We start from the raw sequence: 917,346 nt of genomic DNA on the forward strand, positions 1-917,346 counted from the left end.
CAGTGTGACAGTCAATCTTGGGGAATCGCCCATCGCATGGCTACATTCGCGCGGGCATCTCTCTGACCGACTTTTTCAGGCGGGCGAACAGCTCAGAAACGATTACGAACGCGCGCAGTTGTCGGCAAGCCTGACCATGCGATGGGATCCGGTGCGGGTGAAGAGCGGCAATCTCGGCAGCGGCGAAGGGAGGCTGACCCATAGCGAGAGACAGATTGCCGCCAAACAGCGGTTCGATGGCGCGATTGCCGAAGCGGGCAAGGGGCTCGAAGATGTATTGTGGCGCGTGGTGTGCGCGGGCGAAGGGCTGCCGCAAGCGGAAAAGGCGCTCGGATGGCCTGCGCGCAGCGGCAAGCTGGTGCTGCAATTGGCGCTTGAAAGGGTGGCGGATTTCTACCGCATCAGGTGAGACAAATTTTTCGGTCCTGAACAGTGTCTCAAGTGTCTCAAACCAGCGCGACGATGCGCGATTTATCCCTCGACCTGTTCGGCGAGCTCCAACCACCGCTCTTCGGCGGCGTCTTTTTCAGCGCGTGCATTTTCCAAGCCCTTGGAGATGTTTGCAAAACGCTTGGGGTCTTTCGTGAACAGGTCAGGGTCCGCAAGGATTGCCTCACCCTTGGCGATGGCCGCTTCGAGCTCTTCGATCCGTGCGGGAAGAAGCTCATAATCGCGTTGGTCTTTGTAAGAGAGCTTGGTCGATGCAGGCGCAGGTGCAGGCGATGGGGACGGGTTGCCGGTTGAATCGGAGGATGACGACTTGGATTTGCCTGCAACCGGCTTGCGGCGTTTAGCCTCCCAATCTTCATATCCGCCCGCGACGATATCGACGCGGCCTGTGCCATCAAGGCCGAGCGTCACAGTGACCGTTTTGTCGAGGAAATCACGGTCGTGGCTGACGATCAAAACAGTGCCATCGAAATCGGCAATCACCTCTTGCAGAAGGTCCAGCGTTTCGAGGTCAAGATCGTTGGTTGGCTCGTCCAGAACGAGAAGGTTTGCAGTACGGGCAAACTCGCGCGCCAAGAGGAGGCGGGAACGCTCACCGCCCGACAAGATGCCGACCTTGGTATCAACCAGCTTGGGATCGAAGAGGAAGTCTTTAAGATATGCCTGAACGTGCTTCCGATTTCCGCGAACATCGATCCAATCGCCGCCCTCCGCCAAAATGTCGCGCACGGTCGCATCGGGTTCCAAAAGCTTGCGCTGTTGGTCGATCATCACTCCGCTCAAAGTGCGGGCGTGCGAGATGGTGCCGCTATCGGGTTCAAGCTCTTTGGTGAGCATTTTGAGAAGCGTGGTTTTGCCTGCGCCATTCCCGCCAACGATGCCGATCCGGTCGCCGTTCTGGATGCGCAGGGTGAAGGGTTTGATGACAGCCCGCCCGTCATAGGATTTTGATATGTCTTCAGCGACAATGACCGACTTCGACTTGAACTCTTCATCATTTGCGAGCTTGAGCTTGGCAGAGCTGCTATCCGAGATCATCGCAGCGCGCGCGGCCCGCATTTGGTGAAGTTTTTCAAGCCTGCCTTGGTTGCGTTTACGCCGCGCAGTAACCCCGCGTTCGAGCCAGTGGGCCTCGATTTTGAGTTTGGCATCAAGGCGTTCAGCAGCGCGCGCTTCCTCGGCGTAAACCTGCTCTTCCCATGCTTCATATCCGCCAAAGCCGACTTCCTTGCGCCGCAAAGTCCCTCGATCGAGCCACAAAGTCGCGCGGGTCAGGCGTTTCAAGAACGTCCGGTCGTGGCTAATGGTAATAAACGCGCCGTTATAGCGGTTCAGCCAATCCTCAAGCCAATCAATCGCGGACAGGTCCAAGTGGTTCGTCGGCTCATCAAGCAGCAACAAATCAGGGTCTTGTGCCAATGCACGCGCAATCGCGGCGCGGCGTTTCTCGCCCCCGCTCGCGGTTGCTGCATCGGTCGCCATGTCGATGCCAAGCTGTCCTGCGATGGCCTCAACCTCATGCGCTGCGGGCACATCATCGCCGGCAAGCGCGAAATCCATCAGCGTGTCGGCCGCGCTGAAATCAGGTTCCTGCTCAAGAAAGACGATGCGCGTCCCCGGCTTTACCCGGCGCGTGCCACGGTCGGCTTCGATCCGGTCATCAATCAGTTTCAGCAGCGTCGTCTTACCCGCGCCGTTGCGACCAATCAGCGCAAGCCTGTCGCCGGGAAGAATGTGCAAATCAATCGGTTCGGCGCCAACGCCGGGTTGAGGCCCGCCAAAAAGCCAGCGCGCGCCTTGTTGCAGGGAAAGACCTTCCCATGAAAGAATTGGAGGTTGAGCCATGATGCGCGCGCTTAAGGACTTGCATCCTTGCTGCCAAGTTAGTTTTAGTGAGGTCGGTTCAGTGTGCGCTCAGGCTCAAAACAATAGAACGCCTGAAAATTCAGGAGGAAGTTTTATGATCCGCTATGCTCTCGCCCTTGGCCTTGTTTCAGGTGCCGCAGCTATGGTTGCTGCGCCCGCCAACGCTCAAGAAATTGAGATTGAAACGCACGGCCCCGTGATTGAACTTTCCGTCTCTGAAAGCGTGACCGCAGAGCCTGATCTTGTGACGATTGGCGCAGGCGTGACTAGCCAAGCAGCCACAGCGGTTGAAGCGATGCGTATCAATGCGCGCCAGATGCAGAGCGTCATCAATGAGATAAAGGCGCTTGGCGTTCAAGATAAGGATATTCAGACGACAGGTATCAATCTGAACGCGCAATATGACTACGACCGCACCAATCAGCGGCAGGTTTTTCGCGGTTATCAGGTATCAAACCGGGTTAGCGTGAAACTGCGCGATGTGGAGGGCACGGGCGCGGCGTTGGATGCGCTTGTAGCGGCAGGCGCAACCGATCTTTCAGGCCCTACATTTAGCATCGAGAATGATGAAGATGCCAAGGCCACCGCGCGCGAACGGGCCATTGAACGGGCGCAGGCTCGCGCGGAGGCTTACGCCAAGCTCTTCGGCTTTGACGGTGTGAAAGTCATGGCGGTGAGCGAAAGCCTGCGTGGCTCTTCGCCTGCACCTCAGATGGTGATGCGATCAGCCGTACTCGAAGCTGATGCGGCAGCACCCGTTCAACCGGGGCAAGTCAGCACCGGCGTGAACCTTTCAATCAAATATGAAATGGTGAATGACGGGGAGTAACATTGAGTTACGTAACTGAACGCACTGAAGACCGCGCATTCACAGCTTGTTCAATAGAGATCAGCTAGGCATGGCAATGTTATGACGACCCGCCGTTTTCTTTTAGCCGCAATGGCCGCTTCTGCTGCGACTGTGATGCTGGGCGCTGGCTCTGCCACATCGGCTGTTGCGGCTGGTGTTGCGGCGCAGGAGCAAACGCGCACGGATCAGGGCACTGCGAGGCGCGAGATGCGCGCTGGTAATCAGCTTTCCTTGCGTGAAATTGAACGGCGCGTTCTCCCGCAGATGCGGGGCGCGGAATACCTTGGGCCGTCCTATGACAGCACAGCGCGCGCCTATCGGCTTAAATTCATCCGCGATGGCCGCGTGACCTATGTCGACGTTGATGCGCGCTCTGGCCGCATCATCAATCGTTCACGGTAAAAGCCGATCACTTTATGAATTCATCGGGGACTAAGGCGCGTTTGCATGGAGTTGCTCGCTTGACGCAAGGCGCTCAAAAGCGCAGTCCTTCCCGACCAATTGCACGTGAAAATGGTGGAATATGCGCATCCTGATTGTCGAAGATGAACCAACACTTGGGCAACAGCTCAAATCAACGCTTGAGCAAAATGGCTATGCCGTGGACCTGTCCACCGATGGCGAAGATGGCCACTTTCTTGGGAGTACTGAGGATTACGATGCCTGTATTCTCGATCTGGGCTTGCCTGAGATTGACGGCCTTTCGGTGCTTGGAATGTGGCGCAAGGAAGGGCGGGACTTCCCCGTTTTGGTGCTGACTGCGCGTGATAGCTGGTCGGATAAGGTTGCCGGGCTTGATGCGGGCGCAGACGATTACCTTGCCAAGCCGTTCCAGACAGAAGAGCTGATCGCTCGTCTTCGCGCGCTTATCCGCCGCGCTTCTGGCAATACTTCTTCTGAACTTACCGCAGGCCCGGTGCGTTTGGATACCCGCTCTGGCCGCGTTACCCTTGATGGTGAACCGGTTAAGCTGACGGCACAGGAGTATAAACTCCTTTCTTACCTCATGCACCATAAGGGTAAGGTGGTGAGCCGCACGGAATTGATCGAACATATTTACGATCAGGACTTTGACCGCGATTCCAATACGATCGAGGTTTTCGTCACCCGCATTCGCAAGAAACTCGGAAGTGAGGTAATCACCACGATCCGTGGCCTCGGTTACAGCCTCGACGACCCCGCAGACGCACCCCGCGCCTAAGCGAGGTGACGCTTCAGTGAGCGATGTCGTTAGCGGTGAAAACGCCGCCGATGATGCGCAGCTGGCTCCCATTCCTGCCGCTGGCCCGCGAGCGAGCCTTGCGCGGCGCATGGGGCTTATCGCGGCCGGGTGGATCATTGTGCTTTTGCTGGGCGGCGGGATCGCGCTTGAGCGCACGTTGACACGCCAAGTGATCTCTAATTTTGACGAACAGCTCGAATATCAACTCACCTCGATGATCGCCTCTGCTGAAATCGACAGCTTTGGCGAAGTCTGGTTCTATCGCACACTTGGCGATCAACGCTTTTTAGAGCCGGGGAGCGGGCTGTATTGGCAGATCAGCGGGGAGGGGTTCGAACCCTATCCATCGCGCAGCCTGTGGGACCGCACGCTTGCCTTGCAAGCGCAAGATCGCGGCGTTGATGCGGGCGATGAGTTCAACAGCGATGTGAGCATTTATAACTCCAGCCAATTTGAAGGCGAGCCCCTACGAATTGCCGAACGGACGGTGATTTTGCCGGGGAGCGAAACCCGCTGGACCTTTGCTGTGGCGAGCGCGACCGAACAAATCGACAATCAAATCCAGCAGGTGCGCTTGATCCTGACCTGGAGTTTTGCGGTTCTTGGTTTGGGATTGATCGTCATGGCTTTGTTGCAGATTCGATACGGCCTGTCGCCTTTGCGCCGGGTGAGGGCGGCCATTCAAAAACTGCGCACGACCGGCGAAAATCGCATCACAGAACCGCTCCCCGCCGAGGTTGAGCCGTTGGTGGATGAGGTCAATGCACTCCTCGACCACACGGAGCGTCAAGCGGAAGAGGCGCGGATGCACGCTGGAAATTTGGCCCATGCTCTTAAGACACCGCTTACCGTGCTCACCAATGCAGCAACCGCGCGCGATCCGAATTTGAGCGAGGCGGTGTTCCGCGAAACGCGCACGATGCAGCGTCACGTCGATCACCATCTGGCGCGCGCAAGAGCAGTGGGCAGGCGCGCTGTCGGACAGGCGAGAAGCGATGTTCGGGCAAGTGCCGAAGCCGTGCGCCGCGCAGTCGAGCGGCTCTATCCAGAAGGAAGGCTCGATATTGCAGGCACCAAAAAGGCGCTGGTCGCTATCGAGCGTCAGGATCTGGACGAAATCCTCGGCAACCTCATCGAAAATGCGGCGAAGTACGGCGGAGGAAGCGTCTTTGTGACACTCGACCATGAACCGGACAGTGAACTTCTCAAAATCTGGGTGGAAGATGACGGTATGGGTATTCCCGAAGCGGAACGCTCACGCATTTTTGACCGCGGCGCGCGGCTCGACACAGGCAAGCCTGGAACTGGGCTTGGCCTTGCGATTGTTCGTGATGTCGCCGAGATTTACGGCGGCACAGTAACGCTTGGCGAAAGCGAAGATTTGGGCGGATTGCTGGTTGAGCTAAGCTTGCCCAGAGCTTGAAGCGAGTGGGCTTAGCCGCCTTGTGCTTTTTGATGGTGCCGGATCACTTCATCAATGATGAAACGCAGGAATTTCTCGCTGAATTCCGGGTCGAGATCGGCTTCTTCTGACAATTTGCGCAGCCGTGCGATTTGACGCTCTTCGCGCGCCGGATCAGCCGGGGGGAGGGTCACCTTCGCCTTATATTCGCCCACTGCCTGAGTGATGCGAAAGCGCTCTGCCAGCATATGAATAAGCGCTGCATCGATGTTGTCGATGCTCTTGCGGAACTTTGCCAATTGCGGATCGTCGGACATAAGTGACCAACTACGCATCAATTCAGCGCTTGCCAAGCCACTGGAGCACCCCCTAAGGCCGAAGTCTATGACAGCAGATGTTGTTCCTCTCCCGCGTAAAGAACCCACGATTGAACCGATGCTGTCTTTGACAGCGAGCGGCATGAACGCGGTTAACGCGGTGATTCTTGACCGGATGCAAAGCGAAATACCGCTGATTCCGCGTCTAGCAGGACACCTTATTTCAGGGGGCGGCAAGCGGCTTCGACCCATGTTGACGCTCGCTGGGGCAGAGCTCGTGGGATACAATGGCACGCGCCATCACAAGCTTGCCGCAGCGGTTGAGTTTATTCACACCGCGACGCTTTTGCATGATGATGTGGTCGATGGCAGCGAGCTTCGGCGCGGTAAAGCTGCGGCCAATATCATTTTCGGCAACCCGGCAACGGTTTTGGTTGGCGACTTCCTCTTCAGCCGTGCGTTCGAGTTGATGACCGAAGACGGAAGCCTGAAAGTTCTCAAAATTCTGAGCAACGCAAGCGCCGTCATCGCAGAAGGCGAGGTCGCGCAATTGACCTCTCAGCGCCAGATCGAAACCAGCGAAGAACGCTACCTTCACATTATTGGCGCGAAAACCGCTGCTTTGTTCGCCGCGGCGAGCCAGATCAGCGCGGTCGTCGCTGAATGCAGCGAAGACGAAGAACGCGCTCTTGAAGATTACGGACGCAATCTCGGCGTTGCATTCCAATTGGTCGATGATGCAATTGACTACGATTCCGATGCAAGTCAAATGGGTAAAGATCAGGGCGATGATTTCCGCGAGGGTAAAATGACCCTGCCCGTGATCCTCGCCCATGCGCGAGGGAACGCGGAAGAGCGTAAGTTCTGGAAAGATGCGATCCTTGGACATCGTTCGTCAGATGAGGATCTCGCACACGCGGTGTCTTTGATCGCAAAGCATAATGCGCTTGAAGATACGCGAGAAAAGGCGCGTCACTTTGCCCAACGCGCGATTGATGCGATTTCGATCTTCCCTGACAGCAAGGCCCGCGCTGCCATGGCGGAAGCTGCACAATTTGCAGTCGCGCGCGGATATTGATCGCGCTATCTGACAGGGCGTGAGCCCCGATTTGCCCATCTACGAAGTGCTGCCCCAATTGCGGGAAGCCCTGGCGCGTGAGGGCGCTGCGGTCCTGATCGCGCCTCCGGGGGCGGGTAAAACTACGGCAGTCGCGCCAGACCTGCTCGATCAGGATTGGTGTGCGGGTCAAATCATCCTCACGTCGCCTCGCCGTGTAGCTGCGCGCGCCGCAGCTGAGCGCATGGCGCAGATGCTGGGCGAGAAACCGGGGGAGACGGTGGGCTATCTGACTCGGCTTGATAGTAAGACCTCGGCGCGTACCCGTATTTTGGTGGTGACAGAGGCCATCCTTGTGAACCGGTTGGTCGAGGACCCTGAGCTTTCCGGTGTTTCGGCGCTGCTTTTTGATGAGGCACACGAGCGGCACCTCGACAGCGACCTTGGGCTAGCGCTCGCCTTGGAAACGCGTGAGGTTTTGCGCGACGATTTGCGGGTGCTGGTCATGTCCGCGACGATTGATGGCGAACGTTTTGCTGGCCTGCTTGGCGAAAGCGCCCCGGTGATCGAAAGTGAGGGGCGCAGCTTTCCGCTTGAGATCAGATGGCTTGGCAGTGATCCTTCCGCGAGGATCGAAGATCACGTCACCCACGGCGTGATGACCGCTTGGCGCGATGGAGCGGATGGTGAAGGTGGAGACATATTGGCCTTTCTCCCCGGCGTTGGAGAGATTGAGCGCACTCACGAACGGTTAGAGGCGAAGCTCCCCGGCACGCCCATCTTGCCCCTCCATGGCCAAGTCGAACCCGCCGCTCAGCGCGAAGCGATCCGCCGCGATCCACAGAGGCGCCGGCGCATTGTACTCGCCACAGCAATCGCCGAAACATCGCTCACCCTCGACGGGGTCAGCATGGTCGTCGACAGCGGATTGGCGCGCATGGCGCAGTTCGACCGCGCGGCTGGCACGACGCAGTTGGTGACGCATCGCGCAAGCCAGGCGGCAGCAGCCCAACGGGCAGGGCGCGCCGCGCGGCAGGGGCCGGGAGTGGCCTATCGCCTTTGGGAAGAGGGCGGGCATTTGGGTCGGCCCGAGTTTGCGCCGCCAGAAATTGAGACAGCGGACCTTACTGCGCTTGTGCTCAAGCTCGCAAAATGGGGGGCGGCGGACCCGGCAGAGCTTCGATGGATCGATCCGCCACCTTCCGCGTCGGTTACTGCGGCTAAAAAGTCTCTCACAGCAATGGGCGCGCTGGATGATACTGGCCGTATCACTCCATTGGGCGATGCAATTGCAGCAATGCCGATGGCACCCGATCATGCAGCTTGCGTACTCAACGGCGCGAAGGCCGGATGTGCGGAGGACGCGGCGCGGATCGTCATGCTCCTGCAAGAACGCGGGCTTGGTGGCCGCAGCGAAGATTTGGGGCAGCGCCTTTCACAATGGCGCAGCGACAAATCCAAGCGCGCAGAAAGCGCTCAGCGGATCGCGAAGGGCTGGGCGAAGACGGCTCAAAAGCTCGCCGATCAGAGCGAGTCAAAAGACCTCAGTGCCGCCGAATGCCTTGCTCTGGCGCGGCCGGATTTCGTGGCTCGCAGGCGCGATGGGACGGGAGAAAATTGGGTAAGTACATACGGTAGAGGGTTTTTGTTGAATCCCACCTCTCCGCTTGCCCGCGCCCAGTGGCTGGTGATCGGTGACGCTCAGGGGCAGGCCAAGGGTGCGCGCGTGACCGCAGCGGCGGAGCTTGCGCCTGAGCGGGTTGAGACGATCTTTGCGGGGCAAATCCAACAACGGACCGTAACCCACTGGAATAGCGATAAGAAACGCGTTGAAGCACGGCGTGAGCGGCGGCTGGGCGCGATTGTGCTTTCCAGTGGTCCCGACCCTGATCCGGACCCACAGGCGATTGTGGATATGCTTGTGGATAAAGCTCTGGATGATCTGGGGGCAATTCTCCCGTCAGGCTTTCTCGCGCGGGCGGAATTTACGGGTGTTGAGGCGCTTTTCGCGGACAACCTTAAAGCGCAGTCAGACCTGTGGCTCGCACCACTGCTGGAGGGGCGGCGCGATCTCGATCTGCCGCCCGCGCGGTTTGCTGATGCGGCGCTTGGGGTTCTCGATTGGAGTGAGCGGCAAAGGCTCGACGAGATTGCGCCCATCAAGTTTACCTCTCCCGCGGGCACCATGCACACAATCGATTACGCAGGCGATGATGCGCCAAGTGTCGAAGTGCGCGTGCAGGCGCTGTTCGGCCTCGACAAGCACCCCATGATCGGGACCACGCCTTTGCTCCTCAAGCTCACAAGCCCCGCTGGCCGCCCGATACAGTCCACCCGCGATCTGCCCGGCTTCTGGCGGGGGTCATGGGCTGATGTCGCAAAGGATATGAAGGGGCGCTATCCCAAACATCGCTGGCCTGACGAGCCATGGGGGGAAATCCCCGATCTTCGGACCAAAAATGCCTTCAATCGTCGGTGATATTGGATTATGGGCTCGCTGCGTAAAGGGACACCACAATGACTGCGATTATTTATCAGCACCCAAAAAGCACCATGCAATCCGGCAAGGCCAAGGTGGATACTTGGATTCTCGAGTTCGAGCAAAGCGAGAAACGCCGCGCGGACCCGCTGATGGGCTGGACCGGAAGCGGCGATACGCAGGCTCAGGTGAAGCTTAAATTCCCTTCAAAAGAGGCCGCGCAGGAATACGCACAGCGTCAGGGGATCGTAGCGCGCGTTCACGCAACACCGCGCAAGAGTTTGAAGATCCAGGCTTACGCTGACAATTTCAAATAGGCTGGAAAAAGCCCACCCCGCTGCGACTAGCGAGCAAGCTCGCAAGTCTCACTGCCCCTCCCGCAGGCGGGAGGGGTTAGGGGTGGGCCGACAACGCTTGAAATCCTCTCCAACCCTCGCCATATGACGCGTCGGGAGTCGGGTGGACGTTTGCGTTCGCTCACCGGGTCAGGACCGGAAGGTAGCAGCCCAGGTGGATTGCGGCGGGTCGCTCGGCTCCTTTTTCACACAATTTGCCCACACTTCGCGATGACAAGATGCTCCAGAGCGCCTAGCTTGTGTGGCAATGAGTGATTCCGATCCAAACCTGCCTGAGAACGAGGAAGAAGAGGCCCCCAGTGCTGCCGAATTAGAGGCGGCGGGGCAGAACTCGATGTTTGGCGGGGACGATATGGGTGGGCCAGCTCGAGCTCCAGCGCCTGCGCCAACGCCTGAACCAGCAGCACCGACACCTGCTCCTGCCGAAACCAATCAACCCTACCGCGTCCTTGCGCGCAAATATCGGCCACAGACCTTCTCCGAACTGATCGGGCAAGAGCCGATGGTGCGCACGCTCGCCAATGCGATTGAGCGTGACCGGCTGGCGCACGCCTTCCTGATGACCGGGGTGAGGGGGGTCGGGAAAACCTCGACCGCGCGCCTGATTGCCAAGGCATTGAACTGTGTTGGCCCCGATGGAAATGGCGGTCCCACGATCGACCCTTGCGGCGTGTGCGAATATTGCACCGCGATTGCCGAAGGCCGCCATATCGATGTAATCGAGATGGACGCGGCGTCCCACACTGGCGTCGACGATGTGCGCGAGATTATCGAGCAAGTGCGCTATGCGGCCGTCTCGGCGCGCTACAAGATCTACATCATCGACGAAGTGCATATGCTTTCACGCAATGCGTTTAATGCGCTGCTGAAAACGCTTGAAGAGCCGCCTGCACACGTCAAATTCCTGTTCGCGACCACCGAGGTTGAGAAGCTGCCCGTTACGGTATTGAGCCGGACCCAGCGGTTTGACCTTCGCCGCATTCCTGCGGAGCTTTTGGCTGAGCACTTTGGCAAAATCTGCGCGCTCGAAGGGGTGGAGGCCGAAGAAGAGGCTTTGCGCATTATCGCTGCCGCTGCCGAAGGGTCGGTGCGCGATGGCCTTTCGATCCTCGATCAGGCGATTGCCCATGCTGATATGGACGCATCTGGCGGCGTGAGTGCCGAGCGCGTGCGAGATATGCTGGGGCTTGCCGACAAGGGGGCGCAGCGCCGGATTCTTGGCGATCTGCTTCACGGCGATGCCAAGGCCTTGCTCGCAGGTATTGACGAGCAATATGCGCTGGGGGTCGAGCCGCTCGCCTTGATGCGCAACCTTATGGATTTGGTTCACCGGATCACGGTTGCGCAAGTCTCCGGCGGCGAAGCCGATGCGCCCAGCGAAGAGGAGCGCGCGGCGCTAAGTGAATTTGCGCAGAAATTGGGCGCAGGCGAGTTGCATCGTTTGTGGCAATTGCTGCTTAAAGGTCACGAAGAAGTGCGCCTTGCGCCTGATCCGCTGGTGGCGCTGCAAATGGCGCTGCTGCGTGTGCTTCACGCCGCCGAAATGCCTGATCCTGGCAAGCTCCTTAAACGGATTGAGGAAATCGCAGCCAACGGTCCAAGCTCTGCACCCGCAGGACCAAGTCAGGCGAGTGCTCCGGCGGGGGAGGGGGGACCTGCCTCTGTTGCAAGCGCGCCAGCCCAATCGCTCGATTGGGCCGAACTCGTCGAGCGTGTCGATGCAGGCGGGCATCTGCGCGTGGCACAGATCATGCGTGATCGGGTTCGGGTGATTGAAATTTCGGACGGGCGGCTCATATTTGAGCAGGCTGACGATTACCCCGAAGACCCTGTTCCCGACATTCGCGATTGCCTGTTCAAACTGACCGGTAAACGCTGGCAGATTGAGCGGGGCAGTGGTGGTGCTCAACCATCCCTTCGCGAGGCGGAAGAAGCCGAGGCCAAAGCGACCAAGGATCGCATCCGCGCTCATCCGCTGGTACAAGCGACGCTCGAAGCTTTCCCGGAAGGCGAATTGATTGACCCCGAAGACAATGTGGCCCGCGCAAGCAACGCTGGCCGCAATTGGAACTAGAAAGAAGGATACCCACCCATGAAAAGCATGGAAGAAATGATGCAGGCAGCGCAAAAGGCTGCTGAAACAATTCAAAAGCAAATGGGCGATATGCAGGTCAAACTCGACTCGATTGAGGTTGAGGGACAAGCAGGCGGCGGGCTCGTCAAAGTGCGCGCGTCAGCCAAGGGCCGTATCCTGAGCGTCTCCATCGACGAGAGCCTGATGAAGCCGGAAGAAAAGAATATCGTCGAAGACCTCGTGACTGCCGCCTTTAACGATGCGCGCGACAGGGCCGACCGCGTGTCCGAAGAGCAGATGAAAGAGATGAGCAGCGGAATGGGCCTGCCGCCGGGTTTCAACCTTCCCGGCATGGGCTAAGCGCAAGTCTCCCCATTGCAGGGCTGTGGGTGGCTACCCATATTTGAGTTCAGACATTGATAAAGATTGCGTCGCTCGTATCCGGGCAAAGGCGCCATGGACCACAGATTTATGACACAAAGCTACCCTCTCCTTCCGCTTCGCGACATTGTCGTCTTCCCCGGCATGGTCGTGCCCCTGTTCGTTGGCCGTGACAAATCCGTGGCCGCTCTTGAGGCGGCTATGGAAGCGTCCAAAGACATTTTCCTTCTCGCCCAGCTTGATCCCGCTTGCGATGATCCAGAAGGCGATGACCTTTATGATGTCGGCGTGGTGGCGCAGGTCTTGCAGATGCTCAAACTGCCCGATGGCACCGTGCGCGTGCTTGTCGAAGGGGCAGAGCGTGCCAAACTGACCGCGCTTCGTGAAGAGGGCGACTACGTCGTCTCAGACGTTGAACTGATTGAACCTGAAACCGTAGCCGGGACCGAAGTCACTGCCTTGATGCGTCAGGTGAGCGATCAGTTTGGCGAATATGCCAAACTCAACAAGAAAATGGGCGAGGACAACGCGGTTGATCTCTCCGAAATCGACGATGCAGGTCAGCTCGCCGACACCATCGCAGCGGCCATCAGCGCGAAGGTTTCGGACAAGCAATCCATCCTGACAGAGCAAAGCCCGTTGAAGCGCCTCGAACTCGTCATGGCATTCATGGAAGGCGAGCTTTCGGTGCTTCAGGTCGAGCGCAAGATCCGTGGCCGCGTGAAGCGCCAGATGGAGAAAACGCAGCGCGAATATTACCTCAACGAACAGTTGAAGGCGATCCAGTCGGAGCTTGGCGGTTCTGACGACGGCGAGGGCGGTGATGAAATCGCTGAGCTTGCCAAGAAGATCGACGAAACAAAGCTTTCCAAAGAGGCTGAGGCCAAGGCGAAAGCCGAACTCAAGAAACTGCGCGGGATGCAGCCGATGAGCGCTGAGGCGACCGTGGTGCGCAATTACCTCGACGTGTTGCTGGGCTTACCGTGGGGTAAGAAAAGCCGCATCAAGAAAGACATTCCAAAAGCGCAGGAAATCCTTGATGCCGATCACTATGGCCTTGAGAAGGTCAAGGATCGCATCATCGAATATCTCGCGGTTCAGGCGCGCACCAATAAATTGAAAGGTCCAATCCTGTGCCTCGTGGGCCCTCCCGGTGTGGGTAAGACCTCGCTCGGCAAGAGCATCGCCAAGGCGACGGGCCGCGAATTTGTGCGCCAGTCGCTTGGCGGGGTGCGCGATGAAGCGGAAATTCGCGGGCATAGGCGCACTTACATCGGCTCAATGCCGGGCAAGATCGTCAACAATCTCAAGAAAGCAGGGACCAGCAATCCGCTGTTCCTCCTCGATGAGATCGACAAGCTTGGCCAGGACTTCCGCGGCGATCCGGCTTCGGCTTTGCTCGAAGTTCTCGACCCTGAGCAAAACGACAAGTTCCAGGACCATTATCTTGAGCTTGACCTCAACCTGTCTGACATCATGTTCGTGACCACCGCGAACAGTCTCGACTTGCCTCAGCCGTTGCTCGACCGGATGGAGATCATCCGCCTTGAAGGCTACACCGAGGATGAAAAGGTCGAAATCGCCAAGCGTCACCTTATCGGCAAGCAGGTCAAGGATCACGGCCTCAAGAAAGGCGAGTTCGAGCTCACCGAAGAGGGGCTTCGCGACCTTATCCGCTATTACACCCGCGAAGCCGGCGTTCGCACGCTGGAGCGCGAAATTGCGCGGCTGGCTCGCAAGAGCTTGCGCAAAATCCTTGAAAAAGAAGTCACAAGCGTCACCATTACGCCCGAAAACCTCGGCGAGTTTGCTGGCGTGCGCAAATTCAAGCACGGCATGAGCGAAGACGAAGCGCAAGTCGGCGCGGTCACCGGCCTTGCATGGACCAGCGTTGGCGGCGAGCTTCTCACCATCGAAAGCGTGACGACGCCCGGCAAAGGCGAGATCAAAACCACCGGTAAGCTTGGCGATGTGATGAATGAAAGCGTTGCCGCCGCCTTCTCTTTTGTAAAATCTCGCGCGCCCCAGTACGGAATCAAGCCCTCACTTTTCAGTCGTAAGAACGTTCACATTCACCTGCCCGAAGGGGCGGTGCCAAAGGATGGGCCAAGCGCCGGGATCGGCATGGTGACGAGCATTGTGTCCACCCTCACAGGTGCCAAGGTAAACCCGGATGTCGCTATGACTGGTGAGGTCACTTTGCGGGGCCGAGTGCTGGCGATTGGCGGGCTTAAAGAGAAACTTCTGGCGGCCTTGAGGGGCGGGATCACCAAGGTTCTTATTCCTGAAGAGAATGTCAAAGACCTCGCGGAAATCCCTGAAAACGTGAAGGAAGGCCTTGAGATTGTGCCGGTTGCGCACGTCGATGAAGTGCTTGAACACGCGCTTATCGACAAGGCCGGACCTATCGAATGGACGGAAGCCGATGACCTCGCACTGCACAGCGGAAGTGGTGCTGCTTCGGGTGGCACTGTACCCACCGCGCATTGAACCACAACGCAACTGCGTAACTGCTCTGACCAGGGTATCGCTGCAAAATTGTTGCGGTACGAAAGCTGCGGGCTGACCACGCCTTATTTCATCCCATCTCACCGCGCAGGTGTGCGCCACCTGCGTTGCATCGCGCGCGCATTATGTTTTTTGCCATATTTGCCTTTGACACAGCCGCCGAAAACGGCTCAGTTCGGCGGCTTCCAAGGGGGGCGATTCACTTAGGACAAATCTCGTAAAGAGAAAGAGGGGTACGACGTAATGAATAAGAACGATCTGATAAGCGCGGTCGCTGAAACCAGCGGTCTTTCAAAAAGCGATGCCGCGAATGCAGTCGAGGGTGTGTTCGAAGCAATTCAAAAAGCGCTTGCAGATGGCGACGAAGTGCGTTTGGTCGGATTTGGCACCTTTGCGGTGGCAAAGCGCAAGGCTTCGATGGGCCGCAACCCACGCACTGGCGAACCGATGCCAATCAAGGCGTCGAACCAACCAAAGTTCAAAGCGGGCAAGGGTTTGAAAGACGCGGTGAACTAAATTCAATAGCGTCCCTTGCTTGGGCCGATCGCCTGATAAGAGCGAGCGGCAATAGCCAAATAAAAACCCCTCCAGCGGCGGCTGGCGGGGTTTTTCTTTTGGAGTGGCCAGAAAGCGGCAGTCGCGCCTATCTCGACAGGTCGATAAGGGCCGTAGGCGCCGCCTTGGTGCGCGGTGAAATATCCCACACCAGCATTTGACCCGTTGGCGTCGGGTTTGCCCCTTCATCGGTGTTGTTGGCTCTGATCTGACCATTGGTGACGATCGTGAACGTGCCTTCAAGCGTTGGAACGTCGGGCATATCAGGACCATTGGCTGATTGCCCTGCCATTGCGGCCATACCGCCAAGGCCAGCCATACTGCCCATCATCGAGCCCATGGGATTGCCTTCGTTCTGAGAGGAAAAGCCAGGCGCATTCACCCGCACAACGCCGCCTTCGCGAAGGATGATCTGGACAAAGGGATTGGTGGATGGAAAGCCTTCAATCACAGGGAACATGAAATCGTGGCTGAGCGTGCCGCTCACCGAATACCGCACGTCAAAGACGCCATCGCCTTTGTCGACCACGCTTTCCCAACCCTTTTGACGCGAAAGCAGCTCAACCAATTCAGCCGAAGCCTGTGGATCGCTGGGGTCAATGCCGCCCATCATCGCCGACATCTGCTGCGCTTGTTCCTGAGCTTTTGCAGCGCGGATTGGGGCGTTCATTTCCCACACTTCGCGTTGCTCTGCGATTTCCGCAGCGGTGCATTCGCGGCTTTCGTAGGTTTGCGCATCATAACAATCGTCGGCCTCAAATTCCTCGCTCGCCGCGCCCATTTCGGCAAGGTTTGCAAGGCCAAGGAAGAATATTTCGCCGTCATAAGTGAAGGTGAAGCGATCTTCGTCCATCAGAACAAGCTCAGAGGTAAACTTGCCAGGCGTCATAAAACACCCGGTCAAGAGCAGCGACAGGCTGGCGATCAGAGCGGCCGCTAGGCTACGCGTCCCGGTCAGTGTTCGTGTATTAGCAGTCATGATGTGTCCCCCGATACAGCGCGCAGCTATTGCGGCGTGCGTGTGGCTACAGCGTATAATGCAATAGCGGCTGCATTAGAAACGTTAAGACTTTCAATATCGGATGAGATCGGCAGCTTGGCGAGGGTGTCGCAATGCTGCTCGATATTGTGCCTCATGCCTTCGCCTTCGGCGCCAAGCACGATGGCAATCGGGCCGGTGGTAAGGCTCTCGGCTAGCGTCGCCTGTGCCTCTCCGGTCATGCCGATACGCCAATAGCCAGCCTCGGCAAGCTCATCCATTGCGCGAGCAAGATTGACGACGCGCACCCAGGGAACCGTCTCAAGCGCACCGCTGGCCGATTTTGCCAGTACGCCGCCTTCGGGCGGGGCGTGGCGATCCTGTGTGACGATGCAGGCTGCGCCAAATGCGGCTGCGGAACGGAGGATTGCGCCGACGTTGTGCGGATCGGTCACTTGATCGAGAATAACCACCGGGCGCGCCGGGTCGCCGTTTGCCACTTCGTCGAGGAATACATCGGCCAAAGGTTCACACTCAAGCACAAGCCCCTGATGAGGCGCATCCTTGGCAACAAGCCGTGCAAGATCGGTCACATCGGCGTATTCGACGGGAAAATCATGGGGAAGCTCGCCATCAAGGCTTTCGATCCCCTCGCGTGTTGCCCACAGCTTGCGGTGCTGGCGCGCAGGGTTTTTGAGGGCAGCCTCAACCGGGTGACGGCCCCAAAGGCGAACATAGCCCGCGGTCCCTTTGCCAGAGCCGCGCCCGCCTTTCATGCGGCCTGCACGGCCTCGTAAAGCCTTCTTGCGATCGCCTTTTGCCATAAAATCCCGAACTTATTGTGTGTCTGATAGGGCCCTTTGCCAGTACCCCCATTGACAGGCAAGCACAGCTTCGCCAAAGGGGCGCCTCTCGGCAACGAGGCTGCGTGCCTCGCTTCATTGAAAGAGCGCTTCCCAAGAGCTCAATTCAAGGCCCATGTGTGGACAGGTGGCCGAGTGGTTAAAGGCAGCAGACTGTAAATCTGCCCGCGCAAGCGTACGCTGGTTCGAATCCAGCCCTGTCCACCATCATGGCCTTCACCGTGCTTCACCCGATTTGGCTTGCGAACATCGCCTCGTGTTTCGGGATAATCCTGAATGCTTTTTGCCGTCTTCATCGATTGGGAAAAGGCTCTGCGACGCTTTTGTGACGCGAGCTGCCGAAAAGAAATGTTTCTGACTTCAAAGTGAAGCGAAGCGGACAAAAACCCGTCGTAGTTCGCGCTCACCTTAGGAGGGCGATTACGATGAAACTGAAGTCTGTACTTTTCGCAAGCGCTGCATTCGCGGCGGTATCGATGCCTGTAGCAGCTCTTGCCGGCGATGTTCGCGGTACGGTCGCTGATGCGGACAACACGGTCGCGGTTCGCGCTGCACAAGTGCGTATTGTCGAGCTTGACCGCTCAGTCACAACAGAGCGCGATGGCAGCTTCTATTTTGGAGGTGTTCCGGCTGGCGAATACACTCTGGAAGTGCGTTACATCGGCGCGGCGCCGCAGACGCAGACCGTCACCGTTTCACAAGACGGCACCGCCACAGTGAACATTGCTCTGATGCGCGAAGGCTCTGACAACATCCTTGTGATCGGGCAGATCGCAAACCAGGCTTCAGCCCTTTCTCGCAAGCGCGCTAACGATGGGGTGAGCGACATCCTGACCCGCGATGCGATCGGCCAGTTTCCTGACCAGAATGTTGCAGAATCGCTGCGCCGCCTTCCGGGTGTGAACGTCCTTAACGATCAGGGCGAGGGACGCTTTGTATCGGTTCGCGGACTTGACCCGACGCTTAATGCAACATCGATCAACGGTGTTCGTCTGCCGTCACCTGAAAGTGACATTCGCGCGGTTGCCCTTGATGTTGTGTCCTCTGACATTATCGAATCGATCGAAGTCAAAAAGTCGCTCACACCGGACATGGACGCTGACACTATCGGCGCATCCATCGAGATCGAGACGACCAGCGCGTTTGACCGGAAAGACGATCTCTATGTCGTCTCAATCGGTGGCAGCTACAACGACTACGCCAACGAACTCACCCCTGATCTAAGCGCGGATTTTTCGACTCGTTTGAGCGACAATTTCGGCGTGTCAGGCGGTATTTCTTTCTACAATCGCCAGTTTGAAACCGACAATATCGAAGCGGACGATTGGGAAGAGGATGGCCTTATTTACGCTGAAGAAATCCAATATCGCGATTATGATGTCGAGCGTGAACGCATCAGCGCGACACTCGGTTTTGATTACAAAGCAGGCGACAGCACCGAGCTTTACCTGAAAGGCATTTGGAGCCAGTTCGACGATCAGGAATTTCGTCGCCGCCTGACCTTTGACCTAGGCGATGCAGGTGTTGACGGGACAGGCGCTGCGCCTGTTTACAACGATGATGAGGCCATCACCGTTGAGCGCGATGTGAAAGACCGCTTTGAGCGTCAGCGCATCCGCTCTATCGTATTTGGCGGGGAAAGCGATTGGGGCGAATGGTTCGCTGACTATTCGGTGAGCTATGCCAAATCGACCGAATTTGAAAATGGCAGCGTCGATCCAACCCAATTCGAGCGCGAGTTTGAAGCTGAAGGTCTGCAAGTAGGCTTCGACTATTCCGATCCGCGCGTGCCGCTCTATTCGGTGCTTGCCGATCCGACTGGCGATTTCTTCAATGCTGCGGCTTACGAGTTGAACGACGTGGAACTGACCGTTCTTTCTGACAGCGAAGACGAAGAATACGCAGCACAATTCGACATTGGCCGCAGGATTTATGGCGATGCGGGCACTCTGACGCTTCAGGCCGGTTTTAAAGGACGCTGGCGTGAGAAAAGCTTCAATGGTGAGATCGAGTTCTACGAAAACGACAACTACACCCTTGCTGATGCTTTGGGCGTAGGTCCGACCTATCGCATCACCGATCTTGCCCCGCTTCCCGGTCTGACCGAGGCGACCGCTTTCTTCCGGTCGAACTTCAACGCGTTCGAGCTTCAGGAAATCGACAGCCAGTTTGATTCAGCCGTCTCCGACTTTGCCGTCGAAGAAGACATCCTTGCCGCCTATTTCATGGGGCGCTGGGAAAGCAGCGATGTGACTGTGATTGCGGGTGTGCGTTATGAAGACACCTCCAACACATTGGCGGGCAATGACGTTTTGCTGGTGGAAGAGGATGGCACCCTGCCGAGCGGCGCAATTGCCACCGATGACACGGTGATCGTCACGCCAACTGTGACGCAGCGCGACTACGATCACTGGCTGCCGAGCATCAACGTGCGCTATGAAGCGGCGGACGATCTGATCCTGCGCTTTGCCGGTTATCGCAGCCTCGTGCGTCCCGGTCCGTTCCAACAGGCGCCGCGTATCACTGTTGAGGAAGCCGATGATGGTGAGCGCGAAGGCGAGTTCGGCAACCCCGGTCTTTTGCCCACAGAGGCGTGGAACATTGATGCGGCGATCGAATATTATATGCCCAACAATGGCGCGATTTTCGCCTCGCTTTTCTACAAGAGCATTGATGATTTCATTGTTGAGCAAAACTTCGACAATGGCGGGACCTTCAACGGTGTCACCTTTGATGAAGCGACGATCTTCACCAATGGCGATGAAGGCGAGATTTTTGGCGCTGAGATTGGCTTTGCGCAAGCTTTGACCGGCCCGCTTGATGGGTTCGTTGTCCAAGCGAACTACACCTTCACTGATGCCAGCGGCACAATCACAACGGTCGAAAGCGACGGCCCGCGCGATATTGATCTGCCCGCAACGTCAAAGCACACTGCGAACTTCTCGCTCGGCTATGACAAAGGGCCATTCGATATTCGCCTGTCAGGCACGTATCGCGATGGCTATCTCGATGAGCTGTCAGACGAGGCTGATCTTGACCGTTATGTTGACAACCACTTCCAACTGGATCTCAGCGCAAAATACCGCGTTACCGACAAAATCCAGCTCTATTACGAGTGGGTGAACATCAACGATGCCAAATACTTCGCGTTTAACCGGTTGGGCGGTCAGGAGAATCTTCTGCAATATGAAGAGTATAATTGGACCATGAAGTTTGGCGCGCGGGTGACGTTCTGATGACCTCCAATTTCAAGCTTCTTTCCGCAACAGCCCTGGGAATGGTTGCCGCTTGTGCAACCGTTCCAATCTACGGTGATCCTGCAGTTTCGGTCAGCGCCACCGCGCAGACCGAGCCTGTCGGCACTGCGAATGAGGATGCAGCCGATGACCCGGCGATCTGGCGCAATAAGAGCGATCCAGCGGCCAGCCTGATCGTTGCGACCGACAAGAAGGCAGGACTTTACGTCTATGACCTTGAAGGCAATGTGCGCAGCTTCCTGCGCGCAGGGCTCCTCAACAATGTCGATCTCATCACTCTTGACGATGGCATGGTTCTGGTCGCGGCAAGTGACCGGGGCGATCCCGTCAACGCCAAGATTTTGCTCGCATCGCTTGATACGACCACTGGCACCTTGAGCGAAATCACGCGGGTCGATGCAGGGCAAGGCGAGGCATACGGTTTTTGCATGGGGGAAACCCTCGAAGATGGCTCTGTCACTATGTACAGCCCGATCAAGGACGGGCGCATCGCGCTTAACATTGTAAAGCGCGATGCTGATGGTTGGTCGAGCGAAACGAACACCTTTGCAAGCGTCCCAACCCAGCCCGAAGGATGCGTGTTCGACCCACGCACACGCTCGCTTTACGTGGGTGAGGAAGTGGCTGGCATTTGGCGGTTTGACGTCGATACAGGCGAGGGCGACCTTGTGGCGGCAGTCGATAACAAAACACTTGTCGCCGATGTTGAAGGGCTTGCCCTTGCACCTGAAGGCAAAGATGGCGGCTATCTGGTCGCATCAAGCCAAGGCGACAATGCTTACGCGGTTTACGCCCTGCCGGACATGAAGGCGGTCGGCCGTTTCCGCATTGGTGAAAGCGCGGTGGGATCAGCTGAAGAAACGGACGGAATTGAACTGGCGCTGGGTGATTTTGGCCCAGCCTATCCAAACGGCCTGTTCGTGGCGCAAGACGGCGATAATCGCCCCGAAGCGCAAAACTTCAAGATGGTATCCTGGCAGTCCATTCTCGAAGCTGTGAAGCGGGGCGAGTAAGGGGTCGCACGCAGGGCTTTCTTGCCAATCTTCGGCGCCTCACTCACAAGTGCGTTTGTAATGATGTCGAACGCGCAAACTTTGAAACCCGCTTCCTCGACCCTTGGCTGGGGCAGCGCCATAGTGTTGGGTTTCATTGTCCCTGCAATCGGGATTTCGTACCTTGCGCAATCCCCAGATAGCGCGAGCGTCCTTGTCGCTTTGCCAATGACGCTCGCTCTATCCGTGATGGGCGCTACCCTTATTGCGGCTGCGACAGATGGACGCTTATGGGTCGGCATAGTCGTAGGCTTGGGCGTGCTGATCGCTCTTGCTCTTTTGGCCAGCGCGCTCGGCCTGAGGGTTAGTCTCAGCCCCGTTCTCACGATCCTTGCCGCGGTGCTCGCAAGTCTCAGTTTCGCAGCGCGAGGAAGCCTGTTCGCCCGTTCAGCTGAGGGGAGGGGGTGGCTCATTGCTTTGGGTGTATTAGCAGGGGAGAGCGCTGTTGTCCTTTCGTCCCTCATCGACCCTGACCTTTGGCCTGGCTGGCTCCTTGCGCTTCTGCCCGCGCAATGGGCAAGCCTGGCGTTCAAAGCGGCGCTTACCGGAACCACAGCGCTTGCGCCGCTTTTGGCACTTGGCGGGACAGCCATGGCGACATTGTTCGTGGTGCAAATGTGGCCGCGTCGTTGGACCTATGGGATCATGTTTGGTGTATGGCTTGGCCTATCTGCTTTGGTTTATCACACGAACTTCTGATCAGCGTCATGATTTCTCGGTCTGGTCAAGCGCCCCAAACTCGTCCAATTCCTCCAGATCGTCCTGTCCCATGATCTGCGCCATTTGCTCACGCAAGAGCGGATCCCACTCATTGCGCAGCTTCTTGATGAGGGCGATCATTTCCTCGTTTTCCCATGGTGGCGTCCCGAATTCGAAAGCTTCGGCCATCGGGAGCATGGTGGAACGGTCCATTTCTTCGAATTTGGCGGTCATGGCGTTGGCTCGCTCGCTCGAAATGCCGAGCGCCTCGTAAGCAGAGCGGCCCATGCGAAGCGAGCTGTCATAGGTTTCGCGGATGATGTCGCGGCAGCCAAGCGACCACAGCTCAAACACATGGCTGCGATCATAAGCGCGCGCGACGATGTGCACGTCAGGATAGGTTTTCGCGACAAAGCGGACGAGGCGGTTGGTCGCCTCCTTATCGTCGATCGCGATGATGAGAAGGCGCGCTTTTTCAATCCCGGCCGATTTCAGAAGGTCAGGCCGCACAGCATCGCCGAAATAGGTGCGGATGCCGAATTTGCTAAGGCGGTCGATCTGAGCTGAGGAATAATCAATGACGGTCGTGCGATAGCCCGCTGTCTCCAGCATACGATCGACAATCCCACCTACGCGCCCGCGGCCGGCAAGGATGATGTCGGAAGGGTCTTCGATAGTATCAAAGGCGCGCTCGCGTTCCTTTTGATAGTGACGCAAGATCACCTTGTCGTAAAAGATGAACAGCAGCGGGGTGACCAGCATCGACATCGCCACGATCAGCAGCAATTGATCGGCGAGTGGCTTTGGCAGGACATAGGCGCCGACAGCGAAGTTTAAGAGAACAAAGCCAAACTCCCCCGCTTGCGCGAGGCCCAGTGAGAAGAGCCAGCGGTCCTGCCCCTTGATCTCGAAAAAAGTGCCGAGTGCATAAAGCACCGCGACTTTTGTAACGATTAGAACTGCGGTCCACGAAAGGACGCTGACATAATCTTGTGCGAGAAGCGCGAAGTTTATCCCTGCGCCAACCGTTATGAAAAACAGGCCGAGCAGGAGCCCCTTGAACGGCTCTATGTCGCTTTCAAGCTCGTGTCGGTACTCGCTATTGGCAAGCACCACGCCGGCAAGGAAGGTGCCAAGTGCAGGGGAGAGGCCAACCACTGTCATCAACAAGGCGATTCCGACTACTACAAGAAGCGCAGTCGCAGTGAACAGCTCGCGAAGGCCCGCCATGGCGATGAAACGGAAAAGGGGCCGGGTAAGATAATTGCCGGCCAGCGCGACCGCGGCAATCGCTGCGAGGGTCGCAAGGCCAGCTGCCCATGTGGGCAAGCCATCTAGAAGATTAAGACCGCTGTGCCCTGTATCGCCATGCTCCCCCGCAGCGCTTGCGGCGTCAGCGGCAAGGTCTGGCAGAGCAAGAAGCGGCAGCAGCGCCAGCATCGGGATGACCGCAATGTCCTGAAACAGCAGGACCGAGAAGGAGGATTGCCCGCCTTCTGTTTTCATCAGGCCTTTTTCATCGAGTGTTTGCAGGATGATCGCTGTCGATGACAACGCGAGAATCATCCCAACGGCAAGGGCAGTCTGCCACGCTTCGCCAATGACCAGCGCGTAAACCGCCATAACAGCCATGGTGACGAGCACCTGGCCCCCGCCAAGACCGAGCAGGCGCACGCGCAGCTCCCATAATTTTTTGGGCTCAAGCTCAAGTCCAATAAGGAAGAGCATCATCACGACGCCAAATTCGGCAAAGTGTTGAAGCGCAACGACATCAACCCCCAGCACATCCAATGCAGGGCTAATCGCCATGCCGGCGATCAAATAGCCCAGAACAGAACCAAGGCCGAGCCGCGCGGCAATCGGCACTGCGATAACGCCTACGGCAAGCAGGATCGTGGCGAGGAGCAGGAACTGTGTCATGCGTCAGTGGCTATGGCTAAAGCCGCGCAATCACAAGCCGTTTGCCGCAGCATGGCCGCAAGGGCTTCGAAGCACACGATAAGATTGCCTGTGACTTTGCGGCATAAGGTGACTTGCGGGGGCAGTGAGGCGGGCTTATTCGTGCGCCCCATCCAGGAACAATATCGCGAAGATAATAATGACAACGCAAACACAATCGCAAAACAGGGATGAGGAAATGGCCCTCACCGGGCGGCCCGTTATCTCTGCAACCGGGCTTTTTACGCCCGAAGAGACGATCACCAATGAAGAGCTGGTCGCCAGCTTCAACGAATATGTCGACCGCTATAACGCGACCAACGCCGACGCGATCGAGGCGGGCGAGGTGGAGGCGCTGACCTATTCCTCGGTTGAATTCATCGAGAAAGCGAGCGGGATCAAGGCGCGCCATGTGATGAGCAAGGAGCCGATCCTCGACCCTGATATTATGGCCCCGCGCTGGGAAGAGCGCGGAAACGATGAACGTTCCATGATGTGCGAGATTGGCGTCACCGCCGCGCTTCAGGCTCTGAAACGGGCAGGGCGCAAGCCTGAGGATGTGGACGCGGTGCTGTGCGCTGCGTCCAATATGGAACGGCCCTATCCTGCCATGGCGATTGAGATCCAGCAGGCGCTTGGCATCGACGGCTTTGGCTTTGACATGAATGTCGCGTGTTCGTCGGCGACCTTCGGTATTCAGACGGCGGCCGATTATGTGCGCGCTGGCAATGCGAAAAGCGTTCTGGTGGTGAGCCCTGAGATTACCTCAGGCCATCTCAACTGGCGCGACCGCGACAGCCACTTTATCTTTGGCGACGTGGCGACAGCCGTGCTGGTGGAAGACGCTGCGATTGCGCCCAAAGAGCACTGGGAGATTTTGAGCACTAAGCTCAAGACGGTGTTCTCCAACAACATCCGCAACAATTTCGGCTTTCTGAACCGCGCCGCGCCGGAAGGCGAGGGCAAGGCTGACAAGCTTTTTGTCCAGGAGGGGCGCAAGGTCTTCAAAGAGGTCGTGCCCATGGTCGCCGATATGATCATTGCGGAAGCCAAGAACCTCCAAATGGACCCGGCAACCCTTCGCCGCCTGTGGCTCCACCAGGCCAATGCGGGCATGAACCGCCTGATTTCTCAACGCGTGTTAGGTCACGAGGCAAGTCCTGATGAAAGTCCGACGGTGCTCGATACCTATGGCAACACCTCGTCGGCAGGCTCAATCATCGCCTTCCACTCACACAGTGAGGATCTGAAAGCCGGTGACACCGGGCTCATTTGCAGCTTTGGTGCTGGATATTCAGCAGGTACAGTGTTCGTTCGCAAAAACGCCTGAGGGCTTTGCATTTTAAGGATTAGCGCGCCTGGCTGAACCAAAGAGTTGTTTGGGAGCCGGGCAGTGCCTAAATGGATGACCTATGGCAGGTGAAATTCTCGATAATCAGGGCCGCGGCGAAGCAAGCTGGGGTTGGCCCTCGATCCATCCGGAGGGGCGCAAATATGGCGTGATCGCAATTGCCATTGCGCTCGTGCCGCTCCTGTTCGGCTGGCAGTTCATCGGCTGGCCTTTGCTTCTTTTGTCGCTAGGCGTTTTCGCGTTTTTCCGCGACCCTGAGCGCGTTGTGCCGCAAGACGATAAGTCCATTGTCGCACCTGCTGACGGGCTTGTGACGCTTATCCAAGAGGTTGAGCCGCCCGCTGAAATGCTGGGCAATGATGGCTCTGGCGTCCCCGGTCTGTCGCCGGGCCCGGTCACCCGCGTGTCGATTTTCATGAGCGTGTTCGACGTTCACATCAATCGTGCGCCCATCGCTGGAACGGTGCAGCGGGTTGTTTATATTCCGGGTAAATTCGTCAATGCCGACCTCGATAAGGCATCCGAAGAAAATGAGCGTCAGCTGGTTCTGATTGAACGCAATGACGGCCTGATGATCGGCTTCACGCAGATCGCAGGGCTGGTCGCGCGGCGCATCGTGCCTTTTGTAAAGCCCGGCGATACCGTGGCCAAGGGACAGCGCGTGGGGCTTATCCGCTTTGGCAGTCGCGTGGATGTGTATCTTCCCGCAGGCACTCAGCCAAAGGTTTTGATGGGGCAACGCATTGTCGCAGGTGAAACGATCCTGGCCGAAGTGGGCGCATCCGCCCTGCTCGAAGGCATTGCGCAATAATTGTGGCCAAGCGACCCTCATCTGGCGACGTGGAAAACCGAGTGGGCCCGAAAGCTGCGGAGGATGACGACATCTCGTCAGGCAAACCATTGGGCGTAGATGTTGTCAGCGCAGAAGAGAAAAGCGGGCTTTCCCTGCGCGCCATGCTCCCTAATGCAATCACGGCAGCAGCATTGTGTTCGGGGCTGACCGCTATCCGTTTTGCGATTGATGAAAACTGGGCCTTCGCAGTGCTCGCAATCTTTGTTGCTGGCATCCTTGATGGGCTAGATGGACGCATTGCGCGCCTGTTGAATGCGCAGTCTCGTTTCGGGGCAGAGCTTGATAGCCTTGCAGACGCGCTGTCATTTGGCATGGCCCCTGCGCTTATCCTGTTCCTGTGGTCACTAAATGACCTTACTCGCTTTGGGTGGTTTGCAGCATTGGCCTTTGCCATCTGCTGCGCATTGCGCCTCGCGCGGTTTAATGCGCGCCTCGATATGGAAGATCAGCCGCACAAATCGGCTGGTTTCCTGACCGGGGTGCCAGCGCCAGCAGGCGCGGGCCTTGCCCTCACGCCGATGTGCTTATGGATGGAAACGGGGCTCGACTTCTTCCGCGACCCACTTTTCAATTCGATCTGGGTCGCCGTGATCGGGGTGCTGTTTATCTCCAACATGGCAACGCTTAGCTGGACCGCGATCCGCCCTCAGCGTGATATTCGCATCTGGCTTATCGCCTTGGTCGCGCTTGCCTTTGCCGGACTTTTGTTGGAGCCGTGGTGGACGTTCAGCACGCTGAGCATCATTTACTTGGCTCTCATGCCCTATGCGCTCATCCGCTATGGCAGGATCAAACGAGCAAGGGCGCGGGCCAAGGCTGAGGCGAGCTCTTAATCAACCAAGCGATTGCACCGCGCCAAGCTGAGAGCGGGCAGAGCCACCAAACCCGCGTTGACGTTGACGACGCTGCTGCGGAGCACGGCGCGCAGTCTTGTGCAAAGGGCGACGAATGCGCAGCTCTTCAGCCTCGACTTGCGGCACAAAGCCAGCATCAAGCAGCTCACGCTCTTCAAACACGGCCCAGAACGCAGCGCGCGCCTTCAACCATGTGTCCGTCAGGCTTAGCACAGCAACAAGACCGGCAAACATAATGGCGAGAGTGATCAAAATTGCGAGCATGGCGTTCTATCCGTTCAGTCTTTGTTCTTCCGACTTGTTCCCCAAGTGTTCCCGCCAAGTCAAGCGTTTTGTTCCATTTGTGTTCTCATTGAATGAGAAGGCACTAGATTTTGTGCGAACGCGCCTCTATGTGCGCGCTTCTCAGATGTAACGGTTCGCGAATCAGTGCGTTCCAAATTTGTCTGAAATTCACATGGGCAGGCATACATACCGGTGCCAAGGCGGGATCTCCGCCAACGGTCACGAAAGCTTGCCCAGAGGACTAACCGGAAAGGAACTATCCTATGGCGACCACTACCGTCACCATGCAGCAATTGATCGAGGCCGGCGCACACTTCGGCCACCAGACCCACCGTTGGAACCCGCGCATGAAGCCGTATATCTTCGGCGCACGCAACGGCGTTCACATCCTTGATCTTTCACAAACCGTTCCGCTTTTTGCGCGCGCTCTCGATTTCGTTGAGCAAACCGTTCGCGCTGGCGGCAAGGTTCTGTTCGTTGGCACCAAGCGTCAGGCGCAAGAGCCTATCGCTGAAATGGCGCGCAGCTGCGGCCAGCACTTTGTGAACCACCGTTGGCTGGGCGGTATGCTCACCAACTGGAAAACCATCAGCGGTTCGATCAAGCGTCTCAAAACCCTTGAAGAGCAGCTTTCAGGCGACACCAGCGGCCTCACCAAGAAAGAGGTTCTCAACCTCACCCGTGAGCGTGACAAGCTTGAGCTGTCGCTTGGCGGTATCCGCGACATGGGCGGCGTTCCGGACGTGATGTTCGTCATCGACGCGAACAAAGAAGACCTCGCGATTAAAGAGGCGGCTGTTCTTGGCATTCCGGTGATCTGTGTGCTCGACACCAACACTGACCCAACCGGCATTGCGTTCCCGATCCCAGGCAATGACGATGCAAGCCGCGCTGTGCGTCTTTATTGTCAGGCAATTGCTGACGCTGCCAATGCTGGCCGTGGTCAGGCTGTTGAGCAATCTGGCGAAGACTTCGGCGCGATGGACACGCCTCCAGCTGAGGCGGCTGCTGAATAAGCGCTGAGTGCCCCTGATGAAACAGGGGCGTCACAATCTCAAATTAGCGGCGCCGGATAGACCCTCCCTAAAGGCTCCCCGGCGCCCCCAAACTTACAAAGGAAATCACCATGGCTGCTTTTACTGCCGCTGATGTGAAGAAACTGCGCGAACTTTCTGGCGCAGGCATGATGGATGCAAAGAAAGCCCTGACCGAAGCCGATGGCGACATCGATGCAGCGGTTGACGCTCTGCGCGCAAAAGGCCTTGCAACCGCACAAAAGAAATCGAGCCGTACGGCGGCAGAAGGCCTCGTTGGCGTTGCTGTTGAAGGCACACGCGGTGTCGCTGTTGAAGTCAACTCGGAAACCGACTTCGTTGCGAAGAACGACAAGTTTCAGGACTTCGTTCGCAAGACGACCGCTGTTGCGCTGACCGTTGACGGCGACGATGTCGAAGCCCTTAAAGCAGCCAGCTATCCCGATGGCGGAACGGTTGCTGACAAGCTCACCGATAACGTTGCAACCATCGGTGAAAACCAGCAGGTTCGCCGCATGAAAACCGTGACCGTGAACAGCGGCGCGATCGTTTCCTACGTTCACAATGCAGCGGCAGACGGCCTTGGCAAAATCGGCGTTCTGGTTGCTCTGGAAAGCGACCTTGGCGCTGACGTGCTTGAGCCGTTCGGCAAGCAACTTGCCATGCACATCGCCTCGATGTTCCCGCAAGCCCTGAACGCAGAGAGCCTCGATGCTGATGTGATCGAGCGCGAGCGTAAAATTGCACAGGAAAAGGCAGCCGAAAGCGGCAAGCCTGAAAACGTGCAGGAGAAGATGGTCGAAGGCGCGATCAAGAAGTTTGCCAAAGAGAACGCTCTGCTCAGCCAGATGTTCGTGATGGACAACAAAACCAGCGTTGAAGACACCGTCGCCAAGTTCGGCAAGGACAACGGCGGTTCGGTCGTCCTGAAAGACTACGTCCGCTTCCAACTCGGCGAAGGCATCGAGAAAGAAGAAAGCGACTTTGCAGCAGAGGTTGCAGCGGCAGTTGGTGGCTAAGCGCTAACCAACACTTTCATGCAGATCAAAAAGGCCGCTCGCGGGGGAAACCTGCGGGCGGCCTTTTGCTTGGAAGCTACGTCCAAATACCTGCACTCTCTCACCCCTTACGCAAACCTCTCTATGGCCCGCTTTGCTACGCCTTTATGCGGCTTGCTTAGACCGCTGCAATAAGAGAACCCTTGCAGTGAGAGGTCGAGCATTTTGGATACTCCAGCGCCGTTTCGAGCGCCCGGCGGCCGTGCGAATTTCACAGGCCGGGTGCGCAAAATATCAGTATTCGCAGTGGCTTGCCTGCTTTTTCCAATACCGGCGATGGCAGCCAACACTCAGCTTGCCGAACTCGCTGAGCAGGTCGCGCAGCAGCAGCGCACTGCTGATTTCGTCTGGACAGTCCTTGCGGCAACACTGGTCTTGATGATGCAGGTGGGGTTCCTCTTGCTTGAAGCAGGGGCAAGCCGTTCGAAAAACTCGATCAGCGTCGCGCAAAAGAACCTCGCCGACCTCTTTCTCGCCTTCCTCACATTCTACTTCATCGGCTTTGGCCTCATGTTTGATGGCGGCGGCTGGTTCATGGGAGAACTTGGCTGGGGCGCGCGGCTTGAAACCGATTGGTCGATGGCCTTCTTCGTGTTTCAGGTCGTGTTTGCCGGAACCGCCATCACGATTGTGTCGGGTGCGGTGGCGGAGCGGATGCGGTTTTCCGCCTACCTCATCAGCGCCGCGATCATCGCCGCCTTCGTTTATCCCGTTTTTGGGCATTGGGCATGGGGCAATCTGCTCGACCCCGATGCGCCCGCATGGCTTGCCGATATGGGCTTCATCGATTTTGCAGGGTCAACCGTGGTGCACTCAATGGGTGGATGGCTCGCTTTGGCAGCGGTGGTTTGTCTTGGCGCGCGGCGGGGCCGTTTTGATAGCGATGGTAGGCCCACCCCAATGTATGGACATTCACCGATCCTTTTCGGGGCAGGCTCGATCATTCTCTTCTTCGGCTGGATTGGTTTCAACGGCGGCTCAACCACCGCCGCATCGCCTGAATTTGCTGGCATCGTTCTAAACACGGTTCTTGCAGGCGCTGCGGGCGGGGCCGCTGGTATGTTTGCGGGCTACGCGCTTGAACGCAAATGGGTGGTCGGGCGCTCTGCGAACGGGATGCTGGCGGGGCTTGTGGGCATTACGGCAGGTTGTGCAGCGGTTGGTCCTGATGGCGCTTTGATGATCGGGGCAATTTGCGGCGTCGCAGTCCTTGCCTCTGAAGAGTTCATCTTGCGCGTGCTCAAACAAGACGATGTGGTCGGCGCGGTTTCAGTCCACGGAGTATGCGGTGCAATCGGCACTTTGCTGGTCGCCGCGTTCGCGCTTCCCGAAAATTTGATGACGCAAACGCGGTTGGAGCAATTTGTGGTGCAGTCCTACGGCGTTGGAGCCGCTGCTGCCTGGGCACTTGGGCTCGGCTTTGCGATATTTGGAGCCTTGCGCATGGCAGGCGTTTTGCGCGTCTCTGAGCAACACGAGATCGAAGGCCTCAACGCAAGCGAACATGGCGCGACACTGGGCACCGGCTTGCTGCTTCAGGAGTTGCATCAAAGCGTGGTGGCGAACAAGGATTTGACTCACCGCCTTGATGAGAACAGCGGCGATGAGGCGGCGGAGATTGCGACAGTCCTCAATCCCTTCCTTGCCACATTGCAAGAAACAGTGCGCGTGCTCGATAGTCAGGCAAGCGTGGTCAGCGAGCAGTCGAAATCCTTGCGACGAATGGCGCGAACCACGCTGGATGGTGCAGAGGTGATGGACAAATCCGTCGCGACCATCGCCCAACATTCGTCTGCGCTTGGCAAGGCGACCCAGGAGGCGGCAGGCACAAACCAGATCATGCATCAGGAAGTCGCCGATGTAGCGGCCTCAGCCCGCGATCTTCGCAGTGTGATTGCTCAGGCGGAAAAAACCATTGGCGAGCTTGGCGCATCCATTGCGAATGCTGCGCAAGCCTCGGATGAAACCGCGCAGGTGAGTGTAGAAGCAGAGGAGATCGCAGGTGTTGCAGGGGATCTGATGGCAGAGCTTGAGAGCGCCACTGGGCGGATTGGCAAGATGATCGGATTTATCGACGAGGTCGCTTTCCAGACCAATATGTTGTCGATCAATGCCAGTATTGAAGCTGCGCACGCAGGCGCTGCTGGTGATGGCTTTGCCGTTGTTGCCGCGGAGATCCGCGCACTTGCTAACCAGACCAAATCGGCGGCCGATGAGGTGCGCGGATTCATCGAGGAGATAACCGGAGGCGCGGACAATGTGCGCGGCTCTATCGACAGTATTCGCGAGACGGTTGCGACGATGAGAGGCAAGATGGCAGCTATCGCGCAGGAAGCGGCAAGCCATGAAATGAGTGCTCAGCAATCGCAACAGGCGCTCAATCATGCAGGACGCCAGGCGGACTCGCTTGAGGCGGCCACTGCGCGCGTGACAAGCCGGATTGAGGAAATTGCCAGTTTTAGCGAGAATGTTGCGCAAACGGCGCAAGTTGCAGGCAATCAGGCAAGCAGCCTTTCAGCGCGCGCCAAAGGCGGGTTGGAGGAAGCAGAGAGCCTCACAGACATTGCCAATGATCTGAACGAGCAGTCCGATCAACTCAAGCGCGCAGCCGGCGAATATCGCGCTTGATCTGGCTTGCTTGGACCTGAGGCTGCGTTGATAGCCATGCGCATAAGTTCATTGTTTCCCTGTGCCTAAACCGGTCTGTCGATGCACTCTGCCTCTTGGCAGGGCGCGCCCTCGCGGATAAGGCCACGGGCGAAGCCCAAACTGCGAAAAAAAGGCGCGCCGCAATCATGTCACTTCCCCCGATCAAACGCGTTCTCCTCAAATTGTCAGGCGAGGTGCTGATGGGGAGTCAGGAATATGGGATCGACCCTGAATATGTCGCGCGTCTTGCAGAAGAGGTGAAGGCAGCCAAAGACAGCGGCATCGAGGTTTGCCTTGTGATTGGCGGCGGCAATATATTCCGCGGTATCTCAGCTGCGGCGAAGGGACTTGACCGGACCACGGGCGACTACATGGGAATGCTCGCCACGGTAATGAACGCGCTCGCGATGCAGAACGCGCTGGAGCAGCTGGGCGTGCAAACCCGCGTGCAGTCGGCGATCCCCATGTCCAGCGTGTGCGAGCCCTATATCCGCCGCCGTGCAGAGCGACACCTTGAGAAGGGCCGGATCGTGATTTTCGCAGCGGGTACGGGCAATCCGTTCTTCACGACTGATACAGGTGCGGCGCTTCGTGCCGCAGAGATGAACTGCGATGCGCTGCTCAAAGGCACCAGCGTTGACGGCGTCTATGACAGCGATCCCAAGCACAACCCCGATGCCACCCGCTTCGACACGATTACTTACGACCAGGTGCTGGCTGATAATCTCAAGGTGATGGACGCAACCGCCGTTGCGCTTTGCCGTGAGAACGCCATTCCGCTAGTGGTCTTTTCAATCCGCGAAAAAGGCAATGTTGCCAAAGTGCTTTCAGGCGAGGGCACGCAGACAATTGTCCAGAAAGACTAAAGAGAAAAACCCATGCCGACATATGACAAATCTGACATCGAACGCCGCATGGCAGGCGCAGTGGAATCGCTGAAAGGTGATCTTTCAGGGCTTCGCACAGGGCGCGCCAACACCGCTCTGCTCGATCCGGTGGTGGCCGAGGTTTACGGGGCGATGATGCCGCTTTCCCAAGTTGCAACCGTGTCAGCGCCAGAACCCCGGATGCTGAGCGTGCAGGTGTGGGACAAAAGCAATGTGAGCGCGGTTGAGAAAGGGATTGCCAAAGCCAACCTTGGCTTGAACCCGATGACCGATGGCCAGACCATCCGCTTGCCAATGCCTGACCTCACAGAAGATCGCCGCAAGGATTTGGCGAAACTTGCTGGCGAATATGGTGAGAAGGCCAAGGTTGCAGCGCGCAATGTGCGCCGCGACGGGATGGAAAGCCTCAAAGCTGACGAAAAAGCCAAGGAAATCTCCGAGGATGATCGCAAGCGTTCCGAAGACGAGGTTCAAAAACTGACCGACAAATATGTGGCTGAAATCGACGCTGCGGTTGAGAAAAAGGTTCAGGAAATCCTCAGCCAATAGTGGGCAGGGGTCGCGGGGAGCTAAGGGCTACAGGTGGAAAACGGCGCAAAACACGTTGCCATCATTATGGATGGCAATGGCCGCTGGGCGAAAAAGCGGGCGCTTCCGCGTGCCGTGGGACACCAGCGCGGGGTTGAGGCGGTGCGCCGTCTGGTGCGAGCGCTTGAGCCGATGGGCCTCGATTGCTTAACGCTTTATGCCTTTAGCTCGGAAAACTGGAAGCGTTCTGAGGATGAGGTTGATGACCTCATGAACCTCATGCGCAAGTTCATTAAATCCGACTTGGCCGAATTCGTCGCCAATAATGTGAAATTGAAGATCATCGGCGATTGGCGCGGGCTTGCGCCAGATATTGTCGCCATGCTCGAAGACGCGCTGGCGCAGACAGCAAACGGTACGCAAACACTTGCTGTTGCACTCAATTACGGGTCGCAAAACGAAATTGCGCGCGCAGCATCCATGGCTGCACAGGCGGGCGAAATTACGGCTGACACTATCGCTGCGCATCTTGATACTGCCGACCTGCCGCCGCTTGACCTGCTGATCCGCACCAGCGGGGAAATACGCCTCAGCAATTTCCTGTTATGGCAATCAGCCTATGCGGAAATGCTGTTTGTCGATACGCTTTGGCCCGATTTTAAGCCTGAGCATCTACAGCAGGCGCTGAAAGACTTTGCGCAAAGGGAGAGGCGCTTTGGTGGAAGATAACGGTCCGTTTGAAGAAGCGCCAATGGAACACGAGCCTGTCAATCAGCGGTCCATTGATCAAGGCCCCATGAATAACGCGCCCATCAATCCTTCGCCCTCTGGAACATCGGACCTTTTGGTTCGCTTTGTCTCCGCTGTGGCAATGATCGGCCTTGTCGTCATTGCCTTGTGGCTCGCAGGATGGTTCTGGGTTGGCTTTGTGGTTTTGCTCGCGGGGCTTGTCCTGTGGGAATGGAACTTACTCACCCGCGCCTTTAACGTGTCGCCCGTTGCCGAAGTCGCCTGGCAGTTTGCAGGCGCGATCTACGTAGGGGCGGCTGCCCTTGCGATGGTGCAGGTGCGGGTCAATTACGACATGATGACCGTACTCATCGCCTTTCTCGCGCCGATTGTGGCGGTTGACGTGGGCGCCTATTTTGCAGGGCGTTTGATCGGAGGGCCTAAGCTTGCACCTCGCATCAGCCCGTCAAAAACCTGGGCAGGGCTGGCAGGGGGCGCCGTTGCGGCAAGTCTTGTCACCATTGGCGTTGAGGTCGCTGATTTTGGTCCTTCGACAGCTCCCGGATTTACCGCCTATGGTATCGCTATGGCCGCGCTGAGTGCGGTTTTGATTGCGGTGATTGCTCAAGGCGGAGACTTGTTCGAAAGCTGGATGAAACGCCGCGCTGGGGTAAAAGATTCAAGCAATCTTATCCCCGGTCACGGCGGCGTTTTTGATCGCCTCGACGGGTTTATCGCGGTGTTTTTCGTGCTGTTTCTCGTCGCTGTTATTCCAGCATATCTGGGGCTTTGATGGCGCGCACGATCACTCTTCTTGGCGCAACAGGCTCTATCGGGGCCTCCACGCTTGATCTTGTCCGGCGCAATCCGGATGACTGGCAGGTTGAGGCGCTGACCGCGAATTGTTCAGCCAATGAGCTTGCCGCATTGGCGCGTGAATTCGGCGCAAAATTGGCGGTTGTTGGCGATGAAAGCTGCCTTGCAGATTTGCGCGAGGCGCTCTCCGGCAGCGGGATTGAGGCAGCGGGCGGGGCGGATGCCCTGTGCGACGCGGCCAAGCGTCCGGTCGATATGACGGTTGCTGCAATCGTTGGCTGTGCGGGGCTTGCGCCAACCATGGCAGCGGTGGAGCGGGGCGGGACCATTGCTCTAGCCAATAAAGAAGCGCTCGTCTCGGCCGGCAGTGTCATGACCTCAGCCGTTGCAAAACACGGCGCAACCCTGCTCCCCACGGACAGCGAACATAATGCCATTTTCCAATGTCTTGCAGGCAGCAGGATTGAAGATGTCGCGCGCATTACCCTGACGGCAAGCGGTGGCCCTTTCCGCACATGGGACAAGGCTGCGATTGATGCTGCAACCCCGGAGCAGGCGGTCGCGCATCCCAATTGGTCAATGGGCGCCAAAATCAGCGTCGACAGCGCGACCATGATGAACAAGGGCCTCGAATATATCGAGGCGCACCATTTGTTCCCCGTGGGGCTCGACCGGTTGAAAATCGTTGTTCACCCGCAAAGCGTCATTCACTCCATGGTCGAATATCGCGACCGCTCGACACTGGCTCAGCTTGGCCCATCCGATATGCGCGTGCCGATTGCATCGTGCCTTGCTTACCCTGAGCGGATGGAAACTCCGTTGGAGCCGCTTGACCTGGCCGCAATCGGCGAGCTTACTTTTCAAGCGCCCAATGAAGAGCTTTTCCCAGCCACCCGCATCGCTCGCGAAGCGATAGAGGCGGGCGGGGCGGCGCCTGCTATCCTTAACGCGGCAAATGAGATCGCGGTGGAGGCGTTTCTGGCTGGTCAGATTGGGTTCAGCCGCATTACGGCAGTAGCGGAAACCACACTGGCGCGGTATGACGCGCCGCCGCCTAAGAATTTGGAAGACATTTTGGCGGTAGATAGCGAGGCGCGAAAACGCGCCCGTGACGCTTTGGAGATCGCGCCCCTTGTTTGATCAACCCCCGTTCTGGATGTACCTTATCGGCTTCCTCGCTTTGCTTGGACCGCTGGTGACAGTGCACGAGCTTGGCCACTACCTCGTTGGACGCTGGTTTGGCGTGAAGGCAGAAGCGTTCTCTATCGGTTTTGGTAAAGAGATTGCCGGATGGACCGACAAACAGGGCACGCGCTGGAAACTCTCATGGCTGCCTCTTGGCGGATATGTCCAGTTCAAGGGCGATATGAACCCGGCGAGTATTCCCGATCCTAATGCGCCCATTGATCGCAATGCCGACGACGGCAGCTTTCAGAACGCGGCATTGTGGAAGCGCGCTCTGATTGTGGCAGCGGGTCCGGTAACAAACCTTGTCGTCGCTGTAATGATCTTCGCCGCTTTCTTCGCCATTTACGGCAATCCGACGATTGTTGGCGCCGAGGATTCGCGCACGGTGGGCGAGTTCGGCGAACAATCCGTCGCGCAAGAAGCTGGCATCCAGATTGGCGATACGATTACCGCAATCGACGGCGAAGTGATGGCTGATTTCGAAGCCATCCGTAACGAAGTCATGCTTCACCCTGATCGCGATATGGTTATCACGGTCCTGCGCGATGGTGATGAGCTTGAAATCCCAGTGACGACTGCACGGGTTGAGCAGGCGGACAGCTTTGGCAATGTGAGCGCAATTGGCCAATTGGGTGTTCGCCCTGCTGGCGGCCGCTACGAATTTGAAGAGGTGAGCCTTCTTGGCGCTGTGCCCCTCGCTCTTGAGCGGTGCTGGGACATCACCGACATGATGATCACCGGTATCAAGCAAATCCTGACCGGAGAGCGCTCGATCAAGGAACTGGGCGGGCCGGTGAAGATTGCGAAATATTCCGGTGAGCAGATGAGCCTGGGCTTTCTTGCCTTCGTCAATTTCGCCGCGCTCATCTCGCTTAACTTGGCGTTCATCAACTTCTTGCCAATCCCTGCACTCGACGGCGGGCATCTGGCTTTCTACGCCGCCGAGGCGATCCGCCGCAAACCGGTGGGACCGCAGGCGACAGAGTGGGCTTACCGCGCTGGCATCGCAGTGGTTCTGGTCTTCATGGTCGTGGTGACCGTCAATGACGTAACCGGACTGTTGCCATTTGGCTGATATGCGGTCTTGCGTGTGCGTGAGGCTTGGTTAGAGGAGCGATCTACCGAAAAAAGGGAACGTACAGGCGCGGATTGTCCGGTCATAGCGCGCATAGTCGGCTTGACCCGCGTAAGGCGCATCGGGCAAAGGCGACTGACACGTTCTTGGGGGAGATGGCACGGCTTTACGGCTTTGCTGATACACACATCGGGGCGATGGTTTAGGTACGGATTGGACGGGATAGAACATCCATGAATCTTTGTGAGCAAGCAGGCGTCCGGTCTGTGACTTTGAGTAATGTGAAGGCCAAGAACGCTGTTGGCCGCTTTAGCCTTGCGCTGGGCAGTGCAACGATGCTGGCAGGGGTGCCGGTCGGCGCTCTTGCCCAAGAGCAGGGCGAGGCTACCACTACTTCGGCTCAGCCCGCGCCAACTGCTACACCTGCACCCGCACCATCTGCCAATACGATCCGTTCGATCAATGTTGTTGGTGCGGAGCGTTTGGAGCCTACGACTATCCTGTCCTACATTCGCCTTCGCGTCGGGCAGGAATACACATCGGCCGCCGCTGACGAAGCGCTTAAAGACCTTGGCGCGACAGAGCTTTTCGCCAATTTCTCGATCCGCAACGAGAATGGCAACGTCATTCTTAACGTGACGGAAAACCCCGTGATCAACCGCATCGTGCTTGAGGGCAACGACCGGATTGATAACGACAAGATCCTGCCTGAAATTCGCCTCGCGCCGCGCCAGATTTTTACCCGGTCAAAAGTGCGCGCAGACGTTGCCCGGATTATCGAGCTTTACAAGCGTCAGGGTCGTTTCGCGGCCACGGTTGAGCCGCAAATGGTCGAGCTGCCGCAAAACCGCGTCGACATCGTGTTCGAGATCGAAGAGGGTCCCAAGTCCAAGGTTCGCCAGATCAATATCATCGGGAACGAGATTTTCTCTGACGGCGAATTGCGCAGCGAGATGGTGACGAAGCAATCGCGCTTCTTCCGCCTGTTCAGCTCCAACACGAGCTACGACCCCGATCGCCTTGCTTTTGACCAGCAAAAACTGCGTCAGTTTTACCTGACCGAAGGCTATGCCGATTTCCGCGTGGTGTCTGCTGTGGCCGAGCTTACCCCCGATCAACGCGACTTCATCATCACCTATGTGGTCGAAGAAGGGGAGCGTTATAATTTCGGCGAGGTTGAGGTTGATAGCCAGCTGCGCGATTTTGACAGCGAAACGCTGCAAACCGGCCTCGCAATCCAGAGCGGTGATTTTTATAACGCGAAATTGGTTGAGGATACTGTTGAATCCCTGACCGAGCTCGCTGGCCGCTTTGGTTATGCTTTTGCTGACGTCCAACCCCGCTTTAATCGCAATCCTGATGACAAGACGATGGATATCACCTTCGTCCTGCGTCAAGCGCCGCGGGTTTATGTTGAGCGCGTTGACATTAACGGCAACACGCTGAGCCAGGACAAGGTGATCCGCCGCGAATTCCGTTTGTCGGAAGGCGATGCGTTCAACTCAATCGGTGTTCAACGCACGACCGCGCGGATCAATTCGCTTGGTTATTACCAAGAGAACTTCGAAGTCACCCAGGTTGAGGGATCGGCCCCTGACCGGATCGTCCTTGAAGCCAATGTCGAGGAGCAGCCCACCGGCGAGCTTCAATTCTCGGCAGGTTTCTCTTCCATTGAACGCTTCATCCTTGCTGGCTCGATCCGTCAACGCAACTTTCGTGGCCGCGGGCAAACAGTTGGCCTGTCGCTGAACCTTTCGCAATTCTCGCGTTCAGCACAGTTGAGTTTTACAGAACCCTATCTGTTCGATCGCAATATTTCGGCTGGCGCAGATATTTATCGCCGCGATTTCAACAGCTTCAACCGCTTTGATCGGACCCGCGAAAACACCTTTGAACAGTCGACCACCGGCGGTTCGGTGCGTGTTGGTGTGCCGCTGACCGAATTCATGTCGCTCGTGGGAAGCTACACGCTGAACTATGACGAAGTGAGCCTCGATGAGACGCAGTTCTTCACCGACACCAATGGTGATGGCATTCGCGGCAACAGTCCGGAAGACACGTGCGACACCTTCCGCTCGGGTCGCTTCTTGTGCGACCAGCTTGGCAACCGTTTGAGCTCGATTGTGGGGCTCAGCCTCAATTACAACACGCTCAACAACGGCTTTCGTCCCACACGCGGGCGGTTGATCTCCCTCAGCACCGAATTTGCAGGGCTGGGCGGCGACGTGCGCTATCTGCGATTCCGCGGGAAGGCGCAGCAATTCTGGAATGTTTTCGATTCCGGCTTCATCTTCTCGCTCTCGCTTGAAGGTGGCACGATCCATCCGCTGCGCGAGCGTACCGGCGTTGGGGTTGACGATGTCTTCCTGACTGACCGATTCTTCCTTGGTGAACCGCAATTCCGCGGCTTCGACATTCGCGGTGTTGGCCCTCGTGTGTTGAGGCAGGGCGCACTGCCTGACCCGCTCAACCCCAACTTTGCTCTGCTTGATGAAGACGGTAACATCGTCTTCAACGAAGAGCGTGACCGGGTGCGTGATGATGCGCTTGGCGGGCGGCACTATTATCTGGGCCGTGCCGAGATTGAAATTCCACTCGGCACTGGCGCGCGCGAATTGGGCCTTCGTCCGTCGATCTGGATGGATGTGGGCGCGCTCTGGAACATTGAGACACCTGTTCTCAACTCCACCAATTTCTTCTCGGAGCGGGTTGAGACGGTTGTCACCGACTCAGATGGCAACGAATCTACCGTTGTCTCGTTCGTGACCACCGAGAACCCGATTGCGGCTGATGGCGTGACCCCCAACACGCCAAGCTCCGCCAATATTCGCGAGATTTTCGTCGGCGATTCGTCGAGCCCTCGCATCACCGCCGGTATCGGCGTGAACTGGAACTCACCCTTCGGTCCGTTCCGCATCGACGTCGCTCAGACCATTCGTAAGGTCGAGGGCGATGATGACAAACAAATCACGTTTAACGTAGGAACCCAATTCTGATGAAACTTTTCAAGAAAACTCTCAGCGCAGCGGCTCTTGCTGCTGGCGCTCTTGTCGCGGCAACCCCCGCTGCTGCTCAGGTTCAAGGCCAGATGGCAACCGCTGACATCAGCCGCGCAATCCTTGGCACGACCGCTCTGCAAACTGCCTACAACCAAGTTGGCACCACATATGCAGCGCAGATCGAGCAACGCTCGACCAAGCAGCAACAGCTGACCCAATTGCTTCAGCCCTTCGATTCAAACGGCGATGGCCAGCTTGCCGAAAGCGAGCTTGCAGGTGTGCAGTCTTCGCCAAACTTCACGCAGATTCAGACACTTGAGCAAGAGATTGCCAATCTCAACGCGCAAGTGAACGCGGCGCGCGTTTACGCAGTGGAGCAGGTTTTCGCGCAATATCCAGCAGCGCTGACCGAAGTGGCCGAGGCCCAAAACATCGCGATCGTGTTCCAGCCGGATATGCTGCAATATGCAAAGCAGGGTACGGACATCACCAGCCTGATCACAACCTCTCTCAATGCGAAGGTGCCATCGGTACAAATCGTACCGCCAGCCAACTATCGCCCGAACCAAAACGCCGCGCAGATCTTCCAGGAGATCCAGCAAACCCTGCTTCGTGCACAAATCATCCAGCAGCAGCAGGCCGCACAGCAAGGCCAGCAGCAGTCCGCGCCAGCGGGTCGCTAAGGCTTAATCGGGCAAACAGGGGCAAGGTATGAGCGAGAGTGAAAAACCGTCGCAGCCGATCACCGACTACGACATTCACAAAATCCTGAAGGCCTTGCCTCACCGATACCCGTTGTTGCTGGTGGACCGGGTGCGCGAAATTCATTTGAACGAGCGCATCCATGCGGTGAAAGCCGTGAGCATGAATGAGGAGTTCTTTCAGGGGCACTTCCCCGGAGCTCCTATCATGCCGGGCGTTCTCCAGATTGAGGCGCTTGCTCAAGCTGCAGCGATCCTTGGGATTGAAACCCTGGAGTTGGCGGGCACTGGCAAGCTGGTGCTGTTCATGGGCATCGACAGCGCGAAATTCCGTGCGCCTGTGACACCGGGATGTCTGCTCGACCTCAAGGTTGAATTTCTGCAAGCGCGCCGCACGATCTACAAGTTCAAAGGTGAGGCGAGCGTCGAAGGCAAAGTCACCTGTCAGACGGAATTCACCGCGATGATCGCGGACCCGCCTGAAGGGTAATCACACGGTTCGGCTTGCAATTTTCTCTCGCGGCGTTATGTGCGCCCATCTCCAGTTTTATAGCACCCCCGGTCGGTACCGGGGAAAGCTCTCGAAGGACAAAGACGATGAAAGCCGAAGGGCACCCAGAATATCACACGATCACGGTCAAAATGACCGATGGCACCGAGTTTCAAACCCGCTCCACCTGGGGCAGCGAGGGCGACACGCTCGCGCTTGAGATTGACCCCACCAGCCACCCGGCATGGACCGGCGGCAACCGCCAGATCCAGGAAGGCGGCCGTGTGGCAGCGTTCAACAAGCGTTTCGGCGGTCTTACGCTCAAGAAATAAGCTTTCATCGCTCAGCGAATTTGAGAAGGCGGCCTGTAGCGGGCCGCCTTTTCTTTGTCTGCTATGCGACGTAGGCGATCACCAAGGCCACGGCCTTTCGCGGTACCACTTGGTGATCACATATTTCATGCCCTTGCGCACTTTCATGCCGTGGTGGAGCGTGTTGGGGTTAAGCTCGCCATCGGGGCGCTTGTTGTTCCAGCACACGAGCTTACCCACCTCAGGCTGGAACGTCTTGCCAACGGTCTTGAACCGCGTTGCACCGCCTGCCTCCACCTCGTTCAAATAGATCATGAAGGTCCAGGTGCGCTGACCCGATTCGCTGCAAAACTTTTCGAAATCGGCGGTGCCGGGGGTGAAATAGTCGGTGTGCGCCTTGAACTCTTGTCCTACGGCATAGCGTTGCCCCTGAACCGGTTCGCCAAGCGCGGGGTCAATACCATTGAGGCCATGAAGCATCGCGTCGAGTTTCTGCACGACCGGCTCTGCACGTGGCAGATCGCACGTCTCACTGGTGCGGAAGGTCGCATCGCCATCGGAATTGGCGAGCGTGCTGGGACGCAGGTCTTTCTCGATTAATGCGATAAGCTGCTGACAGTGGTGCGGTGTCAGGAATTCCTTGAGTTGAAACAGCTCAATCTTGGGGTGAGGCACGCGCTGAATGCGGTTGCTCGTTGCAAGCTTGAGAGAGACAGAATCACCAAGAACATCCATGATGGCCAACTGTAATTCCAAGCTTCGCTCAGGCAAGAGTGCTCGGCTACGCGAAATTTTATTGCGCGAAGGCAAAGTCGACGCAGTTTTCGCTTCCCATTCCTCGCACATTATGCAACAGGCTCCCGCCCGCCCTTGACGGTCTTGACCAGACAAGGGGCTTTGCGCAAAGGCGCTTTCGCAAGCGTCTTGTGCACCGGCCCTTGGTCGATCTTGAGAGGCGGAAAATTGATGTGTGGCGATCGTAGCTCAGTTGGTTAGAGCGCCGGTTTGTGGTACCGGAGGTCGGGGGTTCGAGACCCCTCGATCGCCCCATTTTTCTCCCCCCTCATAGGTAGCGGCTTCGGGTTCAAGGTGGACGCTGTTCCTCTTGCCTGTGGGGCCTTTTATGACTGCATTCTGGACCGAAGCCGATTTTGACGATCACGAGTTTGTGCACGTGGTGCGCGACCATGCATCGGGGCTGACGGCGATTATTGCGGTTCACTCGACCCATTTGGGGCCGGGGGCGGGGGGCACGCGCTTCTGGCATTATCCCAATCCCAAGGATGGCCTTCGCGATGCGCTGCGTTTGTCGCGGGGCATGAGCTATAAAAACGCCATGGCTGGATTGCCAGCAGGCGGGGGCAAGGCGGTGATCCTTGCCGATAGCGACCGCCGCAAAACGCCAGAAATGCTCGCCGCTTTTGCTAAAGCGATTGATCGGCTCGGCGGTAATTACATCACCGCGCAGGATGTCGGGATTTCCGAAGATGACATCGTCGCAGTCAGCCGTGGCACATCGCACGTGGCCGGGCTTCCCGGGCGGGGCGGTGATCCGGGGCCTTACACAGCGCGCGGTGTATATCTTGGCGTGAAGGCGGCGGCCCGCCGCGCGCTTGGCAGCGATGATATGCGCGGCGTGCGCGTTGCCATTCAAGGCGTGGGAAGCGTTGGCGGCGGGCTTGCCCGCTACCTTGCTGATGACGGCGCCGAGCTTATCCTTGCTGATATCAATCAAAGCTACGTTGAGAGCCTGGCAAAAGAACTGAGCGCTCAAGTTACCAGTGTCGACGAAATTCTCACCGCTGAATGCGATATTGTCAGCCCAAATGCCCTTGGCGCGATTTTGACCGAGGAATCTATCGCTGGCCTTAAGGCAAAGGCGGTTGCAGGCGGCGCGAACAATCAGCTTGCCAAAGGACATGAAGGCGCGCTGCTGCAAGATCGCGGCATCCTTTATGCACCCGATTATGTCATCAACGCAGGGGGCATTATCAACGTTCTTCGGGAGATTGACGGGTCGGATGATGACGCAATCCATGCCAAGATCGACAAGATCCCCGGCCGGCTCGAAGCCATCTGGCAAGAAGCCGAGGAAAGCGGCGCATCGCCCGATGTTGTTGCCGATCGCATGGCCCGCAGGCTCATCGGGCGTTAAAAAACCGGGTTTTCAACGACTGTTGCAGGTTTTGCGCTCTTGCAGGGGCTGGCAAGGACACTAATACAGTGGCTACGAGATTAGCACTGTGCACATTTACGCGAATCCCAAGAGATTTCTGGCGCTGGCCAGTTGGATGACGCCGCTTCTGTTTTGGGGCGGGGCTGCGCTTTCGCTTGGCGCGATTGCGTGGGGTCTTGTCATGGTGTCGCCTGACCGCTTGATGGGTGAGACGGTGCGTATCATTTTCCTCCATGTGCCCGCCGCCTGGCTGGGCATGGGAGGATGGACCGGGATCGCCATGTCAAGCGCTGCCTTGCTGATCTGGAAGCACCCCCTCGCAGGGCTTTCAGCGCGCGCCATTGCACTGCCCGGCATGGTGTTTACCGCGATTTGCCTTGTGACGGGTTCCATCTGGGGGCGTCCCACATGGGGCACGTGGTGGGAATGGGATGGACGGCTCACCAGTATGCTGGTGCTACTGTTCCTTTACGGCGGCTATATCGCGCTTTCTCAGGCGACGCAGCGTGAAGGCGGATCACCCAAAATTCCAGCGATCCTTGGAATTGTTGGCGCGATTATCGTTCCAATCATCAACCGCTCCGTCGTGTGGTGGAATTCGCTCCACCAACCACCCAGCCTGACCGCTGGTAAAAGCGCAATTGATGCAGAGTATCTGTGGCCTTTGCTTGTCTCTACGCTCGGCTTTTCGCTGTTGTTTGGTGCGATTGTTCTGATGCGGATGCGCGCACTGATCGCAGAGCAACAGGTCGAAGCGCGCCTGCGCCGCCGTGCGCTTGATGAAGACGCGCCTGCGCCGCCAAGCGCGGTCGCGGAGACAGCATAATGCGTGAGGCGCTTGATCATTGGCCCTTCGTCGTGGGCGCTTATGCCGTAGGCGGTGTGGCCATGGGATGGCTTATCGCGTGGAGTTACACCGCAATGCGTAAAGCTGAAAAGCGGCGCGAAGAGATGAGGCGTAAATAATGGCCCAGATGAAGGCAAAACATCAGCGTATGACCCTTGTGGTGCTGGCGTTGATTGCGGTGGTGGCAGCCGGACTGATTGCAGCCTGGGCGCTGCGATCCCAAGCCAATTATTTCTACCTGCCAGAACAAATGGCAGCAGAGCCGCCGGAGGTGGGACAAGCGGTGCGTTTGGGCGGCATGGTGGCCGCTGACAGCATCAAGACCGCTGAGGATGGCATTACGGTGAGCTTCCTAGTTACCGGCAACACCGACGACATGATCCCTGTGACTTACAGCGGGATCCTGCCCGATCTGTTTGTCGAGGGGTCAGGCGTTGTTGCAGAAGGGTCATTGCAGGCCGATGGCACCTTCCTTGCGACCAATCTGCTGGCAAAGCACGATGAGAATTATGTGCCCAAAGAGCTTGAAGGGCTCGAAGGGCATAAAGCGTCTGAGGAATACGCCGAAACCGTGGCGGGGATGAGTTAAACCGTCATGATCGCAGAACTCGGACACGCTGCCCTATGGCTCGCAACAGCGCTTGCAGTCTTGCAGATGGTGGGGGGCGCGCTTGGCCTTCGCAACGGTAATGAGGCGATAGTCGCTCTTACACGGCCCGCTGCTGTCGTGCAGGCGTTTTTGGCGACGCTCTCCTTCCTGTTGCTGCTCTACGCTTTTGCGATCACCGATCTGTCGATCAAGCTTGTTGCAACCAATTCCCACTCGATGAAGCCGTTTATCTACAAATTGACGGGCACTTGGGGGAACCATGAGGGCTCTATGCTCTTGTGGGTGGCGGTTCTGGCCCTTTCTGGTGGCCTTCTGGCTGGGCTTGAAAGGCGTCTGCCTGAAAAAACGATGTCAGCAACGCTCAGCGTGCAAGGCTTTGTTGCGCTTGGCTTTTACAGCTTCCTTTTGCTGTCATCGAACCCGTTTGAACGCCTTCCTGTGCCAGCGGGCGAGGGATCGGGATTGAACCCGCTCTTGCAGGATATTGGCCTCGCGATCCATCCGCCCACGCTATACATCGGCTATGTTGGTCTGTCTGTCGCGTTTAGCCTTTGCATGGGCGCATTGATCACGCGCCAGGTGACGCCTGATTTTGCGAAGGTCATGCGGCCGTGGGTGCTGGCTGCTTGGGTGTTTCTCACATTCGGCATCACCGCTGGCTCTTACTGGGCTTATTATGAGCTTGGCTGGGGCGGTTGGTGGTTCTGGGATCCGGTTGAAAACGCCTCCCTCATGCCGTGGCTTGCGGCGACGGCATTGCTCCATTCTGTAAGCGTTCTGGCTGCGCGCGATGCTTTACGAACGTGGACGATCATGCTGGGCGTTCTTGCCTTTTCCATGTCAATGCTCGGCACTTTCCTTGTTCGCTCTGGCGTTATCACCAGCGTGCACGCCTTCGCGGTCGATCCTGAGCGGGGGAGCTTCATCCTCGCGCTGCTTGGCCTTTATATCGGCGGGGCGCTTGTCATCTTTGCCATGCGGGCAGGGTATATCGCCGAAGGCAAACGCTTCACCGCGACAAGCCGCGAGGGAGCGCTTGTCTTCAACAATGTGATGCTGTCCGCGATCCTTGCGATTGTGCTGCTGGGCACGCTTTATCCGGTCTTCACTGAAGTTTTCGATGTGCGCGTTTCGGTCGGCCCGCCCTATTTCAACCCAGCAAGCGCCATTTTCGCAATCCCGATGTTCATGGTGATGGCGGTGGGGCCGCTTCTGCGGTGGAAAGACGATAAGCCTGCGCGCATCCAGTTCGAGGTGCTGCTGCTCGCAAGCATCGCCATCACCGTGATTGCGCTCGTTGCGTTCTTTGGCAGCTATGACATTCTCCCGCTGCTCGGTCTTGCATTTGCAGCAGCGCTGGGTGTTGCCTCGCTTCTGCCACTGCGCGGTCGAAAACTCTCCCGCGTTCCCACCGCCACCTGGGGTATGGTGATGGCCCATTTTGGCGTTGCGGTCGCATTGTTTGGCATGGCAAGCGAAAGCGCCTTTACCTCCGAAAGGCTCGCAGCGGTGTCTTCCGGCGGGCAAGAGCAGGTCGGCGAATGGACCATCGAGCTGCAAAGCGTCGATCCGATCGCAGGCCCGAACTGGACCGCAATCGAGGCGCGCATTATCGCCACGCGCGGTGATGGAGACGGCGTTCTTCTCACCCCGCAAGCGCGCAATTTCTGGGCACCGACACAAGCCACCAGCGAAAGCGCTCTGCTGACCACTTGGGATGGCCAGTTGTACGCTGTGATCGGTGATCAGGCGGGCGTTGATGCCAATGGCAACCCGCGTTGGCAATTACGGGTGTGGTGGAAGCCGTTTGTGACTTTCATCTGGTATGGCGGCCTCATGATTGCCTTTGGCGGTATTCTCTCGATTATCGGGCGGCTGCAGGTCGATCTTAAGCGGCGTTCCGTGACCAAACGCGGCAATCAACGCCGCGAGGATGCTGCCGCCCTCGCTGGTGGAACCGCGCCGGAGCCCGCTGAATAATGCGCCTTATCTACCTCATCCCATTAGCACTCTTCCTCTTTTTTGCAGGGGTGGCCGGCTATCAGCTGACCCAGCCAAAGGATGTAAACATCCCCTCGCAGATGATTGAACGCGAGCTTCCCGATTTTGCGCTTGAACCGGCGCTTGAAGGGATGCCCGGGGCGTCGCGCGCGGACTTTATCGGTGGCAAGCCCAAGCTTCTTAATATCTGGGCAAGCTGGTGTGTGCCTTGCATCGCAGAGGCGCCGCACCTTGAGCGCCTGCGCCAAGAAGGCGTGGAAATCATCGGCGTTGCGGTACGCGACCGACCAGAGGCGGTTGAGGGCTTCCTTGCTCGTTATGGCAATCCCTACACCCGCATCGGCGCAGATGACATTTCCGAGCTGATGCTGGAAATTGGCGCATCGGGTGTGCCGGAAACCTATGTAATCGATGCTGCTGGAAACATCCGATACCAACACATTGGCGACATTCGTGAAAACCACGTTGAAATGCTGCTTGAAAAACTGGAGGAAGCAGCGTGATGCGTTTTCTGTTGGCCTTGATCGCCCTCATCGCGGCCCCGATTTACGCGCAAAGCTCAATGCCGCCTGCGCCTTACGCCTATACTCAGCTGGATGATCCTGTGCTCGAAGCTGAGGCTGCGGCACTCATGGAAACGCTGCGATGCCTCAAATGCCAGTCTCAGAGTATTGCCGATAGCGATGCGCCTATGGCTGGCGATATGCGCCATCAGGTCCGTTCGCGCCTGCTCGCTGGCGAAAGCCCCGAAGAAGTGCGCGATTGGCTGACGCAGCGCTATGGCGATTATGTGAGCTATGAGCCCACGGTCAGTTCTACGACCTGGCCCCTTTTCGCCATCCCAGTGCTGTTACTCCTTATCGTTGGCGCAGTGCTCTTGCGCAGGCTTGGTAAGCGGTCTTCTGGCTCGGAAGGGAGCGCGTAATGGATCAATGGCTCGCGATCCTCGCGCTTGCGCTGGTAAGCTTTGCGATTGCCGCGTTTTACCTGCGGATGCCCCGCCAAGGTTTTGCCGTATTCGGGGCAGCGCTCCTGTTCGGGCTCGTTGGCTACAGCTGGGTGGGCTCTCCGGGTCAGTCTGGCAGTCCCAAACAACCACAAGTTCAGGCCGAACAGGAATCGGGCGAAGCGATGGTCGAGGCGCGCCGGGCGCTGTTCGATCCGACGACGGCCAAGCCTGATTACCTCACGCTGTCCGATGGCTTCGCCCGTCGCGGCAAGTTTGACGATGCCGCGGGCCTCTTGCGCCAGGGTCTTCGCGAAAACCCCGATCACCTCGAAGGTTGGCTTGCGCTTGGCATGGCTCTCACTGGCCATGCGGAGGGCTTCGTCACGCCAGCGGCCAATTATGCCTATGGAAAAGCGCGGGAAATTGACCCCAGCAATCCGGGTCCGGACTTCTTCCTCGGCACTTCGCTGGTGCAGACTGGACAGATCGTCGCCGGGCGCAAGGTGTGGGGGCGCCTGCTTGAAAATTCGCCCGACGATGCTCCGTGGAAGGCTGAAATTGAGCGCCGGGTCGAGCGGCTCGATGAAATGATCGCCAATGCGCCCATGCTGCAATAGGTGCAGACGATAGGCGCGATGTTGCAGGTGCGAAGCCGCAGTGGTAATGGCGGGCGCCTTACGCGGGTTCAGAGCGCTCTGAGTCCCACACACCGGGTCACCGAACGGGACAATCGCACACGATGAGCGAAACCTCAGCAACAGCGGAACATTCCTCATTGGATACGCATTCCAGCGGCCACGCGCATGGCGGTTCGAAAGCCGCTTTGGCGGTGGGCGCGATTGGCATTGTTTTCGGCGATATTGGTACAAGCCCGCTTTACGCCTTTCGCGAAACCTTCGCTGGCACGGCCAATGTCGCGATTGATCGGATGCACGTGCTCGGCGTGGTCAGCCTCATCTTCTGGTCGATGCTGCTTGTGGTGGCGATCCAATATGTGACGATCCTCATGCGCGCCGACAACAAGGGGCAGGGCGGGTCGCTCGCTCTCGTGGCGCTGCTTTCCCGGCATATGGGCAAGTCTTCCTATGGCTGGTTGGTGGTGCTTCTCGGCGTTTTTGCGACATCACTTTTCTACGGCGACTCGATGATTACGCCCGCAATTTCCGTGCTTTCTGCGGTTGAAGGGCTCACCGTCGTCGATCAGGGGTTACAACAATATGTGATCCCCATCGCGCTTGGCCTGCTCGTCTTTCTCTTCATGCTTCAGGCGCGCGGGACAGCAAAAGTTGGCGCGCTGTTTGCCCCGGTTATGATCGTCTGGTTCACTGTCTTGGCTGGCCTTGGCGGGTGGCAGATCATCCAGAACCCGGACATCTTGTGGGCGCTGAACCCCTATTACGCGGTCATGTTTTTCGTGACCGATGGCTTCGTCGCTTTCCTCGCCTTGGGTGCGGTTGTGCTTGCGGTGACAGGTTCAGAGGCGCTGTATTCGGACATGGGGCATTTTGGCCGGGGGCCAATGCGCCTTTCGTGGTTCGGCTTTGTCATGCCGTGCCTTCTTCTCAACTATTTCGGACAAGGCGCGCTTATCGCCGGGCTGCCTGCTGAAGAAGCCGCAGTGGTGGTGCAGAGCCCGTTCTTCCTGCTTGCCAGCGAAGAATGGCGCTTGCCGCTGGTATTCCTTGCAACCGTGGCGACCTTTATCGCGAGCCAGGCGGTGATTTCGGGCGCGTTCTCAATCACCCATCAGGCGGTGCAAATGGGCTTTATGCCGCGCCTCTCGATCCTTCACACCAGCGAGACCGAAGGCGGTCAGATTTACATTCCCGTCGTTAACTGGGCGCTGATGGTGGCGGTGATTCTGCTGGTGCTCACTTTCCAAAGCTCGTCCAACCTCGCCTCCGCCTACGGGATCGCAGTGACTGGGGCGGTGACGATTGATACGCTTTTGATGGGCCTTCTTTTCGTCAGCGTGTGGAAGTGGAAATGGTGGTACGCAGCGCCCGTGGTGCTCCTCTTCCTGATCGTGGATGGCGCTTATTTCGCAGCCAACCTTACCAAGATCCCCGACGGCGGTTGGTTCCCTCTGGTGGTGGGCTTTGTCGCATTTACTTTCCTGACGACCTGGGCGCGGGGCAGAAAGCTTATGCGCGCAAGGATGAGCGAGGGAAGCCTGCCGATTGAGATTTTCGCCAAATCGGCCAAGAATTCCGCGCTGCGCGTGCCCGGCACCGCGATCTTCATGGCCAGCAGTCAAGCCGGTGTCCCGTCTGCGCTGCTCCACAATATCAAGCACAATAAGGTGCTGCACGAGCGCGTCGTGATCTTGACGGTTGATATTCAGGACGAGCCCTATGTCGATCCGGACAAGCGGTGCGAATACACCGATATGGGCGATGGCTTTTACCGTGCGGTGCTGCGCTATGGCTTTATGGAAGAGACGGACGTGCCTGAGGGCCTTAAGGGCATGGGGCTTTATTGCGGTGGCCAGTTCGACATGATGCACACCAGCTTCTTCCTTTCGCGCCAGACCTTGCTGGCGAGCGACAAGCCGGGGATGCCAATCTGGCGCGAGAAGATCTTCGCTTGGATGCTGAGGAATTCGGCAAGCGCGATGGACTTCTTCAAACTGCCCACAAACCGCGTGGTGGAGCTTGGCAGTCAGGTTGAGATTTAGAGCTGCGCGTTGGCACAGGGGAGCCGCAATGCCCACCAAAGTCGATTTCAAACGCACCGTGCGCGATCACGCCAAGCTTGAGGGGGAGGCGACCATCAGCATTGGCACAACCACCTTCACCGGCGATGGTGACAGGCTGTTCTTGAACTTCAAGGACGTCGGTATTCTCTTCAGCCACGAAGACGCCGAGGACTTTCTGAAAGCCGCGATGAACGCCTATTTGCGGCTCGGTTACGGCGCAGAAGGTGGCGCTTAGTCGCTTGGGATCATCGTGATCGCCGTTTGCCGCCCATGCAGAAACCTCACGCTCTCCCCATCGAAAAACGCATCTTCCTCGGTGCGGAAATCCACGCGTTGTCCGCCCCATTCCGGCACCGCTGAATAGCTGGTCAGCTCAATCGCCCAGGCGGTGTTGGCGCGAAGTGTATCTTCCCCGCGCGGGTCCGCCTCCTGATTGTCCCAAAAGCCGATCGCGGTGCCTGCGCCGTGCCCGTGAAAGCCGATGGGGTGCGAATAGATCGACGGGTCGAGCCCTTCCGCAATCGCCTCTGCGCGGGCACGGGCGAGGATTTCATTACCCGAAAGTCCCGTTCTCATGTGACTTATGAGGATGTCCTGCACCCGGTTGGAATTGGTGAGGCCCTGCTGCAATCCCGCGGGCACTTCGGTTTCGCCGGGTTTCAGGACGTAGCCCAAATGCTGGTTATCGGTGTTGAGGCGAAGGTAGGTCAGCCCCAAGTCGGTCCACAAAAGATCACCCGGCATAATCACCGTATCGCCCGACAGGATGCCTTCCTCACCCTCGCGCTGGAGGCCGAAGCTGGGGTGGAACCATGGGGTGATCCCTAGGTCTTGAATACGCTTGCGATACCACCACTGCACCTCGCGCGTGGTTGTCACGCCCGGAGTGATCACTTTGCGCGACATCGCCTCTGAAATCAGCTGATGGGCAAGGGCGACCAGCGCCCGGTATTGCACGACCTCTTCGCTCGTGCGCGTCTCCAGCCAGCGCACCGCAAGCCGCTCGCCGGAGACAATCCGCTCGCGGTATTCGGGGGCGAGGGCCGTCATCATCGCATCATACTGGCTCTTGGTCATGCCATCGGCAAAGCGGGTCGTAGCAGAGACGTTGATCGCGATATTTGCCGGGTCGCGCGCCGCGATAATGTCGGCCAGTGCTGCCCATTGGTCCGGCTGTTCATCTGGTTCCCAAGCGGGCTCGAACAGTCCGGCAAGGCCATAACGGCTGACGGTAAGGCGTTCGATGTCCTCTCCTGCACCGGGGTCAAAGAACACCAGAATTGTCCGCCGCCTTGCGTTGAAGCTTTTGGCATCAAGCATGGTGGCGATCACTGGCTCTTCGAAATATTCGCGCGCCATGATGACCCACATGGCAATCCCCTCTTCGCGCATTAGCTTGGGAATGAGGGTGTTGAGCCGGTTGGCGAGCCTTGCGTCGATTATGTCGGCGCGGCTCTCAAGCGGCAATATCGCCGCAGGCTCTACGCGCGGGTCGCCTTCAGCAAAGGTGATCGGGCCATGGGTGTCGGCAAGCGCCGGAGCGCTCAAAATAGCGGCCAAACCGATGAGCAGTTGGGCAAATTTCATTGCTGGCTTAACTCTTGGCTTCATCCTCATCATCATCGCCTTCGTTCTGGCCCACATCAAGCCCGTGCTTCAAGAGCATGGGTAGCTGGGTGAAGGTGAAGAGGAAAGTGAGGGGGAGAAACACCCAGAGCTTTGCCCAAAGCCAGCCTTCAAAGTCGAGATAAGCACGCAGGGCTTCGTTGAATCCGGCAAGCAGGAGAAAGAAGACCCCCCAATTGCGCGACAGTTTAAGCCAGCCTTCCTCAGAGAGCCCCTCGAACGCTGCTTCGAGCAGGATTTTGAGGAGCGCGCGGCCTGTAAAGAACCCGGCGAGTAAGGCTATGCCGAAGCCTGCGTAGATGATCGTGGGTTTGAGTTGCACAAACACCGGATCGCCAAAAAAGATGGTGAGAGCGCCGAAGCCAACGATCAATGCAGTGGAGAGCCACAGCATAGGTGAGACTTTGCCAAGCTTGAACTTGGAGAAAAGGAGCGCGGCGACGGCTGCGACCATAAAGGCGCCCGTGCCGTAGATGATCGCGAGGAGCTCGCCCGCCGCATTGGGCTCTGCTGGCGCGTTAAAGCGGTAGACGCCGAGGAAAACGAGCAAGGGGCCATAATCGACCGCCACGTTGAGCCAGCCTGAGCCTTGGGGTTTTGTGTCTGTCTCGCTCATTTAACTCTCTTTTTCGTCATTGCGAGGAGCCGCAGGCGACGAAGCAATCCATGGACCTATTTCAAATCAGAGGGCGCGGGGTCATGGATTGCCGCGCGGCTCCGCCGCTCGCAATGACGAAGTTTAGGCAACTCCAGCAATTACCCTTGCAACAAGATCAGGGTCGAAGGGGCGCAGGTCTTCCATCTTCTCGCCAACGCCAATCGCGTGGATAGGAAGGCCGTATTGCTCGGCAGCAGCCACCAGAACGCCGCCGCGAGCGGTGCCGTCCAATTTCGTCATGATAAGCCCTGTGACCCCTGCGACCTCTTTGAACACGTCGATTTGTGAGAGCGCATTTTGCCCGTTGGTCGCATCGAGGACGAGCACCACGTCATGCGGGGCCTCTTCGTTCAGTTTGCCCAAAACCCGGCGGATCTTGGCAAGCTCTTCCATAAGCTCTTTCTTGTTCTGAAGGCGACCAGCGGTGTCCACGACGAGCGCATCAATCCCGGTGTCGGTTGCCTGCTTTACCGCATCGAACACAATGGAGGCCGGGTCGCCGCCCTCTGGCCCGCGCACGATGTCCACGCCGGCGCGCTCTGCCCAGGTCGCAAGTTGACCGATGGCGGCGGCGCGAAAAGTGTCTCCTGCGGCGAGAAGCACGCCGTAATCATCTTCGGTAAACAGGTGCGCGAGTTTGGCGATGGTCGTGGTTTTGCCTGAGCCATTGACCCCGATCACAAGGATGACTTGAGGGCGCGGGAATGCGGTGATTTCCAAAGGCTTTGCCACGGGGCGAAGGATTTCGGCGATCTCTTCGGCGACGCTTTCCTTGAGTTCGCGTTGAGTTATCTCAAGCCCAAAGCTTTTATCCGACAACCTCTTGCGGATACGCGCAGCCGCAGCAGGGCCAAGGTCAGAGACAATCAGCGCATCTTCAATATCATCCAGCGTCGCATCATCAAGGCGCGTCGCCACACCTGTCAGATTGCTCCCAATCCGCTCAGAGGTTTTGCGAAAGCCGCCGAGCAGCTTCTCGCTCCAGCTTTGCGTCATACGAGCATTCCTTCTTGCACAATCGCCGGGGTGAGCTTGAGTATCTCGCCCGGTGTCGCATCTGCCGGGCACTCTACCCGCGCGTAATTAGGGGCATAGCCTGTGCCGTCGCGTTCGACGAGGACTGGCATGGTTTCACCCACAAGCGTGTTGAGCCACCGGGAACGCTGGCGCTTTACCGCCTCACGCAATTCCGCAGCGCGCGCTTTGACCACACTGCGGTCCACTTGCGGCATACGCGCAGCAGGCGTGCCGGGGCGCGGGGAATAGGGGAAGACGTGGCCATGGACGATGTCAAGTTCCTCGATGATGGAGAGGTTGGCGGCATGGTGCTTTGCTTCTTCCGTGGGGAAGCCCGCGATAAGGTCCGCACCAATCGCCAACTCAGGGCGGCGCGCTTTGAGGCGGCTGACCAGATCGACCGCATCATCGCGCAAGTGACGCCGCTTCATGCGCTTCAGCATCAGGTCGTGGCCGTGCTGCATCGAGAGGTGGAGGTGGGGCATCAAGCGCTTTTCCGAAGCGAACAGCGCGAACAGCTCCTCGTCAATCTCAATCCCGTCGAGCGAGGACATCCTCAGGCGAGAAAGCGAGGCGAACTCGTTTAGAACAGAGCCCACCAGAGCGCCAAGCGGCGGAGCGCCAGGTAAATCATGCCCCCAGCTTGTGACGTCCACACCCGTCAGCACAACTTCTCTGGCCCCTTGCTCAAGGTGATGTTCCACCTCGCGCAGCACCTGTGCGATAGTCATCGAGCGGCTTTTGCCGCGCCCTTGCGGAATGACGCAGAAAGTGCAGGCGTGGTCGCAACCGTTCTGCACCGCGATAAAGGCACGGGTGCGTGTGGGGGGAGGGGGCGCTTGTGGAAGAGGCACGTTCCACACGCGCGGGTCCAGCTTCTTCTCATTGGCGATAATCCCGTTGACCTCGGGCATATCGGCCAATTGCTCGCGCTCAATATCAGCCGCGCATCCTGTCACCAGAAGGCGCGCATCAGGGCGTTCGCGGCGCGCCTTGCGGATCGCCTGGCGGGTCTGGCGCACGGCTTCGGATGTGACAGCGCAAGAGTTGATGACAACCACATCATCCGCGTCGTCCAGCATCGCTTTCATGCGCTCTGATTCCGCGATGTTAAGACGGCAGCCAAGCGAGATGATTTCGGCACCGCTCATGCGAAATCGTCCCAATCGAACTCTCCGCGAAAGCTCTCCGCTGCAGGGCCAGTCATGCGGATGCTCTCACCCTCGCGCCACTCAATGATGAGATCACCACCCGGGAGCGTCACGCGCACTTTTTCACCCGCCAGCTTGCATCGGATTGCTGCGACCGCAGTTGCACACGCACCCGTACCGCAAGCGCGCGTGAGGCCCGCGCCGCGTTCCCAGACGTGCAGCTTGAGATGATCGGGGCCCACAAGGCTCGCCACATTGACATTGACCCTTTGCGGGAAAACCGGATCGTGTTCGATTTGTGGCCCAAGCGTTGCCAGATCAATCGCGTCGGCATCATCGACGAAGAAAATCACATGGGGATTGCCGACATTGACCGCCGATGGATGTTGCAACGCGCCCCAGCCAACCGGCATTGTGAGAGTGTCCATCGGATAATCCAGCGGGATCTGATCCCAGTTGAACCGGGGCTTGCCCATATCAACCGTCGCACCGCCTTCAGAAGGCTCCAGCGCCAGCACACCGCCAGCGGTTTCAATCTGTGCCGGCTCGCCGTGCAGCAGCGCCACCGCGCGGGTTGCATTGCCGCAGGCTTCGACTTCGCCGCCGTCTGAATTGAAAATCCGCATTCTGAAGCTTTGCGTCTCGCTCGGCTCCAACACGATCATCTGATCACAGCCAATCCCTGTGTGTCGGTCAGCAATCGCGCTGGCGAAGGTCGCGGTGATCGCGGGCAGGGGCGCGAGGCGCGCGTCAAGCACGACGAAATCATTGCCAAGGCCATGCATCTTGATGAAGGGGACACGCATTATGGATGCGCATTTATGCACCCTTAAGCCCAGCGTCCAGTGCTAGTGCGCCGATTGCCTTAACCTGCTTGGCGTGAACGCGGCTCGATAGAGGGTTCCTGATTGCGCTTGGCCTGTTTTGCCTTGAGGTGCGCTGCCAATTGCCCGGACTTTGCCAGGCGCTTACGAACCTGCTCTGCGCTTTCCGGCCGTCCATAAAGATAGCCTTGCCCCTTGAGTTTGCCCATTGCCTTAAGCTGAGCAAGGATCGCCTCATCTTCGATGCCTTCTGCTGTCATCGGCAGATCAAGTCCGCGTGCCAGCGATACAATCGCATCAACGATGGTGGACTTTGCTTCAGGCGAGGAAAGCTCGCGCACGAAACTGCGGTCGATTTTGAGCCGGTCAAACGGCAGCGTGCGCAGTTGTTCAAGCGAGGAATAGCCTGTGCCAAAATCATCAAGGCTTACCTTGACGCCCTGATTGCGCAGGCTGGTTATGATGCCGCGCACCATATCGACATTGTCGTGCAGGCAACTTTCGGTGACCTCCACCTCAAGGCGCTGTGCAGGAAAATTATGTTTGACGAGGAGCTTTAAGAGCTTTTGCGCAAACCACGGATCGCGCAATTGCACGGGCGACACATTGATCGACAAGGTGAGGGCATCGTCCCAATCCTGCGCATCGACAAGCGCGCGCTCGATCAACTGGTCGGAAAGCTGGGAAATGACGCCGATTTCTTCTGCCACCGGAATGAAGACTTCTGGGCTGACCATGCCCATGTGGGCACTGTTCCATCGGGCCAGCATTTCAAAGCCGACAAGCTCGCCGCTCTCAAGGTCGACTTGCTGTTCGTAAAAAGGTTCAAACTCGCCCGCTTGAAGGCCTGCACGAATGCCGACCTCAAGCTCGTTGCGAAAGCGCAGTTCGCTTTCCATGCTGGGTTCAAACCAGAAATAGCGGTTCTTGCCCGATTTCTTGGCCTGATACATGGCAATATCAGCGCGGTGCATGAGGTCGTCTGGCCCAACCGGTAAGGGTCGCGAGCTTGAGATGTTCTCACCCAGATCATGATCGCTGGTAACACCAATGGAAACGGTTGCCTCAACCGTCACACTGTCAAGGTCAAACGGGATCGCCATCGCTTCAAAAAGACGGATGACGAGATCATCGACGCGCTCGGGTTGATGGGGGTCGAAGTCTGTGACGAAGGCAAATTCATCCCCGCCAATGCGCGCAAGCTGAGAGGTTTTGGGCAAGACCTGATTGATGCGTCTTGCAAGCTCGACCAAAGTTGCATCGCCGACTGCATGGCCGTGCATATCATTGATCTGCTTGAAGTTATCGAGATCAATCAAGCAATAGGCAACGGCTAACCCGCGCGCATTGGCACGCGTGCGAGTATCGTGTGTGACCTTTGCCATGCTGCGACGATTAAGGCAGCCGGTGAGCGGATCGGTTTCGGAAAGCTTGCGCGCGAGATCTTCTGCATCGCGCCGATCGCTGATCTCAATTTTAAGCTCGCGATAGCGTCGCCAACCAAAGATCACGAGAACCACATTGAGAAGAAGCGCATTGACCAGCAGCGCGTCGGGGACAGGGCCGCCTGAAACAATCGCTTCGATCGCACCGGGCAACACCTTGCCACCGGTTGCAACAAACAGAATGATCGCAGCAACAGCAATGCCAAGCGCGACCAGATCCCGCTCCGCGCTTCCTTTGAGGCGTTGGCTGTTCTTTGCTTGTGACATTCCCGCTTAGCCCTGTTAAATCAGTTCTTTAGGAGAACCATCTCCTCCCGAACATCTGCGGCGTTGTATCAGGCACCCACTAAAGATTGAGTTAACCGCACCAAGCTGCGAAAAAGCGCCGCGCGCTGCACCGCGGGCGAGATTTGAGTCTGGTGAGAGCGGGCTGTGTCAGCTAACTTTTTGCTGATCGGAGAAATTGCTTCATGCCTGATGACACAAAGACCCCAAAATCGCCGAGCTACTGGTTGATGAAGTCCGAGCCGTTTGAATACAGCTGGGATGATCTTGTCGAAGAAGGGGAGGGTGTTTGGAGCGGTGTTCGCAACCATTCGGCCAAGCTCAATCTCAAAGCGATGGAAGTGGGCGATGAATGTTTCTTCTACCACTCGCGCGAGGGTTTGGAGATTGTCGGCATTTGCGTGGTGAGCGTGGCTGGCATTGGCGATCCGACCGATGAGACGGGCAAATGGGCTGCGGTCAAGGTGAAGCCCAAGCGCAAGTTTGACAACCCTGTGAGCCTTAAACAGATCAAGAGCGAGCCACGTCTTGCCGATTGCGAACTGGTGCGAATGTCGCGCCTCTCAGTTGCCAAGATCACGCCTGAGGAATGGGACATTATTTGCCAGATGGCGCAAGAGTGATGGGTTTCAAGCGGTCCTTTTGATGGAACCATGGGTCAAGTGCTCTGTAGGCGGGATAAGAAAACCCCCAACCCCACGGAGACATTATGAACCGGTTCGAAAACAAGCGCATCCTTATCACTGGCGGCACAAGCGGCATGGGCCTCGAAGCTGCCAAGATGATCGTTGAAGAGGGCGGCGAAGTGGCCGTGACCGGGACTACACAGGACCATCTCGATGAGGCGGGTAAAGCGTTGCCGTCGGGCTCGCTCGTCCTTCGCAACGACGCCTCCGATCCCGAAGCTGCCAAAGAGCTTGGCGCGAAGGTGAAAGAGCAAATGGGTGCGATTGACGGTCTGTGGCTTAATGCAGGTTATGGCAAATTCGGCCCCACCGAAGAGGTCGAGGTCGATTTCTTCGACAATATGCACAATGTGAATGTGCGCGGACCAGTGCTTCAGATGGCTGAATTGATGCCTGCGCTAACCGATGGCGGAGCGGTGCTGCTCACCTCTTCGGTTGCGCCATATTTGGGACAGGCCGAAGGCGCTGTTTATGCGGCGACAAAAGGCGCTGTGAGCGCTCTCACACGCAGCTGGGCATCAGCGCTGGCTCCGCGCGACATTCGCGTAAATTCGGTTGCGCCCGGACCCATCGACACGAATTTCATGAACGGAATGGGCTTTTCCGATGACGAAAAGGAACAGTTTCTGGAGCAAATTCAGGAGCAAGTGCCGCTGGGCCGGCTTGGCACATCCAAGGAAGCAGCGCAGGTCGCTTTGTTCCTCTTGTCCGATCAGGCATCCTATGTGTCGGGCTCTGAATATATGGTCGATGGCGGGATGACGATGCGCTGATCAATCGGCGGGGCGGGCTTACGCTTTTGCGCGAAGCCCGCTTACCGTTGCCCCGCTGGCCGCGAGTTGTTCGACGTCAATCTTCATGTGGATGAGGCGCAGGCCATCGCGGGCCTTTGCTTCGGTCAGAGCGGCCTTGAACTCATCGGTCGTGCTGACGGCGGTGCTCCACGCACCATAGCTCGCGCCGAGCATGGCAAAATCAGGATTGATGAGTTGCGTGCCCGAAACGCGGGCTGGATACTCGCGTTCCTGATGCATCCGAATTGTGCCGTATGCGCTGTTATCGACTACAAGCACTAACAGGTTCACGCCATATTGCGCAGCGGTCGCAAGCTCCTGACCATTCATCATAAAATCGCCGTCGCCAGCGACCGCGACAACCATTGTATCCGGTTGACGAAGCGCCGCCGCTACGCTTGCAGGCACGCCATATCCCATCGCACCGCAGGTTGGGGCAAGTTGGCTTGGATAGCCGGCATAGCGCCAGTATCGGTGCCACCAACCCGAGAAATTGCCTGCGCCATTGCAGATGATCGTATCCGGCGGCAACGCCTCGCGCATGGCGGTGACGCAGGCTGCCATATCGAGGTCGGGCGCGTTATTTGACGCCGAATAAGTCGCCCATTCGCGCCATTCGCCGTTTGCCTCTTGACCTGCGTCAAAAGGGATAATGCTCGCATCTTCCCAAAGGCTCGCTGCCTCGGCAAATTCATCGACCGAGCAGGCGAGCGCCAAATCAGCGCGGTACACCCGGCCAAGCTCGTCAGGGTCGGGGTGGATATGCACCAATGTCTGATCCGGGTGATCGGGTGTGATGAGAGTGTAGCCATCGGTTGTCGCCTCGCCCAGGCGCGCGCCGACAGCGATGATGAGGTCTGCGTTTTTAACCCGCTCGACCAGTTTAAGATTGGGGCCATAGCCGAGATTGCCAGCATAGACTGGCGAAGACGGATCAATCGCGTCTTGCCGCCTGAAAGCGGTCGCGACCGGCAAGCCGATGCGTTCTGCGAATTGCTGAAAGGCAAGACGCGCCTTGGAGTTCCATCCTGCGCCACCGATAATTGCAATCGGGCTGGCCGCATCGGCAAGAAGGCCAAACATTGCCTGCATTGCATCGGGGCAAACAGCCTGCGCCGGGCGCGCGGCGTAGGGGCGCGGCTTGAGGTCAGTGGGCACAGCATCGCACAGCATATCTTCGGGCAGGGCGAGGACTACTGGGCCGGGCCGCCCGTTCACGGCAACCGAGTATGCGCGCGCGATATATTCGGGCACGCGCAAAGGGTCGTCAATTCGCGCGGCCCATTTGGCGATGGGGCCAAAGAAGGCTTCGAAATTCACTTCTTGAAAACCCTCGCGGTCGCGGCACGGGCGCGCGACATCTCCCACAAACAGGATCATGGGCTGTGCATCCTGATGCGCGACATGAACGCCGATGGAAGCATTGGTCGCGCCGGGCCCGCGCGTGACAAAGGCAACGCCGGGGCGCAAGGTGTCGCCGCCAGCGCTCATCGCACCATCTGCGCACGCCATGAAGGCCGCGCCCCCTTCCTGTCGGCACACGACCGTTTCAATCACGCTTTGATCGTGGAGCGCATCAAGCACCGCGAGGAAGCTTTCGCCCGGCACTGTAAAAATACGGCTGGTACCCTGTTCCTCAAGACACTCGACCAAAAGCTGAGCCGCTGTTTTCGTTTCTTGCGCCATCTTGAAACCTTCTTGTCTAAGGCTCCAGCGTTAGACGGGTCGAAAGGCGAGTGCAAATGGTCATGCCAACCTTGATCCAGTGGGTTAGGGTGCCTTGGGAATTAACCAACAATGTGGCTAACTGTCCCGCTTGGGGGCAGCGCCAACTCGCTTGTGGCCAAAGGTTAAGAAAGTCTTAAACCATGGCCCCATGACAACGAAAACAATGACTGTTGAAAGCTTCCTTGAAATGGAAGCCGGACCTGAAATTGAAAGCCGCCGTCTGGCGGGTCGCAGGCGTCGTTCGCTGGTTCTCACTAATGAAGCAGCACGCCATCCATTTCGCGCAAGCCTTCCGCCGCACGTAACGAGTGTTGATCATGATCAAGCTGCGACAAGCTTCTGGCGGCTGACGAGGGACGACATTCGCGGCTTTGCGACCACCTATTTCGCGGTTTTCGCAGCGGTGCTGGTCTTTATCCTCTAAAACAACTCGTTTCCGGCGTCCTTTTCGGCGCGGTAAAGCTTCCAGCCCAGCCATGCTGAAACAATCGTCATCCCGGCGGCGACCAGCAATTGCTCGACCACGGGAAGCCCAATTGCGGTAAGGCCAATCGCAAGCGCTGAGCCCAGCACCATACAAATGCAGTTGACGATATTGTTGACCGCAATCGTGCGGCTCGCCGCGTCTTTCGCGCAATGCGTGGTCAAAAACGCATAGAGCGGCACGACGAACATCCCGCCCGCTGTCGATACACCCAAAAGCATGAAGGACAAAGGCACGGCAAGCGGCTCGAAAATCCATTCTTCAATCGGCAAAAGCTCGCCCGCAGCATTGGGCGTCCAAGCCTTTGCCACCAGATAGGCGCCGATCAGAAATCCGCCCATAATCACAACCGCGACCGGGCCAAAGCGGGCAGACACCTTGCCTTTCAAAAGAGCGTTGATGCCCACCGAGCCAAGCGCAATTCCGAGCGAGAAGATCACCAGGAACAGGCTGGCGACTTCAGGGGTGGCGAGAAGCTGGTTTTTTGCCAGAGGCGGGAAGAGGATGAAGAGCACTGCCCCCATGGTCCAGAAAAAGCTGATTGCGACAATCGCGAGCCATATCTGGCGGTTTTGCTTCACCTCTTTGATCAGACGCGCACTCATCACCACCTGATCGGCGATGGCAACAAAGGGATAGCCAAGCCAGCGCTTCACCCGGCTTTTGGTGTTTGCCGCGAAAGGTTCGAGCAGCGGAAAGTGCATTTCATAATCGCTAAGCGGAGGGGCATCCGGCACAAAGCGGGCCGAATAATAGCCCATGAATGCGATGATAATGACCAGCACCAGGGACACTTGCACATCGACGAAACCGGCAAGAATGGTGCCACCAAGGATCGCGATATAGGTGCCTGCCTCGACCAGTCCGGTGCCCGACAAAACCTCTTCGGGTTTCAATTGCTGAGGCAGGATCGCATATTTGATGGGGCCCAGAAATGCGCTTTGCGTGGAGGCAAGGAAGAGCACGATCAGCAACAGCGGAATACCGGCCGTGTGCACCTCAACCCCTTGCCACACCATGAAAAGGCCAAGCGCGCCAAGGCTCGCCCAGCCAATTTCGCACAGCTTTACAATCCGGATGATTGCCGCTTTATCGCGCGTGTCCGCCAATTGCCCGGCGAGCGCAGAAAACAGGACGAAGGGCGCAACGAAGATAAGCGAGGCCGCGCCGCTGAAAATGGCTTCCTGACTTTCCGAATTGTAGATCGAATAGACCACGAACAAGACCATCGCAGTCTTGTAGAGATTGTCGTTGAAGGCGTTGAAGAACTGCGTGACCATCAGCGGCAAGAAGCGCTTCTGGCGCAAGAGATGCGTTGATGTGGTCATGCGTTTCTTAGCGTCCCGGCGTCCTCTTCGCTGCCGCTTATCTAAAGCTTTGGGCTGCACACACAAGGGCACAGGTGTACACCTGTCCATAAGTGAGGCTGTGAACACGCAAACTGTTTTGCTTGACGCATTTCCTCGCTAAAGGCGGTTTTTAGCCATGTTGACGCTGCCCAACATCTTGACCTTATCGCGCATTTTTGCGGTGCCTTTGTTGGGATTCTTCCTGTGGTGGCCGGATTGGAAGCTTGGCTATCTTATTGGTTTTGCGCTTTATTGTGTGATTGCGATCACCGATTTCTTCGATGGCTATCTGGCGCGGGCGCAAGGGACTGTGTCGAAACTGGGGGTTTTTCTTGATCCCATCGCCGACAAAATCATGGTAGCGGCTGTTATCCTGATCCTTACCGCGCAAGGGTATCTTCGCGGGCCTTACGTCGGCGACCTTCATGTGATCGCAGGCGGCATTATTCTGGTGCGCGAGATCACCGTATCGGGCCTGCGCGAATTTCTGGGCGGGATACAAGTGTCGGTTCCCGTAACCAAGCTCGCCAAATGGAAAACAACCTTTCAGTTGATTGCTTTGGGCGCATTGATCCTTGGCGGGGCGGTGCATGGGCAGCCATGCCAATCGCTTGATGCGCCCGATTGCGACACGATTGCCGAAAGCTGGGTGCACGTTGTTGGTTTGGCGAGCCTGTGGCTGGCCGCGGGGCTCACCTGCATCACGGGTTGGGATTACCTGCGCGTTGGCCTGAAACACATGGATTAAGCGCCCCAATCAAGCGCAGGGTTCAAGGCCCTGAGAAATCAGGAGCGGCTTGAACCCGTTGCTTTTTGGAGCCACCCCGGTTGGGGAACTGTTTTAGTCTATCGCCGAACGATCCGCGCGACATTTTGCGCGCCCGAAGTGACCCGTTCATCATCGCTTTTTGCAGTAGCGGACGCAGTACGGGTCGAACGTTTGGCGCTGGACAGCATGACCGGCACATCGTCCGCCATGCTGCTTCCGCGATAACGATCGAGGCGTTCCTGAAGACTGGCGACCTTTTCGTGAAGGTCAGTGTTTTCGCGAAGCAATTGATCAGACTTGCTTGCTTCTCGACGCAGGCTGATTGCGTCTTTCTTCGCATCATCAAGCGCGTTTTCGAGACGCTGAATATCGCCTTCGGCAGCGGCAAGTCGGAAATGCGCTTCTTTTAGCTTGTCGCCATATTCGCGCAGCTGGGTTCGCGCTGAGGCAAGCTCGCGCTGGGCTTTTTGCTGGTCCTGTGTGGAATTGAGCCCTTGCGCTTTGAGGGTCGCCACCTCATCGCTCAAAAGCTCATTGGAATCGCGCGCTTCTTCCAAAAGCTTGCGGGTCATCTGGTGGCTCTCGCGCTCTTGGTTCAATCCATCGTTAAGCGAATAGATGCGCGATTCCTGGCTGACTTTAAGATCGGAATATTTGTTGCCCAAAACGCGCAATTCTTCGCGCGCGGCCTCGTTGTCCGCTTCCAGATCGGCGATGCGATCCTTCTGGCTTTCAACTTGCGAAATTTTTTCAAGCACGCTGCGTTCTTTGCGCGCAAGGGCCTCTGTCACTTCGTCATATTGGGTCTGCAGCTTGGCAGCCTGCATCCGCAGCTCTGTTTCCTGCTGGAGAAGATTGCTCTGCGCCCGGTCGCGTTCGGCCAGATTGGCGCGCAGGCAAGCGGCATCGACCTCGGCCTTTTCCTTGGCCTCGCGTTGCATCTCAAGCTCGCGCTTGGTTTCATTCAATGAAGCGGTAGCGGCGCGAAGGCGGTCCTCGATCCGCTCAGCATCGAGCTTGTTGGCGCTCGCCTCGCGCTGGCTCTTTTCATAGTCAGCGCGGATGCGGGAGACTTCTTCTTTAAGGCGGTTGATTTCGCGCGATGCATTTTGCGCCTTGGCAGCTTCAGCCATGATTTCGCGCGCTGCATCATCAAGTTGATCGCGCAAGGCATCATTTTCGTGGCGGAGCGACTTGGCCATGCCAGCATCGATTTCGAGCGCGGACATTTCTTCCATCATCTGATCGGCATCGCGGCGGGCGTGCTCGACTTGGTTCATCAGCATTTCGAGATTGTCCCGAATGGCTTGCGAACGTTTGGCGCGCGAGGGCTCAGGGGGCGAATGCTCGCTTGCAGACGCACTGATGCGCGGCGCTGCGGTTTCGGCACCTTGGAGTGTTTCACTGCTCTTTGCTGGCGCTTTGCCAAGAAGAGATCGGAACTGGAAAGCGTTGGGCATGGGTGACCTCGCTGGATTTGCAACTTTTCAACGAGCGGTGCGCCTAGGGGATGTGGTTAACGCACCGCTCACAAAAAGGGTTACTCGAAAACTAACGAATGACTTTTAACTTGGGACCTGCGGGCAAGCCCTGAGGATGATTGCTGAGGGACTTTCCGGGGGTCGGTTTGCGGGCATAATCGCGCGCCTTGTATGGCGCGGGGTTTGACCTTGAGACATCGCCTTGCAAGACAAGGTGCAGGCCTCATCAGAATCGATCAAAGGATCCCTCATGACAGCTTGGCGCTTTGCGATTGATCGCGGGGGAACCTTTACCGATGTGGTCGCGCTGACGCCTGAGGGTGAGCTTGTGACAGACAAGCTCTTGTCGGAAAATCCGGATCATTACGCTGATGCGGCGAGCGAGGCGGTGCGCCGCTTGATGAAGGCTCATGGCGAAGGGCCGATTGCAGAGCTTCGTATCGGAACCACGGTTGCCACTAACGCCTTGCTTGAACGCAAGGGGGAGCGTCTGGCGCTCGCGATTACGCGCGGGTTTGGCGATGCCTTGCGAATTGGCACACAGGCGCGCCCTGACATCTTTGCCCGGCATATCGTCTTGCCAGAGCAATTGCCTGAAACGGTCATTGAGGTCGCAGAGCGCGTGAGCGTTGATGGCGAGATCCTTGAGCCGCTTGATGAAGAGGCGGCGCGCGCTGATTTGGTAAAGCTGCGCAAAGAGGGCTTCGATGCAATTGCTATCGTCCTCTTGCACGGCTGGAAATATCGCGAGCATGAGGCGCGCCTTGCCGCGATTGCGCGCGAGCTGGGTTTTTCGCAGGTGAGCGTAAGCCACGAGGTCGCCCCGCTGATCAAACTTGTCCCGCGCGGCGATACGACAGTGGTGGATGCCTATTTGTCGCCGGTGCTCAAACGCTACACTGACACGCTGCAAGCCGAGCTTCCCCACGCGGATGCTGTACGCTTTATGCAGTCCAATGGCGGTTTGGCACAGGTGGGCGCATTCCGTGGCAAGGATGCGATCCTCTCCGGGCCTGCAGGAGGCGTTGTTGGCATGGTCGCCGCCTCAGCGCCTCTTGGCCACACCAGGCTCATCGGTTTCGACATGGGCGGGACCAGCACCGATGTGGCCCATTTCGCAGGAGAATATGAACTCACCTCAGACAGCGTCGTCGCCGGGGTCCGCGTGGCAGCGCCGATGATGCAAATCCACACGGTTGCCGCTGGCGGGGGCTCAATCTGCGAATTTGACGGCGCGCGTTTTCGCGTGGGGCCGCATAGTGCTGGCGCTGATCCGGGCCCTGCTTGTTATCGCAAGGGCGGGCCGCTTACCGTTACTGATTGCAACCTGTTCTTGGGCCGCATTGATCCTGCCTTCTTCCCCAGCGTCTTTGGCGCGAATGGCGATGAACCGCTCGACCGCGACGCTGCGCGCATGGCATTGCAGAGGGTGGCAGACGCGCTTCCCGAACCCAAACCGCTCAACGAGATCGCTGAAGGCTTCCTCGCCATCGCGGTGGATAATATGGCCAATGCCATCCGCAAGATCTCTGTTGCGCGGGGCCATGACGTCACCGAATATGCGCTCGCCTGCTTTGGTGGGGCAGGGGGACAGCACGCTTGCAAGGTTGCCGATGAGCTTGGGATGGAGACGGTTCTGGTCCATCCGCTTGCTGGCATACTCTCGGCTTTCGGTATTGGCTTGGCCCCGGTCAAAGCCATTCGCGAGGTCAGCCTTGTCCAGCCTTTGGAGGAAAGCTTCGAAGGCCCGCTTACCAGGCTTGAAGAAGAGGCGCGCACGGCTTTGCTCGACCAGGGGATTGCGCAAAGCGCGATTACCATCACCCCGCGCGCCCGGCTGAGGTTTGAGGGAAGCGATTCCATGCTCACCGTGGATTGCGGTGAAGTGGCGCAAATGGACGCATCTTTCCGAAAGCTGCATCGCCACCAATTTGGTTACACCGACGAAAAGGCTGCGATCGTCCTTGAAGCTTTAAGCGTTGAAGCCAGCGGAACCGCGGGCGGCTTGGGAAAGACAAAGGCCGCGCCAGAGCCTGTCGACGCTGGACCTTCGGGTGATTGGCGCACGGTCGAGCGTGCAGCGCTTTGTGAAGGCGAGATCGTGGCAGGCCCTGCGCTTATCATTGATCCGGGTTCAACCACTGTGGTCGAAGAGGGATGGCAAGCGGTCATGGCGGCGGATGCGAGCCTTATCCTTACCCGCCACATCCCGCTTGAGCGTGAACAGGCGGTGGGGACGAAGGTCGATCCGGTGCGCCTTGAGATATTCAACAACCTGTTCATGGCCATCGCCGAAGAGATGGGCGTGGTGCTACAATCGACCGCGACTTCTGTGAACATCAAGGAACGGCTCGATTTCTCCTGCGCGCTGTTTGATGCGCAAGGCAGCCTCATTGCCAATGCGCCGCATATCCCGGTGCACCTTGGCAGCATGGGAGACAGCGTCGCGCGCGTGATTGAAGCGCGCAGTGACAAAAGGGACGGGCGCGGCTTCAGGCGCGGGGATGCCTATGTGCTGAACGATCCTTATCGTGGTGGCACGCATCTGCCCGACATCACCGTGATCGTGCCGGTGTTCTATGATGTGGCAAGCAAGGCTCCCGACGCCTTTGTCGCTGCGCGCGGCCACCATGCTGACATTGGCGGTATTGCGCCGGGTTCAATGCCTCCTGAAAGTCGCACGATCGAGGAAGAGGGCGTGCTCATCGACAACCTGTTGATGGTGGATGAGGGTGTGTTTCGCGAAGAGGCGGTGCGCGAGGTATTGGCCTGTGCCAAGTACCCGGCGCGCAGCCCGACACGCAATATCTCCGACCTTCGCGCAAAACTGGCGGCTTGCACGAGGGGAGCAGAATTGCTGACCGGGGCGGCGAGCGATCAAGGCGCAGACGTTGTTGCCGCTTACATGGGCCATGTCATCGCCAATGCAGAAGAAAGCGTGCGCCGCCTGCTTGACCGGCTGGAAGATGGCGCGTTTACAACTCATCTCGACAACGGTGCACAGGTTCAAGTCGCCATTCGCATCGACAAAGAGAGCCGCTCTGCAGTTTTCGACTTTACTGGTACATCGCAGCAATTGCCGGACAATTTCAACGCGCCCAAGTCCATCACAAGGGCGGCGGCATTGTACGTCCTGCGCACGCTGATCGACGATGCGATCCCGATGAATGACGGGTGCTTGCGGCCAGTCGAGTTGATTGTGCCCGAAGGCTCCATGCTGAACCCTCGTCCCGGTGCAGCCGTTGTCGCTGGCAATGTCGAAACGAGCCAGGCGGTCACCGACACGCTTTTTGCGGCAACTGGAAAGCTCGCTCCCTCGCAAGGGACGATGAACAATTTCACCTTCGGCAATGAACGCCATCAATATTACGAGACGATTTGCGGCGGGTCTGGCGCAGGGCCCGATCATGATGGGACGAGCGCAGTTCAGACGCATATGACCAATTCGCGTCTTACCGATCCTGAAATACTGGAGACGCGCCTTCCTGTGCGATTGGACGAGTTTTCGATCCGGCGCGGCTCTGGCGGGAAGGGCGCGCATAAGGGCGGCGACGGGACAGTGCGGCGCGTCACCTTCCTTGAGGAAATGCGCGCCAATATGCTCGCCAATCGCCGCGCAGTGCCACCGCGCGGGCTTGCCGGGGGAGGCGATGCTGAACCGGGGCGCAACTGGGTTGAGCGGGTTGATGGCTCTCGCGAAGAGCTTACCGCGACCGACAGCGCCGAGATGGCCGTAAGCGACACTTTCGTTATCTTGACGCCCGGTGGCGGGGGATACGGCGGCGGATTTGGAGAAGGGACAGCTGAATGAACTATTGGCCCCTTTTAGGTATCGCTCTGGTCATTTTAGGTTTCGCGCTAAAGTTCAACCCGCTTCTGGTGGTGGTGAGCGCGGCGCTTGCGACGGGGCTTCTTGCGGGGCTCGATATTGTCGCGGTGGTTGAAGCCTTGGGAAAGGCGTTTAACGACAACCGCTATATTTCGGTCACATGGATTATCCTGCCGCTGATTGGTCTGCTTGAACGATACGGCCTGCAACAGCGCGCAAGAGCCGTGATCGAAGGTGTTCGCGGCGCGACGATGGGCAAACTTTTGACGGTCTATTTGCTGTTCCGTCAGGCAACCGCTGCGCTTGGCCTCACCAGCATTGGCGGCCACCCGCAAACCGTGCGGCCACTGGTCGCTCCAATGGCAGAAGCGGCGGCTGTCAAATCGCATGGGGACTTGCCCGAAGAGGAACGCGAAAAGGTGAAAGCCATGTCGGCGGCGACTGACAATATCGGCCTGTTCTTTGGCGAAGACATTTTCTTAGCTATCGCCTCTATCCTTCTGATCCAAGGCGTTTTTGAAACTTACGGTTATCCGCTTACCCCGCTGCAATTATCGGTATGGGCGATCCCCACGGCAATCTGCGCCTTTGTCATTCATGGCTATCGCATCAATGCGTTTGACCGGCGATTGGCGCGGGTGAGAGCCGCGTCGATAGGGGAGGACGTGGCATGATTTCCTACGAATGGCTTTATATCCTACTCGGCGTGTTTTTCGCTGTGACATCCGCTCTTAGCTTGCGCTCACAAAACATTGGAAATGCGTGTTTTTGGGGTCTTCTCGCGGTCAGTTTTTTCTTCGGCTCTCACCTTAGCGATCTTGCCAATGGACTCATCGTCCTGGGGCTGGTCGCCATCGCAGCACTGGGCGGATTGAGGCGATCTGACCCTGAAACGACCGATCCGGATGCGCGAGAAAGTTTGTCAACATCCCTTGGTAACAATCTGTTTTTGCCTGCCTTAGTCGTCCCTGTAGTGGCGGTTGCGGGGACGCTGCTCTACAATTTTTCACCGCTAGGCGAGCTTGGCCTGTTTGCCGAGCGTCAAACCACGCTGATCCTCTTTTGTATTGGCAGTCTGCTCGCTTTGGGCGGCGCGATTGCGTGGCTTAGACCGTCCGTTCTGGCGCCTGCTGAAGAGGGGCGTAGACTCATCGATTCAATCGGTTGGGCAGCAATCTTACCGCAGATGCTGGCTGCCCTTGGCGCTGTATTCGCGCTTGCCGGAGTGGGGGAGATTATAGGCGGGATAGCGGGCGCGGCGATCCCTGAAGGCAGCGTGTTTCTCACCGTGGTCGTCTTTGCGTTGGGCATGGCGCTGTTCACGATGATCATGGGCAACGCCTTTGCCGCTTTCCCGGTGATGGCTGCGGCAATTGGTATCCCGCTACTGGTTGAAGGGTATGGCGGCAATCCGGCGGTGATCGGTGCGGTCGGGATGCTCGCGGGCTTCTGCGGAACCTTGCTCACCCCGATGGCGGCCAATTTCAACATCGTGCCAGCCGCGCTACTTGAACTCAAAGACCAGAACGCCGTCATTCGACAACAGGTGGGGACCGCTGTGCCGCTGTGGGTGTGCAATGTCGTGATCATCTATGTGGGAGCGTTCGTCCTATGGAAATGAAGCACACCCTGGACGATGCCACCGCGCGCAAATTCGCACAGATTGCTCTGGGCCATGTCGCCAAGGAATATCCCAATCAGCCGATGCACGCGATGGCAGGGGATGAGGATACGCTGACACCGCGGGCGCTGCATCCTGCGTTTTTCGGTAGCTTTGACTGGCATTCCTGCGTGCACTCCTGGTGGCTTTTGTTGACCTTACGGCGGCTTTTTCCCTCCATTCCTGAGGCGCAAGAAATCACGGCGCTCGCTGAAACGACCTTCACCGAGGAGAAACTCGCGGTCGAGCTAGCCTATTTGCAGCGCCCCACTTCGCGCGGGTGGGAGCGCCCTTATGGCTGGGCCTGGTTGCTTTATCTCCAGCTCGAAGCATCGCGCCATGATGATCAGGTATGGGACAAGCGGTTAGAACCCATGGCGCGCTTTCTCGCTGAGCGCCTTGACCAATACCTGCATATCCTCACCTATCCGATCACCGTTGGCACCCATTTCAACACCGCTTTTGCACTGGTGCTCGCAGGCGAATGGAGCAGGGAAAATGATCCTGATCTTCTTTCGAGGATTGAAAGCTGGGCGGTGGAAGCCTTTGGACACAAACAAAACTATTCCGGATGGGAGCCGGGGGGCGACGAATTTCTCTCACCTGTACTTACCGCTGCGCTTTTGGTGGCAGAGATCACGCCGAGCGAGCAGTTTTCACCTTGGTTCGACGCACTTGTCCTTTCAAATGGATGGCTTGAGCGTGAGTGCAAGCCCGTCACCGTCTCAGACCGCAGCGATGGCAAGATCGCTCACCTTGACGGCCTCAATCTCAGCCGCGCCTGGTGTCTCATTCGCATCGGGCGAAAGCTGAGCGAAGAGGGCGCAAAACAACTGCTGGCAGCGCGCGCCAAAACCCATCTTAGCGCTTCTCTCCCGCACATTGCCGGTGATTATATGGGTGAACACTGGCTGGCGAGTTTTGCTTTGCTGGCTCTGATTGAAAGCCGGTAAAGTCCCGCGCCGCCCATATTCTGCGTTCGCAATGGTGTGGTTAGCTGAAATTAACCGAAAATCTAAATCCCCGAAAAGCGCAGAAATCCTAGCGTTTTACGCCGTTTTACATTTGGTCATAACGAGTTGCTAACCATTACTGAGTAGTTGCCTCTAGGTATGGATACCAAGGCACTCACTCGCTCGCTCTTCGCCACATCTGTTTTGGCGACGTTTACCTTTGCAGCCCCGGCACTTGCCGAGGGCGTCACTGCAGGGTCACTCATCGAAAACACCGCTACAGCCACCTATGAGGATGGCGAAGGTGAAAAATCGGTCGATTCAAACACTGTCACACTGACAGTGGATGAGTTGCTCGATGTGACGGTGACCTCGCTTGATGGCGGCCCGGTTGCGGCCGAACCCGGCGAGGCCGTGCTCACATATGAAGTGACCAATCAGGGTAATGGCCCGGAAGCTTTCACACTTATTGCAGACCCGGCTGTTGCCGGAAATAACTTCGACACAACCGTCAACCTCATCGCAATCGATACCAACGGCAACGGCGTTTATGACGACGGGGTCGATGAAGTTCTCACCGGCCCTGAGACGACCTCTGAATTGGCAGCTGACGAAGCGGTCACCGTTTTTGTCGTGGTTACCGTGCCGGGCGGCACAACCGACGGCGACACCAGCCAGGTCGAGCTTCGCGCAGATGCGGCGACAGGGACAGGGGCACCGGGAACAACCTTTGCCGGCGCAGGTGTCAATGGCACCGATGCGATTGTCGGCACGACAGGCGCCTCAGCGATTGCCAATGGTTCGCTTGTGATCGGCCTGACCACGGTAGAACTCACCAAGGCGGTGAGCGTGGTTGACCCATTTGGCGGGACCAGCGTGGTTCCGGGCTCTGTCGCGACCTTTACGCTTAGCGCTGAAGTTTTAGGCGATGGGACGCTTGATGCGCTTGTCATCACTGACGCCATCCCTGCCGACACGACTTACGTCGATGGCAGCCTCGCGCTTGATGGCAACCCTCTCACTGATGCAGCCGACACCGATCAAGGCACCGCCTCTGATGCGAGCGGGATCAGCGTCGACATCGGCACGGTCGCTGGCGGCGATACTTACGAAGTCACTTTTGACGTCACGATCGACTGACGCACTCAACTTTAGGAACCAAGGACAAGGTCCATGAAATTGTTCACGAAAATTCTCGCAAGTTCACTGCTCTTCGCCTCTGTGTCTGTGGCTGTCCCAGCCACCGCGCAAGAGGCGAGCGCGGTTGTGGTGACGGGCGATGTGAAACAGGTTGAAGTGTCCACCGATGCCAATGGCGAAGAGGTCACGAAGCTTGTCGACCTTGGCGTCACTGTGCCCGGCACGCGTCTCGTCTTTCGCACCAATTACGAGAACACGACCCAAGAGGTCATCCGCAATTTCAAGCTGACCAATCCGATCCATCCATCGGTGCGCCTTGCACCTGATGCAGACGGAGATCTCACCGTATCGGTTGATGGCGGCAACACCTGGGGGCCGCTTTCTTCGCTTAGCGTTTCTGGCGAAGATGGCAGCGCTCGCAGCGCGACCCATGCTGATGTCACCCATGTTCGTTGGACCATCGCCGAAATCGCGCCGGGCGCCGGCGGACAAGTTCAAATCCCTGCGATCATTCGCTGACGCGCGGGAGAATTCACCAGCTTAGCTGTCCTCAACGGGGGGGAGCAAGCCGCCAAGCCTTGTGGGCGGTTAATTTGACACAAGGCGCACTCGCAAAGGACCACTTGCAATGAGACAATCCACCCAATTGCTGGGGGCAGTCAGCGCGGTCGCGCTTATTGCCATGTCCAGCACGCCGGCTTTCGCAGTCGGCACAACAGCCGGGGACACGATCACCAACACGGTGAGCGTGACCTATCAGGTTGGGGACAATCCCGACACTGAACAAGAAGTGACGGATACAGACACTTTTACCGTTGACCGCGTGGTCGATGTAAACGTTAATCTGACCAGCGCGACCCCAGTGACGGTTGCACCAGGTCAGGTTCAGGCTGTTCTTGCCTTCGACGTGACAAACCTGTCGAACGATACGGTTGACCTTGACCTTTCAACCGTTCTGACCGCCGGGACCGCTGCCAATATCGACAACATCACGATCTATCGCGATGCGAACGGTGACGGCGTGCTTCAACAGTCCGAAATCGACGCTGGAGCGATCACTTTCCTTGATGAAGTGGCTGCCGACGATGGCACGGGCGCTCAAACTCTCGAAGTTATCGTTGTTGCCGACATCACGACCGATGCGGTCAACGGTGATACATTCGACATCGTTCTGATAGCTGATGCACACGAAGCTGGCTCTGCTGGCACTCTGGGTGCAGAAATCACGGCGACAAGCGGCGCGAATACTGATGGCGTGGACACAGTCCTTGCCGATGGTTCGGGCACGGCCGAAGAAGCGGCAAATCAGGGCGACCACTCTGATCTTGGCCAATTCTCGGTGGCTGGCGCGCTGGTTTCGGTTGTGAAATCAAGCCGTATTGTCAGCGATCCTGTGAATGGCACGACCAACCCGAAGGCAATTCCGGGTGCCGTGATCGAATATTGTATTGCTGTCACAAACGCCAGCGGCGCTGCTGCTGCAACCGCCGTCACCGTGAGCGATGACCTTCCAGCGGACGTGACCTTCACGGCCGGCTCGGGCATCTTCGTTGATGGTACAGCCACCGTTGACACCTCTGGCCCAACGCCTGTCGCAACTTGCTCGGGTGGTTCAGACGGTGAAGGAACCACCGCAAGCTTTACAGCGGGCGGCGGCACTGGCGGTCTCGACCTGATTTCAGGCGATCTGTCAGACATTCCGGCGAGCACCACCCGCTCGCTCTATTTCGAAGTCACGATCAATTAAGGTCGCTCGGACTTAGAAATATGACTTTGCGTGTGTGCTCCTCTGTGAAGCGCCTGGCAGCAGCACTCGGTGTAGTGCTGCTGCCATTCGGCGTGTTCGCAGGGAGCGCAAACGCGCAAAACACCGATGATGCGCAAGTTGTTGGCACCATCACCAATACAGCGGAGGCCAGCTGGCTGTTTGAGGGGCGCGAGCGCGAAACGGTCTCCAATACGATTGAATTCGATGTCACATTGCCCCCACCAGAGATTCGGGCGCTTCGCTCGACCCCTCAGGGCAATGTTGACCTCAATTTTCGCGCACCTTTGTGCGTTGCAAGCGGGCAAGGCCCCGCTGCGATAGGCGGCGCGCCGCCCACATCAATCGCTCTTACCCCGGTAGAAGGCATGGCCGAGGTCACCTCGATCATTCGCCCTGGCCAAACCATGTTGTTCGAAATCACCGCGCTTGAGGCCAATCTCGATAAGACGGCGGTCGATAGCATGGATGTGACGATCACCACGTCGACCGGTGACGAAGAGAGCATGACAATTTTTGAAACCGGCGAAAACACGGGCGTTTTCGTCGGACAAATCGGCACAGCGCGCATTCCACCAACCCCTGCGGGCGGTGATTGCCAATTGAGCATCAATAACGGCTCGATGATTTCGATTGAGGGCTTTTTGCCCGGTGAAACGACGGTAATCGTCGAAACTGATGTCGAAGTTCTCGCCGATCCATTTGGCGTCGTGTTTGACAGTGAAACGGGCGAACCTGTTTCCGGCGCGCGTGTTTCGCTGGTCGATGCAGTCACCGGCGCGCCCGCTACCGTCTTTGCCGAAGATGGTGTAACCCCTTGGCCATCAACAGTTATTTCTGGTCAGCCGATCAGTTACGGCAATGGCCTTATCCACACGCAGGAAGCAGGCGAGTTCTGGTTCCCGCTCACCAATCTTGGCGAATATCGCCTTTTGATAGAGCCGCCAGAGCCTTACAGCGCGCCATCGGTAGTAAGCCGCACAAGCCTGGCACGGTTGACGCGACCTGATGGGCGCGCTTTCGTCATTCTTGACGCATCTTTCGGGCAAAGTTTTACTTTGACCGATCCGACCCCGGTGCAAGTTGATATTCCGCTCGACCGTCCAGGCGAGGACATTGGCCTTGTCAAAACCGCGTCGCGAGATCGTGTGCAGCCCGGTGATGTGGTGTTCTATTCGATCACGGCGAGGAACGATACTGCTCGTCCACGCCGCGACGTGGTGCTGACCGATACGCCATCGGCTTCGCTGAGGTTCCGCCCTGACAGTGTGCGAATAAACGGTGCCGAGGCACCGCAGCAGGTCGCATTTGCGCCTGATGGAAGCGCGCTTACGGTGGCTTTGGGCGACTTGGCTGCGGGCGAGGCGGCGCGGGTTACGTACGCCATGACGGTTCGTCCCGACGCATCTCCGGGCACAGCTTTGAACGATGTTGTCAGCACCGATTCCGTTGGCCGTCGCACGCGCACCAATGTCGCAATCGAGGTCGAGCGTGAGACAATCGCGGACCGTATGACAATCATTGGCCGCATTACCGCTGGTCCGTGCTCTGTGCGCGGAACCAAAGATGCCCCGCGTCCCGGCGTTCCCGGCGTGCGCGTAGTTATGGAAGATGGCTCATACGCGATAACCGACGCTGATGGCCGCTATCACTTTGAAGGCGTTGTACCGGGCACTCACGTAGTGGCGGTTGCACCCATGACGGTTCCTGAAGGCGGCGAGCTTGTGAATTGCTATCGCGACACGCGCAACGCAGGCAGCGCAAGCTCGCGCTTCGTCATCGGGCAGGGCGGCTCGCTCGTTGTGGCCGATTTCGACATCGCTTTTCCTGAAAGCACCGCTACCGCTGCTGAGCAGGCGCTTGCCGCTCTGTTTGGCGAAGCTCGCCCCGATGGCGAGGCTGCGCGTGCAGTCAACGCAATCGCTGGCGGCTCCGGCCGTCCTCAAGTCGAGCGCGCGGGTCCATCTGTGTCAGCGGACACTCTCACGCGAGCAGGCGTTCCTGCAAGTACAGCCGAGGCAGCTGAGCGCGCCGAGCCGAGCTATGCGGCGAATACCGACTGGCTGGCGCTTGGCGATGGCGAAGATGGTTTCCTCTTCCCCGGCACCACAGCCAACCCGCGCTCGCCCGCTATTCGCGTGGCCATCCGCCATCGCCGGGGGCAACAGATTGTCCTGCGTGTGAATGGCGAAGAGGTGAGCGGACTTGCCTTCGATGGTACTTTGACGCCTGCACATGGCCGGTTTGCGGTGAGCACATGGCGCGGCATCGTCCTTGATGGTGATCGTACCGTGCTCGAGGCCGATGTGATCAACTCCTTTGGCGGGGTCAGCAAAACCTTCACCCGCGAAGTTTTCTTCACCTCGACGCCAACCCGTGTCGAACTGGTGCCAGAGCTTTCCAACCTTGTCGCCGATGGCCGCACACGTCCGGTGATCGCGATCCGCGTGCTCGACCGCAACAACCGCCCGCTGCGCGAAGGTGTGTCGGGTAACTTCACCCTTAACGCGCCGTACGAAAGCGGCGAGCAGATTGACCGTCAACAGCTCAATCAGCTCACCGGTTTCAACCCCAGCCAGGCGCGCTGGGTGGTTGAGGGCACCGATGGTATCGCGAAAATCGAGCTTGCTCCGACCATGGTTTCCGGCTCGCTGCGCCTCGACTTCCAGTTCAACGACGGCGAACTTGTGCGCGAGCAGCAGTTGGAGACATGGATTGTTCCCGGCGACATCGAATGGACGATCGTTGGCCTTGCCGAAGGCACCGTTGGCGCCAAGTCGGTGGCTGAAAACATGGAGCGTGAGGGCCGCTTTGACAGCGACCTTGGCGATGATGCACGCGTTGCGCTTTATGCCAAGGGCCGCGTGCTCGGCAAATTCCTGACCACCATCGCCTACGACAGCGCCAAGCAGCGCGAAGACCAGCGCGTGCTGGGTACGCTTGACCCCAATGCCTATTACACCGTTTTCGCTGACGCATCATCGCGCCGTTTTGATGCTGCAAGCCGCGAGAAGCTTTACGTGCGCATCGAAACAGCGACCTTCTATGCTCTGTATGGCGACTTTGAGACAGCTTTCGATCAAACCCGCCTTGCCCGCTACAACCGAACCGCAACTGGCGTAAAAGCCGAAGCGCGCGTGGGACAGTTCAAAGCGAGCGGTTTTGCCGCTGAAATCTCCAGCCGCCTGCAGCGCGAAGAGATCCAAGGCCAAGGTATTACCGGCCCGTATCAGCTTGGCAGCCGCAGTGTTCTGCCAAACTCAGAGCGTGTGACGCTCGAAGTGCGCGACCGTTTCCGTCCGGAGCTGATCGTGAGCAGCCAGACGCTGACGCGCTTTATCGACTATGATCTCGACCTGCTGACAGGCACGATCACCTTCGCGCGCCCTGTGCTGAGCCGTGACGAGAACCTCAACCCGCAATTTATCGTTGTTGAGTATGAAACGGACGGACTTGGCAATGCTGAAATGAACGCAGGCGCACGCGTCGATTGGACCAGCGGCGATGGCCGCATCCGGATCGGCGCCAATGCGATCACCGATAAGGGTGAGGGCGCGCGCACCGATATGGGCACGCTCGACCTTCGCGCCGACCTTTCCGCCAGTACGCAGGTTCGCGGTGAAATCGCGATGAGCCGCAGCGAAGGCGAAACTGCAACTGGCTGGCTTGCTGAAGTGCAGCACCAGACTGGCAAGCTCGACATCCTCGCATACGCTCAGCAACTCGACCAGGATTACGGCGTGGGTCAGCAAAACGGTGTCGATCAAGGCCGCCGCAAGGTGGGTGTCGATGGGCGCGTGTTCCTGAATGATCACCTCAGCGTGCTGGGCAGCGTTTGGCAGGACGACAGTCTCACCGACAATTCGCGCCGCCGCGCTGCACAGGCTCAAGTCAATCTGACGCGCAAGAATACCGATTTGCGCCTTGGCCTTGCCCACTTCAATGACCGTCTCACCGATGGCACGACTAACACTTCGACCGTTCTCGAAGGCGGTGTGACCCAGCGCCTGTTCGACAATGCGCTTGAGCTTTCAGCGTCGAGTGCCATCGCGCTCGACAAGGTGCAAAGCATTGACCTTCCGGCCCGTCACCGCATTGGTGCACGCTATGCGATTGCCAATGGAGTGCGTCTTGTTGGCACATATGAGATTGCCGATGGCGAGAACATCGACGCGCGCACGCTTCGCGGCGGTGTGGAAGTGACCCCATGGCAGGGTGGTCAGATCATCACCTCCATTGGTCAGGACACAATCGGCGAGCTTGGCAACCGCACCTTCACTGCCTTCGGCCTTGCGCAAACGCTGCAACTTTCAAGCGAATTTTCAATCGACGCGACCATTGACGGCAACCGGACCTTGAACGGTTCGGCTGATGTCGCGGACCTTGTGAACCCGCTTCAACCTGCGGCCACTGGTGGTCAGCTCACCGGCGTACAGCAGTTTGAAGATTTCACCGCTGTCACCCTTGGCGGCGCATGGCGCAAGGATCGCTGGAGCATCACAGGCCGCGGCGAATATCGCGATGGCGAGCTTGCCGATCGCATGGGCGCGACCCTCGGTGCAATCCGCCAGCTGGGTGAGGGCAGCATCGTCGGCTCAGGGATTACCTGGACGAAGGCCGAAGACGAAAACGGCCCGCAGGTTGAAATCATGGACGCAGCCATCGCCTTTGCTCACCGTCCCGACGCTTCTGAAATCGCCATGCTCGGCAAGCTTGAATACCGCAGCGATAAAGTCACCGGCGGCGTTGCCGGGGTGGCTGGCGGCGCAGGCGCAAGCGCGCTTCTTGTGGATGGCGATGCAACCTCGCGCCGCGTAATCGCCAGCTGGTCGACCAATTGGACACCGCGTGATTTTGACGAGGATGAAAACGGCTTTGTCACTCAATCGCGCCGCAATGAATTCGGCCTCTTCGTGGGTGGCCGCTACAATTTCGACGAATTCGAAGGCACGGAATTCTCAGGCACGACCACCTTCATCGGGGCAGATGCGCGCATCGGCATTGGCGAGAAATTCGAAATCGGCGCAAGCGCAACCGTGCGTGCCAACCTTGAAGACGATGTGACCAGCTTCTCCTATGGCCCAACGATTGGTGTGACCCCGGTCGAAGGGATGCTCATCACGGTTGGTTACAACATCGAGGGTTTCCGCGACGGCGATTTCTCAGCGGCGCGCAACACCGATAAAGGCGTGTTCGCAAGTGTTCGCATGAAGTTCGACACCAGCAGCTTTGACTTTCTGGGGTTAGGGCGATGAACAGGATGTCGGGTGTCAACTGTTGTAACGATTTGAGTAAGGTAAACGCGCTGTTTACCAAAAACCCCTATGCCAGCGTCATGTTCGCTGGGATGGAGAATTTGGTGCGCAAGGGGTTGGCGCTCGCAGGCACTTTCTTGCTTGCCGCGCTCCTTCTGCCTGCCACCGCTTTTGCTCAGTCTGAAACAGTTGATTGGGCCAATGCAGGCATACCAAGCCAGGGATCACTGCCGTCCGGGACCACCGCGACAGGGTCCGATGGCACCGTCGCGACGGTAACCTATTCGGTTCAGACGCAAGGAGGGGGCAGTTTCGCTCCCGCTTTTGCGCCCACATTTGTCAGTTATTTCAACGGCACAATCGGGGGCGCTGCGTCCCCGTTGCTTTCCGGTTTTAACAACGCCCAGTTTGATCCCGGCGACAAAATCACCATCACCATTGACCTCAGTCGTTCGGTCAGCGGATTGCAATTCTCGCTCGGCGATATCGACCAAGGCAATTACACCGACGCGGTTGAAGTATATTATGATGACGGCGCGGGCAGCGGCTTTGTGAACGCTGCGACAAATACCGCTTTCTGGACCATCGGAAGTTCGGTTGCACGCACCAATGATGCGACGGTGAACGGCTGGAGAGGTACAGGCGGTGCTGCCACGGCATCGACTGATGGCAATGTGAATTTCAATTTCGCCGGCCAGTCTGTTCAGCGCGTCCGCATCGTCTATTTCAGCTACACCGGGTCAGGCGATCCGGGGAACCAGTTCCTTGGCATTTCGGACTTTGACTATTTTGCAAGGGGCGCTGATCTGTCTTTGACCAAGACGCTGGTGGGATCACCGCCAGTGCAAGGGGGCACGGCCGTCTGGCGCTTGACCGCCACCAATGCGAGCAATTCGGACTTTGCAGCCGATGGCGTGGTTGTTGAAGACGCTTTGCCCGCTGGGTTCAACTTCGGCAGTTCATCGGGCGATGGCTCTTTCAACTCTGCCAATGGGCAATGGACCATCGGCACACTTGCACCGGGTGAAAGCGCGACGCTGACGATTTCCGGATCAATCACCGCATCTGCAGGAACAAACATCACCAATACCGCTGAAATCATAGCAAGCAGTGTCGCGGACCCTGATTCCACCCCGAACAACGGCAATAATAGCGAGGATGATTTCGCCTCCTCGACCTTCACCGTTCAATCAGGACGAGCGCCGGGCGTTCCTCCTGTGCTCGCGTGCCCAGTGGGCGTGTCGGTGTTTGACTGGGACGCGGTTACTTCGTGGGCCAATGGGTCGACCAACAACACCTATTCCTTCGGCAGTTTTGGCGACGTGAATTTCTCGCTCACCAATGACGGCGCGTATGTTAGCAATGGTATCTGGGGTGGGGATGTGCCCAATCTTGGCACTTACTTTAACGGTGGGCTTAACCCTGTCGAGGACGTGCTCCAGATCGTGTCCGATCAAGCTGACCGCTCTGGCGAGGTTGTTTTGACGATCTCATTGCCGCGCAGTTTTACCGGCCTGCAATTCTCCATCTTCGACGTTGATTTTGGGACGAACCAATTTGCCGACCGCTTGATCGTTACCGGCAGCAATAATGGCGCGAGCGTTAATCCGACGCTGACCAATGGCAATGTGAACTTTGTCAGCGGTAATTCCGTCATCGGCGATGGTGCCGCAGCCAATGATCAGGCAACCGGCAACGTCGTTGTCACCTTTACACAAGCCGTCGATACTGTCGTTATCCGTTATGGCAATGCGAACACCGCGCCTGCCAACCCCGGACAGCAGGGCATCGGGGTGCACGATTTGTTCTTCTGTTCGCCGCAGGTTGACCTGACGGTGAGCAAGGTGAGCTCGATCATTGCCGATCCGGTCAACGGGACCAACAATCCCAAAGCTATTCCGGGCGCGACGGTCGAATATCTTATCACTGTCACCAACACCGGCGTCGATGCGACTTTTGCCGATACTGTCAGCGTGCTGGACACTGGGCCAGCTGATGCAAGAATGTGCCTGATAAGCCGCTCTGGCGGGCCAGTGATCTTTAATGATCCGGGCTCCAATACCGGGCTTGGTTACAGTTTTGCAGGACTTGGTTCAGGCGCGGATAACATTGAATTTTCAAGCGACAATGGCTCTAGCTTTACCTACACGCCGGTTGATGATGGGACAGGGTGCGATGCCAATATCACCGATTTCAGAGTGAACCCAAGCGGCCCGATGGCAGGGGGCAGCACCTTCACCCTCACCGTGCGGTATGAGATTGAATAGGCGCGTAAACTGATCGCATAGCAATTCGTATTGTTGCGGTGCAGCAAGTGCATTGACCACGCACTCGTTTGCTCTAGGGTTGAGCCCCATGCGATCGGCCCTTGATCTGAGCGCGCCTCCGGCGCTGGCGACCTTGTTAGCCAAGCGACGACACGCGCTATTCCTTGATTTCGATGGAACTTTGGTGGAGCTCGCACCCACCCCCGATACGATTGCGCCTGCACCAGAGCTGGCGGTGCGCCTTGAACATCTGGCGCATCGATTGGGCGGGGCTCTTGCTCTCGTCAGCGGGCGGGCAATTACCGATATCGAGAGCCATATCGGCCCGCTTCAGCTTGCCGCAGCAGGTTCGCACGGCTCCGATATCCGACGCGCCGATGGCTCACCTTTGGGCGATGGGGCGCAAGTTTTGCCCCCTGCGATGGAAGAGGCTTTGCGCCAATTTGCCGCGCAAGAGGGGCTCGATTTTGAACAAAAGCCCCATGGCGGCGCGCTGCATTACCGCGCAAAGCCGGATAAAGCCGAGGCCGCCGATGCTTTCGCCGAAAGCCTCGCCCACGACCACGGCTGGAGCGTTCAGCGCGGCAAGTGCGTGGTGGAGATTATCGCAGGCGGCGCAGATAAAGGCAGCGCGCTCGACGCTTTGATGCAGGAAGCTGATTTTACCGGGGCAAGGCCTGTCTTTATTGGCGATGATCTGACCGATGAAGCAGGCTTTGCCGCGGCCGCGCGTCATGGCGGATTTGGAGTGCTGGTGGGAGAGCGTGATGAAACCTGCGCCCACCACTCGCTTGCCACTGTCACACAGGTTCACACTTGGCTGGAGCTTTAAAAACAGATGCCACAATCGCCCCCCCAACAATCCAATCTGGAACTTTGGCCCATTGGCAATTGCCAAGTGTCTGCGCTTATTGATGAAAGCGGGGCTTTCGTGTGGGGGTGCGTGCCGCGCGTGGATGGCGATCCGATTTTCTCATCGCTTCTGAACGACAGCCAGCGCGATGGCGGCATCTGGCGTTTTGAACTTGAGGGGCAGGTGAGCGCCTCGCAAAGTTATATTCGCAACACGCCAATTCTTGTCACCACGCTTGAGGCTGAGGACGGAAGCGCGGTTGAGGTGCTCGACTTTGCACCGCGCTATGAACGCTCAGGGCGGATGTATCGCCCGGTCGCCTTTGCCCGTATCGTCAGGCCCATCAGCGGCCATCCTCGTATTAAAGTGGTGTTGAAACCGACCAAGAATTATGGCGCAGGTCTTGCCGATACGACGCATGGGACGAACCACATTTGCTATCTTGCAGGAGCAAACAGGCTGCGTCTCTCCACCGATGCGCCGGTCGGTTACATCGAGGAAGGTCGCACTTTTCGCGTAGAAGGCGATACCCATTTCTTTCTCGGTCCCGATGAACCCTTCGTTGGAAACTTGCGCGAAACGGTGCGTTCGATGGAACAGGCGACGCGCAAATATTGGCAGCGTTGGGTGCGCGGGCTGCACATTCCGTTGGAGTGGCAGGAAGAAGTGATCCGCTGCGCGATCACATTGAAACTGTGCCAACACGAAGAAACCGGCGCTATCGTCGCAGCGCTTACCACATCCATCCCTGAGGCCGCGCATTCAGAGCGCAATTGGGATTATCGCTACTGCTGGATCAGGGACAGCTATTACACCATTCAGGCGTTGAACCGATTGGGTGCGCTTGATGTGATGGAGAAATACCTCACCTATCTTCGCAACATTATCGACGATGCGCGCTCTGGCGGTCACGGCGGGCAGATCCAGCCGCTCTATTCGGTAATGGGCGAAGGGCGGCTAGACGAGACGACTGCCTCTTATCTTGCCGGCTATCGCGGAATGGGCCCTGTGCGGCGCGGAAATGCCGCTTACAAACAAGTGCAACACGATTGCTATGGTCAGATTGTCCTGCCCAGCGTTCAGGGGTTCTTCGACCAGCGCCTTCTTCGCCCTGCCGATGATGCTGATTTCGCCAGCCTTGAAGCGGTGGGCGAAATGGCCTGGAAAATGCATGACCAGCCCGATGCCGGCTTGTGGGAATTTCGCACGCGCGAGGAGGTGCACACTTATTCAGCGGTGATGAGCTGGGCCGCGTGCGACCGTCTGGGCAATGTCGCGGCGCATTTGGGGAAAGACGAGCGCGCATCCTTCTGGCGCGAGCGGGCCGAGGCGATTGCGTCGAAGATCGAAGAAAAGGCGTGGAAGCCCGACGGGAAGGGCGCAGGCCATTATGGCGCGAGCTTTGAAAGCGATTACCTTGACGCATCGCTTTTGCAGATGGTCGAGTTGCGGTTCCTGTCGCCTGACAACGAACGTTTCCAACAAACCTTTGCAGCGGTTGAAGAACATTTGCGCCGCGGTGATCATATGCTGCGCTATGCCGCCGAAGATGATTTTGGCGCGCCTGAAACGGCGTTCAATGTGTGCACCTTCTGGCTGATCGAGGCGCTGCATCTGGCGGAGCGTAGTGATGAGGCACGGGCGCTGTTTGAAACCATGTTGAGCCATACGACCAAGTCGGGATTGCTGAGCGAAGACCTCGACTACGAAACGGGCGAACTTTGGGGGAACTTCCCTCAGACTTATTCCTTAGTAGGGGTAATCAATTGCGCCGGACTGTTGTCCAAGCCGTGGAGTGAGATGCGATAAGCCGTCTAGTTGTCATATCAAACCGTGTCGCGGTGCCCAAGGCGCGCGGTGCGGCCGGCGCGCAAGGCGGATTGGCCGGCGCTCTTAACGCAGCGCTTAAAGATCGCGGCGGTGTATGGTTCGGATGGTCGGGCCAGGAAAGCGATGAGCGTTCAGGCAATCTCGACCTGCAACGCAATGACGGCGTGACCACTGCGACAATTGATTTGTCAACGCAGGAACTCGGCGAATACTACAACGGCTATGCCAATTCGACCCTGTGGCCGCTGTTCCATTATCGCATTGATTTAGCGCGATTTGAGAACAAAACCGGCGAAAGCTACGAGCGGGTGAATGACCGCTTTGCTGAAAATGTCCTGCCGCTGATTGAGGAAGATGATCTTGTCTGGGTCCATGATTATCACCTCATCCCCTTGGGCGAACGCTTGCGCTCGCGCGGGGTGAAAAACCGGATCGGCTTTTTCCTCCATACCCCGTGGCCGCCAACGCGCCTGCTTACATCGCTGCCGTTTCATGAGCGGTTGGTGAAGACGATGCTGTCCTATGACCTCATCGGTTTCCAGACCCCTGAATGGCTGTCGAGCTTCGTGCACTATTGTGAGAATGAACTGGGTGCGCAGGTCGATCACGAGACGGGGCACATAACCCACGAGGGGCGCACCACAATTGCGCGGGCTTATCCCATCGGGATCGATTGGGAGCATTTTCAGGCGGCCGGTGCCACAAGCGAAGCGAAGGATGCAGAGGAACGCTTTTTGGATTCGATCCGCGGGCGCACTGGTATGATCGGGGTTGATCGGCTCGATTATTCCAAGGGCCTGCCCGAGCGGATTGACGGCATCGGGCGCTTTTTTGATCAACATCCCGACAGAGTGCGCGATCTTGTCTTCGTTCAGATTGCGCCGCCCAGTCGTGAGGACGTTCAAAGCTATCAGGAAATCCGCGCGGAGCTTGAACAAAAGACCGGACAGATCAACGGCGCGCGTTCTGAGGTTGATCTGGTTCCTATCCGCTATGTCAACAAAGGCTATTCACACGCTGAGCTCTTCGGTTTTTTCAGGGCTGCCAAAATCGGACTGGTCACCCCGTTACGCGACGGGATGAACCTTGTCGCGAAGGAATATGTAGCGGCCCAAGATCCCGAAGATCCCGGCGTGCTGGTGCTGTCTGATTTTGCCGGGGCAGCGTACCAATTGGACTGTGATGGGAAGGGCGCGCTGCTGGTCAACCCGCACAGTCCCGATGCGGTGGCGATGGCGATTGCCAAGGCGCTCGATATGCCATTGGAAGAGCGCAAGAGCCGCTATCAGGCGATGATTGCGACCGTTCGCGATGACAATGTGCGCGAGTGGACGACCGATTTTTGCGACGACCTGGCGGCTGCCTAGACCATGCGACGTGCGGTTGGCACTGCTCCGTTGGTAAAGCCGGAACTTTCCTGAAGATATGTTTGCAAGTCCTTGTGGCGCGGTTGATCGCTGCGCTGTGCAAGGACGCGGCGAACCCGCAAAGTCAGCCCGCGCGGATCAAAGGGTTTGCGGATATAGCCTTGGGCGCCGGCAAAGGTGGCTTGCGCCTCATCTTGCGCGCCGCTCATTGCGGTGAACATAAGGACGGGCAGGTCATAGAATTTGGGCGATTGGCGCAGCCTTCGCAAAAGCGACATACCGCTCATCCCCGGCATATCCTGATCGAGCATAAGCAAGTGTGGGCGCCGCTTTTGCAAAAGCTCCCAGCAATCCTCCGCGCTTGTGACCCAGCCGCAAGCGTGGCCAGCGTCGATCAAGACCTGACTTGCCAGCTCTGCAATGAGTTCATCATCATCGGCGATAAGAATATAGGCCATAAACGTGTCTACCAATTGGGATGGGGCGCAATTCGCATGACTTGGAGCTAACACTTGTCGTGCAAATCCTGTGTGTTGCAGTCCCCTCGCACATTTACTTAAGTCAGCCGTTCATCGGCCCGGAGCCTTCAAGGGTGTATCGACCGACACAACGGCGGCTTGCCGTCTTTGGCGCGCGCTGTCACATGGTGTGCCTATGATTCGAGACAGCTCCAATAAGCCCTTTCCTGCTCCCTTTCTCACCACTGATGGCATCCACAATTTACGCGATTACGGCGGTTACGTGGGGGCAGACGGGGGAAGGGTGAAAACCGGCGTCCTGTTCCGCTCTGGCCAGCACCGAGACGCAAGTGAAACCGACCTCAATCTTATCCAAGACCTTGGTATTCAAACGATTGTCGATTTTCGCGGCGCCAGCGAACGCGCAAACTTCCCTTGCCAACGCCATGAGCATTTCGACGCTGATGTGATCGCCTATGACGGTGAGACATCGAGCTCTCCTCCCCATGAAGGGGGAGGGGGGAAGGTTGAGATGACCCCTCAAAAAGCGTTTGAACGCATGACTGCGGTTTACACTCGTATGCCGGTGAACGACGCGATGATCGAAATGTTCTCGCGCTACTTCAAGGCTTTGGAGACGCGCGAGGGCGCAAATCTGATCCACTGTTTTGCAGGCAAGGACCGCACAGGAGTGGGCGCAAGCCTTCTGCTGCACACACTGGGCGTTCATTACGACGATATTCTGGCTGAGTTTCTCCTTACCAATCACGCGCCAACGCAGCATATTCTGGAGGCCCAATCCCTGCCCCGGATGGAAGAGCACTATGGCAAAATCGATCCAGAAGCGATCCGCAATCTGATCGGTGTGCGCGAGGAATATCTTGCCACCTATTGGCAGGAGGTCACGCGCGACCACGGTTCAATCGACAATTACATTGAAACAACTTTAGGTGTGGATGAGGCAAGCAAAGCTCGCCTGCGTGAGCGTTTGCTGGCGTGACAATGCGCGATTGCCTCCCCATATCAGCACCAATCACAAGACAGATTTAAGAGACGACCTATGGCTACTCACCGCACAAAGATGCTGATCATCGGTTCTGGTCCCGCTGGCTATTCAGCGGCAATTTACGCAGCCCGCGCCATGCTTGAGCCGATTGTGGTTCAAGGCCTTCAGCCGGGCGGCCAGCTGACGATCACCACCGATGTCGAGAACTATCCCGGCTATCGCGATGTGGTTCAGGGTCCATGGATGATGGAAGAGATGAAAGCGCAAGCCGAAAACGTTGGCACGCGCATGATGTATGACATCATCACCGAGGTTGATCTTGAAAACGGCTCTCCTTTCCGTGCGGTTGCCGATAGCGGGGATGAATACATCGCTGATACCATTGTCATTGCAACTGGCGCACAGGCGAAATGGCTCGGCGTACCGGGTGAACAGGAGCTTGGCGGCAAGGGTGTTTCTGCCTGTGCAACCTGCGACGGCTTTTTCTATCGCGGCAAGAAGGTCGCGGTTATCGGCGGCGGCAACACCGCTGTGGAAGAGGCGCTTTACCTCACCAACCATTCCGACGACGTCACAATCATTCACCGCCGTGATGAATTTCGCGCTGAAAAAATCCTTCAGGATCGCGTGTTCAAATCGGACAAGATCAACGTTCTTTGGAACAAGACCGTAGAAAGCTTTGAGGCGGGCGAGGATGGCACGCTGGGCCATCTCGTCTTGAAAGATACTGTCACGGGCGAGAGCTCCACGCTCGAAGTAGACGGCGCGTTTGTTGCCATTGGTCACGCGCCCTCAACCGAATTGTTCGAAGGCAAGCTGCCGATGCATTCTGGCAAATACCTTCAGGTGGAGCCCGGCACGCCAAAGACCGCAATCCCCGGTGTGTTTGCAGCAGGCGATGTCACCGATGCTGTCTATCGTCAGGCGGTAACGGCTGCTGGCATGGGCTGTATGGCCGCGCTTGATGCAGAGCGGTTCCTTGCCACTCTCGAAGATGCGCGCGAGCCGCAGGCGGCTGAATAAAGGACAGGGGCAGCCTGCAAAGCTGCCCCACTACCTTCACGCAAAGACGATCAGCGCCGCTTTCGCGATAAGCGCGATCAGCACCACGCTCGATACAGCAAACAGTACGAAGCGCACCATGACCCGGTTAGCGGTCGCCTGCACAAGGCTGTGTGCAACGCGAAGCCCGGTGTAAATCCACGCCAGAAACGCATTCATCCCGTCGCCCTGACCAAGGATCGCGAGGATAATCGCCACCGCATAGAACACCGTGGGCGCTTCGTGGAGGTGGTTGTAATTATCTGCCTTCCAATTCACGCGTTCGGGCAATTTTTCACGCAAACTGGCAGGGGTGGTGCCCACCAGCTTGGAAGGTTCAGGGATTTCGGGACTTGCGCTCATCGCAGGGATGCGCGTTGCGTACATCCACACCCACATAATCATCGTCCAGATCATCAGCGCGACCGCTGGGGCGAGAATATCCATGCCAATCATAATTGGTCCTTTGGTTGAAAGTTATTGCGGCGCAATGCTTGGGTCAGCAAAGGCTGTTGCCATCACCGCGCGCACCGCCAGAACGATCAAAACAATCGAGCTGGCTAGAAACAGAATGAAGCGCAGGGGAATCTTGTTTACAAGGATCTGCCACAAGGAATGCACGATGCGCAAGGCAACGTAAATCCACGCCAAAGTGACATCAATCGCGCCTGCCCCTACAATCGCCAGGATCACGCTGACCGCGTAAAAAAGTGTCGGCTGTTCGTGCAAATGGGTGTGGTTATGCGCCGGCCAATTGGCTTTATCGGGGATCACCCCTTCCAAATCTTGCCCGCGGGCACCTTTTTTACCGGCAAGAGCGGATTTGTCTTCGACTTTGGCAAGAGCACCAAAGCGCGCCGGAATAATCCACAAGAGCACGATGAGCGTCCACACAACCAATACGGCTGCGGGCGCGAGCATTTGAGCTTGCATGATGGTGATCCCTCTCAATCATAATTGGGCCTTGGTCTGTATGCCGAGGCCTGAATTGTCAAACATCTATCGCGGCTTGAATGAGGCCGGCTCGCAGATAGTCCGCGCAAAAGCTGCAGGATCAGCGTTTCCTCCGGTGACCATGATTATGGTCCTCTCATCCAGAGGCACCTTACCGCTTAAAGCTGCAGCCAGGGCGGCGCTGCCGCCGGGCTCGACAACCAATTGCATCGTGGCAAATGCCCAACGCTGAGCGTCTCGCACCTCTTTATCGGTCACAGTGACACCGGGCTCTGCGCGCCCCTTTAGCACATCAAGATTGATCGGCTTGGTGGCTGTCGGTTGGAGCGCGTCGCAAATGGTTTTGGGAGCATCGGGGGCTGCGTGAACGATCTCACCAGAGGCAATCGCTCGACCCACCATATCCCAGCCTTTTGGTTCGACCACATGGATGGCGCTGTCCGGGCAACCCAGCGCCAAGCCTGCCGCAAGTCCGCCGCCACCGCAACACACGATAAAGCGCGACGGAGAGCGTCCCATTTGCTGACCCGCTTCGATCCCGGCAGAGCCTTGCCCCTCGATCACCCACGGATCGCCAAAGGCATGGACAAGAGTGCCGCCATTTTGCTCGATAAGTTTGGCAGCGACTTCATCGCGGTCTTCGCCGGGACGGTTGTAGAGCACCACCTCAGCGCCCAGTGCCTTGGTTCCGTCAAGCTTCACCTGCGGCGCATCGCGCGGCATGACGATGGTTGCCTTGATCCCCAGCCGCTTTGCCGCCCACGCAACCCCTTGCGCATGATTGCCAGAGGAGACGGCGACCACGCCGCGCGCGCGCTCTTCTTCTCCAACGTTTGAAAGCCGCCACCACGCGCCCCTGATTTTGAACGCGCCGATAGGCTGGAGATTTTCCGCTTTTACATGAACGCGAACGCCGCCGATTTCGACCGGCAAAAGCGGGGTTGGCGGCAGAAGTTCGGCGATACTGGCAGCCGCGGCCAATACCCCGTCATGGGTCGGTGCGCGCGTCATAGACTCACCCGTATGAGACACTTGAGACACTGTTCAGGAGCCAAAAAGCTGTCCGCCCGTTTTGGGGCGTGAATCCATAGCGCGAAAGGATGAAGATCAGTCATATTCCAACAGCATACCTCGCTTCATCACCGTAGGAAACACAAGCATCAATTGAGCGCTTAAAGGCATTAGACTAGAGAGCACGCGACAGCCTTGTACGAGTCTCCCCTTGAAAGCGGAGACGTCATGCAAATCTTGGAGGCAGCTACAAATTTATGGGCCCCCACCTTAGCTGGGGCTCGCTAGGAGTCAGACTATGTCGAAGGTACTGGTAATCGGGGCAGGGGGCGTAAGCTCGGTCTGCGTGCACAAGATGGCAATGAATTCGGAAATTTTTCCGGACATCCATCTGGCCAGCCGGACCAAATCGAAGTGCGACAAGATCGCGGCCTCAGTGAAAGAACGCACCGGCGTCGACGTGACAACCTATGAAATTGACGCCGAAGAAGTGCCGGCGATGGTCAATCTCATCAAGCGCATCGGCGCGACCCATGTGGTGAACCTTGCACTGCCCTATCAAGATTTGCCGATTATGGACGCGTGTCTGGAAGCAGGCGCGCATTACATGGACACCGCGAATTACGAGCCGAAGGACGAGGCCAAGTTCGAATACAAGTGGCAATGGGCCTATCACGACCGTTTCAAAGATGCGGGGTTGATGGCTCTGCTTGGCAGCGGGTTTGACCCCGGGGTGACGAGTGTTTTCACCATGTGGCTCAAAAAGCATAAGCTTAAAACCATTCGCACGCTCGACATTCTCGACTGCAATGGCGGTGACCACGGACAAGCGTTTGCAACCAACTTCAACCCGGAAATCAACATCCGTGAAGTGACTGCGCCCGCGCGTCACTGGGAAAATGGCGAATGGGTGGAAACCCCTGCGATGCAGGTGAAGACTGAGTTCGATTTCGAGGCGGTTGGCCCCAAAAACGCCTATCTCATGTATCACGAAGAGCTTGAAAGCCTCGCCAAGTTCAATCCAGAGATTGAGCGTGCGCGCTTTTGGATGACCTTTGGCGATGAGTACATCAAGCACCTCACCGTGCTCCAGAACGTTGGTATGACACGGATCGATCCGGTCAAATACAAGGGTAAGGAAATCATCCCGTTGCAATTCTTGGCCGCCGTTTTGCCCAAGCCTGAAACGCTGGGCGAGACGACCAAGGGGAATACCAATATCGGCTGCATCGCAACGGGCGAAGCGCTGGATGGATCGGGCGAGAAAACCTTCTACATCAACAATATCTGCTCTCACGAAGCCGCGTTTGAGGAAACGGGCAACCAGGCGGTTTCTTATACCACTGGCGTGCCAGCGATGATTGGCACAGCGATGATGGTGCAGGGCACTTGGGAAGGGCAGGGTGTCTTCAACATGGAAGAGATGGACCCTGATCCCTTTATGGAAATGCTCAACGAGCACGGTCTGCCGTGGCAGGTGAAGGAGCTTGATGGGCCAGTATCGTTTTAATGGAAACCAAAGCCGGAAATCCGGGCGCTTTCGCCCATTTCGACCTTAGCCGCGTGGAAAGTCCCGCCTTTGTCGTGGATGCGGCGAAGATCCGCGCCAATTGCCAAATCCTCGCCGATATTCGCGATGCGAGCGGGTGCAAGGTCTTCGCAGCGCTTAAGGCGTTCTCGATGCACTCGGTTGCGCATATCATGGGCGAATATCTCGACGGGGTTTCGACCAGTGGGTTGTGGGAAGCGCGTCTTGCGTCTGAATTCTACGACGGGGAAATCGCGACCTATTCTGCGGCGTTTAAGCCTGAGGAATTGGACGAGATTTGCAGGCTATCCGACCATGTGATTTTCAATTCACCAGCGCAGATGAAGCGCGCCGCCCTGATCCTTGATCAAGCATCGGTGACCGGCGGCGATGTCTCGGTGGGGCTCCGCCTCAACCCCATGGTCGCAACCGGCGAAGTGCCCAAATACGATCCCAGTGCCCCCGGCTCCCGCCTCGGCTTTCCCATCGATCAACTGACCGAAGAGCATATGGAAGGGGTCGAGGGTATCCACTTCCACAATCTGTGCGAGCAGACGTTCGAGCCGCTGCGCGCAACATGGGACCGCGTGTTTGACGCGATCGAGCCCTATTTCGGGCAGCTCAAATGGATCAATATGGGGGGCGGCCACCACATCACCCGCGCCGATTATGAGCGCGAAGAGCTGATCGAATTCCTGAAAGATGCGGCTGAGGATACGGGTGCTGAGATCATCCTCGAACCGGGCGAGGCGGTGGCTCTGGATGCGGGTATTCTGGTGGGCACGCTTCTTGATACAGGGTTCAATGAAGTGCCCATTGGCATCGCGGATATTTCAGCGACCTGCCATATGCCCGATGTGTTGGAGGCTCCCTATCGCCCGGCGATGCTGGGCGAACTTCAGGACGACAGCGTGCCCATTCGCCTCGGTGGCCCCTCGTGCCTCGCTGGGGACGTTATTGGAGACTATCGCCTGCCAGTGCCGGCAGAGCCGGGCGCACGCTTCGCTTTCCTCGATCAGGCGCATTATTCGATGGTCAAAACCAACACGTTCAACGGCGTGCAGCTTCCCTCGATCTACCTCTGGGATTCTGACACGGACGCGCTCGAATGTGTCAAACGCTTCGAATATGAGGACTTCCGCGACCGCCTCAGCTAGAGGCCCTTGCGGCCAAACCCGCCAGCGCGGCGAGGGGTTGCCTCACGCGCGTATTCGGTGATGCCGGGGTGCTGCGGTGCGTGGTTGATTGCCTCAACTCTTCCGCGCCCATTCTGATTGATCGCCAGCATTAGCCGTGCGAGCGCTGCGAATTGGTCGGCGGTTTCCTGCGCTTTTGCGTTGTCTTCCTCTGCCTTCATAGAACCGCTTTCAAACATATTATCGCTTTCCACCACGAGCACGAGGTGCTGATCGACGAAGAGTGCGCGGATGGATTTACCGTGGAAGGCTTTTTCCAGCGCGATCAGGTGCTCGATATAGGAAGGGTGAATAAGGACGCGCGCCTCAATCTGATCGTCGCTGAACACTTCGAAAGTGTTTTCAAATTGCGGGTGCACCTGATCGACATATTGCATCCGGTGGCCATCGATCGTGATCTCGTCCTTGACCCCGCCAAGGCCAAACCACTTCTTATGCTTGCCTTTGCGTTGCAAAAGGGTGGTGGAGCGAAATTCCCGGCCAAAGGGCAGGGAGATAATCGCGCCTCTGAACACTGTCACCCACCGACGGTTCTTGCCCGAACCCCGACGCTCTTCGAGATGCGCTTCGTAGAGGTTGAATGAATTGCCGCCAAGCTCGCCATACCAGCAGTCCTCAAACTCATCGCGGTCGTATTTGGGCACCAGGCCATATTTTTTCGCCTGATGAAATTCCACGCCGGGCTCAACCTCGGGATCATATTCAATCCCAAGATCACGCGCGATGGCGGTGTTAATGCCGACTTTGATGGTCTGTTTAGCCTCTTGAATGGGCTTATAGCCCCATGCGGCAACGCCAACGACAGCAGCGCCTGCGGCAAAAAGTTTGATGTCGAACAGACCAAAGGGCAAATACCACAGGAACGCGAACACTGGCAAAAGCGCAATTCCGCCGTAAAACCAGCGGTCAAACGCCTTTTTGCTCGCCTTATCGCGCATTTCGGATTGCTCGGACAGCCAACTGCCAAGCTCCCCGCGCATCAATCCCTGAACATCGGCCTGCATCGTACCAACCTCTTAACCTTTCGCCGCTATGCTTAATCGAAGAAAGTAAAAGAGGGCTTCACAATGGTTGATATTTTCGGATGGTTCTGGACTTCTGCGATCTTTGTGATCGTTGTTGTCGGCGTTTTCGCCATCATTTCCATTTACAATACGCTGGTTCGTTTGCGTCAGAATGTGAACCAGGGACGCGCAGATATTGATGCGCAGCTGCGCCAGCGCCACGACCTTATTCCCAACCTCGTTGAAGCGGTGAAGGGCTATGCTGGCCACGAGAAATCCACGCTCGAAGAAGTGATCAAGGCGCGCAATGTCGCTGCCAAGGGTCAGCCGGATAGCGCTTCGGAGCAGGGCCTTAAAATCGCGCTCGACAATCTTCTCGCGCTGGGTGAGGATTATCCTGATCTTCGCGCATCGGAAAACTTTCAGGAATTGCAAAGCGAGCTTGCCGAGATTGAGGACAAGCTTGCCGCTGCCCGCCGGGCATTGAACGCGGCAGCTGCACAGTTCAACACGGCGCGCGAGGCGTTTCCTGCGGTTCTTTTCGCGAGTATGCTTGGCTTCAAAGAGGCCGATTTCAACACGCTCGACGATTCAGAACGCGGCACTGTGGACCAAGCGCCCAAGGTCGCATTTTCCTGATATTAAACGCTTATCCGGGAACTTTCCGGAGGGCGAAAGATTTTGATTGCAGACGGCGGCATTTTATTGCAAATGCCGCCGCCTTGCTGCCCCAAGGGACGATTTCTACCGCAAGGCAGCCCTGTTGAAACGCTTACGGTCAAGGCTTAGCTGCCACAGTACCGTTTTAAGGGGGTCCCTTGAGTTGTACATCTATCCCGACGCCAAGGCTGTAGTTCAGGCCATCGAGCCTGATGAACCCATCATCCTGAACCGTCCGCACGCAGCGCGGCGTGCGGCGCGCTTTTTTGTCGAGAAGTTTCCCGGCAAAGTGCTGTACGCTGTCAAAGCGAACCCTGCGCCTGATCTCATTCAGGTGCTTTGGGAAGCGGGCGTCACCCATTTCGACGTCGCATCCATCGCCGAAGTGCGTCTGGTGCGCGAGGCGCTGCCAGATGCAAATCTGTGCTTTATGCACCCGATCAAGCGCCGCCGAGCAATCGCAGAAGCCTATCATCAGCATGGCGTCAAAACCTTCAGCCTTGATACGGTTGAAGAGTTGGAAAAGATCGTAGAGGCGTGCCGCAACCCAGAGACGGGTGAGCCAGCCAAAGATCTGCGCCTGTGCGTTCGCATCCGCGTGTCGAGTGAATATTCCGAACTTTCATTGGCAGCAAAATTTGGGTGTGACCTGACCGAAGCGCCTGCGCTTTTGCAGGAAGCGCGTCAGCACTGCGACTGGCTCGGCATCTGTTTCCATGTCGGCTCTCAGGCAATGACGCCCTTTGCCTTCGTGCAGGCTCTTGACCGCACCCGCGCGGCAATCGCCGAGGCAAGCGTCGTGATCGACATGATCGACGTTGGTGGAGGCTTTCCCAGCATCTATCCAGGGATGGAGCCGCCCCCGCTCGAAGATTATTTCGCGCTCATCTCCAAGCATTTCGAAGCGCTTCCCATCGCTTACAACGCAGAGTTGTGGTGCGAGCCGGGCAGGGCGCTGTGCGCTGAATATTCGAGCATGATCGTATCCGTCGACAAACGCCGGGGCGACGAGCTTTATATCAACGATGGCGCTTACGGCGCGCTTTATGATGCGGCGCACGTTGGCTGGCGTTTCCCGGTAAAGGCGCTTGAGGATGATCTGATCGAGCCGCTTGAGGATTTCTCCTTTTACGGCCCCACTTGCGACGATGCTGACTTCATGGCTGGCCCGTTTCCGCTTCCCGCCGACATTCAGGCGGGCGATTATATCGAAGTCGGGATGCTTGGCGCATATGGCGCAGCGATGAAGACGGGCTTCAACGGATTTGGCAATGCTCAGGTTGTGACCGTCGCGGATGAGCCGATGATGAGCCTGTTCGACGGCTCACGCACGCGGCCTGAAGCTGATAATGTGGTGAGCCTTCGCTAAGGCGTAGGCGGCAAATTATTTTTGCGATTGTTCTTCTTTTAAGGAACGGTTGGGGGCTTGCGTCTGTAGATCGGGTAAACCACCCCGATCCCCGCGCAGCCGCTACCTTTTCCCTGACAAGCTGGTGATTGCGCGGGCCCCTTAACGGAGGCCCTACATGGCGCAAATTACGACTAACAATCCCGCAACCCGCGAAGACCTTCAATCCTATGACCTTATGTCGAAGGATGAGGCTTTTGGACTAATCGATGCGGCTCATGAGGCGTTTTTGAGCTGGCGGATGCGCAGCCACGAAGAGCGCGCGCCGTTCCTTCGCGACATCGCTGAAAAGCTGCGCGAACATTCCGATGAGCTGGCCAAATTGATGACGCGGGAAATGGGCAAGCTGCTCAAGGATGGCAAAACCGAGGTTGAGCTGTGTGCCCGCCTGTTTGAATATTCTGCAGACAATGGCCCATCCGAACTGGCCGATGAAGAACGCACCCATTCAGGCGGCAAAAAGCGCGGTATTGTCACCTATTCGCCGATTGGCGTGATCTATTCGGTGCAACCCTGGAACTTCCCGCTTTACCAAGCGGTGCGCGTTCTTGCGGCCAATTTGATTGCGGGTAATGCCGTCATCCTCAAACACGCCTCGATCTGCACAGGCAGCGGCCTGATGCTGCGCGATGTGTGCCTTGAGGCAGGTCTGCCAAAAGGCCTGTTCGATGTCGTGGTTGTCGAACATGAAGTTTCCGACGACATCATCACCCATGACAAAATCCGCGCGGTGACAATGACCGGCAGCGACGGCGCGGGCGCGCATATTGGCGAAAAAGCCGCCAAGGCACTCAAGAAAACCGTCCTCGAGCTTGGTTCCAACGATGCTTATCTGATCCTCGAAGACGCTGACATTGATTTGGCGGTCAAAACCTGCGCCGTGGGCCGCCTATATAACAACGGCGAAACTTGCGTTTCGGCAAAGCGTTTTGTTGTGACCGATGCCGTTTATGATAAGTTCGTGGACGCTTTTGTTGAGCGGATGAAAGCCACGAAAATGGGCGACCCGATGGACGAAGAAACCCAGCTTGGGCCCCTGTCCAGCGAGCAGCAATTCAACGACGTGAAAGAGCAGACCGAAAAAAGCATCGCGGGCGGCGCGACCTTGCTTTGCGGTGGCGATCCAGAGGAAGATCCCAAGGGCTGGTATTATCCGGCGACCGTACTTGCCGACTGCCAGCCGGGGACGCCTGCTTACGATGATGAGATTTTCGGCCCCGTTGCGGCGGTCATTCGCGCAAAAGATGATGAAGATGCCATGCGCATCGCCAATGACAGCCGTTATGGCCTTGGCGGTGGTATCTTCACCAAGGATGAAGACAAAGCCATCCGTCTTGCACGCGATCACTTCGACACTGGCATGGTCCGCATCAATTCGTTCGGTGCAGCCGATCCCAATATGCCTTTCGGCGGGGTCAAGGACAGTGGCTATGGCCGTGAACACGGCGGCTTTGGCATGAAGGAATTCGTCAACGCAAAGGCGATTTTCCTGCCTTCGTAGGGCGCGCTTATACCCCGATACATATCACGAGAGAAACACGATGAAAATTCTAGTGGCCGGAGCAACCGGCAATACAGGCCTGCGCCTTACACAAGAGCTGAAGGACAGAGGCCATGATCCCGTCGCTTTGGTGCGTGAAAGCTCGGATACGAGCGCATTGCCTGATGGCGTGGAAACGCGGCTTGGCGATCTGGCTGACCTTGATCAAGGCGTGACGCACGGCTGCGAAGCCGTTGTCTTCGCTGCTGGATCAGGCGGTGACACGAGCGAAGAAATGACTGACAAAATCGACCGCGACGGGGCGATCCGTCTGATTGAGCTTTGCGAGCAAAGCGATGTGCGCCGCTTTGTCATGTTAAGCTCAGTTGGCGCTGACGATCCCGACCCTGAAGGCGAGCTTGCGCATTATCTGAAAGCAAAGCACGACGCGGATGAACGGTTGAAGCAAAGTCCATTGGATTATGCGATCCTTCGCCCGGTCAGCCTGACTGACGATGGTCCCACGGGCGAAGTCGTGCTGGGCGATGAAGTCGACCCACAAGCAAAGGCTGCGCGCGGTGATGTCGCTGTGCTTCTGGCTGATGCGACCTTGCAGGATGAATGGACGGGCCGGATTGCCCTTATGCAAAGCACGTAAACGGGATTTTGGCAGGGTAATGTGGTGATGGGAAGCCTCCCATATTACCCTGTCATAATAATCGAAGTCGGCCCTGCGCGCGTTTACGCCGCCCAGCCAAGCTCCTGCACCTGTCCGCCATGCGAGCCGGCAGAGCTTGTCCCATCACTTAGCTTGAATTGCGACACCTGCTCATTAAGCGATCTTGCGTGCTGTTTAAGGGTGCGGGTGGCCGCCGATGTTTCTTCGCACATAGCCGCATTTTGCTGCGTCATCTTTTCGATATTGGACAGCGTTTCGTTGACCTTCGAAAGGCCCCCTGCCTGACGCTGTGAGGACTGGCTGATCTCTGAAATCAGCTCGGTGACCTCAACGATATTTTTTGAGATTCGCTCCAGCGCCTTTCCAGTGTCGCCGACAAGCGAGACGCCTGTTTCGACCTCGCGCTGGGAGCCTGCGACTTTGTCTTTAACGTCATGAGACGCTTCTGAAGCACGTTGGGCGAGGGCGCGCACTTCGCCTGCGACAACGGCAAAACCTTTGCCCGATTCGCCTGCGCGCGCAGCCTCAACACCAGCATTGAGTGCAAGCAGGTTGGTCTGAAACGCGATCCCGTCGATCACCTCGATAAAGCTCGCGATTTCGCTGGACGCACGCTCAATCCGGGCCATCGCCTCGACCGTTTGTTTGACGATTTCGCCAGAGCTTTCCGCGTGTTGTTTCGCCTTTGCCATTGCCTCATTCACGTGCGCTGCATCAGAGGCGGTCTTGCTGATCTCGCTCGACAAGGCGTTCATCTCACCCAAGGTGCGCTCGACGCTCTCGGCCTGTGATTGCGTACGCATGGAGAGGTCTTCGCTGGCATTGGAGATTTCCGATGTGCCAACGTCGATGCTCTCCTTAGTGCTGGCAACGGCCAAAACGGTCTGGCGCAGCGCCGCAATGGCTTCGTTATAATTCGAACGCAATGTCTCATATTCAGGCGGCAAAGGCTCCTGAATGGTGCTCGAAAGATCGTTGCGCGCCAGTTGTTTGAGAGCCTCACTGAGGATCGCGACGATTTTTTCCTGCTGCTCGCTCGCCTTGCGCACGCTTTCCGCGTTGTCCTTGAAGGTCAACATCGCGCGCGCCATGCGGCCAACGCAGTCTTTGGTGTGATGACGATAGGCAATATCGCTTGTCGTATCGCCCTCGGCCAAGGCTTCCATGCGAACAACCGTGCTTACATAAGGATCACACACGAACCTTTTCGTAATCAGGCCAAAGGCCAAGGTGAGCGCGACGATCAAAGCCGCGCCAGCCAGAAAGATCGCGCCCAAACTCTCGGCGCTTCCCGCGAGATAGGCAAAGACTGCCGAGCTGGTGACAGCGGTCACATACACGCTGATCATAAAGTTAAATTTTGTTCTGATCGGTGCGTGTTCGATAAACCAGGTGAACATTTGCGATAGCTCCCGAGCGTCTTGTTTTGAGGTTTAAACGCGGATTTGGACCGTCACCCGTTAGGTTTGCGACCGGGAGCGACGATCGTCGGGATAGTCATCTTGTGTTGATCTAGTGTTTGAGGCGAATCCGCATCGCCACTCAGTTTATGCTTGTTTCACCATTAACCACGACGTCAGGATTACAGTCACAAGCGCGCGCACCGTTCATTCAAACCCGACAAACCGCGCTGCCTCTTCGACCGGGCGGCGGGTGATCTTCACTGGGTTTGCAGGGAAATCCGGGTCCGGCCAGCCAAGCGCAACCGCCTTCATGATCACCTGATCATCCGGAATATGCGCGTGTTCGCGCACGACCGGACTTTGCATGATACCTTGGGAATTGATCACGCAACCAAGCCCTTTGGACCATGCCGCATTGACCAAAGTGGTTGTCACGGCCCCGCAGTCAAAGACGGTGTCATCCGCATCGGAAAGCTCTTTGTCATAAGTGATGATGACGCATACAGGCGCATCGAACTGGCGGAAGCCGCGCAGCACCCAGTCCTGCCGCTTTTCCTTGTCGTCGCGTTCGATGCCCATCGCTTCAAACAGTTGGATTGCGCAGCCGACCTGACGTTCACGGTGGACGCCTTGAAAGGGATGGCCTTTGCGAAATTCGCGTGAATCGGGCTCGCCAGCGAGAATGCGCTCGGTGTTGCCCTTGCGAATGCGGTCGAGCGGTTCGCCCGTGATGACATGAAAGTGATAGGGCTGCGTATTCATCGAAGAAGGCGAACGCATCGCCATTTCGAGCACTTCTTCAATCAATTCTTTCGGCACAGGCTTGTCGAGATAACCGCGGATCGAACGCCGGCCGTTTACCACTTGCGCATAGGTTTGTGTCTCATCGCCGTATTCATTGGCCACGTAAGTCTCTCCCGAATTGTGTTTCGCAAGAACAGCTAGCGCAGCTTTGGCCAAGCGCAAAGGACGCTACGGCAGGGCAGATGATTTAGGGGGTAAAATAGGGCTTATCGCCCGCGATGGTCACCCGCTCCATCACCCGGCGTGCCGGGAAGTAGTCGGAGACAGCGAGATGCTGACACACGCGGTTGTCCCAAAAGGCGATTGAGCCTTTCTCCCAGCGGAAACGGCACTGTATCTCAACGTCTTTGGCGGTCGCGTAGAGGTGGTCGAGCAGCCATGCGCTCTCTTTATCCGAAAGCCCCTCGATATGGCTAGTGAAAGCAGTATTCACATAGATCGCCCGTTCGCCTGTTTCGGGGTGGGTGCGGATCACCGGATGGCGCATGGGGGGAAAGCGCTCGTGCAGGTCAGCGGGCGCTCTATCGAGGCGTTTGGCGAAGACCCGCGCGATGTCGTGCACGGCGGTGAGCCCCTCGCAAAAGCGCTGCATCTGTTCGCTGAGCCGCTCGTAAGCGAGGTGCATATTGGCAAACAGCGTATCTCCCCCGCATTCAGGCACTTCGCGAGCCAGCAGGATGGAGCCCAGCGAAGGTTTTTCGCGCCATGTCACATCGGAGTGCCAGTTGTTTTCCTGACCCCGGCTCTTGGGTCCGTGGGCGATGCGCAGGACTTCGGGGTTAGGTTGGTCTGTGGGAGTGGCGGGGTGGACCTCAAGGTCGCCAAAGTGGCGGGCAAAGGCGATGTGTTGTTCTTGCGTGAGGTCTTGGTCGCGGAAGAATATGACCCCGTATTTCAGCAACGCTGCGCGGATTTCCGGGATGCGCGAAGGGGTGTCCTCTGCGGCCAAGTCTATGCCGTGAATTTCCGCGCCAATCGCTGGTGTCAGCGGCTTGATATCCAAAGTGCCAGTGTCGAGTTTCGCTCGATCAAATGTGGTGGCCATGCGTCTCTCTCCCTCTCTCGAAGAAGAGTGTGCACACACAAGGCTCTGCGATCAAGCAAAGTCAGCCTGAGAGGTCGAATCCATACGCCGAACAAACTGTTGCTGGCTTGAGGCTGTAATCAAATTGCCTCCAGGCTCCCCTCAACCCTTCTGAATACAACAGCCGTCGCTCAGGGCCATCGTTGATATCTTCTTGCTCAAGTTTGCACTGCTTTTCGACTTCGGTGCTTGAGAAGGGGTAACCCACCTTTGCTAACATATCGCATCCGGTTTCCTCGGTCCAATTCTTGCAAAACACGGTCCACTCCTCGCTCGTTTCGGGGCGAAACTCTGGTAGCTCGTCTGAGGCGAATGCGTTCAGGCGATATTCCCGATAACTCTTAGCTAATCCTTCTTGAAGGTTTCTGGCTGCCTGTGCTTGGCGGTCACCAAGTCTGGGGGCTAAGATGACTGCTATGATCCCGCCCAAAATAATAATGGCAAGCCAAGCAGAGGCGCTGCCGCCTTCTGAGAATGGTCCGCGATACTTGTGGTCGCCCAAATCAAGCCGCCTCAGCGAGCTCCAAATCCAGCCGATCCCAGATTTCGACGAGAGCCTCGGTCAACTCGGTCATCATTTCCTCAGTGTGGTGAGGGCCGGGGGTGAAGCGCAGGCGCTCTGTACCGCGCGGGACGGTGGGGTAATTGATCGGCTGCACATAGACGCCGTATTCGGCGAGCAGGATGTCGCTGATCTTTTTCGCTTTCACCGGATCGCCCACCATCAGCGGCACGATGTGCGTGACGCTATCCATGACGGGAAGGCCCGCCTCGGCAAACTTCAGCTTGAGCGTCGCGGCGGCCTGTTGCTGCGCGTTGCGTTCAACGTTCGAGGACTTGAGGTGCTTCACCGATGCAAGCACGCCTGCGACCAGAACGGGCGACAAGGACGTCGTGAAGATAAAGCCCGGCGCATAAGAGCGGATGCAATCGACCACCTTGGTGCTCGCCGCGATATAGCCGCCCATGACACCAAACGCCTTGCCAAGCGTGCCTTCAATAATGTCGATGCGGTGCGCTGCATTGTCGCGCTCTGAGATGCCGCCGCCATGATCGCCATACATCCCAACCGCGTGCACTTCGTCGATATAGGTGAGGGCGTTGTATTTCTCAGCAAGATCGCAAATTGCATGGATCGGCGCCACATCGCCTTCCATTGAATAGACGCTTTCAAAGGCGATAAGCTTAGGCGTTTCAGGATCTTCTGCGGCGAGCAATTCTTCGAGGTGTTCAACATCGTTGTGACGAAACACCCGTTTCTCACAGCCGGAATTGCGGATGCCTGCGATCATGCTTGCGTGGTTCAATTCGTCGGAGAAAATGACGCAGCCGGGAAGCAGTTTTGCGAGCGTTGAAAGCGTCGCATCGTTAGAGACATAACCGCTGGTGAAGAGAAGCGCCTGTTCTTTGCCGTGAAGCTCAGCGAGTTCTTTCTCAAGCTCGACGTGAAGGTGCGTGTTGCCGCCGATATTGCGGGTGCCGCCCGACCCTGCGCCAACGTCATGCAGCGCCTCTTCCATCGCTCCGATCACGACATCGTGCTGACCCATGGCGAGATAGTCGTTCGAGCACCACACAGTGATAGGCTTTGGACCATTGTGGCCATGAAAACAGCGCGCATTGGGGTAGGCACCCTTATTGCGCATGATGTCGATGAAGACGCGGTAACGGCCTTCTTCGTGAAGACGGTCGATCGCGGAATCGAAAATCTGATCGTAGTTCATAACACCAGCTACTCTAAGGCTCGCGGATCGCCCTTGTTCTCAGGCCCAATATCAACCGCGCTCATTCACATCTTTAGGCCATACAACCCGCTCATGGCTCATCGGTTTCCGTGAGGGTATGTAGCAGTTCAACGGGCCAATAAAACCGCTATCTTTGCGAATGAGTAGCGATTGCCAGTGTTAAAACTGCTCAATGTGATCGATTCCGTAAACTTTTAGAACTTTGGTCAACTGGCGAAAATCGTCAGGGTCACCGGTCATAACGGCGCGCCTTCCGGCAGTGCGATCAAAGGTTTGGCCTTCGACGAGCCGCGCGATCTGGCGCGCAATTCCACCAGCTCCGTGGAGCAGATTGACCTCTTCGCCAAACACTTCGTGCAATTCGCGACCGAGCAGCGGGAAGTGGGTACAGGCAAGGACAAGCGTGTCGATTTCATCGCCGCCCGGCATGGCGCGCAGTTTTTCTGCCGCGTCTTCGATCACTTTCATGTCGACCGGACGCCCGCGCAACTTGCCCTCTGCCGCCTCCACGAGTTCAGGAGCTGCTAGCCGAAGCAGCTTCTTGTCACTCGCAAATTCGGCTTCGAGGTTGTCGACGTAATGCTGACGGATGGTGGCTTCTGTCCCAAGCAATCCGATCACGCCTGTTTTTGTGAGGCTTGCCGCTGGCTTGATAGCGGGGACCGTCCCCACAATCGGCACCTCCAGCACATCGCGCACCATCCCAAGGGCGATGGTCGAGGCGGTGTTGCAAGCGATACAGATAAGGCGCGGCTTATACCGCTCCGCCATCCGGCCAAGCAGCCCGGTGACGCGCGCAGCGATCTGAGCCTCAGTCTTGTTGCCATAGGGCAGACCCGCCAAGTCCGCAGCATAGATAACCGGCGCCTTGGGAAGCAGGCGGTTCAATTCCGCAAACACGGAAAGCCCGCCAACGCCGGAATCGAACAGCAGGATTGGGGAGGAGGCTGGGATATTCATCGAAACCGTTCGCGCTGACCTTGTCGAAGCATCACACTTCTTATAACTCTCACGTTCACTTAGAGAAAAACCGCTCGCGGACAAGTTCGCAGCGACACGGAGTTCTAAAAATTGGAACCGCTTTTAGCTGCTTTGCTGGGCTATTTGTCAGGATCAATCCCCTTTGGCCTTCTCCTCACCAGAGCCGCTGGCATGGGTGATGTGCGCAATATTGGCTCGGGCAATATTGGTGCGACCAATGTCTTGCGCACGGGAAATAAGGGGCTTGCGGCGGGCACTTTGCTGCTCGATTTGCTTAAAGGTTTTGCACCCGTTTTTGCCGCTGGAATGATCTGGGCAGGCGATATAGGCGACGTTGCCAAGGCTTTCGCCGCGGGCGGGGCGGTGATTGGGCATTGCTATCCCGTATGGCTCGACTTCAAAGGCGGTAAGGGGGTGGCCACCAATGCGGGCGTCTCCTTTGGGCTCGCATGGGTAGTTGGCGGGGCCTATGCTCTTATCTGGCTGTCCATGCTGGCGATTTTCCGCATCTCCAGTCTTGCCGGGATGAGCGCGGTTGTGGCGGCTGCGGCTGCGGCTCCGCTGTTTGGCTATCCGCAGTTCTTCCCCGTGCTCGCCGCGATTGCGGGGCTGATCATCTACCTTCATCGCGAAAATATCGGTCGGTTGATGAAAGGTGAAGAGCCAAGGGTGGGGGGCAGTAAGTGAGCAGGCTAAACTCTTCTTGTGTTCTCCTGCGAAAGCAGGAGCCTATCTTCGGCCTTGGGAGCTGGATCCCTGCGTTCGCAGGAAAGCACAAATAGATGGTAGATGTGGGGATCAGCCAAGCTGAAGCTTTCGCCCGCATTCGCTTGCTGCGTTCCCCAAACATTGGCCCGGTTTCTTACCGCCAACTCCTCGCCCGCTTCGGTACTGCGGTTGCGGCAATCGATGGCCTTCCAGAACTCGGCTCACGCGGCAAGAAAGCCTACGCCCCCGCGCCCAAAGACCGCATCGAACGCGAGATCGAGGGAGTGATCGCCTCAGGTGCACGTTACCTCTTCCACGATCAAGACCACTACCCAGCGCTTCTCGCCGAGATCGACAGTGCCCCTCCAATCATTACCTGCCGTGGAAATCAGGCGCTCGCAAGCGAACCTTGTGTCGCCATCGTGGGCGCGCGCAATGCGAGCGGAGCCGCAACCAAGCTGGCCCGCGATTGGGCAAGAGACTTGTCCGCAGCAGGCTTCACCGTGGTCAGCGGTCTAGCGCGCGGGATCGACGGCGCGGCGCATGAGGGTAGCTTTCCCAAGACCATCGGCGTGATCGCTAGCGGCATCGACATCGCCTATCCGCCCCAGCACAAAGGTCTTCAGGAAAAGATTGCCCAAGAGGGCCTGCTCATCGCAGAACAGCCCCCCGGCACGGAACCACGCGGTCGACACTTTCCCAGCCGCAATCGCATCATAGCCGGGCTCGCAAGCGGAACATTGGTGGTGGAGGCCGCTCCGCGCTCAGGCTCGCTCATCACAGCAAGGCTGGCGGGTGAAGCGGGCCGCGAAGTCATGGCGATCCCCGGCTCCCCGCTCGACCAAAGGTCAGCCGGCTGCAATCAATTGATCCGCGATGGAGCTGTGCTGGTATCCGAACCGCAGGATGTGATCGAGCTTCTCGAAACCTTCACCGGAGCCCCGCGCTCAACTTACCGCGTCGCTGAAGACCCGACGCGCTTCGATTACGAAGAGCTGAGTAAACTCGAATGGGGCGAGGCCAAAGCGTCTGGCGATGAGGCAGAAGCCATCGGAAGGTTGCTCACCAAAGCCCCCATTGGCGTCGATGAACTCATCCGCCAATCAGGGGCGGAGCCAGCGATGGTGCACATGGTGCTGCTTGATCTGGAGCTTGCAGGCGAACTCGAACGCCACGACGATGGCGGGGTCAGCCGGATGTAGTTCCTCGCGAATTGCACTTGCTCCAACCCGCTCACAAACCTACTTGACGCTTCCGCAAAACCCGTCCCACTCTCGCGCGTACGCGTAAGGTGCCTTGGCACGTGTAAGGAAATCGAACTCACACTCATGCAACTCGTCATTGTTGAATCGCCCGCGAAGGCGAAGACCATCGAGAAATATCTGGGCGGCGACTTTAAGGTCCTCGCTTCATACGGACACGTGCGCGATCTGCCGCCCAAGGATGGCAGCGTTCGCCCGGACGAAGACTTTGCGATGGATTGGGAAGTCTATAACGACAAGCGCAACCGCGATCAGGTCAAGGCGATCTCGGACGCGGCAAAAGATGCATCGCGCCTTATCCTCGCAACCGACCCTGACCGGGAAGGCGAAGCAATCAGCTGGCACGTGATGGACGTTTTGAAGAAACGCCGCGCGTTGCCGACCAAGGTCGATCGGGTGACGTTTAACTCGATCACCAAAAAGGCCGTGACCGAGGCGATGGAAAAGCCGCGCGAGCTCGATCAGCCGTTGATCGACGCCTATTTGGGCCGCCGCGCCCTCGATTATCTGTTCGGCTTTACCTTGTCGCCCGTCCTGTGGCGCAAGCTCCCCGGTGCGAAATCGGCGGGCCGTGTGCAATCGGTGGCGCTTCGCCTTATCGTGGAGCGCGAGCGCGAGATTGAAGCGTTCAAGCCTGATGAATATTGGTCAGTGCTCGCCAAGCTCGAACACGCCGGGACCGAATTTGATGCCAAGCTCGTGCGCTTTAAGGGCGATAAGCTTGAGAAGCTTAGTCTCGGCCAAGAGGGCATCGCAATGGAGGCAAAAGCCGCCGTTGAAGCGGGTCGTTTCACCGTCGAGGACGTTGAGAAAAAACCGCTCAAACGCAATCCCGCGCCTCCGTTCACCACCTCGACCATGCAACAGGAAGCTGCGCGCAAACTTGGTTTTTCGGCAAGCCAGACCATGAGCGCGGCGCAGCGTCTCTATGAGGCGGGCGCGATCACTTATATGCGGACCGACGGTGTGCAAATGGATGGGAGCGCGATTGCTGCGTGCCGCCATGAAATAGGCGACCGTTATGACGCGGCTTATTGCCCGGAAAAACCGCGTTTCTACTCGACCAAGGCGAAGAACGCTCAAGAGGCGCACGAGGCGATCCGCCCGACCAATTTTGCAAAAGACCGCGTGGGCAGCGGCGATGAGGGCAAGCTCTATTCGCTGATCTGGAAGCGGGCGATGGCAAGCCAGATGTCAACCGCGCAATTGGAGCGCACCACCGTCACCTTGCGCGATGCCACGGGTCAGCATGAGCTTCGCGCGACGGGTCAGGTCGTGGTCTTCCCCGGTTTCTTTGCCGTCTATCAAGAAGGCTTTGACGATAAGGAAGAGGATGAGGATGGCCTTCTTCCAGCGCTTAAAGCAGGCGATATGCCTGCGAAAAAGGACGTGGAGGCCACGCAACACTTCACCCAGCCACCGCCGCGTTTTTCCGAAGCTTCGCTGGTCAAGCGCCTCGAAGAGCTCGGCATTGGCCGCCCTTCGACCTATGCTTCGACCATTCAGACATTGCGCGACCGCGCCTATGTCCGGGTGGAGAGCAAACGCTTCTTCGCTGAGGAAAGCGGCCGTTTGCTAACCTCATTTCTGGAGCGTTTCTTCCCGACCTATGTCGCTTATGACTTTACGGCGGGGCTTGAAGACGAGCTCGACGTGGTTTCAGACGGGCGAGAGGATTACAAGACGCTCCTCGCCAAATTCTGGCAGGATTTCAAACCCAAGGCCGATGAGGTCATGGAGAAGTTGCCTTCAGAAGTCACCGAGGCGCTTGATGAATATCTTGCGGACTATCTCTTCCCGCCGCGCGAGGATGGGAAAGACCCGCGCCATTGCCCGTTATGTGAGCAAGAGGGCCGCGAAAACGGTCGCCTTTCGCTTCGTGGTGGCAAGTTTGGGGCGTTTATCGCGTGCCAGAATTATCCAGAATGCAAATACACCCGCCGTTTTGCGCAGCCGGGGGCCGATGGAGCTGATCCTGCCGAAGACGGCTTGATGGGAACGCACCCTGAAACGGGCGCGGAAATTCACCGCAAATCCGGGCGCTTTGGTCCTTATGTCGAGATGGAACACGAGGACACGAAGAAACGTGCCTCGATCCCCAAAGACCTCGACGATTTCAATCTTGAGTGGGCGGTCAAACTGCTCGACCTGCCTCGCATCATTGGCCCGCACCCGGAGACAGGCAAGGACATTGAAGCTGCGATTGGTCGTTATGGTCCGTATCTGCGCCACGATGGCAAATACGCCAATATGAAGAACACGGTTGATGTGTTCGAAACGGGTATGAACCAAGCGGTTGTGCTGCTCGCCGAAGCTGCCAACCGTAAAGGTGGCCGCGGGAAAGCTGAGCCGATCAAGACGCTTGGCGAGCACCCGACGAGCGGGGGCGAGATCAAGGTGATGCCGGGCCGCTATGGCCCCTATGTCACCGATGGGACGACCAATGCGACCATCCCCAAGGACATCAAGCCTGAGGATATTGAAGCGGCCAAGGCGATCGAGCTGATCGACGCGCGTGCTGCCAAAGGTCCGGCGAAGAAAAAAACGCGCAAGAAAGCGGCCCCTAAGAAAACTGCGGCCAAGAAGAAGGCTCCCGCTAAGAAGACAGCAGCCAAGAAGCCTGCGGCTAAGAAAAAGGCGCCCGCCAAAAAATAATCCCAAGGAATAGGCGGCGCTGCACCCGCAGATGCAGCGCCGATAAGATTTAGTAGCCAGTGACGACTGGGCCCGCCCAAGGCTGCTCTGGCACGCCGTTGGGATAGTAGCTGTTGCCGATCCACACGCCGCCGGGGTAGGCTTCTTCGATTTCGCGCACGATGTTACCGCCGCAAACGACGTCGATGTCGCCCATGTTCAGTTCGATGATATTGCTCATGTCAGTTCTCCTATGTGCTGATGAGGCGGTCAGCCTAGGAGAAGCCTGTAGGTGGTGACATTCTACAAGCGGGCTAATTTATTGACGCTAGACCACTGGAATTAGGGCATTTGTTCGAGGTCGGGTGACGGGTGCTGGCCCATCACTTCACCCAATCAAGCCCCATTTCCTCGAAGATTTCCTTGTCCTCAGACCACCCCTCGGAGTGCTTCACATGGAGGAAGAGGTGCACCTTTACCCCCAGCATTTCGGATAGCTCTTTGCGTGCCGCGGCTCCAATTTCCTTGATGCGCGCCCCCCCTTTGCCAAGCACGATGCCCTTCTGGCTTTCGCGTGCGACGACGATTTGCTGATGGATTTCGAGGCTTCCGTCGGGACGCTCCTGATAGCTTTCGGGCCGCACCGCGCTGTCATAGGGCAGCTCTTCGTGGAGTTGTTTGTAGAGCTGCTCGCGGGTGATTTCTGCAGCCAGCAGCCGTTCGGATGCGTCGGACACTTGGTCTTCTGGATACATCCACACGCCTTCAGGCATCAGTGCGGCCAGCGCCGATTTCATCTCCGGCACGCCATCTCCGGTTAGCGCTGAAACGAAGAACACCTCTTCAAACGGCACCCGCGCGTTCAACTCCTGCGCAAGCTCAAGCAGCGGTTCTTTCTTGGCCTTGTCGACCTTGTTCAGGACAAGTATTTTACGCTCCGGTCGCTTTTCCAATGCTTCGACCAAAGGCTCCAATTCGTGCCGCCGTTGCTTGATCGGGTCGACAATTAAGAGGATCGCATCGGCACTCTCCGCGCCTTCCCAAGCAGCGGACACCATCGCGCGATCAAGGCGGCGTTTGGGCGCAAAAATACCGGGCGTATCGACCAGGATCATCTGCACCTGATCCAGCAAAGCTATACCCAGCATCCGGGCACGTGTGGTCTGCGCTTTGGCAGAAGTGATTGCTACCTTCTGGCCCACCAATTGATTGACCAGCGTCGATTTACCCGCATTAGGCGCGCCGATCACGGCGACCACACCGCACTTTGTTTCAGTCATCGTTTCATTTCCTCGTCGCGTTTCCTCCGCTTCGCTGCGGAGCGGCTGCGGGCGGCCACTTGGCCTTCCAGAACCCTAAGGTTCTGGTCGGCGTGTTTCCAGAACGGGCTCAACCAAATTCTTTCAAAAAGGCTTGTGCTGCAAGCTTTTCCGCCTCGCCTTTGCTTGTGGCAGTCGCCTCTGCCGTGCCGACATTGTGAATACTCACCTCGACCGTAAAGCGCGAGGCATGGTCGGGGCCCTGACGCGATTTCACCGCATATTGCGGCATCGCGCGCTTGTTGTGCGCAGCCCACTCCTGAAGCGCGCTTTTGGGATGCTTTGCCTTGCCCGCATCACCCGACAGATCGCTTTGCCAAAGTTTGAGGATCACATCGCGCGTCGCGTCAAACCCATTGTCAAGAAAGCTTGCACCAATCAGCGCTTCCATCACATCGCCCAGGATATTGTCGCTATCCGCCCCGCCATCCTCGCGCGCCTGTTTGCCAAGTCGCAGGTGGTCGGGCATCCCGATAGAGCGGCCGATGCGCGCACAGGTCCGGCCGCTGACCAAAGCGTTCAATCGCTGCGAAAGCTTGCCCTCGTGGCTGTCACTTGCGGCATAAAGCCAGCCCGCAACCGCCAAGCCCAGCACGCGGTCGCCGAGAAATTCGAGCCGCTGATAATCGCGCGCATGGTTTTCCTGCTGCGGACTGCCCGAATTAAAGCTTCCGTGGGTAAGAGCCTCAAGCCAGATGGCTTCCTTGCGCACAGTAAAACCGGCTCGTTCAAGCCAGCTGCGCGTTTCAACGGGAAGATCGTTTGCCGATTGTTTCATAGAAGAGTTCCAATCCGGCTCCACCGTACGGTGGTGAACCAGCTGACCGGATTATACCATTGGGCAGAGCCCTTGCTCGACCACAGGATGATTGAAGCTTCGCCCACTAACAGGTCTTGAGAGATAATCCCAACCGCATCGCCTGCTCGCGCATCAAATCGGCTGTCGCGCGAATTGTCGCGGCTGTCTCCCATGACGAAGATATGGCCTTGCGGAATGGTTTGCGCAGCAAAGCTATCGGCGGGCGTCGGGCCAAAATCGAACGTGTCATAGCTTCTACCGTCGGGAAGCGTTTCGCGAAATCGGGTGTAGTGGCATTGAACCTCGCCAGAGCCCATGCGTATCTCACGTCCGCCCCAACCGCAGCCAGTATTGGGCGACAACTCAACGGAAAAATCGGGCATTTGCTTTTGCGGCACAGGCTCGCCGTTCAGCACCACCACGCCATCTTCGAGTGCGATAGTGTCCCCCGGCAGAGCGATCACCCGCTTGATATAGTCTGATTTATCAATGGGATGCTTGAAAATCACAATATCACCGCGCTCTGGCTCGCTGGCGAAAATGCGCTCGGGTATAAGAGGTACAGAAAAGGGCAGAGAGTGGCTTGAAAAGCCGTAAGGCCATTTCGCCGCGAGCAGAAGGTCGCCATTCATCAGGCGCGGCAGCATACTCTCTGACGGAATGGAAAAAGGCGCGAAGATAAAGCTGCGAAAGATCAGGACTGCAATGACGAGTTGCAAAAGAAAGATCGAAAAGCTCCCCAGAGACTCCGGCTTCTTCTCTTGTTTCGTTTGGCCCGCGCTCTTATTCGTTTCTGGCCCAGAACCCTTCACGGGCAAGGATTTAGCGTTCTCGTTTGTGGGGGTATCGCCAACCATGATTAGCCCCTTACTCGCCCCGTCCGCTCCAGCATAGAGGTTTTGCCCGATGAATTCACCCGCTGACCAAATGACCAAAGCCAACGCCGTGTGGGAGCGTTTGTCCGCATTGCCGAGCCCGACTTTGACTGAGCTTTTCAAAAGCGATGAACAGCGCGTCGCGAAAATGAGCCAGCGTTTGGAGTTCGACCTTGGGCAAATGGGTCCGATGGGGATGCTTCTCGATTGGTCGAAAACGCATTTGGCCGATGCTGAGCTTACAGCGTTTGAGGAGCTCGCCGAAATCATGGGCTTTGATGCAGCGCGTGAGTCCCTTTTTGGCGGCGGGATTGTGAACCCAACCGAAGGCCGCCCAGCAACCCACGCCGCCATGCGCGGCAGCGGGACCGAGGCGGATTGCGAAGAGGCCGATCAACTCCTCCGACGCATGGGAATGCTGGTCACCGCCATTCACGAAGGCGCTTTTGGCAAGGTCGAGCATCTCATCCACATCGGCATCGGCGGCTCGGCGCTTGGGCCTGATCTTGCCGTGGATGCGCTCACCCGCGATTTCGCCCGTGTCGATGTGCACGTCGTCTCCAACATCGACGGCCTTGCTTTGGAGCAGGCTTTTGCTGCGTGTGACCCGCACACAACGATGATCGCGGTGGCCTCCAAGACATTCACGACGATCGAGACGATGACCAATGCGGCCTCCGCTTTGAAGTGGCTTGCCGACAATAATGTCGATGATCCCAGCGGGCGTGTGGTGGCTTTGACCGCGAACCCTGAAAAGGCGGTGGAATGGGGCGTGGATGAAACGCGCATCCTGCCTTTCCCTGAGAGTGTCGGTGGCCGCTATTCACTTTGGTCGAGCATCGGTTTCCCATTGGCGCTCGCGATAGGCATGGAAGAGTTCACCGAGTTTCTCAGCGGCGCGCGAGCGATGGACACGCACTTCCGCGAGAGTGAGGGTAGGGCAAATGGTCCACTCGTGGCGGCGTTTGGCGACCTTTATTATTCGCGCGTCCGCGGGTGTCAGACCCGCGCGGTTTTTGCCTATGACGAACGTCTGGCACTGCTCCCCGACTACCTCCAACAGCTCGAGATGGAGAGCAATGGCAAGTCGGTGACCGCTTCCGGCGAGCCCGTTGATGCACCGACTGCCGCGATCACATGGGGCGGGGTAGGGACCGACGCGCAGCACGCCGTGTTCCAGCTCCTCCACCAAGGCACGCACCTCATCCCCGTCGACTTCATCGCCAGCATCGCGCCGGGAGACGAGCTCAACCCCGCTCACCACAAGGCATTGCTTGCCAACTGCTTTGCTCAAGGCGCAGCGTTGATGGCAGGCGGCAATATGAGCGCCGATGGCAAGGACCCCGCACGCGGATTTGCAGGAAACCGTCCGTCCGCGACGATCCTTGTGGATGATTTGGACGCAGCGACTTTGGGCGCTCTCATTGCCTTCCACGAACACCGCGTGTTTGCGGGAGCCGTCCTCATGGGCATCAATCCCTTCGACCAATTCGGCGTCGAGTTGGGCAAGAAGATGGCCAAAGAGGTTGAAAGTGGGGAAGGGGATTTTGACGCGAGTACGAAGGCGTTGATGGAAGCGGCGGGGTTGGGGTGAGCACCGCGAGCGCCGTTCGGAGTCGAAGACGGCCGTAGGCCACCGGCTCAGGACGAACGGGGTGGGTAGGGCGAATTGCTTTGACATTTTGCGCTGCAGCATCCATCTGCGCCTCCAACAATGAAACGCACCCTAAGCCAGCGTGAAGCGGCGGCTCTCGATTGAACCCGCCCCGGCTAGCGTTTCACCCAAACTTCTTACAGCTTCCCATTTCACGCGGGCGGTTCCGACGAGACGGAGCGCTCTTGCTTTCCACTCGTCATCGCGAGCCCGATAGGGCGCGGCGATCCATGACCCGACCGCGTAACTGCAAACTTCGGTGATTGGATTGCTTCGTCACCTGCGGTTCCTCGCAATGACGAGAGACACGAGCGCATCGCCTCACCACCCGCGACGCGCCTATAAGTGCGCCGCTAACCGTAAAGAATACACATGACACAATTCGACCAACTCGGGCTGTCTCAGCCCGTTCTGCAAGCTCTTGATCTCAAGGGCTATTCCACTCCCACACCTATTCAGGAACAGGCCATTCCGCCGGTTCTTGAAGGGCGCGATCTTCTTGGCATTGCGCAGACCGGCACCGGCAAAACGGCGGCCTTTATGCTGCCTGCCATCGACCGGCTGCGCGCAAGCGATAATCGTATTCCGTTCAAATCCTGCCGCCTGCTGGTTCTCGCCCCGACGCGGGAGCTGGTGCAGCAGATTGCTGTGTCGGCCAAGGATTACGGCGCGCTTGCCGGCCTTAAGGTGCAATCAATCGTTGGCGGTACTTCGGTCAATAAGGACCGCAACAAACTTCACCGCGGGACCGATATTCTGATCGCTACTCCGGGGCGTTTGCTCGATCTGATTGATCAGAAGGCGTTTAACTTGGGCAGCGTCGAAGTGCTCGTTCTCGACGAGGCGGATCAGATGCTCGACCTCGGATTCATCCATGCGCTGCGCCGCATCAATGAGCTTGTGCCTAAAGAGCGCCAGACGCTGTTCTTCTCTGCCACTATGCCTAAGGCGATCAAGGAGCTGGTTTCCAACTATTGCCGCAATCCGGTGCAGGTTTCTGTCACGCCGGAAAGCACGACGGCCGAGCGGATCGACCAGTACATCTTCATGGTGCAAAAGGATGAAAAGCAGTGGCTGCTCGACATGATCCTTGGCGGCCAACACCGCGTGCCCGGTGAATTTGAGCGCGTCCTGATCTTCACGCGTACGAAACACGGCGCAGACCGCGTGGTGAAGAAACTGCGCCAGCGCGGGATCGAATCAAATGCCATTCACGGCAACAAATCCCAGCCTCAGCGCCAGCGCGCTCTGGATGAGTTTCGTCGCGGTAAGACCAGCATCCTGATCGCAACGGACGTGGCAGCGCGCGGAATTGATATTCCGGGCGTTTCTCACGTCATCAATTATGAACTCCCCAATGTGCCTGAGCAATATGTGCACCGCATCGGTCGCACCGCGCGGGCGGGTAAGGATGGCATTGCGATTGCCTTTTGCGGTGAGGACGAACGTTCTTACCTTAAAGACATTCGCAAAGTGACAAAGGCGGAGCTTGAGCGGCTGGACCTGCCGGAAAATTTCCGCGCGGTGGTTGAAGGCGAGGGACCGACCAAGCCCGAACCACGCGGTGCAACGCGGGTTTCGAAGAAGAAGATCAAGCCAAAGCCCGCTGGCGCGTCTGCGAAAAAGAAACCCAAGGGCGATGCTCCCGCACCCGAAAAGCCAAAGAAGCCAAAGCATCAAGCGCGTAAGGGCAAGCCAAATGGGGGCAAGCGCTTTGGCAAGCCCGGCGGAGGTCGTCCGGGGGGAAAACCCGGCGGCTCACGTCCCGGCGGCAATCGCAATCGTCGAGGTAAAGGCGGCAGCGGTAGCGGAGGCGGCGGTGGTGGTGGTCAGGGCGCAGCGAGGCGGCGCTCTCCCCGCGGCTGACGTCGCGCGGGAATTCGCGAAAATTTGTCGCTGCCTGTGCGCTCGAATTTAAAGCCAAATTAAGTATGCGAAGGCTAACTGGCGCTTCTCACTAGAAGCATCCCAGAACAGGCCGAACAGCACGCTTATGATCCGCACCGATACAACTCTGATCATTGGCGCTGGCGCTAATCGTGAGATCGAGATGCCCGATGGGCCCGAGCTCCTGAACAAAATCGCCAGCGGTTATGAGTTCGAGCGGCTCAATTCAGAGGTCAAATCGCGCGATTTGATCAATCTGGCGCAACTGTTTGAGCAAGTCGCGCCGCAAATGGGCATGAGCTATGACGAGCTTGTGCGCGGGGCGACAGCGATCCGTGATGCGACATTGGTCAGCACCAATATCGATGCGATCCTTGAGCAATATGGCCATGATGCAGCGGTGCAGGCTGCGGGCAAGCTTGCGATTGTTTACTACACGCTTCAGGCGGAATCGAAGTCGACTCTCGCCGTAGAGCCGCGCTCGGCTGATGAATTGCCGCTAAGGGGCACGGAAAACTGGCTTTTCCAACTGGGTCAGCTGATCGTCAAAGGCGTGCCGCGCGCGCGGGCTGAGGAATGCTTTGAGAAGCTCTCCATCGTGTGTTTCAACTATGACCGCGCGATTGAACATTACCTTCCCTGGGTGGTGCAGCGCGCATTTGGGATGAGCATTGAAGAAGCGCAGGAACTGGTCGCAGGACGGCTTCGCATTGTGCACCCTTACGGCGTTGCAGGGCGCTTGCCATGGCAGGGCGATGAAGAGAATGGGGCAACGTGGGGCAATGTCGATGCGACCAATATGGTTGCCCTGTCCAAGCGCATCTTCACCGCAAGCCAACGCGCCAAATCGCGCCAGTTTCGCTCTTACCTGCGCGCCGAAATGTCGCGCGGCAAGCGCCTCGCCTTCCTTGGATTTGGCTTTGACCCGATGAATGTCGCCATGCTTTTTGACGAGCTGGAGCACGACAACCCAGATATGCTGATCACACTCCAAAACATTGGCGACGTTGAGCAGAAGGCAATTCTAAGGCTGATCCACCGCCTGACGGGGATTACCGATGATGGGCTTATCACCCTTGAAAAGATGAAAGCTTTTGAACTTCTTCGCGATTACGCAAGGTTCCTCGAAAGCTAGGGTTGGAAATCCATGCCGGTCCCTCCATATCGCTAGGCGCAATCAACAGGAGCGCTGCTAGCATGGCGGATAAAGACGCGGAATACGATTACGACCTCTTCACAATTGGCATTGGCTCAGGCGGAACGAGAGCGAGCCGTGTCGCAGCGGCGCATGGCGCGCGGGTTGCGGCGGCTGAAGAACACCGCGTCGGCGGCACCTGTGTTATTCGTGGATGTGTACCCAAAAAGATGCTCGTTTACGGCGCGCAATTTGCTGAGGACTTGGAAGACGCCACGCAATTTGGCTGGACCATTGAGGGCAAAAGCTTTGATTGGGTGAAGCTGCGCGACCATGTGATGAAAGATGTCGAACGCATTGAGGGTGTCTATACCGAGACGCTCGACAAGCATGATGTCACAATCTTCAAGCAGCGCGCTGAGATCACTGGCGAGCATGAGATCACTTTGGAAGACGGCAAAGTCGTCACCGCGAAGTACATTCTTATCGCTACCGGCGCGAGGCCGCATATCCCTGAGTTCGAAGGCAGTGAACATTGCATAACGTCGAATGAAGCTTTTCATCTCGATGAAATTCCAGACCGCATCCTGATTGCCGGCGGCGGTTATATTGCCAATGAATTTGCCGGTATTTTCAACGAGTTTGGTTGCAAGGTGGTGATTGCCAATCGCTCTGACGTAATCTTGCGCCAATATGATTTCTCCCTGCGCGACCGGCTCATGCAAATCTCAATGACCAAAGGCATTGAGTTCTGCTTCCACGCTGAATTTGAATATGTGAAGAAGAACAAGGATGGCAGCTTCGCGGTCAAAATGACCAATCAGGAAGAACGCGAGTTTGACCTTGTGATGATCGCTACCGGGCGGGTTCCCAATATTGAGGGGCTGGGCCTCGACAAGGTCGGGGTTAAGCTGGGCGAGAGGAACGAGGTTCTGGTCGATGAATTTTCAAAGACCAATGTCGATTACATTTACGCCGTGGGCGACGTCACCGACCGCGTGCAATTAACCCCTGTTGCCATACGCGAGGGGCAGGCATTTGCGGACAGCGTTTTTGGCGAGGGCGACCCGTACAGCGTCGATCACTCCTGCATCCCAAGCGCTGTATTCAGCCACCCACCGATCGCCTCTGTTGGCCTCAACGAACGCGAGGCAAAGGATCAATATGGCAAGGTTGCCGTCTATACCTCGGATTTCCGTCCGATGAAAAACGTGGTGGCGGGACGCAATGAGCGCAGCCTCATCAAAATGATCTGCGATGATGCCAATGGAAAGATCTTGGGCATTCACATGATCGGACCAGACGCGCCCGAAATCATGCAGGCAGCAGCCGTTGCTGTAAAAGCGGGCATGAACAAGGCAGATTTCGATGCCACGACCGCGATCCACCCGACCGTCGCAGAGGAACTTGTGCTGCTTAGGTAAGGTCAGAAAAATCGGTCAGGGGCGAAGAGGGCGGAATTTATCCCGCTCTCTTCAAACTTGGGCGATAAATCGCCGCGCATGGCCAGCGCCGCTCCGATTTGGGCAAGGGCGGGGGAGGTTTGAAAACCGTATCCCCCCTGTCCTGCAAACCAGAAAAAACCGGGCTTGTCAGGAGCATATCCCACGACGGGCAGTTCATCAGGAGCAAAACTCCTGAGGCCAGCCCATGAGTGCGCTATCCGGCCAACTGTAATCTCGGTCGCTACCTCAACCCGGTGTGCGATTGTCGCGATGTCAATTTCTTCTGGCGCCGCATCGCAAGGTTCGCTTGCGCCTTCATCCTGTGGTGAGGCGAGCAATTGTTGTGACCCTTCAGGAAGGACGTAAAAGCCTTCGCCCACGGTTTTTACGAAAGGCCAATCGGCTGTGCGCGTGTTCGGTGGTGAGGCAAAGGCGATCACGGTGCGGCGGCGTGGCTCAATACCGACGGGTTTCGCACCAGCCATGCGCGCCACTTCGTCAGCCCATGCTCCGGCGGCGTTGATGAGGGTGGGGGCACTAAATGCGCCAATACCCGTCTCCACTGTCCAAATGTCGTCTTGGCGGCTTATCGCGCTTACCCTTGCGCCGCAGACCAAAGTCCCGCCGTTCGCGCGCAAATCGCGCAGGTGGCCTTGGAGCATCGCATCGGTGTCGAGTTTGAGCGCGCTGCGATCAAGCAGGGCTTCGTGCACATAATCGGGTCCAATCTTTAGCGAGGGGATGATGGCCCGCACTTCGTCCCAGCTAAGGCGCACGCAATCGCACCCAAAGCTTTCGTGAACCACCTTCAGCGCATCCAGAGCCTCGCTTTGGTCCGCCCGCGCAATATGCAAGGCAGGGTGGGGGCGCGCGTAGGGCGCCCTGTCGTCTGTTGGGGGCGCAGCGAGCTCTGCAAGGCTCATCGCCGTGAGAGTGCGCACGATTTTCTCGCCAAGGCCAAAGTGGGCAAAGGCGACGCTACGGCCCGAGGCGTGGTAGCCCGGCGCGCTTTCAGCTTCGAGCACGATAACGCGGCCATGCTCCGCCAAGCGGGCAGCCAGAGAAAGACCGGCAATCCCTGCTCCGATCACAAGAAAATCACTGTGCGTTTGTGGTTTGCTGGCCATAATACATCCAATTTCTTGCGGCTGCGGCCCAGCTTATATCGCATGAGCAATCGTTTGCGAGGCTTGCTTCACTCGGTGAACGCAAGGGGCTGAACTTTTGATAAGTTGACGCTTGGCCTAGGCTGCGGCAACGAACGGTCAAATATTCAATCAGGGACAGGGATCACTTAATGTCTGCCAATATCGCTGAAATGGAACGCAAGCGCGAAGCTGCCAAGATGGGCGGCGGGCAAAAACGCATTGATGCACAGCACGCCAAGGGTAAGCTGACCGCGCGTGAACGGCTGGACGTGCTCCTTGACGAAGGGTCGTTTGAAGAGATCGACACTTACGTTGAACACGATTGCGTCGATTTCGGAATGCAGGACCAGAAGATCCCCGGCGACGGCGTGGTCACGGGTTCCGGCACGATCAATGGCCGCCTGGTATATGTCTTCTCTCAGGATTTCACCGTCTTCGGTGGTTCGCTGTCCAAACGTCATGCGGAGAAAATCTGTAAGGTGATGGACACCGCGATGAAGGTCGGTGCGCCTGTGATTGGCCTCAACGATTCTGGCGGCGCGCGTATTCAGGAAGGCGTTGCCTCGCTTGGCGGTTATGCGGACGTTTTTCAAAAGAACATCCTCGCCAGCGGTGTTATTCCTCAAATCAGCCTGATCATGGGCCCATGCGCGGGCGGCGCGGTGTACTCGCCCGCAATGACCGACTTCATCTTCATGGTGAAGGATTCGAGCTATATGTTCGTGACCGGCCCGGAGGTGGTAAAAACCGTTACCAATGAAGAAGTCACTCAGGAAGAGCTGGGCGGGGCAATCACCCACACGACCAAAACTTCTGTCGCCGACATCGCGTTCGAAAACGATATGGAGACGCTGCTCGCAACGCGTGAGTTCTTTAACTACCTACCGCTTTCCAACCGGGAAGAAGCGCCAGAGCTTCCCACCAATGACCCTTGGGACCGGCTGGAACATTCGCTCGACACCATCATCCCCGACAATCCCAATCACCCCTATGATATGCATGAGGTGATCCGTAAGACGCTGGACGAAGGCGAGTTTTTCGAAATTCAGCCTGCGCACGCAGCGAACATCATCTGCGGCTTTGGCCGGGTCGAAGGGCGCACAGTGGGCGTGGTGGCGAACCAGCCTATGGTGCTTGCCGGCGTGCTCGATATTGCTTCGTCCAAGAAAGCTGCGCGCTTTGTGCGTTTCTGCGATGCGTTTGATATTCCGATCGTGACCTTCGTCGACGTCCCCGGCTTCCTTCCCGGCACAGCGCAGGAAATGGGCGGCATTATCAAGCACGGCGCAAAGCTGCTGTTTGCCTATGGCGAGGCAACCGTGCCCAAGATCACGATTATCACCCGCAAAGCCTATGGCGGCGCCTATGATGTGATGGCCTCCAAGCACCTTCGCGGCGACCTCAACTACGCCTGGCCCACGGCAGAGATCGCGGTGATGGGCGCGAAAGGCGCGGTGGAGATCATCTTCCGCCAAGACCGAGGCGATGCCGAGAAGATCGCCGAGAAAACCAAGGAATATGAAGACCGCTTTGCGAACCCATTTGTGGCGGCATCGCGCGGCTATATCGATGAGGTGATCCACCCGCACTCAACGCGGCGCAGGGTTGCGCTGGGGCTAAGGAAGCTGCGGACGAAGCAGTTGGAGAACCCTTGGAAGAAGCATGATAATATTCCGCTTTAACGATGCCATCTCTCTTTTCCCTTGTTCTGTTGGTCGGTGCTGTTGCGTTCTCATGGTGTGCAGCGAACGGCGTTCGGAATGGTCAAACATATATCCCACTTCCCTTCATTCGTGACGATTCCTACGAACGCGACGACAAAGGTTTCGGCTTTGCACTCGCGATGAACTTCTTGGGCGCGGCCGTTTGCTTGAGTGTCGGGATCGTGATTTGGACCTTCGATAAATGAGCCGGGCGGCGTCGGAGCGTCATTGCGAGCGAAGCGAAGCAATCCAGGGCTGCTTGCGATACGCTCTGGATTGCCGCGTCGCCTTCGGCTCCTCGCAATGACGATGGGGAGGCTGCCTTGTGTCTACATCATGGCCAGTGGGACGAATGGCACACTCTACACTGGTGTAACTTCCGATCTGCCAAAGCGTATTTGGCAGCATCGCGAGGGTGTAGCTGAAGGGTTCACAAAGAAATACGGCTGCAAGACGCTCGTATGGTTTGAGGGCCACGACACGATGGATGCGGCAATCGCCCGTGAAAAGCAGATCAAAGCGAGCAATCGCAAAAGGAAACTGGCGCTGATCGAGGCCGAAAACCCGACTTGGCGTGATTTATTTGAGGACATTGCGCAATGACTCGTCACACGTCATTGCGAGCCGCGAAGCGGCGTGGCAATCCAGAGCGGTCGAGCGAGACGCTCTAGATTGCTTCGCTGCGCTCGCAATGACGAGAGGATAGAAATGAAACTAGGCCGCCTAAACCACATCGGGATCGCAACGCCCTCTATCGCTGATTCCATCGCGCATTACCGCGATACGATGGGCGCAACGCAAATCACCGAGCCATTTGACCTGCCCGAGCAAGGCGTCAAAGTCTGCTTTGTCGATACCCCCACCGATAGTGGAATGAACGGCACGCAGCTTGAGCTGATTGAGCCTTTTGACGAGAGCTCTCCGATCAACGGCTTCCTCGCTAAAAACCCGGCGGGGGGTCAGCACCATGTCTGCTTCGAAGTGCCCGACATCGACGAAGCGCGTAGCTATTTCGAAGGCATCGGCAAACGCATCCTTGGCCCGACCCGTATTGGGGCGCATGGCACACCGATCTTCTTCCTGCACCCCAAAGATATGCAGGGAATGCTGACGGAGATCATGGAAACGTCAAAAGAGGCTCACTGATCGTTCGGCACCTATCTAAAGTGACGTTGCGCGTCCCTGCGGACTTGTGTTGACGCTCACGTAAGGGCAAACCGTTTTCAAACGAAACGCGATTTAGAGATTCTGGGAGAGAGACTTGTCTTACGAAACTATCCGAGTGGAGCGCGAAGGACCGCTGCTCACCATTACCCTCAACCGGCCTGAACGCCTTAACGCCATGCCGCCGCAAATGGCGGATGAGATCGGGCAGGCGTTCTACGACCTTGGCGATGCTCGCGCAGTTCTGATCACGGGTGAGGGCAAGGGCTTTTGCTCCGGCGCGGACCTTGCTGCACGTGGTGAAGGCAGTGCATTGGGCGGCAAGGGCGGTAGTCACGAGGCGCTGCAAAAGCACTATAACCCCGCGATCAGTCAAATCGTGCGGGCCGAAGTTCCCGTAATCTGCGCGGTCAATGGCCCTGCGGCGGGCGTGGGCTGCTCGCTCGCGCTTGCGGCGGATTTCACGCTTGTCGCGAAAAGCGCTTATTTCCTTCAGGCTTTCGTCAACATCGGCCTTGTGCCCGATGGCGGTTCCACCTGGCTGCTGACCCGCGCGATTGGCCGCGCACGTGCCACGCGCATGATGATGCTGGGTGAGAAAATTGGCGGCGAACAAGCCGAAGAGTGGGGCCTTGCTTACAAATGCGTCGAGGACGCCGATTTGATGAGCGAAGCGCGCGCGCTCGCGGAAAAGCTCGCCAATGGCCCAACGGTTGCGATCAAAACCATGAAGCGCAACATTGCTCTCGCCGCAGATGGAACGCTTGAGCAAGTGCTCCTCGCCGAAGCCGAGGGTCAACGCACTGCTGGCGCAAGCCAGGATGCGATGGAAGGCGGCATGGCCTTCCTGCAAAAGCGCAAAGCTGAGTTCAAAGGGCAATAAGGCCCTCTCAAATGAAATAGGGATTGAAAGAAATTGGGGTAGCGCCTTTGCGCTGCCCCATTTTTGATTTTAGAGCGTTCGCATGACTGACACCAACGACTCCCGACCAACACCCGCCGATTGGAAAGCCCTCGCTGAAAAGGAAGTGAAGGGACGCGACCTTACTTGGGAAACGCCTGAGGGGTTTGAGATCAAGCCGCTTTACACTGCGGAGGACCACGAGGGATGGGATCCCGGGCTTCCCGGTTTTGCGCCTTTCACGCGCGGGGTGAAGGCGTCGATGTACGCCGGGCGTCCTTGGACGATCCGGCAATATGCGGGCTTCTCTACGGCTGAGGAATCAAACGCTTTCTATCGCCGAAACCTCGCCGCCGGGCAAAAAGGTCTGTCAGTGGCCTTCGACCTTGCGACCCACCGCGGATATGACAGCGATCACCCGCGCGTGGTTGGTGATGTGGGCAAAGCGGGCGTTGCGATTGATACGGTCGCCGACATGGAAATCCTGTTCGACCAGATCCCGCTTGATACCATGAGCGTTTCCATGACGATGAACGGCGCGGTGATCCCGGTTCTGGCGTTTTATATCGTCGCAGCAGAGCGGCAGGGGGTGTCGCAGGACAAGCTTTCTGGCACGATCCAGAACGATATTCTCAAAGAGTTCATGGTCCGCAATACCTATATCTATCCGCCCGAACCTTCGATGCGGATTATTTCAGACATCATCGGATATACCTCGGCTAATATGCCGAAATTCAACAGCATTTCGATCAGCGGCTATCATATGCACGAAGCCGGTGCGACGGCGGTGCAGGAGCTTGCCTTCACAATTGCCGACGGCAAGGAATATGCGACCCGCGCGATGGCGACGGGGCTCGACATCGATGCCTTCGCAGGCCGTTTGTCCTTCTTCTTTGGCATCGGCATGAACTTTTTCATGGAGATCGCGAAGCTCCGCGCGGCGCGTACACTTTGGTATGAGGTCATGGATGGGCTGGGCGCGAAATCCGAACGTTCCAAAATGTTGCGCACCCACTGCCAAACCTCTGGCGTGAGCTTGCAGGAGCAGGACCCTTACAACAACGTCATGCGCACCACGATTGAGGCAATGGCGGCGACCCTTGGCGGCACTCAGTCGCTCCACACCAATGCGCTCGACGAAGCCATCGCGCTTCCCACCGACTTCTCCGCTCGCATTGCGCGCAATACGCAGTTGGTGCTGCAAGAAGAAACCGGCATCACCAATGTCGTCGATCCGCTTGGCGGCTCGCACTATATCGAGGCGCTGACTTCGAAACTGGTTGAGGATGCACGGGCGCTGATGGCCGAGGTCGATGAGGCAGGCGGGATGACCGCATATGTTGACACCGGCGCGCCAAAGGCTGCGATTGAGAGGGCTGCGGCCGAAAAACAAACCATGGTCGATCAGGGCAAAACCGTGATCGTCGGGGTGAACAAATACCGCAAGGATAAAGAGGACCCGATCGAAACGCTCGACATCGACAATGCAGCGGTGCGCAAGGGCCAGATCAAGCGGCTTGCTGATGTTCGATCCAAGCGTGATGAAGCTGCGTGTCAGGCGGCGTTGAAGGCGCTTACCGAGGGCTGCAAAGCGCATCCCCGCGAAGGCGGGGACCCAGAGGCTCCTGGGCTCCCGCCTTCGCGGGAGAGCGGAAACGTGTTGGCTCTGGCTGTTGAAGCCGCTCGCCACGATGCGACCTTGGGCGAAATTTCCGCTGCGATGGAAGAAGTTTTTGGCCGCCACGACGCAACGCCCAAACCCGTTTCGGGCGTTTACAAGACCGCTTACGAATTCGACCAGCGCTGGGCGCAGGTGACTGATGGGGTAGAAGCCGTCAGCCGCCGTCTGGGGCGCAAGCCACGCATGATGGTCGCCAAGATGGGGCAAGACGGCCACGACCGCGGCGCGAATGTGATCGCCAGCGCTTTTGCAGATATGGGTTTCGAGATTGTCTCTGGCCCATTGTTCCAGACGCCTGAAGAAGCCTGCGAAATGGCGCTTGAGAACGACGTTGATGTGGTGGGCTGTTCATCGCTGGCCGCTGGCCACAAGACGCTGATTCCCGAACTCATCCGCCTGCTTCGCGAAGCCGGTCGCCCTGACATCAAAGTCACTGCGGGCGGCGTGATTCCGGCAAGCGATTATGACTTCCTGCGAGAAGCTGGCGTGCAGGGCATTTATGGCCCCGGCTCCAACGTGGTTGAGTGTGCAGCGGACATCCTCACCATGCTCGGTCACAATATGCCACCGCTTGATAGCCTCGACGAGGCGGCGGAGTAGCGCTAGGGCTGCGCAACTATTTTAGCGCGATCTGCAATAGCCCATCTGTGTGGCTGAAATGCGGATTGTATTAATGCGCGGCCCTTTTTGGCCTTCAAGCGAGCGGAGTTTTGAATACGTGACCACCATCCGCAACGACTGGACCCGCGAGGAAATCGCGGAACTCTTCGACCTGCCGTTCACCGAATTGCTGTTCCGGGCAGCCAGCGTTCACCGCGAGAACCATCCGCCTGAGCAAATCCAGCTGTGCACTCTGCTCAGCATCAAGACAGGCGGGTGCCCCGAAGACTGCGGCTATTGCTCGCAATCGGTGAAGGCGGATAGCGGTGTCGAAGCAACTAAGCTCATGGACGTGCAGGCTGTTCTTCAACGCGCGGCTCAAGCCAAGGATCAGGGCTCGCAGCGGTTCTGTATGGGCGCTGCATGGCGCAATCCCAAGGACCGCGATATGCCTGCGATTGTCGAAATCGTGAAAGGCGTGCGCGACATGGGGCTGGAGACCTGCATGACGCTTGGGATGCTTGAACCGCATCAGGCAGAACAGCTGGCTGAGGCGGGCCTTGATTATTACAATCACAATATCGACAGCAGCCCTGAGTATTACGAACGGGTGATCTCGACCCGCGATTTTCAATGCCGTCTCGATACGCTCGACCACGTGCGCAAGGCGGGCATCAACGTGTGTTCTGGCGGGATTGTCGGCATGGGCGAGACGCGAGAAGATCGGGTTGGCTTTGTCCACACGCTTGCGACGCTTGAAGAACACCCCGAAAGCGTTCCGGTGAATGCGCTGGTGCCAGTAAAAGGCACGGTTTTGGGCGATATGCTTGCTGACACGCCGATGGCCAAGATCGACGACATTGAATTTGTGCGCACGGTTGCGGTCGCGCGGATCACCATGCCGATGAGCATGGTGCGCCTGTCCGCTGGCCGCGAAAGCATGAGCGATGCGACACAAGCCTTGTGTTTCCTTGCTGGCGCGAACTCAATCTTCACCGGCGATAAACTGCTGACCGCGCCAAATGCGGGCGATGACAGTGACGGGGCTTTGTTCGCGAAGCTCGGCCTTACAGCTTTGCAAAGCGAAGAGCCTAAGCGTGCCTGTAAACAGGCGGAGCCAGCGGAGTGATCGCTGAGATCGCGGCCCTTTTTCTAGCCGCGCAATCAGCACCAGACTTTGCGCCGCTCGTCGTGGGTGAAAGCGCGATCGTCAGCGTTCTTGATGAAGAGCGTGAAATCAATGTCGTGCTCCCCGCGGGTTATGCAGACGAACCAGAGCGCCAATGGCCTGTTGTCATAATGTTGGACGGTGGTGGTCAGCAGGATTTAATGCTGGGTGTCGGCATCCACAATTGGAACCGTCTGTGGGGCCGCAGCAAAGAGGCCATTTGGGTCGGTATTGAAACGAAAGACAGGCAACGCGAATTGCTGCCGCCGACACGCGATGCAGCGGAGCAAGAGCGCTATCCCACTGCGGGTGAAAGCGCAGTTTTCCGCGACTGGCTGATCGATACGATCCTGCCTCTTATTGCTGCACGGTATCGCGGCAATGGTGAGGTATTCCTTGTCGGTGAAAGCGCAGCGGGGCACTTCGCAGTTGAAACCTGGGCTTCGGGTACTGACGCATTTTCCGGCTATGCAGCGATTTCGCCTAGCTTTCAGTGGGATGAGCAATCGCTTTCTCACGCGATCAGCGGGCAACCAGCCAATCGCGCCCCTCTTTATGTTTCGCTCGCTGATGAGGGCGGAGCAACTGAGGAAGGTATCTTGCGTTTGGTCGCCGCTTTGCCAGATGATCAGTCGTGGTGCTTCTCGGATCGCCGGGAGGATCTTGTCCATGCAAATAGCTTGCACGGCCTTTTGCCCGAAGCGCTCCAGTTCTTGATGCCGACGCCTGCTGATTGGCTCGAAGAATACGGGTTCGTGCTTCGGTGCGAGAAGCGGGGGCTGGCCGCTGAATAGTCCTACCCTTGGTTTCTGCGTCAATTCTCTCCTGCCCAAAGCGCGCGGGGGAGGGCAGCTTCGGATGGGGCTCACCCGGCTGAGCGAGGCGGATTGGCTTCAACCAGATCCCGATCTCGATGCCAGGACGATGGGTTTTGATGAGTGGCCAGACGGACTTCAACTCACCCGCGAAAGCGAAGATCCGGGCCGCGAATTGGCGCAAATGCTCGCGATTGACGGCGGTCTTCGCGAGGCAGCTTTAGCGCACCATGAGGATATGTGCCTTCTCACCAAAGCCGCTGGAGATGATCAGTATCGCCTTGTGGGGGCGGCAGTGGCATGGCCCTCTGACTGGCATCCAAAGGACAAGATCGGCCTGCCCCTGCGCGCTCTCCATGCGCCGATTGCGGGTTATGAGGAACAGCTCGCCACGGGCGTTGATCGGTTTATGGAAACGCTCAAACCGGGGGCGATTTTCGGGCGTTGCAACTGGTTTATCGCTGGCACGGGTGAGCGGCGATGGCTTGTCACTGGCGATCCGCACGCGCAATTTGCTCATGTCACGAACGAAAATGCGGGCGAGACACTGTTCGTACGCTCTGAACGGCAGACGTTGCGGCGATTGCCCGAAACTGGCGCAATTCTGTTCACCATTGGCATTTACGTCGAAGCTCTAGCGGATGTGAGCGACAAAAATCTCGCATTGCTAAGCGGCGCTGTCCAAAACCTGATTTCTGGAGAGGGTGACCGGCGCGGTGCACCAGCCTATGCTTCTGCCTTGATCGACTATTGTTCTCAAAGGAAATCGTAATGATCTCATTGCTTTTGATGCTGGTTCAGGCGTCCGATTTACCGCCATGCGATCAGGAAAAGGCGGATCAGGGTATCCAGCAAGAGATGAACATTTGCGCTCACCGCGAATATCTGATCGCCGATGAAAATCTCAACGCGCAATGGAAATTGACCCGCGCTGAGATGAAGCGCCGGGATAGTGAGGCAGACTTGCCAGAATGGGATGAGCGGCCCGGTTATTTTGACACTCTTTTGGAAGCCCAGCGTGCATGGCTTACTTACCGCGATGCCCATTGCAGAAGCGATGGTTATTTTGCGCGCGGAGGCAGCCTTGAACCATTGCTAGTATCGACCTGCAAAACGGCTTTAACCATAGAGCGTACCGCCCAATTGCGAGAGCTGGCGCGCACTTATTGAGCGATGAGAAAACACATCCTTTGCGATAGGTTGCAAGGGGGCTTTCAACTGGGCATAGCACTGCCGTTGAATGGGATTAGCGGAAGCGAGAGAGAATGTTTTCGAAGATTTTGGTGGCCAATCGTGGCGAAATTGCGTGCCGGGTGTTTCAAACAGCACGCAAAATGGGGATCGCAACTGTCGCGGTGTATTCGGACGCGGATCGCAATGCTCCTTTTGTTCGCATGGCAGATGAGGCCGTCCACATTGGCGCGTCGCCTGCGGCTGAAAGCTATCTGATCCCTGAAAAGATTATCGCTGCGTGTAAGGAAACGGGCGCAGAGGCGGTGCATCCGGGTTACGGCTTCCTTTCCGAACGCGCGAGTTTTGTCGAAGCGCTTGAGGCCGAAGGGATCGCGTTCATCGGCCCACCTGCTGGCGCAATCGCGGCAATGGGCGACAAGATTGAATCAAAGAAACTTGCCAAGGAAGCGGGCGTAAACGTCGTGCCCGGCTTCGTCGGTGAAATCCGCGACACCGATCACGCGGTCGAGATTTCGAATGACATCGGTTATCCGGTGATGATGAAAGCTTCCGCTGGCGGCGGGGGCAAGGGGATGCGGCTTGCCTGGTCCGAAAAGGACGTGCGCGAAGGTTTTGAGGCCACAAAACGCGAAGGTCTTAACTCCTTTGGCGATGACCGTGTTTTCATTGAGAAATTCATCGAAAACCCGCGCCACATCGAAATTCAAATTCTCGGTGATAAGCACGGCAATACGCTGTATTTGAACGAGCGCGAATGCTCGATCCAGCGCCGCCACCAAAAGGTCGTCGAAGAGGCGCCATCGCCTTTCGTCACCGAAAAAATGCGCAAAGCCATGGGAGAGCAATGCGTTGCTCTTGCCAAGGCCGTCGATTATCATTCTGCGGGCACAGTGGAGCTGATCGTTTCCGGCGCGGATAAGACGGGCGAGAGCTTCTACTTCCTCGAAATGAACACCCGCCTTCAGGTGGAACATCCCGTGACCGAGGCGATCACGGGCGTTGACCTTGTCGAACAGATGATCCGCGTTGCAGCTGGTGAGAAACTCGAACTCACCCAAGATGACATTGGTATCGATGGCTGGTCGATTGAAAACCGCGTCTATGCCGAAGATCCTTATCGCGGGTTCCTGCCTTCGACCGGTCGTTTGATCGAATATTCGCCAAGCGTTGAGGGCTGGAGCGATGATGGTGAAGTCGCTGGCAAAGCGCGCCGAGGTGTCGCGCGGGGCAATGGCTCCGTTCGCGTCGATGACGGCGTGTTTGAGGGCGGTGAGGTCTCCATGTTCTACGACCCGATGATCGCCAAGCTCATCACTTGGGCACCAACCCGCGAAGAAGCGGCAGACCTACAGATCGAAGCGCTCGATAGCTTCCGCATCAAAGGGCTTGGCCACAATGTCGATTTTCTCTCAGCGATCATGCAGCACGAGCGTTTCCGCTCGGGCGAACTCACCACAGGCTTTATCGCCGAGGAATATCCTGAAGGGTTCGAAGGCGCGCCAGCGAGCGAAGCGCATCTGCGGCAACTCGCGGCGCTTTTCGCCGGAGCCGAGTTCGACACACAGGTCCGCGCTGGAAAAATCACCGGCCAATTGAATGGCGGCGCTAATCCACCTTCGCATTGGATGGTCAAAATCGGCAGCCAAAGCTTTGACGTTATGCTCGAAGAGGGCGGCGCAACGGTCGATGGCCACCGGATCAACGGCACATGGGATTGGGCTGTGGGTAAGACTTTCGCCAATGTAACCGGCGATAGTGAAATGGTCGTTCAAGTCGAGCGTGCCGGCGTGCGCTGGCGTATCACCACACGAGGTGCGAGCCATGAGGCGCTTGTGCTGCCTGCAAGGCTGGCTGAGCACGAAGGACACATGATCGAGAAAGAGCCACCTGATCTTTCCAAAATGCTCATCTGTCCGATGCCGGGGATGCTGGTCAAACTGCACGTCAGCGAAGGCGAGACGGTTCAGCCCGGTCAGCCGCTCGCCACGGTTGAGGCGATGAAGATGGAAAACATCCTTCGTGCTGAAAAAGAAGGTGTGATTGCCAAAGTCAACGCAAACGAGGGCGAGAGCCTCGCGGTTGATGCCGTAATCCTTGAGCTGGAATAGATATACCGGGCGAAAGGGAGCGTTCGACACAACGGTTTCCCTTTCGCGACAGATTTTTCCAACCCTTCGAAATATTGCGCCCCTAAACATTTCCCAATTGGTCAAAACGCACAGTTTTGAACAGGGGCTCTAGCTAGAATCCTCCAATTGTAGGAGACTTGCCAAACCGACTCGGTGCATTGAGTGCAAGCTCAACCTCTAGGAGGATGGTTTCATGGCTAGAAAAGGAACGGGTTATTTCGACCGCAAGGGCCATTTTTTCAAAACGGCCCGTGATGCAACAGTTAGCGATATTGCTGGTTTACTTGGACAAATTGGCGAAGGTGAGAGCCTTGCGCCAGGGATCGCGCATATGATCCTCGAAAAACGGCAAGAGATAGAACAACTCTTTCGCGACCATGATGCAATGGTCGAGGACGAATTGGCAAATGATACGACCGGTAAGGTTGCCGTCTTGCCTCGCCCCGCAAGTTAAGCATTTGATTTAATATCAAAAGCTGTCTGTGAAATTTATGTTGGTAATGCTCCATCCGCGCGGCCCAACTCCTCATCCAAGAACGCGGCCACATCGCTGAGTTCGACATCGCGCGCCATATAAGCTTGACCGATGCCTTTAAGAAGGAGGAAGGGAAGGGTGCCTGAGCCCTCCATCTTCTTGTCGTGGCGCATATGATCAACGAGCGTCTCTCCGCTGCACATCAGGCCAAGCTCGTTCACTTGCGCAGGTAGCCCGCTCGCATAAATAGCGATGGCGGCGCGCTTTGCGTCCTCGCCGGAAAGCTCGCCCCGGCGGGCGGAATAGCGCGCAGCAAGGACCATGCCCAAAGCGACCGCCTCACCGTGCAGGAGCTTGTCTGAAAAGCCTGTCTCTGCCTCCAGTGCGTGGCCAAAGGTGTGGCCCAGGTTCAAAAGCGCGCGCACCCCTGAAGTCTCGCGTTCATCCTCGGCAACAATGCGCGCTTTGGCTCTGATGCTGGTCGCGATGGCGTATTTTAGTGGCTCGTCCTCGCGTGCCAGAACACTGTGCGAGTTTGCCTCAAGCCAAGCAAAGAACTCCGCATCTCCCAAAAGGCCGTATTTGATGACTTCAGCATAGCCTGCGCGCATTTCGCGAGGTGGCAGGGTTGCAAGGCTTGTCGTGTCAGCGAGGACCAATGATGGCTGATGAAACGCGCCAATCATGTTCTTGCCAGCGCTCGTATTGATCGCCGTTTTGCCTCCGACCGAGCTGTCGACTTGGGAAAGAAGGGTGGTCGGCAATTGTACAAAGCCGCATCCGCGCTTGAGGATGCTGCACGCAAAACCAACAAGGTCGCCCACAACCCCGCCGCCAAGGGCAAAGACATGGTCAGAGCGTGTGATGCCAAGTGACAAGAGCCAGTCGGTAAGCTTTTCAAGGCTCGTCCAGCTTTTCGACGCTTCGCCCGAAGCAACGTCGTACCACACAGTCTCATATCCCGCCGCGCCGAGCGACGCCTCAATCCTTCCCCCGTGATGTTCGCGCGCGTTTGTGTCAGCGACGATCGGGACAGGCCGCGAGCAATAGCTTTCCAAAAACGGCGCAGCGTGGTGCGCAATATCATCCAAAAGCCCGGCGCCCACAAGCACGTCATAGGAACGCCCACCCAGCTCAACCCGGATGGTTTCAGGCGGTTTTACAGCCATTTATCAATCGCCTCCAAGATCGCCCAGGCGGTTTGCGCATGGGGTGTGTTCGCGCTGGTGACTTTCACCTGCGCTTGAGAATAAAAGGGCTCTCGCGCCTCATACAATCTGGTGAGAATTTCCTTGGGATCGCCGTTTTTGAGCAAGGGGCGCGTATCCCTGCGCGAAGTGCGCTCGACCAGAATATCGATGTCTGAATGGATCCACACGGCAATCGCGTTTTCAAGGATCACCGAACGGGTTTCATCATCGACGAAGGCTCCGCCACCGGTTGCGATGACACCGCTGCGCTCCTCGATCAGCCTCGCAATGACCCGGCGTTCGCCGTCGCGAAAATACTCTTCCCCGAATTCGGCAAAAATTTCCGAGATCGACCGCTGCGCCGCGTCTTCGATCTCTTCATCGGCATCGACAAAATCGCGCTTCAGCATTTCAGCCAATTTGCGTCCAACGGTCGATTTGCCAACGCCCATCAAACCCACAAGGACGATTGGTCTGTCGATGCGGCCTGCTATCCGCGCGATTTCCTGTGTATCTAGAGGCGTTTCTTCGCTCATTCCTGTCCCGAATACCGATCAAATGTGCAGGTGTGCACTTCTCTGTTCCCTGAGGGCCTAGACTTGGGGTAGGGCTCGCGCAATATGTCTGACGATGCAAAAAAGATTGCCCAACCTTCTTCTCCCCGGTTCAAGCGCAGCCTTGCGCTCTACGCTGGCGCAGCGGTGCTTGTTGTGATGGCATTGGCTTATATTGACGGCGGTGAAGAGCCATTGCACCCGATAGTGCAAAGCGTGTCTCTTGCGCCAGTTGCGGAGACGCAGCGATGATGCGGACAATGATGATGCGTAAAAGATCGGGCGTTGCAGCGATAGGATTGCTTGGCGCGCTGAGCGGAACAGTTCTGGGCGGCTTAGCAGTAGCGCAAGATGCACCCGAATCGCTTTTGCCGCCCGGATTTGATGATCCCGCTCCTGCTCCAACGCCTGCGCCGCCGCCCAGCGTCGCGCCGCCTGCGGGCCCGGCACCTGTTGCACCTGCAACTGGCCCACGGCCAGGCCAGCAGCCAGGAGCAACGCTCCCCGCAGCGCCCGGTTCGGCACCTGTGGTACAAAGCATACCAGACGTTCCCCGAATATCGAGCGATGAGGCGGCGAGGCTCCCGAGCCTTGAGGAGTTGGAAGAGCTCACCACCGACGAGCTCGACGATCTGTTGGGGCTTAAGCCGAAATTCGACATCCCGCCCGCCGCTCGTCGTTCGCTAGCTCAGGTAGGGGTATTGGCCCCCGCTGAAGGAGGCTTTCCCATAGGCGCATTAGCGAAGCAGCCACGCGCTCTCGTGCGGGCGATCCTTCAAGGGACGAAGGCGCCTATGGTGTCGCGCTGGGGGCATATTCTGGTGCGCCGCGCTCTGGTTAGCCGTTATGAAAGCCCTGAGGGCATGAACCCGGTGGAATTCGCTGCCCTCAGGGCCAGTGTGCTCAATTCTCTCGGCGAATTCACGCTAGCGCGCGCCATGGTGCAAGATATTGACACTGGCAATTGGACCACCAACCTCGCTGATCAGGCCCTTATCGCTTACATTGGCGCTGGCGATGTTGTCGGCTCGTGCCCTGCTGTGCGTTTTCAGGGGTCTGATCGAGACGATCCGGAATGGGTCATGCTGCGAGCGATCTGCAACGCCTATGCGGGTGAAGGCGCCCTATCCGCGCGCCAGCTTAACACTGCACAAAATGATGAAATTGCCCCTGAAATCGACCTTCTTCTAGCGCAGCGCTATGCGGGCGCTGCAGGACCAGGCCGGGGCGGAACAACGGTGTCTTGGGATGACGTTGAAGGCATTACGCCATGGCGGTTCAGCCTTGCCAATGCGGTGGGAGAGACGATCCCCGATGCCCTTCTTTCAAGCGCACTCAACAGCCCTTCGGGTGGTTATTACCGCTTAGCGGGCGCAATCTCACCCGCGCTGCCTCTCGATCAGCGCATAGATTACGCCGAGTATGCGGCCTCTCGCGGGGTATTTTCATCAAAGGCTTTGATCGGGCTTTATAGCGAGCTTTACAATAACGAAGGGCTCGCAGGGCCAGCGGCTCAGCGCGCCGCGCGCTTGCGTGACGCTTATGTGGCGCTTGATCCTGCTGCGCGCATCACCGCCATGCGCGGGCTTTGGGGTGAAGCTGGTAGCGCGCAAGGGACAGGTTTTGCAGGTCATATCCTCACCGCCTACGCTGCTGCGCGCGTCCCGCCATCGGCTGAAGCGGTAAGCGATGCCGACCCATTGATCACCTCCATGCTCACCGCAGGACTTGACCGTGATGCGCTTGCCTGGAGCCCGTTCGTGGAGGAGGGTTCGCTCAGTTGGGCGATGCTTGCCTTGGTTGACCCAGATGGCGATACGGCCAGCATCGCTGGCATTGGCGACTTTGTGAGTGACGATGGGAGTGAAGGGCAACGCAAATCCGCCTTTTTGATCGCAGGGCTTGGCGGGCTTGGCCGGCTGCCCGCTGATGATATCATTGGCTATGGCGCACAAGTTGGTGTCGATTTTGCCCGGCAAACCCGCTGGACAAGGATGATTGACCGGGCAGCCGAGGTGAAGAACCCGGCCATGGTGGCGCTCCTTGTGGGGCTGGGGATGCAGGGCGATAGCTGGTCGCAGATGACCCCGCTGCATCTTTTTCACCTCGTCTCGGCGCTCAATCGCGTGGGACTTGAAGCCGAGGCAAGGATGATCGCCGCAGAGGCGGTCGCGCGAGGCTAAAGCGGTGTCGGCTGCGACGCGCGACTTTCTCGATATGCTCGCAGCCGAGCGCGGGGCGTCGGCCAACACGCTTGCTGCCTACACCCGTGATCTTGATGGGGCAGAGGAATTGGTGGGCGACCTTGCGGAAGCGCCGCGCGCCTCTGTAGCAAAGCTGGCTGGTGCGTGGAGCGACCTTGCTCCTTCAACCGTTGCACGCAAAGCGTCTGCGTTGCGTCAATTTTTTGGCTTTGCCTTGGACGAGGGGTGGCGCGAGGATGATCCATCTGGCGCGCTGCCCAAACCGCGTACCCGTCGCCCGCTTCCCAAAGTGCTCAGCCACGAGGCGGTAGATGCCCTGTTTGAGCGTGCTGAATTGGAAGCCTCTGCGGGAAAGACCACCGCGATCCGGCAGTTGGCCTTGCTTGAATTGCTTTATGGTTCGGGCTTGCGCGCGACCGAGTTGGTGAGCCTGCCGCTTACCTCAGTCCCGCGCGATGCGCCGCTTTTAACAGTGATGGGCAAGGGCGGTCAGGCGCGCATGGTTCCGATCAGCGAGCGCGCGAAAGATGCAATCACCTCATGGCTGGAGGTGCGCCCGAAGGAACCCGCCTCGCGCTTTCTCTTTCCGTCGCGTGGAGGCAAAGCCTTGACGCGGGTGCGTTTGTTTCAAATGCTCAAAGAGCTTGCTGCGCGGGCCGATCTCGATCCCGCCAGCATCAGCCCCCACGTGCTGCGCCATGCCTTTGCGACCCATTTGCTGGAAGGCGGGGCAGACCTGCGTGTGCTCCAAACCATGCTTGGCCATGCCGATATTGCGACAACGCAAATCTACACCCATGTGGATGCCGCGCGACTTGTCGAGCTGGTCAATACGCGCCACCCTCTTGCGAATAGGCCTGTCGCGAACAGGCCCCTTGCGGGCGCGCGCGCAAAGCCCTAGCGAAAATCCCATGATTTCTTACCTCGAATTTGAAAAGCCTATCGCCAGCCTTGAGCAGCGCATCAAGGAAATGCGGACGCTGGAAAGCGACGACGGCGTCGATGTAGCCTCTGAGATTGAGCGGCTTGAAACGAAGAGCGACGAATTGCTCGCCTCGACCTATGCCTCGCTCAGCCCGTGGCAAAAGACACAGGTTGCGCGCCATCCGCAGCGCCCGCACTTTCGCGACTACATCGAGCACGCCTTTACGGATTTCATGCCGCTTGGCGGGGACCGTGCCTATGGCGATGACGAGGCGATCATGGGCGGATTTGCCAAGCTTGGGGATCGGCGGGTCATGGTCATTGGCCATGAGAAGGGGAATGACACCCAAAGCCGGATCAAGCACAATTTCGGCATGGGCAAACCCGAAGGGTACCGCAAGGCAATCCGGCTGATGGAGCTTGCAGGCCGGTTTGGATTGCCTGTGGTAACACTGGTCGACACCTCCGGCGCGTTCCCCGGGATTGAGGCCGAAGAGCGTGGGCAAGCCGAAGCCATCGCGCGATCAACCGAAGCCTGCCTTGCGCTTCCGACACCCATGGTTTCGGTCATCGTGGGCGAGGGGGGGTCAGGCGGCGCGGTGGCCTTGGCGAGTGCTGAGCGAGTCTTGATGCTCGAACACGCGGTTTATTCGGTGATTTCCCCTGAAGGGTGCGCGTCGATTCTGTGGCGCACCTCGGAAAAGGCCGCCGATGCAGCACAAGCAATGAAAATCACCGCACAGCACCTCAAACGCCTTGGCGTGATTGACAGAATTGTAAAAGAACCTGTCGGCGGTGCGCATCGTGATGCACAAAGAACGGCAGTAACACTTGGCAAGGCCATCGGCGAAGAGCTTGATAAGCTTGGAAAAATGGACAGCGAGGCGATCCTTGCCTTGCGCGAAAAGCGCTTTTTGGAACTTGGCGGCTGATCAAGTGTCAGTGAGGTAAGGGCTGACACAGCCTCGAAGAGTGTGCTTACTCATCAAGCAGCACTCGTTCCCGGATTTCAGGAGAGCCTCATGACCAAATTTCTTCGCAAGACTAAGTTCGCAGGTGTTGCATCACTGACGCTTGCTTTAACCGCTTGTGCGACAACGCCAATTCCCGGCCAAACCGAGGCGATCACTCAGAGCGAAGCGCAGCAAGGGGCGCAGTATCACCCGCAACTTGTCGCCGAATTTGGGGGGGAGATGACGGGCCCTCTTGCGCAATATGTTGAGCAGGTCGGTTTGAATGTCGCCGTCGAATCAGGCCTTGGCGGTGCGCGCGATAGCTTTGAAGTCACTCTGCTTAATAGCCCTGTAAACAATGCCTTCGCAGTGCCGGGAGGTTATATCTACACGACGAGGCAACTTGTCGCCTTGATGGGAAGTGAGGCTGAACTTGCTGGAGTTCTTGCCCATGAGGTCGGGCACGTGACCGCTCGCCATGCTGAGCGACGCCAAAGAAGAGCACAGCGCAACCAAGGCATCGGGGTACTCGGCACGATCCTTTCTTCAGTGCTTTTGGGTGATAGCCAGTTGGGCAATCTCCTATCGCGCACAGCGGCAACCGCGCCGCAATTGCTCAACCTTGCCTATTCGCGCGAGCATGAAGAAGAATCGGACAGGCTTGGCATCGATTACATGAGCCGCGCTGGATATGACCCTAAGGCAATGGGCGACCTGCTCGAACGACTAGCGCGCCAAAATGCGCTCGATGCGCAGCTTCAAGGCAGGCAAAGCGCAAGCCCGCCGGTTTGGGCCAGCAGCCACCCAGAACCGGCGGCGCGGGTCCGTTTGGCCAATGCGTATGCAGAGGGGAAACCGGGCACGGTATCCAATCGCGATCGGTTTCTAGATCAGATCGACGGGATGATTTACGGGGACGACCCGGCACAAGGACTCGTTGAAGGCCGCGATTTTCTTCATCCCGACCTTCGCCTCGCATTCACCGCGCCCCAAGGGTTTTATATGCTCAACGGGACGAGAGCCGTCACGATCAACGGCGAGGGCGGGCAGGCGCAGTTCACCACGGCGAGCTATAATGGCGACTTGCAACAGTATATTTTACAAGCTTTTACAGCGGTCGGTGGCCAAAATAGCGGCCTTCGACCGCAACGAATCGAAAGAACGCGGGTGAACGGGCTCGACGCTGCTTATGGACAAGCGCGAGTCAACAATGGGCAGTCTCAGGTGGATGTGACCGTTTTCGCGTATGAGTTCGCGAACGATCGTGCCTATCATTTCGTAACAATTACACCAGCAGGCGGAGCAAATCCGTTTACCGCGATGTACCAGTCTGTTCGCAGGCTCTCAGCTGCGCAAGCGGCGCAGATTATTCCGCGCAGGCTACGTGTGGTGACAGTGCAGCGCGGCGATACGGTGGCGGGCCTTGCGCGGCAAATGGCTTATGACAATGCGCAAGTGGAGCGTTTCCGTGTCCTCAACGGCCTAGGCGATAACGAAGGGCTTCGCGCAGGGCAGCGAGTAAAACTGGTGGTTCGCGCGCGCTGATCGGGCGCATCGCTTACGTCCCAAATCTCACACGCACAAAAGAAAAGCGGCGGGGAAATCCCCGCCGCTCTCTTTTTCGCTGGTAAGCGAGGTCGGCTTAAGAAACCGTACCAGTGCGCATACCTTCTTCGACGTCGCCGAAGGTGTTCGAAATGGTGCCGCCAAGTGCGCCCATTGCGGTGATTGCAGCAACAGCGATAAGAGCAGCGATCAGGCCGTACTCAATTGCAGTTGCGCCTTCTTCGTTACGAGCGAGTTTGTTGATGAATTTCATTTTTAGTCTCCTGGTTTTGGTCTTCGGTACCCGTGTCAAACTGAGTGGTTCAGTCGGACAATCAGTGGAATTAAGTGTCAGCTCTTTACAAAACCCTAATTTGCCTTGGTCGAAATGAGCCTCAGCCCATCACGGCCACACTTTCCTCCACAACATAGTCCCACGTATTGCTGGTGATTTCCGCCACGCCATTCACCGCAGCGATCATTGCAATCACGATAAGACTACAGATCAGCCCGTACTCAACAGCTGTGGCCCCGGAATTGTCGTTCCCAATGTGCTTAAGGAAGCTTGTCAATTTCATGTGGTCACCCGTTAATACGTTCCTGACAGCGACCAAAATCGCGCCAAGGCGTTAAAAAAAGACTAAGGGGCCTGCTCAAAGTGGAAAAAAAACCGACATGACGATGGAAGTGATCTATGTAGTGGCGGGCGCTTTGAGGAGAGGCGATGAGCTCTGGCTTATGCATCGCAGACCTCAAGAAAAAGCGCATGGCGGACTATGGGAGTTTCCCGGCGGCAAGGTCGAACGTACTGAAATTCCAGTAGAAGCCCTGATACGTGAACTCCACGAGGAGCTTGGTATCGTGGTCGAAACAACAGCGTGCGAGCCCGCCGCTTTCGCCGAAGATCGCGGTCAATCGGGTGAACGCCCACTTGTCATATTGCTTTACACAATTGCCGATTGGGTGGGTGAGCCACTCGCATTGGAGGGCGGGGCAGTTGACTGGTTTTCGTCGCAAGAGATCGCGAAACTGGATAAACCGCCGCTTGATAACCGCCTATGCGAGCAATTGTTTGGCTTAGCATCGGGTCAAAAAGCCGGATGAGGCGGCATTTTGAAAAAATTTCACAAAATTGGGCCGATTTGCTGCTAGAGGGGATTGCCAATTGGAAAAGGCCCCCTTATGTGCCGCAACTCTCGCGCGCCAGTAGCTCAGCTGGATAGAGTACCTGACTACGAATCAGGCGGCCGGAGGTTCGAATCCTTCCTGGCGCGCCAAGAAAACCCACCCCCTCCAAGGGAGTGGGTTTTTTTGTGACTGGTGCTCGCGCCTCTTGGTCCAGAACTTGCCAATTCGGAACTTTCTGGAGCGGTGGCGGTAAGTGGGATGAAAACCAACGCAACCCCCACGGAGTTACCATGAGCGACCAAGCCCAAATCCTCACCCGCATCGAAGAAGACCACAATCGCCAACGCGAGTTGCTCGATAAGATTGCCGAGACATCGGGCGATAGTGAAGAGCGCCGGAAATTGTTTGAGGAGCTCAATGCAGAGCTCAAAAGCCACGCCGCCGCCGAAGAGCAATCGCTGTATTCGGAAATGATCGCGGAACCTGACGCTAATGACGAAACGCGTCACTCTGTCGCAGAGCACCAGGAAATCGACGAAATGCTCAATGATCTTGCTGCAACAGATATGAGCTCGCCGGGCTGGTTGCTGAAATTCAAGGAATTTGATCACCGCTATCGTCACCACATCAACGAAGAAGAGGAAGATCACTTTCCCGACTTTGAGAAGCTGATCGACGACAAGACCGATGCCAAGCTCACCGAGACTTTCGAAGAACGCAAAAAGATTGAAAAGCAGGAGGCTGAAATCACGCCTGTCGCAGCAGACGACGCGAAAGAATAAGCCCTTCGAAAATAGCGTTTATTGCATAAAGCCCTCCGCCAATGCGGGGGGCTTTTTTGTGGGTCGCGCAAGAGTCGCATGGGGGCACGCGCACAAGGTATGCACCAAATCGCGTGCAATTTTCGGGTGAGAGCCTATATCAGAAGCAGGGGCAGCCTATGGCGGTTGCAATCAATACATCGCTTCAGTCAATTCCGGCCGTATCATGCAAACTTTGCACGGAACCATCTGAGCGTGCAGCGATTTTTACCCTTGGGATCACGAAAGGAAGTATAACGGGCCGCACGCCGGGGCTCATTTGCTTGCCAGGAATATGCCGCATGGCGGCAACAGAAAGGTAATGCCATGAATTACATGAACGCGCATGACGCGGACGAGTTTGACCCGGATAACCCGTTGAACAAACCTGATGTACCTGAAGATGTTCAGGAAGCTGTGCGCACATTGCTGCGCTGGGCGGGCGATGATCCGACCCGCGAAGGCCTGATCGACACCCCCAAACGCGTTGGTCGTGCCTGGCTTGAATATTGCCGTGGCAATCAGGAAGACCCTGCGATCCACCTCTCGCGCATTTTCGAAGAGGTGGGCGGTTATGAAGAGATCGTGCTTCTCAAGGACATCCCGTTTCAATCACATTGCGAACACCACATGGCGCCGATCACGGGCAAAGCGCACATTGCTTATCTGCCTAACAATAAGGTGGTGGGCATCTCGAAGCTTGCGCGCGTGCTTCATGGATATGCCAACCGCTTGCAAGTGCAAGAACGCCTGACAGCTGAAGTCGCTGAGTGCATTTGGAACAATCTTGAGCCGCGCGGTGTCGCGGTTGTGATCGAGGCCGAGCACGGTTGCATGACAGGGCGCGGGGTCAAGGTGCATGAGGTTGAAATGCTCACGAGCCGTATGATGGGCTGTTTCCTAGACGACCCGGCAAGCCGCAAGGAAGTGCTTGGCCTTATGGGCTATTGAGCAGGCCGACTTATGCGATAAGGGAAGGGCATGACTGCAACTATGCCCGATCCCGTTCTCACAGCCGACCAGCTCGTTGACTTCTTCTGCGAGGCATTTCCTGATCAGGACCGGTCGGCGCATGATTTTGTCGAGATCAAATCGGGGTTCTTGAGACTTCGCCATTCGGCGGAACATTCAATGTTGCGGCCAGGTGGTATCATTTCTGGACCTACGCAAATGGCAGTCGTCGACCGCGCAGCATATGCTGTAATCCTCGCACATATCGGAATTGTGCCGATGGCGGTCACTTCCAATCTCAACATCAGCTTTCTTCGCGGTGTTGAGGCGCGTGATTTCTTTGCCGATGCCTCGCTCATCAAGCTTGGGCGCCGCCTTGCAACGGTCGACGTGCGCCTGTGGCAGGATGATCCGTCAAAAATCGCAGCGCAATCTACGGTCACATACGCGCTGCCGGAGCGTTAGGGCGCGCGCCAATAAATGAAGGGCGCCTCAAGCGAGACGCCCCTGTGTTCTTTTCGTTTGCGCTGAACGCCTACAATTGGCCAAGCATATGGTCCGCACTGGAGACTTTAAAATCGCCAGGTTCCTCGACGTTTAATTGCTCGACCACGCCGTCATTGATGACCATAGAAAAGCGTTGACCGCGTTTGCCCATGCCAAAGCCTGAGCCGTCCATGGTCAGCCCGAGTGCCTCGACAAATTCCGCATTGCCATCAGCGAGCATGGTGATGTCATTTGAACCGGCTGCCTCATTCCATGCACCCATCACGAACGCGTCATTGACCGCTGTGCCGACGATTTCATCGACACCCTTTGCTTTGAGGTCAGCGGCTTTCTCGACAAAACCGGGGAGGTGCTTGGCAGAACAGGTCGGGGTGAATGCGCCGGGGACCGAGAACAGTGCGACCTTCTTGCCCGCAAAATATTCGGATGCCTTGACCGGCTGAGGGCCATCTGCGGTGGCCTTCACCATGTTCACTTCTGGCACTTTATCGCCGACTGAAATTGTCATCGTTATCTCCTGCTTTAATCGGGAAAGGGTTGTAAGGACTCGTACCTAGCGGAGTGCACCGCTCAGCTTTACCGCATGATATAGCGCTTAGCCCCACTCTCACAACGTGCGATTTTCAAACGGAGAACTTGGTTGATTTCGCTTTACCTCAGATATTGAATTTGGAGTAAACTGAAAAAGTGATCCTCAAAGGCGTGGTGGAACACGCTATTGTTTGAGGGACACGAAAACCATGACGCGCCAGAAATGCTCGCTTGCAATCACCGCCTTTGCCTCGGTTGCGGTCACACTTTTTGCCACACCAGCCAGTGCAAACTCCGGATTTGAAGATGCCCACTCCCTGCGCAGTCTCGACATCATGCTTATGGTGACTTCGCTCAGATGCCGCACGAGTGCGCATGATTTTCAAAGCGATTACCACCGCTTTTCGGCGGCCAATCTCAAGCACTTGAATTCGGCAAGCGATAGGTTGAAGCGCAGTTTTCGGGCAAGTTACGGCGAAAGCAATCCCGCCCGGGCGCTTGATCGTATGGGTGTTAAAATCGCCAACAGCTATGGCGATGGTCACCCATGGCTTTCATGTGCACAACTAAAGGAAGTGACACAGACGCTTGCGCAAAACACAGATGCGCAAAGCCTTGTTGCCAATGCGCGCTATCTCCTGAGCGCTGAGCGTCCAACCCCAGCGACAAGCGCGCAGACCGCACCCCGGATCGCTCATGGCCAAGGTGACGTTCAGATAAGCTATAATCTCAACGCGGGTTGGTAAGCCGCCCACTGGTTGTGACGATCCAGTTCGGTTTGCCGGTGGGCTTTCGGTCTTCTCATATCAAGATATAAAGAAAACTTTATATTGTGATTGCCCATGGACAGCTAGGCGGCTATGTACGCCTCAGTTTTCGGCGCTTTCCCGTGTGTTGTCGCACAGCGCCTCCCATGAGTTAACAGGAGATGGCCCGTGGCCACCGCAGCACTTTCCCACGAATATGTGATCAAAGACATTGGCCTTGCTCAATTTGGCCGCGATGAAATCGCTATTGCTGAAACCGAAATGCCGGGCCTGATGGCCTTGCGCGAGGAATATGGCGATGCGCAGCCATTGAAGGGCGCGCGCATCACTGGCTCGCTCCACATGACCATTCAGACTGCGGTTCTGATTGAGACTTTGGTGGCTTTGGGTGCACAAGTGCGCTGGGCGACTTGCAACATCTTCTCGACACAAGATCACGCAGCAGCCGCGATTGCAGACCAAGGCATCCCCGTTTTCGCGATCAAGGGCGAGACGCTGGCGGATTACTGGGATTATGTCGGCCGCATCTTCGATTGGTCAACTGAGGCTTATCCGGACCAGACTGCTAATATGATCCTCGATGATGGTGGGGACGCAACCATGTTCGCTTTGTGGGGTGCGCGCCTTGAAGCTGGCGAAGAAATGCCTGCGCCAGCAAACGCTGAAGAAATCGAATTTCAGCGCGCGCTCAAAGCCTTTGTTGCCGCCAAACCCGGCTACCTCACCAAGTCGGTCAAGAACATCAAAGGCGTCTCGGAAGAGACTACCACGGGCGTTATGCGCCTTTACCAGATTGCCAAACAGGGCAAGCTTCCGTTCCCGGCGATTAACGTCAATGACAGCGTGACCAAGTCGAAGTTCGACAACCTTTATGGTTGTAAGGAAAGCCTCGTCGATGCGATCCGCCGTGCAACTGACGTGATGCTTGCAGGTAAAGTCGCTTGTGTTGCGGGCTATGGCGATGTCGGCAAAGGCTCTGCTGCTTCGCTTCGTGACGGTGGCGCGCGCGTCATGGTCACAGAGATTGACCCGATCTGCGCTCTTCAAGCGGCGATGGACGGCTTTGAAGTCGTTTCGATGGAAGAAGCGTGCAAGCGCGCTGACATCTTCGTGACTGCCACCGGCAATGAAGATGTCATCACCGGCGAGCACATGAAGAACATGAAAAATATGGCGATTGTGTGCAATATCGGCCACTTCGACAGCGAAATCCAAATCTCCGCACTCGACAATTATGATTGGAAAGAGATTAAAGAGGGCACCGATATGGTGACCATGCCCGATGGCAATTCCCTCCTGATCCTGGCCAAGGGGCGTCTTGTGAACCTTGGTTGTGCCACTGGCCACCCAAGCTTCGTGATGAGCGCAAGCTTCACCAATCAGACGCTCGCGCAGATCGAACTGTTCACCAAGGCGGATGAGTACAACAATGACGTCTATGTCCTGCCCAAGCACCTGGATGAAAAAGTGGCAGCATTGCACCTTGAGAAGCTCGGCGTGCAGCTCACACAATTGAGCCAGACACAGGCCGATTACATCGGTGTTCCAAAGGAAGGGCCGTTCAAGCCTGACCATTACCGTTACTAAGCAAAAGCTGGCCACTGGCCGCGAATTCAGAGCCTCCGGTCCCGCTCAGGTGCAAACCTTGTGGGTTTCCGGGGGCTTTTGCGTATCCGCCCCGTTGCACTTGTGCGCGTGCGCGCATAGCTGAGAGAGATGGAATTAACCCCGCCAGCCTTGGTCATAATCGTGCTTGTGCTTGCCGCGTGGACAGTGGCTGCTGCGGTGATGATGTTGCGGGCAAGCGCGAAGGTGAGCCGCGCAAAAGCGCTTAAGACTTCGCTTCGCCGGATGCAGCATTTGATCGAAGTGTCGCCTGCTATCCCTTTACTGGTGCGAACAGATGGCCGGATCGAAGCACCGGACAGATTGGCGCGATGGTTTGGCTTGAAGGCAATTCCGACCTATCTCTCAGAGCTTGCTGGCGAGGGAGAAGAAGGGCTTTCCAAGGCTCAAGCAGAGGAGTTGTGGGATAAGGCTCGCGCCACGCAAAAGAGTGCGGCCCCCTTTTCCATGACACTCACGCCTCCCGGTTCAAAACGCTGCCTTGCGCTTGAGGGCTCGCTCGCAGACCCTGCGGTTTCGCCCGGCGGCGCTGCAATTGTGTGGGTGTTCGATTTCACGGCGAGTGAAAGCGAACTGGCTGAGCTGCGATCACAAGCAGCGCACGCTAAGTCTGATTTTGCTGCGCTGAGCGGTCTTATCGCATCGGCCCCCACACCCATGTGGATCCGCGATCCTGATATGAAACTGCGCCTTGCTAATGAGGCTTACATCAAGGCAGTCGGTGCGGACAGTTTGGAAGCGGTTATCGAAGGGCAGATTGAGCTTTTGGAAGCCCGCGATGGGCGCTCTCCTTCTGAGCTTGCCCGCGATGCCTTCACCACCAAACGTCAGCTGGATCGCATTGACGGTGTGACAATTGACGGCGAGCGGCGCTCCATGCGGGTGACCGACTTGCCCTTGGGCGAAGATGGTGTCGCCGGCTATGCCATTGATGTCGAAGAACAACAGCAAGTCGCGCGTGATTTCCGGGCCTTCCGCGAGGCTCAACGTGCGATGCTCGATCAACTGTCGATTGGTGTTGCCCAGTTCGCACCTGATGAGACATTGAGCTTTGCCAACCGGCCTTTTCGCCGATTGTTCGGTCTGTTCTCCAGCGACTCATTAGAAGGCAAACTCGCGTTTGACCGCCTTTTGTCTGATGCAAGAGAACGCGGGCAAACTCCTGAGGTGCGCGATTTTCCTGAGTGGCGCGAGGAACACCGTGCGTGGTTTGACGCGCAAGAGACACTTGAGGAATACTGGCCACTTCCTGGAGGCACTCACCTTCGCATTGTAGCGCAGCCATTGCCCGATGGCGGGCTGGTGATGATTGCTGAGGATCGCACCGAACAACTTGAATTGTCCGCCACGAGGGACACGCTGCTACGCACCCGCACCGCCACATTGGACAGCCTCTTCGAAGCGCTTGCGATCTTCGCGCCCGATGGCTCTGTGCAGATATGGAACCGGACCTTTGCTCGTACCTGGGGAATTAGCTCCGACCTACTGGACACGCACCCAAGCGCGGAAGGTTTGTTTGAGGCCATCGGCGCTAATCTGGCCAACCCAGAAGAAGTCGAAACTCTTGGCGCGGTGGTGCGCGCGGCCACTCTCGACCGGCGCGAGAAGAAGGGACAAGTTGTGCTTGCCGACGGGCGCACGCTGCGCTTCGCAGGTGTGCCGTTGCCCGATGGCAACGGGCTTTTGACGGTTCTCGACATCACCGATTCGCAAAAGGCTGAAGCGGCGCTTCGTGAAAGAGCGATTGCGCTTGAAGAGGCGGATGCGGTGAAAGCGCGCTTCCTTGCCAATATGTCGTATGAATTCCGCACGCCGCTTACCACAATTGGCGGCTTTGCCGAGCTTCTGGCAAGCGGGGTGGCAGGGGACTTGAGCGAGCAAGCAGGCGAATATGTCGATGCCATTCTCACTTCGGTCGCGCGGCTCACAGAACAGGTTGAAAACGTCCTCGACCTGTCACAAACCGAAGCGGGCCTTATGCCGATTACTAAGGAGAGCGTGGACCTGCTGACGTTCCTCGCTGAACTTGTGAGAGAGCGCGAGACGGCGATTGTAAAGGCAGGCCTGGGGCTTGATCTGAAAGGTCGCCGAGGACGCGTCGTCGATGCAGACACGCGCCAACTGGGCCGCGCGATTGGGAACCTGATCGACAATGCGATTGCAGGCACGCCGCAAGGGGGGCAGATCACGATTGAACTGCCAAAGCCCGCGCGCGACGATGATTGGCGCGGCCGCGTGATTATCCGCGATGATGGCAATGGTATGACACCAGAGCAATTGGAGCGGGCGATGGGCGCATTGCCTGAAGGCGAGGAGCCTGGCGATAATGGGGGTGAGGGCACGGGTCTTGGGATCCGCCTTGCCCACCAATTGGTCGCAGCGCACGGCGGCACTCTTGAACTCGATAGCCAGCTGGGTGTCGGCACGATTGCGGTGATTACTCTGCCATGAGGGTGCAGGCATGAGTGAGGCGACGCGCGTCGATTTGCCCGACCTCAAAGCCATGTCGGACTTTGGCGCGCGTATCGCGGCAAATGCGCGCGCTGGCGATGTTGTCGCGCTCGAAGGAGGGCTGGGCGCAGGCAAGACCACTCTGGCGCGCGCGTTCCTTTCAGCGCTAGGTCATGAAGGCGAGGTGCCATCACCAACGTTCACCATCATTGAAACCTATGACGCACCGCCTTTGCGAGTGGCCGTGGCGCACGCCGATTTCTATCGCCTCGAAGACCCTTCAGAGGCGTTGGAAATCGGGCTTGATGATTACCGCGAAGGCGCGGTGCTGATCGCGGAATGGCCCGATCATGCAGGAGGCTTCGCCCATGAACCTTCGTGTTTGTCGATCCTGTTGGAAACACGTGGGCAAGGGCGCGTGGCGGTTGTGAAACCGGGAGCAGATTGGCTAGGACGAATGCCATGAACGAATTGCCGGACGGACTAGTCGATTTTGTATCCCATGCCGATTGGGGCGATGCTGTGATTGAGCCTATCCCCGGCGATGCTTCGTTTCGGCGCTATTTCCGGCTGCGAAAGCCATCGGGCGAAACCGCCATGCTGATGCACGCCCCCCCGCCTGAGGAAGATCCGCAACCCTTCATTCTGGTAGCGGGATGGCTTAGCCAGAATGGGATGCGCGCGCCAGAAATCCTTGCGCAAAACCCTCGCGAAGGCTGGCTGCTGACAGAGGATTTTGGCAACGACCGGATGCGCGAATGGGTAGATGCAAACCCTGCTGATGAGCTGCCCGCTTACGAGGCGGCGATTGACGCATTGGTGGCGCTCCACCAGCATCCAGCCGGTCCGTTTTCGCCATATGATATGGGCACTTATCTGCGTGAAGCTGCGCTTCTGACTGAGTGGTATGCCCCCGCGCAATCGCTTCAGGTTGATGATGCCGGTTACCTCGCTGCGTGGGAAGCGGCACTTGCGCCTTTGCTTGAGCGGCAGGCGTCTCGTGTGACGGTGCTGCGTGATTATCATGCTGAAAACATCATGCTTTTGGATGGCAAAGCGACGGCCCCCCAAGGGCTGATCGACTTTCAGGATGCGCTCGCCGGGCACCGGGCTTATGACCTTGTGTCGCTGCTTCAGGACGCACGGCGCGATGTCTCGCCTGAGCTGGAGGAAGCGATGCTATCCCGGTACATCGAGAAGGCGGGGGCAGATGAGCATTTCCGTGCCGATTACGCCCGTCTTGGCGCGCAGCGAAACGCGAAGATTGTCGGCATTTTTGTGCGCCTCTATAAACGCGATGGAAAACCCAAATACCTTTCGATGATCCCACGAGTATGGGCGGCGATGGAGCGGGATTTGCAGCACTCTGCGCTTGAGCCTGTTGCAAAGTGGTTCGATGCCAACATCCCTGATGAGCTTCGCGCTGCAAATGGGGGGACGATCGCGTGACTGTACTTGCGAGCGACACCGCCATGGTGATGGCCGCAGGCATGGGCAAAAGAATGCGCCCGCTCACCGCAACCATGCCAAAGCCGATGGTGCGTGTGGCGGGAAAACCATTGATCGATCATGCGCTCGACCGGCTCGCAGAAAGCGGCGTGACCAAGGCTGTTGTTAACGTCCATTATCTGGCCGATGCCCTCGAAGCGCACGTGCTTGAGCGCGAAGTGCCACAGATCACCATTTCAGATGAGCGCGGCGAATTGCTGGAAACAGGCGGAGGGTTGATCAAGGCGCAAGGCTTGCTCCCGGATACCTTCTTTTGTCTTAACGCTGACAACATCTGGCTCGATGGGCCAAAAAGCGCATTTCATGATCTTTCCGCGCGTTGGGATCCGGATAAGATGGACGCGCTGCTCTTGCTGGTTGGACACGCGCGGGCGGAGAATTTCAAAGGCAAAGGCGACTTTCACATGGACGCACAAGGGCGGCTGAAACGTCGCCAATCTGGCCGCATTGCGCCCTTTATTTATACCGGTATTCAACTGCTGTCGAAACGCCTCCTTCGCGATGCGCCTGAGGGTAAGTTCTCCACCAACATCTTGTGGAACCGCGCGATGGAGGAAGGGCGGCTTTACGGCGTGTCATTCACCGGATTGTGGTTTGAGGTGGGCACGCCCGACGCGATTGCCCCCACGGAAGACGCGTTAAAGCGTGGCTGAAACGGGCCACCCAAACATCTATTCCATAGCCGCACACCGCGGTTTTGCCGACGCGCTCGTTGCCGGAATAGTGCCCCGCTATTCGCAAGGCGAACAGGGCTTGGCGCGGCTTACCCTGCTTGTTCCCAGCTCACGGGCGGCGCGCACCATTTCCGAAGCTTTCATCCGCCATACGGGCGCGGAAGGGAAAGCGGGAATGTTGATGCCGCGCATGGTCACAATCGGCGATCTTGATCTGGATGAGGCTTTGGGCGCGCTGCTTGATCCCTTGGGGGCGTCAGATATTCCCCCTGCGGTCGAACCAACGAAGCGCGTTCTGGAACTGGCAAAGCTGATTGAGGAAGAGCGCGCTGAGCTCAAAGAGGCTCCCATGCCCGGCGCGGCTCGTCTCCGCATGGCGCGCGATATTGCACGCACGATGGATCGCTTGCTGGTGGAGGAAAAGACACCGGGCGATCTGCTGGGCGAACCCGTTCTCGATATGCTTGGTGATCTGTCCTGGCATTGGCAGCGCGCGCTGCACCTCTTTGCGAAGGTACAAAGACGATGGCTTACGCGTTTGGATGAGCTCGGGGCAGTCGATGCGGCAACCCGGCGCAATAGGTTGTTCGAAAGGGCTGCGACCAAGTGGCGCAGCGAGCCGCCCGGAGCGCCCATTGTCGCCGCGGGTGTCACCAGCGCCTCTCCTGCGCTTGCGCGGATGCTGCGGGTGGTGGCCAATTTGCCCAATGGCGCGGTTATCCTGCCCGATCTCGACCTGTCGCTTTCCGATGAAGCGTGGGACGAGCTTGGCCGAGCCGGCGCAGCGCCAGAGCCGGGCGGAGAGATATTCGCCAAGAAGGATGCGCTAACCCATCCGCAATATCACCTGAAACTGCTGTTGGAGCGTATGGGCATTGCTCGCGAAGAGGTCCGGCCTTGGCACCGCTCTGGCATGAGCGCCGCCGAACCATCGCGCTCTCGTGCGATCAGCTCGCTGTTCCTCCCGCCAAAGGCAAGCCAGACTTGGGTCGGTCTGGAACCAGAACAGCGTCGTTTGAAGGGCGTGCGCCTGATGACGAGCGCCTCAGTGGAAGATGAAGCGCAGGCCATTGCAATGCTTGTGCGTGAGGCATTGGAAGTACCGGAGAAGCGCGTCGCGGTAATCAGCGCGGATCGCAGCCTTGCGCGGCGCGTGGCGCAAAATCTCCAGCGCTGGAATATCCAAGCCGATGATACAGCGGGCCGCGCTTTGTCGCTAACTGCGGCGGGGCGGATGTTCGGTCTTTTGGCTGATCTCGCTACCCATGGTCCGACGCCTGCTCAATTGATCGGCGCGCTGGCGCATCCTCTGGTGCTGCGCGATGCGCCAGAGGAGCGTAAAATCTGGCTTGGAGCGCTGCGGAAATTTGACCGGGAGCTGCGTGGGCCGACGCCAGCTCCGGGACTGGGGCCTCTTCGTGAAATAGCCCACAAAGCGGGCGTGGCCCAATGGTGGGAGAAGGTCGAGACGATCATTTCGCCTTTGGTCGGACTGCCCGAAAACCTTAGTCTGGCTAATGCGCTCGATCTGATGAACGAGGCCGCTGAAACGCTTGCGGGCGATGCCATTTGGGCACGCGAAGATGGCCGCGCGCTCGCTCAAATGGTTGAGGATTTGCGGCTCCATGCCCGCGAGGTTGGCACCTGCGCTGCGCCAAGCGATCTTGCCGGGATCGTGCGTGACTGCATGGAAGAAATTGCAGTTCGCCCGCCTTATGGGGGCCATCCGCGTGTCGCCATCTACGGTCTTCTGGAATCGCGCCTGGCGAGAGCTGATCTGGTGATTTGCGCAGGGCTTAACGAAGGTAGCTGGCCGCAAGCACCGGGGGCCGAGGCACTGCTCGCGCCAGCGGTTTTGCGCGCGCTTGGCGTACCGGGCGCAGAGTTTCGCATTGGCCTTGCCGCGCACGATCTCGCAGGCGCGATGGGAGCGCCTGAGGTCGTGCTCAGCCGCTCCCAACGCGATAGCGAAGGGCCGACCTTGCCTTCGCGTTTCCTGTTGCGAGTTGAGGCATTGCTAGGGGAACTGGCCAAGGATACGCGCGAGACAAGGATGGAGGCGCTTGCCGCCCAGCTCGACCGCGCGCCAGAGCCAGCGCCACCCTATCCAAGACCGATGCCGCGCCCTTCGGCTGAGCAGCGTAAGGTGGATATAAAGGTCACCGCTTTGGACCGGCTTTTGGGTGATCCTTATCAGTTTTACGCCGCTGAGATTCTCGGCCTGAGAAAACTCGAACCACTTGCCGCCGATCCATTCGGTGACCCTGCCTTACGGGGAACCCTGGTGCATGACATCCTCGATGGTTGGCACAAGGCGAGGGTGAGCGATCCGACGGTTAGACTTGTGCCTTTTGCCATTCAGAAGTTTGAGGATGCCCAAGTCCACCCCCTGTTCAAGGGGCTGTGGCAACCCCGCCTTCTCGCTGCGATGGAGCGTTTTGAGCAATGGATTGATAAGGCCGCCAGAGAAGGCCGCCAAGTTTTAGCGACCGAAGCAAATGGCGCGATGATGGTGGAGGGCGTGAAGGTGCGCGGGCGTGCCGACCGGATTGACCGGCTGCCCGATGGCACCCTTGCTATCGTCGATTATAAAACAGGCGGTCCGCCGTCGGCTGTACAGGCCGAGGCAGGATATGCGCTTCAGATGGGTCTGCTTGGCCTGATTGCGCGCGATGGCAGCTTTGATGGTGATCAGATGATCACCGGTGATGCGAGCGCGTTTGAGTATTGGTCGCTTGCCCGTGACAAAAAAGACGGCGAATTTGGCTACACCGATCAGCCACTTAAAATAGGAAGAAAAACTAAAGGCCTCACCCCAGATGAATTTCTACCCAAGCATGAGAAATTCCTCTCGGAGGCTATCTCCCGCTTCATCCTCGGCAGTGATCCTTTCACTGCGAAAGAGAACCCGGACTATCCCGGCTATGCCGACTACGATCAGTTGATGCGGCTTGAGGAATGGATCGTGCAGCTTAGTGAAGCTGGCGGGGAGGGCACGTTATGAGCGGCAAGGTTTTCCCGCTTCAAGACAACCAACTCGGTGCAGCGAACCCGCGTGACAATGTGTGGCTTTCTGCATCCGCCGGGACGGGCAAGACACAGGTTCTCTCCGCCCGCGTACTGCGCTTGCTGCTCACTCCCGGCGTCGATCCGTCGCAAATCCTTTGCCTCACTTTTACCAAAGCGGGCGCAGCTGAAATGGCAACCCGCATCAACTCTGTGCTCGCGCGCTGGGTTCGGCTCGATGCAGGGGCGCTCGGCAAAGAACTGGGCTATCTTGGCGCGAAGGTCGATCCTGCGACACAGGCTCATGCGCGTACTTTGTTTGCAAGCGTTCTTGATTGCCCCGGAGGGGGCTTGCGGATTGATACGATCCACGCGTTTTCTCAATGGCTCCTTGCTAACTTTCCCGAAGAAGCAGAGCTTCCCCCCGGAGCCCGCCCGATGGAAGACCGCGAGCGCGAGCTCTTGGCGCGCGAGGTGCTGGCAGAGTTGCTGAGCGAGGGCGATCCGACTTTTACCGCCAATGTCGAAAACTTCGCGCGGGCGAAGGAGCCGGACGCGCTGCGCAGCTGGCTCATGCGCTGCGCCAGTGCTGCCGAGATGTGGTTGGGGAATGATGGCTGGCAATCACCCATGGGTGCGCGGGTCAAGCGGCTACTCGACATTCCAAGTGATGCGGATGAGACCTGGGCGTTTGAAGGCCTTGGACCTGACCGTTTTCCCGACGGTCACGTGCTCTCAATGATTGGGCCGCTTGAGGAATGGGGCACCAAGACCGCCGAAAAGTGCATTCCGTTCATGCGTGAATGGTTGGGCCTCGACCTTGAGGCACGGATCGAAGCGTTTTCAAATTTTCGCAAGACACTGTTGCGAGCCGATGGTGAACCAGCACTGACATTCAAAAAGCCTCGTGAAAAATACCCATACTTTGTTGAAGGACAGAATTTGATTTCTGGGGCGGTCAAAATGGTTGAGGAACGCCGCGCGCTTCTGGCCATGGCTGAATTTTTCACCAGTTCGCTCGAAATGGGGCGCAAGTTTTGGGAGCGCTGGGAGGCTGCCAAATTACGCGAAGGCTATCTCGACTTTGACGACCTTATCCGGCGCGCAGCTGAGCTTTTGGGCCAAAAAGATGCCTCCGCCTGGATCCGCTACAAGCTTGACCGAAGCTTTGACCACATCCTGATCGATGAGGCCCAGGACACTAATAAAAGCCAATGGGATATTATCGATGCGCTGATCGATGATTTCTTTTCGGGCGATGGTGCGAGCGGTGATAAAATCCGTACGATCTTTACGGTAGGCGATTATAAACAAGCGATTTTCGGCTTTCAGGGGACGAGCCCGGAAAACTTTGAGCGTGCCAAACTACGGGTAAAAAAGCGCATTGATGATGCGAGGGCGTCGGCCCATGAAATACGCGCTAATCGCCGTTTGCCGACATGGAATGAACTTGATCTTGGCCGTTCATTTCGCACCGCCATGCCCGTGCTCGACTTTGTCAACCGCGCGATGGATGTCATCGGTCACTACGCCTTTGGCCTTACCAAACCATCAGAGCCGCACGTCGGCGATGATCGTCCCGGACTGGTCACACTATGGAACCCGGTGAAGGCTGCCGAAAATGGCGAAACCGCGGATCACAATGAGGAAGATGAGCGCGAACAGGATTGGCTCCCTGCACACGACACGCAAATGGCGGAGAAGATCGCGCAGCAAGTGAGCCGCTGGGTCAATCCGCGTAATCCCAATTACGAACCCTTCGTGCTCGAAAAAGGCGTGCGCCGTCATGCAACGGCGGGTGATGTCATGGTGCTGGTGCGAAAACGCCGAGACATAGCTCGTCAGATTGTTGCCAAGCTTCACGCTAAAGGCGTGGCGGTTGCAGGTGTCGACAGGCTGAGGCTCGGCGATCCGCTAGCGGTCAAAGATCTTATGGCGGCGCTCCGGTTTGCGTCGCAGCCATTGGATGACTTATCGTTGGCCAATCTGCTTGCATCACCGCTGATCGGGTGGAGCCAGGACGACCTTCTGCAATATGTTCCACGCAAGGCGGGCAAGCGTTTGTGGGAACATCTTCGCAAACATGATGCGCCATTCGTAGAGGCGACCGCAGACAAGCTAAGAGAACTGCTCGCACGGGCGGATTATGATACGCCGCAGGACTTGCTTGCATGGCTCCTCACCGGACCGTGGGCCGCGCGCCGCAAATTGGTTGCTCGGCTAGGGCGCGAGGCGAACGATCCGATTGATGAGCTTCTCAACTCGGCCTTCGCTTATCAAAGCGCGCATACGCCAAGTTTGGCCGGTTTCATCGAATGGTTTGACGCAGGCACCGCCGACCTCAAACGCGATTCTGACGAAGCCGAGGGGCAGGTCCGGGTTATGACCGTACACGGGTCAAAGGGTCTGCAAGCGCCAATCGTGATTCTTGCCGATGCCACGGATGATGTGGGCAGGCCGGGTGATTTGACGCTGCCAGATAACCCTCTCAAAACCGATGATGAGAACGTACGCCAAGTTCCTGTTCCCTCTTTCAAGAAGGAAGAGCTGGTTGGTCTTGCTCAAGATGCGCAGGAAAAGGCCAAGACTGCGACCATGCAGGAGCACTGGCGGCTTCTTTACGTTGCAATGACACGCGCGGAGGAGGCGCTGTTCATTGGCGGTTCGCTTGGGCCAAAACAAGCGGACAAAGGGCCGCCGGAGGATTCATGGTATGCGCGTCTTGAGCCCGTATTCGAGACAGATGCGCTTGAAGACGAGATTTGGGGGGCGCGGCGCGAGTTTGGGGTTCGGGCTGATCCGATTGTAACTGTGGAGAAATCCGAAGGCGAAGAGGCGGGAGCAAAACCGCCTGCATGGCTTACGTCACCAATTGGTCCTGAGCCAAAGCCTCCACGTCCTCTTGCACCAAGTTCCGCAGGCGAAGAGCAGGGCAGCAATCCTCCTCTCGAGCCCGAATTTGCGAAAGTCGCCGCACGGCGGGGAACCTTGATCCACGCATTGCTGGAACGGTTACCCGATGTGAAGGCGCAAGAACGCCGCCAAGCTGCGAGCGCGTGGCTAGAACGCAGAGCGGGAGATTTGAGCGAAGAAACTCGCGCCGAAATGCTCGAAAGCGCGCTGAACGTTCTTGATAACCCTCAGTTTGCGAAGGTTTTTTCTGATAAAGCCCTTGCCGAAGTGCCGCTTGCCGCGACCGTTGATGGCGTTGTTATCGCAGGTACAGCAGACCGATTGCTTGTCGAAGACGAAGCCATCACTGTCGTGGATTTCAAGACAGCGAGACGCCCGCCTGAAAGTCTGGATGCGATCCCCAAGGCGACTATCAAGCAAATGGCGGCCTATGTGTCTGCGCTAGAAGTGATCTATCCCGGACGAACGATACACGCAGCGGTCCTTTACACGCAGACGCCGCAATTGTTTGAACTGTCGTCAACCCTGCTTGACGCGCACAAGCGCGAGTTTGGCGAGGCACAGGATAAGTTTGCGCCGCTTGATATTGAGTGAAGCGCGATAGCGACTAAATTGAACTCAACACGAAATTATGAGGAGTTGCCACCATGGCCACCGTCAATGTCACCGATGAAAGTTTTCAAGCCGATGTTCTGAGCAGCGACAAGCCCGTGCTGGTCGATTTTTGGGCCGATTGGTGCGGTCCGTGCAAAATGATCGCACCAGCGCTTGAAGAAATCAGCGAAGAGCTGGGCGAAAGCGTCACAATCGCCAAAATGGACATCATGGAAAACACCGGTGTGCCAGCGGAAATGGGTGTGCAATCGATCCCGCTTATGGTGCTGTTCAAGAACGGCGAGCCGGTTGCACGTAAAGTTGGCGCAGCTCCGAAAAGCCAGCTTAAAGAATGGCTTGAAAGCGAGATTTAAAAATTGCTTTAGCCCACCCCTAACCCCTCCCGCAGGCGGGAGGGGAACGAGACTTAACGAACCGCAGGTGAGTTTAGTCGCAGTGGGGTGGGCTGCTAGTCCAAGCGCCCTTCGAGACGCTTGGCAAACGCTTCCCATAAATCAGGGCTCGCCGCACCGATCATTCCGGTGCGGTCATGTTCGTCGACGCGGTATTCGCTGCCGTCGATGCGCGCGGCTTTCCCGCCCGCCTCGTTGAGCCATAACACTCCCGCTGCATGGTCCCACGCCAGCGTGCGCTTGAACACGGAAATATCGTTCTCACCCAGGGCAAGTCGCGGATATTGTTCAGCCGCGCAGCGCGGGATGTCGACAAGCGAATAGTGCGGGGTGATTTTCTCATCCATCTCCGCGCGCTGTTCATCATTGAGGAAGAGCGTGCTGATCCCTGCAACCGGCGGTGTCTGACCGGTGGTTTTAGCGGTAATCCGCTCCCCGTTGATGTAGGCGCCATCGCCTTTGCGGACATGGCAAAGGCGGTCCTTGATCGGATCGTAAAGCCAGCCTGCGACCGCTATCCCTGCGTCGGCCAAAGCGATAATAATCCCGAACGGCTCCTTGCCCTTGGTGAAGTTCGCTGTCCCATCCAGTGGGTCAATGATCCAGCAAGCATCTGAGAGCTTATCGAGCACATTTGGATCTGCTGCGACCGCTTCTTCTCCCACCACCGCCACGTCAGGCGCGAGCTTGGTAAGTGCTTCGGTGAGAAATTCTTCGATCTCGCGGTCAACCACTGTGACAGGATCGTCCTTCCCTTTCATCTCGATCTCGTCCTCTGCCAGCATCCGGAAACGCGGCATCATGGAGCGTTCAGCGGCAAAGCGAAGAAGATCGCGGATTTCAGCGTCGAGAGGGGAGAATTCGGTCATGATCGGTAGTCCGCATTGATCGAGATATAGCCATGGGTGAGATCGCAGGTCCAAACCGTGGCAGCACCGTCGCCCATGCCAAGTTCCACTGCGAGGTCGATCTCCTGACCTTTAAGGTGCTGTGCGACGGGCGTCTCGTCATAGTCTTCGACCGGTAAGCCATCGCGCGCCGTCCATATCCCGCCGAACGCAATGGAGAGCTTATCGCGATCTGCTGGCTCGCCCGCTTTGCCGACAGCCATGACCACACGGCCCCAATTGGCATCTTCGCCAGCAATCGCGGTTTTGACGAGCGGTGAGTTGGCAATTGCAAGGCCCACTTGGCGCGCGCTTTCATCGCTCACCGCGCCCGAAACGCGAACGGTGATAAATTTCGACGCTCCCTCGCCGTCACGCACCACAGCCTGCGCCAGCTTCCTGCATACATCGCCAAGCGCTGCTGCGAAGGCATCGGCGCCTGGACTGTCCCAACCGGTGATCGGCGCATTGCCTGCTTTGCCGGTCGCAAAGACCAGAACGGTGTCGCTTGTGGACGTGTCACCATCGACGGTGATGCAGGAAAATGTCTCAAGATTGGCGGCGCGCAAAAGTTCCTGAAGGAAGGCCGCTTCGACCTTTGCATCAGTAAAGATATACCCCAACATCGTCGCCATATCGGGCGCAATCATGCCCGAGCCTTTGATAATCCCGCATAATTCAACCCGCGTATCGCCAACCATGGCCGAGGCATGAGCGCCTTTGTTGAAGGTGTCGGTGGTGTTGATCGCGGCGGCGGCATCCTCCCAACCACAGGGCTGAGCGGCAAGCGCCTTCGCAATGCCTTCGCGCGCCCGGTCCTGAGGCAACGGTACGCCGATCACTCCGGTGGAAGACACGAGCACTTCGCTCGCGGCGCAGCCAAGACTGTTCGCGACCTGTGATTGAATAGCCTCCACCGCTTCGCGCCCTCGATAGCCAGTGAAGGCGTTCGAATTGCCCGCGTTGACGATCAAAGCGCGCGCGGTTCCCGATTTTACCTGTGCCCGGCCCAGTTCCACCTCAGATGATGCGCAGGCGCTCTGGGTGAAAACACCTGCAACGCTGGTCCCTTCGTCAAGTTCTACGAAAGTCAGGTCGCATCGGTCCCACTCCTTGTAACCCGCTCGCGCAACACGCAGGCGCGCGCCGTCTATCGAGGGCATTTCAGGAAAGGGCAGGGCAAGCGGTGATGTTTCAAGGTCCATGGGAAAAGCGCCCTAATCGTGTTTCGCACGGGCCGCAATCAAGCAGCGCAAGGCGAAAGTCACTAAATATTCACCATAAGCCGTGCAAAGCATCGTTTCACAATCTTATGGCGGTGGACGAACCGTCGCAAAGTGCCTATTTGAGCGATCACGATGATTAAACGCCACCTTTTGACGCTGTTCGTACTGTTAAGCGGTCTTGCCGCTCTACAGGCGCCCGTGCACGCGTCATGTGGGGAGACGGCGGCAACTCATGCTGGTGCTTTGCTCAGTGGTTGCGATGCGTCTGAGGCGGGCCATGGCGCCTGCGCCTTTGTGGCAGAAGCCAGAGCAAAAGCGCAAGAGACGGCGGTAGAGGGCGAGGGTGCCCTTGAGACTGCGCCCGCAGAAATAACGCTCGTTCCTTATATTTTTGGTGTTGATCGCGCGCTTGAATAGCGCCTTTTAAGCGATCCTGACCCACAAAAGTCCGCAGCGTATATTGCTGCGGCATTACACCCATGATTCCAGTTGTTTGCTTGAGGTTAGCCCGTGCGGCGGCCTTGCATAAAGGCAATATCTAACAAGGCTTTAGACGTCCAATGTTCAACACAATCGTAAAATCTGTCTTCGGTTCATCCAACGACCGCTACGTCAAGAAAATCCGCAAGGTGGTCGACCAGATCAACGCACTTGAACCCATGATCGAAGGGCTATCCGATGAAGCCCTGAAAGCGCAAACGAACAAGTTCCGCGAGCAGTTGGAATCAGGTTCGACCCTGAATGACATCCTGCCCGAAGCCTTTGCCACAGTGCGCGAAGCATCAAAGCGCGTGTTTGGTATGCGTCACTTCGATGTGCAGATGATCGGCGGTATTGTCCTGCAACGCGGCGAAATCGCCGAGATGCGCACGGGTGAGGGCAAGACGCTGATGGCGACGCTCGCGTGTTACCTCAATGCGCTTGACGGCAAGGGCGTGCACGTTGTGACCGTTAACGACTATCTGGCGCGCCGCGACGCGGAGTGGATGGGACAGCTTTACAACTGGCTGGGTCTGAGCGTTGGCGTGATTGTCCCCAATATGATGGAGGCGGACAAGCGCGAGGCGTACAACGCCGACATCACTTACGGTACGAACAACGAATTCGGCTTTGATTACCTGCGCGACAATATGAAGCACGAAAAGTCGCAAATGGTGCAGCGGCCTTTCAACTACGCGATTGTTGATGAGGTTGACTCGATCCTGATCGACGAGGCGCGTACGCCGCTCATCATTTCTGGCCCGACCGAGGACAAATCCGATCTTTACGTCAAGCTCGACGAGGTCGCCAAAGAGATACCCGAAGAGTGGTATGAGAAGGATGAGAAGACCAAGAATATCCAGCTGAACGAAGAGGGTTTGGATAAGGTTGAAGCGATTTTGATCGAAAAGGGGTTGCTCGAAACTGACAACCTTTATGACGTTGAGAACACGCAGATTGTCCACCATCTCGATCAGGCTTTGAAAGCCGTTCATATGTTCAAGCGCGATGATCACTACATCGTAAAGGACGACAAGGTTGTCATCATCGACGAGTTTACCGGACGGATGATGGAAGGGCGACGCTGGTCCAACGGCCTGCATCAGGCGGTTGAGGCCAAGGAAGGCGTGAAGATCGAGCCTGAGAACCAGACGCTCGCATCAATCACGTTCCAGAACTACTTCCGGATGTATCCAAAACTTGCAGGCATGACCGGTACGGCGGCCACGGAAGCTGCTGAATTCTGGGACATTTACAAAGTCAATGTGGTTGAAATCCCGACCAACCTTCCCGTCGCGCGGATTGATGAGGAAGACGAGTTCTATAAGAACACGATGGATAAATTCGCCGCGATTGCCAAAGCGATCAAGGAGAAGAACGAGATTGGACAGCCCATCCTTGTGGGTACGGTGTCGATTGAGAAATCCGAGTTGCTCAGCCAGTTCCTCGACAAAGAGGGGGTCGCTCACGAAGTCCTCAACGCACGCCAGCACGAGCGCGAGGCGCATATTGTGGCGCAGGCGGGCCGCATCGGCGCGGTGACTATCGCGACCAATATGGCAGGACGCGGCACCGATATTCAACTTGGCGGTAACGTCGACTTCCGCATCGAAGATGAGCTTGGCCATATGGAAGAGGGCCCTGAAAAGGACGCAGCCATCGCCAAAATCCGCGAGGAAGTGGCTGCGGAAAAAGCCCGCGTTTTGGAAGCTGGCGGGCTGTTCGTTCTCGGCACAGAACGCCACGAAAGTAGGCGGATCGACAATCAGCTTCGCGGGCGTTCAGGGCGTCAGGGTGATCCGGGCCTTTCGCGCTTCTACCTGTGTCTTGAAGACGACCTTTTGCGCATCTTTGGACCCGATACTCTGTTTGCCAAGATGATGAACTCCAACCTTGAAGATGGCGAGGCGATTGGTTCCAAGTGGCTCTCCAAAGCCATTGAAACCGCTCAGAAAAAGGTTGAGGGCCGCAATTACGATCAGCGTAAGAACGTCGTCCAATACGACGATGTCATGAACGACCAGCGTAAGGTCATCTATGAACAGCGCGGGGAAATTCAGGAATCCGAAACGGTCGATGATGTCGTTCTCGATATGCGTTACGACACGCTTTCTTCGATCATCTATTCAAACTGCCCTCGCGGCACTTACCCAGAGCAATGGAATGTCGAGGGGCTTAAAGAGAAGATCGAAGAAGTCTTCGGGCTTACTCCGCCAATCGACGAGTGGCTTGAGGAAGATGAGGTTGAGCAGGAAATCATCGAAGAGCGCATTAAGCTGCAAGCCGATGCTCTTATGGAAGAGAAGATCGCCAAGAACGATCCTGCCATTTGGCGTATGGTTGAAAAGCAAGTTCTGCTTGAGCGCCTGGACTACCACTGGAAAGAACACCTCGCGACTCTCGATGCCCTGCGTCAGGTGATCTGGATGCGCTCGGTCGCGCAGAAAAACCCGATCAACGAGTACAAGCAGGAGGCATTTGGCCTGTTTGAATCGATGCTCGATAACTTGCGCGAAGATGTGACCAAGCTGTTGATCAAGTCTGAAATCCGTATGGCTCCGCCGCCAGAGGCGCTGCCGGAACTGCCTGACTTCCTCACCAGCCACATCGACCCGCTGACGGGTGAGGATAACTCGAACGATGGTGATGGTTCTGAATTGCGCGGCGATATGATCGGCTCGCTCGCGCCGTCAACCACTGCGCACGCAGGGACCGGGGGAGCGATTAAAGAAAACCCCTATGCGCACCTGAACCTGTCGCGCAATGCGCTGTGCCCGTGTGGGTCGGGCAAGAAGTACAAGCACTGTCACGGTGCGGCAGGAATTCCGGCGGCGGCTGCAACCGTCTAAGGCGGAGCTGGCGCACCAGTGCCAATAATCGCTCTGCTGATTCTGGGATTTTTCCTCACCGCGCTGCTTTACGCGAGCGTGGGGTTTGGCGGGGGTTCGACCTATTCGGCGCTGCTGGCGTTAGCGGGGACAGACCACCGCATCCTTCCGCTGATCAGCCTCGCGTGCAATATCGTGGTGGTGGCGGGTTCTTCATGGAGGTTTGCGCGCGCCGGTGTGACCCCGTGGAAGGGCGCACTGGTCCTCACTGCTCTGGCGGCTCCTGCGGCGTTTGTTGGCGGGCTTATCCCGATAGACCGCGCAAGCTTCCTGCTGCTACTGGGCGCAAGCCTGGTGCTCACTGCGCTGACCATGCTGATCCCGGTGTCTGAGGTCAAAGGCGAGGGCGCACCCACTGGGTTTGCCAAAGCGATGCCCTTTGCCGCTGCCCCCATCGGTTTCCTCGCAGGGCTGGTGGGCATCGGCGGAGGGATATTCCTTGCACCCTTGCTGCACCTCACCCGCTGGCGCGGAGCCCGAGAAATCGCTGCAACTGCAAGCCTGTTTATCCTCGTAAACTCGGCCTTCGGTCTAGCGGGTCAGCTTGCAAAGAACGGTCCAGCGATGTTCGCAGGCGCGATGGCCGAGGCCTTGCCATTGCTCTTGGCTGTGGTGATAGGCGGTCAGATCGGCAGCCTGATGGCATTGCGCGTGTTGCCAGTGCGCTGGATCAGATGGCTGACGGCGGCGCTGGTGTTCATTGTGGGCGTGCGTTTGTTGGCTGGTTGAAACAGATCAAAAATTGAAAGTCATTCGACTCAAGACGGTTCTTTTGTTTTCGTGTGAAGAGCCTTGATCAAGGACTCTCCAACTTTCGTCAGGTGCAATATTCGTTTGGTTTCCATAGCTCTGTTGAGATCGGGGAAGGGTGGGGCGGTTCTCCGAATTGACCGACTCATCGAGTTGCTGATTCTTTGAGCAGAAAATCTGACCACTTGTTCCTCGCGGAGGATCCCTATTGCTATGACACTATCCACGGTCTCTGCTTCTGCTGTTTCTTCAGGAGGAGCTCTCCCGCTGACGAGCCTGTCATAATCTATCCTTATATCAGGGAAATGACGCGGGAACCTTGCCTGATTTTGAATATATGCCTTCGCAATCAGGTCCAATAGCAACGCATCCTTTGGCGACATTCTCGAGAGTAAATCAATGTTCCGCCTATTCAGAGCTTCGCCATTCCCAGCAGCTGCATTTGCGAGAAGTTTTGCAAATAACTCCTGAAGTTCGGGCTGATCTTCTTCAGTTGCTTTTTGGAACCAAGAATAAGCGAACCTCTCGGGGATGGCATCCGGATTAATTTCAAGTCCTAGATCGTCAAGATGCTTACTTACCTTCGGGCTTAGAGACGCGGCGTTCTTGAGGCGCCAATTTGCAACGCGATCCCCAACGATGCCATGCCACAAATCGCTCAGTACCCCGCCTTTCGAACTGTCCAGTTCCGGCGCACTTTTTATTATCGGGGTGAGGCCAGTAACATCGATCATCGCTGATCCAATGTAAGAAAAACCGTTCCACTCACAAGTGTAGTAGTGAACTAAAGCTGTCGAAAAGGAAAAATGGCTCCCCGAGTTGGATTCGAACCAACGACCAAGTGATTAACAGTCACCTACTCTACCGCTGAGCTATCGGGGAGCAGCTTCCCAAGCGGTATAAAGGGAAGCGAGGACGCGCCTATATGGGGAGCCGCGAAGCTTGGCAAGAGGGCGTTTTCGCTTTTTTGCGCATTCTGGCAAATTCTCTTGGAAATTGGAGCAAAACGCACTCGCGTCCGCCTTTAATCGACCGCAAATTGCTCTGACACTATCCTCTCGGCTAAGGACTGGCCGGGGTCGAACAAAAGCTCAAGTTCGTTCGCGTGATCGATTTCGACGATCACCTCTGCGATGTCGCGCAATTCCTTTTGGTCAGCGACCGCTGCAACGGGGCGCTTTTTAGGTTCAAGCACGCGCAAGGTGATGCGCATTTCATCGGGCAGGATCGCACCACGCCAACGCCGGGGGCGAAATGGGCTTATCGGGGTAAGGGCGAGCATCTGGCTATCCAAGGGCAGGATCGGACCATTGGCGGACAGGTTGTAAGCGGTGGAGCCTGCCGGGGTCGACACAAGGATGCCGTCGCCCACCAATTCTTCAATCCGGACGCGGCTTCCGACCGTGACTTCGATTTTTGCGGTTTGGCGCGTTTCACGAAGCAGCGAGAGCTCGTTAATGGCGCACAGCTTATGCATCTCTCCATCCTGAGTGACAGCGGTCACACGCAAGGGGGAGATGGTCTTGCCGCGCGCTTTATCGAGGCGGCGCATGACGTTTGCGCGGGCATCGTATCGGTTCATCAAGAAGCCAACCGTACCTCTGTTCATGCCGTAAGCAGGCACAATCCGGCGCATATCAATCATTCGATGAAGGGTGTGAAGCATATAGCCATCGCCGCCCAGAACAACGACGGCATCGGCTTGCTCCAATGGCACCCAGTCGCGTTGCTCTAAAAGGCGGGCAAGCGCCTCTTGCGCGCGCTCGGCCTCAGAGGCGACGAGAGCGATTTTCTCAAACCTGCCTGCCAATTCCTCGCCGTGCGACGCCTTCGCTGTGCCGTTAGTTTCATCCATCGAAAGTACCGCCTCGCTTTGCATTTGTGCACGAATTTCGTTTGCCGACTTGCCATCATGTGCGCCGCATAACAGACTATACAACAGCTTGTCGGCGCGCCCCCCAATTTGCGGCGCTAGGAACTTATCCTGATGTTCCATAATTGGTCGGATTGCAATTGGGGAGCGCAATCAAAGGTCTAAGGTATTAAGGAGCCTTTCATGGCAGATGCAAAGACCTCCAAAAATGCACACGGCAAAGGCGGACCTGCTGTGCCGTTCTCGCTGAGGGGGCCGGTAGCGGGCGAATTTCCAGGGGTGAAGCCCGGCGCGCTCGATGCTGATTTGCTGCGCGCGCTTGATCGGCGTGAGATTGAGGTCCTTTTCCAGCCTCAGTTTTCATGTGCGAGCGGTGCACTGGTCGGGGCAGAGGCTCTGGCGCGTTGGCAGCATCCAACCCTAGGCGAGATTGGCGCGCGGGATTTGTTTGCGATCGCCGAACGCGCGGCATTGGTCGCGCCTTTGTCGCGTCATGTCGTCGCGCGCGCTTTGGAGGATGCTGGGCGTTGGCCGAAAGAGTTGACCGTCTCGCTTAACATCACGCCTGAAGAATTGGGCGACCCGCGCTTTGCCGCCGATTTTGCAAGCGTGATCGCGAAAAGCACGATTGAGCCTGAGCGACTGATGCTTGAGATCACGGAGGACGTGCTGCTGCGCAATCTGGAGCAGGCGGCCTCGGCTTTGCGGGCTTTGAGGAAGCTCGGCTTCCGCACTGCACTTGATGATTTCGGCGCCGGGTTCTGCAATTTCCGGTATTTGCGCGAGCTTCCGCTGGACGCGCTTAAGCTCGATAAGAATATGGTCGATGATGTGCCGGGCGATGCGAAGGCGCTCGCCGTACTGCGCGCGATCATCCAGCTTGGTAAGGCTCTCGATCTTTCGATCTATGCGGAGGGGATTGAGGACGACGTCCAGCGTGCCGCAATCACTTCGGAGGGGTGTGATTATTGGCAGGGCTTCCTACGAGCACAGCCGATGAAGAGTGCCGAAGTGCTCACGCTCGCTGCGACTGCGCGGGGCCGGGGACACGGTTAAGAATTAGGCCGCTTTTTTCCGCTTGTGCTTGCGTACAATCCCGCTCAGCCCCTTCGTGAGTTGGAATAGGCCGTTGAGACGACTTTCAGGGCTGCCCCATGCCCGATTGATGACAAGCTTCATATCCGGGCGCAGCTTCGCGGTTTCAGCGTTGCCTTGATTGAGGCGGTCGACATAAGCGACAAGCCCAGGTCCATCGGGGAAATCGTCCTTGTGGAAGGTGACGAGTGTCCCGCGCACGCCAACATCAATCTTGGCGATATTCGCCTCAATCGCTTGGTGCTTGATCTCGATCAGCTTGACGAGGTTTTGCGTGGGCGCAGGCAGATCGCCAAAGCGGTCGATCATTTCAGCGGCAAGGCTTTCAATCTCGGCCTTATCCTGCGCCTGGTTGAGACGGCGGTAGAGCGCCATGCGGACCGCCAAGTCTGGCACGTAATCCTCCGGGATCATGATCGGCGCATCCACTGTGATCTGCGGTGAGAAGGCATCTTGAGCTTTCTCAAGGCCCATCTCGCCAGCTTTGGCCGCGAGAATCGCGTCTTCGAGCATCGATTGATAGAGTTCAAAGCCGACCTCGCGGATGTGGCCGGATTGCTCGTCTCCGAGGAGGTTGCCTGCCCCGCGAATGTCGAGGTCGTGAGAAGCAAGCTGGAAGCCTGCGCCAAGAGAATCGAGGTCGGAAAGAACCTTGAGCCGTTTCTCTGCAATCTCGGAAAGCTGCACATCCTTCTCATAGGTGAGATAGGCATAGGCGCGCAGCTTTGATCGGCCTACGCGGCCCCTCAATTGGTACAGCTGTGCGAGGCCAAATCTGTCCGCGCGGTGGATGATGATGGTGTTGGCCGATGGCAGGTCGAGTCCGCTTTCAACGATGGTCGTAGAGAGCAGCACCTCATATTTGCCTTCGTAAAACGCGCTCATCCGCTCTTCAATTTCGCCAGCGCCCATTTGGCCGTGGGCGGAAATTGATTTAACCTCTGGCACATTCTCACGAAGCCATTCTTCAACATCAGCCATGTCGGAAATGCGAGGCACCACGATAAAGCTTTGCCCGCCGCGATGGTGTTCACGAAGCAGTGCCTCGCGCATCACCATATCGTCCCACTCCATCACATAGGTCCGCACCGCAAGACGGTCGACCGGCGGGGTTTGAATGGTCGAAAGCTCGCGCAGTCCCGTCATCGCCATTTGGAGTGTGCGCGGGATAGGCGTCGCGGTCAGCGTCAGCATATGCACATCGGCGCGCAGTTGCTTCAGCTTCTCTTTGTGCGTTACGCCAAATCTCTGTTCCTCATCGACGATAACGAGGCCCAAATTCTTGAACTCGGTCGATTTGGAGAGGATCGCGTGCGTGCCAACGATAATATCAATGTCACCGCTCGCCAAACGCTCGCGCGTTTCGGTCATTTCCTTTGTCGAAACTAGGCGAGAAAGCCGTCCGACATTCAAAGGGAAGCCCGCAAAGCGTTCTTTGAAGTTCTGATAGTGCTGGCGCGCAAGAAGGGTGGTGGGCGCGACGACCGCAACTTGTTGCCCGTTCATCGCGGCAACGAAAGCTGCGCGCAAAGCGACTTCGGTTTTGCCAAAGCCAACGTCGCCGCACACGAGACGGTCCATCGGTTTGCCGCTTTCAAGGTCGCGCAACACATCCGCGATGGCTGCGTCCTGATCTTCGGTTTCTTCCCATGGGAAACGGTCGAGGAACTGGTTGTATGAAGCTTCTTCGACTTCGAAGACGGGCGCTTTTTTAAGCGCGCGTTCGGCGGCGACTTTCATCAATTCGCCGGCAATGGCGGTAATGCGTTCTTTGAGTTTTGCGCGGCGTTTCTGCCATGCTTCGCCACCAAGGCGATCGAGCATGACTGCGTCTTCGGAAGAGCCATAACGGCTGAGAACGTCGATGTTCTCAACCGGGATGAAGAGCTTGTCTCCACCCTTATATTCGAGCTGAACGCAGTCGTGCTGGCTTTTCCCAACCGGCACAGGCTCAAGGCCCATATATTTGCCGATGCCGTGTTCAACGTGAACGACAAGGTCGCCCTTTGTTAGCGCCTGAAGCTCAGCCAGAAACGCGTCAGAATCCTTGCGCTTCTTCTTGCGGCGGACAAGCCGGTCGCCGAGCACATCCTGCTCGGTCAAGAGTTCAAGATCGTCGCTCGAAAAGCCGGTGTCGAGCGGCAAAACCATTGCCGCGATCTTGCCTTTGGCGGCGAGGCCCTGCGCTTCCTGCCAGCTTTCTGCGACAACCGATGGAGCGCCCGCTTCTTCAAGGATGGAAGCAATCCGCGCACGGCTGCCGGTGGAATAGGCGGCGAAAAGAGCTTTCTTTCCTGCCTTCGTTACCGAAGTGAAATGCTTGGCCGCGGCTTCATAAATGTTGTCACCGCGTGCGCGTTCAGGGGTGAAATCGCGGGCTGCTTTAAAGCCGAAGTCGAGTGTGGATGACCCTTCTTCCTGCGTAAATACCGTGGCTCTATGCGCGTTGACAGAGGCGAGGGCGTCCTTGAATTCGTTCTCAGCCAGATAGAGCGCATCTTTACCCAGCGGGCGGTAACTGCCTGATGTCTCGCTTGCGATGCGTTGGCGTTGATCATGATAGTCGGCGATATCTTTGAGGCGCTCATCCGCTGCGCCCAATGCGCCTTGGTCGATCACCACCACGTCATCTTTGCCAAGATGGTCGAAGAGCGTGGCAAGCTTCTCTTCGAACAGCGGCAGCCAATGCTCCATCCCGGCCAGCCGCCGGCCGTCGCTTACCGCTTCATAAAGCGGGTCCTGCGTGGCGTTGGCCCCAAACAATTCGCGATAGCGCGACCGGAAGCGTTTGATGCTTTCATCATCAATCAGCGCCTCAGATGCGGGGAGCAGCAGGTGATCCTGCAAGCGCCCGGTCGAGCGCTGGGTCGACGGATCGAACAGGCGCAAGCTTTCCAACTCATCACCGAAGAAATCGAGCCGCAGACCTTCATCAAGAGAAGAGGGGAAAATATCGACAATCGAGCCGCGAACCGCAAATTCACCGTGGTCAATTACCGTGTCGGTGCGCGAATATCCCTGCCGTGTCAGGAGCGCGGCCAGACTGTCGTGGCCAATGGTTGTGCCGACTTTGAATTCGCGCACGCTTTCACGAATTCGGAATGGCGTGAGCACGCGTTGCAAAACCGCGTTAGCTGTCGTGACGACCAATTGCGATGAACTTGACGGACGCTGTATCCGGAACAATGCCGACAAACGTGCAGCGCTTACCGACAATGCTGGCGATGCTCTGTCGTATGGGAGGCAATCCCATGCAGGAAATTCTAGTACCTCGATCTCTGGCGCGAAAAAGCGCGCAGCCTCCGCCACCGAACGCATTGCTGCATCGTCGGGTGCAATGAAAACGGCGCGCTGCTTGGCGGCTCTGGCGAGGTCGGCCATCACCAAGGGCTGCGCGCCTCTGGGAAGCGAGGACAGGGTCAGCGAGCAATTGGCAGATAGGATGCGGGAGAGGTCAGGCATAAAGGTTCAGCTCAATAGCAATTGGGCCCCGCGAAAGTTCCGAGGGGCCTTACCAGATTTTTGATTGCGAGCCGCTTAGCTTGGAATGTCGACGTAGTCGAGGCGCTGCATCTTCTCGATCATCTCGCCTTGAAACCGTTCTGGCACGGCTTGCGTTTTGAGGCCCCACGCCATGACATCGACATCGTCTTCGGCAAGCAGATCCTCAAACCAGTCCATCTCTTCTTCGCCCCATTCTTCGTGGTAGCGATCAAAATAGCCGCCGATCATATAGTCAGCTTCGCGCGTGCCTCTGTGCCAGGCACGGAATTTGGCGCGAGCTTTGCGGGTTTTTAATGTGGGCATATCGGACATGGGATTCAGGTAAGGCACTCGAAAGCTCTAAGCAAGGTGCCTATAGTCAGAACGATGCGGCCCGATATTCTCAACCCTCTTTTCGCCGAAAGCCAGACGCTCGATGGCGTCGGGCCAAAGCTTACCAAGCCGTTGGAAAAGCTTGGTCTGACGCGGGTGAGGGACTTGCTCTATCACCTGCCAGAACGGTTTGTGACCAGGCGCGCCATCACCAATCTCGATGAAGCGAGCGAAGGTGAGCAGGTGATTGTAGCCCTGACGCCGACCGAACACCGTGCATCGCGCAATCCGGGGCGCGGGCCTTTCCGGGTGCTGGCGCAGGATGAGATCGGCAATATCTGCGCGATTACATATTTTGGACGCGCGTCTTACACGGGCAAGAAACAGCTCCCCTTAGGTGAGAAACGCTGGGTGGCGGGGCGGCTCGATCGCTATGGCGATATGCTCCAGATCGTGCATCCTGACCATGTCGAAGAAACGTCCGATGCCAATATGGGCCGGATGACAGAGCCGGTTTATCGCCTGTCGGAAGGTCTGACACAGCCGCGTATCATGTCGCTTGTTGAACAATCCTTGGCGAAAGCACCGCCGCTGCCAGAATGGATTGAGCCGGGACAGTTTTCAAAAGAAAGCTGGCCACATTGGCAAGAGGCCGTGCGTGAGGCGCATAAAGGCCCCAATGAAGCGGCGCGCAATCGTCTCGCCTATGATGAGCTTCTGGCGAATAGCCTCGCGCTTTTGTTAGTGAAAGCGGACAGTCGCCGCCGCAAAGGACAAGCGCTTTTGGGTGACGGCAGTCTTCGCGCAAAGCTTGATCTGCCGTTCGAGATGACAGGTGCGCAAAAGCGCTCGGTGGCAGAGATCGAAGGCGATTTGCAGCAAGAAGCGCCTATGCTGCGGCTGCTCCAAGGTGACGTGGGCGCAGGCAAAACCGTGGTGGCGCTTCAAGCCATGCTGATCGCGAATGAGGCAGGGAAGCAGGCAGCGCTGCTCGCACCGACCGAAATCCTCGCGCGCCAGCATTATGAAACCCTGCGCAAAATGGCGGCGCCCACGGGTGTCGAAGTTGCTCTTCTCACCGGCCGCGCCAAGGGGCGCGAGCGCGAGAGCCTTTTGATGAGCTTGATGCAAGGCGACATCGACATACTCGTTGGCACTCATGCGATTTTTCAGGACAGCGTTGCTTACAAAGACCTGGGGCTGGTGGTGATTGACGAGCAGCACCGTTTTGGCGTGGCACAACGCCTCGCTTTGGCGGGCAAGGGCAAGCGCAGTCCGCACACGCTGGCCATGACCGCAACGCCCATTCCGCGCAGCCTGACGCTTGCGCAATATGGCGAAATGGATGTGAGCCGGCTTGATGAATTGCCACCGGGCCGACAGGCGATTGAGACGCTGGTGTTCCCGCAAGGTCGCCTCGATGAAATGATCGCCGCAGTCGGGCGTCATCTTGCAACAGGGAGCCAAGCGTATTGGGTGTGCCCAATGGTGCGCGAGGCAAGCGGATCGTTTGAAACCGCCGATATCGCCGCAGCCGAGGCACGTTATGCGCAATTGGCCGAACATTTTGGCGATCAGGTGGTGATGGTCCACGGCCAACTTCACCCCGATGTCAAAGATGCAAATATGGAAAGCTTCGCGAGTGGGAAGGCAAAGCTGCTTATCGCAACAACCGTGATTGAGGTTGGTGTTGATGTGCCAAGTGCGACACTGATTGTGATTGAGCAGGCTGAACGCTTCGGCCTTGCGCAGCTGCACCAATTGCGCGGGCGAGTTGGGCGGGGTTCGGAAAAGAGCCGCTGCGTTCTTCTTCGCGGGGAGGAATTGTCGGAGACCGGTAAGAAGCGCCTCGCATTCGTGAAGGAATCGCAGGACGGCTTTTACCTCGCTGAAAAAGACCTCGAACTGCGGGGCGGGGGCGAACTGCTTGGCACGCGCCAATCGGGTGAAGCGGCGTTTCGTATTGCTGACCTTGACCAAGTGCAGAAACTTCTGCCCGCAGCTCACGCCGATGCCCGACTTTTGATGGAGCGCGACGGCGGATTAACGTCGGAGCGCGGCGAGGCAGCGCGCATCTTGCTATATCTGTTTGAACGCGACTGGGGCGTCCAACTGCTTAGAGGCGGTTGAAGCAGATCTCAGGCCATTTGACGTTTGAATCTTTCGACAAGGTGCTCGGTAGCCCGTGAAATCTGGCTCCAGCACTCCTCAAAATCGCTTTCATCCCCGTAATACGGGTCAGCAACAGATTGTCCGGCGCAGCCGTCGATTGCGTCGAGAAGCAGTGCAACTTTGGCTTGGCTATACCTTGGCGCACGCGCCTCGATCCCGGCCAGATTGGCGGTGTCCAGCGCGAAAATGTGAGTGAATTGCTCGAAGTCTTGCTCACACAATTGACGCCCGCGCCCTTGCGCGATGTCGACGCCATGCCTTCGCGCCACTTTAATCGCGCGTGGGTCTGGCGGTGTGCCAATGTGATAAGATGCGGTGCCAGCAGAATCGACCGCGACTTTAAGGCCTGCGTCCGTTGCCGCTTGCCGAAATGCCCCTTCCGCCATGGGTGAGCGGCAAATATTGCCAAGGCACACGAATAGAACCGCAGGTTCGGCGTTAGTTTCCCATTGCATAACAGGTGACTAGCAGAGCCTTCGCCAGTTGCAATAAATCTCTGCTTTCAAGGCCAATTTATTCCGGGCAGGGCCCGCCTTTTAAACTGTGTTCGAAACAAACGGCTTGGTTGCTCCGAGAATTTCTTCAGTCATGCGCCTGATGTTCACCTTGGCTTTTAGCCGCGCGCCCAAAAGAGCGGTTCCGGAGACTTTGCGCTGGACAAACAGGGTTTCGATCGGAGGGAAGGCCCATGTCGCCTTGTCCTGAGCAATCTGCCAGCCTTCTTCGCGAAGGAGGGGGACAAACCCTCGGTCGCCAAAATCAAACGGGGCATCCTCGCGCATTTCGTTGATCACAATATCGATCATGCGATTGACCCTTTCGGGATGACGCTCAGCCACGATTGGCATCATGAAGCCTGCTTCGATTGTGGCACGAAGGACCTCTTCGCGGTCCCCTTTGAGCCCAGCTTCCAGCATTCGGCGATAACCATTGGCGACATTTGGATCGACCGCGCGGCAAGCCCCAAAGTCGAGAAGGATGATCTCGTCAGTCTGAGCACGATAGCGGAAATTGGCAAAGTTCGGGTCGGTTTGCATCACGCCGAATTCGAACAGCTCGCGCGCGACCAGACGCATCAATCGCTCGGTCACTGCATTGATGCGCTCTTGGGATTGCTCTTCCAGCGCCTCAATCGGCGAACCATCTTCAAAGCTCATCGCAAGAATGGACCCGCGCGTCAGCTCTTTATGAAGGCGCGGGACGACAAGGCCTTTTTCGCCCTCCAATTGCTTGCGATAGAGCTCCATCTGCTCACCTTCGCGGGTGTAGTCTGCTTCTTCGTGCAATTGTTTCTTGGCAGCGGCGAGGAGTTTCTCGACCTCAATTTCAGGCGGAGCAAAGCCGGCGACCTTGAGCAGCGTCATCACATTGTCGACATCGCTATCAATGCTTTTGGCAACGCCGGGGTACTGCACCTTGATCGCAAGCTCTTGGCCCTCGCGGGTCATGGCCTTGTGGACCTGACCGATAGAGGCCGCCGCAATGGGACGCGGATTGAACCATTTGAACTGGCGCCGCCAATCATTGCCCCATTCTTTCTTAAGGACAGTATCAAGCTGCTTTGCCGGCATGAAATTCGCCTGATCGCGCAGCCGCGCCAGAATGTCGGAAAGCTCTTTAGGCAGGAAATCGCCCGCATCGAGGCTGATCATCTGGCCCATCTTCATCGCCGCGCCGCGCATATGTGAAAGGCGGTCGGTCATCCGGGTGACATTGCCAGGGGTCAGGATGAGGTCGCGCGGCGTAATCCCTTCGCCATTGGCCAAACGGCGCATACCTTCTGCTGCCATCCCGCCAGCGACACCGCCCACCAGTCGACCAAAAGAGCCGAAACGAGCAATGCGACTTGCAGGGACCGCGCGTTCGCGAGTTTTGTCTGCGGCGCTTGTGTCGGGGTCTTGATCGGCCACGCAGGGTCCTTTTGTTTGTTCGGTTGAGGCTATAACGCGTGATGTGGGAACAAGGTTTCCGCTTTCCAAGTTTGGTGTGTCATAGCCAAGCGGTAAACTGACGGAGAAGACCCACTCAATGACATCTCAAACTTCGCTTACACCTGCTTCCAGATGGCTTGGGCTTGCCGGGCTTCTGCCGCAGATAATTTGCCTTGCCCTGACTGTTTCAGGTCATGAATATGCCTACACCGCGATGGCGGGCGGATTTGCCTATGCTGCTGCAATTTTCAGCTTTCTTGGCGGAGTGTGGTGGGGGCAGGCCATCGAAAGCGGGAAGGCGGGGGCAGGGGCCTATGTGGTCGCAGTGATGCCTAGCCTTATTTCGGTCGCGTTGTTCTTACCGTGGAGCTTTGGTTGGGAATGGCCGGGGCCTGCGCTGCTCTTTATCGGGGTTTTGATAATCGGATCGCCGCTAGTCGATCGCGCTTTGGGCTTTGCGAAAGCCGATTTCATGCGCCTTCGCTGGCTATTGTCGTTGGGTCTTGGCGGTTTGACGGTGGCTTTGGCGTTCGCCTCGATGCAACTTATGCAGACAAGTCTCGCTGTTTGAGTTTGCGTGAGGGAGCACCTTGCGCTTTAAGACCAGCCCACCTGTTTCGATTAATTAGGAGCCTTCATGCTCGCTCGCTTGCTTGCCGCACTATCTGTCTTGCTATGTTCAACCGCTGCGCTCGCTGAACCGGTTGGCTATTTTCAGGTTGAAGGCGTGCAATATGACGAAAGCGTGCCAGCCTATGAAGATCACGCAGGATACGAAATTGGCGAGCGACCCGTGCGCATGGCTGAGATGGTTTCTTATCTTCGCCGTCTTGCAGCAAATTCTGACCGGATAGTGGTGGAGACGATCGGCTATTCGCATGAACGCCGCCCGATCCTCTCCCTCATCGTTACCAGTCCGGAAAATCACGCCAATTTGGAAAACATCCGGCAAACCCATCTGGCGCGTCTTGAAGGTCGCGCTGCGCCTGATGCAGCGCCAATGGTTTTGTGGCTGAACTTTGGTGTGCACGGGGCAGAAACCTCCGGCATGGAGGCGGCGGTTCCGGTGGTTTATCACTTTGCTGCGGCGCAGGGGGCAGCGGTTGAAAATCAGCTAAGCAACGCCGTTCTGATTTTGACCGTGCCATTCAACCCCGATGGCCACACACGCCGGATTGATCACGTGGATACTTTCTGGTCCTATGCTGATAATTCTGATCCTAATGATGCAGCGCACGATCTTTGGGTGGAGGCGCGGACCAATCATTATTGGTTCGACCTGAACCGCCAATGGCTCCTTTTGACGCAGCCTGAATCGCGAGCCTGGGTCAAGCAATGGCATAAGTGGAAGCCGATGCTCTCGGTCGACTATCACGAGATGGGGTCGCACTCGCCCTTCTATTTCCACCCCGGCGAAGAGAAGCGAAAGAACCCGCTGATTCCAGATCGCGCGCGCGATCTGACCTATGGTATTGCCGAGCGGCACGCAGCCTATCTGGATGGTGCGAAACATCTCTACACCTCCGAAGAGCGTTTCGACAATTACTACATCGGCAAGGGTTCAACCTATCCGCAAATCAATGGAGCGCTAGGCATCCTGTTCGAGATTGGCGCAGCGCGCGGCGGCGCTGTCCAGACAGAGCGCGGTCTTGTGAAGACGGCTGAGAATGTGCGCACACAGTTCCGCACGGCTTTGACAAGCATCCAGGGCGCGCTTGATCTGAGGCAGGAGATTACCGCTTATCAGCGCGATTTCTTTGCCGAGAATGCCCGGTCTGCGACCAGCGGCGGATGGGTATTCACCGCCGATGGCGACCCGGAAAGAGCGGCGCGTTTCGTGCGACTTTTGAATATGCACGACATCGAAGTCAGAACTCTCGCTTCGAATGTCACCGCGGGAGATCGCAACTTTGCAGCGGGCACGAGTTATTTCGTGCCTATGGCGCAAACCAACAACCGGATGATCAGAGGCATTTTCGACCGGGTGACGACATTTGAGGAAAGCATCTTTTACGATGTTTCCGGTTGGACCCTGCCGCTCGCCTATGATCTGGATTATGCCAAGATTAATCGCACGCCTGCCTCAGCCGGGCGCGCTCAAGGTGCGTTTCAATCCGCCTCTGCACCCGATGTGGCCCCGTATGGCTATGTGTTCGACTGGTCGCACACTTATGCGCCGCGGGCGCTGGGCCGCATTTTGTCGAAAGGCATTATGGCAAGATCAGCGATGGAAGGCGCCACCGTACGCACGACGGGGGGTGAGGTTAAGCTGGGACGCGGTTCGATTTTTGTACCGTTTGACCGGCAGGAGGTTTCCGCAGACGAAATCCATTCGGTGATGGAAACCATTGCGGCCGAGGATGGCGTTCCGGTCTTCGCCGCCACATCAGGGCTCACCCCTGAGGCGGGCAGGGACCTTGGGGCTGCGAATATTTTTCGGATAGTTGAAGCGCCTAAGGTGGTTCTCGCCTATGGCGACGGGCTTGCGTATTATGATGCGGGCGAGATGTGGTGGACCCTCGATTATGCCCACAGAATGCCGGTCACGCTGGTGCGCAAAGCTGATTTAGGACGGCTGAATTGGAGCGAATACACGCACCTCATTCTGGTGGGTGGCAATTCCAAGCTGCCAGAAGAACTCACCAAGGCGCTGCAAAGCTGGATCAAACAGGGTGGCACATTGGTCGCAACCCGCGATGCGGCGCTCTGGGCTGAAAAGGCGGTTCTGGGACGCGAGGCCGAGAAAAAAGACGCAGAGGGGGAGGAAGCGCGGCAAGAGCGTCTCGATTTCGCGGATATGGATGTTCGCGATGCGCAGGATGTCATTGGCGGGGCGATCTTTGCAACCGACCTGGACACCTCGCACCCGCTTGGCTTTGGCTATTCCGACCGCGATTTGCCGGTGCACCGTAACGTCGAATTCACGCTGCAACGCCCGAAAAAGAACCCATACGCCGTGCCGGTTGAGTATACGTCTGACCCGCTTCTTTCAGGCTATGCCTCTGAACGCCGCCAGCAGGAGATTGCGGGCACGCCTTCGGTCGTGGCAGAGCGCATGGGTCAAGGGACAGTCGTGCTGATGGCCGACAATCCGGTGTTTCGCGGCACCTTTGCGGGCACGGAAAAACTTCTGATGAATGCGCTCTACTTCTCAGGATTGATTGACGCCCCGCGTGGTGACTATTCAGAGGAATAACGGCATCCTCGCTGCGCAACGCCAATCGATACTGACAGTAAGTGTGGTCGGGGAGAGAGGATTCGAACCTCCGGCCCCTGCCTCCCGAAGACACTTCCCCTGCCCACAAATGGTGCAAAACCGTGCTTTCTGCTTGGGGGAGAGTGGGCTATATTGCCAAGCAATCGCACCGAATTGAGGTTCAAGGGTTCATTGGGAACCTAGGGGCACTGTCTTAATGGAGAATGGGAATGAGTGAAGAAGCGTATCCTCTGCAATGGCCTCAAGGTGAGCCTCGCACGCAGCGCCCAGAGCGTGCGCGGTTTGATGTTTCATTTGCAACCGCTCGCGACCACCTAATGGAACAACTGCGCATCATGGGTGCGCGCTATCCCGTCCTTTCAAGCAATCTCACGTTGAGGCGCGATGGTTTACCATATGCAAATCAGCCAGAGCCGGACGATAAGGGTGTCGCGGTTTACTTCCAATGGAAAGGCAAGCAGATGACGTTTGCTTGTGACCGATGGGATCGAACGCGAGATAATGTGCGCTCAATTGGCAAAACGATTGAGGCGATCCGTGGAATTGAGCGGTGGGGTGCGTCCAACATGATGGAACGGGCCTTTTCGGCGTTTGAAGCATTGCCAGTGCCGGAGCAATCTGTGACGCTCTCGTGTTGGGATGTGCTTGGGATCGAACCGACAACCGATCAGGCCGCGATCAAATCGGCATGGCGCAATCGAATGAAAACAGCCCATCCAGACCAAGGCGGGACAACTGAGGAATTTGCGGCTGTGCAGAAAGCCTATGACGAAGCAAGCATTGCAGCTTGAAGGAGCCCACTAATGAAAAAGACTAACTGTGATGGATGGTTGCCGATTGAGAGCGCGCCGAGGGATGGGACGCGCATATGGGCCTGCTTCCACCCTGAGCTTTATCCAGTAGTCAATTCTGAGCGCAAAGACCTTGAGCGCTGGAATGGCGTGCAGATTGCACTGCGTCACCCTGGCATAGCTGACGACGGCTTTGATATGGGCTGGAATGTTGCAGCGCCCGTTGGATGGGGGGGCTTTCCTGACGAATGGATTGCAGGCTGGATGCCCTTACCACAACCCCCAAGCATAAAGGAGAATGAGGATGGATGAGGCTAGGCAATTCCCTGCGCAATCTGAGCGTGTCGAAACTGGCGCTATTCAATTTGGCGGCGATTGGCCGGGTGTGTTTCTGCGGGGCGACAATGCTATCGCAGCGGCATACTATCTTGGCGAAGTCTTTGATGCAATCGAGCGCGGAGAAGACCCCCGAAGAATACCAGTTAGTTACGAGCAGGCCAAGGCGGTAAAGGACTTGCTGTCCTGCTGTGATACTGATCACCTTGACCCACCTCCAAATGAGGCTAATCAGAGGTTAGCTGCGGTGTACATCCGGCCAAGGTTCGCAACCTAGGCGCAGACCGGACCTGTGATGTCCCGGCCCGCAGCAACAGTTTAGTTCCCGCAAGGGGAGCCGCGCCAGCTAGTCAGTTGGCAGAAGCGAGGCGGGGGTGTGTACCGATCCTAGTCCGCTAGGGTTAGAAGCGTAACGTAACAGGCGCTCCAGCCCCGCTTCGTTTTAACAGTTTAGGAGTGAACGGCCCGAACTTCAGGGTAGGTAGCAAGAAGGCTTCATGGGCCTCTTGGGTGAGAGCAAGCCTCACCACTCCAACCAAACCCAAGGCCAATTCGAACGGGCCGTAGGTGAGGGTCAGTCTTAACGGGCTGGCCCTTTTACCTAGGCGCATCTAAAGAGCAACGCGACGCAATGACAACGCCTTGAGTGCTTTGCGTGTCGATCCGGTCAATCTCTCGGATTGCGCAATTGATGATGGGCTTGCGGCTGTCTAATACCCTCTGAAAAGCCTTGTCTTGCGCTTCAAGCTTCAAGACATCCTTCTCAAGCGCCTTAATATCACTTTCAAGGTCACTCTTGGCAATTGCAACCCCCCACGAGAGACTAGCGACTGTCGTTAGTATCGCTGTCATGATCTGCCACCCGTGGCTTGCTATCCAGCTTGTCGCGGTCTGAGCGCTCGTCACGAGCTATCACCCGATTGGCGATGTAAACCAAACACAGGAAAGCGGCTGCGCAAAATATCAGTGATCCAATCTCCAACATATTGCCAACCGCCCCAAGTGATATAAACAAGGGCTTGCACCAAACCCATAGTAGACAAGAACGCATATAGCGTAACTTGCTGTGGGCTGGCACTTATGTTTTCCTGTAGGTCAAGGCCCATTCCGACCATGAAGCCTAGGCAAACCATCCCCATTACGCCCGAAATTGACCCGATTACTGTCTGCCAGCCCGTCTTAGGTGAAAGCAGGATGATAACCGCCGCTGCCAGATCAAGCGCAATGAAAGACGAAATGGTATAAACACCAAAGAAGTGAAATAGTGCTTGTGAGCTAAGGGAAGCCCCCATGAGTGCAAGCCAAGTGCGAAGCTGCGGACTACCTAAAGCGCGCAACATATCACGGCTGAACAATTGCTCGCGCATCTGCCAGACGAATAGCGCCAAGCCTATCAGCATGAGGGACTTCCAGAGGGTCATGGATTAGCCCCAAGGTCCATGTTTGGGGGGAGGCGGTGGAGGAGGCGGCTCAGGTGGCATAAAGCTTGGGCGCGTTGCTAAAGCAGGTGCAACCCGTTCGACATTTAGGCCAGTGGCCTCGCGTAGTTTTTCCAAATTCATGCAGGATGCTCCCATTATTCGATCAGATCTGGCTTTTCGCCGCAATCCGTTGGTTCGCTGGCAAAATTGTTCCAAAGCTGGCACCAACGATAGGCTAATGCTACGCCCGTGTCACCATAGTCAAAGCGGTCGCTGACATAGCTTTCGTATGCAGCCTCGCTTGTGGCAATATCATCGGGCAGCGTCGGAGCTTTCAGGTTCGCCTGTTGCTCGCTCAAGCTTGGCGGCGCAGGAGGCAGGAAGTTCACGTCCGCGTCCCTCGATGCGCAGGAGTTGGCGCACACGAGCGCACTGGCGAGCGCTAAGCTCTTGGTCAGGAATGTTTGCCGTGTCATTGTCTAACTCCTCGCGTCTTGCGGTGATTGTTGCGGCGATCTGCTTGGCAAGTGCCTCATCGGCTTCCTCAGCCCGCTTAGCTTGCTCGTCACGCTCTTTGCGTATCTCTGCGACTTTATTTTCCCACTTGATGCGCTCCTCAGTGCGTCCGTGGCTTTCACCCGCGCAATAGGAGATGCCTAGTAAGAGAATGGCACCAATCCCGGCGTAAACCTGCCAAGGAAGCGATTTGAGCCAGTTTAGGCCACCTGTGAGCAGCCCTAGTAGCGTCGTGCCCATAGCGAGCCTCCAATCTCTTTAATCATGCGCCATATGGTGCGAGGGGTGAGCGTGTGCATTATTCTTCCCCTCGTGGCCTGTCGTCAAAGCTTGCCCCGTCGCGGGTGACGCTTGAAGTCATGCGCCGCCCCATAACCCAACCAAGCGCGCCTGTGCCGATAAAGACTTGAATATGCGCAGCCAGCGCCAACCAGAACATAAAGGCCGGGTGATTGCGCAGCGTCCAAAGCGAGGCCATGATAATAAGCGTGAATGCGATGCAGCCGCCCACCGTAGCGATAAACGCCCACGAGCGCCGCCCTTCGAGCGTGTGGATAGAGGGGAGCTTCATCACGAGTGCCTCGCAATCAGTTTCGCCAATTTCACATGATAAGCGTTCTTGCGATAACCGCCGCCATTGTACCGCTTCGCAAAGGCTTCACAGCTTCCCGGATTATTCGGCTTGCAAGCGCGCAATTCATCAGCGAGGCCATTTGCCTCGATAAAGCGCACAAGCGCCTGCAAATGATCTGCCTCGCTACGCACCATCGCCATGGCAAAGTCCCACGGGCTCTCATAGCCTAGGCGCTCCCAATGGAAGCCCATGATCTGAAACTTACCCCATGAGGCGCTTGAGATAGCTGCGTCCACATTCAGCTTTGCAGCGCGAGCAAGGCGCTTGTATCGTCCCGGCATATGGCGGGCGTAAAGCTTGCGGTTCCAACGCCGCGATGAAATAGACGGGTGACTTCGATCATAAACCCGCTTCGTGAGCCGCGAAAACCAATGTGCCTCAAATAGAATAACGGGTCTGCCATCGCGGGAGAATGACGAACGCCCACTTTCCTTTTCAGCAACGGCATATAGGTTTGCTATCGGCACACCCAAGCGCGAGGCCGCTGCTACCATATCGCTATGCTTGATTGCGGGTGCGTCAAGGTTTACAAACGCCTCAAGAAAAGCCGCCTGAGTCTTTGGACCAAATACACCATCACTTGCAACGCCAAGCCGCTTTTGAAGCTCGCGTGTCGTCATACTCATTTCCTCTCGCGCTCTTCGACGGCTGCGTCTGGCATAAATCGCAGCCAACCATTGCGCTTAAGCCACTGGATCACTTCATTCGCAGAAATGGCGAGAATGGCAGTCACAAGCGCGCGCATATCATTATCTGTAATGCCGATTTGCTTGGTTGATACCGACGCTACCAAGCCGATAAGGCCAAGTTGCATCGTGAAGCCAATGACCTGCCGCCAACCAATTGTGTCTTCGTCCGCAATGCGCTTACCAAAGTGCGCCACCGCTCCGATTGCCAGACCAAAAATGATAGCAAAATAACCGCGAAACCACGCAGCGAACTCTTCGATCAAAGCGCCCTCCCGGTGCCATAAAGGGCTGAAAGTGTCATAATAAGTAAACAGGCGAACCAATGCACCGGACGCTTGCCTGTCGCTATATCAAGGCCGTGATGTTTCAGTATGGCATAGATACAAGCGCCGATAGTTACGCCGCTCATCATTGCGAAATTCACATCTAGGCTAATCAAACCGTTCGCGAGCATGATATTGGCAGGGCTCGCAAGGCAACACATCACGAAGCACATCACGAGAATTGAAACGCGATGATACCGCCATGCACTATCCCGAACGTGTTTTGGCGCTTTTGTGAAGTCGAAGCTTTCAAACAATATGCGCCAAGCGAGCCAAGCAAAGATGGCAATGCCGCCAATCCGCAATCCGGTTAGAAGCCCTTCGATCATCAAAGCCGCTCCATAAACCGGATGCGATAGGCCAAGAATTGAAGCACACGAGCCGCATCAAGGCAAGACGGGTTTCATGGGCGGCGAGGGAGGGCGGTCATACAGTTAACGGCAGAATGCTAGGCGCGATGTGATACCCGCGCGCAATCAGCGCGTCAGCAACGATGCCGCCCAAAGCTGTGCAACCGGCTGCGTTCGGGTGAAAATCGCCCGCGCTGGTGCGCAGAGAAAGCGGCCACAGGTCGAGATTGTTGACGTAATTCTCGTCATCGGTGCCACCGTTTGACAGCGCCTGAATGGGTGCCAGCGTCTCGACCCAATGCGGGCCGCAGATGTTGCGCACATGCGCCTCGGTCGCGTTCCATTCGGTGCGCGCGGTCGTGCCGTCATTCGTGTTCGGAGCGGCCTCGGTGAGCACCCAGCGGTCATGCGGGAGCGTGTTCAGAACCGAATGAAGCCCCGCGTCGATATACGCATTGCGTCCTGCGACTGAACCGGGATCGACCTGATAATCGCGACCGCCATTCAGGAACACGAGCGTATGTTCGTGCCATTTGTCAAAATCGGTTGCGAAGCGGATTGCCTGCTGTTGCTCGTCGGTGCCACCAACACCGTCCTGTGAGATGGCGTAATACTGGTCAATCTCCGCTTCAAGGCCGAGCCGCACGGCGTCGAATACCTTGTAGAGATTGAGGAAGCTGTCTCCGAGTAGGTGAATGCGCGGCACATGCAGAGGCGCGTTGACCTCGTACATCTCGTCATCGGTGAGCGTTTCACTCCAGACCGTGCCGTTGAAAAACTCGCTGTTGGTCAGCGCAAAGCCCTGATCGAACGCCCGCGCGCCAAAGCCAAACCGGGTGGGCGCAGAAACGGCAAGACCGGCACCATCACCAAACAGCTTGGACTGCAATTCACCCGGCCCATTGCGCGTCTCAATCGCGCTGCCTTGGCTGAACCGCGCAGAGAAGCGTTGCCGTCCGCGACCGTCATACGTGCCGCCTTCGTTAGTTTTACTGAGCATATTCGGTTGTATGAAGTCGGCACCGCTGGTGTCTTTTGGCCCGTAAAAGTTCCAGTATTTACGGTCGGCACTGATGTTCAAGGCGCTGAATTCCCAGCGGACGCCGCCTGTCGACTTCCACCACGAAAGGATCGAGCCGGAAACGGTCTGCGAATGATCGTGGCGATATTCAAACCGCACCGTGATCTCATCGGTCACATTCAGACCGTCATTCAGGATGAAGCCGTTGCCGACTGCCGTGAGTTCCGAAACATCGCGAACCTGCCCGCCCCAATAATATCGGGCATTTTCGCGGTCGATGTGAGCCTCGCACCGAGCTGGTGCCCACCACGCCTCGATCTCGGTCCACGGCGAGACGGTCGTGTTCCACCATTTCGAGCCATCCGAATACACGCGCACAGCGGGCGATTGTTTCCAGATCATGTACCGCCCAGTCGCCAATTCAGGTGGCGGCAGAACCATCACTGTAGGCTCACCAAAGTCGCGCCGACGCTGATTGTCGCGGCGTTGAGGAAAGTCAGTGGCTACTCCTGCGTCATTGCGATATTCGCGATATTCGGCAGGGCCGGAATGTTTGACCGTGAAAAACCGGTCACTTGCACCGCTACCCGAAGTGATCGCCAGTCCGCTCGCAATGTCAGGTGCGGTGTTCTGGTTAGCTGCCGCTTGCGCCAAAGCCGCACTTTCCGCCGCAGACGTTGCACTCGCAGCCGCAGCCGCCGTGTTCTCGCCCACCTTAATTACAACGGGGCCATCCTGACGGATTACCGCAACCAGATCGCTCATACCGTAACCCCCGGATTGATGGTGAATTTGCCAGAGCAAAAAACGAATTTCGTCCCGCCGCTCGGTGTCAAGTGAATGTCGTAATAAAGGACAAGGGCGTTCGATGTGGGGGAGGCTGTATCCAACGCTTCAAGCGTGGCCTCGCTAACAATCATGCGAACTTTGGATGCGCCATCTACAAGCACACCTTCGGGATCGGGGTATGATGCGTCATAAGTGACGCTCAAGCCTTCGCTAGGTGGTGCGGCATTGCTCAAAGTGACCAGCGGCGTGCCCGTGTCCCCCGGCTCATTACGGATATGACACAGCATTGTCGCGCCAGAATAATCGACGCCCATTTTTGCAATCGTTTTGTCGAAAGGTACGCGCTTGTCTGCACTCAGATTGATTGTAGGTGTGGCCATGATTTCGGCATAACCGCCGCCTAAAGCGACTTTCCCGCCGCATCACCGATAGTCGCCAGAATCCCAACCTGGCGGAACGCTTCCACCTCCGCTCGTTCCGGTGCCTCCAATCACGTCAGTCACAATAGAGCCGACATAGTGACGGTTTGGATTGGTCGAACTGTTTTGTGCAACAGTGGATGTCTGCGTCGCTTTGAAAGTGACAGCACCGCCTGAACGCGATGAATCGTCATAATAGATGTGGTAGCGCGTTTCGTCCGCAATTGAGGTTGTTCCATCGTCCTCAGTTGTCAGAGTATCGCCTGTCACAGCCACCGACCTGTCGGCATATGTTCTAACGTGATCCTCGATTGTGATACTTGTATCGGTCGCTTGAATAAGCCCATCAAGAGGGTCCGCGTCGGTTGGATTGCTGATTGCAATCAGCGTTTGCTCACTGGTTTGCAGCGATTGCACCAGAGGATTGAGCGCTGGATTGTAAGGCGTTGTCGCGATTGGCTCTGGCGGTTCCACCAATGTCGGATCAGCATAAATCGCAGCGTTCTCTTCGCGCAAGGTCAAAGGCACGCGCCCATCCTGCCGGAACTCAATATCGGCAACACGGAATAGCTTTTGCGTGAAGCCCGTTTGCGCAAAGGTCAGTCGAATTACGCTGTTCTTTGTGATCTTCCACGCGGTTGCCTGGAACTCGGCAGAGAACACGCCAGCATAGGATTGGCGATTGAGACGCAGGGCGGCGAGACGTTGCGCTTGGTCTGCACTTTGCACCATCGGCAAGTTGAGATTGAAAATGCGATCAATGCCGTCCGGGCTAGCCTCGCGCAATTCGGGATATTCGGCTTGCTGATAGAGGCTCGTGTTGCTCGGATCGGTGTAGAGCCCGCGCACCACGTTGAAGCTCTGGTCAAGCGATGGGATGGGTTGCCAAGTGAACGCGTCGATAATGTCGTCGTCATCAAAATCGGCATCGGGCGTGGCAAGGTCGTTGTGGAAGATCGTGAGGCGTAGCTTACCGCCCACATCGTCAAGGTCTGCGTTCATGCACGCCTTGAGCATTTCGATCACGGTGGTCGGGCTATCCCCTTCGCTCCAAACACCGTCGCAGCGATAACGCGGCTCAGTGCCCCCGCCAAAGGTAGTGACGGATTCATCGCAGATATTGGCAGCGGTGATAAAGCTGTCGAGGTCGATACGCTCAGGCGGGATGCCTTTGCCAAGGGCCAGCTTGCCGTTGATCTTGTAGCCCAAGAGATAGAACAGGAGAGCCAGCGCAGGGTTTCGGCAAGCGTCGTCGTCCCACACCCAAGTGGACTGATCCGCCATATCCTGCGACACATCGCGCGGATCAGGCAAAGCAGCACCCTTGCCGCGAATGGTGATCCGCGTTGTGATGGACTGCGCATACGGGCTATCGGTTTTCTTATCGTTGCCCGTCAGCTTGTATTTTAGGTGGACGTAGGCAAGCCCGGTGTAACGGCGCGTTGATCCCATGCGGCTTGAAATGTTGATCGCATTGGCGGCCGAGCCTTCAAGCCGTGTAGCGACTTCGAGATAACCAACCCCATCGCCTTCAACGCCGCCGCCCGACGACCACACGCGCTGATCGTCGAAGAATATCTCGTCAATGCTTTCGACCTTGTGAGAGGCGCAAACAATGAAACGGTGAAAATATTCTTGGTTGTCGGTGAACTCTTCGTCGCGAATATCGGTGGCAAATGCGGTGTTGCCGATCACGGTTTTGCGCGGTGTCAGCGGGTCAACATTGGCGCGCAGGCGGTCGATGTTTTCGCGGCTCAACCCGGGCGTTTTTGGTTTGGGCGCGAGAAGAGAACTTGCAACCGAAAGGCCAGCCACCGCGAGGCCCGCCAAAAGCGTTCCGCCTGACAAGACCGTTCCGGCAACAAGCGCGCCAACCTTCAAGACTTTGCCGACAACCTTACCCATTAGACGGCCCACGCTTTCTGCCAGAAACGGCGTGGCAAGAGCAGAAAGTTGCCAAGGCGCGGCGCGCCGGCAATCTCAAGCAACTTATCGTCAGTCAAAAAAGCAGCGGTTGAGCCTAGGCAAATGCCTACGCAGCCGTCTCGCCAGACCAAATCACCGCGCTGTGCATTGCCGACCGGCTTGCGCACGAAATTTGCATCCACGGTGCGCAGAAGCGTTCCTTTGCCAATATCGCGCAAGGCTTGCCGCGCGCCCTTTTGGTCTGAATACCGCCCGCGATAATCCGCGCCGCGATCCTCGCCGGTGATAACCTTGGCCGCAGCGGTGGCGAACAAGATGCAATCCCATTCACCCCATTTGAACGTGCGCCATTGGTTTTCCTGCATGAAAGCAGAAAGCGCCATTTCCCAATTGGGCAAGCGCACAGCCTCACCAACCGCGCTCATTTCAGCACCTGATCGCCAAAGCCGAACACGCCGCGCTCACCACTTCCGCCAACACCACCGCTGGCACTGCCGGATGTTCGCGCGCCGCCATAATTGCCGTTTGCAATGGCTATGGATGCCCGCGCGCTTTCGTCGCCGGGGTCGTATTTAGATTGATCGAGATATGTTCGGTTGGATGCTTCCGAGAACACCGAAAGATAGCTTTCAATGGCAACGCGAATGGTCTGCCCCTCGCTATCCCCGCCATGCGTGAGGGCCACCATCTTCCCGGTGTAGTAAGAGTGGAACCCGCCTTGCTGTGTGTCGTTCTCGTCGCGGATAATACGCCACAAACGCGCATCACGCCCGCGCCAGTTCGCAGGGTTGGACAGGAGCGCAAGATCGTCGTCGTCAAGCCCTTGGATGCCGGACAGGCGCGCTGTGACCGTCTCTGAGCCGCCTTCTTTCACCTTGACCGGAGACACATCGACAAAGCGCGCGGAAATACCAAGGAATTCCAAGCCGTCGAGATCATCATCACCCGTTCCGGTAGGCGTGACGTTAACCCCGCTCGTGTTTGCGCGCACCGGATCGCCCACAATGTCGAGCCATGCGAACCAAACAGGATTGATAACCTCGGCATCAAGCGCCGCGCTGTGGGTTGCGTCGGGCAGAGACACTAAAGCGCCTCCTCAACTTCAAAGCCGGTCGCAGATACCCCTTGCGATGTCGCCAAGCCGACAACGGAATCGGTTGGTGCCATCGGGATATATGGAGCAACCGTCTCGACCTCGGCATTGTCAGCCGGGGTTTCGGTTAGGCCGGGCTTGAATTGAGCCGTTGCTTGACCTGTGCCGTTGGTGACAAGATCAGCGGTGAGACATACCGCGCGTGCGTGCCCACTTGGCAAGGGGATCGTGATAAACTGCCCCGCTTGCAGAATGCGTGTGTTCGCCGTCATGCCGTCAAGCGCAAGGCTTTTGCCTGTGCCCGATGCCGTGGCAACACGAGGCTTTGGCCCGATATGCGTATTGCGCGGAAGCGGCCAGCGGAACCAATTGGCCGGGCCTTCAAGGGCAAACAGAAACGCGCGCCATTGGCGTTCATCAACTTCGGTTGCGATGCCCGAAATGGAGACGTTGCCTTGCCAAATCGCCACACCGGGACCGCCGAGAACCTTGCGCCGTCCGGTCCATGTTGAGCGGTTGACCTGCGTGGGGCTGGACAAGTTGAGGTTATCAAGCAAAAGCTCGTCGGGGAGGGGAACGGTGATCTCGCTCATATTGACGGCCTTTGCGCGCGCCTAAGTGTCTCGTTTGCCGCCGCATCAATAATCGTCGGCGCGGTTTGGCGCTGCACTTCAACCGCAACACCTGTGGCCTCGGTGCGCACACGGGCAGCAAAGCCTGGAGCCTCTTCGATCATCACACGCACAACCCCGCCCGGCTGCACTCCACCGGATTGCAGGGCGTTCATGCGGCCAAGCGGTATAATCTGCCCGCTGCCCTGCGGAACAAAAGCCTCGACGCGCCCCGGTGCCGCGCCTTCATTGACGCGATACGGACGACCGCTTTGCACAAAGCCACCAGACGAGCGACCGAACAGCCCACCGATAGCGGACAGAACCCCGCCGAACCCGCCAGAACCAAAGCCCCCCTCTTGCCCTGCCAGCGCCTCGGCAAGCGGCCCAAACACGTTCTTATCGAGGAATATGCCGATCAGATCGCGCAGGAATGGATCTTCAATGCCAAGCGCGTTTGTCATTGCGTCGGTGATTGTCTCGTTCAGGCGTTCAATTCGGCGTACTGCCGCTTCTTCGACGCGCGTCTCGGTGTCTTTTGCATCAATTCCATAGCGCTCAAGTGGCGAGGCAAATTGGCGGTTGATCTGCTCCCGCCTATCTTCCGCCGTCGCATCCAGCGCGTCTCGCGCAACCCGCGCGCGCTCTTTGTCTGCTTCCAGTGCCGTGTTACTGGCAATGATGCTTTCAAGCCGCGAGCGCAGCAAATCATCCTCGGCGGAGAGCAGTCGTTGAGCAATATCCCGGCGTTCTCGTTCCGTATCCGCCAGATCAAACTCAAGTCGCAACGCATCCAATTGAGCGCGCCCACGTTCTTCAGCAAGATCGCGGTTGCGTTGCTCGATCTCGGCTTGCTCGCGAAAAGCAATCGCTTGACCAAGCAGTCCGCGATTGCCGGATGCAATGATATTGCCCTGCTCGTCAATCTGGGCTTCCACGCCATAAAGCGCGTCGATCTGGTCAAGCAGGGCCTTGCGCTGCTCTTCCGTCAAATCCTTGTTCGAATTGACCTCATCGCGCCGCGCGTTCGCTTGGCTTTCGAGAATGTCCCGTTCAAGGTCTGCACGCTCCTCAGCCGAAGTGGCAAGCGCCAACTTGGCCTGTAAGATTTCCTCATCCGCGCGACGCTGGTCCTCGTAGAAACGACGCAGGACTTCCGCCGGATCGGTGATGGTAGTGCGCGAACCGCCGCCGCTTGATGTGGTTGGAGATGTGCCAGTGGGGGAAGTTGGTGGCCCGCCTGCGTTAAAATCAACACCATTGATAACACCCGCAATGATAGCATTGCGCTTGCGTGTCAGTTGGCGAAATTCATTGTCTATAGCTTCGGCTTCGCGGTCCAATGATCCGCGCCGCGTGTCCCCATTGCGCTGCCTAGCCAAGCCCGACGCAGTTTGATTTAACTCCGGCGAATTGCGCGCGCGATTGTTCGCAACCCGACGGCGATTGTTTTCTGTAATGTCGAGATCGACCAATGCAACGGCGGTTCGGATAGCCTGTTGCTGCAAGGCGTAAAGTTCGCCCTTCGCCGTCTTGGCAGCGCCGGTAACACCGTCGATGCCATCTTTAGCAGTATCAGAGGCAATGCCGACCGAATCCATAGCCACACCAGCTTCGCGTAGCTTGGCCTCCATTTCATCAGCTTCTTTTGCAGCCGTGTCAGCGCTTCGATTAAGCTGGTCAATGCGCTGCTGCGCGCTGTTGGCCTCAGTCGCGACATAAGCCAACCCAACCGCAACCGCACTAATTGCCAACCCAACCGGCCCGCCAAATGCAGTGAGCAATGCGCGACCGGTCGCGGTCGCAGCTGCGCCAAGAGCAACGGTCGCGAGCCGAGCCCGAACAAGGTTCGAAACATAGCCCACGCCAAGGCCGGTCGCGACAATTGCGATCAGCGGAATCAGCACGTCCAAGTTATCGGCCAGGGCATTGATACCCGCAGCCAAAGCTTCCGAAGTTCCGGTCGCAGCGTCAGCTTCGCCAACATAAACGGTGAGAGCGCTTGTCAGGCCCTCGACTGCACCAGAAAGGGTGATCGTTGCCTTCGAAGCACGCTCGTCAAGCTGACTGGAGCCTGATAGGATCGAGTTGAAAAACTCCTCGCTTGTCACAGTGCCATCAAGCATTGCGGCGCGAAGCTTATTCACATCACCCCCGAAACGCTCAGAGGCAGCGGCGGCTTGCAGAAGCGGGCGAAGGCCACCTTCGTTAATCTGGCTGTATTCCTCGGCTCGCACAGTGCCGCTTGCAAGCGCTTGCGAGAGGCCAAGAATAGCGCCTTGCGCTTGTGTCGCGCTTGTGCCCGTAATGAGCAATGCTTGGGAAGTCGCCTCGGTAAGCCGCAACACTTGCTCTTCGCTGGCGTTGAAGCTGCGTCCCGCGTCAGTCGCTTTGCCGTAAAGCTCGGCAAGGCCATTGATCGAAACGCCGTATTTTTGCGCCAGTTCAAGCAAGCGACCCTGGACAACGGTTAGGCGCTCACCCTCAAGCCCTGCCACGCGCAATTGGTTTTGCAACCGCGTGAAATTGTCCGCTAAAGCAGCCAACTCGCGCCCCGTAAACGCCGTCGCCAGTGTTGCAGCAAGGCTCTTTACACCAATAGCAATCGAACTGCTCGACCGGCGAAACTCGCTTTCAAGCTTGCGCACACGGCTTTCTTGCCGCCCAAGTTGCTGATCGACCGTGCGTGTGGCGCTGCGAAGTTCCGCTTGGTAGCGGTCCACTTTCGCGCGCAATTCCAACGTGACTGGATCAATTTCAGGGATTGTCTTGCTCCTGCGCGTATGCGCGGGCAAGATAGGGCGGGAAATTGGAGCGGCTTACCGCCGTAAGGAGACAAGATGCTTCAAATTATAGGTTGGCTCGGTTGCGTAATGTTGGCGGTAAAGCTGCTAGAGATAAGTGCAAATCCGGCCTACATTGGAAAGAACGGAAAGCCCCTGCCTGCGATTTTCGCACCATTGATAATTGGGTGGGCCGCTGTTTTTGGTTTCGCGCTCTGGCTTTTTGTCCAAGGCTCTCAGTTTGAAGGAATGGCGGCGCGCTCGCCTGAAAGCTTAACCTCTTACACTCCACTCTCACCTCGCGAAGTGGAGTGTATCAACAATGCGAAGACGGATACGGAAATTCTTGCGTGCGGCAATTAGCCTAGCCGTTTGCTCAAAATGCGACGAATTGCCTCAGGGCGCGACGGCTTGTCGGACTGACATTCTCGCCATTCATCCAACGCGTTTAACATTGATCGCTCAATACGGACTGTGATCGCTTCGCTATCGACGCGAGGCCTACCCATCCTCTTTTTAATGTTATTTAGTGTTGACATGACGACTTTGTAACGCCATAAAGTTCGGACGGCAAGGGAAATCCTACCTTCCCCGCCGCCCTAACCGAAACCGAACCCAAGGAGTTCGATATGGCTACTAATGTGATACAGTTTCCGCGCCGCGCTGCCAATGACAATGAATTGGCACCATTCCCCGCAACGGACCAAGGTCTTGATCGGCCTGCGCGCCTTTACCGCGTTCTTGACGCACGGAGGGCCGCATGAACAGCATTAGCCAAGCTTCACCCGCTTTCATCTATCCTGAGCCAGACACCGGCAGTGCCAGTGTTGATCTTTCGCACGTCGCGACCCTGCTCGATGTCATTATCGACATCAATGACGAAATGACGGCAATGCAGGCTCCTGAGGCCATGCAGCGCCTGTCTGACCGCTCGATGAATCTGGGCCTGATCGCTCACGAGCTTGTGCAGCGCGCACAGGCTGACTTGAACCCCGCGCCAACCGCTATCATTGCCACATTCAACAGAAAGGCCGCTTGATGCCTACCGCAACCAAAATCGAACTCCCCGCGCTCCAGATCGAGCGCCTTTCCCTCAACCTCGTCGGTGACAGCCCGCTTATCGTTCACGCTTGGAGCGAGAAGGCGAAGAAGCAAATGCTCGACAAGCAAATGAAGAAGGCCAGTAAAGGCAAAGAGGCCAAAGACCCCGAAGCCGACTACGAGGCCTGCTTCTACCGCACCGAAAAGGGCGCATATGGCTTTCCCGCCATTGGCGTAAAATCCGCGATGGTTTCGGCTTGTCGGTTCGTTGATATGAAAATGACCGAAGCACGCGGCGCGTTCCACATCGACTGCGAAATGCTCGAAATCCACGGCGAGCCGCGACCACGCGAGGACATGGTGCGCGTCGGCATGGGAACGGCTGATATTCGCTATCGGCCGGAATTCCCCGAATGGACTATGCCTGTCGAAGTGAAGTTTAACGCCAACGCGGTCAGCGCAGAGCAGATTGCAAACCTGCTCAACACCGCTGGCTTTGCTATCGGGATTGGCGAGTGGCGCCCTGAAAAGAACGGCCAATATGGCCGGTTCCACGTCGAAGGAAGTCAGCCATGATCTACAAATGGAAAACAGGCTCCAAGGCGCTCGTCGATGCGCAAGTAGCAGGCGAGGAAATCGAGCGCCTCCGCGTCCACCAGAATGGGCGGCTTGAGGCCCGCGATTTGGTCGAAGCTTCGCGCGATGCCAATGCACCACTTCACCCCGCCTTCGAGTGGGACAACAACATAGCTGCTGAGAAATTCCGCGTCGAACAGGCCAAATACATGATCCGCTCGGTCGAGGTTGTTGTACAGAAGGGTGACGAGAAACAAGCGCCTATTCGCGCGTTTGTCTCGGTTGTCCGCGACAACGACCGCAGTTATACCTCAACCTTCCACGCCCTTAGTGACTCCGAGCTTCGCCAGCAGGTAGTCGCGCAGGCATGGAAAGAACTGGAAGCGTGGCAAAAACGCCATGCAGAGCTCGTCGAATTCGCCGGCATATTTGCCAAAATCGAAGAGGCTCGGATCGCCAGTGAATAGGATCCGAAACATGGCAGGCATGGCGGGGTTGGGCGAGGCGCGTCGAGGCCGGTTTAGGCTAGGCATGGCTTGTCGAGGCAGGCGAGGCAAGGCCTGGTGAGGCACGGTATGGTATGGCCCGGTATGGCAGGCTACCCACGAAGGGGGCGGTTTATCCGCCCCCTTTTACCATTGCACCATGTGCCGACATGAACCGCTTGAGCTCGTCGGATGCCTCTTTGGGCTTTGCGGAGTCGGGGTTTTGCGCCTCGTTGTGTGCTTCAAGGGCTTCGAGATAATCGGATAGGTCGGCGCTGCGCCAATCCAGCCCAAGCGCGCCGCAATTAGCGATCACTTGCCCTTTTCGGAATCGTTCATTTCGCCCGGCTCGCTTTCCGCTTTTTTTTTATCGGAAAGCTGCACGCCATGAATGGCCGCGTGAAGGATGCGCCATGCAAGGACAACGCCCTCAGCCATCGGGCGCGCAGGATATACGTAATTGTCAACCAAGGAGCGCGCGAGGTTTGGCCCCACTTCGATCTCCTGGCCTTCGACCACGGCATTGTCGCCACCGATGATACCAAGGCGGATTGTCTCGCGCACATCGGCAATTGTGGCAGAACCGCCGCCGATAAAAAGGAATGTGGGGTCGTCCTTGGAGCCTTCCGCGCCGATACTGCCGCGCAGACGTTCCTCAATCGTCAAAATGGACGCATCGGTCTTCCGTTCCAGTTCCATGATTTGTGGAAGCGGAAGCCAGAACCGATAGCGCCCATCAGCGAAGTCGAGGTCAATTGCGGTGTCCACCGCTTATCCTTTATGGTGCGGCGGTGTAGGTGACAGCGCCGTCGCTGGCGAGGGTGATTTCCGCACTGCCCGGATTGTCGAGCGAGAGGTTGAGGTTCGAAGAGGTCATCATGAACGGGCCAGTGAAGGTGCCGAGCAACACGCCCGCGTCGGTGCCGTCGCGCTGGTATGCTTCGATGGTGTAGTTCTTCGACACGCCAAGAGCCGCACGCACGTTTTCGATTTCGTCAGCGTTGGTGAGGCCGGTTGCAGTGATGTCGGTTTGCTTGCCAGTTGGCTGCACGCGGCGCTGTGGAACCTCACCCGGCTTCGCACAATCGCGGACAAAGCGATCTTGCGTGTTTACCGTCTCGTTGACCGTCGCGTCCTGCAAACCGCAAATCGCGGTGAAAGTTTCGGGATCTCCGTCATCGCCAATCTTGACGAGAGCAAAATCAATTTCCGTGGGGACCGACATTAAAGGCTCCTTCGCGTGTCATACGCGATGGAGTTAGGCGCTAATCCGCGTCCTCATTCCCGCCGTGTATCACATGAAGGCCCGCGCGCATCTCGACCGGATCGGTTAAGGCGTTCGATACGGGAAGCGCCCGCACGCGCTCGGCCAGATCGTCCTCGCCCGACAATTCAAGCCGCCGGGCAATGGTGGCAAGATTGCCTTCATCGAAAAGGCCGATCTTGTGAAGCTCGGCAACGAGAACCATTGCCAGCGCGTTTGGGTCTGAGGGATCGCTCACCAAACCAGCCTAGCACAAATTCAGGCGGCGAGAACCCGCGCGTTCAATTGAGCGAACCAATGAAATGCGTCGGGTTCTTGGTCTTGCATCAACCGAATATCACTCAACTCAATGCGTGCATCTTCCCCGCCGTCCAAGGTGAGGTGATTGTCAGCCAAGGCCGTCTCGATTGCCGCGCCAATGCGAGAGGCGTGATCCTCGGCGGTTTCAACCGTTTGGCCATCCACCTGCCGGTCGCGCGCAAAGGCGTGCACATCTAGCGAAACCGTGCCGCCGTTGACCTTGGCCGCGCGCAGACGCAGCGTGCCGGTTGGGCCAAGCTTGATAAAGGGCCACGTCGGTTCGTTCGGCACGGCTTGCGGATAAATGGATGCAGCCGAAACAAGATCCGTTACGCCCGCATCATTTTTTAGCTTTGCGAGTGCGGCGCGTCTTACGAGGCGTTCGATCCCCACTGCCATCGGCTGTCTCCTGTTCCATGATTGCGGCCTTTGCCGCCGGATCTGTCATTGCGGTTTGCGCTATGCTCGCGCTCACATCGTGCGTGCCCGCCGGGAACCGCTGCGTTTTGAGCGGCGTGCGATACGTCCAAGGCTCTGATAGTTCGATTGTGGGCATTACTCGTCTCCTTATCCGCTGCGCTTCACAAGCTTGTCCAATTGATCGGCAAGGCGCTTTTGTGCATCGGGCAGCTTCTTATCGCGCGCAGGGCGCATAAACGGGCGCGCTGCCATTTTGCTTGTGCTGAATTCCAAGGGCGCACTATGGGGAGCGTTGGCCCGAACCTCGGCGCTCAACGGGCCTGTTTGCAGATTCTCAAGGCCCGCTTGTAAATCGCCTGTATCGCGATTTGGTGGCTCGCCTGGACGCGATGCAACGTGCCCTGCCCCACTCACCGCGCCCGCGCTGATCGACCGGAACGCCTCAACCCGTATATCATCGCTGGCCTCAAACACCGCCGCGCCCGCAATCTTGCGTACCTCATTCCCGCTCAACTGATTGAGCCGCCGCAAGTGCTTGTCCAGTCCCTTGGGCCGCGTCATACCACCTTGCGCCCCCGGCACTCATACCCAATACCCGCTGCATCGCGCTGGCAGGTGAGCAGCGCATATGTTTCACCATCTGCGGTGATCTGAGCCGCCGTGTCCAATTCAACCGCAAGCGAAGAAGACAACACAAGGACGCGCACATCAGTTTCAAGAAAACCCTCTGCCGCGCGCATTTGCTGTGTGGGCGCGTCAAGTTGCGCTTTGCAGGGATATTCAGAGGCAGTCCCCGGCGAAGTGATCGAGCCACCGTCGTCATATGTTGGTGAGCCCTGCCAAACCGCCACAGCATCGACAAAAGGTGCGCCATTCGTATCGCTAAAGGCGGTGGCAATGTTGGCGAAGGCTTGTGCAAACATCAGCCGACCGAGACATTGGGCTCATAGGCCAAGCGAGGCCCGCCAAAGTTGCGGCGAGCAAGATCGAGGAATTCGCGTCCATAGACCGTCGAATTAAAACCCGTCCGCCCCGCTTGCGCGTCCGAAACTGTCGCAGAGAAAGTGCCTGATTTGAAGCTGGTCACGCCCGCTGGCATTGCACCAGTGCCCAAGCCTTGTTCAGCCATCTTGTGCGCTGCATAGGCCATCACGCCGCGCGGGCGCGTCTCATCGGACCAGTTGCCCGTGTCGCCGTCCGCTTCGTCGAGCCAATATTGGACCGTCTCGCTCGCCACATCGGCAAATGCAGCATAGCGTGTGCGAAACTGTGCGACGGTGGGAGCGGTGTAAGCCATGATTTATCCTTGACGAAAGAAAACGGGCGGATTTCCCGCCCGCAAGAGAAAGGGCCGCTCAGTTTCCCAAGCGGCCCGCCCCTGACGATTATTCGCCCTTGTCCGCGTCCTTGGCCGGAGGTTTGGCCTTGGTGGCGGGTTTCTTTTCGGCCTTCTCGGCCTCGAACCAATCTTCGCAGAAATCGTCTGCTTCGATGGTTTGACCAGCTTCCGCCATGACAAGCTTACCTTTGAGGTAAGCGCCGCGCGGGCCGGTCGATGTGTTCTTGACGTTGGGCAATTATGCCTCCTGTGATTGTCCGAGGCGACCCGAAAGCCGCCTCGGCGCAGGATTAGAAGCTGTCGCGGTAGACCATCGCCTTCGGAAGGCGAACATCCAGACCGCCAACGTTCATGAGGCCAGCAACCTCGTAAACGAGGCTCGACTTCTGGAATGCTGGCATGAACTGGTGTGGGCCGGGAAGCAGGAAACGCAGGACTTGCGGGTTGCGCTCGTAAGCGACCAAGCGCGTGGTCGAGCCAGTGCCTGCCGTTTCAAGAGCGCGGCTCTTGAGAATGGTCAGGTTCGGGCCGAACACGTTGTTCGCGCGCAGATAGGAAAGGATAGTCATATCCGAACCGTCAGCACGCGGCGTGGTCGCGATATAGTTGTAAGCCGAAGTCGGCAGCACCAGCGTATCAGCGATGTGCGTTTCGCTCGTGCCGGTTTCGACCGCAGTCAGCGCAGCGTTGATGTCCCGCAGGATTTGCGCGGGGGTCTTGGCTGTCCACAGACGCGAGGACGAAGAGCCATCATTCGCAACCTGTGCACTCGGAACCGAGCCATTGTTGGTGAAGCCGGTCCAGCCCTTTTCCGAAGTGCCCTTCGGGTTCTGGCCCGTCATGGCGATGCCATAGATGAACCGATCCGAAGCCTGCACTGCGGCCTGCGCCTTGTCAGCAGAAAGCGAGCGGCCCGCCTTGGCGGCGCGCTGCAATTCCTGCGTGTTCCACTCGTAACCGATACCGGCAAGGTGGAAGTTGCGGGTCGCCTGCGACATCTTCGTGCTGGCATACGGCACATCGAACGCACCGCCCGCGAGGAACTCGGCGTGGCCCACATTGTCCATCGAGTAAACAAGCGTGCCGACATCCCACATATCACCTTCGGTAACGACTGGCATATACTGGGTGATGTCGAAGCTTGGATACTTCGTCATATAGACTTCGGCTTCGATGCGGTGGAGCTGAGGCGTAAGGAAGGCGTAGCCGACCTGTGCGTCGCTCATGAAGGCATCCACCTTGTCGGCGAAGGTCGCAGCGTGGCGAGCGTTGTCAGCCGACCATGCCGAGATCACGGCGCGCTTCACATCGGCATCAGCCGCCATGAAAAGCGTCGCATCCTTGATACCGGAAGCGCTGTCGTAAAGATTTGTAATCGCGTTCATTGTCTCACGCCTCCTTAGCGCTTCACGATACGGCAAAGGCCGTCAGTTACGGTTTGATCCGCAACCCAACCGGTTGCGATGTGAGTGGCATCAGCAGCGGTCGAGCCAAGGCCGTCAGCCGCGTCTGCGCCAGTGCCCACGGTGATGGCAGCGCCGTCGGCAACCGAGCCGGTGACTTCAACGAACATCGCGCCGCCGGTGAGAATGGCCGCGTTGTCGTATTGCTGATATTCATCGGCATCTTGACCGGCCACCGGGGCTTGCGCCGAGGTTGCGATGGTGAATCCGAGGAAGGTTGCCAGCGTACCCACGGTGCCAGTGCAGCCGTGATCGCCCGATCCGCGATAAACGGGGAGGCCAAATGCAATACCCGCAGAGTCTTCAACGGTGCGAGAAATGCGGTTCGAGGTTTCACCGTTCGCGACCATACCGGCATAAGCAACGGCAATGTCATCGGTGTAAGTAGTTTGGAGTTCAGGCATTGTCCCGTTTCCTTATGCGTAGCGATTGAGGCGCAGAGATTGCACCGCGTTGGCGCTATCATTGACGGCGGCTTTAGGCGCGAAGCCTTCAACCTGCGGCTTTGCGTCGGCGGTGAGTGCATCAAAACGCGCTTCGACGTAATCGTCAGACTTGTCGGTGCAGTCGATCTTGGCAGCATCGAGAGCCATGCGGCGAACCTCTGTCACGGTCTTGCCAGCGGTGTCGCCAAGCTTGTCACCGCATACAGCCTTGGCCTTGGCGACCACATCGGCCTTTGCATCAGCGAGCGCGTCAATTGCGGCCTGATCGACAACTTTGGACTTGAGATCGTCGATCTCGGCATCCTTGGCAGCGAGCGCCTTGTCATGGGCGGCGTTTGCATCGGTAAGCGCTTTTTCTGCGCCTTCCACTTTTGCGGTGAGCTTATCGAAGGCCGCGCTGACGGCATCAGCGTCGGACAGATCGACTTGCAGACCATCAAGCGTGATCTTCTTCATTGCTTTTCCTTTATCGTTGGAAAGTTCCGCCACGCTGGCGGGGTTGGCATCACAGACCGCAAAACGATCCGAGATTCGGCAATCGGAACCAGCACGGCCTCGGTCAACGAGCGCGATATGGTTTCCGGTGATTGAAGTTTGCACAGCGTCATAAGCTGTGCCGTCCGGCGCAAGGCCGGGTTCAAACTTGAGATCAGTCGCGTACCCGTTCGAGAGTTCGCGCTTACCTGCTTCCACTGCGTCGATAGTTGCACCATCGGTAAGCATGAGGTCAAACGCCACGTATTCACCATCGCGAACCGCGCCCATAATAGTGCCGCGCGCGTGATCGCGCCAGTTGTCGCGGTTTACGGGGCTTTCGGGGTGATTGTCGGTAATGGGCTTGCCGACGAAGCTGGCAAGGCTGGCGCGGTCAAAAACCTCATCGCCTGGACGATACACCTTGACCGTCGCCTTATCACGCAGACCGTGCTTGTTTTCAGGGTCAACCTCGTGGCCCGCGTAATCGTAAATTCCGGTGCGAGCGGCACGGGCACGCACTTTGAGAAAACCGTCACGGGTACGCTTGGGAGCGTCGAGAGTAAGATGGTCCGCGCAGAACATGGCCCATGCATAGGCATAGCGCGGTGTTGGATTACCGCCGTTGGGTTATTAGGCAGTCAAGGCGTTCGACGTTTTTATCAGTCAATATGAACGGCGCAGCAATTGCAGCAACCAAAAGGGTGAGAAACACCATCACTCGTCCCCCAAAGCCGCGTCGATCATAGCTTGCCAAGTTTCGGAAGCGTGTGGCCAATCGCCGCCACACGAACCCGCCTTAATCATTTCCTCGCTCGGCTCGCGGATCGCTCGCAGGACGGCCTCGGCTTGCTTGGTGTAGTGCTGCCATTGAGGCTTGCCGAGGCCGAGCGGATGGATTGCATCAGGATCGCGGTTGTCAGCGGCAACTATTGCCCGCGCCGCGCGTTCGATGATGGGGTTAGTCATGTGCCGTAATTCCCATAGCGCACGTCACCATAAGAAACGTGACGAATGCCGTCATAGCGCTTAGCAAACATCGCTCCGCGTGACCTTATACCTTTGCGATCAAGCCAGCGGCCCAAGTATTTTTCGCTAATATCGACGCCATCGGGCGCGTGCTGATTTGCAAAACTTTTAAGCGTGCTGCCCGTGACATCATCATAGAGTTCACTCAGCGTAACGGATGCACCGTCATATTGCGCGACTTTACGCTCAAACCACGCCTGTATTACGTCGTCCTTCGTTTTGAGTGAGGCCAAGGCGTTACGCTCAACCTCAGCCGCTTTCTTTCGTCTCTCTTGTTGCTCGCGCTGAGGTGCAAGGTCAATGATTAGAGCTTCGACACCCCGCCAAGGTTCGAGTTTGGCACCTTCTGGTCCAAGAATATCCACGCTCATAATATCACGATCAGAGATAATACGCCCCTCACCACACCGTCCAAATTCAGGCATATTGATGTATTCGACGGGACGGGTATCAGGTTTCAGCCTTTGATACGCCTGCCTTGCGGTGGGCGCGTCCATGTTTTGCAGCATAGAAACTTCGCCACCATAGGTTCTCACCATCAAGTGCCAAACGGTTGCGGTTTCGTCGTATTTTACGGTAGAGACTTGGTCAGCCATGTCGAACGCTCCATGTTCGCTGTGGTTAGGATTGTCGGTGTTAGCGCACCGGCAATCCGCCCTAGCACAGCCGCGCGCTATTCCAAAATCAAAACGGCCTTCGAGGTACACCCGCAAAAAGGAAGCTGGCCCGGCTTATCCTCCGGCGGCTTGCGAACCAGCTTGCCCTGATATTCCGATCCCACGCGCTCTGAGTTCTCAGAATACAGCTTGCCATCGCGCGCATCATGTTCGGGCCGGAAGTTTGGTTTATCCGAGTGAACCCATTGCCAGCTATCAATCCCAGCTTGACGGCGGCGTTCGTCGTTCAGGGCGCTGGACAGCTTCACATTCTGATCCGCAGCGATGCGAAGCGCACGGCGGCGCGTGATCGCTACGGCCTCCCTGATTTCCTTAGCCACCTCGCGAGACGGGCGGCGCTCGGTTAGACCGCGAAACACGGCATCGCCAATCCGGCGGCGCGTCTCGTCGCTTACCGAGCGCACAAGGCCCACATTGCGGGCGATGATAGTTTCTAGCGTCTCGCGCGCGTCCTCCGGCCCGATCAGCGTCGCAAGGTCAACGCTTGTCGCATCAAGCACCGCCCTACGCCAACGCATCCGGTGCCATGCCTCTGCCTGCCTTGCCCATCGCTCGACACGTGGGCGAACGGATAGCAGAAAAGCGCCCACTGTGTTCTCCGCGCGCTGTATCTCGGTTTCAAGCGTGGCGGCGCTGTCTTGCGTCACATTGGACAATGAACGCGCATAATCCGCCTCGATAGCGGGCAAGGCTTCTGTCCATGCCTGAATGACGGGCAGGTAGGCGGCGCGGTAAAGGTCGGTTGCGCGCGTGGCCTGTGCGGATATGGCGCGCAACGGAATGAGGGTGCGGCGCGGGTTGCGTTGGCGGCGTGTGAGGGCTGCTAGGTCAAAGCGCATTACACTTCCGCCCAGTCAAAACTCCATTTCAGCGATGGGCCTTCACCACGCCCGATCCAGCGTATATCAATATCGCCAAAGCGGAATTGTTGCTCTGTTCCACTGTCGAATTGAACTGTGATTGCGTTATCGGAGACGCTTGAAACAACGCCCTCCCGATCTGTCGGTGCCTCCACCAAATCGCCCACGCGCATATCGGCGGAAGTCATCACGAAATGGTCAGCGAGGTCGGCGGGGTTCAGATCATCGTCGTCCGAACCCTCGGCTAGATTGCGATCACCTCCTTCCGTCTGCTCCAAACCAATACCATACCGCTCGTCATCCGACATTTCCGCAAGAGCCGCTTCAAGTTCGGGCAGATAGCCACGCTCGATCATGAGCGACTGCACACCGCGATTGAAAGCCTCGTCAGGGACCGCCTCAGACATTTGCAGTTTTTCGGCGGCTTCCATCTCGATCTTGAAAACCTCGGCGCGCTCCTTTTCGGACGGCGTGTCGAGCGGGTCGAAGTCGTAGGCCAGTTGGTCGGCAGCAATACCAGCAGCGGCCCAAAGGTGCGGGTCAAGGCGGTCTAGGCAAGGCGCGAGGTCAAGCGTCTGGCGCGCGCGAACGGCCTTGTTCCAATCCTTTTGCTGGCTGTCACCGGACGAATTCATACCTTCCGGCGCACGGCCCAAGAGGCGCGTTGCGGGAATGTCAGAGATAGCCGCTGCCCATTCGCCATAGGCGTTGAGAATGTCCTTTGCGCCCGCGAAGCTGTATTCTGCGTCCTCGATCTTCTCACCGCCTTTACCATCCTCAGCACTGCCAGCGTCGTAGATCGTGGCGTTGTGGATGCTTTCGGCAGCGCCAAGAAGTGAGAGACGAGCCATGACGTTCTTTTCGCCATCTGTGGTCGCGCTGATTGAAATGAGATCAGGAATACCGATGCGCGTCAGGCGCGCCTTGTGAATGAGGGCTGCAAACGATTGGCGCGCGGTGTCACAGTCCTGCACCGCGTCAAGCACTTGCTGCACCGTGCTTTCACCCCAGAACTGATCTTGGCCCGTCGCTGTGGGCATAGCGAGGCTTGCGGTGGTGTCGGCGCGGAACGGAATGACGCGGGAAGGGTGGATGCGCTGTGTGCCGTTTGTGGTGGTAAGCGTCCACATTTCGGGCTCGCCAAAGCCGGGGTCGAGCGCGTCGAGGTTGAGCTGCTCGAATGAAAGCTGCCAGCGCGAGACAACGTGCACGAAAGCAAGGGCCGCGTTTGCATTGGCTGGCTGATCGGGCAGACCGGGAAGGCCGAGAATTAGCGCGCCGCCACCCATGCCGCGCAAGAGTTCGGCTTGCTTGATCTTGCCCACAATGCCGAATTGCTTTTCGGTTTCGTACAGCTTGGCGATTTCGTCAGCGTCCGCGCCGGTCCATGTTCGCCATTCGCGCACCATATCGAGCGCGGGAATGGAGATGATTTTCCGCATCAATCCCGACGCGGAATAGGCGGCGGCGATTTCATGCTGTGTGAGGATGCGGGCGGCGTATGCGTTGTGCGCGCGCGGATCGCGATTTGTGCCGGAGCCGGTGAGGGCGTTTGTAAGCCGGTCCATGAGATTTGTGACTGTGCCCATGCTTGTCGCTATGCGGGCGCGGGGGGCGTGGTGTTACCGCCGCTTAGAGGGGGTGCTACGGCACGGTGGGATTCGAACCCACGGAGCCAAGAGGGTATGCGCGCCCCTCACACTTCTCGCCGTCGCTCAACTTTCAGCCACTCAGTCACGCGCCGTAGCAAGTTCTTGTTACCGCACGCCTCTCACAAAGTCGAGAGGTCGTAGGTGCGTTGAGCTGCGGGTAGCGGGAAATAGGCCATGACAACGGAATCGGCGAGGTTAGGCGATGCGCTGTCATCGGGCTGCTTGTCGACCATTGTTTTGCCGGTCCCGCTCGTTTTCTGTTGCGGTTGCCCAAGCTCGTCCAGCAATTGCTCTAAATGCGGCAAGTCGGGCGGAAAGCTTACAAGCATCTCGGCATCATAGGGCTGGCCGTTGATCGCCTTGTAGGCATTGTGGCAGCGCCGCCTGAATGCGAACCACGCTTGCGCTTTGAGGTTCTGGTACTGGTTTTTGTTAAGCGGTGATCGCTTGTTGTCCGGATCGCTGCGCCCGTCCGGATCAAGCACTGCATAACCGCCGTTCCAAGGCAGCATATCGAAGCCCTCGGGCCGTTGACCTGATCGGCCCATGCTACCCCATTCGCCGGTAACGCCTTCGCCCACGCCTGCGCTGTCATAGTGGCCGTGCCGTGCATCATGGGCAACATTGTTGGCGATAGCGCGCCGCGTCGTCAGGGCCGTGTCGTATCCGTTCCATTTGTCGAGAAAGAAAAGCTCAATCCCCTGCCGGATTGCCTGTGCATTTTCGTCGCCCCCATCCTCTGCGCCCGCAACATCGAGCGCGCTGTACGTCTTGCCGGTCGGTTCTATACCCAATTTTGCAGCAAGGTCGACACAGGCATCAATCCAAAGTCGCGGGATGACGACTTTGGACCCCATGCTTTCGTATTCGCCCAGCCAGGTGTGGGCGAAGCCGTCAGGATCGTCTCGCTTGTCGCCTTCGGCTTCACTGCGCAGCTCTGCAGGCAGAAAAGGATTGTCGGTGTAATTGGCGCGAACGATAATCGCGTCGTCCCGTTTTTTCCGGCGCAAGAGCTTTTCAACTGGATCTGATTTGCGGCGCGGGTTCCAGCTAAACCAGATTTGCGAGCCGGGCGCGCGAATGGTCGGGCGAAGCAAGTTGAGGCTGCGCTGCGAAAGCGACTGCGCCTCTTCGACCCAAGCAATTTTGAAGCCCTCAAGCGATTTGATAGAGTCGGCGGTGTGGTCCTGCATGCCTTGGAAAATGCAAACACCTTTGCCGCCAATGCGCTTGATCTCGGTCGATTGAATTTCGAACAGGTGCGAAACGCCCATGCTCGCAATTTTTTCCTCGACCAGCTTTTTCGCCGAGAACTTGAGCGACTTTTGAATTTCGCGAATGCAGACGACCGAGCAATTCGCGTCGGCAATCATCTCTTCGACGACGCATTCTGCGAAGAAGTGCGACTTGCCCGAACCGCGCCCGCCATACGCGCCCTTGTAGCGCGCGGGCTTTAGGAGCGGGACGAATACGCGCGGTGTCTCAATCGTCAGGGTTGACAATGCGGCGCTCCACTACGGAAATGGTGAACGGCATATCGTCCCCATTGCCGCCTGTGATCGCCTGCGCAGGCTTTCCGTGGGCGCGGTCAAGCAATGAGTTTGCAGCGGATACGCGCGCTGCTGCGGGCTGCTCAACGTCCGCCATAATCTCGGCAAGGGTCTTAAGCGCGCTCGGAGAATATTTGGCCGCAGCGGCTTTTACCTCAGCCGTGGCCTTATTGGGCGTGCCCTTCTTGCGCCCACCAGTTTTCGGGGTTCCGGGTTTACGTCCAGACATTTCTACATCAATCCACTATAGAAACGGCGGTGCTTCCCGCCGCCCGCAATGCTCGTCGGGTTTGCGCGCCGGTCTGGTGTATCCATTTGCGGATGCAATCGGTGCGCGCGCCGTAGAGAAGTTCGACGCGCTCCCAACCGCCTGTCTCGAATTCGGCTTTGAATTCGGGCGGTGGTGCGGGGAAGCGGCGGGGGGTGCGGGTCATGGGGTGCCTCCGAAGTATGGGCCGCAATCGGCAATCTGCGCCTCGCGGGCCTCTGCCGCAGTCACCATGCCATGCCCGAACACATAGCGGCTTCCGTTGGGCCGCACGTAGCCCATGCAGGCCTTGGGAGCGCCACGTTCAAAATCCCACGCAGGAGTCCAGAAACGCCCGCCGGTATCGAAATACAGCAGCCCAAATTGCTCGGCTGTGTTTGCGATCTCACCTTGCGCACTCACGGCTCCACCACTCCCATGTGACAATCGGCAATCATCTCGGAAAAGTCCTCGCGAACGGAGACGGGCGCGCGGTTCCATGCGCGACATAGGGACAAGAGCGCATCATCCTCGGGATCATCCTCGCGCGGCAGGACAAGGCCCAGATCAACCTTGCGCAACATGGCCTCGACGCGAAGCTGGCGCGCGGTGAGGCGCTCTTGCCCAGCCTTTTGTAGAAGCGGGAGAGCTTCTTGCGTGGGCAGATCGGCAAGGTGCGCGTGATGCTCAAAGGTAAGGGCGGTGTTGCGCTGGGAAGGTGGGAAGGCGCGTGCGACCTTTTCGACTTTGCGCAGGTGGCGTGCTTGCTCGACGTCGGCAGCAATGTCGCCAAGGGCCAGTTCGATTTGTTCAGGTGCAAAGTGTTCGCGCCCGTAAGCGAGCCAGTCACCAAGCTCGAAGTCGATTGTCAGACGTGTGCGCGCGAGATCGCGGCCACGGGTGCGCCATGCGTCGAGATCGGGAACCTTGTCCGCGCCGCTTTCGAGTTCGAGCGCTTGGGGTTCGATGGCAGTCAGTGCATTCATATTGCTACCTCCCTGTCAGGGGTGACCGCCGCGTCATGTGGGTAGATACCCGCATAATTGTCGATTTGGAAGAGTTTTTCCGAGGTATCCCCTAGGCATAGGTAGATAAGGACTTTGTAGTATGTGGATAAGTAAGCTAGTGCGGACAGAACGAATCAGGAGTTCTAATGTCCGACGACACACCCGAAACGGAGCCGGAGGTTCTGGATCAAGAATTGATGTCCGCCGAGCAAGTTGGGCAGGCGTTGGGTTGGGATACGAACAGAATTTGGGCCACCAATGTCCAAGTATTTCGGAACCCAAGTCACGTTCTTTTTGTTTTCCGAGAGATGGCCGAGTTGGAGGGGCGAAAAACCGATGGCACCAAAGAACGGGTCAATCTCGGCAAGAATGTGGCGAGCATCGTATTGCCGCCCGACGTGGCAGAATCGTTCGCGGATGTAATGCGGCGACTTTACCCGGTGCAAGATGCAGAACAAGACGACAACTAACGTCTCTTATTCTTTCGGCGCGGCAACTGCGTTGGGGCTGGCGGCCATGAGTACCCAAGCCACATCGACTGTGCCTCAGCAAGAGGTGGTAAAGGTGAGTGAATCTCGAACGGCAGGCGCAGCCAGCAACTACGTTGACGAACGCTTGCTCGAAGCCAAATTGGAGGCTGCTGAAGCGCGTTCTGATTCAAAATTCGCGGAACTTCTTGGCGAACTGAAGGTGATCGGCGAGCGGATTACATCGGTCAACACGCAGATTGGCGGGATGGATGCAAAGATTACCAACCTAGATACGAAAATTGAGACAGTCGACACTAATACGCGCGCTGGTAAGCGCGAGATCATTATAGCGATCGTTACAACCGGAATAGCCGTGATTGCATTAGCCTGGGCTGGTGTTCAGATATTTCAGAGCAGCCTTGGGCTGGGTGCCAGCGCGTTTGAAGCTGGCATGGCTGCCGGATCGCAGGGGGAGAGTAATGCTGACCCTCAGTGAAGCAGTAAGAGAGGGCAAGCTTGCCCAATTCGTCGCCGAGCACCCTGAGATGCAAGGCGATATGGAGGCGTTCAACCGAACGGTTGAGGCTATGACTGGTAAGTCTCAATCAGATCGTCAAACATCTGATGGGGACGGTGGCGACGATTGAAGCGAAACTCCGCTTCCTTCGCATACTTCCAAAGGTGCTTGCCGCTCACATGAATGTGAGTGCCTGAAATCGAACGCTTCAATTGTGCCCAAAAGCCTTCGATTGCGTTCACCCCGACGCCCTGCGCATCAACATATTCGCCCTTGCTGTGATTGATACGCTTGTGATCGTAGCCTTCAAGCGCAAGGTAGCCATAAGAGCCGAGTTCGTCGGTGTGGACTTCGGTTTCACGGTCAACGTGCTTGAGCATGGTGGGAACTAGAGCGTTCACACCGCGATTGGGCACAACCTCGGTGACAACATCGCCGCCGCGCTCAAGCATACCGAAAACGATGGTCTTGTTTTTCTTGTAGCCCGAACCCTTACCGCGCGCTTCGCCGCCGATGTAAGTTTCGTCAGCTTCGACAATCTTGCCAGCGCCGCCTATAGGGCGGTCACCGTCAACATCTGCCATATGCTTGCGGATCAGGTCCGCCATGCGCCACGCTGTCTTGTAGGTAACACCTAGTTGGCGCTCCAATTCCTTCGCAGCAACGCCGTTGCGCGTCGTGGTGAACAGAAAGATCGCATAGAACCACATTTGCAGCGAAGTGCGCGACTTCTCAAAAGGAGTGCCCACGGTCGGGTGTAGGTGATGACCGCACCACTGGCATGAAAACGCCCGCTCAGCCTTGATGCGAAACCACTTGGATGCGCGCTCACACTTGGGGCACTCGTAGCCCTGCCCGAAGCGAACATCAAAAAGGTGCTGCAAACAGGCTTCATCATCAGGGAAGCGCTTGAAGAATTGAGCGATTGTCTGGGGCTTCGTTTTCATACGTAGGATATATCCTACAATATTACGTATGGCAAGGGGATAATTCGGGAGTTTTTTGAGTTCAAGAATACTTCAAAATTTGAAAATCGGATAAGTGGCTGTTTTTTCGTTAGAATGTTTAATTCTTCAATAATTCAATACTTCAATGGTAATCTAAATCTCAAATGCCATATCCCAGCCCCCCCCTATATATATGTTGGAAACCTTGAATTATTGAAGAATTGCCAAAAACCGCGGAAAACTGCGGCTTTCGGGGCTTGAAGAATTGATTGAAGTGGGGCTTGAGTTTGAACTGTTCCGACCGCTGCGCAACATTCTAACTTATGTCGTAATAAACTTTCGCAGCCGCTCCGGGGCCAGAATTGACCTTCTGACGCTCTTCGATGCGGATCATGGCGGACTCGACGAGTTGCGCGATAATGTCTGCTCGTTTGCGCCGGTCTACGAATTGAGTGGCGCGGCTAAGGCTGGTTCCGTCGATACCTGCGGCCCCTGCGTCCACGATTGCTTTGTGCACGCGCTTAACGTGGCTCTCGTATTCTGTATCGGCCACACGCTCTTTGACGGCTTGCATGAGCGCGCCGACGCTTTTGTGAGATACCATCATGCCCCATTGTAGGTGCTTGACGCTCAAGCACGGTGTTTGCGGGTTTTCAACGATAGCGCGCACCAATGCGACCTTGGCGGCGTTCTCAGCCAAGCGCGCAATGATCGAGGTGAGATTGGTCCCGCGATACTCGCGCAGCATACTTGTTTGCTCGTCACGGATTGATTTGGCGTAAGCCTTAGCCTCGTCGTCGGCATAGGGGACGACATAGGGGCGTGGTGTCTGTTGTGGTCCGTCACCCATAGGGAGGGCCGTGTGATCGCGAGCGCCCGCGTCGATGGCCTTGACCAGTTCGACTAGATTATCGGGCATTGGGCTGCGCATTATATCGTGCTGCGCATCAGGATAGTCGTTCTCGGATTGAAAAATGAGCATACGGGCAAGCGATCCGTCGAGGACGTTGCCAGATGAAAGCGAGCCCCAAAAAACGCCGGGCGTTGTGACACCGAACAGGGACAGGCACGGCTGCTCTATAACCTCGCGCGGCTTTTCCTTGTCATTGGCGTATGCGGTGCCAAGGAATGTGCTATCGGCCATCGAATAGAATTCGGTGAGGTTGTCGATGATCTCGGTAACGTGCTTGGGCGCGCGCTTGCGGTCGGCGGCGCTGGCAATGAGAAAGCCCACCTCGTCGAGCGGGAACAAAATGGAGGGCTGGCGCGTCACTGCGGTGACGAGGCCGGAACCAGATGCAATCTTGCTACCCCCGACCTTTGCTTGAAGTCCAGCGTCAACCATAAGGCGAGTGATAGCGCGCAGGGGTGTGTCCTTCCCCCCGCCGGAATCGCAAATGCCGATGGTGTAGAGGTTGGTGCGCAGATCGGTCGGCCCGGCATAACGCCGGCCCGCAACGGTGCCGAACATGGCAAGGGCCGCACCAAGAGTAAGCCACGGCTGCGGACTAGGCGCGTTGGCCGTCACATGACGCACGAAGCGCGCAAGCCCGTTCTCGCCCAGATCGGCAAGCCATTCGGGCTCTTTATGCGCGGGCACTGTCTTGGGCGGTTCTGCGTAGTCACGGGATTTTTCCGTGACTAGATCAAGCGCCATATCCCGCTTGGCCTTGGCCCGCATATTTTCGACAAGCCGCGCGTGGTCCGCCGCGCTCATGGGCGCTTGATCCGGCTCAATGGATGGTGGCCCATCGGCGCGCACAAGAGCAATGGCCCGTGCTGCGGCCCGCTTGCTGTCCCGCTGGTCGAGAAAGTGCCCTGATACCGCATTGGCATGGTTGAGCAGCACACCCATGATCTGCGCATCGGTGTGGCCTGCATAGGCCATGAGCCGTGCCGCTGCCACGCCATCGCCCGACCGGTCTGTGCCCGGCGGCTCTTCGATGGCAATGCGCAGTTCCTCGGACGCGCCCAGATCAGCGGCGGTTAGCGGCGTGACGTTCGCAGGGATGGCCACATCGCCGCGACCGTGCGCGGTATTGGTGGTGGTCGCAGGGAAAGCCGCTGCCAGCTCCTGCGGGCTGTATGCCGTTCCATCGTCGGCGCTAGCCATGAGGGATTGAGTATCGCGCCGACCGGCAAGGCTCTTCTTCTTGCTTGGATAATTGACGGTGCCAGGCACGCGCATAACGCGGTCGATGTTCCAACACGCATCTGCGCCGAAATAGGACTGAATCTGACGATTGATTACCTCAATTGAGCCGAGATTCTGGCAATAGTCGTCCAAGCGCCAGAACGCGCCGAGTCCACCCCCGCTGTCTATAATGAAGCTTGGCGGGGTATTGAGATCGGAGAGTGCCTCGATGATTGCGGGCTTGTCGAACTTGCCGCCGTTCTTGGGCGGGTCGATGTCGACGTGCGCAAAGCGGGCGTGCGAAATATCCTCTTTTGAGGGCTTCCGGTGCCGCTGCGGGCGCACGCAGTTGACCGACCAGTAAACGCCGAGCCCATCGCCATTATGCTTTTCGATGAACTCAAGTGCGGCCTCAACGTCATAGCCGAAATGCTTGCCGTAGATGATTGGGGACTTGGGGTGGATGGCGACGAGGTGAATGCCGCCTGCGGGCGCGAGCATTTGGACGAAGGCGCGCGCCTCAGCCTCGATATAGCGTGGAGTCTTTGACATTTAGAAAGGCACCTCATTTTCCGCGAACTCTCGCTGCACTTCATCGGCAACGGTGCGAACGACGCAGGCAAGGAATCCCTGCCATTGTTCCGGCGTGAGGCGCGAAAGATCGGTTGTGCCGCAGCTTTCGAGATATTCGCCCGCCGCCGGACTTGCGGCCTCGATGGCCTTGGCTTCGAGGGCATTCATGACTTCGGGCGTGGGCATGGCACCCTTCCTTTCCGATATGATGTTGAGGCACTGCATTGAGCAGGCGTGCTTGGTTGGGGGGCGGTCGAATGCGGGGATGTCGATGCGGGTGAAGGCGAAGCCGCGCGCGGCGCGGCGGCAGACTGCGCAGGTCATGCCACTTTCCTTTCGGATGCAGGCTCGAATTGATAAGCGGTAACGCGGTCGTACTTGCCTTCGCGCTTCACCCGGATCGCAGACGGCTCGGCAACCTCACCGGCCCGCTCAATGGCCTCGGCAACGGTCGTAGGGACCGGCGCACCGGCCCGCCGCAACCACCAGCCCTCGGCTTTCTGGCGAGCGTATCCTTCATGCTCCAGGCACACCCATTCGCGATGCACGGTGAGCCCACAGACGTACTCGACGCGCAGCGACGTTGGCTTGCCCGGCTTGGCGTGGGCGCGATACCGGACTTGCGAAACCTCAAGCCATTCCGGCTCGACCGACAGGATCGGCTTTGCGTCGGGCGTGACGGTCACAACCTTTTCAGGCGGCGGATATTCAAAGCCGCACGCGGGGCACACGCTGCTAGCCGTGCCGGTTGCGCATCCGCATTCGGGGCATTCCTTAACCGGCGCAGAGCCTTCGCCTTTCCCCGCCTTGCTTGCGGGCAGAAACGGATCATCGAACGGCCCGTGTCGCGCGATATTGCCGCCGAAATCGAGAACAAGGCAATCTGTCTTGCCTGTCTCTGGTGAAAGGCGGGTGCCTCGCCCAACCATTTGGATATAAAGGCCGGTCGATTGCGTCGGTCGTGCCAGTGCAATCAAATCGACATGGCGGGCGTTAAAGCCGGTGGTGAGGACTTGCATAGAAGTCAAAAAGCGAAGTTGTCGGGCTTTAAATTGTCCGATGATGCTGTCGCGCTCGCCCTTGTCCATTTCACCCGTGATCGTCGCGCCGGAATAGCCACGCTCGCGCAACGCTTCGGTCAAAGCTTCGCAATGTGCGACCGAGCAGCCGAACGCGAGCCAACCGGCACGATCCTGTCCGGCCTCGACAATCCGGTCAGCAATGGCGTTTGTGGTTGCAGGGTCCATCGCCGCGTTTTCAAGCTGTGAAGCGATGAATTCACCGGCGCGCACACCAACGCCGCTCGTGTCGATTTGAGCTTGCTGGCGATAAGTGCGCGGCGGCGAGAGAAAACCCTCGTCGAATAATTCCCGCACATTGGTATCATGCGCAATGCCGTCGAACATGGCCTCCTGCCCTTCGTGCAGCAATCCACTATCGAGGCGAAAGGGTGTGGCAGTTAGACCGATGATTTTGACGTAAGGGTTGATCGTTTTGAGATCGGCAAGGAAGCGCCCATACATGGTATTCGACTTGCGCGGGATCAGGTGCGCCTCATCGACCAGAACCATGTCAATCCGGCGCGGCAAATCGTATGCTTTACGATGGATGCTTTGGATTGAGGCAAACGTGATCGCCTTGCCCATTTCGCGCCGGTTGAGGCCAGCGGCATAAATTCCGACCGGCGCATCAGGCCAAAGCCCGATCATCTCAGCAGCGTTTTGTTGGATTAACTCGCGAACGTGGGCAAGGATCAAGATGCCCGCACTTGGATCAACCTGGCATACACCCTTGCACCATTCGGCGATCACAAGGGACTTGCCCGCGCCCGTGGGGAGAACGGCAAGCGGATTGCCGGTGTGGCGCTCAAACCAGTGCCAGAGATCGGCGAGGCAGCGCTCTTGGTATGGGCGCAGAACGAGGGTCATGCCGCCCGCCTTTCAGCCGTTATTGCCTCGGCATTCTTAATCGCCTCATAAGCGGCGAGCGTTTCGGGATAGTGGCGCGAATATGGCCCAAATTGTTTGAACCAATGCAAGGCGGTGGTGTGGTTCGTGCGGCCAAGCGCGCGGGCGATCACAGTGCTGGAAAAGCCGCGCTCTCTCAGCGCTCTTGCTATCGCGATGCGCGCGCAAACGTATGGCTTGAGCCTTGATGGCCCCTTGATCGCTGTCGGTTTGATGCCGCAAATCGGGGCGACAATAAGCGCCATTTCCTTGGCTCCGATATACGTTCCGATTTGCGGGGGAAGCGTCGCTCTCTCGCGCTCTTGCTTGCTCAAGAGGCGATAGGCTCTGGCAACGCGCGGTTCAAAAAGGCTCAATCGCTCCGCGCAATCGGCGATGGTTTCCCCGCGCATCCATGCACGCTTAACTTCGATCATCTGCGAGGCAGGGAGAGTCGTGCCTTGGCCGCGCGTAAAGCCTTTGGGCAAGTCAATGTCCAAAGCGGCGATTTTTGCTTTTACGCTGTAGGCCGTGCGGTCGAGTATCTCGCTGATAGCTGCAGGGGTGAGGCCAAGGCTTTCGCGCAAATAGCGAAGCCGCTTCTCTTCTTCTTTGGTCCAGTAGCGAGGATTTGATTTCTTTGGGGCTGTCATAACGCGCACCCCGCAACTTCCGGCCCACGATCAACCCATTCCTCATTCGGGCGCGCGTAAATCACGTCTTCGCCGCGCGTGTCGATCTGATCCCACGGCACGAGCGAGGGCAGGAAGCGGTGCAAAGGACAACCGGCGCGCTGGTCGTCTTTGGATAGCGCGTGCCCAAACTTCGTGCAGCGCCATGTGCCGTCGCGCTCTGGCGTAACATTCAGACAGGTGCGGCAATTGCGCTCTGCGAGCACTTGCCCGTCAGCGCTTACGCCTTCGTGGCAAAGCGCGCGGAAGTCACACCATTTGCACTGGTAGAAGTCAGGCCCGCCGATGCGCTGCGGCGCGGTGTCGGTAAAGATGATGCGCTCGGCCTTGTCACGCAGCACTTGCGCCGCAACTGGATCAGCCTCGGTTCGCACGCTGGTTTCGTTGCGCCCGCCCGGCGAAGAGCAGACAAGATAATGCCGGTCCATCCCGCTATAGTGCATATAAAGCACGCCTTGCGCGTAATAGGCGGGGTTCCATTCAGCGAGCGCGGCCTTCTCGCCCACTTTGCGCTTGGCCTTGTCGAGTTCTTGCCACTTGGCTGAACATTTGCCTTCGTAAACGTGCCACGTTTTCGGCGCTTGGATCAGGCCAAGAATTGCGCCGTCGCACGAGCCTGAAAAGTGCCCGCCGAAGTCCTCAAAGCGGAATTGCTGGCCGTTTTCGTCTTTGTCGTGAAGCTCGATACCCGGTGTGGCTTGCAGCCGCGCAATCACCAAGTCCTCGGTGCGGTGGCCGTCCTCGAAGCGTTTGAGAATGGGCGCGTCGAAGTCGGGACGCTGCGCCCAGCGGAAGCTATACCAGATTTCGCGTTCGCACGGCCTGCCGATTTGGCTCATGCCGAGGTGTCCGCGATGGTACTTTTCTTGGCGCGCTTCTAGCGCCCGATCCGCAGCCTCTAGCGTCGGATCGGTAAATGTGGGAATGGCGACCATGCCACACCTCCGATTTTTGTCAGTCAGGGGATGGTGGGCGGCGGGGAGATCAAAATTCACCGCCGCCCTTTTTCGAGGCCCGCTTATGCGGCGTTGCGCTTCCACGGAGGTGCGCTGCCGCCCGCAGCGGCGGTTTGCGCAGCCGGAGCCGATGCGCTGGCCTGTCCGACCGGCTTATAGGTCTTGACCGAGTTGGACGGCGAACCGAGCTGCTCAACGCCATCCTTCATATACGGCTTGGCCGGGTCGACCTTGACGACCGCAATCATCGGAATGTTATGCAGTTCGTTCGAGTCTGCGATTGCCATCTTGCCGGTGGCAACGCAGATCGCGTTGAGCGTGCGCTGCGCGATGTCGACCGCCTGCTGGTTCGGGTTGTCGAGGTTGAGGCGTTCGATGATCGTGCGACCGGCGTGTTCGCCTTCGACAATTTCGAGGTCGAGTTGCAAATAGGTGCCGTTGCGCCGCGAGTTCTCCTTCATATCGGAGTCCTTGACGATCACGCGATATTCGCCCGGAGGGACAGGCGTGTAATCGCCGCCCACATTATCGGGATCGGCCTGATAAGTTCCGCCGAGTGCTACCATTTTAAAATTCCTTTCGGTTCTGTCAGTCAGGGGTTAAGCAGCTTCCGCTTGGGGAGCCGCGCTCGCGCCAGCCATCGCGCCCGCAAGGGCGTTCCAGTCCAGGTCGAGTTCGGGAGGAAGGCGATGCCGGTTCTTCGCAAGGAAGGCGGGCCGCTCTTCGGTGTAAATCACGCGCTGGCCGGAGCCGACACCGCGCGTCACCTTTTTGTTGAAGCCAGCATCGGTCTTGGTTGTGTTGACCTTGAAGTTGGCGAACAGCACCATGTCGGCGTGTTCTTGCACCAGTTCCGATGCGCGCTTTTGCAGCTTGATCCCGTACCGGTCATATGGCTCGGTTTCGGGGCTGTCGAAGCGCGTGATCTGGGCGTGCGCGGTCTGAATTACCGCCATGCCCTTATCATTGCGCAGACCATTGATTGCGTCGAGATATTCGCGCCACACGTCGAGCGCGGCGAGAAAGCCCTTGCCGTAGCCCGGCTGTTCAATATCCGCCCACGAATTGCGGCTGCACGTCTCGGCCCAGACCAGCGGCTCAAGCCAATCGAGGCTGTCGATAATCAGCGTCTCGAAGTCGTGATCCTCGGTATAGAGCGCGCCGAACGCCTCCATGACCTCGCCAAACGTTTGCGCCTTTGGGAAAGCATCAATTGGCATATCGGACGGGTGCCCGTCCTCAAGGTCGATCAGCACCGGATTAGGAGCGTTGGCGGCGAACGTGTTTTTGCCCACGCCGTGCGGGCCGTAGAGAACGATGCGCGGGGGTTTGGGCGCGTCGATGCGGTTGAGGGATGCGAGTGAGATAGCCATGTTATGCCGCCTCCTGCTTTGCCGCACTCACCGCAAATTGCGGCTTGCCGGTCTTGACCGTGCGGGCAGGCTCGAAAAGATCGCGCACCGCCGCAGGCCACGCCTGAAACTTGCTCTCCTTCACCGACACTTTCGTCTCGACGTATTCGGCGGGGTCCGCCTCCCACTCGTCGCGAATAGTGGCGATGGCGCTTTCGAGCCGCTCCTGATCCCAATCAACGCGCTTGGGCACAGTGATCTTGATGTCATAGTCGCCATCGGTGCGATGCGAGGTTCCAGGCGCGTTGATACCGGCGGCATAGCGGCGCTCGAATACGCCGTGCAGCACCGCGATCATCTGCGATGCGCTGGCGAGGTGCGCGTCGGCCTGCTCTTTGAGCGCGGCCAGCACTTCGATGGGAAGCTGGTCGAGTACGCCCGGCGGTTGGTCGGTAAGGCTATCCAGCGTCACGCTGGCCTTGTCCTGTTGCATTGTACGGTTCCTTTGTCAGTCAGGGGTCGAGCTATCTTTCCGTCAGGTCTGCGTGGAGGGTTCTTGACGCGGCGAACTCGAATTCCGTGGGGGCGTTACCGCTACCCCGAACCCTCCTGTTCCAGCGGCGCGATGGTCACGCGGGCGATGCCCACAATGTCCTCGCGACGTTCGATCAGAATGCGGTCGTTCCAGCGGTCGTCTGCAATCGGCAGATTGGCGACGATCAAATCTTCAATGGCTTTGAGCGTGTTGCCGAGATCGCGCCTGCGGCCTTCGAGGCCCACTTCAAGCCTCACCGACAGCGGCGCTTCTTTAGGCCAGACCGGCTTGCCCGCAGCGCGCCATGCGGTCATGACGTGCCAGCGCGCTTCCTCGATCCATCCCTTGTAGAGAGCCGACTTCGCGCGCCCGCCGCCTTTGAGGTTGACGGTCAGCGCGTTGACGCTCGGCGGAATCGGAAGGTCGATGCAAAACGTTCCGCCCTTTGGCGGCGCGTCCTTTGCAATGACGTTTATCGCGCCAGTGTCGGGATTGCGGACGTTGATCTGGGTCACGCCACCAACCTCATGCCTTCGATCCGCGAAATGAGCCCATCAAGCGAGCCGCGCGCCGAACGAAGGGTCGGCAATGCGTCAAGCAATTCCTTGGGCGTTTCGGTAGATCCGCCCGGACCATCGGGGCAGCGCATATCGCAAATCGTCGTTACCGCGCGGGCAAGGTGGCAAAGCGGATCGCTCGTATCCTTTTGCACGAGCGATGCGGTCGCGCCGTACAGCGCGTTGTAGGGGTCGAGATAAGGTGCACCGTAAACCACGCCGATGCGCGCGATGGTAAGTGCGTTGAGGTCGGTCGTGCCGTTGCGAGCGTTGACGACCGTGCCCTTCGAAACACCCAAGCGGTCGGCTGTGTCTTGGTCGGTTTCGCGGTGATCGCGCTGCACATCGCGGATAATGTTGCCGACCGCCGTTCGCAGAGAACTTTGTGTCGGCATTGGCATTGGCAGCAATACATTGTTGGATTTGTCAGTCATTGATGTCCTCATGAAAAAAGTTTTCGCCATTGCCGTCCATTCGCAGCTTCCTATGATCCGCCGCCCGTTGCGTGCTGCTTGTTCCTGCCGGTGGACGACCTTCGAAGCCGCTGGCGAGTGTCGGCTTTTGGAGGACCGCAGGGGCGGTGTTTGGTTGGCGGGTGCCGAGAGGGAGGGGGGAGGCATCCGCCCGCGCAGTGGGATGGCTGCGCGATTGAGAAGAGAGATTGCGCTCGATGCGACGCGCCTCTCGGCGGCTCATCGCGATATGGCGCACAAAGACCGGATCAGCCCACGGATCAAAAAGGGCTTTACGAACGGAAGCCAGCAGAGCGGCATCTTCGGACGAAAGTCGGGGAGTGCGTCCGCATTGGTTTGGGACAGCGACGCACTCCCCATCCGAGCGCTCAAGGGAATCGAAAGCGCTTGGAATATTCACGCGATATACTCCGGCACATTGTCATTGGCAGGAGTGACCACCGAGAACCGCAACACCTTGCGGACGTGGCGACCATGAAGGGCCCGCGCATAGGCTTGGAAAGCTTCGGGCAACGTCATGCGGCCTTATCCGTCTCATATTGCGCCATGAACCTGCGAATTTTCGCCTCTGTCTCAGGCCAAATGCGGCGCGGACGATCACGCCCTTCGCCTCGCATTTCATTGATAAGCCGCCAGTCGCCAAGCGCCTCGCGCCCGAACGTACTTTCGGCCATGTTATGACGAGCAACAAATGCCTCGATGTCTTTGAGCAGCGTGTTTTCCATGGCCCACTTGATATGCGGGTAGTCACCCGCCCGTCAAGTAAAAATGTGGGTGATTGCCCATTATTGCGTGATTTTACCCGCAAAGCGACAATGCAAGGCATGACACAGCAACCTCGAATCAACGTCCCTGCGCTTAAGAAGGCGATCATCGAAGCAACTGGGCCCGGAAAGAAAATGAGCCGCCGTAAGCTTTCTTTGCTCGCCAGTGGTGGAAAGAACCCGGACTTGGTGCGCGATTTGATTAATCGCGGGCAGGATAAGAAAGTGACGGTCGAAACTTTAACCGGCTTGGCATCTGCGCTTGAGCGCGATCACAGCGATTTCCTACTCGGTTCGCCATCTGCGCCCGTAGGAGCGATTAGAATATCAGTGGTTGGCAAGGTCGAGGCGGGAGCTTGGCGTGAAAGCGAGGAGTGGCCAGAAGAGGACCGTTATGAAATAGAAGTGATGCCGTCCCCGTTTGCATCAAGCGAGCGCTTTGGTCTGCGCGTCGAAGGTTATTCGATGGACAAGCTTTTTCTGCCTGGCACCATATTGGATTGCTTTAAGCTTTACGGTGCGGACGGGCTTACACCTGAACCGGGTGACGTTGTGATTGTGCAGCGCCGTCGCGGCGCTTTAATCGAGACGACGTGCAAGCGGCTTGAGCGTTTGGCAGATGGTGCGTTTCAGTTGCGGGCGGAATCGACGCGGCCTGAATTTGCTGAACCAATTCCGATAGGTGCGCCAAGCGAAGAGCATTTTGGCGATGATGAGACAACTATCATTGGGATCGTCAACGCTGCCGTCACACCGCTTTTGAACCGGAGAGCATCATGAAGTTGTGGGCACTAATTACGCTGGCGGTTTCTTCGCCAGTGGTTGCACAAGACTTGTCTCGATCAGAACGACGCGCCGCCAAGCTGTCGGTTGAAGAGGTGGCAGATAGGCTTGAGGTGAGCGGGCAGGGTGCGCTTGATCCTGTGCTGACTATCTCGACGCAGACGATTGCCTCGCGACGCATTGGCAATGATCACTTCTTCCGCGCGCGTATAGATAAGGCGACAGGCGAGGTGGCCTATCAGCTATATGCGATTGTGGAAGGCAGGGAGGCCATGAATCCTGACCGGATAACGTATGCGTTGGGCAGCGAGATTGTGCAGCAAAGCGCAGATCGTATCCACTTTGATGTGTCTTGCTATCGTTCAAACTGCACCACGATTGAACACGCTTTGGCATATATACCTGCGAGCGAGGCAGAAGCGATGGGACAGTGCGAAAACGACCTGTTGCGCTTTAAAATGTTTGGCCGGTCGGTTGATGGCGTTGATTTGGCTTTTCCATGCGTCGAGCTGGCGGGGTTACTCCACGCGGTAAAAATCGCTGCAAATTAAAAAGCGGGCCGTTACCCGCAAAAAGTAGTTGACGCGGGTAGATACCCGCATTAGAACCCAAATCAGACAGCGGCACACCGTCGCTAACTGACGAGGGTTTAAAATGTCTCATTATCCCGAAGCTGACGCGGCAAGAGCGCGCATTGCGTCTATCCCTGCCGAACGTCTGCGCACTTACGAGCGTGAAACGTGGTCGGTCGCGATTAAAAGCGAACGCAAGGCGTTTGATCGTGCTGCGAACACTTTTGAATTGAGTGAGCGCGAATATGTCGAAATGGCTTTTCTGCGCTTCCATGACCGGGCGCTGTTTGAGCAGATGCTCACCTCTCGCCTGTGCGAATACGATAATGCACGGCACAAGTTCATCGAAGTGAATTACTGGCGCAAGTGGCAGCGCGATATTGCGGCTCACACTAATCGCGCATTGGCCGCTTTTGAGCGCGCCGCCTCCCGGTTTGATGCGGAAGGGGTGGCAGCATGAGCCGCTTTGGAGACATCAACCCATATCCGCCAGTTGGCGACGAATACCTTTATGGCCGCCACGCCCGCAACCTTGACCCCGCTAGCGTTATCTACGCGCAAGCCGAATGGGACGCGATGGACGGCGAAGGGCGGCTTCCTGATGATTGGGACCGTGAGGCCAAGCTGGCTGACATTCGCGCCAAACTCGAAGAGACGCGCCGCAACCTTGAGGAAGGCGCTGCAAGGCTTGATGCCATGCTTGCAGAACGGGAGCGCACCCAATGAAAACCCCACCTGAAAAATGGCTGATCGTAGCGATACTGGTCTGTGCTTACGCCCTCGCAATGTGGGCTGGCTTGGAGACAATGACATGAACCCCTCCACCCGTGAATTTGCAGTGATGTTTGCTGGCGTTTGTTTTGTGACGCTTTGCTTCATCGCACAGCTTTAGGAGATTGAATGTGACCTACGATCACCGCTTCGACCACCGTCCGCAGATGTGCGGAACCGAACGCTTCAAGCACTACGGCGCGCTCCTGCCAATGGAAGAGGATCGCAACCGCACGATTAGCAAAATGACAGTCGCCCTCGCGGGACTTGGGCTTGTGGCTCTTGTTGTGGCTGTTTTGATGGGAGTGCCGGCATGACTGATATTACTGATGCGGAATTTCAACGCGAAGAGCGCTACATCGTAGTGAAACGCAAGCATTTGGTTCCCGAAATTGAGCGGCAATTGCGCAACTTCCTCGCGCAGTGCTGTGTTGGCACCGTCGAGTGCGTTGTAGTTGAGAGCGATTGGCCGGAATACGAGCAAGTGTGGGCGATGATAGAGGCACGCTGCACAGGCAAACCACTGCCGACTGTCACCGCCCTCCAAGCCCAACTAGCCGAACGCGATGCTGAGATAGAGCGGTTGCGGAATTATGCGCGCGAGGTGAGCATCGCCTTTACTGCCGTGTCTGGGGGTGGTTCTGAAATGTTCACTCGAATTGGGGATGACTTCTACGCTGACCCGAAAGCTTGCCGCGGGCGAGTTGAAAGCAAAATTGCAGCTATACGCCGCCACTTGAGCCGGAGTGCGACCGACACCCTCACATTACAGGAGAGCAGCGATGACTAACCCAATGGCAAACCCTGAGAGCGATGGTCGCATTTTGTGCTGGTTTTCTAGTGGTGCCGCCAGTGCTGTAATGACCAAGCTTATTCTGGCTGAGAACCCCGAAGCCATCCCCGTTCAGTGTGACCTTGGGGACAGCGAAGATGCGGACAATCGGCGCTTTACGCAAGAATGCGAAGAATGGTTCGGGAAGCCCGTTCTTCATATCAAATCTGAAAAATACGATGACATCGACGAGGTATTTGATGCCCGAAAGTATCACTCTGGTATGAACGGTGCGCCTTGCACAGGGGAATTGAAAACAGCTCCACGCCTCGACTTCCAGAGGCCAAGCGATCTCCATGTATGGGGCTATACAGCCGATCCTGACGACACAAAACGCTTTAAACGGATGCAGCGCGTTTATCCTGAGATGAAACAACGCGCGCCCTTGATTGAGCGCGGCATTACAAAAGAGGGGTGCTTGGCGATAATTGAGCGCGCTGCCATTGCCCCGCCTCGCGTTTATTCTCTGGGTTTCACTAATGCCAACTGCATAGGCTGCGTCAAATCGACAAGCCCTGCTTATTGGGCTTTGGTGCGCAAGCAGTTTCCAAATGTTTTTGAACGTCGGGCTAAGCAATCAAGGCGCTTTGGCTCTCGCCTGACCCACTTACCCAAACAAGGCGACGAGCGTTTCTTCATTGATGAAATTCCCGCCGACTTCCCCACAAAAGAGGCTGTCTCGCCGCAGTGTGACTTCCTGTGCGCGCTGGCAGAAGAGGATTTAACATGACTAACCCAAAGGTAAGCCCTGAGATGGTGAAGCTTAAGCCGTGCCCGTTTTGCGGCGAGCAGCCCCAGTCATACTGGGTTGGCGATACAAGTCTCGCTGGCGATGATGGTTATTGGGCAATCGAGCATTGTCATGTGGGCGTTCACCTCGACACCGAAGAAGAAGCTACCGCAGCATGGAACACTCGCGCCCTATCCGCGCAGCCTTCTGAGCCTGTGGGGTGGATGTATGAGTGTTTACTTGGGTATCTCGACACTGGCCCGGATTGGCAGGTGGAGTTCTCGCGCGAACATCCCGATCCCGAACACGATGGTGAAGGCGTCCGCAACATCCGCCCTGTTTACACAGCCCCACAACCCTCTTCTGAGGTGATCGAGACAGATACGCGGCTTTTTGATGCCCTTCGTATCGTGCGTCGGATGAAGGAAAGCCTCGCGGTTCACACGGTTGACCATCGATTCGCAGATGCATTCGCCGATGCGGACCTGGTTGAGCAAGCAATCCAAGATGCAATTGCAACCACCCCATCAACCCCGCCTGAACCACAAAGCGATCTGGTGGAGGAGCTTATCGAGGTGGCGCAAGCCCTTTGCGAAGTCATTGAAGTCGATTGCGGTTGCACTCCGCTCGAAGGATCAATGTCGCCCGGCGAACACAATCTAGGAAAAGCAAAGCGCATCCTCGCCGCGCTAAGGGGGCAAGCATGAGTGATTTGCAGCCGCCAGCACTTATTCCGTCTGAGAAAAAGGCGCAGGTTCAATCCGCCATATCGAAGGTGCACGGATTTCCTCTGTGCGTTATTCAATCTGATACCCACCCGAAGCTTATGGGCATTTGGTGCGACAATGGATTAGCTGGCATTGGGCAAGTGGCAATCGTCACTCGCGAGTTCCACGAGGGACAGGCTGAGGGCATTTGTACACTCGCCAACGCAGCAATGTTCATTCCTGCAATGGTCGACCGCATCGAAGAGCTTGAGCGTGCCTTGGAGGATATTGCCAAGCAATGTTTGGTCGAGGAGGTGGAAGACCGAGACGGTGATTACGAATTTGCATACGAATGCTGCGTCAAACGCGCCCGCCAAGCCTTGGAGAAAAAGCCATGAGCAAGGATTTAGAAGATATTGTGGTTCACTCCGCAGAAGGCATGACGCTTCGTGTTGCTTGTGGCGGTGGCGCTGTGATGGTCTGCATCGACCCAAGATCATTTACAGATGGCGGGCCAGAGTGGGTAATGCGCTACGGCAACCCTGAATCCATTCGCTACACGGTCGCAGAGCTGTTGGGCAGCTACGACTACCTCCTGTCGGAAGACATCAACACAAAAGAGGCGCGCAGGCGCTTGGGGCTCATGCGCAAAGCTCGACGAATTGCAGTCCGCAAACACTTGGAGAAAACCAATGCAGGATGATCTGATCGAACAGCTTGAGGCTGACTTGCGCTTATTGCTTGATGGTGAGTTTACGAGCCTCACTATCGGTTTCAACGATCACCACGCCTGCAACTATGTGGACGCGCAAGAATATCATGACAGGTTCCATGAATATCAAGGTGACGAAAACGACATCATTGATTGGGTTTCCGAAGAAGAGCGCGTGAAGGCTATCAGCGAGAATAGAGTTTGGACCTGCCAATGGTATCCAAGAACGCCTGCTGGCTTCAACTGCATTGGCGCATCATCACTCAGTTCCCTTGTCGCCGCCCTACGTGCCAAAGGGGAAGGGTGATGGGATGCCTTGATAGCACAAATCTATTCGGGGAGCCTCTGCTTATGCGTTCTGCTTACTTCCCGTCGCCAGATGTCCGCGTGCGACTGTCTCGTGATTGGGGAGAGGGTAAACGTGCGTTCATTTTAGGCTGCAACCCCTCAAATGCCGGTGCGGATAAAGACGACAATACCTCAAAATGGTGGAACCGATGGTTCGAGCATTGGGGCTTTGCTGGCTACGACGCGGGCAATTTGTCGCCTTTTGTCACATCCTCACCTGCCGAGAATAAAGCGCGAGTAAAGCGGGCTCTAAATGGCGAATGGGCCGACCGAGATATGATCTTCGCTAACCGCGCAGCTGTAGCCAAGATGGCCAAGCGCGCAGATCAGGTCTTTGTATGTTTCGGTAACATCGCATGGGATGACGACTGGACTGAAAGTGTCCTCGAAGAAATCCAGCGCGGCGTGGAGCCGTGGCCTGATCTTTGGTGTTGGGGCACCACTAAGTCAGGCGCACCAATTCATCCAATGGCGCGCGGCAAACACAGAATTGATCCACTGCAACCCGCGATTTTATGGCGCAAAGGAGCAAAACAGTGAACACCCCTGAAATCAAACTCGCCCGGATTTACGCCCGCGAACGTCACCCCCACCTTGACTACAAGGCGCTAGACAGCGGCTTGCTCGACGACACGCCAGAGGTGCGGGACTGCTTGCCAGCTGTGCGAGACGAGCTCACCCGCCGCGCAAATGTGCTTGGCGCAAATCACGGCCAGCGGTGGGATAAGGCTCAGGCTGACTTCATGCTTGAACAGGTGCGCGCAAAGGAACCCACGCAATGACGATCACAACGCGGGAAGAGTTGGTTGAAGCGATGCGGAAGGCTGTGGACGCTGAATACGATGCAATAGGCTTTCAGCTTAAAGCAGGGCCCTCTCGACTTGTGGCCCAAGCCGCCCTCAAAGCAATTGAGGATGCTGGCTATATGGTGGTGCCTGTTAAGCCGTGCCACGACATGACGGGCGCTGTTCTCGAACCCGGCGAAGACCGCACAAAACTGGTCAAAGACTTCAAAGCAATGCTCCCAGCCTCCCCAATGGCAAAGGAGGGGTAAGTGACTGCCCCTGCCACCTTCACAGTTGCAAGCCTTTCCGAACGCTGGGAATGCAGCGAGGGAACGGTGCGCAACATGATTAAACGCGAACAGCTTGCTTCTTTCCGCATTGGCGCGCTAATCCGCATCCCCTCAAAAGAGGTGGAGAGGGTGGAGTGCCAGCATACACAGTGCAGCGGTTTCGAGACGGGTTCGCTATCGTCTGGAAAGACAACGGCAAACGACGACGAAGACGGCTGTACGCCAACAATCGGCAGGGCGCGGAAGCCGAGGCTAGACAACTTTGGGAAGCCTCAGACAATCGACCTTGGACAGTCGAACGATTAATGACAGGCTACATCACCTCGATTGAAGGGAAGCCCTCTTACCAGCGCAGACAAGACGCATGGAAGGCCATGCGACCGTTTTGGCAAAACACCGATCCCGAATTGATCGACGCGCAAATGTGCCGCGATTATGCTCACCAGAGAAGCGCAGGAGCCGCAACGGTTCGGTATGAATTATTGCAGCTATCCACCGCGCTCAAATGGGGAAGGCGCAACAAATACACCGCAGCGCGGCCCGAAATGTGGCTACCGGAAACGCCAGAGCGCAAAGTGCGGCATTTGACCCATGCGCAATTTGAGCGCTTCTTTGACGCTGTGAAAGCCCCTCACGCGAGGCTTTATGTGCAATTGGGGCTCTACACCATGGCGCGCCCGTCAGCGATCCTAGAGCTCACATGGAACCGCGTGGATTTTGACCGTGGGCTAATCGACTTCAACCCCGAAGGGCGCAAGCAAACAGCCAAGAGACGGCCCGTGGTGCCCATTGGGGAGGCGCTGCGCGAGCCGCTAGAACAAGCGTTTGAGGCGCGGCAATCGGTCTATGTGGTGGAGCATGGCGCAAAGCCCGTGCGCTCGATCAAGAAGGCGTTTCAAGCGGCAAGCGAACGATCTGGCGTGAAGGTTACACCATACACGCTTCGGCACACAGGCGCGGTGTGGGCGGCGGAAGGCGGGGTAAGCATGGCGATGCTAGGGCAGTTCATGGGCCATGACGACGACACAACCACGCAAAAGCACTATGCAAGGTTTTCGCCGGACTATCTTGCGGGGGTGGCAAACGCGGTTCGGAGGCGGGCAAAATGAGCTATAAAGGTTCAGAAAGTGGCTTAGCGCCATGTCTCGATTGTGCTACAAGTGCTTGTAAATCAAAGGGCGGGTCAGGTTCAAACGGCACCAAGCCCCTGCCTCCCGAAGACAGTGCTCTACCAGGCTGAGCTACTCCCCGACGCTGCGCAAACCGTTTCATAGTTCGAGGCAGGCGGGTGCGTATAAGTCGGGTGTGATGGAGTGGCAAGCGGGCAATTGCTGGTTATAGTTTAGCTATGACGACCCCCCATCCAGAGCAGCAATATCTCGACCTCATGCGCCAGATTTGGGAGCAAGGGAGCGAACGTGTCGATCGCACAGGTGTGGGTACCCGATCAATTGCGGGCGCAATGCTGCGGTTTGATCTGGATGGCGGTGCGATGCCGCTGCTCACCACCAAGCGAGTGTATTGGAAGACCGCAACGCGCGAAATGCTGTGGTTCCTGACCGGAGACACGAATATTCGCCCGCTGGTGCTCCAAGGGGTGAAGATATGGAATGAGTGGCCCCATGCTCGCTTCGTTAAAGAGACGGGTGAGGACGTTGCGCTAGAGGATTTCGTTCAACGTATTGCTGACGATGAAGACTTCGCCCAAAAGTGGGGAGATCTTGGCCCTGTTTATGGCAAGCAATGGGTCGATTGGCCGACCTATAAGCCCCGCGATGACGGACTGTTCGAGGCTGGCCCCGGCATCAATCAGGTTGCCGAAGTGGTCGAGAGCCTTCGCAACAATCCGGGAAGCCGCAGGCACATTATCGAAGGTTGGAACGTGGCTGAGCTCGACCAGATGGCGCTTCCGCCGTGTCACAAGACCTATCAATTTCATGTAGCAGACGGGCGGCTCAATTGCCTGCTCTACCAACGCTCATGCGATGTCGCTTTGGGGCTCCCCTTCAACCTGTGGTCAGCCGCGCTTTTGAACCGGATGCTGGCACAACAAGCCGGGCTTGAGCCGGGGGAATTGATCTGGATGGGCGGGGACGTGCACCTTTACCTGAATCATGCGCATTTGATTGAGGAACAGTTGAGTCGTGTGCCGTCAGGGCACCCAACTCTCGAAATCACCAGAAAGCCTGAAACAATTTTCGACTACAAAATCGAAGACTTTCTTGTGCATGATTACGCGCCTCAACCACCAATCAAGGCTCCTGTTGCGGTGTAATTCGCACTGCTTGACCGTGTAATTCGCTGAGGCCTATCCCTCTCCCACACGTTATTTCTGGGAGAGCAGATATGGCCGATGCGGCCTCCAATCGACCTTCACTTGCACTCCACGTGCCAGAGCCCAAGTCACGGCCCGGAGATCCGGTCGATTTTACCGAAGTCCACGTCCCTGATGCGGGCGCGCAGCCTCGTCCCGACGAAGCGGCCAAGCCTGAGGAAATGAGGGATCTTGCCTATACTCTCGTCCGGGTTCTGGGCGATGATGATCAGGCGCATGGGCCATGGGATCCAAAGCTAGATCCTGAAACGCTGCGCACGATGCTCGGTCATATGGCGATGGTCCGCGCTTTTGATGAACGGATGTTCCGCGGACAGCGTCAGGGCAAAACCTCGTTTTACATGAAATGCACCGGCGAAGAGGCGACCAGCGTCGCTGCATCAATGGCGCTTGCCAGTGACGACATGGTCTTCCCCAGCTATCGCCAGCAGGGCATTTTGATTGCGCGCGGCTATCCTCTGATCGAGATGATCAACCAGATTTACTCGAACGCAGGTGACAAGCTCAAAGGCCGTCAGCTGCCGATCATGTATTCGAGCCGTGAGCACAGCTTTTTCTCGATCTCTGGCAACCTTGCAACGCAAACGCCGCAAGCCGTTGGCTGGGCGATGGCCAGCGCGATCAAGGGCGACAGCCGGATTGCAGCGACATGGGTGGGTGAGGGTTCGACCGCAGAAGGCGACTTTCACTCAGCCTGCACCTTCGCGAGCGTTTACAATGCGCCGGTGATCCTCAACGTAATCAACAACCAATGGGCGATTTCGAGCTTCAGCGGTTTTGCCGGCGCAGAGCGCACAACCTTTGCGGCGCGCGCTTTGGGTTATGGCATCGCTGGCCTTCGCGTGGATGGGAACGATGCACTCGCCTGCTTTGCAGCGCAACAATGGGCGGCCAACCGGGCACGGGCGAACCAAGGTCCAACCTTGATCGAATATTTCACCTACCGCGCCGAAGGACACTCAACCTCGGATGATCCATCCGGCTATCGTTCAGCACAAGAGCGTGAGGAATGGCCGCTGGGCGATCCGATCATGCGTTTGAAAAAGCACCTCATCGCAATTGGTGAGTGGGACGAAGAGCGGCAACAGGCGATGGACCTGGCGTGCGCAGAGGAAGTTAAGAAAACCACTAAGGAAGCCGAGAAGAACGGTATCCTTGGCCACGGCCTTCACCATCCGTTCCACACCATGTTTGAAGACGTGTTCGAGGAACTGCCGTGGCACCTTCAAGAGCAAGCCAAACAGGCAACGCGTGAGCGCGAGATCAAGTGGCCGGATCAGCATCCAAAGGACTTTGCCGGTGAAGGGGCCGGAAAATGAGTGATACGGTTGAGAAAAACACCAAGGACACATCCATGGTAAATGGGCGGCGGATGAACATGATTGAGGCGATTAATGACGCTCTCGACATCATGTTGGAGCGCGATCCCGATGTCATCGTAATGGGTGAAGACGTCGGTTATTTCGGCGGCGTGTTCCGCTGCACCGCTGGACTTCAGGAAAAGCATGGCAAGACCCGTGTTTTTGATACGCCAATCAGCGAATGCGGCATCATCGGGGTGGCCGTTGGGATGGGGGCTTATGGTCTTCGCCCGGTCCCCGAAATTCAGTTCGCCGACTATATCTATCCTGGCCTCGACCAATTGATCTCCGAAGCTGCGCGGCTGCGGTATCGTTCGGCTGCCGAATATATCGCGCCGCTGACTGTTCGTTCGCCCTTTGGCGGCGGGATTTTTGGCGGACAGACGCACTCCCAATCGCCAGAGAGCATTTTTACTCACGTATCAGGTTTGAAAACGGTCATTCCGGCGACCCCGTACGATGCGAAGGGACTGCTCATCAGCTGTATCGAAGACAATGATCCGGTGATCTTCTTCGAGCCCAAGCGTATCTACAACGGGCCGTTCTCTGGCTTTTACGATAAGCCTGTCGAGCCATGGAAAAAGCACGCGGCGAGCGAGGTTCCCGAAGGGTATTACAAGATACCGCTTGGTAAAGCGCGCACGGTTCAAGAGGGCGAGGCGCTTACAGTGCTTGCCTATGGGACCATGGTTCATGTTGCGGAGGCGGTGGCGAAGGAAAAGGGCGTTGATGCTGAAATCCTTGATCTGCGCACTCTCGTCCCGCTCGACATCGAAGCGATTGAGGCTTCGGTCAAAAAGACCGGGCGCTGCCTTATCGTTCACGAAGCGACCCGCACTAGCGGCTTTGGCGCTGAATTGTCTGCCTTGGTGACAGAGCGTTGCTTCTACCACCTCGAAGCCCCGGTTGAGCGCGTCACTGGCTTTGACACACCCTATCCCCACAGCCTCGAATGGGCTTATTTTCCAGGCCCCGTCCGCATTGGCGAGGCGATGGATAAGATTTTGAAAGACTAAGCGCGTGCACTCTCCCTCGTCATTGCGAGCCGTAGGCGAAGCAATCCATGACCGGATGCTTCGTTCAGACGCAATGTCGGGAGATGGATTGCCGCGTCGCCCCCTTGGGGCTCCTCGCAATGACGAAGAAAGAGTGAAGCACTAATGGCAAAGTTCACATTCAATATGCCCGATGTGGGCGAGGGCGTCGCAGAAGCCGAGATCGTCGAATGGATGGTCAAGGTTGGGGACACTGTGTCCGAGGACCAGCATTTGGTCGACGTGATGACCGACAAGGCAACGATCGACATCGAAAGCCCGGTGGATGGCAAAGTCCTCGAAGTCGCTGGCGAAGTCGGTGATGTGATTGCGGTTGGCTCAATGCTGCTAGTGATCGAGATCGAAGGCGAGGATACGTCTGAGGTTGAGGTGGAGGAGAAGGCTGAGCCCACGCCAGCTCCCGAGCCATCACCGACTCCGGCGCCAACGCCTGCTCCCAAGCCAGCACCAGAGCCTACGCCTGCTCCCACGTCTGCGTCTGAGGAAACTGCACCTCAAGCAAAAGTCCTCGCCTCTCCCGCAGTGCGGCAGCGGGCGCGTGATTTGGGAATTGACCTTGTCGAGGTGAAACCCGCCGAAGATGGCCGTGTGCGCCATGGCGATCTCGACCAGTTTCTGGCCTATAACGCAGGAGGCGGCTTCTCGCCCGCGGGTGCAAGCCGCGAAGACGAGACGGTAAAGGTCATCGGCCTGCGCAAACGCATCGCGCAAAACATGAGCGCGGCCAAGCGCAACATTCCGCATTTCACCTATGTCGAGGAATGTGATGTTACGGCGCTTGAAGCCATGCGCGCGGATTTGAACTCGGCACGCGGAAGCAAGCCAAAGCTTACCATGCTGCCGCTGCTCATCACCGCCTTCTGCAAGCTGCTGCCTAAGTATCCGATGATCAACGCACGCTTTGACGATGAGGCGGGCGTGGTGACGCGGCATGGCTCGGTTCATCTTGGTATGGCGACGCAGACCGACAATGGCTTGATGGTCCCGGTTATCCGCGATGCTCAGGCGCGCAATTTGTGGCAATTGGCAAATGAAATTGGCCGTCTGGCCAACGCTGCGCGTGATGGTTCTGCGACGTCAGAAGAGCTTTCGGGCTCGACCCTGACTGTAACCTCGCTGGGTCCGCTTGGCGGCGTAGCGACCACGCCGGTTATCAATCGCCCCGAAGTTGCAATCATCGGTCCCAACCGCATCATCGAACGCCCCATGTTCGTTTCCGATGGTCAGGGCGGGGAGCGAATCGAGAAACGCAAGCTGATGAATATCTCGATTTCCTGCGATCACCGTGTGGTTGATGGCTATGATGCGGCGAGCTTTATCCAAGAGGTAAAGCAGCTGATCGAGACGCCTGTTTTGCTGCTTTCGGACTAGGATGCAAAAAAAGCGCTTTTAGGCTGAAAGAGGGCGTTGACAGCCCAAACTAGCTGGCCTAGAGGCGCGTCTCCCAAGAGGCGCTAGCCGCTTAAATGCGCGGGTGTAGCTCAGTTGGTTAGAGTATCGGCCTGTCACGCCGAGGGTCGCGGGTTCGAGTCCCGTCACTCGCGCCACTTGGGACATTTTCTTCAGCTTTGACCGGAAGACAGCGCCGCGAGGTTTGCCTCGTGTTGCGCCTTGTCGATTTTGTAGCGCGACAGACAGAACAGCGCGCTCATCCATAAGACGAGCAGAGACGGAGCATATAGCGCTCCCAAATTCCACAAAGTGTCTGGTGCCACGCTGACGAGATCTTCGCCTTGCGGAAAGGCGACGGCAGAAAGGATCAGACCTGCGGCCAACACGCCAAGGCCTTGTGTTGATTTACGCGTGAAAGTCATCGCTGCATAATAGACGCCTTCACTGCGCTTACCCGTTCGCAGCTGGTTTGATTCGACCAGATCAGCGACCATCGCATAGGCGAGAATCTGCACCGCGATGATCAGTGCCAGATCAATCACATTGATTGAAAGGATCAGCGGGAAAAGCACCGGATCGCCATTTTCCGGCATCAATCCAGCGAGCCGCAGCAGATATGGCGCGGGCTGAATGGTGAAGGCCAACAGGCCGAGGACCAGCGCACCTTTTTTCTTGCCAAATTTGCGACCAATCATCGGGCCAATCACCAGTGCGATACCGGCTGACACAAACACCGTCGCGGTCCAGATGAATATCTGGTGCTCGCTCAGGCCCCAAAAATGTTTGAGCATGAGGAATGCGAGCGAGGTGTTGAGGCCCGTTGCCATGGCAAACAGGATGGTCGCCAAAAACAGGGCGATGAAACTGCGCTCACGCAAGATGTCGAACATTTCGCGCATGATGGACAGAAGGCTGAAGCGTTCGGCGCGTGCTGGTGGGGCTTTGCTCAAGCTTGGGATGCGGTGATGCGTTGCCATTGAAGAAAGCACAATCGCGGCAAAGATGATGCAACTGGCGAGGATTCCGTAAGTTTCATAGCCCGACCGATCCTGCATCCCTAATGGACCAGCGAGCAGCACGCCGAACATAAGAACACTCATCACATTTCCGCTTGCCCAAGCAAAGAACATACGGAAGCTCTGGATACTGGTTCGTTCCTCATAATCAGAGGACAGCTCTGGCAGGAGCGCGGATGAAGGCGTTTCGTAGAATGTGATGAATGTGCGGATTATGATCGCGAGGCCGGTCAGGTATAGAAACAAACCCATCTGCGACCATTCGGGCGGGTTCCACAAAAGAAAATAGCTGAGCCCGACGGGAATGGCAGAGGCATACATAAACGGATGTCGCCTGCCCCATCGGGAGCGGAAATTATCAGACCAATAGCCGACCAGAGGATCGGAAATCGCGTCAATCACCAGCGCGATGAGGATCGCAAGGCCGACAAGGCCGGGCTCCAACCCCACTACCGTTCCGTAAAACAGCAACAGGAAATAGCTAAAGCCGCCTTCCTTGATCCCTAAGGCCGATGAGCCAAAGCCATGCGTCAGTTTCAGCCATACCGAGGTCGACGCGGATGTGGCTGATGGAGCAGAGTTTTTCTCTGCCATTGCCGTGCTTGCCATATTTTCTCTCTCCGGGAAGAGAGGCTAAGGCTAAGATTTATTGTTGGCAATGGGCGCGCGTGGAAAGTTCTAAAGCCTTATCGGCCCCATTTCCCGGTTTCCATCCAGATAAGAAAGTTTCCAAGCGGCAGAAGCCAGATCACGCCGAGGAAGATGTAGACCACTGTTTGCGCGAGCCAGTGCCAGCTTGCGAGGATGTCTGCGAGATAAACCGCGATCAAAATGCCGTAGATCATCAGACCAAGAAACAGGCCGATAATCCCTACAGGTATTCTCCAGGTGGGTGTCTCGCGCATCAATCCAATCCGTATAGTCGTGTTGGGGTAATCACCCCGTCCAGTGTCTTGTCGTGTGGCTCCGTCGGCAGTTCATCGCACAATTGCACATCCCATGCGAGGCCGATGGCCTTGGTGTCAGGATGTGCGGACAGCCAGCGGTCATAATGTCCGCCACCTTGGCCAAGACGCTCCAGCCTTTTGGTGAAGCCTACCAAAGGTACGAACACAATATCCGGCGAGATGACTTCAGCCGTCTGTGAGGGTTGAACCAGGCCAAACGGTCCCGGTTCCAGATCGCTGTGGCCATGAGGGTCGGTGTGCTCGCGAAACTCCATTGGGGCGGCTTCATTTTCGAAATGGGGCAGGGCGATACGGTGGCCAGCCTCATGGAAGAAGCGGGCGTAAGCATTTGTGGGCGCTTCGAATTCTGTCGCGTGGTAGAGGCCGATCACTGCGCCAGCGGCGATTTTGGGAAGGAGCGGACGGGGCGGCGTGTTGAACAGCAGCGCGCGCACCATATCAGGCTGCGCGGCGACGTGCTCGCGGCGGCTTTTGCGTAGGGCTTTGCGGAGATCAGATTTGGTGATGTTTGCAGCTCCGAGAAACGGCCAAAGGTCGCAAGGGTGACCACCCGCCCGCAGCGGTGCCGGAGCGAATGCGGAAGCAGTCTAGCGAGGACGTGCCCGCGGATGCGGGTGCGAAAAACAAATGCGTAGCGGGACCACCATGGGCCGGACCATGAAATCCTCTGACGCCGAAAACGTCAGGTGGGCGCCGTATACTCTAGACCCCAGGACGAACCCGTAATCTAAAGAAGGGACAGCTCCCTTGGATTGCTTATAGCCTCAGGGATGTTCGTTGGCTCGTGCCGGGCAGCCCCGCCATGCATCTATTTAGTGCGCCTCACCGCGCGCTTCAAGAACGTCCTTCAAGCGCATTTGCAGTGGCTTCGGCACGAAGGGCAAGCGCCTCAAGTTTCTCCGCAAGCGCTTTGCTATGCGCAGCGTTATCTTCAGGACTGCCAAAAAGATCATGTTGGTGACGGGCCTCATCCTGCAAGGAGGCGAGTTCAGACTTCAACCGCGCGTTCTCTTTGCGAGAATGCTCTTCGGCTTTGCGCAGAGTGTCGATTTCAGCCTGAAGCTCGGCTTTGGCCTTGCTCGAATTTTCCAGCTCTTGTGTTGTCGCCTCGGTCGCCTTTTGCACCGTGGCCTCGACATCGCTCATCGCGCTTTTGAGTTCGCTGGTCGCTTTTTCAAGCTCCTCGCGCATGGTCGCCATTTGCGTGCGCGCTTCGTCGAGTTCGTCGGCCATGAAAAGCGCGGCGAAAACCATATTATCCGCCTCTTGAGGCGCGCGCGCGGTGCCAAGTTTGGCGTAATTTTCGTCGATCAGCGCGCCGAATTTGCGGACCTTTTCCTCATCCGCCGGATCGCAGGCGATTTGGTAATGGCGTGGGCCGATCTGGATTTTGACCTTATTCACCCTCCAACTCCTCAATCAGAGTGTCGAGTTCGCTAAGCGTATCAGCAACCTCTTCGCGCAGCTTTTCATGGGCGTTGACCAATGCCATCACGCGCGCAGAGCCTGCGCCTTCTTTGGACGCAGCTGTCTCTTCGGACAGCTTCGCAGACGCATTTATGTCGAGGCGTGCAGCATCAATACGTGCCATCGCGGCATTGATCCGGGCCATCGCCTCGTTAATTCTTTCAGCGCTCATATTCCTTGAAATAACAAGAATGTCCCGCTTCGCAAAGCTTTGCTTAGCGCTGTTGATAAGTGATCTTGGCTTTTTAATCACCTTCACGCGCCGGTGTATGTGTGCCTTGCGCACTGTTGACCTTGCCCAAAGCCTCGGCAATGGCGTTCCGCGGCGGGACAAGGGGGCGAATCGCTCGTGCGTTTCCGCCAAAGATTTGCGTGAGAGAAATACAAAAGCGCAGCCTTTTAAGATGCGCCAGCAGGAGCACTCCAGCACGATGACGATCGACCCAGCACGCCTTCAACCGATGGCCAATGCCATCAGGGCGCTTTCGATGGACGCGGTTCAGGCTGCGAATTCGGGCCACCCCGGAATGCCGATGGGGATGGCGGATGCGGCAACGGTGCTGTTTGATCGTCATTTGAAGTTCGATCCCAAACGCCCCGATTGGGCGGATCGTGATCGCTTTGTGCTGTCCGCTGGCCATGGCTCGATGCTGATCTATGCGCTCTTGAACCTCACCGGATATGCGCATCCAACCCGCCAAGAGATCGCTGACTTCCGTCAATTGGGCAGCCCGTGCGCTGGCCACCCTGAGAATTTCCTGCTCGAAGGGGTGGAGTGCACCACTGGTCCTCTGGGTCAGGGTCTTGCGATGGCGGTCGGCATGGCGATGGCTGAGCGGCATCTCAACGCCAAATTTGGTGATGATCTGGTCAATCACCGCACCTGGGTTATCGCTGGCGACGGTTGCCTTATGGAAGGCATCAACCATGAGGCGATTGGTCTTGCTGGTCACCTGAAACTGGGCCACCTCAATGTGCTGTGGGATGACAACAACATCACCATCGATGGCGGCACGGATATGTCGACCAGCGAAGACGTTTGCGCACGTTACCAAGCAACCGGTTGGCACGTTGTGCGCTGTGACGGCCACGATTTTGCAAGCATCGATGCAGCGCTTGAAGAGGCCAAGGCTGATCCGCGCCCATCGTTGATCGCCTGCAAGACCATCATCGGTAAAGGCGCTCCGAACAAGCAAGGCACCAGCGCCACCCACGGCGCGCCACTTGGCCCGGATGAGATCGCGGCTGCTCGCGATGAACTGGGATGGGAGGCAGAGCCGTTTGTCATTCCTTCCGACATTGAAGCGGATTGGGCAGAGATTGGTGCAAAGGGCGCGGAAGCAAGCTCAGATTGGGATGCGCGCTTAGCTGCGTCTGCTCACAAAGACGCGTTTGAAGCGCAAATGGCGGGGCCTGCTGCTGGCGCTGATGCTGCTATTGAAGGTTACATCCGTGAGCTTGCTGCGGACCCCAAAAAGGTCGCGACCCGCAAGGCATCGGAAATGGCGCTTGGCCCACTGACTGAAAAGCTGCCACAGCTTATCGGCGGTTCGGCTGACCTTACCGGTTCGAACAACACCAAAACCGCGTCAACCACGCCATTCACGGCTGAGGATTACTCGGGCCGTTATGTCTATTACGGCATTCGCGAATTTGGCATGGCTGCGGCGATGAACGGCATGGCTCTGCACGGCGGTGTGACCCCTTATGGCGGCACCTTCCTGATATTCTCGGACTACTGCCGCAATGCGATCCGACTCTCTGCGCTCCAGCAGGTGCCAGCGATCTATGTCATGACGCATGACAGCATCGGCCTTGGCGAAGATGGCCCCACGCACCAGCCGATTGAGCAGGTGATGAGCCTTCGCCTCGTGCCGAACCTCTACACATTCCGTCCTTGCGACACGATTGAGACTGCGGAATGCTGGGCATTGGCGGTCAAAGCAACTGAGACGCCATCGGTACTCGCGCTGTCACGCCAAGGGCTGCCGCAATTGCGGGGCGAGGGCGATGAAGCATGGACAGGCGCGGACAATCGCTGCGCCAAGGGTGGCTATCGTCTCCAAACCGCAAGCAAGGCACGTAAAGTTGTGTTGGTGGCATCTGGCAGCGAAGTGGCGCTCGCCGTCGATTGCGCTGCGAGGCTTGAAGAGCAGGGCATCGGAGCTGATGTTGTCTCCATGCCGTGCACCGAGCTTTTCGATGCGCAGGATGCCGCTTACAAAGCCGACCTCCTTCCGTCTGACGCGCTGATCGTTTCGATCGAAGCAGGCGTGACGCAAGGGTGGGAGCGCTACACCGGTCTGAACGGCCTCAACATCGGCATCGACTGTTTTGGTGCCTCTGCTCCAGCGGATCAGCTCTTCGAGAAATTCGGCCTCACGCCAGAGGCTATTGTTCCGCAAATCACCAATAAACTCAGCAGCTAAGCAGGAAACCCTCACATGACTACCAAAGTTGCAATCAATGGCTTTGGCCGCATTGGCCGTCTTGTTGCCCGCGCTATTCTTGAGCGTTCTGACGATGATATGGAGCTCGTCTCCATCAACGATCTGGCAGACACGAAATCAAATGCGCTGCTTTTCCAATACGATTCCACCCACGGCCGTTTCCCCGGCACGGTTGAAGTCGAAGACGGCGCGATGATCGTCAACGGACACCGCATCGCCGTGACTTCCGAGCGCGATCCGGCGAACTTGCCGCACGGCGAACAAGGCGTGGACATCGTGCTTGAGTGCACCGGTTTCTTCCAAAGCGATGAAGCTTGCCGTCCTCACCTCGCTGCTGGTGCGAAGCGCGTTCTGATTTCTGCTCCTGCAAAGGGCGTGTCGGCAACTGTCGTTTACGGCGTGAACCACGATGTTCTGACGGCGGAAGACGTTATCGTCTCAAACGCAAGCTGCACGACCAACTGCCTCTCGCCAATTGCGAAGGTATTGCACGACACGGTTGGCATTGAGCGCGGCTTTATGACCACGGTTCACTCTTACACCAACGATCAACGTATGCTGGACCAAATGCACTCCGATATGCGCCGTGCGCGTGGCGGGGCTCAAAACATGATCCCGACGACCACCGGGGCTGCACGCGCGGTTGGTCTGGTTTTGCCGGAGCTCGCAGGTAAGCTTGACGGTTCTTCGATCCGCGTGCCGACACCAAACGTCAGCCTTGTGGACCTCGTATTCACACCGGGCCGCGACACGACTGCTGAAGAGCTTAACGCTGCGCTTAAGGCTGCTGCTGAAGGTCCGATGAAGGGCGTGCTCGATTACACCACCGATCCGCTGGTGAGCTCAGACTTCAACCATCACCCAGCAAGCTCAACCGTAGACAGCCTCGAAACCTCTGTCATGGAAGGCAAACTTGCCCGCGTGGTCAGCTGGTATGACAACGAGTGGGGCTTCTCCAACCGGATGATCGACACCGCCAAAGTGATGGCGTCGTTCCTTTGAGGCAATTGTCCTCCCCTCCCGCTTGCGGGAGGGGCAGCGAGACTTGCAAGCTCGCTTGTTAGTCGCAGCGGGGTGGGCCCACCCCCGACCCCTCCCGCAAGCGGGAGGGGAGAAGGAGTAGAAAATGACCGCTTTCAAAACGCTCGATGATCTTGGAGATGTGTCTGGCAAGGTCGCTCTCGTCAGAGTCGATTTGAACCTTCCTATGAAGGATGGGTCCGCGACAGATTTAACGCGGGCCGAAGCGGTCAAGCCTACTATTCTTGAATTGAGCGAGAAGGGGGCGAAAGTCCTCCTTCTGGCACACTTTGGTCGTCCGGGTGGCAAGCGCTCTTCTGTGCTTTCAACGAGCATGGTGGTGGGCGATGTCGAAAATGTTCTCGGTAAAGAGATCATGTTCATTCCTGAGGTGTCTGGCCCCGTGGTCGAACAGACGCTTGGCATCCTTCGCAATGGCGATGTTGGCCTGCTCGAAAACACCCGCTTCTGGCCCGGTGAAGAGGCAAATGACGCTGATTTTGCCAAAGCTATCGCAGCGCACGGCGATTTTTACGTCAACGATGCGTTTTCCGCTGCGCACCGTGCCCATGCGACGACCGAGGGGATCACCCATCACCTGCCAAGCTATGCCGGACGCGCGATGGAGAGGGAGTTGAAGGCTCTCGACAGCGCGCTTGGAAATCCTCAAGCGCCAGTGGCAGCGGTTGTGGGCGGGGCGAAGGTTTCAACCAAACTCGCTGTTCTCGAAAACCTCGTGGGCCGGGTTCAGCATCTCATCATCGGCGGCGGCATGGCGAACACTTTCCTTGCCGCGCGCGGGGTCGATGTGGGCAAGTCGCTTTGCGAGCATGAGCTTACCGAAACCGCGTCAAAGATCATGGACGAAGCCGATCACGCGGGCTGCACTGTGCACCTGCCTTATGACGTAGTGGTGGCGAAGGAATTTGCCGCAAACCCTGCGAGCCTGCGCACCTGCAATGTGCACGAAGTCGCTGAAGATGAAATGATTCTCGACATTGGCCCGCAGGCTGCGGAAAGCTTGGCCGATGTGCTTAAGACCTGCCGTACGCTCGTGTGGAATGGCCCATTAGGCGCATTTGAAACAGAGCCTTTCGATGCTGCCACCATGGCTCTTGCCAATCATGTTGCTGCTCTCACCCTTGAAGGCGAACTGATCAGTGTCGCCGGGGGCGGGGACACGGTTGCCGCACTTGCTCAGGCGGGTGTCACGGATGATGTGACCTACATCTCAACAGCTGGCGGCGCGTTCCTCGAATGGATGGAAGGCAAAGTGCTTCCCGGGGTAGCCGCGCTAGAAAAATGAGCGAGCAGAAAACCGAATACGGATTTGGCAACGCCGTAGAGTGCCAGGAAGGCGAATTTGCCGGGTGGTATCATTGGAACCACGATCCGTTTGAAACACGCGCTGGCCCATTCTTCATGCGCCGCGAAGAGGACGGCAGTTATGTCAGCGCTTTTCGCGCGGAAGAGCGGCATATGAACGGCGCAGAATCCATGCATGGCGGCTGCATGATGACTTTTGCCGATTTCGCGCTGTTCGCGATTGCAACTGATGAGCTTGCAGGCGGCATGGGCGTCACCATGAACCTTTCATCTGACTTTTTGGGCGGTGCCAAGCCCGGAGCGCTGATGGAAGCGCGCGGAGAGGTCACGCGGGGAGGGGGCAAAACCATCTTCATACGCGGGCTGATTACAGGAGACGGCGCGCCCGTTCTCAGTTTTACCGGGATTATTCGCAAACTCACCAAGCGGGGCTGATAGACGCTGTTGCCCCTTGCGGGCGGCGTAGCTAAAGCGCTCACAAATCACTACGCATACGAATGCATAAGGGCAGGGATCACAGATCATGAACAAGCAGGAAATGACCGATAAGATCGCAACGGGCCAAGGCTTTATTGCGGCTCTTGACCAATCAGGTGGCTCAACTCCCAAGGCGCTGCGCGGTTATGGTGTCGAGGACAGCGAATGGTCGGGCGACGAAGAAATGTTCGCGCAGATCCATGAAATGCGCTCGCGCGTTATCACATCGCCCTGCTTTTCAAGCGGCAAGGTGATCGGTGCGATCCTGTTTGAGCGCACGATGGATGGCGAAGTCGACGGAAAATCCACTGCGGATGCGTTGAAAGCGCGCGGCATCGTTCCCTTCATCAAGGTTGACCAAGGGCTTGCCGATGAGGTCGACGGCGCGCAAATGATGAAGCCGCTCGATAAGCTGCCTGCACTTCTCGAAAAGTCGGTCGCCCACGGGATGTTCGGCACGAAAATGCGTTCGGTTATCAAATCGGCCAATCCAAAAGGCATCGCCGACGTGGTGGCTCAACAATTCGAAGTGGGCAATCAAATCGCGGACGCTGGCCTTATGCCAATGCTTGAGCCTGAATATGACATCACCGCCGATGACCGTGCCGAGGGGGAAGACATCCTTCTGGCTGAATTGCAAAAGGGCCTCGATGCTCTTCCCGAAGGGCGCAAGGTCATGTTGAAGCTCTCCATCCCGGCGCGTCCTGGCCATTACACAACCTTGATCGCGCACCCTAACGTGCTTCGCGTTGTGGCGCTTTCGGGCGGTTATTCGACCGACGATGCTTGCGCGCAGCTTGCAAAGAACCCCGGCATGATCGCCAGCTTCTCGCGCGGGCTCTTGCAGGACTTGCGCAAAGGACAATCGGATGAAGAATTCGACGGCGCTCTTGGCAAAGCAATCGACCAGATCCAAGCGGCCAGCGTCGCTGGGTAAGCTTCTTTGGCTTGAGGGGCTTTGCGTGGCGCAGCCCCCTCGCTATTGGCTTTGTCCATGAGCGACTTTTCAACCCAGCTTTATCTGATCTCGCCTCTTGATGTGGGTGGCGAGTTTCCTGCGCGCCTTTCTCGTGCGATAGAGGCGGGCGGGGGGCTGGTCACCGCTTTTCAGTTTCGCATCAAAGGTATCACCGACCAGCACGAGGCAGCGCGTCTTGCAGAGCCTTTGCAGGAAATCTGTGCCGCGCACGATGTCGCCTTTATCGTCAATGACGATGTAGCGCTTGCCAAGCGCCTCAAGGCGGACGGGGTGCATTTGGGACAAGATGACGGCGATCCCAAGGAAGCGCGGGAGGAACTGGGCCGCGATGCGCAGATCGGGGTGACGTGCCACGCCTCCATGCACCTTGCGATGGAAGCGGGCGAGGCAGGCGCGGATTACGTGGCGTTCGGGTCCTTTTTCGAAAGCACCACCAAGGACAAGGGCGATGCAGAGCGGCCCACGACCGATATGATCGAACGCTGGGTCAAACTGTTTGAAATCCCACTGGTGGCAATCGGCGGGATTACCCCGGACAATTGCGGACCATTGGTCAAAGCCGGTGCAGATTTTCTCGCGGTTTCAGGCGCAGTGTGGAACCGCGGCTCGAGGGGCGGGCCAGGCGGCGATGAAGCGAAAGCAGTGCGTGACTTCGCACAGGCGATCAAAGCCGCCAGCTAGACCGCAATCCTATTGCCGCCGGTCAGCAAGCCGTGTGCAAAGAAGCTCGCCCTTTTTTCCATCGCGTTCCAGTTTGCGCAGCTGATTGTCGCCAACCCGCTCAAAGCGCTCGCCATTCTTGGGGCCAGCGGTAAAAGTCAGACTGCGTCCGCGAAGGATATATGTCCCATCGCCCGCTGCACTGCTGTAGCGTGATGCGGTGCTGATGCTGAAGCCTTCGTCCGGGACCGCCTGATAGGCATCTCCACCCGCATCGCCCGGAAGCGCGCATTGGTAATCCCCGTGCGGCATAGTGCGCAGCATTCCTCCGCCGGGAGGCTGCGATTGCATCGAAGTGCCTGCGGTTTTTGGCAGCACAGGACCGGCAGTTGCAACAACTGCCCCGATGGCGAGAAGGATGATTAAGGATGTGCGCATAACAGGTTCGCTACTGAGATGCAGCTTTACTACGCATTTACCGCTCAGCCTGCCAGCGCGTTAACCGTAAAATCGTGTTTCGGATTGCTTCGCTTGGGAGCCGAACCTCGCTGCGCTTGCTCAAGGGGAAGAGAGCCGCTATTGGCGCGGGCTCTGTATATGACAGCGCTAACCCCCATATGACGGGCGCAGGCGTTCCCACTTTTATTGAAAGCACGTTTCCCATGAAGATCAGCGGCGTCGATATTCGTCCCGGCAATATCATCGAATATGAAGGTGGCATCTGGAAAGTCGCCAAGATCCAACACACTCAGCCCGGAAAAGGCGGCGCCTATATGCAGGTCGAGATGAAGAACCTGCAAGATGGCCGCAAAACCAACGTGCGCTTCCGCAGCGCCGACACGGTTGAGAAGGTGCGCCTCGATACGCAGGACTATCAGTTCCTTTATGAAGACGGCGATATGCTCGTTTTCATGGACACCAACACCTATGAGCAGATCAACCTGCCCAACGACCTTCTCGGCGATGCGCGCCCGTTCTTGCAGGACGGGATGCAGGTGATGCTTGAGCTTTGGGAAGAAAAGCCGATCAGCGTTCAACTTCCTCAGCAGGTCGAAGCCGAAATCACCGAAGCCGATGCAGTGGTGAAGGGGCAAACCGCTTCTTCCAGCTACAAGCCTGCCGTGCTCGATAATGGCGTTCGCATCATGGTGCCCCCGCATATCGAAAGCGGCACGCGCATCATCGTTGATGTGTACGAGCAAACCTACGTCGGGAAGGCTTGAACCTGGCATGAGTATGTTTTCAGGCCTGATCCGCGTGATGGAGCGCGCCGCGCGTAAAGCGGGCGGGCGTTTGCGCCGTGATTTTGGTGAAGTCGAACATCTACAGGTGAGCCGCAAGGGCCCTGCTGATTTCGTCTCTAAAGCCGATATGCGTGCAGAACGCGCGATCTATGACGAGCTGCTCCATGCACGGCCCGACTGGGGCTTTGTGATGGAAGAGGCAGGGGTCATCGAAGGCGCACCGGATAAGCCGCGCTGGATCGTTGATCCTCTCGATGGCACCAGCAATTTCCTTCACGGCATCCCGCATTTTGCCATCAGCATTGCGGTTCAGGAACCTACGCTTGACGGCAAAGGCTGGGGCGAAGTGACCGCCGGGGTGGTCTATGACGTGGTCCAGGACGCGACCTATTGGGCCGAGAAAACCCGCGGTGCTTGGCTTCAGGATGCGCGTTTGCGTGTGTCAGCGCGTCGTCATCTTTCAGACGCTCTGATCGCTACCGGCATCCCGTTCCAGGGCCACGGAGACTTTGCCGAATGGAGCCGCATTTTCGGCGCCATCGGTCCCGAAGTCGCTGGCATCCGCCGTTTTGGCGCCGCCTCGCTTGATCTTGCATACCTTGCGCAAGGGCGGTTTGACGGTTTCTGGGAAAGCGGGCTCAACGATTGGGATACGGCAGCGGGATGTCTTCTCGTGCGTGAAGCGGGCGGTTTTGTTTCGGACTTCCGGGGACGATCAAACCCTATCCACTCCCAGCAAATCCTGGCTGCCAACGACGCTTTGCATTCAAAACTGCACAAGATTTTGGCTGGAAGCTTGCGATAAGGCGCAAGCCTCGCTAATGGGCCTCCTCCTGCTGTAAAGCACGTGCCCCTGTGGTGGAATTGGTAGACGCGTTCGACTCAAAATCGAATTCCTAACGGAGTGCCCGTTCGAGTCGGGCCAGGGGCACCATTTTTCTTTTTCCTCAGCGCTATTCCCTCCGTTACACTTCGGGGCGCTTCCGGGCGAGCGGTCGCCCTTGCGAACACATTGGGTTCGAGGAGACTGACATCTCTGGTCGGGCTTTGGCGCCGAGTAAAATCACTTGCCAAGTCTCTCACAAATTGAGACATCTGCGAGCAGACCTATCTTATGATCGAGATCCCCTCCTATCACGCTATGGCCGCAATGGCCGTCACGATCTTGATGTTTATCGAGTTCGTTCGCGGCAAGCTGTCGATTGAGATCGTCTCGCTTCTCACCATCGCAGTGATCGCGGTGGGGCTCTATTTCTTCCCGCTTCCCGATAGCCGGCCTATTGACGGGCTTGCGCTCGCGTTCGGTGGCTTTGGTCATTACGCGCTTATCACCATTTGCGCTCTGATGATCATGGGCAGGGGCCTTGTGGTCACAGGTGCGCTTGAACCCGCCGCGCGCGTTCTTGAGCGATTGTTCAAATTCAATCTGCAAATCGGACTTTTGATCTCGCTAGTGATCGCTCTGGTATTGTCGATGTTCGTCAATAACACGCCGGTGCTGGTATTGATGATCCCGATCTTCGCAGCGCTTGCTGCCAAAGGCGCTTTACCGACATCCAAGACGCTTATGCCATTAAACGCGGCAAGCCTTATCGGCGGGCTGGCGACCACGATTGGCACCTCGACCAATATCCTTGTGGTTTCGATCGCGGTTGACCTTGGGATGCGTGAGATTGGTGTCTTCGACTTTACACCAATTGTGCTTGGCGCGGCGCTTGTCGCAATTCCTTATATGTGGCTGGTCATGCCGCGCCTGTTGAATGACAATAGCGTTCAGGCGGCCGCCTCTGCGCGAATGTTTCACACTCGCCTGCGGGTTGGAAACAACTCCATGCTGAGCGGCAAAGAGCTCTCCGAAGTAGAGGATAAACTGCCGAGCGGCATAACCTTCCACGGGGTCAGCAAAGGTCCGTTCCAGCCGCAGCAACGCGTCCATATTTCGGGCACGCACGAAGCGCTGGAGGATGCTACGCGAGAACTTCGCGGAGAGCTTGCGCCAAGCTGGGTACTCGACCGCATCAAACGCACCGCTTCTGCCACAGGCATGGATCAGATGGTGGTCGAAATGACCGTGACCGCCGATTCGCGCCTGATCACGCGCACGCTGCCATCCTCCGGGATCGCCGATCTTTATGGCGTCGCGGTGCTGGGTATTCACCGTCCCGAACGCCTTATGGGTGAGCGCGACCAGTATTCCGATGGCGGTGATTTGCGCATCATGGAAGGCGATGTGCTGCTGGTCATGGGGATTGAACCCGACCTCCAGGAATTCGCCCGTGCTGACAGCCTCCTGATGCTCGAAGGTGCGCGCGAGCTTCCCCGTCGTTCCAAAGCGCTGCTGTCCACCGCGATCATGGGATTTTCGGTGATCACTGCCGCAATCGGGATCTTTCCGATCGCGATTTCCGCACTGGCAGGCGCGATCCTGATGTTTGTGACGGGCTGCGTGAAGTTTGACCGGGTGGGAAGGGCGCTGTCCGGTCAGGTGATCGTACTGGTCGCCGCGAGTATTACCATAGGGCGCTTTATCGACGAAAGCGGGGCGGCGGCGTGGCTGGGTGAAAGCTTGTCGCTTGGCCTTGTGTATCTGCCACCTGCGCTGGTTCTGGCGGCAATCATGGCCTTTGTGACCGTGCTAACCAACTTTGCCTCTAACGCGACTGCGGCCACTGTGGGCACGCCGATTGCGTTTAGTATCGCTGCGACCCTTGGCTTACCGCCAGAGCCGCTGGTGCTCGCCGTGCTGTTTGGCTGTAACCTGTGTTACGCAACGCCGATTGCGTACCAAACCAATATGCTGATCATGGCAGAGGGTAAGTATGAGTTCGCTGACTATATCCGCACAGGCGTGCCGCTGGTTGCGATCATGGTGGCGACGCTCTCCGTGCTGCTGGTGCTGAGCTACGGGCTCTAAGTGCAAGCTTCCCTCGCCGATGAGAGGCGGCAAAGAGCGATCCAAAATTTTCCTACATCTGCGCATTATGCGAAGGATGAGGGATGCTCTCACTACCGGACCTTATGCTTCTGAAATCGTGTCTTAAAGCGGTGTTTTGTGAGCAATCTGTTTTTCTGCCCCTGAACAGTGTCTCAAGTGTCTCAAACGGGCTGCTCAGATGCAGCTTGCAGGAACGAATCGGAAAGGAGAAAAGCGCAAACAGTTACGGCCACCAAGCAGGGCATAACCCCGCATGGCGGCCGTGTTCTCCTCCCCAGGAGAATTCTGTGATGGAAAGGCCTGCTGGCCTCGAACCGGCTATTTAGCTCGGCACATACGTGCCCAGGCGGTGGTGCAGAGCGTTGATTTTCGCCAGCTCCTCACGGTCTTCGGTCCCGCGAGCATGGCTCTCCAGCGCGCGGCGCAGGAGTTTCATATCAGCGGTCGAAAGAAGCGCGCGGGCGCGGGCTGGTTCGGTCTTCGGAGTATCGGTGTCGCTCATCGTTTTTCTCTCTGTTGGCCGGGATTGAGGGCCTTTTGATGAGATAAGCTAATGAAGGGTTGGGTTGGTTCCTGCAAGGCTAGTCTTTTGACAGCTTCACAGGAACCAGTGCCCAAACCTTTACGCAGCGGCGAACTGGTTCGCTCTGATGCCTTAGGCGGCAGCGAACTGGTTCATCGTGTTGTCTTTACCGCCCGCCTTAAGGGCAGCTTCACCAGCGAAGTATTCCTTGTGGTCATCGCCAATGTCAGAGCCAGCCATGTTCTGGTGCTTGACGCAAGCGATACCCTGACGGATTTCTTCGCGCTGAACGTTCTTCACGTAGCCAAGCATCGCAGCATCACCGAAGTACTCTTTTGCAAGGTTATCGGTGCTGAGCGCAGCGGTGTGATACGTCGGCAACGTGATGAGGTGGTGGAAGATGCCGGCGCGCTTCGATGCATCGCGTTGGAAGGTGCGGATCTTTTCATCGGCCTCAGCAGCAAGCTCGGTGCTGTCGTAGTCGACACTCATCAGCTTGTCGCGATCGTACGCAGACACGTCTTTGCCGGCCTCTTCCCAAGCATCAAAGACTTGCTGGCGGAAGTTGAGGGTCCAGTTGAACGAAGGCGAGTTGTTGTAAACCAGCTTTGCGTTCGGAATGACTTCGCGAACACGGTCCACCATGCCGGCGATTTGCTCGACGTGGGGCTTCTCGGTTTCGATCCACAGGAGGTCTGCGCCGTTCTGAAGCGAGGTGATGCAGTCAAGGACGCAGCGGTCTTCGCCAGTGCCAGAGCGGAACTGGTAAAGGTTCGATGGCAGGCGCTTAGGAGCAAGCAGTTTGCCGTCGCGGCTGATGAAAACCTGACCGTTGGTGATGTTGGCTGGGTCCACTTCGTCGCAGTCGAGGAAGGAATTGTACTGGTCGCCAAGGTCGCCGGGCTCTTTCGAGTAAGCGATTTGCTTGGTGAGGCCAGCGCCGAGCGAGTCGGTACGGGCAACGATCACACCGTCTTCAACGCCCATTTCGAGGAAGGCGTGGCGGCAAGCGCGGATCTTTTGAAGGAAGTCTTCGTGAGGAACAGTAACTTTACCATCCTGGTGGCCGCACTGCTTTTCGTCAGACACCTGGTTTTCGATTTGCAAAGCGCAGGCACCTGCTTCGATCATCTTCTTGGCGAGGAGGTAAGTCGCTTCTGCGTTACCGAAACCAGCGTCGATGTCGGCGATGATCGGAACAAGGTGGGTTTCATAGTTGTCGATCTTGTTTTCGATTTCCTTGGCCTTGACTTCGTCGCCCGCATCGCGCGCTGCATCAAGATCGCGGAACATCATGCCAAGCTCGCGAGCGTCAGCTTGCTTGAGGAAGGTGTAGAGCTCTTCGATCAGCGCCGGAACGCTGGTCTTTTCGTGCATGGATTGGTCGGGGAGGGGACCAAATTCGCTGCGCAGCGCGGCAACCATCCAGCCCGAAAGGTAGAGGTAACGTTGCTTGGTGGAGCCGAAGTGCTTCTTGATCGAAATCATCTTCTGCTGAGCGATGAACCCGTGCCAGCAGCCAAGCGATTGAGTGTAGTTGGCAGGATCGGCGTCGTATGCTTCCATATCAGCGCGCATGATTTTTGCGGTGTATTTCGCGATGTCGAGCCCGGTCGGGAAGCGGTTTTGGATCGCCATACGAGCGGTGGCTTCAGGGTCGATTGCGTTCCAGCTTGGGCCGCCGGCCTCAATTGCGGTGCGCATATTTGCGATAGCAGATTGGTAAGTCATGAAACCGTCCTTGGTAGTTGGGGAGGGATGAGGGCCCATTGGCATGGTGGAGCGCAGCGCAACAGGAAAAGTTACAAACATTATTGTCTATATCGCACAGGGATGGGATCAATCTTGTGTAATGATGTAAAGATGTTTACAAAGCTGGTATGACAGATTCCTCGCTCCTTGCCGGACCATCACTGCGCCGTTTGCGTAAACGTGAAGGGCTGACCCAAGCTGCTATGGCCGCCTCTTTGGGCATATCGCCGAGTTACCTCAATCTTATCGAACGCAATCAGCGACCGCTTTCCGCACGCGTTTTGGTGCAGGTGATAGAACGGTTCGACTTTGATCCGCGCGACATTCGCGAGGATGAAGCCATCGGCGGGGTGGACGGTCTTGCACGCAGGATGGCGGACAAACGGTTTGCAGATCTTGGTATTGACCGCGAAGAATTGCGCGAATTCCTTTCAGTCGCTCCGCAAGCTGCTGCGGCTTTTGCAAGGCTCTATGACAATTCAGATGCCACCACGCCAAGCGACGATCCGGCAGGCGATGCAAGGCGCGCGGTGGAGCGGTGGCAGAACCATTTTCCAGACCTCGATCACGCAGCAGAGGAATTGTCGGACCAACTGCGCTTGTCACGGGGCGATTTGGCGGCCGCGCTTTCTGAGCGCTTGCGCGAAAAACACCGACTGACGGTGCGTATTCTGCCAGCCGATGTGATGCCCGGCATGATGGCACGCCTCGATCTTCATGCGCGTCAATTGCAGATATCCGAGATGCTTGGCGGCGCAGCTAGGCGTTACCAGATTGCCCGCCAAATTGCCGTTCTGGAACATCGCGACCTTATCGAAACGCTGGTGGAGGGGGCGAACATCGCGTCTAGCGAGGGCCGCGACAAATTTCGCGAGCACGTGACCAACTACGCGGCGTCCTCCCTGCTCATGCCTTACAGTCGTTTCCTTCGGGCCTGTGAGCAGACGGGGTATGATCTTGCTGTTCTCACCCGGCGTTTTACGGTGAGCCTGGAGCAACTGGCAGATCGCCTCACCACGCTTCAGCGGGTTGGCGAAAGGGGTCTACCCTTCTTTTGCGCGCGATTTGGACGCACAGGGCGTATGATCCACTTTATTGCCGGCGCAAGCGGAGCTGCCTATCCGCTTGAAGGCGCGCGCTGGCCTGCATGGGTTCCCTATGCAGCTTTCGAACGGCGCGGATCATTGCTCACCCAATCCGTCTTGTTCGGAGAGGGGGAAGCTATCCCCCGGCATTGGTTCACTATGGCTAGCACTTTTGAAATCAGTGGCGAAGCCTGCTTGTCGAGGCGCGCGGTGGTGCTGGGCATTGAGGCACGATACGCCGAGAACTTGGCTGATGCGCGCGGCGTTTCACTTGATCCGCTCGATGCAATCCCGCTTGGAACCCCTTGCAAGGCGTGTGGTAAGGTCAACTGCTTGACGCCTGCACCGGGGCGGATGGCTCTTTAGGGTGCGTTAACCGCTGCAAGTCCTGATTTCATGCGGGCTTGCGTACACCTTGTAAAGTTTACCGACACTTAAACTCTCAAGCGTAAGAGGAGGCTTGATAAGCACATATTAGCCCAAGGCGCGCGCGTTTTTATGATCCGGTTGTTCAAGCACTACATTCCTCACGCAGTGATGCTGCTCGGCATCCTCGACTTTGCGTTGTTGGTGATCGCGAGCGAGGCGGCATGGCAATTGCGCGCCAATCAAATTGGTATGGATCCAGGGCCGATTGATGGTCGCTGGCTCCCGCTGCTTGGATCGGCATCCGTCGTTTGGTTGGCCATGATCGCGGTCGGGGTTTACGGGCCTTACGCTTTAAGATCACTGCGTTTTGCAGGTGCGCGCCTCCTGGTTGCGATCAGCCTTGGTATTATTGCGCTTGCAACGATTGACTGGATTTTGCCCGGAGAAACCTTCTGGCGCTCAACACTGCTTTACGCGATGGGCCTTGCAATTTTTGTGCTCGTTGCTGACCGCCTGCTCCTTAACAGTTTCCTTGGCTCATCGGCGTTTCGCAGAAGGGTAATGGTTCTGGGCGCAGGCGACCGCGCACAGCGTTTGCGCGAATTGAGCGACAAGCCCCGAATCCGGTTTTGTAATCGTCTCATACATCGCCATGGGAGAGCCAGAACGCGCGTGGTCGAAGAGGCCATTGCGCGCGAGGCCATCCATGACCTTGGCCGGTTTGTCGAAAACCTCGGCGTGAGCGAAGTGGTCCTCGCCCTGCAAGAACGCCGCAATTCGCTGCCTCTTTCGGACCTTTTGCGGATCAAGACCAAAGGCGTGCACGTCAATGACTTTTCCAGCTTTCTGGAGCGTGAGACAGGGCGCGTGGACCTTGATACCGTCAATCCCAGCTGGCTCATTTTCTCTGATGGTTTTTCGAGTGGCCGGATGTTGTCGAGCGCGGTCAAGCGCCTGTTCGATATCGTTGCCTCACTCATTCTCCTCGCCCTCACTTTCCCGGTGATTTTGTTGTTCGCGCTGATCGTGAAGCTCGACAGCAAGGGGCCTGCTTTCTTCAAACAGGAACGTATCGGACTTTTTGGCGAACCCTTTCACCTCATCAAACTGCGCTCAATGCGCGTTGATGCTGAGAAAGATGGCGCGAAATGGGCGGCTGAAAACGATGATCGCATTACCCGCGTTGGCCGATTTATCCGCAAGGTTCGGATTGATGAATTGCCGCAAACCTGGAGCGTTCTCAAAGGCGAAATGAGCTTTGTTGGCCCGCGCCCCGAAGTGCCCAAATTTGTGGATGATCTTCAAAAAGAGATCCGTTTTTATCAAGAACGCCATATGGTAAAGCCCGGCATCACAGGGTGGGCCCAGATCAATTATCCTTACGGCGCCTCGACGGAGGACAGCCGCAGGAAGCTCGAATATGATCTGTACTATGCCAAGAATTACACTCCCTTCCTCGACTTTGTGATCCTGTTGCAGACCGTGCGCGTTGTCCTTTGGCCAGAGGGTGCGCGCTGATCGTGGCCGAAATCACCAGCCTTGGTCCCGTGCTTGCATGGATTTGCTATCTTGCCGGAGCGATTGCTTCTGCGGGGGCGCTGGTGTGGATTGCGCAGTTTGGCGATCCCAATCGCCCTGATCGCAAAGCCGTTCTGGCAGCCTTGGCGACCTGTGTGGTCTGGTGCAGCCTTTCCCTTGCCGCCGAGCCTGCGAGCGTCGCCGTGGCGATTGCCGAAACCGCCCGCAATCTAGCGCTTTTGGCGGTGATTTTTCAGCTATTTGCCGCAGATGGCCGGGACGAAAGCCTCAAACCTACACGGCCTGTGATTGTCATTCTCGTGATGGTTCAGTTGCTACAATTGCTCCTGATCGTAGTCGAGGTGCAGGCAAGCGCCTTTCCCGAAGTGATCCAGCTGACAACCGAGATCAGTGGATTTTTCTCAATGATGGTGGCGATTGGTGCGCTTGTGCTGTTGCATAATCTCTACGCAGGGGCCGCGTCTGCCTCGCGCCGTATCATCCTGTGGAGCGGCGTGGGGCTGGGCGCATTTTTTGCCTATGATCTGAACCTCCATACGCTTGCTTATCTTGGTCAGGAAAATCCGCCAATTCTGGTGTCTTTGCATGGTCTTGTCGCTGCTGTGATGGCTGTGATGATCGCGTTCGCCGCCAATGCGAGCAGCGCAGGCCTTGAGTTCAAGCCATCGCGTGCTGTCACTTTCCAGACGCTCTCGCTGCTTGTGATTGGCTCCTATCTCATCGTTATGGTGATTGTGACGCGCAGCCTTGCGCTGCTTGGCGGAGATGTCGGTCGCGCAAGCCAGATTGCATTTCTTGTCTTTGCAATTGCAGTTGCCGCGATCTGGCTTCCATCGCACAGGATCAGACGCTCTGTCCGGGTGATGGCAGCCAAGCATTTGTTCCAGCATCGCTATGATTACCGCGAGGAATGGCTTCGCTTTACCCGCACGATTGGCCATGTCTCCAACAATCGCAGCAGCTTTCAGGAACGCGCGGTTAAAGCGCTTGCCGACATCACCGAAAGCCCGGCGGGGCTTCTCCTTATGCCCAATGAAGAGGCTCAGCTTGAGCTTAACGCACGATGGAGTTGGCCGACACTCGATGTACCAGCCTTGGCGAGTGATCACGTTCTGCCAAGCCTTTTGGAACAGCACAATCACATCCTGGCGCTGGATGAGGCGCGCGCTGGGATTGAGTATTTTGGCGAGCTTGCCCATATTCCCCAATGGCTGATCGAGGCTGAGGATGCCTGGGCGCTTGTCCCGCTTATCCACTTCGACCGGCTTGTTGGCGTCATCGTTCTGGCGCGCCCCCCGATTGAGCGGCGTCTGGATTGGGAGGACTTTGACCTCCTGCGCGTAGGCGGGCAGCAATTGGCGAGCTATCTCGCAGAGCAAGCCGGACAGCAGGCTTTGATGGATGCAAGCCGCTTTGACGAGTTTAATCGCCGTATGGCGTTCGTGATGCACGACATCAAAAACATCGCGAGCCAGCTCTCGCTTCTTTCTCGCAACGCTCAAAAGCACGCGGATAACCCTGATTTTCGCGCCGATATGCTCGTCACTCTTCGCAATTCATCGGACAAGTTGAACATTCTTCTCGATCGCCTCGGGCGGTATGGTTCGGGACAGGCGCAAGAGGTGCGCGAGCTTGATCTCAATGACCTTGCCGTCAAAGTTCGGGACCGGTTCAAGGGTGTGCATCCCGTATCCTTCTCGCGCACGGAACCTGTCCGGGTGCTTGGTGATGCAGAGGCTTTGGAGCAGGCGCTCATCCATCTCGTCCAGAACGCTGTGGATGCAAGCGAAAGCGGTGCTGAAGTCATTTTGACCACATCGCGCGATGCTTTCACAGGGTCGATCGATGTGATCGACACCGGCTCTGGCATGACCCCTGAATTCGTGCGCACAGGGCTGTTCAAGCCTTTCGTCTCTTCCAAGCAGGGTGGCTTTGGAATCGGCGCTTTCGAAGCGCGTGAGATGATCAAGGGCATGGGCGGACGCCTTACCGTTGAAAGCCGGGAGGGGCTGGGAACCCGGTTCAGCGCAAGCCTGCCTGTTCCCGAAGCGGCGCGGCTGCGCGGTGCCAATGCACCAGCACACACAATTTCTGACGAACAAACCCAAAGCAAGGAAGAGGCCGCCTGATGGCTGACAAAAAACCCGTTCTGCTCGTCGTTGAGGACGATGAAGGTCTGCAAGCGCAATTAAAATGGGCTTACGAGGACTTCGACGTCGTCATCGCAGGCGACCGTGACAGCGCGATTGCGGCGCTGCGCAGTGAGATGCCAGCGGTTGTCACACTCGACTTGGGCCTCCCGCCAGACCCCGATGGAACCACCGAAGGGTTCGCCGTACTCGATGCGATTATGGCGCTTAAACCCGACACCAAGGTTATCGTAGCCAGCGGGCACGGCGCGCGCGAAAGTGCGTTGCAGGCCATTGAGCGCGGGGCTTATGATTTCTACCAAAAGCCTGTTGATATTGAGCAGCTTGGCCTGATCGTTCGGCGCGCTTTCAACCTTCACAAAATCGAAGATGAAAACCGCCGCCTGGTTGCTCATGCGAGCGAGGACAAGACCGTTCTTGGACGCCTCATCACCGGCGCGCCGGAGATGGTAAAGGTCGCTCGCACGATTGAGCGGGTGGCTTCTACCAATGTGTCGGTCATGCTGCTTGGCGCGTCCGGCACGGGTAAGGAACTGCTCGCACAAGGGCTCCATGATGCAAGCAACCGCCGTGACAAGCCATTTGTTGCCATCAACTGCGCTGCGATCCCTGAAAACCTTCTCGAAAGTGAGCTTTTTGGCCACGAAAAAGGTGCGTTCACGGGGGCTGTGAAAACCACCGAAGGGAAGATCGAAAGCGCCAATGGAGGCACGCTGTTCCTCGACGAGGTGGGCGATATTCCTTTGCCCTTGCAGGTCAAACTCCTCCGTTTTCTTCAGGAACGCACCATCGAGCGGATTGGTGGGCGCAAAACCATCGCGGTCGACACCCGGATTGTATGCGCAACGCACCAGAACCTTGAGGCGATGATTACCGAAGGGACGTTTCGCGAAGATCTGTTCTATCGTTTGGCCGAGATTGTTGTTCGCATTCCGGGCCTTGCAGAGCGGCATGGCGACGCTGTCCTGCTTGGCAAAGCCTTCCTCAAACGCTTTGCTGCGGAAATGAACCCGGCGGTGACAGGCTTTGCTCCCGATGCCCTTCGCGCGATTGATGGCCATGATTGGCCGGGCAATGTGCGCGAGCTTGAAAACCGGGTGAAGCGCGCAGTCATCATGGCGGACGGCAAACTTGTTGCAGCAGCTGATCTCGACTTTGAAGGCGATGAGGATGAGGACGAGGAAGTCCTCAACCTCAAATCCGCCCGCGAACAATCTGATCGCCGCGTAATCCGCCATGCCCTCGCTCGCAGCGAAGGTAATATCTCCAGCACGGCGAAGCTGTTGGGGATCAGTCGTCCGACGCTTTACGATCTCCTCAAGCAATACGATTTGCAGGTTTAGGCTCGACAGCTGAGATTGATCAGGGCAGGGCGCGGCGGATATGCTGTCGCGCCTGTCCATTCTTGCCGATCCGATGATCGTGGTGCTGATCACCGCGACCCTTTTAGCGAGCGTGGTCCCAGCCGCAGGCGAGGCGAGAGGCATCGCTCAAAGTGTCTCTAACGTTGCAATTTTTCTTCTTTTTCTCGTCAACGGGATGCGCATTGCGCGCGGCGAAATTGCCAAAGGTCTTGCGAATTGGCGGTTCTTCGTGCCGCTTTTTGCCTGGGTGTTTGGGGCTATGGCGCTTATCGGCCTGGGCCTCTCGCACATTGCATCAGGGCTGCTTCCGCCGCTCGTGGCGCTTGGCTTTCTGTTTCTTGGAGCGCTGCCTTCAACGATCCAGTCCGCGACCTCTTACACCAGCCTTGCCGGGGGCAATGTCGCCTTGTCGGTAGTGGGCGCTGCGCTTATCAACATCGCCGGAGTTTTCATCACCGCCCCTTTGTTTGCCGCTTTGGCTGGCGGGGAAGCGGTGGATGTTGGCTCCGAAACCATCGTGCGCATCGGCACTATTCTCATCCTGCCCTTCGTAATCGGCCAAGCAGTGCAAGGGTGGACAATTAAGTGGCTAACGACACGGAAATCAGATGTCGCATGGCTTGACCGGATCGTCATCGGTATTGCCGTTTACGTCGCTTTTTCAGGGGCGGTGGAACAGGGGCTTGGCCAGATGTTTACTCTCCTTGGTTGGGCTGCTCTCATCGGCCTTGTCATGGTCTATCTCTGTGCGGCTTCCGGGGGCGCCTGGCTTACCGGAGGGCTTCTCAACATCGCCCGCGCCGACCGCATCGCTTTTCTGTTCGCCGGCGCGCAAAAAAGCGTCGCTATTGGTGCCCCGCTCGCCGCCATTTTGTTCGCGCCAGATGTCGCTGGCTTCGTGATCGCGCCGCTCTTGCTCTATCACCTCTTACAGCTGATAATCGCAGCGCCGCTCGCAAGCCTGCTAGCCCGAAATTCGAGCGTGCCTAGTCCTTAGGCTGATAAGTCTGCTCCTCAGTCGGGAACGTACGCGCCCGCACTTCCTCGGCATAATGCGCGACCGTTTTTTCGATAACGCTCGCAATATCCTCGTATTTTTTGACAAAGCGCGGCACGCGTTCAAACATTCCCAGCATATCTTCGGTCACCAACACTTGGCCATCACACTGATTGGACGCGCCGATGCCAATCGTGGGGCAGGAAAGGGCCTTGGTTGCCTTGATCGCGATCGGTTCAAGCACCCCTTCAAGAACAACCGCGAACGCGCCCGCCTTATCCAAAGCAATGGCATCACCGACGATCTTGTCCGCCTCTGAATCAGACCGCCCGCGGGCCATATAACCGCCCAGCACATTGACCGCTTGCGGCGTCAGGCCAACGTGACCCATCACTGGGATCCCGCGCGAATTGAGGAATTCGACCGTCTCTGCCATCGCCTCACCGCCTTCAAGCTTCACCGCAGCAGCGCCCGTCTGTTTCAGGAGATAAGAGGCGCTTTCAAAGGCTTGCTCTTTCGATGCCTCATAGGAGCCAAACGGCATATCAACGACGACGACCGAGTGATAGGAACCGCGCACCACTGCTGCACCGTGATTGGCCATCATCTCAAGCGTCACCGGAATAGTGGAGGGCAGGCCATAGATCACTTGAGCAAGCGAATCTCCAACCAAGAGCATATCGCAATGCGCGTCCAGCAATTGTGCCTGACGCGCGGTGTAGGCGGTCAGCATCACCAGCGGATCTTCGGTCACACCATCCTTTTTGCGCGCCCGGATGCGCGGCACGGTCAGCCGCTTCATCGGCTGCGGGGTGGGATTGGCTCGGCTTGTGCTCGTATCGAGCTTGAATGTTGTCGACATGGGGGCAGTCTCTAAACAGGCGAGTGAGAAAAGGCCAAATTTTATGCAGTCGAAGCTGCGATTGGTCTTTGTCGCAAGGCTTGCAAATTGACACGAGTGTCAAGTAAATCCGGCAAGATCAAGGGCGATAGTATCGAAGTTTCAAAGGCTTGATCTTTTCTGGGAATTTGGCACTTTTTTCAACTTTCTTACTCATGGTGATCTCGGCAAGAGGGAGGGCGCAGCCAGTGGGGAAGCTGATGCGCGTGGTGGAAAATGGCAATCGAACGCCTTGGTGGGGAGCCCCGCGCATAAATTCATCCATTGATAACCACACTGCGCCCCTTGGCTATGCGCCAGAATAATTGCAGAACACTGGCCGCATTCGAACAAAGAGCGCTCAAACAAAAGCGCTGCGGATAAAAGGGAACTTTCACACAATGGCAGCATCCAGCGTCGGGCACGAAAACTGGTCATCGCGCAGCGCCTTTATCCTTGCCGCTGTCGGTTCGGCAGTGGGTCTGGGCAATATGTGGCGCTTTCCCGCCGAAGCCGGCGAGAATGGCGGAGGCGCTTTCGTCCTGTTCTACATTTTCTGCGTGCTGCTGATCGGTTTGCCGGTGCTTTTGTCCGAGGTTTTGATCGGTCGCCATGGACAGGCCAATGCGCCTGAAAGCGTGCGCCGCGTCGCGCGCGATTCCAACGCGTCTGGGGGCTGGGGCGTTATCGGGTCCATTGGCGTGTTCGCCGCGTTTCTTATCCTCAGCTTCTACTGCGTCGTTGGTGGATGGGTGGTGTACTACATCGGTGTGTTCGCGGGCGATCTGTTCCAGACGGGCCTGACTGGCGGTGCGTTTGAAGGTCGCGCAGCGGAAGACATCGAGGGGCTTCTTCCGGGCTTGTTTGGCAATGGCGGTTTGATGGCGGGGCTCAACCTTGGGTTCCTTGCCGTCACCATGTTCTTTGTCGCGCGCGGGGTGTCGAGTGGGATCGAATGGGTGGCGGTCTATCTTATGCCACTGTTCTTTATGCTATTTCTTGGGATCACCATCTATGGCGCCTTCACTGGTAACTTCTCCGAGGCGGTTGCCTACCTGTTTACCTTCGATTTTTCCAAGCTCACCCCTGAGGTGATGCTGGCCGCGGTCGGACAGGCGTTCTTTTCATTGTCTCTGGGTGTGGCGGGGATGATGACTTATGGCGCCTATGCCAATCGCGACACCAATCTGGGCGAGACGTCTGGCATTATTGCAGGCGCGGATACCGCCGTTGCTCTGCTTGCAGGTTTGGCAATTTTCCCGATTGTTTTTGCCGCCGGATTGTCGGCAAGTGCGGGGCCGGGCCTTATGTTCCAATCTCTCCCGATTGCTTTTCAGGCGATGCCGTTTGGCTCGCTTATCGGCCTTGCTTTCTTCATCATGATCTTCTTCGCAGCGCTCACCAGCTCTGTTTCATTATTGGAAGCGCCAACGGCCTGGACGCACGAACGCTTCAAGATTACGCGTCCTTCGGCGACGATCATTGTCGGGCTTGGCGCGGCGATTCTGGGTGTGCTTTCGGCATTGTCATTTAATGATCTTGCCGAATTTTATCCGCTTGGGTTCATCCCACTTTTTGCTGAAACCAATTTCTTCGACACGCTCGACGGGGTGACGGCAAAGCTATTCATGCCGATTGGCGCCATCCTCACTTGCGTCTTTGTTGGTTGGGTCGCTGACGCGCGGCTTATTGACGATGAGAACGGCCTTGATGGGGCGTTGCACCTGTTGTGGCGCGTCTTGGTACGCTTTGTGTGCCCGACTGTACTCGCTGTGATCTTGGTTATGGGACTGCTCGCATAAGTTTTACCGAAATAGGGAGGAGTGCGCACTTGCGCTCCTCCTTCTTATATGGAACATAATGGGAACAAAGGGACTTTGCTTGAGTCTCTTCATGTGTTCCTATGACCCAATCGGCTTCTCCTTCTCGGCGCTGTGTGCCGCCCATTTCGCGCCTCTCTGGCGTAGATGTTGCTGCTTTATCGAAACAGCGCGAGGCGCGCTGGCGTCCGGGGCTTACCGATCAACCTTTGCATAGCGAGATTTTTGCCAGCGCGCGTGATGGCAGCGGGGCGGGATTGGCGCTTGCCCTGGCGCGCGATGCTCTAAGTTTTTCTGGGGCCGTGGCGGGGCAAGGTGAAGACGCGCTGGCTGAGGCAGAGGATTTGCGCCAGGTGCTCTGGGTGCAGGACAAACGCGCGGTTCAAATGAATGGGCGACCCTATCTCCACGGGCTGCCTGAGGACTGGCGCGAGCGGGTGATCTGTGTGGAGGCCAGCACGCCTGAGGATGCTCTGTTCGCGCTTGAAGAGGGGCTCAAATGCCGCGATCTGATGTGCGTGATCGGAGAGATTGCGGGCAATCCACGCGCGCTTGATTTCACCGCGTCACGGCGGCTGAGTTTGACAGCGGAAAAGCATGGGGTGGCGCTGTGGCTGGTGCGGTTGGAGGCGCAAGGCGATTTGTCTTCGGCGCGGATGCGGTGGCGCGCGCGGCCTGATGTATCTGAAACCCCGCGTTGGAACGCCGCAGCACCAGGCGAGCCCATGTGGCAGGCCGAATTGTTCCGCGCCCGCTCCCATGCGCCGGGGGAATGGAAGCTTGGGGCGAGGGATGGGCGATTGCGGGTGGAGCCAAAGCCTCAATCTCGCCCTCAACGTCCCTCGGAATACGCTCCCAATGTCACTCTTCCAAAACTCAACAGACCCCAAAAAGGATCGGCGCATTCTAGCGATTTGGTGCGCGCAACTTTCGGTCGATCGCTGGCGGCTGTCGCAAGGGGATAAGACGCGCGGGAGTGAGGGGGAGGGAGAACCTCCAACTGTTCTCATCACCGAAACCGCTCATGGACCGCGCATTGATGCTGTAAACGATGCTGGCCACGGCGTTGGCGCAAGGGTCGGCATGATGCTCGCCGATGCGCGTGCGCTTTACCCCGCGCTTGAAACCGCGCCTTCTGACCCGGCGGGCGATTTGGCATTGCTAGAGAAACTCGCCGTTTGGGCTCAGCGCTGGGGGCCATGGAGCGCGCTTGACCCGCCCGATGGCTTGCTCGTCGATGTGACGGCGGTCGCGCATCTGTTTGGGGGGGAGCGCAGGCTGCTCGCCGATGTAAACCAAGCCTTCGCCAAAAGGCATCTGCGAGTGCGCGCAGGCATCGCCCCCACCGCAGGCGCGGCTTGGGCACTGGCGCATTATGGCCCTCGCGGCAGCATCATCAATCCGCCTCAGGCTGGGGAGGATATGATGCGTCAGCTTGCTGATCTTCCCTCAGCCGCGCTTCGCCTTGATGCTGATGTGATTACCGTCCTGCGCCGTCTCGGCCTTAAACGCCTTGGCGACCTGGCGGATATTGCGCGCGGGGCCACAAGCCGCAAGGAAGCGGCCGCAAGAGACGCGCTGCACCGGCGTTTCAGGGGCAGGAAATCACCGTCCGCCAACCCGCTCACCCGATTGGATCAGCTGCTTGGCCGCGTGCCTGAACCGCTGCTCCCCGTGGTGCCTGAACAAATGCCGCTGGTGCAGCGCCGCTTGATGGAGCCTTTGCGCCATCGCTCGCTGCTCGATCAGGTGCTTGAGGATTTGGCGCAGGATATGGCACGCGAACTCGAAGCCAAAGGCAAGGGCGCAAGGCGGCTTGAGCTGGGAATGTGGCGGGTCGATGGAGAGGTGATTGTGCGCCGCCTTGAGCTTGCCGCTGCCACACGTGATCCTCATCATATCACCCGCCTGTTTGGCGAAAAGCTCGAAGGGATTGAGGCAGGGTTCGGCATCGAAATCGTGCGCCTGCGCGCGTCCTGGGCAGAGCCCCTGGCGGCCTCGCAAAGCGATGTCGAAGAGGCAGCCCAGCGCCATGGCACCTCGATTTCCGCGTGTATTGACCGGCTCACCGTACGCCTTGGCCCGAACGCGGTGCGCCGGCCTGTGCCGTGCGCCAGCCATATGCCAGAGCGCGCGCAAAGCTGGCAGCCTCCTCTTGCCCCTGCGCCCGCTGCGCACACTCCAGTCCTGCGCCATAAAAGGCCGTTGAAGCTGCTCGACCAACCAGAGGCAATCGCCGTCCTTTACGCCTCGCCCGATGGCTATCCCCAGCGCTTTCGTTGGCGAGGCCAGGTGCATGAGGTCGCACGCGTTGAGGGGCCGGAGAGGATTGCGCCTGAATGGTGGCGCGAGCGCTCGACCACCCGGCTGCGTGATTATTACGCCATCGAGGATGCGAAGGGTGCGCGCTATTGGATCTATCGCTCAGGCCTTGTCGGCGATGGTCGTGGAGGCACCCCACAGTGGTATCTTCACGGAATTGCCGCTTGAGCCGCTCATCAAGACTATCAAGCACACTCACGCTCAAAAAGCGTAAAGAAATTAACCACAAGCATTCAGCCATTCTTACGGGATTTTACATATGGTGCAGCCACAAGGACAGCAGGACGACAAGGTGTAGTGCGAATGTCTAACATGGCGAATGTGGCAAAAATGGCGAACAACACTAACCCGCGATCATCTCAGCGGCGTGCTTTGCATCTTATGATCAAGGGCCGCGTTCAATCGCGTTCAATCTATGCCACACTCATCGACATCTCAGAAGGTGGCTGCAAGCTGTCAGCCACTTCAGGCTTTGCCAGTGTCGGTGATAGGGTGACGATCCGCGTGAACGGGATTAACACCCCACTGGGCAAGGTTGCATGGGTCGATGGCAAGATCGCCGGCGTTTCCTTTGAAAGCCCGATGCACATTGCCATCATTGATCACCTTTGCGCCAATATCGACAATGCCAGCGATGAGCAGAGGCAGCGGATGCACCGCGTGTGATTGGGCCTTTGCCCAAACGCTCATTTTTTCAGACATAAAAAGGGGCCGGGAGGAACATCCGGCCCCTTTCATGTGGCAATCCTCTCAATTGCCAGGAAGAAAGTTTAGCTTTCAGGATTGTAAGGGATGGTCGACTTGTGGACGGCCATTTTAAGATCGCCTTGTGCATCACGAATATAGCCGATTGTATATTCAACCTTCACTTCATCGCCGCCGTTTGCCGGAGTGAAGAAGTAATTGCCCATGGCAACGGCCATGTTGCAGATGTTGTTGGTAATCCCGGCATTTTGCCAACGCACATTTGACCACGGAGTGATCGCAAAACCCTTGTCTTCCGGAAAGGAAGCGTTTCCGCCGACAAAATAGGACAAGGCGCCATCAAAAGACGGACGAAACTGTTGAACCGATGCAAGCGTTGGTTTGAACAGAACGAGGCTTTCGTCATAGGCATAGAATCTATCAATGTGATTGATTGCTGCCTGACGATAATCGCCGCCCGAAGAATAGACCTCACCGATTTTGATGATGCCATTGCCCCATGCCTCTTGTGCCGCAATCACCTCTTTTTCGGTGATGCACTGCAACTGAGCCTCTGTCGGCGAACGGGGTTGGTCAGCTCCGATAGGAGTCGTGTTGTCAGTCGTCGCACCAGCAGCAGACGCCAGAAGCGCTGTAACAGCGGCTGTCGCTGCGAGACGAATTTTTCCAAAGCTGATGTCAGTGTTCTTCATTACTTAACTCCTTAAGGGGCCGCGCCCCCGATCAAATCTGAGGCCTACCTAAGGAGAAATTTGGGTCGAAAAAATTCCCCGGCGGGCGTAAGTCAGTGGGTGTAGGCCGCCTGGCCTATGCCTCTGGATGCGCCTTTTTGATGGCCGCATGCAGGAAGGTTGCACACTTTGCATTTGCAGGATTGAGGGCTGGAACATATAAAGAACATATGTCCCAGATCATCCACAAACAGCAAACTTTGCGCGAGCGATTGGAAATCCTTGCCGATGCGGCGAAGTATGATGCGTCCTGCGCGTCGTCTGGCACGGCGAAGAAGAATTCGCTTGGTGGGAAAGGTGTCGGCTCAACCGAGGGGATGGGCATTTGCCACGCCTATGCGCCCGATGGCCGGTGCATCTCGCTGTTGAAGATATTGCTGACCAATCACTGCATCTTCGATTGCCATTATTGTGTGAACCGCAAAAGCTCGAACACGCGGCGCGCGAAGTTCACCCCGCAAGAGGTCGCCGACCTCACGATCAATTTCTACAAGCGCAATTATATCGAGGGGCTGTTTCTATCCTCCGGCATCATCAAAAGCTCCAATCACACGATGGAGCAGCTGATGGAAACAGCGCGGATTTTGCGCGAGGAATATGATTTCCGCGGTTACATCCATTTAAAGACCATTCCGGAAGCCGACCCTCAATTGATTGAACAGGCGGGGCTTTATGCGGACCGGGTGTCGATCAATGTGGAATTGCCCACGCGCGCAGGGCTGACCAAGCTTGCGCCTGACAAGGATGAGGCAGAGATCGAGGGAGCCCTTGCCAAGACCAAGACCCGTATTCTTCAGGCTAAGGATGAAAGAAAGCGTTTTCGCCACGCGCCGCGCTTTGCGCCTGCGGGCCAATCGACGCAGATGATCGTGGGCGCAGATGATGCCAATGACGCCGCGATCGTGAACCGGGCGGCGGGTCTCTACGGTAATTTTGGCCTTCGCCGCGTGTATTACAGCGCCTTTTCGCCGATCCCCGATGCAAGCGCGGTGCTGCCTTTGAAGCGGCCGCCCTTGATGCGTGAGCACCGGCTCTATCAGTCCGACTGGCTCATCCGCTTTTATGGTTTTGGCCCCAATGATGTGGCCGATGCGACGGAAAAGGACGGGAACCTTCCGCTTGATATTGATCCGAAGCTTGCTTGGGCTTTGAAGTTTCGGGGCCAGTTTCCGGTTGATGTAAACCGTGCCTCGAAAGAGCAATTGCTGCGCGTGCCGGGGCTGGGAACGACGGCGGTCGGGCGTATCTTAAAAGCGCGGCGGTATCGGCGTTTGCGGTTGGAGGATGTGGGCAGGCTCATCCAATCCATCGCTAAAGTGCGCCCCTTTCTGGTGGCGGCAGACTGGCGGCCCACGCAGCTGACCGACCGGGCGGATTTGCGAGCGATGCTCGCGCCCAAACAAGAGCAGCTGGAGCTGTTTTGATGGGGCTTGGCGCAACTTACTCCCCTCCCGCTCGTGGGAGGGGCTGGGGGTGGGCTAGCAAGGTTGCGCGGGCCCACCCCGCTGCGACTAGCGAGCAAGCCCGCAAGTCTCACTGCCGCTCCCGCAGGCGGGAGGGGAGGCTATGACTGCCCTCCAAAACGTCTCCCTCGGTGCGCACTACGTCGTCCATCTCCCGCGCCCCGACGACTTTGCCTTTTGGCGCGAGCGTGCGCGGCAGTTGATCCAATGCGATGTGCCCCCTGACCGGGTGAGCTGGGTAGAGCCGGGCGGTACGGGCGATCTCTTCGCTTTTGAGGGGCCCCAAGGATCATCGGCGAGGGGTGAGAAACGCCTGCCAGTGCCGGGCGCAGACGCGGGCGAAGTGCGCGCTTCCAAGCGTTTTATGCACTTGACTCGCAACGCCAGCGTCCATTCTGACCCCGAACGCTTCAGCCTGCTCTACCGCGTGCTCTGGCGGCTTCAATCACAGCCCGGCATGATGCAGGACAGCGCCGACATAGACGTGCGCCGGATCGAGGAACTCGACAAGGAAGTGCGCCGCGACGCGCACAAAATGCACGCCTTCGTCCGCTTCCGAGAGGTGGAGAGTGAAGACGGCGAGCACTACGTCGCGTGGTTCGAGCCCGACCACCACATCGTGCGCCGCGAGGCGGGCTTCTTCATGCGCCGCTTTGCCAATATGCACTGGTCGATCCTGACGCCCAGAGGGAGCATCCATTGGGACGGGGAGGTGATGCGCGAAGGCCCTCCGGCGCGGCGCGAAGATGCACCCGCGGGCGATCCGGTGGAGGCTCTGTGGAAGTCCTATTACGCCTCGATCTTCAATCCGGCGCGGCTGAAAGTGGGCGCGATGCTCTCAGAGATGCCCAAGAAATATTGGAAGAATATGCCTGAGGCAGAGCTTATCCCTCAGCTTATCGCAGGGGCTCAGGCGCGCGAGGCGGGCATGGTGGCAGCAGGGGCGAGAGAGGTGCGCGAGAGCCCCAAGAGCCTAGAGGCTATCGCTCAAGGGATTAGCGCCTGCCGAGACTGTCCCATCGCCGAATGTGGCACGCGCGCTGTGATGGGTGAGGGGGCACCGGGCGCTTCCCTGATGATCGTAGGCGAGCAGCCGGGGGATCAGGAGGATTTGGCGGGGAGGCCCTTTGTGGGACCTGCCGGGCAATTGCTTGATGTCTATCTCGATAAGGCGGGGATTGACCGCAAGAGCGCTTACGTCACCAATGCGGTCAAGCACTTCAAATTCGTGAGCCGAGGCAAGCGCCGCATCCACCAGACCCCGCAAGCCAAGGAAATCGACACCTGCCGCTTCTGGCTTGAAGCAGAACGCGAAGTGGTCGCCCCGCGCGTGGTGCTGGCGCTCGGCGCAAGCGCTGCCAGAGCGATGCTAGGCCGCACGGTGAGCCTTGCCAAAGAGCGCGGGGTGCCCGTGCCACTCGAAGACGGCAGCGAGCTTTGGATCACCGCGCACCCGTCCTATCTGCTGCGCCTTGATGGCGAGGCAAGGGCGACGCAAGAGCAGCTTTTCGCGCGCGATCTGGCGGCGGTGCAAGGGCGCCTCTCAGAGTTGGCGGCATGAGATGCCCGAAGCTCCGCTCACTCCTGACAAACGCACGCTGGAGCTTGATCCTGACCTGATCGAGCCGCCCCCCAAAGCGCCCTTTGTGGAGTTGGGGCTGGTGAGCTGTTTCAGCTTTCTTCGCGGCGCGTCTGATGCGGTGGACTTGGCCATGACAGCGCGCACTCTTGGCTATGACGCGCTGGGCATTGCTGATGTGAACAGCTTTGCTGGCGTTGTGCGGCTCCACACCGAGGCGAAAACGCTCAAACTGCGCCCCGTCATCGGCACCCGCATCGAAACGGTCGAGGGGCTTCATTTCCTCGCTTACCCAAAGAACCGTGCTGCCTATGGCCGCCTCTCGCGCCTGATTAGCCAAGGTCGGATGCAGACGCTCTCTGGCGAATGGCAGGAAAAGGGCGTGTGCGAAATCAGCCTTGCGATGCTCGCGGAGCATTCGGAAGGCGTGCAACTGATCCTGCTCCCGCCGGGTGACTTGGACGCCGCGTTCACCATCGAGGTGGAGAGCAATGTTATCCCGCTCAGGCCCGAAGATGGGATGGCGGAGATGGTGCAACTCAGCGCGCCTTTTCCCAAACTGCTACCCCATCTGACCGAGCAACTCCCCAGCCTCAGCCACTTGGCCGCCAGCTATCTCTATCGCGGCGATGATGTGGCGCGGATTGACCGTCTGGACGAGCTTGCCCGCGAGAATGGCCTGACCCTGCTCGCTACCAATGACGTCCACTACCATGCGCCTGCCCGCCGTCCTTTGCAGGACGTGATGACAGCAATTGCGCACAAGACCACTGTGGCGCAGGCAGGGCATCTCCTCCACGCCAATGCTGAGCGGCATTTGAAATCGCCCGAAGCCATGCTGCGCCTGTTCGAACGCTGGCCCCATGCGATTCACGCCGCGCGCGAGGTGGCGGACAATTGCGACTTTTCGCTTGAGGAACTCGCCTATGAGTACCCGGAGGAAATCTATCCCGATGGCATGAGCCCGCAGGAATATCTTGAGGTGGAAACATGGGCGGGGGCAGAGCGGCGCTATCCCGAAGGCGTGCCCGAGAGCGTCCACGATACGCTTGAGCGTGAACTTGCATTGATCGCCAAACTCGACCTTGCGCGCTATTTTCTCACCATCAAGGACATCGTCGATTTCGCCCGAAGCGTCGACCCGCCGATCCTGTGTCAGGGGAGGGGGTCTGCGGCGAACTCGGCCGTTTGCTATTGTCTTGAGATTACATCCGTCGACCCGGCTAAACACCAACTCCTTTTCGACCGCTTCATTTCCGAAGAACGCAAAGAGCCACCGGACATCGATGTCGATTTCGAGCATGAACGGCGCGAGGAGGTGATCCAGTATATCTACGCCAAATATGGCCGCGCGCGCGCCGGGCTCACCGCCACTGTCATTCATTATCGCCCGCGCATGGCGATCCGCGAGGTGGGCAAGGCGATGGGTCTGTCCGAAGATGTGACCGCGCGCCTTGCCAAAAGCGTTTGGGGCAGCTGGGGCCGCGAGATTAGTGAGAAACACGCAGGCGAGAGCGGTCTGGATGTGACCGATCCACACTTGAAGCGCGTGCTGGCGCTGACCGAGCAGATGATCGGAATGCCGCGCCATTTGTCGCAGCACGTGGGTGGATTTATCCTCACCGACGGACCGCTCACCGAAACCGTGCCGATTGGCAATGGCGCAATGCCTGATCGCAGTTTCATCGAGTGGGACAAGGACGATATAGAGGCGCTCGGTATCCTTAAGGTCGACGTGCTTGCGCTGGGGATGCTCACCTGCATCAAGAAATGCCTTGATCTGCTCACCGCGCACCATGACCGCACTTTGACGCTCGCCACTGTTCCGCGCGAAGATCCGGAAACCTACGCGATGCTGCGCAAGGGGGATTCGCTCGGTGTGTTTCAGGTCGAAAGCCGCGCGCAGATGAATATGCTCCCGCGCCTTCGTCCGCGCGAGTTTTACGATCTCGTGATCCAGGTCGCGATTGTACGCCCCGGCCCGATACAGGGCGATATGGTTCACCCGTACCTCAAACGCCGCCGGGGTGCAGAAGAGGTGGTGATCCCCAAACCTTCGCCAGCCCACGGTCCCCCCGATGAGCTTTCCAGCATCTTGGAGCGCACCTTGGGCGTGCCGATTTTCCAAGAGCAGGCGATGAAGATTGCTCTGGATGCGGCTAAATTCTCAAGTCTCGAAGCCAACCGTCTGCGCAAAGCCATGGCGACGTTCCGTTCGCGCGGCATGGTCGATGAGCTTCAGGACATGATGGTCGAACGCATGGTGACGCGCGGTTATGATCGCGAATTTGCCGAGCGGTGCTTCAACCAGATCAGGGGCTTTGGCGAATATGGCTTTCCCGAAAGCCACGCGGCGTCTTTTGCGCATCTGGTCTATGTTTCAAGCTGGCTCAAATGCCATTTTCCAGCGGCATTTGCGGCGGCTTTGCTGAACTCACAGCCGATGGGTTTTTACGCGCCCGCGCAGATTGTGAGGGATGCAAGGGAGCACGGGGTTGAGGTGCTGCCGGCGGATGTGAATGCGAGCCAATGGGATTGTACTTTGGAAGAAACGCAGGCCCACCCCGCTGCGACTAACGCCGACGGCGTCGACGCAAGTCTCACTGCCCCTCTCTCTTGCGGGAGGGGAGCCGAGCTTGGCAGCTTACTGCCTAGCGAAGCGGAGTGGGGAGGGCGCGATCAAGGCCGCCAAGACCGTCACGTCGACCTTCGCCTGGGGTTACGCCAGATTGATGGCCTGCCCGAACATATCGCCGCGCAATTGGTGGCAGAGCGCGCAGAAAACGGCCCTTACCGTGATGTGGCTGAGCTTCGCGAGCGTGCAGGGCTTTCCCCTGCGCATATCGAGAGGCTTGCGAGCGCGGATGCCTTCACCTCGCTTTGCCTTTCGCGCCGACAAGCCTTGTGGGATGCACGCAGCCTTATCGCTGGGCCTGATCTCCCCCTGTTCCGTGCAGCGCAGGAGCGTGACGAAGGGGCAGAGCGCGCGCCGACAAAGCTGCCCACAATGCCGCTTAGCGAAGAAGTGGTGAATGACTATCAGACCACGCGGTTGAGTCTTAAAGCGCACCCGATGGCGTTCCTGCGTCCAGCTTTGGCGGAACGCGGTTTCATAAGGGCCTGCGACCTTCGCAGCCGCAAATATCGCTCCATGGTGCAGGTGGCTGGCGTTGTGCTGATCCGCCAGCGACCGGGTAGTGCCAAGGGTGTTTGCTTTATCACGCTTGAAGATGAGACGGGGGTGGTGAACCTCGTGGTGTGGCCTGACCTTAAGGAAAAACAGCGTCAGGTTGTCATGGGCGCGCGGTTGATGGAGGTGCGTGGGCGGGTCGAATATGACGATGAGGTGATCCATGTGATCGCTCACAATATGGTCGATGCGAGCGACCAGCTTTATGCGCTTTCCGACGATATGTTATCAGCCCCTCTGGCGCGGGCGGATCATGTGAATACACCCCTTCAAGGTAGAAAAGCGTCAGCGACACGCGAAGCGATACAGCCGCGCGACATGATCGATCAGCTATCCCCGGTTAGTGGAACGGCCCATGGAACACCGGGCGGCCATCCGCGTAATCATAGGATCATCCCCAAGTCGCGCGACTTTCATTAAAGGCACCTCATGGCAGCGAAGAAAACCACTACGACGATGCAAGCGATGCGTCGCGTTCTTGTCCTGAGTGTCCTTGCGGCTCTTGGAATAGCAGGGTGGAACTGGCTTCAGGATCACCCTGAGCACAATCCCATGGCCCCACTCGATCTGCGCGATCCGATCGGCCTTGCAACCACGACAAAACTTGTCGCGCTTCGCGATGATGTGGATCAGTGCCGCGCGGTGCTTGAACGCAGCGATGTCGCATTCACCGCTTTGCCAGAGGTGGGGGAGGGGGCGTGCGCGCGCCCAGACCGCACGCAGCTCACCCAACTTCCACTAAGCCCCGGCAATCCCGCTACCACTTGCCCAGTTGCCGCCGCGCTGGAACTGTGGCGCACACGCACGGTCGAACCTGCCGCGCGCGAAATCTTTGGCAGCGACGTAGCGCGATTTGAGCATCTGGGTGTGTATAATTGCCGCCGGATACGCGGGTCTTCTGACAGGTGGAGCCAGCACGCCACCGGCAATGCGATTGATATCAGCGCGGTTGTGCTGGAGGATGGACGGCGGATCAGCCTTATCGCCGATTGGGACGGCGATGCGGACGAAGCGCGCTTCTTACGCGAGATCAGGGATGGCGCCTGCGATGTGTTCGCCGTGGTGCTGTCGCCTGATTATAACGCTGCCCACGCCGATCATTTCCACTTTGATCAGACTGGCAATTTTATGGGCGTGTGCCGCTAAGCCCTTCGATTAGGTGGTTTCAAGCGCGTATCCGGCAGAGCGGACCGTGCGAATGGGGTCTTTCACCCCTTCGATATCAATTGCCTTGCGGAGCCGACGGATGTGCACATCAACCGTGCGAAGCTCAATATCAGAGCCAGTGCCCCAAACCCCATCAAGCAATTGCCCACGGCTGAATACCCGGCCTGGGCTTTCCATAAAGAACTTCAACAGCCGGTATTCTGTCGGGCCAAGCTGAAGGTTCTGCCCCCGGCGTTGAACCTTGTGAGCTACGGGGTCGAGCTTGATGTCGCCAACCTCAATCGTCTCGCCTGCTAGCGCTGGACGAATGCGGCGCATGACCGCTGCGACACGGGCAAGCAGTTCACGCGGAGAAAATGGCTTGGTGAGATAATCATCTGCGCCCATTTCAAGCCCGCGCACACGGTCATCTTCGGCTTCGCGCGCGGTGAGCATGATAATCGGCACGTGCGCGGTCTGTTTGTCGCGGCGTAGCTGACGGCAGACTTCGATCCCGCTGGTGCCTTCAATCATCCAGTCGAGGATAATGAGGTCAGGAACCTCTTCGCGTGCAAGGATCAGCGCATCATCGCCATCCTTGGTGCAGCGCACCTGATAGCCCTCGTTTTGAAAGCGATATTCGAGAAGCTCAGAAAGGGCAGGATCATCTTCGACAAGAAGCAATTTCGCCGCAAACATCGCCAGATTCTCCTACACTGTAAGCGCGCACCCTAAGCGCCGCGTCACGCTCAATGTGTCAGTCAGGCTACAGTTTGATGAAACTGACCGCCCAAAGTTTTCCACCGGGTGGTCTTGAGCCCTACAGATCATCTTCTGGTGGATAGACACCCGTGGCGGCGAAGTGGACCATTTCCGCCACATTGGTGGCATGATCGCCAATCCGCTCAAGATTGCGAGCCACAAATAGCAATTGTGCAGCGCTGGAAATGGTCGCAGGGTTTTCGACCATGTGGCTGACAAGATTGCGGAAAATGCTGTTGTAAAAGGCATCGACTTTGGCATCGGTCGCAATCACCTCGCGAGCAAGGTCGGGGTCACGCGCTGCATATGCGGTGAGCACATCGTGCACCATTTCCGCGGCCACTTCCCCCATTGCAGGCAGCAAAGTGAGCGGCTCGAACCGGTCTTTGCCTTCGATCTCGCCTACGCGTTTCGCGATATTCTTGGAGTAATCGCCAATGCGTTCGACCACGCCAGCGATCTTGAGCGCGGCGATGACTTCGCGAAGATCGTCAGCCATGGGCGCACGAAGGGCGATGACTCGGATTGCAAGTTTGTCGACCTGCATTTCCAGCTCATCCAGCTTCTTGTCGCCTTTAACGACCTTCTTTGCGCGCTGCACATCGCCTGTCACAAGAGATGCGAGAGACTCCTCAATGGCCACCTCGGCAAGGCCGCCCATCTCACCGATAAGGCCGCGAAGGCGTGTGATGTCTTCGTCGAATGCTTTGACTGTATGTTCGTTCATTAGCCGTACCGCCCGGTGATATAGTCTTTGGTGCGCTGCTCTATCGGATTGGTGAAAATGTCAGTCGTGCGACCATATTCCACAATCTCCCCAAGGTGGAAGAACGCAGTTCTGTCCGAAACGCGCGCTGCCTGTTGCATGGAGTGGGTTACGATCACAATTGCATAGCGACCAGAGAGTTCAGCGATTAACTCTTCGATCTTCGCTGTTGCGATGGGGTCAAGTGCTGAGCATGGTTCATCCATAAGGATGACTTCAGGATCAACCGCGATGGCTCGCGCGATGCACAAACGCTGTTGCTGGCCACCAGAAAGCGCGGTGCCCGGATCGTCAAGGCGGTCCTTTACCTCTTCCCAAAGCCCGGCGCGGCGCAACGAATTTTCGACGATCTCGTCAAGATCGCTTTTTTGTTCGAAAATGCCGTGAATGCGCGGACCATAGGCGATGTTGTCGTAAATCGATTTGGGGAAGGGGTTGGGCTTCTGGAACACCATCCCGACGCGCGCGCGCAGTTGCACCACGTCCATGCTGGAGGCGTAAATGTCCTCCCCGTCCAGTTCAATCTGACCGGTCACACGGGCAGATGCAATGGTATCATTCATCCGGTTCAGCGCGCGCAGAAAGGTCGATTTGCCGCAGCCAGATGGTCCGATAAAGGCGGTCACATATTTGGCAGGGATGCCAATTGAAACGTCTTTGATCGCCTGTTTTTCACCATAATAAACCGAGACGTTCTCAGCGCTCATCTTGGCTTTGACTTCTTCGATGTTGGGATGAATTACAGTCACCAGCTTTTCTCGAATTTGTTGCGCAGATAGATGGCAAGGCCATTCATCAGCAGGAGGACGATCAGAAGAACGATAATAGCCGCACTTGTCCGCTCGACAAAGCCGCGGTCGATTTCATCAGACCAAAGGAAGATTTGTACCGGCAGTACAGTGGCGGCCGACGTGAACCCATCGGGCGCGCTTGCGACAAATGCCCGAAGGCCGATGAGGATCAGCGGCGCCGTCTCACCAAGCGCCCGGGCCATGCCGATAATGGTGCCGGTCAGCATCCCTGGCATGGCAAGCGGCAAAACATGGTGGAAGACCACCTGAACGGGCGATGCTCCCACAGCCAAGGCTCCGTCGCGAATTGATGGCGGAACCGCTTTGATGGCGTTTCGGCCCGAAATCACGATCACCGGCATAGTCATCAATGCCAAGGTAATACCGGCGATGATCGGCGTTGAACGAAGGTTGGGGAACAGGGTCATCAGGAAGAACAGGCCGAGCAGACCAAAGATGATCGAAGGAACCGCAGCAAGGTTGTTGATCGACACCTCAAGGAAGTCCGTCCAGCGATTCTTTGGCGCGTATTCCTCAAGGTAAAGCGCGGCCATAATCCCGATCGGGAAAGCGAGCACAAACGTCACCAGCATGGTCAGAACCGACCCTTTAAGTGCGCCCCATATCCCCGCCAATTGTGGGTCGGTTGCATCTGAACGTTCGAGGAAGCCGATATCGAGGTTCTTTTCCAGAACTCCTCTTTCAGCCAGATCGGTTGCAAGCGCCTGCATCTCGGCAGTGCCTTCGCCTGAATAGCCAGCGGAAAGGTCAGCCGAAGCGGGAAGCCACAATGTCTCTTCGCGGGTCAGAAGCGAAGGGTTAGCATGGATCATGCTCGCCACTTCGCGCCACGCTTCGCTGTTCAGCTGTTCAGCGCCCTCGGATCCAAAGCTGTCTCGCGCAGCGCCATAGACGACCGAGCGCAGTCCTTGATTGTCGAGCGCGCGCATTGCTTCGGGCGCTGTTGCACCCGCCTCTATCGGTTGCAGGCCGCTTTGCACAAAGTCGATTTCGACGGCCAGTTCGACACGCTGAAACCCGCCGATCCCGTTCATCAGCATATTGCCGAGCAGCAAGATCAGCACAACGACAGAGAACGAAATTGCGCCAAGTCCAAGCGCCTTGAAGCGCCGTTCCTGAGCATAACGCTGCTTCAAACGCTTCTCAAAGCGCTCTGTGCGGGCGGTGGCGAGTGGAGGCTCGCCAGCGGGAGGGGTGATAGCCTCACTCATAAGCTTCGCGATACCTTTTTACGACGCTCAAAGCGATGAAATTCAGGGCCAAAGTGACCAGAAATAGGATGAAACCAAGCGCAAATGCGCTGAGCGTGGCGGGGTGGTCAAAGCTGCCTTCGCCGGTAAGCATCGCGACGATTTGAACCGTGACAGTGGTCATGGAATCCAGAGGGTTGGCAGAAAGGTTAGCGGCGGTCGATGCCGCCATCACCACGATCATCGTCTCACCAATCGCGCGGCTGACGGCTAGCATGACGCCCCCGACGATGCCGGGCAGGGCAGCTGGCACTAGCACTTTCTTGATTGTTTCTGAGGTCGTTGCGCCCATCGCCAAGCTTCCATCGCGCATCGCTTGTGGCACGGCAGCGATGCTGTCGTCGGCCATGGATGAGACGAATGGAATGATCATCACGCCCATCACAAGGCCAGCGGCAAGCGCACTTTCCGAAGAGGCGTTAGCTACGCCAACTGCTATTGCCGCATCGCGGATCAGCGGGGCAACCGTGAGGGCTGCGAAATAGCCGTAAACCACTGTTGGCACACCGGCGAGCACTTCAAGCGCAGGTTTCGCAAATGCGCGAAAACGCGGGTGGGCGTATTGTGTCAGGTAAATTGCACTCATCATACCGAGCGGAATGGCAACAATCATGGCGATGATCGCACCGATCAGGATCGTGCCCCAAAACAGCGGGATAGCGCCATATCGGGTGGGATCGGGATTGTCCGGGTTCGCCATGGGGTCAGGCGACCAGAATGTTCCGAAGAGAAAATCGATGGGCGAGACCATTTCAAAGAAACGGAAGGTTTCGAAGATCAGACTGGCCAGAATACCAAAGGTACAAAAAACGGCGACAAGCGATGCAAGAATGAGCAGCGCCATAATAACACGCTCAACCCGTGTGCGCGCGCCAAAGTCGGGCTTGATCCGAAGGAAACTGTAAGCGCCCGCTGCACCTGCGATAATCAAGGTGAGAGCGATACCAATCCAGCGGTATTGCGCGATCGCATCGCTAAACGGTGCAACCATGGGAAGGGCATCGGGATTGGTCGTCGAAGCAGCAGCGCCGGTCGCGACCGCGCGTGCCTCGCGCAACGCATCCAGCCTCGCACTATCGAGCGCAGGAAGGCCATCGGCGGCGGGGCTTCCCAGAACGGATTGCAAGACAAGGCCCGGCGAAATCGCGTTCCAGACAAGCACAAAAATGATGGTTGGCACGAAGACCCAAAGGCCCACGTACCAACCGTGATAATTGGGAAGGCTGGAAAGCCGGCCGCCCGCATCAGCGCGAAGCGCCCATGCGCGGCTCCTCGCCGCTAACCATCCGGCAAGGGCAAGGCCCAAGACCAAAAGAAAAGAAGCAGCCAGCGTTCTATCCTAACTTCGAAAAGTGCCTTACTTCAGTTCCGACCCGTCAAGGGTCGTGTACTCGGTCGCGGCTGAGAGATTCGCAGCCATGACGTCGTCTGGCGATGCCACTAGTCCAATCGCAGCCAGAGGGCCACCGCGTTCCCACATTTTTGTCCACTCGGTAAGATATTCGGCAAGGCCGTTCACTTCACCAATGTGTGCCTTCTTGACGTAGACGAAAAGCGGACGCGCGCCCGGATAATCAAAGTTCGCGATGTTTTCGTAGGTTGGATCAACGCCGTTCATTGGAAGGCCCTGGACCTTATCGGCGTTTTCTTCGAGGTAAGAATACCCAAAGACACCAACGGCGTTCTCATTGCCTTCGATCTTTTGGACGATCAGATTGTCCTGCTCACCTTGGTCGACATAAAGACCATCTGCTCGCACTTCGGTGCACACCTGATCGTATTTGTCCTCATCTTCTTCCTTGAGGGCTTCCATCTCAGGGTTTGATTCGCAGCCAACTTCAAGGATGAGCTCTTTAAGAGCGTCGCGAGTGCCCGAAGTGGTGGGTGGACCGTAAACGAGGATGGGGAGGGCAGGAAGCGATGGATCGACATCGGCCCACGTCTTCGTGGTTTGCTCGCCCCCGTAAGGAGAAGCAGCCAGCGCCTCATACACGATCTTTGGCGTAAGGTTCAGCTCAATGCCGCCTTGTGCCGAAGCAAAAGCGATCCCGTCGAGGCCGACTTGCATTTCGATGACGTCGGTCACCCCGTTTTCCTGACATTCGGCAAATTCCGATGCCTTCATGCGGCGCGATGCGTTGGTGGCAGATGGCGTGTCGAGTCCAACGCCTGAGCAGAACAGCTTCATGCCGCCACCGGTGCCAGTCGATTCAATCACAACCGCTGGCAGTTCAGGGTTGGAGCGCGCAAGCGATTCCGAAACCGCTTTTGCAAATGGGAAGACGGTCGACGAACCGACTGAACGAATGGTTTCCTGAGTGCTGGTTTCGCCAAGCTCGTCGCCACAAGCGGCAAGAGCAAGGGTGGAAGAGGCCAGAAGAATGGCTGATTTTCCGAGTTTCATTATATTCACTCCTGATTGATTGGAGATGTCCAATAGGGATTGATGTTTCAGCTTCGCGACAGGGGGGGCACAATTTTTCAACAAATGCGAAACTTTGTGACCAACCTGTTACGCTTAAAAGTCAACTTGCGCGCGGGCCCCGAATACGTGGACGTTGTAAGATGTGTCGCCGCTTGCGGTCGGGAAGGCTGCATTGTCGTATGAAAGCAAGCCATAGTTGAACAAGATTCGGGTGTAGTCGGTGAAGGTCCAGATAAGCGATGCCTGAAGGCTTTCTTGTGTTCCGCCGATGATGCCTTCTGAATTCATGTCGAGGTGATCATAGCGCAGGTTCACCTGAACCGCACCAGTGCCACCTTCACCAACCGGCTTGTTCGGCTTAACCCGGTCAAATTCACCGACCTTATATCCACGGCTGTCGCCTTCAGTGAGGAAGTAGCCGGCCTCGATCGATCCGCCAAAGAAGCTTGGGCTTGCAAGCGCTCCGGGACGGTTCACGCTCTGGCGGAAACCTTCAACCGAGACGTGGAAAGGACCAGCAATCGCTGCTGCTTCAATGCCAAGACCAAGCTCGCTTGTGGCGGAGAACCGGTCGGTGTTGATAAAACGGTTATCAGTCCAGTGCACCAACGGACGCTGGCGGTAGCGGATTTCGCTGCCTTCGCCGAGCTTATTGTAGTGGACCGAACCGCCAAAGTGGAGCTGTGTCGACCCGGACTTGGGCGCATAGACGATCCGGCTGTCAAAGCTGGTATTGTCATTGGGCAGGTCTTCGCTGTTGTCGCTAAAGACGCCGCCCTGGATCATGAACTCGTCGGTCTTGTAGATCGCAGCGACACCGACGCGCCGTTCGAACGGAAGCACATCGGTCCATGCGGAGCGCTCAAGGAATGAGGTGTGAAGGCTGCTCGAAATCTCTTCAAGACCCCAGAACGGGTTGAACTGGCCAGCTTGAAGGGTCAGCTCGCCATCGGTGTAGGAGACGATCGCGTCTGTTAGGATCGTCTGGTTCTCTGCGAAATCGGCTTCAATCTTATAGCCAAAGCCGCCCGGGATTTTGCCCGATGCGCCAAGGCGGATGCGGCGCGCCTCGGCGTCGAACCCGCTGTCTGCGCCGGTCGAGCCGGGTGCACTTATATAGCCGGCATCGATATTGATGCGACCGCGCGGCTTAAATGTGAAGCCGCGGCTGTCTTTGACTTCTGGAGATGCTTTGAGCGTGACTTGCGGCACCGATTCAGCAGCCAGAGCTGCCTCTTGCGTTGAGCTAGCCGCCGTCTGAGCGACGCTTTGCTCTGCCATTGCGGTGTTCTGCGCGGTTTGAGCGGCTTCGGCGTTCTCGGCGAAATTGGTTTCAAGCTGCTGAATTCGTGCAGAAAGGCGCGCGAGCTCGGCTTTGAGCGCTTCGATTTCGGATCGGTTTGGGCTTGCGTCTTGTGCAATCGCCTGACCTGAGGTCGATGCGCACAGCGCCGCGAGGATGATCGCGACCCGACTTGGCCTTGTCATATTATAATTCCTCCGCAACGCCGGAGGATCCAGCGCGTCCGGCAGCGCGAATATGACCACAATATGACGTGAAAGAGACTCTAATGTTACAGTTCAATGACAACCGGGGAAACTGTTTATTCGAGAAAATTACGCGAGGACACAGCGCCCTTGAAAATGGGTTCACGCGTCAGGCCTTAATTGACCCGCTTGCGTGCTTTCAACCTGGGGCAGCCGTACGATAACTTTCGTTCCAACGCCTTCGGTGCTTTGAATATCGAGCCTCCCGCGGTGGCGTTCGACAATGTGTTTTACAATCGCAAGGCCAAGCCCGGTCCCGCCTGACGCGCGGCTGCGGCTTGGGTCGGTGCGATAAAACCGGCGGGTGAGGTGAGGGACGTGTTCAGAAGGGATGCCATCGCCTGTATCGCTCACTGTGATGCGCGCCTCGCCAAGCTGAGAGTGGTCAAGACGCACCCGGACATAGGTGCCCTCGCGTCCATATTTGAACGCATTATCGACCAGATTGCGCACCAACTGCTCAAGCTGTTGCTGATCGCCTTGGACGGTGGGCTGCTCGGCCAATTCAAATTCAAGCCAATCTGAGCGCTCAGACCCTGCTGCATCACGCGCAGCGCGCTCTACCAAAGAGGCAAGCTCAAGATTGGTTTCAGGCAAATCGTGTTTTTCGGCCTCTACCCGCGAAAGGCTCATCAAATCACTGATAAGCGCTTGCATGCGCTTCGCCTCGCGCTCGATCGTGCCTAGAAATTTCTGCGACATCGGAGTGTCGAAGTTTTCGCCGCTTTCGCTGAGCGTTTCGACATAGCCAATGATTGAGGCAAGCGGTGTGCGCAGCTCGTGACTGGCATTGGCGACAAAATCGGTGTGTGCGCGGCTTATATCGGCCTCGGCATTCTGATTGATAAGCTCAATCACTGCGAGATCTTCATCAATCACCTGACGATTGATGCGCCAAACATCCTGGCGCCGAACCAGTCCGCGCACGATGGCCTGTCCCCCCTTTTTCTTGCCAAGCAGTTTGATCGCAGCAGGCTGGCGAAAGACAACCCGCGCGTCCTGTCCGGGGATATGAGTGCCAAGCAGTTTTCGCGCGGAGCGATTGGCAATAGCAATATTGCCTTTTTCCGTGACAAGAACGGGGGTGGAGGAGTTTTCAACCAGCTCGCGCATGGAACTCATACTCAATCGCTTGTTGCGGATCGCGGTCTGATTTTCCGGAGGTGTGCTGGTGACAAGGAACAGCGATCCGACCCAAACCCCCAGCACCCCGAAAACGAGAACGAGATCAAGCCCAAGCACAGCCATAACGCCGCTCGTCAGAATTGCGAGCCATATGCCCGTCGTGGGAATCGTTCGGCGGCTGACCATCAGTTCGCTCTAGCGCGCGAAGGAACAAGGTCAAATGCGTAATGAGTTTGTCAAAAAGTCGAACGGCCAAACGAAAAACGGCCTCCCGAAGGAAGCCGTTTCGACCTGCTTGATGCAGGTGCAAGTTTGGTGACCCGTACGGGAATCGAACCCGTGTTTCAGCCGTGAAAGGGCCGCGTCCTAACCGCTAGACGAACGGGCCACGCTCGCTTGCGGAAGCGCGCATCTAGGGGGGCAGGCAGATTGGGTCAAGCCCTCATTGCGCACATTTGGAGAAAAACTTTGCACAGCCGGGTGCACGCGCGCCTTTAATCGGCAAAAGCTGCGTCTTCGAGGTGCAATTCAGCCGCAGGGCGAGGGCCCCAATCGTCAATCTTGACCCGCCCTGCGAGATGGAATCGGCGCTGAGCGCTGCGGTGCATGAGCGTTTGCGCCATTTCGGTTTCCGCGGCTCTAAAGGCGATGGCCTTGAAGCTTTGCCCGTCCTGACCACTGGCAATGACGCGCAAGTGATCTTTACCAACGATGTCGGCTTTGACGATGCGCACCGGACCGACCGCGATGCGCGGGGCAGGCCAGCCCACGCCATAGGGACCGGCGGCATCCAATGTGTTGACAAGTTCAGGGGTGAGCCCGCCAGGGGAGAGCGAAAGATCAAGCTGCATCGACTGAGCAGCACGCGCTTTCTCAACATCACGCGCAAGCCTTGTGTCGAGGAACTCGCTGAAAGCGGCCAGGTTCGATTCTTCAATAGTCAGCCCTGCCGCCATCGCGTGTCCGCCGCCTGCCACCAGCAAGCCTTCCTCGCGCGCGGCAATGATCGCAGCGCCAAGGTCCACCCCGCTGATCGAGCGGCCCGAACCTTTACCTTCTTGTCCGTCGAGAGCGATGACAATCGAGGGTTTTCCGGTCTTCTCTTTGATGCGCCCGGCCACGATGCCAATTACGCCGGGATGCCAACCGTTCGCCGATAGCACTTGCACCGCCATGTTGTGCTGCCCGTCAAGCTGTGCTTCTGCGGCCTCCTGCACGGCGGCTTCGATGGCGCGGCGCTCTTCGTTTAGAGCCGACAGCTGTTCTGCAATTGCGCGCGCTTCCTCGGGATCGGTGGTGGTGAGAAGGCGCACACCAAGGGTTGATTCCCCGATTCGCCCGCCTGCATTGATGCGCGGACCCAAGGCAAAGCCAAGATCGGAGGCGATCGGCGCGCGCTTCAATCGGCTTGCATCAATCAAAGCGGCCATCCCGATGCGATCACGCCGGCTGAGCACTTTCAACCCTTGCGCAACAAACGCCCTGTTAAGTCCGTGCAAAGCCGCAACATCAGCCACCGTGCCAAGCGCAACAAGATCGAGAAGCGCCATCAGATCCGGCTCTTTGCGGGTGTTGAAATAGCCTTGCGAACGCAGCGTGCGCACAAGCGCAATCGCGAGCAGGAACGCGACACCCACAGCGGCCAGATGCCCGTGTGAGGCGGCAAGGTCGCTTTCATCCAAACGGTTTGGATTTACGAGGGCAACAGTGGGGGGCAAGTCTGGCGAACATTTGTGGTGATCGACGACGATCACATCCACCCCGGCCTCCTTGGCCATCGTCAGCGCTTCATGCGCCATGGCACCGCAATCGACCGTGATGATCAGCCTGGAGCCGTCCTCAGCCAATTTGACCAAGGCTTCTCCGCTGGGCCCATAGCCTTCGAGCAGGCGGTCAGGAATGTAATAGCCCGCATCCACGCCCAGTGACCTCAACAGATCTATAAGCAATGCCGCGCTGGTCGCCCCGTCGACATCATAGTCGCCGTAAACAGTGATCTTTTCACCGCTCAGTACCGCTTTGGCGATACGCTGAGCGGCTTCGTCCATGTCGCGAAATTCCGACGGGTTAGGCAGAAATTCGCGCATGGTGGGCTTTGCGTGTTTGGCAATTTCATCTCGGGCAACCCCGCGAGAGACCAGCAATTGCTCAGTAATGTCAGCGGCAAGTCCATAGGTTTCATCGCCGCAATCCATGTTGCCCCCGCGCCAAACCCAGGCGCGGCCGCCGATGGATTGTGTGACGCCAAGAACATTGGAAAGGGTACGCGTTGCCATAAGGCGTTCAGATTAGCCGAACATCGCAGCGCATAACAGAGCCGACCATTGACAATCGACAGGCTGCTGGGCTTTGCCCGTTGCCATGGACGATGCCTCCATTCTTCTTGTCATCTGGCACAGCCGGACCAACGCCAGCGAGCAGATGGCACGCGCCGCTGCAGCCCATGAAAACGCCCAGATCATGCGAGCGCGCGACGTGCGTACCGAGCATATTCTGAAAGCTGCGGGCTATCTCTTTGTATGCCCTGAAAATCTTGCCTCCATGAGCGGCGAGATGAAAGAGATGTTCGATGCCAACTACTACCCGGTCCTGGGCAAAATTGAGGGCAGACCCTATGCCTCGATTATCGCTGCGGGGTCGGATGGAAGCGGTGCGCAGCGACAAATGGACCGGATCGCTACCGGATGGCGCCTCAAGCGGGTGGCAGACCCGATGATTGTCAATTTTGACGCGCAAACGCCAGAAGACATTTTGGCAATTAAAAGTGTTGAGGAACGTATTTTGGAAGATTGCCGCGAACTTGGCCTCTCGATGGGCGAAGGGATCGCACTGGGCGTCTTCTAATTACACGCGTGGCAAGGAACCAATCTGGTGATCGAACGCTGATGGACGTGGATTGGTCGCCAAGCGTTTGCGTTTTACATTCTGATCGGCGATAGGTGGGACGTGTGACACGGGCTGCCCACCAGTAGAAGGGAAAATCAGGGGGGTCTTGCGATAGCTGAACATCTTCCCCAACCGGCCCATGGTCTTTATCTCCTGTTCAATCAGGGGACGAGGCCAGATCGCCATGCTTTAAGAGAATTTGCCGCCTGTCAGCCGAGCGTCTCGGTGAGCCACGACCCGCTTGAAGGCGTTCCCATCCATCTTGCGAGCTCTGACGGGCAAAGCACTGAGGAAGCGGGCACTGTACTGGCCGCCAGCCAGCGCAAACGGACCTGGCTTGAGCTCCTGCGCGAGGGCATGACGTTTGAGGTTTCGGGGCTGGCCCCCGGCAATTCGCTCACATTGCCCAAGGTTGAATTTCTGTTCGATTTTGCGGATTTGCCCGAAACCTCGCAATATCAGGTGCTCCATCTGGCGCCTGGACATCATCTTGCTGAGGGAGAGCGGACATTACCCGTCGCCAAAGGCCTGCTTGGCCTTGCGCGCGACCTCACCCATCACTTTGAAGATTTGGTCGGTGTCATCTGGCCGGCCTCTTCCAGCGTGATCGGACGCCAGTTCTTTGAATCGGTTATCACCGCCTGGTTTGAAGGCGGACCGTTTCCCGCTTTAGGGCTCACCGCATTTCGCGAAACCAATGACGGCGCGCTTGAAACTCAGGGGCTCAGTTTCTGGATTGACCAAGAGCTCAGGATCGAGCCTCCGCTTTCATTTGAAAAGGTTTATGCAACCAGAATCGGTGTCAGATTAGTTAACCAGTTAGTATTGGTCGGCGGTGTAGATACCAGCGAGCGAGTGGTCGCTCCTGACGGCACAAAGCTGGTCTTGCGCCCCTCTCGCAATGGCAAATTTGTTCGAACATGGCGAGAATGACCGTCCGGAACGAGGGATTAGTTGTCTGGGATCATAGCGCCGATAACGGCGCGTGGAACATCAGGTGCAACATCGCTAGCGACAGTGCAGGGTACGCGGCCCTGTTGTGCTACCCAAACCACAATCACCTTCCAGTCGGTTAATCGCAAAAGCTCCCCCCGATACGACCCCGGTCTTCAACGCCACCACTTTCTGCCCAAGCAAATCCTAGGGAAACGCTACTTCAGCCAGATGTTTGCAAGTGTCGGAACGGTGAGAGTTGGCTTTGATGATTTCCGGTTTAATGGACTTCTTCTGCCGGCTACGGAAAAAGCAACGCTTGAAACTGGCCTCCCGCTTCATCGGGGCCCGCATCCCATCTATAACGAGCTTGTCATTGAGCGGGTGGGCACGATTGAAAGCCGCTGGGCTCAGGTAAAGCGCAAAAACCCTGAGATAGCGCGCGAGGAAGCGCTTGAGCGGATGCGGCTGTTGCAAAGGGCGCTGCGCCTGCGGCTCATTACCGAAGAAAAGACGTTTGTCCTTAATCGTAATGACCCGCTTGGCACCGGGTTTGATTTTGCAACGCTTGATGCAATGGCCGAAACGATCTGGAAATCGACCTAAATCCTAGCACCTAAGCCCAAGCGCTGTAATCACTTACCTCAAGCATCCGCGCGCGCGCTTCGTGATACTCGCGCTCAAAACGAGCGACCATGTCTTCGACAGTGCCAACCGATTTGACCGCGCCGATGCCCTGACCAGACCCCCAGATGTCTTTCCACGCCTTGGCCTTGGTGTTGCCGCCAGAGCCAAAGTTCATTTTGGAAGGATCGCTTTCAGGAAGGTTATCCGGGTCAAGGCCTGCGTTCTCAACCGAAGAGCGCAGATAATTGCCGTGAACGCCTGTAAAGAGGTTTGAATAGACGATGCCTTCTGCTGACCCATCAACAATCCCTTGCTTGTAAGCTTGATCAGCGTTTGCCTCTTCGGTTGCGATAAAGGCGCTTCCGCAATAACCGAAATCTGCGCCAACGGCTTGCGCTGCAAGGATAGATGCGCCGTGTCCGATAGAGCCGGAAAGCGCAACAAGCCCATCAAACCATTCGCGAATTTCACGCACGAGGGCAAAGGGCGATTGCACGCCGGCATGGCCACCAGCGCCCGCCGCGACGGGGATAAGACCATCTGCGCCTTTCTCAATCGCTTTGTTGGCGAAGCGGTTGTTGATGACATCATGCATGGTGATGCCGCCCCAGTTGCGAACGGCATCAAAAATTTCGGTGCGCGCTCCAAGCGAGGTGATGACAAGGGGAACCTGCCATTTCTCGCAGGTTTTCATGTCCTCCATCACGCGGTCGTTCGACTTATGGACGATCTGGTTGACAGCAAAAGGAGCCGCCGGACGATCCGGGTTTTCTCGGTTGTGCTTGGCCAGTTCTTCGGTGATCTGGTGGAGCCATTCGTCGAGCAGGCTTTGAGGCCGCGCGTTCAATGCTGGAAAGCTGCCGATGATCCCTGCCTTACACTGCGCAATCACAAGCTCAGGGCCTGAGACGATGAACAATGGCGAACCGATCAGAGGCAGGCGAAGACGGTCAAACGGGGCGGGCAGGGACATCAATTTCTCTCCAGTTACTCTTGCCTGGCGGCGTTAAGTTGCAAATCGCAATGTGACAAGCGCCTTTAGTCAAGCAGATGCTCCAACCCATAGAAGCGCGCAGCGTTGCCGGCATAAAGCGCTGCTTTTTCGTCCTCGCTTGCGGATTGCGTGAGCCGTTTGAAAGTGTTCCACAAGACCGCATAGCTCGCGCCCCAACGGTCGACTGGATAGTTGCTTTCGAGCATGGCGCGCTCAGGGCCGAATGCTTCGATACACGTCTCAATGTAAGGCTTCCAAAGCGGAGCGAGACGCTCAGACGACCAGCCTGCCGCCGGACCTTCAGGAGGAAGATCGCAATTGTGCATGGCAAGGCCGCCGAGCTTCACCATTACATTCTCGCACTTGCCCAATTCCATGATCGCCTCGCGCCATATGGGGAAGCGTTCCTCCAGCTTGCCAGCATAGCTCGCATTGCCAAGCGGGGTGCCGCAATGGTCAAGGCAGATCGGCGTGTCCGGGAAAGCGCGCGCCAGCTCAGTGACATCACTGATCTGCGGCTCCAAAATCCACGCATCGAAGCTCATTCCACGCTTGCCAAGCTCTGCAAAACCTTCGCGAAAGGTCGCGTCACGATAGAGCTCAGCGGGCGCATGGAAGGGAGGGCCAAGCACTTCGGGATCGGCGTCCCACGCTCCCTGATGACGTATGCCTTTGAAGCGCGTCGGAGCGGCGGCTTTGAGCGCATCGAGCACCTCGCCAGCAGCGGCACCCAAAGTGAGGTCTGCGTGGCCGACGATACCAGCGCAAAGGCGTGCATCGCCATAAAGCCCGCTGGCGCTTTGCGCGGCCACACCGTTTACAAATTCGACCTCGCCAACAACCTTCTTCGCTTCGCCATATGCGCCATTGTAGAATGCGCCGCATTCCATGAAAACGGTAGCAATGACGTTATGGCCGCTGCTCGTCACTTCTTCATTGAATTGGTCGAAGGTGTAATGCGCGACCGGGATCAGCGTCTCAAGAAAACGGTGCCGGGGTTCCGGGAACATCGGCAACATGGGCCGCAAATCCCACAAGTGGTGATGCGGGTCGATAATCGGCAGGTCGGCGTCCAGAATGGTTTCGGTCATGTGATGTCTCTCCCTCTTATGCCTCATTGTATGGCACGTTTGAGACACTTGAGACACTGTTCAAAGGCAAAAAACGAATTGCCTCGAAGGAGCTCTCAAAAATGCAAATTTTTAAGATGCTTACAGCGCAAAATGCACCGTTAACGCATGGCCGCGCGACAGTCTGTTTCATGCGGCTTTCATAGACCAGCGACCCAATTGTAGGAAACGCTGCGCCTGATCGTATCGGCTTAGCTGGCGACCGCCGAATTGGCCGCGCTCAAGACAGCTCGCACGCTGGCGGTGGCGACGTCTTCGTCGATGCCGCAGCCCCAAATGATCCGGTCGCCTGATTGACACATAAGGTAGGCGGCAGCGTTCGCATCGCGGCCTGTGCCAAGCGCGTGTTCGGAGTAGTCGAGCACTTTCAGATCGAGGTCGAACGCCTCTTCAAGAGTGGATACCACGCTTGAGATAAGGCCATTTCCGCGCCCTGAGACGCTTTGTTCGCCGCCATCAACCGCGATTTTGCCAACGAAAATGCGCGTGCCATCCGCGCCTCGGCTTTCTTCGTAATCGACCAGCTGGAATTTCTTGTCGCTGGTCTGCACGTGATAGGCGGTTCGGAAAGCCTCCCAAATGTCAGCGGCATTGAGTTCGCGCCCAAGTTCGTCGGCCATGGCCTGAACGTGCTTGGAAAAGTCGGCCTGCATCTTCTTGGGCAGTTTAAGGCCCTGATCCTGTTCAAGAACCCAGGCAAAGCCGCCTTTGCCGCTTTGCGAATTGACCCGGATGACCGCCTCATAATCGCGGCCCAAATCAGCCGGGTCGATGGGCAGGTAAGGCACACGCCACAACTCGTCATTCTGCGCCTGATGCGCTTCGAAACCCTTTTTGATGGCGTCTTGGTGACTGCCGGAGAAGGCGGTGTACACAAGCTCGCCGCCATAGGGGTGGCGTTGATGGACGGGCAGATCGTTGCAATATTCGACCGTTTCGATCACGCGATCGATGTCGGAGAAATCAAGCTGCGGATCAACGCCTTGCGTGTACATATTGAGCGCCATTGTGACGAGGCAGCAATTGCCGGTGCGCTCACCATTACCGAACAGGCATCCTTCAACCCGGTCCGCACCCGCCATCAGGCCAAGCTCTGCTGCTGCGACGCCGGTGCCTCGGTCGTTATGGGTGTGGAGGCTGATCACCGCGCTCTCACGGTTCGGCAGGTGCTTGCAGAAATACTCAATCTGATCGGCGTAGATATTGGGCGTTGCCGCCTCGACCGTCGCTGGCAAATTGAGAATAATAGGCTTGTCAGGCGTTGGCTGGAGCACTTCCATAACGGCGGCGCACACTTCGATGGAAAAGTCGAGCTCAGCTGTTGAGAAAGTCTCCGGCGAATATTGGAAATGCCAGTCAGTATCCGGCTGCGCGCATGCGCAATCGCGCATTACCTTTGCGCCGGTAACGGCGATTTCGCGCACTTCATCCTTGCTCATGCGGAACACGATGTCGCGCCATGCAGGGCTCACCGCGTTATACAGGTGCACGATGGCGGCGCGGCTCCCACGAAGGCTGTCGAAAGAGGTGCGGATCAGGTCTTCGCGGCTCTGCGTGAGCACTTGGACGAGCACATCTTCAGGCACCGCGTCGGACTTCACCAAGCCAGAGATAAAATCGAACTCGGTCGCACCAGCGCTGGGAAAGCCGACCTCGATCTCTTTGACGCCCACCTCGACAAGCAGGTCGAAAAAACGCCGCTTTTTGACCGCGTCCATCGGGTCGATGATTGACTGATTGCCGTCACGCAAATCGGTTGAGAGCCAGCGCGGCGCCTTCGTAATCGTGCGCGCGGGCCATTGGCGGTCAGGCAGATTGACTTGGGGGAAGGGACGATATTTGGCAGATGGGTTTTTCAGCATGGCCATGGGCTGTTCGCTTGTTTCTTGAATTATTCAGTAAAGTTGGCTTTTTCGGACCCTTGGACGGTGGGTCGCGCCGACTTACAAGCGCAAGAACCCTACGCCGCCCAAGGGCGGATAAGTCGTAGGAGTAGGCCTGTGCTGATAACCATGATTAGCGTCTATGCCGATTTATCATCGAAGTGCAAGCGGCACAGGGCGTAGATGCGGAGAAATTATGCCGTTTGTGACGTTTTTTCGCGGCCGTTTGTAACTTTCTCTCGCACTCAGGCGAAATGGTGAGTGATCCAGCAACAGGCTGCTGGCGCAATGACACATTTCCCAAGGAGGATTGCTCCCATGAAGACATCTTTGATTACGCTCGCACTTATGGCCGGACTTGCTGCGTGCAGCGGCGCGGCCGAAACCACGTCACAAGACGAGACTGCTGCCTCGCAAACCGCGCAAAGCCCCGCTCTGTTCGCTGATCTTGGCGGGGAAAATTCTGGCCCGATCCATACTGAGAACAAGGGCGATACGCTCGCGGTTTCTGGCTATGATGTGGTGAGCTATTTCACCGGAGACGGCGTGCCAGTGGAAGGTGCTGAACAGTTCACCGTGCGCTACGAGGGCTTCGATTACCGCTTTGCCAGCGAAGAGAACGCTCAGGCCTTTATCGAAGACCCGGCCAAATACGCGCCCGCTTATGGTGGCTACTGTGCATGGGCAATTGGTGCCAATAACGCGCTCGCCCCCGGTGATCCCGATGTTTACGAGATTGTCGATGGGACGCTTTATCTGAACTTCAACGAAGATGTTCAGGCGCGATGGGAGGAAGACATCCCCGGCTTCATCGAAAGCGGTAATGCAAACTATCCCACGCACTCACCCGATGAGCATTTTAAAGGGTGATAGACTAACCCTTCCTACCCGCAGCGCGCGTCGCGGATTATGCCGAGATTGTCGATCATAATGCTGAGGCGCGGGCTGGTGGGGTCGGGAATGATGGTTTGGCCCGGTTGCACAAAGCGCACTTCGCTTGCCCCGCTTGCCGCCATTCTGATCGCGGCTTTCGTTGCCAAATCAGCCTCTTTGCCGATGTAGTCGCCCATAAGGTTCGCACCGCAGGTTGCGCTGTTCGGATCTGTGAGAGTTCCGGGAACATAAGCGCCGGGCGCAGCGCCAGGGAGTGGTTTTGCAACAACCGGCGGGGACAATTGCGCAGGTTGAACGCCTTGGGCAGTTTGCCCTTGATCATCTTGCGGTGCCGCCCCTTGTTGCTGGGCAGCAGGACCAACCGCTCCGTTCCCCTTGATCCTTGCAGCAAAATCATCAGCGCTGACATTATTGTCAGTCGGCTCAGCCCCGCAAGCCGCCAAGCTCAGCGCCAATGGCGGTACCAGAAGACACGCGAATCTTTTCATGGCCGTCACTCGTTTGTTTCTATTGATGGGATGCAAGAGGCGCTCGCCGTTGCAGTTTTATGACGCATAGCGAATTGGGGCGAGCTTATCGAATGGGGCGATTACGCAACCGATCTCTTGTGAGTTGGTCGACACTCGTCACCCCCATAAGCTTCATCCCGCGCTCAATCTCATCCTTAAGGATCGACAAAGCACGCTCAACCCCGTCTTGCCCCGCCGCTGCAAGGGCATAAAGGTAAAGCCTGCCGCCCGATGCCGCAGTGGCTCCGGTGCACAAGGCCTTGAGCGCATGAGTGCCGCGCCGCACGCCGCCATCGCAAATGATTTCGATCTGGCCGCCGACCGCATCGACGATTTCTTCGAGCTGATCGAAAGGGGCGCGGCTGCCATCCAACTGGCGTCCGCCATGGTTGGAAATCATGATCCCATCGGCGCCCATATCGACCGCTCGGCGCGCATCAGCGACGCTCATCACGCCTTTAAGGACGAATGTGCCGCCCCATTGCTCGCGGATTTGGGCGGCGGTGTCCCACGTCATCGAGGTGTCGAGCATGGTGTTGAAATAATCCGCGATACTCAGCGCCTTGCTCGACCCTTCGGCGACGTGTGTATCGAGATTGGGCAGGCGGAATTTCTCGCGAAACACATAATCCAGCGTCCAGCGCGGCCGTGTTGCGTAACTCCAAACGCTTGCAGGCGTGAAACGGGGCGGGGTGGTGAAACCGCTGCGAAGGCATCTTTCACGCTTGCCCGAAACGATGGTGTCGACCGTCAGGGCGATGCAATCAAACTTCGCCGCATGACACCGTTCAATCATATGAGTGTTCAGACCTTTGTCCTTGTGAACGTAAAGCTGGAACATCTTGGGCCCACTGGTGAGCTCTGCGATTTCTTCAATCGAGCGGGTGGCGAGGCTTGATATCCCGAACCATAGGCCGAATTTCTCCGCCGCCTTGGCTACTGCGGTTTCTCCTTGCCAATGAAAGGCGCGCTGGACAGCCGTGGGGGAAAGCAGAAGGGGCAGGGCGCTTTTGCGGCCAAGGATGGTGCAGGATGTGTCAATCTCCTCCACCCCGGCAAGCACATCGGGCACCAGATCAACGCTATCGAAACTTTGCGTGTTGCGCGCCTTAGTCAGCTCATCATCAGCCGCCCCGTCGATATAATCGAACACGGGGAAAGGGAGCCGCGCTTTGGCGAGTTTCCTAAAGTCGTCGATATTGTGACAATCAGAGAGCTTCATAACGTCAGCCCTTGGCTGATTGGCTCTTTATTGTCGAGAGTGGGTGTCGCTTGAAATTTTTGTGGGCGGCCTTGTCACCTTCACAGCGTTGGCGACGAACCAGAGAGGTGTGGCTTTGGTTTGTGCGCCTGCTGCCTGACAGGCGCACGCTTGGGTGTGGCTGAAGGGTTGTTCCTCCTACAGCCTTTCAGTCACACTCTTTCGTGTTTTTCCGGGGTCAGCAGGCGGGATCGGGCGCATTGGAACGCTGCGCAAGCGATTGGACTGTATAGCGTTGCTCAATCCGGTCGGCTGCGCATGAGCGATATTTGGGATCTTGGACCAAGCATCCTTCTCCGCAAATGAGCCGGGCGGTGCCTGTCTCGTGATCGATGTGCCAGAAACGGCCCCCAGGCGTTGCGACATAGCCATCAATGCCGCTGGCCATATCGCTTTGAATGTCCTGAATGGACGGCACTTCGCTATCATATTGCGGGCCATAGCTGCCATGCGTGTGAAAGCTTGCGACCGGGACCATTCCGGGTTCATCGTAATAGATGAGGTCGCAGGTCGCCTCTGATCCGCCCGTCTTTCGCCCCATGCCAAGCGTGGCATCGGCGCTTTCAAAGATAATGCCGCAAAGCTCAATATTTTCGGAAAAACTACGCGACTGGACTGCGTTCAATTGCTCTTTGGCGAATGCTTCAACTTCGGCTTGAGGGAGCGTCGCTTGAAGCGCCTCTGGTCCCTTTACGTTGCCATAGGCTCTGATCAAGATCACCACAAAAGCGATGGCGCAAAGGGCATAAATAATGCGGGTGGAGGACAGGTTCATGCCCACCACCCGTAGCGCCTAGTTCTTTGTTTTGTCGACCAGCTTATTGGCTGAAATCCAAGGCATCATCGCGCGAAGCTCTGCGCCGGTTTTCTCGATCGGGTGAGCTTCAGCACGCTTGCGAGCAGCTTTGAGCTCAGGCTGGCCAGCGCGGTTGTCGAGGACGAAGTTCTTCACAAAACGGCCCGACTGAATGTCATCAAGGACGCGGCGCATTTCGGCTTTGGTTTCCTCGGTGATGATCCGCGGACCCGTGGTGATGTCGCCATATTCTGCGGTGTTCGAGATCGAATAACGCATATTGGCAATCCCGCCTTCATAGAGGAGGTCAACGATCAGCTTGGTTTCGTGGAGACACTCAAAATACGCCATTTCAGGGGCGTATCCGGCTTCCACCAGTGTTTCAAAACCAGCCTGGATCAAGTGAGTGACACCGCCGCACAGAACGGCTTGCTCACCGAACAGATCGGTTTCGCACTCTTCGCGGAAATTGGTTTCGATGATTCCAGAACGCCCACCGCCAACGCCCGATGCGTAGGAAAGCGCCACGTCTTTCGCAGAGCCGCTTGCATCCTGATGGACCGCGATGAGGCAAGGCACGCCGCCGCCGCGCTGATATTCGCTGCGCACGGTGTGACCGGGGCCTTTTGGCGCAATCATGATAACGTCGATGTCGTCTTGCGCTTCGATGAGGCCGAAGTGGACGTTGAGGCCGTGAGCAAAGGCCAGCGCGCTGCCGGGTTTCATCTTGCCATGAATATCATCGGCATAGATTGCGGCTTGATGTTCGTCAGGTGCGAGGATCATGAGAATGTCTGCCCACTCGGCAGCTTCCGAGTTGGAAAGCACTTTGAAGCCAGCGTCTTCAGCCTTTTTCGCGGTGGCAGAACCTTCGCGAAGAGCGATAGCTACCTCGGCAACGCCGCTATCACGCAAGTTTTGCGCGTGGGCGTGGCCTTGTGAGCCATAGCCGAGGATGGCGACTTTCTTAGATTTGACGAGCGCAAGGTCCGCGTCGGCGTCGTAATAGACTTTCATGGGTGTTCCCTTTGATTATTCGTTTGAATGATGAATTTCGGTGTGGTGTCAGCTGTCGTCAGCGCCGCGCATCATGCCGACAACGCCTGAGCGTCCGACCGATACAAGGCCAAGCCCACGCATGAGGGCAATGAAACTGTCGATTTTGTCAGGCGCGCCGGTGAGTTCGAAGACGAAGCTTTCGGTGGTTGTGTCCACCACATTGGCGCGGAAAACCTCTGCGATGCGCAGCGCCTCGACGCGAGATTCGCCTTTGCCAGCGACTTTGATCAGAGCCAGCTCGCGCTCCACGTGCGGTCCCGCTTGCGTCAGATCCGTGACCTTATGGACAGGGACAAGCCGCTCCAATTGCGCCTCAATCTGGTCGATCACTTCTGGTGGGCCATTGGTGACTACGGTGATGCGGCTGATCGCATGATCGTCCGAAATATCGGCCACGGTAAGGCTGTCGATGTTGTAGCCGCGCGCGGTAAAAAGGCCGGTGATCTTGGCAAGAATACCCGGTTCATTGTCGACCGTGATGGTGAGAACGTGGCGTTCGCTTTGTGCGCTTTTGATTTTCATGTGTCGCAGTTCCTAAAGCCGTCGTTTAGACGAGCGCCTTCGCTTCATCGTCCATCGTGCCTTCGACCTGATCGCCATAAAGCAGCATATCGGTGTGCGCCGCGCCCGACGGGATCATCGGGAAGCAGTTCGCATCCTTGGCAACGCAACAATCGACAATCACCGGACCATCGTGGTCAATCATCGCCTGAATGCCAGCATCAAGGTTCGCTTCATCGGTGATGCGAATACCCTTCCAGCCATATGCTTGGGCAAGCGCGACGAAGTCGGGAAGGCTATCCGAATAGGAGTTGGAATACCGGCTTTCATAGGTCAGTTCCTGCCACTGGCGGACCATGCCCATATATTCGTTGTTCAAGATGAAAATCTTGACCGGGAGACGGTATTGGGAAGCCGTTCCAAGCTCTTGGATATTCATCTGGATTGATGCCTCGCCAGCGATGTCGATGACAAGGGTGTCGGGATTGCCCAATTGTGCGCCGATGGCAGCGGGAAGGCCGTAACCCATCGTCCCAAGCCCGCCAGAGGTGAGCCATTTGTTGGGCTTGTCGAAACCAAAATATTGCGCCGCCCACATCTGGTGCTGTCCCACTTCGGTGGTGATGATCGGCGATTTATCGTGGGTGAGGGCATAAAGCCGCTCAACCGCCTTTTGCGGCATGATCGCTTCGGGGTTCTTGCGTGACTTTTCGGGGTAGGCGAGGCATTCACGCGCACGCCAACCAGCAATGCGCGCCTTCCATTCGCCAAGATCACGGGCCGAGCGATCACCCCAGGCAGAAATCAGCTGTTCCAGCACGGTCGCGCAATCGCCAACGATGCCAAGGTCAACAGGCACCGTTTTGTTGATTGACGAGCGGTCGATGTCGATGTGAATCTTCTTGCTTCCCGGAGAAAACGCATCAAGACGCCCGGTCACGCGGTCGTCAAAACGCGCGCCGATGCAGACCATGACATCGCATTTGTTCATCGCCATATTGGCTTCATAGGTGCCGTGCATACCCAGCATCCCGAGCCAATCTGGATGAGTGTTGGGAAAACAGCCAAGCCCCATGAGCGTCGATGTGGTCGGCGCTCCGGTCAAATCCTGAAGCTGGCGCAGCAATTCGCTCGCGCGAGGCCCAGAATTGATCACGCCGCCGCCGGTATAGAAAATTGGCGCATCGGCGCCTGCGATCATTTCGATTGCTTCTGCAATCTGATCTGCTGGCGCAACGGTTTGCGGGGAATAACGATTGGCCGCCGGGCGCGCAGAGGCGTTCGATTTCGATGGCACTGCGATTTGGACATCCTTGGGGATGTCAACCACAACCGGGCCCGGACGACCCGTTGTGGCGATGCGGAAAGCCTCTTCCAACGTCGCGACAAGGTCAGCGGGGTCTTTTACGAGGTAGTTGTGCTTGGTGCAGTGACGCGTGATGCCAACGGTATCCGCCTCTTGAAAGGCGTCGGTTCCGATCAAGCCAGTAGGAACTTGCCCGGTGATGACGACCATTGGGATCGAGTCCATCCATGCATCGGCGATCCCGGTGACAGCATTGGTCGCGCCCGGTCCAGAAGTAACAAGAACCACGCCCGGTTTACCAGTAGCGCGCGCATACCCTTCGGCTGCGTGCGCTGCGCCCGCTTCGTGACGGACGAGGATGTGGCGAATACGGTCATCGCCAAACAGTTCGTCATAGATGGGCAGCACCGCGCCTCCGGGATAGCCGAAGACATATTCGACCCCCTGGTCGATCAGGCATTCCATCAAAAGGGCCGCTCCAGAGCGCTGTCCCACGTGTCTTACTCCCAAACAAAATGACCCATAAAAAAAAGCCCGGTGCAAATTCGCATCGGGCCGGTCAGGTCATCTATAACTAGATCCCGATCAGCCCGAATGTCCCACAATAAGCACAACTGCCATGATCGATAATCCTGTTTCAAACTTACCCGTCAAACCAGATCGACGTGCCCGCATTCTAGCGGGTGTCGCCTTGAGAACCAAGCCCAGCTTGACCTCTTGATAGGCGTGGCTAGGCGATAGAATCTAATTGGTCAACCCTTATTCTTGTAATAAAGAAACAAAAGAGGCTCTAATATCGATATATTTGGATTCATCGCGGGTCCAATCTTCCGGGCATTGGTTGCGAAGCCAGGTGAACTGACGTTTGGCATATTGCCGCGTGGCGGTGGAACCTGCTGAGATGGCTTCCTCTTTCGAGATATCACCGCGCACCAACGCTGCGATTTCGCGGACACCAATGGCGCGCATTGCAGGAAGGCTGGGATCAAGATTGCGGGCGAGCAATGCCTCGACCTCTTCAATCGCGCCATCTTCGAGCATTTGCGCAAATCGCACGTCACAACGTTCATACACCCACTGACGTGGTGGCATCATCACGAGCGGGTGCAGGGTGATTTCCTCACCAATCCCGCCCGTTTTCGCCAGTTGCCAATCGCCAAGCGTCACGCCTGTTGAGCGCTTTACCTCAAGCGCGCGGGCGATGCGCTGGCTGTCGGTCGGCTCCAACTCACTTGCACGCACAGGGTCTTCGACCTGTAGCGCCTTGTAAGCATCCTCGGTTTCCATCGCGCGGACGACTTCGCGGACCTCCGGTTCAATCGCGGGGATGGGGGCGATCCCTTCAATCAGGACCTTGAGATACATCCCCGTGCCGCCAACCAGGATCGGCACGCCGCCTTCTTTTTGGACTGAAGCAATTTCTTTGCGCGCCCTTGCCGCCCAATCGGCAGCCGAGCACGCCTCGCTTGCATCCCATGCGCCATAGAGCCGGTGGTCTGCTGCCTCGCGTTCTTCTGCGGTGGGTGAGGCGGCGAGCACCGGAATGTCGGCATAAACTTGCATACTATCGGCGTTGATGATGACGCCTTTGCGGCCCTGTTTTTCCAGAGCTTGAGCGAGCTCAAGCGCACACGCGCTCTTGCCGCTGGCGGTGGGCCCTGCAATGAGAGCAACCGGTGGTGCCCCACTCGCGTCGCTTGGGGCCGTATCGTTAGGAGAATTCTTCGTGCTCATTGCGCGTCTGATAGCAGACCAGCCGGATTGGGAAACACGTCTTCGCGAATTGAGCGATGCTTTGGCCTCCGGCGGCATGGATGTTCAATCCATTGGCGCGTTGCCTGATCTTGGCGCAGTGTGGGAATTGCGCGTGGACGATGGCGACAAGGTACAGCTTCTCGCGGCCATCGACACCCACATCGGCCCATGCGATTGCCTCGTCAGCGGCGCGCAGATCGAGGTTCCAACGCTGTTCGTTTCCGACATGGATTCAACCATGATCGGGCAAGAGTGCATTGACGAGCTAGCCGATTTTGCCGGGCTCAAAGACCAGATTTCCCAGATCACCGAGCGCGCAATGCAAGGCGAGCTTGATTTTGAAAGTGCGCTTTTGGAGAGGGTTGGGCTGTTGGAAGGGCTGGAAGAGGGCGCAATCGAACGCTGTCTGGCCGAACGGATCGTGCCGACACCAGGCGCCGAAGTTCTCACCCGTACGCTCAAAGCGAAGGGCGCACGAACCGTGCTCGTGACCGGGGGTTTCCATCATTTCGCAGATGAAGTGGCCGAGTGGCTCGGTTTCGACCGGGTGGTCGGCAATCGTTTGGGTGTGTCCGAGGGAAAGCTAACGGGCCGGCTTGATGGCCCAATCTCGGACGCGAGCACCAAGCTAGCCACTCTGCGCGAGGAAGCGGCCCAGTTGGGTGAGAGCGCGCGCGTGCTGGGAAGCGGGGATGGGGCAAATGACATCCCCATGCTTGAGGCGGCTGACTATGGCTTTGCATATAGGGCTAAGCCCAAAGCGCGGGCGATGGCCAATGGACGCGTTGACCGAGGGGATTTGACCGTGATCCTCTCGCTTCTGGGCATCCCGAAGGATGATTGGGTGGTAAGCTAATCCTTAATCGCCAACGCGCGCCGGCACCTATTTACATCAATGTAAGTAAGTGGTATTAGGTTTTTCATAACAACCGTTTTGCTAGACCGAGATTCGTTATGACTAACCATGCACAATATTCGCAAATGCACGCCAGTGATGGCACCGTGGTGCGTCACCCGGACCGTCCTCAGCCGCGCTATTCCTTGCCTCGTGCGATTAAAAACTTCGGCCTTCTGATGAAGGACAAGGAAGACACGAGCCTGGTCTTCAAAATCTACGAATCGCTTCCGTCCCGCAATTTCATGCCCCGCGTGAAAGAATTTGGTCTTTCAGAGCGCGGCGAATTCCTGCGCCGGACTGAACCAAGCTTGCCTGAAATTCTCGACGATCATGCTGAACTTCGTAAAACGCCAAAAGGTAGCCTTGCGCACGCCTATTGTGATTTTATGGAGAGCGAAGGCCTATCGGCAGCAGGTCTGGTTGCCGAGAGTGAGCGCCTTGGTCGCAACAAATACGACGATTTGGTGCAATGGTATTCGGAGCGTTCACGCGATACGCATGATCTTTTCCACGTCCTCACCGGCTATGGCCGCGATGCTTTGGGTGAACAATGCGTGCTGTTGTTCACACATGGACAATCGCCTTCGCAAGGTCACTTGCTGATTGGATATGCCGGGGCTGCCAATATCAAGAAGATGGTGTGGGGCTCAAAAGCTCCGGTCATGGGCGCAGTGCGTCAGGCCAAAGCAACGGGCCGAGGCGCGCCCGCGCTGCTCGAACAACCCATTCGTGAGCTTTTGAAACAACCCGTTGATGAGGTTCGCCGCGCGCTTAATATCCCACAGCCGACTATGTACAATGAATGCCACCGCATCTGGCGCGAGGAGGGCATTGATCCTTATAACTTGCTCGCCTCTGAAAGCAGCAGCGAGCCGGTCGCGGCTTAAAGCCAGCTGGAAATCTGGCTAAGCGGTTTCTTCCGAAGCGCTTTGGCAGGGACGGTTGCATCATCGCTTGGCCGTCCCACCACCACGATCATCAGCGGTTTTTCCCATTCCGGGCGCTCGCACGCCTCACGCAAGAAACCCATGGGTGAGGGCGTGTGGGTGAGGGTGGCAAGCCCTGCTTCGTGCAATGTTGCAATCAACATCCCGCAGGCAATTCCGACGCTTTCGTTGACGTAGTAGTTTTGCGTCTTGCCGTCTTCTTCGATCCCGCCTTTACGCTGCGCGAAGACGACGATGAGATAGGGTGCAGTTTCCAGAAACGGCTTGTCCGCATCGGTGCCAAGGTCTTTTAATGCGCCGAGCCATTCGTCGCTGGCCTTGGGTGTGTCGCCATCCTCGCCGTAAAACCGCCGCTCTTCTGCCTCGGCAGCCTCACGGATTGCGCGCTTCTTTTCTGGCGATGACACCACGGCAAAATGCCAAGGCTGATGATTGGCGCCATTGGGCGCGGTACCTGCCGCTTCAATCGCTGCCTCGATCACTTCGCGTGGGACCTCGGCATCGGAAAAATATCGGCACGTGCGCCTTTCTTTTAGCCGGTCGCGCATGGAACGCGCGCGGGCGATGCTTTCATCGTCAGGCAGCGCAGTAAGCGAGTAGGGGATATGATCATGGTCACGCATCGCGCAGTATCTATCCGTGCTTTTGCTCAAGAACGCCAGTGGACTTTTGAATGCTAGGTTTTAGATTGGACCGGCAAAAGGAGAAGCGCCCAGTGTCTCTACTTGATCGCCCATTGGTGGACAAAACCCGTGTCGTATCGGGGTTTCGCCCGCTTAAAGTGCTGCACCACTTCCGCAAATTGATCGCGGATAAGGAAGACACAGAGCAGGTCTTTCATATTATCGAGGCAACCAAGGGCAAGCGTTCCCATCAACAGGCGTGGGACTTTATCAGATCGGAAGATGGCCAGCGCTTCCTTCGCGAAGGGACTGATATTCCTGCATTGCTCGACGCGCATGAAAACTGGGCGGATCTGCCAGAGAACAGCGTTGGCCAGCATTATATCCGCTTTATGAAGAGCGAGGGGCTGACCGCGCAGGGCCTTGTCGATGAAAGCCATAAATGGGCGCCGCCTGAACAATTGCCACAGGATTTGACGCAGTGGTATTTTGAACGTCTGCGCGACACGCATGACCTTTTCCACGTGCTCACCACTTATGGACGCGACGCGTTGGGAGAGACGTCTCTGCTTGGCTTTAGCTATTCGCAAAATCACAACAATGGTATTTTGTTCATTGCCTATGCGGGGGCGCGTCAGATCAAGAAAGTGACGGGTACCAAGGCCCCGCTTTTTGCATCTGTGCGTGAAGGGCAGCGCAACGGCAAAGCAGCGGCGAAGATCGCTCATCTCGATGTCGCGGCGCTTATGCGCGAAGACATTGATGAAGCGCGCGCACGGTTGGGGATCAAGCCACCGCTAATTTATCGCGAATGCCTCGATATTCTGGCGTCGGAAGGATATTCGACCCAAGAGCTTGGGCTTTCTGCCGAGGAAAGTCCGCAGCCGCAGGCGGCCTAGGGTTTTACAACCCGCCCATCGCCATACAATCCCCTGCATCGACGGCGAGGTGCCAAAGCGCACCTGCACCCAATGCGCGCGCCCACCAACGCGGAACGAGAAGTAAGGCGAGGTAAATGAGCGCCGCTTCCCAGCCGTGAAAGGTGTGAAAGCCAATAGAGCAGCGATCGGGATCGAACATCGGCACCGCCCATAGGTGGTCAATGTCGATCGCATTGCTCGCGACCATGACTGCACCAAAGCGCTTCCAATCGGTGCGGTAGATGGCCCAAGCGATAAGGAAGGGCGCGAGGAAGTGGCCGCCGTAGTGGAGGATGGGTTGGAGAAGTTCCACCTAAGCGAGTCCGCGCGCAGGCGGGGACCTCCAGCAGCCTCGCGCTCCATTGCGCAAGATCCCCGCCTTCGCGAGGAATCGCGGGTTCATTAAGCGCCCATCCAATCGTCAAAGAAGCTCTTATGCGCGGCGCGCATCTCCTCAATCGAAACGCCAAGCAGCGTATCGCCGCCAACGGTCCCAATGCGGGTAAAGCCAACCATTTCCGCCTCAGATATCTCGGGACCTGCGGCGAGTTCCTTGTTGAAGTCATCGAGCTTGTCGGCGTTGACCGTCACGACATAGCGCGCCTGATCTTCGCCAAACCACCACTGAGCTGCGGTGTAGTCATCGCTCTCACTTACTTCAGCGCCAAATCCGCCACTCATTGCCATTTCGGCAAGTGCCACGGCGAGGCCACCATCGGAGATGTCGTGAACCGCTGAGAGCAAGCCCATTTCGATAAGCCGCCGAACGATATGTCCCGCGCCGCGTTCGGCATCGAGGTTCACCGGAGGTGCGCGGCCCTCATCGCGGCGGTGCACCACGTCGAGCCAGAGTGACTTGCCAAGGTGCGAGCGGGTGGGGTCGGGCTTGGCCCAGAATTCCGGCGCGATAAGGTAGATCGCATCGCCCTCTGCCTTGAAGGCTGGCGTGACCATTTTCGACGCATCTTCGAGAATACCCACGCCGCCGATCGCAGGCGTTGGCAAAATCGCTGAGCCGCCGCCTGTCGCCTTGCTCTCATTATAGAGGCTGACGTTGCCCGAAACGATGGGGAAATCTAATGCGCGACACGCATCGCCCATGCCTTCAAGCGCGTGGACGAACTGGCTCATAATCTCAGGGCGCTGAGGGTTTGCAAAGTTGAGGCAGTTGGTGACAGCCAAGGGCCGCCCGCCCACTGCGCAAATGTTGCGATAAGCCTCGGCGATTGCCTGTTTCCCGCCCTCATAAGGGTCGGCATAGACGTAGCGCGGGGTGCAATCTGTGCTGATCGCGAGGGCTTTGCCTGTGCCATGAACGCGCACAACACTTGCATCGCCGCCGGTTTGAAGCGTGTCGGCCATCACCTGACTGTCATATTGCTCGGTGATCCAACCGCGCGAGGCAAGGTTGGGGGAGGCAAGCATCTTCAAGAGGTCCGCGCCCGGATCGCTGGTGTCGGGCGCATCGCTCATAGGCTTGATACCAGCCCACTCAGCGTATTCTTGTTTTGAAATATAGGGGCGCTCATATTCCGGCGCATCAGCAGCCAAGGGGCCGAGCGGAATGTCGCAAACGACTTCGCCGTCGAATTCGAGGACCATGTGCTGCGTATCGGTAACTTCGCCGATCACAGCGAAGTCGAGTTCCCACTTCTCAAAGATTGCCGCAGCCATCTCTTCCTTGCCGGGCTTCAAGACCATGAGCATCCGCTCCTGGCTTTCAGACAGCATCATTTCGTAAGGTGTCATGCCCTCTTCGCGGCAGGGAACCTTGTTCATGTCGAGACGGATCCCCGCCTTACCATTGGTCGCCATTTCAACGCTTGAGGAGGTGAGGCCGGCAGCGCCCATATCCTGAATGGCGACAATCGCGTCAGTCGCCATCAGCTCAAGACACGCTTCGATCAACAATTTCTCGGTGAAGGGATCGCCCACCTGGACGGTGGGACGCTTGGCTTCCGCGTCTTCTTCGAAGTCCGCACTTGCCATCGTTGCACCGTGGATGCCATCGCGGCCCGTTTTTGAGCCGACATAGACGATAGGATTGCCAACGCCCGTCGCCGCGGAATAGAAAATCTTATCCGCATCCGCGATGCCAACAGTCATGGCGTTCACAAGGATGTTGCCGTCATAGGCGGGATGGAAATTGGTTTCTCCGCCCACAGTTGGCACGCCGACGCAATTGCCATAGCCGCCAATGCCGGCGACCACGCCTTGCACAAGGTGCTTCATCTTAGGGTGATCTGGCCGACCAAAGCGAAGCGCGTTCATATTCGCCACAGGCCGCGCGCCCATTGTGAAGACATCGCGAAGGATCCCGCCAACACCCGTCGCTGCGCCCTGATAAGGCTCGATATATGACGGGTGGTTGTGGCTCTCCATTTTGAAGATCGCCGCCTGTCCATCGCCAATGTCGATAACGCCCGCATTCTCACCCGGACCGCAAATCACCCAAGGCGCCTCGGTCGGCAGCTTTTTCAGATGAAAACGCGATGATTTGTAGGAGCAGTGCTCGGACCACATGACCGAGAATATGCCAAGCTCGACCAAATTGGGCTCGCGCCCAAGGCCAGCGAGCACGCGCTCGTATTCTTCAGGGGACAGTCCGTGCTGTTCGACGATTTCCGGGGTGATTTCGCTCATGCGCGCTCCCTTAAGCCAGAGGCTGCCAATCGCCAACCCGCCACAGTGTGTTTGGCAGCGATTTCTCCCCAAACAGGCGCATCAGCGCGTAAATTTTAGCGCGATCCAGCTTGCAAGGGCGCTGGTCGTGCCAGTCGCAAACGCGCCCCACACAATATCGAAAACACTTACCTTGGTCGCCCACACCTTGAACACCGCTTGGCTGGTCAGGTCGAACGTTGCGTAACACAGCCCTCCCAGCAGCACGCCGTTCAAAAGTGCCACTTTGAAATCGCCTGCGATAAGGCCGGGCCGAATAGCGAACCAGATCATCCCGCAAAGGTAGATGATATAAAATGCGCCCGCTGCGCCCATGTTGAATTCATCAGCCATGATCTCGCCGATGATGGGCTCGTACAAATTGGCGCCCGCCCAGCTTAGCCACATCGCATCAAGAGCGCCGAAAATCACCGCCGCGCTTACAAAAGCAATCAAATATCGGGTCATTGTCATTTCCTTGCCGTTACCAGCATTGAACGGGGCCTTGACCGAGAGGTTCCTGAACGTCATTGCATGAGGCCATGGATGAGGCAAACACACCCGGCGCAAATCCGGCCATCGAAGAAATGAGCTTTGAAGAGGCGCTGAGCGCGCTTGAAGAGATCGTAACGAAGCTTGAACGCGGCGATGTCCCGCTTGATCAGTCTATCCAGCTGTACGAACGCGGCGAACAATTGCGAGCCGCCTGTCAAAAGCGTCTTGATAGCGCGCAGGCCAGGATCGAGAAAATCGTTGCCGGAAGCGATGGCTCGCCCGGCGGCACCACTCCCTTGGACGGAGGGGCGTAGAAGGCTCATGGGAGGGGACATTCTGAAAGAAGGCCTCAGCCGCGTTCAAGGCGAGATCGATTCGGTCTTTGACGCTTTCTTGCCCGTGCCATCAGACACCCGCGCAAGATTGGTCGAAGCGATGCGCTACGCTGCGATTGGCGGGGGGAAACGTGTTCGCCCGCTGCTGGTTGTCAGCACGGCAGAATTGTTCGGCGTCGACCGAACGGCGGCTTTGCGCGCTGGCGCTGCGGTGGAGGCGATCCATTGCTATTCGCTTATCCACGATGACTTGCCGTGCATGGATGATGACGATCTGCGCCACGGCAAACCGACTTTGCACCACGTCTATGATGAGGCAACCGCTGTGCTTGCCGGTGATAGCTTGCACGCGCTCGCCTTCGAAATCCTCGCTGATACCGAAACCAGCGCCGATCCATTTGTGCGCAGCGAATTGATCGCGACGCTGGGTCAGGCCAGCGGCATGAACGGTATGGCAGGCGGCCAGATGATGGATATGGTCGCCGATGAAGAGGGCGTTACCTACGACCTCCAAGCGATCACCCGGCTCCAGCAATTGAAGACCGGCGCCCTGTTGTCTTGTTCGGTGGAGATGGGCGCTATCCTTGGCCGTGTGCCGGTGGAGGGCAGGGCACACCTCAGGGCCTATTCGCGCGATATTGGCCTTGCCTTCCAGATCGCAGACGATCTTCTTGATGTCGAAGGGGATGCGGAACTGGCAGGAAAGGCGCTGCGCAAAGACGAGAGCCAAGGCAAGCAGACGTTCGTCACATTAATGGGCGTCGATAAAGCGCGTGAGCAAGCGCGGATGCTTGTCGATCAGGCGATCGGACACCTGGGCTCTTATGGCAGCGAGGCCGATTTGCTGCGCGCACTCGCCCGCTTTATTGTCGAACGCGACCGCTAGCGCGTTCAAGAACGGGCGCGATGCCCCCGGACCCCTTGTGAAGGAACACCCAAATGAGCAAACGCATCGGTATCTATCCCGGCACCTTTGATCCCATTACTCTGGGTCATGCCGACATTATTCGGCGCGGCGCAAAATTGGTGGATGAACTCATTATCGGGGTCACAACCAACCCATCGAAGAACCCTATGTTCTCAACTGAAGAACGCTTTTCCATGGTAGAGCGAGAGGTCAAAAATCTTGGCCTCGAAAATGTAAAAGTCGTCGGTTTCAATGCGCTGCTGGTCAAATTTGCGCAAAAACAAGGGGCATCGGTTATTATTCGAGGGCTTCGCGCGGTGGCGGATTTTGAATATGAATATCAAATGGCCGGCATGAACCAGCAATTGGACGAAGAGATCGAAACCGTCTTCCTGATGGCCGATGTCTCGCTCCAACCCATCGCCTCCAAGCTGGTAAAGGAAATCGCGGTTTACGGCGGCGACATCACCCCGTTTGTCAGCAAGGAAGTGTGCGAGGAAGTCGTCACGCGGGTCGATGAAACCGGCCGTAAAGGCGATTATTGATCAGCCGTGACGGGCTACCATAAGGCTGTGCGCGAAGTGTTACTCATTCATTGAAGTGTCAGGCACCCACGGCTAGATGGGTGCAAACGATTATTGACGGATCAAAAGAGAACCCATGTTCAAGACTGTAACATCATCATTGACTGTGATGGCCCTTGCTGTGACCCCGTTTGCTGCTTTTGCGCAAGATGAAGAGGGGGATGAAGGCGAAGCGGAGGCTGTCGCCAAAGTTGACAATCGCACCTATCCGCCAGTGAATTTCGATCAGAGCGAAAATCCGGAAAATATCTGGGTGCTCGACCTGTCCAATGGTGAGCGGGTCAAAATCCGGCTGATGGAGGAATGGGCGCCAAGCCATGTGGAGCGTATCAAGACGCTGACGCGCGATGGCTTTTACAATGGCGTGGTGTTCCACCGCGTGATCGAAGGGTTCATGGCGCAATCGGGCGACCCAACGGGGACAGGCCAGGGTTCCTCGAAACTGCCTGATCTCAATGAAGAATTTAACCCCATGCCGCACGTTCGCGGGACGGTATCAATGGCGCGCGCAAACGAAGAGAACAGCGCAAACAGCCAGTTCTTTATCGTGTTTTACCCGCGTTTCAGCCTCGACAAGCGCTACACCAACTTTGGGCGCGTGATTGAAAACATGGGCGCGGTCGATGCCATTGTACGCGGTGAACCGCCTGCGAACCCGACGCGTATCCTGCAAGCGTCGATGCTGAGCGACAATCTTCCTGTGCCTTCTGCGGCCCCGCCGCGTGTGGAGCCAGAGGTGACGGCCGATATGCTCAGCGCGCCGCTGGAAACGCAGTAAAGCGCAAGGCCCTTCACGAAAGCGGTTTGCGATCCGGTTCTGAGCGCCTAAGCGTGCGCGCATCATGCGTGTTGACCTGTTTGATTTCGAGCTTCCTCAAGAGCGCATCGCCCTGCGTCCTGTGCGACCACGCGATGCTGCGCGGATGCTTGTCGTGCGCGGGCAAGATGCGGCGTTTGAAGACCGCGGTGTTCTCGACCTGCCTAATATGCTGGAGCCGGGTGATGTTCTTGTTTTCAACGACACACGTGTCCTTCCCGCTCAGCTTGAAGGAAGACGCGCAGGTGGTGAAGCCAAGGTTGGCGCGACGCTGCACAAGCGCCTTGATCTGAGGCGCTGGGTTGCTTTTGTGCGCAACGCCAAACGGGTGAAAGAGGGCGACCAGATCATTTTTGGCGGCGGCGTCACCGCAATCGCGGAAAGCCGCAATGCCGATGGCTCGATCACGCTGTTCTTCGAGGGCGAAGAACCTGTTGAGGTGTTGCTCGACCGCGCGGGCACCATGCCGCTCCCCCCCTATATCGCCGCGCGCCGGGGCGTGGATGACCGCGATTTGGCGGACTACCAAACCATGTTTGCAAAGGAAGACGGTGCAGTCGCGGCTCCCACTGCAAGTCTGCATTTCACAGACAGGCTGATCAACGCACTGGATGAGCGCGGAATAGGGCGCGAAATGCTGACCTTGCACGTGGGCGCAGGAACGTTCCTGCCGGTCAAGGCCGAGGACACGGACGACCACCAAATGCATTCCGAGTTTGGCCGGATCAGCGCTGAGACGGCTGCAAGGCTGAACGCTGCGAGAAAGGCGGGCGGGCGCATTATCGCAGTTGGCACCACATCGCTTCGCACACTCGAAAGCGCGGTCAGCGAAGACGGCGTTATCGAGGAGTTTGCCGCCGACACAGACATCTTTATCACCCCCGGCTATCGCTTTAAAGCGGTGGACGGTTTGATGACCAATTTTCACCTGCCTAAAAGCACTTTAATGATGTTGGTGAGCGCTCTTATGGGGCGTGAGCGGATGATGGCGGCTTATACTCATGCCATTGAAAATGAGTACCGCTTCTATTCCTATGGTGACAGCTCGCTACTCCTGCCCTAGCGCATTTCGCAATGTCCCAACCAATTCTCTCAATCAAAGGCCTCTCGAAAGTCTACGCCGGCGGTACAAAGGCGCTCGACAATGTTGATCTCGACATTCGCAAGGGAGAGATTTTCGCACTGCTCGGCCCCAATGGTGCGGGCAAGACGACGCTCATCGGCTCAGTGTGTGGTCTGGTGCGGCCAAGCTCTGGAAAAATCACTGCCTTTGGCCATGATCTCGCAACCGATTGGCGAGCGGCGAGGGCGCGTATCGGCCTCGTTCCGCAAGAGCTTTCGACCGATATGTTCGAGACGGTCTGGCGCGCGGTTTCCTATTCACGCGGCCTGTTTGGCCTTGCTCCTGATAAAGCGCGGATTGAGGAAATCTTGCGTTCCTTGAGCCTGTGGGAGAAAAAGGACGCGCAAATCCGCGAGCTTTCCGGCGGCATGAAACGCCGGGTTCTGATTGCGAAGGCGCTGGCTCACGAACCCGATCTTCTCTTCCTTGATGAACCCACTGCGGGCGTCGATGTGGAGCTTCGCAAAGGGATGTGGGAGCAAATCGGCGCGCTTCGAGAGCGCGGCACGACCATCATCCTCACCACCCACTACATCGAAGAAGCCGAACTTATGGCGGACCGGGTCGGGATCATCCGCAAGGGCCAGATCCTCATGGTCGATGATAAAGCCTCGATCATGCAACACATGGGCTCCACCGAGGCGGTCTTCACTCTCGCAAAGCCTTTGGCTGCGGTCCCAGAGGGGCTCGACCAATTTGCCCTGACGTTAGGCGAGGGCGGTACGTCGCTGATTTTTCGCGGGGGTGGCGAAGGTGACGGCAACGCAGAAGTCGCTGCGCTGACGAAATCGCTGATCGCGGCGGGCGTCGATTACACTAGCATCGACATCCACGACAGCTCACTTGAAGACATATTCGTTGGCCTTGTCGCCGAAACTCAAGGTGAGAGCGCATGATGCAGGGCTTTAATGCACGCGGTACCTGGTCGATTTACACGCGAGAATTGATGCGTGCGCTGCGCACAGCGTTTCAGTCGATCCTCTCGCCTGTACTCACAACGTCGCTCTATTTCGTAGTCTTCGGCACCGTGATCGGCGGGCGCATGGAGCCAGTGGATGGCGTTGCCTATGGCGCATTCATCATCCCGGGGCTGTTGATGCTGACTTTGCTGGGTGAGACGACCAGCAATTCTTCTTTCGGCATCTATATGCCGCGCTTCACTGGCACAATTTACGAACTGTTGTCCGCACCCGTCGGGGTGGCCGAGACGCTCATCGGCTTTGTCGGGGCAGCGGCGACCAAGGGCCTCATACTCGCCGCAATCATCCTTGGAACAGCGACTTTCTTTGTGGACTATGAAATCGCGCATCCATTGGCTGCTGTGGGCTATATCATGCTAGTCGCGGCCAGCTTCTCGCTCTTCGGGTTCATCCTGGGGATCTGGGCGGATAGCTTTGAAAAGCTTGGAATTATTCCGCTGCTGTTCCTTACCCCGCTGACCTTCCTTGGGGGCACGTTCTATTCGATTGATGACCTTCCCGGTGTTTGGTCAACCATCGCCTATGCCAACCCCATCGCGTTTCTGGTGAGTGGGCTTCGTTGGACATTCTACGGCACGTCGGATGTCTCGATTTGGGTGTCGCTTGGCATGACGCTTGGCTTCCTTGCGCTGTGCGTTGCTGTGATCGCCTTTATCTTCAAAACCGGTTGGAGGCTTCGAGAGTGACCCGCTTCGCATTTGAACTTCACGCCACCGATAGTCGCGCGCGAACGGGCAAGATCACCATGCAGCGCGGCGAAATCCGCACGCCTGCGTTCATGCCTGTGGGCACCGCTGCGACGGTCAAGGCGATGAAGCCTGAAAGCGTGCGAGAGATCGGCGCTGACATTATCCTTGGCAACACATATCACTTGATGCTGCGTCCCGGGGCAGAGCGTATGGCACGCCTTGGCGGGCTTCATAATTTTATGAAGTGGGATCGCCCGATCCTGACCGATAGCGGCGGTTATCAAGTGATGAGCCTTTCTGACCTGCGCAAACTGACCGAAAAAGGCGTTGAATTTCGCAGCCATATCGATGGCTCGAAGCATATGCTCACGCCTGAACGCTCGATGGAGATTCAGCGGCTTCTGGGCTCTGACATAGTTATGTGTTTTGACGAATGCCCGCGCGCTGATCGCCCGCGCGATGAGATCGCGTCCTCGATGGAACTGTCCATGCGCTGGGCCAAGCGCAGCCGCGATGGCTTTGACAGCGGTGAGGAACACGCCGCGCGCTCGGCGCTGTTTGGCATCCAGCAAGGCGCTTTGGACGAAGGCCTGCGCAAAATCAGCGCCGATAAACTTATCGACATCGGCTTTGATGGCTATGCTGTGGGAGGTCTTGCCGTGGGCGAGGGGCAGGAGGCGATGTTCGGCGTGCTCGACTACGCACCAGAGCAACTCCCCAAGGACAAACCGCGCTATCTTATGGGAGTGGGCAAGCCCGACGACCTTGTCGGTGCAGTTGAGCGCGGGATCGATATGTTCGACTGTGTCCTTCCCACAAGGTCAGGGCGCAACGGTCAAGCCTTTACCTGGAACGGCCCCATAAACATCCGCAACGCCAAATTCGCTGAGGACCTATCGCCCTTGGATGAAACCTCCGATTGCTCTGCCTCGCGCGATTATTCGAAAGCCTATCTCCACCATCTGCACAAGAGCCACGAGATCCTCGGCGCAATGCTCGTGACCGAGCACAATCTCGCCTTTTTTCAGGCCTTGATGCAGAGGATGCGCGATGCCATTGGGGCGGGGCGATTTGCTGAGTTTGCGGCCGATTTTCGCCGCAACTACCTTGGCCAAAAAAGCTTGGAAAGTAAGAATTGATGCCCAAACTCCCCGAGGATTGCCAGACGATGGTCGAGGTGCGCGAAGGCGTTGATGCGACCGATCGCGAGCTGGTCGCTCTGCTTGAACGGCGCTTTGGATATATGCGGGCAGCGGCTCGTATTAAGCCAAACCGTGAGGCAGTGCGCGATGAAGAGCGCAAGGCAAGCGTGATTGCGGCGGCCAAGGCAGAAGCAGAGGCGCGCGGCATTCCGAGCGACCTTATCGCTGATCTTTGGGAGCAATTGGTCGAAGGCTCGATCGCCTACGAATTCGACGAATGGGACCAGACGCGCGGCTAGACCGACTCCGGCCTAAACCTCACAAACAAAAAGGGCGGCCCCGAAAGGCCGCCCTTTTGTATTTCGTGCTCGGCGCGTAGATTAGCGCGAGTAGAACTCGACCACGAGGTTTGGTTCCATCGTCACCGGGTAAGGCACTTCGTCGAGCTTTGGCACGCGGGTGAACTGAACCTTGTCGTTGCCTTCTGGAACGACATAGTCAGGGATTTCACGCTCTGGCAGGCTTTGGGCTTCGATCACGAGAGCCATTTCCTTAGCCTTCGTGTTGAGGCTGATAACATCGCCAACGTCGCAGCGACGCGATGGGATGTTACACTTCACGCCGTTCACGAGGATGTGACCGTGGTTGACGATCTGACGCGCTGCAAAGATCGTTGGAGCGAATTTCGCACGATACACGATCATGTCCAAACGACGCTCGAGCAGACCGATAAGGTTCTGACCGGTGTCACCCTTCATGCGGGTTGCGTCTTTGTAGGTTGAGCGGAACTGCTTCTCGGTCACGTCGCCATAGTAGCCTTTGAGCTTCTGTTTGGCGCGCAGCTGAAGACCGAAGTCGCTCATCTTGCTCTTACGACGCTGACCGTGTTGGCCGGGGCCATAAGAACGCTTGTTTACTGGAGAGTTTGGACGACCCCAGATGTTTTCGCCCATCCGACGGTCGAGTTTATGCTTGGCGCTTGTGCGCTTAGTCATTGTCTTTCCTTACATTTTGCTGGCCCGCCCAATAGGCAGGCATTGAACCCGGCAGCGCACCGTTGAAACCTGCGTTCAACGCGGCTTCCGCTTCACCGGGGTGCGGAGCCAAATTTGCGTGAGCGCGCGTATACAGCGCTGCACCGCAAAATCAACCCTTATCCGGCCCATCTTTAGCGGTGTCTTTATCAGGCCGCCCAAGCGAGGACAGCACCCCGCGCAAAGTGCGCACTTCGAGGTGATTCCAGCCTGGCTTGGTCAGCACGCCGCGAAGGGTTCGACGGGTGGCTTCGGCGCGCGCTTCGGGGAAGAAATACCCCTTTGGCGCGAGCATTTTCTCAAGGTGCGCGATGAGCCCTTCCAATTCCTCCTGCGGGGCGGGGGGAAGCGCCTCTTCCTCTGCGGTGGGTTGGACCAGCTCGCTTTCCTCAGCCTCGCGGCCAATGCGCGACCATTCATATGCAGTCAGAATGACGGCCTGCGCCAAGTTCAGCGAACCGAATTCCGGATTGATCGGTACGGTTAGAATATGGCGGGCAAGGGCAACGTCTTCTGTCTCAAGCCCGGAAGCTTCGCGCCCGAACAGCACCGCGTGGCGACCTTCGTTTGAATGCATCAACCGCGCGGCACCATCGGGACCAACAACAGGCTTTGTCACCCCGCGTTTGCGCACAGTGGTCGCGTAAACGTGCTCGCAATCGGCGACCGCCTCAGCGGTCGTCTCATAAATCTTCGCTTGATCAAGCACGATGTCAGCCCCAGCAGCCGCAGGCCCCGCGCTGGGGTTTGGCCAGCCATCACGCGGATTGACAATGCGCATTTCTGTAAGCCCAAAGTTGAGCATTGCGCGCGCCGCCTTGCCGATATTCTCGCCCAGCTGCGGGCGCACCAGAACAATGATTGGTTTATTGGACACGGGGTTAGTCTTTAGCAGCGTCGGCAACGGTGCTGGCAAATTCCTCAAAGTCCTTGGCCTCTGAGAAGTCGCGGTAAACGCTTGCGAAGCGGATATAGGCAACCGAATCCAATTGCTTGAGCCCGTCCATCACCATCTCGCCAATGCGCGAGGAAGGGACTTCGGCGTCGCCTGCGGTTTCAACTTGGCGTTGAATTCCAGAGACGAGTTGGTCGATGCGCTCTTGGCTCACATCGCGTTTGCGACAGGCGAGCGAGACGGACTTCTCAAGCTTGGAGCGATCAAAGGGTTCGCGCCTCGGATCAGAGCTGTCAGCACCCGTTTTGACAATCACAACTTCGCGCAGCTGCACGCGCTCAAAAGTCGTGAACCGCGCACCACAGGAATTGCACTGACGCCGCCGCCTGATCGAAGTGTTATCCTCGGTCGGGCGGCTGTCTTTGACTTGCGTATCTTCGTGAGCGCAAAAAGGGCAGCGCATGGGATGCCTTAGCCTTCGGGATAAACCGGGAAGTCAGCGCACAGCTTGGAAACGCGGTTGCGTACGCTTTCTTCGACCTGCGCATCGCCTTCGGGGCCGTTCTTGGACAGGCCATCGACGACTTCAGCAATCAACTGGCCCACCTGGCGGAATTCCACCGGACCAAAGCCGCGCGTGGTGCCAGCAGGTGTGCCAAGGCGAATGCCGGAGGTAACGAAGGGCGAGCGTGTGTCGAACGGAATGCCGTTCTTGTTGCAGGTGAGCCATGCGCGGTCGAGGCCAGCTTCCGCCGCTTTCCCGGTCACGTCTTTTGCCGTCAGATCGACCAGCATTGAGTGATTATCCGTGCCGCCAGACACAATGCGAAGCCCGTTTTCTTCAAGGCTTGCAGCCAGTGCTCGCGCGTTTTCGACAATGCGGTGGGCGTAGGTCTTGAATTCCGGAGCGAGGGCTTCCTTAAACGCCACCGCCTTGGCCGCGACAACGTGCATCAACGGGCCACCTTGGAGGCCGGGGAATACCGCCATATTCAATGGCTTGGTGAATTTCTCATCGTTCCAAAGAATGATGCCTGAACGCGGGCCGCGCAGGGATTTATGCGTCGTCGAGGTGACAATATCGCAATGCGGGAAGGGCGATGGATGCGCGCCGCCAGCAACGAGGCCGGAGATATGGCTCATATCGCAAAGGAGAATTGCACCCACTTCGTCAGCGATCTTGCGGAATGCCTCAAAATCCCAAATCCGTGAGTAGGCCGTGCCGCCGCAGATGATAAGCTTTGGCTTGTGCTCATGCGCGGTTGCCGCCACCGCTTCCATGTCGATCCGCTCGTCACCCTCGGTCACGCCGTAGCTGACCGGGTTGAACCACTTGCCGCTCATATTGACGGGTGAACCGTGAGTCAGGTGACCACCTGAGTTGAGGTCGAGGCCCATAAATGTGTCGCCCGGCTGCAAAAGTCCCAGGAACACCGCTTGGTTCATCTGACTACCCGAATTGGGCTGAACATTGGCAAAGTTGCATCCAAACAGCTGCTTGGCGCGCTCGATTGCCAGCGTTTCGACCACGTCCGCATAATCGCAGCCGCCGTAATAGCGCTTGCCCGGATAGCCTTCTGCGTATTTGTTGGTGAATACGCTTCCCGTCGCCTCAAGCACCGCTTTTGATGCGATATTTTCAGAGGCGATCAGTTCGATCTTGTCTTGTTGGCGCGCAAGCTCTTTGCCGATAGCTTCAGCGATTTCGGGATCCGCTGTGGCCAAATCATCGTGCCAAAAGCCGTTCATCTGATCGGTAACTGAAGATGGGTTGGTGCTCATTGGTGCGTCTCAATGTGGTCGGGGTCGATAGGGGGATTGCCAAGCTTGGCAACGCGGCGATGGTGGCGACCATTTGGATCGCCCTCATCGGCAAATACGGTGTTTAGGAAGGTTGCGATGCAGCTTTTCGCCATTTCAATGCCGATAAGGCGTGCACCCAAGGCAATGCAGTTGGCGTTATTGTGTTCGCGTGCGAGCGCCGCGGACAATGGCTCTGACACCAATGCGCAGCGAACGCCGGGGTGGCGATTGACGCTGATCGAGATACCGATACCCGAACCGCACAGAGCGATGCCATATTGAGCGGTGCCATCGGCGACCACATCGGCGAGCTTGTACCCGTAGTCGGGATAATCAACGCTTTCCCCGGGCTCTGGTCCAAGGTCGGCAACTTCGTGGCCTTCTTCCATCAACCATTCAGCCAGTTCGGCTTTCATGTCGGTGGCGGCGTGATCGGATGCGATGGCTAGTCTCATAGGGACGCTCTTTAGAGCGCTAGGCTACATGAAACCACCCCGATAAAGCGGCTTTTCTACGTTTCTGCAGGATGAAATAAGCGCGCCCTTGCGAGGCGGGGCCACATGAGCCATTCTTGCATATGTGCAAATCCTCAACAGACTGAGTGTTTATCAATGCGTTTTGTGTTTTTCCTATGGGCCAGCTTCGCTTTGACTTTTTCTGGCTTAAGCGCGCAGGGCGCGGATCATTTGGGCAGTGAGGTTGAACGGCTCAAGCGTGTTTCTGCTCTCGATGCGGGCAATGGCGCACTCATCATCTCGATTCGCAGCGAGATCTATCTCGACGAACCACTCGATCTGTTCTTTCTTCGCGAAGGCGGCGATGTGGCGAATGAAAGCGACGTTATCCGCTTAACCCGTAAGCAAAACCAGCTCGCTTTCACCAATTCGACGACCAAATACAAAGTGCGCGCCTATCAATTGAGGGCGGGAACTTATCGCCTCATTGCGCACGGGATGGACTGCCCCAAAATACCGGCTGAGGATGAGCGGTGCCTGTCCGATGTCAGCGGCCTGCTGCTGGGCAAACTGGTGCTGGGCAGGCCGTCGCGCGGTTATGGCGAGGAGGCACCAAGCTTTGAAATTCGCGCTGGCCAAGTGACTTATGCGGGCGATTTTGCGCTGACATCGCGCAATAGGGTTGAATGGTCGCAAATCCCGCAAGAGGAGCTTGGCCGATCAGAGCGCGCAGTCAAAGGTCTGGCGCGCGGGCCTGAGCCAGTGGTGCCTGAGGGCTTTGAACTGAAATATGGCCTGTTTCCGCGAAGCTTTGAAACCGACGCGAAGCGGCGTTACTGACGGGCTTACTTCCCAGCCTTTTTCAGCGTTTTATTGAGCCACTTCCACAAGCTGTCGATCTCCTGTGCGGCCTTGCCGTCCGGGGCAAGTTCGCTCGCGGTTTCACCTTTGGCACTGGAGCGATGGAAGTCTGCGCGCTCGCCCAGTTCTACCGGGCAAACGTTGAGCCCGATTTCTTTGGCTGCCTTGCGCGCGTGCTCGGCAAGCTTGGTTGCGCCTGAAGGAACGCCGTTGAGGACCACAAAGGCGGGCGTTTTGGCGTAATTGACTAAGTCCGCAATTGGCTCCAGCGCGGCCAAATCAAAGGCGCGCGGCTTGGTCGGTATGAGCACCAGATCAGCCGCCTTGATCGCCTCACGCGCGGCAGCATCAGCATGGGGAGGGGTGTCGATCACCACGAAGTCGACGCCGTTCTTCTCCGCGCTTTCAATTGTGCGCGCGAGACGGGCGGGGGGAGCGGTCACAACCACGGGGAGGAAATCGCCGCGCCAATCGGACCACGCCGCAGCGGTCGCCTGTGGGTCGGTATCCACTACGCAACTCTCATGCTTTGCCGCTGCTGCGCGGGTTGCGAGGTTGACCGCAAGGGTGGTTTTACCCGAGCCGCCCTTCTGGCTGACGATGGCGATGGTGGTGATGTCGGGCTTTGGCACCTGCAATGCTCCGTCAATCTATTGCGACAAGCCTAGCTGGCGACTTGGCCCTCGGTTTGTTGCTTCTCTTCTAAAAAGCTTTGCAGCCGACCGATGAGATCCTGCATTGCCGCTGGCATTTGCGCCTGAACCTCGTCCATATACGCTTGGTTTGCGTTAGCAAAATTCGGCTCAGCCAATACGGCAGAGGAAAGCTCAAAAAAACGCTGTCCGCTCGGCGTTGCCACAAATGCGCGAATGTCCCTCAACTCTTGCAGAGTGAACATTGCCGCATAGCTGCGCTGCATTCCCGCCATGAGGGAGGGTATATGCGACCGCAAGACCTCTTTGCTTTCAAGGATATAATCCGCAAGCCATTGATCCAAAACCGCAATCGCGCCCTCATCATCAAGGCCATAGGCTTTGAGCGAGGCTTCGCGGGTCTGGACCATCATCTGGTCCATGGATGCAAAAAATATCTCTTCGCGCGTTTCCTCAGGAAACCCGAGGTCAATGATTTCGAGCGCCAGTGCCAGCTTTGCAGCGCTTGGTTCAGCAACAAGTGCGTCTCCACCTGCCTCTTGTGCAAGCGCTGGAGTGTGGGAACTGGCCAGAGCCAGCGAAGCTGCAAACGCTGAAACCAGAAGCTTTCGCATTACTGATCCAGGAACGAGCGCATCTTGCGGCTGCGGCTTGGGTGTTTGAGTTTCCTGAGCGCCTTTGCCTCGATCTGACGGATACGTTCACGGGTCACGGAGAACTGCTGGCCGACCTCTTCGAGGGTGTGGTCGGTGTTCATGCCGATGCCAAAGCGCATCCGCAGAACGCGCTCTTCACGCGGGGTGAGTGAGGCGAGCACGCGGGTGACGGTTTCCTTGAGGTTTGCCTGAATAGCGGCATCGACTGGGATGATCGCATTTTTGTCCTCAATGAAATCGCCAAGGTGCGAGTCTTCTTCATCGCCGATGGGCGTTTCGAGCGAGATCGGCTCTTTGGCGATTTTCATCACCTTGCGAACCTTCTCCAATGGCATGGAGAGGCGCGCTGCCATTTCTTCAGGCGTCGGCTCGCGGCCTTCCTCGTGGAGGAACTGACGGCTTGTGCGCACAAGCTTGTTGATCGTCTCGATCATGTGCACTGGAATACGGATCGTGCGGGCCTGGTCCGCGATTGAGCGGGTGATTGCCTGACGAATCCACCATGTTGCGTAGGTCGAGAATTTATAGCCGCGACGGTATTCAAATTTATCAACCGCCTTCATCAGGCCGATGTTGCCTTCCTGAATAAGATCAAGGAATTGCAGGCCGCGGTTGGTGTATTTCTTGGCGATAGAGATCACCAGACGAAGGTTGGCTTCCACCATTTCCTTCTTGGCAATACGCGCCTCCCGCTCGCCTTTCTGCACCATGTTCACGATGCGGCGGAATTCCGGCAGTGACATACCTGTATTCGCGGCAATATCGGTGATTTCGCTGCGGATACGGTCGACTGCATCGCCTTCCTTTTCAAGGAAAGCGGCCCACTTTTTGTCCTTAGCCGCGCGCTCTTTAATCCATGCATCGTCGAGCTCATTACCGACATAGGATTTGAGGAAGTCCATGCGTTTGATCTTGTGACGCTCCGCAAGGCGGAGCATCTGGCCGCCAAGAGCAGTCAGGCGGCGGTTGAAGGCATAGAGATTGTCGACGAGGAATTCGATCTTAGCAGCATGGAACTGCACGCTTTCGACTTCCGCGGTGAGCTCTTCAGAAAGCTTCTCGTATTTGTTTTCTTTCGCCTTTGGAAACACGTCGCCAGCGGCAAGAGTGTCCACCCGCTCGATTTGAAGTTTCTCAAAGGTTTTGAAAAGCTTGGTAATGCGGGCAAAGCGCTCGATTGCATCGGGCTTAAGCGCGGCTTCCATTTGGGCAAGGCTGAGAGTGTTGTCCTCTTCTTCCTCATCATCCTTCTTGGAGCCTTCGCCTTCTTCGCCGTCTTCATCCTCATCCTTGTGATCTTCGACTTCGTCGTCGTCACGGATGGTCGGACCTGCGGTTTCTTCGGAAATCTCGCCGCCGTTTTCGGCTTCCTCGTTTTCCTCTTCCATCTTGTCTGGCGGAGGCTCTTTGGAAAGCATCGCGTCAAGGTCGAGGATTTCACGAAGCTGCATATCTTCGGAATTGAGCGCTTCGGACCACTGGATAATGGCGTGGAAAGTGATCGGGCTTTGACAAAGGCCCATAATCATCATGTCGCGGCCAGCTTCGATACGCTTGGCAATCGCGATTTCACCTTCACGGCTGAGCAGCTCCACCGCGCCCATTTCGCGCAAATACATCCGCACCGGGTCATCAGTGCGCTCGCCAGCGCCGGTTTTCTTCGCAGCGGGTTTGGCCGCAGCAGCAGGCTTCTTCTTGTCGTCGTCGACTTCCATCGCTTCGACTTCGGCGTCTTGTTCAGCCTCAGCCTCAGCCTCTTCGTCGTTTTCGACAATCTGGACGCCCATTTCGGAAAGCGCAGTCTGGATGTCTTCGATCTGATCGGGGCTCATCTCACCCGAAGGCAACGCAGCGTTGAGCTCATCATAGGTGATGTAACCCTTCTTTTTTGCCTTGGTCATCAGCTTCTTCACAGAAGCTTCGTTCAAATCGATCAGCGGAGCGTCTTCTTTGTCGCTTTTCGCACTCGTGGCCATAAAGCTTGTTCAATCCGTGTGGTGGGAGGCTGTTCGGCCATCGGTCCCTCTACCGAACATCGGCCGTTCAATCACCCAACTGTTAATCCCGATCCGGATGCAAATATCCGAATTAATTGTGTTCAGCTGATGCGCCGGCTTTCCTGCGACCAAATGCTTTCAAGCGTTCATCAACTGTGTGGAGCCGTTCTCGCAACCTGACCTGCTCTGCCAATGCCCCTTCGGGGTCATCGTCAAACCGTGCGATCGTCGCCGCCATAGCAGCTTCGAGCGCTGGCTTGAGGGCCAGCAGCGATACAGCTTCAGCCAATTCCTCGCGCGCTTCACCTGGGTCTGTGCCTTCTTTGAGAAAGGCGAACTTGTGGTTTTCCGGTGGGGCAGGAATGCCTTGGAGTTCCGATATGGCGTTTGCCTCCCGCGAATCAAGTGTTTCTGCAAGCTCCATCAACGATTCTATTGCAGGCGCGGTTTTTGGGTCGTTGAGGGCGAGCCTCGACAGCGCCTCTGAGTGGGCGGAAATTTCTTCCGGAAATCGAAGGAAACCGGCGATAACTGCGGACAAGAGCGAAGCACGTTGACCGCCGGACATGGCCTTACCGAGGGTGTCTTTGGCTTCTTGCGAGAGCCCGCGCGGTTGAGGCCCGCGCCCCTGCCATTTCGCACCACCTGCGGGCGGGCGGTTTTCCCGTCTTGGAAAGGCAAATGCTGAAAAACGATCAAGGAGTTCACGGCGATAAAGCGCCTGAATGTCGCGGTCCTTGATGGTATCGACGTGCTGCATCAGCCGGGCTTTCAATCCAGCCTTGGCCTCTGGTGTGCCGAGTGGCTGCGCATCGCGCTCACCTTCCCATAACGCATCGAGCAGGCTCTTGGGCTCAGCAAGAAGTTTCTCCATCGCCACTGCACCTTGCTCTTTGATGAGGTCGTCAGGGTCCATCCCACTCGGTAAGCGAACGATGGCAAGCGAGCGCATCGGAGCAAGCAAGGGGAGGGCGCGTCCAATCGCCCGCATCGCGGCCCGTTCGCCGGCTTTATCTCCGTCAAAGCACAGCACAGGCACCTCAACCATCCGCCAAAGCATCTCAAGCTGCGTCTCGGTGAGCGCGGTTCCCAATGGCGCGACGGCATCGTGGAAGCCAGCCTGAGCGAGCGCGACCACGTCCATGTACCCCTCGACCACAATCACGCGCCCCGTCTGGCGCGAGGCGGGGGCAGCGCGGTGGAGGTTATAGAGCGTGCGGCCCTTGTCGAAGAGCGGCGTGTCGGGGGAGTTGAGGTACTTCGCAACGCCCCCAGAGCCTTTGGCGAGGCTTTCCATGATCCGCCCGCCAAACGCGATTACACGGCCCCGTGCATCCTGAATGGGTAGCATGACCCGGCCACGAAAACGGTCATAGGTCGTGCCGTCGTCGGTCCTGATCCTCATTCCGGTTTCCACCAACATTTGGTCTTCGTAGCGGGCAAGAGCGCGGTTCAGGGCCTGCTTGCTCTCAGGTGCATAGCCAAAGCCGAATTCTGCGAGGGTTTCCGGTTTAAGCCCGCGACCCGTTAGATATTGCATCGCCTCGCGGCCATCGGGTGAACGCAGATTGTCGAAAAACCATTGTTGAGCATCGGTGGTAACATCGATCAGCTCGGCGCGCTTCTCCGCCTTTTTCGCGGCGACAGGATCAGGGGCAGGGACTTCCATCCCCGCTTCGGCGGCAAGTTCCTTGCACGCATCGATAAAGGACAGCCCGCGCTGCTCGGTCATCCAGCTGATGACATCGCCGTGCGCGCCGCAGCCAAAGCAGTGGTAGAACCCCTTCTGGTCGTTCACATAAAAGCTGGGCGTCGCCTCATTGTGGAACGGACAACAAGCCTTGAACTCGCGCCCCGCACGGGTGAGCTTGGTCGTGCGATTGATCACGGTTGATAGCGTGATCCTCGCGCGCAGCTCGTCCTTCCATTGCGGGGTGATGCTCATAACGGAACTTTGCGCTACCTCTCCGTTCGTGTCGAGCGCAGTCGAGACACAGATGGTGGACGGATTGTGGATCGTTCTGTTGGCGGTTTCGAGAAGTGCGAAAGCGATGCCCAATCGGAATTCGCCAACGCCTCCTTCTTGGCGCGCGACCACTTTTTGACTTTCAGTTCGGTTTCGAGCGCTTCGTGACGCGTTGGGAAATTCTGAGCCCACAAGAGTTCGGCCGGGAGGCGCCGCGATGTGAAATCGCAATATCCTCCCGCTTGATGCTCCGCGATCCTTCTCTCCAGATCATCGGTGTGTCCGGTGTAGTACTTCGCGTCCGAGCAACGCAGTATGTAGCACCAGAATGCCATTTGATGACCTTTCTGTTCACATTGAGAGAAGTTAAGGTGCGTCGGAGCAGGCGTGTCTCGACTTCGCTCGACACGAACGGTTACGAGTTCCTAAGATAGGGCCGCCTTCACCAAGCTACTCGCCAGTTTCCCATCAAGCACCGCGCCGTGCTTGGCTTTAAGAGCGCCCATGACTGTGCCCATGTCCTTCATCGAGGATGCGCCGGTTTCCGCCTTGATCGCCTCAATCGCGGCTTTGGTTTCTTCCTCGCTCATCATCTGCGGCAGGAACTCTTCGATCACGGCCAATTCAGCCTTTTCAGCGTCCGCCAATTCCTGACGGCCGCCTTGTTCGTACATCTCAATCGATTCGCGGCGTTGCTTGGCCATTTTCTGAAGCACAGAGGTCACCAATTCGTCGTCGGGGATGTCCTTGCCGCTCGTGCGCTCTTCAATATCGCGATCCTTGATCTTGGCGCTGATCTGGCGAAGGGCGGCAGTACGCTCTTTCTCCTTGGCTTTCATCGCAGTGATGGTGGCATCTTTGATATCGTCGCGGATCATCGAATTCGGTTCTTTCTGTGGATGGTTTCGTCTTGCGGGCCGCTTAGCCCAAAAAGGACCGCTTAGATAGGTTGACGTGGACCCCAAGCAAGCTTAGCGGGTGAGACTTAGCGACATTGCTGGAAAACTCATTTTAACGGAGCGCCCGATGGCCCTTTCCGCCTCTACCCCTGCGCAACCTTCAAACGCGACGGGTTGCCTTGTTCTGGCCGATGGAACGGTCATTTGGGGGAGGGGCTTTGGCGCTTCTGGTGATGCGGTGGGAGAGGTGTGTTTCAACACTTCGATGACCGGATACCAAGAGGTGATGACTGACCCCTCTTACGCGGCGCAAATCGTCACCTTCACCTTCCCCCATATTGGAAACGTTGGCGCGAATGCCGAGGATGTGGAGAGCGCGGTAGAAGGCGCAGTGGGATGCGTGGTGCGCGAGGATGTGACCGAGCCATCCAATTTCCGCAGCCTTGAGCGGTTTCAGGAATGGATGGAGCGGAATAACAAGATTGGCCTTTCGGGCGTCGACACCCGCGCCCTCACACGGCGTATTCGTTTGTCCGGTGCGCCAAATGCAGTGATCGCGCATTCGCCCGATGGCAAATTCGACATCCCTGCTTTGGTCAAGCGCGCTCAGGAATGGGCGGGGTTAGAGGGCATGGACCTCGCCATTCGGGTCAGCCGCGAGCATCAAGAAAACTGGGAAGGCGGCTATTGGCGCTTGGGCCACGGCTATGGTCGGGCAAGCCGGGACGCAACCCCGCACGTGGTCGCCATCGACTATGGTTCGAAAGACAACATCTTCCGCAATCTCGTGCGCGCAGGGGCCAAGGTGACGGTGGTGCCTGCCAAGACCACCTATGACGAGATCATGGCGCTTAAACCCGATGGCGTGTTCCTATCCAACGGCCCCGGCGACCCGGCGGCGACGGGCGAATACGCAGTGCCGGTGATCCAGAAATTGCTTGAGGCCGATATGCCGCTTTTCGGCATTTGTTTGGGCCACCAAATGCTGGCTTTGGCAGCAGGTGCAAAAACGATCAAAATGCACCAAGGGCACAGAGGGGCTAACCACCCGGTTCAGCGTGTCGGTGAAAGCTGGGGTGAGACAACTGGCCTTGTTGAGATCACCAGCATGAACCACGGTTTTGCAGTGGATGCGGAGACTCTGCCCGATAGCCTGGAGCAGACCCATGTGAGCCTTTTCGACGGCTCCAACTGCGGGATTGCGGTGAAGGGGAAGCGGGCGTTTGGGGTTCAATATCACCCTGAGGCTTCGCCGGGGCCGCAGGATAGCTTTTACCTCTTCGAGAAATTCGTTGGGGGGCTGCAAGGCTAGGATGCGGGCCCATCTTGTCTTCATTGTCGCTGCTGTCGCTTCACCGATAGCCGCCCAAATCCCGGCGATGACTCCGCCGCCTTTCGGCGATTGGCCCGGCGCGGAAATCGTCTCTGGTGTTGCGTTCCAAGGCGATGGTTCTGTCACCCTCGAAGCAGGCGAAAGCGGGCTTCCGGTACTCTCATTCTGGCGGCCAGTGCTCTTCAGAGAAGACACCAAGCGCCCTGTCGCCGGACGAATGGATTGCCGGGTGGTGGCGGCGGACGGGTATTATTCCGACGAAGCCTTTGATGCCGATGCGCGGCATGATGCTGTGGCGGAGGCTCGCAAGACCCAAGGCTTTCTCGATCAAGAGCGTCTGCGCGACTATTCCGACACTGTGCAACAGCTAGATGTTGTGGGCCGGCGGTTGCGCGCTGAGGATCGGCCCACCCAGATGTTCGTCCTCACCTATATCCTCGTCCGGGACGGAGAGCGCCTGATCGACATTCGCCGCAATTGCACTTTCATCCATGGTAAAGGTGTATCGCAACCTGACGTGCTGCCTTACGTCTATCGCTACACCAAATTTACCTACGCCTTTGAGCCCGGTGCAGGAGAAGCAGGATGATCCGCATAAGCGCCGCTGCTATCTTTCTTGTGTCTTTGACCGGCTGCCACATCCTTTTCCCCGAAGACCCTCGGATGGGTTCTGAATCTGTCGCCGCCTGCGTTTCGCGGCTTCAGCAGGATTTGCGGCTTGAGTTGGCGCAAGTGGACAGCGAACCGGAGACTGAATGGGTGCCCACCTACACCTATGACATCACCAAAGTTGCCTTCGACGATATTCAGGAACTGATCGTTCGCGGCAGTGATGAAACGGCGGGCGCACGGGGTAAAGCTGCGACAAGTGCGACTTCCGCAGCGGTTGAACGTTTTATGGCGATGAGAGTCGATGAGAATGGCGCATTTTTCTTCGCCAATGACCCGGCACTCTACCGCGTGCGTGGCGAACCGACGTTCTTTGCTGACGTCCTTCCCACAGGGTGCGAGCGGCAACGCGCCAATATGCGCATGATTGCTGTCGACTTTGCCCCGGTCCCAGCGGTTTCCGAAAATCCATCCGATCCAACTGACACCGATCTCTCAATTGAAAGCGAATAATGCCAAAGCGTAATGACATTTCCTCGATCCTTGTGATTGGTGCAGGCCCCATCATTATCGGGCAGGCGTGTGAGTTCGATTATTCGGGCACGCAGGCGATTAAAGCTCTGAAAGAAGACGGGTACCGGGTCATTCTGGTGAACTCAAACCCGGCAACGATCATGACCGATCCAGAGTTTGCCGACGCGACTTACGTGGAGCCGATCACGCCTGAAATCGTCGCCAAGATCATCGCCAAGGAAAAGCCCGACGCTCTTCTCCCCACGATGGGCGGGCAAACGGCGCTGAACTGTGCATTGGCACTGGAAGAAATGGGTGTCCTCGAAGAACACGGTGTCGAAATGATCGGCGCGAAAGCCGACGCCATCGACAAGGCCGAGAATCGTCAGCGTTTCCGCGATGCGATGGACAAAATCGGGCTTGAGAGCGCTCGCTCGGGCGTCGCCAACACCATCGAAGAAGCGCGCGAGGTGCTGAAACGGACTGGTTTGCCGTCCATCATCCGGCCCAGCTTCACCCTTGGCGGCACGGGCGGCGGGATTGCCTACAACACGCAGGAATTTGAGCGGATTGTGCGCGAGGGGCTTGATGCGTCACCAACTACCGAGGTGCTGATCGAAGAATCTCTGCTGGGGTGGAAAGAATATGAGATGGAGGTTGTTCGGGACAAGGCCGACAATGCCATCATCATCTGCTCGATTGAAAACGTCGATCCGATGGGCGTGCACACCGGCGATTCCATCACGGTTGCGCCCGCTCTGACGCTGACGGACAAAGAATATCAGATCATGCGCACAGCCAGCATTGAAGTGCTGCGCGAGATTGGTGTCGAGACGGGTGGCTCCAACGTCCAATTCGCGGTGAACCCCAAAGATGGGCGCCTCATCGTGATCGAAATGAACCCTCGCGTGTCGCGCTCGTCTGCGCTTGCTTCAAAGGCCACCGGCTTCCCCATCGCGCGGGTCGCGGCAAAGCTGGCGGTGGGTTATACATTGGATGAGATCACCAATGAGATCACCGGGGCGACCCCTGCAAGCTTTGAGCCTACAATTGACTACGTCGTGACCAAAATCCCGCGCTTTGCCTTTGAAAAGTTCAAAGGGTCAGAGCCGCTTCTAGCCACTGCGATGAAATCGGTGGGCGAAGTGATGGCCATCGGTCGCAACTTCCAAGAGAGCGTACAAAAGGCCCTAAGAGGGCTTGAAACGGGTCTAGACGGGTTCAACCGCGTGGTGGCGCTTGAAGGCGTACACAAAGACGTCATCACCGCCGCGCTCTCGCAGCGCACTCCCGACCGGCTTCTGCAGGTGGGACAGGCCTTTCGCGAGGGACTCTCTCTTGAGGACATCCAGAACGTGACGGGCTATGACCCGTGGTTCCTGCGCCAGATCGAAGCGATCATTGCTGCAGAAAAAGAAGTTCAAACAGACGGCTTGCCCCGCGATGCCGAAACGCTTCGCCGGCTTAAATCGATGGGCTTTTCCGATAAACGCCTCGCCACACTTGCGGTGCGCTCTGTGGGTGTGAAGGGCGGCCTTGCCGAAACGCAAGCCAAGCGCTCAGGTCTGCTCCACGATGCGCTTCAAGCGATGGCAGGCGCGACCAGCGAGGAGGAAGTGCGCGAGCTTCGCCAGAAACTTGGCGTGAACCCCGTGTTCAAGCGCATCGACTCTTGCGCCGCCGAATTCGAGGCGATTACGCCTTATATGTACTCGACTTATGAGGCCCCGACATTCGGAGAGCCTGAGTGCGAGGCGGCCCCATCCGACCGCAAGAAGATCGTCATTCTCGGTGGCGGACCCAACCGGATCGGGCAGGGGATCGAATTCGACTATTGCTGTGTTCACGCGTGTTTTGCGCTGGCAGAGCAGGGCTATGAGACGATCATGGTCAACTGCAATCCGGAAACGGTTTCGACCGACTATGACACCTCCGACCGCCTGTATTTTGAACCTCTGACGGCCGAAGACGTGCTTGAAATCCTGCGCGTGGAACAGCAATCAGGCGAACTCGTCGGCGTGATCGTGCAGTTCGGTGGACAGACACCGTTGAAACTTGCGCAAGCGTTGGAAGATGCCGGTATCCCTATCCTTGGCACTTCACCCGATGCCATTGACCACGCCGAGGATCGCGAGCGTTTTGCCAAGCTGGTCAACCAGTTAAAGCTCAAACAACCCGACAATGGCATCGCCTTCACCCGCGACGAAGCGGCAGCGGCGGCGGCGCGCATTGGCTATCCCGTGCTCCTGCGCCCAAGCTTTGTGCTGGGCGGCCGCGCGATGGAGATTGTCGATTCCGAGGCTCAGCTTGATGATTACATCAAAACCGCTGTGACCGTTTCCGGTGACAGCCCGGTGCTGGTTGATCAATATCTGCGCGATGCGATTGAGTGCGATGTCGATGCGCTGTGCGACGGTGATGAAGTGCGTATTGCGGGCGTGATGCAGCATATTGAAGAGGCAGGCGTCCACTCTGGCGACAGCGCGTGTACCTTGCCGCCCTATTCGCTCAGTCCCGAAATCATCGCGGAAATGGAGCGGCAGGCCGAAGCGCTCGCCTTCGCGCTTAAAGTGCGCGGTCTGATGAATGTGCAATTCGCGGTTAAGGACGGCGAGGTATACCTCATCGAAGTGAACCCGCGCGCAAGCCGCACGGTGCCATTTGTTGCGAAAGCTATCGGACAACCTGTCGCCAAAATCGCCGCGCGCGTCATGGCAGGCGAAAAGCTCAGCAGTTTTGAACCCTTCCGCCGTGATCTTCCTTACATGGCGATCAAAGAGGCGGTGTTCCCGTTTGCCCGTTTCCCGGGTGCCGATCCGGTCCTCTCACCAGAAATGAAATCCACCGGCGAAGTCATGGGGATTGATTGCGCATTCGAGCCCGCCTTCTTCAAATCGCAATTGGGTGCAGGGATGAGCTTGCCACAATCGGGCACTGCGTTTGTCTCGGTTAAAAATTCAGACAAGGCCACGATCGTTCAGGCTGTCAAAGACCTGCTCGAAAGCGGATTTCAGGTTATCGCCACAGCGGGCACCCAGAAATATCTGTCTGAACAAGGACTTGCCGTGGACCGGGTAAACAAGGTCGCAGAGGGACAACCGCATATCGTTGACCGGATCATCGACGGGGACATCGCGCTTATTTTCAATACGACGGAAGGGTGGCAGTCGCTGCTTGATTCCAAATCCATCCGCGCAAGCGCTCTGGAAAAGAAGGTTCCCTACTATACGACGGCCGCCGCTTCTCTGGCTGTCGCCGCCTCAATTAAGGCGCTTGAACCCTCACAGCTTGAAGTTCGCGCCTTGCAAGACTATTATAGCTGAAATCTTACGACGCATCCCCCTTCATTTTGGCTCTTGAAAGTCGCTCTGACCGGAGCGGCAAGGGCTGAAATTTCACAAATTAGATGTGGGGCCGCGTCTCGACTGAAAGAAACGAAGAATGGCTACGATGGATAAAGTTCCGATGCTCGCAGAAGGTTACGAGCGTCTGACGGCTGAACTTAAGGCGCTTCGCGAGGAGCGGCCCCGGATTGTGGATGCAATCGAAGAAGCCCGCGCGCACGGCGATCTTTCAGAAAACGCCGAGTATCACGCCGCAAAAGAGCGTCAAGGCCAGGTCGAAGCGCAAATTGGCGACCTCGAAGGCAAGATCAGCCGCGCACAAATCATCGATCCGAGCACATTGTCTGGTGACAAAGTGATCTTTGGTGCGACCGTTACGCTGCTTGATGAAGACGACAAACCTGTAAAATACCAGATTGTCGGTGAGACAGAAGCGGATGCAGGAAAAGGTCGTATTTCCTATTCTTCACCGATTGCCCGCGCGTTGATCGGCAAGCAGGTCGATGATGAGATCGAGGTGACCGTGCCATCGGGCGACAAGTTTTACCTTATTGAAAAGATTGAGTTTATCTAAATCTCAATGGGTGCGGTGCCTGCTTTCGCAGGAGATTACAGCATCTTTTCCATAGAATAATTGTGGATCGCCACGCCGCGAATTCCGAAATCGCGGCGAGCGATAAGCTGGTATCCAGCGCGCTCAAACACACTTCGGGCAAGTTCACTCGCCTCGGTGTAGAGCCTTTGAATGCCCCGTTCGCTGGCTGCCATCTCTGCGTGAAATAGCAGCCGCCCGGCAAGACCACGACCTGCGTGCTCGGGCGCGCAATAAAGCATATCAAGATGGCCGTCGGGCTCCAGCAAGGCATATGCCGCTGGCGCGTTTGTGGCATCGGCCATAACATAGATGAGATCGCCTGCCTTTGCACGAGCAAGAAAGCGCTGAGGATCAAGATGGCCCTCAGCCCATACATTTACCTGTTCTTGCGAATAGGCTTTCGCGCCTGTTGTGACGATGGCTTCGAGCGTCAGTCTGGACAGGGCAGGGGCATCGCCCGCTTCAAACGGGCGAAGCGTGTATCCCATCTCGACTTTATTGCTCCGGCGTTAGCAATTTGTGGATGTGAACGATCACATACTTCATCTCAGCATCATCGACCGTACGCTGAGCCTGCGCGCGCCATGCGTCTTCTGCTGCTTCATAGGAGCTGAAGACACCGACGACGTGAATGCTTTCCGGGTCTGCAAATTCGTGCCCGCGCGGGTCGGTGACACGCCCGCCCATAACGAGGTGCAGGCGTTGGTTTGTGGTTGCTTCTTCCATTGGTCGTATCCTTGGGGAGGAGTGGATGGGAGGTGCCAGTCTTGCCGACACCCAACATAGCTGCGCCCGTTAGGACAGCCGTGAGCTCAATTCAAGCTCACTGCATACCAATGTCTAAGGTAGAACGGTGTTTAGTGTCGGACGCGGTTCGTCAGGTCACGAACGGCGCGTGTCGCGCGTCTTTTACCCCGCTGCGTGGCGGTCCGGCTCTTATCAGCGGCGGTCCCGGCGATATATTCGGCCTCGCGCCGGACAGTGCGAGCCTTTGCCGCTGCGCTGTCACCAATGTCTTCAAGCGCGTCTTTGCCAGCGGTGGCACCGCCCAGTACCTCATCAATCAGGTCCATGGCGTGGTCGACAATCTTGTCCGCGATCAGCGCCCAAACCGCTGTGCTTCGATCAATGGCGGCACTTGCCACGGTTCCTTTTGCAGCGTTTGCAGCACTGCCCGCTGCATCGCTGACCTTGGATGCAGCCTGAGTTGCCACCCCTGCTGCCGATGTCGCAGCCGTGGTCGCAATGCGGCGTCCGGGCTTCGTCATAAGGCCAATCGTAATGCCAACAGCCACCGCGCCAGCGATCACGGTCAGTGGATTGGCTTTGGTGTAATCGACCGCTGCATCGACCACCTCTTTTGCCTGTTCACCAAGAGTGCGCTCAGCAATGCGGCGCTCGTTCGCTTCGATCTTCTGGCGAAGGGCATCGCGTTTTTCCTGATCAGCTATCGGGGCATTTTCAATTGTCATCTTTATCTCCAAAGGATTGGTCAGCGGTGGGCGCAGGTGCCGCCATGTCGTCGCTGTCCTGACCGGTATCTGAACCATCGGTCGCCGAAGCTGGTTCTTCAGCATCTATCTCTTCAGCCATCGCGGCCAGCAAGGGTTCCCGGCCAAACCATAAGGCAAGCGCGCCAAGAACAATGGCAAGGATCCCTCGGTTATCGACCGCGTGAACCTTTGCGACCTCATAGACGTCTTTCCCGCCCTCGATCACGCCGCCAAGGTAACGATTGGTCAGTCCCTTGGCTGAAAAAGCGGTGCGGGCGTATTCAATGTCCTCAAACAGGACCGCCTTCGACGCATCACGAAGGGCGCGGTAATCGACAAGGCGCTCTTCGAGGTTGCTCATGGCGCATCATCCTGCTGTTGGGCTGTTTCCTCCTGATCAGAGGAGCCGAAAAGTCCGGCCAGCCGCTTTACATTGGCGAATACGCGCCAGCCTAGGAACGCGACGAGGATAAGAAGCCCGCCGAAAACCAAGGCGATAGCGCCCCAGATCCCGACTACGGGCTCAAAGGCGATGACCAGGCCAACCGCAAGAGCCAAAAAGGCAATGTGCAACAAAATAAGCGCGACAATGCCAAGGCCGGCTGCCACGCCGATGAGGCGACCTGCAAAAGCGGCTCTGGTCTTCTGAAAGCCCAGTTCCGCCTCAACGTAGGTGCGCGCATCGTCAATGAGCGTGCTCACCTCGTCCATCAAAGAGGGGTCGACCTGAGGGGCAGGTCCGCTCACGTCTTCGTGAGCGTCTGTCACCTCAGCGTCGGTATCGGTGAGTTCAGGAGCGGTAGCATCAGCGAGTTTATCGCCGACCCGCTCATGGGCCTCCGCCATACAGTCCCCCTTCAAAAGCGCCTGACGCTCAATATTCGACGTTTATTTGCCGCTGCGAAAAAGGCGCGCCACCAGAAAGCCGACAACCGCGGCAATGCCAACAGCGGCCGCCGGGCTCTTGCGGATGGCTTCACGGGTGTCTTCGCCGATTTCCTCAAGGCTCTTTGCTTCGAGTTTGGCAGAAGTTTCCACGAGCGTCCGCGAGGCTGAACGGGCGTAATCGCCATATTGTTCGCCAAAGCGTTCATCGATCTGGCCAGCCGTATCGCCAACCGCCTTACCGATGTTGGCAATGGCGTCTGATGCGGCCGCTTTGCCTTCTACCGCAAGCTCGCTCGCACGGGTTTTGGCTTTTTCGCCATATTGCTTGGCATCTGCCATGATATCGTCTCCACGCGATTTCGCCTGTTCACGGTAAGCACCAGCACGGGTGTTCGCTTCGTCACGCAGGGCAGCGGCGCCCGCTTTTGCCTCTTCCAATGCGGCATTGAAGCGACTTTTCGCTTCAGTCGTGCCAGTGGCAGCGGTTTCAGCCTCAGCCTTATTCGCCGTCGCGCCGGTTTTCTTAGGAGCAGCCTTTTTCGCAGGTGTGCGCTTGGTTGCAGGTTTGCGGGTTGTCTTGGTGGTCTTTGCTTCTGCCATATTGATGCCTCGCCTTCGAAATTGCGCGATGCAGCATAACGCAATCGCGACTTTTTGTAATGAAAATCTATGTCACTTGCACCGATCTTTTCCCGCGCATAAGGGGTGCGGGAAACAAACGATGCAGACATCCAGCTCGCGAAAACCAAGCTAGGGTCTACTACATATATAATCTTCTCACGCCGGAGTTCCAATAATGACAGCGATTATCGACATTCATGGCCGCGAAATTCTCGACAGCCGGGGCAATCCGACGGTTGAAGTGGATGTTCTGCTCGACGACGGCAGTTTTGGCCGGGCAGCGGTTCCGTCGGGTGCATCGACTGGCGCGCACGAAGCGGTCGAGCTGCGCGATGGCGATAAGGCCCGCTACATGGGCAAAGGGGTGCTGAAAGCGGTCGATGCGGTCAACACTGAGATCCGCGACCTTTTGATCGATGCATTTGATGCCGAAGATCAGCGCGAGATTGATCTCTCACTTATCGCCCTTGATGGCACTGACAATAAAGGCCGTCTTGGCGCAAACGCCATTTTGGGGACCAGTCTCGCGGTAGCAAAGGCCGCAGCCAATGCGCGCGGGCTGCCGCTTTATTCCTATCTAGGCGGGGTTGCAGCGCACGTGCTTCCGGTGCCCATGATGAACATCATCAATGGCGGCGAACACGCTGACAACCCAATTGATATTCAGGAATTTATGATCATGCCCGTGGGCGCTGACAGCATTGCAGAGGCGGTGCGTTGGGGCTCTGAGGTGTTCCATACTTTGAAGAAGGGCCTGCATGACAAGGGCCTTGCCACAAGCGTTGGTGATGAGGGCGGCTTTGCGCCTGACCTTGCCAGCACGCGCGCGGCGCTTGATTTCATTATGGCTTCGATCGAGCAGGCGGGTTTCACGCCGGGCGATGACATTGTGCTCGGCCTGGATTGCGCCGCGACCGAGTTTTACCGCAATGGCAAATATGAAATTTCAGGCGAGGGGCTGAGCCTCGACGGCGCCGGCATGGCCGATTACCTTGCAAAGCTGTGCGATGACTATCCAATCCTCTCAATCGAGGATGGCATGAGCGAAGATGATTTTGAGGGCTGGGCGGCCGTCACCAAAGCAATCGGCGACCGAGTGCAGCTCGTGGGCGATGATCTTTTTGTGACCAACCCTGCGCGTTTGGGTCAGGGGATCAAAGACGGCCTTGCCAACTCGCTTTTGGTAAAGGTCAATCAGATTGGCACTCTCACCGAAACGCTTGCTGCGGTCGATATGGCAACGCGCGCACGCTACACCTCGGTGATGAGCCATCGTTCGGGCGAAACCGAGGATGCAACCATTGCCGATCTCGCGGTCGCAACCAATTGCGGGCAGATCAAAACGGGGAGCCTTGCTCGCTCAGACAGACTTGCCAAATACAACCAGCTCATCCGCATTGAAGAGGAACTGGGCGACAGCGCGGTCTATGCCGGGCGCGGATGTTTTGGTGCCCTGTCAGCATGACGAGGCACAGCGCGGTATAACCTGCGCAATCGGTGTTTGAAAAAGCGGGTTCGCCCGGAAGCGGCCTATCAGAGGGTGCACAAAGACGCTTCCGGGCGATGCCAGCCGAGATCGTCAGGGGTTGAGCCCGAGGCTGGCAAAATACCGATCCATCGCGGTGAGGCCTTTTTCAGTAAGGCGCACCAGCACGCGGCGTTGATCCTCTGGGTCGTGTTCGCGCGCGATCAACCCCTGCTCGGACAGAACCCCAAGCCAGCGCAGGCCCGTGGTCGGGGGCGCTGCGGAACCGATGCAAGCGCTCGACACCGAAACTGATTTGTTCTCCACACTCGCGATGTAAAGGTCGAGCAAAATGTCCCACGCAGGCTCACCAAAAAGTTCGTCATTGTCGAAGATGGCAGTGCGGCGGCGACGCAAAACATAGGCTTCGCGTGCCATTTCGCCATAGATTTGGCGCTGCATCTTGATGTCAGTATGGACAATTTCCGCCGGGCTCGTTCCTCGCTCGCGAGAAGACGTGCCGCTTGGAAGGTCATCGGCCCGGTTTTTGGTCCCGTCAATGGTCGCCGGAGAGCCACTTCGAGCATTTTCACCGCGCGCACCCTCGCTGCGCACAGTCTCTCCCCGCAATGTCTCCCCAGACCGCGCATCACCGCTCGATTTGCGCAGAGCGTCAGCGATAACACTCAAATGCTCGGCAAGTGCACTCAAGTCGGTTTCCGAACCGAGCGATCGCCACGAGTGCGATTGAACAATTTCGTTGAGCATCGGCTCTTTTTTGAAGTCGTTCATAGGCAGACCCTTCGATCTTTAGCGGGGTGGATAGGGATCAGAGCCAAAAATGGCTTCATGCAGGGGGTCATAAAGGCGGGGGTCATCGTGGTTGCACGAAAGTGCAGTTCACTGATCGAATGCGTTTCAGATGAAAAAACGGTGTGAAAATGCGAAACATTACCTGCGCCCCTGTAAGAAGGGGCGAGCGCCAAGCCGGGTTAGCTTGTTTCAATGGATCGCCTGCCCCTTTCCAAAGTGGTAGGCACATTTACCAAGCGTTACATTACGCAAGAACCCGTAGTTTACTCTTCATAATGGAGTAATACTCTCGGCAAGAAATTGGTTTTCCACCATTATCGATCTATTATTGGTTTTGCTCTGGTACGAACAAATGCTCTGCGCTAATGATTGTGGGATCAAGACGGACAGAGGAAAGGTTTTTCTTCAGCTGTTCTATTGCGGCATTGACGTGGATGGCGGCTATGCCTGCCCCCGCGCGATCCAGCGTAACCAGAATATCTTCAAGTGCGAGCTTGGATTGCTTGAGGTCGTGGACCTCTTTTGTCGTCATACGGATCATCGAAAGGTCCGGGCTCCTGAGTGTGTGCACCAGTGCCCCGAGGCCACGGGACACGCACAGGCTGCCTAAGCGATAATCCTGAATGCCGATATACGTAATACCCCTTAGTTCCGAATATGGGGCCGCGACGCGCCAACTGCGCGTGCACTCGTAACAAATGATTTAAGTTCAGAGAGGTAGAGCCGCTTTGTGTGTTTTGCTCTTAGGTTCTCGTTTACGCTTCGAATCGCTGAGCGAGATCAAGCAATGCCAATGCCGCTTTTGCCGCTTCCCCGCCTTTGTCCTTCTGCGTTGGATCTGCGCGCACCAGCGCCTGAGCCTCATTTTCGACGGTCAGAATACCATTGCCAATCGCAATCCCGTCCATGGTCAGAGCCATGATGGCGCGTGCGCTTTCGCCAGCGACAATTTCGAAGTGATAGGTTTCACCCCGGATGACGACGCCGATCGCGACAAATGCATCATATTCGCCCGTCTCTGCTGCAAGAGCAATCGCTCCGGGAATTTCAAGCGCGCCGGGAACGGTGAGCACCTCAGCCTCGTGCCCCGCAGATGTTACCACTGAGCGTGCGCCTTCAATCAGCATATCGTTGAACGCTTCATAGAAACGCGCTTCGACGATGAGTACTTTGGCCATGGTCGGGCTCCTGTCTTGGGCGAAAGATAAAGTTAGGGGAGTGCGGTTTGCCCAGGGTTTGAGCAAAATGTGTCATTCCGCGGATGGCTATGGTCATAGACGCGGTGCCAAGGCAAGCGTTCTCACACGATTGGCAAGAGCGAATTACTCAGGAATTTCCTGATGCCCGGTCAATGTGATGCCGAAACCTTCCAGCGCCACAAGATCTGGACGCGAATTGGACAGCAGGACCATCTCATGAACACCAAGATCGGCCAGAATTTGCGAACCGATACCGATGTTGCGATGTTCTTCATCAGCGGTCCATTTCCCGCTGGTGCCAACGCGCTGAGTGAGGATGACAATAACCCCTGCACCCTTCTCACCAATCGCGCTCATGGCGCGCTGCAACGTCCGTTTGCGCGGACCCGGCGCGCCCAAAACGTCATCGAACACCGAAATCGGATGGACGCGGGCGAGGGTGGGCTCATCCGGGCTGATATGCCCCTTTTGCAGAACGTAAGCCTCATTATCTGAAACCGTGTTGCGATAGGTGATCATGCGCCATTGGCCGCCATAATCGCTTTCAAACGAGCTTTCGCCGATGCGTTCAACCAGATGATCGTTGCGCATCCTGTAAGCGATAAGATCACGGATCGTACCGATTTTCATATCATGCTTGCGCGCAAATTCGATCAAATCGTCAAGCCGCGCCATGCTGCCGTCTTCGTTCATGATCTCGCAGATCACACCCGATGGGTTGAGGCCGGCCAGACGTGAGATATCGACCGCTGCCTCAGTGTGTCCGGCACGCACGAGAGTGCCGCCTTCGCGCGCAACGAGTGGGAACACATGGCCCGGTGTCACGATGTCATCGGGCCCTTTATTCGCATCAATCGCAACCGCAATCGTGCGCGCACGGTCAGCGGCGGAAATGCCCGTCGTCACGCCCTCTTTCGCCTCGATGGAGACGGTGAAGGCGGTTTGCATACTTTCACGGTTGTTGCGGCTCATCGGGTCAAGGCCGAGCGCATCGACGCGCGCCTTGTCGAGAGCCAGACAGATTAACCCGCGCCCGTGGGTCGCCATGAAATTGACCGCCGCAGGCGTTGCCATTTGCGCAGGGATAATCAGATCACCTTCGTTCTCGCGGTCTTCATCATCGACGAGAATATACATCCGCCCATTGCGCGCCTCATCAATGATTTCCTCTGCGCCCACGAGCACAGGGCGGTCGTCATTGGCGTCGAGAAACTTCTGCAACTTGGCGAGGGTATCGGCGGTCGGGTTCCAATCCGGCTCACTTGCATCGCGAAGAGTGTTTGCATGAAGGCCGGCTGCGCGCGCAATCCCGGCTTTTGTATAGGCTCCGGCTTCGATCAGCTCGCGGACCTTTGTGATTGTCGATGTGCTCATGGCGGCCAAATAACACATTTCAATGTGATTGCAAGGGGGCTGTTGGAGAGCTGTGCCTTTACCTTTGGCCGATCTGACGGTTCTGCCCACGCCGGCAAAGGCATTGCTTTGCACCTCAGGCACCGGCTGGGCTTGAGCCACTATGTGCTCCGCGAAAGGAAGTGAAGATCCACTTTCAGGCCACTGTATTTGAATGACTTTTGAAAACTGTTCCTGGTCAGCCAACGGGCTCGAAGAAGTCTGCACCGCCCAGCGATTGTCAGTGATGCTCCGAAGCATCTCGCCAAACGCATTGATGTCATGAACACTACTCATTCGCTCAGAACCTAGCACCTCCAGGGCCTGTGTGATTTTGCGGTCGAAATAGCCCAATACATCTTCAAGGCTCCGCGCGCGGCCTGAACCTGTATAGAATATGGTGCGATTGGCCCGGGCTGCTTTGGGAAAGAATTGCGCGGCGGCCGCATTTGGGTTGCGCATCCAGCCCTTCATGAAGCGCGCAGCGCCGCGCGGACCAAGGAAGTGCGCCATGTAAAGCTGTGTCGCATTGGCGGGCCTGCCCAAGATCTTCTCAAGCTGCTTGCCGTGCTCTTTGGCATCGATGGCCGCTACAAAAGAGGCAAGCCGCGCATCGTGTCGCAGCATAAGCCTTTCACCGCGCGACGCGGTTGTTGCAGCGATTGTGCCCACATCGCCTGCATCAGACGCTCGAATCTGCCCTTCATAGCGGCTGAGATTGGCAAGCCATGTGCTTTCGATAAACTGATAAAGGCCCGCAGCGCTTGATGTGCGGGCCTTCGCCTTGGGGTTTAGCCCCGATTCCAAATGGGCTTTTGCAAGAAGGTAATTGTAATCGACCCCGGTTTCTCGCGCTGCGGCCCGGATCGCATCCATGACGTGCTGGCGTGCTCCTGGCCTTGCCGGTCTGGAAGAGTCACCTGGCTTGTAAACGGCTGGAATGCCTTTCAAATTCAGCGGGCCACCGAGCTTTTCATAGGAGGCACGATCGGGGGCAAAGCGATGGTATTCTTGCGCGGTCGCAGGCAGCGTCAGGCTAAGCAGCCATGCGCATAAAAGAATCCTGAAAATAGCAACGCCCCGAACCATTGCCGAGCGATAACCATGCCCGGGTTAAAGGCAGGCTGTTTGAAGATAGTGAATTTTCCGCAAACGCGCTCTTTTGTCCGCCGTCGGGGCTTACTATGAGGGCGGGGAAATGGTGGACGCACTTGGGTTCGAACCAAGGACCCGCTGATTAAGAGTCAGCTGCTCTACCAACTGAGCTATGCGTCCATGCCGCGTGGGTTTGGCGGACCCTTGAATTGGTGAGGCTTTCCCGGATTTAAAGAGGGAAATTTCCCAATTCATCAAGAAAGTCCTGTGCGCGGTGCCTCACGGTTCCAACGATTGACCATCATCAACGCGCCAATGCAGATCATATTGGTCATCATCGACGATCCACCATGGCTCATAAACGGGAGCGGAATGCCCACAACCGGCGCCAAACCCATCACCATCATCAGATTGACCGCGACGTAGAAAAAAATCGTTGCCACCATGCCAGCGGCCACCAGGCTGGCAAAACGGTCGCGGGAATCCCGCGCAACCTTAAGGCCCCAGCTCAAGATGATGGTGAAGATACCGAGGACGAACAAACCGCCGACAAGGCCCCATTCCTCTGCCATTGTGGCAAAGACGAAATCGGTCTGGGGCTCGGGCAGATATTCGAGATGGCTTTGCGATCCGTTGTTAAAGCCTTTTCCGAAGATACCCCCAGAACCAATTGCAATTTTGGATTGATTGATGTGGTAACCGGCCCCCAAAGCGTCCGCCTCAGGATTGAACATCGTCATCACCCGGCGTTGTTGATAATCTTGCAGGGCGAAGAAGAAGAGGAGCGGAGCTGCCGCAACTGCTGCCACCCCGCCGCCAATGAACCATTTTATTGGAAGGCCCGCTAACAACATCACCACCGCCCCACCAAACGCGATGGCAAGGGAGGTGCCAAGGTCCGGTTGAAGCAACACAAAGGCAACCGGCACCGCAATCAAAGCGCCCGGAACAATCAGTGCGCGCCAACCCGTCAGCATACTCAGCGGCAGGCTCGCGTAAAACTGCGCGAGCACCATCACGATTACCGGCTTCATCAGCTCAGAGGGCTGAAGCACCATGAACCCCAGGTCGAGCCAACGCTGACTTCCCCCGCGCACATTGCCGATGACCTCCACCCCGATAAGGAGCACAAGAACAACAACATAGGCAGGGTACGTCATAAATCGTACAAAGGGGCGGGGCAAAGATGCAATGATCGAGGCCATGACCAGGAAAACGCTGAAACGGATCAGATGCGAAGAGGCAAAGGGATCCATGCGCCCCCCTGCTGCCGAATACAGCACCGCCGCCCCGAAGGCGACCAGCAGGAATAGAGGGATCAGCATCCCCCACGGCTGGCGCGCGATGGGGTCAGGGATGATGCCGGAATTCGCGCTCATCGCTGTGTCTCCGACGCTGTGGCTGGGGTGAGGGCGTCAGGCGGAGGCGAACCGGATGCAGTCTGGTTCTCGCGCGGCACTATGAATTCGCCGCCGATTTCCTGCGTCTGTTCTGCTTCGAGCCGTGCTTCTGCCTCGACCCTGTCGAAGATGTCTTCGTCGCGCCGGGGAGGGGGTGTAACCGTCGCACCGCGCTCTGCGGCATAGGCAGCGTAGCGTTTTTCAAGCCGTTCCTGCGCTGTGCCGCCCCATTGTTTTTCAAGCGATTTCAGCGCCTCAATCCCTTTTGCAGGGTCGAACAGGAACGTCACGACATCGCGCGCAATCGGATAGGCGGCGCCGGAACCTCCGCCATGCTCAATCACGACCGCGCCTGCGTAACGTGGATTGTCGAAGGGCGCAAAGAATGTGAAAAGCCCATGGTCACGGTACTTCCAAGGGCCACTGCGCCCGTCGGAAATGCTGAGTGAGACGACTTGCGCGGTCCCGGTTTTACCCGAAATGGTGACATCGTCGAGCGGCAATCGAGCGCGCCGCGCGGTGCCAGCGCCATTGACGACATTGCTCATTCCCTGCCGCACATGGGCAAGATGCTCAGGGTTAAAGCCGTAGCTGTCAGGATTGACAGGACTGTCATCAAGCAAAAGGCGCGGTTCAAGGCGTCTGCCCGTGGCAAGCCGCGCACTCATTACCGCAAGCTGCAGGGGACTTGCGAGATAATAACCTTGTCCGATCGACGCGTTGACCGTGTCAAACGTTTCCCATTCGCGCCCGAACTTGTTGAGTTTCCAATCAGATGTGGGAACCGTGCCATAAAACTGGCTGGTCACAGGGAGGTCGAATTCCTGCCCCATGCCAAGTTTTTTCGCGAGCGCAGCGACATTGTCGAACCCGACTTTTTGAGCAAAATGATAGAAATAGCTGTCGCAGCTTTGCGCGATCGCCTTGTCCATATTGACCACGCCGTGATTGGAGTGGCAATTGAAGAACCGGCTTCCGATGCGCCGGCCGCCGCCGCATACAATCGTTTCGTCGGGTGACACGCCCGCTTGTAGAAACGCGAGGCAGTGCATGGGCTTAACTGTTGATCCAGGGGGATAAAGCCCCTTCAAGACCTTGTTGCGAAGCGGCACGCGCTGGTCCTCGCGCAACATCGAATATTCGACCGAGCCAATGCCGGCGGAAAAGCTGTTAGGGTCAAAGCTGGGCATGGAGGCCATGCACAAAAGGTCGCCTGTCAGGCAGTCCATGACCACCACCGATCCGCTTTCAAGGCCAATGCGCCGCGCGGCATAATCCTGCAAGGGACCGTCAATTGTCAGGCGAACCGCGTCGCCCTGAATATCCTCACGCGTCTCCAGATCGCGGACAATCCGCCCCCCTGCGGTCACCTCTACCCGGCGCGCGCCCGGAGTTCCTCGAAGGCGTTGTTCGAATTGTTTTTCAAGACCATCCTTACCGATCTTATGACCCGGTGTAATGAGGATCGGATCGCGATCCTGCTCATATTCTTCCGCATTGGCAGGGCCGACGTAGCCGATCAAATGACCGACCGTGGAGGCGGTGGGGTAAAAGCGGGAAAAGCCTCGCTGGGGCACAACGCCTTGCATATCGGGAAGGCGCACGCTGAGCGCTGCGAACTGATCATATTCAAGGCCGCTGGCAACTTCGACAGGAGCAAATCCGCGTGTCCCAGTAACCTTGGTTTTGAGGTCAGTGATGCGGTCAGGCTCAAGCTCCAAAACCTCGCCGATTTGCTCGATCGTCTTTTCAGGATCAGCAAGCCGATCGGGGATCACATCGACACGAAAATCGGCCCTGTTGGATGCAAGAGGGGCGCCATTGCGATCCAATATCCAACCTCTGCGTGGGGGAATAAGGGTCAGGTTTACCCGGTTACTTTCTGATTCAAGACGATATTTTTCATTTTCGGCGATGGAAAGATAGCCCATTCGTCCGGCCAGCAGCAGAGCCACGGAGGCCTGAATGCCACCAATAACTGCGACCCGGCGATTGAAGGTGTTGCGCACCGTTGAGGCGTTCACGACCTGGCGTGCACGCCTCGTGCCATTGCGCAATTTGAAAAACCGCTTCACCCGATCCTCCGCGCCCGCGACAAACGGAAACGATCAGCGCGACCAATCGCCCGAGCAAGGATGGGGTAGAGCAGGATCGAGATCAGGATCTGCGGCCCGATCACTGCCACCAAATGCACCGATATGCTTGCACCAGATACCACCATTGCGGCGGTGATATACAGGACTATTCCAAGACCTGCGGTGAACCAATCCAGCCAAAAGCCGCGCCATGGGAAGCGGGTTTCGATCACTTCAAGGGCAATCATGGTCAGGGACCATAGGAATATCGCGCTCCCGAACGGTTGGCCGCTGAAAAGGTCATCGAATGCTCCAAGCGGCACACCTGCCCACAAGGGCATTAGTCCAGGGCGTATCAGCCGCCAGCCCAGAAACAGCATAAAGCCGAGCGGGGGCACCACAGGCATCACATCGGCCATGATGAAAAACGGAAATATCGATCCAAGACAGATGGTTATGTAGTGAACCGAATGAGTGCGCCACGGGTCTTGCACCCGGTTGATTTTTTCACCGCCATAAGCGCGGCGGCGCATCGGAGGGTCAATGCGCTCAATCAATCTTGAAGTTCCTCTTGGGTCAGTTCGTCGCGCTCGCGCACGCCTGATGCCTGCACGGCAAGCGGCTCGTAAATCGGTTCGACGCTGACATAATTGGTGGCCGATGGTTCTGCGATCAGCTGCGCGATACCGCCATCCGGAGTGAGTTCCGACAAGACCGCGACCGCGACACCGGGGCGATAGTAGCCGCCAGCACCACTTGTTACAAAAACATCACCGACTTCCAATGGGTTGAGGCCCAGATTTATGAGGCGGATACGCAACAGGCCATCACCGCGCCCTTCGGCAAAGGCTACCGTTTGGTCCGATGCCCGCCGAACGGGCAGGACGCTTTCGGTATCGGTGAGGAGTAGAATACGCGAGGAGCCAAGGGAGGTTTCAAGCACGCGCCCAATCACGCCGCGCTCGGAATGGACTGGCATTCCAATCTCGACCCCGTCACTGCTGCCAACCCCGATATAAGCAAAGCGGCGCACCGAAGAGGCGCTTGATGCAACGAGGCGGGTTGTCGCAATCGGGGCGTTCTCTCCTGCATAAAGGCCAAGCAGGGCTTTGAGCCGCTTGTTCTCCGCCTCAATGGCCTGAGCCTCAGCCAAGCGAATGCGGCTAACCTCGATCTCTTCGCGCAGCCGTGCGTTCTGAGTGCCCGCTCGCCAGAAACCAGTGAGCGTCTCCCAAATGCCCTGCCGTTCTGTGCGAGCAGCCGCTGTGACTTCGCTTGCCGGGCTGACGATGGTGGTAGCACCGCCACGCAAAGGCTGAAGAAGCGAGGGGTAGGCCAGAGAAACAACGAGAAGAGCAAGGCCGAGCAAGGCACCAAGCGTCGCCAACAGATACCCGGTAAAGACCGAATACTGCTGCTTTTTCGAAAAGCCCGATCGACGCGATTTGGGCGACGCCATGGCCTTAGCTTGTCCCTTGCTTCAATTGTTTCCTTACGCGGTCAGCAGAACGCCGCGGTAAATGGGGTCTTCCATCGCACGGCCCGTGCCAATGGCAACGCAGGTGAGGGGGTCTTCGGCGATGGACACAGGCAGGCCCGTCTCCTCGCGAAGATGTTCATCCAGACGGCGGATCAGCGCGCCGCCGCCAGTCAGAACTATGCCCTGATCCACGATGTCAGCGGCTAGTTCTGGCGCGGTGTTTTCCAGCGCGATGCGCACACCTTCGACGATGGCGCCAATTGGCTCAGATAGCGCCTCTGCAACGTGCGCCTGGTTGATTGTGATCTCTTTCGGCACGCCATTCACAAGGTCGCGGCCTTTCAAGGTGATGCTTTCGCCAGCGCCATCTTCGGGCACGACAGCGATGCCGTAATCCTTTTTGATGCGCTCAGCCGTGCTGTCACCGATGAGCAGATTGTGGTGTCGTCGAACGTAAGAGACGATGGCTTCGTCCATCTTGTCACCGCCGGTACGCACCGACGTTGTGTAGGCAAGGCCGCGAAGCGACAGGACCGCAACCTCAGTCGTCCCACCACCAATATCAACCACCATGGAACCCACAGGCTCAGTCACAGGCATATCCGCGCCAATCGCGGCTGCCATGGGCTCAAGGATGAGGTGCACTTCCGAAGCGCCCGCATTCGATGCCGCATCACGGATCGCGCGCTTTTCGACTGAGGTGGAGCCTGAAGGCACACAGATCACGATTTCAGGATAGCGGAACAGATTGCGCTTCCCATGCACCTTACGGATGAAGTGCTTGATCATTTCCTCGGCGACTTCGATGTCTGCGATCACGCCATCTCGAAGCGGGCGGATCGCCTCAATCGTATCGGGCGTCTTGCCCATCATCATCTTTGCATCATCGCCCACAGCTTTGACGCGCTTGTGGCCGTTGATCGTCTCAATCGCGACGACGGATGGTTCGTTCAGGATGATCCCCTCGTCCTGAACATAGACCAGAGTGTTAGCGGTCCCAAGGTCGATCGCCATGTTTTGCGATCCGAATTTAAAGAGGTTGGCAAAGAAGCTCATTGTGTGTTTTTCCGTGGTATCCCATGAGTGCTGACCCGCATTCGGGCAGTCCCGTATGCCGTGTTGACATGACCGTGAATTTTCCGGTTAGCGAAAGCAGCGCAAAAATGGAAAATTTTTTGTTGAGAGTGGAGGGGATTTTCCCCCGTAACCCTCGAATTTACGGCCTGTCGGCGCTAGGTTGCGACCAATGGCCCAAATTCGACGCCTTCCAGAGACGCTAGTCAACCGAATTGCCGCTGGCGAAGTGGTTGAAAGGCCTGCCGCTGCGCTCAAGGAGCTGGTTGAAAACGCCATCGACGCTGGATCTTCGCGAATCGATGTCGCTTTGGTGGATGGCGGGCTCACCCGCTTGGAGGTCACCGATGATGGCTGCGGGATGAGCAGCGATGATATGGCTCTCGCGCTTGAACGTCATGCCACATCAAAACTTCCCGATGAAGCAATTGAAATGGTAGCGACTTTGGGTTTTCGCGGGGAGGCACTCCCATCGATTGCCAGCGTCGCGCGCCTCACCATGGAAAGCCGCGTGCGGGGAACTGATACTGGCTGGCGACGTGTGGTGGACCATGGCGAGCTGATTGAGGAGGGGCCTGCCGCGCTTCCCTTTGGTACCAGAGTTCGGGTTGAACAGATATTTGCCCATATCCCGGCGCGCCGCAAATTCCTGCGCACACCGCGTAGTGAGTATATCGCCGCACTCGACACCGTTCGCCGCCTTGCGATGGCGCGGCCAGACATCGCGTTCAGCCTTACAAATACGGTGGATGGAAAGGTCCGAAAGGGACTTAAAACCCAAGGGGAAGAGGCACTTGCCACGCGTGTTTCACAAATTGTCGCGCGTGAGCTTAAAGATAATGCGGTCGAGATCGATCTGACTCGCGAGACTGCGAATGGCCCAATGCGGCTGACCGGGCTTGCTGGGCTACCAACCTACAACCGGGGTGTGGCCGACCATCAATATCTTTTCGTCAACGGGCGGCCGGTGAAGGATAAGCTTTTGACCGGTGCGGTGCGCGGTGCTTATTCCGATATGCTCGCGCGTGATCGCCACGCTGTGCTCGCGCTGTTCCTCGAAATTCCCCCGCAAGAAGTTGATGTGAATGTTCACCCGGCCAAAACCGAGGTGCGTTTCAGAGACAGCGCGGGCGTGCGCGGTTTTATCGTCTCTGGTCTGCGCCAAGCGCTTGGCACTGGTGACAGGCGATCTGCGCAAGGGCCGGATCGCGGCGCGATGGAGCGTTGGGTGGCAGAGCCCGTGCGTCCTAATGCGCATTTGACCAATCCTCATCTAGGCGAGCCGCATCAGGAACCTGCGCCTGAGCTGCGGTCCATGTTCGAAAGCCGCGATTGGTCTGCGCCTGCCACGCGAGTTGCCGAAACGCGGCCCGATTTCACAAGACCATACGCTCCAGCGCAGCTGGATAGCGCCCTTCCGCAAGGACGCGCCGAAGCGGCAGAACCACTCCCGGAAAATGCGGATGACTACCCGCTGGGCATTGCGCGCGGACAAGTGGCCAACACCTATATCATCGCCGAAAGCAAAGACGGCCTTATCCTCGTCGACCAACACGCAGCGCACGAACGCCTCGTCCTCGAACGCCTTAAGCGCGCAGGCGCTGATGAAGGGACAAAGCGTAGCCAGGCCTTACTGGTGCCGGATGTGGTAGAATTGGACGAGGCTGACTGCGACCGTCTCGAAGACGCTGCAGGAGGTTTGGCGCGCTATGGCCTTAGCGTCGAGCGTTTTGGCCCGGCCGCCATGCTGGTGCGAGCGGTCCCTTCTGTAATTGCCAAGGCCGACACGGGTAAACTCCTGCGCGATCTAGCCGATGACATCGCCAAGCACGGAAAACAGGAAGACAGCGGCTCGCTGCTTTTGGCTGAACGCCTCGAATATGTTCTCGCGACGATGGCGTGCCATGGATCGGTCAGGGCAGGGCGGGTGTTGTCGGTTGCCGAGATGAACGCCCTCCTGCGCGAAATGGAAGCGACCCCGCGCTCAGGCCAGTGCAACCACGGACGGCCGACTTGGGTGAAGCTGGATATGCAAGATGTTGAAAAGCTCTTTGGGCGGCATTGATGCGCTCGTTTGTTCTCCTCTTACCGTTTTGCCTCGTCGCGTGTGAGGGCACGCCGGCCTCCCACGCAGAAAAAGGCGGCGCTCCAGCTGACTACGATGCAATGAATGAGGTGGCGAGGGGGGCGGGGCAACCAATAGAGCCGCAACCAATCCGACTTGCTGAACTGCAGAATGTCGCGCCGTTCAACTGCCTCGTATCGAGTGACGCGGTTGACGAAGTTTTCTTCCTTGCGTCACCAGATGTCAGTGTGATGCAGATTGAGGGGGAGCTTATTGAATTGAGCCCTGTCCCGTCCGCCCAACCGCTACCTTACGGAATCTCGGATCGGTTCGACGGGAAAGCGTATCGGGTGGAGTTGGTCATCGATCGGGAAAGCAAGAGGCCCTGGCAGCCGGAATGGTCGGCCTTTACCGGAAGGATGACTGTGCGCGATGAGCACCGTCGAGTGGTTTATGATATACCTGCACAGATCAGATGCGGCGCAGACGGCTAATCCCGCTTCTATCCAAAAGCCCGCCAGAGCATCCAAATCGCCATTCCCATCATCGCAAGGTTTTCTGACAGTGAGATAAAGCCCAGTGGCACATCCCCGCTGCCACCGACGCAGGCGCATTTGATATCGCGTTTCTGGATATAGACTGCGTAGAAAACGCTGGCTGCTCCGATCGTGCCGATGGTGAAGGCAACCGGAATTGAAATCCAGGGGAGCAGGCGTCCTGCCATCAGGATTGCCGCCAATGCTTCAAGATAGGGATAGGCGTAGGCATAGGGTACAAACCTCTGGCCTAGCAGGTCATAGCCCACGAACATGGTTGAGAATTGCTCGACATCTTGAAGCTTGAGCATCGCAAGCATGGCCATGGAAAATGCAACAAACCATTCGACCGTGCGCACACTCAATCCGTCCAGCAACGCAAGAGAAAGCGAGACGGCAAGGGCAAGGCCCACTGCAAACACCGCCAAAACCGGACGATAGCTTTTGCCGCTCGTATCTCTCCCAATGCCGAAATGTTCGCGCAGGGCATCGTATCCGCCGATCCGCTCATCCTCGATAAAGGTCTGCGGCGTCGTCTCGACGCCGTGTTTGTCCTTGAAGGCGTCGGTTTCTTCGCGGGTCGTGAGGTGGTGATCCTCAACCGAAAACCCGCGCCGTTCGAGAAGATATTTGGATTTCGTGCCATAGGGACAAACGTGTTTGTCCATCACCATGCGGTAGAGTTTTGCCGTCTTTGCCATACCTTAGGAATGGTTCTTGGGGCCGAGAGTTCCGAAAACGGGATTACACGTTGAACTTGAACATCATGATGTCGCCGTCTTGAACGACATATTCCTTGCCTTCCTGACGCATTTTACCCGCTTCTTTCGCGCCTGCTTCGCCGTTCAGCGCGACGAAGTCCTCATAGGCAATCGTTTCTGCGCGAATGAAGCCTTTTTCAAAATCGGTGTGGATTTCGCCAGCGGCTTGGGGAGCCTTTGCGCCATCGGGAAAGGTCCATGCGCGCGCTTCCTTAGGCCCTGCGGTAAAGAAGGTTTTGAGGCCGAGCAGTGTGTAGCCAGCGCGGATAACGCGGGCGAGGCCGCTTTCCTCAAGGCCCAGTTCGGCGAGATATTCGGCGCGGTCTTCGGCGGGCATGGCGACAAGTTCAGCCTCAATCGCAGCCGACACCACCACTGCCTGCGCCCCTTCGCTTTCCGCTTTGGCAAAGACCTTGGCGGATAGCTCATTGCCTTGCGCTGCCTCATCTTCGGCGACATTGCAGACATAGAGCACGGGCTTTGCGGTCAGCAGCTGCGCTTGCTTGAAAACGCGCGCTTCTTCTTCGTCATTGGGTTCGACAAGCCGCGCAGGCTTGCCGTCTTTCAAAAGCTCCAATGCCTGACCCAGCACAGAGGCCATGATCTTCGCTTCTTTATCGCCAGCGGTCGCGCGTTTCGCAGCGTTGGCAACGCGCTTTTCAAGGCTTTCAAGGTCAGCGAGCATAAGCTCGGTTTCGACCACTTCAGCGTCGGCAATGGGGTCAACCTTGTTGGAAACGTGCTGAATATCGTCGTCTTCGAAACAACGCAGGACGTGCACAATCGCATCGACCTCGCGAATGTTGCCGAGGAACTGGTTGCCCAGACCCTCACCTTGCGCCGCGCCTTTCACAAGGCCGGCGATGTCCACGAAGGAAAGCTGTGTCGCGATTATCTTGGCCGACCCAGCGATTGCCGCGATCTTGTCGAGACGCTCATCCGGCACGGCGACCTGACCCACATTGGGTTCGATGGTGCAGAACGGATAGTTCGCCGCCTGCGCAGCCTGTGTCTCGGTAAGAGCGTTGAACAGGGTGGACTTGCCCACATTGGGAAGACCCACGATCCCGCATTTGAAACCCATCGCAATAATCCTAAGCGTTACGTCCCGTCAGATGTCTCCACTCGCCAAGGGGGGAAGCGGCGATTTCTACCGCCCCAGAACAGGCAAATTTCGTTTCCAGCTGGATCTGCCAAACGCGCCTCGCGCCAGCCCCAGCTTTGATCGACAGGATCAGATATGAAAGTCAGACCCGCCCCTTTGAGCGCTGCCACCGTTTCGTCAAGCCCTTCAATCTCGAAATAGACGACCGTAGTGGGGGCCAAAACCGCGTCCACCTCATGGAGAGAGAAGGTTTCACCGTGCGGCGTTTCAAACCGGGCATAGCGCGGCGGTGCATCGACAATGAGGGTCAGGCCCAGCTTGCGATAAAAATCAACCGATGCAGCGTAATCAGTGCAGCCCACGGTGACCTGATTAAGTCGCATCAAACGTTATGCACTGCCTTGATCCATGGGCCATATCCGCTCTGGCCAAGCCATCCGACCTGAACCTCGGCGCTGACTTTGTTGATGGCGATTTGCGGTTTGGCGCCGGGATGCACTTCGCGGCGCAGTGGACGGGTTCCGGGCGGCATGGCGATAATTTGAGCCATTGCATTGGGGACATCCATCGGATCGGCGGTGCGGCCAGAGCCATCTTCTTCACCCATGCGAGCAACAGCTTGGGGATAGCCGCTTGTGTGGACCTCGTCAGCGCGCGCCTTCAATTCGCGGGTCAGGATATTGCGATTGACCCAAACCTTTGTCGGATAACCGCCCGGTTCGATAATCGTCACATCAATATTATGCGGGACCAGTTCATAAGCGAGCTGTTCGCTCATCGCCTCAAGCGCAAATTTGGTTGCGGAATAATGCCCGGCATTGGGAACGATTACGCGGCCCAATTGGGAGGAAATCTGGAAAATTTGGCCCGATCCCTTGGTCCGCATTCCCGGCAGAACCGCGCGCGCCATACGGTGACAACCAAACACGTTGGTATCGAAGATCAACTGCGTTGCTGCCATGTCCTGAACCTCAACAGGAGACGACAGGCCGATCCCGGCGTTGTTGACGAGAATATCAATCCCGCCACCATTGATCTCTTCAGCCCTGGCAACGCCTTGGACAACCATTTCATCGGACAGAACGTCAATTTCGATGACGTGCAGATCGAGCTCCTCTTCAGCAGCAAGAGCCATAAGTTCATCGGCTTCGGGGCGGGGGAGGTTGCGCATGGTGGCAAAAACTTTTGCCCCTTTGCGAGCGAAATCCTCTGCCGCGAGGCGGCCAAAACCGCTTGAGCAGCCTGTGATGAGGATCGATTTGCCAGTCAGGTCAACGTCACTTGCAACAAGATCGCTTGCCCTCACTGAAACGCTCGCAGCCAGAACCCCGGTTGCAGCAGCACCAGCAAGAAGATTGCGTCTGTTTAACTGTGGCATGATGTCCGTCTCCGATTATGCGTTTTGCTGCAGAATTGGGCACGATCCTATAACAGCTAAGGCGTCCCGTCGATATCGCTCTGGGTGCAATCGAATACGCCCAGTCGGTGCATTTCATTTTGCACCCGCCACAAGGCCCATATATCATACAGCGCATGGCCGATCATCACGGCAAGAAGGCTCTCCAATGCAAGGTAAAGAACTGCAAAAACGCCGCCAATAAGGGCGATGATGATCGCGATTTTCAGGCGCGCCAGATGGATTAGAGCAAACAATACCGAGGTGATAATGACCGCAAGCCAGACTGGCAGATGGTCACTTGCAAGTGTGAGCAGCCCTCCACGAAAGAAAGCCTCTTCCCATATCCCTGCGCAAAGAGACAAGACGATGACCGGCCCCATGCCTAGCTTGTTCTTGAGAAATGCAAGACTATAGGCCTGTTCGCGCACCATCCGTTCGGAAAAGCGCGGGAATAATGCGAACAGCAGATAACCGCTGGCAATCATGGCTGCGGCGATGACAATGCCGTAGACCACCTCTATCCAGTCAAAAGTGACAAACGCGAGGATTTCGCGGCCCGATCCCACCCAGATCATCGCCCCGGCAATCGTGAAGACACCGGCCTGCAAGCACGTCGCGCCGAGCAGTTGCCGCGTGGTCATTGTTGCCATGTCTTCGCTTGGATGCTTCATCCTTGCTGGCGCAGCGCAACGTCGCTCATAAACCGGGGATCATCCCCCCTGGCCAGCCACTCAGCCTCAGCCCCGACCGCACCAAGCATAGTTGCCAGATCGTCCTGTTCATCCTTGGCGTAATTGCCCAGCACATAGGAATTGACGCGGTCTTTGTGCCCGGGATGACCAATGCCAAGCCGCACTCGGCGAAAATCAGAGCCTAAGTGCTTGTCGATGGAGCGAAGTCCATTGTGCCCAGCATGGCCGCCGCCTTGCTTGACCTTCACCTTGAAAGGCGCAAGATCAAGCTCGTCGTGAAAAACGGTAAGCGCGTCGAGGTCGAGCTTATAAAAGCGCATAGCTTCACCCACTGCGCGCCCGCTTTCATTCATGAAAGTCGCAGGTTTGAGCAAAAGCACCTTTTGCGTCCCGACGCGCCCTTCCTGAACCCAGCCTTGGAACTTTTTTTGCACCGGCCCAAAGCCGTGCATATCGGCAATAACGTCCAGCGCCATAAATCCGACATTATGCCGGTGGAGCGCATATTTTGGTCCGGGATTTCCAAGGCCTGTCCAGATCTGCATTGTTTCTCCTTAGCAGGGGAGAAGGGGGCTGCAACGGGTTGGGTCAGACTTGCCCACCCCCAACCCCTCCCGCGAGCGGGAGGGGAGCGAGACTTGACGAGCCGAAGGCGAGTTTAGTCGCAGCGGGGTGGGCAAATGCAACGCGCCTATTCAAAACAAAACACCGAGCCCTTCGCAGAGCCCGGTGTCCTGGTGATTTCAAAAGCGGAAGCGCTGATTATTCAGCGTCTGGATCAGCTTTCTGTTCGGTTGCTTCAACTTCATCAGCTGCTGGTTCATCACCCTCTTCGCCGGTGGTGTCGCCCTCAGCTTGTTTGAGAGCCGAAGGTGCAACAAGCGTTGCGATGGTGAAGTCGCGATCGGTGATTGCGCTTTCCGAGCCTGCGGGCAGTTTTACATCGCTGATGTGGATCGAATCGCCAACATCCTTGCCAGCGACCGAGATTTCGATCTCGCCGGGGATCTTGTCAGCGTCACAAACCAGTTCAAGTTCGTGACGAACGATGTTGAGCACGCCGCCTTTGGTAAGGCCAGGCGCGTCCTTCTCGTCAACAAAGACAACAGGGATCGAAACATCGACCTTGGCATCTTTCGACAGACGATAGAAGTCAGCGTGCGTCGGACGGTCGGTGACCGGATGCAGAGCAACATCTTTTGGAAGGGTACGAACCGTTTGGCCGCCTACTTCAACCTGCACGATCGAGTTCATGAAGTGACCGGTCATCAACAGACGGACCAGTTCCTTTTCCTCAACATGGATCATTTCAGGTTCTTCTTTGCCGCCGTAAATAACAGCGGGGACCCGACCTTCGCGGCGAAGTGCTCGGGAGGCTCCCTTGCCAGCCCGTTCGCGGCGTTCGGCGGGCAGATTCAGAGCGTCGCTCATAACATTAGCCTTTCGAATGCAAATTTAGATAACGCTGTCCCGCGTCCCGCCTCCAGGGATGACCAGAACGCATCAGCGATGGGCGCACATAGCGGGAAGGGGGCAAAAGGCAAGGGAATAATACCCTTTTGGCCGCCAGCGCATAATGCAGCGTTTTATTGCACGCGCCTGACCGTGTAACCGTGCTCTTGCACTTGAGCAGCGAGCCCTTGAGCGCCAATCAGATGCGCAGTGCCCACAGCGATCAGCGGCAATGGCTCTTTTTCAAGCGCTTGTGTGATCGGGGCAATCCAATTGTCATTGCGATTGGTGAGAAGCGCCGCTCGAAGCTCTGGATCATCCATGATGCCGCTTGTGGTGACCTCTTCCAATTGGGGCACATCGCCTGAAAGCCATGCTGTAATAAGGCGCTTGCGCTCCCCTCGAGAGGAAGCCCAATCGCGCACAGTTTCTTCAAGTAGTGTGCGCTGCACTGACGGGCTGAGTTGGTCGAAGATGCCAAGCTGCTCGCGCGCCGTCTCAAATCCTTTGACCTTGCGGCCATTGAACTGTGCGATGAGCACGCGGTCCACGCCCAGTTCAGGGTCGCCCGGGGCATCGACCTGCGAGAGCATGATCGCAGCGGCCCAATCTTCCGAGGCGCGCAAATGGGCACGCGAGAGGCCAGAACGGGCCACCATCGCTTCAAGATCGGGACGGATTTCCAGCGAAACCCGCTCATTCACAGGCGGCAGCCCGGGGCTGCGCGATAGTTCAAGAAATGCCTGACGCACATCATCGCTCTGACCAAGGCTGGCGACTTCGACCATCAGTACATCGGCCTCGTCAATCACCCGGTCGATCTCTGCCGTGCGCCATTCGACACCTTCGGGAAGGGCATGGATAGTCCCAAACATCCACCCCTCGACAACGCCGCCTTCGCTTGAGATCTCATAAAGAAGCGGGCTGGCCTCAGGGTAGGTAGGCGACGGGTCCGTCTCAGCCCGATCGCCGCACGCTGAAAGCGAGAAAACAAAGGCGGCGAGCAGCCAAAACCACGCCGGGCGATGCGCCGAGGGGGTAAAGCCGATGCTCGCCATTGGCATTATTGGATGCGCGCGCTTTGAATACCTTTGGCCTCAAGGTAATCCTGCACGCTTTTTTCGCCCGCCAGATGCCCTGCGCCCACGGCCATAAAGACCGTGCCCGGAGTGCTCTCAAGCCGATCTTCGATCCAATCGGCCCAATTTTCATTGCGCGAATAAAGGAGAGTGTCAGCAAGCAGCGGGTCCGACAAATCGTCATTCATAAGCGCTGCAAGCCCTTCTGCATCGCCTTCCGCCCAGCGCGCAACCATACTATCAAGCGTCGCCTTTACCTCAGGCATGGCTTCGACCGCTTCCATCATGAAGGTGACCTGTTTGTCCATTGGCATGGTGTCGAACATATCAAGCTGAAATTCGATCGTCTCCAAAGCGCTAAGGGATTGTTCGCCCGCTTTTGACATGATCACTTTTTCAACCCCGGAGTTGGGGTCATAACCTTGCTGCATCAAAGGGATGAAGGTGAGGGTGAGGGTGGTGAGCCACGGTTCGAGCGGATCAAATGCATTGGCCGGCGCGCCCAGATTTGCAAGTGCTGCTTCATACGCTGCCTTCTGCTCTTCACTAAGGAGGGAGCGCAAAGTTGTTCCGTCGGTGAATACGCCCTTTTGCTGAGCGAGCATTTGCTGCTTTGCCTCAGTGGCAGGGTCCATCGCAATCTCAGTGACGATGGTATCAGACGCATTGAGCGCTGCGTCGATCTCAGCATCGTACCAGACCAGTTCCTTTGGCAGCACATGGACCGTGCCAAACAGGTAAATGGTCGTGTCCTCATCCGACACTTTCCAAAGCGCAGGCCCTTCTGGACCACTAGGAAGCGCTTCTACCGCATCAAAAAGCTCATCATCGGCCAGCACCGGTGAAGCGGCGAGCAAACTTGCGCCAAGCATGGCTGATACGAAAATGCGGAGCGATGTCATGTGAAATGGTCCTTAAATGAGTGCGCCAGTTGATGGCACGAGAGACTTGAAAACAATGTGAACACACATCGCTAGCGTGTTTTTCTCCAGTGTCTTTAGCACGATCTTCCTATGCAAGATCGTCAAAAATGTCCTCAATCGGCATTTCAAAAAGGCGTGCAATGCGAAAGGCGAGGGGCAGGGAAGGGTCGTGCTTGCCAGTTTCAATCGCGTTCACCGCCTGACGCGAGACATCAAGCTGGGCTGCGAGTTCTGCCTGCGACCAATTGTGCTTGGCGCGCAGAACCTTAAGCTGGTTTTTCATCTGGCGATGCCCCCCGGCTTCACGTCTAGCGCTGCAATCACGAGCGCCACGACTGACGAGAATGTTCAGTAGTGATGCCAAGAAACAGGATCAAAATCATCATCTCGCCCGCCCGCGCTGATACAAATGGTTCCAGCTCATCGGTCGATTTGGTCCCGTAAAAATATCGATCGATGAAAACCTCGACCCCTGCGCCAAAAAAGCCAATGGCAATGCCGACAAGAAGTGCGATGCTCACACTCCTGTGCCAAAGGCCGAGCGTGTATTCATCGCTTCTGCGATAGACGATCACGAGGATGAGAGAGACGATGGTCGCTGCCATGGCGGGATAAATCAAAAACCACATCCACGACGGCACATCAGGTTTGTCGGGCATCAAATAGAAGCACAATAGGACAAACGGCCAGCACACCGCCCCTGTCAAAGCAGCCATTAGGAAACGCTTTGCGCCTGTTTCTGTTTTGTTGGGCGGGGTCATGATTGAAACCTTCGCAATGCTTCCATTGCGGTCGAGTGTGGGAAACTGAGGGTGGAGCACTAACAAAATTTGCGAGGAGGGCAAAATCTCTTGAACGATGGTCCAATGTGTCCACGCCGAAGACTTGCGCCCTGCGAGTCGGCTGCGTTTCACCTACGCCCAACCAAAGAGCCTGAGCCCAAATGCAGTGCCTGAAAATGTCGCGTTTAAAAAAGTGGCCCACGAATAGTGCAAAGCCCCATTGCAAAGCTACGCAAACATCGCGGGCCGGAGGAAATACATCCTCGGCCGAAATGCGATCCGACCTGATGGTGTTGGATGTATCCACGGTGAAACCAGGAGGAACTCAGGTTTCGCCGACGTTTTGGTTTGATTCGCCCCTGATGTCAATAAAACCTGACATTTTGACATTGAAACTAGACAGCCTGCTCTCTTTTTAGCGAGTTTCCTGTGTGCGAGGGGGCCGCTTGCCGCAGTGCAGCATTGACGCACCTTGGGGCTTGCGTCATGGGCCATTGCGCTATGGCACAAGAGCTTTCGAACCCTGCGATTCCAACCCGCGATCCGGCCAAGAGCTTTCAGGACATGATCCTGACGCTGCACGATTTCTGGGCGGCGAACGGATGCGTGATCCTGCAACCCTATGATATGCGCATGGGGGCAGGCACTTTTCACACCGCGACCACTTTGCGCGCGCTTGGGCCTGAAAGTTGGAACGCTGCTTTCGTTCAACCATGCCGCCGACCCACGGATGGGCGCTATGGCGAAAATCCCAATCGCTTGCAGCATTATTACCAGTATCAGGTGATCCTGAAGCCATCGCCTTCGAACATTCAGGACCTTTATCTCGACAGCCTTCGCGCAATCGGCATCGACCCGCTTGCGCACGACATCCGCTTTGTCGAAGACGACTGGGAAAGCCCAACGCTGGGCGCTTGGGGTCTTGGCTGGGAAGTATGGTGTGACGGTATGGAAGTCACCCAGTTCACCTATTTCCAGCAAATGGGCGGATTTGACTGCAAGCCTGTTGCGGGTGAGCTCACCTATGGGCTTGAGCGGCTAGCCATGTATATCCAAGGCGTTGATAATGTGTACGATCTGGCCTTTAACTCGCATGGCGTGACATACGGCGAGGTGTTCCTTGAGAACGAGCGGCAGATGTCCAAGTGGAACTTTGAAGTCGCTGACACCGATGCCTTGTTCGACCTTTTCGCCAAGGCAGAGGCAGAGTGCAAAAACGCGCTTGCCAATGATGTGCCGATCGCGGCGTACGAACAAGCGGTTGAGGCGAGCCACCTGTTCAACCTGCTTCAAGCGCGCGGAGTGATCAGCGTACAGGAACGAGCGTCCTACATGGGCCGGGTGCGTGACCTCGCGCGTTCGTCTTGTGAGAAATATGCCGAGAAGATGGCGCCTGAGTGGGCCGAGAAGTATCCGGAATGGAGCCTCGTGTAATGGCTGATTTCCTCCTCGAACTTCTCACCGAAGAAATCCCTGCGCGGATGCAAAAGGGCGCGCGCGGCGAGCTGGAAAAGCTGTTTGCACGCGAACTTTCGGCCGCGGGCGTTGAGGCAGGCCCGATCACCGTGTGGTCCACGCCGCGACGCTTGGCTTTGATCGCGCGCAGCCTGCCGACGCAGACCGAGGCCGTGCGCGAAGAGGTCAAGGGGCCTCCCGTGGGCGCTCCCGATCAGGCAGTCGATGGCTTCTGCCGCAAGAATGGCGTCACCCGCGAGCAATTGGAGGAGCGCGAGGTCAAGGGCCGCGCGACCTATTTTGCGGTGATTGAAAAGCCGGGTCAGCAAGTTTCGGACCTCCTCGCCGCTGCTATTCCGGCGATCATCCGCGACTTCTCTTGGCCCAAGTCCATGCGCTGGGGCGAGGCGTCGATATCCTCTGAAAGCACGCGCTGGGTCCGGCCTTTGTCGGGCATCCTCGCGCTGCTTGGCGGCGAAGTTGTCCCGGTTGTCATGGACGGCCTTTCCAGCGGGCGCGAGACGATGGGGCACCGCTTCCATTCCTCCGGCCTGATCACGATCGACGGTGCGGACGACTACGCGGAGAAACTGCGCGCAGCCCATGTGATCGTTGATCACGAAGAACGTGCTACCATCATCCGCGAGGGCGCAAAGAAGGCGGCGCAAGAGGCTGGCCTCGTGCTGGTCGAGGACGAGGGTCTGGTGGTCGAGAACGCCGGGCTCACCGAATGGCCGGTGCCGCTACTGGGCTGCTTTGACGAGGAATTCCTCGACGTGCCGCCCGAAGTGATCCAGCTCACCGCACGGGTGAACCAGAAGTATTTCGTGTGCGAAACGGCTGCGAATGACGGCGTAAACCGCCTCGCCAATGCCTTTATTTGCACCGCTAATATCGACGCCGTGGACCCCGCCGTGGTAGTCGATGGCAACCGCAAGGTTCTGGCCGCAAGGCTGTCCGATGCGCGCTTCTTCTGGGAACTCGATCAGAAGACTTCGCTTGAGGAACACGCCAAGGGCCTTGAGCGGATTACCTTTCATGAGGATTTGGGCTCGCTAGCGGCAAGGGTCGAGAGAATTAGAAATATTGCTTCGGAGCGCTTACCTGAGTTGGTTGGCTGGCCAGAAGCAAAGGCCCGCGAAATGCAGCCTAAACTGCGGAAAGCCGCTGACCTCGCAAAGGCTGACCTCGTCACGGAAATGGTCGGAGAGTTTCCTGAATTACAAGCCTTGATGGGCTACTATTATGCTCAAGGTCTTGGTGGTGAAATCGCAGAAGCTATACGCGACCACTATAAGCCGACAGGACCTTCGGATGAACTTCCGAGCAATGAGATCGGAAACCTGCTTGCGATTGCCGATAAAGCGGATGCCCTCTTCGGTTTTTTTGCGATCGGACAGAAACCAACTGGTTCTAAAGATCCTTTTGCCCTCAGGCGAGCTGCCCTCGGAATAATTCGGATCGTAGTCGAGAATGGCATCAGATTGAATTTACGGACGCTATTCTCCGGGATCGATTTTGAACGGATGTATCAGTCAAGGGCTGGTGTCGATTACAGCGACCCCACAGAGGCAATTCTGGCGTTTCTCGCCGACCGTCTCAAAGTCCAACAACGCGAAGCTGGCGTTCGCCACGATCTGATCGACGCGGTGTTCGCACTTGGCGGTGAGGACGATCTCGTTCGGCTCCTCGCTCGCGTCCATGCACTCCAGAGCTTCATCGAAACCGATAACGGAGCAAACCTCCTTGCCGGCTACAAGCGCGCGGCGAACATCCTCAAGAAAGAGGGGTACGACCAATCCCGCTCCCCCGCGAAGGCGGGGGGCCAGGGTGAAGGGCAGGACGGTGCCGCACTGGATCCCCGCCTTCGCGGGGAAGCGCAAGGCGGCATGGCGCCCTCCCACACCCCAGAACCCGCCGAAGCCGCTCTCATCGCAGCGCTCGACGCGGCGGAACCCAAAGCCGCCGCCGCTATCGAAGCAGAAGATTTCGCTGCTGCAATGGAGGCGCTGGCCTCGCTTCGCGGCGCGGTTGATCGTTTCTTTGAAGATGTAATTGTCAACGCAGAAGATAAGAATGTGCGCGCAAGCCGCCTTTCTCTGTTAGCGCGTCTTCGCGATGCCGTTCACAAGGTCGCTGATTTCTCAAGGATTGAAGGTTGATGGTCCAGACAGTCTACCCCTTTGGCGGTGATGCCGCTCATGTTGATACCCGCCAGCGGGACAAGACGATCACCGGGGGTAAGGGCGCAAACCTTGCCGAAATGGCTAGCATTGGCCTGCCGGTCCCTCCCGGTTTCACCATCACTACCGAAGAGTGTGTCTCCTATCTTCAGCATGGCGCGGAGTTCTCTGATGCTCTGCGCGAGGCGGTTGCAGGCGCGGTGGGGCATATCGAAGCCTCGGTCGGTAAGAAATTCGGGCATGCGGGCGACCCACTGCTCGTATCCGTGCGTTCCGGCGCGCGGGTTTCCATGCCGGGCATGATGGACACGGTCCTCAATCTTGGCCTCAACGATCAAACGGTCGAAGGGCTTTCAGCAACATCCGGCGATGAGCGTTTCGCATGGGACAGCTATCGCCGTTTTATCCAGATGTATTCGGACGTTGTGCTTGGCCTTGACCACGGCCTTTTTGAAGAAGCGCTGGAAATTGCCAAGGAAGACAACGGCTTTTATGCCGATACAGAGCTCTCTGCAGAGGATTGGAAAGCGCTCGTCACCGAGTTCAAAGGTATCGTTCAAACCGAATGGGGCAAACCCTTCCCGCAAGATGTGAACGAGCAGCTTTGGGGCGCGATCCGCGCCGTTTTCGACAGCTGGGACAGCGACCGCGCCAAGGTTTACCGCCGCTTGAATGACATCCCCGGCGACTGGGGCACGGCGGTCAACGTTCAGGCAATGGTGTTCGGCAACATGGGCGACACATCGGCCACCGGCGTTGCCTTTACCCGCGACCCTGCAACCGGTGAACGCGCATATTACGGCGAATATCTCATCAACGCGCAAGGGGAAGACGTGGTGGCGGGCATCCGCACGCCGCAATATCTGACCAAAGCCGCACGCGAGGCTGCAGGCGCCAAACCGCTATCGATGGAAGAGGCCATGCCTGAGGCTTACGGCGAGCTTGCGCGCGTCTTCGACCTGCTCGAAAAGCACTACAAGGATATGCAGGACATCGAGTTTACCGTGGAGCGCGGTAAGTTGTGGATGCTGCAAACCCGCTCAGGCAAGCGCACGGCAAAGGCTGCGCTTAAGATGGCGGTGGATATGGAGGCCGACGGGCTTATCACTCGCGAAGAGGCTGTGCGCCGGGTTGATCCCATGGCGCTGGACCAGTTGCTTCACCCGACACTCGATCCCGATGCTGAGCGCAATGTTCTGGGCGCTGGCCTGCCTGCATCACCGGGCGCTGCTGCGGGTAAGATCGTGCTTGATGCCGATACCGCTGAGCAATGGGTGGAGCGCGGCGAGAAAGTCATTCTCGTGCGCGTGGAAACCTCGCCAGAAGACATCCACGGGATGCACGCAGCACAAGGCATTTTGACCGCGCGCGGCGGGATGACCAGCCACGCAGCCGTGGTCGCGCGCGGCATGGGTCGGCCCTGCGTTTCAGGCGCGAGCGGTGTGTCCATCGACCTCAAAACGCGCACTCTCAAGATCGGTTATCAAGACTTGAATGAGGGCGATGAAATCACTCTCGACGGGGCCAATGGTCAGATCATGCTCGGCATCGTGCCCACGGTAGAACCTGAGCTAGCCGGCGATTTCGGCACTTTGATGGAATGGGCGGACGCGCTTCGCCGGATGAAAGTGCGCACAAATGCAGAGACGCCCGACGACTGCAAAATGGCGCGCCAGTTTGGTGCAGAAGGCATCGGCCTTTGCCGAACCGAACATATGTTCTTTGACGCGAGCCGGATTAAGGCTGTGCGCCAGATGATCCTCGCCGAAGAAGAAGCAGGGCGCAGCAGCGCGTTGGAAGTCCTGCTGCCTGAGCAGCGCGCCGACTTCACTGCAATCTTTGAGGTTATGGCAGGACTTCCTTGCACGATCCGTCTTCTCGATCCGCCGCTGCACGAATTCCTGCCAACGCAGGATAGCGAATTTGAAGAACTTGCCGATACCACTGGCCTGGGCGTTGATCACCTCAAACGCCGCGCGGGCGAACTGCACGAATTCAACCCGATGCTGGGCCACCGGGGATGCCGTTTGGGCATCACTTTCCCCGAAATCTACGAGATGCAGGCACGTGCGATTTTTGAGGCGGCCTGCGATGTCAAAACCGCATCAGGCGAAGCGCCAATTCCCGAAATCATGGTTCCCCTCGTGGCGACGCAAAAGGAACTTGCGATCCTAAAAGCGCTGATCGATGAAACAGCGCAGAAGGTTTTCGCTGAGAAGGGCACATCGGTCGAATACCTTGTCGGCACCATGATCGAGCTTCCGCGCGCAGCGCTTATGGCGGGAGAAATCGCCGAGGAAGGTGCATTCTTCAGCTTTGGTACGAACGACCTCACGCAGACCACTCTTGGGGTGAGCCGCGATGATTCAGCCAAATTCCTCGCACCTTACGTTGAAAAGGGCATCTTCGCGCGCGATCCGTTTGTGAGCCTCGATGTCGAAGGCGTTGGCCAATTGGTCGAGCTGGCCGCTCAACGGGGCAGGGCAACGCGGCCTGACATCAAGCTTGGCATTTGCGGCGAGCATGGCGGCGACCCTGCTTCCATCGCCTTTTGTGAGAAAGTCGGGCTCGATTACGTCAGCGCCTCGCCTTACCGCGTGCCAATTGCGCGGCTTGCGGCGGCTCAGGCGGCGCTTAAGTAAAGCTTAGCGCCACCCTGTCAGCACGAGTATTTCAAAGGTTTCAGTGACCTTGCCGTCTTCTTCGCGCATAGCGTCAAAGGCAGCTTCGGCACGGGCGAGCCAGTCGCGCGAAAGCGGCGGAACTGGCGTTTTGAGCGAGCGGGTGAGCCCATGATCGCGAAGGTCACTGATAAGCTGGCCGAGCGAGGAAAAACGCACCTTCAGCGGGTAGCTATCAACGACCTGGCGCGAAAACCCAGCGCGCTCCAAGAGCGCCGTGCCAGCCCGGTTATCGACCAGCGGATGCATTCGTGCAGCAGGGCGTTCTCCGTCGGCCGCTAAGACAATCTGGCGAAGCGCGGGGAGGGATCCTGCTCCGGGAAGCCCGGCAATGAAAAGGCCTCCTTCACACAAGGAATTGCGCGCATGGATGAGAGCGCCGGGCAAATCGTTAACCACCCCAAGTCCAAGGATATGCGCGACCAGATCATATTCCTCGAACGCTCCGGGCAGCTCTTCGTCTAAGCTTCCCAATGGGCGCTTGATACCAAAGGGCAAAGCGTCGACCGTGTCACCGATCACAAACGCGCTTTTGCCTTCGAAACGCATAAAATCGAGCCGATCCGCCATGTCTTCGGCTATTGATGCGCTGAGGTAGGAGGCGGCTCCCTTGCGCGTTTGCCGTTCTATTGCGCGGGCCCATTTGGCAGCAGCGGCGCGGCGGTTGAATATCTGAGGGACTTGTGATGAGGCCATGGTGCCTCACTTGGCCCGCTTGCGGGCGAAGCGCAAGTGCTGCACAATCACCCTCGCAATGGTATGGCGCGGCACCTTGGGAAAAGAGATTATCGAAGGCCTGAGGCCAGCCTTCGATCTCATTTATCCGCCGCGCTGCGGCTCTTGCGGCGCGCCCATCGCGGCCCATGGCGCTTTGTGTGAAGAGTGTTGGGGCGAGCTAGAATTTCCCGGCTCGGTTGAAATGGCGCAGACCAGCCATGGCGAGCGGCATTCAGGCATCATCGCAGCGACTCTCTATAACGATATGTCGCGCTCGCTTATCTTGAAATTCAAGCACGGCGGGAAATTGGCACTTGCACCGATCCTAGGCCGGATGATTGCCTCGCGCATCCATAATGATGAAGGCGAGATGCCACTGATCATCCCAGTGCCGCTTCATCGCACGCGCATCTGGCAGCGCGGCTTTAACCAGTCCGCAATGCTCGCGCGTGAAGTGGCCAATGCGGGGAAGGGTGAGTTATTGGTGGATGGTCTGGTGCGGGTCAAGCGCACGCCCAGCCTTGGCGACCTGCCGTCTGACACACGTCACCAAATCCTGCGCGGGGCGATTGCTGTGCGACGCGGTGCCAGGGAGATGGTAAGAGGGCGCAGCGTGATACTCATCGACGATGTGATGACCAGTGGTGCAACAAGCACCGCTTGTGTCGAGGCTCTGCTGGGCGCTGGCGCTGATACAGTGCGCATTGCGTGCTTTGCACGGGCGAAGCGCGCGCCGTCGCGATCCTGAATGCAAAACGCCTAATTGCAAAACAAGACCCGAAAACCGAAACGCCCGAGGCAATCAAGCCCCGGGCGCCACGTGACGAAACGGTTCAGATCCGCTCTGAAGAGCTCAGATAGCGACCCCCTAACTTCGCTATCAGGATCAAATCCTTATTCGTTCAATCGGTCATCCAACACCCCGCTGTTGGCTCAGACCGACAACCCCCTGAACCCGGCGTTTGACAACACCGTTTGTTAGGTGGAAGGGCGCCGCTAAGCACCCGGTGATTGGAGTTGTTCCATTTGCCTTACGAATCCGAAAGCCGAAACCTGTATTCTCACGTATTTTGATGGTCGGATGTTGTAGCTTTGCAACAATCTGTCGCATAGGGTGAACCTTTGGGCGCTCAACGTGCCATATTCTGTCATTTCAGGAGAGCTTTCTTGTCCAGCGATTGCTGCCCTACGCGCCAAGAGATTGAGGAGGGCACCCGGTTTGCCCCAAAGTTTGATGAAAAGGGATTGCTCAGCGCGGTGGTACTCGATTCTCAAACCAAAGAGGTGCTCGTCGTTGCCTTCATGAACGAAGAAAGCCTCGCCAAGACGCGGGAAAGCGGCAATGTCACTTTCTGGTCGCGTTCGCGCGGCGAGCTTTGGATGAAGGGCGAAACCTCCGGCAATGTGTTGCGGGTTGAGGAAATCCGGGTGGATTGCGATCAGGATGCGCTGGTGATCTACGCCAGACCGGCCGGACCCACTTGTCACACCGGGCGCACATCTTGCTTTTACCGCAAGCTGGAACTGAAGGCAGAGGACAGCGAAGCTCTCGTTAAGGTCAAGACTTGACGCTCACGTAAAGGTAAGGTAGTTCCTTGCCTATGGACACTCAATCTGACCCGATCACCGATCCGCGTGCCTCTGGTGACGAATCGCGCCGGCAGGATTCTCCTCGTCAAGGTGCGCATCTCGACCGCCCGGATGATTTGGCGCGTGAACAATTTTCGATTTCGGACCTGACCTCAGAGTTCGGCTGCACTGCGCGCGCTTTACGCTTTTATGAAGACGAAGGCTTGATCAGCCCGGCGCGTGTTGGGCTCACCCGCGTCTATTCAAAGCGCGACCGGGCCCGCCTTGCATGGATCATGCGCGCAAAGAACGTGGGCTTTAGCCTCACCGAAATTCGCGAGATGATCGACCTGTACGATCTTGACGATGGCCGCGTTGAACAACGCCGGGTGACCATAGAACGCTGCCGCGCGCACATTGCCAAGTTGAAGGAGCAACGCGCCGACATCGATTCATCAATCAAGGAACTCAGCGAGTTTGTGAAAGAGATCGAAAAGCTCGACCCGAATTAGTGGGCCCGGAAGAGCGGCTGGACCGCTCGGCCACACACCCCGCATAATACCAACGCCATAAATAAAGGGATCATCTGATGCCAACCTATACCGCCCCGACGCGCGATACGCGCTTTGTCCTCAATGAAATGCTCGACCTTGCCAGCTATGGCAATCTGCCGGGCTTCGAAAATGCCACACAAGACATGATCGATACGATCGTCAATGAAGCGGGCAAGTTCTGCTCTGAAGTTCTCGCACCCATTAACCAGTCGGGCGATGAAGAAGGTTGCACCCGTCACGAAGACGGCTCAGTCACCACGCCGAAAGGCTTCAAGGAAGCGTATGACGCCTATGTCGAGGCGGGCTGGGCAACGCTGGCCAAGCCGGAGGAATTCGGCGGGCAGGGCCTGCCGCACACGCTTGCCATGGTGCTTGAAGAATTCACCGCGTCTGCCAACCAGGCCTTCGGAATGTATCCGGGTCTGACCAATGGTGCATCGGCGGCACTCGAAGCGGCTGGCACGCAGGAACAAAAAGAAGCCTATTTGCCCAAGATGATCACCGGCGAATGGTCGGGCACGATGAACCTGACTGAGCCACATTGCGGGACTGATCTCGGCCTTATCCGCACCAAGGCAGAGCCGCAGAGCGATGGGTCATACAAGATCACTGGCACGAAGATCTTTATCTCGGCAGGTGAGCACGACCTCACCAGCAACATCATTCACCTCGTTCTGGCAAAAACGCCGGGCGCACCGGACAGCTCGAAGGGCATTTCGCTCTTTATCGTGCCCAAGTTCATCCTTGATGAAAATGGCGAACCGGGTGAGCGCAATGGCGTGACCTGTGGCTCGATTGAGAAGAAGATGGGCATCCACGCCAACGCGACCTGCGTTCTCAACTATGACGGCGCGACTGGATATATGTTGGGCGAGGAAAACAAGGGGCTTGCTGCCATGTTCGTGATGATGAATGCAGCGCGCCTTGGTGTGGGTCTGCAAGGGCTTGCACAGGCGGAAGTCAGCTATCAAAACGCTGTCACCTACGCGCTTGACCGTCGTCAGGGCCGCGCGCTTTCTGGCCCGGCTGAGCCAGAGGCAAAGGCCGATCCGATCTTTGTACACCCCGACGTGCGTCGGATGTTAATGGACGCAAAGGTCTTTAACGAAGGGATGCGGGCCCTGTGCCTGTGGGGCGCATTGCAAGTCGACCTCACTCATAAAGCTCAGACCGAGGAAGAGCGTCAACTAGCCGATGATCTTATCGGTCTGATGACCCCGGTCATCAAAGGCTATGGCACCGACAAAGGCTATGACATCGCCAACAATATGCAGCAGGTCTATGGCGGACACGGCTACGTCAAGGAATGGGGCATGGAGCAGTTTGTGCGCGACAGCCGCATTGCCATGATTTACGAAGGCACCAACGGCGTTCAGGCAATGGACCTTTGCGGGCGCAAGCTTGCATCAAAAGGTGGCCGCGCGGTGCAGGCCTTCTTCAAGATGATCGACGACGAGATTGCTGAAGCCAAGAGCAATGAGACGCTCGCCGACCTTGCGACCAAGCTTGAAAAGGCACTTGGTGAGCAGAAGCAGGCGACCATGTGGTTCATGCAGAACGCGATGGCGAACCCCAATCACCTGGGCGCTGGCGCACACCATTATATGCACATCATGGGCATTGTGACGCTTGGCTTCTTCTGGCTGAAACAAGCCAAGACTGCGTCAGCCGCGCTTGCTGGCGACCCGCAAGACAAGGCGTTCTACGAAGCGAAAATGACGTCGGCAGCTTATTATGCAGAGCGCTTCCTGCCTGACGCAGGCGCGCTTCGCCGCAAGCTTGAAGCGGGCAGCGAGAACATGATGGCGCTTCCTGAAGAGGCGTTCTCGACCGCTGCATAAGCGCTGATTTGATCCAGATCACAAAGCCCTCGCCAGGTTTACGCTGGCGGGGGCTTTTTCCTATGTTTGGGCGCTTGCCAGATGCGTGCTGTGGCAATAGCCTCCTGAAAAATTTGAAGGAGAGAGAATATGCGCGCGACCGTACACGGCTTGGGAGTGCTTCTGGCATCGAGCGCTCTGACATTACCAGCGCTCGCCGATGATCACGCGGGCGCAAGCAACAGCCCCTTCAAAGCCGAGATCACCCGCACAACCCATAACATCGCCCATATCGAAGCGGACACTTGGGAGGGCGTGGGCTACGGCGTCGCCTATGCCTATGCTGAAGACAATATCTGTATGCTGGCCGAAGATTTCGTCAGCGTGCGCGGTGAGCGGTCGATGTTCTTTGGCAATGAGGGCCAAAACGAGCTTGGCCTCAGGAGCATGGACAATCTCACCTCGGATGTTTTCTTCCGCAGCCAGGTCGATCTGCCCGCTCTTCGCGCCGGGCTTGAGCAATCGAGTCCGGTCAATCAGGCACTGATTGCAGGATATGTGGCGGGCTATAACCGCTATTTGTTCGACAATCCGGTCTCGACCTTGCCCAAGGAATGCCGCGATGCGCCATGGGTGCGCCCGATAACAAACGACGATATGCTGCGCCTTAACGAGAAAACGATGCTTTTGGCGAGTTCGCTGGCCTTTGCAGGGGCGATTGCCGGGGCCGAGCCGCCTTCAGGTGGTCAGGCCTCTAACGGTACCGAAACGCTCAATTTTCCGCCACCGCCCGAACCCAGCTACGGCAGCAATGGCTGGGCCTTTGGCAGCGATGTAACCGCAGATGGGAAGGGCCTTTTGATCGGTAACCCGCATTTTCCGTGGGAAGGGCCGGCGCGCTTCTGGCAAATGCACGTGCGCGGGCCCGATGGCTATGACGTGATGGGCGTCGGGATTGCGGGGACGCCGCTCCCAACACTTGGCTTTAACAAGGATGTTGCCTGGACCCATACGGTGACCAAAGCGCGTCACTTTACCGCTTATATGCTGCAACTCGCGCCTGATGATCCGACCAGCTATATCGTCGATGGTGAAGTGGTGCCGATGGAGGAAACGCTTGTCACCATTCCCATGCCAGTTGGGGAGGAGCCAATCGAGCGGGTGATGTATTCAACCCGTTTCGGCCCGGTCATCACCATGCCGCAAGCGGGCGCTGTATGGACGCGGCAAATCGCCTTTACCTTGCGCGATGCGAACACCGGGAACCAGCGCGGGATGGACGCATGGCTTGGTATTGGCAAGGCGAGCAACGTCAGCGAGATTGAAACCGCGATCAGTGAGACACTGGGTATTCCGTGGGTCAACACCATCGCGGCCGACCGCAATGGCAATGCGCTTCACGCTGATATTACCGCTGTCCCTAATGTCAGTGCTGAGATGGCGAAGGAGTGCTCAACGCCTTTGTCGGCCCTTGTTGCTGGGCAAATAACATTGCTTGATGGAACCCGTTCGCAGTGCGACTGGATGGAGGCGCCGACCAAGGCAAGCGTGCCAGGGCTTTTGCCAGCCAGCGAACAGGCCTCGCGCACGCGCACTGACTATGTCACCAATTCCAACGACAGCTATTGGCTCAGCCATGCAGGCGAGCCTTACCGTGAGCTTTCGCCAATCCTTGGCACCTACAAAACCGAGCTCACGCTGCGCTCGCGCTCGAATTACACAGAGACGGAAGCGACACTTGCCGAGGCAAAGATCGATCATGCACGGGCAAAAGAGCTCGTCTTTGGCAATAAAGTGCTGGCCGCTGACATGGTTGTTGATGGTGTCGTGGAAGAATGCTCAGAAAAAGCGGGCTTGAGCAAGGCTTGCGAAGTCTTGGCTGATTGGGATCGCCGCGTAAATCTTGATAGCAAGGGCGCGCATCTCTTTCTCGCCTTTTGGGACAAGGTGAGGGGGCGCAAGGATCTTTGGGCAACGCCATTTGATCCCGAAGACCCGGTCAACACTCCGCGCGATCTCACCAGTGAAGGAACAGTACGGCTCAACCTTTACAAGGCTTTGAATGAAGCAGGGAGCGAGCTTGAGGAGAAAGGCATCCCTCTCGACGCGCCTTGGGGTATGATTCAAACTCGCATGGATGGCGATGAGACTATCCCGATCCACGGCGCAACGGGCCTTGCGGGCATCCTCAATATGCAGGAATCGCGCGAAGTCGAAGGCGGGCTTACCCCGGTTCACGGTTCCAGCTACATCCAGATTGTCGGCTTTGATACGGATGGTCCGGTGGCCGATGCAGTGCTGAGTTACTCGCAGAGCACCAATCCCGCATCGCCGTTTTACGCCGATCAAACTCGGCTTTACTCGGCGAAAGACTGGCACCGACTGCCATTCTCAGACGAAGAGATAGAAGCAGCGCGGATCGGCGAGACGGTCACGATCAGTGAGTAGCGAGTAGCGATCAACCAAGACATTCGTCAAAAAGGGAAATCATCGCATTCCAGCTCTGCCGCTGCGCGCTGGCGTTATAGGCAGGGTTGACCTCGCCATCGAAGCGCGTGGGCATGGTAAATCCGTGATCGACACCTGAATAGGAATGGAAATGCCAATCCGCATTGGCAGCGTCCATTTCTTCCCAGAACGCCATAACTTGCGTGCGTGGGACCATCGCGTCGGCATCGCCGTGGCAGACAAGGATACGCGCGGTGATCGTGTCCTCTGCGGGAAGGGATGTGTCGAGCAGGCCGTGAAAGCTGGCAACAGCAACCAAATCCTGACCCTCGCGCGCCATTTCAAGGACCGCCTTGCCGCCAAGGCAGTACCCGATTGCAAGCTGCGGCAGACCTTCGGTGAGGCCGCGCATCATATCGAGCGACGCGCGAAGACGTGTGCGCATTGCAACTGGATCGCGCGACAGGTCATTCATGGCGCTGAAGGCTTCATCGAAGTTTGAAGGCGCAGACGGTCCATAGAAGTCTGCGATAAAGACTGCGTAACCTTGCTCAACCAAACGCCGCGCTTTGTCTTCGACGCCGGGCGTGGTGTTCATAAACGTCGGGTAAATCGTAATCGCCGCGCGGGTCGCCCCGTTTGGCTTTGCAAACAGGCCTTTGAGCCCGGTGTCGCCATCGGTATATGCGATCGTTTCAAACCTGCTCATCACACTTTCTCATTCGCCTCTGCGGTGGCAAAGGCCTCTTCCCATTTGTCAAAATTCTTGCGCGCGTCCTGAACGAAGGGCGATTTGCGGATGGCCCAAAGCCATGCGTCATGGACGAGCTTTCCGAAAAAGCGCATCGGGCGCTTCACCTGAACCAATAAAATGACGCGCATTTCTTCTGTCTCATTGGCGACCTGATGGACGAAGCAATCGTCGAAAATCAGCCATTCGCCATCCTTCCAATGTGCGCGCTGCCCTTCGACTTCTATCCAGCAGTTGGAGGCATCCTTAGGGATGTTCACACCCAGATGGCAGGTGATAAGCCCGCGAGTGACGCCGCGGTGAGGAGGGATGGTGGCGCCCGGATCAAGGATGGAGAAAAACGCGGAATTGAGGTCCGGCACTGTCTCCATCAGCGCTGCGGTCTTCGGAGCGCGCGCGCAGTTTTCCGGCACCTTGTAGCCATAGCCAATAAGGAAAAACGAACGCCATTTGCCATCGCGCCCGGTGTTGCGGTGGTCAGGTGATAGCTCGCGCAAGGGAGGGATGGCGTCGCGATGCTTGATGACTGCTTCGGCTTCCGCCGCGATCTCTTCCCAATGCTCGGCGATTTCCCTTGTCCACGCGAAATGCTCCTCGCTCAGGATCGGCTCAACCGGGATCTTGGAGCTGGCGGTGCTGATACGGTCGATACGCGAGCGCAATTTCGACCCTACGCGGATAATCCAGGGCCGTGTTTCAGGCCCCTTTTCATAGTCTTGCATCAGTCGATCCCCCCATGCGGGTCGTTATTCTACGGGTAAAAAGTCGGGCACTGAAAGATAGCGCTCACCCGTGTCATAGTTAAAGCCCATCACGCGCGCGCCTGCATCCAGATCAGGCAGTTTTTGCGCGATTGCCGCAAGCGTTGCGCCCGATGAAATGCCAACCAGCATCCCTTCTTCACGTGCGGCCCTTCGTGCCATTTCCTTAGCCTCGTCCGCATCCACCTTGATCGCGCCGTCAATGGCATCGGTGTGCAGGTTTTCGGGGATGAAGCCAGCGCCAATCCCCTGAATCGGGTGAGGGCCGGGCTCACCGCCATTGATGACAGGCGAGAGCACAGGTTCGACGCCATACGCCTTGAACCCGCTCCAGTGCTTTTTCAATTCCTCAGCGCACCCCGTCAGGTGGCCGCCTGTGCCAACGCCGGTGATCATCACATCAATCGGCGTGTCGGCAAAATCGGCAAGGATTTCCTGAGCCGTGGTGCGCGCGTGAATCGCGGGGTTTGCCCCATTGTCAAACTGGCTCGGCATCCACGCCCCTTGCGTTGTCTCAACGATCTCGCTGGCCCGTGCGATAGCACCTTTCATGCCCTTTTCTTTAGGAGTTAGATCGAATGTGGCGCCATAGGCCAGCATCAGGCGGCGGCGCTCTATCGACATACTTTCAGGCATGACGAGAATCAGCGTGTAGCCCTTGACCGCAGCGACCATCGCAAGGCCTATGCCGGTGTTACCGCTGGTCGGCTCAACGATGGTACCGCCCGGCTTAAGCAAGCCCTTGGCCTCCGCATCCTCGACCATCGCAAGCGCAATGCGATCCTTGATCGAACCACCCGGATTGCCGCGCTCGGATTTGATCCAGACCTCATGATCCGGGAAAAGCCTGGAGAGGCGGATGTGCGGTGTTGCCCCGATAGTCTCAAGAATGTTGGCGGCTTTCATGGATCAGCTCCCTTTGGGTTTAACTCTTGCCCTCAATCTACCAGATCATCCGGCGGATCGAAGGTCTTTGTTGTGCGAAGCACCGGGAATATTTGGCTCCACGCGATTACGGTTACAATTGCGCCTACGCCGCCTGCGACCAATGCTGCGACCGGACCGATGGCGTAAGCGAGCGCGCCAGAAAAGGCATCGCCCCCTTCGTTCGATGCGCTGATGGTCATCATGCTGACCGAGGAGACGCGGCCACGCTTATCATCGGGCGTGTGCAATTGGATAAGCGATTGGCGCACATAGACGCTGAACATATCAGCAGAGCCAATGATGAACAGCATCGCCAAGCTCAGCGCCATGTGCCGCGAAAAAGCAAAAACGATTGTCGCCAGACCAAAAACAAACACCGCCCACAGCATTTTGGGCCCGACGTTGTGGCGCAAAGGACGAACGGAGAACCATGCTGCTGTCAGTGCAGCCCCTATCCCCGGTGCCATGGCAAGCTGCGCCAGGCCATCTGCGCCTACGGCAAGAATATCACGCGCGAACACCGGAAGAAGCGCGTTTGCGCCGGCTAGGAAAACCGCGAAGAGGTCCAGCGTAATCGCGCCCAAAACCATCTTGTTGCGGCCCACATACTGCAGACCATCGACAATCGCGCCGATGGGACGTTGGTCCTTTTTCATGGCAGGCTGGGGCACTTTTCCAACGAGGCTGAGCGAGACAAACCCCAGCAAGAACAGGCCAAAAGCAACGATGTAGGGAAGGGCAGGCAGGATCGCGTAGAGATAGCCGCCCATCGCCGCACCAAGGATAGAGCCCATTTGCCAGGCAACAGTCGAGACAGCGATGGCCGTTGGCAAGAGCTCTTTGGGCACAAGGTTCGGGGCAAGGGCGGAAAGGGCAGGGCCGGCAAAACCGCGCGCGATGCCAAGAAGCACGGCGACCCCGAACAGTATCGGCAGGCTCAACGTGCCCTCATGAGTGAACCATCCAAGGATACTGGCGCAAACCAGCTGCAGGAGAATGGTCAAAAGACCCAGCTTTCGCCGGTCAAATTTGTCCGCAGCCAGCCCTGTAAAGGGGGTAAGGACGAACAATGGCAAAAACTGTAACAGGCCAATCAGCGCCAATTGCCCGGAGGCCGCTGGAATGCTCATCCCCCCATCGCGTGCCAGATTATAGGTCTGCCACCCGATGATCAGGATCATCGCATATTGCCCAAGCGTCATCGCAAAGCGCGATGTCAAATAGGCTCTGTAATTATGGACCTGAAGTGGGTGATTGGGGGAAGGCGTAGTCACGCCTACGCCATGACAGCGCACACGCCTATTGCCAAGCGTAGGCTTTCGTCAGCGGTGTAAAGCTTTGGTTTTAGCGGTTCCTGCGCAGGCGCGGATTCGGCTGAAGCGTGTCGATCATTGCTACAAAATCATCGAGACGAATGATGCGTTCAAACTGGAAACCTGCGCGTTCTTCTCTGGTCCAGATGACATAGGCTTCGATCCGGCCAACCACAGGCAGACGGATAATCACCCGGTCACCGCGCGCCAATTGCTTGCTGTCATCGACCATAAAGCCGTGGGCCGAAATGTTGCAGACGTGCAAGTTAAGGTCGCCGGCGGAAAAATGCTCGACGATCACAGGGAAATCCACCGGATGCCGCGCAGCACGCCGCATATCGGTTACACTCAGATTTGCTCCGGCTGACACAGGTCTAACCCTCCATTAACTTGCCCCACGAACCAGGCGGGGTTTGCCGTGAATGGAAGATAAAGGCTGATATTTGGTAAAGCGGCGCGAAAATTTTTCAAAATCGCGCCGCGGCAAAGACCGTGCCTTAAGGCGTAATCAGCCCGTGCTTTTTCTTGCCAAGGCTCAGTTTCAAGGACTGACCTTCATGAACGTGAACCACATAGCCTGCATCCAGAATCACGTCGCCGTCGATCTTGACCGCGCCTTCGGCAATTTTGCGCTTGGCCTCGCCATTGGATGCGGTAAAGCCGATCCCGGTAAGGATGTGGAGCAAACGCTCACCGCCTGCGCCCGCTGAATAGCTCGGCAAATCTTCGCCAGCGCCGCCGCCGGCAAAGGTGTCGCGCGCAGTTGATTCTGCTGCTTTGGCCGCCTTTTCCCCGCGCACCAGGGCAGTGATTTCATTGGCGAGAATTGTCTTCGCCTCGTTGATTTCAGCGCCCTCAAGCGCTTCAAGCCGGGCGATTTCGTCCAGCGGCAAATCGGTGAACAGCTTGAGGAAGCGGCCCACATCGCGGTCATCCACATTGCGCCAATATTGCCAGAAATCGTAAGCCGGAAGCGCGTCTTCATTCAGCCACACGGCCCCGGCCGCCGTCTTGCCCATCTTCGCGCCATCAGCAGTGGTCAGCAGCGGCGTCGTCAGCCCGAAAAGCTCGCGGCCTTCCATCCTACGGCCCAACTCCATGCCATTGACGATATTGCCCCACTGGTCCGATCCGCCCATCTGCAGCGCACAGTCGTATCGCCGGGCAAGTTCTACAAAGTCATAGGCCTGCAAGATCATGTAGTTGAATTCGAGGAAGGTGAGCGGCTGTTCACGATCAAGGCGCAGTTTGACTGAATCGAAGGTCAGCATCCGATTGACAGTGAAGTGCGGGCCGACATCGCGCAGAAGTTCGATATAGCCGAGCTTTGAAAGCCATTCATCATTGTTGACCATCACTGCATCCGTGGGGCCGTCGCCGAAGGTCAGCAGCTTTTCAAACACTGTGCGGATCGACGCGATATTGGCATCAATCCCTTGTGAAGTGAGCATCTTGCGGCTTTCATCCTTGCCTGAAGGATCGCCGATTTTTGTGGTCCCGCCGCCCATCACAACGATTGGCTTGTGCCCTGACTGTTGGAGACGGCGCAGCATCATGATTTGCACGAGGCTGCCGACGTGCAGGCTCGGCGCGGTCGCATCAAAGCCGATATATCCAGGCACAATTCCCTTGGCCGCACGCTGGTCGAGCGCGCCGGGGTCAGTGATCTGGTGAATGTAACCGCGCTCGTCGAGAAGGCGCAGAAGTCCGGATTCGTAAGTCATAGCGCGATGCGCTTAACAGTGTGGGCGAGGGGCGGCTAGAGCCTTGCACGCTCCTCTCCACTCCGCGATAGGTGGCGATCATGAAACCCTTGATGCTGCACAACTCTTGCGACCTTGGTCCGATCCGCTCTGTCACTGCCCAAGTGTCGGCCACACACACAGGTTGCGAGGCGCGCTTCAGGCTGGATGGCGCAGTCGACCGGATCAAGCTGCCTGAGGCTGGCCCATCGGTTCGCACGGACAATTTGTGGAAGACGACCTGCTTTGAAATCTTCTGGCAGCCGATCGGAGGCACTTCCTATCGCGAGTTTAACCTGTCTCCTTCCGGGCGCTGGGCCGCTTATGATTTTGACAGTTTCCGCGAAGGGATGCGCGATGCACCGGTTGATGCAATTGCGCTGAGTGTATCGCAGGGCTCATCTAACGGCCAAGGGGAATTGGTTCTGGCGGCCAGCATCGCCTGCGAATTGCCGACACCTGCTCAAGTGGCGCTGAACGCGATTGTCGAGCATGAGGATGAAAGCCTGCAATTCTGGGCCCTTGCCTTTGCGCCGGGTAAACCGGAATTTCATTCCGAAGCGTGCCGTCAGTGGCTGCTGGACAGGGACTAAGCTGTACCGAAGGGCCTGTTCAGCTGCACGATTTTCCAGTTGAGCAGGAAGGCAAAACTGACCCAGCAGATATAAGGCACATTGAGCCATCCCGCGAGGGGCGAGTAGAGCGGCAAGATAAGGCAAAGCGACAGGACCGAAAGCCAGAGAAACACGTTTTCAGCCAAGGCCCAGTCCGGGCGCTTGATCTTGAAGAAAAGCGGCGACCAGGCGAAATGCAGGACGAAATTGGCGGCAAACAAGGCGGCGATTACGACCGTGTCGCTTGTGCTCTGTGCCGCGCTAAGCGCGAGGTAAAAGCTCCACCCCGATAGGCCAAGGATGATGGTCCAGGCGGGACCAAACAACCAGTCAGGCGGCTGCCAGCTGGGTTTGTTGAGATCGCGGTACCACTCTCCAATTTCGGTCAGCGCGCCGCCAGCACCGCCAAGGATGATAGCCCACGCAGCGGCGATGCCCGCCAAAGTCCAGTCGATTTCCATACCTGCCGTCCTACACCCATCGCATGGGTTTAGGAACCGCAAGCTTTGCATCCGCCATTGCCTTTGATGAAGCCTTGCGCCAATTCGTGTTGCTATGACTTCACACGTAAAATTCGGCATTGATCGCCTGCTGGAAAGCCCAGAGCTTCTGGATGAACTCAAAGGTCGGCGCGTTGCGCTGATCGCGCACCCGGCAAGCGTGACAGAGGATCTGACGCATAGTCTTGATGCTCTGATCGCAGCAGGCGTGAATGTAACCGCTGCCTTTGGTCCGCAACATGGGCTCAAAGGTGACAAGCAGGACAATATGGTCGAAACGGCCGATGAGGTCGATCCGCACTACGGTATCCCCGTTTTCTCACTCTACGGTGAAGTGCGCCGTCCCACGGGCCAGATGATGAGCGCGGCGGATGTGTTTCTCTATGATCTTCAAGACCTTGGCTGCCGCATTTATACCTTCGTCACGACGCTTCTTTACCTGCTGGAAGAGGCTCAGAAGCTTGGCAAAGAAGTGTGGGTTCTCGACCGCCCAAACCCCGCAGGCCGCCCGGTAGAGGGGACTTTGCTAGTGCCCGGGCATGAGAGCTTTGTCGGCGCCGCACCAATGCCCATGCGCCACGGGCTTACCATGGGCGAGATGGGGCATTGGTTTATCGATCACTTCGGCCTTGATGTCGCGTACAAAGTGATCGCGATGGAGGGCTGGAAACCCGACGAGGGCGGCACTTCTATCGCAAGCGGCTATGGCTGGCCTGCGGACCGCATCTGGGTCAACCCTTCGCCCAATGCTGCGAGCCTTAACATGGCGCGTTGTTATGCCGGAACGGTAATGATCGAAGGCGCAACGGTGAGCGAGGGCAGGGGCACCACGCGGCCCTTGGAGGTGCTGTTCGGCGCGCCTGACATTGATGCGAAAGCAGTAATGAAGGAAATGCATAAGCTTGCACCCGATTGGTGCGAAGGCGTGACCATGCGAGATTGCTGGTTCGAGCCGACCTTTCACAAGCACGCAGGCAAACTGTGCAACGCGATCATGCTCCACGCGGAAGGGCCGTGGTATGACCATGAGGCGTTCAAGCCGTGGCGTTGCCAAGCCCTCGCGTTCAAAGCGATACGGCGGCTTTACCCGGATTATGAGATCTGGCGCGGCACGGACTTCAAGTACGAGTACACCAATGATGTGCTCGCCATCGACGTGATCAATGGCGGGCCATCTCTGCGCGAGTGGGTGGATAATCCAAGCGCGGGGCCGGATGATCTGGATGCGCTAGCCTCAGCGGATGAGGCAGCGTGGGTGCAGGCGGTGAAGCCGCATTTGCTTTATTAATCCCCCCACGAAGAAAACCCGTCACCCCGGCGAAGGCCGGGGTCCAGCTTCTTCCTATCTGTCGGCTAAAAGGAAGCTGGATCCCGGATCCCCAAATCAAGTTTGGGGCAGGCAAGTCCGGGATGAGGAGGGAGCAAGTCTAATGCCCCTGCTTCCGGCTAAGCTCGCGCATGGCATCATCGAGGCCGTCGAGTGTTAGCGGATACATCCGGTCGTTCACCAGCTGCTTGAGCATCTTGGTCGACTGTGAATAGCCCCATTGCTTTTCGGGCACGGGGTTGAGCCACACTGTCGCAGGATAGGTGTCGGTCACGCGCTTCATCCACACGGCGCCCGCTTCCTCGTTCATATGCTCGACCGAGCCGCCTGCATGGGTGATTTCATAAGGGCTCATCGCGGCATCGCCTACGAAGATCACTTTATAATCATGGCCGTATTTGTGCAGGATGTCCCACGTCTTTTCCCGCTCTTGCCAGCGGCGTTTGTTGTCCTTCCACACGCCTTCGTAAAGGCAATTGTGGAAGTAGAAGAATTCGAGGTTTTTGAACTCAGTAGTCGCCGCGCTGAAGAGTTCCTCGCACAATTTGATGAAAGGATCCATTGACCCGCCCACATCAAGGAACAGCAGCAATTTCACCGCATTGCGGCGCTCGGCCCGCATATGGATATCTAGGAACCCTTGCTTGGCCGTGCCATCAATTGTCGCATCGAGATCAAGCTGATCCTGTGCGCCTTCACGGGCGAAGCGGCGAAGACGGCGCAGCGCCATCTTGATGTTGCGGGTGCCCAATTCCTTGGTGTTGTCGAGGTTTTTAAACTCGCGCTTTTCCCAAACCTTTACGGCGCGCTTGTGCCGACTCTCTCCGCCAATGCGCACACCTTCGGGATTGTAGCCTGAATTGCCGAACGGAGATGTTCCCCCGGTGCCAATCCATTTATTGCCGCCCTCATGGCGTTTTTCCTGCTCGGCCAGGCGTTCCTTGAGCTTTTCCATAAGCTCGTCCCAATCGCCGATCTTCTCGATCTCGGCCATCTCCTCTTCGGTGAGAAATTTTTCAGCGACGGCTTTCAGCCAATCCTCGGGCACATCGACGGGGTTTTGGCCATAGTCGGTCAAGATGCCTTTGAAGACTTTGTGAAACACCTGATCAAAACGGTCCAGCATCCCTTCGTCCTTCACGAAGGTCGCGCGGCTGAGATAATAGAACGCCTCAGGCGTCTGTTCGATCACATCTTTGTCCAGCGCCTCAAGCAGCGTCAGATGTTCTTTGAAACTTGCGCCAATGCCAGCTTCGCGCAGCTCGTCCATAAAGTTGAAAAACATGAAGAGCGATGTAGCGCCCGATACGCGCAAATGCCAGCGCGAATGGCGCAAGATTGTTGCAAACGCCGGTTACATAAGAGCACTCTTTAAGACTTCGCTAACCAAGTCTGATTACCTCAATCTGCACAAGATGCCAAAGCCCCTTGGCGCGCACACAAGGCCCAGTTTTGATGAAACCAATTTCGATTGAAAACACCGACGCAGCAGCACTTGAGGCAATCCCCGAAAGCTGTGGCAAGGTAACGGTTGGATGCAGTCACGTGGCCGGTGTTGTCGAAGCGGTGATTGCTTCTTCGGAGGCTTTGCGCGCAGAGCACAAGGCTCTGCAAGGCACGGTTGCCGATCTCGAGGCAGATCAGGCCAAGGTTTCCGACGCCAGCGATGAGGCGCGGCTGTTGTCCGAACGCGCAATTGAACGGCTCAACGAAGGCACGCGGCTCATCCACTCATCGCTTGGCCAGATCAATGACCTGCTTGAAATGGTGGATACGCTTGGCGAGCACGTGACATCCTTTGCCGCAGCGATGGAACAAGTGCGCCGCAGCGCGCAGGACATTGATGACATTGCCGAGACGACCAATATTCTTGCATTGAACGCCACAATCGAAGCCATGCGCGCAGGCGAGGCCGGGCGCACTTTTACGGTGGTCGCGGATGAGGTGAAAAGCCTTGCCGATGATACCAAAAAAGCGACAGAGGAAATCGCCAAAACGATCAGTTCTCTCGATGCTGAGGCAAACATTTTCATCACCAAAATTGATGCAGGCAGCAAAGCGAGCGGTGAGGCAAAAGCCTCGGTTGCTCGCATCGAGCAGACAATGGAGGATGTGAGCGGGATCGTCGAAGAGGTTGATAAACAAAACGATGTGATCGCCCGCTCGACCGGTACGATCAGTAGCCATGTCAAATCTGTCCAAAATGTCCTCGGCCGATATGACAGTGTAACGCGCGAGAACGAGCGGGAATTGAGCAAGGCGCACAATGAAGCGGTCGGGCTTGAGAGCATCGCCAATGATATGTTCGATACGCTTGTGCAGGCAGGTTTGTCACCGCAAGACGAGGCCATGGCCGGCCATGCCATGCAAGTTGCGAGCGAAATTGTCGCTTCAACCGAGGCTGCGATAAAAAATGGCGACCTCACCAGCGCGCAGATCTTTGATCAGGATTATAAATTGATCGAAGGATCAGCGCCGGAGCGCTTCACATCGGGCCTCACAGACTTTGCAGCAAAAGTGTGGAAGCCGCTGTTGGATCGTTCGACGAACAGCGTGGCCGAGGCGCTCGCGACAGTGTGCGCTGACATCAATGGCTTTATGCCAACGCACACTGAACGCTTTGCGCAGGAGCCAACTGGCAACCTTGAACACGACACGCGCTTTTGCCGCCATGGGCTTATCATCATGGATGAAGCCGACCGCGCAGCGCTGGCGAGCGAGGCACCCTACAGGCTTTCGGTGTTCCGCCAGCCCACCGAGGCGGGTGATTACACCGTTGTACGCAGCGCTTATGTGCCCTTGCGGATTAACGGCAAGCGCTGGGGCGATTTAAAGTTCGCCTATTCCTTTGATGGATCGCAGGTTTAGCTGGGATTGCGGCGCGCCATAAAGGCGAGGCGTTCAAACAGCATCACGTCTTGCTCATTCTTGAGCAAAGCACCGTGAAGCGGTGGGATAGCGCTGTTCGGATTGGAATCCTGAAGCACTTCCAATGGCATATCTTCGTTGAGAAGCAGCTTCAGCCAATCGAGAAGCTCGCTGGTCGATGGCTTTTTCTTAAGGCCGGGCACTTCGCGAAGTTCATAAAAAACGTCCATCGCCTTTTTGACCAGCGTTTTTTGGATGCCCGGATAGTGGACCTCGATGATGTCGGCCATCGTCTCGCGATCCGGAAACTTGATGTAGTGGAAGAAACAGCGACGAAGAAACGCGTCAGGCAGTTCTTTTTCATTGTTGGATGTAATGACCACAATCGGGCGCTCTTTCGCCTCGATCCGCTCCTGCGTTTCATAAACATCAAAGCTCATCCGATCGAGTTCTTGCAAAAGATCATTCGGGAATTCGATGTCGGCTTTGTCGATCTCGTCGATCAGGAGAACGGGGAGCTTTTCGGAGGTGAATGCCTCCCACAGCTTACCCTTTTTGATGTAGTTTTTGATGTCGTGAACGCGCTCATCCCCAAGCTGACCATCGCGAAGCCGCGCGACTGCGTCATATTCGTAAAGGCCTTGCTGAGCTTTAGTGGTCGATTTGATGTTCCACTCAATCAAAGGAGCGTTCAAAGCCTTGGAAATCTCATGCGCAAGGACAGTCTTACCCGTGCCCGGCTCACCTTTTACAAGGAGCGGACGGCGAAGCGTAACAGCGGCGTCCACGGCAACCTTGAGATCGTCGGTAGCGATATAGTTGCTGGTGCCTTCGAACCGGGTGGAATTGCTGTCGCTCATGGGTTTCCCTTCAAAACGTATAAATCTTTTGCGCGGGGATAGGGATGTGAGGACAAGCGCGCAAGGGGGTGCTTGGCCAAGGGCTGAGCATGGCTTGCAGGGCGGCGCAAATTACAAGCGGGAGCTTGCGCCAAGGCAAACGAAAGCGAGTTGAACGGTGAGCATGACAATGGTCGATAGCCGCCAGGCAAATCCTGCCTTTCGCATTCCCTTGTCCCACACCCACAGCCCAATAGCCCCAGTTGCCAAGCTGCAAAGAGCGATGGTCAGCCAGCCATTTTGCGCCGACAGGACCATGAAGATAGCAAACAGGACGACCATCTGAACGAGAAAAGCAGCGGCGAACCACGCGATCGGGATGGGCCGGTATTTTGCATCCGGGATGTACCAATCGGGAAAGGCGCTGTCGGGCCGGGAGATACGCCGATCCCCTGCGTAGATGTCTTCCTCTCGCGGGTCGGGGTATTGAATGTCGCCTTCGGGATCAGGGTCGCGATCACGCATCAATCATATCACGGTCCATCTCGCCCGCGCGGTTTTGGATGAAATTGAAGCGATGCTCCGGATTGCGGCCCATGAGCTGATCGACCAATTCCTTTACACTGGCGCGCTGTTCAAATTCCTGGGGCAGGGTGATGCGCACCAAGCTGCGCGTTTCGGGGTTCATGGTGGTTTCGCGCAATTGCTGCGGGTTCATTTCGCCAAGACCTTTAAAGCGGCCAACTTCGACCTTCTTGCCCTTGAACACGGTCGCCTCAAGCTCAGCGCGGTGCGCGTCATCGCGGGCGTAACGGCTCTCTTTGCCTGCTGTCAGGCGATAGAGCGGGGGCTGGGCCAAGAAGAGGTGCCCCTTGCGCACGATCTCTGGCATTTCCTGAAAGAAGAATGTCATCAGAAGTGTTGCGATGTGAGCGCCGTCGACATCAGCATCGGTCATGATGATGATACGGTCATAACGCAGATTTTCAGGATCGCAGTCCTTGCGCGTCCCACATCCCATTGCGAGGATCAGGTCTGCAATTTCAGAGTTTGCGCGAATCTTGTCGGCGGTGGCGCTCGCAACGTTCAATATCTTGCCCCGGATCGGCAGGATTGCCTGCGTCTTGCGGTCGCGCGCCTGTTTCGCTGAGCCACCCGCTGAATCGCCTTCAACGATGAAAAGCTCGGTTTCGCGGTCCCCCTCTCCCGAACAATCGGTGAGCTTGCCGGGAAGGCGCAGCTTCTTCGCATTGGTCGCGGTCTTGCGTTTGATTTCGCGCTCTTGCTTGCGCTTTAAGCGCTCATCCATGCGCTCCATGACTTCGCCCAGAAGCGCTTTGCCCCGGTCCATATTGTCAGTGAGGAACAGGTCGAACTGATCGCGCACAGCGTTTTCAACGAGGCGCACGGCCTCTGGCGACGTCAGGCGGTCTTTGGTCTGTGACTGAAATTGCGGATCACGGATGAATACGCTGAGCATGACTTCCGCGCCCGTCATCACATCATCAGCGGTAATGTCCTTGGCTTTCTTGACGCCAGTCAACTCACCAAAGGCGCGAAGCCCTTTGGTCAATGCGCCGCGAAGGCCCTGCTCATGAGTGCCCCCATCGGGGGTGGGGACGGTGTTACAATACCAGCTTGTTGAACCATCGGAATAAAGCGGCCAAGCGATGGCCCACTCAACGCGGCCTTGCCCTACCCCGTCGGCGTCCGCTGGAAATTCTTGCCTGCCGGTGAAGGGCTGCGCGGTGACACATTCGCGCGCGCCCACTTGCTCTGCGAGGTGGTCGGCAAGACCGCCGGGAAACTTGAAAACCGCTTCGGCTGGCACATCCTCGGATGCAAGCGATTCTGCGCATTTCCAGCGGATTTCCACCCCTGCAAACAGATACGCTTTCGAGCGGGCGAGCTTGAACAAGCGATGCGGTTTGAATTTGCGGTCGCCAAAGATTTCGCTGTCAGGAGTGAACGTGACTGTAGTCCCCCGACGATTGGGCGCAGCGCCCACCACCTCAATCGGCCCTAAGGTCTGACCTTTGGAGAATTCCTGCGCGTAAAGTTGTTTGTCGCGCGCAACCTCTACCCGTGTCGCAGAAGAAAGCGCGTTCACCACGCTGATCCCCACACCGTGAAGGCCGCCGCTGGTCGCATATGCCTTGCCAGAGAATTTGCCGCCTGAGTGCAGCGTTGAAAGGATCACCTCAAGCGTGGATTTGCCGGGAAACTTGGGGTGCTCATCAACCGGGATGCCTCGACCATTGTCAGATATGCTGAGGCGATTTCCCTCATCAAGGCGCACCTCGATCCGATTGGCATGGCCCGCCACCGCTTCGTCCATCGAGTTGTCGAGCACTTCGGCGGCCAGATGGTGCAGCGCGCGGTCGTCAGTGCCGCCGATATACATCCCCGGACGGCGGCGCACGGGCTCAAGGCCTTCAAGCACCTCAATCGAAGAAGAATCGTAGTCGCCGCCCGAGTTGGGCGCATTTTGAAAAAGGTCGTCGGACATGGAGCCGATATAGGCACAGCTATCGCAGCCTCACAAGAAGGCCGGGAAGCGTTTTACGCCGTTATCGCGCGAAATCTCACTCGCTAAAGCTGCGCGGTGCAGCTTCGACAGCCACCACCTGATTGCCCTGAACCTGTCGTACCTCTAGCGCGCGTTCTGCCACGCCATCGGTCCGGAAACGGAAAGCGCCATCAACGCCTACAAAGCCGCCGCGATCATAAAGCCGCGATTTGGGGAAGCTGTTTCCAGGTCGCCAGTCTTGCGCAATCCGAAGGGTCAGCAGCACCGCGTCATATCCAAGCGTTGCGATGCGATAGGGTTTGGTTCCAAAGCGCGCTTCGTAACTGTCGGAGAAACGACGAAAGCGCCCATCGGAGACGGCTGAGAACAAGGCACCTTCAACATCGCTGGTCCGGGTGATCGCGCTCCCACCGCTCCAAAGTTCGGTGCCGAGCAAGCGCGTCCCTTCCGCGCCGTCGCTGCGAAGATAGGGAGCTGCCATGATCGACAGCCGCGCGCCTTCCGCGATCAGCACTGTGTCATAGCCCCCGCGGTCACGAAGGCGTTGAGCGGCGCTGACGATAGAGGTGTTGCCGCGCGCATAGCTTTCTGCGCCGACAAGGCTGCCGCCGTAATCGCGCAAGGAGTTCTGCAATGCCGTGAACGCTTTACGGCCATAGTCACCTTCGGGGAACAGGGCGGCAAAACTGGCAGAACCGTTGGATCGGGCATACTCGACCGAGCGGCGAACCGATTGTTCGGGTGTATGGCCCATGATGAAGGTGTTGCTGCTTGCAACGCTCGCATCATTGGAGAACGCAATGGCAGGCACACTGGCCGGCGCAGCGACCGCTTCCACTGCGGCCACATTATCCGCAAGCAGAGGGCCAAGGATCAGCTTATTGCCATCGGCAATCGCTTGACGGGCTGCAGCGGCCGCTCCGCGCGATGTGTCATATGTGGTGATCCGGACCGTGTCTGTGCTGTTGTCGCGCTGTGCTGTATCAAGCAGCGCCATCGTGGTTGCATTAGCCAGCGATTGACCGACCTGAGCCGCGCTTCCGCCCATCGGCACAAGCAAGGCGACACGGTGGCGGGTGGCATCGGATGGCAAGGCTGTCGCGCTTGGCTCTGGTGTCGGGGCAGGGGGCGGGGCGGTCACTACCGTCTCCGTACGAGGCACCACCTGACACCCGGCCAACAACACCGCAGCGCCCGCAGCGACCGTCATGCGCAACCCATTCGTGCCGAAAACCGACATAACCATCCGCTTCATTCTTGAAGACCCTCTAAGCTTTCTTCAAAGGTGATGCCTGTGAACGCATCCTCTGAATCAATTGAACCCAAACCCCTTGAGCCCGGCTTGTATATCGTTGCAACGCCGATTGGCAATCTTGGCGACATAACGTTGCGAGCTATCGATGTGCTGCGCGCAGTCAGCGTGATCGCGTGTGAAGACACAAGGGTCACTGGCAAACTGTTGAAAGCGTGCTGTGTTAAGACCCGGATGCAGCGGTATGACGACCACGCTTCGCCTGCTGTGCGCAAAAAATTGATCGAAACGGCTATAAATGAGCCGGTTGCTCTGGTCAGCGATGCAGGCACGCCGCTTGTCTCTGATCCGGGTTATCGCCTTGTCCGCGACGCGCGAGAGGCGGGCGTCAATGTGACCACCATTCCGGGCGCTTGCGCAGCGGTAGCGGGACTTACGTTAAGCGGGCTTCCCAATGATCGCTTTTTGTTTGCGGGGTTCTTGCCTGTAAAAGACAAGGCACGCAGCGATGTTCTGGCGCAGTTGGGCGGGATTGAGGCAACGCTTATTTTCTATGAAACGGGCCCACGTCTGGAGCGCTCGTTGAAGGCGATAGCTCAGGTCTGGCCCACCCGCGAGATCGCAGTAGCGCGCGAGCTTACAAAGCTGCACGAAGAATGTCGGACTGGCACGGCGGAGGAGTTGGTGGACCATTACAGCGACCATCCGCCCAAAGGTGAGATTGTCTTGCTTGTCGGGCCTCCCATGCAGGAAACCAACGACATAGACGCGGACGACCTATTGAAAGACGCGCTACAGGAAATGAGCGCCAGTAAAGCCGCTGGCAAAGTCGCAAGGGCTACCGGGCTTGATCGCCAAACCCTGTACGCTCGCGCGGTCGAGCTAAAACAGCAATGAGCGAAAAAACGTCCATCAGCGCGAAAAGGCAGCGAGCCGACCAGAAGGGGCGCGAGGCGGAAGCACAGGCGGCGCAATATCTGATGCTGCAAGGCTTTGAGATCGTGGGCGAGCGGCGCAAAACAAAGCTGGGTGAAATCGACCTGATTGCACGAAAGACCGGACTTGTGGTGTTCGCCGAGGTCAAATGGCGCGCCCGTAAAGCGGACCTTGCAACCGCGATAGACGAATATCGCTTGGCCCGTGTCGCTGCCGCAGTAGAAGCAGTTGCACACGAATATGCAGGTCCAGACGATGATATTCGGATTGACGTAATTCTGCTTTCCCCCGGCTCTCGCCCGGACCATATCGAAAACGCTTGGATGCCTTAAGGCCAAGGATAGTACCACATGACACTCAAGGTCGCGGTCCAAATGGACCCCATCGAAAACATCAACATCAAGGGCGATAGTTCCTTTGCCCTTATGCTCGCAGCGCAAGAGCGCGGTTATGAGGTGTTCGAATATCATGTCGAAAGCCTGACGCTCGATGCAGACGACCGACTTCACGCGCAGTGCTATCCGGTCAAGGTCCAGCGCGTTATCGGCGACCACTTTGAAAAGGGAGAGGCTCAGCGCCTTGATCTTGGAAAGGACGTGGACGTGGTCCTGATGCGGCAGGATCCGCCTTTCGACATGGGCTATATCACGGCGACCCATTTGCTTGAGCGGATCAAGGGCGAGACGCTCGTGGTCAATGACCCGGCAAGCGTGCGCAATGCCCCTGAAAAAGTGATGGTCCTCGATTACCGCCGCTTTATGCCGCCCACTCTCGTCACACGCTCTGTCGATGAGGTGCGCCGTTTCATGGAAGAACATGGTGCGGTTGTGGTGAAGCCCATCCATGGCAATGGCGGCAAAGCCATCTTCCGCATACCCGCCGATGGAGACAATCTGACCGCGCTGTTCGAGGTGTTCAACCAAACCTGGCCCGAACCGCATATGGTGCAGCCGTTCCTTCCCGAAGTTGCCAAAGGTGATAAACGCATCGTGCTGATCGACGGGGAGGTTGCAGGCGCGATCAACCGCATTCCGGGTGAAGGCGAGTTCCGCTCAAACCTTGCCATGGGTGGAAGCGCAGAACCTACTAAACTGACTGAGCGTGAGCAGGAGATTTGCGCGGCAATGGGGCCAGAGCTTAAGCGTCTTGGGCTCACCTTTGTCGGGATTGATGTCATAGGGGGCGAATATCTGACTGAGATCAACGTCACCTCACCCACGGGTATTGTTGCAATCTCTGACTTTGATGGCACCGATCTTCCCGCAATGATCTGGGACGCGATTGAGGCGCGTCTCGCCTGATCTGAAATGATAATGCCCACGTTTAATTCTAGCGCCCAACCTACGGGGTTGCTCTAGGGCGCATACGCACTTGGTCTTTCCATTCCCGCTTTAATGGTCCGTAATCCCAGATCAACGGAGCTAATGACGGGTTATGACCAATATCGACGTATTAAGGGCAGAAGGGATCAAGGCGCTCGCCGCATTCTCGGTGTTGAGTGCTCTCACCATTGCCGTTCTCGCTTTTGTGTGGGGCGCACCGCTTTACGCCGGCCTTGCAGGGGTTTTGACCATCGTGCCCCTGGCTATTGCGCTCACTGGTCAAAAGGAAACCGGAGCGCGGCTTGCCCTTGCTGCTACCATGCCGCTTTACGGCGTCATTGCGGTAGCGGTCGCGCAAGGGACTCCGTGGCAAATGGATCTGCATATGCTGTTCTTTGCCTATCTCGCCATTCTTGCAGTCATGGCTGATGCCCGTGTCATCATCGTCGCAACAGCAGTGATCGCGGTCCACCACCTGCTCTTGAACTTTGTCGCGCCATCGCTGGTTTTCTTTGGCGGCCCGAGCCTTGCGCGCGTTGCCTTACACGCCGTGATCGTTGTCGCTGAATCAGCCGCGCTCGTCTTCTTGTGCATCCGTCTCAACGCACTGTTCGCAGAAGCATTGACCGCCCGTCAGGAGCAGGAAGAACTGCAAGTGAAAGTACAGCGCGAGCAACAAGAGAACATTGAAGCACAAGCCGACACAATCGAAAGGCTGTCGGTCGGGCTCCAAAAACTGGCAGAAGGTGACTTTACTCATCAGGTGCAGATTTGCGAGCGCGCGGATGAAGGCGCCAAATTGCTGGGCGAGACATACAATGCCTCGGTCAATCGTCTGGCGAAAACCATTCAGGATGTGCGGGCAACTGCGGACAGCGTGAGCAATGCTTCATCTGAAATTACAGCTGCTTCGAGTGATCTGGCCACGCGCAACCAGCAACAGGCTGCGAACCTTGAGGAAACCGCCGCAGCGACGGCTCAGGCGACCGATATGGTCAAGCAAACAGCGGAAAATGTCCGCAACGCTCAAAGCTCAATGGGTCAAACCAACGAACGCGCGCAAAAAGGTGGGGAAGTCGTCAGCAGGGCGATCCAGGCCATGGCCTCAATCGAAGGGTCATCCAAGGAAATCACCAAGATCATTGACGTAATCGAGGGAATTGCCTTCCAGACCAACCTTCTGGCACTCAACGCCGGCGTCGAGGCAGCGCGTGCCGGTGAGGCAGGTAAAGGGTTCGCCGTTGTCGCCAGCGAGGTGCGCGAATTGGCACAGCGCAGCGGTGAAGCGGCCAATGACATCAAATCCCTGATTTCAAGCAGTGGTGCCCACGTCAACGAGGGTGTCGGCTTAGTCAATGAAACCGGCGAGCTTCTTCGCCAGATCGCAGAACACGTCAGTAAAATGACTGAAGAGGTGAATGACATCGCCAATATGGCTGAAGGGCAATCGACCAACCTCGATCAGGTCAATGCCTCCATCGGCTCAATTGACCGCATGACCCAGCAAAACGCGGCGATGGTTGAAGAAACGACAGCAGCCGCTCGTTCTCTTGGTTCTGAAGCGGTTAGCCTCGCATCGCTCGTGGCGCAGTTCAAAACTCAAAGGCACTCAGGCAGCGAAGCACTGAGCACTCACGAGATTGAATTCGATCCTTCAATCGCTGCTTGAGGATCGACGCAAACGGCGGGCTTTGCGCTAACGGGTAAAAACCCTTTACCAATGGCCCGCCAAAGACTGGATTGTGAAGGAACCTGAACAACAACGGTGCCGCCATCGACTTGCATCATGGCGGCATCTTCTTGTCTCATCCATTGCCAAAGCTGATTTTTGTCCTGCTGAAACACTGGGACAAGAACCGCCGCGCCGCCCGTCACTGGCCAGAGGGTCGCGAAGTAAAGGGCACCGCTGGCAAGCACAGCCTGCGCTCCAAACACGATGTTCCAATTCATGATGCGCCTCGCGAAGTTGGCCTTGATCAAGTAGGCCACCCTTTATGAATTGGAAAGCTATGGCATTGGATTTGCAAGCCGCCCCGGCATAACCCCTATTGCGGGTTTCACTTGCTCTTCTTCGCCCTTGGATGGGCGGCGCGATAATTTTGCAAGATGCTAGCGGCATCAACCTTTGTGTAGATCTGCGTTGAACCAAGCGAGGCATGGCCAAGCAACTCCTGCAAGGACCGCAAGTCTGCTCCTGCCCCTAACAGATGGGTCGCAAAAGAGTGGCGCAGGGCATGGGGTGTTGCTGTGTCAGGAAGCCCAAGGGCTGCGCGCGCTCTGGCCATCGCTTTTTGCACCATGCCTTGCGAAAGCGCTCCTCCTTTTGCCCCTTTGAACAAGGGTTCATTGCGATCAATCGGATAAGGGCAGGCCTTCGTATATTCGACCACCGCCTCGCGCGTGATAGGAAGGAGTGGCACAACCCTTTGCTTGCCCCCTTTGCCAGTCACGACAAATGTATCGCCAAGCGGCAAGTCCCCTCCCTTAAGCGACAGAGCCTCGGCGACCCGCAAGCCAGAACCATACATCAAAAGCAGCACCGCGCGGTCCCTTGCGCCGATCCAATCATCGCTTGCAATGTCCTGTATCACCTCGCCAAGGTTGATTGCATCATCGGGAGTGACCGGGCGCGGGAGCCCTTTCTTGAGGCGTGGGCCGCGAAGGCGAGGGGGGGCAGGATCAGGATCGCCTGTCTCGCTGCGTGCAAAGGCAATCAGCGCCTTTAGCGCCGATAACTCTCGCGCGGCGCTGGAGTTGGCAAGGCCCTCAGCCCGCCGCGCGGCAAGGTGGGCGCGAAGATCGCCGGCCTCGACCTTCGCCAGATCTTCCCAAGATGCGGCCCCGCGCGCATGAATGAGCCGCTGCGCTGCTGCGACATAAGCGCGCACCGTATGCGCAGAGCGCCGCTGCGCATCACTCAGATGCTCGCGCCATGCGCCGACAAGATCGATCGCGCTCATGCGAGGACCAGTGCCTCATCCACCAACTCGCCCAAAAGCGCATCGAGCAAGGGCAGGCCCTTCGCTGTCACACCAAGGCGCAGGCCCTCGCGCCATACAAAGCCCAATTGTTCAAGATGAGCACATCTGTCCGCGCGAATAAGCGTGTCGCCCGCTACATCAAACCGCTCTGCAAGCGCGCCAAGATCAATCCCTTCGATAAGGCGCAGACCCATCAAGAGCGCTTCGGAGAGCTGCTCGTTCTTACGCAGCGACCGTTGCTCTTGAATGCCGTGTCCAACCGCTTCTGTCGCTTTCAGGTAGTTCTCTGGCTTTCTGTGTCGCGTTGTAGCGAACCCGCCGCGCCTTCCATGCGCGCCAGGGCCAATGCCAGCATAGTCCTGATAGCGCCAATAGGTGAGGTTATGGCGGCTTTCCTCGCCGGGGCGCGCATGATTGCTGATCTCATAGGCGGGAAGGCCAGCGGCAGCAGTCATCTCCTGCGTTATCGTATAAAGGTCGGCTGCTGCATCATCATCCAGCGGCGCGAAGACACCGCGCCTCACATCGGTTTCAAACCGCGTGCTGGGCTCAATCGTGAGCTGATAGAGCGAGAGATGCGACGTCCCCAGTGCCAGAGCCCGCGCCAATTGCGCCTCCCACTCCTGAGGGCTCTGGTCAGGCAGCGCGTAGATCATGTCGAAACTGACCCGTTCAAAGGTGGTCTGAGCCACGTCCAATGCCGCTAAAGCCTCCTCAGCGCTATGAAGTCGGCCCAGCCATTTTAAAGTCTTCTCTTGAAGCGCCTGAACCCCAAGGGTAACACGGTTCACACCAGCAGTTGCAAGCCCTGCAAAATTCGCCGCCTCTACCGAAGAGGGATTGGCCTCAAGCGTGATTTCTATCGCCGGGTCAAAGCCCCAAAGGTCGCTCGCCTCACCGATCAAACGCTCGACCACAGCGGGCGGCATCAGCGATGGTGTGCCTCCGCCAAAGAAGATTGACGTCAAGCTCTCGCCGCCAGCAACCTTGGCCTCGGCGCGCATATCGGCAATCAGCGCTGCTTCCCACACAGCCACATCCACCACATCGCGAACATGGCTGTTAAAGTCGCAATATGGGCATTTCTTCTCGCAAAAAGGCCAATGAATATAAAGCGCGCGGGCCAAAAGAGGTGCCTTCAGTAGTTCTTTAACAATTGCTTGTCATACCTTACCGGATGAATTTACGCGCGACAATTCTGACCGTTTCTGGCGCTGTTGCTGCGCTTTTCGGCCTTGCAGCACCAGCATCTGCACAAGGCGCTGGCTCTGATGCTGAGCGTGCATGGCTTAACGCGCATAATGAAGCGCGGCTGGATTTCGGGACACCGCCGCTCCAATGGTCTGCAAGCCTTACCCAAGAGGCAAGCCAATGGGCCGAGCACCTCGCGCGCACTAACACCATGCGCCACTCCACGCCCGAAACCCGCGCGCAAACCGGCGAGAACCTGTGGATGGGGACGGCGGGGTATTACACGCCGGGCAGCATGATCGGCTTTTTCGTGAACGAGCAGCGCTATTTTCGCGCCGGGTATTTTCCAGAAGTCTCGCGCACTGGTAGCTGGGCCGATGTCGGCCACTACACCCAAGTCGTATGGCCCAGCACGCGCGAAGTCGGCTGTGCCAAGGCCAGCAATGCGAAATATGATTTTCTAGTGTGCCGCTATTTCCCGGCGGGCAATGTCGAGGGTGAACGCATGGAGCCGCGGCGCCATATCGCCCGGCGCTAAAGCCCAAACTGCTCTGCTACAAGTTTTGCGAAGGCATCTGCGCGGTGGCTGATCGCGTGCTTTTCTGATGGATCAATCTCAGCGAAGGTTTCCGAGCCTTCGCGAGCCGATGGCACGAAAACCGGATCATAACCGAAACCCAATGCGCCGCGCGGTGGCCATGTAAGTTCGCCCGGGCATTGCCCTTCGTACACCGCATATTCCCCATCCGGCCATGCAATCGCGAGCACGCAATGGAAAGCAGCTGAGCGGTCGGTGTCCGGCCCAAGCTGTTGAAGCATTCCCTCAACCTTGCCCATCGCCATATACCAATCACGGCCCGGATCACCTTCGAACCATTGCCGTTCAGCCCAATCGGCGGTGTACACACCGGGACGGCCACCCAGCGCATCGACGCTTAGCCCGCTATCATCGGCAAGCGCGGGAAGGCCTGACGCCTCCGCCGCTGCGCGAGCCTTTATCACAGCGTTTTCGACAAAGGTCTTCCCCGTTTCAGGCGGCTCAGGCAGACCCAGAGAGCCAGCGGAAATGCATTTCAATCCATGCGGATCAAGCAGCGCCGAAATCTCTTTGAGTTTGCCTGCGTTATGAGTCGCAATAACCAGCGACCCGCCGCCCAATTTACGGGTCATTTTACCGCGTCCAACTGTGCCTTGAAGATCGCATCGCAACCGATGTTGGCAAGGCGAAGAAGGCGAAGAAGCCCTTCTTCGTCATAAGTCGCGCCTTCGGCGGTTGCCTGCACCTCAGCGATCTGGCCGCCGCTGATCAGGACGAAATTGGCATCGGCATCCGCGCTTGAGTCTTCGTCATAGTCGAGGTCCAAAACCGGCGTGCCATTGTATATGCCACAGGAGATAGCAGCGACCTGCGCGCTGATCGGGTCTTCCTTGATTGCGCCTGATTCCATCAGGGAATTGATCGCCAAGCGAAGGGCTACCCATGCACCGGAAATGGACGCAGTACGCGTGCCGCCGTCAGCCTGAATCACGTCGCAGTCCAGAGTAATCTGACGCTCACCCAGTTTCTTTAAATCGACCACGGCACGCAAAGACCGGCCAATAAGGCGCTGGATTTCTTGCGTGCGCCCGGACTGTTTACCCTTGGCAGCCTCGCGTGAGCCGCGAGTGTGCGTCGCGCGCGGGAGCATGGAATACTCACCCGTTACCCAACCTTCGCCTTTCCCGCGAAGCCAAGGCGGAATGCGTTCTTCAACGCTCGCGGTGCAAAGCACACGGGTGTCGCCAAAGCTGATCAGGCAAGAGCCTTCTGCGTGTTTGGTAAAGCCTGTTTCGATAGTGATGCTGCGCATTTCATCCGCGCTACGTCCTGAGGGGCGCATTATATTCTCCAATTTGATTTGCCGCTCACCTGACAGCCAAGACTTGCCGCCGCAAGCGCAAACACTAAGATTATGCCCCATGTCCGGTCCATCGATCACAGAACTTACCAACAGAGCGCGCGATATTTTCCAGCGCGTGGTCGAAGAATACCTTGAAAACGGTCAGCCAGTAGGCTCCAAAACGCTGGCAGCGGATGGGACGCTGAACCTGTCGCCTGCCTCAATCCGCTCAGTACTGGCTGAGCTTGAAAGTCAGGGATTTCTCGCAGCGCCTCATACAAGCGCCGGGCGTATGCCTACAGAAGCGGGACTGCGCATCTTTGTTGATGGCATGATGCGGGTGGCTGAACCAAGCCGCGAAGAGCAAGAGCAGATAGAAGCGCGCATTGCGGAAAGCGGCCCGGTTGAGAAGGCGTTGCAGGCAACCAGCGCGCTTTTGTCCGAGCTTTCGGGCGCGGCTGGCATGGTGATGGTGCCCCAGCGCGAACAGCGCCTCTCTCAATTCAGCCTTGTAAGCTTGGGGCAAGGCCGTGCTTTGGCTGTGCTCGTGGGGGAAGACGGCGGGGTGGAAAACCGTGTCCTTGAACTTGGTGCAGACGATATGGGTTCGCTGGAGGCGGCGAGCAATTACATCACCTCGCGGCTCACCGGGCGAACTCTGGCTGAAGCAGCTCAAGCGATACGCGCCGAAATTAAGGCGGGTAAGAGCCAGTTGGACAGCGCAAGCAGCAGTCTTGTTGAACGCGGCCTTGCGGTATGGAGTGAGGATGCAAACGCCCGCCCGGTGCTGATCGTGCGCGGTGCCTCCAACCTGATCGACGAAGCGGCCATGGAAGACATTGAGCGCGTGCGCTCGCTCCTTGATGACCTTGAAGACAAACAATCGGTCGCAAGCTTGCTTGAGAGCGCGCGCGAAGCCGACGCCACACGTATCTTTATCGGAAGCGAGAACCGCCTGTTCGGACTTTCCGGCTCCTCAGTCATTGCATCACCTTATCGCGATATGGAGGGAAGGGTGGTCGGCGTTTTAGGGGTGATCGGTCCCACACGCTTGAATTACGCCCGCGTGGTCCCCATGGTTGACTTAACCGCTCGATCGCTTAGCCGGACCTTGACTGGCCAATCGGGCAAATTGATCGCGTAAGACGCAGGAACATAAGACACATGAACGACGAAAATAAGCCGCAGGACGATGCGGCAGCTGAAGCTGAACTTAAAGGCGTACCTGAAGAATTTCTCGACGGCGGCGATGGCAATGACGAGGCCGAAGGCGAAGAGGCGGGCAAGGGTGGCCTTGCCGAGGCGCTTGAGGCTCTTCGCGGTGATCTTGAAGCAGCCAAGCAGGACGTACTCTATGCGCAGGCTGAAACGCAGAACGTGCGTCGCCGGATGGAAAAAGATGTAGCTGATGCACGCAACTATGCCGCAACCGGCTTTGCCCGCGACATTTTGAGCGTGTGGGACAACCTTTCCCGCGCGGTTGAGGCGATCCCCGATAGCTTACGCGAAGACGACAAGATGAAGGGCCTCGTGGTCGGCATTGAAGCCACCCAGCGCGAGCTTGAAAAAGTCTTTAAACAGCACGGTGTTGAACGCATTGCCGCCGTCGGATTGCCTCTCGATCCAAACCAGCACCAAGCGATGATGGAAGTGCCAAGCGCTGATCACGAAGCCGGTACTGTTATCCAGGAGATGCAATCAGGCTGGATGATCAAAGACCGCCTGCTGCGCCCTGCAATGGTGGGTGTGGCTAAGAAGCCGGATTAAGCTTTTCAGTTCAACGTTGCACCAGCGAAGGCGACAAGCCGATCATAAGCGGCCTTGTCGCCAACACCCGGAATCTGCGCTCCATGCCTTAGCATGAAGGCGTGTTTGACGATCTCTGCCTGCTGCTCGATGCCATAATCTTCGAGCGCCGCGCCGGGTTTCAGCGAATAGCTGTAGCTGCAAAAGGGGTGGCGTTTCAGAATCAGAAACCAGCGCCCCTTTGTCTGCGTCTGCCAGACGTGGGTCATCTCGTGGATGAAAAAGCCTTGAACGCTTAGCGGTTGAAACGCGTAATCGTCGCAATAGGCGCGGCCCTCGGGGTGGAAATAAATGTTACCGTTGGGCGCCATTGCCACCCGCTTCGGTTGAAACGGCCACCATTTGCGGCGCTTCAACAGCACTGAGCTGTATTCAATCGCATTCCCAAAGACAGTGCGGGCCAGAGCAATCTCACCAGAGGTCAAAGAACGCTCACCGCCAACCGGGCAAGCGGCTGGCGGTGCATCGTCCAAATGGGCGAGGGTATCTTTCAGCGCTCATCCCCCGCAGCGCGCACTTCGGCGGTGAATTTGTGCGTCCCGCCGCCTGACAGTTTGAGAGTAACTTCAGCCGTGCCGCCCGCTTCTAGGTCAGGCGAAGGCTGCATCGCCATCACGTGATAATCGCCCGGTTTGAACTCAAGTTTAGTACCGGCCGTGAGAGGAATTGGCACCGATTCCACCATGCGGTTTTGACCCGGCTCCTCAATCGTTTGGTGGATCATCGCCTCACCAGCGCCTTCGACCTCCGCATCGTAAAGCGAAAGCGCGCGCTCACCATCGTAAGAAAGGTCGAAATAGACCGCCGCAGGATTGCCGGAGACGGGGGCCAGCACCACGCGGCCATTCTCAACCGTCATCCCGGGGACAACGCCCTCGACCGGCGCGGGCTCCGCCGCCTGTTCCTCAGCACAAGCGCCAAGCGCCAAAGCGCCCGCCAGCACAAATCCAAATCTTTTCATACCCACTCACTCCCTATTCGCGAGACGCGGCCATTATCGGCGTCCCTTTTGTGGATTGGGCAAAAACTAGGGCCTTGGGGTTCTTGTGCCAAGAAAAACCGCACCTATATCCGCCTCATATTCGAGCCGCCGAGCTGTCTCGCCGCTTTACGGGAGGCGCAAGGCGCGGTGTCCAACAATGAATTAGGATTGAAAAATCATGGGTAAAGTAATCGGTATCGACCTTGGCACGACCAACAGCTGTGTGTCTGTCATGGATGGTGGGAAACCAAAGGTGATCGAAAACTCTGAAGGCGCACGCACAACGCCTTCGATTGTGGCTTTCACCAAAGATGGCGAGCGCCTGATCGGCCAACCAGCCAAGCGTCAAGCTGTCACCAACCCCGACAACACTCTTTTCGCGATCAAGCGTCTGATCGGTCGCCGCTTCGACGATCCGCTGACCAAGAAAGACATGGAAATTGTCCCTTACAACATCGTCAAGGGCAAGAACGGCGATGCGTGGGTATCGGCTGGCGGCGAGGAATATTCGCCTTCGCAAATCAGCGCCTTCATCCTGCAAAAGATGAAAGAAACCGCTGAGAGCTATCTTGGCGAAACCGTCACGCAGGCGGTGATCACCGTTCCTGCATACTTCAACGATGCTCAGCGTCAGGCGACGAAAGACGCTGGCCAGATTGCAGGGCTGGAAGTCCTTCGCATCATCAATGAGCCAACCGCAGCAGCGCTCGCCTACGGCATGGACAAGGAAGACGGCAAAACCATCGCCGTTTACGACCTTGGCGGCGGTACGTTCGACGTCTCAATCCTTGAGATCGGCGACGGCGTGTTTGAAGTGAAGTCGACCAACGGCGACACCTTCCTTGGCGGTGAAGACTTCGACAACGCGATTGTCGAGCATCTTGCTGATGCCTTCAAGAAGAAGGAAAACATGGACCTGAAGACCGACAAGCTCGCTCTTCAGCGTCTTAAAGAAGCGGCTGAAAAAGCGAAGATCGAGCTCTCCTCGTCCGCGACGACCGAAGTGAACCTGCCGTTCATCACCGCGCGTATGGAAGGCGGCGCATCGACCCCGCTTCACCTTGTTGAAACAATCACCCGCGCTGACCTTGAAAAGCTGGTTGGTGGTCTCATCGACCGCACGCTTGAGCCATGCAAGAAAGCGCTCAAGGACGCAGGCGTTACCAAGGACGAAATCGACGAGGTGATCCTCGTTGGCGGTATGACCCGTATGCCTCGCGTTCGCGAAGTGGTTGAGAAATTCTTCGAAGCCAAACCACACACCGGCGTGAACCCTGACGAAGTTGTCGCAATGGGTGCAGCCATTCAGGCAGGCGTTCTTCAGGGCGACGTCAAGGACGTTCTGCTGCTCGACGTGACCCCGCTGTCACTGGGCATCGAAACGCTCGGCGGTGTTTTCACCCGCATGATTGATCGCAACACAACGATCCCGACGAAGAAAACGCAGACCTATTCAACCGCAGAAGACAATCAGAACGCTGTGACGATTAAAGTCTTCCAAGGTGAGCGTGAGATGGCGGCTGACAATAAGCTGCTGGGCAATTTCGACCTCGTCGGTATTCCACCAGCACCACGCGGTGTGCCTCAGATCGAAGTGACATTCGACATTGACGCCAACGGCATCGTGTCGGTGAGCGCCAAGGACAAGGGCACAGGCAAAGAGCAAACGATCAAGATCCAGGCATCAGGCGGTCTGTCGGACAGCGACATCGACCAAATGGTTCAGGACGCTGAGAAATTTGCCGAAGAGGACAAGAAGCGCCGTGAAAGCGCTGAGGCTCGCAACCAAGCCGACAGCCTTGTGCACGCAACTGAAAAGCAGCTTGCCGACAATGGCGACAAGATCGACGCCGAGACTAAGACCGCTGTTGAGGAAGCGATTGCCGCGACCAAGACGGCTCTGGAAGGCGACGATGCCGAAGAGATCAATGCAAAGGCTCAAGAGCTGACGCAGGCGGCCATGAAAATGGGCGAGCAGATCTACAAGCAAGAGCAGGAAAATCAGGCGGCTGAAAGCGCCGGCGCGGACGACAGCTCTTCAGACGAGGCTGATGAAGACGTAGTCGATGCCGAGTTTTCGGAAGTCGACGACGAGAAAAAGGACTAATCCATTAACCCTCTAACCCTCCCTCTCCTCGCTGCCACAAGCGGTGAGGGGAGGGGCGGCTTAAAGGCATTATGATGGCGACATCCGACTATTATGAAACCCTTGGTGTCTCGCGCGATTGTGACGCGGGGACACTGAAATCTGCTTATCGCAAAGCGGCGATGAAATGGCACCCGGACCGCAATCCGGGTGATGCCGAGGCAGAAGCAAAGTTCAAAGCTCTTGGCGAGGCTTACGAGGTTCTCAAAGACCCACAAAAGCGCGCAGCCTATGACCGTTTCGGTCACGAAGCCTTTACGCAAGGCATGGGTGGCGGCGGCGGCTTTGGTGGCGGCGGTCAAGAAGGCTTTGGCGACATTGGCGACATCTTCGAAACCATCTTCGGCAGCGCCTTTGGTGGCGGTGCAGGGATGGGCGGTGGCCGTCAACGCCAGCGCCGGGGTGCTGATCTTCGCTATGACATGGAAATTACCCTCGAAGAGGCATTCCACGGCAAAACCACTGAAATTGAAATCGAAGTCAGCACCGAGTGTGACGCTTGCGAGGGCAGCGGCGCAACGCCCGGAACAGGCGAGCGCACTTGTACCACCTGTCGCGGGGCTGGCTCTGTACGAGCAAAACAAGGGCTGTTCGTAGTCGAGCGGCCATGCCCAACCTGCGGCGGGCGCGGTGTGATGATCGAAGACCCTTGCAAGGTCTGCCGAGGCGAAGGGCGCGTCGACAAGGCTCAAACACTTGAGGTGGAAATACCACCCGGCGTTGATACGGGCACGCGCATTCGGCTGTCTGGCAGAGGCGAGGCGGGACAACGCGGCGCACCTGCGGGCGACCTTTATATCTTTATCCACGTGAGGCAGCACACGTTATTCGAACGCGAAGGCACGACGCTTGCCACACGGGTTCCCGTGACGTTCACGACGGCGGCGCTGGGCGGCAGCGTCGATATTCCCGACCTTGATGGCTCAACAAACACGATCGACATTCCCGTCGGCATTCAATCGGGCAAGCAATTGCGCGTACGCGGCGCTGGTATGCCAGTTCTGCAAGGGCGCGGGCGAGGCGACCTTGTGGTCGAAATCAAGGTTGAGACACCGACCAAGCTTTCGAAGAAGCAGCGCGAAATCCTTGAAGAATTCCGCCAAACGGAAACCGGCGACGAATGTCCTGAAAGCCGCAGCTTTTTCGGCAAGTTGAAAGAGGCCTTCAAAGGGTAATCCGATGACGGGCGAGCCTCACGACCAAAGGCGCGCCTCGTCTGGCAAATCGGCAGCTTTATTGGCCTATGAAGCGGGCGATGAAGCAGCGCCCACGCTTTTAGCAGCAGCGTTAGAGGCCGAGCCTTATGACGGCGCTATGCTGATCGCTCATGCTGCATCGCTTCTGCGGACCGGTGAGCCACAGCCGTTTGATCACATGGAAAGCGTGCTAGCGCGTTCGCCCGATTGGGTTGATGGGCACAAGGCTTTGGCAAGGCTGAAAGCCGAAGCTCAGATCGGCAATCCGCTGGCCACGCTTGAGGCAGCTTTGCAGAAATTGCCGAAGCATCCTGGGCTGTGGATGGCTTATTTGACGCTGTTGGGTTCGGCAGGGCGACACGCTGAGGCCGCAGAACGCACGGCACGCCTGCGTAAAGAGATCGCTGATCTACCTGAGCTCAGGCTGGTCGAAGCGCGGCATAGAGGGTTTGCAGGCGAGATTGAGGCTGCTCAGCGTCTGCTCGCCGATCTCCCGTCGCATCTGCCAGAACTCGGCTTTGAACGCGCGCGGTGCGCCATGCGGCTTGGAGACTTTGCGCGAGCCAGCGAACTTATCGAAGTGGTGGTGGGAAAAGACCCCGACGATATTGGCGCCTGGGCGCTGGCGGAACTGTGTTGGCGAGCGACCGATAATCCGCGGCATCAATGGCTGTGCCCAAATGATGAACTGTTTTCTCAGCGTGACCTTGACTTGTCCAAAGCCGATTTGGCCAAGCTTGCCGATTGCTTGCGCGCGCTTCATGTCACCGGGTCTGCTCCACTTGGCCAGAGTGTTAAGGGTGGCACGCAGACCCACGGCAATCTCAGGCTGCGCGAAGATCCTGCAATCGCGCACTTGTTTGAGCGTATCGACAAGGCTCTCAATGAATACGCCCGGAGTTTGCCCAAGCTTGACACGAGCCATCCTCTCGCTTCCTTGACCACGAAGACCCCCAAAATCTCGGCCAGCTGGTCAATCCTTTTGCACAGTGGCGGGCGTCATGTCCCTCATTTGCACGACGGCGGGCGGATCAGCTCAGCGGCTCATATTGCCATCCCTGACGACATGAAGGCGGGCGAAGGCGCTCTTGAACTCGGGCTCCCGCCTGAGGATATTCCGATGGAACTGGGCCCGCTTGCACGTTTCACTCCAAAGCCGGGCCATCTGGTGCTGTTTCCCAGCTTTGTGTATCATTCCACCTCGCGATTTGGCGATGGCGAACGGCTAACGGTTGCTTTTGACGCTGCCTAACAGGTGGGGCTCAGCCAAGCTTTTCCTCAATTTCATTGCGCAATCGCATCAAGGGCTCAACCTCGCATCGCCCAGCGCTCATTTCCTCGTCCAGAATTGCAAGGAACGCCGCTCGCTTGGACGCATTCAAAGCAGCTGTGCCGAGCGGCTCATCCATGGTTGAAACGATCAGATCAATCATGCGTTCAGCGCCATGAAGCCGACCCCAGATATAGTCATTCTCGCGGTAAGCGCGGCTGAAGAATGCGCCAAAATTATAAAACTCGGTGCCGCGCAGGGTCGCCGCGGTTCCACCGGCCCTGATTGAGAGCGCATCGTCAGGCGAAATCCGGTCAATCTTCACCGGATCGTATTCGTCCAACCGATCACTTTGAAGCACCGGAAGGGTTGCTGCGTCGTAAAAGGGAAACCCAAGATAGGTAAGCAGCATTCGCCGTTTCAGATTGCGCGGCATTTCGCCAAGCGCATCAGCTAAAAGCTGTTCTGCCTTCGCGTCGGTTTCCGGGATCAGCCGTTTGCGAGCAAGGTAATCGAGAACGGCCCCCGGATTTTCCAAAGCGAGCGGTGCAATCGCTCTGAACCCTTCGCCAAGCGTGGTGACATCGTCCGCTTCATTATAGAGTTGCAATATGTCATAAATCCGCGCTCGCGCCAGGTCGAGAGCATCGTCGGGTATCTCAGGATCAATCTCCCAATCGCGCGAAAGCCTGCGCGCCAGAAGCTGCAAACGGCGAATGCGAAATCCGACGTCGTGGGTTTGGAAAAAACCGACCGCCTCAGGTGTGACTGTGCCGGAATCATTGCACAAAGCCGCAAGCCCGCGCGCCTCAAGCTCAAAGCGAAACACGCCTGCGATGGTCGTCTCATCCACCATTTTAAGCTCTGGTGCGGCTTGCAACGTCAATCGGGCGAGACGTTCAACGATGAAGCTGTATTTGGTCTGCGCGTACGCTCCAAAAGCGTATCCCGCACGCTCTGCCGCCGCCTGCTGAGCCTTCCTACGCCATCCTTCAAGCCGTTTGGGCGTTGGCCGGTCTAGGAAGAAAGTGAGGCCGAAAAGCTTTTCGACCGCACGGTCGATTTCCGGGCGCAGGCCAAGCACAATGCGGCGCAAACGCTGTGCATCCTTCGATTGCTGCTCAATCCGCTCCAGATCATCGCGAATGGGTTGTTCGCGAGGGATTGTGGACAATGAGCCAAAGATCGAGGTGAACCAGCCAATCGGCTCCAGCTTCTCTCCTTTGACTCTGGCAGGTGTCCGGTCCGGGCGCGGTTCAATATAAACGAAGCGGCGATCAACTTCGCGTTGCGATGTTCGGCCCTTGATCGCTTTCAACGCCGCTCCGAAGGGGGCGTTGACCAGCACTGCCCCGTCGATCAGCGCCACATCTTCGATCGAATGGTCGCGCATATGCGAAGGCATAATGCGCGAAAGGAAAGCGCCGCGCGAAGCCCAGTGATGATTGTTAGCCGCTCCCAAGCGGTCGATTTCCTCCAGAACCAAAGGAGGAAATGCCCCCGGAAAACTCGCCGTTGCGCGTGCTGCCAGAACCAGTTCGAGCCGGTCCGCCATTTCGCCTCCAGCCTCCAGGGGAGCCTTTTTGCGAAAGGCAATGGGAAGTCGGTGCTCGGTTTCTTCGACCATGGCGGGTGAATTCAAACGCAGCATCTCTGCGTGTCCGCGAAAATCGGTAGCGGTAACAAGCAAATCAACAGGAAAACCCGGAGGCAAAAGCGGTGGCCCCGCCTTGGTCTGCGCCATATTATCGAGCGCTTCGTAAAGCATCTCTGAGAACCGCTCACCCGAAAACGGCGGCCCGAACCAACGTCCCCTCACCATTTTCGACACTTTGGTACGCACCTCTTTGCGTGTCTCTGGCGACACGCTTTCATCGACCGCATTCCCGCTTCGTCTGAGGAACCAATCAGCCAAGGGTTGCGCCCAGATTTTGGCAAACTTCCAACCCGGTTGAGCTTCTTCGGCGGTAAGCTCGCTGACATCAGCATTCTTCAGCCACAGGTCAGTGAGCGGCTCCAACGAACCACCTGAATAAAGCGCCTGCGCCAGGAACACCGCATTGATCCCGCCTGCACTGGCACCCGTCAGAATGTCGGGCAGAACCCTCAAGCGCAGGGAATAGTCCGTCTCAATCTGTTCGAGAAGATCGCTGTAAACCCCTGCGACCCCGCCAATCTCCTCGCCGTCCTGACGCGCGCGGCTTGCTCTGGCGACGTGCCAGATCTCCTTTGTGACGCCGTGCATATAAACTGCAAGGCTGACACCGCCGTAGCAAACAAGAGCGAGGCGCAATTCCTTTTGACGCATAACGAATTCGCTCATGCCGGGGTTTCTCCGCATTCGCAATTGCGTTCTGCAAATGTTCTGGTAACAAGTTGCGCCATGGCAAAAGCAAAAAAGCGATATGTTTGCGCAAATTGCGGCTCAGTTTCTCCGCGATGGCAGGGGCAATGCGGTGATTGCGGTGAATGGAACACATTGACCGAAGATGTGCCCGCAACGGTGTTTTCGCAAAAGCATGATTTGTCGAGCGGTGGGCGCGGCATTGAATTTGTGCCTCTTAACCGACCCGCAGAATTGCCTGTGCGCAAATCAACCGGGCTTGCTGAATTCGACCGCGCGCTTGGCGGAGGCATCGTTCCGGGCTCAGCCATTCTTATGGGCGGCGATCCGGGGATCGGGAAATCGACCCTGCTATTGCAAACTGCGGCGACAATCGCGCGCGGTGGAAATGACGTTGTCTATGTTAGCGGTGAGGAAGCCGCAGGCCAAGTGCGCCTGCGTGCACAGCGCCTTGGTGTGGCAGATGCTCCCATTCGCCTCGCTTCCGAAACTTCAGTGCGCGACATTCTGACAACGCTGGGGCAGGGTGATCCGCCAGCCCTGCTTGTGATCGATTCCATTCAGACCATGCATTCTGACACCATCGAAGGCGCGCCAGGAACGGTGAGCCAGGTGCGAGGATGCGCGTTGGAACTGATCCGCTATGCTAAAGCGTCAGGCGCAGCGCTTGTGCTGGTCGGGCACGTGACCAAGGATGGCAATATCGCTGGCCCTCGCGTGCTTGAACACATGGTCGATGTGGTCATGAGCTTTGAGGGCGAGCGCAGCCACCAGTACCGTATCCTTCGCGCACTCAAAAACCGCTTTGGCGCGGTGGATGAAATCGGCGTGTTTTCGATGGAAGGGGCAGGGCTTGAAGAGGTTTCAAACCCCTCAATGCTGTTCCTGTCAGGCCGCGATCAGCCTTTGGCGGGAAGCGCGGTGTTTCCAGCGCTTGAGGGGACACGGCCAGTACTCGTCGAAATTCAGGCGCTTATCGTTCGGCTTCAATCAGGTGCGACACCAAGGCGCGCGGTTGTTGGATGGGACAATGGGCGCCTCGCTATGCTCCTTGCGGTGCTGGAATCGCGCTGCGGGCTTAATTTTTCTAGTGCGGAAGTTTATCTCAATATCGCTGGCGGATACCGATTGTCTGATCCTGCCGCCGATCTCGCTGTTGCCGCAGCGCTAGTCTCAGCGCTCGCGGACAAGCCTTTGCCGCAAAAATCGGCATGGTTTGGTGAGGTTTCGCTTGCAGGTGAAATCCGCCCCGTCTCGCACGCTGACCTTCGCCTGCGCGAAACCGCGAAACTGGGCTTTGTCAAAGGCTACGGCCCATCGGGCGCCAAGACCGGCTCATCGAAGCTTGCGTATAAAGGTATAAATCAACTTTCGAACCTCGTTGACCAAGTGATGGCAACCGCATAATCCGCAAGGCCGTTATGACGGGCTTTGACATAATCGTACTGATCATCGTCGCAGTTGCGGCTGTGGGCGGGTTTCTAAGAGGGCTGGTGCAAGAGGTTTTGAGCCTTGCCGCCTGGATACTGGCGGCTTGTTCCGTGCACTACCTGCACGGCGACCTCACGCAGTTCCTGCTCGGCTTTTATAACCTTGACCCCGGCGCCGCGATCCTCGCTTTCGCGCTTCTTCTCATCATTCCTTATGCCGCGATGAAGCTGATTGCGGGCAATGTGGGGGAGGCTTCGCGCGGCTCTATCCTTGGCCCTATCGACAGAGTCCTCGGCTTTGGTTTTGGCGCGGTGAAAGGCGCGATCATCGTTGTTTTCGCCTTTTCGGTTCTGGTGCTCGGCTTTGATACGGTGTGGGGGTACAAAGGACGGCCTGACTGGATTTCTCAGGCGCGCACCTATCCGGCAGCGGATGCGTTTTCGCGTGAACTCGTGCGCATGATTGCCGCGCGCCGCGCGCAGCTTGCGGATGAAGAGCGCGCTAACGAAAGCGCCGGGGAGTAACAGGGCAGCGTGGCTGAAAAGCTTTACACGCCTGAGCTTCTGGAGCTTGCCACGGCCCTTGCGGATTTTCCGCTTACAGGCGATTTCGACTACCGCGCGCAAGGCCGCTCGCGAACCTGTGGCAGCACTATCGAGGTTGGAGTGGACCTTGACCCTGATGGAGTGCTCACCCGGATTGGCCTTCAAGTCAACGCGTGTGCCATCGGGCAGAGTTCTGCTGCAATCCTCGCGCTCAATGCAAAAGGGCGCACAGCAAATGATTTTCGGCGCACCCTCAAGGCAATCGAAGAATGGCTAAGCGGTGATGGATCATCGCAAGAGAACCTGCCCAATTGGCTAGGGTTCGAGGCGCTGGCACCTGCGCATCCGCATAAAGGGCGGCACGGCGCACTCTTATTGGCGTGGACGGCCATCAATCAGGCGCTTTCCTCTGCGCCTTCGTCTCGTTAAGGCTTCTCGTCAGAAGAGAATATCGCACAGCAAAGGCGAACGGGGACATATGTCATCAACATCTGCAACCAATGAGGCAAAGGCACTTGGTGAGCGCGAGCCAACCAAGAAAGAAATCCGTCTTGTGGTCGGCGCATCAAGCGCAGGGACCATTTTTGAATGGTACGATTTTTTCATCTACGGAACGCTCGCCTACATCCTGAAAGATGCGTTTTACGATGTCGATGATCCCACGCTTGGGTTGTTGCTGGTGTGGTCAACCTTTGCCGTGGGCTTCGCCTTTCGCCCGATTGGCGCAATCCTGTTCGGCTTTCTTGGAGACAAGCTGGGGCGCAAATACACCTTCCTTGTGACTGTCACCTTGATGGGAATAGCGACTGCCGGGGTGGGCTTCATCCCGACAGTGGACACAATCGGGGTGGCGGCTCCCATCATCGTCATCATCTTGCGGGTTTTACAAGGTCTTGCACTGGGCGGAGAATATGGCGGGGCGGCGATTTACGTCGCTGAACACTCACCCCCCAATCAGCGCGGCTATTACACCAGCTATATTCAGGCCTCGGTTGCGGGCGGTTTTGTGCTGTCGATCATAGTGGTCCTCTCATGCCGCTTCCTCATCCCTGAGGCGGAGTTTGAAGCATGGGGCTGGCGCGTGCCGTTCCTCCTCTCCATCCTGCTTCTCGCCATATCGCTGTGGATGCGGTTGATGTTGTCGGAAAGCCCCGTCTTTAAGGCGATGAAAGAAGCGGGCGAGACGAGCGGAAACCCCTTCGTTGAGAGCTTCACCTATCCCGGCAACAAAAAGCGCATTTTCGTGGCCCTGTTCGGGGTGACGGGCATTCTCACCACCATTTGGTACACTGCGTTCTTCTCAGGGATGAGCTTTTTGCGCGGGCCCATGCACGTCGATCCGTTCACGGTTGAGGTGATCCTGCTGATCGCGGGGGCGATTGCGATGAGCTTCTACATTTTCGTAGGCAAATGGTCGGATAGGGTCGGACGCAAAAAGCCGATCATTATTGGCGCGCTTGCGACCCTCGCTCTGCTTTTCCCGACGTTTTGGGGGCTGGGCAGCCTCGCCAACCCCGGCCTTGCCGAAGCATCGGAGCGCGCGCCGATCGTGGTGTCCGGGCCGGAATGTGTGACCGATCCATTTGCTGAATTGTTCGACCGGGAACAGACCGATTGCGGCAAGATTTTGGGCACTCTGACGGCGTCAGGTGTCGCGTACACTCTCGTGCCCGGCGACACGCTTTCCATCACAGTCGATGGCAACGAACTTGATGACGAACCTTCATGGTATGAAAGCGGGCAAGCGCGCACTGAAGGCCTGCAAAGTGCGCTGAGCGAGTACGGGTTTGACTTCTCCAAGCAGCAGCCGGAATTGGTCAACATTCTCGGAATTATCGGGCTCTTGCTCCTCCTCGGCCTGCTATCAGCTCTCACATATGGTTCGGTCGCAGCGCTTTTGTCGGAAATGTTTCCGCCCAAAATCCGCTACTCCTCCATGTCGATCCCCTATCATATCGGCGCAGGCTATCTCGGTGGGTTCCTGCCGCTTATCGCAGGCGTGATCGTGGCGAGCACGGGCGATATTTACGCAGGCCTATGGTACACATGGGCGGTGGTGGCATTTGGCGTCGTGGTTGCGTGGTGGGGTATCCCCGATGGTCCCCCAAGAGACTTTGAAGACGATGCCGCTGGCTGAGGTCTCGGCGCCTGAGCCGACACTAAGGCTGCGTGTCGATAAGGATGCCCTGGCGCATAATTGGCGCGCGCTGGACAGGCTTTCCGGAGATGCGTCTGCCGGGGCTGCGGTCAAAGCCAATTGCTATGGCCTTGGTGTTGATGCTTGCGTACCAGTGCTGCGCGATGCGGGATGCGAGGCTTTCTTCGTCGCTCATTGGAGCGAGGTTGGAGCGCTTTTGCCTCATGTAGAGTCCACGCAAATCGCTGTGCTTCACGGTCCGGTGCGCGATAAAGATGTCGCCCTTGCCAAAGCGATTGGAGCGGTCCCTGTGCTCAATTCCTTGTCTCAGGTGCAGCGCTGGAATTCTGGCGGAGGAGGGCGGTGTCACCTGATGGTCGACACTGGCATCAACCGTTTGGGCCTATCGGCAAACGAGCTTGGCGATCCCTCAGTCGCGAAGCTCGAAGTTGACATATTGATGAGCCATCTGGCCTGCGCCGACGAAGACAGCGCGATGAATGGCAGGCAATTGTCCGCATTTCGCGATTGCCTGCCATTGGTAACCCATCGCCGCACCAGCCTCGCAAACAGCGCCGGGATCGCGCTTGGTTCAGAGTACAGCTTTGACCTCACCCGCCCTGGCCTTGCGCTTTACGGTGGTATCCCGCGCGCGCAGCTTGCCGACACTATTCGCCAGGTCGCCTATATCGACGCTGCAATCATGCAAACGCGCACGTTGAGCGCGGGTGATGCGGTTGGTTATAATGGTGAATTCATTGCACAGCGCCCTATGCGCGCAGGCACTGTCTCGCTTGGCTATGCCGATGGATTTTTGCGCAACCGAGGCCCCGGCACCTCACTGCTGCACGGTGAAGCGAGCTTGCCGATAATTGGCAAAGTGTCGATGGACATGATCATCGTTGACCTCACCGATGCGCCCGAACTTGGCGAAGGCGATTGGCTTGAAGTGCCCATGGGCCTTCGCGATGCAGCGCAACAAAGCGGACTTTCGCAATATGAATTATTGACCGTCCTAGGCTCGCGCCTGCGATAAAAACTGTAAGCAATGCAAGAACACTAACACTCGTGTTGCACCGCACAGTGTGCAGGTGCTAAGAAGGGTATTCTAAAAATTTTTCGGGATAGGCTATGGCTCGCAAATCTGCCGATGCAGCAATTAATGTTGGTGATGATACCATCGTCATCAAGAAATACGCCAATCGACGCCTCTATAACACGGCTTCTTCGAGCTACATCACTTTGGAAGATCTTGCCAAAATGGTGCGCGAGAACGTCGATTTTGCGGTTTTCGATGCAAAATCCAACGAGGACATCACCCGGTCGATCCTGACGCAAATCATCATGGATGAAGAAGCCAACGGCGGTCAGATGCTCCCTGTCAGCTTTTTAAGAGAGCTGATCTCGATGTATGGCAATTCGATGCAAACCCTCATGCCGTCATATCTCGACGCGACGATGACGAATTTTCGTGAGCGGCAAAGCGAGATCCGCGAGGCGTTCGACAAGGGGATGCAAAACAACCCGCTCAGCGCCATTCACGAAACCAATATGGCCATGATGCGCGCTGCTGCGGAAACGTTCATTCCCGGCGTCGCTAAGAAGAAGGCTGAACCTTCTGCCAAAGTGGGGGCCTCCGAAGAGATTGCCCTGCTGCGCGAGCAGATGGCCGCCATGCAAAAGAAGCTGGACGAATTGGGCAAATAGAGGCAGGGCCGGGCCTTCAAGTTATGGGCTGAACACAAGCCCGATCGAGCAGGAAAATTCGCAGTGTCTAACAATCCCCCGGCGATCAAACACGCGCTCAATGTGAAGCGCGAAGATGATTTTGCCAAATGGTATCAAGAAGTTATCAGCGCAGCTGACCTTGCCGAGGAATCCGGCGTGCGCGGCTGTATGGTAATCAAGCCGTGGGGCTATGGCATTTGGGAGCGTGTTCAACGCTTGATGGACGACCGGATTAAAGCGGCTGGCATCGACAACGCATATTTTCCGCTCTTCATCCCGCTTGCCAATTTTGAACGTGAAGCCGACCACGTTGACGGCTTTGCAAAAGAGATGGCCGTCGTCACCCACCACCGTCTGATCGCAGATGGAAAAGGCGGGCTGATCCCTGACCCAGAAGCGAAGCTGGAAGAACCGCTTGTGGTTCGTCCTACGTCTGAGACGATTATTGGCGATGCGATGGCGCGTTGGGTGCAAAGCTGGCGTGACTTGCCCCTTATGCTGAACCAATGGGCCAATGTTGTGCGTTGGGAAATGCGTACGCGGATGTTTCTTCGGACCTCTGAATTCCTCTGGCAGGAAGGGCACACCGCTCACGCCACGCGCGATGAAGCTCTTGAGGAAACGCACCGCGCGCTGGAGATGTACCGCGCTTGTCTTGAAGAAGACTTGGCCATGCCGGTGATCGCTGGTGAAAAGCCAGAGAATGAGCGTTTCCCGGGCGCCGATGAAACCTGGTCGGTCGAGGCGATGATGCAGGACGGCAAGGCGCTTCAAGCGGGAACCTCGCATTATCTCGGCACCTCTTTTGCTGAGGCTGCGGGTATCAATTACCAAGATAAAGACGGCGAGCATCAGCTTGCCCACACCACCAGTTGGGGCACCTCAACGCGCATGATCGGCGGCGTTGTGATGACACACGGCGATGATGACGGCCTGCGCGTGCCACCGCGCATTGCGCCACATCAGGTCATCATCCTTCCCATGCTGCGCGATAAGCCCGAGGATGAGGCTGTGCTCGCTTACTGCGAGGAAGTACGTGCCTCTTTGAAGGGCCTTACAGCCCTTGGTGAACCAATCCGTGTTCTGCTCGACAAGTCACCGGGTAAGGCCGCAACCAAACGTTGGAATTGGGTCAAGAAAGGCGCGCCTGTCATCGTCGAGGTTGGCCCTCGCGATATGGAAAACGGCAAGGTTGCTGTGCTTCGCCGCGACGCTCTCTGGAATCTGGATAATGGTAAGCCTGCAATGGCCTTCACCCCGCGCGATGAATTCGCCAGCGGCGTGTCGCAGCTTCTTGAAGATATTCAATCGGGCCTGTTCAACGAAGCGGCAGAGCGCCGTGATGCGAATATCACGCGCGGGCTTACCGATTGGCACGATGTGGTCAATTCCTTCCGCAAAGGCGGTAAGTATCCCGGCTGGGTCGAAGTCCAATGGGCGCGGCCTACGGGCGCCGAACTTGAGGCGGTGGTTGAGAAGCTGAAGGCTGAGAAACTGACCTTCCGCAACGTGCCGCGCGACAGCGAGCCTGCGGACGGAACTTGCATTTTCTCAGGCAAACCAGCGGTTGAGCGTATTCTCGTGGCTCGCGCCTATTAAATGGTGGTCTACAAACCCAAACATCAGGGGATGCCCTCTAAAAAGCAGATCCTTGAATTTATTCAGACCTCTGACGAGCCTGCCGGAAAACGTGAGATCGCTCGTGCTTTTGGCCTCAAGGGTCAGGAGAAAATCACGCTCAAGCGCGTTCTAAAGGACATGGCTGAAGAAGGGCTGATCGACGGCAAGAAGACCGCCTATCACCGAATGGGTGGCGTACCAAAGGTAACGGTACTGCGCGTGATTGAGATCGAGGATGGCGAGCCTATCGCGATCCCTGACAATTGGTCGCCCGAAGCACCCGAAAAGCCACCGCGTATCACTTTGCGGGAAATGAAGGCGAGGGGCGGCAAACGTCCTGCAGCACTCAAGCGCGGTGACAGGGTGCTATCCCGCACCGAAGAAACAGAGGCAGGCTGGATTGCCTTCCCGATGAAGAAGCTGCCCCCGCGCACTGAAGGGTTGATGGGGGTTGTCGAAATGGACGGGAGCGGCAAACCGTGGCTCGCACCCGTTGACAAGCGTGTTCGCAACTCAGCCAAGATCGTTGATCTTGGCGAAGCCGAAGAGGGCCAACTCGTGATCGCCGAACGGGCAGGCCGTTCAGAGCGAGCTGGCGTCAAGGTCATCGAAGTCGTGGGCGATCCGCTCGCGCCCAAAAGTTTCAGCCTCATCGCCATTGCTAAACATGGTATCCCGCACGTCTTTCAAGATGGCGTACACGAAGAGGCCGCGCGTGTGGCCAATCTGAAGCTGTCCAAAGACAAACGCGAAGACCTGCGCGATGTGCCAATCGTCGCTATCGACCCGGCCGATGCGCGCGACCATGACGACGCCATCTGGGCCGAACCGGACGGGAAGGGCGGCTATAACGCGATTATCGCAATTGCCGATGTGAGCTTTTACGTTCGCCCCGGCTCTGCACTTGATAAAGAGGCGAGGAAGCGCGGCAATTCGGTCTATTTCCCCGACCGCGTCGTGCCGATGCTTCCCGAAGTGCTGTCTGCGGACGTTTGCTCCTTGCGCGAAGGTGAAGATCGCGCTGCGATGGTGTGCCATGTTCACATCAACGCAGCCGGGCAGGTCGAAACCAGGCGGTTCACCAGAGCCATCGTGCGCATCCACCACAACATCGCATATGAGGATGCTCAAGCCGCTATAGATGCGGGCGATCCACCTGACTATCTTGCGAACTTGTGGGGCGCGTGGACACTGCTCGCGGCCGCTCGCGAAAAACGCGACCCACTTGAGCTTGAATTGCCAGAGCGCCGGGTAGTTCTGAACGAAGAAGGTCAAATCGCTGAAATTGCCGTTCGCGAACGGCTCGACGCGCACCGCGTGGTCGAAGACTTTATGATTGCAGCCAATGTCGCGGCGGCAAAGGCGCTTGAGGCGAAGAACTCCCCCGTCGTCTATCGCAATCACGAAGTACCCTCGCGCGAGAAATTGATTGCCCTTCGCGATTATATGGCGACGCTCGATAAGAAGCTCGCACTTGGCCAAGTTATCACCCCAAGCTTCTTCAACCGACTTCTTGAAAATATCGAGGATGAGGCGGAAAAAGCTCAACTGATGGAGCAAGTGCTCCGCACCCAGACGCAAGCGTATTATGGCCCTGCGAACACTGGGCACTTTGGCTTGGCGCTTGGCTCCTATGCCCATTTCACATCGCCCATTCGCCGCTATTCTGACCTCTTGGTGCATCGCGCATTGGTGGACGCTTACAAGCTAGAACAGCCAAAACCACCGGGCTCTCTTCCGGAGAACAGCGGCCTTTCCGATAAAGACCGCGCCAACATCAAAGAAATCAGCGACGCGATCAGCCAAACAGAGCGCCGCGCGATGGAGGCCGAACGCGATACAATCGACCGCTATGTCGCGGCATGGCTTTCGGGCAAAGTCGGCCAGCAATTCGACACCCGTATCACCGGGGTGCAAGGCTTCGGCTTCTTTGCAACCATCCTTGGGCTCGGCGGGGACGGGCTGGTGCCGGTTTCAACATTGGGTTCTGAACACTTCCACTATGATGAAGCAGCTCAGGCGCTGGTGGGTGAAGACAGCGGAACCACTTACAAAGCGGGCGACCGTTTGAAACTGCAACTTGCCGAGGCAAACCCTCTTACCGGAGCGCTCAAATTTGCGCCGCTTGATAGCGATGGCAATGTGATTGAGCCGCGCGGAAGCCGGCCTGCGCCGCGTTATAAACGGGGCGGCAACCCGCGCGGCACTGGCCCGAAGAAGGGCAAGTTCCAGACCAACAAACGCGGACGGCCCGGCAACATCCGCCATCAAGGTCGCAAGCGCCGATAAGGATGCAACCATTTCTCCTCGCGCCTGTAGGTAAGGCAAAGGAGAAATGACGTGATCAAGCCTGATACAAACGTACCCGCACTCGACCTGCCGCTCACTATTGGGGCGCGCTATGACCTGTCAAAACAGAGCCCTGAAAATTTCACATTGGTCGTCATGTATCGCGGCAAGCATTGCCCGATTTGCAAACAGCAATTGACCAAACTCGGCTCGAAACTGGAAGAGTTCACCAAGCGCGGCATCAATGTGATCGCCGCCTCCATGGACAGCGAAGAACGCGCCATGGTCGTAGATAAGGAGTGGGAAACAGGCGACCTCCCCCTTGCCTATAATATGAACGAAGAGACGGCCCGCGAATGGGGATTGTATATTTCCGAGGCGCGCGAAGACAGCGACGAACCCGCTGTATTCTCAGAGCCCGGAATGTTTCTGGTAAGGCCGGATGGCAAGCTGGCCTTTGCCAGCGTGCAGAATGCACCGTTCACCCGCCCACCGCTCGATGAATTGCTCAAAGGCATCGATTTCATGGTCGAAAAGGGCTATCCCACGCGCGGGACACACAGCTGATAATCCAAACAAATTGAACCAATACGAATGGTCGATCACCCGGTGTGGTCGGCCATTTTCTCATCATATCCCTCTGGAACGATGTAGAGCGGACACCCAAGGCTCCCCGCGTTTGCAGCAAAGTGCGTAACCAATGGCCCGGGCGAGCCACCTTCAGCCGCGCCAAGCACCAATGCTGCCACCTCTTTATGGCTGGCCAGAAATTCGCTCACGATCTTGGGGCCATTGCCGATCTTGACCGAAATCGTGGGCATAATCCCGCTTTCAGCGAGCAGATTTCCGGCAATTCCATTTGCCAGCATCTCAGCCCGGTCGCGCGCTTCTTGCTCAATCGTGGCCTGGACACCGCCAAAGGCGCTGAAATTCTGCTGCGTCACCAATGCGAGCAAATGCACCGCGCCGCCAACTTGCACTGCGCGCCTTGCCGCATAGCGCAGCGCCGCGCGCGCTTCGTCGCTTTCATCAATGATGACCAGAAATGTGCGCATTGATGTCCTTATGTCCGGCCACGTGCCTGGCTGTTTGGCAAAGGTATCACGAAACTTTCCCCAATTTGCAAGCGAACGCCCTTTTGGCGCTGTGCAGACGAATTCAGGGACTTGCCCCTCGGCCCTGCAAGCCGTACCGGAAAGGGGACTTTAAAAGTTTACTGGGGATTTGCTTAGCCAATGGCGATTGAACTGAAAATGCCCGCCCTTTCACCGACCATGGAAGAGGGGACGCTGGCGCGCTGGCTTGTAAAAGTGGGCGATGAAATCGCCGCTGGCGACATTATGGCCGAGATCGAAACCGACAAGGCAACGATGGAATTCGAAGCAGTCGATGAGGGAACCTTGGCCGCAATCATCGTCGAGGACGGCACGGAGAACGTGACAGTAGGCACGGTCATCGCCATGCTTGCCGAAGAAGGCGAGGACGCAAGTGATGTTAACGCGCCCACTCCTGATGCGGCACCGGCTCCCTCACCGAAAGCCGAAGAAGAAACCAAGGCAAAGCCCACGCCAACTTCAACCGATACCAGCGCTAAAGCGAGCCCGCTCGCTAAGCGTATCGCTGCAAGCGAAGGTGTGGACCTCGCCGCTGTCGAAGGCACGGGGCCGAAAGGGCGAATTGTTAAGGCCGATGTCGAGGCCGCTGCCGGAGCCACGTCCAATGTTGTTGAGCTGCGATCGGGCGACCGCGTGATTGCCTCGCCGCTCGCAAGGAAGATGGCCAGCGAGCAGGGCATTGATTTGGCAGACGTGGGTGGTTCTGGGCCAGGCGGCCGCGTGATCAAGGCGGACATCGACAATTACACGCCGCCAGAAGATACTGCTAAAACGCCAGCTGGCGACGCTCCGAAGAAAGCTCCGGCCCCTGCCAATGACCTTGACGCGCCATATGAGGAGCAGAAGCTCAACAATGTGCGCAAAGTCATCGCGCGCCGTCTCACTGAGGCAAAGCAAACCGTCCCGCACATCTATCTCACGGTCGATGTGCGCCTCGATCCGCTTTTGAAAGTGCGCAAGGAAATCAATGCGGCTCTTGAAGCAGACGGTGTGAAACTTTCGGTCAACGACCTTATCATCAAGGCTCTCGCCAAGGCGCTTGTGCGAGAGCCGCAGTGTAATGTCTCTTTCCAAGGCGATGTGATGCACCAATACAGCCGCGCCGACATTTCGGTCGCGGTGGCTGCGCCAAGTGGCCTCATCACCCCGATCATCCGCGATGCGGGCAATAAGAGCTTGGCCGCGATTTCCGCCGAGATGAAAGAACTTGCCGGCAAAGCGCGCGAGGGAAAACTGCAACCGCATGAGTATCAAGGTGGCACCGCCTCGCTCTCCAACCTCGGTATGTTTGGCACCAAGCAGTTCGATGCGGTGATCAACCCACCGCAAGGTATGATCCTCGCAGTCGGCGCAGGCGAACAGCGGCCCCATGTGGTCGATGGCGAATTGACCGTCGCAACAGTGATGAGCGTGACGGGAAGCTTTGACCACCGCGCGATTGACGGTGTGGACGGCGCAAAACTGCTCGATCAATTCCGCAGCCTGATCGAGAACCCGATGGGGTTGGTGGTGTAGGCACTGTCCTACAAGCTGCCTTGTGTGCTTGAGTGAAAGGCACGATGAAATTGTCCCTTTTCCTTTTGAAAAACCGCCTTTTTCAACCGTTTTTGAGCGAGAAGATTTTTGGCCCCTTGGACAGTGTCTCAAGTGTCTCAAACGCAGGTCGCCGATGAAGGGAATACCCTGTGATGTCTGAGCGCCAACCTCAAATCCGCGCGACCGCCATGCCAACCGATCTCAACCCCTATGGCGGGGTGTTTGGTGGCTGGTTGATGGCTCAAATGGCGCTGGGGGCAGGTTCTTTGGCGAGCCGCACCGCGAACGCGAAAGCTGTGGTTGTGCACGCCACCGATTTCACCTTCCCCGGTGCGATGAAGGTCGGAGATGAACTCTCAATCTATTGCGAAATCACCCAAACCGGGCGCACATCGATGGCTATTCAGGCCGAGGGCATTGCACGCGCTCGCAATGGCGAAGACACTATCAAAGTGTGCGCTGGTACTTTCAAATTCGTCGCTCTTGATGAGAACGACAAACCCTTACCACTTCCTCCCCAAGGATAACGATGATGGCTGATCCAAACTACGACGTAATTGTGCTGGGCTCTGGTCCTGGAGGCTATGTGGCGGCCATTCGTGCCTCGCAATTGGGATTGAAGACTGCGATTGTTGAGCGCGAGTTGCTTGGAGGCATTTGTCTCAACTGGGGCTGTATTCCGACCAAAGCGATGCTGCGCTCTGCAGAAGTGTTCCATCAGATGAGCCATGCAAGCGATTATGGCCTCAAAGTCGCTGGTGAGATTGAGGCTGATCTGGAAGCCATTGTGAAGCGTTCGCGCGGCGTTGCGAAACAGCTTAATCAGGGTGTCACTCACCTGATGAAGAAGAACAAGATCACCGTCCATATGGGCGAGGGTAAGCTGACGGGCCCAACCTCTCTGACGGTGAAGAGTGAGGACGGCGATGAAGAGCTTTCCGCCAAGCATATCATCGTTGCCACCGGTGCACGGGCGCGCGATCTGCCGTTTGCACCTGCGGATGGCAAGCGCGTGTGGACCTATCGCCATGCGATGACCCCGCCCGAAAAGCCGACCAAGCTTTTGGTGATTGGATCGGGCGCGATCGGGATCGAATTTGCAAGCTTCTACAACGACATTGGCGTTGATGTGACCGTCGTTGAAATGCTCGACCGGATCGTGCCGGTGGAAGATGCGGACGTATCGACCTTCCTCGAAAAGAGCCTCACCAAGCAAGGCATTGCGATTATGACCGGGGCAGGGGTGGAAGACCTGAAAGTCTCCGACAAGGGCGTGAGCGCGACGATCAAGGATAAGGATGGCAACACGGATACGACTGAGTTCAGCCACGTTATCACCGCCATCGGCATTGTGCCCAACACCGAAAATATCGGCCTTGATAACCTTGTCGAGATGGACAAGGGCTTCATCCAGATCGACGAATATGGCCGTACCAAATCCGATGGTCTTTGGGCGATTGGCGATTGCACGCCCGGGCCATGGCTTGCTCACAAGGCCAGCCATGAGGGCGTGACCGCAGCCGAAGCCATTGCGCAAGAGCTTGGAAATGAAGAGGCGCACCCGCACGCGATGGACCGCTCAAACATTCCGGGCTGCACCTACTGCCATCCTCAAGTCGCCAGCGTGGGGCTTACCGAGGCCAAGGCGAAGGAAGAGGGCTACGAGCTTAAAGTCGGCAACTTTCCCTTTATCGGCAATGGCAAAGCGATTGCACTTGGCGAAGCGGAAGGGTTCATCAAGACCGTCTTCGATGCCAAGACCGGCGAGCTTTTAGGCGCGCATATGGTAGGCGCAGAGGTCACCGAGCTGATCCAGGGCTACACCGTGGGCAAGACGCTGGAGACGACCGAAGCAGAGCTTATGCAAACGGTATTTGCACATCCGACACTGTCAGAAATGATGCACGAAAGCGTCCTCGATGCCTACGGCAAGGCGCTGCATATTTGATGGGGTGGGGGGCCTCAGGCTCAGTCGAGCATCACGGCTGCGCCGCGGTCTTTCGCCATCACGCGCCCGATTGACGCAAGAAGCTGTTGCAAGGCGACTGGCTTCATAATGACATCATCAGCGGCAACCGCCTCGCACCGCTCGCGAAGATCAGCAGATGTGTCGGCGGTGACGACGATAACGGGAAGCGAAGATTTGGGAGCGGACATGGCGCGCATATGCTCAATCGCGGTCAGACCATCCATACCGGGCATACGAATGTCCATAAGGACAAGGTCAAAATCCTGTTCCTCAATCGTGCGAAGACCGCTTTCGGCATCGGGTGCATCAACCATTGTCGCACCAGCAACGTCCAGCATATCGCGCACGACTTGCCGGTTCATCGCATTATCTTCGACATAGAGGATGTGCACTGAAAGCTCCGCTAATTCCCGTTTGGAAACTAACGAAAATTCATTCACAAAATGTTACAAGTGGCTAGGCAATCAGGCAGCGTTGGCGACGTCACTCTCGGTTTTTGGCGTGGTTTCAGAGGCATAGTACTCGTGAAGCGTGGCAACCAAAGCGTCTCCTGCGATTGGCTTGAGCAAGAGTTGGGAATGGTCAAGCTGGGTAATCTGCTCAATTGGAAGCCCGCTCTTGGGTGAGAAGAGGAGGGTGGTCGGAACGCCTGCCGCTTTAGCATGGGTCAATAGCTCACGCAGGTCTGCTAAAGTGGCCTCATCCTCACCCACACAGCCCGCATCAAGAACCACGTGATCCACAGCGTTTGCATCTATCGCCTCGATACAGGCTTTCGCATCGGACAGGCCTGTCATCGACTTGGCATGGGGTTCGATGAGCCCCATCAAGATGGCCTGCTTCATCGGATTGGCCTCAAGCAGCCCCATACGGCATTCGCTCAGGCTGGTGGGGCGCTCGTCATTTTTATTTGAAGGCGCTTCGACTTCGATCGCAGGCAGTATGACGCGGAAAGTTGACCCCTTTCCTACTTCGCTGCTGAGCTCCATACGACCGCCGAGTGCTGCGGTAAGGTTTTTGCAAATCGAAAGCCCAAGCCCTGTGCCGCTGAACTCGCGGGTTGTCGCATTATCGACCTGATGGAAGGCCTCGAATATTTTCGACTGTTGCTCAGCCGGGATGCCGATTCCGGTGTCAGCAACCTCGATAATCACATCGCCAGCTTCCTTGTCGTGCCACGCACGCAAGGAAATTGACCCCTCTCGGGTGAATTTCACCGCGTTTGACAGGAGGTTAAAGATAATCTGCCGCACGCGCCCGCCATCTGTTTCAATCAAGGCGGGCAGGTCACTTGTGTCTGACGCGAACTCGACGTTCTTTTCGCGCAGTTTGTCAGCCCACAGATACCCCGCGTCTTTGACGAGCGCTTCAATCGAGGTCGGAGACATTTCGATGCTCACCTCGCCGCTTTCCATCTTCGCCACATCGAGCAAATCATCGACAAGCGCCTTCATGGTTGAGCCTGCGCTTTGAATAAGCTTGACCCTCTTCATATTCGCATCGTCAAGCGCGCGGCTTGCGAGGAGAACCTGGGCGGTTCCCAATATCCCGTTCAGCGGGGTGCGGATTTCATGACTCGTCATAGCGAGGAAATCGGTCTTGGCTTTCAAGGCGTGCTCAAGATCTGCATTGACGAGGGTCAGTTCTTCGTTCGCAGCACGCACTTCATTGCGGCTGCGCCTGATGCTGAAGAATGCGGTAAGCGTGAGCGCCAGCACGATAGAAAGGGCCACGGCAATGCCGACAAAGGCCATTGTGCGAAATTCAGAGCGTTCGCGCTCTATCTGAATATCGCGCTCAAGCTGGCCTTGCTTCAATTGCGCAATGCGAAGGTTTTGGTTGGCGTAGTCAAATTCTGCAGCAAGCAGTTGAGAACTGGCCGATGAAACAAGATCGCGCGCCTGACCGTCGAGCCGCTGGAACGCACGCAGATGAGCAAGCGCCTTTGATGTCTGACCAATCTCTTCAAACACTCTGGCACCAAGTGCATGATATTCGCGAAAGAGCAGGTCTGTTTCGCTCAAGTCAGCGCCCGCAAAAGTTTGATCGAGCAATCGTGCGGCGCGGTTATTTTGCCCTCTTTCATAGGCAAGCCGGGCCTGAACGCCATATACGAAATCGCGCCAGTCTGCCGCCTCTCCGCTGCGAGCCAATGACAGGGCGCGCGCAGTTGTGCGCTCGGCAGAGGCCAGCTTGCCCTGTTCAATTTGCACTAATGCCAGATTGGACAATATCCGCGTTTCGAGAAGCGGGCTCCCAAGTTCGCGCGCGGCCGCAATCGCAAGCTCATATTCGCGCTCAGCATCGCCGTAGCGTTCGAGCATCTTGTAAGTTTCGCCAAGATTGTTGTGGTTGCCCAAACGAAATCCCGGATCGTCGTTATATATCTCAACGGCTTGTTCGTAATATTTGAGCGTACGTTGATAGTCGCCCGCCTCCCAATAAATCTGGCCAAGATCGTTGAGCGCGATGGCCTGACTGCGCTTGATGCCAGCCCTGCGGTAGATTTCGTGAGCCGCCTGATAATCAGTAAGCGCATCCTGAACATTGCCAGACAAAGCTCGAACCGCGCCGCGCGAGCGCAAGACATCGCCGTTCAGCTTGGTCCCGGGGGCAGCCTTTTTAACAAGGGCGAGCGCTTCGGTTGCGATGTCGCCGGCCTCATCAAGGCGATTAAGGCCAATGAGCGATTCCGCTTTGAGCCACAAAGCGGTTGCACGATTTTGATCGCGCTCGTCGTCAGATTGTTTTTGTGCCAATTCCAGCGCCTCTTGCGAGAACACAAGAGCAGCTTCGGGATCGGCCATCATAGTGTCCATCGCCGCTTCGATGGCTGTATCGAATGCAGTGGGCCCATCCTGTACGCCCGATTGTGCCGAAAGCGGCGCCAAGCCAGTGACCGACGCAAGCATTAGCAGAAAGGAGGCGAAGAGTGATCTCATTACCTCCTGCCTTAAAGTAGCGCAGTTAACAAACGACCAACTTGCTTTACCCGTTTTCAGCCAACTTAGCCCCCGTAATCGGGATGCTTTGCCTTGAGAGAACGTGTTCAGAAAGCGAGGCGGAATTTGACCCCGCCAAGGTAATCGGAAGTTTCCTGACTGAAATTGGCACTTGGGCGAAGTTCAGCGCGGCCAAACAGGCTCACCTCACCCTGCGCCTTCATAACTGGCGCAGCGTAATAGCCTTCTGCCACAAAGCGGCGTTGCTGGCCGTCTGCAATGTCGAAACGCTCGGTGATGACACCCTTTTCGCCTGTTGTGCGATCCACCACGGCAACCAGCTCGGCTTCAATTTCACCGCGTTCGAGCTTAAGCGGCTGTGCCACTGTCATACGCAGGCTGTCGCCGCTGCCTAATACGCCCTGTTTGGCGACGCCCAGTTGGAATGCGCTGGAAAGGGCACCTTGCACCCGCAAGTTCGCGTAGTCTGAACCGGTGCTGCGCGATCCGGTGGCAGAGCCAAAGACACTCACGCCTTCGCCAAGGTTGAAATCAGCGGCGAGGGTAACGCCAGTCGAACGCGCACCATTGCCAAAGTCGCTCTCCTCAACCGAGCGCACGCCAAACAATGCGTCCTGCTCATCAAGCATGGTGAAGGCGAGCGAGATCCGGGAGGCGCTCGAAAGGTCGTAGTCGAGGCGCATTGTGGTCGCCGTTGAACGATAATCGCCGCGGTCCTCAAGAAATTCGCGCTGCTCAAGGCCAAAGTCCTCGCGCGCGATCCTCTCTTCGATACCGCCATCGCGATTGGTAACGGCGAGACTGAAGTTCAAACCATCTACCAATGTAGCGCGGGCAGAGACGTGTGACCCGCCAGCGGCAAAGCCGAGAAGCGGGTTCGCGCCGCCGGTCACTGGATTGTAATCAGAGCGCAGGCCAAGATTGCGTTGGCCACCCAACAAAGCCGAACTGTCGCCTTGACCAAAGGCAAAGCCAAATGCGCCATCAGGAGCGTTGATCTGAACCGTGCTTTCCAGCTGAGGTTGAAGCAATTGCCGATCACCGACGACCGTGTTGAGACGCCCGCTCATGGAGAAACTCCAACCGTCGCCAAACGGCACCGCAGGGGTCTGGTTCATGTCCGAAAAGCCGGTGGTAAAACCGCTTCCAGCGCCATTATCGCCCATCCACTGTACAAAACGGTGGTACATGAATTCCTGCATGGTCTGACCATTGACCGCAGTGTTGAACAAGCGGGTAGAGAGCGGGATGAGGAAATCGCGATCGCTTTTGAGGAGGTCTTCAAAAGCGACAAAGTACATATCATCGGCGCTCCACGATGATTGGAAGCCGTCTTTCAGCAGGTCCTTGCTCTTTTCGGACTTTTTCGCCTGCCCGTTTTCATCAGCGAGGTAATATTTCAAATCGTTGAAATCGAGCGCGGATTGGGCTGCTTCGATATTCAGCATTCCCCAGCCATAAACAGGATCGACCCCCGGTTCGCCAAGGTCTTGGGCGCTTTCGAGGATGGCTTTAGCCACATCATTCGGGTGGTTTTTGAGCCATGGCCAGCGCTCCTGGATGAGGGCAACGGCCCCGGAAACCAGCGGCGCAGCGAACGAGGTGCCCGATGCGCGGGTGACGCCGTCTTGCCCATCGGAGACAAGGATTTGCTCCCCCGGAGCCACCAGGAAGCGATACATCAGCGGACCAGCTTCTTTGAGATAATCAGATTTCTTGTACCAGTTTTTATCAACCTTGCCGCAATCGCCTTTCTTGTCGAGCAGGCAAGCCTCACCCGGACGGTTGGAAAAGCCTGAAATTTCGCCAAACGGATCAACGGAGCCCACGACAATGAACGTCGTATCAAGCGCGCCTTCAAAATCGACATCTTGTGTCTGGGTAATCCCGTCATTGCCCGCTGCAATCACATAGACGGTATTGTCACGGTATTTCTCAACCGCCTTGTCGTCGAACAGATCGCGCCATTCACTTGGCAAGGTGTAGCCTGAGACACCCAGCGAGAGGTTAACGACGCTCGCGCCGGCTTCACCCACAGCGACGATACCGGATTGCACATCTTCCCAGCTTGCGGTGAATGTCTCATCGAAAGGGTTGTAGCCTGCAATGGTGGCTCCGGGTGCAATACCCATAACGCCTCGGCCATCGTGGGAAGATACCAGCAGACTTGAGACGGCTGCGCCGTGATCATTGTCGATATTCTGATAACCGCCGGAATAAACCGTCTTTGAATTCACATCAGCGTCGGCAGGTGCGAAGAAATCGAGCACACCGATCGTCGTATTGTCGCCAGCGCCCTGGATTTGCGTGACCGCCGGGGTCCAATTGACCGCATTCATCCAATGGTCGACCTGATCCATTCCTGAAAAGTTCAACAGGTTGTCGTGCCACGCGATCAGGAACGCCTGACGTGTCCACGCATCCCATTCGCGGATGCTGGTCAGGTCGTTGGGATCAAGGTTCCATTTGGCAAAGAAATCATCAGCAAAGCCTTCTTCAAAACTTTGGCCGGTTTGTGAGAGGATCTCGTCTTCCCACTGCGCTTTACCGCTTGAGATCAGATGTGTGATCCCCGCTTCGAAATCTGCTGGATTGCCGCTTTCCCACGAGGCGAGGAGAGCATTGGCTTGCACGTAGAAATCCTCTGTGAAGATGCGGATACGGCCCGCCTTGGGATCAAGCTCGCCTTGTTCAGGGGTCAGGTCACCCCAAAAGATGCGGATGTTGCCTTTGAACGGGTCGATATCGTCCTCAAAGATGCGGATACGACCGCCCATGGCGTCGATGTCACCTTCAAAGATACGAATGCGACCGCCCATGGAATCGACATTGCCATCAAATATGCGGATGCGTCCGCCAAACGGATCGAAGGTCACGTCGGGCGATTGTTGCTCAGCTTCGACCGCTTCGCTTTGGTCGGCAACCTGGTCTGCGTCACCGCCAGACGCGAGCGCGGGCTGCGAAGCCAAGGCGATCGCGGCTGCCGCTGTGCCAACCATGGCACCTGTTTTGCACCTGAACCTCTTCATTTTCGATTCCTCGTGGGACGCGAGCCGATTCGCATCCAATATGGAGTGAAAATGCAGGATGAGGGCTTTTCAGCTTCGTAACGTGGTGGGTTAACTTGACCTTACTGAAAACCCTGTGAACCTTTGCTAATCTATGCGCAGGTTATGGCTTCATCACGCGTCGCGGAAGAAGGGAAACTTCTGGATTCATTACAGATTTGAGCTTTTCTTCGTCCGAGAGGAACTCGATCAGGGCGCTTAACGGCATGGGTCTGGCGATGAAGAAACCTTGCAGCAAATCACAACCCATAACTTTTAACAAAGCCAATTGGGTCGCGTCTTCAATCCCTTCAGCGGTGACCTTCAACCCCAGAGCATGAGCCAATTCGATGGTCGAGCGAACGATCATCGGATCTCTGTGAGAGCTGGTGAGGTCTTTGATGAACTCACGGTCGATCTTAAGCTCTTGCGCGGGCATTTGTTTAAGATAGCTCAGGGATGACAACCCTGTCCCATAATCATCAATCGCAATTTGTGCTCCGGCGGCGCGGTAGAGTTCAAGGTTTGCAAGAGCGTGCTGCGTATTTTCGATAATTGCAGTTTCAGTGATTTCGATCCCGACCTTGCCGCACGCGCCCTTGATCACGTCAATCGCCTTCAGCGTGAACTCACTGTCGGAAATGAGCGAGGCGGACAGATTGATGAACGTCGTTACACCAATGCCTTGATCGATCAATTCGAGCTGATCTTCGACCGCTTGCTTCATTGTCCACAAGGTGAGTTCTTCGATGATGTCCGATTGCTCGGCTGCCGCAATAATGTCACTGATCGATTTGCTGCGCAGCTTGCTATCATCAAAACGAAGGAGCGCTTCGGCAGAGCCAAAGCACTGTTGGCGCAAATTCAATTTCGGCTGATATGCCAAATGGGTCAGCCCATTGCGCAGCGCGGACCTTGCTGATGATGCAATATGCGATGACTCAGTCTTACCGCTGGCTGCACTTGCTGTCCCCGGCTGTGACCTTTTCAAAGCCTTGGTTCGATCTTCTTTCCCGGAGCTCTCAAGGGTGGGGGAGGTTTTTTGACGCTTATCCTCTCTCGATGGCACCTCATGTGCGTCATAGGTCAGGCGCGCCGCAAACCAACCCGCAAGCGCGGCGGCGGCAATCAGGACACAGACAAGCACGAAAAGAGAATAGGACATCGTTTTTGCCCTAGCGCTGAAAACTCAAATTTTTCCTAAGGCTGTGTCCTCATCAATTTCGCGGTATTGCCGCTGGCGCGCAATGAAGTAGCGCGCCAAACCTATCACTGATGGTATCAGTGCAGGTTGGGATGATTTATCAGGGAATGAAACTTGAGTGGCGGACAGTCAGGGATTCGAACCCTGGAAGGGCTTGCACCCTTGCCGGTTTTCAAGACCGGTGCATTCAACCACTCTGCCAACTGTCCGCTTGGGGGATGCTCGCTAACGATGTAGTTTGATTCTGTCACCCCTCCTTTTCATTTATGGAGCGAAAATCCTTGGCCCAAGGTACACATGATTTCGAAGCTGACCCGCGCAATGATGCAATCTTTATCAATGTAAACGGTGAACTGGTCCCGCGCGCCGAGGCGAGTGTCTCAGTATTCGACAGCGGCTTTATGCTCGGCGATGGCGTGTGGGAGGGTTTGCGCCTCCATCGCGGCAAAATTGCCTTTCTCGATGCGCATCTGGACCGCCTTTATGAAGGCGCAAAAGCGATTGCGATGGATATCGGCCTGACGCGCTCAGAGCTTACAGATCGCATTGACGCAACAATCGACGGCAACTCTATGCGCGATGAAGAAGGCGTGCATATCCGACTGATGGTGACACGAGGCATTCGCTCAACTCCCTATCAAGACCCGCGCGTTGTGATTTCGCCTGCAACCATTGTGATCATTCCCGAATACAAAACCCCGCTGCCCAGTACGATAGAAATCGGAATCCGGCTGTTTACCGTGCACGTCAGACGAGGGGATCCTGCGGTTCAGGATCAGAAGCTGAATTCACACTCCAAGATCAACTGCATCACCGCTTGTATTCAGGCTACTGAGGCAGGTGCGGATGAGGCTTTGATGCTCGATCCTCATGGATTTGTTGCGACCTGCAATTCCACCCATTTCTTCATCGTTCGCAAAGGTGAAGTATGGACATCAAGTGGAGATTATTGCCTTGGCGGCATAACGCGCAGCAATGTCATTCAGGTGTGCCGCGAGGCTGGCATCCCGGTGTATGAGAAGAATTTTTCTCTCACCGATGTTTACGGAGCGGATGAGGCCTTTGTGACTGGAACCTTCGCAGGCGTGGTTCCGGTGACCAAGATCGATGGCCGCGCTATGACGCCTTCGCGTGGCCCTATGGTGGAGCGCTTGCAGAGCCTTTACCGCGAGCTAATGGACAGGGATGTCGCATGAGTGAGACAATCCGGATTGCGATGTGGTCGGGACCGCGCAACCTCTCAACCGCAATGATGCGCAGCTTTTCCTCGCGCGCGGACACGTTCGTCAGTGATGAGCCGTTTTACGGCGCTTACCTGAAGACAACCCGCGACCCGCAGCCGATGATCGATGAAATTATCGCCGATATGGATTGCGATTGGGAAAGCGTGAAAAACGCTCAGAACGGTGATGCGCCCGATGGCAGTGCGATATGGTATCAAAAACATATGCCGCACCATATGGAAGGCCCGGTGAGTATACTGGATTTTCCCGAAACACGGCACGCTTTCCTGATCCGCGACCCCATCCGTGTCGCCGCGAGCTATGCGAACAAACGAACAGAGATCCGGCCTGAGCACCTCGGAATCACCCGTCAGCGAGCGTATTTTGAACTGTTGGCGGACAAGGCCGGACAAGCGCCCCCTGTGATTGATAGCTATGACATCTTGCTCGACCCAGCAAAGTCTCTCAAAAATCTGTGCCAAGCCCTTGGAATACCTTGGGACACGGCCATGCTCTCGTGGGAAAGGGGCCCTCACAAACAGGATGGTATCTGGGGTTCGCATTGGTACGACAAAGTCAATGCCTCGACAGGTTTCGGTAAGCCGCCCGGAGCAATGCCGCAGCTCGATGCTGATTTCCAGGACGTCGCTGAAGAGTGCAGAGACGACTATGAATTTCTTACCCGCTTTGCGATCAAAGGTGACTAACTTCGGGGCAAACCGATATTCTGGTCATGGCCTATTCAATCATAAGACAATACAACCACATCATGAAGCATAGCACACTGTCCTCATTCGCCCTTTTTGCCGCTGCCGTTATTGGTGTGGGAGCGATCTCGCAAATCGCTCCGAGCGCCCCTGCCAATGCGCAAGTCGCCGCGCGCGATGGTATCGCGTTTGACGCCTATCTGGAACAGATCAAGGCAAAGGCCCGCGCGCGGGGCGTGTCGGAATGGACCATCCAACGCATGACATCAGGGCTTACGCCTAATCCGACCGTTATCCGCCTGGATCAGGGACAGCCGGGCACTCCTACGCGCCGTGGCTATCCCGACCTTGCACCATACATTGCAAAGCACGTGAACCCGACGCGGATCGGTACCGGGCGTCAGGTTTACCGCGCCAACAACGGCATTTTGCGCGCGGTTGAGCGTGAATATGGTGTGCCGGGCGAAATCATCATCGCAATCTTTGGGCACGAGACAAGCTATGGCCGTATTCGTGGCAATTTCGACCTTTCGCGCAGCCTTGCAACACTCGCTTGGGAAGGACGCCGTCGTGAGCTTTTCGAAGGCGAATGGCTCGCTTTGATGCAGGTTGCAGATAAAGGGTATTCGCGTGACGAATTGGTGGGAAGCTATGCGGGGGCGTTTGGCAATCCGCAGTTCTTACCCTCTGTTTATTTGCGGCTCGCAACAGATGGCGACGGCGATGGCCGCGCAAACATATTCTCCAACCGCGCCGATACTTTTGCATCCATCGCCAACTACTTTCGCGATGCGGGATGGCGTACGGGACAGCCCTGGGGCGTTCGCGCCTATGTCCCATCCGGATTTAATGTAGACGCTTACAGAACGAAGCTTCAGGCACCTGTTTGTCCGCGCGTTCACGAACGGCATAGCCAATGGAAAACAGTCGCCGAATGGCGCGCGCTCGGCGTTCAACCGCAACGTCCGCTACCTGACGACACACTCACATCGTTGTTTCAGCCGGATGGTCCGGGAAAGCCTGCGTGGCTTCTCACAGGCAATTACCGCGTCATACTCGAATACAATTGCTCGAACTATTACGCGATGAGCGTCGGGCTTTTGGCTGATGAAATCGTGAACTAGGCGCGCTCCGGCACTCGCATCACCGTGATCTTGGGCCTATAGATGGCGTCGTGAGAACACGTTACCCTTTCAATCTGGCGCTGGAGTGGGCCTTGACGGCCATCGCATTGTTGGCGGTGCCGTATGCCGCATCCGCACAAGGCACTGCGCCCGTTCCACCCAAAGCAGAAGTGCCAATCGCCCTTTTGGTCGATGTGACAAGCAATCAAGTGCTTTATGCCCGCGAGGCAGAGCGCCGTTTCGTGCCCGCTTCGATCACCAAGGTTATGACGCTTTATCATGCCTTCGAGCTGATAGACGAAGGCTCCCTTACGCCTTCGCAGCGGTTTCAAATGCGCGAAGAAACATGGGCCGAATGGCACCGCCAGGGCTCGACCATGTTCATCCCGAATGGGGCGAAAGTGGCAGTAAGCGACCTGCTTATGGGCATCGCCAATGTTTCAGCCAACGACGGAGCGATCGCCCTTGCTGAAGGGCAAGCGGGCACGGTCAATGCGTGGCTTGACGCAATGAATAGCCGCGCGCGGGCGCTCGGTATGACAAATAGCCACTTTGGAACGCCAAATGGATGGCCCGATGAGGGGCGCACCTTTACAACAGCCAATGATCTCGTGCGGCTCGCCAAAGCGCTCACAGAGCGCCATCCGGACAAGGTTAAGCGTTACATCGGCCAGCCCGGATTCCGGTTTAACGACATTGCGCAAAGCAATCGCGATCCGATGATTGGGCGCGTTAAAGGCGCGGATGGTATCAAGACAGGTTTCACAAGCGAGGCGGGCCTTGGATACCTTGGTACGGCCAAACGCAACGGACAGCGATTGGTTGTCGTCATCGCAGGAGCGAATAAGGAAAGCACGCGAGGCGAAGCGGCACGGAATCTGATTGAATGGGGCTTCGCACAGTTCGACAGGAACAAAGTGGTGGAAAGCGGCCAATTGGTTGGCAAAGCACGCGTCCAAAACGGGGCCGCCAGCTGGGTCGATTTGCAAACTTCCGGGCCGGTATATGTCAATTTACCCAGAGTGGAAGGCAGTGCAGTCACGATGTCGATTGCCTATGATGGTCCGCTCCATGCCCCCATCACAGCCGGAAAGAGGGTGGCGACACTCCTCGTGACCGTGCCCGGGCTGGAACCTGCTCGCATTCCCCTCGTAGCATCTCAAGACGTTGCAAAAGCAGGGTTCTTCACTCGCATCTGGAATGGCTTTATGGGGTGGTTCGTATGACCTCCAAGATGTCTCGTGGCAGGTTTATCGCCCTTGAAGGGGGGGAGGGAACGGGCAAATCAACTCAAGGGCGCTTGCTCGCTGAGACTCTTCGCGCTCAACATGACCTTAAAGTGACCACAACCCGCGAACCGGGGGGCACACCAGGCGCCGAAGCTATCCGTGAACTTCTTCTCAATCCTCCCGGTGATGGTTGGAATGCACAAAGCGAAGCGCTGCTTTTCGCAGCAGCGCGCGCGGATCATGTTGCGCGGCTGATCCTCCCTGCTCTTGATGCCGGAGAATGGATCATCTGTGACCGATTTGTCGATTCAAGCCGGGCTTATCAGGGTGGGGCAGGGGGCCTTGGAGACGAAGCCATCCGTGCACTGCACGAATTTGGCAGCAATGGCCTTCGTCCTGATTGTACACTCTTGCTCGAAGTGGATGATGATGCGCGGCGAGAGCGCCTGAGCGCACGCGATGGTGATGTCAGCGATGCGATTGGTGGGCGAAGTGCGCAATATCATAATGCTGTTGCCGCCAGCTTTCGTGAGCTAGCCGAAGCCGACCCTCAAGGGTTTGTGCTCATTGACGGATCGGGCACAGCGCAAGACGTGCATTGCCGTATAATGGACGCTCTTGCCCCCTTGCTGAAAGGCGCAATGCGTTGAGCGAACCGTCCGTCTTCACTTGGCCGAACCATCAAGATGCCTGGCACCAATGGCGCAGCGCGATGACGAGCGCGCGAATGCACCACGGCTGGATCCTTGCGGGCAAAAAGGGGCTTGGTAAGCAGGATTTTGCGCTAGCGGCGGCACGTGAGTTGGTAGCGCAGGAGGGCGTCGCACAGCCTCAAGGTGAGCACCCCGATATTCTGACCGTGACCTACGGTCCCAAAGACAAAAAGGCGATTGCAGCACAGGAAGCCGGCAAGCCGTTTGAACTGGCGCGCAGCATCCGCATTGCTCAAATCCGGGAAATGCAGCGCCGCCTGACTGTTCGCCCAACGCTGGGATCGAGACGCGTGGTCATCATCAGCCCCGCCGATGATATGGAACGCGCGACTTCCAACGCCTTGCTCAAAAGCCTGGAGGAGCCGCCCGAAGGCACGTACTTCCTGCTGGTCACACATAGCCCATCGCGCCTGCTGCCTACGATCCGCTCACGCTGCCGGGTACTTAGGTTCCCCGGGCTCACAGATGCAGAGCTTCGAGAAATGCTGCAAAATGCTGGGCAAGAAGGCGACCACTCTGCTGCGATTGAGGCAGCAGAGGGATCCTTTGGCGCGGCGCTCCAGTTTGCGCAGCAGGATTTACAACCTGTCGCCAATCAAATAACCCGCCTTTTGGTCGATGGAGACAGGGACTTGGGCGGGCGAACGGCCCTTGCAAAGATCATTGGCCCGCGTCCGGATAAAGACCGGATGGCAGCGATGTTTGAATTGGCACTCTCCATAGTCGCACAGCGAGCAAGGGCCAGCGATGACTCACGCGAACGCGCCGCTTTGATCGATGTTTACACCGAACTATCGACCCTCGCGGCCCAGGCTCCAGCTTACAATTTCGACAATGGATTACTTTGCCTTGAAATCGGCACCTTGCTCTGTCGTCCAAGCGAGGCTAGCGAGCACGCCCATGGCTGAACCCTTCTATATTACCACTGCGATCAATTACCCCAATGGCCGCCCGCACATCGGTCATGCCTATGAGGGTATTGCTGCCGATGTCATCGCTCGCTTTCAACGTATGCGTGGGCGCGAGGTGCGTTTTCAAACAGGGACCGATGAGCATGGGCTAAAGATGGCCCGCAAAGCTGAGGAACAGGGCCGCACTCCGCGCGAGCTTGCCGACGAAATGTCAGGCTATTTTCAGGAAATGGATAAAGCGCTCAACATCAGTTTTGACCGTTTTATCAGGACAGTAGAGCCCGATCATCACAAAGCGAGCCAAGCAATCTGGCAGCGAATGGAAGAGGCTGGCGACCTTTATCTTGATCGCTACGAAGGCTGGTATTCAGTCAGAGACGAAGCGTATTATGATGAAAGCGAGTTGGTCGAGGGCGAGGGGGATGATAAGCTCTCACCTCATGGGACGCCGGTAGAATGGACGGTCGAGGAAAGCTGGTTTTTCCGCCTCTCAAAGTATCAAGAGCCGCTGCTTGAGCTGCTGAAAACGCCGGGTTTTCTTGAGCCTGCAAGCCGTCGTAATGAGATGATCGCTTTTGTCGAAGGGGGCCTTCGCGATCTTTCGGTCAGCCGCACCAGTTTCGATTGGGGCGTGAAAGTTCCGGGTTCAGATACTCATGTAATGTATGTCTGGGTTGATGCGCTGACCAACTACCTCACAGGGCTCGGCTTTCCCGATGAAACCGAAAACATGGTCAAGTTCTGGCCCGCTGACCTCCATTTGATCGGCAAGGACATTGTCCGATTTCACACGATTTACTGGCCCGCATTCTTGATGAGCGCAAAGCTTCCAGTGCCGAAAAAAGTGTTTGGTCACGGGTTCTTGCTCAACAAAGGTCAGAAAGAATCAAAGTCGCTGGGCAATGTCACCGACCCGCTCGAACTCGCTGAACAATTCGGTGTCGACGCGCTCCGCTACTTCCTCATCCGCGAGGTGTCGTTCGGCAAGGACGGCTCTTATTCACCTGAAGCTATCATTGAGCGTTCGAACGGCGAATTGGGTAATGCATTTGGTAACCTTGCGCAGCGCACTCTCGGCTTCATCGCGAAGAATCTCGAAGGCAAGCTTCCTCAGGTTAACGGTCACACCGACGCCGACAATGCATTGTTCGCCGAGGTTAAAAAGGCGGTTTCGACCGACGTACCCGAGGCGTTCGAGAAACTGGAGCTTCAACAAGGCGTCGAAGCCTGGTTGAAAGCGGTTTTCGCCTGTAACGCTTACATCGATGCGGAGGCCCCCTGGGCACTGCGCAAAACCGATCCTGAGCGGATGGAAACGGTTCTCGCCACGCTCTATGTCTGCATTGCGCAGCTTGGGATCGCAATTCAGCCTGTGATCCCCGCAAGTGCGACAAAACTCCTTGATATGATGGGTGTTCCATCAGATTGCCGGAGTTACGATGGCGTACTTTCGCAGTGGTATTCGGCTCTGGCGAGCAGTGGTTTCCAGATTGAGAAGCCAACGCCTCTCTTCCCGCGCCTTGAGCTGCCCGAAACGGCCGAAGGGTAGGGCGAATGCTGGTCGATAGCCACTGCCATCTTGAGTACAAAGGGCTGGTCGAAGGTCAGGCCGGTGTTCTGGAACGGGCGCGCGAGGCAGGGGTGGGGGCCTTCCTCAATATCTCCACCAAACGCGCGGAATGGGAACAGGTTGTTGCGACCGCCAACCGTGAAAGCGATGTCTTTGCGAGCGTTGGCATCCATCCTCATGCCGCCGACGACCACAAAGATTTGGAGCGCGCCGAATTACTCGCTGCGACAGAGAACCCGCGTGTGATCGGGATCGGTGAAACTGGGTTGGATTATTTCTACGAATATTCCGACCGACAGGTTCAGGCCAAGCTCTTCCGAATGCATATCGACGTTGCGCGGCAAACCGGACTGCCTGTCATCATTCACACGCGCGATGCGGAGGATGACACCTATGAAATCCTTTCCGATGAAATGGAGAAGGGCGCGTTTCCAGCGCTCATCCATTGCTTCACCGCGTCAGCCGATTTCGGTCGCAAGGTGCTCGATCTTGGTCTCACAATCTCGATTTCGGGAATCGTAACTTTCAAGAACGCCAAGGACTTACAAGCCGCTGCTATCGAAGTGCCTGAGGGTCGCCTTTTGGTCGAAACAGACAGCCCGTTCCTTGCGCCCGTGCCGCACCGGGGAAAGTCGTGTGAGCCCGCCTTCGTCGCTGATACTGCACGCTTTTTATCTGAGCTACGCGGCACCGATCCCGAGCGCTTGGCTGCGCAAACCACGGCAAACTTCTTCAAGCTTTTTTCAAAGGCTGCCCTGTGAAGTTCGTGATGCTCGGCTCTGGCACATCGACGGGTGTGCCGCGTGTCGGTGGACCTGATGGCACGGGCGACTGGGGCGATTGCGATCCGAATGAACCGCGAAACCGCAGAACGCGGGTTTCCATCGCTATTGAAAGCGACGCTGGCTCACGTATTCTGATTGACACGAGTTCGGATTGTCGAGCACAGCTTTTGGCCAACAAAATCAACCGATTGGATGCGGTTTTTTGGACGCATGATCACGCGGATCATTGTCACGGGATCGATGACCTGCGGGTGCTCCGCTATGGGCGCGGCGGCCCAATTCCAGCTTACGCCCACACTGAAACCGTGCGGCGACTGCGGCAGAGGTTTGGTTATGTCTTTGCCAATCAGGACGGCTATCCCGATATTTGCAGCATCTCGACGCTTGAACACTTGCGGATCGTTGCCGGCTTTGGTGTCGAATGGTGTCAGATGGAACATGGACCTGGAGAAACGACGGGCTATCGCTTCGATGCGGATGGCAAGTCGATTGCTTACGCGACTGATTTTTCATCAATTTCAGATGAAATGATCGATACGTTTGACGGCGTCGACATCCTCGTATGTGACTGCCTGCGCCGCGAACCGCATCCGACGCACGCCCATTTGGCGATGGCGATCGAGCTGGGAGAACGCACGGGAGCTAAACAGCTGGTCCTTAGCCATCTCGACAAGAGCATGGATTATCGCACATTATGTGATGAAGTACCGGACTTTGTGACCGTCGGATATGATGGCTTGGAGATGGTGGCATGAGTGAAGGCTCCATAATTTCAATCGTCGCACTGCTGGGTTGGCTCATTCTGGCTGGCAGCGCGCTAGCGAGTTTCCGCATGGGATGGGGCAAAATGGTGCGGCTGGCATTGATTTGGCTCGCAGTCTTCGTTGGACTGTTCCTGATCGCAGACCTGATGGGGGCGACGCTCCCTAACTGAGGCCACCTTCAATTTAACATAATATATATTATCATTCTGATATGCAGGTAGATCAATTACCCTGATGGCCAGCCAAAACCAGTCCCCTCAAATTGACCGATTGCTCAAAATCATGGCGCGCCTGCGTGATCCTGTGCGCGGCTGTGAATGGGATACCGCGCAAACCTTTGAAACGATCGCGCCTTATACCATCGAAGAAGCTTACGAAGTCGCAGATGCCATCGAACGCAAGGACATGGCGGAACTCAAATCTGAACTCGGCGATCTCTTGCTTCAGGTGGTCTTCCATTCACAAATGGCGGCTGAGGCTGACGAATTCACGTTTGACGACGTCGCGCGCTCGATCAGCGACAAGATGGAACGCCGCCACCCGCACATATTCGGCGATGAAGCCGGGACGATGACAAACCAGCGTTGGGAAGACATCAAAGCGGCCGAACGCGGTGATGCGGGTTCAGCCAGTGCATTGGACGGCGTGGCAAAAGCGCTTCCAGCATTGATGCGCTCAGACAAACTGCAAAAACGCGCGGCGCGGGTCGGCTTTGAATGGCACGATGTAAAAGGCCCGAAGGAAAAGCTGGAAGAAGAGCTTGAGGAATTGGCCACTGCAAGCGACGAAGAGCGGCTGATGGAGGCTGGCGATGTCTTGTTCGTCGCGGTCAATATCGTTCGACGTTACGGCGTCGACCCAGAAGCCGCACTCAAGGCGTCAAACTCCAAATTCGAACGCCGTTTCAAGAAGATGGAGGAGCTAGCTATGGCCGACGGCGAAGATTTCGCCACCCTCTCTCTTGATGAGCAAGAGGCGTATTGGCAGAAAGTCAAAGGCTTAGAAAAGGCCCAAGGTTAGGCCTTCAAAGCGTTGAATATTGGCCCATCTCTTTGGGATTGAGGCGCACCGTAATGCGGCGAAGAGGGCCCTGCTCCCCTTCCCCTGCATCTTCATCGACCAAAACCTCGCCATGAGCATGAAGCCAGGCGATGCGGCGCCCATCAGACACAGGAAGCGTGACGGTGACCTCGCTCGCTTTCTCAGTGAGTATTTCTGCAATCTGCGCCTGAAATGCCTCTAATCCTGTCCCTTTGGCGGCAGAGACAAGTACGGCACCCTGCCCCACAGCAGCCTCTTCAAGCTCCGCTTTGCGCTCGTCTTCCAGAAGATCTGCCTTGTTCCACACCTCAAGGATTGGAATATCGCTGTGCCCGGTTTCACCGTCCACAACTTCGAGATCGGCCAAGACTTCCATCACCTGCTTTTTCTGTGCGGCGTGGGCAGGATTGGCCATATCGCGCACGTGACAAATGATGTCCGCTCCGGTCACCTCCTCAAGCGTTGCACGAAATGCGGCGACCAGCTGGGTCGGCAAATCAGAAATGAAGCCCACTGTATCTGATAAGATAGCTTTCTCGACACCTGGCAAGCTGATCGCACGCATCGTTGGGTCGAGAGTTGCGAAAAGCAAATCCTCCGCCATGACCTCAGCGCCGGTTAAGTGGTTGAAAAGCGTTGATTTACCTGCATTGGTATAGCCCACGAGCGCAATCACAGGCCAAGGCGCCCTGCCCCGTCGCTCGCGGTGCAATGCGCGGGTCTTGCGCACCTGCTCAAGCTCGCGGCGGAGGCGTCCCATACGCTGACGGATCATGCGCCGGTCAGCCTCGATCTGGGTTTCGCCGGGCCCGCCCAAAAAGCCAAAGCCACCCCTCTGCCTTTCGAGGTGGGTCCAGCTTCTTACAAGCCGGCTTTGCTGATAGTCGAGATGCGCCAGTTCGACCTGCAGCCGCCCTTCGGCCGTCGCTGCTCGCTCACCAAATATCTCGAGGATCAGGCCGGTGCGATCAATGACTTTGCGTTTGAGTTTGTCTTCAAGATTGCGCTGCTGGATCGGAGTGAGCGCCCCATCGACAATTACCAACTCACAATCATGCTGCTCACAGGCGATCTTGATGTTCTCGACCTGCCCAGACCCAAACAAGGTGTTGGGTTGCATCTGGCGAACGGGCAGCACTTGAGAGTGCGCGATGATCACACCGATCGCCAGCGCAAGTCCCTCTGCTTCTGCCAGTCTCTCCTGCGCATCAAGGTCGTAGGAGAAGCTCTTAACATCAGGGCATAGGATAAGTGAACGCGCCCCGCGCGTCACTTCGTCCATCAAGGTTTCGTCAAAGCTCAGTAGTCGCTCTCAAAATCGTCGTCCTCACCCTCGTAGTCGGGGTCATCGGACAGGTCGACCGGGCTGGCAGGCTGAATGGTCGATACCGCGTGTTTGTAAGCAAGCTGGACCGCGCCATCGCGTTCGAGCAGCATACAAAACAGATCAAAGGCAGCGATCCTACCTTGCAGCATAACCCCATTCACAAGGAACATGGTCACTTCAACTTGAGAAGCGCTCACGCGGCTGAGAAACACGTCCTGAAGCAGGCGTTGCTTTCCCGAACCGTTGCGACTGCCAAATTGTTCGGCATCGACAGTTCCGCCAGGCATGATGGTCGAAATTGCGTGTTTGTAAACAAGCTGGGATTGACCATCGCGGCGCAAAAGTATCGAGAAATTATCAAACCATGTGACAATCCCTTGAAGTTTCACGCCTTTGACCAGAAACATCGTCACTGGTGTTTTGTTCTTGCGCAGCAGGTTGAGAAAAGCGTCTTGCAGATTGCCCTGCTGTTTTGCGTTACCCCCCGAGGAACGCGCAGCTGGTGCTGGAGACGGTTTTGATCGAGGGCGGGGAGAGAGAGTTCGCCCAGTGGACATATTATGCTCCTATTATTGGCGGTCGCCATTACGATCCGCAGTCGCGCTCCAACTCATAAAAGAGGGAAGTTGCAGCTCTAAGTCATAATGGCAACTCAAGGCCAAAGCTGCAATGGTTGAGATGCACTAGCTGACAAAATAGACGACCCCTTGCACCCGCTAGGCTGTCTATTTTTTCTCAATCTCACGCCTGTCTGCCATTCCCAAAAGCTTCAATTTGCGATGGAGCGCTGAGCGTTCCATCCCGATAAATGTCGCAGTTTTCGAGATATTTCCTGAAAAACGCCGGATTTGAATCGTGAGATATTCGCGCTCAAATGTTTCACGTGCTTCGCGCAAGGGCACGCCCATCATTGCGGTCAAGCCCTCGCCCGAACTGGCAAGCCGACCACCAGTGATCTCAGCGGGAAGCATATCGGGCTCGACCACTTTAAGCCGGTCGCGCGGGGTCATGATAATTGTCCTTTCGACCACATTTCGCAGCTGGCGCACATTGCCAGGCCAGTCATAAGCCTGAAGCGCAGCCATGGCTTCCTGACTTATTTCGGGCGGAGCAATGCCCTGCTCGCTCGAATAGCGCGCAAAGAATTGATTGGTGAGCGTCGGGATGTCATCGCGCCGCTCAGCGAGCGACGGGATCGTAACAGGCACGACATTTAGGCGGTAGAAAAGGTCTTCGCGAAACCGCTTTTCCTCCATCTCCACAGCCAGATCACGCGACGTCGAAGAGACAACCCGCACATCGACACCGATCTGGCGAGAACCCCCTACCCGCACAAAGGATTGTTCAGTCAGAACCCGCAGGATGCGCGCCTGTGTCGAGAGGGGCATATCAGCCACTTCGTCAAGGTAAAGTGTACCGCCATCAGCCAGTTCAAACAGCCCCGGCTTGATCTGTTTGCCGTCAACCTCTTCACCGAACAGCTCCTGTTCAAAGCGTTCTGGGGTGATGCGGGCGGAATTGACGAGAACAAAGGCATTATCGGCGCGATTGCTCCAGCTATGCAGCATTCGCGCAGCAACTTCTTTGCCGGCCCCGGCAGGCCCAGAGATCATCACGCGGCTGCCAGTGTTGGCAACCCGCTTCAATGTCGCGCGCACCGTGTTGATGGCGGGTGAATTGCCCGTGAATTCAGGGTGGCCAAAATTCATCTCGCGAAGCTGGGTGTTTTCACGCCGAAGTCGCTCTGTTTCCGTCGCGCGTTCAACCAGAAGCAACAAGCGCTCGGCTTCAAATGGCTTTTCGATAAAATCCATCGCCCCGCGACCGACAGCCGAAACCGCTGTGTCAATATTGCCGTGGCCTGAGAAGATAATCACTGGCAGGTCCGGTTCGCGCGCTTTGATGGCGTCGAGTGTTTCAAGCCCGTCCAATTCGCTGCCGTGAAGCCACACGTCTAGCAGGACGAGGCTGGGGCGGCGTTCGTCTACGGCCGCAAGCGCCCCGGTGGAATCGGCAGCGGTGCGACATTCATATCCCTCATCTCCAAGCACTCCGGCGACAAGCTCGCGAATATCGCGTTCATCATCAACAATCAGGATATCAAGCGCCATGCGCATCTCCGTGGGGAAGTCTTGTTTTTAAAGGAAAAGCAAAAGAAAAGTGCTGCATCATTGGGGGATTGATCATTGCGCCTCACCCTCCTCTGGGTGTGGTGAACGTGCAAAGCGCAAGGTGACCCGTGCGCCCCCATCAGATGCGCTGGCAAAACTCATGTCGCCGCCATGTTCATCAACGATCTTGTTAACGATGGCGAGGCCAAGCCCGGTGCCCTTCTCTCTGGTTGTCACATAAGGCTCGAGAATGCGTTCGCGATCTGTGGGCAGGCCAATTCCGTTATCCGCAACGATAACCGCTATCCGTTCGCCATCATCGGTAAGGCTGACCTCAATTCTCCCGCGATAGTCGGCCGCGGCCTTTCCCGCCCGCGCTTCGACCGCCTCGACAGCGTTCTTGAGAACATTGGTCATGGCCTGACCCAATTGATGGCGATCGCATTGGATGTGGCGTTCAGTGAGGTTTGATGCACTCAGCTCGAAATCAATCTGGGGATGAGCGACTTCCTGCAAAAACATCGCTTGGCGAACCAGATCAAGCGCGTCTTCTGCGCGAAATACTGGTTTGGGAAGGCGCGCGAAGGAGGAAAACTCGTCCACCATCTTGCGCAAATCACCGACTTGGCGAACGATCGTGCTGGTAAGCTCATCAAACAGTTCGCCGTCTGCGGGCTCTACCTGCTTGCGATAACGGCGCTTCAACCGCTCTGTCGCAAGCTGGATCGGGGTCAGCGGGTTCTTGATCTCATGCGCGATCCGTCGTGCGACATCAGACCAGGCCGCCTGACGTTGATCGAGCAATTGGCGCGTGATGTCTTCGAAGGTGATCACAAAGCCGCTGGTGCCCGGCGCAACCGTGACAGCGAGAGTAAAAAACTCACCCTTATGTTCATGGCTGACAATGGCGCGTTCCTTGCCATCGCTTATCACCTGCGCAATTTCGCCAGACAATGCCGCGAGCGGCTGCCCCTCTGCTTGGGCATCGTCTTCCTCGCACAGCAAATTTTGCGCGGTGCCGTTCATCAACAGAACGCGCATATCCTTATCGACCGATACAACCCCTGCGGTCACGGATTGTAGAACCGCTTCCATAAAGGCACGGCGTTCGTCGATCTGCTTATTGGCATTGACCAGAGCATCGGTCTGCTTTTCAAGCTGCGACGTCATCCGGTTGAATGCCCGGTTCAAAAGCCCGATTTCGTCTCCGCCGGAGCGCCCCTCGACTCGCATTGAAAAATTGCCCTGCCCCACTTTGTTTGCAGCGCCGATCAACTCGGTGAGAGGCTCGACCTGACGGTCGGCAAAACGAAGCGCGAACCATACGGCCAATCCCACAAGGATAAGGCTCATCGCAACGAGAGCTATATTGAAGCGCAGTTGCAGGACGCGTGCTTCGACAGTGAGGGTTTCATAGGCGGTGCCAATCGCCTGAGCCCGCTCCCACGAGTTGAACATCGTCTCTTCGGTCGTGCGCGCATTATACAGGTATATCCCGCTTTCCCGGTCGATTGGCGCAATCGCGGCAATCCGTTCAGAGCTGCCTTCAACCACGACAAATTCGCCTTGATCCAAAGCAGGCAAAGCAGCCGTGCTGAAGGCAAGCGGACTGTTATCCTCCATCAGGTTCATGATCGCCGCTGTGCGAAGGCTGCCATCGCTCAGGCGTTGAAGGATGGCGCTTTCGCTGATCTCGCGTCCCTGAGCCTGAAAGGCGTAAAAATCAGGGAAGTCTGGATCTGTAATCGGCACACGGCGCAATATCTCACCCATGTCGACGGCCATGGTGATCGTGTTTTGCTGAACATCGCGCTGGTTTGCGTCATAGTAACTTTGCGCGAGCGCATTGGCGTTTTCCAAAAGCCCGCGCGATTCATCAGAAAACCAGAAGGCAACGCCAGTCTGGAACAGGAAAGCGGCAAAACCTGCAACCAGAAGAGTTGGGACTGCGGCGACTATGGAGAAAAAGAACACAAGCCTCACATGGAGCCGCGCGGTGCTTCCGGCCGCCCGGCGCAAGGCCATTCTGCGACCGATAAGCACAAGGATGGACATTGCCGGAACAAGCACGGCCACCAAAAGAAGAGACACTTGCAGCGACGGCAAGGCACCCGATTTTTCAGGGGTATTGGCGTAGGCGAGATAGTTGGCAAGCAATGCCAAGAGCAAAGCCGCCACAGAAAGCCATTCGAGCCCACGAAAGAGGTTCGCGCGGCCCGAAGCCTGAAAGAATTCGCGCCACCACGATATTCCCCTTTGCGCCGCCCTCGCAGACGCATTGTGTTCGCTGGCCATGTCTGGATCAGCTTTAGGAGAGGCAATTCCATCCATCGTTGCGCTGTTACAACAGGTAGTGTTGTAAATAAGCAAGCCTAAAGTTGCTGATCTGTCGCAAATGGAGTGTCACTCATCGCAATTCAGCGAATAAGCTACTTCCTCCCAAGCTGCCGGACAGGCGATCTCAGATCGAGCGCGCATAACGATCCGGTTCGATCAGCAGTTCGGTAATCCGTTTGCGCAAAGTGTTACGATTGATACCCAGAAGCTTGGCGGCGCGCAGTTGATTGCCCCCCGTTTTTCTGAGCGCATATTCGATCAGGGGCTTCTCAAATGCCGCAAGCGCACTGCCGTAGACCGTGCCTGCAGGAGGGTCTTTGGCAAGCAACCACTGATCGAGCGCTGCTCCAATGCCTGCATTGGCATCATCACCCTCGCCCGCGCCCGGCATCATAGGCCGTTCTTCGCCAAGCGTGTCGATCAGGACTTCGCTGTCGATGGCATCCTTGCGGCTCATCACAGCGAGGCGATAGATCGCATTGCGAAGCTCGCGAACATTGCCCCTCCAATGCCTTGCCTCAAGTCCGGCAACCGCCTCTTTCGTAAGTTGGCGCTGAGGCAGGCCTTCATCCACCGCTTGAGCCAGAAAATGCTGGGACAACACTTCAATATCTTCGCGCCGCTCACGAAGCGGCGGGAGTTCGATCGGCACCACATTAAGACGATAAAACAGGTCTTCACGGAAGCGACCCGCTTCGATCAGAGGCATTAGGTCGCGGTTTGTGGCTGCGATAATCCGGACATCAACCGCAATTTCCTGACGCCCGCCAACCCGGCGGATCCGGCCCGATTGGAGCGCGCGAAGAAGCCGCGTTTGCGCCTCTGGCGGCATATCACCGATCTCGTCGAGGAAGAGTGTGCCTCCATTAGCCTGTTCGAACTTGCCGATGGCCTGCGCGACAGCGCCGGTAAATGCACCCTTCTCATGGCCGAAAAGCTCGCTTTCAACCAGGTCATGCGGGATAGCAGCGGTATTGACAGCAACGAACGGGCCGGTCCGCCGGCTGCCCAATTGGTGTATCGCTTCTGCGACCAACTCTTTGCCCGTCCCGCTTTCGCCTGTGACCAAAACTGTCAGATCGTTGCGCAGCACTCGGGTGATCATGCGATAAACGCTTTGCATTGCCGGGGAGCGCCCCACTAATGGCATTCCATCGCCCTCTTCGCTCAGCGAAAGCGTTTCAGAACTCTCCCGCCGACTTGCCACAGCTTGCGAAACAGCCCTTACAAGCTCATCTAGGTCGAACGGTTTTGGGAAATATTCGAACGCGTTATTATCGCTCGCGCGCACGGCGGTATCGAGCGTGTTTTGCGCCGACAGGACAATGACCGGCATTTCGGGGGCACTGCGCCTCACGGCATCGAGGCTTTGCAGACCATCGCCATCTTCAAGCATGACATCAGTCAGCATCACGTCGAACTTCTGGTTCTCAAGATAGATGTCACGCTCAGCAAGCTTGGTGCAACGCTTTATCGCATACCCCTCATCTTCAAGCGCAGCGGTAATGACAGTTGCAATCGCGCTGTCATCTTCAACAAGAAGGATGGACGCTGGCATAAACTCTACGCCCCTTCACTTTCAGAGGCATTCACTTTGGCAAGGGGCAAGTGAACCCGAAAGCGTGTCATTGCCTTCTTGGCATCGCGTTCGTGGCTGATCGATCCATTCATGTCGTGGACAAGCTTTCTTACAAGGGCAAGGCCAAGCCCCTGCCCGGACGGTTTAGAGGATACAAACGGCTCAAAGATGTGATCACGCATAGTCGGATCAACGCCGGGTCCATTATCGCTTATGGTGATTTCAATCGGCAAACGCACTGCGCGGCCTAACCTTATGGCGCTAAAGGCCAGGCCACTTACGAACCGGGTCCGAACCGTTACCTGCCCTTTTGCAGCTGAACTGACCGCGTCGCGTGCGTTCGAAATCAGATTGATCAAAACCTGCTCAAGCGCGTCTTGATTGGCGAGAACAGGAGGCAAGGAAGGGTCGAATTCTTCGATGATCTCAACCTTCCCCTTGTCAGCCGCGCGAACCGTCGCGATTGCTGTCCGGATGGCTTCGTGCGGATTGCACGCTTTTGTCACTTCAGGCGTGCGCGAACCCAATTGCTGCATTCGGTCAATCAGGCGCACAATGCGGTCCACCTCATCGGTGATCATCGTTGCAAGCTTGGTATCAGCGCCTTTGAGCTTGCGCGCCGCCAGTTGAGCCGCGCCGCGAATGGCAGCCAATGGGTTTTTGATCTCATGCGCGAGGATGGATGGAGCCCCGATGGTCGAGGCGAGTTCTTCATCATTCCCGGCCTCATCATAGCCGACTTCCGATAAAGTGATCACCCGCCATCCTGGATGACTCACAAGTGGTGAGGCGGTAAGATTAACGCGCTTCTCCGTCTCGCTTGCCGAAATAGTTATTTCGCGCGCGACAAGAGCAGCATCATTGACTGAAAGACGATGCTCGACCCTTGGGTCAAGCGGGCCGATAAGCTCGATCAGGTTCGCGCCCTTCAGGCGTTTTGCACTTTTGCCAAGCATATTCTCAGCCGCTTGATTGACTTGTACCACTCTCAAACTGGGGTCGATCAGAATAAGCGCAAAAAGAAGCCCTTCGATCTGTTCCGCCGCGCCGGGCGATGAAAGATCGCTTGATGAGATCGTCGAAGGACTGGCCACGGCCCGCGCTTACCTTGCCTCAGGCCGCTTTGGCGGTTCGGCCAAGGAACGGCTCGTAAAAACGCTCGATCTCGTCCAGCACCACGTCGGGATTGTCGATGAAATTGACTTTGTTGCGAAAGTCAGCGGAGCCATGCATCCCCTTTGTGTACCAACCCAGATGCTTACGCGCGATTTTTGTGCCGACGTCGCGGCCATAATGGTCGAGCATACGTTCATAATGCTCGATGAGCGTTGCATATTGCTCGTCAAAGCTTGGAGTTGGGATGCTTTCACCGGTTCGCCACCAGTGCATGACCTGACCAAGTAGCCACGGCTTGCCATAGGCGCCCCGGCCAATCATCAGACCGTCAGCGCCCGATTGTTCAAGAGCAGTGGCCGCATCCTCAATCGTGCAAATGTCACCATTGACGATCACGGGAATGGATACCGCTTCCTTCACCTTCCGAATAAAGGACCAGTCGGCGCTGCCTTTATACATCTGATTGCGCGTCCGACCGTGCACGGTGATCATCTTGACCCCCAGATCCTCAGCGATGCGAGCCATTTCAGGGGCGTTGAGGCTTTGGTGGTCCCAGCCCATGCGCATTTTGACCGTGACAGGCACATCGACCGCCTTGACCGTGGCTTCCATCAGCTTCGTTGCCAGCGGCACTTCGCGCATAAGCGCAGAGCCAGCGAGCTGACCCACGACTTTGCGCACCGGGCAGCCGAAATTGATGTCGATGATGGCCGCGCCATTGCCTTCCTGAAGCTTCGCCGCCTCGCCCATGGAGGCAGGATCACACCCGACCAGCTGCATTGAAACCGGTTCTTCGGTCTTGTCCCACTCCGCCTTTTGCACTGACTGGCGCGTTTCACGGATAGCCGCCTCGCTTGCGATCATCTCAGTCACATTAAGGCCAGAGCCATAGCGCCGCACAAGCGTGCGGAATGGCTTGTCCGTCACGCCCGTCATTGGCGCCAGGATCACGGGTTCATCAATCGTGACAGGGCCGACTTGGATCGGCTTTAGAGGAGGCGGAGTGGGAATGTCAGACATAGTGCGAATATAGGGCAAATAATGAGCAATGAAGAGGGGTCTGCTTAAATTTTGTGCAGCGCATAGTGCATTGCTAATGAGCCGTCCAGACCTTAAGCGCTTTGCCCGATGACAACCAAGCCGCCCCTCCCCCCATTTGCAGCGATTGTTGTGGCCGCTGGCAAGGGTTTGCGCGTTGGGGGCGAAACGCCAAAACAGTTTCGCAAGCTTCAGGGAAAGCCAGTGGTTCGCCACTCGGTCGAAACCTTGCTTGAGGCGGGGGCTGATCCTTTGGTCGTCGTTATCGCCGAGGGGACGCAAAGCCATGCTCGAAAAGCACTCAGCGGGCTTTCGGGTTATCAGTTTGTCATAGGCGGTGCCTCGCGCCAGGAGTCGGTTCGTTCAGGGCTCGAAGCAATTCAAGCCAGCGCGCCGACGCGCGTGCTCATCCATGATGCGGCTCGCCCTCATCTACCGATGGCGGTTATTGAGCGATTGATTACGGCTCTTCAGGATCACCCCGGCGCCATCCCTGTCCTTCCTGTGGTTGATAGCCTTGCGCTCGCAAGCGATGAAGGCACCATGCAAGGCTCAGCAGCGCGCGAGCAACTTCGCCGGGTGCAAACACCGCAGGCATTCCGCTACGCAGACATCCTCGCCGCTCACCGCGCATGGGCTGGCGATGCGGATGCAGGCGATGATGCGCAAGTGCTCGCGGCAAGCTCTGGTTCAGTTGCACTCGTGCAAGGCGATGAACGATTGAAGAAGATCACTTTCGCCAACGATTTAGAGGATAGCGAAATCAAACCACCTTTCCGCATCGGTCAAGGCTATGATGTCCACCGCCTCGAAGAGGGTGAGGAATTGTGGCTTGGCGGCATTCAGATTGAACACACGCACGGACTTTCTGGACATTCCGATGCTGATGTCGCACTGCACGCGATCACCGATGCGGTCCTCGGCGGGATCGGCGACGGCGATATTGGCACCCATTTCCCACCAAGCGATCCCCAATGGAAAGGCGCGCGGTCCGGTCAGTTTTTGGAGCACGCCGTCAAACTCGCTCATCAAGCGGGGTACACCATCGGTAACGTCGATCTGACTATTATTTGCGAAGCGCCCAAAATCGGACCGCACCGCCCAGCCATGCGCTCTGAGGTCGCAAAGTTAATGGGACTTGGCGAAGCGCAGGTAAGCATCAAGGCAACCACCACCGAAAAACTCGGTTTTACAGGCCGCAGCGAAGGGATCGCTGCGCAGGCCGTCGTATCCCTTATTGCAATGGAGAACCGTTCATGAAGACCAAAATTCTCAGCACCGCTCTCGCTTTCACTGCTCTTGCCTCAGCACAGGCCGCAGCAGCGCAGCAAACCTGCGTCGAAAGTGCGGACCTTTCCGACACGGTTACCTACGCAATGCCAGTGCTTTATGACGCAGTTCAGGGCCCTTGTTCGGCAGAATTTGCGGCAAGTGAGTTCATGACCAGCGAGGCTGACGCTTTCATCGCTCAGTTTGCCGAACTTCAAGACCAGGCATGGCCGGGCACTTTGCGGCTGCTTAAAGTCTTCATGGCGGCAGATGCAGCAGAAGAAGGCAAAGGCGAAGACCCCATGCTCGCTGCGTTTGAACAAATGCCACCAGAGGCCCTGCGCCCCTTGGTCGACGTATTCGTTGGCGAGATGATCAGGAATGACCTTGCTAAGGATTTGAAGCCGTCAACTTGCGTTGATATTGCGGAGGCGATGGAATTGGTGTCACCCCTACCACCAGAAAATATCGGCGGGCTTGCAGGATTCCTCGCGCGTGTCACCGGGCTCGATAATCCCGCAGTATGTGGAACTCCGCAAGCAGCTCAAAAAGCAAAGTAAGGCAAATCGTGGGCGAATATCTCCTCTCCGATGAAATCAGCGCGCTTGCCGCGCGCGTAGTAGAAGAAAACGCAAAGGCTGGCCGCAAAGTCGCCACTGCTGAAAGCTGCACTGGCGGCCTTGTCGCTGGTGCCTTGACTGAAATAGCAGGTTCATCCGCAGTGCTTGAACGCGGCTTTGTCACCTATTCCAATGAAGCGAAGATGGAAATGCTGGGCGTTGCTCAGGACATCATCGAAACCTTCGGCGCGGTGTCTATTGCCTGTGTTTGGGCCATGGCCAAAGGCGCTCTTGAACGCTCCAATGCAGATGTAGCCGTCGCCATCAGCGGGGTTGCAGGGCCCGGCGGCGGCACTCAGCTAAAGCCGGTCGGGACAGTCGTTTTTGCGCGCGTTGTGCGCAATCAGGATGGCGATCCGGAAGGCGAACTTAAGCACTTTGAAGGCGGTGATGGTCCCGGTGGTCGGGCCGAAATCCGTCGTCAGGCGACGATCTGCGCGCTCGAATTGTTGTTGCCGTAAAGCTCACCAGCGCGCTTTTCAAAAGCGGCAACCATCTTACGAAAAGCGCGATCGAAATACTGTCCGGCAATCGCTTGAAACACACGATTCTTAAATTCGAAATCGACAGCAAAGTCGATCTCGCACGTATTTTCGTCGATCTCGCGAAAGGTCCACACATTATCAAGGTCCGATAACGGCCCATCGACGTAGTGCACCGCAATCTGGTTAGGCCGATCCTTCATCACGCGCGAGGTGAAAGTCTCACGGATCGACTTAAAACCGACAACCATATCCGCAAGCATTTCCGTTTCGCTATTAGAGCGCACGCGTGTTGCGATAACCCATGGCAAGAACTCGCGATATTTGCCCACGTCCGCGACCAGATCAAACATCTGCTCAGCGCTGTAAGGCAGCCTGCGGGTTTCCCTGATCCCAACCATTAGACCGCCAATTGATCACGCTTGCGGGACTTGGCCAGCTTTTCCTCGCGTGCCTTGCGCATGATAGCGAAATCATCGCCTGCATGATAGCTTGAGCGGGTCAGCGGGCTTGAGGCTACTTGCAAGAAGCCCTTCGCCCGCGCAATTGAGCCGAACGCCGAGAACGCTTTGGGCGTGACGAACTCTTCCACCTTCGCGTGTTTCGGGGTCGGCTGAAGATATTGACCCATGGTGATGAAATCGACTTCAGCAGAGCGCATATCATCCATCACCTGATGCACTTCGAGACGCTGCTCACCAAGACCGAGCATAATGCCCGACTTTGTAAAGATCAGCGGATTGTGCGCTTTCACTTCTTCAAGCAGCCTGAGCGATGCGTAATAACGCGCGCCGGGGCGAATGGTTGGATATAGGCGCGGCACTGTTTCGAGGTTGTGGTTGTAAACATCCGGTCCCGCTTCACAAATCGCTTCGACAGCGGCGCGCATTTTGCCGCGAAAATCGGGGGTCAATATTTCAATCGTGGTGCTGGGAGTGTTGCGACGCAGCGCCTCGATCACCTTAACGAACTGCCCTGCCCCGCCGTCGGGCAAATCGTCGCGATCCACGGATGTGATAACTATGTGTTCAAGCCCCATCTTAGCCGCTGCAACCGCAGTGTTCTCCGGCTCCATAGGGTCAACGGCGCGCGGCATACCCGTCTTGACGTTGCAGAACGCACACGCTCTTGTGCACACATCACCAAGGATCATCACGGTGGCGTGTTTTTTCGACCAACATTCACCGATATTGGGGCACGCCGCCTCCTCACACACCGTATTGAGGTTAAGATCGCGCATCAATTTGCGCGTCTCGTGATAGCCTTTGCTCAAAGGCGCGCGGACACGAATCCAATCGGGTTTGCGCTGCCGCTGTGGCCGCTCTCCTGATGGAGCACTCTCAGGCGTATTCGAAAGGTCATTCATGGCCCTCCACTTAGGCCTGATACTCCCCCATCGCAAGCCGAGCAGATCATAGGCTGTCTGGCCTAGGCCGAGAAAATGGAACAATCTTGGTCGGCCACGAGTATTGGGTTGCAGGCAAATCAACGCTACAGGGCCCGTCATGTTGGAAACTGCAATACAGACCTTCACATCCCCGGTGGTCTTGTTCTTCGTGCTGGGGCTGTTTGCCGCCTATGTGCGTTCAGACCTCTCCATACCTGAACCCATTGCCAAAGCGATGTCGCTTTATCTGATGGCGGCCATTGGCCTAAAAGGCGGGGTGGCCGTCTCCAAGTCGGGTATCGATATGACGGTGATCTCTGCCCTGGGAGCAGGAATTGTCGCGGGCTTTTTTCTCCCCTTCTTCGCTTACGGCGTGCTCAAAACCTTCGGCAAACTTGACCGGATAAACTCAGGCGCGGTCGCCGCGCACTACGGGTCGATCAGCGTCGTGACCTTTGTGACGGCAACCGAAATCTTGACCGGACAAGCTCGTGAGCCGGGCGGCTATATGGTTGCGGTTATGGCTGCGATGGAAGCCCCCGCCATTTTGAGCGGTCTTGTCCTAGCGCGCGGGCTTGGCAGTTCAGGCGAACAAAGCACTGGCGAAATGTTGCACGAGGTGTTCACGAATTCCTCGATCATGCTTCTACTTGGTGCATTCGTAATCGGCATGATTGGCGGAGCAGATGGCTTTGCCCCAGTAAGCCCATTTTTCGAAGCTGGGTTCAAAGGCGTGCTTTGCATTTTCCTTCTCGATATGGGCTTGATTGCCGCTCGCCGGATGATTGATGCACGCGCCGTGACGTGGCGCCTTGGTGCGATTGCGGTCTTTCTTCCCTTGGTGAACGGGCTTGTCGGTACAGCGCTTGGCGTTGGCATCGGCCTTGATACAGGTTCATCCGCAGCGCTTGGCGTATTGTGCGCAAGCGCAAGCTACATTGCAGTTCCTGCCGCTATGCGACTTGCCCTGCCCGAAGCCGATCCGGGGATATACCTTACCATGTCGCTTAGTATCACCTTCCCGTTTAACGTGCTTATCAATATCGGTGTTATCAGCGCTTTCGCGGCAATGCTGACAGGGATAGATGGAGGGGTCCGATGATCGAAACAGTCACCCGCAAACGCATTGAAATCCTGACCGATAAAGCGCTGCAAAAGCGTGTGACCGATGCGATTGAAAAAGCCGGGATCATCGGCTGGACTGTCTTACCGGTCAGCAGCGGGAAAGGGCGCGAGGGGGTCTGGCGCGAGGAAAGCGTCATGGGGACCGACAAGGTCTTTGTCCTGACAATAGCGTCGGAAGAAAACGCACAGGCCCTTGCAGAGGCCCTCGCACCTATGCTTACGAACTTTGGATTCCTGCTCTCGATGTGGGATGTTCAAGTTATTCGCGGGGAACGGTTCACCTAAAAGCCCTCCTCCGCTATCTGGAGAGGGATCGCAAGTGCCCGAATACGCTGAGCTTTTACAAGGTTATCGTCGCTTTCGCGAGGGTGTCTACCCGCGCCAGAAAGAGCGTTTCGATGAAACGATTGCTAAGGGCCAGCACCCCAAGATCCTGATCATTGGATGCTCGGACAGTCGCGTAGACCCTGCACAGATTTTCGACGTTGATCCGGGCGATATTTTCGTTGTCCGCAATGTTGCAGCCCTCGTACCTCCGTTTGAAACCTCAGGGGGGCAGCACGGTGTTTCTGCGGCTGTGGAATTTGCGGTGCAAATGCTCGAAGTTGCGCAAGTCGTCGTCATGGGTCATGGCCGGTGCGGCGGGTGTCAAGCTGCGCTGACCAAGGCTTTTGAAAATGCCGATCACGGCCAAGGCGCATTTATCGCCAATTGGGTTGGCCTGCTTGACGAAGCGCGCGACAAGGTGGCCAGCAAATACGGGACCGAAGGCCGCAAAGCAGAGCTCGCGATGGAATTTGCAGCCATCAGGCAAAGCATCGACAACTTGCGCACCTTTCCATGGGTTGCGGAAAAAGAGGCTGCCGGCGCGCTCAAACTGCGCGGTGCCCATTTCTCCATCGCGGAGGGTATCTTGTACTCACTCGACGAGGAAACCGGGGCATTCCTTCCCGAAGATTAAACCAGCACCGCTGCAAACTCCCCAAGAAATGAAGGCATTATGGCTGATAGTGAACTCAAGAATATCGCCCTGCTGATTGATGCAGACAACACGATGCCCAACGGGATTGATCCGGTTTTGACCGTCATGGCAGAGCTTGGACAGGTCAACATCCGACGGGCCTATGGCAATTTTGCCAAGGACAATCTGGCAGGATGGGAGACGATCACCAACAAGTTCGGAATTCGGCCACAGCAGCAGTTCGATGTCTCTAAAGGCAAGAACGCAACCGACATGGCAATGACGATCGATGCGATTGACCTTTTGTATCAAGGCAAAGTGGATGGCTTTGGTCTGATGACATCGGACAGCGATTTCACACCTCTTGTCACTCGGCTGAGGCAGGATGGTATCATCGTTTACGGCTTTGGTGAGGCGAAGACACCTCAAGCGTTCAAATCTGTCTGTACGCGCTTTATCGACATCAAGAAACTGATTGCGACCAATGCGAGCGAAAATAGCATTGGCCAAAAAGAAGCGAAAAGCTCTGATGCTTCTGTCGACGAAGACCTCAACGAGCTTATCACTGCAGCTTATTCCGAGGCGAAAAAGGACCAGGGCTTTGCGCGACTTTCTCAAGTCGGGCAGATCGCCGGGAACCGTTCAAGCTTCGATGTGCGCAATTATGGTTTCAAGAGCCTCAAGGATTTGTTTGAGAGTCTCGACAACTTCAGGCTTGAGACGCGCGATGACAATCAGGTTTATGTGAAACGCGAAAGATAGGCGCCGTCACAGCAATTGCCCACGAAAAAGGGCGCCGGAATTGCTTCTGGCGCCCTTCTTTTGTTTGTCTTGCCCGAATGGTTACATTGTCGCAGGAGCAGCCGGTGCAGCGCCCGTCTCACCTTCAAGCTCATCGGCATAGGCCGTCCACAGCATAGCCAGCGGCATTCGCGAACCGCTGATGCGGCTGAGGCTTTCGCGAGCGGCTGCATAATCACCTGCACCGATCTGTGCGATGGCGAGGCGGTTGAGTTCCTCGTTCATCTCGACCCCTGGCATTGTCACAGCTCGTTCGTAGAACTTGATCGCCTTGTCGTATTGGCCATAGCTCAGGAACGCGTCTCCTGCCGCAACGACGGTGCGAAGACCGGCATTAGGTGCGGAGGCGTCCGCTTCGAGCGCCGGCAAATCAGCACGGTCGCTGGCGAGGCGGCTATTAGCAATGCCCAACTGTTCGACCATGTAGAGGTTTGAGTCGACGAGAATCCCTGCCGCTTTGCCCTCTTCGATGATGCTCTTCACCTCGCTCGGGAGGCGACGCGCATCTGCAACTTCGATATAGAAGTCATAATCAGATGCCGAGTTCAATGCACCGGTTTGACGTGCAAGGCGGAAGAGGTCGAGCATCTCAGCCGGCTTAAACTCATTAAGGTTACGAGCGATGTTGATAGCATCGCGCCAATTGCCCTCACTAGGGAAATCCGCAAGCCACATCGTTGCAACTTCGTAAACGGTAGGGCTCAGCTCATTTTCATAAGCGACTGAGATACCGCGGCGATACCACGCTTCGTCAACTGGTTGACCAGCGGCCTTTTGCTGGGCGACTGCGTCTTTCAGATACTTGAAACCAGCGTCAAATTCACTGTTGCCAAAATAGCTTTCCATCATTGCAATCCGCAGGCTCGCAGGAGTGATGGTGTCAGTGGTGAAGTTGTTATCAATTGCAGCCTGAAGATAGGTGCGGGCTTTCCCGGTCATATTCAGGCGATCAGCAAGCTGATAGGCGATAAAGTTGTAACGCCCTGCGTTTGCTGCATCGACCTTGCCACTGGCCAGCATCGCTTCCATACCTTGCAGTTGAAGCGCCGGATCTTGAAGACGCACACCTGAATTGAACATCAGACCGCCGCCAGCGATCTTTTCATCAGGCGTGTTGAGAAGCCCTGCAAGCGCGTCAAACTGGGCGCGCTGTGAGGCAAGATCGGAGCCTTCTGTATTCATGAGCTCGTTCAGCGGCTGATAAACAGCGATGAACTCTTTCGAATAGCCGCCGCCATCGTTTTCATCTTTTTTCTTTTTGCGCTGCGCACTGGCTTCGGCGGGCATAACAGCTGTCGTCGCGACCGCTGCACCCGTTGCCAAGGCAATGGCCAGGGCGAGCGAAGACGTGCGCTTGCGCGAGAAAAATGTGATCATTGTGGTTCTCTCCAACAAAGGGTTTTCATAGCCGTCCGTTTGGGAGCACGGCTGTTTGATGAATCTCTAGGCCGCTCAATGGACGAGGCTGTTTCCTATTGCAATTGGTACTAGAGGAAGCGTGCTGAACGAGGATTGAATGGAGTGTAAATATCGATCAAAGCCGCGCAATGATCGTTCACAAGACCTAAGAGAGCGGAGGATGAACCGGACGGCTGACCCCAAATGTGGAAAAAGCCCGGAATGAACCGGTATCTTGCCCCCCATCGGTGGCGCTGAGCGTCCCGATACCCTACATTAGACGCAAAGAAATAGAAGAGAGCGAAAAGGCTTTTCCTTGAGCGACGATAACGACATCCTCGAACCCACTGCTTCGGCACCTGTTCCAAGCGAATATGATCGCATCGACATCGTCGATGAAATGAAAACGAGTTATCTCGATTACGCGATGAGCGTGATCGTGAGCCGCGCCCTTCCCGATGTGCGCGATGGTTTGAAACCGGTTCACCGCCGCATTTTGTACGCCTCGAAACTTGGCAATTTCGTAGCCGGACGCCCTTACGTGAAAAGCGCGAAGATCGTCGGCGATGTGATGGGCGATTTCCACCCGCACGGCGACAGCGCTATTTACGATGCCCTTGCCCGGCTGACACAAGATTGGTCAATGCGCGTGCCTCTGATCGATGGTCAGGGCAATTTCGGCTCGATGGACCCCGATCCACCAGCGTCCATGCGTTACACCGAAGCGCGTCTCGCACGCGTGGCCGATACGCTGCTCGATGACCTTGATAAGGACACGATTGATTTCGTTCCAAACTACGATGGCCGTAAAAAAGAGCCATCGGTCCTTCCTGCCCGCTTCCCGAACCTCCTCGTCAATGGCGCGGGCGGTATTGCAGTGGGTATGGCGACCAATGTGCCACCGCATAACCTTGGTGAGGTCATCGACGGATGTCTCGCCTTTATGGACAACCCGGCAATCACATCTGAGGAATTGATTGAATATATTCCGGGACCAGATTTCCCGACTGCCCCCCTCATTCTTGGCACCAGCGGCGCCAAAGCTGCATACACCAAAGGACGCGGCTCAATCCTGATGCGTTGTCGTCACGAGATCGAGACACGCAAAGGCGACCGGGAAAGTATCGTCTTCACCTCAATTCCTTATCAGGTGGGCAAGGCTGGTCTTGTTGAGAAGATCGCCGATGCCGCCAAGGAAAAACGTATTGAGGGCGTTGCCGACATCCGCGACGAAAGCTCGCGCGCTGGCGTGCGTGTCGTGATCGACCTGAAACGCGATGCGACGGCTGAAGTCGTGCTGAACCAGATCTGGCGCCATACTCCTGCGCAAAGCTCATTCCCTGCAAATATGCTGGCAATTCGCGGCGGGCGCCCTGAAACGTTGATGCTGCGCGACTTTATCCAGGCGTTCATTCAATTCCGCGAAGAGGTCATCACCCGGCGCACCAAGTTTGAACTCAATCGCGCCCGTGAGCGCGCGCATATATTGCTTGGCCTTGTTGTCGCGGTGTCCAACCTCGATGAAGTCGTGGCTATCATCCGGGGCGCGCCGAACCCGGCAACTGCGCGCGAGCGCTTGCTCGCTAAAGAATGGCCCATTGGCGATATTGCTCAGTACATCCGGCTTGTTGAGGCGATTGAGCCTTCTGCCGACCAAGAGGGCGGCACCTATCGTCTCTCTATCCGGCAGGTTAAAGCGATCCTTGACCTTCGTCTCCACCGTCTCACGGCTCTGGGACGCGACGAGATCGGTGATGAGCTTAAGGAACTTGCCGACAGGATTGCCGAATATCTCGAAATCCTTGCGGATCGAGTGAAGCTCTACGCAGTGATGCGCGAGGAGCTGGAGGAGATCCGCGCAACCTACGCAACACCGCGCGTCTCGGAGATCGCGCCAGCTTGGGATGGTCTTGACGATGAAGACCTGATTGAACGCGACGATATGGTCGTGACGGTCACTCTCGACGGGTACATCAAGCGCACTCCTTTGAGCACCTTCCGCGCGCAAAACCGTGGTGGCAAAGGACGCGCCGGGATGTCGACCAAGGATGAGGACGCGATTGCGGAAATGTTCGTCACTTCGACGCACAATCCGGTCCTGTTCTTCTCCACCGCTGGCAAGGTGTACCGCATCAAGGTTTGGAAGCTTCCCGAAGGCGGTCCGGCAACGCGCGGGCGGCCAATCATTAACCTGCTTCCGGCTCTTGACGATGGTGAGACAATCCAGACTGTCCTCCCGCTACCGGAGGATGAAGAATCGTGGGGCGCGCTTTCGGTTGTGTTTGCAACAGCCAAGGGCAATGTGCGCCGCAACTCTATGGACGCATTCAGCAACATCCCTTCCAACGGCAAATTCGCCATGCGGTTTGACGAGGATAGCGATGACCGCCTGATCGGCGTGCGATTGGTCGAGGCTGGTGATGATGTGATGCTCGCCTCTAAAACCGGGAAGGCGATCCGCTTTGGCGCTGAAGAAGTGCGCGAGTTCACCTCTCGCACATCCACTGGCGTTCGCGGTATGAAGCTGGTTGAGGGCAACGAAGTCGTCTCGCTTTCGACCTTGAGCGCGACGGGCACAACCGCTGAAGAGCGTGAACAATATCTCAAATTCGCGCCCTACAAGGGTGAACGCGAAGGCGAGCCGAATCTGTCGGCTGAGCGATTCTCAGAGATTGAGGACAAAGAGCAATTCATCCTCACTGTGTGCGCCAATGGCTATGGCAAGGTGTCGAGCTCTTATGAATACCGCACCACCGGCCGCGGCGGTCAGGGCGTTGTCAACATCGACAATATCGAGCGAAACGGTCCGGTTGTGGCCAGCTTTGTGGTCAGCAAAGGCGATCAATTGATGCTCGTCACCGATCAGGCCAAGCTTATTCGCATCGGACTTGAAAGCTTGCGCGTCATGGGCCGGAATACGGCGGGCGTGCGCCTCTTCAATGTCGGCAAGAACGAGCACGTCGTCTCAGCTGTGCGTATCGACGAAACCGAAGAGCCTGAGAATGAGGGCGAAGAGGCCATTGTCGAAGAGATGGTGGAACGCAAAGGCGGCGGGGACGCAACCACGCCAGACACCACACCCCAAAGCGACAGTGATATTGGCGAGGAACCGCCGGAGTAGGAGACTACTTCGCCGGAACCTCGCCACGCAAAGTCTGAACCACCCCGGTTGCGATCATCAATTGGCCCGCAAAGTATAGTGGCCAGACCGCCAGATCTGGCACAGGTGAAAGGTCAAACGGCCCCATGCGGCTAAAGATCAGCCAATCGCTCACCACGAAAAGCAGCGCTCCGACGCCCACGCGGTAGCGCGGAAAGCTGCTCGTCCAAGCGGCAGCCGCCATCGCGCCGAGGGTCGTTGCGTAGATACCGATCAAAGCATCGCCAGAAAGAACATAGGAGAACGCTGGCACCGCTATGATGAGGGCGAAGCCAAGAAGGCCTTGGCTGAACGCTGCCTGCTCTCGCCGATTGCGCATATAAAGCACTATCGCTGCCAAATGGGAGGCCGCAAACAGCGCCCCGCCTGCTTCGAACCAAAGCTCCAGTGCCATGTCGCCAAGCGCCGAAAGCGCAAGAGCTATCGTCAGGATCATGCCATCTGCGCCCGGCGCGCGGCGCAAGGCATAGATGGCAAGGAACCCAACTCCTGCGCCTTTTATCGCGATTTCAATCGGTTCGACTTTGATGCTGTCTTGAAGCACGTAATAAGCCACCGCCGCGAAAACCGCAGCAAGCAGCCAGGGACGATGTTCGACAAGCGCACGTCTGGGCATTTTGGCTCTCAATTCCTCTTCTTGCCTTGAAGGCACGCTAGCACGGGGCTACTTCGCGAGCCATGACGACAACCCAATTCACACACGATGTCCACATTATCGGTGGCGGCCTTGCCGGATCAGAAGCCGCTTGGCAGCTTGCCAATCGCGGGATCAAAGTGCGCCTTTCTGAAATGCGCGGTTCGGGTGAGATGACGCCTGCGCACCAGACCGACGGCCTCGCTGAACTGGTGTGCTCAAACAGTTTTCGTTCGGATGATGATACAAAGAACGCGGTGGGCCTGCTTCACCACGAGATGCGTGAGTTGAATTCCATAGTTATGCGCGCCGGCGAAATTGCCCGCGTGCCCGCAGGAAGCGCGATGGCGGTGGACCGCGATGTGTTTTCCGCCGAAGTTGAAAAAGCGCTGAAAGAGCACCCTAACGTAGAGATCGTGCGAGAGCGCGTGGACCAGCTGCCCGAGGCAGGCCTTACCATTGTCGCGACTGGCCCCCTTACCGCGCAATCGCTAGCGCAAAGCATCATTGGAACTACAGGGCAGGAACGCCTTGCTTTCTTCGATGCCATCGCTCCCATCGTTCACCGCGACAGCATTGATATGTCTAAATGCTGGATCCAGTCGCGCTGGAACAAACGGACCGAAGCCTCCAACGAAGACGGCGATTACATCAATTGCCCGATGACGAAGGAGCAATATCTCGCTTTTCACAAAGGCCTGATCGAAGGCGAAAAAGGCGAGTTCAAGGAGTGGGAGAAAGACACTCCTTATTTTGATGGCTGTATGCCGATCGAAGTGATGGCCGAGCGCGGGGTTGAGACACTTCGTTATGGCCCGATGAAGGGTGTGGGCCTCGACAATCCTTACGACACCAGTGAAGAACATCCGCAAGGGCGCTGGCCCTATGCGGTGGTGCAGCTTCGCCAGGACAATAAGCTTGGCACGCTTTGGAACATGGTAGGTTTCCAAACCAAGCTTAAATATGGCGCGCAGATTGACCTTTTCCGCACCATTCCGGGTTTAGAAAACGCGGAATTTGCAAGGCTTGGCGGCCTACACCGAAACACTTTCCTCAATTCGCCCGAAGTACTCGACCGGCAATTGCGTTTGAAAGCCGCGCCCCATATTCGCTTTGCGGGGCAAGTGACGGGCTGCGAAGGCTATGTCGAAAGCTCGGCAATCGGCCTTGTTGCAGGGATGATGACCGCCACCGAGCTTGCCGGCAAAGAGTGGACGCCCCTGCCCGCAACGACCGCCATGGGCGCGCTTTTGAGCCACATCACCGGCGATGCAGACGCAGCAACGTTTCAGCCGATGAATGTGAATTTCGGCCTCTTCCCGCCGCTGCATGAGGTGAAGAAGAAACAGCGCAAGGAAGCGTACACTTCGCGAGCAAAGGCGGATTTGGCGCAGTGGATTGCCGGAACGCGAGAGGTCGAACCTGCCTGATCCTTCGCGATCTCCAGCGAAAGCTGGAGTCCATCATCAGGTTTACGAGATGGATTCCTGCGTGCGCAGGAAATCACAGATGAGCTAACAACGACACGCTGGCTTACGCGTCCGCTTTGGCGCAGAGGTCGCAAACTCGGCCTGCGTCAATTCCGCATCGCCATTGCTATCCATCTCGGCGAAGCGATCCGATGTGCGCACCGCCCATTCCTCAAATGTCAGCAAATTATTGCCGTCTTTATCGAGCTTGCGAAACGCGTCCGAGCGCGTTGAGAGCATCTCATTGCGCGTGATTTTGCGGTCGCGGTTGCGGTCGTAACGAAAAAAACGGCGCTCTTCGCGGGTTAGCTCAGATGCTTCGGGCGGAGCAGGCCCGATCATATCGCCCGCATCGCTTTCAGGAAGAGCATCAGGGTCAACCTGCACAATCTCCTCTGGCTCAGGCGGAGGCGGCGCATTAGCCTCTACCTGTGCGCGGCCCTGCCACCAGAACACGCCAACGCCTGCAAAGACTAGTCCCAAGAACACACCAAGCACTGTTTGACGCATCTGCTTTCCCTCATTCAGCCACAGCGGCATAAGTACATTGACTTAGCGTCCGAAGAAAGCGGCTCTTATTGCGGTGAGTGATGCGCCCCGGCCTTCCATTAATGGGCGCCCTCCTTTTTTAAGCGATCTCAATGATAAAGCGCTGAGCACTGCCAGGCCCTTCATCGCAGATGGCAGTCGTTTGTCTGCGGTTCCAAGCTGCAATCCAAGCGTGGTCAGCATCTCGCGCTCTTCTTCGAGCGAAACATTGCAGGCAAGGTCTGCAAGCGCCCAGCTCTTCGCCTCGATATGACCAATCCCTGTCCCTGCCTCGCCGAACACGCCGACTAACGCCTTGGCGCGGCCCTCTGCAAAGGCGAACGCATCCGCTTGGGCAAGGGGTGGCTCGGCCAGCAAATGCTCCCAGCCATCAATCAAGGGGATGAGGGAGGCTTCACGACCTGCAAATTCGCCCCCGACAGCATCAAGCACCACGTCTCCCCCCGGACGCTCGCTTACGGGTTTGTTCAAGGTTTCGCGCCACCATGCAAGCCGCATCTGGCCCAGCATGGTCTCACTGGTCCCAGCTACAATGCGGCCCAAACGCACATCAAGCTCAAAGAATATCCTTAACGAGCGGCGATAGAGCCGCGGCGTGTGCGCAAGCGCAAGCTCGATTTCGGCGGGCAGGATTTCATCTAAAACAGCAGACATCGGGGCAACTTCTAGGGTGGGGACGCGAGAGTTTGCAATCTCGCTTTGGCAAATGTTCGGGTTGGAAACTGAAGTTAAAACGAGGGGGATTGAGTAAGATTGCGTTAACCAGAAAGCTTCGCAATCCGCTTACCCCCATTGGTCTATCACCACGGTCCAATAGCTAAATTTTCGTGGAATTTGCACGCGAAAAACAACCTTGAGGACAAAGTACCATGGGTAAATCGCTGATACCGACGGGCTCGTTTCTCCGGCGCATAGCGCGGGATACGACTGCGAACACGCTCGCTATTTCAGCAGCGGCGATGCTGCCGCTGATGGCCATGGTCGGAGGCGGCGTTGATGCAAGTCGCTACTACATGGCGGAATCGCGCCTTCAGGCGGCTTGTGACGCAGGCGCTCTTGCCGCGCGCCGCGCGATGGATGACAACGACTTCAACAATGAGCACAAGACGGTCGGCCTCAACTTTTTTGACAACAATTACAAAGAAGGCACCTTCGGGCTTGAAGAGCTTGAGCGCAATTACGTCGGGACTAGCGATGGCGAGGTGAACGGAACGGCGTCAGGCAAGCTTCCATCCTCGATCATGGGCGCGTTCGGCTACAAAAACTTCCCGATCGAAGTCGAATGTCAGGCAGACATCAACATTGCGAACACAGACATTGTGCTGGTGCTCGATACCACTGGCTCGATGGACGGCCAGCCCATTCAGGATCTGCGGGATGCGACCCTGTCGTTCTATGACACGATTGAGGACGCAACATCTGATGCAGCGCAGGTGCGCTATGGGATTGTGCCTTATTCCTCTCAGGTCAATGTTGGCCAACTTCTCCAAGCCAGCTGGATGAAATCGACCCACACCTATCAATCGCGCGAGACAATCCGCACTTTCGGAACGCCTACGACCGAAAGCATCGATGTCGTTCGTACTGGCAATGCAACCAATTTCCAAAACCTGCCTAACCAGCAGTATTACAGCGAAATTCTCCCGACATATAACGATTGCGTGGACGTTGCCTTCACCAACGAGCCGGGCAACAACGAATACATCACGCACGATCCCGCTGGGCTGACGCTGGTTTCACAAACAACCGAGGGGACCAGGACGATCTCTGTTTACGAAGGGATCGCTCAGTATCTCAACCTCAACTTTTCAAGCGGGACGTGGTTTGGTTACACCTCGTCGACGTACCGTGAATGTCGCTTGTATTTTAACCGCCAGTCGTATGACGCGTGGTCAACAATCACTATTGTTGAAGACACCCCTTACGAGTGGGATTGGGAATACAAGCCTGTGTCCTACAACGTTAGCGGAGTCCTTTCGAGCGGATTCCTTCAAGCCAACACCGGCGATGACATGGCGGTCGAAACGCACAACTGGAACGGCTGTATCGAAGAAGCTCAAACCGTAAACACTGCCGTTTGGGATCCGGTTCCAGCGGGTGCGTTTGACGTTGATATCGACCTTGTACCGAGCAGCGAGGCTCAACGCTGGGCCCCCATGCTCCCGACCTTGGTGCGCCCTCGCTACAACGATAACTCAAACCGTTACGATGAGGCGAACTACGTTCTGGCCAATATGCGTTCTGAAGAGGACAAGCAGCCAATCTGGACAACCTGTCCCAAGCCAGTTCGCCAGCTCGATGAAATGCCTAATCGCTCTGAGCTTGAAGATTATCTGAGTGCTGCGGAAGGCTTTGTTGCAGACGGTGCGACATACCACGATATCGGAATGATCTGGGGTGGCCGGATGATTTCGCCCGATGGCATTTTCTCGTCGCGCAATCAGACAGGCTCAAACGGTCAATCCATCTCGCGCCATATCGTGTTTATGACCGATGGTGTGATGTTCGGAAACAACCGCGTCTATTCGCCGTGGGGTTACGAATGGTGGGATCGCCGCGTCACCGACGACGGCGACCAGGACAACAACACCGCCATCCACGCCGAACGCTTTCAGGCCGCTTGCCGCGCGGTTCGCAACAAGAACATCACCGTTTGGGTGGTCGCTTTTGGCACGGCGCTTTCGCAAAACCTCATCGACTGTGCGACTCCGGGCCGTGCCATGCGCGCAGCCGACGGTGACGAACTCGATGAAAAATTCCGCGAGATCGCTGAAAAGATCGCTGACCTGAGGTTGACCAAGTAATGGCTATCAAGACTACTCAACGCTTGAAGCGCGATACCCAAGGCGCGGCATTAACAGAGTTCGCTCTGGTCGCGCCGGTCCTGATCCTGATGATCATGGGTATCTTTGATATGGCTCACTCAAGCTATACCAACTCGCTGATGAACGGCGCCATTCAAAAGGCAGCGCGCGACCTCACTCTCGAGACGGGCGTGGTGAGGCAGGAAGATATCGATGACAGAGTGATCAATCAGGTCCGCAATGTCGTGCCCGCCACTGCCAAAGTCGAGCTTGTAAAGCTGTCTCACTTCGAATTCGAGGACATTGGTCAGGAAGAAGAATACACCGACACCAATGGCAACGGCAAATGCGACGGCGGCGAGCCGTACATTGATTACAACAACAACGGGCAATGGGATAAGGATCGCGGCGCAGAAGGCATTGGCGGGGCACGCGACGCGGTGCTTTATACAGTCAACGTCAGCTATGACCGGCTTTTGCCGATGGCTTATCTGGCGGGTCTTTCCGACACTATCAATTTGAGCGCCTCGACCGTTCTTCGCAACCAGCCATATGCCGAACAGGTTGTCTCTGTTTCACAAGGGAATTGCTAGTGAGCAAGATCAAAGCCCCCAAATTTACGCGGCTGCGCAAAGCAGCAAGCAAACTGCGCACTCTGGTACGCGACAATTCGGCCATTGCCCTCACCGAATTTGCATTTGCAGCGCCAATCACGCTCAGCATGGGGATGCTGGGCACTGAAACGGCCTATTTTGCGATCTCGCATATGCAGATGAGCCAAATCGCAATGCAGGTCGCCGATAATGCGAGCCGCGTTGGCGATAGCGCGCTCGCCGCGCAGGTTGTAACCGAAAAGGATATCAACGGCGTTCTGGTCGGTGCCGAACGGCTTGGCGAGAAATACGGCATCTTTGAAAACGGCCGCGTGATCATATCAAGCCTCCAGGTGAACGCCGATGGCGGCCAATGGATCGCATGGCAGCGTTGCCGGGGTGCGAAGGTGAAGAATTCCAAATACGGGACGGAAGGCACCGGGGCGGATGGCACAGCTTTCAAGGGCATGGGCGATCCGGCCAAGCCGGTCACAGCAAGCGCGGGAACGGCGGTTATCTTTGTAGAGGTGTATTACACCTATGATCACATCACGCCGTTCGAATTGTTCGGTGAAAAAGAATTCCAGTACGAAGCAGCGTTCAATATTCGCGACGTGCGTGATTTGAGCGGCCTGCAGCAAACCAATCCGGTGAGCCCGGTCGCACGGTGCAATCAATACACCAAAGACCTCGCCTGAAGCATTTGGCGATTGCGCGAATTTTGGGGAGAGCGGCCAACCGTCGCCCTCCCCTTTTTTCTTACTTGTAACAAACCTTTTTGACGGCCTCGACAATGCGTGGTGCGTCAATCAGCGCAAGCTTTTCAAGGTTGGCTGCATAGGGAAGCGGCACGTCCTCGTTGCAAACCCGCGTGACGGGTGCATCAAGATCGTCAAATCCCTCTTCCATACAGATCGCGACAATTTCAGACGCGATGGAGCAAGTCGGCCAGCCTTCTTCCGCGATGACAAGACGATTGGTCTTGGCAAGGCTCTTAAGCACGGTTTCCTTGTCCAGCGGGCGCAGGGTGCGAAGGTCAATGACTTCTGCGTCAATCCCCTCTTCCGCAAGCGTTTCAGCCGCTTCAAGCGCGAGGCCCACACCGATGGAATAGGATACGATGGTCGCATCCTTGCCCTCACGCATGATCCGCGCCTTGCCGATGGGGAGCACGTGATCGTCGAGGTCTGGCACATCGAAGCTGCGGCCATAGACGAGTTCATTTTCGAGGAAGACCACCGGATCCTCTGAACGGATTGCCGCCTTCATCAAGCCCTTTGCATCCGACGCATCATAGGGTGCAATGACGATCAGGCCGGGGACGCTGGCATACCATGGGCCATAGTTTTGTGAGTGCTGTGCCCCTACACGCGATGCCGCACCATTGGGGCCACGAAACACGATGGGGCAACGCATCTGGCCGCCTGACATATAATTGGTCTTAGCCGCCGAGTTGATGATGTGGTCAATCGCCTGCATGGCGAAGTTGAAGGTCATAAACTCGACAATTGGACGCAAGCCCCCCATCGCAGCGCCCGCACCAATGCCAGCAAAGCCATATTCGGTGATCGGCGTATCAATCACGCGCTTTGGACCAAACTCGTCGAGCAAGCCTTGGGTGACTTTGTAAGCCCCTTGGTACTCGGCGACTTCCTCACCCATGACGAAGACACGCGGGTCAGCGCGCATTTCTTCGGCCATGCCATCACGCAAGGCTTCGCGCACGGTTGTCGAGGTGAAGCTCGTGCCCTCAGGGATTGCCGGATCGCTGGCCCTGGCTTTAGCCTTGGGCGGGCTCGCCGCAGTTCCTTCGGACGCAGCAGGCGCAGGTGTCGGAGCGGGAGCCGGCGTTGGGTCTGGCGTAGGCGCCGGAGAAGCCTCAGCCCCCTCGCCTTCCATATGCGCAATCACCGTGCCGACAGCGACATTCTCAGTGCCTTCCTCAACAAGGATTTTCGAAAGCACGCCTTCGTCGATGGCCTCAAATTCCATTGTGGCTTTGTCGGTTTCGATCTCCGCGATGATATCGCCGGGCTCGATTGTATCGCCCTCAGCCTTAAGCCAGCGGGCAAGTGTGCCCTCCTCCATTGTGGGCGACAGAGCGGGCATTTTGAGTTCGATAGCCATCAGTAATTCTCCACCAAAACATCGGTGTAGAGTTCGGATGGATCCGGCTCTGGCGAACTTTCGGAGAAATCAGCGGCTTCGGTCACGATCTTGCGAATGTCCTTGTCGATAGCCTTTAGGTCAGCCTCATCATGGCCCTTTTCGATCAGCGTGCGCTTGAGCCGCTCAATCGGGTCGTGTTTCTCGCGCTGTTCCTGCACTTCGTCGCGGGTGCGGTATTTGGCCGGGTCAGACATGGAGTGGCCGCGATAGCGATAGGTGTTGAGTTCCATGAGAACCGGCCCCTTGCCCTCGCGCACGTGCTTGAACGCAACCTCAGCCGCCGCGCGCACTTCGAGGACGTCCATGCCGTTTACGTCCATGCCCGGAATGCGGAAGGCCGTGCCGCGGCGGTGGAAGCGGGTTTCAGCTGACGAGCGGGCGCTGGCTGTGCCCATTGCGTATTGGTTATCCTCGACCACGAATACGATTGGCAGGTTCCAAAGCGCGGCCATGTTGAACGTCTCGTAAACCTGCCCCTGGTTCGCCGCACCATCGCCGAAATAGGCAAGGCACAGGCCCCCGTCCTCATTGTATTGATGAGCGAGCGCGAGCCCCCCGCCAAGCGCAACCTGAGCACCGACAATACCGTGGCCGCCGTAAAATTTGTGCTCGGTCGAGAACATATGCATTGACCCGCCTTTGCCCTTCGAAATCCCGGCTTCACGGCCCGTCAGCTCAGCCATAATGACTTTGGGATCAATGCCATAGGCAAGCATATGCCCGTGATCACGGTAGCCGGTGATCACGCTGTCCTTGTCATTGTCGAGCGCGGATTGCAGACCAATCGCAACAGCTTCCTGACCGATATAAAGGTGGCAGAAACCGCCAATCAGGCCGAGGCCGTACAGCTGGCCCGCCTTTTCCTCAAACCGGCGGATGAGCAGCATCTGCTTGTAAAATTCAAGCATCTGCTCATCGCTTGCTGCATAGGTTTTACTTTTTTCAAACTCCTCCTGTAACGAGTGGAGGATAAAATCGCTGTCATCTGATGGCGCGGGGGAGGCCGGCGCTTTCTTTATCGCGGGCTTTCTGGCGGCGGGTTTCTTAGCCAAAGTGAGTGTCCCTTCTCTCATGCGACTTGTCTGAGGAAATGCCTCAAAACAAGCGTCTTGCCCACCGCTATAGGCAGCACTCCCAGGGTGACGCAACGTCAAGCGCGGTGAATAGGTATTAAATTACCAGTACGGTTAATTCTGGTATTTTCACGAACCAAAACGGTCGCAGAAAGTCAGTCTTCCAAAGTGACGACGATCTCATCAGGGTGAAGCACTCCCAAATCCTTGCGCACCAATTCGCCAACAAGGTCAGGATCAGCGCCATTGGGATCAAGCAGTTGCACCCGGTTTTGCAACGCATCACGTTTTTCGGTGAGCGCCGCAATCCGCGCCTCCCGTTCAGCAAGGACTTCGGAATTTTCCGCCCAAGCCAACAGCCCCGTCGGCCCCGCAATTGCGCCGATTGTAAGCACCACAAGCAAAACAAGCGCGAGGCTTTGCTTCACGTGTTCTTGTGGTTGTCTTCGCATGGGGGTTCCCTGTCCTTCAATTGTCACAGAATCACAGTTAACGCGCCCATGCAAGCGAAATGCGAATCAACGGCAAATTTTCGCGCCAAATTGGTGAATCTGTCTAATATGAACGCGGCAAACCGAGAACGTGTTCAGCCAGATAAGAGAGGATCAGATTGGTCGAGATCGGGGCAACCGTGTAAAGCCGCGCCTCGCGAAACTTGCGTTCGACGTCATACTCTTCGGCAAAGCCAAAGCCGCCAAACGTCTGGACACACATATCAGCCGCCGCCCAGCTTGCTTCGGAAGCCAGCAACTTGGCCATATTGGCCTCCTCCCCCGGATTGCCACCTTGGTCATACACTTGCGCTGCGTGGTGAACCATGAGTTCAGCGGCTCGCATCTGCGCATAGCTACGGGCGATGGGGAATTGCACGCCTTGGTTTTGACCAATGGGTCGGGAAAATACGTTGCGGTCGCTGGCGTAGCTTCGCGCTTGCTCGATGAACCACTTGGCATCGCCGATACATTCCGCTGCAATGAGAATACGCTCTGCGTTCATTCCGGAGAGAATGTAACGAAAGCCCTTCCCCTCTTCGCCTACGAGGCTCGATGCGGGGATGCGCAAATCGTCGAAGAACACCTCGCATGAAGAATGGTTCATCATCGTGCGGATGGGCTTGATGCTCATGCCTTTCTTAAGCGCTTCTTGCATATCGACCAGAAAGATCGACAGCCCTTCGGTTTTCTTCTCAACCTCTTCTTTTGGTGTGGTCCTGGCCAGCAAGAGCATGAGATCGGAATGTTCGGCGCGGCTAGTCCATATCTTCTGGCCGGAGACGACATATTCATCTGCGTGACGCACAGCCTTGGTCTTGAGGCTAAGCGTGTCGGTGCCGCTGGTGGGCTCTGAGACGCCGAAGGCCTGCAGACGCAGATCACCATTCGCTATGCGCGGCAAAACTCGCGCCTTTTGCTCTTCTGAACCAAAGCGCAGCAGCGTATTCATAATGTACATTTGCGCGTGCGCCGAACTGCCATTGCAACCCGAAGCTTGGATTTCCTCCATGATAACGCAGGCTGCATCGAGGCTCAGCCCGCTTCCGCCATATTCGGCTGGTATCAAGGCGGCGAGGAAGCCCGCTTTGGTAAGAGCGTCAACAAATTCGCCCGGGTAATCACGCGCTGCGTCTTTCTCGCGCCAATACTCCCCCGGAAAGTCATCGCACAATGCTCTCACAGAGCGACGGATTTCAGCGACCTCTTCGCTCTCGTGGGGCATTTCTTATCCTCTCTCGTTCACTAATCCGGCGCCTTATCAGGAGGCCGCGTGCAAATTTCAAACACAATCGGTTTTTTCATGCTACTCACCTCGCCCATGCAACCCCGCGAACTCATAAATGGCGCGATTGATACGGCCTCAAAGGCAGGTGTGATCTGAACGCTTCCACCAATACCGAGCAAGCCATTGCACATAATGCACAATCGCTCGGCTATCTCACCAAAGCTCAAGAATATGCGTTGGCTGTGACGGTCGCGGTGGTCACGGCCAATGCCTATTACATCCACCCCATCGTCAGCGAAGTTGCAGCAGACTTTGGAGTTAGCGATGCGCGGATCGGCATTGTCCCTGCACTCAATCAACTCGCACTGGTCTTCGGTATTTTACTGTTGCTCCCCTTGGGCGACCGCTATTCCAACAAGACGCTAAGCCTCGTTTTCGTGGGCGCGCAAAGTGTGTTTATGCTGGGAATGGCTCTGGCTGAAAGTTTCACGCTTTTCACCCTTGCGTCCAGCGCTTTGGGCTTTGTCACCATTGCGCCTTATCTCATTCCTACCTTTGCCTCTAAACGCGTCGCGCCAGAACGGTTGGGCCAAGTCATGGCGCTGCTTACGGCGGGGGTGATCTTTGGCATTCTGGTTGCTCGTGTGGGCGCTGGGATTGTCGCAGAAAACTTTGGCTGGCGCGCCGTTTACTGGTGCGCTGTCGTACTCATGTTTGGCACAACGATCTGCCTGCCCTTTGCGATGCGCAGCGAAGGTCGGGTGAACAAGGGGCCATCAAGCAGCTACAGCGCGCTTATCCTATCAGTTTTCACCATCGCCCGCTCGAACCGCGATATGCTGATCGGAGGAATCATTCAGGCCCTGAACTTTGCAAGTTTCATCGCAGTCTGGCTCGGCCTGGCGCTCTATTTGACAAGCGATGACATGGGCTACGGGGTCGATACGGTCGGTTATCTGGCGGGCATTGCCATCGTCAGCATCTTTGCGACACCGCGCCTTGGCAAGCTGGCCGATCGCATTGGACCGCGCCGCGCGCGCATGATCGCGGCCATTGTGCAATGCGCAGGGATATTCCTGCTTTATCCCCTGGGCGGTTCAATCTGGTTGATCATCGTGCCCCTTTTTATCGTCAACGCTGTGGGGCCAACGATTGACGTGACCGGTCGTATGACATTCCTCACCGAAGAGCCTCAGATCCGTACGCGGCTCACCACCTCCTATATCATGCTCATGTTCATCGGCGGTGCTGTCGGCAGCATTTTGGGAACAAGCGTTTATGACTTTGCTGGATGGGCCGGAACCTGCGCACTTATGGCAGGATTTTCGATCAGCGTGCTTGGACTGTCGATCGCATCGTATCGAGATTCTGCCGAAAGCAGCCGATCAAATACCTAGGTAACAGTCCCTAGTCATTGGCTAGTGTATCTTAGGTAAAGCGCGTCTAAACAAAGTGAAGAGGCCGCTAAGGAACACACCGAGGGCGGGAGGCTGGCTCCCACTTTTAGGTTTCATCCGAGTGATCTCATAGCCACCCCGGCCTGATCGATAGACGGGCCGTTATATAAAAAGGGCGCTAAGGCATTTATTTCCGAACGGCTTGCTGTTCCCGGAATTTGCCGAGCGCCCTTTTTTCTTTGCGCCTTCCCCTAGCCCCTTTGCCCTAGTCCCTTTCTTATCTCGTCACTCGTCCGGCTCAATATGCCGTTCATCGGTTTCACCTTGCGGTTGAGCCGTGCAAAAGAGCTTTTTGAACCTTTAATCGTTCGTTCATTGTCCGGGGCGTCTTTCTTGATAGAGGGTTAATCAGGCCCTAGCCTTTGGACATAGATCGAACACAGGCGCTACGCGGTTCTAGCTAGCTGTTTGGATTAAGCTCGCGCGGGGAGCCTTCCCCGCGATACGGGGGTTGTATGTCGCTTCAAAAATTCTTCGTCACGTGCCTTGCCGTCCTTGGATTGGCGCTTTCTGGTTTGGGCACTTCTGCCTTTGCCCAAGAGGACGCGGACAAACCTGCTTTGTCGAGCGGTACTTTTGACGCTTTCAAACTTCGCGGAATTGGCCCAGCGTTCATGTCGGGGCGCATCGCCGACATTGCGATTGTACCAGAAGATCCGGCCACGTGGTATGTTGCGGTTGGTTCTGGCGGCGTTTGGAAGACGGAGAATGCGGGAACCACTTGGACCAGCCTGTTCGATGGCCAAGGGTCTTATTCCATTGGCTCGCTTGGCCTTGACCCCAGCGATCCAAGCCGAATTTGGGTTGGCACGGGCGAGAACCACGGTGGCCGTCACCTTGCCTATGGCGATGGTATCTATCTATCCCAAGACGGCGGAAAAACGTGGAAAAACATGGGGCTCAAAGGGTCCGAGCGGATCGGCAAGATCATCGTTCACCCGGAAGATTCGAACACCGTATGGGTCGCAGCTCAAGGTCCGATCTGGAGCCCCGGGGGCGAACGCGGCGTCTACAAGACCACCGATGGCGGAGAGACATGGGAGCTCGTTCTTTCGTCTGACAATGAATATACCGGGTCCGGCGATCTGATCATTGACCCGCGCAACCCTGATCGTTTGTACGCGACCACCTGGCAGCGTCACCGCACCGTTGCGGCTTATGTTGGCGGTGGTCCTGCAAGCGGCATCTGGCGTTCAGAAGACGGCGGCGAGACGTGGAGTGAGCTGAAAACAGGTCTTCCTCAAGGCAATATGGGCAAGATTGGCCTCGCCATCTCTCCCATGCAGCCCGACGTGGTTTACGCAGCGATTGAAACAGATCGCCGCGAAGGTGGTATCTGGCGCTCAACCGACCGTGGTTCCAGCTGGACCAAGATGTCTGATACCGTCTCAGGCGGAACAGGGCCGCACTACTATCAAGAGCTTTATGCAAGCCCGCACTATTTTGACCGCATTTACCTCATGTCAAATACGTCGCAAATTTCGAACGATGGCGGCAAGACATTCAGCGGGCTCAACAACGATCTGAAGCACGTGGACGACCACGCGCTGGCCTTCCGTCCGGACGATCCCGACTACGTTTTGTTTGGTTCTGATGGCGGCCTTTATGAAAGCTATGACCACACCAAAACGTGGCGCTTCATCAACAACCTGCCGATCACGCAGTTCTACAAGGTCGCGGTTGACGATGCCGAGCCCTTCTATTTCGTTTATGGCGGGACGCAGGACAACAACTCGCAAGGGGGGCCATCGCGCACCGATAACCGTCATGGCATTCGCAACGATGACTGGTTTATCACCCTTTTTGCAGACGGCCACCAATCGGCGACCGAACCGGGCAATCCCGACATCATGTATGCGCAGTGGCAGCAGGGTAATCTTGCGCGCGTTGACCGCATAACGGGCGAGATCGTCCACATCCAACCGCAAGCAGCGCCCGGTGAGCCGATCATGCGCTGGAACTGGGATGCGCCGATTCTGGTGAGCGCTCACCAACCCACGCGCATCTATCACGCCTCGCAGCGCCTATGGCGTTCGGATGATCGCGGCGACACGTGGCGGGCAATTTCACCTGACCTTACCCGTAATCAAAACCGCCTGCGCCTCCCCGTTCAGGGACGCCAATGGAGTTGGGATGCTGGCTGGGACCTGCTCGCCATGTCGCAATACAACACGATTGCGAATATCGGTGAGAGCCCGCTGGATGAAAATCTGCTTTATGTCGGCACCGACGATGGGCTGATCCAAGTTACGGAGAATGGTGGCCAGACTTGGCGCCGGATCGAAGTCGGCTCGCTTCCCGGCGTGCCCTCGACCGCTTACGTCAACGACATTCGCGCCGATCTCTTCGATGTGAACACGGTCTATGTCGCGCTCGACAATCACAAATATGGCGATTTCAAGCCGTATCTTTTGAAGAGCACGAACCGTGGCCGCACATGGACTTCGATCAAAAGCAACATTCCTGATCGCCATCTCGTTTGGCGCATTGTTCAGGATCACAAAAACCCCAACCTGCTTTTCACGGCGACTGAATTTGCGCTGTTCTTCAGCCTTGATGGTGGTCAGAAATGGGTCAAAATGACCGGCGATGCACCCACGATTGCGTTTCGCGATGTGACGATCCAGCGCCGCGAGGATGACCTTGTGGCAGCTAGCTTTGGTCGCGGCTTCTTCATTGTCGATGACATCTCGCCTTTGCGCCAAATCAACGAGGCGAGCCTTTCCCAAGAGGCGATGCTTTTCCCCGGCCGCAAAGCGTGGTGGTACATTGAGCAGCATCCCCTCGCTTTTGATGAGGGCGGCAGTCAGGGGCACGGCTATTTCCGCGCGCCCAACCCGCCGTTCGGCGCCAACTTCACATACTATCTCGCAGACGACATTCAGTCTCTTGAAGATATGCGCCAGGAGCGCGAGAAGCCGATTGCAAAGCAAGGGGGCGATACACCTTTGCCAAGCTTTGACAGCCTGACCGCAGAGGTCTTTGAGGAAAAGCCTGCGATCTATCTCACCGTGCGCGATATGGAGGGCAATGTGGTGCGCCGGATAAAGGGCCCGACCAAGAAAGGCTTCCACCGGGTCAATTGGGATCTTCGTTATCCCAGTCAGTCGGCTGTGACGCGGATGCCTCGTCCCAATTCGGACGGCAGCGGCTTCCTTGTCAGTCCCGGCCAATACACTGTCTCGCTTTCCAAACGCGTGCGCGGTGTCACGACCGAGCTTGTGGCTCCCAAGCCCTTTATGGTGGAGCGTCTTCGCGAAGGTGCCCTTCCCGCACAACCCGATGCAGCGGATTTCTGGGCAGAGGTTTCGACGTTCGACCGCAAGGTTACAGCCGTTGCCAACACGCTTGATGCGACACAAAAGCGGATCGAACTTATGCAAGTGGCAGTTGAGCGGGCCGGCGGTGACCCGACCGCGCTCGACAATCGCCTGACAGCAATCCGTGACGAGGCAAACGCGCTCGACGGCCTTCTCAATGGCAATCAAGCACGCCAAATCATTGGCGAGCGTACACAGCCAACCGTTCGCAGCCGCCTTGGTCTGGTGATGATGGGTCTTGGCGCATCGACCTATGGCCCGACGACCTCGCACCGCGATCAGTTCGGCTATGCGAAGGCAGAGTTTACCGACATTCAAAGCCGTCTGCGCACCCTTACCGAAAGCACCATTCCCGGCTTTGAAGTCGAGCTTGAGGCCGCTGGTGCACCGTGGGTGGCCGGTAGCGCGCTTCCGCAATAACCCGCAGATGACCTGAAAAGTTGTTGGGGGCTTGCCTTCGCGCAGCCCCCGCTTCACTTGAGAGACAATGAACGCAAAACGCCTGTTTCGTCAGATCCACTACTGGCTCTCTGTCGCTGTCTTCATCCCCGCTGCCATCATGTTTGTGGCGGGCGGTTTCCTCATGCTCAAAAAAGAGATTGAGTGGATCCAGCCCGGCACTGAACGCGGGGCGGTTGAGGCGACCATTCCCACCATCTCTTATGAGCAAATGGTCGAGGCGGCGAGCCAGCACCCGGAAGCGGGCATTCAGGATTGGACTGACATAGACCGCATCGATCTTCGGGTGGACCGAGGCATTGCGAAACTTCGCGCCAATTCTGGCTGGGAGGTTCAGGTCGACACCTCCACTGCCGAAGTGCTCAAAGTCGCTTACCGACGCTCTGACACAATCGAGGCGATCCACGATGGTTCATGGTTTGCCGATTGGGTGAAGCTTTACGTCTTTCTGCCTGTTGGCGTCATTCTCATCATAATGTGGGGAACCGGGGCCTATCTGTTTTTGTTACCTTACCTAGCGAAGTCGAAAAAGAAGCGGACCAAGAAAGCCGCCTCAAACCCCATTACGAATTAAGGGTTGTCCCATGAGAATGCTTGCCGCCACCGCTTCCCTTTTGGCTCTTGTCGCTGCACCTATCGCCGCAGAAACGCAAAAGCCCGTCGAAGAACAAATCGGTGCAGGCGGCAGGCCCGTGGGCGCAAACTGGTCGCGCAGCCCGGTCTATGCTGAGAACGGCATGGCCGCGACCGCGCATCCGCTCGCAACCCAAATCGCGCTCCAGATTTTGCGTAAAGGCGGTAATGCGGTGGACGCAGCAATCGCGGCAAACGCGGCGCTTGGCCTAATGGAGCCGACTGGAAACGGCATTGGCGGCGATCTGTTTGCGATTATCTACGATCCGAAAACGGGCGAGCTTTATGGCCTCAACGGCTCTGGCCGCTCGCCTTCGGGGCAGACATTGGACGACTTGTTGGAGAAACTGGACGGCGCCGATGCGCTTCCGCCGGTTGGCCCCCTACCCGTCACGATCCCCGGCACGGTCGATGGCTGGTTTGCCATGCACGAGCGCTTTGGCTCGATGCCGATGAGCGACGTGCTCGCGCCAACTGTCGAATATGCGCGCAAAGGTCATCCGGTTGCCCCCGTGATTGCGATGTATCTCGACCGGGGGCTGCGTTCCTATGAACGTCGGCTTGAAAGCACACCGTTTGAATTCGACAACGCCCGCGCGACCTATTTCGCCAATGGCGCGCCCAAAGCTGGCGACATCTTCAAAAATCCGGACCTTGCCAACACGCTTGAGACAATCGGGCGCGATGGCCGCGATGCGTTCTACGAAGGCGAGCTTGCCAAAGTCATGGTCGACTACCTCCAGCGCCAAGGCTCAGCCTACACGATGGAGGATTTCGCCAATCATTCCAGTGAATGGGTGGACGTTGGCTGCGCCGAATATCGAGACGGTTTTGAGCTGTGTGAACTTCCACCAAACGGCCAAGGCTTCGCCGCATTGCAGATGGTCAACATTCTGAAGAACGTTGACCTTCGCCAGTGGGAACGCGGAAGCCCTGAGGTGATCCACTACATCACCGAAGCAAAGCGGCTCGCCTATGCCGATGTCGCGCGCTTTTATGCTGATCCCGATTTTTCCGCTTTGCCAGAAGAACTTTTGAGCGAAGAATACGGTAAGAAACGTTTCGCTCTGATCGACCCTGCCAAAGCAACTCCTGTATTCGCCCCCGGCGAACCCAAAGCAGAGCCCAAACTCGAAGGCGAAGGCGACACGACCTACCTCACCGTTACCGACAAGGACGGGATGATGGTGAGCCTTATCCAGTCGAACTATCGCGGCATGGGCGGCGGATTGGTGCCCGATGGCCTGGGCTTCATGTTTCAGGATCGCGGCGAATTGTTCAGCCTCGATCCCAAGCACCCCAATGCCTACGAGCCAGCGAAGCGCCCGTTCCATACGATCATTCCGGCGTTTGTGAAGAAGGACGGTAAGCCCTTTATGACACTTGGTCTGATGGGTGGCGGGATGCAGCCACAGGGCCATGTCCAAGTGCTTATCAACATGGTCGACTATGGCATGAACATCCAGGAAGCAGGCGATGCTGCGCGGATCAATCATGATGGCGGACGTCAGCCAACCGACAGCCTCGACGGGCCGATTGACGATGATCTGGGAACTCTGAACGTGGAACCTGGTATCCCTGCCGAAACCATCGAAGCTTTGCGCTCAATGGGCCACAATGTGCGCGTGGTGTCCAACGGCATTATGTTTGGCGGCTATCAGGCGATCATGCGCGATGCAGGAAACGGTGTTTATGCCGGAGCGACCGAGATGCGCAAAGACGGTCAGGCGAGCGGGTATTAGGGCGCAAACCACTTGGTGACCCCGGCGTGATTCGAACACGCGGCCCCCAGATTAGGAATCTGGTGCTCTATCCGGCTGAGCTACGGGGCCAATCCAAGCTGGGGCTGCAATAGCCAAGCTGAACTCACCGATCAATCAGGCTTTGATCAATTGAGTTTCTCAGGTGGAGCGACAGGAAAGGGAAGCGGGGCAACCGGTACGCCCTCTTCGGCAAGCTGCTTGGCTTCTTCGAGGCTGGCCTGCCCGTGGATCGGCGCTTCGTCGCGCTCGCCATAGTGCATTTCGCGCGCCTCTTTCACGAAATTCTTGCCCACATAAGTGCTCTTTTCCAGAGCCTTAGCCTGCGCTTTTGCGAGAGCTTCGATTGCCTTTTTCACTTCTTCAGGGGGCGGTGCGTTCGAAACGGCTTGCGCCTCGGCGGGTGCCGGCTGTCGCTGTGTCGCAGGCACAACCTCTTGCCGTGTGTTTCCTTTTGCCGGGACCGCTGGTGCCATCGGAGCTTTGCTTACCACATCGCTCTCACATTGCGGACAGGTAACAAGTCCGCGCGCCTGCTGCTCCTCGAAATTGGAGGAGGACTTGAACCATCCTTCGAAGCGGTGGCCGTGTTCACAATGGAGGTCGAATACGATCATTTCATCTATCTATTTGGGAATTTTGCGGCGATTGGCAAGGCTAGGAACCTGCTGGCGAACCTCGTCAATGCGAGTGAGGTCAATGTCGCAGAATGCAAGACCCGGCTCATCCCCGCCCATGTCGAGGAGCACTTCGCCCCATGGGTCCACGACAAGACTGTGCCCATAGGTTTCGCGCCCGTCCTCGTGTTTTCCGACCTGCGCGGCCGCGATTACAAACGCCTGCCCCTCAATGGCGCGGGCGCGGAGAAGGACGTGCCAATGCGCTTCGCCGGTAGGCTTTGTGAAAGCGGCGGGAACCGTGATAGCGTCGCACTTTCGCTGGCCAAGTTCCTCAAACAAGGCGGGAAAACGCATATCATAACAGATAGTGAGGCCCAGCCTCCCCAAAGGCGTCTGATCAATTGTCACAACCTGTTCGCCGGGCGCATAGGCGCTGCTTTCACGCCATTTTTCACCAGTAGAAAGCTCAACATCAAACATATGGATTTTGTCATAGGAAACAGGTGGGCCGCCATTTGGGCCAAACACCCATTGGCGATTGGCAAGCTTGTCCTGGCTCGTGCGCAGCGGCGCTCCGACCGCAAGATACAGACCAACTTCGCCTGCTAAACTTGCAAGGCGCTGCGCCATGATGCTGCTGTTTGCATCTTCAATATGCTGGCTCGCGCGTTTGCGGTCCCGGTCCAAATGCAGGGACATCTCAGGCGTGAAGAGCATTTCTGCACCTTCAAGGCTCGCATCCAGCACTGCGCGGGCAATCGTGTTAAAATTCGCCTCTGGATCAATGCCTGAGGTCATCTGTAAGACAGCAATCTTGGGCATCAGCGCCTCGCCCTAGCCGGCCAGAAGCGCGTCGAGCTTGCCCGCTTCCTCAAGCGCTGCGAGATCGTCTGAGCCGCCAACGTGCGTGTCGCCGATAAAAATCTGCGGCACAGTGCGGGCTTGCGGCGCGCGCTCCATCATCTCGTCACGCTTTTCGCCGCCCATGGTAATGTCATATTCGTTGTAAGCTGCGCCCTTTTTGTCGAGCAAATGTTTGGCCCGAACGCAGAAAGGGCAGGCGAATTTGGTGTAAATATCAATCACTGGTTTTGGCACTGGAGCTGTCATAATTTGTATCCCTAAAGCCTCTTGAAAGGCATATCTGGCACCCTAATTAGAGTGCGTCGCTGCATTTCGCCAGTCTTGGGAGATGCGCTTGGCGACAAACCCAAGCAGGCGCTGCGTGGTGCAGGCCTGCGTTCTGAAACCAAATTGCTCAAAGAAGAGGATTTGTAATTATGTCACGTCTTGATTTTACCCCCTATCGCCGCAGCACCGTTGGCTTTGATCGCCTTTTCGATATGCTCGAAAATCAGGCGCGCGCGAATTCCGGGGACAATTACCCACCGTTCAATATCGCCCGGCAGAACGAAGACAGCTATCGCATCACCCTCGCGGTTGCTGGTTTTCGCCCGCAGGATATTGAAATCACCGCGCAGGCCAATTTGCTGACCATTCAAGGTCGCAAGCGCGACGATGCCGATGAAGGCGCTGAAATGCTCCATGTCGGCATTGCGAATCGCGGGTTCGAGCGTCGCTTCGAACTTGCAGACTACGTCCGCGTTGAGAATGCCGCGCTTGCCGATGGCCTGCTTGTGATCGATCTGGTCCGAGAGATACCAGAGGCGATGAAGCCCAAGAAGATCGCTGTAAACAGCACTCCAACACTGAGCGCTGTGCCGACAAGTGATGAGGCTTCAGACGACACGGATGAGGCCGACGCAGCCTAATCCGCCTGAGCGAGCGTAAGCGTTGGTTGGTCCCGGTTTAGGGGCCGAGCGACCTGCAATACTCTTCGCTTATTCAGTGATTTAAACTCAAGCCATGAAAGAGGGGGCGGTTCGCAGTGACCCGCCCCCTCGCGACATATAGCCGCCTCCTACCAAAACTGGCCGACCGGGTCGCAGTAGACGGCCAATCTTGGTCTGAGCTCTTTGCCGCAGCGAACCAGAGGTCGGGTCGATCCGGTAGACTGCTCGATATTCCCATCAAAATTTATCCGCAAACCTTGGAGCAGACCAATGGTCAACCCAAGCCATGTTCGCGGGCCTCAATCTAAAAGATACACGACAGGGTAATGCTCATTCAGCAACGCGCGCAAGCACAAACTGTGTCACTTGTAAGAAGGCGACAAGTATTTGAGCGAAGGATAGTTTCCCACGCGCTTTTTCATGAAGATGTCACCCAACTACATCCAAATTGGATGCAGTTTAATCAGAGCACAGCCTGAAAGGTTGTTTTGTTAGACCAGACGCGCCTGTTTTAACGCCGCCTCGATAAAGCCTGCGAACAGCGGATGCGGGTCAAATGGCTTTGATTTGAGTTCCGGGTGGAACTGGACACCGACGAACCAGGGATGATCGGGCCGTTCTACAATCTCTGGCAGCAGCCCGTCTGGCGACATTCCAGAGAAGACAAGCCCGCCTTTTTCCAATGGTTCGATATAGCCGCTGTTCACCTCGTAACGGTGGCGGTGGCGTTCCGAAATGATCTCAGCACCACCATAAATGCGCGAGGTGTGGCTGTTCGGTCCAAGCTGTGCCTCATAGGCGCCAAGACGCATTGTCCCACCAAGGTCGCCGCCCTCTTCGCGGCTCTGAATGCCTTCTTCGCTCATCCACTCGGTGATAATGCCGACAACAGGTTCTTTCGTCTCGCCAAACTCGGTCGAAGATGCCTCTGCGATGCCAACCGAACGCGCACCTTCGATGCAGGCCATCTGCATCCCGAGACAAATGCCGAAGAAGGGCACCTTGCGTTCCCTTGCAAAGCGGACAGAGGCAATTTTACCCTCGCTGCCACGCTCTCCAAAGCCGCCGGGCACAAGGATGCCGTGCATGGGCTCAAGCGCGGAGACGATTTCGCTTTCATCTTCGCCTTCGAAGATTTCAGCATCAATCCACTTGATGTTGACTTTTACCCTGTTGGCAAGGCCACCATGGACAAGCGCTTCGTTGAGGCTCTTATAAGCATCTGGCAGGCCAACATATTTGCCGACCACGCCGATGGTGACTTCACCCTCGGGGTTGAAATAACGGTCTGTGACATCATTCCAGGCTGACAAGTCAGGGTCAGGCGCATCGGTGATACCAAAGCCGCGCAGCACTTCTGCATCAAGGCCCTCTTGGTGATATTGCAGCGGCACCGAGTAAATCGATGGCGCGTCCAATGCCGGGATCACGGCCTCTTTGCGCACGTTACAGAAATTCGCGATCTTCTGACGCTCACCCTCTGGGATCGGGTGTTCAGCGCGGCACAAAAGCACATCGGGCTTGATGCCAAGCGATGCGAGCTCGCGCACGGAATGCTGCGTCGGCTTGGTTTTGAGCTCACCAGCAGCCGCGATGTAGGGCACCAGCGTCACATGGACGCTCAGCGTCTGGAAAGGCTCCAGTTCGTTTCGAATCTGGCGGATCGCCTCCATGAATGGCAGCGATTCGATGTCGCCCACCGTTCCGCCAATCTCGCACAGGATAAAATCGTGGTCATCCTGATCGGCGAGCGCAAATTCTTTGATTGCATCGGTGACGTGCGGAACAACCTGCACGGTCGCACCAAGGTAATCGCCCCGCCGTTCCTTCGCGATGATGTCGCGGTACACCCGGCCCGAAGTGATATTGTCGCTCTGGCGCGCTGACACGCCGGTGAAGCGCTCATAGTGGCCCAGATCAAGATCGGTTTCAGCCCCGTCGTCGGTCACATACACTTCGCCGTGCTGATACGGGCTCATCGTGCCCGGATCGACATTGAGATAAGGGTCAAACTTGCGGATGCGGACCTTATACCCGCGCGCCTGAAGGAGGGCAGCAAGACTTGCCGCCATAAGACCTTTGCCGAGCGAGGAGACCACGCCGCCGGTGATAAAAATGTACCGCGCCATGGGAGTTGAGCCTTAAGCGTTGAGTGCGATTCTTGGCAAGCGAATTGGCGCGAATTTACATCGCCAATCCACAAGTGTGGTTATTGAGAAATAGGTTTGGGTGCGTATTATTCGCTGAGCGGATCGTCGCCAGGCGAAGTTGGCTCAGCCGCTTGTGTCTCGCTGCTCTCACCGAGCAGATCATCCGAAGATGCAGCCCCGCCCTCGTCCGCAGTGCCTTCGTCTGCCGTGCCTTCGCCAAGAAGATCGACAGCGCCCGGTGCGCCCACATCACGATCAAGCGTTGAGGAAACATCATCAATACTCGATTCGCTGACGGCCATTGCTGCAAGAACAATCGACATCACAACAAACGCAACAGCGAGCCACTTGGTCGAACGGGTCAGGAAATCCGCTGCCCCGCGTGCGCCCAATGCGCCTGATGGATTGCCGCCAATCCCAAGGCCGCCACCCTCGGAGCGTTGCATCAGCACCACTCCGACCAAAGCTGCGGCAATCATTGCCTGAATGACAGTGAGAATAATGAAAAGCGACATATCTGTTTCTTCGGTTTGTTTGTGTGCTTGAAGGCGCACTTAGGGGTATGTGGCGCGTTCGACAAGGCCAGTGGCGATCAGAGACTTACGCCTCGTCCGTCTCAGCAGCAGCAAGAGCGATGCCCATAAAGCTGTCTGCGGTCAGGCTCGCTCCACCAACGAGAGCGCCGCCGACATTAGGAACGGCGAAAATTTCGGCTGCATTTTCAGGCTTTACCGATCCACCATACAAAATGCGCACACCCCCGCCTGCCTCTTCGCCATAATGCTTCACCAGAAGCGCGCGGATGCTGGCGTGCATTTCTTCAATGTCACCCGGTTGTGCCGTTTTGCCGGTGCCAATCGCCCAAATCGGCTCATAGGCAACAGCGAGTTGCTCTGCTGGATCCTCGATCTCAGCGGGGAGCGATGCTTTAAGCTGGCGCGTAACGAAGGCAATTGCATCACCTTTGTCGCGTGTTTCTTCGCTTTCGCCGCAACACATGATGACGCGAAGACCTGCGCCAAGAGCCGATACGGCTTTGGCTTTGATCTGCGCATTGGTTTCACTGTGGTTCTGACGCCGCTCCGAATGGCCAAGAATGACGAATTTGCCACCGGCATCGGCAACCATTGCAGCGGAAATATCCCCGGTGTGCGCCCCGCCCTCTTGTTCGTGGCAATCCTGCGCGCCCACAGCAATTTGTTCAGCTTCGCGATGGATCGGGTGAATAAGGGTGTAAGGCGGCGCGATTGCCACCTCCACTTTCATATGGCGCTGCGCAGCACGGTCGATAGAGCGCGCCTCTGAGAGCATGGCGCGGGTGCCGTGCATCTTCCAATTGCCAACGATGTAGGGTCGAAGGGACATTGTTTATCCTGAAAACTTTTGTCGAGGGTGACCTCGCGAATCTTGCGATAAGATGTAAACTCGCGGTCAGCGGTCGGCTAGACGACGATGTAGGTTTAGTCAAAAGCTTGCGCAACCTGTTGCCGCGAGGTCGCAGGGGAGATAAAGCGCACCCGCCTCACGCCGGTCTGGGGGAAAGCGCGGTTTTCTCACCTTTCATAGGGCCAAGGCATCGCTATAGACACTGTGTCGTCGGCCACCTTACCACTGGCGTCACAAAAAAACTTGCGCCGCGCAAAGCGATTGGGCGTTTTTGGGAATTGACATAGATGATTTCGCTGTTCCGTAATTTTTTCCAGTCCAAGATCGGTTTGCCCATCTTTATTGGCTTTCTGATTATCGTCGCGCTCGCTTTTGCGGCCAGCGATATTTCAGGCTCGGCGACGTTTGGCGGACTAAGCGGTGATGACAAAATCGCAGCCGTTGGCGGGGAAACGATCTCCGCAAACGAAGCGAATGGCACGATGACCAATGCTCTATCGCGCGCACGCCAACAGAACCCCACGATCACTATGCCGCAATTCATTGAGCAAGGTGGTTTTGAATCAGAGCTTGAAGTTCTGATCGATCGCTACGCCCTCGGCTATTTTGCAAGAAAGCACGGCCTTCGCGCAGGCGAAAACCTTGTGAACAGCGAAATCCTGCAAATCCCGGCCTTCCGCGATGCGACCGGGGAATTTGACCCCGAAACCTATCAGGCAGCGCTTCGCCGCCAAGGCATTACCGATGCAATCTTGCGCAAGGATATTGCTGATGGGCTTTTGGCTCAGCAAATCCTTCGCCCGGCGCTTGGTGCATCAATACTGCCCAAGGCCGTTGCGAAACATTACGCCTCGCTCGTGCTTGAGCGTCGTCAAGGTCAGATTGGGCTCATCTCTGCCCTTGCCTATGCGCCAGATGAAGAACCAAGCGACGAGGTGCTCAGCGCCTTTTACGCTGAAGAGCGCGAGGAGTTCGTGCGTCCTGAACGCCGGACTTTGCGCTTTGCCGCCTTTGGCGCGGACAATGTGACCGCCAATCTCGATCCGACCGATGCAGAGATTGCCGCACGGTTTGAGAAGGACGCAGATCAATATGATGCGCAAGAGCGCCGCGCATTCAGCTCGTTCGTGGTGCCGACTGAGGAAGCGGCGAAAGCTTTGACCCAGCGCATTCGGGGAGGTGTCTCCCTTGAAGCTGCTGCGGCTGAGGCCGGCTTTAATGTGTCCACAAGCGAGCTTCGCGATCAGGAGCAAACAGGCACAGCGACCAGCTTTGCGATTGCCGAGAATATCTTTTCGACCGCTCGCGGTGAGGTCATTGACCCTGCTCGCAGCGCGCTTGGTTGGTATGTTGCCCGGGTTGACCAGATTGAACGCACCCCGGCACGCACTTTGAACGAAGTTCGCAGCCAGATTGCGCAGCAGATCAGGGGCGAGAAGCTTGCCGCTGCGTTGATCGACCTCAGCTCGCGCATTGAAGAGAAAGTGGACACCGGCACATCGCTCACCGATGTGGCAGAAGAGTTTGGCCTCGAGGTCGTCACTGCGCAGAACATCATTGCCAATGGTACAGTGTTTGGAACACAGGGGCAGAGCGTCTCGCAAGCGGTACGCCCGCTGGTCGACACAGCGTTCCAGATGGAAGAAGGCAATCCACAACTCGCCGAAGTCGTGCCGGGCGCGCAATTTGTGATCTTCGATGTCTCTGACATCACAGAGAGCGCAGCACCTCCGCTTAACGAGATCAAGGAACAGGTGGCTGTGGCATGGCGCCTTGCCGAAGGGGGCAAAGAGGCGCGCAAGGTTGCCGATAAGGTGCAAAAAGCCATCGAAGGCGGTGCATCTATCCAAGAAGCCATGCGCGACGCCGGTGTCGACACGCGCCAGATCCAGAACATCAACCTCACCCGCGAGCAATTGCTCGAACAATCGCAAGGCCGCGTGCCTTCATCGGTGGTACTGCTGTTCTCCATGGCGCAAGGCTCGACCAAGGTTCTCGAAGATCAAAACGGTCTTGGCTGGTTTGTCATCAACCTTGATGAAATCAGCGTGGGCGAGGTGGAGGACGATAATCCTCTACTTGAACAAACCCGCCAACAAATCGGCAATGCGGTTGCCAATGAGTACGCAAGCCAGCTTTCCCGTTCGGTTCGCCAAGAAGTCGGGGTTGAGCGCAATGAAGATGCCATCGAAGCGCTTCGTCGCAACCTTTTGGGTGAAAGCTAAGGGGCGGCGCTGAACTTCGTGGGACAGACCGCCTATACCGATACGCGATTGGAGAATGCAGCCGGCGCGGCAGATGCGCTTAGCCGGGGCGAACCGGCGCTTGTGTGGCGCAAAATTGTCGCTGATTGCGATACGCCTGTGGGGGCTGCGCGCCGCTTGATTGAGCCAGGCCGTGGCGATTTCCTTCTGGAATCGGTCGAAGGTGGTGAGGTGCGCGGGCGCTATTCACTGCTTGGCCTCGACCCTGATCTGGTTTTCCGCGCAAGCGACAAGAACGCTGCGATCAATGCGCAGTGGAAGCAGAACCGCGAGGCGTTCGAGCCTTGCGAGGGCGATGCGATGCAGGAATTGCGCGCACTCTCGCAAAGTTGCCGCATTGACGTGCCACACGGCCTCCCCCCTGCTCTTGCCTGCCTTGTCGGCTATTTCGGATATGAGACAATCGGCCTCGTCGAAACGCTACCACGCGCGCCCCAAAGCGAGCTTGCGCTTCCGGATATGCTGTTTGTGCGGCCAACGGTGATCCTGATTTTTGACGGACTATCCGATGAGCTTTTCTGCGTCGCTCCCATTTGGGAAGCGGCTAACCCGCACGCAGAGATTGAGAGAGCGTCTGATCGCATTGACGACACGCTGCGCGCCCTTTCCCATCCCCGTCCGCCAGAGCCACGCATTTCCTCCGACGCGATAGAGCCTGAGCTGACCCCGGTGATGTCTGGCGATGCGTACAAAGGGATGGTCGCCCGCGCGAAGGATTACATCCTTGCAGGTGACATTTTCCAGGTTGTTCTCGCACAGCGTTTCACCTGTCCGTTCGAACTTCCTCCGCTTGCGCTTTATCGCTCTTTGCGAAGGGTGAACCCCTCGCCATTCCTCTATTTCCTCGATCTGCCCGGATTTGCCATTGTCGGGTCGAGCCCGGAAATTCTCGTGCGCGTTCGTGATGGCGAAGTCACCATTCGTCCGATCGCAGGAACGCGCCCTCGCGGTAGCAACCGCACAGAAGATGACGCCAATGAAGTGTCGCTCCTTGCGGACCCGAAGGAACTCGCTGAGCATCTCATGCTGCTTGATCTGGGACGCAATGATGTTGGCCGCGTCGCCTCGCGCGGCAGTGTCGAAGTCACTGATAGCTTCACGATTGAACGCTATTCCCACGTCATGCACATTGTCAGCAATGTGATCGGCACGCTCGCCGATGATAAAGATGCGCTTGATGCGGTCTTTGCCGGCTTCCCCGCTGGCACGGTATCAGGCGCACCCAAAATCCGGGCGTGTGAAATCATCGCTGAGCTGGAGCCGGAAACGCGCGGTGCTTACGCGGGCGGGGTCGGCTACTTCGCGCCAGATGGATCAGTCGATAGTTGCATTGTTTTACGCACAGCCGTTGTCAAAGATGGCACAATGCACGTGCAGGCAGGCGCCGGAATCGTTGCCGATAGCGAACCTGACTACGAACTTGCCGAATGCCGCGCGAAGGCAGGCGCTTTAATTGCCGCTGCGAAAGAGGCCGTGCGTGTGGCAAGCGAACCGGGATTTGGCCAATGAAGCAATTATCGTTGATCCTCTTTGCCACCTTTGCCCTTACCGCTTGTGAGCAGCAACCAGCGGGCGAACCCGTGGTGCGATCCGAACTTGGCGAAGCGGTGCCGCGCCTACTTCAAGACCCGGTTGAAACGCTTGCGGCTGAAGAAGATGACGATGCGGTCTGCCGCTCAGTCACCTTTGAAAACGTTCCGCTCACCCACTGTACCGCTGATCCTGAATTGCACCGCATCTCTACGGGGCTTGCGCCTTCCAGCGGGCCCAACTTTGGCACGATTGAAGGATGGGCCGCGGGCCGCGATGAAAGCACAATCGCCTTCGTGATGAACGGGGGTATGTATGACGATGCGTTGAAACCCATCGGATATTTCGTGCGCGACGAAGACCGTTTGTCAGAGCTTGATCGCGGTGAAGGTTCGGGCAATTTCTACCTTAAGCCCAATGGCGTTTTCTTTGGTACAGGCGGCAAGTGGCAGGTGCTCGGCAGCAACACATTCTTCAACACCATTGGCACGCGCCCCCAATTTGGGACGCAATCGGGTCCGCTATTGGTGATCGACGGGAAGCTGCATCCGGAAATTCAAGACAACGGCCCTTCCAAAGCGATCCGAAATGGGGTCGGCATCGATGCGCAGGGCAAGGCGCATTTTGTTATTTCTGATGCCCCATTGAGCTTCGGCCAACTCGCCCGCTATTTCCGTGATGAGGTAAAGACGCCCAACGCGCTGTTTCTTGATGGGAATATCTCCTCGCTCTGGCACCCGGCGAGTGGGCGCATGGATAAGCGCCGCGTGGGCCCCCTGATTGTGGTGGAGAATCGCGGTGTCGAGTAATCAATTGGGCAATAGCAATATGCTGTCATACGATCGCACCCTCTACCCGGAGATTGAGCCTTATGAGACGGGCTTTCTCGATGTGGGCGAAGGTCACTCGCTTTATTACGAGCGTGTCGGCACACCGGGCGCGAAACCTGCTGTTTTCCTTCACGGTGGGCCGGGTGGCGGTATGTCGCCCGATCACCGTCGGCAATGGGACCCGGTCAAGTACGACGTGCTGCTGTTTGATCAACGTGGCTGCGGCAAATCGACACCTTTTGCCGAGATTGAGAACAACGACACATGGCGCATCGTTGCCGATATTGAGCGACTTCGCGAAATGTGCGGGCATGAGGCATGGCAGGCGTTCGGCGGCTCTTGGGGCTCGACCCTTGCGCTTGCCTATGCGCAAAAGCATCCAGAGCGCGTCACAGAACTGGTGCTGCGCGGCGTGTTTCTGGCGCGTCAGGCGGAAAAGCAATGGCTCTATTCCTACGGAGCAAGCGAGATTTTCCCTGAACAGTGGGACCGTTTTACCGGCCTTATTCCAGAAGATGAGCGCGGCGATATGGTCGCCGCTTATCACAAGCGTTTGACGTGTGATGATGAGGTAGAACGGCTTGCGGCAGCCAAGGAATGGGCTTCGTGGGAGGGGACGGTGATTACCGTTCTGCCCAACCCTGAGCTTTTGACTGACTTCGTCTCGCCGGAAAGCGCCCTGCCCTTTGCCCGGATTTGTGCGCGTTTCTTCCTCGAAGATTTCTATCTTGAAGAAGCGCAATTGCTGCGCGACGTCGATAAAATTGCTCATATCCCCACAATCATCGTGCAAGGCCGCCACGATGTCTGCACTCCGCCGCGTTCGGCGTGGGACTTGAAAAAGGCAATGCCATCGGCAGAGCTTTGGATCGTCGATGATGGCGGTCACACGGCGAGCGAGCCGGGTCTGGTCGATGGCCTCGTGCGCGCGACCGACAAGTTTGCGGGAAATCCAGCATGAGCCAAATTCTCGTCATCGACAATTACGACAGCTTCACCTTCAATCTGGTCCATTACCTGATGGAGCTTGGGGCCGATATTCGCGTGGAGCGCAATGATGTCCTGACGGCGAGCGAGGCTTTGGCCACCAATGCGAACGGATTTCTCATTTCGCCTGGACCATGCACTCCGAACGAGGCGGGCGTGAGCCTTGATCTGGTCGCTGCTTGCGCGGATGCGGGCAAGCCGCTTATGGGAGTTTGCCTTGGTCACCAGGCCATTGGTCAGCACTTCGGCGGGACAGTCACGCGCGGCGGGCTTATGCACGGCAAGACTTCTCCGGTGACACACGATGGGACGGGCCTCTTCGAGGGGCTCCCCAGCCCCTATACCGCGACGCGCTACCACAGCCTTGAGGTCGTAGATGTGCCCGACTGCCTGATCGCCAATGCCCACGCCGAAACGCCCGGCGAAGACCACCCTAGCGTTATGGGTTTCCGGCATGAGAGCCTGCCGATCCACTCGGTGCAGTACCACCCGGAAAGCATTGCGACCGAGCATGGCCATGCGCTGCTTGCTAACTTCTTGCGCATTTGCGGAATTGAGCCAGAGGATGTGCCAAAATGACCTCCCTGCCCCTTGATGCTCCTGTCCTCACCCGCTCTGAGGCTGATGAAGTCTTCGCAAATATCCTCGACCTGAAAGTCAGCGCTGGGGAGATCGAAGCGTTTCTGATTGCCTTGTCGGCACGCGGTGAAACCGCGGTGGAAATCGCCGCTGCGGCGCAAGCGATGCGCGAGCGGGTCAATGGCATCACCGCGCCTGATGGCGCGGTCGATTGCTGCGGTACCGGCGGCGATGGGCAGCACACGCTCAATGTCTCCACCGCCGTCAGCCTGGTCGTCGCGGCTTGCGGAGTGCCCGTCGCCAAACACGGCAACCGCGCCGCTTCGTCCAAGTCGGGCGCTGCCGATACCTTGGAGGCGTTGGGCCTCGATATGGAGGCAGCCGTGCGCTGCGCGGAAAAGACCCTGCATGAGATTGGCATCGGCTTTCTGTTTGCCCGGGTCCACCACCCGGCGCTTGGGCCCATTGCGCCCATTCGCGAGAAGATCGGCAAGCGTACGATCTTCAACCTGCTTGGCCCCCTCACCAATCCCGCCGGCGTGCGCACCCAGCTTATCGGTCTTGCCAGCCCTGACCTCGTGCCCACGTATGCCGAGGCAAAGGCAAGCCTAGATCAGGAGCGCTGCTTTATCGTTTCAGGCGATGAAGGGCTCGACGAACTCAGTCTTGCAGGCGACAACACTCTTGCTGATGTGAGCGAGGGGAAAGTCACCATGCGCCGCGTCAATGCAAGCGTCATCGGCGTTCCCAATGCCCCGCTCGAAGCCATTCGCGGCGACGATGCGCAGTACAATGCGGCTGCCCTCACAAGGCTCCTTGATGGCGAAAAGAGCGCCTATCGCGATGCAGTGCTCTTGAATGCAGCGGGCACTTTGCTTGTCGCGGGCAAAACCGAGGACTGGCAAGAGGGCGCTAGCCTCGCTGCCGAAGCGATTGATAACGGGGCTGCCAAGCAACTCCTCGCCAAATGGATTGAACTCACGGTCTGATGAACAAGCTTGAAGAAATCTGCGCGAACAAGCGCGAGGAAGTCGCGGACCGCAAAGCCGCCACCACCAACGCCGCGCTTCAAACCGCCGCGAGCGAGCAATCGCCTCCGCGCGGGTTCGAGGCTGCCCTGCGCGCCAAGGTCGAAACCGGCTTTGCCCTGATCGCAGAGGTCAAGAAGGCAAGCCCGTCCAAAGGCCTCATCCGCCCCGACTTCCGCCCCGCAGACCATGCGCGCGACTATGAAGCGGGGGGTGCCGCCTGCCTCAGCGTTCTGACCGATGCGCCTTATTTTCAGGGCCATGAGGATTATCTCGTCGAAGCGCGCAATGCTTGCGCCCTCCCTGTGCTGCGTAAAGATTTCATGGTCGATCCGTGGCAGTGTCTTGAGGCGCGGAGCATCGGCGCGGATGCAATCCTCATTATCGTTGCAGCACTCGACAATGTGCAAATGGCCGAGATCGAAGCCGCCGCGCTCGAACACGCGATGGATGTGCTTGTCGAGGTCCACGATGAAGAGGAGATGGAGCGCGCTTCAACCCACCTCAAATCAAAGCTCGTCGGGGTCAATAACCGCGACCTCAAGACCTTCACCACCTCGCTTGCCACTACCGAACGGCTCGCCCCGCTTGCTCCAGACGGTGCGCTGTTGGTGGGTGAGAGCGGCATTGCGACCCATGCAGATTGTGAGCGGCTTGCACAAAGCGGTGTACGCACATTCCTTGTTGGCGAAAGCCTGATGAGAGCAGATGACGTAGCGGCTGCGACCCGCGCGCTTTTGCAAGGGTAAAATCCTCCATAGTATCCTACATCATCCAAATCTGGCATAACGCCCGCATGACCGAGCAAGCGCCCTCATTTCAATCGATTAAGGCGATCAGACGCCTTTTTATTGGTCAATCTGATTTCAACTCCTGGACAGTGTCTCAAGTGTCTCAAATCTCCAACATCGAGAGCGCAGCATGACCCGGCTTACCCACCTTGGCGAAGATGGCGCGGCGCATATGGTCGATGTGGGCGGCAAAGCGGAAACCCACCGCGTCGCCATTGCGAGCGGCTCGATTTCAATGTCGGACAAGGCTCTAAAAGCAATTCGCGAAGGTAACGCTCCGAAAGGCGATGTCCTAGGCACGGCCCGCATCGCCGGAATCATGGCAGCCAAGCGCACCGGCGAGTTGATCCCGCTATGCCACCCGCTGGGATTGGAAGCGGTAACGATTGAGTTCGCTTTTGAAGAAAGCGGCATCCGCGCCACCGCCAGTGCCTCTCTTACCGGTAAAACCGGGGTCGAAATGGAAGCGATGGTGGCTGTCTCTACTGCGCTCCTCACGATCTACGATATGGCCAAGGCAATCGATAAAGGCATGGTAATCAGCGAGGTGCGTCTTATCGAGAAACGCGGCGGCAAATCGGGCACTTGGAAGGCGGAAGACTAAGTGGCCAGCTGGCTCGACCTAGCCGAGGCACAGGCGCAGCTGCTCGCGCTCGCGCCAAAGATGGCAAGCGAGCAGGTCGCGGTAGAAGGTGCTTTGGGACGCGTTCTGGCAGGCAATGTTAACGCTGCCCGCACACAGCCGCCCGCTGATCTATCTGCGATGGATGGTTATGCGATTGCGGGCGATGGGCCGTGGCGCATTGTCGGAGAAAGCCGTGCCGGAGCACCGTTTGGCGGCGCTTTGGGTCCGGGCGAAGCCGTGCGCATATCCACTGGCGCGCATATGCCAGCGGGCGGTGAGAGTGTTCTGATCCAGGAAAACGCCGTGCGCAACGGCGACCGCTTGAGCGCCGATGCCACTCCCGAGGCGGGACGCCACATCCGCCGCCAAGGCTTTGATTATTGCAAGGGTGATACTTTGCTCGGCGAGGGCGCTGTGCTTGGCCCCGGTCAAATCGCGCTCGCTATCGCTGGCGGCCATGCGACAGTGCCGGTTGCCAAGCGTCCCAAAGTGGCAGTGCTTGATAGCGGGGACGAACTTGCAAGCGACCCTGCGCACGTCCGCGATGACCAAATCCCCGCGAGCAATGGCACGATGATCGCCGCCATGCTCACGCCGCTAGTGGGCACAGTTGAGCGGATCGGTCCGGTTGCCGACGACATGGGCGCAATGGCGAATGCCTTAGGGCGCGCAAGTGACTGCGACATCCTCATCACCTCTGGCGGTGCGTCGGTGGGCGACCACGATCTTGTGCAAGATGCCCTTCGGGAATGGGGCTGCGAGATCGCGTTCTGGAAGGTAGCGATCAAGCCGGGCAAGCCTTTGATGGTTGCCACCCGCGAGGCCGAAGGCCGCCACCAAATTGTTCTGGGTCTGCCGGGCAATCCGGTTTCAAGTTTTGTGACCGCCTACCTCTTTGCCCTACCCTTGATGCGCGCGTCGATGGGGATCGAAGCGCCCTTGCCCTCGCCCCAAACGCGCGTTGCCGGGGAGGCCTTCCCCGCTGGCGGGCCGCGCCGCGAGTTTGTGCGCGCGATCAGCGATGGCGAGAAAGTAGTGAGTGCAGCATCCCAGGACTCAAGTGCGCTTGGTTCGCTGGCTATCTCCAATTGCTTGGTCGAACGCGAACCAAATGCACCTGAAGTGGCAATAGGCGAGCCAATCACTGTGTATAGCCTCCAAAACGGCGGTTTTGCGGGCGTTTAGTCACCTCACGCGCTTGACTTGCCGAATCAAGTTGCCTATTCGTTCCTCATTCGTTCGCCATATCGGTCGAACGGTTAGTGTTCTGTATCGCACCTGTTCCGCTTCTGCGTTCGGTGCCTCTGGGAATGCGCGAATTTGGCACTGTGTCGGTGCAGCTCAAGGCGGCTGTGCTGTCACGCGAGAGTGCGGCTGATGGAGTTTGCCCATGCTTACGGCAAAGCAACACGAACTGATTCGTTTCATTCAGCAGCGGCTGGAAGAAACCGGAATTTCGCCCAGTTTTGAAGAAATGAAAGAAGCGCTCGATTTGAAAAGCAAATCGGGTGTCCACCGCTTGATCTCCGCTCTTGAAGAGCGCGGCTTTATCCGGCGTCTGCCCAATCGGGCGCGCGCTTTGGAAGTGATCAAGAACCCCGAAGATTCAACGCCTATTCCGCGCGCTGCGCCTTCGGTTTCTGCGGCGGCCAATGACACGGTTATTGGCGCTGGTGCTGCTCCTAAAGCGGCTCCGGAACCGGCCAATGACGTGATCGACATCCCGCTCCACGGCAGGATCGCGGCCGGTGCTCCAATCGAAGCGCTTGAAGGCCAAAGCTCGCTTCCTGTGCCAGCGGCCCTGCTTGGACCGGGAGAGCATTATGCGCTCGAAGTCTCTGGCGATTCGATGATCGAAGCTGGCATCTTCGATGGGGACTTTGCGCTTGTCCGCCGGACGAACACTGCTCGCGATGGGGAAATTGTCGTGGCGTTGGTGCGCGGCGAGGAGGCGACGCTCAAGTATCTCCACAAGGATGGGGGACTGGTGCGCCTCGACCCTGCCAACGCAAGCTATGACCCGCAGGTCTATGGCCCCGATGAGGTTGAGGTTCAGGGTAAGCTTGCAGGACTTTTGCGGCGTTATCATTGATCGGTGTGGCGCACGGGGGGCGGTAACTCTTACCCTTCCCCGGCGCGCCACCATCCATGCTCGCCTTGTGATGCAGCGACGGTGGTGATGCGTTCATTCGCAAGGTCTAGCGCCAGCCCTCCGCTTTGCTGGAGGAACCGGCGATCGGCCTTAAGCCATCGAGGCGAGCAAGAACGCGGTAAGAAGCGATCGGCAACAACGATGTCGGCTTGCTCGCACGCAGCGGCAAGCGCGCGCTCTTCGATCATCTCGCGGTTGCGAGCAAGCAGAAGCGTCCAATTCCGTCCACCGCGTTCTAAAACGATAGTGCAGAACTCAGGTGAGCACCTCGCCCCCTCCCACTGCGCAAGCGGGATCGGCTCACTCGTGACGCTAGACAATTCAAGCAGGTTGTCGCGCGAATAGGATGAGCGGCTGTCACGCAGAGAAAGCAAGCGGCGATCACCATGCTCATCAGTTATGGTAATGCCAACGTGACGCCCATCTCTTCCGATCAAAACATCGGGGATGGGCGTTGCAAGAAGAAGGAAAGTGGCAATCGCAGCAGGTACGAAGCCAAACAAACGCGCCCTGCCCGACCACAAGGCAAGCCAAAGGCCGCCGATAACAAACAGGGCGATGGCAAGACCGCTCATCTGCGGCATCAGCTTCACCGCGCCGGGCTGGGCTGATGTGAAATGAGCAATTGCCAGAAGCAGATTGAGTGACTTCTCGGTGAGCCACCAGAACGGTGCACCAAGACCGATCCAATCAAAAAGCAGACCCAGAGCGATTAGCGGCATGGATACAAACGTCACCAGCGGAATGGCAAAGACATTGGCTAGCGCTCCATACAATCCGGCCCGATGGAAATGGAACAGAACGATCGGCATAAGAGCAATTTCAATCACCAGACCAGTTACAAAAAGCATCGCAACCCCGCGCCCGATCCTTGCCAGATAGCTCTCCTCTCTAGGGGCCATAAACGCTTTTACAGGCTCGCTGGAATGGAGGGCGACAATGGCAAGAACCGCAGCAAAGCTCATTTGAAAACTGGGACCCACGACGCTCTCTGGCCATAGAAAAAGGACGAAAACCGCTGCCATTGCGACCATTCTGAGGGACAGCGCCTCTCTCCCGGTCGCCAGTGCGAACAATACGAGCATGGCGGCGGCACAAGCGCGCACTGTGGGAACTTGCGCACCGGTCAGCAATGTATAGCTGATCCCTGCAATCGCTCCAACACCGGCTGCAATGACAGGCAAGCGAACCCGAAGCGCAAGGCCGGGAGACAGCGCAAGCAATTTGATCGCGAGCAAATAGGCCCCTGCAATGACCGCACTGACATGAAGCCCGCTAATCGCAAGCAAATGGGTGAGCCCGGCATCGCGCATGGCATCGCTGTCGCTTTCTGAGATTGCTCCGCGATCACCGCTTGCAAAAGCAGCGGCAATCGTGCCGGCCGAGCCTCCCACATTGTCCCGGACATGGGAAGAAAGCCACCGCTGAGCCCGGGCAACAAGGCCATCGCCTTCCCCTGCTTTCACCACCTCAATCGGGCCCATAACGCTGCCAGTGCCCGAGAGCCCCTTGAACCAGGCAGCCCGGGCAAAGTCATAAGAACCCGGCAGCATCGGGCTTGCAGGTGGCATCAGCCTTACCCGCATTTTGACAATCGCGCCTTCGACAAGCACGCTCGCCCAATCGCCGGACCCGTGGCGAAGCTTGGCTTGCTCCACTTCCTCCAGCGGAACATTCACACGGATCTTGCGGCTCTGCGCGCTTGTCGCATCGCGCACGGCAAGAACAAGGCGAATACGCTGTTGCGAGGGTTGATCTTCACGCGACAGGATATAGCCCTGAACACGCTCAACGCTGGGTCGTTCTATCGCCGCTGCGCCTACGAGTTCAGAGCGGAACCAGACGACCGAGACACCCGCTGCGAACACAAGAGCGCAAGCGATTACTGCGGTGCGCAGGTGATCGCGCCGGTCATTGTCACGCCACGCAGCCAGAGCTATTCCAGCGATGATAAGGCTTAATCCGATCACACTGGCCCATGCCCAAGGTGCGTCAAGGCCGAACCAGGTTAGAATGCCGCAAGCAAAAATGACTGCCAGCCACGGTGCCCGGTCAAATCCTGCGTGGCTCAGGAATTGTTCGAGATTGTCCGCAATCGCATTCCAAATGCTGGACAAGCCGCCCCCCCTTTGCCAGAGGCGCGGCATACGCTTTGCATCAGAAGCAGATGGAGGCGAAGTGGGGGGTGTTCCCGCGCTGGCAGGTTCGCCCGCCGGGCTGTCTCCCATTGGAATGATTGGCGCATCGGCCATGTATTACCGCCCCTCCCCATTTGGGTTGGCTAGCAGTAGTATGCGACAAATGAACAGGAATTGATAGTCGATGGTGAGCGAAACAGACAGAAGCGCAAGCAAAGCGCAAGTTGTAACGCGGTTTGCCCCCTCTCCGACGGGTTTTCTTCATATTGGCGGCGCACGCACGGCCCTTTTTAATTGGCTTTATGCGCGGCGTCACGGCGGAAAAGCGCTTCTGCGCATCGAAGACACCGATAAGAAGCGTTCTACGCAAGAGGCAATTGATGCCATCTTTGATGGCCTTGATTGGCTTGGCCTCGATTATGACGAAGAGCCGGTGTTCCAGTCGACACGCGCCGCGCGTCATGCCGAAATCGCCAATCAATTGCTTGAGGCAGGCCATGCTTACAAGTGCTTTGCAACGCCTGAAGAACTTGAAGAAATGCGTGCCCTGCAGCGCGCCAATAAAGAGCCGCTTCGCTACGACGGTCGCTGGCGTGATCGTGATCCGTCTGAGGCTCCGGAAGGAGCGCCATTCACCGTGCGCCTCAAGACACCGACCGAGGGCGAAACTACGATTGCCGACGAGGTACAAGGCGAGGTTTCAGTCAAGAATGAAGAACTGGACGATTACATCATCCTTCGCGCCGACGGTACGCCGACCTATATGCTTGCAGTCGTGGTCGATGACCATGACATGGGCGTCACCCATGTAATCCGCGGCGATGACCATTTGAATAATGCCTTCCGCCAACTCCCGATTTACCGCGCGATGGATGCGATCGAAGGCGGTTGGCCAGACCCGGTCTATGCGCACGTACCCCTGATCCACGGGCAAGACGGAGGCAAGTTGTCCAAGCGCCATGGGGCCTTGGGCGCAGAAACCTATCGCGACGAGTTTGGTATTCTTCCCGAGGCCTTGTTTAATTACCTCTTGCGGCTTGGTTGGGCACATGGCGACAAAGAAGAATTCACGCGCGAAGAGGCGATTGAAGTGTTCGACATCGCTGGCATCGGCAAAAGCCCTTCGCGGTTTGACCTGAAGAAACTCGAAAATCTGAACGGCCATTACATCCGCGAGGCTGATGATGCACGGCTTGCACCACTTGTTGCAAAACGCATCGGAGATGATGCGGATTTAGAGCTTCTGACAAAAGCCATGCCGGTCCTTAAACCGCGCGCTAAGACCCTTGATGAACTGGCTGAAAGCGCTGGGTTTCTCTTTGCAAAACTGCCGCTTGAGATGACTGAGAAAGCAGCAAAATTTCTCGATGACGACGGCAGAGCGCGTCTTCGACTAATTTCTAACGCATTTTCGGCAGAAAATGACTGGACAATGGAGACTCTCGAAGCCACTACGAAGGCGCTCGCTGAGGACCTGGATCTGGGATTTGGCAAGCTGGCGCAGCCAATGCGTGCTGCTCTGACTGGGACGACAAATTCGCCTGGAATTTTTGACGTGCTTGTCCTTCTGGGACGGGACGAATCCTTGGCTCGCATCGACGCGCAAGCGGCGTGAACGGCGCGAGCGAGCAAGGACAACAGATTGACTGACTAGGAGACTCATGGTGGCTGATAAGCAAGCGACGCTCGGACTTGGCGGTGCGACTAGCGAATTCCCCGTGCTGAAAGGAAGCACAGGGCCCGACGTAATCGATATCCGCAAGCTTTACGGAGAAACTGGTGCCTTCACCTTCGATCCCGGTTATAAGTCAACGGCGAGCTGCGAAAGTGCCCTGACCTATATTGACGGGCAGGAAGGCGTCCTTCTTCATCGCGGCTACCCCATCGGTCAGCTTGCTGAACATTCAAGCTTCATGGAAGTGAGCTATCTGCTGCTTAACGGCGAGCTGCCTAAAGCGGACGAGCTTGCAAACTTTGAAAACACCATCACCCGTCACACCATGCTGCATGAGCAGTTGATGACGTTTTACCGTGGTTTCCGCCGCGATGCGCACCCCATGGCGATCATGTGCGGCGTAGTGGGCGCGCTTTCGGCATTCTACCATGACAGCACCGACATCTCCGATCCAGAACACCGCAAAATTTCATCGCACCGCCTGATTGCAAAGATGCCGACTATTGCGGCGATGGCGTATAAATATGCGGTCGGTCAGCCTTTCCTTTATCCAGATAACTCATTGTCTTACACAGGAAATTTCCTGCGCATGACCTTTGGCGTTCCGGCTGAAGAATATGAAGTTCACCCGGCAATCGAAAAGGCGATGGACCGGATCTTCATCCTCCACGCTGATCATGAGCAGAACGCATCGACCTCGACGGTGCGCTTGGCTGGTTCTTCGGGCGCGAACCCGTTTGCGTGTATCGCAGCGGGCATCGCCTGCCTTTGGGGCCCTGCTCACGGTGGCGCCAACGAAGCGGCTCTCAATATGCTGCAAGAAATCGGCACACCGGACCGCATCCCGCACTATATCGAGCGTGCGAAGGACAAGAACGATCCGTTCCGTCTGATGGGCTTTGGTCACCGGGTTTACAAAAACTATGACCCGCGCGCGACGGTGATGCAGAAAACACTTCGTGAGGTGTTTGAAGCGCTCAAAACCACCGATCCCGTGTTTGAAACCGCGCTCAAACTCGAAGAAATCGCACTCAACGACGATTACTTCAAAGAGAAGAAGCTGTTCCCGAACGTCGATTTCTACTCTGGCATCATCCTCAGCTCAATCGGCTTCCCGACCACTATGTTCACTGCGCTCTTTGCGCTGGCCCGTACCGTCGGCTGGGTCGCACAGTGGAATGAAATGATCTCTGATCCAGGTCAGGTTATTGGCCGTCCGCGCCAGCTCTACACTGGCCCGACACAGCGCGATTACGTCCCTGTCGACAAGCGCTGATCTAAACAGGCAAATGAATTTAATAAACGCGGTCCGTTGCTTTTGCGGGCCGCGTTTTTATTGCCCTGACGATTTGGGAAGGGTGAGCTTGAATTCTGCGCCCACAAGGTCGTCGTCGCGCACCGGTTGAAGCACTTCAAGATCACCGCCCATCGCAAGGGCGAGCTTGCGCGAGATATAAAGACCAAGGCCCGAGCCATTATCATTGCCGCCATCACTGTCGCGGCCAAGCCTTTCGAATTTCTCGAAAATCTTGCTTGATTGCTCCGGTGTTACGCCCGGTCCCTGATCGATCACGCTCAGGCTGATCGTATCGTTTGCATTCTCCCATGCGGTCACTGTCACATGGCTGGCAACGGGCGAATAAGCGATCGCATTGCCGATAAGATTGATGAGAATTTGAAGAACCCGCCGGAACTCAGCGATCGCATAAAGTGGCTCGTCAGCCCCCTCTACCGAAACGCTGATTTCGCGCGCGGATGCTCGCACGCCCAGAATTCCGGCAGCCCGCTTGGCAATATCGCGCACGTCAACGCGATCCTTGGAAGTGGTGAAACCGGGTGCTTCGACGACCTCCAGATCGGCCAGATCGTCAAGCATTCCGGCGAGATGTTGTCCTGCTGCCGCGATATTGGCCGCATATTCGCTGTATTCGTCGCGCAATGGTCCTGCGAGCCGCGCACGGATGGTTTCAGCATTGGCGACAATACGCGCAATGGGTTGGCGCAGCACTGGGGTGAGCGCGCTGCCAATGAGGCGCGAGTGCTCAGTCTCAGTCTCAGTCTCAGCGGCTGTGTCATGCACCGGCTCTGCTAAACTCAGCGGCTCCAGCGCGATCAGCAGCAGCTCAAAACCTTGCAGGTCATTGGCAGAAGGTCCGATTGGAAGCATCCTCACCCGCCAATTGCGCGGCGATCCCGGAACGCGCGCCTTGGCTCCGTCAAGCAATCGCCAATGTAAAGGCTGCTCATGAGCCACTCCCTCCAATGCAATGTATTCACTCCACATTTTTCCAGGAGACTGCTCTATCGCCTGAGCCAGAGCCTTTGCATCCTCGCTATACGAAGACAGCGTTTGCAGCATTTGTTTTGCATCAAGGTGGGCGCAAATTTCAGCGGCGGCGCGGTCTGCGGCATCGAGCCACTGTGTCATCTGGCGGCCGCTTGCCTCAAGGTAAGGAACGCTGAGCCAATTTTCGATCAGTATCTCGCAGCCACCGATCGCCTCGCTGGCATCCCCTTCTACGGTTTCAAGCGGATGAATACGGGCAAAGCCTGAGATGACCTCCTCGCCATCCAGCGCGCTGAAAGGACGCGCGATGCGAAGGCCGCATTCACGGCACTCGCGGACAAGGTCCAGCAATTCGGGGATCGCAAGCGTGCCAGATATTCGGCCACCGCAAGCCTCCTGCAACTCAGCAAGAGGCTCATCAGCGCTAATCAGACGATCACGATCATCGGTCATGCCGCGTGCAACAACAAGAGATTGATGCTGGTTCATTGCCGCGCTGCCTCGAGCGGATGCGCAGCGAGGAGGTCTTGCGCATGGGATTGCGACATTGTTTCGATGCTTACGGGATGCTGCTTACTCCCGCCCAAAAGCGCAGTCTGACGCGCGGATGTCTCGGCGCTCAAACCAGCAGCCCTGAGCATCACTGCGAGGCGAACCGTTTGGCTTTCATGGCACGCAAACACCGCTTGTTCCCGATCCACCGGAAGCAGCGCAGCACAAGAGCTCGCAAAAAGCGCAAGTCCTGCATGAGACAAGTCAAGGCCGGCAATCGCTCCGCCGCGCATAGTAGACACGAGCCGGGTCAGAAGACCGACACGATTGGTTGCCTCATCAAAGCTGCGTTTAAGCCCGGCAATTGCCCTGCTATCGAGCGCGATACTGGTGTCACTCGCGGCTTGCTCCCCATGTTCAAGAACACCTAAGAACACGTCGAAGGGAAGCTCTTTTAAGGGTAATTCCATGCGCGCATGGCTGAGGCTGAAGCGCGATTGAGCCGCCAGAACATTGATAGCCAGCTCTGCGATTGACGGATTGTCCGATGCGATAAGCTCTTGCAAAAGAGGGCTGAGAACAGGGTCGATGGCGCATCGCTCACTCAGGTTCTTGGCGATCGCGCCCTCAAGCGTTGTCGCAAAAAGGTGGTCGATGATCGCCGCATCGCCTGCCAGACGGTTCGAGACAGACTTGTGCATCTCGCGCTGCCTTAGCTGGCCGATTCCCCCGTCAATCATCTGCTCAAGCAATTGTCGCGCGATATGATCGAGCTTGCCCCGTAATCCGGCGAGGATAGCATCGCTGAAAAGGCTTGGGCCATCGCTATCAAGCAAATGGGCGATGACAGGCGCAACAGATGCGCGCGCACGGGTGCCACGCGCAAGCTCTTCCCGAAGGAAGCCGTCCGCATTTGCAGACTGAGATCTATCCATGGTCACTTTGCCCATCACGTAGCCCATACAGGCACGTGGTTAACCTTGCGTTAGCTTAAACTCTCAAAAGCTGCGCATTGTCTATTGTTTCTTCGACAAAAGAGCCAATTGTGCAAGCGCTGCGAGGCTAAAGGCGATCACGCTCTCCTGTAAAAAACCCAAACCCGCAGCGAGCGCGAACAGCACCAAATGGAGCGGCGTATCGCGCCAGAACGCGCTCAACCCGGCATGGCGATTCCGTCCGGCGATGAGTGGAAGGACGATTGCAAAGACCGGTAGCGAGGCCCTTAAAAGCAAATCTTCTTGCGTTGAATTGGAAAGCACCAGCGTGAGGATAGCAAGGAACCCCATCGCAATTGGTAGTCCTCTGCGCAAAATCGTTCCGCCGCCCGTGGCCCAACTTGCGTTTTGCCCACCACCTCCCAGCGCGCTACGCATCTCCTGAGCATTCCAAACGATCATTGCTGCAAACGCCGCCAAGCCTGCTACGAACAGTCCTGTCACCGCAAAGCCTGTCCCGGCAAGGCCTGCTCCAATCACGCCAAGGCCCAGCGCACCAAGCCCGCTGACTTCAGGTGCAGACTGTAGCCAGAAAGGCGCGCTCCGGCTCACGCTCAGGCTCGCCAGAGCGTTGACCGGCCCACTCCACTGCGGAACAGGAACGCTCCCTCCCAACAGCGTCGCCTCGCAGCGTTTCAGCGCGGCCTCATTCGATGCAAGCAACCAACCGTCATTTTCGAGGTATTCTGCGGGCAAAGCACGGCGTGGGGTCCGCTCTTGCAAGGCGAGCCGCAAAAGAAGCGAAAACGCGTCTCCATAGCCAGGTAAATCGCCAAGGCCCCGAACGCATTTGCCTGAAATCATGGCGAGCCCTGCCCAGTGATGGTCGCGATCAATGCGCTCAAAGTCATCAGGGTACGAAACGCTCAAAGCGTGGCTTGCCGGCAGTGTGTAAAGCGCGTGCCGATCCTCGCCATTGCCATCCATCAATTCAAGCGCAGCCTCACTCGATACAAACAGACCATCGAGCAAAAGCAGAACGTCGTCCTCATCCCGGACAAGGCTTGGTAATTGAAGCGGGCCGCGAGCCGTGTGGAAGGCCAGCCCAGCTGCCTCTACCCGCTGTTGTTGCGCAATTATTACAGGGGATGGCGCATCACACAGGCAAATCACGCGCTCACAATCTAGTGTGAGAGCCAAATCGACCTGCCAATCTAGCAAGGCGCGACCCGCAAACGCTTTATTCGCTCGCAAATCCCCGTCAGCGGTTCGTTTAAGCGCAGAGATAAGCGCGGTGCGCAAAGCCAGTCTCCCAAATCATGCAAACCCTGGCTAAGCGTCCAAAGCCCGTCGCATCAAGCGTTCGGGACTTGGTCTTTCCACTAATTTGCGATGACCGGGGTCAAAATTTTAATGAATTCTTGCCGCTAAAGCGAGCGAGCACGCGCTCAATCTCACGCACGGCCATGGGCTCACCCGGTGCGCAGTTGAGTGCATTGTCCGCAGCATCGAGAAGTTCTTGCGCATGGAAGCTTGCCGCCAGCCCTTTCAACCGATGCGCTGCAACGTTCCAATTGCCATCGCAACGCGATCGCTTGAGCAGGTCGAGGTGCTTTTCTGCGCTCTGCAAGAACGCATGGCGCAACTCGCCCAGCAGAGCTGCATTATCACCTGCAGCCGCAGCCAAAGTCGCATCAAGAGCTCCGTTTTCATTAGCCATGGCCGAGACGCTTAGCCGATATCGAGTTAATGTGGGGTTTATCCTTTGCGCACCTGTGGTATTTAATCGCCTATGGCAGGTGGGAAACATATCCGCGCAGTCAGCCAAGAGGCTGAAAATAAGGCGCAAAATGGTAGTGACGCAGTCGCGGAAAACGGCGAAGGCGTTGATCTGAATGACGCATTGGCGAGCGGCGAGCCGCTTGAATTGACTGAAATTGAGTATGAGGAGGATTATCAAGCCCTCCACTCGTCGCAAAATTTCGCATGGCTTGCCCCTGTCCTTGCCATCCTTGCAGCGGTGGCATGGACCGCCTTTTATGGCTGGGCGATGCAGGCCGAAATTCTAGCCGCCACCACACAGCCTGCCGCGTGGGTCGCGTTGCTGGTGGATGGGTCCGTCCCGCTTCTTCTGGTTGGGGTGGCATGGTTGCTTGCGATGCGCAATTCGCAAGCCGAGGCGCGCCGGTTCGCTTCAAGCGCGGCGCTCCTTTCGCAAGAAAGCCGTGAGCTTGAAGACCGGCTTACCGTGGTCAACAGAGAGCTTAGCCTTGCGCGCGAATTTTTGAGCGCACAATCGCTTGAGCTTGAATCGCTTGGCCGCGTGGCGAGCGAACGCATCTCTACCCATGCCGGCACCTTACAGGAATTGATCAAGAACAACGGTGCGCAGGTTGAAGCCATCGGCAGCGCAAGCGAAAGCGCGCTCGCCAATATGAAGCGGCTACGCGATGACCTGCCTGTTGTCGCAAATTCGGCCCGTGATGTATCCAATCAGGTCGGCTCCGCCGGGCGCACAGCACAAGAGCAACTGGACAAGCTCGTCACAGGGTTTGAACGGCTCAACCAATTCGGCAAGGCCAGTGAAACTCAGGTCGCATCGTTTGAAAGCGAAGTGAGCGCCATTCTTGAACGCTTTCAAGCGCAGATTGAGACGATCGAAACGACCGCTGGTGCACGCCTTGCGGCTTTGAAAGACAGTACCGAGAGCTATCGCAGCGACGTTTCAGAAGCTGAAGATGCAGCCCTTGCCGCTTTGAAAGAGCGGACCGGGCTACTGCAATCCGAGACGAAAACCTTAAGTGACGAGCTTCGCGCGGCGGAAGAAAAAGCAATGGAGCAATTGGCTGCTTCCAAAGAGCGTTTTACAGCACAAATGACGGCCGCGATTGAGCGCCTCGATGAAACTGATGCAAAAGCGATCGCAAAGGCGCAGGAGCGCGTCGATCAGTTGAACGCCAATGTCGCTTTGTTCACCGAACAGCTTGCGACGCGTGATCGTCAGTTTAACGAACAGGTCGCTCAGGTTCAGGAGCGCTTCTCAACCAATGAAGCACAAGCCAGCGAAGTTCTGGCACAGCGCCTTTCGGACCTCGACGATGCCTTGGCTGAGCGCCGTGATGCGCATCTGGCCGAGGCTGAAAAGCTGGAGAAGCATAGCACTGTAATCGCTGAGCAAATGGAACGCCTGACCGAACTCTTGTCGACCGCCGGTGATCAGGGCGAAACCACGCGTGAGGCCTTGGCTGCAGGCCTAGAGGCGCTTGATGCACAGCTCGAAGACAAGCGCGCGAAACTGCGTGAAACCGAGGCAGAAATCGCCAATCTCACCGAAAGTGGGGTCCGTCTGCTTGAGATCATCCAGTCAAGCGCAAGGTTCAGCCGCGAGGACTTGCCAGAAGCGATGCAGACAGCGCTTGGGACACTCACTGGTGTAGAAGAGCGCGCGCAGGAAGTCTCAACCCTGATGCTGGACACCAATGAGAAAGCGGATGCTCTCACGGCCTATCTCGTTGAAGCTCGCGCCAAGGTCGATGATAACGGCACTTCGATTGAAGCGCTTCATACCAAGGTCAAAGAGCAGTCTGAAGAGGCTCTGGCCAAGATCAATGGTTTGCGCAGTGGTTTGGCGGAATTGGCGCAGGCCAGCGAAACCTTGTCAGGCGAAACGCAGGATCATCTGCGCGCAAGCATTGCCAAACTCGAAGAAGCCACACGCGGCGTTTTTGACACTCTTGAAAAAGGCGCAGGCGAAAAAGTGGATGCTGTCGCCAAAAGCCTGTCAGAACGCGCCGTCGCTGAACTTGAACATTCTCTTCGCAATAATTCAGCAGAAGCAGCTGGTAAACTTGAACAGGCAGCCGCCCATGCTTCAGGCGTAAGCCGTGAGGCCACCGCTCACTTGCGCGATCAACTCGCTAAAGTGAACGAACTCACTATCAACCTTGAACAGCGCATTGCCCGTGCACGCGAATTGGCCGAAGAGCAGGTCAACAACGACTTTTCACGGCGGATGGCGCTCATCACTGATAGCCTCAATTCCTCTGCCATCGATATTACAACAGCGCTGTCCCAAGACGTGTCAGAGAGCGCGTGGGATGCCTATCTCAGGGGTGAGCGCGGGATTTTCACCCGCCGCGCAGTGCGCCTCATCGACACGACAGAAGCGCGCGAAATCGCCGAGCTTTATCAGAGTGATGATGAGTTCAAGGCTAATGTCAGCCGTTATATTCACGACTTTGAAGCGATGTTGCGCTCGGTGCTATCGACCCGCGATGGCAAGGTGCTTGGCGTAACGGTACTGGGCTCTGACGTGGGCAAACTCTACGTAGCACTTGCACAGGCAATTGAGCGTCTGCGCTAAATTTATGCTTCGCGCTTACCGTGAAAGATTCTCAGGTGGCTTTGGCAGAATGTCGAGGTCACTCGCACCAATCCACCCATATTCATAATTGAGCACAAACAGGCTCGTGAGCACGATGGCAATCAGCGTTGCGCGGACCAACAATTTGCCCGGCCTGAACTGCGCCGGGGCGCTTTCTGCCTGGCCTGGGACCAGCGCCTCTCCCGCCTCTTCAGACGTGCGCACGCCAAAAGGCAGCATGATAAAGGCGCTCATCACCCAGATCAGGAAATAAATCGCAAGGATCGACGTCCACTGCATCAGCTCGGCTCTCCCTTAAGGCCCGGCATGAGCACGCGAACCTGCGGGTTCTTGCCAGACCATCTGCGCGCAGCACGGCGAGCAGCAAGACGCGCAGCCTCATGCACGGCACTCGGATCGCTTGCATCGCGGCCCTTGAGCCGTCCGATGGCTTTCAGGATATCCTCGCGTGTTTCTTCAATGAACTCAGGCATATCCTCATCAAGGGGCAGACCGATAGCCTCGATCAAAGGCGCTTCTCCGCGTGCGAGCACGACGATGACGATGCCTTCAAATGACACGCGGCGACGGGTGTTAACCGCATCACCATCTGCGGGAGAAATTATGTCGCCATCAAGCACCAGTCGCCCGTTGCGCACTTCGGCGATCTTCCCGGGCTCACCGGGGGCAAGCCGCACGATATCACCATTGGATTGCACGACATTGTGCGCGATGCCGCGCTCTTTGCCGAGCCGCGCCTGCTCCTGCATATGCCGCATTTCACCGTGCACTGGCACGAGCACTTCGGGACGCAGCCAGCTATAAAGCGCTTCCAATTCAGGGCGTCCGGGGTGGCCGGAGACGTGGATGAAGCTCTGTCGATCGGTAATCATCTCGATCCCGCGCGCGGCCAATTGGTTCTGCATCTTGCCCACCGCAATCTCATTTCCGGGAATAAGACGCGAGGAGAACAGGATCACGTCACCGGGTACGAGTTCCAGTGGGTGGTTGTCATCAGCAATCCGGGCAAGAGCAGCGCGTGGTTCGCCCTGACCGCCAGTTGCGAGGATCATGACTTCTCCGCGTGGCAAGCGCATGGCGGTGTCAAAATCTACAGGCGTTGGAAAGTCTTCGAGATAACCATTGTCCTGCGCCACTTCGAGGATGCGGTCAATCGAACGACCCGCTACGCACACTTGCCGCCCTGTTTCGCGCGCTACTTCGCCCAATGTTTGAAGCCGCGCAACATTGCTGGCAAAAGTTGTGACAAGCACGCGTTTGCCCTTATGCTTTGCGACCTCTTCCATGAGGCCCTTGTGCACCGCGCCTTCGGAACCCGATGGGTTGGGATTGAAGACATTGGTGCTATCACAAACAAGCGCAAGCACGCCCTCGTCACCGATAGCACGAAGCTCTTCTTCAGTGGTGGGCTCGCCGATGATCGGATCTTCGTCGAGCTTCCAATCGCCCGTATGGAACACACGTCCATACGGCGTGTCTATCAGAAGCGCATTGCCTTCTGCGATTGAGTGAGCGAGCGGGAGATACGTGACGCTGAAAGGTCCGATGTCGATCTGGCCGTGGTCTTCTTCGATGATGTTCAGTTCAACCTGACCCAAAAGCCCCGCTTCTTCGAGCTTTCGCGCAACAAGATCCGCCGTGAATGGCGTCGCGTATAAAGGCACGCCAAGCTCGCCTGCGAAATATGGCACCGCCCCGATATGGTCCTCATGCGCATGGGTGAGAACGATGCCGAGCAGGTCTTTAGTGCGCTCCTCGATGAACTCAAGATCGGCAAAGACAAGGTCCACGCCGGGATACTCGCCGCCTGAAAAGGTCATGCCAAGATCGACCATCAACCATTTGCCCTCGCATCCATAAAGGTTGACGTTCATGCCGATTTCGCCCGAACCGCCAAGGGCCAGGAACAGAAGTTCGTTTTCGGGGGTGTAGTTCTTTTTCACGCGTACATATCGTTTTCTTTACAGGGAGTTGGCGTCTAGCTTGATGCCTGCTTGGCAAGGATCGCAAGACCCTCAATCGTCAAATCAGCATCAACTTCGTCAAAAATATCGGTCGCCTCATCGAACAGGATCGCGAGCCCACCAGTGGCGACGACCTTTGCAGGGCGACCGATCTCGGCCTTCATGCGCGCCACGATCCCCTCCATCATTGCGACATAGCCCCAGAAAACACCAATGAGCATTTGGTCTTCGGTGTTGCGTCCAATCACGCTCTGGCTTGCTGGTGTTTCAATCGCGATACGGGGAAGCTTTGCGGTTTTACCCACCAATGCATCGAGCGATAAATTGATCCCAGGTGCGATGGAGCCGCCCTTATAGGTGCCGTTGAAATCAACCGCTTCAAACTTGGTCGCAGTGCCAAAATCGATCACGATCAAATCGCCGCCGTATTTGTCATGGGCTGCCAGAATATTGAGCGCGCGATCCGCGCCAAGCGAGCTTGGTTGATCAACGTCGGCTACAAACGGCCAGGCCGCAGCGCCTTCGCCAGCCTTAAGCGGTGTGAGATCGAAGTACTTCTGACTGAGAACGGTCAAATTGTGGTCAGCGCGCGGCACAACCGAAGCGTAGATAATCTGGTGAATGTCCTCGCGCGCGACACCTTCAATATTGAGGAGTTGTAGAAGCCACACCGCATATTCATCTCCCGTGCGGCGCGGGTCGGTAGCAATCCGCCAACGAGCCCGTGGAGGTGTCGTGTACCCGCCATCCCCATCTGGATCGAACAGGGCAAAAACAACATTGGTGTTTCCGACATCAGCCGCCAGCAGCATTAGCTATTCCCTTGAGTAATCATCGACACGTCTCCTGCGTGGATAGTGCGCAACGCGCCGTTCGCCAAGCGCAAGAGCAAAGCGCCATCTTCATCGAGGCCCGCAAAGACCCCTGTCACAGCCTCATCGCCCGGACCAACCGACAATTGCGAGCCAATGGGGTGCGCCACATTTGTCCAGTCATCAAGCGTTTGCGCAAGTGGCTGTTCACGCCATTGCATAAGGCGGGCTGCAAATGCGTCTGCGAGGATAGACAAGACAAGACCGGGGTTTCCGCCGTGCTTGCCGTTTTCGTAAAGAATTGAGGTGGTTTGACGGCCTGGCACCTCCGGCGCGTAGCAGACATTGACACCGATACCGACCACGACGCTGGCGCCTGTTCGTTCGAGCAAAATACCCGCAATCTTGTCGCCTCTTACCAGAGCGTCATTGGGCCATTTGAGCATGATTGGCGTATTGGCAAACAAGGAGCGCCGAAGCGTATCGGCAACCGCGAGCCCGGCCACGAACGAAAGGGTATGCGCAGGCGGATCGCCATCACGCAGAGAAACCAAAGTGCTGCAAAACAGGTTGCCTTTCGGGCTTTCCCATTTGCGTCCAAGCCGCCCGCGACCGCCTGTTTGCCGCTCAGCCTGAAGCCAATAACCCTCGGCTAAGTCCTCTCCGCTCCCCAAGCGTTGCAGCAGGTCAGCGTTGGTGGACCCGGTTTCCTCAACAACCTCGATCGTCGGCGTTTGAATCAATTCACCCAAAACTTAGACCGCAAGGAACAGTGCGCTTGCTGCCTTATTGGCGAGGTCAGTGAGCGAGCCAGTCAAAAGGTAACCCAACGGCGAGATGATCGCAGCCGTAATCGCCAGCAGCACCCAATGCGAAGTTTCGCTTTTGCCTGTGGCAACTCCGGCAGGCTCATCAAAGAACATGACCTTCACAAACTTGATGTAATAGAACGCGCCGATCACACTTGCCGCAATCGCTATGGCTGCGAACACGACGAGGTTTGCATCCACAACAGCCTGGAACACGACAAATTTGCTGTAGAAACCAAGCAGCGGCGGAATGCCAGCAAGGCTGAACATGAAGAGCAAAAGCGCCCAAGCGATGGCTGGCCGAGTCACGGCCAAACCTGCAATGTCGCCAAATGTTTCGTAAAGGCTGCCATCTTCACCGCGAAGCATCAGGAGCGCGGTAAAGCTGCCGAGGCTCATCACAACGTAGATGAAGAGATAAATCAGCATCGAGCTTGCGCCTGCAGGCGTGGCAACCGCGAGGCCAAGCAGGATGAAGCCGACATTGTTGATCGACGAGTAAGCGAGCAGACGCTTCAGATTGTTTTGACCGATAGCACCAAGCGCACCGAAAACAATCGAAGCCAATGCCGTGAACATGACGATCTGCTGCCATGCGTCCACCTGACCACCGAACACCTCGAAAACAACGCGAGCAGTGAGAGCAACGGCGGCAACTTTCGGCGCAGTTGCGAAGAAAGCTGTGACCGGAGTTGGCGCGCCTTCGTACACGTCCGGCGTCCACATATGGAACGGAACTGCTGCGATTTTGAAGGCAAGACCTGCCATTACGAAAATGAGGCCAAACAGCTGCCCGGTCGAAAGGTCGCCTTCAAGCCCTGCGCGAACGCTGACGAAATCGGTGCTTCCGGTGAAGCCATAGAGCAGGCTCATCCCGTATAGGAGGATGCCCGATGCAAGCGCGCCAAGAACGAAATATTTCAGACCCGCTTCAGTTGAACGCACATCTTTGCGCAGGATTGCAGCAAGCACATAAGCGGCGAGCGAATTCAGCTCCAGCCCCATGTAAAGCATCATGAAGTCGGACGCTGACACCATGATGCTCATGCCCAACGTCGCAAAAATCACCAGCACCGGATATTCAGCGCGAAGCCCGCGCTCGCTTACGGCGGCGGGCCCGTTGAAGAAGGCTGGCGCCACGACAAGCGCACCGATCCCGGCAAGGTAAATCAAGGCCTTGGAGAACAGAGCAAAGCTGTCGATCTTGAGCAAGGTACCAAATGCGTAGCTGTCCGGACCGTCCACTCCAAAGTGAAGACCCGGAATTGTGAAAAGACCAGCGGTAAACAAGGTCGCTGCAGCGAGGATCGACGAAAGGCGCGCAGCCTTGTCGCCAACCCATGCGGCGACGAGCAGAAGCACTAGGCCAGCGCCTGTGAGGATGAGCTCAGGAATAACGAGAGCGAAAGAGGATTGGAAATCCAGCATCAGTGCGCGCCCTCCCCTTCGTGCCCCTCGAACTCCATGGCATTGGCCGCCTCATCCAGAGGAGCACCGCTCTCAAGAGCTGCATCACTGGCAGGAGCAGCAGCGGCAAGCTGTGCATCGAGCGCGGCAATATCGGCGCGCATTGGGGCCAGGAAGCTTTCCGGATAAACGCCCATCCAAAGGACAACGGCTGCGATTGGAGACATCATAATCCATTCGCGCGCCGTGATGTCTTTCATAGCAGCAGCGTCGGCGTTCTTTTGGCCGCCAAAGGCCACGCGGCGGTAAAGGTAAAGCATATAGGCTGCGCCCAGAATAATGCCGGTGGTGCTCACGAGCGCCACGAGGCTTGAAGTTTGATAAATGCCAGCAAGCGAAAGGAACTCGCCCACAAAACCGCTTGTGCCCGGAAGACCGATTGAAGCCATCGTGAAGAGCAGGAAGAACAGCGCGTAGTAAGGCATATTGATGGCTAGGCCACCGTAACGCTCAATCTCGCGGGTGTGGAGCCGATCATAAATAACGCCAACGCACAGGAACAGCGCGCCTGAAACGAGGCCGTGCGACAACATGACGATCATCGCGCCCTCAAGCCCTTGAACGTTGAAGGCGAACAGGCCCACGGTCACAATCGCCATGTGCGCAACCGATGAATAGGCAATGAGCTTCTTCATATCCGCCTGAACCAGCGCGACCAGTGAGGTGTAGACAACCGCGATCATCGAAAGGATGAAAACGAACCATGCGAAATCTGCCGACGCATCGGGGAACATCGGCAGGCTGAAACGGATAAAGCCGTAACCGCCCAGCTTCAGCAAAACGCCCGCGAGAATGACGGAGCCAGCAGTCGGCGCCTGAACGTGAGCATCGGGAAGCCAGGTGTGGAACGGCCACATGGGCACTTTCACCGCAAAGCTCGCAAAGAACGCGAGCCACAGCCATGTCTGCGCACCGCCGGGGAAGTCGTATTGCATCAGCGTCGGAATGTCCGAGGTGCCTGCTTCGCTCACCATCCAGAACATCGCGATCAGCATCAGCACCGAGCCGATCAGCGTGTAGAGGAAAAACTTGTACGAGGCGTAGATGCGATTATCGCCGCCCCACACACCGATGATGAGATACATCGGGATCAGGCCCGCCTCAAAGAAGATGTAGAAAAGGAAGAGGTCCTGCGCTGCAAACGTGCCGATCATGAGCACTTCCATAAACAGGAAGGCCGCCATGTATTCTCCCACACGCTTTTTGATCGCGTCCCAGCTCGCCAGAATGCAAATCGGCATCAGGAATACGCTGAGCATGATGAGCATTAACGCAATGCCATCAATGCCAAGGGCGTATGAAAAGCCGGCGACAAGCTCATATTTCTCTTGGAATTGCCATTGCGCGCCGCCAATTTCGTAATTGGTCCAAAGCAAAACGCCGAAGCAGAATGTCACGAGAGTCGCGCCCAAGGCGATCCCACGCGCGGCGGCTCCTGCAAACAAACAGGCAATGGCTGCCGTAAGAGGCACCAACATCATGATGGTGAGGATAGGAAGGTCCATCGCTCTGTTCCCCTAGAGCAGCACGTAAGTGACAGCGGCGATCAGCCCAAGGAGCATGATCAACGCATAGGTGTAGAGATAGCCTGACTGGATCGTCTTGGCTGCGAGAGAACCGCGCTGGACAACAGCAGCGATGCCGTTGGGGCCAAAGCGGTCGATGGTGCCGATGTCACCCAGTTTCCAGAACTGGCGACCGAACCAGAAGGCCGGTTTTACAAAGATAGCATCGTACAGCTCGTCGAAATACCATTTGCGGAACACGAAATTGTGCAGCCAGCCAAAGGTGCCGACAAATTTTGCGGGAATGTCAGGCTTGGCAATGTAGGCGACGTAAGCCCCGATGAAGCCCAATACCATCACCACGAAAGCGGAATACTTAACCCAATAAGGCACCGCATGAAGCGCGTGGATCAGATTTTCATTGTAGAAAATCGAACCCGCCCAGAAGGCTGCATCGTCGATAAAGCTCGGCGCAAATACCTGCCCTGCAAGCACGGCCCCGGCTGAAAGCGTGACCAGCGGGATAAGCATGGCAATCGGGCTTTCATGCGGGTGATAGCCACCGGTTGTGTCTTCGCCTGCTTCAGCGGGTGTCTTGTGCACGGTGTGCTGAATATGCTCGCTCTCGATCCAGCGGGGTTTGCCCCAGAAAGTGAGGAACATCAGACGCCAGCTGTAGAAGCTTGTGAGAAGCGCCGCGGTGACACCTGCCCAAAAAGCAATCGTGCTGGTGGTAGTACCGCGCGCAAAGGCTGCTTCGAGGATTGCGTCCTTCGACCAGAAGCCTGCAAATCCGGCACCAAGGTGATAAACACCAAGACCCGTGATCGCGAGCGTGCCCAAAAGCATCGCTACGAAGGTAAGCGGAATGTGCTTACGAAGTCCGCCGTAGTAGCGCATATCCTGCTCGTGATGCATCGCATGGATGACTGAGCCCGCGCCAAGGAACAGCAATGCCTTGAAGAAAGCGTGGGTGAACAGGTGGAACATCGCCACGCCGTACGCACCGATGCCAGCGGCAAAGAACATATAGCCCAGCTGCGAACAGGTTGAGTAAGCGATCACCCGCTTGATGTCCCACTGCGTTGTGCCGATGGTCGCTGCGAAGAAGCAGGTGGCTGCTCCGACAATGGTTACAATCATCAAAGCGGTAGGAGCCGCTTCGAACATTGGTGACAGGCGGCAGACCATGAACACGCCCGCGGTCACCATGGTCGCTGCGTGAATGAGAGCGGACACAGGTGTCGGCCCTTCCATCGCATCGGGAAGCCATGTGTGAAGGCCAAGCTGTGCCGATTTACCCATCGCTCCGATAAAGAGCAGGAAGCACAGAATATCCATCGTCGGCAAACGCATTCCAAGAAAGCCGATGGTCGAACCGCTCATGCCAGCGGATGCGGAGAGGATCTCAGGAATAGAGGTGGTCTGGAACACCAGGAAGGTGCCGAAAATTCCCAGCATAAAGCCAAGATCGCCCACACGGTTGACCACGAAGGCCTTGATTGCGGCAGCGCCCGCAGATGGCTTTTTAAACCAGAACCCGATGAGCAGGTAAGAGGCAAGACCCACCCCTTCCCATCCGAAGAACATCTGCACGAGGTTATCGGCGGTCACCAGCATGAGCATGGCGAAGGTGAAGAGCGAGAGGTAAGCAAAGAAGCGCGGTTGATCCGGGTCTTCTTCCATATAGCCCCAGCTGTACAGGTGCACGAGCGCCGAAACCGAGTTAATCACCACGAGCATAATCGCGGTGAGCGCATCGACGCGAAGCGCCCAGTCAAAGCTCATCTCGCCCGACTGCACCCATTGCAGAACGGGAACGACTTCGGCTGTGTTGGCGCCTGTCAGAAAGCCGATGAAAATCGGCCAGCTGAGCGCCGCTGACAGAAACAGGGCGCCCGTCGTGATCGATTTGGCAATCGTGTTGCCGAGCATCCGGTTGCCAAGCCCGGCAATGACCGAGGCGATCAGCGGGGCAAAGACGATGATAAGGATTTGCGTGTCCATGGTTCGCTTATCCCTTCATCCGCGCGGCATCATCGACCGCAATCGTGCCTTGGCGGCGGTAGTAGATCACAAGGATTGCAAGCCCAATCGCGGCTTCAGCAGCCGCCACGGTCAGCACCATCATGGCGAAAATCTGCCCAACGAGGTCACCCATAAAGGCACTGAAAGCGACCAGATTGATGTTCACCGCGAGCAGAATAAGCTCAACCGACATCAAAATGACGATCACGTTCTTACGGTTCAGGAAAATGCCAAGCACGCCCAGCACAAACAGGATCGCACCGACGATCAGATAATGCTCGATACCGATGGTCATAGCTCGATCCCCTTGCCCACTTCTGGGTTCTTCATTTGGGTTGCCTCTTCGGGACGACGCGCGATTTGTTTGCCGATGTCTTGCTGAGCGCGGGATCCTGGAGGCGGCGCCTGGAATGTCAGCACAATCGCCCCGATCATCGCGACCAAAAGGATAATCCCAGCAATTTCAAACAAGATGATATAGCGGCCATAAAGAAGCGCGCCGAGCGCTTCGATATTGGATGCTCCGGCTCTTGCGACAGCGGCGCCATCAGGCGTGCCGAGATCAACCCCGCCCGCTCCATAAGCGCCAAGGCCAAGGCCCAACTCCGCCAGCAATACCAATGCCAGCGCGATGCCCAGTGGGAAGTTCTTGATAAAGCCTGCGCGCATGGCGGCAAAGTCGATGTCGAGCATCATCACCACGAACAGGAACAGCACCGCAACCGCGCCAACATAAACGATGACGAGCAGCATGGCGATAAATTCCGCGCCCACCAATACCATCAGGCCTGCCGCGTTGAAAAACGCGAGGATGAGCCACAGCACAGAGTGCACCGGATTGCGCGACATGATGACCATCACCGCGCTCGCGATGACGATGCCTGCGAACAGGTAGAAGGCTAAAGCTTGTATCATGATCCCTGTTTTTCCGTCCCGCCTGTCAAAGGCTTGGACGCGCCCTTAACGATAGGGTGCGTCCGCTTCAAGATTGGCTGCGATAGCCCGTTCCCATTTGTCACCATTTGCGAGCAATTTTGCCTTGTCATAGAGCAGTTCCTCGCGCGTTTCGGTGGCGTATTCGAAGTTTGGCCCCTCGACCACGGCATCCACCGGGCAGGCCTCCTGACAAAAGCCGCAATAAATGCACTTCGTCATATCAATGTCATAGCGCGTAGTGCGGCGAGAGCCGTCTTCGCGCGGCTCGCTCTCAATCGTGATCGCCTGCGCCGGACACACCGCCTCACAGAGTTTACACGCAATGCAGCGCTCTTCGCCGTTAGGATAACGCCGCAGAGCATGTTCACCGCGAAAGCGCGGGGAGAGCGGCGATTTTTCGAACGGGTAGTTGATCGTCACCTTGGGCTTGAAGAAATACTTCAAGGTCAGCGCATGGGCTTTCAGGAATTCCCAGAGGGTGAAGCTCTTAAGGAGCTGTGTTGTGGTGGTCATGATGCAGTTCTCACAGCTGGGGCCGGAACCTCAACAGCTTCAACGATTTGATCGGGGGTAACAGTTGCCGGCTCGACCAGCGGCGCCGGGCCGGTGAAATGGCCGGTTGCCATCAGATAGCCGCTGATCGCTGCAACAAAGAGAAGGCTCATCGGCAGGAACACCTTCCAGCCAAGCCGCATCAGCTGGTCGTAACGGTAGCGCGGTACGGTAGCCCAGATCCAGCTGAACAGCAGGAAGAAGAAGAAGGTCTTCAAGAGGAACCAGATAAAGCCCGGCACATAGTAGAGCGGTGCCCAATCGATCGGGGGCAGCCACCCGCCCATGAAAAGGATCGTGCACAGCGAGCACATCAGAAGGATGTTCGCATATTCCCCAAGCCAGAACAGCGCAAAGGCCATCGAGGAATACTCGGTCTGATAGCCTGCAACGAGCTCGGACTCAGCCTCTGTCAAATCGAACGGGGCACGCGCTGTTTCAGCCAGCGCCGAGATGAAGAACACCACAAACATCGGGAAAAGCAGCGGGTTAAAGAAAAACCCGTTGACTATGCCAAGGCCATGTCCGCGCTGTGCCTCAACTATGCCGGAAAGGTTGAAGGTCCCCGCCCAAAGAACAACACAGACAAGAATAAAGCCGATAGAGACCTCGTAAGAGATCATCTGCGCAGCAGCACGCATCGCGGAGAAGAATGGGTATTTCGAGTTCGAAGCCCACCCGCTCATCACCACGCCGTAAACGCCCAAGGAGCTGATCGCGAGGATGTAGAGCAGGCCGACATTGATGTCTGCGAGCACAACGCCGTCACCAAACGGGATCACCGCCCATGCGGCAAGAGCCACGGTAAAGGTGATGATCGGCGCAAGCAGGAAAATGCCTTTGTTGGCAGCGCTTGGAATGATCGTCTCTTGCAAGAACACTTTAAGCCCGTCGGCAAAGCTCTGAAGCAGGCCAAACGGCCCCACTACATTGGGCCCGCGCCGAAGCATAATCGCGCCCAGCACCTTGCGGTCGACATAGATCACCATGGCAACCGCCAGCATCACCGGCAGAGCGATCAAAAGAATGCCCGCCATAGTGGCGATGAACCATGCCCACTCATAAGGGAGGCCCAAACCTTCAAAGAACGCGGTCATTGCCGAGCCTCCAAATACACATCAAGCCGCGTCATCAACGCCGCAGCAATCAACAGCCAGCTGCCGTAGAATAGATTATCAATAACTGGCCCATTTGTGGCCACAGTCGCACCGATGGCGATCACAAAGAACATGATCAGGAAATGAGGTGTAAATCGCGCAATCGTGCGCGTGAACGCATCGCTCATTCCGCTGCCTCCTTCATCTCTTGCGTCTGAAGCAGTTCGGCCGAACATTGCTGCATCACAGCCGATGCACGGGCGATTGCATTGGTGAGGTAGAAATCCTTGACCGGATAGGCGCTGATGACGCCTTCGGCCTTGGCCTTGCTATCCGCTTTCGGAAGCGCGCCGTAATCCGCGAGATCCTCTTCACCCAAAGCAGGAACTTCGGCGATCATCGCACCTTGAAGCTGCGCAAAGCTGTCAAAGCCGACGTTCACGCCAATCGCATCGGCAAGCGCGCGCAGGATCGTCCAATCTTCGCGAGCATCGCCGGGGGCAAAGACTGCTTTTTCAGCGAATTGCACGCGGCCTTCGGTGTTGACGTAAGTGCCGTCTTTTTCGGCATAGGAAGCGGCAGGCAGAATGATATCCGCATTGTGCGCTCCACGATCGCCGTGGTGGCCGATATAGACCTTGAGGCTGTCCGCAAACGGCTCGTAATCCATCTCGTCCGCGCCAAGGCTGAAGAGCACTTTGGGTTTCGCTGCCGCGATATCCGCCATGCCGCCTTCTTGCGCGTAACCGAGCATCAAGCCGCCCATGCGAGCTGCGCTCATGTGGAGGACGTTGAAGCCGTTCCAATCGTCTTTCACGAGGCCGAATTTATCGACGAGCTTAAGGCAAGCACCCAGCGCACCCGCTGCGAGCCCTGCGCCGCCAAGGATGACCGCTGGACGTTCGGCTGCCTTCATGGCGTCACCAAGAGCTTTCGGTGCACGGTTCAGAACCTTGAGGTCTTCGCCGAGGAACTCTGCCGGATAGGTCGTTTCCCATTCAGGGCCCACGACAAACACCTTAGCCCCCGATTTTACTGCCTTGCGAATACGAGCATTCACAAGCGCCGCTTCCCAACGGATGTGCGAACCGACGATCAGGATGCAATCCGCCGTTTCAATCCCTGCGAAAGTCGAGTTGAAGTTTACCGCCGCCAAGTTCGAGACATCATAGGTCATGCCGGTCTGGCGACCTTCGAGAAGGGTTGAACCGCAAGCCTTGAGCAAAGCCTTGGCCGCAAACATCGTCTCGCAATCAACCAGATCGCCAGCGACCGCCGCAACGGAGGATTTGTCAGCCTCAAGAGCGCCCGCGATAGTCGAAAACGCTTCCGACCAATCAGACGCCGCCAGCTTCCCGTCCTTGCGCACAAACACACGGTCGAGGCGACGCTTGGTCAGGCCATCGACCTGATAGCGCGCTTTGTCCGAGAGCCATTCCTCGTTCACATCATCGTTGATGCGAGGAAGCGCGCGCATGACTTCTCGGCCCTTGGAGTGAAGCGAAATATTCGCGCCAACCGCATCGGACACGTCGATGCTCAGCGTGCGTTTCAATTCCCAAGGGCGAGCCTCGAACGCATAAGGACGCGAGGTAAGCGCACCCACCGGGCAAAGGTCGATCACGTTTGCGCTCAGCTCATGTTTCGCAGCCTGCTCAAGATAGGTCGTGATCTGCATATCTTCGCCGCGATAAAGCGCGCCGATCTCGTCCACGCCCGCGATCTCTTCAGAGAACCGCACACAGCGCGTGCAGTGAATGCAGCGGGTCATCACCGTCTTGATCAACGGCCCCATGTACTTTTCAGTCACCGCGCGGCGATTTTCTTTCGTGCGCGAATTGCCGCGGCCATAAGCCATTGCCTGATCCTGAAGATCGCACTCACCGCCCTGGTCGCAAATCGGGCAATCCAGCGGGTGGTTGACGAGCAAAAACTCCATCACCCCTTCGCGTGCCTTTTTAACCATCGGGCTGTCGGTGCGAATTTCCTGACCATCTGTCGCTGGAAGCGCGCAAGACGCCTGAGGTTTAGGCGGCCCCGGCTTCACTTCGACAAGGCACATCCGGCAATTGCCCGCGATGCTGAGGCGCTCGTGATAGCAGAAGCGCGGAATCTCTTTCCCCGCTTCCTCACACGCCTGCAAAACGGTTGCCCCTTGTGGGACTTCGATTTCCTGGCCGTCTACGGTTACCTTAGGCATTAGTCTTGCCTCTCCAATTCTGTCGCCTGATGCAGCGTGCGGTAGAGACCAAAAGAAAGCAGCGCTCGAAGCGATGATTTGTCAAATTTGGCCTCAACCCCTTCGGTGATGCAGGGGCCAAGATGGGGCGCGATCGCTTGAATTGCCGCCGTTTCGCCTTGCGAGGCGGGCTCTGATTCGATCAACGCCGCGATTGATTGCGGTTGGGACTGCGCCATACACATTCCCAGAGATTCGCTCGCGTTACGAGGGCGCATGACGGGATTGCCCCAATCCTCAGGCGAAAGACCGGAGATCATCTCAACGTAATCTTGGCCGAAATCCTTCTCGAAAAAGTACTCCGAAAATGCGCCAACCATTACGCTACTGTCATATCCGATTTGCAGAGTGCCAAAGTCAGAGAAGCAATCCTGCGTACGGGCCTCACCCCACTTCACTTTCGGCATGAAATCGTCGGTAGCTTCGATTTGCTCGCGGCTGCGATAGGGCAATTCCAAAACGTCGCGCGCTTTTGAACGGTCGAGTGAAGCAGCACAGCGCAGATAGGCGTTGACTGCCGGGCGCGGCGAATCCGCCTGACGCGGGTCATATCGCTTCGTAAGGCCTTGTTCGCCCCTGCTCACTCGTGAGCCAATGGGAGGATCAGCCAGCGCGGTGGTCGCACCCAAGACGGTCACTGCAAACGCAAGAGTTATGGTCCTCACAGGACGCATCATTCTGCAGCCTCCCGGAACTGTGCGTTGTGCTCCTCAATCCGGCGCTCCAGCTCAGGGCGGAAGTGGCGGATGAGGCCCTGGATTGGCCACGCCGCTGCATCGCCAAGCGCGCAGATTGTGTGGCCTTCGACCTGCTTGGTGACTTCTTGGAGCATATCGATCTCTTCGATCTCGGCATCGCCTGTGCGAAGCCGCTCCATCATGCGCCACATCCAACCAGTGCCCTCGCGGCACGGGGTGCACTGGCCGCAGCTCTCGTGCTTGTAGAAGTAGCTGAGGCGAGAAATCGCGCGGACGATATCGGTAGACTTGTCCATCACGATCACACCAGCGGTGCCGAGGCCCGAACCCAGTTCTTTGAGCCCGTCGAAATCCATCGGCGCGTCCCAAATCTGTTCAGCGGGAACCAGCGGAACCGACGAGCCACCGGGAATAACCGCAAGCAGATTGTCCTTACCGCCGCGAATGCCGCCGCAATGCTTCTCGATAAGCTCGCTGAAGGGGATGCTCAGCGCCTCTTCGACCACGCAAGGCTTGTTCACATGGCCGCTGATCTGGAAGAGCTTGGTGCCCTTGTTGTTCTCACGACCAAAGCTTGCGAACCAAGCCGCCGAACGGCGAAGGATCGTAGGCACCACCGCGATACTTTCAACGTTGTTCACCGTCGTCGGGCAGCCGTAAAGGCCAGCGCCCGCCGGGAATGGCGGTTTCAAGCGCGGCTGACCCTTTTTGCCTTCAAGGCTTTCGATCATCGCGGTTTCTTCGCCGCAGATATAGGCGCCCGCGCCCCGGTGCATGAACACGTCAAAGTCATAGCCAGAGCCGCTGGCGTTCTTGCCAATCAGCCCAGCGTCATAGGCCTCATCAATTGCCGCCTGAAGCGTTTCCGCCTCGCGGATGTATTCGCCGCGAATGTAGATATACGCCGCGCGCGCTCTCATAGCGAAACCGGCAACCAGCGCGCCTTCGATCAGCTTGTGCGGATCGTGGCGGATAATCTCGCGGTCTTTACACGAACCCGGCTCAGATTCGTCGGCGTTGATAACGAGGAAGCTTGGACGCCCGTCCGCGCTTTCTTTTGGCATGAACGACCATTTCAGACCCGTAGGGAAGCCCGCACCGCCACGACCACGCAGGCCAGAGGCTTTGATCTCTTCAATGATCGCATCCTGCCCACGCTCGATCAAAGCCTTAGTGCCGTCCCAATCACCGCGCGCCTGCGCGGCTTTAAGGCCCCAGTCCTGGAAGCCATAGACATTGGTAAAGATGCGGTCCTTATCAGCCAGCATCGGTCATATCCCTTCGTACCGCCCGGTTTTTCCGAGCCAATTTCATTTGTCGCAGCGTTAAAACCTGAAACACCAGACCTGCTATCATCAAGGCAATGCCAATCTCGCGCTCACCCGTTGGCGCGAGGTAAGCGCCTGCACCAAAACAGACGAGCCCTGCCAGCATGAAGAAAAGAGTGCTGCTGCCCATCATTTGTCCTCCAGCGTTTTCGCGTTGACCACGAAAAGCACCACGGTGAACGCGAGGAACAGGCCGCCAATTACGATCCACACTGCCATCAGCCGATCACTCCTTGTTGCCAGAGGAAAGCGGTCACTCCGATCACAAACACGATCGCCATTACGCGCATCAAGCCCATCAACACCTTATAGGCGATGAAGGCCAGGCCAAGCGCAAGGATGATCGAAAGCACGTCCATTTGGACTTACCAATCCCCTCGATAATCGTGATTGGCGTCGACCATTTCTTTCAAAGTGGTCGGGCCACCCGAAGGCTCAGACGTGTGACGACCAGGCTCCTGAGTGCCAGCCTTTGGCGTTTCACCAGCAGCCAGCGCGTCGAGCACTGCGTCGAGGCGCTCAGGCGTCAGGTCTTCGTAATTGTCATCGTTGATCTGTACCATGGGAGCGGTCGCGCAATTGCCCATGCACTCCACCTCAGTCAGCGTCCAAAGACCGTCTTCGGAAACTTCACCAAACTTCATGCCGCGTTTCTTGCACGCGCTGATGATGTCGTCCGACCCGCGCAGCATACACGGCGTCGTGCCGCAAACCTGCACGTGATATTTTCCGACCGGCTTCATATTGTACATGAAGTAGAAGGTCGCGACTTCGAGCACGCGGATGACCGGCACGTCGATGTATTTGGCGACGTATTCGATCACCGGGAGCGGGAGCCAGCCTTGCGTATTGGTCTCCTCGCCCACCTGCCGCTGCGCGAGGTCGAGTAGCGGCATAGTCGCCGACTTCGCCCGTCCTTCGGGGTATTTGGCGATGTGGTAATCGGCCTTTTTCTTATTCTCTTTCGACCACTCAAAAGAGCCCCAACGCGCGCGCAGTTCAGGGGTGTCGGGTGCGGGTGTACGGTCAGCCATTAGCGATCGCACTCCCCAAACACGACATCGATTGCGCCAAGAATTGCGGTCGCATCGGCCAGCATATGTCCCTTGCTCATCATTTCCATCGCTTGAAGGTGCGAGAATGCCGTTGGGCGGATCTTGCAGCGATAAGGTTTGTTCGTGCCATCGCTGACGAGGTAGACGCCGAATTCACCCTTGGGGCTTTCGGTGGCGACGTAAACTTCGCCCTCGGGCACGTGGAAGCCTTCGGTGTAAAGCTTGAAGTGGTGGATCAGGCTTTCCATCGATTGCTTCATCTCGCCGCGCTTAGGCGGCGAAACCTTGCCATCAGTGCTCGCAATCGGGCCTTGAGGCATATCGCGCAAACACTGCTTGATGATCTTGGCGCTCTCGCGAACTTCCTTTACGCGCACCATGAAGCGGTCGTAGCAGTCCGAATTGGTGCCGACGGGAATGTCGAACTCCATCCGGTCATAGACTTCGTAAGGCTGCGACTTGCGCAAATCCCACGGAATGCCAGCGGCGCGGATCATCGGGCCTGAAAAGCCCCATGCAATCGCATCATCACGGCCCACAACGGCGATATCGACATTGCGTTGTTTGAAGATGCGGTTGTCCATCACGAGGCTCATCGCGTCGTCGAACAATTGAAAGAACCGGTTGTCGAGCCAGTCGCCAATATCAACCAGCAGCTTTTCCGGCACATCCTGGTGAACACCGCCGGGGCGGAACCACGCCGAGTGCATCCGCGCGCCGCTCGCCCGCTCAAAGAAGTTGAGGCAATCTTCGCGAAGCTCGAACACCCAAAGGTTTGGCGTCATCGCGCCCACATCCATGACGTGAGCACCGATATTCAGCATATGGTTGCAGATGCGGGTAAGCTCGGCAAACAGAACGCGAAGGTATTGCGCGCGCTCTGGAACTTCGATGTTCAGAAGCTTTTCAATCGCCAGCACATAAGAGTGCTCCTGACAAAGCGGCGAACAATAATCCAAGCGATCAAAATACGGCAGCGCTTGCAGATAGGTCTTCTGCTCGATCAGCTTTTCAGTGCCGCGATGGAGAAGCCCTACGTGCGGGTCCACCCGCTCAATCACCTCGCCATCAAGCTCCATCACCATGCGCAGAACGCCGTGCGCCGCAGGGTGCTGCGGCCCGAAGTTCAGCGTGTAGTTCTTGATGACTTCGCCGTCATTAGTTGGCGATTCTTCGATTTGGACGCTCATTTGCTGCCCTCCTCATCATCGATCTCGAATTCGACCATATCAGGCGGGACAGCATCAGTGCCTTCAGCCGCCTTCTCTTCCGCATCTGCGCCAGCACCCGTATCAGCAGGTGTCTCAGTCACTTTTGGCTTGTCCACGTTGGGCGCGCCTTCGGCTTTTTCGTCGCCCGGCAGCACGTAATCGGAACCCTCCCAAGGCGAGAGGAAGTCGAAGGTGCGCATATCTTGCGCGAGCTCAACAGGCTCAGACACAACGCGCTTTTCCTCTTCGGAATAACGCAGCTCAGTGTAGCCGGTCATTGGAAAGTCTTTGCGGAACGGGTGCCCTTCAAAACCATAGTCGGTGAGAATACGGCGAAGGTCTTGGTTGCCTTCAAACACAACCCCATACAGGTCGAACACTTCGCGCTCCAACCAACCGGCATTGGGCCAAAGCGTTGTAACCGTCGGCACGGGAGTCTCGGCGGTCGCTGAACACTTCACCATCACGCGGTGGTTCTTGGTAAGCGAGAGAAGCATATAGACGACTTCGAAGCGCTCTTCGCGGTCGGGATAATCAGCGCCCGCAATTTCCATAAGCTGTTGATACTCATGATCCTCTTTTAAGGATTTGAGCACCGTTGCAACTTCGTCGCGCTTGGCCGTCAGGATAATCTCGCCATGCTGCTCAGCAGCGCCGTCGAGCCATACACTCAAGGATTCGCCAAGCGCGTCCAAGACACCATCATTGGAGGCATATTTGGGGGCGGAGTGAAGAACTGTCACGGGGTCTAACTCCTAGCGCTCAATCGTGCCGACACGGCGGATTTTGCGCTGCAATTGCATCACACCATAAAGCAGCGCTTCTGCTGTTGGAGGGCATCCGGGCACGTAAATATCGACCGGCACAATCCGGTCGCAGCCGCGCACAACGGAATAGGAATAGTGATAATAACCACCACCGTTCGCACATGACCCCATGCTGATCACGTATTTGGGATCAGACATCTGGTCGTAAACCTTACGCAGAGCCGGAGCCATTTTGTTGCACAGCGTGCCAGCCACAATCATCACATCTGATTGACGCGGGGACGCGCGGGGCGCCGCGCCAAACCGCTCCATATCATAGCGCGGCATATTGACGTGGATCATCTCCACCGCGCAGCAAGCGAGGCCAAAGGTCATCCACCACAGCGAACCGGTGCGCGCCCATTGGAACAGGTCTTCGGTCGACGTGACAAGAAAGCCCTTGTCATTCACTTCGGATTGAAGTGCGCGGAAGTAATCCTGATCAGGCGCGCGCACCTCACCGCCTTTCGCGGTTTCCAAAGCGCTCACATCAGCCAGAGATTTAGGGGGCGTAATCGTATTCATCTCTAATTCCTTAGGGCCAGCACCCTATTGCCAATCGAGGGCTCCCTTTTTCCATTCATATGCAAGGCCAATCGCAAGAATGGTGAGGAAGGTCATCATCCCGATCCAGCCAACCCAGCCCGTTTCACCAAGGCTCACCGCCCATGGAAAAAGAAAAGCCGCCTCAAGGTCGAAAATGATAAAACTGATCGCGACGAGATAGAATTGCACGTCAAACTGACTGCGCGAATCTTCAAACGCGGGAAATCCGCACTCATACTCAGACAGCTTTTCAACGTCGGGATTGTGCGCCCCCGTCAGGCGCGAGACGCCCATCGGCAGGAACACGAAAAGCACCGAAAGCCCGAGTGCTACACCAATGAAGAGCAGTATCGGCAGATACTGTCCAAGGTCGACGGATTGGTCGATCATCCCGATTTCCATGTAGTTTATATCCCAGTTGTGGGCCACTTACGCATGAGCTGTCCTCTACGCAAGGGCAAGTCGCGCGTAAATCGCAGCATATTTCATGCAGAAAATCGAACGACTAAGCTTGAACCAAGTCAATCGGGAAAAGACGTAGTGGCCTGCCCTGAACGACGCGCCAGGGTCAAGACCTCTCCGCAATTCTATTTGATCATATTGGCAACCGCCTTTTGCGTTGCCTTGCCGTAAGGCGGTTTGAACCCGCCAAGCTTGGCGATGTCGATCTTGGGCTGGTGATAGACGCTGCGCGCGTGGCTGAATTCCTTAAAACCCTCAATCGCGTGATAGCTGCCCATGCCCGATGGCCCGACGCCGCCGAACGGCAGATCTTCGATGGAAATGTGGAAAAGCACATCATTGGTCGTCACCCCGCCTGAGATCGTGCGGGTGAGAACGCGCTCTTGCTCGGCTTTGCTTTCACCAAAGTAATAAAGGCCCAGCGGGCGGTCATTTTCATTGATGTAGTCAATCGCTTCATCGACCGCGCGATAGGTTTTGACCGGAAGGACAGGACCAAAGATCTCCTCCTGCATGGCCTGCATCTCATCGTTGACATTTTTGAGGATCGTCAGAGGCATCTTGCGCTGGTTTGCGTTGCTGAAATCTTCGCCCGCCGGGTTCACCTCGATCACCTCAGCCCCTTTGCCGCGCGCGTCCTCAACCAGGCCTTGCAGCCGCTCGAAATGGCGGTCGGAGACAATCGAGGCGTAATCGTCGTTTTGAAGGACAGTCGGGTACATTTTAGTCGCGCCCTGAACCACACCAGCAATCGCTTCGTCCTCGCTCTCCTGAGGGACGTACATATAATCGGGCGCAAGACAGATTTGCCCTGCGTTCATCATCTTGCCTAAGGCGATCCGTTCACCCGCCTTCGCAAAATCGGCGCTTTTGCCCATGATCACAGGCGACTTACCGCCAAGCTCAAGGGTAACTGGCACAAGGTTAGCAGAGGCCGCTTCCATAACGCGGCGCCCCGTTGCGGTTGAACCGGTAAAGACCAGATGGTCAAACGGCAGCGATGAAAAGGTCGCCGCGACTTCCGGCCCGCCGGTCACAACAGCGAGTTCATCCTTGGTGAAATACTCCTCAACCAGTTCCGCCATCAGCATACTGGTGCGCTCAGTAAATTCACTCGGCTTGATCATGGCCCGGTTGCCCGCGGCGAAGATTTGCATCAGCGGACCAAAGGCAAGCTGAACCGGGAAGTTCCACGGGCTCAAAATGCCGATCACACCTTTGGGTTCGTAACGAAGCTCTGCCTTCGCGCCCAAAAGTCCCAAAGGAAACTGAACGGGTCGTTTTTCGGTCTTGGCCCATTTATCCATGTTCTTAAGCGCGTGCTTGCCCGCCCCCACGGTCGCCGCAATGTCGGTGATCATCGACTGATCCATCGAGCGATTGCCAAAGTCAGCAGCCATCGCCTTGCACAGGTTCTCAGCGTGATCTTTCAAAAGCGCCATGGCCCGCTTGATCCGATCCTTGCGCAAAGCCATGCTTTCAGGGCGCGACGCGGTGAAAGCATCACGTTGAAGCTTCAGAATTGCTTCTTGCTGTTCGCGTTGATCATTGGCCATTTTAGACCCTCTCCTCAGTATCCCGTTTTGATTTGAGATGGACTTTGCGCGAACTGGCGCGCGCACGCAAGAATTATGACTGTCGATCCTTCGGATAGCGCTGGCCAATACCTACTGGGGGTGCGTCTAGACGTTGCGTTTCAGCGGCTCGCACCTTAGGTGCAGGTGCGAAGATATTGACCCCTCGTGAAGGATTTAACCCATGTCGCAATTTGCAGCCTCTGACCCAATCGTCATCCTGTCATACGCACGCACGCCCATGGGCGGTATGCAGGGCGCATTGTCCGATGTGTCAGCCACCGATCTTGGCGCAACTGCGGTCAAGGCTGCGGTGGAACGCTCGGGCGTTTCGGGCGATCAATTTGACCGCGCTTATATGGGCTGCGTCCTTCCCGCTGGTCTTGGCCAAGCGCCTGCGCGTCAGGCTGTGGTAAAGGCAGGGCTTCCCAAATCGGTTCAGGCCACCACCGTGAACAAGGTGTGCGGCTCAGGGATGCAGACTATCATCATGGGCGCAGAAGCCCTTGCCAGTGGTACAATCGATTATGTGATCGCAGGCGGGATGGAGAGCATGACCAATGCCCCTTACCTTTTGAAAAAGCACCGCTCAGGAGCGCGCATCGGCCACGATACGACTTATGACCATATGTTCCTCGACGGGCTTGAAGACGCCTATGAAGAGGGCCGCGCGATGGGCACATTTGCTCAGGACACGGCTAACGATTATCAACTGACACGCGAAGAGCAGGATGAATATTCGATTGAATCGCTCAGCCGCGCCAATGCCGCGATTGAAAGCGGCGCATTTGCTGATGAGATTGTCCCGGTAACCTTCACAACCCGAAAGGGCGAAGTCACTGTCGACACTGACGAGCAACCCGGCAAAGGTCGGCCTGACAAAATCCCGACGCTTCGCGCAGCTTTTGCCAAGGACGGCACGATCACCGCTGCGACTTCAAGCTCAATCTCAGATGGCGCTGCAGCCGTTGTCCTTTCACGCGAGAGCGTGGCGAAAGAAAACGGCCAGCAGCCGGTTGCAAAGATTGTCGCCATGGCGGCTCATGCGCGTGAACCAAAGGATTTCACCATCGCTCCGGTCGGCGCGATTAAAAAAGTGCTCAAGAATGCAGGCTGGTCCGTCGATGATGTTGAGCTTTGGGAAGTGAACGAAGCATTCGCCTGCGTCGCCATGTTCGCGATGAAGGACATCGGCATCGACCACGCCAAGATCAACGTAAACGGCGGCGCGACCGCTCTTGGCCACCCAATCGGCGCATCGGGCACCCGGATTGTGGTGACGCTGCTCAATGCCCTTAAAACACAAGGCAAAAAGCGCGGCGTTGCGAGCCTTTGCATCGGCGGCGGTGAGGCAACGGCTGTTGCGGTTGAGCTAATCTAATCAAATGCGAGTCCCCGTGAAAGCGGGGGCTCGTGTCACCCTACATCTCGCCAACGCCCCAGAGGCGTTCTTGCGAAACCCATCCGCTGCGCCCGCTAACGTCGATTTCGCAAAAACCATCGCGGCAGCGCATCAATTCACCAACCACACCCGGCTCTGCCTGCCAGCGTAATGGTGCCACATTGGATGCATCCTCGCGTAACGAGGCATTGCCCTCGCCTACGATTAAAGCACCCAGTTTTGGGCTAAGCTGGCTCGCGGCGATCCACCCTTGCGTGCCATCAGGATCTTGCACCAATCGCCAGCCTTCGCGAAGGCGCACGACTTTCACTGGCAGACCTTTGCGCTTGTACACCCAGTCGATCGGGTAATCCTGACTGGGCCCTTTGCGCATATTCACAGTGTCAAAGCGAAGGGTCGCCCAATACGGCACCTCTCGTTCCTGCGCACTCGCAGGAGCGGTAAGCGCGCCAAGACACAGGCTCAAAACAAGAACGCATAATACAAAGGGGCGAATAAGCATCATCCCCTAGCTGATAGCCAAGGCTTTCAGCGAATTTCAAGATGCTCATATGTAAAGCCTCATACACGCGTCTCAAAATGGCAAAGCCAGCTTGACGCTCATGGGGCATTACCATTAGCGCAATTGCCACGATGTCTGATCATAAAAGCCCGCCCCAATTCGCCTCTCGCAAACCGAAAGTTGTCGTTACCCGTCACCTGGCCCCGGCGGTAGAGGCGCGCATGAGCGAGCTGTACGACACCACCCTCAATGAAAGCGATCAGCCGATGACGCGCGATCAGCTTATTGAGGCGATGGCGACGTGCGATGTGATGGTCCCGACGGTAACCGACCGGATTGATGCCGATATGATCGAAAGCGCGGGCGAGAACCTGCGTCTCATTGCGAATTTTGGTGCAGGCACCGAACACATCGACCTGAAAGCTGCCGCAAGCCGAAAGATCATCGTCACCAATACCCCGGGCGTTTTCACCGATGACACAGCGGATTTGACCATGGTCGGGATTATCGGGGTTCCTCGCCGTATTCGCGAAGGCGTCGAACTTATCCGCAGCGGCGAATGGACAGGATGGGCACCCACGGGAATGTTGGGACGCAAAATCGGCGGCAAGGTCCTTGGCATCATCGGTATGGGCCGTATTGGACAGGCCGTTGCTCACCGCGCCCGTGCTTTTGGAATGGAGATCGCCTATTACGGGCGGCGGCAACTGCCCGAAGCGATGGAGAAAATGCTCAGCGCGCGCTACGTCGACACTGTCGATGCGCTGGTGGCTGAGGCCGATATCCTGACGCTGCATTGCCCGTTGACTGAGGAGACACGCGGGCTGATTGATGAGCGACGGCTCGGATTGATGAAGCCGGGATCGTGCATCGTGAACACTGCTCGCGGTGAGATTATCGATCAGGAAGCATTGATCGCAGCCCTGCAATCAGGGCATTTGGCTGGCGCTGGACTTGACGTGTACCCGGCTGAGCCGCTGGTTGACCCGCGCCTGATCCGCCACCCCAATGTAATGACGCTCCCCCACCTTGGCAGTGCAACGGTCGAGGGTCGTGAAGCATCAGGCGAAAAGGTAATTGCCAATATCCGCTTTTGGGCGGACGGGCATAGGCCACCTGATCAAGTGCTGACGGCGCTGGTGGGAAGCTAAAGCTTAAGTGAAAAGAGTTGATTAAACTCACCGGGGATGTAGCCAGCAAAGGGCTCACAAGTCTTGAAACCAAAGCTTTTGTAGAGATCAAGGGCTGCTTCGAAAACTGACCCTCTGCCTGTTTCAAGTTTCACTTCTTCAAAACCAAGTTCGCGCGCTCGGTCAAGGAGGTGGATCAGCATCGCTTTGCCAGCCCCCTTGCCGCGAGCATCAGGATGGGCGCGCATGGATTTCAGCTCGCCAAAATCATCGTGCAACTTAAGGGCACCAATGCTGAGCAATTTCTCACCATCCCAAGCCGCAAAGACTTCAACCTCGGGCACTTTGAGTCCGGATAGGTCAAGGAAGTGACACGTATCCGGCGGATGGCCAGCAGACATTTCGCGGCCATGCAGTTCAATCAGCGCAATGACTTCTGGTTCAGATAGATCAGTGCGCCGAATTTCCATGATGCTTTACCCTTCAAATTTGCTCATCAGCATTGAGCCATTGGTGCCACCAAAACCGAAGCTGTTGGTCATGACAGTGTCGAGCCCTGCGTTCTCGACAAGTTCTGTCTCAATTTCTTCAGGTTTCAAGGCCGGATCAAGATTTTCAACATTGATGGACGGAATGATGAAGTCGTTCTGAAGCGCAAGCAGGCAATAGACCGCCTCTTGCGCGCCAGTTGCGCCCTGACTGTGCCCGGTCATCGACTTGGTCGAGCTAACCGGCGGGGTCGAGCCTTCACCGAACACGCGGCGTACCGCCTCAATCTCGCCGACATCGCCTACCGGGGTCGAGGTGCCGTGCGCGTTGATGTAGCTGACCTTGCGGCCTTCTGGCAGGGTCTTCAATGCCCCGGCCATAGCCCGCTCGCCGCCCTCACCCGAAGGCGCTACCATGTCCGCGCCATCTGAGGTCGCGCAAAAGCCGGTGACTTCGGCATAGATTTTCGCGCCGCGCGCTTGTGCGTGTTCAAGGCTTTCCAGCACGACCATCGCGCCGCCGCCGCCAATCACAAAGCCGTCGCGGTCTGCGTCAAAAGCGCGGCTCGCCCGTTCTGGCGTATCGTTATACTTGCTCGACATCGCGCCCATCGCGTCGAACAGGCACGAGAGCGTCCAATCGAGCTCTTCGCCGCCGCCGCCAAACATCACATCTTGCGTGCCAAGCGCGATCTGCTGCGCCGCCATGCCGATGCAGTGGAGCGAGGTCGAGCAAGCAGAAGTAATCGAGAAATTCATGCCCTTGATCTGGAAAGCGGTCGCAAGGTTCGCGCTGACCGTCGAGGACATGGTTTTAGGCACAGCAAGCGGCCCAATACGCTTGGTCGCGCCTGATTTCAGGACAGTCTGATGCGCTGCAAACATGGCAGAAGTTGACGGGCCTCCAGAGCCAGCGATCACCCCGGTCATCGGATTTATCACGTCTTTCTCTTCAAGCCCCGCATCGGCAATTGCCTGCTCCATGGCGATGTAGGCGTACGCAGCGCCCGGCCCCATGAACCGCAATGTCCGCTTGTCGATGGCCTCTTTGATGTCGAGATCAATCGCACCCGCGACTTGCGAGCGAAATCCGTGTTCGGCCATGTCTTCGTTAAAGCTGATGCCGGACTTGCCAGCCTTCAAAGAAGCTGTGACTTCGTCAGCGTTGTTCCCGATTGAGGAAACAATCCCCAGTCCCGTTATCACTACACGGCGCATTTTATCCCCTAATGTCTCGCGGAAATTATTACACTTGTCTGGAGCGCCCGATCAGGCCTCCGACAATGCAACTTTCATGTCTTTAACCTGATAAATGACTTCGCCGTCGGCTTCTACCACGCCATCGGCAACCCCCATGGTGAGGCGGCGGGTTTGCACCGCCTTGGTGAAATTCACGTAATATTTGAGCATCTTGCGGTCAGGGCGCACCATTCCGGTGAGCTTTACCTCGCCAACGCCAAGCGCATATCCGCGCCCCTTCCAACCGCGCCAACCAAGATTGAAGCCGGTCAGCTGCCACAGGCCATCAAGCCCCAGGCACCCCGGCATAATCGGATTGCCGGGAAAGTGGCAGTCAAAGAACCAAAGTTCTGGATTGATGTCGTATTCGGCGATGACATGGCCCTTCCCATGCTCACCACCGTCGCCCGAAATATCAGTGATCCGGTCCATCATCAGCATAGGCGGCGCTGGCAATTGCGCATTACCGGGACCAAACAATTCCCCGCGTGCACATTTGAGCAAATCTTCGCGATCAAAGCTGGTTGGATAGCTGGTTTCGATTTCAGGCACCCCGGCGACACTCCATTCGTTTATGTATTTAGTGCCCTGCCGCCTAGCACTGCGTCTAAACGATGAAAAGGGGATGCGGGGGTGTACGTGGACAAGTGGTGCCAGCCCTTGCCGCTACTTGTTTGTGCACACCTCAATCGCGCTTGGCTCGGTGCGCTCGTCCCCGCGTTCGAAGCGCGTGAAATAGCTTTTGATGTCAGGCCGCTCGACAAACTCGACAAGCTTGTATCCAACCGCCTGCATCTCGCAGAACAGCAATTGCGGCGGGATACCGCCAGCATAAGTGGGCCTGTTATATTCAACAATGATAACCTCACCCCCTCGCGCAAGCGCGGGCCACATACGCCACATAAAGGCATAAGGTTCGCTCACTTCGCTATAAACATGGACAAGGAATATGCGATCAAAGCTGTCCACGGGAAGCTGGGGATCGTCTGTTTCGCCAAGCTTGATAGAGATATTTTCCAGTCGCTCACGCTCGACCCTGCGCCCCAAACGCTCCAAAGCATCGCGGTCGATATCCTGAGCGAGCACTCGGCCATCTTCGCCAACGCTGGTTGCCAGACGTACGGTGTAATAGCCCTCGCCCGCCCCGATATCAGCAACCGTCATACCCGCCGCGATATTCGCAAGATCAATCACCGTTTGCGCTTCGCCAAGTTCCTCGCGCGCATCCTCGTCGGGAAACGGGTCCGCTTCGCGTGATGGCGTTCCGGGAACAGACCGGTCGGCTGCGGGAAATTCAGCCACCCCATCGGGGCGACCGGGCATCGGCGCGAGAGCATCGCATCCTGAAAGAAGGACAAGCAAAGCCGGAGCAAGGCAAAGAAAACGCAAAGTCATACGCCCCGCCCTCTAGACTCAGCCTGCACTCAAGGCAAAACAGATCTGTCTAAATGCCGCCGTTCGCCGACCCGCATCTCAACTGCGTGATGGATAAATGCCTTGGAGCGCGATGCACGTAGTGATTGCAAGATAGGGTTGGCGCGTGTCTTCGGCCATTCCACCGCGAGTTGCAGAAGTGTCTGCACTGGCGGAACCATCAACACCCACGGTCGGACTAGTGACCTTCTCGCGGCCGCCTTTTTCACCCCAGCGATAGTTCGATAGACCTGGCCCCTGACCAACGCCTACAGCCACTCTTCCGCGAAGATCGGGAAGGCCAAACGTGGTGCGTCCATCGCCGCCATAGGCCGTCCCCAAAAGCGAAAACAGGGCGCTGTACTGACTGATCGGGAGCAGTTGCCCTTCCGTCTTGGCCCAGCCACGCGGGCAGAAATTGCCGCCAAATTGCATAATCTCGCCAATGAACGGTTCGCGGGCCTGAGCGGGTGCGCTCATGTTGAGAAACGATGCAGCCAGCGCGGCTACACCTGCGGTAAGAACGCCTTTTTTCATCGAAATTTCCCCTCGATCAGCTGTCAGGACGATTATTGGGGAAAGAGTATCTACTCGACGTCTTCCACGTCAACCTTTTCGCCGGTCACACGCTGCGCCAGCGCTGCAGAGATGTAGCCGTCGATCTCGCCATCGAGCACCTTGTCGGGCGATGAGCTGGTAAACCCAGTCCGCAGGTCTTTCACCATCTGATAGGGTTGCAGGACGTAGGAGCGGATCTGGTGGCCCCAGCCAATCTCGCTCTTTTCCTGATATTCACCGGACGCTTCGGCTTCGCGGATTTGCATTTCGCGCTCAAACAGCCGCGCTTTGAGCATATTCATCGCGGTTGCGCGGTTCTTGTGCTGCGAACGGTCATTTTGAGAGGCGACCACGATCCCGGTGGGTTGGTGGGTAATTCGAACCGCGGAATCGGTGGTGTTCACGTGCTGACCGCCCGCACCTGATGCGCGGTAAGTGTCCACCTTGAGGTCAGCTGGGTTGATCTCAATGTCGATGTCATCGTCGATAACCGGATAGACCCAGACGGAAGAAAACGACGTGTGACGCTTGGCCGCGCTGTCATAAGGGCTGATGCGGACAAGGCGGTGGACGCCGCTCTCGGTCTTGGCATAGCCGTAAGCGTTCTCACCTTTGATCAGCAGCGTTGCCGACTTGATACCCGCTTGGTCACCCGCTTGATATTCGACCGTCTCAACTTTGAAGCCGCGGCGTTCGGCCCAGCGGCCATACATCCGGAACAGCATTTCGGCCCAGTCCTGGCTCTCGGTGCCGCCTGCGCCTGCGTGGATTTCAAGATAGGTGTCGTTTGCATCCGCCTCGCCTGACAAAAGCGCCTGCACCTTGTCAGCGTCGGCCCGCTCGGCGAGTTTTTCAAGGCTCGTAAGGCCATCATTGACGATGCTCTCTTCGCCCTCAGCCTCGCCCATTTCGATAAATTCAATCGCATCACCCATTTCGGCAGTGATCTGATTGACGGTGTTGACCGCGCTTTCGAGCTGCTTTTGCTCGCGGCTCACTTTCTGAGCTTCTTTGGGATCGTCCCACAGGTTGGGGTCTTGAACCCGCGCGTTCAATTCATCCAGACGGCGCAGCGCGCGCTCCCAATCCAGCGATTGGCGCACAAGATCGAGCGCTGCTTCGATCCGGTCGATATGGGCTTGGGCCTCGGCCCGCATAACAAATTCCTAAACGAAAAAATGGGTCGCCCCGATGAACGTCGGAGCAATGGTTGTAAAGTGAGCGGCCGCTATTTGGAAAGAGCGCGGACCGCTGCCAAGGTTTTGGCAACGTGGCTGCGATAGTCGCTGTCAGAGTGGACCATCGCAATGCGGCCATCGGTAGCGATAACGTATGAGGTGCGGCTCGCAAGGCCTGAAGAGCCCAACGCCACGTCATAAGCATTGATCAAGTCAAGGCCCGCAACGCCCACTGGAAACGCATCGCGGCATTCCTCTTTGCTAAAGCGTTTGAGTGTGTCGATGTCATCGTTGGACATTCCCACAACGCTTGCGCCCGCTGCACGAAATTGCGGCATCGCCTCAGCGAAAGCATTAGCCTCCAGCGTGCACCCTTGGGTGAAAGCCTTGGGATAGAAGTACAACACCACTGGCCCTTGGCGGAGCGCGGAACTGAGCGAAAATCCCATTTGTTTGCCCGCAAGGGCTGCACTGGTCGTAAACTGAGGCGCTGAGGCGCCTTTGGGCAATTCAGCGAGAGCGGGCGCAGTCAACATCGCTCCAGCCACACCAACACCAAAGGCCCATTTCAAAAGTCGCATCAGTAAATGCCTCCCTGGTCCTCAGCAAAGTTTGCCGGTTCCCCTTCATTGCGCGCCCTTGGTCCCTCGCGGCTCGTGCGGATCAGCTCCAATATCTCGTCACGCTTAGCGGCGATCTCATCCTGCCGGGTTGATCGTTCAGGCACGGTGTCGGGCTTGAATGCTTCCCAGATGATCGAAGATTTAGCGTCGCCCGAAGGCCAGCCATCGAGCACGCGCTTGCCCGTCCGGCGGTCAACCCGCACCATCCGAATACCTTCAGGTGCGATAGCGGGAAGGTCAGACCATTTGCGGCGCGAGCTTTTGATCAAATCCTTGATTATCGGGGCAACGATGGTCCCGCCAAAAGCATATCCGCCCATATTGCGCGGCGTGTCAAAGCCCATATAGGCGCCAGCGACAAGGCGTTGCGTCCCGCCAACAAACCACACATCTTTAGGGCCACTGGTCGTCCCGGTTTTACCAAACAAGGGCAGTCCCAGATCGTTCAAAGTGGTCGCCGTCCCGCGGCTCACCACGCCTTCGAGCATATGCATGATCTGAAACGCTGTGCGCGCATCCATGGCTTGCCGCCCCTTAATGCCAAAGCGCGGCATGGGCGAGCCATCATAAGCGGCCATATTACAGCCATTGCAAGGACGTCGATCAGCTCGCCAGATGACTTTCCCATTACGATCCTGAACGTAATCAATCACCGTAGGCGTATTCAATCGGCCATGGTTGGCAAGTGCGCCATACGCAGCAACAAGGCGCGAAACGGTTGTCTCCTCTGAACCCAGGGATGTTGCCGCATAGGGGTCTGCATCATCGCTGATATTCATTGTTTTGATCGTCTCGACGACATTATCCATGCCCGCTTGCATCCCGATTTGCACGGTCATGATGTTCTGCGACTGCTCAAGCCCGTAACGCATCGGAAACTGGCCTGCACGGCCACCGCGGATGCATTTTTGCCCCAGTTGGCGGCCCTGATAATAGCAATAGCGCGTGTTATCGATTTGCGTGGAAGGGGTCATCCCATTGTCGAGGCCGGTGGCGTAGACGAAGGGCTTGATCGTGGAACCCGGCTGGCGATAGGCCTGTGTTGCACGGTTGAAATCGGACAGGCGATGGTCAAACCCGCCCTGCATCGCAAGCACGCGGCCTGTCTGAGCATTTTGGACCACAATCCCGCCTTGCGCCTCTGGAATTGTCTCGACCCGGTAACCATTGCCCGATGGACTGACCGCAATGACATCGCCCGCTTTCAATGCGTTAGGCAGATTGGTGAGCGGAGCCTCTTCGCCATCAGTGAAGCCGACTGTTGCAGACGAGCCCGTCCGGGTGGTCACAACGCCCACACGCCAGTCTTCATAACGCACGGACAGGAACGAGCTGGCAAGCTGGCTTGCCCATGGCCCATCATCGAAATTAATGGTCGCAATGGGCCCTGACCACGCGCGGCGACCATGGTAACGCATGAGCCCCCGGCGCAGACTGTCGCGCGCCGCTTCCTGCATTTCGACATCAAGCGAGGTGCGCACCCAAAGGCCGCCTGCATAGACGCTGTTCTCGCCGTCTTCGGCTGTTTCGCCAAAATCCTCAATCAGCTGGCGGCGCACTTCTTCAAGGAAATAGCCCGCATCCGCGCTGCGCTGCGAACGCTGCTGGACAAGGCCAAGAGGCTGGGCAGCAGCGGCAGCACGCTCAGCTTCGGTAATGAAACCGTTTTCCTCCATTTGCCTGAGCACGAAATCGCGCCGCGCCAAAGCCGCGCTTTCCTGTCCCTCACGGCCATATCGCTCCGGCGCTTTGGGAAGGATGGCGAGGAAAGCAACCTCATGCAGGTCAAGCTCACCCACATCCTTGTCAAAGTAAGCGCGCGCCGCCGCCTGAACCCCGAAAGAGCGGCGACCAAGAGGAATCTCGTTCAAATAAAGTTCAAGGATTTCCTCTTTTTCAAGAACGCCTTCAATCCGGCTCGCAAGGATCATCTCCTTTAGCTTGCGCGAGATAGAGTATTCGTCGCCGAGAAGGAGGATTTTCGCCAATTGCTGCGTGATGGTGGAACCGCCCACCGCGCGTTCCCCCGAACCAAATTTGATCGCGTAATCAAACACCGCATTGGCCGTGCCCGTTACATCCACGCCGCCGTGGCTGAAGAATGTCTTGTCTTCAGCCGAGAGATAGGCTTCGACCAATTGCTCAGGAAAATCAGCATATTGCAGCTGAACCCGGCGTTCGCGCGCATAGGAATGGACGATCTCGCCATCTGCGCCGCGCACAACCGTGGGGAGCGGAGTTTGGTATTCAACAAGACTTTCCGCCTCCGGCAAATCGCTTGCCAACCAAAGCCACAACGCCAGCCAGAGCAGCATGGCTCCCACCACAGCGCAGGCAAAAAGCTTGAACAGAAAGCTCGAGCGCCATTTTTGCGCAAACCACGAAAGCGCGCCGCCCAGATCACGCTTAACGCGGTATCCGAAATAGGCTGGAAAAGAGAGATCGCCGGGTTCAGCGCTGGATACTTCGTTGCTCATTACAGGGTCGATTTAAAAGGGTTTGACACGAAATGCTAGCGCCTAAGACGCGTTCATTGGGAAGCTGCAGGAGCAGTGTCGGCACGCCTCGCCAGATAGACCCGGATCGCGCGCTCCAATGTGTCGACATAAGCGCGCCTTCCCTCCTTATCCATGAGTTTGGCAAGGTCATTGCGGTTAGTCACAAACCCGCTTTCAAAAAGAACACCGGGCACATCAGGCGCGCGCAGCACTGCCAGTTCGGCAGAGCGTTTGGCGAAGGGATGAAATTTGATCTTGCCTTGCCCTTCACGCAGGATCAGCTCAGCCAGCTCGACCGCGTCTTCCTGCGTGCGCGATTGTGATAGCTCGACCAATATCTCGCTCACCGCACTGCTGTCGGTTTCAACTTCAATGCCGTTCAAACGGTCGGCAGCATTTTCACGCTCGGCAAAGCGTGCGGCGGCCTCGCTCGATGCTTCGTTGGATAAAGTGTAAACCGTTGCCCCGGAAACTTCCGCGCGGTCCCCTGCTGAATCGATGTGGATCGAAACAAACACGTCTGCATCCAATTGACGCGCAATTTCAGGGCGATAGGCCAATGGAATGATACGGTCATCCTCGCGTGTCATCGCCACACGCACACCGCCGCTTTCCAGCAGTCGGTCACGCAGTTCGAGTGACAAGGCAAGGACGATGTCCTTTTCGTAAACCTCGCGGCCACTGGAAAGTCTCTGCACCTTTCCCGGATCACGTCCGCCGTGCCCTGCATCAATGACAACCAAGGGCCGAGTGGTATCAGAAGGCCCCTCAACCTTAGGCAATTCAAAGGCAGGGGGTTCAGGCGCAAAGGTAAAGCGCATGACATAATCGCGGCCCCATTCGGGAACCGGAATTTCTATACCAAGCGCCCGCGCCCCGCCCAGCACAAGGGCCGGCACGGCGAGGATCATCAAAAGGAGCGTGCGCACACTCATAACGCGACCCGGATTAGATTGTTGCGCATGGATAGCGCAATAGTGTTGCGGGCGACTTCCCACGGTGCTAGCTGTTTCAAGGAAGGCGCTAAAGATTTGCCAAGTAAGGCAGCTTTATGAAGTTTTCGCTTTACCCGCGTTTGCGATTTATTCGTTTATGCGGTCTATTCACAGGGCCGAAAAGCATGGGACATCCTCCATCGCTTGGCCCCTTACAGGTTGATGCAGTGACGAGACGCTCCTCCTCGCAAATTTTCGCTCAGCGCGTTGGCGCGGGCAAAATTGCGAGTCGCAGCGCGGTAACAAACCGCAGCTCGTTTACAGCAGACACGTTTATGGCGTTCATCGGTCAAATGACACAGGACGCTGTTTCTTACACCAGCGCGCACAGCGAGGGGCACGAGCCTCTCCTGAGAACGCGCGCTCATTACCCCAACAATTCACGCCGCTCGCGCGCTTTAACGCCGCGAGATTTAGGCGTTCGGAGACAATTACATGGCAACGCGTATGCTCATCGATGCGCGCCACTCGGAAGAGACCCGGGTGGCGGTGCTCAAAGGCAACCGGATTGAGGAATTCGATTTTGAGTCTGCTGAACACAAGCAGATCAAAGGCAACATCTATCTAGCAAAAGTCACGCGGGTCGAACCCTCGTTGCAAGCTGCATTTGTGGACTTTGGTGGCAATCGCCACGGCTTCCTCGCGTTCAACGAAATCCACCCGGATTATTATCAGATCCCGCAAAGCGATCGCGAAGCGCTGCTTGCTGAAGAGGCCGAAGCGGCTGAAGAGGAAGCGCGGCTTCGCGCCGAAGAAGAGGAAGAAGGCGTTACCCCCGGCGAAGAATATGACGCCGAGGAAGAAAGCGCCGAAGCCCTTGCCGAGGATTTGGCTGAAGACGGTCTGGAAGAGATCGACACCTCGGACAAGGACAAAGTGTCCACCATCGAAGACGGCGCGTCAGATGACGACGGCGAAGACGATGATGACGAAGATGATCCTGACGAAGATAATACCGATGAGTCTTCTGAAGATGGCGAAGATAAGCCGCGCCGTGGCCGCCGTGGCCGTGGTCGCCGCCGTCAGGGGCGCGGCAAGAAAGGTAACGGCCGCAGCCGCGCCAAAGAAGTCGATGAAGTGCGCGCGAAACGTATGGCGCTTCGCCGCCGTTATAAAATTCAGGATGTTATCCAGCGCCGTCAGGTACTGCTGGTACAGGTCGTCAAGGAAGAGCGCGGCAACAAGGGCGCAGCCCTTACCACATATTTAAGCCTTGCGGGCCGTTACACCGTGCTCATGCCGAACAGCAGCCACGGTGGCGGGATCAGCCGCAAGATCAATTCTGCGAGCGACCGTAAACGTTTGAAAGAGGTTGTGGCCGGGCTTTCTCTGCCAAAGTCCATGGGGCTCATCGTGCGCACAGCGGGCCTCTCGCGTACCAAGACCGAGATCAAGCGTGATTTCGATTATCTCGCTCGCCTGTGGGATGGTATTCGCCAGACCACCCTCTCTTCGACCGCGCCATCACTGATCCATTCGGACAGCGACCTTATCAAGCGCGCGATCCGCGACATCTACAATCGTGAAATCGAAGAGGTCGTCGTCGAAGGCGAAGAGGGCTACAAATCGGCCAAGGCGTTCATGAAGATGCTGATGCCCAGCCACGCGCGCCGGGTAAAAGCCTATTCTGATCCCGTGCCGCTGTTCCAACGCTATGGCGCCGAGGATCAGCTGCGCGCGATGTATGATCCGATGGTTCAGCTGAAATCAGGCGGCTATCTCATCATCAACCCGACCGAGGCGCTTGTCTCGATCGACATCAACTCTGGCCGCTCGACCAAAGAGCACGGGATCGAGCAGACCGCGCTTCACACCAACTTGGAAGCCGCACGCGAAATCGCACGGCAACTGCGTTTGCGTGACATGGCGGGCCTCGTTGTGATCGACTTTATCGACATGGAGTACAACTCCAACGTTCGTAAGGTCGAGAAAGCGATGAAAGAAGCGCTCAAAAACGACCGTGCGCGCATTCAAGTGGGCCGTATTTCGAGCTTTGGCCTGATGGAAATGAGCCGGCAGCGCCTTCGCACTGGCGTGCTTGAAGCGACGACGCGCGAATGCCCGCACTGCGACGGCACTGGCCTTGTCCGTACGGCATCTTCCGCCGGTCTTTCTGCGCTGCGCCTTCTCGAAGATGAGGCAGCCAAAGGCAAAGGCACCATCATCAAGCTTGCCGCAAGCACTGAAGCGGCGATCTATCTGCTCAATGAAAAGCGCAGCGAGCTTGTTGAGATTGAACAGCGCTATGGCGTCACCATCGAAGTGTCGCCTGAGGGCGAGGATGAAGGCGCAAAGATGAGCGTCTCAAGCGCTGGTCCGCGTCCGACCGAAGCGCCCAAGTTTGAACCCATTGTCGATGAAGACGAGGACGACGACATCCCCGAAGAAGATTCTCACGAGGATGACGAGGAAAAGCCGAAGAAAAAACGTCGCCGCCGCCGTGGTGGACGTGGCCGCAATAAAAAGCGCCAAGATGAAAATTCGGGCGAAAATGACGAGGGTTCGGACGACAGCTCTGGTGATGAGGACGGCGACGAGAAGTCTTCCGATGATAGCGGCGATGAAGGCGACGACAAGCCCAAGCGCCGCCGCCGCCGTGGTGGCCGTGGTCGCCGCCGCAAGCAGGATGGCGAAGCCGATGAAAAGGCAATCGAAGAGGGAGCCGAGGCTCTCGAAGAGGTCGCCGAGAAGGTCGAAGAGGATGTAGCGGTCGTTGCTGCACCTGACGGCGAAGAAGATGCTGTTTCGGAGGTCCAGGAAGAGCCCGTCAAGGAAGAAAAACCCAAGCGCAAGCGCGCTCCGCGTAAGAAAAAGGTTGAGGCCGAAGCTGATGTCTCGACTGAGGATGCGGCTGAGGAGAAGCCCAAGCGCAGACGCGCTTCTGCCAAGAAGGCAGATACGAAAGACGCCGATGCAACCAATGATACGGCAACACCAGAGGCCGCAAGCGAAGAGAAACCCAAGCGCAAGCGTGCACCACGCAAGAAAAAGGCAGAATTAGAAGTAGAGGCTCAAACTCCTGAAGCCGACGCAGCTGCTAAGCCTGCTGCAGATGATACAGCACAATCTGAAGTGGCCCAGTCTGAAGCACCTCAGTCTGAAGCGCTGGATGCCGACACACAGACGGACGCTAAAGATAGCGGCCCGAAAAAACGCGGATGGTGGCAACGCACTTTTGGTGAGTGATTAATTGAGTGATTAACAGGGCGGCTCGGAAAAATGTGTGCGCGAGGATTACTCGCCCACTTTCCGGGCCGCTCCCCACTCATTCCACATCGCCCATCGCGGCGACTTGGGCATATAACCCCGGCCTAATTCTTCGACCTCAAAGCCAGCATTGGCAAAGGCGGAGGAAATTGGCCGGGTCAAATGGCACCCACCGGCCAGATGCTTCCACAAAGGTTCAATCCTGTCCTGCCATTTGGCAACACTGGCATCAGGCGCGCGCCCGTGTTCAAGGAACAGCGCCGTGCCTGCGGGCCTCAAGATCCGGCGCATTTCGGAAAGCACCTGCGCCGGCTCTTGCACCGAGCAAAGCGTAAAGGTGCACACAACCGTATCGAAAGAATTGTCAGCAAATGGAATATCTTCGCCTATCCCCTGGCGCATATCCACTTGCTTCATATGATCTGGCCAACCCTTTTTCGCTGCTGCCTCGCGCGCGGTTTCCAGCATCCCTTCGTGCGGATCAATCCCGGCATAGCTGGTCACAGCATCGACGTCATAAAACTCCTGATTGATCCCGCAGCCACAACCCAGTTCAAAGACATCGCCCTTGGCAAGCGGCACCACAAGTGAGCGGCGCTTCATCACCTGTCCCATACCGCAAGCGCAGCCGATCACCTTGGGCACGATATTCGCATCGTACCAATCGCCCAACCCCATACACTCGCTCCCCTCATATGTTTACGGTGAGTGTTGCCTATCTCATTCGACTTGCCAAGATGCGTCAGGACAAAGCACTTATGGCTCAATCACCTTTCCCGCAAAGTCAAACACTTGGCCTGATTGTTCGGGGGTGAGACTTGCCAAAACAGCGATCAAGTTGTCCGCCGCCTGCATCGCATCGGTCAACTGACCTTCAGGCAGACCTTTTTGAAACGGCTCAGATAGCGCGGTATCGACAGTGCCAGGATGAAGCCCTGCAACCACACCTTGCTCATGGGTCCGCCCCATCTCAATCGCGAAGTTCTTAAGCAGCATATTAAGCGCGGCCTTGGACGCTCTGTAAGAGTGCCAGCCCCCCAGCCCATTGTCCCCAATCGACCCCACCCGAGCGCTCATCGCGGCAAAGGTGAACGGGCGGGTCCGGGGCATCAGGCCCAGCATATGTTTGGCGATCACAGCTGGCCCTATGGCATTGATAGAAAACACTTTTGCCATGACATCGGGGTCAAGCCGCCGATAACTGCGCTCTGGTCCGGTGCCATCGTCTAGCGTTAATACACCGCTTGCCACCACGACCCATTCAGGCGGCGCATCGCGCATCATGTCAGCCGCGTTTCGGATGCTTGCCTCATCCTCAAGGTCGAAGCGAAACGGTGTGACGTTAGAGCTCTGATACCCCTCCCCCGAACGCGATCCGGCGTAAATCTGCGTGGTGCCCAACTGCTCAAGCCTTCGGACAAGGGCATCGCCAATTCCGCCGCTTGCGCCAAAGATCGCTGCACTCGCCGGAGCCGCGCGGTGGTTCACCTGCCTCGATGAGGCGCTGTCATTTCCTAGATCTGTCATGACAGCTATAGTGAGCGAGACTTAACCTTGTTCCCCAAAGCAAAGAAAGTTGGGAAAGTGTCAAATTTACAATTTCACTCAAACCACTGAGAAATAGAAACTATCGGGGTGAACGCTGTTGGATTTGCTTGGCACTTGTGTCTAATTTCGCCGCCAAGTCCGCGCGCAAATTGAGTGATTGGCAAGGGCTATCCCAAAGTGTGCAATAGCCACTCTCTTGCCACAAGGCGCGAAGGCGCTAGATAGGACCAAACGCAATTAGGGATAAGCGATCATGGCGACTTTCACGCTGCCGAAAAATTCAAAAATCAAAAGCACTGGCAAGGTTCACAAGGCCTCTGGCGGCTCGCGGATAAAATCATTCAAGATTTATCGCTACGATCCCGACACGGGCGAAAACCCGCGCTATGACAAGTTCGAGATCGACCTTGATGAATGCGGTCCGATGGTTCTTGATGCCCTGTTCAAGATCAAGAATGAGATTGATCCCACGCTGACTTTCCGCCGCTCATGCCGCGAGGGAATTTGCGGGTCATGCTCGATGAATTTGAACGGCAAGAACGGTCTTGCCTGCACCACCGCGATTGAAGACTTGAAAGGCGAGATTCGTATCACTCCCCTGCCCCACATGGATGTGATCAAGGATCTGGTGCCTGATTTCACACACTTTTATGCGCAATACGCCTCAATCAAGCCATGGCTACAAACGGTGAGCACGACGCCATCTGGTAAAGAGCGCCTGCAAAGCCCGGCTGAACGGGAAAAGCTCGACGGTCTTTATGAGTGCATCTTGTGCGCGTGCTGTTCGACCTCGTGCCCGTCCTACTGGTGGAACTCTGACAAATTCCTGGGTCCAGCCATCCTTCTTCAAGCCTATCGCTGGCTCGCCGATAGCCGCGATGAAATGACGGGTGAGCGTTTGAACGAACTCGAAGATCCGTTCCGCCTTTATCGTTGCCACACGATCATGAACTGCGCGAATGTGTGCCCCAAGGGCCTTTCGCCAGCCAAAGCGATTGCCGAAACCAAGAAGATGATGGCCGAACGCGCCATCTAAGCTTGGCTGCGATGTCTCTTCGCGAAGAATATTTCGACGATGGTCCGTGCCCGGACAACCCCGGTTGGCGGCAGTGGAACGTCAAGGACAAGACTATTTTCAACGGCGCGGTGATGGGGCATCTCATTACCCGCGTCGATGACGACGGCAAGGCGCGCCTGCGGATGTTTCCGGAGCGCCGCCATGAAAACCTGCAAGGTATGATCCACGGCGCGATCAGCCTGTCGCTGATCGACATATCCATGTTCACGACCATGCACATGATCGGCAGCGGAAATGCTGGCCCGTCGGTAACTCTGGAATTGTCGACCCAATTTGTGGGAGCTGGTGATCCGGCCCTTCCGCTTGATGCGGTGAACGAGATTGTGCGCGAAACAGGAAAGCTGGTCTTTGTGCGCGGGCAAGTGGTTCAGGGCAACAACGTTATCGTCTCCCATTCGGGCATCGTGCGCAAATTTTCGAGCACTCGCACTGACGCAAAATCATGACGGGGACGCTGGCGCGTTATGAGCAGCTGATCGCTAATGGAGAGCTGCGCGAAGATGCGGATCAAAGACGCGCAGCAGCCCGGCTTGACGCCTTGCAAAAAGAGCTGGAGGCCGAAAAACCCGGCGGGCTTTTAGCTCAGCTGTTTGCGAGCAAACCGACCCGCCCTCAAGGTGTTTACATGGTGGGAGGCGTTGGCCGGGGTAAATCCATGTTGATGGACCTGTTCCACGACAATCTTGGGATTGCCGAAAAACGCCGCGTGCACTTCCACGCTTTCATGCAGGAAGTCCACGCCGAAATGCGCGAGGCGCGAAAAGCGCATGAAGGCGACCCCATTCCGCCAGTCGCTGCCAAACTTGCCAAGGGCGTCCGGGTTCTCGCGTTCGATGAAATGGTAGTCACCAATTCAGCCGATGCCATGATTATGAGCCGGCTTTTCACCCAGTTGATTATGGAGCAAGGCGTTACCATCGTAACCACCTCCAACCGTGCGCCCAGCGAGCTTTACAAAGACGGGCTCAACCGCGAGCATTTCCTCCCCTTCATCGACCTGATTGAGGCCGAGCTTGATGTGATGACGCTCGATGGCCCGACCGACTACCGGCTTGATCGGATCGGAGGGTTAGAAACATGGTATTCGCCCCTGGGGGACGAAGCCACGGCCAAAGTGCGCGAGGTGTTCTTTCGTCTCACAGATTTCGCCCCGGAGGATGCGGACAATGTGCCATCTGGTGAACTTGCGATTGGCGCGAAGCGTACGCTGCACGTTCCCAAATCATTGAAAGGCGTCGCAGTTTTCAGCTTCAAGCGCCTTTGTGCAGAGGCTCGTGGGGCGCCCGATTACCTTGCGATAGCGCGCGAATATCACACGGTAATCCTCGTCGGCATCCCGCAAATGGGCCCCGAAAACCGGAATGAAGCGGCGCGGTTCGTCACCTTGATTGATGCCCTTTATGAGCACCGCGTCAAACTGTTCGCGACCGCTGCAAGCGAGCCTGAAGCGCTCTACCCCTCAGGCGATGGCAGTTTCGAATTCGAGCGCACGGTGAGCCGCCTCAATGAAATGCAAAGCGATGAATATATGGCACTGGGCCACGGGTCAGACGGCAGCGAAGGATAGACCCACTCAGGCCGCGGCAAGCCTGTCAGCAAGACGCCCCTGCGCGGATACCAGACGGCTCATCACTTTAAGATCGTGATCGGAAAGTTTGAGCGCGGTATCCGCCCAAAGCTCAGTGATCTCGTTGAGTTCGTCCAATTGTATCGGCCAGACCTTTTTCATGGCTTGATATGCGCCAACGATACCAGAGTGGCGACGTTCCGACTTCTTGATGAAGTCGCGTACAGCGCTAACGCCTTCGCCTGGCTCCGCAATCTGGTGGACGAGGCCAAGGTCGTACATCTCTTGCGCGGTATACGTCTTGTTCGACAAGATAATGCGCTCCGCCATCGCGGTGCCCAGTTTGCGAGCGAGAAAGGCGTGCGCGCCCATTCCGGGATAAAGGCCGAACATGATCTCAGGCAGGCCAAAGGTCGCGTGCCGTTCTGCAATGATATAATCGAATGAAAGGAGAGCCTCGAACCCACCGCCAAGCGCTGCGCCCTGGACAAGACCGATCGTTACCATCGGCAATCCCAGTGAACGAACATTGCGGTCAAGGATGGCACAGCAGCGGTGACCGTACTGTACTAAGGCATCGCGGTTCTTGGTCCGGATCAGATGTTGAAACAACTCAAGATCACCGCCAAAACAGAAGACATCCTGCGAGCGGCTGCCAAGCACGAGATAGCGCAGCGGAACTTTGTCTTCGCCAAAACCGGTCGAGATCAACTCCTGCCACCGCTCGAAATCTCCGAGCATGGCCGGCGTGAAGCTTGGCCGGCCCTTGGGACGCATATAGGTCCACAATGCCGCATCACGATCATCGTAAAGAACATCGAGCTCACGAAGCTCAAACAAACCATCTGGAACGGCGTTATTCAGAAGGCTCTCGGAAAGTGCCTCCTCGTCCCCTGAAAACGGGAGAGGATTTCCCGCGCTGCTGTCCATCGCACCATTCTCCGGACTCGACCCAAAGTCCGCCAGACTCATGCCTTGGCGGTTTGCGCAGACTTCTTTGGCCCGCGTCGAAGTCAAATTAGTCCGATTTTGCACGATTTTGCAAATAGATAATTTACCATCTTCGACAGTCTTGATCACCACTGTGACAAAATGGGACAAATAAATGTTATATTATTTCACCAACTTTGAAGGTGTTGCTGTGGCCCGGCGCATCGTCACAATTGAACATTGAGATTGACCAAGGATTTTTCCAGCATCAGCAACTGCCACAAGGTGCGCGAATGATCACTGCGCCCGGAAATGTGGGCGTTGGCCAATTTGCCCGCTTCGGACGGGTTTGCCCAACCCATTTGGACAAGTCGGGAGGACGATGCGATTGCTCTGATCTCGTGCGCCAACGGACCTCGCATCCATTGTGCGATTGGCGTTACAAACCCTTGTTTTGGGCGGTATAAAACATCCTGCGGGAGGTAGCGCTCCATACATTTTTTGAGCAAATATTTGCCGGTCCTCCCACGCACCCTCAAACTTTCAGGCAATTTTGCGGCAAATTCGACCAATCGATGATCAAGCAGTGGCTCGCGCGCTTCGAGGCTTACCGCCATGCTGGTGCGATCAACCTTGGTAAGGATATCACCGGGCATCCAAAATTTAAGGTCAGCGTATTGAGCCCGGTCGAGGCCCGATCGCGCAGGCGCCTTTCGCAAAACTTCAGTAAGCTCGGCTTCGGAGGAAAATCCCGCCAGTTGAGAATTGAACTCAGGCGTAAAGATCCGCGAACGCAGGTCAGGATTGGTTACGCTTAACGCATTTGCATAACTCTGCTCCCCCTCCTCAGCGAGTGACAGCAGAGTTGTCTTGGCGCGAAAGATTTGTGGTGCCCAGTCTGCCTTGGGCCACAATCGGCCAAGGCCGCCAAACATGGGTTCGCGCAAGCCGCTTGGCAAAAGCGAACGCACACGCTCTTCGTTATGATGGAAAACCTGCCTGCGATAACCTGCAAACGCCTCATCCGCGCCGTCGCCGGAAAGAGCCACAGTGACCTTTTCACGCGCCAATTGACACACACGCCAAGTTGGCAGGGCCGAGGCATCGGCGAAAGGCTCATCGAACATCGCGGCCAGAGCATCAATCTCGCCAAAGTCGTCCTGGCTGACGGTTCGTACCTCATGCGATGTCGCAAATTGTTGGGCAATCTTTTGCGCATAGCCCGTCTCGTCAACCGACTTAACGTCAAAGCCAATGGAGCAGGTTTGTACAGGCTGGGCGCTGGCCTCGCTCATCAAGGCGACGACGCTTGAGGAGTCAACGCCGCCGGACAGAAACGCGCCAAGCGGCACGTCCGATACCATGCGCGATTGCACTGCCTCCCTCAGAAGATGGACAAGCTCTGCAGACAGATCGCCTTCTTTGCCTTTGAGGCGTTCTTCAAAGCTGATGTCCCACCAACGGCGCTGCGCTGGCATCGGCTTGCCGTGTTCAAGCAGAAGGAAATGCCCGGCCTGGAGCTTCGTCACACCGCTCAGAATCGAATGACTATCGGGCACATAACCCCAAGTCATGTATGCCTCGACCGCCTGCGGATTAATCCGACGGCGCATCATTGGATGAGCCAGGAGCCCCTTAAGCTCCGAGGCAAAGATCAGGCTGCCGTCTGACAAGTGCGAGAGGAAGAGTGGCTTCACCCCGAAACGGTCGCGCGCGAGAAAGAGTTGACGCTTGTCCAGATCATAAAGCGCAAAGCCAAACATACCATCGAGATGTGAAAGGCAGTCCGGGCCCCAGCGCTGCCAAGCGGCAAGGATGACTTCGGTATCGCCAGAGGTGCGAAATTGCGCGCCATCGCGTTCCAATTGTGTGCGCAGTTCGCGAAAGTTGTAAATCTCTCCATTAAAGACGATGGCCGCCCTGCCATCGCCAGAGAGCATTGGTTGAGGCGATCCTTCGAGGTCGATGATCGATAAGCGGCGATGGCCCAGCCCTATGCCCGCCTCGGTCCAGACACCTGCCCCGTCCGGCCCACGATGGACCATGGCGTCACACATTCGTTCAACCCGAACTGGATCGACCGGTTTTGGCGTCTCTCGATGAAATATCCCGGCGATCCCGCACATAATAAGAGCGCGCTAGCCGATTGCGACAGGGGCAGCAATCATCGCTGTCCCGCCTGCCAGAATACAAAGCGCCAGTGTCCCTGCCAACACCTTCATGGGGGAGGCATGATAGGGCTCAAGCCGCTTGAGGATTTCGAACCCGTGCACCTCGTCAACGCTCCAGCCGTAATCTTCCGGGTCGCGTTCGAAATATCTCCACGCAAGACCGAGGATGAGGATCACGACAAAGGCGAAGAAGAACCAGCCATAAAACACATGGTCAAAGCCCGCAGCGAACTCAACGCCCTGGCTTTGGGCGATAAAGATAGTGCCCCAAGCGCGGATACCGTTTGCGATGATGGGAATTATGATTGAGGCCGCCAGAAAGGCTAACCTTCGCGACCAGCTGGTAAAGCGGGTATATGCCACAAGCACCGCAAGCGTGATCATTGCGATCAGGAAACGCACGCCTGAGCAAGCCTCTGCCACGATAAAGAGGCCAACAGGGGTGTCGATATATATCCCGTCTGAAAACGCCGGGATGCCGCTGAGATGGGTCAAAACAATCGCAATCTCAGCCGTAATAACTTGGAGGGGTTCTATGATTTCATCGCCAAAAGGCACGAGAAAAACCCCAAAGCACAAAGGCAAGGCGATGATGGTGCAAGCTCTTGGGCCAAGAGATGCGATGACGATCCCTTGAAGCGTGCCCACGGCACCGGCATGAGCGATGAGGTTGGTGTCGGTCATCCTCCCCACGAACCAAAGCACAAGGCCCATTGCGATGACACCAAGGCCAGGCAGCCATGGCTTAGGGGCAATTTGGGCAAGTTCACTCGCCTTGAGCGCGACGAGCCAGCCGATGATGAAGGGGATAAGCAAAATGTGTGAATAGGTGTCGATGTTCCACCATTGGTGAAACATTTCGCCCCATTCGCGCATCGTCACTGCAAGGCTCGCTAATGAGCCCAGAACAAGCAGTCCCAAAGCCTCGCGCCAGTGAGGGGCGATGCGCGAGACGAGCCTGTGAGTATTCGGGCTTTCAAGCGTCACGTCAGGCGGCATCACGCGCGTCTCCCCTTCCTGCACTCACGAGCCACTCAAGCGGAGCAAGCATCGCGTTCCAATTGTGATGATCGAGTACAAACTGGCGTGCCGCCTTACCCATTGCCCTGGCAGCGCTTTGGTTCGCGCGAAAAGCGTCGATGCGATTTTGCATGGCCTGGGGCTCTAGCTCGCACAGCATCCAGTGCTCGCCATCAGCCGCATCAATTCCTGTTGCCGCTTCGCTAGTCAGCAGCACTGGTCGGGCCATGGCCATGGCCTCCAACACTTTGTTCTGAACCCCACGCGCGATTGACAATGGCACAATCACACTATCAGCCGCTGCGATGAACGGACGCACATCGGGAACCTCTCCCCAAATGATTACACCCTCACCAGCTTTGTCCTGCAATCGCTTGGTCGGATTGCGGCCGACGATGTGTAATTCCGCATCGGTGTGTTGCGACTTGTACAAGGCGAAAAACGACTCAATTGCCCAAAGTGCCGCTTGTTCGTTGGGTGGATAATCCATTTGTCCGGTGAAGACGAAGTGGGGTCCGGGACGCCGTGACAGTTCAGGATGAGGCGAGGTGCGAGATGGGTCGAAAAAGTCTGAATCAATCCCATTACCGATCACCTGCACATTTGTTTTGTGAGGGACCGTTAGGCGCGAGCGGAACAGCTCAGCTTCGTTGTCGCTAATCAGGATCGTTGCATCGGCCCGCGCGGCCAAGCGCTCTTCTTCTCGTGCCAGCAAGCGGCCTTCTCGCGAGTTCAGCCTCACGCGCTGTCCTGCGGCTGCATAGTTTTCGAACTTGGCGCTATCGACATCGCACAGGTCAATCACCACCCGGCCAGCAAAATCGTCAGGGATATATTGGCCCATCTGCCCTGAAAAAACGAAGATTGTGGTTATGGGACGAGTGGCGAGCGTGTGGCGCACCCATTCTTCAAGGCGGGCAGAATGAAAGGCGGTGAGGCTCACAGGCTTGCCAGTCAGAACCGCTTCTGCCCCTGCAAGGACCAGTGGCTTGCTGCGATTGACCACGCAATGCGATGCGGCAATCGCTTCAACCTCTTTGCCCCCTGCCCGGTCTTCGGCATTCTCGGCAAAGCAACCCACATGAACAGGCGCGAGGCTTGCGAGCTTTTTGAGCAGATTGGAGCTGCGGATCTTATCTCCGCGATTGGGCGGAAAGGGAACCCGGTGCGCTAGGAAAAGAATCTCACCCATACGAGCACCTCCTCACGCAAGCCCGCGCGCGATAAAGGGGCCAATGGTGTTGGCTACTGGCAATGGGAGCTTTTTCCAAAGCTCAATCTTGCGGCTGTATGCCTCGCTTGTCGGGTCCACATCGCGCGGCTCTGCGCCCGGCGGCGTCCAATGCCCATAGGTGAGCGGTTGAGGTTCAAAGCCCCAGTTCTTTTTGAATTTGGCAGGCCCGCTTCCAACCTTTGAACGACCAAAGTCGAACCGCGTCATCCCGCGCGCCCGGGCATGGCGCATAAGTTCGTAATACATAAGCTCATTCGCCCGCGCACCACGAGCGGCAAAGCTTCCGCCGCCCCAGAACGGAAGCACTGCCTCGTTGTGATAGAATGACAGAACGCTCGCGAGCGGCGTGCCATCGCGCGCAATTGTCAGAATGTCGCTACCGGCTGGGAACGCCTCTAGCATCTGGCGAAAGAGCGCCTTAGGGAAGACCGGTGTCCCCAAATTCCGCACGCTTTCTGAATAGCAGGCATAGTGCGCAGTCAAATCTTGAGCAGATCGGCCAATGCGCACCTCAAGGTTATTCTTCAGTCCCTTGCGCACCTCTGCACGCGATTTGCGAGGGATTGCGAGAAGCTCTGCCTCATCGTCTGCGGAAAGCCTTCGTCCGAAACCGCAATGCTTGTCTGTGACCGCCTGCCAGCCATCGGGCACTTCGCCCCCGCGAAGCTCGACGCTTGTAAAGCCGTGAGCCTTTGCATGGTTCTGCGCCGCCTCAGCGAGTTTCGCTGCGACTTCTGCCCGTTCAGCACAAATGCCGCCGCCGACGCCAAAACCGCTTGAGACAAGTGCTTTGCCGAAAAGGAATGAACGCACTTCAGTCAGAGGTAGCCAGCCTTGGATAACGCCCAATTGCTCGATCACAAAACCGCCCGCGCGCTGTCCGGTCGCTTTCTCTACGGCCAAGAGCCAGTTTGGCCTGTGAAAGACGCTCGCACCCATTTCCTGCACAAAGCAATCAATGCGCTCGCACATCCGGGCGTCGGCCAGATCAACCGCTTGGGCTTTCAGAGAAAGGCTGACGGGCGCATTCATTGCTTACCCCCCAGAGCGGCCACAGGAAAATCAATCGCCCGGCGCGCTTCAATCTCAGCAATTGCGTCCATGCGGTCCCAGTGAAATTCCTTCACAAGCTTGCGAAGCTTATCCGCCATCTTGCCAAGGTTGGTGTAGTGACGCAGCTTTGATCGCATCGGCGCATCGCCAACGCGTGGTTGACCGGGATCGACTTCCCATGGGTGGAAATAGAATACCGCGGGGCGTTCATCTTCTTGGTTTACCTGAGAGATGGCCCACCGAGAAAAGGCATAAGGCAGGACGCGGAAGAACCCGCCTCCACCTGCTGCCAATCGGCGCGAGCCAAAGAGAGCGGTCGTCACCGGAATTTCGACCATGTCTGATCCTGCAACCGGGCGGAAGGCGAAACGCGGGGCCTCTCGCCATCCGTAATGGTCATGCACGATTGGCGCGACGCTGGAGGAGTATTTATACCCCTGAGCGGCCAGCACATCGAACGCCCAAAGCGAGCGCGGATCAATCGAAAAGCTGGGAGCGCGATAGCCGACAACCGCTTGGCCTGAGGCATCCTCAAGGATTTCGCGGGTCACCCGGATGTCTTCGGCAAACTTTACTGCATCAAGCGTGAAAACGCGCGCATGGTCATAGCCGTGGCTGGCGATCTCATGACCGGCATCAGCAATCTCGCGCATGATGTGCGGATAGCGTTCAGCGATCCAGCCCAGCGTGAAAAACGTCGCGCTGACGCCAGCCTCGCCGAAAAGCGTAAGAATCTCATCGACATTGCGCTCGACGCGGGCTTCGAGGTCATCCCAATCGCCTCGCTCGATGACATTCTCAAATGCTCCGACCTGGAACCAGTCCTCGACATCGACCGAAAGCCCATTGGCAATCGGACCCGCAATGGCGTTGTTAAAACCGATGGGGCTTTGCGCGTTCATGCCGCCTCGCGCGACTTATCATCCTCAAGCCATTCGATCAGCATCGTCATCACATGGCGGAAAGAACGCTCTTGCTCTTCAAGTCGTGCCTCGATCCGGGTCAATGCTTCGCCGACATCGCCGTCAAGCGATGCGTGCTCTGCGCCATTTGATGCAAAGCCTGGTGCTGCGCCAGCTGCTTGCAACTCGCCGATGGCCGCCTCCAGTTCAGCGGCCCGAGCATCGCGCTGTGCCATCATCGCCGCGACTTCGCTTGCCGGGATGCTTTCAATTTCGACTTCTGTTTCAGGATCGAGCGGCTCTGCTGATGTGTCGGCGACGGCCTCGGCTTCGGGCTGAGCTTCAACCTGTTTCACTTCATCGTAGATTGGCTCATCAACCTGTGTTGCGACGGCTTCTTCTTCACCTGCCTCTTGCGGGGCAGGATCACCCGTTACCGAACGCAGGCCACCACCACGCAATTGGTCCTCTGACATTTCTTCCAGAACAGCATCGAGCATGGACAAGCCAATTTCGTCGCGTTCTTCGATTGCTCCAAGGAGAAGCAAGCGGTTCATGATCTGGTTCACACGGCGCGGGATGCCTCCTGTCGCCTTGTAGAGCGCAGACAAGAGCCCGTCTTGAAGAGAGGGTTGATGCTCCCACCCCACACGAGCCAGACGGTGGTGCACATAGTCTTCGAGCTCTTCGGCATCCAGTGCCTCAAGGTGATGCGAGGCGATGATCCGCTGCCGCAACTGGTCAAGGTTTGGGTGATGCGCCAATGTGCGGCGAAACTCCGGCTGTCCCAGCAACAGGCTCTGCAAGAGCGGGTGCGCACCCAATTGGAAGTTGGAGAGCATTCGCAGCTCTTCCAATGCCGTGAACTCAAGGTTCTGGCACTCATCCACGATGAGCAGGCAGCGACGCCCAGCGCGCGCTTCATCTTGAAGGAATTGCTCAATCGCGCCCAATGCGCCCGCTTTGTCTTTGCCGTCGACCGCGATGCCGAAAGATTGCGCGACCACGTGGATCAACTCTTCGCCGTCAAGCGCAGATGTGACCACCTGCGCCACGGTCAGCGCCTCTGGATCAATTCGCTCCATCAGATGCGCGACAAGAGTGGATTTACCCGCCCCAACCTCGCCGGTGATGACAATAAATCCCTCACCCTGATTAAGCCCATAGCCAAGATAGCTCATCGCCTTTTTGTGGCTGGCGCTCTCGAAATAGAAATCGGGATCAGGGGTCAGCTGAAACGGTCGTCCAGTGAAGCCGTAATATGAATCGTACATAAGCCCTAACGCTCCATGAAACTTTTAAAAGTCGTAACGAAGACCAAGCAGCGCGGAGGCTGTGGCAAAATCTTCGTCAGAGAATTCGCTATCGAAATAGTCGAGTGACACCGCTGCGCGCGCTGACAAACGGCCAGCAAGGTTGCGACTGTATGCGGCTGATGCACCCACCGCAGTCAGGTCGCCATTGCCTGAGTTCGACGTGAACCAGTTGGCATAGGCTGTCGTCGAAAGTGCGCCGCTGCGGCCAACATCGGTGCTCAATGTGCCTGTGACGTAATAGCTTTCATCGCGGATGCCATCGACGCTCTCAAGCGCGCTTCCGGCGGCTGCGATAAAGGTGCGGCGGTCGTAACCAACACCGATGGCGGCATTCATCCGGCCAAGCTGTGTTGTGTAGCTGGCGTTGACGCCGCGGCCACGGAAAGCGGACGAGCGGATCGAGCCAAGCGCACCTACGAGGCCAACGCCCTCATCGCTCGATACAAGGCCACCAAAGTCGCCTGAGAGTGGGTTACGCTGCACCTGAAAATCGCTCGACAAGCGTGAAAGCGAGTTGTTTATAACCCCGCCAAAGCCCGAGATGCCATCGTAGACCGCGATTGCGAGCGAATCTCCGGGCGTAGGTTGATAGCTGAAGGTGCCGTAATAGGTTGTGCTGTCATAACGGCGGCCTACACGCGCTTCGAGATTGGTGCGCGAACTTGGTCGCCACAAAACGCCAACATCCCACAACAGACCATCGACATCGAAGGCCAAAAGGCGCGGCGAGCTGCTGTCGGTGACGAGGCGACCATTATTGTCGAAAATCGGATCGCCATTTGCATCACGCAAAGCGTCGCGGCTAGACACCTCGACATCTTCATAGCCAACACCGCCTACCACAGCGAGGGAGGAGGTCACTGGCACGGTCACATCAGCGCGTGCATAGACATCGCGCACCCGTTGATCGAGGTTGGAGAGGTCTTCCTGAAAACCGCCTGCGCTTACCGCAACGCCAACGGGCAGAACGTCGCCCGGACGCGTGCCTGCCGCGATCTGGCCTGAATAGGTCACACTATCATCGAACACATCAACTTGGTCGCCATTCACATCGAAGACCGCATTGTTAGCTTCAAAGCGGTTGTAGCCGACGCGCGCATTGCCCGACACCTCAACCGCGCCAGCACGGGTGCGGAATTCTGGCCCGAAATATGCGCTGTAAACCTGATTAGTCGCATCTTCGCTTGCGAGCGGGTTAGCCGATACCGCGCCCCCGCCATCAACGCGGGTGCGGCTTGCCAATGCGCCCGCTTGCAGGGTCAGGCTTTGCGGAATTACCGAAAGATAGCCGCGCGCAATGCCGCTAACGGTATCGGTATCGACCTGATCGTCACCATAGCTGATATTGCGCTCATAACGCACCGAAACCGACGCACCGCTGCGCCGGCCTTGAACCGATGTGTCAACGCCTGCTGCAACCTGAGTGAAGGTCAGTTGATCACTCACCGGCTCCAGTTGTGCGGTAAGGATCTGAGACACCTCAATATAGGGCTGGAACGTGGTTCTGCGCTCGTCGCTGGCGCCGCGTTCGTCTTGAGCAAGCGCAGGGGACGCGGCTGCGACCGAGGCAATGCCTGTAAAAAGGATTCCGGTAAGAAAACGCATGATCATTCCTCCCTTTCGCCATAGTCGCCGAAGCGGCGACCGGACGGGCTGAACTGTGTTGCATTAAGAAGCAGTTTGATGTCGTCGCACGCCGACAAAAGCTGGATTGCATCGTCTAACGCTGCCCGGCTTGTGTCGTCGGCGCGCACCACAAGGACGGCTTGACCCACATGAGCGGCAAGCTCAGCTGCAGGCGATGCGGCAAGCGCTGGCGGGGTATCGAAGATAAGAAAACGGTTCGGTGCACCGCGCGTCAGGCGGTCAAGCACCTGGCTGGTGCGCGCGCTGGTAAGATATTCAGAATCGCGCGCGCTGCTTGTGCCCGCGGGAAGGATGAAGAGCCCGTCAATATCAGTCGGTGAGACAAGGTCTTCGATCCGCAAGCTTTTATCCGCCAGCGCATCCATCAGCCCGACGCCAGTTTCGATCCCAAGGCGGTCCGAGACAGAGGGATTGAGCACGTCGGCATCGACAAGCACCACCTCAATATCGCGTTCAGCCGCCATGGCGATTGCGAGATTGGTTGCGCAATAGGTCTTGCCCTCACCCGAATGTGGCGAGCAGACAAGGATGCGGCGCGCGGTGTCGTCGCCCGCCTCACGGGCATCGGCAAGAAGCTCGCGCTTGATAATGCGGAATTCTTCGAGGAGCCCCGTGACAGGCGCTCCGGGAGAAATCAGGCCTTCTTCTTCGAGCACTTCGTGGTCGACACGCACCTTAGGCCCGCGAAGGGCAACCGCGCGTTCTGCAGGTTTTGGCGGTGGAGCGGCTTGCTCATGAGGGGCGCCTGAAGCTTGTGCTTGTGGCAGGTCGCGTTGATTGACATGGGCATTGCGTTGGCGAGGCGGAGCAAAAGCACGCGGCCCATCGGGCAGGTTGGCAGGCACCGGCTTTACGCCAAACCCATCAAGGCCAAAGGCCACATCCGCACGCTCAAACAAAGAGGTGCGGCGCGCAGGCGAGCGCTGTGGTGAACTGGCGGTTTTGCGAGAGAAGTTGCTTTGTTCAGTCATAATGCATCCTCACGCAATCGTCCCAATCGAGACGACCTCGATCACCAGAAGAACACAAAGCACGCCGACCAGTGCGGCGCAGGCTCCGGCAAATTGCCTCAAGCGCCGTTTGCGCAAGGACTGTGCCGCTTCTGAAAGGTTAAGCGAAACCGACCCGATAACTGGCAGCCCCACCGATTTTTCGAGCTTTCCCGCCGTCGCATAGCCAGAGCGCAGTTGACCCATGATCCAGGCAACGCCAATGCCAGCGCCAATCCCGGCGATCAGAACGCCGAGAAGCAGAAGTGGGCGGTTGGGTGCAGCAGGCTTTTGCGGCACCACGGGCGGATCAACCAGATCGAATTTATACTGGCTCGTCTCATCCACCACATCGCCGCGCGTGCGCAGTTTCTCGCGATCTTCGAGCAGCTTTTCATAATTGTCGCGCAGCACTTCATAGTCGCGGCTGATGCGATTGGCCTCTGCTGCAACGGCAGGTTCCGTTGCCTGACTGGCCGCGAGCGATGCCATTTGCGATTGCAAGGCAGCGCGGCGCGATTGCAGCGATTCAATCGAAGCCTGACGATCAGCGCGAAGTGCGACCAACGAAGAATAAGCCGGGTTGGGAGTGCCCGACACCTCATTTGGACCAGACGCTGCGACCTGCCGGGTGAGAAGTTCAACCTGACGTTTGGTCGACACCACATCGGGGTGCTCTTCGGTAAGCCCGCGCGAGCGAAGACCTGCCAATTGTGTTTGCGCTTGAAGCAGGGCCGCTTGTGGTCCCACCGCGTCCGCCGAACCAACAAGAGTGCGAGGCGTGCTGGCGATCTGATTGTTGAGCGCTGCAAGAGCGCTTTGTGCAGCCGCCAGATCGGCATCAATATCGCGCAGCTCGGTGCGCGATTGCTGAACGCGCGTGGACAGAGTTTGCGTGCCGCCGACAAGGTCAGGGTATTGCGCCTCAAACGCCACCCGGCGCGCTTCGGCTTCTTCAAGCTCGACTTTGCGCTCTTCAAGCTGTTCATTCAGGTCGTTGATCGCCCCGCTGATTTCTGCGCGGTTGCCGGCTATGTGTTCTTCGCGGAAGATGTCGAGCAGCTTTTGCACCACATCGCGCGCAAGGACCGCGTTCTCAGCATCGCTCAAATCGCCTTTGCCCACCGATGCAGTGATCGAGAAAAGGTTGTCCTCTTCGCTTTGGATTTCAACGTCCTTGCTCAAGGAAGCGATCGACCGCTCAAGCGCCTGACGATCAGAAATACCATCGCCGAGTTTCGTCGTGGTGATCACCTTTTCAAGATTGACCGAGCTTAGAAGCGTCTGGCGAACCCGCGCAATCTCTTCCTTACCATCACCCGCAATGCCGAGTTGTTCAGACAGAACGTCTTCGACATCGACGTAAATGCGTGCTTTGGACTCGTAAGAGTTCGGGATAAGCGCCACGACGAGCCAGCCCAAAAGGCACACCCCCCAGGCAACAGCCAGCGCGATCCAGCGGCGGTGCCAGACCGAATAAAGCGCTGTGCGCAGCTCTTCAAATAGCTCGTGCATCGTGATCCCAGCGCTCCCTTAGAACCGGCTTTCAGGAATGATGATTGTGTCGCCGGGACGCAGCATGACATTGGCCGAGCTATCGCCTTTCTTGATCAGGTCAGACAGGCGCAGGCGGTACTCTTTTTGCAGGCCAGTGTTGCGATCAATCCGCAGCAGCTTTGCCCGGTTGCCTGACGCAAATTCGCCAAGACCGCCAACCGCGATCATCGCATCAAGCACGGTCATATTGGCGCGGTAGGGCAGCGACGCGGGTTGTTCGGTAGAACCAACGACACGAATTTGCTGGTCAAATGTCGAATTAAACTCATTGACGATGACCGAGACAATCGGCTGTTCGATATATTGGACAAGTACATCACGGATGTCGTCCTGAAGCTGGGTCGCGGTTTTACCCACAGCCGGCATATCGCGCACGAGCGGGATCGTGATCCTGCCATCGGGGCGCACCTGAATATCTTCAGCGCTCAGCTCAGGATTGCGCCATACGTGGATCGTAATCTGATCGAGTGGACCGATGATGTATTCATCAACAGGGGCCGTCTGCGCATCTGCATAACTTGCAGTCGGGAGCTCAGGCCCCGTTCCAGCGCAAGCCGTCAGCGCAAGAGACGCTAGGGACACGCCAGCAAGACGGGCAAAAATGGGCGAATTTGGCATCGATGCAATTCCTCAAGGTCGTGATGCGAAAGCTGTCTGCATTTGTGAGGAGCGACCTCACGCAAACGGGTTTTTCGCGAATGACCCGGAGTTACTCGCCGATAATGGTGAACATAATGTTAGTGATAACGCGATTAATGCGGTGCGTTCCCAATTCGGGACAATCGAATTAATAGAGATTAAACAATCATCTCTGCCGCTGGACCATGGCCAAGGAAATTAGCAGGCGAGGCGCTTGCGCCATAGGCCCCGGCACAGAAAACGGCGACCAGATCGCCCACTTTTGCTCTTGGCAATTCAGCCATATCAGCAAGCCTATCAAGCGGCGTGCAAAGGCATCCAACAACGTTTACGACCTCGTCAGGCTCGGCTGAAAAACGCGTGGCGATGGCAACCGGGTAGTTGCGCCGCACCACGGTTCCAAAGTTGCCTGACGCCGCCAATTGGTGATGAAGTCCGCCGTCTGTGATCAGGTAAGTCTGGCCGTGGCTAACTTTTTTGTCGATCACCCGGCACAGATAAACGCCTGCTTCGCCCACCAGATAACGGCCAAGCTCAAGGCATAGCTCGGTATTCGTCATAGCTGCCTCATGCTCATCCAAAAGGTCATGGAGCGCAGCCCCAACCGCGGAAAGATCAAGCGGCTCATCACCGGGGAAGTAGGGGATACCAAAGCCACCGCCCATGTTGAGCTTTGGAAGCGGCTGGCCAATCTGGGATGCAAGAGATGCAGCCAAATTCAAAACATTGCTTTGCGCCTCTGTAATGGCATCTGCGCTTAGGGTTTGGCTGCCGGTAAAGATATGGAGCCCGCGCCACTCGGCACCTTGCGCAATGATGTGCTTTGCCAATGCTGGCACACGTTCAGCATCCACGCCAAAGGGTTTCGCACCCCCGCCCATCTTCATGCCAGAACCCTTGAGCTCGAAATCCGGATTGACCCGGATTGCTATACGCGGCGTCTTGCCCAGCCTTTGCCCGATGGCAAGAGAACGCTGCGCCTCGCCCTCGGACTCGCAGTTCAATGTGACGCCCGCCGAAATCGCAGCCTCAAGCTCATCATCGCGTTTGCCGGGGCCAGCAAAGCTCACGCGCGCAGGGTCAATCTGGGCCTCTTGGATCATCCGCAACTCGCCCGAGGAGGCAATATCGAAGCCATCGACCAAGGGCTCCATGTGCGCGATCACATCTGCGTGCGGGTTTGCTTTGACAGCATAATTGATCCCGATGCGCGCCGGTATGGCTGCGCGTAATTCAGCGACCCTCGCATCGAGGTGCGCCTTGGAATAGACGAACAGCGGCGTGCGGCCTGCTTTTTGAGCAAGAACGCTTACCTTTCGTCCACCAATCGCCAATTCGCCGTCCATAACATCATAGCCCGCAGGTATGGGGCCCAGAGGTTTGATCTTCATCGCATTGCCCCCTCAGCTTCGCCTTCGGTCAATTCACGGTACAACGCCGTGCGATCAATCTTGCCATTGGGATTGAGCGGAAGTGCGTCTTTCCAGTGGATCACTTGCGGTTGCATGAAATTGGGAAGTTCCTTGAGCAAAGCTTTGGGAAGTGTGGCTTCTTCCACTCCTTCGCTTCCGCGCCTTACCACCAGATGCACCGCTTGCCCAAGCCTTGTATCAGGGATCCCGAGCGCGACCGCTTCGGCCACCATTCCGGTTGCCAACGCAGCTTCCTCGATCTCTTGCGGGCTAATCCGATTGCCCGCACTTTTGATCATCGCATCGCGTCGTCCAACGAAATAGAGAAGGCCGTTCGCATCACGCTTCACCCGGTCACCGGACCACACTGCCGTCCCGCCGTAGTGCGAGCCATCCGGTGCCGGCTTGAACCGTTCCGAAGTGCGTTTTTCGTCCTGCCAGTACCCTTTCGCAACCAGTGGACCACAATGGACCAGCTCGCCTTCCTCATCTGCACCTGCAATCTCGCCATCGTCGTTGATGACGAGAATCTCTGCGAAAGGAATGGCCTTGCCCATGCTTGTCGGGTGACTTTCGACCAGCGTGGGATCGAGATAGGTCGAACGAAACGCCTCTGTCAGGCCATACATGGGATAGAGGTCTGCGGCGGGGAAAAGCGCGCTGAGATCGTTCACCAAATCAGTGGTCAGCGCGCCGCCACTATTGGTAAGCCTGCGCAATGGCGTAGACGCGTCCTGCGGCCAATCGATCTCAGTCAACTGAACCCAAAGCGGCGGAACGGCGGCAAGTGTTGTAATTTGATGCTTCGCGCAAGCTTTCGCCACGTCGCGGGGGAAGAGGAAATCTAGCGGCACCACACTACCCCCTGCATACCAGGTCGAAAGCAGCTGGTTCTGCCCATAGTCGAAAGAGAGGGGCAACACCGCGAGGGTCACATCATCGCTCGCCAATTTGAGGTAATGCGCAACGCTCACCGCCCCTAGCCACAGGTTTGCATGGCTCAGCACGACGCCTTTTGGACGGCCCGTTGAGCCGCTGGTGTAGAGGATAGCGCAAACATCATCGGGGTTGGCACTCGACGGCTCCATCGCTACTTCTGCGTCCCATGCTGCTTCTAGCGCAGCGGTCTCTTCAAACTTCACGCAATCGGCCGGCACATCGCCCTCTTCCAGCGATTTTAGCCGTGAAGGCGTCGCGATCAGCAATTGTGCCCCACTGTCCGCCAAAATATGTGCAGCCTGTGCGCGCTTCAAAAGCGGATTGATCGGCACATGGATCAGCCCCGCCCTTGCCGCTGCCAATGGCAAAAGACACGTAAGCTCACCCTTCGCCGCCCAGCTCGCAATGCGCGCACCCTTTTGAGGCACTTCGCGCGCAAGCCACCCGGCAAGGTTACTCACACGCTCTCTTAACGCATTGTGGTTAAGGACTTCGCTGCGAAGCACCAGCGCAGGGCTTTCGCCATGACCGTTTTGACGCGCTCGTTCTACGAGGTGGTCCAGCGGATAAGGCGTAGGGTCTGGCGGCGGTGTCATTAGATTCCTTATCGAAGGGCACTCAATTAGTGATCGAAGCGCGGTATCACGACGAGGTTAACGTCTTGCAAGAGCTGTTTGAAGATAGCTCCCTTGCAAAACCGCGTGCGCCCTTTGACCGCGCTTCATGGTATGCGCTGCTGGCCGAGGCGGGTTTGCGCCCCTTGATCGCGATTGCGAGTGATCAAAACAATGCAGCTGCACTCGCGTTGACCGAAAATCACGGGCATATCACTCCGCTTCGCAACTGGTACAGTTTCACTTGGAGGCAATTGGCACCTGAAGGCGATCGGGGCGATGCGCTCCTTTTGGAAATCGCAAAACAGCTCAAAAACAGGTCGCATCGTGTCACTCTCGAACCCGTCCCTGATGAAGATGGCTCCGCGACACGCCTCGCCGCTGCTTTCAATAGTGCGGGATGGCGCGTTGAGGTGGTGCAGTGTGACACGAACCATGTCCTGCACGTCAATGGTCGCAGCTTCGACGATTATTGGCTCTCGCGCCCCGGCCCGCTGCGCACGACGCTGAAACGCAAAGGTGCCAAGGTTAAAACGCGCATTCTGACCCATTTCGATGCCGATGCGTGGGACGCATATGAGACGATATACGAAGCAAGCTGGAAGCCGTCTGAGGATAATCCAGAAATGCTGCGCCGATTTGCTGAGCAAGAAGGTGAGGCAGGTCGCCTGCGATTAGGGCTCGCTATGTGCGAGGGGATTCCGGTCGCGGCCCAATGTTGGACCGTCGAGAATGGCTGCGCCTATATTCACAAGCTTGCGCACCTTCAAAGTGCGCGCAAATTGTCCGCTGGCACAACGCTTTCAGCTGCGCTTTTCAAGCACGCGATCGATGTGGACGGCGTTGGTCTGGTTGACTTTGGTACGGGCACACAAAGCTATAAGGCGGATTGGATGGAGGACGTGCGTCCGCGCTATCGCATTGACTGTTTCAACCTCTCATCCCTGCACGGTTGGCATGATCTGGCTCGTCTCACTGCAAGACGCCTTACTCTGCCAGAGGTGCCTATGCTTGCACCAAGCCCTCCACGCAGTTAAGGGCCCTCCCGCAGGGCGCGTGTAAGGGTGCCCGTGGGTCAAACGCCTCAGAAGAAGGATCGCAAGGGATGGGTTCTCAGCCGGCTAAAGCAGACGCAGTGCCAGAGGAACAGGCGCCACAAGAACAAGCATTGGCAATTCAGCTGAAATCCATCATCGCCGATGTGCTTGGCATTGATGCCGAAGATGCAGCCGCACTTGATGAAGACAGCGGCCTGTTCGGACACCTGCCCGAACTTGACTCGATGGCCGTCGCTGGGCTTTTGACGGAAATCGAAGACCGTCTCGACATCGTAATTGAAGATGAGGATGTGGACGGCGAAATGCTTGAAACCTTTGGCGGATTGTTGGCCTTTGCAAAGGCGAAGCTGGCCGAGGGCTGATCAAGCGTGAACGCGCCTGAGCCACGCATGATAGCGACTTGGCGCGCCCCCTCTTTGGGTGGCAAGTCTGCCGAAGAATTACTGGTTTCCTTTGACCGAGGCCGGGCAAGACGGGTGCTCGTACTTCCTGCCCTGTTTGATGAAGCGAACAAGCTGCGTCATTTCACTGTACAAGTCATGCGTGCGCTTGATGAGCTTGGGTTGGACAGTTTTCTGCCCGATCTGCCGGGATGTAATGAGAGCTTGGTCCCGCTAGAAGATCAGACGCTGGAAGGCTGGAAAGAGGCAGCCGCCTTTGCGGCTGAAAGTTTCTCTGCCACCGAAATTTTGACCATCCGCGCTGGTGCGTTGTTTGCGCCTGACGCGATCCCCACGTGGCAATATGCGCCTCAAACGGGGGCGAAGCTGCTGCGCGCGATGATCCGCGCCCGGATCATTGCAGCGCGCGAAGCGGGACGCAGCGAAACGCAGGAGCAATTGCTCGAAGCCGGGCGTGACAAAGGCCTAACCTTGGCGGGATGGCCCATTGGCGCTGCCATGCTGCGCGAGCTGGAGGCGGCCGTTCCCGGCAATTCGGAAAACCAAGCCATTATTGCTCAGGCGCAGGTTGGCGGGGCTGGACTATGGCTGCGCGCAGAACCATCGCATGATCAAGCGCAGGCTGAAGCCCTGGCTCAAATCATTGCTGCGAATAAGAGGAGCACGCCATGAGCCGGCTGCACTTTGACTTCGGCTCAGAAGGCATCAAGCTCGCCGGTTCGCTCGACACGGCTCCGGGTGTCACCGGCCTTCTTATAGTCAATGGCGGAAATGAAATCCGTTCCGGCGCCTTTGCCGGACAGTCCCGGCTTGCGGCCCGGATCGCCCAAAAAGGCTTTCCAGTCTTTCGCTTTGACCGTGCCGGAACGGGAGATAGCGAAGGCGACAATCAAGGCTATCGAAACAGCGCCAGCGACATTACAGCCGCTCTCGAAGCTTTCCGCGCAATGGCCCCGCAAGTTGAACGCGTGCTCGGCTTTGGCAATTGCGATGCGGCTTCCGCGCTAATGTTGATGGGCGGTGCAGGCTTTGACGGGCTAATCTTGTCGAACCCCTGGACATTCGAGGATGACGAGAGTGAAGGCGATGAGCCAACGCACAGCGCAGAAGCGATCCGTTCGCGCTATCTTGCGAAGCTGAAAAACCCGAGCGAAATCATGCGCCTGTTAAAAGGTGGTGTGAATTTGCGTAAACTTGTCAAGGGGCTTGGTGGCGCTATCCGGCCGTCGAGCAATCCTTCCAGCCTTACAGATGAAATGCGCCACTCGCTTACGCGGTTTGGCGGCCGCGTCCACTTTCTCCTCGCTGGTGCAGATCGCACGGCGCAAGCATTCGATGCGGCGTGGGACAAAAATGATCCGCGCATCAGACACTGTGAGGGGGCAGGCCATGCTTATGTTGAGCCTGAGCATCGCGAATGGCTAGAGGCTCAAATTTTAAGCGCTCTGCGGGCTTAACGTTCGAAAAGGCTCACCAACTCGACGTGGGTTGACCAACGAAATTGCCCCACGGGGCGCAGTTTTGTGAGCTTGAATCCGGCATTTGCCAGCACTGCACCATCACGGGCCCAGCTCGATGGATTGCAGCTGACATAAACGACGCGCGAAAGGGTGCTGGCCGCAATCTCAGCCACTTGCGACTTCGCTCCGGCGCGCGGTGGGTCAAGCAGCACCGCGTCAAACCGGCTCAGTTCTGTTGCTTGTAGAGGGTTACGAAACAAATCGCGATGGAGCGCGATGACCTTGCCGCCAGTACGTGCGGCTGCAGATTTACAGGCCAGATGCGCTGCTTGATCAGCTTCAGCGGCTAGAACCTTGCGCCCTTGTGGACCCATTTTCGCGAGAGCAAAGGCGAAAGTACCGAGCCCCGAAAAAAGGTCAGCAACCACACGAGCCTCATCAAGCCAAATAGTCGCATCCTCGATCATACGCGCTTCGGCATCAGGCGTGGCTTGCAGGAAAGCTCCTGGCGGCATCGCTACAGGCAGTCCGGAAAAGGTGATACTAACGGGCTCCGGCTCCCACACGGTTTCCGGGCCGTATCCTTGGTCGATGGTGATACGCGCAAGGCCATGCTCACGCGCGAAGTCGGAAATCGCCTCTGTCGCGGCCAGCCCTTCCAGCGGGAAATGTGTGAGCCCCAGATCAACACCCTGATCGCTAAGCGAAAGAGTCAAATCGACGTTGCCTTTGGGGCCATGCAGCGCGACCAATGTGCGCAAAGGTTCGATCAGGCTAGCAAGCTTAGGGTCCAGAACAGGACAAGCCTTAAGGTCCACCAGCCTGTGCGAACCCGCCTCCCGGTATCCAATAAGAGCGCCGCCCTTGACCTTTAGTGCGTGGAGCCCTGCTCTGCGACGGGAATGCGGCGGCGAGAGGTGTTCAGGCAACAGCTCGCCGACCTCTAGCTCCTGACCTGTCGCGGCATTGGCCACACGCTCGCGCACGAAACGCGCCAAAACATCATCATCGCCATGCTGCAATTGGCATCCGCCACAGGTGCCAAAATGCGGGCAAGGCGGGTTTGCATGATGCGGACCATGGGTAAGCGAGCCGTCGGCTTCTAGCACATCACCGGGAACGCTCATCGCGACGTGAGTGCCATCCTCGGCGACTCCGTCACCTTTGGCTGCAATGCGGATAATTTCTTGGGCCATGATCAAAGGCACTTTGTGAGCGCGGTTGGAACGCTGTGCGCCAATTGGAGCGGGGTGAAGGCAGGTCCGCAATGCCGCGCGGCTTCGCCATGCAGCCAGACGGCTTCGCAAGCCGCGTGGAAAGGATCAGCGCCATTGGCCAAGCGGCTAAGCGCGATCCCGGCGAGCACGTCGCCGCTTCCTGCAACTGACAGCCACGATGGCGCGGGCCTTGCCAATCGCAAGCGGCCATCTGGTGCGGCTATCACCGTGTCTGGGCCCTTGGCGAGAACAACGATGTTCGCCGCCCGAGCGAGCGCAAGCGCGCGTTCCCGCCGACCTTCTGCGATCACCGCAAAGCTTTTGCAAAGTGCCTCAAGCTCCCCATCATGCGGCGTCGCGAGAATGGGTTGATTCTCGCCGAGCATATCCGGCTTCAACAGCATTAGAGCATCGGCATCCAAAACCAGTGGCTTGCCCGAAGAGATGGCAGCGGTGAGGCGCGCTGTGGCCTTTTCATCGCGCCCAAGTCCGGGACCGACAAGAACCGCCCGGGTTCGTTTGTCGTCAAGCACGGGTTCCAAGTCACCCGACGTTTCGACGAGAGCCGGGTTGTCTCCAGTGGCTTCGCCTTGCCTCGCAAGCTTGATATAACCCGCCCCGCCGCGCATCGCCGCCTCCGCAGCAAGGCGCCCTGCCCCCGGCATTGCGCCGCCAACGATCACTCCAAGACCGCGCGTGTACTTATGAGCGTCGCTTGCTGGCGCGCTGATATTGGGTTTGCGTAGCGGTTCAGCAGCCCCATCAACTGCCTCGACCCCAATCGGAACAAGACGCTGCACGCCCATCTTGTTACGCCCCGGCAGCATGAAATGCGCAAATTTCCATGCGCCAAGCGCCAAGGTAGCATCGAAGCGCGGCAGTTTCTCATTGAGCAAGGCGCCTGTATCGCTTGCAATCCCGCTTGGCATATCGAGCGCGATACGAAACTGATGCCGTTCGGACAGATCGCGCAGGAGCAAAAAATGTGCTGCGCTCAACGGGCGCGTAAGGCCAGAACCAAACAGGCAATCGACGAAGACTTCGCCCTGCACCTCTCCGCCCGAGCTCACGACGCTCTTGCCCCACAGATCGCGAGCCTTTTGGGCTGCATCGGTTTTGGGCGGGTCGGGAGCGACCACCTGCACTTTGAGCCCGGCTTCGCTCAGGCGGTGCGCCATGACATAGCCATCGCCGCCGTTGTTACCGGGACCGCACAGGATCGTGACCCTGCGCCCGGCGGCAATGCGCCTGACCCATTCGCTTGCGCGCCCTGAGGCAAGCTGCATCAGGTCAAAAACAGGCGTGCCTGCGTCGAAAATGCGCTGTTCGGCCGCGCGCATTTGCTCAACGGTGAGGATTTGCTCAACAGTCATTTGTCCGCTCACGCGCCGGAGGGCGCAGGAATGGGCACGCGATATTGATCTCCATCGACCGAAAACTGCCAAGCACCTTGGACCGCTGAGTCCTGCATGATCGCGTTTTCAGCACCGTCGAGCGCGATCACTCCGCTGGCGTCTTCATTGACAGAAAAGCGGCGAAAACCGCCTTCGGGATGGTGGATCAGGAATTTCTGACCCACTTCATCGCCAATCCATTCAAGAGTGCAAACATTCGCAAACTCAGCACCCGCACCGATCGCGCAATCAACCTTGTCGCCTTCGGGTTCGGGCGTTTCGCCCACTCCGCAAGCAGCAAGACCGATTGCGAGAAGGCCCGCACTAAATGTCCGCAAATACATGAGTCTCCGCCTTTGCCCCTGGATGGGTGAGCGCGCCTTTTCGCGCTGGTCCCACGTTTTGAGCATAGCGCCAAAGCGCGCCGGATTGGTAGTCATTCATGCGCGGTTGCCACGCTTTGCGGCGTTCGACGAGCACGTCTTCGTCGACGAGAAGGTCGATTGTGCCCGATTCTGCGTCGATTGAAATTGTGTCGCCATCTTCGACCAAGGCAATCGGACCGCCATCTGCAGCTTCGGGCCCAACGTGGCCAATACAGAAACCGCGCGTCGCGCCGGAGAAGCGGCCATCGGTGATTAGCGCCACTTTTTCGCCCATCCCCTGACCATAAAGGGCAGCGGTGGTGGAGAGCATTTCGCGCATACCGGGGCCGCCCTTGGGCCCTTCATAGCGGATAATGATGACTGACCCTTCGGCAATGTCGCGCTTCTCAACGGCGGCAAAGGCATCTTCTTCGCAATCGAATACGCGCGCCGTGCCAGTGAATTTAAGCCGCTCCATGCCGGCAACTTTTACGATGGCACCATCGGGAGCAAGCGAGCCTTTCAGCCCGACGACGCCGCCTGTCGGGGTGATCGGCTTTGCTACATCGTAAAAGACCTTCTGATCGGGGTTCCAGGTGATCTCCTCGATATTCTCACCCAAGGTTTTACCGGTGACTGTCATAGGATTGGGGTCGAGGAAACCTCCTTCCAGCAGTGTCTTCATACCCATATAGATGCCGCCTGCTTCGTGCATATCCTTGGCAACGTACTTACCGCCGGGTTTCAAGTCCGCGATGTAAGGTGTTGATTTGAAGATTTCAGCAACGTCAAACAAATCAAATTCAATCCCCGCCTCGCTGGCCATCGCCGGAAGGTGCAGCGCGGCGTTGGTTGAACCGCCGGTTGCTGCGACGACGCGCGCGGCGTTCTCAAATGCGGCCTTGGTGCAGATATCGCGGGGGCGTAGGTTAAGTTTCAAAAGCTCCATAACCTGTGAGCCAGCTGCACGAGCAATCTCTTCGCGCGACCGGAAAGGAGCGGGAGCCATATTGCTGTTTGGCAGTGACAAGCCGATGGCCTCGCCCACACACGCCATCGTGTTCGCCGTAAACTGACCACCGCAAGCGCCGTGACCGGGGCACGCAACTTTCTCAAGCGCGATAAGCTCCTGCAGCGGGCAATTGCCAGCGGCGTGTTGCCCGACTTTCTCAAACACATCGACGACGGTCACATCCTCGCCATTATATGTGCCCGGAAGGATCGAGCCGCCGTAAACAAAAATGGACGGCACATTGAGCCGCAACATCGACATCATCATGCCGGGAAGGCTTTTATCGCAACCTGCAAAGCCAACGAGCGCATCGTAGCAGTGTCCGCGAACAGATACCTCGACACTGTCTGCGATAACTTCGCGACTGATAAGGGAGCTTTTCATGCCCTGGTGCCCCATGGCAATGCCATCGGTGACAGTAATCGTGTTGAACCGGCGCGGAGTTCCGCCGTTTGCGATCACACCTTCGCGGCAGATATCGGCCTGCGCGTTCAAGGTTGTGTTGCACGGCGCTGAATCATTGCCCGCACTCGCCACAGCCACAAAAGGCTGTGCGATCTCTTCTTCGGTCATGCCCATGGCATAGTAATAGGAGCGGTGCGGCGCGCGCTCTGGCCCGACTGATACGTGACGCGAGGGAAGCTTGGATTTGTCGAACGACATATAATTACCCGTCAGATTTGATTTGAGTAACGCCCCCTGCCTTTAGTCGAGCGCGAGCGCAACCCTTCCGCACACATCCGCCACCAAAGCAGCCAAGCGCGCCTGATCCGCTCGCGTCGAAATCAGGTCATTGCGGATTTCAATCGCACAATAGGGTCGGCCATGGGCTTCGGCGTGGCGGTTCATTGTCGCGTTCAATTGCTTGCCTGAATATGGCTCATTGTCGCCGACATTGAGCCCCTCGTCTTTGAACAGCCGGATTGCGTGGCGGGCGGCGCGGTCGTCTTCATTGTAGAGTAGGCCTACATCCCATGGGCGCCTATCACCGCCGCTTTCAAGTTTGGGAGTGAAGCTGTGCAGCGAAATAATCAGCTCCGGGCGCGCTGCATCAAGCCATTTGGCGAGCGCTGCGTGATAGGGGCGGTGATAGGTGTCGAGCCGCGCCTCGACATTTGCGCCGATGTTACCGGGGATGAGGTGACCGTCGCTTTCCGTTGGCACGACATGGGGATGATCTTCCTCGCGGTGGAGGTCGATCACAAGGCGGCTCACCTGCGCCATATGGGCAGGGATGCCGTGTCGCCGCGCCATACGATCAACGATCCCGCCTGCGCCGATATCAATCGCGATATGATTTTCGAGCAGACTTTCGGGAATGCCCAAGTGCACATCTTCAGGCACAAAATTCGATGCATGGTCGCATACGCTCACTATGCCGCCCGGCTTCACATCGCCAATGTGTTTGTATGGCAACCCATCGATCATCTCAGTTTCCCGCCGAGCGTCCACCAGTCGGGACGCTCTGTCTTTAACCGCTTAAGCGCGTCGTCACGGGCGCTCTCTTCTTCGTACAACGCAAAACAGGTCGCTCCTGATCCCGACATACGGGTGAGCCACGCATTATCCTTGGCCAGTTCAGCGAGAACCTCGGGGATAACGGGGCAAAGAGCAAAGGCCGGTTCATCAAGGTCGTTACGGCCCTGCTCTGCAATATCACGCGCGGTCCCTTCGGGGAGCGGGCCAAGGTCCTTTTGGCCCCAAGCTTTGAACACGCTCGCCGTTGAGAGCGTTATGCGCGGGTTGACCAGGAGGACCGGTGTGCCTTTGAGATCGTCCTCAAGCGGCTCCAATTCGGTGCCCGTGCCCCGCCCAATTGCGGTTTCGCTGCGCACGCATGAGGGTACATCTGCACCGAGTTTCGCTGCGCGCTCCTGCCAGTCGTCGGGGAGGCCGTGGAGGCGCTCGACCAGCCGGAAAACAGCGCCTGCGTCCGCCGAGCCTCCCCCAAGGCCAGCGGCGACGGGGAGATTCTTTTCGAGGGTGATGTTTAGGCCCTGTTCGAAATCACGCGGTCGCGGGAGTACGGACAGTGCCTTGGCCACCAGATTGTCGAAGGGATCGTCGATCCCGGCTGCGAATTCGCCGAGTGTGGTGACTTGGTCCTGCTCGCTGGTTTGAGCGCTCAGCGTGTCGCCGGCGTCGACGAAGGCGAACAGCGTTTCAAGCTCATGATAGCCATCCTCACGCCGCTTGCGGACATGCAGCGCAAGGTTGATCTTGGCGTAGGCGGTTTCATTATAAGTCATATTTAGGCGCCAGCGCCAATTATTCGATCATTGCTGCGCAAGCATATTCCACTTCTCGACCGCTTTCATTCATTTCCTCTGCAAATTCAGAGCATGCCTGAAAGTTATCGCCGTATCCGTAAAATACAGCAGTCCGGTCATCTGGAGCCATGGATGACACTTTAACGAGCCATGCGGGAGAAGATCCCAGTCCCTCGGTGTTTCCCTTCAGAGCTTCTTGAAGGCGCGCGTCACGGTTTTGGTATTTATCGCCCTCTGCCTCAAAGCACGCGGAGGTTGCCAATAGCACGAACAACACCAGAGCCAGATCGCCACGCATGCTCATCACTCCCATCACATATTCGGATAGTTAGGACCGCCCATCCCCTCTGGGGTCACCCAGTTGATGTTCTGGTTGGGGTCCTTGATGTCGCAGGTCTTGCAGTGGACACAGTTTTGCGAGTTGATTTGGAAGCGAGGTTCTTTGCCCTCTTCCTCAATCCACTCGTATACGCCCGCTGGGCAATAGCGCGAGGAAGGTCCGCCAAAGACGTCGTATTCGCTGGCCTTCTGAAGATCGAGATCACCCACCTGCAAGTGAACCGGTTGGTCCTCTGCGTGGTTGGTGAAGGAATAGGCCACATTGGTCAGGCGGTCGAAGCTGATCACACCATCCGGCTTTGGATAGTCGATCTTGGGATACATATCCGCACGGCCCGTCATGGTGTAGTCGGGGTGGTGCTTCATGCTGATCGGCAGTCCGATTTTGAGTGTGCGCATCCACATATCGGCGCCGGCAAGGATGGTGCCGATGTCTTCGCCATATTTCGCAACGGCTGGCTCTGCGTTTTGAACCAGTTTGAGCTCGTCCGCGATCCAGCTTGAACGAACGGCAGGCTCGTAGCTTTGCAGTTCCGGCTGGCTGTCGTGGTTGCCGATTTCTTCAGCAATGGCTTCTGCACACAGCATCGCGCTCTTCATCGCGGTGTGCGAGCCCTTGATGCGCGGCACGTTTACGAAACCAGCTGCACAGCCGATAAGAGCACCGCCGGGGAAGGCGAGCTTTGGCACAGACTGCCAGCCGCCCTCGTTAATCGCACGCGCGCCATAGGCCACGCGGGTGCCCCCTTCGAGCATTTCGCGGATCGCGGGGTGCTGTTTCCAGCGCTGGAACTCCTGATAGGGTGAAACCCAGGGGTTTGCGTAATCAAGCGCGGTGACAAAGCCGATTGCGACCTGATTGTTCGCCTGATGGTAGAAGAAGCCGCCGCCCCAGGTGCCGCTTTCTGAAAGCGGCCAGCCTTGCGTGTGGATCACACGGCCCGGAACGTGCTTTGCAGGGTCGATGTCCCACAGCTCTTTAATGCCAAGGCCATAAACCTGCGGCTCGCAATTGGCCTCAAGGTCGAATTTCGCCTTGATCGATTTGGTCAGGTGCCCGCGCGCGCCCTCGGCAAAGAGGGTGTATTTCGCCTCGATATCCATGCCGGGCTGATAATCGGGCTTTTTGCTGCCATCTTCGGCGATGCCCATGTCCTGTGTAGCGACGCCTTTGACCACGCCATTGTCGTCATAGAGGACGCCTGAGGCAGGGAAGCCGGGGAAGACCATCACGCCAAGCGCTTCGGCCTGTTCGCCAAGCCAGCGGGTCATATTGCCAAGCGAGCCAGTGTAGCAGCCCTTATTGCTCATCAATGGCGGCATGATGAAGTGCGGCAGAGAGGTTTTGCCAGTCTTCGAAAGCGACCAGTGCCAGTTATCCGTCACCGGCGTTTCGGCCATCGGGCAATCCATATCGCGCCAATCGGGGAAAAGTTCATCGAGAGCTTTGGGATCGACCACCGCGCCCGAAAGAATGTGCGCGCCGATTTCTGATCCTTTTTCAAGGACTACGACTTCGAGTTCTTCGTTCAGTTGCTTCAAACGGATCGCAGCGGAAAGGCCGGCTGGCCCACCACCCACAATCACAACGTCGCATGGCATTGATTCGCGTTCGCTCATCGGCTTTTCTATCCCAATCTGTCGTTTCGCGAGCTTTCTCGCATATTATGTGCGCAAGTGCACTTGCTAAGCGTTAGTCTCACAGTCAAGGGGGGCTTTGAACACTATGACTTTAGCCGACCCTACCTTAAGCTACGAATTGAAGGCCGCCATGGATTGGTGGCGGCTGGCGGGCGTGGACAGCGACTTTGTCGATGACGCTACGGATTGGCTTGGCCGGGGCGAGCAGCTGGACGGCGGAAACGCGCCTGAAAATGCGTGCCTCCCTGTGTCAGACGAGAAGTCGGCGCAGCACCCAAAACAAAGCGATCAAAGAAGCCAAAATCGCTTGGCTCCTGAACCAAAGGTGGTTGAGCGGGTCGATTTGCTGGGCGCGAATCCCCCTCAGACGCTCGAAGAGTTCCGCGAATGGTGGCTCACCGCACCCGGCCTCGATGCCATCGGCCCGCGCGGGCGGGTCGCGCCAAGGGGGCCACAGAACGCTGATCTGATGGTTCTGGTCATCGACCCTGAACAATCAGATCGCGACACGCTTTTAAGCGGGCCGCAAGGTCGCCTCCTCAACCGAATCATTGCGGCTATGGGAATTAACCAGGAATCGGTCTATTTCGCCTCTGCCTTGCCTCGCCACACGCCAATGGCGGACACTGCGGCAATTGCTGCATCGGGAATGGATGAAATAACCAAGTTTCACGTTAACCTTGTTTCCCCGCAGCGCGTCTTGGCTTTCGGCGCAGGCATCCCGCCGCTTTTGGGCCACGGATTAACGAATGACCTCTCGCTTTTACGCGAAATCAACCAAACAACGCGATCTCTACCGCTGTTCGTGACCGAGGGGCTGGATGCCATGATGGCAATGCCCCGATTGAAGGCGCGGTTCTGGCGGAGATGGATCGAATGGTCGGTCAAGGGATGAACTTGAAATCAATGCGTAAAGCTCTTGCCGGGATTGCGGTGTTGTCCTCTGCTGCCTTTGCGCCTGTTGTGACGGTTGAAGCGTCCGCGCAAAACGGCAGTCTGGTTGCGCAATACGACCGCTCAGGTCCGCAAAACAGTTCTATCCCGACGCAGCTCAGCCAAGCCGAGCGCCAGCATTACGCCCGCGTTTTTGCAGCGATTGATGCTGAGAACTGGGACGAGGTGAGCGCGCTTCTCAATCAGCGCAGTGACAGCATTTTGCATCAAGTCGCACTCGCTGAGTTTTACACCCACGCCAACAGCCCCAAGGTGTCCGCCGAACAAATCTCCGAATGGTTCAACTACGGCACTCACCTGCCTCAGGCTGAACAACTTGGTCGGCTGGGGACGAAGCGCGGGCTTGAATGGCTGCCCGCTTTTCCGCGCACAATTGATCTGGCGCGCCAACCCGGCATCACCAAACGCACCCGCCCACGCTCCATTGATGATGGCACCATGCCAGCGCAAAGCCGCTCTGCCATCCTTGATGCCATCCGCAATGACGATCCCATGGGCGCTTATGCGACCCTTCAGGAAGTTGACCCATACCTGAGCTCAGAAGCACGCGCAGAATGGCGGCAACGCGTTGCATGGAGCTTTTATATCGAGAACGATGACCAGAACGCTCTCGCGCTCGCTCAGGTCGTATCGGAAGGGTCCGGCCCGTGGGTGGCTGAGGGCGAATGGGTCGCTGGCCTTGCCGCGTGGCGGCTTGGCTCATGTCAGGAGGCCGCAGACGCCTTTGCCAGAGCAGCAGACCGGTCCACCAACGCCGAACTGACATCGGCAGCACATTATTGGGCGCACCGCTCGCTCATCCGGTGCCGCGATCCGCAGGCGGCGCAAGTGCACCTGCAAAACGCGGCGCGTTACAGCGAAACCCTCTACGGCCTTCTTGCGGTTGATCAATTGGGTATCGAAGTTCCCTCGGCTGCTCCGGTCCAACCGCTTTCCAGCGACGAGTGGAGCACTATTGCGCAGCGCCCTAACGTGCGCACTGCCAAAGCGCTGGTCGAAATTGGTCGCCACGCCCTTGCCGATGAAGTGCTGCGCCATGAAGCGCGCACCGGATGGGCCGATGACTATTATGCCGTCGCCAAACTTGCGCGCGAGCTTGGCCTTCCCTCAACACAGCTGTTCATGGCGAATTATGCCCCGCGCGGGATGCGCGCCGATCCCTCGCTGCGCTTCCCGGTTGCGCACTGGCAGCCACGCACAGGTTGGCGGGTGGACCCTTCGCTCGCCTTTGCTCACGCATTGCAGGAAAGCAATTTTCGCGCTCGTGCCGTCAGCCCAGCCAACGCGCGCGGCCTGATGCAGATTATGCCGGGCACAGCGCGCGATCATAACCGCCGTTTGAACCTTGGTGCGTCTTACGCCGATCTCAACGATCCAGAGGTGAACCTCGCATACGGCCAGCAACACCTTGAGATGCTGCGCGATTCCGGTGCGACACAAGGCCTGCTGCCGAAGATCATGGCTGCCTATAACGCCGGCCTTACCCCGGTTGATCGCTGGAATTATGAGATCAACGATCAGGGCGATCCGCTCTTGTGGATGGAATCGATCCCTTATTGGGAAACGCGCGGTTATGTCGCCATCGTGATGCGCAATTACTGGATGTATGAGCGCGCCGCTGGCGTCCCCTCACCTAGCCGCCGCGCACTTGCGCAAGGGCAATGGCCAACCTTCCCGCTTCCAGCTAGAACCCGCTCTGCACGGATCGAATATCAGCAGTAACGCAGGAAGGCATAGAAGTGGCGATTGACGAGAGCAGGACGTTCAAACCGATTAACATCGCCGTTCTGACAGTCTCTGACACGCGCACATCTGAAAACGACACGTCAGGCGATATTCTGGCCGCGCGGGTGACAGATGCAGGTCACACGCTGGCCGCGCGCACAATCGTCAAAGATGACGCAGAGGCCCTCACCGCTCAATTCAACGCGTGGATCGATGATCCTCAAGTGGATGCGATTGTCTCCACCGGAGGGACCGGGCTGACAGGCCGCGATGTCACTCCCGAGGCGTTCTCGATGATCGAGGGCGCACGCGATATTCCCGGTTTTGGCGAATTGTTCCGTTGGCTCTCCTACAAGACCATCGGCACCTCCACCGTTCAATCGCGGGCTTGCGCAATCGTTGCACGCGGCACCTATCTCTTTGCCCTTCCCGGCTCTAACGGAGCGGTCAAAGACGGCTGGGACGGCATCCTTGCCGAGCAACTCGACAGCCGCAATCGCCCGTGTAACTTTGTCGAGCTCATGCCGAGGCTTAGCGAGAGATAGCTGCAAAAAGGGGGGCGACACGGTGCAGCTTTCTCAAGCGGATAAAGAGGCCCTTATCGCGCTGTTCCAACGCGGCGACTTCGAGAAATGCTTTGCGCGCGCCGACATCTTGACGCGCACCCACCCAAATGCGTTGGATGCGTGGAATTTGCGCGGTGCAGCCGCCTTCCAGCTGGAACGGATCGACGAGGCGGAGCTAAGCTTTCGACAGCTTGAAACGCTTGCACCTGATCTTCCCAGCGGGCCCTATAACCTTGGGCAGGCGCTTGAAAAAACGGGTGCATGGGAAGATGCGGCCAAAGCCTACCAAAGAGCGATCCACTTAGCGCCAGAGTCCGCACTGGGACACCTTAGCCTCGGCCATCTTCATCTGCGTCTTGGCAGTCTGGACCTTGCTCTTGCGCATTCAGAGCGCGCCGCTCAATTGCAGCCGACTTCGCCTGAGGCGCACAATAATCTTGGCACCGTCCTCGAACGGCTGGGCCGATTGGAAGAGGCGCAAGCGGCCTTCGAGCGCGCAGTGCAGATCAAAGGCGATTTTGTCCCCGCGCTCTACAATATCGGGACAGTCGAAAGCGCGCACAGGCGGCACGGCGCGGCAGCCGATGCCTTTCGCAAAGTTCTTTCAGTCGAACCCAATCATGCGCTTGGAAAGGCCATGTTGCTCCACGAACTCAGCCACCTTTGCGCCTTTGACGAGATGGCTGAGCACAGCGACGCAATCCCCGATCTGGGCGTAAAAGGCGCAGCGGTCCCGCCGTTTGTGATGCTGCCACTAGAGGATCATCCCGCGCATCAACTGACCCGCGCGCGCAATTGGGCAGAGGCGAGATACGGCTCACTCTCCCCCACACAGCGCACCTTTGCAAAACCCAAATCGCGTCCCAATCGTTTGCGCATTGCTTACTTGAGCGCAGACTTCCGCGATCACCCCGCAATGCGATTGATGTCGGGAGTGCTTGCCGAGCACGACCGCTCACGTTTCGAAGTGCACGCGATCAGCTATGGCCCCCACAGCTCCGATGAATGGCGCGCAAAAGCAATAAACGCAGTCGATCATTTTCACGATGTTCATGACCAAGCAGACAGCGAGGTTTTCGAGCGTTTGGAAGCCCTTGACCTCGACATCGCAATCGAGCGCCAAGGGTTCACGCAAGGCACCCGCATCGACTGGCTCGCCCGTCGCATCGCGCCGGTTCAAATCAGCTACCTTGGCTATTGCTCTGGCACTTCGCTGCCATTTATCGACTATATGGTCGCGGATAAGGTTATAATCCCTGAGCAGTTGCGCGCGCATTATGACGAGAATATCATCTGGCTCCCGGACAGCTATCAACCGGGTAACAACACGCTGGAAATCGCGCAGGAGCGGACCACGCGGGAGCAGCATGGCCTGCCCGATGATGCGATAGTGCTTTGCTGTTTCAATAGTCTTCACAAACTAAGCCCGCAGGTTTTCGCAATCTGGATGCGGATTTTGCAGCGCATTAAAGGCAGCGTCTTGTGGCTGCTCGGCTCAAATGACGAAGCGCATGGCAACCTTCGCGATGCGGCCGTGCGAGCGGGGATTGACCCTGCGCGCCTGATCTTTGCGCAGCGCATCCCCCACGCAGAGCATTTGGAGCGACACGCCCACGCCGATCTCTTCATCGACACAGCCCCCTACGGCGCTCACACCACCTGCAATGATGCGCTTTGGGCGGGCCTTCCGGTGATCACTATGGCCGGGCAGCAAATGTCTGCGCGCGTTGCGGCAAGCGTACTGACGGCAGCAGGTTTGCCGGAGCTTATTACGCCGAACTGGCAGGCGTATGAGGAGCTGATTGTCGATCTTGCAGGAGATAAAACGCGGCGCGATAGTTTCAGCGCAAAGCTTGCAATGGCGCGGGGGACAGCACCCATGTTCGACACCGCGCTTTACACCCGCCATCTCGAAGATGGATTTGATGCCGCCTATGCACGGTTCTTGAAAGACGAACCGCCCGCAGACATCACGGTTCAAAAGCGCGATTGAGAAACTCTGGACGGGCGAATACCGTTTGTTCTATATATGTTCTCATCATGAAAGCACCGAACCACCCCGATTCTGTCAAAGGCCGAGGCGCGCCGTCTTCGGATGTCTCCACGCGCTTTGGGCTTGCCACGCGCGAGACGGATGGCGACTGGCGCGATTATGTGGCGAGCCTTGGATCAGACGACGCGCCGCCAGTTAAATTGCGTACGAGTGTGACTGAGGAGGCGCCTAAGACTATCCTTTCCTTCAACGCCTCACCCGATGTGCCGTTTGATCGTTCGGTCAACGCCTATCGCGGGTGCGAGCATGGGTGCATCTATTGCTATGCGCGCCCCACCCATGCCTACCATGATCTGTCGCCCGGCCTGGACTTTGAAACGCAGCTTTTTGCCAAACCCGATGCGCCTGAACTCTTGCGCAAAACGCTGGCGAAACGCGGGTACAGGCCTGCACCGATTGCGCTTGGCACCAACACTGATCCGTATCAACCGATTGAGAAACGGTATGAAATCACGCGGCGGATTCTGGAGGCGTGCCTTGATGCGCGCCATCCGGTGACGATCACCACGAAGTCAGACAGGGTGCTGCGCGATCTTGATTTGCTTGAGGAAATGGCAGCGCGAAGGCTTGTGGCGGTGGCGGTTTCCGTGACCTCGCTCGACTCTGTGCTATCGAGCAAATTGGAGCCGCGCTGTGCGGCCCCTGCCAAACGGATTGCGGCGCTGGGCAAGCTGGCTGCTGCTGGTATTCCGGTTCATTGCTCAGTCTCCCCTATTATCCCTGCGATCACCGATGAGTTCATGGAAGAAATCATCGCGCGCGTTGCCGATGTGGGCGTCAAAAGCGCCAAGTGGATCCCCCTTCGCCTTCCGCACGAAGTCGCGCCCCTGTTCCGCGAGTGGCTCGCCGTCCACTACCCCGACCGGTCAAGCAAGGTGATGCGTATCGTGCGCGAGATACGGGGCGGGCGCGATAATGACCCCGGCTTTCACACAAGGTTCAAGCCAAGCGGCGTGTGGGCCGATATGTTCCGCGCACGCTTTCGGCTTGCTTGCAAGCGCGTTGGCGTGGGTCATGGCAAAACGGCGCCCAAATTTGAGCTGGATTGTTCGCAATTCCGCGCACCTGAAGTGGGCGGGCAAATGCGGTTGTTGTGAGCACACCGCACACCATCCAAACGTCACCCCAGCGAAGGCTGGGGTCTAGGGCTTCAAAATGCTCGCTTGCCGCTAGAGATCCCAGCTTTCGCTGGGATGACGGGAGAGAAGCAAGGCGCTATGTATAGACGATGAAACGTCCCGAAATCATAGCCGACTTGCAAAAGCTCTATAATGGCGGAGTTAGCGTGAGCGGTTGGGCTGGTGACGCGGGAGAAGAAACCGTAAGGCACTTCTCGAAGAAGATGAACATTGCTGAAGAGGTCGTTCTCAATGACATCGCGTTAGACACCGCGCGAGGATTTCTTGCAGGCGAGCTGACTTGGGAGTTCGGCGACTGGGTGGCAAATAAGTGCCTCTTTTCAGGCATCACCAATTTCGGGCTGAGTGGCGGCACTGTCGATGCTCCCGAACTATGGTGGGAGGTATACCTAGCATTTGATCACAGCGAAACTGTAAGCGAGAATACGGCCGAGGTCGCAAGAGACGAGCTTTTAGAAGTGTTCTCAAGCAGAGGCTTGGACCTCACCCAAAGCCCCCACCCGTCTCACCTGGCTTAAAACGCATCAGTCGGCTGTCCAACAATGCCGCCGTCCGGTTCACCACGGCTAGCTGATAGTCGGGATCCTTGATCATAGCGAAGAAGGCGGCGGAATTGGGGTATTCGGCGACAAAGCCATCGTGCCAGACTTTTTCATCGGGTTCGGGCCCAGTGACCATCGTTTGAAACGCGCCTCGCCAGACGATTTTGCCGCCTACGCCTGCGAAAATAGGCCCGGAGGTCTTGCCATATTCCTGATAGGCGCGCCGACCGGTCCAGCCATTGCCGTGGTGCTCATGGCCCTCCGGATATTCCGCCAGATCGCGGTAGCGCAACAGGTTGAGCATATGGATAGGCTCATCGCGCGGCAGGTCTTTGAACGCCTGAAAATTGGCAGGTGACGGGTCGATATAGACTTTGGCCATGGGGCCTCTCCTTGAATTGTCAGCGATCAGGCAGAAGGGCCGTGGGTTGACCATACGCGGTGGCGGCCATCGCGCATGATGAGCACCACCTGATAGCGATCAACGCGCCCGCCCTGCTCCATCCCGGGAGAGCCCACAGGCATTCCGGGAACGCTGAGCCCCACGGCATCGGGCCGCTCAGCCAGCAGGCGCTTGATGTCTTCGGCAGGCACGTGGCCTTCGATGACATAGCCCTCAATCATGGCGGTGTGGCAACCGCGCAGGTTTCGCGGCACTCCTGCAGCATCAGCGACCGGGTTGAGGTCCTCGACGTTGCGCACCTCCGTCGTGAAGCCCGCCGCCTTCATGCGTTCGACCCATACAGCGCAGCAGCCGCACCACGGCGTCTTAGCCACATTAATGACACTCGCAGCAGCTGAGGATGTGCAAGCGAGAAGAGCAAACGGCGCGATCAAAGCCGCAAGGCGAGAACGGGTCAGCGTCATAACTCTCACGCCTCCAATTTATAGTCGGCGAAGCGGTCGCGCAGATCTTTCTTCGAAATCTTGCCGGTCGCTGTGTGCGGAATGTCGTCCACGAACTCGACCGCATCAGGCAGCCACCATTTCGCGATCAGCGGCTTCAAGTGTTCGATTATATCATCGGCGGTCACATCTGAGCCTTCCTTGCGAACGACAAAGAGCACAGGACGCTCGTCCCATTTGGGGTGGAACATTCCAACGCACGCTGCCTCGGCAACGCCCGGATGGCCGACGGCTGCGTTCTCAAGCTCAACCGAGCTGATCCATTCACCGCCGGACTTGATCACATCTTTGGTCCGGTCGGTCAGCTGCAATGTGCCATCAGGATGAATGATGCCCACATCGCCTGTGTCGAACCAGCCTTCGTTATTGGCTGCATCCTTATCCGCCTTGAAATAGCGCTTGATGATCCACGGCCCGCGAATTTGCAGCGCGCCCGAAGTCTTGCCATCGCGCGGCAATTCGGTTGCCATATCGTCCAAATCCACCGTGCGCAGCTGCACTCCGTAAATCGGGCGGCCCTGCATACAGGTTTTGTCGACTTTCTCCTCAAACGAAAGCTGATCCCAGTCAGCGGTCGGTCCGCCAACGGTGCCGATGGGCGAGGTTTCGGTCATGCCCCATGCGTGCTGAACGCGTGTGCCGTTTTTCATGAGCCGCTCGACCATAAAGCGCGGCGCGGCTGACCCGCCAATAGTGGCCGCCTTCAATGGTGGCAGGTCGATGCCTTCCTTGTCGCAATATTGGAAATGCGCAAGCCATACGGTGGGAACGCCAGCGCTGTCAGTCACGCCTTCGTCCAGCATCAGCTGGTGCAGAACCGCAGGGTCGTTAACGGCAGAGAAGACGAACTTCACCCCTGCCATCGCGCCCGCATAGGGAAGCCCCCAGGACGCCGCGTGGAACATTGGCACCACAGGCAGCATCACGGATGAACCGGAAAAGTTGAACGAAGCCGGCTGCATCCCCGAAATTGCGTGCAGCATTGTGGAGCGGTGTTCGTATTGCACGCCTTTGGGATTGCCGGTGGTCCCGCTGGTGTAACAGATCATGCAAGGGTCGCGCTCGTCTCCCATGTACCATTCGTAATTGCCGTCTTGCGCACCGATCCAGTCTTCAAAGCTCTGCGTGTGCTCGCCGGAATCGAAGCAAATATAATGTTCTACGGTCGTCCAGCGCTCCTTCATCTTGTCGATGATCGGCTGGAATGCCGCGTCGTAAATCATCACCTTATCTTCGGCATGATTGACGATGTATTCGAGCTGATCTTCAAATAGGCGCGGGTTTACCGTGTGCAGCACCCCGCCCATACCAGCAACGCCATACCAGCTGACAAGGTGGCGCGAGTGGTTCATCGCCATGCTGGCAACACGCTCTCCGGGTTTGAGGCCAAGCGCCTCCAACGCCTGCGCCATTTTCAGCGCATCTTCGCGGACCCCCGCCCAATTGGTGCGGGTGATCGAACCGTCGGCCCACCGGCTCACAATCTCGCGCGTCCCGCTTTCTCGCGCGGCATGGTCGATCACGCCATTGATCCGCAAAGCCTGCGATTGCATTTCGCCAAGGGATTGGGTGCGCATAAGAATATCTCTCCTCAAAGTCTCTCTTTGAGGGGCAGAATGGCGTGAGAATGCGCGCTTTGCAATTGCCCTTTCAGGGATTTATGCGACGAGCTTCAGATTGGCGCGCCCGCGTGCGGGGGTCAGGGTCACGTTCGAAATACCTTCCACCCCTGTCAGCCGTTCAGCCAGATCGCCATTCAACGCATAGTTTGTGCCTAACCGCACATGGGCTTCTTCATCATCACCCAAGATCAGCCGCAAAAGCACTTCGCCCTGCGCCGCTGGGGCGGTAACAAGCTCCAGCTTCAGTTGAGTGATCGCATCGAGCGAACTTACATCAGCGCGAAGGATCATCGGGATTGAGCCGGAGACTGCCGCCAATGGCCTTGCACCGCGTACAGTCAAGCGTGGAGGCTCGCCCGGATTGGGGCTGTCGAGTTCCACGGTCAACAACACACATTCGCCACTGGCTGCCCATTCTGGGAATTTATCGACCAGGCTTTCCTCAAAGCACGCGCTGGAAAACTGGCCCGAAGCGTCCGAGAAGTCGGCTCGAATGAATTCAGCACCTCGTTTGGTGCGCCCCTTGCTCGCGCCTTCAACCATGGCAGCGATCATGGCAGTTGAGCGGCCACCGGCGGGAGCCCCGCCTTCCATCAGGCTTTGATAGGTGCGCGCGCCATGAGCGGATGCCGCCTCGCGATATTGCTGCACCGGATGGGCGGAAAAATAGAAGCCGAAGTTTTCGCGCTCCTTCGCCATCTGGTCAATCCGTGACCAGCTTTCTGCAGGTTGCAGCCGCAAGCCCTCTTGCGGAGCATTGTCGCCCCCGAATAATCCGCCCTGCCCGCTGGACCGCTCGCGCGCTGCGGCCTCTGCAGTCGCGAGCAGCATATCAGCATTGGCAAATAGCTCCCCGCGATTGGGATGCAAGCCGTCGAGTGCACCTGCGCAAATAAGGCCCTCCAATTGTCGGCGGTTCATTGAGCCTTGGGGAATGCGCTCGAAAAAGTCTTTCAGGCTTTCATATTTGCCATTCGCCTCACGCTCGGCAACGATGGCCTCCATCGCCTTTTCCCCGACGTTGCGAATGCCTGCAAGCGCATAGCGGACCGCGTAACCATGATCGGTTTGTTCTGTGGTGAATTTGGCTTGTGAGAAGTTGACATCCGGCGGCAGAACTTCAACGCCGTTACCCCCTTCGCGCTCCACCGGGTAGCGGCGGGCATCATCGACGAAGACGCTGAGCTTTTCCGATTGGTGCATATCAAAGCACATGGACGCAGCGTAGAATTCTTCCGGGTAATGCGCCTTCAACCACGCGGTTTGATAGGCAAGCAGGGCGTAAGCGGCTGCGTGCGATTTGTTGAAGCCGTAGCCTGCGAACTTGTCGATCAAGTCGAACAATTCATTCGCCTGCTTCGCCTCAATATCTGAGACTTCTTTGCACCCTTCGACAAAGCGGCCGCGCTGAATGTCCATCTCAGCCTGGACCTTCTTACCCATAGCGCGGCGCAGCAAGTCTGCATCGCCCAGCGAATATCCGGCAAGGATCTGCGCTGCCTGCATCACTTGTTCCTGATAAACGAAGATGCCGTAGGTTTCCTTGAGGATGCCTTCGAGCTTAGGGTGCGGATATTCAATCGGCACCTCGCCCGCTTTACGCTGTCCGAACAGCGGGATGTTGTCCATCGGGCCGGGGCGATAGAGCGAGACGAGTGCGATAATGTCGCCAAAGTTCGACGGCTTCACGGCTTTGAGCGTGCGCCGCATCCCTTCCGATTCAAGCTGGAAGACGCCGACGGTGTTACCGCTTTGCATGAGGTCGTAAACGCCTGTGTCATCCAGCGGCAGCGCGCCCAGATCAATCTCGATCCCGCGCTCTGCCAGAAGGTCCACGGCCTTGCGCAAAACAGAGAGCGTCTTGAGTCCCAAGAAGTCGAATTTAACAAGGCCGCTGCTCTCGACATTCTTCATGTCATATTGCGTCACCGGCATATCCGAACGCGGATCGCGGTAGAGCGGAACGAGCTGCGACAAAGGCCTGTCGCCAATCACAACGCCCGCTGCGTGGGTCGAGCTGTTGCGCGGTTGCCCTTCCAATTGCAGCGCAAGATCAACGAGGCGTTTCACCTCATTGTCATTGTCGTACTCTTTCTTGAAATCCGCCGCGCCATTTAATGCGCGCGGCAGAGTCCACGGATCGGTCGGGTGATTGGGCACCATCTTGCACAAGCGGTCGACCTGACCATAACTCATCTGCAAAATACGCCCGCAATCGCGCAGCACCGCGCGCGCTTTCATCTTACCAAAGGTGATGATCTGCGCGACGTGATCGGCCCCGTATTTACGTTGTACATAGCGGATAACTTCACCCCGCCGCGTCTCGCAAAAGTCGATATCGAAGTCAGGCATGGACACACGTTCCGGGTTCAGGAACCGTTCGAACAGCAGGCCCAGTTTGATCGGGTCAAGGTCGGTGATCGTCAAAGCCCACGCGACGATTGAGCCCGCACCAGAACCACGTCCCGGCCCCACCGGAATGCCGTGATCCTTCGCCCATTGGATGAAATCGGCAACGATCAGGAAGTAGCCGGGGAAGCCCATGTTGACGATGATGCCGATCTCATAGTCAAGCCGGTCGAAATATGCCTTGCGATCCTCTTCGCTGAGGTCTTCGTAGGCCGACAACCGCACTTCAAGCCCCGCTTTGGATTGCTCGGCCAGCATTTTCGCCTCGCCCTCCAGATCGCCTGCAAGGCTGGGGAGGATCGGTTTACGGTAAGGCGGCGCATAGGCGCAGCGCTGCGCCACTACGAGCGAGTTGGAGAACGCTTCGGGTATGTCGATGAAAGTGTCCCGCATCATATGCGCCGACTTCACATAGGCGTCCTGGTTTGTGCGCGGGCGCTCTTCGTTTTCGATATAAGTCGAATTGGCGATGCACAGCATGGCGTCATGCGCCTTGTGCATATGAGGCTCTGCAAAGTTGGCGGGGTTTGTCGCAACCAGCGGAATATTGCGCGCGTAAGCCATGTCGATCAGCGCATCTTCCGCGCGCTCGCACACCGGATCGCCGTGTCGGGCAAGTTCGATGTAGAGGCGGTTCGGGAAAAGCATCTCCAGCTTTTCAACCAATGCGCGCGCGGCGTCCGCCTGCCCCTCAGCGAGAAGCCGCGTCAAGGCCCCCTCGCCCGCACCCGTCAATGCGATCAACCCGTCGGAATGACCTTCGAGCGAAGCCAGTTCGACATGGGGTTCAAGTTCAAGCGGGCGGTCAAGGTGCGCGGCAGAGACAAGATGGCACAAATTGTCATAGCCCGCCTCATCCTTCGCAAAGAGCGGGAGATAATCGACGAGCTTGCCCTCTGACCCCTCTCGCGCAACACCAAGGAGCGTTCCGATGATCGGCTGCACTCCCTCGGACTTGCAGGCGTTGGCGAACATGACCGCACCATAAAGTCCATTGCGGTCGCATATGGCGATAGCGGGAAATTCGCGTTCCTTTGCCAGCTTGGCAATCGCTTTTGGATCAATCGCCCCTTCGAGCATCGAATAGGACGAAAAAACGCGTAAAGGGACGAATGGAGCGTATGGCATGGCGCAGAATATGCGCTTTCACCGCTGTTTCGCCAAGGGCAGCTTCCACAGGAAAAAAGCCCACCCGCAACCCCTCCCGCAAGCGGGAAGGGGAGCGAGACTTTGCAAGCCGCAGGCGTGCTTGGTCGCAGCGGGGTGGGCCGACGCGCTAGTCCTTTAAAGCAGCTTCTCAATGTCCTTAGCGATGGTCTTTGGCGCGTCCTGCGGGCCATAGCGCTTCACAACGTTGCCATCGCGGTCGATCAGGAATTTGGTGAAATTCCATTTGATCGAAGTTGAGCCCATCAGACCCTTCTTCTCCGATTTCATCCAATCGAACAGGGGCGATGCGTTTTCGCCATTCACATCAATTTTCGCCATGAGCGGGAAAGTCACGCCGAAATTCACCTTACAAAACTCGGCAATCTCATCGGCATTACCGGGTTCCTGCGCGCCAAACTGGTTGCACGGGAAACCCAGCACTTCGAAATCCTGATCCTTGAATTGCTGATAAAGCTTTTCGAGCCCGTCATATTGCGGGGTAAAGCCGCATTTCGACGCGGTGTTCACAACGAGCAGAACCTTGCCCTTCTTGGTCGAAAGATCGAGCGTCTCACCGCGGTTCGTGGTCACTTGAAAATCGGCAATAGTGGTCATGGGAATCTGCCCTCTAAGGCTGGATTGAAGTCGCGTTTCCTATGACGGAAAATCATCCCGACTTGCAAGCGCCACGGCCTCTTCGGCTGAATATTCGCGGTCGCCTTTTTTCTCGATCACATATTTGCCGCGCTCTTCTTCGGGCAGCATGGTGATATGCTTGATCATCTCAGCGAAGGTGCCGCGGCGGATGGCACTGGCGCCCGAAAGCACGCCGTCAGCACTTGATTTGTCGTGCAGCGATGCGCGATCGTCCCATGCGAGCTCGCCGGTTTTGAGCGGGGTGCCTTTATAACTGCTTGGATGGTCTGCCATTTTCGTTCTCCTTTAAATGGCTTACCCATCACATCGCCACTGGTTCCCTATTCCAGCACGCCGTCATGCAGTCGCACAACGCGGTCCATACGCTGTGCAAGCCGTTCGTTGTGAGTGGCAACCAAAGCCGCGCTTCCCTCACCGCGCACAAGCTCAAGAAACTGGCCAAGGACGGTGTCCGAAGTCGCTTCATCAAGGTTGCCCGTGGGCTCGTCAGCCAGCACCAAGGTCGGGCGATTGGCAAGCGCTCGTGCGACGGCCACGCGCTGTTGCTCACCGCCGGAAAGCTGGCTTGGCCGATGGGTGAGGCGGTGGCTGAGGCCAAGACTGGTCAGAAGGCTCTCAGCGCGCGCCTTCGCCTCGTCTTCGGGCGTTCCCGCCACCATTTGCGGCATCACAACGTTTTCGGTCGCGTTGAAATCGGGCAGCAGGTGGTGGAATTGATAGACAAAACCCAAATGCTCACGCCGAACGCGGGTGCGCTGATCCGATGCCATATTCTCGGCCCGCTCGCCCGCTATGTTGATGGAGCCTTCAAAGCCCCCTTCAAGAAGCCCCACAGCTTGCAGCATAGTCGATTTGCCCGACCCCGACGGCCCCAGAAGCGCCACGATTTCGCCCGGCATAATGTCGAGATTGACCCCGCGCAGCACATCTATGCGCGTGCCGCCCTGCTCAAAGCTGCGTTTCAGGTCGCGCAGTTGAACAATTGGCTCACTCATAACGAAGCACCTGAACAGGGTCAGTGTTGGACGCTTTCAACGCAGGATAAAGCGTCGCAAGGAAGCTCAGCCCGATGCCCAGGACTGTGATCCCGGCAATCTCCCACGGATCAACTCGCATCGGCAGCGTGGTCAGGAAGCGCACTTCGGGATCCCACAATTGCGCGCCAGTGAGGAAAGAAATGCCGTCAACGATGTTGTTACGGAAAAACAGGAGAAGAAAGCCGAGCACAAGCCCTGCCCCCGTTCCAATCGCGCCAATCGTCGTGCCGGTGGTCACAAAAATCTTTAAAAGACTGCGCCGTGTCGCGCCCATCGTTCGCATGATGGCAATGTCGCGCGTCTTTGCCCGGACCAGCATCACAAGGCTCGACAGGATGTTAAAACTCGCCACCAACACCATGAAACTGAGAACAAATGAGGTGACCATCCGGTCGATTTCAAGTGCTTCGAAAAGGGTGGAATTGATCGTCTTCCAATCCGCGATCACTGCTTTTCCCTGAAGTTCCGGTTCAAGGCTGCCCAATATACCGCCGACATTATCGGGGTCGGTCACTGTCACTTCGATCAGGCCAATCTTGTCGCCTAAAAGGAGCAGCGTTTGCGCATCCTCCATCGGCATGACGACGAAAGTTTCGTCAAAATCATACAAGCCGATCTCAAAAATCGCGCCCACCTCATAACCAACCTGACGGATCGACGTGCCAAAAGGCGTGGTTCGCCCTTGCGGGTTGATGATGGTGATCGTGTCACCCACGCGAATGCCCAGATTGCTCGCCAACTGAATGCCCAGCGCAACCTTGCCAGAGCCCGGCGTCACACTCGCCATGTCGCCAAGGACGACCTTGTCAGAAAGCCCCGCGATATCCTCTGCCGTGTTGCCACGCACAAAAATCGCTGCATTGCGGCCATTGTATCCGGCGATCAGCGGTTGTTCGATCAGGGGCGAGGCGCTGGTCACGCCTTCGGTTGCCTGCACTTTTGCAAGCACATCTTTCCACCCTTCAAGCTCACCGCCGTACGCCTGAATGACCGCATGGCCGTTGAGGCTTGAAAATTTGTCGAGCATTTCGCTGCGAAAGCCGCCCATAACGCTCATCACAGCGACCAGAAGCGCCACAGAAAGCATCACAACGCATACAGAGATGCCCGCAACAAGCGCGATAAATGCCTCGCCTTTTCCGGGCCATAGATAGCGCTTGGCGATCATTTTTTCGAAAGGGGTGAGCATGGGGGAAGCGCTTTTGTAGGACAGTGTGTGAACGCAGGCTTTAAGCGCGCAGTCGCCAGCGCACAATGCGCTTTTGGCGGTTACCCGGTTCAATCTGTGCGTAAATGGCTCTCGTGCATCGCCACCCCCCGCGCTTAAGCAAAATCTCGTGGAGCGGCCCGGAAGAATCCTTGTAATTGATCGGTAACATCGCCATTGACGCTGCCAACAGCAGGACACCACGCGAGCGGGGCAGCAGGCGAGGAAGCTATGGCATTCACCGATACAGGTTATCTAGCGGGCAATCTCACTCACCCCTTCCTCGACGAGGATGGCGATAAACTGCGCGAAGAGTGCGGGGTTTTTGGTGCAATCAACGCTGAGAAAGCCTCAGCCGCAACCGCATTGGGCCTTCACGCTTTGCAACATCGCGGACAGGAAGCCGCCGGCATCACCAGTTTTACCGGTAGCGAATTCATCTCGCGCCGGGGTCTTGGTCATGTGGCGGAAAATTTTTCCAGCCAGGAAGCGATTGACGAACTTCCAGGGACAATGGCGGCTGGCCATGTGCGCTATTCCACCACCGGCGGCGCAGGGCTTCGCAATGTGCAGCCGCTTTACGCAGAGCTTGCCAGCGGCGGCTTTGCGATTGCGCATAATGGCAATATTTCCAACTCTCTTGCTCTTCGCAAGGATCTGGTTGGCAAAGGCTCAATCTTCCAGTCGACCTCTGACACCGAAGTCATCATCCACCTTGTCGCGACCTCGCGCTATCCCACGGTGGCCGACCGCCTGATTGATGCGCTGCGCTTGGTCGAGGGCGCTTATGCGCTCATCGTAATGACGCCAGAGGGCATGATTGCCTGCCGCGATCCGCTCGGCATCCGTCCGCTGGTCATGGGCGAAATGGTGAATGGCGACGGCAGCAAAGCGGTTCTCTTCGCCAGCGAAAGCGTCGCCTTCGACGTAGTGGGTGCACAGTTCATCCGCGAGGTTGAACCGGGTGAAATGCTGCAAGTGGGCTTCGACGGCGAGATCAAGAGCATCCGCCCCTTCGGCAGCCCTGCCCCTCGCCCCTGCATTTTTGAGCACGTTTATTTCAGCCGCCCGGACAGCACATTTGCCGGGCACAGCGTGTATGAAGCGCGAAAAGCCATTGGGCGCGAGCTTGCGATAGAATCCCCCTGTGATGTCGACCTGATCGTGCCCGTGCCCGACAGCGGCGTTCCTGCCGCTATTGGATATGCGCAAGAATCAGGCGTGCCTTTTGAGCTTGGGATTGTGCGTTCACACTATGTCGGGCGCACCTTTATTCAGCCATCGGACGGCGCGCGCGACAGCTCTGTCAAGCGCAAGCACAATGCCAACCGCGCTCTGATCGAGGGCAAGCGGATCGTGCTGATTGACGATTCCATTGTGCGCGGAACCACCAGCCTGAAAATCGTGCAGATGATGCGCGATGCAGGCGCGAAGGAAGTGCATTTCCGCGTCGCCAGCCCGCCGACCGCGCATTCGTGTTTCTATGGCGTCGATACGCCGGAGCGACACAAGCTGCTCGCCGCGCGCATGGAGATTGAGCCCATGCGCGAATATATTCAGGCCGACAGCCTTGCCTTTATCTCGATCAACGGGCTTTACCGTGCGGTCGGATCGAAGAAGGGCCGCAACAAGGCTTGCCCGCAGTTTTGCGATGCCTGTTTTACCGGCGACTATCCAACCTCGCTCACCGATCTGAACAACACGCAGGAAGGCAGCGATGAGCTCCCTTTTGCTGATCCACGAGCTGCTTGAGATTCTACAACCATGACCGATACGAAACCACTTTCGGGGCAAACCGCCCTTGTTACTGGCGCAAGCCGCGGGATTGGCGCGGCCACCGCGATTGCCCTGGCGCAAGCAGGCGCACACGTGATTATCACCGCGCGCAAGGTCAAGGATCTGGAAGCGGTCGAAGACAAAATCCACGAGAGCGGCGGCACTTCCACCATCGCGCCGGTCGATCTGATGGAGCCCGATGCCATCGGTCGTCTGGCCAATGCCATTGCCGGGCGCTGGGATACGCTTGATATTATGGTGATTTCAGCAGCTTATCTGCCAGAGCTGACCCCGCTTAGCCAGATTGACCCCAAACAGTTCAACACAGCGATCCTGACCAATGTCGTTGCGACACAGGCGCTTCTGGCTGGGTTTGATCCGCTTTTGCGGCGCTCCAAAGCGGGCAAGATCATTGGCCTTACCAGCAGCGTTGGCGCGAGCCCCCGCGCCTTTTGGGGGGCCTATGGATCGACTAAAGCCGCCTTCGACAATCTGCTCGACACCTACGGGCAAGAGGTTGAAAAGCTTTCGGAACTGCGCGTTGCTATCGTTGATCCGGGTGCCACGCGCACCGCCATGCGCGCACGCGCATATCCGGGTGAAAACCCCGATACGCTCAAAGGTCCAGAAGTGGTCGCAGAGCGCATTGTCGCTCTTGCCAGCGAAGGCTTTGAAACCGGGCACCGCGAGCGTGTCGATTGATTGAAATCGCCCGCTAGGACGCGAGGGCATTAAGACCGATTTAACCACAGTCTTCAAGATTCTTTCAGGAATAGGCGTGGCATACCGCGTGCGTGTATCGAGCCGTATACTGACTGAAGGAAGGTTTGAAGACGCGCTATGCCGACCGCAGACAAAAGCTATCTCACCGCAGCACAAGAAGATCGCTGTTCACCGCGCACGCGCCTGGTGATCCCTGCTTCCTTGCGCGCGTCAGGTGGCCGCGCCTTTCAAACCAATGTGCAAGACCTTTCGATCTCCGGCTTTTCAGCCAATTCGATTAACCGGATGCACGAAGGCCAAATGTGCTGGCTCACCCTGCCCGGCCTTGAATCGCTTCAGGCGCAGGTCGTGTGGTGGGAAAACTGCATCGTCGGCTGCGCGTTTGAGGAGCTTTTAAGCCCCATCGTGCACGACAACATCCTGATGCGTTATTCCAGCACGGGTGTTAGCCGTCCGATGATCTAAGCATGGGGGCGCCGGATAGCGCCCCTCGCGCAAAATCTTCCCGCTTAATCCAACGCCGCAATCCGGTTCGCAATATCGCGCCAGCTTGCGCGGTAATCATTGCTGGTTGCGGTGGGCCAATTGCTCACCACGGTGAGCACCAGTTCCTCCTCCGGAATGATGGTGATCGACTGGCCAAAGATACCTTGCGCACCATATCCTTGCGGATAGGTCCACCACTGGTAGCCATAGCCAAATCCCGTATCGCCAAAATCAACAAGGCTGTCGCCTGCTTCAGCAAACCAGCCGTCAGGAACCGTATCGCCGCCCCCTTCGAGAGCGAAAATTCCCATACGGGTGTAATCGCCAAGGGTCAGTGACAGGCAGCATCCCCCAATGCTTCCCCCGCGGGTATCAGACATCCAGAACATCTGGCTTTCAAACCCGGCAGGCTCGACGATTTTCTCTTGCGCATATTCAGCCAATGACAGGCCGACAGCGTTTTCGACCACCATGCCGATCAGGTTGGTTTCGCCGGTTTTATAAAGCCATTTGTCACCCGCAGGTGCCTCACGGCCCAATCCCTTAAGCTGTGTGACCATCGCCTCTGACCCATATTTCACCATGAAGTGGTTCATCTGCGCGACGTCGCTATTGGGGTCTGTGTAATCTTCGTTCCACGCCACACCGCTGGTCATGGTTGCGATCTGCCGCACGGTTACGCCATCGTAAGAAGAGCCTTTAAGTCCAGGCACATAGGTAACGACATTGTCATCGAGGCTTGCGATAAAACCATCATGCACCGCCGCGCCCAAAAGCGTCGAGGTAAAGCTTTTCGCGACCGAAAAACTGGTCCAGCGTTGATCAGGCCCAAAACCGAGGCCGTACTCTTCAAACCGAACGCCGCCGTTCTGGTAAACCATCACACCTGCTGCATTGGTCTTCGCCATAGCTGCGCGAATGTCGGCGGCGAGATCTTCGGGAAGTGGCTCCCCTTTGGTAAGCGCACGTGGCGAAGTGCTGGCAGGCACTTCTTTACCCGGAAACCAATTTTCCATCTCACGGAAACGTGCGGAACGTTCTTCATCGCTCCAGAATAACACTTGCAGTTCAGACGGATCGCGCGCCGGTGGCTCAACATTGACCGCGCGTGCCAAAGGCGCTGGCGTGTCCTCAAACCCTTCCGCTGCGCCATATCCGCAAGCGGAAAGTGCAAGGCTGGCAGCGCCTAAGCCCAAGAATTTTGCGTATTTCATCATCGTCCTCTCTCACTCGGCGTTCGCGAGCATATTATTGCACGCTATTCTCACGCGAAGTTGCAAGAGGCAAGCACCGCTGCGCAATCTTCCCCTAGCCGTCCTTCATCGACTTGTAGGCAGAAAGCGCGCGTTCGCGTCCTTCCTTGTGAGCGATCATTTTTGATGGGTACGCTTTTGGAAGGCAGCCGTGCTCTTCAGGATCGTGGATGTAAGGCTCATCCAGATCGGCAAGTTCAGGCACATATTCGCGAATGTAGCCAGCGGCATCGAATTTTTCCGACTGAGTCAGCGGCGCCATGATGCGTGAGAACATATTGCTATCAACGCCCGTGCCTGCGTTCCACTGCCAATTGACCGCGTTTGAGCCGTAATCGGCATCGACGAGGCAATCCCAAAACCATTGCTCACCGTGGCGCCAGTCAATCAACAGATGCTTGATCAGGAAGCTCGCCGTTATCATCCGCACGCGGTTGTGCATCCATCCGGTCTGCCACAGCTGGCGCATACCGGCATCAACAATGGGGTAGCCGGTCTTGCCCTGCTGCCATTTCTTGAGGTCCTTGGCGGCTTTCTCATCGCTATCAGGATCGCGCCATTTCAGCTTGTCGTAATCCTCCCGGTAATTCTCGGTCGCATAGGCCGGGTTGTCGCAGATGACGTTGGCTGCATAATCGCGCCAGACAAGCTCGCTTTCAAAACTGTCCCAGCCATCCGAGCGCTTGTGCTTCAGCGCGTGCCAGACCTGCACCGGGCTGATCTCGCCGAAGTGCAGATGAGGGGAGAGGCGCGAGGTCTTGTCGACGCTGGGGAAATTGCGCTTGTCTTCATAGTCGGCGACGTGGTCTTCCCATTCTTCCAGCCGATCATGCGCGGCCTTTTCGCCAACGTCCCAAAAGTCAGCAATGCCGCCTGACCAATCGGGTTTGGTCGGAAGGAGGTTCCAATCCTCTAACTCGTCCGAAGCGGGCCAATCATCGGGCGAGGACAGCGTTTCGGGCTCCGGCAAACAATCGCGCGGGGGCAGAACCTGTTTGATCGCTTTATAGAACGGCGTGTAGATTTTGTACGGATCGCCAGAGCCGGTCGTCACATGGCCTGCGGGGAAAAGATAGACGCCATCGTAAAGCTGTAGGTCGACTTCGTCCTTGAGCTTCTTCTGCGCCTTTCTCCACCATGGTTCATAGTGAGTGTTGGCGTGGATTGTCTTGGCACCCACGGCATTGGCGACCGTTGTCAGCTCCTCCACCGCATCGCCGCGCCTAAGGATCAGCTTGGCGTTACGCACGCCAAGGCTTTTGCTCAGGCTCTCAAGCGAATGATGCAGCCACCAGCGCGAAGCACCGCCCATCTTATGATGATCGGGCGCTTGATCATCGAGCACATAGACGCACACGACAGGCCCGCGCTTGGCGGCATGATAAAGGGCGGGATTATCGGCAATGCGCAGGTCGCGGCGCAGCCAGACGATTTGTGTTTCACTCATGCCAGATGAAGCGTTTTACTGTTCGGGTAGTTCCAGCAAATTTCCTTCTTCGTCGAAACGGAGGCTAAACCGGTCTACGGCGTTCGGATCGCGAAAACGCTGATCATAGAGTCGAAAGATGCGAACAGTTGCCGCCTCATCTTCGACGTAGATTTCAGGCATGCGAGACCAAAAAAGAAATTCGGCGACTTGGGAGTTCTTTCCTGCAACATCTCGAACCGCTATTTCCTCATCCAGTCGATACATATCGAGACTATTCCAACGGAGCGGATCTTGCGGGGTGTCCATAGTAAGGGCTTTGGCCGGCCCGTACCGGTTCTGGAGTGCGTAAAATACAGGTCCAGACCCCACCGTATATTCTCCAGAACCAAAGATCGCGCCGCCTCCCTCTTCACTATCAAAATCTTTACGAAAAAGGATTTCCCGTTGCCAGAATAAGAACGGGACTGGACTGCCGACAACCTCTGTCGCTTCTATCTGATAAGCGTGCGCGACAAGTTCTTGCCCGGTATGCTCGGAATGTTCGGTTATCGCCCAATTCACAGCGATATAGCCAAGCATGATGGCAATCCCGGTGCGCGCAATTGGACGTTGATCGCCGCCGGATTTTTCGCGCTTATATCCCCACCAGACAGAGCCAATCAAAAGCGCCCAAAGCCAGACATCAATGATGAAAAGCGTGTCGCCATAAGCCCATGTGGGCGCGAACGGCTCCCAGAATCGGATGCCGTAAACATTGAGCCAATCGAAGAGCGGATGGCTAAGCGCGCCGATAAAGCTCAAACCGTAAAGCCATCCGAAATGCACAGGGAGCCGGCCCTCAGGGCGCTTGCCGCGCTTTGCTTGCCATCGGTCAAAATACCACAATATCCCCGCCAATATCAGCGGCAGGATCACCAGCGCGGGCGGGCCATGCGTGATGCCCCGGCGAAATCCAAGGTGCTCTGTCCCTTCCAGCCAGAAGAAACACGCCGCATCCACATCGGGCAGGTTCGCGCCGATGATAAGCGCGGGCATGGCGAGCCCGGTTTTCCGCTTGAGGCCAGCTTGCCCCATAATTGCGCCGACCAGGCTGTGGGTTAGGTTATCCATTTGCAACTGATTAGCGATGGTGCATATCAGCGTCAAAGAACGATCGACGAGAGAGGCAGATCCCATGACCGATACACCATTCATACGTCCTGATATGAAAGCGTTTCTGGACGCTCTGGCTCAGATTGATGGCCCGGCGATTGCCGATTTGTCGATTGAGGATGCTCGCGCGTCCTATGTGGCTCTGCACGCAATGGCGGATCGTCCAGCGCGTGAGCTTGCGGTGATCAAGGATTTGTCATGTCCCGGCCCTGCGGGTGATATTCCATTGCGCCTTTACGATGCGCGCGAAAGCCGTGAGGCGGGGCCTGTCATCACATTCTATCACGGTGGCGGCTTCGTAATCGGCGATTTGGACACTCACCAAAACCTATGCACTGAAATCGCCGCTCTGATGGATTTGCCAGTGGTCGCGGTCGATTATCGACTTGCGCCAGAGCACCCCTTCCCCGCAGCGATTGAAGATTGCGAGGCGGCGACGCGCTGGATCGCATCCTCGCCTTCGGAATTGGGCCGCGAAGCAAGCGGGATCATCACCATTGGCGACAGCGCCGGAGGCAATGCGACCATCGTCGTCGGGCAATTGCTCGGCGCGAAGCCCGCCGATGTGCCCGTAGTGTTGCAAGTCCCGATCTTTCCCCTCGCCAGCGATGCCAACGGTTCGGCCAGCCTTGAAGAATTTGCCGATGGCTTTGTCCTGACGAAAGCCGCGATTGAGTTCTTTGATGCTGCATACAAAGCGGACCGCGCCGATCCACGCGGCTTCCCCATCTTGAGCGACCATTCAAACGCGCCCCCAACCGTTCTTGCCACGGCCAGCCTTGACCCGATCCGCGATTCAGGGCGCGATTATGGCAAGGCCTTGATTGAAGCCGGGCGCAGCGTCGTCTATCTCGAAATGCAAGGGGTCACCCACTCCTTCACCAATATCCGCGCTGCCGTCCCCAGCACTCAAGCTGATCTGGAACGGGTGATCGCGGCGATGAAATTGATGCTGGATCACGGATAAATGAGCGAACTACCTTACCGCCCCCTGCCTTATCGACTTTGCGCTGGCTTTATGCTGGTGAATGCCGATGGCCTCGTCTTTGTGGGTGAGCGCATCAATAAAAGCGCGCACGGTTTCTGGCAGATGCCCCAAGGCGGCATTGATCCGGGCGAAGACCCTATGACGGCGGCCCTTCGCGAACTCGAAGAAGAAACAGGCGTTCGCGCCGATCAGGTGGAAATCATCGCAGGCGGCGACCGCACTTTCAAATATGACTTACCGCCAGAGCTCTTGGGCCGTGTGTGGAAGGGTAAATATCGGGGCCAAGAGCAATATTGGTATCTTGGCCGCTTTAGCGGGAGCGATGCCGATATTGACCTGAACGCGCACGATCCGGCGGAGTTTCAATCGTTCCGCTGGGTTGATGTGCAGCAATTGCCAGAGCTCATCATCCCGTTCAAACGCGCGGTTTACGAAGAGCTTGTCGAAGAGTTTGCGCCGCTGATCTAACGCCAATCAGAAACGGAAAGCTCAGAAACGAAAGGCGATGTGCGGACGATTGTCCTTGGCGCGCGCTGACTTAAAGCTGTCGAGCGCTTCGATCCGGTCAAACCATGCGTGAATATTTGGATAGCCGCCTTCAAACGTGCCCTTATCCCGCGCGGCGTACATGGAATAGACCAGCGTAATATCGGCGCTCGTCAACTGATCCCCGCCAAAGAAGGGTTGTTTGCCCAAATCCTCTTCCATGAGGTTCAGCAAAGTTGACTTTCGCGGATTGACGAACAGCTTGCGCACTTGTCCGAATACCGATTTCAGCAACGCACTGATCGGCCAAGGGCTGCGGGTTTCGAGAAGGCCGAAGATCATCTCAATACTTTGCAAATTCATCAGCGAGGCTGGCGATGTGTGATACCAGAACAAGTGACGCACACGGTCTTTATGCCCTGCTCCCGGATTGAGCGGGCTTTTTGGATAACTGTCGAGAATATAGTCGATAATCGCATTGCTTTCAGCGAGCACCAGATCGCCGTCGGTGACGACCGGCGCGGTACCAAGGGGCGAAAGCGCCTTGTAATCATCGGGGGCAAGATTGCTCTCAGGGTCGCGATTATAGAGCTTTAGCTCATACTCAGCGCCAAGAGCCTCCAGCAGCCAAAGGATGCGAAAACTTTGCGAATATTCGAGGTGATGAAGTGTCAGCATGGCCGACACGTCTAACGAACGAGTTTAGTTAGTGACAGCGGTTTCTTCGCCCGTTTCCATAACTGTCTCAACCGCAAGGCGCGCGGGCGGGCCGGCGGCAATGCGTTGTTGTAGCGCCATCGTCTCAGGGCAGGTGGCACCGCAAAGGCTTTCGAGACGGGACAAATTGCGCTGAGCTTTCTCAACCGCGCCGCGTTCGACCAATGCTTCACCCTCGCCCGAAATCGCGGCGTAATTGTCAGGATCGCGGTTCAGAGCCTCGCGGTAGTATGCGATTGCTTTGCCCTGAAGCCCATCACGGCGCGCGGCCTCTGCAAGCTCTAAGAAAATCGGCGTGTAGGCCGGGTCCACGGCAAAAGCGGCCTCGAACAAGTCGATTGCGCCCTGCGTGTCGCCATTGGCGAGTGCTTTTTGGCCCTCTTCAATCAAGACAACTGCGCGCGGGTCGGGCACCTTGTCGCTTGCGCTCGTCACACTCGCCGTGGAGACGAGAAAGAGAGAGAGAACAGCGGCAACCGGCGCGAAACGCATGAACAGCTCCTTCAAAGCATTTGGGTCCATCCACGATGAACCGAAAAACGATGGCCCAGATGGGGACGGGTCAACCATAACATGGATGCCTAACACTCCAAGGTGAGCAATGCGACAAAAAAGCCGTCTGTGTCGTCATGGAACGGCGAAAGCCGTGTTCCTTGCCCTCTCGCTTTGCCAATCGGGATCGGAACCTTGGTTGACGACCATCCTTTACGCCGCTGCAAGAACGCCTCGATCCGGTCTGCACCTTCGTCATCGAGGACCGAACACGTAACAAAGGCAAGCGCTCCACCTGGTTTGACCAGATCGGCACCAATATCGAGAACATGATCCTGCAATTGTGTCAGCCGTTTCAGCTCGGCTTCATCCAGTCTCCAGCGCCCCTCGGGCTGTCTGCGCCAGGTGCCAGAGCCCGAACATGGCGCATCGACAAGCACGCGGTCGGCTTTACCAAGCCAAGGGGAGAGAGCTTCACGCTCCGACTTGGGGTTGAGCAGGACGGTGTGATCCACTTGAGCGCCAGCACGCGCGGCACGCGGGGCAAGATTGCCAAGGCGGCGTTTGTCTGTGTCACACGCAACAAGGCTCGCCCCATTGCCCGTCTGCGCAGCGATAGCGAGGGTCTTGCCCCCTGCCCCGGCGCAAAGGTCGATGATCGTCTCTCCTGCTTTCGCGCCGAGAGCCTCGCACACCCATTGGCTTGCATGGTCCTGTATTTCGATCAGGCCGTCGCGATATTCGCGCCATTGCTCAACCTGAGTTCCAGACGGGAAGCGCAAGCCATTGGGCGCAGCAAGATTTTCGCCCCGTTCGGGCAATTCAATGGTTTCGCGGTCAGCCTTAAGCGTGTTGACCCGCACATCCAGTGACGCGCGGCCAAGCAGCGCTTCTGCCTCTTTACCCGTAATGCCGGACGCTTTCAGTTTGTCCATCAACCAATCAGGTGCGGTGCCGATGAATGCGGCCATTTCGCCGCCGCCAATTTTCGCCGGACCATGCTGTGAACCGTCAAACAGCGGGACTAGCGACGCATCTTCGGTGGCGACTGCGAGCATGGCAGAGCGCCCATCGTATGGCACTTCGCCACAAAGGCGGATCGCGCGATAAACAAGATCGCGAACCGCACGCCGGTCTTTTGAACCAGCGTAGCGGCGTTCTTTGAAATAGGCCGAGATCAACCGATCAGCGGGCGCACCTTTGGTCCGCGCGCCTTCGATAATCTGGTCGAGCAGCTCTATCGCGGCTTGAACACGGGCAGCGGGGGTCATTGCATCTGCGCATCCCCGCGGAGGCGGGGATCTCCTTCAATCAAGCGCCATTCAGCACTAGATCCCCGCCTCCGCGGGGAAGCGCCGATGGCTATAGGCCGATCAACGCGTCGGATAATTCGGTGCCTCGCGCGTGATGGCGACATCGTGCACGTGGCTTTCTGAAAGACCCGCATTGGTGATCCGCACAAATTGCGCGCGTTCTTGCAGATCCTTGATGGTTTCAGAGCCAGTGTAACCCATCGCCGCTTTCACGCCGCCAACAAGCTGGTGAATGACATCAGCCGCAGGGCCCTTGAACGGCACCTGGCCTTCGATCCCTTCGGGCACGAGCTTCAAGGCCGATACATCTTGCTGGAAATAACGATCAGCCGACCCGCGCGCCATTGCGCCAACGCTGCCCATGCCGCGATACGCTTTGTAAGAGCGACCTTGATAAAGGAAGACTTCGCCCGGGCTTTCGGTGGTGCCCGCTAGCATAGATCCGACCATGACGGATGATGCGCCAGCCGCAAGAGCCTTTGCCGCATCGCCCGATGTGCGAAGCCCGCCATCTGCGATCACCGGAACGCCCGATTTGGCCGCTTCTTCGGCGCTTTCCATAACGGCGGTCAATTGAGGCACGCCAACGCCCGCAACAACGCGCGTGGTACAGATGGAGCCGGGACCAATGCCCACCTTCACCGCATCTGCGCCGGCGTCGATCAGTGCACGGGTCGCTTCAGCGGTGGCGACATTGCCCGCGATCACTTGAACCGAGTTGGAAAGCTTTTTCACCCGCTCCACTGCGCGGCTCACATCCTGATTGTGGCCGTGCGCTGTGTCGATCACGACGACATCAACCTCTGCATCAACCAAAGCTTCGGATCGCTCAAAACCCTTATCGCCTACTGTGCTGGCCGCTGCCACACGAAGACGGCCCGCAGTGTCCTTGGTCGCATTGGGATAGGTCACCGCTTTTTCGATGTCCTTGACCGTAATGAGCCCGATGCACCGATAGTCATCGTCCACCACAAGCAGCTTTTCAATGCGACGTTGGTGAAGAAGGCGGCGCGCGTCGTCCTGACTGGTGCCAAGGGGAACAGTCGCAAGATTTTCGGTCGTCATCAATTCGCGAACTGGCTGCGCCGGGTTTTCGGCAAAGCGTACATCGCGGTTGGTGAGGATGCCAACAAGCTTGCCGTCCGCATCCGTCACCGGGATGCCGCTTATCCTGTGTTGGTCCATAAGGGCTTGCGCATCGCCCAGCACTGCATCCGGGCTGATGGTGATGGGGTTGACCACCATGCCGCTTTCAAAGCGTTTGACCACGCGCACGGCAGCACACTGTTCTTCGACGCTCAAATTGCGGTGCAGCACGCCAATGCCGCCCAATTGCGCCATGACAATCGCCATATCGGCTTCGGTAACAGTATCCATCGCGCTGGAGAGTACAGGGATATTGAGGGCGATGTCCTTGGTCAGCTTGGTCTTGGTATTCGCCATGCTGGGCAGGACATTGCTTTCCGCCGGGCGAAGGAGGACATCATCAAAAGTAAGGCCGAGAGGGATTTCGATTTGCACGTAGCTAGCTTTCTTTGGCGTGGAGCGATTCGTGCACGTCCCTGTAGGACGCAATCGCTTCACACGCTAGGGGAGGCTTGTGCGTAATCCTCGACTATTGTGACAGGGATGTGTCTGCGGATGTGCTGGCAAGGCGCGTGACCAGTTCTTCATGCAGCAGAAGATCATCGACCGCTCCGCCCATTTCAATCGCACCCACTTCGTCAGTGGGGCTGTGATACCGCGTCGCCATATAAGGGCCGAGCACGATTTCAGAGGCAAAAGCGGTGGAGATCAGGACCGAAGGCACTCCTGCTTCCAGCAACACCCAGCCATCGTGGCGTTTGAGATAGCTTTGCGCAAATTCACGATTGCCCAGTTCCACCCCGCGCTTTTGCACCACCTCTTGAACAATTGCATCAAGCGGAGTTCGTCCCTCGCCCACGAACCCGAAATTGCCGCCCGCAGGCGCCACCGCCACAGAATCGAAGTTGAACGCTGCAACGATGCTCTCCAATGGCACAGGCGGGCTTTCGACGAAGGCCTTTGCGCCCAAAAGCCCTGCCTCTTCCGCGCTGGTCGCAAGCAGATAGATGTCGCGGTCATGCGGGCCATTGGCTTTGAGGCGCGCTGCCAACTCCAGCATCAGCGCTAGACCAGAGGCATTGTCGACCGCGCCATTGCAAATCGGATCAGGCGTCGCTGGCGCACATTCGCCAAAATGGTCCCAATGCGCCATTAGCAGCACCGCGCCAGCCCCCCGCACCGTTCCGGGTATCAGGCCGATAACATTGGCGCTTGTGAACCTGCGCCGGGTCGAATGAACATCAATGGCGATGGTGTTGGGCATCAATTGCCCTCGAAATTCGGGCAAGGCTGCTTTTGTGATAAGACGGTCCCACTCACCTGCTGGAAGCGCTCTTGCAAAGGCGTCGCGGGTAACAAAAGCGTTTAGCCGGTCGCTTTCAACACCCGCCAAAAGCAAGCGCTCACGCTCAAACCGGGCGCGCTCTGTGTTCAATGCCGCTTCGTCGGGCAGAACGGTCAGGATGGCGGCAGGGTGCGCTTCAAATATCCTCTCTCGCACCGCAAGATCGCTTTCGCTTCCCGTCATTACCACAATGCGGCCAGTCATTTCTTCGGGATCAATTTCGTGCGAGCCATCGCCGATAAAGATCACCTCCACCCCGTCGATAAGCACCCGGCTGTCGAGCGAATAGGCCGCGCTTTCGCGCAAAGGCAGGGTCAAGGCGCGGGTAGCGGTGCGAACGGTGATCGTGTGATCGAGCGGCTGGGTGCTGACCAGTTCCACTGGCGCACGCCATTCGCTGCCCGGATCATTGGTGCCAGACTGAATGCCCATCGCCTGCATCCGGCTGATGAGATAGGAGACAGTGCGCTCACCACCCGGTGTTCCCGGTCTGCGCCCGCCAAATTCGTCGCTGGCCAACACTTCGATATCGCGCAACATCCGCGTCGCCGCCGCATCACGCTGTGCCTGAAGGTTTGGACCGGCAGGTGTCCCGGCGCAGGCAGAGAGCGCTGCGCAAACTATGGTAGCAAAAAGAAGGCGACCCAAAGGCGTCATTCGGCGGTCCAGCCTCCGTCGATGCTCCAGTTCGCGCCGGTCACATTAGAGGCCGCATCGCTGCACAAGAAAACTGCCATTGCGCCCACTTCTTCGGGTTGAACAAATTTCTTAGTCGGCTGCTTTGCAAGAAGAACGTCATTCATAACCTCTTCGCGCGTCATTGAGCGCGCCTGCATCGTATCGGGGATCTGCCCCTCCACCAGAGGCGTCCAGACATAGCCCGGAGAGATGCAATTCGCCGTCACTCCGCATTGCGCCAATTCGAGCGCAATCGTCTTGGTAAAACCATCAATTGCGTGCTTGGTCGAAACATAAGCGCTCTTGAAAGGCGAGGCTTGCTTGGAATGTGCGCTGGCGGTGTTGATAATGCGGCCCCAGCCCGCCTCCTTCATCGCGGGCACGGCGAGGCGCGTGGTATGGAACACAGCCGACAGATTAAGCGCGACTATCGCGTCCCATTTCTCGACCGGAAAATCCTCCACAGGCGCAACGTGCTGCATCCCGGCATTGTTGACGAGAATGTCGATGGGTCCGACTTCTTCCATCATCGCTTCAATTGCAGCTGGATCCATCAGGTTCGCGCCATTGTGAACAGCGTCCAATTCCTCGCACAAACGGGCGATCTCGGCTTCCTCGCCAAAGCCATTGAGCACGACCTCAGCCCCCGCGCCATGAAGAGCGCGTGCAACGGCAAGTCCGATGCCCGAAGTTGATCCGGTCACCAGCGCGCGTTTCCCCTGTAAATCAGCAACTAAACTGTTCTGTTTGTGCATTGCGAGCTATTCCCAAAAGTGTACGGTGTGTTTGCCTTTCATTGCCTCGCAGCAAGCTCGTGTCCAGCGAATTGCGAAGCGAGATGGCAGGTGTTGGAGCGTCCCTTTGACGAGGCTATCGTCGATGGGCCTTGCAAAGGGGAATTTGAACGTGCGGTTGGGCCGATACGATACTTCAAAAATCAAAGTGCGCACAGGCGGACGCGGTACAGGTCGCGCTGGCAAGGCGGGCGGGATTGGCTGCGGCACGATTGTGATCGCAATCATTGCTGCCCTCGTCTTCGGGGTTGATCCGATGCAGACGATTGGCGTCATGCAAGGCATGGATGGCTCATCGTCTCAGGTCAGCCAGCAACCTCAGTTGAGCGAGGATCAGCTTTGCTCCACCGGCCCTTACGCCGATGAAGCGTGCCGCGCGGTTCAGAGCCTCAATGAAACGTGGGAGCCGATTGTGCGCCAGGCGGGCATACGCTTTGAGCAACCTGAACTGGTGCTCTACCCTCCCGGCCCGATTTCCACGCAAGGATGCGGCAATGCCAGCTCGGCCGCAGGGCCGTTTTATTGTCCCGCCGACATGGGCATTTACATCGAAACAGGCTTTTTTGACCAACTCGCGCAAATGTCGGGCACCAGAGGCGATTTCGCGCGTCTTTACGTCATGGCGCACGAATATGGTCATCATATCCAGAACTTAACCGGAATGTCCGCGCAGGTCCGCAGCGCTCAGGCGCAGAACCCGCGTCAGGCTAACCAGTTGCTTGTGCGCCTTGAACTTCAGGCCGATTGTTACGCAGGGGTCTGGGCAGGCCAGAACCGCAACCTTCTCGATCCGGATGATCTGGGCGAAGGGATGCGCGCGGCCTCCAGCGTGGGGGATGACACGATCCAGCGCCGTGCGGGTCAGCGCATCAATCCCGAAGGATTTACTCATGGCACCAGCGAGCAGCGCATGGAAGCGCTGAGGCGGGGTCTACAAAGCAGCGATGCAGGAGCGTGTGATGTCTATTTCAACAGTTAAGTCCGTCCTTTTTGGCGCGGCTCTCGCAGCCGGTTTGCCGTGCGCTGCGGCGCACGCCCAAGTGAACAGCGAGCCGGACGCGATGGATGTCGCGCGCACCCCGCTGGAAGACTTGAACATTGATGCCGAGGATCTGCCCGACATTCTCGTCAAAGCAGCAGGCAACCCTTACAGTGTTGAAGGGTTAGCGGCCTGCAATGATCTGGTCACGGAAATCGCGGTCTTGGACAACACCTTGGGACCAGACTTCGACCTTCCCCAAGAGGAACGCGACCGGATCAGCGCCGGGCGTATCGGCAAAAGCCTGGTCGGATCACTTCTCCCGTTTCGCAGCATTTTGCGCGAGGTGACGGGCGCTGCGAAAAGGAAAGACGAATATGAGGCTGCTGTAACCGCAGGCCTTGTCAGACGCGCTTTTCTGAAAGGCGTAGGTTTGGGAAGAGGCTGCGCATATCCTGCCCGTCCGCGCGATATGGCCAATGTTCCTGCGCCAAATCCAGAGGTTGAGCTTGAACAGACCGGCGGCGAGTAAACGCGCTTTTTTCAAGACATGAGAAACGGCGCCGGAGTTATCCTCACAGCGCCGCTCCCCCTCTCCCAATCAAGTTCTAGCGAGCGTTGTCAGACCAGCGGTCAATCGCGCGGTCGATTTCGCGCAGCGCGGCCTTGCGCGCCTGTTTGCTTAGGCCGGTGTCGTTCTTGATGTCTTCGCGCGCCTCTTTAAGGCCTTCAAGCGCGGTAGCCATCACCCGCTTTTGACAGATTTTAACAACGCGCGTCCCGTCGCCAAGCTCGCTTGTCGTTGCGACCTCACTGTCTGAGCCATCGCAACTGCTCTCAACGCGCACCTTGGCATGACCCTCGCGGTCCATTTCGACCTCAACCTCGGCCATGGCGGTTTCGATGATCTGAGGCAGGTCTTCAAGAACGCGGTTCGCCTCTTCCAGCCCCGCGCGCACGCCGGTCATGATCTCTTCGATCTGCTCTTCGCTCAGCTTTCCATCGGCATCGGTTTCGATGCTGCGGCGGATGCGCATTTCGCGTTTGACTTGGCCTTCGCCGTCCGGAGCATCTGCCATTTCGCGTTTGACGATAACGCGCACGTTTTTCTCTTCGCTGTCCTCATCATTCTTTACGACAAAAACGCGCTCTTCGTGTGTCCCGCCATCGATTGCGGCGTCGGGGTCAATGGTCGCCATCTGCTCATTGACGACGAATTCCTGCACAAGCTCCTGCGGCGCTGATTGGGTCTGCGCTCCTTGTGAAGGCTCGCTCGCGGCATAGCTGATTGAGGCGGTGAGCGGCAGGGCAATCACGCCTGCGCCAAGCAAGGCCCTACCAGCAAGGCGCTGTTTTCTATTCGTGTTTTCCATTTTCAGGCTCCTCAATCGATGAATAATAGATTTCTCGCCCAGCACCGGGCACGCCATGGGTGCGGTCAGGGCATGGGCGGGTGATCTTGCCGACCCTGCGGCAAAACTGACGATAAGGTTGGCGTAAATCTCGCGGGTGCCCCGCTTGGCATTGGCCATCACACGCGCATCGCAGGCCGCCTCCTGATCACGGCGCAGCGCCAGCCAGCCATAACGGCCAAGCGGGTTCCACCAATGGATCGCAAACAGCGGTTGAACGAGGATATTGACAAGCAGATCGCGGCCTCGGTGATGCTCGAGCTCATGTTCAAGCGCCAAGTCACGCAATGCGCGATCAGGCTGCGCGAGGAACCCTTGTGGCAAGGCGATAACCTTGTCGATCACGCCAAAGGCAAGCGGTGCGTTGGTGCCCGGCGTTTCAATGAGGCGCACCTTACCGCAGCGGCCCATTTCGCGCGCACCGTCCAGCAATTCACTACGAAGGCGAAAATAGGCCGAGAAACGAAGCACAAGAAACAGACCAGCGCCAACCAGCCAAAGGCCAAGCGCGGGGCCAACAAGCTGGCTGAAATCGAATGCCAGCACCTGCCCGACAATTGGGTTCGCCAATTCCTCAGCCCGGACAGGCGAAAGCGCGGCCTCCTCTGCCAAGGCAGAAGGTTGCAGGGTCTTAATCGGTGCCTGTGCGAGAGGTTCGCTGACCTGTGAGGCGGCAGGCTCACTCACCTGCATCCAAGCAGGTAACTCAATCGGGGGGAGGAACAATCGCAGCGCGGGCAAAGCCCACAAGGCATAGGCGATTTGCGGCCCGAAGTGGCGCGCCACAGGACGACGCACCAGCAGCACGAATGCAATCAACACCGCTGTCCAAAGAAGCGTTTCGATCATCCAGTGCGTCATGATTTAAGCTCCTTCAAAAGAGCCTCAATCTCGCTCACGTCCTCCTCGGTCAGTGCCTCTGTTTGCGCCAGATGCGCGACCAGTGACGCAGCGCGGCCGCCGAAAAGGCGATCAACAAGACGGCGCGATTCCCCGCCGACATAATCAGCGCGCGCGATCAAGGGCGAATAAAGGAAGCGGCGCCCGTCAGGCTTTGCCTCAATCGCGCCCTTTTGAACAAGGCGCGAGAGCAGCGTCTTGACCGTCGCAAGGCTCCAATCGCGGGTCTTGCACACGGTGTCACATACCTCGGAGGCGCTTGCCGTGCCGTGGTCCCAAAGGGCCTCCATCACGGCGTGCTCTGCCTCGCTTATGCGTTCTGGTTGATCGGTCTTTTTCAAAACAGCCTCCCCATCCAACAATCAGGGTAACGATTACAGGTGTAGTCACATCGACTACGGCTGTAAACATTGCTGCCACATGAATGGGCCCGTTTGATGCTTGTTTCTCGGCGAAGGACCAATATCCTAGGACGAATGACATTGAGACGATTTCTTACCGCTGCGCTTTCTGGCGTCATTTCTCTTGCGCTTGGGCTGAGCCTGCCCGGTCCCGCTCATGCGCAAGATGAATTCTTCGTCGAAACACAGCCGGTTGACCTCAACGAAAGCGACCCTTCGCAAAACCAAGTGGGCGAGCTTATCTTTCGTGGGGGACTCGACATTGATCCGGGCGAAGAGGACATCGGCGGCATCTCCGGCCTCACATGGCACAATGACCGTTTGTTTGCCGTGGGTGATGATGGGCATTGGTTCTCAATCCAACCGGATGAGATCAACGGCACGCTTATCGACCTTTTGACATTTGAGCGGGGCGAATTGCTCGATGAGCGGGGCAAGCGCTTGAAGGGCAAGGACGAGGCCGATGCAGAGGCGATCTCATTCATCCCGCAACTGGGTTGGTGGATCAGCTTCGAGCGCGAACATCGCATCTCGTACTATGCCGACTTGAATGTTGCGGCACAGTCATGGGCTATTGGCATGGAAGATGCGCCGCCGCTTCCCTTTCGCATTCGCGAAACGCTTGAAAGCAACAAGGGAATAGAAACATTGGCCCATCATTCGCGGGGTATGCTGGCCTGTGAAGAGCGCTTCGATCCTGATATGAACAATTGCGTGCGGTTCGATCAATTTGGCGAAGCCGACTACTTTCAGCTTGCACCTCCCCCCGAACTCGCAGAGCACAGCGGCGCGCCCACTGATGCTGCGTGCAAGGAGGATGGCACCTGCTTCGTCCTGTTCCGCAGCTATCGAGAGGGCGAAGGCAATCGCGCGGCTATCGTCAAACTGCCAATGGAGGGCGAACCAGAAGTGCTCGCGGTGCTCACCCCTCCCCTTACCCTCGACAATTTTGAAGGGCTGGCGGTGCGTGAGCAATTTGGGAAAACCTTCCTCTATATCGCCTCCGACAACAACTTCTCTGACACACAGCGCAACCTCCTGATGAAGTTTGAGGTGATGACGAAAGAGCAATTGATCGCGGCAACCCCAGAGCCCGAAGTGAATTACGAGACGAAAGACGTGGTGCTTGAGACGACCAAAGGCGACATCACCATCCGCCTTGAGGTGGAGCGCGCGCCGATCACTGCGGCGAATTTCCTGCGCTACGTTGACGAAGGCCGCTTTGACGGGACGGTGTTTTACCGCGCGATGAAGCTCAATCGCGACCCCATGCCTAATGGTTTGATCCAGGGGGGCACGCAATTTGACCCCAAGCGCATCCTACCCGGCATCCCGCATGAACCAACCACTGAAACGGGGCTTAGCCACACCAATGGCGCTGTCTCCATGGCTATGCTGGAGCCGGGGACCGCGAATGGCGATTTTTCGATTATGCTGGCTGACCAGATTGGGCTTGATGCCAACCCCGACTCAGACGATCCCACATGGCAAGCGGGCTTTGCTGTCTTTGGCTATGTGATCGATGGGATGGATGTGGTGTCCGCAATCCATGCGGGCGAAGCAGACCCGAACAAGGGCGAAGGCGTGATGGTCGGGCAAATGCTGGCTGATCCGGTCGAGATCGTAAAAGCGCGGCGTGCGGAGAGGGCAGTCGAGTAGGACAGCCTAATCGAGGCGCCCCTTGCGCTGAGACTGCTGCGCGGGCTTTGTAGGATTGATGCGATTGCTGGTGTTACCAATTTATGGTAACGCTTGAGGCATGGGAAAGAATACATCCGTTTCGCTTGGCGAACATTTCGAGGAATACACGCGCAGCAAGGTCGCAACGGGCGAGTATAGCTCGACCAGCGAAGTCATTCGCGAAGCCTTGCGCCTGCACGAAGAACGCTCGGTCTTCAAATCCAAGCTGCTCGAAGCGATTGATGAAGGGCTCGCGAGCCCGATTGATGAGAGCTTCGATATGGATGCGTGGATCAACGAAACTTTCCCAGAGGAATGACCCGCAAAGTCGTCTTTCGCACTGCCGCTAAACGGGACTTGTCTCAGCTTGGCGCGCAATCGGCACGAGAATGGGGCGCCCGTCGAACACGGGGCTATCTTCTGGACCTAGATGCAAAGATTCAGAAGCTGGCTGAGAACCCGATGCTTGGGCATGAGGCAGGACTGGGCCGCGCAGGTGTCCGGCGCATGAACAGCGGGCGACACGCTGTGTTCTATGTGGTTGGTGAGGAGCGCATCGAGATCGTGCGGATATTGCACGTTTCGAGAGATGCTGGGCGTTGGGTTTAGGCTTCCCTTATTCAGTCCAACCTTCGGTCCAGTTCCTGAAGGAATGCCGGCCATTTACTGCCCTCGCGGAAGTTTTCACGTCCCACATTGATCTTGTTGCCCATATGGTCCTTGATCGAAATGAACTGCGCATTCTCGTTATAGGCAGTAAAACCAACGTCTTTGATTGAGTTGTAAGGGATGCGCACTGTTTTAATGCCGTTGTAGCGCGTTGGGCCCTCTACCGCTTGATGGTCAAGCGTAAGCCAGGCTTTTTTGGTCAGTCCGTGCACAACGCCGAGCCCGGCGAAGCCAAAGCCAACAAGAGCCGACAGAGCCAAAGCGCCGTAAACCACCCGTGCACCTGTCACATCAAGCGGGATGCGGAAGATGATGAGGCCCCGGCCTTCGATCATTAAAGCAACCAAGAAAGCCACTGCCGCAAGACAGGCCAACCCTGCAAAGAGCGATTTCCATGGATGCGGGGTTACATCGAAATGGATCGTCCCGCCGGCGCCCTGCCCATGAGCAGTTTGACGCACGGCCGGACGAACATTCGGTTGCACAGCGGTTCCCGCCACAAGCCCCTTGCGGCCAAACCCACTCATAATCGCTCCCCTTCGAAATAACTGCGACGACAAATAACTCGTCACAGTCATTAGCGAAGAGCGACCTAAAAAATGGTGAAAAAAGCCGAATTTAGAGCTTATCGACAGTATTGCATATCAATACACCCGCGCTTTGGGCTTAATGTAGCTCACATCTTCAGTCAGCGTGTAGTCGTGCACCGGACGGTAATCGATGCGGATGTTGCTGCCCTGGCCGCCCCAGCCTTCGAACCATGCGACCGTGTGCTTCATCCACTCGGCATCGTTGCGATCGGGATAATCCTCGTGCGCGTGGGCCCCGCGGCTTTCCTTGCGGTTGGCAGCGGATGCCATCGTCACATTCGCCTGGCTCATCAAATTGTCGAGCTCGAGCGTTTCGATGAGGTCGCTGTTCCAGATGAGCGATTGGTCGGTCACGTGGATGTCTTCCATGCGCTTGTTCTGTTCGGCGAGCAGTTTGACACCTTCGTCCATCAATTCCTGATCGCGGAAGACGGCGCAGTGTTTCTGCATCGCTTTTTGCATATCGGCGCGGATCGCGGCAGTTGGTGAGCCACCCTTCGCATAACGGAAGTGATCAAGACGCGTGAGAGCAAAGTCTGCGCTGTCGGCGGGCAGTTCAGGCTGCGATGCACCGGGGGTAAGGTTGTCCTTAAGGTGCAGACCCGTCGCGCGGCCAAAGACCACAAGGTCAATGAGCGAGTTTGAACCCAGACGGTTCGCGCCGTGGACCGACACACAGGCCGCTTCGCCAACGGCGTAAAGGCCCGGCACAACCGTATCAGGATTGCCGTCTTTACCGATGGTCACAACCTGGCCGTGATAGTTACACTGAATACCGCCCATGTTGTAGTGAACGGTTGGCGTCACAGGCAGAGCTTCGCGCGTCAGATCGACGCCTGCGAAAATCTTGCCGCTTTCGGTGATGCCGGGAAGCCGCTCTGCCAGAACCTTTGGATCAATGTGGTCAAGGTGCAGGTGAATGTGGTCGCCATCTGCGCCAACACCGCGCCCTTCGCGCATTTCAAGAGCCATTGAACGGCTGACAACATCGCGCGAGGCCAGATCTTTTGCAGAAGGCGCATAACGCTCCATAAAGCGTTCGCCTTCGCTATTTGTCAGATAGCCGCCCTCACCGCGTGCGCCCTCTGTGATAAGAACGCCCGCGCCGTAAATGCCGGTCGGGTGGAATTGGACAAACTCCATGTCCTGCAACGGAAGGCCTGCACGCAGCACCATGCCGCCGCCATCGCCCGTGCAGGTGTGCGCGCTAGTCGCGGTGTAGTAGCAGCGGCCATAGCCGCCCGTTGCCAGCACTACGGACTGCGCGCGGAAACGGTGGATGGTGCCATCATCAAGGCACATCGCCATCACGCCGACGCATTGTTGAACGCCATCCACGTCCGCCATAATGAGGTCGAGCGCGAAGTATTCAATGAAGAAGTCCGCGTCGTATTTCAGGCTCTGTTGATAGAGCGCATGAAGCATTGCGTGGCCGGTACGGTCAGCTGCGGCACAGGTGCGCTGCACCGGAGGGCCATCGCCCATATTCTGCATATGGCCGCCAAACGGACGCTGATAGATCGTGCCGTCTTCGTTGCGGCTGAAAGGAACGCCCGCGTGCTCAAGCTCGTAAACCGCCTGCGGCGCTTCGCGGACGAGATATTCAATCGCGTCCTGATCGCCCAGCCAGTCTGACCCCTTCACGGTGTCATACATATGCCAGGTCCAGTGATCGGGCGTGTTATTGCCAAGCGATGCCGCGATGCCGCCTTGCGCTGCGACCGTGTGGGAGCGCGTCGGGAACACCTTGGAGATATTGGCAGTGCGAAGGCCAGCTTCGGCAGCGCCCGTTGTCGCACGAAGGCCAGAGCCCCCTGCCCCGACGACGACGACGTCATAAGTGTGGTCGATGATCTTATAGGCATCGTTTGCGGGTTTAGTTGCCATCAGGCAGCTCCTGTCAGTGCGAGGCGGGCGATGCTGAACAATGCAAACGCGCCGCCGCCAAATGCGGCAAGGTTGAGTGCGGTCAATGCTGCGTACTTAAGACCAGCGTCATGCACGTAATCTTCGATCAAGACCTGAAGCCCCAGCTTTGCGTGATAAAATACGCTGATGATAAGCAGCATCATAGGTACGGCGGCAATCGGTTGAGAGATCCACCCCGAAACCGTTCCGTATGAAAAATCAGGCAGCAGCACGAAGCTGACGATAAGCCATGTCATCAGGATAAGATTGCCGACGGCGGTCGTGCGCGCGACCAGCCAGTGATGCGCGCCGTGATGCGCCGAACCAAGTCCGCGAACGCGGCCGATGGAAGTGCCGTTACCCATGGCTTACGCTCCTTTTCCAAAGATGATGTAAGCCCAAAGAGCCGCGGTAAGAAGGATCGCGATAATCGGCGAAGCGATTGACCACATCCGGTTGGTGTCCAGTTCATACCCAGCACCAATATCAAGGACGAAGTGCCTCAAACCGCTCATCATATGGGTAAAGAATGCCCAGGAAAGACCCACCAGCACCAGATAGCCAATCGGCGATGCGGCCACGGACAGGAATGTCTCATACGCCTCTGGCCCGCTTGCAAGCGCGCCCAGCCACCAGACCAGCACGGCAAGGCCAACCAATGCCATGCCATCTCCGGTTGCACGGTGCAGGATCGACACCAGCATATGCGGTCCCCACCGCCAAATCTGGAGGTGTGGTGAAAGCGGTCTTTGGCTCATAATTGTCTCATGCAGATTGTTTATCCCCCGCCCCACTTAGCGAAGTGAGAGCGACACGCAAGTCTGCACGCGCTCGACTTTGCTTGCGAAATTATCGATAGAGCGTTGCATGAGTTACATCCTTGTCACCGGAACCAGCCGCGGGATCGGCAAAGCTGCGAGGGATTCCCTCGAAGAGCGCGGCCTGAAAGTCATCGGTCATGCGACGCAAACGGGTGATGATCAGACCATCGCCGCAGATTTCAGAGACCCGATGGCGGCACAAATCCTGTGGAATGAAGCGCTTGCACGGTCGGGCGGTGACATCATCGCGGTCGTCAACAACGCCGGATTGTTTGAAGCGAACTCGCTCGATTCTTCCGATATCGAATGGCTCGACCGGTGGGAGGACACGCTGCGCATCAATCTGACCGCGGCGGCGCAGATCAGCCGGTTCGCGGTTCGCCATTGGCAGGGACGGCTAGCGGGTAAAAGCGGGGAGCGCGGACGATTGGTCCATGTTGCAAGCCGCGCGGCCTATCGCGGCGATTCGCCTGCGCACTGGCACTATGCAGCGGCTAAGGGGGGAATGGTGGCGATGCACAAGACGATCGCGCGAGCCTATGCGGCGGAGGGCATTTTGAGCTTTGCCGTGACGCCAGGGTTCACCGACACAAGCATGGCTGGCGATTATCTGGCCAGCCGTGGCGGCGCAGGTCTTTTGGCCGACATCCCGCTTGGCCGGGTGGCGACACCGGAAGAAATCGCCTCAATCATCACCTATTGCGCGCTTGATGCGCCAGCGAGCATGACCGGCGCGGTGATCGACGCCAATGGCGCAAGCTTTGTGCGGTGATTTTGTTGTCTGCATCATCAAGCCGTCACCCCCGCGAAAGCGGGGGCCCCGCTACCTAGAATGTCGCAAGGTGGCTGGGTCTACATGATGAGCGACCGCTATCGAGGCGGAATTTATACGGGTGTGACCGCGGATCTCGCCGCGCGTGTAATTCAGCATAGAGAGGGCAGCGGATCGCGCTTTGTTGCCCGCTACGGATTTACCCGGTTGGTTTATTCTGAAAGACACGAAGCAATAGAAGACGCTATCGCGCGTGAGAAAGCGATTAAGAAATGGAGGCGGGCTTGGAAGATCGAATTGATCGAAAAGCTCAATCCCGATTGGATCGATCTATTCGACACGCTGAACAATTAAAGAAGCGGGACCCCCGCTTGCGCGGGGGCGACGTTTGGGGTTTGAGAACCGAATGACAAGCTGGAAACTCACCGCTCACGCGCCAAAGAAAATCGTGCAGGCTGCGCTTCTTGCCCATGATGAGCTCGAAGAATGGGACTTTGATCTCGTCATCGCCGGGCGCGAGCTTGATGAGGCGCACCCTCAGGACTGGGTTCTCGAAGGGTGGTATCCAACCAAGCCCGGCAAAGAGCAGATCGACGCGCTCAAAGGCCTGTTCGAGGGGCCTGCGCCCGATGTTGAAATCGAAAAGCTGCCCGAAACCGATTGGGTTGCGCAAAGTCAGCAGGGAACGCCCCCCATTCGCGCGGGTCGCTTCTACGTCCACACCCCCGATTTTGAGCCTGATCCTGGCCTCGTCAATTTCGTCATTCCCGCATCGCAAGCCTTTGGAACGGGCCAGCACGACACCACTGCGGGTTGCCTTGAAGTTTTGAGCAAGATGAAAAGCTCAGCCATTCGCGCGCGGCGTATTGCAGATATTGGGACGGGTACGGGCCTCTTGGGCTTTGCCGCCATGCACCTTTGGCCCAACGCGCGCACGACCGCCTCTGACATAGACCCGGTGTGCGCCGATGTCGTCCATGACAATGCCGAGCTGAACGACATCCCTCTTGGTTCAGGACCGGGAGAAATGACCATGGTGATCGCCGACGGGATGGACGATCCGCTGCTTCGCCTACGCGGGCCTTATGACCTTTTGATCGCCAATATCCTTGCAGGGCCATTGGTTGAATTGTCGCATGATTTTGCCGAAAACGTTGCACCCGGTGGCAGTTTACTGCTTGCGGGGCTCCTACAGGGCAAGCAGGAAAGCGCCGTTCGCCGCGCCTATCGCCGGGTTGGCTTTCGCCTGGCCGGAAGCCTGAAGCGCGGGGATTGGGCGATCCTGTGGTTCAAACGCCGCCGAATAATTTAGCTCCCCGCGCCAGAGACGGCGAAACTATTTCGGAACAGCTTGCCCTGCTTTTCCATTGAAGAGGCAAGACATTTGCAATTCAAAGGACAAGCAACATGGCAAAGACCCTTCTTATCACCGGAGCATCGTCAGGCATCGGCGCGGCAAGCGCAAAGGCCGCTGCGAACGCAGGCTGGAACGTCGCCCTGTGCGCACGCTCGACCGACAAGATCGAAAAGCTCGCCAGTGAAATCGGCCATCACGCGCTCGCCATCACCTGCGATGTGACGAACCGGGACGAAATTCGCAGCGCGCTTGAGAAAACCGCTGAGCATTTCGGCGGGATTGATGCGGTCTACGCCAACGCTGGCACCGGGGTCGAGCAAGCGGGCATCGAGAATGGCGATCCCGACGAGTGGCACACCATGATCCACGTGAACGTCCTTGCGCCCCTGTTGCTCGCGCATGAGGCGATCCCTTTTCTTAAGAAAACCAAGGGCCACTATATCGTCACTGGTTCCAAAGCGGGCCGCGACAGTTTCAAGGGCTCTGTGTATTCCGCGACCAAGCATTTCATTCACGGGTTTGGTGAAAACCTCGCCGAAGAAATGCGCGAATGGGGTGGCCGGGCGACCATTATCGCGCCCGGCATGGTCAACACGCCGTTTTTCGACGAGCCAAAGCCTGACAAAATCCAGCCCGAAGATGTAGCGAATGCGGTGGTCTATGCACTCTCGCAGCCCAAGACAGCGGCGGTGCGCGAGATTTATATCATGCCCAACGATTAAGGCGCGGTGTTTAGCGTCTGCTCAAGCAGCATGAGCGCGTTGCGGGTAAAGGCCGCCATATTGTCAATCCGGTTCTCGCTATGGGTTTCAAGCAGGCGTGCATATTCGCCTGCTACCCCTGCGAGCGCCGCGACGCTTGTGCCTGCTGCCGCGCCGCTGGGATGCGATGATCCACCGACCGAACCGCTTTCGGCAAGGCCCCACTGCGCCCCGAAATTGTCGCGGATGGCGCGCGCTTGCAGCATGGCATATTCCTCGCTCGCGCCGCGCATCCCCTTGTATGCTTCGCGAGGAAGATCGAACAGCACGTCGCGCGCCCTGAACGAATAGACCACCCCGCCCCCAACGAAGAAATCCAGCGCTCCGGGCACGGTAAGAAGGCTTGCCGCGATCAACCCGCCGGTTGCACCATCGGCAACCGCAACTTTCTCTCCCCGCGAACGCAGCAGTTCTGCGATCCGAACGGCTTGAGGGTGAAGTTCCTTGAGCAGATCCATCAGCCAGCCTCCGCCACAATCGCCGCCCAGCCGGCCTCATCGACCACTTCGATGCCAAGGCTTTCAGCTTTCTTGAGCTTTGATCCGGCCCCCGGCCCCGCGACGAGGAGATCGGTCTTGGCGCTCACGCTGCCAGCAGCTTTTGCGCCCAATCGTTCGGCCTGCGCTTTGGCTTCGTCGCGGCTCATGGTTTCCAGCTTGCCGGTGAATACGACCGTCTTGCCAGCCACCCGGCTTTCGACCGTTTCAACCTCATATCGCGGCGGGTTCACGAGAGAGAGCAAATCTTCCCATACCGCGACATTGTGCGGTTCGTGGAAGAAGTCACCGAGCGCCTCCACCACGCTTGGCCCGATCCCATCAATTGCGGTCAGCTCGCTCGCCGCTTCCTCATCGCCTGATCGCGCCTTTTGCGCAATCTCGCGGAGCGCGGGCAATTCGTGCACGTGCTTCATCAAATCGCGCGCAGTCACTTCGCCAACGTGGCGTATGCCAAGGCCGAACAGCAGCCGCGCGGCATCCGGCTCGCGCTTGTTTTCCACAGCGGCCAACAGGTTATCCACAGACTTATCCTGCCACCCCTCAAGCGCGAGAATGTCCTCGCGCCGCTCTTTCAAACGGAAGATATCAGCAGGGCTTTCAAGCCATCCAAGCTCGAAGAATTGGGCAATGGTTTTGGTGCCGAACCCATCAATGTCGAGCGCCTTGCGGCTGACAAAATGTTCCAGCCTTTGCGTGCGCTGTGCCGGACAGATCAGACCGCCTGTGCAGCGCACATCGACATCATCATCCTGCGCCACCGCTTCGCTGTCACAAACGGGGCAATGATCGGGGAAGTGGAAAGGCTCGCGTTCTTCATCACGGGTGAGATTTTCGACCACCTGCGGGATCACATCGCCCGCGCGCTGGATCACGACGCGGTCGCCGGGGCGAACGCCCAGACGCTCTATCTCGTCGCGATTGTGCAGCGTGACATTTGTGACTGTCACCCCCCCGACCAGAACCGGCGCGAGGCGACCGACCGGCGTCAGCTTGCCCGTGCGCCCCACCTGAATGTCGATGGCCTCAAGCGTCGTTTGGGCTTTTTCCGCCGGGAATTTATGCGCAAGCGCCCAGCGCGGTGCCTTTGCGACAAAGCCCAGGCGCTGCTGATAATCGAGGCGGTCGACCTTATAAACGACGCCGTCAATTTCGTAGGGCAGATCGGGGCGCTGTCGGCCGATCTCCTCATAATGCGCGATCATTTCATCGACGCTCGTCGTGCGGGTCAGGAATGGTGAGAGGGGAAAGCCCCAACTCTCAATCCTGCGCATCATCGCTTCTTGCGTGTCGCACGGAACCTCGGACGCCGCGCCCCAGCCATAGGCCCAGAATTTAAGCGGGCGTTTCGCCGTGACGCTCGCATCTTTCTGACGGAAAGAACCTGCGGCGGCGTTGCGCGGATTGGCGAAAAGCTTGGCACCGGCCTCCTCTTGCGCTGCGTTCAACGCAGCAAAATCGGCGCGTGACATATAAACCTCGCCGCGCACTTCGAAGACGTCCGGCACGCCGTCGGGCAACTCCTGCGGAATATCGGAGATATGCCGCGCATTGGCGGTCACATCCTCTCCCACCTGCCCATCGCCGCGTGTAGCCGCGCGCACGAGCTTGCCGTTCTCGTACCGCAGCGAGCAAGAAAGCCCGTCGATCTTATCCTCGGCGGTGATCGCTACTTCCTCATTCGCTCCCAAATTCAAATAGCGCCTGACCCTTTGGGTCCAATCTTCGACCTCTTCGCGGTTAAAGCCATTGTCGAGGCTCATCATGCGAACCTCGTGAGTGACCTTGCTCAAAGGCGAAGCGGCGATTTCATGCCCGACCTTTTTCGAAGGACTGTCATCGCGGATCAGATGCGGAAACGCCTCTTCAAGTTCGCGATTGCGCCGGACCAGCGCATCGTACTCCTGATCGGTGATCTCAGGAGCATCATCGGCGTGATACAGTTTGTCATGGTGCGCAATTTTGCGCGCAAGCCGCATCAGTTCGTTGGCGGCATCGACTTCGGAAATTTGGGCGGGGTCTTTTGGATCAGGCGACATTGGTGGCATTCAGGAAAATGGCTGCGGCGATGAGGCTGACAATGGACTGTATCACCCACCGCTTCCAGCCTGCACCTAAGAATTCTTGGGGACGCGAGGCGAGCAGAAGGTTGAGCAGCCCCAAGACGGTGATCGTCGCCATAAGGCCAAAGTTGAGAAGCGTCGCGTAAGGAAAGATCGAGGTCAGCCAATCGGGAGCATTGCCCGTATCGGGAACCACGACCTCCGCTGCCCGAATGCCCCACATAAGCAGGCCAGCAAGACCAAACAGCGTACCCCCAAGCGAGAGGAGCAGCGCCGCAGTCACCGCTGCTTTTGCGGGTAGCCGTTGTATTGCTGTTTCCACCATTCTTCGGTGTTTCGTGCATCTAGGCTGTGGGTTCAACCCAATTCATAAAGAGGAGGGTCATCGAAACCCCATCACTCCCCGCTATTGGGAGAATCAACCTCAACCTGTTCAGGCAACTCAAGCGGCACACCATTGTCGTTGTTACCGATCACGATCCCGTCGCCGTTGACATCAATTCCAATCTGCAAATCTTCAAAATCGGCGAAGATTTCCTTCACGCGCGCCTCGGCTTCTTCATCGGTCAAATCGCCGCGTTCATTGGCCCGACTGATCTCTTGCAGTTCGGGAAGCGCCTCACGCCATTTGTCGCCAGCATCATCGGGCAGTTGAATGAAGTCGCCCACCTCGTCACGCAAATCGCGTTCAAAAGAGCCATCTTCGAGCGCCGAACCAATGCCCACCGCTAGCAGGATAGGCGCCAACAGGCCGACCCCGGCGGAAACCACGAAGACTTTGCGGAAATCCATTTCGGTAAGGAAATACAGAACGCCCATCACGCCCAGCCCCACAATCGCCGCAAGGCCCACGCCCGCAAGCAAAACCGTGAGCACCAGCGCCGCCAGAAGGCCTCCGATAATTTCCATTAAACGTCCTCAAGTAGTCGATCAGCCTGAGCGCGCGCCTCCGATGTAATTTCCGCGCCAGAGAGCATTCGCGCGATCTCTTCCTGCCTGCCTTCGGCGGAGAGCTCAACCACGCCCGTCTTAGTGACTGTGCCCTTCGACGATTTGGCGATGAGGTAATGCTGACTTCCGCGCGCGGCGACTTGTGGACTGTGCGTGACAGCGAGGAGTTGCCCCTCTTCGCTGGCAAGGCGCGCGAGGCGTTCACCGATCGCGCTGGCGACTGCACCGCCGACGCCCCGGTCGATCTCGTCAAAGATGATGGTAGCTGCCCCGTCCTTTTCAGCGAGAGCGACCTTCAAGGCGAGGATGAAGCGCGAAAGCTCCCCGCCCGATGCAATTTTGCCAAGCGGGGCAAAGTCAGAGCCAGGGTTGGTCGAGATGAGGAATTCCACGCCGTCCATGCCGTGCGCGCCCCAGCGCTCCTCTGGAAGTTCGGTGATCGCGGTCTGGAAACGCGCGGCATCGAGTTTGAGCGGCGCAAGCTCTTTTGCCACAGCTTTATCGAGTTTTTTCGCGGCTTTAACACGGGTTTCATGGGCTTTTTGCGCAGTTTGGAGATATGCCTCGCGCGCCTCAACCGCGCCCGCTTCGAGCGCGTCCAACTGCGCCTCGCCGCCTTCAATCGCATCCAGCCGCACTCGCATATCCCGCATCACTTCGGGCAGAGCATCCACTTCGCAGCGGTGTTTGCGCGCAAGGGCGCGAAGGTCAAACAGGCGCGTTTCTGCCGCATCCAATGCCTGCGGATCATGGACGAGAGCCTGAGCCGCCGCCTCAAGCTTCTCTTCGGCCTCACCCGCCTCAATCACAGCACGGTCAAGTGAGGCGAGTGCTTCGGCCAAAAGCGGGTGCTGATCCGCGATACGGTCGAGACGGCGCGCGGCGACGCGAAGGCTGGCAAGCGGGCTGTCCGAACCTTCCCAAAGGTGGCGCAGCTCCTCAAGATCGCCCGAAAGCTTTTCACCCTTTTGCATATCGGCGCGCGTTGCTGCGAGGCGGGATTCTTCACCGGCTTGCGGTTCAAGCGCGGTCAGTTCAGCCAAATGCGCGATCAGCAAATCCTGATCCTCGCGCGCCTGTTCTACCTCATCGCGCGCCTCGGCCAATTGCGCCTCGGCCTTGGCCCAGGCCTTCCAGCGTCGTTCAAGCGTCGCGACATCGGTGCCGGCAAACCGATCAAGCAAGGCCATGTGTCCGCGCGGATTCACGAGGCCGCGATCATCGTGTTGCCCATGCAATTCAACCAGCGAGCCCGCCAGCTCGCGCAGCAGGCCGACGCTTGTGGGTTGATCGTTGATAAACGCCTTGGAGCCGCCATCCGCCTTTACCTGACGGCGGATGATGAGCGGTTCGCCCGGCTCGATCTCAATATCGGCATCGTCGAGCGCCTCAGCAATCGCCTTTGGCATTTCAGCAAATTCAAAGCTGGCCGAAACGCTCGCCTTGGCTTCGCCGCCGCGCACGAGCGAAGTTTCCGCCCGGTCACCCAGTACAAGGCCAAGCGCATCCAAAAGGATCGACTTACCCGCCCCCGTCTCCCCGGTAAGCACACCAAGCCCGCGCCTGAATTCAAGATCAAGCGCTTCGATCAGTACGATGTTACGAATGGAAAGCCGGGTCAGCATTGCGAGGCAGGTTTAACCCAAACAATGCGCCTCGTCACGCGAGGAAAGAGCGGAAACGAACAGCTTTGAACAGCGAGATGCACGCTCTGCTTTTTACTCGGGTGAAGAACCGCCTTGATAAAAAGGGCAAGCCCCCTTTCCCTTGCGCTATTCCTTTGCCGCCGCGTCGTCTTCACCCTTTGCATCTGCGCTCATTTCGGAAAACAGGCCGATGACAACTCCAATCAGCGCGAAGATCATGCCGTTGATCGGGCCAAGGGTGACTTGGAAATAGTGCATCAATGCAAGCGAGGCCGCCAGCATCAGCACGGCCAGGATCACCATCACGGGCACTTGCTTGCGGGCATCGAAATCGGGATTGAAGCGCTTCTTGAAGAGGCTTCGCACGCTGATCCCGGCGCCCAGCGCGAGATAACTTGCGCCGATAATCGCAAAGCCGCGCGCGATCTCTCCATCCCAAAAGGCAGAACCGCCCAGATACAGAGCGATGAGAAAATAGGGAAGGGACAGCAATATCAAGACGCTATCTCAGCCAATTGCATCTGCGTTCAGATAGGCGTGACATCGCTCGCGTGGTCTTCGATCAGCTCGAACGCTTTCTCATACCATTCGCTGCCCGGATAGTTTGCGCCAAGAACCGCTGCGTATTTCACCGCCTCTTCGCGGATGCCAAGGGCAAGGCTGCTTTCAGTCAGACGATAAAGCGCCTCTGGCGTATGGCTGGTTGTTTCATACTGATCGACCACATTGCGGAACCGCAATTGCGCGGCAAGCCAGCGGCCAGAGCGTTGGTAAAAACGCCCGATTTCCATCTCCTTGCCCGCCAGGTGATCGGCCACAAGGTCAAGTTTCAATCGCGCATCGGCGGCATATTCGGTTTGCGGGAAACGACGGTTCACTTCGCGAAGCGCGGTTTGCGCTTGTTCAGTAATCGACTGATCACGGTTTACGTCGGAAATCTGCTCGTAATAACAAAGCGCAATCAGATAATAAGCGTAAGGCGCATCCTTGTTACCCGGGTGGATCGACAAGAAACGCCGCGCGTTTGAGATCGACTTATTATAGTCCCGCGAAATGTAGTAGCTAAACGCGCTCATCAACTGCGCACGGCGCGCCCATGGCGAATAGGGGTGCTGACGCTCCACCTCATCGAACAGGGCGGCGGCAAGCTGCGTGTTTCCTTGATCGAGGCGGCGTTGAGCCTCTGCATAAAGCGTCTCCACATCGCGAGCGACGTAGGCAACGTCTTCATTGGCAGCGCCGCCACCACAAGCGGAAGTGGCAAGGATTGCAGCGCCAAGAAGCGCAGCGCGAGAGATTTTCGCAGTGATCGAACGTGTCATAGCGCGCAGCTATAACCAGCCCCACACTGAACGCCAAGTGAAGTTAGCGAAACTTTGCGCCTGTCTTGCACAGATCAGATAGCGAACGCCATCTGCGCCCTTATGCCTGACCTTCAAGCTTGGCGATTTTCTCCATCACCGCCGGCACTTCGCCCGCTTTGTCGATAAAGCGGCGATAGTTATCGAGCGCCAGTCGATTGTTGCCAAAAGCGGCTTCGATATCGCCCATGAGCAGCAGGAATTCCGGGTTGTCGGCAAACACGCGTTCAATCCGGTCTTTCGCCTCACGCGCGCCTTGGGCATCGCCCGTTGCCAGCTTGTAACGGGCGACCTGCCATTGCAGGAACGGGAAATCGCCGTGATTCTCAAGCGCAGGTTTCAACGCCTCACCTGCCGCATCGAGATTACCCAGATCAAGGTAAAGCCCCACAACATTGGTGATCGGCAGAGGATCGGCAGGGTTGATTTCGTTGGCACGTTTGTAATGGTCAATGGCCGCCTTAAGGTTGCCCTCAAAGATGGCTTTGCGCCCCGCAACCATACGCGCTTCGAGAACGTCGGGGCCGTTTTGGAAAGCGGTATTGGCGAATTTCTCCGCTTCACCCGGCAGGCGGAAATCGTAGAGCTGGTCTGCAGCCAGCGCGTTCAGATGCGGGCTTTGCGGAAACGCGTCGAGGGCATAGTCCATCCCGGCTGCAAAATCCTCATCCTCACCCATTTCGCGCAGCGCCCACAGCACCATGCGATAATCCTGTTCGGAATAGGCCTCTTGCGGCAGATCATCATAAAGCGAGACGGCCTTGTCCGGCGACCCTTGAAGCACGTGCGCGTGTGCGCGGGCAATGCGGCGTTCTTGCTCGCTCAAGGCATCGGGCGACAATTGGTCAAGCGCAGCAATCGCGCGGTTGCCATCGCCCAGCATCAGCATCAGATCGAGCTGAAGCTTGCGCACCTGATCATCGACCTCGCCATTGGCGAGCACATAGGCAAGATGCGCATTGGCGATGCGATATTGGCCATCGTCGAACGCGGCCTTGGCATCTTCGTATGTGGACGAGGTGCTCATCACATCATCACAGCCACCAAGAGAGGCAACGAGAGCAAGGGCGAGAAGGCCGGAGAGCGGCTTTGAAGCAAAGTGTTTCATGAAGAGCGTGGTTAACGCAAATCCCCTAAATTTCTCTAAAACTGGCGCTTGGATTTGAAACACAAAAAAGGCCAGCTTTCCGTGATGGAGAGCCAGCCTTTTTGATTGTTCAGTGAACTGAATTGGGTGTGTTGGCCTTAGCCTTCAGCGCGTTTCTTTTGAGCGCGTTTTTTGGAAAGGCGACGGCCGCCGATCGCGCCTGCTGCTGCAAGGCCGAAGAGCGCCATGCCGCCTGGTGCTGGAACGTCCGTACCGCCCGAGGTTGAGCCGCCAGAAGTGCTGCCGCCCGAGGTGCTGCCGCCAGTTGTCGTGGTTGTGCTGCCGCCGGTCGAAGTGGTTGTGCTGCCGCCAGTTGATGTAGTCGTGCTGCCGCCCGTGGTGCTGCCACCAGTCGTGGTGCTGCCGCCGGTGGTGGTGCTGCCACCTGAAGTGCTGCTGCCGGTTTTTGTCGACTTGGTCGACTTCGTTGATTTGGTGAAGAACGATTTGGTGAACAGCGACTTGGTCGTCAGGTCTGTCTTGGTGGTTTTGCTAAAAAGCGAAGTTTTGGTCGTCTTGAAGAACGTCGCATTCGCGTCCGACGGGATCGTTGCGGCCACAGAAGTGGTGGCGACTGCAGCGGTGACGATCGCTGCCTTGGTGAGTTTCCGATATTGCATCTGTCCTACCCTTTTTACTTAACGTGACGCCGCTGACGACGGCCCTTTTTGACTTCGGCCTTGGTAAAGCAACGGGCGTGCCAAACTTTGGAAAACGTCGGTTTTTCAGGGATTGCGAAGGTTAACGGGGTCAGCGCCTATCCAAGCCTTGTCAAAATTCCCGACACATTTTCGATGGCTTGCATTGGGCCGCCACCTGAAGTCAGGCCGAACCGAAGCTTTTGCCCCGGCCCATCGCCCGGTCACGCGTTCCAGATGCCCAGAATGTGCGCCATCGGGGTGATGTTGGTCATCTCGAACTGCTCATACTCCTCAACACGTTCGGGATCGGGGAAGTAATTGCCGCTGATCGAAACGCGCTTTTCCTCGCTCATATTCCGCCTGGTGTAGTGTGGCGCATAGCTTGGGAAGATCACGAGATTGCCGACTGCTGGCTCAATTTCGACCATGGTGCGGCGCGCAACTGCATCGAGTGCAAAGACAAGCTCACCGCTGTTTTCGGGATATTGCGGGTAATACACCCAGGACAGCCCATCGGGCCAGCCGCCGCGCATATGCGTGTGGTAATCGGTGTTCTGACCCGGATTGAGAATATGGCCCCAGCTTTCCGCGTCTTCAAAAGGCTCAAGATAAGGGTTGAGCGTGCGGAAGAATCCATCAATGCGCTGCAATAGAGCGGCCACATCGGGGTTGTCATAAGGCAGGAGCGAATCTTCTGCTTTGGTATCGCCAACCTCTACGCTGCGCCGCTCGCTTTCCATGGCGATTACCGCATCGGAGATGGCCTGGTTATCAAGGTCAACGCCAATCGGCACGATCAAATGGCCAACAGAAACCATCGGCGCGAAATAGGTGAAAGGATCCTGAGCGATAGGAACAATATGCTCAGGATTGGGATTAAATGGTTTGTTCATAACGTGTTAGCTCCGCCCATCGTGGTTAGCTATCACGCTTAACGCAAACCCATTAAGTCATGGTAAAGTGGACTTGGTCCTGCTCATTGACCTCAGGCGATGGCTTTTGCCTTTACTGGCGCAACCTCGACCACAATCCCGTTGAGAACTGCATTGCCGGTGAGCGCGTCATACCGCCGCGTATCAATCAGATCGTTGATCGAAACCCCGGCATGATCCGCCGCCGTCTGCCAGCTTACGCCTTTCCTATTGTGCCCCCATCCGTGGGGGAGCGAGACGACCCCTCGCATCACATCCTCAGTCACTTCGGCAGTGGTTTCGACACTTGTGACGTTCGAGGTGATTGTGATCGTTTCGCCATCGCCGATACCCCTCGCCTCGGCATCTTCGGGATGGATCATCAGCGTGCAGCGATCCGGCCCTTTGACGAGGCGCCTGGAATTGTGAAGCCAGCTGTTGTTTGAACGCACGTGGCGCCGCCCAATGAGGCGCAGGGCATCGTCAGAAGCCTGATCCAACGTCTTTGCAAAGCGTTCAAGGTCCGCGACAAGTTCTGTCGGGGCGACATTGATCTTGCCCGTGTCGGTGCGAAGCCGATCTTTGATGCACGGCTCCAACGGACCCAGATCGACGCCGTCCTCCATCGCCTCAACTTGCACCAGGCTCATGCCCGCAGGCGAAGCTTTGAGCATGGCGTCCAATTGATCGCGCGGGGTCTGGATATTGGGGGCCGATGTGCCTTTCGCCGTGTGGACCGCGAGTGCGAGCTCTTCCACGATTGTGCTATCGGCCTTTGCTCCCTCCTCAATCTCCAGCGTGGGCTTGGAATAGGCACCGAAATTGCGCACCGAAAGGGGGCCGAAGAACATATTGAAATGGTCTTTTTCCAATGGCCCGCACGGCGGCAGGATATAATGCGCATGGCGCGTCGTCTCTGTAATATGCGGGTCAAAGGCGACCATAAGATCGAGGGATTTGAGCCCCTCTTCGGTCTTGTTCCCGTCAGGCGCTGAGAGAACCGGATTGCCCGCCTGAACAAACAAGACACGGATGCGCCCCTCATCTTCTCGAAGCATCTCATCGGCAAAAGCAACCATCGGGGTTTCGCCCATGACGCTTGGCAAAGTGCCGCGCGCTGTGTCGACCGTGCTCACCCCGCCTCGCCCGTTAAGCCCGACAAGATCGAACAAAGGTTTAGGGAACATGGTGCCCCCTGCCCGGTCGAGATTGCCTGATGCGAGGTTGATTAGCTGCACCAACCATTGGTTGAGCGCGCCGAACTCGCACACCGAAACACCCATACGGCCATAAATCGCAGCGGGTTCGTCGCCCGTGAACGGCTTTGCTAACGCAGCGATCTCGTCCGGCGATACACCACAATAAGCCGAAAGCTCCTGCGTATCGAAGCGCTCCACCGCCTCACGCACCGTATCAAGCCCATCGTCGCACACCTCGGCAAGACCGGGACGAAGTGCAGACTTCGCCTCAAGCACGGTTTTAAGGATCGCGATCAACAGCGCGGTATCCGTCCCCGGCTTGATCGGCACCCATTGGTCAGCCAGCTTTGCTGTTTCGGTCCGGCGCGGATCAACCACGGTGAGTGTCCCCCCGCGCGCATGAAGTTCGCGCAGCCGGCCGCGGAAGTCGGGGACCGTCCAAAGGCTGCCATTGGAAGCCATCGGGTTACCGCCAAGGATCACGATGGCTTTAGTGCGGTCAATATCGGGCACGGCGGCGAGACTGACATGGCCGTACATCTGATATTGCACATAATGGTGCGGCATCTGGTCAAGAGTTGAGGCGGAATAGGACCGCTTTGCCCCAACCGCCCGCTGTAAATGACGCGATTGCAGCACCAGCGCATAATCGTGCGCCGTCGGATTGCCTCGGTAAAACGCAGTCGCCGCGCCATCAGGATCAAGCTCAGCCACCTTGGCCGCAATCTCGCGATAAGCCTCGTCCCAACCCATCGGCTCCCACGCCTCACCCACCCGCTTCATCGGTGTGCGCAGACGATCAGGATCATCCTGCAAATCCGCAATCGCAGTCGCCTTGGGACAGATATACCCCCGGCTCAGCGCATTGTCGGGATTGCCCTTGATCGAGAGGACGCGCCGCCCCTCCACCTCAACCAGTATCCCGCAATTCGCCTCACAAATATGGCAGGTGCGCTTGTGAATCGTAGTGGTGGGTTTGTCACTCATGGATAGGCCTCTCTCTTCCGCCCCTTCTGCCGTCCGGCACACCCAAGAGCAAGGCACGCATTTTCCTACTCTGCCTTTTTCTGCTCTTCCCCCAAGAGCCATGACCCGCCGCGCCGATCCCCGCACCGCCCGCACTCTCGTCCCCCGCGCAGAGCTGCCCGACTTCGCCCCCGTCCCTCGTCAGAGCAATCGCCACGACGGCTGGACTGACCAGCGCCAGCAGGACTTCATCCACGCCCTCGCCGACACCGGCTCCGTCGCGAGCGCGTGCAAGGCGGTCGATATGAGCACCAATGGCGCATACTACCTGCGCCGGCAAAAGGGGGCGGAGAGTTTCCGCGAAGCGTGGGAAAAGGCATTGGACATCGGCGTTCAGCGGTTGGAGGACGTCGCCATGGACCGCGCATTGAACGGCGTGGATGAGCCCGTCTATTCCTATGGCAAGCTGATCGGGTCACGCAAAAAGGTCAACGACCGCCTTTTAATGTTCATGCTCAGAAACCGCGCGCCCGAACGGTTTGGCAAGAACGGCAGCGACCTGAAAGGCCTCAACGCCATCGGCAAGATGGAAAAGCGCCGCTTGAAAAAGAAATGGCGCAAAAAATGGGAGAAAGAACAAGCCACCGCCGCCGCAAAAGCGAAAGCGGCTGCCAGCAATCAAAAGTCCGTTCAAGCGATCCGCGATAGCATCGACGCCAAAATCGACCGCTTTCGCGCGCAAGTCGAACGCGAGCGCGCCCGCGAATGGGAGCAAATGTCCGAAGACACCCGCGCAGCTTGGGCGGAGTTTGAACGCCTACGCAACCGCGACTTTGACCGCTTGGCCGCCGATGAAGAATTCCGGCGGAGGCATGAGCGTGGCCCGCGCGAGCACGTGAATTGCGAACCATTCGACTGGCGAAAGAAGCCCGTGACCAAGGTGAGGAAGACGGTGCACTCGCTTAAGGATGATGGGTGGGATGAGACGGAGCCAGAAGAACCGTCATCCTGAACTTGTTTCAGGATAACAGAGGTTGGCGCTTGCTGAGAGGGTTATCCCGAATCAAGTTCGGGATGACGATTGAATTAATCCCCTCCCGCCTGCGGGAGGGGCAGCGAGACTTAGTGAGCCAAAGGCGAACTTAGTTCGAGTGTGGTGGTGGACGTGGAAAAGTATGTCCAAATTGGCCCTTCTTGACCGTCTAGCACTTGATGATGTTCCACTAATGTTTCACTAGTCGGATAAGCTTGCACGGAGATACATTTATGTTAGGCGAGAAATCATCTGCTAGGTTATATGCGATTGATGCCGACTTTACATCAGTGCGAAAGAAGGCGACACGCAACCGTTTCGCTTGTGTTGGGTTAGGGCGCGTCAGTGATCATGGGAAAGTGATCAGCCTATTCACGGGTGCAGGTGGCATGGAAATCGGTCTCGAAAAGGCTGGCTACCGAACTGCAATCTGCGTCGAAATCGATGCAGATAGTCGCGCTACTCTGCGGAAAAATCGTGAAGCTTGGACGCTCTTTGAAGACGGGCAGAACAGGCTGCCGGGCGACATTCGCTCCATCAAGCCGGAGGAATTGCTACTCAAAGCGAACCTTAAGCGCGGAGAGGCAGCGCTGGTGACTGGCGGGGCTCCGTGTCAGCCATTTAGCAATATGGGGAAGAAGCTCGGCAAATCTGACCCGAAGAATGGGGATTTATTCCTGGAATTTGTTCGGATTGTGCTTGGAACTCAGCCTAGAGGCTTCATATTTGAGAATGTGGCAGGGATTGCGCAGGGTCGGCACGCAGAGATCGTCGATTATATGACCGCGCAATTCGCTGGTTCGGGATATAACGTGGCTTTCGAAGTGCTAAATGCGGCCGACTACGGAGTGCCGCAACAACGTAAACGCTTCATCATGCTAGGTCGTCGAGATGGCGAGCCAGCTTTCCCGCTACCTACCCACTCGGCCAGCGGCCAATTAGGCGCCGAATTCGCGCCGCAACCAGAACTAAATTTGAAAGAGTGGACAAGCGTTTCGGATGCTTTCGACGCAATTCCCAAAGAGAATTTCAGTCGCTTCGACTGTATTGGGATGCGTCACGCGGACTACATGGTCGAGCGCATGGCCCGAATCCCACAGGGAAGGAACTTCAAAGTCCTTCCTATGGAAATGCGCCCGCAGTGCTGGCAGTCGGGCAAACACCAGGGGCAAGATACTTTTGGGCGCATGGAATTTCACAAGCCAGCGCCCACCATTCGGACCGCTGGCTACAACCCAACAAAGGGTAAATACATCCACCCCATTGAGCATCGAGGAATAAACACGGCAGAGATGGCTGCATTGCAATCATTCCCACCGGATTGGGAGTTCCATACCGCATCGGGCAAGCCCAGTATTGTCAGCATTGGAAGGCAAATCGGAAACGCTGTTCCACCAAACTTTGCTGCAGCATTGGGGCAATCAATTTTTGCCTAAATTCTTGGGTGCTAAAATCTGTTTCAGCGTAACGCGCAACTCTTCCGGGGTGTTGACTTGGAAAAGTTCATCAACAGCCGACTCAGGCTTACCGAGCACATCAACAATTGAATGAGTCGCCACTGTCTTGAGCGCCTCTCTGTCAGCCTCTCCACACGCGCCAGCTATTCCGAAATAACGGATGCCTGGAGCGTCAATTGCCCACAACCTAGTTTGAATATGACGATAGAGAGCCTTCATCAAACTCCCTTCGTGCGCAATCTGGAGACGGCGATCAGGTCGAAGACCCGACTTTACTGAACAATACCCGATTATTTCATCGAATCTGGCAGCGCCTTCGAGCGACGCATAGAGCGAATTAACTTTGTCCAACACACTGGAATCTACATCGCTGATATCTGGAAGATCAAGCAATGCAGCAGACACCACGACGAAGTCAGGATTTGATGAAATCAGGCTAACGTCTGCCTCTTCTCGTAGCGTTGCCCTGAGGTCGGAAATCAAAGTCGCGATCTCGGCCTGATATAAGTTTTCGCAACTGAAAATGTTCACATTTGGTAATCTGACTAGCGCGAACTCAGTACCCTCTGTGCGTGCAAATTCGTTAGCTGCCAAAGCGATTAGAGTTTCATACCACTCGCCGCGGGAATTGTTCAGCGCGCCTCTTGTAACGCCCTCATGTTCTTCGCGTATCCCCTCTTCTATTTCCCTTATGAACTCGCCAAAGTTAGGCAGATCAAACGCAGAGCGATTGTCAATCGCTTCAACAAATGCGTCGGTTCGATTAACCGAAATTGATCCATTATCGTGGTGTGTTACTTTCGCCAAGCGCTACTCCTCCCCCATCCTCAGCGCAGCAATAAACGCTTCCTGCGGAATACTCACATTCCCATATTCGCGCATCCGGGCCTTACCCTTCTTCTGCTTCTCCAGAAGTTTCTTCTTACGCGAGATATCGCCGCCGTAACATTTGGCGGTCACGTCTTTACGCATGGCGGCAATCGTCTCACGGGCGATGATTTTGCCGCCGATGGCGGCTTGCACCGGAATCTTGAACAGGTGGCGCGGGATGAGGTCTTTTAAACGCTCACACATTCCGCGGCCGCGTTCTTCGGCGACGCCTCTGTGCACGATCAGGGACAGCGCATCGACGGGTTCGGCGTTCACGAGGATGTTCATTTTGACCAAGTCCCCTTCGCGAAGGCCAACTTGCTCATAATCGAAGCTGGCGTAACCGCGGCTGATCGACTTCAGGCGGTCGTAGAAATCGAACACCACTTCGTTCAACGGCAGCTCATATGTCACCTGTGCGCGCCCGCCGACATAGGTAAGGTCGGTTTGGATGCCGCGCCGGTCCTGACACAATTTCAGGATCGAGCCGAGATATTCGTCGGGGGTGTAAATCACCGCCTTGATCCACGGTTCCTCAATACTGGCGATGCGGTTCACATCGGGCCAGTCGGCGGGGTTGTGAATGTCGATGGTGGTCGCATCCTCGGTCTTCGATTTGGACAGGTGGACGCGGTAAACCACCGATGGCGCGGTGGTGATAAGGTCGAGGTCGTATTCGCGGCTCAACCGCTCTTGAATAATCTCAAGGTGGAGAAGCCCCAGGAAACCACAGCGGAAGCCAAAGCCGAGCGCCGCGCTCGATTCCATTTCGAAAGAGAAGCTGGCGTCGTTCAAACGCAGCTTGCCGATGCTTTCGCGCAATTTTTCGAAATCGGCGGCGTCCACGGGGAACAGGCCGCAGAAAACGACGGGCTGGACTTCCTTATACCCTTTAAGCGGTTCGGTGGCGCCGTTTTTAACCGTGGTGATGGTGTCACCGACGCGAGCCTGTTCGACCTCTTTAATCTGCGCGGTGATAAATCCGATTTCGCCGGGGCCAAGTTCGGGCAGCTGCTCAATCTTTGGCCGCATACAACCGACGCGGTCGACAAGGTGCTGTGTGCCGCCTTGCATGAATTTGATGTTCTGCCCTTTGGTAAGGACGCCTTCGATCACGCGGACAAGGATGACGACGCCAAGGTATGGGTCGTACCATGAATCTACGAGGGAGGCTTTCAATGGCTTGTCGCGCTCGCCCTTGGGCGGGGGGATTTTGGCGACGACCGCTTCGAGCACGTCTTCGATGCCGATGCCGGTTTTGGCCGATGTCATCACCGCGTCAGATGCGTCAAGGCCGATGACCTCCTCAATCTCGGCCTGAACGCGCTCTGGCTCTGCGGCGGGGAGGTCGACCTTGTTGATGACGGAGACGATTTCGTGATCGTGCTCAATCGACTGATACACATTGGCGAGGGTTTGCGCCTCTACGCCTTGCGCAGCGTCGACGACGAGAAGCGCGCCCTCACACGCGGCGAGGGAGCGGGAGACTTCATAGGCGAAGTCGACGTGGCCGGGCGTGTCCATCAGGTTAAGCTGATAGGTTTCGCCATCCTTCGCGGTGTAGTTAAGGCGCACGGTTTGCGCCTTGATGGTGATGCCGCGCTCTTTCTCAATGTCCATGTTATCAAGGACTTGCTCCGACATCTCACGCTCTGTCAGGCCGCCGGTGAACTGGATCAGCCGGTCAGCAAGCGTGGATTTGCCATGGTCGATATGCGCAATAATCGAGAAATTGCGAATTTTAGAGAGGTCAGTCATTTCGGAAGCGCATTTAGCGATCCTTGACCTCAATGTCATTTAAGAAAAATGCAACTTAAGGAAGAGGCGATTTACGCAGCCTCAAAACGCGCTTGAGGGGCATAGCTGAACTGGGGCACGCTTCCCTGGCAAAGACCACCGCCTGGCATGGCTTGATAGCTTCCCGGAGAGAGCGCCGCGAGCGGAGCGCCGGCGGCGGACAGGGCATAGGGCGACACGCGGTTGCGGGTGCACAGCCCCCCTGCTCCATCGTCGATTAATGGCTGCTCGAACTCCAAACCCTGCGTGTCTCCATTGGAGCGGATAACCGTCGCAACCGCCAATTGCCCACCGCCAAGATCGACCACGAATTGCGTGCCTTTTGGCACTTCATCAAGCCCCTGAATCAACGCGCCAGTCTTTGAAAGATTGCGCAGCACAACCTCATAGGAATGGTCGTCGTGAATAACGTTGATGCGGCGATAGACTGTGCGGCGCTTTGAACGTCTGATCCGGTCACCGCTCGGCGCGATTTTCCAGTTGTCGCCGACCAGCTCGCCTGCAACCACATCGCGTCCTACTGGCTCTGAGAAGATCGGGCCTTCCATGCGCTTGACGCCGCAATCCTTGAGCTTTGCGAACAGCGAGGTGCTCTCGATCCCGTTAGCGATTGTGTCCATTTCAAGAGCGCCCGCAAGCGCTACGATGGCCTTGATAAGACCAAGCTCGCGCCCGTCATGTTTCTCAGCCTCTTCGACCAGCTTCTCGTCGATCTTGATCGCATCAAACGGCGCACGGCGCAGGTAAGCGAGCGAGGAATAACCACTGCCGAACTCATCCAAAGTAAGGCGAACGCCCAATTTGAACAATTGCGCAAGCGTGCGATCGACCGCGTCGGTGTCGCCGAAGAAAACGGCCTCGCTCACCTCTAGTTCAAGGCGGCGGGGTGGCAAATCGGCATCGGCAAGGGCCTCAGCCACAGTGTCAACAAAGCCATCTGCACCGAACAAGGCCACGGGTACGTTGACCGCCACATTGACAGTGTCCGGCCAATCAGCGGCATTGGCGCACGCCTCGCGAATGGCCCAATTGCCCACTTCGGCAACCTGACTTGACCCGTCGAGGATTGAGGCGAATTCCTCCTCGTCGATTTCACCGCGCTGCTGGTGCATCCAACAGATGTGAGCCTCAAGCGCGCGCACTTCCTCGCTGGCGGCATCGACTATGGGTTCGTACTTTAGGAACAGCTGTTCCTCGCGCACCGCTTCGCCCAGGTTTTCCTCAAGGCGGCGGCGGAACAAGGCCTCGTTTTCCAGCTCGCCGGAAAAGAACCGGTATTGTCCGCGCCCGCCATTCTTGGCAGCGTAAAGCGCAAGGTCAGCAGAGCGCACCACTTCGTCCATGGTGACACCATCGTGAGGCGCCACCGCGATGCCGACGGAACAACCGATGACACATCGCCCCTCCTCAAGCGTGTAAGGCTGCTTGAGCATAGTGATGATTTTCATCGCGATTTCGCCAAGCGTACCGCGATCATCAAGATCTGGCAGCATCACCTGGAACTCATCGCCGCCCAGCCGACCAATTTCGCAATCCACTTCAATCGAGCGCCTCAGGCGATCGGCAACCTGCTTTAGCAACTCATCACCCGCCGCGTGGCCGAGTGTGTCATTGACGTGTTTGAACTTGTCGAGATCGAGCATCATCAGCGCGCAATTGCGCTTGGCTGCTTTGAACGCGGTGAGCGTCGTCTCGATGAGCTGCTTCATCCGGTGGCGGTTGGAAAGTCCGGTGAGCGAATCGAATTTGGCAAGGCGCGAGGTTTCCTCCTCGCGATAATATTCTTCGGTTATGTCCCAGCCCGTACCGCGAAAACCATCGAAGGTGTCGCCCTTGAAGCTGGGTTGGCCCGACAGGCGCAAAACCGCGCCTTCGGGGCGTTTCTCGGCGCGCACGGCAAAGCCGGAAAACGCCTTGCGTGCTCCAAGCATTAAGGCAAGCGATTTCGTGCGGCCATCGTGGTCAGCGGAAACGAAGACGCTCGAAAGCGGTTGGCCGATGATCTGGTCAAGCGGCAGGTCAAGACGCTGTGCAATGGTGCTGGACAAATAGGTGACATTGCCTTTGGGATCGCACGACCAGAACCAGCCAAGGCCCGAGCGCTCAAGGTCATCAAGCATGGCAAGCTTCTCTCCGTTGGAGAGCTCGCTTACCGCTGAGCGCGACGATGCGCCCCCTAGTGATGACAAGAGACCCTTCAAGGGCATCCCCAGCCTGTCCTTTCCGATTGAACAATTAGCCGCTTTAACGGCAGTGCCTATTCATCAGGCGTAAACCCGGTTGGTTATTTTTTCGCTAAGATCGGCAGTTAAGACACGGCTGTTTTCTGACGCGAACCCGGTGAAATTCCACCCGGTCATTCATAGGTGGCCTAACCACTGATCAGCGGCGGTTGTAGGCGTTCATATCCACTTCGACGAATGCGCGCGGCACGGATTGCGAGCCCGTTGTATACGCAGCCACAGCCGAATTGGTGAGCGCCCCAAGCGGTCTTCCCGCCGCCTCGATCTGGTAGGGCGAGACACGGTGCCTTGTGCACAGTCCCCGGTCCCCGTCACTGATCAGTTTGGTTTCAAATTCAACACCCTGGCTAAACCCTTCCGAGCGCCGAACGGTGGCAACAGCAAGCTGTCCATCACCAAGATCAAGGACAAGATCGGTGCCCACTGGTACATCCAGCAAACCTTCGATCCGCGCGCCGGTTTTGGAAAGGTTGCGCAAGAAAACATTGTAGCGGCTATCGCCATGGATGACGCCGATCTTGCGGAATTCGGTGCGCCGTTCAGCGCGGTATTTTTCAGGGCCGCGCGGCTTGAATTCCAGCTCTTTGCTGTCAAACCGATCCAACAATTCATCAATCGAGATCGGGCCGGAGAAAAGATAACCCTGAAGATGGGTTGCGCCGTGGCCCTTGACCATGGCGAGTTCATCTTTCGTCTCGATCCCTTCTGCCACGGTTTCCATTTTGAGAGCTCTGGCCATGCTGACGATGGCAGAGACAAGCGCGCTGTTGTTGTTGTCGTCAGCCGAGCACCCGCGCACAAAGCTTTGGTCGATCTTGATCTTATCAAATGGCGCATCGCGCAAGTAACTGAGCGAGGAATAGCCCGTGCCAAAATCATCCAGCGACAAACGCACGCCGCGTTTTTTGAGCTTTTTGAAAAGCTTGAGCGTGCGCTCCAGATCGCCGACGAAGACGCTTTCGGTTATTTCAAGCTCGACGCGTGCCGGGTCGACACCCGTTTTGTTCAATATGGCATCGACCGTATCGTAAAAGTCTTCCGAGGCGAATTGAATGGGTGACACATTGACCGCTGCGCGCACTTCTGGCGGGCACTTGGAAAGCTGGGTGCAGACCTCTTCGAGCACCCATTCCCCTATTTTGTTGATGATGCCGAGCTCTTCGGCAACAGGAATGAAATCAGCAGGCGATACGCGGCCACGTTCCGGATGTTCCCATCTCAGCAAAGCCTCAAGCGAGGCGATCTTGTGCGTCTTTGCATCGACAATGGGTTGATATTGAATAAGAAACTGTTGTTGCGTCAAAGCATCGCGCAAATCGTCTTCGATCCGCTGGCGCCAATCGGCATTCTGGCTGAGCTCACTTGAGTAGAAGCGATAGGTGCCCCGGCCTGCATCCTTGGCTGCGTAAAGCGCGAGGTCAGCTGCTTTTACCAGCTCGCTCGATTCAATCCCGTCATAAGGCGCAACTGCAATGCCGATGGAACAGCCAATAATCGCACGCGAGCCTTCAACCGAATAGGGTTGGGAGAGCATTTGCACGAGGCGTTTGGACAAATCGCCAAGATCGCCCCGGTCGTCCATATCCGGCAAAAGGATCTGAAATTCATCTCCGCCAAGGCGCCCGATCTCGCCATGGTCACCCAGCAGTTTCTTGATCCGCGTTGCAACCTGCTTAAGCAGCTCATCACCAGCCGGATGGCCGAGCGTATCGTTGACCTTTTTGAAGCGATCAAGGTCAAGGAGCATGATGGCACACGATCGCTTGGACTTCTTGAACGCGGTAAGCGTCTGATCGAGCTTGCGCGCCATGCGCAGCCGGTTGGCAAGCCCTGTAAGCGAATCGAATTGCGCCGCGCGTTCTGAATCGCGGCTCTGTGCAAGGCTCTTGGTGATATCGCGCGCGGTGCCGTGGAACCCTGCGAACTCCCCGTTTGCATCGCGACGCGGGGTCGCTGAAATTTCCCACCAGATTTCTTTGCTCTGACTGGTTTGTACCGTGACATTCAGGCGTGAAATCGGGCTGCGCGAGGCGAGGCGGAATTTGAGTGGACGCGAGGTGGAATCAAGATCGTCTGAATCGCCGGTGGCCAGAAACTGGGTCAACTCGCTCCCGATAAGCGCGTCTCTTTCAGCCCCGATGGCAGCGATGGCTGAATCGGTAAGATAGGTGAGGCGCCCGGCTGCATCGCTTTCCCAAAACCACCCGATATCAGCCGCCTCAAAGCCCGCCAACATTTCGGCGCTGCGCTGTGGATCGAGCGAATGCGCGTCAACGCTCACCGGTGCAGATGCAACCGGCTGCCCTCCCGACAGTTTTGACAGCAATCGACTCATTGGTGACTTAGGCCCTCACTTCACTTCGCTGTGTTAGACGCAAGGAGTGAAAGAACATTAAATTCAAAGCGGCTGCATCGACAATCGAACGAACAAGCAAGGCACAACTGCAAGAATGCCAGTGCCTCGGCAGCACCTTGCAAAGATGACGCAGGCGCGCCATCACATGGAAGTTGGATAAAAAGACAATCGTTCCAATAGCTGAGGGAGAGAAGAATGGTGGAGCCCAAAGTCAAGCTCGAGAACGAAGCGGCTCAATCGACTAATGCGCTTGGGCCATTGGTGGGATTGGCGCGCGAGGACTTCGTAGGGGCGGTTGCGGTGCTGCTGCGCGAAACTGCGTCTGATCCCAAACGGCTGATGAAGCACGCGCAAACCATGGGCGAGGACATGGTCAAGATCGTCACCGGGAAAAGCGACCTTGCCCCTGACCCCAAAGACAAGCGGTTCATGGATCCCGCCTGGCAGTACAATCCGTTTTTCCGGGCTGGCGCGCAATATTATCTCGCCATTCAAAAGGGCATGAGTAACTGGCTTGAAGATCTTGAGCTGGACGAGCTGGAGCGTAACCGCGCGACCTTTATCTCCAACATCATCATCGACAGCCTTGCGCCCACCAACACGCTTGTCGGCAATCCGATTGCGCAAAAGCAGCTGATCAACTCAGGCGGGCTTAGCCTCATCAAAGGTCTGCAAAACGCCTATAACGACATTGTCCATAACAAGGGCATGGTCAGCCAGGTGGACAAGCGCCCCTTCAAGCTTGGCGAAAATATCGCGACCTCCAAAGGCAACGTCGTCCACCGCACCGAGATGTACGAGCTCATCCATTATGCGCCCACAACAGATGAAGTCTATGAGGTGCCCCAGCTCACCATCCCGCCTCAGATCAACAAGATGTATATCAACGACCTTTCACCGGAAAAGTCGATCATCAAATGGCAGCTCGACAATGGGATGCAGACCTTTGTGATTTCGTGGCGCAACCCGTCCAAGGAACAGGGCCATTGGGGCATGGATGAATACATCGCCTCTTGCGAAGAGGCGCTCGAAATCGTCTCTGAAATCTCTGGCTCTAAAACGGTCAATGTATCAGCTGGTTGTTCAGGGGGGCAGACCGCATCTGTGCTGGCGTCCAAACTGGCGGCGACAAACAATCCAGTTCTGGGCACGCTTACCCTTATGGTTTGCGTGCTTCACCCAAAGCCGACCGACCTTGAAGCTGGTTCATTGGTCAGCGAAAACGGCATCCAGATCGCAAAGAAGCGCGCTGCCAAAAAAGGCATTATCAAGGCCGACGATCTTGCGCGCGGCTTTGCATGGCTTCGGCCCAACGACCTTATCTGGAACTATGTGATCAACAACTACCTGCTTGGCATGGACCCGCCCGCATTCGATGTTCTCTATTGGAACTCGGATGCAACGAACCTGTCGGCAAGCCTGATGGGCGACTTCCTGACGCTCTACGAAACACTTGCGTTCTCAACGCCAGGTGAAACCGAAATGGCAGATCACAAAATCGACCTTACCAAGGTAACCGCGCCTTTGTTCATCCTTGGCGGCGTGACCGACCACATCACCCCTTGGAAGGCGACCTATCGCTCGACTCAGCTGTTTGGCTCAAAAGACGTGACCTATGTGCTCTCGCAAAGTGGGCATATGCAGGCAATCTTGAACCCGCCGACCAATCCCAAGGCCAAATATTTCGTGCAGCAGAAGAAAGGCAAATTGCCCGCGACAGCGGACGAGTGGCTGCAAGGGACGCAAGAGGTCAAAGGCAGCTGGTGGCCATACTGGATCGAATGGATTCAAAAGCGTTCTGGCAAGAAAGTCGCGGCGCCCAAAGAGGTTGGCAGCAAAGCCTATCCTCCTCAAGAAAGCGCTCCGGGACTCTACGTTGTTGAAGAAGTCTGATAGGGATCCGTCCTAAAGAAGCGCCAAAGAGCTTATGGGAGGCACAGCCCGCACGGGATCTGCGAGCCGTGTCTCCCACCCTCTTTCACCCAAAGGCGCGAGTCATGAAAGGTTAGGTCGGGCGTGAGTGAAGTGATGAAAGATGCAAGCCTCACCATGGAAGAGGTGGGCGGGCGGACGCTACGGGTTGCAACGTGGAGACTGGATGAGCCTTCCGACCATCTCCCGGTTCTTTTCTTCAATGGGATCGGCGCAAACATCGAAGCAGTGGCTCCGTTGGCGGCGCATCTGACAGAACGTGCGTTCATTATGTTCGATATGCCTGGCATCGGCGAATCGCCTGATCCGGTGGTGCCCTATAATCCCTTCACCATGAGCTGGACTGCGGCTGAATTGCTAAAGAAGCTTGGCATTGCAGAAGTCGACGTGATGGGCATTAGCTGGGGCGGCGGCATGGCGCAGCATTTTGCCATGCAGCATCCGGCGCTAACGCGAAGGGTCATCCTGATCGCGACGAGCGCAGGGATGCTGATGGTGCCGGGCAACCCCAAGGCGTTGACCAAAATGGCCAACCCTCGCCGTTACATTGACCCCGATTACATGATCAAAAACTTCGAGACGCTCTATGGCGATGGCCTTGGCAAATCGAAGGGGAAAGGCGGACATATGTCGCGCCTTAAACCGCCTTCTGCGCGCGGCTATATGTACCAATTGATGTGTATGCTGGGATGGACGAGCGCGCCGGCTTTGCCGTTCTTGTTGAAACAAAAGACGCTCATTATGATGGGCGATGACGATGCGATTGTGCCGCTCGCCAATGGCAAGTTTCTCGATATGCTGATTCCCAACTCTGAGCTCGTTGTGATGAAGGGCGGCGGGCACTTGTTTCTGCTGAGCCACGAGGAAGAGAGCATTGCGGCCATCCGCGAGTTTCTTGACCGGCCAGAGGCTGCAAGCGAAGCGGCTTAAGCCTCCGGCAGCCACTCAGACACAATCGCGTTCACCTGATCGGGCGCATCCTGCTGGACCCAGTGGGATACGCCGGGCAGACGCTTAAGGGTCAGGTTTGGCACCCATTCCTGCGTCCCGTGAGTGCAATGGATGTCAATCGCGACATCTTCCTCGCCCCACACCATGAGTGTGGGCACATCAACACGCAAATCACCAAGATCGACCGTCTCATCGTGTCGTAAAAGCGCGCGGTAATAATTGACCATTGCTCTGCGCGCGCCCGGACGCCTGCTCGCATCGCTGTAAATGCGCTGTTCTTGCGGCCCGAAACGCTGCGGATTGCATGATGTCTTGGCGATCAACTCGCCCACCACATCGCCGCCCTTTCGCGCAAGAAACGCCTCAGGCAGGACCGGCAGTTGAAAAAAGAAGATGTACCAACTCTTCTTTAATTGCCGCCAGTTCTTCAATTCGCGGCGTGCTGGACCGGGATGGGGCACGTTCATGATGACGAGCCGCTCAAGAGTACGCAGCTTTGTTATCGCAAAAGCCCACGCAATAATCGCTCCCCAGTCGTGGGCGAAGAGCGTGACCTTCTTCGCCCCGCTTGCGTCAATCAGATCAGCAACATCGTGTGTCAGGTGGTCCATCGCGTAGTTGCGAACGCCATCAGGTCGATCGCTCGCGCCATAGCCGCGAAGATTGGGCGCCCACACACGATACCCCTTTGCCGCCAGCAAAGGCATTTGGTGCCGCCACGAATAATGCAATTCGGGAAAGCCGTGAAGCATGAGCGCCAAATGTTCCCCCTCGCCCGCCTCGGCGACCTCAAAGGTCAGCCCGCTCGTCTCAACGAACTTCACCTCAATCCCGCTATCGGCAGACGGGGTCCAACTGGCAATGCGGCGCTGTTCACTCACCGCGAGTGATACCGCAAGTGCCGGGGGTCGGCAGACGCTCTGCCTCGGCCAGTGCAATTGCCGCTGCACGCGGGCGGTCTGTGGCGATAATGTCCACTCCGCCTGCGCCAAGTTCGGCATAGCGTTCATCAGTGCCAAAGCGGGCAAACATTGCGTCGAGTGAACGATCAGGACGACCCAATGTCCCAAAAATCACCTCGACGTCCGCTTCCTCAAGCGCTGCGTAGAGGTCCGGCCGCGCGAGGCGTGTCCCGGTAAAGGCGACGATATTCTCTGCAGGGATGCCCGCCTCGACAATCTCTTCCAGATCGCCGGGCGCGTTCACCGAATAGGAAATGATCATTTCAGGCGCGAGTTCATAGAGTTTGAGTGCCTGCGCTTTGGTGTAGGCAATCAGGATCACACCCTGTGCCATTTCGGCAGCGCGGATTTCAGAGATCACTGTTTGAAAATCCGCCGTTCGTTTGAAATCCACTTGGAGGATGGTTTTGCCCTTGGCCCACGCGAGAGTTTCGGCAAATGTCGGCACCTTATAAGGCGTCACCCACCCCGCCTCGTCCACCAGACTAAGCTCAGCCACCTCTTTCCAAGGGACATCGGTAACAGCCCCCTCACCCGTCGTCGTGCGGTCCAATGTGCGGTCGTGCATCAGATAATGCACCCCATCAGGGCTCGCCGCGACATCAATTTCCATCATGGCAGGGACCGCATGGAGCACTGCGTCCATCGTCGGAATGGCATTCTCTGGCAGCCCCGGTGAAGGCCCTCCGCGGTGCGCAGAGATGATCGTCTTGCCCTCAGCCTCAAGGCAATCAAGCGTCGCGGACAGATCGCCCCCTGTCGGCATTTCCCACGGCCCGTTCTTGAATTGCGCCTGAGCAGACGAAGTCACCACAACGCCCGCTGCCAACAGAGCCAGCCATTTGATTGATTTCACGGAATCACCCTCGCTTTCGCGGTTAAACTTAACGCCCCCGCACGTTCGGACAAGCTGGTTGCCAAATCAGTTTTGATGTGAGACTTTCTCAGCCGAGAGAGAGGAGACATATCATGCCAGCTTTTGACCTCATTATCCGGGGTGGAACCATTGTGGACGGAACAGGCGCACAGCGTTTTACTGGTGACGTTGCGGTCAAAGACGGCCTCATCGCACAAGTGGGCACGGTGCAAGGCGATGCCACGCGCGAGATTGATGCGACTGGCAAGATTGTCACTCCCGGCTTTGTCGACATTCACACGCACTATGATGGTCAGGCAACCTGGGATCAGGAAATGGCCCCATCAAGCTGGCACGGTGTTACGACGGTCGTCATGGGCAATTGCGGTGTTGGCTTTGCCCCTGCAAAACCCGACCGCCACGAATGGCTCATCAGCCTGATGGAAGGGGTCGAGGATATTCCCGGCACCGCATTGGCCGAGGGGATCACATGGGATTGGGAAACCTTCCCCGAATATCTGGACGCGCTCGAAAAGCTGCCGCGCACGGTCGATGTGGGCACTCACGTCCCCCACGGAGCGGTGCGCGCCTATGTGCTGGGCGACCGCGAGCAACCAGGCGCTGTCCCGACGGATGAGGACATCAAAGCGATGTCTGACATCGTTGAGGAAGGCGTTCGCGCTGGCGCGTTGGGCTTTTCAACCTCGCGCACTGTGCTGCATAAATCGGTCGATGGAGAACTTGTCCCCGGCACCACCGCCACGCCCGAAGAGCTTGTCGCCATTGGTCACGCAATGGGTCGCGGGCAAAAAGCGGGCGGCCATGCGGTGTTCGAAATGGCAAGCGATTTGAAGCGCGAATGGAACGAATTTGAGTGGATGGGCAAACTGAGCCGCGAGGCAGGTGTCCCCGTCACCTTCGCAGCGCTCCAATCCATTGCCAAGGAATTGCCCCTTGAGGAGCAGATTGCCACCATGCGCGCGCAAAACGACAATGGCGCAAATATCGTTGCTCAAATCGCGCTTCGCGGAAACGGCATCATCATGGGTTGGCAAGGAACAATTCACCCCTTCGTCTATCGTCCAAGCTGGATGGCCATCGCTGATCTTCCGTGGGAGGAGCAAAAGGCAAAACTGTTAGACCCTGAATTCAAAGCGCAATTGCTTTCAGAAAGCAGTGATTATTCCGGCGCGCCGCAAGACATTCTCGAAGTCATCATGGTCGTCACCATGGGCTGGGCGATGCAATATGAGATGGACGAGGATTTCGACTACGAACCCGACGCATCGGCCAGCATTAACGAGCGCGGGCGCGCCGCTGGCGTTGATCCACAAGAATATGCCTATGATCTGCTCTGTCGCGATGATGCGACCGGATTCATCTACCTGCCGATCCTGAACTATGCCGATGGCAATCTCGATTTCCTCCATCCGCTTCAACATTCCGATGACACGGTGAACTCTCTATCGGATGGCGGCGCACATTGCGGCACGATTTGCGATGCGGCCTCGCCTACCTTCATGCTCGAACACTGGGTGAAGAACCGCAAGCGCGGTGATCGCATTAGCCTCGAAAATGCGATCAAACGCCAGTGCCGCGATACAGCGGTGCTCTATGGCCTCGAAGATCGCGGGGTGATTGCGCCCGGTTACCTCGCTGACCTCAATGTGATCGATCTGGAGCGCCTGAAACTGGGCAAACCATGGCTCGCCTTTGACCTGCCCGCAGGGGGCAAGCGCTTGCTGCAAAAGGCGCAAGGCTATGATTACACGATCAAGAACGGCGCGGTGACGTTTGAAGGAGGCAAATGGACAGGCGAAACCCCCGGCGGTCTTATCCGGGGGCCACAGCGCGCAGAGCTGGCCGAAGCAGCGGAGTAGTCTGGGGAGGCCCTTACGGCTCGACCACGATACCTTTTGACGGGTCAAAGGTGCCGCTGACCATCTCAAGGAAGGTCGTTCGCGCCGCCTCAAGCCCTTTGAGGGTTTCAATCTCGACCGTGCCATCAACCGCATCCAGAAACGCGTGCCAATTTTGCGCAATCATCTTGCCGCCTTCTTGGGGGCCATGCTCCTTGAAAAAGGAGACGAAGTGATCAGGCGCGAAGAACAGCGTCGGCTTGGGCCCGGGTAGCTCGCCAGCATCATCGCCAAGCGAGCTGCGCGCCTCGATATGCGTTGCGCCCACGAGGCAGGAATATTTGAGCATATCATCAAAGTGATTGTGCAGCTTGCCAAGCACATCGGCATTGCCCGCAAAATCAACCGTCACCGTCTCACTGATCGGCAAAGTTCCAACCGTTTCATAGGTCACAACCTCATCGTAAAGCCCTGTCTTTTCGACAAACTCCACATTGCCAGCGGAGGTCAATCCAATGCGCTTCACGTCTGGCGAATTCTGCTTCGCAACGCTGGCGAGGCCCATGGCTGTCTTTGACGAGGCGCTGGTGAGGATCACCTGAGACGCGCCGAACCAGTCCTGCGAGCGCATGAAATAGTCGATCACGAACCCCGTCTTGAAAAGCGGCCCATAGATCATGCGCTCATTTTCTCGGGCGGGATCATGTTCTGGATCGGCGGCGAGACGATTGTAGGTGTTGTAGACCGGGCTCATCGGCTGGCGATAATCGGTTGTATCGATAAAGCTCGCGGCGTTCACATTACCCGGCACCACATCGAGCTGCCTTCCCATGGGCAGATAGCCGTAAACCCGTTCACCCACGGCGATGTCATCGCACTTGCTTTCAGTAACGAGCGCGTGCCCCCACATCGGCACGATGCCCAGTCCTTCTTCCTCGGTTTTGGGAGGGAAGAAATTCCAATAGCCAAAGCCATCGCCCACCACCGCATAGGTGACGTTGTTCGCCGTCACCGAGAAGCTTTCCACCTTCAACCGGACTGCTCCATCAGCAAGCTCATCCGAAGGCACTTCAACCAAGGTGGCTTCACTCAATTGGTTTTTGCGAACATGAACTTGTGCGGCCATCAGGGCATCCTCTTTGAAATCACTCTTTGAGCACCAAGCTAAGAACTTTGGCCGGTCAATGAAAGCACTATCCAATGTGTATTTGGTACATTGATGATTGATGGGGCACTTGATACGCTCGCCTGAACAAAAAACGTCTGAAGGTCGCATTTCAAATGGGGGAAATGCCATGATACCACTCGACGCCGATTTTCTGCATGAAGTGACGCCGCGCTTTTCAGGACAACTTCGTCAGAACCAACATGACATAATCGAAGCCGTCGCAGGTGTATTCCAGTCAACGCTGGAAGCTTATGAAATCAACACCATGCTGCGCATTGCTCACTTTATGGGTCAGATTGTGCACGAATCTGCCGGGATGCGCACGACGCAGGAATTTGCCTCTGGTGCCGCGTATGAAGGGCGCCGCGATCTTGGCAACACGCAGCCAGGCGATGGCAAGCGCTACAAGGGGCGCGGTCTGTTGCAGCTTACAGGACGCGAAAATTATCGCGTCTATGGTGAGGCCATCGGGGTTGATCTTGAAGGCAATCCCGAAGCCGCCGCAGAGCCTGCGATGTCTCTCACCATCGCGTGCGAATATTGGAAAAGGCGCAAGATCAATCCTGATTGCGACCGCGACGATCTGATCGCAGTCACAAAAAAGGTGAACGGCGGGACCAATGGCCTTGAGGACCGGCGCAAATATCTGGGCCGCGCAAAGACCGCGCTGCAACGCATTATCGCGCTTGACCCCACGCTTGAAACGCCGCCCGAAAGCCGCCCCATCCTGCGCCGAGGATTACGCGGAGACGCCGTGGTGGATTTGCAGGAATTGCTGCGCAAACACGATATCCCGCTTACGATCGATGGCGATTTTGGCCCCGCAACCGATACCGCGGTTCGGTTGTTTCAGGAGCGCAAAGGGCTGGTCGCGGACGGGATCGTCGGTGCCAATACATGGAAAGCGCTGCTCGCCTAACCCTCACCGCTCCAGCGGGTTGCCGCGATGGATGGACGTTCATGCATGATGTCGAGCCACGCCTTAAGGTGGTCGCATTGCGCAATGCCCACCTCGCCTTGCGGGGTCAGCTCCAACGAGCGGATCACAGGGTACAAAAACACATCGGCAAGGCTGATGCCCGCAGCGCCGGGAGCGCTGGTCCATGCCCCGTCCCTGGCAAGCTCCATTTCCACAAAGCCGATAGCGCGACTGATATTGGGAAGTGCGCGGTTGATCTTTTCTGGATCAAGCTCAACGCCCGCAACCCGGTGCATTAACCAGGGCATGACGAGGCCATGTTCGAATAGCGGAAACAGGTAGTTATTCGCGACAGACACCCATTTGTCCATCACTGCACGCGCCGCCGGGTCGCTCGGTTGAAGCGCGCCCTTGCCCTGTTCCCCGCCCCCATGCCGGTTGTCGAGATATTGCGTGATCGCCACACATTCGATCAATTCGAGGCCGTCGACCTCCACCACGGGCACCTTGCCGAAGGGATGACGGTTCTGAGGGCTTTGCGCAGAAGTCGCGATAGTCTCTTGGCTTAGTCCCACCTCTTCGCAAGCGATCTGAACAATGCGAGTATAGGTTGAGGTAACGGTGCCAAAAATGCGCACGGCGGCGCCATCACTCTCACTCATCGCCCGTTTGTTCGCGCTGCACATCGGCGAGGACGCGGCTTATCGTTTCCATGCGCGAGGCAAATCCGCGGGTGCGAAGCCCGCAAATCTGCTCCATGGTCCTTGCATCTTGCTTGAGGAATTCAGGATAACGCTCTGCTAAAGCGACGTTAATCGGCGTGCCGCGCTGCGCTTCGTAGCGGCCAATAAAGTAGGTCATGGACGCAAGATAGGCGGTCTGAACATCAGGGGTCATCACCCCTTCAGCCTCCCCCATAAGAGAGCCGACATAGAGCGCGCAGTCGAGATCATCTTCGGGCGAGAAGCCCTGACCATTGGTCGATGACGCGGCTTCCTGCGCGCCAGCAACGGATGCGCCCAGGAGCGCAAACGCAGCGATGATTCCCCGAGCGATACGCATCACACGCGCATCGGCATCAGCACATAGAGCGCAGGCGAGGCATCGTCTTCGCGGATAAGCGTCGGCGCGCCCGCATCCGCGAGGTGCAGCTCAACTTCATCGGAATCAAACTGACCAAGGATGTCTTTGAGATAGTTGGCGTTAAAGCCGATCTCAAATCCTTCGCTGGTATAGCTTGCGGCGAGTTCCTCTGACGCGTTACCATTGTCAGGCGACGTCACCGAAAGCGTCACCTTGTCGGTTTCGAGCCCCATCTTCACCGCGCGGGTCTTTTCGGTCGCAATCGTGGCAACACGGTCAACGCCTTGGTGGAAGAGCTTTGGATCGACTTTCAAGAGCTTGTCATTGCCCGTTGGGATGACGCGATTGTAATCCGGGAACGTCCCGTCGATCAGCTTGCTCGTCAGCACAACGCCGCCCTCGCCGCTCAGAGTAAAGCGAATCTTGGATGCCGACAGGTCGATCATGACCGCGCCGTCCAACGCTTCTTCAAGCAGCTTGCGCAATTCGCCAACGGCTTTGCGCGGAACGATCACGTCCGGCATTCCATTCGCGCCATCAGGCTGTGCGATGGTGAACCGTGCAAGGCGGTGGCCATCGGTAGCCGCGGCTTTGAGCACCGGACCATCATCATCCGACACGTGAAGAAAGATACCGTTCAGGTAATAGCGCGTTTCCTCGGTCGAAATGGCAAAGCGCGTCGCATCGATCATTTGCGCCAGAGTGCGCGCGGGGATTTCAAATGATGTCGGCAGATCGCCTTCGACGATCACCGGGAAGTCATCGCGCGGCAGGGTCGGCAGCTTGAAGCGCGAACGGCCCGCCTTGATCACCATCTGGTTGTCAGCCGCCTCAAGGCTCACTTGCGACCCATCGGGAAGCTTGCGCGCAATGTCGAACAAAAGGTGCGCTGAGACGGTGATGGCGCCGGGCGTATTGACCGCAGCCGCGCTCATCGTCTCGACAACTTGCAGATCGAGGTCGGTCGCCATGACCTTCACGCTTCCGTCTTCTGACGCTTCGATCAAGACGTTGGAGAGGATCGGAATGGTGTTGCGGCGTTCCACCACCGATTGAACATGGGACAGACAACGCAGGAGCGTTGCGCGTTCGATCGTAGCCTTCATCAGCTTACCCTATCGCTTTCGTGTTCACGGGGCACTTTCTCAGGCGCGGAATCGCCTGAACACGCCCCTTTCATTCGTGAAAAACCTTAGCGCGGCTGACAATAGGGGCAAGCAGGTAGCTTACACAGGTGCGATTCCCTTGGGGATAAGGGGCACACAAGAGGCGCAGAAAGAGCTCTAAAGCGCCAGAGAAGCGCTCAGAGCATTGCCATGCCGCCATTCACGTGGATCGTCTCACCCGTGATATATCCGGCCTCGCGGCTCGCAAGGAACGCGACGGCGGCACCGATGTCCTCACCCTCACCCATTTTGCCAGCCGGGATTTTAGCGTTGATTGTCTCGGTCTGTTTCTCGTCCAATGCGCTCGTCATATCGGTGCGGATAAAGCCGGGAGCGACACAGTTGGCGGTGATGCCGCGCGAAGCGACTTCCTGTGCAAAGCTTTTGGTCATGCCGGTAAGCCCTGCCTTGGCCGCGCAATAGTTCATCTGCCCCGGATTGCCGGTGTGGCCGACGACCGATGTGATGTTGATAATGCGGCCAAAGCGGCCCTTCATCATCGGGCGAGCACTCGCGCGCATCAAGCGGAAGGCCGCTTCGAGATTGACGCCGATCACGGCCTGCCAATCCTCGTCCTTCATCCGCATCGCAAGACCATCGCGCGTGATGCCCGCATTGTTTACAAGGATGTCGATGCCGCCAAGCGTATCGACGGCGGCGGGGATGAGATTATCGACCTCTTCGCTGTCTGACAGGTTGCAGGTGATGGCCACGTGGTCCCCCGATTCTGGCGAGCCGACATCGCTGATAAGCTGCTCGCGAAAGATGCGCAGCTTTTCCGCGTTCGAGCCCGAAAGCGCGAGGCGCGCGCCCTGTTTTGCAAGGGCATAGGCAATCGCTGAACCGATCCCGCCACTTGCGCCCGTTACCAGCGCGTTCATTCCTTGAAGCGAAAACATCAGCCATTCTCCTTTGCGAAGGTTTCCAGGTCTTCCATTGTGATGAGGCTGCTCGTCTCAGCCTCTGAGGCAATCTTGCGGATCATGGGGGCGAGCACCTTGCCACCCAGTTCTACGAAATGGGAAACGCCATCTGCGTGCATAGCGCCCACACTCTCACGCCAGCGCACGCGGCCCGTGACCTGTTCGACCAACAGGGCTTTCTCCTCAGCCGGATCGGTCACTTTGGCGGCCGTGACATTGGCATAGAGCGGCACAGCGAGCGCGCCGGGAGGGGTTTCTTGGAGCGCCTCGGCCATGCGGTCGGCGGCGGGCTTCATAAGCGAACAGTGGAACGGTGCCGACACGGGCAGCAGAACGCCGCGCTTAATGCCGTGCTCTTTGACAAGAGCAACCGCGCGTTCAATCGCCGCCTTGTGGCCGGAGATTACGACTTGGCCCGGGTCATTGTCATTGGCGACTTCGCACACGTCACCTTCAGCAGCGGCTTCGGCGAGAGCTTTCGCTTTCTCAATATCGGCTCCCAGCAGAGCCGCCATCGCGCCCTCGCCCACGGGGACCGCCGATTGCATGGCAGAACCGCGCAGCTTCAACAGGCGGGCCGTTGTCGCAAGGTCAAACGCACCCACGGCGCACAGCGCGGTGTATTCCCCCAGAGAGTGTCCGGCGACGCAGGATGCCGTATCCGCAAGCTTCACGCCAAACTCACGCTCCAAAACGCGCAAGGTCGCGATAGCGTTCGCCATGATCGCTGGCTGCGCGTTTTCGGTAAGGGTGAGCTGATCCTCTGGCCCATCCGCCATGATCGTGAACAACTTCTGGCTGAGAGCCTCGTCCACTTCCTCAAACACTTCACGCGCAGCGGCGCTGGCAGCGGCGAGCTCGGTGCCCATGCCGACTTTTTGGCTTCCCTGACCCGGAAAAACGAATGCTTTCATGTCTTAGATCCCTGTTGTTGGGGCCGCGCGTTAAGAGGCCCGCGCCGGTCCTGCAAGCCCGAAAGGCACAACCCTGTTGGCAGATGTATGGCCAATTTCCGCCCGGCCAAGATAGGGGATGCCTGCCCTTGCGCACCAGAATTTGGCGATTTCCTCTTCGTTTTGACCGAAGGGAATGTCATTTTCGGGAATATCGCTGACCGCGCCAAGCCTTAGTCCCGCAAGACGCGGTAAACTCCCTGCAAGCGCGAAGAAACAGCGGTCAACCGCGTAAAGCTGCTCGCTCACTTCCTCGACCATCACCACATGGCCGGAAAGGTCGGGCATCAGCGGGGTCTTTGCCAGCATGGCAAGCGTGATGAGGTTAAACGCAGCGGTCGGCGTCACTCCGTCAACGCTCGGCTCCATGCCAGAGTTATCCCCGCCAAACCAGCGCAGCACACGGCGCGCAGATTCGGGGCCGCTCGAAGAACTCGCGCTTATCGGCATGGAGCCGTGCGCGCATTGCCCAATGCCGGCACGATAAAGCGCGCCCAGCAAATAGCCGCAGTCAGAATAGCCGACGTATGTCTTCTCGCGCGCACTCGCGTTCATGCGGGCAATCGCCGCCTCGGCGATCCGGTTCGAGCCATAGCCCCCGCGCGCAAACCACACCGCGTCGAAGGCCGGGTCATTGGCGCAGTCGAGCAATCCGGTAAGCCGCGTCAGATCGTCGCCCGCAAAGTGGCCCGACCGCTCAAAGCACTGATCGTGAAACGTCACCGAGTGTTCAGGAAACTCAGCGGCAACCAGCGCCTCCAATGCGGCGGCGTGGTCCTTTGTTATTGCCCTTGCAGGCGCGCAGATGGCGATATTTGTCATTAACTCTACGGTGGGCGCTTGTATCTCGACTTGCAAGCCCATAACCATGCGCCCCATGACGGACACTACGGGTCAGGGCGACGCGATGCGCCCCTTCTTTTTCTGCGGCATTGGCGGGTCGGGTATGCTCCCGCTAGCACAGCTTGCGCAAGGCTTTGGCCATGAAGTAGCGGGCTCTGACCGCAGCTTTGATCAGGGACGCACTCCTGAAAAATTTGCGTGGCTGGAACGCAATGGTTTTGCCCTTTTTCCACAAGATGGCAGCGGGTTGACGAGCGCCAAGCAAACCCTGATCGCGTCCGCTGCGGTTGAGGACACCGTGCCCGAAGTCGCCCGCGCAAAGGAATTGGGCTGCAAACGCTTGACGCGCGCCGAACTGCTTTCAGAGCTTTTCAACGCGGCGGGATATTCTCTCGCGATTGGCGGCACATCGGGCAAAAGCACCGTCACCGGCATGATCGCATGGATCCTTGCAGACGTCGGCCATGACCCCACCGTGATGAACGGCGCGGTGATGAAAAACTTTGTCGATGAGGCAAACCCCTTTGCCAGCGCGCGCGTCGGTAGCCCGCGTGTCTTCGTCAGCGAAGTCGATGAAAGCGATGGCTCCATCGCCCTTTTCAAACCCACCATCGGCGTGCTCTTGAACGTCAGCCTTGACCACAAATCAATCGAGGAATTGCGCAAGCTTTTCGGTGACTATGTGGCCACCGCTGGCTGCGCTGTAATCAATATGGATGACGAGGAATCACGCTTCCTCGCTGAACACGCGAGGCAGACGGTAACCTTCGGCATTGAGCAGCAAGACGCCGATTTGACGGTGGAACCGGATAGCATTGAGCAAGGCCCATTGAGCATCCGCGCTGTCGTGATCGACAATCGCAGCAAAGAGGTATTCCCGCTGGAACTCCCCATGCCGGGGATGCACAATCTGTCGAACGCGCTCGCCGCGATTGCGGCATTGAGCGCCGCCGGAGTGGAAACAAGCCGCAGCGTCTATGCCCTAAGCCGGTTTAGGGGGCTCGCACGCCGCTTTGACGTGGTGGGCACGAGCCCCTCTGGCATCAGCGTGATCGACGACTTTGGCCACAATCCGGAAAAATGCGCGGCGACCTTACGCACACTTAAAGCCACCGAAGGCCGCGTGATCGCCTTCTTCCAGCCGCATGGATACGGGCCCCTTCGCCAGATGGGTGATGAGCTCGCCCAAACCTTCGCACGCGAGCTTGGGTCGGACGACATCACAATCATGTGTGACCCCGTCTACTTCGGCGGCACCGTAGATCGCAGCGAAGGCACCGAGCGGATTGTCGGCCTTATCGAAGAGCACGGCGGCTCAGCCGAGCACATCGCTTCGCGCGAGGATTGCGGCGACCGTATTATCGAGATCGCGCGAGCAGGCGACCGCGTGGTGATCATGGGCGCGCGAGACGACACTTTGAGCGCTTTTGCGAAAGATGTGCTAGACCGCCTTATATGACGATCTATCGCCTCGCCGTTCGCCATGCCCAGCTGATGCTGTTCGCCACTCTGGCGGCGTTTATGTTCGTTATCACCATCGACAAATGGATGGGGCATTCGACATGGGCCTTTGCGGTGGCGGTGCTGCTCTTGATCCTCGTGAATGTGCGCATCCGCTATTTCAATTGCCCGCATTGCGGCAAGAACCTGTTCTTTCGCGGGGCGTTTATGGTGCCTTGGCCCAACAAAACTTGTGGCAATTGCGGGGCGGATTTGGACGCGGGAGGCTAAGCCTCATTCGTCATTGCGAGCCGCGAAGCGGCGCGGCAATCCATGATCGAAGCCCGCCCAATTGCACAAGGTTTGTACATGGATTGCTTCGCTACGCTCACAATGACGAGTGATGGCTAAGGCGCGCCGGCTTTTTCCTTTGCCACTGCGGCTTGGTAGGCCTCGCGCGACGTTAGCCGCTCGCGGTACGCCTTAAGCGGCTCAGGGATGCGGTCATCCAGCCCGACGGCTTTCGCCAATACCAGCGCATAGCCAACGCAAATATCGGCAACGGTAAAGCGATCCGCGCACAGATACTCGCGCGCCTCCAACCGCTGCTCGATCTTCACAAGGCGCTTTTCAAACCAGTTGGCATAGGCGTGGCCCGCATCCTCCCAGCCCTTGCGCTTTTCGAAGATCGCAAAGCGCATATAGACCGTTTGCGGGAAGGTGATCGTGGCATCGGCGTGATAGGTGTAGTCGAGATATTCGCCATAATCGCGCTCTCCCGGCTGAACGATCAGGGCATCCGCCCCGCTCTTCACCGCCAAGTAATGCGCAATCGCGCAGCTCTCGGTCATCTGCGTATCGCCATCAATCAGCATCGGGATCGTGCCGAGCGGATTGATCTCCAGATATTCGGGCGCTTTGTGGCGCGGTGGAAAGGGCAGCATCCTGAGATCAAGCTCGACCCCTGCCTCTTCCGCCGCCCAGGTGCAGCGCTGCCCGCGTGAACCTGCGCAGGTATAAAGGATAGGAAGAGCCATCAATGCGCGCCCTCATAGCCGATGATCTTATGCAGCACGAAAGCGATGACCATGCCGAGCGCTAAACCGATCACCCCCGAAATCGCGGCATAGGTGACCCAGCCTGCGATGCCAGAAAATGCGCCAGTCGCGCCGGCAACCGCATATTCTGCGCCATGGGCGATGTCATAAAACAGGTCAAAGCCGACCTCATGCGTGCCGTGAACGATAATCCCGCCGCCAACCCACAGCATCGCAATGGTGCCAACAAAAGAGAGGGCGATCAGAAGATAGGGAACCGAGTTCACAAGGAAGCGCCCAAAAGATTGCGCAGCAGAACTCTCCTTCTTGCTAAGGTGCAGGCCAACATCATCCATCTTCACAATCAAGGCGACTGCGCCGTAAACCACAATAGTCACGATGAAACCCACAAGAGCAAGCGCAAGGCCGCGTTCCCACCATGTCGGGAGGTCAAGCTCGTTCAAGGTGATTGCCATGATCTCAGCAGACAGGATCAAATCGGTGCGGATGGCGCCTGAAATACGCTGTTTTTCAAAACTTTCCGGATCGGTGATGACGTCTTCAACCGTCTTGCCGTGCTTTGCCCCGCCAAGCTTTTCCATCACCTTTTCCGCGCCTTCATAGCAAAGGAAGGCACCGCCCAGCATCAGGATCCAGATGATCGCTTGTGGCAGGAATTCGGACAGCAGAATGGCGCCGGGAAGAAGGATGATGAGCTTGTTGAAAAGGCTGCCCTTGGTGATCGCCCAAATGATCGGAAGCTCGCGCGCTGGCGAAAGGCCCGTCACATAGCTTGGTGTGACGGCGGCATCGTCAATGACAACGCCTGCGGTTTTGGAGCCCGCTCTGCCTGCGGCCGCCGCGATATCGTCCACCGAAGCAGACGCCGCGCGAGCGATCACTGCCACATCGTCAAACAGCGCAACCAATCCTGATGGCATCTCGCACCTTTCCATTATAAGTTTCTATGGCTTGCCCAAGTGCACTTGCATCGCCGAGTGCACAAGACTTGCAATCTCCACCAAACTCGGTATGTGCGCGCATCCCTTCTTTGAAAGAGGGTCAGAAGAAAGCCGGAGGGGCCCTGCAATCCCGCAGACAAGCCAGCGATCGGCATTACAGTGTAAGGATAAGAAGCATGGCTCTTTATGAGCACATCTTCCTTGCGCGTCAGGACTTGAGCCAGTCTCAAGTGGACGCGTTGGCGGCCACGGCGACCGAAATCGTCGAAGCGAACGAAGGTAAAGTCACCAAGACCGAAACCTGGGGCCTTAAATCCCTCGCTTACAAGATCGAGCGCAACCGTAAAGCGCACTTTGTCATGCTCAACATCGAAGGCCCGGGCTCCGTGGTCGCTGAGCTTGAGCGTCAGACCCGTATCAATGAAGACGTCATCCGTTACATGACCATTCGTGTCGACGAACACGAAGAAGGTCCATCTGTGATGATGCGCAAGAACGAGCGCGACCGTAAGCGCCGTTCAGACCGTGAGGAGCGTGACTGATGGCCCGTCCTTTCTTCCGCCGCCGTAAGTCTTGCCCATTCGCTGGCAAAGACGCCCCCAAGATCGATTACAAAGACGTGCGTCTGCTTCAGGGCTTTATGTCCGAGCGTGGCAAAATCGTGCCTTCGCGCATCACCGCCGTCTCAGCCAAGAAGCAGCGTGAACTGGCCAAAGCCATCAAACGCGCACGCCACATCGGCCTGCTTCCTTACATCGTGAAATAGGAGGAGTTACCCAATGGATATTATTCTCCTCGAACGCGTCGAAAAGCTCGGCACGATTGGCGATGTTGTCACCGTCAAGGATGGCTACGCCCGCAACTACCTTCTTCCGCAAAAGAAGGCCCTGCGCGCAAACGAAGCCAACAAGGCTGTCTTTGAAGCGAACCGTGAGCGTCTCGAAAAAGAGAACGCTGAGAAGCGGACTGAAGCTGAAAAAGCTGGTGAGAAGGTCGCTGGCGCTGAGGTTGTTCTCATCCGTGCGGCATCGAACACCGGCCAGCTTTACGGCTCGGTCAACGTTCGCGACATGGTCGCTGGCCTGACCGCTCAAGGTCATGACATCGACAAGAAGCAAGTCATCATGGGCGCGCCGATCAAAACGATCGGTATGCACGACGTGACCGTTGCGCTTCACCCAGAGGTGCACGTAACCGTGAAAGCCAACGTTGCCCGCTCTGACGATGAAGCTGAGCTTCAGTCACAAGGCGTCGATGTTCTTGCGCAAATGTTCGAAGAAGAGCAGCGCGAGATCGAAGAAGCAGCGGCTGCGAACACCCGCGACCCAAGCCTTGAGCCTGGCGAAATTCCCGAAGAGCTTTTCGAAGAAGGCCAAGCGCCTGAAGGCGACGAAGCTGCTGAGGAAGCCGGTGAGGAAAGCGAAGGCTAAGCCTTTCGCTTCTAATACAAGCCAATCAAAAGGGCGCGAGGGTCATAAGACTTTCGCGCCCTTTTTGTAAAGGGGCCTCACACCGCCTACATTGATGAAAACAACGAGAACGAGAAGAGCTTAATGACACCAATCCCCACCATACTTGAACAATTGCAACAGCACTACTCCGATGCCGTCTCGACCTTGCGAGCAGACGTTATCGAATTCGGAAAATCGGGCGCGATCCCACCAGAGCGCAAGCGCCACGATGGCTCTTACGCCTATCCTCAGCTGACCTTGCGATATTCAGGAGTGGGCGATCCCAAAGACCGCAGCCGCGCCTTTGGTCGATTGGAAATGCCGGGGACATATTCGACGACGATCACGCGCCCTGATCTGTTCGCTGGCTATCTGGCTGAGCAATTGGGACTGATCAGCCAGGAATATGAGATCGACGTCTCAGTCAGCCGCTCGCGTCAGGAAATCCCCTTCCCTTATGTCCTCGACGGGGAAGCAGGCGCCGCCATGCAAGGTATCGCGCCGCAGGAGATCGCGCAGCATTTCCCATCAACCGACCTTTCGCTGATCGGTGATGAACTGGCTGATGGCATTGAGCTTGCCGATGGTAAGGATATTCCGCTCTCGCTTTTCGATGGTCTGCGTACGGATTACTCGCTCGCTCGCCTCGCTCACTACACTGGAACTCAAGTTGAGGACTTTCAGGACTTCATCCTCTTCACTAACTATCACCGCTATGTCGATGAGTTTGTGAATTGGGGCGCGCAGCAAATCGGCAAGGATGGCTACACCGCTCTCACGGGCGCGGCAGGCCTGCTGATTGAAGAGAGCACTGACAACGCGCAGGAACAGCTGAACGACACCGCATGGCGGCGCCACCAGATGCCAGCTTATCACCTTATGCGCGATGACGGGCGTGGTATCACCCTCGTCAATATCGGCGTTGGCCCCTCTAATGCAAAGACTATCTGCGATCACTTGGCGGTACTGCGCCCTCATGCCTGGATGATGATCGGCCACTGCGGCGGCGTTCGTTCAAGCCAGAAGATCGGCGACTTTGTGCTCGCTCATGCATATTTGCGCGACGATCATGTGCTTGACGGAGTGCTTCCTCCAGAAGTGCCCATCCCGCCAATCGCAGAGGTTCAACTCGCCCTTGCGAGCGCTGCCGAAGCGGTTTCGGGTGTGCAAGGCGCAAACATCAAACAACGGATGCGCACCGGTACGGTTGTCACGACCGATGACCGCAATTGGGAACTCCTCTACGCGACCTCTGCCAAGCGTTTCTCGCAAAGCCGCGCGATTGCGGTGGAGATGGAAAGCGCGACAATCGCTGCGCAAGGATACCGTTTCCGTGTGCCTTACGGGACGTTGCTATGTGTGTCCGACAAGCCTTTGCACGGTGAGATCAAGCTGCCGGGTCAGGCCAACAAATTCTACGAAGAGGCAATTGCTGCCCACCTTCAAATCGGCCTCGAAGCGGTCAAGAATTTGCGCGATGAGGGCGACAGCCTCCACTCACGCAAGTTGCGCGCATTTAACGAACCACCGTTCCGTTAAACGGGATGAAGGCGGCTATTGGCTGAAGAAGCCGACTAACGCATCGCTGAAAGCTGGCTCGGCAACGCTCGACATATGGGTTCCGGGTATCTCCATATATCGCCCATCGGGCAGCGCCGCGGCCAGCTCTTTGGCTGAACCATTGTCCTGATCCTTGTCGCCGCAGATGAGCGCCGTCGGCATGGTGATTTTCGCAAGGTCTTCGGTTGCGACATCATCCACAGCACCGAGCAAAAGCCTTGCCGCCTCGCGGTCTATTCCCATGGTTTTCATGAAAGACTTGGCCATGAAAGCGGGATCGCCGCGCTTGATTTCGTCAAAGCGGTCAATGGCGTCGATGAAGAAAGCAGAGCGGTTTTTCCAACCTGAAAGCCCCTGCAAACCCATCCCGCATAGCGCGAGGCGGCGCGGTTCAAGCCCTTCGATGACTGCCTTGGCCGAGGTTCGCGCACCGAGCGAGAAACCGGCCAGATCGTAGTCCTCAAGCTGGAAATACTCGATCAATGCCGCGAGGTCTTTGGTCAGAACACCGTGAGGATAGGCGAGTGCATCGTGCGATTTTGCGCTCGCCCCGTGTGCGCGAAGATCCGGCATGATGCATTTGAAGCCCGCCTCGGCAAGCTTGGCAGCATGACCGAATTTGATCCAATTCATTTCGGCCGATGAGAACAGCCCGTGGACGAGCACCAGCGGCCAGCCCTCGCCCATCACCGTGACTCCAAGGTCAGCGCCGTAGAAGCTTGGAAAGAGAGTTTTGTCCATCATCCAACTACCCCAAGCAATTCAACCCACTCTTGCGAAGTCTGAGGAGCCTCATCCATCGTCTTTGTTCCGTCTGGAAGACTGATCCAGGGCTGCTTGCTCTTTACCCAGATATGCGCCGCCAGTTCCAGCTCATGGCTCTTGTCCAAAGTGCCACAACGCAAACTTGCCAGCCCCGGCCGACTCGGATTCGTGGCATAAATCCGCGCCTTGCATTGGGGGCAACCGGTGATTGATGCCTCAATGCCGCTGGGCTGTGTGTAGTGGCCGCAATCGGTTTCGCCCTCGATCGAGATGTCATCGAGGGAAAAGAGCATATGTTCGCTAAAGGCAGAACCGGTGCGGCTCTGGCAATCGGTGCAATGGCACGCGTAAGGGTTGAGCCGAAATCCGACCGCCAGCCGGTATCTGACCGCGCCGCACAGACAACCGCCGCTAAGTTCGCCTTTCACCGCTTCGCGAGCCCCTTTTGCTCAAGCCGCCATTTGGCCATGTCCACGCGGTCCTGCCCGAAGAAGGGTTCTCCATCCACCACAAACGTCGGCACACCCCAATGGCCAGCCTCTTCGAGAGCCTTGCTGTTCCCCTCAATCTCCCCATCAAGCGCCTGCGCGTCGGATGAGGCTTCCGCTTCGAGCTCTGCGAAATCGAGCCCTGCGCGCGCAGCGGCATTCGCCAGATGATCGCCTTCGTGCCAATTTTCGGTCGAGCCATCCCAAATGATCGGCGCGACTTCTGCCGCAAATTCGAGGCCCCTACCCCGACGTGTCGCGGCCTGTCCCAAGCGGCAAATGCGATAGATGTACGGTTGATCCTCAGCGATCTTGCGCGTTGCCAAATCCTGCACAATCGGGTCCGGACGCGGCCAGCTTAGAGGGATGCCAAGAAATTGAGCCGCCCTCAGGCAATCCATCACGATATATCGGGGCGCTGCGGGGTTGCCGGTGAACAAAATGTCTGGATCCCTCACCGCGATCGGCAAAACCGTGCGCAAGGTGATGTCGAGATCATACTCGCGTGCCATGTCGCGGTATCGCCCGACCGCCAGATAGGAATAGGGCGAACGGAAGCTGAAAAAGAGGTCGGCTTTCAGTGTCATTCCGACAGTTTAGCGCGCTTTACCGTAAAATCACAGCTATCTGAAAAAGCACTGTGTCCCGGCGTAAAGCATTGACACAGCGCCTTTGTCGACAAACCCGCCCATTCGCTCGCCAATCGCAAACTCTTCACCAAGAGTGCTGCCCTCTATGGGCGCGTATCCAGCGGCACCGTCGAGCTCGTCCAAAGGCGTGCCAATTTGAATATCGGCATCGACCCGGATTTTTTGCCCTTCACCAGATGGCGCTGCGCCGACATTCCACCCGACAAGCGATCCCTCCTGAAAGTTCACATTGAGTTCGCCGGGATAGCTGGTGATCACCATCGGTCCTGCGCCGCATTCTTCGATAGTGTTGGTGCCAGTGGGCTCGCCGAGAATTTTGGCGACAGATGTTTCCACCTCATTTTGTCCAGCTGCGAAGAAGAAGCTCTCCGCCCCCGCTATAAGTCCCTGCCCGTGAAGCGTCACGCGCCCTTCATCAATGAAGCCAACCGGCATATCGCCCGACATTCGATCAGCGGGCGACGGCACTTCACCGCTGTCACACGCGGCGAGCGCGAAGACGGCCAATGCGATTGAGAAAAGGCGCATAAGCTTCAGCCTTTCTTGAGGTGGCGGCGACCGAGCAGTTCAGCGATCTGAACCGCGTTCAGCGCCGCGCCTTTGCGCAGGTTGTCGGAGACGCACCACAAGGCAAGGCCGTTCTCGACCGTCGGGTCCTCGCGCACGCGGCTAATGTAGGTGGCGCTGTCACCGGCACTTTCGACCGGGGTGACATAGCCTTCGTCCTCGCGCTTATCGATCAGCATGATGCCGGGTGCTTCGCGCAGAATATCTTGCGCTTGCTCGGCCGAGATTTCCTTCTCGAACTCGATGTTCACAGCTTCCGAGTGACCCACGAACACCGGAACGCGCACACAGGTTGCGGTGAGTTTGATTTTAGGGTCGAGGATTTTTTTCGTCTCGACCGTCATCTTCCACTCTTCCTTGGTGAAACCATCATCAAGGAAAACGTCGATGTGCGGGATAACATTGAACGCGATTTGTTTTGTGAATTTCGCAGGTTCGACAGGATCACCGACAAAGATTGCGCGCGATTGTTCGAACAGCTCGTCCATGCCCGCTTTGCCAGCACCGGAAACCGACTGATAGGTCGATACGACCACACGTTTGATCGTCGCTGCATCGTGCAATGGCTTCAGAGCCACTACAAGCTGCGCGGTTGAACAGTTGGGGTTCGCGATGATGTTCTTCTTGGTGTAATCATCAATCGCATCCGGGTTCACCTCGGGCACGATCAGCGGCACATCCGGGTCCATGCGGTAAAGCGAGGAATTGTCGATCACCACGCAGCCAGCTGCGGCAGCCTTGGGCGCATATTCTTTCGCCGGGCCGCTCCCTGCTGCGAAAAGGGCAATATCCCAACCAGACCAATCGAAATGCTCAATATTCTTGCATTTGAGCATCTTGCCCGTGTCGCCATACTCGACCTCGGTCCCCTGACTGCGCGAGCTTGCGACAGCTGCGATTTCGTCTGCTGGAAACTCGCGTTCGGCCATGATCTGCATCACTTCACGGCCCACATTTCCGGTCGCTCCGACGACTGCTACACGGTAGCCCATTTATCGTATTCCTTTTGCGTCTTTGGGTTGCGCCGTCTGTTCCGACGGCTAGCATCGCTCCCCTAGGGAGATTTCATGGCAGCCGATACACACATTTGGCGCGAAAAGGCACAATATTTCGACTTTCAGGGCCATCAGATTGCCTATTGGACGTCCGAGAATACGTCTGCGCGCCCATTATTGCTCGTGCATGGCTATCCGACTTGTGCGTGGGATTGGACGAGCGTCTGGGATCGGCTGGCTGCGCATCACCATCTGATCGCCTGCGATATGCTGGGATTTGGGCTCTCTGATAAGCCGAGCGGCGGATATTCGATCCACAAACAGGTCGACATTCAAGAGGCGTTGTTGGCGCATCTCGCAATCACGGAATTTGACGCGCTGGTGCATGATTACGGCGTCTCGGTGGGACAGGAATTGCTCGCCCGACAACAGGAAGGATCAAGCGCTCAAGGCCTTGGCAAGATTGTCTTCCTCAACGGCGGCATCTTTCCCGATCAGCACCGTCCAGTGACGATGCAAAAGATCGGCGTTTCGCCCTTTGGGTTCCTGCTTGGCTTGCTCATTAACCGGGAGCGCTTCGGGAAGAGCTTCTCTCATGTGTTTGGGCCAAACACCAAGCCTGGCGCTCAAGAGTTGGACGCATTTTGGGGCTTCATCAGCGCAAATGCGGGCAACCGCATCATGCACAAACTGCTCCACTACATCGCTGACAGGCGTAGGCATAAGGAGCGCTGGGAAGCGGCTCTGGTGGGCGCGGAGACTAAGATCGGCCTGATCAACGGAGCGCTTGACCCCGTGTCTGGCCGCCACGCCTATGACAAGTGGCGCGAGGTGGTGCCGGGGGCGCGGCACCATTTGCTGCCTACCATTGGTCACTACCCGCAGGTTGAAGCGCCTGAAGAGGTCGCGGCCAAGGCGTTAGAGTGGCTTCAACCCTAACCGTCATTCCGGCGAAGGCCGGAATCCAGAGCAACAAGCCTCAGAGGTTGCGGCACTGGACCCCGGCCTTCGCCGGGGTGACGGGAAAGTGTGATCTATTCCGGCGGCGTCACCCCATTGTCCTCAAGAAAGCGAAAAATCGTATTCCACAGATGCGGACTGATCTGCTCACCCGATACACGGTGCGTGTAGCCGGGATAGAGCATCATCTCGAAGGGCACGTTGTTCTCTTGAAGGACGCTAATCAGCTCTGACGAGTTTTCAAACACCACATTATCATCGGCCATGCCATGTATCAGCAGCAGCGGGTCGCTGATCTTGGTGGCATCGGGAATGGCGCTTGCAGCCTCGTAAGCCTCAGGCACCTCACGCGGGTCACCCATGAAACGCTCGGTATAGTGGGTGTCGTAAAGCTCCCACTTGGTTACCGGCGCGCCCGATACGCCCGCTGCATAAAGCCCCGGATCGGCCTGAAGCTGCTTTAGCGTCATATAGCCGCCATAAGACCAGCCATAGAGGGCGATCTTGTCTGGATCGACAAAGTCCAGCGTTTTCAAGAACTCAGCGCCAGTCTTTTGATCACGAACCTCAACCCCGCCCATCGCGCGGTAGATAGGTTGCTCAAAATCGACCCCGCGATTGGCCGTGCCACGGTTGTCGAGGGCGAAGTAGATATAACCCTTGTCGACAATCGCCTGAGCGAGCGCCCCGCCCCAGCCCTTGTCCACGATCTGCGGACCTGGTCCGGAATAGTGGTAGTAGAACACGGGGTACTTTTTTCCCGGCTCCATCTCGGGCTTGAGCATCATGTAGTGAAGCGGCGTCCCGTCCTCTGCTGGAATAGTGCCGTATTCCGGCATGGTGTGACCCATCAGGAACGGCGTGTAGGGATGCTCTTCGGAAAGCGCGTTTTCTTGCACCCAAGTGAGTTGCTGGCCCAAATCGCCAGCGAGATAACTTTGCGGTGGTTGGTCGGGGGCCGAGCGGGTGACGTACAAACGGCTTCCGGTCGGGTCCATGCTCGCGGTGTTGGTGTAGTCAGTGTCGGTCAGGCGCTTGGGCTCTGAAGGCTTTGAAAGATTTGTCGAATAGACCTGTTCCGTCAGCACATCCTCGACCGCTACAAAGAACAGCTGGTCCTTATCCTCATTTATCCCGACAAGCTTGGTCACAGGCTCTTTGAGGCTGGTCAGCTGCGTCCATTCGTTGCCGTCGAAGCGGTAGAAATTGCCGAAGCCATCGCGCTCGGACCACCACAGAAGCGAGCCGTCCTTGAGGAAGCGATAGTTGTCGGAAAGGTTGATCCAATAGTCTTCGCGCGCCGCGTTTTCAGTGAACCAGACCTCGCTCTCACCCGTCGCAGGATCGACACGAAGCATATCGAGCACGGTCTGCTCGCGGTTCTGGCGCTGGACATAGAGATTGCCATCCGGGCCCCAATTAACCCGCGCGATATAGATGTCGGTGTTCTCGCCAAGATCGACTTTCACGCGGTTCCCGCCGTCAGGATCCATCACATAAAGTTCGACAATCGCATTCTCTGAACCTGCGACCGGATACCGCTGGTCAAACACCTGCGTACCTGTTGCACCAATCGCTGCGCGCGTGACGATGCCAACGGGGCTTTCATCGGTGCGCTGAACGGCAAGGCGCGTGTCATCGCCCTTCCACCAATAGCCCGTAAGGCGGCTCATCTCTTCTTGCGCGACAAACTCTGCCTCCCCCCAGCGGATGGTGTCCTCTTCCTTGGGCGTGATCGGCGCAGCCTCCTCGCCGACCTCGCCCACCCACAATTGGCGGTCGCGAATGAAGGAGACATAGCCTGCCTTTGGCGAGAGTTTGGGGTTCAGCTCGCTTTCTTCGGTGTCGGTAAGGCGCTGAACACTTCCGTCTAGTTTGGCGAAATACAAATCGCCATCAATCGGCACGAGCACGCCGCTCGCATCGCTCGCCCATTGATAGGTGATAATGCCTTTAAGGCTCCCAACACGCTCCCGCTCGCGCTGCATCTTTTCGTCTTCGGAAAGCTCGCGGCCCGAACCGACAGCTTCGGAATCCACCAACATCCGCCATTCGCTGGTTTCGAGATCAAAGCCCCACAGGTCATAGCGTGAGGAATCTTCCTCCCGGTTCCGAAGCAGCGTCAGATAGCGGCCATCGGGCGAAAACTGAACAGCGCGCGGGGTTGGGCCGTTCAATGAGGGCGAGGCAAAGACGCGCTCAAAAGTAAGCTCAGGGGTTTGGGTCATATGGTCGTCGGCCAGGGCTGTGGTGGAAAGAAGTGCGGCAGAAGCGGCAGCGAGAAACAATCGCATTGGGTGAGTCACCTCTAATAAGAGCTTTATCGAATGCTCGATCTAATGCTGATGTTCCTCGCAATCACGTGGATGAAACGCAAGGCCCGCAAACGAAAAAGGGCGGCCCGCGATGGACCGCCCTATTCAAAAACCCTGTGGGTTCGCTCTTAGCTCTTAGGAGCGTTTTCCCGACGTTCCGCGATACGCGCACGCTTACCGGTGCGGCCACGCAGATAGTAGAGCTTCGCACGGCGCACAACGCCGCGACGCACCACGGTGATGCTGTCGACGATTGGCGCATAGAGTGGGAACACACGCTCCACACCTTCGCCAAAGCTCATTTTGCGAACAGTGAAGTTCGAGCCCATGCCGCGGTTCGAACGGGCAATGACTACGCCTTCAAAGTTCTGAATACGCTCACGTTGGCCTTCGACAACCTTCACGCCAACACGAACGGTGTCGCCTGCGCGAAAGTTTGGAATTTCTTTTGTAACCTTGCTGATTTCTTCAGCTTCGATTTGCTGGATCAGGTTCACTGGTCCGTATCCTTTTTCTTTTGCCGCGCGCCAGAGGCAGACTGGACCGGATCGCCACAATAGCGTTCCCACAAGTCCGGCCTGCGTAACCGAGTGATCTCTTGCGCCTTTGCTTCACGCCAAGCCGCAATCTTCGCATGATCCCCCGATCGCAGCACTTCGGGGATCGTGCGCCCTTCCCATTCGTAAGGTCGGGTATAGTGCGGATACTCAAGAAGGCCGTCCTCGAACGACTCTTCAGTCCCACTAGAAGCCGCGCCCATTACGCCGGGAAGCAGCCGAATGCAAGCATCAAGTATGGTGATCGCGGCTGTTTCCCCGCCTGAGAGAACGATGTCGGCAAGGCAAACCTCTTCGATTTGCGGGCGAGCCTCGAACAGGCGCTCGTCAAAGCCCTCAAACCGTCCGCACAGGATGGTGACGCCGGGGCCACTGGCGATCTCGCGAATGCGGTCTTGCGTGATGGGTTTGCCGCGCGGGGTCATGGCGAGGATGGGCACAGGAACATCCTCCCCCACTGGGGGAGGTGGCCGCCGCAGGCGGTCGGAGGGGGCGCTTGTCTCGCCCTGCCCCTCCACCCCGCTCCGCGCGGTCCCCCTCCCCATGCTGGGGAGGACTGAATCCAAAGCCCGCGCCATCACATCGCACCTTAGCACCATCCCCGCCCCGCCGCCTGCAGGCGTATCGTCAACGGTTCGGTGCTTATCCGTGGTAAAGTCGCGCGGGTTGACCGTAGCGCAAGACCAATCGCCGCGCTCAAGCGCCCTACCCGCAAGGCTCGCGCCAAGGGGACCGGGGAACATCTCTGGGTAGAGCGTGAGGATGGTTGCGGCGAAGGTCATAAGCTTAATTCAAACTACCCGCTCGTGGACTTTGCAACAAACCTCCGACACACCCGCCAATCGAAATTCCGGCGAACAAAGACCACGCCAATGCCTCGGTCAATTGGAGATAGTGAGTTTCCATTGGCTTACCAAGTCACCCCATCCTTCGCCCGCGTATCGACATTGAGCTCAAACACGTCAGGCCGCGAATAGTGGCCGTCAGTATCAAGGCTGGTAAGCCCCTGCCCGCGCTCTGAGATGCCCAATTCGGCGTGCAAAGCCGCCTCACCGCGAGGTTCATTCAAGATGCTAAGGATGGTCACAAGAGCCCCTTAAGCAAGCTACCTAGCCCCCGCAACCACCGCAGCCGCCTCCGCAGCCTGAACCGCCTCCATCTCCATCACTGTCCCCGCTATAGCCTGCATCGCCGCCTGAGCCAGCCTGACGCGCTGCGTGGACAGGTTCCCACGGCGTACCAACAAGAACCGTCGTTCCAAACAAGGCAACCGCAAAGCCCGCCTCATTGGCTTGCGGGGCGCGTTTCAGGCGGCTGCCGTTTTCTTCCATGGTCTTGACCACTTCCTGGCCAGCAATGGTGCGCTTGTTACCAGTGAAAAACCGGATCAGCCCAAAAACGAATGTCACAATCAATAGCACGACAAGAAAGCCGGTTGGCTCGCCCAGCGCTGCGCCTGCCTGTTGGCGATAAAGACCAATCAAAAAGAGCAACGCATAAGGAAGTGCCGATAAAAAGCGCAGGCGCAAGCGCTCAGATGAATCCATCAAGAGCCCGCGCCGGATCAACCTCGCTTCCACGCGCTCGGCTTGGGCAGCGATGGATTTGTGCGCCTCGGAAGTCGTGAAATCGCCCACCTTGGCTAGCACTGCACGCTCAGCATCACCGTCGGCGCCTTCGCTTCTTTTGACCCGCAATCTTTTCTTGTCGCCAGATTCCAATGCCCCCTTGGCGAACAGCGAGGAAAGCACCGCAACATTCAAGCGATCCGCTCCACCTGTGAGCACGGCGACTTCTTCCAGATCGTCCACTTCACCGCGCTTGCCTTGAGGGCGCAGGTTCGCAGGGATCCAAAGCCCCGCAGCAACGCAGGTCAAAAGCATCACCACATAAAAGACGAGAAAGTCGCTGCCAGAATATGAACTGAAAAATTCCATCAGAAGATCACTCCAATCACAACGGCAATTGCAATACCCAGCGTAACCCAGCCCACCGCTCCCAGAATTGCAAGGCGGCGGTCAAGGATCATAACATCATGCGGGTTAATGCGAAGGCTCTTGGGATCGACCCCAAAGCGCCTACCTGCACTGGGCCAGATGTCGGCAGGTGGGGGCTCGCCAAAAGTCCTCTCATATGATCGAAAAGTCTGGGCATATTGATCGTAATACCGCGTGCGCTCGACTGTCCCTCCGGCGGTTGGTCCGTGGTGCAAGTCCATGCCCAGAACCGTCGGGCAAAATTCGCCCCAATACTCACGGCTGAATGTCAGGTGCAGATGCCACACCTGATCGACCGCATCCGACGGCGTAACCTCGTGCTCGGCGGTGCAGGCGAGATAGCAGAAACGCTTGTATTCGTGGATGACAGCCTCAGCGTGTTCAACCGTCCAGCGGTTCTCACGCGCAAGACGCGCCGCAAAGGTGAACTCGGCATCAACAGGGCCGATGGTGTAACCTTCAAGACGGCGCCAAAGATCGGTGTCGGCAAGAGCGCTCATAAGCGCTATTGGTCGGCGAAATCCTGGGCGATGACAAGTTTTTGCTCATCCCACTCGATCACCGCCTGCCTGGTCATGGGGACAAGAAGCGTCTTCATCCCCTTGGCTGGCGGGGGATCAAGGGTAATTTCTACGATGTCGGTCGCGCCATAATTCTGTACCGCTGCGACCGTGCCGATCACGCGGCCTGTATCGGTCTGCGCCTCCAGGCCAATGAGGTCGGCATGATAGTATTCGTCTTCGGCAAGTTGCGGCAATTCTTCGCGCGGTACGCTAAGCGTGGTGCCGCGCAATTTTTCCGCAGCATTTCGCCCGTTCACTTCGGCAAAGCGAGCGACCGCCCCGCCCTTGTTATCAGAACGAATTTTTTTGAGGGTGAGCTCGCCTGAATTGAAGCTCTTATGCGCTTTCAGCGCCTCAAGCCCTTCGCCAAGCAGTTTCAGACGGACCTCGCCCGCCACGCCATGCGCGCCAGTTACGGCGGCAAGGACAATCGGTTCGTTTGAACTCATTTACAGAACTCCGCTCGCCCTGAGCCCGTCAAAGGGCTGCAGGTCCCCTTCACAAGGAAAAACGATCCTTTGACAAGCTCAGGATGAGCGGGTTTTGGCATGAAAAGTTTAGCTCTCTGGCTTCTCTTCACCGCCCTCTTCACCAACAGCTTCTTCAGCAGGAGCCTCTGCCGCTGCTTCTTCTGGCGCTGCTTCTTCAGCAGGTGCTTCGGCTGCCGCTTCTTCAGCTGCTTTCGCTGCCTCTTCGGCTTCTTTCGCCTTCTCAGCCTTCTCTTCAGCACGCTCTACGGCTTTCTCGCCGGGCTTACCCTTGTTCGGGTTGTTGCGTGCTTCACGCTCAAGAATGCCAGCAGCATCGAGGAAGCGGTGTACACGGTCCGAAGGCTTCGCACCAACCGAAAGCCAGTGACGGGCACGGTCTTCGTTCAATTTCACGCGCTCAGGATTGTCCTTGGCGAGCAGCGGGTTGTAGGTGCCGATTTGCTCAAGGTACTTACCATCGCGCGGAGCTCGCGAGTCAGAGACGACGATGCGGTAGTAGGGACGCTTTTTCGCACCACCGCGCGAAAGACGGATTGCAACTGCCATTATAGATTACCTTTCAAGTGTAACTGTCTGTATTATTTTGAATTCGTGGTTATTTCTTTTTGGGACCGCCAAGGCCGGGAAGACCGGGTGGGAGCCCGCCGCTGGGACCGCCCATGCCGGGTAGGCCACCGGGCATTGATCCGCCCATGCCAGGGGGCATCCCGCCGCCACCAAACATGGCAGCAAGGCTTTTCAGGCCGCCCATTTTCTTCAATTGCTTCATCGCCTTGGACATTTCCTGATGCATTTTCAGGAGCTTGTTCACGGTCTGAACATCTGTACCGGAACCGGCGGCGACACGCTTCTTGCGCTTGGCGTTCATCAAATTGGGATTGGCGCGTTCTTTGGGCGTCATCGAACCGATAATCGCGTCCATATGAACCAGCACTTTGTCGTCCATGTTGGATGCAGCAAGCGCTTGCTTCGCCTTCTTCATGCCAGGCATCATGCCCGCAAGCATCCCGAGGCCACCCATATTCTGCATTTGCTTCAATTGCATACGCAGATCGTTGAGGTCGAATTTGCCCTTCTCGAAGTTTTCAGCGAGCTTTGCCGCCTCTTCCTCTTTGATGGTCGCTGCCGCCTTTTCAACAAGGCTGACAACATCGCCCATGCCGAGGATACGGTCGGCAACGGAAGCGGGGCGGAATGTCTCAATGGCGTCGAGCTTTTCGCCCGTACCTGCAAATTTGATCGGCTTGCCCGTGACCGCGCGCATCGATAGCGCAGCACCGCCTCTGGCATCGCCGTCCATACGGGTAAGCACAACGCCGGTAAGCGGTACTTCACCCGAAAAGCTTTGCGCGACATTCACCGCGTCCTGACCGGTGAGGCTATCGACAACAAGGAGCACTTCGGTAGGCGCAGAAACCTGCGATACGGCCTTCATTTCGGCCATCAAAGCTTCGTCGACGTGCAAGCGGCCTGCGGTGTCGAGCAGGAGAACGTCGAAGTTTTGAAGCTTTGCCGCGCCCATTGCGCGCCGCGCGATATCGACCGGCTGTTGCCCTTCAATAATCGGCAGGGTCGCGACATCGACCTGTTCGCCCAAAACCTTGAGCTGTTCCTGCGCCGCCGGACGGTTCACGTCCAGGGACGCCATCATGGCTTTCTTGCCGTGGCGCTCGCGGATCAGCTTGCCAAGCTTTGCAGTGGTCGTGGTTTTACCGGAGCCCTGAAGACCCACCATCATAATCACAACCGGCGGCGTGGCGTTGAAGTTTAATTCTTCGCCAGCACCAACTTCGTCGCCCTCGCCTGTGAGCATGGCGACAAGTTCGTCATGGACGATCTTGACGACTTGCTGGCCCGGTGTGACCGATTTGAGGACGTCTTGACCAACGGCCTTCTCTGTTACCGCATCAATAAACCGGCGCGCAACGGGAAGGGCGACGTCGGCTTCGAGCAATGCCACGCGCACCTCGCGCATCGCATCGCGAACGTCTTGCTCTTTGAGGCTGCCGCGGCCTTTAAGTTTATCGAATACCCCGCCAAGACGGTCGGACAAGTTGTCAAACATAGTTCACGCCTCCCCCGTTGTTGGCCGCTAATTCTTGGTAGTCGCGATGCCGAACCGAAAAAGTGGTATCCATTTTTTCTGGCATCACTCCGCGACCTTTGAGCTTGTCAAAGACGCCGCCTAAGCGATCGGACAGATTGTCAAACATCTTCAACTACTCCTCACAAGACCACATGAGCCCTGATAAACGCGAAAAACGCCGGCGGACGAAACCTCGTCGGCCAGCGTGCGGAAATCCTCGACAGATAACCGGCTTTTTTAGTCTAACGCCATCGGCTTGGATTTTTCGACTGGGTGGAGGCGAAAATTGTGGCTTTTCGTGACCCGGAGCGCAGCGATCTTAAGGATCGTGAGCACCGGAAGCGCGAAAACCCGCAATTTGCAGCCCGCCCAGGCGGAAAAGACAAGTCGATGGTGGAGCCTAGCGGGATCGAACCGCTGACCTCAACACTGCCAGTGTTGCGCTCTCCCAGCTGAGCTAAGGCCCCGTATCATCGTTGTGTTGGCATTGTTTCAAACGCCATACCCTCGCTTTCACGAGGGAGCGCCCCATTAGGACTGCCCCTCGCGAAACGCAAGAGCAAAATCAGTTATCGTCGTTGTCGTCGTCATCTTTCGATGCGGTCACGCCAAGATCGTCGTCGCCACCAAGGTCGACATCGTTATCGGGCGAGTCTTCAGCGTCGTCGATATTTTCGATGTCTTTGAGATCATCATCTTCATCATCAGCCGCCAGATCGGTGTCAGCTTCGCCGTTCTTCGCCTTTTCAGGGTCGTCGATCGGAATTGGCTGCTTGGATTTCAGAACAGGCTCTGGATACCACTGGTGACCGTTCGGGCTTGTCACAGGGTTATCATTGCCAAGATCATAAAAACGCTCGCCCGTTTGCGGGCAGGTGCGCTTTGTTCCCCATTCGGGTTTAGGCATTTGGTTGGTCCTTATCTGGTCCCGCCACAATGGACGGGCAGTAAATCAATAACTGTCATTTGGGCCGCGCATTGAAGGAATCAAGTCATCGCGCGGCTTTGATCGGCGCGCGCCTTGCCATAGCCTTGTAGCGCTGTCAAAGAACCGTCCGAAATGCATACCACAATGACCAGTCATACATTCACATCATCGCCCCCGCTCAAGGGCCGTTTAACGGTTCCCGGCGACAAATCGATCAGCCACCGCTCCCTTATGTTCGCAGGGCTTGCCGTTGGAGAATCGCGCATCACCGGATTGCTTGAAGGCGAGGATGTCCTCGCCACCGCAGCGGCGATGCGCAAGCTGGGCGCTGATATTGAACGATTGGGAGACGGAACTTGGGTGGTTTACGGCGCAGGGCTTGGCAGCCTGCTCGAACCGCGCACCGCTCTTGATATGGGCAATTCTGGAACCTCGACGCGGCTGATGATGGGTCTTCTGGCAAGCCATGCCGTCAGTGCAACCTTTGTGGGCGATGCGAGCCTTTCTGGCCGTCCCATGAACCGCGTGATCGAGCCACTTAGCCAGATGGGCGCATCGTTTGAGGCGTCGAGCGGAGGCACCCTGCCCTGCATGGTGCGCGGCGCGTTTCCGGCAGTGCCAATCACATACCGCCTGCCCGTAGCGAGTGCGCAGGTAAAAAGCGCGGTCCTGATCGCTGGCCTCAACACGCCCGGTATTACAACGGTGATCGAGCCTGTCGCCACACGCGATCACACCGAGCGGATGCTTACCGGATTTGGCGCGCAGCTGGAGATCGGCGAAGACAAAGGCGAGCGCGTCATTACTATTCACGGTGAGGCGGACCTGACCGCGATGGATGTGACCGTCCCGGGCGACCCTTCATCAGCGGCATTCTTCCTCGTTGCGGCAAGCATCATTCCGGGAAGCGATCTTGTGGTCGAAAACGTCGGCCTCAATCCTACGCGCGCTGGCATTGTGACAGTGCTCAAGCAAATGGGCGCTGACATTGAGGAATTGAACGCCCGCGAAGTCGGCGGCGAGCCCGTCGCGGACCTGCGCGTCCGTTATGCTCCGCTTACCGGGATCGATGTGGACCCGGCCATCGTCCCAAGTATGGTGGATGAGTTCCCCGTTCTGTTTGTCGCCGCTGCTCTTGCCAAAGGAACCACGCGCTGCACGGGTCTTGAGGAATTGCGCGTTAAAGAAAGTGACCGCATCGCCGTAATGGCAGCCGCTCTCACCGCAGCAGGAGCCCGCGTTGAAGAGCAAGAGGACGGCCTCACCATCTACGGCACGGGCGGAGAGCCTCTTAACGGCACATCAGGCGAGCCTGTAAAAACGCATCTCGACCACCGGATTGCGATGAGCATGGCGGTGGCTGGCCTTACAAGCAAGAACGGTGTCGAAGTCGACGACACCGCTCCGATCGCGACGAGCTTTCCGAGCTTTATGGAGCTTCTCGAAGGGGCAAGTCGATGATTGGCCAATACCGAGACACTCTTATGACTCTCGCCGTCGGCATTCCTGTACTGGCGGGGATGATCATCAAACACGGAGGCCTTAAGGAGACGTGGAATCAAAACAATGGCGGTCTAATTATTACCATAACTGTCATTTTAATCATCCTCGGACACTCGGTTCGCAAGGATCGCCAGAAGGTAGCTGAAATCCGAAAGGGGCAGGATTGAACACTCCGCTCGACATATACTCCCTCATCGGCTTCGTCGGCACGGCCTGCATCATCGGTGCCTACGCCTATCTGACTTATGTCGATAAGCCCAATCCCTTCATCCTCCACGGGACCAATCTCACTGGCGCAGGCCTGCTCACCATCAGCCTTCTGGTTCACACCAATTGGCCAAGTCTCGTGCTCGAAGGCTTTTGGGCGGCGATTGCCATATTTGGACTGTACAAAGCCTTGCGAGCCCGCGCGCAAAGCGACAAAACGGTGCAATGATCAAAACGATCTTGAGCCTAGGGGGAACGCCGAGACGCCGCCGTCTTGCAGGCGCTCTCATCCTCTTTACAACAGCAATCGCATCGTCGGCCTTGCGCAATGGAGGCCAATTTCTGACGATTGATATGGCATCAAATCTCGCGATTGCTGCTATTGTGTTTGGACTGCTGCACTTTCGGTGGCGAAACCGGGAAAGGCGCGAATTGACGCCGGGGAAGCTTGAGGACACATTTTCATGATCATTGCCGTCGACGGGCCTACAGCATCAGGCAAAGGCACCATTGCCAAGAGGTTGGCCGCGCACTTTGGCGTGCCCTGTCTTGATACGGGCCTTCTTTACCGGGCGGTGGGGCGTCAGGTTGCGATGAATGGCGGCGATCCTGACAACCCGATAGATGCACTTGCAGCCTGCGATTTTCCCGATGCGCTGCTTGACGACGACATCCTTCGCACTGAGGAGACAGGCGGCCTTGCAAGCCGCGTCTCGGTTCACCCCGAAGTGCGCGAGGCCCTGTTCAAACGGCAACGCGCTTTTGCAGAGCAACCCGGCGGCGCGGTGCTGGACGGACGCGATATTGGCACCGTGATCGCGCCTGATGCGGACGTAAAGCTGTTCATCACCGCAAGCGTCCAATCCCGGGCACGACGTCGCTGGCTTGAGATGGTCGAGAAAAAACTCGACCACGAAGAGGAAATCCCGCTTTCTGAAATTGAGAAGGACGTTGTCGCCCGTGATGCGCGCGATATCAATCGTAAGGACGCGCCTCTTAAAGCCGCACCCGACGCCTTGGTGATCGATACCACCACTTTTGACCGCGAACAGGCTTTTGAACTGGTCCGCGAGGCGGTTGAAGAGGCTCTCGCCAAGACGTGAAATCGCTTGCAATTGCGCCCTGTTCCCGCTAGGCGCGCGCCCGTTCCGGACATCGTTAGCGGTGAACAGAACCTTCGCTCGTGCATTCGGCCTTGCGGAGATGTCGGCCTCTTGCCCCGCAAGGCCAGCGCAATGGTGCGTCAGGCGGCGGTTTAAGACCCGGAGAAAAACTCCGTGGCCGGTAACAAACAAAACCAAGGATTAGCCAAGACTTATGGCAACCTCACCTAACCCGACGCGCGACGATTTCGAAGCGCTCCTTAACGAACAACTCGGCGGCGCCGGCGACGAAGGCTTTGAAGGCCGCGTTGTTATGGGCACTGTCACTGCAATCGAAGCAGGACACGCCGTTATCGACGTAGGTCTTAAAAGCGAAGGCCGCGTCAACCTCAAAGAATTTGCACGCGGCGAAGACGACCACGGCTTGTCGGTTGGCGACGAAGTCGAAGTCTATGTCGACCGCGTTGAAAACGCTGACGGCGAAGCCATGCTGTCGCGTGACCGCGCTCGCCGCGAAGCAGCGTGGGACAAGCTCGAAAACGAGTTTGGCGAAGGCAAGCGCGTAGAAGGCCGCATCTTTGGCCGCGTCAAAGGTGGCTTCACTGTCGACCTCGATGGCGCTGTTGCATTCCTTCCCGGCTCACAAGTCGACATCCGCCCTGTGCGCGACGTCACGCCGCTTATGGAAGTGCCTCAGCCTTTCCAAATTCTCAAAATGGACCGTCGCCGTGGCAACATCGTTGTCTCGCGCCGTGCCGTTCTTGAAGAAACTCGCGCCGAACAACGCAGCGAGCTTATCAACGACCTTGCCGAAGGTCAGGTCATCGACGGCGTGGTCAAGAACATCACCGACTACGGTGCATTCGTTGATCTTGGCGGCATTGATGGCCTCCTCCACGTCACCGATATGAGCTACAAGCGCGTCAACCACCCAAGCGAAGTGATCGCCATCGGCGACACCGTGACGGTTCAAATCGTACGCATCAACGCCGATACTCAGCGCATCAGCCTTGGCATGAAGCAGCTTGAAAGCGATCCATGGGATGGTGTGGCAGCGAAATACCCAGTTGGCATGAAGCTTTCGGGCCAAGTCACCAACATCACCGAGTATGGCGCGTTTGTTGAGCTTGAAGCTGGTATCGAAGGCCTTGTCCACGTCTCTGAAATGAGCTGGACCAAGAAGAACGTCCACCCAGGCAAGATCGTCAGCACTTCACAAGAAGTCGAAGTGGTGATCCTCGAAGTCGACAGCGACAAGCGCCGCATTTCGCTTGGCCTCAAGCAGGCTCAAGGCAACCCATGGGAAGAATTCGCAGAGAAATTCCCAGTGGGCGCGGAAGTCACCGGCGAAGTCAAGAACGCGACCGAATTCGGTCTGTTCATCGGCCTCGATGGCGACGTCGACGGCATGGTCCATATGTCGGACATCGCATGGGGCATCTCTGGCGAAGACGCGCTGGCGCTTCACCGCAAGGGCGAAGAAGTCAAAGCTGTTGTGCTCGACGTTGACGTTGAGAAAGAACGCATCAGCCTTGGCATGAAGCAGCTTGAAAAAGGCGCTCCAACCGAAGCAGGCGCAGCGGCCGCTGGTTCGCTTCGCAAGGGCGAAACCGTCACTGTCACCGTTCTCGAAGTTCGCGATGGCGGCCTCGAAGTTCAGGTTGGCGACGATGGCGCAACCGGCTTCATCAAGCGCTCTGACCTTGGCCGTGACCGCGACGAACAACGTCCAGATCGCTTCCAGGTCGGCAGCAAGGTCGACGCAATGGTCACCGGTTTCGACCGCTCGAAAAAGCCAAACTTCTCGATCAAGGCGCGTCAAATCGCCGAAGAGAAAGAAGCAGTGCAACAGTTCGGTTCATCCGATTCAGGCGCATCGCTCGGCGACATCCTTGGCGAAGCGCTCAAGGGCAAAGAAGACTAAGTCTTTAGTCACACTGGCAAACCGAAAACGGCCCGCCCGCAGCAATGCAGGCGGGCCTTTTCTATTGCGAGATGCACGATTAGAGTGGCGCTTGAGAAGAGGATCCCCACCCCATGCTTGAAGTCCATCAATTCCCGTGCCTTTCCGACAATTACGGCTTTCTGCTGCACGATCCATTGAGCGGAGAAACCGCCGCAATCGACACCCCTGATGGGGGAGAATATCTGAAACAGGCAAAGGCCAAGGGCTGGACCATTTCGCAAATCTGGAACACGCACTGGCACCCGGATCACGCTGGCGGCAATGGCGAGATTGTAAAGGCGACACACGCGAAGGTTATCGCGCCACAAGAGGTGGAGAAGCTCTCCCAAATCGACCAGGTGGTATCGCATGACGACATTGTCACTATAGGCGACCATAAAGCGCGCGTGATTGACGTGTCGGGCCACACCAATGGCCATGTTGCATTTTACTTGGAAGACAGCGGCATGGCTTTCGTCGGCGACAGTGTCTTTGCCCTTGGTTGTGGTCGAATGTTCGAAGGCGAGCCTAAGCAGTTTTGGGATAGCCTTTCGCGCATCAAACAGCTTCCCGAAGACACGGTTCTTTACTGTGCGCATGAATACACTCAGGCGAATGCGAAATTCGCGCTCCACGCTGACCCCGACAACGCTGAGCTTCAAGAATACGCTGCTGAGATCGACGACAAGCGCGCTCGTGCAGAGGCGACTGTCCCGACGGTGTTGGGGCGCGAGCTGGCCACCAACCCGTTCCTGCGCGCCGACGATCCGGCGCTGCAAGCGCGCTGGGGCGGCGATGCGCCGCACGAAACCTTCGCCGCCATTCGCGCCGGCAAAGACAACTTCTAAGCTCTCGCGTGCAAGCGTTACGGGTTCAAGAACTATCGCCGGACCTTTCAGGGGTCCATCTGGTCGAGTTACCAGAGCCAAGCCGCGCGCCGGGCGAAGTCTTGGTGCGCGTCAAAGCAGCGTCTTTGAACTTCCCCGATTTGCTGATGACCAAGGGGGAGTATCAGTTCAAGCCAGAGCCCCCTTTCACCAGCGGCCTTGAGATGGCGGGCGAAGTGATTGAAGCAGATCCCGGCAGCGGCTTCACGCCAGGCGATAAGGTAATCGGCGGCAATAAGACAGGAGCGTTTGCGGAGGTCATTAGTCTCCCCGAACGGGGCCTTTCCCCCCTTCCCCCCGGTCTCACCTTTGCACAGGGCGCGGCGATGGGAGCGGCCTATCAGACTGCTTACACCGGGCTTGTCGAACTAGGCGGATTAGAAGCCGGACAATGGGTTTTGGTTCACGGCTCAAGTGGCGGCGTGGGATTGGCGGCTTGCGATCTTGCGAAAGCCTTGGGAGCGCGCGTGATTGCAGCCACAGGGGTTGAGGCGAAACGCGCAGCAATCGAAGCCGCCGTCGAACCAGACGCTGTTATCACCGCGAAGGGCCGCTTTCGCGAGCAAGTGGCGGACCTCACAAATGGCAAGTTATGCGACATCGTCTTCGATCCGGTAGGCGGCGATGTTTTCGACGAATCGACACGCTGTGTGAGCTTTGCTGGCAAGCTTATCGTGGTCGGCTTCACCAGTGGGCGCATCGCAGAGATTGCGACCAATATCCCTCTCATAAAAGGCTTTAGCGTCGTCGGACTTCGCGCTGGCGAATACGCTCGGCGCTTTCCCGAACGAGGCCAAGCGATCAACGAAGCGATTGCCAAACTGGCAAGCGCAGGACGCATCACGCCAACAATTGACCGCACCCTGCCGCTCTCACACTGGCGCGAGGGCTTCGACGCCATGGCGCGCCGGGAGCTGGTCGGGAAAGTTGTGCTTGAAATGTGAGCTCCTGCGAAAGCAGGAGCCTATCTCGAAAGGTTGGATGATGGGCTCCTGCTTCCGCAGGAGCGCAACTCATCTCAGAGCGACGAGATAACCTCGTCAGCGAGTGCCTTGTCAGCATCCTTATCATGTTTGTCAGCGATAATCTTGCGCGAGGCCGTAGCAGCCGCGTCTACCGCAGTAGCGCGCACACCTGCGACAGCTTCACGCTCTGCCGCTGCGATCTTGTCTTCGGCCATGCGCTTGCGACGCTCTACCATCGCCTTGCTGTCTTCTTCAGCCTTGGCGAGGATTGCGTCGGCTTCACGCTGAGCGCCTTCCATCATGGCTTCAGCGTCTTTTTCAGCGCCAGCAATCTTGGCTGCATACTCGTCGCGCAAAGTCTCTGCTTCAGCGCGAAGCGCCTTGGCTTCATCAAGCTGGGCTTTGATCTCGGCAATCTTCTTGTCGAGCCCGCCGGCAATCGCGGAAGGAACCTTCTTCCACAGGACAATCGCAATCAACACAGCCATCGAGAGGCTGACCCATTGATAGTCCTGAAGGCCAAAGGCCGACGGCCCCTCGCCCGCTGCGATTGTGAGAGAAATGAGATTAGGCATCTGTAAGCGCCTTCTTCACCGCAGAGCGAGCGCTCCGCTTGTCAACTTTAGTACCAGCAAGCCGGGCAACGATTTCCTGCGCTGCTTCGGTCGCCACATCTTCGACCTCGGCCATCGCGCTCTCACGCGCTGCTTCGATCTCGGCTGCTGCTTTCTCAAGCTTGGCATCGAGACGCTTTTGCGCCGCTGCCAGCTTCTTCTCTGAGGAAGAGGCCGCTTTGGCCTTCGCCTCTGCGATCAACCCTTGCGCCGCAGCACGGTTTGCATTCTCACGCTCACGCCACGCTTCTTCTTGCGTGTCAGCCGCGTCGCGGGCTGCCTGAGCTGCTGCGAGATCGTCCGCGATTTGTTTGTCGCGAAGTTCAACAGTGCTCATCACTTTGGGCACCATTCCGCGCCCGATGAGGAAGAAGGTTATGCCAAAGAACACCAGCATCCAGAAAATCTGACTGGAATAAGTGTCTGCTAATTGGGCTATCTGAGGCATGGATTAGGCCTTCGAACGTGAGGGGGCGAGAGCGTTAGTTGATAAAACACCTCCAGGAGGCAGATTCGCTGAATCCGCCTCCTGTAGGAGTTTGTAGGATTAAGCGACGAAGATCAGGATCATCGCGACGACGAACGCCAGCAGGCCGAGAAGCTCAGCTGCGGCGAAGCCGATGAAGAGGCGACCTTGTTGGCCGTCTGCAGCGCCCGGGTTGCGAAGTGCGCTCTCAAGGAACGAACCAAAGACGTTACCCACACCGATCGCGGCCATACCGGCACCGATTGCTGCGAGGCCTGCGCCGACGAGCTTGGCTGCTTCTGCTTCCATTGTAAAAACTCCTTAGAAAATCAGTCTGTTAATTGGGAAAATAAAGTAACTCAGTGAAGGTGCTCTGCATCGTTGATGTAAAGCGAGGTGAGCAGTGCAAAGACGTATGCCTGAATGCCTGCCACCAGAATTTCGAGGGCTGAGATGCCGATCATCAGGATGAAGCTTGGCGCACTGACCAGAAGGCCAAAACCAAGACCTGCGTTAAGACCATCCATCACGAAGCTTGAAAGCACTTTCAAAAGGACGTGGCCTGCCATCATCGCCACAAAGAGACGCAGCGCGAGGCTGAACGGACGCACGAGAAACGAGATCAGCTCGATTGGGAAAATGATCGGGATCATCGGCAGCGGGGTACCGTGCGGCACGAACAGGGTGAAAAACTTGATGCCGTGCTTCCAGAAACCAACCAGCAGCACGATGGAGAAGCTGATGATGGCGAGCACACCGGTCACAGTGAAGTGGCTGGTGAAGGTGAACGGGTGAAGCCCAACAAGGCCAATAGGCAGAAGGCCCAAAAGGTTGCCGAACAGGATGAACATGAACAGGCTGAAGACATAAGGGAGGTATTTTTTACCACCTTCGCCAATGTTCGCCTCAAGCATATCGTCGATAAAGCCAGTGAAGCTTTCTACTGCCATCTGCCAACGACCGGGCACCAGCTCGCGCTTCATGCCTACAAAGACGAAGGCCCAAAGCAAAACGGTTGTCACAGCCATCCACAAAGCGGAATTGGTGAACGCGATGTTATATCCGGCAATTTCCCAGACGTCAGAGCCGAAAAGTGGCTCGATCTGGAATTGCTTCATCGGATCGACTTTGGCTTCCGCTACCGGATTAGGTGCGCCTGTCACGATCGTGTGTATCCCTTGGTACCTGTTTAAACGCGCCCGCCCTGACTTTGACCTTTATTGAGGGTCATCATCAGGAGTTTTGGACTGCGCATTAGCCGCAGTAATGATATTCCTGAAAGCAACGCCAATTCCGAGGAACAGACCCACTAACAGACCCCAAGGCGATGTTCCGAACAAGGCGTCAACCGCCCATCCGATCACAAAGCCTCCCAAGATCCCGCCGATGAGGTCCGCTAGCACCCGGTTGCCGCTGCGATAATTCGCATCAGCCCCCTTTTGCTTTGACCGGTTGCGTTCATCTTCGCGTTCTCTCGCAGCTTTCAGCCGCGCTTCGAGCGCATCAATTCGCGCATCCTCAAGGATGGGTTCTTTGGCGGGTTTTTCCTCGCTCATGCTGACCTCTTCATAAAGATGGAAAAGCGCGAGCTCGAAAGGTGCCCGCCAAGGGCGAGTGCCCCCTAGAAGAGCGCGATTCTGGAGTCAATGGTGGTGTAGTGGGTTTTCCGCGCGATGCTGCGAATGAAAGGCCGGCCAGGCAGCGTTTTGCGCCGCTGTATCGTCAAAGGGCTACGGGCAAATGGGTAGACGCGCAGGCGGAGCGGACGTGCGGGTCTGCCACGAGCCATCGGGCGCCTGATATTTTTCGCCCGGAACGGTGCGCGCAATCGCCTGACACCCGGCGGTAGTCGCATATTGTTCGACCGTCGCATTATTTTCCTGCGCTTTGCGGGTATAAACCGCGCGGCGTTGGATATTGATGTCATTGACAAGGGTTTGCAGCGCAGGCGTTGGCTGACCAACAATCCCCAGATAACCGTCAATCTGTTCGCCAACGCTGCCATTGGCGCGCGCTGCGGCATAGGCCGGATCGCGCTGAGCCATTGCGGGGGTCGCCATACCGGTCAAAACAGTGGCACCTGCAATCAGGACCATCATGGATTTGCGAAAGCTGTTCATCTCGTTTCCTTTTCAACCTTCCCGTCGGCGTTTGCGCGCCGCATCAGAAGATGTCTGCATTCTCATCAATCGTATTGCTGGCATCTTCTGCCAGACGATATAGCACTTCGGCGCGAATGTTGACGTTGAGCTCGATCACAATCGGTTCTTCGGGTGCGGCGACGTTGATACATCCGCCAAGCCCCGCAACCCCGCCTGCGATCGCGGCAATCTGCCACACCTTACGGTTCATATTCGCTCCCCTGAATTTGACGAAGCCGAGTGTGGCACCGCCGCTTTCGGGGGTCAATTTGTCGTGTGTCATAGCTTTCCATCGCTTTCTGGAGGTTGAACGGCAGGGTCTTCCCTGCGTTCAGCTTTGCCCGGAGAAGGTGTGGGTGTTGGTGTGGGAACAGGATTTGGCGCTGGAACGCTGCTGCGAGGCACAATTTTGTTGCCCTCGATTGTCAGCAGACCCTGATCGATGGGATTGCCAAAGACTGTGGGGTCAAACAGGCCGCGGACAATCGTCGCCAGCAGATAGAAGTTTTCCGAGCGCACATTGATCTTGAACCGGATCGGCAGGTTAGCAAGCTGTCGCGTGACGAAATTCCTGCTCGCCCCTGCGCCTTGCCTGACGCCATCAATATTGAAATTGGTGACAATCTCGCCCGCCAGATTGCCGTTCAGTTCAATGCTCATCTGATTGTAATCGAGCGAGCGGAGCGTCTGGAATGCGTAATTGCCCATTGCGCCCAGGTCTTCGTAAGTAAGCTCGCCCACGTAAGAAACATTGCCGCCCGGAGGCCGCGAAATGAGCAGGCCGCCAGCAATCGTGCCATTGCCCTGCGCATCGAAGATGATCGGAATGGTGCCGTCGAACTGCCCGGTCGCGCTGATGTTAGAAAGCTCCATCTGCGTTACAAATGTCGCGGCATCGAGCGCTATGATCTCGAAGATGTAGCTTTGCCCCTGCCCGCCTCCATAATCGAGCGTCACGGGCCGCAAGATCAGCTCGCCGCCCATAAAGGGCCAGCGTCCGTCATTCACCTGAATGAGCGTGCCATCGGTGATCGAATAGACGATCCGACCATCAAGCGCCTCGATCCCCGGATTGACCGAAGCGATGGTGGCGACCTGATTTGGCGCGGTGGTCATGGCAAGGAGGTCGGTAAACTCTATCGTGCCCGCAAGACCGCGCACAGGGCCAAAGGCAGCAGCAAAGTCGAACCCTTGGGTCGAGAAGGTGCCGGTGCTGTCGATGTCGCTCCCGTTCCAATCCACGCGGCCCTCGCCCTTTATCATCCCATCGGCAAAGGCGATCAGACCTTTGGTAAGCGGTGTTAGATCGTCGGGCTGGAACGCCTCGTCAAAGGCGAGCCCGGGAACAGTGAAGTCTGCACCGCCTTTACCCGTCGCTAAATCATGGCTCAGCATGATTCGAGCCACTTTGCGCGATGTTGCGGCATGGGACAGATCAGCATTGGCGAGCACCATGCCATCGGCAAACGTCAGGCTCGCGCCCTCGCTTGCCAAGGGTTCTATGCGCCGGGTGGCTCCGGGTTCGACCCTCTCGGTGACTGTAAAAGCGCCGTCGCGAAGGGCGAGCACATTGTCGGCAAAGCTCCATTCGCCCGAAAGCGCTGAAATATCGAGTGGCACGAGGTCGAGAGAGGCATTGACCCCTTCAATCTCGCCGCCAATCACATCGCCAAGTTCGCCGTCGATACGGGCCGCATCGAACCGCACGGCTTCGCCGCTAGCGCCGATCCTTGCGGTAAGGTCGGTAAGCGCGAAACCACCGGGATAGCGCAGGGTGGCACTCGACGCGGTGATGGCGGCAGGGCTTTCGCCCAATGTTCCGGCGAGTGCGACTTCGCCTACGCGGGCGCCGATTTGCAAGGCATCGCGATATTGCACGATCGCGCCGCCTGCGTCCGGGCAAACGGTCAGTTCTTGTCGGCGCAGCGCGAAGTCATAAGCGTTGAGCCCTGCGAGCCGCGCGGTGCCGCAGCGCGTTCCTAACGCCAATCCGCTGCTTTCGGACCACCGCCCCTCAATGGGAAGAACAAGACCCTGAAGCCTTCCGCCCGGTATATTTCCCTGGGCAAGCATTGTGCCGTCAAATTGCACTGCTCCGCTCGCATTTCGTCGTGCTTCAAGGCGGGGGATGCTGATCGCATCGGCCCCTTCGCGATATTCGACCATGCTCATGCGCAGGGCCAGATTGCCGCTGCCGCGCTGCGAGAGGCGCGCATTGATCCGGGGCAGGTCCGCGCCGCCGGTGAGGATATTGCCGGAAAGGTTCTCTGGCTGCCCCTCGCCTGCGCTCGCATAGCTGACACGCGACATTGCCAGCAGCGTCTCGCCACCAACGCTCCTCAGCCACGCTTCGGGAACAACAACACGCACAGTATCACTGGTGGTGCGCACAGAGGCATCGGCAGCAAAGGTGCCGCCCGAAAGTCCCCGGCCAAGGCCGCGCTCAAGCTTGGCCAGAAGCGAGCCGACAAGCGTGCCCTCCCCTGCCGCTCGCGCCTCGGCCAGACCAGCGCCATTGATGAAGGTCCTTGCGTCGATCGCATCGCCCGTCACCCCGCCTGTCCATTCATTGCGGGCAAAGCCCTGCTGGCTGCGCAAGGTGCCTTGCGAAGCGATGCGGGCTGCATTGGCGTAACTGGTCTTCAACCCTTGGCCCGAAATGTCATGGCGAAGGCTCAATTCGACCTGTTCGCCAAATGCGAGGGCAAAATCCGCCGAACCGCCAAGCGTGCCGAGCGCCATATCAGAATAGCCCAAGTCTGAGCCATTGAGCGCCAGATCGCCTTCAACCGAGGCAAGATCTTGAGCCAGCGTCAACACCGCGCCCACATCGGCTGCTGCTATATTTGCCCCCTCGCAGGTAAGCTCGCGCAACCGCAGCGGACCATCGAAGGTGAGCCTTCCTGCATCACTGGTGAGGTCGCCAAAGGCGGTTGCGCCCCTCGCCGAGCACCCTTCTACGCCTAGCCCCGGTGCCGTGGCCGCGAGCGTGCCCACAAACCCGTCGTCAATCGCGCCTTTGCCGTCCAGTTTGGCACCGATGACACCATATTCGCTCGAAATCCGCGCGCGCCCGTCGACGATGCGCACGTTATATGTGGGCAGCCCCGCCGGCTCCTCGCTTTCGGCAAAAAGCAGGGCATCAAGGCTCCCGAAGCTCAGCACGCCATTGGCAAATTCGCCAAACAGACGTGGCCGCGTCAATTCGATCTGGCCAAGCGCAGGCGGACCGTAGGTATAGGATAGAGCAAGCGTCACCCGCTCGGCGGTAAAATCGGGCCGCGCCGGATCGCCCACAACAAGGTTGCGGATAACCTGTCGCCGCGCACCGATGCTCTCGATCTCGTAGCTCGCCTCAAGCCCGTAATTGGCAAGCGTGTCTTCGATCAGATTGCCCGCAATCCGCTCCCGCCCAAGCCATGCGAGCGATCCCGCCAGCACCACGAACGCCAGCACCATGAGGCTTATCCGCCAGCGCCAACGCGCAGGCCAAAAGCGCCGTCTGCGCTTCAGATCGGGTAAATCCGCTTCGGGCTGAACCTCTGCCATGGGCCTCATCACTTGCGCGCAAGCCTCGACAAAGGCAATGATAGTCGCGTGTAAAATCAGTGCACGAGGCGAGATTGCCACAATCTGAAGACGCATTTGACTTTGGCGAGGAGCGTGCGGGCACCCTCGCGCCCAAGTCGGATGCGGGAAAGCACGCAGGGCTTGGCCATCGCGAACGCCTGCGCGAGCGGCTCCTTAAGGGCGGTGCAGAGGCGCTGGCTGATTACGAGGTGCTCGAATACCTCCTGTTTGCCGCGATCAAACAGGGTGATACCAAGCCTATCGCCAAGGCGCTTCTTGCCCAGTTCGGCTCGCTCGCAGGAGTGCTCAACGCCGACCCGGCCGCACTCCAGCGCACGAAAGGCGTGGGAAAGACCAGCGCGGCTGCCCTTAAAAGTGTCGCCATTGCCGCGCGGCGCATGGCAAGAAGCGAGATCATCCAAAAGCCCGTCCTTTCAAGCTGGCAATCGCTACTCGATTATCTCGCCATCGACATGGCGCATTTGACGGTGGAGCGCGTGCGCGTGCTTTATCTCGACAGCAAGAACCGCCTCATCGACGATCACCATGTCGGCGATGGTTCGATTGACGAGGCCGCCATTCACCCGCGCGAAGTGATCCGCCGGGCGATGGATGTGGGCGCGGCTGCGCTGATCCTTGTCCACAATCACCCATCCGGTTCGCCAGAACCGAGCAAGGCCGACATTCAAATCACACGAAAGATTGCAGAGGCCGGACGGCTGCTGGGCGTAACGGTGCACGACCATGTGATCGTCGGGCGCGAAGGTCATGTATCTTTGCGAGCGAAGGGCCTGATCTAAAGCACGCCGCCTTTAATACGGGTGCAAGGAAAGGTGCAGGTAACTGCTCCCCGCCTCTTGCAATCATTGCCCCTCCCGCTTAGCCGCGCCCCCGACACTTCACTTCACAAAAGGACATTGCCCGATGGTCCCCCGTTACGCCCGCCCCGCTATGACCGCTCTTTGGGAGCCGGAAGCCAAATATCGCATCTGGTTCGAAATCGAAGCGCACGCGACGCAGAAGCTTGGCGAAATGGGCGTTGTGCCTGCCTCGGCTGGCAAGGCGCTATGGGATTGGTGGGCGACGAACCCTAAAATCGACGTTGAAGCCATCGACGCGATTGAAGCGGTGACAAAACACGATGTGATCGCGTTCCTTACTTGGGTCGCTGAGCAAGTCGATGCGGCTGGCTTCACCGGCGAAGCGCGTTTCATGCACCAAGGCATGACGAGCTCCGACGTGCTCGACACCACGCTTGCGGTGCAATTGGCGCGGGCGACCGATATTTTGCTAGAAGACTTGGATGGGCTTTTGGCGGCCATCAAAATGCGCGCCGAAGAGCATAAGTTCACTCCCACCATCGGGCGCAGCCACGGTATCCACGCAGAACCCGTGACCTTCGGCCTCAAACTCGCGCAGGCCTATGCCGAGTTTGACCGCTGCAAAACGCGCCTGATTGCCGCTCGCAAGGAAATCGCGACTTGCGCTGTTTCGGGTGCGGTCGGAACCTTCGCCAATATCGACCCTCAGGTTGAGGCTTACGTCGCTGAACAACTTGGCCTTGAGGTTGAACCGATCAGCACTCAGGTCATCCCGCGCGACCGTCACGCCGCATACTTCGCGACGCTTGCGGTGATCGCTGGCTCTATTGAACGCCTTGCGGTGGAAGTGCGGCACCTTCAGCGCACGGAAGTTCTCGAAGCGGAAGAGTTTTTCTCCAAGGGCCAGAAGGGTTCGAGCGCCATGCCGCATAAGCGCAACCCCATTCTGACGGAGAATCTGACCGGGCAAGCGCGCATGATCCGCGCTTACGCCCTGCCCGCGCTTGAGAACGTGGCGCTTTGGCATGAGCGCGATATTTCGCACTCCTCGGTGGAGCGTTTTATCGGACCCGATGCGACGATCACCCTCGATTTCGCGCTCGCACGCCTGACCGGGGTGGTCGAAAAGCTTCTCGTTTATCCTGAGCGGATGCAGTCGAACATGGATGCAATGGGCGGGCTCATTCATTCACAGCGTGTTCTGCTTGCTCTCACCCAAGCAGGGGTGAGCCGCGAGGATGCCTATCGTCTGGTGCAGCGCAACGCGATGAAGGTGTGGGAATCGGGTGGCAAAGTCATGCTTCTCGATCTGCTCAAAGCCGATGATGAAGTGACCGCTGCCCTTTCTGAAAGCGAACTCGAAGAGAAATTCGACCTCGAATATCACTTCAAACACGTGGACACGATCTTCGCGCGCGTTTTTGGATAAGGCGCAAGCTGGACACGGGCTCCAAATCGCTTAGGCTTGCAAGCGGACTTTGAACGGATAGGGGTAAGGCGCCTTGCAAATTGTGCGCACTATTGTGTGGGTCGTGATTTCGATCGCGATCATGCTTTTCTCAATCCTCAACTGGAACCCGGTTGAGATCACTTTGTGGAACGGCATTCTGGTTGAAACGAAGGTTCCGGCTTTGGTGATCCTCGCCTTCCTGCTCGGCCTGTTCCCGATGTGGCTTTACCATCGCAGCGTCAAATGGGGGCTTCAGCGTCGTATTCGCAGCCTTGAAAGCTCGATCAAATCCGCAGCGCTCGCTCGTCAGCGTGAAACGCCTGTGGATACGACTGCGGACAAGCCTGTGGATGCACCTGTGGAAAAGCCGGCAGAACCCCTCTCCCCCGTCGATGAGGCACGAGAAGAGAGCAAGCCATGAGCAATCCTGTCTATCTCGCGCTTGATGTGCCTCAGATTGAGCCTGCAAAAGCTCTCATCAACAAGGTGAAAGCGCATATTGGCGGCGTGAAGCTCGGCCTTGAATTCTTTTGCGCGCATGGCGGCCACGGTGTCCACGAAATCGCGCACTTGGGCTTGCCAATCTTTCTCGATTTGAAGTTTCACGACATCCCCAACACTGTCGCGTCTGCCATGATGGCGATCCATGTTTACGAGCCTAAAATCGTCACCATCCACGCAAGCGGCGGGCGCGCGATGATGGAGGATGCGAAGGCAGCAGCGGCGGAAGGGTGCAAGGTTGTCGCCGTCACCACGCTCACGAGCATGGATGAAACAGACCTTGCAGCAACAGGCGTTGGTGGCTCTGCTGAGGACCAGGTGATGCGCCTTGCCGAGCTTGCGCACTCAGCGGGACTCGACGGGATCGTGTGTTCGGGACGCGAAGTGGGCAAGGTCCACAAGCAATGGAAAGACGGCTATTTCGTTGTCCCCGGCCTTCGCCCCGCAGGGTCAGGTGCTGGCGATCAGAAACGCGTTGTCACCCCCCGCAAGGCGCGCGATGATGGGGCAAGCGTCCTCGTCATAGGCCGCCCGATCAGCCGCGCCGACGATCCAGAGGCCGCTGCCCGCGCGATTGAGGCGACGCTTTAGTCCGCCCGTTTGACACTGGGGTAGCCAGCCCTTTACGCTTTGCACAGCAAGCATGATACAGCGCAGGTACAGCTTGCGCGGGGCAAACATATATCCAACCAATTCATTACTTCTGGGGGCAGCTGGATGGAATTTCGTAATTCAAGGTGGGGTCTTCTATTGGCTTTCGCGATGGCGGCTTTGGGCCTGCCGTCTGCTGCGGCCGCGCAAAACCAACAGCTGATCCAAATGCGGGATGGCGTCGATGAGGCACACAAGCGGGTTTATGATCGCTACGGTGGCCCGGAAGAGAGGGTGACCAATTACGGCGGCTCCAAAACATATCGCACCTATAAAATGGTCCGCTGGAACACGGACAGAGCACTTTGCCGCACGCCTCAAGGAAAGATCGGCGTATTGTTGCTCGGCGCTATCCGCACACAGAAACTGGTTGAAACCTTTTCAAACGGTCGATCCTGGCCGCGTCCTGGCGATGGCGACTACACATACACAACGCGGTTTGATATCGTCGTGCCTCTTCGCGTGACCCTGACAGGGGGCGGGTTTGTGTTCGCATATGATCTGAGCGCAATGCGCACGCGCTGGTCTGGCGATGAGCACTCCTGGACGATCAGCCAATATGACGACAATTTCCGGCGTATGTTGCGCAATCAACCTGATCAGACTTACCGCAATGGTTTGCCAAGCGAATTGCAAATCAGTGCGCAAACTTTGGAAAGCAATATCTCGCAGCAATTGGATACGTGCCAACAGGTGCGGCGCAGCGCGTAGTTGCGCGATCAAGGCCCCTTGCACCTTCCACTTGCCTGTAGACGCGTCTAAATCCCCAAACGTATGCCTGTTCGGATCAAAATCTGCGGCCTTTCGACGCCTGACACCATTGCCGCGTGCGCCCATGCCGGGGCAAGCCATATCGGGTTCAACTTCTACCCGCCTTCCCCGCGTTTTGTGTCGGCCGAGCAGGCTGCAAAACTTTCTGAAGGGGTGCCTGCAACCTTGCAGAAAGTCGGGGTTTTTGTCGATGCAGATGATGCGTTTCTTGCGCAGATGGTAGAGGCGGGGAAGCTTGATGCGATCCAGCTTCACGGTAAAGAAACCCCTGCGCGCGCTGCCGAAGTATGCGCACGTTTTGATTTGCCCGTCTGGAAGGTTCTGAGCGTGGAAAACGAGGAAGACATCGCACAGGCGGCTGAATACTCAGACACCGCCGATTTCCTCTTGTTCGATGCCAAAACTCCCAAAGGCTCAGCGCTTCCGGGCGGTATGGGGCACAGCTTTGATTGGAACCTGCTCAAAGCTTACCACGGGCCGCTCCAATGGGGACTTGCTGGCGGGCTGACGGCGGACAATGTCGCAGAGGCGATCAACGCCACCGGAGCGCAATTGGTCGACACCTCATCCGGGGTCGAAAGCGCGCCGGGCATCAAAGATGCGGCGATGATCGAGACCTTCTGCAAGGCCGCTCTTTCCTGAACGAACCCCACCGCTCCCAAAGAAAAAGGGCGACCCGTCTCCGGATCGCCCTTTGGGTTGTAATCTATTCGCGTTGGGCGATTAGAACTTGATGCCGCCGCCGACAGCAAAGGTGTCGATATCGGAGAAGTCGGAGAAGAAGTGGCGGTATTCGCCCTTCACGTAGAAGTTGCCGCCAAGCTTTTGCTCAACGCCAAGGCCTGCGTGCCATACGTCTTCACCCGAGGTGAAGCTGCGGCCGCCAGCTGCGAAAATGCGGGTGCTTTCGCCAGCTTTCGTACCGATGCGCCCGGTAAGGCCGTACAGTTCGTCAGAACCGTCAACGAGCACTTTGTCGACAGACACTTCGCCGCCAACGAAGACAGTCTCGCCAAGGTCGAAGTCATAGCCCGCTGCTGCGCCGATGAAGCCTTCGTCAAAGCCGCCGCCGGTGGCGAGGCCACCGCGAACTTCAACGCGGCCTTCGCCAGCTGCGTCTTGTGCCATTGCCGGGGTTGCAAAAGCGGTTGCAGCCAGTGCTGCGGTAATCAAAGCAATCTTTTTCATTGCACGTCCTCTATAGATTTGAGGTTGTTAGGGGACGGCTTAGGTAGGTTTACGTGGATGAACCTTCAATTACAGAAAATGCTATTATTCCAGCCTTCGGTAATTTTGTGACTCATTTGCCACACATTATAAATCTGCCAGAAAGGTTTGCGCGTGCTGTCCAAGCATTGCGCGCGCCCACAGGTGCCCAGACACACCGTTCTTGACACGGCTGGACAGGCGCGGCTCTTCCTGCCAACGGATTTTTCCATGAATCAGACTACTCCTAATTCCTTCCGCAATGGGCCCGATGAACGCGGGCATTTTGGCGAGTTTGGCGGGCGCTATGTCGCTGAAACGCTGATGCCGCTGATCCTCGATCTGGAGCGTGAATATCGCGCGGCGCAGCAAGACCCTGAATTTCAGCGCGAGTTTGACGATCTGCTAGAGCATTACGTCGGGCGCCCTTCGCCGATGTATTATGCTGAACGTCTGACCGAGGAGCTTCGCAAAGACGCTCCTAAGGGCATGGGCGCGCAAGTTTGGTTCAAGCGCGATGAGCTCAATCACACCGGCGCGCATAAGATCAACAATTGCATCGGGCAGATTTTGCTCGCCAAACGCATGGGCAAGACCCGCATTATCGCGGAAACCGGCGCGGGGCAGCATGGTGTGGCCACCGCAACCGTCTGCGCGCGCTTTGGCCTGCCTTGCGTGATCTACATGGGCGCAGAGGATGTTGCGCGCCAATCGCCCAATGTCTTCCGCATGAAGCTGCTTGGCGCAGAAGTCGTCCCCGTCACCAGCGGCGGCGCGACGCTCAAAGATGCGATGAACGAAGGCCTTCGCGATTGGGTCGCCAATGTGCACGACACCTTTTACATCATCGGCACCGCCGCCGGCCCCCACCCCTACCCCGAAATGGTGCGCAATTTCCAAAGCGTGATCGGCACCGAAGCGCGCGCGCAGTTGCTAGCCCGCACCGGCAAGCTGCCCGACCTGCTGATCGCGTGCATCGGCGGAGGCTCCAATGCGCTTGGCCTGTTCCACCCGTTTCTGGACGATCCAGACGTGAAGATGCTCGGCGTAGAAGCAGCAGGCCACGGCCTTGATGGCGACGAACACGCCGCAAGCCTTCTGGGCGGCGCTCCCGGAGTGCTCCACGGCAACAAGACCTACCTCCTGCAAGACGAAGACGGCCAGATCACCGAAGGCCACTCGATTTCCGCAGGACTCGACTACCCCGGCATCGGCCCCGAGCATGCATGGCTCAAAGACACGGGCCGCGTCGAATACACCGCCGTCACCGATGATGAGGCGCTCGAAGGCTTCCAACTGCTCTGCCGCACCGAGGGGATTATCCCTGCGCTGGAGCCCTCCCACGCCCTCGCCGCCGTCGCCAAACGCGCGCCGCAGATGCGCGAGGACGAGATCATCTGCATGAACCTGTGCGGCCGCGGCGATAAGGACATTTTCACCGTGGCTGAAAAGCTTGGGGTGGAGATGTGAGCCCCCTCACCTGCACCCGTCACCCCAGCGAAGGCTGGCGTCCAGAGCGGCAAAGAAAAGCGCTCGCCGCCCTAGATTCCGGCCTGCGCCGGAATGACGAAAAGTCCGATAGAGACGGGAGCCACGTTTGAGGTTTGAGAAAACTAAGATCTTCGCACGCTACGCTGGGATTTTCTTACTCAGTCTCTTAGGTGCAAGTCTCTTCGAGAACTGGCTAATCGGTCGCGAAATGTTCGGCCCAAGCGCCTGGGGCGCTGCAATCGGGGCATCAATCGGATTAATCTGGCACGACCGCGCGAAATACCGAGACAAAAAAAAGACATTCGAATGACCCGCCTCCAAAACGCCTTTTCCAAACCCCATGCCGCCTTCGTCGCCTTCATCACCGCTGGCGATGGCGACACTGCAGCTAATCTCGACGCGCTGGTCGAAGGCGGCGCGGATGTGATTGAGCTGGGGATGCCCTTTACCGATCCGATGGCCGATGGCCCTGCGATCCAGAGCGCCAATTTGCGCTCGCTTGGCAAAGGCACGACCACCGCCGATGTGCTGCAAATGGCATACGACTTCCGCGAGCGTCACCCCGATGTGCCGCTGGTGCTGATGGGCTATGCCAACCCGATGATCCGCCGGGGGCCTGAGTGGTTTGCAAAAGCTGCCAAGGGTGCAGGCGTCGACGGTGTCATCTGCGTCGATATTCCGCCTGAAGAGGACGATGCGCTGGGGCCGGCACTTCGCGCCGAGGGCATTTCCCCCATCCGCCTAGCCACCCCCACCACCGACGCCGCGCGCCTGCCGCAGGTGCTTGAGGGGTCGAGCGGCTTTCTCTATTACGTCTCCGTCGCCGGGGTCACCGGGCTGCAACAGGCCGCTCAAGGCTCCATCGAGGAGGCTGTCGCGGCGCTGAAAGCGGCCACCGATATTCCGGTCGCGGTCGGCTTTGGCGTGCGTGAACCCGCGCAAGCCGCTGCCATCGCCAAGCACGCCGATGGGGTGGTCGTCGGGTCCGCCTTTGTTGACTTGGTGGGCGAACATGGCGCAAACGCTCCGGCAAAGCTAAAAGAGCTGACGAGCGCGATGGTTGACGCCATTCGCACGGCATAACTCCCCTCCCGCCTGCGGGAGGGGTCGGGGGTGGGCCTTGCTACGGCTGGAAAACCCACCCCGCTGCGGCTAAGGAGCAAGCTCCTAAGCCTCACTGCCCCTCCCGTAAACGGGAGGGGTGCAAAGGGTCGAAAAGGACAATTGGAACACATGAGCTGGTTAAACCGCGTCCGCAATTCGCTGGGCTTTGGCGATCAAAAGACAAGCACCGAGAAAGACCTTTGGATCAAATGCTCCAATTGTCAGGAGATGCTGTTTGTCTCCGATTATGAGGAAAACCTTCATGTCTGCCCCAAGTGCGACCACCACGGGCGGATCAACGCCGATACGCGGCTTTCGCTGCTGCTGGATGAAGGTTTTGAGCTGCTGCCGGTCCCGCAAGTGACCGAGGACCCGCTCAAGTTCAAGGATTCGAAGAAATACACCGACCGCCTGAAAGCCGCGCGGGCAAAGAGCCCCCATGCCGATGCCTTTATCACGGGTTCGGGCACGATTGACGGACAGCCAGCGGTTGTCGGTGTTCAGGACTTCAGCTTTATGGGCGGCTCGATGGGCATGGCCGTGGGCGAGGCGTTTTGTCAGGGCGCGCAAAAAGCGCTCGACCGGAAATGTGCCTATATCGTGGTGACAGCGGCAGGCGGCGCACGGATGCAGGAGGGGATATTGTCCCTGATGCAAATGCCGCGCGCGACCGTTATGACGCGGCGTTTGAAGGCGGCGGGATTGCCTTACATCGTGGTCCTCACCGATCCCACCACAGGCGGCGTCACCGCAAGCTACGCCATGCTTGGCGATATCCACATTGCAGAGCCCGGCGCGCTGATCGGCTTTGCGGGCCAGCGCGTGATCCAAGACACGATCCGCGAGCAATTGCCCGAGGGCTTCCAGCGCGCGGAATATCTCCACAAGCACGGCATGGTCGATATGGTGGTGCCGCGTCATGAGCTGAAAGAGCGCCTGGCGGCGGTGCTGGAGTTTTTGCAGCCGACAGATCAAGCCGCTTGAGGTAATCGTCATTGCGAGGAGCCGAAGGCGACGTGGCAATCCAGTTTCTGACCGTCAGGCTCGTTGAAAAGTTGGATCATGGATTGCTTCGCCTGCGGCTCGCAATGACGGATGAAGGCTAATGGACTTCGGCAAATCAGACGACCCGCGCGTCCAGGCGCAACTTGAGCGCTTAAGCGCGCTCAGCGTCCCGCAAGGGCGTTTGGGGCTGGAGACCATCACCGCGCTGATGGAGCGCCTCGGCAATCCGCACCGCAAGCTGCCGCCTGTGTTCCATGTCGCTGGCACCAATGGCAAAGGCTCGGTCTGCGCGTTTCTGCGCGCCATGCTCGAGGCCGACGGCAAGCGCGTCCACGTCACCACCTCGCCCCATCTTGTGCGCTATAACGAGCGGATCAGGATTGCGGGCAGACTGATCGATGACGGGCCGCTGGCGGACCTCTTGAAAGAGGTGCTGGATGCAGGCGAGGACCTTGCACCAAGCTTCTTCGAAGTCACCATCGCCGCCGCCTTCCTCGCCTTCAGCCGCACCCCAGCCGATGCTTGCGTAGTCGAAGTCGGCCTAGGCGGGCGCTTTGATGCAACCAATGTGCTGGAGCCTGGGGCGCTCGCAGCTTGCGGGATTGCAGCGCTGGGGCTCGATCACGAGCGGTTTTTGCTCGCACCTGAAGAGGGTGTGCCTAAAGAGCCGATGGCGCGGATTGCGTTCGAGAAGGCAGGGATTGCGAAGAAGGGCGTGCCGCTTGTGACGATGGACTACGGCCCTGTATCAAACCGCGAAATCGTCGCGGCATCCGATCGCGCAGGTGCGCCGCTAAAGATGATGCACCATGCGTGGGATTTTCGCGATGGTCCGACGCTTGCCTATCAAGATGCTGGAGGTCGTTTGAACCTGCCCGTCCCGCGGCTGCCCGGCAGGCACCAATTCGCCAATGCAGCGCTCGCTGTCGCTATGCTGCGCAATCAGGGCAAGGTGACGATCACGACCGAAGCGCTTGCCGAGGGAATTGTTACCACGAGATGGCCCGCGCGTATGCAAATTTTGTCCAAAGGCCCGCTAATCGGTGAGCGAACGGTCTGGCTCGACGGTGGCCACAATCCGAACGCCGGTGCTGCGATTGCGGAGGCCATAGAAGGCCCGCTTCACCTGATCCTCGGAATGCTCGACAACAAGAACCCACGAGCGCTGCTCGATCCCTTTGGCGATAGGGTGCGCACGCTTCAGGTGGTGCCAGTGCCAGACCACGATTGCCATCCGGCAAGCGCGTTTGGCGAGGCTGCTGTCGCGCGCAAAGACCTTGAGAATGCGCTGCTGAATGTGCCTCCGGATGGCTCGCCCATCCTCATCGCAGGTTCGCTTTATCTAGCAGGCGAAGCGCTGCGATTGAATGACGAGATCCCAGACTAAGGCACTACGGTTGCAAAGCGTCCGCCTAGGTGGGGGCAACGCCCCCGCCATGGGGTAGGCGGGCGCGGGCTCGCTGCATTCGCAGCAAGCCGGGGGATGCCACAGGTCCATTCGAGTACTCCGCTCATCCTGAGCTTGTCGAAGGATCGCACTTTACTTTTGCAAGGTAGGAAAGAAGAAAAACGGTCCTTCGGAGTCGAAGACTGCGTATAGCGCCACCGGCTCAGGACGAGCGAGTTTATTGTGGCTCTCGCCCCGCACTCCCCATCGCCTCATCGACTAGCCCTGAACGCATCATCCACCAGAATAGCGCTATCCCCGGAAGCGCCAACACGGTGGTCAGCAGGTAGAAGTTCACATAGCCAACACTCTCGATCAGCCCGCCTGCCGTGGTGCCTGTCAGCAAGCGCCCCACAACGCTCGCGCCTGCCGAGATCAGCGCATATTGCGCCGCCGTAAATCGCAAGTCGCAGAGCGCCGAAAAGTACGCGACTACGACCACACCACCATATCCGCTGGCGAAGTTTTCAAAGCCAATCGCACCCGCCATCCCCCAGTTCGAGTGTCCCACCACCGCCAGCCCCGCAAAGCTCAGATTGGACACCGCCATCAGCACAAGCGCGAGCATCACCGAGCGTTTGAGGCCGAGCTTTGTGTAGAGCACTCCGCCTACGAAAATCCCGATCATAAAGGCCCAGAAACCCACCCCCACATCGTAGATTGCGATCTCGTCATTGGTGTAGCCAAGGTCATCGAACAGCAGACGGAAGGTAAGGTTCGCGAGCGTATCGCCGATCTTGTGAACGAGGATGAAGGCGAGCACGAGCCACGCGCCGTACCTTCCCAGAAACTCGCGGAAAGGCCCCGCGATGGACTGCCACACATCAGCGACGCCCTTCTTGGCGATGGTAACGGTGCGCCTTGTGGGCTCGCCGATGATCAGCGCAGTCAGCATTGCAGGAAGCGCTAGGCACGCGCAGGCGAGATAGGCCGCCTCCCACCCCGCGCGCGCCGCAACGACCAGCGCAAGAGCGCCCGCCCCTGCCGCTCCTATGCGCCAGCCATATTGGCTCATGCCCGAACCCGTGCCGAGTTGATCGGGGCGCAGCGTCTCAATGCGATAGGCGTCGATTACAATGTCAAAAGTGGCGCCCGCTACGCCCACCAGCACGGCGGCAATGACAGTCGCAAACAAGCTCTCGCTGGGGTCTACCAGCGCAAGGTTCACTACGGCTGCAATAACCAGCGTGCCTGAGAACAGCATCCAAGAAACCCGCTGCCCCATGCGGCCAATGACGGGCAGGCGCACCCCGTCCACCACCCATGCCCAGAACACTTTGAAATTGTAGACGAGGAAGGCGAGCGTGAAAGCGGTCACCGTCGCCTTGTCGATCCCGTCTTGGGCAAGCCTTGTGGTGAGCGTTGCCCCGATCATTGCGTAGGGAAAGCCAGAGGAGACGCCGACAAAGAAGGCCGCGAGCGCCTCTTTCTCAAGGTAGGGAGCGATTGCTCCCCAAATCCCTCGCGCCTGTGTGGTCACTCCGCAGGCCGCGTCTTTGGCTCAGGCCCCACATCATCACTGCCCATTTTCGACTGGCGATACCATTCGGCGAGGCACAGGACCACCGCGACCAGTCCGATCAGCGTGGTGAGCACGAAAACATCGAAATAACCCTGCTCCTCGATCATCTCGCCCAAAGCTCCGCGCCCCAGCGTGCCGACCAGCAAGGTGAGCGAGGAGAGGAGCGCGTATTGCACCGCTGCATATTTCTTCGAAACGATGGAAGAAAGCCACGCGATATAGGCCGCGCCTGCAATGCCGATGGCAAGGTTTTCGAACATGATCGTGAAGGTAAGACGCGGCAGAGCGTCTGAGCCGAATGGCGCGAATGTGCTGATCAGCCAGGTAAAACCGACAAGGTCGCTCGCTGCCTGCATATTGGCCCCGCCCACCGCCATGTCGGCATAGAGGAGGTTGGTGAGCGCTGCGAGAAGCGCGCCCAAAGTCAGCGTCAGCATCCGTCCCAAAACGGTTAGCATATAGCCGCCCAGTGCAAGCCCAGCGATAATCGCGCCCACACCAAAGAACTTGGACGCGAACGCCACCTCGTCATTGGTGTAGTTCAATTCGCCCAGATAGAACGGATAGGCAAAGGTTCCCCAGATCGCATCGCAAATCCGATAGGTGAGGACCAGCGCGAGGATCAGAATAAGCGGCCAGCCGATACGCCCGACAAACTCCACCAGCGGCACCAAAAGCGCGCGGTAGAGGTGGTCAACAAAGCCCGAGGCGCGCTGAACGCTTTCGTCTTGCGCAATAACATCATGTCCGCTCGCTTTACGGCGGTGCAGCATCCCGGCGATCATGGCGGGTATAATGATTGTGGCGGCAATAATGAGCGGGCCCATCTTGGCTGTGAATTCGGTCGGGTCCGGGCGGCCACTTTCATTCAAAGGGAACATTCCAAGAAGCCAGTTGGGGTCGATTACAAAGGCTCCCAAATCCACCACCCCCATCATCGGCACAAAGCCACCAAGCGCGCGGACCATGAAGATACCGAGAATGAGCAGCGCCCAGCCCCACAGACCGACGACGATCCAAAGGAATTTCGCCCGAACATCGCTGCGCACCTCGCCCACTTGGTAAAGCTCTGCGAGTTCATCGTCGCTGGCCCCAATCGCGCTTGCGTGATCCCTCGCCGTATCGGGCGCAAAAAGTCCGGCGAACCCGACCACAAGAATCGCACCGCCGAAAAGGAGATAGGTTTCAGGCCAGCCGATGCGCGCGGCGATGATCAGGCCCAGTGCGCCCCCGAACAACGAAGCAAGGCGGTATCCCATCTGATAAATCGTCGAGAGCATATCGAGGGTCGCTTCCTCGTCGGCAACGTCAATCCGCCATGCGTTGATTGCAATGTCCTGCGTCGCGCTGGCGAGAGCGCCGATCCCTGCAAGAAGAGAAAACCAGCCAAGCTGCGTCTTGGGTTCAAGCAGCGATAGCGTCACCAGAATAACGCCCAAGATCAGCTGCATCGGCGCGATCCACTGCTTGCGTTTGCCAAGCGCGCGCAGGCCCGGAAGATCGATTTTGTCCACCAGAGGCGACCAGATGAATTGGAAAGCATACGCCAATCCGATGAGCGAGAAGACGCCCATCGTTTCAAGGTCCACTTCAGCCTCAGACAGCCAAGCGTAGAGCGTCCCCAAAAACAGAGCGAAAGGCAGACCGCTGGTGAACCCAAACAGCGCCATATAGGCCGATTTCTTGTTCTTGAGCGCGCGCAGCACTTCGCCGATGCCGGGTTTGCTTTTTTGCGCTTGAGGCTCTTCAGAGGTGGCAGCTTCGTTCACGTATTCGCTTATCCCTTTTGATTTGCGTCCAAGTGTGGGGCATAACGCGCTCAAGGGAAATAGGGAGAGGGCGATGAACGCCACAACAACGCAAGATTTGCCCAGTTTAAGGCCCACAGCGGGCCAACTCGCACTGGCGGAAAATATTCGCCAAGGCGTTGATAGCCGCGCGGTTGACGCAATCGGCACCGTCCCGGCCTGCCGCTACACTGATCCGGCGCACTTTGCACGTGAGAAAGCGGCACTGTTCGACCAACTGCCGCAAGTGCTCTCCCCTTCCGCTCTCCTTCCTGAACCGGGGATGGTGGTGCCGCATGATGATACGGGTAGGCCGCTGCTGATCACTCGTGACAATGAAGGGCGCGCGCACGTTTTTCTGAATGTTTGTCAGCATCGCGGTACGCGCCTTGTCGAAGGGCGCGAGGTTCAATGCGCAAAGCGCATGGTCTGTCCCTATCACGCTTGGACCTACAAACTTGATGGTAAGCTCCTCGCCCTCCCCCGGCCAGAAACCTTTCCCAATCTGGACAAGTCGGATCACGCACTTGTTGAACTGCCTAGCATCGAAATTGGCGGTCTTATCTGGTTCGCCCCGCAGGAGGGTGCTGACTTTGGCCATGCCAAAGCAATCAGCGAAGATTTCGACGCCTTTGGAATGGGAGAGTTGCACCTCTTCCGTCGCAAGACGCACGATGTGCGCGGCAATTGGAAGCTCATCATGGATGCCTTCCTCGAAAGTTATCATGTGACGCGCCTCCACGCGAACACCATCGGCCCCTTTTTCAAAGATGGTATTACCAGCGGTGACCAGATCGGGCCGCATATGCGCTCTGCCGTTGGACGTTTGGAGGAGATGGAGGGCGTAGACTTCACCGATATGGCCGCGATGCGCCGGGTCATTACCTTTGCCTATCAATTGTTTCCGGCAACTGTGATCGTTCCCAGCCCGGACTATGTAAACATCATGGTATTGATGCCCCAGGCGCACAATCACACTATCGTCGAAGATTTCATGCTCATCCCCGAAGAGCCGAAAACCGATAAGGCTCTCGACCATTGGGAGCGGTCCTGGAAGCTGCTTGATGGCGGCGTTTTTGCATCCGAAGACTTCCGCGCAGCAGAGCTTGGCCAGCAAGGTTTGGAAAGCGGCGCGATTAAGGAGCTCACCATGGGAACGCTTGAGAGCGGGATCGTGCGGTTTGATGCGATTGTGCAGGAGCATTTAAGCGCCTAAAGGGCGGACCATGCCCACAAACCCAAAGAAATCCGAGGATCGCCCCGAGGGCGACCGTATCGCCAAATTGCTCGCGCGGGCCGGTATCGCTTCGCGGCGCGAAATTGAGCGGATGATTGCGGACAAACGCATCACCCTTCATGGCAAGCCAGTTGAGACGCCTGCGACTTTCCTCAATGATTTGAAAGGCGTGAGCGTTGATGGAAAGCCCGTCGCAGGGCCAGAGCCCGCGCAACTGTTCGCCTTTAACAAGCCCACTGGCCTTATCACCGCCGAACGCGATCCAGCAGGGCGTGCGACGATCTACGCGGCGCTCACCAACGCTCTGCCCAAAGGCACACCGCGCCTCATGCCCATCGGGCGGCTCGACCTTAATACCGAGGGGCTATTGCTACTTACCAATGATGGCGGCCTAAAACGCACGATGGAATTGCCCTCCAGCGGCATCCCGCGCACCTACCGCGCCAGAGCTTTTGGCGAGGTTACCCAGGAACAGCTTGAGGCCCTTATTGAAGGGGTTGAAATCGACGGCATTCGCTATGGCTCAATCGACGCGAACCTTGACCATGGATCGGGCGGAAAAGGTCATAAAAATCACTGGATCGAAATTACCATTACCGAGGGCAAAAACCGCGAAGTGCGGCGCGTGCTCGAATATCTCGGCCTCAAGGTGAACCGCCTTATTCGCATTGGATACGGCCCGTTTGCACTTGGCGACCTGCCGCGTGGACAGGCAGTGCGTATTAAAAAGGGCGACCTTGATCGCTTTGTCGCGAGCCTTAAATCGCCCTCCTCAAACAGAGGTGGCGAGAGGAAGGAGCGCAAATAAATGCGTATTATCGCTGGCGAATGGCGGGGGCGAAAGCTTACCGCGCCAAAGGGCGATGCGACGCGCCCAACAGGCGACCGCACGCGCGAGACGCTTTTCTCTATGCTCACCAGCCGTTTGGGAAGCTTTGAGGATTTGCGCGTTGCCGACCTTTTTGCAGGGTCAGGCGCTTTGGGCATTGAGGCACTTTCACGCGGCGCTGCGCATTGTCTTTTTGTAGAGCAAGACCGTGACGCACTGGACGCGATCCGCGCCAATATTGCGACATTCGATGCGCGTGGCCGCAGCACAGTCGAAGCAGGCTCGGTCATGGGACTTCGCGCCGCGAAAGAACCGCTCGACCTCATCCTGCTCGACCCGCCCTATCACACTGGCGCAGGCGAAGTGGCGCTGGACCGTCTCTTGCGCCTCGGCTGGATTGGCGAGGCGACCTGGATCGCGCTTGAAACTGCCTTTGACGAAGAACCCGCGATAAAGGGGCTGGCCATCGAAACAAGCCGCAAGGTCGGCAAGGCGCGGCTTCATATTATGCAGCGCGCTGACTGACGCAAAGCGACAAATCACAAACGAAAAGGGCAGCGCAAACGGCTGCCCTTTTCTAAAATTCCGACGCGCGATTTTTACATCGAGCTTGCCGGTTGACCGGGCCAATAATCGAGCGGACGGTTGCCCCAGTTAAGGCCGGCTGCGCGCGGGTTAATACAGCCGTCCTGATCGTCATTCATGCAGACATCATAGACGGTGCCTTCTACGCGGACCTTGGTCGCTTTGCCCTTGGCATTGCGCTCTACAACGACTGGCGATTGCGCTTTGGTCGAGCCATCGGCTGATGAGAATTCGCTGTCACTTTTGTGGTCATCTGCCAAGGCGGTGCCACCGACGCCCAGCATGGCGATTGAAGCGGTAGTGATGAGCGTTGCTACAAGGTTTTTCATGATTAAGTCCTGTGCTTGTCCTTTTTCCGTTCCGTCCTTGCCCATGCTTATTCAGACCGGGCAGCGATCGTTCCAAATTTTTGCAGAACGGTCGATTTAGTCGGGGACGCAGGGCTTGTGAGGCTGTGCGCCCGGCCCCACATTCTGCAAGATTGCAATTCCAACATTTGTTCTATACTTGTTCCCCTGACTTATGACTTCACAGCTTCCCCAATCGGCCCCTTCTGGCGCGCGCGATGCCGCGACCGAAACTGGCGTCCCGCCTTATGCGGCGCGGCTCAACCCGCCGCAGCGTGAGGCTGTACTGACGACCGAAGGGCCGGTTTTGATGTTGGCGGGTGCTGGTACGGGGAAGACCGCGGCGCTGACTGCGCGCATGGCGCATTTGGTGGCAACACGGCGCGCCTGGCCAAGCCAGATTTTGTGCGTAACCTTCACCAATAAGGCCGCCCGCGAAATGCGCGAACGAGTAGCGGCTCACCTTGGCGCTCCGGGCGAAGGGTTGCCGTGGCTTGGCACCTTTCACTCGATCTGTGCCAAGATGCTACGCCGCCATGCCGAGCTTGTCGGCTTGCAAAGCAATTACACCATTATCGACACCGACGATCAGCTTCGGCTTTTGAAACAGCTCATCACCGAATCCGAGCTTGATGAAAAACGCTGGCCCGCACGGTCTTTGGCTGCACTGATCGACCGGTGGAAGAACCGCGGACTAAACCCGGCGGACCTCGATGCGGTTGAAAACGAAGCCTACGCCAATGGCAAGGGTGCGATGATGTACGGGCTGTACCAGGATCGTTTGAAGGCTCTGAACGCCTGCGATTTCGGCGATTTGATGTTGCATATGCTCAACATCTTCCGCAAGCACACCGATGTTCTTGCCGAATATCAGAGCCGCTTCAAATACATCATGGTGGACGAATATCAGGACACCAATGCGGTGCAGTATCTATGGCTGCGCCTGCTTGCTCAAGCACACAAAAACATCTGCGTGGTCGGCGATGATGATCAATCGATCTATTCATGGCGCGGTGCAGAAGTTGCCAATATCCTGCGGTTTGAAAAGGATTTTCCGGGCACTGCGGTCGTGCGTTTGGAGCAGAATTATCGTTCCACCCCGCAGATTTTAGGCGCGGCCTCTGGTTTGATCCAAGCGAACTCCGAACGCCACGACAAGACGCTGTGGACCCAAAGCAATGGCGGCGACAAGGTCAAGGTCATCGGCGTGTGGGACGGCCCCGAAGAAGCGCGGCGCGTGTCAGAAGAAATCGAAAGGCTTGAACGCGAAGGCGCGCCGCTGAACCAGGTCGCCATTCTCGTGCGCGCGCAATATCAAACGCGTGAGTTCGAAGACCGCTTCATTCAAGTCGGCATAAACTATCGCATTATCGGGGGCTTTCGCTTTTACGAACGCGCCGAAATTCGCGATGCGCTGGCTTATCTTCGCGTCATTGCCCAGCCTCAGGATGATCTGGCGTTTGAGCGGATTTACAACCAGCCCAAGCGCGGGCTTGGTTCAAAGACGCTGGAGAAGATGCACATTCACGCGCGGCAAGTGGGGCTTCCGCTTGCGGCAGCGTCCCTGCAACTTGCAGACAGCGATGAATTGCCCAAACGCGCAGCGAACACCATTGGCGCGCTCATGCGGCAATTCCTGAGCTGGCGTGAGGCAGCCGAAGTCACTTCGCCCGCTGACCTGCTTCGCCAGGTGCTCGATGAAAGCGGCTATAATGATATGCTTGCAAAGGACCGCTCTGCTGAAAGCGCCGGGCGGGCGGAAAACCTCTCGGAACTTGCGCGGGCGATGGAGGAGTATGAGAGCCTCGGCGACTTTCTCGAACACGTCAGCCTTGTCATGGACAACGACCGCTCAGACGAGGAAGAAACCGTCACAATCATGACAATCCATGCGGCAAAGGGATTGGAATTCGATCATGTGTTCTGCGTCGGGTGGGAAGAGGGCGTTTTCCCATCACAGCGGGCCATTGACGAGGGGGGTCTTGCCAGCCTCGAAGAGGAGCGCCGCCTCGCTTACGTTGCGATCACGCGGGCAAAGCGCAAATGCACGATCCTGCACGCCGCCAACCGCCGGATTTACGGCCAATGGACAAGCTCAATCCCCTCGCGCTTTATCGAGGAATTGCCGGAAGAGTTCATCGACCAGGAAACTACAATGAGCGGCGGCGCATCACTTTGGCGGGCCAATTGGAGCGAAAACGAAGACCCCTTTGCGCACGTTGCTGAGCAAAATCCGAGCCGTGCGCAGGCCAGAGGCCCCGGATGGCAGCGTGCAGTGTCCACTGGCTACGAAACCACGCCCAAGCGCCTCGCAGAACCGGGCCGCAGCGCCGCAAGTTTCGCCGCCGCGCCTCGTTCGGAAATCGCGATTGGCGCGATGGTCGAGCACGCGAAATTCGGTGTTGGCTGCGTGATCGATCAGGAAGGCAACAAGCTTACCATCCAGTTCGAAGAAGCGGGTGAAAAGCGGGTGATCGATAGTTTTGTGACGCCTGTCGCCTAGGCGCCCGTCACCGCAATCCAAACACTTGCAAAGAATGAAAGCCCGCCACACGTGCCGAAAGCGTGCCAGATCGGATAGCGGTAGAGCATCGCTTTGCGACGGTAGAAAAGCGTGCCCACCGTGTAGAAAATCCCGCCACTGGCAATCAGAGCGAGGCTTAACTTGGGCAGACCGGCGGTAAAATCAGGCAAAGCGACAAGGGCAAACCAGCCCATTCCAAGATAGGAATACAGCGACCAGTTGGAATCAGGATTGCCGCCTGCGAGTTTGAACACCGCGCCAATAAGCGCAAAGACCCACAACACACCGCCAATGGCAAAAGCGCTCCATGTTCCGCACACAATGAGCAGCGGGCTAAAAACACCCGCAATCACGACATAGATCGCGGCGTGATCCCAGCGGCGCAAATTTGCACGCCATTCGTGACGCGGCAGCAGATGGTAGGCAAACGAAATGCTGATCGAGAAAAGCGCTGCGAGAGCGTAAATCACGACCCCTGCAATCAGCAGGGCACTGCCGGATCTGGAAGCGGCCTCAACAAGAAGAGCGCTTGCCGGTGCGAGAAACGCAAGGCCGGCAGCATGGACGAGAAAATCCGCCTTGCGTTCAGGAGCGGTCTTGCTGGGAAACATCGCGAGAGCCCCAAACCAATGATGGCCTATGCGCCGAACCCAATATCCAGAAAGCCGGGTTTCGGACCGTTCCATTCACCCGCAGGTACGGGTTCATCATCCTCGTCCCGTTTATGACCGCGTGTTTTGCGATCTGGTTTGTCGTCAGACGATTTAGAGCGTTCGCGGCGCGGTTTCTTTGGCGCAGCGTCGTCATCATCGCGGGCGCGACTGCGCGAACGGGAGCGTTTTGGCTTTTCTTCCGCCGCCTCGCCTGCGCCATCATCATGGCGTTTGCTATCACTCTTGCCCGGTTCGGCAAGCTCAACGCGCACGTCTTCTTTGCCAAACACTTTGACCGGGCTTCCGGTCAGTTTTTCAACATTGGCAATGGCCTCTTCGTCCTCTTTGGAAACGAAGGTGAAGGCGCGGCCCTTCGCGCCTGCGCGGCCCGTGCGACCGATGCGGTGGACATAATCGTCCGGGTGCCAGGGCGTGTCGAAATTGAAGACGTGGGAGACACCTTTAATGTCGAGCCCCCGTGCAGCGACGTCGGATGCGACAAGAATGTTCACATCGCCCGATTTGAACCGCTCAAGCTCCTTCAGGCGCGAGTTCTGGTCCATGTCGCCGTGGATTTCGCCTGAAGCAAAGCCGTGGCGCTGGAGGCTCTTGTTAAGCTCACGCACGGTGGTCTTGCGATTGGCAAAGATGATCGCGGTTTCAACGTGGTCATTCCGCAGAAGCCAGCGCAAGGTTTCGCGCTTTTTGCGTTGATCGACCGGAATCTTGAAGGCAGTGATGTCCTTGTTCGTGGTCGCCGCGCGCGCTGTCTCGATCCGCTTGGGATTGTTGAGGAATTTCTTCGCAAGCTTCTCAATCGGAGGAGGCATGGTGGCCGAGAACAGCATCGTTTGCCGCGTATCGGGCAGCTTGTCGCAGATAAATTCAATGTCCGGGATGAAGCCCATGTCGAGCATCCGGTCGGCTTCGTCGATCACCAGAAGTTCGCATCCCGAAAGCAGAATTTTGCCCCGCTCGAACAGGTCCATCATCCGGCCCGGTGTCGCAATCAGAACATCCACGCCATCGTTCAGCGCCTTGATCTGATCGCCCATCTGCACGCCGCCGATAAGCAACGCCATCTTCAGATCGTGGTTTTTGCCGTACTTTTCGAAGTTCTCGGCAACCTGCGCGGCGAGCTCACGCGTGGGCTCAAGGATAAGCGAACGCGGCATCAGCGCGCGGCGGCGACCCGATGCCATGACATCAATCATGGGCAGCACGAAGCTTGCGGTTTTGCCCGTGCCCGTTTGCGCAATCCCGATGATGTCTTTCATCATAAGGATCGGCGGGATCGCCTCTGCCTGAATGGCGGTCGGCTCAGTATAGCCAGCCTCATCGACGGCTTTGAGCAGTTCAGGGGAAAGGCCGAGATCGGCAAATGTCATACGTTCGATAATGTCCGGATTAAGTGAAGCACGATAGCCCGTTTTACAGGGTGCCAAGTGCTGCGATGCACAATTGCCCCCTGCAAAGTTGCGCACCGCTTGGCCAAAAAGGGCTCTAAAGTCAAGAAATGCGCTCAGTGATGCCCCGCGCAAAATGGCGAGCGCGACGCTCGCTACTCGCTGACCGGTACAAGTCGGCGCATTCCAGCCACCTGGCATTTCGCTCCGCTGCGCGATTGCAGCTGGTCGCGTTTTACACAAAGGCGTCCGTCATCGTTGCGCTCAACATAGAAGCCGGAATAGAAATCGCGCGCCCGGCATCCGCGAGCAAGGTTGAGGCTGACGATGCGCTGATCATTCAGAAAAAGCAGCAAACGATTGCCATTGCCCGTCTGAACCCCGGCGATACCGGAGACGGGTACACAATTGTCCATCTTACGCTCTTCAAAAGTGGCCGGCAGACCCTGTCGCGGCAGCCTTGCAAGCAAGCTGTTGCGATTGCCCTGGCGGTAAGGCGAGATGCGGATAGTCACCCGGCGCTCAATCCGCACCTGATGGGCGGTGTTCGCATTATACAGCGCTTGCAAGGGGTTAGCGCCGCTCACTTCAGACGGGATCGCAAGCGGGAGAGCAGGAGCCACCGGATCGCTATGCGATGCAGAGCCGATGTCGGGCGAGACACATTGAGGAGCAGAAACCATCGGGACGCCGCGCACCTCGTCTGCATCAGACGCGCCGCTTCCAAGCCCCAAAGGCAATAAAAGCGCAAGCGTCGTCGCCAAGGCGAAACTGCTAGACATGAAGTCCCTTCTTCCCTCCGGTGAATTCAGCCAATTCCCACATTTGGCCCGGTCAGTATGCACGAATTAGCATGGATGATTGAACGCTGCCTTAATACTCTCACCCGCTTGGCAAAGCTCTGGCAAAGCTGCGCTCTTGTGTGGCATAGATACCTCAATGAACGCGATCTCACCCCCATTGAGTGCCTTTTGCGCAAAAGCCAGCGAATTGCTCGGGCCAAAAGGCTGGATGACTCAGGTCGAGGATCTGGAGCCTTGGCTTACCGATTGGCGCGGGCGTTATACCGGCAAAGCGCTTGGCCTTGCTTCGCCTGCCTCGACGCAGGAAGTGGCTGCATTAGTGAAGCTTTGCGCCGAACATGAAGTTCCCATTGTTCCTCAAGGTGGCAATAGCGGGATGGCCGGGGGCGCAACGCCCGATAAAAGCGGCACTTCAGTGCTTTTGTCGATGCGACGCATGAACGCCATCCGCTCGCTGGATGCCGCCGCTGGTCAAGCAGTGTGCGAGGCGGGCGTGATTTTGCAAACCTTCCAAGAGGCAGCTGAGGCAGCCGACCTTCGTTTCCCCCTCACCCTTGGCGGAAAAGGGTCCGCGACCATTGGCGGGCTGATTTCGACCAATGCGGGCGGTACTCAAGTACTGCGCCACGGGACCATGCGCGCTCAGGTTCTGGGGATTGAGGCGGTGCTCGCTGATGGCAGCATATTCAACGCCTTGACGGCCTTGAAAAAAGACAATCGCGGATTCGACTTAAAGCAGCTGCTCATCGGATCGGAAGGCACTTTGGGCATTGTGACGGCGGCGACCTTGCGCCTTCTTCCGGCGCCGCGAGCGCGCGCGACCGCCTGGGTGGGGCTGAGCGCCCTTCCCGATGCGCGCACGCTTCTTCGCCGGATTGACCGCGCTTTAGGAAACACTTTGGAAGGGTTCGAGATAGTCCCTCGACACTGTCTTGAAAGCGTCCTTGCCCACCTTCCCGATGCGCGCGCGCCCATGGATGATCATCATCCCTGGAACGCGTTGATAGAATGCGTCGCTATCGAAGGCGATGATGCGGCGCTGCGCGAAAAGCTGGAAGAGGCGTTGGCTGCCGCTGTTGAAGACGGTCTTGTGGCAGACGCGGTGATTGCGACCAATGAACGGCAAGCAGACGATTTTTGGACCCTGCGCGATTCCATCTCCGCCGCAGAACGCGCGCTCGGCCCTGCGATGCAGCACGACATCAGCGTTCCGGTTGAGAAAATGCCCGAATTCATCCTCGAAGCCTCTCCCCTGATCGAGGCGGAATTTGCAGGCACGCGCGCGGTGGCCTTTGGTCATCTGGGCGATGGCAATGTCCACTTCCACGTCCTCGCGCCACAGGACGCTGTTCCGGGTGAATGGGAAGAAGCGGAAGGGAAAAAGGTCAGCGCGCGGGTCTATGATCTGGTGAGCGCGTGGGGCGGCTCGATCAGTGCAGAGCACGGCATCGGACAGATGAAAGTCGCTGACCTGAAAAGGCTTGCCGATCCGGTAGCGCTTGATCTTATGGCGCGCGTTAAAGATGCGCTCGATCCAAAGGGGCTGCTTAATCCGGGCAAGCTTTTGGTAAAATAGCACGAGCATTTCGGCACACCGCTTGCGCCGCGCGGCAGGAGCGCCTAAAGCCCACGCGCATTTGACGGGTGGGGGTATTGCACGCTTTTCGCGAGGCCCGTCTCCCATATGAGATTAACCGGTTTAGGAGAAACCACATGGCCAGCGCGCCGAAACCGCAACTTCCGCTGTTTTACAACGACCTGCTTCCGCTCAATAGCCGCGATCACGGTGACTTTCGGGTAACGACGTTCGACGATGCGTCTTTCATCGCTGACACTCATGCGATCCCGCTGACGGTTGACGAATTCGTCGATGCACAGCGCAATTATCCAATCGTTTTCACCGCAAACGATAGCCCGCTGCCAATCGCTCTCATGGGCCTCAACGAAGGCGTTAACACCTTCATCGATGGCGAGAACAAGCTTGAAGCGGGCGTTTATGTGCCAGCTTACATCCGCCGCTACCCCTTCATTCTCGCAAAATTGCAGGCCAATAGCGAGGATATGTCACTGTGTTTTGATCCAAAATCGGGCGTTGTGAAGCAGGCCGATGAAGGCCATGCGCTGTTCGAAGGCGAAGGTGACGAGAAAAAAGCGACCGAATATACCAACAATGTTTTGGAATTTTGTCGTCGTTTTGAAGAGTCGGGCCAACGCACCAAGGCATTCCTTGAAAAGCTTACTGAACTCGACCTTCTGATGGACGGCGAGATTGCGATCACTCGCAACGATATGCCAGAAAAACCATTTGTTTATCGCGGGTTTAAGATGGTTGACGAGAAGAAGCTGCGTGAGCTTGCGACCGACAAGGTCGAGGAACTCAACAAAAGCGGTATGCTCATGCTCATCCATGCGCATCTGTTCTCGATGAACCTGATGCGCAACATTTTTGAGCGTCAAACCGCGCAAGGCAAAGTGCCTATGCCTGAGGCCAATACTTAACGCTTTCTTCCCTTAACCCTAGGGAAAACATCACCAATTCCGACGTTGTTGGGGCGGCCTGCTGGTTGAAAGCGGGGCGCCCCACGCTTATGTGACGCTCGTGGGCGGTTACCCCCTCATGAGCCGCCCGGAACGCGCGATTGTTCGCTGCGATCCACCCTGAACCTGGCCACCTCGTGCTTCCCCCCCCTTTTTGCACGAGGTGGCTTCTTTTTTAAGGTTGTGGTCTTTCTTTGGGTGCGTCCAGCAAATGGCGGGCGCTATTCCGCCGCTTGAGCAACGTGGCGTCCCGAACCTAAACCCGCCGTCTCAGCGCCAAGAATCCGGACAAGGCCAGCTAGCATCTGAGCCAGCGGCCCCACTCTGGACGACGGCTCGCAAAGAGAGGCGTCGAGATAGGTGGTGCGACAAAGCTCGATTTGAATGGCGTGTATGCCCTGATTTGGGCGAGCGTGGCGATCAAGTACATATCCTCCGGAATACGGTCGATTGTGCGCAGCCACTTGTCCCGCCTCATCCAAATATCGGAATGCGTGCGCGGCCAGAATATGATCGCACGATGCGCCATAACGGTCCCCGATCACGATCCGGGGCACTGCCTCGCCCGGAGCGCGGCGACGCAGTGGAGGCATCGAATGCAAATCAATAAGCAGCGCTGCCCCCCAGGCATCGCGTATCCGCGCAAGCTCCTTTTCCAGAAACTCATGATAGGGTCGGTGTATCTGCTCAATGCGCCGCGCCAGCTCGTTGTGTGAAAGTTTGGAGCGCCAGATTTCTCCAAAGCCGGGCAACCGCCGAGGCACAATGCCAAGCCCGCTGCGCGCTCTTGTATTGCTGGATGGGCCGGGACGGCGGTCTTCGTCAAAGGCGCTCGTGTCAAAACCCTTGGGCCGCGAAATCATGCCCCAATCAATGTCATCCGAAGCGCGATTGAGATCAATCATGGCGCGCGGGGCGTGAGCCACCAAAAGTCCGGTGCCCGATGCGCGCGCGACCTCGACTCCAACGGCATCAACCCGGCGGTCCTCCAAGCGCAATTGCGAGGAACGCGGATCGCGCATTTGCTCAGTAATCTGGGACGGATAATTGCACCCGGCATGAGGCACGGCGATAAGCACCGGCAATGGCATATCTCGCGGCGCCACATGAACAAACGCGGGGCTTTGCGCATCGCTATCGCTTGACCATGAGATCGAGCCGCCTCTGGTCGTGACAAGCCCCTTTCGCTCGCCCAACCCGCGCGCCGCAATTTCGCCTTGCGAAAAGGTCGGTTCGGATGATCGCTCAGACTGGGAATAAGACCGCATGGGAGTTTCTTGCTGCCCTGTTTGCAAAGCGGTGTCAAAAAAAGATTGGACCAAAGTTCCCGCCTGGCGCGTTACCAAATACAGCCATTGCTAGGCCAAATTGCCACACGCGAAATTCGGTTCGGCAGGTTGTCTGCCAACCAATTGGTCTGTTTTGGACGATTTTAGCGAGGGCAATACGCAAGTTCACAAAACATTTCTTAAGTGATTGGCTCTATACAGATGTGCATGACGACGCCCCAAACTCCCCGAATCCTCCTTGCCGAAGATGAAGAGGCGATGCGCGCCTATCTTGAGCGCGCACTGACCAAGGCCGGCTTTCACGTGACCAGCGTGGATCGCGGGACCGAAGCGGTTCCGCTGCTCGAAAAAGAGCATTTTGATCTTCTCTTGTCTGACATTGTCATGCCCGAAATGGACGGGATAGAGCTCGCTCAACGCTGCGCAGAAGTTTCCCCGCGCACCAAGGTCATGTTCATTACCGGTTTTGCCGCTGTATCTTTGCGCGCGAGCCGTGAACAACCTCATGCAAAAGTGCTTTCAAAGCCATTTCACCTGCGCGACCTTGTGCTTGAGGTTGAACGCGTCTTCGAAGAGCAGCGCGAAGCACACATTTAGCGAAATTTCACGCGAATCGCTTGCACTCGTGTGCGAGCTTCGCTAACGGGCGGCCTCTCGCATTCAATCGAGCGCGAGGCAGACAAATGATGGTGCGGGCGTATAGCTCAGGGGTAGAGCACTATGTTGACATCGTAGGGGTCCCAAGTTCAAATCTTGGTACGCCCACCATCATCTCAAAAGGCGTCGCGATTGCGGCGCCTTTTTGCGTTGCCGTTTGCGTATTTTTGGCAAAGCGCGCCCCATCCAGCTTCTTGCAAACTTGCAACAATATGCACCTCTGCTAGAGCCCGTTGGCACAGGATGGGATCACACATCCAGATAATTCAAATACGACGTTCCCCCGGACGGAAGGACAAGGCGTACGCCCATGCAAAAAATTCAGGTGAAGAACCCGGTCGTCGAGCTCGACGGCGATGAAATGACCAAGATCATCTGGCAGTGGATCCGCGAGCGGCTGATCCTGCCCTATCTCGATATTGATCTGAAATATTACGATCTCTCGGTTGAAAAGCGCGATGAGACGGACGACCAGATTACCATTGATGCCGCCAATGCGATCAAGGAACACGGTGTTGGTGTGAAATGCGCCACCATCACCCCTGATGAAGCGCGCGTTGAAGAGTTCAACCTCAAGAAAATGTGGAAGTCGCCCAACGGCACGATCCGCAACATCCTTGGCGGTGTGGTTTTCCGTGAGCCTATCGTGATCGACAACGTGCCGCGCCTCGTACCGGGCTGGACCGACCCAATCGTGGTTGGCCGCCATGCCTTTGGTGACCAGTACCGCGCCACTGATACGCTGATCCCGGGCCCTGGCCGCCTGCGCATGGTTTACGAGGGCGAGGACGGCACTGAGATTGACCTCAACGTCTTCGACTTCCCAAGCGCTGGCATCGCAATGTCGATGTACAACTTGGACGATTCGATCCGTGACTTCGCACGTGCTTCGATGAACTATGGCCTCGACCGTGGTTGGCCAGTGTATCTTTCGACCAAGAACACCATCATGAAAGCCTATGACGGCCGCTTCAAAGACCTGTTCGAAGAGGTTTTTGAAAACGAATTCAAAGAGAAATTCGCCGAGGCTGGCATCACTTACGAACACCGCCTGATCGACGACATGGTTGCCTCTGCTCTCAAGTGGTCGGGCAAGTTCGTGTGGGCGTGTAAGAACTATGACGGCGATGTTCAGTCCGACACCGTCGCACAAGGATTTGGCTCATTGGGCCTCATGACGTCTGTTCTGATGACGCCCGATGGCAAAACCATCGAAGCAGAAGCTGCCCACGGAACCGTTACCCGCCACTATCGCCAGCACCAGCAGGGCAAGGCGACCTCGACCAACCCGATTGCCTCGATCTTCGCGTGGACGCGTGGCCTTATGTATCGCGGCAAGTTCGACGACACGCCCGATTGTGGTCCGCTTTGCCGAAACGCTTGAGCGCGTCTGCATTGAAACGGTCGAAAAAGGACAGATGACCAAGGACTTGGCTCTGCTCATCGGTCCGGGCCAGAACTGGCTCACCACCGAGCAATTCTTCGAAGCGATCGTTCAGAACCTTGAAAAAGAAATGCAAAACTGGGCGTAATTTGCATTTGGAACGAGCCCGCTGAAAAAGCGTAGAGTAAGGGCGGCCTCTCTATTCGAGCGGGCCGCCCTTTGTTTACCGAAAAAGGTATGCCGGATTGACTGAAAACCGTTTGAATCAGAGCAATAGCAAAGCGCGCCTCGAAGTGCGTCAGGCAAAACTCAAGGGACGTACGCGCAATTGGCGATCTTGTAAGGCGCGCTTACGATGACCTGCCCGCCTACACGCAAGGCGAAATCCGGGGGCAGATCAATAACTATCCCGAAGGCTGTTTCGTTGCTCAGCTTGACGGGAAGATCGTCGGCTATTGCGCCTCGATGCGGCTCGATGAAAATGTCGCGCTTAGCGATCACACGTGGGATGAGGTCACCGGTAACGGATTTGGCTCGCGCCACGATCCCACCGGCGACTGGCTCTATGGCTATGAGCTTTGCGTAGACCCTAAGGTGCGCGGGACACGGCTTGGCAGAAGACTGTACGAAGAGCGCCGCACGCTTGCTGAACGCCTTGAACTCACGGGAATTGTCTTTGGTGGACGTATGCCGGGTTATGCCCGCGCTAAACGCCGCAAGAACAACCGGGCCGACAATCCGCAAGAATATCTGGACCTCATCCTTGAAGGGAAGGTTCATGATCCCGTCCTGCGGTTTCAGCTTGCCAACGGATTCGAGCCTGCGGGTATTTTGCACAAATATCTGCCCGAAGACCGTGCTAGCCGCGGCAACGCTGTGCGCATGGTGTGGCGCAACCCCTATGTTGATGGCGATGCGCCTAAGAAGCACCGCCTGCCGCGCGACGTGCAAGGTGTGCGCATTGCGACCTGTCAATTGCAGGCACGCGCTGTTGCAAACTTCGATGAATTTATGGCTCAGGTGAAGTATTTCGTCGATGTCGCAGCGGATTACGAAAGCGACTTCATCGTATTTCCTGAACTTTTCACGCTGATGCTGCTCTCTGCCGAAGAGGATGAGCTAAGCCCGCAAGAAGCAATCGAAGCCTTGAGCGAATATACGCCGCGCATCCGCACCGCGCTTTCCGAAATGGCTCTTGCCTATAACATCAACATTATCGGCGGATCACACCCTACGCGGATGCCCGATGGTGACATCCATAACGTCGCTTACGTTTGCCTGCGCGATGGGTCGATTTATGCGCAGGAGAAAATCCACCCTACCCCCAATGAGGCGTACTGGTGGAACATCAAGGGCGGCGATTCAATCGATGCCATCCCGACCGATTGTGGTCCAATCGGCGTGCTCATCTGCTATGATTCGGAATTCCCGGAACTTGCCCGCAGGCTCGTCGACGAAGGTGCGCGGATTATCTTCGTCCCCTTCTGCACTGACAGCCGCCAAGGCTATATGCGGGTCCGATATTGCGCTCAGGCGAGGGCGATTGAAAACCAGTGCTACGTCGTGATGAGCGGTAATGTCGGCAATCTGCCAAATGTCGCGAACATGGACATCCAATACGCGCAAAGCTGTATCCTGACGCCTTGCGATTTTCCATTCGCGCGCGACGGAATTGCCGCTGAAGCCTCGGAGAATGTCGAAACGCTCACGATCAGCGATGTAAACCTGGCAGACCTTCAATGGGCCCGCGCCGAGGGGACTGTGCAAAACCTGGCTGATCGGCGGTTCGATCTTTATCGCATTGAATGGGATAAGCGCGTAGGCAATATCTCAGACCCGATTGGCGAAGACACGCACACGCCCGCTGCAACCCTTTCTGATGGCAGGGGGCATGGGGGCGGCTGATAGTGTTGACCATGCAACTTTTAGAATTGGACGACTAAACGATGGCCGGCGAATTGACGATGTCCCCGGTGATGCAAGATGCACTGGTGATCCTTGGATCGGCAGGCATCGTCATCCCCGTGTTTGCGCGTTTTCGCATCACACCGATTATCGGTTTCATCCTTATTGGCGTGGCGGTTGGCCCCTTTGGCCTTGGGATGTTGGTCGATGAGAACCCGTGGTTGCAATATGTGACCATATCCGACCCTGAACGATTAACACCCTTTGCCGACTTCGGCATCATATTGCTTTTGTTCGCCATCGGGTTGGAGCTGTCGTTCAACCGGCTTTGGCAACTCAGAAAACTCGTCTTTGGCCTCGGCAGCCTTGAGCTCCTTATCATTGGCAGCATTTCGGCGGCTTTCTTTGGCCAGTATTCAGGCATGGATACGACCGCCGCGCTCGCATTGGGCTTTGCACTGGCCTTCTCATCGACCGCGATCGTGCTGCCGATAGCGGGCACGAAAAGTCCGGTTGGCCGCGCCGCATTGTCCATGCTTTTGTTTGAAGACATCATGATCGTGCCGATCATCTTTATCCTCGGCGCGCTTGCTCCCACGGCGGCAGCTGGCGGGGTTGAAGGGCTGACCAATACGCTCGTGTCAGGCGGCCTGGTTATCATCGTGCTGCTTGTTGTGGGGCGCTTTGCCCTGCCCCGCCTGTTCAGTCAGGCTGCCCGCACCAAAAGCCCCGAACTGTTTCTTGCAGCCACCATGCTGGTGGTTATCGGCGCAAGCCTTGCAACGTCGGCGACCGGCCTATCACCTATCGTGGGCGCGCTGATCGCAGGGCTTCTGATCGCTGAAACGGAATATCACGGCGAAGTCGAAACCATCATGGAGCCGTTTAAAGGCCTTGCCCTCGGTGTATTCCTCATCACTATCGGGATGAGCGTCAACCTCCTTCAAGTGTGGGCTAATTTGGGCGAGGTTATCGCCGCACTGGTCGGGCTTTTGGTATTCAAAGCGATTATTACCGGCACCCTTCTCAAGATGATGGGCGCACGGCGCAGCACTGCCGCGGAAACGGGCGTCTTGATGGCAAGCCCCTCTGAAACCACTTTGATTGTTCTTGCCGCTGCAACCAGCGCTTTGGTGATCGACACTGAAACTGCACAATTCTGGCAGATCGTCACCGCACTCGGCCTAACGGTCACACCGCTGCTGGCAAAGCTTGGCCGGGTGATTGCGCGGCGCATAGAGCTCGCGCCGGAATTGCCCGAAGAGGATTCAGAAGAGGCGCGCACCATCATCATCGGTGGGGGGCGCGTGGGGCGCTTGGTCGCCGATATGATGACAAAGCACGACCAACCCTATGTCATCCTCGACAGTGACCCCGATCTGATCGACGATGCAAAGCGCAATGGATACCGCGCCACATTCGGCGATGCCGCGCGCGGAGATTCGCTCACCCGCCTGGGGGTCGAAACCGCGCCTTCCGTGGTCCTGACCATGGACGAGCCCGTGCTAGCGCAGCGATTGGTGGGCAAATTGCGCAAAGAGCACCCCGACCTACTGATCGTATCGCGCGCCCGCGACACCGATCACGCCGCGCAATTGTACCGCGCAGGGGCGAGCCACGCCGTACCCGAAACGCTCGAAAGCTCGTTGCAACTGTCCGAGGCGGTACTGGTCGATATTGGCGTAGCTATGGGGCCGGTCATCGCCTCAATCCACGAAAAGCGCGACGAATTTCGTGAGCGTCTGGAGATTGACGGCGGGTTGAAACAGCCGCCAAAGCTCCGGACATCGACGAGCGAAGGCTAATTTCTGGCGAGCCGATGCTGCGCACGCTCGTGCCGGGGCAATGCTTACTGGCTCAAGAGCGCTTTAACCGCAGCGATTGCTTCGCTTGCCTTTGAACCATCTGGTCCGCCGCCCTGCGCCATATCCGGACGTCCACCGCCGCCCTTGCCGCCAAGCGCTTCAACACCTGCGCGCACCAGATCAACCGCGCTGAACCGATCCGTCAGATCATCGGTTACCGCTGCTGCAATGCTGGCCTTGCCGTCGTTCACCGCGACAATCGCTGCGACACCTGATCCGAGGCGTTGTTTAGTTTCGTCAAGCAGAGGGCGCAGCTCTTTTGGGTTCAATCCCTCAAGAACCTGCCCGCTGAACGCAATGCCGCCGACCTCTTCATCGGCAGGCCCTGCGTCGGTGCCACCTGTGCCTCCGCCGCCAAGCGCGAGCGCTTTCTTGGCCTCAGCCAGCTCTTTTTCAAGCCGCTTGCGTTCATCCATCAGCGCGCTGATCCGGGCTGGCACCTCTTCGGGTGTCGCTTTGATCACGCTCGCTGCCGTCTTCAACGCTTCTTCACGGTTGACCAGCCACTTGCGTGCTGCATCGCCAGTGAGAGCTTCAATCCGGCGCACGCCAGAAGACACAGCGCTTTCCGAAATGATGCGGAACAGGCCGATGTCGCCAGTCGCGTTGACGTGGGTCCCGCCGCACAGTTCGACAGAATAATTGCGTCCCTCGCCTGCCCCCGGACTTTTGGAGACGCGCCCCATTGAGAGAACGCGCACTTCATCGCCATATTTCTCGCCAAACAGCGCAAGAGCGCCCGCCTCGACCGCATCATCCGGGCTCATTAGCCGCGTTGCCACAGGTTCATTGGCGAGGATTTCGGCGTTTACCTCGGCCTCAATCGCAGCGATGTCTTCGCTCGACAAAGCCTTGGGGTGGGAGAAATCGAAGCGCAGCCGGTCATCTGCGACAAGCGAGCCTTTCTGGGTCACATGATCGCCAAGCTGACCGCGCAATGCGGCGTGCACGAGGTGCGTTGCTGAGTGATTGGCGCGAATCTGATTGCGGCGCGATGCGTCCACATCGAGTTGCACATTATCGCCCACTTTTACCTGCCCTGCGGTGATCGTGGCGTGGTGTGCGTGGAGCCGGCCCAATGGCTTGCTGGTGTCTGTGATATTTGCCGCAAGGCCTTCGGGCGTACTGATCGTGCCAGTGTCACCTGTCTGCCCGCCGCTCTCACCATAGAACGGAGTTTGATTGGTGAGGATCACGACCTCATCGCCTGCAGAAGCGTTTTCAACTTCGGCGCCGTCTTTGACAATGGCGACCACCGTGCCCTCGCCCGATGTCGCGGCGTAACCAGTGAATTCGCTTGCGCCCTCGCGCTCGGCAATGTCGAACCAGATTTCGTCCGATGCCGCCTCGCCAGATCCCTTCCACGCAGCGCGGGCCGCCTCTTTCTGGCGAGTCATCGCAGCATCGAAGCCATCCCTATCGACCGCGATACCGCGCGCCCTAAGGGCGTCTTCGGTTAAATCGTAAGGGAAGCCGTAGGTGTCATAGAGTTTGAACGCGGTTTCACCGTCAAGCTTACCCCCCTCGCCCATATCGCCAGTCGCTTCGTCCAGGAGTTTCAGACCCTTATCGAGGGTGCGACGGAATTGTGTTTCTTCGCGCAGCAGCACTTCTTCGATGAGCGCCTGGCCGCGCTGGAGTTCAGGATAGGCCTGTCCCATCTCGGTAACCAGAGAAGGCACAAGGCGATGCATCAAAGGCTCGCTTGCGCCAAGAAGGTGCGCATGACGCATTGCGCGGCGCATAATGCGGCGAAGAACATATCCACGCCCTTCATTGGATGGCAGCACGCCATCGGCCATCAGGAATGAAGTCGAACGCAGGTGGTCGGCGATCACGCGGTGCGAGGCCTGGCTGTCGCCGGTTGCTTCAACGCCGGTAAGACCCTCCGACGCCGCGATCAGGGCCTTGAACGTGTCGGTGTCGTAGTTGTCATGAACCCCTTGCATGACTGCCGCGATCCGCTCCAATCCCATGCCAGTGTCGATCGAGGGGCTTGGCAAGTCCTTGCGCGTGCCATCCGCCTGCTGGTCGAACTGCATGAAAACAAGGTTCCAGATTTCGATGAAACGATCACCGTCTTCATCCGGGCTTCCGGGAGGACCACCGGGAATATGCTCGCCGTGGTCGTAGAAAATCTCAGAGCACGGCCCGCATGGTCCGGTTTCGCCCATCGACCAGAAGTTGTCATTGGTCGCAATGCGAATGATCCGGTCTTCGGGAAGGCCAGCAATCTTGCGCCAAAGGTCGAACGCTTCATCATCTGTGTGATAAACTGTGACAAGAAGCTTTTCAGCGGGCAGACCCCAGACCTTGGTCAACAGGTTCCAGGCATTGTGGATCGCTTGCTCTTTGAAATAATCGCCAAACGAGAAGTTGCCGAGCATTTCAAAAAAGGTGTGGTGACGGGCGGTATAGCCGACATTGTCGAGGTCATTGTGTTTGCCGCCGGCGCGCACGCATTTTTGCGATGACGTCGCGCATGGTCCCGGAGGCGTTTCCAATCCGGTGAACACATTTTTGAACGGCACCATGCCAGCGTTCACGAACATGAGCGTTGGGTCATTATACGGCACAAGCGGCGCGCTTGGCACAGCCACGTGGCCCTCGCCTGCAAAGAAGTCCAAGAAGGATCGACGAATATCGTTTGTTGCAGTCATACCTGAATTCGAGCTTGTTTACGTTATGAGGCGTGCAGGTAAGCTATGGTGCACCCGGCGACAAGCTAAAGAACTCTATTAGTTTCGATCACAGTGTCCGTCCGACCAAGCTGACCGTTACGCAAGCCCTGCTTACCAACGAAAAACCGGCGCTGAACCAAGCGGCCATAAAGGCGGCTGGCTGAGCGCCGGTGTTCCGTTTCTCCGGGCGGCGCGACGGTTTCCACCGCGCACTTGGCATACTCAGGATTTTGAGCGCCCGCTTAAGGTAGCGATGACTTACTCCGCGTCCGGGCCAGTCATCATCTCCTCGGCGACCTCATCGGTTTTACCGCGAATGGCGGCTTCCAACTTGTCGCAAACTTCCGGGTTTTCTTTCAGGTAAACCTTCGCGTTCTCGCGGCCCTGGCCGATACGAATGCTGTCATAGGAATACCAACTGCCCGATTTTTCAACCACGCCGGCTTTCACGCCGAGGTCAAGGATCTCGCCAATCTTGGAGATGCCCTCTCCATACATGATGTCGAATTCCACCTGTTTGAAGGGCGGCGCAACTTTGTTTTTGACCACTTTGACGCGGGTCGAGTTGCCGATCACCTCATCGCGATCCTTGATCTGACCGGTGCGGCGGATGTCGAGACGAACCGAGGCGTAGAACTTGAGCGCATTGCCGCCCGTCGTCGTCTCAGGGTTGCCGTACATCACGCCGATTTTCATGCGCAATTGGTTGATGAAGATCACCATGCACTTGGAACGGTTGATCGAACCGGTGAGCTTGCGCAGCGACTGGGACATAAGCCGCGCTTGAAGGCCGACGTGGCTGTCGCCCATTTCACCTTCGATTTCGGCGCGTGGGACAAGCGCTGCGACCGAATCGACCACCAAAACATCAATCGCATTCGAACGAACGAGAGTGTCAGTGATTTCGAGAGCCTGTTCGCCAGTGTCAGGCTGCGAGACGATCAGTTCGTCAATATCAACGCCCAGCTTCTTGGCATAGACAGGGTCAAGCGCGTGCTCAGCATCAACGAAAGCCGCCGTACCGCCCGCTTTCTGAGCCTCGGCGATGCAGTGCAATGCGAGCGTCGTCTTGCCCGAACTTTCCGGGCCATAGACCTCAATCACGCGCCCCTTTGGAAGGCCGCCAATGCCAAGCGCAATGTCAAGGCCGAGCGAGCCGGTTGAAATCGATTCCACCTGCATCGCCTCTTTCGAGCCGAGCTTCATCGCCGAGCCTTTACCAAAGGCGCGATCAATCTGTTGGAGAGCAGCGTCCAGCGCTTTTTGACGGTCCACGTCTTTTTCCTTGTCTACGAGCTTAAGTTGGGTAGCCATCGCACGCACTCCTTCGCTTGCAAAGGTCCGATTAAGCACTTTTAACCAGACCTAAGGGAAAGCCCTCTTGCCGCCCCTTTGCTTCGTCGTGTTGGAATGCTTGTACCCACTTTGTTCCATTAGAACAAGGGGGGGACAAAAATTTTTGCAAGGACGCCGTTTTATTCGCCCTCTTCAGCGTCCTCACCTGCGCGCGCCTCTTGCATCACAAGCGCGACTTTATCGGTGATCGCGGCGACGCTGAAGGGTTTGGGAAGAAAGTGCATTTTGGGAATATCAATGTCTTTGCGAAGCGCCTCTTCAGCATAGCCTGACATGAACAGGACAGGGATTTCGGGATGCTTTTCGCGGATCGCGCGCACCATTGCTGGGCCATCCATTCCGGGCATGACGACGTCGCTCACCACAATATCGAAGTCCGAGTCGGGCGCTTCCATCGCCTCAAGCCCGTCCTCGCCGTCCGAACAGGCAGTAATCTGGTATCCTGCGCGCGACAAAGCCCGTTCGGCGACGGCGCGCACCATATCCTCGTCCTCAACCAGCAAAACCTTGCCCCCGGCCGACCAATCCGAGGACGCTTCTGGTGCAGGCGCTTTGCGACGCTGGGGCGCTTCGCCAGCGTGCACGGGCAAATAGATCGTGAAGCGCGCGCCGATGGGATTGCCCGATGCGCCTGTCGCATTATCCGCAAAGATATAGCCACCCGACTGTTTGACGATCCCGTAAACGGTCGAAAGGCCAAGTCCGGTGCCCTTCCCCTGCTCCTTGGTGGTGAAGAAGGGTTCAAACAGTTTGGGCAGCACTTTAGGCGGGATGCCGCCGCCATTATCCTGCACGATAAGGACAGTGTAATCAGCAGCGGGCAGTATCTCAGAGCCAAGTTTCACCACTTCGTGCGACTTGACTGACCGGGTGAGCAGCGAGATGCGTCCTTTCACCTTTTCCTGCCGCGTGCGCCCATGCGCGCCATTCATATTGATCGCATCGCGCGCATTGACAGCAAGGTTCATGATCACCTGCTCAAGCTGCTGTGGATCGGCACGCACGGGGCCAAGGTTGCGGTCATGCTGGACGAAATAGTCGATCTTTTCGCCAACGAGCCGTTTGATAAGCGGACCGACTTCGCTGATCACATCGGGCAGTTGCAGGATTTCCGGGCGCAGCGTTTGCTGGCGCGAGAAGGCGAGCAATTGCCGCGTCAAAGAGGCTGCACGGTTGGAGTTGGCACGGATCTGCTGAATGTCGTCATAGTCGCTGTCGCCGGGCGTATGACGAAGGAGCATGAGGTCGCAGGTGCCGATGATCGCGGTAAGCACATTGTTGAAATCGTGCGCAACCCCGCCGGCAAGCTGGCCCACCGCCTGCATCTTGGTTGCCTGTGCCACCTGGCGTTTAAGCTGCGTTTCCTCAGATGAATCGGCAAGGCTAAGGAGCACTGCCGCCTCACCAAGGCCGCGCACTCCGACCAGACCCATTGAAACGGGTTCATCGGGCGCTGTCGCGAGACGCACCGCCATATCGCCTCTGTTCGCAGGCCCCCTGCCATAGCGGCGCACCGCGTCGGAAAGTGCAGCTTTATCCTCACGCACGACGAGGTCAGTGGGAAAGGAAGGTAGCTGGCCGTCCGCTCGCCCGACTGAACGCAGAAAAGCGTCATTTCCGAACAGGAACCGCCCGTCGCGGTCAGTCATCGCCAGTCCCAGAGGGAGCTGTGCGAGCAGCGCTTCAAGCTGAGCCACGCCTGCCTGTGCCGATCCGTCCCAGCTGCCGCCCACACCTACACCGCTGTCAACAAGCAGCATCAGCGTTGTGCCCTCGTCTGGGCCCGGCGCGGCGCCCGCTTGCCCGACTTCTGAAAGAGGGACATCGATCAGCGTTTGCGGCGTGCCATTGCGACCCTCGCGCGCGAAGAAGATGCGTTCACGCTCGTCAGCGCGAAGGAAGGAGACAAAAGGCTGACCAACAAGCGTTGCCGCCGGGTCGCCTACCGCTCTTTCGGCAAAGCCAGCTGCCACGGAGCGGATCGTGCCGTCTGGCGCGGTGATTGCCGCCTCTATACCGGCGCGGCTGAGCATTGCAGCGAACGGGCCGGAGAGGTCCATCTGCACCGCTTCGCTGGTCGAGGCAATGGTGATGGGGCTAAGCCGCCAGATGAGATGATCTTCGCCGCGACCTGCGCGCCTGACTGACACCTCCCAACATCGTTGAGCGAGATCCTCAAACTCTTCAATCGATGCATCGCCATCGCGCCACGCCTCGCGCGCAGCACGGTTCAGGGCCTCCAGCCCTGCACGTTCAGCCTCAAGGGTGGGCGGCGCGCGCTCAACGCCAAAGCTTTGCGTGTAGGCGCTGTTGGCGCATACCAGCCGATTGGCTCTATCGGTGATCGCAATTGCCAATCCCTTCGCGCCTGCACCCGCACCCGCACCGCCTTCAATCGCGGCGACCGTGACCGACCAGTCGGGGCTTGAAATGTCACTGGCCTCTGGAGCTTTGGTGAATCGTTCGATCGCAGCCGCTCCGAACAGAAGAACCGTAAGTCCGCCCAGATAGGCGCCTGTCATTACCGCATTGGAGGTGGCGACAAAAAGGGCAAGCGCGCTCGTCAAAAGCGCAACGCCAACGATAATCAACAGCGTGCGCGGCGAATGCGCAGGCGGCAGGCTGCTAAGCGCGCTCATGTCATCGCCCGTTTTTAAGCTGTTCCTGATCACGCCCTGGCTTGCCTTAATCCTTGCGAGACGAATGCGTCCGCGGCTCATATGGCGGTTATCTTAATCCGCGTCGCCGCCAAGGTCGAGGTCAGCTCCCTCACGTATCAAACGTTTTGCCCGTTTGCGTGCGACTTTACGCGCAACGATCACGCGCCAGATGCCGCTTGCAACCAGATAGCCCATCGCCGAACTCACGATCGACAGCACGACAAAACCTACGATGGTAACGCCCGCCACTTCCGCGACATCAAAGACATAATCGCGCCAGCCACTATCCATGCGTTGCACGGCCGCTTCGGCAGCTTGCGCAGCTTCGACGGCTGCCGCGTCAATGCGCAAGATGAAATTGCCAACCCGGTTTGCAACCACGGCCCAAAATGCGATGGTGAAAGGGTTGGTGACAAATGTGACCGCCGCTGCGAGAGGCACGTTGGCGCGCGCGGGCCATGCGAGGAAAGCTGCGAGGAAAATCTGACCGATGGGGATGATGAAGGCTGCAAACAGGCCGAGCGCCACGCCGCGCGGCACCGAACGCCTTGTGAAGCGCCAGAGCTCAGGGTTCAAAAATCGGTGAGCGATCGGCGCCAGATACTTGTTTTTCGCCATCTCTTCGCGGTCCGGCATAGTGCGACCGAGGCGATGCTTCAGCCACACCCAAGGGTTGGGTAGAAAGCCCGGTGTTGAAGGGGAAGAAGAGGACGATTGCGCGCTCATAACCTTACAACATTAACACCCCTTGCGATTTTCCGACCTGCGCATTTCTCAGACTTGCTCAAACAAAGGCGAGAGACACGCGATACGCTCTATATTAGCCATATGGGTATCACATCGCGCCTGACCAATGGGTGAACTATGATAATGACGTTATTACGTCGTTTACGCGGGGCATTTCACCATATGTCGAGTGGTCATAGCGCGCTTACGAACGCTCGCGCATCACCCTTGCCTTGTCGCGTTTCCAATCGCGCTCTTTAATGGTGGCGCGCTTATCGTGCGCCTGCTTGCCCTTGGCGAGCGCCAATTCGACCTTCGCGCGGCCCGTGCGGTTGAAATAAATCGACAAGGGCACAAGCGTCATCCCCTTGCGCTCCACCGCGCCGAACAGCTTGTTGATCTCGCGCGCGTTCAAAAGCAGCTTACGTGGCCGACGCGGCTCGTGGTTGAGCCTGTTCCCGTGCGAATATTCAGGGATGTTGGAGTTGATCAGCCACACCTCCCCATCGCGCACCTCGGCATAACTTTCAGCAATCGTCGCCTGCCCTGCGCGCAAGGCCTTCACCTCAGTCCCCTGCAAAGCGATCCCGGCCTCAAATTTGTCTTCGATATGATAATCAAAGCGCGCCCGCCGATTTTCAGCGACCGTTTTCAATTTATCGAAAGTTTCAGGTTTGGGACGTGCCATAGTGCTGGGCGAGATAGGTTGCCACTTGCCGCTTGCCAAGCGCTACCGTTCAGGCACAGAAGAATTTGCAGCAAGGGATATACAAGATGCACGCCACCAGTTGGACAGAATTCAGCATCGGTGGCGACACCATCGCACCGGGTCATCAAGCTGACATCGCCTTACCCATCACGACAATGGCGACCGGTTACGATTCGCAGCTTGCCGTGCGTGTGCTTCACGGTGCGCGCCCTGGGCCCATCGTGTTCATCAGCGGCGCAATCCACGGCGATGAGTTGAACGGGACCGCCATCATTCACCGGCTCGCCGCCCAAATCGACGCAAGCGACCTGGCGGGCACGCTTTTGCTGGTTCCGGTTGCCAACATCTTCGGGTTTCTCAATCACACCCGCTATCTGCCTGACAGGCGCGATCTCAATCGCTCTTTTCCGGGAAGCGCCGGGGGATCGCTTGCGGCGCAGGTGGCCAATGTATTCTTCAGCGAGATTGTCGCCCGCGCATCGCTTGGCATCGACATCCATACCGCCGCTATCCACCGCTACAACCTGCCGCAAATCCGCATTGCAGCGGGTAACAAGCGACTGGCAGAACTTGCCAAAGCCTTTGCTGCGCCAGTGATTGTTGAAAGCCCGCTGCGGGACGGTTCCCTACGCGCGCTCGCTGCCAAGGAAGGCGTCGATATGCTCCTGATGGAAACGGGAGAGGCGCTGCGCTTTGACCGCTTTTCCATCGAAACAGGCGTTGCCGGGGTCAAGCGGGTTCTGGCGCATCTGGAGATGATTGAACCGGACGCCGATTTGCCTGAGCCTCACCCATCTGCCCGTTCGACAAAAACGCAGTGGGTGCGCTCTCCGCGAGGGGGCGTGTCCCACCGGGCGCGCAAATCTGGCGATGCGGTGAAACAAGGCGATCTTCTCGCTGCGGTCACCGGGCTTTTCGGGGAAGAGCCCGAAGAGATCCTGAGCCCCGTTGACGGCATCATCATCGGCCACGCAACCTTGCCTGTCGTGCACCAGGGCGATGCCATGTTCCACATCGCCCACGTCGAAAATCCGGAGCGCGTGGGCGAGCGGATCGAGACGCTGAGCGATGCGATTTACGCAGGCGAACCCGAAGGTTTCGCCGAAGCGCTGCTGGACGAGGACGAGGTGCTTTAGATCAGTCCGGCGTGCTCAAGCGCTTCGTCCACCGCTTTGCGCGAAGCCTCGCTCGCTTCAACAATCGGCAAGCGCACCGATGGTGAGAACCAGTCGTGCACGCGGCTCAATGCGTATTTAACCGGCGCTGGCGAAGCGTCTGAGAACATCGCGTAATGCAGCGGGAACAACCGGTCGTTCAATTCGCGCGCGCGCTTCAATTCGTTATTGTTGATCGCCTCTTGAAATTCCGCACACAATGCCGGTGCGACATTGGCGGTAACCGAAATCGCCCCCCTGCCGCCTGCGGCATTGTGGGGAAGCCACAATTCATCATTGCCTGAAAGCTGGCAGAAATCGCGGCCAATCCCCATGCGGTGGTCAGCAACTCGCGACAGGTCGCCTGAGGCATCCTTGATTGCGACGATCTGCTCTGGATATTTCTTGACCAGCTCAACAACAGTTTCATCTTCAATATCGGTCACCGTGCGACTTGGCACGTTGTAGAGCACGATTGGCAGATCACACTTTTCCGCAAGATAGCTGAAGTGCGCGATCAAACCCGCCTGGCTTGGACGATTATAATAAGGCGCAACGCAAAGTCCCGCTGCCGCGCCTGCTTTCTTGGCAAAGTTCATATGCAAGGCGGCATTGCGCGTATCGTTCGACCCGCAGCCCGCAATCACCGGAACGCGCCCGGCTGCTTGTTCAATACACACTTCAATCACGCGGTGATGTTCTGCATTCGACAGCGTCGAGGCCTCCCCGGTCGTTCCGCAAGGCACCAGCGCCGAAGAACCATTTTCGATTTGCCAATCAACGAGTTTGCGAAAAGCCGCCTCGTCAAACGATCCGTCGCGAAAAGGAGTCGCTAGAGCGGGAATGGAGCCGCTGAACATTGCTAATTTCCTGTATTGAACTTTACTGACAAATTCGATTGAAAGGGAGCGCCCGCCCCCTCTCGTTCAGCGCCTACTAAGGAGCCGACAGGCACTATGTCCAGCATGGTCAGAAATTTGCTTACATCCCCGGTTGCTCTTGCAGCCCTTGCCGCGTGCTCAATCGGCGCTCTTTCAACACCCTCTTCGGCGCAAATGGGCGGATATAACGCGCGCAGCAACATGGTGGCAGGACAGCCGCAATTTGCCGGCGCTGCGATTGCAAAATGGGAACAGCTTCAGGGCAATGGCGAGTTTTCTTTCAGCGATTATGCCGGGTTTGCCATCGCTTATCCTGATTTCCCACGCACAGAAGTCATTCGCACGAAGGCGGAAAATCGCCTCGACGAAGAAGCGCCGTCGCAATCTGAAATCCTTGCATTTTTCGATGCTCATCCCCCACTGACCAATGCAGGTCGCGCGCGTTATGCCTTGGCGCTTGCCGGGGCCCAGCGGGAGGACGCGTTTGAGGTTGCTCGCGAGGCCTGGCGCGGAGGCACGATGTCGGGTCCAGCAGAAGCTTACCTGCTTGGCCTTTACGGATCGCAATTCTCGCCCGCAGATCACGCTGCGCGCATGGACGCGCTCTTGTGGCAGGGCGATGCTGAAGCGGCTGAGCGGCAGATTATCAACCTAGACCCAGCGATGCGCGATATGGCGCTTGCAAGGCTCGCGCTCGTGCGCGGATCAAGCCTGCAAGCCGCCGGTTTGGTCGCACCACAAGGCGCGCTCAGCGATGCTGGCTTCATCTATAATCTGGCGAGTTATTATCTCGACCGGGGTGAGCGGGGCAATGCGGTCAGTCTATTCGAAAACCGCCCGCAATTTGCCGCGCCTGCGTTTAATCCTGAGGCGTTTGTCGGCGTTATGCTTACCGCTGCAAAGGCAGCAAGCGCAACCGATACGGTCAGGATTGCGAGCCGGATTGACGATGTTTTTGCGCCGGGCACAGACATCTCACAAGGCTCCTTCCGTCTGCGCGACCGCTATACTGACCTGATGTGGATGGGCGGCACCAATGCCTTGTGGCGTCTAGGCGACGGGGCGAAGGCAGCGCCGCTGTTTTTCCGCTACGGAGAAGCCGCGCGCACCCCTCTCACCAAATCAAAAGGGTATTTCTGGGCAGGCCGCGCTGCGCGTGCAGCGGGACAAAGCGCTGAGGCCACTCGCTATTTCGAAATGGCGGCTGAGTATCCGCATTATTATTACGGCCAATTGGCGCTGGGTGCATTGGGCCGACCAATGCCGCAATTTGCCGAACTGCCGCAAGTCAATATGACCGCATCCGAGCGCGCCGAATTCGAAGCGCGCCCGCTGGTGAAAGCAATCCGCTCTATCGCGTCCAATCGTCAGAAATGGCAGACTGAGCGGCGTTTCTTCCAGGCGATTGGGGCAAGCGCTGAAACGCCAGATGATGTCGCGGCCCTTGCCAATCTTGCAGCACAAACGGGCCTTCCCGAAATGGCCGTAGTGGTCGGCATGGAAGCAGGCGCGAATGGCATTAAAGGCGTCGAGCGCGCAGGCTTTCCCATTGTGCCGACGCCGCGTGTCAATGACTGGACCATGGCCCACGCAATCATGCGGCAGGAAAGCGAATTTGATCGCACCCGGCGCAGCCATGCAAACGCAGTGGGCATGATGCAGCTTTTGCGCAGCACCGCGCGTGAAGAGGCGGGCATTCTCGGCATTCAATATATGAGCGCCAATCTCACCGAAGACCCGCTCTACAACATCACATTGGGCGATGCGCACTTTGCGCGGCGCATGGACCTGTATGATGGCGCTTATCCGCTGGCGATTGCGAGCTATAACGCTGGACCCGGACGTGTGCGCCAGTGGGTGCGTTTGAACGGTGATCCGCGCTATGGCAGCGTGGATTGGGTCGAGTGGATTGAGAAGATCCCTTCGAACTTCGAAACCCGCTATTACGTCATGCGCGTGATCGGCAATGCGGTGACATATTCGCATATGTATCCGCAACAAGCTGGCTTGCCGCGCACAGTCGATACTTTCCTGCCTTAAGTACCTTTCATGGCGAGCAAGCCTGGTCCCCCCATCACTCCGCAAGGCATGGCGGCGCTTAAGGCGCGCTACGACCATTTGCTCGGCAAAGAGCGCCCCGAGATTGTTGAAATCGTCAGTTGGGCTGCGGGCAATGGCGACCGTTCGGAAAATGGCGACTATCTTTATGGCCGCAAACGGATGCGCGAGATTGACCGCGAGCTTGCCTATCTCTCGCGCCGGATGAAAGCGTGCCGTGTGGTTGACCCTTCGCAACAACCCGACAAGGCGCGCGTGTTCTTTGGCGCGAAAGTAGAGCTCGCCGACGAGGATGATACGCGCAAACACCTCCAGATCGTAGGCGACGACGAACAGGACGCAGGTCAGGGGCGTATCGGTTGGTCGTCCCCTATCGCCAAGGCACTGAAAGGAGCGTCGGTTGGGGATTGCCGCACAGTAAAGCTTCCCGGCGGGCTTAAAGAATGGGAAGTGATGGCGGTAAGCTATGATTAAAACCGGCCTGCCCTTTCTCGCTTTTTTGGCCCTTTCCACGCCCGCTATCGCTCGCGACAGCCTTGGCGTGTATTCCAATTGGGCCGCCTTTCGCGACGACAGCCCATCGCGCTGTTACGCCATCGCCAAACCACGCGGCAGCAACGCATCGGCCTCTTTTGCAAGCATCGCCAATTGGCCAGACAAAGGCGTCCGTGGCCAATTGCATTTGCGGTTATCCCGAAGTGTTGACGAAAAGGGTGAGGCCACACTCACCATCGGTAGTGATACATTCACGCTTGTAGCCAAAGACCGCAACGCATGGGCCAGCGATGCTCGCATGGATGCGCAGATTGTCGCAGCGATGCGCTCTGCTTCACGGATGAGCGTTGCAGCCCGCAGCGCAAACGGATCCCGATTTTCCGATAGCTACAGCCTTTCTGGCGTAGCAACCGCGATGGATGCGGCAACCGTGGGATGCGCAAACAGAGGCTGACAAAGCGCGCAGGCGGCACTATATGGCCGCTCAATCATGGCAGACACCACACTTATGACCATCCCCGGACAGGTTGATCCGGTTCCCGTCGCGCGTGACATCACGCCGCGTGAGGATGGGCGTATTGATCTCATTGGCCTGCCCCGCCCGCGTATTCGCGAGTTGTTTGAAGAAGCGGGACTTGATGCACGGCAAGCCAAGCTGCGCTCCAAGCAGGTGTTCCACTGGCTCTACCATCGTGGCGTCACCGATTTTGACGCTATGACCGATATTGCCAAGACGATGCGCCCGTGGCTTTCAGAGCGCTTTGTGATCGGGCGGCCCAATGTGGTCGAGGCTCAGCATTCCTCGGACGGCACACGCAAATGGCTGCTGCAAACCGATGACGGCCACGATTTCGAAATGGTCTTTATCCCTGATGCGGACAGAGGCACCTTGTGTGTGTCCTCTCAGGTCGGATGCACGCTGAACTGTACCTTCTGCCACACGGGCACGATGCGGCTTGTTCGCAACCTCACGCCGGGTGAAATCGTGGGTCAGGTGATGCTTGCTCGTGATGCTTTGGGTGAATGGCCCAAGGGCGTGATGGATGGGCTGGACGAGTTGGAGGATGCGGGCCACTACACCGCCGATGGACGCCTGCTCACCAACATCGTGATGATGGGCATGGGTGAGCCGCTTTATAATTTCGATTATGTCCGCGATGCGCTCAAACTGGTGATGGATGGCGACGGCCTTGCGCTTTCGAAACGCCGTATCACTCTTTCCACCAGCGGGGTTATCCCCGCGATGGAACGGTGCGGTCAGGAGATCGGGGTAAATCTCGCGGTTTCCCTGCACGCAGTCACCAAGGATGTGCGCGACGAGATCGTGCCTTTGAACAAGAAATACGGGATCGAAGAGCTTCTTCAGGCCTGCGCCGATTATCCCGGCGCCTCCAACGCGCGGCGGATCACCTTTGAGTATGTGATGCTCAAAGATAAAAACGATTCAGACGAGGACGCGCGCGAGCTTGTGCGGCTGCTTAAGAAATTTAACCTGCCTGCCAAGGTCAATCTGATCCCGTTCAACCCGTGGCCCGGTGCAGAATATGAGTGCTCGACACCTGAGCGGATCAAGGCGTTTTCCGATATCGTATTCGAAGGCGGTATCAGCGCGCCCGTTCGCACCCCTCGCGGCCGCGATATTGATGCGGCTTGCGGACAGCTGAAAACGGCGGCGGAGAAAAAGAGCCGCGCGCAAAGGGACCGCGAAGCTGCCGAACAGGCGGCAGCGCAGGTCACGTCGGGCGAGTGAGCATCGACCCTGCCACTTTCGAATTCTACCAATCGGGCGCGCCCCATTTTTCTCTAAGCTCTGCGATCAGCCATTCGCGGCATCTGGATCATTTTCTCGACCAGCTTGAGCCGCGCGCGCGGGTGCTTGAGCTTGGCTGCGGCGCGGGCCGCGATGCGGTTCGCATCATTGAACGCGGGTTTGATCTTGATGCGACCGATGGCGTGCCAGCGATGGTCGAAAAGGCCAATGAACGCCACGATGTGGCTGCGCGGAGGATGCGATTTGACGAGCTGGATGCCAAGGCAGAGTACGACGCAGTATGGGCCCATGCCTGCCTCCTCCATTGCCCTCGCGGCGAATTGCCTGACGTGCTCGCACGCATTCACCGCGCGCTGAAGCCGGGCGGCTATCATTATGCGAGCTACAAGCTGGGGGATGGCGAGGGGCGCGATCTGCTTGGGCGCCTGCATAATTTCCCCTCGCCCCAATGGCTGTTTGACACTTATGATGCCGCCGGATTTAAGACAGTTGCGCACGAAATCTTCGCTGGAAAAGCAAGCGATGGGACGCAGCGCGATTGGTTGGCTCTTACCGTGAGGAAACAATGAAACGCACGTTAGAGGCCATTTGCACTGGCACCGCCCGCCCCTTTAACGGCGCAGAACTCAGCGCATTTGCCAAACGCCCGCGCGAGGGCAAAGTGCAAATTCTCAAAGACGGCCTCGCACCCGATGAGCAAGCCGACCGCAAACATCACGGCGGGCCCGATATGGCGCTCCACCTCTATCCGCTGGCGCATCACGATTTCTGGCGTGGGGAATTGGGCGATATTGCTCTTCTTGATGAACCGGGCGCGTTCGGCTCGAACCTTGCGGTCAGCGACCTTACCGAAGCCGAAGTCCATCTCGGCGACCGCTTTCGCCTCGGCAGCGCGCTCATCGAGATCAGCCAGCCACGCCAACCGTGCTGGAAGATTGAGCATCGGTTTTCCGACCACTGCGATTCCAAAGGCATGGTGGCAAAAATCCTCCAGATGGCACGCTGTGGGTGGTATTTTCGGGTCCTCGAAATGGGCGAAGCAGAAGCCGGAGATGCACTGGAACGCATCGAGCTGGGCCATGAAAACTGGGACATCGCCCGCGCCTCGTCGGTGCTTCACGCGGGGAAAGGTTCGCCCGAAGAGTACGCCGACCTTGCCGCGATGGAGGTGCTTTCTGTCCGTGAGCGGGAACGAGCCAGAAGCCGCTTGAAGTAGCGCGTTCTGCACTCTTCTAGCCTCACTTGGCCCCAATCATGCATCATCTCAGCGGATAAACCATCTCTCGTTGGGAAAGGTTCAGGCTTCTTCGCGATTATGTGGTGTTCGGACTTCCTTCTCCACACTCATAAGGGGAAACCCATGAAGAAGATTGCAACCCTCACAGCGATATCGTTCGCGGCCTTTACGGCTGCCGCCTCTGCGCAGCCAATGGCAGTCACAACAGCAACTCCATCATTCGTCGCGGCTGCCAGCGCAGGTGTGACAATGGATCCCCCACCCCATGCCCGTGCGCTTGGTCGCCGCGCAAAAGATCGCGATCGCATTTATGATAGTCGCGGGCGCTATCTCGAACCGCGCCGACTTCGCCGCGATGATCGCATCTGGCGCGGTGATGACGGACGGTATTATTGCAAGCGCGACAATGGCACGACCGGCCTAATCGTAGGTGCGGGATTGGGTGCACTCGCAGGCAGGGCAATCGACACACGCGGCGATCGTACAGTCGGCACACTTCTTGGCGGTGCATTGGGAGCAGTCATCGGACGCGAAATTGATCGGGGCGAACTGCGCTGCCGTTGAGACGGGATTATGTGAGGTGTTTCTTTAGCTGAGCGCCCCGCCCCTACTCACAATCTGGCAACGCCCGCCAATCCACGCGTCGCCGCTCTCATCCTGCTCGCACCGGACAAGGCCGTTTGCGCCCACCTTGCGCCCCTGCCCTGCGGTATAGCTGCCTTGGGCCAGCCCGTTTTCGAACAGGTGGATGGCAACCCCTGCGTTAAAACTGCCTGTCACCGGGTCTTCGTTGAGGCGTCCGAGCGCATCGGCAAAGAATGCGCGCAGTTCCCAATCGCGTTCAAATCCTGCCTCGTGCGGGCCAGCGATACCGACATCCGTGCCCACGGGCGCTATGGTCACTGGAGCAGCGGCGAGCACATCATCTGCTGATTTAAGACGCAATAGCTGCCATTTGGGGCCGTTGACGACGTGCACTGCCTCAATGACGGCGGCTTCATCGACACCAGTAAGCGTAATGGCTGCGGCGCGCTCCTCATCGGTCAAAGGTTCATGCTTGAGAAGCGGTGGCGCCTTGAACGCGAGGCTTTCGCCCTCCACACGGATGTCAACAAGGCCGATGCCGCATTCCTGCACCACCCTTCCCTCGCCCTTGGCGATCCCACCTGCCTCTAACCATGAATGGCACGAGCCAAGCGTTGGGTGGCCTGCAAAAGGCAGTTCGCCGCCCGGGTAAAAGATACGCACCCGGTAATCCGCGGCAGGATCAGTGGGCGGCAGGAGAAAAGTCGTTTCGGAAAATCCAAGCCAATTGGTGAAGGCCTGCATTTCTTGGGCGCTCAGATCATCACCCCCATGCACCACCCCAAGCGGGTTGCCCGAAAGCGGCCCGTCACAAAACACATCAATCAGATCACAGGTCGGCATATGAAAAATTCCCTTTGCCTGTAACCTTATGGCGGCTTCGTGCGTTACGCTAGGCAAGCGTGCGATTTTCTGTTTCTAAGGATATTATGACCAAGCCAGCCGTTCTTATCACCGGAAGCGCCACTCGCCTTGGTGCCGAGATCGCGCGTGGGTTTGGCAAGGCTGGTTGGCACGTGGTGATCCATCACCTTACCTCGGATGATGAGGCTGAGGCGCTTCAATCTGAATTACCGAGCGCAGAGACGGTGTGCTGCGACCTTGCCGATCACGATGCTGCGGTTCGTTTGATAAAGGGCCTGTGTGCAAGGCTGCCCGAATTTCGATGTCTCATCAATTCTGCCTCGATTTTCCAATATGACAATGCACGTGAAATTGAGCCGGATAAATATCAGCAAGCGATGCGCATAAACGCGCTTACCCCTGCTTTGATGACGCAGCATTTTCTCGCCAGTGCGAGGAGTGCGGCAACGCGCTGCGCAATTCAGGTGACCGATATGAAGCTGGAGAACACGAACCCGGATTTCTTCAGCTACACCATGTCCAAACACGCGCTTGCCTCAACCATTCGAATGTTCGCCAAGGATGCAGGCGACCAAGCGCGCATTTACGGTATCGCGCCCGGCGCGATCCTTCCCAGCCACGATCAGAGCGAAGACGAAACCGACACCAGTCATAAGATGAACCTGCTGGAGCGAAAGACCGGAGCAGATGAAATTGTCGACGCGGCGCTCTTCCTCAGCACAGGCGCGCTCAAAAGCGGCTCGACCCTATTTGTTGATAGCGGTCAACACCTGCTCGATCAGCCGCGCGATGTGATCTATCTCGCAAGGGAAGAGGCGTGATGAAGCGCCACGCGCTTTCTACGCGCCTCTGGCACTGGATAAACGCGCTCGCCTTTGTGGTGCTGTTTATGTCCGGCCTCAACATCTCCAATGCGCACCGCGCACTTTACTGGGGCGACTATGGCTATGATATGAGCGAAGCGTGGCTGATCGTTGCGCGGTTCCCATCGTGGATGACGATCCCTCAGAGATACGACCTCGCCGAAGCGCGCGATTGGCATAACCTATCGGCATGGGCGTTCGCGCTTGGTCTTCTTGTCATGTGGGCGACGAGCCTTTTGAACCGCCATTTCGCCCGTGACATCGCGACCAGCCTTGAAGATTGGCGACCCGACGCGTGGAAAGCCGCGATCAAGGAACACACGCGCCCCGGCGATCATGGCGATCGCTCCTATAATGCGGTTCAGAAGATCACTTATGGCCTCGTGCTCGGTATTGGCCTGCCGATGATGATTGCCACAGGCCTTGCGATCAGTCCGGGATTTGAGGTGGCCGCGCCTTGGCTTGTTGATGCGTTTGGAGGGAGGCAAAGCGCACGGTCCTTGCATTTCATTTGTGCCTGGGGGCTCGCGGGATTTGTCGCCTTGCATCTGTTTATGGTGCTGTGGTCCGGCCCGGTAAAGCAGATTGGCCGCATGATCACCGGAGGACGCCGCGAGGGAGATACCAATGCCTGATTTGAAACGCCGCTCGCTTCTGGCTGGCCTTGCCGCTATGCCTGCCGCCGCCTGCACCGAGCTTGCCGAGACAAAGCCCGCGGGCGATCTGTTCGATGCCGCCGAAGACTGGCACCGCACCGCCCACCGCAGACTTGCCGCGCGTCAGGCATTGGCGCCTGAGTACGCCCCCGACGAACGCTCTCCCGATGTAAAAGGCAATGGCACGGTGAGCATAGAAACGCCCGAATATCAGGAGCAGTTGGCAAAGGGTTTTGCCGACTGGCGATTAGCGGTGCGCGGCTTGGTCGACAATCCGCTGAGCCTCTCGCTGGCCGACCTCAAAGCCCTCCCTCAACGCACTCAGATCACCCGCCATGACTGTGTCGAAGGATGGAGCGCGATTGGCGAATGGAAGGGGCCGCTGCTTTCCGACCTCCTCGACCGAGCACGAGTCAGTGAAAAGGCCAACTTCATCGTCTTTCGCTGCGCCGATGTGCTCTACAACCGCGACTATTACGAGAGCGTCGATATGGTCGATGCCTATCACCCACAAACGATCATCGCGCATGAGTTGAACGGCGAGCCTCTGCCTGAAAAGAACGGCGCTCCCTTGCGGGTTCGAATCGAGCGCCAACTGGGCTACAAGCACGCCAAATATCTGACCGCCATCGAAGCGGTTGCGAGCTTCGATGACCTATATGGCGGCAAAGGTGGCTTTTGGGAGGATATTGGTGACTATCAATGGTATGCGGGGATCTAAGCCCTACTCCGGATAAACGCGGTTCATCGCCTCCCAGCACTCCTCAACGATCTCTTCGAGGACATCGAGGTCAATGTCCGCCAGGTTGTTTACGTAAACACAGCTCGCGCCTGTTTTGTGCTTGCCCATCTGCTCCAGTAGCGCGTCCACCTTCGCGCCCGTCGCCTCATCGCAATAGCGGCCCATGAGATAAAGCGAGTGCTTTGCTTTGCGAGGGCTAAAGCCCGTGCGGCACATATCGCCCTCGCGCCCGCTGTCATATTTGTAGTGATAGCTACCATAGCCGATGATTGAAGGGCCCCACATCTGCGGCTCTTGCCCTGTCACTTTGCGAAAAAGCGCATCGAGAACGCGCGCATCGTCGCGCTTTGATTGAGGCTCCACTGCCTCAATAAACGCATCTACGGACACCTTGGTCGGCTTTGTCTTGTTCTCTGCCATTGTCGCCCCCCTCCAAATGGTTTCAGTCAGCAATTGACATCCTACCACATCACAACGCACATTCGCATCCTCATCAGCAGAAGGGGACTGCTCAGAGATATGTGGCTGCTCGACAAATTTTTGAACAAGGCGATCAAGCATGGAAAGCTGATCGTCACCGACCACGATGGCACGCAATACACCTATGGCCCGGGCGGCGAATATGATCCGCTTATCGGAGGGCGCGCTGGCCCAATCCGTATCAAGCTGACCCATAAGAAAGCCGCTAATCACATCGTGCGCTATCCGCAAATGGGCGCGGGCGAGGCGTTCATGTGGGGCTGGCTCGTGGTCGAAGAACCGCACGACATCCGCGACATGATCTTGTTCATCACCATGAATGCAAAGCGCATGGGCGACAATATGCTCAAGGCCAAGGGCCCGCTTCGCAAGGGGCTCCAGCGGGTGAAAGCAGCGATTGACGGCATCAATCTGCGCAGTTCTGCCAGAGCCAATGCCGAACACACCTACAACTTGACGCGCGAGCTTTATGAACGCTTCCTCGACGAAGATCGCCAATACACGATGGCCTATTACCGCGAGGATGATCCGACCAAGACGAGCCTCGAACAGGCGCAGATGGACAAAAAAGCGCACCTTGCCGCCAAGCTTTACATGAAGCGGCCCGAGGACAATGGCGGCAAGCCCATGCGCGTGCTTGATATTGGCTGTGGCTGGGGCGGTTTCGCTCTGTACCTCAACAAGATGTACGATTGCGAAGTGGTGGGCGTCGCGCTCGCGCCCGACCAAGTCGCCTTTTCGAACGAGCGCGCGAAAGAGCTTGGCGTTGATGACAAGGTCAAGTTCGAGCTGTGCGATTACCGCGACGTTGAGGGCGAGTTCGACCGCATCTCCAGCGTCGGGCTGCTCGAGCACGTGGGCACCATCCACTATCCGCAATTCTTCGAGCACACCAACCGGCTGCTCAAGAACAACGGCGTGATGATCTCGCATTGTTGCGGGCGGTCGGGAGCACCGGGTTACACCGATGCCTGGACCCGCAAATATATCTTCCCCGGTGGCTATATCCCTGCCCTCTCCGAGCTCGTGACCGAAAGCGAGAAGTTCGGCTGGCAGGTAACCGATGTCGAAGCCATGCGCTTCCATTACAGTCACACGCTTCAGGAGTGGTACAACCGCACCGTTATGCACCGTGAGGAAATCACGCAGATGTATGACGAGGTGTTCTACCGGATGTGGCTCTTCTATCTTGCCGGGGCCGAACAATCCTTCCGCAATGGGACGATGATCAACTGGCAGCTGCAATATGTGAAGGACCGCGAGGCGATACCGATGACGCGCGAATATATGGAAGCCGAAAGCGCAAGGCTTCGCGAAATCGGCGAGATCCCCAGCTGGCGCTTTGATCCGGGGCTGAAAGAGGCGGCGGAATAACTCACTCGGCGGCTTTGGAAGGCCTGTAAATCGGCCCAAATCCCAGCAGCGCTGCGCCCACGAACGGCGCTGCGACCACCCATATCCGAAGGCCCGTGATGCCTTCAGGGCTCGCAATTGTGATGCCAGCGGTGCAGCCAAGGCCGATGCAGATCAGCAATACACCCGCTACTACCCGCGCGCGCGGCACAGTTCGCCCGCCTCTGATCGGGGTGAAGGTGCGTTCGTGCCGGGCAAAGATGCCGATCAGGGGCAATGTCGCAAGGATATAGATCGCCAACCAAAGCGGCCTTGTCGCCCACCATTCAGCCGTGCCCGGCACGCTGTCGAGGCCGACTCCGCCAAGCGCGATCCATACAAATGTCATCACCAGCACAAAGGCAGTGAGGTGCCACAGGAAAACGGTCATGATCATACCGTTCATCAACACGGTCGCTGTCCAGAGCCGGACGTTGTCGAGCATTCGCCTGCCCAGCGGCTCCAACGCCAGCACCAGCCCCACCTGCACCACGCCCAGCGCCAGAAGGGCGAAAGTCGGCGGGAGCGAATTTGAAAATCCGTCGGGCGCTGACACCATGGAGACGGGATAGAAGCCATAGACGGTGACAGAGACGAGCACAGCGAGCCCGACGATGAACCAAGCTGCCGCAAACGCGGGACTTCTGAACCGCCCTTCCTGCCAAGCGAAACCCAATTGGTGGATCGCGAGGAACACCCAAAGGAAATTGGTGAAGCTGATATAGGGTACGCCATAGGCGAAGCGCAGGTAATCAACCCCCAGAACCAGCGGAAAGTAAACCGCGAAGCTCGCCCAGCCAAACCGCTTCCACGCGCGCATCGCAAGCGGTGTGCAGGCCGTTACCAAGAGGTACACCGCAAGGAACCAGACCGGGATAAGCGCCGCTTCGGTCGCCATACGAATCTGATCGCGCGGGAAACCCACTTGCGTCAGCACAACGGCGATGACTGCCCAGACGAGCAGCACCGGAAAAGTAGGCGCAATCAAGCGCTGAACTCGCGCGGCGAGCCAATCGCGGTAGACGCCTGTCTGTCCGGGGGAGGCTTTTCGCAACGTCCCTTGCCAGCTGACCGCATTGGAATATCCGCCAACGAGGAAAAACACCGGCATTACCTGAAACGCCCAAGTCAGCCAGTGTGTCCACTGCGAAATTTCGATCAAGTCGCCGCGTTGCAGCGCGCCTGCCTCATCGACATAAAGCCCGGCCATCAACCAATGGCCGAACACCACCGCAAGAATGGAGATCGCGCGCAGAAGATCGACCCAGCGATTGCGCTCCGGCGGTGTCATGTCCGCCATTTCGCGCGCTTTGTTCCACATAGCGGTCCTCAATTTACTTTCTTCACAGAGTTGCGATGTCCCATATTCAGCTCAGGTCAATTGCGAACTTTATCTCATCACTTACGGCTGACCTGCGCCCACCCCCCTGCGGGTGACGGGCACAAGCTTGCGATCGCCGTCGCGTATCTGAATATGCGTGTGGTCGGTGATGCCGGGATAAATCCGCTGAATGCCTTGCGTGTTGCCAATGGCCGTTTTGCCAGCTTCGACAGAGCTACCAACGGTGATGCCGGGCAACGGCTTCACATAAAGGACTTTTGTCTCAAAACCGCTGTCGATCAGGTTCTTGATCACGATAGCTTTCAGATCGCCGTTTCTTTCTTTGTCGGAGTAGCAATCGGTTATGCGGTCGATCCGGCCTGTGACAGGGCTGGTGATCAATGTTCCCGGCAGCGCTGCAAAGTCGACACCTGCATGCCGGCGATGTCTGCCGCGCGAGGCACCAAAGGCACCATTGCCCCAGCCATCTTGCCCGCGCACCTGAGCGCCGGGAAAGGGTGCAGAGATTTCATAATTGACTGGCTGACCCGGCCAGATAGGACGATCACGGTAGGCGACAGCGGCCTCCATGAACTTTGTAATGGTAGAAAGCTTGAGATCATCATCGGTCAGGAGCGCTTCAAAAAACTCCATGACCTGTGGCTCGTAATCGGGCTCAACCTGAGATGGCACGCCATCCCCGTCTGTGAGGACAAATCCCTCTTCGGAGGACCACTGTCCACCAATCGCGCACTCATCGTCTGGTGGCAAATCCTTGGTACGCTCTTCCAGTTCGGTCGCGCTGATTTCACCCTGATCATATTTGCGCTGCCATTTCTTGCGTTCAGAATTAACCCCGCAGGCGGTAGCAAAAAAGAAATTGAACTCGGTCTTGACGTTACGCCAAAACTGTTCTGCTTCCCTATCGGTGTTCGCTTTCAGGACCGTGAGGCCTGTATCAATTTCGCGCTTGGCGTTGGTTAGAAGATCATCAGCTGCCTCAAGCGCATCACCGATAACCTCGCCAGCCGCCTCAACACCGTCCTTTGCCGCCTCGAAGGTATTCTCAACAATCTTTCCCGGTGCCTTGAGGTCGCCCTTCACGTCGGCCTCGACGTGGACGATCTTGACCTTGGGTATCTTGACCTCAGGAAGCTTGGGTTTGGATATTTTGACCTTCGGCAGACGAATCTTTGGACGCTTGATCTTAATCTTGAATGGCATTGGTCCCCACTGAATTTGCAGGACATTCTTGTTTGAGATGCGGTCGCTCATGTCAATAGAGCGATGCGTCAAAGCTTTTATTGTGGCTTGCAAATCCATTGGCGCATTGCGCAAGGCGCGCCGCATTGCTAGCCGCCCGTCAGGATTAAAAATTGGGAAAATAAGCCTGTGTCCAACGTGAAGAAAGTTGTCCTTGCCTATTCCGGCGGCCTCGACACCTCTGTCATCGCCAAATGGCTGAGCGTGGAGCGCGGGCTTGAGGTCGTGACCTTCACCGCCGACCTTGGCCAAGGCGAAGAGATCGAGCCTGCTCGCGACAAGGCCCGCAATATGGGCATACCCGACGAGCACATCTTTATCGAAGACCTTCGCGAAGAGTTCGTGCGCGATTTCGTATTCCCGATGATGCGCGCCAATGCGCGATATGAAGGCGACTATCTGCTCGGCACCTCGATTGCGCGCCCGCTTATCTCCAAGCGCTTGGTCGAGATTGCGCACGAAACGGGTGCTGACGCGATCGCTCACGGCGCGACGGGCAAAGGCAATGACCAAGTGCGCTTTGAGCTTTCCGCCTATGCGCTTGACCCGTCGATCCAAGTCATTGCCCCTTGGCGTGAGTGGGATCTGACCTCCCGCACCGCTCTTATTGCATGGGCCGAAGCGCACCAGATCAAGGTCCCAACCGACAAGCGCGGTGAGAGCCCGTTTTCGACCGATGCGAACCTCCTCCACACCTCGTCCGAAGGAAAAGTACTCGAAGATCCGTGGGAAGAGACGCCCGATTACGTCTATTCGCGCACCGATCACCCTGAAAATGCGCCCGATACCCCGGAATATATCGAAATCGGCTTTGAGCGCGGCGATGGCGTGTCCTTGAACGGCGAGGCGATGTCGCCGGCAACGCTGCTCACTGCTCTCAATGAGCTGGGCCGCAAACATGGCATTGGCCGCCTCGACCTCGTTGAAAACCGCTTTGTCGGGATGAAGTCGCGCGGGATGTATGAGACACCGGGCGGCGAGATTTACGCCGTCGCACACCGCGGTATCGAACAGATCACTCTGGACCGAGGCGCAGCGCACCTCAAAGACGAGTTGATGCCCAAATACGCTGAGCTCATCTACAACGGCTTCTGGTTCGCGCCAGAGCGCGAGATGTTGCAGGCAGCCATCGACCTCTCTCAGGAGAAGGTCACCGGGACCGTGCGCGTACGCCTCTACAAAGGGCTTGCCAGCGTTGTTGGCCGCAAATCGCCGCACTCGCTCTATTCCGAGGCGCACGTCACTTTTGAAGACGATGCAGGCGCTTACGATCAGCATGACGCGGAAGGTTTCATCAAATTGAACGCCCTTCGTCTGAAGCTGCTCGCGCAAAGGGATCGATAGACGCAAGCGGTATTTTTACGCAGTTCGGTCGGCGGGTTCGCTCTGATCCGGAGCAGCTTTGCCGAGTCGAACTCAGCCTGTGTCGCAGGCGCGCAATTTCGCAAAAGTGTCACTATTAGAAAATAACCAAGCGGCACTCCCAAAAGCCGCATCGGTTCCCGCTTGCACCAAGTAAAAGCGACGAGCCGTTGAGTTGTCCACCGCTCTCCACAAGTGATCTTGGGAAAAGTGGATAAGTCGCTCTTGCCAGCCTTGCGAAAAGCGGAATCGAGGCGCACTTTCAACTTGTCTTCGGGACGAGAAAGCTCTGGAAAAAAGAACCGCAAGGAACTGATTTCACGAGGTTTTTCTCAAAACAAAGACACGGTGGCTGCTGTCCACGCTGGTCTTGAGAGATGGAGTGCACAAAGCTCACGCCAAGTGCAAGTCAGATCGTTTGAAAGACAAGCGAAGCAAAGCAACCGTTCATGGCCGTCATAATGGCTGGCAATAGCTGTAGGAAAGAGCGCTTGCACGCGAGTGGGAGCAATCGGAACGACCAGCGTTTGACTTGCCAGATATCAGGTGACGGTCTCGGCGATGCCCAACGGCAGGCTGGACGCGAGAGTGGTGGCTTTGGCCACGACAGGAGCGAAGGCAAGGCACAAGGCAAAGCCGGATGCCGGCGCGAGCGTCGGTGGAAGGACCGCGAAGCAAAGCGGCACCGAAAGACGCTGATCCTGCAAGGGTGATGCGAGAGACGGAGCAGCTGGACGCGGGCGATACACCGGGTGCCAAGTGCGCTCTGGTACACAACGCAGGAGGGGAGGCTTGCCCAAACCGAATGCGGACATGAACCAAGCGACCACGCGCAGGTGAGAGTGGGGTCGGCAGCAATGCCGGCCCCATTTGCTTTTGCGACCCTCCTGCTTGCGCCCTCCTGTTTGCGCCCCTCCGGCTTGCGACCCTCCCTTCACCACCATCGCTCCACCTCTGCAATCGCACCGATCATCGTTAACCTGCCCTGATTTCGCGCCGGGTAGCTGCCCTGAGTTGGCGCTTTTGCCCGCCATCGTGTATGCCTCGCCGCACAAACGCGGTGTGATGGGAGAGCAAACTGTGACCAATCCTGCACTCAAGGCTGCACGCCTGGCCTTTGCTGGCGCGGTGTGCCTTGCCTCCTCCCTTGCCTCTCTTGGCGCCTCAGCCGCGAGCGACACTGACGATGCGCGCACTGAACTCTCTGCCAGCTTCCCTGCCCCGACCAGCTCAGCATCGGACTTCACCGACGAGTTTGAGAGCCTGCTTGAGCCGGTCACCACCACCTCCCCTGCGCAAAGCATCGACATCCCCGCTCACGCGGTTGACCTCAGCACTTTTGAGCCCCCGCGCCCTCCTGTACCCAGCGTGGTTCAGGATCTTGGCACAGGGGTCGCATCATTTTATGGCCGCCGTTTTCATGGCCGCCTTACCGCCAATGGGGAGCGGTTCGATATGAACGCCATGACCGCCGCGCATAAGACGCTGCCGTTTGGCACCCTCGTGCGCGTTACCAATCCGCGCAATGGTCGCTCGGTCGTAGTTCGCATCAATGATCGCGGACCCTTTGTTAAAGGGCGCACCATCGACGTATCCCGCGCCGCCGCGAAAGAGCTTGGCATGATTGCGCGCGGTCATGCCCGGGTTGAGCTTGATATTATCGAGTAGGGGGTCGCTAAAACCGCCTGTCACCGTGTTCGTTTGAGACACTTGAGACACTGTCCAGACACTCAAAATCCTCTTCGTCCATATCGTCGGCGTAATACGCCTCCATATCCTCTTTCAGCTCGGCGATGAGGGCGTCCATATCGGTCTCCCTTTCGGGGAGTAGCGCCAGCTCCGCCACCTCAAAGTCAAAGCCGTCCGCTGCAACGGCGACGCTGTGTGTCTTCTCCAACCGGTCAAGCCGCCCAAGATGCGCAAGCAACAGCCGCGCATCATAGCGCGTTCGCGTGGCGACTTCCTCCCCGTGGTAAAAGACGCTTTCCTGCGTGCCATTCAGCGCGCGGTCGGCAAGCACCTCTTCCACCACAGAGCGCGCATGAAGCAGCGCCGCGTCCCAAAGCTTGCGAAAGGTAGGACAAGCCCGCCGCATCCGATAAGCAGTCGCCCGCGCCACCCCCACAGCCTTCGCCGCGCTGCGCACATTGCCCCACTCGGCCAGAGTGGTGAGAAACTTCGCCTGAAGCGCACGCGGGAAAGCGCGGGTGGAAACGGGAGTATTGGTTGCAAGGTTTGCTGTGTTGGCGAGATCGGTCATGGGAAGGCTCCGGGGTTCAAATCAGGGGGCGTTAACGCCGGTGCTAACCGCCGCAAGGCCGACTGGCCGTCGCGCCTAATGGCGCGGAAAGCCAAGCGGACGGATGTCCGCGCCGGCGCTTGAGGCAAAACAAAAACGCGGGGAGATGGCCCATTTAGGCGAGATTGGTGGTGTAGGAAAATGGGCTAGCGGTCACCCCCAACCCGTCACCCCGGCGTAGGCCGGGGTCTAGAGCAGCCAAGCGCAATCAGACCAAAGAAGCTGGATCCCGGCCTACGCCGGGATGACGGGGTTGCATTTTGAAGAGCCGAACCACCCGACCCGTTCGTCCTGAGCCTGTCGAAGGACGCGCGCGAGCCCGAAGGACAGCACCCAACCCAAGCCCACCCCCAACCCCTCCCGCTTGCGGGAGGGTAGCGAGACTTCGCAAGCCTCTAGGCGAGCGCTAGTCGCAGCGGGATGGGTGACAAGGTTTGTGAACTCAAGTACTCACTGTTCCATCCGTATCGCATGACGGCCGAGACCTAGTTTGGGCCATCAATAGCAGTGACGCGATCAATATCGAATTCACAAGAGTTTTTTACAACGTGAAAACCCGCGCGATACTGCTTCATAGCTTTGTCTTTAGCTTTCCTGACGAATGTGTCGAATCTCGGGTACTTCGAACATACGATAAGAAACCCTATATTCTGCTTCAGCAGAGGGGTGACCTCCGGGTGGTCAACGCTTGCAAACAGTTGATCGCACGCATGCGAGACATCGGAGCCTTTTAATTCGATCATTACGGAATGATCATCTTTCCGCGAAACTAGATTGTCACATCGAATACCCTCGGTGACCAAGCAACCATCAATTTCCGAGACCTCAAAATCTACGCGCTCTTCATTTCTGAAAACTGCCTTTCTCTTGTTTTGCTCCACCTTAACTCGGCTATGCGTCACGGTTTCAGTACACATCAGATCTGAGACTCCAACATCAAGAGAGATGAGTACTGGCGCGAAATGTCCTCGGATATTTGATCTAAATAGCTGCCATCGATCAGGCCGTCGTCATCCAAAATATCCAGCATCTCTCCGTCTGCTAACGCGTAGGCTCCTACTTCCTGACTTTCCAGCCAACACTCCCTCGGCACAACCTCGTTGATCTTGTTGTTTACCTTTTTGCGTCGAGCAAGCTGACCAGCTTTAATAAAGACATTGATTTTGCTCATAATGTAGGGACTATGAGTCGTTAGTATTACCGATCTGTTTGAACGCTCCGATGTTAGAGAGCTGATAATGTACTCCATCAAAAGACTTTGTGCGGAGGGGAAGAGGTGAGCTTCAGGTTCCTCAATATATATGAGCTCTCGCGACCTTGAGCGATCACCTCGCGCCGACGAGCGGAGGACGTCGAGCTGAGAAAAATACTCGAGCATCGACCACATGGGCAATAGCTCTTGCTGGCCGCTCGAAAGTGCGGTGAATGGAATCTTTCGCCCACCGCTTGCCTCGACAAATTCGAATTCGTTTTCCTCTTTCAACACCCCTCCGAAGACCCGCTCTTGAAACTCGTCTCTTCGGTTCGATACATCTTCGGGCAAGGGTCTTCTCATCCGAAGTCTCATTATCGAATTCCGATCACGAAGACTTGCGTAGAGCTTTGCAAAGCGAAGAGTTACTGGATCAAGATGGCCACTGCCTTCAAATCCAGCCACAAAGCGTCCTAAGCTGGTGAAAAACGCACGTCCCGCCGGAATGAACACTTGAGAAGACACATAGTCTTCGCCGAGTTTCTTAGCGATCCTAGCTCCCAATTCGTCTCGAACACGATATGTTGTTTCGATGCTACGATCGTAAGCGCTATCGTCATCGAGACTGAGCTTTTTTGCGGCCTCAAATTCACGCTTGCTTCGGTTGAATTGCTTAGAAAACCAGTCAGAAAAGCTAACGGTCACTTCATCGCTAAGTTGTCCGCCAGACCGACGCCTCAGAATGCGTGCGGTAAAGTCCCCGGCTGTGTAAGTAATATTGAAGCGTTTGTTGCCCCAGGCCGATGGGGGAAACCACTTAACAAATGACTTGCTAATTGATTTTTTGAAAAGTTCCTCCGAGTCACCACGTTCTGCAAATTCATAATGCTGCGAGAGTATATCGACAAAAAAATAGAAAAGCTTGGTTGTTACGCTCTTACCGCTTCCTTGCGGGCCGACGATAATAGTCACCGGCGAGGTTTCGAACTCTAAATATTCGATACATGAGAATTGGCTAACAGTGAGATAGGGCATAAATACCTCGATTGATCACAACCCAAGAAGTTCAGGCGGAGCATGCGTGCTAGATTATCAAGGAATGCTACCGCAACCAATCTTTTCCAACCCTACCCCGCCCCCACCTTCGCCCGCTCCAACATCGGCCGCAAGTACTGCCCCGTAAAGCTCCGCTCAACCTGCGCCACCTCTTCCGGTGTCCCGCTCGCCACCAACTCACCACCGCGCACGCCGCCATCTGGGCCCAAGTCCAGAATATGGTCTGCGGTTTTGATCACGTCCAGATTGTGCTCAATCACAACGACCGAATTGCCTTGTTCGACAAGGCGGTGGAGCACTTCCAGAAGCTTCCTCACATCCTCAAAATGCAGGCCCGTGGTGGGCTCATCAAGGATATAGAGCGTCTGGCCCGTCGAACGCTTGGCCAATTCCTTGGCCAGCTTCACGCGCTGCGCCTCTCCCCCCGATAGCGTGGTGGCCTGTTGGCCGACTTTCACATAGCCAAGCCCCACCTCGCACAGCATTTGCATCTTGTCGCGGATGGGGGGGACGGCTTTGAAGAATTCGGCGGCATCCTCAATCGTCATGTCGAGCACGTCTGCGATGGAGAAGCCTTTGAACTTCACCTCCAATGTTTCGCGATTATAACGCTTTCCGCCGCATTCCTCGCACGTCACGTAAACGTCGGGGAGGAAGTGCATCTCAATCTTGCGCACGCCGTCGCCCTGACACGCTTCGCACCGGCCGCCTTTGACGTTGAAGGAGAAGCGGCCCGGTTTGTACCCGCGCGCCTGGGATTCCGGGAGGCCGGCGAACCAGTCGCGGATCTGGGTGAAGGCGCCGGTGTATGTTGCGGGGTTGGAACGCGGGGTGCGGCCGATGGGCGATTGATCGATCTCGATCACCTTGTCGCAATGTTCGAGGCCGGTGACCTTGTCGTGCTTGCCAGCGATAACGCGCGCGCCGTTCAATGTGCGCGCCGCGGCGGCGTAGAGCGTGTCGATGGTGAAGGACGACTTGCCCGAACCCGATACGCCGGTGATGCAGGTAAACGTGCCAAGCGGGATGGAGGCGGTGACGTTCTGAAGATTGTTCGCCTGCGCCCCGTGGACGGTGAGTTCAAGGCCATTGCCCTTGCGCCGCTGTGACGGGACGGCGATTTCGCGCCTGCCGGTCAGGTAATCGGCGGTAAGCGACTTCTTCGACTTCATGATCTGTTTAAGAGTGCCCTGCGCCACGACTTCGCCGCCGCGCACCCCTGCGCCCGGGCCAAGGTCAACGATATGGTCGGCGGTGCGGATGGCGTCTTCGTCATGTTCGACCACGATCACCGTATTGCCCAGATCGCGCAGGCGTTTGAGCGTTTCGAGCAGCCGGTCATTGTCGCGTTGGTGGAGGCCGATGGATGGTTCATCCAGCACATAGAGCACGCCGCTGAGGCCGCTGCCGATCTGGCTGGCGAGGCGGATACGCTGGCTCTCCCCACCCGAAAGCGTGCCGCTGGTGCGGTCGAGGTTGAGGTAGTCGAGCCCGACATTGTCGAGGAAGCCCAGCCGTTCATTGATCTCTTTAAGGATGGGCCGGGCGATCTGCTGTTGCTGATCTGTCAGATGTTCGTCGAGGTCAAGGAACCACGCCTTCGCATCGGCGACGCTCATCTTGACCGGCTCTGCGATGTCGGTCGGGCCCTTGGCCGACGGTATCTTCACGCTAAGCGATTTTTCATTAAGGCGTTTGCCCCCGCACGCTTCACACGGTTGGGCAGTCTGGAACTTTGACAGCTCCTCCTGCATCCACGCGCTTTCGGTTTGGGCAAGGCGTCGGTTGAGATTGCCGATGACGCCCTCGAACGCTTTGTTGACGGTGTATTCCTTGCGCCCGTCCTTGAACGTCAAAGGCACCGGCATACCGCCCGTGCCGTGCAAGATGATGAGCTGTTGGTCGGGCTCCAGATCGCGCCACGGCGTGTTGATGTCGAAGTCATAGGCCTTCGCAAGGCTGGTCAAAACCTGCATATAATAGGGCGATGGCGGGTTGGACTTCGCCCACGGCGCCACCGCGCCTTGTTTCAAGGTCAGCGCTTCGTTCGGGATGACGAGCTGCGGGTCGAACAACTGCTTTTCACCAATCCCGTCGCAGGTAGGGCACGCGCCTTGAGGGCTGTTGAACGAGAACAGGCGCGGTTCGATCTCTTCGATGGTGAAACCGCTGACGGGGCAGGCGAATTTCTCGGAGAAAACAATGCGGTTGGCGGGGATGCCCGCCCCCTTCATCGCTCCTCCAGACGCATCCTCACCCTCACGCCCCGGCACAACGCCATCAGCAAGGTCCACATAGGCCAGCCCCTCAGCCAGTTTCAGCGCTGTCTCAAACGAATCCGCCAGCCGCGTTTGCAGGCCGTCTTTGACCGCGATCCGGTCAACCACCACCTCGATGTCATGCTTGAACTTTTTATCGAGCGCGGGCGCTTCCTCGATCGGGTAAAGCTCCCCATCGATACGCACGCGGGTAAAGCCCGCCTTCTGCCATTCGGCCAGCTCTTTGCGATATTCGCCCTTGCGGCCCCGCACGACAGGCGCGAGCAAATAGGCACGCGTCCCCTCTGGCAATTCCATCACCCGGTCGACCATTTGCGAAACGGACTGCGCGCTAATCGGCTCACCCGTAGCTGGCGAATAGGGCACGCCCACCCTCGCCCACAAAAGCCGCATATAGTCGTAAATCTCAGTCACCGTTGCGACGGTTGAGCGCGGGTTGCGACTGGTCGTCTTCTGCTCAATCGAGATCGCAGGAGAAAGCCCGTCGATATGCTCGACATCGGGCTTTTGCATCATCTCAAGGAATTGGCGCGCATAAGCCGACAAGCTCTCAACATAGCGGCGCTGCCCCTCGGCATAGATTGTATCGAAGGCGAGCGAAGACTTGCCCGAGCCAGACAGGCCCGTCACCACGATCAGAGCATCGCGCGGCAGATCAATATCGACGCCTTTAAGATTGTGCTCCCGGGCACCACGAACAGAGATTTTTGTAAGAGACATTGCGCATCCAGATGGTGACGGTTGGCCGTCGTGTCCAGTGAGAACGTCAGGCCGGGCAACACAGTTCCTTGTTCTCTATACGTTCTTCAATTTCAAGCCAAGGTCAAGCCGTGGATCGGCGTAACGGCCAGCAATTTGATTTTTCCGGGCGCCAGCGCCAGGCGCAAGCAGCACTTACCGCTCAGCTTTCTACAAATTGTAGTGACGAGCAATCAAAGTGACGCGCGGACCTTGCTCTTTGTACACCTTGACCCGCCAATGCGATGCAAGTTAAGCACCGAAAAATACGAAATTTTTTAATCAGGTCCGACTTTTGAGCATTATTCCCGATATTCCCAAACCACAGATCGCGCCAAATCGCAGTGGTGAGATTGATATATTCGCATCGCAATTTTTCGGACCGGACGAAATCATTTACGGCGTCGGCGATTTTATTCGCCTCTATTCATCAGACAATCGCATCATATCCGAAATTCGCGTGGACGGCACGGTATGGGCGGCATCGACCTCACACGTGTCCTCGGCATTTTCCGGCTTTAACGTCCAAAACTATGTCATCAACGGAAGTGTGGTGGCCGAAGCCGATGTGGCAAATGCAGAACATGGTCAGGCCAACGCTTATGCCGTATCGAACAGCGCGCTTGGGCAGTCGGTCACGAACAATGGCACAATCTACGCCTTTACCACAGGCGGTCTGGCGCAAGCGATCAGCCACTATGGCCCCGATGTCCGGATCATCAATACCGGGCTAATCGCCGCCGAAACAGGAGACGGGACAGAGGCTGCGGCCAGTCAGGCGCTCGGCATATTCATGGCCAATGGCGGCTTCCTGCACAATCAGGCTGGCGGCCAGATTCTGGCAGAAGGTACAAATGCCACGGCCATCATCATTTCCGGAAACCTTGATCCACAATTTCCACTCGATGCGCCCAGCATCATCAATGACAGCACAATTCAGGCAGTTTCACTGAACGGCGAACTGTCCGTTGGTATTCTGGCGGCAAACCTGTTCACACGCCCGCTCGTTATTCAGAACAACGGTTTGATCGATGCCGATGTTGCCATCCGCACCGGATCGCTGACATTGCCGGCAACCCCGTCCGATGTGGTGGTCCGCAATTCTGCAAGTGGGATCATTCGCGGCGATATCGAAGGTGATCTGGGCGGCGAAACAGTGATCAATGCCGGATTGATCGAAGGCAATCTGCTTCTGGGCGAAGGCAATGACATCGTCGACAATCGCGATGGTGAACTTGTCGGCTGGGTTGCGCTCGATTGGGGCAGCGACCTGTTCGAGGGCGGAGCGGGCGCAGAATTTGTCGATGGTGGACGAATGTCCGACCTGCTTTTTGGCGGGGGCGGCAATGACCTCTTGCTGGGCGGTATGGGCGCAGACACCCTCGACGGGGGAAGCGACAATGACGGGCTTTATGGCGATTATGGCGATGACATTCTTGTCCTTGCTGGCGCTGATTTTGCCAGCGGTGGCCAGGGCGATGACGTGTTCGAACTTTCAGATCTGGCTTTTGCCCTGATTGACGGGGGCGATGGAGTGGACACGGCCAGGATCTCCGGCCCGGGGGTCACGCTTGACCTTGCAGCGTTTATGACAAGCGCGCGAGTGAGTTCCATCGAAGTGATTGATCTTGGCACGTCGGGCAGCGCAGCGATTTTGGCGCAGGACGCAAATGCCTCACTCGACGGCCTGTTGATCAAGGGTGGGCAAGGATCGTCTCTGGCTTTGGCTGGCACCTGGAGCGAGGCGGGACCAACATTTGTTCAAGGCGAGAGCTATACGATCTGGCAGGCTGGCGATGTGGCTGTTCTGGTCGCCGATGCAATCGAGGTTCAGAGCGTGTCCGAAATGCCCGTTGATACGCGCGGGCTTGATGCCATTGCTTCGGGGGAAGCTGCTCCGACACTTGCCGATGAACCCTCTTTCGCCTTGGCTGATCCGCTGTGGCTTGATGCAAGTTACGGCGTCACCGAAAGCATTACTATCGGCGAATATGAGACATGGCGCTCCGACGGCAGCGGCGCGGTGATGAGCGCCTTCGCGCGCGATGCGAGTGTCACCAACTCCGGCGTTCTTGAGACGCTTGCTGGCGGACGGGCGGTGTCTGTCGATATTCTCACCGCGTTCGTCAACGAAGGCACGATCCAGGCAATTGATCCGAGGGCGAATGGCTATTCGGCGGCTTTTGCCGCGAACCAGACCGTCCCCTTCTTCAACAGCGGGACCGTCTATGCCGAAGCCGGTGGCTTTGCCGAAGCCGCTTTTATCTATGCCCGCGCCCAAGATGGCGAACGTATATTCGAGAACACCGGTACAATTGCGGCGGTTTCAAGCAACGGTGAAGCGACAGGCGCGCATCTGATCCTGACAGGCGGAGACAACCTCAATGCAGGAGAGATCCTCGCAACAGGTGCCACGCGCGCGACCGCTGTCTTCATTTCAGAAGACGGCCATTTCATAAACACTGGCACGATTGAGGCGATCCAGACTGAGGGCGATTTCTCGCGCAATTCAGCGGGGCTTTTCGTTACCTCCGTTTCGTGGAGGTCCTCGATCACCAACTCTGGCCTCATCAAAGGCGAGGTTGCCATTCGCGCCGATAATTCTTTCCCGGATTACTTTGGAACGCTGGAGATCACCAACGAGGCCGGCGGGCGCATCGAAGGGGACATAATCTTCTCGCAAACCGATTCCCCGTATAGCGATACCGACGATACTATCGTCAATTGGGGCACCATAATTGGGGATGTCTCGCTTGGTGGCGGCAACGATGTGTTCGATTCTGGCGCGGGCAGTTTTGTCGGCGACATCGATGCAGGATCAGGCGCAGATCGGATTTACGCGGGTGCTGGCAATCATGGCATCGACGGCGGCTCCAATATCGATACTGCTGTCTTTGGCGGCAACCGAGCTGATTACACGATCACCCAGACCGCGTTCGGCGTGTTCGAAGTCGTCGGCGCAGATGGCACGGACACTCTGACCGCGGTCGAATTCGCGCAGTTTGACGATGAGACGCTGCGGCTGCGACCCGGAGAGGGCGTGGCGGTCAATTTCGAATCTGCCGACCCAAGCACCTATCAGGATGCAATGCAGGCAATCCTTGATTTTGATGGCAATGCACTGGGCGGTGATGGCGCTTGGCTGCGCATTGGCGAGGCGGATGTGAACGGTGATGGCGACATCGACCAGATCCTCGTCAATGATGCGATTGGCCGCTTTGCGACCGTGGGGACGGCGCCGGACGGCCTTGTCTATTTCAACGACAATGGCTGGGCAGGCGAAACGCGTGTGGCTGGTATCTACATCGACCCGCTGGTGCAAATGGGCATGGTTGAGCAAGGCAGCCCGTTCGACAGCCAGCAGCGTTTTCAAAATGATCTTCTGATTGAAAACATCAATCGCGTGCTGGGCGCGGATGATTACGATGGCGACGGCCTGCAAGAGGTGTACTTCGCGCTCACCGATGGCACCGCATACTTACGCGCGATCATGGAGTTCGATGGCAACATTCGCTACGCCAACTATCAGGACGAGCAAGGCGTGATCGACTATCTGACCGCCAACGGCTTTGGCGAAGAGACGTATGGCACATGGTTTGGGGGCGCAGGATCAAATGGAGAAAGCGCGATGGCGGCAATGCCAGTTGCAGCGATGGCTCCGATGGATTTGTTTCAGGCCGAGGTGTTCGGCTAGCAGAGCCCTTTAGCCCCCGCCAAAACTTGCGATAATACGCGCGATGACTTCTCCCGAAGGAAGCTTGTCGCGAACAATGCCCGCGATTTTGAACAAACGCTCACCAAGCGAGATAATGTTCTCGGCATCTTTTGCGCCCTCGCCCGCTTTTTTGAGCGTTCCGCCCATCTTTCGGAAAGCGTTGCGGCTGGTTTCGCTTGCAGCGACGCGCGCCGGATCGTCTTCTGGCGCATCGGGTGCAACCAGGGCGTTGCTCGCCTCGATCACGGACTGTGCAAGCGCGGTGGTCTGGCCGGTGGTGCGAAGGGCCTCAGCAATCAGGTCGAGCATTTCGCGAGTGAGCGGCGTGCCTGTTTGTCCCAGCTTACCGTGCCAGAGCTCGGCAAGTTTCGGGCTGAACTCTGCGATCATTTTGAGCGCTTCGACCAGGGGAAGATAAGCGTCGCGCTGCTTTTCGGAAAGCTGCGGGTTCAAGCTGTCACCGCTTTCGCGCTCATCGACCTGACGGATGATTTCCCTCGCCCTCAAGATAAAGAGGCGCGGTCGCAGCGCCTCGACATCCTCTCCCACAGCCTCTTTTAGAAGCCGGGTCGGCTCTTCCATGTCCTTGGCATTGGTCTGGGCCGCGGTCGCGAGAAGTGCAATTTCGATCAGGCGCAGGATTTCGCTATGGTTGTCACGCTCATCGGGATCGCCTTGGAGGCCGTTGGGAAGCGTCTCTTCATCAAGCTCGCTGCGCCCCTCCTCGTCGAGCGAAAAGGTAAAAGCGCGCGGGTTTTGCCGGAGTTCTTCGTCCGTGGGCGCGGTGATGCGCAAAGCATCGACAAACTCGGTTATCTCGGCATTGACTACGGCGGGTTCGCGGGACCACCAGTTGTCGTCCTGTTCGACGATCCAGCGATAGAATTTCCCGTCCGCTTCGTTGTCGAAATCAGCGAAGGCGTGCGGGAGGCCCTCGATGCGGCCATAGTACCACTCGCGCCAGATTTGGAAGTTATAACCTGGAAGGGACAGCCATTTGCGAGCGTTGTCCCATTCCTTGCGCCAGCAAGCTGGCGCAGGAGGGTTAAGCCAAAGTCGAGCACGCGACAGATCCGCAAACGTAGGGTGCTCTTCGAGAAAGCGGCAATCTGCCTCGATCGCCTCGAACAGCGTTGGCGTGATCGCTTGAGAGGTGTTTACGGAGGCCTTCGCTGCCTGAATGACATTAGCGGCAGTTGAAGCACCGAAGGCAACAATCGAGTTAGCGGCAAGTGATGCTACTTTGGCCGCGGTTTTCCAAGCAGCTGTTACCGCCAATGACCTATCCCAATGAGGCCGCCATTTTGCCTTCTCTTCTTCACCGAAAGTTTCCGAGACTTTCCACTCATATGATTGTTGAAGTGCGAACGCATCGTTTGCCTTCGAGAAAATAGAACCAGCGGCGAATTGAGCTGTCTCGACGGCATCTTTTTCCCGTCGCTCGAATGCCCAAAAGGAAATTGCAAAAGCCTTGAATGTTAGCAGAGGCATTAATGGGTCAACGCGCTCGCCAGGCACTGGCCGCTGGATGGCTACAACAGGCAAGGCCCGCAAAGCACAACGCAAAGTTATCACCTGAGCCCATTCCTGCGGCTTATCCTCAAGCCACTCCCTAAGCTCTTCCTCTGAACTAATCTCTACCGCCATCCCCCATCTATCCCCGCGCTGTCCGGCAATAGCAAGCACCGCTTTGGCGCGGGCTTGCTTCTGTTGCCCGGACGGGACGAATCAATCCTTCCCAGCACTCCGAAACCGCGCCGGTTCAGGCTTCTTGACGGGCTCGCTCGCGCCCATTGCATCCATTGACAACGCATTAAATCAAGAAATCGTCCCTGTCTCAAACACCTGAACCCACTCATCTTTTTAGCTCTAAAGCACCCCCCTACAGGAATTCTTAAGTGTCGCCTTTGTGCAATTTGCGCGAACACAATGGCTCTCTTTGGCAAGTTGTTGCTGATGAGGCTCTTCGGGTCGCAACGAAAGCCTTTCAAAGGCGCAAATGAGTTATTGAGATGCGGCGCTCCTAACCCGCCGCGCCGGGCTGGTGTGTTATTGCTAGTGAGAAGGTTCGTCGCTGCACCCGGCGCCCCTGTCTTGCAATTAAAGCAGTGCGCGTCAGTCCGGCATCCCCCCTCCCTCCAAAAATCTGCGCATCAGCGGCATGGTCACAACTGGAGGCCCTGCATTAAAGGTTTGAACGCAAGTGTTCGCTTACGGGACACCCTTGCGCTTACCGCTCCCCTTACCAAACCAGCCGCGCTACGCGCATTGGCGCGCAATGACTTTGATCGCTAAACTTCGGGCCAGGATGCCATTTGCACGACGCACCCCTGAGGTGATCTGTCTGCCTTATGAAACGCGCCGTGATGATCGCGACGACGCAGCGCTCTTCGACGCATCTGCCTTTGGCGAGAAGCCCGTTGAAGAGGCGGTGTTCGAGGAGATACGCGGGCCGGAAGTCTCCGTCTTCAAGAAAACAAAGCGCACGCAAAAAAGCGACGCAAATGAAGCGTTGCGTTTTGACAGGCCGATTTTCCTTGCCGAGCGCGCGCCTGATCCGCTGGCAAGCGCCCCGGCTCAATCGAGCCCGGACCGGGCCGAGAAGGCGCATCACGCCCCAAAGACAAAATCAGCGCCATCGCCCAAGCCTGCTTCCATATCCGCCGCTACACCTGCCAAGTCGGGCTGGTCGCCAAGCGCGCGTTTGATGGCGCTGCTTGCGATTATTGCTGTGCCAGCGGTCGCCGCTGCCCCTCAAAAAATTGGCCAGCTTCCCGGCGATGCGCCAACCGAAGCCGAAATGGTGAGCGCAAAGCTTCGCGAGGAGCTGGCGCGCAATCCTGCGATGCCGTTTGAAAAGCCGGGGATGAGCTTTCCGGGCTCTGCTTTCTTCTTTCTCGCCGATCCACCGTCCGATGCCCTGATCGCGCTGCCTACCACCGATGCTCTGCTGCCCGAAACAGGCGAGGCGGGCCACGAGCTTGGACAAGTGATTGACGCAGGGCCCGGCGCAAATCCGTTCTTCACCACTGGCGGCACCGATCATATGCGCGCCAGCAACTGTCTTGCGCAGGCGATCTGGTACGAAGCGGCCAGCGAAAGCGAAGCGGGCAAGCGCGCAGTTGCGCAAGTGGTCCTCAACCGCGTTGCCCATCCCGGCTGGCCAGGCAGCGTGTGCGGCGTTGTCTATCAAGGATCAAACCGCAGCACCGGGTGCCAGTTCACCTTCACCTGTGACGGAAGCCTCAAACGACCTGCAAAGGGTCGTTCATGGGACGAGGCACAGCGGATCGCCAATGAAGCGCTGAGCGGTAAGGTTTACGCGCCCATCGGCCATGCGACGCATTACCACACGCTTTGGGTAAACCCGTATTGGGCCTCCAGCCTCGATCATGTCGGCACGATTGGCGCACATCGCTTTTACCGCAATCGCGGCGCTGGCGGGAAAAAGGGCGCGTTTACGCAGCGGTATGCAGGGATAGAACCGGGAGTGAACGCCCGCGTGACCGCTGCGCCGTTAAGCGAAATCGCTCCTGACCCGATGGTGCGCGATGCAGCCATGGCTTTGCCAGCGCCAAGTGCGCGACACACCCCATCGGGCAATGCAGCGGGTGGCTACCAAATTCCAGCCGTGCCAGCCCAAGCCGTCGCAGGCCCCGGCGCCGTGCGCACCGACCCGCACGTCTCTGGCGTGGGTCAGGTGCGCGAGGATTATTCACGCGCGGGGCAATGGAAAAGCGATGCAGCGCGCAAGGCCTTGCTCAAAGAGAAAGAAAAACGCGCCAATACGCCGCCACAGGGCAGCTCAGAACCTTAAGCGGCGGGCAACAGGGTTAATGCGCTCTAAACCCTAGTTTCACACAAAGCCTTTAAGGGCCCTCCCCTATTGCGGTGTTCCACACAGCAACGCCGTGCAGCACACATCGCCGCTTTACGGGTTTGCCAAAATTTGGAACCTGAGCCCCCATGTCGATCCATTTTGCCGCAGCCAAAACCACCGGATTTACCCCGGCAAGCGCCGCATCAGCGAAGAAAATCCTCGCCGCGAGCCAAGGCAATGTTGCCAATGACAATGGCGACAAGCGTGAGACAGCCGACCGTGTCCTGCGCGCAGCTTTGTGCCATTTTGCCGAGCATGGCCTTGGCGCAGCAAGGGTCGCACGCGCACAGGCTCAAAAAGCATTTTTCGATGGCGACCGTGAGACTTACGACTGGTGGCTGGGCATCACAAGGACGCTGGACCGTCGCCTTGCCGAGAGCGTTTCCAAACCTGCACCGGACGCAGAGGAAAAAGCGCCGAAGCTCAAAAAATAGGGGCCAAGCGCCCGAAATCTCCGGCGATTTATACTTGCCAAAGGGTTAATAGGCGTTGACAAAATTTTACCGGTGAGCCAGCGTTTTGCGCATGGCGACACGGGTAGAGCTAAACAATCCCGCTGACCTGTATGATGATCAGGCTCGGTTGTGGGACACTAAGGAGCAAGGCGTTGAGGCGTCTTCGTTCCTTTTGCGCGATGCAGGAGACAATGAGGGCGGCACTATGCCCTCTCATACAATCTCCCGGATCACGCCCAATGGCGTTGAAACGCTGCCCATTTGCCACCCGGACAGAGTGCGGCCCGAATTCAACTTTGCCAAGGGGTGGAAACATCTCAGAATCCTTGTGAAAGACAAGGACCGCACCGATGAACTATTTGGCGTGCTTGATTCCCTGCCATGGCGCGATGTGAACAACGAAGCGGCTGCTTTTCTTGCCACCGATCATGGTCGCCGGATATTCCAGTCTGAACCCTATCTTCCAGATATTCTCGACAATCACGAAGAGCTTCGCAAAATGCCCAAAGGCAGCTTTGCCGACGCCTACTGCAACTTTATGGAAGCCGAAGGCCTGACGGCAGCAGGCCTGATCGAAGAGGCGAACGTTTATCGCAAGGATAATGTGATTCTTGAAGACGGTATTGAGTGGTACAATAATCGACTGCGCGACACTCACGATATTTTACACGTGTTGACGGGGTATGGCCGCGATACCCTCGGTGAGCAGTGCCTTCTGGCCTTCCTTTTTGATCAGCGACCAAGCCCCGGGCACCTGTTCCTCGGTTGGCTGGGTACGCTTCTGATGAAAGCTAAAATCAAAACCAAGGCGCCGGTTCTTCGCGCCTTTTTGCAGGCACGCAGTCACGGACGCCTGACACAGCGTATCGTTGAACAACCAATTCTTGAGCTTTTGCCTCTGCCACTCGAAGAAGTGCGGCGCAGGCTCAACGTTCGCGAGCCGACAACCTATCTCCAAGCGCTTGAGACTTGGCGCAAAGAGCGCATTGACCCTCACGCACTTCTGGGTGCTGGCTAGCCGCTCTACTGGCTCCGACTGCGTTCCAGGTTGGCCGGACTGGTGTACTTTGCCATCCTATAGGCATTTATCCCTATAATTCACGGTCTATTGCGTAGAGGCGGTGTTAACCACTCTGACACTCCTGCGTGCTAGGAAAAAATCTGGATTAGCAGCAGGACGAAACTCATTTCAAAGCTCATGCATCTTTTGTCTGGCCGTCAGAGAGAGGACGCGGTTGACCAAGAGGTCCGAAGGGCTCTGGTCAAGTCGCTTTATTCGAGCCCTACAAACCTCGTTATAGGCGCGGTTACGACAGTGAGCGCGGCATCGGTTGCTGCGTGGGTATCTGCGCTTGATGGACTATGGATCGCTGCCCTTGCGCTCACGCTGATTGCAAGCGTGCGCATCATCGCCTCCCTTGGCCTGTCGCCCGACGATAACAACAGTTCGACCACAAAACTTGAACTGACTTACGAAATCGGGGCATTCAGCTTCGCATTGGCTCTCGGAATAACAGCAGCTTACACGATCCTTGCTGGCGCTCCTGCGCAAGTTGAAGTGCTGATGGTTGCCAATGCCCTTGGCTACGGAATTGGAGTCAGCGCACGCAATGCAGGCCGCCCGACAATCGCAATCGGGCAATTGGCCTTTTCCTGCTTGCCGATTGCCGCTGCATCGTTGTGGACAATGACCATCGGTTATGTTGCGCTTGGTGTTACAATTCTGCTCCTGATTCCTGCACAAACCGTTATTACCCGCCAGATCTTCAGCGAAATTCGCGATTCCATCGCTTCGGCCAACACCAATGCGCGCCTTGCAGAAAGGATGGAAATACAAGCCCGCACTGACGTTGTGACCGGGCTTGCCAACCGCGCAGGCCTCAATCACGCTCTTGCCAACGCCATTGAGAACCACGACCAGCAATCCAAGATTGCATTGATCTGGATCGACCTTGACCGGTTCAAGGAAGTGAACGACCTGCTTGGTCACCCGGTCGGCGACAAGGTGCTAAAAGGGATTGCAGAACGGTTGCAGAATGTCACCCCCGACGGCAGCACGGTTGCACGTTTCGGGGGCGATGAATTCATCGTCCTGTGCCCGATCGACAATCTCAAGCACGCCGAACTGATCGCCAGCGAAATCCATTGCGAGATCATGTGCCCGATGCGCATCGATGGCGAGCTTCTGGATATTCGCGCCTCGCTTGGCGTGGCACTTGCACCTGATGATGCAGCTGATGCCGACCAGTTGATGCAGGCCGCGGACCTTGCGCTTTATCATGCCAAGGTGGGTGGGCGCGCGCAGACGTGTTTTTACGAACCCTCGATGAGCCGCGACCTTGTTCGTCGCCGCGAGATTGAGGCTGAGCTGCGTCAGGCCATCCTTCGCGATGAACTGTCGATCTTCTTCCAGCCGATTGTGGACCTTGAAACAGGGCGGATCAAAACCTTCGAGGCGCTGGTGCGCTGGTTCCACCCGGAAAAAGGGGAATTGCGCCCTGACGAATTCATCCCGGTGGCCGAGGAAACCGGGGTTATCGTCACGCTTGGCAATTGGATCACGGTACAAGCGGCGCGCATCGCCGCAACTTGGCCCGATGATGTGACAGTGGCCGTCAACCTCTCTCCCTTGCAGATCCGCGCACCGGGCGCTGCCTTGGGGATCAAGAACGCGCTTCGTGAAGCGGGCCTTCCTGCGCACCGCCTTGAGCTTGAGGTGACAGAGAGCCTGTTTATCGAAGACAACCACGCAACGGCCGCATTTATCGACGAGCTTTCGGCGATGGGCGTGCGCTTTGCGCTCGATGATTTTGGCACAGGCTATTCTTCCTTGAGCTACATCAACTCCTTCCCCTTCTCCAAGATCAAGGTTGATCGCAGCTTTGTCTCCGGCGCCCAAGCCGGGCAAAAGAGCGATGCGATCATTCAAGCGGTCGCCAAGATGGGCAATACGCTGGGCATGGATATTGTCGCAGAGGGCCTTGAGACAGCCGAGCAGGTGACAGCCGTGCGCGAGGCGGGTTGCAACCTTGGCCAAGGCTATCATTTCAGCCGCGCCGTGCCGGACTATCTGGCCGCCATGCTGCTGTCGCAAGAGCGCGGCGAAGACAAGCTGCGCGCAAGGGCCTGACGCTTACGCCCTCCTCTAAATGCGAGCTATTGCAAAGGTTAGGTGTTTGCGCATAGGCTTATTGCAATTGCAAACTGTTTGCAAAGATAGATGGCCTATACGACCTTTTGACGGTTGCAATCGCCCTTTTGCCAGCCTAGGTCCGCTCAAAGACAGGAGTCTGGCGAGCAGGGACGGTCGCCTTTTGCGCTCCATCTCGTGACATATCCGTCCCGAACGAAGTTCAAGGGAAGGATTACTCCTCTATGGCCCGCAAGAAAATCGCGCTTATCGGCTCTGGCATGATCGGCGGCACGCTCGCCCACTTGGCTGCTAAGAAAGAGCTTGGCGATATTGTCCTGTTCGACATCGCAGAAGGTATGCCGCAGGGTAAGGCATTGGACCTGTCGCAGTGTGGCCCGGTTGAGGGTTTTGACGCGAAGATCACCGGCTCCAATGACTATGCCGATATCGCGGGCGCGGACGTTGTGATCGTGACCGCTGGCGTTCCGCGCAAGCCGGGGATGAGCCGCGATGACCTTCTTGGCATTAACTTGTCCGTGATGAAATCCGTTGGCGAAGGCATTAAGAACAACTGCCCTGACGCATTTGTTATCTGCATCACCAACCCGCTGGACGCGATGGTTTGGGCTCTGCGCGAGTTTTCTGGCCTGCCTCACAACAAAGTTGTCGGCATGGCAGGCGTTCTCGACAGCGCGCGCTTTGCAACCTTCCTTGCATGGGAGTTCGATTGCTCGGTCAAAGACGTTAACGCCTTCGTGCTTGGGGGCCACGGCGACACGATGGTTCCGGTGAAGAGCTACACCACGGTGAACGGTATTCCGGTGGAAGACTACGCCAAGATCAAGGGCGTGTCCGAAGACCGCATCGAAGAAATCGTGGACCGCACCCGCAAAGGCGGCGGCGAGATCGTTGGCCTCCTCGGCAATGGCTCAGCTTACTACGCACCTGCGACGAGCGCGATTGCGATGGCCGAAGCGTATCTGGGCGACCAGAAGCGCATCCTGCCTTGCGCGTCCTACGTCGAAGGCAAATACGGCCTCGACGGGCTTTATGTCGGCGTCCCCACAGTGATCGGCGCAGGCGGCACCGAGGAAGTGGTCGAAATCGAGCTCAGCGATGAAGAGAAAGCCAACCTCAAAGTCTCAACCGACGCAGTCGAAGAGCTGCTTGAGGCGTGTAAGGGCCTGGATAGCAGCCTTGCGTAACCCCGCCGACCATCGTCATCCCGGCGCAGGCCGGGATCCAGTAGCGAGCCTAGAACTGGATACCGGCCTTCGCCGGTATGACGATCGGGGTTGAACGATGGAACAGGGCGGTTTTGTCTACATTATGGCGAGCCGCCGAAACGGTACGATTTATATCGGTGTCACCTCTGACTTGCCCAAGAGGGTGTGGGAGCACCGCGAAGAAAGGATCGAAGGCTTCACGAAGAAATATGGCTGCAAAACGCTCGTCTGGTTTGAACCTCACGACACAATCAAAGCGGCCATCACTCGCGAACGCCAAATGAAGGAATGGAAGCGCAGTTGGAAGCTGCGTGTGATCGAAGAGAAGAACCCCAATTGGGACGATTTGTTCGAGTTGGTTTGTAGCTAAATTGGTTCCGTCATCCCGGCGCAGGCCGGGATCCAGAAAGGCTAGGACGGCACTTTGTTTCACTGGACCCCGGCCTTCGCCGGGGTGACGATTAAGGCAAGAAGGAACGACTAGAAATGTCCATCCTCATCAACAAAGACACGCGTGTAATCACCCAAGGGATGACCGGCAACACCGGCACCTTCCACACCCAGCAAGCCTTGGATTACGGCTCGCAAATGGTGGCAGGCGTAACCCCCGGCAAAGGCGGAACCGAGCATATCGGCATCCCCCAATTCAACACCGTGCGCGAAGCCAAGGCGGCGACGGGTGCGACAGCAAGCTGCATCTACGTCCCCCCGCCCTTCGCAGCCGACGCGATTTGTGAGGCTATCGACGCAGAGGTTGAGCTGATCATCTGCATCACCGAGGGCATTCCCGTGCTCGACATGGTGCGCGCAAAGGCTGCACTTAAAGGCTCCAAATCGCGCCTCATCGGCCCGAACTGCCCCGGCGTTCTGACGCCGGATGAGTGCAAGATCGGCATTATGCCGGGCTCTATCTTTAAGAAGGGCTCTGTCGGCGTTGTATCCCGCTCGGGCACGCTTACTTACGAAGCGGTGCACCAGACAACTATGGTGGGCTTGGGGCAAACCACGGCTGTTGGCATTGGCGGTGACCCTGTGAACGGCACCAACTTCATCGACGTGCTCGACCTCTTCCTTGACGACCCTGAAACAAAGTCGATGATCATGATCGGCGAAATCGGCGGGTCCGCTGAAGAAGAAGCCGCCGAGTTCCTGAAGCAAGAGGCTGCCAAGGGCCGCTCGAAGCCGACGGTCGGCTTTATCGCAGGCCGCACGGCGCCTCCGGGCCGCCGCATGGGCCACGCAGGCGCGATTGTGTCAGGCGGCAAAGGCGGCGCAGAAGACAAGATCGCCGCAATGGAAGACGCCGGCATCCGCGTAAGCCCGTCGCCATCTGAGCTGGGCACAACGCTCGACGCGATGTTGAAAGAGTTGGCGTGAACCCAAGCGTCACCCCTCACCGCTCCCCCGCGAAGGCGGGGGCCCAGAGCATCGAAACGCGGTGCTCGACAACCCTGGATCCCCGCCTGCGCGGGCAAGCGGAGGGGTGACATGGAACGTCCGGCATGGGTCTATATCGTGGCAAGCCAGCGCAACGGTACGATCTATATCGGACACTCCACAGACTTGGCGCAGCGCATCCATCAGCACCGCGAGGGACAGGTTCCCGGGTTTACCCGGAAGTATGAATGCAAACAGCTGGTTTGGTTTGAACGCTTCTCGAACGTGATCGAAGCGCGAGAGTTTGAGCAGCGGATGAAGAAATGGAACCGCGCCTGGAAATTAAAGCGGATCGAGGAGCGCAATCCGCAGTGGTTGGACTTGTATGAGGGGCTTGCAAGCCACGCTTGAATACTTCGCACTGGACCCCCGCTTTCGCGGGGGAGCGGCGCAAATCGGTAGGTAGTGATATGAACGAGCAGAGCAAAAACTTCATCCCCGAAATGACCGATCAGGAAGGCCCACAGCCGGGCCCATCCTGGGGTAATCCCAAATGGATGGCCGAAGTCGCCGATGCAGGCGCTGACCTCACCGGCGCTATGGACCCGACGCAGATGCGTCTGGAAGTCGAGAAGGCTGTCAAAACGGCTTCCAAAGCGGCGGGCAAGCCTACGGACGAAGAGGCGCTGCGCTACGCCTCGGACCTGTCGAACAAGGCGATGACGCTGGTGCGGCTGTACCGTGTGCGCGGGCACCTTGCGGCAACGCTTGACCCGCTTGGCATCAGCCAGAAACAGGGCGATCCTGCTGATCTCACCCTCGCCTTCCACGAATTGGACGGCAAGGAAGATGAAGAGGTCTATGTCGGCGGCGTGCTGGGCATGGAGTGGACCACCGTTGGCGCGCTCTACAAGCGTCTTCGCGAAGTGTACTGCGGCAATGTCGGCCTTGAATATATGCACATCGCCGACACCGAGGAACGCCGTTTCCTTCAAGACAAGTTTGAAAGCCCCGGCGATACGATCGAGTTTACGCCAGAGGGCAAGAAAGCCATCCTCGCAGCCGTCCTTCGCGGCGAAGGCTATGAGGAATTTCTCGGCAAGAAATATGTCGGGACCAAGCGGTTCGGCCTTGATGGCGGCGAGTCCATGATCCCCGCGCTTGAGGCTGTTATCAAGCACGGCGGCTCTGCTGGTGTACGCGAAATCGTATACGGCATGGCGCACCGCGGGCGTTTGAACGTGCTCGCAAACGTGATGGCCAAGCCCTACAAAGTCATCTTCCACGAATTTTCCGGCGGCACCGCCAATCCAGAAGATGTGGGTGGCTCGGGCGATGTGAAATATCACCTCGGCACCAGCACCGACCGCGAGTTCGACGGCATCAGCGTGCATATGTCATTGACCCCCAACCCCTCACACCTTGAGACGGTGAACCCGGTGGTTTTGGGCAAGGTGCGCGCGCAGCAGGCGATCCGCGACGATCTTGAGAAAAAGGATCAGGTGCTTCCCGTCCTCATCCACGGGGATGCCGCCTTCGCGGGTCAGGGCGTTGTGTGGGAAAGCCTCAGCCTGTCAGGCGTCAATGGCTATGACACGGGCGGCTGCATCCACTTTATCATCAACAACCAGATCGGCTTTACCACTTCGCCAAAGTTTGCGCGCAATTCGCCTTACCCATCGGACGTGGCGAAAGGCGTGATGGCGCCGATCCTCCACGTCAACGGCGATGATCCCGAAGCGGTGACCTTCGCGTGCAAACTCGCGGTCGAATACCGCCAGACGTTCCACCGCGATGTGGTGATCGATATGTGGTGCTACCGCCGCTTTGGCCACAATGAGGGCGACGAACCCAAGTTCACCCAGCCGCTCATGTACGACAAGATCCGCGCCCACCCCAAGGTGAGCCGCGTCTACGAAGAGCGCCTGATTGCCGAAGGCGTGATCGACGAAGGGCACCGCGAGGCGGTAGCAAAAGAATTCAGCGATCTTCTCGAAGAGGAATTTGAGGCAGCCAAGAGCTATTCTGCCAATCAGGCGGACTGGTTCGGCGGGCGCTGGGCAGGTCTTAACAAGCCAGCCGATGACGAAACCGCACGCCGGAACATCGAAACCGCGATTGAGCGCAAGACCTTCGATGCGCTTGGCCGCACGCTCACTGAAGTTCCTGAGAATGTGAATATTCACAAGACTTTGGGCCGCGTTCTCAAAGCCAAGTCTGAAATGTTCGAAAGCGGCGAAGGCTTCGATTGGGCGACGGCTGAGGCGCTCGCATTCGGTAGTCTCGTGATGGAAGGCTATGGCGTGCGCCTGTCGGGTCAGGACTCCGGTCGCGGCACCTTCTCACAGCGTCACGCGGTATGGGTCGATCAGAAAACCGAAGACAAATACATACCTCTCACCACCCTGCCCCACGGCAAGTTTGAGGTCTATGACAGCACGCTGTCCGAATACGGCGTGCTCGGCTTTGAATACGGCTTTGCTATGGCAGACCCCAAATCGCTCGTCCTGTGGGAAGCGCAATTTGGTGACTTTGCCAATGGCGCGCAGATCATGATCGACCAGTATATCGCGGCGGGCGAGGCCAAGTGGCTGCGCGCCAACGGGCTCGTGATGCTGCTGCCCCATGGCTATGAAGGTCAGGGACCTGAGCACTCCTCGGCTCGCCTTGAACGCTTCCTGCAATTGTGCGCAAGCGACAACATTCAGGTGTGCAACATCACCACGCCTGCGAACTACTTCCACGTGCTGCGTCGTCAAATGCTGCGGCCTTTCCGTAAGCCTCTGGTGATCATGACGCCAAAATCGCTTTTGCGTCACCCGATGGCAAAGTCACCGCGCGAGGAGTTCCTCGGCGATTGGCAGTTCAAACGGATCAAGTCGGACCCTGCGATGGCGCCGGACAGCCCTGCGGATGAAAAGATCACCCGCGTTGTCCTGTGTTCGGGCAAGGTCGCCTATGACCTCATCGAAAAGCGCGACGCGGAAGGGATTGACGACATCTCCATCCTGCGCATCGAACAGCTTTACCCCTTCCCCGGTGAGCCACTGGGCCTGCGCCTGAGCCGTATGAAGAACCTGAAAGAGGTCATCTGGTGCCAGGAAGAGCCCAAGAACAACGGCGCGTGGTTCTTTGTCGAAAACCAGATCGAAAAAGCGCTTGAGCTGGGCGGGCATTTTGGGATGCGTCCCTTTTATGTCGGGCGCGAGGCTTCGGCCTCGCCGGCGACGGGTCTTGCCAAACGTCACGCTGAGCAACAGGCCCGCCTCGTTGCCGAAGCGCTTGGTCTTGCTGAATAGTTTTACGCCAATTCAAATTTAGGATTACTCGAAATGGCTACAGAAATCACAGTTCCGGTCCTTGGTGAATCGGTCACCGAAGGTTCCATCGGCGAATGGCTGAAACAGCCGGGCGATGCGGTTGCAGTCGATGAACCGATCTGCTCGCTTGAAACCGATAAGGTTGCCGTGGACGTGCCCTCCCCCGTTGCTGGCATCTTGAGCGAACACCGCGCGAGCGAAGGCGATACCGTCGAAGTGGGCGCAGTCATCGCTCTGGTCGAAGAAGGTGAAGGCGCTCCGGCGTCAAAGCCTGCTGCGGCCAAGGAAGACTCACCTGCTCCGGCGGCATCTTCGGCAAGCGCAGAGGGTTCCTCGGACGCATCGCAGACATTGTCTCCGGCGGTGCGCCGCGCGGTTCTTGAACACGGCGTTGACCCATCGACGATCAAGGGCACGGGCAAAGGCGGTCGCATCACCAAGGAAGACGTGCTCGAAGCAGCGAAGAACAAGGATAAAGCGCCTGCTGCGACGTCGGCTCCTTCGCCTGCTCCAGCACCAGCCGCCGCATCGGGCGAACGCCGCGAAGAGCGCGTCAAAATGACCCGTATGCGCCAGACCATCGCCAAGCGTTTGAAAGGCGCTCAGGAAGAGGCAGCGCTTCTGACCACATTCAACGATGTGGACATGAGCGCGGTTATCGAGGCGCGCACCAAGTACAAAGACCTCTTCGCCAAAAAACACGACATTCGCCTCGGCTTTATGGGCTTTTTCGCGAAAGCTGCGTGTCTGGCGCTCAAAGACGTGCCAGCGGTCAACGCCTACATTGAGGGCGATGAGATCGTCTATCATGACTATGTCGATATCTCGGTCGCTGTGTCTGCGCCCAACGGCCTTGTGGTACCCGTGATCCGCGACTGTCAGGACAAAGGCTTTACCCGGATCGAGAAAGACATCGCCGACTTCGGCAAGCGCGCCAAGGAAGGCACGCTCACCATGGCCGATATGACGGGCGGTACGTTCACCATCTCGAATGGCGGTGTGTTCGGCTCGCTGATGAGCACCCCGATCATCAACCCACCACAGTCCGCTGTGCTGGGCCTCCACCGCATCGAAGATCGCCCTGTTGCGATCAACGGTCAGGTCGAAATCCGCCCGATGATGTACATCGCGCTTAGCTACGACCACCGTCTGATCGATGGCCGCGAAGCTGTGACGGCGCTTAAGATCATCAAGGAAGCGATCGAAGATCCAACCCGGATGCTGATTGACCTTTGATGGCTTCCCTTTCGTGATCTCCTGCGACAGCAGGAGCCTATTTCCAGCCATAGGAGCTGGACTCCTGCGTTCGCAGGAGAGCACGTGATGACGGCTCAAACATCCTTCGACGAGCGCCGCTATGCCGCCTCCGTCACCCAGACCCTGCCCCAATTCTGGGCGCGGTTTGGGGGGATGCCGGATGTGGCAGGCAAGCATATCCTCGACTTTGGCTGTGCGCGCGGCGGCATGGTCCACATTCTGCTCGAAGCGGGAGCGGCAAGCGCTTGCGGGATCGACATCAACCCCGACTACATTGCCTATGCGCGAGAGAAACACGCCAATTGGGGCGACCGCGCGCGGTTCATCTGCGGCGATATTCGCGAGCAATCGCTTGAACCTGCCGACATCATCACCTCGTGCAATGTGATGGAGCACGTCATGGCCCTGCCCGAGACGCTTCGCGCGCTGGTCAATTCGTGCAGGCCGGGCGGTGAGCTTTTCATCGGGTTCTCGCCCTTGTGGCATTCTCCCTATGGGCACCACCGACTGATGAACACGCGCGTGCCCTGGGCGCATCTGCCGCGCAAAAACCGCGCTTTTCTTGACCGCCTTGTCGACGAGGACGGCAGCTCACCGGAGACGATCCAGGAGCTCGGCTTCAACGGGGCAACACCGGCTGACTTCCGTATCGCTCTCAAAGGCCTGCCCGTCGAAATCATCTCCGCTCGGCGCAACGTCGCCACGCACCCGCTCAAACAGATCGCGATGAAGGCGATGCTCATCCCTTCGGTGTTTCCCGCATTGGAAAAATACGTCACAATCGGCATTTACTGGCACTTGAGGCGCACAAAATGACAACTTCCTCGCCAAAAGTAGCAATGGCACTTTTGCTTCCAAGCTCCTAAATACCCATCAGATTCAAATTCACGCCATCAAAACGGGATCAGGACGAACCATGGCTGACACTTCATACGATTACGATTGCCTTGTTATTGGCGCGGGCCCTGGCGGCTATGTCGCTGCTATCCGCGCGGCGCAATTGGGCCTTAAGACGGCCTGTGTGGAAAGCCGCGAGACGCTGGGCGGCACCTGCCTCAACGTGGGCTGTATCCCGTCAAAGGCGCTGCTCCACGCAAGCGAACTCTTTGAAGAGGCCGAGGGCGGTCACTTTGCGACCTGGGGCATCGAAGCAAAGGCAAGCTTCGACCTTTCGAAAATGATGGCCGAAAAAGGCAAGGCCGTTGGTGAACTGACCGGCGGTATCGAATTCCTGTTCAAGAAGAACAAAGTCACCTGGCTCAAGGGCCACGGCGCCTTTGTCGATGCGCACACAGTCAAGGTCGGGGACGAGACCGTCACCGCGAAAGACATCGTGATCGCGACCGGCTCTTCGGTCACCCCGCTCCCCGGTGTCGAAGTCGACAACGCAGGCGGTCGCATCGTTGATTCCACCGGCGCGCTTGAATTGTCCGAAGTGCCAGAGCACCTCGTTGTCATCGGCGGCGGCGTGATTGGCTTGGAGCTGGGCAGCGTCTGGCGCCGTCTTGGCGCGAAGGTCACTGTGGTTGAGTTCTTGCCCCAAATCCTGCCCGGCATGGATGAAGAAGTGCGCAAGGAAGCGAACAAGATCTTTAAGAAACAGGGCCTCAACTGGATGCTCGGCCACAAGGTCACTGGCGCTGAGGTCAAGGGCAAGAAAGTTACCCTCACCATCGAGAAAGCCGAAGGCGGCGATGAACAGACTGTCGAAGCAAGCCACGTGCTCGTCTCCATCGGTCGGCGTCCCAACACCGATGGATTGGCGCTCGAAAACGCCGGGCTCGAAGTCAACAATCGCGGCCAGATTGAAATCGATCACGATTTCAGCACCAGCGTTGATGGCATCTGGGCCATCGGCGATGTGGTCCCCGGCCCGATGCTTGCTCACAAGGCCGAGGATGAAGGCGTTGCGGTTGCTGAAAACATCGCTGGCGAAACGGGCATTGTGAACCACGATGTGATCCCGAACGTCGTTTACACCACGCCGGAAATCGCAGGCGTTGGCCTCACCACCGAGCAAGCCATCGAGAAAGCGGGCGGCGACAAGTCGAAGGTCAAGGTCGGCAAATTCCCAATGATGGCCAACAGCCGCGCTAAGGCAAACCGCGACACCGACGGCTTTGTGAAGGTCATCGCGGATGCTGAAACCGACCGCGTTCTGGGCGTGTGGATGATCAACACGCTCGCTGGCACCATGATCGCGCAGGCCGCGCAGGCTATGGAATTTGGCGCAACGTCGGAGGACATCGCCTACACCTGCCACGCGCACCCCACCCACGCCGAGGCGTTTAAAGAGGCCGCGATGGCGGTTCAGGGTTCGCCCATCCATATGTGATGGCGGGCATAGGGGCGAGCTTTGGCGGGGCCTCGTGGCTAAGGCTGCGCGTCGCCGCATTGCTCGCCCTTTGCGTGCCCACCCTATCGGGACTTGTATTCCTCGCGTGGTTCGAAGCACCGCATAGCTATTTCATCGTGAACGGGGCAGCGCTTGCAACAGGGCTGGCCGCGATCGCTTTTTTCTCAATGCCCGATGCACTCTACCCACGCCGCGCGCTCGTATGCGCGGGGCTGGCACTGCTCGCTGCGCCCATGGTTCTGGGGCCTGAGATCAACGGGGTCCAGCGCTGGATCAGCCTTGGCGGAATTTCGCTCCATACCGGCTCGCTCACTATCCCGCTGATCGTGTGCCTTGCCGCGCGTGATCGCCCCTTGGCCGCGCCCATCCTACTTGCAGCCGTGTTCCTGTGTTTGCTTCAACCCGATGCAGCCTGCGCCTTCGCACTCATGCTGGCAAGCGTAGGGCTCTACTTTGCATGGCTCGATTGGAGGCTGGGAGTGACGGCAATGGCCGGATTTGCCGCAGCGCTCTTAGCGAGCGTGAGGGGCAATCTGGCACCGCAAGCTTTCGTCGAAGGCATATTCGGCGACCTCATTTTCGTTGCCCCATGGTTTGCTCTTTGGCTGGGATTGAGCCTTGTGATCGCCTTTTTCCTCATCCTTAAAGCGCTCCCCCGGCCCGCAGCGGAGCGCTTTGCATTGGCAGGGGCGCTGGCCGGGTTTTCTCTTACGGCTCTTATGGCAAGCTACCCTCTTGTGCTGATCGGATACGGCGCAGCGCCGATCCTTGGGTTTGCTCTTGCGCTTGGGGCGCGAACACGAACGTCGCCCAAAGACCACTTTTTTGAAGGGCAATGATGGGTTAGACCTTCTGATAAAAAGAGGGAGAGACAACACATTGGCCTATCCAAAACTGACCGATAAGCCCGGCGCTTTGCAAACAGCAGCGGCCATTCGCAGCGGGACGATGTCTGTGGCTGAGGCCGTGGATGCGGCCATCACGCGTATTGAGCATCTGGATGCAGAGGTGGACGCGCTTGCTGTGCCGGACTTTGAACGCGCGGCTGCGACGGCCAAGGCAATGGATGCAGCAGGTCCACAAGGGGACCAACCGCTTTTCGGCGTGCCTATGACGGTCAAGGAAAGCTTCGATGTGGCGGGCCTACAGAGCTGCTGGGGCCACAAGGCCCACACCGACTACATCGCGCGCAGCGATAGCGAGCTTGTGCGGCGATTAAAGGCGGCGGGAGCGGTTATCCTTGGCAAGACCAATGTGCCGGTTGATTTGACCGATTGGCAAAGCTTCAACCCGGTCTATGGCCGCACCAATAATCCGCACAACACCGAGCGTTCACCCGGCGGATCGTCAGGCGGGAGTGCGGCGGCGGTGGCGAGCGGCATGGTGCCAGCTGAGTTTGGCACAGACATTGGCGGATCGGTCCGTGTGCCAGCGCATTTTTGCGGAGTGTGGGCGCACAAACCAACATGGGGCCTCGTCTCAAAACGGGGGCACGACCACCCCCAAATGGCCAAGCAAGATGGCTTTATCGCAGCGCATGACGGCATACTTTCGGTCGCAGGGCCTTTCGCGCGCAATCCGCAAGATTTGACCGTGATGATGGAAGTCGCGTCAAGTTACACTCTGTCGCGCCATGCAAAGCCTCTCAGACAATGTCGCATCCTTGCCGTGACGCAATATCCCGGCGCGCCCGTGGACCAAAGCGTGGCTGAGCCAATCGAGGCCGCGATTGAGGCGCTTACAAAGGCGGGCGTTACAGTTGAACGGACAAGCGATCTTCTGCCCGATCTCGCCAAACAACAAGCCGATTATATGATGATGCTCAACGTCGCAATGGCGAGAGGCGCACCGTCAGCTAGCGGCAGGCGGGCAAGTGCAACCGACTGGTTCGACCTGCTTGATGCGCAAAGCTCCAATCAGGCGCAGTGGGCCGCGCTGTTCGAGACATATGATTTTGTCCTTGCGCCCCCTGCCCCGGTGCTCGCCGTTGAGCACAGCGACAAACGCGCGTTTGACCAGCCGATGCGCATCAATGGCAAAGAGGTGCCTGGGGCAGCGGGCCTTGCATGGGCGGGGATCGCGACTTTCCCCCACCTGCCCTCAACCGTGCTGCCCATCGGTTCGGGAACCTATGAAGGCGCGCAGCTTCCGTGCGGGATGCAGGTCATGGGCCCCCTGATGAGCGATCTGGATTGCATCCATGCCGCGCAGGAGATCGGGAATATCTTGCACGGCTAACAAAGCTTCGCCAAGGGGCGCCGTATGGCAAAGAATTCGAATATGCGCCTTTTTGCAAAATGGCACATCTGGCTTGGCTGGCTCGTCGGGGTTCCTATTGTCATGTGGCTTGCAAGCGGGCTTTTCATGACGATCAAGCCTATCGACGAAGTGCGCGGTGATCACCTGCGGGTAGCGGTCGAAGATGCCCCTCTCGTTGTCGCGGACAGCGAGTTCGCGAACAGTGCCGATGCCGGGCTCAAAGAGATGCGCCTCGTCATGCAAGAGGGCCGCGCGGTGGCGCTGCTCACCACGCTCGACGGCACGGTCACCCGGATCGACTATGCTAGCGGAGAGCCAATTGCGCCTGTGACAGCCGAGAAGGCGCGCGCCATTGTTGCGCAGCACATCGTGGGCGGCAATAAAGTCACCTCCGTGCGCTTTTTCGAGGCCGATGAGGTGCCATTCGATTTTCGTCGCCCTCGCCCCGTTTGGCAAGTCACGCTGGAAGACGCGACCCACGTGTACGTTGGGCGCGACACTGGAGAGATCGAAGCGGTGCGCACGCAGTGGTGGCGCTGGTTCGATTTCATGTGGGGCCTTCACATCATGGATCTGTCCGAGCGCGAGGCGACCAGTCACCCAATCCTGATCCTGTTCGCTGGGCTTTCACTCATCGGAGCTATTTTGGGCTGCATCCTGATGTTCCGCCGCCGCAAATCGCGGATCAAGGCGCTCGCACCATGAACGAAACCGTCCTCACCCCCATCCTTGACTGGCTTGATGTCGCAGGGATTGCCGTCTTCGCACTGTCGGGCGCGCTGGTCGCTGCGCGCGAGCGACAAACATTTGTAACGATGGGCTTTTTCGCTCTGGTCACAGGCGTCGGAGGCGGGACAATCCGCGACCTTTTGATCGAGGCACCCGTCTTCTGGATGCACGACCCTTATGTCGCAGCTGTCTGCCTGGGCACGGCGCTGATAGTGTGGTTCACGCCGGTCACATGGTGGGATGGCAAGCTGCTTGATTATGCCGATGCGCTAGGGCTTGCCGCCTATGCGGTTCTGGGCAGTGCAAAGGCGCTTGCCTACGGAATTCCGCCTGTGCCCGCTGCTCTGATGGGAGTCATCACCGGCTGTGTTGGCGGGGTTATCCGCGATGTCGTGGCTGGACGGCCTTCGATCATCATGCAGCCTGAGCTTTACGTGACCGCCGCAGCATTAAGCGCCGCGATCACCGTAGGCGCGATGATGGCCCCGCTTGGAGTCAGCAATTGGGCAATCTGGATTGCGGCCTTTGTCGCAGGTTTCGCCTTGCGCGCCGCCGCCATTCGATTCGAAATGGGTCTTCCCAGTTATGGGGGGAAGGATGCCCCCTCCCCCACATCTGAACCCGATCAGTCGCGGAATTCTTCGCCCGGAAGCGGACCGCCAGGATAGGCGGGCAGTCGCTCGTCATCGGGATTGATCGCGATATTGGAGCCGTTTGTGCCACCCATATCAGTCGGATCAATCGCCAGATCAGGGCGGGTCGTGCCGCCTACATTGGCGCGTGCGCTGGCATAGCGATTGTCGGACAATTGTCCTTCGGCACGGGCAAAACTTTGCGTGCTGCCGAGCGAAGAGACACCCACGCTGCGGCCATAATCAATGCCGGAGATGCGGCCTGAATTGTCAATCTGGCAAGAGAAACCGGAGCCATCGAAAAGCGAGCCTGTTACGATCCAGCCAGAGCCAACGCGGCTTGCGCCATCGACGCTGTCAACGCGGATGTCCTGCTCGATTTCGTTGAGGCACATGGAAACGGCATTGTCGATGCCAGAGCCGCTGGTGGTGGAACGCACAGTGCTGCGGCGGTTTTCGGGCCGATAGCGATAATCACGCTCGCGCTCGACCACGACAACTTCGCGCTCACGCTTGCGATTGTTGTTCGCAGCGCTCGCAATGGCGGCGATCCCGCCAAGAATGGCAACGCCAGCGATCACATCGCCCGCGCTAACGCCCCGGCGGTGACGACGATAACCGCGCCAGCCCCCACGCCAGCCATAGCGGCCATATTCCTGCACAGTGTCAGCGCCCGGCGTGCGAGGCCCCAACGCATCAAGAGCGGTCGCACCCGTGGTGCTTGCGGTGGCTTGAGCGATAAATCCGGTCGCATAACCGGCTGTAGCAACCGGCGCCATTTCGGCGGCTTGCGCCTGTGCCGGAGTCAATGCGAGAGACGATGCGGCCAGCAGGCTTGCCCAAGCCGCCTTTTTGCCTGCAAATCGGTTTTGGTGAGCCATAAGCCCCCTCCTGTTGTTGTCAGTTTGAGGATGCGCCCACCAAACGCCCCTATAATGCAAACATAGTTAGGCGGCCCAGGCTTACGCAAGCCTGAACCGCCCTGGTGGGAAAGGTTAGAGGGTATTCAAGCGGTTCATCAAAGTCCGCGGATACCGCGGAAGTCGATTTGTGGTCGGCCGCGTCCTTCGACGTAGCAGGTAAACTTGCCGCGATCATATCCACGGTTGCCATAGCCGTATCCGCGTCCTTGCAAGCCCTGCACTTCCATGCGGCCCTTGACGCGCCAGCCGTAGCGGGTGCGGTCAATGTCGCGGATTTCGGTCACGTCGGCGTAGCGATAACCCCCGAAACGGCTCGCCTGACGTTCTGCGACGCGGATGCAGCGTTCGATGGCGCGCTGGCCGCCGCCGCGGTTATAGGCATAGCCATTATTGTAGCGGGTTCCACGGTAATCACCGCGATAATCGCGGTCGTTCTTGCTAAATGCACCTGCCAGAGCAGCGATGCCGCCGATGATAACGGCGCCGGCGATCACGTCGCCTGCATCAACACCGCGATCACGGCCACGGTCAGCCATGGCAGGGGTTGCAGATGCCAGGGCCATCGCGCCAGCCGCGCCGGTCGCAATAGTCCCGAGCGTGCCCTTTTTGAGTTTCTGGGTGAGTTTCGTCATTGGGTTCATCCTCGGGTTCTTCAGTTGGCGGGACCATTCCCGTTCACTGTGAAACCCTTTTAGATGAACGAAGATGAGGTGATTCTGAGCGAGCCTTGCAGGAGATGTTCAGGTAAGGGGTGTCTTTTATGAACGGCAATTCACTCAACCTCGCTTACGGAGGTATTTCATCAACTAAACCCCCTGTTGCGGCTTACTCCTCCAAGGCTGCCAGCACATCTCTGGTGAAGGCTGCGATGTCGAAGCGCGTGCCCACCATATCCTCACCCCGACGCACAATGACGACGTCGCGTGAGGGCACGACGACGATGTATTGCCCCCGATTACCTGCCGCGAGGATTGTGTCTTCAGGCACTCCCTCTTCCTTATCAAGAAGCCACCAGCCCGCGCCGTAGCCCCAACTGCGCCCCTCAGGCTGAGGGCCGCTTGGCGCAGAGACATAGTCGAGCCAGCCTTCTGGAAGGATGCGCGTGCCATCGCGGAGCACGCCGTCGTTGAGGTAAAGCTCGCCCAGATCGGCGAGATCGGGCGCGGTGGACCAGACTTGGCTTGAGAGGATGTAATCGCCTGCCCAATCCGTTTCGGCAACGGTGTGATCCATACCAACCGCCTCAAAGAACTTTGCCGGATCGAAATCCTCGTGCCGGTCTGTCACTGCCTTAACTGCCATGAGCGTGTCATTGTTCGCATAGCGGTAATGCGTGCCCGGCTTGTAGATGAGAGGCCAATCGGTGGCGGTTTCCTCAACCAATGCGCCGCCCGCATAGAGCGGATCGGTGCGATTGCCAGGCGTATCGGAATAACGGCCCGATGCCATGCGCAGGAGGTGGTCGATGGTAATCTGCCGCCTTGCATCCCAGCGCCATTCATCGCGCACGAGCCGGTCGTTCACATCAACGAGCCCCTTGTGCACCGCCACGCCAACAAGCGTCGCCGCTATGCTCTTGGCAACCGACCATGTGCGTTGAGGGGTATTGGCGCTAAAACCCGGCGCATAAGCCTCAAGATCAAGGTCACGTTCGCCGGTATCGCTCCATTGGCGGATGACAATGGCCGTCGTGCGCCCTTCCCCATAGGCATTGCCCATCGCCCCTCCAGTCGCCCGGTCGATGGCTTCCAGGCCGGCGGCTCCGTAGCGATCCATGTTTATATTGTCTTCGGTAAGCCACGGCTGCGCAGAGGGAGGCTGTACCTCCTCAGTAGCGATCGCGCCGGCCACTCCCATCGTCTCCGGCATACTCGGCTCAAGACCAATGGGCGCAAGCCTGCAACCGCTCTTCCATTCCGCTTCGGCAAAACGCGGGGGCATATCATCGGCCCAATCGACTTCGACATGGGCGACATAGCCATCACCGCCACGCAGCACGCGGTAATCAAGGTCGCGCACGATGGGATCGATGGCGAAATAGACCCCGGTCAGTTCCCATTCGTGGACGCTTTCTTCGGTGCGTGTGACGCCGTTGGCCTCTGCATTCGCAATCGCGCTGCATAGGAAAAGCGCCTTATACCCTGCTGCCAGTGCAAGGTTGTAGCGTTCATCAAGGCGCTCCTGGGCGGACTGTGCGGTGGCAGCGGCGCTGAGAGTGAGGGCGGCTGCGGCTAAGATGAGCTTCTTCATGACCGTTACCGTAAGCCTGCGCGCCCAAAAGAAAAGGGCCCGCTAGGAATGCTCCTGCGGGCCCATTTTTCTGTGCGTGCGCTCCGGACTTGATCCGGAGCCCATCTTCAAAGGCCGGAGATGGATTCCTGCTTTCGCAGGAAAACACGGCTGACTTACGCAGCAGCTTCTGCTTCTGCGTATTCGTCAACTTGGCTCATGTCAGGACCGGAATCCAGGCCGCGAGCGTCTTCGTCGCGGTCGACGAGCTCGATGATGGCCATTTCAGCAGCATCCGATGCACGTGGGCCAGCTTTGACAACGCGGGTGTAGCCACCGTCGCGGTCTTTATAACGCTCAGCCAGAACGTCGAACAGCTTCTTCAGCTGTGTTTCGTCCTGAAGCTTGCTCATCGCAAGGCGACGGTTGGAAAGACCACCGCGCTTGGCCAGCGTGATAAGCTTTTCGATGTACGGACGCAGTTCTTTCGCCTTCGCGCGGGTCGTGATGATTTGCTCATGCTTGATGAGGTTCGCCGACATATTGCGGAAGAGAGCCTTACGGTGGCCCGATTTACGCGAAAGCTTACGCTGTGAAATTCCGTGACGCATTGTATTTTCCTTGTTTGTAAAGGGCCCGTATCAGGTAGCCCAGTGCTGGTCCGATTTAGGGCACCGAACCTTTGCCCTTCCCGTCATTCCGGCGAAGGCCGGAATCCAGTTCCGAGCTTTCGCCAGTCTGGACCCCGGCCTACGCCGGGGTGACGGTGGTAGTTAGCCAAGCAGCTCTTGTTCCAACTTCTTGGCCATTTCTTCGATGTTCTCAGGCGGCCATCCGGGGATGTCCATTCCGAGGCGCAGACCCATGGAAGACAGCACTTCCTTGATCTCATTGAGCGACTTGCGGCCAAAGTTTGGCGTGCGCAGCATCTCGGCTTCGGTCTTTTGAACCAGATCGCCGATGTAGATGATGTTGTCGTTCTTGAGGCAGTTTGCCGAACGCACCGAAAGCTCAAGCTCGTCGACCTTCTTCAAGAGGTAACGGTTAAGCTGGTTGGCATCGTCCTCTTGCGGGGTCGCTGCCTGACCGATCATTGCGCTTTGTGGCTGTGGAATGCCGTCTTCGAAGTGGACGAACAAGGTGAGCTGGTCTTGAAGGATGCGTGCAGCATAAGCCACGGCATCTTCCGGGGTCACAGTGCCATCGGTTTCGACAGTGAGGCTGAGCTTGTCGTAGTCGAGCTCTTGACCGACACGCGCGTTCTCTACCTTATAGCTCACCTGACGAACAGGCGAATAAAGCGAGTCCACAGGGATGAGGCCAATCGGCGCATCAGCCGGACGGTTTTGAACAGCAGGAGCGTAGCCTTTGCCCACGTCAGCGGTCAGCTCCATATTGAGCGTCGCGCCTTCGTCGAGATGGCACAGGACGAGATCCTTGTTCATCACTTCGATGTCGCCGGTCACGGCAATATCGCCTGCTTTAACAGTCGCAGGACCGGTTACAGAAAGCTGGAGACGCTTTGGCCCCTCACCTTCCATTTTAAGAGCGATTTGCTTTACGTTGAGGACCATATCGGTGATGTCCTCACGCACACCTGCGAGCGATGAGAATTCGTGCAGCACGTTCTCAATCTTGATCGAGGTGATTGCCGCGCCCTGAAGCGACGACAAAAGCACACGGCGCAGCGCATTGCCCAAAGTCAGACCAAAGCCGCGTTCCAGCGGTTCGGCGACGAAAGTGGTCTTGCGCTGTTTGTCGCCACCTTCCTTGATTTCGAGAGCGTTGGGTTTCTTCAGTTCCTGCCAGTTCTTCATATTGACGGACATGGATTTCCCCTAAGTCGCTTACGTTAGCGGGTTGATTTAAAGTTCGGACTCAAAGCGCTCGTCAGCATCTGTGAGCCCGTTGAAGGAGCAGCGGCCGCCGCCCCTTGGGTGGGATCAAACGTCAGCCGGATTAGACGCGGCGACGCTTGGAAGGACGCACACCGTTGTGCGGGATCGGCGTCACGTCGCGGATTGACGTGATATTGAAGCCAACAGCTGCAAGACCGCGAAGCGCGCTCTCACGGCCTGAACCTGGGCCCTTCACTTCAACTTCCAGCGTGCGCACACCGTGCTCGGCTGCTTTCTTGCCCGCATCATCCGCTGCGACCTGCGCTGCGTATGGGGTGGACTTACGGCTGCCTTTGAAGCCCATCATACCAGCAGAGGACCAGCTGATCGCATTGCCTTGTGCATCGGTGATGGTGATCATCGTGTTGTTGAAGCTTGCATTGATGTGAGCAACACCAGAGGTGATGTTCTTTCTGTCGCGGCGCCTTACTTTGCCGGGTTCGCGTGCCATTTCATATATTCCTTTAACTCGTCAGAAGAGTGCTTGAACGCAGGGCCAAAAAGCCCGGCCAGCTTACTTCTTCTTGCCTGCAATCGGCTTGGCCTTACCCTTGCGGGTGCGGGCATTGGTGTGAGTGCGCTGCCCGCGAACGGGGAGCTGGTTACGGTGACGAAGGCCACGGTAAGAACGCAGGTCCATCAGACGCTTGATGTTCATCGCGGTGTTGCGACGAAGGTCGCCTTCCACCGTGTAATCAGCATCAATCGTTTCACGAATGCGCAAAACTTCCTCATCGGTGAGGTCTTGCACACGAGTAGTGTGAGAAATGCCCAGCTTGTCAGCGATTTGGACAGCCGTTGTGCGGCCAATCCCGTGAATATAGGTAAGCGCGATGATTACACGCTTGTTTGTGGGGATGTTTACCCCGGCAATACGAGCCACTTAATTCTCCATGCTCCACAAAGGTTTTGGTGCGTAATCACCGACCTTTATCTCGACGCTAAAAATAATCGGTCGACCTAAGACCCAAACAGGCCCTGAACCAACAAAAGTCCGGGTTGCACCACAATAGGCGGCGCTTGCCGGACAAGATTCGAATCTACCGAATGAAAGGGCGCTTACGGAAGTTGAAACTATCCGTCAACCGTAAGACGCACAAACCAAGGCGAGCCGCCCAAATAAGCGGTCGCTCACACATTACAAGGGCATCATATCCAAGACGGCGATAAGCGTCAAAACCAGTCAGTGGATTTGCGAAACGTTTTTACCCGTCCTACTCACCAAAATCGCCAAAGGCTTCGTCGACACTCGGGCCTTGAGGCTCGTCGGCAGGCTCTCGCGATCCGCCTGTGTTATTTTCCTCTGTGGCTATTTCCAAGGCTTCTTCTGGATCAATCGTGACAGGTGCATCGCTATCAGCTTCAGACCCCTCACCCGCATCGTCTGGAGTATCGCCTGTTGCCCCGTCCGCTGCTCCGTCCCCTGCTCCGTCCGCTGCTTCATCAGCCTCGCCAGACGACTCTGCACCTGGTGCAACAGGCGCCACCACCACGCCAAGCTCTTTGGCAAGACCAGTCAGTTGCAAGGTCATCACCCCATCAACCGCCTGGCTGATTACCGGGATCGGATAGCGCATCTTGCCGCCCACATTATATTCCCACACGATACGCGTGCGCGCTTCACCATCAGGGCCTTCATCCGCCTCGCTGAGCGCGATCGTAAGGATCCCTGCGACTGGTTCGCTTTTGCAAAGGACCAAGCGCGCCCTTCATCCGCAAAGCCACCTCAGGATAGGCCTGAATAACGCGCATATGCTCCACGCTGCCTTGCAGGGTGAAGCCGCCATCGGCAGTTTCAGTCTCAGGGATCGTTTCACAAAAACAACCGCCCGCCTGCGGGGTCAGCCGCAAGTTCGCGGCATCCGCTGACCATGTGTGCTCGTTCGACCACCAACGCGAAGGGCTTATCAATGCAAGCCATGTCGCCTTGCGATCAGCATCGACAACGGCCTCGGCCTTAGTGATGAAATGATCGTCATGCACCTCGACCCACCTCAGCCAGCGCCGGTGACGCGCCTAGCGCGCACAGGCCAAGCCCGCACAGGCCAAGCGAAAGGGGGGCAAGCAAATTGGTGGGGTTGCGATCGCGCAAAATTCTTCTCCTCCCGAAGTGGGAGGAATGCGTTAGAGTGTCATGCGTGCGGTGAAAAGGCCGCTCTTGCCAAAAAGCCGAGATCAGCCTTTGAGGACAGCGTCAATCGAAGCAGCAACCGCGTCAATATCAGCCATACCGTCAACCCGCTTTACGATGCCGCGCTCTTCATAGCGGGGAAGGATAGGGGCGGTTTTCTCGGTGTATTCCTTGTTGCGGGTGCGCACCGTCTCTTCATTGTCGTCGGGGCGGCGCTTGAACTCTATGGAACCGCAATTGTCGCAAACGCCCTCTTTCGCAGGCGGATTGGCAGTGTCGTGATAGAGCGCACCGCAATTGGCACAGGAAAAGCGGCCCGTGATGCGTTCAACCAGAGCGTCAAGATCAACGCTGAGTTCAATCACATAATCAAGCTTGCGGCCGTGCTTTGCGAGGATTTCGTCCAATTGCTCACCTTGAGCCGCAGTGCGAGGATAGCCATCGAAGATCGCTCCCTGGTCTGCTGGCATGGCAGCGATATTGTCATCGATTAGCTTCGAGACGATTTCGTCAGATACAAACTCGCCCCGGTCCATGATCGCCTTGGCCTCAAGCCCGACCGGAGTGCCCTCAGCCACTGCTGCGCGAAGCATATCGCCGGTCGATAGCTGCTTCATGCCATGGCGCTCAACAAGCCCTGCGCTCTGCGTCCCTTTGCCCGCACCGGGAGGTCCAAGAAGAATGATGTTCACGAAAAAACGCCCCTCTCTAAACCGCGCGATATTATCGGGGCAGTCCCCCATCAACGCAGCCGTGTCGAATATCGTTCCTGTGATGCCTTAACGCATCCGGCCTTTCAATTTAGCCTTTTTGATGAGATCGCCATATTGGTGCGCGAGCAAATGCGATTGCACCTGGCTGATCGTATCCACGGTTACGTTCACCACAATCAGAAGGCTGGTCCCACCAAGGAACAGCGGAATGCCTGTCTGAGCAATCATATACTCAGGAACCACGCAGACTACGGTGAGGTAGATCGCGCCAACGACGGTGATGCGGGTGAGCACATATTCAAGATATTCCGCCGTGCGCTTGCCCGGACGAATGCCTGGAATGAAGCCGCCATTTTTCTTCAGATTTTCCGCGTGCTCCTCCGGATCGAAGACAACCGCAGTGTAGAAGAAGCAGAAGAAGATGATGCCAAGCGCATAGAGCGTCATGTAAATCGGCTCGCCATGCTGGAGATACTGGTTCAGAGACTGGATCAAGCTGCCCGATGTCGAGGTCGTATCGATTGACTGACCCGCAAACGAACTGATCGTCAAAGGCAAAAGCAGAAGCGAGCTTGCAAAGATCGGCGGAATAACGCCTGCAGTGTTGAGCTTCAACGGCAAGTGCGAGCGATCAGCCTGCATCATGCCGCGCTGCGTTGCACGCTTGGGATATTGGATCAGCAAGCGGCGCTGAGCTCGCTCGACAAAGCTGATCAAAAGAATGAGCACCACGACCATCGCCAAAAAGCCGATGATGATGCCAGGTGCGATCGAGCCAGTACGACCGCCTTCGAACATATTCATGGCAAAGACCGGGAATTGGGCGACGATACCGGCCATGATGATAAGCGAAACGCCGTTACCAATACCGCGCGCCGTGATTTGCTCACCCAGCCACAGCAGGAACATGGTGCCGCCGACAAGGCTGATCACTGCGCCAATGCGGAACATATAACCCGGCTCAACCACAGCAGCGATACCTTGCTGCCCGGCATAGCTTTCAAGGCCGGTGGCAAGGAAGTACCCTTGAATGGCGCAAAGGAACACTGTGCCGTAACGGGTGTATTGGTTGAGTTTCTGACGGCCCGTTGCGCCCTCTTTCTTAAGAGCGGCAAGCGTTGGGTGAAGCGCCGAGGCCATCTGCACCACGATCGATGCGGTGATATACGGCATCACGCCAAGCGCCACGAGGCTCATATTCGCCAGCGCACCGCCGGTAAACATATTGAACATATCAAGGATCGTGCCCTGGTTCTGCTGAGCCAGAAGGTCCAGAGCCAGCGGGTTGATCCCGGGCAGCGGCACAAAGCTCAAAAAGCGGAACACGATCAGCGCACCAATGGTGAACCAGATGCGTTGGCGCAGTTCGGTTGCCTGAGCAAAATTGCCCAGGTTCAAATTGCTGGCGATATTATCGGCGCGTGAAGCCATTTTTATAGTCTATCCCGTGGATCTCGCCCGCTGTGTCGCGGAACATGGAGGCCTAGATAGGAATAGCAGGGCGAATTGTCGAACCCTGCGTGTCACTTTTCATCATCCCGGTGCGCTCAAATGCCGCACCGGGACGATAAAAGTTGATTACTCAGCGTCCGCTGCAGCTTTTGCAGGAGCGGTCACTTCGACGCTGCCGCCGGCTTTCTCAACCGCAGCAATCGCGCCTTTGGTTGCGCCGGTGACGACGAATTTGGCTTTCGCTTTGATTTCGCCTTTGCCAAGCAGCTTAACGCCGTCCTTGCCACCGCGCGCAAGGCCGGTTTCGCGAAGGACCTCTTCGGTGATGTCTTTCTTGGCGTCGATTTTCTTGGCGTCGATCCATTTTTGGACCATGCCAGTGTTCACTTCTGCAAAGTCTTTGCCGAACGGGTTGTTAAAGCCGCGCTTTGGCAGACGCATATGGAGCGGCATTTGACCACCGGCAAAGCCGTTGATCGCTACACCTGAACGGGATTTTTGACCTTTTTGACCGCGTGCAGCAGTTTTACCTTTGCCAGAGCCGATACCACGGCCCACACGCATACGGCCCTTACGGGCACCATCATTGTCACGGATGTCGTTGAGTTTCATCGTTGCACTCGCTTTCGCTTTCTAGATACGGCCCCACCACGGGGCAACGCGCTATTTGGAAGGCGCGCCACTAGCGGGAAGTGAGCGGGGGCGCAAGGGGAAATGGGGGGCCTTCCCTTGAAACCTGCACCAATAGTATGATAGTCCGCTTTTGAGGAGCAGATTATGGCCACGATCAGAAAAACCATCACGCTGAGCGACACTCAGGATGCCTGGATCAAGTCGCAGATTGCGCGCGGCGGGTTCACCAATGACAGCGAATACATCCGCGACCTCCTGCGCCGCGACCAAGAGGAGCAGACCAAGCTCTCCGACCTGCGCGAGGCGATTGCCGAGGGTCTGGACAGCGGCGTGAGTGAGCGTTCGCTCGATGAAATCTGGGCAGAGGGTGAAGAGCGCGCTCGAAAAGCCAATGCGTAAACTGTTGATCGGCCGTCAGGCTGACAATGATCTTGTCTCAATATCGCAATACACTTCTGCCGAATTTGGAGAGAGCCAAGCCCGCAAATATCGCGACCAGTTGCGGGGGTGCTTCAATGCCCTCCTCTCCAACCCGCATCTAGGCCGCAGCGCCGAGGAACTCGCACCGGGACTGCGACGGATTAGACAACAGGCGCACGTAGTTTTCTATCTGCCAACGGACGATGAAATCCTGATCGTTCGCGTGCTCCATCACAGCATGGATTTTGAGCGGCATTTATAACTCGATAGTTCTCACTTCACCAATTTTTGTTGCGACTTAGAGGGGCCATGACAAGAGGAATGAGCTTCGGTTTGGCAAACAATATTATTTTCTATCCAGGTTATTCGAGCAAGCATCAACGCGATAGCCACTCTGATAAATCTGATTGCCTGCTTCACTTTTCAGCGTTGGGTTGACGACCGAAACATAAACAGCCTCGCGGCCCAAAAGGAGATCGACAGTCTTCCGGACTCTTCCCATTCCCTCCCCGGGCGTGGCAATCCTGCAACAATTTGGATACTTCGTAAGGAATTGATCAACCGCGACAAGATCGATCTGAGCATCAGAATCGCCTCCCTTCACACCATCATCGCCAAAAACTACTGCGCGGATTTCGGGCAAGGCTTGTAGGTGGCTCCAAACTCCCTGTTCAATTATCGCATCACGGCTGGGTTGACTAAGTTTCGCCAAACAGACCGGACGTCCCGCGCCCGTTGTATTTTCCACGGACATCACCCAGCTCCCACCTAACAGCATGGGGAAAAGTAAAAGCAGAGTTATACGTCCTACCACTTACAGCCCTCATGATTTGTGTCCGAAGTCTCAACCAGTTTTTTCGCTTGAGACTTTCGCCGTTTTGATGCTCAATTTCGGGCCTGATTGCAATCAGCACCGCTCGGCCTACTCCCGATAAACCCCCACCCCATACTGGCACGGCTCCGCATCACAGCGGATCATCTTCACCCGGAAGACCGCCACCCGATCGTCCTCGGGCGCGAGCTCCACAATCGGAATGGCGTCCTCTTGGATGTCGCTGGCGATTTCGGAGCCCTCGTCATCGTAGATGCCGAGGTCGATGTCTTTGCACTGATCATCGCACAGGCCAATTGCGATGTAGCGCTCGCCGCCTTTGAGCGTGTAGCGCAGCGTGCCAGTCTCGCGCTCCTCGAGCACGCCGCCGTTGAAGGCTTGCGAGCTTGCGTAGCCGCGTCCGCGCGCGATTGCTTTTGCCTCGCGGGCTAGGTCCTTCACGATTTCTGCTGAGGTCCCCGGTGCAGCTGTAGTGGCGCAGGCCGATAGGCTGATGCTCGCCATCAGGCAGGCACAGACCGCCACGGTTCTCGATTGGTTCAAATTTTCAGTCCCCTACCGCGCAAACGGTGAGCGTGAGGGGTAGCACTCTCGGTTCTGTAAAACCACTCTCGTGCGCTCCTGCGAAAGGCTCTCCTGAGCCCGTCGAAGGGCAGGAGTCCAGCTTCGGACGTCGATGATGGGCTCCTGCTTTCGCAGGAGCGCACAAGCGCGACAACTCGCGGCCCAAACGCAAGCGGGCCCGCCATGCTGCTATCGCATGACGGGCCCGTCTTGAATGTCGCTATCGACTTGGAGTTAGTCGACTACCGTCACCAGATGCGGGATCTTGGCGATCGCGCCGCGAACTTCAGGGGTGTCCTGGCGCTCGACAACTTTGTGCATCTTGTTGAGGCCAAGACCGATCAGGATCTTGCGCTGGCTCTCAGGGCGACGGATCGGCGAACCGATCTGCTTGATTTTGATGGTAGCCATGATGGATTACTCCGCAATTGCAGCGGCATCGACTGCCGCTTCAGCTTCGCTGGCACCGCCACGACCCAGAAGGTCGGCAACTTTCTTGCCGCGACGCTGAGCCACTGACTTCGGCGAAGTCTGGTCGCTGAGCGCTGCGAACGTTGCGCGGATCATGTTGTATGGGTTCGAAGTGCCCACAGACTTGGTGACAACGTCGGCCACGCCCAGGCTCTCGAACACGGCGCGCATCGGACCACCGGCGATGATACCAGTACCCGGAGGCGCTGTGCGAACGGTGACCTTGCCGGCGCCAAAACGGCCATTGCCGTCGTGGTGCAGCGTGCGACCTTCTTTCAAAGGAACGCGGATCATCTTCTTGCGAGCAGCGGCAGTTGCCTTGGTGATCGCCTCTGGAACTTCGCGCGCTTTACCGTGACCAAAGCCAACGCGGCCCTGACCATCGCCAACAACTACGAGAGCTGCAAAGCCAAAGCGCTTACCACCTTTAACCGTTTTCGAGACACGGTTGATGTGGACGAGCTTCTCGATGATGCCATCATCTTCTTCTTCGCGCTTATTGTCGCGGCCACGGCCACGACCGCGTCCACGACCGCCACCATCGCGGTTGTTACCACCACGACCACGACCGCGACCCCGTTGCTCTTCAGCAGGCGCTTCGGTAGGTTGATCCGAAGGCTCTTGCGCAGCCGACTGATCGTCAGCCGCCTGCGAAGGCGTTTCAGCAACAGCCGGAGTTTCGGTTGCCCCTGTATCGGTTGCAGCACTTTCGGTTGCTGCTTCTTCTGGTTTGTTTTCGTCAGCCATCATTAGAACTCCAGCCCGCCTTCACGAGCGGCATCGGCCAGCGCTTTCACGCGGCCATGGAACAGGAACCCGCCGCGATCGAACACAACAGTGGTCACGCCGGCCTTCTTGGCAGCGGCTGCGATGTCCTTACCAACTTGGGTCGCGGCATCGACATTGGCACCCGACGTCTTTGCGCCAAGGGTCGAAGCGGCTGCCACGGTCTTACCCGCTGCATCGTCAATGACCTGTGCGTAGATGTGCTTGCCAGTGCGGTGAACGCTAAGGCGTGGTTTGCCTCCGCTGCGCGCTTTCAAAGCGGTGCGCACACGGCGACGGCGACGTTCAAAGAGAGATAGTTTAGCCATCTTACTTCTTCTTCCCTTCCTTGCGGAAGATATACTCGCCGCGATACTTGATACCCTTGCCCTTGTAAGGCTCAGGCTTGCGCCACTTGCGGATTTCAGCAGCAAACTGACCAACGGCCTGCTTGTCGATGCCGGAAATCTCAACCGTGGTTTGATCGGGCGTGTTAACGGTGAGGCCCTCAGGCACTTCGAGATCGACGTCGTGGCTGAAACCAAGCTCAAGCTTCAGGGTCTTGCCCTGCGCCTTAGCACGGTAACCAACACCGGAAATTTCCAGTGTCTTCGAAAAGCCCTCGGTCACGCCTTCAACCAGGTTCGAAACCAGCGTGCGCTGCATACCCCAAAAAGAGCGTGCCTGCTTGCTGTCATTCGCCGGGTTCACAGCGATCTCGTCGCCTTCCACCTTATAGGTGATGAGGTCTGACAGACCCATCGAAAGGGTGCCTTTTGGACCCTTAACGGTGAGAGTGCCGTTATCGATTGTGGCTGTAACCCCCGAAGGGATCGCCACTGCCTTTTTACCAATGCGGCTCATCAGAAGACCTCCGCAAGCACTTCGCCGCCGACCTTGTTTTCGCGCGCTTCAGCGTCCGAAAGGACACCACGCGGGGTCGAGACGATGGTGATGCCAAGGCCGTTGCGAACAGTCGGGATCTCTTGTGAACCCGAATAGACGCGGCGGCCCGGCTTGGATACGCGAGCAACGTGCTTGATCGCAGGCTCGCCTTCGAAATACTTCAGCTCAATGCGAAGCTGTGGGTGCTTGCCCGAAGCATCGTCGGAATAGCCACGGATGTAGCCTTCACGAGTGAGAACTTCGAGAACGTTTGCACGCAGCTTCGACGCGGGCGAAAGGACGCTGTCCATTTTCGCACGCTGGCCGTTGCGGATGCGGGTGAGCATATCACCCAGTGGATCGGTCATAGCCATCTGTTAGCTCCTCACCAGCTCGACTTGGTCAGACCGGGGATCATGCCCCGGTTGCCGAGATTGCGCAGCTCGATCCGGTTGATGCCGAACTTGCGATAATAGCCGCGTGGGCGGCCGGTGGTGGCGCAGCGATTGCGCACGCGGGTTGGGTTCGCATTGCGAGGAAGCTCAGCCATTTTGAGGCGGGCCATCAGGCGCTCGCTCTCATCAAGGCTCTCGTCATTCGCGATTGCCTTCAGCTTTTCGTACTTCGCTGCGTACTTCTTGACGAGAGCTTTGCGCTTCTCGTTCTTGTTGATCGAACTCAGTTTCGCCATTGGACTTAAGCTCTCTTCCTATTGAATTGCTGTCATGGAAGAGACGGACCTAGTTAGGCCGCCTCTTTCTGATCGCCTGCCTCACCTTGGAAGGGGAAGCCGAACAAACGCAGGAGCTCGCGAGCTTCTTCGTCGGTTTTGGCGGTGGTGGTTACGATGATGTCCATACCCCGGACTTTTTCGATCTTGTCGTAAGAGATCTCTGGGAAGATGATCTGCTCTTTGATGCCCATGGCATAGTTGCCACGGCCGTCGAACGAGTTAGGGTTGAGGCCACGGAAATCTCGGATACGAGGCATCGCGATGGTCACAAGACGATCGAGGAATTCGTACATACGCGCACGGCGAAGGTTCACCTTACAACCAATGGGCATACCATCGCGCAGTTTGAACTGAGCGATCGACTTCTTCGCGCGGGTGATAACCGGCTTTTGACCAGCAATCAGCGCCATCTCTTCAGCAGCCGTCTGGATCTTTTTCTTATCCTGGCTTGCTTCGCCAACACCCATGTTGAGGGTGATCTTTTCAATCTGAGGGACCTGGAGACGGTTGGTGTAACCAAACTTCTCAGTCATCGCCTTGACGATTTCGTCGTCATACTTGGCTTTAAGGCGTGGTGTGTAATCAGCCATCGATTGCCTCCCCACTCTTTACAGCAACGCGCACCTTCTTGCCGTCCTTTTCTTCAAAGCGGACGCGGGTGGGCTTGCCATCCTTTGGATCAGCCACGGCAACCTTGGAGATGTCCATCGGAGCGGGGAAACGCTCAATGCCACCTTGCGGGTTGATCTGGCTCGGCTTGCGGTGACGGGTTGCAACGTTCACGCCTTCGACGACAACTTTGCCCTCTTTTGGCATGACCGACTGGACAGTGCCTTTGCGGCCTTTGTCCTTGCCCGACAATACGACGACTTCGTCGCCCTTCTTGATCTTAGCAGCACCCATCTTAGAGCACCTCCGGAGCAAGCGAGATGATTTTCATGAAGCCCGCGCCGCGAAGCTCGCGAACAACTGGGCCAAAGATACGAGTACCAATAGGCTCGTTCGACTTGTTCACCAGAACAGCAGAGTTGCTGTCGAAACGGATCACACTGCCGTCTTTACGGCGAACGTCCTTTTTGGTGCGCACGATGACGGCGCGGTGTACGTCGCCTTTTTTCACCTTAGCGCGCGGCTGAGCCTCTTTAACAGAGACTACGATCACGTCGCCAACGGAGGCAAAACGCCGCTTAGACCCGCCCAGTACTTTAATGCACTGGACGCGCTTTGCGCCGCTGTTGTCCGCGACGTCGAGATTGGATTGCATCTGGATCATGGATCCGGTTCCTTCTCTTGGCTTACTGGGACACCCGACTGTGACCGGGGCTCAGCAGTTCCATCGTCAAAATGCCTTCCCCAAAAGGAAGACGCGTCAATTAGTTACCCGCTGCCTCGACATCGAGGTCAGCTTCAACCGCCTGAACCCCGCCGGCCACAACACGGTCTTTCACGATCCATGTCTTGGTCTTTGAGATAGGCTTGGTTTCTTCGATACGAACGACATCACCAATGGTGTACTCATTGGCTTCGTCATGCGCGTGATACTTCTTCGAGCGACGGATGATTTTCCCGTAGAGAGGGTGTTTCACCTTACGCTCGACCAGAACGGTCACGGTTTTGTCGGTTTTGTCAGAGCTGACAGTACCGGTAAGAATACGCTTTGGCATTGTCTACTCCTTACGCTTTTGCAGCCGCGGCACGCTCGTTTTGGAGCGTTTTGATCTGAGCGATCGTGCGGCGCACTTCTTTGATGCGTGACGGCTTCTCAAGCTGGTTGGTCGCAGCTTGGAAACGCAGGTTATACTGCTCGCGCTTAAGCTCGGTCAGTTCAGCTGAAAGCTGATCGTCGGTCTTTGCGCGCAGGTCTTCAGTGGTAGCCATTACTTGTCACCTCCCAAGTGCGAGGTGTCGCCGAAACGGGCAACGACCTTGGTTTTGATCGGCAGCTTCATAGCAGCGCGTTCGAATGCGAGCGCGGCCACTGGGCCTGGTACACCGTCAAGTTCAAACATGATGCGGCCTGGCTTCACGCGGGCTGCCCAGTATTCAACAGAGCCTTTACCCTTACCCTGACGAACTTCAGCAGGCTTCTTCGAAACCGGCACATCGGGGAACACGCGGATCCACAGGCGACCTTGACGCTTCATCGCACGCGTGATCGCACGGCGAGCCGCCTCGATCTGTCGCGCTGTGATACGATCTGGCTCCATGGCTTTGAGGCCATAAGAACCAAAGTTCAGCGTGGTGCCGCCCTTGGCGTTGCCATGGATCTTGCCCTTGAACGCCTTGCGGTATTTGGTTTTCTTTGGTTGCAGCATTTTCTCTTACCTATCATGCGGTCCAGCTCAGCGAGCCGGACGCACTCCTGAGGTTTGCGATTCCATCATCAGGCGATCTTGCGCGGTCGGATCATGGCCAAGGATCTCGCCTTTGAAGACCCACACCTTGATACCGATGATGCCGTAAGCGGTAAGCGCTTCGGTTTCCGCATAATCGATGTTGGCGCGCAGCGTATGCAGCGGCACACGACCTTCGCGATATTGCTCGACACGGGCAATCTCAGCGCCGCCAAGACGGCCACCGCATACGATCTTGATGCCTTCAGCACCCAGACGCATAGCAGATTGCATGGCGCGCTTCATCGCGCGGCGGAATGCCACACGGCGAATAAGCTGATCGGCAATGCCTTGAGCAACGAGCTTGGCGTCGATTTCCGGCTTGCGGATTTCAACGATGTTCAGCTTCACTTCGCTCTCAGTCATCGTGGAAAGCTTGGCGCGCAGCTTTTCGATGTCTGCACCCTTCTTACCGATGATGACACCCGGACGAGCCGCATAGATCGACACGCGGCAAAGCTTCGCCGGACGCTCGATCACAACCTTGGAGATCGCTGCCTGTGGCAGGTTCTCAAGGATGTACTTACGGATCTTGATGTCCTCAGCGAGGAGCCCCGCGTAGTCGCGCCCTTCGGCGTACCAGCGGCTATCCCAAGTGCGGTTGATCTGAAGACGCAGACCAATTGGATTACTCTTCTGACCCATGGTTTATGCCTCTTCCTGTTCGCGGACAACGATGCGCAGCTTGCTGAATGGCTTCAGGATGCGCGTCGACTTACCACGACCGCGCGTATGGAAACGCTTCATCGTGATCGACTTGCCAACCGATGCTTCAGCAACGACGAGCGCATCGACGTCGAGATCGTGGTTGTTTTCCGCATTGGCAATCGCGGATGCGAGAACCTTGCTGGCGTCTTTCGCCATCGCCTTCTTGGAGAACGCGAGGATGTTGAGAGCTTCTTCAGCTTTCTTACCGCGGATAAGCTCGGCAACGAGGTTCAGCTTCTGAGCGGAGCCGCGAATTTGCGTGCCCACTGCCAGAGCCTCGTTGTCAGCAACGCGGCGGGGAGACTTTGCCTTACCCATTATCGCTTGCCCTTCTTGTCAGCCGCGTGGCCGGGGAAGTTGCGCGTAGGAGCGAACTCACCAAGCTTGTGGCCAACCATTTCTTCCGAAACAGCTACGGGGATGAATTTCTGACCGTTGTAAACGTTGAACGTCAGGCCAACGAATTGCGGCAGAATAGTCGAGCGGCGTGACCAGGTTTTGATCGGCTTTGCATTGCCGGCATCCTGTGCCTCTTCGGCCTTCTTGAGAAGGCTGAGCTCGACAAACGGACCTTTCCAGACGGAACGTGCCATCGTGCGCTTACCTCTTCTTCTTAGCGTGACGCGAACGGATGATCATCTTATCCGTCTGCTTGTTCTTACGAGTGCGAGCACCCTTGGTCGGTTTGCCCCATGGCGTCACTGGGTGACGACCACCAGAGGTCCGGCCTTCACCACCACCGTGGGGGTGATCAACTGGGTTCTTCGCAACACCACGAGTGAGAGGACGACGGCCCTTCCAACGAGTGCGACCGGCCTTACCGAAGTTCTGGTTCTGGTTGTCAGGGTTAGAAACCGCGCCAACCGTGCCCATGCAATCGCTGCGAAGGTAACGCTGCTCGCCTGAGTTCAAGCGAACGATCACCATGCCGCGGTCACGACCAACGATCTGGACATACGCACCAGCAGAGCGAGCGATCTGACCGCCCTTGCCCGGCTTCATCTCCACATTGTGGCAGATGGTGCCGACCGGCATTTGACCCAGAAGCATGGCGTTGCCAGGCTTGGTGTCGACCTTTTCGCCAGCAATCACGCTGTCACCAACAGCCAAACGCTGAGGTGCGATGATGTAGGCAAGCGTGTCGTCTTCATACTTGATAAGCGCGATGAAGGCGGTGCGGTTAGGGTCGTATTCGATACGCTCCACAGTCGCTGCCATATCCCACTTACGACGTTTGAAGTCGATGATGCGGTACTTCTGCTTGTGACCACCAGCGATACCGCGTGATGTCACATGGCCTTTGTTGTTACGGCCGCCAGTCTTGCGCTTGCCTTCGCTGAGCGACTTTACCGGGCCGCCTTTGTGCAAGCCAGTTTTGTCGACCAGAATAAGGCCACGGCGAGCCGGGCTTGTCGGGTTGTAATTCTTAAGTGCCATTAGCCGACCTGCTCAGTGATATCGATCATTTCGCCCTCGGCGAGACGCACCACTGCTTTCTTGAAATCGGAACGCTTGTAGGGCTTGCCCCGCCAGCGCTTGGTTTTGCCTTTAACAAGGATGGTGTTCACCGAGACGACCTTGGTCGAATAGATGGCTTCCACCGCTTCCTTGATCTGCGGCTTGGTCGCGTCGTTCGCTACCTTGAACACAACACCGTTCGATTCCGACGCCATGGTCGATTTCTCGGTGATGTGAGGGGCGAGGATCACGTCATAGTGCCGCGCGTCAACTGCGTCTTTCTTAGCCATTGAAACGCGCCTCCAGCTTAGCGACCGCATCCTTGGTCAGGACAAGCGTGTCGTGGTTGAGAATGTCGTAGACGTTCGCGCCAGCTGCCGGCAGGACGTTTACGCCCTTGAGGTTGTTTGCAGCACGCTTGAAACCAGCGTCCACAGCCTCACCGTCGATCACAAGGACTTTGCCGGCAAAGCCGTGCTTGTCGAAGTGAGCCTTGAGAGCTTGCGTTTTAGCGTCTTTCAACTCGAGGCTATCGAGAACAACAAGACCGTCTTTGGCTTTGGTCGAAAGAGCCATTTTCAGACCCATTGCTCGAACTTTCTTGTTCAGCGACTGGTTGAAGTCACGCTTGCGCGCGCCGTGGGCCTTACCACCACCGATAAAGATCGGAGCACCGCGATCGCCGTGACGAGCGGTACCACCACCCTTTTGACGACCAAACTTTTTGCCCGTGCGAGCAACATCTGAACGCTCACGCGTTGGACGCGCCGTACCGCGGCGGTTTTCGAGCTGCCAAGTGACAACACGATGCAGGATATCAGCGCGAGGCTCTACACCGAACACATCATCGTTGAGTTCGATATCGCCCGAGGCTTTCCCGTCGATTTTCTGGACCTTCACCTTCATGGCTTAGCCCTCCTTATTTTCGTCAGCTGCAGGAGCATCAGCGGCGGGCGCTTCAGCTTCTGGAGCAGGTGCGGCTTCTTGCGCAGGAGCAGCAGTCTCGACGACAGCGCCGGGGAACGGCAGATCGTCAGAGTGCTTGAGCTTCACAGCGTCGCGAACGAGCAGCCAGCCATTCTTCGAGCCGGGGACGGAACCCTTGATGAAGAGAAGGCCACGCTCAGCGTCGGTGCGAACCACTTCGAGGTTCTGCTGCGTACGCTGACGGTCACCCATGTGACCAGCCATCTTCTTGCCCTTGAACACGCGGCCCGGATCCTGGCGGTTACCCGTCGAACCGTGCGAACGGTGAGAGATCGAAACACCGTGGGTTGCGCGAAGACCGCCGAAACCCCAGCGCTTCATCGCACCTGCAAAACCCTTACCTTGGGTGTGCCCGGTGATGTCGACCTTCTGGCCATTCACAAAGTGCTCTGCGCTGATGAGCGAGCCAACAGGTACAAGACCCTCTTCGCCATCCACGCGGAACTCTGCCATGCGAGCCTTAAGGCCCACGCCCGCCTTCGCGAAATGCTCGCGCTGCGGCTTGTTTACATTCTTTTGTTTTGCTTCGCCTGCACCCAGTTGAACAGCAAAATAGCCGTCAGTGTCCTGTGTGCGGTGGGAAACGACCTGGCAATCTTCCAGCGAAAGAACAGTCACAGGCACGTGCTGTCCATCCTCCTGGAAGAGGCGGGTCATCCCAACCTTTTTCGCGATCACGCCAGTGCGCATCGTCGTGTACTCCTTACAGAGGCACCCAGAGGACCATCCCCAAGGTGCGTGCCAACCCAAATTTTTTGCCTGAGCCCCGTCTGGGCTGATGCTCTCGAGGCCAGTTGGCCTTTTGAGCGAGACGGAGGACTCAGCCCGGATATATCCGGCGGTATCCATATGTCTTGCCGACCCTTTGATCAGCAGGGCCAATGGCGGCCCAAATTCTCAGATCGTTTTACGCCCACCTGAAGGGCGGAGAGATCATCGCTTAGGCGAGTTTGATCTCAACATTCACGCCAGCAGCGAGGTCGAGCTTCATCAGCGCATCGACGGTCTGGGCGTTCGGCTGCACGATGTCGAGCAGACGCTTGTAAGTGCGAACTTCGAACTGCTCACGCGACTTTTTGTCGATGTGCGGACCGCGGTTCACGGTGAACTTCTCAATGCGCGTCGGCATAGGAATGGGGCCACGAATAAGAGCACCCGTACGACGAGCTGTATCTGCAATCTCGCCAGTTGCCTGATCGAGAACGCGGTGGTCGAATGCCTTGAGGCGAATACGGATATTCTGTGCTTCCATTACCTATACCAATGCGAAAGAGCCAGAGAACGTAGCTTCCGGGGAAACCCGCCCTACAAAAAGTAAAAGGCCCGCCCTGCCCCGCACCATCAAATTGAGTGGTCCGGAATGGGAGGCCCCATGAATTTCGATTCAACGGCAACGGAATCGCCGCTGGAGTTGGCGCGCGTATATCGAGGCTGTTGGATTCTGGCAACCCAGAATTTCTCTCGATTTATCGCAATGCCGAAAAGCCACCTCCCCTGTAGGAAATTTGGCTTACATAATAAGAGGCCCGGCGCACTCTCGTGGGCCGGGCCTCATTATCTCGTGCAAGCCTTGAAAGGCTCAGTCCGAATTAGGCGGTGATTTTAGCCACAACGCCTGAACCAACGGTACGGCCACCTTCACGGATAGCGAAACGCAGACCTTCGTCCATAGCGATCGGAGCGATCAGCTTGACGTTGATGGTCACGTTGTCGCCAGGCATAACCATCTCGGTGCCCTCTGGGAGGATCACTTCGCCGGTTACGTCAGTCGTACGGAAGTAGAACTGCGGACGGTAGTTTGCAAAGAATGGCGTGTGACGGCCACCCTCGTCCTTCGAAAGGACGTAGACTTCTGCCGAGAACTCGGTGTGCGGGGTAACAGAACCTGGCTTTGCGAGAACCTGACCACGCTCAACTTCGTCACGGCCAACACCGCGGATAAGCGCACCGATGTTGTCGCCTGCTTGACCGGAATCGAGCAGCTTGCGGAACATTTCAACGCCGGTGACGGTCGTCTTGGTGGTGTCCTTGATGCCGACGATTTCAACTTCGTCGCCAACGTTCACAACGCCGGTTTCAACACGGCCGGTCACAACCGTACCACGACCCGAAATCGAGAACACGTCTTCGATCGGCATGAGGAAGTCTTGATCAACTGGACGCTCAGGCTGTGGGATGTAGCTGTCAACAGCGTCCATCAGAGCCTTCACGGAGTTTTCGCCGATTTCTGGATCGCGGCCTTCGAGAGCTGCGAGAGCCGAACCCTTAACGATTGGAATCTCGTCGCCGTCAAAGCCGTACTCGCTGAGAAGTTCGCGAACTTCGAGTTCAACCAGTTCGAGGATTTCTTCGTCGTCGACCTGATCAACCTTGTTCATGTAAACAACGAGAGCAGGAACACCAACCTGACGTGCAAGAAGGATGTGCTCACGAGTTTGTGGCATTGGGCCGTCAGCAGCGTTCACAACGAGGATCGCGCCGTCCATTTGTGCCGCGCCGGTGATCATGTTCTTAACATAGTCAGCGTGACCTGGGCAGTCGACGTGTGCGTAGTGACGTGCGTCGGTTTCGTACTCAACGTGTGCGGTTGAGATGGTGATGCCGCGCTCGCGCTCTTCAGGTGCTTTGTCGATGTTTGCGAAATCGACAGCAGCACCCATAACTTTCGTGATAGCCGCTGTCAGCGTCGTCTTACCGTGGTCAACGTGACCGATGGTGCCGATGTTGCAGTGCGGCTTATTACGCTCAAACTTTTCCTTCGCCATTTCTCTAATAACCTTTTTATTCAAATGTGCATTGTAAGCGGGGAGAAAACGGCGCCCGCATCAACGTGGCGCCGCCCATAGAATGTGTTGCTCGCTTAAGCAAGCTTCTCCTTGACCTCTTGCGCCACAGCCTGTGGCACTTCGTCGTAGTGGCTGAACTGCATGGTGTACTGAGCACGTCCTTGCGTAAAGGAACGCAGCTCGTTCACGTAGCCGAACATATTGGCCAATGGGACGAAAGCTTCGACAGCTTGTGCGTTGCCGCGGCTGTCTGTGCCCTGGATTTGACCACGACGTGAGTTCATGTCGCCGATGACGTCGCCGAGGTAGTCCTCAGGAGTGATGACCTCAACCTTCATGATTGGCTCAAGCAGCTTGATGCCAGCCTTTGAGGCCACTTCACGCATCGCACCGCGACCAGCGATCTCAAACGCAATCGCGCTGGAGTCGACGTCGTGGTACTTACCGTCAACGAGACGGATCGAGAAGTCGATGATCGGGAAGCCCACCAGATGGCCGCTTTCAGCCTGCTCGCGCATACCCTTTTCAATCGCAGGGATAAATTCGCGTGGAATGTTACCGCCCTTGATCTCATCAACAAAGTCGATGCCTGCGCCGCGTTCACCCGGAGTGACCACAACCTTGACCTCACCGAACTGACCCGAACCACCCGACTGTTTCTTATGGGTGTAAGTCACTTCGACTTCACGGCCGAGATATTCACGGTAAGCCACTTGCGGCGCACCAACGTTTGCCTCAACCTTGAATTCACGCTTCATACGATCGACGAGAATGTCGAGGTGAAGCTCGCCCATGCCCTTGATGATCGTTTGACCTGATTCGTGGTCGGTGGTGACTCGGAAGCTGGGGTCTTCAGCCGCGAGGCGGTTGAGAGCAACACCCATCTTCTCTTGGTCAGCCTTGGTCTTTGGCTCAACGGAAAGCTCGATCACGGGATCGGGGAATTCCATGCGCTCAAGAATAATTGGCTTTGCCGGATCGCAAAGAGTATCGCCGGTCGTCGTTTCCTTCATCCCGGCAAGCGCCACGATGTCACCAGCAAATGCTTCTTCAATATCCTCACGCTCGTTCGAGTGCATCAGCAACATACGGCCGATCTTCTCTTTCTTGTCTTTCACAGAGTTCAGAACCGAACCCTTTGAAAGCTTGCCTGAGTAGATCCGAGTGAAGGTAAGCGAACCAACAAACGGGTCGTTCATGATCTTGAACGCGAGCGCTGCGAACGGCTCATCATCCGACGATGGACGTGATGCTTCTTCCTCGCTGTCAGGCAAAACACCCTTAATCGCGGGAACATCGAGCGGCGACGGCATGTAATCGATCACGGCGTCAAGCAGAGGCTGAACGCCTTTGTTCTTAAACGCCGAACCACACAGAACCGGCACAAAAGCCTGCTCAAGCGTACCCTTACGGATAAGGCGCTTGAGCTCTTGCGCGCTTGGTTCATTACCTTCGAGGTAAGCTTCCATCGCGTCATCGTCTTGCTCGACAGCAAGCTCGATCAGCTTTTCACGATATTCCGCAGCTTCGTCAGCCATGTCATCCGGGATCGGGCCGAACTCATAAGAGGCACCCAGATCTTCGTTGGTCCAGGTGATCGCACGCTGATTCACAAGATCAACAAGACCGATGAGCGAGCTCTCAATACCGATCGGGAGATAGAGGACAGCAGGCGTCGCACCCAGACGATCGATGATCGACTGAACACAGTATTTGAAGTCAGCGCCAGTGCGGTCTAACTTATTGATAAAGCACATTCTTGGCACTTTATACTTGTCGGCCTGGCGCCAGACGGTTTCGGATTGCGGCTCAACACCAGCAACGCCGTCAAAACAAGCTACGGCACCGTCGAGTACGCGCAGGCTGCGTTCTACTTCGATGGTGAAGTCGACGTGGCCGGGGGTGTCGATGATGTTGATGCGGTGTTTTGGAGTATTTTCGCGCAGTGCAGCCGGATCGCCCATTGGGTCCATGTCAGGATCTTCAGGGTTCCAGAAACAGGTCGTCGCAGCGGAAGTAATTGTAATTCCACGCTCTTGTTCCTGCTCCATCCAGTCCATCGTCGCGCCACCATCGTGGACCTCGCCGATTTTGTAGGACTTTCCGGTGTAGTACAAAATACGCTCGGTAGTCGTAGTCTTACCAGCATCGATGTGCGCCATGATGCCGATATTGCGATAGCGCTCCAGCGGATATTCGCGGGCCATGTGCAATTCCTTAGTTCGAGGTGGGAGCCGCCGAAAACGCGGTCAGCGCCCCATATAGTTACGAATGTGACAAGCCCAAGACGAAATCTCGGGCCTGTCCACAATCAGCTTACCAACGGTAGTGCGAGAACGCGCGGTTAGCATCCGCCATGCGGTGCGTATCCTCACGCTTCTTCACAGCGTTCCCGCGGTTGTTGGCGGCATCCATCAGCTCACCCGAAAGGCGCGCAGACATGGTTGTCTCAGGACGCGAGCGAGCTGCACCGATCAACCAGCGAATAGCCAGCGCCTGTGCACGCTCAGGGCGAACTTCAACAGGAACCTGATAGGTTGCACCCCCCACACGGCGTGAGCGAACCTCAACCTGTGGCTTTACGTTGTTCAAAGCGTCATGGAACAGCTGCACCGGATCCGCTTTGGCTTTCGCCTCAACCGCATCAAGCGCCGAATACACGATACCTTCTGCAACGGCTTTCTTACCGTCGAGCATAAGGTTGTTCATGAACTTTGACAGAACCTGATCACCAAACTTGGGATCGGGCAGAATGACCCGTTTCTCGGGACGACGACGACGTGACATGTCACGAATTCCTTATCTTGGCCTTACCGCTCCCCCGCGAAGGCGGGGGTCTAGGGCGGCAAGGCGAAACCTAAACATTCGACCTCGGGAAACTGGATCCCCGATAAGATCGTTCATAACGATCTGTCGAGGATGACCTGTCCCCCGGACAGGTCACTTCGGACGTTTCGCCCCGTACTTTGAACGCGACTGCTTGCGGTCCTTGACCCCTTGCGTATCGAGCACGCCGCGAAGGACGTGGTAACGAACACCGGGAAGGTCGCGCACACGGCCACCGCGGATAAGCACAACGGAGTGCTCTTGCAGATTGTGGCCCTCGCCCGGAATGTAAGAGATCACCTCACGCGAGTTGGTGAGACGAACCTTAGCCACCTTGCGCAGTGCTGAGTTCGGTTTCTTCGGGGTCGTCGTATAGACGCGGGTGCAGACGCCGCGCTTCTGCGGGTTCTGCTCCATCGCAGGGACCTTTGACTTGGCCTTCTGCGGAGTGCGGCCCTTGCGGACCAGCTGGTTGATAGTTGGCATATCTACTCACTTCGTTTTTGGTTTTGAACCTGTCTCCCCTTCCCGCTCGCCCTGAGCCTGTCGAAGGGCCGCACTTCTTTTTGGCAACGCGCCAGAAGTGAAGAACAATCCTTCAACAAGCTCAGGATGAGCGGTTGAGGACTGAAGGTCCATCGCCACTCATGGCAACACGATCAGGGAAGAGTTTGGGAGGGGGTAAGACCGCTCTTTCGCGCTTCCCCGCGAAGGCGGGGATCTCCATCAGCAAGCACTGCACTTGCAGAACGAGGCTCCCGTTGTCACGGGAGCTCACGAGAAACGAGCGAGCCAGAAACACTCCACCCAAGATCAACCAAGAAGGCCACCGGATTACTTTGCCGTCCTTGCGCTAGACCGTCATTCCGGCGCAGGCCGGAATCCAGTCAAACAAAAACGCCAATGTTCAGCTCTATGTTCGAGTTAGGGGAGCGCCAAAGCGAGCCCTGCCCTCAGATGGACGCGCGCTTAGGGGGATTCTTCGGTGGGGTCAAGGCTAGTTTGGCGGATCAGTTGAAGCAAAGGCCTCGATCTTGTCGATCAGGGAACGCATCTCTGCCGGAATCTCTTCCACTCGCATGGTTTCGACAATTGCCGAAGCTGATACGCTTACCTTGAACACAGGTTGAATTTTTGAATTCAGCCACCCTAAAGCTTCTTTACCCGGGATCAATTTCAGACGCTCGTCTTCGTCTTTCCATCTGCCCTCGAACTCTTCAGTGGCTTGTTGGAACAAGCTTGCATCATCGGTTTTACAACCGACTTTTCGGGCATGGGCTCTGTAACGATCAACGAACTGCCCAAAAATATAGGTCTTTCTCTCGTCGCAGAACGACTGGAGCACTTCTGAGGAAGAGCCGCAGAATTCTGCGACGTTAGCGCCTCTCGCACGGCGGTCTTCTATGCGCCGACGAATAAGCCGATCAATTACTGAGGGAATCAGGACAAAATTCTCGATCTCTTTTCGCTCATGAACTTGGCAAAACTCTGAAATTTCTGCCAGCCCTTCCGATACCACTCTGCACTCATCGGCTGCCCGATAATCGCGGTCCAAAACAACTCCACAAAGTACCGTCCGCCCTAACGGATGCTCCATGCCCTCCTTTAAGCTTCGGACTTTCTCAGGGTTGAAACCTTCGGTTGCCACCACGGCGAAGTCAGAACGGACAGCGATGCGCTGCTTTCCCATTTTTCTGGCGAATTGCCCCAGCAATTTGAAATCAAGACCTTCTACGAATAAAACCCGTCTAGTCTTCGCCAGCTGCGTCAACACCGGGTTCGCCGATGACCCAAGCAAAGAAAAGACTCCGCCTAAGTCCATCGGAGAACGCAATCGCTTAGCGCGATTCTTGTCTTTTGAGACTAGGACAATATCCTCAGTATCGCACTCGGCGATTATCTCGGTTGAGTGTGTTGCAACAAGGATATCTGGCCCTAAATTCTTCAGAATTTCAACCAACTGCCTCTGCAAATCTGAATGAAGATATACGTCCGGCTCGTCGATCAAAAAGATTGAGGATTCGTCAGCTTGCACAATGTGAGTCAACATTTGACACCACACCTGAAAACCAAATCCGGACCAAAATATCTCGCGGTCCTTACGGTGCTCTGGACAGTACATGAAAAGATAGGCTTCACCATCTCGCGGCGCGACTTCCGGCCGCTTGATGCTCATGCCCGGCCATGTGCGCTCGACTAGCTCCCGAAATCTTTCGAACTTTTCGGGAAAATGGTGCCAGATATTGCGGAAGTTTCGGGATGCTTGGTAATTTAGCAGTGCTCGCCGAGCCGCTTCCTTTTGGAACGGCTTTTCGTAGTGATCAACGGGACTGAGGATAGGCGCGAAGCCGATCCGGCAATTGAAATACTTCTTGAAAAGGGTCGGGGTAACACAGTTTTTGCCTTGCGCGTTCGGTATCAGAAAACACGCCTCTCTTTCAGGAAAATAGAGTGTCAGGGTGTTTCCATTCTGAAGCGTGAATACGATCTCAGCGGGTTCCTCATCGCGGTAATCATAGAAAATATTCTCCTCAGCGACGAATGCGTTTCGCAGATCGAACGAGTGCCCAAGAACTCTGCCATTTGGGCCGGGGACGGCCTCCGCCCGCTTACTAGTAGCTTTACGCATCGCCTCAGCAAGTATTCGGAAGGCGCCAATAACCGTCGATTTACCTGCATTGTTAGGCCCAACAATCACATTGAATTGCTTCAAATCTAGCCTAAAACGTTCAAAAGCTTTGAATCGCCTAAATTCGACACGGATAAATCGATCTACTTGCTCGTTCGCCATGCTTCCAGAATAACTTCTGGCCGGAGCATTCAAAGATTGCAGCTCTAATTGTCTGTGGACGAACAAGTTTTCGAAGAGTTTTCCTACACGCCAATAATCTGCAATGTCCCCCGGTCCTTAGTTTGTTTTCGCGCTGGCGCTGCGCGCCGTCTCCGCCTTCGGCTCCGACTCCAAGCGCCAGGCACGGGCCATCCCCTCCCGCCTGCCACCCGCCTTCGCGGGCGCGGGTATCGGGGCAGTGAGACTTGCAAGCTTGCTTGCTAGTCGTAGCGGGGTGGGCCTGTGAGATCAGTGCGGGGTGCGCTCATAAACACCCGGCGGTCCTGTGCCTCGCCCACCCCTAACCGCTGGCTTGCAAGCAAGCCCTCTACGAGTCCCCGCAAGCGGGAGGGGGACCCGATAGCGCTCACCGCCCCCTCCCCTAGCCCCTCCCCTGAAGTGGAGGGGAAACTTGGTACGCGCACTCTTCCCCTCCGTCATTGCGAGGAGCACCGAAGCCATTCGGGGTGACGAAGCAATCCATGAACCGGCGTTTGCGCTTGGAGCAACCTCTCATCATGGATCGCCGCGCCCGCCCTTCGGGCAGGCTCGCGATGACGAAAATGGATGGGTTGGCGTTTGACGCGTCAGCTGCGCCTGCCTCGCCCACCCCGCTGCGACTAGGCCGCTGGCGCGACCAAGTCTCGCTGCCCCTCCCGCAGGCGGGAGGGGGACTACCTAGCGCCAGAGCGGGCCGTAGGCCCGCAAGGGCGACCGCCCGCCCGCAGGTGCCCCGCAGCGTAGCGGAGGGGATAGCGCCGAGGACGCTCGCCCGGATGGGCGAGCATGAAACAAAGACTCACTCCCCATTTTCCTACACGCCCAAATTGTGCTCAATACCTTCGGGTCATGCCAAAGCCCTCCTCCAACCTCCCCGTCCCCACTCGCAAAATTTCTCGCCAGGCAACCTCGCGCGTTGCCTTTGTGAGCGAGCCGCCCTCGCCCGACGATCCGCTGCTCGCGTTTGAACCCTATATCCACAAACAACCGCGCTCGAACTCGATCACCCCTGATCTTCAGCGCGAATTTGTCGCTCATCTGGCGGCGACCGGCATCGTCACCAGTGCGGCGCGGCATATCGGTAAGTCGATGGAGGCGCTGTATAAGCTGCGGCATATGCCGGGGGCGCAGGGCTTTGCCAGCGCATGGGACCGGGCGGTGCAGCTCGGCGTGGAGCGGCTGGAGGATACTGCGCTGGCGCGCGCCATCGAAGGATCAGAGCGCAAGATTATCCGGGGCGGCGAAGTGGTGGCGACCGAGCGCTTTCATAATGAGAGCCTCGTCATGTTCTTCCTGCGCAACCGGCTGGCGGATCGCTATGCGTCCAATGCGCATATTCACCCCGGCCATCCGATCTATGAGCGCATCCGGGCCGAAATTCTGGCGGAGGTCGAGGCAGAGCGGTTGAGGCAGGCGCGCGACCCTGAAAACATCCGAAAGATCCGCGAGAGCATTGATCGCAAAGTCGAAGCTATCCGCCGGCAGGTCGAGCGGGAGAAAGCTCAGGCGAAGGCAGCGTCTAACGCAAGGGGTGAAGATGAGGGTGAGGAGACGAGGCTCTAGCCCTCGTGATCCCCCTCAAACTTGGCGAGTTCATGCGGCTGGAGATTGCCCATAATGCCATAGGGGCCGGTTTTGATCCCGCTTTTGAGAACCTTGGCAGGGTTGCCGCCGACAAGGCTGCGCGCGGGCACGTCCTGCGTAACAACGCTGCCCGCGGCGATAACGCAGTGGTCGCCGATGGTCACTCCGGGCAGGATGATCGCGCCTGCGCCGATAAAGCAGTTGGAGCCGATGTGGGTGGAGACGTGTTCGCGCTTGACAAAATCGTGGGTGAAGATGTGGACGCCGGGCGTGACGATGGTGAAATCGCCGATGTGGACGCCCTTTGGGTGGGTGTAATCAAGGTTCGCCTTGCGAGAGATCCGCACGCCTTCGCCAATGGTCATGCCCCACACATGGGTCAGATAAGCGCGGGTGAACCCTTGGCGGGCGATGTACAATCGGGTGCGAATTTTCGCGAGCATGGCTGTGTGGCGGTCCCCTGAAGCGCCCTCTCAATCGGAGCGCAATTTCCCGTACCAATAGACATCGCATAAGCCAATATGGGTCACCTCATGCTCGCGCAAATGCGCCTCTCGGGTGAAGCCGAGGCTTTCCAGAAGGCGTACGGAAGGCTCGTTGCGGGTGTCGACTTCGGCGGTGAGCTTGCGCGCGCCCTCTTGCCAGAGTTGGTTGATCAGCGCCTCGGTGCACTCGCGCGCTACCCCTGCCCCTTGAGCGTGTTTGGCGGTGATATATCCGATCTCGAACACGGGGCCGTGGGTCTCGTCCGAGCCGTGACCGGGGCTGGCAACAAATCGCCCAACGACCATGCCCGCGCTATCGACCGCGATCCACGTGCGGCCGTCCCATGTCGGGTCCGCGAACCATTCCCACAGCTCCTCTTCGCTGTCGAATTTGGGCCGGGTGAGGTAAAGGCTCTGCTCCTCATCCGACATGGTGGGGAACAACGCGACCTCATCCCCGCGCCTTAACGGGCGCATGGTGAAGCGGTCGGTTTTCAGCGTCGGGACGTTATTCACCGGTGAGGAACGCCACCAGCGCCTTCACCTTCTTGGATCGCCATTGCGGCACGGGCGCGACCAGCCAATAGGCGCGCTTGGCCTCCACCGGATCATCCAACGCGACCAGTCGCCCATCCTCCAGCGCGCGCTCCACCAAAGCCAGCGGCAGGACCGTGCGCCCCATCCCTGCCAGTGCCGAGCTCATCGCCTGACCCGCGCTTGCCGTTTTGACGCAAGGTTTCGTCCCTTCCGGCAGGCCAGCTTCGGGCCAGTCAATCCACGCATCGCGCGCGTCGGGCGCGGCAACGCTCACCTGAAGCGCAGGCGCAAGCTGCACCCCCTGCAATTCCCCCGGCCCCGCGATAAAGCGGATCGCGAGGTCCAGGTTTGCCTCAGTAAAATCGGACGCCTCATCGGGCGCAAGGATGTACTGCACCCCCGGAGTTGACGCCTGAAACGGAGCAATCCGCGGCGCCAGCCACGAGGCATAAAATTCGCGCGGCGCGGCAATGGTATAACGATCGCTCGCCTGCCCCGCCTGCATCGCCGCCACGCTTTCCTCAAAGCGCAGGAACCCCTCGCGCAACGGGTCAAGCCCCGCCTCACCCTCTGGCGTAAGTTCCAGCCCCTTGGACGTACGGCGGAACAGCACCACGCCCAAATGATCTTCGAGCGCGCGGATCTGCTGCCCCACGGCCGCCGGTGTCACGGCCAGTTCATCAGCCGCGCGCGTAAACGAAAGGTGGCGTGCAGCGGCATCATAGACCCGCAGGGCGTTCAAGGGGAGATGGGTGCGTTTCACAAAAGGCGACTTAAGCGCCTCGTGCATTTACCGCAAGATGAGGAACACCAACGCCTCGTTTGCGCCGACAAAGCCGAGCTTTCTAAGCGCGAGTGCACCACCCGTTCGGCGGTTATCGATCTGCTGTTAGCGATCTGCCGTTTCTGGCGCGGCGAGCGGGAAGAACGGGATGCGCACTTCCATGTGGCTGCCGTCCGCTTTTGCGAAGGTATAGAACCCTTCCATCGAACCATGGGTCGTCGTCAACGGACAGCCAGAGACGTAATCATGGCTTTGCCCCGGTGTCAGAAGCGGTTGTTCCCCCACGACCCCATCGCCATCGACATGGTTCACCATCCCGCGCGCATCCGTGATGCGCCAGTGACGGGTGAGCAGCTTCACCTCTTCGTGAGAGCCGTTTTCGATGCGGATGTGATACACCCAAAACCACTTACCCGCCTCAGGATGCGATTGCTCCGGCAGGAAGTTGACCGCGACCCGCACGGTAATGCCTTCGGTGGTGGCTGCGTGTTGGAAGAGTTCTTTCATTGCTCTGCTTAACGTAACGATAGTTTTGCGCCCGACAAGGGTATCCTTGCAGATAATCCCCTTAGTTTGTCCTGAATGACACAACGGCTGTTGCGCAAAATGGAAAGGTGACAATGGAAACTCGAACCCGAAGGTCAACCCTGCTGCGGTTTCAGGTGCGGACAAAGGAAACTTTCAGAGCAAGACATGATTGACTGATTAATCGAAGGGTATCTTGAGCGCCGACCCTCTGCTTACGCCCCACTTGCCAACTTGCGCCAAGACTACTTCCTTGTCCTCTCCAACAGGTCCACGAGTTCCTCAAATTTCTCGCGCTGCTCGCCCTCGTCACCGCTGGCGATTGCTTGGGCGACACAGCAAGCCGCGTGGTCTTTCAAAACCTGCGTCTCAACCTTGGTCAAGGCAGACTTGATCGCAGCAATCTGGTGCAGGATGTCGATGCAGTAGCGATCATCCTCGACCATTTGCGCAACGCCGCGCACCTGGCCCTCGATTCTTTTAAGCCGGTTCAACTTGGCGCTCGTATCTTCAGACATATCGCAATCCTGATTGAAATACCCTAGGGGGGTATATATGACACATGGCGAACCCTGCAACTACACCGACAAATTCTATGACTGACCTCTCCCGCCGCACACTGATTTCCAGCACCGCTGCTTTGGCCGCAGCAAGCTCGCTTCCAATGCCCGCTTGGGCGCGTGGGGGCTCGATGGCTCACGCGCAAAAGGGATTTGGCGATCTGTCGGGTGAGGACATCAACCTTGCAATTGGTGATGCCCATTTCGCAACCGGCGGGCGATCGGGCCACGCTTTTGCCGTGAACGGCACAGTGCCCGGCCCACTGATCCGCCTGCGCGAAGGGCAAAATGTTCGCCTGCACGTGACCAATAATCTGGATGAGGATTCCTCGATCCACTGGCACGGGCTGCTCCTGCCCTTCCAATTCGACGGCGTTCCCGGCGTCAGCTTCCCCGGCATCAAACCGGGCGAAACCTTCACCTATGAATTCCCCGTGCGGCAAAACGGCACCTATTGGTGGCACTCGCACTCCGGTCTTCAGGAACAGGCGGGGCATTACGGCCCGATCATCATTGAAAGCGCTGAGCCCGACCCGCGTTATGACCGCGACTATGTGGTGTTGCTGTCAGAGTTCACGCCCATCCACCCGCACCAGATCATGCGCCTTTTAAAGGTTGGTGAGCACTACTTCCAGAACCAGATGCAGAGCGCGACCGAAGGCGAGATGTCGGGCGAGATGCGGCGGATGTGGGGCCAGATGCGGATGAACCCGCGCGATATCGCCGATGTGACGGGGCAAACCTACACCTATCTCATCAACGGGCACGGCCCGACCGACGATTTGCAATTGGAGTTCAAACCGGGCGAGCGCGTGCGCCTGCGCGTCATCAATGGCAGCGCCATGACCTTCTTTAACGTCCGTATCCCCGGCGTGCCGTTGACCGTTATTCAGGCCGACGGACAGGATGTGGACGAGGTCGAGGTCGACGAATTCCAGATTGGTGTCGCTGAAACTTATGACGTGATCGTTGCGCCCAAGGATGGCAGCCACGCTATCGTCGCAGAGGCGATGGATCGCAGCGGCATGGGCGTTGCCAGCCTGACTTCAGACCCCGGCCACATTGCGACGCCTCCGCCGCTGCGCAAGATCCCGACGCTTACCATGACCGACATGGGCATGATGGATCATTCCGCTCACGCAGGGCATGATATGGGCGGGGATATGGGTGATATGGAGCACAATATGCGCGACACATCCCTGCTCCCCGCTGACGTGAAAGCAGGCCCCGGCTTGGACATGGTTGCGCCTATGCCGAAAGACCGGATGGACTTCGCCGGCCTAGGCCTCGACAAGGTCCAGCACCGCGTTCTGCGCTACACCGATCTTAAGGCCAAGCGCATGAACCCCCACCGCGAGGTGGAGCGCGAGATGGAAATCCATCTCACCGGTAATATGGAGCGCTATATGTGGTCCTTCGACGGCAAGAAGTTCACGAGCGTCACCGATGACCCCATCCGCTTTGGCTATGATGAGCGGGTGCGGGTCAAACTGGTCAATCAGACCATGATGGCGCACCCTATCCACCTGCACGGCCATTTCTTTGAGATGGTGAATGGCGCGGACCATCTGCACCAGCCCTTGAAACACACGATGGTGGTGCAACCGGGCGGCACCGCAACTTTTGATCTTACCGCCAATGAGCCGGGCGACTGGGCGTTCCATTGTCACCTTCTATACCATATGCACGCCGGCATGATGCAGGTTGTGACGGTGCGGCCCTTCCCCGACGGTGAGGCGTAATGAAGCGGACGATCTGGCTTGCAAGCGCTGCACTGATCGCTAGCCCCCTCGCCGCGCAGGACCATAGCGGGCATAGTGGTCATAGCGGGCACCAGAGCCACAGCGCACACGCCAATAACGGCGAACACAGCAAAACCGAGGCCGAGGCGGTCGACCACTGCGCCATAGGCCATTTGCCCCCCGAACAGTGCCCACCCAAGGATGAGCACGCAGGGCATGGTCCCATGGATCACGGCGCGATGGATCATTCCAAGATGGACCACGGCGCAATGGATCATAGTGGGATGGGCAATGGCGCGACGAATGATAGCTCGACGAAGCACAGCACGATGGATCATTCGAAAATGAACCACGGTGCCATGGATCATAGCCAGCACGGTGAAACACCGGACAAGTCTGTGCCCGGCGCTGCGCGCGAAGGTGCTGTACCCGCCAGAGCGTTCGAGGGGCCGCGCCATGCCGCCGACGCCATCTGGGGCGCGGCAGCGATGCAGCCCAGCCGCAAAAACCTTGCCCGCGAGAACGGCGGAATGCGCACCGGCAGCGTCCTTATCGAACGGCTCGAAGCGCGCATTGCCACTGATGGCGGCGAAGACGGCTATGTCTGGGATGCACAGGCGTTCTACGGCGGCGACCTGAACCGCTTCGTGTTAAAAACAGAGGGAGAAGGCGAGTTCGGCGGCGAGCTGGAGGATGCCGAAATCCAAGCGCTTTACAGCCGCGCCATCGGCCCGTTCTTTGATTTGCAAGCCGGTTTGCGCCTCGACGCAGAGCCCGATACCCGCAGCCATCTGGTTGTCGGTGTGCAAGGCCTCGCGCCCTATATGTTCCATGTCGATGGCGCGCTGTTCCTGTCGGACCGGGGTGATCTCACTGCACGTCTCGAAGGCGAATACGATCAGAGGATTACTCAAAGGCTGATTGTGCAGCCGCGTCTTGAAGTTGAATTGTCAGCGCAAGACATTCGCGAACGCGGGATTGGCGCAGGGATTACCAAGATCGAACCGGGCGTGCGCCTGCGCTACGAGATCGAACGCGAGTTCGCGCCCTACATCGGCCTCGAATACGAGGCGAAGCTTGGGGAAACCGCTGACATAGCCAGATCCGCTAGCGAAGACCCGGATGGGTTGAAGGTTGTGATCGGCCTGAGGGCTTGGTTCTAGCGATGTCGATAATCTGCCTCGCCCGCATCATAGGCCCTGAAGGGGCTTAAATCCCCTCAAGCCCAAGCGGCGCATAGGGCCCAAGGACTAGCTGCTCGAACACGCCAATGCCCTTGCGCGCGCCGCTTGGGTCTTCGACGCGGCAGATCAATTGCACGTGGCGATTGTCCAGCTGGGCCGGGTCTATGCGCTCAAGGTCGTACTCCTCGCGCTCTACTTTAAGGGCGCCGTGGTGGTTGCCATGGCCCCATACCGGGTGGGTGTAGCCAAGCCCCTTCATCTGAAACCGGTGAAGCGGGACAAGAGTTAGCTCTTGCGGAGCGCCTGCCGGACTGATGCCGGAAAGCACCCCGCCCGCTGGCCAGCGGCTGCCAGCTTGCGTCTGGCTCGACAATGTGGCGGAGCCTTCGACGATGCCATTCGCGCCTGCCCCATCGGGCGCAAAGGCCGCGCGCGTGTTCCATGCGTTACCGTGGCTGTCTGCATTGATGTGGAAGAACAGCGAGCCGTCTTCCAAATTGATCGGGGTCCACTGCCAGAAGAATTGCAGCGCCTCGTGCCCCGGATTGGGTTGTGGGTCGCGCGCGCCGACGGGCCGGATGCCCCAACTGCGGTCGCGGGTTCCAGCCGTGCCCTTAGCCATTTCGTGCCGATCACCATCAAGAGCAATCCAGCCGGTGAAATGGCCGTTCTGCGTCATTCTGGTGTAGTCCATGAATGCGCGCGGGCCGATGCGGTGGACAAAGCGTGGCTCTTCGATGGGGAAACTGCGCCCGGTAAACTCGAATGCACCGGCCAGCCCCTCGGTTTCATCAATCGTCACGCGAAGCTTTTGCAGCGGTTCGACAACCTCTATGCTGATCGGGCCAACGCGCATGGCCATCCTCTCCATCCCAAGCTCGCAAGAGGCGTGGAGGGAGTATTGCTTGCCATCGCGGATAAAGCTGAAATGCGCGTCCGCCACGTCGAGATGCGGGTACACTCCGAACGCGAGCGCAAAGAACCCGCTGCCATCAGGGGCATAGCCGTTGAAGAAATAGCGGTCGTAGAAGTTGCGATCAGTCCCTGCGAACGCGATGGGGTCGGGTGTTTGGTGAAGCGGGTAATCATCGCCATGCGAAAGGGTCATTTTTGCACCTCCAAAAGCGCGTCGAGCGATCCGTGGTCGAGCGCAAGTCCGCACGCCCCGCGAACCATGGACAGGAAATTGGCATCGCCCCTCTGCGTCCGCTCAACGAAAGCGGCGCTGAACACGCCAGTGGAAAGACCGCTTAGCGCGCCGATGCGATAGTCGAGCCAGATGTCCTCGCGGGTGAGCGAAACGCCTCTTGCGTTCATTTCATCGAGGTAAAGCTGCAAAAGCTCATCCTCATGCGCGCGGCGAAGGTCGTTTCCGATACCAGTGCCAAGGAAATAGGCGACATCGCTCATCCCCCGGCCGCTTGCCACGGTCTGCCAATCGAGGATGGCGATGGGTTCAGCCCCGCCCTTGATATCGAACAGCATATTGTCGAGCCGAAAGTCCCCATGGACAAGGCATTGGGCCGGTTTGAAATACTCACCCAAAGCGGCGAAATACGGCGCATAGCGTTCGCACAGCTCCATATATTCAGGCTCAAGCACGTTGGCGTAGCGTTCTCTAAACGTGGCCTGAGCGTGCGGGTACATGGCATTCAACTGGGCGATGACGGGCTCTGGCGCTTTGAGCCATTCCTTGCCGATAAGCTCCCCGCGTCCCCAAGTGGAGGCGTGGATGGCCGCGGCCTGACGGATGCCTTGCCGCGCGTCCTCAATGGTGCAGCCTGCAATCTGATTGCCGCCGCGCGCTGGCCCCAAATCCTCGAACAGAAGGATGAATTCGCCCCCGTCTTCCGAAACTTCGCAGGCATAGGTTTGCGGCACCCTAGCTGACAAATGCGGGGCGATCTCGCGATAGAAGCGCACCTCTTTTTCATAAAGGCGCATCATCTTGGCGGTGGTGCGGCTGGTTTCGTCCTCGGCGGCGAATTTGGCGGCCAATGTGGATGTCCCGCCCCCTTCATGGGTGAGGTCGAAGCGGACGCTGTCGCCCACCTGCCCTGTGCCAATCGGCGACCATGCGACCGCAGTCACCGCGCCGTGCTGGCCTGCGTCACTGCCAGTCACAACTGTATTGAGCCAATCAGGCGTCACCTGATCGGGATGTACTGGAAACCCTCTCATGAAAGGAGGCTAACCCTTTGTCAGCTCTTCTTCAATCTGTGAAAGACGCTCTTTGCCAAAGAACATTTGTGTCTCGCCGCCCTTTGGTCCCACAAACATCGTCGGGATGCCAAACGCGCCGCGATCCACCGCTTGGGATGTATTGGCGACAAGGCCGTCTTTTACCTCTTGGGTCTGGTTTCTTTCGAACAGGTCTTTCGCATCAAAGCCCGCCGCCTGAACCGCTGCGCCAATGGCCTCTGGATTAAGAACATCAATGCCCTTTTCCCAGATTGCGGGCAGCAGGCCTTCTGCAAATTGCACGCCTCTCCCATCCTGATCCGCCGCGTAAAGCATCCGCTGCAAAGTGATGGAATTGAACGGGAATTGTGGGTGCATCTTGAAATTGTTGAGTTGATGCTTGGCAATAAAACGCTGGAATTCGAGCATATCATACTCGACCTTGCCCTTCACATCCTTGTTGCGGATCATCGGCGGGGCATTGCCGGTCAGCTTATGCATCCCGCCAAGGAATACCGGCGTCACATCAAGCTCTGCCCCGGTGCGTTTGACCAGTTCGCGCAAGGGCCACCAGATGAGATAGGCATTGGGGCTCACAAAATCGAAAATCAACTCAACTCTGTTTGCCATATGCGCCCCTCTCTAGTGCATGGTATTAGCTCTTTGGTTCGGCGAGCAGGTCGGAATGTTCGATCTGTGACAGCTCGTCATATGTTATAGGCCGGGTTGTTGCATTGCCTTCGATACGGCGCAAGCTGTAACCAAAATCGTCCACCAGCAAATTCCACAAGGCGCGGCCCGTTTCCTCACGGGCTTTATAGAAGCCGCCCAGCCATTCCATGATCACGCGCGGGCGGTAACGGGTCATCATCTCACGCGCACCGCAAAATGCCTGATATTCAAAGCCTTCAACGTCGATCTTCATCAGGTCGACCCGGTCAAGCCCATGGCTTGCGATGATTTCATCAAGCGTCCGGCACGGCACCTCGCGCGTGGTCACCGTCTCCCCATAGGTTTCGTTCGCAGCCTGAGCGACCACCGGGATCACCGTGTTCCCGCCCTGCCGTGATGAAAATTCATAAAGCGTAATCGTGCCCGGTTCATCCCCGACCGCGCAGCGTTCAACGCTGGTCATGCCAACATAGCCGTTCATGGCGACATTTTCGGCGAGCATAAAGCCGATTTCGCCCGCCGGTTCGACCGCAATCACGCGGCCGCCGCGGCCAACACTTTCCGCGCCGATCAGCGTGTAGGTGCCAAAGTTTGCGCCAATGTCGAGGAAGGTCATGCCCGGTTCAAGCAAGTCCTGGATCATATCAGTGATCGCGCGGTCAAAATAGCCGTCGCGTATGAGGTGCGGGGTGATCCCTGTATCATTGCCACTGATCAGCATCAGGCGTTGCTAGGCGGTTTCAACAAGGACGCGCTCGTGCCCGACATAGGTCGGCGCCATGCGCTGAGTGCGTTCGATATGATACATCGAACCTTGTTCCCCCAACGCGGTCGACAACAGCCAATCGCGGCTGGGCACATGGGGATGGCCCTCTTCCAAAGCTTCGCCCGATTTGGAAAACACGAGGAACACTTCATTGGCGAAGGTCGGCGCGAATTCATCCAGCGCCTTTACAATCGCCTTTCCCGGCATTTCGCCAAGAAGCCCCTTGTGAAGGATCACTGCCTCAAGCTCGTCCAGCCCGGGGCCCACGCATCGTGTCCCGCAACCGGGAAGAACGGCGCGATAGGCGGATGGGGCGATCACCTTGTCAGGCGCAATGCCCAAAGCGTTGATATGATCGGCGGGTGCCTGCCACAGCGGGTCGTGTTCTTGGTCCATATTTGGATAGCTACACGCCGCAAAAATAAAGACAAGTGCAACAATTTACTGATTAAAGTATTGTCACGAGAATTCGGTCCAAATTGGTTAAAACCGCATTAAGCGCATTCTTCGCCAATTCCTTAGGACAAATGTTAAATAGTGCCCCTATGTCGCTCAAAAAGCGGCATCGGCTGAAGGCCACATGAGTCGTTCCGACTGCCTTTGCCAAAAACCCTTTATGGGAAAGGCAGGTGTGCTTAGGAGCCGGGGTGATGCGTGATAAACGCACTGCCCCGGCTCTTTGCCTTCTTGTGGCTGTGACGATCAGTGAGGGGCAAGTCCCAGTTCAAGCCCGGTGCGATCTTCGAGCGCGTATTTGTCGAACAAGTCAGCGCTCGCCGCATTGAGCCCGACAACCCGCGTGTGACGGCCATTGCGGCGCATCCGCTCAACCGCTTTTTCAAGCGCGCCGATGGCTGAGATGTCCCAGAAATGCGCTTTGGATACGTCGATCACCACGTGATGCGCTGCGTCTTCATATTGGCTTTCCGGGCCAAGCAGGTCTTGAAACTTCTCAACGCTGGCAAAGAAAATCTCGCCTGTCACGTGATAAACCGCGCTGTGCGGGCGGCGCACGCGTTCGACGGTGAAGAGGTTTTTGACCTTCTGAGCAAAGAAAATGCCCGAAAGCAGCACACCGACCAGCACGCCAAGCGCCAGATCGTGGGTCCACACGACGACCACGACAGTTGCAACCATCACAATGGAGCTGGTCGCCGGGTGACGGCGCAGATTGGGGATAGAATTCCAGCTGAAGGTGCCGATGCTGACCATGATCATCACCGCGACCAGCGCAGGCATAGGAACCTGCCCCACATAAGGGCCAAGCACCGTCAAAAGGAAAAGCAAGAACGCGCCCGCGGTAAAGGTCGACAAGCGCCCTCGCCCACCCGAAGCCACATTGATCACCGATTGCCCGATCATCGCGCAGCCACCCATGCCGCCGAAGAAGGCCGCAACGATATTGGCGATGCCTTGCCCTGCACCTTCGCGCCGCTTGTTGCTGTCGGTGTGGGTCATGTCATCGACGATTTGCGCGGTGAGGAAGCTTTCCAGAAGGCCGACCGCTGCCATGGTCGCCGAATATGGCGCGATGATAAGGAAGGTTTCCCATGTGAGCGGCACATCGGGAATGGCGAATGTGGGAAGGCCGCTGGGAAGCTCACCTTCGCCAGCCACATTGTTAACCGGAAGGCCCCAGTAAATCGTCGCTGCCGTCAACAGGATGATCGCCACCAGCGGGCTTGGCACTTTGGTCGTGATGCGCGGGAATCCGTAGATAATCGCAAGGCCAATGGCGACCATCGCCCATGTCCACGGTCCAACGCCTTCGTTACCCGGCATAAGCTGCGGGATTTGCGCCATGAAGATAAGGATCGCGAGCGCGTTGACGAAGCCTGTGATCACGCTGCGGCTGACGAACTGCATCAGCAGGTTAAGCCGCAAAAGCGCTGCGATCCCCTGGAAAATACCCATCAGAATGGTCGCAGCGAAGAGATATTCGACCCCGTAATCGCGCACCAAGGGGATCACCACCACTGCCACCGCAGCGGTTGCGGCTGAAATCATGCCCGGACGACCGCCGGTAAAGGCAATGACCATCGCAATCGCGACGCTCGCATAAAGGCCAACGCTTGGATCCACCCCTGCGATAAGCGCAAAGCCAATCGCTTCAGGAATCAGGGCAAGCGCAACAACGATGCCTGCCAGAATGTCAGCGCGCGGCTGAGCCAGCCAATCACGGCGGAAATTTTCCCCAAAGGAGAGAGCCTTGGTCATAATGAAGTCTGTTTTTCTTTGATCGATGAAAGCTTTGAAAAGCGCTCGCCGCGAAGTGATGGGTCAACGGGCGAAAGCGAATTGCGCTTCCCCTAAGGGCAATTGCTGCATCGCACAACCGCGTGCGCGCGCATCTCTACGCAATTTCAAGGAAAGCGGGCACTTCGTAATGGGACAGTTTGCGCCAGCTTGCACCGATGCGCTTCGCCAATTCATCGCCTGCGCGCGTTGCGCCTTCGACCATGCCATAGTCATCAAACACGATCAGACCGCCCGGCACCATGTGCGGCAAAGCCTTTTCGATCACGAAAGCGGTTGGTTCATACACATCCATATCAAGGTGCAGGAGAGCAATGCGCGTGTGCGGCCTATCGCTCAAAAATTGCGGCACGGTTTCGAACACATCGCCAGCGATGAGGTCCACTTTGCCGTAACCTTTTGCCTCCAGCGCGGCCTCAAGCTCGGATTTGCTGATGCCGTGACCGCCGGCGTCTTCGAAGCGCTCGATAAAGGCTTTGTCGCTTTCGCCTGAGACACCGTCGCGCGGAAATGCGCCAAAGGCATCGAAGCCCACAATCCTGCGACTGTGCGGAGTTTCAAGAGCTTCGCGAAAGGCGGCAAAGCGCATTAGCGATGCGCCCTTGTAAACGCCCGCTTCGACGATCAATCCCGGCAGATGAGTGATCTTGCGATAAAGCTCATAATGGGCCAGCAATTTGGCAAGGCGGGTCGGATCGCTTCTAAGATAGAAGGCGTTTTCAACCTCATACGGGTCAAGCGACAGATCAGTCGTATAGTGGTTCAACGAGCGGCCTTCCTTACACAGCGAGGCTCACTCCCATAACCGCTGAGGCGGCGAGGTCACTTAAGGGCTTGCCCTGACTTCAGGACCCTAAATCCCCGCCACCGCGAGTGCCTGATCCATGTCTTCGATAAGGTCTTTAATATCCTCAAGGCCGACATTGATGCGCAACAGCCCTTCGGTCACGCCCATTTCGGCGCGGGCCTCTTCGCCCATATTGGCATGAGTGGTCGAGGCCGGGTGGCACATAAGGCTGCGCGCATCGCCGATGTTGTTGGAAATATCGACCAATTGCAGCGCATCGAGCACCTGAAATGCACGCTCGCGGGTCTGAACATCGAAGGCGAAGATTGGCCCCGTCGCGTCCATTTGTGTCTTTGCAAGTTCATGGCGCGGGTGGCTGGCAAGGCCTGGATGCTGCATCACACCGCCCGCCTTTGTGACGCGCGGCTCAAGAAATTGGCCAAGCTCAACCGCATTGCGGCTTTGTTGATGGGCGCGAAGCGATAGCGTTTCCAACCCCTTATGCACCACCCATGCGTTAAAAGGCGAGATATTGGGGCCGGTGTTGCGCTGAAACGGGAGGAGCACCTCATTGATCCACTCCTCAGAACCACAAACCGCACCCGCTAACACGCGTCCTTGGCCATCCATCAACTTGGTCGCGGAATAGGCCACGACATCGGCGCCAAATTCCATCGGGCGTTGCAGCGCTGGTGAGGCAAAGGCGTTGTCAACGAGAGTAGTTATACCATGCGCGCGAGCGAGATCGCACACGTGCTGCAAGTCCACGATGTCGAGAGTCGGGTTCGCCGGGGTTTCGAAGAAGAAAACCTTCGTGTTGGGCTTTATCGCCGCTTCCCATGCGGCATTATCGGCGCTGTCGATGACGCTTGTCTCAACGCCAAAACGGGGCAGAAGTTGATCGACCAACCAACGGCATGAGCCAAAGGCAGCGCGCGCGGCAACGACATGGTCACCCGCCGACACCTGGCACAAAAGCGCCGCCGTCATCGCCGCCATGCCAGACGCCTGTGCACGGCAGGCCTCTGCCCCTTCCATAAGGGCAATCCGCTCTTCCAGCATCGCAACCGTCGGGTTCTGCAAACGCGAATAGGTCATGCCCTCGGCTTCGCCAGCGAACCGGTCAGCCACCGTTTGCGCATCGTCATAGGTGTAGCCCGAGGTGAGGAACAACGCCTCGCTCGTCTCGCCATGCTCCGATCGCCAGGTGCCGCCACGCACTGCTTGCGTTTGCGGTCGCCATTTGCGCGTAATCGCGCGGTCCATTCCGGTGGTCTTTTTCATATCGCGCGCGGGCTTAGTCTGCACCGCGCCTGCCTGCAAGAGCGCTTGCCCTTACTTGCGGCTTTGCGTAACTCACCAACGCAATGAACAGCGCGGCATTACCTGAACTTAAACCCAGCCACACGCCGCCAACCCTCCCGGCAGCGCATGACAGCGACCCGTGGGGGTGGTGCCTCATCATCCCGCTCATATTCGCAGCGCTGGCGAGTGTTCGACTGGGTACGCCCAGCAGCCCTTTTTTCGATGAAATCCACTACCTGCCTGCCGCACGCGATATGTTGGCGGCATTGGCCGGGGCCGAAGTGCCCTATGCGAATCCAGAGCATCCGCTGCTCGGCAAGGCATTGATCGCAGCAGGGATTGGCATAGCAGGCGACAACCCGTTCGGGTGGCGGATCATGTCGCTCATCGCAGGGACAATTGCGGTTGGGGCCTCAATGCGCGCGCTCTGGTTTGCGAGCGAAGACCGATTTGCGTGCGTGAGCTTTGGTGTCTTGCTCGTCACCGGTTTTCACCTCTTCGTTCAGTCGCGCATCGCCATGCTCGATATTTTCATGGTCGCCTTTCTCGCCATCGCCGCTTGGCAATTCGCGGGCGCAATAAATCAGCCGGAAACCGGACGGCGACGGCTCATCCTCACAGGGATTGCCATCGGCTGCGCACTCGGCTCCAAATGGAACGCGGTGCCCATGGCGGCCCTTCCCGGCATTGTGTTTTTCGCCGCGCGCCTAACCGCAGGCCGCAGGCGCTTGTTGCTCAGCCGCAGAGGTGCGCCCGTGCCCGGCATCACTTTGGTCGAAGCGTTCGTGTGGCTCGGCATTCTCCCGCTCGTCACCTATGCCGCGACCTTCGCGCCGGGATATTGGTTGGGTAATACATTTCACCCCTCCCCATTGCTCGAACATGGCCTGCTTGGCCTTCATGCTCAGATTATTGAGATGCAACAACAAGTACTTAGCCCTCACACTTATCAAAGCCGATGGGAGCAATGGGCGTCAAACACTCGCGGCATCTGGTATCTCTACGAGAACATCGACGGGGCACAGCGCGGGGTCTTGTTGATCGGTAATCCAGTGACAATGATTGCGGGGCTCGCAGGGCTGATCTGGTGCGGTGTGGTCGGCATATTGCACAGCGATTGGGCGCGGCGAGGCGTGGTCATTGGCTATCTTGTCGCTCTCGGCTTCTGGATTATCGCGCCAAAGCCGGTGCAGTTTTACTATCACTATGTCACGCCAAGTCTGTTTCTACTCGCAGCGCTTGCCTTGTCGCTGAGCGACTTGCGCGAGGCCGGCTCGTCAAAGCTGAGCTATGCAGTGCTTGCGGCAAGTGTGGCGATTTTTGCGGTGTTCTTCCCCATCCTCACCGCTGCCCCGCTTGAGGGGGAGCGCAGTTTTGAATTCTGGATGTGGCTCGACGGGTGGAGGTGAAGAAATGGCTGCGGCAGCAGCCCAAAGGGCGACCGCCCGCCCGCAGCGGGTCCGCACCCCGGACTTGGTACGGGGGAAGGACGTCTAGCGAGGACTTGCTCGCGGATGCGGGCACACCGATCAAAACCGACCCCAAACAAAGCGGCTTGATAGCGCATAGTTCCACACCGACCCCACGAGTATTCCCGCCAAGGCAGCGCCCACCCAGAGCACGCCTGCACCTTCTAACAACGTCGCCACCGCCACATTGGCAAGCGCGCCGACCGAGCAGGCGAGGCAAAAACCGACCCAACCGCGCACAAATGCGCTTGCCCCTTTGAGCCTTCGATCGCGGTACGTCAGCCAATTGTTAAGCCAGAAGTTGAAGCTCATCGCAGTGAGCACTGCTATCGCTTGCGAAAGCGCAAACCCCTCGTCAGCAATCCGGTACAGCAGCGCGAGCACCGCCATATGCACCAATACGCCCAGCGCCCCGACAGTGCCGAACAGGGCAAAGCGCGTGGGGATCACTTGCCCCAAGGTCTTGTCGTACACCCCTGCCAAAAAATCGAATGCCACCGCACGATCAAGCTTGCTTGTCCCCTCGCGCCGCGCGGCGAAGTTCAAAGGGAATTCCTTCACTCGCATCGCCGTGGCGGAGGTTGCGAGTATATCGAGCAGTATCTTGAAACCAATACCGGAAAGCCGTGGTGCAAGTTCACGGGCGCGCCTGCTTTCAAGCATGAAATAACCACTCATCGGGTCGCTAAGCTCGGTCCGGGTGATCCATCGCGCCACCCGATTGGCAAAACCCGAAATCCGCTCGCGTTCAGGCTCGTCCCAGCCTTTGGTGCTGGCACCGGGGGCAAATCGGCTTGCAACACAGATGTCTGCATCGCCTTTCTGAAGGCTTTCCAGCATCCCTTTAAGCAGCGCTGGATCATGCTGATGATCGGCATCCATCACCGCAACATAGGGTGCAGCGGTGGCGCAGAACCCTTCGATTGCGGCACTTGCAAGCCCGCGCCTGCCGATGCGTTGGATCACCCGAACGCGCGGATCGTTGAGAGCTAGCGCGCGCGCTTCATCGGCTGTGCCATCCTCGCTGTCATCATCGACAATCAGAACCTCCCAGCCTTGGGAGCCCAGTGCCCCCTCAATCCGCGTAATCAGCGGCGCGAGATTGCCGCTTTCATTGAGCGTGGGCAGGATAATCGCGAGTTGAAGCACCGCGCCGCGCCCCGCGTTAGAGCCGCTCCAGCACCGCTTGGCCAATCGCCTCTGTGCCGTGGCTCCCCCCAAGGTCACCGCCGCGGATTCCATCGCCAAGCGCAGCTGCGACTGCCGCTTCAATGCGCTCGGCCTCTGCGTTGAGGCCAAAGGAATGGCGCAGCATCATAGCCGCCGAAAGGATTGTCGCCATCGGATTTGCCTTGCCCTGCCCTGCAATGTCAGGCGCGCTGCCGTGGATGGGTTCGTAAAGGCCGAACAGGCCGTGTGCGGTCTGGCGCTCTCCCATGGATGCGCTTGCCAAAAGGCCGATGGAACCCACCGCTGCGCTTGCCAGATCAGACAGAATATCGCCGAACAAATTGCCCGTCAGGATCACGCCAAACCGCTCTGGATGGCTGATGATCTGCATCGCGGCATTGTCGACATACATATGGTCAAGCTCGATGTCGGGATGCGCGCCAGCCGCGGCGTTCACAGCGTCGCGCCACACCTGGCTGGTTTCAAGCACATTGGCTTTATCGACGGATGTGACGCGGGTTTTGTCATTTCCTGCGCGTGCCGTGCGGAAAGCGACCTGCGCAATGCGCGTCACCTCTTTTTCGGTGTAAGACATCATGTCCCACCCCTCGCGAGAGCCATCTTTGCCTTGCCGTGTGCCCTTGTCGCCAAAATACACATCGCCATTGAGTTCGCGCACGAACATCATGTCAATCGCAGCGGCTTTCTCCGGTGCAAGAGGGGAGAGGTGTTCAAGCCCTGCGAACACCTTGGCAGGGCGCAAATTGGCGAACAGGCCAAGCTCTTTACGCAGGCCCAGGATCGCCTGTTCAGGGCGCAAATGCCTCTCCAGATTGTCGCAATCGGGATCGCCCACCGCGCCAAACAGCACCGCATCGCATTCGCGCGCCAGCGTCAGCGTTTCAGGCGGGAGCGGGTGGCCATGCGCCTTATACGCGGCCCCGCCCACATCGCCGTCGAACAGGATAAGGCCGGGAAGCTCAAGCGCTTCGAGCACTTTCACCGCCTCTGCGGTCACTTCAGGTCCGATGCCATCTCCGGGCAGAACGGCGATTTTCATGTCCAATCTCACTTAAATCATGCGTTTGAGCCGCTCTCCCAAAGCGGTTCGGGCGGCCATAACATCGCGCGGATTTCCTGCAAGCAGGTAGTCGCGAATGGGGCGATGGAGCGCGCGGAAATTCTCAAATTGTGCCTCGAAAGGCGCGCTTATGTCGGGTTTCGCGCCGCCATAGCCAAGCTCGCGTAACAATATTGCTTCATAAGCGACCATCGCAGCGAGCCATCCGCGCGCGCTTGGCGCTGAACAAATCGCATCGAGCAGCGCGCAAAGGGACGCGTAGAGCGAGGGGTAAGGATTGCGCTCCGGCAATGTGCTTGCGGTAAGTGCGCAGGCCCAATTGATCGCAGCAGCGGGCAGCGGCTCGGTCATCATAGGCGCACGGCTTTGGGCCAGCTCCAGCTTGGCATAAGGCAATTGGGCATCGGACTTGGAGCGCAATTCGATCTCCACCCCATTGCCCGGGATCATCACCGGCCCCATGCGCTTGCCCCGCCCGCCGGGGACATATCCTGCCACAAGACCGTGGCTTTCAGTTAATACCCGCGCGATGCTCGCATTTTCACCATGCGGGCGGCTGGCGATAAGGATTGCGGGTGCTGATAGGTTCATTCGGAGCGAGCGATCCCCAGCTGCTCCTCAAGAAACTCCGCCTGCTTGCGGTAATAGAACAGCTGGTTCGACAGCTTGCGCCAGCCGTGCCCTTCGTCCGGGATGCGCACGAAAGGCGCCTCGACCCCGTTTGCGCGCAGGGTTTTGACCATCACTTCGGTTTCGTAAATGTCGATGCGCGGGTCTTTTACGCCGTGCGAATAGAGCACGGGCACGGTGATCTGATCGGCTTTGCGAATGGGCGAATTGACCTTGTAAAACTCGCGCCAGCGCTCCTCAGTGATGTCGCCATATTCGATGCGGTCAGCCGCTTTCAAAGCGGGCGAAGCAATCTCCAGCGCAGTCACCCAATCGGCAACGCCAAAAAGCGAGACGCCCGCCACAAACTCGCCCGGATATTCGGCCAGCACCGCGTTCACCATATAGCCACCGTAAGAGCCGCCCATCACCGCCGCGCGATCGCCATCAATCACCCCGTCAGCCGCCAGCGCGTTCTTGAGGTCAACCAGATCGCGCACGGAATCCAAGCGGTTTTCACGATCATCGAGCGTGGAATAGGTGCGCCCCAGCCCGGTGCTCCCACGCACATTGGGCTCAAACACAGCGACCCCGCGCGCGGCGTGATATTGAGCCACGGCATCAAAGGTCGCCTGACTTTGCGCAGACGGCCCGCCGTGGACCGAGAACACAACAGGCGGCGCATCATCACCTGTCCCCGCCCCTTGCGGTAAATAGAGAAGCCCTTGCAACTCCACCCCGTCGCGCGCTTTATAGCGGACCACGCGCGGACGGATCAGCCGCTCTGGATCGAGCCCTGCAAGATTAGCGGCAAAGACCTTCTCTGCGTTCCCTTCCACCGGGTCCACCATCCAAAGTTCGCCCGGTGTCTGCCAGCCATTGACCCGCACGAGAAGCCTGGGGTCAGCATCGCCTTCGCAATCGAGCGAATATTTGCCTTCCGGTAGGTCGGGCATTTCGATGGAGCGCTTTTCAACCGTGTGCCATCCGCGCAGTGCATCGAAACCGTCGCGGTTCTCAGTCCAGAAAAGATACGATCCGCCCGCGCCCGGTCCGCACAATTCGAGGCCCTCGACATCACTGTCAGTCTCAAAAACGCGCGCAAACGTCCCGTCTTCCACGCCGTAGAAGGAAAGCGTGCCGAATTCCCGGTCGCGGTTGGTGGAGAAGTAGAAGCCCGATGAGTTCGGCATCCATTCGAACCCGCCCAGAGTGTGGCTCGCGCGCTCTTTGACCGGGGGCTTGGAGATGGTTGTCATCTCCTTGCTCGCAAGATTGAGGAGATAGAGATTGTCGCCATCCTCGCCCACCGTCTCAGTGACGATAGCATATTGACCATCCGGCGAGATTGAACGGGCAGCATGACCAAGCTCAGACTGAAAAATCATTTCCGAAGAGCCATCCATTGTGCCCCGGTAAATATCGAACACACCGGTTCCGCGCGCGGTTGAGGCGTAGATAAAGCTGCCATCTTGAGCAAAATCACCAAAAATGCGGAAATCGCCGCGCTTGGCTGGCAGAATTTCCGTTTCGGTTGAGCCATCGGCGGAAAGCGCGAAATATCCGGGCTGTTCATTCCCATCCCGGTCTGCGGAATAGAACAGCGCCGAGCCATCGGGCGTCCAGACGGGCGCGCGCACGCCCGTTTGGAACGTCATTTGCTTGGGCACGCCGCCTGAGGCTGGCATCACCCAAAGCTCTGGCTGACCGGTGACATCCCATGAAAAAGCAATCGTTTCACCGTCTGGCGACAGGTTCGCTGCGCCCGGTCCGCTGGCGAGCAGATAGCGCGCGATGTCCGCTGGATATTCGCCCGCACGTCCAAGAGTTACGGGCGAGCCATCAGGCTCCATCGCCTCTATCGAAAGATCTGCACCCTTCGCCCCGCCAAAGGTTTCTTCCTTATCCTGTGCAAGAGCAGGTGCACCGCACACGGCAAGCGCAGCGGCGGTGGTGAAAAGAAGGCGTTTCATGGGCGTTGAGCTCCTAATTTGCGTTTGGGACGCAAATTAGAGCAATCGCACCTTGGCGCAACGGCGTTTTCTCAATGGATTTGCAAGCGGCTTACTTGTCGCCAAGCTTCGCTTCGAGTTCCGCCACTTTCGCTTCCAAAGCGTCAGCCTGTTCGCGCGCCTTTTGAGCCATGGCTTTGACCGTGTCGAATTCCTCACGGCTGACAAAATCCATTCCGCCAAGTCGCTCACGCAGGCGCTCTCGCGCGTTTTCGCGCGCTTCACGCGACATACCGGCAACCGTTCCAGCGGCACCATTGGCGAGTTTAACAAGGTCAGCGATCAGTGGGTTTTGGCTTTGCATGATTGCTTATTTGGCTATTTGCAACGGCAAGAGCAAGACTTTTGCTAAAGCTCGATGCGCTCGACCGCTCCTGCCTCTTTCGCCCCTGCCCCGCCATCAGGGTTTTCGACGATAAATTGCCAGTTGAGGACGCTCGCAAAAAGCACCCAGGCCAGATAGGGCAGCAAGAGGAGCCCCGCGATACGCCTGACCCGCCAGAACAGCCAGATGACGACCACGAGCGAAAGCGCGGTATAAACCAGAACGCCAAGACCCAGCTGCATATTCTGCAAGCCGAAAAAGGCGTAGGTCCACGCGAGATTTCCAATAAAATGAAGCGCAAAGGCGATAATTGCGATGCCTCGTCCAAACGCGCCCCACGCGCTCGCCACGAGAGCGACGGAAAAGCCGATCATCACGTAAAGAATGGTCCACACGATGCCGAATGCGGCCGGTGGGGGATAGATCGAGGGCTTGCTGAGCGATTGAAACCAGACCGTTGAAGGGCTTCCCATCTGCCCGCCCAGAAAGCCAAGCAGAACAATGAGCGGAACCAGAAAAAGCGACCAGCGGGCAAAGCTCGCCCGAAGTTGCGCCTTGGATGCCAGAAAGTTCACCTGCGTCTCCTTAAAGACCTCTCGCGCCCTGCTTTGCGCACTACGATTCGCGGCGCGATGGGCTGTTTGAGTGCGATACACGAGCCGCCATTGTGTGCAAATTAACGCGCAGCCTGGCCACACAATCGCGCGCAAAATGTTGCAAAATTTCAGACATTACCGACGCAAGTGCACAGCTTTGTTGAACTCGGATCAAAAGAAGGCTCGCGCTTTTTTTACTTTGTGATAGCGTTGCCACATTCTTGCCGTGATTCGGAGCGCGCCGGCAAGAAGGATCGCTGCGCTCCAGCTACCAACTGGGATCATGTCCTTGCGGACCTTTGTTCTCAACCAGGGGAAGATTTAATGAAAAAAACCAACTTTGCATCGCTGCTCGCCGTTTCTGGCGGTCTTGCACTCGCAACCGCTGCTTGCTCGGCTCCTGCTGACGAAGCTGACACCATGGCTGACGAAACTTCGGTTGAAGAAGCTGCTGAAGAAGGCGCTGAAGCTGTTGCAGAAGCTGCTTGTGAAGCTGCTGAAGAAGTTGCTTGTGAAGCTGCTCCTTGCGAAGGCGCTGCTTGTGAAGCTGCTCCTTGTGAAGGCGCTGCTTGCGAAGCTGCATAAGCTTTACGCAACAAGCGTTTTACGCAAGTTCAAATCGGCCGGGGGCAACATCAGTTGCCGCCGGTCGTTTTGTATCCGGGGTACGCGTTTTGTATCCGGGCTACGCGAAGTGCGCGCGCAATTTGCCCTGTAACTTTGGATGCAGATCGCTAGAAGCGAACATCATGACGACTGCGACCGATACGCCTACTCAAACCGGCCAAAAACCTCCCATGACACAGGTGGAGGCCGCCCACACTGTGATCGAAACGATCACGCAGATGGCACAGGAGCAAAAGCCGCTGATGCTGCGCGTGGTGCCGGAAGATGGGGCGACTTTCTGGACCCACTATCCGGAAAAAGACGCGCGCGACAAATACTGCAAAAGTCGTTGGTATTATCATGTCCACGCGGCGGGGAGCCGGGATGCGGACGAGCACGGGCACTTTCACCTGTTCCTGCACCGTACTCAGCTTCCGCAAGGGTTGGAGCCCAAAGTATGGCCGCCCCAGCGCGAGGATGCGCGCGCTCATGTGACGCACATTATCGGGCTTTCGATCGATACCAATGGCGTGCCGCGCAGCTGGTTCACGGTCAATCGCTTTGTCACCAATGAATTTCTTTATCCAGCCGATGTGATGATTGAGCATTTGCCGCAATTCAATGTCGATCACACGCAGGAAGACGATCTGGTCAACCGCTTCGTGACGGCCATGGTTGCGCTCTACCGCGACGAGATCGCCGAGCTTTTGCGCGAACGCGATAAACGCCAAGAAGAGCTTGTCGCGGAGTTTGGCGAGGATGCCTATTCCAAGGAGAGCGGCGTCGAAGTGCTCAGCCAGATTGCGATTGATCTCGATGCAAAGCTGGGTTCGCTTGAATTGGGATAGGGCCTAGCCGCGCCCTATTCCCGAACCGCAGAAATCAGAAACTCCACATTGCCCTGAGGTCCGGTGATCGGACTTTTGACGATCCCTTCGATTGTCCAGCCAAGCCCTTCTAACCAATCACGAACTTCGCCACACACGCGCTCGTGCAGAGCCTCGTCGCGCACCACGCCGCCTTTGCCGACTTCGTGTTTTTCGACCTCGAACTGAGGCTTGATCAGAGCGACCAATCGGCACTCTTGCGCTGCCAATTCAAGCGGGCGTTCAAGCACTTTGGCAAGCCCGATAAAGCTCGCATCGCACACCACCAGATTGCAATCCTTGTCGATATGATCGCGGGTCAGGATACGCGCGCTGGTTTGCTCGTGAACAGTGACGCGGGGCTCCTGACGCAGCTTCCATGCAAGCTGATTGGTGCCCGAATCCACCGCGAACACATGGGACGCACCGCCTTGCAAGAGTACGTCGGTAAAGCCGCCGGTGGAACTGCCGATGTCCATCGCCACCGCGCCTGCGACATCAATCCCGAAATGCTCAATCGCGTGGGCAAGCTTAATCCCGCCCCGGCTCACCCACGGATGATCGCGGCCTCGCACGTCGATATCGGCATCGCTCGCCACTTGCTGTCCGGGCTTGGCGACTTTCTGTTCACCCACGAACACCACGCCTGCCATCACCAAGGCTTGAGCGCGCGTCCGGCTTTCAGCAAGGCCGCGCTCTACCAGCAGGTGATCGACGCGCATTTTGGGTGATTTTGCAGGTTTAGTCATAGACGTTGACGCCGTTAGCGCGCATTTAGGCACTATGAAAGCGACTTACCTCTACGCCGCCGCCGGAATTGCTCTCACTTTTGGAGTTGCTGCCTGTGTTGCGGGCCCTGACGCGCCCGAACCGCGCGCGACACCTACCCCTGCTCCGGTCGCAAGGCCCGCCCCGCCACCTCCCCCCATTGTTCGCGAGCCAGTGTTCGAAAACTATCTCGACGCACCGCAAACGCCGGGGACATGGCGCTATGCCGATGAGCCGGATGAGACGTTTGCGATGTATGTGAGCTCTGAGACGGCGGGACCGGTTTTCATGCTGCGCTGCTCCGCCGGACAGGTTGCCTTGGCACGCTTCACCCGCGCGCCTGCCCGTCAGCCATTGGCGATGGAAGTGCAGACCGAAACAACAAGGCGCACCCTCACGGCCAGCCCGGTCGAGGGCCGCCCGATTGTAGCCGCCACTCTTCCATCCCAAAGTGATTTGCTCGACGCGATGGCGGTGACGAAGGGGCGTATCGCGATTGGAGTTGAGGGTGAGCGCACGCTTTACCTCCCCGCATGGGTGGAAATCAGCCGCGTGATCGAGGATTGTCGGTAAAGCTGTTTGTGTTTCGAAAGCGCATCCGCGCTTTCTTCCTCGGTGCTTTTCCCTACCCCTGAAACAAATTCAGGGTTCGGGGCACCTGCGGGCGCCCGGTCGGGCTTGCGACGCCTTCGGCGCCGAACTGCGATAAAACGGCTGCCTAGCAGCCGCGAGGGCGACTGCCCGCCCGCAGCGGGTCCGCAGCGCACGCGAAGGACGTCTAGCGAGGACGCGCTCGCGGATGCGAGTGCGTAAACAAAGACCCTCCCCTTCCGATTCTATACATTAATATCCACAGGCTTATGCACGCTGCATCCCCAGCCTTGTGCTCTTGCACCTCTGAATCAAAAAGCGCCCTCGGATAACCCTTGGGCGCTTTACGCTCGGACCACTGAGCGACAGCGGCCGAGTATGACGTGGGAAAAGATAATTTCAAGTCTTGCGAAGCGGCCTGTGACGATTCACATATAGTGGCGAGGCCAGCGGCGAACGCGGCTCTCGGCTCCCCCGGTGATCGGCAGGGGTCTTGGCTTACTAGCGCGAAAGGAGGTGATCCGATGTCTCATGGTTCAGTAGAGAGGTCGGCAAGTTTCCGCGCGAGGCATACTCGGTAATTCATTACCGCAGTAAGGCTTCGTGAGCGGCGCTTACCGCCGCTGACCATGAAAGGGCGTTTCCACCTACGGGCGTGGAAGCGCCCTTTTCATTTGAAGGTTTGGTTTGTGCACGCCCATCCGGGCGCGCATCCTCGCTAGACGTCCTTCGCGTGCGCTTCGGACCCGCTGCGGGCGGGCTTGCAGGTGGCCTACGGCCGTCTGCGCTTCGCTCCGACTCCGCCCTTGCGGCCCTTCGGGCCGTCGCAACAACCCTGCCAATATCCTTGCCCAAATCGGCGCCCGCTATTATCGGGCATTCCCATGAAGTTTACCGAAATCTCTCACCCCTCGCCCACGCCCGATGCTGAGCGTGAAGCAGCAATCGCTGATCCCGGTTTTGGCAAGGTGCACACCGATCACATGGTGGTGATCGATTATGACACGGCAAAAGGTGGCTGGCACAAGGCGACCATCGGCCCGCGCGAACCCATCGCGCTCGATCCGGCGGCATCTGTGCTGCACTATGCGCAAGAAATCTTTGAAGGGATGAAGGCCTTCACCCACGAACATGGCGGGCTAGCCATGTTCCGGCCAGAACAAAACGCGCGGCGCTTTAACGCCAGCGCGCGCCGCATGGCGATGCCAGAGATCCCCGAGGAACTGTTCCTCGAAGCGGTCAAACTCTTGGTCAAGAAAGACGCCGACTGGATGCCTCAGGTTGAGGGCGGTTCGCTCTACATCCGGCCCTTCATGTTCGCCTCCGAGGCCTTCCTCGGCGTGCGTCCGGCAACGCAGTACAAGTTCGTTGTGATCCTTGTCTCAAGCGGCAATTACTTCAAAGGCGGGGTCAATCCGGTCAAGATCTGGGTCAGTCAGGATTATGTCCGCGCAGCTCCCGGAGGCACGGGCGCTGCCAAAACGGGCGGCAATTACGCAGCCTCGCTTGTGCCTCAGGCTGAGGCGATTGCAAACGGCTGCGACCAGGTCGTCTTCCTCGATGCGGTCGAGCACAAATGGGTCGAGGAGCTTGGCGGCATGAACCTGTTCTTCATCCGCCGCGATGGCTCGGTCATCACCCCGCCGCTCACCGGCACGATCCTCCCCGGCATCACCCGCGACAGCCTGATCGCGATGCTGCGCGAAGAGGGCCTTGAGGTGCGCGAAGAACCCTATTCGATCACGCAATGGCGCGAGGAAGCGGAGAGCGGAGAACTGCTCGAGACGCTTGCTTGCGGAACGGCGGCGGTCGTAACGCCCGTTGGAACGGTAGCCTCACCTTCGGGCGAGTTCACCATAGGCTCCGGCGGCATCGGGCAGATGGCCCAAAAGATGCGCGAGAAGCTCATCGGTGTACAAGTAGGCCGCGTTGAGGACCAACATGGCTGGGTGATGCGGGTTTGAGGCGACAGAGACTTATCTGGTTCGCTTTCGGAGCAGCAGTATCGATCTTGGCAACCCAGCTTCCTCGCTTTCTTGCTGCGAAAACGGATGCAGAACATCCCTACCTCTCGATATCAGAGCGACCTTTTGAGGAAGACGAACTCGACAGGATTGACGAAGTCGCGCCGACAAGCGGTGCGTTGCTCCGAGAATGCGAAGCGCAAGAATTCTTCGTAAAAGCTTACAATGGTGACCACGGAGTGCCTTATTCGCTCATCAAGATTGTCCCAGAAAACGAAGCTGCCATTGATTGCATCTTGGAGCGGGCCAAAGCAGAAGGTCACCCGTTGCATTTGCAAATGCTGACTGATCAGCAAGCTGAAGTTTATTGAGTTCGACGATTCTATCATGCCGAATAACGAAACATATTTCCAAGTCGCAGCGCTCTACTGCTTCACGCCGTTTGAAGACCCCGCGGCGATCCGCGGGCCGCTGCTTGCGATCTGCGAGGAAGCGGGAACCAAGGGCACGCTGCTGCTTGCAAACGAGGGCATCAACGGCACCATCGCCGGCAGCGACAATGCGATTGGCGCGGTGGTAGGGCATATTCGCTCACTCCCCGGCTGCGCGAACCTTGACTTAAAGTACTCCTACGCGTCCGAAGCGCCCTTCGCTCGCATGAAAGTGCGCCTCAAGCGCGAGATTGTGACTATGGGCGAACCCGGCGTTGACCCGCGCGCCTCCGTAGGCCGCTATGTCGACCCGCAAGATTGGAACGCGCTGATCTCCGACCCTGACACCGTGGTGATCGACACGCGCAACGATTACGAGGTCGCGGTGGGCACGTTCGAAGGCGCAGTGGACCCGGAGACGACCTCTTTCCGCGAATTTCCCAAGTGGTTCCGCGACAATCGCGAGGAATTGCTTGAGGGTAAGAAGAAGGTCGCGATGTTCTGCACCGGAGGTATTCGCTGCGAGAAATCGACCAGTTTCCTGCGCGGCGAAGGCATAGACGAAGTCTATCACCTCAAAGGCGGAATTCTCAAATATCTCGAAACAGTGCCCGAAGAAGAGAGTAAATGGCACGGCGACTGCTTCGTCTTTGACGAGCGGGTGACGGTCAAACACGGGCTTGAGGAAGGTGACTATCACCTGTGCCGCGCCTGCCGCCGCCCGATCACGGACGAGGAAATGCGCCACGAACATTACGTTGAAGGCGTCTCGTGCCCCCATTGCTACGATGAAAAGAGCGAAGCCCAGCGCGCCCGCTATGCCGAGCGCCAACGTCAGCGCGAGCTTGAAAAGGCCCGCGCTGCCAAAGCGAAATGAGCGCTACCCCCATCCTCTATTCCTTTCGCCGCTGCCCCTATGCCATGCGGGCGCGCATGGGCCTATGGATAGCTGGGGTCACGGTGGAGCTTCGCGAGGTGAAACTCGCCAACAAACCACCCGAACTGATTGAAGCGAGCCCCAAGGCGACCGTGCCGGTGCTGGTGCTCCCAGATGGCGAGGTGATTGACGAAAGCATCGCGGTTGCCCGGTGGGCGCTCTCGCAGAACGATCCCGAAGGCTGGCTTCAAGGCGATGATGCAGAATTGATCACAGAGGCAGATGGGCCGTTCAAGCATCACCTCGACCGCTACAAATACCCCAATCGCTATGAAGATGAGCCGGGGTTCGGCGAAGTCGATCATCAGGCCGAAGGGCTTAAGATCCTGCAAAAATGGGATGCGCGCCTTAGCGAGCGCGGCCAAATGTGCGGGCCCAAGCGCACGCTTGCCGACATCGCGCTCTTTCCCTTCATCCGCCAGTTCGCAAACCACAACCGTTCATGGTTCGATGCGCAGCACTTGCCGCACCTGCGCCCATGGCTCGAAGCGCACCTTGCCTCCGACTTGTTCGCCAGCATTATGCCCAAGTTTACGCCATGGAAAGCAGGCGATGCCGTTACGTCATTCGGGGCGCAGGCTTAGGCAGTTTACCTCAAATTCACCATTATTTGCGAGATGGTCGTGCGATAATAATCGAGGATGCCAATCGCCATGGACGTAGTTGATGCTTTCTACGAATCCCGCCTGATCGAAAACAAATGTGAGCTGCATTATTCGTGCGGCGGTTTGTGGGACGAAAAGTCGATGCAGGAAATGTTCGACAGCTTCAAAGAAACGGTAATGCCTCTTTTGAAAGCCCGCAAAGAATACAGCTCGATCGGTGATTTCACCAAGGCGCTGCCGCAAGATCGTGGGACAGCTCAAGTGATGCTCACCAACCTTGAAAAAGCAACAAAATACGGCCTCAAGCGTTCGGCCATTGTCGGCGCCAGCTCGCTGATGAAAATGCAATATCGCCGTGTTGCGGCGGGGGTGAATGTCGAATTCTTCGATAATCAGGCGGATGCTCTGCGCTGGGTGCGGTCGTAGGTTCGGCCGCTCAAAGAGCCGCTTTAAATTCATCAATCACCCAACTGGTCGCAGGGCCAAGCACAGTATCGCGCCGCCACAAAGCGAAGAGCGTATATTGATCGCCGGGCTTTTCCGGCAGGTCGAGTTCAACCAGCCGCCCGCCGTCCAGATCATCTGCCACCATAGCGCGCGGCATATTGCCCCAGCCCAGCCCCTCTTTCAAAAGCGAATGTTTGGCCGACAAATCGCCCAATCGCCATGTGAGCGGGCTTAGGACCGAAAACTCGCGTCCTTGTGTGCGCGTGGACCGATCGGAAAGCACCAATTGAAGGTGTTTGCGGCTTTCCCCCGGTGTAATTTCATCGGCGGCCAAAGGGTGGCTTGGCGCGGCGACCGGGATCAGCTCGACCTCACCCAAAGCCTGCCGCTCAAGGCCCAACTCCTCGCTCACTACCGGACCGCCGATGGCGGCTTGCGCGCCCTCTTCGATTAAACATTGCGCGACGGCGCCCAGCCCCTCGACCCGCAAACGAAGCGCAACCGTTGGATAACGCTCACGAAAGCTTGCGAGCACGCGCGCGGTCACTTCGCCCGGCACCATGACGTCAACCACAAGAGCCAGCTCGCTTTCCAACCCTGCGTGAAGCGAGCGCGTTTTGGCTAGCAGGCTGTCGACCCCGTCTGCCACATGGCGCGCCTCGGCCAGCAATCCCTCGCCCGCCTTGGTCAGAACAGGCTTTCGCGACCCTTCGCGCTCAAACAGCGATACCGCCAGCTGCGCTTCCAATTGCGCTATGCCATAGCTGATTGCGGACACCGCGCGGTTCATGCGCCGCGCCGCTGCGCCAAAGCTGCCTTCCTCCACCACGGTTAGAAAAATGCGCAGATGGTCGAGACTGGGATCGCCGAGCTTCATGTCACCAATGTTCAGATAATTTGAACATTTTAGCAAGTTTTATCGCAGTTCTTTGTCGGTCGTCGCGCCGCTATCTCTCTAACCAACGAAAAAGGAACGCTTCTTCCACCGGAGTGTCCTTTGAAAAGAACAGGAAATGACAGATGACCAAACCGATCATTGAACTGCGCCCTTTTGAGAGCCTTGGCAGTGCAAACCACGGCTGGCTTGATGCGCATCACCACTTTTCTTTTGCTGGCTATCACGATCCATCGCGTGTGAACTGGGGTTCGCTTCGGGTCTGGAACGATGACACCATCGCTCCCGGCACCGGCTTTCCCACCCACCCCCATTCGGACATGGAAATCATCACCTATGTTCGCAAAGGCGCGATCACGCATACTGACAGCATGGGCAATGAAGGCCGCACTGAGGCTGGCGATGTTCAGGTGATGAGCGCTGGCACCGGTGTTCAGCACTCTGAATACAACCGCGAGGACGAAGAGACGACGCTGTTCCAGATCTGGATCATTCCAGACCGGCGCGGTGGCACCCCGAATTGGGGCGCGCGGGCTTTCCCGAAAGGTGATCGCGCCGGTGAATTCGTTCCGCTCGCCAGCGGAATGGCCAATGATAACGATGCGCTTCCCATCCGCACCAATGCGCGGGTGCTGGGCGCGACAATTTCCGCTGGCGATAGCGTGACTTACGACGTCGCCGACGCCTCGCGCCACCTCTATCTCGTGCCTGCCCATGGCAAGGTTCGCGTCGAAAGTGTCGAGGCCAAAGCGCGCGATGGCGTTGCTATTACCGGCGCTGAAACCGTCACGGTGACTGCGCTGGAAGACAGCGAAGTCGTCCTCGTCGACGCTGCATAACTTCTCCCCCGGGGCCGGCTCCCCTCCCCCCGTTCCCTCAAGCCGGCCCCACCCCTCTCATCTTCATCGAATTTCAGGAGCCCCCTCATGTCCAACATCCTGCACATCACAGCCAGCATCCGCGGCGATGACAGTGTCTCGACTGCGCTTGGCAATGCGCTGGTTGCGAAGCTTTCGGAAAGTGCGGCCACCACAGTTACCCGGCGTGACCTCGCCGCCAATGATGTGCCCTATCAAACATGGGACCGGTTTAACGCAGGCCTCACCGATCCAAACGACCGCGACGCAGAGCAGCAAGAGCTTGCCGTAATCGCTGACGATTTAATCGCAGAGCTTCTCGCCGCAGATACGATCGTGTTCAGCTCGCCAATCTACAATTTCAGCGTGCCCGCTACGGTGAAGGCATGGGCTGATCTGGTCGCGCGCGCTTCAACCACGTTCAAATATGCCGAGAATGGGCCCAAGGGTCTGCTCACTGGCAAGAAGGCGTATATCACAATCGCATCAGGCGGAACGCCGGTTGGTTCGGACATGGATTTCATGTCGAGCTGGCTCGAATTCTTCCTGAACTTCCTTGGGATCACCGTTGTCGAAGTGATCGCAGCCGATGGCATTATGGGCGAGGACGCCGATGCCAAGATCGAAGCCGCCCACGACCAAATTGCGAAAATCGCCGCATAATCAGCCGCTTTCCCTCTATCCTAAAGGAAATATCCCATGAACACATTCACAGACGCAATGCAGCCAAGCGCTGTAACCACTAGCTCCAACACCAATTCCCAAGACACCCTTGCCCTTGTTGGTCGCGTGCTACTCGCTGCTCTTTTCCTGATTGCCGGGATCAACAAAATTGGCGGTGTTGAGGGTACAAGCGGCTATATCGCAAGCGTTGGCCTGCCCTTTCCAGAACTGCTGTATTGGGCGACCCTTGCGCTTGAGATTATCGCTCCGATCATGTTGATCGTTGGCTACAAGGCTCGCTACGCCGCTATTGCGCTGGGCGTGTTCAGCATTGCCGCAGCGGTGTTCTTCCACGCTGATTTTGCCGATCAGCAGCAGATGACCAGTTTCCTTAAGAACTTTGCTGTCGCAGGTGGTTTGTTCTTTGTCGCCGCCTTTGGTCCGGGACGCTTCTCATTGGATCGCGGTTAAGCTGCGGCCAGCTCTAATCTGACACAAGGCACCGGGAGGCTTTCGAGCTTTCCGGTGTTTTCGTTTAGCCCGGTCTTATTGCGGGAGCGTGTCTTCGGGCAGGCTCTCGCGCAACTCATCCAACCAAACGTCCGCCACTGCATCGCTTGGCGCGCGCCAGTCGCCGCGTGGGGAAAGCGCGCCAGCGGACGAAACCTTTGGTCCATTGGGAATGGCGCTGCGCTTGAATTGAGAAAAGCCAAAGAAACGCTTCAGGAACACCTCAAGCCATTTGGCGATTTCAGCAAGGTCATATTCACCTTTGCGATGTTCGGGAAAGCCAGTGGGCCATTCGCCCGCCGACGCATCACGCCATGCGTGCCACGCGAGGAAGGCGATTTTGCCCGGACGCTGGCCAAAGCGGATGCAATGATGGATGAAGAAATCGTGGAGCTGATAGGGGCCAACGCTTGCCTCGGTATCCTGTATCGCCCCATCTTCGCCCGGCGGAATAAGCTCTGGTGAGATGACCGTGTCATAGACGCTGAGCAGGATTTTCCCGCAAGCCTCATCAAACTGCCCGGTTTGAGCGGTCCAGCGGATAAGATAGCGGATAAGCGTCTTCGGCACGCCTGCATTGACGCCGTAATGGCTCATATGGTCGCCAACGCCATAAGTGCACCAGCCAAGCGCAAGTTCAGACAGATCGCCTGTCCCAACGACAAAGCCTGAATGCTGGCCCGCCAAACGGAAGAGGTAATCGGTACGAAGGCCCGCCTGTACATTCTCGAAGGTCAAATCATACTGCGGCTCACCGCTCGCGAAGGGATGGCCCATATCTTCGAGCATTTTCGTGGCCGCAGGCTTGATGTCGATTTCTTCAGCCGTAATGCCGAAAGCTTCCATCAGCTTCCACGCGTTCGATTTGGTCCCATCTGACGTGCCAAAGCCGGGCATGGTATATCCGCGCACCGTGCTTCGCGGGAGGCCGAGACGGTCGCACGCCTTGCACGCGACGATCAGAGCGTGGGTGCTATCGAGCCCGCCGGAAATGCCGATTACAAGGCTTTTCGCGCGCGTCGCCTGTATCCGACGCATCAACGCATCCACCTGAATGTTGAACGCTTCGTAGCAGTCCTCGTCCAATGTCTTGGGATCGTTGGGCACGAATGGGAAACGGCGCGTGGGTCGCTCAAGCCCGATGTCGCCTTGGGTATAGGCGTGCTCGAACACCACTCTGCGAAATGTGTCTTCGGGTCGCCCTTCTGCCTCGGCAGCGTCGGAGAACGTCTGATTGCGCATCCGTTCGCCTGCGATACGGTCGGTATCCACGTCAACCACGCAAAGCTCTGGATCAAGGTCGAAGCGCGTGCTCTCAGCCATCAATTCGCCGAGTTCGTAGATCACCCCTTGACCGTCCCACGCAAGGTCGGTCGTGCTTTCGCCATGCCCGCTTGCCGAATAAACATAGGCGCAAATCGAGCGGGCCGAACTGGAGCGGCAATGAAGGTGGCGATCGTCCGCGCGGCCAATCGTGATGGGCGAGGCGGAAAGGTTACAAAGGATCAAAGCGCCCGCGAGCGCGGCCAATGTGCCTGGCGGATTGGGTGCCCAAAAATCTTCACAGATTTCAACCCCAAAGGTGAAACCGGGCAGGTTTGAAGCGGAGAAGATAAGGTCGGTGCCAAAAGGCACTTCCTCACCGTTCACACCGATCCAAAGATCCTGACAATTGCGACCGTGGGCAAAATGGCGCTTTTCATAAAATTCGCGGTAGTTCGGAAGGTAGCTTTTGGGGACTGCGCCCAAAACCTCTCCGCCTGCGATTACAATGGCGCAATTATAAAGCTTGTTATTGCGGCGAAGCGGCGCGCCCACAATGAGGACAGGCGACAATTCCTTACTCGCCTCGGCAATCGTGGCAATCGCGGTTTCGCTTGCATCAAGCAATGCGTTTTGCAGGAGCAAATCGTCAATCGCGTAGGACGATATGCAAAGCTCAGGATAAACGACAAGATCGACATTCTGAGACGCCGCCTTTGTCGCTTCGGCCAAAATCCCCTCGACATTATATGCCACATCGCCAGTGCGGTGGGATGGTGTCGCGGTCGCCACACGGACCATTCCGTGTGCGTGCATATCATAAAACGGATGCGTCTTTTCAGCCATATACGCCTCCTAGCCGCATAAACCCTCGGCTCCAAGCGGTTACACTAGAATGGCTTTCAGCACTGACAGGGAAAGCTCTAGCTCTTGAGCTTGCAACGCCGCAGCAAAAGAGCCACCTCCTTGGCACGCAGAAGGAGCACGAATTATGGCTGACCCAACCTACACCCCGCCCGCCGTCTGGAACGCTGACACCGTCAGCGGCGGCCGTTTTGCAAGCATCAACCGTCCGACCGCTGGCGCGCGCGAAGAGAAGGATTTGCCGCGCGGTGACAATCCGTTTCAGCTTTATTCGCTGGCAACGCCCAACGGTGTGAAGGCAACAATCATGCTTGAAGAGTTGATTGAAAAGGGACACGCGGGCGCTGAATACGACGCCTACACCGTCAACATCGGCGAAGGCGTACAGTTCACCAGCGGCTTTGTCGAAGTGAACCCCAACTCCAAAATCCCGGCCCTCTTGGACGCAAGCGGCGAGACAGAATTCCGCGTCTTTGAAAGTGGTGCAATCCTTGTCCATCTTGCTGAGAAATTTGGAGAGTTCCTCCCCACCGATCCTGCCGCGCGCGCAGAAGTTTTGTCATGGGTATTCTGGCAAGTGGGCACCGGACCCTTCATCGGAGGCGGCTTCGGGCACTTCTACGCCTATGCGCCGGAGAAATACGAATATCCGATCAACCGCTATGCCATGGAAACGAAGCGGATTTTCGACGTCGCCAACAACCAGCTCGCCAAAACGCAATATCTTGCAGGCGATGACTACACGATTGCCGACATTGCGAATTTCCCATGGCTCGCCCCGTTCTTTGCCGGAACCATCTACAACGATGCCAAGACGTTCCTCTCGATTGAAGAGGATTACCCCCACGTGGGCCGCTGGGCGCGCGAAATTGCCAAGCGTCCCGGCGTGCAGCGCGGCCGCCTTGTAAACAAGGTGTGGGGCGATGAAGATCAGCAACTCGCCGAACGCCATTCGCCCGCTGACTTTGAGGGCAAGAACCTCGATTTCACGTTCTGACAGCCGGGCAAGCCGATCAAACGAATGGGCTGGAAGTTTTCAGGCTTCCGGCCCATTGTCGTTTGAAGAACAGGGAATTGGTATTTGGATCAGCAGGCGAAACCAGACGAACGCATAAGCCTTGGCGAGAAACTCGGTTACGGCGTGGGCGATCTCGCTTCTGGCCTGATGCTCAATTTCTTCGGCTTTTATCTCCTCTATTTCTTCGTCGATTTGGGCGGCCTTGCCCCTGCCGCTATCGGCCTCATGTTTCTTATCACCAAGCTTATCGACGCTGTGACTGACCCCGTCATGGGCATGGTCGCCGACCGCACCCGCACGCGCTGGGGACGCTATCGGCCCTATATCCTGTTCGGATCATTGCCTTTGGGGCTGAGCATGATCCTTATCTTCAGCGCGCCTCAGGACATGGGCGGGACTGCGCTGCTCATCTGGGCCTATGCGACATACTCCTTGTGTATGCTCGCCTTCACGATCACCAATGTGCCTTACGGCGGATTGTTGGGAGTGATTTCGCCTTCCTCTTACCAGCGTTCGCGCGTCACTGCCTTTCGGATGTTCTTTTCAGCGAGCGGCGGCATTCTCGTGGGCGCGCTGGGCACGACACTGGTGCGCGAGCTTGGCGGCGGGGATGAGCGGCTTGGCCTGCTGCTCACCATTTCCTGCATTGCAGCCGTCTCTGTCGCGTGCCTGCTTACCACTTTTGCCACCACCAAAGAACGCATTCCCCCTACAGCGCAAAACGGATCGGTTGCAGGTGATTTGAAAGTGCTCTTGCGCACCGGCCCGTGGATCGCCGTCGTGATCGCCGCCGTTCTTGGGGTGACATCCATCGCTGCGCGCGCGTCGAGCGCTCCATTCTTCTTCAAATATGTCGCAGGCGATGAGGGAGCGCCCGTCTTCCTTTTCTTTGATCGCGCAGCATTATTCCTGACTGCGCTCGCGATTGGTCAGGTGTCAGGCGTGATCCTTGGCAATTTTCTCATGCGCCGAATCGAAAAGTCGCATCTGCTGATAACCGCAGGCGCGTCGATGGCGGGCTTTATCATGGTTTTCTACGCCCTTCCCCTTGATGCGGTCTGGCCGCAGACATTGGTGCAACTGGCCATTGGCATTGGCTTTGGCCTTTTGATGGTGCTGTCCTATTCGATGTTCACCGATATCGCTGAATATATCGACTGGAAGACGAAGCGGCAGATGACCGCTCTGGTTATTGCAGCTTCCGTCTTCGGGGTGAAAGCAGGCGTCGGCCTTGGCTCGTTTATTCCCGGCCTCGCGCTCGACCTCACTGGCTTTGTCGCCGAAGGCGAGCAGAGCGAATCTGCGCTTATGGGCATCCAGATTGCCTTTGCGTTCATCCCGGCAGCTATCCTTGTTCCAGCGGCCGGCGCGCTGGTCTTTTATGGGATAAACCGTAAGGTTTTGGCCAAGGCAGAGAGCGAACTTTCACGCCGCCGCGCGGCGATCACATAATTTATTCATTTGGGCTCTTCACATCCGCTGAAATGCCGCTATATCGCCCCCTCCTGCTGGGGTGTAGCCAAGTGGTAAGGCATCGGTTTTTGGTACCGACATTCGCAGGTTCGATCCCTGCCACCCCAGCCACTATTCCTTACAACTCGCTTGCTATCACCGCCTCTGCGAGCGCGCGGCCTGACAGATATGCGCCTTCGACGCGCGGTGAGTGGAGATAATCTCCTGCGATTCCCAAGTTGAGCGCGGTATCAAAGCGCGCGGCCTCGCCTTTGACGGATGCAGGCATGGCATAAAGCCAGCGGTGGGCGACAAGATGCACCGGTTCTGTGGGAGCCAAGCCAGTTTGCGCGAAGAAGTCAGCAAGCAGCACTTCAGCAGCCTCTTCCTTGGGCATATCGATAATCTCTCTTGAACGCTCTGGCGATGCGTGAAGCACCCAGGTTTCGCGGCCCGCACGCTCTGGCTTTGCCGAATTGCGCGCCGCCCATGAGATTTTTGCCTCTGGCTCGCGAAGGCCATCCGCCTCAATACCCAGCCGCTCTTCAAACGCGGCCATTACCGCCCAACATGGGGCCGATTCGACACTTGCGGCAACCTTTGCGAGATCGGGTGCAACTTCTGTCAGCAGCTCTGCAGCCTGCTCTGCCGGAACCGCTACGAGGACAGTATTTGCAGTGAAACCCTCCTCCCCTGCATCCACGTGCCAAAGATTGCCCTCACGCTTCAATGACAAGGCCCGCACGCCCCAGCGCACATCGCGCTCAAGGCCCATGGCGCGAATGGGGCCATTCATACCGGGAACCCCGACCCATGCGTCGTCACCAGCCGCTGGCCATGGGGCAACAACGCCCGCTTTGTGCCAATTGGCCACTGTTTCGCGGAAAGAGCTGTCGCGCGCGGTGAAATATTGCGCGCCATGGTCGAAGGACACTGTTTCCCCGCCGATTTGCGCGCGCCTGGCTGCCATGCGCCCACCGGGCCCGCGCCCTTTATCCAGAAGGCGCACCGCACGCCCTGCCTTGGCGAGCGCTCCAGCACAAGAAAGCCCAGCCATACCGGCACCGATGATGAGAATGTCGCTGTGTGATGTGTCCATGCGTGGTCAATGCGCAAACGGCGCTTAGGTTTCAATCGGAAGGCGATCCTTCGTCACTCCTACGCTCGATTTCGCGCACGATTGCGACCGCGCGCTTGATCTGACCCTCGCCATCTCGAAGATTACACGCGCGCAGCATGAAAGGACGCTTGCCGCCCTCTGGCTCTGACAGGTGGAAAGTCGCCTCATAAGGCTCGATCAGATCGCTGTTCTGGCGCGCAACGCGGGCGAGATCGACGCCTGAAGATTTCAGCGCGTCAGCGTCATTTACGAGCGCCTTGAGTTCTTCGGAGAACTGCTGCGCGCCGCTGGTAAAGTCATAATGCCACACCCCTTGGCGCGGCGATCCTGTGTCAGCGCGCACAGTGCTCAAAAAATCATGGATTGCCTGCGTTCGCGCGTAGCTTTCGCGCCGGGCAGCACGATCTTTGCGCCGCCTTGCTGAAACGCGGACAACCGTCAGCGCTGCGATAATGCCAAAGGCAATCGAGCCCAGCAAAAGGCTTTGAGAATCGAGCATGGTGCGCAGCATATCTGCGCCTGTTTCGACCTGAATCTGTGACGGTGCGGTCGGGGGCATCACGCCCACGCTATAGCAGACAGGGACCGCGCAAGGCCCCCCGTGGAAACTGCTTAAGCTGCGTCGGCAGTGCGCTGCTCACTGACCTCAGCGTTCAGCATTTCAGCCAATGCGAAAGCCAGTTCCAGCGATTGCTCAGCGTTAAGGCGCGGGTCGCAATGCGTGTGATAACGATCACCCAGCGCGTCATCAGTGATGGCAACTGCACCGCCAACACATTCAGTCACGTCCTGGCCGGTCATCTCGATATGGATACCGCCCGGATGCGTGCCCTCTGCGCGGTGCACATCGAAGAAGCCTTTGACCTCGGTGAGGATGCGATCGAAGGGCCGCGTTTTATAGCCGCTCTCCGATTTGATGACATTGCCGTGCATCGGATCGCAGGACCAGACCACCGGATGCCCCTCGGCCTTCACGGCGCGCACGAGCTTGGGCAGACCGTCATGCACCTTGTCATGGCCATAACGCGAGATGAGCGTTATCCGCCCCGCTTCGCGCTTCGGGTTCAATTCATCGAGAAGCTTGAGCAGCGCGTCAGGCTCAAGGCTTGGCCCGCACTTCATCCCCAGCGGGTTTTGAATGCCGCGCGCAAATTCGATGTGAGCGCTCCCCGGGAAGCGGGTGCGGTCACCAATCCAAAGCATATGTGCAGATGTCGCGTACCAGTCGCCCGTGAGTGAATCCTTGCGGGTCATAGCCTGCTCATAAGGGAGCAACAGCCCCTCGTGGCTGGTATAGAAATCGGTGCCCTGCAATTGCGGAACGGTGTTGGGATCAACGCCGCACGCTTCCATGAAATCGAGCGCTTCGCCAATACGGTCCGCCGTTTCTGCAAACTTTTCGGTCCAAGGGGTGCGGCCCATGAAATCGAGCGTCCATTGGTGCACTTGGCGAAGGTTGGCATAGCCGCCACCCGCAAAGGCGCGCAGCAGATTAAGCGTCGCGGCAGCTTGCGAATAGGCACGAACCATACGCGCTGGGTCATTGCGGCGCTGTGCAGCGTCAAATTCGATCCCGTTGATGTTGTCGCCAAGGTAGCTTGGCAGTGTCACATCACCTTGCGTCTCCGTCGGCGACGAACGCGGTTTTGCAAATTGGCCAGCCATCCGGCCCACTTTCACCACCGGACGCTTCGATCCGAAAGTCATCACAACCGCCATTTGCAACAGCACACGGAAGGTGTCGCGGATGTTATTTGGATGGAACTCGGCAAAGCTTTCCGCACAGTCGCCGCCTTGCAACAAAAACGCATTGCCATTGGCAACATCGGCAAGATCGGCCTTCAACGCGCGCGCTTCGCCAGCAAAAACCAGCGGCGGATATGCAGCAAGCGTCGCCTCTGCATCAGCCAGTTCGGCTGCATCCTCATAGTGAGGCAGGTGCTTTGCTTCGAAGTTCTTCCAGCTGTCTGGTTGCCATTTTTGGGCCACGTCAAATTCGTCCATTATTTAATAATCCGGGCGCGCGCCTAATCGCGCAAGCTCCTTATGTAAAGCATAGCCCTGTTTTGGGGCAATTAAATTTCAAGCGCAGTCTGTTCGATGCACTCGATCAGGCAAGGTCAGCGGCCCGTCACTTCCGCCGGCTCTGGCGCTGCAACGCGAGCATCAAAAACCCCTGCAACCTCAGGTATTTCCCCAAGCTCCGCTCCTTCCGGGAGCACCGCCAGCATGAACGGCTCAACGCCTGAGAAATACCTCTGCGCGAGGAATTTCATGATCTCAGGCGTTGTGTTGGAATAATCCGACAACAGCGAGCGAAGCAGCTCAATGCGTTGAGGATCATCACTCGCCCCTTCCAGATTATAAAGCCAGAACTGGTTACCGGTCGAGGCGCGCCGCACGCGCTGGCCAAGGGGGCCTGTCACGCGGGCGATCTCATCCGCGCTTGGCGGATTGGCGGCCAAATCAGCGCCGATTTTCTGCGCTTCGGCAAAGAAAATGGGCACGAATTCAGGCTTTAGCTGAGCCACCGCGACGATCTTGCCGCCTGCGCTCACATCGCTTGGCCAATCGGAATAGGCTTGTGGCGCATAGCTTGCCCCTGCCTTTTCACGCATCGCGTCAAGCAGGCGGTTGCTGAAAATCTGTACGAGGATTTCGAGCTGGCGCGATTCGCGGATGCGCGCCATGCCAGCGCCGCTTGGCCATGCGACAGCCGCGGCGGCTTGGTCGGCATCGCCTCTATGGGTGACAACCTGCGGCGCGTTTACGCCTTCCGGGAATGACGGGACGCGCGCAGCTATTTCAGGCGCAATCGGAGCGCGCTGCGGCAAAGCGCCAAAGGTGGTGCGCAGCTTCTCGATAATTTCGTCCTGATCAAATTCGCCGAACACGAGCACCTCAATCGGCCCTTGCCCAAGCAGCGGCTCCCATACTTCGCGGAAACGCTCAGGCGTCACTTCGGCGAGAGTTTCAGGCGTGGGGATTGCAAAGCGCGGATCTTTAGCGGTGGTGAGATACTCCAGATCACGGCTCAGCACCGAGGCAGGCCCGGTTGAATAGGTGTTATAGGCGAGCTCTGCGGCGGCTTTGGCACGGATTACAGGGTCTTCGTCCCAGCGCGGGTCGCCAAGCTTTGCGGCGAACAGGTACAACTGATCAGCCACATCGCTCGAACGGGTTTGCGCGGTGAAAGTGAACACAGCATCTTCAATATCGAAGTTGAAACCCAGCTTGCGGCCTGTAGCGAGCAGGTCGAGCTCGTTCTGGCCAAGCTCACCCAGCCCGGACCCGACGAGCGCGCCTTGCCCAAGATTGGCGTAAACGGCGCTGTCTTTGTCAAATGCTCGGTAGCCAGCACCAAAGCGCACTTTTACCGTCACACGGCCCGGCTCTGCATCATTTGCCCAAAGGATCGCATTGACGCCATTGGCAAAGGACACTTTTTGAATGTCGAGAATGCCAAGCGGCCCCTGGCTTTTGATCGTTCCCGGTTTGCCAATCGCGGGCAGCTCGTCGAACGAGATGGAGCTCGCCGCAAGACGCGCCGTGTCGTCCACTTTGACCTCGCTTGCCAGCGCCATTTGCAGCTTCGCCTTGTCCGCTTCGCCCACCGAAGGGGTGACATAGACAGAGCGCACGACATCGCCTTCGAACAAAGCTTTGGTGCGCGCGTGGACCTCTTGCGGGTTCATGCGCTCGCGCATCCCGCGAAACACGTCGAGCACGACTTGCGGACTGGCGACTGTCTCACGAATGTCCACCGCATTGACGATATTGTCGGCAAGGTCACGGCCCGATTGGACAGAAGCTTGCTCAAGCGAGTTGACGAAAGCGACATCGAATTCCGCCGCCTCGCGGTCAATCTCTTCCTGAGTGGGCGGATTTGCAATCGCATCCGCAATGACGCCGCGCACATCGGCAAGCGCCGCTTCCCAGTCTTCTCCCAGAGGGGCAAAGGCAACAAAGGTCGCATCGGTCGAGCGCGAGACATCGTCCTGATTGACCTGCGCATAGAGATAGGAGCCCCCGCCCCTTGCGCGCGTTTCCAGACGGCGGTTGATGATCGATTGAGCCAGCGCATCAAGCAGCAGGCCTTCATTGTATACAATCGTATCCTCAACCTGACGCCAAGGCCGCATGATCGCATAGGTGAGGTTGCGCGGAAGGTCAGGTTCAACCGCAACCGCCAATTCGCCAATGGGGAGCCCGCTGCCGTCAAGCTGCGGTGCCCCTTCGGGGGCGACAGGATCGCCAAAATCAGGGGCAACGCCCGCCTCGCCCGTCCCTTCCCAATCGCCGAACCATTTTTCGACAAGGCCAGCAAGCACCATCGGGTCTGCATCGCCCACAACAACGATCACAGTCTTTTCGGGACGATACCAGCGGTCATAAAACGCCTGCACAGAGCTGCCTGTGGCCGCTGTCAGTGTCTCTTCTGTCCCGATAGGGTTCCTTTCTGACAGGCGTTGTCCGGCAAAGAACGTGTGCCTTGTAAGGTCACTCACCCGAAGAGCCGCGCCGCCGCGCTCCCGCTTTTCCGCAAGGACGATCGGAAGCTCGCTCGCGACATTCTCATCGCTCAAAACCGGACCCATGACCATGCCGGAAAGAAGCTTGAAGCTCTCATTCAGCTTTTCCGGACCGATGTCGGGAATATCGAGTTTGTAGGCGGTGTGCGTCGGGCTTGTCTCTGCATTGGCATCCGCACCAAAAGTCGCGCCCAAACGCTGCCATGCGGCAATCGCTTCGGCTTTTCCCAAGTGCGTGCTTTCGCGGAAAAGAAGGTGTTCGAGAAGGTGGGCATAACCTTGCTCGCTGTCGCGCTCATGCAGGGAACCAGCGTCAATGCGCACCCGGATAGACACCTGATTGGGCGGCACCCCATTGCGACGCACGGCATAGCGAACGCCATTGTCCATCTTGCCAAACACCCAGTCGCGGTCGACCGGGACGTTGCTGCCTTCATAGAGCCAGGGTGTCTCATCCTCGCCCTGAACCGCCTTTGGTTCGGGCACGTCGTAGCCTGCAAGCGGGCTCGACAGCAAAACATCCTGTAACGCGTCCTGCGCGCTCACGGGCGCGGACAGGGCGAAGGGAGCGGCGATCAGGGAAAGGGCAGCACTGGCCCGAAGAAAAAAGTTCATAAGCGTCATTATAAGGACGCAAGCGATGAAGGACCAGTGAATGCGCAGATAGATAAGAAAGATTTGGCTCACTTGCCGCGCGCAGGAACGCACCCTATTTCCTGATCCATGTTTATCGAAACCGAACGCACCCCCAACCCATCCAGCCTCAAATTCCTGCCCGGACGCACTGTGATGCCCGCTGGCACGAGGGAATTTGCCTCTCATGAAGCGGCCGAAGCCAGCCCCTTGGCAGAGGCGATTTTTAACACAGGCGAGGTCGTCAATGTCTTTTACGGCTATGACTTTGTGACCGTAACCGCCGCACCGGGCGCCGATTGGAGCGCTTTGAAACCTGAGGTGGTGACGATCCTGCTCGATCACTTTGTCTCAGAAGCGCCCCTGTTCAAAGGCGGCAGCGCGGATGGCATTGCGGTTCCTGCCGAAGAAGATCTTACCCCCATGGTCGAAGACCGCGAGGAAGATGCCGAGATCATCGCCTCGATCCATGAGCTCCTCGAAACGCGCGTTCGCCCTGCTGTTGCCAGCGATGGCGGCGATATTGCCTATCGCGGATTTTCCGAAGGGGTGGTCTATCTCACCTTGCAAGGCGCGTGTGCCGGATGCCCGTCGAGCACCATGACCTTGAAACAAGGCATTGAAAGCCTTCTCACCCATTACATCCCCGAAGTAACAGAAGTGCGAGCAGCCTGATGACCCAGCAATTTCACGATCAAGTCCTGAGCAGCGAGGCTCTTGCCCAACTTTTCAACGAAGCGCGCACTTACAATGACTGGCTCGACAAGCCGGTTGCTGACGAACAATTGCACGCGATCTGGGACTTGATGAAGATGGCTCCGACGTCTGCGAATATGCAGCCGGTTCGCATTGTGTGGGTGAAATCAGAAGAGCAGAAAAAACGCCTGGCCGGGCTTGCTTCGGAAGGAAACGCCGACAAAATCGTGGCCGCACCTGTCACCGCCATTATCGGCTATGACATCGACTTTCACGAGGAACTGCCATGGCTCTTCCCGCACACCGATGCCAAAAGCTGGTTTGAAGGCGATGAAGAGGGCCGCAAGGAAGGCGCGTTTCGCAATTCCTCGCTGCAAGGGGCCTACCTCATCCTTGCCGCGCGCGCCCTTGGGCTTGATTGCGGGCCGATGTCCGGCTTTGACGCGGACAAGGTGAATGAAGCCTTCTTTGCCGATAATCCACGCCACCGGGTGAACTTCATTTGCTCGATTGGCTATGGCGATCCAGACAGCGTCTTTGACCGCTCTCCGCGCCCCGAATTTGGCAAATTCAATCAAATTGTGTGAGCAGCGAATCTCAGAGTGACTTGCGAGCCCGCCCCGCCTTTGGCAGGGCATTGGCATGGATGTATCCAAGCGCACTCTTGTAATCGACACCGCCAGCGAGGCGTGTTCGATCGCTTTGTTTGATGGAAACAAAGAACTGGCCAGCGACCACCGTGTCATGGGGCGCGGTCATGCAGAGCGGCTTATCCCGATGATTGAGGCGCTGCCCGATAAAGGGCGAGCAGACCGAATTCTCGTCTCGCTTGGCCCGGGCAGTTTTACCGGCGTTCGCATCGGAATTGCGGCTGCCCGCGCGCTTGGTGTTGCATGGGGGGCTGAGGTGCTGGGCTATCCCACGCTTGCCCTTGTCGCCGCTCGCGCATGGCAGCCCACCCCTCGCCCGGTGACCGTATGCATGAATGGCGGACACGGCGAATGGTTCGTCCAGAACTTCACCCACGACAGTCCCGAAGGTCCGGCTCGCTCATTAACGCCCGAGGCCGCCATGGCCGCTGGCGCGCACGACGTCATTGTCGGCAACCGCGCGCAAGAGTTTGCAGCGATGTTCGATGATAATCGGTTGGCACTCGACCTGCTTCCCGATGCCAGCGCAGCCCATCTGCTGCATGAAAGTCGGTTCACCAGCGATTGTGCGCCAATTTATGGCCGCGCGCCTGATGCAAAACCTCAGGCGAGTAAAGTGCCCTCATGAGCAAACCCATGAACACTGCGCCAAGCCCTCCGCTCGCCCCTCATATCGCGCGCATCATGCAGGTTATGGAGGCTGCCTTTGATCCAACCTATGGCGAAGCGTGGAATGTGAGGCAGATTACAGATGCGCTTGCAATGCCCTCCACACGCGCGCTGGTGGTCGATTGCGATGGCCAGACCATCGCTGACGACTCGGCACAAAGCGGCGCAGCAACACCTGCCGGCTTTGTTTTGACCCGAAAAGCTGCCGATGAGGAGGAATTGCTCCTGATTGCCGTCAGCCCTGATTTCCGCCGCCGGGGAATTGGCGAAGCGCTCATCCAGCAATTGTTCAAACGCGCCAAAAGCGAAGGTATTGCTCGCATCTTCCTCGAAATGCGCCGGGGCAATCCGGCCATCCATCTCTATGAGAAAGTTGGATTTAAACCGATTGGCGAGCGGCCGGAATATTATCGGACCACGACAGGCGAAAGGATCGATGCCATTACTTTCGGCTGTTCAATCTAATCCGCAATTGTATCCAGTTTTTGGACAGACTGCGAATAAATTGCGCCGCAAGTGACCAGCATACTTGCCAAGTTTCCCCCGGTGAGCCATGCGAGAGTTCATCGGAAAAATCCGAACAAAAAACGAGGAACTCATGCAAGATTTGGACATAGAGATGAAAGAGACGTTGATAACGCTAACCAGCGACATTGTTGCAGCTCACCTCAGCAACAACAGCGTTGACGTCGATGCGGTGCCCGGACTGATCACAAATGTATACGGTGCCCTTGCTGGCTTGGGTGAAGAAACCGAAACGGTCGAGGAGCGGCCAGAGCCGGCGGTGTCCGTGCGCGCTTCGGTGAAGCCTGACTACATCGTATGCCTCGAAGACGGCAAAAAGCTCAAAATGCTCAAGCGTTATCTTCGCACCAATTACAACATGACGCCTGAGGAATATCGTCAGCGTTGGAACCTGCCATCAGATTATCCGATGGTCGCTCCCAACTATGCCGAAAAGCGCCGCGATCTCGCCAAGAAGATCGGCCTTGGCCGCAAGCCTGGCTCATCTCGTGGGGGCCGCAAAGCCGCCTGAGCGTATCTGCAAAAACGCAACCCAAGACATCACCCGCCTTGCGAGGCGGAGTGATGCCTTTGCGTCTTGGCCTGATGACAAAATCTTCAACAGGCCAAAAACTTGAGCATTTGACCAAGCGTCGGTAAAGGAGGGGAGATCCCCCCGGCTGGTATGACCAGTGCCTTTATAAGGATGCCTTGGCGTGAGCCAGAAAATCGATCTCGAACAATTGTGCGCCGAAAAGGGCCTTCGCATCACCGAACAACGCCGTGTGATTGCAAAAGTGCTCTCCGATAGCGAAGACCACCCCGATGTGGAACTCGTGCACAAGCGCGCCTCAGCGATTGATGACAAGATTTCGATTGCCACGGTCTATCGCACGGTCCGCCTGTTTGAAGAGGCGGGCATTCTCGACCGCCACGATTTTGGCGACGGGCGTTCGCGCTATGAGCCAGTGCCAGAGGCGCACCATGATCACCTGATTGATGTGGAAACCGGCAAGGTGGTCGAATTTGTCGATCCCGAAATCGAAGCGCTGCAAAAACAGATCGCTGAACGGCTTGGCTACCGCCTCGTCGATCACCGCATGGAATTGTACGGCGTGCGACTGTCACGCGAAGATTGAGCGGACTGCACGTTCAATGGGACATGATCAGCCCTCAGGCAGCGCATCGGCACAAGGCGGCGAACCTGTAACGAGCGCGGTGATGCGCGGTGACGATGCAGCCTGGGCGCTGCGTGTCGCGGCAGCGCGCGGTGAGACGACCCCCATATCCTTTGCCGGGTGGGTGCGGATCATCGCCCGGACCGTGCTGCTCGCATCGCTGATTATTGTGATGGTGCCGCTGCATTATGTTGTCCGCATTTTTGTCTATGGCTCGCCCTTTCCCATGTGGTTCCTGCGTTTTGCAGCGCGCATTTCGGGCGCCAAGGTCAAGATCCACGGTACGCATCTCAAACGCGATGTGTTCTATATCGCCAACCATATTTCGTGGCTCGACATCCTTGCCCTTGCTGGTGCTTGCGGCACGGCTTTCGTTGCCAAGGCAGAGTTGGAGCAAGCGCCCGTTGTCGGCTGGCTTGCAAAGATGAACCGCACGGTTTTCGTCAAGCGCGAAGAGCGTTTGAGCGTGGCCAAACAAATCAACGCGCTGAAAGAGGCGCTTGCTGACAATTGGTCAGTCACTGTCTTTCCCGAAGGGACCACCACTGACGGGCAATCTCTGCTCCCGTTCAAGACCAGTATGCTCTCGGTTCTTGAGCCTCCGCCCCCCGGCGTCATGGTTCAGCCCGTGCTGATTGACTATGGCAAGGTGGCCGAATGGATCGGCTGGATCGGAGAAGAAGGCGGGTTGAACAACGCCAAACGTGTGCTTGCGCGCAAGGGCACCTTTCCTGTTCATATCCACTTTCTGGAACCCTTCAGCCCGGCTGAGTTTCGCGGGCGCAAGGCGATTGGCAATGAAGGGCGCAAGCGGATCGAGGAAGCTCTGCTTGAGGCGCTGGGAAAGCCGCTGCGTAACTTTGCCCATGATGTGCCGCCGATCCGCTATGAAGCGGATGAGAAGGCTAAAGAGCATTCTATTACAAGACTTTAGAGTCCCGCTCTTACCAGCCAATCGTGGAACAGGCGCACGGGCCGCGACTCAAGCGCGGTTGGTTTGCACACGAACCAATAACTATAGGGGCTGTGCACCTCTGGACCAGGCAGATTGGTCAACCGACTGTCGCCAGCTCTGCGCAAGTGATCATCGTGCATGATCGCAATACCGAGCCCTTGCGCGGCGGCTTCAAGCATCAAAGCGCCTGAATCATAGTGATCAATTGCCGCTGGCTCCAGATCTTCAAGATCATTCGCTTTCTTCCACGCGACAAAACTTTCAGGAAGCTCATTGTGGATGAGGAAGGTCTGCTTGGCGAGCACCTCTTCATTCATCTGTTCCCCGATCACTCCGGCAGCAGACCGTGAGCAGATCGCATGGACAAGGTTGTGGTCAAGCCGCACCGCGTGCAGCCCGCTCGCAGGACCAGGCGACAGGATGATCGCTGCATCCAGCGTATCACCCACCCGGTCTTCAAGGTGCGGTGCTGTGTCGATGTCGATGTGAAGCAGCGGGTGGCGTTTGCGCAATTCGCCAAGGCGCGGGAAGAGCCGCTGCGAGCCGAACATCGGCAGAACGCCGAGGCGCAGGCGAAGCAGCGCGATATTGTCCGACTGGCTTTCCACCGCGCGGGCAAGCGCTTCCATATGCGGGTTCACCGCTTCGAAAAATGCCTGCCCCTCATCTGTCAGTTGCATCGACTGGCGCGCGCGGGTGAACAGCTTTTTGCCCACGAACTCTTCAAGATTGGTGATCCGGCGCGACAAGGCAGACGGGCTTAAACCAATCTCTTCAGCAGCTGCGCGAGCAGAGCCTAGGCGCACAGTGCGCATGAACGCTTCGAGAGCGCGAAGAGGGGGCAGACGACGTGACGGCATTTGAATCAGCTCCTTTGCAAAGAGCTACGGCGGGGGCCACAAAAGGATGCAAAAAAGGGAAGGGAAATTGCAAAAATCACGTATCGGGTGACATTATTGCAATTCCTCGTCGGCTTGATCGGTCGCTGGGGCGTGCAACCGCAGGCGTTTCACATGGGTTTCATCGCCTGCCAGAATTTCAATGCGCCAGCCGCTCGAATGTTCCAGCATGGTCCCGACCGAAGGCACCGCTTCGGCGAGAACGAAGGCAAGCCCGCCCAAAGTGTCGACAGCCTCTTCGACTTCGGCAAGACGCGGGTCGACCGTTTTTGCCACATCCTCAAGCTCTGCGCGAGCATCACAATCCCACATCCCCTCACCGATGGGTGCGATCCATTCCTCTGGCATTTCGTCGTGTTCGTCTTCGATCTCGCCGACGATTTCCTCTACCAGATCCTCAATCGTGATAAGGCCATCGGTCCCTGAAAACTCATCGAGAACCACTGCCAGATGGACCCGGCGTGCGCGCATATCGGCCAGCACATCGAGGGCGCCGCGCGTTTGGGGCACGTAAAGCGGCTGACGCATCAACACGGTCCAGTCGCGCGGGGGCGCTTTCCCGTTGGCGAGATAGGCGAAGACATCCTTGATGTGGATCATGCCGATCACATCGTCCAAAGTGTGGCGATAGACCGGCATCCGCGAATGGCCATGCTCGGCAAAAGCGGCGACCAATTCGTCCCATGCAATGCTGGCATCGACGGCGATGATCTCGCCGCGCGGCACTGCCACATCGTCGGCATCGTGATCGGAAAAGTGTAAGAGATTGCGCAGCATTTGCCGCTCAACCGGGGACAAATCGCCGCTGGTGCTGCTGCTATCCTCGCCTGCTTCGCCCTGGCTGTCGCCATTTTCACCCTCGTGGGCGTCGATCTGCTCTTCAAGCTGCGCGCGAAGCGAGCGTGTATCGGACCCAAGCCCGACCAGTCTTTTCACCTGGGGCCAAAGCCCCCCGCTACTCTCCGCATCTCCTGCGGCAGCATTATTATTGTCGGCCATGAAGCCTACGAGGTGTCCTCCGTGCACTGGTCGCACCGTCTTGGCGGCGCGATTTATCGATCACCATATGGGTCCGCTATACCAAGTTTGGCAAGAGCTTGTCGCTCCAAAGCTTCCATCGCTTCGGCTTCTTCATCAGAGTGGACATGATCGTGCCCCGCAAGATGAAGCAGGCCATGGATGATGAGGTGGCTTGCATGATGGTCAAGCGGAACCCCTTTTTCCGTCGCCTCGCGCGCGCAGGTTTCAAAGGCGAGTGCGATGTCACCCAGCATTTCGGGCGGGCCGTCGGTGGCAAGGTCCAGCAGAGCGTCACGCTCCAACATAGGGAAGCTCAAGACATTGGTTGGCTTGTCGCGGTCCCGCCATTCGCGATTAAGCGCGTGGACTTCATCATCCGAGGTGAAAATAACGCTGACAAGCAAGCGTTCATTGGAAAGCTCAGGCGCGACATCGCTCGCAGCCTCACCCGCACGGTTCGCCAGCCCTTCCCAATCACCAGACGGCCAGCCTTCAATATCAATCTCAAGTTCCACGCGCGTGCTCGTCAATACAAAGGGTTATCCCCCGTTTGAGACACTTGAGACACTGTTCAAAGGCAGAAAAACCTCCGCCGCCCGACATCATGGCAAAATGCAGAGAAAAAAGGCGGTGTGGCTGTCTCATCGAGCACGCGCCTTAGAGGAAGTGGACGCGGTTAGGAAAGCGCCAAGTTGGATTCCCACCCGCGCTTTTCCTTACAGTAGCTTGCCACCTTCGCGCTTCAACAACTCCGCCTTGATCTCAGGGCCATAAGCATAGCCGCCCACCCCGCCGCTAGCTGGCACCACTCTGTGACAGGGGATGAGAACGGCGATATTGTTGGCTCCATTGGCGCTGCCGACCGCGCGGCTTGCCTTGGGATTACCAAGCATGGCGGCTTGCTCGCCATAGCTTCTTGTTTCGCCCCCAGGAATTTGGCGCAGCGCCTCCCAACATTTCTGCTGAAACGCGGTGCCATGCACGTCGAGGGGAATGTGCGAATTGTCGTGGGCGGGCTCTTCAACAGCTGCGACAACTTGGTCGAACAAGGCTTTGAAATCGCTGCCCGCTTCGGCAATTTCGGCCTTGGGAAAACGCGCGCGAAGTTCCGCTTCGCCCTCATTAAAGGCAAGGCAGCACACACCCTTTTCAGTCGCCGCAACCAGCATCGCGCCAAGCGAGGTGTCGATCACGCTCCAGTAAACCCGCTTGCCTTCCCCGCCATTGGCCCAGTCGCTCGCTGTCATACCCAATCGCCCTTTTGTATCGGCGTAAAAACGTGAAGGCGTCGAATAGCCCGCCTTGTAAAGCGCATCGGTGACATTCACCCCTTCCCCCAAGGCTTCACGCACTTTTTCTTCGCGCAAGGCCCGCGCGAAAGCCGCCGGGGAAAGGCCCACGGTGCGTTTGAAAAGCCTTTGGAAATGGGTGGGGGAATAGCCTGTTAGATCGGAAAGCTCATCCAGCGTTAGAGCCCCCTTCCCTTGCGCGATGCGCGCCCGGATCGCAGCAATCGCAGCGATTACGCAGGCTTCCTCCGCGCTTTGCGTATTGGGTGAACATCGCTTGCAGGGGCGCAATCCAGCCGCCTCAGCATCGGCGGCGTTGGCGTAGAAAATCACATTTTTGCGCAGTGGTTTGCGCGCAGGGCACGAAGGGCGACAATAAATGCCGGTTGAGTGAACGCCGGTGATAAACGCCCCGTCAAAGCGGCGGTCCTTCTCCAAAACCGCCTGCCAGCGATCCTCGTCAGTCAAGTTGGTTGAATTCGTCATGCGCGCATGGTGCCTCTTGCGCGACTTAAACGCATCCCGAAGCTTGCGGTCAATGTTGGGTCAGGACTAAAGAGCGCGGACAATGAGCAGAATTTTTCGTAATCTTTGGGGCCTTGTAGCGCTTTTGACGCTATCCACAGCCGCGCAGGCTGACCCTTCCGACATTGACGCAGCGGCGCGCGGTGTGGTGCGCGTTGTGCTGATCGATCAGGGGGGTGAGGAGGCAGCGCCTATCACTCACGGCAGCGGCTTTGCCGTAGCTCCCAACATGATCGTCACCAACGCCCACGTCATCCGCGAGGCGCTGGTCGACGACACGCTCAAAATCGGCATTGTCCCAAGCGAAGGGGATGCGGGCACTTTTGCGCGGCCCGTCGCCGTATCGCCGCGCAACGATCTGGCGCTGTTGCAGATTAACGATGGCAGCTTGAACCTGCCGCCCCTGACCCTCTCTGGCGGGGGAAGAGCCAATCTGGGCGAGGTGTCAGCCGTCGGCTATCCGATGAATGTGGACCTGGCCCAAGGGCTGGAGATCAGCGACATTTTCCGCGCGCAGCCTCCGGTAAAATCGCGCGGCTTCCTGTCCGGCGAGCGCCCTTCCCGCCAATTTGACACCATCCTTCACACAGCGCCCATTGCGCGTGGCAATTCGGGCGGCCCGCTGCTTGATGGATGCGGGCGCGTGCTCGGTGTGAACAGCTTTGGCGCGGATTCAGGGGGCTCTGATGCGGAGTTCTACTTCGCGGTATCTCTGCGCGAGCTCTTGCCTTTCTTGCGCGAAAACGGGATTGAACCGTCGGTCAATGCGCTCCCCTGCACCTCGATTGATGATCTGAACGCAGCAGAGCGCGCCCGGTTCGAGCAACAACGCGCCGAAGCCGAAGCGCGGATGGAAGCGCGCAAGGAACAATTGCGGGAAAAGCGTGCTGCTGCGCAAATGCAGGCGCAGATCGAAATCCTCGATGAACGTGACAATGCGATGGCGCTTGCGATGGTGCTTTTGCTGGTGGCGATTGGCGCAGGCTATGCGGCGGGACAATTGCGCGCTGGCATTGCGGACAAGCCTCAGAATCAGCAGCGCGCCCTGATCGCCGCTGCGATTGCGGCTGCATCTTTGATCGGGGCGGTGTTCGTGTGGATCACGCGCCCAAGTTATGCCGATATTGAAGAGCGCGTGGCGATTTTGATGGGTGAGACTGAGGGCGCGGATGCAAGTGTTCCGGGCGCACAGGCCGCCGCCGATGGTACATTGATCTGCACCCTTGTCCCCGAACGCAGCCGGATTACGGGCGCGCGCACCGATGACGTCGAATTCGATTGGCAAGCGGGCGGCTGCGTCAATGAGCGCACGCAATATGGCATGGTGGGCGGTGAATGGACCCGCGTGTTTGTACCCTCGTCCGAGGCGGCTGTCTCGGTCAGCACCTATGACCCGGAAACCCGCACCTATCGCACGGATCGCTATTTGCTGAGCCGCTCTGAAATGGAAGCAGCAAGAGCCGCACGCCGCGAATACACGCCGCCTGCCTGCGGTGTCACCGATGCAGCCCGCGTTCTGGGTGAACAGCAATCCGCGCTGATTGCCATGCTGCCGGACCGCCCTAATGAGCGCTTGGTTTACTCGTGCGAGACGAAGAAAGCAGGCGGCATTGGCGGCGCGCTGGGCGCAGCGTTTGATGAAGAGTTTGGGGTGGGTGAGTAAGCCCTAGCCGTCATTACGAACCAAACGGACCGCCAAGGCGGTCCGCAAGGCCAAGCGGCCGTCGCGGCCTATGCCGCGACCAATTGGAGCGAGCGGCGCAAGCCGCTTGCGCGTGAAATCAAATCACGCTGCCAAAGCTTCGCCCGACAGCGTGATCCGGTGCATTTCACGGTAATGGCCCTGATAATCATTGATCGCATTGTGCCACGTCGTGCGATTGTCCCAGATCGCAATAGTTCCGGGTTTCCATTGCAGTCGGCACTGGTTCGTCTCGGTCAAAGCTGCGTCCAAAAGCTTGGTAAGGAGCGGTAGGCTCTCCTCGCGCGTTTGCCCGACAAAATGGATCGTGAAGCCGCCGTTTACATAAAGCATTTTGCGGCCCGTTTGCGGGTGGCGGATAACGACCGGATGTATCGCCCCCGTTTTCAGATCGTGTCCACGCAAATTCTTGCCCATGTCGGTCTGCGCATAGAGGCCATCTGCCTTATATACGTGGTCAGCGGTGTGAAACGCCTCCAGCCCTTCGATCTCTTGTTTCAGCTCATCGGAAAGCGAATCATAAGCGGCGCCCATATGCGCCCACATGGTGTCACCGCCTGACGGGGGCAGATGGCGCGCCACAAGAACGGAGCCCATCGCCGGGATTTGGTCATAGGAATGGTCCGTGTGCCATGCCCCGCCGATATTGGTTTCCTGATCGGGGTCTTTCTTGACCACAGCAATCTCGTTGAACTCTTCCTGCAAAGGAAAATAGTTGTTCACATCAATCCCGCCCCAACGGCGGCCAAACTTGATATGATCTTCAGGCGTGAACTCCTGATCGCGGAAAACTGCGACGCCGTGCTCATATATAGCCTGTTTGATTTGCTCCATCTGGTCATCGCTGCAATTGGCCAGCGTGACGCCCGATACCTCGACGCCGCATTGCGGCGCCATGGGTGTCATTTCCATCATCTCTCTCCCTAACGCAGGCGTTTTCGCCCTCGTGCGCGGCGCAATCTGTCCCAAGACTTACCCCTTGTCCAGATTTTCCCGTCACAATCCCGTTCGCGCCGCTTGCATCAACGGGGGGGCTTTGCTAGGCGCGCGCCAACTTCAGCAGGAGGGATTCAGATGCCCGCCATTTGCTCGCCTGCCAATGTGCCTTTTTCTCATGCCTCAAAGAGGACTTTAACGCGTGGAAACTTCCGCCGGTATTCAGGCTAGCCTTCAAGGGCGTTACGCCTCGGCTCTCTTCGATCTCGCAAGCGAGAACGGGACCGTGACTGCGGTCGAAAAAGATCTCGAAACGCTTGGCGCTGCGCTGAGCGAATCGGACGATTTGCGAGCCGCGACCACCAACCCGCAACTGACCCGCTCTGAACAAGGCGCGGCCATTTCTGCGGTGGCCAAGAAATTGAAGCTGTCTGAGCTTACAACCAATTTCCTTGGCGTTCTGGCTGGCAACCGTCGTCTGTCAAAACTGCCAGAGATGATTGCCGCCTTCAAAACCATCGCCGCAAATCAGCGTGGCGAGGTTTCGGCCAATGTCACATCGGCGCACCCGCTCACCGATGATCAGGTCAAAACGCTTAAAGACAAGCTGACCGCCCGCGTGGGCCGCACCGTAATGCTTACAACCGACACAAACCCCGATCTTCTCGGCGGTTTGGTCGTCACCATTGGATCAGAGCGTATCGACGCCTCGATCCGCACCCGTTTGAATTCACTCTCGCAGGCCATGAAGGCTTAAAGGACTAGAAACCCATGGAAATCCGCGCCGCAGAAATTTCAAAGGTCATCAAAGACCAGATCGCCAATTTCGGCACCGAAGCTGAAGTCAGCGAAGTTGGCACCGTGCTCAGCGTTGGTGATGGTATCGCCCGTATCCACGGCCTCGACAAAGTGCAGGCTGGTGAGATGGTCGAGTTTGCCAACGGCGTTCAGGGCATGGCTCTGAACCTTGAAAGCGACAATGTCGGCGTCGTGATCTTCGGCTCTGACGCCGAGATTAAAGAAGGCGACACCGTTAAGCGGACCGAGACGATTGTGGACGTTCCGGTTGGCAAGGGCCTCCTTGGCCGCGTTGTTGACGCTCTTGGCAACCCAATCGATGGCAAAGGCCCGATCACGGACGTCACGCGTCAACGTGTTGAGGTGAAAGCGCCCGGCATTATCCCGCGCGAATCTGTTTCTGAGCCTGTGCAAACCGGCCTCAAAGCGGTTGACGCTCTGGTTCCAGTTGGCCGTGGTCAGCGCGAACTTATCATTGGTGACCGTCAGACCGGTAAAACCGCTGTCGCAATCGACACCTTCATCAACCAAAAAGGCGTCAACGCTGGCGATGATGAGAGCAAGAAGCTCTACTGTGTATACGTGGCCGTTGGTCAAAAGCGTTCGACCGTTGCTCAAATCGTGAAGCAGCTCGAAGAAAACGGCGCGATGGAATACTCCATCGTTGTCGCTGCGACCGCTTCCGAGCCTGCACCGCTGCAATATCTCGCGCCCTACACCGGCTGCGCGATGGGTGAATTCTTCCGCGACAACGGTATGCACGCCGTGATCGTGTATGATGACCTTTCCAAGCAAGCTGTTGCTTACCGTCAAATGTCGCTCCTGCTTCGTCGTCCTCCAGGCCGTGAAGCGTATCCGGGCGACGTTTTCTATCTCCACTCACGCCTGCTTGAGCGTGCGGCGAAAATGAACCCTGACAATGGCTCAGGCTCGCTTACCGCTCTGCCGATCATTGAGACGCAAGCGGGCGACGTGTCGGCCTATATTCCAACCAACGTGATTTCGATCACCGATGGTCAGATCTTCCTTGAAACCGACCTGTTCTACCAAGGCATCCGTCCTGCGATTAACGTGGGTCTGTCGGTCTCTCGTGTGGGCGGCGCTGCTCAAACGAAAGCGATGAAGAAGGTTTCGGGTTCGATGAAACTCGACCTTGCGCAATACCGCGAAATGGCGGCATTCGCTCAGTTCGGTTCGGACCTCGATGCGGCGACGCAAAAGCTTTTGAACCGCGGTGCGCGTTTGACCGAGCTTCTGAAGCAAAAGCAATTCTCGCCAATGCCATTTGAAGAGCAGACTGTGTCGATCTTCGCTGGCACCAACGGCTATATCGACAGCGTAGCGGTTGAGCGCGTTGGCGAATATGAAGAGCAAATGCTTGCCTACTTCCGCAGCGAACACGCTGACATCCTGAAAACAATCCGCGAAACCGGAAAGTTCGACGATGTCAAAGACGCCACCGTCGCGGCGTTGGAAGCATTCGCCAAGCAATTCGCATAAGGGAGGCCATCAGTGCCCTCACTTAAGGAACTAAAAGATCGGATCGGGTCGGTTAAATCGACTCAGAAGATCACCAAGGCCAAGCAGATGGTCGCAGCGGCTAAGCTGCGCCGTGCTCAGGCTGCGGCTGAAGCGGGTCGGCCTTATGCCGAGCGTTTGAGCGCCGTTATGGCCTCGCTCGCTGGCAAGGTCTCCGGCGACAGCGCGCCCAAGCTTCTCGCTGGCACCGGCTCTGACCAGCGCAACCTTCTGGTTGTGGTCAACACCGACAAAGGCCTTTGCGGCGGTTTGAACTCGAACCTTGTGAAAGCGGCCAAGGCGAAAGCGCAGGAGCTTTTGGCTCAAGGCAAGTCGGTTGAGTTTTACCTCGTCGGCAAAAAGGGCCGCGCGCCCTTGAAGCGCGAGTATGCAAAAGAGATCACCGGCGGCTTTGACACCTCTGTTGTGAAGACCCCGGGCTTTGAAGAAGCAGACGCGATTGCTGCCGAGCTCCTTGAAATGTTCGAGGAAGGCAAGTTTGACGTCGCGCACCTGATCTTCCCGACCTTCAAGTCGGCTCTGGCTCAAGACCCAACGGTCAACCAACTGATCCCGGTCCCCTCACCCGAAACGTCGGATGAAGGCGGCGCCGTGGTCGAATATGAGCCGGGCGAAGAGGAAATCTTGGAAGCTCTGCTGCCGCGCTATGTGAAGACGCAAGTTTTCGGCGCGCTGCTTGAGCGTGAGGCATCCGAGCAAGGCGCTTCGATGACCGCGATGGACAACGCAACGCGTAACGCTGGCGACCTCATCAACAAGCTGACGATCCAATACAACCGCAGCCGTCAGGCCGCGATTACGACCGAACTGATTGAAATTATTGCAGGCGCGGAGGCTCTATAGAGTTGAAGTCCTGCCTCACCATAGCCCTTGCCTTTGTCGCTCTTTCGATTGCGGCGCTCGGTATCTGGATGTGGTGGACAGATTTTTGGCCAATCGACGACTGTTTAGACGCCGGTGGCCGCTGGAACTACGAATTGCGGCAATGTGAATTTGCGCCGCAGAACTGATTTGGAACGCAAGGAACCGAAAATGGCCACCGCACCCGCACTTAACCAAACGACCAACGGCACTATCGCCCAGGTCATCGGCGCTGTTGTTGACGTGCAGTTCGAAGGTGAACTGCCCGCAATTCTCACCGCGCTTGAAACCAAGAATGACGGCAAAACACTCGTCCTCGAGGTTGCTCAGCACCTTGGTGAGAACACCGTTCGCACCATTGCAATGGACGGGACCGACGGTCTTGTTCGCGGTCAGGAAGTGATCAACACCGGCGCGCAGATTTCTGTGCCAGTTGGTCCAAAAACGCTCGGCCGCATCATGAACGTGGTCGGCGAAGCCATCGACGAGCGCGGCCCCATCGGCGCTGACGCAACCGCTCCGATCCACGCAGAAGCGCCTGCTTTCGTTGATCAGTCAACCGAAGCAAGCATTCTCGTCACCGGCATCAAGGTGATCGACCTTCTCGCGCCATACGCGAAGGGTGGTAAGATTGGCCTGTTCGGCGGTGCCGGCGTTGGTAAAACCGTTCTTATTCAAGAACTCATCAACAACATCGCAAAAGGCCACGGCGGCGTGTCCGTGTTCGCGGGCGTTGGTGAGCGGACCCGTGAAGGTAACGACCTTTATCACGAATTCCTCGATGCTGGCGTTATCGCGAAAGACGCGGACGGCAACGCCGTTTCAGAAGGCTCGAAAGTGGCCCTCGTCTTCGGTCAGATGAACGAGCCTCCCGGCGCGCGTGCTCGTGTGGCTCTCTCGGGCCTCACAATGGCGGAATACTTCCGTGACCAAGAAGGCCAGGACGTGCTCTTCTTCGTCGACAATATCTTCCGCTTTACGCAAGCCGGTTCCGAAGTGTCCGCGCTTCTTGGCCGTATTCCTTCGGCTGTGGGCTATCAGCCAACTCTGTCGACCGACATGGGTAACCTGCAAGAGCGCATCACCTCGACCACCAAAGGTTCGATTACTTCGGTGCAAGCCATCTACGTTCCTGCAGATGACTTGACTGACCCTGCGCCTGCAACATCGTTTGCTCACTTGGACGCGACCACCACGCTGTCGCGCGCCATTTCTGAGCTTGGCATCTACCCGGCGGTTGACCCGCTCGACTCTACCTCGCGCGTTCTCGAGCCTTCGGTTGTTGGCCAGGAGCACTACGACACCGCTCGCCGCGTTCAGGAAACGCTGCAGAAGTACAAGTCGCTGCAAGACATCATCGCCATTCTCGGCATGGACGAGCTTTCAGAAGAGGACAAACTGGTCGTTGCGCGTGCGCGTAAGATCCAGAAGTTCCTCAGCCAGCCCTTCCACGTGGCAGAGGTTTTCACCAACATCCCCGGCCTGTTCGTACAGCTCGAAGACACGGTGAAATCGTTCAAGGCGGTTGTGGACGGTGAATACGATCACCTTCCAGAAGCGGCCTTCTACATGGTCGGCGGCATCGACATGGTGGTTGAGAAAGCCGCCAAGCTCGCTGAGGAAGGCTAATTCCGATGGCGCTCCACTTTGAACTCGTAACCCCGGCCAAGCTGGTCCGCTCTGAGGAAGTCCACATGGTTGTGGTCCCAGGCTCAGAGGGCGAGTTCGGCGTTCTCGAAGGTCACGCGCCTTTCATGAGCACGATCGACGATGGCGCGGTTCAGGTGTTCAAAACCGCCGGCGGTGAGCCTGAGACAATCAACGTCAAAGGCGGCTTTGCCGAAGTTGGCGAAAACGGCATCACCGTTCTCGCGGAGCAAGTCGAAGGCTAAAGCCTGACACAATCCAATTCAAAAAGGGCGGCCCCACTGCAAAGTGCGGGCCGCCCTTTTCGTAACGCGTCGAAAATTAGTAGCCCATAAGGTCCACATATTCGGTGGTCGCGTCAGTGCCGTTTTGCGCGGCGAGGCGTGCGGCTTCTTCGCGAAGAGCCCTCTTGCGCGCCGCTTCCTCGATTTCTGCGCCTCGATCAAAGCCGAACCAAACCTCGACACTGCTGCCGGTTTGCAGCGGATAATAGGTTGCTCCAGAAACCGACGCGATTTGCGTTTCGTTCAAAGTCTTCATGTTTGTATCCTTTCATGTCTTTCCCAATCAGGGAAAACTCAGCATAGGACACCACACTTCCTTCGTATTTAGAGCGGGTTAGCTAGCACTTACCGACTGCGCAATATGACCTAACTCGTGTGTAGCTGTCACACCTGTGGCGACCTGCTTTTGCACCCAGCTCTCGATCTCCATGACGCTCAGATGGCTCCTGCCGCAACCGGCGAATACTACGCGATATTCCCCGGCGTTCAGCCCTAGAAAATCCCTTCACAATTCCCCTCGCAAAGCCCACATTGCAGGCCATAACCCTCTTAGGAGAGAAGGCTTTGAAACTTGTATCCACTCTTGCTTTGGCAGCTGTCATGACGATTGGCGCTGCAACATCCGCAAATGCCGAAGACCCCACCAATGACGGCGTGCCCGGCCCTGATGAAGACCCGTACATCTGGCTCGAAGAAGCGCGCAGCGAGGAAGCTCTCGCATGGGTTGAGGAAGAGAACAAGCGCACCCTTGGCGTGCTTGAAGCTGACCCGCGCTTTGACACGCTGAAAGCCGAAGCGCTTGCCATTTACGACAGCGAAGACCGCATCCCCTATGTGAGCTTTCGCCCCGATGGCCTGTATAATTTCTGGCAGGACAAGGACAATCCCAAAGGCCTTCTGCGCCGCACCACGCTCGAAAGCTACCAAAGCGACGAGCCTGAATGGGAAACAGTGCTCGACGTGGACGCGCTGGCTGCTGAAGAGGGCAAGGAGTGGGTTTACAAAGGCTCCACCTGCCTGCCGACAAACATGGAAATGTGCATGATCGCACTCAGCGATGGGGGCGAGGATGCCACCGTCATGCGCGAGTTTAACACCACGACCAAACAGTTCGTCGAAGGCGGCTTTATCCTCGATGAAAAAAGCCAAGGCGGTATTCAATGGGTGGATGAAGACACTCTTATGGTTGGGCGCGACTTTGGCGAAGGGACGCTCACCGACAGCGAATATCCTTTCACAACGCGCGTCTGGAAACGCGGCACCGATATTGCCGACGCCAAGGAGATTTTCCGCGGCCAACCCCAAGACGTTTGGGCAGGCGCAAACCTCATGCGCGATGCCAGCGGCACGATCCACGCCACAACCGCCTTTCGCGCAGTCAGCTTCCATGAAAGCGAGTATTTCTGGCTCAATCCTGACGAGGAATGGGTGAAGCTCGACATTCCAAAGAAAGCCGCTCCTTACGGCATAGTCGATGGCCATATGTTGTTTTCGACCGATGTCGATTGGGAAGTGGATGGGCAAACCTTCCCCGCAGACAGCCTCGTGGCGGTCGAACTTGAGGCGTTCAAGAAAGACCCCAATGCGGCGGCAAAAACGCTCGTATGGGCCCCGCAGGAGCGTCAGACAAAGCGCGGCGGCGCGATTACGGCAGGCGCGCTGTATGTCGGCCTTCTCGACAATGTTGTTGGCAAGGTTCTGAAATTCAATTTCGAAGACGGCCAGTGGGTCAGCGAAGAGGTCGCTCTTCCTGACAATGCCACCGTGGGCATTGCAGCAAGCTCGAATGAGAGCGAACAGATCATGTTCACTGTCACCGACTTCCTCAATCCAACGACGCTTTATTACACCGACGGCTCTGCCGATCCGCAGCCGCTTAAAACCTCGCCAGCCTATTTCGATGCTGCCGGCATGGAAGTGGAACAACACGAGGCGACGAGCAAAGACGGCACCAAAATCCCCTATTTCATTGTCAAGCCTGAGGGCATGGAGATGAATGGAGATACCGCCATCTTGATGACGGGTTATGGCGGCTTTCAGGTTCCGCGCCTGCCCGCATATCTTGGCACAACGGGCAAGATGTGGCTGGAACGTGGCGGGGCCTATGTGCTTGGCAATATGCGCGGCGGGGGCGAATTTGGTCCCGGTTGGCACCAAACGGCTATTCGCGAAAACAAACAGCGCACCTGGGATGATTTCATTGCCATTGGCGATGATCTGGTCGCGAAAGGTTTCACCTCGCCTGAACACCTTGGCATTCAAGGCGGCTCACAAGGCGGGCTTTTGGTAGGCACCGCCTTTACCCAGCGTCCCGACCTGTTTGGCGCTGCCATCGTGCAGATCCCGCTGTTCGATATGCTGCGCTATCACGTGATCGGGCGCGGTGCATCGTGGATTGGCGAATATGGCGACCCGCGTATCCCTGAACAGCGCGCGTGGATTGAAGGCTATTCGCCCTATCAAAGAATCGTCGAGGATGCCGACTATCCAACGCCTTTCCTATGGGCCTCAACCGCTGATGATCGCACTCACCCCGCGCACGCACGCAAAGGGGCTGCGCGCCTCAAGGAACAGGGTCACCCCTATTACTACTTTGAGGATATGACGGGCGGTCACTCAGGCGGCGTTGACAATGAACAGCGCGCCAAGCTGCAAGCGCTGCAATTTGTCTATTTGATGCAGCAATTGATGGACGACTAAACAACGTTCGCACCAAATTTCAAAAAGGCGGTTTCCTTATCGGGAGCCGCCTTTTTCGTGCCCGGTGTAAGCCAGGCCGACACTTTTGCTTCCGTTCATCGCACGCAGGCAACGGACGGCTTCGTCAATGCCATTTTAACCCTTCTTGAAAAGCCGTGATTAAGGCCGCTCGCCAAATCTCATCATATTCGGGGCGTGAAAAACGGGCTTTTAGAAGGAGTGCAATGAAATGGCTTACCCCCGCGATATGTCGATTGCTCAAGCGATCAAGCAATATGGGCTTCCCAAAAACCACCGCGCGCATTGGTCCCCTGCGCGAAAAGCCGGCGTTGTGCGCGCCGTACAAGAACGCGCCATCAGCTTCCATGAAGCACGCGAACGCTATCTTTTGTCGCGCAGTGAGTTTGAAGAATGGGAGCGCGATTATTCGTCCGGCAGCGTTTCTGGTACGCGTTCTGAATTGGAGCGGATCTAACGTCTGCCCAAGGGGCACCGTGCCCCCCAGGAGTGCCCCTCCCCAGGAGTGCCCCTCCCACAAGTACCCCCCAAAGAGGTCGTCGCTTCGAAGTTTGCTCAAAACCTAACCCCTACCCGTTTGAGCGAGGCTTTAAGCGGCGACCTCGACCCTGTTGCACTTTGCTAGCTTTACCGGCGGGTGGGCGCGTGAAAATCGGGCTCCTTGCGGCTGACCCATTTAACGAATTTCGCAATCGCAGGGTGCGCGCGGATGGCTTCGGGATCATCACCAATGCGCGCCAATTCGCCATTCGTGAAATTGGTGTGGATCGCCTTGTGACAGATCGGGTGAACCGGAACCGTCTCGCGTCCCCTTTTGCTTTTCGGGACAGTGTGGTGCCATTGGATCAGTGTTTCAAACTCGCGTGCGCACAGCCAGCAGGTCAAGGAAGCGGTTTCCTGACCCATTTACGGATCGGCCTTGCTTGTCTGTGTGCTGAAAAGCTCATCAACGGTTTTCATCGCCGCATCGGCTGCATCATATTGGATAGGCAGAGGCTCATCGGCGCCATCACAAATCCTGAGTGCCAGGAGTTCGCCAGACCGCTCGACCAACACGCCGTCGGAAATGGCGGGATTGTTGGGCTCGCCCTGTTTGAAGTTGGTCCTGACCATGCGGGAGAAGACGATATAATTGGTGTCGCCGTTGGAAAACTGGATCTGCGCCTCGCCGCCGCCCGAATAAGGGGCGCTCGCCCACACATCCTCAAACAGCGTCAACTCAGGCTCTTCGCCGCCAAACCGATATTCCGCCCCGCCCTTCGGCAATCCGCAAACCGCCACGCGTTTGCCATCAGCGAAATCGCAGGCGAAGATCGGCGTTTCATCAGCCCTGCAAAATGCAGCGCCAGACTTCATTGTCTCGACGACATTGCCTTTGGCTGCGGGTGATGGGTCAGACGCATCGTTGGGCGCAGCAGCCGGTGCGGCATCGCTTGAGCCCGTTTCGGCTTCATGGACGGGCTCTGCGGGGCCTTGGGAACAAGCCGCCAAGGCGCTCAATCCGGCGATCATCCAAACTCTTTTCATGCACCCATCCCCCTTTTGACGTTCAGCTTTTCTTGGTGCCGTCTTTCTGGGCGGCCTTCTTCTTTTTCATCGCATCGTGGAAGCGGTCGGCCCAGCCTTGTTTGACGAGCTGCTCGGCGCGCACCATGCGAAGATCGCCTGCGCCAACGTCCCGGCTAACCGCGCTGCCCGCGGCGACAATAGCATCAGCGCCAATCGTGACCGGCGCGATCAAGGCCGAGTTGGAACCGATAAAGGCGCGCTCTCCGATGACGGTCTGATATTTGAAATATCCATCGTAATTGCAGGTGATCGTGCCAGCGCCGATATTGGCGTCTTTTCCAACGGTTGCATCGCCGATGTAGGAAAGGTGGCTGGCTTTGGCGCCGGGGCCAAGCGTTGCCTTTTTCATCTCGACGAAATTGCCGATGAAGCTGCCCTCTTCCATCACCGCACCGGGGCGAAGACGCGCGAAAGGACCAGCTTGCGCACCTTTTTCAAGGGTTGCGCCTTCGAGGTGAGTGTAAGCTTTGATGTGCACGCCATCCGCAATGCTCACGCCGGGCCCAAAGACCACGTGTGGGTCAATGGTGACATCGCGGCCTAGTTTTGTGTCATGGCTGAAAAACACGGTGTCAGGCGCTTTGAGGGTCGCGCCCTCATCCATTGCCTGCACCCGGCGTGCGGCTTGCCAGCGTTGCTCAGCCTCGGCCAGTTCAACGCGGCTATTGATCCCAGCCACCTCATTGGGCTCACATTCGATCACCACCACCTTGTCACCGCGAGCAATCGCGCCCGTCGCGACATCGGGGAGGTAGAATTCGCCTTGCGCATTGTCGTTATCGACCGCTTCCAAAAGCGGCCACATATCGTCCGAATGCGCGACAATCAGACCTGAATTGCACAGGCGCGTTTTCTTCTCGCGTTCGGTCGCGTCTTTGAACTCGACCATTTTGCGCACGGTGCCATCATCATCGGCGATAATGCGGCCATAGGCGAGCGCATCGTCGGGCTTGAAGCCAAGCACCGCGACCTTCGCCCCGCTTGTCAGCGCGCTCAGAAGCCTTTCAACCGTCGCAGCGCGCACCATTGGCACATCGCCAAAGGTCACCAGCACATGGCCGCTGAAACCTTCAAGCGCAGGTTTCGCCTGAAGCGCTGCGTGTGCGGTCCCGTGCTGCGGGTCTTGCAGCGCTGTCACGACGTCACGGCCTTCAATCGCCGCATCAATCTGCTCGCGCCGGTCGCCAACCACCACCACGGTTTTCTTAGGCGAGAGCGTTTCGAACTCATCCAGAATGTGCATCAACATCGGCTTACCCGCGATCGGGTGCAGCACCTTATGCAGATCGCTTTTCATGCGCGTGCCCTTACCAGCGGCAAGGATGATGGCGGCAAAGTCTGTCATGCGTGGCCTTATACCATGATTGATTGGATTTTGCCGCCCGCTTGCCAGCAAATGCTTGCAGTTTAAAGTCCGCTGGGCCACGCGGGGCCCCGCTATGACCAATTTTCCCTTTGATGCCGTCGGTTTTGACCTTGATGGCACCCTTGTCGACAGCTTTCGCGACCTTGGCGAAGCAGTGAACCACGCGCTTGAGCTTGGCGGGTTTGATAAAGTGCCGGTGGACAGCTCCAAGGATCTGATCGGCGGCGGCGCGAAAATCATGCTCTCTAAGGCGGTGGACGCGCAAGGGGGCCTGCCTGCGGATGAATTCAAGGTGCTCTATAAAAAGATGCTGGCCTTTTATTCCGAAAACAATGCGGTCCACACACGGCCTTACCCCCATGCGCGCGAGGTGGTGGCAGAGCTCACGGCTCGCGGGGTCAAAGTCATCGTGGTCACCAACAAGTTTGAAGAGTTTGCCCGCTCAATCCTGACGCAAATCGACTTTATCGAACCGTTTGAGGGCGTGATCGGCGGCAATTCACTTGGCAAGGGGCCCGATGGCCAATTCCTTGCCAAACCCCACCCCGATCCCATCCTCAAAGCGCGCGAAATCTGCGGCGGCGGCGCTTTCGCTTTTGTCGGTGACAGCACCTATGATGTGAAAGCCGCCAAGGCAGCCGGTGTTCCTGTGGTCGGTGCAGCTTATGGATATTGCGACAAGCCTCCGCACGAGCTTGGCGCAGATGCGGTGATTGATTCGCTCAATGGGCTTATTGCAGCCCTTGAAACGCTTTAATCCGCGTCCCTGACGCTACGGCAGCGCGCTGCGTTTAATCCCCCTGTTGCAAGGCGGCGAAAATCCTGCCACGCAGCGCCCACATTTGAGTTTACGCGCGCGTAAAGCGTGCATCCCCTCGAACGAATAAAAACAATTCAGCACGGAAAGGAACGATCCCATGAGCATCGATTTCAAAGATAAGGTTGCTATCGTCACTGGCGCAGGCGGCGGTCTGGGCCGCGAATACGCGCTTGAGCTTGCCCGTCGCGGCGCGAAAGTCGTCGTCAACGACCTCGGCGGTGCGCGCGATGGCACAGGCCACTCTGACATGGCCCTTGAAGTCGTCAAAGAAATCGAAGCCATGGGCGGCGAAGCCATGTCGAACGGCGGCAGCGTCACCGAATACGACCAGATGGAAAAAATGGTTGCCGACGCTAAGGAAAAGTGGGGCCGCATCGACATCCTGATCAACAACGCTGGCGTCCTTCGCGACAAGACCTTCGCCAAGATGACCCCGGATGATTTCGAGTTCGTGCTTAAGGTTCACCTGACGGGTTCCGCTTTCGTCACCAAGGCGTGCTGGGAAACCTTCCGCGAGCAAGGCTATGGCCGCATCCTGATGACGGCATCTTCAACGGGTCTGTTCGGCAACTTTGGTCAAGCCAACTATGGCGCGGCCAAGCTCGGCCTTGCCGGCCTTACCAAGACGCTGCAACTCGAAGGCGCGAAGTACAACATTCGCGTGAACTCATTGTCGCCGGTGGCTGGCACGCGCATGACCGAAGACCTCTTCCCTGAAGAAGCGTTCAAACTGTTCGACCCGGTAAACGTTGTTCCAGCCGCACTCTACCTCGTGAGCGAAGACGCACCAACCAATGCCATCGTCGGCGCTGGCGCTGGTGGTTTCCACTCTTCATGGGTGGTGATGAACGATGCTGTCTGGCTTCCCGATGGCGAGCGCACTGTCGAAGGGTTTGCGGCCAACTGGGACAAGATCAGCGATTTCAGCAATTTGGCAGCCCCACAATCGGGCGCTGAGCAGTCGGCGAATATCCTCAAAGCGATGCAAAAGGTCACCGGCACGGGCCCGTCCAGCGCGCGCGGGTAATCGCTTAAGCGACACACGGATTGAAAGCCCCTCGCGCAGAGATCTGCGGGGGGCTTTTCTTATGGGGAACTATTCCTCAACCGCCTTCAACAAGCGCCGCTCTATCGGAGCGAGGACGTTGGCAAGGTCTGAGCCGCGTTTCAATATCTGGCCGTGCTCGCCGAAGAGGGTGTACATCCCTTGCTTGTTGCGCAGCGAAGGGCGCTTTTCAATGCGGGCCTGAGGGCGTTCGGCAGCGCGGCGAAATGCGGCGAAGGTTGCGGCGCGTGCATCGAAATCCATCGCGTAATCGCGCCACTGCCCGCCTGCGACCATGCGGCCATAAAGGTCAAGGATGCGGGTCAATTCCTCGCGATCAAAGCCCACCTGGCCCTGGTGCTTACCGCCGGGAAATGCGACAATCTGACCACCAACACTTTGCCCTGAGCCGGAACCAAAATTGGCACTCATCAGTCAGCGGTTCCACTTTTCTGGTCGAGGTCGAAGCTGCCCTGAGCCGCTGTACCCGCCGCTCCCGCAGATGTGCTCGCGGCTTTGAGTGCTGCGATCTCGGCTTTCATCGTGGCAAGCTCGCTTTCGAGTTTCTCGATGCAGTCGATCTTATTGCCGTCGGCATCCTCACATTCGATTGCAAGAGGGGTGCCGTAGGGGATGAACTCCTTGATCCATTCTTCGGCTGGCACAAGCGTTGAGCGCGCTTTCATTGCGACCATGGTTGCGCCCGCTGGCACCTCTTCCATCACGACGGCATTTGCGCCGATGCGCGCGCGTTCGCCAACGGTAATCGGGCCAATCACCTGCGCGCCCGAACCGATAATGACATTGTCCTTGATCGTCGGGTGACGTTTACCGCCTTTACCATTGGTGGGATTGGTCCCGCCAAGTGTAACGCACTGATAAATCGTGACATTGTCGCCGATCTCAGCCGTTTCTCCGATCACCGTAAAGCCGTGGTCGATGAAGAAATTCTTGCCGATGGTCGCGCCGGGGTGAATGTCGATCGCGGTTAAAAAACGGCTCAGATTGTTCACAAACCGCGCGAGCAAAAACAGCTTTGCTTCAAACAGCCAATGGGCAATCCGGTGCATTCCAAGCGCCAGAACGCCGGGATAAAACAGCACTTCCCAACGCGAACGCGGTGCGGGATCTCTTGCCTTGACTGAGTCCAGATAGGCTTTGAGCTTTGTGAACATACTCGCGATACTCCCACCAAACGGGCAATTTTGCAAATTCACCCAGAGAGGTTTTGACTACAATAGCTTACGCTGTGGCGGGCCATGCAGAGCTTCGAGTGCCGCGCGCCAGACAGACATGGTAGCAGGTGAGGCTCGTTCAAGGCTTATCCGGTCAATCGTCGCGACCAATCGTTCAAGATCGGCAAAGCTTCGCCTTGTGCGCGGGACGAGATAATCGGCCGCCCCTTGCCCCAACGTGAGCGCGCGGTCTTGAGCAAATGCCTCGATCAATTGCGCTGCCATCACATCATCGGGCTCACCAATCGCGAGTTGCAGCGATCCGCCAAGGCGCGATTTAAGGTCAGGCAGCGTCACATCCCACGGCGTTTCATCCGCAATCAAAAGCAGCGGAGTGCCCGCCTTTGATCCGCCATCCTGCACCGAATTCCAGCGGTGAAAGACATCAGCCTCCTCCATCCGGTCAGCGCCATCGACAACGTCGATCCCTTGCCCCGCAGCCCACCGGCCAAGCAATGATTTGCCCGACCGTGGCGGCCCGGTAAGGACAGCGGTGCGAAATGGCCAGCGTGATGGCTCGCGCAGTGCCTCAATCACCGCCTCATTGGCGTTGCCCACCACAATTCGCTGCGCCCCGCCGCGCGCCTCGACCACAAGCGGCAGTGCAATCTGGGAAGGGGGATTGGTCGCCTCAGCCATAGCCAAGGCCTCTTTAACGGCTGATCGCGAGCGCGTTTGCGCCCTCACGCACATTAAACCCGCGCGCCCGCAAGGCAGCAGCAAGCGTTGCGACATCGCCGGCAAAGCTGGCTTGCATCACCGAAGTGCCACCCATCGCGGTACTGGTCACAGCGACGCCTTGAACGCCCGGCACCTGGCGCACGGCAATCAGGCTCGCATCGAAGCTGCCGGGATCAGGCGTTGCGAATTGCACGGTGATCTGGCGCACGGCAATGGGCGCGGGAGCAGGTGTTTCGGGCCCTTCGATAACCGCTTCGGGCGTGATGGTCGCATTGGCAGCCGCTTCCTGCGCTGCATTGCGCGCCCTTACCGCTCGGCCAATTTCGATAAGGCGAGCAATTGCGGGGTCCACTTCGCCAGAACCGCCAAGGCGCAAAGTGGGATCGGGCTGCAGCTTGCCATCGGCCAGCGCCTGTTCGTAAATCCGGTCAATCCGGTCAACCGCCTGGCCGAGCATTTCAGAAAGCTCACCGGGACCGCTTGCGTTTAGACTAAAGCTTTCAAGCAAGGTGCTGTCCGGGCCATAGCGCGCGGTGAACGTTCCCTTGATCGGCCCGCCGGGAAATTGGTGATCAAGCTTTGCAATCGCGACAAGTGCGTCCGCTGCACCATATTGGTCGAGCGTCAATCGCCACCATGCACGGCTGCGCCGCCCGGCTTGCCCGTAATTGAGCAGCAGCGAATCGCCGCCAGCGCCAGTGGGCCGCACATAATCGATCCGGCTCGTCCCCGGATTGAATTCAGCCCAGGCGCGCTGCCACGGATTGCGCACTTCAAATGTCGTGTAAGTCCCCCCGCTCACCGTCACCGGGATGAGCAGCATGGGCGCAGAGGCGCGCGCGGCCCGTGCACCGCCCAGATACCGTCCGGCGCGCTGGCGATCAAAGGTGACACCAAGCGTTGCAACATAGCGTTTGGGCCCCAATCGTTCGCGCTGAATCACGATGGCAGAGACAAGGCCGTTCAATTGCCCGTCTGAAACAGCAGGACCGCCTGCCTTTGCCCATGCTTTGCGGGCCGCCTCTTTCCACCCTTTGCTGCGCGCGTCTTCGGCATTGTCGCCGGTGACATCCACTTCGATCCCGCGCACTTCGATGTCCGTGCTCGACGCCGTCGGCGCAATCCCGCGATCACCCGAAACCTGTGCCAAGACAAGCGCATAGCCGCCTGCAAGCAGCACAAGCGCAAACACGCTCGCCAGCAGCCAGCGGGCGCGAAACGGGGCTCTCAAACTTGGGCCAGAAGGGTACGGTATTGCCACCATCGGGGAAATCTTGAAGGTCTTTGCCCAAACACGCGTGGAATTCCAAGCCTAAAGGGGTATGGGGCAAAAAATGGACGGTAAAAACTCACCCTACACCTACGCCCAAGCAGGCGTGTCTATCGAAGCGGGCAATGCTCTGGTCAAGGCCATCGCCCCTCTCGCCAAAGCAACCGCGCGCCCCGGCGCGACGAGCGAGCTTGGCGGGTTTGGCGGCTTTTTCGATCCCAAGGCGGCGGGGTATGAAGACCCGCTTTTGGTCGCCGCCAATGATGGCGTTGGTACGAAGCTGAAACTGGCAATCGATTATGACCGGCACGACAGCGTCGGCGTTGATTTGGTCGCAATGTGTGTGAATGACTTGATCGTTCAGGGCGCGGAGCCGCTGTTTTTCCTCGACTATTTCGCGACCGGAAAGCTTGAAAACGGCATCGCCGAGCGCGTTGTCGCAGGCATCGCCGATGGCTGCAAACAGGCCGGATGCGCTCTCATCGGCGGCGAGACGGCGGAAATGCCGGGTATGTATGCGGATGGCGATTACGACTTGGCCGGGTTTTGCGTTGGCGCGGTGGAGCGCGGCGAACAGCTGACCGGAGAAAAAGTGGCTGCGGGCGATGTGCTGATTGGTCTTGCGAGCTCTGGCGTGCACTCCAACGGCTATTCACTGGTGCGGCGACTCGCTGAGGATAAGGGTTGGAAACTGGGGCGCCCTGCCCTGTTCGATCCGGATCGCTTGCTGATTGATGCTTTGATTGAACCGACGCGCATATATGTGGCGAGCCTTCTGCCGTTGATCCGCGACGGGTTAGTGCATGGACTTGCACATATCACTGGCGGCGGGCTTCTTGAAAACATCCCGCGTATTTTGCCCGACGGTGCCCATGCCAAGGTCAATGCAGACCTGTGGGAACAGCCGCGTCTAATGGCCTTTTTGCAGGCTCAAGGAGCGATTGAGCCTGAAGAAATGGCGCGCACCTTCAACTGCGGGGTCGGCATGGTTCTGGCCGTGGCCGAGGATGAAGTCACCAATGTGACCAAGCGCCTTGAGGACGCGGGCGAAACCGTTGTGCAAGTTGGCCGGATCGAGGCAGGCACACGAGGTTGCACCGTTCGCGGCAGCCAAGGCATTTGGGGCGGGCGCGAGGATTGGGAGGCCACCCACCTTGGCTAGCGCCACCCGCGCCAAGATTGCCGTTTTCATATCGGGCTCAGGCACGAACATGGCCGCGCTCCTTTATGCCAGTCGGCTGGAAGGCGCTGCGTATGAAATTGTGCTTGTCGCAAGCAATGTCGAAGGCGCCGACGGACTCAAACTGGCCGAGACGGAGGGGGTTGCGACCTTCACCCATTCGCACAAGGGTATCACCCGCGAAGAGCAGGACGCAGCGATGGAAGAAGCCGCCATCAAAGCGGGGGCGGATTACATCGTGCTCGCAGGCTATATGCGCATTCTCTCACAAGGGTTTGTCGAACGATGGGAGGGCCGGATGCTTAATATCCACCCCTCCTTGCTGCCCAAATACAAGGGGCTTGATACCTTCGCGCGCGCTATCGAAGCGGGCGACAGCCACGCAGGATCAAGCGTCCATATCGTCACCCATGAACTCGATGCAGGCGAGGTTCTGGCGCAGGTCAAAGTCGCGATTGCCCCCGATGACACCCCCGACACTCTGGCCGCGCGGGTCAAGATTGCCGAACACCAGCTCTATCCACGCGCGGTTGCCGATTATGTGAGCCGGGGAAGCGATCCCGAGTATCTTTACGCTAAGGTGAGCAAACTTGCCCTTGCCTTGCCCGAAACCCACGAGAAGACCAGCCACGGCTCACCCGGCTTTCGCGTCGGGACTGAAAAATCCGGCAAATTCTTTGCCCATTTCAGTCAGATGCACCACGGATCGCAGCATATCGCGCTCTTGGTCAAGACCGGCAGTATGGATGAACTGCTCACCCTCGTCGAAAGCCAGCCGGAGGTTTACTATAAGCCCGATTACTATGGCGCGAGCGGTTGGATTGGCGTAATTCTTAACCGTCCTGGCGTAGATTGGGACCATGTTCAGGACTGGCTGATGCGCAGTTGGCGCGCGGTCGCTCCTGCTCGCTTGACCAAATTGCACGACGCAGCGAATATGTTTTGATGGCCACGAAGTGGAAAATCCCGGCACGCGAACACCTGCTTTCTCGCGGGCCCATGGCGCAAAAGGCCAATGATTTCCTTAGCCGCGCGTGGCAACGCGGTTGGTTGCCAGCACCGCCCCTTTCACCCGATGCGCTGTGGGACAGCGTTGCAAAGGGTTCCTCGGACCCGGTGCTGTGTGAAAATGGCGGGCGAACCGGCGATGAGGTGAAGGATTTCAGGCTCCGCCTTGCCGCGCTGTGCGGCTCTATCAATGCTGAGGCAGACCTCAATTCGCTTGGGCAAGCGATGGCCTATGGCCAGCTGACGCGCGTTATCAAGAACCGCCTTGCGCTTGGCCTTCTCTGGCACGCCCGGCCCGCACTGCTCGACACCAGGCTTGCTGCGCCGATCATCGTTATCGGTCATATGCGAAGCGGCACAACGCGTATTCACAAACTTCTTGCCAGCGACCCGGCTCATTCGCACACCCGTTATCAGGATGCGTATCATCCCGTGCCCGCGAAGCTGGGTATCAATCGGGTGCGCTCGGCGCTTGATCTGGCAATGCTGGGCGCGCTCAATCCGTGGCTTCAATCCATCCACCCGATGGGGCCCAAAGAAGTTGAAGAGGAACTGGCGTGGATTTCAGCCGCGCTGCACCATTCCATTTACGAATCGCAGTGGCACATTCCATCCTACTCTGCGTTCAGCGAGGCGCGCGACCCCGCACCGATTTACAGCGAGTTTGCGCGTATCCTTCGCACCGATGCGGCAACGCGCGGAATTGCGCATTTGCCACGGGTGATGAAAGTGCCCGCCTTTAGCGAAGACCTGCCTGCGCTGCTTGCCGAGTTTCCAGACGCACGGCTGGTGATTGCGACAAGGGACCGCGAAGCTGTGCTTAAAAGCGCGGTTTCGCTGTGCGCCAATCAGATGGCAGTGCAGTCTGACACTTGCGATGTTGCGCGCATCACGTCGCTTTGGGAGCACAAGATCGCCATGCGCGACAAACGGATGGCAAAGGCGCTGGCAGGCTGGAATGGCCCCATCGCGCAGCTCCATTTTGATGAGCTCAACAATGATTGGGAAGCCGCGATCAGGCGGTGCTATGCCCATCTCGATCTGCCGCTGAAAGACGAGGCTCTGGCTGCGATGCGCAAAGCAATGGCCAGCAGTTCAAAAAGCCCGCACCAAGCGCATTCAGAGCAGTTGCAACGCTTCGCCCAGCAAGGCTGAAACGAAAAAGGGCCGCCCGGTAAGGACGACCCTTTTTAAGTTCACGAGCAGGCGAATTCACCTGCATGGTAAATGCTCAGCCGACGATTTCGTCGTCGTTGAAGAAGTAAGCGATTTCAATCGCAGCGTTTTCTTCGCTGTCCGAACCGTGGACCGAGTTTTCACCGATCGACAGCGCAAATTCCTTGCGGATTGTGCCTTCTTCAGCTTCGGCTGGGTTGGTTGCGCCCATCACGTCGCGGTTGCGCTTGACGGCGTCTTCGCCTTCGAGAACCTGAACAACCACTGGCTCGCTGATCATGAAATCGACGAGTTCACCGAAGAAGGGGCGCTCTTTGTGCACAGCGTAGAAGCCTTCGGCCTGCTCGCGGCTCATGTGGATGCGCTTGGATGCAACAACGCGAAGGCCAGCTTCTTCGAGCTTGGCGGTGACAGCGCCAGTGAGGTTGCGCTTGGTGGCATCGGGCTTGATGATCGAAAAGGTGCGGGTGACCGCCATGATATGTATTCCTTGTTTTGAAGAGAGGGGCACTTGAAATGCGTGCGCCAGAATTCGCTCGCGCGCCATTACTCGCGCGGGCGCACAAGTTCAAGCGTTGTGTGCTACTCCGCGGGCGTTAGCCCGGCTCTTCGCTGATCGTCAGCTGGCCTGTCACAACACCTTCATCATCGGGATAGGCGCTGACCGAAAAAGTGGTGCCAGTGGCCTCATTCTCTCCGCCCAGCATCTTACCGCCGTTCAAATTGGTTTCGATCTGGATCGTAATCCCGGCTTCCTCGGCTTGTTCGCGATAGTGAGCCGCGATCTCTTCGGGTGACTTCTCGCTACGAAAGGTGGTGAGGCTGCCCTTCGTCTCGCCGTCGTCGATCATGGTGTTTGAGAGCACTTGGGCCCCGCTGATCATGGTGAAGCCTGCGGGCAGATTGGTGGGTGCATCGCTGTTAGTGACCATGCTGACGGTGCCGTCTTCGGTTTCAACCGTCATTGAGCTTTCGCCTGAACTCTGGTCGATGCGGTATTCGCCGCTTTCGCCGTCTTCTGTCGTAAATTCGCCCTCGGTTTCAGAACCGCAAGCGGCAAGCGCAAGCGAGCTGGCGAGCGCCGTTACAGTGATAAGTCTCATCAATCATCCCCCAGTTTGTGTCTCAAGCGACCTTAACCCATTTGCCGCCGTCCTGCCGAAAAAATGATCGTTCGAGCGGTTCCTTGCCGTCGAGCGAGCGCCAGGTGCCGCGCGCGGCCTCAACCGTGTCGTCATCGAACAACAGGAAGGCGCGGGCAAAGCCATCCGCCTCGCGATATTCGCCGTCGGCGTAGATCACGTGACTTGCTTTGTTGGTGGGCTTCGGTGCGTCAGAAAGGAGGATGGGTTGATCCCCTGCCCCCGCAGCGCCCGCTTCGCCATTGGCAAGAAAAGTCTCCGGGCCTGCCTTCCAAAGCGCCTTGGAAATGGCTTCACGTTGTTCAGGGGATTTGCTGACGACGAGCAGGCGGTCGCCACCGTCAAGCACGCGCCCTGCGATGAGCGCAACGACCTTTTCAACCGGATCGCGCGAGAGTTGCCAGAAATCGACTTTCATTGCGTCTGGTTAGCCCACCCCTAACCCCTCCCGCAAGCGGGATGGGGAACTGGTTTGCGTCCCTCTCTCCCCTCCCGCTTGCCCCCGCCTTCGCGGGCGCAGGTATCGGGGTCGGGGGTTGGAAAATCCTAGGCGTTGTTTTTGGAGCGCTTACACCGCTCGGAACAATACTTCACATTGTCCCAGTCCCGCTCCCATTTCTTGCGCCATGTGAATGGGAGCCCGCAAGTGAGGCAGATCTTGGACGGAAGGTCTCTCTTCTTGCGCATCCGCGCCATTTTATTGGCCTACCGCTTCGCTACTTGAGGCCATGAGTGGTTATTCCGCGTTGTCCGCAACAAACTGATCGATCAGCCGCGCGCCGTAACCCGTCGCGCCCTTCTCGTGGGTCGCGCCCGGCTTATCCGACCACACCATGCCAGCGATGTCGCAGTGCGCCCACGCCACGCCCTTTTTAATGAAGCGCTGGAGGAATTGCGCCGCCGTGATCGAGCCTGCCCAGCGTCCACCGATGTTCTTCATGTCTGCAATCGGTGAGTTGATGAGCTTGTCATACTCTGGCCCAAGCGGCATCCGCCACAGCTTGTCATCGGTCGCTTTGCCAGCGGCAAGCAAGCCATCGGCAAGCGCATCGTCATTGGCAAACAGACCGCCGTGCTCATTGCCAAGCGCGACCATCATCGCACCGGTAAGCGTTGCAAAATCAACCACGTGCGCGGGGTCAAACTCTTCCTGTGCCCAGTGAAGCGCATCGCACAGCACAAGACGCCCTTCGGCATCGGTGTTGAGCACTTCGATTGTCTGGCCGCTCATGCTGGTGACCACGTCGCCGGGACGCTGAGCGTTGCCGTCGGGCATATTCTCAACCAATCCCATCACGCCCACGACATTGGCTTTCGCCTTGCGCGAGACGAGCGCGAGCATACCGCCCGCAACCGCGCCAGCGCCGCCCATGTCCCACTTCATATCTTCCATGCCGGGTGCTGGTTTGATCGAGATACCGCCCGTGTCGAAGGTTACGCCTTTGCCGACGAATACGCTCGGCTTGTCGCCTTCATTGCCGCCGTTCCATTTGATCGCAAGCAGCTTGGATTCGCGGCGTGAACCTTGTCCCACGCCGAGCAGCGCGCCCATGCCAAGCTCGGTCATTTCTTTCTCGCCAAGAACGATGATCTGTGCGCCCGTACCTTCGAAAGCTTCTTTACAAAGCTCAACGAAGCTCTCGGGGTAAACGATGTTTGCAGGCTCAGTCACGAGCTTCTTCGTAAACTCAACGCCGCGCGCAATCGCGGCCTGACGTTCCCAATCGGCGTCTGTGCCTTCGGGTGCGCCGACAACGTGAACGGTTTTCAGCGAGATTTGCTTGTCGCTGGCAAGCTTGGTGCGATATTTGTCATAGGCCCAGCTGCGCAGTTTCGCGCCCAGCAGAACCGCGCCCGCGTCTGCCGCCGAAAGATCCGCTTGCGACAGATCAAGGACCAGCGCCTCTTCGCCTGAGCGCAGATATTTAGCGATCACTGCGCCGCCTGCCTTTTCAAGGTTCAGGCGGCGATTGTCTGCGCCTTTCTCTCCTGCGCCAACCAAAGCGATGCGCGCAAAGGCATCGCCGCTCGCCGTGAAACCTTCGAACACCTGCCCCGGCGCGGCTTTGAAGCGCGAGCTTTCCGCTCCTTTGACCAAAGCTGTATCAAGCCCGTCTGGCATCGCACCCTTGTTGACGATTGTCGCTGTAAGGTTGATCTGCGAAGGCGCGGTGTTGGTAAACTCGATTTGCATGACTGCTCCGGCTGATTAAGCTTCTGAGAGGGCGGGGTGATTTGCGAAATTGATCACGGCTGATGAACAGCTGAGTGTGGGCAAAAGTTCCTCACGCCCCAAACCCGATTGCGATTAAGCGTGAGCGGTGCAATAGGCAAGCCATGGCGGCAAGTTTCAGCGTCAGGATGGAGCCTTTGTGGCGCGCGACAGGTGTGGCGACGCTGAGCCTTTGCGCGCTCAGCGCCCCTCTGGCTGCGCAGGATCAGACGGACAGCCCGCAAGAAACACCCATCGAGGATGTGGCAAGCGACGAGCCGATCACATTCGAGGCCGACAGCGTCGATTATGATTCGGGCCAGGAACGCATCACCGCGCGCGGCAATGTGATCTTGCGCAACAAGGACGCCAGCGTTCGCGCCGATGAGGTCGAATGGGACCGCACCACGGCGACTATCACTGCGCGCGGCAATGTGCGTTTCGTCGATCGCTCAGGCAATCAGATTTTCACCGAAACGGTGCAATTGAACGACGCCTTTGAAGCGGGCGAAATGGACGATCTGCTGCTTGCCCTTCGCACCGGCGGACGACTTGCTGCGCGCTCTGCTGAACGCGGCGAAGATGGTGTCGTATTGCTCAATGATGCGGCCTATTCCGCCTGCCCCGTCACTGATGAGGCAGGTTGCGAGCGCGACCCAAGCTGGCGCATCACCGCAAGCCGCATAAGCTATGACCCTGAACAAAGCCGCATCCGCTTCGATGGCGCTATGCTGGAGCTGTTCGGGGCTCGGCTGATCCCCCTGCCCGGCCTTGCGCTTCGCACCGATGGCGCTGCGGAAAGCGGATTTCTCATCCCCAACATCCGTTTTGATCAGGTCAACGGGCTTGAGGTGTCAGGCGAATATTATTGGCGCATGGCGGACAATAAAGAGCTGACGCTTGGCACTCATGTCTATACCGACGCAGCGCCTATGGCGCGCGCCCAGTTTCGCCACTTTACGGAAAAAGGTGCTTATCAAATAACGGGCTATGCGACGAACAGCCGGCGCGTGGCTAATTTCGGCGTTGCGCCCACGACCGAGAGCGATCCGCGCGGCTATCTTGCGGCCAATGGCCGCTTTATCTTCTCGCCGGAATGGAGCCTAACGGGCTCGATCCGCCTTGCCTCTGACCGCACTTTCCTGCGCCGTTATGACATCAGCCGCGATGACCGTTTGCGCTCGACAATCAATCTGGAGCGCATCGACGACAATTCCTATTTCAGCCTCGCCGGATGGGCGACCCAAACGCTGAGGATTGCGGCCGATCAGGGGCAGATCCCGCTCGCCGTCCCTGCGCTTGATTACCGTCAGAGGTTGGGGCGCGAAGTGTTGGGCGGCACGGTCGAATTTCAGGCTAACACCGTCGCCCTGATCCGCGACGAGGGACAGGACACGCAGCGCGCTTTTGCCGGGGCCAAATGGGATTTGAGCACGCTGACCGGACTTGGCCAGATGGTGACGCTAACCGGCCTTGTGCGCGGCGATGTGTACAACACCGAGGATACACTCTCGACCCTTACCCAGGTTTATCGCGGGAATGAAGGCTGGACCACCAGAGGCGTTGCCACCGCCGCTGTCGATGTCGAGTGGCCATTTGTGGGTGAGGCTTTCGGCGGCACGCAAGTTCTCACCCCAAGGGTCCAATTCGTCGCCAGCCCCAATATCCGCAATCTCGCCGTGCCAAACGAGGATGCGCGCGCAATCGACCTTGAGGATTCCAATCTCTTCGCGCTCAACCGCTTTTCCGGCTATGACCGGGTCGAAGACGGCGCGCGGGTCACATACGGCTTTGACTGGGAATTGAACCGTCCCGGCTGGCGGGTCAAAACCAATATCGGGCAAAGCTATCGCCTTACCAATGAGGAAGAGATTTTCCCCGATGGGACAGGCTTGTCGGACCGTTTCTCCGACTTCGTTGGCCGGACCGAGGTTCGCTATAAGAACTTTGTCTCCTTCACCCACCGTTTCCGCCTCGATAAAGACAATTTCGCGGTGCGCCGTAACGAGATTGACGCGACCATCGGATCGCAGCGCAACTATGTCGAGATTGGCTATCTGCGGCTCAATCGGAACATTCAAACCGTCGAAGATTTGAGCGACCGGGAAGAGGTGCGCGCGGCTGCGCGTGTGACCATTGGACGCAATTGGTCAGTCTTTGGCTCTGGCGTGTTCAACCTCACTAATGAAAACGAAGACCCGGTCTTTGCACCTGACGGATTTGAACCCATCCGCACGCGGCTTGGCATTGCCTATCGCGATGATTGCATCGAGTTTGGCGCAACCTGGCGGCGCGACTTCATCACCTTTGGCGATGCCGAACAGGGTAACTCTTTCCGCCTGTTTTTTGCCTTGCGCAATCTGGGCTTCAGATAAAGAGCGCGGGCGCGTTGGCAGTTTACAAAAAAGCCGTTAAAGAGCCTGACAAACACGCTCAGCCAGCGTTAAGCTGGCGATTTGTAGGAGGGGGCGAGATGGCAAAGGCGCCAATGGACGGGCGTCCTCGACAACGCCTCGGGCTTGGCGGGACATATTGGCCCACTCCTATGCAAACACACATTGAAATTTGATGCGAGATACCGGGATCAACATGGTGACCTTGAAGGCTTTTTCTACAATGCGCAGCTCTCTTCTGGCGCTTGGCGTCGCGGCGATGGCCGCCACAAGCCTGCCCGTCGCAGCGCCGCTTTCGGCACAAAACGCGAGCCCAGCGCCCCCCGCGCAAGCGCCCACCAACCCTTTTGGTCTGCCTGACAACATCAACCTGCTTGGCAGCAACAGCCCGAATGAACGCAGCGCGACCGCGATGGTCAATGGCTATGTCATCACCGGCACTGATATTGACCAGCGCGTGGCACTCGTCACCAATGCGTCCGATAACGAGATTGCGGGCGAGGAATTGCAACGCCTTCGTGCGCAAGTCTTGCGCAATCTGATCGATGAAACGATCAAGATTCAGGCGGCAGAGGCTCAGGAAATCGGCATTGAGAAAGCGCAGGTTGAGCAAACCTATAACCAACTCGCCGCGCAAAACTTCCCTGACAATCCAGCAGGGATGGACGCCTATCTCAAATCCATCGGTTCCTCCCCCGACGCGCTCAAACGCCAGATCGAAGGCGAGCTTGCATGGGACAATCTTATCCGCCGCAACATCAGCCCGTTCGTAAACGTCGCCGCTGAAGAAGTGACCGGAATTCTCGAACGGCTCGAAGCATCGCGCGGGACCGAAGAATATCGTCTCGGCGAAATTTACATGAGCGCAACCGATGAAAACCGCGAGGCGGTGATCCAGAATATGCAGCGCATTGTCGAGCAATTGCAGGCAGGCGGCAGCTTTGTCGCTTATGCGCGCCAGTTTTCGGAAGCCTCGACTGCGGTGACAGGCGGCGATACGGACTTCTTGCGCCTTGCCACACTGCCCGGCCCCATGGCCGAAGCGGTGCGCGGGATGCAGCCGGGCCAATTGGTCGGCCCCATCGCCATCCCCGGCGGCTACACCATCATCTATCTGATCGACAAACGTCAGGTCTTGATGGCCGATCCGCGCGACGCAGTGCTCAGCTTGAAACAGATTTCCATCGACCTTGCACCGGGTATCAGCGAAGCTGAAGCGACCGCTCAGATCGAGCAATTTGGCGAAGCCGTTCGCTCCATGCGCGGCTGTTCGAACGCGGATGAAGTGGCGCGCGCTATTGGTGCCTCGGTTGTTTCAAACCCGGAAATTCAGGTGCGCCAGTTGCCCGATCAATTGCAGAACATTCTGCTCAATTTGCAAGTTGGGCAAGCAACGCCCCCGTTTGGAACCGCTGATGACGGTGTGCGGGTGCTGATGCTGTGTGGACGCGATGACCCGCAGCAAGCCGGCGCGCCGACCTTCCAGTCGGTGATGAACTCAATTGAGGAAGAGCGCATCAACAAGCGCGCTCAGCGTTACCTGCGCGACCTGCGCAACGACGCATACGTTCAGTACAATTAAGGGCAGCGCGCGCAGGTGACAGCACTGCCGCTTGCCCTTTCACTAGGTGATCCTGCCGGGATCGGACCGGAGATAATCTTGGATGCCTACGCCGCGCTTTGCAGTGGTGAGCGGGCCTTCTTCGTGGTCGGCGGTTTTGACGTACTTCAAGCGTGTGCCAAATCTCGCGGGCATAGATTTCCGATTATCACGATTGGGGAGCCTTGCGAGGCGGGTGAAGCTTTCAGTGAAGGCTTGCCCGTGCTTGCCGGAGCCGATGCCAGCTACACCCCCGGCGCGCCCAATGACGAAGGCGCAGCGCTCGCAATGCACTCGCTTGCAGAAAGCGTGCGCTGCGTGCTGCTCGACCAGGCAAGCGGGGTGGTGACCGCTCCTGTCAGCAAAAGCCAGCTTGCGCGCGTCGGCTTCGATTTTCCGGGCCAGACCGAATTTCTTGCCAGCGTGTGCGGTCTTGCACCTGAAGACGCGGTGATGATGCTCGCAGGGCCCACCTTGCGCACAGTGCCCCTCACCGTGCACGTCGCTTTGTCTCAGGTCCCACGGCTGATCTCGCGTGAGTTGATCGAGCATAAGGCGGGCATTGTTGATGCAGGGCTCAGGCGTGATTTCGGCATTACCACTCCGCGCATCGCGATTTCCGGCCTCAACCCGCACAATGGCGAAGACGGCAAATTTGGCGACGAAGAGCCCAGCGTGATCGAACCCGCGATAGAGGCTCTGCGCGAGCGCGGCGTCGGCGCGTTTGGCCCTGTGCCAGCCGATGCCCTTTTCACCGCCCCCATCCGCCCAAGCTTTGATGCGGCGATCTGTATGTATCATGATCAGGCGCTCATTCCGATCAAGGCGCTGGAATTTGACGAGGGCGTCAATGTGACGCTGGGCCTGCCCATCATCCGCACCTCGCCTGACCATGGCACCGCTTTCGACATTGCGGGCACGGGAGAGGCGAACGCAGGGGCAATGCTTGCCGCGATCCGCATGGCGGGCGAAATGGCAAGAGCGCGGGCGAAGCTTTAAGTGACCACCCTCCCCCCCATCCGCGAAACCATCGCGCGCCACGGCCTTTCAGCAAGCAAGGCGTTGGGGCAGAACTTTCTGCTGGATGAGCAATTGCTTGATCGTATCGCGGCGCTTCCGGGCGACCTGTCAGGCGCGAGTGTCCTTGAAGTGGGCCCCGGGCCCGGCGGCCTTACCCGCGCTTTGTTGAGAGCGGGGGCGAATGTCACGGCGATTGAAATGGACGCGCGCTGCTTGCCAGCATTGGAGGAACTCTCCGACGCCTTTCCCGGTCAGCTAAGCGTCATTCAAGGCGATGCGATGAAGCTCGATCACTGTGAGATCATGCGTGGTGAGCCGTTCCACGTGCTCTCCAACCTGCCCTATAATGTCGGGACCGCTCTTTTCGTGCGGTGGCTGTCGGGTGACGAATGGTCACCCCAATGGCAATCCCTCACCCTCATGTTCCAACGCGAGGTGGCCGAGCGCATCGTCGCCAGCGCAGGCACATCCGCCTATGGCCGCCTAGCGGTACTGGCTCAGTGGCGAAGCAGTGCCAAGCTAGCGATGAAAGTCCACCGCAGCGCCTTTACCCCGCCGCCCAAAGTGATGAGCGCAATTGTCCATGTGACCCCCGGCGCGGCTCCTGAAGATGTCTCTGCAAGAATGCTAGAACGTCTGACCGAAGCCGCCTTTGGCCAGCGCCGCAAAATGCTGCGCCAGAGCCTTAAAGGCGTGCCCGGCGCGTTAGAAGCGCTGGAGGCAATCGGTATCGACCCCACACGCCGCGCAGAGACGGTAAGTGTTGAAGAGTTCGTGAAATTGGCACGCGCGCTAGGCACTCAACGTTAAGGGTTTTCCACTAAGCCATCGGCGTTGCCAAGGCATTACGGAAAGAACCGATGATTGAAACGAACAATATGATCGAAGGCCCTATCGAGTTCACAGCTGACATCGATATCGACCGCCCTGCAGCTGATGTGTTCCCTTTGATCGATGTGGCCAACCCACGCTTTCGCTCTGCGCAATCGGGAGCAATCGTTAAGCGCGTCGAAGGCACCGAAGATCGCTTCGAGATGGTCATCGAAGGCCTCGAAACCGTCTTCAAATTTCATGTGACCGAGCGGATTGAAGGCGAAAAACACGCGCTTATTTCCACAATGGAGCCTCAGCTGTTCGCACTGGCCAAATCAGTTGAAACCCATGAGATCGAGCCAACCAGTGACAGCTCGTGCAAAGTCACGCTCAAGACCTTCGCAACCTTCGACAGCGATCTTTCAATCGAACAGCTGGCAAGCGAAGCTGCCATGATGAGCCGCGCAGTGGTGAGCGAACTGGAGAAGCTCAAAACGCTTGCTGAAGAAGGCATGGAAGGCCTCAAGGCAATGGAAGATGCCGAAATGGGTTTCTGCTTCGATTTTGATTTGAACGACCTCGACGTCGATTGGGACGATATCGAGGCGCAGCATTAGGGGCCGCGCGCTTCAACCAATCCCGAGCGACCTGTATGACAGATACATCACCAGCGGCGCGGTAAGGACACTCATCGCGAGGCTCACCATCGTGCGGGCGCTGTCGCGCTCTCCACCTTCCGCATCTGCCGCTGCGCGATAGAGGAAGAATAGCGCAATGAAGGCACCCAAAGTGCCAAGCGCCAGAAAACTCCCTGTAACAAAAAGGTCGGCATCATACCCACCTGCGATGCCTCCCCCAAACGCAAACAGGGCCAGCACTGGAGCGACGAAGGTGAGCGCGACGACCATTCCCAACAAAGGCGCAAGCGGACTGAGCGAAAGCAGAATCAGCGCGCCATGGGCCGCAACCGAAAATTTAAGCTTACCCTTGGTCATCGCGCTTTTTCGAGGGTGCGAACCATTTCGGCGCGCTGGAGCATCAGGTCGAGCACCTCTGAATGCTGGGCTGCCCACTGCATAATGTTGGAAAACATGACAATTTCGATCCCTTCGACATCTTCCATCTGAATGCCATATTCATTGCTCAGCATATCCCAGGCGGCAGGCTCCACCGTCATTTTGGCAAATGGCAGGAACAGGTCGCGATGGCCGAATTTGAAAGGCTGGACCATTGCAAGGCTCAATCCCTCTTTGTGCACCCGAACGTGCACGGGAGGATGACGATAGGATTTAAGGTCGCCCGACAGATGCCCCCAGCGAGCGCCCGGCTGCGAAAGCCGAACCGCTCCCGCCATCCGTCTCGCCAAGGGCTTTGGCAGTGTCATCGCGCCGTAATGCCGCTCAAACTCACGCCAGCGCGAATAGCTGGCGCTCATGATGTAGAAGGCAATGCCGCCAAAAAAAGTAATGCTGAGCGCGCCGACAAACGCCAGGTATATCTGCTCGATAATCTCGCCCATGTGCACGCCTCCGGTGTCCGATGATCGCCCGCCGCAATCATCGCACACCGTAATCGCTTATGGTGGAGAAACGGTTTACCCCGCCTTCTTCAACGCTTCTTGGCTTCTTGGCGCCACTCATGCAGCAGCGGTTCGGTGTAGCCGGAGGGCTGTTCCACGCCTTTGAAGATCAAATCCTTGGCCGCCTGGAAAGCGGGGGCGTCCTCATTGCCGATGAGCGGTTGATAGGTGGGATCATTGGCGTTCTGCTCATCCACCTTGGCCGCCATGCGGGTAAGGCTGTCCATGATTTGCTCTTCGGTTACAACGCCGTGGAGCAGCCAGTTGGCGAGGTGCTGAGACGAAATGCGCAATGTGGCGCGGTCTTCCATCAGGCCAACATCGTTGATGTCCGGCACTTTGGAACAGCCAACCCCTGCATCGACCCAGCGCACAACATAGCCAAGAAGACCTTGGCAATTGTTGTCCAGTTCTTCGCGAAGCTCTTCATCCGACCAATTGGTGCCCTCTGCGAGAGGAATCGTGAGCAGCGCATCAAGCCCGGCGGGCTCTGGCAGATCCTTTTGAATGTCGAACACGTTCTCGCGATGATAGTGGATCGCGTGAAGCGTTGCAGCGGTGGGTGATGGCACCCATGCAGTGTTGGCACCAGCGCGAAGGTGGCCGATTTTCTGTTCCATCATGTCGGCCATCATGTCAGGCGCGGCCCACATTCCTTTACCGATCTGCGCCTTGCCCGAAAGACCGTGCTTGAGGCCAATCGCGACATTGCGCGCCTCGTAGGCACCAAGCCAGTCCGATCCCTTCATCGCGCCTTTGCGCATCATCGGGCCGGCCCGCATCGAGGTGTGGATCTCATCGCCCGTACGGTCGAGGAAGCCGGTATTGATGAATACAATCCGGTCCTTCACCGCCTCAATACACGCGGCAAGGTTGGCAGAGGTGCGGCGCTCTTCGTCCATCACGCCAACTTTGATCGTGTGACGGTTGAGGCCCAGCAGGTCTTCGACCGCGTTGAAAAGGTCATTGGTAAAGGCGCATTCTTCCGGCCCGTGCATCTTGGGCTTCACGATGTAGATAGAACCGTGTTTGGAGTTGCCGTATTTGGCGTGACCTTCGACATCCAAAGTACTGATCGCGCTAGTGAAAACAGCATCCATAATGCCTTCGGGCACTTCGCTTCCATCGGGAAGCAGGATCGCCGGGTTAGTCATCAAATGACCGACGTTGCGCACGAACATCAGGCTGCGACCGGAAAGGGTGTGCTCATTGCCTGAGCCGTCCTTGTAAGTCTTATTGCCGTTCAGCTTCCGGGTCAGAGTTTTGCCGCCTTTATCGAAGCTCTCCTCCAGATCGCCGCGAATAATGCCAAGCCAATTGGTGTAAGCGAGCAGCTTGTCCTCGCCATCGACCGCTGCGACAGAATCTTCGCAATCGGCAATCGTGGTGAGCGCCGCTTCAAGGTTGATGTCGGCAATGCCAGCTTTGTCGGTTTTGCCGATGGGGCTTTCCCGATCAAACACCACTTCGATGTGGAGGCCGTTGTTCTGGAACAGCAGACCCTTTTCGGTGTGGCCTACCCATTGGCTTTCGTCCTGAAGTTTACCGTCATGCTCGTCAGCGATGTCAGCCCAGCTTTGGTCCACCAGCGGGAGCGCTTCGTCCAAGAACTGCCGCCCGCGCGCGATCACTGCCGCGCCGCGCTCTTCGTCATAACCACCGGGACGAGCCGCTGGCGCATCGAGGGCATCGGTCCCATAGAACGCGTCATAAAGGCTACCCCAGCGCGCATTGGCCGCATTCAAGAGGAAGCGCGCGTTGAGGATCGGAACCACCAACTGCGGCCCCGCCATCGTCGCGATCTCTACATCGACATTTTTCGTGCCGATTTGAAAGTCATCTGGTTCTGGAACGAGGTAACCAATTTCCCGCAGGAACGCCTGATATTCGTCTGCATCGTGCGGCTTCCCTGCTCGCTCAATATGATAAGCGTCAATCTTGGCTTGCAGGTCGTCACGTTTTTCGAGGAGCGCTTTATTGCGCGGCGCATAGGTCGCGAGAAGGTCAGCGAACCCTTGCCAGAATGCATCTACATCCCGGCCCAAAGGCGCAAGAACTTGGGTTTCGAGAAGCTCGGCAAGTGGAGCGTCCACAGAAAGACCAGCGCGGGTGGTATAATTGTGCATATGTGTCCTCGAGATGCAGTCAAACTGATCCTGGGGAGGAGGACGTGAGCGCCCTATGGCGAAGCTCGCCACAGATTGCAATCCCACCTTTGCCCCGTGCCCTTGATAGTTACAGGGGCGCGGCCTAGACGGTTTCTTATGAAACCAATTACCCCTGCCGATTTCGATCAGGACGCAATGCTGGCTCAAGTGATTGCTTGGTCCAAAATCAACACCGGAACCGCCAATCTCGATGGCCTCGCGCGGCAGATTGACGTTTTGGCTGAGGCTTTTTCCGCGCTTCCGGGCGAGATTGAATATGTCGAGCCTGCGCCTGTCACCGTGGTCAACACGGCGGGCGAAGAGGTCGAAAAGCCCCACGGCAAGCACATGGTCCTGCGCGTTCGCCCCACGGCCAATCGCCGCATCCTGCTTACCGGACATATGGATACCGTCTTTCCCAAGGACTATTTCTTTCAGGATGTGACCTGGCTTGAAGATGGCGTTTTAGGCGGGCCCGGGGTTGCGGATATGAAGGGCGGAATCGCGGTGATGCTCCACGCGCTGATGGCGTTTGAGCGCGGCGCTGGATCGGGCTCGCTTGGCTATGATGTGCTGCTCAATTCAGATGAGGAGACAGGCTCGCTTGCAAGCGCCGATCTGATCGCAGAGTTGGCGCGCGGCAAACTCGCGGCGCTTACCTATGAACCAGCCGCGCTTCCCGATGGGACATTGGCCCACGCTCGCGGCGGCTCTGGGAATTATTCGGTGATTATTACCGGGCAATCGGCGCACGCTGGACGCAATCCCGATGATGGGCGCAATGCTATCGTTGCCGCGGCAGACCTGGCGGTGAAATTGAAGGCCATGCACTGCCCCGATATCTCGGTAAACCCTGCCAAGATTGAGGGCGGAAGCGCCAACAATGTCGTGCCCGACCACGCGATTCTGCGCTTTAACATCCGTCCGCAGTCAATCGAAGCGGGAGAAAAATTCGAGCGCGATCTTAAGGAGTTGGTTGCGCAAATTGAGAGAGCCCACGAGGTTTCCACCCATATCCACGGCGGGGTCAGCCGCCCGCCAAAGCCCGTTGATGACAAAGCGCAAAAACTCTTCGACCTTGTGCGCGAATGCGGGGAAGAACTGGGTCAAACAATCAAATGGAAGTCGACAGGCGGCGTGTGCGATGGCAACAATATCGCCGCTTGCGGGGTTCCGGTCGTGGACACCATGGGCGTTCGCGGGGGCTCTATCCATTCCCCGGAGGAATTTATGATCACCGACAGTCTGGCCGAACGCGCCGCTCTGTCTGCACGGGTGATCGGGCGACTTGATGAAGGGGCACTTTCTTGAGCTTTCGACTGCGGCCTGCGCGCCTTTCCGATCTTGAGCATTTGTATGAGATGGCAAAGCTTACCGGCGGCGGTTTCACAAACCTGCCCGCTGATCGCAATGCGTTGACAGCGAAGCTGACCGGTGCGGTCAAAGCGTTTGAGAATACCGGCGATGAGCTTGTCGATGAACAGTTCGTGCTGGTCCTTGAAGACACGAAATCAGGTTCGGTGCGCGGCACGTGTCAGTTGATGACCATGGTGGGCCAGCAATGGCCGTTCTACTCGTACCGCCTCAACACCCTCACCCAATACAGTCAGGAACTCGACCGCACGGTTCGCACCGAAATGCTCAATCTCGTCACCGATCTTGAGGGGTCGAGCGAGGTCGGCGGGCTGTTCCTTCACCCCAATGAACGCGCGGGCGGTCACGGGCTTCTGCTTGCGCGCAGCCGCTATCTCTTCATCGCGATGCACCGAAAACGGTTTGCCGACCGCGTCCTCGCAGAGCTTCGCGGCATCATCGACGAGCGGGGCGACAGCCCTTTTTGGGATAATGTCGCTGGGCGCTTTTTCGGGATGAGCTTTAACGAGGCAGATTATTTCAATGCGATCAACGGCAATCAATTCATCGCTGACTTGATGCCCAAGCACCCTGTTTATGTCGCCATGCTCGCCGAAGAAGCGCGCAAGGTGATTGGCGTGCCGCATCTGTCGGGACGTGCAGCGATGAAGATGCTGGAAAATGAGGGCTTCGCTTACGAAGGTTACATCGACATTTTCGATGGCGGCCCGACAATGACCGCGCGCACCGATCAGGTAACAAGCGTTAAAGACAGCGTTGCAGCCACAGTGACGAACATGGACGTCGCCGAAGGTGAGCGCGCTATTCTGGCGACGGGTACACTGTCCAACTTCCGCTCATGCTATGGCGCACGTGTTCTGGACGAGGATGGCGGGATCGCGATTGATGCAGCAGCCGCAGACACATTGGATGTTGCCGAAGGCGACACGGTATGGAGCGTTGCGCGCTAAGGCTTTCGAGGTTTTTCCAGCGCGATAACGGTGAAACTGGTCGCATATTCGCCCAGCACCGGCAGAGCCATTAGCGCATCGCCAATCGCTTTCTTCACGCCAGAATAGCCAAAGCCGGACCGCTCCAGCCGCGCGATCTCAAGACCAGCGTAAGCGACCATTTTGCGGAAATCTGCAATATCGAGCCCGTTGACATAGGCTTGTTCGGCAAAGCTTTCCCACTGCGTCCATTTGTTGGGCTTCTTCGTCCCGTCCGGGTTCAAATCCCAGTGACGCGGGACAAAGTCCGGGTTATCGTAAATTGCAGCCGCGGTGCGGAACATCGCTTTTTCACCAAAGAGCACGTGCGCCCAGGGCAGCGGGATAAGCGCCTCCATATGCGGACCCCATGGTCCCTTGAAAGGAAACCATTCAATGAGGACGCGCCCGCCCGGTCGCAGCACGCGGCTCCAATCGCAAAGGATGCTTTGCGGGTCCATCACGTGTTCAAGGCAATCGAAAGCCGCAATGAGATCGACGCTTTCGGCCTCAAGCGGGAGTCCTTGGACATCCCCTTCGATAAATCGGAGCGGTGTTGGTCCCTGCCCCTCTTGCTCAAGTCTCGCCTTGGCACACTCCAGCGCGGCGAGGTCAATATCAACTCCGGTGATTGATTTCGCGATGCCTTTGTCAGCGAGGAAAAAGCTCAGCTGCCCCGCCCCGCATCCGAAATCGAGCACGTCCCTGCCGACAAGCTCATCATCGCTGAAATGGCGCCAGCTTCTCGTGAGTGAGGCATCGCGCCACTCACCATATTCCTCCACGTCTGCCATCTTCGCCTCAGGCGGCGACATCAGACGCTTTGACAGCGCGGTGCAGATACGGGTCCGCAGATCGAAGGTTTGGCTGGCCATAGCGGGCGTTTATAGTGGACTTGTCCTAACGGTGATTTAAGGCTCGCCCCAAGGTTAGAAAGGACGTTTGGCGCATATGACTTCGCTTGTAGAAATCAATTTTGACGGTCTTGTCGGCCCCAGTCACAATTACGCAGGGCTAAGCCTTGGCAATATCGCGAGCGCTAGCCACAAAGGCGATCCTTCCTACCCGCGCGCAGCCGCGCTTCAAGGGATGGCGAAGATGCGACGGAATTTGAACGCGCTCGGCGTGCAGGGATTTCTGCTACCGCTGCCCCGCCCCAATCGCGCCCTTCAGGACGCGCTTTGCTTTGACGGTACCGAAGCAGCCGCCTTGCGTGCAGCCCCTTGGTCAGCGTCCAGTATGTGGACCGCCAATGCCGCGACCGTCTCTCCCGCTCCCGACACCGCCGATGGCAAATGCCACCTGACCCCGGCGAACCTGATCACCATGCTCCACCGCGCGCAGGAATGGCGCGACACCAAGGCTCAGCTCGACATTGCCTTTGGTAATAAGGACCACTTCACCGTTCACAATGCCGTCCCGCCAACCTTTGGCGATGAGGGCGCGGCGAACCACGGGCGCTTTTGCGAGAGCCATGGCGCACCCGGCGTAGAGCTCTTCGTCTACGGCAGACCCGGCGGCAAGTTCCCCGCGCGCCAGCATGAGCAAGCCAGCCGACTTGTCGCTCGCTCGCACGGCCTTAATCCCGACAAATGCGTCTTCATCGAACAAAACCCTGCCGCGATTGAAGCGGGGGCGTTCCACAATGATGTGGTAAGCGTGGTGAACGAGCGGGTGCTCTTCACCCATGAAGAAGCCTTCGCCAACCAGCAAGGCGCATACGAAGCGATCCGCGCCAAATTCCCCGCGCTGGAAGTGGTCGAAGTGCCATCGGCCAAGGTCACAATGGCTGAGGCGATCCGCACTTACCTTTTCAACGCGCAGCTTATCACCCTGCCCGATGGGTCGATGAACCTTATCGTCCCCGAAGAATGTCGCGAGAGCGCATCTGTCTGGGCCTATTGCGAAGAGATGATGGCGTCCAACGGTCCCATCCGCGAAGTCGTGCCCGTTGATGTGCGCCAATCGATGGCCAATGGCGGCGGCCCTGCGTGCCTTCGCCTTCGCGTGGTGTGCGATCCGGCAACGGTCGATCCGCGTTTCCTTTTGGATGAAGCGAAAGCCGACCAAATGGAGAAGGTCATCGCCGAGCATTGGCCCGAACAGATTGATCCCGCTGACATTGGCGATGAAGCGCTTGCCAAGACGGTCATCAAGGCGCGGGTGGCACTGCTCGACGCCCTCGACTTAGGGGTTCTTGCTTAGTTTTCCCTCAGCTCATCGCGAAAGACAGTTAACGCAATTGCGCCGCCTTGTCGGGTGGGTTTACACTGCTTGCGTCATTAACCTTTGGAAGCCCCAGCTTTGCGCCCTTGGCACGAGGCTTGCTGATAAATGAGGGCACTGAGGAGTAACTATGCTGACCAAGTTCGCGCGACTGTTTGTGATCAAGAACCGCTTTGAAGCGTTCGCGATCATTTACGCGCTTGCTTTGGGGGCGACCAACCGCGGCATGGTCTATCTGGAAACCTTTCCGCCCTATTGGCGTGAAGCGCTCTTCCTCGCCGCGTGCCTCGCTGTGATGATGGGCGGCGCGGCCATTCTGGATTCGCTCAAGACGAAAAAAGAGCTTGAGGAATTGAAAGCGCAGCTGGCCGCAAAAGAGAGCGGTACGGGCAAGTGACGCCTACTTGCTAAGCGGATCGACGATCACCGCTTCACCGTTTTCGTCATATTCAGGCAGCAGCGCAATATCCTCTGCATTGTCGACCACAAGCGTCACTTGCTTGCGCCGACGATCAAGCCGCGCGCCGACAAAAACGGGGGTGAGGCGCGGCTGCCCACGCACGACGACCCGGCGATTGCGGAAATAGGAGCGCAGGCGCGGCAGGGTTGCCTCGATCTGCTCAACCTCACCGTCGCGTTCAACGAGGATCCCTTTGCCATCGCCAGCCTCTTGCGCCTCGGTCCCGATTTTCGGAGCGAGCAGGTCCTTGGTGTTGAGGATGTCGGTAAAAGTCGCTTTGTCGAGCTCGATCACTACCACTTCCGGACTGCGCCCGGCCACGCGGTTGCGGGTGCGTCCGCCCACGCCTGAACCAAAGCTTGTGTCTATGCCAGCAGAGGCAAACAGCTCCAGCTCAACCAGAGCGGAGGAATCCGCGACGATATTGTGAAGCTCAAACTTGTCGCCAACCGCACGCACTTCGGCGACATCCATGATCAGCGCCATGTCGCCTGATGCATCGCTGGAGCGTTTGCGCGCTGCGATCTGGAACCGGCGCGGCTCAAGGCAATCGACCGAGCAGATGTCACGCAGACGGTCGAGATATTGCTGATAGCTCTCCGCTTTGGCGGATGCAGGTGCAAGGAGCATGAAGGCCGAGGTAGCAGCGACAAACAAGAGGGGTTTGAGCACGGGTTTCCTCTCCTAAAAATGGTGGGGGTTTCTGTTGCTAGCTACCCCCGGAGCCCCGGAATCCGCTTCTGTTGCCCGGTGGGTCCAACCGCGCATAGGCTTTGTAAGATCAGGCCGTTAGGCCGTCAGGTTACGCAGCGATTGCGAGTGCTTCGTTATCGTTTGCACTTATAAAGATGAACAGTTTTACGGGGTTTTCAGCCCGGGCAAAAACTACGCTTTTCAGTCCACGTCGATCCTAGTTCGGCCCCGTCAAAAAGCGCTGAAATCAGCGGTTTATGGTGGAGCCGCCGGGTACTGCCCCCGGGTCCGTTGTACCTATTGCACGCAGCAATTTATCGCCATAGTCGGTTGCCCGACACGCCCTATATAGGGATGCGTGCATTAATGTGAAGTGAGCGCGTGATCGCCTCAGCCCGAAACCGGAGCGGCGTTTGGGCCAGAGTTTGGAGCACCGCCTGTCCCCTCCCCGCGCATTTCGGCGAGGATTTTCTTCAGCACGTCGAGTTGCGGGTCGGTGGGAATGTCTTCTTGTTTGGTGCTATCCTCTGACTCGCCCTGCTTTTCCTGCATTTCGTCAATCACCCGGTTCACTGTCTTCAAAAGCAGGAACAGAGCCCCGGCGACGATCAAGAAATTGACAAGCTGCGTCAGAAAATCGCCGTAGCCGAGCATGGCGACGCCCGCTTCTTTAAGCTCGGCGTAATTGGTGAGGCTGCCCGAATATCCTTCAGGAACCGCGCCCAATTGAATGAAATAATTCGAGAAATCGACATCCCCGAAAATCCACCCGATCAGCGGCATGATGATGCTTTCGGTCAAGGAGGTGACGATCTTACCAAAGGCCGCCCCAATCACGACCCCGATAGCCAGATCGAGCACATTGCCGCGCGCAATGAATTTGCGAAATTCTGCGATGAAATTCAAAGGAGTTCTCCTGCTTCCGATATTCTGTTTCAAACTGATATCGCAAGCAGAGAGTTCCCTTTTTTGTTGCCCCCGGCTCAAATGACGGGGCGATGCGTGCTTACTTTTTCAAAGCGTCTCGAATTTCGATCAGCAAGTCGATCTCGCTAGGGCCTGCGGGCGCGTCTTCTGCGGGCTCTTCAGGCTTTTCCATCGCGGCCTTCACCTTGTTGGCATAACGCACCAGCAAGAAGATGATGAAAGCCAGAATAATGAAATTGATGATCGTAGTGATCAGCGCGCCGTAACCGATCATCGCTGCGCCCGCTTCTTTCAATGCGGCATAGTCGGTCAACGAGCCTTCATAGCCTTCTGGTGCGGACAAGAGGATGAATTGCGAGGAGAAATCCGCACCGCCAAAGATGTATCCTACAATCGGCATGATCACATCGCCAGTGAGCGAAGCGACGATTGTCCCAAAAGCGCCCGCGATAATGACCGCGACGGCCAGTTCCATGACATTGCCCTTGGCAATGAATTCCTTGAACTCGTTTAACATTGTGATCCCCATTTTACGTTTGTGAACGCTGCCTCTTACTGGCAACACCCGTGTTGCAACGAGCGCGTAACAAGTCTTTGCATAACTTGAAACGAATGCACAGGTGCCCTACATGGGCAATACACATGATTTTCGCTGCTGAGGCGTGCTGGCTGACGCAGTTGTTTGGAAGGGAAACCCATGAATTTTCGGACATTCGGGCGCGGTTTTGTCGTTGCCGCCATTTCATTGACGCTGGCCGCTTGCGGTATCAACTCCGTCCCCACGGCCGAGGAAGAAGCCAAGGCGAAATGGGCCGATGTTGAAGCGCAATTCCAACGCCGTGCCAACCTCATCCCCAACCTTGCCGAAGTGGCACAAGGCGCGGCTGAGAACGAGCGCGCCATCCTTACCGAAGTGACTGAGGCGCGGGCCAAGGCAACCAGCGTCCAGATTTCCGCCGATAACCTTGGTGATGAGGCGGCAATGGAAGAATTTGCTGCGGCTCAAAGCCAGCTTGGCGCGGGGCTTGGCCGCCTTCTGGCAAGCTTTGAAGCTTACCCGCAAATTCAATCGAACCAGAACTTCCTCGCGCTGCAAAGTCAGCTGGAAGGCACGGAAAACCGCATCGCCGTCGCCATTCGCGACTACAATGAGGCGGTGCGCAAATATAACACCACGATCCGCACCTTCCCCGATACGATCGGTGCAAACATCATCCACGGCGCAGAGCCGCTGGCACCCTATAGCGCTGTTACCGAAGGCGCCGAGGTTGCCCCGACGCTTGATATGACGTCGAACTAAGCATGAAGCTTGGTGGGGAGTTCATCGGCATGGCTGCGCTTGCCCTCGCGGCTTGCTCAGCAAGTGTGGAGAGTGCCCCAGCAGGCGATGAGGCAGTAGGCGCGTCCCCTGCATTGGAACTAACCGGGCGAGTTGTGGACGCGGCGGATATCCTCTCGCCCGACTACGAAACCGCGCTCACCGACAAATTGGAAGAGCTTGAAGAAAGGACGCTTGTGCAGCTCGTGGTGGCAACCACTCCGGACCTGAAGGGCCACGAGATTGAAGACTATTCGTTCGATCTCGCAAACGCGTGGGGCCTAGGTAGTGCAGAGCGCAAGGACGGCTTGTTGCTGCTGGTCGCACCAAATGAGCGCAAGGTCCGGATTGAGGTTGGTCTTGGCCTAGAAGCGAGCGTAAAGGACGAAGAGGCCGCGCACATCATCCGCACAGCTATCCTCCCAAGTTTCAGGGATAGCGACTACGAGGCAGGTATTGACGCAGGCGTCGATGGCCTCATCGCTGAAGTCACGCCCTATGAATTGAAAGAAGCTGCATGAAGCGTCTCGCGCTCCTCTTTGCTGCGCTGATCGCGCTCATCGCGTCTCCGGCCCTCGCCCAGCCGGAATTTCCCGCGCTCACGGGCCGTGTGGTTGATACCGCTGACATCATCCCTGCTGATGTTGAGGCTCAGCTCACCGCTAAGCTCGAAGCGCTTGAAACGCAGTCCCAGCGTCAGTTGGTCGTCACAACTGTGCCCGACCTTCAAGGGTATGAGATCGCCGACTATGGCTATCAACTCGGGCGCGAATGGGAGCTTGGCGATGCAGAGCGGAATGATGGCGCGCTGCTGATCGTGGCGCCCAATGACCGCAAGGTGCGCATTGAGGTGGGCTATGGCCTTGAAGGCTATCTCACCGATGCGCTGTCCTCATTGATCATCCAGAACGAAATCCTACCACGCTTTCGCGATGGCGATATGCCGGGCGGGATTGCTGCCGGGACCGATGCGATCATCTCGCAATTGATGCTTCCGCCAGAAGAGGCCGCGCGCGTGGCGCAAGAGGCGAGCGAAACCCGCCAAAGCGACGGCGGCTTCCCGTTTGGTTTCCTTATCTGGATCGGCTTCATGTTCTTCTTCTTCGTGCTGCCTATCATCAGGGGTAGTCGGCGCAGGCGGAAGTATCGCTCCAAGGGCAAAGGGCCGTGGGGCAAGCGCCGCGACGATGATGATGACGACGACGGAATGGGCGTGGTCGGCAATATCATCCTGTGGGAAATCGGCTCAGCTATCGCTCGCGGTGCTATGAGCGGCGGCGGTGGCGGATCAAGCTGGGGCGGCGGTGGAGGCGGCTTTGGCGGCGGCTTTTCCGGAGGTGGCGGCTCATTTGGGGGCGGCGGCGCCTCAGGAGGCTGGTAAGCCATGGCCTATCTGAATGAAGATCAGCACAAGATTGTCTCAAACGCAGTCAAAGAGGCGGAACTCTCCACCTCCGGCGAGATCGTAACCGTTCTGGCCGACCGCTCCGATGGTTATACTGATGTCGCGCTCTGGTGGGCCCTCGGCCTCAGCTTCACCGTGATGAGCCTGTTTGCAGCCTTCCCCTCACCCTTCCTTGACCTCTGGGACGCTCTTATCGGCGGGTGGAGCCATGAGTGGACCACGGGCGAGCTTGCCAGCATGACGATCGGCTTGGGGCTTCTTACATTCCTTATCGCTCTGGGCGCGCAGCAATGGCAGCCCTTGAAGTTCTTCATGATCCCCAATCCTGTCAAAACAGCGCGCGCGCATGAACAGGCGATCAAGCACTTCAAAGTGGGCGCAGAACGGCGCACAGCGGGCGCAACGGGCGTGCTCATCTACCTTTCCATGCGCGAACACCGCGCGGAGATCGTCGCCGACGACAGCATCGCGGAGAAGGTCAATCCCGAGGTTTGGGGCGAGGCGATGGGCGATATGATCGTGCGCATCCGCAAGGGCCAAGTGGCCGAAGGCATGGCCGCAGGGGTGCGCGACGTTGGTTTTATCCTTGCTGAGCATTTCCCGCGCGGCGAGAATGACGAAAACGAGTTGCCCGACCGCTTGATTGAGGTCTAAGCCACGTGGCTCATATGAGCCATTCAAATTATACAAGAGACGCAGACGCCGACCTGCCGGAGGAAATCCGGTGGGAGGGCAAATTCATCGCCGCCAAAACGCGCGGCCGCTGGGAATATGTCGGGCGCACGCGCGGAATCAAAGCCGCCGCAATCATCGCAATTGACGAAGATGCAGACGGCAAACGCCACGTAATTTTGGTGAGCCAATACCGCGTACCCTTGAGCCGCTTTTGCCTCGAAATCCCCGCTGGCCTTGTTGGCGATGATGATGGCGCAGAGGGCGAGCTAGCGACCGATGCCGCCGCTCGCGAACTGGAAGAAGAAACCGGCTATAAAGCGGGCAAATTGGAAGTGCTGGGCGAGTTTTACTCCTCTCCCGGCATGGTGTCCGAATGTTTCACTCTGCTTCGTGCGAGCAAGCTTGAAAAGGTCAGCGACGGCGGCGGATTGCCGGACGAGAATATCACCGTACACCGCGTGGCATTAGACAAACTGTCTGATTTTGTTGCCAAATGGCGCGAAGCGGGCCACGGCGTCGATGTGCGCATCGCGATGCTGCTAACGCCGGAATATCTGGGAGAGAAATTGAAATGAAAAAACGCTGCGAAGGAAAATTGGCCCTCGTTACTGGCGCTGCCCAGGGACTTGGCGCAGCGCACGCGACGTTGCTTGCAAGAGAAGGCGCGCGCGTGCTTTGCACTGATATCAACGGTCAGGGAGCCGAGGATACTGCGGCGCGCATCAATTCAGAATGCGGCGTTGGCCATGCGCATGGCATTGCTCACGATGTGACTGACCCCGAGCAATGGGAGCGGGCGGTCGATACCGCGCGCGAGGAAATCGGCGGGCTCAATGTGCTCGTCAACAACGCTGGGATTGGTGTTCCGGGCAACATCGAAGATTGCGACTTTGGCGATTGGCAGCGCTGCTTTTCTGTCAATGTCGACAGCATTTTTCACGGCTGTCAAAAGGCCCTGCCCCTGATGCGCGAACACGCGCCGGGCTCGATCATCAATATCTCAAGCATCGCAGGGCTCATCGCAAGCGACACCATGCCCGCTTATAACGCGTCGAAAGCGGCCGTTTGGATGCTGTCCAAATCCATCGCGCTCCACTGTGCGAAGAAAAACATGGATATTCGCTGCAACTCGATCCACCCGACCTTTGTCGATACACCGATCCTTGATGGAACGGCCAAATCGGCTCAGCTCGACAAAGACGTTCTGTTGGAGAAACTCGCACGGCAAATCCCGCTGAAGTTCGTGGGCGAACCCAATGATATTGCGAGTGCGGTGGTCTATCTTGCGAGCGATGAAAGCCGTTTCATGACCGGCGCAGAGCTGAAACTGGATGGCGGTATTTCGGCGATGTGATTGGACTGCTATAGGTCCGGTGTCAAAAGGGGGGATTTCATGATCAACACGCCTTGCGCCAGATCGAAGCGCGCCGTGATGCCGTGGTTTTTGATGGCTTGTCTTGCTTTCGCGTTTGCGTTTGCGATGGCTTCGTCTGCCTTTGCGCAATCGGGCACTCCTGCCGGCCATTACTCGATCGCTGCATCCGCCTATGAGAACGGCAAATACACCGCTGCTCGCAGAGGATACCAGCGCGCGTGCGATGGTGGATATGCATGGGGTTGCACTGATTGGGCAGCGATGTTGCGAAAAGGCGAAGGCGGTTCTGTCGACCTTCCCGCTGCCCGGCGCGCCTACAGCCGTGCGTGTGACGGCCAAAATTCGGTTGGCTGCACCAGTTTGGGCGTCATGCTCAATAACGGCGAAGGGGGCCCTGCTGACCTTCCCGCAGCACGAGGCGCCTATGATCGCGGATGCGGCATAGGAAGTGCGCAAGCCTGTTATTATCTCGGTCGAATGCTCGGCTTTGGCAGGGGTGGCGCAGTCGATATTCCTGCGGCTCGCAATTCTTTCAAAAAGGCGTGCGAGCAACGCCATGCGGATGGGTGCTTCACTTTTGGGACAATGCTCTACACTGGCGAAGGTGGCCCCGCTGACCTTCCCGCAGCGCGAAACGCATTCGATAGCGCGTGCAAGCGAGGCAACGCGCAAAGCTGCACCAATATTGGCCTGATGCACACCAGAGGCGAAGGCGGTCCCGAAGACTGGGCGGCTGCGCGAGTTGTTCTCAAGCCTGCTTGCGATGGAGGCGATGCGCTTGGGTGCCACAATCTGGCCCGCGCCATGTATTTTGGCAGAGGCGGAGCGGCTGATCTGAACGCAGCGCGAATTTTGTTCAAGCAAGGCTGCGATGGCGCGATTGCAACAAGCTGTGCGAATTTGGGGCTGATGCTAGTCAATGGAGAGGGCGGTCCGGTTGATTTACCCAAAGCGCGGATCGCATTGCAGAGCGCTTGCGAGGCTGGCGAGAAGGCCGCTTGCGATGCGCTTGAGAAGGTGGCGCAGTAATCGCCTTTCGCATTAAGGAATGACAAAAGAGTGCCAAGTATGAGAAATGCGACCGAGCAAAACAGAGCGCTGATTTCCAAAGCATTTGAGGGATTGGCCAAAGGCGACCCCTCTCATTTCATGCCGCTGTTTGATGAGAGCATTGAATGGCGGGTTGTTGGTTCCAGCGCATGGTCGAAACGCGCGGTTGGCCTGGATGCCGTCGTCAGGGATCTTGTCGAACCGCTTTTTGCCCGATTTGCTGGTCCCTATCTTACCACCCCAGAACTGATTATTGCAGACGGCGAGCACGTGGCAGTTCAGGCAAAAGGCAATGCCGAAACCCTTGAGGGCGTGCGATATGACAATGAGTACTGCTTCGTTTTCACTTTGAAGGGGGGCAAGATCATCAAGGTCGTCGAATATATGGACACTATTCTTGCTGATCGCGCGCTTGGAACTGGGGATTGACCAGCAGGGGCACGCAATAAAAGGGGCCGTGGGAAGAGGCCCCTTTGCTGGGTGCGGGTCAGCGGTTCATCAGTCAGCGATAAGCGCAATCGCGAGGTAGATCAGGATCGGGAAACCGATACCGAGCAGCACCGCTGCGACAAATCCGATGCGCCAGATCAGAGCATCAACACCCGACCAATTGGCCAGCCCTGAGCACACGCCAAACAGCTTGCCATTGGTCTTATCCAGACGAAAACCGCCGCCTGCGGGGGGTTGGCTATTATTGTTGGTTAGATTGCTCATGCAAGGGCTCCTATAATCGAAAGTGCTGCGTCGGGTGAGAGGGTCATGGGGTTAGTGGGCGATGGGTTGGCGGCGAAATGGCCTGCCACCAAAATCACGGCGATCAATACGGCTCCAGCGCTGGCCATCACCCGGGCCGCCTTTGTGCTGGAAAGATCGAAGAACGAATACATTATCCTATCCTGTTAGCGGGAAGTGCGAAAAGCGTTTGGCTCAAGCGATCGGGCCTTACGCAAGTGGAGTGGCTGGGATCATCGCATAGGCAGAAGCGATCACGCCGGTGGTCAACATCAAGCTGAAGACAGCTGAGAAGACGCGGGTTTTGGTTTCATCGGTAAACATGAGAGGGGGCCTTTCTTGGGATGGGGTTAAACAATTGCTGGGCTTGCTGGTACGATGGCGTAAGCGAACAGGGTTGCTGACAAAACGATCGAGAGAGCGGCAGCAGCGAGGCGGTTTGCAGTGTTGGTGACAGTCATTTTTGATCTCCTGATTTAAAGTCTTGGTTCGATTTCCCGGCTCATCCGGGGGACACAAAAGACGTTGCAGGAGGCGTGCCAAACTTGAAAAATGGCGGAATTCTGCGGTTTACATCAAGTTACAACCATTACGCCCCGTTCAGCTTTCCGAAAGGTTGGGATTTTTTACCAAGAGTTAGGATCGTTGATTTTGCGCGCATCAAGGCTGTGTTTTCGCACCGCCCCTGCTAGGCGTTTTGCCAGCTATGGCGCTTTCAAAAATCACCTTGCAGAATTTCCGCAACCACGTCGCAAGCGAGCTTGGTGAAACCGCGCACTTCAACTTGCTGGTGGGCGAAAATGGCGCTGGCAAAACCAATGTCCTGGAAGCAATTTCGCTACTTGCGCCGGGACGCGGTCTGAGGCGCGCGAACTTGGGCGAGCTGGCGCTCAAGGCAACACCTGATGCAGAGGCGGGTGCGTTCGCTATTGGAGCGACCTTGGTCGAGCAGGGTCAGACATCGGCGCGCATTGGCACCTATACCGAAAATCATCGCCCCACCCGCCGCCTTGTGCGGATCAATGGGGCTGAGGCGAAATCCTCTGCTTTGAGTGAATGGCACGCAGTGGCTTGGCTTACCCCGTCGATGGATGGCCTTTTCACTGACAGCGCGGGCGCACGGCGGCGTTATATGGATCGTATGGCGCTGGCGATTGAACCTACCCACGCCCGCCACGTTAGCCAGCTTGAAACCGCGCTGCGAGAACGCAACCGCCTGCTCGAAGAACGCAGCGACGCGCGATGGCTCGATGCTATCGAAGCGCAGGCGGCCCAGCACGGCAGCATGGTGGCCGGGACGCGTGCTAAACTGGTTGCGCGCCTGTCTGATGAGCTTTCCGCCCTGCCCGCAGAACCCTTCGCGCGCCCTATCCTCACCTATCGCCCCGGCGGCCCGATGGGACCGGAAGAACTGCTGGCCGAATTTGCCAGAGCGAGGCCCCGCGACAGAGCCGCTGGACGGGCGCTCACCGGGCCGCACAGGGATGAGTTGGAGGTGGTGATGGCGCAGGCTGACCGCTCACCCGGTCCTCCAGCCGCTTCTTGCTCCACCGGAGAGCAAAAGGCGATGCTGATCGCGATCACGCTGGCTCATGGCACTCTTGCCTCGTCTGGGCGGCCAAGCGTGCTTTTACTGGATGAAGTCGCCGCGCACCTTGATCCAGTGCGGCGTAAAGCTCTGTTCGACCGCCTGCGCGCTGGAAAGGCGCAAGTCTGGATGACCGGAACCGAGCTTGCGCCCTTTGCCGATATTGAAGAGGAAGCGGCAATCTGGCGGGTGAGTGGCGGGACGTTGGAGCGGCTGTGATCTCCTGCGAAAGCAGGAGTCCAGCTTCAGGCTCGGGAGATAGGCTCCTGCTTTCGCAGGAGCGCACGGGGATCAGCTATCCGCTTTCTCAGGCAGTGCCGCCGCCACCTCATCAACGGTAGAGGCGACCAGCGCCTCAATCCCTTCAGCGGTCGGGTGAATCCGGTCGCTTTGGAAAAGCTCTGGCTTGGCATAGATATCCTCCAGCCAGAAATCGATCAGCTCGGTATCGAACTGCTCAGCCATATCGGCATAGATCGCATCGAAGGCGGCGCTGTATTCGGGGCCATAATTAGGCGGCGAGCGCATCCCCATGATGAGCACTGGCACTCCCGCTTCGCGCAAGGTGGTCAGCATCGCTTCGAAATTGGCGCGCGTTTCCTCTGGTGAGATGCCGCGCAGCAAATCATTGCCTCCCAGTTCGAGGATAAACAGATCGGGCGTCTCTTCTTGGCCTTCGAGGATAAAGGCGAGACGATCACGCCCAGCGCGGCTGGTGTCGCCGGAAACCCCTGCGTCAATCACCCGCGCATTGATCCCGCGCGCGCGCAATGCGCCTTCCAGCTTTTCAGGATAACCGTCGGGTTCGGGCAAGTTGTAACCTGCAAAAAGGCTGTCTCCAAAAGCGACAATTCGCACCTCTTCGCCCATCACGGGAACCGGCATTGCGCCCTCTTCAAATGCTGCCCCATCGCTCGCCTCTGGTGCCTCCTCAGCGGGCCCATCGCCACCGCAAGCGACCAGTGCCAATGCCGCCACGGGACCCAGTATCGTTTTCAAACGTAGTGCGTTTATCTGCCAGAAGCGCATAGTGATCTGCGAACCTTATCAATTGGACCTTGTGTGCCCATCGCCCCTATCCCATTTGGAGCCCCATGACAAAAGCCTCTTCTGCGCCCGCCCCTTATGCCATTTCTGCGCGCGACCTCACCCTCACGCTTGGATCATCCAGCGCTCCTGTCGAAATCCTGAAAGGCATTGACCTTGATATTGCGCAAGGTGAAGTGGTGGCGCTGCTTGGCCCATCGGGTTCAGGCAAAAGCTCGCTTATGGCGGTGCTTTCCGGCCTCGAAAGAGCAAGCGGCGGATCGCTTACCGTAGCGGGACAGGATTTTGCCTCGCTTGATGAAGATGGTCTTGCCGCCGCGCGTCGGGGGCGGATCGGGATTGTGCTGCAAGCCTTTCACCTCCTGCCCACCATGACAGCGACCGAAAATGTGGCGACCCCGATGGAATTGGCGGGCAGCAAGGACGCATCCCCCCGCGCCCGTGAGGAATTGACCGCCGTTGGCCTTGGCCATCGCACCGACCACTACCCGACACAGCTTTCCGGCGGCGAGCAGCAGCGCGTTGCCATTGCCAGAGCCATTGCGCCGCGCCCGACACTGATCTTTGCCGATGAGCCCACCGGGAACCTTGACGCATCGACGGGGGAGGAAATTGTCGACCTTCTCTTTGCCCGCCGCGCAGAAACGGGAGCAACCTTGCTTATCATCACCCACGACGCCAGCCTCGCCGAGAAATGCGAACGCGTGCTGACCATGGCGGATGGTGTGATTGTCTCGGACCGCCGCACGAATGCTTCTGCCGCTGTTGAGGCCGCAGAATGAGCGTGGCTGGCACTGGCTCGCATGGGCTTAGTTGGGGCGATGCGTGGAACATCGCCCGGCGCGATCTGAACGCGCGGTTCAAGGGGCTGCGGCTCCTTCTCGTCTGCATCTTCCTTGGCACAGCGGCGCTGGCGGCCATCGGCACTCTTACGGCATCGATTGAGCGCGAGCTTGAAAGCTCCGGACGCGAACTGCTTGGCGGCGATCTTGAAGTAGAGGTCTGGCAGCGCGACCTGACATCCGATGAATTGGCGACTTTGAGTGGATATGGCGAACTGTCGGGCGGATACCGCCTGCAAGCCATGGCAAGCACCGACGATGCCGCGGCCCCGGTGGAGCTGAAATCGGTTGAAGCAAATTACCCGCTTTTCGGCGCGCTCACTCTAACCGACGGTACCGAGGCCAGAGCGCCCACCGGCAACAACGCCTACCTTGCGCAAGGGGCATTGGACCGCCTTGGCATCGAAGTGGGCGATAATTTCCGCGTGGGCACCATGACCATGGTCGCAGCCGGTGTAATCGCAAACGAACCTGATCGCCTGTCCGAAGGTTTTCAGCTTGGGCCGACGGTAATCGTTGCCAAAGACGTGCCCGTTGATGCTGGTCTGCTCCAACCGGGATCGCTTTATCAAAGCAAATACCGCATCGCTTTTGACAACGCCGGGGCCGATCCCGAAGCGGTCGAGGAAGCGCTGACCGAAGCGTTCCCCAACGCAGGGTTTGATTTCCGCAACCGCGACCGTGCATCGCCCGGCGCGGATCGGTTTGTCACTCGGATGAGCGACTTTCTGACGCTTGTCGGGCTCGCCGCTCTGGTGATCGCAGGGATCGGGATTGCGGGAGGCGTGTCTTCCTATCTCGATCAACGCCGCGCGAGCATCGCGACATTGAAAGTGCTCGGCGCATCAAGTCGCGATATTGTCCGCATTTACGCGCTGCAAATCGCGGTCGCAGCCCTTGTGGGCAGCGTCTTGGGCCTTGCCACCGGGGTTTTGGTGACGCCGTTTCTTGGCATGGCGTTGGAGGGGCTCCTCCCGGTCGAAGGGGGCTTTGTGATTGAGCCTGCGCCGCTGCTGCTCGCGGGTGGATATGGTATTCTCGTCGCTTTTGCCTTTGCCTCTGCCCCACTTTTGCGTGCGCGTTCCTTCCCGGCCATGGCGCTGATGCGCAGCCGCATTGTGCCACTGTCGCGCGACAAACGCGCGCTTATTGCCACCGCGATTGGCCTCGTTGCGATCTGTGCGCTGGCGCTTGTCACATCAAGCCAAGTGTTTCTTACCGCAGGCTTCCTTGTAGGCGCTGGCCTTGCGCTTTTGGCCCTCGCCGCGCTTGGTCTTGGCCTGCAATTTACGGCGAGGAAACTGCCCCGCCCGTCCAATCCGCTCCTCCGCTCTGCGCTCGCCAATATCCACCGTCCCGGCGCACCCACCAGCGCGCTTGTGACAGCGCTCGGGTTTGGGCTTGCCGCCTTCGTTCTGCTCGCCGCGATCCAAAGTGCGATTGACGGCAATATCCAGAGCCGCGTGCCGCAAGAGGCGCCGGATTATGTCGTCATCGACTTAGCGCCAGAAAACGAGGCGCAGTTTACCGAGCTTGTCACCTCCTCCTTCCCCGAGGCGGTGGTGCGCACGGTCCCGACCATGCGCGGCGCGGTTCTCGCCTTTGGGCCGGAAGGCGATATGCAGCGCACAGCCGACCTTGAGGAAATTCCGGAAGGCGCATGGGCGCTTCGCGGAGAGCGCGGCATCACCTATTCCGACACCGCCCCCGATGGCAGCCGCGTTGTAGAAGGATCGTGGTGGAGCCCGTTCCACGATGGCGAGCCACTTGTCTCCATCGACAAGGAATTTGCCGATGCCGCGGGGCTGAAAGTGGGCGATATGCTGACCATGGGTATCCTTGGCCAAACCCGCGATGTGCGTATCGCGAACTTACGCGAGATCGACTGGGAAACCATGGGGTTCAATTTCACCATGGTCTTTTCGCGCAACGCTATTTCCGACGTACCGCACAAGCTTTCAGCGACCATTGACCTGCCCGATGGAGCTGGAACGCAGGAGCGCGCCGAATTGCTGCGCGCGATGGTGCGTGAATATCCGTCAAGCTCCGTCATCGAAGTGGGCGATGTGCTGGTTCAGGCCGCCACATTGCTTGAACAAGTGGGTCTTGCCACCCTTGCCGCTGCTGCTGTGGCGGTGCTTGCCGGCCTCGCCGTGTTGATGGGAGCCATCGCAGCCGCCCGCGCAGCGCGGACTTATGACACAGTTGTTTTGAGAGTGATGGGCGCAAGCCGCAGGCAAATTCTCGGCCTGCAACTGGCAGAATATGGCCTTATCGCGGGCGCTCTGGCGCTGGTGGCACTGGCGCTTGGCTCCGGCCTTGCGTGGGTGATTATTACCCAGCTGTTTGAATTTGACTGGTTGCCCGATTGGGGCGTGGTTTTGGCCGTGCTCGGCATGGGGCTGGCGATGGTGGTCGCCTTTGCGCTTGGCGGGTCGCTCCCGCTGCTGCGCGCAAAACCTGCACAGGCGCTAAGGGAGCTTTAGAGCCCGCTTAGCGCCCGCGTGGATTTAGATCGGCTTATTCAAAAACCTCGGTGCCGTGTGGGTCTTTGGGGTCTGGGCCAAAGCGGTTCGCGCCTTCGGTTCCCGGCAGAGCCATCACAACGATAAAGCCGATTGAGATAAGAAATCCAATCAGCGGAATCATGCCGCCAACGATGAAGCCAAGATACCACCAGCCTGACATATCGCGGTCGTGCAGCCGCCGGACTGTCACCGCGATGCTGGGGATCAAGACGGCAAGCGCAAAGAGGCCGTAAAGGCCAAGTCCCGCCATTCCCAGAGTGCCAACCCCGGCAAACGGATCAGCATCCACTGCCATTGGATCGGCAACCGATGCGCTCATGATCGAAAAGAATGTCGGGCCTGCAAGGATCATGCTCACAATCGTCGTGAACAGGATAAACATCCAAAACTCTTTCCGGCGCGAGCGACCTGAAAACTGCGCATAGCGCTTAAGCGGCAAAAACATCCATTCCATTATTTGATCCCCTCTTCGTGTGTGGTCGCTCCTGATCGACCGTTGAAACTAACCCTTGTGGCGGCAAGCCACGCTTCTCAGCGCAGCCGCACTCCCCTATTCAAAAACTTCCGTGTCAACGTGGGTTTCACCCGGTTTCGCCTGCAGAACCAGAGTGCTGCAGATCAAGTCATGGAGGCCCTGCTTGCGCCCGGTGAATGCCACCATGATAAAGCCGATAAACAGGATCATCCCTGACACAATCTTTGCAAAATAGCGCCCCACAGCACGCAGCGGTGTGATCTTGCGACCATCAAGGTCGGTCACGACCAAGCCAAGCGCACTTTTCCCCGGTGTCGCTTGTTTGGCAGAGCTTTCGAACCCCGCGAAATAAGCAACGCCCAAGATAATGAGCACGATGTTGAGAAGGGGCGATGTCGATTCCGTGTTGGCGGAAAAGCCGGTCGCGCTGGTGTCCGTCACTGTATCGCCAAAGGCAAATACGAGCGCGAATTGCACGATCATCAAAATGACGAAATCGATCAGATAGGCAACGACGCGAAGCCAAAAACCACCGTAATTCATGAGATTGCCCCTAACCGTGTGCGGCTTGCGAAACTACACGAGCACGTGCCCATGACAAGCGCGCCTTTTATGGCGTTCCACGAAAAAGCCCCGCCTTGCGATAATTCTCGCAAGGCGGGGCCAATTCTTTAGAGCTAATCGCGAAGATTAGAATTTGTAGCGAACAACACCGCCATAAGTGCGCGGTTGGTTCGGGTAGCCCAGAACCGTGCCGTTTTGCGCAACGCCGTCAAAGATGGTGAGGATGTACTCATCATCAAACAGGTTGCGGGCATAGGCGCCCACTTCAAACCCGTTGTTAAGAGCCAGCGTGAGCGAGGTGTTCACGAGGTTCACTTCACGGGTGAAGTTGTTCGGGCCAAATGTAGGCAGGCCGTTGTTGATCGCTGTGTTGCTCTCGTGGTTGTAGTCAACACGGCTGATAAGGCGCGTGCCGCTGTCCCACTCGTGCGTGTAGGTGAGGCTTGTTGCGATCGAGAACTCTGGAATCCCTGCAGGGCGAACGCCAGTGAGATCGCCAAGAACCGAACCCGGGAAGCTGTCAAACAGCGGATCGAGATAGGTCACTGCGAAGGTGTAGACGAGCCCGTCAACAGGGTTGACCGTCGCGTCGAATTCAAAGCCTTTGACTGACTGCTTACCTGCGTTGCGCAGAGCAAAGCCGGTGCCGGTGAAAGCAAAGCTCTGGAAGCCTTCGATTGCCTGGTCGAACAGAGCAAGGTTAAAGCCGATGCCCTCGAATTGAGCCTTAAGGCCGATTTCGTAGACTTCGGTTTCCTCTGGCCCTGCAAAACGCGAACCCGATACGAGGTTTGGCACGGCCAGACCTGCGTTCAGAATTGGCGAAGGTGGTGCAAGGATGGTCGAATTGCCCGGTCCAGCGATAAAGTCGGTGTTGATCGGACGGCTGTCACGCGACAGGTTGATCGAGCTTGCTTTAAAGCCGGTTGCATAGCTTGCGTAGACGTTGATCTCAGGCGAAATCTGATACGAAGCGCGCAGCAGATAAGTGAACTTGTCGTCACGCGTACGACCGTCTTCGACGGCATTGGGCACACCCAGGAACGGCGGGATGAACTGGAACGGCTGGAGAGCCAGCAGTGAGTTCTGAGCCGGGTCTTGCGCCGCTGCGGCGATACCTTGGAAGAACGGAGCCGTGTTTGGATCGGTTGCAAAACCATTGATGACTGCAGGTGTCACCTGGCTTGGCGGGATAGCCAAAGCCTGAGCGATGCCGCCAACGATGAATGCATCAACGAGGTTCACGTTGGCCAGCGGGTCAAACGAAGTCTGGCTAAGCGCAAAATCCTTCTTGTCGTCGGTGTAGTTACCGCCAACTGTAAAGACGAGCCCGTCAACAGGCTCAAAATCGATCGTACCAAAGATCGACCATGCCTCGTTGTCGAAACCGAAGTTCTCATCGCTGAGCAATGCGGTGGTGAAGATGCTTTCCTGAGGAAGACCCAGCCCTGCTTCGACCTGGTTGAACAGGCTTGGTTGTCCTGTCAGCACCGCCACCGGATCAGCACCGGCGAGCAATTCGAAAAAGTCGCGGATCTGTGTTCCGTTTTGCAACTGGCTTTGCTGCGAGATAGATTCATCGAAGTAGAAAGCGCCAAGCAGGAAGTTCACAGGACCGTCGAAATCGGACGCAACGCGGAATTCCTGAGTGAAGGTTTCAACCTTCTGGTCGCGCACTTCGGTGGAGTTATCGACGCTTGAGAAATCGATATCCGACTGGAAGAAGTTTTCCAGCTCGCGATAGGCCGTGATCGAGGTGAAGCTAAGCGGGCCAGTGGAATAATCCACCTGAACCGAACCACCGTAATTGTCGACTTCGTTGGTTGGCACGATGTTGAGGAACGATTCACGCTCGAAAAAGTCCGATGGCGGGCTGAACTGTCCGCCAAGGCCAACAATCGCGCCTGCCGCAGGACCAGCGATCAAAGTGCCGACAGAGCAGCACACTTCGTCAATTTTCGAATAATCGACAATTGCGCGCACTTTGAGGTCAGAATTTGGCTCAAGCAGCAATTGACCGCGCGCCGACCAGCGGTTGCGGTCGTTGATGTCTTCATTGAGGTTGACGATCTCGCCATAACCATCGCGGCGCTGGTAGCTGCCGTCGATCGAGAATGCGAGCGTGTCGCTGATCGGGCCAGTGACGTCGCCTTTCAGGACAATGGTGTCATAGTTGCCGTAAACCGCCTCGACACTGCCGCCGAATTCGAACTGCGGTTCACGAGTGACGACCGAAATCACACCGGCTGATGCGTTTTTACCGAACAGGGTGGATTGCGGGCCGTTCAACACTTCGATGCGCTGCACGTTGGGAAGATCGGACAGTGCCGCAGCAGAACGCGAACGGAACACGCCGTCAATGAACACGCCAACCGATGGTTCGATACCAAAGTTGTTGTCGCCGTTACCAAAGCCGCGAATGATGAAAGTCGAAGCCGACGATGTCTGCAGCTGGCTTACGCGAAGGGACGGGGTCACGGTTTGCAGATCAAGAACGTCGCGGATTTGCGCATTCTCAAGCGTTTCACCAGTGGTGACGCTAACCGAAATCGGCGTTTCCTGAAGTGTTTGCTCGCGCTTGGAAGCGGTCACGATAATGACATTGCTGTCCGTGTCTGCACCAAGTTCAGGGCCGTCTTCGTCCTGCGCAAAAGCAGCGGTTGGGGCGGTGATGGCAAAGCCAGCTGCGCCTGCCAAAAGTGCAGTGCGCAAAGGGGTGGCTATGCCTGTGGCATATGAACGCATGGGGTATTTCTCCTCGTCTCTCTCGTCAAAGCGTCGGCTGGTTGTTCGGCATCCCCAGATACCTTTCGGGCCTGTTCGCTTATGAACGTGGGGTTTGATCTACTCGCTTGTTTACAAGCCCACAAGCGCTCAAACGCGCGATTCTCGCCCGCAAACCTGAGCGTGTTGCTAAGGAGTCACACATAAATCGCGCACCGCAACGCCAGCTCTTTTGCACAGCAAAACGTTTCACAAAGTGGGCCGACGCTGCGTCAAGCTGCGTTTACATTGACGCAAAGCCTATCACTGCTTCACCCACAGGCGCATTATTTACGGACTTGTTGCGACGCAGCATAGCGTCTAAGGGCACGCTAAATTTCCCCTATTTTTCTTAAAAACGAGAACTCTTATGTCGCGCGACCTGCGTAATATCGCGATTATCGCCCACGTTGACCATGGTAAAACCACGTTGGTTGACCAGCTTTTCCGCCAATCCGGCACCTTCCGCGACAACCAGCGCGTTGAAGAACGCGCGATGGATTCTGGCGATCTGGAAAAAGAGCGCGGGATCACCATCCTTGCCAAATGCACCAGCGTCGAGTGGGAGCATGATGGCACCACGACGCGCATCAATATCGTCGATACGCCCGGCCACGCCGACTTTGGCGCCGAGGTTGAGCGCATCCTCAGCATGGTGGACGGCGTTATCCTTTTGGTGGACAGCGCCGAAGGGGCGATGCCGCAAACCAAATTCGTGACCGGCAAAGCGCTTGCCCTTGGTCTTAAACCGATTGTGGTCGTCAACAAGATCGACCGTCCCGATGGTCGCCCGCAAGAGGTGCTGGACGAAGTGTTCGACCTCTTCGCATCACTTGATGCAAGTGACGAGCAGTTGGACTTCCCCTCGCTCTTCGCCAGCGGCCGCGATGGCTATGCAAGCGATGACGAGAACGCACGCGAAGGCGATCTCAACCCATTGTTCAAGCTTATCACTGAGCACGTGCCTGCCCCCGGCCTTGATACCACTGGCAAGTTCAGCTTCCTTGCCACCTTGCTCGACCGTGACAATTTCATGGGCCGCGTTTTGACGGGCCGCGTTCAATCGGGCACGCTTAAAGTCAACGATCCGATCCACGCAATCGACATGGACGGCAATGTCGTCGAAGTGGGCCGCGCAACCAAGCTGATGAGCTTTGACGGATTGGAGCGCGTTCCTGTTGAAAGCGCGCAAGCGGGCGACATTATCGCGCTCGCCGGCCTTGAAAAAGCGACCGTTGCCAACACCATCTGCGATCCTTCGGTGAAAGAACCCATCGCAGCCCAGCCGATTGATCCACCAACACTTGCCATGCGTTTTGCCGTCAACGACAGCCCGCTAGCGGGCCGCGAAGGCGATAAAGTCACCAGCCGCATGATCCGCGACCGGCTTTTCCGTGAGGCCGAAACCAATGTCGCCATTCGCATTACCGAAAGCGACGACAAGGACAGCTTCGAAGTTGCTGGCCGGGGCGAACTGCAATTGGGCGTTCTGATTGAAACGATGCGCCGCGAAGGGTTCGAGCTTGGCATCAGCCGTCCTAAAGTGCTTCTGCGCGAAGAAGACGGGCAGAAAATGGAGCCCTACGAAACCGTCGTGATCGATGTGGACGATGAGCACTCGGGCACGGTGGTTGAGAAGATGCAGCGCCGCAAAGCCGACCTTACCGAGATGAAACCATCGGGTCAGGGCAAGACCCGCATCACTTTCTCCGCGCCGTCACGCGGCCTCATCGGCTATCACGGCGAATTCCTGTCCGACACGCGCGGCACCGGCATTATGAACCGTCTGTTCGAGAAATACGGCCCTTACAAAGGCCCCATCGAAGGCCGCAACAATGGCGTGCTGATCTCCAACGGTGACGGCGAAACCAATGCTTATGCGCTTAATATGCTGGAAGAACGCGGCGAATTGTTCGTTGGCGCTTCGATGAAGGTGTATGAAGGCATGATCATTGGCGAAAACGCCAAGAATGACGACCTTGAAGTCAACCCGATGAAAGCAAAACAGCTCACCAACATCCGTTCAAGCGGTAAGGACGATTCCATCCGCCTGACCCCGCCGCGCCGGATGACGCTGGAGCAATCGATTGCTTATATCGACGACGATGAAATGGTCGAAGTGACCCCGCAATCCATTCGCCTGCGCAAAACCGCACTCGACCCCCATGAGCGCAAGCGCATGAAGCGCGCAAAAGCGAGCTAACCAACGCTCTCGCTTACGCCTCGTTGCGCGACAATGCGTGAGAGTTACGCGCAACCCTGAACACATCAGGCTCAATCGGCGGCGGCACGGTTGAGGGCCAGCGCGCACCAATCAGGCGATCCTTTGCGATCCATGCGAAATTGACCATGTCCGACTGATTGCCGCCAAGCACCCGGTAAGCGCCATCGTCCTCGCCGGCGTAAAAGCCAACGTGGCCCTTCCACCCGCTGCGCGAACCACGCCAGAAAACCAGAACCGCGCCCATCGTCGGTTCAACAGGTATGCCAAAGCTGCTCCACCGCCGCGCGGTAAGCGGGCTTGAGGGCAGCGGCTCCAGATCGAGCGTCGAGCCGATACAGTGGGCAACAAACAGGCCGCACCACGGAATATCGTCGCTGCGATAGGGGATGCCGCGATCATCGGCCCAGTCGAGAATGGTGCGATTGCTCGCAGGGCCCGGCACCTCCTTGGTGCCATATTGCCTTGCAGCCTCTTCGTACCAGACCGTCATCGGCTTATCCGAGACATCAAGATCGGTGGCAGCCACCAGAGCAGCGGCGGTGAGCGGCCCGACCACCCCATCAGGATCAAGCCCGCTGGCAATTTGAAAGCCCCTGACAGCATCTGCGGTTCGTCGCCCCCATATCCCATCAATTGGCCCCGGCTTGTAACCAAGACGCGCCAGAATTTTCTGCACTTCAAGTGTCGTCATATTTCCCCCCTGTAATTCAGTACTATCATCTGCACCCGGCCAGATAACGAAGCGAACTTCGCCCCAAATAGTCACTGCACAGCGTCTTTCATAAAGCAGGAGGGCAACTTCACACGTGCAAAAAGCCACACCTAACCTTGGCTGAGCTTAGTAGGGTGGCCCCAGCTTTCGCGAAAAGTGTCACCTGTATTGCCAATCGGGTGTCTTTTTCGCGCGCAGGGGAACAGGGGGACATCTTATGACGATGGATAGAGCGCCAATATTTGCAAGTCTCGCAAGCCAATTGCCCGGTGTGTGGAACATTGATGGCAATATCGCGGCTCTCGATGCAATCATCGACAGCTGGGAAGCTACCAACGCGCCTGCGGACATCGAATACACATTCCCGGTGGCAGCCATTGATGCGACGCTGCTCGCGATGGTGTCGTCCAAATCTGCCGATGAGCTTGAGCAATGGGTCGCCCCCTTGCAGGGGGCTTGCGCAAAGTATGAAATCACGACCATTCGCCGCGTGGCCGCGTTTATCACCACCCTCGCCCACGAAGCCGGCTTCAAAGTCGGCGCGCGCGAGAATATGAATTATTCGGCCGAGCGCCTCAGCCAAGTGTGGCCCCATCGTTACGGGCGGCGCGGCCCCAACCAGAAAGCGCGCAGCCTCCACCGCAATCCTGAAGCCATCGCCAATGACGTTTACGCAAACCGCATGGGCAATGGCCCTGCATCCTCAGGCGATGGCTGGCGTTTTCGCGGGACCGGCCCGATCCAGCTGACAGGCCGCAACAATTTTACCGCATTCGCAGACCATCTCGACATTTCGCTCGAACAGGCCGAGGCGCTGATCCTGACGGTTGAAGGCGGCATCCAGTCTGCGGCGTGGTTCTGGGACGAGAACGACATCAACCGCCTCGCCGATACGCCCGGCATTGCCGATGAAACCCGCCGCATCAACGGGGGCACCAACGGCATCGCTGATCGCAAGCGCAAGTTTGACAAGCTGGTCGATGAATTGCTGGAGCGCGAACGCGCGGTCGAGGGTGAGTTTGGCTAGTGGCTAACGGCTGCGCGTAATCAAATAGTCGCACATCTCAAGTTCAGCCTCATCACAACCACGCACTTCGCAATGGCAATCGGGTGCGATAAGCCGCTGATACAATCGTTCAAACACGCCTGCATACCAATGAAACAGCGATTGGGCTGGCAATGTCGCATCGCCCGCCGCGCGCCGATCAATCCTGAAGCGCCAGCCGCCTGTGAAGGTGAAGCGCCCTGCCCCGACGAACGTCCACGCATGGCGACTGATCGCTCGCATCAGCAGAGGCGCTGCGAGGCGTGCAGGAAGAATCTTCAACACCCGCGCTGCCAATTTCGGAATGCGATGGGCGATAATGTAATCGCCCGTGCGCTTTGCCGCTTCCCCAGCGATCTCGAAACACGCAAAGGGCTCACGCGCGGCGAGCCAGCGATGGAGGCGCAAAGCGTCCACTTCGCTCACCATTGCATCGCCAGTGGGCACCGCGTCGATCTGCGCATTTGAAAAGACCGCCGCGACCGCATCTTGATCAAGCAGCTCGCGCATAACCTCAACGGCATGGATGAGAGCATGGGGCCCAATCTGTGCCAGCGCTTCGTCCTCATTAGAGGATAGGGGAGGAAGCGAAAGGGATGGAACCGGGTCGGTGGGAGCGTGCTTGATGGGAGCGGGCTTGATGGGGATAGGCACGCCCGGCTCAGTCGCAACCTTGCCCTGCGTCACCTCCTGCGCCGCCAGAATGGGGGCCTCAATCAACATCGATGCGGTCCCTTTTGCGTTCTATCGCACGCTGCACCCCGCGCTCTTTCATTTGCCTGCGCACCGCCTCGCGCCGCGCCTTCGCCTGCGCGGCCTTATCGGCATTGGTCTGCCAATCGGTCGCAGCGTCCGCTGCCACCTCGCGGCTCTCATCAAAGTGCCAATCGAGCTGTTTCTTGGTCTGAGGCCCCCAATATCCGGCCTTGCCAAGGTCATAGAAAGTCCGTTTGAAGCCAGCTCGAAGGAAGGCGTAGAGGCAGCCCAGCAGATACCGCCGCCTGAAGCCTGTGCCGCGCCATGGATAATGGAACAGCGCCTTTTGCATATAAAAGCGTCGGTAGTTCTTCATCACCCCATCCAGCAGCTCCCCGCGCTCCATCGCATCGGGTTTCATGATCGGGGTCACAAAGTTGTATTTGGAGAAATCGTGGATCTCGACCTGATCCTTGATCTCCTCAAACAGCGGAGTGAACGGCCAGGGCGTATACATCGCCCAATTGGCCAAATCCGGCTGCCAATCCCACGCCATTTGATACGTCTCTTCGAGCGTTTCGGGCGTCTCATTGTCGAGCCCGACGATAAACTGTGCTTCGACAAAGATGTCCGCCTCGCGAAGCAGGCGTATCGCGTTCTTGTTCTCGTCGACCTTGGTTTCCTTGTTAAACCGGTCGAGCTTCATTTGCGCCGCCGCCTCTGTGCCAAGGCTCACGTGCACAAGCCCCGCCTCGCGATAGAACGGTAAGAGTTCCTTATCGCGGTAGATGTCCGTCACCCGCGTATTGATGCCCCATTTGACCTTTTCCGGAAGGCCGCGGTCAATCAACTCCTGGCAAAATTCGACGAATTTCTTGCGGTTAATTGTCGGCTCTTCATCGGCGAGGATGAAAAAGCCCACGCCGTGCTTCTCATGCAATTCCTCGATCTCATCGACCACATCCTTGGGGTCGCGGATGCGATAGTCGCGCCAGAACTTCCACTGTGAGCAGAACGAACAGGTGAACGGACACCCTCGCGCCAGATTAGGGATCGCAACGCGGGTGCCAAGCGGCAGATAGGTGTAAAGGTTCCAGTCGAGCACATCCCAATCGGGTTTGAGCGTGCTCATATCCTTGACCGTATCGGCGGCAGGAGTTGCCACAATCTTGTCGAGTTCGCGGTAGGCAAGCCCCTTGATCTTGGCCCGGTCACGCGGCCAGCGACCTTCCTTTATCGCGCTAAAAAGCTCAACCGCGATCTCCTCCCCCTCACCGCGCACGATAACATCGATATGCGGCGCTTCGGTGAGGACTTGTTTGTACATGAAGGTCGCGTGCACCCCGCCCAGCACACGGATGGCGCCGGGCGCTTTTAAAGCCGCGATTTCAAGGATGCGCTCTGCGGCATAGATCGACGGGGTGATCGAAGTCGTCCCCACCACATCGGGCTGCAATTCCTCAATCCGGCGTGCGAGTTCATCATCATCCACCCCTTGCGTCATCGCATCGATAAAGGTGATATCGGTAAACCCAGCGCGCTTTAGCGGCCCGGAAAGATAGGCGACCCATGCAGGCGGCCATGTGCCCGCAATCTCTGCGCCGCCGGACCGGTAATTGGGATGAACAAAGAGAATTCGCATAGCGCCACAAGCCCCCTCAGGCTGTCTTCATATCTGCGATCCCATCACAATGGCTACGGGGGCGCTAGGGCCAGCGCATTGATTTGAGTCAAAGGGGTGGGGAGGTCTTTGCGCGCTCCATTCGTCATCCATAGCCTGGCACCGTCATCCTGAACTTGTTTCAGGATAACCCTCAAAACTTGGCGTAAAGCCGATGGTGTTATCCTGAAATGAATTCAGGATGACGAATACGCCCCCCCCCCGCTGCGACTAGCAAGCAAGCTTGCAAGTCTCGCTGCCCCTCACGCAAACGGGAGGGGGTGGGGGCGGGCTTTGTCCGACCGAAGTTGGCCATCAAACGAGCCTGATTTTCCTACATCGCTTGTCGCTGCTAGCTTCGCTTTGCACCCTTTCGTGCGTCACCGCGTGGGCGAGGTTTGTTGAGCGCCCCCTCCCGCGAGTGTTTTATCAACTAACCTCACTCTGAGCACCTGCGACTCGGGGCCTTCGGGTTCCCGCTCAGCCTGCCAGATTGGGCTGGCCGTTGCTCGCGCTCACTCCGCCGTCGACGGGCAGGTTGACGCCGGTGATGAAGGCGGCATCCTCGCTTGCAAGGAAGGCGGCAGCAGCGGCAATGTCCTCAGGCTCGCCAATGCGGCCAAGCGCCACGCGGTTCATGAACGCTTTCATCGTATCCTCATTCGACAAAACGCCGTCCACCATGTCAGAACGCGTGATCGACGGGTTGATCGCATTGACCCGCACGCCCTTGGCTCCGATCTGCAAGGCAAGCCCGCGGGTCAGGTTCGTCACCGCACCTTTGGACGCGTTGTAGATCGGCAGCATACTATCGCCGCCAATGCCCGACACGCTGGAGATATTGACGATAGAACCCCCACCCGGCATCGCGCTCTTGATCAGATGTGGGATGGCTGCGCGGCTCAGATAGATGACCCCCTTCACATTGATGTCGATGATGCGGTCGATCTCTGCATCGTCAGTCTTGTGGAGCAAGCCCCCGCCGCCAACGCCGGCATTGTTGACGAGGCAATCGAGCCCGCCAAAGCGTTCCACCGTCTTGGTGATGATTTCATCGGCAAAGTCCGACTTTGACACATCGCCCGGCACAACCAGAGTGCGGTCTGCATCAAGGGTTTCGGCCACCTTGGCACATTTGGCAGCATTGCGCGCGTTGATGACGACATTGGCGCCTTCTGCGTGAAAGCGCCGCGCAATCCCTTCACCGATGCCGCCAGAGGAGCCGGTCACGATTACGGTCTTGCCTGCAAAGCGCTGTGGATGGGTCATGGGATCGGTCCTTTGTGAGTGCGTCAGATTGGAAGGAGCGGTCTATCGCACGGCCAATCGAGCGCGCAAAGAGCCAAAGTTTTGCAGCGATGGGGTATCAGCCTATGCTCGCCGCTCAGCGCAAGGACACAGCATCATGGACGAGGCGAAGCAAACAGACGCAAAGGGTGCGCGAGTGACGGGATTGGGCGGCGTGTTTTATGTCGCAAGCGACCCGGAGGCGACGCGGGCATGGTATCGCGACAAGTTGGGCGTGGGCGGTGAATATGGCCCGCAATTTGCGTGGGCGAACGATCCCAAGCCGAACCCCTATTCGCTGGTCAGCCATTTCAAGGATGATGAATATATCAAGCCGGGCAAAGGCGGTTTCATGATCAATCTGCGCGTCGATGATCTTGATGGCTTTGTGGAGCTGCTCAAATCACGCGATGTCGATGTGCTGGGTACAGCCGATGAAGGCTATGGCAAGTTCGCCTGGATCCTCGATCCCAACGGCGTGAAGATTGAGCTTTGGGAACAAATAGCAGAGGAACTTCCCTGAACAAGGAACCCATGAGGGTGCTGAACGGAACACGGCCCCAACATCGGGAGCGATGTTGAGGCCGTGCGGGTACCAAGGGCGGGATGGCAGCGCCCTTCTTGGGGTCAGGGGGACAGTTGGGCAAAAGCCCTTTTATGAGGCTGCCATCAAGCGCTCATCTGAGGTGAAATCTGCGGCTCCAGCTTGGCTTCCAATTTGAGCCGCACCGCTTCGGCCGCGTGGCGCGCGCCAAGCTTGTGCATCATATTGGCCCGGTGAATTTCCACCGTTCGCGGACTGATCTCAAGTTCCCGTGCGATCACTTTGTTCGAGCTGCCCTGAGCGAGCCATTCGAGCACTTCGCGTTCGCGCACCGAGAGGCTGGCGATACGGTCGCGCGCTTCGATCATGCGCCGGCGAGCAGCACCAAAAACTTCGGCTTCTTTTTCGATCCGTGAAAGGCACCTTTCAAACCGATCTGGATCAAGTGGGAGGGAGAGATAATCAAGCGCCCCCGCTTTGATCGCCTCTACAATCCGGCCTGGACGCGGGTCTGTTTCGACAGCGATTAAGGGCAACCAGATGCCCAATCGACTGAGCCGATCGAGGATCATTGAGACGCCGCCTTGATCAGGCAAATCGCGGGCAACAATGATCCCTTCGCGCGGTGGGTGAATGGATAATTCCGAAATGTCGCCATACACTTCTGAATGGTGGCCTAGGGAAAACCCTATGCGTGCCAATTCAGCGCGATGACGGCTATTGGAATCGATGAAATGGAGTGTGGCTTTGCGTGACATAAATATGGTGGTGGCCCCACCAGAATTATTATTCACGCACGTCTAACCCCGATATGGAGTCATACCTTCCGGAAAACCCCCAAAATGTTGATTCCCCCTAGGTTATTCCCTCCAATTCGAACCAATTGACTGCAACCAATCTGGGGTTATCTGCGTGTTAGCCACTTGCTCTTACGCGCGGCTCTATTTCGAATCGAGTGAATAGTCAGGAAGCGATTCGAACGCAGATTTGAGCGCATCGCCCCAATTGGACGAAATTGTCCTGAAGTATTCATCATCCTGAGTGATCCGGCGTTCATGCGTGGCGGCAAATTCATCCTTGCCAATCACCATCAAATCAAGCGGCAGCCCGACCGACAGGTTCGCCTTCAGGGTGGAGTCAAATGACACCATCAACAGCTTCACCGCATTCTCAATGCTCATATCGCGCTCATAGCCGCGGATGAGAATGGGGCGGCCATATTTCGTCTCACCAATCTGAAAGAACGGTGTGTCCGAGCTTGCCTCGATAAAATTGCCTTCCGGATAGATCATGAACAGGCGCGGTTCCATCCCGGCGATCTGTCCTGCGAGAATGATCGATGCGGTAAAGCGCGAGGTGGTGTTGTTATCCTCCTGCACTTCGCGGATGGTCTGGCGCAGCAGCTTGCCGATCTCGGTTGCCACTGTGAACATGGTTGGCCCGTTCAAAAGCGTCGTCTCGCGCTCATCAGGTTCCTTTGTGCGCTCTTCAAGCTTGCTGACGACCGCCTGTGTCGTAGCAAGATTGCCCGCAGTCATTACCGCGATCATCCGCTCGCCGGGCACTTGCCATGAAAACATCTTGCGAAACACAGAGATGTTATCGACCCCCGAATTGGTTCGGGTATCGCTCATCAGGACAAGGCCTTTATCGAGCACCATGCCAACGCAATAGGTCATTTAGGTCGCTTTCTAATCTGCCGGACTGATCGGCTACTGGTTTTGCTGTTCAACTTCGAGATTGACGGTGAGCATTTGCTCTGTCGCCCCAAAGCTGATGCCAGTCACCGGCGCTGCATCGCGATAATCGCGGCCCGTTGCAACCCTGACATAGCGCGGATCAGGACTTATCCCATTGGACACATCAAAGCCGACCCAGCCAAGTCCATCCACGTGAGCCTCAGCCCAGGCATGGGTTGCCTCTTGCTCGATGCGGTCATTCATCATCAGATAACCAGAGACATAACGCGCCGGAATATCGAACAGGCGTGCCAGACCGATGAAGATGTGCGCGTGGTCCTGACACACGCCCTCGCCTACAACCACCGCCTCTTCGGCCTTGGTTGCAACGCCTGTCGCGCCTTTCCCATAAGCAACCCGTTTTGCGACATGGGCTGACAATTCGTGGAGGAAATCGACACCCGGCTCATCAGGCTTGCCGATTTCGCGCGCAAGGTTGTGCATCTGTAAGCCCGGACGCGTCAGATCGGTTTGGCCAAGAAAGCTCCACAGGGGCAAATGCCCTGAATGCTGACCGATCACGCCTGCATGATCGCTCGTCTCAACTTCGCCCTTGCACGTGACCGTGACCTCTTTTGCCCCCGGCTCGACACAGATGAGCTTTACCGAGTTGAAATTCTGGTCCTCATATTCGAGTTCGCAGTGAGCGTTCTCGTAAAGCATTTCCCAGTCAAGGATGGTCTGCCCTTGCGTTTCCTTAGGCACGAGCCGCAAGCGTTGAAGCGCGTGCACGACGGGCTCCTCAAAGGCGTAGTGGGTGGTGTGACGGATCGCGAGTTTCATTTGCTATGCCTCACGATAAGAACCTGTAGTCTTCGATGATCGCCTCACTGATCGCGGCGTTGTGCGCTTGGAACTCCATCAGGAACTCGTGCAACCCCTGTTCAAAGATCGCATCGACGCTGAGGCCGGAAATATCGCTTTCCTTTGCGGCAAGAAGCGCGCTGCATTTGCCTTCGCGGTCGTGGATTTCAGCGAGCTTTTGCAGGTGAATGCGCACCGCGTTGCGGCAAAAGGCAAGGCTGCGCGGGAAGCGGTTGTCGAGCACGAGAAACTCTACAATCGATCTGGCATCAATATTGCCGCGGTTGATCCAGCTGAAACTGCTGACCCCTGCAACCGATCGCAGCACCTGCTCCCACTGCCCGGTGTCAAGGCTTGAGCCGACATAGGAGAGCGAGGGAAGCAGAAGATAATACTTCATATCAAGGATGCGTGCGGTGCTTTCGGCGCGTTCAATATAGGTGCCTGCGCGGCCAAAGTGGCGGCCCTCATCGCGCAGGATCGTGCAATCCATCGCGCCATGCACATGGGTGCCAGTGCGCCTCAAGCGTTCAAGCAGCCCGCCAAGTGCGGTCGGGCTGACCGGTCGCGAAAGCTGTTTATCCAGCCATATCCAGTTTTCATTGACCGCTTCCCACACCTCGCTCGAAAGGCAGGTCCGCGCGGTTCGGGCATTGTTGCGCACCGCGCGCATCATCTCGCGCACATTGGCAGGATTGGCTGGACTGCGCAGGACAAAATTCCAGACACTTGCCCCTTCATAGTCGTCATGCTCGGCCTCAAACGCATCTTTGAGCCCAAGCGTGGAGATAACCGAACGCCATTCATCACGCGCGGTTTCGACATCGCGGGTCAGCGCCATGCGCAGCCCTGCCTCAAGCAGGCGCGCGGTGTTCTCTGCCCGCTCAAGATAGCGGAACATCCAGAACAGGCCGTTGGCGGTGCGGCCTAGCATGAGCGTGCTCCTGTGATGCGAGAGCCAGCCATCAGCCCTGAAGCACCCATGTATCTTTGGTCCCGCCGCCTTGCGAGCTGTTCACAACCAGCGACCCTTCTTTAAGCGCCACCCGCGTCAGTCCGCCCGGCGTGATGTCGATGCCATCGGGCGACACAAGCACGTAGGGGCGAAGGTCCACGTGTCGGGGCACAAGGCCTTTGTTCGTGTAAATCGGACAGGTTGAAAGCGAGAGCGTTGGCTGAGCGATGTAGTTTTCAGGACTTGCCTCAAGTTTCGCTCGAAACTCTTTAACCTGCTTCTTGGTCGCGGTTGGTCCGATCAACATACCATAGCCACCAGAGCCGTGGACTTCCTTCACCACCAACTCTTCCAGATTGTCGAGCACATAAGCTAAGCTGTCCGGGTCAGCGCAGCGCCATGTCTCGACATTGGGCAGAAGCGGCTTTTCCCCGGTATAAAATTCGACGATCTCAGGCATGAAGGAATAGATCGCCTTATCGTCCGATACGCCTGTGCCCGGCGCATTGGCGATGGTTACACCGCCCGAACGATACACATCCATGATGCCCGGCACGCCCAATACGCTGTCAGGATGGAAGGTCAGCGGATCGAGATATTCATCATCCACGCGGCGATAGATCACATCAACCGGCTCAAACCCGCGTGTCGTGCGCATCTGCACCCGGCCATCAATTACGCGCAGATCTGAACCCTCCACCAATTCAGCGCCCATCTGATCGGCAAGAAAGGCGTGCTCGAAATAAGCGGAATTGTAGATACCCGGTGTCAGCACTGCGACGTTGGGTTTGCGCCCGCCGCTTGCATCAAACTTGGGCGGTGCACAGGCCGCCAATGAGCGCGCGAGGCGGCGCGGATAATTGGAAACGGGTTCAACCTTGATCTTGCTAAACAGGTCCGGAAACATCTCCATCATGGTTTCGCGGTTTTCGAGCATATAGGATACACCAGAAGGCGTTCTCGCATTGTCTTCGAGCACAAACCATTGGTCAGGTCCGGTGCGCACCAGATCGATCCCGACGATATGGGTGTAAACCCCGCCCGGTGGTGCCATGCCGACCATATGCGGGAGCCATGCATCGTTTTCGCGAAGCAGCCTTTCAGGCAAGCGGCCTGAACGGATTATCTCTTGGCGGTGATAAAGGTCGTAAAGGAAAGCGTTGAGCGCCCTTACCCGCTGCTCAATCCCGCGCGTCAGGCGGCGCCATTCGTCCGCCGTGATAATGCGCGGCACCATGTCAAACGGGATCAGACGCTCTTCTGCCTCATCCTCGCCATAAACATTGAAGGTGATACCCGTGCGGCGAAAACTTTCATCCGCCTCGCGGTTCTTGCGTTTGAGAAAGCCGGGCTCTTGTCCAGCGTACCATTCACCATAAGCAGCGTAAGCAGGCCGTGTCGATCCGGCCTCATGCCTCATTTCATCGAAATGGCCCGGCGTGTCGGACACGCTTTGTGTCATGCTTCCCCTTGCGCTTTGCTGCACTTGCGAAGACGTGAGAATACATATCGCGCAGCAAAAGGGAAGCTAGACCTTGGAATTTATGGAAAAAGCGGCGAAACCCGCGCGATTGCCCGCGCTCAAACGGAAGCCGCGCGCTCTAATTCTGCGAGCACAGCCTGAATGGATTGAGGGGCATAGGCAAAGCCGCAATGCGTAACTTTGACAGCGATTGCCCGGTCCCGCTCCCCCGGCAGACCAGAGGCTGCGTGCGGGGCAATCATCCCATCGTCAGGGCTCCACATGGCCACAGTTTCAACTGGCGGCTTGGCGCTAAGATCAACGTCAATCGGAGGCTCATCAACCCGATGGCCGGTGACCGCCTGATAAATGCGCCAGACATTGTTTGCCCGCGGGCTACCTGAAAAGGGCGAACCCATGGTAATGACCTTCGACACCAGGCCCGGATACCGCTTCGCCAGTTCGCGCGCATACAATCCGCCAAGGCTCCACCCCAGCAAGACGACAGGTTCCTGATAACGGTCACACACCGCGATAAGCCGTGCTTCGAGCGTTTGCAGCGTTTCTTCCGCAACGCCCCAATTGCGGCCCAGCCCCCACTTCTTGGTCTTATGTCCAGCCGCCTCAAGGTTGCGCGCCAAGAAACGCATTTGCGCAGGGCTGGCGCCAAAACCGGGCAAGAGAATGATCTTTTGCGGCCTTGTCGCGGTCTGCACGTCAAATTTACGCACTGACCTTAAAATCGGTTTGAACAGCACCTCAAGCTCAGCCACCATGCGGCGAAAGGGCGGTTTGCCCACCTCTTCATCGGGGTAATGTCCCCGCGCAAGCGCGATGCGATTGGCAAGCTCGCTTTCGCCAAAACGTGCCTTGGAGGCGGCAAAAAAGGTTTCAAGAGATGTCATTAAAGCTTCATGTCGCCATCAGGTTGAATGCGAAGTGAAGCAAAACTGTAACATTGAA

893 protein-coding genes, 15 tRNA genes, 3 other RNA genes and 3 pseudogenes (1 of these 914 cut by a window edge) are annotated in these 917,346 nt (G+C 57.4%); 427 read left to right on the top strand and 487 right to left on the bottom strand.

Annotated elements, in window-relative coordinates; genetic code table 11:
• On the top strand, positions 1–409 hold the 3' portion of the coding sequence (locus INR77_RS07980) for a DUF6456 domain-containing protein (RefSeq protein ID WP_223073470.1). The gene continues 77 nt to the left of window position 1, outside the view; only the last 409 of its 486 coding nucleotides appear in the window; the start codon falls outside the window, past its left edge; its stop codon occupies positions 407–409.
• A gap of 62 nt (positions 410–471) precedes the next feature.
• Here the strand turns inward: INR77_RS07980 and INR77_RS07985 are convergent, their stop codons facing one another.
• Complete coding sequence (locus INR77_RS07985) at positions 472–2,295, bottom strand: ABC-F family ATP-binding cassette domain-containing protein (RefSeq protein WP_223070573.1); 1,824 nt, start codon at positions 2,293–2,295, stop codon at positions 472–474.
• A 115-nt stretch (positions 2,296–2,410) separates the two neighbouring features.
• Between INR77_RS07985 and INR77_RS07990 the strand changes: the two genes are divergently transcribed.
• The 4 genes from INR77_RS07990 to INR77_RS08005 all read left to right on the top strand — a co-directional run bounded on the left by INR77_RS07990 (position 2,411) and on the right by INR77_RS08005 (position 5,811).
• Entirely contained in the window at positions 2,411–3,145 is a 735-nt protein-coding gene (locus tag INR77_RS07990) for an SIMPL domain-containing protein (protein WP_223070574.1), read from the top strand.
• 81 nt (positions 3,146–3,226) lie between these two features.
• On the top strand, positions 3,227–3,568 hold the full coding sequence (locus INR77_RS07995; protein WP_223070575.1) for a PepSY domain-containing protein: 342 nt from the start codon (positions 3,227–3,229) through the stop codon (positions 3,566–3,568).
• Positions 3,569–3,689: 121 nt separating this feature from the next.
• Positions 3,690–4,367 (top strand): response regulator transcription factor, encoded by a 678-nt coding sequence (locus tag INR77_RS08000; protein ID WP_223070576.1) that lies wholly within the window; start codon positions 3,690–3,692, stop codon positions 4,365–4,367.
• A 109-nt stretch (positions 4,368–4,476) separates the two neighbouring features.
• Positions 4,477–5,811 (top strand): HAMP domain-containing sensor histidine kinase, encoded by a 1,335-nt coding sequence (locus tag INR77_RS08005; protein ID WP_255574009.1) that lies wholly within the window; start codon positions 4,477–4,479, stop codon positions 5,809–5,811.
• Positions 5,812–5,822: 11 nt separating this feature from the next.
• Here the strand turns inward: INR77_RS08005 and INR77_RS08010 are convergent, their stop codons facing one another.
• Positions 5,823–6,107, bottom strand: coding sequence for a chorismate mutase (locus tag INR77_RS08010; protein ID WP_223073471.1), 285 nt, complete (start codon positions 6,105–6,107; stop codon positions 5,823–5,825).
• A 67-nt stretch (positions 6,108–6,174) separates the two neighbouring features.
• Between INR77_RS08010 and INR77_RS08015 the strand changes: the two genes are divergently transcribed.
• The 8 genes from INR77_RS08015 (at position 6,175) to INR77_RS08050 (ending at position 15,478) form a co-directional block, all read left to right on the top strand.
• Positions 6,175–7,185 carry a polyprenyl synthetase family protein gene (locus INR77_RS08015; protein WP_223070578.1) on the top strand — a complete coding sequence of 337 codons (1,011 nt, stop codon included), beginning with the start codon at positions 6,175–6,177 and terminating at the stop codon, positions 7,183–7,185.
• 31 nt (positions 7,186–7,216) lie between these two features.
• The gene (gene hrpB, locus INR77_RS08020; protein WP_255573697.1) at positions 7,217–9,643 is read left to right on the top strand and encodes an ATP-dependent helicase HrpB; all 2,427 of its coding nucleotides are present in this window, start codon (positions 7,217–7,219) and stop codon (positions 9,641–9,643) included.
• A 38-nt stretch (positions 9,644–9,681) separates the two neighbouring features.
• Positions 9,682–9,960 carry an ETC complex I subunit gene (locus INR77_RS08025; RefSeq protein ID WP_223070580.1) on the top strand — a complete coding sequence of 93 codons (279 nt, stop codon included), beginning with the start codon at positions 9,682–9,684 and terminating at the stop codon, positions 9,958–9,960.
• Positions 9,961–10,091: 131 nt separating this feature from the next.
• Positions 10,092–10,186, top strand: an RNA gene (gene ffs / locus INR77_RS08030) — signal recognition particle sRNA small type.
• A gap of 60 nt (positions 10,187–10,246) precedes the next feature.
• A complete protein-coding gene (locus INR77_RS08035; RefSeq protein ID WP_223070581.1) occupies positions 10,247–12,073 on the top strand; it encodes a DNA polymerase III subunit gamma/tau in 1,827 nt (608 codons plus the stop codon).
• 18 nt (positions 12,074–12,091) lie between these two features.
• Positions 12,092–12,433, top strand: coding sequence for a YbaB/EbfC family nucleoid-associated protein (locus INR77_RS08040; RefSeq protein ID WP_223070582.1), 342 nt, complete (start codon positions 12,092–12,094; stop codon positions 12,431–12,433).
• Positions 12,434–12,544: 111 nt separating this feature from the next.
• Positions 12,545–14,944 carry an endopeptidase La gene (lon, locus tag INR77_RS08045; RefSeq protein ID WP_223073472.1) on the top strand — a complete coding sequence of 800 codons (2,400 nt, stop codon included), beginning with the start codon at positions 12,545–12,547 and terminating at the stop codon, positions 14,942–14,944.
• A 261-nt stretch (positions 14,945–15,205) separates the two neighbouring features.
• Positions 15,206–15,478, top strand: coding sequence for an HU family DNA-binding protein (locus tag INR77_RS08050; protein WP_223070583.1), 273 nt, complete (start codon positions 15,206–15,208; stop codon positions 15,476–15,478).
• A 127-nt stretch (positions 15,479–15,605) separates the two neighbouring features.
• Here the strand turns inward: INR77_RS08050 and INR77_RS08055 are convergent, their stop codons facing one another.
• Together INR77_RS08055 and rlmB are read right to left on the bottom strand one after the other, a co-directional pair.
• Positions 15,606–16,496, bottom strand: coding sequence for a hypothetical protein (locus tag INR77_RS08055; RefSeq protein ID WP_223070584.1), 891 nt, complete (start codon positions 16,494–16,496; stop codon positions 15,606–15,608).
• A gap of 26 nt (positions 16,497–16,522) precedes the next feature.
• Positions 16,523–17,320 (bottom strand): 23S rRNA (guanosine(2251)-2'-O)-methyltransferase RlmB, encoded by a 798-nt coding sequence (gene rlmB / locus INR77_RS08060; RefSeq protein WP_223070585.1) that lies wholly within the window; start codon positions 17,318–17,320, stop codon positions 16,523–16,525.
• Positions 17,321–17,480: 160 nt separating this feature from the next.
• On the opposite strand from rlmB, the gene INR77_RS08065 reads away from it, so the two are divergent.
• The 4 genes from INR77_RS08065 (at position 17,481) to INR77_RS08080 (ending at position 22,367) form a co-directional block, all read left to right on the top strand.
• A tRNA-Tyr gene (locus INR77_RS08065) sits at positions 17,481–17,566 on the top strand.
• A 218-nt stretch (positions 17,567–17,784) separates the two neighbouring features.
• Positions 17,785–20,595, top strand: a complete 2,811-nt coding sequence (locus INR77_RS08070; protein ID WP_255573698.1) for a TonB-dependent receptor — start codon at positions 17,785–17,787, stop codon at positions 20,593–20,595.
• Positions 20,559–21,629 carry a phytase gene (locus tag INR77_RS08075; protein WP_255573699.1) on the top strand — a complete coding sequence of 357 codons (1,071 nt, stop codon included), beginning with the start codon at positions 20,559–20,561 and terminating at the stop codon, positions 21,627–21,629. The genes INR77_RS08070 and INR77_RS08075 overlap by 37 nt, the downstream gene beginning before the upstream one ends.
• A 60-nt stretch (positions 21,630–21,689) precedes the next feature.
• On the top strand, positions 21,690–22,367 hold the full coding sequence (locus tag INR77_RS08080; protein ID WP_255573700.1) for a hypothetical protein: 678 nt from the start codon (positions 21,690–21,692) through the stop codon (positions 22,365–22,367).
• Between the two features lie 6 nt (positions 22,368–22,373).
• On the opposite strand, the gene INR77_RS08085 is transcribed toward INR77_RS08080, so the two are convergent.
• Positions 22,374–24,287, bottom strand: a complete 1,914-nt coding sequence (locus INR77_RS08085) for a cation:proton antiporter (protein WP_223070586.1) — start codon at positions 24,285–24,287, stop codon at positions 22,374–22,376.
• Positions 24,288–24,504: 217 nt separating this feature from the next.
• Here INR77_RS08085 and INR77_RS08090 point away from each other — a divergent pair, with 217 nt between their 5' ends.
• From INR77_RS08090 to INR77_RS08100, 3 genes are all read left to right on the top strand, one after another.
• On the top strand, positions 24,505–25,635 hold the full coding sequence (locus INR77_RS08090; protein WP_223073476.1) for a beta-ketoacyl-ACP synthase III: 1,131 nt from the start codon (positions 24,505–24,507) through the stop codon (positions 25,633–25,635).
• A gap of 82 nt (positions 25,636–25,717) precedes the next feature.
• Positions 25,718–26,467: a phosphatidylserine decarboxylase gene (locus INR77_RS08095; protein WP_223070587.1), complete on the top strand. Its 750-nt coding sequence runs from the start codon at positions 25,718–25,720 to the stop codon at positions 26,465–26,467.
• A 2-nt stretch (positions 26,468–26,469) separates the two neighbouring features.
• The gene (locus INR77_RS08100; RefSeq protein WP_370632191.1) at positions 26,470–27,342 is read left to right on the top strand and encodes a phosphatidylcholine/phosphatidylserine synthase; all 873 of its coding nucleotides are present in this window, start codon (positions 26,470–26,472) and stop codon (positions 27,340–27,342) included.
• Here INR77_RS08100 and INR77_RS08105 read toward each other — a convergent pair whose 3' ends face one another.
• Complete coding sequence (locus INR77_RS08105; RefSeq protein ID WP_223070588.1) at positions 27,343–27,627, bottom strand: hypothetical protein; 285 nt, start codon at positions 27,625–27,627, stop codon at positions 27,343–27,345.
• 284 nt (positions 27,628–27,911) lie between these two features.
• Between INR77_RS08105 and rpsB the strand changes: the two genes are divergently transcribed.
• The 13 genes from rpsB (at position 27,912) to rpmE (ending at position 42,134) form a co-directional block, all read left to right on the top strand.
• Positions 27,912–28,664 (top strand): 30S ribosomal protein S2, encoded by a 753-nt coding sequence (gene rpsB / locus INR77_RS08110; protein WP_223070589.1) that lies wholly within the window; start codon positions 27,912–27,914, stop codon positions 28,662–28,664.
• Between the two features lie 110 nt (positions 28,665–28,774).
• Positions 28,775–29,701 carry a translation elongation factor Ts gene (gene tsf / locus INR77_RS08115; protein ID WP_223070590.1) on the top strand — a complete coding sequence of 309 codons (927 nt, stop codon included), beginning with the start codon at positions 28,775–28,777 and terminating at the stop codon, positions 29,699–29,701.
• A 315-nt stretch (positions 29,702–30,016) separates the two neighbouring features.
• A complete protein-coding gene (gene amt / locus INR77_RS08120; RefSeq protein ID WP_223070591.1) occupies positions 30,017–32,368 on the top strand; it encodes an ammonium transporter in 2,352 nt (783 codons plus the stop codon).
• Positions 32,369–32,535: 167 nt separating this feature from the next.
• The gene (gene pyrH / locus INR77_RS08125; RefSeq protein WP_223070592.1) at positions 32,536–33,255 is read left to right on the top strand and encodes a UMP kinase; all 720 of its coding nucleotides are present in this window, start codon (positions 32,536–32,538) and stop codon (positions 33,253–33,255) included.
• A 12-nt stretch (positions 33,256–33,267) separates the two neighbouring features.
• Positions 33,268–33,825, top strand: a complete 558-nt coding sequence (gene frr, locus INR77_RS08130; protein ID WP_223070593.1) for a ribosome recycling factor — start codon at positions 33,268–33,270, stop codon at positions 33,823–33,825.
• Positions 33,826–33,891: 66 nt separating this feature from the next.
• The gene (uppS, locus tag INR77_RS08135) at positions 33,892–34,533 is read left to right on the top strand and encodes a polyprenyl diphosphate synthase (RefSeq protein WP_223073478.1); all 642 of its coding nucleotides are present in this window, start codon (positions 33,892–33,894) and stop codon (positions 34,531–34,533) included.
• Positions 34,523–35,326, top strand: coding sequence for a phosphatidate cytidylyltransferase (locus tag INR77_RS08140; protein ID WP_255574011.1), 804 nt, complete (start codon positions 34,523–34,525; stop codon positions 35,324–35,326). Before uppS ends, INR77_RS08140 begins: the two co-directional genes overlap by 11 nt.
• Entirely contained in the window at positions 35,326–36,489 is a 1,164-nt protein-coding gene (gene dxr, locus INR77_RS08145) for a 1-deoxy-D-xylulose-5-phosphate reductoisomerase (RefSeq protein WP_223070594.1), read from the top strand. Before INR77_RS08140 ends, dxr begins: the two co-directional genes overlap by 1 nt.
• Positions 36,482–37,612 (top strand): RIP metalloprotease RseP, encoded by a 1,131-nt coding sequence (rseP, locus tag INR77_RS08150; protein ID WP_370632192.1) that lies wholly within the window; start codon positions 36,482–36,484, stop codon positions 37,610–37,612. The genes dxr and rseP overlap by 8 nt, the downstream gene beginning before the upstream one ends.
• Before the next feature lie 335 nt (positions 37,613–37,947).
• On the top strand, positions 37,948–40,608 hold the full coding sequence (bamA, locus tag INR77_RS08155) for an outer membrane protein assembly factor BamA (RefSeq protein ID WP_255574012.1): 2,661 nt from the start codon (positions 37,948–37,950) through the stop codon (positions 40,606–40,608).
• Entirely contained in the window at positions 40,608–41,294 is a 687-nt protein-coding gene (locus INR77_RS08160; RefSeq protein ID WP_223070596.1) for an OmpH family outer membrane protein, read from the top strand. Before bamA ends, INR77_RS08160 begins: the two co-directional genes overlap by 1 nt.
• A 28-nt stretch (positions 41,295–41,322) precedes the next feature.
• Positions 41,323–41,802, top strand: a complete 480-nt coding sequence (fabZ, locus tag INR77_RS08165) for a 3-hydroxyacyl-ACP dehydratase FabZ (RefSeq protein WP_223070597.1) — start codon at positions 41,323–41,325, stop codon at positions 41,800–41,802.
• Between the two features lie 107 nt (positions 41,803–41,909).
• Positions 41,910–42,134, top strand: coding sequence for a 50S ribosomal protein L31 (gene rpmE / locus INR77_RS08170; RefSeq protein ID WP_223070598.1), 225 nt, complete (start codon positions 41,910–41,912; stop codon positions 42,132–42,134).
• Between the two features lie 78 nt (positions 42,135–42,212).
• On the opposite strand, the gene INR77_RS08175 is transcribed toward rpmE, so the two are convergent.
• A complete protein-coding gene (locus INR77_RS08175; protein ID WP_223073481.1) occupies positions 42,213–42,848 on the bottom strand; it encodes a 2OG-Fe(II) oxygenase in 636 nt (211 codons plus the stop codon).
• A 238-nt stretch (positions 42,849–43,086) separates the two neighbouring features.
• On the opposite strand from INR77_RS08175, the gene INR77_RS08180 reads away from it, so the two are divergent.
• The 11 genes from INR77_RS08180 (at position 43,087) to INR77_RS08230 (ending at position 51,629) form a co-directional block, all read left to right on the top strand.
• Positions 43,087–43,163 (top strand) — tRNA-His (locus INR77_RS08180).
• Positions 43,164–43,236: 73 nt separating this feature from the next.
• Positions 43,237–44,268 carry a Glu/Leu/Phe/Val dehydrogenase dimerization domain-containing protein gene (locus INR77_RS08185; RefSeq protein ID WP_223070599.1) on the top strand — a complete coding sequence of 344 codons (1,032 nt, stop codon included), beginning with the start codon at positions 43,237–43,239 and terminating at the stop codon, positions 44,266–44,268.
• 88 nt (positions 44,269–44,356) lie between these two features.
• Positions 44,357–45,115 carry a heme ABC transporter permease CcmC gene (gene ccmC / locus INR77_RS08190; protein ID WP_223070600.1) on the top strand — a complete coding sequence of 253 codons (759 nt, stop codon included), beginning with the start codon at positions 44,357–44,359 and terminating at the stop codon, positions 45,113–45,115.
• Positions 45,115–45,255 (top strand): heme exporter protein CcmD, encoded by a 141-nt coding sequence (ccmD, locus tag INR77_RS08195; RefSeq protein WP_223070601.1) that lies wholly within the window; start codon positions 45,115–45,117, stop codon positions 45,253–45,255. The genes ccmC and ccmD overlap by 1 nt, the downstream gene beginning before the upstream one ends.
• A gap of 8 nt (positions 45,256–45,263) precedes the next feature.
• The gene (ccmE, locus tag INR77_RS08200; protein ID WP_223073482.1) at positions 45,264–45,725 is read left to right on the top strand and encodes a cytochrome c maturation protein CcmE; all 462 of its coding nucleotides are present in this window, start codon (positions 45,264–45,266) and stop codon (positions 45,723–45,725) included.
• Positions 45,726–45,731: 6 nt separating this feature from the next.
• Positions 45,732–47,726 (top strand): heme lyase CcmF/NrfE family subunit, encoded by a 1,995-nt coding sequence (locus INR77_RS08205; protein ID WP_223070602.1) that lies wholly within the window; start codon positions 45,732–45,734, stop codon positions 47,724–47,726.
• Positions 47,726–48,250: a DsbE family thiol:disulfide interchange protein gene (locus INR77_RS08210; RefSeq protein WP_223070603.1), complete on the top strand. Its 525-nt coding sequence runs from the start codon at positions 47,726–47,728 to the stop codon at positions 48,248–48,250. The genes INR77_RS08205 and INR77_RS08210 overlap by 1 nt, the downstream gene beginning before the upstream one ends.
• Positions 48,250–48,672 (top strand): cytochrome c-type biogenesis protein, encoded by a 423-nt coding sequence (locus INR77_RS08215; protein WP_223070604.1) that lies wholly within the window; start codon positions 48,250–48,252, stop codon positions 48,670–48,672. Before INR77_RS08210 ends, INR77_RS08215 begins: the two co-directional genes overlap by 1 nt.
• Positions 48,672–49,313 (top strand): tetratricopeptide repeat protein, encoded by a 642-nt coding sequence (locus tag INR77_RS08220; RefSeq protein ID WP_223070605.1) that lies wholly within the window; start codon positions 48,672–48,674, stop codon positions 49,311–49,313. Before INR77_RS08215 ends, INR77_RS08220 begins: the two co-directional genes overlap by 1 nt.
• 122 nt (positions 49,314–49,435) lie before the next feature.
• The gene (locus INR77_RS08225) at positions 49,436–51,373 is read left to right on the top strand and encodes a potassium transporter Kup (RefSeq protein WP_223070606.1); all 1,938 of its coding nucleotides are present in this window, start codon (positions 49,436–49,438) and stop codon (positions 51,371–51,373) included.
• A gap of 28 nt (positions 51,374–51,401) precedes the next feature.
• Positions 51,402–51,629 (top strand): hypothetical protein, encoded by a 228-nt coding sequence (locus INR77_RS08230; protein WP_223070607.1) that lies wholly within the window; start codon positions 51,402–51,404, stop codon positions 51,627–51,629.
• Here INR77_RS08230 and INR77_RS08235 read toward each other — a convergent pair.
• The 6 genes from INR77_RS08235 to INR77_RS08260 form a co-directional block, all read right to left on the bottom strand.
• The gene (locus INR77_RS08235; RefSeq protein ID WP_223070608.1) at positions 51,626–52,981 is read right to left on the bottom strand and encodes a M24 family metallopeptidase; all 1,356 of its coding nucleotides are present in this window, start codon (positions 52,979–52,981) and stop codon (positions 51,626–51,628) included. The genes INR77_RS08230 and INR77_RS08235 overlap by 4 nt on opposite strands.
• Before the next feature lie 7 nt (positions 52,982–52,988).
• Positions 52,989–53,636, bottom strand: coding sequence for an inner membrane-spanning protein YciB (locus INR77_RS08240; RefSeq protein ID WP_223070609.1), 648 nt, complete (start codon positions 53,634–53,636; stop codon positions 52,989–52,991).
• A 123-nt stretch (positions 53,637–53,759) separates the two neighbouring features.
• Positions 53,760–54,674 carry a signal recognition particle-docking protein FtsY gene (gene ftsY / locus INR77_RS08245; protein WP_223070610.1) on the bottom strand — a complete coding sequence of 305 codons (915 nt, stop codon included), beginning with the start codon at positions 54,672–54,674 and terminating at the stop codon, positions 53,760–53,762.
• Complete coding sequence (locus tag INR77_RS08250; protein ID WP_223070611.1) at positions 54,671–55,846, bottom strand: MiaB/RimO family radical SAM methylthiotransferase; 1,176 nt, start codon at positions 55,844–55,846, stop codon at positions 54,671–54,673. Before INR77_RS08250 ends, ftsY begins: the two co-directional genes overlap by 4 nt.
• A complete protein-coding gene (dapF, locus tag INR77_RS08255; protein ID WP_223070612.1) occupies positions 55,843–56,652 on the bottom strand; it encodes a diaminopimelate epimerase in 810 nt (269 codons plus the stop codon). The genes INR77_RS08250 and dapF overlap by 4 nt, the downstream gene beginning before the upstream one ends.
• A gap of 59 nt (positions 56,653–56,711) precedes the next feature.
• Entirely contained in the window at positions 56,712–58,382 is a 1,671-nt protein-coding gene (locus INR77_RS08260) for a bifunctional diguanylate cyclase/phosphodiesterase (protein ID WP_223070613.1), read from the bottom strand.
• A gap of 203 nt (positions 58,383–58,585) precedes the next feature.
• On the opposite strand from INR77_RS08260, the gene INR77_RS08265 reads away from it, so the two are divergent.
• Together INR77_RS08265 and INR77_RS08270 are read left to right on the top strand one after the other, a co-directional pair.
• Positions 58,586–59,023, top strand: a complete 438-nt coding sequence (locus INR77_RS08265; protein WP_255573701.1) for an EVE domain-containing protein — start codon at positions 58,586–58,588, stop codon at positions 59,021–59,023.
• Positions 59,024–59,109: 86 nt separating this feature from the next.
• On the top strand, positions 59,110–59,859 hold the full coding sequence (locus INR77_RS08270) for an SDR family oxidoreductase (protein WP_223070614.1): 750 nt from the start codon (positions 59,110–59,112) through the stop codon (positions 59,857–59,859).
• Positions 59,860–59,877: 18 nt separating this feature from the next.
• Here INR77_RS08270 and INR77_RS08275 read toward each other — a convergent pair whose 3' ends face one another.
• The gene (locus INR77_RS08275; RefSeq protein ID WP_223070615.1) at positions 59,878–61,566 is read right to left on the bottom strand and encodes a thiamine pyrophosphate-binding protein; all 1,689 of its coding nucleotides are present in this window, start codon (positions 61,564–61,566) and stop codon (positions 59,878–59,880) included.
• A gap of 190 nt (positions 61,567–61,756) precedes the next feature.
• Between INR77_RS08275 and INR77_RS08280 the strand changes: the two genes are divergently transcribed.
• Complete coding sequence (locus INR77_RS08280) at positions 61,757–62,032, top strand: hypothetical protein (RefSeq protein ID WP_255573702.1); 276 nt, start codon at positions 61,757–61,759, stop codon at positions 62,030–62,032.
• On the opposite strand, the gene INR77_RS08285 is transcribed toward INR77_RS08280, so the two are convergent.
• Complete coding sequence (locus tag INR77_RS08285) at positions 62,029–63,420, bottom strand: MFS transporter (RefSeq protein ID WP_223070616.1); 1,392 nt, start codon at positions 63,418–63,420, stop codon at positions 62,029–62,031. The genes INR77_RS08280 and INR77_RS08285 overlap by 4 nt on opposite strands.
• 157 nt (positions 63,421–63,577) lie before the next feature.
• On the opposite strand from INR77_RS08285, the gene pgsA reads away from it, so the two are divergent.
• Positions 63,578–64,189, top strand: a complete 612-nt coding sequence (pgsA, locus tag INR77_RS08290) for a CDP-diacylglycerol--glycerol-3-phosphate 3-phosphatidyltransferase (RefSeq protein WP_223070617.1) — start codon at positions 63,578–63,580, stop codon at positions 64,187–64,189.
• A 98-nt stretch (positions 64,190–64,287) separates the two neighbouring features.
• On the opposite strand, the gene INR77_RS08295 is transcribed toward pgsA, so the two are convergent.
• Positions 64,288–65,670 (bottom strand): hypothetical protein, encoded by a 1,383-nt coding sequence (locus tag INR77_RS08295; protein ID WP_223070618.1) that lies wholly within the window; start codon positions 65,668–65,670, stop codon positions 64,288–64,290.
• A gap of 271 nt (positions 65,671–65,941) precedes the next feature.
• On the opposite strand from INR77_RS08295, the gene INR77_RS08300 reads away from it, so the two are divergent.
• The 12 genes from INR77_RS08300 to INR77_RS08355 all read left to right on the top strand — a co-directional run bounded on the left by INR77_RS08300 (position 65,942) and on the right by INR77_RS08355 (position 86,610).
• Positions 65,942–69,502 (top strand): hydantoinase B/oxoprolinase family protein, encoded by a 3,561-nt coding sequence (locus INR77_RS08300; RefSeq protein ID WP_223070619.1) that lies wholly within the window; start codon positions 65,942–65,944, stop codon positions 69,500–69,502.
• Positions 69,499–70,194 carry a DUF969 domain-containing protein gene (locus INR77_RS08305; protein WP_223070620.1) on the top strand — a complete coding sequence of 232 codons (696 nt, stop codon included), beginning with the start codon at positions 69,499–69,501 and terminating at the stop codon, positions 70,192–70,194. The genes INR77_RS08300 and INR77_RS08305 overlap by 4 nt, the downstream gene beginning before the upstream one ends.
• The gene (locus INR77_RS08310; protein ID WP_223070621.1) at positions 70,191–71,141 is read left to right on the top strand and encodes a DUF979 domain-containing protein; all 951 of its coding nucleotides are present in this window, start codon (positions 70,191–70,193) and stop codon (positions 71,139–71,141) included. The genes INR77_RS08305 and INR77_RS08310 overlap by 4 nt, the downstream gene beginning before the upstream one ends.
• On the top strand, positions 71,138–72,133 hold the full coding sequence (locus INR77_RS08315; protein WP_223070622.1) for a DUF2891 domain-containing protein: 996 nt from the start codon (positions 71,138–71,140) through the stop codon (positions 72,131–72,133). Before INR77_RS08310 ends, INR77_RS08315 begins: the two co-directional genes overlap by 4 nt.
• Positions 72,134–72,292: 159 nt before the next feature.
• Positions 72,293–73,273: a hypothetical protein gene (locus INR77_RS08320; protein WP_223070623.1), complete on the top strand. Its 981-nt coding sequence runs from the start codon at positions 72,293–72,295 to the stop codon at positions 73,271–73,273.
• 33 nt (positions 73,274–73,306) lie between these two features.
• A complete protein-coding gene (locus INR77_RS08325; RefSeq protein ID WP_223070624.1) occupies positions 73,307–73,792 on the top strand; it encodes a hypothetical protein in 486 nt (161 codons plus the stop codon).
• 109 nt (positions 73,793–73,901) lie between these two features.
• On the top strand, positions 73,902–75,020 hold the full coding sequence (locus tag INR77_RS08330; protein ID WP_223070625.1) for a hypothetical protein: 1,119 nt from the start codon (positions 73,902–73,904) through the stop codon (positions 75,018–75,020).
• 44 nt (positions 75,021–75,064) lie between these two features.
• Positions 75,065–80,293 carry a hypothetical protein gene (locus INR77_RS08335; RefSeq protein WP_255573703.1) on the top strand — a complete coding sequence of 1,743 codons (5,229 nt, stop codon included), beginning with the start codon at positions 75,065–75,067 and terminating at the stop codon, positions 80,291–80,293.
• A gap of 32 nt (positions 80,294–80,325) precedes the next feature.
• Positions 80,326–82,560 (top strand): DUF11 domain-containing protein, encoded by a 2,235-nt coding sequence (locus INR77_RS08340; RefSeq protein ID WP_255573704.1) that lies wholly within the window; start codon positions 80,326–80,328, stop codon positions 82,558–82,560.
• Between the two features lie 88 nt (positions 82,561–82,648).
• Positions 82,649–83,392, top strand: a complete 744-nt coding sequence (gene otsB, locus INR77_RS08345) for a trehalose-phosphatase (protein ID WP_223070627.1) — start codon at positions 82,649–82,651, stop codon at positions 83,390–83,392.
• 6 nt (positions 83,393–83,398) lie between these two features.
• Positions 83,399–85,222 carry a glycoside hydrolase family 15 protein gene (locus INR77_RS08350; protein WP_223070628.1) on the top strand — a complete coding sequence of 608 codons (1,824 nt, stop codon included), beginning with the start codon at positions 83,399–83,401 and terminating at the stop codon, positions 85,220–85,222.
• Positions 85,219–86,610 (top strand): trehalose-6-phosphate synthase, encoded by a 1,392-nt coding sequence (locus tag INR77_RS08355; protein ID WP_223073486.1) that lies wholly within the window; start codon positions 85,219–85,221, stop codon positions 86,608–86,610. Before INR77_RS08350 ends, INR77_RS08355 begins: the two co-directional genes overlap by 4 nt.
• Here INR77_RS08355 and INR77_RS08360 read toward each other — a convergent pair.
• Entirely contained in the window at positions 86,607–87,068 is a 462-nt protein-coding gene (locus INR77_RS08360; protein WP_223070629.1) for a response regulator, read from the bottom strand. The genes INR77_RS08355 and INR77_RS08360 overlap by 4 nt on opposite strands.
• 196 nt (positions 87,069–87,264) lie before the next feature.
• Here INR77_RS08360 and INR77_RS08365 point away from each other — a divergent pair, with 196 nt between their 5' ends.
• Together INR77_RS08365 and trxB are read left to right on the top strand one after the other, a co-directional pair.
• The gene (locus INR77_RS08365) at positions 87,265–88,068 is read left to right on the top strand and encodes a tyrosine-protein phosphatase (protein ID WP_223070630.1); all 804 of its coding nucleotides are present in this window, start codon (positions 87,265–87,267) and stop codon (positions 88,066–88,068) included.
• A gap of 60 nt (positions 88,069–88,128) precedes the next feature.
• Entirely contained in the window at positions 88,129–89,097 is a 969-nt protein-coding gene (trxB, locus tag INR77_RS08370) for a thioredoxin-disulfide reductase (RefSeq protein ID WP_223070631.1), read from the top strand.
• Between the two features lie 36 nt (positions 89,098–89,133).
• Here trxB and INR77_RS08375 read toward each other — a convergent pair whose 3' ends face one another.
• The 3 genes from INR77_RS08375 to INR77_RS08385 all read right to left on the bottom strand — a co-directional run bounded on the left by INR77_RS08375 (position 89,134) and on the right by INR77_RS08385 (position 91,080).
• Positions 89,134–89,571 (bottom strand): MAPEG family protein, encoded by a 438-nt coding sequence (locus INR77_RS08375; protein WP_223070632.1) that lies wholly within the window; start codon positions 89,569–89,571, stop codon positions 89,134–89,136.
• Between the two features lie 21 nt (positions 89,572–89,592).
• Positions 89,593–90,048 (bottom strand): MAPEG family protein, encoded by a 456-nt coding sequence (locus INR77_RS08380; protein ID WP_223070633.1) that lies wholly within the window; start codon positions 90,046–90,048, stop codon positions 89,593–89,595.
• A 66-nt stretch (positions 90,049–90,114) separates the two neighbouring features.
• Positions 90,115–91,080: a threonine/serine dehydratase gene (locus INR77_RS08385; RefSeq protein WP_223070634.1), complete on the bottom strand. Its 966-nt coding sequence runs from the start codon at positions 91,078–91,080 to the stop codon at positions 90,115–90,117.
• A 298-nt stretch (positions 91,081–91,378) separates the two neighbouring features.
• On the opposite strand from INR77_RS08385, the gene INR77_RS08390 reads away from it, so the two are divergent.
• Positions 91,379–92,590 (top strand): saccharopine dehydrogenase family protein, encoded by a 1,212-nt coding sequence (locus tag INR77_RS08390; protein ID WP_223070635.1) that lies wholly within the window; start codon positions 91,379–91,381, stop codon positions 92,588–92,590.
• Positions 92,590–93,765, top strand: a complete 1,176-nt coding sequence (locus tag INR77_RS08395) for a carboxynorspermidine decarboxylase (protein ID WP_223070636.1) — start codon at positions 92,590–92,592, stop codon at positions 93,763–93,765. Before INR77_RS08390 ends, INR77_RS08395 begins: the two co-directional genes overlap by 1 nt.
• Here the strand turns inward: INR77_RS08395 and INR77_RS08400 are convergent.
• Positions 93,762–94,808 carry a DUF3137 domain-containing protein gene (locus tag INR77_RS08400; protein ID WP_223070637.1) on the bottom strand — a complete coding sequence of 349 codons (1,047 nt, stop codon included), beginning with the start codon at positions 94,806–94,808 and terminating at the stop codon, positions 93,762–93,764. The two genes, INR77_RS08395 and INR77_RS08400, sit on opposite strands and share 4 nt — an antisense overlap.
• Positions 94,809–94,871: 63 nt before the next feature.
• Here INR77_RS08400 and INR77_RS08405 point away from each other — a divergent pair, with 63 nt between their 5' ends.
• The 4 genes from INR77_RS08405 (at position 94,872) to INR77_RS08420 (ending at position 99,014) form a co-directional block, all read left to right on the top strand.
• The gene (locus tag INR77_RS08405) at positions 94,872–95,447 is read left to right on the top strand and encodes a LemA family protein (RefSeq protein WP_223070638.1); all 576 of its coding nucleotides are present in this window, start codon (positions 94,872–94,874) and stop codon (positions 95,445–95,447) included.
• Between the two features lie 184 nt (positions 95,448–95,631).
• Entirely contained in the window at positions 95,632–96,837 is a 1,206-nt protein-coding gene (locus tag INR77_RS08410; protein WP_223070639.1) for a type III PLP-dependent enzyme, read from the top strand.
• Between the two features lie 157 nt (positions 96,838–96,994).
• Complete coding sequence (locus tag INR77_RS08415; protein WP_223070640.1) at positions 96,995–98,377, top strand: NAD-dependent succinate-semialdehyde dehydrogenase; 1,383 nt, start codon at positions 96,995–96,997, stop codon at positions 98,375–98,377.
• A gap of 40 nt (positions 98,378–98,417) precedes the next feature.
• Entirely contained in the window at positions 98,418–99,014 is a 597-nt protein-coding gene (locus tag INR77_RS08420; protein WP_223070641.1) for an SDR family oxidoreductase, read from the top strand.
• Positions 99,015–99,097: 83 nt separating this feature from the next.
• On the opposite strand, the gene INR77_RS08425 is transcribed toward INR77_RS08420, so the two are convergent.
• The 6 genes from INR77_RS08425 to murI form a co-directional block, all read right to left on the bottom strand.
• A complete protein-coding gene (locus INR77_RS08425) occupies positions 99,098–100,435 on the bottom strand; it encodes a methyl-accepting chemotaxis protein (protein ID WP_223070642.1) in 1,338 nt (445 codons plus the stop codon).
• Positions 100,436–100,642: 207 nt separating this feature from the next.
• Positions 100,643–101,344 carry a nitroreductase gene (locus INR77_RS08430; RefSeq protein ID WP_223070643.1) on the bottom strand — a complete coding sequence of 234 codons (702 nt, stop codon included), beginning with the start codon at positions 101,342–101,344 and terminating at the stop codon, positions 100,643–100,645.
• A gap of 85 nt (positions 101,345–101,429) precedes the next feature.
• Entirely contained in the window at positions 101,430–102,287 is an 858-nt protein-coding gene (locus INR77_RS08435) for a TauD/TfdA family dioxygenase (protein WP_223070644.1), read from the bottom strand.
• A gap of 61 nt (positions 102,288–102,348) precedes the next feature.
• Positions 102,349–102,828, bottom strand: coding sequence for a hypothetical protein (locus INR77_RS08440; RefSeq protein WP_223070645.1), 480 nt, complete (start codon positions 102,826–102,828; stop codon positions 102,349–102,351).
• 1 nt (position 102,829) lies between these two features.
• Positions 102,830–104,050, bottom strand: coding sequence for a 5-aminolevulinate synthase (gene hemA, locus INR77_RS08445; protein ID WP_223070646.1), 1,221 nt, complete (start codon positions 104,048–104,050; stop codon positions 102,830–102,832).
• A 180-nt stretch (positions 104,051–104,230) separates the two neighbouring features.
• Positions 104,231–105,031 carry a glutamate racemase gene (gene murI / locus INR77_RS08450; protein ID WP_223070647.1) on the bottom strand — a complete coding sequence of 267 codons (801 nt, stop codon included), beginning with the start codon at positions 105,029–105,031 and terminating at the stop codon, positions 104,231–104,233.
• Between the two features lie 111 nt (positions 105,032–105,142).
• On the opposite strand from murI, the gene plsY reads away from it, so the two are divergent.
• The 3 genes from plsY (at position 105,143) to topA (ending at position 109,677) form a co-directional block, all read left to right on the top strand.
• Positions 105,143–105,739 (top strand): glycerol-3-phosphate 1-O-acyltransferase PlsY, encoded by a 597-nt coding sequence (gene plsY, locus INR77_RS08455; RefSeq protein ID WP_223070648.1) that lies wholly within the window; start codon positions 105,143–105,145, stop codon positions 105,737–105,739.
• A 95-nt stretch (positions 105,740–105,834) separates the two neighbouring features.
• On the top strand, positions 105,835–106,962 hold the full coding sequence (gene dprA, locus INR77_RS08460; protein ID WP_223070649.1) for a DNA-processing protein DprA: 1,128 nt from the start codon (positions 105,835–105,837) through the stop codon (positions 106,960–106,962).
• A 126-nt stretch (positions 106,963–107,088) separates the two neighbouring features.
• The gene (gene topA / locus INR77_RS08465; RefSeq protein ID WP_223070650.1) at positions 107,089–109,677 is read left to right on the top strand and encodes a type I DNA topoisomerase; all 2,589 of its coding nucleotides are present in this window, start codon (positions 107,089–107,091) and stop codon (positions 109,675–109,677) included.
• Positions 109,678–109,726: 49 nt separating this feature from the next.
• Here topA and INR77_RS08470 read toward each other — a convergent pair whose 3' ends face one another.
• The 4 genes from INR77_RS08470 to lepB all read right to left on the bottom strand — a co-directional run bounded on the left by INR77_RS08470 (position 109,727) and on the right by lepB (position 112,631).
• Positions 109,727–109,897: a hypothetical protein gene (locus tag INR77_RS08470; protein WP_223070651.1), complete on the bottom strand. Its 171-nt coding sequence runs from the start codon at positions 109,895–109,897 to the stop codon at positions 109,727–109,729.
• A 142-nt stretch (positions 109,898–110,039) separates the two neighbouring features.
• Positions 110,040–110,936 carry a GTPase Era gene (era, locus tag INR77_RS08475; RefSeq protein ID WP_223070652.1) on the bottom strand — a complete coding sequence of 299 codons (897 nt, stop codon included), beginning with the start codon at positions 110,934–110,936 and terminating at the stop codon, positions 110,040–110,042.
• A 109-nt stretch (positions 110,937–111,045) separates the two neighbouring features.
• Positions 111,046–111,753, bottom strand: coding sequence for a ribonuclease III (rnc, locus tag INR77_RS08480; protein ID WP_223070653.1), 708 nt, complete (start codon positions 111,751–111,753; stop codon positions 111,046–111,048).
• Positions 111,750–112,631, bottom strand: a complete 882-nt coding sequence (gene lepB, locus INR77_RS08485; RefSeq protein ID WP_223070654.1) for a signal peptidase I — start codon at positions 112,629–112,631, stop codon at positions 111,750–111,752. Before lepB ends, rnc begins: the two co-directional genes overlap by 4 nt.
• Positions 112,632–112,701: 70 nt before the next feature.
• On the opposite strand from lepB, the gene pgi reads away from it, so the two are divergent.
• From pgi to gorA, 4 genes are all read left to right on the top strand, one after another.
• Positions 112,702–114,243: a glucose-6-phosphate isomerase gene (gene pgi, locus INR77_RS08490; protein WP_223073487.1), complete on the top strand. Its 1,542-nt coding sequence runs from the start codon at positions 112,702–112,704 to the stop codon at positions 114,241–114,243.
• 432 nt (positions 114,244–114,675) lie between these two features.
• Positions 114,676–116,169: a DEAD/DEAH box helicase gene (locus INR77_RS08495; RefSeq protein WP_223070655.1), complete on the top strand. Its 1,494-nt coding sequence runs from the start codon at positions 114,676–114,678 to the stop codon at positions 116,167–116,169.
• Positions 116,170–116,296: 127 nt separating this feature from the next.
• Complete coding sequence (locus INR77_RS08500; protein WP_223070656.1) at positions 116,297–117,325, top strand: hypothetical protein; 1,029 nt, start codon at positions 116,297–116,299, stop codon at positions 117,323–117,325.
• A 62-nt stretch (positions 117,326–117,387) separates the two neighbouring features.
• On the top strand, positions 117,388–118,749 hold the full coding sequence (gorA, locus tag INR77_RS08505; protein ID WP_223070657.1) for a glutathione-disulfide reductase: 1,362 nt from the start codon (positions 117,388–117,390) through the stop codon (positions 118,747–118,749).
• 2 nt (positions 118,750–118,751) lie between these two features.
• On the opposite strand, the gene INR77_RS08510 is transcribed toward gorA, so the two are convergent.
• Complete coding sequence (locus tag INR77_RS08510) at positions 118,752–119,897, bottom strand: FAD-binding oxidoreductase (protein ID WP_223070658.1); 1,146 nt, start codon at positions 119,895–119,897, stop codon at positions 118,752–118,754.
• A gap of 170 nt (positions 119,898–120,067) precedes the next feature.
• Here INR77_RS08510 and INR77_RS08515 point away from each other — a divergent pair, with 170 nt between their 5' ends.
• The 11 genes from INR77_RS08515 to INR77_RS08565 all read left to right on the top strand — a co-directional run bounded on the left by INR77_RS08515 (position 120,068) and on the right by INR77_RS08565 (position 131,727).
• Positions 120,068–121,600, top strand: a complete 1,533-nt coding sequence (locus tag INR77_RS08515) for an acyl-CoA carboxylase subunit beta (protein WP_223070659.1) — start codon at positions 120,068–120,070, stop codon at positions 121,598–121,600.
• Between the two features lie 357 nt (positions 121,601–121,957).
• On the top strand, positions 121,958–122,224 hold the full coding sequence (locus INR77_RS08520; protein WP_255573706.1) for a GIY-YIG nuclease family protein: 267 nt from the start codon (positions 121,958–121,960) through the stop codon (positions 122,222–122,224).
• A gap of 105 nt (positions 122,225–122,329) precedes the next feature.
• Complete coding sequence (gene mce / locus INR77_RS08525) at positions 122,330–122,767, top strand: methylmalonyl-CoA epimerase (RefSeq protein ID WP_223070660.1); 438 nt, start codon at positions 122,330–122,332, stop codon at positions 122,765–122,767.
• Between the two features lie 115 nt (positions 122,768–122,882).
• The gene (locus tag INR77_RS08530; RefSeq protein WP_223070661.1) at positions 122,883–123,668 is read left to right on the top strand and encodes an enoyl-CoA hydratase-related protein; all 786 of its coding nucleotides are present in this window, start codon (positions 122,883–122,885) and stop codon (positions 123,666–123,668) included.
• A gap of 82 nt (positions 123,669–123,750) precedes the next feature.
• Positions 123,751–125,967: a methylmalonyl-CoA mutase gene (scpA, locus tag INR77_RS08535; protein WP_223070662.1), complete on the top strand. Its 2,217-nt coding sequence runs from the start codon at positions 123,751–123,753 to the stop codon at positions 125,965–125,967.
• A gap of 118 nt (positions 125,968–126,085) precedes the next feature.
• Positions 126,086–127,096 carry a biotin synthase BioB gene (gene bioB, locus INR77_RS08540; RefSeq protein ID WP_223070663.1) on the top strand — a complete coding sequence of 337 codons (1,011 nt, stop codon included), beginning with the start codon at positions 126,086–126,088 and terminating at the stop codon, positions 127,094–127,096.
• Positions 127,093–127,929 (top strand): alpha/beta hydrolase, encoded by an 837-nt coding sequence (locus INR77_RS08545; RefSeq protein ID WP_223070664.1) that lies wholly within the window; start codon positions 127,093–127,095, stop codon positions 127,927–127,929. The genes bioB and INR77_RS08545 overlap by 4 nt, the downstream gene beginning before the upstream one ends.
• A 64-nt stretch (positions 127,930–127,993) precedes the next feature.
• Positions 127,994–128,722 (top strand): DUF3445 domain-containing protein, encoded by a 729-nt coding sequence (locus tag INR77_RS08550; protein ID WP_223070665.1) that lies wholly within the window; start codon positions 127,994–127,996, stop codon positions 128,720–128,722.
• The gene (locus INR77_RS08555) at positions 128,722–129,120 is read left to right on the top strand and encodes a lysozyme inhibitor LprI family protein (RefSeq protein WP_223070666.1); all 399 of its coding nucleotides are present in this window, start codon (positions 128,722–128,724) and stop codon (positions 129,118–129,120) included. The genes INR77_RS08550 and INR77_RS08555 overlap by 1 nt, the downstream gene beginning before the upstream one ends.
• Positions 129,121–129,215: 95 nt before the next feature.
• On the top strand, positions 129,216–131,252 hold the full coding sequence (locus INR77_RS08560; RefSeq protein ID WP_223070667.1) for an acetyl/propionyl/methylcrotonyl-CoA carboxylase subunit alpha: 2,037 nt from the start codon (positions 129,216–129,218) through the stop codon (positions 131,250–131,252).
• 214 nt (positions 131,253–131,466) lie between these two features.
• Positions 131,467–131,727 carry a hypothetical protein gene (locus tag INR77_RS08565; RefSeq protein WP_223070668.1) on the top strand — a complete coding sequence of 87 codons (261 nt, stop codon included), beginning with the start codon at positions 131,467–131,469 and terminating at the stop codon, positions 131,725–131,727.
• Positions 131,728–131,762: 35 nt separating this feature from the next.
• Here INR77_RS08565 and aroB read toward each other — a convergent pair whose 3' ends face one another.
• Together aroB and INR77_RS08575 are read right to left on the bottom strand one after the other, a co-directional pair.
• On the bottom strand, positions 131,763–132,917 hold the full coding sequence (gene aroB / locus INR77_RS08570; protein ID WP_223070669.1) for a 3-dehydroquinate synthase: 1,155 nt from the start codon (positions 132,915–132,917) through the stop codon (positions 131,763–131,765).
• A complete protein-coding gene (locus INR77_RS08575; RefSeq protein WP_223070670.1) occupies positions 132,908–133,474 on the bottom strand; it encodes a shikimate kinase in 567 nt (188 codons plus the stop codon). Before INR77_RS08575 ends, aroB begins: the two co-directional genes overlap by 10 nt.
• Before the next feature lie 84 nt (positions 133,475–133,558).
• Here INR77_RS08575 and INR77_RS08580 point away from each other — a divergent pair, with 84 nt between their 5' ends.
• The 5 genes from INR77_RS08580 (at position 133,559) to INR77_RS08600 (ending at position 139,118) form a co-directional block, all read left to right on the top strand.
• Positions 133,559–133,744 carry a hypothetical protein gene (locus tag INR77_RS08580; protein ID WP_223070671.1) on the top strand — a complete coding sequence of 62 codons (186 nt, stop codon included), beginning with the start codon at positions 133,559–133,561 and terminating at the stop codon, positions 133,742–133,744.
• A gap of 8 nt (positions 133,745–133,752) precedes the next feature.
• Complete coding sequence (locus INR77_RS08585; RefSeq protein ID WP_255573707.1) at positions 133,753–135,675, top strand: hypothetical protein; 1,923 nt, start codon at positions 133,753–133,755, stop codon at positions 135,673–135,675.
• A 4-nt stretch (positions 135,676–135,679) separates the two neighbouring features.
• Entirely contained in the window at positions 135,680–136,597 is a 918-nt protein-coding gene (locus tag INR77_RS08590; protein ID WP_223070672.1) for a tyrosine recombinase, read from the top strand.
• Between the two features lie 10 nt (positions 136,598–136,607).
• Complete coding sequence (locus tag INR77_RS08595; protein WP_223070673.1) at positions 136,608–137,552, top strand: acetyl-CoA carboxylase carboxyltransferase subunit alpha; 945 nt, start codon at positions 136,608–136,610, stop codon at positions 137,550–137,552.
• A gap of 90 nt (positions 137,553–137,642) precedes the next feature.
• Positions 137,643–139,118 carry a M48 family metalloprotease gene (locus tag INR77_RS08600; protein ID WP_223070674.1) on the top strand — a complete coding sequence of 492 codons (1,476 nt, stop codon included), beginning with the start codon at positions 137,643–137,645 and terminating at the stop codon, positions 139,116–139,118.
• Between the two features lie 97 nt (positions 139,119–139,215).
• On the opposite strand, the gene INR77_RS08605 is transcribed toward INR77_RS08600, so the two are convergent.
• Complete coding sequence (locus tag INR77_RS08605; RefSeq protein ID WP_223070675.1) at positions 139,216–139,392, bottom strand: Flp family type IVb pilin; 177 nt, start codon at positions 139,390–139,392, stop codon at positions 139,216–139,218.
• 121 nt (positions 139,393–139,513) lie between these two features.
• Entirely contained in the window at positions 139,514–139,696 is a 183-nt protein-coding gene (locus tag INR77_RS08610) for a Flp family type IVb pilin (RefSeq protein WP_223070676.1), read from the bottom strand.
• 97 nt (positions 139,697–139,793) lie between these two features.
• Between INR77_RS08610 and INR77_RS08615 the strand changes: the two genes are divergently transcribed.
• The 5 genes from INR77_RS08615 to INR77_RS08635 all read left to right on the top strand — a co-directional run bounded on the left by INR77_RS08615 (position 139,794) and on the right by INR77_RS08635 (position 142,462).
• A complete protein-coding gene (locus tag INR77_RS08615) occupies positions 139,794–140,222 on the top strand; it encodes an NUDIX domain-containing protein (RefSeq protein WP_223070677.1) in 429 nt (142 codons plus the stop codon).
• Positions 140,223–140,318: 96 nt separating this feature from the next.
• Positions 140,319–140,395: transfer RNA gene (locus INR77_RS08620), tRNA-Arg, on the top strand.
• A 141-nt stretch (positions 140,396–140,536) separates the two neighbouring features.
• Entirely contained in the window at positions 140,537–141,028 is a 492-nt protein-coding gene (locus INR77_RS08625; protein WP_223070678.1) for a hemerythrin domain-containing protein, read from the top strand.
• A 345-nt stretch (positions 141,029–141,373) separates the two neighbouring features.
• On the top strand, positions 141,374–141,997 hold the full coding sequence (gene folE, locus INR77_RS08630) for a GTP cyclohydrolase I FolE (protein WP_223070679.1): 624 nt from the start codon (positions 141,374–141,376) through the stop codon (positions 141,995–141,997).
• A 30-nt stretch (positions 141,998–142,027) separates the two neighbouring features.
• Complete coding sequence (locus INR77_RS08635; RefSeq protein WP_223070680.1) at positions 142,028–142,462, top strand: PaaI family thioesterase; 435 nt, start codon at positions 142,028–142,030, stop codon at positions 142,460–142,462.
• Between the two features lie 70 nt (positions 142,463–142,532).
• Here the strand turns inward: INR77_RS08635 and INR77_RS08640 are convergent, their stop codons facing one another.
• On the bottom strand, positions 142,533–143,012 hold the full coding sequence (locus INR77_RS08640) for a peroxiredoxin (protein WP_223070681.1): 480 nt from the start codon (positions 143,010–143,012) through the stop codon (positions 142,533–142,535).
• A 232-nt stretch (positions 143,013–143,244) separates the two neighbouring features.
• Here INR77_RS08640 and INR77_RS08645 point away from each other — a divergent pair, with 232 nt between their 5' ends.
• The 9 genes from INR77_RS08645 (at position 143,245) to trxA (ending at position 156,949) form a co-directional block, all read left to right on the top strand.
• A complete protein-coding gene (locus INR77_RS08645) occupies positions 143,245–143,781 on the top strand; it encodes an S-adenosyl-L-homocysteine hydrolase (protein ID WP_223070682.1) in 537 nt (178 codons plus the stop codon).
• A 189-nt stretch (positions 143,782–143,970) separates the two neighbouring features.
• The gene (gene ahcY / locus INR77_RS08650; RefSeq protein ID WP_223070683.1) at positions 143,971–145,389 is read left to right on the top strand and encodes an adenosylhomocysteinase; all 1,419 of its coding nucleotides are present in this window, start codon (positions 143,971–143,973) and stop codon (positions 145,387–145,389) included.
• Positions 145,390–145,518: 129 nt separating this feature from the next.
• On the top strand, positions 145,519–147,879 hold the full coding sequence (locus tag INR77_RS08655; RefSeq protein WP_223070684.1) for a PAS domain-containing sensor histidine kinase: 2,361 nt from the start codon (positions 145,519–145,521) through the stop codon (positions 147,877–147,879).
• A gap of 10 nt (positions 147,880–147,889) precedes the next feature.
• Positions 147,890–148,345, top strand: a complete 456-nt coding sequence (gene tsaE, locus INR77_RS08660) for a tRNA (adenosine(37)-N6)-threonylcarbamoyltransferase complex ATPase subunit type 1 TsaE (RefSeq protein WP_223070685.1) — start codon at positions 147,890–147,892, stop codon at positions 148,343–148,345.
• On the top strand, positions 148,342–149,328 hold the full coding sequence (locus INR77_RS08665; protein WP_223070686.1) for an aminoglycoside phosphotransferase family protein: 987 nt from the start codon (positions 148,342–148,344) through the stop codon (positions 149,326–149,328). The genes tsaE and INR77_RS08665 overlap by 4 nt, the downstream gene beginning before the upstream one ends.
• A complete protein-coding gene (locus tag INR77_RS08670) occupies positions 149,325–150,041 on the top strand; it encodes a nucleotidyltransferase family protein (RefSeq protein WP_223070687.1) in 717 nt (238 codons plus the stop codon). The genes INR77_RS08665 and INR77_RS08670 overlap by 4 nt, the downstream gene beginning before the upstream one ends.
• On the top strand, positions 150,034–153,066 hold the full coding sequence (gene addB, locus INR77_RS08675; protein ID WP_223070688.1) for a double-strand break repair protein AddB: 3,033 nt from the start codon (positions 150,034–150,036) through the stop codon (positions 153,064–153,066). Before INR77_RS08670 ends, addB begins: the two co-directional genes overlap by 8 nt.
• Complete coding sequence (gene addA, locus INR77_RS08680) at positions 153,063–156,575, top strand: double-strand break repair helicase AddA (protein ID WP_223070689.1); 3,513 nt, start codon at positions 153,063–153,065, stop codon at positions 156,573–156,575. The genes addB and addA overlap by 4 nt, the downstream gene beginning before the upstream one ends.
• A 53-nt stretch (positions 156,576–156,628) precedes the next feature.
• Entirely contained in the window at positions 156,629–156,949 is a 321-nt protein-coding gene (trxA, locus tag INR77_RS08685) for a thioredoxin (RefSeq protein ID WP_223070690.1), read from the top strand.
• Between the two features lie 95 nt (positions 156,950–157,044).
• On the opposite strand, the gene INR77_RS08690 is transcribed toward trxA, so the two are convergent.
• Positions 157,045–157,857, bottom strand: coding sequence for an inositol monophosphatase (locus INR77_RS08690; protein WP_223070691.1), 813 nt, complete (start codon positions 157,855–157,857; stop codon positions 157,045–157,047).
• Positions 157,854–159,080: a bifunctional glutamate N-acetyltransferase/amino-acid acetyltransferase ArgJ gene (gene argJ, locus INR77_RS08695; RefSeq protein ID WP_223070692.1), complete on the bottom strand. Its 1,227-nt coding sequence runs from the start codon at positions 159,078–159,080 to the stop codon at positions 157,854–157,856. The genes INR77_RS08690 and argJ overlap by 4 nt, the downstream gene beginning before the upstream one ends.
• A 153-nt stretch (positions 159,081–159,233) precedes the next feature.
• On the opposite strand from argJ, the gene INR77_RS08700 reads away from it, so the two are divergent.
• The 3 genes from INR77_RS08700 (at position 159,234) to INR77_RS08710 (ending at position 163,198) form a co-directional block, all read left to right on the top strand.
• Positions 159,234–159,518, top strand: a complete 285-nt coding sequence (locus INR77_RS08700) for a hypothetical protein (protein WP_223070693.1) — start codon at positions 159,234–159,236, stop codon at positions 159,516–159,518.
• 143 nt (positions 159,519–159,661) lie between these two features.
• Entirely contained in the window at positions 159,662–162,430 is a 2,769-nt protein-coding gene (gene secA / locus INR77_RS08705; protein WP_223070694.1) for a preprotein translocase subunit SecA, read from the top strand.
• Positions 162,431–162,454: 24 nt separating this feature from the next.
• Positions 162,455–163,198 carry a sulfite exporter TauE/SafE family protein gene (locus INR77_RS08710; protein ID WP_223073490.1) on the top strand — a complete coding sequence of 248 codons (744 nt, stop codon included), beginning with the start codon at positions 162,455–162,457 and terminating at the stop codon, positions 163,196–163,198.
• A gap of 29 nt (positions 163,199–163,227) precedes the next feature.
• Here INR77_RS08710 and INR77_RS08715 read toward each other — a convergent pair whose 3' ends face one another.
• The 3 genes from INR77_RS08715 to INR77_RS08725 all read right to left on the bottom strand — a co-directional run bounded on the left by INR77_RS08715 (position 163,228) and on the right by INR77_RS08725 (position 165,074).
• A complete protein-coding gene (locus INR77_RS08715; RefSeq protein WP_223070695.1) occupies positions 163,228–163,953 on the bottom strand; it encodes a hypothetical protein in 726 nt (241 codons plus the stop codon).
• A gap of 73 nt (positions 163,954–164,026) precedes the next feature.
• A tRNA-Asn gene (locus INR77_RS08720) sits at positions 164,027–164,101 on the bottom strand.
• A gap of 142 nt (positions 164,102–164,243) precedes the next feature.
• Positions 164,244–165,074, bottom strand: coding sequence for an NAD kinase (locus INR77_RS08725; protein ID WP_223070696.1), 831 nt, complete (start codon positions 165,072–165,074; stop codon positions 164,244–164,246).
• A gap of 201 nt (positions 165,075–165,275) precedes the next feature.
• Between INR77_RS08725 and INR77_RS08730 the strand changes: the two genes are divergently transcribed.
• On the top strand, positions 165,276–166,148 hold the full coding sequence (locus INR77_RS08730) for an EAL domain-containing protein (RefSeq protein WP_223070697.1): 873 nt from the start codon (positions 165,276–165,278) through the stop codon (positions 166,146–166,148).
• 3 nt (positions 166,149–166,151) lie between these two features.
• Here INR77_RS08730 and mfd read toward each other — a convergent pair whose 3' ends face one another.
• Both mfd and INR77_RS08740 read right to left on the bottom strand, forming a co-directional pair.
• Entirely contained in the window at positions 166,152–169,649 is a 3,498-nt protein-coding gene (mfd, locus tag INR77_RS08735) for a transcription-repair coupling factor (RefSeq protein WP_223070698.1), read from the bottom strand.
• 75 nt (positions 169,650–169,724) lie between these two features.
• On the bottom strand, positions 169,725–170,003 hold the full coding sequence (locus tag INR77_RS08740; RefSeq protein WP_223073491.1) for a succinate dehydrogenase assembly factor 2: 279 nt from the start codon (positions 170,001–170,003) through the stop codon (positions 169,725–169,727).
• A gap of 54 nt (positions 170,004–170,057) precedes the next feature.
• On the opposite strand from INR77_RS08740, the gene recG reads away from it, so the two are divergent.
• Positions 170,058–172,133 (top strand): ATP-dependent DNA helicase RecG, encoded by a 2,076-nt coding sequence (recG, locus tag INR77_RS08745; RefSeq protein ID WP_223073492.1) that lies wholly within the window; start codon positions 170,058–170,060, stop codon positions 172,131–172,133.
• Positions 172,134–172,141: 8 nt separating this feature from the next.
• Here the strand turns inward: recG and INR77_RS08750 are convergent, their stop codons facing one another.
• Positions 172,142–172,630 carry a low molecular weight protein-tyrosine-phosphatase gene (locus INR77_RS08750; protein WP_223070699.1) on the bottom strand — a complete coding sequence of 163 codons (489 nt, stop codon included), beginning with the start codon at positions 172,628–172,630 and terminating at the stop codon, positions 172,142–172,144.
• A gap of 81 nt (positions 172,631–172,711) precedes the next feature.
• Positions 172,712–174,085, bottom strand: coding sequence for an AarF/ABC1/UbiB kinase family protein (locus tag INR77_RS08755; RefSeq protein WP_223070700.1), 1,374 nt, complete (start codon positions 174,083–174,085; stop codon positions 172,712–172,714).
• Positions 174,086–174,203: 118 nt separating this feature from the next.
• On the opposite strand from INR77_RS08755, the gene INR77_RS08760 reads away from it, so the two are divergent.
• From INR77_RS08760 to INR77_RS08775, 4 genes are all read left to right on the top strand, one after another.
• Entirely contained in the window at positions 174,204–174,677 is a 474-nt protein-coding gene (locus INR77_RS08760) for a DUF3429 domain-containing protein (protein WP_223070701.1), read from the top strand.
• 66 nt (positions 174,678–174,743) lie between these two features.
• Complete coding sequence (locus tag INR77_RS08765; RefSeq protein WP_223070702.1) at positions 174,744–177,302, top strand: M14 family zinc carboxypeptidase; 2,559 nt, start codon at positions 174,744–174,746, stop codon at positions 177,300–177,302.
• Between the two features lie 230 nt (positions 177,303–177,532).
• Positions 177,533–178,114 (top strand): J domain-containing protein, encoded by a 582-nt coding sequence (locus tag INR77_RS08770; protein ID WP_223070703.1) that lies wholly within the window; start codon positions 177,533–177,535, stop codon positions 178,112–178,114.
• A gap of 12 nt (positions 178,115–178,126) precedes the next feature.
• Positions 178,127–178,426: a hypothetical protein gene (locus INR77_RS08775; RefSeq protein ID WP_223070704.1), complete on the top strand. Its 300-nt coding sequence runs from the start codon at positions 178,127–178,129 to the stop codon at positions 178,424–178,426.
• Between the two features lie 926 nt (positions 178,427–179,352).
• On the opposite strand, the gene INR77_RS08780 is transcribed toward INR77_RS08775, so the two are convergent.
• From INR77_RS08780 to INR77_RS08840, 13 genes are all read right to left on the bottom strand, one after another.
• Positions 179,353–179,871 carry a hypothetical protein gene (locus INR77_RS08780; RefSeq protein ID WP_223070705.1) on the bottom strand — a complete coding sequence of 173 codons (519 nt, stop codon included), beginning with the start codon at positions 179,869–179,871 and terminating at the stop codon, positions 179,353–179,355.
• Positions 179,872–180,026: 155 nt separating this feature from the next.
• Complete coding sequence (locus INR77_RS08785; RefSeq protein ID WP_223070706.1) at positions 180,027–180,347, bottom strand: hypothetical protein; 321 nt, start codon at positions 180,345–180,347, stop codon at positions 180,027–180,029.
• Positions 180,348–180,685: 338 nt separating this feature from the next.
• Entirely contained in the window at positions 180,686–180,958 is a 273-nt protein-coding gene (locus INR77_RS08790; protein ID WP_223070707.1) for a hypothetical protein, read from the bottom strand.
• Positions 180,958–181,647: an N-acetylmuramidase family protein gene (locus tag INR77_RS08795; RefSeq protein ID WP_223070708.1), complete on the bottom strand. Its 690-nt coding sequence runs from the start codon at positions 181,645–181,647 to the stop codon at positions 180,958–180,960. Before INR77_RS08795 ends, INR77_RS08790 begins: the two co-directional genes overlap by 1 nt.
• Positions 181,644–181,973: a hypothetical protein gene (locus INR77_RS08800; RefSeq protein ID WP_223070709.1), complete on the bottom strand. Its 330-nt coding sequence runs from the start codon at positions 181,971–181,973 to the stop codon at positions 181,644–181,646. Before INR77_RS08800 ends, INR77_RS08795 begins: the two co-directional genes overlap by 4 nt.
• Positions 181,970–182,362: a hypothetical protein gene (locus INR77_RS08805; RefSeq protein ID WP_223070710.1), complete on the bottom strand. Its 393-nt coding sequence runs from the start codon at positions 182,360–182,362 to the stop codon at positions 181,970–181,972. The genes INR77_RS08800 and INR77_RS08805 overlap by 4 nt, the downstream gene beginning before the upstream one ends.
• A 97-nt stretch (positions 182,363–182,459) precedes the next feature.
• Positions 182,460–184,169, bottom strand: coding sequence for a hypothetical protein (locus INR77_RS08810; protein ID WP_223070711.1), 1,710 nt, complete (start codon positions 184,167–184,169; stop codon positions 182,460–182,462).
• Positions 184,166–184,573: a hypothetical protein gene (locus tag INR77_RS08815; RefSeq protein WP_223070712.1), complete on the bottom strand. Its 408-nt coding sequence runs from the start codon at positions 184,571–184,573 to the stop codon at positions 184,166–184,168. The genes INR77_RS08810 and INR77_RS08815 overlap by 4 nt, the downstream gene beginning before the upstream one ends.
• 42 nt (positions 184,574–184,615) lie before the next feature.
• Complete coding sequence (locus tag INR77_RS08820; RefSeq protein WP_223070713.1) at positions 184,616–186,517, bottom strand: phage tail protein; 1,902 nt, start codon at positions 186,515–186,517, stop codon at positions 184,616–184,618.
• Complete coding sequence (locus INR77_RS08825; RefSeq protein WP_223070714.1) at positions 186,517–186,963, bottom strand: hypothetical protein; 447 nt, start codon at positions 186,961–186,963, stop codon at positions 186,517–186,519. Before INR77_RS08825 ends, INR77_RS08820 begins: the two co-directional genes overlap by 1 nt.
• Positions 186,960–187,622 carry a hypothetical protein gene (locus INR77_RS08830; protein ID WP_223070715.1) on the bottom strand — a complete coding sequence of 221 codons (663 nt, stop codon included), beginning with the start codon at positions 187,620–187,622 and terminating at the stop codon, positions 186,960–186,962. The genes INR77_RS08825 and INR77_RS08830 overlap by 4 nt, the downstream gene beginning before the upstream one ends.
• Complete coding sequence (locus INR77_RS08835; RefSeq protein WP_223070716.1) at positions 187,622–188,224, bottom strand: hypothetical protein; 603 nt, start codon at positions 188,222–188,224, stop codon at positions 187,622–187,624. Before INR77_RS08835 ends, INR77_RS08830 begins: the two co-directional genes overlap by 1 nt.
• Positions 188,221–190,965 carry a tape measure protein gene (locus INR77_RS08840; RefSeq protein ID WP_223070717.1) on the bottom strand — a complete coding sequence of 915 codons (2,745 nt, stop codon included), beginning with the start codon at positions 190,963–190,965 and terminating at the stop codon, positions 188,221–188,223. Before INR77_RS08840 ends, INR77_RS08835 begins: the two co-directional genes overlap by 4 nt.
• An 820-nt stretch (positions 190,966–191,785) precedes the next feature.
• Here INR77_RS08840 and INR77_RS08845 point away from each other — a divergent pair.
• Genes INR77_RS08845 through INR77_RS08855 form a run of 3 tightly spaced genes read left to right on the top strand, consistent with a single transcriptional unit; the run spans position 191,786 to position 193,109 of the window.
• Positions 191,786–192,064, top strand: a complete 279-nt coding sequence (locus INR77_RS08845; RefSeq protein ID WP_223070718.1) for a hypothetical protein — start codon at positions 191,786–191,788, stop codon at positions 192,062–192,064.
• A complete protein-coding gene (locus tag INR77_RS08850) occupies positions 192,064–192,642 on the top strand; it encodes a hypothetical protein (protein WP_223070719.1) in 579 nt (192 codons plus the stop codon). Before INR77_RS08845 ends, INR77_RS08850 begins: the two co-directional genes overlap by 1 nt.
• Complete coding sequence (locus INR77_RS08855; protein WP_223070720.1) at positions 192,639–193,109, top strand: hypothetical protein; 471 nt, start codon at positions 192,639–192,641, stop codon at positions 193,107–193,109. Before INR77_RS08850 ends, INR77_RS08855 begins: the two co-directional genes overlap by 4 nt.
• Positions 193,110–193,260: 151 nt before the next feature.
• On the opposite strand, the gene INR77_RS08860 is transcribed toward INR77_RS08855, so the two are convergent.
• The 23 genes from INR77_RS08860 to INR77_RS08970 all read right to left on the bottom strand — a co-directional run bounded on the left by INR77_RS08860 (position 193,261) and on the right by INR77_RS08970 (position 205,834).
• Positions 193,261–193,443 (bottom strand): hypothetical protein, encoded by a 183-nt coding sequence (locus tag INR77_RS08860; RefSeq protein ID WP_223070721.1) that lies wholly within the window; start codon positions 193,441–193,443, stop codon positions 193,261–193,263.
• Entirely contained in the window at positions 193,440–193,895 is a 456-nt protein-coding gene (locus tag INR77_RS08865) for a gene transfer agent family protein (protein ID WP_223070722.1), read from the bottom strand. Before INR77_RS08865 ends, INR77_RS08860 begins: the two co-directional genes overlap by 4 nt.
• A 10-nt stretch (positions 193,896–193,905) precedes the next feature.
• Entirely contained in the window at positions 193,906–194,352 is a 447-nt protein-coding gene (locus tag INR77_RS08870) for a phage tail tube protein (RefSeq protein ID WP_223070723.1), read from the bottom strand.
• A 40-nt stretch (positions 194,353–194,392) separates the two neighbouring features.
• Complete coding sequence (locus tag INR77_RS08875; RefSeq protein WP_223070724.1) at positions 194,393–194,629, bottom strand: hypothetical protein; 237 nt, start codon at positions 194,627–194,629, stop codon at positions 194,393–194,395.
• 20 nt (positions 194,630–194,649) lie between these two features.
• The gene (locus INR77_RS08880) at positions 194,650–195,090 is read right to left on the bottom strand and encodes a DUF3168 domain-containing protein (protein ID WP_223070725.1); all 441 of its coding nucleotides are present in this window, start codon (positions 195,088–195,090) and stop codon (positions 194,650–194,652) included.
• Positions 195,032–195,247: a hypothetical protein gene (locus INR77_RS08885; RefSeq protein ID WP_223070726.1), complete on the bottom strand. Its 216-nt coding sequence runs from the start codon at positions 195,245–195,247 to the stop codon at positions 195,032–195,034. The genes INR77_RS08880 and INR77_RS08885 overlap by 59 nt, the downstream gene beginning before the upstream one ends.
• A gap of 11 nt (positions 195,248–195,258) precedes the next feature.
• Positions 195,259–195,672 carry an HK97 gp10 family phage protein gene (locus INR77_RS08890; protein ID WP_223070727.1) on the bottom strand — a complete coding sequence of 138 codons (414 nt, stop codon included), beginning with the start codon at positions 195,670–195,672 and terminating at the stop codon, positions 195,259–195,261.
• Entirely contained in the window at positions 195,669–196,034 is a 366-nt protein-coding gene (locus INR77_RS08895) for a hypothetical protein (protein ID WP_223070728.1), read from the bottom strand. Before INR77_RS08895 ends, INR77_RS08890 begins: the two co-directional genes overlap by 4 nt.
• Entirely contained in the window at positions 196,034–196,408 is a 375-nt protein-coding gene (locus INR77_RS08900; protein WP_223070729.1) for a DUF4054 domain-containing protein, read from the bottom strand. The genes INR77_RS08895 and INR77_RS08900 overlap by 1 nt, the downstream gene beginning before the upstream one ends.
• An 88-nt stretch (positions 196,409–196,496) precedes the next feature.
• Positions 196,497–196,688: a hypothetical protein gene (locus INR77_RS08905; protein WP_223070730.1), complete on the bottom strand. Its 192-nt coding sequence runs from the start codon at positions 196,686–196,688 to the stop codon at positions 196,497–196,499.
• A 52-nt stretch (positions 196,689–196,740) separates the two neighbouring features.
• Positions 196,741–197,835 carry a DUF2184 domain-containing protein gene (locus INR77_RS08910; protein WP_223070731.1) on the bottom strand — a complete coding sequence of 365 codons (1,095 nt, stop codon included), beginning with the start codon at positions 197,833–197,835 and terminating at the stop codon, positions 196,741–196,743.
• A 14-nt stretch (positions 197,836–197,849) separates the two neighbouring features.
• Entirely contained in the window at positions 197,850–198,317 is a 468-nt protein-coding gene (locus INR77_RS08915) for a hypothetical protein (protein WP_223070732.1), read from the bottom strand.
• A gap of 12 nt (positions 198,318–198,329) precedes the next feature.
• Positions 198,330–199,418 (bottom strand): DUF2213 domain-containing protein, encoded by a 1,089-nt coding sequence (locus tag INR77_RS08920; RefSeq protein ID WP_223070733.1) that lies wholly within the window; start codon positions 199,416–199,418, stop codon positions 198,330–198,332.
• 132 nt (positions 199,419–199,550) lie between these two features.
• Positions 199,551–199,802, bottom strand: coding sequence for a hypothetical protein (locus INR77_RS08925; protein WP_223070734.1), 252 nt, complete (start codon positions 199,800–199,802; stop codon positions 199,551–199,553).
• The gene (locus INR77_RS08930) at positions 199,799–200,458 is read right to left on the bottom strand and encodes a hypothetical protein (protein WP_223070735.1); all 660 of its coding nucleotides are present in this window, start codon (positions 200,456–200,458) and stop codon (positions 199,799–199,801) included. The genes INR77_RS08925 and INR77_RS08930 overlap by 4 nt, the downstream gene beginning before the upstream one ends.
• Positions 200,459–200,535: 77 nt before the next feature.
• Positions 200,536–201,378, bottom strand: a complete 843-nt coding sequence (locus tag INR77_RS08935; RefSeq protein ID WP_223070736.1) for a phage minor head protein — start codon at positions 201,376–201,378, stop codon at positions 200,536–200,538.
• Positions 201,378–202,988 carry a DUF1073 domain-containing protein gene (locus INR77_RS08940; RefSeq protein WP_223070737.1) on the bottom strand — a complete coding sequence of 537 codons (1,611 nt, stop codon included), beginning with the start codon at positions 202,986–202,988 and terminating at the stop codon, positions 201,378–201,380. Before INR77_RS08940 ends, INR77_RS08935 begins: the two co-directional genes overlap by 1 nt.
• 57 nt (positions 202,989–203,045) lie before the next feature.
• Positions 203,046–203,143, bottom strand: a tRNA-OTHER gene (locus tag INR77_RS08945).
• A gap of 27 nt (positions 203,144–203,170) precedes the next feature.
• Positions 203,171–204,553 carry a PBSX family phage terminase large subunit gene (locus INR77_RS08950; RefSeq protein WP_223070738.1) on the bottom strand — a complete coding sequence of 461 codons (1,383 nt, stop codon included), beginning with the start codon at positions 204,551–204,553 and terminating at the stop codon, positions 203,171–203,173.
• Positions 204,534–204,830, bottom strand: a complete 297-nt coding sequence (locus INR77_RS08955; RefSeq protein ID WP_223070739.1) for a hypothetical protein — start codon at positions 204,828–204,830, stop codon at positions 204,534–204,536. Before INR77_RS08955 ends, INR77_RS08950 begins: the two co-directional genes overlap by 20 nt.
• A gap of 7 nt (positions 204,831–204,837) precedes the next feature.
• Positions 204,838–205,035 (bottom strand): hypothetical protein, encoded by a 198-nt coding sequence (locus INR77_RS08960; RefSeq protein ID WP_223070740.1) that lies wholly within the window; start codon positions 205,033–205,035, stop codon positions 204,838–204,840.
• On the bottom strand, positions 205,032–205,271 hold the full coding sequence (locus tag INR77_RS08965; protein WP_223070741.1) for a hypothetical protein: 240 nt from the start codon (positions 205,269–205,271) through the stop codon (positions 205,032–205,034). Before INR77_RS08965 ends, INR77_RS08960 begins: the two co-directional genes overlap by 4 nt.
• On the bottom strand, positions 205,268–205,834 hold the full coding sequence (locus INR77_RS08970) for a hypothetical protein (RefSeq protein WP_223070742.1): 567 nt from the start codon (positions 205,832–205,834) through the stop codon (positions 205,268–205,270). Before INR77_RS08970 ends, INR77_RS08965 begins: the two co-directional genes overlap by 4 nt.
• Before the next feature lie 167 nt (positions 205,835–206,001).
• Here INR77_RS08970 and INR77_RS08975 point away from each other — a divergent pair, with 167 nt between their 5' ends.
• Both INR77_RS08975 and INR77_RS08980 read left to right on the top strand, forming a co-directional pair.
• The gene (locus INR77_RS08975; RefSeq protein WP_223070743.1) at positions 206,002–206,325 is read left to right on the top strand and encodes a hypothetical protein; all 324 of its coding nucleotides are present in this window, start codon (positions 206,002–206,004) and stop codon (positions 206,323–206,325) included.
• Between the two features lie 46 nt (positions 206,326–206,371).
• Positions 206,372–206,821, top strand: coding sequence for a hypothetical protein (locus INR77_RS08980; protein WP_223070744.1), 450 nt, complete (start codon positions 206,372–206,374; stop codon positions 206,819–206,821).
• Between the two features lie 89 nt (positions 206,822–206,910).
• On the opposite strand, the gene INR77_RS08985 is transcribed toward INR77_RS08980, so the two are convergent.
• The 13 genes from INR77_RS08985 to INR77_RS09040 form a co-directional block, all read right to left on the bottom strand.
• Positions 206,911–207,789, bottom strand: coding sequence for an IS1595 family transposase (locus INR77_RS08985; protein WP_223070745.1), 879 nt, complete (start codon positions 207,787–207,789; stop codon positions 206,911–206,913).
• Positions 207,790–208,105: 316 nt separating this feature from the next.
• A complete protein-coding gene (locus INR77_RS08990) occupies positions 208,106–210,475 on the bottom strand; it encodes a DUF3987 domain-containing protein (protein ID WP_223070746.1) in 2,370 nt (789 codons plus the stop codon).
• Positions 210,476–210,820: a DUF6511 domain-containing protein gene (locus INR77_RS08995; protein WP_223070747.1), complete on the bottom strand. Its 345-nt coding sequence runs from the start codon at positions 210,818–210,820 to the stop codon at positions 210,476–210,478.
• Entirely contained in the window at positions 210,817–212,424 is a 1,608-nt protein-coding gene (locus tag INR77_RS09000; protein ID WP_223070748.1) for a DEAD/DEAH box helicase, read from the bottom strand. Before INR77_RS09000 ends, INR77_RS08995 begins: the two co-directional genes overlap by 4 nt.
• Positions 212,421–213,095 (bottom strand): hypothetical protein, encoded by a 675-nt coding sequence (locus INR77_RS09005; protein ID WP_223070749.1) that lies wholly within the window; start codon positions 213,093–213,095, stop codon positions 212,421–212,423. The genes INR77_RS09000 and INR77_RS09005 overlap by 4 nt, the downstream gene beginning before the upstream one ends.
• On the bottom strand, positions 213,092–214,069 hold the full coding sequence (locus INR77_RS09010; protein WP_223070750.1) for a hypothetical protein: 978 nt from the start codon (positions 214,067–214,069) through the stop codon (positions 213,092–213,094). The genes INR77_RS09005 and INR77_RS09010 overlap by 4 nt, the downstream gene beginning before the upstream one ends.
• A gap of 83 nt (positions 214,070–214,152) precedes the next feature.
• Positions 214,153–214,656, bottom strand: a complete 504-nt coding sequence (locus tag INR77_RS09015; protein WP_223070751.1) for a DUF669 domain-containing protein — start codon at positions 214,654–214,656, stop codon at positions 214,153–214,155.
• A gap of 33 nt (positions 214,657–214,689) precedes the next feature.
• Positions 214,690–215,463 (bottom strand): ATP-binding protein, encoded by a 774-nt coding sequence (locus INR77_RS09020; protein WP_223070752.1) that lies wholly within the window; start codon positions 215,461–215,463, stop codon positions 214,690–214,692.
• Position 215,464: 1 nt separating this feature from the next.
• Positions 215,465–215,935 (bottom strand): hypothetical protein, encoded by a 471-nt coding sequence (locus INR77_RS09025; protein WP_223070753.1) that lies wholly within the window; start codon positions 215,933–215,935, stop codon positions 215,465–215,467.
• Positions 215,936–216,036: 101 nt separating this feature from the next.
• On the bottom strand, positions 216,037–216,492 hold the full coding sequence (locus tag INR77_RS09030; RefSeq protein WP_223070754.1) for a hypothetical protein: 456 nt from the start codon (positions 216,490–216,492) through the stop codon (positions 216,037–216,039).
• Positions 216,489–216,968 carry a hypothetical protein gene (locus INR77_RS09035; RefSeq protein ID WP_223070755.1) on the bottom strand — a complete coding sequence of 160 codons (480 nt, stop codon included), beginning with the start codon at positions 216,966–216,968 and terminating at the stop codon, positions 216,489–216,491. The genes INR77_RS09030 and INR77_RS09035 overlap by 4 nt, the downstream gene beginning before the upstream one ends.
• Before the next feature lie 435 nt (positions 216,969–217,403).
• Positions 217,404–217,526, bottom strand: a complete 123-nt coding sequence (locus tag INR77_RS15900; protein ID WP_255573709.1) for a hypothetical protein — start codon at positions 217,524–217,526, stop codon at positions 217,404–217,406.
• A complete protein-coding gene (locus INR77_RS09040) occupies positions 217,523–217,732 on the bottom strand; it encodes a hypothetical protein (RefSeq protein ID WP_223070756.1) in 210 nt (69 codons plus the stop codon). The genes INR77_RS15900 and INR77_RS09040 overlap by 4 nt, the downstream gene beginning before the upstream one ends.
• Positions 217,733–217,831: 99 nt before the next feature.
• On the opposite strand from INR77_RS09040, the gene INR77_RS09045 reads away from it, so the two are divergent.
• The 17 genes from INR77_RS09045 to INR77_RS09125 all read left to right on the top strand — a co-directional run bounded on the left by INR77_RS09045 (position 217,832) and on the right by INR77_RS09125 (position 225,410).
• Complete coding sequence (locus INR77_RS09045) at positions 217,832–218,551, top strand: LexA family transcriptional regulator (RefSeq protein WP_223070757.1); 720 nt, start codon at positions 217,832–217,834, stop codon at positions 218,549–218,551.
• Positions 218,548–219,105: a hypothetical protein gene (locus INR77_RS09050; RefSeq protein WP_223070758.1), complete on the top strand. Its 558-nt coding sequence runs from the start codon at positions 218,548–218,550 to the stop codon at positions 219,103–219,105. The genes INR77_RS09045 and INR77_RS09050 overlap by 4 nt, the downstream gene beginning before the upstream one ends.
• A 103-nt stretch (positions 219,106–219,208) precedes the next feature.
• A complete protein-coding gene (locus tag INR77_RS09055) occupies positions 219,209–219,586 on the top strand; it encodes a hypothetical protein (protein WP_223070759.1) in 378 nt (125 codons plus the stop codon).
• On the top strand, positions 219,583–219,852 hold the full coding sequence (locus INR77_RS09060) for a hypothetical protein (RefSeq protein WP_223070760.1): 270 nt from the start codon (positions 219,583–219,585) through the stop codon (positions 219,850–219,852). The genes INR77_RS09055 and INR77_RS09060 overlap by 4 nt, the downstream gene beginning before the upstream one ends.
• Positions 219,853–219,868: 16 nt before the next feature.
• On the top strand, positions 219,869–220,018 hold the full coding sequence (locus tag INR77_RS09065; RefSeq protein WP_223070761.1) for a hypothetical protein: 150 nt from the start codon (positions 219,869–219,871) through the stop codon (positions 220,016–220,018).
• Between the two features lie 10 nt (positions 220,019–220,028).
• The gene (locus INR77_RS09070; protein WP_223070762.1) at positions 220,029–220,214 is read left to right on the top strand and encodes a hypothetical protein; all 186 of its coding nucleotides are present in this window, start codon (positions 220,029–220,031) and stop codon (positions 220,212–220,214) included.
• The gene (locus tag INR77_RS09075; RefSeq protein ID WP_223070763.1) at positions 220,211–220,687 is read left to right on the top strand and encodes a hypothetical protein; all 477 of its coding nucleotides are present in this window, start codon (positions 220,211–220,213) and stop codon (positions 220,685–220,687) included. The genes INR77_RS09070 and INR77_RS09075 overlap by 4 nt, the downstream gene beginning before the upstream one ends.
• Positions 220,680–221,459 carry a hypothetical protein gene (locus INR77_RS09080; RefSeq protein ID WP_223070764.1) on the top strand — a complete coding sequence of 260 codons (780 nt, stop codon included), beginning with the start codon at positions 220,680–220,682 and terminating at the stop codon, positions 221,457–221,459. Before INR77_RS09075 ends, INR77_RS09080 begins: the two co-directional genes overlap by 8 nt.
• A complete protein-coding gene (locus INR77_RS09085; RefSeq protein ID WP_223070765.1) occupies positions 221,456–222,166 on the top strand; it encodes a hypothetical protein in 711 nt (236 codons plus the stop codon). The genes INR77_RS09080 and INR77_RS09085 overlap by 4 nt, the downstream gene beginning before the upstream one ends.
• On the top strand, positions 222,163–222,564 hold the full coding sequence (locus INR77_RS09090; RefSeq protein WP_223070766.1) for a hypothetical protein: 402 nt from the start codon (positions 222,163–222,165) through the stop codon (positions 222,562–222,564). The genes INR77_RS09085 and INR77_RS09090 overlap by 4 nt, the downstream gene beginning before the upstream one ends.
• Entirely contained in the window at positions 222,561–222,869 is a 309-nt protein-coding gene (locus tag INR77_RS09095) for a hypothetical protein (protein WP_223070767.1), read from the top strand. The genes INR77_RS09090 and INR77_RS09095 overlap by 4 nt, the downstream gene beginning before the upstream one ends.
• The gene (locus INR77_RS09100; protein ID WP_223070768.1) at positions 222,859–223,185 is read left to right on the top strand and encodes a hypothetical protein; all 327 of its coding nucleotides are present in this window, start codon (positions 222,859–222,861) and stop codon (positions 223,183–223,185) included. The genes INR77_RS09095 and INR77_RS09100 overlap by 11 nt, the downstream gene beginning before the upstream one ends.
• On the top strand, positions 223,185–223,766 hold the full coding sequence (locus INR77_RS09105) for a DUF1643 domain-containing protein (RefSeq protein WP_223070769.1): 582 nt from the start codon (positions 223,185–223,187) through the stop codon (positions 223,764–223,766). The genes INR77_RS09100 and INR77_RS09105 overlap by 1 nt, the downstream gene beginning before the upstream one ends.
• Entirely contained in the window at positions 223,763–224,008 is a 246-nt protein-coding gene (locus INR77_RS09110) for a hypothetical protein (RefSeq protein WP_223070770.1), read from the top strand. Before INR77_RS09105 ends, INR77_RS09110 begins: the two co-directional genes overlap by 4 nt.
• Positions 224,005–224,280, top strand: a complete 276-nt coding sequence (locus tag INR77_RS09115; protein WP_223070771.1) for a hypothetical protein — start codon at positions 224,005–224,007, stop codon at positions 224,278–224,280. The genes INR77_RS09110 and INR77_RS09115 overlap by 4 nt, the downstream gene beginning before the upstream one ends.
• Positions 224,281–224,607 (top strand): helix-turn-helix domain-containing protein, encoded by a 327-nt coding sequence (locus INR77_RS09120; RefSeq protein ID WP_223070772.1) that lies wholly within the window; start codon positions 224,281–224,283, stop codon positions 224,605–224,607.
• Positions 224,607–225,410 (top strand): site-specific integrase, encoded by an 804-nt coding sequence (locus tag INR77_RS09125; protein WP_223070773.1) that lies wholly within the window; start codon positions 224,607–224,609, stop codon positions 225,408–225,410. Before INR77_RS09120 ends, INR77_RS09125 begins: the two co-directional genes overlap by 1 nt.
• A gap of 66 nt (positions 225,411–225,476) precedes the next feature.
• Here INR77_RS09125 and INR77_RS09130 read toward each other — a convergent pair.
• Positions 225,477–225,550, bottom strand: a tRNA-Pro gene (locus tag INR77_RS09130).
• Positions 225,551–225,649: 99 nt separating this feature from the next.
• Here INR77_RS09130 and thyA point away from each other — a divergent pair.
• The 5 genes from thyA to INR77_RS09155 all read left to right on the top strand — a co-directional run bounded on the left by thyA (position 225,650) and on the right by INR77_RS09155 (position 230,599).
• Complete coding sequence (gene thyA, locus INR77_RS09135; protein WP_223070774.1) at positions 225,650–226,576, top strand: thymidylate synthase; 927 nt, start codon at positions 225,650–225,652, stop codon at positions 226,574–226,576.
• Positions 226,577–226,647: 71 nt separating this feature from the next.
• A complete protein-coding gene (locus INR77_RS09140; protein WP_223070775.1) occupies positions 226,648–227,955 on the top strand; it encodes a 3-methyl-2-oxobutanoate dehydrogenase (2-methylpropanoyl-transferring) subunit alpha in 1,308 nt (435 codons plus the stop codon).
• The gene (locus INR77_RS09145) at positions 227,952–229,013 is read left to right on the top strand and encodes an alpha-ketoacid dehydrogenase subunit beta (protein ID WP_255573710.1); all 1,062 of its coding nucleotides are present in this window, start codon (positions 227,952–227,954) and stop codon (positions 229,011–229,013) included. Before INR77_RS09140 ends, INR77_RS09145 begins: the two co-directional genes overlap by 4 nt.
• 144 nt (positions 229,014–229,157) lie before the next feature.
• Positions 229,158–230,423 (top strand): dihydrolipoamide acetyltransferase family protein, encoded by a 1,266-nt coding sequence (locus tag INR77_RS09150; protein ID WP_223070776.1) that lies wholly within the window; start codon positions 229,158–229,160, stop codon positions 230,421–230,423.
• Between the two features lie 99 nt (positions 230,424–230,522).
• Positions 230,523–230,599, top strand: a tRNA-Asp gene (locus tag INR77_RS09155).
• A gap of 15 nt (positions 230,600–230,614) precedes the next feature.
• Here INR77_RS09155 and INR77_RS09160 read toward each other — a convergent pair.
• From INR77_RS09160 to INR77_RS09185, 6 genes are all read right to left on the bottom strand, one after another.
• Positions 230,615–232,069, bottom strand: coding sequence for an MFS transporter (locus tag INR77_RS09160; protein ID WP_223070777.1), 1,455 nt, complete (start codon positions 232,067–232,069; stop codon positions 230,615–230,617).
• Positions 232,070–232,146: 77 nt separating this feature from the next.
• The gene (locus INR77_RS09165) at positions 232,147–232,365 is read right to left on the bottom strand and encodes a DUF2842 domain-containing protein (protein ID WP_223070778.1); all 219 of its coding nucleotides are present in this window, start codon (positions 232,363–232,365) and stop codon (positions 232,147–232,149) included.
• The gene (locus INR77_RS09170; RefSeq protein WP_370632318.1) at positions 232,365–232,988 is read right to left on the bottom strand and encodes a 5-formyltetrahydrofolate cyclo-ligase; all 624 of its coding nucleotides are present in this window, start codon (positions 232,986–232,988) and stop codon (positions 232,365–232,367) included. Before INR77_RS09170 ends, INR77_RS09165 begins: the two co-directional genes overlap by 1 nt.
• 73 nt (positions 232,989–233,061) lie before the next feature.
• A non-coding RNA gene (ssrS, locus tag INR77_RS09175) (6S RNA) lies at positions 233,062–233,229 on the bottom strand.
• A 33-nt stretch (positions 233,230–233,262) separates the two neighbouring features.
• Complete coding sequence (gene zapA / locus INR77_RS09180; protein WP_223070779.1) at positions 233,263–233,832, bottom strand: cell division protein ZapA; 570 nt, start codon at positions 233,830–233,832, stop codon at positions 233,263–233,265.
• Entirely contained in the window at positions 233,825–234,067 is a 243-nt protein-coding gene (locus INR77_RS09185; RefSeq protein WP_223070780.1) for a hypothetical protein, read from the bottom strand. The genes zapA and INR77_RS09185 overlap by 8 nt, the downstream gene beginning before the upstream one ends.
• A 259-nt stretch (positions 234,068–234,326) precedes the next feature.
• Between INR77_RS09185 and tkt the strand changes: the two genes are divergently transcribed.
• The 6 genes from tkt to thiE all read left to right on the top strand — a co-directional run bounded on the left by tkt (position 234,327) and on the right by thiE (position 240,828).
• Positions 234,327–236,324 (top strand): transketolase, encoded by a 1,998-nt coding sequence (tkt, locus tag INR77_RS09190; RefSeq protein WP_223070781.1) that lies wholly within the window; start codon positions 234,327–234,329, stop codon positions 236,322–236,324.
• 15 nt (positions 236,325–236,339) lie between these two features.
• Positions 236,340–237,347, top strand: a complete 1,008-nt coding sequence (gene gap, locus INR77_RS09195; RefSeq protein WP_223070782.1) for a type I glyceraldehyde-3-phosphate dehydrogenase — start codon at positions 236,340–236,342, stop codon at positions 237,345–237,347.
• Positions 237,348–237,471: 124 nt separating this feature from the next.
• A complete protein-coding gene (gene pgk, locus INR77_RS09200; RefSeq protein ID WP_223070783.1) occupies positions 237,472–238,671 on the top strand; it encodes a phosphoglycerate kinase in 1,200 nt (399 codons plus the stop codon).
• Entirely contained in the window at positions 238,668–239,126 is a 459-nt protein-coding gene (locus INR77_RS09205; protein WP_223070784.1) for a PaaI family thioesterase, read from the top strand. Before pgk ends, INR77_RS09205 begins: the two co-directional genes overlap by 4 nt.
• Positions 239,127–239,214: 88 nt before the next feature.
• Positions 239,215–240,105 carry a fructose bisphosphate aldolase gene (locus INR77_RS09210; RefSeq protein WP_223070785.1) on the top strand — a complete coding sequence of 297 codons (891 nt, stop codon included), beginning with the start codon at positions 239,215–239,217 and terminating at the stop codon, positions 240,103–240,105.
• A gap of 57 nt (positions 240,106–240,162) precedes the next feature.
• Entirely contained in the window at positions 240,163–240,828 is a 666-nt protein-coding gene (gene thiE / locus INR77_RS09215; RefSeq protein WP_223070786.1) for a thiamine phosphate synthase, read from the top strand.
• Positions 240,829–240,837: 9 nt separating this feature from the next.
• On the opposite strand, the gene INR77_RS09220 is transcribed toward thiE, so the two are convergent.
• Positions 240,838–241,245 carry an elongation factor P gene (locus INR77_RS09220; protein WP_223070787.1) on the bottom strand — a complete coding sequence of 136 codons (408 nt, stop codon included), beginning with the start codon at positions 241,243–241,245 and terminating at the stop codon, positions 240,838–240,840.
• A gap of 224 nt (positions 241,246–241,469) precedes the next feature.
• Here INR77_RS09220 and efp point away from each other — a divergent pair, with 224 nt between their 5' ends.
• The 4 genes from efp (at position 241,470) to INR77_RS09240 (ending at position 244,965) form a co-directional block, all read left to right on the top strand.
• Complete coding sequence (gene efp / locus INR77_RS09225) at positions 241,470–242,030, top strand: elongation factor P (RefSeq protein ID WP_223070788.1); 561 nt, start codon at positions 241,470–241,472, stop codon at positions 242,028–242,030.
• 7 nt (positions 242,031–242,037) lie between these two features.
• Positions 242,038–242,856: an inositol monophosphatase family protein gene (locus INR77_RS09230; RefSeq protein WP_223070789.1), complete on the top strand. Its 819-nt coding sequence runs from the start codon at positions 242,038–242,040 to the stop codon at positions 242,854–242,856.
• Between the two features lie 44 nt (positions 242,857–242,900).
• Positions 242,901–242,985: transfer RNA gene (locus INR77_RS09235), tRNA-Leu, on the top strand.
• Between the two features lie 180 nt (positions 242,986–243,165).
• Positions 243,166–244,965, top strand: a complete 1,800-nt coding sequence (locus INR77_RS09240) for an SLC13 family permease (protein ID WP_223070790.1) — start codon at positions 243,166–243,168, stop codon at positions 244,963–244,965.
• A 343-nt stretch (positions 244,966–245,308) separates the two neighbouring features.
• On the opposite strand, the gene INR77_RS09245 is transcribed toward INR77_RS09240, so the two are convergent.
• Both INR77_RS09245 and INR77_RS09250 read right to left on the bottom strand, forming a co-directional pair.
• Positions 245,309–245,488 (bottom strand): hypothetical protein, encoded by a 180-nt coding sequence (locus INR77_RS09245; protein WP_223070791.1) that lies wholly within the window; start codon positions 245,486–245,488, stop codon positions 245,309–245,311.
• Positions 245,489–245,641: 153 nt separating this feature from the next.
• Positions 245,642–247,240 (bottom strand): isocitrate lyase, encoded by a 1,599-nt coding sequence (locus tag INR77_RS09250; protein ID WP_223070792.1) that lies wholly within the window; start codon positions 247,238–247,240, stop codon positions 245,642–245,644.
• Between the two features lie 149 nt (positions 247,241–247,389).
• On the opposite strand from INR77_RS09250, the gene INR77_RS09255 reads away from it, so the two are divergent.
• The 5 genes from INR77_RS09255 to INR77_RS09275 all read left to right on the top strand — a co-directional run bounded on the left by INR77_RS09255 (position 247,390) and on the right by INR77_RS09275 (position 254,765).
• A complete protein-coding gene (locus INR77_RS09255) occupies positions 247,390–248,712 on the top strand; it encodes a short-chain fatty acyl-CoA regulator family protein (RefSeq protein ID WP_223070793.1) in 1,323 nt (440 codons plus the stop codon).
• Positions 248,713–248,844: 132 nt separating this feature from the next.
• Positions 248,845–250,233 (top strand): TIGR03013 family XrtA/PEP-CTERM system glycosyltransferase, encoded by a 1,389-nt coding sequence (locus INR77_RS09260; RefSeq protein WP_255573713.1) that lies wholly within the window; start codon positions 248,845–248,847, stop codon positions 250,231–250,233.
• A gap of 2 nt (positions 250,234–250,235) precedes the next feature.
• Positions 250,236–252,383, top strand: a complete 2,148-nt coding sequence (gene prsK, locus INR77_RS09265; protein WP_255573714.1) for an XrtA/PEP-CTERM system histidine kinase PrsK — start codon at positions 250,236–250,238, stop codon at positions 252,381–252,383.
• On the top strand, positions 252,383–253,747 hold the full coding sequence (gene prsR, locus INR77_RS09270; RefSeq protein WP_223070795.1) for a PEP-CTERM-box response regulator transcription factor: 1,365 nt from the start codon (positions 252,383–252,385) through the stop codon (positions 253,745–253,747). The genes prsK and prsR overlap by 1 nt, the downstream gene beginning before the upstream one ends.
• A gap of 40 nt (positions 253,748–253,787) precedes the next feature.
• Complete coding sequence (locus tag INR77_RS09275) at positions 253,788–254,765, top strand: bile acid:sodium symporter family protein (protein WP_223070796.1); 978 nt, start codon at positions 253,788–253,790, stop codon at positions 254,763–254,765.
• Here the strand turns inward: INR77_RS09275 and panB are convergent.
• Both panB and INR77_RS09285 read right to left on the bottom strand, forming a co-directional pair.
• Positions 254,755–255,627, bottom strand: coding sequence for a 3-methyl-2-oxobutanoate hydroxymethyltransferase (panB, locus tag INR77_RS09280; RefSeq protein WP_223070797.1), 873 nt, complete (start codon positions 255,625–255,627; stop codon positions 254,755–254,757). The genes INR77_RS09275 and panB overlap by 11 nt on opposite strands.
• Positions 255,628–255,745: 118 nt before the next feature.
• Entirely contained in the window at positions 255,746–255,931 is a 186-nt protein-coding gene (locus tag INR77_RS09285) for a hypothetical protein (RefSeq protein ID WP_223070798.1), read from the bottom strand.
• A 115-nt stretch (positions 255,932–256,046) separates the two neighbouring features.
• Between INR77_RS09285 and INR77_RS09290 the strand changes: the two genes are divergently transcribed.
• The 4 genes from INR77_RS09290 to INR77_RS09305 all read left to right on the top strand — a co-directional run bounded on the left by INR77_RS09290 (position 256,047) and on the right by INR77_RS09305 (position 260,453).
• Complete coding sequence (locus INR77_RS09290) at positions 256,047–257,447, top strand: sodium-dependent transporter (protein WP_223070799.1); 1,401 nt, start codon at positions 256,047–256,049, stop codon at positions 257,445–257,447.
• A gap of 101 nt (positions 257,448–257,548) precedes the next feature.
• Positions 257,549–258,430 (top strand): recA-like protein, encoded by an 882-nt coding sequence (locus INR77_RS09295; RefSeq protein WP_223070800.1) that lies wholly within the window; start codon positions 257,549–257,551, stop codon positions 258,428–258,430.
• The gene (locus INR77_RS09300; protein WP_223070801.1) at positions 258,324–259,955 is read left to right on the top strand and encodes a DNA polymerase Y family protein; all 1,632 of its coding nucleotides are present in this window, start codon (positions 258,324–258,326) and stop codon (positions 259,953–259,955) included. Before INR77_RS09295 ends, INR77_RS09300 begins: the two co-directional genes overlap by 107 nt.
• Positions 259,956–260,090: 135 nt before the next feature.
• A complete protein-coding gene (locus INR77_RS09305) occupies positions 260,091–260,453 on the top strand; it encodes a PilZ domain-containing protein (protein ID WP_255573715.1) in 363 nt (120 codons plus the stop codon).
• Positions 260,454–260,557: 104 nt separating this feature from the next.
• Here the strand turns inward: INR77_RS09305 and INR77_RS09310 are convergent, their stop codons facing one another.
• Positions 260,558–261,184 (bottom strand): phosphoribosyl-AMP cyclohydrolase, encoded by a 627-nt coding sequence (locus tag INR77_RS09310; RefSeq protein WP_223070802.1) that lies wholly within the window; start codon positions 261,182–261,184, stop codon positions 260,558–260,560.
• 209 nt (positions 261,185–261,393) lie between these two features.
• On the opposite strand from INR77_RS09310, the gene INR77_RS09315 reads away from it, so the two are divergent.
• The 4 genes from INR77_RS09315 to INR77_RS09330 all read left to right on the top strand — a co-directional run bounded on the left by INR77_RS09315 (position 261,394) and on the right by INR77_RS09330 (position 268,601).
• Positions 261,394–262,647: a putative DNA modification/repair radical SAM protein gene (locus INR77_RS09315; protein WP_223070803.1), complete on the top strand. Its 1,254-nt coding sequence runs from the start codon at positions 261,394–261,396 to the stop codon at positions 262,645–262,647.
• 142 nt (positions 262,648–262,789) lie between these two features.
• A complete protein-coding gene (locus INR77_RS09320) occupies positions 262,790–264,247 on the top strand; it encodes a UdgX family uracil-DNA binding protein (protein WP_223070804.1) in 1,458 nt (485 codons plus the stop codon).
• A gap of 1 nt (position 264,248) precedes the next feature.
• Entirely contained in the window at positions 264,249–267,875 is a 3,627-nt protein-coding gene (locus INR77_RS09325; protein WP_223070805.1) for an error-prone DNA polymerase, read from the top strand.
• Between the two features lie 9 nt (positions 267,876–267,884).
• Positions 267,885–268,601 carry an extensin family protein gene (locus INR77_RS09330; protein ID WP_223070806.1) on the top strand — a complete coding sequence of 239 codons (717 nt, stop codon included), beginning with the start codon at positions 267,885–267,887 and terminating at the stop codon, positions 268,599–268,601.
• Positions 268,602–268,610: 9 nt separating this feature from the next.
• Here the strand turns inward: INR77_RS09330 and phoB are convergent, their stop codons facing one another.
• The 10 genes from phoB to recJ form a co-directional block, all read right to left on the bottom strand.
• Complete coding sequence (phoB, locus tag INR77_RS09335; protein WP_223070807.1) at positions 268,611–269,300, bottom strand: phosphate regulon transcriptional regulator PhoB; 690 nt, start codon at positions 269,298–269,300, stop codon at positions 268,611–268,613.
• A gap of 121 nt (positions 269,301–269,421) precedes the next feature.
• A complete protein-coding gene (phoU, locus tag INR77_RS09340) occupies positions 269,422–270,090 on the bottom strand; it encodes a phosphate signaling complex protein PhoU (protein WP_223070808.1) in 669 nt (222 codons plus the stop codon).
• Entirely contained in the window at positions 270,090–270,836 is a 747-nt protein-coding gene (gene pstB, locus INR77_RS09345) for a phosphate ABC transporter ATP-binding protein PstB (protein WP_223073496.1), read from the bottom strand. The genes phoU and pstB overlap by 1 nt, the downstream gene beginning before the upstream one ends.
• Positions 270,837–270,874: 38 nt before the next feature.
• The gene (pstA, locus tag INR77_RS09350; protein WP_223070809.1) at positions 270,875–272,152 is read right to left on the bottom strand and encodes a phosphate ABC transporter permease PstA; all 1,278 of its coding nucleotides are present in this window, start codon (positions 272,150–272,152) and stop codon (positions 270,875–270,877) included.
• A complete protein-coding gene (pstC, locus tag INR77_RS09355) occupies positions 272,145–273,503 on the bottom strand; it encodes a phosphate ABC transporter permease subunit PstC (RefSeq protein WP_255573716.1) in 1,359 nt (452 codons plus the stop codon). The genes pstA and pstC overlap by 8 nt, the downstream gene beginning before the upstream one ends.
• A gap of 45 nt (positions 273,504–273,548) precedes the next feature.
• Positions 273,549–274,595, bottom strand: a complete 1,047-nt coding sequence (locus INR77_RS09360) for a substrate-binding domain-containing protein (RefSeq protein WP_223070810.1) — start codon at positions 274,593–274,595, stop codon at positions 273,549–273,551.
• Positions 274,596–274,709: 114 nt separating this feature from the next.
• A complete protein-coding gene (locus INR77_RS09365; protein WP_223070811.1) occupies positions 274,710–276,104 on the bottom strand; it encodes an OprO/OprP family phosphate-selective porin in 1,395 nt (464 codons plus the stop codon).
• Between the two features lie 162 nt (positions 276,105–276,266).
• Positions 276,267–277,475 carry an ATP-binding protein gene (locus INR77_RS09370; RefSeq protein WP_223070812.1) on the bottom strand — a complete coding sequence of 403 codons (1,209 nt, stop codon included), beginning with the start codon at positions 277,473–277,475 and terminating at the stop codon, positions 276,267–276,269.
• A 127-nt stretch (positions 277,476–277,602) separates the two neighbouring features.
• Positions 277,603–277,677 (bottom strand) — tRNA-Glu (locus tag INR77_RS09375).
• A gap of 106 nt (positions 277,678–277,783) precedes the next feature.
• Positions 277,784–279,565, bottom strand: coding sequence for a single-stranded-DNA-specific exonuclease RecJ (gene recJ, locus INR77_RS09380; protein ID WP_223070813.1), 1,782 nt, complete (start codon positions 279,563–279,565; stop codon positions 277,784–277,786).
• Positions 279,566–279,650: 85 nt separating this feature from the next.
• On the opposite strand from recJ, the gene INR77_RS09385 reads away from it, so the two are divergent.
• The 3 genes from INR77_RS09385 to INR77_RS09395 all read left to right on the top strand — a co-directional run bounded on the left by INR77_RS09385 (position 279,651) and on the right by INR77_RS09395 (position 281,714).
• Positions 279,651–280,133 carry a flavodoxin family protein gene (locus INR77_RS09385; protein WP_223070814.1) on the top strand — a complete coding sequence of 161 codons (483 nt, stop codon included), beginning with the start codon at positions 279,651–279,653 and terminating at the stop codon, positions 280,131–280,133.
• A gap of 267 nt (positions 280,134–280,400) precedes the next feature.
• A complete protein-coding gene (locus INR77_RS09390; RefSeq protein ID WP_223070815.1) occupies positions 280,401–281,108 on the top strand; it encodes a hypothetical protein in 708 nt (235 codons plus the stop codon).
• Between the two features lie 84 nt (positions 281,109–281,192).
• Positions 281,193–281,714: an AHH domain-containing protein gene (locus INR77_RS09395; protein ID WP_255574014.1), complete on the top strand. Its 522-nt coding sequence runs from the start codon at positions 281,193–281,195 to the stop codon at positions 281,712–281,714.
• Positions 281,715–281,724: 10 nt separating this feature from the next.
• Here INR77_RS09395 and INR77_RS09400 read toward each other — a convergent pair whose 3' ends face one another.
• The 3 genes from INR77_RS09400 to leuA form a co-directional block, all read right to left on the bottom strand.
• Positions 281,725–282,708, bottom strand: a complete 984-nt coding sequence (locus INR77_RS09400) for a nitronate monooxygenase family protein (protein WP_223070816.1) — start codon at positions 282,706–282,708, stop codon at positions 281,725–281,727.
• 65 nt (positions 282,709–282,773) lie between these two features.
• Positions 282,774–283,820: an amidohydrolase gene (locus INR77_RS09405; RefSeq protein ID WP_223070817.1), complete on the bottom strand. Its 1,047-nt coding sequence runs from the start codon at positions 283,818–283,820 to the stop codon at positions 282,774–282,776.
• A gap of 230 nt (positions 283,821–284,050) precedes the next feature.
• Positions 284,051–285,727 carry a 2-isopropylmalate synthase gene (leuA, locus tag INR77_RS09410; RefSeq protein WP_223070818.1) on the bottom strand — a complete coding sequence of 559 codons (1,677 nt, stop codon included), beginning with the start codon at positions 285,725–285,727 and terminating at the stop codon, positions 284,051–284,053.
• A gap of 333 nt (positions 285,728–286,060) precedes the next feature.
• On the opposite strand from leuA, the gene INR77_RS09415 reads away from it, so the two are divergent.
• The gene (locus INR77_RS09415) at positions 286,061–286,612 is read left to right on the top strand and encodes a YHS domain-containing (seleno)protein (protein WP_223070819.1); all 552 of its coding nucleotides are present in this window, start codon (positions 286,061–286,063) and stop codon (positions 286,610–286,612) included.
• A gap of 14 nt (positions 286,613–286,626) precedes the next feature.
• Here INR77_RS09415 and INR77_RS09420 read toward each other — a convergent pair whose 3' ends face one another.
• The 7 genes from INR77_RS09420 to miaA all read right to left on the bottom strand — a co-directional run bounded on the left by INR77_RS09420 (position 286,627) and on the right by miaA (position 293,802).
• Positions 286,627–287,124 carry an I78 family peptidase inhibitor gene (locus INR77_RS09420; protein WP_223070820.1) on the bottom strand — a complete coding sequence of 166 codons (498 nt, stop codon included), beginning with the start codon at positions 287,122–287,124 and terminating at the stop codon, positions 286,627–286,629.
• Between the two features lie 85 nt (positions 287,125–287,209).
• A complete protein-coding gene (locus INR77_RS09425) occupies positions 287,210–288,367 on the bottom strand; it encodes an alpha-hydroxy acid oxidase (protein WP_223070821.1) in 1,158 nt (385 codons plus the stop codon).
• Positions 288,368–288,584: 217 nt separating this feature from the next.
• Positions 288,585–289,181 (bottom strand): DUF4329 domain-containing protein, encoded by a 597-nt coding sequence (locus tag INR77_RS09430; protein ID WP_223070822.1) that lies wholly within the window; start codon positions 289,179–289,181, stop codon positions 288,585–288,587.
• Between the two features lie 18 nt (positions 289,182–289,199).
• Entirely contained in the window at positions 289,200–290,219 is a 1,020-nt protein-coding gene (gene ilvC / locus INR77_RS09435) for a ketol-acid reductoisomerase (RefSeq protein WP_223070823.1), read from the bottom strand.
• Positions 290,220–290,267: 48 nt separating this feature from the next.
• The gene (gene ilvN, locus INR77_RS09440; protein WP_223070824.1) at positions 290,268–290,783 is read right to left on the bottom strand and encodes an acetolactate synthase small subunit; all 516 of its coding nucleotides are present in this window, start codon (positions 290,781–290,783) and stop codon (positions 290,268–290,270) included.
• Positions 290,784–290,808: 25 nt separating this feature from the next.
• On the bottom strand, positions 290,809–292,533 hold the full coding sequence (ilvB, locus tag INR77_RS09445) for a biosynthetic-type acetolactate synthase large subunit (RefSeq protein ID WP_370632319.1): 1,725 nt from the start codon (positions 292,531–292,533) through the stop codon (positions 290,809–290,811).
• A gap of 294 nt (positions 292,534–292,827) precedes the next feature.
• The gene (miaA, locus tag INR77_RS09450) at positions 292,828–293,802 is read right to left on the bottom strand and encodes a tRNA (adenosine(37)-N6)-dimethylallyltransferase MiaA (RefSeq protein ID WP_223070826.1); all 975 of its coding nucleotides are present in this window, start codon (positions 293,800–293,802) and stop codon (positions 292,828–292,830) included.
• On the opposite strand from miaA, the gene serB reads away from it, so the two are divergent.
• Positions 293,795–294,679, top strand: a complete 885-nt coding sequence (serB, locus tag INR77_RS09455) for a phosphoserine phosphatase SerB (protein WP_255573717.1) — start codon at positions 293,795–293,797, stop codon at positions 294,677–294,679. The two genes, miaA and serB, sit on opposite strands and share 8 nt — an antisense overlap.
• A gap of 98 nt (positions 294,680–294,777) precedes the next feature.
• Positions 294,778–295,608, top strand: coding sequence for a Coq4 family protein (locus tag INR77_RS09460; RefSeq protein WP_223070827.1), 831 nt, complete (start codon positions 294,778–294,780; stop codon positions 295,606–295,608).
• Here the strand turns inward: INR77_RS09460 and INR77_RS09465 are convergent.
• On the bottom strand, positions 295,605–296,291 hold the full coding sequence (locus INR77_RS09465; protein ID WP_223070828.1) for a nitroreductase family protein: 687 nt from the start codon (positions 296,289–296,291) through the stop codon (positions 295,605–295,607). The genes INR77_RS09460 and INR77_RS09465 overlap by 4 nt on opposite strands.
• A 92-nt stretch (positions 296,292–296,383) precedes the next feature.
• On the opposite strand from INR77_RS09465, the gene INR77_RS09470 reads away from it, so the two are divergent.
• The gene (locus tag INR77_RS09470; protein ID WP_223070829.1) at positions 296,384–297,190 is read left to right on the top strand and encodes a ubiquinone biosynthesis protein COQ4; all 807 of its coding nucleotides are present in this window, start codon (positions 296,384–296,386) and stop codon (positions 297,188–297,190) included.
• Between the two features lie 4 nt (positions 297,191–297,194).
• On the opposite strand, the gene INR77_RS09475 is transcribed toward INR77_RS09470, so the two are convergent.
• The 3 genes from INR77_RS09475 to INR77_RS09485 form a co-directional block, all read right to left on the bottom strand.
• Positions 297,195–297,524 carry a DUF6122 family protein gene (locus INR77_RS09475; RefSeq protein ID WP_223070830.1) on the bottom strand — a complete coding sequence of 110 codons (330 nt, stop codon included), beginning with the start codon at positions 297,522–297,524 and terminating at the stop codon, positions 297,195–297,197.
• A gap of 89 nt (positions 297,525–297,613) precedes the next feature.
• Entirely contained in the window at positions 297,614–299,854 is a 2,241-nt protein-coding gene (gene purL, locus INR77_RS09480; protein ID WP_223070831.1) for a phosphoribosylformylglycinamidine synthase subunit PurL, read from the bottom strand.
• 81 nt (positions 299,855–299,935) lie between these two features.
• On the bottom strand, positions 299,936–300,340 hold the full coding sequence (locus tag INR77_RS09485; RefSeq protein ID WP_223070832.1) for a DUF2177 family protein: 405 nt from the start codon (positions 300,338–300,340) through the stop codon (positions 299,936–299,938).
• A 74-nt stretch (positions 300,341–300,414) separates the two neighbouring features.
• On the opposite strand from INR77_RS09485, the gene INR77_RS09490 reads away from it, so the two are divergent.
• The 9 genes from INR77_RS09490 to INR77_RS09530 all read left to right on the top strand — a co-directional run bounded on the left by INR77_RS09490 (position 300,415) and on the right by INR77_RS09530 (position 307,243).
• Complete coding sequence (locus tag INR77_RS09490; RefSeq protein WP_223070833.1) at positions 300,415–300,681, top strand: exodeoxyribonuclease VII small subunit; 267 nt, start codon at positions 300,415–300,417, stop codon at positions 300,679–300,681.
• A gap of 7 nt (positions 300,682–300,688) precedes the next feature.
• Positions 300,689–301,588 (top strand): polyprenyl synthetase family protein, encoded by a 900-nt coding sequence (locus INR77_RS09495; RefSeq protein WP_223070834.1) that lies wholly within the window; start codon positions 300,689–300,691, stop codon positions 301,586–301,588.
• 53 nt (positions 301,589–301,641) lie between these two features.
• A complete protein-coding gene (coaD, locus tag INR77_RS09500) occupies positions 301,642–302,154 on the top strand; it encodes a pantetheine-phosphate adenylyltransferase (RefSeq protein ID WP_223070835.1) in 513 nt (170 codons plus the stop codon).
• A 115-nt stretch (positions 302,155–302,269) separates the two neighbouring features.
• Positions 302,270–302,971 carry a peptidylprolyl isomerase gene (locus tag INR77_RS09505; RefSeq protein WP_223070836.1) on the top strand — a complete coding sequence of 234 codons (702 nt, stop codon included), beginning with the start codon at positions 302,270–302,272 and terminating at the stop codon, positions 302,969–302,971.
• A 64-nt stretch (positions 302,972–303,035) separates the two neighbouring features.
• Positions 303,036–304,073 (top strand): tRNA preQ1(34) S-adenosylmethionine ribosyltransferase-isomerase QueA, encoded by a 1,038-nt coding sequence (gene queA, locus INR77_RS09510; RefSeq protein ID WP_223070837.1) that lies wholly within the window; start codon positions 303,036–303,038, stop codon positions 304,071–304,073.
• An 11-nt stretch (positions 304,074–304,084) separates the two neighbouring features.
• On the top strand, positions 304,085–305,029 hold the full coding sequence (locus INR77_RS09515; protein WP_223070838.1) for an ABC transporter ATP-binding protein: 945 nt from the start codon (positions 304,085–304,087) through the stop codon (positions 305,027–305,029).
• Positions 305,029–305,799: an ABC transporter permease gene (locus INR77_RS09520; protein WP_223073500.1), complete on the top strand. Its 771-nt coding sequence runs from the start codon at positions 305,029–305,031 to the stop codon at positions 305,797–305,799. Before INR77_RS09515 ends, INR77_RS09520 begins: the two co-directional genes overlap by 1 nt.
• Positions 305,796–306,941 (top strand): tRNA guanosine(34) transglycosylase Tgt, encoded by a 1,146-nt coding sequence (gene tgt, locus INR77_RS09525; RefSeq protein ID WP_223070839.1) that lies wholly within the window; start codon positions 305,796–305,798, stop codon positions 306,939–306,941. The genes INR77_RS09520 and tgt overlap by 4 nt, the downstream gene beginning before the upstream one ends.
• Positions 306,941–307,243, top strand: coding sequence for a chorismate mutase (locus INR77_RS09530; RefSeq protein WP_223070840.1), 303 nt, complete (start codon positions 306,941–306,943; stop codon positions 307,241–307,243). Before tgt ends, INR77_RS09530 begins: the two co-directional genes overlap by 1 nt.
• Positions 307,244–307,324: 81 nt before the next feature.
• Here the strand turns inward: INR77_RS09530 and rpsD are convergent, their stop codons facing one another.
• The 5 genes from rpsD to INR77_RS09555 all read right to left on the bottom strand — a co-directional run bounded on the left by rpsD (position 307,325) and on the right by INR77_RS09555 (position 311,131).
• A complete protein-coding gene (rpsD, locus tag INR77_RS09535; protein WP_223070841.1) occupies positions 307,325–307,939 on the bottom strand; it encodes a 30S ribosomal protein S4 in 615 nt (204 codons plus the stop codon).
• 151 nt (positions 307,940–308,090) lie between these two features.
• Positions 308,091–308,855, bottom strand: a complete 765-nt coding sequence (locus tag INR77_RS09540) for an RNA methyltransferase (protein WP_223070842.1) — start codon at positions 308,853–308,855, stop codon at positions 308,091–308,093.
• Positions 308,856–308,859: 4 nt separating this feature from the next.
• Positions 308,860–309,336: a transcriptional regulator NrdR gene (gene nrdR, locus INR77_RS09545; protein ID WP_223070843.1), complete on the bottom strand. Its 477-nt coding sequence runs from the start codon at positions 309,334–309,336 to the stop codon at positions 308,860–308,862.
• A gap of 8 nt (positions 309,337–309,344) precedes the next feature.
• A complete protein-coding gene (gene glyA / locus INR77_RS09550; RefSeq protein ID WP_305040805.1) occupies positions 309,345–310,655 on the bottom strand; it encodes a serine hydroxymethyltransferase in 1,311 nt (436 codons plus the stop codon).
• A complete protein-coding gene (locus tag INR77_RS09555; RefSeq protein WP_223070844.1) occupies positions 310,652–311,131 on the bottom strand; it encodes an RpiB/LacA/LacB family sugar-phosphate isomerase in 480 nt (159 codons plus the stop codon). Before INR77_RS09555 ends, glyA begins: the two co-directional genes overlap by 4 nt.
• Before the next feature lie 192 nt (positions 311,132–311,323).
• On the opposite strand from INR77_RS09555, the gene INR77_RS09560 reads away from it, so the two are divergent.
• Entirely contained in the window at positions 311,324–311,971 is a 648-nt protein-coding gene (locus INR77_RS09560) for a hypothetical protein (RefSeq protein WP_223070845.1), read from the top strand.
• 5 nt (positions 311,972–311,976) lie between these two features.
• Here the strand turns inward: INR77_RS09560 and parA are convergent, their stop codons facing one another.
• The 6 genes from parA to INR77_RS09590 all read right to left on the bottom strand — a co-directional run bounded on the left by parA (position 311,977) and on the right by INR77_RS09590 (position 318,142).
• Entirely contained in the window at positions 311,977–312,624 is a 648-nt protein-coding gene (gene parA, locus INR77_RS09565) for a ParA family partition ATPase (RefSeq protein WP_255573718.1), read from the bottom strand.
• A 32-nt stretch (positions 312,625–312,656) separates the two neighbouring features.
• Positions 312,657–313,259, bottom strand: coding sequence for a DUF2059 domain-containing protein (locus INR77_RS09570; RefSeq protein ID WP_223070846.1), 603 nt, complete (start codon positions 313,257–313,259; stop codon positions 312,657–312,659).
• Entirely contained in the window at positions 313,259–315,277 is a 2,019-nt protein-coding gene (gene rpoD, locus INR77_RS09575) for an RNA polymerase sigma factor RpoD (protein ID WP_223070847.1), read from the bottom strand. Before rpoD ends, INR77_RS09570 begins: the two co-directional genes overlap by 1 nt.
• A 112-nt stretch (positions 315,278–315,389) precedes the next feature.
• A complete protein-coding gene (gene dnaG, locus INR77_RS09580) occupies positions 315,390–317,243 on the bottom strand; it encodes a DNA primase (protein ID WP_223070848.1) in 1,854 nt (617 codons plus the stop codon).
• A 14-nt stretch (positions 317,244–317,257) separates the two neighbouring features.
• Positions 317,258–317,599 carry a GIY-YIG nuclease family protein gene (locus INR77_RS09585; protein WP_223070849.1) on the bottom strand — a complete coding sequence of 114 codons (342 nt, stop codon included), beginning with the start codon at positions 317,597–317,599 and terminating at the stop codon, positions 317,258–317,260.
• A 90-nt stretch (positions 317,600–317,689) separates the two neighbouring features.
• Positions 317,690–318,142, bottom strand: coding sequence for a GatB/YqeY domain-containing protein (locus INR77_RS09590; protein ID WP_223070850.1), 453 nt, complete (start codon positions 318,140–318,142; stop codon positions 317,690–317,692).
• A gap of 148 nt (positions 318,143–318,290) precedes the next feature.
• Here INR77_RS09590 and carA point away from each other — a divergent pair, with 148 nt between their 5' ends.
• From carA to greA, 5 genes are all read left to right on the top strand, one after another.
• Complete coding sequence (gene carA / locus INR77_RS09595; RefSeq protein ID WP_223070851.1) at positions 318,291–319,475, top strand: glutamine-hydrolyzing carbamoyl-phosphate synthase small subunit; 1,185 nt, start codon at positions 318,291–318,293, stop codon at positions 319,473–319,475.
• A 1-nt stretch (position 319,476) separates the two neighbouring features.
• Positions 319,477–320,085, top strand: a complete 609-nt coding sequence (locus INR77_RS09600; RefSeq protein WP_255573719.1) for a carbamoyl-phosphate synthase large subunit — start codon at positions 319,477–319,479, stop codon at positions 320,083–320,085.
• Positions 320,082–320,618 carry a hypothetical protein gene (locus INR77_RS09605; RefSeq protein ID WP_223070852.1) on the top strand — a complete coding sequence of 179 codons (537 nt, stop codon included), beginning with the start codon at positions 320,082–320,084 and terminating at the stop codon, positions 320,616–320,618. The genes INR77_RS09600 and INR77_RS09605 overlap by 4 nt, the downstream gene beginning before the upstream one ends.
• Positions 320,618–323,941: a carbamoyl-phosphate synthase large subunit gene (gene carB / locus INR77_RS09610; RefSeq protein WP_223070853.1), complete on the top strand. Its 3,324-nt coding sequence runs from the start codon at positions 320,618–320,620 to the stop codon at positions 323,939–323,941. Before INR77_RS09605 ends, carB begins: the two co-directional genes overlap by 1 nt.
• Positions 323,942–324,059: 118 nt before the next feature.
• Positions 324,060–324,536 (top strand): transcription elongation factor GreA, encoded by a 477-nt coding sequence (gene greA / locus INR77_RS09615; protein WP_223070854.1) that lies wholly within the window; start codon positions 324,060–324,062, stop codon positions 324,534–324,536.
• 35 nt (positions 324,537–324,571) lie between these two features.
• Here the strand turns inward: greA and INR77_RS09620 are convergent, their stop codons facing one another.
• From INR77_RS09620 to INR77_RS09645, 6 genes are all read right to left on the bottom strand, one after another.
• On the bottom strand, positions 324,572–325,045 hold the full coding sequence (locus INR77_RS09620) for a GNAT family N-acetyltransferase (protein ID WP_223070855.1): 474 nt from the start codon (positions 325,043–325,045) through the stop codon (positions 324,572–324,574).
• Positions 325,046–325,052: 7 nt separating this feature from the next.
• Positions 325,053–325,283, bottom strand: a complete 231-nt coding sequence (locus INR77_RS09625; protein WP_223070856.1) for a DUF4170 domain-containing protein — start codon at positions 325,281–325,283, stop codon at positions 325,053–325,055.
• Between the two features lie 131 nt (positions 325,284–325,414).
• Positions 325,415–326,029, bottom strand: a complete 615-nt coding sequence (locus INR77_RS09630; RefSeq protein WP_223070857.1) for a hypothetical protein — start codon at positions 326,027–326,029, stop codon at positions 325,415–325,417.
• Entirely contained in the window at positions 326,019–326,411 is a 393-nt protein-coding gene (locus INR77_RS09635) for a hypothetical protein (protein ID WP_223070858.1), read from the bottom strand. The genes INR77_RS09630 and INR77_RS09635 overlap by 11 nt, the downstream gene beginning before the upstream one ends.
• Positions 326,408–326,896 carry a phage holin family protein gene (locus INR77_RS09640; protein WP_223070859.1) on the bottom strand — a complete coding sequence of 163 codons (489 nt, stop codon included), beginning with the start codon at positions 326,894–326,896 and terminating at the stop codon, positions 326,408–326,410. Before INR77_RS09640 ends, INR77_RS09635 begins: the two co-directional genes overlap by 4 nt.
• A 42-nt stretch (positions 326,897–326,938) precedes the next feature.
• A complete protein-coding gene (locus INR77_RS09645) occupies positions 326,939–327,538 on the bottom strand; it encodes a hypothetical protein (RefSeq protein WP_223070860.1) in 600 nt (199 codons plus the stop codon).
• 196 nt (positions 327,539–327,734) lie between these two features.
• Here INR77_RS09645 and eno point away from each other — a divergent pair, with 196 nt between their 5' ends.
• Positions 327,735–329,024: a phosphopyruvate hydratase gene (gene eno / locus INR77_RS09650; protein WP_223070861.1), complete on the top strand. Its 1,290-nt coding sequence runs from the start codon at positions 327,735–327,737 to the stop codon at positions 329,022–329,024.
• Between the two features lie 114 nt (positions 329,025–329,138).
• On the opposite strand, the gene INR77_RS15905 is transcribed toward eno, so the two are convergent.
• The 11 genes and pseudogenes from INR77_RS15905 to INR77_RS09700 form a co-directional block, all read right to left on the bottom strand.
• Positions 329,139–329,816 carry a MarR family winged helix-turn-helix transcriptional regulator gene (locus tag INR77_RS15905; protein ID WP_255573720.1) on the bottom strand — a complete coding sequence of 226 codons (678 nt, stop codon included), beginning with the start codon at positions 329,814–329,816 and terminating at the stop codon, positions 329,139–329,141.
• 346 nt (positions 329,817–330,162) lie between these two features.
• Complete coding sequence (locus INR77_RS09660) at positions 330,163–330,432, bottom strand: hypothetical protein (protein ID WP_223070862.1); 270 nt, start codon at positions 330,430–330,432, stop codon at positions 330,163–330,165.
• Between the two features lie 160 nt (positions 330,433–330,592).
• Positions 330,593–331,015, bottom strand: coding sequence for a 6,7-dimethyl-8-ribityllumazine synthase (ribH, locus tag INR77_RS09665; RefSeq protein WP_223070863.1), 423 nt, complete (start codon positions 331,013–331,015; stop codon positions 330,593–330,595).
• 144 nt (positions 331,016–331,159) lie between these two features.
• Positions 331,160–332,410 (bottom strand): 3,4-dihydroxy-2-butanone-4-phosphate synthase, encoded by a 1,251-nt coding sequence (ribB, locus tag INR77_RS15910; protein WP_255574015.1) that lies wholly within the window; start codon positions 332,408–332,410, stop codon positions 331,160–331,162.
• 756 nt (positions 332,411–333,166) lie between these two features.
• A pseudogene (locus tag INR77_RS16040) lies at positions 333,167–333,517 on the bottom strand (transglycosylase SLT domain-containing protein); the annotation flags it as partial.
• Positions 333,518–333,627: 110 nt separating this feature from the next.
• A tRNA-Lys gene (locus INR77_RS09675) sits at positions 333,628–333,703 on the bottom strand.
• A 74-nt stretch (positions 333,704–333,777) separates the two neighbouring features.
• Positions 333,778–334,902, bottom strand: a complete 1,125-nt coding sequence (gene rodA / locus INR77_RS09680) for a rod shape-determining protein RodA (protein WP_223070865.1) — start codon at positions 334,900–334,902, stop codon at positions 333,778–333,780.
• Positions 334,899–336,998 (bottom strand): penicillin-binding protein 2, encoded by a 2,100-nt coding sequence (gene mrdA / locus INR77_RS09685; protein WP_255573722.1) that lies wholly within the window; start codon positions 336,996–336,998, stop codon positions 334,899–334,901. The genes rodA and mrdA overlap by 4 nt, the downstream gene beginning before the upstream one ends.
• Positions 336,995–337,555, bottom strand: a complete 561-nt coding sequence (locus INR77_RS09690) for a rod shape-determining protein MreD (RefSeq protein WP_223070866.1) — start codon at positions 337,553–337,555, stop codon at positions 336,995–336,997. The genes mrdA and INR77_RS09690 overlap by 4 nt, the downstream gene beginning before the upstream one ends.
• Positions 337,552–338,457, bottom strand: a complete 906-nt coding sequence (gene mreC, locus INR77_RS09695) for a rod shape-determining protein MreC (protein ID WP_223070867.1) — start codon at positions 338,455–338,457, stop codon at positions 337,552–337,554. The genes INR77_RS09690 and mreC overlap by 4 nt, the downstream gene beginning before the upstream one ends.
• A 33-nt stretch (positions 338,458–338,490) precedes the next feature.
• Entirely contained in the window at positions 338,491–339,534 is a 1,044-nt protein-coding gene (locus INR77_RS09700; RefSeq protein ID WP_223070868.1) for a rod shape-determining protein, read from the bottom strand.
• 190 nt (positions 339,535–339,724) lie between these two features.
• Between INR77_RS09700 and mutL the strand changes: the two genes are divergently transcribed.
• On the top strand, positions 339,725–341,617 hold the full coding sequence (gene mutL, locus INR77_RS09705; protein WP_223070869.1) for a DNA mismatch repair endonuclease MutL: 1,893 nt from the start codon (positions 339,725–339,727) through the stop codon (positions 341,615–341,617).
• Between the two features lie 502 nt (positions 341,618–342,119).
• Here the strand turns inward: mutL and INR77_RS09710 are convergent.
• The 11 genes from INR77_RS09710 to INR77_RS09760 all read right to left on the bottom strand — a co-directional run bounded on the left by INR77_RS09710 (position 342,120) and on the right by INR77_RS09760 (position 350,280).
• Positions 342,120–342,854: a glutaredoxin gene (locus tag INR77_RS09710; RefSeq protein ID WP_223070870.1), complete on the bottom strand. Its 735-nt coding sequence runs from the start codon at positions 342,852–342,854 to the stop codon at positions 342,120–342,122.
• Between the two features lie 43 nt (positions 342,855–342,897).
• Positions 342,898–343,998, bottom strand: coding sequence for a redox-regulated ATPase YchF (gene ychF, locus INR77_RS09715; protein ID WP_223070871.1), 1,101 nt, complete (start codon positions 343,996–343,998; stop codon positions 342,898–342,900).
• 17 nt (positions 343,999–344,015) lie between these two features.
• Positions 344,016–344,402, bottom strand: a complete 387-nt coding sequence (locus tag INR77_RS09720) for a VOC family protein (protein ID WP_223070872.1) — start codon at positions 344,400–344,402, stop codon at positions 344,016–344,018.
• A complete protein-coding gene (locus INR77_RS09725; protein ID WP_223070873.1) occupies positions 344,402–345,397 on the bottom strand; it encodes an SDR family oxidoreductase in 996 nt (331 codons plus the stop codon). The genes INR77_RS09720 and INR77_RS09725 overlap by 1 nt, the downstream gene beginning before the upstream one ends.
• 56 nt (positions 345,398–345,453) lie before the next feature.
• On the bottom strand, positions 345,454–346,059 hold the full coding sequence (locus INR77_RS09730; RefSeq protein WP_223070874.1) for a CPBP family intramembrane glutamic endopeptidase: 606 nt from the start codon (positions 346,057–346,059) through the stop codon (positions 345,454–345,456).
• A gap of 26 nt (positions 346,060–346,085) precedes the next feature.
• On the bottom strand, positions 346,086–346,655 hold the full coding sequence (gene pth / locus INR77_RS09735) for an aminoacyl-tRNA hydrolase (RefSeq protein WP_223070875.1): 570 nt from the start codon (positions 346,653–346,655) through the stop codon (positions 346,086–346,088).
• A 217-nt stretch (positions 346,656–346,872) separates the two neighbouring features.
• Entirely contained in the window at positions 346,873–347,541 is a 669-nt protein-coding gene (locus INR77_RS09740) for a 50S ribosomal protein L25/general stress protein Ctc (RefSeq protein WP_223070876.1), read from the bottom strand.
• 155 nt (positions 347,542–347,696) lie between these two features.
• A complete protein-coding gene (locus INR77_RS09745; protein ID WP_223070877.1) occupies positions 347,697–348,626 on the bottom strand; it encodes a TraB/GumN family protein in 930 nt (309 codons plus the stop codon).
• On the bottom strand, positions 348,626–349,543 hold the full coding sequence (locus INR77_RS09750) for a TraB/GumN family protein (RefSeq protein WP_223070878.1): 918 nt from the start codon (positions 349,541–349,543) through the stop codon (positions 348,626–348,628). Before INR77_RS09750 ends, INR77_RS09745 begins: the two co-directional genes overlap by 1 nt.
• A 109-nt stretch (positions 349,544–349,652) precedes the next feature.
• On the bottom strand, positions 349,653–349,847 hold the full coding sequence (locus tag INR77_RS09755) for a helix-turn-helix transcriptional regulator (RefSeq protein ID WP_223070879.1): 195 nt from the start codon (positions 349,845–349,847) through the stop codon (positions 349,653–349,655).
• A 37-nt stretch (positions 349,848–349,884) separates the two neighbouring features.
• On the bottom strand, positions 349,885–350,280 hold the full coding sequence (locus tag INR77_RS09760; RefSeq protein ID WP_223070880.1) for a hypothetical protein: 396 nt from the start codon (positions 350,278–350,280) through the stop codon (positions 349,885–349,887).
• 630 nt (positions 350,281–350,910) lie between these two features.
• Here INR77_RS09760 and INR77_RS09765 point away from each other — a divergent pair.
• From INR77_RS09765 to ppdK, 3 genes are read left to right on the top strand one after another with little or no spacing between them, the layout of a single operon-like run.
• Complete coding sequence (locus INR77_RS09765) at positions 350,911–351,780, top strand: glycine--tRNA ligase subunit alpha (RefSeq protein WP_223073506.1); 870 nt, start codon at positions 350,911–350,913, stop codon at positions 351,778–351,780.
• Entirely contained in the window at positions 351,780–353,963 is a 2,184-nt protein-coding gene (glyS, locus tag INR77_RS09770) for a glycine--tRNA ligase subunit beta (protein ID WP_223070881.1), read from the top strand. The genes INR77_RS09765 and glyS overlap by 1 nt, the downstream gene beginning before the upstream one ends.
• Positions 353,963–356,626 (top strand): pyruvate, phosphate dikinase, encoded by a 2,664-nt coding sequence (gene ppdK / locus INR77_RS09775; protein ID WP_223070882.1) that lies wholly within the window; start codon positions 353,963–353,965, stop codon positions 356,624–356,626. The genes glyS and ppdK overlap by 1 nt, the downstream gene beginning before the upstream one ends.
• A 3-nt stretch (positions 356,627–356,629) precedes the next feature.
• Here ppdK and INR77_RS09780 read toward each other — a convergent pair whose 3' ends face one another.
• Positions 356,630–357,361 carry a methyltransferase gene (locus INR77_RS09780; protein WP_223070883.1) on the bottom strand — a complete coding sequence of 244 codons (732 nt, stop codon included), beginning with the start codon at positions 357,359–357,361 and terminating at the stop codon, positions 356,630–356,632.
• A gap of 76 nt (positions 357,362–357,437) precedes the next feature.
• Here INR77_RS09780 and INR77_RS09785 point away from each other — a divergent pair, with 76 nt between their 5' ends.
• From INR77_RS09785 to INR77_RS09805, 5 genes are all read left to right on the top strand, one after another.
• Positions 357,438–358,130, top strand: a complete 693-nt coding sequence (locus tag INR77_RS09785) for a ComF family protein (RefSeq protein ID WP_255573726.1) — start codon at positions 357,438–357,440, stop codon at positions 358,128–358,130.
• A gap of 419 nt (positions 358,131–358,549) precedes the next feature.
• Positions 358,550–358,951, top strand: a complete 402-nt coding sequence (gene hisI / locus INR77_RS09790) for a phosphoribosyl-AMP cyclohydrolase (protein WP_223070884.1) — start codon at positions 358,550–358,552, stop codon at positions 358,949–358,951.
• 32 nt (positions 358,952–358,983) lie between these two features.
• Positions 358,984–359,463 (top strand): MerR family DNA-binding transcriptional regulator, encoded by a 480-nt coding sequence (locus INR77_RS09795; protein WP_255573727.1) that lies wholly within the window; start codon positions 358,984–358,986, stop codon positions 359,461–359,463.
• 77 nt (positions 359,464–359,540) lie between these two features.
• A complete protein-coding gene (locus tag INR77_RS09800) occupies positions 359,541–361,346 on the top strand; it encodes an acyl-CoA dehydrogenase C-terminal domain-containing protein (protein WP_223070885.1) in 1,806 nt (601 codons plus the stop codon).
• Between the two features lie 129 nt (positions 361,347–361,475).
• Positions 361,476–363,773 (top strand): penicillin acylase family protein, encoded by a 2,298-nt coding sequence (locus INR77_RS09805; RefSeq protein WP_223070886.1) that lies wholly within the window; start codon positions 361,476–361,478, stop codon positions 363,771–363,773.
• 10 nt (positions 363,774–363,783) lie between these two features.
• Here INR77_RS09805 and INR77_RS09810 read toward each other — a convergent pair whose 3' ends face one another.
• From INR77_RS09810 to tyrS, 6 genes are all read right to left on the bottom strand, one after another.
• Positions 363,784–364,482, bottom strand: a complete 699-nt coding sequence (locus INR77_RS09810; protein ID WP_223070887.1) for a dienelactone hydrolase family protein — start codon at positions 364,480–364,482, stop codon at positions 363,784–363,786.
• On the bottom strand, positions 364,482–365,246 hold the full coding sequence (locus tag INR77_RS09815; RefSeq protein ID WP_223070888.1) for an aspartyl/asparaginyl beta-hydroxylase domain-containing protein: 765 nt from the start codon (positions 365,244–365,246) through the stop codon (positions 364,482–364,484). Before INR77_RS09815 ends, INR77_RS09810 begins: the two co-directional genes overlap by 1 nt.
• Positions 365,247–365,270: 24 nt before the next feature.
• Positions 365,271–366,191: a cysteine synthase A gene (cysK, locus tag INR77_RS09820; RefSeq protein ID WP_223070889.1), complete on the bottom strand. Its 921-nt coding sequence runs from the start codon at positions 366,189–366,191 to the stop codon at positions 365,271–365,273.
• Positions 366,192–366,223: 32 nt separating this feature from the next.
• The gene (locus INR77_RS09825; RefSeq protein ID WP_223070890.1) at positions 366,224–367,486 is read right to left on the bottom strand and encodes an MFS transporter; all 1,263 of its coding nucleotides are present in this window, start codon (positions 367,484–367,486) and stop codon (positions 366,224–366,226) included.
• 70 nt (positions 367,487–367,556) lie between these two features.
• Entirely contained in the window at positions 367,557–367,895 is a 339-nt protein-coding gene (locus INR77_RS09830) for a PilZ domain-containing protein (RefSeq protein ID WP_223070891.1), read from the bottom strand.
• Between the two features lie 127 nt (positions 367,896–368,022).
• On the bottom strand, positions 368,023–369,249 hold the full coding sequence (tyrS, locus tag INR77_RS09835; RefSeq protein ID WP_223070892.1) for a tyrosine--tRNA ligase: 1,227 nt from the start codon (positions 369,247–369,249) through the stop codon (positions 368,023–368,025).
• 80 nt (positions 369,250–369,329) lie between these two features.
• Here tyrS and INR77_RS09840 point away from each other — a divergent pair, with 80 nt between their 5' ends.
• Positions 369,330–369,860 carry a hypothetical protein gene (locus tag INR77_RS09840; RefSeq protein ID WP_223070893.1) on the top strand — a complete coding sequence of 177 codons (531 nt, stop codon included), beginning with the start codon at positions 369,330–369,332 and terminating at the stop codon, positions 369,858–369,860.
• On the opposite strand, the gene INR77_RS09845 is transcribed toward INR77_RS09840, so the two are convergent.
• Positions 369,857–370,342: a TspO/MBR family protein gene (locus INR77_RS09845; RefSeq protein WP_223070894.1), complete on the bottom strand. Its 486-nt coding sequence runs from the start codon at positions 370,340–370,342 to the stop codon at positions 369,857–369,859. The genes INR77_RS09840 and INR77_RS09845 overlap by 4 nt on opposite strands.
• 94 nt (positions 370,343–370,436) lie before the next feature.
• On the opposite strand from INR77_RS09845, the gene INR77_RS09850 reads away from it, so the two are divergent.
• The gene (locus INR77_RS09850) at positions 370,437–371,669 is read left to right on the top strand and encodes an exo-beta-N-acetylmuramidase NamZ domain-containing protein (RefSeq protein ID WP_223070895.1); all 1,233 of its coding nucleotides are present in this window, start codon (positions 370,437–370,439) and stop codon (positions 371,667–371,669) included.
• 139 nt (positions 371,670–371,808) lie between these two features.
• Here the strand turns inward: INR77_RS09850 and INR77_RS09855 are convergent, their stop codons facing one another.
• Complete coding sequence (locus INR77_RS09855) at positions 371,809–372,993, bottom strand: VWA domain-containing protein (protein ID WP_223070896.1); 1,185 nt, start codon at positions 372,991–372,993, stop codon at positions 371,809–371,811.
• Between the two features lie 170 nt (positions 372,994–373,163).
• Between INR77_RS09855 and INR77_RS09860 the strand changes: the two genes are divergently transcribed.
• The gene (locus tag INR77_RS09860; protein WP_223070897.1) at positions 373,164–374,576 is read left to right on the top strand and encodes a methyl-accepting chemotaxis protein; all 1,413 of its coding nucleotides are present in this window, start codon (positions 373,164–373,166) and stop codon (positions 374,574–374,576) included.
• Here the strand turns inward: INR77_RS09860 and INR77_RS09865 are convergent.
• The 4 genes from INR77_RS09865 to INR77_RS09880 all read right to left on the bottom strand — a co-directional run bounded on the left by INR77_RS09865 (position 374,573) and on the right by INR77_RS09880 (position 379,200).
• Positions 374,573–375,436 (bottom strand): MoxR family ATPase, encoded by an 864-nt coding sequence (locus tag INR77_RS09865; protein ID WP_223070898.1) that lies wholly within the window; start codon positions 375,434–375,436, stop codon positions 374,573–374,575. The two genes, INR77_RS09860 and INR77_RS09865, sit on opposite strands and share 4 nt — an antisense overlap.
• A 111-nt stretch (positions 375,437–375,547) precedes the next feature.
• Positions 375,548–375,940, bottom strand: coding sequence for a hypothetical protein (locus tag INR77_RS09870; protein WP_223070899.1), 393 nt, complete (start codon positions 375,938–375,940; stop codon positions 375,548–375,550).
• Positions 375,933–377,924, bottom strand: coding sequence for a DNA topoisomerase IV subunit B (gene parE, locus INR77_RS09875; RefSeq protein WP_223070900.1), 1,992 nt, complete (start codon positions 377,922–377,924; stop codon positions 375,933–375,935). Before parE ends, INR77_RS09870 begins: the two co-directional genes overlap by 8 nt.
• A 76-nt stretch (positions 377,925–378,000) precedes the next feature.
• Positions 378,001–379,200, bottom strand: coding sequence for a penicillin-binding protein activator (locus INR77_RS09880; protein ID WP_370632202.1), 1,200 nt, complete (start codon positions 379,198–379,200; stop codon positions 378,001–378,003).
• 33 nt (positions 379,201–379,233) lie between these two features.
• Between INR77_RS09880 and rsmI the strand changes: the two genes are divergently transcribed.
• From rsmI to INR77_RS09900, 4 genes are all read left to right on the top strand, one after another.
• The gene (gene rsmI, locus INR77_RS09885; RefSeq protein ID WP_223070901.1) at positions 379,234–380,094 is read left to right on the top strand and encodes a 16S rRNA (cytidine(1402)-2'-O)-methyltransferase; all 861 of its coding nucleotides are present in this window, start codon (positions 379,234–379,236) and stop codon (positions 380,092–380,094) included.
• Positions 380,091–380,465 (top strand): YraN family protein, encoded by a 375-nt coding sequence (locus INR77_RS09890; protein ID WP_223070902.1) that lies wholly within the window; start codon positions 380,091–380,093, stop codon positions 380,463–380,465. The genes rsmI and INR77_RS09890 overlap by 4 nt, the downstream gene beginning before the upstream one ends.
• An 18-nt stretch (positions 380,466–380,483) precedes the next feature.
• Positions 380,484–381,434 (top strand): glutathione synthase, encoded by a 951-nt coding sequence (gene gshB / locus INR77_RS09895; RefSeq protein WP_223070903.1) that lies wholly within the window; start codon positions 380,484–380,486, stop codon positions 381,432–381,434.
• A 133-nt stretch (positions 381,435–381,567) separates the two neighbouring features.
• Complete coding sequence (locus INR77_RS09900) at positions 381,568–383,124, top strand: methyl-accepting chemotaxis protein (protein WP_223070904.1); 1,557 nt, start codon at positions 381,568–381,570, stop codon at positions 383,122–383,124.
• On the opposite strand, the gene INR77_RS09905 is transcribed toward INR77_RS09900, so the two are convergent.
• From INR77_RS09905 to hemW, 3 genes are all read right to left on the bottom strand, one after another.
• Entirely contained in the window at positions 383,088–383,405 is a 318-nt protein-coding gene (locus tag INR77_RS09905; RefSeq protein WP_223070905.1) for a hypothetical protein, read from the bottom strand. The two genes, INR77_RS09900 and INR77_RS09905, sit on opposite strands and share 37 nt — an antisense overlap.
• A gap of 107 nt (positions 383,406–383,512) precedes the next feature.
• Positions 383,513–384,415, bottom strand: coding sequence for a tyrosine recombinase XerC (locus tag INR77_RS09910; protein WP_223070906.1), 903 nt, complete (start codon positions 384,413–384,415; stop codon positions 383,513–383,515).
• A complete protein-coding gene (gene hemW, locus INR77_RS09915) occupies positions 384,412–385,563 on the bottom strand; it encodes a radical SAM family heme chaperone HemW (protein ID WP_223070907.1) in 1,152 nt (383 codons plus the stop codon). Before hemW ends, INR77_RS09910 begins: the two co-directional genes overlap by 4 nt.
• A 50-nt stretch (positions 385,564–385,613) precedes the next feature.
• Here hemW and INR77_RS09920 point away from each other — a divergent pair, with 50 nt between their 5' ends.
• On the top strand, positions 385,614–386,165 hold the full coding sequence (locus tag INR77_RS09920) for a CAP domain-containing protein (RefSeq protein ID WP_223070908.1): 552 nt from the start codon (positions 385,614–385,616) through the stop codon (positions 386,163–386,165).
• On the opposite strand, the gene rdgB is transcribed toward INR77_RS09920, so the two are convergent.
• Both rdgB and rph read right to left on the bottom strand, forming a co-directional pair.
• Entirely contained in the window at positions 386,162–386,797 is a 636-nt protein-coding gene (gene rdgB / locus INR77_RS09925) for an RdgB/HAM1 family non-canonical purine NTP pyrophosphatase (protein WP_223070909.1), read from the bottom strand. The two genes, INR77_RS09920 and rdgB, sit on opposite strands and share 4 nt — an antisense overlap.
• Entirely contained in the window at positions 386,794–387,507 is a 714-nt protein-coding gene (gene rph / locus INR77_RS09930) for a ribonuclease PH (protein WP_223070910.1), read from the bottom strand. Before rph ends, rdgB begins: the two co-directional genes overlap by 4 nt.
• A gap of 79 nt (positions 387,508–387,586) precedes the next feature.
• Here rph and hrcA point away from each other — a divergent pair, with 79 nt between their 5' ends.
• Positions 387,587–388,651, top strand: coding sequence for a heat-inducible transcriptional repressor HrcA (gene hrcA, locus INR77_RS09935; protein ID WP_223070911.1), 1,065 nt, complete (start codon positions 387,587–387,589; stop codon positions 388,649–388,651).
• A gap of 20 nt (positions 388,652–388,671) precedes the next feature.
• Positions 388,672–389,274, top strand: a complete 603-nt coding sequence (gene grpE, locus INR77_RS09940; RefSeq protein ID WP_223070912.1) for a nucleotide exchange factor GrpE — start codon at positions 388,672–388,674, stop codon at positions 389,272–389,274.
• A gap of 5 nt (positions 389,275–389,279) precedes the next feature.
• Here grpE and INR77_RS09945 read toward each other — a convergent pair whose 3' ends face one another.
• Positions 389,280–389,786, bottom strand: a complete 507-nt coding sequence (locus tag INR77_RS09945) for a vgr related protein (protein WP_223070913.1) — start codon at positions 389,784–389,786, stop codon at positions 389,280–389,282.
• Between the two features lie 17 nt (positions 389,787–389,803).
• A complete protein-coding gene (locus INR77_RS09950; protein WP_223070914.1) occupies positions 389,804–390,274 on the bottom strand; it encodes a copper chaperone PCu(A)C in 471 nt (156 codons plus the stop codon).
• Between the two features lie 199 nt (positions 390,275–390,473).
• On the opposite strand from INR77_RS09950, the gene dnaK reads away from it, so the two are divergent.
• The 3 genes from dnaK (at position 390,474) to INR77_RS09965 (ending at position 394,889) form a co-directional block, all read left to right on the top strand.
• Positions 390,474–392,402, top strand: a complete 1,929-nt coding sequence (dnaK, locus tag INR77_RS09955; RefSeq protein ID WP_223070915.1) for a molecular chaperone DnaK — start codon at positions 390,474–390,476, stop codon at positions 392,400–392,402.
• 71 nt (positions 392,403–392,473) lie between these two features.
• Entirely contained in the window at positions 392,474–393,616 is a 1,143-nt protein-coding gene (gene dnaJ, locus INR77_RS09960) for a molecular chaperone DnaJ (RefSeq protein ID WP_223070916.1), read from the top strand.
• 4 nt (positions 393,617–393,620) lie between these two features.
• A complete protein-coding gene (locus INR77_RS09965; protein ID WP_223070917.1) occupies positions 393,621–394,889 on the top strand; it encodes a putative 2OG-Fe(II) oxygenase in 1,269 nt (422 codons plus the stop codon).
• 10 nt (positions 394,890–394,899) lie between these two features.
• On the opposite strand, the gene INR77_RS09970 is transcribed toward INR77_RS09965, so the two are convergent.
• Positions 394,900–397,215: a patatin-like protein gene (locus tag INR77_RS09970; RefSeq protein WP_223073510.1), complete on the bottom strand. Its 2,316-nt coding sequence runs from the start codon at positions 397,213–397,215 to the stop codon at positions 394,900–394,902.
• A 75-nt stretch (positions 397,216–397,290) separates the two neighbouring features.
• Here INR77_RS09970 and radA point away from each other — a divergent pair, with 75 nt between their 5' ends.
• The 9 genes from radA to INR77_RS10015 all read left to right on the top strand — a co-directional run bounded on the left by radA (position 397,291) and on the right by INR77_RS10015 (position 407,568).
• Positions 397,291–398,658 carry a DNA repair protein RadA gene (gene radA, locus INR77_RS09975; RefSeq protein ID WP_223070918.1) on the top strand — a complete coding sequence of 456 codons (1,368 nt, stop codon included), beginning with the start codon at positions 397,291–397,293 and terminating at the stop codon, positions 398,656–398,658.
• 14 nt (positions 398,659–398,672) lie between these two features.
• Positions 398,673–399,206 carry a CvpA family protein gene (locus tag INR77_RS09980; protein ID WP_223070919.1) on the top strand — a complete coding sequence of 178 codons (534 nt, stop codon included), beginning with the start codon at positions 398,673–398,675 and terminating at the stop codon, positions 399,204–399,206.
• A gap of 9 nt (positions 399,207–399,215) precedes the next feature.
• Positions 399,216–399,656 (top strand): iron-sulfur cluster assembly scaffold protein, encoded by a 441-nt coding sequence (locus tag INR77_RS09985; protein WP_223070920.1) that lies wholly within the window; start codon positions 399,216–399,218, stop codon positions 399,654–399,656.
• Between the two features lie 49 nt (positions 399,657–399,705).
• Complete coding sequence (locus tag INR77_RS09990) at positions 399,706–401,364, top strand: MFS transporter (RefSeq protein ID WP_223070921.1); 1,659 nt, start codon at positions 399,706–399,708, stop codon at positions 401,362–401,364.
• Positions 401,351–402,400 carry an alanine racemase gene (alr, locus tag INR77_RS09995; protein ID WP_223070922.1) on the top strand — a complete coding sequence of 350 codons (1,050 nt, stop codon included), beginning with the start codon at positions 401,351–401,353 and terminating at the stop codon, positions 402,398–402,400. The genes INR77_RS09990 and alr overlap by 14 nt, the downstream gene beginning before the upstream one ends.
• A gap of 95 nt (positions 402,401–402,495) precedes the next feature.
• Positions 402,496–403,071, top strand: coding sequence for a polyhydroxyalkanoate synthesis repressor PhaR (gene phaR, locus INR77_RS10000; protein ID WP_223070923.1), 576 nt, complete (start codon positions 402,496–402,498; stop codon positions 403,069–403,071).
• Between the two features lie 63 nt (positions 403,072–403,134).
• Entirely contained in the window at positions 403,135–404,691 is a 1,557-nt protein-coding gene (proS, locus tag INR77_RS10005) for a proline--tRNA ligase (protein ID WP_223070924.1), read from the top strand.
• Positions 404,692–404,721: 30 nt separating this feature from the next.
• Positions 404,722–407,001, top strand: a complete 2,280-nt coding sequence (rnr, locus tag INR77_RS10010; protein ID WP_223070925.1) for a ribonuclease R — start codon at positions 404,722–404,724, stop codon at positions 406,999–407,001.
• Positions 407,002–407,052: 51 nt separating this feature from the next.
• On the top strand, positions 407,053–407,568 hold the full coding sequence (locus tag INR77_RS10015) for a peroxiredoxin-like family protein (protein ID WP_223070926.1): 516 nt from the start codon (positions 407,053–407,055) through the stop codon (positions 407,566–407,568).
• Between the two features lie 35 nt (positions 407,569–407,603).
• Here INR77_RS10015 and INR77_RS10020 read toward each other — a convergent pair whose 3' ends face one another.
• Entirely contained in the window at positions 407,604–408,056 is a 453-nt protein-coding gene (locus INR77_RS10020) for a universal stress protein (protein ID WP_223070927.1), read from the bottom strand.
• Between the two features lie 180 nt (positions 408,057–408,236).
• Here INR77_RS10020 and INR77_RS10025 point away from each other — a divergent pair, with 180 nt between their 5' ends.
• From INR77_RS10025 to lpdA (INR77_RS10035), 3 genes are all read left to right on the top strand, one after another.
• Positions 408,237–409,631 carry a 2-oxo acid dehydrogenase subunit E2 gene (locus INR77_RS10025; protein ID WP_223070928.1) on the top strand — a complete coding sequence of 465 codons (1,395 nt, stop codon included), beginning with the start codon at positions 408,237–408,239 and terminating at the stop codon, positions 409,629–409,631.
• A gap of 173 nt (positions 409,632–409,804) precedes the next feature.
• Positions 409,805–410,179 carry an acyl-CoA thioesterase gene (locus INR77_RS10030; RefSeq protein WP_223070929.1) on the top strand — a complete coding sequence of 125 codons (375 nt, stop codon included), beginning with the start codon at positions 409,805–409,807 and terminating at the stop codon, positions 410,177–410,179.
• A gap of 5 nt (positions 410,180–410,184) precedes the next feature.
• Positions 410,185–411,600 carry a dihydrolipoyl dehydrogenase gene (lpdA, locus tag INR77_RS10035; protein ID WP_223070930.1) on the top strand — a complete coding sequence of 472 codons (1,416 nt, stop codon included), beginning with the start codon at positions 410,185–410,187 and terminating at the stop codon, positions 411,598–411,600.
• Between the two features lie 20 nt (positions 411,601–411,620).
• On the opposite strand, the gene INR77_RS10040 is transcribed toward lpdA (INR77_RS10035), so the two are convergent.
• From INR77_RS10040 to INR77_RS10060, 5 genes are all read right to left on the bottom strand, one after another.
• Complete coding sequence (locus tag INR77_RS10040) at positions 411,621–412,013, bottom strand: response regulator (protein WP_223070931.1); 393 nt, start codon at positions 412,011–412,013, stop codon at positions 411,621–411,623.
• Positions 412,014–412,085: 72 nt separating this feature from the next.
• Positions 412,086–414,563 (bottom strand): ATP-binding protein, encoded by a 2,478-nt coding sequence (locus INR77_RS10045; protein WP_223070932.1) that lies wholly within the window; start codon positions 414,561–414,563, stop codon positions 412,086–412,088.
• A gap of 107 nt (positions 414,564–414,670) precedes the next feature.
• A complete protein-coding gene (locus INR77_RS10050; protein ID WP_223070933.1) occupies positions 414,671–417,613 on the bottom strand; it encodes a S8 family peptidase in 2,943 nt (980 codons plus the stop codon).
• Between the two features lie 142 nt (positions 417,614–417,755).
• A complete protein-coding gene (locus tag INR77_RS10055; protein ID WP_223070934.1) occupies positions 417,756–418,796 on the bottom strand; it encodes an EAL domain-containing protein in 1,041 nt (346 codons plus the stop codon).
• A gap of 158 nt (positions 418,797–418,954) precedes the next feature.
• Positions 418,955–419,044 (bottom strand) — tRNA-Ser (locus INR77_RS10060).
• 72 nt (positions 419,045–419,116) lie between these two features.
• On the opposite strand from INR77_RS10060, the gene INR77_RS10065 reads away from it, so the two are divergent.
• The 11 genes from INR77_RS10065 (at position 419,117) to mazG (ending at position 428,881) form a co-directional block, all read left to right on the top strand.
• Positions 419,117–420,031: an aminotransferase class IV gene (locus INR77_RS10065; protein ID WP_255573728.1), complete on the top strand. Its 915-nt coding sequence runs from the start codon at positions 419,117–419,119 to the stop codon at positions 420,029–420,031.
• Positions 420,028–420,765, top strand: coding sequence for a sulfotransferase (locus INR77_RS10070; protein WP_223070936.1), 738 nt, complete (start codon positions 420,028–420,030; stop codon positions 420,763–420,765). Before INR77_RS10065 ends, INR77_RS10070 begins: the two co-directional genes overlap by 4 nt.
• A gap of 62 nt (positions 420,766–420,827) precedes the next feature.
• Positions 420,828–421,889: a lytic transglycosylase domain-containing protein gene (locus tag INR77_RS10075; protein WP_223070937.1), complete on the top strand. Its 1,062-nt coding sequence runs from the start codon at positions 420,828–420,830 to the stop codon at positions 421,887–421,889.
• A gap of 50 nt (positions 421,890–421,939) precedes the next feature.
• Positions 421,940–423,115, top strand: a complete 1,176-nt coding sequence (locus INR77_RS10080; RefSeq protein WP_255573729.1) for a D-alanyl-D-alanine carboxypeptidase family protein — start codon at positions 421,940–421,942, stop codon at positions 423,113–423,115.
• An 8-nt stretch (positions 423,116–423,123) separates the two neighbouring features.
• Entirely contained in the window at positions 423,124–423,768 is a 645-nt protein-coding gene (gene tmk / locus INR77_RS10085) for a dTMP kinase (RefSeq protein WP_223073512.1), read from the top strand.
• Positions 423,765–424,739 (top strand): DNA polymerase III subunit, encoded by a 975-nt coding sequence (locus tag INR77_RS10090; RefSeq protein ID WP_255573730.1) that lies wholly within the window; start codon positions 423,765–423,767, stop codon positions 424,737–424,739. Before tmk ends, INR77_RS10090 begins: the two co-directional genes overlap by 4 nt.
• Positions 424,732–426,291, top strand: a complete 1,560-nt coding sequence (gene metG, locus INR77_RS10095; protein WP_223070938.1) for a methionine--tRNA ligase — start codon at positions 424,732–424,734, stop codon at positions 426,289–426,291. Before INR77_RS10090 ends, metG begins: the two co-directional genes overlap by 8 nt.
• Positions 426,292–426,296: 5 nt before the next feature.
• Entirely contained in the window at positions 426,297–427,073 is a 777-nt protein-coding gene (locus INR77_RS10100) for a TatD family hydrolase (protein ID WP_223070939.1), read from the top strand.
• Positions 427,070–427,852, top strand: coding sequence for an MBL fold metallo-hydrolase (locus INR77_RS10105; protein ID WP_223070940.1), 783 nt, complete (start codon positions 427,070–427,072; stop codon positions 427,850–427,852). The genes INR77_RS10100 and INR77_RS10105 overlap by 4 nt, the downstream gene beginning before the upstream one ends.
• A complete protein-coding gene (locus tag INR77_RS10110) occupies positions 427,849–428,031 on the top strand; it encodes a hypothetical protein (RefSeq protein WP_223070941.1) in 183 nt (60 codons plus the stop codon). Before INR77_RS10105 ends, INR77_RS10110 begins: the two co-directional genes overlap by 4 nt.
• Positions 428,032–428,095: 64 nt before the next feature.
• Positions 428,096–428,881 (top strand): nucleoside triphosphate pyrophosphohydrolase, encoded by a 786-nt coding sequence (gene mazG, locus INR77_RS10115; RefSeq protein ID WP_223070942.1) that lies wholly within the window; start codon positions 428,096–428,098, stop codon positions 428,879–428,881.
• Between the two features lie 4 nt (positions 428,882–428,885).
• Here mazG and hflX read toward each other — a convergent pair whose 3' ends face one another.
• The 7 genes from hflX to dusB form a co-directional block, all read right to left on the bottom strand.
• The gene (hflX, locus tag INR77_RS10120) at positions 428,886–430,184 is read right to left on the bottom strand and encodes a GTPase HflX (protein ID WP_223070943.1); all 1,299 of its coding nucleotides are present in this window, start codon (positions 430,182–430,184) and stop codon (positions 428,886–428,888) included.
• Positions 430,185–430,201: 17 nt separating this feature from the next.
• Positions 430,202–430,786 (bottom strand): RNA chaperone Hfq, encoded by a 585-nt coding sequence (gene hfq, locus INR77_RS10125; protein WP_223070944.1) that lies wholly within the window; start codon positions 430,784–430,786, stop codon positions 430,202–430,204.
• Between the two features lie 168 nt (positions 430,787–430,954).
• Positions 430,955–432,340: a sigma-54 dependent transcriptional regulator gene (locus INR77_RS10130; protein ID WP_223070945.1), complete on the bottom strand. Its 1,386-nt coding sequence runs from the start codon at positions 432,338–432,340 to the stop codon at positions 430,955–430,957.
• 72 nt (positions 432,341–432,412) lie between these two features.
• Entirely contained in the window at positions 432,413–434,635 is a 2,223-nt protein-coding gene (locus tag INR77_RS10135; protein WP_223070946.1) for an ATP-binding protein, read from the bottom strand.
• A gap of 166 nt (positions 434,636–434,801) precedes the next feature.
• A complete protein-coding gene (locus INR77_RS10140; RefSeq protein WP_223070947.1) occupies positions 434,802–436,235 on the bottom strand; it encodes a sigma-54 dependent transcriptional regulator in 1,434 nt (477 codons plus the stop codon).
• Between the two features lie 5 nt (positions 436,236–436,240).
• Positions 436,241–437,350, bottom strand: a complete 1,110-nt coding sequence (locus tag INR77_RS10145; protein WP_255573731.1) for a nitrogen regulation protein NR(II) — start codon at positions 437,348–437,350, stop codon at positions 436,241–436,243.
• A gap of 19 nt (positions 437,351–437,369) precedes the next feature.
• Positions 437,370–438,392: a tRNA dihydrouridine synthase DusB gene (gene dusB, locus INR77_RS10150; protein WP_223070948.1), complete on the bottom strand. Its 1,023-nt coding sequence runs from the start codon at positions 438,390–438,392 to the stop codon at positions 437,370–437,372.
• A gap of 108 nt (positions 438,393–438,500) precedes the next feature.
• On the opposite strand from dusB, the gene INR77_RS10155 reads away from it, so the two are divergent.
• Genes INR77_RS10155 through INR77_RS10165 form a run of 3 tightly spaced genes read left to right on the top strand, consistent with a single transcriptional unit; the run spans position 438,501 to position 440,760 of the window.
• Positions 438,501–439,670 (top strand): bifunctional 2-C-methyl-D-erythritol 4-phosphate cytidylyltransferase/2-C-methyl-D-erythritol 2,4-cyclodiphosphate synthase, encoded by a 1,170-nt coding sequence (locus INR77_RS10155; protein ID WP_223070949.1) that lies wholly within the window; start codon positions 438,501–438,503, stop codon positions 439,668–439,670.
• On the top strand, positions 439,667–440,239 hold the full coding sequence (locus INR77_RS10160) for a hypothetical protein (RefSeq protein WP_223070950.1): 573 nt from the start codon (positions 439,667–439,669) through the stop codon (positions 440,237–440,239). Before INR77_RS10155 ends, INR77_RS10160 begins: the two co-directional genes overlap by 4 nt.
• Before the next feature lie 8 nt (positions 440,240–440,247).
• The gene (locus INR77_RS10165; RefSeq protein ID WP_223070951.1) at positions 440,248–440,760 is read left to right on the top strand and encodes a CinA family protein; all 513 of its coding nucleotides are present in this window, start codon (positions 440,248–440,250) and stop codon (positions 440,758–440,760) included.
• On the opposite strand, the gene INR77_RS10170 is transcribed toward INR77_RS10165, so the two are convergent.
• The gene (locus INR77_RS10170) at positions 440,721–441,182 is read right to left on the bottom strand and encodes a type II toxin-antitoxin system RatA family toxin (RefSeq protein WP_223070952.1); all 462 of its coding nucleotides are present in this window, start codon (positions 441,180–441,182) and stop codon (positions 440,721–440,723) included. The genes INR77_RS10165 and INR77_RS10170 overlap by 40 nt on opposite strands.
• On the bottom strand, positions 441,182–442,147 hold the full coding sequence (gene lipA, locus INR77_RS10175; RefSeq protein ID WP_223070953.1) for a lipoyl synthase: 966 nt from the start codon (positions 442,145–442,147) through the stop codon (positions 441,182–441,184). The genes INR77_RS10170 and lipA overlap by 1 nt, the downstream gene beginning before the upstream one ends.
• 139 nt (positions 442,148–442,286) lie before the next feature.
• Between lipA and INR77_RS10180 the strand changes: the two genes are divergently transcribed.
• The 4 genes from INR77_RS10180 to INR77_RS10195 are packed head-to-tail and all read left to right on the top strand — an operon-like array spanning position 442,287 to position 445,016.
• Entirely contained in the window at positions 442,287–443,270 is a 984-nt protein-coding gene (locus INR77_RS10180; RefSeq protein WP_223070954.1) for a sodium-dependent bicarbonate transport family permease, read from the top strand.
• Entirely contained in the window at positions 443,267–443,578 is a 312-nt protein-coding gene (locus tag INR77_RS10185) for a transcriptional regulator (RefSeq protein WP_223070955.1), read from the top strand. The genes INR77_RS10180 and INR77_RS10185 overlap by 4 nt, the downstream gene beginning before the upstream one ends.
• 34 nt (positions 443,579–443,612) lie before the next feature.
• Entirely contained in the window at positions 443,613–444,254 is a 642-nt protein-coding gene (locus INR77_RS10190) for a carbonic anhydrase (RefSeq protein WP_223070956.1), read from the top strand.
• 39 nt (positions 444,255–444,293) lie between these two features.
• On the top strand, positions 444,294–445,016 hold the full coding sequence (locus INR77_RS10195) for an NYN domain-containing protein (protein WP_223070957.1): 723 nt from the start codon (positions 444,294–444,296) through the stop codon (positions 445,014–445,016).
• An 81-nt stretch (positions 445,017–445,097) separates the two neighbouring features.
• On the opposite strand, the gene INR77_RS10200 is transcribed toward INR77_RS10195, so the two are convergent.
• Complete coding sequence (locus INR77_RS10200; protein WP_223070958.1) at positions 445,098–446,432, bottom strand: tetratricopeptide repeat protein; 1,335 nt, start codon at positions 446,430–446,432, stop codon at positions 445,098–445,100.
• A gap of 337 nt (positions 446,433–446,769) precedes the next feature.
• On the opposite strand from INR77_RS10200, the gene gyrA reads away from it, so the two are divergent.
• Entirely contained in the window at positions 446,770–449,574 is a 2,805-nt protein-coding gene (gyrA, locus tag INR77_RS10205) for a DNA gyrase subunit A (protein ID WP_223070959.1), read from the top strand.
• A gap of 4 nt (positions 449,575–449,578) precedes the next feature.
• Here the strand turns inward: gyrA and INR77_RS10210 are convergent, their stop codons facing one another.
• Positions 449,579–450,229: a lysoplasmalogenase gene (locus tag INR77_RS10210; RefSeq protein ID WP_223070960.1), complete on the bottom strand. Its 651-nt coding sequence runs from the start codon at positions 450,227–450,229 to the stop codon at positions 449,579–449,581.
• Positions 450,230–450,291: 62 nt separating this feature from the next.
• On the opposite strand from INR77_RS10210, the gene trmFO reads away from it, so the two are divergent.
• Complete coding sequence (gene trmFO, locus INR77_RS10215; protein ID WP_223070961.1) at positions 450,292–451,677, top strand: methylenetetrahydrofolate--tRNA-(uracil(54)-C(5))-methyltransferase (FADH(2)-oxidizing) TrmFO; 1,386 nt, start codon at positions 450,292–450,294, stop codon at positions 451,675–451,677.
• Positions 451,678–451,761: 84 nt separating this feature from the next.
• On the opposite strand, the gene INR77_RS10220 is transcribed toward trmFO, so the two are convergent.
• Both INR77_RS10220 and INR77_RS10225 read right to left on the bottom strand, forming a co-directional pair.
• Positions 451,762–452,226, bottom strand: coding sequence for an EF-hand domain-containing protein (locus INR77_RS10220; RefSeq protein ID WP_223070962.1), 465 nt, complete (start codon positions 452,224–452,226; stop codon positions 451,762–451,764).
• A gap of 42 nt (positions 452,227–452,268) precedes the next feature.
• The gene (locus tag INR77_RS10225; RefSeq protein WP_223070963.1) at positions 452,269–452,919 is read right to left on the bottom strand and encodes a hypothetical protein; all 651 of its coding nucleotides are present in this window, start codon (positions 452,917–452,919) and stop codon (positions 452,269–452,271) included.
• A 215-nt stretch (positions 452,920–453,134) separates the two neighbouring features.
• On the opposite strand from INR77_RS10225, the gene INR77_RS10230 reads away from it, so the two are divergent.
• The 3 genes from INR77_RS10230 to INR77_RS10240 are packed head-to-tail and all read left to right on the top strand — an operon-like array spanning position 453,135 to position 456,360.
• Positions 453,135–455,069: a VWA domain-containing protein gene (locus INR77_RS10230; RefSeq protein WP_223070964.1), complete on the top strand. Its 1,935-nt coding sequence runs from the start codon at positions 453,135–453,137 to the stop codon at positions 455,067–455,069.
• Positions 455,069–455,662: a TadE/TadG family type IV pilus assembly protein gene (locus tag INR77_RS10235; RefSeq protein WP_223070965.1), complete on the top strand. Its 594-nt coding sequence runs from the start codon at positions 455,069–455,071 to the stop codon at positions 455,660–455,662. Before INR77_RS10230 ends, INR77_RS10235 begins: the two co-directional genes overlap by 1 nt.
• Entirely contained in the window at positions 455,662–456,360 is a 699-nt protein-coding gene (locus tag INR77_RS10240) for a TadE/TadG family type IV pilus assembly protein (RefSeq protein ID WP_255573732.1), read from the top strand. The genes INR77_RS10235 and INR77_RS10240 overlap by 1 nt, the downstream gene beginning before the upstream one ends.
• A 61-nt stretch (positions 456,361–456,421) precedes the next feature.
• Here INR77_RS10240 and INR77_RS10245 read toward each other — a convergent pair whose 3' ends face one another.
• The 4 genes from INR77_RS10245 to INR77_RS10260 all read right to left on the bottom strand — a co-directional run bounded on the left by INR77_RS10245 (position 456,422) and on the right by INR77_RS10260 (position 460,620).
• Positions 456,422–457,789 carry a pyruvate dehydrogenase complex E1 component subunit beta gene (locus tag INR77_RS10245; protein ID WP_223070966.1) on the bottom strand — a complete coding sequence of 456 codons (1,368 nt, stop codon included), beginning with the start codon at positions 457,787–457,789 and terminating at the stop codon, positions 456,422–456,424.
• Positions 457,789–458,883: a pyruvate dehydrogenase (acetyl-transferring) E1 component subunit alpha gene (gene pdhA, locus INR77_RS10250; protein WP_223070967.1), complete on the bottom strand. Its 1,095-nt coding sequence runs from the start codon at positions 458,881–458,883 to the stop codon at positions 457,789–457,791. The genes INR77_RS10245 and pdhA overlap by 1 nt, the downstream gene beginning before the upstream one ends.
• A 176-nt stretch (positions 458,884–459,059) precedes the next feature.
• On the bottom strand, positions 459,060–459,356 hold the full coding sequence (locus tag INR77_RS10255) for a septum formation initiator family protein (protein ID WP_223070968.1): 297 nt from the start codon (positions 459,354–459,356) through the stop codon (positions 459,060–459,062).
• Positions 459,357–459,459: 103 nt separating this feature from the next.
• The gene (locus INR77_RS10260; RefSeq protein ID WP_223070969.1) at positions 459,460–460,620 is read right to left on the bottom strand and encodes an acyl-CoA dehydrogenase family protein; all 1,161 of its coding nucleotides are present in this window, start codon (positions 460,618–460,620) and stop codon (positions 459,460–459,462) included.
• 245 nt (positions 460,621–460,865) lie between these two features.
• Here INR77_RS10260 and INR77_RS10265 point away from each other — a divergent pair, with 245 nt between their 5' ends.
• The 4 genes from INR77_RS10265 to ggt all read left to right on the top strand — a co-directional run bounded on the left by INR77_RS10265 (position 460,866) and on the right by ggt (position 468,234).
• The gene (locus INR77_RS10265; RefSeq protein WP_223073516.1) at positions 460,866–462,020 is read left to right on the top strand and encodes an MFS transporter; all 1,155 of its coding nucleotides are present in this window, start codon (positions 460,866–460,868) and stop codon (positions 462,018–462,020) included.
• A gap of 515 nt (positions 462,021–462,535) precedes the next feature.
• A complete protein-coding gene (locus INR77_RS10270) occupies positions 462,536–465,820 on the top strand; it encodes a glycosyl hydrolase (protein WP_223070970.1) in 3,285 nt (1,094 codons plus the stop codon).
• Positions 465,821–465,887: 67 nt separating this feature from the next.
• Positions 465,888–466,433 carry a PepSY-associated TM helix domain-containing protein gene (locus INR77_RS10275; protein WP_223070971.1) on the top strand — a complete coding sequence of 182 codons (546 nt, stop codon included), beginning with the start codon at positions 465,888–465,890 and terminating at the stop codon, positions 466,431–466,433.
• A 10-nt stretch (positions 466,434–466,443) separates the two neighbouring features.
• On the top strand, positions 466,444–468,234 hold the full coding sequence (gene ggt, locus INR77_RS10280) for a gamma-glutamyltransferase (RefSeq protein WP_223070972.1): 1,791 nt from the start codon (positions 466,444–466,446) through the stop codon (positions 468,232–468,234).
• Between the two features lie 13 nt (positions 468,235–468,247).
• Here ggt and INR77_RS10285 read toward each other — a convergent pair.
• The 4 genes from INR77_RS10285 to grxC all read right to left on the bottom strand — a co-directional run bounded on the left by INR77_RS10285 (position 468,248) and on the right by grxC (position 469,982).
• Positions 468,248–468,324: transfer RNA gene (locus INR77_RS10285), tRNA-Arg, on the bottom strand.
• 56 nt (positions 468,325–468,380) lie between these two features.
• Complete coding sequence (locus INR77_RS10290; RefSeq protein ID WP_223070973.1) at positions 468,381–468,869, bottom strand: DUF1178 family protein; 489 nt, start codon at positions 468,867–468,869, stop codon at positions 468,381–468,383.
• Between the two features lie 9 nt (positions 468,870–468,878).
• Positions 468,879–469,694, bottom strand: a complete 816-nt coding sequence (locus INR77_RS10295; RefSeq protein ID WP_223070974.1) for a carbon-nitrogen hydrolase family protein — start codon at positions 469,692–469,694, stop codon at positions 468,879–468,881.
• Positions 469,695–469,706: 12 nt separating this feature from the next.
• Positions 469,707–469,982, bottom strand: coding sequence for a glutaredoxin 3 (grxC, locus tag INR77_RS10300; RefSeq protein ID WP_223070975.1), 276 nt, complete (start codon positions 469,980–469,982; stop codon positions 469,707–469,709).
• A 170-nt stretch (positions 469,983–470,152) separates the two neighbouring features.
• Here grxC and INR77_RS10305 point away from each other — a divergent pair, with 170 nt between their 5' ends.
• Complete coding sequence (locus INR77_RS10305; protein WP_223070976.1) at positions 470,153–470,644, top strand: Hsp20 family protein; 492 nt, start codon at positions 470,153–470,155, stop codon at positions 470,642–470,644.
• A 512-nt stretch (positions 470,645–471,156) separates the two neighbouring features.
• Here INR77_RS10305 and INR77_RS10310 read toward each other — a convergent pair.
• The 3 genes from INR77_RS10310 to tpiA all read right to left on the bottom strand — a co-directional run bounded on the left by INR77_RS10310 (position 471,157) and on the right by tpiA (position 474,180).
• A complete protein-coding gene (locus INR77_RS10310; RefSeq protein WP_223070977.1) occupies positions 471,157–472,794 on the bottom strand; it encodes a CTP synthase in 1,638 nt (545 codons plus the stop codon).
• Positions 472,795–472,901: 107 nt separating this feature from the next.
• Positions 472,902–473,330 carry a preprotein translocase subunit SecG gene (gene secG / locus INR77_RS10315; protein ID WP_223070978.1) on the bottom strand — a complete coding sequence of 143 codons (429 nt, stop codon included), beginning with the start codon at positions 473,328–473,330 and terminating at the stop codon, positions 472,902–472,904.
• 85 nt (positions 473,331–473,415) lie between these two features.
• Positions 473,416–474,180 carry a triose-phosphate isomerase gene (tpiA, locus tag INR77_RS10320; RefSeq protein WP_223070979.1) on the bottom strand — a complete coding sequence of 255 codons (765 nt, stop codon included), beginning with the start codon at positions 474,178–474,180 and terminating at the stop codon, positions 473,416–473,418.
• A gap of 308 nt (positions 474,181–474,488) precedes the next feature.
• Between tpiA and INR77_RS10325 the strand changes: the two genes are divergently transcribed.
• From INR77_RS10325 to lexA, 10 genes are all read left to right on the top strand, one after another.
• Positions 474,489–476,426: a peptidylprolyl isomerase gene (locus INR77_RS10325; protein ID WP_223070980.1), complete on the top strand. Its 1,938-nt coding sequence runs from the start codon at positions 474,489–474,491 to the stop codon at positions 476,424–476,426.
• A gap of 18 nt (positions 476,427–476,444) precedes the next feature.
• Entirely contained in the window at positions 476,445–477,974 is a 1,530-nt protein-coding gene (trpE, locus tag INR77_RS10330; protein WP_370632205.1) for an anthranilate synthase component I, read from the top strand.
• The gene (locus INR77_RS10335) at positions 477,971–478,804 is read left to right on the top strand and encodes a phosphodiester glycosidase family protein (protein ID WP_223070981.1); all 834 of its coding nucleotides are present in this window, start codon (positions 477,971–477,973) and stop codon (positions 478,802–478,804) included. Before trpE ends, INR77_RS10335 begins: the two co-directional genes overlap by 4 nt.
• 19 nt (positions 478,805–478,823) lie before the next feature.
• Positions 478,824–479,786 (top strand): prolyl aminopeptidase, encoded by a 963-nt coding sequence (gene pip, locus INR77_RS10340; protein ID WP_223070982.1) that lies wholly within the window; start codon positions 478,824–478,826, stop codon positions 479,784–479,786.
• Positions 479,783–480,391 (top strand): aminodeoxychorismate/anthranilate synthase component II, encoded by a 609-nt coding sequence (locus tag INR77_RS10345; protein ID WP_223070983.1) that lies wholly within the window; start codon positions 479,783–479,785, stop codon positions 480,389–480,391. Before pip ends, INR77_RS10345 begins: the two co-directional genes overlap by 4 nt.
• Positions 480,388–481,380 carry an anthranilate phosphoribosyltransferase gene (gene trpD, locus INR77_RS10350; protein WP_223070984.1) on the top strand — a complete coding sequence of 331 codons (993 nt, stop codon included), beginning with the start codon at positions 480,388–480,390 and terminating at the stop codon, positions 481,378–481,380. The genes INR77_RS10345 and trpD overlap by 4 nt, the downstream gene beginning before the upstream one ends.
• A complete protein-coding gene (gene trpC, locus INR77_RS10355; RefSeq protein ID WP_223070985.1) occupies positions 481,380–482,168 on the top strand; it encodes an indole-3-glycerol phosphate synthase TrpC in 789 nt (262 codons plus the stop codon). Before trpD ends, trpC begins: the two co-directional genes overlap by 1 nt.
• Positions 482,169–482,340: 172 nt before the next feature.
• Entirely contained in the window at positions 482,341–482,814 is a 474-nt protein-coding gene (moaC, locus tag INR77_RS10360; RefSeq protein WP_223070986.1) for a cyclic pyranopterin monophosphate synthase MoaC, read from the top strand.
• Positions 482,815–484,020, top strand: a complete 1,206-nt coding sequence (locus INR77_RS10365) for a molybdopterin molybdotransferase MoeA (RefSeq protein WP_223070987.1) — start codon at positions 482,815–482,817, stop codon at positions 484,018–484,020. It abuts the gene before it with no gap.
• Positions 484,021–484,225: 205 nt separating this feature from the next.
• Positions 484,226–484,927: a transcriptional repressor LexA gene (gene lexA, locus INR77_RS10370; RefSeq protein WP_223070988.1), complete on the top strand. Its 702-nt coding sequence runs from the start codon at positions 484,226–484,228 to the stop codon at positions 484,925–484,927.
• Between the two features lie 29 nt (positions 484,928–484,956).
• Here the strand turns inward: lexA and INR77_RS10375 are convergent, their stop codons facing one another.
• Positions 484,957–487,239, bottom strand: coding sequence for a ComEC/Rec2 family competence protein (locus INR77_RS10375; RefSeq protein ID WP_255573733.1), 2,283 nt, complete (start codon positions 487,237–487,239; stop codon positions 484,957–484,959).
• Between the two features lie 70 nt (positions 487,240–487,309).
• On the opposite strand from INR77_RS10375, the gene gltX reads away from it, so the two are divergent.
• Both gltX and INR77_RS10385 read left to right on the top strand, forming a co-directional pair.
• Positions 487,310–488,740 carry a glutamate--tRNA ligase gene (gene gltX / locus INR77_RS10380; RefSeq protein ID WP_223070989.1) on the top strand — a complete coding sequence of 477 codons (1,431 nt, stop codon included), beginning with the start codon at positions 487,310–487,312 and terminating at the stop codon, positions 488,738–488,740.
• Positions 488,741–488,786: 46 nt separating this feature from the next.
• Entirely contained in the window at positions 488,787–490,076 is a 1,290-nt protein-coding gene (locus tag INR77_RS10385; RefSeq protein ID WP_223070990.1) for a citrate synthase, read from the top strand.
• Positions 490,077–490,133: 57 nt separating this feature from the next.
• On the opposite strand, the gene INR77_RS10390 is transcribed toward INR77_RS10385, so the two are convergent.
• From INR77_RS10390 to INR77_RS10405, 4 genes are all read right to left on the bottom strand, one after another.
• A complete protein-coding gene (locus INR77_RS10390) occupies positions 490,134–491,576 on the bottom strand; it encodes a sensor histidine kinase KdpD (RefSeq protein WP_223070991.1) in 1,443 nt (480 codons plus the stop codon).
• A complete protein-coding gene (locus INR77_RS10395) occupies positions 491,573–492,514 on the bottom strand; it encodes a hypothetical protein (protein WP_223070992.1) in 942 nt (313 codons plus the stop codon). The genes INR77_RS10390 and INR77_RS10395 overlap by 4 nt, the downstream gene beginning before the upstream one ends.
• Before the next feature lie 81 nt (positions 492,515–492,595).
• On the bottom strand, positions 492,596–493,816 hold the full coding sequence (locus tag INR77_RS10400) for a hypothetical protein (protein ID WP_223070993.1): 1,221 nt from the start codon (positions 493,814–493,816) through the stop codon (positions 492,596–492,598).
• 100 nt (positions 493,817–493,916) lie between these two features.
• Positions 493,917–494,234 carry an Hpt domain-containing protein gene (locus INR77_RS10405; protein ID WP_223070994.1) on the bottom strand — a complete coding sequence of 106 codons (318 nt, stop codon included), beginning with the start codon at positions 494,232–494,234 and terminating at the stop codon, positions 493,917–493,919.
• Positions 494,235–494,306: 72 nt separating this feature from the next.
• Here INR77_RS10405 and INR77_RS10410 point away from each other — a divergent pair, with 72 nt between their 5' ends.
• Positions 494,307–496,877: an ATPase gene (locus INR77_RS10410; protein ID WP_255573735.1), complete on the top strand. Its 2,571-nt coding sequence runs from the start codon at positions 494,307–494,309 to the stop codon at positions 496,875–496,877.
• A gap of 15 nt (positions 496,878–496,892) precedes the next feature.
• On the opposite strand, the gene INR77_RS10415 is transcribed toward INR77_RS10410, so the two are convergent.
• From INR77_RS10415 to INR77_RS10525, 23 genes are all read right to left on the bottom strand, one after another.
• Complete coding sequence (locus INR77_RS10415; RefSeq protein ID WP_223070995.1) at positions 496,893–497,177, bottom strand: DUF1467 family protein; 285 nt, start codon at positions 497,175–497,177, stop codon at positions 496,893–496,895.
• Positions 497,177–498,841 carry a ribonuclease J gene (locus tag INR77_RS10420; protein ID WP_223070996.1) on the bottom strand — a complete coding sequence of 555 codons (1,665 nt, stop codon included), beginning with the start codon at positions 498,839–498,841 and terminating at the stop codon, positions 497,177–497,179. Before INR77_RS10420 ends, INR77_RS10415 begins: the two co-directional genes overlap by 1 nt.
• Before the next feature lie 35 nt (positions 498,842–498,876).
• Positions 498,877–499,674, bottom strand: coding sequence for a type III pantothenate kinase (locus tag INR77_RS10425; RefSeq protein WP_223070997.1), 798 nt, complete (start codon positions 499,672–499,674; stop codon positions 498,877–498,879).
• Positions 499,674–500,426 carry a biotin--[acetyl-CoA-carboxylase] ligase gene (locus INR77_RS10430; protein WP_255573736.1) on the bottom strand — a complete coding sequence of 251 codons (753 nt, stop codon included), beginning with the start codon at positions 500,424–500,426 and terminating at the stop codon, positions 499,674–499,676. Before INR77_RS10430 ends, INR77_RS10425 begins: the two co-directional genes overlap by 1 nt.
• Before the next feature lie 3 nt (positions 500,427–500,429).
• On the bottom strand, positions 500,430–501,908 hold the full coding sequence (nuoN, locus tag INR77_RS10435) for an NADH-quinone oxidoreductase subunit NuoN (RefSeq protein WP_223073521.1): 1,479 nt from the start codon (positions 501,906–501,908) through the stop codon (positions 500,430–500,432).
• Between the two features lie 2 nt (positions 501,909–501,910).
• Complete coding sequence (locus INR77_RS10440; protein ID WP_223070998.1) at positions 501,911–503,455, bottom strand: NADH-quinone oxidoreductase subunit M; 1,545 nt, start codon at positions 503,453–503,455, stop codon at positions 501,911–501,913.
• Between the two features lie 12 nt (positions 503,456–503,467).
• Positions 503,468–505,462 (bottom strand): NADH-quinone oxidoreductase subunit L, encoded by a 1,995-nt coding sequence (gene nuoL / locus INR77_RS10445; RefSeq protein ID WP_223070999.1) that lies wholly within the window; start codon positions 505,460–505,462, stop codon positions 503,468–503,470.
• Between the two features lie 7 nt (positions 505,463–505,469).
• Positions 505,470–505,778 carry an NADH-quinone oxidoreductase subunit NuoK gene (gene nuoK, locus INR77_RS10450; protein ID WP_223071000.1) on the bottom strand — a complete coding sequence of 103 codons (309 nt, stop codon included), beginning with the start codon at positions 505,776–505,778 and terminating at the stop codon, positions 505,470–505,472.
• Positions 505,775–506,398 (bottom strand): NADH-quinone oxidoreductase subunit J, encoded by a 624-nt coding sequence (locus INR77_RS10455; RefSeq protein ID WP_223071001.1) that lies wholly within the window; start codon positions 506,396–506,398, stop codon positions 505,775–505,777. The genes nuoK and INR77_RS10455 overlap by 4 nt, the downstream gene beginning before the upstream one ends.
• A gap of 45 nt (positions 506,399–506,443) precedes the next feature.
• Positions 506,444–506,932, bottom strand: coding sequence for an NADH-quinone oxidoreductase subunit NuoI (gene nuoI / locus INR77_RS10460; protein ID WP_223071002.1), 489 nt, complete (start codon positions 506,930–506,932; stop codon positions 506,444–506,446).
• On the bottom strand, positions 506,929–508,068 hold the full coding sequence (gene nuoH / locus INR77_RS10465; RefSeq protein ID WP_255573737.1) for an NADH-quinone oxidoreductase subunit NuoH: 1,140 nt from the start codon (positions 508,066–508,068) through the stop codon (positions 506,929–506,931). Before nuoH ends, nuoI begins: the two co-directional genes overlap by 4 nt.
• Complete coding sequence (locus tag INR77_RS10470; RefSeq protein ID WP_223071003.1) at positions 508,065–508,256, bottom strand: hypothetical protein; 192 nt, start codon at positions 508,254–508,256, stop codon at positions 508,065–508,067. Before INR77_RS10470 ends, nuoH begins: the two co-directional genes overlap by 4 nt.
• On the bottom strand, positions 508,253–510,268 hold the full coding sequence (nuoG, locus tag INR77_RS10475; protein ID WP_223071004.1) for an NADH-quinone oxidoreductase subunit NuoG: 2,016 nt from the start codon (positions 510,266–510,268) through the stop codon (positions 508,253–508,255). Before nuoG ends, INR77_RS10470 begins: the two co-directional genes overlap by 4 nt.
• A complete protein-coding gene (locus INR77_RS10480) occupies positions 510,268–510,984 on the bottom strand; it encodes a hypothetical protein (RefSeq protein WP_223071005.1) in 717 nt (238 codons plus the stop codon). Before INR77_RS10480 ends, nuoG begins: the two co-directional genes overlap by 1 nt.
• Complete coding sequence (gene nuoF / locus INR77_RS10485) at positions 510,981–512,273, bottom strand: NADH-quinone oxidoreductase subunit NuoF (protein ID WP_223071006.1); 1,293 nt, start codon at positions 512,271–512,273, stop codon at positions 510,981–510,983. The genes INR77_RS10480 and nuoF overlap by 4 nt, the downstream gene beginning before the upstream one ends.
• Complete coding sequence (locus tag INR77_RS10490) at positions 512,263–512,463, bottom strand: RTA1 domain-containing protein (protein ID WP_223071007.1); 201 nt, start codon at positions 512,461–512,463, stop codon at positions 512,263–512,265. Before INR77_RS10490 ends, nuoF begins: the two co-directional genes overlap by 11 nt.
• Before the next feature lie 88 nt (positions 512,464–512,551).
• Positions 512,552–512,692, bottom strand: coding sequence for a hypothetical protein (locus INR77_RS10495; protein ID WP_223071008.1), 141 nt, complete (start codon positions 512,690–512,692; stop codon positions 512,552–512,554).
• Between the two features lie 6 nt (positions 512,693–512,698).
• Positions 512,699–513,367, bottom strand: coding sequence for an NAD(P)H-dependent oxidoreductase subunit E (locus INR77_RS10500; RefSeq protein WP_223071009.1), 669 nt, complete (start codon positions 513,365–513,367; stop codon positions 512,699–512,701).
• Positions 513,367–514,578, bottom strand: coding sequence for an NADH-quinone oxidoreductase subunit D (locus INR77_RS10505; RefSeq protein WP_223071010.1), 1,212 nt, complete (start codon positions 514,576–514,578; stop codon positions 513,367–513,369). Before INR77_RS10505 ends, INR77_RS10500 begins: the two co-directional genes overlap by 1 nt.
• A complete protein-coding gene (locus INR77_RS10510) occupies positions 514,575–515,342 on the bottom strand; it encodes an NADH-quinone oxidoreductase subunit C (protein ID WP_223071011.1) in 768 nt (255 codons plus the stop codon). Before INR77_RS10510 ends, INR77_RS10505 begins: the two co-directional genes overlap by 4 nt.
• 12 nt (positions 515,343–515,354) lie before the next feature.
• Positions 515,355–515,930: an NADH-quinone oxidoreductase subunit B family protein gene (locus INR77_RS10515; protein WP_255573738.1), complete on the bottom strand. Its 576-nt coding sequence runs from the start codon at positions 515,928–515,930 to the stop codon at positions 515,355–515,357.
• Positions 515,931–515,954: 24 nt separating this feature from the next.
• Complete coding sequence (locus INR77_RS10520) at positions 515,955–516,341, bottom strand: NADH-quinone oxidoreductase subunit A (protein WP_223071012.1); 387 nt, start codon at positions 516,339–516,341, stop codon at positions 515,955–515,957.
• Positions 516,342–516,538: 197 nt separating this feature from the next.
• Positions 516,539–517,969 carry a coniferyl aldehyde dehydrogenase gene (locus tag INR77_RS10525; protein ID WP_223071013.1) on the bottom strand — a complete coding sequence of 477 codons (1,431 nt, stop codon included), beginning with the start codon at positions 517,967–517,969 and terminating at the stop codon, positions 516,539–516,541.
• 202 nt (positions 517,970–518,171) lie between these two features.
• Here INR77_RS10525 and INR77_RS10530 point away from each other — a divergent pair, with 202 nt between their 5' ends.
• A complete protein-coding gene (locus INR77_RS10530; protein ID WP_223071014.1) occupies positions 518,172–519,368 on the top strand; it encodes an acetyl-CoA C-acyltransferase in 1,197 nt (398 codons plus the stop codon).
• 40 nt (positions 519,369–519,408) lie between these two features.
• Here INR77_RS10530 and INR77_RS10535 read toward each other — a convergent pair whose 3' ends face one another.
• A complete protein-coding gene (locus tag INR77_RS10535) occupies positions 519,409–519,894 on the bottom strand; it encodes an SH3 domain-containing protein (RefSeq protein WP_255573740.1) in 486 nt (161 codons plus the stop codon).
• A gap of 128 nt (positions 519,895–520,022) precedes the next feature.
• On the opposite strand from INR77_RS10535, the gene INR77_RS10540 reads away from it, so the two are divergent.
• Complete coding sequence (locus INR77_RS10540; RefSeq protein WP_223071015.1) at positions 520,023–521,042, top strand: D-glycerate dehydrogenase; 1,020 nt, start codon at positions 520,023–520,025, stop codon at positions 521,040–521,042.
• Here INR77_RS10540 and INR77_RS10545 read toward each other — a convergent pair.
• From INR77_RS10545 to INR77_RS10585, 9 genes are all read right to left on the bottom strand, one after another.
• Entirely contained in the window at positions 521,039–521,491 is a 453-nt protein-coding gene (locus tag INR77_RS10545; RefSeq protein WP_223071016.1) for a GNAT family N-acetyltransferase, read from the bottom strand. The two genes, INR77_RS10540 and INR77_RS10545, sit on opposite strands and share 4 nt — an antisense overlap.
• 6 nt (positions 521,492–521,497) lie before the next feature.
• Positions 521,498–522,727: a beta-ketoacyl synthase N-terminal-like domain-containing protein gene (locus INR77_RS10550; protein ID WP_223071017.1), complete on the bottom strand. Its 1,230-nt coding sequence runs from the start codon at positions 522,725–522,727 to the stop codon at positions 521,498–521,500.
• A 51-nt stretch (positions 522,728–522,778) separates the two neighbouring features.
• Positions 522,779–523,291 (bottom strand): bifunctional 3-hydroxydecanoyl-ACP dehydratase/trans-2-decenoyl-ACP isomerase, encoded by a 513-nt coding sequence (gene fabA, locus INR77_RS10555; RefSeq protein WP_223073524.1) that lies wholly within the window; start codon positions 523,289–523,291, stop codon positions 522,779–522,781.
• 123 nt (positions 523,292–523,414) lie between these two features.
• Positions 523,415–524,143 carry a class I SAM-dependent methyltransferase gene (locus INR77_RS10560; protein WP_223071018.1) on the bottom strand — a complete coding sequence of 243 codons (729 nt, stop codon included), beginning with the start codon at positions 524,141–524,143 and terminating at the stop codon, positions 523,415–523,417.
• 78 nt (positions 524,144–524,221) lie between these two features.
• Positions 524,222–524,698, bottom strand: a complete 477-nt coding sequence (locus tag INR77_RS10565) for a phage tail protein (RefSeq protein ID WP_223071019.1) — start codon at positions 524,696–524,698, stop codon at positions 524,222–524,224.
• A gap of 50 nt (positions 524,699–524,748) precedes the next feature.
• Positions 524,749–525,876: a peptide chain release factor 2 gene (prfB, locus tag INR77_RS10570; protein WP_223071020.1), complete on the bottom strand. Its 1,128-nt coding sequence runs from the start codon at positions 525,874–525,876 to the stop codon at positions 524,749–524,751.
• A gap of 71 nt (positions 525,877–525,947) precedes the next feature.
• Entirely contained in the window at positions 525,948–526,478 is a 531-nt protein-coding gene (locus INR77_RS10575; RefSeq protein WP_223071021.1) for a peroxiredoxin, read from the bottom strand.
• Complete coding sequence (locus tag INR77_RS10580) at positions 526,478–528,997, bottom strand: penicillin-binding protein 1A (RefSeq protein ID WP_223071022.1); 2,520 nt, start codon at positions 528,995–528,997, stop codon at positions 526,478–526,480. Before INR77_RS10580 ends, INR77_RS10575 begins: the two co-directional genes overlap by 1 nt.
• Before the next feature lie 53 nt (positions 528,998–529,050).
• A complete protein-coding gene (locus tag INR77_RS10585; RefSeq protein WP_223071023.1) occupies positions 529,051–529,953 on the bottom strand; it encodes an N-acetylmuramoyl-L-alanine amidase in 903 nt (300 codons plus the stop codon).
• A gap of 495 nt (positions 529,954–530,448) precedes the next feature.
• Here INR77_RS10585 and INR77_RS10590 point away from each other — a divergent pair, with 495 nt between their 5' ends.
• Positions 530,449–533,199 carry a ribonuclease E/G gene (locus INR77_RS10590; protein WP_223071024.1) on the top strand — a complete coding sequence of 917 codons (2,751 nt, stop codon included), beginning with the start codon at positions 530,449–530,451 and terminating at the stop codon, positions 533,197–533,199.
• Positions 533,200–533,247: 48 nt separating this feature from the next.
• Here INR77_RS10590 and INR77_RS10595 read toward each other — a convergent pair whose 3' ends face one another.
• Both INR77_RS10595 and INR77_RS10600 read right to left on the bottom strand, forming a co-directional pair.
• Positions 533,248–533,898: a class I SAM-dependent methyltransferase gene (locus INR77_RS10595; protein ID WP_223071025.1), complete on the bottom strand. Its 651-nt coding sequence runs from the start codon at positions 533,896–533,898 to the stop codon at positions 533,248–533,250.
• 78 nt (positions 533,899–533,976) lie between these two features.
• Positions 533,977–534,747, bottom strand: coding sequence for an SDR family NAD(P)-dependent oxidoreductase (locus INR77_RS10600; RefSeq protein WP_223071026.1), 771 nt, complete (start codon positions 534,745–534,747; stop codon positions 533,977–533,979).
• Positions 534,748–535,021: 274 nt separating this feature from the next.
• Here INR77_RS10600 and INR77_RS10605 point away from each other — a divergent pair, with 274 nt between their 5' ends.
• The 3 genes from INR77_RS10605 to zapE are packed head-to-tail and all read left to right on the top strand — an operon-like array spanning position 535,022 to position 537,413.
• Positions 535,022–535,804: a succinate dehydrogenase iron-sulfur subunit gene (locus tag INR77_RS10605; RefSeq protein WP_223071027.1), complete on the top strand. Its 783-nt coding sequence runs from the start codon at positions 535,022–535,024 to the stop codon at positions 535,802–535,804.
• Between the two features lie 11 nt (positions 535,805–535,815).
• Positions 535,816–536,292 (top strand): PaaI family thioesterase, encoded by a 477-nt coding sequence (locus INR77_RS10610; RefSeq protein ID WP_223071028.1) that lies wholly within the window; start codon positions 535,816–535,818, stop codon positions 536,290–536,292.
• Entirely contained in the window at positions 536,289–537,413 is a 1,125-nt protein-coding gene (gene zapE, locus INR77_RS10615) for a cell division protein ZapE (protein WP_223071029.1), read from the top strand. The genes INR77_RS10610 and zapE overlap by 4 nt, the downstream gene beginning before the upstream one ends.
• 6 nt (positions 537,414–537,419) lie before the next feature.
• Here the strand turns inward: zapE and INR77_RS10620 are convergent, their stop codons facing one another.
• The 13 genes from INR77_RS10620 to INR77_RS10680 form a co-directional block, all read right to left on the bottom strand.
• Entirely contained in the window at positions 537,420–538,343 is a 924-nt protein-coding gene (locus tag INR77_RS10620) for a crotonase/enoyl-CoA hydratase family protein (protein ID WP_223071030.1), read from the bottom strand.
• 227 nt (positions 538,344–538,570) lie between these two features.
• On the bottom strand, positions 538,571–540,469 hold the full coding sequence (locus INR77_RS10625; protein ID WP_223071031.1) for an XrtA/PEP-CTERM system amidotransferase: 1,899 nt from the start codon (positions 540,467–540,469) through the stop codon (positions 538,571–538,573).
• Between the two features lie 12 nt (positions 540,470–540,481).
• The gene (gene xrtA, locus INR77_RS10630; RefSeq protein WP_255574017.1) at positions 540,482–541,513 is read right to left on the bottom strand and encodes an exosortase A; all 1,032 of its coding nucleotides are present in this window, start codon (positions 541,511–541,513) and stop codon (positions 540,482–540,484) included.
• Entirely contained in the window at positions 541,503–542,726 is a 1,224-nt protein-coding gene (locus INR77_RS10635) for a TIGR03087 family PEP-CTERM/XrtA system glycosyltransferase (RefSeq protein WP_223071032.1), read from the bottom strand. The genes xrtA and INR77_RS10635 overlap by 11 nt, the downstream gene beginning before the upstream one ends.
• Before the next feature lie 12 nt (positions 542,727–542,738).
• On the bottom strand, positions 542,739–543,800 hold the full coding sequence (locus INR77_RS10640; protein ID WP_223071033.1) for a FemAB family XrtA/PEP-CTERM system-associated protein: 1,062 nt from the start codon (positions 543,798–543,800) through the stop codon (positions 542,739–542,741).
• Positions 543,797–544,723: an XrtA system polysaccharide deacetylase gene (locus INR77_RS10645; protein WP_223071034.1), complete on the bottom strand. Its 927-nt coding sequence runs from the start codon at positions 544,721–544,723 to the stop codon at positions 543,797–543,799. The genes INR77_RS10640 and INR77_RS10645 overlap by 4 nt, the downstream gene beginning before the upstream one ends.
• Positions 544,720–545,997, bottom strand: coding sequence for an XrtA/PEP-CTERM system-associated ATPase (locus INR77_RS10650; RefSeq protein WP_223071035.1), 1,278 nt, complete (start codon positions 545,995–545,997; stop codon positions 544,720–544,722). The genes INR77_RS10645 and INR77_RS10650 overlap by 4 nt, the downstream gene beginning before the upstream one ends.
• Positions 545,998–546,021: 24 nt before the next feature.
• Positions 546,022–547,644 carry a preprotein translocase subunit YajC gene (locus tag INR77_RS10655; protein WP_255573743.1) on the bottom strand — a complete coding sequence of 541 codons (1,623 nt, stop codon included), beginning with the start codon at positions 547,642–547,644 and terminating at the stop codon, positions 546,022–546,024.
• Positions 547,645–547,646: 2 nt separating this feature from the next.
• Positions 547,647–548,657 carry a P-loop NTPase gene (locus INR77_RS10660; RefSeq protein WP_223071037.1) on the bottom strand — a complete coding sequence of 337 codons (1,011 nt, stop codon included), beginning with the start codon at positions 548,655–548,657 and terminating at the stop codon, positions 547,647–547,649.
• Positions 548,658–548,666: 9 nt separating this feature from the next.
• On the bottom strand, positions 548,667–550,190 hold the full coding sequence (locus INR77_RS10665) for an XrtA system polysaccharide chain length determinant (RefSeq protein WP_223071038.1): 1,524 nt from the start codon (positions 550,188–550,190) through the stop codon (positions 548,667–548,669).
• Between the two features lie 18 nt (positions 550,191–550,208).
• A complete protein-coding gene (locus INR77_RS10670; protein WP_223071039.1) occupies positions 550,209–550,850 on the bottom strand; it encodes an XrtA/PEP-CTERM system exopolysaccharide export protein in 642 nt (213 codons plus the stop codon).
• A 179-nt stretch (positions 550,851–551,029) separates the two neighbouring features.
• Entirely contained in the window at positions 551,030–552,256 is a 1,227-nt protein-coding gene (locus tag INR77_RS10675) for a pyridoxal-dependent decarboxylase, exosortase A system-associated (protein WP_223073526.1), read from the bottom strand.
• 2 nt (positions 552,257–552,258) lie between these two features.
• Positions 552,259–553,818: an acyl-CoA ligase (AMP-forming), exosortase A system-associated gene (locus tag INR77_RS10680; RefSeq protein WP_223071040.1), complete on the bottom strand. Its 1,560-nt coding sequence runs from the start codon at positions 553,816–553,818 to the stop codon at positions 552,259–552,261.
• Between the two features lie 29 nt (positions 553,819–553,847).
• On the opposite strand from INR77_RS10680, the gene INR77_RS10685 reads away from it, so the two are divergent.
• From INR77_RS10685 to INR77_RS10700, 4 genes are all read left to right on the top strand, one after another.
• On the top strand, positions 553,848–554,873 hold the full coding sequence (locus INR77_RS10685) for a GNAT family N-acetyltransferase (protein WP_223071041.1): 1,026 nt from the start codon (positions 553,848–553,850) through the stop codon (positions 554,871–554,873).
• 68 nt (positions 554,874–554,941) lie between these two features.
• The gene (locus tag INR77_RS10690) at positions 554,942–555,256 is read left to right on the top strand and encodes an acyl carrier protein (protein ID WP_223071042.1); all 315 of its coding nucleotides are present in this window, start codon (positions 554,942–554,944) and stop codon (positions 555,254–555,256) included.
• Between the two features lie 27 nt (positions 555,257–555,283).
• Complete coding sequence (locus INR77_RS10695; RefSeq protein WP_223071043.1) at positions 555,284–555,967, top strand: hypothetical protein; 684 nt, start codon at positions 555,284–555,286, stop codon at positions 555,965–555,967.
• Positions 555,964–556,752 carry a hydrolase 1, exosortase A system-associated gene (locus INR77_RS10700; RefSeq protein ID WP_223071044.1) on the top strand — a complete coding sequence of 263 codons (789 nt, stop codon included), beginning with the start codon at positions 555,964–555,966 and terminating at the stop codon, positions 556,750–556,752. The genes INR77_RS10695 and INR77_RS10700 overlap by 4 nt, the downstream gene beginning before the upstream one ends.
• Here the strand turns inward: INR77_RS10700 and INR77_RS10705 are convergent.
• The 8 genes from INR77_RS10705 to INR77_RS10740 are packed head-to-tail and all read right to left on the bottom strand — an operon-like array spanning position 556,749 to position 564,972.
• Positions 556,749–557,951, bottom strand: coding sequence for a class I SAM-dependent RNA methyltransferase (locus INR77_RS10705; protein ID WP_223071045.1), 1,203 nt, complete (start codon positions 557,949–557,951; stop codon positions 556,749–556,751). The genes INR77_RS10700 and INR77_RS10705 overlap by 4 nt on opposite strands.
• 2 nt (positions 557,952–557,953) lie before the next feature.
• Positions 557,954–559,345, bottom strand: a complete 1,392-nt coding sequence (locus tag INR77_RS10710; protein WP_223071046.1) for an NAD(P)H-hydrate dehydratase — start codon at positions 559,343–559,345, stop codon at positions 557,954–557,956.
• A gap of 8 nt (positions 559,346–559,353) precedes the next feature.
• Positions 559,354–559,710, bottom strand: coding sequence for a hypothetical protein (locus INR77_RS10715; protein ID WP_223071047.1), 357 nt, complete (start codon positions 559,708–559,710; stop codon positions 559,354–559,356).
• Positions 559,691–561,406 (bottom strand): dihydroxy-acid dehydratase, encoded by a 1,716-nt coding sequence (ilvD, locus tag INR77_RS10720; protein WP_223071048.1) that lies wholly within the window; start codon positions 561,404–561,406, stop codon positions 559,691–559,693. Before ilvD ends, INR77_RS10715 begins: the two co-directional genes overlap by 20 nt.
• Before the next feature lie 42 nt (positions 561,407–561,448).
• On the bottom strand, positions 561,449–562,171 hold the full coding sequence (locus INR77_RS10725; RefSeq protein WP_223071049.1) for an N-formylglutamate amidohydrolase: 723 nt from the start codon (positions 562,169–562,171) through the stop codon (positions 561,449–561,451).
• The gene (locus INR77_RS10730; RefSeq protein ID WP_223071050.1) at positions 562,168–562,992 is read right to left on the bottom strand and encodes a 4-(cytidine 5'-diphospho)-2-C-methyl-D-erythritol kinase; all 825 of its coding nucleotides are present in this window, start codon (positions 562,990–562,992) and stop codon (positions 562,168–562,170) included. The genes INR77_RS10725 and INR77_RS10730 overlap by 4 nt, the downstream gene beginning before the upstream one ends.
• Before the next feature lie 19 nt (positions 562,993–563,011).
• Positions 563,012–563,311 (bottom strand): hypothetical protein, encoded by a 300-nt coding sequence (locus tag INR77_RS10735; protein WP_223071051.1) that lies wholly within the window; start codon positions 563,309–563,311, stop codon positions 563,012–563,014.
• Positions 563,312–563,325: 14 nt separating this feature from the next.
• Entirely contained in the window at positions 563,326–564,972 is a 1,647-nt protein-coding gene (locus INR77_RS10740; RefSeq protein WP_223071052.1) for an electron transfer flavoprotein-ubiquinone oxidoreductase, read from the bottom strand.
• Positions 564,973–565,078: 106 nt separating this feature from the next.
• Between INR77_RS10740 and INR77_RS10745 the strand changes: the two genes are divergently transcribed.
• The 6 genes from INR77_RS10745 (at position 565,079) to INR77_RS10770 (ending at position 571,948) form a co-directional block, all read left to right on the top strand.
• Positions 565,079–565,888 (top strand): uracil-DNA glycosylase family protein, encoded by an 810-nt coding sequence (locus INR77_RS10745; protein WP_223071053.1) that lies wholly within the window; start codon positions 565,079–565,081, stop codon positions 565,886–565,888.
• 11 nt (positions 565,889–565,899) lie between these two features.
• A complete protein-coding gene (locus INR77_RS10750; RefSeq protein WP_223071054.1) occupies positions 565,900–567,669 on the top strand; it encodes a lytic transglycosylase domain-containing protein in 1,770 nt (589 codons plus the stop codon).
• A 17-nt stretch (positions 567,670–567,686) separates the two neighbouring features.
• Positions 567,687–568,217 (top strand): molybdenum cofactor biosynthesis protein B, encoded by a 531-nt coding sequence (gene moaB, locus INR77_RS10755; protein WP_223071055.1) that lies wholly within the window; start codon positions 567,687–567,689, stop codon positions 568,215–568,217.
• Positions 568,218–568,239: 22 nt separating this feature from the next.
• Positions 568,240–570,231, top strand: a complete 1,992-nt coding sequence (locus INR77_RS10760) for a tetratricopeptide repeat protein (RefSeq protein WP_223071056.1) — start codon at positions 568,240–568,242, stop codon at positions 570,229–570,231.
• A gap of 47 nt (positions 570,232–570,278) precedes the next feature.
• Entirely contained in the window at positions 570,279–571,388 is a 1,110-nt protein-coding gene (locus tag INR77_RS10765) for a PA0069 family radical SAM protein (RefSeq protein ID WP_223071057.1), read from the top strand.
• A gap of 131 nt (positions 571,389–571,519) precedes the next feature.
• Positions 571,520–571,948, top strand: coding sequence for a hypothetical protein (locus INR77_RS10770; protein WP_223071058.1), 429 nt, complete (start codon positions 571,520–571,522; stop codon positions 571,946–571,948).
• Here the strand turns inward: INR77_RS10770 and INR77_RS10775 are convergent.
• The 8 genes from INR77_RS10775 to INR77_RS10810 all read right to left on the bottom strand — a co-directional run bounded on the left by INR77_RS10775 (position 571,914) and on the right by INR77_RS10810 (position 580,941).
• Positions 571,914–572,354 carry a DUF1330 domain-containing protein gene (locus tag INR77_RS10775; RefSeq protein ID WP_223071059.1) on the bottom strand — a complete coding sequence of 147 codons (441 nt, stop codon included), beginning with the start codon at positions 572,352–572,354 and terminating at the stop codon, positions 571,914–571,916. The two genes, INR77_RS10770 and INR77_RS10775, sit on opposite strands and share 35 nt — an antisense overlap.
• Before the next feature lie 26 nt (positions 572,355–572,380).
• Positions 572,381–572,839 (bottom strand): DUF411 domain-containing protein, encoded by a 459-nt coding sequence (locus INR77_RS10780; protein WP_255573746.1) that lies wholly within the window; start codon positions 572,837–572,839, stop codon positions 572,381–572,383.
• A 5-nt stretch (positions 572,840–572,844) separates the two neighbouring features.
• Positions 572,845–574,455 (bottom strand): long-chain fatty acid--CoA ligase, encoded by a 1,611-nt coding sequence (locus INR77_RS10785; protein ID WP_255573747.1) that lies wholly within the window; start codon positions 574,453–574,455, stop codon positions 572,845–572,847.
• 81 nt (positions 574,456–574,536) lie between these two features.
• Positions 574,537–578,037: a DNA polymerase III subunit alpha gene (dnaE, locus tag INR77_RS10790; RefSeq protein ID WP_223071060.1), complete on the bottom strand. Its 3,501-nt coding sequence runs from the start codon at positions 578,035–578,037 to the stop codon at positions 574,537–574,539.
• A 156-nt stretch (positions 578,038–578,193) separates the two neighbouring features.
• Positions 578,194–578,673, bottom strand: a complete 480-nt coding sequence (locus INR77_RS10795) for a glutathione peroxidase (RefSeq protein ID WP_223071061.1) — start codon at positions 578,671–578,673, stop codon at positions 578,194–578,196.
• Between the two features lie 39 nt (positions 578,674–578,712).
• The gene (locus INR77_RS10800; protein ID WP_223071062.1) at positions 578,713–578,988 is read right to left on the bottom strand and encodes a hypothetical protein; all 276 of its coding nucleotides are present in this window, start codon (positions 578,986–578,988) and stop codon (positions 578,713–578,715) included.
• 47 nt (positions 578,989–579,035) lie between these two features.
• Positions 579,036–579,710 (bottom strand): ABC transporter ATP-binding protein, encoded by a 675-nt coding sequence (locus INR77_RS10805; protein ID WP_223071063.1) that lies wholly within the window; start codon positions 579,708–579,710, stop codon positions 579,036–579,038.
• The gene (locus INR77_RS10810; protein ID WP_223071064.1) at positions 579,703–580,941 is read right to left on the bottom strand and encodes a lipoprotein-releasing ABC transporter permease subunit; all 1,239 of its coding nucleotides are present in this window, start codon (positions 580,939–580,941) and stop codon (positions 579,703–579,705) included. The genes INR77_RS10805 and INR77_RS10810 overlap by 8 nt, the downstream gene beginning before the upstream one ends.
• Positions 580,942–581,190: 249 nt before the next feature.
• On the opposite strand from INR77_RS10810, the gene purF reads away from it, so the two are divergent.
• The 3 genes from purF (at position 581,191) to INR77_RS10825 (ending at position 583,923) form a co-directional block, all read left to right on the top strand.
• Positions 581,191–582,711, top strand: coding sequence for an amidophosphoribosyltransferase (gene purF, locus INR77_RS10815; protein WP_223071065.1), 1,521 nt, complete (start codon positions 581,191–581,193; stop codon positions 582,709–582,711).
• A 12-nt stretch (positions 582,712–582,723) separates the two neighbouring features.
• Complete coding sequence (locus INR77_RS10820) at positions 582,724–583,437, top strand: SDR family NAD(P)-dependent oxidoreductase (RefSeq protein WP_223071066.1); 714 nt, start codon at positions 582,724–582,726, stop codon at positions 583,435–583,437.
• 138 nt (positions 583,438–583,575) lie between these two features.
• A complete protein-coding gene (locus INR77_RS10825) occupies positions 583,576–583,923 on the top strand; it encodes a PilZ domain-containing protein (RefSeq protein ID WP_223071067.1) in 348 nt (115 codons plus the stop codon).
• Between the two features lie 44 nt (positions 583,924–583,967).
• On the opposite strand, the gene INR77_RS10830 is transcribed toward INR77_RS10825, so the two are convergent.
• From INR77_RS10830 to INR77_RS10840, 3 genes are all read right to left on the bottom strand, one after another.
• A complete protein-coding gene (locus INR77_RS10830) occupies positions 583,968–585,161 on the bottom strand; it encodes a serine hydrolase domain-containing protein (protein ID WP_370632211.1) in 1,194 nt (397 codons plus the stop codon).
• Positions 585,162–585,252: 91 nt separating this feature from the next.
• On the bottom strand, positions 585,253–586,644 hold the full coding sequence (locus INR77_RS10835; protein WP_223071068.1) for a deoxyribodipyrimidine photo-lyase: 1,392 nt from the start codon (positions 586,642–586,644) through the stop codon (positions 585,253–585,255).
• A 15-nt stretch (positions 586,645–586,659) separates the two neighbouring features.
• The gene (locus INR77_RS10840; protein ID WP_223071069.1) at positions 586,660–587,736 is read right to left on the bottom strand and encodes a metal-dependent hydrolase; all 1,077 of its coding nucleotides are present in this window, start codon (positions 587,734–587,736) and stop codon (positions 586,660–586,662) included.
• A gap of 64 nt (positions 587,737–587,800) precedes the next feature.
• Here INR77_RS10840 and INR77_RS10845 point away from each other — a divergent pair, with 64 nt between their 5' ends.
• Together INR77_RS10845 and INR77_RS10850 are read left to right on the top strand one after the other, a co-directional pair.
• Positions 587,801–588,745 (top strand): alpha/beta hydrolase, encoded by a 945-nt coding sequence (locus INR77_RS10845; protein ID WP_223071070.1) that lies wholly within the window; start codon positions 587,801–587,803, stop codon positions 588,743–588,745.
• Positions 588,746–589,234 carry an RNA pyrophosphohydrolase gene (locus INR77_RS10850; RefSeq protein WP_223071071.1) on the top strand — a complete coding sequence of 163 codons (489 nt, stop codon included), beginning with the start codon at positions 588,746–588,748 and terminating at the stop codon, positions 589,232–589,234.
• A gap of 21 nt (positions 589,235–589,255) precedes the next feature.
• Here the strand turns inward: INR77_RS10850 and INR77_RS10855 are convergent, their stop codons facing one another.
• From INR77_RS10855 to INR77_RS10880, 6 genes are all read right to left on the bottom strand, one after another.
• Complete coding sequence (locus tag INR77_RS10855; protein WP_223071072.1) at positions 589,256–589,930, bottom strand: glutathione S-transferase family protein; 675 nt, start codon at positions 589,928–589,930, stop codon at positions 589,256–589,258.
• 24 nt (positions 589,931–589,954) lie between these two features.
• Positions 589,955–590,461, bottom strand: a complete 507-nt coding sequence (locus INR77_RS10860; RefSeq protein ID WP_223071073.1) for a lipopolysaccharide assembly protein LapB — start codon at positions 590,459–590,461, stop codon at positions 589,955–589,957.
• An 89-nt stretch (positions 590,462–590,550) separates the two neighbouring features.
• Positions 590,551–591,732, bottom strand: a complete 1,182-nt coding sequence (locus INR77_RS10865; protein WP_223071074.1) for an RsmB/NOP family class I SAM-dependent RNA methyltransferase — start codon at positions 591,730–591,732, stop codon at positions 590,551–590,553.
• A 102-nt stretch (positions 591,733–591,834) separates the two neighbouring features.
• Positions 591,835–593,289 (bottom strand): IMP dehydrogenase, encoded by a 1,455-nt coding sequence (guaB, locus tag INR77_RS10870; RefSeq protein ID WP_223073530.1) that lies wholly within the window; start codon positions 593,287–593,289, stop codon positions 591,835–591,837.
• A 100-nt stretch (positions 593,290–593,389) separates the two neighbouring features.
• A complete protein-coding gene (locus INR77_RS10875; protein WP_223071075.1) occupies positions 593,390–594,862 on the bottom strand; it encodes a M20/M25/M40 family metallo-hydrolase in 1,473 nt (490 codons plus the stop codon).
• Positions 594,859–595,638 carry a 3-hydroxybutyrate dehydrogenase gene (locus tag INR77_RS10880; protein WP_223071076.1) on the bottom strand — a complete coding sequence of 260 codons (780 nt, stop codon included), beginning with the start codon at positions 595,636–595,638 and terminating at the stop codon, positions 594,859–594,861. Before INR77_RS10880 ends, INR77_RS10875 begins: the two co-directional genes overlap by 4 nt.
• 124 nt (positions 595,639–595,762) lie before the next feature.
• Between INR77_RS10880 and INR77_RS10885 the strand changes: the two genes are divergently transcribed.
• Complete coding sequence (locus INR77_RS10885) at positions 595,763–596,656, top strand: neutral zinc metallopeptidase (RefSeq protein WP_370632213.1); 894 nt, start codon at positions 595,763–595,765, stop codon at positions 596,654–596,656.
• Positions 596,637–597,188: a hypothetical protein gene (locus tag INR77_RS10890; protein WP_223071077.1), complete on the top strand. Its 552-nt coding sequence runs from the start codon at positions 596,637–596,639 to the stop codon at positions 597,186–597,188. Before INR77_RS10885 ends, INR77_RS10890 begins: the two co-directional genes overlap by 20 nt.
• A 76-nt stretch (positions 597,189–597,264) precedes the next feature.
• Here the strand turns inward: INR77_RS10890 and INR77_RS10895 are convergent, their stop codons facing one another.
• Positions 597,265–598,929, bottom strand: coding sequence for a M56 family metallopeptidase (locus INR77_RS10895; protein ID WP_223071078.1), 1,665 nt, complete (start codon positions 598,927–598,929; stop codon positions 597,265–597,267).
• The gene (locus tag INR77_RS10900) at positions 598,926–599,309 is read right to left on the bottom strand and encodes a BlaI/MecI/CopY family transcriptional regulator (RefSeq protein WP_255573748.1); all 384 of its coding nucleotides are present in this window, start codon (positions 599,307–599,309) and stop codon (positions 598,926–598,928) included. Before INR77_RS10900 ends, INR77_RS10895 begins: the two co-directional genes overlap by 4 nt.
• A gap of 141 nt (positions 599,310–599,450) precedes the next feature.
• Between INR77_RS10900 and INR77_RS10905 the strand changes: the two genes are divergently transcribed.
• The 3 genes from INR77_RS10905 to INR77_RS10915 all read left to right on the top strand — a co-directional run bounded on the left by INR77_RS10905 (position 599,451) and on the right by INR77_RS10915 (position 601,658).
• The gene (locus tag INR77_RS10905) at positions 599,451–601,028 is read left to right on the top strand and encodes a peptidylprolyl isomerase (protein ID WP_223071079.1); all 1,578 of its coding nucleotides are present in this window, start codon (positions 599,451–599,453) and stop codon (positions 601,026–601,028) included.
• Between the two features lie 100 nt (positions 601,029–601,128).
• Positions 601,129–601,368 (top strand): type II toxin-antitoxin system ParD family antitoxin, encoded by a 240-nt coding sequence (locus INR77_RS10910; RefSeq protein ID WP_223071080.1) that lies wholly within the window; start codon positions 601,129–601,131, stop codon positions 601,366–601,368.
• Positions 601,365–601,658, top strand: a complete 294-nt coding sequence (locus INR77_RS10915) for a type II toxin-antitoxin system RelE/ParE family toxin (protein WP_223071081.1) — start codon at positions 601,365–601,367, stop codon at positions 601,656–601,658. The genes INR77_RS10910 and INR77_RS10915 overlap by 4 nt, the downstream gene beginning before the upstream one ends.
• An 11-nt stretch (positions 601,659–601,669) precedes the next feature.
• On the opposite strand, the gene INR77_RS10920 is transcribed toward INR77_RS10915, so the two are convergent.
• From INR77_RS10920 to sdhC, 4 genes are all read right to left on the bottom strand, one after another.
• Positions 601,670–602,245: a hypothetical protein gene (locus INR77_RS10920; protein WP_223071082.1), complete on the bottom strand. Its 576-nt coding sequence runs from the start codon at positions 602,243–602,245 to the stop codon at positions 601,670–601,672.
• A gap of 117 nt (positions 602,246–602,362) precedes the next feature.
• Complete coding sequence (gene sdhA / locus INR77_RS10925; RefSeq protein ID WP_223071083.1) at positions 602,363–604,195, bottom strand: succinate dehydrogenase flavoprotein subunit; 1,833 nt, start codon at positions 604,193–604,195, stop codon at positions 602,363–602,365.
• A complete protein-coding gene (gene sdhD / locus INR77_RS10930) occupies positions 604,195–604,581 on the bottom strand; it encodes a succinate dehydrogenase, hydrophobic membrane anchor protein (RefSeq protein ID WP_223071084.1) in 387 nt (128 codons plus the stop codon). Before sdhD ends, sdhA begins: the two co-directional genes overlap by 1 nt.
• Positions 604,582–604,584: 3 nt before the next feature.
• Positions 604,585–604,974: a succinate dehydrogenase, cytochrome b556 subunit gene (sdhC, locus tag INR77_RS10935; protein WP_223071085.1), complete on the bottom strand. Its 390-nt coding sequence runs from the start codon at positions 604,972–604,974 to the stop codon at positions 604,585–604,587.
• A gap of 109 nt (positions 604,975–605,083) precedes the next feature.
• Here sdhC and INR77_RS10940 point away from each other — a divergent pair, with 109 nt between their 5' ends.
• The 4 genes from INR77_RS10940 to INR77_RS10955 all read left to right on the top strand — a co-directional run bounded on the left by INR77_RS10940 (position 605,084) and on the right by INR77_RS10955 (position 607,888).
• Positions 605,084–605,809, top strand: a complete 726-nt coding sequence (locus tag INR77_RS10940; protein ID WP_223071086.1) for an SDR family NAD(P)-dependent oxidoreductase — start codon at positions 605,084–605,086, stop codon at positions 605,807–605,809.
• An 84-nt stretch (positions 605,810–605,893) separates the two neighbouring features.
• Positions 605,894–606,163: a GIY-YIG nuclease family protein gene (locus tag INR77_RS10945; protein ID WP_255573749.1), complete on the top strand. Its 270-nt coding sequence runs from the start codon at positions 605,894–605,896 to the stop codon at positions 606,161–606,163.
• A 52-nt stretch (positions 606,164–606,215) separates the two neighbouring features.
• Positions 606,216–607,121 carry a 50S ribosomal protein L11 methyltransferase gene (locus INR77_RS10950; protein ID WP_223071088.1) on the top strand — a complete coding sequence of 302 codons (906 nt, stop codon included), beginning with the start codon at positions 606,216–606,218 and terminating at the stop codon, positions 607,119–607,121.
• 95 nt (positions 607,122–607,216) lie between these two features.
• The gene (locus INR77_RS10955) at positions 607,217–607,888 is read left to right on the top strand and encodes an SDR family oxidoreductase (RefSeq protein ID WP_223071089.1); all 672 of its coding nucleotides are present in this window, start codon (positions 607,217–607,219) and stop codon (positions 607,886–607,888) included.
• Here INR77_RS10955 and INR77_RS10960 read toward each other — a convergent pair.
• The 11 genes from INR77_RS10960 to INR77_RS11010 all read right to left on the bottom strand — a co-directional run bounded on the left by INR77_RS10960 (position 607,885) and on the right by INR77_RS11010 (position 619,330).
• Positions 607,885–608,385, bottom strand: a complete 501-nt coding sequence (locus INR77_RS10960) for a CinA family protein (RefSeq protein WP_223071090.1) — start codon at positions 608,383–608,385, stop codon at positions 607,885–607,887. The genes INR77_RS10955 and INR77_RS10960 overlap by 4 nt on opposite strands.
• Positions 608,385–610,463: an NAD-dependent DNA ligase LigA gene (gene ligA / locus INR77_RS10965; protein ID WP_223071091.1), complete on the bottom strand. Its 2,079-nt coding sequence runs from the start codon at positions 610,461–610,463 to the stop codon at positions 608,385–608,387. The genes INR77_RS10960 and ligA overlap by 1 nt, the downstream gene beginning before the upstream one ends.
• Positions 610,453–610,812: a hypothetical protein gene (locus tag INR77_RS10970; RefSeq protein WP_223071092.1), complete on the bottom strand. Its 360-nt coding sequence runs from the start codon at positions 610,810–610,812 to the stop codon at positions 610,453–610,455. The genes ligA and INR77_RS10970 overlap by 11 nt, the downstream gene beginning before the upstream one ends.
• Before the next feature lie 71 nt (positions 610,813–610,883).
• Complete coding sequence (locus INR77_RS10975; protein ID WP_223071093.1) at positions 610,884–611,396, bottom strand: hypothetical protein; 513 nt, start codon at positions 611,394–611,396, stop codon at positions 610,884–610,886.
• Positions 611,396–613,063 carry a DNA repair protein RecN gene (gene recN / locus INR77_RS10980; RefSeq protein ID WP_223071094.1) on the bottom strand — a complete coding sequence of 556 codons (1,668 nt, stop codon included), beginning with the start codon at positions 613,061–613,063 and terminating at the stop codon, positions 611,396–611,398. The genes INR77_RS10975 and recN overlap by 1 nt, the downstream gene beginning before the upstream one ends.
• Before the next feature lie 147 nt (positions 613,064–613,210).
• A complete protein-coding gene (locus INR77_RS10985; RefSeq protein ID WP_223071095.1) occupies positions 613,211–613,576 on the bottom strand; it encodes a hypothetical protein in 366 nt (121 codons plus the stop codon).
• Positions 613,577–613,611: 35 nt separating this feature from the next.
• Entirely contained in the window at positions 613,612–614,406 is a 795-nt protein-coding gene (locus INR77_RS10990) for an outer membrane protein assembly factor BamD (RefSeq protein ID WP_223071096.1), read from the bottom strand.
• Positions 614,407–614,506: 100 nt separating this feature from the next.
• Positions 614,507–615,553, bottom strand: coding sequence for a tetratricopeptide repeat protein (locus INR77_RS10995; protein ID WP_223071097.1), 1,047 nt, complete (start codon positions 615,551–615,553; stop codon positions 614,507–614,509).
• A 137-nt stretch (positions 615,554–615,690) separates the two neighbouring features.
• Complete coding sequence (locus INR77_RS11000; protein WP_223071098.1) at positions 615,691–616,212, bottom strand: hypothetical protein; 522 nt, start codon at positions 616,210–616,212, stop codon at positions 615,691–615,693.
• 242 nt (positions 616,213–616,454) lie between these two features.
• The gene (locus INR77_RS11005; RefSeq protein ID WP_223071099.1) at positions 616,455–617,126 is read right to left on the bottom strand and encodes a putative 2OG-Fe(II) oxygenase; all 672 of its coding nucleotides are present in this window, start codon (positions 617,124–617,126) and stop codon (positions 616,455–616,457) included.
• Positions 617,127–617,218: 92 nt separating this feature from the next.
• On the bottom strand, positions 617,219–619,330 hold the full coding sequence (locus INR77_RS11010) for a molybdopterin oxidoreductase family protein (protein ID WP_223071100.1): 2,112 nt from the start codon (positions 619,328–619,330) through the stop codon (positions 617,219–617,221).
• 100 nt (positions 619,331–619,430) lie between these two features.
• Between INR77_RS11010 and INR77_RS11015 the strand changes: the two genes are divergently transcribed.
• Together INR77_RS11015 and INR77_RS11020 are read left to right on the top strand one after the other, a co-directional pair.
• Positions 619,431–620,321, top strand: coding sequence for a hypothetical protein (locus INR77_RS11015; protein WP_223071101.1), 891 nt, complete (start codon positions 619,431–619,433; stop codon positions 620,319–620,321).
• Between the two features lie 254 nt (positions 620,322–620,575).
• Positions 620,576–621,778: a DNA cytosine methyltransferase gene (locus INR77_RS11020; RefSeq protein ID WP_223071102.1), complete on the top strand. Its 1,203-nt coding sequence runs from the start codon at positions 620,576–620,578 to the stop codon at positions 621,776–621,778.
• On the opposite strand, the gene INR77_RS11025 is transcribed toward INR77_RS11020, so the two are convergent.
• The 4 genes from INR77_RS11025 to INR77_RS11040 form a co-directional block, all read right to left on the bottom strand.
• Positions 621,764–622,606 (bottom strand): Cfr10I/Bse634I family restriction endonuclease, encoded by an 843-nt coding sequence (locus tag INR77_RS11025; protein ID WP_223071103.1) that lies wholly within the window; start codon positions 622,604–622,606, stop codon positions 621,764–621,766. The genes INR77_RS11020 and INR77_RS11025 overlap by 15 nt on opposite strands.
• A 3-nt stretch (positions 622,607–622,609) precedes the next feature.
• Positions 622,610–624,427 carry a translation elongation factor 4 gene (lepA, locus tag INR77_RS11030; protein WP_223071104.1) on the bottom strand — a complete coding sequence of 606 codons (1,818 nt, stop codon included), beginning with the start codon at positions 624,425–624,427 and terminating at the stop codon, positions 622,610–622,612.
• Between the two features lie 71 nt (positions 624,428–624,498).
• Positions 624,499–626,586 (bottom strand): EAL domain-containing protein, encoded by a 2,088-nt coding sequence (locus INR77_RS11035; RefSeq protein ID WP_223071105.1) that lies wholly within the window; start codon positions 626,584–626,586, stop codon positions 624,499–624,501.
• Between the two features lie 262 nt (positions 626,587–626,848).
• On the bottom strand, positions 626,849–629,044 hold the full coding sequence (locus INR77_RS11040; RefSeq protein WP_223071106.1) for an EAL domain-containing protein: 2,196 nt from the start codon (positions 629,042–629,044) through the stop codon (positions 626,849–626,851).
• Positions 629,045–629,260: 216 nt separating this feature from the next.
• On the opposite strand from INR77_RS11040, the gene INR77_RS11045 reads away from it, so the two are divergent.
• The gene (locus INR77_RS11045; protein WP_223071107.1) at positions 629,261–630,958 is read left to right on the top strand and encodes an alpha/beta fold hydrolase; all 1,698 of its coding nucleotides are present in this window, start codon (positions 629,261–629,263) and stop codon (positions 630,956–630,958) included.
• A gap of 123 nt (positions 630,959–631,081) precedes the next feature.
• The gene (locus tag INR77_RS11050; RefSeq protein WP_255573750.1) at positions 631,082–631,927 is read left to right on the top strand and encodes an alpha/beta fold hydrolase; all 846 of its coding nucleotides are present in this window, start codon (positions 631,082–631,084) and stop codon (positions 631,925–631,927) included.
• On the opposite strand, the gene INR77_RS11055 is transcribed toward INR77_RS11050, so the two are convergent.
• Complete coding sequence (locus INR77_RS11055; protein ID WP_255573751.1) at positions 631,924–632,829, bottom strand: alpha/beta fold hydrolase; 906 nt, start codon at positions 632,827–632,829, stop codon at positions 631,924–631,926. The genes INR77_RS11050 and INR77_RS11055 overlap by 4 nt on opposite strands.
• Positions 632,822–633,766 carry a glycerophosphodiester phosphodiesterase family protein gene (locus INR77_RS15920; protein ID WP_255573752.1) on the bottom strand — a complete coding sequence of 315 codons (945 nt, stop codon included), beginning with the start codon at positions 633,764–633,766 and terminating at the stop codon, positions 632,822–632,824. Before INR77_RS15920 ends, INR77_RS11055 begins: the two co-directional genes overlap by 8 nt.
• A gap of 113 nt (positions 633,767–633,879) precedes the next feature.
• On the opposite strand from INR77_RS15920, the gene INR77_RS11060 reads away from it, so the two are divergent.
• A complete protein-coding gene (locus tag INR77_RS11060) occupies positions 633,880–635,646 on the top strand; it encodes an amidohydrolase family protein (RefSeq protein ID WP_223071109.1) in 1,767 nt (588 codons plus the stop codon).
• Positions 635,647–635,659: 13 nt separating this feature from the next.
• Here the strand turns inward: INR77_RS11060 and INR77_RS11065 are convergent, their stop codons facing one another.
• Entirely contained in the window at positions 635,660–636,751 is a 1,092-nt protein-coding gene (locus INR77_RS11065) for a DUF2855 family protein (RefSeq protein ID WP_223071110.1), read from the bottom strand.
• Between the two features lie 169 nt (positions 636,752–636,920).
• Between INR77_RS11065 and INR77_RS11070 the strand changes: the two genes are divergently transcribed.
• Positions 636,921–637,712, top strand: a complete 792-nt coding sequence (locus tag INR77_RS11070; protein ID WP_223071111.1) for a peptidoglycan-binding protein — start codon at positions 636,921–636,923, stop codon at positions 637,710–637,712.
• On the opposite strand, the gene INR77_RS11075 is transcribed toward INR77_RS11070, so the two are convergent.
• The 6 genes from INR77_RS11075 to INR77_RS11100 all read right to left on the bottom strand — a co-directional run bounded on the left by INR77_RS11075 (position 637,709) and on the right by INR77_RS11100 (position 642,659).
• Positions 637,709–638,374 (bottom strand): glutathione S-transferase family protein, encoded by a 666-nt coding sequence (locus INR77_RS11075; RefSeq protein WP_223071112.1) that lies wholly within the window; start codon positions 638,372–638,374, stop codon positions 637,709–637,711. The genes INR77_RS11070 and INR77_RS11075 overlap by 4 nt on opposite strands.
• Entirely contained in the window at positions 638,367–638,774 is a 408-nt protein-coding gene (locus INR77_RS11080; RefSeq protein WP_223071113.1) for a hypothetical protein, read from the bottom strand. The genes INR77_RS11075 and INR77_RS11080 overlap by 8 nt, the downstream gene beginning before the upstream one ends.
• Positions 638,774–639,901 (bottom strand): DNA polymerase III subunit beta, encoded by a 1,128-nt coding sequence (gene dnaN, locus INR77_RS11085; RefSeq protein ID WP_223071114.1) that lies wholly within the window; start codon positions 639,899–639,901, stop codon positions 638,774–638,776. Before dnaN ends, INR77_RS11080 begins: the two co-directional genes overlap by 1 nt.
• A 197-nt stretch (positions 639,902–640,098) precedes the next feature.
• Entirely contained in the window at positions 640,099–640,860 is a 762-nt protein-coding gene (fabG, locus tag INR77_RS11090) for a 3-oxoacyl-[acyl-carrier-protein] reductase (protein WP_223071115.1), read from the bottom strand.
• Positions 640,860–641,798 carry an ACP S-malonyltransferase gene (gene fabD / locus INR77_RS11095; RefSeq protein ID WP_223071116.1) on the bottom strand — a complete coding sequence of 313 codons (939 nt, stop codon included), beginning with the start codon at positions 641,796–641,798 and terminating at the stop codon, positions 640,860–640,862. The genes fabG and fabD overlap by 1 nt, the downstream gene beginning before the upstream one ends.
• Positions 641,799–641,828: 30 nt before the next feature.
• Positions 641,829–642,659 carry an LD-carboxypeptidase gene (locus INR77_RS11100; RefSeq protein ID WP_223071117.1) on the bottom strand — a complete coding sequence of 277 codons (831 nt, stop codon included), beginning with the start codon at positions 642,657–642,659 and terminating at the stop codon, positions 641,829–641,831.
• A 55-nt stretch (positions 642,660–642,714) separates the two neighbouring features.
• On the opposite strand from INR77_RS11100, the gene INR77_RS11105 reads away from it, so the two are divergent.
• Positions 642,715–644,139, top strand: a complete 1,425-nt coding sequence (locus INR77_RS11105; protein ID WP_223071118.1) for a Mur ligase family protein — start codon at positions 642,715–642,717, stop codon at positions 644,137–644,139.
• Positions 644,136–644,411 carry a hypothetical protein gene (locus tag INR77_RS11110; protein WP_223071119.1) on the top strand — a complete coding sequence of 92 codons (276 nt, stop codon included), beginning with the start codon at positions 644,136–644,138 and terminating at the stop codon, positions 644,409–644,411. The genes INR77_RS11105 and INR77_RS11110 overlap by 4 nt, the downstream gene beginning before the upstream one ends.
• Positions 644,412–644,527: 116 nt before the next feature.
• Here INR77_RS11110 and INR77_RS11115 read toward each other — a convergent pair whose 3' ends face one another.
• Both INR77_RS11115 and INR77_RS11120 read right to left on the bottom strand, forming a co-directional pair.
• Positions 644,528–645,157 carry a glutathione S-transferase family protein gene (locus INR77_RS11115; RefSeq protein WP_223071120.1) on the bottom strand — a complete coding sequence of 210 codons (630 nt, stop codon included), beginning with the start codon at positions 645,155–645,157 and terminating at the stop codon, positions 644,528–644,530.
• The gene (locus INR77_RS11120; protein WP_223071121.1) at positions 645,157–646,098 is read right to left on the bottom strand and encodes a DUF808 domain-containing protein; all 942 of its coding nucleotides are present in this window, start codon (positions 646,096–646,098) and stop codon (positions 645,157–645,159) included. The genes INR77_RS11115 and INR77_RS11120 overlap by 1 nt, the downstream gene beginning before the upstream one ends.
• A 197-nt stretch (positions 646,099–646,295) precedes the next feature.
• Here INR77_RS11120 and rpsF point away from each other — a divergent pair, with 197 nt between their 5' ends.
• The 4 genes from rpsF (at position 646,296) to INR77_RS11140 (ending at position 649,109) form a co-directional block, all read left to right on the top strand.
• On the top strand, positions 646,296–646,661 hold the full coding sequence (rpsF, locus tag INR77_RS11125) for a 30S ribosomal protein S6 (protein WP_223071122.1): 366 nt from the start codon (positions 646,296–646,298) through the stop codon (positions 646,659–646,661).
• Positions 646,661–646,885 (top strand): 30S ribosomal protein S18, encoded by a 225-nt coding sequence (gene rpsR / locus INR77_RS11130; RefSeq protein WP_223071123.1) that lies wholly within the window; start codon positions 646,661–646,663, stop codon positions 646,883–646,885. The genes rpsF and rpsR overlap by 1 nt, the downstream gene beginning before the upstream one ends.
• Positions 646,886–646,898: 13 nt before the next feature.
• Positions 646,899–647,549, top strand: coding sequence for a 50S ribosomal protein L9 (gene rplI, locus INR77_RS11135; RefSeq protein WP_223071124.1), 651 nt, complete (start codon positions 646,899–646,901; stop codon positions 647,547–647,549).
• A gap of 90 nt (positions 647,550–647,639) precedes the next feature.
• Positions 647,640–649,109, top strand: coding sequence for an AMP nucleosidase (locus INR77_RS11140; protein WP_255574018.1), 1,470 nt, complete (start codon positions 647,640–647,642; stop codon positions 649,107–649,109).
• A gap of 15 nt (positions 649,110–649,124) precedes the next feature.
• On the opposite strand, the gene INR77_RS11145 is transcribed toward INR77_RS11140, so the two are convergent.
• From INR77_RS11145 to INR77_RS11165, 5 genes are read right to left on the bottom strand one after another with little or no spacing between them, the layout of a single operon-like run.
• Positions 649,125–649,871 (bottom strand): alpha/beta fold hydrolase, encoded by a 747-nt coding sequence (locus INR77_RS11145; RefSeq protein ID WP_370632321.1) that lies wholly within the window; start codon positions 649,869–649,871, stop codon positions 649,125–649,127.
• The gene (locus tag INR77_RS11150; RefSeq protein WP_223071127.1) at positions 649,871–650,323 is read right to left on the bottom strand and encodes a GFA family protein; all 453 of its coding nucleotides are present in this window, start codon (positions 650,321–650,323) and stop codon (positions 649,871–649,873) included. Before INR77_RS11150 ends, INR77_RS11145 begins: the two co-directional genes overlap by 1 nt.
• Positions 650,320–650,970, bottom strand: coding sequence for a 2-hydroxychromene-2-carboxylate isomerase (locus INR77_RS11155; RefSeq protein WP_223071128.1), 651 nt, complete (start codon positions 650,968–650,970; stop codon positions 650,320–650,322). Before INR77_RS11155 ends, INR77_RS11150 begins: the two co-directional genes overlap by 4 nt.
• 36 nt (positions 650,971–651,006) lie before the next feature.
• The gene (locus INR77_RS11160; protein ID WP_223071129.1) at positions 651,007–651,561 is read right to left on the bottom strand and encodes an aspartate-semialdehyde dehydrogenase; all 555 of its coding nucleotides are present in this window, start codon (positions 651,559–651,561) and stop codon (positions 651,007–651,009) included.
• Between the two features lie 5 nt (positions 651,562–651,566).
• Positions 651,567–652,592: an aspartate-semialdehyde dehydrogenase gene (locus tag INR77_RS11165; RefSeq protein ID WP_223071130.1), complete on the bottom strand. Its 1,026-nt coding sequence runs from the start codon at positions 652,590–652,592 to the stop codon at positions 651,567–651,569.
• 75 nt (positions 652,593–652,667) lie between these two features.
• On the opposite strand from INR77_RS11165, the gene INR77_RS11170 reads away from it, so the two are divergent.
• Positions 652,668–653,534, top strand: a complete 867-nt coding sequence (locus INR77_RS11170; protein WP_223071131.1) for an alpha/beta fold hydrolase — start codon at positions 652,668–652,670, stop codon at positions 653,532–653,534.
• Between the two features lie 95 nt (positions 653,535–653,629).
• Here INR77_RS11170 and INR77_RS11175 read toward each other — a convergent pair whose 3' ends face one another.
• The 12 genes from INR77_RS11175 to INR77_RS11230 form a co-directional block, all read right to left on the bottom strand.
• The gene (locus INR77_RS11175) at positions 653,630–655,849 is read right to left on the bottom strand and encodes a DPP IV N-terminal domain-containing protein (RefSeq protein ID WP_223071132.1); all 2,220 of its coding nucleotides are present in this window, start codon (positions 655,847–655,849) and stop codon (positions 653,630–653,632) included.
• A gap of 149 nt (positions 655,850–655,998) precedes the next feature.
• Entirely contained in the window at positions 655,999–656,367 is a 369-nt protein-coding gene (gene rplS / locus INR77_RS11180; RefSeq protein ID WP_305040806.1) for a 50S ribosomal protein L19, read from the bottom strand.
• Positions 656,364–657,209 (bottom strand): tRNA (guanosine(37)-N1)-methyltransferase TrmD, encoded by an 846-nt coding sequence (gene trmD / locus INR77_RS11185; protein ID WP_223071133.1) that lies wholly within the window; start codon positions 657,207–657,209, stop codon positions 656,364–656,366. The genes rplS and trmD overlap by 4 nt, the downstream gene beginning before the upstream one ends.
• A 128-nt stretch (positions 657,210–657,337) precedes the next feature.
• Entirely contained in the window at positions 657,338–657,514 is a 177-nt protein-coding gene (locus INR77_RS11190) for a hypothetical protein (protein ID WP_255573753.1), read from the bottom strand.
• A gap of 22 nt (positions 657,515–657,536) precedes the next feature.
• Entirely contained in the window at positions 657,537–658,364 is an 828-nt protein-coding gene (locus INR77_RS11195; RefSeq protein WP_223071134.1) for a TIGR04222 domain-containing membrane protein, read from the bottom strand.
• Positions 658,364–658,924: a hypothetical protein gene (locus INR77_RS11200; protein WP_223071135.1), complete on the bottom strand. Its 561-nt coding sequence runs from the start codon at positions 658,922–658,924 to the stop codon at positions 658,364–658,366. The genes INR77_RS11195 and INR77_RS11200 overlap by 1 nt, the downstream gene beginning before the upstream one ends.
• A gap of 5 nt (positions 658,925–658,929) precedes the next feature.
• The gene (gene rimM / locus INR77_RS11205) at positions 658,930–659,436 is read right to left on the bottom strand and encodes a ribosome maturation factor RimM (RefSeq protein WP_223071136.1); all 507 of its coding nucleotides are present in this window, start codon (positions 659,434–659,436) and stop codon (positions 658,930–658,932) included.
• A 108-nt stretch (positions 659,437–659,544) separates the two neighbouring features.
• The gene (rpsP, locus tag INR77_RS11210; protein WP_223071137.1) at positions 659,545–660,024 is read right to left on the bottom strand and encodes a 30S ribosomal protein S16; all 480 of its coding nucleotides are present in this window, start codon (positions 660,022–660,024) and stop codon (positions 659,545–659,547) included.
• A 49-nt stretch (positions 660,025–660,073) separates the two neighbouring features.
• A complete protein-coding gene (gene ffh / locus INR77_RS11215) occupies positions 660,074–661,543 on the bottom strand; it encodes a signal recognition particle protein (RefSeq protein ID WP_223071138.1) in 1,470 nt (489 codons plus the stop codon).
• Positions 661,536–661,691, bottom strand: a complete 156-nt coding sequence (locus tag INR77_RS11220) for a hypothetical protein (protein WP_223071139.1) — start codon at positions 661,689–661,691, stop codon at positions 661,536–661,538. The genes ffh and INR77_RS11220 overlap by 8 nt, the downstream gene beginning before the upstream one ends.
• Positions 661,692–661,955: 264 nt before the next feature.
• A tRNA-Ala gene (locus INR77_RS11225) sits at positions 661,956–662,031 on the bottom strand.
• 98 nt (positions 662,032–662,129) lie between these two features.
• On the bottom strand, positions 662,130–662,471 hold the full coding sequence (locus INR77_RS11230) for an FYDLN acid domain-containing protein (RefSeq protein WP_223071140.1): 342 nt from the start codon (positions 662,469–662,471) through the stop codon (positions 662,130–662,132).
• A 165-nt stretch (positions 662,472–662,636) separates the two neighbouring features.
• Here INR77_RS11230 and aroA point away from each other — a divergent pair, with 165 nt between their 5' ends.
• The 7 genes from aroA to INR77_RS11265 all read left to right on the top strand — a co-directional run bounded on the left by aroA (position 662,637) and on the right by INR77_RS11265 (position 669,081).
• On the top strand, positions 662,637–663,953 hold the full coding sequence (aroA, locus tag INR77_RS11235) for a 3-phosphoshikimate 1-carboxyvinyltransferase (protein WP_223071141.1): 1,317 nt from the start codon (positions 662,637–662,639) through the stop codon (positions 663,951–663,953).
• Positions 663,950–664,162: a hypothetical protein gene (locus INR77_RS11240; protein WP_223071142.1), complete on the top strand. Its 213-nt coding sequence runs from the start codon at positions 663,950–663,952 to the stop codon at positions 664,160–664,162. The genes aroA and INR77_RS11240 overlap by 4 nt, the downstream gene beginning before the upstream one ends.
• Entirely contained in the window at positions 664,159–664,431 is a 273-nt protein-coding gene (locus INR77_RS11245; protein WP_223071143.1) for a permease, read from the top strand. Before INR77_RS11240 ends, INR77_RS11245 begins: the two co-directional genes overlap by 4 nt.
• 235 nt (positions 664,432–664,666) lie before the next feature.
• The gene (locus tag INR77_RS11250) at positions 664,667–665,305 is read left to right on the top strand and encodes a d(CMP) kinase (protein ID WP_223071144.1); all 639 of its coding nucleotides are present in this window, start codon (positions 664,667–664,669) and stop codon (positions 665,303–665,305) included.
• A 214-nt stretch (positions 665,306–665,519) separates the two neighbouring features.
• Positions 665,520–667,229: a 30S ribosomal protein S1 gene (gene rpsA / locus INR77_RS11255; RefSeq protein WP_223071145.1), complete on the top strand. Its 1,710-nt coding sequence runs from the start codon at positions 665,520–665,522 to the stop codon at positions 667,227–667,229.
• A gap of 113 nt (positions 667,230–667,342) precedes the next feature.
• Positions 667,343–668,098, top strand: a complete 756-nt coding sequence (gene gloB / locus INR77_RS11260) for a hydroxyacylglutathione hydrolase (protein ID WP_223071146.1) — start codon at positions 667,343–667,345, stop codon at positions 668,096–668,098.
• Between the two features lie 8 nt (positions 668,099–668,106).
• On the top strand, positions 668,107–669,081 hold the full coding sequence (locus INR77_RS11265; protein ID WP_223071147.1) for an NADPH:quinone oxidoreductase family protein: 975 nt from the start codon (positions 668,107–668,109) through the stop codon (positions 669,079–669,081).
• A 74-nt stretch (positions 669,082–669,155) separates the two neighbouring features.
• On the opposite strand, the gene INR77_RS11270 is transcribed toward INR77_RS11265, so the two are convergent.
• The 8 genes from INR77_RS11270 to INR77_RS11305 form a co-directional block, all read right to left on the bottom strand.
• A complete protein-coding gene (locus INR77_RS11270) occupies positions 669,156–669,677 on the bottom strand; it encodes a hypothetical protein (protein WP_223071148.1) in 522 nt (173 codons plus the stop codon).
• On the bottom strand, positions 669,670–670,164 hold the full coding sequence (locus tag INR77_RS11275; RefSeq protein ID WP_223071149.1) for an ATPase: 495 nt from the start codon (positions 670,162–670,164) through the stop codon (positions 669,670–669,672). Before INR77_RS11275 ends, INR77_RS11270 begins: the two co-directional genes overlap by 8 nt.
• 99 nt (positions 670,165–670,263) lie before the next feature.
• Entirely contained in the window at positions 670,264–670,491 is a 228-nt protein-coding gene (locus tag INR77_RS11280) for a F0F1 ATP synthase subunit C (RefSeq protein ID WP_027442220.1), read from the bottom strand.
• A gap of 50 nt (positions 670,492–670,541) precedes the next feature.
• Positions 670,542–671,345 (bottom strand): F0F1 ATP synthase subunit A, encoded by an 804-nt coding sequence (locus INR77_RS11285; RefSeq protein ID WP_255573754.1) that lies wholly within the window; start codon positions 671,343–671,345, stop codon positions 670,542–670,544.
• A gap of 54 nt (positions 671,346–671,399) precedes the next feature.
• Positions 671,400–671,738: an AtpZ/AtpI family protein gene (locus INR77_RS11290; protein WP_223071150.1), complete on the bottom strand. Its 339-nt coding sequence runs from the start codon at positions 671,736–671,738 to the stop codon at positions 671,400–671,402.
• Between the two features lie 174 nt (positions 671,739–671,912).
• Positions 671,913–672,281 (bottom strand): YdbL family protein, encoded by a 369-nt coding sequence (locus INR77_RS11295; protein ID WP_223073536.1) that lies wholly within the window; start codon positions 672,279–672,281, stop codon positions 671,913–671,915.
• A 64-nt stretch (positions 672,282–672,345) separates the two neighbouring features.
• A complete protein-coding gene (locus INR77_RS11300) occupies positions 672,346–672,606 on the bottom strand; it encodes a YnbE family lipoprotein (protein WP_255573757.1) in 261 nt (86 codons plus the stop codon).
• Entirely contained in the window at positions 672,603–675,872 is a 3,270-nt protein-coding gene (locus INR77_RS11305) for a YdbH domain-containing protein (RefSeq protein ID WP_223071151.1), read from the bottom strand. The genes INR77_RS11300 and INR77_RS11305 overlap by 4 nt, the downstream gene beginning before the upstream one ends.
• 74 nt (positions 675,873–675,946) lie before the next feature.
• On the opposite strand from INR77_RS11305, the gene radC reads away from it, so the two are divergent.
• The 6 genes from radC to INR77_RS11335 all read left to right on the top strand — a co-directional run bounded on the left by radC (position 675,947) and on the right by INR77_RS11335 (position 680,729).
• Positions 675,947–676,693: a DNA repair protein RadC gene (gene radC, locus INR77_RS11310; protein ID WP_223071152.1), complete on the top strand. Its 747-nt coding sequence runs from the start codon at positions 675,947–675,949 to the stop codon at positions 676,691–676,693.
• A gap of 124 nt (positions 676,694–676,817) precedes the next feature.
• Complete coding sequence (purB, locus tag INR77_RS11315; protein ID WP_223071153.1) at positions 676,818–678,143, top strand: adenylosuccinate lyase; 1,326 nt, start codon at positions 676,818–676,820, stop codon at positions 678,141–678,143.
• A gap of 82 nt (positions 678,144–678,225) precedes the next feature.
• Positions 678,226–678,585, top strand: coding sequence for a LapA family protein (locus tag INR77_RS11320; protein ID WP_223071154.1), 360 nt, complete (start codon positions 678,226–678,228; stop codon positions 678,583–678,585).
• Entirely contained in the window at positions 678,582–679,256 is a 675-nt protein-coding gene (pyrF, locus tag INR77_RS11325) for an orotidine-5'-phosphate decarboxylase (RefSeq protein WP_223071155.1), read from the top strand. The genes INR77_RS11320 and pyrF overlap by 4 nt, the downstream gene beginning before the upstream one ends.
• A gap of 126 nt (positions 679,257–679,382) precedes the next feature.
• The gene (locus INR77_RS11330; RefSeq protein ID WP_223071156.1) at positions 679,383–680,027 is read left to right on the top strand and encodes a hypothetical protein; all 645 of its coding nucleotides are present in this window, start codon (positions 679,383–679,385) and stop codon (positions 680,025–680,027) included.
• Positions 680,028–680,090: 63 nt separating this feature from the next.
• Complete coding sequence (locus INR77_RS11335) at positions 680,091–680,729, top strand: phosphoribosylanthranilate isomerase (RefSeq protein ID WP_223071157.1); 639 nt, start codon at positions 680,091–680,093, stop codon at positions 680,727–680,729.
• A gap of 81 nt (positions 680,730–680,810) precedes the next feature.
• On the opposite strand, the gene INR77_RS11340 is transcribed toward INR77_RS11335, so the two are convergent.
• The gene (locus tag INR77_RS11340; protein WP_223071158.1) at positions 680,811–681,275 is read right to left on the bottom strand and encodes an outer membrane protein; all 465 of its coding nucleotides are present in this window, start codon (positions 681,273–681,275) and stop codon (positions 680,811–680,813) included.
• A gap of 249 nt (positions 681,276–681,524) precedes the next feature.
• Between INR77_RS11340 and trpB the strand changes: the two genes are divergently transcribed.
• The 4 genes from trpB to INR77_RS11360 all read left to right on the top strand — a co-directional run bounded on the left by trpB (position 681,525) and on the right by INR77_RS11360 (position 686,280).
• Positions 681,525–682,763 (top strand): tryptophan synthase subunit beta, encoded by a 1,239-nt coding sequence (trpB, locus tag INR77_RS11345; protein ID WP_223071159.1) that lies wholly within the window; start codon positions 681,525–681,527, stop codon positions 682,761–682,763.
• A gap of 327 nt (positions 682,764–683,090) precedes the next feature.
• The gene (trpA, locus tag INR77_RS11350; RefSeq protein ID WP_223071160.1) at positions 683,091–683,867 is read left to right on the top strand and encodes a tryptophan synthase subunit alpha; all 777 of its coding nucleotides are present in this window, start codon (positions 683,091–683,093) and stop codon (positions 683,865–683,867) included.
• Positions 683,868–684,017: 150 nt separating this feature from the next.
• The gene (accD, locus tag INR77_RS11355; protein ID WP_223071161.1) at positions 684,018–684,872 is read left to right on the top strand and encodes an acetyl-CoA carboxylase, carboxyltransferase subunit beta; all 855 of its coding nucleotides are present in this window, start codon (positions 684,018–684,020) and stop codon (positions 684,870–684,872) included.
• Between the two features lie 121 nt (positions 684,873–684,993).
• The gene (locus tag INR77_RS11360) at positions 684,994–686,280 is read left to right on the top strand and encodes a folylpolyglutamate synthase/dihydrofolate synthase family protein (RefSeq protein WP_223071162.1); all 1,287 of its coding nucleotides are present in this window, start codon (positions 684,994–684,996) and stop codon (positions 686,278–686,280) included.
• Between the two features lie 238 nt (positions 686,281–686,518).
• Here INR77_RS11360 and INR77_RS11365 read toward each other — a convergent pair whose 3' ends face one another.
• On the bottom strand, positions 686,519–687,820 hold the full coding sequence (locus tag INR77_RS11365; protein ID WP_223071163.1) for an MFS transporter: 1,302 nt from the start codon (positions 687,818–687,820) through the stop codon (positions 686,519–686,521).
• Positions 687,817–689,631 (bottom strand): MFS transporter, encoded by a 1,815-nt coding sequence (locus INR77_RS11370; protein ID WP_255573758.1) that lies wholly within the window; start codon positions 689,629–689,631, stop codon positions 687,817–687,819. Before INR77_RS11370 ends, INR77_RS11365 begins: the two co-directional genes overlap by 4 nt.
• A 73-nt stretch (positions 689,632–689,704) precedes the next feature.
• Between INR77_RS11370 and INR77_RS11375 the strand changes: the two genes are divergently transcribed.
• From INR77_RS11375 to rsmD, 3 genes are read left to right on the top strand one after another with little or no spacing between them, the layout of a single operon-like run.
• Positions 689,705–690,865: an aromatic ring-hydroxylating dioxygenase subunit alpha gene (locus INR77_RS11375; protein WP_223071164.1), complete on the top strand. Its 1,161-nt coding sequence runs from the start codon at positions 689,705–689,707 to the stop codon at positions 690,863–690,865.
• 10 nt (positions 690,866–690,875) lie between these two features.
• Complete coding sequence (locus INR77_RS11380) at positions 690,876–691,694, top strand: pseudouridine synthase (protein ID WP_223071165.1); 819 nt, start codon at positions 690,876–690,878, stop codon at positions 691,692–691,694.
• Positions 691,695–692,240 (top strand): 16S rRNA (guanine(966)-N(2))-methyltransferase RsmD, encoded by a 546-nt coding sequence (gene rsmD, locus INR77_RS11385; RefSeq protein ID WP_223071166.1) that lies wholly within the window; start codon positions 691,695–691,697, stop codon positions 692,238–692,240.
• A 74-nt stretch (positions 692,241–692,314) separates the two neighbouring features.
• Here the strand turns inward: rsmD and INR77_RS11390 are convergent, their stop codons facing one another.
• On the bottom strand, positions 692,315–692,629 hold the full coding sequence (locus INR77_RS11390; RefSeq protein WP_223071167.1) for a hypothetical protein: 315 nt from the start codon (positions 692,627–692,629) through the stop codon (positions 692,315–692,317).
• A gap of 193 nt (positions 692,630–692,822) precedes the next feature.
• On the opposite strand from INR77_RS11390, the gene INR77_RS11395 reads away from it, so the two are divergent.
• Positions 692,823–695,150 (top strand): ATP-dependent helicase, encoded by a 2,328-nt coding sequence (locus INR77_RS11395; protein WP_223071168.1) that lies wholly within the window; start codon positions 692,823–692,825, stop codon positions 695,148–695,150.
• On the opposite strand, the gene INR77_RS11400 is transcribed toward INR77_RS11395, so the two are convergent.
• The 3 genes from INR77_RS11400 to INR77_RS11410 all read right to left on the bottom strand — a co-directional run bounded on the left by INR77_RS11400 (position 695,147) and on the right by INR77_RS11410 (position 698,012).
• On the bottom strand, positions 695,147–695,782 hold the full coding sequence (locus tag INR77_RS11400) for a hemolysin III family protein (protein WP_223071169.1): 636 nt from the start codon (positions 695,780–695,782) through the stop codon (positions 695,147–695,149). The genes INR77_RS11395 and INR77_RS11400 overlap by 4 nt on opposite strands.
• 26 nt (positions 695,783–695,808) lie before the next feature.
• On the bottom strand, positions 695,809–697,212 hold the full coding sequence (locus tag INR77_RS11405) for a DEAD/DEAH box helicase (RefSeq protein ID WP_223073539.1): 1,404 nt from the start codon (positions 697,210–697,212) through the stop codon (positions 695,809–695,811).
• A 173-nt stretch (positions 697,213–697,385) separates the two neighbouring features.
• Positions 697,386–698,012, bottom strand: coding sequence for a hypothetical protein (locus tag INR77_RS11410; RefSeq protein ID WP_223071170.1), 627 nt, complete (start codon positions 698,010–698,012; stop codon positions 697,386–697,388).
• Between the two features lie 157 nt (positions 698,013–698,169).
• Between INR77_RS11410 and INR77_RS11415 the strand changes: the two genes are divergently transcribed.
• Positions 698,170–699,609 (top strand): FAD-binding oxidoreductase, encoded by a 1,440-nt coding sequence (locus INR77_RS11415; protein WP_223071171.1) that lies wholly within the window; start codon positions 698,170–698,172, stop codon positions 699,607–699,609.
• Positions 699,610–699,746: 137 nt separating this feature from the next.
• Positions 699,747–700,532: a SapC family protein gene (locus tag INR77_RS11420; RefSeq protein WP_223071172.1), complete on the top strand. Its 786-nt coding sequence runs from the start codon at positions 699,747–699,749 to the stop codon at positions 700,530–700,532.
• 260 nt (positions 700,533–700,792) lie between these two features.
• Here the strand turns inward: INR77_RS11420 and INR77_RS11425 are convergent, their stop codons facing one another.
• Positions 700,793–701,839 carry an N-formylglutamate amidohydrolase gene (locus tag INR77_RS11425; protein ID WP_255573759.1) on the bottom strand — a complete coding sequence of 349 codons (1,047 nt, stop codon included), beginning with the start codon at positions 701,837–701,839 and terminating at the stop codon, positions 700,793–700,795.
• Positions 701,840–702,067: 228 nt separating this feature from the next.
• Between INR77_RS11425 and cpdR the strand changes: the two genes are divergently transcribed.
• The 5 genes and pseudogenes from cpdR to INR77_RS11450 all read left to right on the top strand — a co-directional run bounded on the left by cpdR (position 702,068) and on the right by INR77_RS11450 (position 707,611).
• Positions 702,068–702,457, top strand: a complete 390-nt coding sequence (gene cpdR, locus INR77_RS11430) for a cell cycle two-component system response regulator CpdR (protein WP_223071173.1) — start codon at positions 702,068–702,070, stop codon at positions 702,455–702,457.
• Between the two features lie 96 nt (positions 702,458–702,553).
• Positions 702,554–702,628 (top strand) — tRNA-Val (locus INR77_RS11435).
• Between the two features lie 199 nt (positions 702,629–702,827).
• Positions 702,828–704,049 (top strand): annotated as a pseudogene (locus INR77_RS11440) (NADP-dependent isocitrate dehydrogenase).
• A 112-nt stretch (positions 704,050–704,161) separates the two neighbouring features.
• Positions 704,162–705,806 (top strand): annotated as a pseudogene (locus INR77_RS11445) (GNAT family N-acetyltransferase).
• Between the two features lie 41 nt (positions 705,807–705,847).
• Positions 705,848–707,611, top strand: coding sequence for a cation:proton antiporter (locus tag INR77_RS11450; RefSeq protein WP_223071174.1), 1,764 nt, complete (start codon positions 705,848–705,850; stop codon positions 707,609–707,611).
• Positions 707,612–707,655: 44 nt separating this feature from the next.
• On the opposite strand, the gene alaS is transcribed toward INR77_RS11450, so the two are convergent.
• The 5 genes from alaS to smpB all read right to left on the bottom strand — a co-directional run bounded on the left by alaS (position 707,656) and on the right by smpB (position 715,782).
• Positions 707,656–710,331, bottom strand: a complete 2,676-nt coding sequence (gene alaS / locus INR77_RS11455) for an alanine--tRNA ligase (RefSeq protein ID WP_223071175.1) — start codon at positions 710,329–710,331, stop codon at positions 707,656–707,658.
• 279 nt (positions 710,332–710,610) lie between these two features.
• Positions 710,611–711,666: a recombinase RecA gene (gene recA, locus INR77_RS11460; protein ID WP_223071176.1), complete on the bottom strand. Its 1,056-nt coding sequence runs from the start codon at positions 711,664–711,666 to the stop codon at positions 710,611–710,613.
• Positions 711,667–711,827: 161 nt separating this feature from the next.
• Positions 711,828–714,347 (bottom strand): PAS domain-containing sensor histidine kinase, encoded by a 2,520-nt coding sequence (locus tag INR77_RS11465; protein WP_223071177.1) that lies wholly within the window; start codon positions 714,345–714,347, stop codon positions 711,828–711,830.
• A 93-nt stretch (positions 714,348–714,440) separates the two neighbouring features.
• On the bottom strand, positions 714,441–715,004 hold the full coding sequence (locus INR77_RS11470; RefSeq protein WP_223073542.1) for a DUF2062 domain-containing protein: 564 nt from the start codon (positions 715,002–715,004) through the stop codon (positions 714,441–714,443).
• A gap of 295 nt (positions 715,005–715,299) precedes the next feature.
• Positions 715,300–715,782 carry an SsrA-binding protein SmpB gene (gene smpB, locus INR77_RS11475; protein WP_223071178.1) on the bottom strand — a complete coding sequence of 161 codons (483 nt, stop codon included), beginning with the start codon at positions 715,780–715,782 and terminating at the stop codon, positions 715,300–715,302.
• Positions 715,783–715,868: 86 nt separating this feature from the next.
• Between smpB and INR77_RS11480 the strand changes: the two genes are divergently transcribed.
• Positions 715,869–716,939 (top strand): succinylglutamate desuccinylase/aspartoacylase family protein, encoded by a 1,071-nt coding sequence (locus INR77_RS11480; RefSeq protein WP_223071179.1) that lies wholly within the window; start codon positions 715,869–715,871, stop codon positions 716,937–716,939.
• On the opposite strand, the gene dapA is transcribed toward INR77_RS11480, so the two are convergent.
• Positions 716,936–717,817, bottom strand: a complete 882-nt coding sequence (gene dapA, locus INR77_RS11485; RefSeq protein ID WP_223071180.1) for a 4-hydroxy-tetrahydrodipicolinate synthase — start codon at positions 717,815–717,817, stop codon at positions 716,936–716,938. The genes INR77_RS11480 and dapA overlap by 4 nt on opposite strands.
• Before the next feature lie 96 nt (positions 717,818–717,913).
• Between dapA and INR77_RS11490 the strand changes: the two genes are divergently transcribed.
• The 7 genes from INR77_RS11490 to INR77_RS11520 all read left to right on the top strand — a co-directional run bounded on the left by INR77_RS11490 (position 717,914) and on the right by INR77_RS11520 (position 723,963).
• Positions 717,914–719,878 carry a lytic transglycosylase domain-containing protein gene (locus INR77_RS11490; RefSeq protein WP_255573760.1) on the top strand — a complete coding sequence of 655 codons (1,965 nt, stop codon included), beginning with the start codon at positions 717,914–717,916 and terminating at the stop codon, positions 719,876–719,878.
• Between the two features lie 9 nt (positions 719,879–719,887).
• Positions 719,888–720,370 carry a transcription elongation factor GreB gene (gene greB / locus INR77_RS11495; RefSeq protein ID WP_223071181.1) on the top strand — a complete coding sequence of 161 codons (483 nt, stop codon included), beginning with the start codon at positions 719,888–719,890 and terminating at the stop codon, positions 720,368–720,370.
• The gene (locus tag INR77_RS11500; protein WP_223071182.1) at positions 720,363–720,845 is read left to right on the top strand and encodes an invasion associated locus B family protein; all 483 of its coding nucleotides are present in this window, start codon (positions 720,363–720,365) and stop codon (positions 720,843–720,845) included. Before greB ends, INR77_RS11500 begins: the two co-directional genes overlap by 8 nt.
• 36 nt (positions 720,846–720,881) lie before the next feature.
• Positions 720,882–722,141 (top strand): 23S rRNA (adenine(2503)-C(2))-methyltransferase RlmN, encoded by a 1,260-nt coding sequence (rlmN, locus tag INR77_RS11505; protein ID WP_223071183.1) that lies wholly within the window; start codon positions 720,882–720,884, stop codon positions 722,139–722,141.
• Positions 722,138–722,731, top strand: a complete 594-nt coding sequence (locus tag INR77_RS11510; protein WP_223071184.1) for a trans-aconitate 2-methyltransferase — start codon at positions 722,138–722,140, stop codon at positions 722,729–722,731. The genes rlmN and INR77_RS11510 overlap by 4 nt, the downstream gene beginning before the upstream one ends.
• Positions 722,728–723,378, top strand: a complete 651-nt coding sequence (locus tag INR77_RS11515; RefSeq protein ID WP_223071185.1) for an MOSC domain-containing protein — start codon at positions 722,728–722,730, stop codon at positions 723,376–723,378. The genes INR77_RS11510 and INR77_RS11515 overlap by 4 nt, the downstream gene beginning before the upstream one ends.
• Positions 723,379–723,522: 144 nt before the next feature.
• Entirely contained in the window at positions 723,523–723,963 is a 441-nt protein-coding gene (locus INR77_RS11520) for a glycine zipper 2TM domain-containing protein (RefSeq protein WP_223071186.1), read from the top strand.
• Positions 723,964–723,987: 24 nt separating this feature from the next.
• On the opposite strand, the gene INR77_RS11525 is transcribed toward INR77_RS11520, so the two are convergent.
• Complete coding sequence (locus INR77_RS11525) at positions 723,988–724,827, bottom strand: PhzF family phenazine biosynthesis protein (protein ID WP_223071187.1); 840 nt, start codon at positions 724,825–724,827, stop codon at positions 723,988–723,990.
• Between the two features lie 86 nt (positions 724,828–724,913).
• On the opposite strand from INR77_RS11525, the gene INR77_RS11530 reads away from it, so the two are divergent.
• The 3 genes from INR77_RS11530 to INR77_RS11540 are packed head-to-tail and all read left to right on the top strand — an operon-like array spanning position 724,914 to position 727,088.
• Positions 724,914–725,669: an SDR family oxidoreductase gene (locus INR77_RS11530; protein WP_223071188.1), complete on the top strand. Its 756-nt coding sequence runs from the start codon at positions 724,914–724,916 to the stop codon at positions 725,667–725,669.
• Positions 725,669–726,346 carry a cytochrome b/b6 domain-containing protein gene (locus INR77_RS11535; RefSeq protein ID WP_223071189.1) on the top strand — a complete coding sequence of 226 codons (678 nt, stop codon included), beginning with the start codon at positions 725,669–725,671 and terminating at the stop codon, positions 726,344–726,346. Before INR77_RS11530 ends, INR77_RS11535 begins: the two co-directional genes overlap by 1 nt.
• Positions 726,339–727,088, top strand: a complete 750-nt coding sequence (locus INR77_RS11540) for a molybdopterin-dependent oxidoreductase (RefSeq protein WP_223071190.1) — start codon at positions 726,339–726,341, stop codon at positions 727,086–727,088. The genes INR77_RS11535 and INR77_RS11540 overlap by 8 nt, the downstream gene beginning before the upstream one ends.
• A 3-nt stretch (positions 727,089–727,091) precedes the next feature.
• On the opposite strand, the gene INR77_RS11545 is transcribed toward INR77_RS11540, so the two are convergent.
• Positions 727,092–727,529 carry a DUF1801 domain-containing protein gene (locus INR77_RS11545; protein ID WP_223071191.1) on the bottom strand — a complete coding sequence of 146 codons (438 nt, stop codon included), beginning with the start codon at positions 727,527–727,529 and terminating at the stop codon, positions 727,092–727,094.
• Between the two features lie 99 nt (positions 727,530–727,628).
• On the opposite strand from INR77_RS11545, the gene INR77_RS11550 reads away from it, so the two are divergent.
• Positions 727,629–728,963 (top strand): cyclopropane-fatty-acyl-phospholipid synthase family protein, encoded by a 1,335-nt coding sequence (locus INR77_RS11550; RefSeq protein WP_223071192.1) that lies wholly within the window; start codon positions 727,629–727,631, stop codon positions 728,961–728,963.
• Between the two features lies 1 nt (position 728,964).
• Here INR77_RS11550 and INR77_RS11555 read toward each other — a convergent pair whose 3' ends face one another.
• Together INR77_RS11555 and INR77_RS11560 are read right to left on the bottom strand one after the other, a co-directional pair.
• Positions 728,965–730,302 (bottom strand): acyltransferase, encoded by a 1,338-nt coding sequence (locus tag INR77_RS11555; RefSeq protein ID WP_223071193.1) that lies wholly within the window; start codon positions 730,300–730,302, stop codon positions 728,965–728,967.
• A gap of 81 nt (positions 730,303–730,383) precedes the next feature.
• Entirely contained in the window at positions 730,384–731,526 is a 1,143-nt protein-coding gene (locus INR77_RS11560; protein WP_223071194.1) for a hypothetical protein, read from the bottom strand.
• Between the two features lie 168 nt (positions 731,527–731,694).
• Here INR77_RS11560 and INR77_RS11565 point away from each other — a divergent pair, with 168 nt between their 5' ends.
• Both INR77_RS11565 and INR77_RS11570 read left to right on the top strand, forming a co-directional pair.
• Positions 731,695–732,909, top strand: coding sequence for an argininosuccinate synthase (locus INR77_RS11565; protein ID WP_223071195.1), 1,215 nt, complete (start codon positions 731,695–731,697; stop codon positions 732,907–732,909).
• A 1,098-nt stretch (positions 732,910–734,007) separates the two neighbouring features.
• On the top strand, positions 734,008–734,595 hold the full coding sequence (locus INR77_RS11570) for a septal ring lytic transglycosylase RlpA family protein (RefSeq protein ID WP_255573761.1): 588 nt from the start codon (positions 734,008–734,010) through the stop codon (positions 734,593–734,595).
• A gap of 7 nt (positions 734,596–734,602) precedes the next feature.
• Here the strand turns inward: INR77_RS11570 and INR77_RS11575 are convergent, their stop codons facing one another.
• The 3 genes from INR77_RS11575 to uvrA all read right to left on the bottom strand — a co-directional run bounded on the left by INR77_RS11575 (position 734,603) and on the right by uvrA (position 740,473).
• The gene (locus INR77_RS11575; protein WP_223071197.1) at positions 734,603–735,187 is read right to left on the bottom strand and encodes a hypothetical protein; all 585 of its coding nucleotides are present in this window, start codon (positions 735,185–735,187) and stop codon (positions 734,603–734,605) included.
• 955 nt (positions 735,188–736,142) lie between these two features.
• Positions 736,143–737,453, bottom strand: coding sequence for an AAA family ATPase (locus tag INR77_RS11580; RefSeq protein WP_223071198.1), 1,311 nt, complete (start codon positions 737,451–737,453; stop codon positions 736,143–736,145).
• Positions 737,454–737,545: 92 nt separating this feature from the next.
• A complete protein-coding gene (uvrA, locus tag INR77_RS11585) occupies positions 737,546–740,473 on the bottom strand; it encodes an excinuclease ABC subunit UvrA (protein ID WP_223071199.1) in 2,928 nt (975 codons plus the stop codon).
• A 313-nt stretch (positions 740,474–740,786) separates the two neighbouring features.
• Between uvrA and INR77_RS11590 the strand changes: the two genes are divergently transcribed.
• Entirely contained in the window at positions 740,787–744,185 is a 3,399-nt protein-coding gene (locus INR77_RS11590; protein WP_223071200.1) for a hypothetical protein, read from the top strand.
• 9 nt (positions 744,186–744,194) lie between these two features.
• Here the strand turns inward: INR77_RS11590 and INR77_RS11595 are convergent, their stop codons facing one another.
• Complete coding sequence (locus INR77_RS11595; RefSeq protein WP_223071201.1) at positions 744,195–745,484, bottom strand: hypothetical protein; 1,290 nt, start codon at positions 745,482–745,484, stop codon at positions 744,195–744,197.
• A gap of 1,030 nt (positions 745,485–746,514) precedes the next feature.
• On the opposite strand from INR77_RS11595, the gene INR77_RS11600 reads away from it, so the two are divergent.
• The 16 genes from INR77_RS11600 to INR77_RS11675 all read left to right on the top strand — a co-directional run bounded on the left by INR77_RS11600 (position 746,515) and on the right by INR77_RS11675 (position 764,866).
• The gene (locus INR77_RS11600) at positions 746,515–748,023 is read left to right on the top strand and encodes a cell wall hydrolase (protein WP_255573763.1); all 1,509 of its coding nucleotides are present in this window, start codon (positions 746,515–746,517) and stop codon (positions 748,021–748,023) included.
• A gap of 149 nt (positions 748,024–748,172) precedes the next feature.
• Positions 748,173–748,520, top strand: coding sequence for a hypothetical protein (locus INR77_RS11605; protein WP_223071202.1), 348 nt, complete (start codon positions 748,173–748,175; stop codon positions 748,518–748,520).
• A gap of 91 nt (positions 748,521–748,611) precedes the next feature.
• A complete protein-coding gene (locus tag INR77_RS11610) occupies positions 748,612–749,559 on the top strand; it encodes a Coq4 family protein (protein WP_223071203.1) in 948 nt (315 codons plus the stop codon).
• A gap of 297 nt (positions 749,560–749,856) precedes the next feature.
• Positions 749,857–751,671 (top strand): bifunctional diguanylate cyclase/phosphodiesterase, encoded by a 1,815-nt coding sequence (locus tag INR77_RS11615; RefSeq protein WP_255573764.1) that lies wholly within the window; start codon positions 749,857–749,859, stop codon positions 751,669–751,671.
• 245 nt (positions 751,672–751,916) lie between these two features.
• Positions 751,917–752,879 carry a malate dehydrogenase gene (gene mdh, locus INR77_RS11620; protein WP_223071205.1) on the top strand — a complete coding sequence of 321 codons (963 nt, stop codon included), beginning with the start codon at positions 751,917–751,919 and terminating at the stop codon, positions 752,877–752,879.
• A gap of 97 nt (positions 752,880–752,976) precedes the next feature.
• Positions 752,977–753,270, top strand: a complete 294-nt coding sequence (locus INR77_RS11625; RefSeq protein WP_223071206.1) for a GIY-YIG nuclease family protein — start codon at positions 752,977–752,979, stop codon at positions 753,268–753,270.
• Between the two features lie 116 nt (positions 753,271–753,386).
• Positions 753,387–754,277, top strand: a complete 891-nt coding sequence (gene sucD, locus INR77_RS11630) for a succinate--CoA ligase subunit alpha (RefSeq protein ID WP_223071207.1) — start codon at positions 753,387–753,389, stop codon at positions 754,275–754,277.
• A 111-nt stretch (positions 754,278–754,388) separates the two neighbouring features.
• Positions 754,389–754,688 carry a GIY-YIG nuclease family protein gene (locus INR77_RS11635; RefSeq protein WP_223071208.1) on the top strand — a complete coding sequence of 100 codons (300 nt, stop codon included), beginning with the start codon at positions 754,389–754,391 and terminating at the stop codon, positions 754,686–754,688.
• Between the two features lie 59 nt (positions 754,689–754,747).
• Positions 754,748–757,576 carry a 2-oxoglutarate dehydrogenase E1 component gene (locus tag INR77_RS11640; RefSeq protein ID WP_223071209.1) on the top strand — a complete coding sequence of 943 codons (2,829 nt, stop codon included), beginning with the start codon at positions 754,748–754,750 and terminating at the stop codon, positions 757,574–757,576.
• 33 nt (positions 757,577–757,609) lie between these two features.
• Complete coding sequence (gene odhB, locus INR77_RS11645; protein ID WP_223071210.1) at positions 757,610–758,833, top strand: 2-oxoglutarate dehydrogenase complex dihydrolipoyllysine-residue succinyltransferase; 1,224 nt, start codon at positions 757,610–757,612, stop codon at positions 758,831–758,833.
• Positions 758,834–758,920: 87 nt separating this feature from the next.
• Complete coding sequence (locus tag INR77_RS11650; protein WP_223071211.1) at positions 758,921–759,670, top strand: bifunctional 2-polyprenyl-6-hydroxyphenol methylase/3-demethylubiquinol 3-O-methyltransferase UbiG; 750 nt, start codon at positions 758,921–758,923, stop codon at positions 759,668–759,670.
• 100 nt (positions 759,671–759,770) lie between these two features.
• Positions 759,771–761,189 carry a dihydrolipoyl dehydrogenase gene (gene lpdA, locus INR77_RS11655; protein WP_223071212.1) on the top strand — a complete coding sequence of 473 codons (1,419 nt, stop codon included), beginning with the start codon at positions 759,771–759,773 and terminating at the stop codon, positions 761,187–761,189.
• Entirely contained in the window at positions 761,189–762,049 is an 861-nt protein-coding gene (locus INR77_RS11660) for a hypothetical protein (RefSeq protein ID WP_223071213.1), read from the top strand. Before lpdA (INR77_RS11655) ends, INR77_RS11660 begins: the two co-directional genes overlap by 1 nt.
• Before the next feature lie 40 nt (positions 762,050–762,089).
• A complete protein-coding gene (locus tag INR77_RS11665; RefSeq protein WP_223071214.1) occupies positions 762,090–763,448 on the top strand; it encodes an amidase family protein in 1,359 nt (452 codons plus the stop codon).
• 24 nt (positions 763,449–763,472) lie between these two features.
• Positions 763,473–764,174: a PepSY domain-containing protein gene (locus INR77_RS11670; RefSeq protein ID WP_223071215.1), complete on the top strand. Its 702-nt coding sequence runs from the start codon at positions 763,473–763,475 to the stop codon at positions 764,172–764,174.
• Positions 764,171–764,866 (top strand): trimeric intracellular cation channel family protein, encoded by a 696-nt coding sequence (locus INR77_RS11675; RefSeq protein WP_223071216.1) that lies wholly within the window; start codon positions 764,171–764,173, stop codon positions 764,864–764,866. The genes INR77_RS11670 and INR77_RS11675 overlap by 4 nt, the downstream gene beginning before the upstream one ends.
• Here the strand turns inward: INR77_RS11675 and INR77_RS11680 are convergent.
• From INR77_RS11680 to rplO, 12 genes are all read right to left on the bottom strand, one after another.
• Positions 764,824–765,711, bottom strand: coding sequence for a hypothetical protein (locus INR77_RS11680; RefSeq protein WP_223071217.1), 888 nt, complete (start codon positions 765,709–765,711; stop codon positions 764,824–764,826). The genes INR77_RS11675 and INR77_RS11680 overlap by 43 nt on opposite strands.
• A 137-nt stretch (positions 765,712–765,848) precedes the next feature.
• The gene (locus INR77_RS11685) at positions 765,849–766,385 is read right to left on the bottom strand and encodes a hypothetical protein (RefSeq protein ID WP_223071218.1); all 537 of its coding nucleotides are present in this window, start codon (positions 766,383–766,385) and stop codon (positions 765,849–765,851) included.
• A gap of 193 nt (positions 766,386–766,578) precedes the next feature.
• On the bottom strand, positions 766,579–768,003 hold the full coding sequence (locus tag INR77_RS11690; protein WP_223071219.1) for a serine hydrolase: 1,425 nt from the start codon (positions 768,001–768,003) through the stop codon (positions 766,579–766,581).
• A gap of 155 nt (positions 768,004–768,158) precedes the next feature.
• On the bottom strand, positions 768,159–768,593 hold the full coding sequence (rplQ, locus tag INR77_RS11695; RefSeq protein ID WP_223071220.1) for a 50S ribosomal protein L17: 435 nt from the start codon (positions 768,591–768,593) through the stop codon (positions 768,159–768,161).
• Between the two features lie 162 nt (positions 768,594–768,755).
• A complete protein-coding gene (locus tag INR77_RS11700; protein ID WP_223071221.1) occupies positions 768,756–769,811 on the bottom strand; it encodes a DNA-directed RNA polymerase subunit alpha in 1,056 nt (351 codons plus the stop codon).
• Between the two features lie 130 nt (positions 769,812–769,941).
• Entirely contained in the window at positions 769,942–770,331 is a 390-nt protein-coding gene (rpsK, locus tag INR77_RS11705; protein ID WP_007164597.1) for a 30S ribosomal protein S11, read from the bottom strand.
• A gap of 63 nt (positions 770,332–770,394) precedes the next feature.
• Positions 770,395–770,763 (bottom strand): 30S ribosomal protein S13, encoded by a 369-nt coding sequence (gene rpsM, locus INR77_RS11710; protein ID WP_223071222.1) that lies wholly within the window; start codon positions 770,761–770,763, stop codon positions 770,395–770,397.
• 331 nt (positions 770,764–771,094) lie between these two features.
• Entirely contained in the window at positions 771,095–771,580 is a 486-nt protein-coding gene (locus INR77_RS15925; RefSeq protein WP_255573765.1) for a hypothetical protein, read from the bottom strand.
• Positions 771,516–771,863, bottom strand: a complete 348-nt coding sequence (locus INR77_RS15930; RefSeq protein WP_255573766.1) for a hypothetical protein — start codon at positions 771,861–771,863, stop codon at positions 771,516–771,518. The genes INR77_RS15925 and INR77_RS15930 overlap by 65 nt, the downstream gene beginning before the upstream one ends.
• Positions 771,864–772,055: 192 nt before the next feature.
• Complete coding sequence (locus INR77_RS11720) at positions 772,056–772,703, bottom strand: adenylate kinase (RefSeq protein ID WP_223071223.1); 648 nt, start codon at positions 772,701–772,703, stop codon at positions 772,056–772,058.
• Between the two features lie 87 nt (positions 772,704–772,790).
• Entirely contained in the window at positions 772,791–774,155 is a 1,365-nt protein-coding gene (gene secY / locus INR77_RS11725) for a preprotein translocase subunit SecY (protein WP_223071224.1), read from the bottom strand.
• A gap of 147 nt (positions 774,156–774,302) precedes the next feature.
• On the bottom strand, positions 774,303–774,788 hold the full coding sequence (rplO, locus tag INR77_RS11730) for a 50S ribosomal protein L15 (RefSeq protein ID WP_223071225.1): 486 nt from the start codon (positions 774,786–774,788) through the stop codon (positions 774,303–774,305).
• Between the two features lie 165 nt (positions 774,789–774,953).
• Between rplO and INR77_RS11735 the strand changes: the two genes are divergently transcribed.
• Positions 774,954–775,208 (top strand): type II toxin-antitoxin system ParD family antitoxin, encoded by a 255-nt coding sequence (locus INR77_RS11735; RefSeq protein WP_223071226.1) that lies wholly within the window; start codon positions 774,954–774,956, stop codon positions 775,206–775,208.
• Entirely contained in the window at positions 775,201–775,491 is a 291-nt protein-coding gene (locus INR77_RS11740) for a type II toxin-antitoxin system RelE/ParE family toxin (RefSeq protein WP_223071227.1), read from the top strand. The genes INR77_RS11735 and INR77_RS11740 overlap by 8 nt, the downstream gene beginning before the upstream one ends.
• Before the next feature lie 84 nt (positions 775,492–775,575).
• Here INR77_RS11740 and INR77_RS11745 read toward each other — a convergent pair whose 3' ends face one another.
• The 27 genes from INR77_RS11745 to INR77_RS11875 form a co-directional block, all read right to left on the bottom strand.
• Positions 775,576–775,983: a hypothetical protein gene (locus INR77_RS11745; protein WP_223071228.1), complete on the bottom strand. Its 408-nt coding sequence runs from the start codon at positions 775,981–775,983 to the stop codon at positions 775,576–775,578.
• Positions 775,984–776,151: 168 nt separating this feature from the next.
• The gene (locus tag INR77_RS11750; protein ID WP_223071229.1) at positions 776,152–776,604 is read right to left on the bottom strand and encodes a hypothetical protein; all 453 of its coding nucleotides are present in this window, start codon (positions 776,602–776,604) and stop codon (positions 776,152–776,154) included.
• A gap of 255 nt (positions 776,605–776,859) precedes the next feature.
• Positions 776,860–777,036, bottom strand: coding sequence for a 50S ribosomal protein L30 (gene rpmD, locus INR77_RS11755; protein WP_223071230.1), 177 nt, complete (start codon positions 777,034–777,036; stop codon positions 776,860–776,862).
• Positions 777,037–777,042: 6 nt separating this feature from the next.
• A complete protein-coding gene (rpsE, locus tag INR77_RS11760; protein WP_255573767.1) occupies positions 777,043–777,846 on the bottom strand; it encodes a 30S ribosomal protein S5 in 804 nt (267 codons plus the stop codon).
• Positions 777,846–778,190 carry a 50S ribosomal protein L18 gene (rplR, locus tag INR77_RS11765; RefSeq protein ID WP_223071231.1) on the bottom strand — a complete coding sequence of 115 codons (345 nt, stop codon included), beginning with the start codon at positions 778,188–778,190 and terminating at the stop codon, positions 777,846–777,848. Before rplR ends, rpsE begins: the two co-directional genes overlap by 1 nt.
• A gap of 1 nt (position 778,191) precedes the next feature.
• Complete coding sequence (gene rplF, locus INR77_RS11770; protein WP_223071232.1) at positions 778,192–778,725, bottom strand: 50S ribosomal protein L6; 534 nt, start codon at positions 778,723–778,725, stop codon at positions 778,192–778,194.
• Positions 778,725–779,120 carry a 30S ribosomal protein S8 gene (gene rpsH, locus INR77_RS11775; protein WP_223071233.1) on the bottom strand — a complete coding sequence of 132 codons (396 nt, stop codon included), beginning with the start codon at positions 779,118–779,120 and terminating at the stop codon, positions 778,725–778,727. The genes rplF and rpsH overlap by 1 nt, the downstream gene beginning before the upstream one ends.
• A gap of 11 nt (positions 779,121–779,131) precedes the next feature.
• Positions 779,132–779,437, bottom strand: coding sequence for a 30S ribosomal protein S14 (gene rpsN, locus INR77_RS11780; RefSeq protein WP_223071234.1), 306 nt, complete (start codon positions 779,435–779,437; stop codon positions 779,132–779,134).
• 53 nt (positions 779,438–779,490) lie between these two features.
• The gene (gene rplE / locus INR77_RS11785) at positions 779,491–780,069 is read right to left on the bottom strand and encodes a 50S ribosomal protein L5 (protein WP_223071235.1); all 579 of its coding nucleotides are present in this window, start codon (positions 780,067–780,069) and stop codon (positions 779,491–779,493) included.
• A complete protein-coding gene (gene rplX, locus INR77_RS11790) occupies positions 780,062–780,382 on the bottom strand; it encodes a 50S ribosomal protein L24 (protein WP_223071236.1) in 321 nt (106 codons plus the stop codon). Before rplX ends, rplE begins: the two co-directional genes overlap by 8 nt.
• Position 780,383: 1 nt before the next feature.
• Positions 780,384–780,752: a 50S ribosomal protein L14 gene (rplN, locus tag INR77_RS11795; RefSeq protein ID WP_223071237.1), complete on the bottom strand. Its 369-nt coding sequence runs from the start codon at positions 780,750–780,752 to the stop codon at positions 780,384–780,386.
• Between the two features lie 100 nt (positions 780,753–780,852).
• Positions 780,853–781,143 (bottom strand): 30S ribosomal protein S17, encoded by a 291-nt coding sequence (rpsQ, locus tag INR77_RS11800; RefSeq protein WP_223071238.1) that lies wholly within the window; start codon positions 781,141–781,143, stop codon positions 780,853–780,855.
• Positions 781,144–781,153: 10 nt separating this feature from the next.
• Positions 781,154–781,357: a 50S ribosomal protein L29 gene (gene rpmC, locus INR77_RS11805; protein ID WP_223071239.1), complete on the bottom strand. Its 204-nt coding sequence runs from the start codon at positions 781,355–781,357 to the stop codon at positions 781,154–781,156.
• The gene (rplP, locus tag INR77_RS11810) at positions 781,357–781,794 is read right to left on the bottom strand and encodes a 50S ribosomal protein L16 (RefSeq protein WP_223071240.1); all 438 of its coding nucleotides are present in this window, start codon (positions 781,792–781,794) and stop codon (positions 781,357–781,359) included. Before rplP ends, rpmC begins: the two co-directional genes overlap by 1 nt.
• A gap of 27 nt (positions 781,795–781,821) precedes the next feature.
• The gene (gene rpsC, locus INR77_RS11815; RefSeq protein WP_223071241.1) at positions 781,822–782,517 is read right to left on the bottom strand and encodes a 30S ribosomal protein S3; all 696 of its coding nucleotides are present in this window, start codon (positions 782,515–782,517) and stop codon (positions 781,822–781,824) included.
• A gap of 3 nt (positions 782,518–782,520) precedes the next feature.
• A complete protein-coding gene (rplV, locus tag INR77_RS11820; protein WP_223071242.1) occupies positions 782,521–782,898 on the bottom strand; it encodes a 50S ribosomal protein L22 in 378 nt (125 codons plus the stop codon).
• Entirely contained in the window at positions 782,898–783,173 is a 276-nt protein-coding gene (rpsS, locus tag INR77_RS11825) for a 30S ribosomal protein S19 (RefSeq protein WP_223071243.1), read from the bottom strand. Before rpsS ends, rplV begins: the two co-directional genes overlap by 1 nt.
• Positions 783,174–783,180: 7 nt before the next feature.
• Positions 783,181–784,017: a 50S ribosomal protein L2 gene (gene rplB, locus INR77_RS11830; protein ID WP_223071244.1), complete on the bottom strand. Its 837-nt coding sequence runs from the start codon at positions 784,015–784,017 to the stop codon at positions 783,181–783,183.
• Positions 784,017–784,328, bottom strand: coding sequence for a 50S ribosomal protein L23 (locus tag INR77_RS11835; protein WP_223071245.1), 312 nt, complete (start codon positions 784,326–784,328; stop codon positions 784,017–784,019). The genes rplB and INR77_RS11835 overlap by 1 nt, the downstream gene beginning before the upstream one ends.
• Positions 784,321–784,944: a 50S ribosomal protein L4 gene (gene rplD / locus INR77_RS11840; protein WP_223071246.1), complete on the bottom strand. Its 624-nt coding sequence runs from the start codon at positions 784,942–784,944 to the stop codon at positions 784,321–784,323. Before rplD ends, INR77_RS11835 begins: the two co-directional genes overlap by 8 nt.
• Before the next feature lie 3 nt (positions 784,945–784,947).
• The gene (rplC, locus tag INR77_RS11845; protein WP_223071247.1) at positions 784,948–785,715 is read right to left on the bottom strand and encodes a 50S ribosomal protein L3; all 768 of its coding nucleotides are present in this window, start codon (positions 785,713–785,715) and stop codon (positions 784,948–784,950) included.
• A 250-nt stretch (positions 785,716–785,965) separates the two neighbouring features.
• Positions 785,966–786,277, bottom strand: a complete 312-nt coding sequence (gene rpsJ / locus INR77_RS11850; RefSeq protein WP_006831877.1) for a 30S ribosomal protein S10 — start codon at positions 786,275–786,277, stop codon at positions 785,966–785,968.
• A 337-nt stretch (positions 786,278–786,614) separates the two neighbouring features.
• Entirely contained in the window at positions 786,615–787,790 is a 1,176-nt protein-coding gene (gene tuf / locus INR77_RS11855; RefSeq protein WP_223071248.1) for an elongation factor Tu, read from the bottom strand.
• Between the two features lie 95 nt (positions 787,791–787,885).
• A complete protein-coding gene (gene fusA, locus INR77_RS11860; protein WP_223071249.1) occupies positions 787,886–790,018 on the bottom strand; it encodes an elongation factor G in 2,133 nt (710 codons plus the stop codon).
• 109 nt (positions 790,019–790,127) lie between these two features.
• Positions 790,128–790,598 carry a 30S ribosomal protein S7 gene (gene rpsG, locus INR77_RS11865; protein WP_223071250.1) on the bottom strand — a complete coding sequence of 157 codons (471 nt, stop codon included), beginning with the start codon at positions 790,596–790,598 and terminating at the stop codon, positions 790,128–790,130.
• Positions 790,599–790,751: 153 nt separating this feature from the next.
• Positions 790,752–791,123, bottom strand: a complete 372-nt coding sequence (gene rpsL / locus INR77_RS11870) for a 30S ribosomal protein S12 (protein WP_034954477.1) — start codon at positions 791,121–791,123, stop codon at positions 790,752–790,754.
• 511 nt (positions 791,124–791,634) lie between these two features.
• A complete protein-coding gene (locus tag INR77_RS11875) occupies positions 791,635–793,428 on the bottom strand; it encodes an ATP-dependent endonuclease (protein WP_223071251.1) in 1,794 nt (597 codons plus the stop codon).
• A gap of 963 nt (positions 793,429–794,391) precedes the next feature.
• Here INR77_RS11875 and INR77_RS11880 point away from each other — a divergent pair.
• Positions 794,392–795,030, top strand: a complete 639-nt coding sequence (locus INR77_RS11880; protein ID WP_223071252.1) for a hypothetical protein — start codon at positions 794,392–794,394, stop codon at positions 795,028–795,030.
• Here INR77_RS11880 and INR77_RS11885 read toward each other — a convergent pair.
• The 5 genes from INR77_RS11885 to INR77_RS11905 form a co-directional block, all read right to left on the bottom strand.
• Positions 795,027–795,494 (bottom strand): DapH/DapD/GlmU-related protein, encoded by a 468-nt coding sequence (locus INR77_RS11885; RefSeq protein WP_223071253.1) that lies wholly within the window; start codon positions 795,492–795,494, stop codon positions 795,027–795,029. The genes INR77_RS11880 and INR77_RS11885 overlap by 4 nt on opposite strands.
• A gap of 30 nt (positions 795,495–795,524) precedes the next feature.
• Entirely contained in the window at positions 795,525–796,052 is a 528-nt protein-coding gene (locus tag INR77_RS11890) for a GNAT family N-acetyltransferase (RefSeq protein WP_223071254.1), read from the bottom strand.
• Positions 796,045–796,836, bottom strand: coding sequence for a LysR family transcriptional regulator (locus INR77_RS11895; protein ID WP_223071255.1), 792 nt, complete (start codon positions 796,834–796,836; stop codon positions 796,045–796,047). Before INR77_RS11895 ends, INR77_RS11890 begins: the two co-directional genes overlap by 8 nt.
• A 126-nt stretch (positions 796,837–796,962) precedes the next feature.
• Positions 796,963–797,364, bottom strand: coding sequence for a Co2+/Mg2+ efflux protein ApaG (gene apaG, locus INR77_RS11900; RefSeq protein ID WP_223071256.1), 402 nt, complete (start codon positions 797,362–797,364; stop codon positions 796,963–796,965).
• Positions 797,365–797,627: 263 nt separating this feature from the next.
• Positions 797,628–797,900, bottom strand: a complete 273-nt coding sequence (locus tag INR77_RS11905) for a metal-sensitive transcriptional regulator (RefSeq protein ID WP_223071257.1) — start codon at positions 797,898–797,900, stop codon at positions 797,628–797,630.
• A gap of 77 nt (positions 797,901–797,977) precedes the next feature.
• Between INR77_RS11905 and INR77_RS11910 the strand changes: the two genes are divergently transcribed.
• Positions 797,978–799,684 (top strand): copper resistance system multicopper oxidase, encoded by a 1,707-nt coding sequence (locus INR77_RS11910; protein WP_223071258.1) that lies wholly within the window; start codon positions 797,978–797,980, stop codon positions 799,682–799,684.
• Positions 799,684–800,847 carry a copper resistance protein B gene (locus tag INR77_RS11915; RefSeq protein ID WP_223071259.1) on the top strand — a complete coding sequence of 388 codons (1,164 nt, stop codon included), beginning with the start codon at positions 799,684–799,686 and terminating at the stop codon, positions 800,845–800,847. Before INR77_RS11910 ends, INR77_RS11915 begins: the two co-directional genes overlap by 1 nt.
• Positions 800,848–800,893: 46 nt before the next feature.
• Here the strand turns inward: INR77_RS11915 and INR77_RS11920 are convergent, their stop codons facing one another.
• The 8 genes from INR77_RS11920 to metZ all read right to left on the bottom strand — a co-directional run bounded on the left by INR77_RS11920 (position 800,894) and on the right by metZ (position 808,814).
• Positions 800,894–801,976: a hypothetical protein gene (locus INR77_RS11920; protein ID WP_223071260.1), complete on the bottom strand. Its 1,083-nt coding sequence runs from the start codon at positions 801,974–801,976 to the stop codon at positions 800,894–800,896.
• Positions 801,973–803,049, bottom strand: a complete 1,077-nt coding sequence (locus INR77_RS11925; RefSeq protein ID WP_223071261.1) for an ecdysteroid 22-kinase family protein — start codon at positions 803,047–803,049, stop codon at positions 801,973–801,975. Before INR77_RS11925 ends, INR77_RS11920 begins: the two co-directional genes overlap by 4 nt.
• Positions 803,050–803,058: 9 nt before the next feature.
• Entirely contained in the window at positions 803,059–803,679 is a 621-nt protein-coding gene (locus tag INR77_RS11930) for a 2-hydroxychromene-2-carboxylate isomerase (RefSeq protein WP_223071262.1), read from the bottom strand.
• Between the two features lie 25 nt (positions 803,680–803,704).
• On the bottom strand, positions 803,705–804,442 hold the full coding sequence (locus tag INR77_RS11935) for an FkbM family methyltransferase (RefSeq protein WP_223071263.1): 738 nt from the start codon (positions 804,440–804,442) through the stop codon (positions 803,705–803,707).
• 9 nt (positions 804,443–804,451) lie between these two features.
• Positions 804,452–804,883, bottom strand: a complete 432-nt coding sequence (locus tag INR77_RS11940; RefSeq protein ID WP_223071264.1) for a hypothetical protein — start codon at positions 804,881–804,883, stop codon at positions 804,452–804,454.
• 306 nt (positions 804,884–805,189) lie between these two features.
• Complete coding sequence (locus INR77_RS11945) at positions 805,190–806,704, bottom strand: SulP family inorganic anion transporter (RefSeq protein WP_223071265.1); 1,515 nt, start codon at positions 806,702–806,704, stop codon at positions 805,190–805,192.
• 136 nt (positions 806,705–806,840) lie between these two features.
• The gene (locus INR77_RS11950) at positions 806,841–807,509 is read right to left on the bottom strand and encodes a TylF/MycF/NovP-related O-methyltransferase (protein ID WP_223071266.1); all 669 of its coding nucleotides are present in this window, start codon (positions 807,507–807,509) and stop codon (positions 806,841–806,843) included.
• An 87-nt stretch (positions 807,510–807,596) separates the two neighbouring features.
• Entirely contained in the window at positions 807,597–808,814 is a 1,218-nt protein-coding gene (gene metZ, locus INR77_RS11955) for an O-succinylhomoserine sulfhydrylase (RefSeq protein WP_223073546.1), read from the bottom strand.
• A gap of 83 nt (positions 808,815–808,897) precedes the next feature.
• On the opposite strand from metZ, the gene INR77_RS11960 reads away from it, so the two are divergent.
• Positions 808,898–810,244, top strand: a complete 1,347-nt coding sequence (locus INR77_RS11960; RefSeq protein ID WP_223071267.1) for a phospholipid carrier-dependent glycosyltransferase — start codon at positions 808,898–808,900, stop codon at positions 810,242–810,244.
• A 120-nt stretch (positions 810,245–810,364) separates the two neighbouring features.
• Here the strand turns inward: INR77_RS11960 and INR77_RS11965 are convergent, their stop codons facing one another.
• The 6 genes from INR77_RS11965 to INR77_RS11990 all read right to left on the bottom strand — a co-directional run bounded on the left by INR77_RS11965 (position 810,365) and on the right by INR77_RS11990 (position 816,076).
• On the bottom strand, positions 810,365–811,498 hold the full coding sequence (locus tag INR77_RS11965) for a glycosyltransferase family 2 protein (protein ID WP_255573768.1): 1,134 nt from the start codon (positions 811,496–811,498) through the stop codon (positions 810,365–810,367).
• Complete coding sequence (gene leuB, locus INR77_RS11970; RefSeq protein WP_223071268.1) at positions 811,470–812,534, bottom strand: 3-isopropylmalate dehydrogenase; 1,065 nt, start codon at positions 812,532–812,534, stop codon at positions 811,470–811,472. Before leuB ends, INR77_RS11965 begins: the two co-directional genes overlap by 29 nt.
• A gap of 12 nt (positions 812,535–812,546) precedes the next feature.
• Positions 812,547–813,146 (bottom strand): DNA repair protein RecO, encoded by a 600-nt coding sequence (locus tag INR77_RS11975; RefSeq protein ID WP_223071269.1) that lies wholly within the window; start codon positions 813,144–813,146, stop codon positions 812,547–812,549.
• Positions 813,143–815,137, bottom strand: a complete 1,995-nt coding sequence (locus tag INR77_RS11980) for an alpha/beta fold hydrolase (protein ID WP_223071270.1) — start codon at positions 815,135–815,137, stop codon at positions 813,143–813,145. The genes INR77_RS11975 and INR77_RS11980 overlap by 4 nt, the downstream gene beginning before the upstream one ends.
• Before the next feature lie 91 nt (positions 815,138–815,228).
• Positions 815,229–815,480, bottom strand: coding sequence for an accessory factor UbiK family protein (locus INR77_RS11985; protein WP_223071271.1), 252 nt, complete (start codon positions 815,478–815,480; stop codon positions 815,229–815,231).
• Positions 815,481–815,524: 44 nt separating this feature from the next.
• Entirely contained in the window at positions 815,525–816,076 is a 552-nt protein-coding gene (locus INR77_RS11990; protein WP_223071272.1) for a TspO/MBR family protein, read from the bottom strand.
• Positions 816,077–816,421: 345 nt separating this feature from the next.
• On the opposite strand from INR77_RS11990, the gene INR77_RS11995 reads away from it, so the two are divergent.
• Both INR77_RS11995 and INR77_RS12000 read left to right on the top strand, forming a co-directional pair.
• A complete protein-coding gene (locus INR77_RS11995) occupies positions 816,422–816,682 on the top strand; it encodes a hypothetical protein (protein WP_223071273.1) in 261 nt (86 codons plus the stop codon).
• Positions 816,683–816,846: 164 nt separating this feature from the next.
• Positions 816,847–817,551 carry a hypothetical protein gene (locus tag INR77_RS12000; RefSeq protein WP_255573769.1) on the top strand — a complete coding sequence of 235 codons (705 nt, stop codon included), beginning with the start codon at positions 816,847–816,849 and terminating at the stop codon, positions 817,549–817,551.
• A gap of 14 nt (positions 817,552–817,565) precedes the next feature.
• Here INR77_RS12000 and INR77_RS12005 read toward each other — a convergent pair whose 3' ends face one another.
• Positions 817,566–818,318, bottom strand: coding sequence for a TlyA family RNA methyltransferase (locus tag INR77_RS12005; protein WP_223071274.1), 753 nt, complete (start codon positions 818,316–818,318; stop codon positions 817,566–817,568).
• A gap of 34 nt (positions 818,319–818,352) precedes the next feature.
• On the opposite strand from INR77_RS12005, the gene INR77_RS12010 reads away from it, so the two are divergent.
• From INR77_RS12010 to INR77_RS12035, 6 genes are all read left to right on the top strand, one after another.
• Positions 818,353–818,910 (top strand): hypothetical protein, encoded by a 558-nt coding sequence (locus INR77_RS12010; protein ID WP_223071275.1) that lies wholly within the window; start codon positions 818,353–818,355, stop codon positions 818,908–818,910.
• 902 nt (positions 818,911–819,812) lie between these two features.
• Positions 819,813–820,892: a branched-chain amino acid aminotransferase gene (locus INR77_RS12015; protein ID WP_223071276.1), complete on the top strand. Its 1,080-nt coding sequence runs from the start codon at positions 819,813–819,815 to the stop codon at positions 820,890–820,892.
• Between the two features lie 47 nt (positions 820,893–820,939).
• A complete protein-coding gene (locus INR77_RS12020; RefSeq protein ID WP_223071277.1) occupies positions 820,940–821,263 on the top strand; it encodes a hypothetical protein in 324 nt (107 codons plus the stop codon).
• A gap of 16 nt (positions 821,264–821,279) precedes the next feature.
• Complete coding sequence (locus INR77_RS12025; RefSeq protein WP_223071278.1) at positions 821,280–822,200, top strand: rhodanese-related sulfurtransferase; 921 nt, start codon at positions 821,280–821,282, stop codon at positions 822,198–822,200.
• A complete protein-coding gene (locus tag INR77_RS12030) occupies positions 822,197–822,844 on the top strand; it encodes a glutathione S-transferase (RefSeq protein WP_223071279.1) in 648 nt (215 codons plus the stop codon). The genes INR77_RS12025 and INR77_RS12030 overlap by 4 nt, the downstream gene beginning before the upstream one ends.
• 69 nt (positions 822,845–822,913) lie before the next feature.
• The gene (locus INR77_RS12035) at positions 822,914–823,291 is read left to right on the top strand and encodes an STAS/SEC14 domain-containing protein (protein ID WP_223071280.1); all 378 of its coding nucleotides are present in this window, start codon (positions 822,914–822,916) and stop codon (positions 823,289–823,291) included.
• A 10-nt stretch (positions 823,292–823,301) separates the two neighbouring features.
• Here the strand turns inward: INR77_RS12035 and INR77_RS12040 are convergent, their stop codons facing one another.
• Complete coding sequence (locus tag INR77_RS12040) at positions 823,302–824,189, bottom strand: LysR family transcriptional regulator (RefSeq protein WP_223071281.1); 888 nt, start codon at positions 824,187–824,189, stop codon at positions 823,302–823,304.
• 155 nt (positions 824,190–824,344) lie between these two features.
• Here INR77_RS12040 and INR77_RS12045 point away from each other — a divergent pair, with 155 nt between their 5' ends.
• The 3 genes from INR77_RS12045 to INR77_RS12055 all read left to right on the top strand — a co-directional run bounded on the left by INR77_RS12045 (position 824,345) and on the right by INR77_RS12055 (position 826,198).
• Positions 824,345–825,046, top strand: a complete 702-nt coding sequence (locus INR77_RS12045; RefSeq protein WP_223073549.1) for a pirin family protein — start codon at positions 824,345–824,347, stop codon at positions 825,044–825,046.
• 87 nt (positions 825,047–825,133) lie between these two features.
• Positions 825,134–825,727, top strand: coding sequence for an FMN-dependent NADH-azoreductase (locus INR77_RS12050; protein ID WP_223071282.1), 594 nt, complete (start codon positions 825,134–825,136; stop codon positions 825,725–825,727).
• Positions 825,728–825,763: 36 nt separating this feature from the next.
• On the top strand, positions 825,764–826,198 hold the full coding sequence (locus tag INR77_RS12055; protein ID WP_223071283.1) for a DoxX family protein: 435 nt from the start codon (positions 825,764–825,766) through the stop codon (positions 826,196–826,198).
• Between the two features lie 75 nt (positions 826,199–826,273).
• On the opposite strand, the gene INR77_RS12060 is transcribed toward INR77_RS12055, so the two are convergent.
• A complete protein-coding gene (locus tag INR77_RS12060; protein ID WP_223071284.1) occupies positions 826,274–828,346 on the bottom strand; it encodes an NAD(+) synthase in 2,073 nt (690 codons plus the stop codon).
• 145 nt (positions 828,347–828,491) lie between these two features.
• Here INR77_RS12060 and yghU point away from each other — a divergent pair, with 145 nt between their 5' ends.
• The 3 genes from yghU to INR77_RS12075 all read left to right on the top strand — a co-directional run bounded on the left by yghU (position 828,492) and on the right by INR77_RS12075 (position 830,966).
• On the top strand, positions 828,492–829,361 hold the full coding sequence (gene yghU / locus INR77_RS12065) for a glutathione-dependent disulfide-bond oxidoreductase (RefSeq protein ID WP_223071285.1): 870 nt from the start codon (positions 828,492–828,494) through the stop codon (positions 829,359–829,361).
• Between the two features lie 84 nt (positions 829,362–829,445).
• Positions 829,446–830,834, top strand: a complete 1,389-nt coding sequence (locus INR77_RS12070) for an MFS transporter (RefSeq protein WP_223071286.1) — start codon at positions 829,446–829,448, stop codon at positions 830,832–830,834.
• 57 nt (positions 830,835–830,891) lie between these two features.
• Positions 830,892–830,966 (top strand) — tRNA-Gln (locus INR77_RS12075).
• 7 nt (positions 830,967–830,973) lie between these two features.
• Here INR77_RS12075 and INR77_RS12080 read toward each other — a convergent pair.
• From INR77_RS12080 to INR77_RS12095, 4 genes are all read right to left on the bottom strand, one after another.
• Complete coding sequence (locus tag INR77_RS12080) at positions 830,974–831,933, bottom strand: NAD(P)/FAD-dependent oxidoreductase (RefSeq protein ID WP_223071287.1); 960 nt, start codon at positions 831,931–831,933, stop codon at positions 830,974–830,976.
• A 31-nt stretch (positions 831,934–831,964) separates the two neighbouring features.
• A complete protein-coding gene (locus INR77_RS12085) occupies positions 831,965–832,513 on the bottom strand; it encodes a hypothetical protein (RefSeq protein ID WP_223071288.1) in 549 nt (182 codons plus the stop codon).
• A gap of 53 nt (positions 832,514–832,566) precedes the next feature.
• On the bottom strand, positions 832,567–833,958 hold the full coding sequence (locus INR77_RS12090; RefSeq protein ID WP_370632218.1) for a class II 3-deoxy-7-phosphoheptulonate synthase: 1,392 nt from the start codon (positions 833,956–833,958) through the stop codon (positions 832,567–832,569).
• Positions 833,959–834,074: 116 nt separating this feature from the next.
• A complete protein-coding gene (locus INR77_RS12095; RefSeq protein ID WP_223071289.1) occupies positions 834,075–837,101 on the bottom strand; it encodes a pitrilysin family protein in 3,027 nt (1,008 codons plus the stop codon).
• A gap of 108 nt (positions 837,102–837,209) precedes the next feature.
• On the opposite strand from INR77_RS12095, the gene INR77_RS12100 reads away from it, so the two are divergent.
• The 7 genes from INR77_RS12100 to INR77_RS12130 all read left to right on the top strand — a co-directional run bounded on the left by INR77_RS12100 (position 837,210) and on the right by INR77_RS12130 (position 841,750).
• Positions 837,210–837,794, top strand: coding sequence for a NifU family protein (locus INR77_RS12100; protein ID WP_223071290.1), 585 nt, complete (start codon positions 837,210–837,212; stop codon positions 837,792–837,794).
• On the top strand, positions 837,794–838,402 hold the full coding sequence (locus INR77_RS12105) for a malonic semialdehyde reductase (protein ID WP_223071291.1): 609 nt from the start codon (positions 837,794–837,796) through the stop codon (positions 838,400–838,402). Before INR77_RS12100 ends, INR77_RS12105 begins: the two co-directional genes overlap by 1 nt.
• Before the next feature lie 55 nt (positions 838,403–838,457).
• Positions 838,458–839,093: a tRNA (adenosine(37)-N6)-threonylcarbamoyltransferase complex dimerization subunit type 1 TsaB gene (gene tsaB / locus INR77_RS12110; protein WP_223071292.1), complete on the top strand. Its 636-nt coding sequence runs from the start codon at positions 838,458–838,460 to the stop codon at positions 839,091–839,093.
• Positions 839,090–839,599, top strand: coding sequence for a GNAT family N-acetyltransferase (locus tag INR77_RS12115; protein WP_255573770.1), 510 nt, complete (start codon positions 839,090–839,092; stop codon positions 839,597–839,599). The genes tsaB and INR77_RS12115 overlap by 4 nt, the downstream gene beginning before the upstream one ends.
• Before the next feature lie 133 nt (positions 839,600–839,732).
• Positions 839,733–840,170, top strand: a complete 438-nt coding sequence (locus tag INR77_RS12120; protein ID WP_223071293.1) for a MucR family transcriptional regulator — start codon at positions 839,733–839,735, stop codon at positions 840,168–840,170.
• A gap of 184 nt (positions 840,171–840,354) precedes the next feature.
• Positions 840,355–840,777: a Fur family transcriptional regulator gene (locus INR77_RS12125; protein WP_223071294.1), complete on the top strand. Its 423-nt coding sequence runs from the start codon at positions 840,355–840,357 to the stop codon at positions 840,775–840,777.
• An 82-nt stretch (positions 840,778–840,859) separates the two neighbouring features.
• Positions 840,860–841,750: a 1-acyl-sn-glycerol-3-phosphate acyltransferase gene (locus tag INR77_RS12130; RefSeq protein WP_223073552.1), complete on the top strand. Its 891-nt coding sequence runs from the start codon at positions 840,860–840,862 to the stop codon at positions 841,748–841,750.
• Here the strand turns inward: INR77_RS12130 and INR77_RS12135 are convergent.
• The 4 genes from INR77_RS12135 to ada form a co-directional block, all read right to left on the bottom strand.
• Positions 841,747–842,631 (bottom strand): LysR family transcriptional regulator, encoded by an 885-nt coding sequence (locus INR77_RS12135; protein WP_223071295.1) that lies wholly within the window; start codon positions 842,629–842,631, stop codon positions 841,747–841,749. The two genes, INR77_RS12130 and INR77_RS12135, sit on opposite strands and share 4 nt — an antisense overlap.
• A gap of 93 nt (positions 842,632–842,724) precedes the next feature.
• Entirely contained in the window at positions 842,725–843,669 is a 945-nt protein-coding gene (locus INR77_RS12140) for a hemolysin family protein (protein ID WP_223071296.1), read from the bottom strand.
• A gap of 53 nt (positions 843,670–843,722) precedes the next feature.
• On the bottom strand, positions 843,723–844,205 hold the full coding sequence (gene ybeY, locus INR77_RS12145; RefSeq protein ID WP_223071297.1) for an rRNA maturation RNase YbeY: 483 nt from the start codon (positions 844,203–844,205) through the stop codon (positions 843,723–843,725).
• A gap of 201 nt (positions 844,206–844,406) precedes the next feature.
• Entirely contained in the window at positions 844,407–845,465 is a 1,059-nt protein-coding gene (gene ada / locus INR77_RS12150; protein WP_223071298.1) for a bifunctional DNA-binding transcriptional regulator/O6-methylguanine-DNA methyltransferase Ada, read from the bottom strand.
• 82 nt (positions 845,466–845,547) lie between these two features.
• Between ada and INR77_RS12155 the strand changes: the two genes are divergently transcribed.
• Positions 845,548–847,167, top strand: a complete 1,620-nt coding sequence (locus tag INR77_RS12155) for a S1C family serine protease (protein WP_223071299.1) — start codon at positions 845,548–845,550, stop codon at positions 847,165–847,167.
• A gap of 123 nt (positions 847,168–847,290) precedes the next feature.
• Here INR77_RS12155 and INR77_RS12160 read toward each other — a convergent pair whose 3' ends face one another.
• Positions 847,291–848,118, bottom strand: coding sequence for a TauD/TfdA family dioxygenase (locus tag INR77_RS12160; protein WP_223071300.1), 828 nt, complete (start codon positions 848,116–848,118; stop codon positions 847,291–847,293).
• A gap of 226 nt (positions 848,119–848,344) precedes the next feature.
• On the opposite strand from INR77_RS12160, the gene INR77_RS12165 reads away from it, so the two are divergent.
• The 5 genes from INR77_RS12165 to INR77_RS12185 all read left to right on the top strand — a co-directional run bounded on the left by INR77_RS12165 (position 848,345) and on the right by INR77_RS12185 (position 853,232).
• The gene (locus INR77_RS12165) at positions 848,345–848,899 is read left to right on the top strand and encodes a F0F1 ATP synthase subunit delta (RefSeq protein ID WP_223071301.1); all 555 of its coding nucleotides are present in this window, start codon (positions 848,345–848,347) and stop codon (positions 848,897–848,899) included.
• Between the two features lie 14 nt (positions 848,900–848,913).
• Positions 848,914–850,440, top strand: coding sequence for a F0F1 ATP synthase subunit alpha (atpA, locus tag INR77_RS12170; RefSeq protein ID WP_223071302.1), 1,527 nt, complete (start codon positions 848,914–848,916; stop codon positions 850,438–850,440).
• A 12-nt stretch (positions 850,441–850,452) separates the two neighbouring features.
• The gene (locus INR77_RS12175; protein ID WP_223071303.1) at positions 850,453–851,322 is read left to right on the top strand and encodes a F0F1 ATP synthase subunit gamma; all 870 of its coding nucleotides are present in this window, start codon (positions 850,453–850,455) and stop codon (positions 851,320–851,322) included.
• A gap of 189 nt (positions 851,323–851,511) precedes the next feature.
• Complete coding sequence (atpD, locus tag INR77_RS12180) at positions 851,512–852,969, top strand: F0F1 ATP synthase subunit beta (RefSeq protein WP_223071304.1); 1,458 nt, start codon at positions 851,512–851,514, stop codon at positions 852,967–852,969.
• 5 nt (positions 852,970–852,974) lie between these two features.
• Positions 852,975–853,232 (top strand): ATP synthase F1 subunit epsilon, encoded by a 258-nt coding sequence (locus INR77_RS12185; RefSeq protein WP_223071305.1) that lies wholly within the window; start codon positions 852,975–852,977, stop codon positions 853,230–853,232.
• Positions 853,233–853,308: 76 nt separating this feature from the next.
• On the opposite strand, the gene INR77_RS12190 is transcribed toward INR77_RS12185, so the two are convergent.
• Positions 853,309–853,527 carry a hypothetical protein gene (locus INR77_RS12190; RefSeq protein WP_223071306.1) on the bottom strand — a complete coding sequence of 73 codons (219 nt, stop codon included), beginning with the start codon at positions 853,525–853,527 and terminating at the stop codon, positions 853,309–853,311.
• A gap of 308 nt (positions 853,528–853,835) precedes the next feature.
• On the opposite strand from INR77_RS12190, the gene INR77_RS12195 reads away from it, so the two are divergent.
• On the top strand, positions 853,836–855,971 hold the full coding sequence (locus INR77_RS12195; RefSeq protein ID WP_370632219.1) for a prolyl oligopeptidase family protein: 2,136 nt from the start codon (positions 853,836–853,838) through the stop codon (positions 855,969–855,971).
• A 229-nt stretch (positions 855,972–856,200) separates the two neighbouring features.
• A complete protein-coding gene (locus INR77_RS12200) occupies positions 856,201–856,446 on the top strand; it encodes a DUF1153 domain-containing protein (protein WP_223071307.1) in 246 nt (81 codons plus the stop codon).
• A 170-nt stretch (positions 856,447–856,616) separates the two neighbouring features.
• Here the strand turns inward: INR77_RS12200 and INR77_RS12205 are convergent, their stop codons facing one another.
• Genes INR77_RS12205 through glmU form a run of 3 tightly spaced genes read right to left on the bottom strand, consistent with a single transcriptional unit; the run spans position 856,617 to position 858,903 of the window.
• The gene (locus INR77_RS12205) at positions 856,617–856,895 is read right to left on the bottom strand and encodes an HNH endonuclease (protein ID WP_223071308.1); all 279 of its coding nucleotides are present in this window, start codon (positions 856,893–856,895) and stop codon (positions 856,617–856,619) included.
• The gene (locus INR77_RS12210; protein ID WP_223071309.1) at positions 856,896–857,516 is read right to left on the bottom strand and encodes a hypothetical protein; all 621 of its coding nucleotides are present in this window, start codon (positions 857,514–857,516) and stop codon (positions 856,896–856,898) included. It abuts the gene before it with no gap.
• A gap of 22 nt (positions 857,517–857,538) precedes the next feature.
• The gene (gene glmU, locus INR77_RS12215) at positions 857,539–858,903 is read right to left on the bottom strand and encodes a bifunctional UDP-N-acetylglucosamine diphosphorylase/glucosamine-1-phosphate N-acetyltransferase GlmU (RefSeq protein ID WP_223071310.1); all 1,365 of its coding nucleotides are present in this window, start codon (positions 858,901–858,903) and stop codon (positions 857,539–857,541) included.
• 94 nt (positions 858,904–858,997) lie between these two features.
• Here glmU and INR77_RS12220 point away from each other — a divergent pair, with 94 nt between their 5' ends.
• Together INR77_RS12220 and INR77_RS12225 are read left to right on the top strand one after the other, a co-directional pair.
• On the top strand, positions 858,998–859,681 hold the full coding sequence (locus INR77_RS12220; RefSeq protein WP_223071311.1) for an HAD family hydrolase: 684 nt from the start codon (positions 858,998–859,000) through the stop codon (positions 859,679–859,681).
• 160 nt (positions 859,682–859,841) lie between these two features.
• Positions 859,842–860,771, top strand: coding sequence for an SDR family NAD(P)-dependent oxidoreductase (locus INR77_RS12225; protein WP_223071312.1), 930 nt, complete (start codon positions 859,842–859,844; stop codon positions 860,769–860,771).
• Positions 860,772–860,840: 69 nt separating this feature from the next.
• Here INR77_RS12225 and INR77_RS12230 read toward each other — a convergent pair whose 3' ends face one another.
• The 4 genes from INR77_RS12230 to INR77_RS12245 are packed head-to-tail and all read right to left on the bottom strand — an operon-like array spanning position 860,841 to position 863,969.
• On the bottom strand, positions 860,841–861,221 hold the full coding sequence (locus INR77_RS12230) for a DUF2794 domain-containing protein (protein ID WP_223071313.1): 381 nt from the start codon (positions 861,219–861,221) through the stop codon (positions 860,841–860,843).
• On the bottom strand, positions 861,221–861,964 hold the full coding sequence (gene epsC, locus INR77_RS12235) for a serine O-acetyltransferase EpsC (protein WP_223071314.1): 744 nt from the start codon (positions 861,962–861,964) through the stop codon (positions 861,221–861,223). Before epsC ends, INR77_RS12230 begins: the two co-directional genes overlap by 1 nt.
• 57 nt (positions 861,965–862,021) lie before the next feature.
• Positions 862,022–862,663: an ATPase gene (locus INR77_RS12240; protein WP_255573772.1), complete on the bottom strand. Its 642-nt coding sequence runs from the start codon at positions 862,661–862,663 to the stop codon at positions 862,022–862,024.
• A 13-nt stretch (positions 862,664–862,676) separates the two neighbouring features.
• Positions 862,677–863,969, bottom strand: a complete 1,293-nt coding sequence (locus INR77_RS12245; RefSeq protein ID WP_223071315.1) for a heavy-metal-associated domain-containing protein — start codon at positions 863,967–863,969, stop codon at positions 862,677–862,679.
• Positions 863,970–864,039: 70 nt separating this feature from the next.
• Between INR77_RS12245 and purM the strand changes: the two genes are divergently transcribed.
• From purM to INR77_RS12260, 3 genes are read left to right on the top strand one after another with little or no spacing between them, the layout of a single operon-like run.
• Entirely contained in the window at positions 864,040–865,137 is a 1,098-nt protein-coding gene (gene purM / locus INR77_RS12250) for a phosphoribosylformylglycinamidine cyclo-ligase (RefSeq protein ID WP_223071316.1), read from the top strand.
• Entirely contained in the window at positions 865,130–866,101 is a 972-nt protein-coding gene (gene purN, locus INR77_RS12255) for a phosphoribosylglycinamide formyltransferase (RefSeq protein ID WP_255573773.1), read from the top strand. The genes purM and purN overlap by 8 nt, the downstream gene beginning before the upstream one ends.
• Entirely contained in the window at positions 866,101–867,318 is a 1,218-nt protein-coding gene (locus tag INR77_RS12260; protein WP_223071317.1) for a sulfotransferase, read from the top strand. Before purN ends, INR77_RS12260 begins: the two co-directional genes overlap by 1 nt.
• 76 nt (positions 867,319–867,394) lie before the next feature.
• Here the strand turns inward: INR77_RS12260 and ndk are convergent, their stop codons facing one another.
• The 5 genes from ndk to INR77_RS12285 all read right to left on the bottom strand — a co-directional run bounded on the left by ndk (position 867,395) and on the right by INR77_RS12285 (position 870,675).
• Positions 867,395–867,817: a nucleoside-diphosphate kinase gene (gene ndk, locus INR77_RS12265; protein ID WP_223071318.1), complete on the bottom strand. Its 423-nt coding sequence runs from the start codon at positions 867,815–867,817 to the stop codon at positions 867,395–867,397.
• Between the two features lie 118 nt (positions 867,818–867,935).
• A complete protein-coding gene (locus INR77_RS12270; RefSeq protein ID WP_223071319.1) occupies positions 867,936–868,442 on the bottom strand; it encodes a hypothetical protein in 507 nt (168 codons plus the stop codon).
• Between the two features lie 22 nt (positions 868,443–868,464).
• Complete coding sequence (locus INR77_RS12275; RefSeq protein ID WP_223071320.1) at positions 868,465–868,899, bottom strand: DNA polymerase III subunit chi; 435 nt, start codon at positions 868,897–868,899, stop codon at positions 868,465–868,467.
• 128 nt (positions 868,900–869,027) lie between these two features.
• The gene (locus INR77_RS12280; protein WP_223071321.1) at positions 869,028–869,177 is read right to left on the bottom strand and encodes a DUF2256 domain-containing protein; all 150 of its coding nucleotides are present in this window, start codon (positions 869,175–869,177) and stop codon (positions 869,028–869,030) included.
• A gap of 40 nt (positions 869,178–869,217) precedes the next feature.
• On the bottom strand, positions 869,218–870,675 hold the full coding sequence (locus INR77_RS12285) for a leucyl aminopeptidase (protein ID WP_223071322.1): 1,458 nt from the start codon (positions 870,673–870,675) through the stop codon (positions 869,218–869,220).
• A gap of 143 nt (positions 870,676–870,818) precedes the next feature.
• Here INR77_RS12285 and INR77_RS12290 point away from each other — a divergent pair, with 143 nt between their 5' ends.
• The 5 genes from INR77_RS12290 to INR77_RS12310 all read left to right on the top strand — a co-directional run bounded on the left by INR77_RS12290 (position 870,819) and on the right by INR77_RS12310 (position 877,136).
• Entirely contained in the window at positions 870,819–873,068 is a 2,250-nt protein-coding gene (locus tag INR77_RS12290; RefSeq protein ID WP_255573774.1) for an LPS-assembly protein LptD, read from the top strand.
• A 241-nt stretch (positions 873,069–873,309) separates the two neighbouring features.
• Positions 873,310–874,668, top strand: coding sequence for a peptidylprolyl isomerase (locus INR77_RS12295; RefSeq protein ID WP_223071323.1), 1,359 nt, complete (start codon positions 873,310–873,312; stop codon positions 874,666–874,668).
• Positions 874,669–874,683: 15 nt separating this feature from the next.
• Positions 874,684–875,685: a 4-hydroxythreonine-4-phosphate dehydrogenase PdxA gene (gene pdxA, locus INR77_RS12300; RefSeq protein WP_223071324.1), complete on the top strand. Its 1,002-nt coding sequence runs from the start codon at positions 874,684–874,686 to the stop codon at positions 875,683–875,685.
• Positions 875,686–876,516 (top strand): 16S rRNA (adenine(1518)-N(6)/adenine(1519)-N(6))-dimethyltransferase RsmA, encoded by an 831-nt coding sequence (gene rsmA / locus INR77_RS12305; RefSeq protein ID WP_223071325.1) that lies wholly within the window; start codon positions 875,686–875,688, stop codon positions 876,514–876,516.
• A 50-nt stretch (positions 876,517–876,566) separates the two neighbouring features.
• On the top strand, positions 876,567–877,136 hold the full coding sequence (locus INR77_RS12310; RefSeq protein WP_223071326.1) for a hypothetical protein: 570 nt from the start codon (positions 876,567–876,569) through the stop codon (positions 877,134–877,136).
• A 12-nt stretch (positions 877,137–877,148) separates the two neighbouring features.
• Here INR77_RS12310 and INR77_RS12315 read toward each other — a convergent pair whose 3' ends face one another.
• The 3 genes from INR77_RS12315 to INR77_RS12325 form a co-directional block, all read right to left on the bottom strand.
• Positions 877,149–877,514, bottom strand: coding sequence for a hypothetical protein (locus INR77_RS12315; RefSeq protein WP_223071327.1), 366 nt, complete (start codon positions 877,512–877,514; stop codon positions 877,149–877,151).
• Positions 877,511–878,038, bottom strand: a complete 528-nt coding sequence (locus tag INR77_RS12320) for a hypothetical protein (protein WP_223071328.1) — start codon at positions 878,036–878,038, stop codon at positions 877,511–877,513. The genes INR77_RS12315 and INR77_RS12320 overlap by 4 nt, the downstream gene beginning before the upstream one ends.
• Positions 878,039–878,127: 89 nt before the next feature.
• Positions 878,128–880,224, bottom strand: a complete 2,097-nt coding sequence (locus tag INR77_RS12325) for a malate synthase G (RefSeq protein ID WP_223071329.1) — start codon at positions 880,222–880,224, stop codon at positions 878,128–878,130.
• 138 nt (positions 880,225–880,362) lie between these two features.
• Here INR77_RS12325 and INR77_RS12330 point away from each other — a divergent pair, with 138 nt between their 5' ends.
• Both INR77_RS12330 and INR77_RS12335 read left to right on the top strand, forming a co-directional pair.
• The gene (locus tag INR77_RS12330) at positions 880,363–881,556 is read left to right on the top strand and encodes a hydrolase (protein WP_223071330.1); all 1,194 of its coding nucleotides are present in this window, start codon (positions 880,363–880,365) and stop codon (positions 881,554–881,556) included.
• Positions 881,553–882,569 carry an arginine N-succinyltransferase gene (locus INR77_RS12335; protein ID WP_223071331.1) on the top strand — a complete coding sequence of 339 codons (1,017 nt, stop codon included), beginning with the start codon at positions 881,553–881,555 and terminating at the stop codon, positions 882,567–882,569. The genes INR77_RS12330 and INR77_RS12335 overlap by 4 nt, the downstream gene beginning before the upstream one ends.
• Here INR77_RS12335 and INR77_RS12340 read toward each other — a convergent pair.
• Positions 882,566–883,462, bottom strand: coding sequence for a bifunctional 2-polyprenyl-6-hydroxyphenol methylase/3-demethylubiquinol 3-O-methyltransferase UbiG (locus tag INR77_RS12340; protein ID WP_223071332.1), 897 nt, complete (start codon positions 883,460–883,462; stop codon positions 882,566–882,568). The genes INR77_RS12335 and INR77_RS12340 overlap by 4 nt on opposite strands.
• 76 nt (positions 883,463–883,538) lie before the next feature.
• Here INR77_RS12340 and INR77_RS12345 point away from each other — a divergent pair, with 76 nt between their 5' ends.
• Entirely contained in the window at positions 883,539–884,792 is a 1,254-nt protein-coding gene (locus INR77_RS12345) for an N-succinylarginine dihydrolase (protein ID WP_223071333.1), read from the top strand.
• A 151-nt stretch (positions 884,793–884,943) separates the two neighbouring features.
• Positions 884,944–885,210 (top strand): hypothetical protein, encoded by a 267-nt coding sequence (locus INR77_RS12350; RefSeq protein WP_223071334.1) that lies wholly within the window; start codon positions 884,944–884,946, stop codon positions 885,208–885,210.
• Positions 885,211–885,213: 3 nt separating this feature from the next.
• On the opposite strand, the gene INR77_RS12355 is transcribed toward INR77_RS12350, so the two are convergent.
• The 4 genes from INR77_RS12355 to mscL (INR77_RS12370) all read right to left on the bottom strand — a co-directional run bounded on the left by INR77_RS12355 (position 885,214) and on the right by mscL (INR77_RS12370) (position 887,410).
• On the bottom strand, positions 885,214–885,945 hold the full coding sequence (locus INR77_RS12355) for a hypothetical protein (RefSeq protein WP_223071335.1): 732 nt from the start codon (positions 885,943–885,945) through the stop codon (positions 885,214–885,216).
• A 56-nt stretch (positions 885,946–886,001) separates the two neighbouring features.
• Positions 886,002–886,343, bottom strand: a transfer-messenger RNA (tmRNA) gene (ssrA, locus tag INR77_RS12360).
• 13 nt (positions 886,344–886,356) lie between these two features.
• Positions 886,357–886,872 carry a large conductance mechanosensitive channel protein MscL gene (gene mscL, locus INR77_RS12365; RefSeq protein ID WP_223071336.1) on the bottom strand — a complete coding sequence of 172 codons (516 nt, stop codon included), beginning with the start codon at positions 886,870–886,872 and terminating at the stop codon, positions 886,357–886,359.
• A gap of 100 nt (positions 886,873–886,972) precedes the next feature.
• A complete protein-coding gene (gene mscL, locus INR77_RS12370) occupies positions 886,973–887,410 on the bottom strand; it encodes a large conductance mechanosensitive channel protein MscL (protein ID WP_223071337.1) in 438 nt (145 codons plus the stop codon).
• Positions 887,411–887,590: 180 nt separating this feature from the next.
• On the opposite strand from mscL (INR77_RS12370), the gene INR77_RS12375 reads away from it, so the two are divergent.
• The 8 genes from INR77_RS12375 to INR77_RS12410 are packed head-to-tail and all read left to right on the top strand — an operon-like array spanning position 887,591 to position 893,145.
• Complete coding sequence (locus INR77_RS12375; RefSeq protein ID WP_223071338.1) at positions 887,591–888,193, top strand: LemA family protein; 603 nt, start codon at positions 887,591–887,593, stop codon at positions 888,191–888,193.
• Positions 888,194–888,195: 2 nt separating this feature from the next.
• Complete coding sequence (locus INR77_RS12380; protein ID WP_255573775.1) at positions 888,196–888,732, top strand: YgcG family protein; 537 nt, start codon at positions 888,196–888,198, stop codon at positions 888,730–888,732.
• Positions 888,729–889,592 carry a YgcG family protein gene (locus tag INR77_RS12385; RefSeq protein WP_223071339.1) on the top strand — a complete coding sequence of 288 codons (864 nt, stop codon included), beginning with the start codon at positions 888,729–888,731 and terminating at the stop codon, positions 889,590–889,592. The genes INR77_RS12380 and INR77_RS12385 overlap by 4 nt, the downstream gene beginning before the upstream one ends.
• Before the next feature lie 3 nt (positions 889,593–889,595).
• Positions 889,596–890,270 carry a TPM domain-containing protein gene (locus INR77_RS12390; RefSeq protein ID WP_223071340.1) on the top strand — a complete coding sequence of 225 codons (675 nt, stop codon included), beginning with the start codon at positions 889,596–889,598 and terminating at the stop codon, positions 890,268–890,270.
• A gap of 14 nt (positions 890,271–890,284) precedes the next feature.
• Positions 890,285–890,866 (top strand): NUDIX hydrolase, encoded by a 582-nt coding sequence (locus INR77_RS12395; protein ID WP_223071341.1) that lies wholly within the window; start codon positions 890,285–890,287, stop codon positions 890,864–890,866.
• A complete protein-coding gene (locus INR77_RS12400; protein WP_223071342.1) occupies positions 890,863–891,645 on the top strand; it encodes an SDR family oxidoreductase in 783 nt (260 codons plus the stop codon). The genes INR77_RS12395 and INR77_RS12400 overlap by 4 nt, the downstream gene beginning before the upstream one ends.
• Positions 891,646–891,684: 39 nt before the next feature.
• Positions 891,685–892,695: a tetratricopeptide repeat protein gene (locus INR77_RS12405; protein WP_223071343.1), complete on the top strand. Its 1,011-nt coding sequence runs from the start codon at positions 891,685–891,687 to the stop codon at positions 892,693–892,695.
• 39 nt (positions 892,696–892,734) lie between these two features.
• A complete protein-coding gene (locus INR77_RS12410) occupies positions 892,735–893,145 on the top strand; it encodes a nuclear transport factor 2 family protein (protein ID WP_223071344.1) in 411 nt (136 codons plus the stop codon).
• A 69-nt stretch (positions 893,146–893,214) separates the two neighbouring features.
• On the opposite strand, the gene INR77_RS12415 is transcribed toward INR77_RS12410, so the two are convergent.
• From INR77_RS12415 to INR77_RS12425, 3 genes are all read right to left on the bottom strand, one after another.
• Positions 893,215–893,430: a PspC domain-containing protein gene (locus INR77_RS12415; RefSeq protein WP_223071345.1), complete on the bottom strand. Its 216-nt coding sequence runs from the start codon at positions 893,428–893,430 to the stop codon at positions 893,215–893,217.
• Positions 893,427–893,603 (bottom strand): hypothetical protein, encoded by a 177-nt coding sequence (locus INR77_RS12420; RefSeq protein WP_223071346.1) that lies wholly within the window; start codon positions 893,601–893,603, stop codon positions 893,427–893,429. Before INR77_RS12420 ends, INR77_RS12415 begins: the two co-directional genes overlap by 4 nt.
• A gap of 195 nt (positions 893,604–893,798) precedes the next feature.
• A complete protein-coding gene (locus INR77_RS12425) occupies positions 893,799–893,909 on the bottom strand; it encodes an enoyl-CoA hydratase (RefSeq protein ID WP_223071347.1) in 111 nt (36 codons plus the stop codon).
• 245 nt (positions 893,910–894,154) lie between these two features.
• On the opposite strand from INR77_RS12425, the gene recF reads away from it, so the two are divergent.
• Positions 894,155–895,255 carry a DNA replication/repair protein RecF gene (gene recF, locus INR77_RS12430; protein WP_223071348.1) on the top strand — a complete coding sequence of 367 codons (1,101 nt, stop codon included), beginning with the start codon at positions 894,155–894,157 and terminating at the stop codon, positions 895,253–895,255.
• A 72-nt stretch (positions 895,256–895,327) separates the two neighbouring features.
• On the opposite strand, the gene INR77_RS12435 is transcribed toward recF, so the two are convergent.
• Positions 895,328–896,035, bottom strand: coding sequence for an arylesterase (locus INR77_RS12435; RefSeq protein ID WP_255573776.1), 708 nt, complete (start codon positions 896,033–896,035; stop codon positions 895,328–895,330).
• Between the two features lie 95 nt (positions 896,036–896,130).
• Between INR77_RS12435 and INR77_RS12440 the strand changes: the two genes are divergently transcribed.
• Positions 896,131–896,865, top strand: coding sequence for an ABC transporter ATP-binding protein (locus INR77_RS12440; RefSeq protein WP_223071350.1), 735 nt, complete (start codon positions 896,131–896,133; stop codon positions 896,863–896,865).
• Positions 896,862–899,411: an ABC transporter permease gene (locus INR77_RS12445; protein ID WP_223071351.1), complete on the top strand. Its 2,550-nt coding sequence runs from the start codon at positions 896,862–896,864 to the stop codon at positions 899,409–899,411. Before INR77_RS12440 ends, INR77_RS12445 begins: the two co-directional genes overlap by 4 nt.
• 34 nt (positions 899,412–899,445) lie before the next feature.
• Here INR77_RS12445 and INR77_RS12450 read toward each other — a convergent pair whose 3' ends face one another.
• The 3 genes from INR77_RS12450 to INR77_RS12460 all read right to left on the bottom strand — a co-directional run bounded on the left by INR77_RS12450 (position 899,446) and on the right by INR77_RS12460 (position 903,237).
• On the bottom strand, positions 899,446–899,907 hold the full coding sequence (locus tag INR77_RS12450) for a DUF805 domain-containing protein (protein ID WP_223071352.1): 462 nt from the start codon (positions 899,905–899,907) through the stop codon (positions 899,446–899,448).
• 96 nt (positions 899,908–900,003) lie between these two features.
• Positions 900,004–900,471 carry an RDD family protein gene (locus INR77_RS12455; RefSeq protein WP_223071353.1) on the bottom strand — a complete coding sequence of 156 codons (468 nt, stop codon included), beginning with the start codon at positions 900,469–900,471 and terminating at the stop codon, positions 900,004–900,006.
• Between the two features lie 147 nt (positions 900,472–900,618).
• Complete coding sequence (locus tag INR77_RS12460; protein WP_223071354.1) at positions 900,619–903,237, bottom strand: TonB-dependent receptor; 2,619 nt, start codon at positions 903,235–903,237, stop codon at positions 900,619–900,621.
• Positions 903,238–903,625: 388 nt separating this feature from the next.
• Here INR77_RS12460 and typA point away from each other — a divergent pair, with 388 nt between their 5' ends.
• Positions 903,626–905,458, top strand: coding sequence for a translational GTPase TypA (typA, locus tag INR77_RS12465; protein ID WP_223071355.1), 1,833 nt, complete (start codon positions 903,626–903,628; stop codon positions 905,456–905,458).
• Between the two features lie 13 nt (positions 905,459–905,471).
• On the opposite strand, the gene INR77_RS12470 is transcribed toward typA, so the two are convergent.
• Complete coding sequence (locus INR77_RS12470; protein WP_223071356.1) at positions 905,472–906,170, bottom strand: TIGR02594 family protein; 699 nt, start codon at positions 906,168–906,170, stop codon at positions 905,472–905,474.
• A gap of 238 nt (positions 906,171–906,408) precedes the next feature.
• Between INR77_RS12470 and INR77_RS12475 the strand changes: the two genes are divergently transcribed.
• Positions 906,409–907,218, top strand: a complete 810-nt coding sequence (locus INR77_RS12475) for a hypothetical protein (protein WP_223071357.1) — start codon at positions 906,409–906,411, stop codon at positions 907,216–907,218.
• Positions 907,219–907,221: 3 nt separating this feature from the next.
• Here the strand turns inward: INR77_RS12475 and bchJ are convergent, their stop codons facing one another.
• From bchJ to INR77_RS12490, 3 genes are all read right to left on the bottom strand, one after another.
• Positions 907,222–907,959: a bacteriochlorophyll 4-vinyl reductase gene (gene bchJ, locus INR77_RS12480; protein WP_223071358.1), complete on the bottom strand. Its 738-nt coding sequence runs from the start codon at positions 907,957–907,959 to the stop codon at positions 907,222–907,224.
• Positions 907,949–909,574: a magnesium-protoporphyrin IX monomethyl ester anaerobic oxidative cyclase gene (bchE, locus tag INR77_RS12485; RefSeq protein ID WP_223071359.1), complete on the bottom strand. Its 1,626-nt coding sequence runs from the start codon at positions 909,572–909,574 to the stop codon at positions 907,949–907,951. Before bchE ends, bchJ begins: the two co-directional genes overlap by 11 nt.
• A gap of 498 nt (positions 909,575–910,072) precedes the next feature.
• Positions 910,073–910,861, bottom strand: a complete 789-nt coding sequence (locus INR77_RS12490; RefSeq protein ID WP_223071360.1) for an SDR family NAD(P)-dependent oxidoreductase — start codon at positions 910,859–910,861, stop codon at positions 910,073–910,075.
• Between the two features lie 136 nt (positions 910,862–910,997).
• On the opposite strand from INR77_RS12490, the gene INR77_RS12495 reads away from it, so the two are divergent.
• Complete coding sequence (locus tag INR77_RS12495) at positions 910,998–911,402, top strand: VOC family protein (RefSeq protein WP_223071361.1); 405 nt, start codon at positions 910,998–911,000, stop codon at positions 911,400–911,402.
• Positions 911,403–911,548: 146 nt separating this feature from the next.
• On the opposite strand, the gene INR77_RS12500 is transcribed toward INR77_RS12495, so the two are convergent.
• The 6 genes from INR77_RS12500 to INR77_RS12525 all read right to left on the bottom strand — a co-directional run bounded on the left by INR77_RS12500 (position 911,549) and on the right by INR77_RS12525 (position 917,288).
• The gene (locus INR77_RS12500; RefSeq protein ID WP_223071362.1) at positions 911,549–912,181 is read right to left on the bottom strand and encodes a response regulator transcription factor; all 633 of its coding nucleotides are present in this window, start codon (positions 912,179–912,181) and stop codon (positions 911,549–911,551) included.
• Between the two features lie 183 nt (positions 912,182–912,364).
• Positions 912,365–913,102, bottom strand: a complete 738-nt coding sequence (locus INR77_RS12505) for a proteasome-type protease (protein WP_223071363.1) — start codon at positions 913,100–913,102, stop codon at positions 912,365–912,367.
• A gap of 33 nt (positions 913,103–913,135) precedes the next feature.
• Positions 913,136–913,945: a transglutaminase family protein gene (locus INR77_RS12510; RefSeq protein ID WP_223071364.1), complete on the bottom strand. Its 810-nt coding sequence runs from the start codon at positions 913,943–913,945 to the stop codon at positions 913,136–913,138.
• 10 nt (positions 913,946–913,955) lie between these two features.
• Complete coding sequence (locus INR77_RS12515) at positions 913,956–914,900, bottom strand: alpha-E domain-containing protein (RefSeq protein ID WP_223071365.1); 945 nt, start codon at positions 914,898–914,900, stop codon at positions 913,956–913,958.
• 31 nt (positions 914,901–914,931) lie between these two features.
• Complete coding sequence (locus INR77_RS12520) at positions 914,932–916,383, bottom strand: circularly permuted type 2 ATP-grasp protein (protein ID WP_223071366.1); 1,452 nt, start codon at positions 916,381–916,383, stop codon at positions 914,932–914,934.
• Positions 916,384–916,502: 119 nt separating this feature from the next.
• Positions 916,503–917,288, bottom strand: a complete 786-nt coding sequence (locus tag INR77_RS12525) for a triacylglycerol lipase (protein WP_223071367.1) — start codon at positions 917,286–917,288, stop codon at positions 916,503–916,505.
• Between the last annotated feature and the right edge of the window lie 58 nt (positions 917,289–917,346).

This window comes from Erythrobacter sp. SCSIO 43205, from assembly GCF_019904235.1.
Taxonomy (GTDB): domain Bacteria; phylum Pseudomonadota; class Alphaproteobacteria; order Sphingomonadales; family Sphingomonadaceae; genus Erythrobacter.

Bases quoted from the DNA above. Each gene is read 5' to 3' on its own strand.
- INR77_RS07985 (WP_223070573.1), bottom strand. From the start codon at position 2,295: ATGGCTCAACCTCCAATTCTTTCATGGGAAGGTCTTTCCCTGCAACAA.
- INR77_RS07990 (WP_223070574.1), top strand. From the start codon at position 2,411: ATGATCCGCTATGCTCTCGCCCTTGGCCTTGTTTCAGGTGCCGCAGCT.
- INR77_RS07995 (WP_223070575.1), top strand. From the start codon at position 3,227: ATGACGACCCGCCGTTTTCTTTTAGCCGCAATGGCCGCTTCTGCTGCG.
- INR77_RS08000 (WP_223070576.1), top strand. From the start codon at position 3,690: ATGCGCATCCTGATTGTCGAAGATGAACCAACACTTGGGCAACAGCTC.
- INR77_RS08005 (WP_255574009.1), top strand. From the start codon at position 4,477: ATGGGGCTTATCGCGGCCGGGTGGATCATTGTGCTTTTGCTGGGCGGC.
- INR77_RS08010 (WP_223073471.1), bottom strand. From the start codon at position 6,107: ATGTCCGACGATCCGCAATTGGCAAAGTTCCGCAAGAGCATCGACAAC.
- INR77_RS08015 (WP_223070578.1), top strand. From the start codon at position 6,175: ATGACAGCAGATGTTGTTCCTCTCCCGCGTAAAGAACCCACGATTGAA.
- INR77_RS08025 (WP_223070580.1), top strand. From the start codon at position 9,682: ATGACTGCGATTATTTATCAGCACCCAAAAAGCACCATGCAATCCGGC.
- INR77_RS08035 (WP_223070581.1), top strand. From the start codon at position 10,247: ATGAGTGATTCCGATCCAAACCTGCCTGAGAACGAGGAAGAAGAGGCC.
- INR77_RS08040 (WP_223070582.1), top strand. From the start codon at position 12,092: ATGAAAAGCATGGAAGAAATGATGCAGGCAGCGCAAAAGGCTGCTGAA.
- lon (WP_223073472.1), top strand. From the start codon at position 12,545: ATGACACAAAGCTACCCTCTCCTTCCGCTTCGCGACATTGTCGTCTTC.
- INR77_RS08050 (WP_223070583.1), top strand. From the start codon at position 15,206: ATGAATAAGAACGATCTGATAAGCGCGGTCGCTGAAACCAGCGGTCTT.
- INR77_RS08055 (WP_223070584.1), bottom strand. From the start codon at position 16,496: ATGACTGCTAATACACGAACACTGACCGGGACGCGTAGCCTAGCGGCC.
- rlmB (WP_223070585.1), bottom strand. From the start codon at position 17,320: ATGGCAAAAGGCGATCGCAAGAAGGCTTTACGAGGCCGTGCAGGCCGC.
- INR77_RS08070 (WP_255573698.1), top strand. From the start codon at position 17,785: ATGAAACTGAAGTCTGTACTTTTCGCAAGCGCTGCATTCGCGGCGGTA.
- INR77_RS08080 (WP_255573700.1), top strand. From the start codon at position 21,690: ATGATGTCGAACGCGCAAACTTTGAAACCCGCTTCCTCGACCCTTGGC.
- INR77_RS08085 (WP_223070586.1), bottom strand. From the start codon at position 24,287: ATGACACAGTTCCTGCTCCTCGCCACGATCCTGCTTGCCGTAGGCGTT.
- INR77_RS08090 (WP_223073476.1), top strand. From the start codon at position 24,505: ATGGCCCTCACCGGGCGGCCCGTTATCTCTGCAACCGGGCTTTTTACG.
- INR77_RS08095 (WP_223070587.1), top strand. From the start codon at position 25,718: ATGGCAGGTGAAATTCTCGATAATCAGGGCCGCGGCGAAGCAAGCTGG.
- INR77_RS08105 (WP_223070588.1), bottom strand. From the start codon at position 27,627: ATGCTCGCAATTTTGATCACTCTCGCCATTATGTTTGCCGGTCTTGTT.
- rpsB (WP_223070589.1), top strand. From the start codon at position 27,912: ATGGCGACCACTACCGTCACCATGCAGCAATTGATCGAGGCCGGCGCA.
- tsf (WP_223070590.1), top strand. From the start codon at position 28,775: ATGGCTGCTTTTACTGCCGCTGATGTGAAGAAACTGCGCGAACTTTCT.
- amt (WP_223070591.1), top strand. From the start codon at position 30,017: ATGGCAGCCAACACTCAGCTTGCCGAACTCGCTGAGCAGGTCGCGCAG.
- pyrH (WP_223070592.1), top strand. From the start codon at position 32,536: ATGTCACTTCCCCCGATCAAACGCGTTCTCCTCAAATTGTCAGGCGAG.
- frr (WP_223070593.1), top strand. From the start codon at position 33,268: ATGCCGACATATGACAAATCTGACATCGAACGCCGCATGGCAGGCGCA.
- uppS (WP_223073478.1), top strand. From the start codon at position 33,892: ATGGATGGCAATGGCCGCTGGGCGAAAAAGCGGGCGCTTCCGCGTGCC.
- dxr (WP_223070594.1), top strand. From the start codon at position 35,326: ATGGCGCGCACGATCACTCTTCTTGGCGCAACAGGCTCTATCGGGGCC.
- bamA (WP_255574012.1), top strand. From the start codon at position 37,948: ATGCTGGCAGGGGTGCCGGTCGGCGCTCTTGCCCAAGAGCAGGGCGAG.
- INR77_RS08160 (WP_223070596.1), top strand. From the start codon at position 40,608: ATGAAACTTTTCAAGAAAACTCTCAGCGCAGCGGCTCTTGCTGCTGGC.
- fabZ (WP_223070597.1), top strand. From the start codon at position 41,323: ATGAGCGAGAGTGAAAAACCGTCGCAGCCGATCACCGACTACGACATT.
- rpmE (WP_223070598.1), top strand. From the start codon at position 41,910: ATGAAAGCCGAAGGGCACCCAGAATATCACACGATCACGGTCAAAATG.
- INR77_RS08175 (WP_223073481.1), bottom strand. From the start codon at position 42,848: ATGGATGTTCTTGGTGATTCTGTCTCTCTCAAGCTTGCAACGAGCAAC.
- INR77_RS08185 (WP_223070599.1), top strand. From the start codon at position 43,237: ATGACTGCATTCTGGACCGAAGCCGATTTTGACGATCACGAGTTTGTG.
- ccmD (WP_223070601.1), top strand. From the start codon at position 45,115: ATGCGTGAGGCGCTTGATCATTGGCCCTTCGTCGTGGGCGCTTATGCC.
- ccmE (WP_223073482.1), top strand. From the start codon at position 45,264: ATGAAGGCAAAACATCAGCGTATGACCCTTGTGGTGCTGGCGTTGATT.
- INR77_RS08205 (WP_223070602.1), top strand. From the start codon at position 45,732: ATGATCGCAGAACTCGGACACGCTGCCCTATGGCTCGCAACAGCGCTT.
- INR77_RS08210 (WP_223070603.1), top strand. From the start codon at position 47,726: ATGCGCCTTATCTACCTCATCCCATTAGCACTCTTCCTCTTTTTTGCA.
- INR77_RS08215 (WP_223070604.1), top strand. From the start codon at position 48,250: ATGCGTTTTCTGTTGGCCTTGATCGCCCTCATCGCGGCCCCGATTTAC.
- INR77_RS08220 (WP_223070605.1), top strand. From the start codon at position 48,672: ATGGATCAATGGCTCGCGATCCTCGCGCTTGCGCTGGTAAGCTTTGCG.
- INR77_RS08225 (WP_223070606.1), top strand. From the start codon at position 49,436: ATGAGCGAAACCTCAGCAACAGCGGAACATTCCTCATTGGATACGCAT.
- INR77_RS08230 (WP_223070607.1), top strand. From the start codon at position 51,402: ATGCCCACCAAAGTCGATTTCAAACGCACCGTGCGCGATCACGCCAAG.
- INR77_RS08235 (WP_223070608.1), bottom strand. From the start codon at position 52,981: ATGAAATTTGCCCAACTGCTCATCGGTTTGGCCGCTATTTTGAGCGCT.
- INR77_RS08240 (WP_223070609.1), bottom strand. From the start codon at position 53,636: ATGAGCGAGACAGACACAAAACCCCAAGGCTCAGGCTGGCTCAACGTG.
- ftsY (WP_223070610.1), bottom strand. From the start codon at position 54,674: ATGACGCAAAGCTGGAGCGAGAAGCTGCTCGGCGGCTTTCGCAAAACC.
- INR77_RS08250 (WP_223070611.1), bottom strand. From the start codon at position 55,846: ATGAGCGGTGCCGAAATCATCTCGCTTGGCTGCCGTCTTAACATCGCG.
- dapF (WP_223070612.1), bottom strand. From the start codon at position 56,652: ATGCGTGTCCCCTTCATCAAGATGCATGGCCTTGGCAATGATTTCGTC.
- INR77_RS08260 (WP_223070613.1), bottom strand. From the start codon at position 58,382: ATGTCACAAGCAAAGAACAGCCAACGCCTCAAAGGAAGCGCGGAGCGG.
- INR77_RS08265 (WP_255573701.1), top strand. From the start codon at position 58,586: ATGCCTGATGACACAAAGACCCCAAAATCGCCGAGCTACTGGTTGATG.
- INR77_RS08270 (WP_223070614.1), top strand. From the start codon at position 59,110: ATGAACCGGTTCGAAAACAAGCGCATCCTTATCACTGGCGGCACAAGC.
- INR77_RS08275 (WP_223070615.1), bottom strand. From the start codon at position 61,566: ATGGCGCAAGAAACGAAAACAGCGGCTCAGCTTTTGGTCGAGTGTCTT.
- INR77_RS08280 (WP_255573702.1), top strand. From the start codon at position 61,757: ATGACAACGAAAACAATGACTGTTGAAAGCTTCCTTGAAATGGAAGCC.
- INR77_RS08285 (WP_223070616.1), bottom strand. From the start codon at position 63,420: ATGACCACATCAACGCATCTCTTGCGCCAGAAGCGCTTCTTGCCGCTG.
- pgsA (WP_223070617.1), top strand. From the start codon at position 63,578: ATGTTGACGCTGCCCAACATCTTGACCTTATCGCGCATTTTTGCGGTG.
- INR77_RS08295 (WP_223070618.1), bottom strand. From the start codon at position 65,670: ATGCCCAACGCTTTCCAGTTCCGATCTCTTCTTGGCAAAGCGCCAGCA.
- INR77_RS08300 (WP_223070619.1), top strand. From the start codon at position 65,942: ATGACAGCTTGGCGCTTTGCGATTGATCGCGGGGGAACCTTTACCGAT.
- INR77_RS08305 (WP_223070620.1), top strand. From the start codon at position 69,499: ATGAACTATTGGCCCCTTTTAGGTATCGCTCTGGTCATTTTAGGTTTC.
- INR77_RS08310 (WP_223070621.1), top strand. From the start codon at position 70,191: ATGATTTCCTACGAATGGCTTTATATCCTACTCGGCGTGTTTTTCGCT.
- INR77_RS08315 (WP_223070622.1), top strand. From the start codon at position 71,138: ATGAAGCACACCCTGGACGATGCCACCGCGCGCAAATTCGCACAGATT.
- INR77_RS08320 (WP_223070623.1), top strand. From the start codon at position 72,293: ATGGATACCAAGGCACTCACTCGCTCGCTCTTCGCCACATCTGTTTTG.
- INR77_RS08325 (WP_223070624.1), top strand. From the start codon at position 73,307: ATGAAATTGTTCACGAAAATTCTCGCAAGTTCACTGCTCTTCGCCTCT.
- INR77_RS08330 (WP_223070625.1), top strand. From the start codon at position 73,902: ATGAGACAATCCACCCAATTGCTGGGGGCAGTCAGCGCGGTCGCGCTT.
- otsB (WP_223070627.1), top strand. From the start codon at position 82,649: ATGCGATCGGCCCTTGATCTGAGCGCGCCTCCGGCGCTGGCGACCTTG.
- INR77_RS08350 (WP_223070628.1), top strand. From the start codon at position 83,399: ATGCCACAATCGCCCCCCCAACAATCCAATCTGGAACTTTGGCCCATT.
- INR77_RS08360 (WP_223070629.1), bottom strand. From the start codon at position 87,068: ATGGCCTATATTCTTATCGCCGATGATGATGAACTCATTGCAGAGCTG.
- INR77_RS08365 (WP_223070630.1), top strand. From the start codon at position 87,265: ATGATTCGAGACAGCTCCAATAAGCCCTTTCCTGCTCCCTTTCTCACC.
- trxB (WP_223070631.1), top strand. From the start codon at position 88,129: ATGGCTACTCACCGCACAAAGATGCTGATCATCGGTTCTGGTCCCGCT.
- INR77_RS08375 (WP_223070632.1), bottom strand. From the start codon at position 89,571: ATGATTGGCATGGATATTCTCGCCCCAGCGGTCGCGCTGATGATCTGG.
- INR77_RS08380 (WP_223070633.1), bottom strand. From the start codon at position 90,048: ATGCAAGCTCAAATGCTCGCGCCCGCAGCCGTATTGGTTGTGTGGACG.
- INR77_RS08385 (WP_223070634.1), bottom strand. From the start codon at position 91,080: ATGACGCGCGCACCGACCCATGACGGGGTATTGGCCGCGGCTGCCAGT.
- INR77_RS08390 (WP_223070635.1), top strand. From the start codon at position 91,379: ATGTCGAAGGTACTGGTAATCGGGGCAGGGGGCGTAAGCTCGGTCTGC.
- INR77_RS08395 (WP_223070636.1), top strand. From the start codon at position 92,590: ATGGAAACCAAAGCCGGAAATCCGGGCGCTTTCGCCCATTTCGACCTT.
- INR77_RS08400 (WP_223070637.1), bottom strand. From the start codon at position 94,808: ATGCAGGCCGATGTTCAGGGATTGATGCGCGGGGAGCTTGGCAGTTGG.
- INR77_RS08405 (WP_223070638.1), top strand. From the start codon at position 94,872: ATGGTTGATATTTTCGGATGGTTCTGGACTTCTGCGATCTTTGTGATC.
- INR77_RS08415 (WP_223070640.1), top strand. From the start codon at position 96,995: ATGGCGCAAATTACGACTAACAATCCCGCAACCCGCGAAGACCTTCAA.
- INR77_RS08420 (WP_223070641.1), top strand. From the start codon at position 98,418: ATGAAAATTCTAGTGGCCGGAGCAACCGGCAATACAGGCCTGCGCCTT.
- INR77_RS08425 (WP_223070642.1), bottom strand. From the start codon at position 100,435: ATGTTCACCTGGTTTATCGAACACGCACCGATCAGAACAAAATTTAAC.
- INR77_RS08435 (WP_223070644.1), bottom strand. From the start codon at position 102,287: ATGGCCACCACATTTGATCGAGCGAAACTCGACACTGGCACTTTGGAT.
- hemA (WP_223070646.1), bottom strand. From the start codon at position 104,050: ATGAACTACGATCAGATTTTCGATTCCGCGATCGACCGTCTTCACGAA.
- murI (WP_223070647.1), bottom strand. From the start codon at position 105,031: ATGAATATCCCAGCCTCCTCCCCAATCCTGCTGTTCGATTCCGGCGTT.
- dprA (WP_223070649.1), top strand. From the start codon at position 105,835: ATGGTAGATGTGGGGATCAGCCAAGCTGAAGCTTTCGCCCGCATTCGC.
- topA (WP_223070650.1), top strand. From the start codon at position 107,089: ATGCAACTCGTCATTGTTGAATCGCCCGCGAAGGCGAAGACCATCGAG.
- INR77_RS08470 (WP_223070651.1), bottom strand. From the start codon at position 109,897: ATGAGCAATATCATCGAACTGAACATGGGCGACATCGACGTCGTTTGC.
- era (WP_223070652.1), bottom strand. From the start codon at position 110,936: ATGACTGAAACAAAGTGCGGTGTGGTCGCCGTGATCGGCGCGCCTAAT.
- rnc (WP_223070653.1), bottom strand. From the start codon at position 111,753: ATGAAACAATCGGCAAACGATCTTCCCGTTGAAACGCGCAGCTGGCTT.
- lepB (WP_223070654.1), bottom strand. From the start codon at position 112,631: ATGGTTGGCGATACCCCCACAAACGAGAACGCTAAATCCTTGCCCGTG.
- pgi (WP_223073487.1), top strand. From the start codon at position 112,702: ATGACCAAAGCCAACGCCGTGTGGGAGCGTTTGTCCGCATTGCCGAGC.
- INR77_RS08495 (WP_223070655.1), top strand. From the start codon at position 114,676: ATGACACAATTCGACCAACTCGGGCTGTCTCAGCCCGTTCTGCAAGCT.
- INR77_RS08500 (WP_223070656.1), top strand. From the start codon at position 116,297: ATGATCCGCACCGATACAACTCTGATCATTGGCGCTGGCGCTAATCGT.
- gorA (WP_223070657.1), top strand. From the start codon at position 117,388: ATGGCGGATAAAGACGCGGAATACGATTACGACCTCTTCACAATTGGC.
- INR77_RS08510 (WP_223070658.1), bottom strand. From the start codon at position 119,897: ATGGCCAGCAAACCACAAACGCACAGTGATTTTCTTGTGATCGGAGCA.
- INR77_RS08515 (WP_223070659.1), top strand. From the start codon at position 120,068: ATGTCTGCCAATATCGCTGAAATGGAACGCAAGCGCGAAGCTGCCAAG.
- INR77_RS08520 (WP_255573706.1), top strand. From the start codon at position 121,958: ATGGCCAGTGGGACGAATGGCACACTCTACACTGGTGTAACTTCCGAT.
- mce (WP_223070660.1), top strand. From the start codon at position 122,330: ATGAAACTAGGCCGCCTAAACCACATCGGGATCGCAACGCCCTCTATC.
- scpA (WP_223070662.1), top strand. From the start codon at position 123,751: ATGACTGACACCAACGACTCCCGACCAACACCCGCCGATTGGAAAGCC.
- INR77_RS08550 (WP_223070665.1), top strand. From the start codon at position 127,994: ATGGGGCTCACCCGGCTGAGCGAGGCGGATTGGCTTCAACCAGATCCC.
- INR77_RS08555 (WP_223070666.1), top strand. From the start codon at position 128,722: ATGATCTCATTGCTTTTGATGCTGGTTCAGGCGTCCGATTTACCGCCA.
- INR77_RS08560 (WP_223070667.1), top strand. From the start codon at position 129,216: ATGTTTTCGAAGATTTTGGTGGCCAATCGTGGCGAAATTGCGTGCCGG.
- INR77_RS08565 (WP_223070668.1), top strand. From the start codon at position 131,467: ATGGCTAGAAAAGGAACGGGTTATTTCGACCGCAAGGGCCATTTTTTC.
- aroB (WP_223070669.1), bottom strand. From the start codon at position 132,917: ATGGCTGTAAAACCGCCTGAAACCATCCGGGTTGAGCTGGGTGGGCGT.
- INR77_RS08575 (WP_223070670.1), bottom strand. From the start codon at position 133,474: ATGAGCGAAGAAACGCCTCTAGATACACAGGAAATCGCGCGGATAGCA.
- INR77_RS08580 (WP_223070671.1), top strand. From the start codon at position 133,559: ATGTCTGACGATGCAAAAAAGATTGCCCAACCTTCTTCTCCCCGGTTC.
- INR77_RS08585 (WP_255573707.1), top strand. From the start codon at position 133,753: ATGATGATGCGTAAAAGATCGGGCGTTGCAGCGATAGGATTGCTTGGC.
- INR77_RS08595 (WP_223070673.1), top strand. From the start codon at position 136,608: ATGATTTCTTACCTCGAATTTGAAAAGCCTATCGCCAGCCTTGAGCAG.
- INR77_RS08600 (WP_223070674.1), top strand. From the start codon at position 137,643: ATGACCAAATTTCTTCGCAAGACTAAGTTCGCAGGTGTTGCATCACTG.
- INR77_RS08605 (WP_223070675.1), bottom strand. From the start codon at position 139,392: ATGAAATTCATCAACAAACTCGCTCGTAACGAAGAAGGCGCAACTGCA.
- INR77_RS08610 (WP_223070676.1), bottom strand. From the start codon at position 139,696: ATGAAATTGACAAGCTTCCTTAAGCACATTGGGAACGACAATTCCGGG.
- INR77_RS08615 (WP_223070677.1), top strand. From the start codon at position 139,794: ATGACGATGGAAGTGATCTATGTAGTGGCGGGCGCTTTGAGGAGAGGC.
- INR77_RS08625 (WP_223070678.1), top strand. From the start codon at position 140,537: ATGAGCGACCAAGCCCAAATCCTCACCCGCATCGAAGAAGACCACAAT.
- folE (WP_223070679.1), top strand. From the start codon at position 141,374: ATGAATTACATGAACGCGCATGACGCGGACGAGTTTGACCCGGATAAC.
- INR77_RS08635 (WP_223070680.1), top strand. From the start codon at position 142,028: ATGACTGCAACTATGCCCGATCCCGTTCTCACAGCCGACCAGCTCGTT.
- INR77_RS08640 (WP_223070681.1), bottom strand. From the start codon at position 143,012: ATGACAATTTCAGTCGGCGATAAAGTGCCAGAAGTGAACATGGTGAAG.
- INR77_RS08645 (WP_223070682.1), top strand. From the start codon at position 143,245: ATGACGCGCCAGAAATGCTCGCTTGCAATCACCGCCTTTGCCTCGGTT.
- INR77_RS08655 (WP_223070684.1), top strand. From the start codon at position 145,519: ATGGAATTAACCCCGCCAGCCTTGGTCATAATCGTGCTTGTGCTTGCC.
- tsaE (WP_223070685.1), top strand. From the start codon at position 147,890: ATGAGTGAGGCGACGCGCGTCGATTTGCCCGACCTCAAAGCCATGTCG.
- INR77_RS08665 (WP_223070686.1), top strand. From the start codon at position 148,342: ATGAACGAATTGCCGGACGGACTAGTCGATTTTGTATCCCATGCCGAT.
- addA (WP_223070689.1), top strand. From the start codon at position 153,063: ATGAGCGGCAAGGTTTTCCCGCTTCAAGACAACCAACTCGGTGCAGCG.
- trxA (WP_223070690.1), top strand. From the start codon at position 156,629: ATGGCCACCGTCAATGTCACCGATGAAAGTTTTCAAGCCGATGTTCTG.
- INR77_RS08690 (WP_223070691.1), bottom strand. From the start codon at position 157,857: ATGACCGAATTCTCCCCTCTCGACGCTGAAATCCGCGATCTTCTTCGC.
- argJ (WP_223070692.1), bottom strand. From the start codon at position 159,080: ATGGACCTTGAAACATCACCGCTTGCCCTGCCCTTTCCTGAAATGCCC.
- INR77_RS08700 (WP_223070693.1), top strand. From the start codon at position 159,234: ATGATTAAACGCCACCTTTTGACGCTGTTCGTACTGTTAAGCGGTCTT.
- secA (WP_223070694.1), top strand. From the start codon at position 159,662: ATGTTCAACACAATCGTAAAATCTGTCTTCGGTTCATCCAACGACCGC.
- INR77_RS08715 (WP_223070695.1), bottom strand. From the start codon at position 163,953: ATGATCGATGTTACTGGCCTCACCCCGATAATAAAAAGTGCGCCGGAA.
- INR77_RS08725 (WP_223070696.1), bottom strand. From the start codon at position 165,074: ATGGATGAAACTAACGGCACAGCGAAGGCGTCGCACGGCGAGGAATTG.
- INR77_RS08730 (WP_223070697.1), top strand. From the start codon at position 165,276: ATGGCAGATGCAAAGACCTCCAAAAATGCACACGGCAAAGGCGGACCT.
- mfd (WP_223070698.1), bottom strand. From the start codon at position 169,649: ATGCCTGACCTCTCCCGCATCCTATCTGCCAATTGCTCGCTGACCCTG.
- INR77_RS08740 (WP_223073491.1), bottom strand. From the start codon at position 170,003: ATGTCCGATATGCCCACATTAAAAACCCGCAAAGCTCGCGCCAAATTC.
- recG (WP_223073492.1), top strand. From the start codon at position 170,058: ATGCGGCCCGATATTCTCAACCCTCTTTTCGCCGAAAGCCAGACGCTC.
- INR77_RS08750 (WP_223070699.1), bottom strand. From the start codon at position 172,630: ATGCAATGGGAAACTAACGCCGAACCTGCGGTTCTATTCGTGTGCCTT.
- INR77_RS08760 (WP_223070701.1), top strand. From the start codon at position 174,204: ATGACATCTCAAACTTCGCTTACACCTGCTTCCAGATGGCTTGGGCTT.
- INR77_RS08765 (WP_223070702.1), top strand. From the start codon at position 174,744: ATGCTCGCTCGCTTGCTTGCCGCACTATCTGTCTTGCTATGTTCAACC.
- INR77_RS08770 (WP_223070703.1), top strand. From the start codon at position 177,533: ATGAGTGAAGAAGCGTATCCTCTGCAATGGCCTCAAGGTGAGCCTCGC.
- INR77_RS08775 (WP_223070704.1), top strand. From the start codon at position 178,127: ATGAAAAAGACTAACTGTGATGGATGGTTGCCGATTGAGAGCGCGCCG.
- INR77_RS08780 (WP_223070705.1), bottom strand. From the start codon at position 179,871: ATGACCCTCTGGAAGTCCCTCATGCTGATAGGCTTGGCGCTATTCGTC.
- INR77_RS08785 (WP_223070706.1), bottom strand. From the start codon at position 180,347: ATGACACGGCAAACATTCCTGACCAAGAGCTTAGCGCTCGCCAGTGCG.
- INR77_RS08790 (WP_223070707.1), bottom strand. From the start codon at position 180,958: ATGAAGCTCCCCTCTATCCACACGCTCGAAGGGCGGCGCTCGTGGGCG.
- INR77_RS08795 (WP_223070708.1), bottom strand. From the start codon at position 181,647: ATGAGTATGACGACACGCGAGCTTCAAAAGCGGCTTGGCGTTGCAAGT.
- INR77_RS08805 (WP_223070710.1), bottom strand. From the start codon at position 182,362: ATGATCGAAGGGCTTCTAACCGGATTGCGGATTGGCGGCATTGCCATC.
- INR77_RS08810 (WP_223070711.1), bottom strand. From the start codon at position 184,169: ATGAGCGATCTGGTTGCGGTAATCCGTCAGGATGGCCCCGTTGTAATT.
- INR77_RS08815 (WP_223070712.1), bottom strand. From the start codon at position 184,573: ATGGCCACACCTACAATCAATCTGAGTGCAGACAAGCGCGTACCTTTC.
- INR77_RS08820 (WP_223070713.1), bottom strand. From the start codon at position 186,517: ATGGGTAAGGTTGTCGGCAAAGTCTTGAAGGTTGGCGCGCTTGTTGCC.
- INR77_RS08825 (WP_223070714.1), bottom strand. From the start codon at position 186,963: ATGAGCGCGGTTGGTGAGGCTGTGCGCTTGCCCAATTGGGAAATGGCG.
- INR77_RS08835 (WP_223070716.1), bottom strand. From the start codon at position 188,224: ATGAGCGAGATCACCGTTCCCCTCCCCGACGAGCTTTTGCTTGATAAC.
- INR77_RS08845 (WP_223070718.1), top strand. From the start codon at position 191,786: ATGAACAGCATTAGCCAAGCTTCACCCGCTTTCATCTATCCTGAGCCA.
- INR77_RS08850 (WP_223070719.1), top strand. From the start codon at position 192,064: ATGCCTACCGCAACCAAAATCGAACTCCCCGCGCTCCAGATCGAGCGC.
- INR77_RS08855 (WP_223070720.1), top strand. From the start codon at position 192,639: ATGATCTACAAATGGAAAACAGGCTCCAAGGCGCTCGTCGATGCGCAA.
- INR77_RS08870 (WP_223070723.1), bottom strand. From the start codon at position 194,352: ATGTCGGTCCCCACGGAAATTGATTTTGCTCTCGTCAAGATTGGCGAT.
- INR77_RS08880 (WP_223070725.1), bottom strand. From the start codon at position 195,090: ATGGCAGTGGGGATCGAACGCCTCGTAAGACGCGCCGCACTCGCAAAG.
- INR77_RS08885 (WP_223070726.1), bottom strand. From the start codon at position 195,247: ATGCCCACAATCGAACTATCAGAGCCTTGGACGTATCGCACGCCGCTC.
- INR77_RS08890 (WP_223070727.1), bottom strand. From the start codon at position 195,672: ATGACGCGGCCCAAGGGACTGGACAAGCACTTGCGGCGGCTCAATCAG.
- INR77_RS08895 (WP_223070728.1), bottom strand. From the start codon at position 196,034: ATGTTTGCACAAGCCTTCGCCAACATTGCCACCGCCTTTAGCGATACG.
- INR77_RS08900 (WP_223070729.1), bottom strand. From the start codon at position 196,408: ATGGCTTACACCGCTCCCACCGTCGCACAGTTTCGCACACGCTATGCT.
- INR77_RS08910 (WP_223070731.1), bottom strand. From the start codon at position 197,835: ATGAACGCGATTACAAATCTTTACGACAGCGCTTCCGGTATCAAGGAT.
- INR77_RS08915 (WP_223070732.1), bottom strand. From the start codon at position 198,317: ATGCCTGAACTCCAAACTACTTACACCGATGACATTGCCGTTGCTTAT.
- INR77_RS08920 (WP_223070733.1), bottom strand. From the start codon at position 199,418: ATGTTCTGCGCGGACCATCTTACTCTCGACGCTCCCAAGCGTACCCGT.
- INR77_RS08925 (WP_223070734.1), bottom strand. From the start codon at position 199,802: ATGACTAACCCCATCATCGAACGCGCGGCGCGGGCAATAGTTGCCGCT.
- INR77_RS08930 (WP_223070735.1), bottom strand. From the start codon at position 200,458: ATGGCTGACCAAGTCTCTACCGTAAAATACGACGAAACCGCAACCGTT.
- INR77_RS08935 (WP_223070736.1), bottom strand. From the start codon at position 201,378: ATGCGCTTTGACCTAGCAGCCCTCACACGCCGCCAACGCAACCCGCGC.
- INR77_RS08940 (WP_223070737.1), bottom strand. From the start codon at position 202,988: ATGGGCACAGTCACAAATCTCATGGACCGGCTTACAAACGCCCTCACC.
- INR77_RS08955 (WP_223070739.1), bottom strand. From the start codon at position 204,830: ATGTCTGGACGTAAACCCGGAACCCCGAAAACTGGTGGGCGCAAGAAG.
- INR77_RS08960 (WP_223070740.1), bottom strand. From the start codon at position 205,035: ATGACCCGCACCCCCCGCCGCTTCCCCGCACCACCGCCCGAATTCAAA.
- INR77_RS08970 (WP_223070742.1), bottom strand. From the start codon at position 205,834: ATGAATGCACTGACTGCCATCGAACCCCAAGCGCTCGAACTCGAAAGC.
- INR77_RS08975 (WP_223070743.1), top strand. From the start codon at position 206,002: ATGTCCGACGACACACCCGAAACGGAGCCGGAGGTTCTGGATCAAGAA.
- INR77_RS08980 (WP_223070744.1), top strand. From the start codon at position 206,372: ATGAGTACCCAAGCCACATCGACTGTGCCTCAGCAAGAGGTGGTAAAG.
- INR77_RS08985 (WP_223070745.1), bottom strand. From the start codon at position 207,789: ATGAAAACGAAGCCCCAGACAATCGCTCAATTCTTCAAGCGCTTCCCT.
- INR77_RS08990 (WP_223070746.1), bottom strand. From the start codon at position 210,475: ATGTCAAAGACTCCACGCTATATCGAGGCTGAGGCGCGCGCCTTCGTC.
- INR77_RS08995 (WP_223070747.1), bottom strand. From the start codon at position 210,820: ATGACCTGCGCAGTCTGCCGCCGCGCCGCGCGCGGCTTCGCCTTCACC.
- INR77_RS09000 (WP_223070748.1), bottom strand. From the start codon at position 212,424: ATGACCCTCGTTCTGCGCCCATACCAAGAGCGCTGCCTCGCCGATCTC.
- INR77_RS09005 (WP_223070749.1), bottom strand. From the start codon at position 213,095: ATGACAGCCCCAAAGAAATCAAATCCTCGCTACTGGACCAAAGAAGAA.
- INR77_RS09010 (WP_223070750.1), bottom strand. From the start codon at position 214,069: ATGGTCGCCATTCCCACATTTACCGATCCGACGCTAGAGGCTGCGGAT.
- INR77_RS09015 (WP_223070751.1), bottom strand. From the start codon at position 214,656: ATGGTAGCACTCGGCGGAACTTATCAGGCCGATCCCGATAATGTGGGC.
- INR77_RS09020 (WP_223070752.1), bottom strand. From the start codon at position 215,463: ATGGCTATCTCACTCGCATCCCTCAACCGCATCGACGCGCCCAAACCC.
- INR77_RS09025 (WP_223070753.1), bottom strand. From the start codon at position 215,935: ATGCAACAGGACAAGGCCAGCGTGACGCTGGATAGCCTTACCGACCAA.
- INR77_RS09035 (WP_223070755.1), bottom strand. From the start codon at position 216,968: ATGACTGACAAATCCAACAATGTATTGCTGCCAATGCCAATGCCGACA.
- INR77_RS15900 (WP_255573709.1), bottom strand. From the start codon at position 217,526: ATGACGTTGCCCGAAGCTTTCCAAGCCTATGCGCGGGCCCTTCATGGT.
- INR77_RS09040 (WP_223070756.1), bottom strand. From the start codon at position 217,732: ATGGAAAACACGCTGCTCAAAGACATCGAGGCATTTGTTGCTCGTCAT.
- INR77_RS09045 (WP_223070757.1), top strand. From the start codon at position 217,832: ATGACACAGCAACCTCGAATCAACGTCCCTGCGCTTAAGAAGGCGATC.
- INR77_RS09050 (WP_223070758.1), top strand. From the start codon at position 218,548: ATGAAGTTGTGGGCACTAATTACGCTGGCGGTTTCTTCGCCAGTGGTT.
- INR77_RS09055 (WP_223070759.1), top strand. From the start codon at position 219,209: ATGTCTCATTATCCCGAAGCTGACGCGGCAAGAGCGCGCATTGCGTCT.
- INR77_RS09060 (WP_223070760.1), top strand. From the start codon at position 219,583: ATGAGCCGCTTTGGAGACATCAACCCATATCCGCCAGTTGGCGACGAA.
- INR77_RS09065 (WP_223070761.1), top strand. From the start codon at position 219,869: ATGGCTGATCGTAGCGATACTGGTCTGTGCTTACGCCCTCGCAATGTG.
- INR77_RS09075 (WP_223070763.1), top strand. From the start codon at position 220,211: ATGACTGATATTACTGATGCGGAATTTCAACGCGAAGAGCGCTACATC.
- INR77_RS09080 (WP_223070764.1), top strand. From the start codon at position 220,680: ATGACTAACCCAATGGCAAACCCTGAGAGCGATGGTCGCATTTTGTGC.
- INR77_RS09085 (WP_223070765.1), top strand. From the start codon at position 221,456: ATGACTAACCCAAAGGTAAGCCCTGAGATGGTGAAGCTTAAGCCGTGC.
- INR77_RS09090 (WP_223070766.1), top strand. From the start codon at position 222,163: ATGAGTGATTTGCAGCCGCCAGCACTTATTCCGTCTGAGAAAAAGGCG.
- INR77_RS09095 (WP_223070767.1), top strand. From the start codon at position 222,561: ATGAGCAAGGATTTAGAAGATATTGTGGTTCACTCCGCAGAAGGCATG.
- INR77_RS09100 (WP_223070768.1), top strand. From the start codon at position 222,859: ATGCAGGATGATCTGATCGAACAGCTTGAGGCTGACTTGCGCTTATTG.
- INR77_RS09105 (WP_223070769.1), top strand. From the start codon at position 223,185: ATGGGATGCCTTGATAGCACAAATCTATTCGGGGAGCCTCTGCTTATG.
- INR77_RS09115 (WP_223070771.1), top strand. From the start codon at position 224,005: ATGACGATCACAACGCGGGAAGAGTTGGTTGAAGCGATGCGGAAGGCT.
- INR77_RS09125 (WP_223070773.1), top strand. From the start codon at position 224,607: ATGACAGGCTACATCACCTCGATTGAAGGGAAGCCCTCTTACCAGCGC.
- thyA (WP_223070774.1), top strand. From the start codon at position 225,650: ATGACGACCCCCCATCCAGAGCAGCAATATCTCGACCTCATGCGCCAG.
- INR77_RS09140 (WP_223070775.1), top strand. From the start codon at position 226,648: ATGGCCGATGCGGCCTCCAATCGACCTTCACTTGCACTCCACGTGCCA.
- INR77_RS09145 (WP_255573710.1), top strand. From the start codon at position 227,952: ATGAGTGATACGGTTGAGAAAAACACCAAGGACACATCCATGGTAAAT.
- INR77_RS09150 (WP_223070776.1), top strand. From the start codon at position 229,158: ATGGCAAAGTTCACATTCAATATGCCCGATGTGGGCGAGGGCGTCGCA.
- INR77_RS09160 (WP_223070777.1), bottom strand. From the start codon at position 232,069: ATGGCAAGCACGGCAATGGCAGAGAAAAACTCTGCTCCATCAGCCACA.
- INR77_RS09165 (WP_223070778.1), bottom strand. From the start codon at position 232,365: ATGCGCGAGACACCCACCTGGAGAATACCTGTAGGGATTATCGGCCTG.
- INR77_RS09185 (WP_223070780.1), bottom strand. From the start codon at position 234,067: ATGAGCGCTGAAAGAATTAACGAGGCGATGGCCCGGATCAATGCCGCG.
- tkt (WP_223070781.1), top strand. From the start codon at position 234,327: ATGACGATCGACCCAGCACGCCTTCAACCGATGGCCAATGCCATCAGG.
- gap (WP_223070782.1), top strand. From the start codon at position 236,340: ATGACTACCAAAGTTGCAATCAATGGCTTTGGCCGCATTGGCCGTCTT.
- pgk (WP_223070783.1), top strand. From the start codon at position 237,472: ATGACCGCTTTCAAAACGCTCGATGATCTTGGAGATGTGTCTGGCAAG.
- INR77_RS09205 (WP_223070784.1), top strand. From the start codon at position 238,668: ATGAGCGAGCAGAAAACCGAATACGGATTTGGCAACGCCGTAGAGTGC.
- INR77_RS09210 (WP_223070785.1), top strand. From the start codon at position 239,215: ATGAACAAGCAGGAAATGACCGATAAGATCGCAACGGGCCAAGGCTTT.
- thiE (WP_223070786.1), top strand. From the start codon at position 240,163: ATGAGCGACTTTTCAACCCAGCTTTATCTGATCTCGCCTCTTGATGTG.
- INR77_RS09220 (WP_223070787.1), bottom strand. From the start codon at position 241,245: ATGCGCACATCCTTAATCATCCTTCTCGCCATCGGGGCAGTTGTTGCA.
- efp (WP_223070788.1), top strand. From the start codon at position 241,470: ATGAAGATCAGCGGCGTCGATATTCGTCCCGGCAATATCATCGAATAT.
- INR77_RS09230 (WP_223070789.1), top strand. From the start codon at position 242,038: ATGAGTATGTTTTCAGGCCTGATCCGCGTGATGGAGCGCGCCGCGCGT.
- INR77_RS09240 (WP_223070790.1), top strand. From the start codon at position 243,166: ATGATCGAGATCCCCTCCTATCACGCTATGGCCGCAATGGCCGTCACG.
- INR77_RS09245 (WP_223070791.1), bottom strand. From the start codon at position 245,488: ATGAGCGACACCGATACTCCGAAGACCGAACCAGCCCGCGCCCGCGCG.
- INR77_RS09250 (WP_223070792.1), bottom strand. From the start codon at position 247,240: ATGACTTACCAATCTGCTATCGCAAATATGCGCACCGCAATTGAGGCC.
- INR77_RS09255 (WP_223070793.1), top strand. From the start codon at position 247,390: ATGACAGATTCCTCGCTCCTTGCCGGACCATCACTGCGCCGTTTGCGT.
- INR77_RS09260 (WP_255573713.1), top strand. From the start codon at position 248,845: ATGATCCGGTTGTTCAAGCACTACATTCCTCACGCAGTGATGCTGCTC.
- prsR (WP_223070795.1), top strand. From the start codon at position 252,383: ATGGCTGACAAAAAACCCGTTCTGCTCGTCGTTGAGGACGATGAAGGT.
- INR77_RS09275 (WP_223070796.1), top strand. From the start codon at position 253,788: ATGCTGTCGCGCCTGTCCATTCTTGCCGATCCGATGATCGTGGTGCTG.
- panB (WP_223070797.1), bottom strand. From the start codon at position 255,627: ATGTCGACAACATTCAAGCTCGATACGAGCACAAGCCGAGCCAATCCC.
- INR77_RS09285 (WP_223070798.1), bottom strand. From the start codon at position 255,931: ATGGATGAATTTATGCGCGGGGCTCCCCACCAAGGCGTTCGATTGCCA.
- INR77_RS09290 (WP_223070799.1), top strand. From the start codon at position 256,047: ATGGCAGCATCCAGCGTCGGGCACGAAAACTGGTCATCGCGCAGCGCC.
- INR77_RS09295 (WP_223070800.1), top strand. From the start codon at position 257,549: ATGACCCAATCGGCTTCTCCTTCTCGGCGCTGTGTGCCGCCCATTTCG.
- INR77_RS09300 (WP_223070801.1), top strand. From the start codon at position 258,324: ATGTCACTCTTCCAAAACTCAACAGACCCCAAAAAGGATCGGCGCATT.
- INR77_RS09305 (WP_255573715.1), top strand. From the start codon at position 260,091: ATGTCTAACATGGCGAATGTGGCAAAAATGGCGAACAACACTAACCCG.
- INR77_RS09310 (WP_223070802.1), bottom strand. From the start codon at position 261,184: ATGAAGAACACTGACATCAGCTTTGGAAAAATTCGTCTCGCAGCGACA.
- INR77_RS09315 (WP_223070803.1), top strand. From the start codon at position 261,394: ATGTCCCAGATCATCCACAAACAGCAAACTTTGCGCGAGCGATTGGAA.
- INR77_RS09320 (WP_223070804.1), top strand. From the start codon at position 262,790: ATGACTGCCCTCCAAAACGTCTCCCTCGGTGCGCACTACGTCGTCCAT.
- INR77_RS09325 (WP_223070805.1), top strand. From the start codon at position 264,249: ATGCCCGAAGCTCCGCTCACTCCTGACAAACGCACGCTGGAGCTTGAT.
- INR77_RS09330 (WP_223070806.1), top strand. From the start codon at position 267,885: ATGGCAGCGAAGAAAACCACTACGACGATGCAAGCGATGCGTCGCGTT.
- phoB (WP_223070807.1), bottom strand. From the start codon at position 269,300: ATGTTTGCGGCGAAATTGCTTCTTGTCGAAGATGATCCTGCCCTTTCT.
- phoU (WP_223070808.1), bottom strand. From the start codon at position 270,090: ATGAACGAACATACAGTCAAAGCATTCGACGAAGACATCACACGCCTT.
- pstB (WP_223073496.1), bottom strand. From the start codon at position 270,836: ATGAGCGCTGAGAACGTCTCGGTTTATTATGGTGAAAAACAGGCGATC.
- pstA (WP_223070809.1), bottom strand. From the start codon at position 272,152: ATGAGTGAGGCTATCACCCCTCCCGCTGGCGAGCCTCCACTCGCCACC.
- INR77_RS09360 (WP_223070810.1), bottom strand. From the start codon at position 274,595: ATGAAACTCGGAAAATCAGCCATTCTTCTGGCCTCTTCCACCCTTGCT.
- INR77_RS09365 (WP_223070811.1), bottom strand. From the start codon at position 276,104: ATGACAAGGCCAAGTCGGGTCGCGATCATCCTCGCGGCGCTGTGCGCA.
- INR77_RS09370 (WP_223070812.1), bottom strand. From the start codon at position 277,475: ATGGTCAGCCGCCGAACGATTCCCACGACGGGCATATGGCTCGCAATT.
- recJ (WP_223070813.1), bottom strand. From the start codon at position 279,565: ATGGCAACGCGTACCCTTTCCAATGTTCTTGGCGTCACACAATCCATC.
- INR77_RS09385 (WP_223070814.1), top strand. From the start codon at position 279,651: ATGGACGATGCCTCCATTCTTCTTGTCATCTGGCACAGCCGGACCAAC.
- INR77_RS09400 (WP_223070816.1), bottom strand. From the start codon at position 282,708: ATGTCCCTGCCCGCCCCGTTTGACCGTCTTCGCCTGCCTCTGATCGGT.
- INR77_RS09405 (WP_223070817.1), bottom strand. From the start codon at position 283,820: ATGACCGAAACCATTCTGGACGCCGACCTGCCGATTATCGACCCGCAT.
- leuA (WP_223070818.1), bottom strand. From the start codon at position 285,727: ATGGCCATGCTGAAAAACCCATCTGCCAAATATCGTCCCTTCCCCCAA.
- INR77_RS09415 (WP_223070819.1), top strand. From the start codon at position 286,061: ATGAAGACATCTTTGATTACGCTCGCACTTATGGCCGGACTTGCTGCG.
- INR77_RS09420 (WP_223070820.1), bottom strand. From the start codon at position 287,124: ATGAAAAGATTCGCGTGTCTTCTGGTACCGCCATTGGCGCTGAGCTTG.
- INR77_RS09425 (WP_223070821.1), bottom strand. From the start codon at position 288,367: ATGAAGCTCTCTGATTGTCACAATATCGACGACTTTAGGAAACTCGCC.
- INR77_RS09430 (WP_223070822.1), bottom strand. From the start codon at position 289,181: ATGAACCTGTCCTCCACCCGCATTATTTATGCCCTTTGCGCCATCGCT.
- ilvC (WP_223070823.1), bottom strand. From the start codon at position 290,219: ATGAAAGTCTATTACGACGCCGACGCGGACCTTGCGCTCGTCAAATCT.
- ilvN (WP_223070824.1), bottom strand. From the start codon at position 290,783: ATGAAAATCAAAAGCGCACAAAGCGAACGCCACGTTCTCACCATCACG.
- ilvB (WP_370632319.1), bottom strand. From the start codon at position 292,533: ATGGAATGCCTGATCGACCAGGGGGTCGAATATGTCTTCGGCTATCCC.
- miaA (WP_223070826.1), bottom strand. From the start codon at position 293,802: ATGAGCACGAAGAATTCTCCTAACGATACGGCCCCAAGCGACGCGAGT.
- INR77_RS09460 (WP_223070827.1), top strand. From the start codon at position 294,778: ATGACTAACCATGCACAATATTCGCAAATGCACGCCAGTGATGGCACC.
- INR77_RS09465 (WP_223070828.1), bottom strand. From the start codon at position 296,291: ATGCGTGACCATGATCATATCCCCTACTCGCTTACTGCGCTGCCTGAC.
- purL (WP_223070831.1), bottom strand. From the start codon at position 299,854: ATGAGCGAAATCACCCCGGAAATCGTCGAACAGCACGGACTGTCCCCT.
- INR77_RS09485 (WP_223070832.1), bottom strand. From the start codon at position 300,340: ATGACCCGATATTTGATTGCTTTTGTAAGCGCGGCGGTGATTTTCGGC.
- INR77_RS09490 (WP_223070833.1), top strand. From the start codon at position 300,415: ATGGATGAGGCAAACACACCCGGCGCAAATCCGGCCATCGAAGAAATG.
- INR77_RS09495 (WP_223070834.1), top strand. From the start codon at position 300,689: ATGGGAGGGGACATTCTGAAAGAAGGCCTCAGCCGCGTTCAAGGCGAG.
- coaD (WP_223070835.1), top strand. From the start codon at position 301,642: ATGAGCAAACGCATCGGTATCTATCCCGGCACCTTTGATCCCATTACT.
- INR77_RS09505 (WP_223070836.1), top strand. From the start codon at position 302,270: ATGTTCAAGACTGTAACATCATCATTGACTGTGATGGCCCTTGCTGTG.
- queA (WP_223070837.1), top strand. From the start codon at position 303,036: ATGCGTGTTGACCTGTTTGATTTCGAGCTTCCTCAAGAGCGCATCGCC.
- INR77_RS09515 (WP_223070838.1), top strand. From the start codon at position 304,085: ATGTCCCAACCAATTCTCTCAATCAAAGGCCTCTCGAAAGTCTACGCC.
- INR77_RS09520 (WP_223073500.1), top strand. From the start codon at position 305,029: ATGCAGGGCTTTAATGCACGCGGTACCTGGTCGATTTACACGCGAGAA.
- INR77_RS09530 (WP_223070840.1), top strand. From the start codon at position 306,941: ATGCCCAAACTCCCCGAGGATTGCCAGACGATGGTCGAGGTGCGCGAA.
- rpsD (WP_223070841.1), bottom strand. From the start codon at position 307,939: ATGACTAAGCGCACAAGCGCCAAGCATAAACTCGACCGTCGGATGGGC.
- nrdR (WP_223070843.1), bottom strand. From the start codon at position 309,336: ATGCGCTGCCCTTTTTGCGCTCACGAAGATACGCAAGTCAAAGACAGC.
- glyA (WP_305040805.1), bottom strand. From the start codon at position 310,655: ATGAGCACCAACCCATCTTCAGTTACCGATCAGATGAACGGCTTTTGG.
- INR77_RS09555 (WP_223070844.1), bottom strand. From the start codon at position 311,131: ATGAGACTAGCCATCGCATCCGATCACGCCGCCACCGACATGAAAGCC.
- INR77_RS09570 (WP_223070846.1), bottom strand. From the start codon at position 313,259: ATGCGAAAGCTTCTGGTTTCAGCGTTTGCAGCTTCGCTGGCTCTGGCC.
- rpoD (WP_223070847.1), bottom strand. From the start codon at position 315,277: ATGGCCACGAGTGCGAAAAGCGACAAAGAAGACGCTCCGCTGATCGAT.
- dnaG (WP_223070848.1), bottom strand. From the start codon at position 317,243: ATGAGCATCACCCCGCAATGGAAGGACGAGCTGCGCGCGAGGATCACG.
- INR77_RS09585 (WP_223070849.1), bottom strand. From the start codon at position 317,599: ATGGCATTCTGGTGCTACATACTGCGTTGCTCGGACGCGAAGTACTAC.
- INR77_RS09590 (WP_223070850.1), bottom strand. From the start codon at position 318,142: ATGATCCGCGACGATATCAAAGATGCCACCATCACTGCGATGAAAGCC.
- carA (WP_223070851.1), top strand. From the start codon at position 318,291: ATGGCCCTTTCCGCCTCTACCCCTGCGCAACCTTCAAACGCGACGGGT.
- INR77_RS09600 (WP_255573719.1), top strand. From the start codon at position 319,477: ATGCGGGCCCATCTTGTCTTCATTGTCGCTGCTGTCGCTTCACCGATA.
- INR77_RS09605 (WP_223070852.1), top strand. From the start codon at position 320,082: ATGATCCGCATAAGCGCCGCTGCTATCTTTCTTGTGTCTTTGACCGGC.
- carB (WP_223070853.1), top strand. From the start codon at position 320,618: ATGCCAAAGCGTAATGACATTTCCTCGATCCTTGTGATTGGTGCAGGC.
- greA (WP_223070854.1), top strand. From the start codon at position 324,060: ATGGCTACGATGGATAAAGTTCCGATGCTCGCAGAAGGTTACGAGCGT.
- INR77_RS09620 (WP_223070855.1), bottom strand. From the start codon at position 325,045: ATGGGATACACGCTTCGCCCGTTTGAAGCGGGCGATGCCCCTGCCCTG.
- INR77_RS09625 (WP_223070856.1), bottom strand. From the start codon at position 325,283: ATGGAAGAAGCAACCACAAACCAACGCCTGCACCTCGTTATGGGCGGG.
- INR77_RS09630 (WP_223070857.1), bottom strand. From the start codon at position 326,029: ATGACAATTGAAAATGCCCCGATAGCTGATCAGGAAAAACGCGATGCC.
- INR77_RS09635 (WP_223070858.1), bottom strand. From the start codon at position 326,411: ATGAGCAACCTCGAAGAGCGCCTTGTCGATTACCGCGCCCTTCGTGAT.
- INR77_RS09640 (WP_223070859.1), bottom strand. From the start codon at position 326,896: ATGGCGGAGGCCCATGAGCGGGTCGGCGATAAACTCGCTGATGCTACC.
- INR77_RS09645 (WP_223070860.1), bottom strand. From the start codon at position 327,538: ATGGCAGAAGCAAAGACCACCAAGACAACCCGCAAACCTGCAACCAAG.
- eno (WP_223070861.1), top strand. From the start codon at position 327,735: ATGACAGCGATTATCGACATTCATGGCCGCGAAATTCTCGACAGCCGG.
- INR77_RS15905 (WP_255573720.1), bottom strand. From the start codon at position 329,816: ATGAACGACTTCAAAAAAGAGCCGATGCTCAACGAAATTGTTCAATCG.
- ribH (WP_223070863.1), bottom strand. From the start codon at position 331,015: ATGGCCAAAGTACTCATCGTCGAAGCGCGTTTCTATGAAGCGTTCAAC.
- ribB (WP_255574015.1), bottom strand. From the start codon at position 332,410: ATGAGCACATCGACAATCACAAAGGTCCGCGAGCTGATCGAAGCCGGA.
- rodA (WP_223070865.1), bottom strand. From the start codon at position 334,902: ATGAGCGCGAATTCCGGCATCATCCCTGACCCCATCGCGCGCCAGCCG.
- mreC (WP_223070867.1), bottom strand. From the start codon at position 338,457: ATGGCGTCGCCCAAATCGCGTCGATCGGGCTTTTCGAAAAAGCAGCAG.
- INR77_RS09700 (WP_223070868.1), bottom strand. From the start codon at position 339,534: ATGAGCTTCTTTGCCAACCTCTTTAAATTCGGATCGCAAAACATGGCG.
- mutL (WP_223070869.1), top strand. From the start codon at position 339,725: ATGGCCCAAATTCGACGCCTTCCAGAGACGCTAGTCAACCGAATTGCC.
- INR77_RS09710 (WP_223070870.1), bottom strand. From the start codon at position 342,854: ATGGCAAAGACGGCAAAACTCTACCGCATGGTGATGGACAAACACGTT.
- ychF (WP_223070871.1), bottom strand. From the start codon at position 343,998: ATGGGTTTCAAATGCGGGATCGTGGGTCTTCCCAATGTGGGCAAGTCC.
- INR77_RS09720 (WP_223070872.1), bottom strand. From the start codon at position 344,402: ATGCGACTTAATCAGGTCACCGTGGGCTGCACTGATTACGCTGCATCG.
- INR77_RS09725 (WP_223070873.1), bottom strand. From the start codon at position 345,397: ATGCCACAGTTAAACAGACGCAATCTTCTTGCTGGTGCTGCTGCAACC.
- INR77_RS09730 (WP_223070874.1), bottom strand. From the start codon at position 346,059: ATGACCACGCGGCAACTGCTCGGCGCGACGTGCTTGCAGGCCGGTGTC.
- pth (WP_223070875.1), bottom strand. From the start codon at position 346,655: ATGCAGATCTGGACAGGCCTTGGAAATCCCGGACCAAAATATGCGCTC.
- INR77_RS09740 (WP_223070876.1), bottom strand. From the start codon at position 347,541: ATGAGCGACGCTCTGAATCTGCCCGCCGAACGCCGCGAACGGGCTGGC.
- INR77_RS09745 (WP_223070877.1), bottom strand. From the start codon at position 348,626: ATGCCAATGGCGAGCATCGGCTTTACCCCCTCGGCGCATCGCCCGGCG.
- INR77_RS09750 (WP_223070878.1), bottom strand. From the start codon at position 349,543: ATGACATCGCTCCGCATTTTCGTATCAGCCATGCTTGGCGCAAGTTTG.
- INR77_RS09755 (WP_223070879.1), bottom strand. From the start codon at position 349,847: ATGAAAAACCAGCTTAAGGTTCTGCGCGCCAAGCACAATTGGTCGCAG.
- INR77_RS09760 (WP_223070880.1), bottom strand. From the start codon at position 350,280: ATGGCTGCTTTGACAGGGGCGGTGTGCTGGCCGTTTGTCCTATTGTGC.
- INR77_RS09765 (WP_223073506.1), top strand. From the start codon at position 350,911: ATGATCCTGACGCTGCACGATTTCTGGGCGGCGAACGGATGCGTGATC.
- glyS (WP_223070881.1), top strand. From the start codon at position 351,780: ATGGCTGATTTCCTCCTCGAACTTCTCACCGAAGAAATCCCTGCGCGG.
- ppdK (WP_223070882.1), top strand. From the start codon at position 353,963: ATGGTCCAGACAGTCTACCCCTTTGGCGGTGATGCCGCTCATGTTGAT.
- INR77_RS09780 (WP_223070883.1), bottom strand. From the start codon at position 357,361: ATGGCCTCATCACAAGTCCCTCAGATATTCAACCGCCGCGCCGCTGCT.
- INR77_RS09795 (WP_255573727.1), top strand. From the start codon at position 358,984: ATGGACACTCAATCTGACCCGATCACCGATCCGCGTGCCTCTGGTGAC.
- INR77_RS09800 (WP_223070885.1), top strand. From the start codon at position 359,541: ATGCCAACCTATACCGCCCCGACGCGCGATACGCGCTTTGTCCTCAAT.
- INR77_RS09805 (WP_223070886.1), top strand. From the start codon at position 361,476: ATGCGCGCGACCGTACACGGCTTGGGAGTGCTTCTGGCATCGAGCGCT.
- INR77_RS09810 (WP_223070887.1), bottom strand. From the start codon at position 364,482: ATGAGCAGGTTTGAAACGATCGCATATACCGATGGCGACACCGGGCTC.
- INR77_RS09815 (WP_223070888.1), bottom strand. From the start codon at position 365,246: ATGCAAGACTATGAAAAGGGGCCTGAAACACGGCCCTGGATTATCCGC.
- cysK (WP_223070889.1), bottom strand. From the start codon at position 366,191: ATGAAAGCCGCCAACATTCTTGAGACTATCGGGGCAACACCGCACATC.
- tyrS (WP_223070892.1), bottom strand. From the start codon at position 369,249: ATGACTTACGAATCCGGACTTCTGCGCCTTCTCGACGAGCGCGGTTAC.
- INR77_RS09840 (WP_223070893.1), top strand. From the start codon at position 369,330: ATGAAACCCTTGATGCTGCACAACTCTTGCGACCTTGGTCCGATCCGC.
- INR77_RS09845 (WP_223070894.1), bottom strand. From the start codon at position 370,342: ATGGAAATCGACTGGACTTTGGCGGGCATCGCCGCTGCGTGGGCTATC.
- INR77_RS09850 (WP_223070895.1), top strand. From the start codon at position 370,437: ATGACTTCACACGTAAAATTCGGCATTGATCGCCTGCTGGAAAGCCCA.
- INR77_RS09855 (WP_223070896.1), bottom strand. From the start codon at position 372,993: ATGTTTTTCAACTTTATGGACGAGCTGCGCGAAGCTGGCATTGGCGCA.
- INR77_RS09860 (WP_223070897.1), top strand. From the start codon at position 373,164: ATGAAACCAATTTCGATTGAAAACACCGACGCAGCAGCACTTGAGGCA.
- INR77_RS09865 (WP_223070898.1), bottom strand. From the start codon at position 375,436: ATGAGCGACAGCAATTCCACCCGGTTCGAAGGCACCAGCAACTATATC.
- INR77_RS09870 (WP_223070899.1), bottom strand. From the start codon at position 375,940: ATGCGTGATCGCGACCCTGATCCCGAAGGCGACATTCAATACCCCGAC.
- parE (WP_223070900.1), bottom strand. From the start codon at position 377,924: ATGTCCGACGACCTTTTTCAAAATGCGCCCAACTCGGGCGGCGACTAC.
- INR77_RS09880 (WP_370632202.1), bottom strand. From the start codon at position 379,200: ATGAAGCGGATGGTTATGTCGGTTTTCGGCACGAATGGGTTGCGCATG.
- rsmI (WP_223070901.1), top strand. From the start codon at position 379,234: ATGCCTGTGAACGCATCCTCTGAATCAATTGAACCCAAACCCCTTGAG.
- INR77_RS09890 (WP_223070902.1), top strand. From the start codon at position 380,091: ATGAGCGAAAAAACGTCCATCAGCGCGAAAAGGCAGCGAGCCGACCAG.
- gshB (WP_223070903.1), top strand. From the start codon at position 380,484: ATGACACTCAAGGTCGCGGTCCAAATGGACCCCATCGAAAACATCAAC.
- INR77_RS09900 (WP_223070904.1), top strand. From the start codon at position 381,568: ATGACCAATATCGACGTATTAAGGGCAGAAGGGATCAAGGCGCTCGCC.
- INR77_RS09905 (WP_223070905.1), bottom strand. From the start codon at position 383,405: ATGAATTGGAACATCGTGTTTGGAGCGCAGGCTGTGCTTGCCAGCGGT.
- INR77_RS09910 (WP_223070906.1), bottom strand. From the start codon at position 384,415: ATGAGCGCGATCGATCTTGTCGGCGCATGGCGCGAGCATCTGAGTGAT.
- INR77_RS09920 (WP_223070908.1), top strand. From the start codon at position 385,614: ATGAATTTACGCGCGACAATTCTGACCGTTTCTGGCGCTGTTGCTGCG.
- rdgB (WP_223070909.1), bottom strand. From the start codon at position 386,797: ATGACCCGTAAATTGGGCGGCGGGTCGCTGGTTATTGCGACTCATAAC.
- rph (WP_223070910.1), bottom strand. From the start codon at position 387,507: ATGCGCCCCTCAGGACGTAGCGCGGATGAAATGCGCAGCATCACTATC.
- hrcA (WP_223070911.1), top strand. From the start codon at position 387,587: ATGTCCGGTCCATCGATCACAGAACTTACCAACAGAGCGCGCGATATT.
- grpE (WP_223070912.1), top strand. From the start codon at position 388,672: ATGAACGACGAAAATAAGCCGCAGGACGATGCGGCAGCTGAAGCTGAA.
- INR77_RS09950 (WP_223070914.1), bottom strand. From the start codon at position 390,274: ATGAAAAGATTTGGATTTGTGCTGGCGGGCGCTTTGGCGCTTGGCGCT.
- dnaK (WP_223070915.1), top strand. From the start codon at position 390,474: ATGGGTAAAGTAATCGGTATCGACCTTGGCACGACCAACAGCTGTGTG.
- dnaJ (WP_223070916.1), top strand. From the start codon at position 392,474: ATGATGGCGACATCCGACTATTATGAAACCCTTGGTGTCTCGCGCGAT.
- INR77_RS09965 (WP_223070917.1), top strand. From the start codon at position 393,621: ATGACGGGCGAGCCTCACGACCAAAGGCGCGCCTCGTCTGGCAAATCG.
- INR77_RS09970 (WP_223073510.1), bottom strand. From the start codon at position 397,215: ATGCGTCAAAAGGAATTGCGCCTCGCTCTTGTTTGCTACGGCGGTGTC.
- radA (WP_223070918.1), top strand. From the start codon at position 397,291: ATGGCAAAAGCAAAAAAGCGATATGTTTGCGCAAATTGCGGCTCAGTT.
- INR77_RS09980 (WP_223070919.1), top strand. From the start codon at position 398,673: ATGACGGGCTTTGACATAATCGTACTGATCATCGTCGCAGTTGCGGCT.
- INR77_RS09990 (WP_223070921.1), top strand. From the start codon at position 399,706: ATGTCATCAACATCTGCAACCAATGAGGCAAAGGCACTTGGTGAGCGC.
- alr (WP_223070922.1), top strand. From the start codon at position 401,351: ATGCCGCTGGCTGAGGTCTCGGCGCCTGAGCCGACACTAAGGCTGCGT.
- phaR (WP_223070923.1), top strand. From the start codon at position 402,496: ATGGCTCGCAAATCTGCCGATGCAGCAATTAATGTTGGTGATGATACC.
- rnr (WP_223070925.1), top strand. From the start codon at position 404,722: ATGCCCTCTAAAAAGCAGATCCTTGAATTTATTCAGACCTCTGACGAG.
- INR77_RS10020 (WP_223070927.1), bottom strand. From the start codon at position 408,056: ATGCGCACATTTCTGGTCATCATTGATGAAAGCGACGAAGCGCGCGCG.
- INR77_RS10025 (WP_223070928.1), top strand. From the start codon at position 408,237: ATGGCGATTGAACTGAAAATGCCCGCCCTTTCACCGACCATGGAAGAG.
- INR77_RS10030 (WP_223070929.1), top strand. From the start codon at position 409,805: ATGTCTGAGCGCCAACCTCAAATCCGCGCGACCGCCATGCCAACCGAT.
- lpdA (WP_223070930.1), top strand. From the start codon at position 410,185: ATGGCTGATCCAAACTACGACGTAATTGTGCTGGGCTCTGGTCCTGGA.
- INR77_RS10045 (WP_223070932.1), bottom strand. From the start codon at position 414,563: ATGAGATCACTCTTCGCCTCCTTTCTGCTAATGCTTGCGTCGGTCACT.
- INR77_RS10050 (WP_223070933.1), bottom strand. From the start codon at position 417,613: ATGAAGAGGTTCAGGTGCAAAACAGGTGCCATGGTTGGCACAGCGGCA.
- INR77_RS10055 (WP_223070934.1), bottom strand. From the start codon at position 418,796: ATGTCCTATTCTCTTTTCGTGCTTGTCTGTGTCCTGATTGCCGCCGCC.
- INR77_RS10070 (WP_223070936.1), top strand. From the start codon at position 420,028: ATGAGTGAGACAATCCGGATTGCGATGTGGTCGGGACCGCGCAACCTC.
- INR77_RS10075 (WP_223070937.1), top strand. From the start codon at position 420,828: ATGAAGCATAGCACACTGTCCTCATTCGCCCTTTTTGCCGCTGCCGTT.
- tmk (WP_223073512.1), top strand. From the start codon at position 423,124: ATGTCTCGTGGCAGGTTTATCGCCCTTGAAGGGGGGGAGGGAACGGGC.
- metG (WP_223070938.1), top strand. From the start codon at position 424,732: ATGGCTGAACCCTTCTATATTACCACTGCGATCAATTACCCCAATGGC.
- INR77_RS10100 (WP_223070939.1), top strand. From the start codon at position 426,297: ATGCTGGTCGATAGCCACTGCCATCTTGAGTACAAAGGGCTGGTCGAA.
- INR77_RS10110 (WP_223070941.1), top strand. From the start codon at position 427,849: ATGAGTGAAGGCTCCATAATTTCAATCGTCGCACTGCTGGGTTGGCTC.
- mazG (WP_223070942.1), top strand. From the start codon at position 428,096: ATGGCCAGCCAAAACCAGTCCCCTCAAATTGACCGATTGCTCAAAATC.
- hflX (WP_223070943.1), bottom strand. From the start codon at position 430,184: ATGGACGAAGTGACGCGCGGGGCGCGTTCACTTATCCTATGCCCTGAT.
- hfq (WP_223070944.1), bottom strand. From the start codon at position 430,786: ATGTCCACTGGGCGAACTCTCTCTCCCCGCCCTCGATCAAAACCGTCT.
- INR77_RS10130 (WP_223070945.1), bottom strand. From the start codon at position 432,340: ATGGCGCTTGATATCCTGATTGTTGATGATGAACGCGATATTCGCGAG.
- INR77_RS10135 (WP_223070946.1), bottom strand. From the start codon at position 434,635: ATGGCCAGCGAACACAATGCGTCTGCGAGGGCGGCGCAAAGGGGAATA.
- INR77_RS10140 (WP_223070947.1), bottom strand. From the start codon at position 436,235: ATGCCAGCGTCCATCCTTCTTGTTGAAGATGACAGCGCGATTGCAACT.
- dusB (WP_223070948.1), bottom strand. From the start codon at position 438,392: ATGTCTGACATTCCCACTCCGCCTCCTCTAAAGCCGATCCAAGTCGGC.
- INR77_RS10155 (WP_223070949.1), top strand. From the start codon at position 438,501: ATGACAACCAAGCCGCCCCTCCCCCCATTTGCAGCGATTGTTGTGGCC.
- INR77_RS10160 (WP_223070950.1), top strand. From the start codon at position 439,667: ATGAAGACCAAAATTCTCAGCACCGCTCTCGCTTTCACTGCTCTTGCC.
- INR77_RS10170 (WP_223070952.1), bottom strand. From the start codon at position 441,182: ATGGTTGGGATCAGGGAAACCCGCAGGCTGCCTTACAGCGCTGAGCAG.
- lipA (WP_223070953.1), bottom strand. From the start codon at position 442,147: ATGAATGACCTTTCGAATACGCCTGAGAGTGCTCCATCAGGAGAGCGG.
- INR77_RS10180 (WP_223070954.1), top strand. From the start codon at position 442,287: ATGTTGGAAACTGCAATACAGACCTTCACATCCCCGGTGGTCTTGTTC.
- INR77_RS10185 (WP_223070955.1), top strand. From the start codon at position 443,267: ATGATCGAAACAGTCACCCGCAAACGCATTGAAATCCTGACCGATAAA.
- INR77_RS10195 (WP_223070957.1), top strand. From the start codon at position 444,294: ATGGCTGATAGTGAACTCAAGAATATCGCCCTGCTGATTGATGCAGAC.
- INR77_RS10200 (WP_223070958.1), bottom strand. From the start codon at position 446,432: ATGATCACATTTTTCTCGCGCAAGCGCACGTCTTCGCTCGCCCTGGCC.
- INR77_RS10210 (WP_223070960.1), bottom strand. From the start codon at position 450,229: ATGCCCAGACGTGCGCTTGTCGAACATCGTCCCTGGCTGCTTGCTGCG.
- trmFO (WP_223070961.1), top strand. From the start codon at position 450,292: ATGACGACAACCCAATTCACACACGATGTCCACATTATCGGTGGCGGC.
- INR77_RS10220 (WP_223070962.1), bottom strand. From the start codon at position 452,226: ATGCGTCAAACAGTGCTTGGTGTGTTCTTGGGACTAGTCTTTGCAGGC.
- INR77_RS10225 (WP_223070963.1), bottom strand. From the start codon at position 452,919: ATGTCTGCTGTTTTAGATGAAATCCTGCCCGCCGAAATCGAGCTTGCG.
- INR77_RS10230 (WP_223070964.1), top strand. From the start codon at position 453,135: ATGGGTAAATCGCTGATACCGACGGGCTCGTTTCTCCGGCGCATAGCG.
- INR77_RS10235 (WP_223070965.1), top strand. From the start codon at position 455,069: ATGGCTATCAAGACTACTCAACGCTTGAAGCGCGATACCCAAGGCGCG.
- INR77_RS10245 (WP_223070966.1), bottom strand. From the start codon at position 457,789: ATGGCTATCGAACTCAAAATGCCCGCTCTGTCGCCCACAATGGAGGAG.
- INR77_RS10255 (WP_223070968.1), bottom strand. From the start codon at position 459,356: ATGCGAAGACAACCACAAGAACACGTGAAGCAAAGCCTCGCGCTTGTT.
- INR77_RS10260 (WP_223070969.1), bottom strand. From the start codon at position 460,620: ATGCCCCACGAGAGCGAAGAGGTCGCTGAAATCCGTCGCTCTGTGAGA.
- INR77_RS10270 (WP_223070970.1), top strand. From the start codon at position 462,536: ATGTCGCTTCAAAAATTCTTCGTCACGTGCCTTGCCGTCCTTGGATTG.
- INR77_RS10275 (WP_223070971.1), top strand. From the start codon at position 465,888: ATGAACGCAAAACGCCTGTTTCGTCAGATCCACTACTGGCTCTCTGTC.
- ggt (WP_223070972.1), top strand. From the start codon at position 466,444: ATGAGAATGCTTGCCGCCACCGCTTCCCTTTTGGCTCTTGTCGCTGCA.
- INR77_RS10290 (WP_223070973.1), bottom strand. From the start codon at position 468,869: ATGATCGTATTCGACCTCCATTGTGAACACGGCCACCGCTTCGAAGGA.
- INR77_RS10295 (WP_223070974.1), bottom strand. From the start codon at position 469,694: ATGCCCAAGATTGCTGTCTTACAGATGACCTCAGGCATTGATCCAGAG.
- grxC (WP_223070975.1), bottom strand. From the start codon at position 469,982: ATGACAGCTCCAGTGCCAAAACCAGTGATTGATATTTACACCAAATTC.
- INR77_RS10305 (WP_223070976.1), top strand. From the start codon at position 470,153: ATGTCACGTCTTGATTTTACCCCCTATCGCCGCAGCACCGTTGGCTTT.
- INR77_RS10310 (WP_223070977.1), bottom strand. From the start codon at position 472,794: ATGGCGCGGTACATTTTTATCACCGGCGGCGTGGTCTCCTCGCTCGGC.
- secG (WP_223070978.1), bottom strand. From the start codon at position 473,330: ATGTCGCTTTTCATTATTCTCACTGTCATTCAGGCAATGATTGCCGCA.
- tpiA (WP_223070979.1), bottom strand. From the start codon at position 474,180: ATGTCCCTTCGACCCTACATCGTTGGCAATTGGAAGATGCACGGCACC.
- INR77_RS10325 (WP_223070980.1), top strand. From the start codon at position 474,489: ATGATTTCGCTGTTCCGTAATTTTTTCCAGTCCAAGATCGGTTTGCCC.
- INR77_RS10335 (WP_223070981.1), top strand. From the start codon at position 477,971: ATGAAGCAATTATCGTTGATCCTCTTTGCCACCTTTGCCCTTACCGCT.
- pip (WP_223070982.1), top strand. From the start codon at position 478,824: ATGCTGTCATACGATCGCACCCTCTACCCGGAGATTGAGCCTTATGAG.
- INR77_RS10345 (WP_223070983.1), top strand. From the start codon at position 479,783: ATGAGCCAAATTCTCGTCATCGACAATTACGACAGCTTCACCTTCAAT.
- trpD (WP_223070984.1), top strand. From the start codon at position 480,388: ATGACCTCCCTGCCCCTTGATGCTCCTGTCCTCACCCGCTCTGAGGCT.
- trpC (WP_223070985.1), top strand. From the start codon at position 481,380: ATGAACAAGCTTGAAGAAATCTGCGCGAACAAGCGCGAGGAAGTCGCG.
- moaC (WP_223070986.1), top strand. From the start codon at position 482,341: ATGACCCGGCTTACCCACCTTGGCGAAGATGGCGCGGCGCATATGGTC.
- lexA (WP_223070988.1), top strand. From the start codon at position 484,226: ATGCTTACGGCAAAGCAACACGAACTGATTCGTTTCATTCAGCAGCGG.
- INR77_RS10375 (WP_255573733.1), bottom strand. From the start codon at position 487,239: ATGGCCGATGCGCCAATCATTCCAATGGGAGACAGCCCGGCGGGCGAA.
- gltX (WP_223070989.1), top strand. From the start codon at position 487,310: ATGGTGAGCGAAACAGACAGAAGCGCAAGCAAAGCGCAAGTTGTAACG.
- INR77_RS10385 (WP_223070990.1), top strand. From the start codon at position 488,787: ATGGTGGCTGATAAGCAAGCGACGCTCGGACTTGGCGGTGCGACTAGC.
- INR77_RS10390 (WP_223070991.1), bottom strand. From the start codon at position 491,576: ATGAACCAGCATCAATCTCTTGTTGTTGCACGCGGCATGACCGATGAT.
- INR77_RS10395 (WP_223070992.1), bottom strand. From the start codon at position 492,514: ATGGATAGATCTCAGTCTGCAAATGCGGACGGCTTCCTTCGGGAAGAG.
- INR77_RS10405 (WP_223070994.1), bottom strand. From the start codon at position 494,234: ATGGCTAATGAAAACGGAGCTCTTGATGCGACTTTGGCTGCGGCTGCA.
- INR77_RS10410 (WP_255573735.1), top strand. From the start codon at position 494,307: ATGGCAGGTGGGAAACATATCCGCGCAGTCAGCCAAGAGGCTGAAAAT.
- INR77_RS10415 (WP_223070995.1), bottom strand. From the start codon at position 497,177: ATGCAGTGGACGTCGATCCTTGCGATTTATTTCCTGATCTGGGTGATG.
- INR77_RS10425 (WP_223070997.1), bottom strand. From the start codon at position 499,674: ATGCTGCTGGCGGCTGATGTCGGAAACACCAATGTTGTTTTTGCCCTG.
- INR77_RS10440 (WP_223070998.1), bottom strand. From the start codon at position 503,455: ATGGACCTTCCTATCCTCACCATCATGATGTTGGTGCCTCTTACGGCA.
- nuoL (WP_223070999.1), bottom strand. From the start codon at position 505,462: ATGGACACGCAAATCCTTATCATCGTCTTTGCCCCGCTGATCGCCTCG.
- nuoK (WP_223071000.1), bottom strand. From the start codon at position 505,778: ATGACCATCGGTATCGAGCATTATCTGATCGTCGGTGCGATCCTGTTT.
- INR77_RS10455 (WP_223071001.1), bottom strand. From the start codon at position 506,398: ATGATACAAGCTTTAGCCTTCTACCTGTTCGCAGGCATCGTCATCGCG.
- nuoI (WP_223071002.1), bottom strand. From the start codon at position 506,932: ATGACCACCACAACACAGCTCCTTAAGAGCTTCACCCTCTGGGAATTC.
- nuoH (WP_255573737.1), bottom strand. From the start codon at position 508,068: ATGACCGCGTTCTTTGAAGGTTTGGGCCTCCCTTATGAGTGGGCATGG.
- INR77_RS10470 (WP_223071003.1), bottom strand. From the start codon at position 508,256: ATGAGCGATGCGTTCACGCGCACGATTGCGCGATTTACACCTCATTTC.
- nuoG (WP_223071004.1), bottom strand. From the start codon at position 510,268: ATGCCTAAGGTAACCGTAGACGGCCAGGAAATCGAAGTCCCACAAGGG.
- INR77_RS10480 (WP_223071005.1), bottom strand. From the start codon at position 510,984: ATGATGCGTCCTGTGAGGACCATAACTCTTGCGTTTGCAGTGACCGTC.
- nuoF (WP_223071006.1), bottom strand. From the start codon at position 512,273: ATGCTGGCTGATAAGGACCGCATCTTTACCAATGTCTATGGCTTCCAG.
- INR77_RS10490 (WP_223071007.1), bottom strand. From the start codon at position 512,463: ATGGGCAGCAGCACTCTTTTCTTCATGCTGGCAGGGCTCGTCTGTTTT.
- INR77_RS10495 (WP_223071008.1), bottom strand. From the start codon at position 512,692: ATGGACGTGCTTTCGATCATCCTTGCGCTTGGCCTGGCCTTCATCGCC.
- INR77_RS10500 (WP_223071009.1), bottom strand. From the start codon at position 513,367: ATGGCTGACCGTACACCCGCACCCGACACCCCTGAACTGCGCGCGCGT.
- INR77_RS10505 (WP_223071010.1), bottom strand. From the start codon at position 514,578: ATGAGCGTCCAAATCGAAGAATCGCCAACTAATGACGGCGAAGTCATC.
- INR77_RS10515 (WP_255573738.1), bottom strand. From the start codon at position 515,930: ATGAATACGATTACGCCCCCTAAATCTCTGGCTGATGTGAGCGCTTTG.
- INR77_RS10520 (WP_223071012.1), bottom strand. From the start codon at position 516,341: ATGATCGACCAATCCGTCGACCTTGGACAGTATCTGCCGATACTGCTC.
- INR77_RS10525 (WP_223071013.1), bottom strand. From the start codon at position 517,969: ATGGCCAATGATCAACGCGAACAGCAAGAAGCAATTCTGAAGCTTCAA.
- INR77_RS10530 (WP_223071014.1), top strand. From the start codon at position 518,172: ATGTCGCAATTTGCAGCCTCTGACCCAATCGTCATCCTGTCATACGCA.
- INR77_RS10535 (WP_255573740.1), bottom strand. From the start codon at position 519,894: ATGATGCTTATTCGCCCCTTTGTATTATGCGTTCTTGTTTTGAGCCTG.
- INR77_RS10540 (WP_223071015.1), top strand. From the start codon at position 520,023: ATGTCTGATCATAAAAGCCCGCCCCAATTCGCCTCTCGCAAACCGAAA.
- INR77_RS10545 (WP_223071016.1), bottom strand. From the start codon at position 521,491: ATGGAAATTCGGCGCACTGATCTATCTGAACCAGAAGTCATTGCGCTG.
- INR77_RS10550 (WP_223071017.1), bottom strand. From the start codon at position 522,727: ATGCGCCGTGTAGTGATAACGGGACTGGGGATTGTTTCCTCAATCGGG.
- INR77_RS10560 (WP_223071018.1), bottom strand. From the start codon at position 524,143: ATGACTTTGCGTTTTCTTTGCCTTGCTCCGGCTTTGCTTGTCCTTCTT.
- INR77_RS10565 (WP_223071019.1), bottom strand. From the start codon at position 524,698: ATGAAAAAAGGCGTTCTTACCGCAGGTGTAGCCGCGCTGGCTGCATCG.
- prfB (WP_223071020.1), bottom strand. From the start codon at position 525,876: ATGCGGGCCGAGGCCCAAGCCCATATCGACCGGATCGAAGCAGCGCTC.
- INR77_RS10575 (WP_223071021.1), bottom strand. From the start codon at position 526,478: ATGCGACTTTTGAAATGGGCCTTTGGTGTTGGTGTGGCTGGAGCGATG.
- INR77_RS10580 (WP_223071022.1), bottom strand. From the start codon at position 528,997: ATGAGCAACGAAGTATCCAGCGCTGAACCCGGCGATCTCTCTTTTCCA.
- INR77_RS10585 (WP_223071023.1), bottom strand. From the start codon at position 529,953: ATGAGTGTGCGCACGCTCCTTTTGATGATCCTCGCCGTGCCGGCCCTT.
- INR77_RS10590 (WP_223071024.1), top strand. From the start codon at position 530,449: ATGGCAACGCGTATGCTCATCGATGCGCGCCACTCGGAAGAGACCCGG.
- INR77_RS10595 (WP_223071025.1), bottom strand. From the start codon at position 533,898: ATGGGGTTGGGCGATTGGTACGATGCGAATATCGTGCCCAAGGTGATC.
- INR77_RS10600 (WP_223071026.1), bottom strand. From the start codon at position 534,747: ATGACAGATCTAGGAAATGACAGCGCCTCATCGAGGCAGGTGAACCAC.
- INR77_RS10605 (WP_223071027.1), top strand. From the start codon at position 535,022: ATGGCGACTTTCACGCTGCCGAAAAATTCAAAAATCAAAAGCACTGGC.
- INR77_RS10610 (WP_223071028.1), top strand. From the start codon at position 535,816: ATGTCTCTTCGCGAAGAATATTTCGACGATGGTCCGTGCCCGGACAAC.
- zapE (WP_223071029.1), top strand. From the start codon at position 536,289: ATGACGGGGACGCTGGCGCGTTATGAGCAGCTGATCGCTAATGGAGAG.
- INR77_RS10620 (WP_223071030.1), bottom strand. From the start codon at position 538,343: ATGGACAGCAGCGCGGGAAATCCTCTCCCGTTTTCAGGGGACGAGGAG.
- INR77_RS10625 (WP_223071031.1), bottom strand. From the start codon at position 540,469: ATGTGCGGGATCGCCGGGATATTTCATCGAGAGACGCCAAAACCGGTC.
- xrtA (WP_255574017.1), bottom strand. From the start codon at position 541,513: ATGCCGCCTGACGTGACGCTTGAAAGCCCGAATACTCACAGGCTCGTC.
- INR77_RS10635 (WP_223071032.1), bottom strand. From the start codon at position 542,726: ATGGGTGAGATTCTTTTCCTAGCGCACCGGGTTCCCTTTCCGCCCAAT.
- INR77_RS10640 (WP_223071033.1), bottom strand. From the start codon at position 543,800: ATGAATGCGCCCGTCAGCCTTTCTCTGAAAGCCCAAGCGGTTGATCTG.
- INR77_RS10645 (WP_223071034.1), bottom strand. From the start codon at position 544,723: ATGAACGCGCAAAGCCCCATCGGTTTTAACAACGCCATTGCGGGTCCG.
- INR77_RS10650 (WP_223071035.1), bottom strand. From the start codon at position 545,997: ATGTACGATTCATATTACGGCTTCACTGGACGACCGTTTCAGCTGACC.
- INR77_RS10655 (WP_255573743.1), bottom strand. From the start codon at position 547,644: ATGCGTTTTCTTACCGGAATCCTTTTTACAGGCATTGCCTCGGTCGCA.
- INR77_RS10660 (WP_223071037.1), bottom strand. From the start codon at position 548,657: ATGACTGAACAAAGCAACTTCTCTCGCAAAACCGCCAGTTCACCACAG.
- INR77_RS10665 (WP_223071038.1), bottom strand. From the start codon at position 550,190: ATGCACGAGCTATTTGAAGAGCTGCGCACAGCGCTTTATTCGGTCTGG.
- INR77_RS10670 (WP_223071039.1), bottom strand. From the start codon at position 550,850: ATGCCAAATTCGCCCATTTTTGCCCGTCTTGCTGGCGTGTCCCTAGCG.
- INR77_RS10680 (WP_223071040.1), bottom strand. From the start codon at position 553,818: ATGACACCGCCGCCAGACCCTACGCCTTATCCGCTGGACCACCTCGTA.
- INR77_RS10690 (WP_223071042.1), top strand. From the start codon at position 554,942: ATGGGTTCTCAGCCGGCTAAAGCAGACGCAGTGCCAGAGGAACAGGCG.
- INR77_RS10695 (WP_223071043.1), top strand. From the start codon at position 555,284: ATGATAGCGACTTGGCGCGCCCCCTCTTTGGGTGGCAAGTCTGCCGAA.
- INR77_RS10700 (WP_223071044.1), top strand. From the start codon at position 555,964: ATGAGCCGGCTGCACTTTGACTTCGGCTCAGAAGGCATCAAGCTCGCC.
- INR77_RS10705 (WP_223071045.1), bottom strand. From the start codon at position 557,951: ATGGCCCAAGAAATTATCCGCATTGCAGCCAAAGGTGACGGAGTCGCC.
- INR77_RS10710 (WP_223071046.1), bottom strand. From the start codon at position 559,345: ATGACTGTTGAGCAAATCCTCACCGTTGAGCAAATGCGCGCGGCCGAA.
- INR77_RS10715 (WP_223071047.1), bottom strand. From the start codon at position 559,710: ATGTATTTGCGGACATTTAGTGCGGGCCTTCTCGCAATCGGTCTTGCT.
- ilvD (WP_223071048.1), bottom strand. From the start codon at position 561,406: ATGTCGTTCGACAAATCCAAGCTTCCCTCGCGTCACGTATCAGTCGGG.
- INR77_RS10725 (WP_223071049.1), bottom strand. From the start codon at position 562,171: ATGATCGATGGGTTGCCATACAAACACATTGGCGATGTGAAGCCGGGC.
- INR77_RS10730 (WP_223071050.1), bottom strand. From the start codon at position 562,992: ATGACTTATAATGAAACCGCCTACGCCAAGATCAACCTTGCGCTGCAT.
- INR77_RS10735 (WP_223071051.1), bottom strand. From the start codon at position 563,311: ATGCGTGGCGATCTGGCTCTGGTGTTGTTCGTGCTATTGGCAACCTCC.
- INR77_RS10740 (WP_223071052.1), bottom strand. From the start codon at position 564,972: ATGAGCGAACGCGAATCAATGCCATGCGACGTTGTGATTGTGGGTGGT.
- INR77_RS10745 (WP_223071053.1), top strand. From the start codon at position 565,079: ATGACTTTAGCCGACCCTACCTTAAGCTACGAATTGAAGGCCGCCATG.
- INR77_RS10750 (WP_223071054.1), top strand. From the start codon at position 565,900: ATGCGTAAAGCTCTTGCCGGGATTGCGGTGTTGTCCTCTGCTGCCTTT.
- INR77_RS10765 (WP_223071057.1), top strand. From the start codon at position 570,279: ATGAAAGCACCGAACCACCCCGATTCTGTCAAAGGCCGAGGCGCGCCG.
- INR77_RS10770 (WP_223071058.1), top strand. From the start codon at position 571,520: ATGAAACGTCCCGAAATCATAGCCGACTTGCAAAAGCTCTATAATGGC.
- INR77_RS10775 (WP_223071059.1), bottom strand. From the start codon at position 572,354: ATGGCCAAAGTCTATATCGACCCGTCACCTGCCAATTTTCAGGCGTTC.
- INR77_RS10780 (WP_255573746.1), bottom strand. From the start codon at position 572,839: ATGACGCTGACCCGTTCTCGCCTTGCGGCTTTGATCGCGCCGTTTGCT.
- INR77_RS10785 (WP_255573747.1), bottom strand. From the start codon at position 574,455: ATGCGCACCCAATCCCTTGGCGAAATGCAATCGCAGGCTTTGCGGATC.
- dnaE (WP_223071060.1), bottom strand. From the start codon at position 578,037: ATGCCATACGCTCCATTCGTCCCTTTACGCGTTTTTTCGTCCTATTCG.
- INR77_RS10795 (WP_223071061.1), bottom strand. From the start codon at position 578,673: ATGACCACTATTGCCGATTTTCAAGTGACCACGAACCGCGGTGAGACG.
- INR77_RS10800 (WP_223071062.1), bottom strand. From the start codon at position 578,988: ATGGCAGACCATCCAAGCAGTTATAAAGGCACCCCGCTCAAAACCGGC.
- INR77_RS10805 (WP_223071063.1), bottom strand. From the start codon at position 579,710: ATGAGTGAGCCAATTGTTCAACTGCGCGACCTGAAACGCAGCTTTGAG.
- INR77_RS10810 (WP_223071064.1), bottom strand. From the start codon at position 580,941: ATGCTCACCCCTTTCGAAAAAATGATCGCCAAGCGCTATCTATGGCCC.
- purF (WP_223071065.1), top strand. From the start codon at position 581,191: ATGGCATTCACCGATACAGGTTATCTAGCGGGCAATCTCACTCACCCC.
- INR77_RS10820 (WP_223071066.1), top strand. From the start codon at position 582,724: ATGACCGATACGAAACCACTTTCGGGGCAAACCGCCCTTGTTACTGGC.
- INR77_RS10825 (WP_223071067.1), top strand. From the start codon at position 583,576: ATGCCGACCGCAGACAAAAGCTATCTCACCGCAGCACAAGAAGATCGC.
- INR77_RS10830 (WP_370632211.1), bottom strand. From the start codon at position 585,161: ATGATGAAATACGCAAAATTCTTGGGCTTAGGCGCTGCCAGCCTTGCA.
- INR77_RS10835 (WP_223071068.1), bottom strand. From the start codon at position 586,644: ATGAGTGAAACACAAATCGTCTGGCTGCGCCGCGACCTGCGCATTGCC.
- INR77_RS10840 (WP_223071069.1), bottom strand. From the start codon at position 587,736: ATGGATAACCTAACCCACAGCCTGGTCGGCGCAATTATGGGGCAAGCT.
- INR77_RS10845 (WP_223071070.1), top strand. From the start codon at position 587,801: ATGACCGATACACCATTCATACGTCCTGATATGAAAGCGTTTCTGGAC.
- INR77_RS10850 (WP_223071071.1), top strand. From the start codon at position 588,746: ATGAGCGAACTACCTTACCGCCCCCTGCCTTATCGACTTTGCGCTGGC.
- INR77_RS10855 (WP_223071072.1), bottom strand. From the start codon at position 589,930: ATGCTGACACTTCATCACCTCGAATATTCGCAAAGTTTTCGCATCCTT.
- INR77_RS10860 (WP_223071073.1), bottom strand. From the start codon at position 590,461: ATGCGTTTCGCGCCGGTTGCCGCTGTTCTCTCTCTCTTTCTCGTCTCC.
- INR77_RS10865 (WP_223071074.1), bottom strand. From the start codon at position 591,732: ATGACCCCCGCTGCCCGTGTTCAAGCCGCGATAGAGCTGCTCGACCAG.
- INR77_RS10875 (WP_223071075.1), bottom strand. From the start codon at position 594,862: ATGACGCCTTTGGGTCGCCTTCTTTTTGCTACCATAGTTTGCGCAGCG.
- INR77_RS10880 (WP_223071076.1), bottom strand. From the start codon at position 595,638: ATGCACAAACAGAACAGTTTAGTTGCTGATTTACAGGGGAAACGCGCG.
- INR77_RS10885 (WP_370632213.1), top strand. From the start codon at position 595,763: ATGGGCCTTGCAAAGGGGAATTTGAACGTGCGGTTGGGCCGATACGAT.
- INR77_RS10890 (WP_223071077.1), top strand. From the start codon at position 596,637: ATGTCTATTTCAACAGTTAAGTCCGTCCTTTTTGGCGCGGCTCTCGCA.
- INR77_RS10895 (WP_223071078.1), bottom strand. From the start codon at position 598,929: ATGACGCACTGGATGATCGAAACGCTTCTTTGGACAGCGGTGTTGATT.
- INR77_RS10910 (WP_223071080.1), top strand. From the start codon at position 601,129: ATGGGAAAGAATACATCCGTTTCGCTTGGCGAACATTTCGAGGAATAC.
- INR77_RS10915 (WP_223071081.1), top strand. From the start codon at position 601,365: ATGACCCGCAAAGTCGTCTTTCGCACTGCCGCTAAACGGGACTTGTCT.
- INR77_RS10920 (WP_223071082.1), bottom strand. From the start codon at position 602,245: ATGAGTGGGTTTGGCCGCAAGGGGCTTGTGGCGGGAACCGCTGTGCAA.
- sdhA (WP_223071083.1), bottom strand. From the start codon at position 604,195: ATGGCAACTAAACCCGCAAACGATGCCTATAAGATCATCGACCACACT.
- sdhD (WP_223071084.1), bottom strand. From the start codon at position 604,581: ATGGGTAACGGCACTTCCATCGGCCGCGTTCGCGGACTTGGTTCGGCG.
- sdhC (WP_223071085.1), bottom strand. From the start codon at position 604,974: ATGAGCCAAAGACCGCTTTCACCACACCTCCAGATTTGGCGGTGGGGA.
- INR77_RS10940 (WP_223071086.1), top strand. From the start codon at position 605,084: ATGAGTTACATCCTTGTCACCGGAACCAGCCGCGGGATCGGCAAAGCT.
- INR77_RS10945 (WP_255573749.1), top strand. From the start codon at position 605,894: ATGATGAGCGACCGCTATCGAGGCGGAATTTATACGGGTGTGACCGCG.
- INR77_RS10950 (WP_223071088.1), top strand. From the start codon at position 606,216: ATGACAAGCTGGAAACTCACCGCTCACGCGCCAAAGAAAATCGTGCAG.
- INR77_RS10955 (WP_223071089.1), top strand. From the start codon at position 607,217: ATGGCAAAGACCCTTCTTATCACCGGAGCATCGTCAGGCATCGGCGCG.
- INR77_RS10960 (WP_223071090.1), bottom strand. From the start codon at position 608,385: ATGGATCTGCTCAAGGAACTTCACCCTCAAGCCGTTCGGATCGCAGAA.
- ligA (WP_223071091.1), bottom strand. From the start codon at position 610,463: ATGTCGCCTGATCCAAAAGACCCCGCCCAAATTTCCGAAGTCGATGCC.
- INR77_RS10970 (WP_223071092.1), bottom strand. From the start codon at position 610,812: ATGGTGGAAACAGCAATACAACGGCTACCCGCAAAAGCAGCGGTGACT.
- INR77_RS10975 (WP_223071093.1), bottom strand. From the start codon at position 611,396: ATGGAAATTATCGGAGGCCTTCTGGCGGCGCTGGTGCTCACGGTTTTG.
- recN (WP_223071094.1), bottom strand. From the start codon at position 613,063: ATGCTGACCCGGCTTTCCATTCGTAACATCGTACTGATCGAAGCGCTT.
- INR77_RS10990 (WP_223071096.1), bottom strand. From the start codon at position 614,406: ATGACACGTTCGATCACTGCGAAAATCTCTCGCGCTGCGCTTCTTGGC.
- INR77_RS10995 (WP_223071097.1), bottom strand. From the start codon at position 615,553: ATGAAACACTTTGCTTCAAAGCCGCTCTCCGGCCTTCTCGCCCTTGCT.
- INR77_RS11000 (WP_223071098.1), bottom strand. From the start codon at position 616,212: ATGCAATATCGGAAACTCACCAAGGCAGCGATCGTCACCGCTGCAGTC.
- INR77_RS11005 (WP_223071099.1), bottom strand. From the start codon at position 617,126: ATGAACAAACCATTTAATCCCAATCCTGAGCATATTGTTCCTATCGCT.
- INR77_RS11010 (WP_223071100.1), bottom strand. From the start codon at position 619,330: ATGAGTGACAAACCCACCACTACGATTCACAAGCGCACCTGCCATATT.
- INR77_RS11015 (WP_223071101.1), top strand. From the start codon at position 619,431: ATGACCCGCCGCGCCGATCCCCGCACCGCCCGCACTCTCGTCCCCCGC.
- INR77_RS11020 (WP_223071102.1), top strand. From the start codon at position 620,576: ATGTTAGGCGAGAAATCATCTGCTAGGTTATATGCGATTGATGCCGAC.
- lepA (WP_223071104.1), bottom strand. From the start codon at position 624,427: ATGACTGACCTCTCTAAAATTCGCAATTTCTCGATTATTGCGCATATC.
- INR77_RS11035 (WP_223071105.1), bottom strand. From the start codon at position 626,586: ATGCTTGATGACCTTGAGCGCTCGGGCCTTGGCTGGTTCTGGTCGTGC.
- INR77_RS11040 (WP_223071106.1), bottom strand. From the start codon at position 629,044: ATGAGTCGATTGCTGTCAAAACTGTCGGGAGGGCAGCCGGTTGCATCT.
- INR77_RS11045 (WP_223071107.1), top strand. From the start codon at position 629,261: ATGGTGGAGCCCAAAGTCAAGCTCGAGAACGAAGCGGCTCAATCGACT.
- INR77_RS11060 (WP_223071109.1), top strand. From the start codon at position 633,880: ATGCCAGCTTTTGACCTCATTATCCGGGGTGGAACCATTGTGGACGGA.
- INR77_RS11065 (WP_223071110.1), bottom strand. From the start codon at position 636,751: ATGGCCGCACAAGTTCATGTTCGCAAAAACCAATTGAGTGAAGCCACC.
- INR77_RS11070 (WP_223071111.1), top strand. From the start codon at position 636,921: ATGATACCACTCGACGCCGATTTTCTGCATGAAGTGACGCCGCGCTTT.
- INR77_RS11075 (WP_223071112.1), bottom strand. From the start codon at position 638,374: ATGAGTGAGAGTGATGGCGCCGCCGTGCGCATTTTTGGCACCGTTACC.
- INR77_RS11080 (WP_223071113.1), bottom strand. From the start codon at position 638,774: ATGCGTATCGCTCGGGGAATCATCGCTGCGTTTGCGCTCCTGGGCGCA.
- dnaN (WP_223071114.1), bottom strand. From the start codon at position 639,901: ATGAAGGCTACGATCGAACGCGCAACGCTCCTGCGTTGTCTGTCCCAT.
- fabG (WP_223071115.1), bottom strand. From the start codon at position 640,860: ATGTTTTCGCTTCAAGGAATGAACGCGCTGGTAACGGGCGCAAGTGGC.
- fabD (WP_223071116.1), bottom strand. From the start codon at position 641,798: ATGAAAGCATTCGTTTTTCCGGGTCAGGGAAGCCAAAAAGTCGGCATG.
- INR77_RS11100 (WP_223071117.1), bottom strand. From the start codon at position 642,659: ATGACAAATATCGCCATCTGCGCGCCTGCAAGGGCAATAACAAAGGAC.
- INR77_RS11105 (WP_223071118.1), top strand. From the start codon at position 642,715: ATGACGGACACTACGGGTCAGGGCGACGCGATGCGCCCCTTCTTTTTC.
- INR77_RS11110 (WP_223071119.1), top strand. From the start codon at position 644,136: ATGACGATCTATCGCCTCGCCGTTCGCCATGCCCAGCTGATGCTGTTC.
- INR77_RS11115 (WP_223071120.1), bottom strand. From the start codon at position 645,157: ATGGCTCTTCCTATCCTTTATACCTGCGCAGGTTCACGCGGGCAGCGC.
- INR77_RS11120 (WP_223071121.1), bottom strand. From the start codon at position 646,098: ATGCCATCAGGATTGGTTGCGCTGTTTGACGATGTGGCAGTGATCGCT.
- rpsF (WP_223071122.1), top strand. From the start codon at position 646,296: ATGGCTCTTTATGAGCACATCTTCCTTGCGCGTCAGGACTTGAGCCAG.
- rpsR (WP_223071123.1), top strand. From the start codon at position 646,661: ATGGCCCGTCCTTTCTTCCGCCGCCGTAAGTCTTGCCCATTCGCTGGC.
- rplI (WP_223071124.1), top strand. From the start codon at position 646,899: ATGGATATTATTCTCCTCGAACGCGTCGAAAAGCTCGGCACGATTGGC.
- INR77_RS11145 (WP_370632321.1), bottom strand. From the start codon at position 649,871: ATGGACAAAACTCTCTTTCCAAGCTTCTACGGCGCTGACCTTGGAGTC.
- INR77_RS11155 (WP_223071128.1), bottom strand. From the start codon at position 650,970: ATGACACTGAAAGCCGACCTCTTTTTCAGCTTCCGTTCGCCCTATTCC.
- INR77_RS11160 (WP_223071129.1), bottom strand. From the start codon at position 651,561: ATGCGCCTTTTCTCAATCGCATTGGCCGTCTTCGCGCTCGCCGCGTGT.
- INR77_RS11165 (WP_223071130.1), bottom strand. From the start codon at position 652,592: ATGGGCTACCGTGTAGCAGTCGTCGGAGCGACCGGAAATGTGGGCCGT.
- INR77_RS11170 (WP_223071131.1), top strand. From the start codon at position 652,668: ATGGCAGCCGATACACACATTTGGCGCGAAAAGGCACAATATTTCGAC.
- INR77_RS11175 (WP_223071132.1), bottom strand. From the start codon at position 655,849: ATGCGATTGTTTCTCGCTGCCGCTTCTGCCGCACTTCTTTCCACCACA.
- trmD (WP_223071133.1), bottom strand. From the start codon at position 657,209: ATGACCTTCGCCGCAACCATCCTCACGCTCTACCCAGAGATGTTCCCC.
- INR77_RS11195 (WP_223071134.1), bottom strand. From the start codon at position 658,364: ATGGAATTTTTCAGTTCATATTCTGGCAGCGACTTTCTCGTCTTTTAT.
- INR77_RS11200 (WP_223071135.1), bottom strand. From the start codon at position 658,924: ATGAGCGCTCTTGCCGACACCGATCTTTGGCGCCGTCTTGAAGGTTAC.
- rimM (WP_223071136.1), bottom strand. From the start codon at position 659,436: ATGAGTTCAAACGAACCGATTGTCCTTGCCGCCGTAACTGGCGCGCAT.
- rpsP (WP_223071137.1), bottom strand. From the start codon at position 660,024: ATGGCAGTTGCAATCCGTCTTTCGCGCGGTGGTGCGAAAAAGCGTCCC.
- ffh (WP_223071138.1), bottom strand. From the start codon at position 661,543: ATGTTTGACAACTTGTCCGACCGTCTTGGCGGGGTATTCGATAAACTT.
- INR77_RS11220 (WP_223071139.1), bottom strand. From the start codon at position 661,691: ATGTTTGACAATCTGTCCGATCGCTTAGGCGGCGTCTTTGACAAGCTC.
- INR77_RS11230 (WP_223071140.1), bottom strand. From the start codon at position 662,471: ATGCCTAAACCCGAATGGGGAACAAAGCGCACCTGCCCGCAAACGGGC.
- aroA (WP_223071141.1), top strand. From the start codon at position 662,637: ATGACCAGTCATACATTCACATCATCGCCCCCGCTCAAGGGCCGTTTA.
- INR77_RS11240 (WP_223071142.1), top strand. From the start codon at position 663,950: ATGATTGGCCAATACCGAGACACTCTTATGACTCTCGCCGTCGGCATT.
- INR77_RS11250 (WP_223071144.1), top strand. From the start codon at position 664,667: ATGATCATTGCCGTCGACGGGCCTACAGCATCAGGCAAAGGCACCATT.
- rpsA (WP_223071145.1), top strand. From the start codon at position 665,520: ATGGCAACCTCACCTAACCCGACGCGCGACGATTTCGAAGCGCTCCTT.
- gloB (WP_223071146.1), top strand. From the start codon at position 667,343: ATGCTTGAAGTCCATCAATTCCCGTGCCTTTCCGACAATTACGGCTTT.
- INR77_RS11270 (WP_223071148.1), bottom strand. From the start codon at position 669,677: ATGCCTAATCTCATTTCTCTCACAATCGCAGCGGGCGAGGGGCCGTCG.
- INR77_RS11275 (WP_223071149.1), bottom strand. From the start codon at position 670,164: ATGCCTCAGATAGCCCAATTAGCAGACACTTATTCCAGTCAGATTTTC.
- INR77_RS11280 (WP_027442220.1), bottom strand. From the start codon at position 670,491: ATGGAAGCAGAAGCAGCCAAGCTCGTCGGCGCAGGCCTCGCAGCAATC.
- INR77_RS11290 (WP_223071150.1), bottom strand. From the start codon at position 671,738: ATGAGCGAGGAAAAACCCGCCAAAGAACCCATCCTTGAGGATGCGCGA.
- INR77_RS11295 (WP_223073536.1), bottom strand. From the start codon at position 672,281: ATGATGGTCCTGATTGCAGGTGCCACTGTTTTGACCGGTATGGCGACC.
- INR77_RS11300 (WP_255573757.1), bottom strand. From the start codon at position 672,606: ATGACACACGACAAATTGACCCCCGAAAGCGGCGGTGCCACACTCGGC.
- INR77_RS11305 (WP_223071151.1), bottom strand. From the start codon at position 675,872: ATGGCAGAGGTTCAGCCCGAAGCGGATTTACCCGATCTGAAGCGCAGA.
- purB (WP_223071153.1), top strand. From the start codon at position 676,818: ATGGTCCCCCGTTACGCCCGCCCCGCTATGACCGCTCTTTGGGAGCCG.
- pyrF (WP_223071155.1), top strand. From the start codon at position 678,582: ATGAGCAATCCTGTCTATCTCGCGCTTGATGTGCCTCAGATTGAGCCT.
- INR77_RS11330 (WP_223071156.1), top strand. From the start codon at position 679,383: ATGGAATTTCGTAATTCAAGGTGGGGTCTTCTATTGGCTTTCGCGATG.
- INR77_RS11335 (WP_223071157.1), top strand. From the start codon at position 680,091: ATGCCTGTTCGGATCAAAATCTGCGGCCTTTCGACGCCTGACACCATT.
- INR77_RS11340 (WP_223071158.1), bottom strand. From the start codon at position 681,275: ATGAAAAAGATTGCTTTGATTACCGCAGCACTGGCTGCAACCGCTTTT.
- trpB (WP_223071159.1), top strand. From the start codon at position 681,525: ATGAATCAGACTACTCCTAATTCCTTCCGCAATGGGCCCGATGAACGC.
- trpA (WP_223071160.1), top strand. From the start codon at position 683,091: ATGACCCGCCTCCAAAACGCCTTTTCCAAACCCCATGCCGCCTTCGTC.
- accD (WP_223071161.1), top strand. From the start codon at position 684,018: ATGAGCTGGTTAAACCGCGTCCGCAATTCGCTGGGCTTTGGCGATCAA.
- INR77_RS11360 (WP_223071162.1), top strand. From the start codon at position 684,994: ATGGACTTCGGCAAATCAGACGACCCGCGCGTCCAGGCGCAACTTGAG.
- INR77_RS11375 (WP_223071164.1), top strand. From the start codon at position 689,705: ATGAACGCCACAACAACGCAAGATTTGCCCAGTTTAAGGCCCACAGCG.
- INR77_RS11380 (WP_223071165.1), top strand. From the start codon at position 690,876: ATGCCCACAAACCCAAAGAAATCCGAGGATCGCCCCGAGGGCGACCGT.
- rsmD (WP_223071166.1), top strand. From the start codon at position 691,695: ATGCGTATTATCGCTGGCGAATGGCGGGGGCGAAAGCTTACCGCGCCA.
- INR77_RS11390 (WP_223071167.1), bottom strand. From the start codon at position 692,629: ATGAAAAACCTTGTAGCAACGCTCATCACTACCGCTTCAATCGCCATG.
- INR77_RS11395 (WP_223071168.1), top strand. From the start codon at position 692,823: ATGACTTCACAGCTTCCCCAATCGGCCCCTTCTGGCGCGCGCGATGCC.
- INR77_RS11400 (WP_223071169.1), bottom strand. From the start codon at position 695,782: ATGTTTCCCAGCAAGACCGCTCCTGAACGCAAGGCGGATTTTCTCGTC.
- INR77_RS11405 (WP_223073539.1), bottom strand. From the start codon at position 697,212: ATGACATTTGCCGATCTCGGCCTTTCCCCTGAACTGCTCAAAGCCGTC.
- INR77_RS11410 (WP_223071170.1), bottom strand. From the start codon at position 698,012: ATGTCTAGCAGTTTCGCCTTGGCGACGACGCTTGCGCTTTTATTGCCT.
- INR77_RS11415 (WP_223071171.1), top strand. From the start codon at position 698,170: ATGAACGCGATCTCACCCCCATTGAGTGCCTTTTGCGCAAAAGCCAGC.
- INR77_RS11420 (WP_223071172.1), top strand. From the start codon at position 699,747: ATGGCCAGCGCGCCGAAACCGCAACTTCCGCTGTTTTACAACGACCTG.
- INR77_RS11425 (WP_255573759.1), bottom strand. From the start codon at position 701,839: ATGCGGTCTTATTCCCAGTCTGAGCGATCATCCGAACCGACCTTTTCG.
- cpdR (WP_223071173.1), top strand. From the start codon at position 702,068: ATGACGACGCCCCAAACTCCCCGAATCCTCCTTGCCGAAGATGAAGAG.
- INR77_RS11450 (WP_223071174.1), top strand. From the start codon at position 705,848: ATGGCCGGCGAATTGACGATGTCCCCGGTGATGCAAGATGCACTGGTG.
- alaS (WP_223071175.1), bottom strand. From the start codon at position 710,331: ATGACTGCAACAAACGATATTCGTCGATCCTTCTTGGACTTCTTTGCA.
- recA (WP_223071176.1), bottom strand. From the start codon at position 711,666: ATGGCTACCCAACTTAAGCTCGTAGACAAGGAAAAAGACGTGGACCGT.
- INR77_RS11465 (WP_223071177.1), bottom strand. From the start codon at position 714,347: ATGAGCGCGCTTAGCAGCCTGCCGCCTGCGCATTCGCCGCGCACGCTG.
- INR77_RS11470 (WP_223073542.1), bottom strand. From the start codon at position 715,004: ATGCCGGACCGCGAAGAGATGGCGAAAAACAAGTATCTGGCGCCGATC.
- smpB (WP_223071178.1), bottom strand. From the start codon at position 715,782: ATGGCACGTCCCAAACCTGAAACTTTCGATAAATTGAAAACGGTCGCT.
- INR77_RS11480 (WP_223071179.1), top strand. From the start codon at position 715,869: ATGCACGCCACCAGTTGGACAGAATTCAGCATCGGTGGCGACACCATC.
- dapA (WP_223071180.1), bottom strand. From the start codon at position 717,817: ATGTTCAGCGGCTCCATTCCCGCTCTAGCGACTCCTTTTCGCGACGGA.
- INR77_RS11490 (WP_255573760.1), top strand. From the start codon at position 717,914: ATGTCCAGCATGGTCAGAAATTTGCTTACATCCCCGGTTGCTCTTGCA.
- greB (WP_223071181.1), top strand. From the start codon at position 719,888: ATGGCGAGCAAGCCTGGTCCCCCCATCACTCCGCAAGGCATGGCGGCG.
- INR77_RS11500 (WP_223071182.1), top strand. From the start codon at position 720,363: ATGATTAAAACCGGCCTGCCCTTTCTCGCTTTTTTGGCCCTTTCCACG.
- rlmN (WP_223071183.1), top strand. From the start codon at position 720,882: ATGGCAGACACCACACTTATGACCATCCCCGGACAGGTTGATCCGGTT.
- INR77_RS11515 (WP_223071185.1), top strand. From the start codon at position 722,728: ATGAAACGCACGTTAGAGGCCATTTGCACTGGCACCGCCCGCCCCTTT.
- INR77_RS11520 (WP_223071186.1), top strand. From the start codon at position 723,523: ATGAAGAAGATTGCAACCCTCACAGCGATATCGTTCGCGGCCTTTACG.
- INR77_RS11525 (WP_223071187.1), bottom strand. From the start codon at position 724,827: ATGCCGACCTGTGATCTGATTGATGTGTTTTGTGACGGGCCGCTTTCG.
- INR77_RS11530 (WP_223071188.1), top strand. From the start codon at position 724,914: ATGACCAAGCCAGCCGTTCTTATCACCGGAAGCGCCACTCGCCTTGGT.
- INR77_RS11535 (WP_223071189.1), top strand. From the start codon at position 725,669: ATGAAGCGCCACGCGCTTTCTACGCGCCTCTGGCACTGGATAAACGCG.
- INR77_RS11540 (WP_223071190.1), top strand. From the start codon at position 726,339: ATGCCTGATTTGAAACGCCGCTCGCTTCTGGCTGGCCTTGCCGCTATG.
- INR77_RS11545 (WP_223071191.1), bottom strand. From the start codon at position 727,529: ATGGCAGAGAACAAGACAAAGCCGACCAAGGTGTCCGTAGATGCGTTT.
- INR77_RS11550 (WP_223071192.1), top strand. From the start codon at position 727,629: ATGTGGCTGCTCGACAAATTTTTGAACAAGGCGATCAAGCATGGAAAG.
- INR77_RS11555 (WP_223071193.1), bottom strand. From the start codon at position 730,302: ATGTGGAACAAAGCGCGCGAAATGGCGGACATGACACCGCCGGAGCGC.
- INR77_RS11560 (WP_223071194.1), bottom strand. From the start codon at position 731,526: ATGCCATTCAAGATTAAGATCAAGCGTCCAAAGATTCGTCTGCCGAAG.
- INR77_RS11575 (WP_223071197.1), bottom strand. From the start codon at position 735,187: ATGACCGATCTCGCCAACACAGCAAACCTTGCAACCAATACTCCCGTT.
- INR77_RS11580 (WP_223071198.1), bottom strand. From the start codon at position 737,453: ATGCCCTATCTCACTGTTAGCCAATTCTCATGTATCGAATATTTAGAG.
- uvrA (WP_223071199.1), bottom strand. From the start codon at position 740,473: ATGTCTCTTACAAAAATCTCTGTTCGTGGTGCCCGGGAGCACAATCTT.
- INR77_RS11600 (WP_255573763.1), top strand. From the start codon at position 746,515: ATGCCATTTGCACGACGCACCCCTGAGGTGATCTGTCTGCCTTATGAA.
- INR77_RS11605 (WP_223071202.1), top strand. From the start codon at position 748,173: ATGTCGATCCATTTTGCCGCAGCCAAAACCACCGGATTTACCCCGGCA.
- INR77_RS11610 (WP_223071203.1), top strand. From the start codon at position 748,612: ATGGCGACACGGGTAGAGCTAAACAATCCCGCTGACCTGTATGATGAT.
- mdh (WP_223071205.1), top strand. From the start codon at position 751,917: ATGGCCCGCAAGAAAATCGCGCTTATCGGCTCTGGCATGATCGGCGGC.
- INR77_RS11625 (WP_223071206.1), top strand. From the start codon at position 752,977: ATGGAACAGGGCGGTTTTGTCTACATTATGGCGAGCCGCCGAAACGGT.
- sucD (WP_223071207.1), top strand. From the start codon at position 753,387: ATGTCCATCCTCATCAACAAAGACACGCGTGTAATCACCCAAGGGATG.
- INR77_RS11635 (WP_223071208.1), top strand. From the start codon at position 754,389: ATGGAACGTCCGGCATGGGTCTATATCGTGGCAAGCCAGCGCAACGGT.
- INR77_RS11640 (WP_223071209.1), top strand. From the start codon at position 754,748: ATGAACGAGCAGAGCAAAAACTTCATCCCCGAAATGACCGATCAGGAA.
- odhB (WP_223071210.1), top strand. From the start codon at position 757,610: ATGGCTACAGAAATCACAGTTCCGGTCCTTGGTGAATCGGTCACCGAA.
- INR77_RS11650 (WP_223071211.1), top strand. From the start codon at position 758,921: ATGACGGCTCAAACATCCTTCGACGAGCGCCGCTATGCCGCCTCCGTC.
- lpdA (WP_223071212.1), top strand. From the start codon at position 759,771: ATGGCTGACACTTCATACGATTACGATTGCCTTGTTATTGGCGCGGGC.
- INR77_RS11660 (WP_223071213.1), top strand. From the start codon at position 761,189: ATGGCGGGCATAGGGGCGAGCTTTGGCGGGGCCTCGTGGCTAAGGCTG.
- INR77_RS11670 (WP_223071215.1), top strand. From the start codon at position 763,473: ATGGCAAAGAATTCGAATATGCGCCTTTTTGCAAAATGGCACATCTGG.
- INR77_RS11675 (WP_223071216.1), top strand. From the start codon at position 764,171: ATGAACGAAACCGTCCTCACCCCCATCCTTGACTGGCTTGATGTCGCA.
- INR77_RS11680 (WP_223071217.1), bottom strand. From the start codon at position 765,711: ATGGCTCACCAAAACCGATTTGCAGGCAAAAAGGCGGCTTGGGCAAGC.
- INR77_RS11685 (WP_223071218.1), bottom strand. From the start codon at position 766,385: ATGACGAAACTCACCCAGAAACTCAAAAAGGGCACGCTCGGGACTATT.
- INR77_RS11690 (WP_223071219.1), bottom strand. From the start codon at position 768,003: ATGAAGAAGCTCATCTTAGCCGCAGCCGCCCTCACTCTCAGCGCCGCT.
- rplQ (WP_223071220.1), bottom strand. From the start codon at position 768,593: ATGCGTCACGGAATTTCACAGCGTAAGCTTTCGCGTAAATCGGGCCAC.
- INR77_RS11700 (WP_223071221.1), bottom strand. From the start codon at position 769,811: ATGTCCGTCAATATGAAGAACTGGCAGGAACTGAAGAAACCCAACGCT.
- rpsK (WP_007164597.1), bottom strand. From the start codon at position 770,331: ATGGCACGCGAACCCGGCAAAGTAAGGCGCCGCGACAGAAAGAACATC.
- secY (WP_223071224.1), bottom strand. From the start codon at position 774,155: ATGGCTTCACGCGCCGATAATATCGCCAGCAATTTGAACCTGGGCAAT.
- rplO (WP_223071225.1), bottom strand. From the start codon at position 774,788: ATGAAACTCAACGACATCCGTGACAATGATGGTGCCCGTAAGGGCCGT.
- INR77_RS11735 (WP_223071226.1), top strand. From the start codon at position 774,954: ATGGCCACGATCAGAAAAACCATCACGCTGAGCGACACTCAGGATGCC.
- INR77_RS11740 (WP_223071227.1), top strand. From the start codon at position 775,201: ATGCGTAAACTGTTGATCGGCCGTCAGGCTGACAATGATCTTGTCTCA.
- INR77_RS11745 (WP_223071228.1), bottom strand. From the start codon at position 775,983: ATGTCCGTGGAAAATACAACGGGCGCGGGACGTCCGGTCTGTTTGGCG.
- rpmD (WP_223071230.1), bottom strand. From the start codon at position 777,036: ATGGCTACCATCAAAATCAAGCAGATCGGTTCGCCGATCCGTCGCCCT.
- rpsE (WP_255573767.1), bottom strand. From the start codon at position 777,846: ATGATGGCTGACGAAAACAAACCAGAAGAAGCAGCAACCGAAAGTGCT.
- rplR (WP_223071231.1), bottom strand. From the start codon at position 778,190: ATGGCTAAACTATCTCTCTTTGAACGTCGCCGTCGCCGTGTGCGCACC.
- rplF (WP_223071232.1), bottom strand. From the start codon at position 778,725: ATGAGCCGCATTGGTAAAAAGGCAGTGGCGATCCCTTCGGGGGTTACA.
- rpsH (WP_223071233.1), bottom strand. From the start codon at position 779,120: ATGGCTATGACCGATCCACTGGGTGATATGCTCACCCGCATCCGCAAC.
- rpsN (WP_223071234.1), bottom strand. From the start codon at position 779,437: ATGGCGAAACTGAGTTCGATCAACAAGAACGAGAAGCGCAAAGCTCTC.
- rplE (WP_223071235.1), bottom strand. From the start codon at position 780,069: ATGGCTGATTACACACCACGCCTTAAAGCCAAGTATGACGACGAAATC.
- rplX (WP_223071236.1), bottom strand. From the start codon at position 780,382: ATGGGTGCTGCTAAGATCAAGAAGGGCGACGAAGTCGTCGTATTGTCG.
- rplN (WP_223071237.1), bottom strand. From the start codon at position 780,752: ATGATCCAGATGCAATCCAATCTCGACGTCGCGGACAACAGCGGCGCA.
- rpsQ (WP_223071238.1), bottom strand. From the start codon at position 781,143: ATGCCAAAGCGTATTCTTACCGGTACTGTCAGCTCTGACAAAACCGAC.
- rpmC (WP_223071239.1), bottom strand. From the start codon at position 781,357: ATGGCTACCACTGAAGACCTGCGCGCAAAGACCGACGATCAGCTTTCA.
- rplP (WP_223071240.1), bottom strand. From the start codon at position 781,794: ATGCTGCAACCAAAGAAAACCAAATACCGCAAGGCGTTCAAGGGCAAG.
- rpsC (WP_223071241.1), bottom strand. From the start codon at position 782,517: ATGGGTCAGAAGAGTAATCCAATTGGTCTGCGTCTTCAGATCAACCGC.
- rplV (WP_223071242.1), bottom strand. From the start codon at position 782,898: ATGGGTAAGGCAAAGTCTCCCCGCCGCGTTGCTGACAACGAGGCTCTG.
- rpsS (WP_223071243.1), bottom strand. From the start codon at position 783,173: ATGGCACGTTCCGTCTGGAAAGGTCCGTTTGTCGAGCTCAGCCTTCTC.
- rplB (WP_223071244.1), bottom strand. From the start codon at position 784,017: ATGGCACTTAAGAATTACAACCCGACAAGCCCGGCTCGCCGTGGCCTT.
- INR77_RS11835 (WP_223071245.1), bottom strand. From the start codon at position 784,328: ATGGCTAAGAAAGACGCAGTTGACGCGCGGCACTATGACGTGATCCTC.
- rplD (WP_223071246.1), bottom strand. From the start codon at position 784,944: ATGAAGGTGAAGGTCCAGAAAATCGACGGGAAAGCCTCGGGCGATATC.
- rplC (WP_223071247.1), bottom strand. From the start codon at position 785,715: ATGCGCACTGGCGTGATCGCGAAAAAGGTTGGGATGACCCGCCTCTTC.
- rpsJ (WP_006831877.1), bottom strand. From the start codon at position 786,277: ATGGAAGCACAGAATATCCGTATTCGCCTCAAGGCATTCGACCACCGC.
- tuf (WP_223071248.1), bottom strand. From the start codon at position 787,790: ATGGCGAAGGAAAAGTTTGAGCGTAATAAGCCGCACTGCAACATCGGC.
- fusA (WP_223071249.1), bottom strand. From the start codon at position 790,018: ATGGCCCGCGAATATCCGCTGGAGCGCTATCGCAATATCGGCATCATG.
- rpsG (WP_223071250.1), bottom strand. From the start codon at position 790,598: ATGTCACGTCGTCGTCGTCCCGAGAAACGGGTCATTCTGCCCGATCCC.
- rpsL (WP_034954477.1), bottom strand. From the start codon at position 791,123: ATGCCAACTATCAACCAGCTGGTCCGCAAGGGCCGCACTCCGCAGAAG.
- INR77_RS11875 (WP_223071251.1), bottom strand. From the start codon at position 793,428: ATGGCGAACGAGCAAGTAGATCGATTTATCCGTGTCGAATTTAGGCGA.
- INR77_RS11885 (WP_223071253.1), bottom strand. From the start codon at position 795,494: ATGCTCGCGAAAATTCGCACCCGATTGTACATCGCCCGCCAAGGGTTC.
- apaG (WP_223071256.1), bottom strand. From the start codon at position 797,364: ATGAAAGAACTCTTCCAACACGCAGCCACCACCGAAGGCATTACCGTG.
- INR77_RS11905 (WP_223071257.1), bottom strand. From the start codon at position 797,900: ATGTCTGAAGATACGAGCGCCAAGTTGAACCGGCTTAAAAGAATCGAG.
- INR77_RS11910 (WP_223071258.1), top strand. From the start codon at position 797,978: ATGACTGACCTCTCCCGCCGCACACTGATTTCCAGCACCGCTGCTTTG.
- INR77_RS11915 (WP_223071259.1), top strand. From the start codon at position 799,684: ATGAAGCGGACGATCTGGCTTGCAAGCGCTGCACTGATCGCTAGCCCC.
- INR77_RS11920 (WP_223071260.1), bottom strand. From the start codon at position 801,976: ATGACCCTTTCGCATGGCGATGATTACCCGCTTCACCAAACACCCGAC.
- INR77_RS11925 (WP_223071261.1), bottom strand. From the start codon at position 803,049: ATGAGAGGGTTTCCAGTACATCCCGATCAGGTGACGCCTGATTGGCTC.
- INR77_RS11930 (WP_223071262.1), bottom strand. From the start codon at position 803,679: ATGGCAAACAGAGTTGAGTTGATTTTCGATTTTGTGAGCCCCAATGCC.
- INR77_RS11935 (WP_223071263.1), bottom strand. From the start codon at position 804,442: ATGCTGATCAGTGGCAATGATACAGGGATCACCCCGCACCTCATACGC.
- INR77_RS11940 (WP_223071264.1), bottom strand. From the start codon at position 804,883: ATGGACCAAGAACACGACCCGCTGTGGCAGGCACCCGCCGATCATATC.
- INR77_RS11945 (WP_223071265.1), bottom strand. From the start codon at position 806,704: ATGACCAAGGCTCTCTCCTTTGGGGAAAATTTCCGCCGTGATTGGCTG.
- metZ (WP_223073546.1), bottom strand. From the start codon at position 808,814: ATGAAAAAGACCACCGGAATGGACCGCGCGATTACGCGCAAATGGCGA.
- INR77_RS11960 (WP_223071267.1), top strand. From the start codon at position 808,898: ATGAACAGCGCGGCATTACCTGAACTTAAACCCAGCCACACGCCGCCA.
- leuB (WP_223071268.1), bottom strand. From the start codon at position 812,534: ATGAAAATCGCCGTTCTGCCCGGAGATGGCATCGGACCTGAAGTGACC.
- INR77_RS11975 (WP_223071269.1), bottom strand. From the start codon at position 813,146: ATGAACCTATCAGCACCCGCAATCCTTATCGCCAGCCGCCCGCATGGT.
- INR77_RS11980 (WP_223071270.1), bottom strand. From the start codon at position 815,137: ATGAAACGCCTTCTTTTCACCACCGCCGCTGCGCTTGCCGTGTGCGGT.
- INR77_RS11985 (WP_223071271.1), bottom strand. From the start codon at position 815,480: ATGCAAAGCCAAAACCCACTGATCGCTGACCTTGTTAAACTCGCCAAT.
- INR77_RS11995 (WP_223071273.1), top strand. From the start codon at position 816,422: ATGAAAAAAACCAACTTTGCATCGCTGCTCGCCGTTTCTGGCGGTCTT.
- INR77_RS12000 (WP_255573769.1), top strand. From the start codon at position 816,847: ATGACGACTGCGACCGATACGCCTACTCAAACCGGCCAAAAACCTCCC.
- INR77_RS12005 (WP_223071274.1), bottom strand. From the start codon at position 818,318: ATGACTAAACCTGCAAAATCACCCAAAATGCGCGTCGATCACCTGCTG.
- INR77_RS12010 (WP_223071275.1), top strand. From the start codon at position 818,353: ATGAAAGCGACTTACCTCTACGCCGCCGCCGGAATTGCTCTCACTTTT.
- INR77_RS12015 (WP_223071276.1), top strand. From the start codon at position 819,813: ATGAAGTTTACCGAAATCTCTCACCCCTCGCCCACGCCCGATGCTGAG.
- INR77_RS12025 (WP_223071278.1), top strand. From the start codon at position 821,280: ATGCCGAATAACGAAACATATTTCCAAGTCGCAGCGCTCTACTGCTTC.
- INR77_RS12030 (WP_223071279.1), top strand. From the start codon at position 822,197: ATGAGCGCTACCCCCATCCTCTATTCCTTTCGCCGCTGCCCCTATGCC.
- INR77_RS12035 (WP_223071280.1), top strand. From the start codon at position 822,914: ATGGACGTAGTTGATGCTTTCTACGAATCCCGCCTGATCGAAAACAAA.
- INR77_RS12040 (WP_223071281.1), bottom strand. From the start codon at position 824,189: ATGAAGCTCGGCGATCCCAGTCTCGACCATCTGCGCATTTTTCTAACC.
- INR77_RS12050 (WP_223071282.1), top strand. From the start codon at position 825,134: ATGTCCAACATCCTGCACATCACAGCCAGCATCCGCGGCGATGACAGT.
- INR77_RS12055 (WP_223071283.1), top strand. From the start codon at position 825,764: ATGAACACATTCACAGACGCAATGCAGCCAAGCGCTGTAACCACTAGC.
- INR77_RS12060 (WP_223071284.1), bottom strand. From the start codon at position 828,346: ATGGCTGAAAAGACGCATCCGTTTTATGATATGCACGCACACGGAATG.
- yghU (WP_223071285.1), top strand. From the start codon at position 828,492: ATGGCTGACCCAACCTACACCCCGCCCGCCGTCTGGAACGCTGACACC.
- INR77_RS12080 (WP_223071287.1), bottom strand. From the start codon at position 831,933: ATGGACACATCACACAGCGACATTCTCATCATCGGTGCCGGTATGGCT.
- INR77_RS12085 (WP_223071288.1), bottom strand. From the start codon at position 832,513: ATGCCCCCGACCGCACCGTCACAGATTCAGGTCGAAACAGGCGCAGAT.
- INR77_RS12090 (WP_370632218.1), bottom strand. From the start codon at position 833,958: ATGGACGAATTTGACGTGGCCCAAAAATGGCAACCAGACAGCTGGAAG.
- INR77_RS12095 (WP_223071289.1), bottom strand. From the start codon at position 837,101: ATGAACTTTTTTCTTCGGGCCAGTGCTGCCCTTTCCCTGATCGCCGCT.
- INR77_RS12100 (WP_223071290.1), top strand. From the start codon at position 837,210: ATGTTTATCGAAACCGAACGCACCCCCAACCCATCCAGCCTCAAATTC.
- INR77_RS12105 (WP_223071291.1), top strand. From the start codon at position 837,794: ATGACCCAGCAATTTCACGATCAAGTCCTGAGCAGCGAGGCTCTTGCC.
- tsaB (WP_223071292.1), top strand. From the start codon at position 838,458: ATGGATGTATCCAAGCGCACTCTTGTAATCGACACCGCCAGCGAGGCG.
- INR77_RS12115 (WP_255573770.1), top strand. From the start codon at position 839,090: ATGAGCAAACCCATGAACACTGCGCCAAGCCCTCCGCTCGCCCCTCAT.
- INR77_RS12120 (WP_223071293.1), top strand. From the start codon at position 839,733: ATGCAAGATTTGGACATAGAGATGAAAGAGACGTTGATAACGCTAACC.
- INR77_RS12130 (WP_223073552.1), top strand. From the start codon at position 840,860: ATGCGCGGTGACGATGCAGCCTGGGCGCTGCGTGTCGCGGCAGCGCGC.
- INR77_RS12135 (WP_223071295.1), bottom strand. From the start codon at position 842,631: ATGCCGTCACGTCGTCTGCCCCCTCTTCGCGCTCTCGAAGCGTTCATG.
- INR77_RS12140 (WP_223071296.1), bottom strand. From the start codon at position 843,669: ATGGCCGACAATAATAATGCTGCCGCAGGAGATGCGGAGAGTAGCGGG.
- ada (WP_223071298.1), bottom strand. From the start codon at position 845,465: ATGACGAATTCAACCAACTTGACTGACGAGGATCGCTGGCAGGCGGTT.
- INR77_RS12155 (WP_223071299.1), top strand. From the start codon at position 845,548: ATGAGCAGAATTTTTCGTAATCTTTGGGGCCTTGTAGCGCTTTTGACG.
- INR77_RS12160 (WP_223071300.1), bottom strand. From the start codon at position 848,118: ATGGAAATGACACCCATGGCGCCGCAATGCGGCGTCGAGGTATCGGGC.
- atpA (WP_223071302.1), top strand. From the start codon at position 848,914: ATGGAAATCCGCGCCGCAGAAATTTCAAAGGTCATCAAAGACCAGATC.
- atpD (WP_223071304.1), top strand. From the start codon at position 851,512: ATGGCCACCGCACCCGCACTTAACCAAACGACCAACGGCACTATCGCC.
- INR77_RS12185 (WP_223071305.1), top strand. From the start codon at position 852,975: ATGGCGCTCCACTTTGAACTCGTAACCCCGGCCAAGCTGGTCCGCTCT.
- INR77_RS12190 (WP_223071306.1), bottom strand. From the start codon at position 853,527: ATGAAGACTTTGAACGAAACGCAAATCGCGTCGGTTTCTGGAGCAACC.
- INR77_RS12200 (WP_223071307.1), top strand. From the start codon at position 856,201: ATGGCTTACCCCCGCGATATGTCGATTGCTCAAGCGATCAAGCAATAT.
- INR77_RS12205 (WP_223071308.1), bottom strand. From the start codon at position 856,895: ATGGGTCAGGAAACCGCTTCCTTGACCTGCTGGCTGTGCGCACGCGAG.
- INR77_RS12210 (WP_223071309.1), bottom strand. From the start codon at position 857,516: ATGAAAAGAGTTTGGATGATCGCCGGATTGAGCGCCTTGGCGGCTTGT.
- glmU (WP_223071310.1), bottom strand. From the start codon at position 858,903: ATGACAGACTTTGCCGCCATCATCCTTGCCGCTGGTAAGGGCACGCGC.
- INR77_RS12220 (WP_223071311.1), top strand. From the start codon at position 858,998: ATGACCAATTTTCCCTTTGATGCCGTCGGTTTTGACCTTGATGGCACC.
- INR77_RS12225 (WP_223071312.1), top strand. From the start codon at position 859,842: ATGAGCATCGATTTCAAAGATAAGGTTGCTATCGTCACTGGCGCAGGC.
- INR77_RS12230 (WP_223071313.1), bottom strand. From the start codon at position 861,221: ATGAGTGCCAATTTTGGTTCCGGCTCAGGGCAAAGTGTTGGTGGTCAG.
- epsC (WP_223071314.1), bottom strand. From the start codon at position 861,964: ATGTTCACAAAGCTCAAAGCCTATCTGGACTCAGTCAAGGCAAGAGAT.
- INR77_RS12240 (WP_255573772.1), bottom strand. From the start codon at position 862,663: ATGGCTGAGGCGACCAATCCCCCTTCCCAGATTGCACTGCCGCTTGTG.
- INR77_RS12245 (WP_223071315.1), bottom strand. From the start codon at position 863,969: ATGGTGGCAATACCGTACCCTTCTGGCCCAAGTTTGAGAGCCCCGTTT.
- purM (WP_223071316.1), top strand. From the start codon at position 864,040: ATGGACGGTAAAAACTCACCCTACACCTACGCCCAAGCAGGCGTGTCT.
- INR77_RS12260 (WP_223071317.1), top strand. From the start codon at position 866,101: ATGGCCACGAAGTGGAAAATCCCGGCACGCGAACACCTGCTTTCTCGC.
- ndk (WP_223071318.1), bottom strand. From the start codon at position 867,817: ATGGCGGTCACCCGCACCTTTTCGATCATCAAGCCCGATGCCACCAAG.
- INR77_RS12270 (WP_223071319.1), bottom strand. From the start codon at position 868,442: ATGAGACTTATCACTGTAACGGCGCTCGCCAGCTCGCTTGCGCTTGCC.
- INR77_RS12275 (WP_223071320.1), bottom strand. From the start codon at position 868,899: ATGAAAGTCGATTTCTGGCAACTCTCGCGCGATCCGGTTGAAAAGGTC.
- INR77_RS12280 (WP_223071321.1), bottom strand. From the start codon at position 869,177: ATGGCGCGGATGCGCAAGAAGAGAGACCTTCCGTCCAAGATCTGCCTC.
- INR77_RS12285 (WP_223071322.1), bottom strand. From the start codon at position 870,675: ATGCAAATCGAGTTTACCAACACCGCGCCTTCGCAGATCAACCTTACA.
- INR77_RS12290 (WP_255573774.1), top strand. From the start codon at position 870,819: ATGGCGGCAAGTTTCAGCGTCAGGATGGAGCCTTTGTGGCGCGCGACA.
- INR77_RS12295 (WP_223071323.1), top strand. From the start codon at position 873,310: ATGCGCAGCTCTCTTCTGGCGCTTGGCGTCGCGGCGATGGCCGCCACA.
- INR77_RS12310 (WP_223071326.1), top strand. From the start codon at position 876,567: ATGATTGAAACGAACAATATGATCGAAGGCCCTATCGAGTTCACAGCT.
- INR77_RS12315 (WP_223071327.1), bottom strand. From the start codon at position 877,514: ATGACCAAGGGTAAGCTTAAATTTTCGGTTGCGGCCCATGGCGCGCTG.
- INR77_RS12320 (WP_223071328.1), bottom strand. From the start codon at position 878,038: ATGGGCGAGATTATCGAGCAGATATACCTGGCGTTTGTCGGCGCGCTC.
- INR77_RS12325 (WP_223071329.1), bottom strand. From the start codon at position 880,224: ATGCACAATTATACCACCCGCGCTGGTCTTTCTGTGGACGCTCCACTT.
- INR77_RS12330 (WP_223071330.1), top strand. From the start codon at position 880,363: ATGAAACCAATTACCCCTGCCGATTTCGATCAGGACGCAATGCTGGCT.
- INR77_RS12340 (WP_223071332.1), bottom strand. From the start codon at position 883,462: ATGGCCAGCCAAACCTTCGATCTGCGGACCCGTATCTGCACCGCGCTG.
- INR77_RS12345 (WP_223071333.1), top strand. From the start codon at position 883,539: ATGACTTCGCTTGTAGAAATCAATTTTGACGGTCTTGTCGGCCCCAGT.
- INR77_RS12350 (WP_223071334.1), top strand. From the start codon at position 884,944: ATGCTGACCAAGTTCGCGCGACTGTTTGTGATCAAGAACCGCTTTGAA.
- mscL (WP_223071337.1), bottom strand. From the start codon at position 887,410: ATGTTAAACGAGTTCAAGGAATTCATTGCCAAGGGCAATGTCATGGAA.
- INR77_RS12375 (WP_223071338.1), top strand. From the start codon at position 887,591: ATGAATTTTCGGACATTCGGGCGCGGTTTTGTCGTTGCCGCCATTTCA.
- INR77_RS12380 (WP_255573775.1), top strand. From the start codon at position 888,196: ATGAAGCTTGGTGGGGAGTTCATCGGCATGGCTGCGCTTGCCCTCGCG.
- INR77_RS12385 (WP_223071339.1), top strand. From the start codon at position 888,729: ATGAAGCGTCTCGCGCTCCTCTTTGCTGCGCTGATCGCGCTCATCGCG.
- INR77_RS12390 (WP_223071340.1), top strand. From the start codon at position 889,596: ATGGCCTATCTGAATGAAGATCAGCACAAGATTGTCTCAAACGCAGTC.
- INR77_RS12395 (WP_223071341.1), top strand. From the start codon at position 890,285: ATGAGCCATTCAAATTATACAAGAGACGCAGACGCCGACCTGCCGGAG.
- INR77_RS12400 (WP_223071342.1), top strand. From the start codon at position 890,863: ATGAAAAAACGCTGCGAAGGAAAATTGGCCCTCGTTACTGGCGCTGCC.
- INR77_RS12405 (WP_223071343.1), top strand. From the start codon at position 891,685: ATGATCAACACGCCTTGCGCCAGATCGAAGCGCGCCGTGATGCCGTGG.
- INR77_RS12410 (WP_223071344.1), top strand. From the start codon at position 892,735: ATGAGAAATGCGACCGAGCAAAACAGAGCGCTGATTTCCAAAGCATTT.
- INR77_RS12415 (WP_223071345.1), bottom strand. From the start codon at position 893,430: ATGAGCAATCTAACCAACAATAATAGCCAACCCCCCGCAGGCGGCGGT.
- INR77_RS12420 (WP_223071346.1), bottom strand. From the start codon at position 893,603: ATGTATTCGTTCTTCGATCTTTCCAGCACAAAGGCGGCCCGGGTGATG.
- INR77_RS12425 (WP_223071347.1), bottom strand. From the start codon at position 893,909: ATGACTGTCACCAACACTGCAAACCGCCTCGCTGCTGCCGCTCTCTCG.
- recF (WP_223071348.1), top strand. From the start codon at position 894,155: ATGGCGCTTTCAAAAATCACCTTGCAGAATTTCCGCAACCACGTCGCA.
- INR77_RS12440 (WP_223071350.1), top strand. From the start codon at position 896,131: ATGACAAAAGCCTCTTCTGCGCCCGCCCCTTATGCCATTTCTGCGCGC.
- INR77_RS12445 (WP_223071351.1), top strand. From the start codon at position 896,862: ATGAGCGTGGCTGGCACTGGCTCGCATGGGCTTAGTTGGGGCGATGCG.
- INR77_RS12450 (WP_223071352.1), bottom strand. From the start codon at position 899,907: ATGGAATGGATGTTTTTGCCGCTTAAGCGCTATGCGCAGTTTTCAGGT.
- INR77_RS12455 (WP_223071353.1), bottom strand. From the start codon at position 900,471: ATGAATTACGGTGGTTTTTGGCTTCGCGTCGTTGCCTATCTGATCGAT.
- INR77_RS12460 (WP_223071354.1), bottom strand. From the start codon at position 903,237: ATGCGTTCATATGCCACAGGCATAGCCACCCCTTTGCGCACTGCACTT.
- typA (WP_223071355.1), top strand. From the start codon at position 903,626: ATGTCGCGCGACCTGCGTAATATCGCGATTATCGCCCACGTTGACCAT.
- INR77_RS12470 (WP_223071356.1), bottom strand. From the start codon at position 906,170: ATGACGACACTTGAAGTGCAGAAAATTCTGGCGCGTCTTGGTTACAAG.
- INR77_RS12475 (WP_223071357.1), top strand. From the start codon at position 906,409: ATGACGATGGATAGAGCGCCAATATTTGCAAGTCTCGCAAGCCAATTG.
- bchJ (WP_223071358.1), bottom strand. From the start codon at position 907,959: ATGTTGATTGAGGCCCCCATTCTGGCGGCGCAGGAGGTGACGCAGGGC.
- bchE (WP_223071359.1), bottom strand. From the start codon at position 909,574: ATGCGAATTCTCTTTGTTCATCCCAATTACCGGTCCGGCGGCGCAGAG.
- INR77_RS12490 (WP_223071360.1), bottom strand. From the start codon at position 910,861: ATGACCCATCCACAGCGCTTTGCAGGCAAGACCGTAATCGTGACCGGC.
- INR77_RS12495 (WP_223071361.1), top strand. From the start codon at position 910,998: ATGGACGAGGCGAAGCAAACAGACGCAAAGGGTGCGCGAGTGACGGGA.
- INR77_RS12500 (WP_223071362.1), bottom strand. From the start codon at position 912,181: ATGTCACGCAAAGCCACACTCCATTTCATCGATTCCAATAGCCGTCAT.
- INR77_RS12505 (WP_223071363.1), bottom strand. From the start codon at position 913,102: ATGACCTATTGCGTTGGCATGGTGCTCGATAAAGGCCTTGTCCTGATG.
- INR77_RS12510 (WP_223071364.1), bottom strand. From the start codon at position 913,945: ATGAAACTCGCGATCCGTCACACCACCCACTACGCCTTTGAGGAGCCC.
- INR77_RS12515 (WP_223071365.1), bottom strand. From the start codon at position 914,900: ATGCTAGGCCGCACCGCCAACGGCCTGTTCTGGATGTTCCGCTATCTT.
- INR77_RS12520 (WP_223071366.1), bottom strand. From the start codon at position 916,383: ATGACACAAAGCGTGTCCGACACGCCGGGCCATTTCGATGAAATGAGG.
- INR77_RS12525 (WP_223071367.1), bottom strand. From the start codon at position 917,288: ATGACATCTCTTGAAACCTTTTTTGCCGCCTCCAAGGCACGTTTTGGC.